This window comes from Kluyvera fluvialis (assembly GCF_059725275.1).
Map to the genome: position 1 here is coordinate 1,147,220 of NZ_AP046142.1, position 922,746 is coordinate 2,069,965.

The 922,746-nt window shown below is 52.3% G+C and carries 821 protein-coding genes, 23 tRNA genes, 3 rRNA genes, 1 other RNA gene, 17 pseudogenes, 1 riboswitch and 2 other annotated features (2 of these 868 only partly in view); of the genes and pseudogenes, 540 read left to right on the forward strand and 325 right to left on the reverse strand.

Translation table 11 applies throughout. The features are described from left to right. The 19 genes from AC6I4B_RS05535 to AC6I4B_RS05625 all read left to right on the forward strand — a co-directional run. Positions 1-529: the 3' portion of a metal ABC transporter ATP-binding protein gene (locus AC6I4B_RS05535; protein ID WP_497771943.1), read on the forward strand. It extends 149 nt beyond the left edge of the window; the window shows 529 of its 678 coding nt (coding positions 150-678); its start codon lies off the left edge, out of view; it ends in the stop codon at positions 527-529. Beyond that, entirely contained in the window at positions 526-1,389 is an 864-nt protein-coding gene (locus AC6I4B_RS05540) for a metal ABC transporter permease (RefSeq protein WP_497770213.1), read from the forward strand. The genes AC6I4B_RS05535 and AC6I4B_RS05540 overlap by 4 nt, the downstream gene beginning before the upstream one ends. 9 nt (positions 1,390-1,398) lie before the next feature. Beyond that, positions 1,399-2,277 (forward strand): metal ABC transporter substrate-binding protein, encoded by an 879-nt coding sequence (locus AC6I4B_RS05545; protein ID WP_497770215.1) that lies wholly within the window; start codon positions 1,399-1,401, stop codon positions 2,275-2,277. Positions 2,278-2,413: 136 nt separating this feature from the next. Beyond that, entirely contained in the window at positions 2,414-2,911 is a 498-nt protein-coding gene (gene pncC / locus AC6I4B_RS05550) for a nicotinamide-nucleotide amidase (protein ID WP_497771944.1), read from the forward strand. 80 nt (positions 2,912-2,991) lie between these two features. Next, entirely contained in the window at positions 2,992-4,056 is a 1,065-nt protein-coding gene (gene recA, locus AC6I4B_RS05555) for a recombinase RecA (RefSeq protein WP_497770216.1), read from the forward strand. Positions 4,057-4,129: 73 nt separating this feature from the next. Beyond that, a complete protein-coding gene (gene recX / locus AC6I4B_RS05560; RefSeq protein WP_497770218.1) occupies positions 4,130-4,630 on the forward strand; it encodes a recombination regulator RecX in 501 nt (166 codons plus the stop codon). A gap of 253 nt (positions 4,631-4,883) precedes the next feature. Then, positions 4,884-7,511, forward strand: a complete 2,628-nt coding sequence (alaS, locus tag AC6I4B_RS05565) for an alanine--tRNA ligase (protein WP_497770219.1) — start codon at positions 4,884-4,886, stop codon at positions 7,509-7,511. A gap of 241 nt (positions 7,512-7,752) precedes the next feature. Next, positions 7,753-7,938 (forward strand): carbon storage regulator CsrA, encoded by a 186-nt coding sequence (gene csrA / locus AC6I4B_RS05570; RefSeq protein WP_000906486.1) that lies wholly within the window; start codon positions 7,753-7,755, stop codon positions 7,936-7,938. A 318-nt stretch (positions 7,939-8,256) separates the two neighbouring features. Beyond that, positions 8,257-8,349 (forward strand) — tRNA-Ser (locus AC6I4B_RS05575). Between the two features lie 3 nt (positions 8,350-8,352). Next, positions 8,353-8,429: transfer RNA gene (locus tag AC6I4B_RS05580), tRNA-Arg, on the forward strand. A 192-nt stretch (positions 8,430-8,621) separates the two neighbouring features. After that, positions 8,622-8,698 (forward strand) — tRNA-Arg (locus tag AC6I4B_RS05585). A gap of 59 nt (positions 8,699-8,757) precedes the next feature. Beyond that, positions 8,758-8,834, forward strand: a tRNA-Arg gene (locus AC6I4B_RS05590). Positions 8,835-8,893: 59 nt separating this feature from the next. Continuing rightward, positions 8,894-8,970: transfer RNA gene (locus AC6I4B_RS05595), tRNA-Arg, on the forward strand. 180 nt (positions 8,971-9,150) lie between these two features. Next, positions 9,151-9,465 (forward strand): BON domain-containing protein, encoded by a 315-nt coding sequence (locus AC6I4B_RS05600; protein WP_497770221.1) that lies wholly within the window; start codon positions 9,151-9,153, stop codon positions 9,463-9,465. 122 nt (positions 9,466-9,587) lie between these two features. Further along, entirely contained in the window at positions 9,588-10,154 is a 567-nt protein-coding gene (yqaB, locus tag AC6I4B_RS05605; RefSeq protein WP_497771946.1) for a fructose-1-phosphate/6-phosphogluconate phosphatase, read from the forward strand. Then, a complete protein-coding gene (locus tag AC6I4B_RS05610; RefSeq protein WP_497770223.1) occupies positions 10,151-10,579 on the forward strand; it encodes a YqaA family protein in 429 nt (142 codons plus the stop codon). Before yqaB ends, AC6I4B_RS05610 begins: the two co-directional genes overlap by 4 nt. An 81-nt stretch (positions 10,580-10,660) precedes the next feature. Beyond that, positions 10,661-12,205 (forward strand): glutamate--cysteine ligase, encoded by a 1,545-nt coding sequence (gene gshA, locus AC6I4B_RS05615; RefSeq protein ID WP_497770224.1) that lies wholly within the window; start codon positions 10,661-10,663, stop codon positions 12,203-12,205. Positions 12,206-12,465: 260 nt separating this feature from the next. Further along, positions 12,466-12,981, forward strand: a complete 516-nt coding sequence (gene luxS / locus AC6I4B_RS05620) for an S-ribosylhomocysteine lyase (RefSeq protein WP_497770226.1) — start codon at positions 12,466-12,468, stop codon at positions 12,979-12,981. 284 nt (positions 12,982-13,265) lie between these two features. Further along, positions 13,266-14,624 (forward strand): glycoside-pentoside-hexuronide (GPH):cation symporter, encoded by a 1,359-nt coding sequence (locus AC6I4B_RS05625; RefSeq protein WP_497770227.1) that lies wholly within the window; start codon positions 13,266-13,268, stop codon positions 14,622-14,624. A gap of 56 nt (positions 14,625-14,680) precedes the next feature. Here the strand turns inward: AC6I4B_RS05625 and emrB are convergent, their stop codons facing one another. The 8 genes from emrB to AC6I4B_RS05665 form a co-directional block, all read right to left on the reverse strand. Further along, positions 14,681-16,219, reverse strand: coding sequence for a multidrug efflux MFS transporter permease subunit EmrB (gene emrB, locus AC6I4B_RS05630; protein WP_497770229.1), 1,539 nt, complete (start codon positions 16,217-16,219; stop codon positions 14,681-14,683). A 16-nt stretch (positions 16,220-16,235) separates the two neighbouring features. Then, on the reverse strand, positions 16,236-17,408 hold the full coding sequence (emrA, locus tag AC6I4B_RS05635; RefSeq protein ID WP_497770230.1) for a multidrug efflux MFS transporter periplasmic adaptor subunit EmrA: 1,173 nt from the start codon (positions 17,406-17,408) through the stop codon (positions 16,236-16,238). A 109-nt stretch (positions 17,409-17,517) separates the two neighbouring features. Further along, positions 17,518-18,048: a transcriptional repressor MprA gene (mprA, locus tag AC6I4B_RS05640; protein ID WP_497770231.1), complete on the reverse strand. Its 531-nt coding sequence runs from the start codon at positions 18,046-18,048 to the stop codon at positions 17,518-17,520. 135 nt (positions 18,049-18,183) lie between these two features. Beyond that, a complete protein-coding gene (locus tag AC6I4B_RS05645; protein WP_497770233.1) occupies positions 18,184-19,365 on the reverse strand; it encodes an MFS transporter in 1,182 nt (393 codons plus the stop codon). A gap of 150 nt (positions 19,366-19,515) precedes the next feature. Beyond that, positions 19,516-20,511: a glycine betaine/L-proline ABC transporter substrate-binding protein ProX gene (proX, locus tag AC6I4B_RS05650; RefSeq protein ID WP_497770234.1), complete on the reverse strand. Its 996-nt coding sequence runs from the start codon at positions 20,509-20,511 to the stop codon at positions 19,516-19,518. Positions 20,512-20,579: 68 nt separating this feature from the next. Continuing rightward, positions 20,580-21,635, reverse strand: a complete 1,056-nt coding sequence (gene proW / locus AC6I4B_RS05655; RefSeq protein WP_497770236.1) for a glycine betaine/L-proline ABC transporter permease ProW — start codon at positions 21,633-21,635, stop codon at positions 20,580-20,582. Then, positions 21,628-22,830 (reverse strand): glycine betaine/L-proline ABC transporter ATP-binding protein ProV, encoded by a 1,203-nt coding sequence (proV, locus tag AC6I4B_RS05660; protein WP_497770237.1) that lies wholly within the window; start codon positions 22,828-22,830, stop codon positions 21,628-21,630. The genes proW and proV overlap by 8 nt, the downstream gene beginning before the upstream one ends. A gap of 410 nt (positions 22,831-23,240) precedes the next feature. Continuing rightward, a complete protein-coding gene (locus tag AC6I4B_RS05665; RefSeq protein ID WP_497770239.1) occupies positions 23,241-23,672 on the reverse strand; it encodes a carboxymuconolactone decarboxylase family protein in 432 nt (143 codons plus the stop codon). An 86-nt stretch (positions 23,673-23,758) separates the two neighbouring features. Between AC6I4B_RS05665 and pdxR the strand changes: the two genes are divergently transcribed. Further along, positions 23,759-25,108 carry a MocR-like pyridoxine biosynthesis transcription factor PdxR gene (gene pdxR / locus AC6I4B_RS05670; protein WP_497770241.1) on the forward strand — a complete coding sequence of 450 codons (1,350 nt, stop codon included), beginning with the start codon at positions 23,759-23,761 and terminating at the stop codon, positions 25,106-25,108. Between the two features lie 167 nt (positions 25,109-25,275). Here the strand turns inward: pdxR and AC6I4B_RS05675 are convergent, their stop codons facing one another. Beyond that, the gene (locus AC6I4B_RS05675) at positions 25,276-25,602 is read right to left on the reverse strand and encodes a DUF883 family protein (protein ID WP_497770242.1); all 327 of its coding nucleotides are present in this window, start codon (positions 25,600-25,602) and stop codon (positions 25,276-25,278) included. 150 nt (positions 25,603-25,752) lie between these two features. Here AC6I4B_RS05675 and AC6I4B_RS05680 point away from each other — a divergent pair, with 150 nt between their 5' ends. Then, positions 25,753-26,097, forward strand: a complete 345-nt coding sequence (locus AC6I4B_RS05680; RefSeq protein ID WP_497770244.1) for a DUF2002 family protein — start codon at positions 25,753-25,755, stop codon at positions 26,095-26,097. 47 nt (positions 26,098-26,144) lie between these two features. On the opposite strand, the gene AC6I4B_RS05685 is transcribed toward AC6I4B_RS05680, so the two are convergent. From AC6I4B_RS05685 to AC6I4B_RS05760, 16 genes are all read right to left on the reverse strand, one after another. Further along, positions 26,145-26,594, reverse strand: a complete 450-nt coding sequence (locus AC6I4B_RS05685; RefSeq protein ID WP_497770245.1) for an L-alanine exporter AlaE — start codon at positions 26,592-26,594, stop codon at positions 26,145-26,147. Between the two features lie 468 nt (positions 26,595-27,062). Further along, positions 27,063-27,242 carry a GDFGVC terminal motif YodC-like protein gene (locus AC6I4B_RS05690; protein ID WP_497770246.1) on the reverse strand — a complete coding sequence of 60 codons (180 nt, stop codon included), beginning with the start codon at positions 27,240-27,242 and terminating at the stop codon, positions 27,063-27,065. A 37-nt stretch (positions 27,243-27,279) separates the two neighbouring features. Further along, positions 27,280-27,816, reverse strand: coding sequence for a rhodanese family protein (locus tag AC6I4B_RS05695; RefSeq protein ID WP_497771948.1), 537 nt, complete (start codon positions 27,814-27,816; stop codon positions 27,280-27,282). A gap of 11 nt (positions 27,817-27,827) precedes the next feature. After that, on the reverse strand, positions 27,828-28,127 hold the full coding sequence (locus AC6I4B_RS05700) for an ArsR/SmtB family transcription factor (RefSeq protein ID WP_497770248.1): 300 nt from the start codon (positions 28,125-28,127) through the stop codon (positions 27,828-27,830). Positions 28,128-28,252: 125 nt separating this feature from the next. After that, positions 28,253-29,263, reverse strand: coding sequence for an ABC transporter substrate-binding protein (locus AC6I4B_RS05705; RefSeq protein WP_497770250.1), 1,011 nt, complete (start codon positions 29,261-29,263; stop codon positions 28,253-28,255). Positions 29,264-29,275: 12 nt separating this feature from the next. Next, positions 29,276-31,396, reverse strand: coding sequence for a TonB-dependent receptor (locus tag AC6I4B_RS05710; protein WP_497770251.1), 2,121 nt, complete (start codon positions 31,394-31,396; stop codon positions 29,276-29,278). A 653-nt stretch (positions 31,397-32,049) separates the two neighbouring features. Then, positions 32,050-32,472, reverse strand: a complete 423-nt coding sequence (locus tag AC6I4B_RS05715; RefSeq protein ID WP_497771949.1) for a KPN_00521 family repetitive protein — start codon at positions 32,470-32,472, stop codon at positions 32,050-32,052. Between the two features lie 156 nt (positions 32,473-32,628). Beyond that, positions 32,629-33,396 (reverse strand): heme ABC transporter ATP-binding protein, encoded by a 768-nt coding sequence (locus tag AC6I4B_RS05720; protein WP_497770252.1) that lies wholly within the window; start codon positions 33,394-33,396, stop codon positions 32,629-32,631. Then, positions 33,393-34,385, reverse strand: a complete 993-nt coding sequence (locus AC6I4B_RS05725) for a FecCD family ABC transporter permease (RefSeq protein ID WP_497770254.1) — start codon at positions 34,383-34,385, stop codon at positions 33,393-33,395. Before AC6I4B_RS05725 ends, AC6I4B_RS05720 begins: the two co-directional genes overlap by 4 nt. A 51-nt stretch (positions 34,386-34,436) precedes the next feature. After that, complete coding sequence (gene chuY / locus AC6I4B_RS05730; protein ID WP_497770256.1) at positions 34,437-35,060, reverse strand: anaerobilin reductase; 624 nt, start codon at positions 35,058-35,060, stop codon at positions 34,437-34,439. Next, complete coding sequence (hutX, locus tag AC6I4B_RS05735) at positions 35,060-35,554, reverse strand: heme utilization cystosolic carrier protein HutX (RefSeq protein ID WP_497770257.1); 495 nt, start codon at positions 35,552-35,554, stop codon at positions 35,060-35,062. Before hutX ends, chuY begins: the two co-directional genes overlap by 1 nt. A 12-nt stretch (positions 35,555-35,566) precedes the next feature. Further along, positions 35,567-36,904 carry a heme anaerobic degradation radical SAM methyltransferase ChuW/HutW gene (gene hutW / locus AC6I4B_RS05740; protein WP_497771951.1) on the reverse strand — a complete coding sequence of 446 codons (1,338 nt, stop codon included), beginning with the start codon at positions 36,902-36,904 and terminating at the stop codon, positions 35,567-35,569. A 23-nt stretch (positions 36,905-36,927) separates the two neighbouring features. Continuing rightward, positions 36,928-37,752: a heme/hemin ABC transporter substrate-binding protein gene (locus AC6I4B_RS05745; RefSeq protein WP_497771953.1), complete on the reverse strand. Its 825-nt coding sequence runs from the start codon at positions 37,750-37,752 to the stop codon at positions 36,928-36,930. 2 nt (positions 37,753-37,754) lie between these two features. Further along, positions 37,755-39,890: a TonB-dependent receptor plug domain-containing protein gene (locus AC6I4B_RS05750; RefSeq protein WP_497770258.1), complete on the reverse strand. Its 2,136-nt coding sequence runs from the start codon at positions 39,888-39,890 to the stop codon at positions 37,755-37,757. A 311-nt stretch (positions 39,891-40,201) separates the two neighbouring features. Next, complete coding sequence (gene nhaC / locus AC6I4B_RS05755; protein ID WP_497770260.1) at positions 40,202-41,638, reverse strand: Na+/H+ antiporter NhaC; 1,437 nt, start codon at positions 41,636-41,638, stop codon at positions 40,202-40,204. 10 nt (positions 41,639-41,648) lie between these two features. Continuing rightward, entirely contained in the window at positions 41,649-42,863 is a 1,215-nt protein-coding gene (locus AC6I4B_RS05760; RefSeq protein WP_497770262.1) for a trans-sulfuration enzyme family protein, read from the reverse strand. A 338-nt stretch (positions 42,864-43,201) separates the two neighbouring features. Here AC6I4B_RS05760 and AC6I4B_RS05765 point away from each other — a divergent pair, with 338 nt between their 5' ends. The 3 genes from AC6I4B_RS05765 to AC6I4B_RS05775 all read left to right on the forward strand — a co-directional run bounded on the left by AC6I4B_RS05765 (position 43,202) and on the right by AC6I4B_RS05775 (position 44,684). Next, positions 43,202-43,426 carry a helix-turn-helix domain-containing protein gene (locus AC6I4B_RS05765; protein ID WP_497770263.1) on the forward strand — a complete coding sequence of 75 codons (225 nt, stop codon included), beginning with the start codon at positions 43,202-43,204 and terminating at the stop codon, positions 43,424-43,426. A gap of 147 nt (positions 43,427-43,573) precedes the next feature. Further along, a complete protein-coding gene (locus AC6I4B_RS05770) occupies positions 43,574-44,056 on the forward strand; it encodes a cold-shock protein (RefSeq protein WP_497771955.1) in 483 nt (160 codons plus the stop codon). A gap of 88 nt (positions 44,057-44,144) precedes the next feature. Continuing rightward, entirely contained in the window at positions 44,145-44,684 is a 540-nt protein-coding gene (locus AC6I4B_RS05775; protein ID WP_497770265.1) for a DUF2058 domain-containing protein, read from the forward strand. 69 nt (positions 44,685-44,753) lie between these two features. On the opposite strand, the gene AC6I4B_RS05780 is transcribed toward AC6I4B_RS05775, so the two are convergent. The 3 genes from AC6I4B_RS05780 to AC6I4B_RS05790 all read right to left on the reverse strand — a co-directional run bounded on the left by AC6I4B_RS05780 (position 44,754) and on the right by AC6I4B_RS05790 (position 47,573). Beyond that, positions 44,754-45,443, reverse strand: a complete 690-nt coding sequence (locus tag AC6I4B_RS05780) for an RluA family pseudouridine synthase (protein ID WP_497770266.1) — start codon at positions 45,441-45,443, stop codon at positions 44,754-44,756. A gap of 148 nt (positions 45,444-45,591) precedes the next feature. Beyond that, entirely contained in the window at positions 45,592-46,485 is an 894-nt protein-coding gene (locus AC6I4B_RS05785) for a YadA C-terminal domain-containing protein (protein WP_497770268.1), read from the reverse strand. 446 nt (positions 46,486-46,931) lie between these two features. Then, complete coding sequence (locus tag AC6I4B_RS05790; RefSeq protein ID WP_497770270.1) at positions 46,932-47,573, reverse strand: hypothetical protein; 642 nt, start codon at positions 47,571-47,573, stop codon at positions 46,932-46,934. A 1,504-nt stretch (positions 47,574-49,077) separates the two neighbouring features. On the opposite strand from AC6I4B_RS05790, the gene AC6I4B_RS05795 reads away from it, so the two are divergent. The 8 genes from AC6I4B_RS05795 (at position 49,078) to AC6I4B_RS05830 (ending at position 54,702) form a co-directional block, all read left to right on the forward strand. After that, a complete protein-coding gene (locus AC6I4B_RS05795) occupies positions 49,078-49,281 on the forward strand; it encodes a helix-turn-helix transcriptional regulator (RefSeq protein WP_032432198.1) in 204 nt (67 codons plus the stop codon). Between the two features lie 137 nt (positions 49,282-49,418). Then, positions 49,419-49,694, forward strand: a complete 276-nt coding sequence (locus AC6I4B_RS05800; RefSeq protein WP_032428379.1) for a hypothetical protein — start codon at positions 49,419-49,421, stop codon at positions 49,692-49,694. Positions 49,695-50,982: 1,288 nt separating this feature from the next. After that, positions 50,983-51,270, forward strand: a complete 288-nt coding sequence (locus AC6I4B_RS05805) for a hypothetical protein (protein ID WP_032428378.1) — start codon at positions 50,983-50,985, stop codon at positions 51,268-51,270. Between the two features lie 3 nt (positions 51,271-51,273). Continuing rightward, positions 51,274-51,549: a hypothetical protein gene (locus tag AC6I4B_RS05810; RefSeq protein WP_071888009.1), complete on the forward strand. Its 276-nt coding sequence runs from the start codon at positions 51,274-51,276 to the stop codon at positions 51,547-51,549. Between the two features lie 480 nt (positions 51,550-52,029). Next, positions 52,030-52,422 (forward strand): hypothetical protein, encoded by a 393-nt coding sequence (locus tag AC6I4B_RS05815; RefSeq protein WP_032432195.1) that lies wholly within the window; start codon positions 52,030-52,032, stop codon positions 52,420-52,422. 174 nt (positions 52,423-52,596) lie between these two features. Continuing rightward, positions 52,597-52,890: a hypothetical protein gene (locus tag AC6I4B_RS05820; RefSeq protein WP_032432194.1), complete on the forward strand. Its 294-nt coding sequence runs from the start codon at positions 52,597-52,599 to the stop codon at positions 52,888-52,890. Next, positions 52,857-53,234 (forward strand): plasmid mobilization protein, encoded by a 378-nt coding sequence (locus AC6I4B_RS05825; protein WP_032428374.1) that lies wholly within the window; start codon positions 52,857-52,859, stop codon positions 53,232-53,234. The genes AC6I4B_RS05820 and AC6I4B_RS05825 overlap by 34 nt, the downstream gene beginning before the upstream one ends. A 1-nt stretch (position 53,235) precedes the next feature. After that, positions 53,236-54,702, forward strand: coding sequence for a relaxase/mobilization nuclease domain-containing protein (locus AC6I4B_RS05830; protein WP_088543284.1), 1,467 nt, complete (start codon positions 53,236-53,238; stop codon positions 54,700-54,702). A 40-nt stretch (positions 54,703-54,742) separates the two neighbouring features. On the opposite strand, the gene AC6I4B_RS05835 is transcribed toward AC6I4B_RS05830, so the two are convergent. Next, on the reverse strand, positions 54,743-55,831 hold the full coding sequence (locus AC6I4B_RS05835; RefSeq protein ID WP_088543285.1) for a DNA cytosine methyltransferase: 1,089 nt from the start codon (positions 55,829-55,831) through the stop codon (positions 54,743-54,745). Between the two features lie 62 nt (positions 55,832-55,893). Between AC6I4B_RS05835 and AC6I4B_RS05840 the strand changes: the two genes are divergently transcribed. Next, positions 55,894-56,154 (forward strand): helix-turn-helix domain-containing protein, encoded by a 261-nt coding sequence (locus AC6I4B_RS05840; RefSeq protein ID WP_088543286.1) that lies wholly within the window; start codon positions 55,894-55,896, stop codon positions 56,152-56,154. Next, positions 56,154-57,239: a hypothetical protein gene (locus AC6I4B_RS05845; RefSeq protein WP_474523100.1), complete on the forward strand. Its 1,086-nt coding sequence runs from the start codon at positions 56,154-56,156 to the stop codon at positions 57,237-57,239. The genes AC6I4B_RS05840 and AC6I4B_RS05845 overlap by 1 nt, the downstream gene beginning before the upstream one ends. A gap of 53 nt (positions 57,240-57,292) precedes the next feature. On the opposite strand, the gene AC6I4B_RS05850 is transcribed toward AC6I4B_RS05845, so the two are convergent. The 3 genes from AC6I4B_RS05850 to AC6I4B_RS05860 form a co-directional block, all read right to left on the reverse strand. Further along, positions 57,293-58,522 (reverse strand): integrase domain-containing protein, encoded by a 1,230-nt coding sequence (locus tag AC6I4B_RS05850; RefSeq protein WP_177950652.1) that lies wholly within the window; start codon positions 58,520-58,522, stop codon positions 57,293-57,295. A gap of 327 nt (positions 58,523-58,849) precedes the next feature. Then, the gene (locus tag AC6I4B_RS05855; protein ID WP_497770274.1) at positions 58,850-59,875 is read right to left on the reverse strand and encodes a site-specific integrase; all 1,026 of its coding nucleotides are present in this window, start codon (positions 59,873-59,875) and stop codon (positions 58,850-58,852) included. A gap of 3 nt (positions 59,876-59,878) precedes the next feature. Next, complete coding sequence (locus AC6I4B_RS05860; RefSeq protein ID WP_497770276.1) at positions 59,879-60,511, reverse strand: phage repressor protein CI; 633 nt, start codon at positions 60,509-60,511, stop codon at positions 59,879-59,881. Between the two features lie 116 nt (positions 60,512-60,627). Between AC6I4B_RS05860 and AC6I4B_RS05865 the strand changes: the two genes are divergently transcribed. The 16 genes and pseudogenes from AC6I4B_RS05865 to AC6I4B_RS05940 all read left to right on the forward strand — a co-directional run bounded on the left by AC6I4B_RS05865 (position 60,628) and on the right by AC6I4B_RS05940 (position 71,486). Further along, a complete protein-coding gene (locus tag AC6I4B_RS05865; RefSeq protein WP_016150823.1) occupies positions 60,628-60,876 on the forward strand; it encodes a hypothetical protein in 249 nt (82 codons plus the stop codon). A 32-nt stretch (positions 60,877-60,908) separates the two neighbouring features. Then, a complete protein-coding gene (locus AC6I4B_RS05870; protein WP_497770277.1) occupies positions 60,909-61,418 on the forward strand; it encodes a phage regulatory CII family protein in 510 nt (169 codons plus the stop codon). Positions 61,419-61,425: 7 nt separating this feature from the next. Continuing rightward, positions 61,426-61,626 carry a phage filamentation protein Fil family protein gene (locus AC6I4B_RS05875; protein WP_312637538.1) on the forward strand — a complete coding sequence of 67 codons (201 nt, stop codon included), beginning with the start codon at positions 61,426-61,428 and terminating at the stop codon, positions 61,624-61,626. Then, on the forward strand, positions 61,590-61,931 hold the full coding sequence (locus AC6I4B_RS05880; protein ID WP_312637537.1) for a DUF5347 family protein: 342 nt from the start codon (positions 61,590-61,592) through the stop codon (positions 61,929-61,931). Before AC6I4B_RS05875 ends, AC6I4B_RS05880 begins: the two co-directional genes overlap by 37 nt. Before the next feature lie 67 nt (positions 61,932-61,998). Beyond that, positions 61,999-62,232: a DUF2732 family protein gene (locus AC6I4B_RS05885; RefSeq protein WP_497770279.1), complete on the forward strand. Its 234-nt coding sequence runs from the start codon at positions 61,999-62,001 to the stop codon at positions 62,230-62,232. After that, positions 62,232-62,459: a TraR/DksA family transcriptional regulator gene (locus AC6I4B_RS05890; RefSeq protein ID WP_185667917.1), complete on the forward strand. Its 228-nt coding sequence runs from the start codon at positions 62,232-62,234 to the stop codon at positions 62,457-62,459. The genes AC6I4B_RS05885 and AC6I4B_RS05890 overlap by 1 nt, the downstream gene beginning before the upstream one ends. Next, positions 62,456-62,845, forward strand: coding sequence for a hypothetical protein (locus AC6I4B_RS05895; protein ID WP_497770281.1), 390 nt, complete (start codon positions 62,456-62,458; stop codon positions 62,843-62,845). The genes AC6I4B_RS05890 and AC6I4B_RS05895 overlap by 4 nt, the downstream gene beginning before the upstream one ends. Then, positions 62,842-63,141 carry a DUF3850 domain-containing protein gene (locus tag AC6I4B_RS05900; protein ID WP_497770282.1) on the forward strand — a complete coding sequence of 100 codons (300 nt, stop codon included), beginning with the start codon at positions 62,842-62,844 and terminating at the stop codon, positions 63,139-63,141. The genes AC6I4B_RS05895 and AC6I4B_RS05900 overlap by 4 nt, the downstream gene beginning before the upstream one ends. Further along, a complete protein-coding gene (locus AC6I4B_RS05905) occupies positions 63,138-63,992 on the forward strand; it encodes a DNA adenine methylase (RefSeq protein WP_497770284.1) in 855 nt (284 codons plus the stop codon). The genes AC6I4B_RS05900 and AC6I4B_RS05905 overlap by 4 nt, the downstream gene beginning before the upstream one ends. Then, a pseudogene (locus AC6I4B_RS05910) lies at positions 63,989-64,447 on the forward strand (DNA cytosine methyltransferase); the annotation flags it as partial. The gene AC6I4B_RS05905 and the pseudogene AC6I4B_RS05910, both read left to right, overlap by 4 nt. Further along, positions 64,338-65,111 (forward strand): hypothetical protein, encoded by a 774-nt coding sequence (locus AC6I4B_RS05915; RefSeq protein ID WP_497771957.1) that lies wholly within the window; start codon positions 64,338-64,340, stop codon positions 65,109-65,111. The pseudogene AC6I4B_RS05910 and the gene AC6I4B_RS05915, both read left to right, overlap by 110 nt. Before the next feature lie 58 nt (positions 65,112-65,169). After that, positions 65,170-67,533, forward strand: a complete 2,364-nt coding sequence (locus tag AC6I4B_RS05920) for a replication endonuclease (RefSeq protein WP_497770286.1) — start codon at positions 65,170-65,172, stop codon at positions 67,531-67,533. Between the two features lie 143 nt (positions 67,534-67,676). After that, a complete protein-coding gene (locus AC6I4B_RS05925) occupies positions 67,677-67,865 on the forward strand; it encodes a hypothetical protein (RefSeq protein WP_100194739.1) in 189 nt (62 codons plus the stop codon). 12 nt (positions 67,866-67,877) lie between these two features. Then, positions 67,878-68,111: a DinI family protein gene (locus tag AC6I4B_RS05930; RefSeq protein WP_497770287.1), complete on the forward strand. Its 234-nt coding sequence runs from the start codon at positions 67,878-67,880 to the stop codon at positions 68,109-68,111. A gap of 327 nt (positions 68,112-68,438) precedes the next feature. Continuing rightward, positions 68,439-69,473, forward strand: coding sequence for a DNA cytosine methyltransferase (locus AC6I4B_RS05935; RefSeq protein WP_079809629.1), 1,035 nt, complete (start codon positions 68,439-68,441; stop codon positions 69,471-69,473). 15 nt (positions 69,474-69,488) lie between these two features. Then, the gene (locus AC6I4B_RS05940) at positions 69,489-71,486 is read left to right on the forward strand and encodes a BbrUII/HgiDII family restriction enzyme (protein ID WP_497770289.1); all 1,998 of its coding nucleotides are present in this window, start codon (positions 69,489-69,491) and stop codon (positions 71,484-71,486) included. A gap of 317 nt (positions 71,487-71,803) precedes the next feature. Here the strand turns inward: AC6I4B_RS05940 and AC6I4B_RS05945 are convergent, their stop codons facing one another. Genes AC6I4B_RS05945 through AC6I4B_RS05955 form a run of 3 tightly spaced genes read right to left on the reverse strand, consistent with a single transcriptional unit; the run spans position 71,804 to position 75,329 of the window. Then, positions 71,804-72,862, reverse strand: coding sequence for a phage portal protein (locus AC6I4B_RS05945; RefSeq protein ID WP_497770290.1), 1,059 nt, complete (start codon positions 72,860-72,862; stop codon positions 71,804-71,806). Continuing rightward, positions 72,859-73,566, reverse strand: a complete 708-nt coding sequence (locus tag AC6I4B_RS05950) for a terminase large subunit domain-containing protein (RefSeq protein ID WP_497770292.1) — start codon at positions 73,564-73,566, stop codon at positions 72,859-72,861. The genes AC6I4B_RS05945 and AC6I4B_RS05950 overlap by 4 nt, the downstream gene beginning before the upstream one ends. Beyond that, positions 73,566-75,329, reverse strand: a complete 1,764-nt coding sequence (locus AC6I4B_RS05955; protein WP_497770293.1) for a terminase ATPase subunit family protein — start codon at positions 75,327-75,329, stop codon at positions 73,566-73,568. Before AC6I4B_RS05955 ends, AC6I4B_RS05950 begins: the two co-directional genes overlap by 1 nt. 141 nt (positions 75,330-75,470) lie before the next feature. Here AC6I4B_RS05955 and AC6I4B_RS05960 point away from each other — a divergent pair, with 141 nt between their 5' ends. The 18 genes from AC6I4B_RS05960 to AC6I4B_RS06045 all read left to right on the forward strand — a co-directional run bounded on the left by AC6I4B_RS05960 (position 75,471) and on the right by AC6I4B_RS06045 (position 85,558). Beyond that, complete coding sequence (locus AC6I4B_RS05960) at positions 75,471-76,304, forward strand: GPO family capsid scaffolding protein (protein ID WP_497770295.1); 834 nt, start codon at positions 75,471-75,473, stop codon at positions 76,302-76,304. Positions 76,305-76,320: 16 nt separating this feature from the next. Beyond that, positions 76,321-77,409, forward strand: coding sequence for a phage major capsid protein, P2 family (locus tag AC6I4B_RS05965; protein ID WP_497770296.1), 1,089 nt, complete (start codon positions 76,321-76,323; stop codon positions 77,407-77,409). Between the two features lie 3 nt (positions 77,410-77,412). Beyond that, positions 77,413-78,063: a phage terminase small subunit gene (gene gpM / locus AC6I4B_RS05970; protein ID WP_497770298.1), complete on the forward strand. Its 651-nt coding sequence runs from the start codon at positions 77,413-77,415 to the stop codon at positions 78,061-78,063. Between the two features lie 93 nt (positions 78,064-78,156). Continuing rightward, positions 78,157-78,621, forward strand: a complete 465-nt coding sequence (locus tag AC6I4B_RS05975) for a head completion/stabilization protein (protein WP_497770299.1) — start codon at positions 78,157-78,159, stop codon at positions 78,619-78,621. Beyond that, the gene (locus AC6I4B_RS05980) at positions 78,621-78,824 is read left to right on the forward strand and encodes a tail protein X (protein WP_032280591.1); all 204 of its coding nucleotides are present in this window, start codon (positions 78,621-78,623) and stop codon (positions 78,822-78,824) included. The genes AC6I4B_RS05975 and AC6I4B_RS05980 overlap by 1 nt, the downstream gene beginning before the upstream one ends. A gap of 3 nt (positions 78,825-78,827) precedes the next feature. Continuing rightward, positions 78,828-79,043: an HP1 family phage holin gene (locus AC6I4B_RS05985; protein WP_497770301.1), complete on the forward strand. Its 216-nt coding sequence runs from the start codon at positions 78,828-78,830 to the stop codon at positions 79,041-79,043. Beyond that, on the forward strand, positions 79,024-79,536 hold the full coding sequence (locus AC6I4B_RS05990) for a lysozyme (RefSeq protein ID WP_497770303.1): 513 nt from the start codon (positions 79,024-79,026) through the stop codon (positions 79,534-79,536). The genes AC6I4B_RS05985 and AC6I4B_RS05990 overlap by 20 nt, the downstream gene beginning before the upstream one ends. Position 79,537: 1 nt before the next feature. Further along, a complete protein-coding gene (locus AC6I4B_RS05995; RefSeq protein ID WP_497770304.1) occupies positions 79,538-79,912 on the forward strand; it encodes a DNZ54_00345 family protein in 375 nt (124 codons plus the stop codon). Continuing rightward, positions 79,909-80,337 carry an Rz-like lysis system protein LysB gene (lysB, locus tag AC6I4B_RS06000; protein ID WP_497770306.1) on the forward strand — a complete coding sequence of 143 codons (429 nt, stop codon included), beginning with the start codon at positions 79,909-79,911 and terminating at the stop codon, positions 80,335-80,337. Before AC6I4B_RS05995 ends, lysB begins: the two co-directional genes overlap by 4 nt. Beyond that, on the forward strand, positions 80,225-80,470 hold the full coding sequence (gene lysC, locus AC6I4B_RS06005; protein ID WP_497771959.1) for an Rz1-like lysis system protein LysC: 246 nt from the start codon (positions 80,225-80,227) through the stop codon (positions 80,468-80,470). Before lysB ends, lysC begins: the two co-directional genes overlap by 113 nt. Beyond that, positions 80,433-80,867, forward strand: a complete 435-nt coding sequence (locus AC6I4B_RS06010) for a phage tail protein (protein WP_497770308.1) — start codon at positions 80,433-80,435, stop codon at positions 80,865-80,867. Before lysC ends, AC6I4B_RS06010 begins: the two co-directional genes overlap by 38 nt. Then, on the forward strand, positions 80,860-81,306 hold the full coding sequence (locus AC6I4B_RS06015) for a phage virion morphogenesis protein (RefSeq protein ID WP_497770310.1): 447 nt from the start codon (positions 80,860-80,862) through the stop codon (positions 81,304-81,306). The genes AC6I4B_RS06010 and AC6I4B_RS06015 overlap by 8 nt, the downstream gene beginning before the upstream one ends. A 68-nt stretch (positions 81,307-81,374) precedes the next feature. After that, positions 81,375-81,953, forward strand: a complete 579-nt coding sequence (locus AC6I4B_RS06020; protein WP_497770312.1) for a phage baseplate assembly protein V — start codon at positions 81,375-81,377, stop codon at positions 81,951-81,953. Then, positions 81,950-82,309, forward strand: a complete 360-nt coding sequence (locus AC6I4B_RS06025) for a GPW/gp25 family protein (RefSeq protein WP_497770314.1) — start codon at positions 81,950-81,952, stop codon at positions 82,307-82,309. The genes AC6I4B_RS06020 and AC6I4B_RS06025 overlap by 4 nt, the downstream gene beginning before the upstream one ends. Then, entirely contained in the window at positions 82,296-83,213 is a 918-nt protein-coding gene (locus AC6I4B_RS06030; protein WP_497770316.1) for a baseplate J/gp47 family protein, read from the forward strand. The genes AC6I4B_RS06025 and AC6I4B_RS06030 overlap by 14 nt, the downstream gene beginning before the upstream one ends. Continuing rightward, a complete protein-coding gene (locus AC6I4B_RS06035; RefSeq protein ID WP_497770318.1) occupies positions 83,206-83,817 on the forward strand; it encodes a phage tail protein I in 612 nt (203 codons plus the stop codon). Before AC6I4B_RS06030 ends, AC6I4B_RS06035 begins: the two co-directional genes overlap by 8 nt. After that, the gene (locus AC6I4B_RS06040) at positions 83,814-85,154 is read left to right on the forward strand and encodes a phage tail protein (protein WP_497770319.1); all 1,341 of its coding nucleotides are present in this window, start codon (positions 83,814-83,816) and stop codon (positions 85,152-85,154) included. Before AC6I4B_RS06035 ends, AC6I4B_RS06040 begins: the two co-directional genes overlap by 4 nt. A gap of 14 nt (positions 85,155-85,168) precedes the next feature. Further along, positions 85,169-85,558, forward strand: a complete 390-nt coding sequence (locus AC6I4B_RS06045; RefSeq protein ID WP_497770321.1) for a tail fiber assembly protein — start codon at positions 85,169-85,171, stop codon at positions 85,556-85,558. A gap of 34 nt (positions 85,559-85,592) precedes the next feature. On the opposite strand, the gene AC6I4B_RS06050 is transcribed toward AC6I4B_RS06045, so the two are convergent. After that, entirely contained in the window at positions 85,593-85,766 is a 174-nt protein-coding gene (locus AC6I4B_RS06050; RefSeq protein ID WP_497770322.1) for a hypothetical protein, read from the reverse strand. A 210-nt stretch (positions 85,767-85,976) separates the two neighbouring features. Here AC6I4B_RS06050 and AC6I4B_RS06055 point away from each other — a divergent pair. The 9 genes and pseudogenes from AC6I4B_RS06055 to AC6I4B_RS06095 form a co-directional block, all read left to right on the forward strand. Further along, positions 85,977-86,078 (forward strand): annotated as a pseudogene (locus tag AC6I4B_RS06055) (helix-turn-helix domain-containing protein); the annotation flags it as partial. 102 nt (positions 86,079-86,180) lie between these two features. Further along, on the forward strand, positions 86,181-87,353 hold the full coding sequence (locus AC6I4B_RS06060; RefSeq protein WP_497770324.1) for a phage tail sheath protein: 1,173 nt from the start codon (positions 86,181-86,183) through the stop codon (positions 87,351-87,353). A 9-nt stretch (positions 87,354-87,362) separates the two neighbouring features. Beyond that, positions 87,363-87,878, forward strand: a complete 516-nt coding sequence (locus AC6I4B_RS06065) for a phage major tail tube protein (RefSeq protein WP_065358034.1) — start codon at positions 87,363-87,365, stop codon at positions 87,876-87,878. 49 nt (positions 87,879-87,927) lie between these two features. Beyond that, positions 87,928-88,230: a phage tail assembly protein gene (locus AC6I4B_RS06070; protein ID WP_497770326.1), complete on the forward strand. Its 303-nt coding sequence runs from the start codon at positions 87,928-87,930 to the stop codon at positions 88,228-88,230. 14 nt (positions 88,231-88,244) lie between these two features. Then, on the forward strand, positions 88,245-88,367 hold the full coding sequence (locus AC6I4B_RS06075) for a GpE family phage tail protein (protein ID WP_032300013.1): 123 nt from the start codon (positions 88,245-88,247) through the stop codon (positions 88,365-88,367). Then, positions 88,357-91,152, forward strand: coding sequence for a phage tail tape measure protein (locus AC6I4B_RS06080; RefSeq protein WP_497770328.1), 2,796 nt, complete (start codon positions 88,357-88,359; stop codon positions 91,150-91,152). The genes AC6I4B_RS06075 and AC6I4B_RS06080 overlap by 11 nt, the downstream gene beginning before the upstream one ends. Continuing rightward, positions 91,149-91,634 (forward strand): phage tail protein, encoded by a 486-nt coding sequence (locus AC6I4B_RS06085; protein WP_497770330.1) that lies wholly within the window; start codon positions 91,149-91,151, stop codon positions 91,632-91,634. The genes AC6I4B_RS06080 and AC6I4B_RS06085 overlap by 4 nt, the downstream gene beginning before the upstream one ends. After that, complete coding sequence (locus AC6I4B_RS06090; RefSeq protein WP_497770332.1) at positions 91,631-92,740, forward strand: phage late control D family protein; 1,110 nt, start codon at positions 91,631-91,633, stop codon at positions 92,738-92,740. The genes AC6I4B_RS06085 and AC6I4B_RS06090 overlap by 4 nt, the downstream gene beginning before the upstream one ends. A gap of 67 nt (positions 92,741-92,807) precedes the next feature. Further along, positions 92,808-93,026: an ogr/Delta-like zinc finger family protein gene (locus tag AC6I4B_RS06095; protein ID WP_497771960.1), complete on the forward strand. Its 219-nt coding sequence runs from the start codon at positions 92,808-92,810 to the stop codon at positions 93,024-93,026. A 27-nt stretch (positions 93,027-93,053) separates the two neighbouring features. Here the strand turns inward: AC6I4B_RS06095 and AC6I4B_RS06100 are convergent, their stop codons facing one another. Continuing rightward, complete coding sequence (locus tag AC6I4B_RS06100; RefSeq protein WP_497770333.1) at positions 93,054-93,536, reverse strand: BRCT domain-containing protein; 483 nt, start codon at positions 93,534-93,536, stop codon at positions 93,054-93,056. Positions 93,537-93,662: 126 nt separating this feature from the next. Further along, positions 93,663-94,025: a transfer-messenger RNA gene (gene ssrA / locus AC6I4B_RS06105) on the reverse strand. A gap of 563 nt (positions 94,026-94,588) precedes the next feature. Here ssrA and AC6I4B_RS06110 point away from each other — a divergent pair. From AC6I4B_RS06110 to AC6I4B_RS06125, 4 genes are all read left to right on the forward strand, one after another. Continuing rightward, positions 94,589-106,858: an Ig-like domain-containing protein gene (locus AC6I4B_RS06110; protein WP_497770335.1), complete on the forward strand. Its 12,270-nt coding sequence runs from the start codon at positions 94,589-94,591 to the stop codon at positions 106,856-106,858. A 78-nt stretch (positions 106,859-106,936) separates the two neighbouring features. Then, positions 106,937-108,274: a TolC family outer membrane protein gene (locus AC6I4B_RS06115; RefSeq protein WP_497770336.1), complete on the forward strand. Its 1,338-nt coding sequence runs from the start codon at positions 106,937-106,939 to the stop codon at positions 108,272-108,274. Positions 108,275-108,296: 22 nt separating this feature from the next. Next, positions 108,297-110,429 carry a type I secretion system permease/ATPase gene (locus tag AC6I4B_RS06120; protein ID WP_497770338.1) on the forward strand — a complete coding sequence of 711 codons (2,133 nt, stop codon included), beginning with the start codon at positions 108,297-108,299 and terminating at the stop codon, positions 110,427-110,429. Between the two features lie 11 nt (positions 110,430-110,440). Next, the gene (locus AC6I4B_RS06125; protein ID WP_497770339.1) at positions 110,441-111,610 is read left to right on the forward strand and encodes a beta-barrel domain-containing protein; all 1,170 of its coding nucleotides are present in this window, start codon (positions 110,441-110,443) and stop codon (positions 111,608-111,610) included. 44 nt (positions 111,611-111,654) lie between these two features. On the opposite strand, the gene smpB is transcribed toward AC6I4B_RS06125, so the two are convergent. Next, positions 111,655-112,137 carry an SsrA-binding protein SmpB gene (gene smpB / locus AC6I4B_RS06130; RefSeq protein ID WP_497770341.1) on the reverse strand — a complete coding sequence of 161 codons (483 nt, stop codon included), beginning with the start codon at positions 112,135-112,137 and terminating at the stop codon, positions 111,655-111,657. Positions 112,138-112,284: 147 nt separating this feature from the next. On the opposite strand from smpB, the gene AC6I4B_RS06135 reads away from it, so the two are divergent. Both AC6I4B_RS06135 and AC6I4B_RS06140 read left to right on the forward strand, forming a co-directional pair. After that, entirely contained in the window at positions 112,285-112,722 is a 438-nt protein-coding gene (locus AC6I4B_RS06135) for a type II toxin-antitoxin system RatA family toxin (RefSeq protein ID WP_497770343.1), read from the forward strand. Then, complete coding sequence (locus tag AC6I4B_RS06140) at positions 112,712-113,008, forward strand: RnfH family protein (protein WP_497770344.1); 297 nt, start codon at positions 112,712-112,714, stop codon at positions 113,006-113,008. The genes AC6I4B_RS06135 and AC6I4B_RS06140 overlap by 11 nt, the downstream gene beginning before the upstream one ends. Positions 113,009-113,076: 68 nt before the next feature. On the opposite strand, the gene bamE is transcribed toward AC6I4B_RS06140, so the two are convergent. The 3 genes from bamE to nadK form a co-directional block, all read right to left on the reverse strand. After that, entirely contained in the window at positions 113,077-113,418 is a 342-nt protein-coding gene (bamE, locus tag AC6I4B_RS06145; protein WP_497770346.1) for an outer membrane protein assembly factor BamE, read from the reverse strand. Positions 113,419-113,565: 147 nt separating this feature from the next. Then, positions 113,566-115,227, reverse strand: coding sequence for a DNA repair protein RecN (recN, locus tag AC6I4B_RS06150; protein WP_497770347.1), 1,662 nt, complete (start codon positions 115,225-115,227; stop codon positions 113,566-113,568). Positions 115,228-115,312: 85 nt separating this feature from the next. After that, positions 115,313-116,191: an NAD(+) kinase gene (gene nadK, locus AC6I4B_RS06155; protein WP_497770349.1), complete on the reverse strand. Its 879-nt coding sequence runs from the start codon at positions 116,189-116,191 to the stop codon at positions 115,313-115,315. A 121-nt stretch (positions 116,192-116,312) separates the two neighbouring features. On the opposite strand from nadK, the gene grpE reads away from it, so the two are divergent. Next, positions 116,313-116,903, forward strand: coding sequence for a nucleotide exchange factor GrpE (gene grpE, locus AC6I4B_RS06160; RefSeq protein ID WP_497770350.1), 591 nt, complete (start codon positions 116,313-116,315; stop codon positions 116,901-116,903). A 38-nt stretch (positions 116,904-116,941) separates the two neighbouring features. Here the strand turns inward: grpE and AC6I4B_RS06165 are convergent, their stop codons facing one another. The 3 genes from AC6I4B_RS06165 to AC6I4B_RS06175 form a co-directional block, all read right to left on the reverse strand. Next, positions 116,942-117,547: a DUF6630 family protein gene (locus AC6I4B_RS06165; RefSeq protein ID WP_497770352.1), complete on the reverse strand. Its 606-nt coding sequence runs from the start codon at positions 117,545-117,547 to the stop codon at positions 116,942-116,944. A 129-nt stretch (positions 117,548-117,676) separates the two neighbouring features. Further along, a complete protein-coding gene (locus AC6I4B_RS06170; protein WP_497770353.1) occupies positions 117,677-118,963 on the reverse strand; it encodes an HlyC/CorC family transporter in 1,287 nt (428 codons plus the stop codon). 16 nt (positions 118,964-118,979) lie between these two features. Then, the gene (locus AC6I4B_RS06175; protein WP_497770355.1) at positions 118,980-119,771 is read right to left on the reverse strand and encodes a cytochrome C assembly family protein; all 792 of its coding nucleotides are present in this window, start codon (positions 119,769-119,771) and stop codon (positions 118,980-118,982) included. Between the two features lie 166 nt (positions 119,772-119,937). Here AC6I4B_RS06175 and ffh point away from each other — a divergent pair, with 166 nt between their 5' ends. The 5 genes from ffh (at position 119,938) to rplS (ending at position 123,465) form a co-directional block, all read left to right on the forward strand. After that, positions 119,938-121,302 carry a signal recognition particle protein gene (ffh, locus tag AC6I4B_RS06180; protein ID WP_497770357.1) on the forward strand — a complete coding sequence of 455 codons (1,365 nt, stop codon included), beginning with the start codon at positions 119,938-119,940 and terminating at the stop codon, positions 121,300-121,302. A gap of 157 nt (positions 121,303-121,459) precedes the next feature. Then, positions 121,460-121,708: a 30S ribosomal protein S16 gene (gene rpsP / locus AC6I4B_RS06185; RefSeq protein WP_497770359.1), complete on the forward strand. Its 249-nt coding sequence runs from the start codon at positions 121,460-121,462 to the stop codon at positions 121,706-121,708. Positions 121,709-121,726: 18 nt separating this feature from the next. Continuing rightward, positions 121,727-122,275 carry a ribosome maturation factor RimM gene (gene rimM / locus AC6I4B_RS06190; protein ID WP_497771962.1) on the forward strand — a complete coding sequence of 183 codons (549 nt, stop codon included), beginning with the start codon at positions 121,727-121,729 and terminating at the stop codon, positions 122,273-122,275. A 30-nt stretch (positions 122,276-122,305) separates the two neighbouring features. Continuing rightward, complete coding sequence (gene trmD, locus AC6I4B_RS06195; protein WP_497770361.1) at positions 122,306-123,073, forward strand: tRNA (guanosine(37)-N1)-methyltransferase TrmD; 768 nt, start codon at positions 122,306-122,308, stop codon at positions 123,071-123,073. Between the two features lie 44 nt (positions 123,074-123,117). After that, positions 123,118-123,465 (forward strand): 50S ribosomal protein L19, encoded by a 348-nt coding sequence (gene rplS, locus AC6I4B_RS06200; protein WP_006687325.1) that lies wholly within the window; start codon positions 123,118-123,120, stop codon positions 123,463-123,465. A gap of 502 nt (positions 123,466-123,967) precedes the next feature. Here rplS and AC6I4B_RS06205 read toward each other — a convergent pair. Continuing rightward, entirely contained in the window at positions 123,968-124,729 is a 762-nt protein-coding gene (locus AC6I4B_RS06205; protein ID WP_497770363.1) for an acyltransferase family protein, read from the reverse strand. Positions 124,730-124,762: 33 nt separating this feature from the next. On the opposite strand from AC6I4B_RS06205, the pseudogene AC6I4B_RS06210 reads away from it, so the two are divergent. Continuing rightward, positions 124,763-125,068, forward strand: a pseudogene (locus AC6I4B_RS06210) (PepSY-associated TM helix domain-containing protein); the annotation flags it as partial. Positions 125,069-125,074: 6 nt separating this feature from the next. Here AC6I4B_RS06210 and AC6I4B_RS06215 read toward each other — a convergent pair. The 4 genes from AC6I4B_RS06215 to AC6I4B_RS06230 form a co-directional block, all read right to left on the reverse strand. Further along, a complete protein-coding gene (locus AC6I4B_RS06215) occupies positions 125,075-125,557 on the reverse strand; it encodes an OmpA family protein (protein WP_497770365.1) in 483 nt (160 codons plus the stop codon). A 13-nt stretch (positions 125,558-125,570) separates the two neighbouring features. Continuing rightward, positions 125,571-126,791, reverse strand: a complete 1,221-nt coding sequence (gene dgcN / locus AC6I4B_RS06220; protein WP_497770366.1) for a diguanylate cyclase DgcN/YfiN — start codon at positions 126,789-126,791, stop codon at positions 125,571-125,573. Next, complete coding sequence (yfiR, locus tag AC6I4B_RS06225; protein WP_497771963.1) at positions 126,784-127,353, reverse strand: regulatory sequestration protein YfiR; 570 nt, start codon at positions 127,351-127,353, stop codon at positions 126,784-126,786. Before yfiR ends, dgcN begins: the two co-directional genes overlap by 8 nt. Before the next feature lie 143 nt (positions 127,354-127,496). Further along, entirely contained in the window at positions 127,497-127,709 is a 213-nt protein-coding gene (locus tag AC6I4B_RS06230; protein ID WP_497770368.1) for a hypothetical protein, read from the reverse strand. Between the two features lie 225 nt (positions 127,710-127,934). Here AC6I4B_RS06230 and aroF point away from each other — a divergent pair, with 225 nt between their 5' ends. The 3 genes from aroF (at position 127,935) to AC6I4B_RS06245 (ending at position 131,072) form a co-directional block, all read left to right on the forward strand. Continuing rightward, positions 127,935-129,005 (forward strand): 3-deoxy-7-phosphoheptulonate synthase AroF, encoded by a 1,071-nt coding sequence (aroF, locus tag AC6I4B_RS06235; protein ID WP_497770369.1) that lies wholly within the window; start codon positions 127,935-127,937, stop codon positions 129,003-129,005. Between the two features lie 9 nt (positions 129,006-129,014). After that, a complete protein-coding gene (gene tyrA / locus AC6I4B_RS06240; RefSeq protein WP_497770371.1) occupies positions 129,015-130,136 on the forward strand; it encodes a bifunctional chorismate mutase/prephenate dehydrogenase in 1,122 nt (373 codons plus the stop codon). Between the two features lie 63 nt (positions 130,137-130,199). Further along, a complete protein-coding gene (locus tag AC6I4B_RS06245) occupies positions 130,200-131,072 on the forward strand; it encodes an SMP-30/gluconolactonase/LRE family protein (RefSeq protein WP_497770372.1) in 873 nt (290 codons plus the stop codon). Here the strand turns inward: AC6I4B_RS06245 and pheA are convergent. The 4 genes from pheA to bamD form a co-directional block, all read right to left on the reverse strand. Continuing rightward, positions 131,069-132,229, reverse strand: a complete 1,161-nt coding sequence (gene pheA / locus AC6I4B_RS06250; RefSeq protein WP_497770374.1) for a bifunctional chorismate mutase/prephenate dehydratase — start codon at positions 132,227-132,229, stop codon at positions 131,069-131,071. The genes AC6I4B_RS06245 and pheA overlap by 4 nt on opposite strands. Positions 132,230-132,251: 22 nt before the next feature. After that, positions 132,252-132,378: a sequence feature (Phe leader region), on the reverse strand. Then, on the reverse strand, positions 132,306-132,377 hold the full coding sequence (gene pheL, locus AC6I4B_RS06255) for a pheA operon leader peptide PheL (RefSeq protein WP_497771964.1): 72 nt from the start codon (positions 132,375-132,377) through the stop codon (positions 132,306-132,308). (Overlaps the previous feature by 72 nt.) A gap of 109 nt (positions 132,379-132,487) precedes the next feature. Continuing rightward, positions 132,488-132,826: a ribosome-associated translation inhibitor RaiA gene (gene raiA, locus AC6I4B_RS06260; RefSeq protein ID WP_497770375.1), complete on the reverse strand. Its 339-nt coding sequence runs from the start codon at positions 132,824-132,826 to the stop codon at positions 132,488-132,490. Between the two features lie 272 nt (positions 132,827-133,098). Further along, on the reverse strand, positions 133,099-133,842 hold the full coding sequence (bamD, locus tag AC6I4B_RS06265; RefSeq protein ID WP_497770377.1) for an outer membrane protein assembly factor BamD: 744 nt from the start codon (positions 133,840-133,842) through the stop codon (positions 133,099-133,101). Between the two features lie 132 nt (positions 133,843-133,974). Here bamD and rluD point away from each other — a divergent pair, with 132 nt between their 5' ends. From rluD to AC6I4B_RS06315, 10 genes and pseudogenes are all read left to right on the forward strand, one after another. Next, a complete protein-coding gene (rluD, locus tag AC6I4B_RS06270; RefSeq protein WP_497770378.1) occupies positions 133,975-134,955 on the forward strand; it encodes a 23S rRNA pseudouridine(1911/1915/1917) synthase RluD in 981 nt (326 codons plus the stop codon). Beyond that, positions 134,952-135,683, forward strand: a complete 732-nt coding sequence (yfiH, locus tag AC6I4B_RS06275; protein ID WP_497770380.1) for a purine nucleoside phosphorylase YfiH — start codon at positions 134,952-134,954, stop codon at positions 135,681-135,683. The genes rluD and yfiH overlap by 4 nt, the downstream gene beginning before the upstream one ends. Positions 135,684-135,812: 129 nt before the next feature. Beyond that, entirely contained in the window at positions 135,813-138,386 is a 2,574-nt protein-coding gene (gene clpB, locus AC6I4B_RS06280) for an ATP-dependent chaperone ClpB (protein ID WP_497770381.1), read from the forward strand. Between the two features lie 444 nt (positions 138,387-138,830). Then, entirely contained in the window at positions 138,831-141,143 is a 2,313-nt protein-coding gene (gene opgB, locus AC6I4B_RS06285; RefSeq protein ID WP_497771966.1) for a phosphatidylglycerol--membrane-oligosaccharide glycerophosphotransferase, read from the forward strand. Between the two features lie 199 nt (positions 141,144-141,342). Beyond that, a pseudogene (locus AC6I4B_RS06290) lies at positions 141,343-141,570 on the forward strand (IS3 family transposase); the annotation flags it as partial. Between the two features lie 441 nt (positions 141,571-142,011). Further along, positions 142,012-143,540: ribosomal RNA gene (locus AC6I4B_RS06295) — 16S ribosomal RNA — on the forward strand. Between the two features lie 85 nt (positions 143,541-143,625). Further along, positions 143,626-143,701, forward strand: a tRNA-Glu gene (locus AC6I4B_RS06300). 218 nt (positions 143,702-143,919) lie between these two features. After that, positions 143,920-146,811, forward strand: a 23S ribosomal RNA gene (locus tag AC6I4B_RS06305). A gap of 94 nt (positions 146,812-146,905) precedes the next feature. Further along, positions 146,906-147,020: ribosomal RNA gene (gene rrf / locus AC6I4B_RS06310) — 5S ribosomal RNA — on the forward strand. The 16S, 23S and 5S rRNA genes sit together here with 1 tRNA gene alongside, the layout of an rRNA operon. A gap of 402 nt (positions 147,021-147,422) precedes the next feature. Then, complete coding sequence (locus AC6I4B_RS06315) at positions 147,423-148,721, forward strand: MFS family transporter (RefSeq protein ID WP_497770383.1); 1,299 nt, start codon at positions 147,423-147,425, stop codon at positions 148,719-148,721. Between the two features lies 1 nt (position 148,722). Here AC6I4B_RS06315 and AC6I4B_RS06320 read toward each other — a convergent pair whose 3' ends face one another. From AC6I4B_RS06320 to trxC, 5 genes are all read right to left on the reverse strand, one after another. Then, entirely contained in the window at positions 148,723-149,049 is a 327-nt protein-coding gene (locus AC6I4B_RS06320) for a YfiM family lipoprotein (RefSeq protein WP_497770384.1), read from the reverse strand. Between the two features lie 42 nt (positions 149,050-149,091). Further along, positions 149,092-150,447: a CDP-diacylglycerol--serine O-phosphatidyltransferase gene (pssA, locus tag AC6I4B_RS06325; RefSeq protein ID WP_497771968.1), complete on the reverse strand. Its 1,356-nt coding sequence runs from the start codon at positions 150,445-150,447 to the stop codon at positions 149,092-149,094. Positions 150,448-150,555: 108 nt separating this feature from the next. Then, a complete protein-coding gene (locus tag AC6I4B_RS06330) occupies positions 150,556-153,207 on the reverse strand; it encodes a bifunctional acetate--CoA ligase family protein/GNAT family N-acetyltransferase (protein WP_497770386.1) in 2,652 nt (883 codons plus the stop codon). Between the two features lie 35 nt (positions 153,208-153,242). Beyond that, the gene (locus tag AC6I4B_RS06335) at positions 153,243-153,941 is read right to left on the reverse strand and encodes a tRNA-uridine aminocarboxypropyltransferase (protein WP_497770388.1); all 699 of its coding nucleotides are present in this window, start codon (positions 153,939-153,941) and stop codon (positions 153,243-153,245) included. A gap of 69 nt (positions 153,942-154,010) precedes the next feature. Next, the gene (trxC, locus tag AC6I4B_RS06340) at positions 154,011-154,436 is read right to left on the reverse strand and encodes a thioredoxin TrxC (RefSeq protein ID WP_497770390.1); all 426 of its coding nucleotides are present in this window, start codon (positions 154,434-154,436) and stop codon (positions 154,011-154,013) included. Between the two features lie 204 nt (positions 154,437-154,640). On the opposite strand from trxC, the gene AC6I4B_RS06345 reads away from it, so the two are divergent. Next, the gene (locus AC6I4B_RS06345; protein ID WP_497770391.1) at positions 154,641-155,720 is read left to right on the forward strand and encodes a tRNA/rRNA methyltransferase; all 1,080 of its coding nucleotides are present in this window, start codon (positions 154,641-154,643) and stop codon (positions 155,718-155,720) included. Positions 155,721-155,808: 88 nt separating this feature from the next. Here the strand turns inward: AC6I4B_RS06345 and ung are convergent, their stop codons facing one another. Then, complete coding sequence (gene ung / locus AC6I4B_RS06350; protein WP_497770393.1) at positions 155,809-156,489, reverse strand: uracil-DNA glycosylase; 681 nt, start codon at positions 156,487-156,489, stop codon at positions 155,809-155,811. 318 nt (positions 156,490-156,807) lie between these two features. Between ung and grcA the strand changes: the two genes are divergently transcribed. Further along, positions 156,808-157,191, forward strand: coding sequence for an autonomous glycyl radical cofactor GrcA (gene grcA, locus AC6I4B_RS06355; RefSeq protein WP_497770394.1), 384 nt, complete (start codon positions 156,808-156,810; stop codon positions 157,189-157,191). A gap of 85 nt (positions 157,192-157,276) precedes the next feature. On the opposite strand, the gene AC6I4B_RS06360 is transcribed toward grcA, so the two are convergent. Next, positions 157,277-158,644, reverse strand: coding sequence for a PTS transporter subunit EIIC (locus AC6I4B_RS06360; RefSeq protein WP_497770396.1), 1,368 nt, complete (start codon positions 158,642-158,644; stop codon positions 157,277-157,279). A gap of 272 nt (positions 158,645-158,916) precedes the next feature. Between AC6I4B_RS06360 and AC6I4B_RS06365 the strand changes: the two genes are divergently transcribed. Next, positions 158,917-160,116, forward strand: a complete 1,200-nt coding sequence (locus AC6I4B_RS06365; RefSeq protein WP_497770397.1) for an enolase C-terminal domain-like protein — start codon at positions 158,917-158,919, stop codon at positions 160,114-160,116. A 1-nt stretch (position 160,117) separates the two neighbouring features. Here AC6I4B_RS06365 and AC6I4B_RS06370 read toward each other — a convergent pair whose 3' ends face one another. Both AC6I4B_RS06370 and srmB read right to left on the reverse strand, forming a co-directional pair. Then, the gene (locus AC6I4B_RS06370) at positions 160,118-160,837 is read right to left on the reverse strand and encodes a GntR family transcriptional regulator (RefSeq protein WP_497770399.1); all 720 of its coding nucleotides are present in this window, start codon (positions 160,835-160,837) and stop codon (positions 160,118-160,120) included. 77 nt (positions 160,838-160,914) lie between these two features. Further along, positions 160,915-162,249: an ATP-dependent RNA helicase SrmB gene (srmB, locus tag AC6I4B_RS06375; protein WP_497770400.1), complete on the reverse strand. Its 1,335-nt coding sequence runs from the start codon at positions 162,247-162,249 to the stop codon at positions 160,915-160,917. A gap of 127 nt (positions 162,250-162,376) precedes the next feature. Here srmB and trmN point away from each other — a divergent pair, with 127 nt between their 5' ends. Then, positions 162,377-163,117: a tRNA(1)(Val) (adenine(37)-N(6))-methyltransferase TrmN gene (gene trmN / locus AC6I4B_RS06380; RefSeq protein WP_497770402.1), complete on the forward strand. Its 741-nt coding sequence runs from the start codon at positions 162,377-162,379 to the stop codon at positions 163,115-163,117. Here the strand turns inward: trmN and nadB are convergent. Continuing rightward, positions 163,102-164,721, reverse strand: a complete 1,620-nt coding sequence (gene nadB, locus AC6I4B_RS06385) for an L-aspartate oxidase (RefSeq protein WP_497770403.1) — start codon at positions 164,719-164,721, stop codon at positions 163,102-163,104. The two genes, trmN and nadB, sit on opposite strands and share 16 nt — an antisense overlap. 416 nt (positions 164,722-165,137) lie before the next feature. Between nadB and rpoE the strand changes: the two genes are divergently transcribed. The 11 genes from rpoE to acpS all read left to right on the forward strand — a co-directional run bounded on the left by rpoE (position 165,138) and on the right by acpS (position 174,551). Continuing rightward, positions 165,138-165,713, forward strand: coding sequence for an RNA polymerase sigma factor RpoE (gene rpoE / locus AC6I4B_RS06390; protein WP_497770404.1), 576 nt, complete (start codon positions 165,138-165,140; stop codon positions 165,711-165,713). Between the two features lie 31 nt (positions 165,714-165,744). Continuing rightward, a complete protein-coding gene (rseA, locus tag AC6I4B_RS06395) occupies positions 165,745-166,392 on the forward strand; it encodes an anti-sigma-E factor RseA (protein ID WP_497770405.1) in 648 nt (215 codons plus the stop codon). Beyond that, positions 166,392-167,351: a sigma-E factor regulatory protein RseB gene (gene rseB, locus AC6I4B_RS06400; protein ID WP_497770407.1), complete on the forward strand. Its 960-nt coding sequence runs from the start codon at positions 166,392-166,394 to the stop codon at positions 167,349-167,351. Before rseA ends, rseB begins: the two co-directional genes overlap by 1 nt. After that, the gene (rseC, locus tag AC6I4B_RS06405; protein ID WP_497770408.1) at positions 167,348-167,824 is read left to right on the forward strand and encodes a SoxR-reducing system protein RseC; all 477 of its coding nucleotides are present in this window, start codon (positions 167,348-167,350) and stop codon (positions 167,822-167,824) included. The genes rseB and rseC overlap by 4 nt, the downstream gene beginning before the upstream one ends. A gap of 173 nt (positions 167,825-167,997) precedes the next feature. After that, on the forward strand, positions 167,998-169,797 hold the full coding sequence (lepA, locus tag AC6I4B_RS06410; protein WP_497770410.1) for a translation elongation factor 4: 1,800 nt from the start codon (positions 167,998-168,000) through the stop codon (positions 169,795-169,797). A gap of 16 nt (positions 169,798-169,813) precedes the next feature. After that, complete coding sequence (gene lepB / locus AC6I4B_RS06415; RefSeq protein WP_497770411.1) at positions 169,814-170,788, forward strand: signal peptidase I; 975 nt, start codon at positions 169,814-169,816, stop codon at positions 170,786-170,788. Between the two features lie 219 nt (positions 170,789-171,007). Next, the gene (gene rnc / locus AC6I4B_RS06420) at positions 171,008-171,688 is read left to right on the forward strand and encodes a ribonuclease III (RefSeq protein WP_064543445.1); all 681 of its coding nucleotides are present in this window, start codon (positions 171,008-171,010) and stop codon (positions 171,686-171,688) included. Then, positions 171,685-172,590, forward strand: coding sequence for a GTPase Era (era, locus tag AC6I4B_RS06425; RefSeq protein WP_497770413.1), 906 nt, complete (start codon positions 171,685-171,687; stop codon positions 172,588-172,590). Before rnc ends, era begins: the two co-directional genes overlap by 4 nt. A 36-nt stretch (positions 172,591-172,626) precedes the next feature. Beyond that, positions 172,627-173,334: a DNA repair protein RecO gene (recO, locus tag AC6I4B_RS06430; protein WP_497771970.1), complete on the forward strand. Its 708-nt coding sequence runs from the start codon at positions 172,627-172,629 to the stop codon at positions 173,332-173,334. A 105-nt stretch (positions 173,335-173,439) separates the two neighbouring features. After that, positions 173,440-174,171 carry a pyridoxine 5'-phosphate synthase gene (gene pdxJ, locus AC6I4B_RS06435; RefSeq protein WP_497770414.1) on the forward strand — a complete coding sequence of 244 codons (732 nt, stop codon included), beginning with the start codon at positions 173,440-173,442 and terminating at the stop codon, positions 174,169-174,171. Further along, a complete protein-coding gene (acpS, locus tag AC6I4B_RS06440; protein WP_497770416.1) occupies positions 174,171-174,551 on the forward strand; it encodes a holo-ACP synthase in 381 nt (126 codons plus the stop codon). Before pdxJ ends, acpS begins: the two co-directional genes overlap by 1 nt. Here the strand turns inward: acpS and AC6I4B_RS06445 are convergent. Together AC6I4B_RS06445 and AC6I4B_RS06450 are read right to left on the reverse strand one after the other, a co-directional pair. Next, on the reverse strand, positions 174,548-174,808 hold the full coding sequence (locus tag AC6I4B_RS06445; protein ID WP_153742357.1) for a YfhL family 4Fe-4S dicluster ferredoxin: 261 nt from the start codon (positions 174,806-174,808) through the stop codon (positions 174,548-174,550). The two genes, acpS and AC6I4B_RS06445, sit on opposite strands and share 4 nt — an antisense overlap. Before the next feature lie 93 nt (positions 174,809-174,901). Further along, positions 174,902-175,750 carry a MurR/RpiR family transcriptional regulator gene (locus AC6I4B_RS06450; protein ID WP_497770417.1) on the reverse strand — a complete coding sequence of 283 codons (849 nt, stop codon included), beginning with the start codon at positions 175,748-175,750 and terminating at the stop codon, positions 174,902-174,904. Positions 175,751-176,040: 290 nt separating this feature from the next. On the opposite strand from AC6I4B_RS06450, the gene yfhb reads away from it, so the two are divergent. Both yfhb and tadA read left to right on the forward strand, forming a co-directional pair. After that, positions 176,041-176,676, forward strand: coding sequence for a phosphatidylglycerophosphatase C (gene yfhb, locus AC6I4B_RS06455; protein ID WP_497770419.1), 636 nt, complete (start codon positions 176,041-176,043; stop codon positions 176,674-176,676). 65 nt (positions 176,677-176,741) lie between these two features. Next, complete coding sequence (gene tadA / locus AC6I4B_RS06460) at positions 176,742-177,257, forward strand: tRNA adenosine(34) deaminase TadA (protein ID WP_497770420.1); 516 nt, start codon at positions 176,742-176,744, stop codon at positions 177,255-177,257. A gap of 1 nt (position 177,258) precedes the next feature. Here tadA and mltF read toward each other — a convergent pair whose 3' ends face one another. Next, entirely contained in the window at positions 177,259-178,785 is a 1,527-nt protein-coding gene (mltF, locus tag AC6I4B_RS06465; protein WP_497771971.1) for a membrane-bound lytic murein transglycosylase MltF, read from the reverse strand. Positions 178,786-179,030: 245 nt separating this feature from the next. Here mltF and purL point away from each other — a divergent pair, with 245 nt between their 5' ends. The 5 genes from purL (at position 179,031) to glnB (ending at position 187,433) form a co-directional block, all read left to right on the forward strand. After that, entirely contained in the window at positions 179,031-182,918 is a 3,888-nt protein-coding gene (gene purL, locus AC6I4B_RS06470; protein ID WP_497770422.1) for a phosphoribosylformylglycinamidine synthase, read from the forward strand. A gap of 630 nt (positions 182,919-183,548) precedes the next feature. Further along, the gene (locus tag AC6I4B_RS06475) at positions 183,549-184,985 is read left to right on the forward strand and encodes a sensor histidine kinase (protein WP_497770424.1); all 1,437 of its coding nucleotides are present in this window, start codon (positions 183,549-183,551) and stop codon (positions 184,983-184,985) included. Next, on the forward strand, positions 184,982-185,695 hold the full coding sequence (gene qseG / locus AC6I4B_RS06480; protein ID WP_497770425.1) for a two-component system QseEF-associated lipoprotein QseG: 714 nt from the start codon (positions 184,982-184,984) through the stop codon (positions 185,693-185,695). The genes AC6I4B_RS06475 and qseG overlap by 4 nt, the downstream gene beginning before the upstream one ends. Continuing rightward, positions 185,688-187,025: a two-component system response regulator GlrR gene (gene glrR / locus AC6I4B_RS06485; RefSeq protein ID WP_497770426.1), complete on the forward strand. Its 1,338-nt coding sequence runs from the start codon at positions 185,688-185,690 to the stop codon at positions 187,023-187,025. Before qseG ends, glrR begins: the two co-directional genes overlap by 8 nt. 69 nt (positions 187,026-187,094) lie before the next feature. Continuing rightward, positions 187,095-187,433: a nitrogen regulatory protein P-II gene (gene glnB, locus AC6I4B_RS06490; protein ID WP_002914032.1), complete on the forward strand. Its 339-nt coding sequence runs from the start codon at positions 187,095-187,097 to the stop codon at positions 187,431-187,433. A gap of 46 nt (positions 187,434-187,479) precedes the next feature. Here glnB and dtpD read toward each other — a convergent pair whose 3' ends face one another. The 5 genes from dtpD to hmpA all read right to left on the reverse strand — a co-directional run bounded on the left by dtpD (position 187,480) and on the right by hmpA (position 195,757). Continuing rightward, the gene (gene dtpD, locus AC6I4B_RS06495; protein WP_497770428.1) at positions 187,480-188,946 is read right to left on the reverse strand and encodes a dipeptide permease DtpD; all 1,467 of its coding nucleotides are present in this window, start codon (positions 188,944-188,946) and stop codon (positions 187,480-187,482) included. A 61-nt stretch (positions 188,947-189,007) separates the two neighbouring features. Beyond that, a complete protein-coding gene (gene cadA, locus AC6I4B_RS06500; protein ID WP_497770429.1) occupies positions 189,008-191,152 on the reverse strand; it encodes a lysine decarboxylase CadA in 2,145 nt (714 codons plus the stop codon). A gap of 80 nt (positions 191,153-191,232) precedes the next feature. Continuing rightward, positions 191,233-192,558, reverse strand: a complete 1,326-nt coding sequence (gene cadB, locus AC6I4B_RS06505) for a cadaverine/lysine antiporter (protein WP_497770431.1) — start codon at positions 192,556-192,558, stop codon at positions 191,233-191,235. 351 nt (positions 192,559-192,909) lie between these two features. Further along, positions 192,910-194,421 (reverse strand): lysine decarboxylation/transport transcriptional activator CadC, encoded by a 1,512-nt coding sequence (gene cadC / locus AC6I4B_RS06510; protein ID WP_497770432.1) that lies wholly within the window; start codon positions 194,419-194,421, stop codon positions 192,910-192,912. Between the two features lie 145 nt (positions 194,422-194,566). After that, on the reverse strand, positions 194,567-195,757 hold the full coding sequence (hmpA, locus tag AC6I4B_RS06515) for an NO-inducible flavohemoprotein (protein ID WP_497770433.1): 1,191 nt from the start codon (positions 195,755-195,757) through the stop codon (positions 194,567-194,569). A 327-nt stretch (positions 195,758-196,084) separates the two neighbouring features. Between hmpA and glyA the strand changes: the two genes are divergently transcribed. Further along, complete coding sequence (gene glyA / locus AC6I4B_RS06520; protein WP_497770435.1) at positions 196,085-197,338, forward strand: serine hydroxymethyltransferase; 1,254 nt, start codon at positions 196,085-196,087, stop codon at positions 197,336-197,338. 32 nt (positions 197,339-197,370) lie between these two features. On the opposite strand, the gene AC6I4B_RS06525 is transcribed toward glyA, so the two are convergent. The 9 genes from AC6I4B_RS06525 to AC6I4B_RS06565 form a co-directional block, all read right to left on the reverse strand. Further along, positions 197,371-197,553, reverse strand: a complete 183-nt coding sequence (locus AC6I4B_RS06525) for a hypothetical protein (RefSeq protein WP_497770436.1) — start codon at positions 197,551-197,553, stop codon at positions 197,371-197,373. Between the two features lie 233 nt (positions 197,554-197,786). Next, positions 197,787-198,209: a DoxX family protein gene (locus AC6I4B_RS06530; protein ID WP_497770438.1), complete on the reverse strand. Its 423-nt coding sequence runs from the start codon at positions 198,207-198,209 to the stop codon at positions 197,787-197,789. 29 nt (positions 198,210-198,238) lie between these two features. Then, on the reverse strand, positions 198,239-198,442 hold the full coding sequence (locus tag AC6I4B_RS06535) for a hypothetical protein (protein WP_497770440.1): 204 nt from the start codon (positions 198,440-198,442) through the stop codon (positions 198,239-198,241). Positions 198,443-198,447: 5 nt separating this feature from the next. Next, positions 198,448-198,642 carry a ChiQ/YbfN family lipoprotein gene (chiQ, locus tag AC6I4B_RS06540; protein ID WP_497770441.1) on the reverse strand — a complete coding sequence of 65 codons (195 nt, stop codon included), beginning with the start codon at positions 198,640-198,642 and terminating at the stop codon, positions 198,448-198,450. Then, complete coding sequence (locus AC6I4B_RS06545) at positions 198,639-201,581, reverse strand: alpha-galactosidase (RefSeq protein WP_497770443.1); 2,943 nt, start codon at positions 201,579-201,581, stop codon at positions 198,639-198,641. The genes chiQ and AC6I4B_RS06545 overlap by 4 nt, the downstream gene beginning before the upstream one ends. Before the next feature lie 24 nt (positions 201,582-201,605). Continuing rightward, on the reverse strand, positions 201,606-203,024 hold the full coding sequence (locus tag AC6I4B_RS06550; protein WP_497770444.1) for an OprD family outer membrane porin: 1,419 nt from the start codon (positions 203,022-203,024) through the stop codon (positions 201,606-201,608). Between the two features lie 122 nt (positions 203,025-203,146). Beyond that, entirely contained in the window at positions 203,147-205,342 is a 2,196-nt protein-coding gene (locus tag AC6I4B_RS06555) for an alpha-galactosidase (RefSeq protein WP_497770446.1), read from the reverse strand. Next, positions 205,339-206,727 (reverse strand): MFS transporter, encoded by a 1,389-nt coding sequence (locus tag AC6I4B_RS06560; protein ID WP_497770448.1) that lies wholly within the window; start codon positions 206,725-206,727, stop codon positions 205,339-205,341. Before AC6I4B_RS06560 ends, AC6I4B_RS06555 begins: the two co-directional genes overlap by 4 nt. A 183-nt stretch (positions 206,728-206,910) precedes the next feature. Continuing rightward, on the reverse strand, positions 206,911-208,107 hold the full coding sequence (locus AC6I4B_RS06565; protein WP_497770450.1) for an ROK family transcriptional regulator: 1,197 nt from the start codon (positions 208,105-208,107) through the stop codon (positions 206,911-206,913). A gap of 115 nt (positions 208,108-208,222) precedes the next feature. Between AC6I4B_RS06565 and AC6I4B_RS06570 the strand changes: the two genes are divergently transcribed. From AC6I4B_RS06570 to AC6I4B_RS06585, 4 genes are all read left to right on the forward strand, one after another. Next, on the forward strand, positions 208,223-211,489 hold the full coding sequence (locus tag AC6I4B_RS06570) for a DUF5107 domain-containing protein (protein WP_497770451.1): 3,267 nt from the start codon (positions 208,223-208,225) through the stop codon (positions 211,487-211,489). A 72-nt stretch (positions 211,490-211,561) separates the two neighbouring features. Next, on the forward strand, positions 211,562-212,992 hold the full coding sequence (locus tag AC6I4B_RS06575) for a sugar porter family MFS transporter (protein WP_497771972.1): 1,431 nt from the start codon (positions 211,562-211,564) through the stop codon (positions 212,990-212,992). Further along, the gene (locus tag AC6I4B_RS06580) at positions 212,989-213,819 is read left to right on the forward strand and encodes an aldose 1-epimerase (protein ID WP_497770453.1); all 831 of its coding nucleotides are present in this window, start codon (positions 212,989-212,991) and stop codon (positions 213,817-213,819) included. Before AC6I4B_RS06575 ends, AC6I4B_RS06580 begins: the two co-directional genes overlap by 4 nt. A 90-nt stretch (positions 213,820-213,909) precedes the next feature. After that, positions 213,910-215,046: a 3-phenylpropionate MFS transporter gene (locus tag AC6I4B_RS06585; protein WP_497770455.1), complete on the forward strand. Its 1,137-nt coding sequence runs from the start codon at positions 213,910-213,912 to the stop codon at positions 215,044-215,046. Here the strand turns inward: AC6I4B_RS06585 and csiE are convergent. Beyond that, positions 215,043-216,320, reverse strand: coding sequence for a stationary phase inducible protein CsiE (csiE, locus tag AC6I4B_RS06590; RefSeq protein WP_497770457.1), 1,278 nt, complete (start codon positions 216,318-216,320; stop codon positions 215,043-215,045). The two genes, AC6I4B_RS06585 and csiE, sit on opposite strands and share 4 nt — an antisense overlap. A 115-nt stretch (positions 216,321-216,435) precedes the next feature. Here csiE and AC6I4B_RS06595 point away from each other — a divergent pair, with 115 nt between their 5' ends. Together AC6I4B_RS06595 and AC6I4B_RS06600 are read left to right on the forward strand one after the other, a co-directional pair. Continuing rightward, on the forward strand, positions 216,436-217,074 hold the full coding sequence (locus AC6I4B_RS06595) for a DUF1007 family protein (RefSeq protein WP_497770458.1): 639 nt from the start codon (positions 216,436-216,438) through the stop codon (positions 217,072-217,074). Then, entirely contained in the window at positions 217,065-218,045 is a 981-nt protein-coding gene (locus tag AC6I4B_RS06600; RefSeq protein WP_497770460.1) for a nickel/cobalt transporter, read from the forward strand. Before AC6I4B_RS06595 ends, AC6I4B_RS06600 begins: the two co-directional genes overlap by 10 nt. A gap of 61 nt (positions 218,046-218,106) precedes the next feature. On the opposite strand, the gene suhB is transcribed toward AC6I4B_RS06600, so the two are convergent. After that, positions 218,107-218,910: an inositol-1-monophosphatase gene (suhB, locus tag AC6I4B_RS06605; RefSeq protein WP_497770461.1), complete on the reverse strand. Its 804-nt coding sequence runs from the start codon at positions 218,908-218,910 to the stop codon at positions 218,107-218,109. Between the two features lie 121 nt (positions 218,911-219,031). Between suhB and trmJ the strand changes: the two genes are divergently transcribed. From trmJ to AC6I4B_RS06665, 12 genes are all read left to right on the forward strand, one after another. Further along, entirely contained in the window at positions 219,032-219,763 is a 732-nt protein-coding gene (gene trmJ, locus AC6I4B_RS06610; protein ID WP_497770463.1) for a tRNA (cytosine(32)/uridine(32)-2'-O)-methyltransferase TrmJ, read from the forward strand. Between the two features lie 232 nt (positions 219,764-219,995). After that, the gene (gene iscR / locus AC6I4B_RS06615) at positions 219,996-220,487 is read left to right on the forward strand and encodes a Fe-S cluster assembly transcriptional regulator IscR (protein WP_497770464.1); all 492 of its coding nucleotides are present in this window, start codon (positions 219,996-219,998) and stop codon (positions 220,485-220,487) included. 166 nt (positions 220,488-220,653) lie between these two features. After that, positions 220,654-221,868 (forward strand): cysteine desulfurase, encoded by a 1,215-nt coding sequence (iscS, locus tag AC6I4B_RS06620; protein WP_497770466.1) that lies wholly within the window; start codon positions 220,654-220,656, stop codon positions 221,866-221,868. Between the two features lie 148 nt (positions 221,869-222,016). Further along, complete coding sequence (gene iscU / locus AC6I4B_RS06625; RefSeq protein WP_004866383.1) at positions 222,017-222,403, forward strand: Fe-S cluster assembly scaffold IscU; 387 nt, start codon at positions 222,017-222,019, stop codon at positions 222,401-222,403. 16 nt (positions 222,404-222,419) lie between these two features. Then, on the forward strand, positions 222,420-222,743 hold the full coding sequence (gene iscA / locus AC6I4B_RS06630; protein ID WP_004104506.1) for an iron-sulfur cluster assembly protein IscA: 324 nt from the start codon (positions 222,420-222,422) through the stop codon (positions 222,741-222,743). A 70-nt stretch (positions 222,744-222,813) separates the two neighbouring features. Further along, positions 222,814-223,329 carry a co-chaperone HscB gene (gene hscB / locus AC6I4B_RS06635; RefSeq protein WP_497770467.1) on the forward strand — a complete coding sequence of 172 codons (516 nt, stop codon included), beginning with the start codon at positions 222,814-222,816 and terminating at the stop codon, positions 223,327-223,329. 15 nt (positions 223,330-223,344) lie between these two features. Then, positions 223,345-225,195 (forward strand): Fe-S protein assembly chaperone HscA, encoded by a 1,851-nt coding sequence (gene hscA, locus AC6I4B_RS06640; RefSeq protein ID WP_497770469.1) that lies wholly within the window; start codon positions 223,345-223,347, stop codon positions 225,193-225,195. Position 225,196: 1 nt separating this feature from the next. Then, the gene (gene fdx / locus AC6I4B_RS06645) at positions 225,197-225,532 is read left to right on the forward strand and encodes an ISC system 2Fe-2S type ferredoxin (RefSeq protein ID WP_497770470.1); all 336 of its coding nucleotides are present in this window, start codon (positions 225,197-225,199) and stop codon (positions 225,530-225,532) included. 11 nt (positions 225,533-225,543) lie between these two features. Continuing rightward, the gene (gene iscX / locus AC6I4B_RS06650) at positions 225,544-225,744 is read left to right on the forward strand and encodes a Fe-S cluster assembly protein IscX (RefSeq protein WP_497770472.1); all 201 of its coding nucleotides are present in this window, start codon (positions 225,544-225,546) and stop codon (positions 225,742-225,744) included. Between the two features lie 53 nt (positions 225,745-225,797). Further along, positions 225,798-227,084 carry an aminopeptidase PepB gene (gene pepB / locus AC6I4B_RS06655; RefSeq protein ID WP_497770473.1) on the forward strand — a complete coding sequence of 429 codons (1,287 nt, stop codon included), beginning with the start codon at positions 225,798-225,800 and terminating at the stop codon, positions 227,082-227,084. 63 nt (positions 227,085-227,147) lie between these two features. Next, a complete protein-coding gene (gene sseB / locus AC6I4B_RS06660) occupies positions 227,148-227,924 on the forward strand; it encodes an enhanced serine sensitivity protein SseB (protein ID WP_497770475.1) in 777 nt (258 codons plus the stop codon). 33 nt (positions 227,925-227,957) lie between these two features. Next, positions 227,958-228,422 (forward strand): hypothetical protein, encoded by a 465-nt coding sequence (locus AC6I4B_RS06665; RefSeq protein ID WP_497770476.1) that lies wholly within the window; start codon positions 227,958-227,960, stop codon positions 228,420-228,422. On the opposite strand, the gene AC6I4B_RS06670 is transcribed toward AC6I4B_RS06665, so the two are convergent. The 4 genes from AC6I4B_RS06670 to AC6I4B_RS06685 all read right to left on the reverse strand — a co-directional run bounded on the left by AC6I4B_RS06670 (position 228,396) and on the right by AC6I4B_RS06685 (position 233,009). Then, complete coding sequence (locus AC6I4B_RS06670) at positions 228,396-229,166, reverse strand: MurR/RpiR family transcriptional regulator (protein ID WP_497770478.1); 771 nt, start codon at positions 229,164-229,166, stop codon at positions 228,396-228,398. The two genes, AC6I4B_RS06665 and AC6I4B_RS06670, sit on opposite strands and share 27 nt — an antisense overlap. Beyond that, positions 229,166-230,011: a 3-mercaptopyruvate sulfurtransferase gene (sseA, locus tag AC6I4B_RS06675; RefSeq protein WP_497770480.1), complete on the reverse strand. Its 846-nt coding sequence runs from the start codon at positions 230,009-230,011 to the stop codon at positions 229,166-229,168. Before sseA ends, AC6I4B_RS06670 begins: the two co-directional genes overlap by 1 nt. A gap of 75 nt (positions 230,012-230,086) precedes the next feature. After that, on the reverse strand, positions 230,087-231,451 hold the full coding sequence (locus AC6I4B_RS06680; protein ID WP_497770481.1) for a 6-phospho-alpha-glucosidase: 1,365 nt from the start codon (positions 231,449-231,451) through the stop codon (positions 230,087-230,089). A 13-nt stretch (positions 231,452-231,464) separates the two neighbouring features. Then, positions 231,465-233,009: a PTS transporter subunit EIIC gene (locus tag AC6I4B_RS06685; RefSeq protein ID WP_497770483.1), complete on the reverse strand. Its 1,545-nt coding sequence runs from the start codon at positions 233,007-233,009 to the stop codon at positions 231,465-231,467. A gap of 271 nt (positions 233,010-233,280) precedes the next feature. Here AC6I4B_RS06685 and AC6I4B_RS06690 point away from each other — a divergent pair, with 271 nt between their 5' ends. From AC6I4B_RS06690 to pxpA, 13 genes are all read left to right on the forward strand, one after another. After that, positions 233,281-238,230 carry an alpha-2-macroglobulin family protein gene (locus tag AC6I4B_RS06690; protein ID WP_497770484.1) on the forward strand — a complete coding sequence of 1,650 codons (4,950 nt, stop codon included), beginning with the start codon at positions 233,281-233,283 and terminating at the stop codon, positions 238,228-238,230. A 1-nt stretch (position 238,231) separates the two neighbouring features. Continuing rightward, complete coding sequence (gene pbpC / locus AC6I4B_RS06695; RefSeq protein ID WP_497771973.1) at positions 238,232-240,544, forward strand: peptidoglycan glycosyltransferase PbpC; 2,313 nt, start codon at positions 238,232-238,234, stop codon at positions 240,542-240,544. Positions 240,545-240,782: 238 nt separating this feature from the next. Further along, a complete protein-coding gene (gene ndk / locus AC6I4B_RS06700) occupies positions 240,783-241,214 on the forward strand; it encodes a nucleoside-diphosphate kinase (RefSeq protein ID WP_497770486.1) in 432 nt (143 codons plus the stop codon). Positions 241,215-241,436: 222 nt separating this feature from the next. Then, a complete protein-coding gene (gene rlmN, locus AC6I4B_RS06705) occupies positions 241,437-242,603 on the forward strand; it encodes a dual-specificity RNA methyltransferase RlmN (protein WP_497770487.1) in 1,167 nt (388 codons plus the stop codon). A 276-nt stretch (positions 242,604-242,879) separates the two neighbouring features. Beyond that, on the forward strand, positions 242,880-243,896 hold the full coding sequence (rodZ, locus tag AC6I4B_RS06710) for a cytoskeleton protein RodZ (protein WP_497770489.1): 1,017 nt from the start codon (positions 242,880-242,882) through the stop codon (positions 243,894-243,896). Between the two features lie 26 nt (positions 243,897-243,922). Beyond that, positions 243,923-245,041 (forward strand): flavodoxin-dependent (E)-4-hydroxy-3-methylbut-2-enyl-diphosphate synthase, encoded by a 1,119-nt coding sequence (ispG, locus tag AC6I4B_RS06715; RefSeq protein WP_497770491.1) that lies wholly within the window; start codon positions 243,923-243,925, stop codon positions 245,039-245,041. Positions 245,042-245,158: 117 nt separating this feature from the next. After that, positions 245,159-246,433 carry a histidine--tRNA ligase gene (gene hisS / locus AC6I4B_RS06720; RefSeq protein WP_497770492.1) on the forward strand — a complete coding sequence of 425 codons (1,275 nt, stop codon included), beginning with the start codon at positions 245,159-245,161 and terminating at the stop codon, positions 246,431-246,433. A 33-nt stretch (positions 246,434-246,466) separates the two neighbouring features. Next, positions 246,467-247,087 (forward strand): YfgM family protein, encoded by a 621-nt coding sequence (locus tag AC6I4B_RS06725; RefSeq protein WP_497770494.1) that lies wholly within the window; start codon positions 246,467-246,469, stop codon positions 247,085-247,087. Between the two features lie 10 nt (positions 247,088-247,097). Continuing rightward, positions 247,098-248,276 carry an outer membrane protein assembly factor BamB gene (gene bamB / locus AC6I4B_RS06730; protein ID WP_497770496.1) on the forward strand — a complete coding sequence of 393 codons (1,179 nt, stop codon included), beginning with the start codon at positions 247,098-247,100 and terminating at the stop codon, positions 248,274-248,276. A gap of 187 nt (positions 248,277-248,463) precedes the next feature. Further along, complete coding sequence (gene der / locus AC6I4B_RS06735; RefSeq protein WP_497770498.1) at positions 248,464-249,939, forward strand: ribosome biogenesis GTPase Der; 1,476 nt, start codon at positions 248,464-248,466, stop codon at positions 249,937-249,939. Positions 249,940-250,149: 210 nt separating this feature from the next. Further along, on the forward strand, positions 250,150-250,806 hold the full coding sequence (gene pxpB, locus AC6I4B_RS06740) for a 5-oxoprolinase subunit PxpB (protein ID WP_497771975.1): 657 nt from the start codon (positions 250,150-250,152) through the stop codon (positions 250,804-250,806). Continuing rightward, complete coding sequence (gene pxpC, locus AC6I4B_RS06745) at positions 250,800-251,732, forward strand: 5-oxoprolinase subunit PxpC (protein WP_497770500.1); 933 nt, start codon at positions 250,800-250,802, stop codon at positions 251,730-251,732. The genes pxpB and pxpC overlap by 7 nt, the downstream gene beginning before the upstream one ends. Continuing rightward, positions 251,722-252,459 (forward strand): 5-oxoprolinase subunit PxpA, encoded by a 738-nt coding sequence (gene pxpA, locus AC6I4B_RS06750; RefSeq protein WP_497770501.1) that lies wholly within the window; start codon positions 251,722-251,724, stop codon positions 252,457-252,459. Before pxpC ends, pxpA begins: the two co-directional genes overlap by 11 nt. A gap of 32 nt (positions 252,460-252,491) precedes the next feature. Here the strand turns inward: pxpA and AC6I4B_RS06755 are convergent, their stop codons facing one another. Next, positions 252,492-253,040, reverse strand: a complete 549-nt coding sequence (locus tag AC6I4B_RS06755; RefSeq protein WP_497770503.1) for a winged helix DNA-binding protein — start codon at positions 253,038-253,040, stop codon at positions 252,492-252,494. A gap of 266 nt (positions 253,041-253,306) precedes the next feature. Between AC6I4B_RS06755 and AC6I4B_RS06760 the strand changes: the two genes are divergently transcribed. The 8 genes from AC6I4B_RS06760 to AC6I4B_RS06795 all read left to right on the forward strand — a co-directional run bounded on the left by AC6I4B_RS06760 (position 253,307) and on the right by AC6I4B_RS06795 (position 260,749). Then, the gene (locus AC6I4B_RS06760) at positions 253,307-254,029 is read left to right on the forward strand and encodes a DUF969 domain-containing protein (protein ID WP_497770504.1); all 723 of its coding nucleotides are present in this window, start codon (positions 253,307-253,309) and stop codon (positions 254,027-254,029) included. After that, positions 254,026-255,012, forward strand: a complete 987-nt coding sequence (locus AC6I4B_RS06765; protein ID WP_497770506.1) for a DUF979 domain-containing protein — start codon at positions 254,026-254,028, stop codon at positions 255,010-255,012. The genes AC6I4B_RS06760 and AC6I4B_RS06765 overlap by 4 nt, the downstream gene beginning before the upstream one ends. A gap of 26 nt (positions 255,013-255,038) precedes the next feature. Beyond that, positions 255,039-256,034 (forward strand): DUF2891 domain-containing protein, encoded by a 996-nt coding sequence (locus AC6I4B_RS06770; RefSeq protein ID WP_497770507.1) that lies wholly within the window; start codon positions 255,039-255,041, stop codon positions 256,032-256,034. Positions 256,035-256,207: 173 nt separating this feature from the next. Next, complete coding sequence (gene pdeG / locus AC6I4B_RS06775) at positions 256,208-257,725, forward strand: cyclic di-3',5'-guanosine monophosphate phosphodiesterase PdeG (protein ID WP_497770509.1); 1,518 nt, start codon at positions 256,208-256,210, stop codon at positions 257,723-257,725. Between the two features lie 91 nt (positions 257,726-257,816). Beyond that, on the forward strand, positions 257,817-258,062 hold the full coding sequence (locus AC6I4B_RS06780) for a YmjA family protein (RefSeq protein ID WP_497770510.1): 246 nt from the start codon (positions 257,817-257,819) through the stop codon (positions 258,060-258,062). A 55-nt stretch (positions 258,063-258,117) separates the two neighbouring features. Further along, positions 258,118-259,299: a cystathionine beta-lyase gene (gene metC / locus AC6I4B_RS06785; RefSeq protein WP_497771977.1), complete on the forward strand. Its 1,182-nt coding sequence runs from the start codon at positions 258,118-258,120 to the stop codon at positions 259,297-259,299. Positions 259,300-259,389: 90 nt separating this feature from the next. Beyond that, on the forward strand, positions 259,390-260,481 hold the full coding sequence (locus AC6I4B_RS06790; RefSeq protein WP_497770512.1) for a Gfo/Idh/MocA family protein: 1,092 nt from the start codon (positions 259,390-259,392) through the stop codon (positions 260,479-260,481). Between the two features lie 52 nt (positions 260,482-260,533). Further along, entirely contained in the window at positions 260,534-260,749 is a 216-nt protein-coding gene (locus AC6I4B_RS06795; RefSeq protein WP_497770513.1) for a zinc ribbon domain-containing protein, read from the forward strand. Between the two features lie 64 nt (positions 260,750-260,813). On the opposite strand, the gene xseA is transcribed toward AC6I4B_RS06795, so the two are convergent. Continuing rightward, positions 260,814-262,187: an exodeoxyribonuclease VII large subunit gene (gene xseA / locus AC6I4B_RS06800; protein WP_497770515.1), complete on the reverse strand. Its 1,374-nt coding sequence runs from the start codon at positions 262,185-262,187 to the stop codon at positions 260,814-260,816. A gap of 160 nt (positions 262,188-262,347) precedes the next feature. Between xseA and guaB the strand changes: the two genes are divergently transcribed. Then, positions 262,348-263,814 (forward strand): IMP dehydrogenase, encoded by a 1,467-nt coding sequence (gene guaB / locus AC6I4B_RS06805; protein ID WP_497770516.1) that lies wholly within the window; start codon positions 262,348-262,350, stop codon positions 263,812-263,814. 181 nt (positions 263,815-263,995) lie between these two features. Next, on the forward strand, positions 263,996-265,573 hold the full coding sequence (gene guaA / locus AC6I4B_RS06810) for a glutamine-hydrolyzing GMP synthase (protein ID WP_497770518.1): 1,578 nt from the start codon (positions 263,996-263,998) through the stop codon (positions 265,571-265,573). 443 nt (positions 265,574-266,016) lie between these two features. Here the strand turns inward: guaA and AC6I4B_RS06815 are convergent, their stop codons facing one another. Further along, positions 266,017-266,220 (reverse strand): YfgG family protein, encoded by a 204-nt coding sequence (locus AC6I4B_RS06815; RefSeq protein ID WP_497770520.1) that lies wholly within the window; start codon positions 266,218-266,220, stop codon positions 266,017-266,019. 351 nt (positions 266,221-266,571) lie between these two features. On the opposite strand from AC6I4B_RS06815, the pseudogene AC6I4B_RS06820 reads away from it, so the two are divergent. Then, positions 266,572-268,854 (forward strand): annotated as a pseudogene (locus AC6I4B_RS06820) (sensor domain-containing phosphodiesterase). On the opposite strand, the gene ppx reads toward AC6I4B_RS06820, so the two are convergent. From ppx to purM, 4 genes are all read right to left on the reverse strand, one after another. Beyond that, positions 268,807-270,354, reverse strand: coding sequence for an exopolyphosphatase (ppx, locus tag AC6I4B_RS06825; protein WP_497770522.1), 1,548 nt, complete (start codon positions 270,352-270,354; stop codon positions 268,807-268,809). The pseudogene AC6I4B_RS06820 and the gene ppx sit on opposite strands and share 48 nt — an antisense overlap. Before the next feature lie 3 nt (positions 270,355-270,357). Continuing rightward, entirely contained in the window at positions 270,358-272,418 is a 2,061-nt protein-coding gene (ppk1, locus tag AC6I4B_RS06830) for a polyphosphate kinase 1 (RefSeq protein ID WP_497770523.1), read from the reverse strand. A gap of 249 nt (positions 272,419-272,667) precedes the next feature. Then, a complete protein-coding gene (gene purN / locus AC6I4B_RS06835; RefSeq protein ID WP_497770525.1) occupies positions 272,668-273,309 on the reverse strand; it encodes a phosphoribosylglycinamide formyltransferase in 642 nt (213 codons plus the stop codon). Beyond that, positions 273,310-274,347, reverse strand: coding sequence for a phosphoribosylformylglycinamidine cyclo-ligase (gene purM, locus AC6I4B_RS06840; protein WP_497770526.1), 1,038 nt, complete (start codon positions 274,345-274,347; stop codon positions 273,310-273,312). 287 nt (positions 274,348-274,634) lie between these two features. Between purM and bglK the strand changes: the two genes are divergently transcribed. The 6 genes from bglK to AC6I4B_RS06870 all read left to right on the forward strand — a co-directional run bounded on the left by bglK (position 274,635) and on the right by AC6I4B_RS06870 (position 280,980). Continuing rightward, a complete protein-coding gene (gene bglK / locus AC6I4B_RS06845) occupies positions 274,635-275,525 on the forward strand; it encodes a beta-glucoside kinase BglK (RefSeq protein WP_497770528.1) in 891 nt (296 codons plus the stop codon). A gap of 12 nt (positions 275,526-275,537) precedes the next feature. Further along, on the forward strand, positions 275,538-276,968 hold the full coding sequence (locus tag AC6I4B_RS06850; RefSeq protein ID WP_497770530.1) for a 6-phospho-beta-glucosidase: 1,431 nt from the start codon (positions 275,538-275,540) through the stop codon (positions 276,966-276,968). A 287-nt stretch (positions 276,969-277,255) separates the two neighbouring features. After that, entirely contained in the window at positions 277,256-277,882 is a 627-nt protein-coding gene (gene upp, locus AC6I4B_RS06855; protein ID WP_497770531.1) for a uracil phosphoribosyltransferase, read from the forward strand. Between the two features lie 88 nt (positions 277,883-277,970). Beyond that, on the forward strand, positions 277,971-279,260 hold the full coding sequence (uraA, locus tag AC6I4B_RS06860; protein ID WP_497770532.1) for a uracil permease: 1,290 nt from the start codon (positions 277,971-277,973) through the stop codon (positions 279,258-279,260). 95 nt (positions 279,261-279,355) lie between these two features. Then, positions 279,356-280,057: a DnaA inactivator Hda gene (locus AC6I4B_RS06865; RefSeq protein ID WP_497771978.1), complete on the forward strand. Its 702-nt coding sequence runs from the start codon at positions 279,356-279,358 to the stop codon at positions 280,055-280,057. Positions 280,058-280,551: 494 nt separating this feature from the next. Beyond that, positions 280,552-280,980: a hypothetical protein gene (locus AC6I4B_RS06870; RefSeq protein WP_497770534.1), complete on the forward strand. Its 429-nt coding sequence runs from the start codon at positions 280,552-280,554 to the stop codon at positions 280,978-280,980. A 20-nt stretch (positions 280,981-281,000) separates the two neighbouring features. On the opposite strand, the gene AC6I4B_RS06875 is transcribed toward AC6I4B_RS06870, so the two are convergent. Genes AC6I4B_RS06875 through celB form a run of 3 tightly spaced genes read right to left on the reverse strand, consistent with a single transcriptional unit; the run spans position 281,001 to position 284,739 of the window. Next, on the reverse strand, positions 281,001-282,461 hold the full coding sequence (locus AC6I4B_RS06875) for a leucyl aminopeptidase family protein (protein WP_497770535.1): 1,461 nt from the start codon (positions 282,459-282,461) through the stop codon (positions 281,001-281,003). A 3-nt stretch (positions 282,462-282,464) separates the two neighbouring features. Next, on the reverse strand, positions 282,465-283,418 hold the full coding sequence (locus AC6I4B_RS06880) for a glycosylasparaginase (RefSeq protein WP_497770537.1): 954 nt from the start codon (positions 283,416-283,418) through the stop codon (positions 282,465-282,467). Positions 283,419-283,422: 4 nt separating this feature from the next. Then, on the reverse strand, positions 283,423-284,739 hold the full coding sequence (gene celB / locus AC6I4B_RS06885) for a PTS cellobiose transporter subunit IIC (RefSeq protein ID WP_497770538.1): 1,317 nt from the start codon (positions 284,737-284,739) through the stop codon (positions 283,423-283,425). 165 nt (positions 284,740-284,904) lie between these two features. Here celB and AC6I4B_RS06890 point away from each other — a divergent pair, with 165 nt between their 5' ends. After that, on the forward strand, positions 284,905-285,762 hold the full coding sequence (locus tag AC6I4B_RS06890) for an XRE family transcriptional regulator (RefSeq protein WP_497770540.1): 858 nt from the start codon (positions 284,905-284,907) through the stop codon (positions 285,760-285,762). A gap of 6 nt (positions 285,763-285,768) precedes the next feature. On the opposite strand, the gene arsC is transcribed toward AC6I4B_RS06890, so the two are convergent. Together arsC and bepA are read right to left on the reverse strand one after the other, a co-directional pair. After that, complete coding sequence (arsC, locus tag AC6I4B_RS06895; RefSeq protein WP_497770541.1) at positions 285,769-286,128, reverse strand: arsenate reductase (glutaredoxin); 360 nt, start codon at positions 286,126-286,128, stop codon at positions 285,769-285,771. 11 nt (positions 286,129-286,139) lie between these two features. Next, a complete protein-coding gene (bepA, locus tag AC6I4B_RS06900; protein ID WP_497770543.1) occupies positions 286,140-287,603 on the reverse strand; it encodes a beta-barrel assembly-enhancing protease in 1,464 nt (487 codons plus the stop codon). Positions 287,604-287,820: 217 nt separating this feature from the next. Here bepA and AC6I4B_RS06905 point away from each other — a divergent pair, with 217 nt between their 5' ends. The 4 genes from AC6I4B_RS06905 (at position 287,821) to AC6I4B_RS06920 (ending at position 292,803) form a co-directional block, all read left to right on the forward strand. Next, positions 287,821-288,885 carry an AI-2E family transporter gene (locus AC6I4B_RS06905; protein WP_497770544.1) on the forward strand — a complete coding sequence of 355 codons (1,065 nt, stop codon included), beginning with the start codon at positions 287,821-287,823 and terminating at the stop codon, positions 288,883-288,885. Positions 288,886-289,141: 256 nt separating this feature from the next. After that, on the forward strand, positions 289,142-290,329 hold the full coding sequence (locus AC6I4B_RS06910; RefSeq protein ID WP_497770546.1) for a sugar diacid recognition domain-containing protein: 1,188 nt from the start codon (positions 289,142-289,144) through the stop codon (positions 290,327-290,329). A 57-nt stretch (positions 290,330-290,386) separates the two neighbouring features. Next, positions 290,387-291,655, forward strand: coding sequence for a GntP family permease (locus AC6I4B_RS06915; protein WP_497770547.1), 1,269 nt, complete (start codon positions 290,387-290,389; stop codon positions 291,653-291,655). Between the two features lie 5 nt (positions 291,656-291,660). Next, positions 291,661-292,803, forward strand: coding sequence for a glycerate kinase (locus tag AC6I4B_RS06920; protein WP_497771980.1), 1,143 nt, complete (start codon positions 291,661-291,663; stop codon positions 292,801-292,803). Between the two features lie 113 nt (positions 292,804-292,916). On the opposite strand, the gene bcp is transcribed toward AC6I4B_RS06920, so the two are convergent. Both bcp and AC6I4B_RS06930 read right to left on the reverse strand, forming a co-directional pair. Next, positions 292,917-293,387: a thioredoxin-dependent thiol peroxidase gene (gene bcp / locus AC6I4B_RS06925; protein ID WP_497770548.1), complete on the reverse strand. Its 471-nt coding sequence runs from the start codon at positions 293,385-293,387 to the stop codon at positions 292,917-292,919. Beyond that, positions 293,387-293,959 carry a glycine cleavage system transcriptional repressor gene (locus tag AC6I4B_RS06930; protein WP_497770550.1) on the reverse strand — a complete coding sequence of 191 codons (573 nt, stop codon included), beginning with the start codon at positions 293,957-293,959 and terminating at the stop codon, positions 293,387-293,389. The genes bcp and AC6I4B_RS06930 overlap by 1 nt, the downstream gene beginning before the upstream one ends. Before the next feature lie 154 nt (positions 293,960-294,113). Here AC6I4B_RS06930 and dapA point away from each other — a divergent pair, with 154 nt between their 5' ends. The 6 genes from dapA (at position 294,114) to ypfH (ending at position 300,740) form a co-directional block, all read left to right on the forward strand. Next, positions 294,114-294,992, forward strand: a complete 879-nt coding sequence (gene dapA / locus AC6I4B_RS06935; protein ID WP_497770551.1) for a 4-hydroxy-tetrahydrodipicolinate synthase — start codon at positions 294,114-294,116, stop codon at positions 294,990-294,992. Positions 294,993-295,008: 16 nt separating this feature from the next. Continuing rightward, on the forward strand, positions 295,009-296,043 hold the full coding sequence (gene bamC, locus AC6I4B_RS06940) for an outer membrane protein assembly factor BamC (RefSeq protein WP_497770552.1): 1,035 nt from the start codon (positions 295,009-295,011) through the stop codon (positions 296,041-296,043). A 109-nt stretch (positions 296,044-296,152) separates the two neighbouring features. After that, positions 296,153-296,866, forward strand: coding sequence for a phosphoribosylaminoimidazolesuccinocarboxamide synthase (gene purC / locus AC6I4B_RS06945; protein WP_139536741.1), 714 nt, complete (start codon positions 296,153-296,155; stop codon positions 296,864-296,866). A gap of 212 nt (positions 296,867-297,078) precedes the next feature. Then, a complete protein-coding gene (ypfJ, locus tag AC6I4B_RS06950) occupies positions 297,079-297,948 on the forward strand; it encodes a KPN_02809 family neutral zinc metallopeptidase (protein ID WP_497770554.1) in 870 nt (289 codons plus the stop codon). A gap of 16 nt (positions 297,949-297,964) precedes the next feature. Further along, the gene (locus AC6I4B_RS06955) at positions 297,965-299,965 is read left to right on the forward strand and encodes a tRNA(Met) cytidine acetyltransferase TmcA (protein WP_497770556.1); all 2,001 of its coding nucleotides are present in this window, start codon (positions 297,965-297,967) and stop codon (positions 299,963-299,965) included. 76 nt (positions 299,966-300,041) lie between these two features. Next, a complete protein-coding gene (gene ypfH, locus AC6I4B_RS06960; protein WP_497770558.1) occupies positions 300,042-300,740 on the forward strand; it encodes an esterase in 699 nt (232 codons plus the stop codon). A gap of 46 nt (positions 300,741-300,786) precedes the next feature. Here the strand turns inward: ypfH and AC6I4B_RS06965 are convergent, their stop codons facing one another. From AC6I4B_RS06965 to AC6I4B_RS06975, 3 genes are all read right to left on the reverse strand, one after another. Beyond that, entirely contained in the window at positions 300,787-300,987 is a 201-nt protein-coding gene (locus AC6I4B_RS06965; protein ID WP_497770560.1) for a YpfN family protein, read from the reverse strand. Positions 300,988-301,017: 30 nt separating this feature from the next. After that, the gene (gene dapE, locus AC6I4B_RS06970; RefSeq protein WP_497770561.1) at positions 301,018-302,145 is read right to left on the reverse strand and encodes a succinyl-diaminopimelate desuccinylase; all 1,128 of its coding nucleotides are present in this window, start codon (positions 302,143-302,145) and stop codon (positions 301,018-301,020) included. A gap of 83 nt (positions 302,146-302,228) precedes the next feature. Further along, a complete protein-coding gene (locus tag AC6I4B_RS06975; protein ID WP_497770563.1) occupies positions 302,229-302,591 on the reverse strand; it encodes an ArsC family reductase in 363 nt (120 codons plus the stop codon). Between the two features lie 358 nt (positions 302,592-302,949). Here AC6I4B_RS06975 and ypfM point away from each other — a divergent pair, with 358 nt between their 5' ends. Next, the gene (gene ypfM, locus AC6I4B_RS06980) at positions 302,950-303,009 is read left to right on the forward strand and encodes a protein YpfM (protein WP_001386977.1); all 60 of its coding nucleotides are present in this window, start codon (positions 302,950-302,952) and stop codon (positions 303,007-303,009) included. Between the two features lie 100 nt (positions 303,010-303,109). Here ypfM and acrD read toward each other — a convergent pair whose 3' ends face one another. Beyond that, a complete protein-coding gene (gene acrD, locus AC6I4B_RS06985; protein ID WP_497770564.1) occupies positions 303,110-306,223 on the reverse strand; it encodes a multidrug efflux RND transporter permease AcrD in 3,114 nt (1,037 codons plus the stop codon). A 611-nt stretch (positions 306,224-306,834) separates the two neighbouring features. Between acrD and aegA the strand changes: the two genes are divergently transcribed. The 3 genes from aegA to AC6I4B_RS07000 all read left to right on the forward strand — a co-directional run bounded on the left by aegA (position 306,835) and on the right by AC6I4B_RS07000 (position 310,606). Beyond that, positions 306,835-308,817 carry a formate-dependent uric acid utilization protein AegA gene (gene aegA / locus AC6I4B_RS06990; protein WP_497770566.1) on the forward strand — a complete coding sequence of 661 codons (1,983 nt, stop codon included), beginning with the start codon at positions 306,835-306,837 and terminating at the stop codon, positions 308,815-308,817. Positions 308,818-308,876: 59 nt separating this feature from the next. Further along, positions 308,877-309,455 (forward strand): GDP-mannose pyrophosphatase NudK, encoded by a 579-nt coding sequence (gene nudK / locus AC6I4B_RS06995; RefSeq protein ID WP_497770568.1) that lies wholly within the window; start codon positions 308,877-308,879, stop codon positions 309,453-309,455. A 101-nt stretch (positions 309,456-309,556) separates the two neighbouring features. Next, the gene (locus AC6I4B_RS07000; RefSeq protein WP_497772051.1) at positions 309,557-310,606 is read left to right on the forward strand and encodes a DUF1176 domain-containing protein; all 1,050 of its coding nucleotides are present in this window, start codon (positions 309,557-309,559) and stop codon (positions 310,604-310,606) included. Here AC6I4B_RS07000 and AC6I4B_RS07005 read toward each other — a convergent pair. After that, positions 310,603-310,923 carry an EthD family reductase gene (locus AC6I4B_RS07005; RefSeq protein ID WP_497770569.1) on the reverse strand — a complete coding sequence of 107 codons (321 nt, stop codon included), beginning with the start codon at positions 310,921-310,923 and terminating at the stop codon, positions 310,603-310,605. The genes AC6I4B_RS07000 and AC6I4B_RS07005 overlap by 4 nt on opposite strands. A gap of 209 nt (positions 310,924-311,132) precedes the next feature. Between AC6I4B_RS07005 and AC6I4B_RS07010 the strand changes: the two genes are divergently transcribed. Both AC6I4B_RS07010 and maeB read left to right on the forward strand, forming a co-directional pair. Next, the gene (locus AC6I4B_RS07010; RefSeq protein ID WP_497770571.1) at positions 311,133-312,044 is read left to right on the forward strand and encodes a LysR family transcriptional regulator; all 912 of its coding nucleotides are present in this window, start codon (positions 311,133-311,135) and stop codon (positions 312,042-312,044) included. A 245-nt stretch (positions 312,045-312,289) separates the two neighbouring features. Then, positions 312,290-314,569, forward strand: a complete 2,280-nt coding sequence (gene maeB / locus AC6I4B_RS07015; protein ID WP_497770572.1) for an NADP-dependent oxaloacetate-decarboxylating malate dehydrogenase — start codon at positions 312,290-312,292, stop codon at positions 314,567-314,569. On the opposite strand, the gene AC6I4B_RS07020 is transcribed toward maeB, so the two are convergent. After that, a complete protein-coding gene (locus AC6I4B_RS07020) occupies positions 314,520-315,464 on the reverse strand; it encodes an AraC family transcriptional regulator (protein WP_497770574.1) in 945 nt (314 codons plus the stop codon). The two genes, maeB and AC6I4B_RS07020, sit on opposite strands and share 50 nt — an antisense overlap. Between AC6I4B_RS07020 and AC6I4B_RS07025 the strand changes: the two genes are divergently transcribed. Together AC6I4B_RS07025 and AC6I4B_RS07030 are read left to right on the forward strand one after the other, a co-directional pair. Further along, a complete protein-coding gene (locus tag AC6I4B_RS07025) occupies positions 315,422-316,948 on the forward strand; it encodes a PTS transporter subunit EIIC (protein WP_497770575.1) in 1,527 nt (508 codons plus the stop codon). The genes AC6I4B_RS07020 and AC6I4B_RS07025 overlap by 43 nt on opposite strands. Before the next feature lie 4 nt (positions 316,949-316,952). After that, positions 316,953-318,491: a glycoside hydrolase family 32 protein gene (locus AC6I4B_RS07030; RefSeq protein ID WP_497770577.1), complete on the forward strand. Its 1,539-nt coding sequence runs from the start codon at positions 316,953-316,955 to the stop codon at positions 318,489-318,491. Positions 318,492-318,574: 83 nt separating this feature from the next. On the opposite strand, the gene hemF is transcribed toward AC6I4B_RS07030, so the two are convergent. Together hemF and amiA are read right to left on the reverse strand one after the other, a co-directional pair. Further along, a complete protein-coding gene (gene hemF / locus AC6I4B_RS07035) occupies positions 318,575-319,474 on the reverse strand; it encodes an oxygen-dependent coproporphyrinogen oxidase (RefSeq protein WP_497770579.1) in 900 nt (299 codons plus the stop codon). Continuing rightward, positions 319,474-320,343: an N-acetylmuramoyl-L-alanine amidase AmiA gene (gene amiA, locus AC6I4B_RS07040; protein WP_497770580.1), complete on the reverse strand. Its 870-nt coding sequence runs from the start codon at positions 320,341-320,343 to the stop codon at positions 319,474-319,476. Before amiA ends, hemF begins: the two co-directional genes overlap by 1 nt. 213 nt (positions 320,344-320,556) lie before the next feature. On the opposite strand from amiA, the gene AC6I4B_RS07045 reads away from it, so the two are divergent. From AC6I4B_RS07045 to cysM, 10 genes are all read left to right on the forward strand, one after another. Continuing rightward, the gene (locus tag AC6I4B_RS07045; protein WP_497770582.1) at positions 320,557-320,982 is read left to right on the forward strand and encodes a GNAT family acetyltransferase; all 426 of its coding nucleotides are present in this window, start codon (positions 320,557-320,559) and stop codon (positions 320,980-320,982) included. Continuing rightward, on the forward strand, positions 320,969-321,439 hold the full coding sequence (locus tag AC6I4B_RS07050; protein ID WP_497770584.1) for a DUF2919 family protein: 471 nt from the start codon (positions 320,969-320,971) through the stop codon (positions 321,437-321,439). Before AC6I4B_RS07045 ends, AC6I4B_RS07050 begins: the two co-directional genes overlap by 14 nt. Positions 321,440-321,484: 45 nt before the next feature. Then, on the forward strand, positions 321,485-321,934 hold the full coding sequence (locus AC6I4B_RS07055) for a DUF2919 domain-containing protein (RefSeq protein WP_497770586.1): 450 nt from the start codon (positions 321,485-321,487) through the stop codon (positions 321,932-321,934). Between the two features lie 61 nt (positions 321,935-321,995). Next, complete coding sequence (locus AC6I4B_RS07060) at positions 321,996-322,571, forward strand: RpoE-regulated lipoprotein (RefSeq protein WP_497770588.1); 576 nt, start codon at positions 321,996-321,998, stop codon at positions 322,569-322,571. Positions 322,572-322,669: 98 nt separating this feature from the next. Further along, entirely contained in the window at positions 322,670-323,569 is a 900-nt protein-coding gene (locus AC6I4B_RS07065) for a Dyp-type peroxidase (RefSeq protein ID WP_497770590.1), read from the forward strand. A gap of 243 nt (positions 323,570-323,812) precedes the next feature. After that, positions 323,813-324,829 (forward strand): sulfate ABC transporter substrate-binding protein, encoded by a 1,017-nt coding sequence (locus AC6I4B_RS07070; protein ID WP_497770591.1) that lies wholly within the window; start codon positions 323,813-323,815, stop codon positions 324,827-324,829. After that, on the forward strand, positions 324,829-325,662 hold the full coding sequence (gene cysT, locus AC6I4B_RS07075; protein ID WP_497770593.1) for a sulfate/thiosulfate ABC transporter permease CysT: 834 nt from the start codon (positions 324,829-324,831) through the stop codon (positions 325,660-325,662). The genes AC6I4B_RS07070 and cysT overlap by 1 nt, the downstream gene beginning before the upstream one ends. Continuing rightward, complete coding sequence (gene cysW, locus AC6I4B_RS07080) at positions 325,662-326,537, forward strand: sulfate/thiosulfate ABC transporter permease CysW (RefSeq protein ID WP_497770594.1); 876 nt, start codon at positions 325,662-325,664, stop codon at positions 326,535-326,537. The genes cysT and cysW overlap by 1 nt, the downstream gene beginning before the upstream one ends. Continuing rightward, positions 326,527-327,621 carry a sulfate/thiosulfate ABC transporter ATP-binding protein CysA gene (gene cysA / locus AC6I4B_RS07085; protein WP_497770596.1) on the forward strand — a complete coding sequence of 365 codons (1,095 nt, stop codon included), beginning with the start codon at positions 326,527-326,529 and terminating at the stop codon, positions 327,619-327,621. Before cysW ends, cysA begins: the two co-directional genes overlap by 11 nt. A 113-nt stretch (positions 327,622-327,734) precedes the next feature. Continuing rightward, a complete protein-coding gene (gene cysM, locus AC6I4B_RS07090) occupies positions 327,735-328,646 on the forward strand; it encodes a cysteine synthase CysM (RefSeq protein ID WP_497770597.1) in 912 nt (303 codons plus the stop codon). A 33-nt stretch (positions 328,647-328,679) separates the two neighbouring features. Here cysM and AC6I4B_RS07095 read toward each other — a convergent pair whose 3' ends face one another. Then, entirely contained in the window at positions 328,680-329,108 is a 429-nt protein-coding gene (locus AC6I4B_RS07095) for a YybH family protein (RefSeq protein ID WP_497770599.1), read from the reverse strand. Positions 329,109-329,333: 225 nt separating this feature from the next. On the opposite strand from AC6I4B_RS07095, the gene pdxK reads away from it, so the two are divergent. Further along, positions 329,334-330,188 carry a pyridoxine/pyridoxal/pyridoxamine kinase gene (gene pdxK, locus AC6I4B_RS07100; RefSeq protein ID WP_497770600.1) on the forward strand — a complete coding sequence of 285 codons (855 nt, stop codon included), beginning with the start codon at positions 329,334-329,336 and terminating at the stop codon, positions 330,186-330,188. A 55-nt stretch (positions 330,189-330,243) separates the two neighbouring features. On the opposite strand, the gene crr is transcribed toward pdxK, so the two are convergent. From crr to cysZ, 5 genes are all read right to left on the reverse strand, one after another. Continuing rightward, entirely contained in the window at positions 330,244-330,753 is a 510-nt protein-coding gene (gene crr, locus AC6I4B_RS07105; RefSeq protein ID WP_497770602.1) for a PTS glucose transporter subunit IIA, read from the reverse strand. A 40-nt stretch (positions 330,754-330,793) separates the two neighbouring features. Next, positions 330,794-332,521: a phosphoenolpyruvate-protein phosphotransferase PtsI gene (ptsI, locus tag AC6I4B_RS07110; RefSeq protein WP_497770603.1), complete on the reverse strand. Its 1,728-nt coding sequence runs from the start codon at positions 332,519-332,521 to the stop codon at positions 330,794-330,796. Between the two features lie 45 nt (positions 332,522-332,566). Further along, positions 332,567-332,824: a phosphocarrier protein Hpr gene (gene ptsH / locus AC6I4B_RS07115; protein ID WP_002913505.1), complete on the reverse strand. Its 258-nt coding sequence runs from the start codon at positions 332,822-332,824 to the stop codon at positions 332,567-332,569. Positions 332,825-333,205: 381 nt separating this feature from the next. After that, positions 333,206-334,177 (reverse strand): cysteine synthase A, encoded by a 972-nt coding sequence (cysK, locus tag AC6I4B_RS07120; protein WP_497770605.1) that lies wholly within the window; start codon positions 334,175-334,177, stop codon positions 333,206-333,208. A gap of 156 nt (positions 334,178-334,333) precedes the next feature. Next, a complete protein-coding gene (cysZ, locus tag AC6I4B_RS07125) occupies positions 334,334-335,095 on the reverse strand; it encodes a sulfate transporter CysZ (protein WP_497770606.1) in 762 nt (253 codons plus the stop codon). Between the two features lie 229 nt (positions 335,096-335,324). On the opposite strand from cysZ, the gene zipA reads away from it, so the two are divergent. From zipA to AC6I4B_RS07140, 3 genes are all read left to right on the forward strand, one after another. Continuing rightward, positions 335,325-336,341 carry a cell division protein ZipA gene (gene zipA / locus AC6I4B_RS07130; RefSeq protein ID WP_497770608.1) on the forward strand — a complete coding sequence of 339 codons (1,017 nt, stop codon included), beginning with the start codon at positions 335,325-335,327 and terminating at the stop codon, positions 336,339-336,341. Between the two features lie 71 nt (positions 336,342-336,412). After that, complete coding sequence (gene ligA, locus AC6I4B_RS07135) at positions 336,413-338,428, forward strand: NAD-dependent DNA ligase LigA (RefSeq protein ID WP_497770610.1); 2,016 nt, start codon at positions 336,413-336,415, stop codon at positions 338,426-338,428. Position 338,429: 1 nt separating this feature from the next. Further along, positions 338,430-338,642, forward strand: a complete 213-nt coding sequence (locus AC6I4B_RS07140) for a DUF3820 family protein (protein WP_015963519.1) — start codon at positions 338,430-338,432, stop codon at positions 338,640-338,642. On the opposite strand, the gene AC6I4B_RS07145 is transcribed toward AC6I4B_RS07140, so the two are convergent. After that, positions 338,639-339,634, reverse strand: a complete 996-nt coding sequence (locus tag AC6I4B_RS07145; RefSeq protein WP_497770612.1) for a bile acid:sodium symporter family protein — start codon at positions 339,632-339,634, stop codon at positions 338,639-338,641. The two genes, AC6I4B_RS07140 and AC6I4B_RS07145, sit on opposite strands and share 4 nt — an antisense overlap. 89 nt (positions 339,635-339,723) lie before the next feature. Between AC6I4B_RS07145 and AC6I4B_RS07150 the strand changes: the two genes are divergently transcribed. Continuing rightward, on the forward strand, positions 339,724-340,650 hold the full coding sequence (locus AC6I4B_RS07150) for a LysR family transcriptional regulator (RefSeq protein ID WP_497770613.1): 927 nt from the start codon (positions 339,724-339,726) through the stop codon (positions 340,648-340,650). Here AC6I4B_RS07150 and AC6I4B_RS07155 read toward each other — a convergent pair. The 5 genes from AC6I4B_RS07155 to AC6I4B_RS07175 all read right to left on the reverse strand — a co-directional run bounded on the left by AC6I4B_RS07155 (position 340,641) and on the right by AC6I4B_RS07175 (position 341,671). Then, entirely contained in the window at positions 340,641-340,982 is a 342-nt protein-coding gene (locus AC6I4B_RS07155; protein WP_497770615.1) for a FlxA-like family protein, read from the reverse strand. The genes AC6I4B_RS07150 and AC6I4B_RS07155 overlap by 10 nt on opposite strands. 287 nt (positions 340,983-341,269) lie before the next feature. After that, positions 341,270-341,345, reverse strand: a tRNA-Lys gene (locus AC6I4B_RS07160). 4 nt (positions 341,346-341,349) lie between these two features. Further along, a tRNA-Val gene (locus AC6I4B_RS07165) sits at positions 341,350-341,425 on the reverse strand. A gap of 48 nt (positions 341,426-341,473) precedes the next feature. Then, positions 341,474-341,549: transfer RNA gene (locus AC6I4B_RS07170), tRNA-Val, on the reverse strand. Between the two features lie 46 nt (positions 341,550-341,595). Next, a tRNA-Val gene (locus tag AC6I4B_RS07175) sits at positions 341,596-341,671 on the reverse strand. 247 nt (positions 341,672-341,918) lie between these two features. Between AC6I4B_RS07175 and gltX the strand changes: the two genes are divergently transcribed. Beyond that, positions 341,919-343,334, forward strand: a complete 1,416-nt coding sequence (gene gltX, locus AC6I4B_RS07180) for a glutamate--tRNA ligase (protein WP_497770617.1) — start codon at positions 341,919-341,921, stop codon at positions 343,332-343,334. Positions 343,335-343,376: 42 nt separating this feature from the next. Here the strand turns inward: gltX and AC6I4B_RS07185 are convergent, their stop codons facing one another. Beyond that, positions 343,377-343,754 (reverse strand): YfeC-like transcriptional regulator, encoded by a 378-nt coding sequence (locus tag AC6I4B_RS07185; RefSeq protein WP_497770619.1) that lies wholly within the window; start codon positions 343,752-343,754, stop codon positions 343,377-343,379. A gap of 26 nt (positions 343,755-343,780) precedes the next feature. Continuing rightward, positions 343,781-344,131, reverse strand: a complete 351-nt coding sequence (locus AC6I4B_RS07190) for a YfeC-like transcriptional regulator (protein WP_497770620.1) — start codon at positions 344,129-344,131, stop codon at positions 343,781-343,783. Positions 344,132-344,347: 216 nt separating this feature from the next. Between AC6I4B_RS07190 and AC6I4B_RS07195 the strand changes: the two genes are divergently transcribed. Both AC6I4B_RS07195 and AC6I4B_RS07200 read left to right on the forward strand, forming a co-directional pair. After that, a tRNA-Ala gene (locus tag AC6I4B_RS07195) sits at positions 344,348-344,423 on the forward strand. 583 nt (positions 344,424-345,006) lie between these two features. Next, the gene (locus AC6I4B_RS07200) at positions 345,007-345,783 is read left to right on the forward strand and encodes a lipoprotein YafT (protein WP_497770622.1); all 777 of its coding nucleotides are present in this window, start codon (positions 345,007-345,009) and stop codon (positions 345,781-345,783) included. Positions 345,784-345,868: 85 nt separating this feature from the next. Here the strand turns inward: AC6I4B_RS07200 and AC6I4B_RS07205 are convergent, their stop codons facing one another. The 17 genes and pseudogenes from AC6I4B_RS07205 to tssB (AC6I4B_RS07285) all read right to left on the reverse strand — a co-directional run bounded on the left by AC6I4B_RS07205 (position 345,869) and on the right by tssB (AC6I4B_RS07285) (position 364,566). After that, a complete protein-coding gene (locus AC6I4B_RS07205; RefSeq protein ID WP_497770623.1) occupies positions 345,869-346,348 on the reverse strand; it encodes an Hcp family type VI secretion system effector in 480 nt (159 codons plus the stop codon). 63 nt (positions 346,349-346,411) lie between these two features. Continuing rightward, positions 346,412-347,764, reverse strand: a complete 1,353-nt coding sequence (locus tag AC6I4B_RS07210; protein WP_497770625.1) for a VasL domain-containing protein — start codon at positions 347,762-347,764, stop codon at positions 346,412-346,414. Beyond that, complete coding sequence (locus tag AC6I4B_RS07215) at positions 347,761-348,294, reverse strand: DUF1240 domain-containing protein (RefSeq protein ID WP_497770627.1); 534 nt, start codon at positions 348,292-348,294, stop codon at positions 347,761-347,763. The genes AC6I4B_RS07210 and AC6I4B_RS07215 overlap by 4 nt, the downstream gene beginning before the upstream one ends. 115 nt (positions 348,295-348,409) lie before the next feature. After that, entirely contained in the window at positions 348,410-348,946 is a 537-nt protein-coding gene (locus tag AC6I4B_RS07220) for a DUF1240 domain-containing protein (RefSeq protein ID WP_497770628.1), read from the reverse strand. A gap of 597 nt (positions 348,947-349,543) precedes the next feature. Then, a pseudogene (locus AC6I4B_RS07225) lies at positions 349,544-350,593 on the reverse strand (type VI secretion protein IcmF/TssM N-terminal domain-containing protein); the annotation flags it as partial. A 21-nt stretch (positions 350,594-350,614) separates the two neighbouring features. Continuing rightward, positions 350,615-352,021 carry a type VI secretion system protein TssA gene (gene tssA, locus AC6I4B_RS07230; RefSeq protein WP_497770630.1) on the reverse strand — a complete coding sequence of 469 codons (1,407 nt, stop codon included), beginning with the start codon at positions 352,019-352,021 and terminating at the stop codon, positions 350,615-350,617. A gap of 4 nt (positions 352,022-352,025) precedes the next feature. Beyond that, complete coding sequence (vasI, locus tag AC6I4B_RS07235; RefSeq protein ID WP_497770631.1) at positions 352,026-352,718, reverse strand: type VI secretion system-associated protein VasI; 693 nt, start codon at positions 352,716-352,718, stop codon at positions 352,026-352,028. Continuing rightward, positions 352,715-355,360: a type VI secretion system ATPase TssH gene (gene tssH / locus AC6I4B_RS07240; protein ID WP_497770633.1), complete on the reverse strand. Its 2,646-nt coding sequence runs from the start codon at positions 355,358-355,360 to the stop codon at positions 352,715-352,717. The genes vasI and tssH overlap by 4 nt, the downstream gene beginning before the upstream one ends. A 9-nt stretch (positions 355,361-355,369) precedes the next feature. Then, positions 355,370-356,131 (reverse strand): type IVB secretion system protein IcmH/DotU, encoded by a 762-nt coding sequence (icmH, locus tag AC6I4B_RS07245; protein WP_497770634.1) that lies wholly within the window; start codon positions 356,129-356,131, stop codon positions 355,370-355,372. A 4-nt stretch (positions 356,132-356,135) separates the two neighbouring features. Further along, the gene (tssK, locus tag AC6I4B_RS07250; protein ID WP_497770636.1) at positions 356,136-357,479 is read right to left on the reverse strand and encodes a type VI secretion system baseplate subunit TssK; all 1,344 of its coding nucleotides are present in this window, start codon (positions 357,477-357,479) and stop codon (positions 356,136-356,138) included. A 2-nt stretch (positions 357,480-357,481) separates the two neighbouring features. Next, a complete protein-coding gene (gene tssJ / locus AC6I4B_RS07255; protein WP_497770638.1) occupies positions 357,482-358,006 on the reverse strand; it encodes a type VI secretion system lipoprotein TssJ in 525 nt (174 codons plus the stop codon). Continuing rightward, positions 358,003-359,283, reverse strand: coding sequence for a type VI secretion system-associated FHA domain protein TagH (gene tagH, locus AC6I4B_RS07260; protein ID WP_497770639.1), 1,281 nt, complete (start codon positions 359,281-359,283; stop codon positions 358,003-358,005). Before tagH ends, tssJ begins: the two co-directional genes overlap by 4 nt. Positions 359,284-359,287: 4 nt before the next feature. After that, entirely contained in the window at positions 359,288-360,334 is a 1,047-nt protein-coding gene (gene tssG, locus AC6I4B_RS07265) for a type VI secretion system baseplate subunit TssG (protein ID WP_497770641.1), read from the reverse strand. Further along, positions 360,301-362,133, reverse strand: a complete 1,833-nt coding sequence (gene tssF, locus AC6I4B_RS07270) for a type VI secretion system baseplate subunit TssF (protein WP_497770643.1) — start codon at positions 362,131-362,133, stop codon at positions 360,301-360,303. Before tssF (AC6I4B_RS07270) ends, tssG (AC6I4B_RS07265) begins: the two co-directional genes overlap by 34 nt. Further along, positions 362,133-362,549 carry a type VI secretion system baseplate subunit TssE gene (tssE, locus tag AC6I4B_RS07275; RefSeq protein WP_497770644.1) on the reverse strand — a complete coding sequence of 139 codons (417 nt, stop codon included), beginning with the start codon at positions 362,547-362,549 and terminating at the stop codon, positions 362,133-362,135. Before tssE ends, tssF (AC6I4B_RS07270) begins: the two co-directional genes overlap by 1 nt. Before the next feature lie 5 nt (positions 362,550-362,554). After that, positions 362,555-364,039, reverse strand: coding sequence for a type VI secretion system contractile sheath large subunit (gene tssC, locus AC6I4B_RS07280; protein ID WP_497770646.1), 1,485 nt, complete (start codon positions 364,037-364,039; stop codon positions 362,555-362,557). Positions 364,040-364,059: 20 nt separating this feature from the next. Continuing rightward, entirely contained in the window at positions 364,060-364,566 is a 507-nt protein-coding gene (gene tssB, locus AC6I4B_RS07285; RefSeq protein ID WP_497770647.1) for a type VI secretion system contractile sheath small subunit, read from the reverse strand. A gap of 677 nt (positions 364,567-365,243) precedes the next feature. Here tssB (AC6I4B_RS07285) and AC6I4B_RS07290 point away from each other — a divergent pair. The 11 genes and pseudogenes from AC6I4B_RS07290 to AC6I4B_RS07340 all read left to right on the forward strand — a co-directional run bounded on the left by AC6I4B_RS07290 (position 365,244) and on the right by AC6I4B_RS07340 (position 374,271). Next, the gene (locus AC6I4B_RS07290; RefSeq protein WP_497770648.1) at positions 365,244-365,762 is read left to right on the forward strand and encodes an Hcp family type VI secretion system effector; all 519 of its coding nucleotides are present in this window, start codon (positions 365,244-365,246) and stop codon (positions 365,760-365,762) included. Positions 365,763-365,893: 131 nt separating this feature from the next. Continuing rightward, positions 365,894-366,604, forward strand: coding sequence for a contractile injection system protein, VgrG/Pvc8 family (locus AC6I4B_RS07295; protein ID WP_497770650.1), 711 nt, complete (start codon positions 365,894-365,896; stop codon positions 366,602-366,604). A 630-nt stretch (positions 366,605-367,234) separates the two neighbouring features. Further along, positions 367,235-367,321: a hypothetical protein gene (locus AC6I4B_RS07300; RefSeq protein ID WP_497772052.1), complete on the forward strand. Its 87-nt coding sequence runs from the start codon at positions 367,235-367,237 to the stop codon at positions 367,319-367,321. A 26-nt stretch (positions 367,322-367,347) separates the two neighbouring features. Continuing rightward, positions 367,348-368,346 carry a bacteriophage T4 gp5 trimerization domain-containing protein gene (locus AC6I4B_RS07305; protein WP_497770651.1) on the forward strand — a complete coding sequence of 333 codons (999 nt, stop codon included), beginning with the start codon at positions 367,348-367,350 and terminating at the stop codon, positions 368,344-368,346. After that, on the forward strand, positions 368,347-369,231 hold the full coding sequence (locus AC6I4B_RS07310) for a glycine zipper family protein (RefSeq protein ID WP_497770652.1): 885 nt from the start codon (positions 368,347-368,349) through the stop codon (positions 369,229-369,231). Beyond that, positions 369,221-369,775 carry a hypothetical protein gene (locus tag AC6I4B_RS07315; RefSeq protein ID WP_497770654.1) on the forward strand — a complete coding sequence of 185 codons (555 nt, stop codon included), beginning with the start codon at positions 369,221-369,223 and terminating at the stop codon, positions 369,773-369,775. Before AC6I4B_RS07310 ends, AC6I4B_RS07315 begins: the two co-directional genes overlap by 11 nt. Before the next feature lie 133 nt (positions 369,776-369,908). Continuing rightward, positions 369,909-370,040: pseudogene (locus AC6I4B_RS07320) on the forward strand (PAAR domain-containing protein); the annotation flags it as partial. Next, positions 370,023-370,964 (forward strand): annotated as a pseudogene (locus AC6I4B_RS07325) (T6SS effector phospholipase Tle3 domain-containing protein); the annotation flags it as partial. The pseudogenes AC6I4B_RS07320 and AC6I4B_RS07325, both read left to right, overlap by 18 nt. A gap of 2 nt (positions 370,965-370,966) precedes the next feature. Then, a complete protein-coding gene (locus AC6I4B_RS07330) occupies positions 370,967-371,551 on the forward strand; it encodes a T6SS immunity protein Tli3 family protein (RefSeq protein WP_497772054.1) in 585 nt (194 codons plus the stop codon). A gap of 265 nt (positions 371,552-371,816) precedes the next feature. After that, positions 371,817-371,892: transfer RNA gene (locus tag AC6I4B_RS07335), tRNA-Ala, on the forward strand. Between the two features lie 237 nt (positions 371,893-372,129). Further along, on the forward strand, positions 372,130-374,271 hold the full coding sequence (locus AC6I4B_RS07340; protein ID WP_497770655.1) for an EAL domain-containing protein: 2,142 nt from the start codon (positions 372,130-372,132) through the stop codon (positions 374,269-374,271). 49 nt (positions 374,272-374,320) lie between these two features. Here AC6I4B_RS07340 and nupC read toward each other — a convergent pair whose 3' ends face one another. Next, the gene (gene nupC / locus AC6I4B_RS07345; RefSeq protein WP_497770656.1) at positions 374,321-375,523 is read right to left on the reverse strand and encodes a nucleoside permease NupC; all 1,203 of its coding nucleotides are present in this window, start codon (positions 375,521-375,523) and stop codon (positions 374,321-374,323) included. Positions 375,524-375,821: 298 nt separating this feature from the next. On the opposite strand from nupC, the gene AC6I4B_RS07350 reads away from it, so the two are divergent. From AC6I4B_RS07350 to AC6I4B_RS07360, 3 genes are all read left to right on the forward strand, one after another. Beyond that, the gene (locus AC6I4B_RS07350) at positions 375,822-375,878 is read left to right on the forward strand and encodes a hypothetical protein (protein ID WP_497772055.1); all 57 of its coding nucleotides are present in this window, start codon (positions 375,822-375,824) and stop codon (positions 375,876-375,878) included. After that, entirely contained in the window at positions 375,859-377,097 is a 1,239-nt protein-coding gene (locus tag AC6I4B_RS07355; RefSeq protein ID WP_497770658.1) for an Nramp family divalent metal transporter, read from the forward strand. Before AC6I4B_RS07350 ends, AC6I4B_RS07355 begins: the two co-directional genes overlap by 20 nt. A gap of 87 nt (positions 377,098-377,184) precedes the next feature. After that, complete coding sequence (locus AC6I4B_RS07360) at positions 377,185-378,732, forward strand: BglG family transcription antiterminator (RefSeq protein WP_497770659.1); 1,548 nt, start codon at positions 377,185-377,187, stop codon at positions 378,730-378,732. Here the strand turns inward: AC6I4B_RS07360 and AC6I4B_RS07365 are convergent. From AC6I4B_RS07365 to AC6I4B_RS07385, 5 genes are all read right to left on the reverse strand, one after another. Then, positions 378,725-379,936, reverse strand: a complete 1,212-nt coding sequence (locus tag AC6I4B_RS07365; protein ID WP_497770660.1) for an N-acetylglucosamine-6-phosphate deacetylase — start codon at positions 379,934-379,936, stop codon at positions 378,725-378,727. The two genes, AC6I4B_RS07360 and AC6I4B_RS07365, sit on opposite strands and share 8 nt — an antisense overlap. Beyond that, positions 379,929-381,281 (reverse strand): class-II fumarase/aspartase family protein, encoded by a 1,353-nt coding sequence (locus AC6I4B_RS07370; protein ID WP_497770661.1) that lies wholly within the window; start codon positions 381,279-381,281, stop codon positions 379,929-379,931. Before AC6I4B_RS07370 ends, AC6I4B_RS07365 begins: the two co-directional genes overlap by 8 nt. A gap of 16 nt (positions 381,282-381,297) precedes the next feature. Beyond that, entirely contained in the window at positions 381,298-382,857 is a 1,560-nt protein-coding gene (locus tag AC6I4B_RS07375; protein ID WP_497770663.1) for a PTS transporter subunit EIIC, read from the reverse strand. Positions 382,858-383,362: 505 nt separating this feature from the next. Beyond that, positions 383,363-383,686 (reverse strand): DUF2502 domain-containing protein, encoded by a 324-nt coding sequence (locus tag AC6I4B_RS07380; RefSeq protein WP_497770664.1) that lies wholly within the window; start codon positions 383,684-383,686, stop codon positions 383,363-383,365. A 125-nt stretch (positions 383,687-383,811) separates the two neighbouring features. After that, a complete protein-coding gene (locus AC6I4B_RS07385; RefSeq protein ID WP_497770665.1) occupies positions 383,812-384,810 on the reverse strand; it encodes an aldo/keto reductase in 999 nt (332 codons plus the stop codon). Positions 384,811-384,983: 173 nt separating this feature from the next. Here AC6I4B_RS07385 and AC6I4B_RS07390 point away from each other — a divergent pair, with 173 nt between their 5' ends. From AC6I4B_RS07390 to ptsP, 7 genes are all read left to right on the forward strand, one after another. Continuing rightward, positions 384,984-386,645, forward strand: a complete 1,662-nt coding sequence (locus tag AC6I4B_RS07390) for an alpha-keto acid decarboxylase family protein (protein ID WP_497770667.1) — start codon at positions 384,984-384,986, stop codon at positions 386,643-386,645. Positions 386,646-386,889: 244 nt separating this feature from the next. Then, entirely contained in the window at positions 386,890-387,855 is a 966-nt protein-coding gene (gene glk / locus AC6I4B_RS07395) for a glucokinase (RefSeq protein WP_497770669.1), read from the forward strand. A gap of 227 nt (positions 387,856-388,082) precedes the next feature. Next, a complete protein-coding gene (locus AC6I4B_RS07400) occupies positions 388,083-388,409 on the forward strand; it encodes a PTS fructose transporter subunit IIB (protein ID WP_497770670.1) in 327 nt (108 codons plus the stop codon). 23 nt (positions 388,410-388,432) lie between these two features. Then, entirely contained in the window at positions 388,433-389,680 is a 1,248-nt protein-coding gene (locus AC6I4B_RS07405; RefSeq protein ID WP_497770672.1) for a PTS fructose transporter subunit IIC, read from the forward strand. Between the two features lie 17 nt (positions 389,681-389,697). Continuing rightward, a complete protein-coding gene (gene ypdF / locus AC6I4B_RS07410; RefSeq protein ID WP_497770674.1) occupies positions 389,698-390,789 on the forward strand; it encodes an aminopeptidase in 1,092 nt (363 codons plus the stop codon). Then, a complete protein-coding gene (ypdE, locus tag AC6I4B_RS07415) occupies positions 390,780-391,820 on the forward strand; it encodes an aminopeptidase (RefSeq protein ID WP_497770675.1) in 1,041 nt (346 codons plus the stop codon). The genes ypdF and ypdE overlap by 10 nt, the downstream gene beginning before the upstream one ends. Positions 391,821-391,842: 22 nt before the next feature. Then, on the forward strand, positions 391,843-394,338 hold the full coding sequence (gene ptsP / locus AC6I4B_RS07420; RefSeq protein ID WP_497770677.1) for a phosphoenolpyruvate--protein phosphotransferase: 2,496 nt from the start codon (positions 391,843-391,845) through the stop codon (positions 394,336-394,338). An 82-nt stretch (positions 394,339-394,420) separates the two neighbouring features. Here the strand turns inward: ptsP and AC6I4B_RS07425 are convergent, their stop codons facing one another. The 4 genes from AC6I4B_RS07425 to AC6I4B_RS07440 all read right to left on the reverse strand — a co-directional run bounded on the left by AC6I4B_RS07425 (position 394,421) and on the right by AC6I4B_RS07440 (position 398,472). Then, positions 394,421-395,044 carry a CatB-related O-acetyltransferase gene (locus AC6I4B_RS07425; protein WP_497770678.1) on the reverse strand — a complete coding sequence of 208 codons (624 nt, stop codon included), beginning with the start codon at positions 395,042-395,044 and terminating at the stop codon, positions 394,421-394,423. A gap of 108 nt (positions 395,045-395,152) precedes the next feature. Next, positions 395,153-396,010, reverse strand: a complete 858-nt coding sequence (locus AC6I4B_RS07430; protein ID WP_497770680.1) for an AraC family transcriptional regulator — start codon at positions 396,008-396,010, stop codon at positions 395,153-395,155. Positions 396,011-396,024: 14 nt separating this feature from the next. Beyond that, entirely contained in the window at positions 396,025-396,762 is a 738-nt protein-coding gene (locus AC6I4B_RS07435; protein ID WP_497770682.1) for a LytR/AlgR family response regulator transcription factor, read from the reverse strand. 12 nt (positions 396,763-396,774) lie between these two features. Continuing rightward, positions 396,775-398,472: a LytS/YhcK type 5TM receptor domain-containing protein gene (locus AC6I4B_RS07440; RefSeq protein WP_497770684.1), complete on the reverse strand. Its 1,698-nt coding sequence runs from the start codon at positions 398,470-398,472 to the stop codon at positions 396,775-396,777. Positions 398,473-398,862: 390 nt separating this feature from the next. Between AC6I4B_RS07440 and alaC the strand changes: the two genes are divergently transcribed. Then, the gene (gene alaC, locus AC6I4B_RS07445; protein ID WP_497770685.1) at positions 398,863-400,089 is read left to right on the forward strand and encodes an alanine transaminase; all 1,227 of its coding nucleotides are present in this window, start codon (positions 398,863-398,865) and stop codon (positions 400,087-400,089) included. Between the two features lie 64 nt (positions 400,090-400,153). Here alaC and ypdK read toward each other — a convergent pair whose 3' ends face one another. Then, positions 400,154-400,225, reverse strand: coding sequence for a membrane protein YpdK (gene ypdK / locus AC6I4B_RS07450; RefSeq protein ID WP_100249902.1), 72 nt, complete (start codon positions 400,223-400,225; stop codon positions 400,154-400,156). Between the two features lie 633 nt (positions 400,226-400,858). On the opposite strand from ypdK, the gene blaCTX-M reads away from it, so the two are divergent. The 4 genes and pseudogenes from blaCTX-M (at position 400,859) to AC6I4B_RS07470 (ending at position 404,465) form a co-directional block, all read left to right on the forward strand. Continuing rightward, positions 400,859-401,731: a CTX-M family extended-spectrum class A beta-lactamase gene (gene blaCTX-M / locus AC6I4B_RS07455; protein ID WP_497770687.1), complete on the forward strand. Its 873-nt coding sequence runs from the start codon at positions 400,859-400,861 to the stop codon at positions 401,729-401,731. Between the two features lie 139 nt (positions 401,732-401,870). Continuing rightward, complete coding sequence (locus AC6I4B_RS07460) at positions 401,871-403,256, forward strand: diguanylate cyclase (RefSeq protein WP_497770688.1); 1,386 nt, start codon at positions 401,871-401,873, stop codon at positions 403,254-403,256. 454 nt (positions 403,257-403,710) lie between these two features. After that, a pseudogene (locus AC6I4B_RS07465) lies at positions 403,711-403,974 on the forward strand (type VI secretion system contractile sheath small subunit); the annotation flags it as partial. A 179-nt stretch (positions 403,975-404,153) separates the two neighbouring features. Then, on the forward strand, positions 404,154-404,465 hold the full coding sequence (locus AC6I4B_RS07470; RefSeq protein ID WP_497770690.1) for a hypothetical protein: 312 nt from the start codon (positions 404,154-404,156) through the stop codon (positions 404,463-404,465). A gap of 22 nt (positions 404,466-404,487) precedes the next feature. Here the strand turns inward: AC6I4B_RS07470 and AC6I4B_RS07475 are convergent. Together AC6I4B_RS07475 and AC6I4B_RS07480 are read right to left on the reverse strand one after the other, a co-directional pair. Next, positions 404,488-404,730 (reverse strand): annotated as a pseudogene (locus tag AC6I4B_RS07475) (hypothetical protein); the annotation flags it as partial. A 355-nt stretch (positions 404,731-405,085) separates the two neighbouring features. After that, positions 405,086-405,157 (reverse strand) — tRNA-Arg (locus AC6I4B_RS07480). Positions 405,158-405,510: 353 nt separating this feature from the next. On the opposite strand from AC6I4B_RS07480, the gene mlaA reads away from it, so the two are divergent. Beyond that, on the forward strand, positions 405,511-406,266 hold the full coding sequence (mlaA, locus tag AC6I4B_RS07485; protein ID WP_497770691.1) for a phospholipid-binding lipoprotein MlaA: 756 nt from the start codon (positions 405,511-405,513) through the stop codon (positions 406,264-406,266). 62 nt (positions 406,267-406,328) lie between these two features. On the opposite strand, the gene fadL is transcribed toward mlaA, so the two are convergent. Then, on the reverse strand, positions 406,329-407,645 hold the full coding sequence (gene fadL / locus AC6I4B_RS07490; protein ID WP_497770693.1) for a long-chain fatty acid transporter FadL: 1,317 nt from the start codon (positions 407,643-407,645) through the stop codon (positions 406,329-406,331). A gap of 372 nt (positions 407,646-408,017) precedes the next feature. On the opposite strand from fadL, the gene AC6I4B_RS07495 reads away from it, so the two are divergent. The 4 genes from AC6I4B_RS07495 (at position 408,018) to sixA (ending at position 412,618) form a co-directional block, all read left to right on the forward strand. Next, complete coding sequence (locus tag AC6I4B_RS07495; protein WP_497770694.1) at positions 408,018-408,302, forward strand: YfcZ/YiiS family protein; 285 nt, start codon at positions 408,018-408,020, stop codon at positions 408,300-408,302. A gap of 183 nt (positions 408,303-408,485) precedes the next feature. Continuing rightward, positions 408,486-409,796 (forward strand): acetyl-CoA C-acyltransferase FadI, encoded by a 1,311-nt coding sequence (gene fadI / locus AC6I4B_RS07500; protein WP_497770696.1) that lies wholly within the window; start codon positions 408,486-408,488, stop codon positions 409,794-409,796. Then, complete coding sequence (gene fadJ, locus AC6I4B_RS07505; protein ID WP_497770698.1) at positions 409,796-411,958, forward strand: fatty acid oxidation complex subunit alpha FadJ; 2,163 nt, start codon at positions 409,796-409,798, stop codon at positions 411,956-411,958. The genes fadI and fadJ overlap by 1 nt, the downstream gene beginning before the upstream one ends. 174 nt (positions 411,959-412,132) lie before the next feature. Further along, positions 412,133-412,618, forward strand: a complete 486-nt coding sequence (gene sixA / locus AC6I4B_RS07510) for a phosphohistidine phosphatase SixA (protein ID WP_497770699.1) — start codon at positions 412,133-412,135, stop codon at positions 412,616-412,618. Positions 412,619-412,688: 70 nt separating this feature from the next. Here the strand turns inward: sixA and smrB are convergent, their stop codons facing one another. Then, complete coding sequence (gene smrB, locus AC6I4B_RS07515) at positions 412,689-413,240, reverse strand: endonuclease SmrB (protein WP_497770701.1); 552 nt, start codon at positions 413,238-413,240, stop codon at positions 412,689-412,691. Between the two features lie 162 nt (positions 413,241-413,402). On the opposite strand from smrB, the gene prmB reads away from it, so the two are divergent. Genes prmB through AC6I4B_RS07545 form a run of 6 tightly spaced genes read left to right on the forward strand, consistent with a single transcriptional unit; the run spans position 413,403 to position 417,948 of the window. Continuing rightward, the gene (prmB, locus tag AC6I4B_RS07520) at positions 413,403-414,338 is read left to right on the forward strand and encodes a 50S ribosomal protein L3 N(5)-glutamine methyltransferase (protein WP_497770702.1); all 936 of its coding nucleotides are present in this window, start codon (positions 413,403-413,405) and stop codon (positions 414,336-414,338) included. 40 nt (positions 414,339-414,378) lie between these two features. Next, a complete protein-coding gene (aroC, locus tag AC6I4B_RS07525; RefSeq protein WP_497770704.1) occupies positions 414,379-415,464 on the forward strand; it encodes a chorismate synthase in 1,086 nt (361 codons plus the stop codon). Positions 415,465-415,466: 2 nt separating this feature from the next. Further along, positions 415,467-416,291, forward strand: coding sequence for a penicillin-insensitive murein endopeptidase (gene mepA / locus AC6I4B_RS07530; RefSeq protein WP_497770705.1), 825 nt, complete (start codon positions 415,467-415,469; stop codon positions 416,289-416,291). Next, positions 416,291-417,103: a sulfite exporter TauE/SafE family protein gene (locus tag AC6I4B_RS07535; protein WP_497770707.1), complete on the forward strand. Its 813-nt coding sequence runs from the start codon at positions 416,291-416,293 to the stop codon at positions 417,101-417,103. Before mepA ends, AC6I4B_RS07535 begins: the two co-directional genes overlap by 1 nt. Then, positions 417,100-417,645: an elongation factor P hydroxylase gene (locus AC6I4B_RS07540; protein ID WP_497770708.1), complete on the forward strand. Its 546-nt coding sequence runs from the start codon at positions 417,100-417,102 to the stop codon at positions 417,643-417,645. Before AC6I4B_RS07535 ends, AC6I4B_RS07540 begins: the two co-directional genes overlap by 4 nt. A 27-nt stretch (positions 417,646-417,672) precedes the next feature. Next, a complete protein-coding gene (locus tag AC6I4B_RS07545; protein WP_497770710.1) occupies positions 417,673-417,948 on the forward strand; it encodes a YfcL family protein in 276 nt (91 codons plus the stop codon). Between the two features lie 106 nt (positions 417,949-418,054). Here the strand turns inward: AC6I4B_RS07545 and mnmC are convergent, their stop codons facing one another. Further along, a complete protein-coding gene (gene mnmC / locus AC6I4B_RS07550; RefSeq protein WP_497770711.1) occupies positions 418,055-420,067 on the reverse strand; it encodes a bifunctional tRNA (5-methylaminomethyl-2-thiouridine)(34)-methyltransferase MnmC2/FAD-dependent 5-carboxymethylaminomethyl-2-thiouridine(34) oxidoreductase MnmC1 in 2,013 nt (670 codons plus the stop codon). A 159-nt stretch (positions 420,068-420,226) separates the two neighbouring features. On the opposite strand from mnmC, the gene fabB reads away from it, so the two are divergent. Both fabB and AC6I4B_RS07560 read left to right on the forward strand, forming a co-directional pair. Next, positions 420,227-421,447 carry a beta-ketoacyl-ACP synthase I gene (fabB, locus tag AC6I4B_RS07555; RefSeq protein WP_497770713.1) on the forward strand — a complete coding sequence of 407 codons (1,221 nt, stop codon included), beginning with the start codon at positions 420,227-420,229 and terminating at the stop codon, positions 421,445-421,447. Between the two features lie 397 nt (positions 421,448-421,844). Beyond that, complete coding sequence (locus AC6I4B_RS07560) at positions 421,845-423,020, forward strand: MFS transporter (RefSeq protein WP_497770715.1); 1,176 nt, start codon at positions 421,845-421,847, stop codon at positions 423,018-423,020. A 3-nt stretch (positions 423,021-423,023) separates the two neighbouring features. Here AC6I4B_RS07560 and AC6I4B_RS07565 read toward each other — a convergent pair whose 3' ends face one another. Then, the gene (locus AC6I4B_RS07565) at positions 423,024-423,761 is read right to left on the reverse strand and encodes a GntR family transcriptional regulator (RefSeq protein WP_497770716.1); all 738 of its coding nucleotides are present in this window, start codon (positions 423,759-423,761) and stop codon (positions 423,024-423,026) included. Positions 423,762-423,959: 198 nt separating this feature from the next. On the opposite strand from AC6I4B_RS07565, the gene AC6I4B_RS07570 reads away from it, so the two are divergent. The 3 genes from AC6I4B_RS07570 (at position 423,960) to AC6I4B_RS07580 (ending at position 427,499) form a co-directional block, all read left to right on the forward strand. Continuing rightward, positions 423,960-424,271 carry a PTS sugar transporter subunit IIB gene (locus tag AC6I4B_RS07570; RefSeq protein WP_497770718.1) on the forward strand — a complete coding sequence of 104 codons (312 nt, stop codon included), beginning with the start codon at positions 423,960-423,962 and terminating at the stop codon, positions 424,269-424,271. Between the two features lie 34 nt (positions 424,272-424,305). Then, positions 424,306-425,637, forward strand: a complete 1,332-nt coding sequence (locus tag AC6I4B_RS07575) for a PTS sugar transporter subunit IIC (RefSeq protein ID WP_497770719.1) — start codon at positions 424,306-424,308, stop codon at positions 425,635-425,637. Positions 425,638-425,822: 185 nt separating this feature from the next. Beyond that, the gene (locus AC6I4B_RS07580; RefSeq protein ID WP_497770721.1) at positions 425,823-427,499 is read left to right on the forward strand and encodes a carbohydrate porin; all 1,677 of its coding nucleotides are present in this window, start codon (positions 425,823-425,825) and stop codon (positions 427,497-427,499) included. 124 nt (positions 427,500-427,623) lie between these two features. On the opposite strand, the gene flk is transcribed toward AC6I4B_RS07580, so the two are convergent. Continuing rightward, positions 427,624-428,640: a flagella biosynthesis regulator Flk gene (flk, locus tag AC6I4B_RS07585; RefSeq protein ID WP_497770722.1), complete on the reverse strand. Its 1,017-nt coding sequence runs from the start codon at positions 428,638-428,640 to the stop codon at positions 427,624-427,626. A 110-nt stretch (positions 428,641-428,750) separates the two neighbouring features. Between flk and pdxB the strand changes: the two genes are divergently transcribed. The 9 genes from pdxB (at position 428,751) to purF (ending at position 437,932) form a co-directional block, all read left to right on the forward strand. After that, positions 428,751-429,878, forward strand: coding sequence for a 4-phosphoerythronate dehydrogenase PdxB (gene pdxB / locus AC6I4B_RS07590; protein ID WP_497770723.1), 1,128 nt, complete (start codon positions 428,751-428,753; stop codon positions 429,876-429,878). A 64-nt stretch (positions 429,879-429,942) separates the two neighbouring features. Next, positions 429,943-430,956 carry an aspartate-semialdehyde dehydrogenase gene (locus AC6I4B_RS07595; protein WP_497770725.1) on the forward strand — a complete coding sequence of 338 codons (1,014 nt, stop codon included), beginning with the start codon at positions 429,943-429,945 and terminating at the stop codon, positions 430,954-430,956. Continuing rightward, on the forward strand, positions 430,956-431,768 hold the full coding sequence (gene truA / locus AC6I4B_RS07600) for a tRNA pseudouridine(38-40) synthase TruA (RefSeq protein WP_497770726.1): 813 nt from the start codon (positions 430,956-430,958) through the stop codon (positions 431,766-431,768). Before AC6I4B_RS07595 ends, truA begins: the two co-directional genes overlap by 1 nt. A 25-nt stretch (positions 431,769-431,793) precedes the next feature. Then, complete coding sequence (locus AC6I4B_RS07605) at positions 431,794-432,453, forward strand: DedA family protein (RefSeq protein WP_497770728.1); 660 nt, start codon at positions 431,794-431,796, stop codon at positions 432,451-432,453. A 196-nt stretch (positions 432,454-432,649) separates the two neighbouring features. Continuing rightward, positions 432,650-433,564, forward strand: a complete 915-nt coding sequence (accD, locus tag AC6I4B_RS07610) for an acetyl-CoA carboxylase, carboxyltransferase subunit beta (protein WP_497770729.1) — start codon at positions 432,650-432,652, stop codon at positions 433,562-433,564. A gap of 185 nt (positions 433,565-433,749) precedes the next feature. Continuing rightward, positions 433,750-435,018 carry a bifunctional tetrahydrofolate synthase/dihydrofolate synthase gene (gene folC, locus AC6I4B_RS07615; RefSeq protein ID WP_497770731.1) on the forward strand — a complete coding sequence of 423 codons (1,269 nt, stop codon included), beginning with the start codon at positions 433,750-433,752 and terminating at the stop codon, positions 435,016-435,018. Next, positions 435,008-435,682: a cell division protein DedD gene (dedD, locus tag AC6I4B_RS07620; RefSeq protein WP_497770732.1), complete on the forward strand. Its 675-nt coding sequence runs from the start codon at positions 435,008-435,010 to the stop codon at positions 435,680-435,682. The genes folC and dedD overlap by 11 nt, the downstream gene beginning before the upstream one ends. Positions 435,683-435,892: 210 nt before the next feature. Then, the gene (gene cvpA, locus AC6I4B_RS07625; protein WP_497770734.1) at positions 435,893-436,381 is read left to right on the forward strand and encodes a colicin V production protein; all 489 of its coding nucleotides are present in this window, start codon (positions 435,893-435,895) and stop codon (positions 436,379-436,381) included. A 33-nt stretch (positions 436,382-436,414) separates the two neighbouring features. Continuing rightward, positions 436,415-437,932 carry an amidophosphoribosyltransferase gene (gene purF / locus AC6I4B_RS07630; protein WP_497770735.1) on the forward strand — a complete coding sequence of 506 codons (1,518 nt, stop codon included), beginning with the start codon at positions 436,415-436,417 and terminating at the stop codon, positions 437,930-437,932. A 186-nt stretch (positions 437,933-438,118) separates the two neighbouring features. On the opposite strand, the gene AC6I4B_RS07635 is transcribed toward purF, so the two are convergent. Together AC6I4B_RS07635 and AC6I4B_RS07640 are read right to left on the reverse strand one after the other, a co-directional pair. After that, positions 438,119-440,077: a glycoside hydrolase family 127 protein gene (locus tag AC6I4B_RS07635; RefSeq protein ID WP_497770737.1), complete on the reverse strand. Its 1,959-nt coding sequence runs from the start codon at positions 440,075-440,077 to the stop codon at positions 438,119-438,121. 10 nt (positions 440,078-440,087) lie between these two features. Next, on the reverse strand, positions 440,088-441,491 hold the full coding sequence (locus tag AC6I4B_RS07640) for an MFS transporter (RefSeq protein WP_497770738.1): 1,404 nt from the start codon (positions 441,489-441,491) through the stop codon (positions 440,088-440,090). 336 nt (positions 441,492-441,827) lie between these two features. Here AC6I4B_RS07640 and AC6I4B_RS07645 point away from each other — a divergent pair, with 336 nt between their 5' ends. The 7 genes from AC6I4B_RS07645 to hisP all read left to right on the forward strand — a co-directional run bounded on the left by AC6I4B_RS07645 (position 441,828) and on the right by hisP (position 447,771). Then, the gene (locus tag AC6I4B_RS07645; RefSeq protein WP_497770740.1) at positions 441,828-442,841 is read left to right on the forward strand and encodes a LacI family DNA-binding transcriptional regulator; all 1,014 of its coding nucleotides are present in this window, start codon (positions 441,828-441,830) and stop codon (positions 442,839-442,841) included. 41 nt (positions 442,842-442,882) lie between these two features. After that, positions 442,883-443,452 (forward strand): UbiX family flavin prenyltransferase, encoded by a 570-nt coding sequence (locus AC6I4B_RS07650; RefSeq protein ID WP_497770744.1) that lies wholly within the window; start codon positions 442,883-442,885, stop codon positions 443,450-443,452. Between the two features lie 284 nt (positions 443,453-443,736). Then, a complete protein-coding gene (gene argT, locus AC6I4B_RS07655) occupies positions 443,737-444,519 on the forward strand; it encodes a lysine/arginine/ornithine ABC transporter substrate-binding protein ArgT (protein WP_497770745.1) in 783 nt (260 codons plus the stop codon). 223 nt (positions 444,520-444,742) lie between these two features. Then, positions 444,743-445,525 (forward strand): histidine ABC transporter substrate-binding protein HisJ, encoded by a 783-nt coding sequence (hisJ, locus tag AC6I4B_RS07660; RefSeq protein ID WP_497770747.1) that lies wholly within the window; start codon positions 444,743-444,745, stop codon positions 445,523-445,525. 65 nt (positions 445,526-445,590) lie between these two features. After that, on the forward strand, positions 445,591-446,277 hold the full coding sequence (locus AC6I4B_RS07665; protein WP_497770749.1) for a histidine ABC transporter permease HisQ: 687 nt from the start codon (positions 445,591-445,593) through the stop codon (positions 446,275-446,277). Beyond that, positions 446,274-446,990 carry an ABC transporter permease gene (locus AC6I4B_RS07670; protein WP_497770751.1) on the forward strand — a complete coding sequence of 239 codons (717 nt, stop codon included), beginning with the start codon at positions 446,274-446,276 and terminating at the stop codon, positions 446,988-446,990. The genes AC6I4B_RS07665 and AC6I4B_RS07670 overlap by 4 nt, the downstream gene beginning before the upstream one ends. A 7-nt stretch (positions 446,991-446,997) precedes the next feature. Next, positions 446,998-447,771 (forward strand): histidine ABC transporter ATP-binding protein HisP, encoded by a 774-nt coding sequence (gene hisP / locus AC6I4B_RS07675; protein ID WP_497772057.1) that lies wholly within the window; start codon positions 446,998-447,000, stop codon positions 447,769-447,771. A gap of 13 nt (positions 447,772-447,784) precedes the next feature. On the opposite strand, the gene AC6I4B_RS07680 is transcribed toward hisP, so the two are convergent. The 6 genes from AC6I4B_RS07680 to AC6I4B_RS07705 all read right to left on the reverse strand — a co-directional run bounded on the left by AC6I4B_RS07680 (position 447,785) and on the right by AC6I4B_RS07705 (position 450,887). After that, complete coding sequence (locus AC6I4B_RS07680; RefSeq protein ID WP_497770753.1) at positions 447,785-448,297, reverse strand: GNAT family N-acetyltransferase; 513 nt, start codon at positions 448,295-448,297, stop codon at positions 447,785-447,787. 66 nt (positions 448,298-448,363) lie between these two features. Beyond that, entirely contained in the window at positions 448,364-448,921 is a 558-nt protein-coding gene (locus AC6I4B_RS07685; RefSeq protein ID WP_497770754.1) for a DNA-binding protein, read from the reverse strand. A gap of 20 nt (positions 448,922-448,941) precedes the next feature. Beyond that, positions 448,942-449,169, reverse strand: coding sequence for a hypothetical protein (locus tag AC6I4B_RS07690; protein ID WP_497770756.1), 228 nt, complete (start codon positions 449,167-449,169; stop codon positions 448,942-448,944). 219 nt (positions 449,170-449,388) lie between these two features. Further along, positions 449,389-450,291 (reverse strand): TIGR01777 family oxidoreductase, encoded by a 903-nt coding sequence (locus AC6I4B_RS07695; protein ID WP_497770758.1) that lies wholly within the window; start codon positions 450,289-450,291, stop codon positions 449,389-449,391. Positions 450,292-450,311: 20 nt separating this feature from the next. Next, the gene (gene folX / locus AC6I4B_RS07700) at positions 450,312-450,674 is read right to left on the reverse strand and encodes a dihydroneopterin triphosphate 2'-epimerase (protein ID WP_497770760.1); all 363 of its coding nucleotides are present in this window, start codon (positions 450,672-450,674) and stop codon (positions 450,312-450,314) included. Between the two features lie 54 nt (positions 450,675-450,728). Continuing rightward, a complete protein-coding gene (locus AC6I4B_RS07705; RefSeq protein ID WP_497770761.1) occupies positions 450,729-450,887 on the reverse strand; it encodes a hypothetical protein in 159 nt (52 codons plus the stop codon). A gap of 131 nt (positions 450,888-451,018) precedes the next feature. Here AC6I4B_RS07705 and yfcF point away from each other — a divergent pair, with 131 nt between their 5' ends. From yfcF to yfcD, 3 genes are read left to right on the forward strand one after another with little or no spacing between them, the layout of a single operon-like run. Then, entirely contained in the window at positions 451,019-451,663 is a 645-nt protein-coding gene (gene yfcF, locus AC6I4B_RS07710) for a glutathione transferase (protein ID WP_497770763.1), read from the forward strand. A gap of 57 nt (positions 451,664-451,720) precedes the next feature. After that, complete coding sequence (gene yfcE, locus AC6I4B_RS07715) at positions 451,721-452,272, forward strand: phosphodiesterase (RefSeq protein WP_497770764.1); 552 nt, start codon at positions 451,721-451,723, stop codon at positions 452,270-452,272. Between the two features lie 55 nt (positions 452,273-452,327). Further along, a complete protein-coding gene (yfcD, locus tag AC6I4B_RS07720) occupies positions 452,328-452,873 on the forward strand; it encodes an NUDIX hydrolase YfcD (RefSeq protein WP_497770765.1) in 546 nt (181 codons plus the stop codon). Between the two features lie 96 nt (positions 452,874-452,969). On the opposite strand, the gene pta is transcribed toward yfcD, so the two are convergent. Beyond that, a complete protein-coding gene (gene pta, locus AC6I4B_RS07725; RefSeq protein ID WP_497770767.1) occupies positions 452,970-455,114 on the reverse strand; it encodes a phosphate acetyltransferase in 2,145 nt (714 codons plus the stop codon). 76 nt (positions 455,115-455,190) lie between these two features. Beyond that, positions 455,191-456,393 carry an acetate kinase gene (ackA, locus tag AC6I4B_RS07730; RefSeq protein WP_497770769.1) on the reverse strand — a complete coding sequence of 401 codons (1,203 nt, stop codon included), beginning with the start codon at positions 456,391-456,393 and terminating at the stop codon, positions 455,191-455,193. Positions 456,394-456,833: 440 nt separating this feature from the next. Between ackA and yfbV the strand changes: the two genes are divergently transcribed. The 3 genes from yfbV (at position 456,834) to AC6I4B_RS07745 (ending at position 459,913) form a co-directional block, all read left to right on the forward strand. After that, positions 456,834-457,289, forward strand: a complete 456-nt coding sequence (gene yfbV, locus AC6I4B_RS07735) for a terminus macrodomain insulation protein YfbV (protein ID WP_497770771.1) — start codon at positions 456,834-456,836, stop codon at positions 457,287-457,289. Positions 457,290-457,370: 81 nt separating this feature from the next. Beyond that, complete coding sequence (locus AC6I4B_RS07740; RefSeq protein WP_497770773.1) at positions 457,371-457,865, forward strand: YfbU family protein; 495 nt, start codon at positions 457,371-457,373, stop codon at positions 457,863-457,865. 215 nt (positions 457,866-458,080) lie between these two features. Continuing rightward, on the forward strand, positions 458,081-459,913 hold the full coding sequence (locus AC6I4B_RS07745) for an SLC13 family permease (RefSeq protein WP_497770775.1): 1,833 nt from the start codon (positions 458,081-458,083) through the stop codon (positions 459,911-459,913). 149 nt (positions 459,914-460,062) lie between these two features. Here AC6I4B_RS07745 and yfbR read toward each other — a convergent pair whose 3' ends face one another. Next, positions 460,063-460,662 (reverse strand): 5'-deoxynucleotidase, encoded by a 600-nt coding sequence (yfbR, locus tag AC6I4B_RS07750; RefSeq protein ID WP_497770776.1) that lies wholly within the window; start codon positions 460,660-460,662, stop codon positions 460,063-460,065. 82 nt (positions 460,663-460,744) lie between these two features. After that, the gene (alaA, locus tag AC6I4B_RS07755; protein WP_497770778.1) at positions 460,745-461,962 is read right to left on the reverse strand and encodes an alanine transaminase AlaA; all 1,218 of its coding nucleotides are present in this window, start codon (positions 461,960-461,962) and stop codon (positions 460,745-460,747) included. A gap of 907 nt (positions 461,963-462,869) precedes the next feature. On the opposite strand from alaA, the gene lrhA reads away from it, so the two are divergent. From lrhA to AC6I4B_RS07830, 15 genes are all read left to right on the forward strand, one after another. Further along, positions 462,870-463,811: a transcriptional regulator LrhA gene (lrhA, locus tag AC6I4B_RS07760; protein ID WP_497770780.1), complete on the forward strand. Its 942-nt coding sequence runs from the start codon at positions 462,870-462,872 to the stop codon at positions 463,809-463,811. Positions 463,812-464,437: 626 nt separating this feature from the next. Beyond that, on the forward strand, positions 464,438-464,884 hold the full coding sequence (gene nuoA / locus AC6I4B_RS07765; RefSeq protein ID WP_497770781.1) for an NADH-quinone oxidoreductase subunit NuoA: 447 nt from the start codon (positions 464,438-464,440) through the stop codon (positions 464,882-464,884). A gap of 15 nt (positions 464,885-464,899) precedes the next feature. Then, complete coding sequence (nuoB, locus tag AC6I4B_RS07770; protein ID WP_002913178.1) at positions 464,900-465,574, forward strand: NADH-quinone oxidoreductase subunit NuoB; 675 nt, start codon at positions 464,900-464,902, stop codon at positions 465,572-465,574. 93 nt (positions 465,575-465,667) lie between these two features. After that, positions 465,668-467,473: an NADH-quinone oxidoreductase subunit C/D gene (gene nuoC / locus AC6I4B_RS07775; RefSeq protein WP_497770783.1), complete on the forward strand. Its 1,806-nt coding sequence runs from the start codon at positions 465,668-465,670 to the stop codon at positions 467,471-467,473. 2 nt (positions 467,474-467,475) lie between these two features. Continuing rightward, complete coding sequence (nuoE, locus tag AC6I4B_RS07780) at positions 467,476-467,976, forward strand: NADH-quinone oxidoreductase subunit NuoE (protein WP_497770785.1); 501 nt, start codon at positions 467,476-467,478, stop codon at positions 467,974-467,976. Continuing rightward, a complete protein-coding gene (gene nuoF, locus AC6I4B_RS07785; RefSeq protein WP_497770787.1) occupies positions 467,973-469,310 on the forward strand; it encodes an NADH-quinone oxidoreductase subunit NuoF in 1,338 nt (445 codons plus the stop codon). Before nuoE ends, nuoF begins: the two co-directional genes overlap by 4 nt. A gap of 150 nt (positions 469,311-469,460) precedes the next feature. Continuing rightward, entirely contained in the window at positions 469,461-472,187 is a 2,727-nt protein-coding gene (nuoG, locus tag AC6I4B_RS07790) for an NADH-quinone oxidoreductase subunit NuoG (RefSeq protein ID WP_497770788.1), read from the forward strand. After that, positions 472,184-473,161, forward strand: a complete 978-nt coding sequence (nuoH, locus tag AC6I4B_RS07795; protein WP_497770790.1) for an NADH-quinone oxidoreductase subunit NuoH — start codon at positions 472,184-472,186, stop codon at positions 473,159-473,161. The genes nuoG and nuoH overlap by 4 nt, the downstream gene beginning before the upstream one ends. 14 nt (positions 473,162-473,175) lie before the next feature. Continuing rightward, on the forward strand, positions 473,176-473,718 hold the full coding sequence (nuoI, locus tag AC6I4B_RS07800) for an NADH-quinone oxidoreductase subunit NuoI (RefSeq protein ID WP_497770792.1): 543 nt from the start codon (positions 473,176-473,178) through the stop codon (positions 473,716-473,718). A gap of 11 nt (positions 473,719-473,729) precedes the next feature. Continuing rightward, on the forward strand, positions 473,730-474,284 hold the full coding sequence (gene nuoJ / locus AC6I4B_RS07805) for an NADH-quinone oxidoreductase subunit J (RefSeq protein ID WP_497770793.1): 555 nt from the start codon (positions 473,730-473,732) through the stop codon (positions 474,282-474,284). After that, a complete protein-coding gene (nuoK, locus tag AC6I4B_RS07810; RefSeq protein WP_097161765.1) occupies positions 474,281-474,583 on the forward strand; it encodes an NADH-quinone oxidoreductase subunit NuoK in 303 nt (100 codons plus the stop codon). The genes nuoJ and nuoK overlap by 4 nt, the downstream gene beginning before the upstream one ends. Beyond that, complete coding sequence (gene nuoL, locus AC6I4B_RS07815; protein WP_497770795.1) at positions 474,580-476,421, forward strand: NADH-quinone oxidoreductase subunit L; 1,842 nt, start codon at positions 474,580-474,582, stop codon at positions 476,419-476,421. The genes nuoK and nuoL overlap by 4 nt, the downstream gene beginning before the upstream one ends. Positions 476,422-476,574: 153 nt before the next feature. Next, positions 476,575-478,104 (forward strand): NADH-quinone oxidoreductase subunit M, encoded by a 1,530-nt coding sequence (gene nuoM, locus AC6I4B_RS07820; protein ID WP_497770796.1) that lies wholly within the window; start codon positions 476,575-476,577, stop codon positions 478,102-478,104. 6 nt (positions 478,105-478,110) lie between these two features. Beyond that, positions 478,111-479,568, forward strand: a complete 1,458-nt coding sequence (nuoN, locus tag AC6I4B_RS07825; RefSeq protein ID WP_497770798.1) for an NADH-quinone oxidoreductase subunit NuoN — start codon at positions 478,111-478,113, stop codon at positions 479,566-479,568. A gap of 645 nt (positions 479,569-480,213) precedes the next feature. Further along, the gene (locus AC6I4B_RS07830) at positions 480,214-480,681 is read left to right on the forward strand and encodes a hypothetical protein (protein WP_497770799.1); all 468 of its coding nucleotides are present in this window, start codon (positions 480,214-480,216) and stop codon (positions 480,679-480,681) included. A 54-nt stretch (positions 480,682-480,735) separates the two neighbouring features. On the opposite strand, the gene AC6I4B_RS07835 is transcribed toward AC6I4B_RS07830, so the two are convergent. Both AC6I4B_RS07835 and rbn read right to left on the reverse strand, forming a co-directional pair. After that, positions 480,736-481,740, reverse strand: a complete 1,005-nt coding sequence (locus AC6I4B_RS07835; protein ID WP_497770801.1) for a chemotaxis protein — start codon at positions 481,738-481,740, stop codon at positions 480,736-480,738. 64 nt (positions 481,741-481,804) lie between these two features. Then, complete coding sequence (gene rbn, locus AC6I4B_RS07840; RefSeq protein WP_497770802.1) at positions 481,805-482,725, reverse strand: ribonuclease BN; 921 nt, start codon at positions 482,723-482,725, stop codon at positions 481,805-481,807. 44 nt (positions 482,726-482,769) lie between these two features. Between rbn and AC6I4B_RS07845 the strand changes: the two genes are divergently transcribed. The 14 genes from AC6I4B_RS07845 (at position 482,770) to AC6I4B_RS07910 (ending at position 497,351) form a co-directional block, all read left to right on the forward strand. Next, positions 482,770-483,231, forward strand: a complete 462-nt coding sequence (locus AC6I4B_RS07845) for a GNAT family N-acetyltransferase (protein ID WP_497770804.1) — start codon at positions 482,770-482,772, stop codon at positions 483,229-483,231. A 131-nt stretch (positions 483,232-483,362) separates the two neighbouring features. Then, on the forward strand, positions 483,363-484,655 hold the full coding sequence (menF, locus tag AC6I4B_RS07850; protein WP_497770805.1) for an isochorismate synthase MenF: 1,293 nt from the start codon (positions 483,363-483,365) through the stop codon (positions 484,653-484,655). Positions 484,656-484,734: 79 nt separating this feature from the next. Continuing rightward, a complete protein-coding gene (gene menD / locus AC6I4B_RS07855) occupies positions 484,735-486,405 on the forward strand; it encodes a 2-succinyl-5-enolpyruvyl-6-hydroxy-3-cyclohexene-1-carboxylic-acid synthase (RefSeq protein ID WP_497770807.1) in 1,671 nt (556 codons plus the stop codon). Further along, positions 486,402-487,166 carry a 2-succinyl-6-hydroxy-2,4-cyclohexadiene-1-carboxylate synthase gene (menH, locus tag AC6I4B_RS07860; RefSeq protein ID WP_497770809.1) on the forward strand — a complete coding sequence of 255 codons (765 nt, stop codon included), beginning with the start codon at positions 486,402-486,404 and terminating at the stop codon, positions 487,164-487,166. The genes menD and menH overlap by 4 nt, the downstream gene beginning before the upstream one ends. 14 nt (positions 487,167-487,180) lie before the next feature. Further along, positions 487,181-488,038 (forward strand): 1,4-dihydroxy-2-naphthoyl-CoA synthase, encoded by an 858-nt coding sequence (gene menB / locus AC6I4B_RS07865; protein WP_497770810.1) that lies wholly within the window; start codon positions 487,181-487,183, stop codon positions 488,036-488,038. Continuing rightward, positions 488,038-489,003 (forward strand): o-succinylbenzoate synthase, encoded by a 966-nt coding sequence (gene menC, locus AC6I4B_RS07870; protein WP_497770811.1) that lies wholly within the window; start codon positions 488,038-488,040, stop codon positions 489,001-489,003. The genes menB and menC overlap by 1 nt, the downstream gene beginning before the upstream one ends. After that, entirely contained in the window at positions 489,000-490,361 is a 1,362-nt protein-coding gene (gene menE / locus AC6I4B_RS07875) for an o-succinylbenzoate--CoA ligase (RefSeq protein ID WP_497770813.1), read from the forward strand. The genes menC and menE overlap by 4 nt, the downstream gene beginning before the upstream one ends. Positions 490,362-490,537: 176 nt before the next feature. Continuing rightward, positions 490,538-491,080, forward strand: a complete 543-nt coding sequence (locus AC6I4B_RS07880) for a YfaZ family outer membrane protein (RefSeq protein ID WP_497770814.1) — start codon at positions 490,538-490,540, stop codon at positions 491,078-491,080. A 151-nt stretch (positions 491,081-491,231) separates the two neighbouring features. Further along, the gene (locus AC6I4B_RS07885; RefSeq protein WP_497770815.1) at positions 491,232-492,440 is read left to right on the forward strand and encodes a nicotinamide mononucleotide deamidase-related protein YfaY; all 1,209 of its coding nucleotides are present in this window, start codon (positions 491,232-491,234) and stop codon (positions 492,438-492,440) included. Positions 492,441-492,549: 109 nt separating this feature from the next. Beyond that, a complete protein-coding gene (locus AC6I4B_RS07890) occupies positions 492,550-493,422 on the forward strand; it encodes an AraC family transcriptional regulator (protein ID WP_497770817.1) in 873 nt (290 codons plus the stop codon). Between the two features lie 77 nt (positions 493,423-493,499). Beyond that, positions 493,500-494,585, forward strand: coding sequence for a Gfo/Idh/MocA family protein (locus AC6I4B_RS07895; protein ID WP_497770818.1), 1,086 nt, complete (start codon positions 493,500-493,502; stop codon positions 494,583-494,585). A 1-nt stretch (position 494,586) separates the two neighbouring features. Further along, positions 494,587-495,315, forward strand: a complete 729-nt coding sequence (locus AC6I4B_RS07900) for a ThuA domain-containing protein (protein ID WP_497770819.1) — start codon at positions 494,587-494,589, stop codon at positions 495,313-495,315. After that, complete coding sequence (locus AC6I4B_RS07905; RefSeq protein WP_497770821.1) at positions 495,312-496,280, forward strand: sugar phosphate isomerase/epimerase family protein; 969 nt, start codon at positions 495,312-495,314, stop codon at positions 496,278-496,280. The genes AC6I4B_RS07900 and AC6I4B_RS07905 overlap by 4 nt, the downstream gene beginning before the upstream one ends. A 21-nt stretch (positions 496,281-496,301) precedes the next feature. Then, the gene (locus tag AC6I4B_RS07910) at positions 496,302-497,351 is read left to right on the forward strand and encodes a Gfo/Idh/MocA family protein (RefSeq protein ID WP_497770822.1); all 1,050 of its coding nucleotides are present in this window, start codon (positions 496,302-496,304) and stop codon (positions 497,349-497,351) included. On the opposite strand, the gene glpC is transcribed toward AC6I4B_RS07910, so the two are convergent. The 4 genes from glpC to AC6I4B_RS07930 form a co-directional block, all read right to left on the reverse strand. Then, positions 497,348-498,538 (reverse strand): anaerobic glycerol-3-phosphate dehydrogenase subunit GlpC, encoded by a 1,191-nt coding sequence (gene glpC / locus AC6I4B_RS07915; RefSeq protein ID WP_497770824.1) that lies wholly within the window; start codon positions 498,536-498,538, stop codon positions 497,348-497,350. The two genes, AC6I4B_RS07910 and glpC, sit on opposite strands and share 4 nt — an antisense overlap. Next, positions 498,535-499,794 carry a glycerol-3-phosphate dehydrogenase subunit GlpB gene (gene glpB, locus AC6I4B_RS07920; RefSeq protein WP_497770825.1) on the reverse strand — a complete coding sequence of 420 codons (1,260 nt, stop codon included), beginning with the start codon at positions 499,792-499,794 and terminating at the stop codon, positions 498,535-498,537. The genes glpC and glpB overlap by 4 nt, the downstream gene beginning before the upstream one ends. Beyond that, complete coding sequence (glpA, locus tag AC6I4B_RS07925) at positions 499,784-501,412, reverse strand: anaerobic glycerol-3-phosphate dehydrogenase subunit A (protein ID WP_497770827.1); 1,629 nt, start codon at positions 501,410-501,412, stop codon at positions 499,784-499,786. Before glpA ends, glpB begins: the two co-directional genes overlap by 11 nt. 125 nt (positions 501,413-501,537) lie before the next feature. Then, positions 501,538-502,404: a LysR family transcriptional regulator gene (locus tag AC6I4B_RS07930; RefSeq protein WP_497770828.1), complete on the reverse strand. Its 867-nt coding sequence runs from the start codon at positions 502,402-502,404 to the stop codon at positions 501,538-501,540. 185 nt (positions 502,405-502,589) lie between these two features. Here AC6I4B_RS07930 and AC6I4B_RS07935 point away from each other — a divergent pair, with 185 nt between their 5' ends. Then, positions 502,590-503,780: an MFS transporter gene (locus AC6I4B_RS07935; protein ID WP_497770830.1), complete on the forward strand. Its 1,191-nt coding sequence runs from the start codon at positions 502,590-502,592 to the stop codon at positions 503,778-503,780. Positions 503,781-503,783: 3 nt separating this feature from the next. Here AC6I4B_RS07935 and yfaE read toward each other — a convergent pair whose 3' ends face one another. The 4 genes from yfaE to ubiG all read right to left on the reverse strand — a co-directional run bounded on the left by yfaE (position 503,784) and on the right by ubiG (position 508,812). Next, positions 503,784-504,038 carry a class I ribonucleotide reductase maintenance protein YfaE gene (gene yfaE, locus AC6I4B_RS07940; protein WP_304700849.1) on the reverse strand — a complete coding sequence of 85 codons (255 nt, stop codon included), beginning with the start codon at positions 504,036-504,038 and terminating at the stop codon, positions 503,784-503,786. 1 nt (position 504,039) lies between these two features. Beyond that, a complete protein-coding gene (gene nrdB, locus AC6I4B_RS07945) occupies positions 504,040-505,170 on the reverse strand; it encodes a class Ia ribonucleoside-diphosphate reductase subunit beta (RefSeq protein ID WP_497770832.1) in 1,131 nt (376 codons plus the stop codon). Positions 505,171-505,284: 114 nt separating this feature from the next. After that, complete coding sequence (gene nrdA / locus AC6I4B_RS07950; protein ID WP_497770833.1) at positions 505,285-507,570, reverse strand: class 1a ribonucleoside-diphosphate reductase subunit alpha; 2,286 nt, start codon at positions 507,568-507,570, stop codon at positions 505,285-505,287. 513 nt (positions 507,571-508,083) lie between these two features. Next, on the reverse strand, positions 508,084-508,812 hold the full coding sequence (gene ubiG / locus AC6I4B_RS07955) for a bifunctional 2-polyprenyl-6-hydroxyphenol methylase/3-demethylubiquinol 3-O-methyltransferase UbiG (RefSeq protein WP_497770835.1): 729 nt from the start codon (positions 508,810-508,812) through the stop codon (positions 508,084-508,086). Between the two features lie 161 nt (positions 508,813-508,973). Between ubiG and gyrA the strand changes: the two genes are divergently transcribed. After that, entirely contained in the window at positions 508,974-511,610 is a 2,637-nt protein-coding gene (gene gyrA, locus AC6I4B_RS07960; RefSeq protein WP_497770836.1) for a DNA topoisomerase (ATP-hydrolyzing) subunit A, read from the forward strand. 127 nt (positions 511,611-511,737) lie between these two features. Beyond that, complete coding sequence (gene rcsC / locus AC6I4B_RS07965; protein ID WP_497770838.1) at positions 511,738-514,584, forward strand: two-component system sensor histidine kinase RcsC; 2,847 nt, start codon at positions 511,738-511,740, stop codon at positions 514,582-514,584. A gap of 68 nt (positions 514,585-514,652) precedes the next feature. On the opposite strand, the gene rcsB is transcribed toward rcsC, so the two are convergent. Both rcsB and rcsD read right to left on the reverse strand, forming a co-directional pair. Continuing rightward, a complete protein-coding gene (rcsB, locus tag AC6I4B_RS07970; RefSeq protein ID WP_497770839.1) occupies positions 514,653-515,303 on the reverse strand; it encodes a response regulator transcription factor RcsB in 651 nt (216 codons plus the stop codon). 15 nt (positions 515,304-515,318) lie between these two features. Then, a complete protein-coding gene (gene rcsD, locus AC6I4B_RS07975) occupies positions 515,319-517,994 on the reverse strand; it encodes a phosphotransferase RcsD (RefSeq protein WP_497770840.1) in 2,676 nt (891 codons plus the stop codon). A gap of 825 nt (positions 517,995-518,819) precedes the next feature. Here rcsD and AC6I4B_RS07980 point away from each other — a divergent pair. From AC6I4B_RS07980 to mqo, 7 genes are all read left to right on the forward strand, one after another. Beyond that, a complete protein-coding gene (locus AC6I4B_RS07980) occupies positions 518,820-519,995 on the forward strand; it encodes a porin OmpC (RefSeq protein ID WP_497770842.1) in 1,176 nt (391 codons plus the stop codon). A gap of 102 nt (positions 519,996-520,097) precedes the next feature. Continuing rightward, positions 520,098-521,150 carry an FAD:protein FMN transferase ApbE gene (gene apbE / locus AC6I4B_RS07985; protein ID WP_497770843.1) on the forward strand — a complete coding sequence of 351 codons (1,053 nt, stop codon included), beginning with the start codon at positions 520,098-520,100 and terminating at the stop codon, positions 521,148-521,150. Positions 521,151-521,223: 73 nt separating this feature from the next. Further along, a complete protein-coding gene (gene ada / locus AC6I4B_RS07990) occupies positions 521,224-522,285 on the forward strand; it encodes a bifunctional DNA-binding transcriptional regulator/O6-methylguanine-DNA methyltransferase Ada (RefSeq protein ID WP_497770844.1) in 1,062 nt (353 codons plus the stop codon). Further along, the gene (gene alkB, locus AC6I4B_RS07995; protein WP_497770845.1) at positions 522,285-522,929 is read left to right on the forward strand and encodes a DNA oxidative demethylase AlkB; all 645 of its coding nucleotides are present in this window, start codon (positions 522,285-522,287) and stop codon (positions 522,927-522,929) included. Before ada ends, alkB begins: the two co-directional genes overlap by 1 nt. Positions 522,930-523,020: 91 nt before the next feature. After that, positions 523,021-524,664 carry a multidrug ABC transporter permease/ATP-binding protein gene (locus AC6I4B_RS08000; RefSeq protein ID WP_497770846.1) on the forward strand — a complete coding sequence of 548 codons (1,644 nt, stop codon included), beginning with the start codon at positions 523,021-523,023 and terminating at the stop codon, positions 524,662-524,664. Between the two features lie 129 nt (positions 524,665-524,793). Then, positions 524,794-526,230, forward strand: coding sequence for a magnesium transporter (mgtE, locus tag AC6I4B_RS08005; protein WP_497770848.1), 1,437 nt, complete (start codon positions 524,794-524,796; stop codon positions 526,228-526,230). A 355-nt stretch (positions 526,231-526,585) separates the two neighbouring features. After that, entirely contained in the window at positions 526,586-528,226 is a 1,641-nt protein-coding gene (gene mqo / locus AC6I4B_RS08010; protein ID WP_497770849.1) for a malate dehydrogenase (quinone), read from the forward strand. Positions 528,227-528,315: 89 nt separating this feature from the next. Here the strand turns inward: mqo and eco are convergent, their stop codons facing one another. Next, positions 528,316-528,807, reverse strand: coding sequence for a serine protease inhibitor ecotin (gene eco / locus AC6I4B_RS08015; protein ID WP_497770850.1), 492 nt, complete (start codon positions 528,805-528,807; stop codon positions 528,316-528,318). A gap of 440 nt (positions 528,808-529,247) precedes the next feature. On the opposite strand from eco, the pseudogene AC6I4B_RS08020 reads away from it, so the two are divergent. After that, positions 529,248-529,385: pseudogene (locus AC6I4B_RS08020) on the forward strand (IS110 family transposase); the annotation flags it as partial. A gap of 156 nt (positions 529,386-529,541) precedes the next feature. Here AC6I4B_RS08020 and AC6I4B_RS08025 read toward each other — a convergent pair. After that, positions 529,542-530,243 carry a hypothetical protein gene (locus tag AC6I4B_RS08025; protein ID WP_497770852.1) on the reverse strand — a complete coding sequence of 234 codons (702 nt, stop codon included), beginning with the start codon at positions 530,241-530,243 and terminating at the stop codon, positions 529,542-529,544. A gap of 679 nt (positions 530,244-530,922) precedes the next feature. Between AC6I4B_RS08025 and AC6I4B_RS08030 the strand changes: the two genes are divergently transcribed. Further along, entirely contained in the window at positions 530,923-531,531 is a 609-nt protein-coding gene (locus AC6I4B_RS08030; protein ID WP_497770853.1) for a DUF2913 family protein, read from the forward strand. Here AC6I4B_RS08030 and AC6I4B_RS08035 read toward each other — a convergent pair. Beyond that, positions 531,520-531,801 (reverse strand): hypothetical protein, encoded by a 282-nt coding sequence (locus AC6I4B_RS08035; protein WP_497770855.1) that lies wholly within the window; start codon positions 531,799-531,801, stop codon positions 531,520-531,522. The two genes, AC6I4B_RS08030 and AC6I4B_RS08035, sit on opposite strands and share 12 nt — an antisense overlap. A gap of 487 nt (positions 531,802-532,288) precedes the next feature. Between AC6I4B_RS08035 and AC6I4B_RS08040 the strand changes: the two genes are divergently transcribed. The 5 genes from AC6I4B_RS08040 (at position 532,289) to AC6I4B_RS08060 (ending at position 539,483) form a co-directional block, all read left to right on the forward strand. After that, positions 532,289-533,251, forward strand: a complete 963-nt coding sequence (locus AC6I4B_RS08040) for a reverse transcriptase domain-containing protein (RefSeq protein ID WP_497770856.1) — start codon at positions 532,289-532,291, stop codon at positions 533,249-533,251. 184 nt (positions 533,252-533,435) lie between these two features. Continuing rightward, a complete protein-coding gene (locus AC6I4B_RS08045) occupies positions 533,436-536,213 on the forward strand; it encodes an autotransporter outer membrane beta-barrel domain-containing protein (RefSeq protein WP_497770858.1) in 2,778 nt (925 codons plus the stop codon). Between the two features lie 436 nt (positions 536,214-536,649). Beyond that, positions 536,650-537,429, forward strand: coding sequence for a helix-turn-helix domain-containing protein (locus AC6I4B_RS08050; RefSeq protein WP_497770860.1), 780 nt, complete (start codon positions 536,650-536,652; stop codon positions 537,427-537,429). Between the two features lie 153 nt (positions 537,430-537,582). After that, a complete protein-coding gene (locus AC6I4B_RS08055) occupies positions 537,583-538,086 on the forward strand; it encodes a hypothetical protein (RefSeq protein WP_497770861.1) in 504 nt (167 codons plus the stop codon). 590 nt (positions 538,087-538,676) lie between these two features. Beyond that, positions 538,677-539,483 carry an FKBP-type peptidyl-prolyl cis-trans isomerase gene (locus tag AC6I4B_RS08060; RefSeq protein ID WP_497770863.1) on the forward strand — a complete coding sequence of 269 codons (807 nt, stop codon included), beginning with the start codon at positions 538,677-538,679 and terminating at the stop codon, positions 539,481-539,483. Positions 539,484-539,899: 416 nt separating this feature from the next. Here the strand turns inward: AC6I4B_RS08060 and AC6I4B_RS08065 are convergent, their stop codons facing one another. Beyond that, a complete protein-coding gene (locus tag AC6I4B_RS08065; protein WP_497770865.1) occupies positions 539,900-540,541 on the reverse strand; it encodes a helix-turn-helix transcriptional regulator in 642 nt (213 codons plus the stop codon). A gap of 604 nt (positions 540,542-541,145) precedes the next feature. On the opposite strand from AC6I4B_RS08065, the gene AC6I4B_RS08070 reads away from it, so the two are divergent. After that, on the forward strand, positions 541,146-541,871 hold the full coding sequence (locus AC6I4B_RS08070; RefSeq protein ID WP_497770866.1) for a helix-turn-helix domain-containing protein: 726 nt from the start codon (positions 541,146-541,148) through the stop codon (positions 541,869-541,871). Positions 541,872-542,901: 1,030 nt separating this feature from the next. Here AC6I4B_RS08070 and AC6I4B_RS08075 read toward each other — a convergent pair. The 3 genes from AC6I4B_RS08075 to AC6I4B_RS08085 form a co-directional block, all read right to left on the reverse strand. Next, positions 542,902-543,837 (reverse strand): hypothetical protein, encoded by a 936-nt coding sequence (locus AC6I4B_RS08075; protein ID WP_497770868.1) that lies wholly within the window; start codon positions 543,835-543,837, stop codon positions 542,902-542,904. 120 nt (positions 543,838-543,957) lie between these two features. Beyond that, the gene (locus AC6I4B_RS08080; RefSeq protein ID WP_497770869.1) at positions 543,958-544,404 is read right to left on the reverse strand and encodes a CaiF/GrlA family transcriptional regulator; all 447 of its coding nucleotides are present in this window, start codon (positions 544,402-544,404) and stop codon (positions 543,958-543,960) included. A gap of 75 nt (positions 544,405-544,479) precedes the next feature. Beyond that, positions 544,480-544,965, reverse strand: coding sequence for a hypothetical protein (locus AC6I4B_RS08085; protein ID WP_497770871.1), 486 nt, complete (start codon positions 544,963-544,965; stop codon positions 544,480-544,482). A gap of 401 nt (positions 544,966-545,366) precedes the next feature. Between AC6I4B_RS08085 and tssB (AC6I4B_RS08090) the strand changes: the two genes are divergently transcribed. The 24 genes and pseudogenes from tssB (AC6I4B_RS08090) to AC6I4B_RS08205 all read left to right on the forward strand — a co-directional run bounded on the left by tssB (AC6I4B_RS08090) (position 545,367) and on the right by AC6I4B_RS08205 (position 561,318). After that, positions 545,367-545,804 carry a type VI secretion system contractile sheath small subunit gene (gene tssB, locus AC6I4B_RS08090; protein WP_497770872.1) on the forward strand — a complete coding sequence of 146 codons (438 nt, stop codon included), beginning with the start codon at positions 545,367-545,369 and terminating at the stop codon, positions 545,802-545,804. Then, positions 545,801-547,318 (forward strand): type VI secretion system contractile sheath large subunit, encoded by a 1,518-nt coding sequence (gene tssC, locus AC6I4B_RS08095; RefSeq protein WP_497770874.1) that lies wholly within the window; start codon positions 545,801-545,803, stop codon positions 547,316-547,318. The genes tssB (AC6I4B_RS08090) and tssC (AC6I4B_RS08095) overlap by 4 nt, the downstream gene beginning before the upstream one ends. Positions 547,319-547,329: 11 nt before the next feature. Beyond that, positions 547,330-547,824: an Hcp family type VI secretion system effector gene (locus AC6I4B_RS08100; RefSeq protein WP_497770875.1), complete on the forward strand. Its 495-nt coding sequence runs from the start codon at positions 547,330-547,332 to the stop codon at positions 547,822-547,824. 40 nt (positions 547,825-547,864) lie between these two features. After that, entirely contained in the window at positions 547,865-548,296 is a 432-nt protein-coding gene (locus AC6I4B_RS08105; protein ID WP_497770877.1) for a hypothetical protein, read from the forward strand. After that, a complete protein-coding gene (tssF, locus tag AC6I4B_RS08110; protein ID WP_497770878.1) occupies positions 548,296-550,095 on the forward strand; it encodes a type VI secretion system baseplate subunit TssF in 1,800 nt (599 codons plus the stop codon). The genes AC6I4B_RS08105 and tssF (AC6I4B_RS08110) overlap by 1 nt, the downstream gene beginning before the upstream one ends. Beyond that, on the forward strand, positions 550,092-551,024 hold the full coding sequence (gene tssG / locus AC6I4B_RS08115) for a type VI secretion system baseplate subunit TssG (protein WP_497770880.1): 933 nt from the start codon (positions 550,092-550,094) through the stop codon (positions 551,022-551,024). The genes tssF (AC6I4B_RS08110) and tssG (AC6I4B_RS08115) overlap by 4 nt, the downstream gene beginning before the upstream one ends. 2 nt (positions 551,025-551,026) lie before the next feature. After that, complete coding sequence (locus AC6I4B_RS08120; RefSeq protein ID WP_497770881.1) at positions 551,027-552,910, forward strand: type VI secretion system Vgr family protein; 1,884 nt, start codon at positions 551,027-551,029, stop codon at positions 552,908-552,910. A gap of 96 nt (positions 552,911-553,006) precedes the next feature. Continuing rightward, positions 553,007-553,294 (forward strand): PAAR domain-containing protein, encoded by a 288-nt coding sequence (locus AC6I4B_RS08125; protein ID WP_497770883.1) that lies wholly within the window; start codon positions 553,007-553,009, stop codon positions 553,292-553,294. 12 nt (positions 553,295-553,306) lie between these two features. After that, positions 553,307-553,759 (forward strand): type VI secretion system protein TssA, encoded by a 453-nt coding sequence (locus AC6I4B_RS08130; protein ID WP_497770885.1) that lies wholly within the window; start codon positions 553,307-553,309, stop codon positions 553,757-553,759. A gap of 209 nt (positions 553,760-553,968) precedes the next feature. Beyond that, positions 553,969-554,355: a phage holin family protein gene (locus AC6I4B_RS08135; protein ID WP_497770886.1), complete on the forward strand. Its 387-nt coding sequence runs from the start codon at positions 553,969-553,971 to the stop codon at positions 554,353-554,355. Further along, complete coding sequence (locus AC6I4B_RS08140; RefSeq protein WP_497770888.1) at positions 554,342-554,623, forward strand: phage holin family protein; 282 nt, start codon at positions 554,342-554,344, stop codon at positions 554,621-554,623. The genes AC6I4B_RS08135 and AC6I4B_RS08140 overlap by 14 nt, the downstream gene beginning before the upstream one ends. After that, positions 554,623-555,252, forward strand: a complete 630-nt coding sequence (locus tag AC6I4B_RS08145) for a glycoside hydrolase family 19 protein (protein WP_497770889.1) — start codon at positions 554,623-554,625, stop codon at positions 555,250-555,252. Before AC6I4B_RS08140 ends, AC6I4B_RS08145 begins: the two co-directional genes overlap by 1 nt. Before the next feature lie 7 nt (positions 555,253-555,259). Beyond that, a complete protein-coding gene (locus AC6I4B_RS08150) occupies positions 555,260-555,535 on the forward strand; it encodes a hypothetical protein (protein WP_497770891.1) in 276 nt (91 codons plus the stop codon). Beyond that, positions 555,486-555,665, forward strand: coding sequence for a hypothetical protein (locus AC6I4B_RS08155; protein ID WP_497772059.1), 180 nt, complete (start codon positions 555,486-555,488; stop codon positions 555,663-555,665). Before AC6I4B_RS08150 ends, AC6I4B_RS08155 begins: the two co-directional genes overlap by 50 nt. 2 nt (positions 555,666-555,667) lie before the next feature. Next, positions 555,668-555,916, forward strand: a complete 249-nt coding sequence (locus AC6I4B_RS08160) for a hypothetical protein (RefSeq protein ID WP_497770892.1) — start codon at positions 555,668-555,670, stop codon at positions 555,914-555,916. Positions 555,917-556,260: 344 nt separating this feature from the next. Further along, positions 556,261-556,611: an HNH endonuclease gene (locus AC6I4B_RS08165; RefSeq protein WP_497770894.1), complete on the forward strand. Its 351-nt coding sequence runs from the start codon at positions 556,261-556,263 to the stop codon at positions 556,609-556,611. Positions 556,612-556,737: 126 nt separating this feature from the next. Continuing rightward, complete coding sequence (locus tag AC6I4B_RS08170; RefSeq protein WP_074477539.1) at positions 556,738-557,238, forward strand: phage terminase small subunit P27 family; 501 nt, start codon at positions 556,738-556,740, stop codon at positions 557,236-557,238. Then, positions 557,235-557,771, forward strand: a pseudogene (locus AC6I4B_RS08175) (terminase large subunit domain-containing protein); the annotation flags it as partial. The gene AC6I4B_RS08170 and the pseudogene AC6I4B_RS08175, both read left to right, overlap by 4 nt. A 43-nt stretch (positions 557,772-557,814) precedes the next feature. Continuing rightward, on the forward strand, positions 557,815-558,012 hold the full coding sequence (locus AC6I4B_RS08180; protein WP_497770895.1) for a hypothetical protein: 198 nt from the start codon (positions 557,815-557,817) through the stop codon (positions 558,010-558,012). Positions 558,013-558,024: 12 nt separating this feature from the next. Continuing rightward, the gene (locus AC6I4B_RS08185) at positions 558,025-558,207 is read left to right on the forward strand and encodes a hypothetical protein (protein ID WP_497770897.1); all 183 of its coding nucleotides are present in this window, start codon (positions 558,025-558,027) and stop codon (positions 558,205-558,207) included. After that, on the forward strand, positions 558,207-559,436 hold the full coding sequence (locus AC6I4B_RS08190; protein ID WP_497770898.1) for a phage portal protein: 1,230 nt from the start codon (positions 558,207-558,209) through the stop codon (positions 559,434-559,436). The genes AC6I4B_RS08185 and AC6I4B_RS08190 overlap by 1 nt, the downstream gene beginning before the upstream one ends. Beyond that, complete coding sequence (locus tag AC6I4B_RS08195) at positions 559,423-560,076, forward strand: HK97 family phage prohead protease (protein WP_497770900.1); 654 nt, start codon at positions 559,423-559,425, stop codon at positions 560,074-560,076. The genes AC6I4B_RS08190 and AC6I4B_RS08195 overlap by 14 nt, the downstream gene beginning before the upstream one ends. Before the next feature lie 14 nt (positions 560,077-560,090). Then, positions 560,091-560,762 carry a phage major capsid protein gene (locus tag AC6I4B_RS08200; protein ID WP_497770902.1) on the forward strand — a complete coding sequence of 224 codons (672 nt, stop codon included), beginning with the start codon at positions 560,091-560,093 and terminating at the stop codon, positions 560,760-560,762. Positions 560,763-560,919: 157 nt separating this feature from the next. Beyond that, complete coding sequence (locus AC6I4B_RS08205) at positions 560,920-561,318, forward strand: hypothetical protein (protein ID WP_497770903.1); 399 nt, start codon at positions 560,920-560,922, stop codon at positions 561,316-561,318. Positions 561,319-561,408: 90 nt separating this feature from the next. Here the strand turns inward: AC6I4B_RS08205 and AC6I4B_RS08210 are convergent, their stop codons facing one another. Next, entirely contained in the window at positions 561,409-561,651 is a 243-nt protein-coding gene (locus tag AC6I4B_RS08210) for a DinI-like family protein (protein WP_415996759.1), read from the reverse strand. A gap of 77 nt (positions 561,652-561,728) precedes the next feature. Here AC6I4B_RS08210 and AC6I4B_RS08215 point away from each other — a divergent pair, with 77 nt between their 5' ends. Next, positions 561,729-562,148 carry a translesion error-prone DNA polymerase V autoproteolytic subunit gene (locus AC6I4B_RS08215; protein WP_497772060.1) on the forward strand — a complete coding sequence of 140 codons (420 nt, stop codon included), beginning with the start codon at positions 561,729-561,731 and terminating at the stop codon, positions 562,146-562,148. Position 562,149: 1 nt separating this feature from the next. Further along, a pseudogene (locus AC6I4B_RS08220) lies at positions 562,150-562,278 on the forward strand (Y-family DNA polymerase); the annotation flags it as partial. A gap of 129 nt (positions 562,279-562,407) precedes the next feature. Here the strand turns inward: AC6I4B_RS08220 and AC6I4B_RS08225 are convergent. Next, positions 562,408-564,657: an NEL-type E3 ubiquitin ligase domain-containing protein gene (locus tag AC6I4B_RS08225; protein WP_497770905.1), complete on the reverse strand. Its 2,250-nt coding sequence runs from the start codon at positions 564,655-564,657 to the stop codon at positions 562,408-562,410. A 599-nt stretch (positions 564,658-565,256) separates the two neighbouring features. On the opposite strand from AC6I4B_RS08225, the pseudogene AC6I4B_RS08230 reads away from it, so the two are divergent. Continuing rightward, positions 565,257-565,523: pseudogene (locus tag AC6I4B_RS08230) on the forward strand (DUF4113 domain-containing protein); the annotation flags it as partial. 112 nt (positions 565,524-565,635) lie between these two features. Here the strand turns inward: AC6I4B_RS08230 and AC6I4B_RS08235 are convergent. The 3 genes from AC6I4B_RS08235 to AC6I4B_RS08245 form a co-directional block, all read right to left on the reverse strand. Then, a tRNA-Pro gene (locus tag AC6I4B_RS08235) sits at positions 565,636-565,712 on the reverse strand. 76 nt (positions 565,713-565,788) lie between these two features. Next, positions 565,789-567,543, reverse strand: coding sequence for an LPS biosynthesis-modulating metalloenzyme YejM (yejM, locus tag AC6I4B_RS08240; protein WP_497770907.1), 1,755 nt, complete (start codon positions 567,541-567,543; stop codon positions 565,789-565,791). 18 nt (positions 567,544-567,561) lie between these two features. Then, positions 567,562-567,789 carry a YejL family protein gene (locus tag AC6I4B_RS08245; RefSeq protein WP_497770908.1) on the reverse strand — a complete coding sequence of 76 codons (228 nt, stop codon included), beginning with the start codon at positions 567,787-567,789 and terminating at the stop codon, positions 567,562-567,564. Positions 567,790-567,972: 183 nt separating this feature from the next. Here AC6I4B_RS08245 and yejK point away from each other — a divergent pair, with 183 nt between their 5' ends. Next, entirely contained in the window at positions 567,973-568,980 is a 1,008-nt protein-coding gene (gene yejK / locus AC6I4B_RS08250; protein ID WP_497770910.1) for a nucleoid-associated protein YejK, read from the forward strand. A gap of 146 nt (positions 568,981-569,126) precedes the next feature. Here the strand turns inward: yejK and rplY are convergent, their stop codons facing one another. Together rplY and AC6I4B_RS08260 are read right to left on the reverse strand one after the other, a co-directional pair. Continuing rightward, positions 569,127-569,411: a 50S ribosomal protein L25 gene (gene rplY / locus AC6I4B_RS08255; RefSeq protein WP_497770911.1), complete on the reverse strand. Its 285-nt coding sequence runs from the start codon at positions 569,409-569,411 to the stop codon at positions 569,127-569,129. Positions 569,412-569,536: 125 nt separating this feature from the next. Then, a complete protein-coding gene (locus AC6I4B_RS08260; RefSeq protein WP_497770913.1) occupies positions 569,537-570,496 on the reverse strand; it encodes a YbgA family protein in 960 nt (319 codons plus the stop codon). A gap of 124 nt (positions 570,497-570,620) precedes the next feature. On the opposite strand from AC6I4B_RS08260, the gene blc reads away from it, so the two are divergent. Beyond that, positions 570,621-571,154: an outer membrane lipoprotein Blc gene (gene blc, locus AC6I4B_RS08265; protein ID WP_497770914.1), complete on the forward strand. Its 534-nt coding sequence runs from the start codon at positions 570,621-570,623 to the stop codon at positions 571,152-571,154. 7 nt (positions 571,155-571,161) lie between these two features. Here the strand turns inward: blc and radD are convergent, their stop codons facing one another. After that, positions 571,162-572,919, reverse strand: a complete 1,758-nt coding sequence (radD, locus tag AC6I4B_RS08270) for a DNA repair helicase RadD (protein WP_497770915.1) — start codon at positions 572,917-572,919, stop codon at positions 571,162-571,164. Between the two features lie 152 nt (positions 572,920-573,071). On the opposite strand from radD, the gene rsuA reads away from it, so the two are divergent. From rsuA to AC6I4B_RS08285, 3 genes are all read left to right on the forward strand, one after another. Next, a complete protein-coding gene (rsuA, locus tag AC6I4B_RS08275; RefSeq protein WP_497770917.1) occupies positions 573,072-573,779 on the forward strand; it encodes a 16S rRNA pseudouridine(516) synthase RsuA in 708 nt (235 codons plus the stop codon). A 19-nt stretch (positions 573,780-573,798) separates the two neighbouring features. Continuing rightward, positions 573,799-574,995 carry a Bcr/CflA family multidrug efflux MFS transporter gene (locus tag AC6I4B_RS08280; RefSeq protein WP_497770918.1) on the forward strand — a complete coding sequence of 399 codons (1,197 nt, stop codon included), beginning with the start codon at positions 573,799-573,801 and terminating at the stop codon, positions 574,993-574,995. Positions 574,996-575,308: 313 nt separating this feature from the next. Then, positions 575,309-575,650, forward strand: coding sequence for a YejG family protein (locus tag AC6I4B_RS08285; RefSeq protein WP_497770920.1), 342 nt, complete (start codon positions 575,309-575,311; stop codon positions 575,648-575,650). Positions 575,651-575,653: 3 nt separating this feature from the next. Here AC6I4B_RS08285 and yejF read toward each other — a convergent pair whose 3' ends face one another. The 9 genes from yejF to AC6I4B_RS08330 all read right to left on the reverse strand — a co-directional run bounded on the left by yejF (position 575,654) and on the right by AC6I4B_RS08330 (position 587,267). Then, positions 575,654-577,243 (reverse strand): microcin C ABC transporter ATP-binding protein YejF, encoded by a 1,590-nt coding sequence (gene yejF, locus AC6I4B_RS08290; protein ID WP_497770921.1) that lies wholly within the window; start codon positions 577,241-577,243, stop codon positions 575,654-575,656. A 1-nt stretch (position 577,244) separates the two neighbouring features. Continuing rightward, the gene (locus tag AC6I4B_RS08295) at positions 577,245-578,267 is read right to left on the reverse strand and encodes a microcin C ABC transporter permease (RefSeq protein WP_497770923.1); all 1,023 of its coding nucleotides are present in this window, start codon (positions 578,265-578,267) and stop codon (positions 577,245-577,247) included. A gap of 1 nt (position 578,268) precedes the next feature. After that, positions 578,269-579,360, reverse strand: coding sequence for a microcin C ABC transporter permease YejB (locus tag AC6I4B_RS08300; protein ID WP_497770924.1), 1,092 nt, complete (start codon positions 579,358-579,360; stop codon positions 578,269-578,271). A 9-nt stretch (positions 579,361-579,369) separates the two neighbouring features. Then, on the reverse strand, positions 579,370-581,160 hold the full coding sequence (locus AC6I4B_RS08305; protein ID WP_497772062.1) for an extracellular solute-binding protein: 1,791 nt from the start codon (positions 581,158-581,160) through the stop codon (positions 579,370-579,372). Between the two features lie 102 nt (positions 581,161-581,262). Then, positions 581,263-582,828: a cyclic di-3',5'-guanosine monophosphate phosphodiesterase PdeN gene (gene pdeN / locus AC6I4B_RS08310; protein ID WP_497770926.1), complete on the reverse strand. Its 1,566-nt coding sequence runs from the start codon at positions 582,826-582,828 to the stop codon at positions 581,263-581,265. A gap of 124 nt (positions 582,829-582,952) precedes the next feature. Further along, the gene (mepS, locus tag AC6I4B_RS08315; protein WP_497770927.1) at positions 582,953-583,525 is read right to left on the reverse strand and encodes a bifunctional murein DD-endopeptidase/murein LD-carboxypeptidase; all 573 of its coding nucleotides are present in this window, start codon (positions 583,523-583,525) and stop codon (positions 582,953-582,955) included. A gap of 415 nt (positions 583,526-583,940) precedes the next feature. Then, the gene (locus AC6I4B_RS08320) at positions 583,941-584,663 is read right to left on the reverse strand and encodes a phosphatase PAP2 family protein (protein WP_497770929.1); all 723 of its coding nucleotides are present in this window, start codon (positions 584,661-584,663) and stop codon (positions 583,941-583,943) included. A 42-nt stretch (positions 584,664-584,705) separates the two neighbouring features. Beyond that, positions 584,706-585,683, reverse strand: coding sequence for a CobW family GTP-binding protein (locus AC6I4B_RS08325; protein ID WP_497770930.1), 978 nt, complete (start codon positions 585,681-585,683; stop codon positions 584,706-584,708). Positions 585,684-585,800: 117 nt separating this feature from the next. Further along, on the reverse strand, positions 585,801-587,267 hold the full coding sequence (locus tag AC6I4B_RS08330) for a mannitol dehydrogenase family protein (protein WP_497770932.1): 1,467 nt from the start codon (positions 587,265-587,267) through the stop codon (positions 585,801-585,803). A gap of 205 nt (positions 587,268-587,472) precedes the next feature. Here AC6I4B_RS08330 and uxuA point away from each other — a divergent pair, with 205 nt between their 5' ends. Then, positions 587,473-588,663, forward strand: coding sequence for a mannonate dehydratase (gene uxuA, locus AC6I4B_RS08335; RefSeq protein WP_497770933.1), 1,191 nt, complete (start codon positions 587,473-587,475; stop codon positions 588,661-588,663). A 193-nt stretch (positions 588,664-588,856) separates the two neighbouring features. On the opposite strand, the gene yeiP is transcribed toward uxuA, so the two are convergent. After that, entirely contained in the window at positions 588,857-589,429 is a 573-nt protein-coding gene (gene yeiP, locus AC6I4B_RS08340; protein ID WP_497770935.1) for an elongation factor P-like protein YeiP, read from the reverse strand. A 155-nt stretch (positions 589,430-589,584) separates the two neighbouring features. Between yeiP and AC6I4B_RS08345 the strand changes: the two genes are divergently transcribed. Next, positions 589,585-589,839 (forward strand): YkgJ family cysteine cluster protein, encoded by a 255-nt coding sequence (locus tag AC6I4B_RS08345; RefSeq protein ID WP_497770936.1) that lies wholly within the window; start codon positions 589,585-589,587, stop codon positions 589,837-589,839. Here the strand turns inward: AC6I4B_RS08345 and setB are convergent. Continuing rightward, positions 589,836-591,017: a sugar efflux transporter SetB gene (gene setB / locus AC6I4B_RS08350; RefSeq protein WP_497770938.1), complete on the reverse strand. Its 1,182-nt coding sequence runs from the start codon at positions 591,015-591,017 to the stop codon at positions 589,836-589,838. The two genes, AC6I4B_RS08345 and setB, sit on opposite strands and share 4 nt — an antisense overlap. Positions 591,018-591,380: 363 nt before the next feature. Between setB and fruB the strand changes: the two genes are divergently transcribed. The 6 genes from fruB to AC6I4B_RS08380 all read left to right on the forward strand — a co-directional run bounded on the left by fruB (position 591,381) and on the right by AC6I4B_RS08380 (position 598,649). Beyond that, on the forward strand, positions 591,381-592,511 hold the full coding sequence (gene fruB / locus AC6I4B_RS08355; RefSeq protein WP_497770939.1) for a fused PTS fructose transporter subunit IIA/HPr protein: 1,131 nt from the start codon (positions 591,381-591,383) through the stop codon (positions 592,509-592,511). After that, a complete protein-coding gene (gene fruK / locus AC6I4B_RS08360; protein WP_061279419.1) occupies positions 592,512-593,450 on the forward strand; it encodes a 1-phosphofructokinase in 939 nt (312 codons plus the stop codon). Between the two features lie 15 nt (positions 593,451-593,465). Continuing rightward, positions 593,466-595,157 (forward strand): PTS fructose transporter subunit IIBC, encoded by a 1,692-nt coding sequence (gene fruA, locus AC6I4B_RS08365; RefSeq protein ID WP_497770941.1) that lies wholly within the window; start codon positions 593,466-593,468, stop codon positions 595,155-595,157. 291 nt (positions 595,158-595,448) lie between these two features. Then, on the forward strand, positions 595,449-596,390 hold the full coding sequence (locus AC6I4B_RS08370; RefSeq protein WP_497770942.1) for a pseudouridine kinase: 942 nt from the start codon (positions 595,449-595,451) through the stop codon (positions 596,388-596,390). Next, positions 596,378-597,313 (forward strand): pseudouridine-5'-phosphate glycosidase, encoded by a 936-nt coding sequence (locus tag AC6I4B_RS08375; protein ID WP_497770944.1) that lies wholly within the window; start codon positions 596,378-596,380, stop codon positions 597,311-597,313. Before AC6I4B_RS08370 ends, AC6I4B_RS08375 begins: the two co-directional genes overlap by 13 nt. Positions 597,314-597,398: 85 nt before the next feature. Next, the gene (locus AC6I4B_RS08380) at positions 597,399-598,649 is read left to right on the forward strand and encodes a NupC/NupG family nucleoside CNT transporter (protein WP_497770945.1); all 1,251 of its coding nucleotides are present in this window, start codon (positions 597,399-597,401) and stop codon (positions 598,647-598,649) included. A gap of 33 nt (positions 598,650-598,682) precedes the next feature. Here the strand turns inward: AC6I4B_RS08380 and AC6I4B_RS08385 are convergent, their stop codons facing one another. After that, positions 598,683-599,381 (reverse strand): transcriptional regulator YeiL, encoded by a 699-nt coding sequence (locus AC6I4B_RS08385; RefSeq protein WP_497770947.1) that lies wholly within the window; start codon positions 599,379-599,381, stop codon positions 598,683-598,685. A 129-nt stretch (positions 599,382-599,510) separates the two neighbouring features. Here AC6I4B_RS08385 and rihB point away from each other — a divergent pair, with 129 nt between their 5' ends. Together rihB and AC6I4B_RS08395 are read left to right on the forward strand one after the other, a co-directional pair. Then, positions 599,511-600,443, forward strand: coding sequence for a ribosylpyrimidine nucleosidase (gene rihB / locus AC6I4B_RS08390; protein WP_497770948.1), 933 nt, complete (start codon positions 599,511-599,513; stop codon positions 600,441-600,443). Between the two features lie 104 nt (positions 600,444-600,547). After that, positions 600,548-601,798, forward strand: a complete 1,251-nt coding sequence (locus AC6I4B_RS08395; protein WP_497770950.1) for a NupC/NupG family nucleoside CNT transporter — start codon at positions 600,548-600,550, stop codon at positions 601,796-601,798. Between the two features lie 347 nt (positions 601,799-602,145). On the opposite strand, the gene AC6I4B_RS08400 is transcribed toward AC6I4B_RS08395, so the two are convergent. The 3 genes from AC6I4B_RS08400 to AC6I4B_RS08410 all read right to left on the reverse strand — a co-directional run bounded on the left by AC6I4B_RS08400 (position 602,146) and on the right by AC6I4B_RS08410 (position 605,269). Next, positions 602,146-603,237: a sugar kinase gene (locus AC6I4B_RS08400; protein WP_497770952.1), complete on the reverse strand. Its 1,092-nt coding sequence runs from the start codon at positions 603,235-603,237 to the stop codon at positions 602,146-602,148. 2 nt (positions 603,238-603,239) lie between these two features. After that, complete coding sequence (gene nfo / locus AC6I4B_RS08405) at positions 603,240-604,097, reverse strand: deoxyribonuclease IV (RefSeq protein WP_497770953.1); 858 nt, start codon at positions 604,095-604,097, stop codon at positions 603,240-603,242. A gap of 122 nt (positions 604,098-604,219) precedes the next feature. Continuing rightward, positions 604,220-605,269 (reverse strand): YeiH family protein, encoded by a 1,050-nt coding sequence (locus AC6I4B_RS08410; protein ID WP_497770955.1) that lies wholly within the window; start codon positions 605,267-605,269, stop codon positions 604,220-604,222. A 116-nt stretch (positions 605,270-605,385) separates the two neighbouring features. Here AC6I4B_RS08410 and yieE point away from each other — a divergent pair, with 116 nt between their 5' ends. From yieE to cirA, 3 genes are all read left to right on the forward strand, one after another. Next, a complete protein-coding gene (gene yieE, locus AC6I4B_RS08415; protein ID WP_497770956.1) occupies positions 605,386-606,252 on the forward strand; it encodes a DNA-binding transcriptional regulator YeiE in 867 nt (288 codons plus the stop codon). A 203-nt stretch (positions 606,253-606,455) separates the two neighbouring features. Then, positions 606,456-607,925 (forward strand): amino acid permease, encoded by a 1,470-nt coding sequence (locus tag AC6I4B_RS08420; protein ID WP_497770958.1) that lies wholly within the window; start codon positions 606,456-606,458, stop codon positions 607,923-607,925. 302 nt (positions 607,926-608,227) lie between these two features. Continuing rightward, complete coding sequence (gene cirA, locus AC6I4B_RS08425) at positions 608,228-610,207, forward strand: catecholate siderophore receptor CirA (RefSeq protein ID WP_497770959.1); 1,980 nt, start codon at positions 608,228-608,230, stop codon at positions 610,205-610,207. A 96-nt stretch (positions 610,208-610,303) separates the two neighbouring features. On the opposite strand, the gene AC6I4B_RS08430 is transcribed toward cirA, so the two are convergent. The 3 genes from AC6I4B_RS08430 to AC6I4B_RS08440 are packed head-to-tail and all read right to left on the reverse strand — an operon-like array spanning position 610,304 to position 614,582. Next, positions 610,304-611,497 (reverse strand): glycoside hydrolase family 88 protein, encoded by a 1,194-nt coding sequence (locus AC6I4B_RS08430; protein WP_497770961.1) that lies wholly within the window; start codon positions 611,495-611,497, stop codon positions 610,304-610,306. A 17-nt stretch (positions 611,498-611,514) separates the two neighbouring features. Further along, complete coding sequence (locus AC6I4B_RS08435) at positions 611,515-612,768, reverse strand: oligosaccharide MFS transporter (protein WP_497770962.1); 1,254 nt, start codon at positions 612,766-612,768, stop codon at positions 611,515-611,517. A 32-nt stretch (positions 612,769-612,800) separates the two neighbouring features. Beyond that, a complete protein-coding gene (locus AC6I4B_RS08440; protein WP_497770964.1) occupies positions 612,801-614,582 on the reverse strand; it encodes a DUF2264 domain-containing protein in 1,782 nt (593 codons plus the stop codon). A gap of 187 nt (positions 614,583-614,769) precedes the next feature. On the opposite strand from AC6I4B_RS08440, the gene AC6I4B_RS08445 reads away from it, so the two are divergent. Continuing rightward, complete coding sequence (locus AC6I4B_RS08445; protein WP_497770965.1) at positions 614,770-615,636, forward strand: AraC family transcriptional regulator; 867 nt, start codon at positions 614,770-614,772, stop codon at positions 615,634-615,636. Between the two features lie 4 nt (positions 615,637-615,640). On the opposite strand, the gene fghA is transcribed toward AC6I4B_RS08445, so the two are convergent. After that, complete coding sequence (fghA, locus tag AC6I4B_RS08450) at positions 615,641-616,477, reverse strand: S-formylglutathione hydrolase (RefSeq protein ID WP_497770967.1); 837 nt, start codon at positions 616,475-616,477, stop codon at positions 615,641-615,643. Between the two features lie 138 nt (positions 616,478-616,615). Here fghA and AC6I4B_RS08455 point away from each other — a divergent pair, with 138 nt between their 5' ends. The 7 genes from AC6I4B_RS08455 to mglC all read left to right on the forward strand — a co-directional run bounded on the left by AC6I4B_RS08455 (position 616,616) and on the right by mglC (position 624,795). Continuing rightward, positions 616,616-617,764 carry a YbfB/YjiJ family MFS transporter gene (locus AC6I4B_RS08455; protein WP_497770968.1) on the forward strand — a complete coding sequence of 383 codons (1,149 nt, stop codon included), beginning with the start codon at positions 616,616-616,618 and terminating at the stop codon, positions 617,762-617,764. A 101-nt stretch (positions 617,765-617,865) separates the two neighbouring features. Next, positions 617,866-618,534: a GTP cyclohydrolase I FolE gene (gene folE, locus AC6I4B_RS08460; RefSeq protein WP_497770969.1), complete on the forward strand. Its 669-nt coding sequence runs from the start codon at positions 617,866-617,868 to the stop codon at positions 618,532-618,534. Between the two features lie 21 nt (positions 618,535-618,555). Beyond that, positions 618,556-619,713, forward strand: a complete 1,158-nt coding sequence (gene yeiB, locus AC6I4B_RS08465) for a DUF418 domain-containing protein YeiB (protein ID WP_497770971.1) — start codon at positions 618,556-618,558, stop codon at positions 619,711-619,713. A 156-nt stretch (positions 619,714-619,869) separates the two neighbouring features. Continuing rightward, on the forward strand, positions 619,870-620,892 hold the full coding sequence (galS, locus tag AC6I4B_RS08470) for an HTH-type transcriptional regulator GalS (protein WP_497770972.1): 1,023 nt from the start codon (positions 619,870-619,872) through the stop codon (positions 620,890-620,892). Positions 620,893-621,183: 291 nt separating this feature from the next. Then, complete coding sequence (mglB, locus tag AC6I4B_RS08475; protein ID WP_497770974.1) at positions 621,184-622,182, forward strand: galactose/glucose ABC transporter substrate-binding protein MglB; 999 nt, start codon at positions 621,184-621,186, stop codon at positions 622,180-622,182. Positions 622,183-622,248: 66 nt separating this feature from the next. After that, positions 622,249-623,769 carry a galactose/methyl galactoside ABC transporter ATP-binding protein MglA gene (gene mglA / locus AC6I4B_RS08480; RefSeq protein ID WP_497770975.1) on the forward strand — a complete coding sequence of 507 codons (1,521 nt, stop codon included), beginning with the start codon at positions 622,249-622,251 and terminating at the stop codon, positions 623,767-623,769. A 15-nt stretch (positions 623,770-623,784) separates the two neighbouring features. After that, positions 623,785-624,795 (forward strand): galactose/methyl galactoside ABC transporter permease MglC, encoded by a 1,011-nt coding sequence (gene mglC, locus AC6I4B_RS08485; RefSeq protein ID WP_497770977.1) that lies wholly within the window; start codon positions 623,785-623,787, stop codon positions 624,793-624,795. A gap of 117 nt (positions 624,796-624,912) precedes the next feature. Here mglC and sanA read toward each other — a convergent pair whose 3' ends face one another. From sanA to AC6I4B_RS08510, 5 genes are all read right to left on the reverse strand, one after another. Beyond that, the gene (sanA, locus tag AC6I4B_RS08490) at positions 624,913-625,632 is read right to left on the reverse strand and encodes an outer membrane permeability protein SanA (protein ID WP_497770978.1); all 720 of its coding nucleotides are present in this window, start codon (positions 625,630-625,632) and stop codon (positions 624,913-624,915) included. A gap of 126 nt (positions 625,633-625,758) precedes the next feature. Next, positions 625,759-626,643: a cytidine deaminase gene (gene cdd, locus AC6I4B_RS08495; protein ID WP_497770980.1), complete on the reverse strand. Its 885-nt coding sequence runs from the start codon at positions 626,641-626,643 to the stop codon at positions 625,759-625,761. Between the two features lie 127 nt (positions 626,644-626,770). Further along, positions 626,771-627,466, reverse strand: a complete 696-nt coding sequence (locus AC6I4B_RS08500; RefSeq protein WP_497770981.1) for a CidB/LrgB family autolysis modulator — start codon at positions 627,464-627,466, stop codon at positions 626,771-626,773. Further along, positions 627,466-627,864 (reverse strand): CidA/LrgA family protein, encoded by a 399-nt coding sequence (locus AC6I4B_RS08505; RefSeq protein ID WP_497770983.1) that lies wholly within the window; start codon positions 627,862-627,864, stop codon positions 627,466-627,468. The genes AC6I4B_RS08500 and AC6I4B_RS08505 overlap by 1 nt, the downstream gene beginning before the upstream one ends. Positions 627,865-628,095: 231 nt before the next feature. After that, a complete protein-coding gene (locus tag AC6I4B_RS08510; RefSeq protein ID WP_497770984.1) occupies positions 628,096-629,484 on the reverse strand; it encodes a M24 family metallopeptidase in 1,389 nt (462 codons plus the stop codon). A 101-nt stretch (positions 629,485-629,585) separates the two neighbouring features. Here AC6I4B_RS08510 and dusC point away from each other — a divergent pair, with 101 nt between their 5' ends. After that, positions 629,586-630,524: a tRNA dihydrouridine(16) synthase DusC gene (gene dusC / locus AC6I4B_RS08515; RefSeq protein ID WP_497770986.1), complete on the forward strand. Its 939-nt coding sequence runs from the start codon at positions 629,586-629,588 to the stop codon at positions 630,522-630,524. Between the two features lie 154 nt (positions 630,525-630,678). Then, positions 630,679-631,524, forward strand: a complete 846-nt coding sequence (gene bglG / locus AC6I4B_RS08520; protein WP_497770987.1) for a transcriptional antiterminator BglG — start codon at positions 630,679-630,681, stop codon at positions 631,522-631,524. A gap of 46 nt (positions 631,525-631,570) precedes the next feature. Here bglG and AC6I4B_RS08525 read toward each other — a convergent pair whose 3' ends face one another. Next, positions 631,571-632,305 carry a class I SAM-dependent methyltransferase gene (locus tag AC6I4B_RS08525; RefSeq protein WP_497770989.1) on the reverse strand — a complete coding sequence of 245 codons (735 nt, stop codon included), beginning with the start codon at positions 632,303-632,305 and terminating at the stop codon, positions 631,571-631,573. A 110-nt stretch (positions 632,306-632,415) separates the two neighbouring features. Between AC6I4B_RS08525 and mdtQ the strand changes: the two genes are divergently transcribed. Then, positions 632,416-633,852, forward strand: a complete 1,437-nt coding sequence (gene mdtQ, locus AC6I4B_RS08530) for a multidrug resistance outer membrane protein MdtQ (RefSeq protein ID WP_497770990.1) — start codon at positions 632,416-632,418, stop codon at positions 633,850-633,852. A 204-nt stretch (positions 633,853-634,056) separates the two neighbouring features. On the opposite strand, the gene AC6I4B_RS08535 is transcribed toward mdtQ, so the two are convergent. Further along, positions 634,057-634,626 carry a DedA family protein gene (locus tag AC6I4B_RS08535; protein ID WP_497770992.1) on the reverse strand — a complete coding sequence of 190 codons (570 nt, stop codon included), beginning with the start codon at positions 634,624-634,626 and terminating at the stop codon, positions 634,057-634,059. Positions 634,627-634,780: 154 nt separating this feature from the next. Here AC6I4B_RS08535 and AC6I4B_RS08540 point away from each other — a divergent pair, with 154 nt between their 5' ends. Together AC6I4B_RS08540 and pbpG are read left to right on the forward strand one after the other, a co-directional pair. Next, positions 634,781-635,368, forward strand: coding sequence for a Yip1 family protein (locus AC6I4B_RS08540; protein WP_497770993.1), 588 nt, complete (start codon positions 634,781-634,783; stop codon positions 635,366-635,368). 177 nt (positions 635,369-635,545) lie between these two features. Then, positions 635,546-636,499 carry a D-alanyl-D-alanine endopeptidase gene (gene pbpG / locus AC6I4B_RS08545; protein ID WP_497770995.1) on the forward strand — a complete coding sequence of 318 codons (954 nt, stop codon included), beginning with the start codon at positions 635,546-635,548 and terminating at the stop codon, positions 636,497-636,499. Between the two features lie 66 nt (positions 636,500-636,565). On the opposite strand, the gene dld is transcribed toward pbpG, so the two are convergent. Then, positions 636,566-638,287: a D-lactate dehydrogenase gene (gene dld / locus AC6I4B_RS08550; protein WP_497770996.1), complete on the reverse strand. Its 1,722-nt coding sequence runs from the start codon at positions 638,285-638,287 to the stop codon at positions 636,566-636,568. A 198-nt stretch (positions 638,288-638,485) separates the two neighbouring features. Between dld and bglX the strand changes: the two genes are divergently transcribed. The 8 genes from bglX (at position 638,486) to AC6I4B_RS08590 (ending at position 649,278) form a co-directional block, all read left to right on the forward strand. After that, positions 638,486-640,783: a beta-glucosidase BglX gene (gene bglX, locus AC6I4B_RS08555; RefSeq protein WP_497770998.1), complete on the forward strand. Its 2,298-nt coding sequence runs from the start codon at positions 638,486-638,488 to the stop codon at positions 640,781-640,783. 414 nt (positions 640,784-641,197) lie between these two features. Beyond that, on the forward strand, positions 641,198-642,538 hold the full coding sequence (locus AC6I4B_RS08560; protein WP_497770999.1) for a glycoside hydrolase family 28 protein: 1,341 nt from the start codon (positions 641,198-641,200) through the stop codon (positions 642,536-642,538). Positions 642,539-642,600: 62 nt separating this feature from the next. Next, on the forward strand, positions 642,601-644,160 hold the full coding sequence (locus AC6I4B_RS08565; RefSeq protein ID WP_497771001.1) for an MFS transporter: 1,560 nt from the start codon (positions 642,601-642,603) through the stop codon (positions 644,158-644,160). Positions 644,161-644,229: 69 nt separating this feature from the next. Then, positions 644,230-645,465 carry an MFS transporter gene (locus tag AC6I4B_RS08570; RefSeq protein WP_497771003.1) on the forward strand — a complete coding sequence of 412 codons (1,236 nt, stop codon included), beginning with the start codon at positions 644,230-644,232 and terminating at the stop codon, positions 645,463-645,465. A gap of 67 nt (positions 645,466-645,532) precedes the next feature. Further along, positions 645,533-646,450, forward strand: a complete 918-nt coding sequence (gene osmF / locus AC6I4B_RS08575; protein ID WP_497771004.1) for a glycine betaine ABC transporter substrate-binding protein OsmF — start codon at positions 645,533-645,535, stop codon at positions 646,448-646,450. A 12-nt stretch (positions 646,451-646,462) separates the two neighbouring features. After that, complete coding sequence (locus AC6I4B_RS08580) at positions 646,463-647,617, forward strand: ABC transporter permease (RefSeq protein WP_497771005.1); 1,155 nt, start codon at positions 646,463-646,465, stop codon at positions 647,615-647,617. Continuing rightward, positions 647,610-648,557, forward strand: a complete 948-nt coding sequence (locus AC6I4B_RS08585) for an ABC transporter ATP-binding protein (protein WP_497771007.1) — start codon at positions 647,610-647,612, stop codon at positions 648,555-648,557. The genes AC6I4B_RS08580 and AC6I4B_RS08585 overlap by 8 nt, the downstream gene beginning before the upstream one ends. Further along, positions 648,541-649,278 carry an ABC transporter permease gene (locus tag AC6I4B_RS08590; RefSeq protein WP_497771008.1) on the forward strand — a complete coding sequence of 246 codons (738 nt, stop codon included), beginning with the start codon at positions 648,541-648,543 and terminating at the stop codon, positions 649,276-649,278. The genes AC6I4B_RS08585 and AC6I4B_RS08590 overlap by 17 nt, the downstream gene beginning before the upstream one ends. Here the strand turns inward: AC6I4B_RS08590 and AC6I4B_RS08595 are convergent. Beyond that, the gene (locus AC6I4B_RS08595; RefSeq protein WP_497771009.1) at positions 649,253-649,366 is read right to left on the reverse strand and encodes a protein YohO; all 114 of its coding nucleotides are present in this window, start codon (positions 649,364-649,366) and stop codon (positions 649,253-649,255) included. The genes AC6I4B_RS08590 and AC6I4B_RS08595 overlap by 26 nt on opposite strands. Positions 649,367-649,425: 59 nt before the next feature. Beyond that, entirely contained in the window at positions 649,426-650,133 is a 708-nt protein-coding gene (locus AC6I4B_RS08600; RefSeq protein WP_497771010.1) for a MerR family transcriptional regulator, read from the reverse strand. 209 nt (positions 650,134-650,342) lie between these two features. Between AC6I4B_RS08600 and AC6I4B_RS08605 the strand changes: the two genes are divergently transcribed. From AC6I4B_RS08605 to AC6I4B_RS08615, 3 genes are read left to right on the forward strand one after another with little or no spacing between them, the layout of a single operon-like run. Then, positions 650,343-652,028: a LytS/YhcK type 5TM receptor domain-containing protein gene (locus tag AC6I4B_RS08605; protein ID WP_497771011.1), complete on the forward strand. Its 1,686-nt coding sequence runs from the start codon at positions 650,343-650,345 to the stop codon at positions 652,026-652,028. Continuing rightward, the gene (gene btsR, locus AC6I4B_RS08610) at positions 652,025-652,744 is read left to right on the forward strand and encodes a two-component system response regulator BtsR (RefSeq protein WP_497771012.1); all 720 of its coding nucleotides are present in this window, start codon (positions 652,025-652,027) and stop codon (positions 652,742-652,744) included. Before AC6I4B_RS08605 ends, btsR begins: the two co-directional genes overlap by 4 nt. A gap of 54 nt (positions 652,745-652,798) precedes the next feature. Beyond that, entirely contained in the window at positions 652,799-653,269 is a 471-nt protein-coding gene (locus AC6I4B_RS08615) for a YehS family protein (RefSeq protein WP_497771013.1), read from the forward strand. A 41-nt stretch (positions 653,270-653,310) separates the two neighbouring features. Here the strand turns inward: AC6I4B_RS08615 and AC6I4B_RS08620 are convergent, their stop codons facing one another. Continuing rightward, positions 653,311-653,769, reverse strand: a complete 459-nt coding sequence (locus AC6I4B_RS08620) for a YehR family lipoprotein (protein ID WP_497771014.1) — start codon at positions 653,767-653,769, stop codon at positions 653,311-653,313. Positions 653,770-653,986: 217 nt separating this feature from the next. Beyond that, a complete protein-coding gene (gene metG / locus AC6I4B_RS08625; protein WP_497771016.1) occupies positions 653,987-656,020 on the reverse strand; it encodes a methionine--tRNA ligase in 2,034 nt (677 codons plus the stop codon). A gap of 165 nt (positions 656,021-656,185) precedes the next feature. On the opposite strand from metG, the gene apbC reads away from it, so the two are divergent. Then, positions 656,186-657,295, forward strand: coding sequence for an iron-sulfur cluster carrier protein ApbC (gene apbC, locus AC6I4B_RS08630; protein WP_497771017.1), 1,110 nt, complete (start codon positions 656,186-656,188; stop codon positions 657,293-657,295). A 159-nt stretch (positions 657,296-657,454) separates the two neighbouring features. Here apbC and AC6I4B_RS08635 read toward each other — a convergent pair whose 3' ends face one another. Continuing rightward, positions 657,455-657,772 carry an RcnB family protein gene (locus AC6I4B_RS08635; RefSeq protein ID WP_497771018.1) on the reverse strand — a complete coding sequence of 106 codons (318 nt, stop codon included), beginning with the start codon at positions 657,770-657,772 and terminating at the stop codon, positions 657,455-657,457. 155 nt (positions 657,773-657,927) lie between these two features. Here AC6I4B_RS08635 and AC6I4B_RS08640 point away from each other — a divergent pair, with 155 nt between their 5' ends. Further along, positions 657,928-658,827: a LysR family transcriptional regulator gene (locus AC6I4B_RS08640; RefSeq protein WP_497771020.1), complete on the forward strand. Its 900-nt coding sequence runs from the start codon at positions 657,928-657,930 to the stop codon at positions 658,825-658,827. On the opposite strand, the gene AC6I4B_RS08645 is transcribed toward AC6I4B_RS08640, so the two are convergent. Continuing rightward, positions 658,824-659,552, reverse strand: coding sequence for a GntR family transcriptional regulator (locus tag AC6I4B_RS08645; protein ID WP_497771021.1), 729 nt, complete (start codon positions 659,550-659,552; stop codon positions 658,824-658,826). The two genes, AC6I4B_RS08640 and AC6I4B_RS08645, sit on opposite strands and share 4 nt — an antisense overlap. Before the next feature lie 230 nt (positions 659,553-659,782). Between AC6I4B_RS08645 and AC6I4B_RS08650 the strand changes: the two genes are divergently transcribed. The 4 genes from AC6I4B_RS08650 (at position 659,783) to AC6I4B_RS08665 (ending at position 664,151) form a co-directional block, all read left to right on the forward strand. Then, the gene (locus tag AC6I4B_RS08650) at positions 659,783-661,123 is read left to right on the forward strand and encodes a PTS sugar transporter subunit IIC (protein WP_497771023.1); all 1,341 of its coding nucleotides are present in this window, start codon (positions 659,783-659,785) and stop codon (positions 661,121-661,123) included. Next, positions 661,120-661,428 carry a PTS sugar transporter subunit IIB gene (locus AC6I4B_RS08655; RefSeq protein WP_497771024.1) on the forward strand — a complete coding sequence of 103 codons (309 nt, stop codon included), beginning with the start codon at positions 661,120-661,122 and terminating at the stop codon, positions 661,426-661,428. Before AC6I4B_RS08650 ends, AC6I4B_RS08655 begins: the two co-directional genes overlap by 4 nt. Before the next feature lie 28 nt (positions 661,429-661,456). Next, positions 661,457-663,145 carry a PTS transporter subunit EIIC gene (locus AC6I4B_RS08660; RefSeq protein ID WP_497771026.1) on the forward strand — a complete coding sequence of 563 codons (1,689 nt, stop codon included), beginning with the start codon at positions 661,457-661,459 and terminating at the stop codon, positions 663,143-663,145. A 163-nt stretch (positions 663,146-663,308) separates the two neighbouring features. Continuing rightward, a complete protein-coding gene (locus AC6I4B_RS08665; protein WP_497771027.1) occupies positions 663,309-664,151 on the forward strand; it encodes a DUF7916 family protein in 843 nt (280 codons plus the stop codon). A gap of 177 nt (positions 664,152-664,328) precedes the next feature. Here the strand turns inward: AC6I4B_RS08665 and AC6I4B_RS08670 are convergent, their stop codons facing one another. Next, positions 664,329-665,672: an NCS2 family permease gene (locus AC6I4B_RS08670; protein ID WP_497771029.1), complete on the reverse strand. Its 1,344-nt coding sequence runs from the start codon at positions 665,670-665,672 to the stop codon at positions 664,329-664,331. Positions 665,673-665,689: 17 nt separating this feature from the next. Then, positions 665,690-667,484, reverse strand: a pseudogene (locus AC6I4B_RS08675) (adenine deaminase); the annotation flags it as partial. A gap of 125 nt (positions 667,485-667,609) precedes the next feature. Between AC6I4B_RS08675 and AC6I4B_RS08680 the strand changes: the two are divergent. After that, positions 667,610-668,539, forward strand: a complete 930-nt coding sequence (locus AC6I4B_RS08680) for a LysR family transcriptional regulator (RefSeq protein WP_497771030.1) — start codon at positions 667,610-667,612, stop codon at positions 668,537-668,539. Here AC6I4B_RS08680 and AC6I4B_RS08685 read toward each other — a convergent pair. Further along, complete coding sequence (locus tag AC6I4B_RS08685) at positions 668,523-668,945, reverse strand: universal stress protein (protein ID WP_497771032.1); 423 nt, start codon at positions 668,943-668,945, stop codon at positions 668,523-668,525. The genes AC6I4B_RS08680 and AC6I4B_RS08685 overlap by 17 nt on opposite strands. Positions 668,946-669,254: 309 nt before the next feature. Between AC6I4B_RS08685 and AC6I4B_RS08690 the strand changes: the two genes are divergently transcribed. From AC6I4B_RS08690 to AC6I4B_RS08730, 9 genes are all read left to right on the forward strand, one after another. Next, positions 669,255-669,722 carry a PTS sugar transporter subunit IIA gene (locus tag AC6I4B_RS08690; RefSeq protein WP_497771033.1) on the forward strand — a complete coding sequence of 156 codons (468 nt, stop codon included), beginning with the start codon at positions 669,255-669,257 and terminating at the stop codon, positions 669,720-669,722. Then, positions 669,719-670,042 (forward strand): PTS fructose transporter subunit IIB, encoded by a 324-nt coding sequence (locus tag AC6I4B_RS08695; RefSeq protein WP_497771035.1) that lies wholly within the window; start codon positions 669,719-669,721, stop codon positions 670,040-670,042. Before AC6I4B_RS08690 ends, AC6I4B_RS08695 begins: the two co-directional genes overlap by 4 nt. Positions 670,043-670,055: 13 nt before the next feature. Next, on the forward strand, positions 670,056-671,162 hold the full coding sequence (locus AC6I4B_RS08700; RefSeq protein WP_497771036.1) for a PTS fructose transporter subunit IIC: 1,107 nt from the start codon (positions 670,056-670,058) through the stop codon (positions 671,160-671,162). 30 nt (positions 671,163-671,192) lie between these two features. Continuing rightward, entirely contained in the window at positions 671,193-673,826 is a 2,634-nt protein-coding gene (gene mngB / locus AC6I4B_RS08705; RefSeq protein ID WP_497771038.1) for a mannosylglycerate hydrolase, read from the forward strand. Between the two features lie 9 nt (positions 673,827-673,835). Next, the gene (locus AC6I4B_RS08710) at positions 673,836-675,746 is read left to right on the forward strand and encodes a BglG family transcription antiterminator (RefSeq protein WP_497771039.1); all 1,911 of its coding nucleotides are present in this window, start codon (positions 673,836-673,838) and stop codon (positions 675,744-675,746) included. Positions 675,747-675,930: 184 nt separating this feature from the next. After that, complete coding sequence (locus AC6I4B_RS08715; RefSeq protein WP_497771041.1) at positions 675,931-676,815, forward strand: glycerophosphodiester phosphodiesterase family protein; 885 nt, start codon at positions 675,931-675,933, stop codon at positions 676,813-676,815. Between the two features lie 105 nt (positions 676,816-676,920). Next, a riboswitch (TPP riboswitch) is annotated at positions 676,921-677,018 on the forward strand. 34 nt (positions 677,019-677,052) lie between these two features. Continuing rightward, complete coding sequence (thiM, locus tag AC6I4B_RS08720; protein ID WP_497771042.1) at positions 677,053-677,838, forward strand: hydroxyethylthiazole kinase; 786 nt, start codon at positions 677,053-677,055, stop codon at positions 677,836-677,838. After that, a complete protein-coding gene (thiD, locus tag AC6I4B_RS08725) occupies positions 677,835-678,635 on the forward strand; it encodes a bifunctional hydroxymethylpyrimidine kinase/phosphomethylpyrimidine kinase (protein ID WP_497771044.1) in 801 nt (266 codons plus the stop codon). The genes thiM and thiD overlap by 4 nt, the downstream gene beginning before the upstream one ends. Positions 678,636-678,691: 56 nt before the next feature. Beyond that, positions 678,692-679,438 carry a GntR family transcriptional regulator gene (locus AC6I4B_RS08730; RefSeq protein WP_497771045.1) on the forward strand — a complete coding sequence of 249 codons (747 nt, stop codon included), beginning with the start codon at positions 678,692-678,694 and terminating at the stop codon, positions 679,436-679,438. On the opposite strand, the gene AC6I4B_RS08735 is transcribed toward AC6I4B_RS08730, so the two are convergent. Genes AC6I4B_RS08735 through AC6I4B_RS08745 form a run of 3 tightly spaced genes read right to left on the reverse strand, consistent with a single transcriptional unit; the run spans position 679,412 to position 682,652 of the window. Beyond that, a complete protein-coding gene (locus tag AC6I4B_RS08735; protein WP_497771047.1) occupies positions 679,412-680,371 on the reverse strand; it encodes a PfkB family carbohydrate kinase in 960 nt (319 codons plus the stop codon). The genes AC6I4B_RS08730 and AC6I4B_RS08735 overlap by 27 nt on opposite strands. Beyond that, positions 680,368-681,372: an ADP-ribosylglycohydrolase family protein gene (locus tag AC6I4B_RS08740; protein WP_497771048.1), complete on the reverse strand. Its 1,005-nt coding sequence runs from the start codon at positions 681,370-681,372 to the stop codon at positions 680,368-680,370. Before AC6I4B_RS08740 ends, AC6I4B_RS08735 begins: the two co-directional genes overlap by 4 nt. After that, a complete protein-coding gene (locus tag AC6I4B_RS08745; protein ID WP_497771050.1) occupies positions 681,369-682,652 on the reverse strand; it encodes a nucleoside permease in 1,284 nt (427 codons plus the stop codon). Before AC6I4B_RS08745 ends, AC6I4B_RS08740 begins: the two co-directional genes overlap by 4 nt. Positions 682,653-682,904: 252 nt before the next feature. On the opposite strand from AC6I4B_RS08745, the gene fbaB reads away from it, so the two are divergent. Next, complete coding sequence (gene fbaB / locus AC6I4B_RS08750) at positions 682,905-683,957, forward strand: class I fructose-bisphosphate aldolase (protein ID WP_497771051.1); 1,053 nt, start codon at positions 682,905-682,907, stop codon at positions 683,955-683,957. Positions 683,958-684,017: 60 nt separating this feature from the next. On the opposite strand, the gene yegS is transcribed toward fbaB, so the two are convergent. The 8 genes from yegS to AC6I4B_RS08790 form a co-directional block, all read right to left on the reverse strand. After that, positions 684,018-684,917 (reverse strand): lipid kinase YegS, encoded by a 900-nt coding sequence (gene yegS, locus AC6I4B_RS08755; protein ID WP_497771053.1) that lies wholly within the window; start codon positions 684,915-684,917, stop codon positions 684,018-684,020. Positions 684,918-685,159: 242 nt separating this feature from the next. Next, on the reverse strand, positions 685,160-686,521 hold the full coding sequence (trhP, locus tag AC6I4B_RS08760) for a prephenate-dependent tRNA uridine(34) hydroxylase TrhP (protein ID WP_497771054.1): 1,362 nt from the start codon (positions 686,519-686,521) through the stop codon (positions 685,160-685,162). Between the two features lie 133 nt (positions 686,522-686,654). Continuing rightward, complete coding sequence (baeR, locus tag AC6I4B_RS08765) at positions 686,655-687,377, reverse strand: envelope stress response regulator BaeR (protein ID WP_497771056.1); 723 nt, start codon at positions 687,375-687,377, stop codon at positions 686,655-686,657. After that, positions 687,374-688,795, reverse strand: a complete 1,422-nt coding sequence (gene baeS / locus AC6I4B_RS08770) for an envelope stress sensor histidine kinase BaeS (protein WP_497771057.1) — start codon at positions 688,793-688,795, stop codon at positions 687,374-687,376. Before baeS ends, baeR begins: the two co-directional genes overlap by 4 nt. A 3-nt stretch (positions 688,796-688,798) precedes the next feature. Continuing rightward, positions 688,799-690,211: an MFS transporter gene (locus AC6I4B_RS08775; RefSeq protein WP_497771059.1), complete on the reverse strand. Its 1,413-nt coding sequence runs from the start codon at positions 690,209-690,211 to the stop codon at positions 688,799-688,801. Continuing rightward, positions 690,208-693,291: a multidrug efflux RND transporter permease subunit MdtC gene (mdtC, locus tag AC6I4B_RS08780; RefSeq protein WP_497771060.1), complete on the reverse strand. Its 3,084-nt coding sequence runs from the start codon at positions 693,289-693,291 to the stop codon at positions 690,208-690,210. The genes AC6I4B_RS08775 and mdtC overlap by 4 nt, the downstream gene beginning before the upstream one ends. Then, a complete protein-coding gene (locus AC6I4B_RS08785; protein WP_497771062.1) occupies positions 693,292-696,414 on the reverse strand; it encodes an MdtB/MuxB family multidrug efflux RND transporter permease subunit in 3,123 nt (1,040 codons plus the stop codon). It abuts the gene before it with no gap. Then, positions 696,414-697,643 carry an MdtA/MuxA family multidrug efflux RND transporter periplasmic adaptor subunit gene (locus AC6I4B_RS08790; protein WP_497771063.1) on the reverse strand — a complete coding sequence of 410 codons (1,230 nt, stop codon included), beginning with the start codon at positions 697,641-697,643 and terminating at the stop codon, positions 696,414-696,416. The genes AC6I4B_RS08785 and AC6I4B_RS08790 overlap by 1 nt, the downstream gene beginning before the upstream one ends. A gap of 276 nt (positions 697,644-697,919) precedes the next feature. Here AC6I4B_RS08790 and AC6I4B_RS08795 point away from each other — a divergent pair, with 276 nt between their 5' ends. Further along, on the forward strand, positions 697,920-697,979 hold the full coding sequence (locus AC6I4B_RS08795) for a type I toxin-antitoxin system Ibs family toxin (protein ID WP_199965923.1): 60 nt from the start codon (positions 697,920-697,922) through the stop codon (positions 697,977-697,979). A gap of 143 nt (positions 697,980-698,122) precedes the next feature. On the opposite strand, the gene yegD is transcribed toward AC6I4B_RS08795, so the two are convergent. Continuing rightward, complete coding sequence (yegD, locus tag AC6I4B_RS08800; RefSeq protein WP_497772063.1) at positions 698,123-699,475, reverse strand: molecular chaperone; 1,353 nt, start codon at positions 699,473-699,475, stop codon at positions 698,123-698,125. A 147-nt stretch (positions 699,476-699,622) separates the two neighbouring features. Between yegD and alkA the strand changes: the two genes are divergently transcribed. Then, on the forward strand, positions 699,623-700,468 hold the full coding sequence (gene alkA / locus AC6I4B_RS08805) for a DNA-3-methyladenine glycosylase 2 (protein WP_497771064.1): 846 nt from the start codon (positions 699,623-699,625) through the stop codon (positions 700,466-700,468). Here the strand turns inward: alkA and AC6I4B_RS08810 are convergent. Further along, on the reverse strand, positions 700,427-702,691 hold the full coding sequence (locus AC6I4B_RS08810) for a PAS domain S-box protein (protein WP_497771066.1): 2,265 nt from the start codon (positions 702,689-702,691) through the stop codon (positions 700,427-700,429). The genes alkA and AC6I4B_RS08810 overlap by 42 nt on opposite strands. Before the next feature lie 341 nt (positions 702,692-703,032). Between AC6I4B_RS08810 and udk the strand changes: the two genes are divergently transcribed. From udk to asmA, 3 genes are all read left to right on the forward strand, one after another. Beyond that, positions 703,033-703,674, forward strand: a complete 642-nt coding sequence (udk, locus tag AC6I4B_RS08815) for a uridine kinase (protein WP_497771067.1) — start codon at positions 703,033-703,035, stop codon at positions 703,672-703,674. A 110-nt stretch (positions 703,675-703,784) separates the two neighbouring features. Beyond that, entirely contained in the window at positions 703,785-704,366 is a 582-nt protein-coding gene (dcd, locus tag AC6I4B_RS08820; RefSeq protein ID WP_497771069.1) for a dCTP deaminase, read from the forward strand. Positions 704,367-704,392: 26 nt separating this feature from the next. Continuing rightward, complete coding sequence (gene asmA / locus AC6I4B_RS08825; RefSeq protein ID WP_497771070.1) at positions 704,393-706,237, forward strand: outer membrane assembly protein AsmA; 1,845 nt, start codon at positions 704,393-704,395, stop codon at positions 706,235-706,237. A gap of 50 nt (positions 706,238-706,287) precedes the next feature. Here asmA and AC6I4B_RS08830 read toward each other — a convergent pair whose 3' ends face one another. Continuing rightward, complete coding sequence (locus tag AC6I4B_RS08830; RefSeq protein WP_497771072.1) at positions 706,288-707,868, reverse strand: TerC family protein; 1,581 nt, start codon at positions 707,866-707,868, stop codon at positions 706,288-706,290. Between the two features lie 656 nt (positions 707,869-708,524). Between AC6I4B_RS08830 and AC6I4B_RS08835 the strand changes: the two genes are divergently transcribed. The 23 genes from AC6I4B_RS08835 (at position 708,525) to AC6I4B_RS08945 (ending at position 736,284) form a co-directional block, all read left to right on the forward strand. After that, entirely contained in the window at positions 708,525-709,658 is a 1,134-nt protein-coding gene (locus AC6I4B_RS08835; RefSeq protein ID WP_497771073.1) for a polysaccharide export protein, read from the forward strand. A 5-nt stretch (positions 709,659-709,663) separates the two neighbouring features. After that, positions 709,664-710,107 carry a low molecular weight protein-tyrosine-phosphatase Wzb gene (gene wzb / locus AC6I4B_RS08840; RefSeq protein ID WP_497771075.1) on the forward strand — a complete coding sequence of 148 codons (444 nt, stop codon included), beginning with the start codon at positions 709,664-709,666 and terminating at the stop codon, positions 710,105-710,107. Between the two features lie 2 nt (positions 710,108-710,109). Continuing rightward, positions 710,110-712,272: a tyrosine-protein kinase Wzc gene (gene wzc / locus AC6I4B_RS08845; RefSeq protein ID WP_497771076.1), complete on the forward strand. Its 2,163-nt coding sequence runs from the start codon at positions 710,110-710,112 to the stop codon at positions 712,270-712,272. Positions 712,273-712,362: 90 nt separating this feature from the next. Then, the gene (gene wcaA, locus AC6I4B_RS08850) at positions 712,363-713,205 is read left to right on the forward strand and encodes a colanic acid biosynthesis glycosyltransferase WcaA (RefSeq protein ID WP_497771078.1); all 843 of its coding nucleotides are present in this window, start codon (positions 712,363-712,365) and stop codon (positions 713,203-713,205) included. Beyond that, a complete protein-coding gene (wcaB, locus tag AC6I4B_RS08855; RefSeq protein ID WP_497772065.1) occupies positions 713,205-713,696 on the forward strand; it encodes a colanic acid biosynthesis acetyltransferase WcaB in 492 nt (163 codons plus the stop codon). The genes wcaA and wcaB overlap by 1 nt, the downstream gene beginning before the upstream one ends. Beyond that, the gene (gene wcaC / locus AC6I4B_RS08860; protein WP_497771080.1) at positions 713,693-714,910 is read left to right on the forward strand and encodes a colanic acid biosynthesis glycosyltransferase WcaC; all 1,218 of its coding nucleotides are present in this window, start codon (positions 713,693-713,695) and stop codon (positions 714,908-714,910) included. The genes wcaB and wcaC overlap by 4 nt, the downstream gene beginning before the upstream one ends. After that, complete coding sequence (gene wcaD / locus AC6I4B_RS08865) at positions 714,885-716,108, forward strand: colanic acid polymerase WcaD (RefSeq protein WP_497771081.1); 1,224 nt, start codon at positions 714,885-714,887, stop codon at positions 716,106-716,108. Before wcaC ends, wcaD begins: the two co-directional genes overlap by 26 nt. 8 nt (positions 716,109-716,116) lie before the next feature. After that, positions 716,117-716,863 carry a colanic acid biosynthesis glycosyltransferase WcaE gene (wcaE, locus tag AC6I4B_RS08870; RefSeq protein WP_497771083.1) on the forward strand — a complete coding sequence of 249 codons (747 nt, stop codon included), beginning with the start codon at positions 716,117-716,119 and terminating at the stop codon, positions 716,861-716,863. Between the two features lie 9 nt (positions 716,864-716,872). After that, a complete protein-coding gene (gene wcaF / locus AC6I4B_RS08875; protein ID WP_497771085.1) occupies positions 716,873-717,412 on the forward strand; it encodes a colanic acid biosynthesis acetyltransferase WcaF in 540 nt (179 codons plus the stop codon). A 44-nt stretch (positions 717,413-717,456) separates the two neighbouring features. Then, positions 717,457-718,578, forward strand: coding sequence for a GDP-mannose 4,6-dehydratase (gene gmd / locus AC6I4B_RS08880; protein ID WP_497771086.1), 1,122 nt, complete (start codon positions 717,457-717,459; stop codon positions 718,576-718,578). A 2-nt stretch (positions 718,579-718,580) separates the two neighbouring features. Further along, entirely contained in the window at positions 718,581-719,546 is a 966-nt protein-coding gene (fcl, locus tag AC6I4B_RS08885) for a GDP-L-fucose synthase (RefSeq protein WP_497771088.1), read from the forward strand. Positions 719,547-719,549: 3 nt separating this feature from the next. After that, positions 719,550-720,029 carry a GDP-mannose mannosyl hydrolase gene (locus tag AC6I4B_RS08890; RefSeq protein ID WP_497771090.1) on the forward strand — a complete coding sequence of 160 codons (480 nt, stop codon included), beginning with the start codon at positions 719,550-719,552 and terminating at the stop codon, positions 720,027-720,029. Beyond that, the gene (gene wcaI / locus AC6I4B_RS08895; protein WP_497771091.1) at positions 720,026-721,249 is read left to right on the forward strand and encodes a colanic acid biosynthesis fucosyltransferase WcaI; all 1,224 of its coding nucleotides are present in this window, start codon (positions 720,026-720,028) and stop codon (positions 721,247-721,249) included. Before AC6I4B_RS08890 ends, wcaI begins: the two co-directional genes overlap by 4 nt. Before the next feature lie 3 nt (positions 721,250-721,252). Further along, entirely contained in the window at positions 721,253-722,689 is a 1,437-nt protein-coding gene (gene cpsB, locus AC6I4B_RS08900) for a mannose-1-phosphate guanyltransferase (RefSeq protein ID WP_497771093.1), read from the forward strand. Positions 722,690-722,773: 84 nt separating this feature from the next. Next, positions 722,774-724,144 (forward strand): phosphomannomutase CpsG, encoded by a 1,371-nt coding sequence (cpsG, locus tag AC6I4B_RS08905; protein WP_497771094.1) that lies wholly within the window; start codon positions 722,774-722,776, stop codon positions 724,142-724,144. Between the two features lie 62 nt (positions 724,145-724,206). After that, positions 724,207-725,601 carry an undecaprenyl-phosphate glucose phosphotransferase gene (gene wcaJ, locus AC6I4B_RS08910; protein ID WP_497771096.1) on the forward strand — a complete coding sequence of 465 codons (1,395 nt, stop codon included), beginning with the start codon at positions 724,207-724,209 and terminating at the stop codon, positions 725,599-725,601. A gap of 9 nt (positions 725,602-725,610) precedes the next feature. Further along, on the forward strand, positions 725,611-727,092 hold the full coding sequence (locus tag AC6I4B_RS08915) for an MOP flippase family protein (protein WP_497771097.1): 1,482 nt from the start codon (positions 725,611-725,613) through the stop codon (positions 727,090-727,092). 30 nt (positions 727,093-727,122) lie between these two features. After that, positions 727,123-728,403, forward strand: coding sequence for a colanic acid biosynthesis pyruvyl transferase WcaK (gene wcaK, locus AC6I4B_RS08920; RefSeq protein WP_497772066.1), 1,281 nt, complete (start codon positions 727,123-727,125; stop codon positions 728,401-728,403). Next, positions 728,400-729,623: a colanic acid biosynthesis glycosyltransferase WcaL gene (gene wcaL / locus AC6I4B_RS08925; RefSeq protein WP_497771099.1), complete on the forward strand. Its 1,224-nt coding sequence runs from the start codon at positions 728,400-728,402 to the stop codon at positions 729,621-729,623. Before wcaK ends, wcaL begins: the two co-directional genes overlap by 4 nt. Before the next feature lie 9 nt (positions 729,624-729,632). Further along, on the forward strand, positions 729,633-731,024 hold the full coding sequence (gene wcaM / locus AC6I4B_RS08930) for a colanic acid biosynthesis protein WcaM (RefSeq protein ID WP_497771100.1): 1,392 nt from the start codon (positions 729,633-729,635) through the stop codon (positions 731,022-731,024). Positions 731,025-731,157: 133 nt separating this feature from the next. After that, complete coding sequence (galF, locus tag AC6I4B_RS08935; protein ID WP_497771102.1) at positions 731,158-732,048, forward strand: UTP--glucose-1-phosphate uridylyltransferase GalF; 891 nt, start codon at positions 731,158-731,160, stop codon at positions 732,046-732,048. Between the two features lie 337 nt (positions 732,049-732,385). Continuing rightward, entirely contained in the window at positions 732,386-734,464 is a 2,079-nt protein-coding gene (locus AC6I4B_RS08940) for a hypothetical protein (protein WP_497771103.1), read from the forward strand. Positions 734,465-734,532: 68 nt separating this feature from the next. Continuing rightward, complete coding sequence (locus tag AC6I4B_RS08945) at positions 734,533-736,284, forward strand: glycosyltransferase (protein WP_497771105.1); 1,752 nt, start codon at positions 734,533-734,535, stop codon at positions 736,282-736,284. A gap of 102 nt (positions 736,285-736,386) precedes the next feature. On the opposite strand, the gene AC6I4B_RS08950 is transcribed toward AC6I4B_RS08945, so the two are convergent. Both AC6I4B_RS08950 and AC6I4B_RS08955 read right to left on the reverse strand, forming a co-directional pair. Next, a complete protein-coding gene (locus AC6I4B_RS08950) occupies positions 736,387-736,761 on the reverse strand; it encodes an SMR family transporter (RefSeq protein WP_497771107.1) in 375 nt (124 codons plus the stop codon). 12 nt (positions 736,762-736,773) lie between these two features. Beyond that, positions 736,774-738,225 (reverse strand): UbiA family prenyltransferase, encoded by a 1,452-nt coding sequence (locus AC6I4B_RS08955; protein ID WP_497771108.1) that lies wholly within the window; start codon positions 738,223-738,225, stop codon positions 736,774-736,776. 259 nt (positions 738,226-738,484) lie between these two features. On the opposite strand from AC6I4B_RS08955, the gene gnd reads away from it, so the two are divergent. The 7 genes from gnd (at position 738,485) to AC6I4B_RS08990 (ending at position 746,288) form a co-directional block, all read left to right on the forward strand. Next, positions 738,485-739,891 (forward strand): NADP-dependent phosphogluconate dehydrogenase, encoded by a 1,407-nt coding sequence (gnd, locus tag AC6I4B_RS08960; protein ID WP_497771110.1) that lies wholly within the window; start codon positions 738,485-738,487, stop codon positions 739,889-739,891. Positions 739,892-741,218: 1,327 nt separating this feature from the next. Then, positions 741,219-741,986: an ABC transporter permease gene (locus AC6I4B_RS08965; RefSeq protein WP_497771111.1), complete on the forward strand. Its 768-nt coding sequence runs from the start codon at positions 741,219-741,221 to the stop codon at positions 741,984-741,986. After that, positions 741,986-742,726, forward strand: a complete 741-nt coding sequence (locus tag AC6I4B_RS08970; protein WP_497772068.1) for an ABC transporter ATP-binding protein — start codon at positions 741,986-741,988, stop codon at positions 742,724-742,726. Before AC6I4B_RS08965 ends, AC6I4B_RS08970 begins: the two co-directional genes overlap by 1 nt. 10 nt (positions 742,727-742,736) lie before the next feature. Then, the gene (gene glf, locus AC6I4B_RS08975; RefSeq protein ID WP_497772069.1) at positions 742,737-743,891 is read left to right on the forward strand and encodes a UDP-galactopyranose mutase; all 1,155 of its coding nucleotides are present in this window, start codon (positions 742,737-742,739) and stop codon (positions 743,889-743,891) included. Further along, positions 743,888-744,775: a glycosyltransferase gene (locus tag AC6I4B_RS08980; protein WP_497771113.1), complete on the forward strand. Its 888-nt coding sequence runs from the start codon at positions 743,888-743,890 to the stop codon at positions 744,773-744,775. Before glf ends, AC6I4B_RS08980 begins: the two co-directional genes overlap by 4 nt. Before the next feature lie 11 nt (positions 744,776-744,786). Then, positions 744,787-745,920, forward strand: a complete 1,134-nt coding sequence (locus tag AC6I4B_RS08985) for a glycosyltransferase family 4 protein (RefSeq protein ID WP_497771114.1) — start codon at positions 744,787-744,789, stop codon at positions 745,918-745,920. A gap of 230 nt (positions 745,921-746,150) precedes the next feature. Beyond that, complete coding sequence (locus AC6I4B_RS08990) at positions 746,151-746,288, forward strand: hypothetical protein (protein ID WP_497771116.1); 138 nt, start codon at positions 746,151-746,153, stop codon at positions 746,286-746,288. A gap of 5 nt (positions 746,289-746,293) precedes the next feature. Here AC6I4B_RS08990 and AC6I4B_RS08995 read toward each other — a convergent pair whose 3' ends face one another. Continuing rightward, entirely contained in the window at positions 746,294-747,661 is a 1,368-nt protein-coding gene (locus AC6I4B_RS08995; RefSeq protein WP_497771117.1) for a CDP-glycerol glycerophosphotransferase family protein, read from the reverse strand. 831 nt (positions 747,662-748,492) lie between these two features. On the opposite strand from AC6I4B_RS08995, the gene ugd reads away from it, so the two are divergent. Beyond that, complete coding sequence (gene ugd, locus AC6I4B_RS09000; RefSeq protein ID WP_497771119.1) at positions 748,493-749,659, forward strand: UDP-glucose 6-dehydrogenase; 1,167 nt, start codon at positions 748,493-748,495, stop codon at positions 749,657-749,659. A gap of 427 nt (positions 749,660-750,086) precedes the next feature. Here the strand turns inward: ugd and AC6I4B_RS09005 are convergent, their stop codons facing one another. The 10 genes from AC6I4B_RS09005 to hisL form a co-directional block, all read right to left on the reverse strand. Further along, positions 750,087-751,091 carry an NAD-dependent epimerase gene (locus AC6I4B_RS09005; protein WP_497771120.1) on the reverse strand — a complete coding sequence of 335 codons (1,005 nt, stop codon included), beginning with the start codon at positions 751,089-751,091 and terminating at the stop codon, positions 750,087-750,089. A 168-nt stretch (positions 751,092-751,259) separates the two neighbouring features. After that, positions 751,260-751,859 (reverse strand): bifunctional phosphoribosyl-AMP cyclohydrolase/phosphoribosyl-ATP diphosphatase HisIE, encoded by a 600-nt coding sequence (gene hisIE, locus AC6I4B_RS09010; RefSeq protein ID WP_497771122.1) that lies wholly within the window; start codon positions 751,857-751,859, stop codon positions 751,260-751,262. Further along, positions 751,853-752,629, reverse strand: coding sequence for an imidazole glycerol phosphate synthase subunit HisF (gene hisF, locus AC6I4B_RS09015; RefSeq protein WP_497771123.1), 777 nt, complete (start codon positions 752,627-752,629; stop codon positions 751,853-751,855). The genes hisIE and hisF overlap by 7 nt, the downstream gene beginning before the upstream one ends. Beyond that, positions 752,611-753,348, reverse strand: coding sequence for a 1-(5-phosphoribosyl)-5-[(5-phosphoribosylamino)methylideneamino]imidazole-4-carboxamide isomerase (hisA, locus tag AC6I4B_RS09020; protein WP_497771125.1), 738 nt, complete (start codon positions 753,346-753,348; stop codon positions 752,611-752,613). Before hisA ends, hisF begins: the two co-directional genes overlap by 19 nt. Next, positions 753,348-753,938, reverse strand: a complete 591-nt coding sequence (hisH, locus tag AC6I4B_RS09025) for an imidazole glycerol phosphate synthase subunit HisH (RefSeq protein WP_497771127.1) — start codon at positions 753,936-753,938, stop codon at positions 753,348-753,350. The genes hisA and hisH overlap by 1 nt, the downstream gene beginning before the upstream one ends. Next, complete coding sequence (gene hisB, locus AC6I4B_RS09030; protein ID WP_497771128.1) at positions 753,938-755,005, reverse strand: bifunctional histidinol-phosphatase/imidazoleglycerol-phosphate dehydratase HisB; 1,068 nt, start codon at positions 755,003-755,005, stop codon at positions 753,938-753,940. Before hisB ends, hisH begins: the two co-directional genes overlap by 1 nt. After that, positions 755,002-756,063: a histidinol-phosphate transaminase gene (gene hisC, locus AC6I4B_RS09035; protein ID WP_497771130.1), complete on the reverse strand. Its 1,062-nt coding sequence runs from the start codon at positions 756,061-756,063 to the stop codon at positions 755,002-755,004. The genes hisB and hisC overlap by 4 nt, the downstream gene beginning before the upstream one ends. Next, the gene (hisD, locus tag AC6I4B_RS09040; protein WP_497771131.1) at positions 756,060-757,364 is read right to left on the reverse strand and encodes a histidinol dehydrogenase; all 1,305 of its coding nucleotides are present in this window, start codon (positions 757,362-757,364) and stop codon (positions 756,060-756,062) included. Before hisD ends, hisC begins: the two co-directional genes overlap by 4 nt. 5 nt (positions 757,365-757,369) lie before the next feature. Then, on the reverse strand, positions 757,370-758,269 hold the full coding sequence (hisG, locus tag AC6I4B_RS09045; RefSeq protein WP_497771133.1) for an ATP phosphoribosyltransferase: 900 nt from the start codon (positions 758,267-758,269) through the stop codon (positions 757,370-757,372). A gap of 34 nt (positions 758,270-758,303) precedes the next feature. Beyond that, positions 758,304-758,424 (reverse strand) — a sequence feature (His leader region). Then, a complete protein-coding gene (hisL, locus tag AC6I4B_RS09050) occupies positions 758,400-758,447 on the reverse strand; it encodes a his operon leader peptide (RefSeq protein WP_497772071.1) in 48 nt (15 codons plus the stop codon). It overlaps the preceding feature by 25 nt. A 179-nt stretch (positions 758,448-758,626) precedes the next feature. Between hisL and AC6I4B_RS09055 the strand changes: the two genes are divergently transcribed. From AC6I4B_RS09055 to tsuB, 6 genes are all read left to right on the forward strand, one after another. Beyond that, entirely contained in the window at positions 758,627-759,448 is an 822-nt protein-coding gene (locus tag AC6I4B_RS09055) for an SDR family oxidoreductase (RefSeq protein WP_497771134.1), read from the forward strand. A gap of 30 nt (positions 759,449-759,478) precedes the next feature. Continuing rightward, positions 759,479-760,387, forward strand: a complete 909-nt coding sequence (locus AC6I4B_RS09060; RefSeq protein ID WP_497771136.1) for a LysR substrate-binding domain-containing protein — start codon at positions 759,479-759,481, stop codon at positions 760,385-760,387. Between the two features lie 228 nt (positions 760,388-760,615). Further along, positions 760,616-760,678, forward strand: coding sequence for a membrane protein YoeI (gene yoeI / locus AC6I4B_RS09065; RefSeq protein ID WP_497772072.1), 63 nt, complete (start codon positions 760,616-760,618; stop codon positions 760,676-760,678). Next, on the forward strand, positions 760,668-762,026 hold the full coding sequence (plaP, locus tag AC6I4B_RS09070; protein WP_497771137.1) for a putrescine/proton symporter PlaP: 1,359 nt from the start codon (positions 760,668-760,670) through the stop codon (positions 762,024-762,026). Before yoeI ends, plaP begins: the two co-directional genes overlap by 11 nt. A 183-nt stretch (positions 762,027-762,209) precedes the next feature. Further along, the gene (gene tsuA / locus AC6I4B_RS09075) at positions 762,210-763,265 is read left to right on the forward strand and encodes a thiosulfate utilization transporter TsuA/YeeE (RefSeq protein WP_497771139.1); all 1,056 of its coding nucleotides are present in this window, start codon (positions 762,210-762,212) and stop codon (positions 763,263-763,265) included. Between the two features lie 10 nt (positions 763,266-763,275). Next, complete coding sequence (gene tsuB, locus AC6I4B_RS09080) at positions 763,276-763,503, forward strand: thiosulfate utilization sulfurtransferase TsuB/YeeD (RefSeq protein ID WP_497771141.1); 228 nt, start codon at positions 763,276-763,278, stop codon at positions 763,501-763,503. Positions 763,504-763,544: 41 nt separating this feature from the next. Here tsuB and sbcB read toward each other — a convergent pair whose 3' ends face one another. Further along, entirely contained in the window at positions 763,545-764,969 is a 1,425-nt protein-coding gene (sbcB, locus tag AC6I4B_RS09085; RefSeq protein ID WP_497771142.1) for an exodeoxyribonuclease I, read from the reverse strand. 213 nt (positions 764,970-765,182) lie between these two features. Here sbcB and dacD point away from each other — a divergent pair, with 213 nt between their 5' ends. The 6 genes from dacD to cobT all read left to right on the forward strand — a co-directional run bounded on the left by dacD (position 765,183) and on the right by cobT (position 770,595). Further along, positions 765,183-766,349, forward strand: a complete 1,167-nt coding sequence (gene dacD, locus AC6I4B_RS09090) for a serine-type D-Ala-D-Ala carboxypeptidase DacD (RefSeq protein WP_497772074.1) — start codon at positions 765,183-765,185, stop codon at positions 766,347-766,349. Positions 766,350-766,446: 97 nt separating this feature from the next. After that, positions 766,447-767,505, forward strand: coding sequence for an FUSC family protein (locus AC6I4B_RS09095; protein WP_497771144.1), 1,059 nt, complete (start codon positions 766,447-766,449; stop codon positions 767,503-767,505). Between the two features lie 207 nt (positions 767,506-767,712). Next, positions 767,713-768,033, forward strand: a complete 321-nt coding sequence (locus AC6I4B_RS09100) for a DUF496 family protein (protein WP_106930025.1) — start codon at positions 767,713-767,715, stop codon at positions 768,031-768,033. Positions 768,034-768,231: 198 nt separating this feature from the next. Continuing rightward, the gene (gene cobU, locus AC6I4B_RS09105) at positions 768,232-768,777 is read left to right on the forward strand and encodes a bifunctional adenosylcobinamide kinase/adenosylcobinamide-phosphate guanylyltransferase (RefSeq protein WP_497772075.1); all 546 of its coding nucleotides are present in this window, start codon (positions 768,232-768,234) and stop codon (positions 768,775-768,777) included. Next, positions 768,774-769,514, forward strand: coding sequence for an adenosylcobinamide-GDP ribazoletransferase (gene cobS, locus AC6I4B_RS09110; protein ID WP_497771146.1), 741 nt, complete (start codon positions 768,774-768,776; stop codon positions 769,512-769,514). The genes cobU and cobS overlap by 4 nt, the downstream gene beginning before the upstream one ends. 28 nt (positions 769,515-769,542) lie before the next feature. After that, complete coding sequence (gene cobT, locus AC6I4B_RS09115) at positions 769,543-770,595, forward strand: nicotinate-nucleotide--dimethylbenzimidazole phosphoribosyltransferase (RefSeq protein WP_497771147.1); 1,053 nt, start codon at positions 769,543-769,545, stop codon at positions 770,593-770,595. Positions 770,596-770,661: 66 nt separating this feature from the next. Here cobT and AC6I4B_RS09120 read toward each other — a convergent pair whose 3' ends face one another. Together AC6I4B_RS09120 and AC6I4B_RS09125 are read right to left on the reverse strand one after the other, a co-directional pair. Continuing rightward, the gene (locus AC6I4B_RS09120) at positions 770,662-772,257 is read right to left on the reverse strand and encodes a GMC family oxidoreductase (RefSeq protein ID WP_497771149.1); all 1,596 of its coding nucleotides are present in this window, start codon (positions 772,255-772,257) and stop codon (positions 770,662-770,664) included. A 16-nt stretch (positions 772,258-772,273) separates the two neighbouring features. Continuing rightward, positions 772,274-773,755, reverse strand: a complete 1,482-nt coding sequence (locus AC6I4B_RS09125) for an APC family permease (protein ID WP_497771150.1) — start codon at positions 773,753-773,755, stop codon at positions 772,274-772,276. Positions 773,756-773,972: 217 nt separating this feature from the next. Here AC6I4B_RS09125 and AC6I4B_RS09130 point away from each other — a divergent pair, with 217 nt between their 5' ends. The 3 genes from AC6I4B_RS09130 to AC6I4B_RS09140 are packed head-to-tail and all read left to right on the forward strand — an operon-like array spanning position 773,973 to position 776,797. After that, positions 773,973-775,004, forward strand: a complete 1,032-nt coding sequence (locus tag AC6I4B_RS09130) for an SIS domain-containing protein (RefSeq protein ID WP_497771152.1) — start codon at positions 773,973-773,975, stop codon at positions 775,002-775,004. Positions 775,005-775,048: 44 nt separating this feature from the next. Beyond that, positions 775,049-775,975: an ROK family protein gene (locus AC6I4B_RS09135; protein ID WP_497771153.1), complete on the forward strand. Its 927-nt coding sequence runs from the start codon at positions 775,049-775,051 to the stop codon at positions 775,973-775,975. 54 nt (positions 775,976-776,029) lie between these two features. Next, positions 776,030-776,797, forward strand: coding sequence for a DeoR/GlpR family DNA-binding transcription regulator (locus AC6I4B_RS09140; RefSeq protein ID WP_497771155.1), 768 nt, complete (start codon positions 776,030-776,032; stop codon positions 776,795-776,797). A gap of 107 nt (positions 776,798-776,904) precedes the next feature. Here the strand turns inward: AC6I4B_RS09140 and AC6I4B_RS09145 are convergent. The 3 genes from AC6I4B_RS09145 to AC6I4B_RS09155 form a co-directional block, all read right to left on the reverse strand. Continuing rightward, a tRNA-Asn gene (locus AC6I4B_RS09145) sits at positions 776,905-776,980 on the reverse strand. 253 nt (positions 776,981-777,233) lie between these two features. Beyond that, positions 777,234-778,169 carry a 2-keto-3-deoxygluconate permease gene (locus AC6I4B_RS09150; RefSeq protein ID WP_497771156.1) on the reverse strand — a complete coding sequence of 312 codons (936 nt, stop codon included), beginning with the start codon at positions 778,167-778,169 and terminating at the stop codon, positions 777,234-777,236. Between the two features lie 60 nt (positions 778,170-778,229). Next, positions 778,230-779,201: an amidohydrolase family protein gene (locus AC6I4B_RS09155; RefSeq protein WP_497771158.1), complete on the reverse strand. Its 972-nt coding sequence runs from the start codon at positions 779,199-779,201 to the stop codon at positions 778,230-778,232. Positions 779,202-779,371: 170 nt separating this feature from the next. Here AC6I4B_RS09155 and AC6I4B_RS09160 point away from each other — a divergent pair, with 170 nt between their 5' ends. Continuing rightward, on the forward strand, positions 779,372-780,280 hold the full coding sequence (locus AC6I4B_RS09160) for a LysR substrate-binding domain-containing protein (protein WP_497771159.1): 909 nt from the start codon (positions 779,372-779,374) through the stop codon (positions 780,278-780,280). A gap of 77 nt (positions 780,281-780,357) precedes the next feature. Here AC6I4B_RS09160 and AC6I4B_RS09165 read toward each other — a convergent pair. Beyond that, positions 780,358-780,433: transfer RNA gene (locus AC6I4B_RS09165), tRNA-Asn, on the reverse strand. Positions 780,434-780,593: 160 nt separating this feature from the next. Between AC6I4B_RS09165 and AC6I4B_RS09170 the strand changes: the two genes are divergently transcribed. Further along, positions 780,594-782,060 (forward strand): EmmdR/YeeO family multidrug/toxin efflux MATE transporter, encoded by a 1,467-nt coding sequence (locus AC6I4B_RS09170; RefSeq protein ID WP_497772077.1) that lies wholly within the window; start codon positions 780,594-780,596, stop codon positions 782,058-782,060. Between the two features lie 141 nt (positions 782,061-782,201). Beyond that, a tRNA-Asn gene (locus AC6I4B_RS09175) sits at positions 782,202-782,277 on the forward strand. 83 nt (positions 782,278-782,360) lie between these two features. Here AC6I4B_RS09175 and AC6I4B_RS09180 read toward each other — a convergent pair. Then, complete coding sequence (locus AC6I4B_RS09180) at positions 782,361-783,809, reverse strand: AMP nucleosidase (protein ID WP_497771161.1); 1,449 nt, start codon at positions 783,807-783,809, stop codon at positions 782,361-782,363. Between the two features lie 197 nt (positions 783,810-784,006). Between AC6I4B_RS09180 and ldtA the strand changes: the two genes are divergently transcribed. The 4 genes from ldtA (at position 784,007) to AC6I4B_RS09200 (ending at position 789,878) form a co-directional block, all read left to right on the forward strand. Continuing rightward, the gene (gene ldtA / locus AC6I4B_RS09185) at positions 784,007-784,930 is read left to right on the forward strand and encodes a L,D-transpeptidase (RefSeq protein WP_497771162.1); all 924 of its coding nucleotides are present in this window, start codon (positions 784,007-784,009) and stop codon (positions 784,928-784,930) included. A 498-nt stretch (positions 784,931-785,428) separates the two neighbouring features. After that, complete coding sequence (locus AC6I4B_RS09190; protein ID WP_497771164.1) at positions 785,429-786,637, forward strand: T6SS phospholipase effector Tle1-like catalytic domain-containing protein; 1,209 nt, start codon at positions 785,429-785,431, stop codon at positions 786,635-786,637. Then, positions 786,637-788,943 carry an AAA family ATPase gene (locus tag AC6I4B_RS09195; protein ID WP_497771165.1) on the forward strand — a complete coding sequence of 769 codons (2,307 nt, stop codon included), beginning with the start codon at positions 786,637-786,639 and terminating at the stop codon, positions 788,941-788,943. Before AC6I4B_RS09190 ends, AC6I4B_RS09195 begins: the two co-directional genes overlap by 1 nt. Continuing rightward, positions 788,940-789,878 carry an HNH endonuclease family protein gene (locus AC6I4B_RS09200; RefSeq protein WP_497771167.1) on the forward strand — a complete coding sequence of 313 codons (939 nt, stop codon included), beginning with the start codon at positions 788,940-788,942 and terminating at the stop codon, positions 789,876-789,878. Before AC6I4B_RS09195 ends, AC6I4B_RS09200 begins: the two co-directional genes overlap by 4 nt. A gap of 68 nt (positions 789,879-789,946) precedes the next feature. On the opposite strand, the gene AC6I4B_RS09205 is transcribed toward AC6I4B_RS09200, so the two are convergent. Further along, positions 789,947-790,022 (reverse strand) — tRNA-Asn (locus AC6I4B_RS09205). A 306-nt stretch (positions 790,023-790,328) separates the two neighbouring features. On the opposite strand from AC6I4B_RS09205, the gene nac reads away from it, so the two are divergent. After that, a complete protein-coding gene (gene nac, locus AC6I4B_RS09210) occupies positions 790,329-791,246 on the forward strand; it encodes a nitrogen assimilation transcriptional regulator NAC (RefSeq protein WP_497771168.1) in 918 nt (305 codons plus the stop codon). Positions 791,247-791,348: 102 nt separating this feature from the next. Next, the gene (gene cbl, locus AC6I4B_RS09215; protein WP_497771170.1) at positions 791,349-792,299 is read left to right on the forward strand and encodes an HTH-type transcriptional regulator Cbl; all 951 of its coding nucleotides are present in this window, start codon (positions 791,349-791,351) and stop codon (positions 792,297-792,299) included. Positions 792,300-792,362: 63 nt separating this feature from the next. Here the strand turns inward: cbl and AC6I4B_RS09220 are convergent. Both AC6I4B_RS09220 and mtfA read right to left on the reverse strand, forming a co-directional pair. Beyond that, positions 792,363-792,438 (reverse strand) — tRNA-Asn (locus AC6I4B_RS09220). Positions 792,439-792,538: 100 nt separating this feature from the next. Continuing rightward, the gene (gene mtfA, locus AC6I4B_RS09225; protein WP_497771171.1) at positions 792,539-793,333 is read right to left on the reverse strand and encodes a DgsA anti-repressor MtfA; all 795 of its coding nucleotides are present in this window, start codon (positions 793,331-793,333) and stop codon (positions 792,539-792,541) included. A gap of 93 nt (positions 793,334-793,426) precedes the next feature. Between mtfA and AC6I4B_RS09230 the strand changes: the two genes are divergently transcribed. Continuing rightward, positions 793,427-793,516: transfer RNA gene (locus tag AC6I4B_RS09230), tRNA-Ser, on the forward strand. A 141-nt stretch (positions 793,517-793,657) separates the two neighbouring features. On the opposite strand, the gene AC6I4B_RS09235 is transcribed toward AC6I4B_RS09230, so the two are convergent. From AC6I4B_RS09235 to AC6I4B_RS09250, 4 genes are all read right to left on the reverse strand, one after another. Continuing rightward, positions 793,658-794,671 carry a LacI family DNA-binding transcriptional regulator gene (locus AC6I4B_RS09235; RefSeq protein WP_497771173.1) on the reverse strand — a complete coding sequence of 338 codons (1,014 nt, stop codon included), beginning with the start codon at positions 794,669-794,671 and terminating at the stop codon, positions 793,658-793,660. 15 nt (positions 794,672-794,686) lie between these two features. Continuing rightward, positions 794,687-795,589 carry an ROK family protein gene (locus tag AC6I4B_RS09240; RefSeq protein WP_497771174.1) on the reverse strand — a complete coding sequence of 301 codons (903 nt, stop codon included), beginning with the start codon at positions 795,587-795,589 and terminating at the stop codon, positions 794,687-794,689. A 281-nt stretch (positions 795,590-795,870) separates the two neighbouring features. Then, complete coding sequence (gene fumA / locus AC6I4B_RS09245) at positions 795,871-797,520, reverse strand: class I fumarate hydratase FumA (protein ID WP_497771176.1); 1,650 nt, start codon at positions 797,518-797,520, stop codon at positions 795,871-795,873. 56 nt (positions 797,521-797,576) lie between these two features. Further along, positions 797,577-799,091, reverse strand: coding sequence for an anion permease (locus AC6I4B_RS09250; RefSeq protein ID WP_497771177.1), 1,515 nt, complete (start codon positions 799,089-799,091; stop codon positions 797,577-797,579). Between the two features lie 626 nt (positions 799,092-799,717). Here AC6I4B_RS09250 and AC6I4B_RS09255 point away from each other — a divergent pair. After that, the gene (locus tag AC6I4B_RS09255; protein WP_497771179.1) at positions 799,718-802,522 is read left to right on the forward strand and encodes a flavocytochrome c; all 2,805 of its coding nucleotides are present in this window, start codon (positions 799,718-799,720) and stop codon (positions 802,520-802,522) included. Between the two features lie 76 nt (positions 802,523-802,598). Further along, complete coding sequence (locus AC6I4B_RS09260) at positions 802,599-803,564, forward strand: FAD:protein FMN transferase (protein WP_497771180.1); 966 nt, start codon at positions 802,599-802,601, stop codon at positions 803,562-803,564. On the opposite strand, the gene dcuR is transcribed toward AC6I4B_RS09260, so the two are convergent. After that, the gene (dcuR, locus tag AC6I4B_RS09265) at positions 803,545-804,264 is read right to left on the reverse strand and encodes a two-component system response regulator DcuR (protein WP_497771182.1); all 720 of its coding nucleotides are present in this window, start codon (positions 804,262-804,264) and stop codon (positions 803,545-803,547) included. The genes AC6I4B_RS09260 and dcuR overlap by 20 nt on opposite strands. Then, positions 804,261-805,880: a sensor histidine kinase gene (locus AC6I4B_RS09270; protein WP_497772078.1), complete on the reverse strand. Its 1,620-nt coding sequence runs from the start codon at positions 805,878-805,880 to the stop codon at positions 804,261-804,263. Before AC6I4B_RS09270 ends, dcuR begins: the two co-directional genes overlap by 4 nt. Positions 805,881-806,048: 168 nt before the next feature. Here AC6I4B_RS09270 and AC6I4B_RS09275 point away from each other — a divergent pair, with 168 nt between their 5' ends. Next, positions 806,049-806,945: an N-acetylmuramic acid 6-phosphate etherase gene (locus AC6I4B_RS09275; protein ID WP_497771183.1), complete on the forward strand. Its 897-nt coding sequence runs from the start codon at positions 806,049-806,051 to the stop codon at positions 806,943-806,945. Between the two features lie 70 nt (positions 806,946-807,015). On the opposite strand, the gene ompC is transcribed toward AC6I4B_RS09275, so the two are convergent. Continuing rightward, positions 807,016-808,203, reverse strand: coding sequence for a porin OmpC (gene ompC, locus AC6I4B_RS09280; protein ID WP_497771185.1), 1,188 nt, complete (start codon positions 808,201-808,203; stop codon positions 807,016-807,018). Positions 808,204-808,920: 717 nt separating this feature from the next. On the opposite strand from ompC, the gene drpB reads away from it, so the two are divergent. The 4 genes from drpB to AC6I4B_RS09300 are packed head-to-tail and all read left to right on the forward strand — an operon-like array spanning position 808,921 to position 811,880. Beyond that, entirely contained in the window at positions 808,921-809,181 is a 261-nt protein-coding gene (gene drpB / locus AC6I4B_RS09285; RefSeq protein ID WP_497771186.1) for a cell division protein DrpB, read from the forward strand. A gap of 57 nt (positions 809,182-809,238) precedes the next feature. Beyond that, the gene (locus AC6I4B_RS09290; protein ID WP_497771188.1) at positions 809,239-809,949 is read left to right on the forward strand and encodes a phosphohydrolase; all 711 of its coding nucleotides are present in this window, start codon (positions 809,239-809,241) and stop codon (positions 809,947-809,949) included. 34 nt (positions 809,950-809,983) lie between these two features. Continuing rightward, on the forward strand, positions 809,984-811,405 hold the full coding sequence (locus tag AC6I4B_RS09295; protein ID WP_497771189.1) for a DNA cytosine methyltransferase: 1,422 nt from the start codon (positions 809,984-809,986) through the stop codon (positions 811,403-811,405). Further along, positions 811,386-811,880 carry a very short patch repair endonuclease gene (locus AC6I4B_RS09300; protein ID WP_497771191.1) on the forward strand — a complete coding sequence of 165 codons (495 nt, stop codon included), beginning with the start codon at positions 811,386-811,388 and terminating at the stop codon, positions 811,878-811,880. Before AC6I4B_RS09295 ends, AC6I4B_RS09300 begins: the two co-directional genes overlap by 20 nt. Here the strand turns inward: AC6I4B_RS09300 and yedA are convergent. Beyond that, positions 811,855-812,766, reverse strand: coding sequence for a drug/metabolite exporter YedA (gene yedA / locus AC6I4B_RS09305; RefSeq protein ID WP_497771193.1), 912 nt, complete (start codon positions 812,764-812,766; stop codon positions 811,855-811,857). The two genes, AC6I4B_RS09300 and yedA, sit on opposite strands and share 26 nt — an antisense overlap. Positions 812,767-812,941: 175 nt before the next feature. Between yedA and AC6I4B_RS09310 the strand changes: the two genes are divergently transcribed. From AC6I4B_RS09310 to dgcQ, 3 genes are all read left to right on the forward strand, one after another. After that, positions 812,942-813,853 carry a DUF808 family protein gene (locus AC6I4B_RS09310; RefSeq protein ID WP_497771194.1) on the forward strand — a complete coding sequence of 304 codons (912 nt, stop codon included), beginning with the start codon at positions 812,942-812,944 and terminating at the stop codon, positions 813,851-813,853. A gap of 77 nt (positions 813,854-813,930) precedes the next feature. Then, positions 813,931-814,110 carry a YodC family protein gene (locus AC6I4B_RS09315; RefSeq protein WP_497771196.1) on the forward strand — a complete coding sequence of 60 codons (180 nt, stop codon included), beginning with the start codon at positions 813,931-813,933 and terminating at the stop codon, positions 814,108-814,110. Between the two features lie 160 nt (positions 814,111-814,270). Then, complete coding sequence (dgcQ, locus tag AC6I4B_RS09320) at positions 814,271-815,977, forward strand: cellulose biosynthesis regulator diguanylate cyclase DgcQ (RefSeq protein WP_497771197.1); 1,707 nt, start codon at positions 814,271-814,273, stop codon at positions 815,975-815,977. Between the two features lie 328 nt (positions 815,978-816,305). Here the strand turns inward: dgcQ and AC6I4B_RS09325 are convergent, their stop codons facing one another. Continuing rightward, positions 816,306-816,500 carry a DUF2525 domain-containing protein gene (locus tag AC6I4B_RS09325; protein ID WP_497771199.1) on the reverse strand — a complete coding sequence of 65 codons (195 nt, stop codon included), beginning with the start codon at positions 816,498-816,500 and terminating at the stop codon, positions 816,306-816,308. A gap of 185 nt (positions 816,501-816,685) precedes the next feature. Between AC6I4B_RS09325 and dsrB the strand changes: the two genes are divergently transcribed. Then, positions 816,686-816,874 carry a protein DsrB gene (dsrB, locus tag AC6I4B_RS09330; protein WP_497771201.1) on the forward strand — a complete coding sequence of 63 codons (189 nt, stop codon included), beginning with the start codon at positions 816,686-816,688 and terminating at the stop codon, positions 816,872-816,874. Between the two features lie 54 nt (positions 816,875-816,928). Here dsrB and rcsA read toward each other — a convergent pair whose 3' ends face one another. The 14 genes from rcsA to fliF form a co-directional block, all read right to left on the reverse strand. Further along, positions 816,929-817,552, reverse strand: a complete 624-nt coding sequence (gene rcsA, locus AC6I4B_RS09335) for a transcriptional regulator RcsA (RefSeq protein ID WP_497771202.1) — start codon at positions 817,550-817,552, stop codon at positions 816,929-816,931. Positions 817,553-817,830: 278 nt separating this feature from the next. Continuing rightward, positions 817,831-818,625 (reverse strand): flagellar biosynthetic protein FliR, encoded by a 795-nt coding sequence (gene fliR, locus AC6I4B_RS09340; protein WP_497771204.1) that lies wholly within the window; start codon positions 818,623-818,625, stop codon positions 817,831-817,833. A 5-nt stretch (positions 818,626-818,630) separates the two neighbouring features. After that, complete coding sequence (fliQ, locus tag AC6I4B_RS09345; protein WP_497771206.1) at positions 818,631-818,900, reverse strand: flagellar biosynthesis protein FliQ; 270 nt, start codon at positions 818,898-818,900, stop codon at positions 818,631-818,633. 9 nt (positions 818,901-818,909) lie between these two features. Then, positions 818,910-819,647, reverse strand: coding sequence for a flagellar type III secretion system pore protein FliP (gene fliP, locus AC6I4B_RS09350; protein WP_497771207.1), 738 nt, complete (start codon positions 819,645-819,647; stop codon positions 818,910-818,912). Further along, positions 819,647-819,985, reverse strand: coding sequence for a flagellar biosynthetic protein FliO (fliO, locus tag AC6I4B_RS09355; RefSeq protein WP_497772080.1), 339 nt, complete (start codon positions 819,983-819,985; stop codon positions 819,647-819,649). The genes fliP and fliO overlap by 1 nt, the downstream gene beginning before the upstream one ends. Positions 819,986-820,082: 97 nt before the next feature. Then, complete coding sequence (fliN, locus tag AC6I4B_RS09360) at positions 820,083-820,496, reverse strand: flagellar motor switch protein FliN (RefSeq protein ID WP_497771209.1); 414 nt, start codon at positions 820,494-820,496, stop codon at positions 820,083-820,085. Then, complete coding sequence (fliM, locus tag AC6I4B_RS09365; RefSeq protein WP_497771210.1) at positions 820,493-821,497, reverse strand: flagellar motor switch protein FliM; 1,005 nt, start codon at positions 821,495-821,497, stop codon at positions 820,493-820,495. The genes fliN and fliM overlap by 4 nt, the downstream gene beginning before the upstream one ends. A 4-nt stretch (positions 821,498-821,501) precedes the next feature. Next, positions 821,502-821,969 carry a flagellar basal body-associated protein FliL gene (gene fliL / locus AC6I4B_RS09370; RefSeq protein ID WP_497771212.1) on the reverse strand — a complete coding sequence of 156 codons (468 nt, stop codon included), beginning with the start codon at positions 821,967-821,969 and terminating at the stop codon, positions 821,502-821,504. 126 nt (positions 821,970-822,095) lie between these two features. Then, entirely contained in the window at positions 822,096-823,304 is a 1,209-nt protein-coding gene (locus AC6I4B_RS09375) for a flagellar hook-length control protein FliK (RefSeq protein WP_497771214.1), read from the reverse strand. Then, positions 823,301-823,744, reverse strand: a complete 444-nt coding sequence (gene fliJ, locus AC6I4B_RS09380) for a flagellar export protein FliJ (RefSeq protein ID WP_497771215.1) — start codon at positions 823,742-823,744, stop codon at positions 823,301-823,303. The genes AC6I4B_RS09375 and fliJ overlap by 4 nt, the downstream gene beginning before the upstream one ends. 21 nt (positions 823,745-823,765) lie before the next feature. Then, entirely contained in the window at positions 823,766-825,136 is a 1,371-nt protein-coding gene (gene fliI, locus AC6I4B_RS09385) for a flagellar protein export ATPase FliI (RefSeq protein ID WP_497771217.1), read from the reverse strand. After that, positions 825,136-825,834 carry a flagellar assembly protein FliH gene (gene fliH / locus AC6I4B_RS09390; protein WP_497771219.1) on the reverse strand — a complete coding sequence of 233 codons (699 nt, stop codon included), beginning with the start codon at positions 825,832-825,834 and terminating at the stop codon, positions 825,136-825,138. Before fliH ends, fliI begins: the two co-directional genes overlap by 1 nt. Further along, a complete protein-coding gene (fliG, locus tag AC6I4B_RS09395; RefSeq protein ID WP_497771220.1) occupies positions 825,827-826,822 on the reverse strand; it encodes a flagellar motor switch protein FliG in 996 nt (331 codons plus the stop codon). The genes fliH and fliG overlap by 8 nt, the downstream gene beginning before the upstream one ends. Continuing rightward, positions 826,815-828,476, reverse strand: coding sequence for a flagellar basal-body MS-ring/collar protein FliF (gene fliF, locus AC6I4B_RS09400; RefSeq protein ID WP_497771222.1), 1,662 nt, complete (start codon positions 828,474-828,476; stop codon positions 826,815-826,817). The genes fliG and fliF overlap by 8 nt, the downstream gene beginning before the upstream one ends. A 215-nt stretch (positions 828,477-828,691) precedes the next feature. Here fliF and fliE point away from each other — a divergent pair, with 215 nt between their 5' ends. Next, complete coding sequence (gene fliE / locus AC6I4B_RS09405) at positions 828,692-829,003, forward strand: flagellar hook-basal body complex protein FliE (protein ID WP_497771223.1); 312 nt, start codon at positions 828,692-828,694, stop codon at positions 829,001-829,003. 328 nt (positions 829,004-829,331) lie between these two features. After that, positions 829,332-829,730, forward strand: a complete 399-nt coding sequence (gene yedD / locus AC6I4B_RS09410; RefSeq protein WP_497771224.1) for a lipoprotein YedD — start codon at positions 829,332-829,334, stop codon at positions 829,728-829,730. Between the two features lie 42 nt (positions 829,731-829,772). Here the strand turns inward: yedD and fliT are convergent, their stop codons facing one another. From fliT to fliD, 3 genes are read right to left on the reverse strand one after another with little or no spacing between them, the layout of a single operon-like run. After that, positions 829,773-830,147 (reverse strand): flagella biosynthesis regulatory protein FliT, encoded by a 375-nt coding sequence (gene fliT, locus AC6I4B_RS09415; RefSeq protein ID WP_497771226.1) that lies wholly within the window; start codon positions 830,145-830,147, stop codon positions 829,773-829,775. Continuing rightward, positions 830,147-830,557 carry a flagellar export chaperone FliS gene (gene fliS / locus AC6I4B_RS09420; RefSeq protein ID WP_497771227.1) on the reverse strand — a complete coding sequence of 137 codons (411 nt, stop codon included), beginning with the start codon at positions 830,555-830,557 and terminating at the stop codon, positions 830,147-830,149. The genes fliT and fliS overlap by 1 nt, the downstream gene beginning before the upstream one ends. 24 nt (positions 830,558-830,581) lie before the next feature. Then, positions 830,582-831,982, reverse strand: a complete 1,401-nt coding sequence (gene fliD, locus AC6I4B_RS09425; RefSeq protein WP_497771228.1) for a flagellar filament capping protein FliD — start codon at positions 831,980-831,982, stop codon at positions 830,582-830,584. A 264-nt stretch (positions 831,983-832,246) separates the two neighbouring features. Between fliD and AC6I4B_RS09430 the strand changes: the two genes are divergently transcribed. From AC6I4B_RS09430 to sdiA, 8 genes are all read left to right on the forward strand, one after another. Next, entirely contained in the window at positions 832,247-833,563 is a 1,317-nt protein-coding gene (locus tag AC6I4B_RS09430) for a FliC/FljB family flagellin (protein WP_497771229.1), read from the forward strand. 165 nt (positions 833,564-833,728) lie between these two features. Next, the gene (locus AC6I4B_RS09435; protein ID WP_497771230.1) at positions 833,729-834,448 is read left to right on the forward strand and encodes an RNA polymerase sigma factor FliA; all 720 of its coding nucleotides are present in this window, start codon (positions 833,729-833,731) and stop codon (positions 834,446-834,448) included. A 60-nt stretch (positions 834,449-834,508) separates the two neighbouring features. Continuing rightward, positions 834,509-835,060 (forward strand): flagella biosynthesis regulatory protein FliZ, encoded by a 552-nt coding sequence (fliZ, locus tag AC6I4B_RS09440; protein WP_497772081.1) that lies wholly within the window; start codon positions 834,509-834,511, stop codon positions 835,058-835,060. A gap of 85 nt (positions 835,061-835,145) precedes the next feature. Then, positions 835,146-835,946 carry a cystine ABC transporter substrate-binding protein gene (gene tcyJ, locus AC6I4B_RS09445; protein WP_497771231.1) on the forward strand — a complete coding sequence of 267 codons (801 nt, stop codon included), beginning with the start codon at positions 835,146-835,148 and terminating at the stop codon, positions 835,944-835,946. A 207-nt stretch (positions 835,947-836,153) separates the two neighbouring features. Beyond that, positions 836,154-837,140, forward strand: a complete 987-nt coding sequence (dcyD, locus tag AC6I4B_RS09450) for a D-cysteine desulfhydrase (RefSeq protein ID WP_497771233.1) — start codon at positions 836,154-836,156, stop codon at positions 837,138-837,140. Positions 837,141-837,153: 13 nt separating this feature from the next. After that, positions 837,154-837,822, forward strand: coding sequence for a cystine ABC transporter permease (gene tcyL, locus AC6I4B_RS09455; protein ID WP_497771234.1), 669 nt, complete (start codon positions 837,154-837,156; stop codon positions 837,820-837,822). After that, entirely contained in the window at positions 837,819-838,571 is a 753-nt protein-coding gene (tcyN, locus tag AC6I4B_RS09460; RefSeq protein WP_497771235.1) for an L-cystine ABC transporter ATP-binding protein TcyN, read from the forward strand. Before tcyL ends, tcyN begins: the two co-directional genes overlap by 4 nt. A gap of 321 nt (positions 838,572-838,892) precedes the next feature. Further along, positions 838,893-839,618, forward strand: coding sequence for a quorum-sensing transcriptional regulator SdiA (gene sdiA, locus AC6I4B_RS09465; protein ID WP_497771236.1), 726 nt, complete (start codon positions 838,893-838,895; stop codon positions 839,616-839,618). A gap of 71 nt (positions 839,619-839,689) precedes the next feature. On the opposite strand, the gene AC6I4B_RS09470 is transcribed toward sdiA, so the two are convergent. Then, on the reverse strand, positions 839,690-839,914 hold the full coding sequence (locus AC6I4B_RS09470) for a DUF2594 family protein (protein ID WP_497771237.1): 225 nt from the start codon (positions 839,912-839,914) through the stop codon (positions 839,690-839,692). A gap of 457 nt (positions 839,915-840,371) precedes the next feature. Between AC6I4B_RS09470 and uvrY the strand changes: the two genes are divergently transcribed. The 7 genes from uvrY to AC6I4B_RS09505 all read left to right on the forward strand — a co-directional run bounded on the left by uvrY (position 840,372) and on the right by AC6I4B_RS09505 (position 845,503). Then, entirely contained in the window at positions 840,372-841,028 is a 657-nt protein-coding gene (gene uvrY / locus AC6I4B_RS09475) for a UvrY/SirA/GacA family response regulator transcription factor (protein ID WP_064544562.1), read from the forward strand. Beyond that, positions 841,025-842,857 (forward strand): excinuclease ABC subunit UvrC, encoded by a 1,833-nt coding sequence (gene uvrC / locus AC6I4B_RS09480; protein ID WP_497771239.1) that lies wholly within the window; start codon positions 841,025-841,027, stop codon positions 842,855-842,857. Before uvrY ends, uvrC begins: the two co-directional genes overlap by 4 nt. A 55-nt stretch (positions 842,858-842,912) precedes the next feature. Further along, the gene (gene pgsA, locus AC6I4B_RS09485; protein ID WP_497771240.1) at positions 842,913-843,461 is read left to right on the forward strand and encodes a CDP-diacylglycerol--glycerol-3-phosphate 3-phosphatidyltransferase; all 549 of its coding nucleotides are present in this window, start codon (positions 842,913-842,915) and stop codon (positions 843,459-843,461) included. Between the two features lie 151 nt (positions 843,462-843,612). Then, a tRNA-Gly gene (locus tag AC6I4B_RS09490) sits at positions 843,613-843,688 on the forward strand. Positions 843,689-843,728: 40 nt separating this feature from the next. Beyond that, positions 843,729-843,802, forward strand: a tRNA-Cys gene (locus tag AC6I4B_RS09495). Positions 843,803-843,814: 12 nt separating this feature from the next. Then, positions 843,815-843,901: transfer RNA gene (locus AC6I4B_RS09500), tRNA-Leu, on the forward strand. A gap of 429 nt (positions 843,902-844,330) precedes the next feature. After that, positions 844,331-845,503, forward strand: a complete 1,173-nt coding sequence (locus AC6I4B_RS09505; protein WP_497771242.1) for an ElaD/SseL family deubiquitinase — start codon at positions 844,331-844,333, stop codon at positions 845,501-845,503. Positions 845,504-845,645: 142 nt separating this feature from the next. Here AC6I4B_RS09505 and AC6I4B_RS09510 read toward each other — a convergent pair whose 3' ends face one another. Then, positions 845,646-847,433: a diguanylate cyclase gene (locus AC6I4B_RS09510; RefSeq protein ID WP_497771243.1), complete on the reverse strand. Its 1,788-nt coding sequence runs from the start codon at positions 847,431-847,433 to the stop codon at positions 845,646-845,648. Positions 847,434-847,551: 118 nt separating this feature from the next. Next, complete coding sequence (locus tag AC6I4B_RS09515) at positions 847,552-848,661, reverse strand: AI-2E family transporter (protein WP_497771245.1); 1,110 nt, start codon at positions 848,659-848,661, stop codon at positions 847,552-847,554. A gap of 207 nt (positions 848,662-848,868) precedes the next feature. Here AC6I4B_RS09515 and AC6I4B_RS09520 point away from each other — a divergent pair, with 207 nt between their 5' ends. After that, the gene (locus tag AC6I4B_RS09520) at positions 848,869-849,537 is read left to right on the forward strand and encodes a YecA/YgfB family protein (RefSeq protein ID WP_497771247.1); all 669 of its coding nucleotides are present in this window, start codon (positions 848,869-848,871) and stop codon (positions 849,535-849,537) included. A gap of 67 nt (positions 849,538-849,604) precedes the next feature. On the opposite strand, the gene AC6I4B_RS09525 is transcribed toward AC6I4B_RS09520, so the two are convergent. Both AC6I4B_RS09525 and tyrP read right to left on the reverse strand, forming a co-directional pair. Beyond that, entirely contained in the window at positions 849,605-850,627 is a 1,023-nt protein-coding gene (locus tag AC6I4B_RS09525) for a glycoside hydrolase family 99-like domain-containing protein (RefSeq protein ID WP_497771248.1), read from the reverse strand. Positions 850,628-850,842: 215 nt separating this feature from the next. Next, positions 850,843-852,054 carry a tyrosine transporter TyrP gene (gene tyrP, locus AC6I4B_RS09530; RefSeq protein ID WP_497771250.1) on the reverse strand — a complete coding sequence of 404 codons (1,212 nt, stop codon included), beginning with the start codon at positions 852,052-852,054 and terminating at the stop codon, positions 850,843-850,845. Positions 852,055-852,249: 195 nt separating this feature from the next. On the opposite strand from tyrP, the gene AC6I4B_RS09535 reads away from it, so the two are divergent. Continuing rightward, complete coding sequence (locus AC6I4B_RS09535) at positions 852,250-852,489, forward strand: YecH family metal-binding protein (protein ID WP_497772083.1); 240 nt, start codon at positions 852,250-852,252, stop codon at positions 852,487-852,489. Positions 852,490-852,521: 32 nt separating this feature from the next. Here the strand turns inward: AC6I4B_RS09535 and ftnA are convergent, their stop codons facing one another. After that, positions 852,522-853,019 carry a non-heme ferritin gene (ftnA, locus tag AC6I4B_RS09540; RefSeq protein WP_497771251.1) on the reverse strand — a complete coding sequence of 166 codons (498 nt, stop codon included), beginning with the start codon at positions 853,017-853,019 and terminating at the stop codon, positions 852,522-852,524. A gap of 191 nt (positions 853,020-853,210) precedes the next feature. Then, positions 853,211-853,546, reverse strand: coding sequence for a YecR family lipoprotein (gene yecR, locus AC6I4B_RS09545; RefSeq protein WP_497772084.1), 336 nt, complete (start codon positions 853,544-853,546; stop codon positions 853,211-853,213). A gap of 288 nt (positions 853,547-853,834) precedes the next feature. On the opposite strand from yecR, the gene AC6I4B_RS09550 reads away from it, so the two are divergent. Continuing rightward, complete coding sequence (locus tag AC6I4B_RS09550) at positions 853,835-854,473, forward strand: RpiB/LacA/LacB family sugar-phosphate isomerase (RefSeq protein WP_497771253.1); 639 nt, start codon at positions 853,835-853,837, stop codon at positions 854,471-854,473. Positions 854,474-854,882: 409 nt separating this feature from the next. Here AC6I4B_RS09550 and AC6I4B_RS09555 read toward each other — a convergent pair whose 3' ends face one another. After that, on the reverse strand, positions 854,883-856,307 hold the full coding sequence (locus AC6I4B_RS09555; RefSeq protein ID WP_497771254.1) for an MFS transporter: 1,425 nt from the start codon (positions 856,305-856,307) through the stop codon (positions 854,883-854,885). Positions 856,308-856,502: 195 nt separating this feature from the next. Here AC6I4B_RS09555 and azuC point away from each other — a divergent pair, with 195 nt between their 5' ends. After that, positions 856,503-856,592 (forward strand): stress response protein AzuC, encoded by a 90-nt coding sequence (azuC, locus tag AC6I4B_RS09560; protein ID WP_015963980.1) that lies wholly within the window; start codon positions 856,503-856,505, stop codon positions 856,590-856,592. 80 nt (positions 856,593-856,672) lie between these two features. Beyond that, complete coding sequence (locus tag AC6I4B_RS09565; RefSeq protein WP_497771256.1) at positions 856,673-856,924, forward strand: DUF2766 family protein; 252 nt, start codon at positions 856,673-856,675, stop codon at positions 856,922-856,924. Between the two features lie 138 nt (positions 856,925-857,062). Here AC6I4B_RS09565 and AC6I4B_RS09570 read toward each other — a convergent pair whose 3' ends face one another. Continuing rightward, positions 857,063-858,697, reverse strand: a complete 1,635-nt coding sequence (locus AC6I4B_RS09570; protein ID WP_497771258.1) for a methyl-accepting chemotaxis protein — start codon at positions 858,695-858,697, stop codon at positions 857,063-857,065. A 542-nt stretch (positions 858,698-859,239) separates the two neighbouring features. After that, positions 859,240-859,734 (reverse strand): non-heme ferritin-like protein, encoded by a 495-nt coding sequence (locus AC6I4B_RS09575; protein WP_497771259.1) that lies wholly within the window; start codon positions 859,732-859,734, stop codon positions 859,240-859,242. A gap of 696 nt (positions 859,735-860,430) precedes the next feature. Here AC6I4B_RS09575 and AC6I4B_RS09580 point away from each other — a divergent pair. The 4 genes from AC6I4B_RS09580 to araH all read left to right on the forward strand — a co-directional run bounded on the left by AC6I4B_RS09580 (position 860,431) and on the right by araH (position 864,800). Continuing rightward, on the forward strand, positions 860,431-860,988 hold the full coding sequence (locus AC6I4B_RS09580) for a DJ-1/PfpI family protein (protein ID WP_497771260.1): 558 nt from the start codon (positions 860,431-860,433) through the stop codon (positions 860,986-860,988). A gap of 259 nt (positions 860,989-861,247) precedes the next feature. After that, complete coding sequence (locus AC6I4B_RS09585) at positions 861,248-862,228, forward strand: arabinose ABC transporter substrate-binding protein (protein ID WP_497771262.1); 981 nt, start codon at positions 861,248-861,250, stop codon at positions 862,226-862,228. A 62-nt stretch (positions 862,229-862,290) separates the two neighbouring features. Continuing rightward, positions 862,291-863,805, forward strand: coding sequence for an L-arabinose ABC transporter ATP-binding protein AraG (gene araG, locus AC6I4B_RS09590; protein WP_497771263.1), 1,515 nt, complete (start codon positions 862,291-862,293; stop codon positions 863,803-863,805). Positions 863,806-863,819: 14 nt separating this feature from the next. Next, on the forward strand, positions 863,820-864,800 hold the full coding sequence (gene araH / locus AC6I4B_RS09595; RefSeq protein ID WP_497772086.1) for an L-arabinose ABC transporter permease AraH: 981 nt from the start codon (positions 863,820-863,822) through the stop codon (positions 864,798-864,800). Between the two features lie 73 nt (positions 864,801-864,873). Here the strand turns inward: araH and uspC are convergent, their stop codons facing one another. Then, on the reverse strand, positions 864,874-865,293 hold the full coding sequence (gene uspC, locus AC6I4B_RS09600; RefSeq protein WP_497771264.1) for a universal stress protein UspC: 420 nt from the start codon (positions 865,291-865,293) through the stop codon (positions 864,874-864,876). A 778-nt stretch (positions 865,294-866,071) separates the two neighbouring features. On the opposite strand from uspC, the gene flhD reads away from it, so the two are divergent. The 7 genes from flhD to AC6I4B_RS09635 all read left to right on the forward strand — a co-directional run bounded on the left by flhD (position 866,072) and on the right by AC6I4B_RS09635 (position 873,407). After that, positions 866,072-866,422 (forward strand): flagellar transcriptional regulator FlhD, encoded by a 351-nt coding sequence (gene flhD, locus AC6I4B_RS09605; protein WP_497771266.1) that lies wholly within the window; start codon positions 866,072-866,074, stop codon positions 866,420-866,422. Between the two features lie 2 nt (positions 866,423-866,424). Further along, positions 866,425-867,003, forward strand: a complete 579-nt coding sequence (flhC, locus tag AC6I4B_RS09610; protein WP_497771267.1) for a flagellar transcriptional regulator FlhC — start codon at positions 866,425-866,427, stop codon at positions 867,001-867,003. A 123-nt stretch (positions 867,004-867,126) separates the two neighbouring features. Further along, complete coding sequence (gene motA / locus AC6I4B_RS09615) at positions 867,127-868,020, forward strand: flagellar motor stator protein MotA (RefSeq protein ID WP_497771269.1); 894 nt, start codon at positions 867,127-867,129, stop codon at positions 868,018-868,020. After that, complete coding sequence (gene motB / locus AC6I4B_RS09620; RefSeq protein ID WP_497771270.1) at positions 868,017-868,943, forward strand: flagellar motor protein MotB; 927 nt, start codon at positions 868,017-868,019, stop codon at positions 868,941-868,943. The genes motA and motB overlap by 4 nt, the downstream gene beginning before the upstream one ends. Before the next feature lie 10 nt (positions 868,944-868,953). Then, complete coding sequence (gene cheA, locus AC6I4B_RS09625; protein ID WP_497772087.1) at positions 868,954-870,942, forward strand: chemotaxis protein CheA; 1,989 nt, start codon at positions 868,954-868,956, stop codon at positions 870,940-870,942. Between the two features lie 23 nt (positions 870,943-870,965). After that, positions 870,966-871,469, forward strand: coding sequence for a chemotaxis protein CheW (gene cheW, locus AC6I4B_RS09630; protein WP_497771272.1), 504 nt, complete (start codon positions 870,966-870,968; stop codon positions 871,467-871,469). A gap of 681 nt (positions 871,470-872,150) precedes the next feature. Beyond that, the gene (locus tag AC6I4B_RS09635; RefSeq protein WP_497771273.1) at positions 872,151-873,407 is read left to right on the forward strand and encodes a porin; all 1,257 of its coding nucleotides are present in this window, start codon (positions 872,151-872,153) and stop codon (positions 873,405-873,407) included. Between the two features lie 176 nt (positions 873,408-873,583). Here the strand turns inward: AC6I4B_RS09635 and AC6I4B_RS09640 are convergent, their stop codons facing one another. Beyond that, a complete protein-coding gene (locus tag AC6I4B_RS09640; RefSeq protein ID WP_497771275.1) occupies positions 873,584-874,846 on the reverse strand; it encodes a dicarboxylate/amino acid:cation symporter in 1,263 nt (420 codons plus the stop codon). Between the two features lie 275 nt (positions 874,847-875,121). Here AC6I4B_RS09640 and tar point away from each other — a divergent pair, with 275 nt between their 5' ends. The 6 genes from tar to cheZ all read left to right on the forward strand — a co-directional run bounded on the left by tar (position 875,122) and on the right by cheZ (position 881,543). Next, positions 875,122-876,783 carry a methyl-accepting chemotaxis protein II gene (gene tar / locus AC6I4B_RS09645; RefSeq protein ID WP_497771276.1) on the forward strand — a complete coding sequence of 554 codons (1,662 nt, stop codon included), beginning with the start codon at positions 875,122-875,124 and terminating at the stop codon, positions 876,781-876,783. A gap of 36 nt (positions 876,784-876,819) precedes the next feature. After that, a complete protein-coding gene (locus AC6I4B_RS09650; RefSeq protein ID WP_497771278.1) occupies positions 876,820-878,424 on the forward strand; it encodes a methyl-accepting chemotaxis protein in 1,605 nt (534 codons plus the stop codon). A gap of 144 nt (positions 878,425-878,568) precedes the next feature. Further along, positions 878,569-879,435 carry a protein-glutamate O-methyltransferase CheR gene (gene cheR, locus AC6I4B_RS09655; protein WP_497771279.1) on the forward strand — a complete coding sequence of 289 codons (867 nt, stop codon included), beginning with the start codon at positions 878,569-878,571 and terminating at the stop codon, positions 879,433-879,435. Further along, the gene (locus AC6I4B_RS09660) at positions 879,432-880,481 is read left to right on the forward strand and encodes a protein-glutamate methylesterase/protein-glutamine glutaminase (protein WP_497771281.1); all 1,050 of its coding nucleotides are present in this window, start codon (positions 879,432-879,434) and stop codon (positions 880,479-880,481) included. Before cheR ends, AC6I4B_RS09660 begins: the two co-directional genes overlap by 4 nt. Positions 880,482-880,498: 17 nt before the next feature. After that, positions 880,499-880,888 carry a chemotaxis response regulator CheY gene (cheY, locus tag AC6I4B_RS09665; RefSeq protein WP_064544650.1) on the forward strand — a complete coding sequence of 130 codons (390 nt, stop codon included), beginning with the start codon at positions 880,499-880,501 and terminating at the stop codon, positions 880,886-880,888. 10 nt (positions 880,889-880,898) lie between these two features. Then, on the forward strand, positions 880,899-881,543 hold the full coding sequence (cheZ, locus tag AC6I4B_RS09670) for a protein phosphatase CheZ (protein WP_497771282.1): 645 nt from the start codon (positions 880,899-880,901) through the stop codon (positions 881,541-881,543). Between the two features lie 426 nt (positions 881,544-881,969). Here cheZ and AC6I4B_RS09675 read toward each other — a convergent pair. The 5 genes and pseudogenes from AC6I4B_RS09675 to AC6I4B_RS09695 form a co-directional block, all read right to left on the reverse strand. After that, a pseudogene (locus AC6I4B_RS09675) lies at positions 881,970-882,089 on the reverse strand (hypothetical protein); the annotation flags it as partial. Positions 882,090-882,196: 107 nt separating this feature from the next. Next, entirely contained in the window at positions 882,197-883,348 is a 1,152-nt protein-coding gene (locus tag AC6I4B_RS09680; RefSeq protein WP_497771284.1) for a fimbrial protein, read from the reverse strand. Further along, positions 883,335-885,887 carry a fimbria/pilus outer membrane usher protein gene (locus AC6I4B_RS09685; protein ID WP_497771285.1) on the reverse strand — a complete coding sequence of 851 codons (2,553 nt, stop codon included), beginning with the start codon at positions 885,885-885,887 and terminating at the stop codon, positions 883,335-883,337. The genes AC6I4B_RS09680 and AC6I4B_RS09685 overlap by 14 nt, the downstream gene beginning before the upstream one ends. A 5-nt stretch (positions 885,888-885,892) precedes the next feature. Then, a complete protein-coding gene (locus AC6I4B_RS09690) occupies positions 885,893-886,600 on the reverse strand; it encodes a fimbrial biogenesis chaperone (RefSeq protein WP_497771287.1) in 708 nt (235 codons plus the stop codon). A 95-nt stretch (positions 886,601-886,695) separates the two neighbouring features. Next, complete coding sequence (locus AC6I4B_RS09695; protein ID WP_497771288.1) at positions 886,696-887,289, reverse strand: fimbrial protein; 594 nt, start codon at positions 887,287-887,289, stop codon at positions 886,696-886,698. Positions 887,290-887,885: 596 nt separating this feature from the next. Here AC6I4B_RS09695 and AC6I4B_RS09700 point away from each other — a divergent pair. The 10 genes and pseudogenes from AC6I4B_RS09700 to AC6I4B_RS09745 all read left to right on the forward strand — a co-directional run bounded on the left by AC6I4B_RS09700 (position 887,886) and on the right by AC6I4B_RS09745 (position 901,384). Beyond that, complete coding sequence (locus tag AC6I4B_RS09700; protein WP_497771290.1) at positions 887,886-888,737, forward strand: helix-turn-helix domain-containing protein; 852 nt, start codon at positions 887,886-887,888, stop codon at positions 888,735-888,737. A gap of 109 nt (positions 888,738-888,846) precedes the next feature. Then, a complete protein-coding gene (locus tag AC6I4B_RS09705) occupies positions 888,847-890,148 on the forward strand; it encodes an MFS transporter (protein WP_497771292.1) in 1,302 nt (433 codons plus the stop codon). Between the two features lie 24 nt (positions 890,149-890,172). Then, positions 890,173-892,497, forward strand: a pseudogene (locus AC6I4B_RS09710) (family 78 glycoside hydrolase catalytic domain); the annotation flags it as partial. A gap of 12 nt (positions 892,498-892,509) precedes the next feature. Then, a complete protein-coding gene (locus AC6I4B_RS09715; RefSeq protein WP_497772089.1) occupies positions 892,510-892,839 on the forward strand; it encodes an alpha-L-rhamnosidase C-terminal domain-containing protein in 330 nt (109 codons plus the stop codon). 140 nt (positions 892,840-892,979) lie between these two features. Further along, a complete protein-coding gene (flhB, locus tag AC6I4B_RS09720; RefSeq protein ID WP_497771293.1) occupies positions 892,980-894,131 on the forward strand; it encodes a flagellar biosynthesis protein FlhB in 1,152 nt (383 codons plus the stop codon). After that, positions 894,124-896,205 (forward strand): flagellar biosynthesis protein FlhA, encoded by a 2,082-nt coding sequence (gene flhA, locus AC6I4B_RS09725; RefSeq protein WP_497771295.1) that lies wholly within the window; start codon positions 894,124-894,126, stop codon positions 896,203-896,205. The genes flhB and flhA overlap by 8 nt, the downstream gene beginning before the upstream one ends. Further along, positions 896,205-896,600 carry a flagellar protein FlhE gene (gene flhE, locus AC6I4B_RS09730; RefSeq protein ID WP_497771297.1) on the forward strand — a complete coding sequence of 132 codons (396 nt, stop codon included), beginning with the start codon at positions 896,205-896,207 and terminating at the stop codon, positions 896,598-896,600. The genes flhA and flhE overlap by 1 nt, the downstream gene beginning before the upstream one ends. A 269-nt stretch (positions 896,601-896,869) precedes the next feature. Then, on the forward strand, positions 896,870-898,456 hold the full coding sequence (locus AC6I4B_RS09735; RefSeq protein WP_497771298.1) for an MFS transporter: 1,587 nt from the start codon (positions 896,870-896,872) through the stop codon (positions 898,454-898,456). Positions 898,457-898,460: 4 nt separating this feature from the next. Then, positions 898,461-899,600, forward strand: coding sequence for a beta-galactosidase BglB (bglB, locus tag AC6I4B_RS09740; RefSeq protein ID WP_497771300.1), 1,140 nt, complete (start codon positions 898,461-898,463; stop codon positions 899,598-899,600). 230 nt (positions 899,601-899,830) lie between these two features. After that, the gene (locus tag AC6I4B_RS09745) at positions 899,831-901,384 is read left to right on the forward strand and encodes an MFS transporter (RefSeq protein ID WP_497771302.1); all 1,554 of its coding nucleotides are present in this window, start codon (positions 899,831-899,833) and stop codon (positions 901,382-901,384) included. A gap of 12 nt (positions 901,385-901,396) precedes the next feature. Here AC6I4B_RS09745 and mrdA read toward each other — a convergent pair whose 3' ends face one another. Further along, a complete protein-coding gene (gene mrdA, locus AC6I4B_RS09750) occupies positions 901,397-903,268 on the reverse strand; it encodes a penicillin-binding protein 2 (protein WP_497771304.1) in 1,872 nt (623 codons plus the stop codon). A 362-nt stretch (positions 903,269-903,630) separates the two neighbouring features. Next, a complete protein-coding gene (argS, locus tag AC6I4B_RS09755) occupies positions 903,631-905,364 on the reverse strand; it encodes an arginine--tRNA ligase (RefSeq protein WP_497771305.1) in 1,734 nt (577 codons plus the stop codon). A 231-nt stretch (positions 905,365-905,595) separates the two neighbouring features. Here argS and AC6I4B_RS09760 point away from each other — a divergent pair, with 231 nt between their 5' ends. Together AC6I4B_RS09760 and cutC are read left to right on the forward strand one after the other, a co-directional pair. Next, entirely contained in the window at positions 905,596-906,162 is a 567-nt protein-coding gene (locus tag AC6I4B_RS09760; RefSeq protein ID WP_497771307.1) for a VOC family protein, read from the forward strand. Between the two features lie 74 nt (positions 906,163-906,236). Further along, on the forward strand, positions 906,237-906,977 hold the full coding sequence (gene cutC / locus AC6I4B_RS09765) for a copper homeostasis protein CutC (protein WP_497771309.1): 741 nt from the start codon (positions 906,237-906,239) through the stop codon (positions 906,975-906,977). Between the two features lie 194 nt (positions 906,978-907,171). Here the strand turns inward: cutC and cmoB are convergent, their stop codons facing one another. From cmoB to AC6I4B_RS09790, 5 genes are read right to left on the reverse strand one after another with little or no spacing between them, the layout of a single operon-like run. After that, positions 907,172-908,143, reverse strand: a complete 972-nt coding sequence (cmoB, locus tag AC6I4B_RS09770) for a tRNA 5-methoxyuridine(34)/uridine 5-oxyacetic acid(34) synthase CmoB (RefSeq protein ID WP_497771310.1) — start codon at positions 908,141-908,143, stop codon at positions 907,172-907,174. Next, positions 908,140-908,883, reverse strand: coding sequence for a carboxy-S-adenosyl-L-methionine synthase CmoA (gene cmoA, locus AC6I4B_RS09775; RefSeq protein WP_497771312.1), 744 nt, complete (start codon positions 908,881-908,883; stop codon positions 908,140-908,142). The genes cmoB and cmoA overlap by 4 nt, the downstream gene beginning before the upstream one ends. Positions 908,884-908,922: 39 nt before the next feature. Next, positions 908,923-909,318: an MAPEG family protein gene (locus AC6I4B_RS09780; RefSeq protein ID WP_497771313.1), complete on the reverse strand. Its 396-nt coding sequence runs from the start codon at positions 909,316-909,318 to the stop codon at positions 908,923-908,925. Positions 909,319-909,368: 50 nt separating this feature from the next. Continuing rightward, on the reverse strand, positions 909,369-910,187 hold the full coding sequence (locus AC6I4B_RS09785; protein WP_497771315.1) for a DUF72 domain-containing protein: 819 nt from the start codon (positions 910,185-910,187) through the stop codon (positions 909,369-909,371). Beyond that, a complete protein-coding gene (locus AC6I4B_RS09790; protein WP_497771316.1) occupies positions 910,184-910,750 on the reverse strand; it encodes a hydrolase in 567 nt (188 codons plus the stop codon). The genes AC6I4B_RS09785 and AC6I4B_RS09790 overlap by 4 nt, the downstream gene beginning before the upstream one ends. Positions 910,751-911,017: 267 nt before the next feature. Here AC6I4B_RS09790 and aspS point away from each other — a divergent pair, with 267 nt between their 5' ends. Genes aspS through ruvC form a run of 4 tightly spaced genes read left to right on the forward strand, consistent with a single transcriptional unit; the run spans position 911,018 to position 914,580 of the window. Further along, the gene (gene aspS, locus AC6I4B_RS09795; RefSeq protein WP_497771318.1) at positions 911,018-912,805 is read left to right on the forward strand and encodes an aspartate--tRNA ligase; all 1,788 of its coding nucleotides are present in this window, start codon (positions 911,018-911,020) and stop codon (positions 912,803-912,805) included. 1 nt (position 912,806) lies between these two features. Next, positions 912,807-913,250, forward strand: a complete 444-nt coding sequence (gene nudB / locus AC6I4B_RS09800) for a dihydroneopterin triphosphate diphosphatase (RefSeq protein WP_497771319.1) — start codon at positions 912,807-912,809, stop codon at positions 913,248-913,250. A gap of 30 nt (positions 913,251-913,280) precedes the next feature. Next, positions 913,281-914,024, forward strand: coding sequence for a YebC/PmpR family DNA-binding transcriptional regulator (locus AC6I4B_RS09805; RefSeq protein ID WP_497771321.1), 744 nt, complete (start codon positions 913,281-913,283; stop codon positions 914,022-914,024). A gap of 34 nt (positions 914,025-914,058) precedes the next feature. Beyond that, positions 914,059-914,580, forward strand: coding sequence for a crossover junction endodeoxyribonuclease RuvC (gene ruvC / locus AC6I4B_RS09810; RefSeq protein ID WP_061709477.1), 522 nt, complete (start codon positions 914,059-914,061; stop codon positions 914,578-914,580). Between the two features lie 34 nt (positions 914,581-914,614). On the opposite strand, the gene AC6I4B_RS09815 is transcribed toward ruvC, so the two are convergent. Next, positions 914,615-915,184, reverse strand: a complete 570-nt coding sequence (locus AC6I4B_RS09815; RefSeq protein WP_497771323.1) for a YebB family permuted papain-like enzyme — start codon at positions 915,182-915,184, stop codon at positions 914,615-914,617. A 426-nt stretch (positions 915,185-915,610) separates the two neighbouring features. Between AC6I4B_RS09815 and ruvA the strand changes: the two genes are divergently transcribed. Both ruvA and ruvB read left to right on the forward strand, forming a co-directional pair. Next, entirely contained in the window at positions 915,611-916,222 is a 612-nt protein-coding gene (ruvA, locus tag AC6I4B_RS09820) for a Holliday junction branch migration protein RuvA (protein WP_497771325.1), read from the forward strand. 8 nt (positions 916,223-916,230) lie between these two features. Next, the gene (gene ruvB / locus AC6I4B_RS09825) at positions 916,231-917,241 is read left to right on the forward strand and encodes a Holliday junction branch migration DNA helicase RuvB (RefSeq protein ID WP_497771326.1); all 1,011 of its coding nucleotides are present in this window, start codon (positions 916,231-916,233) and stop codon (positions 917,239-917,241) included. A gap of 40 nt (positions 917,242-917,281) precedes the next feature. Here ruvB and znuB read toward each other — a convergent pair whose 3' ends face one another. Then, the gene (gene znuB / locus AC6I4B_RS09830) at positions 917,282-918,067 is read right to left on the reverse strand and encodes a zinc ABC transporter permease subunit ZnuB (protein ID WP_497771328.1); all 786 of its coding nucleotides are present in this window, start codon (positions 918,065-918,067) and stop codon (positions 917,282-917,284) included. Then, on the reverse strand, positions 918,064-918,819 hold the full coding sequence (gene znuC, locus AC6I4B_RS09835; protein ID WP_497771330.1) for a zinc ABC transporter ATP-binding protein ZnuC: 756 nt from the start codon (positions 918,817-918,819) through the stop codon (positions 918,064-918,066). The genes znuB and znuC overlap by 4 nt, the downstream gene beginning before the upstream one ends. Before the next feature lie 77 nt (positions 918,820-918,896). Here znuC and znuA point away from each other — a divergent pair, with 77 nt between their 5' ends. From znuA to lpxM, 3 genes are all read left to right on the forward strand, one after another. Next, the gene (znuA, locus tag AC6I4B_RS09840) at positions 918,897-919,856 is read left to right on the forward strand and encodes a zinc ABC transporter substrate-binding protein ZnuA (protein ID WP_497771331.1); all 960 of its coding nucleotides are present in this window, start codon (positions 918,897-918,899) and stop codon (positions 919,854-919,856) included. A 12-nt stretch (positions 919,857-919,868) separates the two neighbouring features. Then, positions 919,869-921,191: a murein DD-endopeptidase MepM gene (mepM, locus tag AC6I4B_RS09845; RefSeq protein ID WP_497771333.1), complete on the forward strand. Its 1,323-nt coding sequence runs from the start codon at positions 919,869-919,871 to the stop codon at positions 921,189-921,191. Between the two features lie 131 nt (positions 921,192-921,322). Beyond that, positions 921,323-922,300: a lauroyl-Kdo(2)-lipid IV(A) myristoyltransferase gene (gene lpxM / locus AC6I4B_RS09850; RefSeq protein ID WP_497771334.1), complete on the forward strand. Its 978-nt coding sequence runs from the start codon at positions 921,323-921,325 to the stop codon at positions 922,298-922,300. A 59-nt stretch (positions 922,301-922,359) separates the two neighbouring features. On the opposite strand, the gene pyk is transcribed toward lpxM, so the two are convergent. Beyond that, positions 922,360-922,746, reverse strand: the 3' portion of a protein-coding gene (pyk, locus tag AC6I4B_RS09855; RefSeq protein ID WP_497771336.1) for a pyruvate kinase. It continues 1,056 nt past the right edge of the window; the window shows 387 of its 1,443 coding nt (coding positions 1,057-1,443); its start codon lies off the right edge, out of view — the gene reads right to left on this strand; it ends in the stop codon at positions 922,360-922,362.

Genomic DNA, 922,746 nt, shown 5'->3' on the forward strand with positions numbered 1-922,746 from the left:
TATTCCGCCGGTGAGCGGCGTTGTGCGCTGGTCGCCATCGCGCCCGGTTATCGGCTGGCTGGCGCAGCGTCATGCGCTGGAGTCGCAGTTTCCGCTGATGGTGCAAGACGTCGTCAGCTATGGAGCATGGCCGCGCGTCTCGCTGCTGCGAAGTTTGCGTCGCGATTCCCGACGCCGCATAGATGCCGCGCTGGCGCGGGTGGGGCTGTCGGCGATGGCGAAAGCGCCTATCGAAGAACTTTCCGGTGGCCAGTTTCAGCGCATGTTGTTTGCGCGCGTACTGGTGCAACGTGCGCCGCTGGTGATGCTCGACGAGCCGTTTACCGGCATTGATGAAGCTACCAGCCGCGACTTGATGGGCGTGATTCTTGAAATGCACCAGCAGGGGCAAACCGTGCTGGCGGTGCTGCATGATAACCAACGCGTCGCGGAGTGCTTCCCTGAAACGCTCCTGCTGGCATCAAAGGATGCACGTTGGGGGGAAACCCCGGATGTCCTTGCCGCCTTTACTTCCGCGAGGCAGGCATGATTTGGCACACCTTCTTCCAACCGTTTATTGAATTCGGCTTTATGCGCCGCGCGCTGGTGGTGTGTCTGGCGTTGTCGCTAAGCACCACCATTCTTGGCGTCTTTTTACTGCTCCGACGAATGAGCCTGATGGGCGATGCGTTGTCCCACGCCATTTTGCCCGGTGTGGCGGCGGGCTATTTGCTCAACGGCATGTCCCTGCTAGCCATGACCGTCGGCGGCTTTATTGCCGGAATTGTCGTGGCGCTGGTGGCGGGCTGGGTGAGCCGCCGTACGCCGCTTAAAGAAGATGCCAGTTTTGCCGGTTTCTACCTTGGTTCGCTGGCGCTGGGGGTCACGCTAGTGTCGCTGCGCGGTTCTAATGTTGATCTGCTGCACCTGCTTTTTGGCTCAATTCTGGCGGTTGACAACGATGCTGCGCTGTTTGTGGTGAGCGTCGCCAGCCTGACGATTATCTGCATTGCGCTGTTTTATCGGGGATTAGTCAGCGAGGCGTTCGACAGCGCCTGGCTGCAAGTGAATGCGCGCTGGTTGCCGGTGCTGTTGCATGGCCTATTTCTGGCGCTGTTGGTGCTCAACCTGGTGGCGGGGTTTCAGGTGCTGGGCACGTTAATGGCTGTTGGCGTGATGATGCTGCCCGCCGTGGCCGCGACCTGCTGGGCGCGCACGCTGCCGAGTATTTTACTGCTGGCGGCGCTGATGGGCTGCGTGTGTGCTTGGCTGGGGTTGAGCCTGTCGTGGACGGCGAATCTACCGGCAGGGCCATCGATAGTCCTGACGGCCAGCGGCATCTTTTTTGTTTCGGTGTTTTTTGGCAAGCGCAGCCGGTTGACTGTCGGCTGGCGAAAATTAATAGGGTAAGGGGAAAAGATGAAACGAATGGGGATAGTTCTGGCGCTGGCATTAGGCCTGGTGGCGCAAGGAAGCATGGCGAAAACGCTGAATGTGGTGGCGAGTTTTTCGGTGCTCGGCGATATGGTGCAGCAGGTGGGGGGCGAGCATGTTCATGTTCACACGTTGGTCGGCCCGGACGGTGATCCGCACACCTTTGAGCCTTCGCCCCAGGATAGCGCATTGATAAGTCAGGCTGATGTGGTGGTCATCAACGGACTAGGGCTGGAAGGCTGGCTGGATCGGCTAATTAGCGCGTCGGGCTTTAAAGGGCAGCTCGTGGTGGCATCGACGGGGATAAAAACGCATACCCTGGAAGAAGACGGTAAAACAGTGACGGACCCGCACGCCTGGAACAGTGCTGCTAACGGCGCGCTGTATGCGCAAAATATTCTGCATGGCCTGGTGAAAGCCGACCCGGAAGACAGCGACGCGTTGAAGGCCTCCGGCGAGAAATATATTCACCATTTGCATGAGATTGACGGTTGGGCGAAGCAGCAATTTAGCAGCATTGCGCCGCAAAAACGCAAAGTGCTGACCAGCCACGATGCTTTTGGCTATTTCTCCCGTGCTTACGGGGTGACGTTCCTCTCGCCACAAGGGCTGTCGTCGGAGAGCGAAGCCAGTGCGGCGCAGGTGGCGGCGCTGATTAACCAAATTAAGGCTGACGGGGTGCATACCTGGTTTATGGAAAACCAGCTCGACCCGCGCTTAGTGAAGCAAATTGCCAGCGCGACTGGCGCACAGCCGGGAGGCGAATTGTACCCAGAAGCGCTGTCTAAACTGGGCGGTGTGGCTGACAGCTACACGAAAATGCTTCGCCATAACGTAGAGCTTATCGCTGCGAGCATGCGTTAAATCTCATGACTTTCGCCCCGATCCTCCGGGGCGAATCATTTCTGGAACCCCCTCGTAAAATCATCATCGCGTCCCCACATCTGTGCTGAAAGTGCTATCTTTGATGGCCTCTTTATCTGGCTTAAGCGGAGCAATGATGACCGATTCAGAATTAATGCAGCTGAGCGAGCAGATTGGGCTGGCGCTAAAGGCGCGCGGCGCAACGATGACCACCGCAGAGTCCTGCACCGGTGGCTGGATAGCCAAAACCATCACCGATATTGCCGGTAGCTCTGCGTGGTTTGAACGCGGGTTTGTGACCTACAGCAATGAAGCGAAATCGCAGATGATTGGCGTGCGCGAAGACACCCTGGTACAGCACGGCGCGGTCAGCGAACCGGTGGTGGTCGAGATGGCGATAGGCGCACTGCGTGCGGCGCGAGCCGACTTTGCTGTCTCGGTAAGCGGCATTGCCGGGCCGGACGGTGGTAGCGCAGACAAGCCGGTTGGCACGGTCTGGTTTGGCGTCGCCAGCGCTAATGGGCAGGGAGTCACGCAACGTGAATGCTTCTCTGGCGACCGCGAATCGGTGCGCCGACAGGCGACAGCCTATGCGTTGAAATTACTCTGGCAACAATTTCTACAAAACACTTGATACTGTATGACCATACAGTATAATTGCCTCAACAGAACAGAATTCATTCTCCGGGTACGCTCGGCATGACAGGAGTAAAAATGGCTATCGACGAAAACAAACAGAAAGCGTTGGCGGCAGCACTGGGCCAAATTGAAAAACAATTCGGCAAAGGCTCCATCATGCGTCTGGGTGAAGACCGCTCCATGGACGTGGAAACTATCTCTACCGGCTCGCTTTCACTGGATATCGCGCTGGGCGCTGGCGGTCTACCAATGGGCCGTATCGTCGAAATCTACGGGCCAGAATCCTCCGGTAAAACGACGCTGACGCTGCAAGTTATTGCCGCTGCGCAACGCGAAGGTAAAACCTGTGCGTTTATCGACGCCGAACACGCGCTGGACCCAGTTTATGCTCGCAAGCTGGGCGTTGATATCGACAACCTGCTGTGTTCTCAGCCAGACACTGGCGAACAGGCACTGGAAATCTGTGACGCACTGGCGCGTTCCGGCGCAGTAGACGTTATCGTTGTAGACTCCGTTGCAGCACTGACACCAAAAGCGGAAATCGAAGGCGAAATCGGTGACTCTCACATGGGCCTTGCGGCACGTATGATGAGCCAGGCGATGCGTAAGCTGGCGGGTAACCTGAAACAGTCCAACACGCTGCTTATCTTCATCAACCAGATCCGTATGAAAATTGGCGTGATGTTCGGTAACCCGGAAACCACGACCGGTGGTAACGCACTGAAATTCTACGCCTCTGTTCGTCTGGACATCCGCCGTATTGGCGCGGTGAAAGAAGGCGACAACGTGGTGGGTAGTGAAACCCGCGTGAAAGTGGTGAAGAACAAAATTGCAGCACCGTTTAAACAGGCTGAATTCCAGATCCTTTACGGTGAAGGGATTAACTTCTTAGGTGAGCTGGTCGATCTCGGCGTGAAAGAGAAGCTGATTGAAAAAGCCGGTGCCTGGTATAGCTACAACGGCGACAAAATTGGTCAGGGTAAAGCGAACGCTATCTCCTGGCTGAAAGAGAACCCGGCTGCGGCGAAAGAGATCGAGAAGAAAGTGCGTGAGCTGCTGCTCAGCAACCCAGACTCTAAGCCAGACTTCGTTATCGACGATAACGACGCGCATGCGAAAGAAACCAACGAAGATTTCTGATAACCTCGCGTCAGAAACAGAACAGAAGGGCTGCTCATGCAGCCCTTTTTGCATTTAAACGTCAGGGAGGGTTATGAACGAGAACTCACCACGTCGCTCTGCGTACGCCCGCTTGCTGGATCGCGCTATTCGCATTCTGGCGATGCGTGACCATAGTGAGCAGGAGCTTAGACGCAAATTAATCGCACCGGTGATGACTAAAAATGGCCTTGAGCCGGTAGACGCGCCGGAAGAAGATGTCGAAAAAGTGGTGGCCTGGTGTCATGAAAATCGTTACCTCGACGACAGCCGCTTTGTGCAACAGTTTATGGCTGGGCGCAGCCGTAAAGGCTACGGCCCTGCGCGTATCCGCCAGGAACTTGGGCAAAAGGGAATTGCCCGCGATGCGATTGAACAGGCCATGCGAGAGTGCGAGATAGAGTGGGGACAACTGGCTCGCGAGCAGGCGCAAAGGAAATATGGAGAACCGTTACCAACGGCTTTCGCCGAGAAGGTCAAAATCCAACGCTTTTTGCTGTATCGCGGTTACCTGATGGAAGATATCCAGGAAATATGGCGAAATTTTGCTGATTGACCGCACTCGGGATTTTACTTCCCTCTAAAGAAAACTTATCTTATTCCTACTTTTTCCGTTCAGGCGCGGGTCGTTTTACGGCGGCCAGCGTCTGCGACGAATATTCCTTAAATACACATAATCATTCAAGCCGCATCCGGCGGCCAGTGAGTGAATCCTCTGAAGCGTAGAACTGTACGTAACTTGGGTGAACGCGCGCAGCCAACGCAGAGGCGGTTTGAAGGATGAAGTGTAGCTTGATTTCAGGATAATTATGAGCAAGAGCACCGCTGAGATCCGTCAGGCGTTTCTCGACTTTTTCCATAGTAAAGGACACCAGGTAGTTGCTAGTAGCTCTCTGGTGCCAAATAACGACCCAACTCTGTTGTTTACCAACGCTGGGATGAACCAGTTCAAGGACGTATTCCTCGGTCTTGACAAGCGTAATTATTCGCGTGCGACCACCTCGCAGCGTTGTGTACGTGCTGGCGGTAAACATAACGACCTGGAAAACGTCGGTTACACCGCTCGTCACCACACTTTCTTCGAAATGCTGGGCAACTTCAGCTTCGGTGATTACTTCAAACACGACGCTATCCAGTATGCGTGGGAACTGCTGACCGGTGATAACTGGTTTGCCCTGCCGAAAGAGCGTCTGTGGGTCACCGTGTATGAAACCGATGATGAAGCCTACGAAATCTGGGAAAAAGAAGTCGGTATTCCGCGTGAGCGTATTATCCGCATCGGCGACAACAAAGGCGCGCCGTACGCATCCGATAACTTCTGGCAAATGGGCGATACCGGCCCTTGCGGCCCGTGCACCGAAATTTTCTATGACCACGGCGACCACATCTGGGGTGGCCCTCCGGGATCTGCTGAAGAAGACGGCGACCGTTACATTGAAATCTGGAACATCGTCTTCATGCAGTTCAACCGTCAGGCTGACGGCACCATGGAACCGCTGCCAAAACCATCCGTTGATACCGGGATGGGTCTGGAGCGTATTACTGCGGTACTGCAACACGTTAACTCTAACTATGAAATCGACCTGTTCCGTAAGTTGATTGACGCTGTCGCGAAAGTGACTGGCGCGACCGACCTCGGCAACAAATCGCTGCGTGTTATTGCTGACCATATTCGTTCCTGTGCGTTCCTGATTGCTGATGGCGTGATGCCATCCAACGAAAGCCGTGGCTACGTGCTGCGTCGTATCATTCGTCGTGCGGTTCGTCATGGCAACATGCTGGGCGCGAAAGACACCTTCTTCTACAAGCTGGTTGGCCCGCTGATTGATGTGATGGGTGCGGCAGGCGAAGAGTTGAAACGCCAACAGGCGCAGGTTGAGCAGGTACTGAAAACCGAAGAAGAGCAGTTTGCTCGTACGCTGGAGCGTGGTCTGGCGCTGCTCGACGAAGAGCTGGCTAAACTTTCCGGCGATACGCTGGACGGTGAAACGGCTTTCCGTCTGTACGACACCTACGGATTCCCGGTTGACCTGACGGCTGACGTTTGCCGTGAGCGCAACATCAAGGTTGACGAAGAAGGCTTTGAAGCCGCAATGGAAGAACAGCGCCGCCGTGCGCGTGAGTCCAGCGGTTTTGGCGCAGACTACAACGCAATGATTCGCGTTGATGGTTCTTCTGAGTTTAAAGGCTACGACCATCTGGAACTGAACGGTAAAGTGACCGCGCTGTTTGTTGATGGCAAAGCGGTAGACAGTATCGCTGCGGGTCAGGAAGCGGTTGTCATTCTCGACCAAACGCCATTCTATGCAGAATCTGGCGGCCAGGTTGGCGATAAAGGCGAACTGAAAGGCGCAGGCTTTAACTTTGCCGTTAGCGACACGCAGAAATATGGTCAGGCGATTGGTCATCTCGGCAAGCTGTCTACCGGCGCGCTGAAAGTGGGCGACGCGGTACAGGCTGATGTTGATGATGCACGTCGTGCTCGTATCCGTCTGAACCACTCCGCGACGCACCTGATGCATGCGGCACTGCGCCAGATTCTGGGCACTCACGTGGCGCAGAAAGGCTCGCTGGTTAATGATAAAGTGCTGCGCTTCGACTTCTCCCATTTCGAAGCCATGAAGCCGGAAGAGATTCGCGCAGTTGAAGATCTGGTCAATGCCCAGATTCGTCGTAACCTGCCAATCGAAACCAACATCATGGATCTCGACGCAGCAAAAGCGAAAGGCGCTATGGCGTTGTTCGGTGAGAAATATGACGACCACGTTCGCGTACTGAGCATGGGCGACTTCTCTACCGAGCTGTGCGGCGGTACTCACGCCTCTCGCACCGGTGATATCGGTCTGTTCCGTATTGTTTCTGAATCCGGTACGGCTGCGGGCGTTCGTCGTATTGAAGCCGTAACCGGCGAAGGCGCGATTGCCACCCTTCATGCAGAAAGCGATCGCTTAAGTGATATCGCGCAGCTGCTGAAGGGCGACAGCCACAATCTGACGGAAAAAGTGCGTACGGTTATCGAACGCACTCGCCAGTTGGAAAAAGAGTTGCAGCAGTTGAAAGAACAAGCGGCAGCCCAGGAGAGCGCGAATCTTTCCAGTAAAGCGGAAGTGATTAACGGCGTGAACCTGCTGGTGAGCGAGCTTGCTGGCGTTGAGCCAAAAATGCTGCGTACCATGGTCGACGATCTGAAGAATCAGTTAGGTTCTGCGGTTATCGTGCTGGCGACGGTTGCAGAAGGTAAGGTTTCTCTGATTGCAGGCGTGTCTAAGGATGTGACCGACCGTGTGAAAGCAGGGGAATTGGTAGGTATGGTCGCCCAGCAGGTGGGCGGCAAAGGGGGCGGTCGTCCGGATATGGCGCAAGCTGGCGGTACTGATGCGGCGGCTCTCCCTGCTGCACTGGCCAGTGTGAAGGGCTGGGTAAGCGCTAAACTGTAATAACTATAAACGCATGTAGACGCCTTAACGTTAAATGTTAAGGCGTCTTGCATATGCGGTACTGATAACGATAAAGTCAGGTTGAAGTCATGTAGATCGGCTAAACTTACATTTGACAGAATGTGATGCCGTGACCGCTTACACTTAAGGTGTTTGTCATCGCTTACCTTTTGGCGTTATATGATGGAGAATGCCGGGATACAGAGAGACCCGACTCTTTTAATCTTTCAAGGAGCAAAGAATGCTGATTCTGACTCGTCGAGTTGGTGAGACCCTCATGATTGGAGATGAGGTCACTGTGACAGTTTTAGGGGTGAAGGGTAACCAAGTACGCATTGGCGTAAATGCCCCGAAAGAAGTCTCTGTTCACCGTGAAGAAATCTACCAGCGTATCCAGGCTGAAAAATCCCAGCAGTCCAGTTACTAAGATCTCGCGTCTCACCCCTCGGGTGAGACGCCACTCCCACCGATTTTCCCCCTTTATTCCCTGTTGCTTCGCTTTTTTGCCTTTCTCTCAACTTCTCTGCTGTTTTTTCTCATCACCGTTTTGTCGGTGTAATCACAATTTATCTGTTGATAAAACGCTCATTTTGCCTTTTTTACCACCGTATTGCGTGTGAAATGTGCAAACGAAAAAAATGTGGGGAAAATTGTTTGACTTATAAGTCCCAGAAAGTAATATGTGCGCCACGCAGCGACGAAGAGCTTTTAACGAGTTCTCCGAAGCACTCGCAAGAGGCGTGTTGGTGAGGTGGCCGAGAGGCTGAAGGCGCTCCCCTGCTAAGGGAGTATGCGGTCAAAAGCTGCATCCGGGGTTCGAATCCCCGCCTCACCGCCATTTGCATCCGTAGCTCAGCTGGATAGAGTACTCGGCTACGAACCGAGCGGTCGGAGGTTCGAATCCTCCCGGATGCACCATATTCTCCGAGATAACAGCAAAGCTGTTGTTTCAAGGTCTGCGAGATAATCGCAAGCACCAGGGAGGATAGCGTTGCTTTAGCAACGACCCGTAGGGCAAGGCGCAGCCGAGTAATCCTCCCGGATGCACCATATTATCTGATAGCGCTTTAGCAGCGGTATCAAATCTGCAGTAAAGTAAGTTTCCCTGATGCATCCGTAGCTCAGCTGGATAGAGTACTCGGCTACGAACCGAGCGGTCGGAGGTTCGAATCCTCCCGGATGCACCATCTCTTACTTGATATCGTTTTCGCGGTATCAATATCGGCAGTAAAACAAGTTTCCCGATGCATCCGTAGCTCAGCTGGATAGAGTACTCGGCTACGAACCGAGCGGTCGGAGGTTCGAATCCTCCCGGATGCACCATCTTTTACTTGATATCGTTTTCGCGGTATCAATATCGGCAGTAAAACAAGTTTCCCGATGCATCCGTAGCTCAGCTGGATAGAGTACTCGGCTACGAACCGAGCGGTCGGAGGTTCGAATCCTCCCGGATGCACCATCCTTTCTGCAATATTCCTTCTTAGCAAAATTACCTCAACGCATTTAAAACCAACTCTATTTTTTCTGTAATTAGCCATAATTAATTCGCACTATTCTCATTGGCAAGCCATTCTTTATTCTATAATTTATCCTTGATTACGCCATTATTCTGGTGACATGACTGCAAGGAGAGAAATCCATGAAATGGTTCAAAGCAATGGCTGCGTTTTGCGCAACGCTTCTGGTGGCTATCTCGCTGTCCGGCTGTGCGGGATCGACAACCAAGGAAAGCACCGGTGGTTATATTGATGACACGGTGATCACCACCAAAGTAAAAACAGCGCTGTTCAGCGAGAAAAATATTAAATCCAGCGAAATTAACGTTCAGACCTTCAAAGGCCGGGTACAGTTGAGCGGCTTTGTATCCTCTGCCGCTGATGCTAAACGGGCGGTGGACATTACGCGCCGGGTTCAGGGTGTGCGAGTCGTTGAAAACGACATGCGGGTGAAATAATTTTTCGCAGAATAGAAATGCAAAGGCACCTTAGGGTGCCTTGATAGTCTCTACGCCCAGCAGCGACAATCCTCGCCATTTACGATAAAGTAACAAGACATTATCCGATGGGTGAGAAGACAATGTACGAGCGCTATGCTGGATTGATTTTTGATATGGATGGCACCATTCTTGATACGGAACCCACACACCGTAAGGCGTGGGGCGAAGTTCTGGGGCGATATGGTATGCGTTTTGACGAACAGGCCATGGTCGCGCTCAACGGCTCGCCAACCTGGCGTATTGCGCAGGCGATTATCGAACGTCATGGCGCTGATCTTGACCCTCACTTTCTGGCGCGCGAAAAAACAGATGCCGTAAAAGCGATGCTACTGGATTCGGTTACGCCCCTGCCGCTGATTGAGGTGGTGAAAGCGTGGCACGGCCGCCGTCCGATGGCGGTCGGTACAGGGAGCGAAAGCGCTATTGCAGAGGCTCTGCTGACTCATCTGGGGTTACGCCACTACTTTACGGCGGTTGTCGCCGCCGATCACGTGAAGCAACACAAACCAGCACCGGACACCTTTTTACTGTGTGCGGAACGCATGGGTGTGGCTCCTGAACGCTGCGTGGTGTTTGAAGATGCCGATTTCGGCCTTCAGGCTGCCGCTGCAGCAGGGATGGATGCTGTTGACGTTCGCCTGCTGTGAGTGAGGGGTTTGCGCTGGCATCGCTCTTTACCAGCAGCTTTCTCAGCGCGACGTTACTACCGGGAAATTCTGAAGCCGTTTTGGTTGCGCTACTGCTTGCCGGGGCGAGTAAACCGTGGATTTTGGTAGTAATAGCAACAATGGGTAATAGCCTTGGTGGGGCAACTAACGTTATTCTTGGACGTTTTTTCCCATTACGCAAAACATCGCGATGGCAGGAAAAAGCAGTTGGCTGGTTACGACGCTACGGCGCAGCCACGCTACTGCTGAGCTGGGTTCCCGTGATTGGCGATTTACTGTGCCTGCTGGCAGGGTGGATGCGTATTTCATGGGGGCCGGTACTCTTTTTTTTATGCCTTGGTAAGGCGTTGCGCTACATCGTAGTGGCGGCGCTGACGCTCCAGGGCATGACGTGGTGGCACTAATTGGGTGGCTTGTGGAATCTTTCTCATCTCCACGTTGACAATTATGCTTAATAAAATGAATTTGACAGGCGGGAGGTCAATTTGATCCCGGACGTATCACAGGCGCTGTCCTGGCTGGAAAAACACCCTCAGGCTCTTGAAGGTATCCAGCGCGGTCTTGAGCGCGAAACCCTACGTGTTAATGCAGATGGTTCTTTGGCAACTACCGGACACCCGGAGGCGCTGGGTTCCACGCTGACTCATAAATGGATCACCACCGATTTTGCAGAAGCTCTGCTGGAGTTTATTACTCCGGTTGACGGCGATATCAACCATATGCTGACGTTCCTGCGTGACGTACATCGTTACACTGCACGTCAGCTCGGCGACGAGCGCATGTGGCCGCTGAGTATGCCATGCTATATCGCGCCGGGTCAGGATATTGAACTGGCACAGTATGGCTCGTCTAACGTAGGACGCCTGAAAACGCTGTACCGCGAAGGGCTGAAAAACCGCTACGGCGCGCTGATGCAGACCATTTCTGGGGTGCATTACAACTTCTCGCTGCCGATGGCGTTCTGGCAGGCGAAGTGCGGCGTGCACGACAAAGAGGCGATTTCTGCGGGCTATTTCCGCCTGATTCGCAACTATTACCGCTTCGGCTGGGTGATTCCGTATCTGTTCGGGGCGTCACCGGCTATTTGCTCGTCATTCTTGCAGGGCAAACCAACGACGTTACCGTTTGAGAAAACGGAATGCGGCATGTACTACCTGCCGTATGCCACATCTTTGCGCCTGAGCGACCTGGGTTATACCAATAAATCGCAAAGCAATCTCGGAATTACGTTTAACGAATTGCACGAGTATGTGGCAGGATTGAAACGGGCGATTAAAACCCCGTCGGAAGAGTATGCCCGCATTGGTCTTGAGAAAGATGGCAAGCATTTGCAGATTAACAGCAATATTCTGCAAATTGAGAACGAACTGTACGCGCCGATTCGTCCAAAACGCGTTACCCGCGATGGCGAAACCCCGTCCGATGCGCTGCTGCGCGGCGGTATCGAGTATATCGAAGTGCGTTCGTTGGATATCAACCCATTCTCACCGATTGGCGTTGATGAGCAACAGATTCGCTTCCTCGACCTGTTCATGGTTTGGTGTGTGTTGGCTGATGCGCCTGAAATGAGCAGTGACGAGCTACTGTGCACCCGTACTAACTGGAACCGCGTGATTCTGGAAGGGCGTAAGCCTGGTCTGACGCTGGGGATTGGCTGTGAAACAGCACAGTTCCCGCTGACCAAAGTCGGTAAAGACTTGTTCCATGACCTGAAACGTGTGGCCCAGACGCTGGACGGTATGAACGGCGATACGGCGTATCAGAACGTTTGCGATGAGCTGGTTGCCTGCTTTGATAATCCTGATTTAACCTTCTCGGCGCGCATTCTGCGTTCTATGCTTGATCAAGGTATCGGTGGTACGGGTAAAGCGCTGGCGGAACAGTATCGCACGATGCTGCGTGAAGAACCGTTGGAGATTCTGAGCGAGGAAGATTTCGCGAAGGAACGTGATGCGTCCAGAGAACGTCAACGTCAGATTGAAGCGGCAGATAGCGAGCCGTTTGAAGCGTTGCTGGCTCGACACGCTTGATACAAAAGAAAAAGGCCACAATCAGTGTGGCCAAAATATACATCTCTGAATCAGGGATGATGATAACAAATGCGCGTCTTTCATAAAGTAAGACTGGCATCGGAACAAAGAGTTCAGTTTATTTTAAAAAAAATCACATTATCCTGAGGCGAAAAGCGGTAAATTGCATAAAAACGATTCTATTCAATGAGTTAAAAATATCGTTGGCGTAGAAAAAAATGCAATGCCCAGCGCATGAAGGTGATATCGGAGGTTACGAAATGCCGTTGTTAGATAGCTTCACTGTCGATCATACCCGTATGGAAGCCCCAGCCGTTCGCGTGGCGAAGAAAATGAACACCCCGCACGGCGACGCGATCACTGTTTTTGACCTGCGTTTTTGTGTACCGAACCAGGAAGTGATGCCAGAAAGAGGTATCCACACTCTTGAGCATCTGTTTGCGGGCTTTATGCGCGACCACCTGAACGGTGACGGCGTTGAGATTATCGATATCTCACCTATGGGCTGCCGTACCGGTTTCTATATGAGCCTGATTGGTACGCCGGATGAACAGCGCGTGGCCGATGCCTGGAAAGCGGCAATGGCTGATGTGCTGAAAGTGCAGGATCAAAACCAGATCCCAGAACTGAACGTTTACCAGTGCGGTACGTATCAGATGCACTCTCTTGGCGAAGCGCAGGACATTGCGCGCCAGATTATCGATCGTGGTGTGCGCATCAACAGCAACGACGAACTGGCGTTGCCGAAAGAAAAACTGCAAGAGCTGCACATTTAGTCTGCTGAAACGGCTGAATAATCGATAACCCCGGGGCTTGCTCTGGGGTTTTTATTTTTGCCCACCAGTAAAATAAAAACATATATCTCAAATAGGATGTGAAGGCTTTATTTATTTGAACGATAAATATAACAATAGCTGACTGATGAGCGAATATGTTTACCGATCACATATAATTAAAAACATAATTCGATAGCAGAAAATCATAATGGCGCAATTTTCTTGACCTGTAAAAATACTCCCGGAATCAGCGTTACTCAATAAAATTAAAAAGGGGAGTGTGTATGTCTACAGGAGATAGGTTATCTATCAGGGAAAAAGTTGGCTATAGCCTTGGGGATGCGGCTAGCCATATTGTATTTGATTCATCGGTGGCAATTCTGGCCTATTTTTATACCGATATTTACGGCCTGCCACCTGCGGTAATGGGAACCATGTTTCTGTTAGTGCGCCTGTTAGACGCCGTGACAGACCCGATTATGGGCGCGATTGCTGATGCCACGTCTACCCGCTGGGGGCGTTTTCGTCCCTGGCTGCTGGCTATCTGTGTGCCGTTTGCGGTGAGTTGCGTACTGGTGTATTCCATCCCATCATTTGGTGATACCGGGAAAGTGGTGTACGCCGTTGCCGCCTATATCTTTATGACTCTGATGTACACGGCGATTAACATTCCATACTGCTCACTGGGAGCGGCGTTAACCTCTGACCCAAGTGAAAACCTCTCGCTCCAGTCATGGCGTTTTGCCATCACGCCCATTGGCGGTGCGCTGGGTACTGCGCTGATTCTGCCGCTGGCTGACTTCCTCTATCCCACCGACAGAGCGACCGGTATTCAGGTTTCTATGGCGCTGTTTGGCGTGATTGGCTGCATCATGTTTATTATCTGCTTCTTCACCACCAAAGAGCGCGTACAGCCGATTAAAGAGGAAAACCTGAATATTGCGCGTGACGTCAAAATACTGTTCAAAAACGACCAGTGGCTGATTCTCTCGGTTTATAACTTTATGATGCTGGTTGCAGTCGTGCTGCGCGGCGGTGCGGTGGTGTACTATATTAATACCGTGCTGAATAAAAGCGCTGACATTATCACTGTGTTTATGCTCGGTGGGATGTTTGCCTCAATGGCGGGTTCCGTTCTAGCCAAACCGCTGGGTACACGTTTTTGTAAAGTGAAACTGTCATTTTGGATTAACTTAATTACCGCTGGCTTCGGTGTTATTTGCTTCCTGGTCCCACCGCAATTATGGCTGGCTATTCTGGTCGTGCATCTTATTATTTCGGCTATTCAGGGCGGAAACGGTGCGTTGCAATGGTCGATGATTACTGATGCAAATAATTATGGTGAATGGAAGACGCAGCGCAGAATTACTGGTATGAATGTCGCCGCCAATATATTCGTGATTAAATTAGGCGTTGCCGTGGGCGGCGCAATTTTGGGATGGGTACTGGCCTATTTCCATTACCAATCTGGCGTAGCGGTACAGCCTTCTGCTTCAGCAGGGCAGGGCGTGATGCTGCTGTTCACTCTTGTACCAGCGGTATTCTACGTCCTGACGGCATTCTCGATTAAATTCTATGGTCTGAATGAAGCGCGGATGAACCGTATTGTGGGCGATTTGAGCAAAGGTACGTTTGCACAATAACTCTCTGCCAGATCGTTGAGGTAAAAAAAGCCAGCTCGTTTGAGCTGGCTTTTTAACTAGTGAGCGCCACCGCCGCCGCTGCCGGCTCCAAACGGTGGTCTGGCAAACCACACCAGCCCCAGCAGTATCAGGAAGATCCCCGCCGATACCCAGAAGATTTCATTGGCCGAGATAATCAGCCCCTGATTTGTAATCTGCTGCGCTATCCAGCCAGAAGCCTGTTGCTGAGTCATCCCCATGCCTTGCAGTTGATCGTACATCTGCTGGGCATTCGGGTTGAACGGCGTAACTGACTCGGTTAACTGCGCGTGGTGCATCGCCTCACGGTTAGTCCAAAGCGTCGTGGTAATCGACGTACCGATAGAACCCGCCAGCGTTCGCGTAAAGTTCGACAAGCTCGATGCTGCCGCCAGACGCTCAGGCGGTAGCCCGGAGAGCGTGATGGTGGTCAACGGCATGAAGAAGCACGCAACGGCGAATCCCTGAATAAACTGCGGCCATGCCGACGCACCGAAGTCCATCCCCGGCTCGAAGGTGTAGGCGCGCCAGTAGAAACAGACGGCATACATGATAAAGCTGAACGTGACCAGGCGGCGCATATCCAGCTTATGAGCAAAGCGACCAATGATCGGCGATAAAATGACGGGAATAATCCCGACGGGCGCCGACGCCAGCCCTGCCCACGTCGCGGTATAGCCGTAAACTTCCTGCAATAGCTGCGGCAGCAACACAATCGCGCCGAAGTAGAGCATATAAGCCAGGCTGATACACAAACAGCCTATCGTAAAGTTTCGCGACTTAAATAACGACAGATCGACGATCGGGTTATCGTCGGTTAGCTCCCACACAATCAGGAAACTTATCGACACTACCGCCACAACCGTCAGGACAATAATCTCGGTTGAGTTAAACCAGTCTAGCTCTTTACCCTGGTCCAGCATAACCTGCAAACTACCGATACCCAGCACCAGTAGCGCCAGGCCGACGCCGTCGATACGCCGTTGCTCGGTACGCGTTTCGCGCCCACGCAGGCTCTGGATACTCATCAACACCACGATAAGACCGATAGGCACGTTGATGTAGAAAATCCAGCCCCAGTGGTAGTTATCGCTGATATAGCCGCCGAGAATTGGCCCGCAAATTGGCGCGACAATCACCGTCATTGACCACAGCGCCAGCGCAATAGAACGCTTAGCCGGTGGATAGTTGCTTAATAGCAAACTCTGCGACAGGGGGATCAGCGGCCCGGCGACAATCCCTTGAATCACGCGGAAGAAGATAAGCATACTGAGGCTGTTGGACATCCCGCACGCCCATGAAGCGATGGCGAATGCGGTAGTTGACCACAGGAACAGCTTAACCTCACCGACGCGCTTCGCCAGCCAACCGGTAATCGGAATGGAGATGGCATTCGCCACCCCAAACGAGGTGATCACCCACGTTCCCTGGCTCAACGATGAACCCAGGTTACCGGCAATGGTAGGGATCGCCACGTTAGCGATGGTGGAGTCCAACACCTGCATGAACGTGGCAAGCGACAGCGCAATGGTCATAATGACCAGTTGCGCGCCTTCCAGCGGTTTTTGCTGTTGCATTACACGCACCCCAGCATTAGTTGGCGTTGGCCTGTACGATGTCGTTAATCAGCTTATTCACTGGGTCGAGGCTGATTTCACGCGCGTTACTTTCGTAAACCGGGCTGGTGCGAGTCTGATTAGCCAGAATCTGCCCATCGCGATTAGAAGTATCCACTTTAACCAGCGTAGACAAACCGATACGCAGCGGGTGTTTCGCTAGCTGTTCTGGGTCGAGTTCGATACGTACCGGCAGACGCTGTACCACTTTGATCCAGTTACCGGTGGCGTTTTGCGCTGGCAACAGAGAGAACGCGCTCCCAGTCCCCATATCCAGGCCGACCACTTTACCGTTGTATTTCACATCATCGCCGTAAATATCGCTGATGATGGTCACCGGTTGGCCAATACGCATATGCGCCAGTTGCGTCTCTTTGAAGTTAGCATCGACCCACAGATTACTGGCCGGAACGACCGCCATCAGCGGCGTCGTTGGGCTAATCTGCGCGCCTGGCTGGACGGAACGGCGAGAAACGTAGCCGCTCATTGGGCTAACAATTTTAGTCCGTTGCAGCGCAAGCCATGCGTTACGCACTTCCGTTGCAGCCTGGCGCACCGTCGGCTGCTCTTCGAGCTTAGTGCCGAGGATCATCGCCTGGTTGGCGTTGTACTGTTGAATCGCCACATCAAGGGCCGCCTGCGCGCTGGCGACTGCGTCTTTCGCGTGTTGCAGCTCCTCACGGCCAATCAGGTTGGCGCTGCCCAGCGGAATACGACGGTTCAGGTCAGTTTGCGCCTGTGCCAACGTCGTTTTGCGGATCTCGATGTTCGCCTGAAGCTGCTTGTTGTTAATCATCAGCTGGCGCATTTGGCGGACGCTGGAAGCCAGCGCAGTCTGCGCTTTTTCAAACGCCTGCTGGGCATCGGTTTGGTCAAGCGTGACCAACACATCGCCCTGCTGTACATAGTCGGTGTTATCGGCCCAGACTTTCGTCACGCTACCGGACACCTGAGCCATGATTTGAACCTGGTTCCCTGCCACGTATGCATCATCGGTTTCCTCGAAATGACGCAATACCAAAAACCAGTAGCTGCCATAGGCCACGGCAATAATAACAAAGAGCAAGGTCAACAAGATGAGGGCGCGTTTACGTTTGCCTTTCTTGTTGGCGGGTTGCTGCGGGGCTTGAGTCTCCGCATTTGCGCTCATGTGATTCTCCACATTCTTATTATTTGATATCGGCTGAGCCGATCTGTTCACCAGAAAGGCCAGCAGGGATTATCTGCTGGCCTGTTTTTTTCTTGTTAGCGCGGTGGTATCAACGCAGGGCGTCAAGAACTGAGCCATCCTCTTCCATCTGATCCAGACGGGTAAGAAGTTTGCGGGTGATATGTTCGAGCTGATCTTTCTCGGCCAGGGTTAATGATGACCAGAGTTGATGCAGACAATGATGCTGCGGGGGCAGAACTTCGTTCAGGAACTGACGACCTTTTTCGGTGAGCTGTAGGTGCAGACAACGACGGTCATTGTCGCTTTCACGACGTTCAATCCAGCCACGTTTTTCCAGTTCATCGGCAATACGTGTGGCGTTAGTGCGCGATGAGCCCAGCGCGCAGCTGAGTTCGGAAGGCTGAATACTATGGTTTTCTTGAGACTCCAGCGTGATTAGCGCCATAAACAACGTCTCGTTAATCCCCTGAGCCTTCAGCATCTTATTACGATTGTCCAGCAGCTTGCCTTGCATATGCATACAAAGACGAGTCAGAAGGATTTCCTGGAACGGAAACTCTTCACTGCGGCTGGCGCGAAATTTCAGCATTTGTTCAATGGGCGTAAACGAACTATCCATCTGGGCATTACCTCATTAGTTACAGTCGATATAGTAACGAGGGTGACAAATAAAGTAAATGAATTATTGGTTGCGATTTATTTTGTTTAGATATGGTTTAGTTCGACCCAATACGTAGACTGGGTCGTTGCGCCATTACTCCGCTTCCTGACGGTGATAACCCCACCACCACACCAGCAGATTCAGCGCCGCCACAAGCGCGCCCGCAAGACAAACACCGGCCCACCCTGCGTGTTGCCAGGCAGAGGCAGACAACAGCGAACCCGCTGCGCCACCGATAAAATAGCTGGTCATGTAGCCTGCCGTCAGGCGGTTTCGTGCATCTGGCTGAACGCGATAAATCACCGTCTGATTGGTGATGTGCACGCCTTGCACCATTAAATCGAGCAGCAGAATCCCGATAATCAACGCGATGGCAGAACTGTGTCCGTACCAAATCGCCACCCAGGAAAGCAATAGCAGCAGCAGACCCCAGGTGGTGGTAAGGTGCGCTTTGCCTTTATCGGCCAGCCCGCCGACCGGACGCGCGCCGAGCGCTCCGGCAGCTCCAGCAAGGCCAAACAGGCCAATTGCGCCTTCAGAATAGTTAAACGGTGGGGCAGAGAGCAAAAAGGCCATCGACGTCCACAGAATGCTGAAGTTCGCAAAGGTCAGACAGCCAAGCAGCGCACGGGTGCGCAACAGTTTGTCACCGGCGAACAGGCGGAAAATGGAGCCAAGCAGTTGCGGATAATTCAGGTGCGTTTGTTGCTGAAGTTTAGGCAGCCCGCGCCACAGCGCAAAGGCCAGCAGCACCATCAATACGGTCGCAACCCAGTACACCGTGCGCCAGCCGCCGAGGCTTGCCAGCAGCCCCGCGACGGTGCGCGCCAGCAAAATGCCGAGCAGCAGGCCACTCATCACCGTACCCACCACTTTGCCGCGTTTTTCCGGTGCGGCGAGCGTTGCCGCAAGCGGAACCAGCAGTTGTGCGACAACCGAAAACAGCCCGGTGAGTGTCGTGCCAAGAATCATCATCGCCAGCGAACTGCTGTTGGCGGTAATCAGCATTCCCCCTGCGGCAAGAAGCGTCATGGTGACAATCAGCGTGCGGCGTTCGAACATATCGCCCAGCGGCACAAGGAACAGCAGCCCTGCGGCGTAGCCAAGCTGCGCGGCGGTGACGATAAACCCCGCCTGACCGGCGCTGAGCGCAAAGTTCCGCGCGATGGTTTCCAGCAGCGGCTGAGCGTAATAGTTACTGGCGACCGCCAACCCTGTGGCGATGGACATTAAGGCGATAAGTGCCGGGCTAAGCCCGTGAGCAGGTTTAGTCATTGTGATGAAAGTGTGAGGAAGAATATTAGCGATAATAACGAAAGGCGTGCAGGAGAGGGGAAATGTCGCGTAGCGGATTGTGCTTTTACGGCCTACAGCGTGTGTAGGCCGGATATCGCCACGCCGCCATCCGCTGGCGGCATGATTAACTTACTTCTGTGCTGCCAGTGCTTCTTTAATCCAACCGTCAAAGACCTGCTGGTGGGCTTTAATCCAACCATCCACCTGGCCCTGAACGTCGGCTTCTGACGATTTACCGTCATGCATCATGGCGTTCTGCGCGTTAATGTCAGTCAGCGGCAGTTTCATGATGGCAAACAGTTTGGCCGCTGCCGGGTTTTTCTCAGCCCAGGCTTTGTTGGCGACGATATGCATCGTGCTGACCGGGAAGCCATAGTTTGCGCCGTTAGACAGCTTGGTATCGAGGTTTTTCTGTACCCCAGGCAGCGCTGAGAACGGCACTTGCAGCCAGACAACATCTTTACCTGGTTTCAGTACATCACTCGCCCAATATGGCGTCCAGGTGTAGTACAGCACCGGCTTGCCTTCTTTAAAGCGAGTAATGGTGTCCGCCATCATCGCCGCATAGTTCCCCTGATTATGATCGACCGTTTTGGTCAGCCCATAGGCGTCCATCTGGTGGTTGATAACTGCTTCACAGCCCCAGCCAGGCGTACACCCGGTGAGGTCGGCTTTCCCGTTGCCGTTGGTGTCAAACAGCTTGGCGATTTTCGGGTCTTTAAGCTGCTCGATATTGGTGATGTGATACTGATCGGCGGTTTTCTTATCAATCAGATAACCCTGTGCCGCACCGTTCACCAGCGCACCTTCACGGTAGAATTTCTTATCGCCACCGGCGGCTTCGTACATATCGTCATGCAGCGGGATCCAGTTTACAGCGGTGAACGTTGCATCTCCGGCGGCGATGGACGTGTAGCCCACGTTGTAGTCCACTTCGTTTGGCTTACTGACGGTGTAGCCCAGTTTTTCCAGTGCGCGGCTCACTACCAGCGTCTGGAAGGTTTCTTCCGAAAGCGTGCTCTGTACCGGTTGCACGGTAATACCTTTACCCGGCAAGTCGGCGGCGAAAGTACTGGTGGAGACCAGAGTGGCGAAAGCGGTCGCAAAAACAAATGAATGTCGCATCGTTGTTCCTTTAATAGTCATAGATAGTGGAGCATTAGCCCAGCGCGCTTGCTGGGCTAATACGATGGTTATTTGCTGAAGGGGCGGAGCAGAAGGCCGATAGGCCCGGTGTTGTACCAGCGGCGGTTGCCACGGCTACGGGAGTCGCGGCCAACGGCCTGAGTCAGACGGTCGAGAATAATCGCGAGGATAACAATCCCGACGCCGCCGACCGTAGCGAGGCCCATATCCAGACGGCCAATACCGCGCAGAACCATTTGACCCAGACCCCCGACGGCAATCATCGAGGCGATAACCACCATCGACAGCGCCAGCATCAGCGTCTGGTTTACCCCAGCCATAATGGTTGGCATCGCCAGCGGCAACTGCACTTTAAACAGCATCTGACGCGGGCTGGCGCCGAAGGAGCGCGAGGCCTCAATCAGGTCGGCTGGCACCTGGTTAATCCCCAGAATGGTCAGACGCACAATTGGCGGCAGGGCGAAGATAATAGTCACCACGACCCCCGGCACGTTACCAATACCGAACAGCATGACGATAGGCACCAGGTAAACGAACGCAGGCGTAGTCTGCATCGCATCGAGCAGCGGGCGAATAATCTTCGCCGCCCGTGGGCTACGCGCCAGCCAAATGCCCAACGGCAGGCCGATAACGACGCAGAACAGCAGCGCGGTAAGTACCAGCGCAAGGGTGACCATCGCCTGTGACCATGCGCCAATCGCACCAATCGCGATCAGTGAAATAAAGGTCGCGACCCCCATACCCACGCTGGAGATTTGCCATGCGATCAGGGCGAAAAGAATAATCGCCACCGGCGCTGGCATCCCCAACAGTAGCTGTTGGAAAGCGCTGAGAATGTAATCGATAGGGACGCGAATCCCCTGGAATACCGGACGGAAGTGGGTCACCACCCAGTCGATACCCTGTGTCACCCAGCTATCCAGCGGGATTAACGTTTTATGGAACGGGTCAAAAATATTGAAATGCTCAACCTGCGGCGCTGGCGCGCTGTTTAGCCAGTCGGCACTGCCGCTGGATGATGCCGAAGAACCCCATGCATCGGCGGAATTTGCTGCGCTATCGGCAGCCGGTGTGGTATCCCACGGATTTGATTGATCAGCCATTGTTTGCCCCCTCGCGATCTAATGCCTGTAGTAGCATTCGTTTTGAAATAACGCCGACGTATTGCTGTTCTTCTCCAACAACCGGTACGGCGCAGGGGGCATGACCCACCTGAGAGAGCAATTCGCTGAGCGGCGTTTGGGCATCGACAGCCACCGGCTCATCAATTAATGCCGCGTCAATTCCCTGGTTGGCTTTTAACGCCTCTTTCAGTGAATCAATTGAGACTATTCCGACAAACTTATTACCACGTTCAATCACGTAGCCGTATTCACGGTCGTCATCTTGTAATAATTTCAATGCCGAGCGAGGACCAAAACCTGGCGTTCTACGGATAAGACCATCCGGGTTACGGCGGGCAATATCTTTGGCGCTAAATACCTGGCTAATATCCACACCACGGAAGAAGGTACGGACATAATCATTCGCCGGATTATTCAGAATTTCATCCGGTGTACCCACTTGCACCACTTCACCATTTTGCATAATGGCAATACGGTCGCCAATGCGCATAGCTTCGTCGAGGTCATGGGAAATAAATACTACGGTACGCTGATGTTTCGCCTGTAATTTTACAAGCTCATCCTGCATCTCGGTGCGAATTAATGGGTCGAGCGCTGAAAAAGCTTCATCCATTAATAAGATGTCGGGGTTAATGGCTAATGCGCGGGCTAAACCTACGCGTTGACGCATCCCGCCGGAAAGTTCATCGGGATAGGCATGAGCATAATTCTCAAGACCAACCTGACGCAGCGCATCCAGCGCTTTTTCCTGGCGTTCTTGCGCCGGAACACCGGCTAAATCCATGCCAAAAGCGGTATTATCCAGCACGCTCATATGCGGCATTAGCGCAAATGACTGGAAGACCATCGCAATTTTTTTTCTGCGAACATCACGAAGCTCAGCATCAGATATTTTGGCGATATCAATACCGTCAATCAGCACCTGTCCGCGAGTGGGTTCAATCAGACGATTGAGAAGGCGTACCATAGTGGATTTTCCTGAGCCGGATAATCCCATGATGACAAATATCTCGCCTTCTTCAATGGCCAGACTGGCGTCTTTGACGCCAAGCGATAACCCTGTTTTATCCAGAATTTGCTCTTTGTTGAAACCCTTCTCGATATATTTGAATGCTCGCTGTGGATGCTCGCCGAATATTTTATAAAGATTCTTAACTTCTAATTTAACTGCCATGCAATATGAGATTTCCTGTTTTTGGATTATGTCGATATGCTACCTGATGAAAATAGTGACCTGTTTATACCCTAGCATACTGAGATGATGTGACAACCCTCAATGTGTTTTCATTTGAAATACACGGCAGGGGGTAATGGCGTGTATTTCCCATGATATAAGGGCTGCGGGCGAATTAGCGCAGGTGTGATTTTTTAACAAATAATGTGGGAAATTTGGCTGAGAGCTAAAAAATATTATGAATATCGAACTGAAATCTCCCATTCTGAATAGGGAAATATTTGTATGATGATGGCGTGATTTTCGGGAATATCCGGGTAAAAATCAGGGGCGTATTTCTTGAAATAATAGTGAAATAATTAGCGGAAATAACGCCCGTCAATCGCGATTATTGACGGGCGATATTAGGTCTACATGCGCATACTGACCGCCAGGCGGTTAAACGCATTCATCAGGCTAATTGCGAAAGTCATATCGCTGATTTGCGCGGCGCTGAAATGCGTCAGCAGCGGTTGATACACCTCGTCCTCGGCGTGTGTATCCGCAATGCGGGTAACGTCTTCTGCCCAGGCCAGCGCCGCACGCTCGGCATCGTTAAAGTGATTGCTCACTCGCCAGCCTGCCAGCGCATCCAGCTTCACCTGTGCAACACCAGATTTACGCAGCGCTTTGCTGTGCATTTCCAGGCAAAACGCGCAGCCGTTGATTTGTGAAACGCGTAAATACAGCAGCTCAATCAGGGAAGGGTCAAGCGTGCTTTTTTCCAGCGCGATTTTGGCCTGAACCAGCGCGGCGTAAACGTCTGGGCTGAGTTCGTTATAAGGTTGGCGTAATGCAGTCATTGTGTTACTCCTCGTTCAAGATGGAAGCAAAATAGCACTATAATGGTCTTAAAAAGATAGCCATATTATGAGTAAAAAATAAGACCATGAAGCAGAGCAGCGTACCCCGTTACCAGCAAATTGCTCGCCAGCTTAAAGCGGCGATAGAGCAGGGCGAATTGACCTCCGGCAGGCGGCTGCCTTCCAGCCGGGTTTACGCACAGGAGCTAGGCGTATCGAGAGTCACGGTGGAAAACGCCTACGGTGAACTGGTGGCGCAAGGCTGGCTGGAGCGGCGCGGTCAGGCAGGAACGTTTGTGAGCGATCACTTAACGTTAGAACCCGTGGCTGCCGAGCCGCTGGGTTTTGGCGGTGAATATTTTCAGCCGCAGCCCTTTCAACTTGGCCTTCCCGCGCTGGATCTCTTTCCGCGCGGCCTGTGGGCCAGAGTGATGGGGCGGCGCTTGCGTACGCAAACCCGTTTTGAGCTGGCGCTGGGCGATGTCTGTGGTGAAATGGCGCTGCGCCAGGCGATTGTCGAATATCTGCGGCTGTCACGCAGTATTGAATGCGAGGCCGAGCAGGTGTTTATCACCTCAGGCTATGCGGCGTCGATGAGCCTGATACTACAAGCGCTGGGCGCGCGCGGTGAAAGCATGTGGATGGAAGACCCCGGTTTTCCGTTGATTCGCCCCGTGGTTGAACAAGAAGGGGTGACGCTGTGCCCCGTGCCGGTTGATGCCGACGGTATGGATGTCGCATGGGCGATGCAACATGCCGCCGACGCGCGGTTTGCCCTCCTGACGCCCGCGCATCAAAGCCCGACTGGGGTTGCGCTGTCGTTGCCCCGGCGGCGGCAGTTGCTTGACTGGGCGGCACATCATCAGGCGTGGATTATTGAAGACGACTACGACAGCGAGTTTCGTTATCAGGGTAAACCGCTGCCGCCGCTGAAAAGCCTTGATGCGCCGCAGCGTGTTATCTACGCCGGGACGTTCAGCAAGGCGCTGTTTCCCGCGTTACGCACCGCCTGGCTGGTGGTCCCACTGCCGTTGGTGGCGGCCTTTCGCCGCCAGGCGCAGCGGGTCGCGTGTCCGGTTCCTTTGCTGTGGCAGCAAACGTTGGCTGATTTTATGCGTGAAGGGCACTTCTGGCGGCACTTGAAAAAAATGCGTGCTCATTACGCAATGCGCCGACGCTGGCTGGAAGACGCACTGGCGGCGCACGGTTTTGAGGTGCTGGAGCAGTTAGGCGGTATTCAGTTGGTGGTGACGGTTGAGGGCGACGATCGGGCAATGGCGCATCAGGCGCGGCAAGCTGGGCTGGCTGTACAGGCGGTGAACGACTGGCGAATGCGCCAGGACGGGCGCGCGGGATTAATCATGAGCTTCACTAACGTGGCTTCGCAGGCGATGGCGAATGAGCAGGTCGCCGCGCTACGCCGGGCCATAAAATAAAACCCCTGCTTATACTCGTCATACTTCACGCTGAATGATGTCGAGTATAAGCCGGGGCAGACGCGTCTTTATTATCTATCACCGTTATATTTCAGGTTGCCTGGGGCTGCCTCGGTGGCCGCCTGCAAACAACCCGAATTATTTTGGGTGTGTATTGTTTGACTATATTATCGGCGCATGCCCAGCAATATGCCAATAAAAATCCCCACCGCTGCCGCCGCGCTCACACTTTGCCACGGTTTATCGTGAATATAACTGTCTGCGGATTCTGCGGCATCATGCACACTTTGCTGTAGACGGTTACGGCCATTAAGGCGGGCGCGGGTTTCACTCAACAACGCTTTGGCATTGCGCCGGGCGGTCTCTACTTCATCTGCATTATCGCTGGCCCAGCTTTTTAGTACGCTTTCCAGAGAATCGGCTAATTGCCCGACATCACGTTGAATATTCTGTACTTCGTCATCGGCATCACTGCGATTTAGTGAGTTGAACATAACGACCTCCACAAATTTTGATAGAGCGTTAAGTGTAGGACATTCGACATAATTTGCCGGAGCTTAAGCTGTTTCTGGAATTATCTGAAAGCGAGGAGAATACTGATTAATGTAAGGTGGCGATGCAGCACCCGATGACGAGGATAAAATATGTATTTAAGACCTGATGAGGTGGCGCGCGTTCTTGAAAAGGCGGGCTTTACCATGGATGCGGTAACCTCAAAAGCTTACGGCTATAGCCGTGGTGAAAACTATGTTTACGTTAACCGTGAAGCGCGTATGGGGCGCACGGCGCTGATCATTCATCCGGCGCTAAAAGAACGTAGCGTGAAATATGCCGAACCGGCTTCTGAAATAAAAGCCTGCGATCATTACGAGCAATTCCCGCTGTATTTAGGCGGCGAAGTTGAACAGCATTACGGTATTCCGCACGGCTTTAGTTCACGTATGGCGTTAGAGCGTTTTTTAGATGGGTTATTTGGCGATAACGCATAGAGTTGTCAGTAGGTGGCCTGGCTCGCCACCTACTTTGTGTGTTGCTATCAGGCTTTGACCTGGGTGTACCGCTGAACGCGGAACAGGCGACGGCAAAAATCGAGGAAATAGCCGTATACGGCTCCCATCACCAGTGATACCACCGCGTTTGAACTGACTGCTGCGGCAATCTGCTGCCAGTCGGCCCCCACGCTTAACAAGATAAGCACGTAAATGGGCGACTGGAACGTCACATACGCCAGCGGGTCCGCGACTCTCTTAATCCAACCTGCGGGGCTGATACGGGCTGCCTGTCGCATAATGAAGTCACGATACATACCGTATGGCCAGGCAATAATAATGTTGACTGGGATTGCTACCAAACGAGATGAAAGTGACTGCTCGAAGGTCATTCCTGAGAGAAAAATTTCAATCATCATGTTCACGACGGAACAGTAGACCACCATGGCGAAAGTGTCTGCTGCCGCATGACGCAGACGTGACTGCGCAGAGAACATCGGTATGCTCCTCGAAAATGAACGGTTAACACAGAGATAAATGTGTTTTACAGGCGTTTTTAGTTGGTTTAATCGACGTGTATAGGTTATCTGTCTGCAATAGAACAAACAACTAGTGAAAGATTTTTATTTAATGCGTTTTTGTCAATAAAACACTCTGTTTTTGGTTGTTTTTTGTTCGCTGCGCTATTTTTGTTTTCACTTGTCTTTTTTGGCTTAAAAATCATCCTGTTGCGATTTGTTTGTGTCAGGTGAAAAACGATGAGCGATCGTCTCTTTTTACGCGGGAGAAAGACAATGCGGATTTTATTGTGATTATCATCACGTTTAGTGTTTTTATCCGATTGAAAGGTGAAAATGCAGGATTTGATTCTGTGGGGGGTGGTTTGAAAGTATGCACTTTTTTCGGGTAATCATGCATTATTCAGCGGAAATAGTGCGGCGGGCATAACCCACCGCGAGGAGAAATCAGCACACGCCAAAGTCACCGTCTTCTTGATACAGCACGACATCCGCATTGTTCAGCGTGTACTGCTTACCGTGTTCATCGCGGGCCTGTACAGCCACGATGTGGTCTTCATGCGCTTCAATAACCTTTAATTTTGGCCCACCCGTTTTGGGTTGAACTTCATCGCCTGGTGCAAACATCACACGACTCCTTCGTTATTCATGACTTTAATTACGCTCACCGGGAGCTTGATGTACGCCGGTTCCACGGCATGATAGCGAGCAGTCGCGCCATGCCACAAAAACCAGTGATGCCCGCAAAAGTTAAACCGGCCCCGACGAACGCGCTTAACAGGAAGAACGCGCCAGACACGCTATAACCGAGCACGACGCCCAGTAAAATTAGCACGCCTGCCGCAATCTGCACCTGGCGCATCAGAGGAAGGGGCTGTGATTTATCTTCAACGGTAGGCAGGCCAGCCTGCTTCCAGCCATCAATGCCACCCTCGACTATTTTTATCTGCGCGGGAGCGGCAGCGGCAATCAGGCGGCTTAGATTGTTACGTGTACGATGGCCAGACTGGCAGTGGAAAATCACCACCGCATCAGCGGTAGATGGCAATGTCGCTCCCTGTTCTATTGCGCTAAGCGCAAGCAGGCGCGCAACGGCAATGTGCTCACGGGCATATTCATCGGCATCGCGAATATCAACCAATGTGGCCCCGCGCTCAATCAGCGCTAACGCCTCGACGGGCGTGATGTTTTCGATGGTCATCATTTTATCTCTCAAGGGCAATAGAGCGTTTTCAAGGCGGTGACAATGTGCTTAACCGCCTCGCTATGAATGAAATAGTGAATGCGCTGGGCGTCGCGCTGGCTGCCGATTAACCCTTCTTCACGCATTCTGGCGAGATGCTGTGAGGTTGCCGACGGGCTTAAACCGGTGACTTTGGCTAACTCACCGGCGCTGGTACCTGGTGAATCGCAAAGTATGCAGAGGATCAGCAACCGGTGAGGGTTACTCATGGCTTTCAGCAGCAAAGCGGCTTCGCTGGCGCGTGACTGGAGAAATTCGCTGTTGTTCATCTTTTATTTTAGGCTTTTCTTAATTAAGTCAATTCTAAAATAAAGGGCGGAATTATGCCAGTAATCTCTGTTCGTCTGAGTGTGCGGGGGTTGCGCCGGACCATGTCCAGCGCACAGAAGGCGGGTTATTGTGCCGGAGGAAGGGCGCGTAAAATGCGTTGCGCCTCGTCGGCATTAAGCGGGTAATCAAAGAATCGGCGGTAAAAATCCTCGGTCACCGCCGCCATATCGACGTTGGGGAATAGCTCCGGGTGCAGCATTTTCGCCGCCCACTGGATTTGTAGCGCGCTCTCGGTTCCGTAGCGATCCCACGGGAAAACGCCCGCCGGGTTTTGCAGTACCTTGCCGTTTTTCACCGCGTTTAATCCGGCAAAAAGTTTAGCGTAAGGCGAATGCGCCAGGTCGCCGCAGTGAGCGCCAAGAATAATCACATCCGGCTGCCAGCTGAGTACGCTCTCGGCCGACACCTCTTTCATATTGCCATTTATATCTTTCGCCGCATTTTTACCGCCCGCGAGGGTAATCCAGGTATCAATCAACGTCTGGCTACCATCGACTTTGAGCGGCTTCAGGGACTGAATATGCAGCACGCTGGGGCGCTGCGTTGCCGTCAGGTTTTGCGTTTTCCGCTGTACGGTATCAATTGCGGTTTGCAGATAATGGTTATAGGCCGCCGCGCGCGCGTAAGCGTGATGGGTATCAAGCACTTGCGCGGTGGTGGAGACTGATTTCATCAGCGAAGGGTAGTCGGTGAACGCCATCTCAAGGGTTGGCAAACCGGCCTGGCGATAACTCTCCGCCTTGTCATTTCCTTTGGCGCTAAACACCACATCGACCCGTTTAGCCAGCAGGCTTTCGGGGTTAAAACTCGTGCCGCGTACCTGCAACGCCTGATTCAGCGTTGGCGTAATTTTAAACATCCACGGCTGGCTTTCCGGGTGATTCACCGTGGCGACGATTTTGTTGCCCGCGCCTAACGTCATCAGTACCGAATGATGGGCAAACCAACCGTCGGCAATCGCGTTGACCCGATCGGGCACGCTAACCGAATGACCGGCATCATCCACGACCTGGCGCGAGGCCAGGGCGGGGAAAGCCAGCCAGGCGCAGAGTAACCACGCATGGCGACGTTTCATAGCGATAACTCCTTAGAAATCAACTTGCATTGACAGTTGCGCTTCACGCGGCGCACCCAGTTGCGCGCTGGCATTGCCCGCGCCGGTATAGCCGGTTAACGCGCCTGGAACTACGTTTGTCCAGTAGCGGCGGTTAGTCAGGTTGGTGATATCCAGACGGAAAGTTACCGGCGTATTAAACAGACGAGTGGCGTAGCTGCTGCCAACACCGACCGTGGTATAGCTGCCCACCCAACTGTCATTGGCGTTATCGGTTGTGCGACGGCCAACGTAGCGCACGTTGGTATCGACATCGACGCCAGGCAGTTGCTCAATGCTGTAAACCGCTAACATGCTGGCGGTAAAACGCGGCAGGCCGACAATTTGCTTGCCGTCTGCGCTGGCGCTTGCGGTGTCGTGCAGGCGCGGGTTCAGCCAGGTTGCGCCACCGAACAGACGTAAATTACGGCTCACGTGACCATCCGCCATCAGCTCCAGTCCCCGGTTTTTCTGCGTGCCATCCTCGGCAAAATCGCCGCTTTCATTGGTATAGGCAAACGGGCGTTTTGCCTCAAAGACGGCGGCAGACAACAATAGATTGTTGATTGGCGCGTATTTCACCCCAGCCTCAATCTGGTGGCTGCGGTATGGGTCAAGCACTTGCCCGGCGTTATTCGCCCCCGCAGGCGCAGTGTCGCCTTGCTGCATACTGTCGGCCCAGGTGGTGTACAGGGTGATGTTATCGACCGGTTTGTACATCAGGCTGGCAGAACCGCTGGCGCCGTTGTCTTTTTTATTGCTGGTTTGCTTACGGGTCTTGTTGTAGTTGCTGACGGTAAACAGGTTTTCGCTTCCCGATAACAGTAGGCTCCACTGCGGGCTAAAGTGCAGTGTGTCGCTCAGCAAGAACGCGTGCTGCGTGGTGGTGGCGGAGTGATAACGATTGTCAAAGTTTGGATACGGCGGGCGCGGATAAGTGGGATGCTCATACAGCGATGACTTGCCAAGCGTAAATGTACCGCCGTTAACCGGATTGTAGTTTTTCCAGACGAAACCGCGCATCCCGGCGCTGATATCGTGAGTTAGCCAGCCGGTATCGACGCTGCCGGTCAGGTTTGCCATATAGCTATTGATGGTAAAACGGCTGGCGGCAGAGTTGGATGTGGTGCTGGTGTAGTTCCCTCGATTGTCCGTCAGGGTATTGGTTACGGTGGTGGACTCACGATCAGCAATCTGGCGCAGGACGCCGACATCTAACAGCCAGTTGCCATCAAAATCATGCTTCAGATGCAGGCTGGCGGTGGTGGTTTCATCATCGTTTCCCGCATAACGTTGGCCGTACTGGCTTTTGGTGGGATCAAGCGGGGAAGGGAAGTGGACACCTTTAGCCAGAGCAAATGAGCCGGGCATCCCTTTTTCATAGTAGTGGTAGTAGCTGAAATTACTTTCCAGCACGGTTTTGTCGGTGAGCTGGAAATCCAGCCCCAGCCCGGCATACTGGCGGCGCTTGTGGCTGCCGCTGGTGTAGCCGTGGCCTTCATCGTTAAGCAGGTTAAGGCGATACTTAACGCGGTCGCCATCATCAATCGGGCCGCTGAAATCCATTGACGTCAGCGTACCGTTACCGGTACTCGCCCCCACGGTGACCCGGTGCAGTGGGGTATCGGTTGGGCGTTTGGAGACTAAATTGAACATCCCCGCTGGGTTTGCCGGGCCGTACAGCGAGCCTGCCAGGCCGCTCAGTACTTCTACGCTCTGAAATTGTTCGGCGGGGTACTCTGTCGTCGAAACCGCATTCAGGCCGTCAATCATATGGTTTTGTACCACGCTGCCCTGCATCCCACGGGTTTGCGGGCGCACGCCATCGCCCTGTACAGAAGGCATATAGCGATAGGCATCTTTCACGCTTTTGAGCTGCTGTTCGGCAATGATGGGCGCAGAAAGCGTTTGTACTGACCACGGCACGTCAATCAGCGCGCGTTTGCCGAGGCTACCTAGCGAGGCCTGTTTTTCAGCGGCTGGGGGTTCTTGCTGTGTGCTGTCAGCGCTGGCAGAAACCACCATTGTGTCTTCGGCGTGTCCTGGTTTGGTGATAACCAGGCATGAAAAGGCCAGCAGTCCGGTGGCGAACGGTATCGTTTTACTATCAAACATTTTGTTATTCAGTGTGTTAGCGGAAAGACGGGCGATAGAGAGAACTATCACCGACACATGAGGGAAACAGTCATTATTATTTGTATGATGAATATCATGGGTGGTATCGTTATATATGTCAATACATAACGATGGGTAGGTAAATTCGCTTAAAAATGGCAAAACGTGAAAATTACGCGTAAGGAATCAGCAGAAATAAGACAGTTTTGCGTGTCGCGCAGGCATAAAAAAAGCCGCGATGGCGTAAGGCTTGTCAGTTAAGGGGATTTCTACTTTTAGTCTCGCCGTCAGCTGCGGTCTTTGAATGAATAGCGACAACCAGAGTGGCTGAAACCGATGAGTCCCCGATGGAAATCGGCGAGCCGGAGAAAGGAAGACAAGGTCAGACCGCCAGGGATGGCGGGCTGAGGCGAACCGAGACAGGAAGTCGAGTTTCGCCGTGCCGCAGGCTGGAGTTCGCAGGTGAGCGCAGTGCGAAGCACCGATTTCCCTGCGGGGCCGCAGGGATTGTCAAGGGGGACTCGGCAGTCCCCCTTGACCCGTTCACTGGAACATGTGCTTCATGTTCTACAAAACATCAGGTGAACGGAATGTGGCGCTAAACTCACCAGCATTACGCCATCGCGGCGTTTTTATCGTTACCACTCAAAGGATTATTCGCTGGCTTTTTTCTCAAGCGAAGCAGCACCTTCTTTGGTTTTATCCCAGCCTTCCTGAGCGCCTTTTTTGGTGGCGTCCCATCCTTTCTGGGAAGTTTCTTTGGTTTTATTCCAACCTTTCTGCGCACCTTCTTTGGTGGCATCCCACCCTTTCTCAGTGCCTTCTTTGGTTTTATGCCAGGTTTTCTGTGCGCCTTCGCTGACCTGGCTACCCACGCTGTCACTTTTGCCTTCTACTGCGTGTTTGGACTTAAGTTTCAGCTCTTCGCCCTGGTTTTGCGCCTGATGCAGCTTTTCTTTCGCTGTGTTCGCATTCTCTTGTGCTGCGGCAACGGTGTCATCTGTAGCGTGTGTGGTTGCGGCAAAAACGGGAGAAGCCAGCAGAAGTGCAGATAATGCAATCATCGTTTTTTTCATCATATCCTCATCTAACGTTATCAGTGTTATGCACAGGACTAAGGTTGGCACACGCAACTTTATGCGTCTCCAGGAATAAACTGTAAGTGGATTATCGTGATATGGCGAATAAATAGCGGCAAGCCCGATAGGATTATCGCTATCGGGCAAGAGAAATTATCGCTCCAGCACAATCAGTGGCGCGGAGTCATGGGTATGGGCGATGCTGATTTCGGCCTGATACAGGTTTCTCAGCGCCGATTCGGTTAGCACCTTTTGCGGCGTCCCGTTATCGACCACGCTCCCTTTTTCCAGCAGCACAATTCTGTCGGCGTAACGCGCTGCGAGGTTCAGGTCATGCAGCACGCAGCAGACGTTAAACTGCCGCTCATCTACCAACTGGCGCAGCAGGCGGAACAGATGCTGCTGGTGGTGGATATCCAGCGCCGAGGTGGGTTCGTCGAGAAACAGCCACTTTGGCGACGGTTCCGGCTCCCAAAGCTGCACCAGCAGGCGCGCGAGCTGGACTCGCTGTTGTTCGCCGCCGGAAAGATGGCGGTAGTCGCGTGAGGCCAGTTCGCTACAGCCGCACAACGCCAAAATATGCTCGGTTTCGTCGCGCGGATTGCGGGTGCGATGCGGATGGCGCCCCATTCGCACCACTTCCATCACGCTAAAAGGGAACGCCATATGGCAGTTTTGGCGCATCACGGCGCGCGTTTTTGCCAGCTCCGTCGTCGGCCAGTCATTCAGTGGCCGCCCGAACAGCGAACAGTGACCACTGTCTGGCTGAAGATAACCGGTTAACTGGCGCAAAAGCGTCGATTTCCCCGCGCCGTTCGGCCCCAGGAGAGCGACGATTTCCCCACCGGGCAGGGTCAGCGATACATTGTTGGTCAGGCGACGCCCGTTAATGCTGTAGGTCAGATTGTGGGCGTCAATCATAGTGCTCTCCGGGTACGCAGGATCAGCCATAAAAAGTAAGGGCCGCCAATCAGGCTGGTCAGCAGGCCAACCGGCATTTCGGCAGGCTGCACTAGCGTGCGTGCTAAGGTGTCGGCAACCAACAGCAGACACGCTCCCGCAAGCGTTGAACACGGCAGCAGCCAGCGGTGATCGGCTCCAATGGTCATCCGAATCAGATGCGGAATTACCAGCCCGATAAAACCGATAACGCCGCTCACCGAGACCGCCGCCCCCACTAACAGCGAGCTGATCAGCAGCAGTTGCTGGCGCCTGCGTTTAACGTTAACGCCGAGGTAATGGGCTTCTTCATCGCCCAGTTGCAGTAGATTTAAGGTGTTAGCCAGCCAACCGGTGGCAAGCATCGCCGGAAGCGCGAACGACGCCGCTACCAGCAGCGTTGGCCATTGCGCCTGCCCCAGGCTGCCCATCATCCACAGCGTTAACTGGCGTAACTGTTGCTCGTCGCCAACATAGCTCAGCACGCCGATCGCCGCGCCGCACAGGGCATTGATGGCAATCCCTGCCAGCAGCAGTTGCATCATGCCGCCGTGGGTATGGCGCAGGCTTATCAGGAAAATAATCGCACACACCACCAGGCTACCGCCGACGGCGAAAATCATCTGTTCATACAGCATAAAGATTGCGGGTAGCGACACCGGGAAGATAATCGCCACGCCGACCATCAGCGCGGAACCACTGCTGACACCGAGCAGGCCAGGGTCAGCCATTGGGTTGCGAAATAGCCCTTGCATAATCACGCCCGCCGTTGACAGCGCGCCGCCAACCAGCACTGCCAGCAATACGCGCGGAAGGCGAATATTGAGCCAGATATCGCGGTACTGCTCGTCCTGCAAAGAGGCGAAGGTGATTTTTAGCGCCCCCTGGCTGGCTCCTACCAGTACCAGCGTCGCCAGCATCAGCAGCAGGCCGATAAAAACGCTGAAGGAAGAGAGTGAATCCTTGAACACACAAAACTCCATGACATCGATGCGGCGCTGTAATACAGCGCCGCGTGGGGATTAAGCCGGTTTGAGTTCCGGTTCCACCAGGCTATAAACCTGCTGGTTGAGCGCCGGGGCGTTGGCTAACGCCTGAATGTGCGCGGCGACATCGGCACGCTGCACAAATCCATGAACTTCCTGATGTTGGAAACGCTGCGCCTTGCCCGTGGCCTCGCCGTTGAGCAGCCCGCCTGGGCGGAGGATGGCGTAATCCAGAGTGCTGGTTTGCAGCCAGCTTTCTGCCAGCGTTTTTTCTCTGACCGCCTGACCAAACGCCGCTCTGGCGCGGGGGGAAAGATACGCCCAGCTATCGCCGCAGCCCAGCGATGTCACGAGGATCATGCGCGAGATGCCTGCTTTTTCTGCTTCATCAATCATCGTACGGTGCGCCAGGTAATCGTGCGCGCCGCCGATGGTGGAGATAACCGTCGCCGTCGCGCCCGCCGCTTCGCAGGCTTTTGCCACGCACTGCGCGTCACAGGCATCGCCGATCAATACCTGCACGCCTTTGGCTTGCAGCCGTTCGGCGGCTTCAGGGTTACGCACCACGGCAAAAACCGGGCGCTGTTCGGCAAGCGCACGGTCAACCGTCAGCGCGCCAACGCCGCTACCGCCCGCGCCAAAAATCAGCCACGGGGTCATCAGGCAGCCCCTTTCAGCGTTGCTGCCAGCGTGCGGAAGGCGTCCAGTTGTTCGCTCAGCAGTTGGCGGTGGTCGTCGCGACCGAGGAATATTTTGAACATGGCGCTACCGGCCTGATTGAAGAACAGGATAGAGGCGGTATCCATCGCCATGAATTTGCGCTCAACAAGAGCGATATGCGTGCAGTTTTCTGCTTTGATATGGCCGGTCATGCCTTTTTTACCACGCAGGTTGAAGTAGCCGTGACGGTGAAAGCCGGACGGCAGTTCGCCGGTAAATTCCAGAATCACATCGGCGGTGTGCACCAGAGTGGTAACTTTGCCCCATTCGCACACGGTGTCCCATACGGTGTCAAATTTGTCGCCCGCGACCAGCGTAGAGGATGGCAGATTTTTCACTACCTCCAGCAACGTGGTGTTGTACTGCCCGGCGATCGCTTCCAGCGTACCGTCTGGCTCGGTTTTTAAGAAATCCTGTAAAGAGACGTTGCTCATTATTCACTCCTGTTATTGGGTTTCTACCGCAATGCGCGGTGCGTTAAGTTCCTGAATCAGTTCATCAAGAGACTGCAAAATGTTGCTTGCCCAGAAGCGCCCTTCGTTGGTCAGGCGCAGGCAGGTGGAGCTATCCACGGTAAGCCCCGCGCTGTGCCACTGTGCGAGCAGCGGGGCGAGTTTGGCGGCGTGCGGCGTGAGTTCATCCAGCGGCACGCGGGCGGTTTCTACGCCAGATTGCAGGGTATGACGCCACTGGAAGCCGCGCTCGGCGGTGCGCATCATCATCATCAGCGGCTTTTTGCCCGCCGCGATGGACGCGTGCCAGGCATCAAGGTTGCGCTCAACCATCCACGAGTAACCATTGATCGAGCCACCCGCGCCAGAGCCGAGCGCCAGACAATCTGCGCCTTGTTTAATCAACAAGTTGTAGAGGTTGCGTTCGCGCGTGGTGCGCGCCCAGTGGCTATTGCTGATGCAGCGCCAGCCAGCTTGCGCCATAAAATCGCAGCCTTGCAGGTACAGGTCGCGGCGCTCTGCCGGTTGTGGCACGGCGGTGCGGCCATTTTCTACCGCCTTACCAAGCGGCGTGTTGGGCAGCAGGTTAAGGGCGTACAGATCCACGCCGTCCAGCCCGATATCGCGGGCGATGGCTAAATCTTCCCCCCACAGTTTGCTGTCCTGGCCAGGCAGGCCGAACAGCAGATCGCACACCACGGCGGCGCGGTCGCGGCGCACCAGCCCTTCCATAAAGGCTCTCGCGGTTGGGCCGTCGGACGTGCGCGCCATTTTCTTGCGGATTTTGCTGTTAAACGACTGAATACCAATCGAGAACCGGTTCGCTCCTGCATCCAGACAGGCGTCGATACGCGCGTCGTCAAAGTTCAGTACGCGGCCTTCGATGGTGATTTCGCAGTCTGGGGCCAGCGGCAGGCGCTCGCGCAGTGCGGTAATAATGCGCGCTAAATCGCGCGCTGAAAGCGCCGACGGCGTACCGCCGCCAAAGTAAACCGCGTGGATAGGCGCAGACTGGTGCAACACGCTGTCGGCTTCCATCTCAATTTCACGCAGTAACGCATCGGTGTAACGAGTGCAGTGGTCTTCTTCATAACGGTTTTGGTAAAAACCGCAGAAAGTGCAGTGGGTCGCACAAAACGGAATATGCAAATACAGCAGGCGTTTGCGCGGTGGCGTAGCCTGGCTGAGCACCTGCTGCCAGGTTTGCGCGAGCTGATCTTTGGCAACCGGAATGGCGCCACGCCACGGCATGGTGGCACGGCGGTCTTTAAATGGCTGACCGCCTTCAAGGGCAAAATGCGGGGTTAAATCCAGGTCGTTTGTGGTATTCAGCATAACGGGTATTTCAACATCCTTTAGTTTGGCCAGAACTGGCGGTGCAGCGTTTCAACAGCGTCAGCGACGCGCGGCCCCATCCCCAGAATCAGCGCCTGATCGAGAATCACGATCCGCTGGTTTTTCCATGCCGCTGTGCGGGTGATCCCGGCAACGGTGCTCAGACGGTTGAGATCGCCTTCCACCATTTGCGATGTCACGATGATCACCTCTGGATTGGCGGCGATCAGCGCTTCTGCACTGTAGCTGCGGTACTGCTGATGCTGGGCGACGTTATGCGCTCCGGCGAGGGTCATAATGGCATCCGCGACGCTGCCTTTTCCGGCCACCTGCGGGGCGCTGCCGCCCGCGCTGAGAATAAACAGCGCGTTGACCGGTGCGGGTTTGTTGGCGCTGCTTTGCGCCACTTTTTGCAGCCGCTGGCGGATATCCTTCACCAGCGCATCGCCGCGCGCCTCGGTATTCAGCACTTTTGCCAGCGCGTGAATATTGGCGTACATCTGTTCGACGGTGGCTGGAACGCGCGGCAGGGTCACCACGTTCACTTTTTGCGAGCGCAGTTGATCAAAGACCAACTGTGGGCCTGCGTCTTGCCAGGTGATGAAGGTGTCCGGGCGTAGCGATAAAATGCCTTCGCTGCTGAGCTGCTTCCAGTAACCGATATGCGGCAGGGCAGCGGTTTCCGGTGGATACGAGGTGGTTTCATCCACCCCGACCACACGTTGACCGGCGTCCAGGGCATAGATAAGTTCTGCCAGCGAACCTCCAGCGACCACGATTTTTTCAGCCGCCTGCGCGCAGAACGCGCAGGTCAGTGCCAGTAATCCTATGGCGAGTTTTTTCATCATCAGAAGTTCCAGGCAAAGCCGACGGCCGCGTTAAAGCCCGCCGCAGGAATGGACTCATGCGCCGTCATATAACGTTTGTCGGTCAGGTTGTTGAGCGCCAGATTGACCTGGTATTGGTTCTCCGCGCCAAACTCGGTGTTTACTGCCAGGTTCAGCGTGGCCCAGCCTGGGTAGCGAGTTTGGGTGTCGCCGGTGCTGTCTTTCGCGCTGGATGCCGCGCGGATGTACAAATCAGAGGTGACGTTCGCGGCGTTGAGCATCAGGGTATGTTTCACCCCGAATCGCCCATTGACCGTCGTCTCGCCGGTGTCCCAGGTTTTCAGCGTCGCGCCATCGTACTGGCGACGAATCAGGTTACCGCTGACGTAAGGGGAAACCGCCCAGCCGTTGTACTCGGCGCTCAGCTCCATGCCCCAGGTTTTGGCGCGATCGATGTTGTCGTAGAAGTAATAACCGCCGCGCGAGGTGGTGGAGTTACCGTGACAAATCGCCTGACCGGAGCAGGAAACACTGGCGATATAGTCTTTTGCTTCTGAGTAATACACCGCGCCGTCAACCAGCCACAGATTGCCGTTATAACGCGCGCCCAGCTCGTAGTTATTCGAGTGTTCGGCTTTTAAATCTGGGTTGCCATAGGTCACGCCGCCGCCCGCCGAGGTTTGCATAAACAACTGGCTGAGCGTTGGGAAGACGTAGCCCTGCGCAAACGCTGCGCGCAGCTCGACGTTGTCAAAGCCGGAATAACGCAGGCTGGTGGCAGTGACCAGTTCGTTATCATGCGATGAGCGCTCGGCAAGCGAGGTATCGGTGGTGATACCTTTGGTGGTGGACTGCGCATCGCCACGAGTCAGTTTCGACGACAGCCAGTATTGCCGCGCGCCCAGCGTCCACGTCCAGTTGTCGGCAAAGCGCCAGTCGTTTTGGGCAAACAGCGAAGTGTTGCTCTGCTCAGACTCGTTATAGCCACGGGTTTTGGTTTCAGTATTAATAAACCCGGTTAGCGATTTCTGGCTGGTGACGCCGTTAGAGGTTTGCGATACGCGATCGCGCTGGTATTGCGCGCCGAGCACTAAGTCATTATTGGCGGGCAGAGAGAAATTGCTTTGCATCGTCACGCCCTGCGTGTACTGCTTATCGCTGGTGTGAGTCTGATTGTGGACGGTCAGCGCCTTGATAATCGGGCTAGGGATCACCTGCGTGGTCGCCACTTCATTTTCAAACTTACGATCGATAGTCTGCTCGTAGGCGTCGATGTGGAATTTCTTCAGGTACTCGCCGTCAACATCGACATCATAGAACAGGCCGATCTTTTCGCGTTCCAGTTTCGGGATCTTCACGCTGAAGGCATCGTACTGGCCTTCAGGATCTTCGAAATAGGTTTGCGTGGCGAGCTTGTAACGATCGAGTGATAAGCCAAAATGCTGGTTGTCGAGGTTATAGCCCAGCCAGATACCCTGGCTATTATTACGGAAATGGGTGTTCGGCAGGCGGCCATCTGGCGTATCGCGATCGCCCTGATCGGAGTAGTTGCCGTTAATGCGGTAATCAAATTGGCCGATGCTGCCCCATGCGGTGGCAGACTCTTCCCAGCCGGCGGTGGACGAGTTGTAGACCGCTTTTACCGTACCCGCGACAGGCTTATCGCCCCCTTTTTTGGTGATAAAGTTCACCACCCCGCCGATGGCCTGTGAGCCGTACAGCACGGAATAGGGGCCTTTTACCACTTCAATACGTTCCAGCGCCGACTCATCAATTAACAGCCCCGCGCCGTAATCTTGACCGGCACGTTGGTAAGTGACCTCCTGACCGTCTATCAGGATCAGCACGCGCGACGACGCTTCACCACGGATGCGGATCTGCTTACGACCCGCCAGCGCATTGTCGGTAATCTCAACGCCCGGGATATCCTGAAGATCGTCGGCAATCGAGGTGCTGGTGGAGTTTTTCAGCGTTTGATGGTCGATAACTTGAATAGTGGCAGGACTTTCCCAAAGATTGCTTTCCGTCCGGTTGGCGGTGACGACCAGCGTATCTTCTTTACTGTTTTTGTCCTGTGCTGTGGGAGCCGTGGCGGCGGAAACAGCACCTGCGATAAACAATGGCAGGGCGGAGAGTACGAATGACCCTCGGGTCATGGTATGCAGCATGGTTAACCCTATGAATAAACAGTTACATGATAATAAGAATGACTATCAATTACATTCTCATATTGGCGTATTGGCCGTCTAGACTTGAAGGTATAAACAAAATGCATCTTTGATTTGCGTCAATTTATGGCGGCGATAGAAAAGTGAAATGTGATATTCATCACGACAAATTTGCCGATTATCAAGTTGTTAATATGGTTGATTTGATTAATGTCAGCGGTAAATGCTGTCATGTTGCTGTGGTGAATTGAGGAGGGCCGGGTTAGCGCTGCGCCACCCGGCAGAAAGCGGCAGCGCCATTATGCCGCAGGGGTAATGTAGCGAGTGCCGAAATTCGTCCAGCGTGGCAGGACGGTAAAGATGAGCGCCATTACCAGACAGGAGAGGTTAAACAAGACATACGGCGCGTAGTCAAGCGTCGCCACTCCCAGCGTTTTCGCCATAAACATGCCTGATATCGTCCACGGGAACAGCCCTTCCAGCAATGTCGCCCCCGATTCCATCGCTCGCGACATGTTGACCATATGCAGCTTTTTCTCCTTATAGCAGGGGTCATACATACTTTTAACGATAAAAAAGCTGATCACCGCATTGCCCGTGCAGGCAACCAGAATAGCGCTGGTGAAGATAGTGGCGAGCAGGGTTCGGGTGATGGTGTATAGCTTTTGCACCAGGCTTTTGAGGATAACCGCCAGCGCCCCGGACACTTCCAGCGCGGAGGCAAAAAGAAACGCGCAAAGCATTACCACAATGGGGCTAACCATCGAATACATGCCGCCACGATTTAACAGCACGGTGATATTTCTGGCGGTCGCCTCGTCGAGTTCTAACGCCTGCAGGCTGGGGAGCATTTCGGACTTAAAGCCGTTGATAGCTGAACTGATGATGTCGGCAAGCGTAATCTGCTGAAATAACACCGCCAGCAAAATCCCGAATAGCGCCGAGGCCACCAGGACAATAACCGAGTCCCATTTCCTGATAGCGCCAACCAGCACCAATAACGCCGGAGAAAGCAGCAGCGGGTTCAACCAAAACGTGGTGGATAACGCGGATTTCATCACCTTAATGGCCTGAAGCTGTTCGGGTGAACCGGCCTGGAGGTGATTCCCCAGCAGATAAAACCCCACGCAAGCGAAAACAAACGCGGGCAGCGAGGTGTACAGCATATTGCGGATGCTCTGGTAGAGATCTGCTTCAGCGGCGATGGCCGCCATATTGGTGGTGTCGGACAGCGGCGAGAGCTTATCGCCAAAGTAAGCGCCGGAGATAACCGCTCCGGCGGTAATCGGCAGCGACACGTCCATCGCCGAGGCCACGGCGATGAGCGCCACGCCAATCGTGCCAGCCGTTCCCCACGACGTGCCGGTAAAGGTCGAAATGCAGACGGTGACCAGGAAGGCGGTTAAATACAAATAGGCGGGGTTAATCACCGCCAGCCCGTAGAAAACCATCTGCGGAATGGTCCCGGAGACCATCCAGCAGCCAATCAACATACCTATCGACAGCAGGATCAACATCGCCGGAACGGCATCTTTAATCTTGCCGACCAACGCGCTCATGACTTCGCCCCAACTGCCGCCGTAAAAACGCGCGTAGAAGCAGGTGACGATGGTAATGCTGATTAAGGTGAACTCGACCGGATAATTCAGTACGCCAATACCTGCGGCAAAAATAATAAAAATAACCACCATCAGGCCGACGGCGGAGCGGAATGACGGCTGTTTCTGACTCTCCATTTCGCGCTCCTTAGCGTATATCGGCAATGGCGGCGAAAGCGGCGGCCAGGTCGGCAATCAGCAGTTCGGGGTTTTCCTGGCCGATGGACAGGCGAATTAAACCGGTCGCGATGTTATCGGCAAGCAGCCCTGGCTGGTTGTAACCGCGATTAGGGGAGATGATTAAACTTTCGTATCCCCCCCAACTGCAACCAACCTTAAAGACTCGACAGGTATCGATAAATTGCTTCACATGTTCGAAGTGCCCGCCTTTGATATCAAAGGAAAATAGACCAGAAAATCCCATCATCTGCTGGCGGATAATGGCCCGTTGTTCGGCGCTTGCTACGCTGGGATGGCGAACGTTTTCTACCTGCGGATGGTTTTTCAGAAAATCGATAACCCGTAGCGCGTTGTCCTGATGGCGCGACATGCGCACCGGCAGGGTTCTTATCCCGCGCAGCAGCAGCCAGGCGACAAAAGGTGATAACACGGCGCCCAACAGTTGGTGAGCGAAGTCACGAATGGCGGCCATCCGCGAATGAGAGGTGACGACCGCTCCGGCGATTAAATCGCTGTGGCCGCCAAGATATTTGGTGCAAGAATGAATAACGATATCAAAACCGAGCGTCAGCGGTTTTTGAAACAGCGGCGTGGCCCAGGTGTTGTCGATAACGGTGGTGATGTTGTGCGCTTTGGCAAGTTGGGCAATCGCCGTTAAATCAACGACGTTCATCGTCATAGTGCCGGGGGATTCGGTATAAATCACGCGCGTGTTGGTTTTGATTTTTTGCGCGATATTCTCAGGTGTGCCGTCCAGTACCACATCAAATTCGACGGCGAACTTTTCCGCCATATGGCGGATTAACGCCATCGCCGGGCCGTAGACGTTATTGACCAGAATGATATGATCGTGGCTGTTGAGGTTGGCCATCAGCACTGCGCTAATCGCCCCCATACCGGAAGCAAAACAGCGGCAGGCTTCGCCATGCTCCAGCTTCGCTATTTTTTCTTCTACCATTTGCACTGTGGGGTTTAGCCCGCGCGAGTAGATAAAGCGTTCGGCTTCGTGCTGCATGTCATCGCAGTAGGCCTGGTAATTCTTCTGTACGAACAGGCTGGTTTGGATGATGGGCGCGCTGACCGCGCCGAAATAAAGCTCATGTTGCTCGTCCTGCCCTGAACAGGCGATGTGGTCGTGCTGGGCGTAGCGATCAGGATGCGAAAAGAAGGAAGTGGTATCCATTTCTATTTTCCTTGTAGGGCGGAAATCAGAGGCAAACGGCGCGCAGGGGCGCCCGCGCGAGCCGATGACTCACTTTGATGGTGGTTGTTGATTTGAGGAGGTCAGGCAGTAAGCGGTGGATCAGCGTGCATAAACAACTCTCCGTGTCGGGTGTTGCGTTAATGCGTTCTGTCACTCACAGCGCAGGGCGGAATAGAAAGCCCCGGAGTTACGGTTTTTGGGGTATCGATTGAATCTGTTTTGTTTGTAGACTATGAGTCACATTTTTGATGTTAGCACTCTTTTTATGTGACTCATAGTCCGTGGTCTGATAAACAACAAAAAGTCATTCTGGCGGGATGAAAAATTCGTCCAACATTCAGTCGCGCTTTGGTGCGAACATCAAAAAACTCAGGCGAGAAGCCGGTTTATCCCAGGAAGCATTTGCTGATAAATGTGGCCTTGATCGGACTTACGTGAGTGGTATTGAACGCGGAGTCAGAAACCCAACGCTTGAGATAATCAGCGTGCTGGCGAGGGGATTAGGGGTGGCAATACGGGGACTATTTGATTTTGAGGACTAAGTTTCGTCTGTTTCCTTGCTGTTAGACAATCACTCGCATCTGTGCATTTTATCGTCCAGACTTACACCAAAGCATAGTCTGTACGGGCATTGTGCTTTACACTGCGCGCTGCAAAAACTGAGTTGATCAACGATTAGGTAGACAGTCATAGCGATGAAAGGAACGATCACAACGTGGTTTAAAGATAAAGGTTTTGGATTTATCAAAGATGAAAACGGTGATAACCGCTATTTTCATGTGATTAAGGTTGCCAACCCTGATCTTATCAAGAAAGATGCGGCGGTCACTTTTGAACCGACAACCAACAACAAAGGGTTGTCGGCGTATGCGGTGAAAGTCGTACCGGAAAGCAAATATATCTTTATCGCGGGTGAACGTATCAAGCTCACCTCGATCAAATCTTATCTGGTTTACAGCGAAGAAGAGCCAGCGGATGCCGGCATTGATAAAGAAAATGCGGTGCTCTCTGTCGGTGTGCTGATGGGCAATATCCGGCCAAAATCCGCCGCTCAACCGGGTGAAATGCGCTCGGTGAAAAAACTGGCGATCACCACCTTCCAGGGTACGACGCTTATCTTCTCGGAAGATGAAATCGACGTGGAAGCCACAGTGAAAATGCTCAAGGTTTAAGACCTGGCTCGTTGCCGGTGCGACGTTCCGGCAGCGTTACATTTACAGGTAAAATTCCCCATATTATTCAACGGGTTTAGAAACGAAGATGACAAAACTCACCTTACAAGAGCAGATGTTAAAAGCAGGTTTAGTCACCAGCAAGAAAGTGGCCAAGGTGCAACGCACGGCTAAAAAATCACGTGTGCAGGCGCGTGAGGCGAGAGAAGCGGTAGAAGAAAATAAAAAAGCCCAGCTTGAGCGCGATAAACTGCTAAACGAACAGCAAAAGCAAGCGACGTTATCGAAAGAGTATAAAGCTCAGGTGAAGCAACTGATTGAGATGAACAGAATTAACATCTCGAAAGGCGATATCGGTTTTAACTTCACAGACAATAACTTAATCAAAAAAATCTATGTCGATAAGACCACCCAGGCTCAGCTGATCAGTGGCCGCCTGGCGATCGCCCGTTTGCTGGTTGATGGCAACAGCGAAGGGGAATACGCGATTATTCCGGCAAGCGTTGCGGATAAAATCGCACAGCGCGATGCCAGCAGTATTGTGCTGAACAGCGCACTGAGCCAGGAAGAACAGGACGAAGACGATCCGTACGCTGACTTTAAAGTGCCTGACGATTTGATGTGGTAATTCACCTCGGTCAACGGATACATGAGAAGCCCTGCGGGGCTTTTTGTGTTTATAGCGTCGGCACGTTGCTCAGAATGGGCTGGCGTTACAGGCATTTACCGGCTCTTGAGTGACGGGATGTACAAAATGCAACTCACTGGCGTGCAGCATGAGCCGTGGCGCTTGTTCTGTACCAGGCAACAGGCGTCCACCGTACAGGTCGCAGCCCAAAATAGGATGGCCCAGATACTGGCAGTGAATGCGCAACTGGTGAGTCCGCCCGGTTTCTGGCATCAGTTGTACCCGTGTCAGCGGTAATAATTGCCCATCTCCCCCCGTACGCTCAATGACCTGATAGCGCGAGCGCGCAGGCTTGCCGTTGCTGGCGCTAATCGACATCAGCGGAAATAGCGCCGGATCTTTGGCTATCGCCGCGTCAATGATGCCTTCGTCGTCCTCCAGATGCCCACACAGCAGCGCGCTGTACACCTTGCTTACCGTACGCTGGCTGAACTGCTGGCACAGCGCGGCATTCATCGCCTTATTGCGAGCCACCACCATCAAACCGGATGTGCCGAAATCGAGGCGGTGAACCAACGTACAACCGGGGAATATCTGTACCAACCGGTGGTGTACAGAGTCGATGTTTTGAGGGTTCTTGCCCGAAAGGCTGAGTAAGCCAGAAGGCTTGTTGATAAGCACCAAATGCGCATCGTGATAGAGAATTTCTATCTCGTCATGGCAAGGTGGGGCAATAAAAGTATCGAGAATTGTAGACATCAGGCAGCCAGGAACAGGAGTGGAAGCGGATAATAGCGAATTTTCCGGCCACTGGCGATGAACGAGAAAAACCGATAACACATAACCCCGCTGCGCCGTCGCAGCAGGGCTTTGCCATCACATCCCCCATCCCTGGCTTTGCGTGGTGTTACCAGCCGTAAGACGCGCCAGCACCTACTACAAAGTTTTGCTGCGTATCATCCGATACCGAGGCTTTCACCACTACGTGTTCGGTGGCTCGTGCGGAAAAACCAACGGCGAGCGCACTTTCACCGTCGGTCGTCCCTGTGCCAGCGCCAATCGAAAAGGTTTGCCCCTGAATCACCTGCGGGATGTTCGCCATTGCCGCGACACCGGCGATACCCGCGCTTGCGCGCTGGCGATTGTCTTCAACTTCACTCTTAAGCGCCGCGAAACGTTGCCCGCTGCCGGTGTTGGCTTCCAGATTTTCGATACGCGTTTCATGGCTGGCAATATTGGCAGAGTTTTTGGCAACGTTGGCATTGGTGGTGGCCTGGGCTTGTTTGACGCTGGCAACGTTGGCGTTGGTGACGGCCTGAGCCTGTTTGACGCTGGTAACGTTGGCGTTGGTGTCAGACTGCGCCTGTTTTATGTCGCTAATACCCGTATCGGTGGCATCGGCGCGGGTTCTCAGCGCATTAATGTTGCCGCGTTCCATCAAAATAGCCGCTTCATTCGCGGTCTGATTTTTTATTATCTCATTGGTATTATTCGTGATTTGCTGTTGCTGGTTGGTAATCTCTGTCGAGTTATTGGCAACGCGTGTTGCGACGCTCGACATTTCCGTGTTCAGCGTCGAGATATTATTATGGTTTGCCGTGGTCTGATTAATCATCGTATCGAGGTTATACCCCCCTGGGAGCGCAGTATTGCCGCCGGTGCTATCACCTACAATGGTAATGGAGTTTCCTGGAGTTGTGGCGTCCTGTAATGGAACGAGAACCTCATCGGCATAAGCCAGACGAACGTTAACCCCCTGAAGAACAGTACAAATTGCTAAAGCTAAAATGACCTTTTTCATGCTTTTGACCTGATGTTTTTATACTTGTAAACAATGAGTAAAATGTGACTTTGCAGAGAGAAGTTCTGTTAATCGCCACGCAGGAAAACAGTGAATAGCATTGGCTATTCACTGGGGTTCAGGCACGCGAATGGGTAGCAAACCTATTTTCGATTGCGCTGAATATTCTTGTTTAGTTAAAAAAATATTATTTATTTATTCCGGTTAATAACTTTTGTGTTTGTTGTTCAGTGATGTTGGTTCACTGAATAGCTTATTTATATTCACACTCTTTTTATGGTTAATGATTAACGATATATCTGTGCGATATTGAGAAGCGCGGTTCAGCGCTGTATTTGTTAAAAAAAGACCAGAGAGCAGGCCAAAAAGAACAAAATCAGCAGCAAAATTAACATTACTTTATCTTTTATGTCAGTGTGCATCGACGTTCTCTATATCGAAGTTCTCTATAAAGGGTACATATGGTTGCACACCCTGACGTAACTTATCCTGAGCGGACAATGATTATCATTATGGATAAAATCATCAGGGATAAGCGTAAACTCCATAAGTTGTTCATAGACTTTGAATAAGTTAAAGCTGCTAAGGCTGAGTTTCAGCCCCAGTTTGTCCATCGAGTTTCTAATGTAATTGAGTGCGGTTTTATTTCTGATGAACAGTGTCGATGCTATCGTTGGTACAGCAATGCCTGAGAAATACATCCTCACCGCCATCAGTTCCTTTCTTGATACCCATTTGCGAGCATTTAAACCACAAACTTTGTAGTGACAATTTTTCTTTGATTTTAAAGAGAGCAACATATCGTTGACCTCATTTTTTAATGCGCTGACAGAGTGCGACAGCGGGATGTAATAGGCTGGGCATGGAAATGGAATGTATTGCAGCAGGTGTGCTTCATTCATTCTATTAACCAAAATCAAGACTAGGCAAACGTCTATTGCACTGATTTCACTTATTTTTTCTGAAATTCTGGATTGGGTGGCATCAATGATGACGATGCGCAAATTGCATTTAACCACGCTATTATCGCAGACAATATCTGCCAGCCCATTGACGAGAAATGAGTTGTTGGTAATAAGTGAAAACATAATCTATCTAACCACATTCTGAGAAGAAAAACAGCATACACGATGATAAGTCGTTCGACTTACCGAAAATAACAGAAACAGTTATACGTTTTACTGACAAGCTAAATAGGATGGATGTGGGCATTATAAAATATAAAACAAAGAAATCAGCAAGCATTTTTTTACAGTATTTAATTGATTACATAATTATCAGCTACTGTAACAAGCCGAACAAGTAAACCACTTCAAAAAATTACATTCCTGGGCAAAGGCATAAGTTTTACCCCTAAAATACCTATCAATCTTTGACTCGATAGCATTATTCTAATGCAAAAAGTGAATAATCCTAATGTAGTGAGCTAGTAATAACGATAGTTTATATTCGTCTGCTATTGTTTGTGTTGATTTATTTAGCTCAAGGTTAATATTGCGTAAATAAGCTAGAGCAATAATTTAGCCAATCTTCACGGTGGGCGTGCTACATCATCTCTTTTTTTTATTACAAATAGAAGCTAGCCGGGATTGGCGGCGCAAGCTGTTAAGAATTTTCACAAAATGACCAACAGATTTTATCCAATACGGATTTATTTATCACGACTGGCTAATGCTGAATGGGGATAAATCTCGTCATGCCCAATGAGGGCTGGTAATAAATCTCACAGATTGAAATGATTTGAGATGAAATAAAAAATATCGACATATAAATACGGATGGTTGGCTTGCGGTGGAGGCATCCTCAGGCCACTAAGAAAGTCGTACAGCAGAAAATGGGCTAACAAAATAGGGGATCTTACTTTCGGTAACATTGACTTTTCTACCTTCAGAATCGATGTCACGGCAGCCTATGTGATGTTAGTCCGAAGATAGCCTAACAGGCTTATCGTGAAAGTCGGGTAGCTATTGTTGTGGGGCAATCTACAGGCACAAAAAAGCCCGCAGGGCTTGCGCCGTACGGGCTCTTAGGACTTCATCGGATGACTCTGGTAATCACCGATGGAGAATTTTGGGCTGGCGTCCCTGTGTTTTATTTTACACTTATATGATTTTTATGGTTATTTTTTTATCGTGATTCATTAAGGGTTCAATAAAGGGTCCTAAAAAAGGCGTCATCACTGATTTTACTTTTTCCAGAGCTAAAATCTTAGATACTGCTAACGTTTAGGAGTTGAACTCACGATACATAGCCTTTCCTCTCCAGAGGCTATTTCCCGTATGCAAAATCTTACCTCCAACTAAGTCTTCTCAAAGTGCTAAACAGAGATTATAAAGAGGAATAGTACGGAATTTAATCATGAAAAATTTAAATCATTGATAAATAACTATTTATTAAAAAAACTTACATAGACCAGAAAAATAGCACTTTTTGCAAAAGTCCTCCTAAGCCTATGCTGGCTTGCTTTCAAAATACTCTTCATAAATCTGACTAAAAAAGCACCACCTCTTGATCAATTCGTGCTTTTTGATAGTTGATCGCCATAAGCGATCTGAAGATACTGCATCCATCAAAACAACGATGGAGAAATGTATGACAGAAAGAAAAAGATTTATCCGTATGCCTGAAGTGTTGGAAAGAACCGGATTTTGTAAAGCTTGGATTTATCGATTGATTAGTCGTGGTCAATTCCCTGCACCTATAAAACTAGGTGATCGAGCAATCAGGTTCGTAGAAAGTGAAGTTGATGAGTGGATCGACCAAATGATTCACGCGTCACGTAATAAAGCAGCATGATAATATTTTTATAAATGAAGTTAGGAGGTTATAAGTAATAAATATATAGGCCTGTGTTTGAAAATAACGATCCCTTTAATAAAAATACATGAAAGTGTAGGGGGATATTTACTTAACGATTAAATAAGGAACCAAAAATGAAAAAAGAAAATAAATGTAATAGTCAGAACTCAGCAGAACTTACAGCATTGTTAGAATACTCTCGCTTTACCAAGAAAGTGCTTGCGAAGCCTGCTAATGAAGTATTCGATCTATTTACTGATAAATATTATATGGAAACCGTTTACGATGATATTATTGAAAAAACGAAGAAGAGTATTGATCAAAGTCAGCATAGATACATAGATTTTGAAGCGGTTAGAATAAATATAATGTGCATGCATACAGAGGCCATTATGATTTGTTATATGTGAAAATAAAACAGCTCAAAATGGATTGTATAGCGTTTAGAGATTTTATATGAATAATATTGATATCTTAAGCAAAAGGTCAGATATATTTCTGACCTTTATTAGGTTTTCTATCATTAATCAATAATGATTCTGTGAAATATTTTATTTGTTTCTCTTGACTATTAAAATATAAGTCTTATAAAAAATAAAGATACAAAAAAAGCCAGATGATAAATCTGACTTTTTAAGGACTAAAAAAGTCAGCGAAAACTTTTTAAGTCTTGTAATCAGTTAGAGGATTAACGTGATTACAAATATAATAAAGTATTAAATAATCTTTTCATATTTGTCAAATCTAAATCTGAGCTTTTTACAAGTCTTTTAAAAACCACTTCCAGAAGCTTTAATGTCCTCGAAAGCAATCAAATTATAAACCTTTGTATCAGGTCTGCATATGTGGAGCAATTGAGCGCGAGTCGCTAATAAGAGATGTCCGTATGTTTTGTTGGTTGTAGGTATAGAAGGGGAAGCGACGTAATACCAACCCGAAGCGAAGTTCTAAACAGATAAGTGAAGTTGTATATGGAATAGCTATGAGAAAGCCCTACCTTTGTTGACAGCATAAATAGGGGATAACAATACATTAATCTGCATGAACGAATCTGGGGGTGTCGTAGGGTGTCCTGCATTGGAAACGATGTAGAGCTTTAAGCCAGATCAACTTGGGTGAAGTCATATTTTTCATCTTGGTTTTCGCCAATCTTGATAGTTTTTCAACAAAATAAGTTGAAAATTTCAGGAGGCGAAGCCTTGGATGAAGTCCCCTTTTCGGGGGCGAATACAAGGCAGTATATAACTCTCAGTAAGGCTGTTTTTGTTTATAGCAAAGGTGCCTTATTTTATGGCACCAATAAAATATAAAGTAGAACTAGATCTAAAAAAGATACAGGGCGAAGCCTTATAAAGTAAAAAGAAAACCATATCTAAAAAATATAAAAAAAAGTCTCGCGCCAGATATCCCACCATAGAACTTTTCCCGTTGTTATCCCTTCAAGATCCAAATCCTAAACAGAAATAGATCGGTATAAAAGATCGATATGCAAATATCGATAGGTTTTATCAATCAAAAGGTGCTAAATCGATCGTTATTAATTGTTTTAAACGATCAATTATAGATATATGATAGCTTTAGGCTATCATCGTGCATTTTTTCGATCGGTACAAACGATATGACTAGACATAAAAATAATTGAATTCTAAGGCGTTTACAGATCAATCGTAGGTCTGTGCTATTGGAGAAGGAAAAGTTATGCGCAAATTTATGTTAGCTGCAGGTCTTGCCGTCCTGCTGTCGGGTTGTGGCGATGATGGCATCTATGGCAACTACGTTAATCAACAATACGGTGTCAGGCTTGATGTTCAGAAGGATGTGATCAAGTTCAGAAATGGCGTTTTTACTGTTAAAAGCTGGGATGAAAGCCAAAAGCCTGTCTATATCGCTAGAACTCAAAACAAAGATCTAGGCTCTTGGACTTTTAAAATCGAAAAAGTCAAAGATGGCGTTGTTTACCAAGGTGCGGTTTTTAAGAAGGATTAGGAAATGGAAAACAATACTATTCAATGCCCCTACTGTTTAAAAGAAAGTCAGAAAGGGGTCCACGTATGTACTGGATGTCAAGCAACTGTATTATACGGTGCTCCTCCGGGTTGGTGCGTATTTTTAATAATATTCAGCACCTTAATATTATCAGTTTTGATCGGTATGAGTTCAGGAATACTGGCAGCTAATATAAGTTTATTTATCATTGCGATTGTTGGTTTTATTATTAGCAAGTTGGCTTTCTCTGACAGGATTTCTTTTAGACGAAGAATGTAAAATACGTCTTCCAAGGTGATGGCTCGAAGTGTCGAACCATCACCCATATAAATTTTATTTCCTCCTCTATGTCATCAAGCACTAAATCGGAACCCGCAAGCGGGACCCCACGATTTAGCCCTTGACGATTCCCCCCCCAAAGCTGCCATAAAGACAATATATTATTTATCCGATCTTTTATTTGCATTTTATTTCCAGTGCAGTGTATTTATTTATGTAGCCGCTATATTGACAAAGTTTTTAGATCGGTTATTCATTTAAAGATAGATTGAGTTCAGCTTTATTTTTTGTTTTTCGGAAACTGAGGCAAGGTGTAATCCCGTAGCCGGTATTATACCCCAATCTTCGATTGGCCCTATCTCGCTTTGCTCGTAGGGTTGAAAAAGATCTACCCTTCCGCCTATTCCCCTTATCAAAGGGGAGGCGGTAAAACCCGGTAGTTTTACATTGGATATTATAACTATAATAGGAGCATTTAGTATGCATGAAGATTTTGAAAGTAGGTTAGCTGTATATACAGATAAAGATTACTTATTAGAAAGTGATGCTTTTAATTTAAATGATGCACAATATAAAAAAGCATTAAAGATGTATTTTGATTTAAGATATATTTACAATAATGATAATCAAAAAGCCATTGGTGCATTAACTAGTATTTTATATCAAAGATGCTTTTTTTACATACAAGCAAACGTAGAGTTAGATGTTAATATAGATAGTCTTTTTGATGTATATACTGATTATTTTGTAGAGCAAGGAATAATCAAGAGGATATATGATTTTATATGTAATAACGATACTGAGGAACAATACGCTGAACTTAATTTCATTTATTCTGATTTGTTCAATCAATACGGAGGGGAAATATTATGATGCTTGTATCTGTAGGAATGATGCTTCTTTGTATTCTTTTAGGTGCATTTATGATCCGTAGTTGTATGGGTAAGACAAACACATCAAGCGAAGCAAAGCAAAGCAGGCAATATCAGATGTTAGAAAAATGATAGATAAAAAAGCACTGATTAAATACAAGAGGAATAATCGAACATGAATGTAGAAAACTTAATGAATAGTATGACTATAGAGTATAAGCTCGAAATACTTGCAAGGTTTTTTTATTATATAGAACAAAACAAAGATATAGCATTTAGTGAAATAAATATAGATGAGCAGGACTTATGTTATTTTGTAGCTAATAGATACATTACAGAAAATAAAGCTGATGAACTTATTGAAGCATTAATTATTGAAAATGATAACGACTACATAAGAGCAACAGAGGATTACATTATTATGAGGAATAAAAAATGCCAACAACAGACAGAAAACGAGGACGTATAAATTTAAATGCTGACGAACGCAGAGATATATCTATACAGTTTAGAGTAAACAAAGCAGAGTTTGAATATTTAAAATCATTAGTGGAAGCCTCTGGACTTGAAAGAGGCCATTACATTCGAAAAGAGATTTTAAACGCTGAACCAGTTATTAAAAGGAAAATGCCTGAAGTAAATCAGAAGACCTATATACAACTTTCAGCTATAGGCAACAACATAAATCAAGCTGTTAAAAAATTAAATGGCAATGAGTATTTTGATAAAAATGAAGTTGATAAGCTTAATTTTAATATAAAGCAAACCAGCAGAAGGATAATAGAAATAAATAAAGACTTAGGGTATATATGAAATGAAAGGGAATGTAGCCAAAACAGGAAGATCATTTAAAAATAGAGTTGGTTATATATTAAAAGATGATCACACCTTTATTTGTAGCAATATGTCATCAGATAAAAATAATGTTAGCGATCTTACTGATGAGTTTAAAACTGTAAGCGGTTTTAGACCTGATATAAAAAAACCAACTTTTCATGCGTTTTTATCTCTTCCAAAAAATGAGAAGCTCACAGATGAACAATGGCAAGAAATAGCAAAAGACTATTTGAAGGAAATGAATATCGATATAGAAAAACATCAATATATTTGTGTGCGTCATAAAGATACAGATAAAGACCATATTCATATTGTAGCAAATAGGGTTGGGCTGGATGGTTCGGTATGGCTTGGTCAACACTCAGCATTTAATACAATAGCAGCTTGTGAACGTTTAGAAGTAAAACACGGCTTAACCATTACTAAAGGCTTACAAGGGCAAAAATCAGAGGTATCAGCACCAACCAAAGCAGAGATAGAGCAAGCCCTACGCAAAGGTGAGAAACCAGCTCGTATCGTTCTACAGAACGCATTACAGGCGGCTATGTTGGGTAAACCAGATCTGCAGACGTTTATTGACAGAGTGCAGGCCGTAGGCATTGAACCTTGGTTCAATGTTGCCAGCACTGGCAACGTGGCGGGTTGTTCTTTCAGTGTGGGAGATGTGGCCTTCAAAGGTTCGCAGTTAGGTAAAAAATACAGTTGGAACACTATAAAAAACAAGGTGAAATATGACAAAAATAGAGATGATGAACTCATTAGAAGATTCGCAGCAAGAAAAACATATGACGAAAATAGTATTAGACGATCATTTGTTGAACCAAATATCAATGACGATAGAACCATTATCAGAAACGATGATGATATTATCGGAGTCAGTCAGCACAGCTTTAAACCAGACACAACAGACACTAACAAGAGTGAACAACTCATTAGAGGCAACAACAACCGCTTTAAACTCAGCGAAAAATATAATAGACCAACAGGCCCAAAAGTTAGAAGAACAACACAAAAAACTGCACAAGTACTCAACAGAATTAAAAAACAATACAATAAAGAACCAATCAAGCCTTATAATCAAGGTGGCTTCAATAGTGGGAGTTCTAAATTTAGCAGCGGTTCTATTGGTAGGATACTTGATCATGCAGAAACAGCCAACGCAGCCACAAATAAATTTAGACTCAAGAGAGGTAGCCGTTTCAATAGTAGAGCAACTAAGATCGAAGAAATAAGAGAACGTTTGGGTATTAAAAAACCAGTTATTCAGCCAAAGAATAAAGAAAAAATAGTTAAAGAAGAAATAAAGAAAAAGCCATCTCATTTAGCTGAAAATGAAAATAGATTTAAATCAAAATTCAAAGCTAGAGTGAAAATTGAAATGTTAAAATCAACACAGCAAGATGATGATCAAAAGTTGAAACATAGAACGTTAAAGATAAAATAAAAGAGGCGCGAGGCCTCTTTTATATATTATCACCTCTAAGCTATATAATCTCTAACGGTAGTTGATGCGTACTATCATTTTCTTGATGGTTTGTTTTTTTCGATAGTTTGCTTTTGACTACTTCAGCAACAACTTGAGCTAATTTACAAGGTACCGCATTGCCTATTTGGCTAAATACTTTTGATTGAGGACCAACGAAAATATAATCATTTGGGAATGTTTGTAGTATGATTGCTTCATCAATCGTCAATCTTCTTAATCTTTTGGGTGCATCTCCATATTCCGCCTTTTTTGTACCTTCCATTAAAGCCTTGTGATGTTCTTCAACCCAGCTTGGCATATCGTCATATAAATGCCCTTCATCAATTATAGGCGTTCTGTTTCCACCCATACTTGCAGGCAGTGTGCTTGACCATGCATCAGGATTTAGAGGTCTGCCCTGACCATTAAAAAGCATACCAGCATATGGAGACTTTCTCAGCACTGGTTTTTCAGCAAGAGTAATTTTCGCCTTGGTAATTCTTGAGTTTTTTTCACTGCCTGCGGGACCAAGATGTATTATAGCTTCACGTAAAGATATGGCTTTCTCTTTTTTGTGTTCGAAGTCAGTGTATGTTATTTGTTTATTATTACCAAATATTCCTATAATAAAAACACGTTCTCTGGATTGAGGGACACCAAAATCTTTTGCGTTAAGGATTACCATTGAAAGTGTATATCCTAATGCTGACATTCTTCTAAATATCTCTTCTCTAATCCCCTTGAATTTTTCTAATGCTCCTAAAGCTTTGACATTTTCCATTATAAAAGCTTTAGGCATGACTCGTTCAATGACGTCACAATATGAGAACACCAGTTTTGAGCGTGGATCATTCGGATCCATTCTACCAGCAACTGAAAAACCTTGGCACGGCGGCCCTCCGATTACTAAATCGACACCTTTATGTGTGCCTATTGCATCAAGATTTTTTTCTATATCTCCTTCATAAAGAACGGTTTCTTTATGATTTTCTCTATAGGTTTTGCAAGCGTAGGGATCTAGTTCATTAGCCGCAACGATTTCAAAACCTGCGTTTTGGACGCCAACATCCATACCACCCGCACCACAAAAGAGAGATACCGCTTTCATAAAACACCTTCAAAATATGTGAATTTCGAATATTTTATCTGTTATAGCATAATTTATTGATTATGAATACTAAAAAATCTATCCACAGCCCGGTTTATAGCGAGTTAATAGACAGACTTGCTGAAGAGCGTAAGCGCCTTGGTCTATCTCAATTGGAGGTAGCGACTGCGCTTAACCTTACTCAAGCTGATATATCCAAAGTAGAGCATAAAGAGCGCCGCTTAGATGTTTTAGAATTAAAGAAGATGTTGGAAGTTTATAGAATATCTGAAAATAAAAAACTCCGTGAAATAATAATCAATTTTTTTGTAATGGATAAATAATGAATGTTCAAACAAGAAATGATAAAGCTAAACAGTTTATTTTAGATCAACTATCAACTGTAGCTCAACTAAACGAAAGTGATTTTGAAGATTTACCTGATTTCCAAAGGCTTAAGTCTATTACTCAAGATTTAATTTATGTTAAGGCTATGGGGTTCAGAGGGATTGTTGCTACTGCTTTAACAGGCAAGTTTCTTGATGATAACTATGATTATTTGAATGATTTCTATAAATGTAATCCACGATCTATCTTTGAAAATGGAATATTTTATGCATTTCAGGAAATGAAAATACCCTGTGGGAAATCAGATCCATTAAATGTAGCAAAAAATAATAATGTTTTAGATGAAAATTGGGCTAAGGGGAGAAGACCTCAGAAAACTGCGATGGCTGCAGTTGATTTATTAAGAATCATTAGCAGTGAAGATGATGATGCTATTCGGCAAAAAATTGTCAATTATTTCTTTTTCCGTTTGTTATCTTATTCACAGGAGTGTGGTTCAGTAGTTATTCACACTCTTAATGAAACTTTCCTTTCAAATCAGATTGTTGCTTCAAAGTTAATTAGCTTTACCCTTAATTATCCAGAGTCTGGAACAATACCTCAGTTTGTTATTTCGAAAATATTATCTTCCCTATACAACGAGTCGTCTATTAAAGTTATTGGCGGAGATGAAAGTGTTTTTGGAACTAATACTACATCGAAAAAGCCTGCTGATATATGGCTTGAAAATGAAGGTGTAATATTAAATCTCTACGAAATAACTGTTAAGAAAATCGATTATAAAAGATTGGACGATAGTATCCAGTCCCTTGCTGATACAGATTCTCTAGAGAAGCCAATTATATTTATATGTCGATTGCCGGATGATATAAATACATTGGATGGATATCAAGAAGGTGTTTTAACGTATAAAAATAAATCATTTAATTTTGTGGATATAGCAGAGTTTATAAAAAGCACTATAGCTTTATTATCTTCAAGCCAAATTGAAATTCTTTTATCCGAAATAGAAGTGTTTATTGGATCATATTTAAGACCCATAAAAACTAAAAACGGGTGGAATGAAATATTCGCCATCTGATAACAATCATAAAGAGCAGAGTTTCTGCTCTTATTTAATTTAACCTATTCTTATCAAGAAATTATAGATTTATGCTTTTGGGCTTGAATATAGCTTCCCCACCACTGCATTAGATCTATTCTTTCAGCAAGATACTCAGCACGATTGTAAGCGGCTATGATTTCATTGTTCTTAGTATGAGCTAAGGCTGATTCAAGCACCTCGGTTCTGAACTTACCAGATTCTTCAGCAGCCGTTCTCGCTATAGAACGCAAACCATGGGCAACCAGTTCGCCACCGAAGCCCATGCGGATAATCGCTGCGTTAGCTGTTTGCTCATGCATGTGGTTAAGGGGGGCTTTGATACTTGGGAAAATCCACTCTCTATGACCACTGATTGGTCTGATTAACTCAAGGATACGCATAGCCTCTTTGCTTAGCGGAATCTTATGAGGGCGCTTCATCTTCATAAACTCACCGGGGATGTTCCAGAATCGATTAACTTCATCTATATCAATCCAACGAGCACGTACGGCCTCTCCCGGTCGAACCCATGTAAGAAGTTGCCACTCAATCAATAGACGTGTCTCAAGCCGTATAGACGCGTTTGACAGGGCAACCATGAATCGGGGGAGATCATCTGGTGGTAAAGCAGGCATGTTTTGCTTTTTAGGCTTACTGAATCGCTGACCAAGGTTATCAGCAGGGTTAAATTCAATAAGCTCTTCTGTAGCAGCCCAACGGAAAATTTCATTTAGACGTGAAATAATACGGCGTAGGGTTTCCAGTACGCCTCGTTGTTCAATTGGGTCAAGATGCTGTTTTAAGAGCTTGGGACGGATCTCTTTGATAGGAACATTGCCTAAACCGGGGAAGATATTCCGTTCAAGACTCCGCCATATGTCTTCTGCATGGTCTGAAGAGATACCAGAAGTCCTAACCTTCTCATCTAACCACTTCCTTGCAACAGCCTGTAGCGTGTGCTCAGTGGCATCCTTAAGGGCATTGGCTTTAGAGTTGTTGTGAATCTGCGGATCAATACCGTTTGCAAGCAACGACAAGTATTCATCGCGTAAAGCCCGTGCCTTGGCAAGTGTGAGATGAGGATAGGTTCCTAAGCTCATCTTGGTTCGCTTTTTAGTTACAGGCACCGCATACCTGAAATACCAGTTTTTCTTGCCGCCTACAGAGAGTGGGGCGATTCGTAGCATCAGGCCGTCACCATCAAAGAGGCTGATCTCCTTTTCTGCTGGCTTAGTATTTTTGATTTCGGTGTCAGTAAGTTTCTTAGCGATCTTTGCCATTTTAGGACCCTCGATTTTGGGACCCTTTGCGTTGGGTCCCAAAAAGGGTGCCATAACGAGTAGCTTCTAGCAAATCTCCGTAGACTTCTGTAGACATAAAAAAGCCCGCAAGGCTGGTTCCATGCGGGCTTAGTAGACTTCAGTATACTTCAAACAACTAAAAAGTGGTGGAGCTGGCGGGAGTTGAACCCGCGTCCGAAATTCCTACATACCATTTTTAGGCTAATAAAAACATACATTTAATTTTAAAATCATCACGTTATTGTTTTTTGTATTTGTCGGGTTTTATGTGATTTTAAGTCTGTGCCGCCAAAGTGCCGCCATAAATTAACGGTTCCAGTTGAGATTGTGAAGCGGGTTTTTTGTCACTGCATCTTCCAGGTGATCGGGCGCGAAGTGGGCGTAAACCATTGTCATTTTAATATCGGCGTGGCCCAGAATATCGCGCAGTACCAGTATATTTCCGCCGTTCATCATAAAATGACTGGCGAAGGTATGGCGCAGAACGTGGGTGCATTGGCCCTCTGGCAAGTCAATGCCTGCCCGCTTGACTGCACGCTCAAAGGCTTTTCTGCATGGCGTGAATAACTTCCCTCGGTTCTTTGGTAACTCGTCATACAGCGCCTGAGATATAGGAACCGTTCGGTTTTTCTTGCCCTTTGTTTTGGTGTAGGTGATTCGGTATTTAGATAACTGATGGCCCTGCAGGTTTTCGGCTTCACTCCAGCGGGCGCCGGTAGCTAAGCAGATTTTTGCAATCATGAGCAGGCTGGGGTTTTCTGAATCAGCGCAGGCATCCAGCAGGCGTTTAATTTCTTCCGGCGCCAGGAACGCCAGTTCCCCCTCTGCGATTTTAAATGTTGGAAGCCCGGCGAGTGGGTTGGGGGCTGACCAGTGGCCCAGCTTTTTCAGCGTGCCAAAAACTGATGATAGGTTGCGTTGTTCAAGGTTTACCGTGCGGGGCTTAACTGGCGACATAGGCAGGCCATCTTCATTTTTGACTTCACCTTTTAGGCGTGCTTCACGGTATTTTGTAAAGTCACCGGCAGTCAGCTCCGAGGCAATGGGATCACCCAGGCCATTACAAATAATGTTAAGTTTTGCCATCAGGCGCTTGGGGTCAGCAAGAGTCTGTCCGTAAAGTGAATGCCACTGCTTAATTACTTCTGACAATTGGCGCCGATCATCCTTTTCACCTAGCCATGGTTTTTTGTTCACTTCATCCATTGTGAAGTTTTCGAATGCTATGGCCTCGCCTTTCGTCGCAAATTGCTTGCGCACGCGCTTGCCATCGCGCCCGCTAGGGTAGCACTCGCACAACCATTTTCCGCTCGGCTGCTTTCTGATGGTCATAGGTTAGAGGCTCTTAATTACTTTTACTGCGCGCCCGATAGCTTCAATGTCATCTATGGAGCATTCAAAAGATGCTTCATCTTGCTGAACTACAATCTTGTTGCCTGGGACGCGTGCGATCTTGACGATGCTTTTAACTCCGTCGATATCGACTAGCCAATAGCCATTGCTGATCTGTTTCACTGACATATCAACAACAAAACTGTCTGTTGCTGTTTTTACAAACAGGGAATTTGACGAGTCGCCATCTATCAGCCTGCTATCCAGTAAGATTTCATCATCCGTTTGCAGTTCACCGTTTTTCAACTCAACATGTTTGATACTGGGAGCAACAATTTTAGAAAGTGGTCTTACTGTGATAGGAGTTTCGTTTTTAAGAATTTTACTTTCATCTTCACCCGTATACATGTCCCCTTGGCCTGTCGCTAACCATAGAAGTGAAATTCCTGTTTCTAGTGCACATTGAATTACCCATTCTGCCGGAAAACTATCTCTTAAGTATCTGTTTGCCATGGTGCTTTTCGATACTGAAAGATGCTCGCAAAGCTGTTGGCGTGAGCTGAAATTGTAGGCCTTAATGAGCCTATTGATTGCATCACGGCCCCCACTATCGTTTCCTGCCTTGATTAAACTCATAATCAAACCCCTTGACGCATATAAAAAGTGATCCTAATATCCGCTCATGGTTTGAAAAGCAAAACCAAACCATATAAAACGAGATGAAACGAAATCAAACTAAGAGATACTGCACTATGAGCACTGATATTTCAATTCGTGTACCAAAAGTGATAGCGACGCCAGCCGAATTTGCTGAGTGGGAAGGGTATTCCCGTGGTTCTGTTTATCAGATGATTCATAACGGTAAACTGGCTAACTACATTGAAAAGAAAGAAAAAAACAAAGGCCGCGTATTCATCCTTTACCTCAAGTACAAAAAAGACCAGGCAAGCAAAAACATGGACAAGTCTGCATTCAATTACAACGTTGTAGTTGGTTGTTAAGTTCAATTATGTGAACTTTTGAGGTATGAAACATGTTTGATTATAAGATTTCCAAACATCCACACTTTGACGAAGCCTGCCGGGCTTTCGCGCTGCGTCACAACATGGCGAAGTTAGCAGAACGCGCCGGAATGAACGTCCAGACTCTGCGCAACAAGCTGAACCCGGATCAGCCTCATCAGCTTACCCCGCCGGAAATCTGGGTGCTGACAGATATCACTGAGGATTCCACGCTGGTTGATGGTTTCCTGGCACAGATTCACTGCCTGCCGTGCGTGCCGCTGAATGAAGTGGCAAACGAGAAAATGCCGCAGTACGTCCTTAAAGCAACGGCTGAGATTGGGCACGTCGCAGCCGGCGCTGTTTCCGGTGAGCAACTGACGACTGCAGGACGCCGCCAGATTATCGACAGTATCAACTCTGTTACTCGCCTGATGGCATTGACCGCAGTCTCTATGCAGGCACGCCTGCAGAGTAGCCCAGCCATGACCAGCGCTGTTGATACAGTCACGGGTCTTGGCGCGTCGTTCGGCCTGCTGTGAGGTGCATATGCTGACTAAAGAACCATCTTTTGCATCATTGCTTGTTAAGCAAAGCCCTGCCCCACATTACGGTCACGGCTGGATCTCTGGAACGGATGGCAAGCGCTGGCATCCATGCCGCTCGCAGGATGCGCTGCTGGCTGACCTGTCCACATCAAAACAGGGGAAACCATGGCTATTGAAGGCGATGCTGCGACTGTTCCGCTAAGCGCTGGCCTCCGCCTTAATGGGTTAAACCACATCGCGGAATTAAGGGCGAAAGTGTTTGGCTTAAATATTGATTCAGAACTAGGGCGCTTTATTAGCGATATGCGGGAGCCACGGGATATTAACCATAAACAGAATGAGCGAGCACTGGCTGCAATATTCTTTATGGCAAAGATTCCGGCAGAACGTCATAGCGTCAATGTTAGTGAGCTGACGACTGACGAAAAGCGGGAGCTGATTAAAGCAATGAACCATTTCCGTACAGTGGTGAGCTTATTTCCAACTCGGCTAGCCATGCCGAATTAACCAACCACAGAAATTAAAGGCGTAAACCCGCCGGGCATTCCTTTGCCCAAATTCAGGAGAACGAACGATGCGAAATATTGAAACCCGATTCACCAAAAGCGGCCCAGATGATGCTGGCCTTAATCAGTTGCTGACGGATGTGCGCATGGAAGAACGCCGCGCGCGTGCTGCAGCAATGGTTGCCCGACTCGATAGCCTGGCTAGCCACATTATTTCCCGCCAGCTTAACCACGTTGAGGCTGCAGAGCTGCTGCGCGCCACGGCTGAAAACATCCAGAACGAAGCGCAGGAGATCCACTGATGGCTGATTCTATGGACCTTGTACAGCTGCGCGTTGAAGAAGAACGCCAGCGCCATATCCACCACGCCCGCAGCCGAAAGGCTGGGGCTTCTTCTCTTGAGTGCGAGAGCTGCGGAATTGTCATTCCGGCAGAACGCCGCGCTGCAGTTCCGGGCTGTGATCTCTGCGTAACCTGCCAGGAAATTGCAGAGCTGAAAGGCAAGCATTACGTAGGGGGTGCTGTATGACTACCGAGAAATTAACTAACCCGCTTACTGATAGCGAATTAGCACGTCTGATTTGGGGCCTGAAAGCGGAAGGGTTTCACCCGCGCCTATTGGCTGGTTTAGTAGAGCTGCAGCAGCGCCGCAAAGATGAGGCAGCGGAGCGTGAGGTTATTCACTGCTATCACTACAACGCTGAAATGAAAGCCAGCCATCGGGCTGGATATGTCGGAACCCGTGAAAGGGTTGCTGATCGTGCGTCTTATTTCCGCCTTATGGAGTTAATTGGTGAGCTAAATAATGACACTGTTACCGGCATTGTATCCCTTGGGTATTTAGGCGAAACCAGTGAGTTATTACAGGTGCAGGATGATTGTCAGCAGATGGCAGTAAATGGGGGCGCTGAATGAATATCAAAGCTCATACCTTAAAAATTGCGCCTAAACACCTTAATGATGTTATGGCGGGGCAAAAAAAAGCTGAATTAAGACGCGATGATGATCGGGGCTATAAGGCCGGGGATGTTCTTGTTTTGTGTGAATGGAAACATGGTAAATATACCGGACGAGAATGGGCGGCTGTAATTACTCATATCCTGCCAGTATGTGACGTTATTAATAATGTTGATGGTTGGGTGATGCTTTCTATTCGCTCATTAAATCCAGTCGATGCAATGATCTATATGCTTTCAGGAGGTGCTGCATGAGCACAATCCTGAAATGGGCTGGCAATAAGACAGCCATCATGCCGGAACTGAAAAAGCACCTGCCAGCAGGCCAGCGCCTTGTTGAACCTTTCGCGGGTTCGTGCGCTGTCATGATGGCGACAGACTATCCTCATTATCTTGTCGCGGATATTAATCCAGATCTTATCAATCTCTATAAAAAAATTGCCCTTGATTGTGAAGCTTTCATATCACGCGTACAAAATATTTTTGCGATTGCGAATAGAGAAGTTGCTTATTACAACATTAGGCATGAATTTAATCATTCCTCTGAAATTACTGATTTCATGAAAGCAGTTTATTTCCTTTATCTCAATCGTCATGGTTATCGTGGGCTGTGCCGTTACAACTTGAGCGGTCATTTTAATGTCCCTTACGGTAATTATAAAAATCCGTATTTTCCTGAAAATGAGATACGCGCTTTTGCAGAAAAGGCTCAACGCGCAACGTTTATCTGTGCCAGCTATGACGAAACACTGGCGCTGCTGCGGACGGGTGATGTTGTTTATTGTGATCCACCATACGATGGCACGTTTACCGCTTATCACACTGCCGCTTTTACGGAGGACGATCAATATCATCTGGCGTCTATTCTTGAACGCCGGTCATCAGAAGGTTATCCGGTTATCGTGTCCAACAGCGACACATCGCTGACCCGTTCTCTTTATCGCAATTTCACCCATCACCGTATCACCGCAAAGCGCAGCATGGGTGTGGCTGCCGGTGATAGTAAGTCCGCAGCAGAAATCATCGCTACAAAATCAGCAGACTGGTTTGGGGTTGATATGGCCCACAGCGCTGATCGCACTGTTTTTGCTGAGGTTCAGTTATGAGCACCTTGGCCTACTACAACGAGTTTGATCCGTTTGCGGCTCAATGGCTGCGAAATCTGATTGATGCAGGGCTAATTGCACCTGGAATTGTTGACGACAGGAGTATTTCGGATGTTACAGCAGCAGACCTCAAAGGATTCACGCAATGCCATTTCTTCGCCGGAATTGGCGGATGGTCACTCGCATTACGCCTCGCAGGCGTCCCAGACAACTTTGCTTGCTGGACCGGAAGCCCGCCATGCCAGCCATTTAGTTCAGCAGGAAAACAACTCGGTCAGCTCGATGAGCGACATCTCGCACCAACTTTCATGCGGCTTGTCACTCAGTGCCACCCTCCAATCCTCTTTGGCGAACAAGTTGCGGCAGCGATTGGAAAGCACTGGCTCGATGATCTATTCGATGAGCTGGAAAGAGAAAATTACGCCTGCGGGGCGGCTGTATTGCCAGCGGCAAGCGTCGGTGCCCCGCACAAGCGTGACAGGGTTTATTTTGGTGCGGTCAGCATGGCCCAGCCCTTGCGCCCAGAATGGAGTGGTGAACGGCTACACGGACTGGCTGAAAGTTATCAGAAGAAAAGAGGCGGGGAGGCAACAGAACCTACAGGATGTAGTAATTCTGGCTGCATGGCCCACTCCTACTGCGAACGATTTCAAGGGGAGTGGAAAAACCGTCATTCGGAAAGACGGGAAGGATCGGACGTTCGACCGGCTGGATTATGCGACGGAGCAGGGTTTGGCTCCGTGGCCTACAGTCACGACCATAGACAACAATCAGGTTGCCGGGATGGGAGCTGCAGCAATGCATCCCGCGAGAGGGACAACATTGGGCGGAGCGGCACGATTGGCGACATGGGCGACACCTCGCGCAGTGGATGGCAGCAAGGGGAGTCGCAGCTTTCAGGGATGCGAGAAAGAAATGGAGAGAAAGGGAAAACTGGACGACCTGCCAAGCCAGGCAACCTATCTCACTTGTGCAATCAGAATAACTGCTTCTGGAAAGACGCTGACTGGATTGGATGCAGGGATGGGAGATTCAGGCCGGTTGAATCCGGCACATTCCCGCTGGCTGATGGGATTCCCGCCAGAGTGGGACGTTTGCGCGGCTACGGTAACGCGATAGTTCCACAAGTTGCAGCAGAGTTTATCGGTGCTTTTCTTGATGGCTACGGGGAAATGTTGTGAAAGCCGCATTTCCATGGAACACACCTAAAAAAGCGGTAAACCCGTATGTAGACCCGGCGGAAGTTGCGCCGGAGTCTGCGCTTTCAAACCTGATCGCTCTTTACGCTGCGGATAACGAGCAGGAGCAGCTGCGCCGTGAGGCGCTGAGCGATGAGGTATGGGAACGCTATTTCTTCAATGAATCCCGTGATCCTGTCCAGTGCGAAATGGAGCAGGACCGGCTGATTAGTCGTGCCAAGATGGCGCGCGAGCAGCAGCGTTATAATTCCGATCTGGTCATTCTGGCTGACGTTAACGCCATGCCGTCCCATATCAGCAAGCCTCTGCTGGAGCGGATTAAATATTTCCATAGTCTGGGCAGAGCAAAAGCCTATTCCCGCTACCTGCGCGAAACAATCAGGCCATGTCTTGAGCGGCTGGAGCGCGTGCGTGACAGTCAGGTGTCTGCCTCTTTCCGGTTCATGGCGAGCCATGACGGACTGGAGGGGCTGCTGGTACTGCCTGAAATGAATCAGGATCAGGTCAAGCGTCTTTCCACGCTGGTTGCGGCTCATATGAGCATGTGTCTTGATGCGGCCTGCGGTGATCTGTTTGTCAACGACGATGTTAAACCAGAAGAAATCCGGCAGGCATGGGAAAGGGTTGCCGCAGAGGCGATGCGCCTTGAGGTCATCCCGCCTGCGTTTGAGCAGTTACGCCGCAAAAAGCGTCGACGCAAGCCGGTGCCCTATGAACTGATCCCACCGTCGCTGGCGCGGATGCTGTGCGCTGACTGGTGGTATCGCAAATTGTGGCAGATGCGCTGCGAGTGGCGGGAGGAACAGCTGCGTGCTGTCTGCCTGGTCAACAAAAAAGCGTCCCCGTATGTCAGCTATGAAGCCGTGATCCACAAGCGCGAGCAGCGCCGCAAGTCGCTGGAGTTCTTCCGCTCACATGAGCTGGTCAACGAAGACGGTGACACGCTGGACATGGAAGACGTGGTGAACGCAAGCAACAGCAACCCGGCACACCGCCGTAATGAAATGATGGCCTGTGTTAAGGGACTGGAGCTGATAGCGGAAATGCGCGGAGACTGCGCAGTGTTCTATACCATCACCTGCCCGTCACGCTTCCACGCCACCCTCAACAACGGCAGACCTAATCCGAAGTGGACCAGCGCCACCGTCCGGCAGAGCAGTGACTATCTGGTTGATACGTTCGCCGCTTTCCGCAAGGCAATGCACAAGGCGGGTCTTCGCTGGTATGGCGTCCGTGTGGCAGAGCCGCACCATGACGGCACCGTGCACTGGCATCTTCTGTGCTTTATGCGCAAAAAAGACCGCCGTTCCATCACTGCGATGCTGCGCAAGTTTGCCATCCGCGAAGACCGCGAGGAACTGGGCAACAATACGGGGCCGCGTTTCAAGTCCGAGCTTATCAACCCGCGCAAGGGCACACCGACCAGTTATATCGCTAAATACATCAGCAAGAACATCGACGGGCGCGGGCTGGCTAAAGAAATCAGCAAAGAAACCGGCAGATCACTGCGTGACAGCGCCGAGCATGTCAGCGCCTGGGCGTCACTGCACCGTGTCCAGCAATTTCGTTTCTTTGGTATTCCGGGGCGTCAGGCATACCGCGAGCTGCGCTTGCTGGCTGGTCAGGCGGCGAGAGTGCAGGGCGAACGCAAAGCGGGCGCACCGGTACTGGATAACCCGCGTCTGGATGCGGTACTGGCGGCAGCTGATGCGGGCTGCTTTGCCACCTACATCATGAAGCAGGGCGGTGTGCTGGTTCCCCGCAAACATCACCTTGTCCGCACGGCTTATGAGCTTAACGACGAGCCGAGCACCTACGGCGATCACGGTATCCGTATCTATGGAATCTGGTCCCCGATTGTAGAGGGCAAGATTTGCACGCACGCGGTGAAGTGGAAAAAGGTTCGTAAGGCCGTTGATGTTCAGGAGGCGGCAGCCGACCAGGGCGCTTGCGCCCCTTGGACTCGTGGCAATAACTGTCCCCTAGTGGAAAATTTGAACGAATCAGGGGCGGAAACTGCGCCAGCTGCAACTGATATAACGACCATGGATGACCAAACACTGCAGGAATACCTGCATGGAATGGGGAAAAAGGAACTGCGTGAGTTAAACACCCGCCTGCGGCTGGTAAAACCGAAGCGCCGTAGGGGCTATAAACAGGAAATCAGCGATCAGCAGCGTCTGCAGATGGAGTATGAGCTGCAGTCCAGGGGCTTTGACTGTGGTGACAGGGAGATCGATTTGCTTCTGCGAGGTGGCAGTATCCCATCTGGCGCTGGCCTGCGGCTTTTTTACCGGAACCAGCGACTGCAGGAAGATGACAAATGGCGGCAGTGGTATTGATTTTCCTGATTATTTGATTTCTATCAGCGCTATCTGATTGAAAGCAAAAAAGGGTTTTACAATTCGAAATAGCTACTATACTGTATATATAAACAGTGGGTATACATACAGTTATTTGGTCGATAGTAGTGATAGGAGGGAAAATGCAGGACTACCTTTTGGAGTCGTTGAAGCTCCAGCGCATTGATTTTTTTATCAAGCTTGTAGCGGCTAGTGAGTGCAGCGATGAAGAAAAGCGGCTGGCTATCCAGTGGGTTTCAGAGCTGACTGATGAGCTGATGGCAAAAATCAGAAGCCATGAATATAACCGTTCAATGGATGTAACCAGCTAAAGGCGGCCTCTTATGCGTGTCGAAATAATGATTGATAAAGAGCAGAAAATTAGCACGGCGACACTGGAAGCATTAGAGGCAGAGCTTTATCGAAACCTGCAACCTCTGTATCCCAAAACCACGATCCGCATTCGTAAAGGCAGTACCAATGGCATTGAGTTGAGTGGCGTAAAACTGGATGAAGACAAAAAGCGAGTGATGGAGATTATGCAGCAGGTCTGGGAGGACGATAGCTGGCTGCACTGAGAAACGTTGCGGGCGGCAGTACTTGATTCTGCCGTCGGCAAGGTTGAACAACGAGCATAGCGAGGCGTTAGGATATAATCCTCTTTCATCAATAAGGTGCCTATACAGCAACATTATGTAGTTCAGACATCATGGTCTTCATTGAAGTTGGAGCCGAAAGGTTATGATTAACATGCTTTTGATGATACATTTCTGGTTTAAGTAGTCGTTTGATATCTATAAATCAACTATTTCAATAGATTATGAATGGTTGCTTTATGGTATTGAAGTCGCTCGATGTCTTAGCAATTCTTAGCTAAAATAGGAGGCGTTAACGGAGAGGAAGTTATGTCTAAGTCTAAAATTTATGCAATTGACCTTTTTTGCGGTGCGGGTGGTTTGACCCATGGACTAATACAAGCTGGGATAAATGTAATTGCTGGTATTGATTTAGATCCTGATTGCCAGTGGGCCTATGAGCATAACAATAAGACTAAATACATAAATTCGGACATTAGCGATGTGACCGGACAGGATCTGATGCGTTTGTGGCCCTCAGATGGTCTTAGGTTGCTTGCTGGTTGTGCTCCTTGCCAACCATTCTCGAGCTATCGCAAGGGTAAAATTGAGTCTGAGGACGGTAAGTGGAAGCTTTTAGGTGAGTTTGGTCGTTTGGTTAAAGAGTGCGATCCTGATCTGATAACTATGGAAAATGTTCCAAGGTTACAAAAGCATAAGATTTTCACTGAGTTTGTAAAAGACCTTAAGACCAGTGGGTATAAAGTTTGGCATGGTATTGTAGATTGCCAACAATACGGTGTTCCTCAGAAAAGACAGCGATTAGTTTTACTGGCTTCAAAGATTAACGACGTTGCGTTAATCCCTCCAACTCATTCAGAAGACAATTACGTGACAGTTAAAGATGTCATTTCGCATTTGCCAGAGATAAAACCAGGTCAGTCTGATGATAAAGACCCCCTGCATGTGGCTCAAGGTATGAGTCCATTGAACTTAGAAAGGATACGCCAATCAAAACCTGGTGGAACTTGGAAGGATTGGGATCCAGAGTTGGTGGCAGCGTGCCATAAAAAAAGTAGCGGTAAAACCTATACTAGTGTTTATGGACGTATGAAATGGGACGAGCCAGCTCCTACAATGACCACACTCTGTTTCGGATTTGGTAATGGTAGATTTGGTCACCCGCAGCAGGATAGGGCTATCTCTTTACGTGAGGCTGCCATCCTTCAAAGTTTTCCGGGCAACTATGTTTTTTCTGAACCTGGCGAAAAGATCACATTTGCTACTGTGGGCCGCTTGATCGGAAATGCAGTTCCGGTAAAACTAGGGGAAGTAGTTGGGAAGTCACTTATTAATAGTCTATGAGGGGAAGCAGGGCTGATGGCGGAGCACAGTGAAGTTTTACCGCAGGGTGAATTATCTACGCATACCTATGAGATGCAGGTAAGTTTGAGCGTCTTAGGGCATCTGGGTATCAACCTCTATAGTAATGTGGCTGCAGTGATTACTGAAACTGTTGCTAATGCTTGGGATGCTGATGCTTCCGAGGTTCATATAAAACTTACACCTGACGAGATCACTATATCAGATAATGGTTTTGGAATGACCATTAACGATATGAATTCAAAATATCTAACTGTTGGTTACCAAAAAAGAAATAATAAAGACCAACTTTTAACTCCTAAGGGGCGTTTGCCCATGGGAAGGAAAGGTATAGGTAAATTATCATTATTTTCGATTGCAAAGACAGTAATCGTTGAATCTATTAAAGATGGCGAGCAACACGGCTTAATTATGGAAGTGCCCGCAATTGAACATGCTATTAAGAGTGGCGCAGGTAGATATTACCCAGAGCCGCTTGATGAATCTCAGGTTACTGTTAGTCAGGGTACTCTTGTGACTTTACGAGATTTAAATCGCTCCCGAATTCCTGCAACTGCATCAGCGCTGCGTAAAAAATTAGCCAGACGATTCTCAATTATTGGTAGCAACGATTTTAAAGTTTATGTAGATGGTGTTGAGGTTACTGCAAAAGAACGTGAGGATTTAAAGCATGTTCAATTTGTATGGGATATTAATTCTGGAATAGATTTTTTAAAGGAATGTCCAGGGCTAATTACTGTAACTGATATCTCCTCTGCTTTGGTAGATAGTCCGATTTTCGATCCAAAATGGAACATCAAAGGATGGATTGGAAGTATTAAACAACCTAGTCAATTAAATACCCCAGAAGGGAATCTTAACAGCATAGTTGTTTTGTCTCGGGGAAGACTGTTCCAAGAAAATATTTTGGATGATATCAATGATGGCGGTATATATACAAAATATCTAACTGGTCAGCTTGAGGCGGATTTTTTAGATACAGATGAAGATGAAGATATTGCAACAAGCGATAGACAACGAGTTGTTGAGGATGATCCTAGATATCAATATCTTAAATCATTAGTTAAAATTGCATTGCGAAAAGTTGCAGGTCAATGGAGCACTTTACGTGAAATGCAAGGTGCTAAGGAAGCAAAAGAGTCAAACCCTGTTCTTGTGGAATGGATTAGCTCATTAAAACCAGCTTCACAAGGATATGCGGAAAAAATGATTGCTCAGATTGAGTCTTTACCTTTAGAAGATAAGCCTCAAGAGAAAAAGGAGTTATTCAAGCATGCTATCTTTGCGTTTGAGCGTTTACGAATAAAAGAAATGTCTCGGGAATTAGCCGAGGCTGTTATATTTAATGCTGAAAAACTTTTACCGCTTCTAGAAAAGCAAGATGATCTAGAGGCTACTCTATATTATGAAATAGCAAAAAGTCGAGTGGATGTTATCCAAAGCTTCAAGGGTCTGGTTGATAACGATGAAAAGGAAAAGGTTTTACAACGTTATCTTTTTGAGCACCTTTGGCTATTAGATCCTTCTTGGGAGAGGATTGATGGTTCCCAAATTATGGAATCCAGAGTTAACCAAGAGTGGGATAAAATTGATGCTGGGCTTACTGATGATGAGCGAAAAGGACGTATCGATATAAAATATCGTTCATCGGCAGGTAAGCATATTATCATTGAGCTTAAAAGAGCAAGTGTTTTGACCTCTGTTGCAACGTTGGTAGCCCAAGGAAATAAATACAGACAAGCTGTAATTAAATGCGCTAAAACTATGGATCCATCATCAACACCATCAATAGACGTCATTTTTGTTTTGGGTCGTGAACCTTCAGATTATTCTTTCGATCCTTCATACACTAACCTTCAGTTACAGTCTGTTAATGGCAGAGTTGTTTACTATGACGGTTTAATCAACAGTGCTCAAAATTCGTATCGGGAATACACTGAAAAGCAAGCGACCGTTGCTCGGATTGCTGAGATTGTAAAAAAATTAGACGATTAAATTTTAAGCACCTGCTGAATGCATGACTATGCTGCATGAAAATGAATGATCGTTAGAGGATCGTTTATGTCCAAGCCCGCCAGTTCTGGCGGGCTTTTGCTTATATCAGGCAGGTGCATGAAAACCATTACGTAAAGCGGGCAGGCGTGGCGGGGATACGAGCGCGCGCTCTGGGGTGAAATGGTCAAAATCCGCCGCAATTTCCGGTCCTCTGGTTGGCGCAAGGGATGAGGGCTGGGGCAAACAGTCAAAAAAATAGCGCCCCGCAGAATGCTGCTGGGGCGCTGTGTGGTGTGTTTGTGTTGCTGTGGTGATTCTTAGTTGGTGCTGTCATCCTCCTGCAGATCCAGACTGTATGGCTCAAAGCGGATCACTTCCTCACCTAGCCAGCTGTTTAACTCTTTCAGTCGCTTCTGCAGGGGCATCAGTTCGTTACGCACAAAGACGCGGCTGGCCTTTTCTACATCACCGAAGCCGCCGGTATTGTTTGGGATGATACCCATCATCTGCGGTGGTACTCGATGCGCTGCCATCATGTCATCACGGCTCACGTTCTTGATGTTCAGAAACTCATCTTTTGCCGCCACCTCTGACAGTGGGATGATTTGAATACCGTCTTTTTTCCCGTTAGGCGAGTACATGAACAGGTTGCGGAAGTTGCCCGGCCCTTTGGCGCTTTTCATCGCCTGGCGGATGTTGTCTACATCCCCCTGGTTCTGCGCGGCGTCAGTCATGTACATGATAAAGCCAGCATGGCTGCCGTTGATGTAATACTTACGGCGGAACAGCGTTGCGGACTCATTCAGCAGCGCAGACGGAATAGCGGACAGATAGCCGGGCAGTCCGTAAATCTCCTGGTTAATATCCGGCTCAATAAGGTGAAAGATGCTGCCTGCCGTAAACTCATAGGGCTGTGTTGTAAAACCATATTGCACATACCAGTAAGTATCGAGGTCCACCCCACGGCGGGTATATTTCGCCAGTGCTGGCTCCAGCGAAAGCGCGCCGCCGAGCCGGTTGGTGCGCTTCTCCAGGTAGGCATTACCAAAAACCAGATAATCCTGCACAAAACGGGTAAATGCCTGCTGGCTTAGCAAGCGGTGCGGAATGTAGGTACTACTGAGAATGTCACGTTTAACGGCAAGCGGTGAGCTGTGATGAACAGCTGCGCGGTAGGTGCGCGCCAGCCCGTCAAAACTTACAGGTGGCTCATACCAGCGATCCATCTGCACACATTCCACATAATCCAGCAGCTCGCGGCGGTCCAGTACCGGGATTGGGTCGCCAAAGCTGAATGCTTCTGCTGCTGCGCCGCCGCTGTGTTTTGTTGTGTTATTTGCTGCCGCGCGAGCATTTTTATTTTTGCGTTTGCTCATGCCTGCAGCTCCTGAGCAGCCTGTGGCCATTCACACATAAACAGCGTTCGCCATTGTTCTGCTGAATGCTCTTTTTTCATGTCATTCAACCATTCATCATCAAAAAACACCGCTCCTGATGCAGCAGCGTCGTCAGCAGTAAAAATCATGCTGCAGGTGGCATTGCCGGCGATCAGTTTCTTGTGTTCTGTCCACGCCTCCGGGGTTGGGCTGGGGGTTGTGTAGAAGGTTCTGCGATAGAGAGAGTGCATGGATAAGGATTTGGCGAGCGCAATCATTGATTTTGGGGCATCCGCCCTGGCATATTCCGAGGCGTAGACGTTTCCATGAAGTGCGGCGCAGTGGCTTTCAGGATCTACAAAATAGATATGCGCACCGTTAGTGAGTTTCAGGCAGTAATCACTCATGCTTGATACGTGCTTTTGCAGTTCAGGCCCGGCTTGATTCAGCAGCGCCGTGATATAGGCATGGTTAGTGCTTGAGTGGTTCTCACTGCATCCCAGGAATATCTGATTGCGCCCTGTTGTCAGGGCGTCAGATAGCGCTTCCAGTGAGAAAAACCAGTCAGCACCGCACTGGCGCATCTTAGTTAAAACGCGGTTCCTGTGATGTGCGCCTGCATTCCATCCCATCTGATAGTTAAAAGGGGTGGCGCCTGTTTTAAAGCAAGTCTCCGCAAAGGAATTGATAAAAGTAGGGTTCATCAGAAAATCTCCACAATGTTGCTGGTATTGGCGGCCTCGCCCTGCAGCGGTTCGTTAAACAGCGCGTGCATCGTTGCCCAGGCCAAATCTGCATGGCTGGCTTCTTCACTGCGGCTGGCTTCATATGTCGGGCGGTTGCCGCTGGCGGTGGTGGCCCGGCGGATTGCCATAAAGGATTGCGCTATGTCGGTGTGCCCGGCGTCGAACTCCAGGCGGCGGTGGCTGATAATGTCGTATGCCTTGAGAACCAGGGCGTTTTTGACGTTCGGGTTATAAACGAACTCGCGGACGGCTGGGAAAAACGCTTTCACGTTCTCATAAACGCCGTGGCCCACGCCGGTTGAGTCGATGCCGATATAGGTCACGTTATATTGCTGTGTGAGGGCTTTGATAGCGTCAGCCTGGGCTCGGAAGTCCATTCCGCGCCACTGGTGACGCTCCAGAATACGGAACTTGCCGCCCGATACTGACGGCGGCGCAATGACGACGCACCCGGCGCTGTCTCCGTTCTGAGTACCTTTTGCCGGGTCATAACCGATCCAAACTTCACGCCAGCCAAACGGGCGCAGTGCCAGCGCCTGAAAATCAGTCCAGATTTCCCAGCTGTCCACCATGCAGGCCTGCAGCTCACTGAGCGGGAACACTGACGCCAGATCGTCAATAAATTCACACATCAGCAGGTTTTGATATTCGTCCGGGCTGTATTCCATGCGCAGCTGGTCGAGGTCAAACAGGTTACAGCCACCGCGCACGGCATCCTCAACCGTGACGATCTGGCGGTATTGCCCATCCGGGCAAAGAACCCCGCGTGCCAGATTGGCGTGGGTCAGGTCAATGTCTACCTTGTCGGCTTTAGCGCGGCCCCGATTGAACAGGGCGCCGGACCAGAACGGATAGGCACTGTGGGTCAGGCTGGACGGCGTGGAGAAATAGGTTTGCCGCCATTTTTTGTGAATCGCCATCCCTGATGCCACTTTGCGCAGCTCCTGGAATTTCGGTATCCAGAAATATTCATCAAGGTAAAGGTTGCCGTGGTAGCTCTGCGCGGTGCGGGCGTTTGTGCCGAGGAAATAGAGCGTGGCGCCATTGCTGAGCGTCATCGGGTCGCCTTTCAGCTCCACATCAACCTCTTTGGCAAAGTCGATGATGTACTGTTTAAAGACGTGCGCCTGCGCCTTGCTGGCGGAGAGAAAGATTTGATTGCGCCCGGTGGTGATAGCGTCGATCAGCGCCTCGCGGGCAAAGAAATACGTTGCGCCTATCTGACGGGATTTAAGCAGGTTGCGGATGCGGTGCTTCACGCCTGCCTGCCACCAGTGGCGTTGATATTCGAACATGCCGCCACGGAAAATTTCTTCCAGTTTTTCGATCTGCTCGTCGCTGAAAACGTTCTTTTCAGGCTGGCGGCGTGGGCCTTTGTTGCGGTTGGCAACTTTCGGGTTTAAATCGGCCTCGTTTCCGCCATCATTAAATTTCCCGATCCGGGCGTGGCGTTCTGACTGGCGCGCCAGCAGGTCAATTTCCTTAAAATCTTTCCCTTCTTTCTGCTCCTTCATGATGAGCTGGCAATAGCGGGCTGCAGTGGTGAGCTGCATCTGATCGAGTGGGCCATACTCGCCCCACTTATCACGCTTTTTCCAGCTGTGAACGGTTGCAACTTTCTCGCCCAGCATTTCAGCAATGCGGGCTACGCGGTATCCCTGAAAATACAGCAGCATTGCCTGCCTGCGGGGATCGAGGTCTGCGGGAGTCATGGTTTCCATGGCTCAAACATACGGCCTTGATTGCTACCTTTCCCTGGCTACGTTTTGTGTGGTTTATCGCACAAGGCGCGCGCGTTGTTTCGCCCCCTCCATCACAGCAAACATAAGGCTCCAGTAAGTTTTTCTAACGGAGCACAGCTCATGACAGTGAAAGCAAAGCGTTTCCGTATCGGGGTGGAAGGTGCCACCACTGACGGACGCGAAATCCAGCGTGAATGGCTGGTACAGATGGCTGCCAGCTACAACCCGGCGGTGTATACAGCGTTGATTAACCTTGAGCACATCAAAGGTTATTCACCGGATGGCACGTTTAAGCGTTATGGGCATGTCATCGGGTTGACCGCTGAGGAAATCACGGATGGACCACTGAAAGGGAAGATGGCTTTGTATGCCGAAATTAACCCATCCCCCGATCTGGTAAGCCTGATTAAACAGTGGCAAAAGCAGTTCACCTCCATGGAGGTCAGCCCAAAATTTGCTGATACCGGCAAAGCCTATCTGGTGGGGCTGGCGGCAACTGACGATCCGGCAAGCCTGGGCACGGAAATGCTGGCTTTCAGCGCTAGTGCTAAGCAAAACCCGCTGGCGAACCGTAAGCAGAACCCTGAAAACCTGTTTACCGCCGCTGCAGAAACGGTGATCGAACTGGAAGAAGTCCAGGAAGAAAAGCCGAACCTCTTTTCCCGCGTTGCTGCGATGTTCACCAAAAAAGAACAAAGCGACGATGCGCGATTCTCTGATGTGCATAAGGCCGTGGAGCTGCTGGCAACTGAGCAGCAGAACCTGGGCGACAGCACGCAAAAATCCTTATCTGAGCAGGCCGCCCGCCTGTCTGAGCTGGAAATCTCGCTGCAGGCACAAACAACGGCATTTTCCGAGCTGCAGCAGAAGCTGAACCAGGAAGATAGCCGTAAAGATTTTCGCCAGCGTACGCCTGGCGGCAATGCGCCTGCGGGCACTCTGACCAATTGCTGATGGAGCATAAAACCCGATGAAGAAGAACACGAAATTTGCATTCAATGCCTACCTGCAGCAGCTGGCACGCCTGAATGGCGTGGAAGTGGAGGAGCTTTCCAGCAAGTTCACCGTTGAGCCGTCCGTACAGCAGACGCTTGAGGACCAGATCCAGCAGTCCGCTGCATTTCTGACGATGGTCAACGTCACGCCAGTTTCTGAGCAATCCGGGCAGCTGCTGGGGCTGGGTGTTGGTAGCACTATTGCCGGAACGACTGATACCACCACTAAAGAGCGCGAAGCCACTGATCCGACGCTGATGGCGGATGTGGAATACAAATGCGAGCAGACCAACTTTGATACGGTTCTGACCTACGCGAAGCTGGACATGTGGGCGAAATTCCAGGATTTCCAGGTGCGAATCCGTAACGCCATTATCCAGCGTCAGGCACTGGACCGCATCATGATTGGTTTTAACGGTGTGAGCCGTGCAAAAACCTCCAATCGCACTAACAACCCGTTACTGCAGGATGTGAACAAAGGCTGGCTGCAGAAAGTCCGCGAGGATGCGCCTGATCATGTCATGGGTAGCGAAACCAAAGACGGCGCAACCACTAAAGGCTCGGTGAAAGTGGGTAAAGGCGGAGATTACGCCAACCTGGACGCTCTGGTGATGGATGCGGTTAACGAGCTGATCGATGTTGTTTTCCAGGACGATGATGATCTGGTGGTGATTTGTGGTCGTGAGCTGCTGTCTGACAAGTATTTCCCTCTCGTTAACAAAGACCAGGAAAACAGCGAAAAACTGGCAGCCGATCTGATTATCAGCCAGAAACGCATGGGCGGTCTGCAGGCGGTCCGAGCGCCGTTCTTCCCGGCAAATGCCCTGTTGATCACTCGTCTGGATAACCTGTCCATTTACTGGCAGGAAGATACCCGCCGCCGCTCTGTTATTGATAATCCGAAACGCGATCGCGTTGAAAACTTTGAATCGGTCAATGAGGCGTATGTGGTGGAGGACTATCGCTGCGCGGCGCTGGTTGAAAACATCGAGCATGGTGATTTCACCGGGGCTGCAGCATCGGCGCCGGTAAATGAACCGACTGAAACAGAAGCAGGGGAATAACGCATGAGCCTGAGTCCCGCACGGCAGCACCGCCTGCGCGTCCAGGCTGAACAGGCCGCCCGGAAGGGCGGCAGTGTTCGCCATGCGTCAGGTTATGACCTGATGCTGCTGCAGCTGTCTGAGGACCGCCGCCGCCTTAAAGGTATTCAGTCCACGGTAACAAAGGCGCAAATCAAAGTGGAGCTGCTGCCTAAGTATGCCGCCTGGGCGGAGGGGGTGCTGTCAGCCGGAGGTACGCAGCAGGATGATGTGCTGATGTTCGTGATGCTCTGGCGTATCGATGCCGGTGATTATGCCGGGGCGCTGGAAATCGGGCGCCATGCGCTGCGGCAGGGCTGGGTGATGCCTATCGGCAACCGAAACGTGCAGACGGTGCTGGCGGAAGAAATCGCCGATGCGGCGCAAACCGCGCTACTGACTAAAGCGGGCTTTGACACTGACCTGCTTCTGCAAACGCTGGACCTTATTTCTGATCACGATATGCCGGATCAGTCACGGGCGCGCCTGCATAAAGCGATCGGCCTGTTACTGATTGAATCCAGCCCCGCATCAGCCCTTAACCACCTCAATCATGCGCTGCAGCTCAATGAGAACTGCGGCGTGAAGAAAGAAAAACAGCTGCTGGAGCGCCGCTTGCGCGCCGCCGGTAGCTGACCGAACGTGCCCCGCGCACGGGCGGCACGGGGTGGCGAAAGGCAATGCCACATCAAAACCCCGTCCACCGCCCTCTAATCTGGAGAAAGCCGCATGAAGTTTGTTGCGCCCGAACAGGCACCGGAACAGGCCGAAGTCATCAAAAATACGCCGTTCTGGCCTGATGTTGATTTGTCGGAATTTCGCAGCGTGATGCGAACGGACGGCACGGTGACGGCACCACGTTTAAAGCAGCTGATCCTTTCTGCTATGTCAGAAGTTAACGCCGAGCTTTACACCTTCCGCGAGCGCCAGCAGAGGCTGGGGTTTATGACGCTGGCAGACGTGCCTGCGGAGAAGCTGGACGGTAAAAGCGAGCGTATCCACCACTACCACAACGCCGTTTTTTGCTGGGCGCGTGCGCAGGTCAACGAGCGTTACCAGGACTATGACGCCACGGCGTCCGGCGTGAAGCGGGGGGAGGAACTGGTGGAGGCCAGCGGCGACCTGTGGCGGGATGCCCGCTGGGCGATCAGCCGGGTACAGGATGCGCCGCACTGCACGGTGGAGCTGATCTGATGAAAGTGCGTGCGTACCAGAATGACACGGTGGACGCGCTTTGCTGGCGTCATTACGGGCGCACGCAGGGCGTCACGGAACAGGTACTGCAGGCAAATCCGGGGCTGGCTGAGTACGGCCCATTTTTACCACACGGCCTGCAGGTGGAGCTGCCGGATATTGCCACCACGACCACGGTGCAGACCGTCCAGCTATGGGATTGAACTATGACGCTTGAACGGATCAGCGCCTTTGTCACGTACTGCATCGCCTTACTGATGGCGAAGCTGGGGAACTTTGATCTGCAGGCTGCTGCGACCATCACCGGAATGGTGCTGGGTTTGTGTATGTTTCTGGTCAGCTGGTACTACCGGCACAAGACCTATCAGTTGCTTGCCAGCGGGAAAATCAGCCGGGGTGAATATGAGTCTGCGGGCCGTTAAACATTGCGTTGTCGGTGTGGTGCTGGCGATTGCCGCCACGCTGCCGGGTTTTCAGCAACTCCACACATCAGTGGAAGGGTTAAAGCTGATTGCGGATTACGAGGGATGCCGCCTGCAGCCGTATCAGTGCGATGCGGGAGTATGGACTGATGGCATCGGCAATACGTCAGGCGTGAAGCCAGGCCGTACCATCACAGAGCGGCAGGTGGCGGGAAACTTCATCACCAACGTGCTGAGGGTTGAAACCGCGCTGACGCGCTGTGTCCTGGTGAATGTTCCGCAGTTTGTCTATGACGCGCTGGTGTCTCTGGCCTTTAACGTCGGGACCGGCAATGCCTGCGGTTCCACCATGGTGAAGTTTATTAATCAGAAGCGCTGGCGGGATGCGTGTTATCAGCTGCCGCGCTGGGTGTACGTCAACGGTGTGTTTAATCAGGGGCTGAATAACCGCCGCGCGCGGGAGCTGCCCTGGTGCTTAAAAGGAGCGTCTTGAAATGAAATGGTTAAAACGTAATTGGCTGCCAGTATCAGTTTTGGCTCTTTTGGTCTTGATTGATGTGACTTTTCCCTCATCTCACGCGCTTTTCCCTGTGGCGTTGTTCATGTGGGTTGAATATGCGGCTTTTCTTCTGGTCATGTTCGGCGGGCTTTACTCCTGCACGCTAACGGGGGATGACCGCCTGCGGGTTCGATACCTGATGGGGCGAGTGTTGGGGTTGATGGAAATAATTCCTCTCACCTGGTATCAGCGTTTGATTATTGCCTTTGTCATGTTGTTTGCCGGTTGGAAGCTTATTGGAATGCTTTATGTTTCTTCGCTCGCGTTGGGTTTGGTAATCAAAGATGAGCTAGAGGCATTTAAAAAATGAATCGCGCACTGGCGGCGGTGGTGGTGGTGGTTCTTGTCTTGCTTGGCTGGCAGTCGTGGCAGTTGAGCAAGGCCCGGCAGACGATTGAGCTGCAGGGGCGTGATCTAAAAGCCAGCAAGGAAAAACAGGCCCGCGCCAGCAGTCAGCTGATCGCGCTGTCTATTCTGACCGAAACCAACAACCGGGAGCAGGCGCGGCTTTACGCGGAGGCGGAAGAATCCACCGCGCTACTGCGCCAGCGGCAACGGCGTATTGAGGGGCTTAAACGTGAAAATGAAGAATTGCGGCGCTGGTCTGATACACCTTTGCCTGCTGACGTTATCAGGTTGCGAGAGCGCCCAGCGCTCGCCGGAGGTGCAGCTTACCGTGAATGGCTGTCCGAAAGTAACGCAGTGCCGCCTGGAAAAGTCGTCAGCCAGAACTAACGGCGATCTGCTTACGGCAGCTGATGAGGCCGAGGCAGCATGGGCCATCTGTGCCGATAAGGTGGATGTGATTATTGCCTGCCAGGAGCGAAACAGTGAACAAGCCTCAATCCTTACGCCACGCGCTCAATAAGTCGGTGCAGTACGTCCGGGAGAACCCGGACAAATTGCATATGTTCGTGGATAAAGGCGCCGTAGTGGCGACCGGCGCGCCGTCAATTTCGTGGGAATACCGGTACACCCTGAATGTGGTGATCGTCGATTTCAGCGGCGACCAGAATTTGCTGATGGCGCCGATCCTCCAGTGGCTGAGTGTTAACCAGCCTGACGGCATCAACAACCCGGAGCTGAGGGAAAAACTTTTCAGCTTTGAAGTGGATATCCTGCGCAATGATATTTGCGATATCAGCATAGACCTGCAGCTGACGGAGCGTGTTGTGGTCAGCACTGACGGCGGCGTGTCGAGCGTGGAGGCTGTGCCGGAGCCGGAAAACCCTGATGATGCAATGTGGACGGTGAAACGTGGATGAGCTGCAGCAGGTTGATGCGTGGCTAACAGCCCTGCTGGCAAGCCTCGCCCCGGCAGAAAGAAAGCGGATGCTGCGCGAGCTGGCGCAGCAGCTGCGCCGCACACAACAGCAGAATATCAGACTGCAGCGCAACCCGGACGGAAGCGGGTACGAGCCGCGCCGCGTCACAGCACGCACAAAACAGGGCCGCATCAAGCGGCAGATGTTTTCTAAGCTGCGTACCGCCAGATACCTGAAAGCCACCGCCAGCGCAGACTCCGCCAGCGTGCAGTTTGAGGGGAGAGTGCAGCGAATTGCCCGCATTCACCACTATGGTCTGCGTGATCGTGTTGGTCGCAAGGGGCCAGAAATCCGCTATACGGAACGCCGCCTGCTAGGTGTAAATGATGAGGTGGAAACTATCACCCATGACACCCTGCTGCGCTGGCTGGCGCGGTGATCATTGTGTCATTGCTGGTACATGTCGCCACGCTGCCGCCTTTCCCTCTCTGATGGCAACCTTTCCCTATGAACGCACAATTAACCGAAATCATGCGCCTTATCACCAACCTGATCCGCACCGGTACAGTGACCGAAGTGGATCGGGATAACTGGCTGTGCCGGGTAAAGGTGGGCGAGCTTGAAACTAACTGGATTAACTGGCTGACGATGCGTGCCGGTAAATCTCGCACCTGGTGGTGTCCGTCGCCGGGTGAACAGGTTGTGCTTTTCAGCCTGGGCGGCAACCTTGAAACCGCTTTTGCGCTGCCTGCCGTCTATTCCAATCAGTACCCGCCGCCGTCTGATTCTGAGGACGGCAGCGTGACCGAATATGACGATGGCGGCTGGTTTGAATACGAACCCGCCACGGGGCGCTGGTACGTCCGGGGCATCAAATCCATGGTGATCGAGGCTGCCGATAGCGTCACTTTTAAAACCAGTGAGTTTGTGGTGGCGGCGGACAATACGCGGATTAACAGTGATGTGGTGATTAACGGCGGCGTTACCCAGGGCGGCGGCGCCATGAGTTCAAACGGCATCGTGGCGGATAAACACGGTCATGATGGCGTAAAAGCTGGCAACGACAAATCAGGGGGGCCGGTATGACGATGTATCTGGGCATGAGCCAGGCCAACGGGAAAGCGATCACGGATACGGACCATTTGCGCCAGTCAGTGCGCGATATTTTGCTGACGCCGCAGGGCAGCCGGATTGCCCGCCGGGAATATGGCTCGCTGCTTTCTGAGCTTATCGATCAACCGCAGAACCCGGCGCTGCGCCTGCAGGTTATGTCTGCCGTTTATGTGGCGCTGAGCCGTTGGGAACCTCGGCTGACGCTGGATGCCATTTCTATCAGTACAAATTTTGATGGCTCGATGGTGGTGGAGCTTTCCGGGCAGCGCAACGACGGTGCCGCCGTTTCTCTTTCCGTATCAACAGGAGCTGAAAATGGCAGTAATTGACCTTTCCCAACTGCCACCGCCGCAGATTGTGGATGTGCCGGATTTTGAAGCGCTACTGGCGGAACGCAAGGCGGATTTTATTGCGCTTTATCCTGCAGATGAACAGGAGGCCATTATGCGCACGCTGGCGCTGGAGTCTGAGCCAATCGTCAAGCTTCTACAGGAAAATACCTATCGTGAAATTTTGCTGCGTCAGCGTATCAATGAGGCTGCGCAGGCTGTCATGGCGGCGTATGCCATCGGCAGTGACCTTGAGCAGCTCGCGGCAAACAATAACGTTAAGCGTCTGACGGTGACACCTGCAGATGATGAGGCCGTGCCGCCGGTCGCTGCGGTGATGGAAAGTGATGATGCATTGCGCCAGCGTGTGCCGGAAGCCTTTGAAGGGTTATCCGTTGCAGGGCCAACTGCAGCGTATGAGTTTCACGCTAAAAGTGCCGATGGGCGCGTGGCTGATGCCAGTGCGACCAGTCCGGCCCCGGCGGAGGTTGTACTTACCGTTCTGAGTCATGACGGGGATGGGACCGCATCAGAGGAACTGCTGGATGCGGTGGCGCTGGCGGTAAACGGGGAAGATAAAAGGCCCATTGCGGACCGCGTCACGGTGCAGCCAGCAACTATTCATCACTACAGTGTAAAGGCAAAACTTCATCTATTTGATGGGGTGATGGCGGGGCCATGCCTTGAGGCGGCAACCGCGAAATTAGCCGCATACCTGATTGAACAGAAACGCCTGGGCCGAAGTGTGCGCCGTGAATCCTATGGCGCAGTATTGCGCGTTGCCGGAGTGGACTGGGTAGAGGTTATTGAACCTGCGGCAGATATCATCATGGACCGCACGGCATCGGGCTTTTGCGATGGATGTGATGTGTCGGTGGCGAATGAGGGCGTCGGGAATGAGTAACAACACGCTCCTGCCGCCTGGTTTATCTGTGCTTGAGCGTCGATTAGCGCTGGCCTGCAGCGGCATTTCGGATCTGCAGGTTCCACTACGTGACCTGTGGAATCCGGCAACATGTCCAGAGCGTTTCCTGCCGTATCTGGCCTGGGCTTTTTCAGTAGACCGCTGGGACGAAAGCTGGGCGGAAAGCGTCAAGCGCAGGGTGGTGCAGGATGCTTTCTACATCCATCAGCGCAAAGGGACGATCAGTGCAGTTCGTCGCGTGGTCGAGCCGTTTGGATTTCTTATCCGCATTATTGAATGGTGGCAAAGCGGTGAACAGCCAGGCACGTTCCGGCTGGATATTGGCGTGCAGGACCAGGGGATCACGGAGGAAACTTATCTCGAGCTTGAGCGCCTGATTAGCGACGCAAAACCGTGCAGCCGACACCTGATCGGCATGTCTATCAACCTGCAGACCAGCGGCCCTTATTACCTCGGCGCCGCGACCTATACCGGCGAAGAAATCACTATTTACCCGTATATCAATGAAACCATCGTTTCCGGCGGCACTGCTTACCATGGCGGCGCGGTCCACGATATCGACACAATGAGAGTGAACCCATGAGCGCAAAATTTTACACCTTGATGACGGATATTGGGGCGGCGAAGCTGGCAAGCGCTGCCGCGCTCGGTATCCCTCTGAAAATTACCCAGATGGCGGTGGGTGACGGTGGCGGAACATTGCCGAAGCCTGACGCAAAACAGACGGCACTCGTCGGAGAACAACGCCGTGCCGCGCTTAATATGCTTTATATCGATCCGCAGAACAGCAGCCAGATTATTGCTGAACAGGTTATTCCTGAAACGGAGGGCGGTTGGTGGATTCGTGAAGTCGGCCTGTTTGATGAATCCGGCGCACTGATTGCCGTCGGGAATTGCCCGGAAAGCTACAAGCCGCAGCTCGCTGAGGGGAGTGGACGCACACAGACCGTGCGCATGGTGCTGATCACCAGTAGCACCGATAACATCACCCTGAAAATCGATCCATCAGTAGTGCTGGCAACCCGCAAGTATGTGGATGATGGGGTTATCGAGGCAAAGGTCTATGCGGACTCCATCATGGATGATCATGAGGCGAAGGCTAACCCGCACAACCAATACCCGCTTATCGAAAATGCGCTCAAAGAAATTGTTGAGGCAGGATTAGGTCAACAGCTTCTGGAAAATATCGGCTTGCTGGCGATGGGGATTGGTGCACCCGTTACGCCACTGGACGAGCTGGACTGGCAAACATTTAGCTTTGTGCCGGGCGCTCAATATGTATGCCAGCCCGCGCAGCAAAAAAACGCGCCTGAAGATATAAAGCTCATTACGACAGCCCCGACAAACATCAATGTTGTCGGTGGTCGTAGCGCTTCCACGGCCTTAATTTTGCGTGTAACGCAGTTTACGACATCCGCAACAGCGGCATCGTATCTTGTCACGATGAGCGGTAACACAGGGAGCCGGAAGTTTACCGTTATTGAAGATTTTACATCAGCATCAGTATTACCAGTAAAAAACGGGGGGCTGGGGGCGACCACTGTGGAGGGCGCTCTAAAAAACCTTGGTTTGCAAGATGTGGCGTTTCTGAATCAGTTCGGGGAATTTTATTCAGCCAATGGCGGTTCAGATGCACCGAGCACATCACTTACGACAAGTTTTAGCCTGACTCCCACGGCAAAAACACGGCTGTTTGTTTTTACATCGTGTTATGCCTACAACGGTCTGGTAACGATGGACGTTACTGCAATAAACGGAACGGTAAAACTAAACACAAGGCAGTTTGCGGTTACTGGTTCAGGTTTTGCTGTTATTGATATACTTCCCGGCAATGCCTGCACTGTGAAATTGTCCGCCACACAAGCCACGTTAGGCGCACTTAAAACGTCAATGATGGCAATTGCATCACCATTCGAATAATGGGGAATATCAGCATGATTAAGTATTATATCTTTGGTGCAAATAATGTTGGCCTGACCTATGACGGTACTATTCCGAATGGGGCGATTGAATGCGATGAAAGTGTTTATCTCAATTCAGATGGGTACACGGTAGTTAATAATGTACTGATTAAACCGACAGATGATGAATTAGCCAGAATAAATAAAGCTGCGGCAGTAGCAGACGCAGAAATCAAAAAATCTCAGCTACGTGCTACCGCTGGTGATGAAATCGAATGGCGGCAGGATGCCGCCGGGGAAGGCATTGCAACAGATGATGAGATAGCGACACTTGCGGAGTGGAAAAAATACCGGGTGCTGCTGATGCGGGTTGATACATCAAAAGCCCCTGGCATTGACTGGCCTAATACACCAGAAGCATAACGGGTTAGAAAGCGGCATTATCTGCCGCTTTTGTTCAAAGGTCATTCATCAGATTAAATGGGTCAACAATACGCCCTACAAAATCCTGATAGCGCTTATCTGTTGTTGCTATTTCTTCCACCCCGTCAAGCTCTGGCTGAGGTGAGGAAAAAACAGAGATAATTTTTTCCTTCGTTTCATCTGAAAAAAGCGCAAAGATACGATTCATTTTTCCTCCTAAAATACATATCCATTCACACCAAAAAAAGCCGATGCAAACTCACCATTAGCGGTATATGCGTAAAGATAAACAGTTTGCGGGGTTATTAGCGGGACATCTTTATAAGAAATAAGATTACCCGTATTGCTTGTTCCGACATTTATTTGACCAACTCCTGTTTTATCGCCCGCAACAACCCATATACAGTTTGTAGGAGCGAGAATACTGGCTGCAGGTGAAACCCGCCAGCGCGTGGCGCTGCTTTTTGATGTGGGCATTTCCACGCTGTATAAGAAATTTCCCGCCAGCCAGCAAGGCTGAAAACCCCGATATTGTGCCAGTGCTGGCACAGGCAGAAACACGTGCGCCGCTTGCGTATCAACCAGAACATAAGGCATCCCTGTCAACCGGAGATAATGCCTTATGGCTCAGGATTACCACCACGGCGTGCGCGTTGAAGAAATCAACGAAGGCACGCGAACGATCACCACGGTGAGCACTGCCATCGTGGGCATGGTCTGCACTGGCGATGATGCCGATGCGTCCGTGTTCCCCCTCAATAAGCCGGTCCTTCTCACCGATGTACTGACCGCCAGCGGCAAAGCGGGCGAATCCGGCACGCTGGCCCGCTCGCTGGATGCCATTGCTGACCAGGCAAAACCTGTCACTGTGGTTATCCGCGTGGCACAGGGCGAAACCGAAGCCGAAACTACCGCCAATATTATCGGCGGCGTCACGGCAGACGGTAAAAAAACGGGCATTAAAGCGCTGCTGTCTGCGCAGTCGCAGCTGGGTGTTAAGCCGCGCATCCTCGGTGTGCCGGGCCATGATACGCAGGCAGTTTCCACTGAACTGCTAAGCGTGGCGCAGAGTCTGCGCGGGTTTGCCTACCTTTCGGCCTATGGCTGCAAAACGGTGGAGGAAGCGATCGCCTACCGTGAGAATTTCAGCCAGCGTGAAGGGATGTTGATTTGGCCTGACTTTATCAACTTTGACACCGTGCTGCAGGCGGATGCGACGGCATTTGCCACCGCTCGCGCGCTGGGTATGCGCGCCAAAATCGACCAGCAGACCGGCTGGCACAAAACCCTGTCTAACGTGGGCGTGAATGGTGTCACTGGCCTGTCCGCTGATGTGTCCTGGGATTTACAGGACCCGGCAACGGATGCGGGGCTGCTTAACCAGAACGATATCACCACCCTCATTCGTAAAGACGGTTTCCGCTTCTGGGGTTCCCGCTGCCTCAGTGACGATCCACTGTTCCAGTTTGAAAACTACACCCGCACGGCGCAGGTGCTGGCGGACACCATGGCGGAAGCGCATATGTGGGCAGTGGATATGCCGCTGAATCCGTCGCTGGCCCGCGACATTATCGAAGGTATCCGCGCCAAAATGCGCAGCCTGGTTAACCAGGGCTATCTGATTGGCGGTGATTGCTGGCTGGATGAGTCGGTGAACGATAAGGACACCCTGAAAGCCGGGAAACTGGCGATCGATTACGACTATACGCCAGTGCCGCCACTTGAAAACCTGATGCTGCGCCAGCGTATCACCGATCGCTACCTGGTCGATTTTGCCAGCCGCGTCAGCGCATAAGGGGGATACATGGCATTACCACGCAAGTTAAAACACCTGAACCTGTTTAACGACGGGAACAACTGGCAGGGGATTGTTGAGTCGCTGACTCTGCCGAAATTTACCCGCAAGTTTGAGAAGTATCGCGGTGGCGGTATGCCGGGATCTGCGGATGTGGATTTGGGGCTGGATGATGGCGCGCTGGATACCGAATTTTCAATTGGTGGCACGGAGCTGCTGCTGTTCAAACAGATGGGTAAGGCCACGGTAGACGGCATCCAGCTGCGTTTTACTGGCTCTATTCAGCGTGATGATACTGGCGAAGTGCAGGCGGTGGAGCTGGTTGTGCGCGGTCGCCATAAAGAAGTGGATTCCGGCGAGTGGAAAACGGGCGAGAGTAATTCCACGAAGGTCAGCAGCACCAATACCTATGCGAAGCTGACCATTAACAACGAAGTGCTGTATGAGGTCGATGTGATCAATATGGTCGAAATTGTTGATGGCGTGGACCTGCTGGAAGAACACCGTAGCGCAATTGGCCTTTGATTAACCTGATGGCGCGGAACGTCGCGCCATAACCCGAATGGAAAAGATAATGAGCGATAAACTGACTGAAAAGACTGTGCAACTGGATACCCCGATTAAGCGCGGTAAAACCGAAATCACCGAAATTGTACTGCGCAAGCCGCAATCGGGCGCACTGCGCGGCACGCGCCTGCAGGCCATTATGGATATGGATGTGGGCGCCATGATGACGGTGATCCCCCGCATTTCCACCCCGACGCTGACGCCGCAGGAAATGGCAGAGCTGGACCCCGCAGACCTCACAGCAATGTCTGTTGAGGTGGTCACTTTTTTGTTGAAGAAGTCGGTGCTTGCCGGTTTGCCGACAGCCTGACGGTAGATGATTTGGTGGCAGATATTGCCACCATTTTTCACTGGCCGCCCTCCGTCACTGACGTTATGCCGCTGACCGAAGTGCTGGAATGGCGGTACAAAGCGATACAGAGAAGCGGAGCCAGCGATGAGCGATAACAACCTGCGCCTGCAGGTCATTCTGAACGCGGTGGATAAACTCACCCGCCCATTCCGTTCTGCGCAGGCCAGCTCTAAGGAGCTGGCAGCCGCAATCCAGCAAAGCCGTGCCAGCCTTAAAGCGCTTGATTCTCAGGCCGCCCGTATAGACGGATTCCGCAAGGTCCGTACCCAGCTGGAGGGAGCAAAAAACGATCTTACAGCTGCGCGTCAGAAAGTGTCTGAACTGGCGAATGCGTTTGCTGCTGCCAGCAATCCGACGAAAAAACAGGCGAAGGAGCTGGAGCAGGCAAAGCGCCGGGCCAGCCAGTTGAAAGATACCTTTGACGGGCTGCAGCAGTCAGCCCAGCGGCAACGGAATGAATTAAATGCTGCAGGTATCAACACTAAAAACCTGAGTTCCGCCCAGCGCACGCTGCGACAGAATGCCGATGAAGCCAGGCAGGCACTGGACCGACAACAAAAATCACTCAAACGCCTGGGTGAACAGCAGGCGCGGATCAATGCTGTCCGGGAGCAGTATTCCCGCCGTCTTGAGGTTCGTGATCGGATTGCGGGCGCCGGGGCGACCACGGCAGCCGCCGGTGCTGCGATGGGTGCGCCGGTTGTGGCGGCGGTCAGGAGCTACGCCAGAATGGAAGATGCTATGAAAGGCGTGGCAAAGCAGGTCAATGGCCTGCGGGACGACAACGGCAACCGCACAAAGCAGTTTTATGAAATGCAGGACGCCATCAAGGCTGCCAGTGAACAGTTGCCGATGGAGAATGGCGCGATTGACTACGCGGCGCTGGTTGAGGGTGGCGCCCGTATGGGCGTGACCAATCAGGATGATCCTTTTGAGGACCAGAAACGCGATCTGCTGGCCTTTGCCTCCACCGCGGCTAAAGCAGCAACGGCCTTTGAATTGCCTGCAGATGAACTGGCGGAAGGGTTAGGAAAAATAGCGCAGCTGTATAAAGTGCCCACGCGCAATATTGAGCAGCTGGGTGATGCGCTGAACTACCTGGACGATAACGCCATGTCAAAGGGCGGGGATATTATCAACGTCCTGCAGCGCATGGGGGGCGTGGCTGACCGCCTCGACTTCCGCCAGGCTTCCGCGCTGGGTTCCACCTTCCTGTCTCTGGGCGCGGCGCCGGAAATTGCCGCCAGTGCCTCGAACGCCATGGTGCGTGAGCTGTCTATTGCGACGATGCAAAGTAAGCGTTTTTTTGAAGGTATGGACCTGCTGAAACTCGATCCGGCAAAGATTGAAAAGCAGATGACCAAAGATGCCATGGGCACTATTCAGCATGTGCTGCAGAAGGTAAACAGCCTGCCGAAAGATAAACGCCTTTCAGCAATGACGATGGTCTTTGGTAAAGAATTTGGTGATGACGCCGCAAAACTGGCAAACAACCTGCCGGAGCTGCAGCGCCAGCTGAAACTCACAGCGGGCGGCGATGCTAATGGCTCCATGCAGAAAGAATCCGACATTAACAAGGATTCATTGTCTGCGCAGTGGTTGCTGGTTAAGACGGGCGCGCAGAATGCTTTCAGTAGCCTGGGGGAAACCCTGCGTCAGCCACTGATGGACATTATGTCCATGGTTAAGAACGTGACCGGGGCGCTGCGGCGCTGGGTTGAGCAGAACCCTGTGCTGGCTGGCACGCTGATGAAAGTGGCTGCAGCCACGGCAGCGATCACTGTTGGTCTGGGCACGCTTGCGGTGGCGGTGGCTGCAGTGTTGGGGCCGATTGCGGTGATCCGGTTCGCGCTTTCGATGCTGGCGGTTAAGGCGTTACCTTCTGCCGCTGCAGCGACGACCCGCACCGGCGGCGTACTGCGGTTACTGGTTTCCGGTCCGCTGGCGTTACTCCGTGTGGCGCTGTTCACCGTGGGGGGCTTGCTGGGTGCGCTGTTGAGTCCGATCGGTCTGGTTGTGGCGGCGCTGGCTGGGGTGGCACTGGTGGTCTGGAAATACTGGCAGCCTATCAGCGCCTTTCTGGGCGGCGTGGTGGAAGGGTTCAAAGCGGCAGCTGCGCCAATACTGGCAGCCTTTGCGCCATTGATGCCCATCTTTCAATGGGTAGGGGATAAGGTCCGGGAGCTGTGGGGCTGGTTCACTAATCTGCTGACGCCGGTCAAATCGACGGCGGCAGAGCTGCAGAGCGCGGCATCAATGGGGCGGTTGTTCGGGGAAATGCTGGCAGAAGGGCTGAACATGGCGCTGCATCCGCTGGAGTCTCTGAAATCCGGAGTGGTCTGGTTGCTGGAAAAACTTGGCCTGGTGAATAAGGAGGCCGCCAGCGCCCGGTTGCCAAATCAGACGCCTGCTACGGTAGGCGGTAACGGCAGCGTGATGTTACCGCCCGGCGGCTTTCCGGCTTACGCGGGGATGTACGACACCGGCGGAAACATCCCGCGCGGGCAGTTTGGCATTGTGGGAGAGAACGGGCCGGAGATTGTCAACGGCCCGGTCAATGTGACCAGCAGGCGACGCACAGCGGCGCTGGCCTCGGTGGTTGCCGGAATGATGGGGGCCGCTGCGGCGCCGGTCGATACGCCACCGCTACATCCATTTAGCCTGCCGGTCAAATCGGGCGCCGCGATGATGGGCCAGGCCGCCAGCGCGCAGCCGGTTTTCCAGGTGGACGCGCCCACGCAGATCATTATCCAGGCACAGCCAGGACAGGATGCGCAGGATATTGCGCGAGAGGTGGCGCGCCAGCTCGATGAGCGGGACCGCCGGATCAGGGCAAAAGCCCGGAGTAACTACAGCGATCAGGGGGGCTATGACTCATGATGATGGTGCTGGGATTATTTGTTTTCGAGCTGCGCACGGTCCCTTATCAGGAGCTGCAGTATCAGCGCAGCTGGCGTCATGCGACAAACAGCCGCATAAACCGCCGCGCCACCACGCAATTTCTGGGGCCGGATAATGACACGCTCACGCTTTCCGGGGTGCTGTTGCCGGAAATCACCGGCGGCAGGCTGTCCATGCTGGCGCTGGAGCAGATGGCGGAGCTGGGCAAGGCGTGGCCCCTGATTGAGGGCAGCGGTACGATTTATGGTATGTACGTGATCGAGGGGCTGAACCAGACGAAAGCGGAGTTTTTCCGTGATGGGATGCCGCGCCGGATTGAGTTTTCTTTGTCGCTGAAAAGGGTGGATGAGTCGCTGTCTGAAATGTTTGGCAGCCTGAGCGATCAGCTAGGCATCCTGCAGGACGCGGCATCGTCAGCGATTGGCAGTATCAGCGGAACCGTGGGAGGGCTGCTGTCATGAATATAGATTCAGGGCTGCTGAATACCGGCAGCAAAACGCCCGCATTCAGCGTCACAATTGAGGGTAAGGATATTACAACGGTGCTGGATAAGCGCCTGATGAGCCTGACCCTGACCGATAACCGGGGCTTTGAAGCTGACCAGCTTGATCTGGAACTGGACGACGCGGACGGCTTGATTGTGCTGCCGCGCCGTGGGGCGGTGATTACGGTAGCGCTGGGATGGAAAGGGCAGCCGCTGTTTCCAAAGGGCGGCTATACAGTGGATGAAATTGAGCACAGCGGCGCGCCTGACCGTCTGACCATTCGTGCCCGCAGCGCTGACTTCCGGGAAACCCTGAATACCCGGCGTGAAAAGTCATGGCACCAGACAACCGTGGGGGAAGTCGTTAAGGAGATAGCCGGGCGTCACAACCTGAAAATGGCGCTGGGTAAAGACCTGACAGACAAAGCCGTCGATCACATCGACCAGACAAACGAGAGTGACGCCAGTTTCCTGATGCGGCTGGCGCGTCAGTATGGCGCCATTGCGTCCGTGAAAGATGGCAATCTGCTGTTTCTCCGTCAGGGCCAGGGCAAAACAGCCAGCGGCAAGGCGCTGCCGGTTGTCACGATTACCCGCAAAGACGGTGACAGCCATCGGTTTACTCTGGCAGACCGTGGGGCTTACACCGGCGTGATCGCCAGCTGGCTGCATACGCGTGAGCCAAAAAAGAAGGAGGCTGTGGCGGTGAAGCGTAAGCGGAAACGGAAAAAGAAAGCCACGACAGCAAAAGAGCCGGAAGCCAAACAGGGTGATTATCTGATGGGAACGGATGAGAATGTTTTGGTTCTCAGTCGGACCTATGCCAACCGCAGCAATGCGGAGCGGGCCGCAAAAATGCAATGGGAGCGCCTGCAGCGCGGGGTGGCCTCGTTCTCTATGCAGCTGGCAGAAGGACGCGCCGATCTCTATACAGAAATGCCGGTAAAGGTTCAGGGGTTCAAAAAGCAGATTGATGAGGCCGCATGGACCATTACCACGCTGACCCATAATCTGACTGCAGACAATGGATTTACTACCAGCGTTGATTTCGAAGTGAAAATAGATGGTTTAGAAATGGAATAAATAAGTTCTCAATATTGAATCTTTGTGTATCATTATTGAGACTTTAATGGTGGTGGAGAATAAAAAAATGATGAATTGCCCAAAGTGTGGACATGCGGCGCACACCCGGAGTAGCTTTCAGGTTACTGATAGCACGAAGGAACGCTACTGCCAGTGCCAGAACATTAATTGCGGCAGCACATTTGTAACCCATGAAACGATAGTACGGTTTATCGTAACGCCATCAATAATTAACAATGCCCCGCCACACCCTGCGCCGGGTGGTCAAGGGCACATGAATTTTTAAATTCAGAACCTGCTGCGGCAGGTTTTTTTATGCGTCAGGAATTTCACCAGTTTCTATAAAATGCACAAAACTTTCCTCATCAATGACGATCGTCCCCTTCATGCGTGCCGCATTAACTTTGGAAGGCCCGGCATTGTATCCGCAGCAGAGCATTTGCAGATTTTGAGTAACTGAACTTCGGACGGTTAGATTGTGCGCCTCGGCAACTTCAATCAAACGCTCTTTATCTGCCTTTTTGAAGCCTGTAAAACAGACATCAAAACTGAGGGTTTTGGGCTTGGTTACTTTGGTTAAATGAAGGTAGTTCTCGGGGAGGAAAGATTGGCAAGACCGTTGAGCTTCATCTGCAGATGAAAATTCCTGAAGGATTCTATCCTTTCGAAACGTCCTTATCGAATGAGCTGATTGGCATATCCCCTGAATGTGACTATCGCTGTGGCTAACATTGGTTATCGAATGTGCACCAATGCGTGCATTGGCATTGATGTAAACAAAATGCATTTCTTCCATGTGAATCACCTTTTTTACATAAACGGCTTCAGACGTTGATGAACGGTGGGCAAAGTGGCTGCCGCCATTTTGCCGCCACTACCAAAGAAAAAGGGGCTACGTTTTCACGTAACCCCTTGTTTTATTTGGTGGAGCTGGCGGGAGTTGAACCCGCGTCCGAAATTCCTACATCCTCGGTACTACATGCTTAGTCAGTCTTTACATTCGCCTGGCACCTGCGGATTGACACGCCACTACCAGACTAGCCTGATTAGATTTAACGCTTCGACCCCAGGCAAGGCGTCCACGCGATCTCTTTTGGGTTTGACCTCTCTTTGATCCCCGTCTTAAGAGCGGAAGCTAGGGAGAGAGGGCTCAGAGCAGGTTATTAAGCTGCTAAAGCGATGTTATCGTCGTTTGCGACTATTTTTTGCGGCTTTTTACGAGGCCAACCGCCCCTCGGCATGCACCTTGGGTTTCGCAAATCCCGTCGAATCCAGAATCAGCCCCAATGTGTTGCGCCGAGTATAACACTTTTATGCTCAGCGATGCCAGCCCCGCAGCGGAGGAAATCCATTGGCTGAATAACGCACGCCATGAGCAATAAATGAACAATATGCGTTGAGGAGGAGCGGGTTTTACGAGTGCGGCGCTGTGTCGCGCAAAGGTGATTCAAAGCCTATTATTTGTCGATGATAATAATTTCCGTTGTGAATAGTTTATTAATGAAATGTTCTCCCTATCTTAAATTTATTATTACCTTTCTATTTATTTTTGCTAAAGAGATATTCAGTATTACTTAAGTGGCTCTTTTAAATAGAGCGGTAGACTATTTTTAGAAAAATGATATCGGCTTATTTTATTATTTTATATTTGCGAAATCCCCTAGCCATTGTTATAGATTTGATAGCCATTATTGTTCATACAAATAAAATCAAAGCAATAACTTACTGTTTTTATAGTGATTTATCTGTTTTGCTTTATATTTTAATTATGAAATAAATATGACTTATCTCACAATTTCGCGGGCTGCCGCGCGGACGAGTCATTTTTGACGTTATGAGGAAATAAACATGGCCGAACAAAATAACCTCTCAGAGTCCGTGGACATAATTGGGCGCAAAAATAATGCCGTTGTGCATTATTCTGCCGGCGGCGATAAGGTTATCAATTTATCACAAAGCAGTGTGGTCAAAATTAACGCCTCGCCGGAGTCCGTTAGTTTTTATGAGCGCCAGGGAAATGACCTTATCGTTCATATGAAGGATGGGTCAGTGGTTCGCTACCAGCACTTCTTTACTCTGGACAGCGAAGGGCTGCATAGCGAACTGGTTTTTGAGGATCAAACCGGCGTTCATCACGCTGTTTTCCCTGCGGCAATAGAGGCGGGAGGAGCAACGGCTGCGGCGGCGATGATTGTCCCTACGTTTAGCGACGTGTCGTTGGGGTCATTGCTTGAAGGCGGATCGTCTTCAATGGCCGCGTTGGGGGGGCTGGCTTCCGTGCTGGCATTGGGCGGTATCGCGCTGGCAGCGAATAGCAATAGCGGCTCAGGTTCTGGTGGCTCGTCATCCTCAGGAAATAACGGCAATGGCAATGGCACCGGAAATGGCAACGAAAACGGTAATGGAAACGGCAACGGTAATGGCAATGGAAACGGTAATGGCAATGGCAATGGAAATGGAAATGGAAATGGTAACGGAAATGGGGAGAACCCCGGCCCGGTCATAACCGTTAAACCCTTTGCCGGGGATGACATTCTTAATTTCAGCGAGGCACAAAGCGGGCAAAACGTCAGTGGTACTGTCGCGGCCTCGCTGGCAGGCCGCGAAATTCGAGTGACCCTGGGCGGTCAAACTTTTACCGGGCATGTTAATGCCGACGGTAGCTGGCAGATTTTTCTGCCGTCATCTCTGTTGGCATCGCTGGCGGATGGCGCGGCATCGTTTACCGTTTCCATCACCGACAGCGCCGGGAAGGAGACGACGGTTACTCATACTTTCCAGGTTGATTCTAATGTCTCAGGGTTACCGCAAATCTATGCTAACCCTATTGCCAATGACTATAACATTGATGCCACGGAGTCCCGGCAGACGCTGGTGCTCACCGGTGGAACCTCGCATGTAGAAGCGGGCAGAACCGTTACCGTTATCCTGAATGGCGTGAAGTATTACGGCCAAACCGACAGCCAGGGGAACTGGCGTGTTGAAGTCCCTGATAGCGTTATGAAATCGCTGGTTAGCGGTCATTACGATATTACCGTCTCGGTGACGGATGCCGCTGGTAACGAGGCGAGCAAGCACTACGATGTCGCGCTGAAAACCAGCCTGCCAACGTTGACCGTGCTGCCGTTGACCGGTGATGACACGATCACCAGCGCCGAGCAGCAGACCAGCCAGTTGCTCAAAGGTACTAGCGCCAACGCCGAGCCTGGCAGCAAAGTGATGGTCACTATCAATGGCATCACCTATACCGGCACGGTGGGGAGCGACGGCAGTTGGTCTATTCTACTGCCTTCGGCGGCGATGAAAGCGTTGACGCCGGGGCAAGATACGTTGGTGGTTACGCTCACCGATGCGATGGGCCAGACGGTAACGAATAACCATACGGTCACGGTGAACAGTGGCGACAGTACGGCAATCGCGATTATCTCTACCGATGACTACCTGAATGCAGCCGAGTCGGCAGTGCCGCTGGAAATCCGTGGGACCAGCGTGGGATATACGGTCGGTGTGGTTATTACCGTGATGCTTAACGGGAAAAGTTATCCTGCGACAATTGACCCCGCAGGTAACTGGAGCGTGCTGATACCGGTTATCGATCTCGCGCAGTTGCCGGACGGCATTCAGCACGTTACGGCGACGATGACGGGAGGCGCATCGGGGACGGTGACGGATACGCGTGATATGACCGTGATTATCCATAATCTCCCGGCGCCTGGCCTGAATACGCCTTTTAGCGACGGTATTCTGAATGCCAATGAAGCGGCGCAAACCCAACTGCTGAGCGGCAACACGGGAGTGACCGGTGCTGGGCAGTCGGTGCGCGTACAGGTTGGAGATAAAACGTATCTGGCGACGGTTAATGCCAACGGTGACTGGCAGGTCAACGTGCCGTCGGCGGATTTACAAAACCTGCCGCAGGGCAGTAACACCATTATTGTGACCGCAACGGATGCGGCAGGTAACCAAAACACGCTTCAGAATACGGTAACGGTAGATACCCTGCCGCCAACGCTGAGCGTGCTGCCGTTTACCGGCGACAATATTCTTAACGCGACCGAAATGCTGACTGACCAGCAGTTGTCTGGGTTAGCATCTTCGGCGGATGCGGGTCGTCCGGTCACGGTGACGTTGAATAATATTGTGTACGCAACCACGGTGGGACCTGATGGCAAATGGTCGGTGACTATTCCAGCCTCTGACCTCCAGCATCTGCCTGCCGGAAGCAACACGATATCGGTCACTGTCACCGATGCCGCAGGCAACCCCAGCAGCGCAAAAGATGTGATCAGCGTAAAAACGACGATGCCGACGCTCACCGTTGCGCCGTTAACGGGTGACGATGTGCTGAATGGCGCAGAGGTCAAGCTCGACCAGGTGCTGCGCGGGAGCAGCACCAACGCCGAGCAGGGCAGTAAGATCCAGGTGACGATTGGCGGGCACACTTACACCACTACTGTCGGTTCAGACGGTAGCTGGCAGGTGGTCATTCCAGCGGCTGATCTCGCTAAACTGGCCAACGGTAAAAACGACCTCGATGTGATGTTGACGGACCTCACCGGTCAGACGGTTAACGTTGATCACACTGTGACGGTCAGCACCAGCACCAGCGGTATGGCTATCAGTATTATCGCCGTGGATAACTATCTTAATGCCAGCGAAGCCAGCCAGGGGATAACCCTTCAGGGGGCGAGCGTGGGGATCGCCAGCGGCACGACGGTGAATGTGGTGCTCAATGGTAAAACCTACACCGCGCTGATTGACGGCAACGGGCACTGGCAGGTGAATGTCTCGCCGCAGGATTTGCAGGCGTTGAAAGATGGCACGGCGACCGTCACGGCAACGGCGGTGACGACGAACGGAAACGTGCAGGATAGCCGTGATTTTACGGTGATGATTCACACGTTGCCGAACGCCAGTATCAACGTGCCGTTTGGTGACGGGGTATTAAACCAGGCAGAAAGCCAGCAAAACCAAGTGATTCAGGGGTCTACTGGTATCACCGGCGGGGCGCAAACGGTTCTTATCACCCTGAACGGTAGCAGTTGGCTGGCGAGCGTCGATGCCAACGGCAACTGGAGCGCGACGCTGCCGTTTGGCGCGCTTGATGTGCTGAGCAATGGTTCTACGCCGACCTTAACTGTGACCGTCACCGATGCTGCGGGCAACCAAAGCATTAAAAACATTACCTTTACCGTCGATACCCAACCACCGTCCATCATCATTAATCCGTTTGCCCAAGACGATGTGCTGAACGCCGCCGAGGCGAAAGTCAACCAGACGCTCTCTGGCTCGGTCGTCGGGGCGGAAGCTGGGCAGCCGGTTGTGGTGACGCTCAATGGCAATAAATACCTCACCACCGTTGACGCCAATGGGCATTGGCAGGTTACGGTGCCAGCCAATGACTTGCAGGCGCTGCGCGATGGGCAAAACACCCTCAGCGTGATCATTGCCGACCGCGCGGGCAACAGCACTACCGTTACCGACACGATAGACGTTCATATCAACCCGCAGAATATGCCTTCTTTAACCATCAATGTGGTGGCGGGTAACAATATTGTCGATGCCGCTGAAAAACAGGGGATCTTACATATCACTGGTACGGCGTCGCACGTGGAGGACGGGCAATTCGTCACCCTCATGTTGGATGGCGTAGGCGCATGGAAAGGTATTGTCATTGGCGGGGTGTGGAGCGTGGACTTGCCTGCCAATGTCGCCAGTATGCTGAATGATGGCAGCCATACGCTGACGGTATCGGTCAGCGATAAAGCCGGGAACAGCGGGCAAGTGTCGCAGATCTTTACGGTGGACAGCGCGCAAAGTGCTATCTCGGTGGATCAGGTAACCGGTGACGATCGGGTGAGCGCCTCGGAGATAACCGCTGGGGTGACGTTAACGGGGACCACCGCCAACGTGGCTCAGGGAACGATTATTTCGGTGATGCTGAACGGCAAAACGTATTTAAGCACCCCTGTGGACAGTAACGGTCGCTGGTCGCTGTTTATTACGCCTGCGGATGCAGCCGATATTGCCGACGGCACTGCAACGTTGAGCTACAGCGCAACGGATAAAGCGGGAAATCTGGTCAGCGGCGAGCATTCGTTTACGATAATTACCCACAATCAGCCTTCGGTTAGCGTCAATACGCCTTTTGGCGACGGGACTATCAACGCCAATGAACTGCAAAATGGTGGTGTGTTAACCGGCTCGACGGGGGCGATTGGCAGCGGGCAAACCGTGACGGTGACGATCAATGGCGCGATCTTGACGGCAACGGTAGGCGCAGACGGTCACTGGAGTGTGAATGTGCCTGGCAGCGTGTTACAAGGCCTGCCGGATGGGGCGCTGCCGCTGGTGATTACCGCCACGGACAGCGTAGGGAACTCAAGCCAGATAACGCCGTCGGTCAATGTTCATCAAACGCCGCTGCAACTAAGCATCGACGCGGTGACCAGCGACAACATTATCAATATTGCAGAGTCTGCCAGCCCGATATCCATCACCGGGACTGCCATGCCGTACGACGCGCAGCATAGCCAAAATGTGGTGGTGACGATTAACGGCCAAAGCTATACCACGCAAATCCAAAGTGATGGCACCTGGAAGATTACGCTGCCTGCGGGGGCGCTTGCTGGCGTGGCGGATGGGCCGCTGTCGATTACGGTTGCGGCAACGGATTACGCCGGTAATAGCTCAACGGTGAAAGGAAGCGCCACGCTGGATGCCTCGGCGGCGAATGCGCCAACGATAGCCATTAATGCGATTTCTTCCGACGATTACATTAACGCCAAAGAGGCGAACCAGTCGCTGATCCTCACCGGTACGACCACGCACGTTGAAGCCGGGCGCACGGTGACGGTGACGTTTAACGGGAAAACCTACTCGCCGCTGGTGCAGCCAGACGGTAGCTGGAGCGTGCCGCTGACCGCCAGTGACGTGAGCGCGCTGGCTGACGGGCAGCAAACGGTGCATGTCACGGTGACGGATGTCGCGGGCAACTCGGCGGTAGCCGATCGCACGGTCAACGTGATAAGCCATCCGGTCAACCTGCCGGGGCTGACCATGAACGTGATTGCCGGTGACGATATTATTAATGCGCAGGAGCATAACCAGGCGCTGACTATTACCGGCTCGTCCAGCAACCTGCCGGTGAACACCGTGGTGACGGTGACGCTTAACGGCAAAAGTTATACCGGCACTGTTTTAACCGGCGGTAACTGGAGTATTACCGTGCCGCAGGGCGATGTGCAGGCGCTGCAAAACGGCCAGCCGTATAACGTGACGGCAAGCGCGCAGGACGCCGCGAAGAACGATGCCTCGGCCGTTCATAACATTACCGTGGATACCCAGGGGCCATTGCTGAGCGTGACGTTGGATGGCTTCTTGCAAGATGGTGTGATTAACCTCGCCGAATCCCTGGTGACGCAGCTCCTCCACGGCAAAGCGGAAGCCGGTGCGACGGTTTCGATGGTGATAAATGGAAAAACACTGACCACTACTGCCAACGGTTCGGGCGACTGGTCGTTTACCTTGCAGCCTAACGATCTTCAGTCATTGACGCAGGGCAAGACGACACTAAAAGTGACGGCTTCCGATGCCGCCGGTAATACCTCGGATCAGGTGATTAATATTGATGTCGGCAATGCGGTGTCTCCGGTGCTGGCTATCACGAGTATGTATGGCGACGGCATTGTCAGCAAAGCGGAAGCGGCGGTGGCCGGTATTTTAAGCGGTACGTCCAGCGGTCTGGCGGTTGGCACGACGGTGACGGTGGTGATTAACGGTAAAACGGTCGGTAGCGGGATCGTCGGTGCTGGCGGTATCTGGACGGCGACCGTCGCCGCCAATGCGCTGGCAGGATTAGATAACGGCCAGTACACCGTCACTGTTAGCGCCAACGATAATTGGGGCAACCCGGCCAACGGCAGTAACTTGTTGGATGTGGTGGTAAAAGGGCCAACGGTCACGCTACCGACGAACCTGTTTGGCACGGATAATATCGTAAACCAGGTGGAAGCCGCCGCAGGGCAGATTCTCAACGGTAATACCGGCGTTGCGGGGATTGGACAAACCGTGACGGTGCTGATTGACGGCGTGCTGAAGGTCTCGGGGACGGTAGATGCCAGTGGTAACTGGTCGGTATTGCTGCCGCCGTCGATTCTGAGCGTGCTGGCAGACGGTGGGCATTCGCTGAAAGTCACCATCACCGATCGTGCGGGTAACTCGGCAGACAGCGGTAACGTCAACTTTGCCGCACACGTTGACGGCCTGCCCGTGCCGCAGTTGATTCCGCCGTTTAGCGATGGCGTACTGAACGCCAGTGAAGCCCTCGCGGGTGGCGCACTGACCATCAACACCGGCATTAACGCCTCATTGGTCGGCAGTGTTCTGGTGAGCATCAACAATGGTGCGGCGGTGGGGGCGACGCTGGTTAACGGCGTCTGGACGCTGAATCTCGACAGCGGCACGCTACAGTTGCTGAACAACGGCTCGATTCCGGTCAAAATTATCGTCACCGATATCTACGGCAACATCGCCTCCGGTAATGGTAGCTTCACCGTGCAAACGACGCTGCCCACTGTCACTATCGCCACGCCGTTTGGTGACGGCATCCTCAACAGCCTGGAAAGCGGAGCCTCGCAGACGATTACCGGTTCAACAGGGCTGAAAGGTTTGGGGCAGTCGGTATTGTTGACTATTAACGGCCATACCATTGACCCGAAATTCACCAGCGTCGATGCCAACGGCAACTGGACGGTGACGTTAAGTGCGACGGATTTGCTCGGTATTGGTCAGGGAACGCAGACGATAACGGTAAAAGCCACCGATGCTTATGGCAACAGCGATTCAAGCTCGAAAACCTTTACTGTCCACACGTCGCTACCCACACCGTCCGTCGATTCGCTGTTCGGTGGTGACGGCATTCTTAATATCGACGAAGCCAAACAGGCCATTACCCTCAGCGGTAAAACCGGGATTATCGGTGGCAATCAGTTGGTGAAAGTCACCATTGATGTAAACGGTACGCCGTACACGGCGGATGTCGATGCCAACGGTAACTGGATCCTGACGCTTCCGGGCGGCACGCTGAGTGGTTTGTCCGGTTCGCCGCATCAGTTGATTATCACCGCCACTGACCAGTACGGTAACTCCACAACCATTAATCCGTCGTTCAACGTGGCGTTTTCGACGCCGACGGTGGCGATTACCGGTACGCCGTTTGGCGATGGGATGTTAAATATCGCCGAGGCGGGCACAGGCCTTACGCTCAATGGGACGTTTAATTCCAGCTACGCAAAAGACAGCACTATTGTGATTAGCGTCGGCGGGAAGACCTTCACCGTACCTGCCGCGAATATTAACGTGGCGAATGGCACCTGGAGCTATACCTTCGCACCGAATGAACTGGGCGGGCTGACCAGCGGGACGGGGAATTTGACCGTCAGCATCACCGACGGCGCGCATAACACCGGTAGCGTTAGCTCGTCGGTTACGGTGGCGCTTAATGCGCCGACGGTGACTATCAATGGCGGGCTGTTTGGCGGCGACGACAAGTTGAGCTATGCCGAAAGCCTGGTGGCGCAAACTATCACCGGGACGACGACGGGTATCGAAGCTGGCCAACAGGTGACGGTACATCTGAATGGCAAAAGTTTTACGACGACAGTGCTGGGCAACGGAAGCTGGAGCGTGACCTTACAGCCAGTCGATCTTTTGGGGCTGACGACCGGTCAGCTTACCGCCACGGTCACCGACGCGGCGAAAAACCCAGCCACATCGCCTGCGATTTCAGTTGATGTCGATTTAACACCGTCGCCGTCGCTGGCGCTGAATAGCCCCGGTGGTGATGGTTACTTTAATAGCAGTGAAATGTCCGGCCTGAACATTACGTTTAGCGGCGAGTCTGCCAACCTGCCGCTGAATACCCTGGTGACAATAACCATCACCGGGCCAGATTTGCTCCCTCGTATCATCACGGGATTGACCGATCCTTTAGGGCACTGGACATCTCCGCTGTTAACGCTGGGGCTGCCTGACGGCAACTACACCATCACCGCCGAGGCGGATGGCAAAACGGTCACCGGTTCCTTTGTGATTGATACGACGTTGCCGACGGTATCGATGAATCCGCTGACTGGCGATAATGTTATCAACGCCAGCGAAGCGAGCGCGAACCAGTTGTTAAGCGGTACGGCAAGCCTGGCGGATATTGGGCAATCGGTGGTTATCAAGCTCGGCGGTCACACCTATCATGCGATCGTTCAGCCGGGGGGAACCTGGTCTGTATCGATCCCATCGGGCGATCTCCAGGGCTTAGGCCAGGGATCGCAGACCATTGAATTAAGCCTGACGGATAAGGCTGGCAATATTTCACCGCCGTATAGTCAGACTATCACCGTCGATACCTCCGCGCCGTTACTGGCTATCGATGCCTTAAGCCTGCCTGCGGTGCTGACCACGGTAAACGGCGCGTCTGGGCTGATATTAAACGGCACGGGTGAGCCGGAGAGTACGTTCACCCTGACGATTGGCCCGATAAGCTGGAGTGGCACTGTCGGCCTTGATGGCAAATGGAGTTATACCTTCCCGAAAATCGAGTTGAATAAACTTACCGATGGTGTGCAGTCGATTAGCATTCATGCGACCGACAACGCCGGTAACGTCTATGACAATAGCGTGACTCTCAACGTCGCCTTGAACCAGGGGCTTGGCGCGGTCATTGATAATGTGTTCGGTAATAACGGCCTGCTGAACGTCGCGGAGTCGCTCATCACGCAGACCTTAACCGGTCATCTTACCGGCGATTATCGCGGTGCGACCGTCACGCTGAATATCCTGGGGATTAAAATCCCTGTGTCGGTGGCGGGGGATGGCACATTCAACGTCCAGTTGCCGCCGTCACTCTGGGCTGGGCTGACTGATGGCCCGCTGCTGGGGGTAAGTCTGGATGTTAAAGACCCTAACGACAACGTGGTGAATAAAAGCGTCGATATTAAGGTTGCGCTCTCAAGCGTTCCGGTGCTGGGCAGCATTGTTGCGGCGGGCGATAACATTATTAACGCCATCGACAGCCAGAGCGATCAGCTGATTAGCGGCACGATTAATAACGTGGCGCAGGGCGCAACGGTAGTGCTGAAAATTGGTGGGCAGACGATTACCGCCATTACCGATGCCAGCGGGCACTGGACGGCGACGCTGTCTAAAGCACTGCTTAGTGCGCTACCGGATGGGTTGGCGACCATTAACGTATCGGTGACGGATACCAACGGTAACGGCAATACCACCAACGGTTCACTCAATTTAACCGTGCTGACGCACAATCTACCGACGATTCAACTGAACCCTCTGTTTGGCGATGGCATTCTGAGCCTGACGGAACTGGCGAGCGGTGTGATATCCGGAACGGCGAGCGGGCTGGCGGGCAGAACTATCTCCATTACCTTGAACGGCGGCAATGTATTGACTGCGCAAGTGGGCAGCAATGGCCAGTGGTCTGCCAACCTGACGCCGGATGTGACGGCCTATTTGCAAGGCCTGGGGACGGGGACGGTTTCCGTGGCGGTGTCGGCGACCGACAGCGCCGGTAACGAGGCTAAAGCCGGTGCATCGTTGGGTCTGGATCTGCTCAAGCCGATACTTAACGGCATCACGCTGTTTGGCGACGGGCTGCTGAATGCCACCGAAGCGCTGCTCAACCAGACCATCAGCGGTACGGTGGGGAACGCGCCAATTAACTCGGCGATTACGGTGGCGATTGGCGGCAAAGTCTTTGTGGGCTTAACCGACGGTAACGGCAACTTCTCAATCAGCCTGAAACCGGGTGATCTGGCCGGTCTGGCAGACGGCACATGGACGCCGGTGGTCACTATTACTACCCCGGACGGCAACACTGCGACGGTGAATGCGCCGCAGGTGATCGTCGGGATCAATAAAGTGCCGAGTATCGTACTGAACACGCTTTTCGGCGGCGATGGTTATCTCAACCATGCCGAAGCGATAGCCGACCAGACGATCAGCGGCACGGTGACCAACCTGACCAGCGGCACAGTGCAGCTGATGGTTGGCAGCACGCTGCTGACCGCCAATATTAAAGGCGACGGTAGCTGGACTGCCAATGTACCGGCCAGCCTGCTGAGCGCGCTGAGCGATGGCAATTTCTCGGTTACCGCGACGGTCACGGATGCGGCGGGTAACGTCGCCAGCAGTAATAAATTGATTGATGCGATTGTGAATAAGCTGCCATCGCTGTCGGTGAATACCATTTTTGGCGATGGGGTGCTCAGCCTCAGCGATTTGTTGAGCGCGCAGCTTATCAGCGGTAGCTCGACAAATCTGGCGGCGGGCACGGTGATTAACATTAAGCTCGGCCCGTTGAGCTATACCACGACGGTGGGCGCAAACGGCAGTTGGCAGGTGTCGTTGCCGGTGCTTGACCTTAAAACGCTGCTGGACGGTAACTTCACCGTCAGCGTAAGCGCCAAAGATGCGGCGGGCAACCCGGCATCCGCATCGGGCGGCCTCTCTGTGGGTATCCACCTCTTGCCAACGCTGACGCTGGATCCGCTGTTTGGTGATAACGGGCTGAATATTAACGAGGCGAAATCCGGGCAGACGATTTCGGGAACCTCAACCAACGCGATTGGCGGCCAGATCACTATTACGCTCAATGGTAAAAATTACACCACCGTTGTGGGGAGCAACGGTAGCTGGTCGGTACAGGTTTCGCAGGCTGATTTAAGCGCGCTGGCAGAAGGGGCTACGACGGTGACCGCGAAGGTGAGCAACCTGGCCGATACCGTCAACTCGTTGACCCAGACGCTGAACGTGATTAACCACACCGTACCTACAGTCACGCTGGGTAGCCTGTTTGGTAATGACGGCTTCCTGAATGTGAGTGAAGCGAGCAATGGGCAACTGCTAACCGGGACGGTGACCAGCGCGCTGCCGGGGGCAACCGTGCAGGTGACATTAGGCACGCTGGTGGTCAATGCGGTGGTGACGGGGAATACCTGGTCGCTGAACCTGACTTCTGCGCAGTTGAATGCGCTAGGCAATGGGCCGCTGTCGGTGGGTGTGAAGGTTATCGATGCGGTGGGGAACACCAACAGCACCTCGAATACCAATGTGACGGTGAAACTGACCACCCCAATACTGACGCTAAATGCGTTGGCGACCCTGAACCTGGTCACGCTGTTGACTCAGGGGCTGACGCTGAGCGGCAGCTCGCAGTTCCTCGGCGGTGGCGCGCGCGTCAGCATTTCTCTGGCCGGTAAAACGCTGGGGGCGGACGCGATAACCAACCCTGATGGCACCTGGTCGGCGAAGTTCTCGCTGGGGCTGGATATCTTAACGCAACTGCTCTCTTTGCAAATCCTTGATATCTCCGCGACCGATTCTGCGGGCAACACCGGAACGCTGCATGTCGGGCTGGACGGTAAGCCGATTGTGAGCCCGGCATCGATGCAGGTCGAAAGCGCTGATACTCATACCATGTCGTTACTGGCGGCGTCTGACTCGGCGAATGACAGCAATACCACGACGCCGAATAGCAACTCGTCAACGTCCTCGTCGGCGAATAACGCGACGGACGGCAGCGATAGCCATAGCAATACCGATACTACCGCGACGCTCAACTCGTTCACTATCGGCGGCGTGAGTATTGATCTGGCGGATGGCACATCCCACAGCGGCGATAGCGCGCAGGGCGGTTCCGGTAACGACACCATTCACCTTTCTTCACTGGGCTTTAGCCATATCGATGGCGGCATGGGCATTGATACGTTGGTGCTCGATGGCGTGAATATCAACCTCAACCTGATCCAGCAAGGGAGCACTATCCAGAATATTGAAATCTTCGACCTTGGGAAGTCCGGGACGAACTCCATCACGCTGAATCTTAACGATGCGATAACGGTAAAAGACACGCCGCAGGATAACCTGCTGATTAAAGGCGTCAACGGTGACCAGGTGAACTTGGTTCACGGGCAGGGTGACCTATGGGCGGTGAGCGGCCAACGTGAGGTTAACGGTGTCTCTTACGATGTTTACCACAACAGCTCGCAGGGCAACACGTTGGGAGATGTCCTGATTCAGCAAGGGGTTCATGTCAACCTGATCTAAAAATCGAGAAAGCCTCAAGGATGAGGCCATTTTTGTAGGCGTAAAAAATATCACCACGGGCAACCCAAAGGTGGAAACATGAAGAACAACGTATACGCGTTATTGTTGGTCGCGTTGGCGATGAGTGCGCCAACCTATGGAGAAGAAAATGTTCGCTGGCAGTTTGCGCCCGAGGAGCAGCTTCAGGCGCAGCTAACCATCAAAGAGGCCATCTTACGTGCGTTTGCGCGTAACCCGAAAATTGCGCAGGCCGCCGCGCAAATTCGTGTCGGCCAGGCGAATAAAAAAGAGGCGCAGAGCGCATGGTTCCCGCAGGTGTCGTTGCAGGGGAACGCCGGACGTAGCCACCAGACAGACTCCTCCGGTTCGCTGAACAGCAATGGTTCAGCGGGGATTAGCCTGAAACAACTGATTTACGATTTTGGCAAAACCAACGGCAGTATTGATGAGCAAAATAACTTAACCGAAGCGTATCGCTATGAGCTTTACGGCACGCTGAATGAAGTGGGGATGCAAACGTTGCAGGCTTACCTGCAAGTGAAGCGTTACCAAATGTTGGTGCTGGCGAGCGAGCGCAATAAAAACTCGTTGCAGGGCATTAACGACATGGCTGTGATGCGCGCTGACGCGGGGCTAAGCTCTGACTCGGACGAGCTACAGGCACAGTCGCGTATTGCGGGGGTGAATGCCACTCAGGCGCAATATACCTCGCAGATGCAGTCCGCGCAGGCTTACCTGTCGGTTTTGACCGGCATTAAAGCCGAAACGCTGCCGGATTTGCCGCAATCACTGTTGCAGCAAAAAATCACCCTCCAGTCTTTCCCCTATTCCACCAATAACCTGGTGCGCAGCGCGCAGTCACGCCAGCAGGCGGCGGCGGAGCGTATTCGCCAGGCCGAAGCGCAGCATTGGCCGACGCTCTCGGTGCAGGCCGGACGCACGCGTTATCAAAGCAGTAGCAGCGGTAACTACTGGGATGACCAGGTCCAGTTTGTGGTCAGCGCACCTATCTATCAGGGCGGGGCGGTCAGCGCCCGTGTGGACGCCGCCGAAAGTGACCGCGCCAGCGCACAGGCGGGCATCGAGTCGAGCAAACTTGATATCAACCAGAAAGCCGCCACGGCGTGGGCCGACCTTTCCGGCGCACAGTTGCGCGAGCAGGCGGGGGAGCAACAAAAAGTCAGTGCCAATCGGGCGCGGGTGGTGTACCGCGATGAGTACAAGCTCAGCAAGCGCAGCCTGAACGATTTACTCAGCGTCGAGCAGGATGTTTTCCAGGCCGAAGTGGCGGAAATTACCGCTCGCTATGACGCCTGGGATGCGGCAGTGCGCTACGCCGCAGCGGCAGATAATTTGCTCGATATGTTGGGGATTGAACGCAGCCAGACTATCGGTGATTCCTTACCGTCCCTGTAGTAGTTAAGACCCAGGAGAAGTTATGCAACAGACGACATCAGAGAGTTGGGTCAATGTAATGGTGCGCGCTGCGGGGTGTTTTGGTTTACCGGTGGAACCTCTGGCTGTTAGCCAGCAGATGCGCTGGTTTGAATCACTGCCCCTGGCGCAGCGCCTGGAACGGCTAAGCCATCTTGTCGGGCTTCAGATTCGTATTACGCCAAAAGCGAAAGTGCGCTGGAGCTCGCAAAATATGCCGATCATCGCACAGGTTGAAAGCGGCGAACTGCTGCTACTTGAGAGGCTGGACGCAGAAGGCATCGTGACCTATTGGGCCATTGATAATGGCGAACTGGTTCGCGAGGAGCCGCTTGAAGAACTCAAAGAGCGGCTGCTGGATTCGGTGGTATTGCTTGGGATTGCCGATCGGGGCCGCGATTCGCGCATCGATGAGTTTACCCGCCCGTGGGAAGAACACTGGTTTTGGAAGCATTTTCGCCACAGCGGCAGAAAACTGGCTGAGATCTCGCTGGCGTCGGTGCTGGGTAACGTGCTGGCGCTGGGCGGGATTTTATTCTCCACCCAGGTTTACGATCGCGTGATCCCCGCGCAGTCATTTCCCACGTTATGGGTGCTGTTTGTGGGCGTTTTGCTTGCTGCGGTGATGGAGTTTTCCATCCGTCTGGCGCGTACGCATATCTCCGACATTATGGGTAAGCATATCGACCTGCGCGTTTCGTCGATGTTTTTTGCCCGCGCGCTAGCCATTAAGAATGACGCGCGGCCAAAATCGACCGGCTCGTTTATCTCACAGCTTCGTGAAATCGACCAAGTGCGTGAACTGTTAACCTCAACCACCGTTGGCGCGGCGATGGATATGCCGTTCGTACTGCTGTTTTTGCTGATTATGGCGGCGGTTGGCGGGCCGTTGGTGATTATTCCAATTATTGCTATTCCGTTGATTATTATTCCTGGCCTGCTGGTGCAATGGCCGATGGCGCGGCTTGCCAAAGAGGGGATGCGCGAAAGCGCCATTCGTAATGCGGTGCTGGTGGAAGCCATTGAAGGGATTGAAGATATCAAAGCGTTGCAGGCCGAGCCTTATTTCCAGCGCCAGTGGGAACACACTCACGCGGTGGGCGCATCGATAGGGATGAAGCAGCGTGTGTGGGGCGCGCGCCTTAGCGGCTGGGCCTCCAGCGTTCAGCAAATTACCTACGGCGGGATGCTGGTGCTGGGCAGTTATCTGGTGCTGGACGGCTCCATCACCACCGGGACGATGGTGGCCTGTAGCTTGTTGTCCTCGCGAACCATTGCGCCGTTAATGCAACTGACAATGGTCTTTTCTCGCTGGCAACATGCTAAATCGGCGATGACCGGGCTGAATGAGTTGCTGAAAAAACCGTTGGATAAAGAAGCCGATAAACGAATGGCGCACTGTCCGGTATTGGCGGGCCATTATCAGGTCCAGCAAATGCAGTACAGCTATGACGTTGAAAAAGGCGAACAGGCGTTGAATATCGAAGGGCTGGAAATTAAGCCTGGCGAACGCGTCGCCATCCTCGGGAAAACGGGCGTGGGGAAATCGACGTTGCTGCGCTTGCTGTCAGGGCAGGTACAGGCGACCAAAGGCAAAATTATTATTGATGGCGTGGATATCGCGCATATCGACCCTGGCGACGTGCGGCGGCAGATTGGCTATTTATCGCAGGATTCACGGCTCTTTTTTGGCACTCTGCGGCAAAACTTGATGCTCGGTCACCCACATGCGACCGACGCCGAGCTGATTCAGGCGCTGCGGATTAGCGGGGCGATAAATCTGGTGCAGCAGGATGCCGCCAGCCTTGACCGGATGATCAATGAGGGCGGGCGAGGGTTGTCCGGCGGGCAGCGGCAAATGGTGTTGCTCAGCCGCATGATTGTGCGTAATCCGCAAATTGTCCTGCTGGATGAGCCGACGGCTTCGATGGATGAACAACTTGAAGAATGGGTTATTCGCCAGCTCCATCAATGGCTAACCGGACGCACTCTGGTGCTGGTCACGCATCGCCCGGCGCTGCTCAAGCTGGTAGACCGAATTGTGGTGCTGGAGAACGGCAAAGTGATGGCCGATGGCCCGCGCGATACGCTGCTGAATCAGGCGCGGCACAATAGCAATGTGGCTTCCATAGGCTGAGGAGTGACGCGATGATTGAAGCAAAAATGCAGGAAGAGCTTAAGCGGCAGAGCCGCATTTCTTCTTCCGTAGTGTGGTTGACGTTGCTCGGGATGGTCGGTTTTTTTCTGTGGGCTCGCTGGGCCATGTTGGATGAAGTGACGGTGGGAACCGGCAAAGTGACGCCCTCCACCCATGCGCAGGTGATTGAAAGCCTTGATGGCGGCATCGTCAGCGCGCTGATGGTGAAAGAGGGCGATATCGTGGCGCGCGGGCAGATGTTGGCGCGGCTCGACCAGACCCGTTTTCAGTCTAACTATGGCGAGGCGGCGGTGAGAGTCCGTGCGCTGCGTGCTTCCAGCGAGCGCTTGCGCTCGGAACTGACCGGACAACCGCTGGCGTTTAGTGCGGAATCCTTAAAAGAACCGGCGCTGGTGGCGCGTGAGCGGCAGTTGTATGACTCAAGGCGGCGCAATTTAACGGAAACAGTCGCCAACCTGCAAAAAACGCTTCAGTTGGTGAATGCGGAAATCAAAATGACCAAACCGCTGGTGGCGAAAGGCGCGGCGGGCGAAGTGGAGGTGATTCGCCTGTCGCGTCAGGCTACTGAATTACAGGGTAAAATTGATGAGGCACGAAACCAGTACGCGGTGCGCGCGCGTGAAGAACAGGTCAAAAACGACGCTGATTTAGATGCGCAGCTCCAGGTGATGGCGGGGAAAGCCGATCAGGTAGAACGCGCATCGCTGTTTTCACCGGTACGTGGGGTCGTTAAAGATATTCAGGTCAATACGGTGGGCGGGGTGCTGCAACCGGGCGGTAAGCTCATGGAGATTGTGCCACTGGAAGATCAACTGCTGATTGAGTCGCGCATCAACCCGCGTGATATCGCCTATATTCGCCCAGGACTTCCGGCGACGGTAAAAATTACGGCGTATGATTCGTCGATTTATGGCGACCTTAAAGGCACGGTAGAAGTGGTGTCACCGGATACGTTGCAAGATGAAGTGCGTCGCGACCAGTTTTACTATCGGGTGTATGTGCGTACTTCGCAGGCTGAGCTGGTCAACAAGCAGGGGAAACGTTTTGCGATTATGCCGGGGATGGTGGCGAACGTGGAGATTAAAACGGGGCAGAAATCAGTGCTCGATTATCTGATTAAGCCGCTGAACAAAATCAACGAAGCCTTACGCGAACGGTAAAAATAACGGCGCTTGCCCGCAGGTTGCAGGCAAGTGCTGTCTGATTATCGCCCTGCGTGTTTCATAATGCGGGCTTTATCCAACTGCCATTCACGGTCTTTAAGATCAGAGCGCTTGTCGTGCTGTTTCTTACCTTTCGCCACGCCGATTTTGACTTTACACCAGGCGTTCTTCCAGTACAGCGACAGCGCAACCACGGTATAGCCTTCACGGTTGATGCGGCCATACAGGTTGTCCAGCTCGCGCTGGTTGAGCAGCAGTTTACGGGTGCGTGTTGGGTCGCACACGTAGTGGGTAGAGGCTACGGCCATTGGGGTAAAGTTAGCGCCAAACAGGTAAGCCTCGCCATCTTTTAAGATAACGTAGCTATCGCCAATGTTGGCTTTGCCTGCGCGCAGGGATTTTACTTCCCAACCCTGAAGTGCAAGACCCGCTTCCAACTCTTCTTCAATAAAGTATTCGTGGCGGGCGCGTTTATTCAGCGCAATGGTGGCCGATCCAGGTTTGTGTGCTTTTTTCTTCGTCATAATGTCCTGAAGTCATCGCTAATCAAACATAGCCTCAAGCTCCCGCGAGGCGCAATGCGTTATCTTAGCATGATATCAACGGTGTCCGTTTTTTTTAACAGTAGATAAATGATACTATTTACGCCGTGTTTGATCATGGAAATTGCTATGCCTCAGATTAGCCGTACTGCACTGGTTCCTTATAGCGCAGAGCAGATGTATCAACTGGTGAATGATGTAAATGCCTACCCGGATTTTCTTCCTGGTTGTACAGGCAGCCGAGTTCTGGAGTCAGGGCCGACGCAAATGACTGCGGCGGTGGATGTTTCAAAAGCAGGCATCAGTAAGACCTTTACCACGCGTAATATCTTAACCAGCAACCAGAGCATCCTGATGCATCTGGTCGATGGGCCATTCAAGAAACTGATTGGTGGCTGGAAGTTTACGCCATTGAGCCATGACGCCTGCAAAATTGAGTTTCATCTCGACTTTGAGTTTACCAATAAGCTGATTGAGCTGGCGTTTGGTCGCGTCTTTAAAGAGCTGGCGCTGAATATGGTGCAGGCGTTTACGATGCGCGCCAGAGAGGTATATCGTGTCGGGTAAAATCGTTGTTGAAGTGGCCTATGCGTTGCCGCAGAAACAATATCTGCAGCGGGTGACGCTGGAAGAAGGGGCGACGGTTGAACAGGCCATTCAGGCCAGCGGTCTGCTGGCGCTGCGTGATGACATCGACCTGAGCAAAAACAAAGTGGGTATTTATAGCCGCCCGGTAAAGCTACAGGATGAAGTTCACGATGGCGATCGGGTTGAGATTTATCGCCCATTAATCGCCGACCCGAAAGAGCTACGTCGCCAGCGTGCGGAGAAGTCAGTCCAGAGTAAGGGATAAGTTCGTTCTGCTTTGTGATCGAGAAATAAAAAAAGCGCTCATTGAGCGCTTTTTTTGAAACCTGCGGCTTAGTTTTTGGTCAGCGCCGGTTTATTGTCGATATTGGTTAGCACACCGCTGCTGTTGAAGGTCAGCGTCAGCGTTTGCTGAGTGACTTTTTCATGTCCAGGTTGCTGGCGGAAAACATAGAACCAGGTATTGGTGCCGAATGGGTCGGTCATCATCGGCGTACCTAAGGTATAAGCCACCTGTTGTTGCGTCATGCCAGTACGGATTTTGGCAACATCGTTTGGTACCAGGTAGTTCCCCTGACTAATATCAGGACGGTAAACCACTCGCTCCAGAGTGGAACAGCCTGCAGTCATCATCAGAAGAACCGCTGCGGCGGCAGTCAGCGTTTTACAGCGCATAGTGATTTGATTCCTTTTCGGGCCCGAGCAGTACGCGGCTCATATGTAATATGCCGATGATAATAGACCTGACGTAAGTTGGAAACCTTTGCGATCGGGTCTGACGGCGTTTTATTGTGAACTCTGACTGCGAGAAGCCCAAAAAGTTTACGCTGCCAGCAACTCTTTCGCATTCGCCAGCGTATTTCGCGTGACTTCACTGCCGCCAAGTAAGCGGGCTAATTCTTGCAGACGAGCGCGTTTATCCAGTGGCTGCATGTGGGTTTCGGTCATCGCGCCGTCGGTTTCTTTGCTGACATAGAAATGGTGATGACCACAGCCAGCGACCTGCGGCAGGTGGGTTACGCACATCACCTGCGTGGATTCGCCCAACTGGCGCAACAGTTTGCCAACGACCGCTGCTGTCGGGCCGCTGATCCCAACATCGACTTCATCGAAGATAAGCGCCGGAGTTTCCATTTTACGGGCGGTAATCACCTGAATGGCTAACGCAATACGCGACAGCTCACCGCCGGACGCCACTTTAGCAATCGCCTGGAGCGGTTGCCCAGGGTTAGTGGTAACACGAAATTCAATGCGGTCAGCGCCTTCTGCCGTTAAGTGTTGTTCTTCAAAACTGACATCGATATCAAACACGCCGTGCGGCATCGACAGCATATGCATACTGTCGGTTATCAGTTGTGCTAATTCATGGGCGCTCGTCTGACGCTGCATATGCAACTGGCGGGCGGTTTCCAGTGCCAGTTGATGGTGGCGCGACACCGCCATTTTTAGCGTTTCCAGCGAGTCGCTCTGGTCGTCAAGCAACTGCTGTTCATCGAGCAGAGACTGATAAAAATCCGGCAGTGCTTCAGGCGAAATATGGTGTTTACGCGCCAGTGAAATTTGTTTAGACAGACGCTGTTCCAGCTCAAACAGGCGGTTAGGGTCAAGGTCAAGACGGTCGCAGTAGTGGCGCAGTTCGTCGCTGGCTTCGCTCAACTGAATAGCGGCTTCTTCCAGCATGTCGAGGACACCGGAGAGTTTGTCGTCCATGCTCGCCAGCTCGCCGGCTAGCTGGCGCGCGGTGTACAGTTGGCTTTGCAGGTTGACATCATCGCCGTCGGCCAGTATCGCCAGCGCGTGTTGGCTGGTGGAAAGCAACTGCCCGCTATTGGCGAGGCGTTTGTACTCTTCATCAATTTGTTCGTATTCGCCAGGCTGCGGGTTGAACTCAATTAGTTCTTTGAGCTGATATTGCAGCAGTTCTGCACGGGCGGCGCGCTCCTGGCTTTGCTGTTGATGGGTGGCGAGATCGCGACAGCTTTGATTCCAAAGGCGATAGTGCTCGGCCATTTGACGGGCAAGGTCAGACTCACCAGCATAGGCATCAAGCAGCGTTTTCTGGTGCTCGGGTTTTACCAGCAACTGATGGGCGTGTTGGCCGTGAATTTGAATCAGTAACTGGCCCAGCTCGCGTAGCTGAGAGAGCGGGACAGCAGTGCCGTTGATAAAACCACGAGAGCGCCCGTCGCTGCTGATAACGCGACGCAGCAGGCATTCGCGGCCATCTTCGAGCTGGTTTTCTTCCAGCCAGCGTAGCGCGGCTGGGGTGTCTTTAAGGGTGAAGCGGGCGCAAAGGTCGGCGCGGTTAGCCCCTGCGCGAACCATGTCGGCCTCGGCTCGGCCACCCAGGCACAGGCCGAGGGCATCAATTGCAATAGATTTACCGGCCCCGGTTTCCCCGGTAATGGCGGTCATTCCGCTGTTGAAGTCGATTTCAAGTTCACGAACGATTGCAAAATTGCTGATGGTCAGTTGTGCCAACATAGTCGCTTTCCTGTATGAAAACCCATAACTGTGTTTTCATACAGTATAAACTGGTTTTTTATCCAGTAAAGAGCTGACGACAAAATTAGAACAATTTTTTTGACCACCCCAGCTTGGTGCTTAATGTGTTGAAATAGCTGTAGTCTTTTGGGTGAATCAGGTTCAGGTGATAGTCGCTACGGCGAATCAGTACGTCTTCACCTTCCTGGATAGGCAGGGCAATCTGGCTGTCGCAGCTAATTTCCAGGTCGCTTCGGCGGTGCGAGAAGCGCAGGCGAATGGTGCTGTTGCTGTTAATGACCAGCGGGCGCGCTGAGAGAGTGTGCGGGAACATTGGCACTAAGGTGATGGCGTCGAGTGAGGGCGTCAGAATCGGGCCGCCTGCCGATAGCGAGTAAGCCGTTGAGCCAGTGGGTGTTGAGATAATCAAGCCATCTGAGCGCTGGGAGAAGGCAAAGGTTTCGTCGATATAGACTTCAAACTCAATCATATGCGCGACTTTGCCAGGGTGTAACACCACTTCGTTAATGGCGGTGCTGATTCGTTTTTGGCAGTTTTGCTGACATACCTGTGCTTCTAGTAGGAAACGTTTTTCGGCGATAAAATTGCCGTCCAGCACATCAGCTAATTGTTGATGGGCGTTATCGGGGTCAAGATCGGTCAGAAAACCCAAATTGCCGCGGTTAATGCCGATGACGCTGATGTCGTAGCGCGCCAGTGTGCGCGCCGCGCCGAGCATATTACCATCACCCCCGACCACAACGGCGAGGTCGGCTTTTTGGCCAATCTCCGCCAGCGTGCCGGTTTTGACGTTATCAAGTTTGAGTTCCTGGGCTATCTGGCGCTCAACAATCACATCGCAGCCTTTCGTGCAAAGCCAACGATAGAGCATTTCATGTGTCGTTAGGGCAGTCGGGTGACGAGGGTGTCCTACAATACCGATACACTTGAAATGATTGTTCATTTTCTGAATGTCCTTGTGCCGAAGATTGATGACAATGTGAGAGCTTCCCTTGAAACCCGGAATCTGATCCCCATAATAAGCCAAGTTAGCGAGATGATTGCGAAAAAACGCGGAGAAATTCATGAGTAGTAAAGAACAGAAAACGCCTGAGGGGCAATCCCCGGAAGAAATTATCATGGATCAGCACGAAGAAGTTGAGGCGGTTGAATCAGACGCTTCTGCTGAGCAGGTGGATCCGCGCGATGAAAAAATTGCGAACCTTGAGTCGCAGTTAGCGGAAGCCGAAACCCGCGAGCGCGAAAGCGTGCTGCGTGTGAAGGCAGAAATGGAAAACCTGCGTCGTCGTACTGAAATCGACGTCGAGAAGGCGCACAAATTTGCGCTGGAAAAATTCGTCAACGAACTGCTGCCGGTGCTGGATAGCCTGGATCGCGCGCTGGAAGTGGCGAATAAAGACACCGATGCGATGGCGGCGATGATTGAAGGTATTGAGCTGACCCGTAAATCAATGCTGGACGTGGTGGCTAAGTTTGGTGTGCAGGTTGTCGCGGATATCAACGTGCCAATGGACCCGAACGTGCACCAGGCGATTGCAATGGTTGAGTCTGATGAAGTCGCTGCTGGCAACGTGCTGATGGTGATGCAAAAGGGCTATACCCTGAACGGTCGTACCATTCGCGCGGCGATGGTTTCCGTGGCGAAAGCGAAATAAGCATTCGATGGCCGGTCAGACGCCGGCCATTTTTGCGCTTAGCTTAGGAAGTTCTGAATTTCTAACCACTGAGTTTTGAACTCGTCGATCTTTTTATAATCGCTCATTGGCAAGACCGCGATGCTGTAAGTATCAGTGCCTTCATTGAGGTCAAAAATCTGCAAATTATGCTTATTGAGTTGATTCTGAATACGTTCAAAAACTTCATCGAGATAACGATCCCCGCCTTCGCAAGCTTCGGCAATTTCGTCTTCCTCGGTCATTTCCAGCAGTAAACTTCTTAACGTTTCGGCGTCTTCCTGGTTGTCCGTCAGCTCGTAGTAACGATTAGCAGCAAAATTGGCCATCTCACCGTCATCATCTTCCCCTTTCCAGTCAACGTGCATCGTCAGGCCTTCTCCGTGCAGGACCTGTAACAATACCTGCACCAACTCGTTATTGCCTAAATCTCCGCCGCTACAGTCGAGAATATCTTGCAGGCCGTATTCATCCTCGTCGTCATTCTCGAAACTTTCGGGGCTTATTGCCAGGCGGGAGAAAATATCGGGCCATAGCATAGGGTTATGTTGCAGAAAAACATCGGCGACCGATTTAAGGTCTTCAGCAAATTTGTCGTCCCATTCAATCACATAGTCTTCAGACATGGCTTCGTGCTCCTTACGAATTGTGAGGGGCCATCATGGCACTGCGCACGCACGCGGCGGTATAAATGAAATCTGAAATAACGGGAATAAAAAAGGCGAACCGGAATTCGCCCTTGAGAGGGGGGAACGCTATTCTGCCGCACTTTCGCGCAGGGGTTTTATCGGGTTAACCTGAACCTGTTTGATAACGTTGTCCTGTACGTCGAGGATGTCGATATCGTACTGTGCGATGCGTACGCGCGTTCCGGGCGCCGGGATTTCTTCCAGTGCTTCCACAATCATGCCGTTGATGGTGCGCGCTTCATCTTCCGGTAGATGCCAGTTGAACGCTTTGTTCAGCTCACGCACGTTCGCGCTGCCATCGATAATCACCGAACCGTCGTTTTGCGGGTTGACCTCTTCGGCAAGGGATGGTGACATCGAGGTTGTAAAGTCACCGACAATCTCTTCCAGGATATCTTCGACGGTGACCAGCCCCTGAATATCACCGTATTCATCAACCACCAGGCCGACTTTCTTTTTATTGCGCTGGAATTTGACCAACTGCGTGCTGAGCGGAGTGCCTTCCGGAACAAAGTAGATTTCATCGGCAGCGCGCAGCATCACCTCTTTGGTGAACTCTTTTTTCTCGGTCATCAGACGGTAGGCTTCACGCACGCGCAGCATACTGATGGCGTCGTCCAGCGAGTCGCGATACAGCACAATGCGGCCATGCGGTGAGTGCGTCAGTTGGCGCACAATCGCTTTCCAGTCGTCGTTGATGTTGATACCGACAATTTCATTGCGCGGAACCATGATGTCGTCAACGCTGACTTTTTCGAGGTCCAGTACCGACAGCAGCATGTCCTGATTACGGCGAGAAATTTGCGACCGTGATTCGTTCACGATAGTGCGCAACTCATCTTTACTTAACGCGCTGGAGATAGTGACATCCGATTTTATGCCCATCATGCGCATCAGAACGCGCGTCACCATATTCAGCAACCAAACCAGCGGCATCATTAAAATTTGCAGCGGGGCGAGCAAAAAACTGCTGGGGTAGGCGACTTTTTCTGGGTATAGGGCGGCTATGGTTTTTGGTAAAACTTCCGCAAACACCAGCACCACAAACGTCAGTACGCCGGTAGCAATCGCCACACCAGCGTTGCCGTAAAGGCGCATACCGACGATTGTCCCGATGGCTGATGCCAGAATATTGACCAGGTTGTTACCGATAAGCACCAGGCTGATTAAGCGGTCTGGCTTGCGCAGCAGCTTTTCTACGCGTTTAGCCTGACGATTGCCCTGTTTTGCCAAATGACGCAATCGGTAGCGATTGAGCGTCATCATGCCGGTTTCAGAGCCTGAGAAATAGGCGGAGATGACCACCATGATGACCAGTGTGACGATCAGCGTAGTGGTTGAGATATGTTCCAAGTGAATTCCTTAGTACTTAGCCCACAAATTGTTGAATGACGCGGCTACCAAAGTAGGCCAGCGTCAGGATGCCTGCGCCAGCGACGTTAAACCAGACAACCCGGCGACCGCGCCATCCTTCATGATAGTGGCCCCATAACAAGACGATATAGACGAACCAGGCGACGATGGAAAGGACGGCCTTATCAATATTTTCCATGCTAAACAGGTTATGCATGTAAAACAGGCCTGTACACAGCGTCAGGGTGAGCAGAACGACGCCTACCTGGGTGATGTGAAACATTTTGCGTTCGATAACCATCAGCGGCGGCATTTCATGATTGAACGCCAGTTTTTTATTTTTGAGCTGATAGTCAATCCATGCCAACTGAAGCGCATACAGGGCGGCGATAATCAGCGTTGCATAAGAGAACAGCGACAGGCCGATATGCACCATCACGCCCGGTGTGGCTTCCAGATGGGTGATGAATTCGTTGGGCATAAAGGTGGCGAAGGCGAGGTTGATGAGCGCAAAGGCATAGACAATAGGCAGTAACAGCCAACCTCGGTTGCGGGAGGCAACAATCGTCATCACCGTACAGATCATCAAACTCACCAGCGAGCCGACGTTAAGCAGGCTGAGGTTTTGCCCGGCTTCTCCGCCTGGCAGAATCCGCGCTTCTAGCGCAAAGGCATGGCAAATCAGAGCTACGGTGGCGGAAAGAATCGCCATGCGCCGCCAGCCGCTGTTTTTTTGCAGCAGGCCAGGAATGATCAGCGCAAGACTGATGGAGTAGGCAACAAGCGCGAGCAGGGCAAAAACAGGCATAAATGATGTCGGCAACCGTCAATGAATGTAAGAAAGGCAGTATAACGTTACGCGACCTCAGCTCCAACCGCTACATCACAACTCGGGCGGTGTCGTGTTATACTCCGGCAAAATTCTATTTTGTGTCGCTGCGGCGATCACGCGTTTCCACCTTAGGCGAGAGACAATGTTTGATAATTTAACCGATCGTTTGTCACGCACGCTGCGTAATATCAGCGGCCGTGGCCGCCTCACCGAAGACAACGTAAAAGAGACTCTGCGCGAAGTGCGCATGGCGCTGCTGGAAGCCGACGTTGCGTTGCCGGTCGTGCGTGATTTTATTAACCGCGTAAAAGAGAAAGCGGTTGGTCACGAAGTCAATAAAAGCCTGACCCCGGGTCAGGAGTTTGTCAAAATCGTTCGAACCGAACTGGTTTCGGCGATGGGTGAAGAAAATCAGAGCCTGAATCTGGCCGCGCAGCCGCCAGCCGTGGTGCTGATGGCTGGCTTGCAGGGGGCGGGTAAAACAACCAGCGTCGGTAAGCTGGGTAAATTCCTGCGCGAGAAGCATAAGAAGAAAGTGCTGGTGGTTTCTGCCGACGTTTACCGTCCGGCGGCAATCAAGCAGTTGGAAACGCTGGCTGAACAGGTTGGCGTGGATTTCTTCCCGTCTGACGTTGGTCAGAAGCCTATCGACATCGTTAACGCAGCGCTGAAAGAAGCGAAGCTGAAATTCTACGACGTGCTGCTGGTGGATACCGCCGGTCGTCTGCACGTTGATGAAGCGATGATGGACGAAATCAAACAGGTACATGCCGCGATTAACCCGGTAGAAACCCTGTTTGTGGTCGATGCAATGACCGGCCAGGATGCGGCAAATACGGCGAAAGCCTTTAACGAAGCGCTGCCGTTGACCGGTGTTGTGCTGACCAAAGTGGATGGCGATGCCCGTGGTGGTGCGGCGCTGTCGATTCGCCATATCACCGGTAAGCCCATCAAATTCCTCGGCGTGGGCGAGAAAACCGAAGCGCTGGAGCCGTTCCATCCGGATCGTATCGCGTCACGTATTCTCGGCATGGGCGACGTCCTGTCGCTTATCGAAGATATCGAGAGCAAGGTTGACCGCGCACAGGCTGAGAAGCTGGCGACCAAGCTGAAGAAGGGCGATGGTTTCGACCTGAACGACTTCTTAGAACAGCTTAAACAGATGAAAAACATGGGCGGCATGGCGAGCCTGATGGGCAAACTGCCGGGCATGGGCCAGATTCCTGACAACGTTAAATCGCAGATGGATGATAAAGTGCTGGTGCGCATGGAAGCCATTATCAACTCGATGACGCTGAAAGAGCGCGCGAAGCCGGAAATCATTAAAGGTTCCCGCAAGCGCCGTATTGCGCAGGGTTGTGGCTTGCAGGTGCAGGACGTAAACCGTCTGCTGAAGCAGTTTGATGATATGCAGCGCATGATGAAAAAAATGAAGTCGAAAGGCGGCATGATGAAAATGATGCGCGGAATGAAAGGCATGATGCCTCCGGGATTCCCGGGGCGTTGAGTGTTTTTGCAACATGGCCCGATTCCACAGATTAATTTGCCAACACGAAACAAATTGATTTTTGCTCAAAAATGAGTAAAATTTTCGGGCTTTTAATATGACACCGGGCCCCTTCCCTCGATGGGGCCCGGTTGTTCTATTCACACAAGAGGATGTTATGGTAACTATTCGTTTAGCTCGTCACGGCGCTAAAAAGCGTCCGTTCTACCAGGTTGTTGTTACTGACAGCCGTAACGCACGCAACGGTCGCTTCATCGAGCGCGTTGGTTTCTTCAACCCGATCGCTTCTGCATCGGAAGAAGGTACCCGTCTGGACCTGGACCGCATTGAGCACTGGGTTGGCCAGGGCGCAACTATCTCTGATCGCGTATCTGCGCTGATCAAAGAAGCTAAGAAAGCAGCTTAATCTGTCACGGTGGTCATGATGAGCAAGCAACACACCGCACAAGCACCTGTTGATCCGATCGTATTGGGGAAAATGGGTTCTTCCTACGGTATCCGTGGTTGGCTCAGAGTGTTTTCCTCCACCGAAGACGCCGAAAGCATTTTTGACTATCAGCCCTGGTTAATCCAGAAGGCGGGTCAGTGGCAGACCGTTGAGCTGGAAAGCTGGCGCTACCACAATCAGGATATCGTCATTAAGCTGAAAGGCGTTGACGATCGCGATGCCGCGAATCTGCTGACGAACTGCGAAATTGTCGTAGATTCCTCGCAGTTACCGGCGCTGGAAGATGGAAGCTATTACTGGAAAGACCTGATGGGCTGCCAGGTAGTGACTACGGAAGGCTACGGTCTCGGTAAAGTCATCGATATGATGGAAACCGGGTCGAATGACGTTCTCGTCATTAAGGCAAACCTGAAAGATGCATTTGGTATCAAGGAGCGGTTGGTTCCGTTCCTCGATGGGCAGGTTATCAAGAAAGTCGATCTCGCTACTCGTACTATCGAAGTAGATTGGGATCCTGGTTTTTAAACCACCGGATAAACGGTAAAAGACGGCGCTATGTGGATTGGCATAATTAGCCTGTTTCCTGAAATGTTCCGCGCAATTACCGATTACGGGGTAACTGGCCGGGCAGTAAAAAATGGCCTGCTGAGCATCCAGAGCTGGAGTCCTCGTGACTTCACGCATGACCGGCACCGTACCGTGGACGATCGTCCTTACGGCGGCGGACCGGGGATGTTAATGATGGTGCAACCTTTACGGGACGCCATTCATGCAGCAAAAGCCGCGGCAGGTGAAGGCGCGAAGGTGATTTATCTGTCACCTCAGGGACGCAAGCTTGATCAAGCGGGCGTCAGCGAACTGGCCACGAATCAAAAGCTGATTCTGGTATGTGGTCGCTATGAAGGGATAGATGAGCGCGTAATTCAGACCGAAATTGATGAAGAATGGTCAATCGGCGATTACGTTCTCAGCGGTGGTGAGCTACCGGCAATGACGCTTATTGACTCTGTTTCTCGGTTTATTCCGGGGGTTCTGGGTCATGAAGCATCAGCAATCGAAGATTCGTTTGCTGAAGGGTTGCTGGACTGTCCACACTATACTCGTCCTGAAGTGTTAGAAGGGATGGAAGTACCGCCAGTTCTGCTGTCGGGGAACCATGCCGAGATACGTCGCTGGCGTTTGAAGCAGTCGCTGGGCCGCTCCTGGCTTAGAAGACCTGAACTTCTGGAAAACCTGGCTCTGACTGAAGAGCAAGCAAGGTTGCTGGCGGAGTTCAAAAAGGAACACGCACAACAGCAACATAAACATGATGGGCAAGCGTAACACGCTCCCGATATATCAGTTTACCCAGGATAAGAGATTAAATTATGAGCAACATTATTAAGCAACTTGAACAAGAACAGATGAAGCAGGACGTACCTTCCTTCCGTCCGGGTGATACCGTGGAAGTGAAAGTATGGGTTGTTGAAGGTTCCAAAAAACGTCTGCAGGCATTTGAGGGCGTGGTTATCGCTATTCGTAGCCGCGGTCTGCACTCTGCATTCACTGTTCGTAAAATTTCCAACGGCGAAGGCGTTGAGCGTGTCTTCCAGACTCACTCTCCGGTAGTTGACAGCATTGCTGTTAAACGTCGTGGTGCTGTGCGTAAAGCTAAACTGTACTACCTGCGTGAACGTACTGGTAAGTCTGCTCGTATCAAAGAGCGTCTTAACTAAGATTCGCGTAAGCGACATCCTGTTAGAAAAGGGCTGGCCGAAAGGCTGGCCCTTTTTTTATCATCTCTAAGTCATCTCCCCGGGAGGCAGTGATTGTCTCAGTGAGGTTATCGCCTGAAGGAATTTCATGTCAGAAAATTTCTGCTTACTCACACAGTAAGAAGGTAATCACTGACATGATCTGTGATAGAAGTTCAGTACGTATGTTTTAGAGTTGTAAATACAAATTGGTGTGGATGTCTAAATATCGCTACAAAATTATTATGGGCACAGTCAGAAAAGAGGTTTGCCGCTCAATTTCAATATTAATGGGCATCTGATGAGAGGCCAGCTATTTGCTAGGGGATTAATAAGAATTTTCGATGTCATTATTCCTGGTGATCTTTAAAAAATATTTTATAAGATATATATGGAGTATAGTGCGTGGTGTTTTTTAGGCGTTGGTATTTTAATAATAATGAAGAGTCTATTATATAGAGTAGGAGGGAAGCCCCCCTACATATCATTTAATTTGCAATTGTTGGTTTATGGCTTTCTTTATTTTAAGAGTACCAGTGGTAAGGATATTAGTGAGTTGAATTATAGCAAGTCCAATTAGTAGTGATAGCATTAAATTAATAGAGAATATTATTATCAATTTATAAATGTATGGCACGTTTATATGTGGAATAACATAATAAATCAATGATGAACTAACACCTTGCGACATGTAGAAGAATAGTGAGTTCCTACCAATGTAAGTCAAGAATGATTTGCTTTTTAAGCCAATTCCATATAATACTAAAAATAAAGATATAAATGATGCTAGAACGTATGGGAGACCGACGGGGAATTTGTAACTCTGTAAGTTTATTGCATTATGATCAAAGTGATAAATTAAGAATAGCAATATCCCTGAGGTTACAGAAAGTATTGGTAGTAGTTTGTTGTTTTTATATTTGTAAAACATAAATCCAATCAAAATACAGCTTGTGTAAAATAATGCCTTGTCCAGCCCTGATCCAAGGAAAAACAGATTGTCTGGAACTGATTTATAAAATCTAATTATGAAATAAGTTAATGATAGGAGTAAAAAAAGCCACTTTGAAAAGATATTAAAATCTTTGATTATAGAAAATAAAATTATGCATACACAGTAAACAGGTACAAACCAATAGGAACCATCAACAACTGGAAAGATTGGTGTAATTGCATTCTGCAGCGTTAAAGCTGATAGAATATACTCTATTTTTGAGTTTCCAGTGGCTATATTTACTATAAACACAAAAACAGTAAAATAGCTTATTAGTTTATATATTTGTTTGGCCTGCCGAACCAATTGTTACTTATCGCCTTTGGCCTCGCACTATGCGTGGCGATTGTGATGGGCTACCGGCTATGGTGGATTAAGCGCCCCGCGCAACCGGCGATCAACCCATTGCAGACGTTGACGCAAAGTTGGCTGGCGCTCTCGTTACCCGCTCGAGCTATCACGCTGGTGTTGGCGGTTGCCTGCGGGCTAGCGCTACCGGTGATGGGGGCCAGCCTGTTGCTGTTTGTACTCGGGGATTGGCTACGCTGGCGTAGCGGTATTGAACGTGCCGCTCAGCAGGTTACCCGCTAAATCGCTTTATGGCGTGCTGATGACTACCGCAACCCGACGGTTTTCAGCACGCCCTTGTGAGGTGCTATTGCTGGCGATAGGGTATTTTTTGCCTAACCCCTTCGTGGTGAGATTGCTACGCGGGATACTGGCACCTTTTGCCCAGGCATCGGCAACGACATTGGCGCGTTTTAGTGAGAGGGCTTCGTTGTAGTTGTCTTCCCCAAAGTTATCGGTGTGGCCATCCATCCGTGCGTGGTTTAATCCGGTGGCTGCGAGGCGTGATGCCATCTCCTGAATCTGGGTTTCGCTGTCTGGACGCAGTCTGGCGTCGTTTTTATCAAACAGGATCTTATCCGACAGGCCTAAAGACCAATCACCATTCAATTCGTTAAAGCCATAGGATTTCATTGCCGTAATTTGTTCAGGCGTGAATTTACCTTTGGGGGTCTGGCAGCCTGTCAGTACCAGTGATGCGAGTAATAACGGCGCAAGGTATCGCTTTAACATATCGTATTCCTTTCTAAGTGATTGTTTTAGAACGTTGCTTTTTCATCAGGTACATATTGCGGTCAGCTTGCTCCAGCAAGGCCTCCAGAGAAGCGCTTTCCCACGACAGAGCGAAGCCAATGCTGAGTGACATCGGTGTGGTATGCCCGTTATGCAACTCAAACGGGTGGATAAACTGCTGTGATAGCGCAGCACAAATGTGTTGAACTTCAAGTTCAGAATGGACGTCGTGCACCACCATGGCAAATTCGTCGCCACCAAGACGATATGACTGATAGCGCTTAGCGCCGAAGGCGATCATCCGGCTGGCGACTTCTATTAGCACGCAGTCACCAGCGGCATGTCCCCAGGTATCGTTGATCGCTTTAAAATTATCGCCATCCAGGAAAAGGAGAGCCGAGTTAGCTTTGGTGGTGGCGTCATTCATCAACGCTGAGATGCTATTGCGAAACGCGGCACGGTTCGCCAGGCCGGTGAGTGGGTCGTGCATCGCGGTGCGCATCAGTTGGGCATTTTTTGCCTGTAGCTTTAACTGCCACTCTTCCATTTCATCAAGCAAACTATTGAAGTCCTCACCAAAATGGTGAAATTCCTCGATGCGGCCTTCTTTGACCCGCCGCGAGAAGTTGCGGTTGGTGCGAACGTCATGGACGACATCAGTGATATTTTGCATCGCGGTGACCATGCCGTGGTGCAGGGAGCGCGTAATGGCGAGTGCGACGACCGAGGCAAACAGAATGCAGCCAGTGAGAACCGCAAATGACATCCAGATAAAGTGACCGATCAGGTTGTCGCGTGCGGTCAGGCGGATTTCACCGATGACATTGCCGTTATGAATAATAGGCTGTGAAATGGGCACTGGGAACAGCCAGTGGCTGACCAGCGCACCCAGCGTATCGGTGTTGTCCTCAGGGTTCCATGACCAGTACGCAAAGCGTTTTCTCTGGGCGTCGAGCACTTCCGCCACAGCAAATTGCCCCTGCTTTCCCAGAGTGGCAAGCGTGTCGTTAGCCGCCAGTGAGTCGTTGAAAACCAAAGAGGCTTTAAGGCTGTGGCTCATGGTTGCGCCGGTTAATTCGAGATTTTTTTGCGCATATTGCTTTAATGTCACTACGGAAGCGAAACACAACAGTAACCATATTAATGTCATTGTTATTATTACGCTTATCATGCTGTTACGCCTCAACGTCCTTTTAAACGTAGGACGAGGAGTGGAAAAGGAATCCTTATTCATGCTTTTGAGTCCGTGCAAGCATTAATACATCTGGATTGACTCTTACGCCGCTGCGAGACAGTGCATCCAGATTGACGGAAAACCTAACTTTGCTGTCATTTATGATGAGGCAAAATGCGCTGCCAATAACACATTCTGCATTTTGCTCAGAAATTAATAGCAACGCTCTGCCTTGATATTTATTAATTAATTCAAGTTGTTTAGCCGGTGATTCTGCTCCGAAATAAATACCATCACATGTTGCTGACAGGGTTTCCTGATCGGTATGGACAATCTCAGGAATATAAGGCAGCGAACTATTTTGTTCATCTACAGCGCTGAGTGCTGATGTGTATCGGGAGGAGGCATAAACACAGAGTTTAGGCGGTTTAGTCAGTGAAGGCCATTGGGTATAGCTCACAATACCTGAAACAATCGAACGAACCGATTTATCGGTTTCTGTAAGAGGGGCGGCCATCGACTGGCCCACAACAAGGGACAGCATGAGCACCAGAGTGAGTCGAAGCAACGGGATCAAGAATGAGTTTCTCTCGCGAATCTGCCATGTCGCTCTGGAAATCATTGTTCTTAAGAGTTGTTGGCAGAAGATCATTGTTTATCAAAGCCATCATTATGTCAGAGATGCAACTTCGTTTGCTTAGGTTAAATCTGACAGTTGTATTAATTTTGAAGGTTAAAGATAAAGTAAATTAAGCCTGATGGCATTCATGTTCTCATCCATCCCTTGTTGCTATAGCGTGTGTTATTTTGCCTGCTAATAATATCACGGGCGTGAATAACGCATTGTTTATCCGCTATTTTCCGACCTTTATTACCACCACAACGATATTCGCGATGGCTAATAGTTGGATGGTTAAATTTATCGGCCAATGGCAGATTATCTTTAACCGAAATCTCGTGAACGGTGGTTTTTTCCACATTAAACCTGCCAGCGACGTCTGTGTTCTGAGTACCTGAACGGACGCGAGGTTAGTGTGTGTAACTTTATGTTTACGATTAGATTGGCTTTATTTTGCAATAAAATGGCTAATGTAAAGCAATGTGTACGTATTTTGGATTGAAATCTTTACTCGTTATGGTATTGTGAGTCCACCTCTTAGAGGAAACAACTATCGCAAACGAGCCATAACAGGTAATGCCATCATGCAAAAAGACGCGCTGAATAACGTAAATATCGCCGATGAACAGATTTTGATCACGCCCGATCAACTGAAAGCTGAATTGCCGCTGACCGCAGGACAAGAAGCGCAAATCGCCCAATCACGTAAAACCATTTCTGACATTATCGCCGGTCGCGATCCCCGTCTGTTGGTGGTGTGTGGGCCTTGCTCTATCCATGATCCTGAAGCTGCCATCGAATACGCGCGTCGATTTAAAACCCTTGCGGAAGAGGTCAGCGATAGCCTCTACCTGGTCATGCGTGTCTACTTTGAGAAACCTCGTACCACCGTTGGCTGGAAAGGGTTAATCAACGATCCGCATATGGATGGCTCGTTTGATGTGGAAGGCGGTCTGAAAATTGCGCGTCGTCTGCTGGTTGAGTTGGTGAGCATGGGGCTGCCGCTGGCAACCGAAGCGCTTGACCCGAACAGCCCGCAGTACCTTGGCGACCTGTTTAGCTGGTCGGCGATTGGCGCTCGTACGACGGAATCTCAAACTCACCGCGAAATGGCCTCTGGCCTGTCGATGCCGGTGGGCTTTAAAAACGGAACCGATGGTTCTCTGGCGACAGCGATTAACGCGATGCGTGCCGCTGCGATGCCGCACCGTTTTGTGGGCATCAACCAGGCGGGCCAGGTTTGCCTGCTGCGTACTCAGGGCAACCCGGATGGTCACGTGATTCTGCGCGGCGGTAAAAAGCCAAACTACGGTCCAGAAGATGTGGCGCAGTGTGAAAAAGAGATGGAACAGGCAGGACTGCGCGCATCGCTGATGGTAGATTGCAGTCATGGTAATTCCAATAAAGACTACCGCCGTCAGCCTGCGGTAGCGGAATCCGTTGTCGCACAGATCAAAGACGGTAATCGTTCGATTATCGGCCTGATGATTGAAAGTAACATTCACGAAGGTAATCAGTCTTCCGAGCAGCCGCGCTGCGATATGCAATACGGCGTATCGGTTACCGATGCCTGTATCAGTTGGGAAACGACTGATGCGCTGTTGCGTGAGCTCGACAAGGATTTACGCGGCCATCTGGCGGCACGTTTGGCGTAAGAGGATTGTATGGTTGCTGAACTGACCGCACTGCGCGATCAAATTGATGAAGTGGATAAGGCGCTGCTGGAGCTGCTGGCTAAGCGTTTAGAACTGGTGGCGGAAGTTGGGGAAGTCAAAAGCAAGTATGGCTTGCCGATTTACGTCCCGGAGCGCGAGGCGTCTATGCTGGCCTCACGTCGGCAGGAGGCTGCCGCGCTCGGCGTACCGCCTGATTTGATTGAAGATGTATTGCGCAGAGTGATGCGTGAGTCTTATTCCAGCGAAAACGACAAAGGTTTTAAAACGCTGTGCCCGTCGCTGCGCCCAGTGGTTATCGTGGGCGGTGGCGGCCAGATGGGGCGGTTGTTTGAGAAAATGCTGACCCTTTCTGGCTACCAGGTGCGCACGCTGGAAAAAGAGGATTGGGCGCAAGCGCCTACTCTGGTGGCGGACGCGGGAATGGTGATTGTCAGCGTGCCGATTCATGTCACGGAACAGGTCATTGCTAAGCTGCCCCCGTTGCCTGCGGATTGTATTCTGGTGGATTTAGCCTCGGTGAAAGCCGGGCCGCTCCAGGCGATGCTGTCGGCTCACGCGGGGCCGGTTGTCGGGCTTCACCCGATGTTTGGTCCAGACAGCGGTAGCCTCGCTAAGCAGGTGGTGGTGTACTGTGACGGTCGTCAGCCGGAAGCTTATCAGTGGTTCCTTGAGCAGATTCAGGTTTGGGGCGCGCGTTTGCACCGCATTAGCGCGGTTGAACACGACCAAAACATGGCGTTTATTCAGGCGCTGCGTCACTTTGCGACCTTTGCTTACGGCCTGCATTTGGCTGAAGAAAATGTGCAACTGGAGCAATTGCTGGCGCTCTCCTCGCCAATCTACCGATTAGAGCTGGCGATGGTTGGGCGGCTGTTTGCCCAGGATCCGCAACTGTATGCCGACATTATTATGTCATCAGGCAATAATCTGGCGTTGATTAAACGTTACTACCAGCGCTTTGGCGAGGCAATTAACCTGTTAGAACAAGGCAATAAACAGGCGTTTATTGATAGCTTCCGCAAGGTCGAGCACTGGTTTGGCGATTACGCACAACGTTTCCAGAGTGAGAGCCGCGTCCTGTTACGCCAGGCGAATGACAACCGGCAGTAAGACGAAACTGTATATACTTGAAAGCCAGGGGAAATCCTCTGGCTTTTTTATGGGGTAAAAACGATGGCTAACGCAAACCTGTTGTTTGACTACACCGGACACTTACCGGAATGCCCAACCTGGAGCGAAGGTGAGCAGGCACTGTATTGGGCCGATATTCTGGAGTGTGAAATCCACCGTTATGTGCTTGTGAGCGGTGAACATCAGGTGCTGCAATTTCCAGAGGAAGTCGGATGCTTTGCGCTGCGGGAAAACGGCGGCTTTATTGTTGCCCTGCGTAGCGCCATCTGGTTGGCGGATAGCCGGGGTTTGCTGGTGCATAAAATCTGCGATAACCCCAGCAACCCGCAGTTGGCGCGCTTTAATGATGGCGGTACGGACAGAGACGGGCGTTTTTATGCCGGGACGTTCTGGGGGCCGGGGGATTATAACGGGGCGTTGCTGGTGCGTGTCGATAACCAGCTAATGCCGAAAGTCATTCAATGTGATATCCACGGTGCTAATGGGCTGGCGTTTAGCGCTGACAAACGCTGGATGTACACCTCAGACACGCCTAACGCGGTGATTTACCGTACGCCGCTGGACGCCGATGGCGAACCAGGTACGCGTGAGATTTTCCGTTTATTCAGCGATGGCGAGGGAATACCGGACGGCGCGGCGGTTGATGAAGAAGGATGCTACTGGAGCGCGATGTTTGACGGTTGGCGGGTGGCGCGATTTTCTCCCGAAGGAGAACAGCTTGCTGAATATCGTTTGCCGGTGCGCTGCCCAACGATGGTCTGTTTTGGCGGGGCGGATATGCGCACGCTGTTTATTACGACCACCAGAGAAAATATGTCAGCGGCGGAAATCGCTCAGTATCCGCTGTCGGGTGCCATCTTCACCCTGCCGGTTGCGGTGGCAGGAATGAAGAAGCGACCGTTTATTGAGCGTTAAATAGGGTCAACCGGCACGACGTTCTCGCTTGGATAGCAGCCTAGCACTTTCATCGAGCGGGTAATGCCAGACAACTCTTTCAGCGCTTTTTGCATTGGCAGCGAGTCCAGATTGGCCTGGATATCGAGATAAAACATCTCTTCCCATGGGTTACCGTGAATCGGGCGTGATTCGAGTTTGGTCATGATCAGATTGTGGTTGCGCAGTACCAGCAGTGCTTCCACCAATGCGCCCGCCTGTTGCCCAGTTGCCATTAGCAGGGTGGTTTTTGCCGGAACCTGATCGGAAACATCAACGGCTTTACGTGCCAGCACCAGGAAGCGGGTAATATTTTGCGTTTGGTTAGCCTGGCAATGTTCCAGCACCTGTAGGCCGTACAACTTGCCGCCGGCTTCGCTGCCCAGCGCGGCAACGGTCGGGGAGTTCGCCTGGGCGACTTTTTCCATCGCTGCTGAGGTGCTTTCGGTGTATTCAATTTTCCACTGCGGATAATGGCTGAGGAACTGGCTACACTGCTGGAACGGCTGCGGGTGGCTGTATACGGTTTCAATGCTTTCCAGGCTGGAGGCGCCGTTAACCAGCAGGCAGTGGTCGATAGGTACGGTCATCTCACCAACAATCGCCAGGCTGGTGTGTTGTAGCAGGTCGTAGACGTCGTTTATCCCACCTGAACTGGTGTTTTCAATCGGCACGACGGCGTAGTCGGCCTGTCCGGTTTCAACCTGGTTAAAGATATCGGCAAACTTTTGGCAGCCGCTTTCGATAAACTGCTCAAAGTGACGCGCAGCATACTGGCGAGCCGCCAGATGTGAATAGGAGCCTTTAGGGCCAAGAAATGCAATGCGCGCAGAGTGCGGGTTTATTTTGTTGAGATGCTGCTGCAATAGCGTTTGTTGAGTGAGAACAGAATCCTCAATAATCAACTGAAACAGGCGCGTGATGTAGTGCGCATCCAGTTGATGCGTTTTGCCAAGCGTAATCAGGCGCTCTAGCAGGTCGCGTTCACGGTCAACGTCGCGCACCGGACGGTGAGAGGCCAGCTTGGCTTTTCCCACTTCAATAGCCAGCCCGCGCCGTTCTGCTAACAGGCTGACTAATTTCTCATCCAGCGCGCTGATTTTATCGCGTATCGCCAGTAACGGGTTTTCCGCAGTCATGATGTTTGCCTTTCTTGTTATCAATAAAAAGGCCCCCCGGAGTGGGAGGCCTTATTGTTCGTCTTCGCATTCTTTATCACACGACGAAACGCCTCCCATTCAGGGGAATGGTAAAAAAGAATGCGAAGAAAAACGGCAGTAATTTCACGGTTGATTAAATCCTTAGCGTTGCAAGGTTTTACAGTACCTGCTCTGTTTTCGGTCTGTCAATAAAAAACGCGCCCGAAGGCGCGTTGGCGATACACATTAAAGTTCAGTTTACTCTTCTTCAACTTCCACGAAGCTTGCGTCTTTCACCGATGTTGTGGCGCGACGGGCTTCCCCTTTGTGTTGCACCTTATTGAGCTGCCGTTCCAGCTTGTTGATCAATTCATTAATGGCAGTGTACATATCTTCATGTTTAGCGCTGGCGACCAGATGCCCATTCGGGGTATTCATCGTGGCGTCCGCTACAAAGCCCTGCGGCTCTTTAGAGAGAATGATATGTGGATTGATTAAGTGAGTTTGCCATTTTTCCAATTTGGTGAGACGGTCTGCGACATGCTGGCGAATTGCCGGAGTAATTTCCATTTGTTTACTGGTAATGTTCATTGTCATAAATTTTACCTCTTGTCTTTCCGTCTTGGTGATTCCAGCATACCTCGCTTTTAGTTAAAATGTGTGACTTTCATCACATTATTTTGTCACTTTTTGTCAGCGCGTTCTTTTTGTGAGTCAGGACAGGAAGAAGTGAGTTTTTACTTGTCGGTTCGGGAAAATGCAGCCATATTTGATAAGATGACTTGCCGCTAAACCGCTTCAGTCGGTGAGAAAAACGAATAAAAAAACGGCAGCCGATGGGCTGCCGTTTTGCTTTGATAGCGTCAGAATCAGGACTGTGTGTTTTTGCTGTTAGCGGCAATGATTTTCGCTACTTTATCAGCCTGCGCTGTCATTTGCATTTGGCGATAGGCGTTTTCCATCTTCGGCAGAGCGTCACGCGTTGCCTGAGTATCTGGATAGTTACGCATCATGTTTTCGGTGCGGTTAACAACCGCGACCCATGCACCGCGAGCGGTGTAGTAATCCACGACAGAAAGCTCATACTTCGCCAGACGGTCTTTCAGGAAGATAAGACGTTTGTTGGCATCGGTCACATACTGACTGTTCGGGTAGCCGCGCACCAGCTTCGAGAAGTCATTGAATGCGTCACGCGCGTGCTGTGGGTCACGGTCTGAACGGTCTACGCCGAAGAAACCTTGCAGCGCGCTATCGTCCAGCGCCATGTTAGTCAGCCCACGCATGTACATCACATAGTCGATGTTCGGGTGCGTCGGATTCAGACGAATGAAACGGTCAATAGCGGCCTGAGCCAGTGGCAAATCAGCATTTTTATAGTATGCGTAGATAAGATCCAACTGAACTTGCTGAGAATATGGCCCAAACGGATAGCGGTTATCCAACGCTTCCAGTTGCGTTATTGCCTGTTTCCAGTTACCGTCCTGGAGCTTTTGCTGAGCAGTTGCGTAGATTTCATTAGGCGGATTATCAGGAACCTCTTCCTTTGAACCAGAGCACCCCGCCAAAGCCAGGCTCAACGTGGCCGCTGCCACCAGATATTTCATGCGCGTCATGACGTTTTGACTTTCCTCAAAATGTTTGTACGGGATATTCACAGTTCCTGTTCCCGATTAAGACCAGCTACAATAGCACACTATATTAAACGGCGAAGCCGTAAAAACCCAACGTTAACGAAGAAGCTGTATATGGCACAACGAGTACAACTCACCGCAACGGTGTCCGAGTCACAACTCGGTCAACGCTTAGATCAGGCTTTGGCCGAAATGTTCCCTGATTATTCGCGATCGCGAATAAAAGAGTGGATTCTCGACCAACGCGTACAGGTAAACGGCAAGATCAGTGATAAGCCGAAAGAGAAAGTCTTAGGTGGCGAAGTGGTTGCCATCGATGCAGAAATAGACGAGGAAATCCGCTTTGAAGCGCAGGATATTCCATTAGATATCGTCTATGAAGATGAAGACATTATTGTCATCAATAAACCGCGTGATTTAGTGGTTCACCCCGGCGCGGGTAACCCGGATGGTACGGTGCTAAACGCACTGCTGCACTATTATCCGCCAATCGCGGATGTGCCGCGTGCAGGTATTGTGCACCGTCTGGATAAAGACACTACCGGTTTGATGGTGGTCGCGAAAACGGTTCCGGCGCAAACGCGTCTGGTGGAGTCGTTGCAGTTGCGTGAAATCACCCGTGAGTATGAAGCGGTAGCGATTGGCCATATGACCGCAGGTGGTACGGTTGAAGAACCGATCAGCCGTCACCCAACCAAGCGTACGCACATGGCGGTGCACCCGATGGGTAAACCGGCGGTGACGCACTATCGCATCATGGAACACTTCCGTGTGCACACGCGTCTGCGGTTGCGTCTGGAAACCGGACGTACGCACCAGATCCGCGTGCATATGGCGCATATCACCCATCCGCTGGTGGGCGATCAGGTCTACGGTGGCCGCCCGCGTCCGCCAAAAGGCGCGTCGGATGATTTTATTTCCGTGCTGCGTAAGTTTGACCGCCAGGCACTGCATGCGACCATGCTGCGTCTTTATCACCCGATTTCGGGCATTGAAATGGAATGGCATGCGCCTATCCCACAGGATATGGTTGACCTCATTGAGGTGATGCGTGCTGACTTTGAAGAACATAAGGACGACGTAGACTGGTTATGACCAAAATCATTGTCCCGGAGTGGCCGTTGCCGCCAGGCGTTGCGGCCTGTAGTTCAACGCGTGTCGGTGGTGTTAGCGAAGGTGCATGGGATTCTCTGAATCTTGGTGCGCACTGCGGCGATAACCTTGTGCACGTTGAAGAAAACCGTAAGCGTATGTTCGCGGCAGGAAAATTGCCGTCGAAACCGGTGTGGTTGGAACAGGTTCACGGTACAGATGTGCTGCATCTGACTGGCGAACCGTATGCTTCTAAGCGTGCCGATGCGTCCTATAGCAACACCCCAGGGACAGTGTGTGCGGTGATGACAGCGGACTGCCTGCCGGTACTGTTTTGTAACCGTGCGGGGACAGAAGTTGCCGCAGCCCATGCTGGTTGGCGTGGGCTGTGCGATGGCGTTCTGGAAGAAACCGTTGCCTGCTTTAAGGATAATGCGGAAAATATTCTGGCCTGGTTTGGCCCGGCGATTGGCCCGCAGGCATTTGAAGTAGGCCCGGAAGTGCGTGAAGCGTTTATGGCGAAAGACGCCCAGGCTGCCAGCGCATTTCGTCCAGTCGGCGAGAAATACTTCGCCGATATATATCAGCTAGCGCGCCAGCGGCTAGCCAATGTCGGTGTTACGGCCGTCTTTGGCGGTGACCGCTGCACCTTCAGCGAAAAGGATGATTTTTTCTCCTATCGCCGCGACCGTACTACGGGTCGTATGGCAAGTTTTGTCTGGCTGATATAACCTATAGAATCAAGACGATCCAGAAGGCTGACAGTTTTTTCTCATTGAATAGGTCATTTAACCTTGAATAATTGAGGGATGACCTCATTTAATCTCCTGTAGCAAAATTGACCTATTATGGGAGGAGTCATGCGTCTGGATCGTCTTACCAATAAATTCCAGCTTGCTCTTGCCGATGCTCAGTCACTCGCACTGGGGCACGACAACCAATTTATCGAACCTCTTCATTTAATGAGTGCCTTGCTGAATCAGGAAGGGGGCTCGGTTCGTCCTTTATTAACCTCTGCCGGTATTAATGCCGGGCAGTTGCGTACGGCTCTTGATCAAGCGCTTAGCCGCTTGCCGCAGGTGGAAGGCACCGGTGGCGATGTGCAGCCGTCTCAAGACCTGCTGCGTGTGCTGAATCTTTGCGACAAGCTGGCGCAAAAACGCGGCGATAACTTTATTTCGTCAGAGCTGTTCGTTCTGGCGGCGCTTGAGTCTCGCGGTAGTCTGGCTGATTTACTGAAATCGGCGGGGGCGACAACCGCTAACATTACTCAGGCGATTGAACAGATGCGCGGAGGTGAAAGCGTGAATGACCAGGGTGCTGAAGACCAGCGTCAGGCATTGAAAAAATACACCGTTGATCTGACCGAACGCGCCGAACAGGGCAAACTCGATCCGGTCATTGGCCGTGATGAAGAAATTCGCCGTACCATCCAGGTGCTGCAACGTCGTACTAAAAATAACCCTGTGCTAATTGGTGAGCCTGGGGTCGGTAAAACGGCGATTGTTGAAGGGCTGGCACAGCGCATTATCAACGGCGAAGTTCCGGAAGGTTTAAAAGGCCGTCGCGTACTGGCGCTGGATATGGGCGCGCTGGTGGCTGGGGCGAAATATCGCGGTGAGTTTGAGGAACGCTTAAAAGGTGTGCTGAACGATCTCTCAAAACAGGAAGGCAATGTCATTCTGTTTATCGATGAGCTGCACACCATGGTTGGTGCGGGTAAAGCCGATGGCGCGATGGATGCCGGGAACATGTTGAAACCGGCGCTGGCGCGTGGTGAGCTGCACTGCGTGGGGGCGACAACGCTGGATGAATACCGCCAGTACATCGAAAAAGATGCTGCGCTTGAACGTCGTTTCCAGAAAGTATTTGTGGCAGAGCCGTCGGTGGAAGATACCATCGCGATTCTGCGTGGCCTGAAAGAACGTTATGAATTGCACCACCACGTGCAGATAACTGACCCAGCTATTGTGGCGGCGGCAACGCTGTCGCATCGTTATATTGCTGACCGTCAGTTGCCGGATAAAGCCATCGACCTGATTGATGAAGCGGCATCCAGCATCCGTATGCAAATTGACTCCAAGCCGGAAGAGTTAGACCGACTTGACCGCCGCATCATCCAGTTGAAGCTGGAACAGCAGGCGTTAATGAAAGAGTCAGATGAGGCGAGCAAAAAACGCCTCGACATGTTGAACGAAGAGTTGGCAGATAAAGAACGCCAATATTCAGAGTTGGAAGAAGAGTGGAAAGCGGAAAAAGCGTCACTCTCTGGTACGCAGACCATTAAAGCTGAGCTGGAACAGGCGAAAATTGCCATTGAACAGGCTCGCCGCGTTGGTGACCTGGCGCGAATGTCCGAACTGCAATACGGTAAAATTCCAGAGCTTGAAAAACAACTGGAAGCTGCGACGCAAGCCGAAGGTAAAACGATGCGTCTGTTACGTAATAAAGTGACGGATGCGGAAATTGCCGAAGTGCTGGCGCGCTGGACCGGTATCCCAGTGGCAAGAATGCTGGAAGGCGAGCGCGACAAACTGCTGCGCATGGAGCAGGATTTGCATAGCCGAGTGATTGGCCAGAACGAGGCGGTAGAAGCGGTATCGAATGCGATTCGCCGTAGCCGTGCGGGCTTGTCCGATCCAAACCGCCCGATTGGTTCCTTCCTGTTCCTGGGGCCAACTGGTGTAGGTAAAACCGAGCTGTGTAAAGCGCTGGCTAACTTTATGTTCGACAGCGACGACGCTATGGTGCGTATCGATATGTCCGAGTTTATGGAAAAACATTCTGTGTCGCGTCTGGTCGGTGCGCCTCCGGGATATGTCGGTTATGAAGAAGGCGGCTATCTGACCGAAGCGGTTCGTCGTCGTCCTTACTCCGTCATCCTGTTGGATGAAGTGGAAAAAGCGCACCCGGATGTGTTCAACATTCTGTTGCAGGTACTGGACGATGGTCGTCTGACCGACGGGCAGGGGAGAACGGTAGACTTCCGTAATACGGTTGTCATTATGACTTCGAACCTGGGTTCTGATTTGATTCAGGAACGGTTTGGCGATTTGGATTACGGTCATATGAAAGATCTGGTACTGGGCGTAGTGAGCCAGAACTTCCGTCCAGAGTTCATTAACCGTATTGATGAAGTCGTGGTATTCCATCCGCTGGGTGAGCAGCACATTGCTTCTATTGCTCAGATTCAGTTGCAGCGTTTGTATCAGCGTCTGGAAGAACGCGGTTATGAAACGCAGATCTCTGATGAGGCACTGCATTTGTTGAGTAAAAATGGCTACGACCCTGTGTATGGGGCGCGTCCACTGAAACGTGCTATTCAACAGCAGATCGAAAACCCACTGGCGCAGCAAATCCTGTCGGGCGAGCTGATTCCAGGAAAAATGATTCGCCTGGAAGTCAAAGACGACCAGATTGTGGCAGTACAGTAAGTCATAAAATGACAAAAACGGGCCCTTCGGGGCTCGTTTTTTGTTGTCTATAGAAAAAACCTGCCTGTAATGCTTGTCAGTGAAGCTTTGAAGAGAGCAGTAACACATAGCGTTGTGGCTTCTTTTTGCCGCCTGGGGATAATGTCTTCTCCTTCGGCCCGATCGGCGTGCCTTAAGCGCTTTATCGAAATCGAAGGGTTGGGACATGTGCCATTCATATTGAAGTCTATTACAGGGATACCGAATCTATAACACTCGCAAACTCAGGCGGCGGTCTGCTTTTGTTACTATCCTTAAACTATTTCCCAGCTTCCCATTAATATCAATTTAAATCATTTCTGAAAAATAATTTCTGTTTTTGACGGTAGATTCGTTTATCTGTATTCTAAAAAAATCTTACGCCTCAGTCAGCATTTTATAATGTCCATATACATTGTTTGTTTAATGATTTCTTTTGGTCTATTGCTAGGCTCAATGTATTTATACTTTAAATATAAATCTTCAATGTTATCTTTTATTGTTATAATGTTAATGGTATGGATCACCATTTGTTTTAATGGCGCGTGGTTGATAATACGCTATTATACAGGGGACGGTATTAATATGGCCTTACTCAGCACCTTATCTGGCGATATGACGGGGGCTGATTTTGATTCGTATCTTTCTGGCATCATCGGTGGAGGGGGGCTGATATTATTTTCTTTGTTGGGGATGTGCTGGTCAGTAAAGAAAAAGAAACGTGTTAATAAGCAAATGGTGAAAATAGCCTGGCTACCTTCTTTTCTTTCAGCTTTATCATTAATCATTGCGATATCGATTTCTCCTTTTTTTTATCAAGCAGCAATGCTTGTTATACCATCTTACCTTAATAAAGGTCCGGGGTTTAGTGAATATTACCATGTTCCTCAAGCCGAATTAGCGAAAAATAATAAAAACATTGTCTATATTTATGCTGAAAGCCTTGAGGCTACCTGGTTTGATAAAGTGAAATTCCCACGATTGACAGCAGAGTTGGACGTTTTTCGTCATCAGGCAACAGACTTTAGTAATACACTAGGCTACAGTACAATTAATTATACTATCGGTGGAATTGTTGCATCACAATGTGGTTTACCGATGATGGGGTATAAAATTAACAGTACGGGTACGAAATTCTTTCCGGATGCTATATGTCTGGGAGATATACTCCAACAACGAGGATATGATAATTATTTTTATCAGGGAGCCGATTTACGCTTTACTAATAAACGAGATTTTTTCACCACACATGGTTTTAAAGAAGTATATGGCCTAAGTGAGCTTATACAAGATATGGACGAAAACGACCGTACTTATCGACACGCTTGGGGACTCTACGATGATACGCTGCTAAAAAAAGTATGGGAACGTTATGAATCGTTATCTCAGCAGAAAAAAAACTTTGCACTTTTTGCGTTAACCGTAGATACCCATGCACCGAAGGGGTTTGTCTCACAGAGTTGTCAACGTAAGCGCTATGATTATGCTGGAGAGCAAAACCCGTCCCTGAGTGCGATTTATTGCAGCCAGGAAGAGTTGGCGAAGTTTATCGAGAAAATTATTCATTCCCCCTGGTTTGCCAATACTATTATTGTCGTTTCCTCTGATCATCCGGCGATGGAGAATACTGCAACAGACTATCTGGATGAAAATAAAAGAAGAAATTTATTTTTTATCATTAGCGCGGATCAATCGGATGCCAGGAATATTGATAGTGTCAGAAATGTGATGGATAATGGTGCGACTCTGCTAGATATGTTAGGTGGAGATAACGCGATTGGTTTGGGGCGCAGTAGTTTTTCACGGCAATCATTATCCGCAAAGTTTGATGATCTGGAAAGTAAATTCATATCTTGGCAGTATGATATTGAAAATATGTGGGGGGGATTGAAGTTACCCGATAAGATAACTCTTGATATGGTACGAGAGAAGTTAATTCTGACTGAGAGTAATACTTCCTCTTTCCCCTTTATAATCGCTGGTAAAGGCTCTAGTTACGAGATGTTTAAACCAGATACCGTGCAAGTCTCATTACGTAACCAGCTAGCACTGAATGATGAGGACGATTATTTTATATGGATCGATCGTTGTGGCGAAATAAATAATGTCCTTTATCTGGATGACAACATGGGTAAACAGCAATGGTGTAAGGCTGAAGGTCGGCTTGGTAGCACTGTTGCAGTGGAGGAAATTAAACAGAAATCACTGGAAATTGATTTTAGTTCTTTTAAAGTTAAAAATCCTTTCTGGTTTAGCAAGCATGATTTATATCGAGATAGAAAAATGCTCCTTCGCCGAAGCGATGAGAATATTCATTACCAGTCAGATCGTGTTTTTTTTAATTTATCAGGGCTACCTGATAATATTAGTAAAATTTCTGCGAAATATGTTCCCGCGATAAGAGAAGCGTGGGGGGTGAGAGTCAATAATGAACTGTCCATTAGTTTTAAGAATGCGTTACCTCCTGATGTCACTATTGAGATTACCGGGAACGCGTTTGGCGAAAGTGTCGGTAAACCGGGTAAAGTAAAGCTGGGTGACGAGACGCAGTGGATTCGTTTTGGCGGTGATGTCACCACACAAAGAGTTCGTTTTACTAATATGGATAAATCATCAAAGTTAGTTATTACACCTCCCCTTACGGAGGGAATAATAGAGGATGAAAACCGTGATGCTAGACGGATACGTATGCAGGACAAGGGCATTGGTCTGGTAACGTTGAAAGTATTACCACAATAATATATGACTGATGCGGCAGGCAGCGGGTAGAGGTGTTTCTGGATAATGAAGTGGCATGGCCTGCTCTAACGTCAGTGGCAATCAGACTACTTTCCTCGCTGTTTCAAGGATAAGTTTGCCGTAATGGGGCAGTGCTATACGCCATCGGTCTGCGCGAGCGTAAAGTAGAACGAGACATCCTGAAAAAGGTCGCTGGTACAATCTGGCTCCGGGTATGAGCCGTTGTGGCTATTGCTGGGGTAATGTGGTGGCAGAATCGTTCATCAGCTTACTCATATAAAGAAAGCATCAGAAAGCGGGTATATAAAAGCCTGGATATGGCTCTAGTGGATATCTTGATTACATTGAAGTGTTCTATAACCGGGCCCGACGCCACCATTATCTCGATGGCGCCAGCCCTGAGGCTTTTGAAAAGGCTTCGTCGTGAGGACAGGAACTGCCTGTGGAATCAAGAAAACTCTGATTTTGTGGATAACTCTGTGGGTAAATAGGTATAAGGCGGGTTTCTGCTGGGGATTGCAGCAATCAGTCATTTTTCTGCAATTTAGGGGTTGCGGACTCTCGGGAACTCCCTATAATGCGCCTCCATCGACACGGCGGATGTGAATCACTTCACACTAAATAGCCGGTTCGGTTGAAGAGAAAAATCCTGAAATTCAGGGTTGACTCTGAAAGAGGAAAGCGTAATATACGCCACCTCGCGACAGTTCGCTAAAGCGCGTCGCAACTGCTCTTTAACAATTTATCAGACAATCTGTGTGGGCACTCAATGATACGGATTCTTAACGTCGCAAGACGAAAAATGAATACCAAGTCTCTGAGTGAACACGTAATTCATTACGAAGTTTAATTCACGAGCATCAAACTTAAATTGAAGAGTTTGATCATGGCTCAGATTGAACGCTGGCGGCAGGCCTAACACATGCAAGTCGAACGGTAGCACAGAGAGCTTGCTCTCGGGTGACGAGTGGCGGACGGGTGAGTAATGTCTGGGAAACTGCCCGATGGAGGGGATAACTACTGGAAACGGTAGCTAATACCGCATAACGTCGCAAGACCAAAGTGGGGGACCTTCGGGCCTCACACCATCGGATGTGCCCAGATGGGATTAGCTAGTAGGTGGGGTAATGGCTCACCTAGGCGACGATCCCTAGCTGGTCTGAGAGGATGACCAGCCACACTGGAACTGAGACACGGTCCAGACTCCTACGGGAGGCAGCAGTGGGGAATATTGCACAATGGGCGCAAGCCTGATGCAGCCATGCCGCGTGTATGAAGAAGGCCTTCGGGTTGTAAAGTACTTTCAGTGAGGAGGAAGGTGTTGTGGTTAATAACCGCAGCAATTGACGTTACTCGCAGAAGAAGCACCGGCTAACTCCGTGCCAGCAGCCGCGGTAATACGGAGGGTGCAAGCGTTAATCGGAATTACTGGGCGTAAAGCGCACGCAGGCGGTTTGTTAAGTCAGATGTGAAATCCCTGGCTGAACCTGGGAACTGCATTTGAAACTGGCAAGCTTGAGTCTCGTAGAGGGGGTAGAATTCAGGTGTAGCGGTGAAATGCGTAGAGATCTGGAGGAATACCGGTGGCGAAGGCGGCCCCCTGACGAAGACTGACGCTCAGGTGCGAAAGCGTGGGGAGCAAACAGGATTAGATACCCTGGTAGTCCACGCTGTAAACGATGTCGACTTGGAGGTTGTGCCCTTGAGGCGTGGCTTCCGGAGCTAACGCGTTAAGTCGACCGCCTGGGAGTACGGCCGCAAGGTTAAAACTCAAATGAATTGACGGGCCCGCACAAGCGGTGGAGCATGTGGTTTAATTCGATGCAACGCGAAGAACCTTACCTACTCTTGACATCCACGGAATTTAGCAGAGATGCTTTAGTGCCTTCGGGAACCGTGAGACAGGTGCTGCATGGCTGTCGTCAGCTCGTGTTGTGAAATGTTGGGTTAAGTCCCGCAACGAGCGCAACCCTTATCCTTTGTTGCCAGCGGTTCGGCCGGGAACTCAAGGAGACTGCCAGTGATAAACTGGAGGAAGGTGGGGATGACGTCAAGTCATCATGGCCCTTACGAGTAGGGCTACACACGTGCTACAATGGCATATACAAAGAGAAGCGACCTCGCGAGAGCAAGCGGACCTCATAAAGTATGTCGTAGTCCGGATTGGAGTCTGCAACTCGACTCCATGAAGTCGGAATCGCTAGTAATCGTAGATCAGAATGCTACGGTGAATACGTTCCCGGGCCTTGTACACACCGCCCGTCACACCATGGGAGTGGGTTGCAAAGAAGTAGGTAGCTTAACCTTCGGGAGGGCGCTTACCACTTTGTGATTCATGACTGGGGTGAAGTCGTAACAAGGTAACCGTAGGGAACCTGCGGTTGGATCACCTCCTTACCTTAAAGAAACGTTTGTTGAAGTGTCCACACAGATTGTTTGATGAAAAGTAAATAGCAAGGCGTCTTGCGATTGAGACTTCAGTGTCCCCTTCGTCTAGAGGCCCAGGACACCGCCCTTTCACGGCGGTAACAGGGGTTCGAATCCCCTAGGGGACGCCACTTGCTGGTATGTGTGAGTGAAAGTCGCCGACCGTCATATCTCAAACAGACTCACGAGTCTTGTTTGAGATATTTGCTCTTTAAAAATCTGGATCAAGCTGAAAATTGAAACGACACACTGTGTCTGTTCTCCGTAATAAGAACAGATAAGCGGTGTGTTCGAGTCTCTCAAATTTTCGCAACACGATGGTGTTTTACGAAACATCTTCGGGTTGTGAGGTTAAGCGACTAAGCGTACACGGTGGATGCCCTGGCAGTCAGAGGCGATGAAGGACGTGCTAATCTGCGAAAAGCGTCGGTAAGGTGATATGAACCGTTATAGCCGGCGATGTCCGAATGGGGAAACCCAGTGCAATTCGTTGCACTATCGTTAACTGAATACATAGGTTAACGAGGCGAACCGGGGAACTGAAACATCTAAGTACCCGAGGAAAAGAAATCAACCGAGATTCCCCAGTAGCGGCGAGCGAACGGGAGCAGCCCAGAGTCTGAATCAGCTTGTGTGTTAGTGGAACGGTCTGGAAAGTCCGACGGTACAGGGTGATAGTCCCGTACACCAAAATGCACAGGTTGTGAACTCGAAGAGTAGGGCGGGACACGTGGTATCCTGTCTGAATATGGGGGACCATCCTCCAAGGCTAAATACTCCTGACTGACCGATAGTGAACCAGTACCGTGAGGGAAAGGCGAAAAGAACCCCGGCGAGGGGAGTGAAACAGAACCTGAAACCGTGTACGTACAAGCAGTGGGAGCCTCTTTATGGGGTGACTGCGTACCTTTTGTATAATGGGTCAGCGACTTATATTCTGTAGCAAGGTTAACCGAATAGGGGAGCCGAAGGGAAACCGAGTCTTAACTGGGCGTTAAGTTGCAGGGTATAGACCCGAAACCCGGTGATTCAGCCATGGGCAGGTTGAAGGTTGGGTAACACTAACTGGAGGACCGAACCGACTAATGTTGAAAAATTAGCGGATGACTTGTGGCTGGGGGTGAAAGGCCAATCAAACCGGGAGATAGCTGGTTCTCCCGAAAGCTATTTAGGTAGCGCCTCGTGAACTCATCTTCGGGGGTAGAGCACTGTTTCGGCTAGGGGGTCATCCCACTTACCAACCCGATGCAAACTACGAATACCGAAGAATGTTATCACGGGAGACACACGGCGGGTGCTAACGTCCGTCGTGAAGAGGGAAACAACCCAGACCGCCAGCTAAGGTCCCAAAGTCACAGTTAAGTGGGAAACGATGTGGAAGGCTCAGACAGCCAGGATGTTGGCTTAGAAGCAGCCATCATTTAAAGAAAGCGTAATAGCTCACTGGTCGAGTCGGCCTGCGCGGAAGATGTAACGGGGCTAAACTGTGCACCGAAGCTGCGGCAGCGACACTATGTGTTGTTGGGTAGGGGAGCGTTCTGTAAGCCGTTGAAGGTGAACTGTGAGGTTTGCTGGAGGTATCAGAAGTGCGAATGCTGACATAAGTAACGATAATGCGGGTGAAAAACCCGCACGCCGGAAGACCAAGGGTTCCTGTCCAACGTTAATCGGGGCAGGGTGAGTCGACCCCTAAGGCGAGGCCGAAAGGCGTAGTCGATGGGAAACAGGTTAATATTCCTGTACTTGGTGTTACTGCGAAGGGGGACGGAGAAGGCTATGTTAGCCGGGCGACGGTTGTCCCGGTTTAAGCATGTAGGCGGAGGTTCCAGGTAAATCCGGAATCTTATTAACGCTGAGATGTGATGACGAGGCACTACGGTGCTGAAGTAACAAATGCCCTGCTTCCAGGAAAAGCCTCTAAGCATCAGGTAACATCAAATCGTACCCAAACCGACACAGGTGGTCAGGTAGAGAATACCAAGGCGCTTGAGAGAACTCGGGTGAAGGAACTAGGCAAAATGGTGCCGTAACTTCGGGAGAAGGCACGCTGATGGTAGGTGAAGCGACTTGCTCGTGGAGCTGAACTCAGTCGAAGATACCAGCTGGCTGCAACTGTTTATTAAAAACACAGCACTGTGCAAACACGAAAGTGGACGTATACGGTGTGACGCCTGCCCGGTGCCGGAAGGTTAATTGATGGGGTTAGCGGTAACGCGAAGCTCTTGATCGAAGCCCCGGTAAACGGCGGCCGTAACTATAACGGTCCTAAGGTAGCGAAATTCCTTGTCGGGTAAGTTCCGACCTGCACGAATGGCGTAATGATGGCCAGGCTGTCTCCACCCGAGACTCAGTGAAATTGAACTCGCTGTGAAGATGCAGTGTACCCGCGGCAAGACGGAAAGACCCCGTGAACCTTTACTATAGCTTGACACTGAACACTGGTCCTTGATGTGTAGGATAGGTGGGAGGCTTTGAAGCGTGGACGCCAGTCTGCGTGGAGCCAACCTTGAAATACCACCCTTTAATGGCTGGTGTTCTAACGTAGACCCGTAATCCGGGTTGCGGACAGTGTCTGGTGGGTAGTTTGACTGGGCGGTCTCCTCCTAAAGAGTAACGGAGGAGCACGAAGGTTAGCTAATCCTGTCGGACATCAGGAGGTTAGTGCAAAGGCATAAGCTAGCTTGACTGCGAGAGTGACGGCTCGAGCAGGTGCGAAAGCAGGTCTTAGTGATCCGGTGGTTCTGAATGGAAGGGCCATCGCTCAACGGATAAAAGGTACTCCGGGGATAACAGGCTGATACCGCCCAAGAGTTCATATCGACGGCGGTGTTTGGCACTTCGATGTCGGCTCATCACATCCTGGGGCTGAAGTAGGTCCCAAGGGTATGGCTGTTCGCCATTTAAAGTGGTACGCGAGCTGGGTTTAGAACGTCGTGAGACAGTTCGGTCCCTATCTGCCGTGGGCGCTGGAGAATTGAGGGGGCTGCTCCTAGTACGAGAGGACCGGAGTGGACGCATCACCGGTGTTCGGGTTGTCATGCCAATGGCATTGCCCGGTAGCTAAATGCGGAAGAGATAAGTGCTGAAAGCATCTAAGCACGAAACTTGCCCCAGATGAGTTCTCCCTGACTCCTTGAGAGTCCAGAAGGAACGTTGAAGACTACGACGTTGATAGGTCGGGTGTGTAAGCGTAGCGATACGTTGAGCTAACCGATACTAATGAACCGTGAGGCTTAACCTTACAACGCCGAAGATGTTTTGGCGAAAGAGACATCGAAATTCAGCTTGATACAGATAACATCAGAACGTGAAAAACGGTCTGATAACAGAATTTGCCTGGCGGCAGTAGCGCGGTGGTCCCACCTGACCCCATGCCGAACTCAGAAGTGAAACGCCGTAGCGCCGATGGTAGTGTGGGTCTCCCCATGCGAGAGTAGGGAACTGCCAGGCATCAATTAGTGAAGAAGCCCATCCTGCCGGATGGGCTTTTTTGCGTGTGCAGAACAGGTCAGAAAGCGCGGCATCAGCGGTGACGGGCGGTGCTCAGCGTTGCCGGAAGGCGGCGTAACTCCTTATCCGGCCTACATTCAGAAAAGCACCGGTAATCCCATTCCATGTTTTACTGCATGCAGCGTCTGCTGTGTCACTTGATGCGTCCGCTCACAATTTCATCTTTTTTACTTCCTTCCCTGCAACAGTTAACCCTAAATCGTGATCTTGCTAATGAAATGTGTGATTTCGATCACTAATTTAGACATAACAATTATATAACATTTTATTTACTTAAATATCTGTCTACGCGTGTAGTTGCACTCGTAAAGGCAGGAGATCGCTTTTGACAGGAGTTAGCAAATGGCTGTAACCAGTGTGACCCCAGAAAGGACGCTTACAGACAGCGATACTCGCCGTCGCGTCATGGCGATAGTCGGGGCATCTTCGGGGAACCTTGTTGAATGGTTTGACTTTTATGTCTACTCATTCTGTTCCCTTTATTTTGCCCACATCTTCTTCCCCTCAGGAAATACCACTACTCAATTACTTCAGACGGCTGGCGTCTTTGCCGCAGGATTCCTGATGCGCCCAATCGGTGGCTGGATATTTGGCCGCATTGCCGATCGCCGTGGCCGTAAAGTCTCAATGCTCATCTCTGTATGCATGATGTGCTTTGGCTCTCTGGTGATAGCCTGTTTACCCGGCTATGCCGTTATTGGTACGTGGGCACCAGCTTTGCTGCTGTTGGCTCGTTTGTTCCAGGGGCTCTCGGTAGGCGGCGAGTATGGCACCAGCGCCACCTATATGAGTGAAGTCGCCGTTGAAGGACGCAAAGGTTTCTATGCCTCGTTCCAGTATGTGACGTTAATTGGCGGGCAACTGCTGGCTGTATTGGTCGTGGTGATATTGCAAAACGTGCTCAGCAGTGAAGATCTCCACGCCTGGGGATGGCGCATTCCATTCGCCTTAGGCGCGGTACTGGCGATTGTTGCATTATGGCTGCGCCGCCAACTCGATGAAACATCACAAAAAGAGACGCGGACGCTCAAAGAAGCGGGGTCGTTTAAAGGATTATGGCGTAATCGCAAAGCCTTTCTGATGGTGCTCGGTTTCACGGCTGCTGGCTCGCTGAGCTTCTACACTTTTACCACCTACATGCAGAAGTATTTAGTTAACACCGCCGGAATGAGCGCCAATGTTGCCAGCATCATCATGACTGCCGCGCTGTTTGTCTACATGCTGGTTCAGCCGTTATTTGGTTTACTGTCAGATAAAGTCGGTCGCCGTACGTCAATGCTATGTTTCGGCGCACTGGCAACGTTATTTACGGTTCCTATCCTCACCGCGTTGCAGAGCGTTTCATCTCCGTACATCGCTTTTGTGTTGGTGATGTGTGCGTTGCTGATTACCAGTTTCTACACCTCTATCAGCGGTATTCTGAAAGCCGAGATGTTCCCGGCTCAGGTTCGTGCGTTGGGGGTTGGCCTGTCTTATGCGGTTGCTAATGCGTTGTTTGGTGGTTCGGCGGAGTATGTCGCGCTGTCGCTGAAATCGGTTGGCATTGAAACGGCTTTCTTCTGGTACGTTACCGTGATGACTGCACTGGCGTTCCTGGTATCGCTCAAGCTGCACCGTAAAGGGAAGGGCTTACGTCTGTAGATTAGTGTTGTGCCAGTTGCCACACCGTATAGCCGGTTGTGGCTCCGGCAACATCCCACGCGAAGTCTTTCCAGCTCCAGCCGCTTCCTTCGGGGCGGCTGTCCCACAATTCTTTGGACGCCCCAAGGCTCACTGAAAACATAAAGCCTATCGCGGCACTGCGGTCACGGCTGATGCCTTGATGCTGGGCGTACTCGTTGCCTGCGGCGGCGAGCATGGCAGAGGCGATAAAGTGCTGCGCTTTATCCTGGCCTGTCCAGCGATCGTTTGCCATATGGCTACAGCCGCTAAGTGCGAGGATAGCAAAGAGAAGATAAATGCGTGGCATAGTGAGTCCTGAAAAAAAGCCCCGTAGGAACGAGGCTATTATTTAAAGGATACGGCTGATTAAGCGGTCGATACGGATGCGTCGCAGGCGACGTATCAGTTTTCGTACCTTCACTGGATAGTCTGCAATGCTTTGCAGGTCACGATAATGATTCACTACCGTAGTGTGCTGGCGGATAAGCTCCAGCTCTTTCTGGCGCATTGAAGCCAGCTGCTTTTTCGGATCGTGAATCAGGATCGCATTTTCCAGATCCAACCGCCAGGCGCGTGGGTTAAGATTATTGCCGGTAAGCAACATCCATTCATTATCGACCCACATTCCTTTCAGGTGATAGCTGTTATCCCCGTCCTTCCACAGACGTACCACCAGTTGGTCAGTATTAATATAATACTGTAAGCGGCTCAGGAAGCGGCGCAGGTTAATTTCATACAGGTATGGCAGCGCGCCGATAATTTTGAACGGCTCATTTTCTGGAATGTAGAAGTCATTTGCCGTTTTATCGCCGACGATGATCTCGACTTTCTTCCCTTCACGCAGCAGGCGGATGATATTGCGAACCAGCAGGGCGGGAAGGTTGAAGTATGGCGTGCAGATGGTGAGCTTTTCTTCGGCGCACGGCATCAGGTGGAAAATGGTTTTATTCAGCAGGCTCGATTTGCCCAAGCCAACCAGAGGCGTCACGGTGAGTTCGTCCTCGCTGGCGTTGCCCTGGTAGTGATATCCCGTATCGCGTAACTCCTGGCGATACTGGCGGATATCATTTTTAATTTCCGGGCTTTTTGGCCGTTCACTATTATCCAGGCGATTAACGCCGCGCCCTTCAACCAGATTCTGCGACACCCAGTTAAACATGATATCTGCCATCTGCGCGTTGCGAATGCAGTGATAGCGGTCATAGCGATATTTATCATGCTGATGCAGATAAACGTCGTTGATACTGGCGCCGCTGTACAGCACGCAGTCATCGATAATGAAGCCTTTAAAATGCAGAACGCCGAGTGCTTCGCGAGTATTTACCGGAACACCATAAACCGGAACGTCTACGCCCGGATTCTCTTCGGCGGTACGGCAGTACCAATCAGCATTTGTATTGGATGCAGCAGCACCAATGCGCCCACGTTGTGCACGATGCCAGTCAACCAGCACCCGGACATCAAGTTCCGGCTTCTGGCGTTTTGCATCGTACAGGGCTTGCAGAATCGTCTTTCCGGCATCGTCCTGTTCGAGGTATAACGCGACGATACAAATACGCTGCGTGGCGCTGGCGATTTTTGCGAGCAGAGCTTCACGGAAATCTGCTGGAGCATAAAAAAACTCAATATCATCAACAGACTGTGAAAGCTTGGGTAGTTGGGCAAGGTGTTGTTGATGTTTATTACGCTTAAATTTTGACAACATCACAGTGCGTTTCTTCTCTGGTTTAGTGAAGGGTCCTCTGTACCAGGCAGACGACGTAAGCGGTCAATGATACCATCTCTGTCGGGTAAGGGCAGCATTTCCAGCAACTTAGTCACCACTTAGCCGTAACGATAGCCCGACGATGCCATCTTCCAGCTGAATATCGACCTCAAAACCGAGTTTCCGCGCCAGCGCAATCATCCCGCGATTGTTGGGCATGGTAATTCCGTTAAGCCGCTGCAAACCGTGGTCACGGGTATAGCCGATCAGTTTTTCTAACAACCGCCCGCCAAGCCCAAGACCTTTTAAATCGGAACGAACCAATACGGCAAATTCCGCATCAATATTATCGGGATCGGAAATGGCGCGAGTCACGCCTAAGATCTCGGTGCGATCGCCCATCGTGAATACGGCGACAAAAGCCATTTCTCGATCGTAGTCGATCTGCGTCATATTGGCTAAATCGTCATGGGTAAATTCATTGATCTCACTAAAATAACGGTAGTAAAGATCTTCTTTAGTGACCTGCGCAATAAACTGCTGCAATAGCGGCTCGTCTTCCGGCAAAATCGGCCGGAACAGACAACGCTCACCATTTTTCATCGTCACCCACTCTTCAAGATGCTGTGGATAGGGGCGAATGGCCAGCCGACTTTCGCTGGAACCGCTGAATGGTGCAATCTCCAGGCTGACATCCAGTGCCGTAAATTCACTGCCGGATACCAGCAAGGGATGAATATCAAGGCGTTGGATCTCCGGGCAATCCACCACCAGGTTAGAAACCTGCACCAGTAATTGACTCAAACCAGCAATATCCAGCGGACGCAGAGCGCTACGCCCACGAATTTTCTTACTCTTAATGGCCTGAATCACCAGATAGCGCGCCAGTGTCATATTGAGCGGCGGAAGGGCGACAGCGGCTTGATCTTCGGCACGCCACTCGACGCCACCTTCACCCAGCATAATCAGCGGCCCAAATAGCGGATCGTGTTCGACCACCACACGCAACTCCTGAGCTCCGGCGCGGTTCGCCATACTTTGCACCAGAAGTCCATGAATACGTGCCTGCGGCCAGGTCATCCGTACGCGGTCAAGAATCGCGTCTGCGGCCTGCTGGACTTCGGCGGCGGTGCGCAAATACAGCATAACCCCTTGAACTTCTGATTTATGCGGGATGTCCGGCGAGCGCAGTTTCAGCGCCACAGGGTAGCCGATCTGCTCGGCAATATGCACTGCCTCTGTGCTATCGGCGGCAATCCAGGTTGGCAGTGTGCTCAGGCCATAGGCTTGTAAAATAGGGCGGACTTCATGGGTATCCAGCGCGGTGATACCGTTGTCGATGGCCTGTTGCAATAGCTCGTGCGCCTGTGTGGTATTGGCCGTTAAGCTGTGCGGCAGCGCTGGGGTTTCCCGCAGTTGCTTCTGGTTACGTCGATACTCCACCATATGCATAAAAGCGGTAATTGTCCCTTCCGGCGTGCGATAGGTAGGGATTCCGGCATCGCTAAACAGGCGGCGAGCTTCGATGGATGAATACTCGCCACACCAGTTGGTGAGCACGCTGATATAGTTGCTGCGCGGATGCTTTTTGATGAGATCAATCAGTGCTACGGCGCTTTCCGTTCCGGTTGCGGTCGCGCTGGGGGAATGGATAACCATCAGTGCATCAAGATCCGGGCTATTGAGCAGCACGTTGACCGCCGATAAATAGTGGTTAACGCTGGCATCATCGCGCAAATCGAGCGGGTTGTTAGCCTCTACGCTATCCGGCAGTAGCTGTTGTAGCTGTTGTCGTGTCTCTTCACTAAGGGTTGCCAGCTTGCCGTTACGTGCCCAGTGTTCATCCAGCGCCAGTGCGGCAGGGGCTGCGCCGTTGCTGATGATCATCAGCCGTTCACCGCGCAATGGGCGCATATGGCTCAGCGTTTCGACGGCGGAAAATAGCTCATGGGTGTCTTGCACCCGCAATAGACCGGCACGTTGAATGGCGGCATCCCACGCTGGATCCATACCGGAATTAGCCTGTAACAGCCTCTGGGCTGCGGGGCTACGTCCACTTTTAATCACCAGAATTGGCTTGTTACGCGAGGCACTACGTGCAGCCGAGACAAAACGGCGGGCATCGCTGAGTTGTTCAAGATATAAGAGGATCGCGCTGGTTTTGCTGTCTCGCGCCAGATAGTCGAGCAGGTCATCGACATCAATATCCAGGCTGTCGCCCAGCGCAATAAAGTAGGAAAAGCCCATTTCACGCTGTTGTGCCCAATCCAGAATAGTGTTGGAGACGGCAGCAGACTGCGAGATAAACGCGAGCTTGCCTTTACGAATAGGTACGGGTGAAAAGCTGGCGTTCAACCCCTGCCAGGGGGCGAGTAGCCCCAGGCTGTTTGGCCCGAGCAGACGCATTTGATAGCGAGCGGCGCATTCTTGCAGAGCGCTGAATTGGTCAGGAGGGGAGGAGAGTATGATGCAGGTCTTGCACCCTTTTTCACCTAACGCCTCTAATAGCGCCAGATTGCGTTTGGCATGAGTACACAGCACCGCAAGATCTGGCGAGAACGGCAGGCTTTCGATGGTCGGCCAGGCCAACACCCCGAGCACTGCCTTCCAGGCTGGTGTAACCGGCAGGACGGGGCCAGCAAAGCCACCGCGCAGCAGATTCTGCATCATTAAAAAACCGGCTCGCTGGGGTTTCATCGACGCGCCAATAACCGCAATCGATTTTGGCCTCAGGAGTGCTTCCAGCCCACGTTGACTCATACCGGTTTTCCTTCCACGACAGTGACGTTATGAGTTTAAACGTTTTCTACCGTCGTGGTTGTGATGTTGCCCTGATGGTTAGATTTTCCTGCCAAATAGTTTTCACGAAAACGGGTAAAGTGCTGGCTTAACGCCGAGGCTGCGCCGGTATCACCCGCTAAATCCAGCAGTGCGATGGCTACTTCAGCGGTGCAATACTGCCCTTCAGCGTGGACTTCACGCAGGCTATAGGCCGACACGCGTGAAAGGTCAACGGAAATTAGCGGCAGATTATCCAGCCACGGGCTTTTACGGAACATTTTTCGCGCCTCGGGCCAGGTTCCGTCTAACATAATAAATAGCGGCGGTTTACCTGAAGGCGGTGCGCTCAGAATCTGGCGCTCCGGCTCGGCATAGGACGCGGGGAAAACGACCATTGGCTGGTAATCTGGGTTTTTCACCAAATCAAGCAGTGCCTGCGGTGGTTCAGTACGCGACCACTGAAAAGCCTCGGTTTGCGGTAAAATATCGGCAATCAGGCGACCAGTATTGCTGGGTTTCATCGGTTCTGTGTCGAACATGACAAGGCAAAAGCGGCTTTTTGCCGGATGCGGAACAATAGTGTTACACAGACAGTAGCCCTGAACGAGCAGGCAACGCTGGCAGCGACGAACCCGGTTACCACGGGCAAGAAAAGGACGAGTCGCGCGGGCAAGGCGTTCGGCGCGCAACCGAAGAACGGCGTTATCAATCATGGAAGTTGTACGGTAAAAACGCCATTGTCGCAGAGGTGAATACGGGGCACAAGATGCGCCCCGTCAGCATTAGTTTTGAAGTGCTTCGTTCAGCCAGCTATCGAACGGGGCTTTCGGTACTGCACCGTTGAGCATATCGATAACTTCGCCATTTTTGAAAATCATAATTGTAGGGATGCTGCGAATACGAAAACGGGCGCTCAGCTCGCGTTCCGCTTCGGTGTTCACTTTAACAAAGCGCACCTGGCCGCTACGTTCTTCCGCGACATCTTCAAAAATCGGGGCAAAGTTGCGACAAGGGCCGCACCACGGAGCCCAGAAATCGACGACAACCGGGAGATCGTCCTTCAGCAGTTTATCCAGCGTGCTGTCTGTGGCGTTGATAACTTCACCATCAAACAAGTCTTCACCACAGCGTCCACATTTTGCCGCTTCATTAATACGCGCTTCAGGAATGCGATTAAGCGTCTGGCAGTGGGCACAAACGGTATTCATAACTCACCTCTGGGTCATCATGTTGCAGAACGGCAATGTTGCCGAATGTTTCTATAATGTTAAGCATTATCAACGAGACTGTATTAATCAACAATGCGTTTTATCCAATGGGTACAATAGTCGTGGTCTTTTTTATGAAGTAATGGCTAAGCGCTAACACATCAGGTAATCTGCGCGCTTCGCGCAGCGCAGGTGGAGAAAAACATGAGCGACGAACTGAAAAACAAAAACGGCAAGGTCAAAGTGATGTACGTCCGCAGTGACGATGACTCGGACAAACGCACCCAAAATCCACGTACCGGCAAAGGTGGTGGTCGCCCCGGTACATCCCGTGCCGAAGGTGGTCGTCGTCCTGCCCGTGAAGAGAGAAACGGCGCGAACAGCGATCGTGGGCGTGAACGTGGCCGCGACCGCGATCGTAGCCGCGATACCGGGCGCGACAGCTCACCATGGCGTACCGTCTCCCGTGCACCGGGCGACGAAACCGAAATGAAGCCAGACCACGGCGGCATTAGCGGTAAAAGTTTTATCGACCCAGAAGTATTGCGCCGTCAGCGCGCAGAAGAAACCCGTGTCTACGGTGAAAATGCTTGCCAGGCCCTGTTCCAGAGCCGCCCGGATGCTATCGTCCGTGCCTGGTTCTTGCAGAGCGTTACGCCACGCTTTAAAGAAGCGCTGCGCTGGATGGCGGCTAACCGTAAAGCCTATCACGTGGTCGATGAGGCCGAGCTGGCGAAAGCCTCTGGTACGGAACACCACGGCGGCGTTTGCTTCCTGATTAAAAAGCGTAACGGCACAACCGTACAGCAGTGGGTCGCAAACAGCGGTGAAGATGATTGCGTACTGGCACTGGAAGACGCAGGCAACCCGCATAACCTCGGCGCGATGATCCGTAGCTGTGCGCACTTTGGCGTAAAAGGTGTGGTATTGCAGGACGCTGCGCTGGTGGAATCCGGTGCCGCTATCCGTACTGCTGAAGGTGGCGCTGAGCACGTGCAACCCATTACCGGCGATAGCTTTATCGAAGCCTTAGAACAGTTCCGCGATGCGGGCTATGCCATTGTGACAACCAGCAACGCCGGTGGTACTCCGCTGTTTAAAGCAGAGTTGCCGAAGAAAATGGTTCTGGCGCTGGGTCAGGAACGTGATGGCGTGGCGCAATCCGCCGCTTCTATTGCTGATATGAGCGTGTCGATTGACGGAACCCGTGCGGTAGAAGGCCTGAACGTCTCTGTGGCGACAGGTGTGCTGCTGGCCGAATGGTGGCGTCAGCATAAAGCGTAATATCGCAGGCCAAAAAAAACCGGTAGAGGCTCTACCGGTTTTTTTATGTCTGAAGTATTTCAACGACGACAGTCGGCCTGATAAACGGCTATTCCGGCAATACCGGCATCCAGTCAATAGGCTTCTCTCCACGTTGCTCCAGCCATTGGTTTGCCTGCACAAAATGGTTACTGCCAAAGAACCCACGATGCGCCGACAGCGGCGACGGGTGAGGGGCTTTCAATACATGATGGCGCTGGGTATCAATAATGGCCCCTTTCTTCTGCGCGTGTGACCCCCACAGTAAAAAGACTACGCCTTCGCGATGCTCGTTAATCAGAGCAATCACTTTATCGGTAAAGGTTTCCCAGCCCAGGCTGGCGTGCGAGTGCGCCTGTCCGGCACGAACGGTTAACACCGTGTTGAGCAGCAACACGCCCTGTCGCGCCCAGCTTTCCAGATAACCGTGCGTTGGGCGAGTAAAACCGGGGATGGTCGCTTCCAGCTCTTTATACATGTTCAATAATGATGGCGGCGTGGCAATACCCGGCTGGACGGAGAACGCCAGCCCGTGCGCCTGATTTGGGCCGTGGTACGGATCTTGACCCAGAATCACCACTTTAACATCGCTGAGCTCGGTAAAACGAAAGGCGTTAAACACATCTTTCTGCGGCGGATAAATCGTCACACCAGACTGGCGCTCGCTGGCGACTGTCGCCAGGGTGTTCACAAAGTAAGGTTGCTGTTTTTCAGCGGCCAGCACGTCGTGCCAGGTTAAAGGGGTTGTCATCTCGCTCTCCTGCGAATCTTTATGCGCATAGCTTAACTGCTTCTTTCGTCATCACAAAATCGGATGGCGGACAGCGAGGGGATGAGAGTAAAAAAAGTTGAAAATTTACAGAATTATTTTGCGATGGCACGATGCGTAACTTGATGCAAAACAAGTATTTTCCCTCATTACCACTTTCGTGGTGTGGTTTTTATTGATTTAAATCAAAGAATCAAGGGTGTTCGAGGGGTATATATACACTCAAGCAACAATGGTTTTACCAATTGGCCGCGATACGGTCGGTTAAAAATGAATATAAAGAGCCTAGGGAGGCATCAAATGATTACAGGTATCCAGATTACTAAAGCTGCTAAAAATGACCTGCTGAACTCTTTCTGGCTGCTCGACAGCGAGAAAGGCGAAGCACGTTGCCTGTGCGCGAAAGCGGGTTATGCGGAAGATGAAGTGGTAGCGGTTAGCGCGCTGGGCGATATCGAATACCGTGAAATCCCGGTTGAAGCAAAACCAGAAGTTCGCGTTGAAGGTGGTCAGCACCTGAACGTTAACGTTCTGCGCCGTGAAACTCTGATGGATGCGGTTGAGCACCCAGAAAAATATCCGCAGCTGACTATCCGTGTTTCCGGTTATGCCGTGCGCTTTAACTCTCTGACCCCAGAGCAGCAGCGCGACGTTATCGCTCGTACTTTTACTGAAAGCCTGTAATTTTTCAGTGACGAGACGCTAACGCACTAAAGCGTCCAGCACCAGGACAGCAATACCCCCGCAGCAATCCTGCGGGGGTATTTTTTTATTTGGCCTGTTCGCGACCGACCAGGATTGTGGTCAGCGTGAAGGAGAGAACCAGCGCGATAACGACGCCGGAAATCGCGAAGACAAAATAAGGGCCAATATAGGCGGGCAGACTGAAAATGCTCGATAAAATATAGCCATACAGACGCACACCAAAGAAAGCGATAAAGGCGGAAGCCAGTGAACTGGCAATGGTTGCCGCAATAAACGCTTTTTTGTAGCGCGTCAGCACACCGAATAGCGCCGGTTCGGTAATTCCCAGCAGTGCCGAAATCGCCGCCGACAGAGTGACCGTTCGGTTTTCTTTGTTTAACCGCCAAATCGCAAAGGTCGCCCCAGCAATCGCCATATTCGCCATGAACATCATCGGCATCAGCATGTCGTAACCGCGATCGCTAAAGTTTTGCAGAGCAATCGGCGTCATCGCGTGGTGCATACCGGTCAGAACCGCCACCGGACGAATCGCACCGACAATTAACCCGGCAAAACTGGCGGAGACGCCAAATAACCCTTCAATAAACCACGCCAGCATTTTACCCAGCCAGATACCGATTGGCCCGATAATCACCAGCGCGGCGAGTGCGCCCAGGAAAAGGGTCAGCGTTGGCGTAAAGACGGTTTTCAGCACTTCAGGCATGATCCGATCAACGGCCTGATGAATGTATTTCAGCGCCAGAATCGAGAAGATCACGGGGATCACACTGGACGCATAGTTAAACACCGAAACGGGAATGGCGTTGAATAGCCAGAGCGCTGAAACCGCATCGGCCTGATGCGTTGCCAGCGCTTTCGCGGCATCGATAAGCGTTGGATACATCAGGCAAGCAGCGACGGCAGCCGCCAGATATTCATTGGTTTTAAAGATTTTTGCCGCCGAGACTGCGAGGAAAAATGGCAGAAAATAAAAAACACCGCTGGCGATAAGGTCGATTATCATCACCGTATCACTTTTTGGTGATACCAATTTGAGGGCAATCAGCCCTGCCAGCAGGCCTTTGATCATTCCCGCGCCAGCAATGGCGGGCACTATCGGGCCAAACACCCCAGAGACGGTATCCATAAACAGCGACACCAGACTTTTGCGCTCTTTGGTTTTTCCCGCCGGTGTTGCTTGTGTCTGTTGACCCAATGCTTCCAGCAGTAGCTCATACCAGTTGTTCACCTTCGGGCCGATGATTATCTGAAACTGGTCGCTTTGCAGTTGCGCGCCCAATACGCCAGGCAGTTGCTTAATTTCATCCTGCGCTACTTTATTATCATCAATTAAATCAAAGCGTAATCGGGTCATACAGTGCCAGACTTTATTTATATTCCCCTTGCCACCCACCAAACTAATAATTCTGTTGATAGCCTCTTGCGTCCCCATAATGGCTCCTGCGATAAGGTTGTTGTTTTCTTTGTGTCGCTGAATGGTAAGTAAGCAAAGCAATAAAAACAAACCAATAAAACATGATGATAATCACAATTTACTATATATAGCGGCATGTATGGCCTGTTTTTTATAAATTGGTTCGTTTTTTAAATATAAATGACGGTGTTTTTGAACCAAAAAAATTATTTAATAAAAAGGTTTACCGACACCTAAAAATAGGGTGAAGATAATTAGAGTCTTATTTTATTTTCCACAGGGAGCTTTCTGTGAAACCTACGCTGATTACTGCGATTGAATGCTTTATCACCCGTCCTGACCGCCATAATTTGGTAACGGTACGCGTCACGACTGACAACGGAACGGTGGGGCTTGGCTGTGCGACCTTCCAGCAGCGCCCGCTGGCGGTAAAAACGCTGGTGGACGACTATCTGCAACCACTGCTCATTGGCCGTGATGCCAATAACATCGAAGATTTGTGGCAGATGATGAACGTCAATGCCTATTGGCGTAATGGCCCAGTGATGAACAACGCCATTGCCGGTGTCGATATGGCGCTGTGGGATATCAAAGCCAAACTGGCGGGAATGCCGTTGTATCAGCTATTAGGGGGCAAATCCCGTGATGCTATCGCGGCCTATACACATGCCAGCGGTGAAACGCCGGATGAACTTTTTGTTGCCGTCGATCACCTGCTGGAACAGGGATATCGCCATATTCGCTGCCAGCTTGGTTTCTATGGCGGCACGCCCCGCGAGATGCACACGCCTGATAACCCAACGCCAGGTGCATGGTTTGATCAGGACGAATACGTACGCAATACCGTGGAAATGTTCCGCCTGTTACGTGCGCGCTATGGTCATCGTTTCCATATCCTGCATGATGTGCACGAACGCCTGTTCCCACAGCAAGCGCTCCAGTTGGCAAAACAGTTAGAGCCTTATCAACCGTGGTTTATCGAAGATATTTTGTCACCGCAGCAAAGCCCGTGGCTGGCGCAAATTCGCCAGCAGAGCAGCGTGCCGCTGGCAATGGGCGAGCTGTTTAACAATCCGGCTGAGTGGCATGATTTAATCGTTAACCGGCAAATTGATTTTATCCGCTGCCATATATCCCAAATTGGCGGCATTACTCCAGCGCTGAAGCTGGCGGTGCTGTGCCAGGCTTTCGGTGTGCGTTTGGCCTGGCATGGGCCTGGAGACATGACGCCAATAGGTGTTGCGGTGAATACGCATCTCAATATTCATCTGCACAATGCGGCGATTCAGGAGTTTATCCCTCGTTCCGCCACTACTGATGCGGTATTCCCTGGTGCACCGACGGTGCAAAATGGTTTTATTTATCCGCCTACCGCAGTGGGGATTGGGGTTGAATTTGATGAAGCGCTGGCATTGGCGCATCCGGTGGTGTATCGCCCGCATGAGTGGACGCAAAGCCGCCTGCCGGATGGGGCGATTCACACCCCATAATTTACCCCGGCGGTTGTTGACGGAAGGCGAGGTTATCGCGATTGTGCGGGATAACGTAGGTGCAGGAGTAGTTGATATCAATGATGTCGCTAATTTCGTACACCCGCCCGCCGTCTAAAATCCCACGGTTATTGATGTGCATCGCTGGGCTGCCCTTTTTGCAGCCCAGTAGCGCAGCTTGCTCTCGGCTGATGCTGACGGCGCGATAGCGGGTCAACAAGTGTGAAATTTGATAGCCCTTTTCCAATACATACTGCTGTAATGAACGCTCAATAACCTCTTGGTTCAGGTCGCTGAACATGGCGGTTGGCATACGCGAAACTTCAATCTGCACGGCGATATCATCAACGAAGCGCAGGCGGCAGAACTGCCAGATAAAGTCATCATCGGTTAGACCAAAAACTTGCTGATCCTCTGGGCCTGGGCGTGTTTTATGCAGACTTATCATGCGGTAGCGCATTTGGTCGAAACGTTTTTCGGTGATGGAGTTGTAGACCAGCGGGTTGCTGCGCGTTTGTTCGTTTATCCAGATACCCGAACCTTGCACAATGCGCACTACGCCGATATTGGCGAGCTTTTCCAGCGCCTGACGAATAGTAAAACGCGACACGCCATATTCTTGCGCCAGTTGGCGTTCCGGTGGCAGCTTACGTGGCCCGTCGCTGCTGTGCTGATAAATTTTGCTGAGGAGATCCTGGGTCACAAACTCTTTTTTCTTCATCGCCGATGTCACCTACCCGTCGATATAAAAACGCCGGGAAGCTATCCCGGCGTTCGATTCATAACAAAGTGAGAGGCTTACTCTTCGGTGCTCTTTTCGACTGCACCTGCGCCGCTTGGTTTACGGCGTTTGCCAATATTTTTAGCATCGCGGTGACGTTTCTTCACGCGAGGCTTGTCTTTGTCTTGCTCTTTTTTCTTCTCGGCGCGCTTCGCCAGCACTTTCTTGGACGGCTTACCGGTCATTTTTTCGCTTGGCGCACGCGTGGTTGGGCGCAGCTCATCAATGACGCGAGCTTTCAGCGGCTCTTCGATATAGCGGCCGATTTTCTGCAACAGCAGGTGATCGTGTGTTTCAACCAGTGAAATCGCCGTGCCTTTACGACCCGCACGACCGGTACGACCAATACGGTGCAGGTAAGTGTCTGCGCCGCGCGGCATATCAAAGTTAATCACGTGGCTAACGTCCGGGATATCAATCCCGCGCGCTGCGACGTCGGTCGCGACCAGGACGTTAACACGGCCTTCGGTCAGGCGTTTAATCCCTTCGGTACGCTTAACCTGCGCCATTTCGCCTTCGAGATAACAGTTGTTAATCCCGGCTGCACGCAGAATTTCAGCCAGCTCATGCACACGCTCACGTTTACGCACAAACACGATGGTACGGGTCGCGTCTTCTTGTTTAAGCAAGTGTTTCAGCAACTCAATTTTGTGCTCAAGGTTATCAGCACGGTAGTACCACTGATGAATTTTCTTGCGTTCGCGAGTGGATGGCGTAGCGGAAACTTCGACCGGATCTTCCAGCAGACGCTCAGCAAAGTTCTGAATCGCTTCGCCTTCGAGCGTTGCGGAGAACAGCAGCGTCTGTTTACGCCAGCGAGTCTCACCCGCGATGTGTTCGATATCCTGGGCAAAGCCCATGTCCAACATGCGGTCGGCTTCGTCGAGGATCAGCGTTTCAACGGCGCGGCAGTCGAAGTTTTCTTCTTTGATGTATTGCAACAGGCGGCCAGTGGTCGCCACCACAATATCCTGGTTTTCGCTGAACACTTCGGCGTGGTTCATATACGCTACGCCGCCGGTGATGGTGGCGATGTCCAGATGCGTATTTTTGGCCAGCTCACGAGCATGTTCTGCAACCTGCATCGCCAGTTCACGCGTCGGCGTAAGGATCAAAATACGCGGCGGCCCGGATTTTTTGCGCGGGAAGTCGAGCAGGTGCTGCAACGCAGGCAGCAAATACGCCGCTGTTTTACCGGTGCCGGTTGGCGCAGAACCGAGAACATCACGTCCATCGAGCGCAGGCGGAATGGCGGCAGCCTGAATGGCAGTCGGGCGTGTAAAGCCTTTGCTCTGGAGGGCATCCAGCAGGCTTTCGTCAAGTTCAAGTTCGGAAAAAGTCGTTACAGTCATGATTACCTCTGTGTGAGGCGCTGATTATAGACGTTACGGCTCTAATCTTCATCTGTTTGTATGGCTATCTGTTCTCGGGTATTGTTCATAGCCGAAAGCGTGTGTGGTTTTACCAGCAAGGTTGCTTATGACGTCAGATTCTAAATCCGCGTTGCGTCGCAACGGATTTACCTTTAAACGATTTTTTGTCGCTCACGATCGCTGTGCCATGAAAGTGGGGACGGACGGTATTTTGCTCGGGGCGTGGTCGCCTATTGCACGGGTGAACCGCGTTCTCGATATTGGTACGGGCAGCGGGTTGTTGGCGTTAATGCTGGCGCAGCGCACCGAGGATAACGTGACGATTGATGCCGTCGAGCTAGACGAAGCGGCGGCGGCACAAGCGCGTGAAAACGTCGCGGAATCGCCGTGGGCTGCACGAATCCATGTGCACACTGCCGACATCCAGCAGTGGGTCGCTGGGCAAACTACGCGCTATAACCTTATTGTCAGCAACCCGCCGTATTATGAGCAGGGCGTTGAGTGCGCGACGCCACAGCGTGAACAGGCGCGTTATACCACCACGCTTGACCATGCCACGCTATTGGCCTGTGCGGCAGATGCCATAACCGAAGAGGGGTTCTTTTGCGTGGTGCTGCCAGAGAACATCGGCCAGGCGTTTACCCAACAGGCGTTATCGATGGGCTGGCATTTGCGCTTGCGAACGGATATCGCCGAAACGGAAATCCGCCTGCCGCATCGCGTTTTATTGGCGTTCTCACCGAAAGGCGGGGAATGTTTCAGCGACAGGTTGGTTATCCGTGGGCCAGAGCAGCAATATTCAGAAGGCTACACTGCGCTGACCCAGGCATTCTATTTATTTATGTGAACCAGCGGCGAGAGAACCGACGGGCCAGATTGCGCCAGTTGTTCAGGGTAATCCAGCGTGTAATGCAGGCCCCGGCTCTCTTTACGCATCATCGCGCAGCGCACGATAAGCTCCGCGACCTGCACCAGATTGCGAAGCTCCAGCAGATTGTTGGAAACACGAAAGCGCGAGTAATACTCATCCAGCTCCTGTTGCAGCATCGTGATGCGGCGTAGCGCGCGCTCCAGCCGTTTTGTCGTGCGCACGATCCCGACGTAATCCCACATCAACAGGCGTAACTCGTGCCAGTTGTGTTGAATGACGACCAGCTCGTCGGAGTTTTCCACCCGGCTTTCATCCCAGGCTGGCAGTTTTTCTGCCTGGCGGGCGTACGGCATTCGCATGTGAATATCCTCCGCCGCCGACCAGCCGTACACCAGGCATTCCAATAGCGAGTTAGATGCCATCCGGTTAGCGCCGTGCAGGCCGGTATAGCTCACTTCGCCAATGGCATACAGCCCATCGACATCGGTACGGCCATAATCATCGACCATCACACCCCCGCAGGTGTAATGCGCCGCCGGAACAATCGGTACGGGTTCTTTTGTCAGGTCGATACCAAGCCCGAATAATTTTTCATAAATCATCGGGAAGTGTTGGCGCACAAATTCTTCTGGCTTGTGGCTAATGTCGAGATACATGCAATCGACGCCAAGACGTTTCATCTCATGATCGATAGCGCGGGCGACGATATCCCGTGGTGCCAGTTCCGCTCGCGAGTCAAAATCCGGCATAAAACGGCTGCCGTCCGGGCGCTTAAGATACGCACCTTCGCCGCGCAGGGCTTCTGTCAGCAGGAAGTTACGTGCCTGTGGGTGATACAGCGCGGTAGGGTGGAACTGGTTAAATTCAAGGTTCGCGACGCGGCAGCCTGCGCGCCAGGCCATAGCAATCCCATCGCCGGAGGAAATATCTGGGTTCGTTGTGTATTGATAAACCTTCGATGCGCCGCCGGTCGCCAGCACCACCGATTTTGCAGCACAGGTTTCAACCTTCTCTTTATTTCGGTCCCAAATCCAGGCTCCCACTACGCGGCGTGTCCCCGGCAAACCGACTTTATCGGAGATAATCAAGTCAACGGCGTTGCAGCGTTCCAGCACACGAATATTTGGGTGATTCAGCGCCTTGTTGACCAGCGTATTTTCGACTTCCCGTCCTGTGGCATCGGCTGCATGCAGAATACGGCGATGGCTGTGGCCGCCTTCGCGCGTCAGATGATAACTCTCTTCGCCGTTGGCCTGAACCTGCGTATCAAACAGCACGCCCTGGTCGATAAGCCACTGTACGCAGTGTCGGGCATTGCTGGCGACAAACGATACCGCCTGACGGTCGCAAATTCCGGCTCCGGCAACCAGCGTATCTTCGATATGCGACTCAATGCTGTCGGTTTCATCAAATACGGCGGCAATTCCCCCTTGCGCATAGAAAGTGGAGCCTTCACTGATAGGGCCTTTGCTTAAGACGATTACTGAACGGTGTTCAGCAAGACGCAGCGCTAACGATAAACCGGCAGCCCCGCTCCCGATAATCAGGACATCACAGGATAGTTCTGGAAGTGAATTCATTATCTTTGTTTAATTTACTAAACACGGTGATCGCAGATTAGCACTACAGAAGCAGACTGTGCAGGATTTTTTTGCACCATAGTTGCAGTGACTAAACAACGGGCGTGAGGAAATGTGGTAGAGGTGATGAAAAAATAAGAAGAACGCTACGCGTTATCACGCCTATTTATGATGAAATAAAGGCTGGGTTACGTTACTCTGCACGGGATTTGCGTTTTTATTTCGCAACTTACACATCGAGAAGCACTTGCAGACTTATAATGATAGACAATGAACAGCCTGCTGCTAAACAAAAACAAAGCGTAACGGAACTTTACGAAAATCGAACACTCTAACTCACGGCTTGCTCATGATGCAGTGGTGGAGTGGCATTCTGATTACGCATGGGAATAAGGTTTGGGGAGACATTACCTCGGATGAGCGAGCAGTTAACGGACCAGGTCCTGGTAGAACGGGTCCAAAAAGGAGACCAGAAAGCGTTTAACCTACTGGTAGTGCGCTATCAGCATAAGGTTGCGAGTCTGGTTTCCCGCTATGTGCCATCTGGCGACGTGCCGGACGTGGTACAAGAGTCTTTTATTAAGGCCTATCGAGCGCTGGATTCTTTCCGGGGGGATAGTGCTTTCTATACCTGGCTGTATCGCATTGCAGTGAATACAGCTAAAAATTACCTGGTTGCTCAGGGGCGTCGTCCGCCATCCAGTGATGTTGATGCGAACGAAGCTGAAAACTTTGAAAGCGGCGGCGCTTTGAAAGAAATTTCGAACCCTGAGAACTTAATGTTGTCAGAAGAACTGAGACAGATTGTTTTTCGCACCATTGATGCGCTTCCAGAAGATTTACGCATGGCAATTACCTTGCGAGAGCTGGATGGCCTAAGCTATGAAGAGATAGCGGCAATCATGGATTGCCCGGTAGGTACGGTTCGTTCGCGTATCTTCCGTGCGCGAGAAGCTATTGATAATAAAGTTCAACCGCTTATCAGGCGTTGATGGAAGCGGGATACTGGAAAAGGTATTAGGCATGCAGAAAGAACAACTTTCCGCCTTAATGGATGGTGAAACGCTGGATAACGAGCTGTTGACTGAGTTAACACGCTCGGCAGAGTTGCAAGAAACCTGGGAGAGCTATCACCTGATCCGTGACTCGCTACGCGGCGACACGAGTGAAGTGCTTCATTTTGATATCTCTTCTCGTGTGATGGCCGCCATCGAAAATGAGCCCGTTCGTCAGCCGACTGCGCCGCTCATTCCTGAAGCCCAGCCAGCACCTCATCAATGGCAGAAAATGCCGTTCTGGAACAAAGTTCGTCCGTGGGCTGGCGCAATCACGCAAATGGGCGTGGCAGCGTGCGTATCGCTTGCTGTTATCGTTGGTGTCCAGCACTATAATGGGCAGACGGAATCCACCCAACCTGAATCACCGGTATTCAACACGCTGCCGATGATGGGCAAAGCTAGCCCAGTTAGCCTGGGTGTTCCTTCGGACGCATCGGCGGGCACGGGTCAGCAGCAAGTTCAGGAACAGCGTCGCCGTATCAATGCTATGCTGCAAGATTACGAATTGCAGCGTCGCTTGCATTCAGAACAGCTTCAGTTTGAGCAGGCACAAACCCAGCAAGCGGCTGTTCAGGTGCCAGGCTATCAAACTCTAGGAACGCAATCGCAGTAATGAAGCAACTTTGGTGTGCCATGTCACTTGTGGCTGGTAGCCTGTTCTTCTCCGCTAACGCCTCGGCAGATGTATCGTCCGGGGCGTTGTTGCAGGAGATGAATCTGGCCAGTCAGTCACTCAACTACGAGCTGTCGTTCGTCAGCATTAATAAATCCGGCGTTGAATCGTTACGCTATCGTCACGTGCGTCTCAACGGTCAGCCGCTGGCGCAACTGCTGCAAATGGACGGCCCGCGCCGTGAAGTAGTGCAGCGCGGTAACGAAATTAGCTACTTTGAACCAGGGCTTGACCCGTTCACACTGAACGGCGACTACATCGTCGATTCATTGCCTTCGCTGGTTTATACCGATTTCAAACGTCTGGCGCCGTACTACGACTTTATCTCCGTCGGGCGTACGCGCATCGCCGATCGCATGTGTGACGTGATTCGAGTCGTCGCCCGCGATGGGACGCGCTACAGCTATATCGTCTGGCTGGATTCTGAAAGCAAATTGCCAATGCGCGTTGACCTTCTTGACCGCGATGGCGAAACCCTTGAGCAGTTCCGGGTTATCTCTTTCATCACCGGTGAGCCGGTTAGCAATAGTATGCAGAATCTGGCGAAAGCCAGCCTGCCGCCGCTGCTCTCGCTGCCAACCGGAAATAGCGCTAAATTCAACTGGTCCGCCGGTTGGGTTCCGCAGGGCTTTAGTGAAGTCTCCAGCAGTCGCCGTACGCTACCAAGCGTTGACAGCCCTGTAGAATCACGGCTCTATTCTGATGGCTTGTTCAGCTTCTCAATTAATATCAGTCGGGCGACGGCTAACAGCAGCGAACAAATGCTGCGTACGGGGCGTCGGACGGTGAGCACAACGGTTCGTACCCAGGCTCAGGCCGATATCACTATCGTCGGTGAACTGCCGCCGCAAACGGCGAAGCGTGTCGCTGACGGCGTTCAATTCAAGGGCGTGCAATGATTAAAGAGTGGGCTACCGTTATCGCATGGGAGAATGGTGTCGCGCAGGTGAGCTGCGATGTCAAAGCCTCCTGTAGCAGTTGCGCTTCACGCGCAGGCTGTGGCAGTCGTGTGCTGAATAAACTGGGGCCGCAAACCACCCATACCATTACCGTACCCAGCGCCGAGCCGTTAGTGGCGGGGCAAAAGGTGGAATTAGGCATTACCGAAAGCAGCCTGCTTGGCTCTGCAATGCTGGTTTACATGTCGCCATTGCTGGGGCTGTTTGTGGTGGCAGGGCTGTTTCAGGTGTTGTTTGCGACCGATATCGCTGCGCTATGCGGTGCGATACTCGGCGGCGTAGGTGGATTCCTGATTGCCAAAGGCTTTTCGCCCCGGCTTGCCGCGCGAGAAACCTGGCAGCCGATTATCATCAGTGTAGGGCTGCCGCCCGATCTGATTCGCACAGCATCATCTTCTGAAATGAGCCAGTGATTACACTGGCTTTCTTTTTTCTGGAACGACATTCGCAGGAAGCGCTAAGCTTGCGGGAAGAGCATTTCCTGGTTACGCGGTTGTAGTGTAGAATGCGGCGTTTTCGAACGACACAAACGTCAGGCTCAGTACAGCGGCCTCAAAGTATTCGTAAGGCATAAATATTTTAATATATGAAGAATATACGTAACTTCTCCATCATTGCACATATCGACCACGGTAAATCAACGCTGTCTGACCGTATTATTCAGATTTGCGGTGGCCTTTCCGATCGTGAAATGGAAGCCCAGGTTCTGGATTCAATGGATCTGGAACGCGAACGTGGCATAACCATTAAAGCACAGAGCGTGACGTTGGATTTTAAAGCAGCCGACGGGGAAACCTATCAGCTGAACTTTATCGACACGCCAGGCCACGTTGACTTCTCCTATGAAGTGTCTCGCTCTCTGGCGGCCTGTGAAGGCGCACTGCTGGTGGTTGACGCCGGACAGGGCGTAGAAGCACAGACGCTGGCGAACTGCTACACCGCGATGGAAATGGATCTGGAAGTGGTGCCGGTTCTGAACAAAATCGACCTGCCTGCTGCCGATCCTGAGCGCGTGGCGGAAGAAATTGAAGATATCGTTGGCATCGACGCCACCGATGCGGTGCGCTGCTCGGCGAAAACCGGCGTGGGCGTCACCGACGTTCTGGAACGCCTGGTGCGCGATATTCCGCCGCCGGAAGGTGATCCAGAAGGCCCGCTGCAAGCGCTGATCATTGACTCCTGGTTCGATAACTACCTGGGCGTGGTTTCTCTGGTGCGTATTAAAAACGGCACCATGCGCAAAGGCGACAAAATTAAAGTGATGAGCACCGGTCAGGTCTACAACGCAGACCGTCTGGGGATCTTCACGCCGAAACAGGTTGACCGTACCGAGCTGAAATGCGGCGAGGTAGGTTGGCTGGTTTGTGCTATTAAAGACATTCTTGGCGCGCCGGTTGGCGATACCTTAACGGCGGCACGTAACCCAGCAGAAAAAGCGCTGCCGGGCTTCAAAAAGGTGAAACCGCAGGTTTATGCTGGCTTGTTCCCGGTAAGCTCTGACGATTACGAAAACTTCCGTGATGCGTTAGGCAAGCTGAGCCTGAACGATGCCTCCCTGTTCTACGAGCCAGAAAGCTCTACCGCGCTGGGCTTCGGCTTCCGCTGTGGCTTCCTCGGCCTGCTGCACATGGAGATTATCCAGGAGCGCCTGGAACGTGAATACGATCTGGATCTGATCACCACCGCGCCGACCGTAGTGTACGAAGTGGAAACCACAGCGAAAGAGACTATCTACGTTGATAGCCCGTCTAAGCTGCCGCCACTGAACAACATTTACGAGCTGCGCGAGCCAATCGCGGAATGTCACATGCTGCTGCCACAGGCTTATCTGGGCAACGTGATTACGCTGTGTATCGAGAAGCGTGGCGTACAGACCAATATGGTTTACCACGGTAACCAGGTGGCGCTGACCTATGAAATCCCGATGGCGGAAGTGGTGCTCGACTTCTTCGACCGCCTGAAGTCAACGTCGCGCGGTTATGCGTCGCTGGACTATAACTTCAAACGCTTCCAGACGTCTGACATGGTGCGTGTTGATGTCCTCATCAACAACGAACGTGTCGATGCGCTGGCGCTGATTACCCACCGTGATAACTCCCAGAGCCGTGGTCGTGAGCTGGTGGAGAAGATGAAAGATCTGATTCCACGCCAGCAGTTCGACATTGCGATTCAGGCCGCTATTGGAACGCACATTATTGCGCGTTCCACGGTGAAGCAGCTGCGTAAAAACGTTCTGGCTAAATGCTACGGTGGCGATATCAGCCGTAAGAAAAAGCTGCTGCAAAAACAGAAAGAGGGTAAAAAGCGAATGAAGCAGATCGGTAACGTCGAGCTGCCGCAGGAAGCCTTCCTCGCCATTCTGCACGTCGGTAAAGATAATAAATAATCTCTAAGGAGTTGGCATGGCGAACATGTTTGCCCTGATTCTGGTGATTGCCACACTGGTGACGGGCGTTTTGTGGTGCGTTGATAAGTTTATCTTCGGCCCTAAACGACGGGAACGTCAGGCTGCGGCGCAGGCCGCAGCGGGTGACGCACTGGATCAAAAAACGCTGAAAAAAGTTGGCCCGAAACCGGGCTGGCTGGAAACGGGTGCATCGGTATTTCCGGTGCTGGCCATCGTGTTGATTGTGCGTTCATTTATCTATGAACCGTTCCAGATCCCGTCTGGCTCAATGATGCCAACTCTGCTGATCGGTGACTTTATCCTGGTGGAAAAATACGCCTACGGAATTAAAGACCCGATTTATCAGAAGACGATTATCGAAACGGGTCACCCGAAACGTGGCGATATCGTGGTGTTCAAATACCCAGAAGATCCGCGTCTTGACTACATCAAGCGCACGGTGGGTCTGCCGGGTGATAAAGTCACCTACGATCCGGTTGCTAAGCAGGTCACTATTCAACCAGGATGCAGCTCTGGTCAGGCATGCAGCAGTGCGCTGCCGGTAACCTACTCCAACGTTGAACCGAGTGATTTCGTACAAACCTTCTCCCGTCGCAACGGCGGTGAAGCGACCAGCGGTTTCTTCGAGATGCCGCAGGGCGAAAGCAAGTCTGATGGCGTCCGTCTGGACCAACGCCAGGAAACCCTGGGTGACGTCAATCACCGTATTTTGACGGTGCCAATCGCGCAGGATCAGGTCGGCATGTACTATCGTCAGTCCGGTTTGCCGCTGGCTACCTGGATTGTCCCGCCGGGCCAATACTTCATGATGGGTGATAACCGTGACAACAGCGCGGACAGCCGTTATTGGGGCTTTGTGCCGGAAGCGAACCTGGTGGGTAAAGCGACCGCTATCTGGATGAGCTTCGAAAAACAAGAAGGGCAATGGCCAACCGGTGTCCGTTTAAGCCGCATCGGTGGGATCCATTAATTCTTGTCCGACATTATGCAGGGGCGATATTGCCCCTGCATAAATTATTTAGCAGTTAAATCTCTCCAAACTAACGACATCCCTTGTCGTTGCGTATAGAATATCCCCCCGAAGATTCGGATGTCTCTTAAGAGAGACACGGCACACGAAACCGCATTGGTTTCCTTCAGGTCTGTTTCGTGTGCTGCATTGTTGACGCATTCATTTATTTGGTATCGCATGAACCCCATCGTAATTAATCGGCTTCAACGGAAGCTGGGCTACACTTTTCTTCATCAGGAGCTGTTGCAACAGGCATTAACGCACCGTAGTGCCAGCAGCAAACACAACGAACGCTTAGAATTTCTGGGCGACTCAATTTTAAGCTACGTGATCGCCAACGCGCTCTATCACCGCTTCCCTCGTGTGGATGAAGGCGATATGAGCCGGATGCGCGCCACGCTGGTTCGCGGTAATACGCTGGCAGAAATTGCCCGCGAATTTGAACTGGGCGAGTGCCTGCGTTTAGGGCCGGGTGAGTTGAAGAGCGGCGGTTTCCGTCGGGAATCAATTCTGGCGGACACGGTCGAAGCGTTAATTGGCGGGGTGTTCCTCGACAGCGATATTCAGACTGTTGAGAAATTGATCCTCTCCTGGTATCAAACTCGTCTGGACGAAATTAGCCCAGGCGATAAGCAAAAAGATCCAAAAACACGCTTGCAGGAGTATCTGCAAGGCCGCCATCTGCCGCTGCCATCTTATTTGGTAGTCCAGGTGCGTGGGGAAGCACACGATCAGGAATTTACTATCCACTGCCAGGTTAGCGGCCTGAGTGAACCGGTGGTCGGCACAGGTTCCAGCCGTCGCAAGGCGGAACAAGCTGCCGCCGAACAGGCGCTGAAAAAGCTGGAGTTGGAATGAGCATCGATAAAACTTATTGCGGATTTATTGCCATCGTCGGTCGTCCGAACGTTGGCAAATCTACATTGCTGAACAAACTGCTCGGGCAGAAGATCTCGATCACTTCCCGAAAAGCGCAGACCACGCGTCACCGCATTGTCGGTATCCATACGGAAGGGGAATATCAGGCGATTTACGTCGATACCCCCGGCCTGCACATGGAAGAAAAACGCGCCATCAACCGCCTGATGAACAAAGCGGCAAGCAGCTCTATCGGTGACGTTGAGCTGGTTATTTTCGTGGTTGAAGGCACTCGCTGGACGCCGGACGACGAAATGGTGCTTAACAAACTGCGCGATGGTAAAGCCCCGGTTATTCTGGCGGTGAACAAAGTCGATAACGTGCAGGAAAAAGCCGATCTTCTGCCACACTTGCAGTTCCTCGGTAACCAGATGAACTTCCTCGACATCGTGCCGATGTCTGCGGAAACGGGGCTGAACGTTGATACCATCGCCGGTATCGTGCGTAAACATCTGCCGCAAGCGATTCATCACTTCCCGGAAGATTACATTACTGACCGTTCTCAGCGCTTTATGGCCTCTGAAATCATCCGTGAAAAACTGATGCGTTTCCTGGGTGCGGAGCTGCCATACTCAGTAACCGTTGAAATTGAACGTTTTATCCCGAACGAACGTGGCGGATACGACATCAACGGCCTGATTCTGGTTGAGCGTGAAGGGCAGAAGAAAATGGTGATTGGCAACAAAGGGGCCAAAATCAAAACCATCGGTATTGAAGCCCGTAAAGACATGCAAGAGATGTTCGAAGCGCCGGTTCACCTCGAACTGTGGGTGAAAGTGAAATCCGGCTGGGCTGATGATGAGCGTGCACTGCGCAGTCTCGGTTACGTTGACGATCTCTGATTTGCCGGCTCTGCGGTTTGAAAGACGACGAATATGATGGAAGGCTGGCAGCGCGCATTCGTCCTGCATAGTCGCCCCTGGAGCGAAACCAGCCTCATGCTGGACGTCTTCACGGAAGAGTCTGGTCGCGTGCGCCTTGTTGCTAAAGGCGCACGTTCCAAACGCTCCAACCTCAAAGGCGCTCTTCAGCCTTTTACCCCTCTTTTAGTTCGCTTTGGCGGGCGTGGCGAAGTCAAAACGCTGCGTAGCGCGGAAGCCGTATCGCTGGCGTTACCGCTAAGCGGCATCACGCTCTACAGCGGGCTGTACGTCAACGAATTAGTCTCACGTGTGCTTGAACACGAAACACGCTTCTCCGAACTTTTCTTCGATTATCTGCATTGTATCCAGGCTCTGGCGGGCACGTCTGGCTCGCCTGAACCGGCGCTGCGCCGCTTTGAGCTGGCGCTGTTAGGCCATTTGGGCTACGGCGTGGATTTTCTGCACTGCGCCGGGAGCGGAGATGAAGTTGATGACACCATGACTTACCGCTATCGGGAAGAGAAGGGCTTTATCGCCAGCGTGGTGATTGATAACAACACCTTTACCGGACACCAGCTAAAAGCGCTGGCGAGCCGCGAATTTCCTGATGCCGATACACTGCGAGCGGCAAAACGCTTTACCCGCATGGCGCTGAAGCCGTATCTTGGCGGCAAGCCGTTAAAAAGCAGAGAATTATTCCGGCAGTTTTTACCGAAAAGATAGCCTTCACCCCGACGGGGTTCAATATGAGTACGAGCGGTATCCTCTGCGGATAAAAAGAGTGTGAGGGCAAAATGCATACCGAACTACAAAAAATCGAGGATTGTCATGGCTGAATTACTGTTAGGCGTCAATATTGACCACATTGCCACCCTGCGTAACGCACGCGGCACCGCATACCCAGACCCTGTCCAGGCTGCGTTTATCGCCGAGCAGGCGGGAGCGGATGGCATTACCGTGCATTTGCGCGAAGACCGTCGTCACATCACTGACCGTGATGTTCGTATCCTGCGCCAAACGCTGCATACGCGCATGAACCTCGAAATGGCCGTCACCGAAGAGATGTTGGCGATTGCCTGTGAAGCCAAACCGCATTTCTGCTGCCTGGTGCCGGAAAAGCGTCAGGAAGTGACCACTGAAGGCGGCCTGGACGTTGCCGGTCAGTTGGACAAAATGCGCGATGCCTGTAAGCGTCTGGCTGATGCAGGTATTCTGGTTTCGCTGTTTATCGATGCCGACGACGTGCAAATTAAAGCCGCCGCTGATGTTGGCGCGCCGTTTATTGAAATTCACACTGGCTGCTACGCCGATGCTAAGACCGATGCTGAACAAGCAAAAGAGCTGGAACGGATCGCGAAAGCGGCGACCTACGCGGCAAGCCTTGGCCTGAAAGTTAACGCCGGTCACGGCCTGACTTACCATAACGTGAAAGCGGTGGCAGCCCTGCCGGAAATGCACGAGCTGAATATCGGCCACGCGATTATTGGCCGCGCAGTGATGAGCGGCCTGAAAGACGCGGTCGCTGAAATGAAACGTCTGATGCTGGAAGCGCGCGGGTAATGGCGATTCTGGGCCTGGGAACCGACATCGTCGAAATTGCCCGTATCGAAGGGGTGATTGCCCGTAGCGGCGATCGCCTTGCTCGTCGGGTGTTGAGCGACAATGAGTGGGCTATCTGGGAAACGCACCAACAGCCGGTGCGTTTTCTGGCGAAGCGTTTTGCGGTGAAAGAGGCGGCGTCAAAAGCGCTGGGCACGGGCATTCGCAACGGCCTGGCGTTTAATCAGTTCGAAGTGTACAACGACGAAATGGGCAAACCGAAGCTGCGTTTATGGGGCGAGGCCAAACGGTTGGCAGAGCAAATGGGCGTAGCGCATATGCACGTGACGCTCGCGGATGAACGTCACTATGCGTGTGCCACGGTGATTATCGAAAGCTAGATTTTGTCGGCGTGGTGCATCTGGACAAACTTGTCCCACAACTGCTCTTCGCTTTCCAGATGTGCCGGATCTTTCAAAATGGTATTGGGGATCGGGCACACTTTCTGGCAGGTCGGCGTTTCGTAATGGCCAATGCACTCGGTACAGCGATCGCTGTTGATCTCATAGATGCTATCACCCATCGAAATCGCCTCATTAGGACATTCCGGTTCGCACATATCGCAGTTGATACATTTTTTGGTGATTAACAGCGCCATCAGGAAATTCTCAGAAACGAAATAAACAGGGCGCGAATTATACGCTCATTTTCCGCTCAGGCCATATCTTTTCTGGGGGTATCGCATTCCTGATCAAACCAGTTTCTTCACCAGCGCTTCGCTGTGGCGGATCCGTTCAGGCGCATTTTCTAAATCTTGCTGTACCAGCCCCATAAATAGCAGATCCGTCAGCATCATCTGCGCGCTGGTTGATGAAATTGCCGCGCTGCGCGTCGCTTGTTCTTCCGCAATGGTATACAGGCAGTGCGTCGCGCGCTGCTGGAGCGCATTTGGCGAGAATCCGGTAATGGCTAAGACTTTGCCACCCACTCGCAAGGTTTCATCTGCGGCGAGATTGATCTCCCGACGAGCGCCGGAATAAGAGATAGCCAACAACAGATCGTCCTGAGCCATCGCCTGTACGGTAGCGAGCAGGGCGTGCATATCCAGTTCAGGCACCGCGTTAAAGCCAATTTTCATCAGCTTCCAACTGAAATTACGCGCCACCAGGCCGGATGCGCCAATGCCGGTGAGAATAATACGCCGCGCACCGCGCAGCAGCGTCAACGCTTCCAGTAGCTTATCTTCACTGTTTACGTCGAGCGAAGCGTGCATTGCCGCGACGTTATCTTTAATGAGCTTCTCACCCACCAGACGCAGCGGATCGTCGCCGCAAATCTGGTTATGCACCGGTATAGAATGCAGGTTGGCGCTACTGGCCAGCGCTTCACTTAGCGCCAGTTTTAACGCCGGAAACCCTTTAAACCCCAGCTTCTGGGCGAATTTCACCACGCTGGACTGGCTCACGCCAGCCTGGCTTGCCAGTTGTTGTGAGCTTAAATGCCGCGCCAGATCCGGCTGCGCCAGAATAAAATCTGCCAGCTTTCTATCGCTTTGCGCCAGTTGGGGATAACGCTGACGAATACTGATTAAACAATTCATAATAACCTCACGGGCACAATGACCACGATGTGTCAGAACACCATTCTGCTCGTCTGATATACCCGCCATACTTCAAGTTGCCTGGGTGTGAGCGGCCTTCATGACTCGAATTAATTGGGGGGTAGAATTATGTATTCTAGTATAACGGAATATAGCGAATTAAATATTCCATAGCCCGCAAAATGCCACACTTTTGGTGACGAGAGTCTGTTTAAGCGCGGTTCAGCGAAAGCCTGCGGGCATTCTGCTAGTCTGTGGGCTGACATGACAGGGTATTACAGGAGTTTCATTTGACAAGCTATTCCCGCCGCGTAGTGTTTTTTGACCTCGATGGCACGTTGCATCAGCAGGATTTGTTCGGTGCTTTTTTGCGTTATTTGCTTCGCCACTTGCCGCTTAACACGCTGCTGGTACTCCCTTTGCTACCGATCATCGGCGCAACGATGTTGGTGAAAGGGCGCGCCGCGCGTTGGCCAATGAGCGTGCTGTTGTGGGCGTGTACCTTCGGGCGAAAAGAGTCAATGCTCAATGCGCTGGAGGCGAATTTTATTACCAAATTTCGCGCGACAGTGACTCCTTTCCCTGTCGTGCAACAACGTTTAGACAGCTACCTTCACGGGAATGACGCCGACGTTTGGCTGATTACCGGCTCGCCGCAATCGCTGGTGGCGCGCGTGTATGCCGACACACCCTGGATCTCGCGGATTAACCTTATTGGTAGCCAAATGCAGCGTGCGTTCGGCGGGCGAGTGTTGGTGGTGCGTTGCCTGGGGCATGAAAAAGTGGTGCAACTGGAACAACGTCTTGGCGCGCCGCTGCGTTTATACAGCGGCTACAGCGACAGCAAACAGGATAACCCGCTACTCTATTTCTGCGAGCACCGTTGGCGCGTTACGCCGCGTGGCGAGCTGGAACAACTGGAATAGCGCCAGCGGCACGGCGTCTGTTTTTGTGTATAATGCGCCGCGTTTTATCATCTGGAGTCCCCACGTTGTCCGACATTGAACAGAACCATGAATACTGGATGCGCCATGCGCTGAAACTTGCCCAACGTGCCTGGGAGGAGGGCGAAGTGCCGGTGGGGGCGGTACTGGTGCATAACAATCAAGTGATTGGCGAAGGCTGGAACCGGCCGATTGGTCGCCATGACCCAACCGCACATGCGGAGATTATGGCGCTGCGTCAGGGCGGCCTGGTGCTGCAAAACTACCGCCTGATTGACACCACGCTGTACGTCACGCTGGAACCCTGCGTGATGTGTGCCGGAGCAATGGTGCATAGCCGTATTGGTCAACTGGTGTTTGGCGCGCGCGATGCTAAAACCGGCGCGGCAGGTTCGCTGATGGATGTGCTGCACCATCCCGGCATGAACCATCGGGTAGAAATAACGGAAGGGGTGTTGGCGGACGCGTGTTCATCGATGCTTAGCGACTTTTTCCGCCACCGTCGCCAGCAGCAAAAAGCGCTGAGACAGGCGGCAAAACTGACCCCGCCCGACGCACAATAAGTTATTCCGGCTTCGCCATTAAGAAGGAAAGCGCGTTCCCCTGCGTAGGCGAGGGGAGGAATGAGAACAGGCCGTAATGGCTCTGATTAAGTTCATCCGGCGTAACGGCCGGATAGGCTTCGGCAATCGCCCTCTGTTCCGTCGCTTTTCTCTCTTTCTCCAGTAGATAACCCACCAGGCTAATCTGATACTTACGGATATTCTCGACGTAAGCATAGGCCTCATGGCCGCGCGCGTAGCCATATGTCAGCTTGCTATACCACGGTTTCTGGCTGAGCAGCGGCAGGCGCAGTTTCACTTCGGCCCAACTATCTGGGTTACCTTTCTGTTTTGCGGTCAGCGCGCGCGCGTCGAGCATATGGGCATAGCCCATATTGTAGGCCGCCAGCGCAAACCAAATCCGCTCGTCCTGCGGTACGCTATCTGGCACTTTCGTCATCATATCGCGGATATAGCGCATCCCGCCGCTGATGCTTTGCTCGGGGTCGGTGCGATCGCTCAACCCCAAACTCTGGGCGGTGTTTTTGGTCAACATCATCAGACCTCGAACCCCGGTTGGTGATGTAGCTAACGGATCCCAGTGTGATTCCTGATAAGAGATAGCCGCCAGCAGGCGCCAGTCAATTTCGTTCGCGTATTTTTTAAATAACGGCTGCAAGTCCGGCAGCACGTTATCCACCGCGCGCAGGAAGGTGCGGGTATCAACATAGTCAAAATCATCGCCGTGACCGAGGTATTTCTCCTCCAGACGCGCGAGCGTGCCGTCATCATTGATATTGTTAAAGAAGTCGAGCATCGCGGCAGAAAGCGTGTTGTCATTATCTTTAAGGCTAAACCAGGTGACTGGCTGCTCGTCGGTAACGTCCAGCGCTACCGCCAGCTCAGGGTGAACGCGCTGGAACAGGCCAATCGCGACGGAATCCGCGATGGTGTAATCGAGCTTGCCATCGATAACCGCTTGCATCAAATCAACCGAACCGCGCTTTTCATCCACGGTCCAGGTGAGGTCAGGAAACTTCTTTTCTTTTAAGGTTTGCAGGTCATTGATAACCACCTGGCCGGGGGCGATGGTCAGTTGCTCGGCGCTAACGTTGCTGAGGCTACGCGGGCGCAGGCTGCCGACGCGATAGACCAACTGCTGGGAGACGGAATAATAGGTTGGCCCAGCCTGATAGTTTTTCACCCGTTCGCTGTTGTAAACCAGCCCGGCGGCGAGCAGGTCGGCGTCGCCGTGGTCGAGGTCATCGAATAACTGGCTAATATTTTGTCGCACGGTGATTTTCAGCTTCACGCCGAGGTAGTCGGCGAACTGCTGAGCCATCTCATAATCGAGGCCGTACTGTTTATTATTAATGGTGGCGTAGGTCAGCGGCGAGAGCACGGTACTGACGCGCAGCTCCCCCCGCTCTTGAATCGCGGCGATACGGTTGTCTGGTTTGCCAAACCAGGGAATGGACGGCCAAAGCGCTGCGGCCAGCAACAGCGTGACAATGCCGATCAGCAGATAATTAATCTTTAATTTTTTCAAATGGTTAATTCGCTGCGACACCAAATGGTGCCCTTAATAATATTAAGGATTGGTACTGAATCAGCGGCATTTTGCTTAACATTGCGCCAGTTGGCAACTGATTCGAGAGGTGCGTCACATCTATTGGTAAAGCGCGGACATGATTTTATTTCGACGCAAACGGTTTCGTCGGGGCGCAGGATTCTCTATAATAGCCGCCGTTCTCCCCCATTGCGCACATTGAAAGCTGAGAAGACGAGAGACTTATGATGGAAATTCTGCGTGGTTCGCCTGCACTGTCTGCATTTCGCATTAACAAACTGCTGACGCGTTTTCAGGCAGCCAACCTCCCGGTAAGCAATATTTACGCCGAGTATGTCCATTTTGCCGACCTGGACGCGCCGCTGAATGAAGAACAGCGGGCGAGACTTGAGCGACTGTTGCAGTATGGCCCAAGCTTGAACAGCCATACGCCTACCGGCAAACTGCTACTCGTCACTCCCCGTCCTGGCACTATCTCCCCCTGGTCTTCCAAAGCTACCGATATCGCCCACAACTGCGGCTTACCGCAGGTTCTGCGTCTTGAGCGTGGCGTGGCGTACTATATTGATGCTGCCAGCCTGACCCACGAGCAAACTGCGGCGGTGGCGGCTGAACTGCATGACCGCATGATGGAGAGCGTATTTGCCTCATTGCAGGATGCGGAAAAATTATTCGCGCATCACCAACCGGCACCGGTTTCCAGCGTTGACCTGCTGGGGCAGGGTCGCCAGGCGCTGATTGACGCCAACCTGCGTCTTGGCCTGGCGTTGGCTGATGACGAAATCGACTATTTGCAGGATGCGTTCAATAAACTGGGACGTAACCCGAACGATATCGAGCTATACATGTTCGCGCAGGCTAACTCTGAGCACTGCCGCCACAAAATTTTCAACGCCGACTGGATTATCGACGGTGAACAGCAGCCGAAGTCGCTGTTCAAGATGATTAAAAACACCTTCGAAACCACGCCGGATCACGTGCTGTCTGCGTATAAAGATAACGCCGCCGTGATGGAAGGCTCTGAAGTGGGTCGTTACTTCGCTGATCACGAAACCGGGCGCTACGAGTTCCACCAGGAACCGGCGCACATCCTGATGAAAGTGGAAACCCACAACCACCCAACGGCTATCTCCCCGTGGCCTGGTGCGGCAACCGGCTCCGGCGGTGAAATCCGTGATGAAGGCGCAACCGGTCGCGGGGCGAAACCAAAAGCAGGGCTGGTGGGCTTTTCCGTGTCGAACCTGCGTATTCCGGGCTTTGAACAGCCGTGGGAAGAAGATTTCGGCAAACCGGATCGTATCGTCACGGCGCTGGATATCATGACCGACGGCCCACTGGGCGGCGCGGCGTTTAACAACGAGTTTGGGCGTCCGGCACTGACCGGCTACTTCCGTACTTATGAAGAAAAAGTGAAAAGCCACAACGGCGAAGAACTGCGCGGCTACCACAAACCGGTCATGTTGGCCGGTGGGATCGGCAACATCCGCGCCGATCACGTGCAAAAAGGCGAGATCACCGTCGGCGCGAAACTGATCGTCCTCGGCGGCCCGGCGATGAATATCGGCCTCGGCGGCGGCGCGGCCTCTTCGATGGCTTCCGGCCAGTCTGATGCCGACCTCGACTTTGCCTCCGTACAGCGCGACAACCCAGAAATGGAACGCCGCTGCCAGGAAGTTATCGACCGTTGCTGGCAGTTGGGCGATGCGAACCCGATTCTGTTTATCCACGACGTTGGTGCGGGCGGCCTTTCTAACGCCATGCCTGAGTTGGTGAGCGATGGTGGGCGTGGCGGTAAATTTGAGCTGCGCGATATTCTCAGCGATGAGCCTGGCATGAGCCCGCTGGAAATCTGGTGCAACGAATCGCAGGAACGTTACGTGCTGGCGGTGGCGGCTGACCAACTGCCGCTGTTTGACGAGCTGTGTCAGCGTGAACGCGCGCCATACGCAGTTATCGGTGAAGCGACCGAAGAACAACACCTGACGCTTAATGACCGCCATTTCGATAACCAACCAATCGATATGCCGCTGGACGTGTTGCTGGGCAAAACGCCGAAAATGACTCGCAACGTGCAGACGCTGAAAGCGAAAGGCGATGCGCTAGCCCGTGAGAATATCTCGCTGGCGGATGCAGTAAACCGCGTGTTGCACCTGCCAACGGTGGCAGAGAAAACCTTCCTCATCACCATTGGCGACCGTACCGTCACCGGTATGGTGGCGCGTGATCAGATGGTTGGCCCGTGGCAGATTCCGGTGGCGAACTGCGCGGTGACCACCGCGAGCCTCGACAGCTACTACGGCGAAGCGATGGCGATTGGCGAACGTGCGCCGGTGGCATTGCTGGACTTCGCAGCCTCTGCCCGTTTGGCGGTGGGCGAAGCGCTGACCAACATTGCTGCTACCCAAATTGGCGACATTAAACAGATTAAACTGTCGGCTAACTGGATGTCGGCGGCCGGTCATCCGGGCGAAGACGCCGGTCTGTATGAAGCAGTCAAAGCTATCGGTGAAGAGTTGTGCCCACAACTGGGTCTGACCATTCCGGTAGGTAAAGATTCGATGTCGATGAAAACCCGCTGGCAGGAAGGCAACGAACAGCGCGAAATGACCTCGCCGCTGTCGCTGGTGATTTCCGCTTTTGCGCGCGTAGAAGACGTGCGCCAGACCATCACGCCACAGCTTTCCACCGACGACAACGCCCTGCTGCTGATTGACCTTGGTAAAGGCCACAACGCGCTGGGCGCGACTGCGCTGGCGCAGGTTTACCGCCAACTGGGCGACAAACCGGCTGACGTGCGCGACGTTGCGCAGCTTAAGGGCTTCTATGACGCCATCCAGGCGCTGGTTGCGCAGCGTAAACTGCTGGCCTACCACGACCGCTCTGATGGCGGCCTGCTGGTGACGCTGGCGGAGATGGCCTTTGCGGGTCACTGCGGCGTTGAAGCTGATGTTGCAGCGCTGGGTGACGACCGTCTGGCGGCGCTGTTTAACGAAGAATTGGGCGCAGTGATTCAGGTTCGCGCCGCTGACCGCGACGCCGTTGAGGCGATTCTGGCGGCTAACGGTCTCGCCGACTGTGTGCATTATCTCGGCAAGGCTGTCGTCGGCGACCGTTTCACCTTGACCGCCAACGGACAACCGGTGTTCAGCGAAAGCCGCACCACGCTTCGGATGTGGTGGGCAGAAACCACCTGGCAGATGCAGCGCCTGCGCGACAACCCTGAATGTGCCGATCAGGAACATCAGGCAAAAGCCAACGATGCCGATCCTGGCCTTAACGTGAAGTTGACCTTTGATATTAACGCTGACGTCGCTGCGCCATACATTGCCACCGGCGCGCGCCCGAAAGTTGCCGTACTGCGTGAGCAGGGTGTGAACTCCCACGTTGAAATGGCGGCGGCTTTCCACCGCGCGGGCTTTGATGCTATCGACGTTCATATGAGTGATTTGCTGGCTGGCCGCACCGGTCTGGGCGCGTTCGATGCGCTGGTGGCCTGCGGTGGCTTCTCCTACGGTGACGTGCTGGGCGCGGGCGAAGGCTGGGCGAAATCGATTCTGTTCAACAACCGTGTGCGTGACGAGTTTGCAACCTTCTTCCATCGTCCGCAAACGCTGGCGCTGGGCGTGTGTAACGGCTGCCAGATGATGTCTAACCTGCGTGAACTGATCCCTGGCAGCGACCTGTGGCCGCGCTTTGTGCGTAACCATTCCGACCGCTTTGAAGCGCGCTTCAGCCTGGTGGAAGTCGCCAGCAGCCCATCGTTGCTGCTGCAAGGCATGGAAGGCTCGCGGATGCCTATCGCGGTGTCGCACGGTGAAGGGCAGGTTGAAGTTCGCGATGCCGCGCATCTGGCGCAGCTTGAGAGCAAAGGCCTGGTGGCGCTGCGTTTTGTGGATAACCTCGGCAATATAACGCAAGCGTACCCTGCGAACCCGAACGGCTCAGCAAACGGGATTACCGCAGTAACCAACGAAAGCGGGCGCGTAACCATTATGATGCCGCACCCAGAACGTGTGTTCCGCACAGTGGCAAACTCCTGGCACCCGGAAAACTGGGGCGAGGACAGCCCGTGGATGCGTATTTTCCGCAATGCGCGTAAACAGCTCGGTTAAGGTTATGAGCGAATGGCCTGATGACGCTTTGTTTATCAGGTTCACGGAACGGATACCGTGTCGGCCGGGCAAGCGCAGCGCCCCCGGCTGAGAAAACGGCCCCTCTTTGCGAGGGGCCGTTTTTTTGTGCTTACCCGACACGAGGTGTCGGGAAATACCGACATTACCGTAGTAGTGGTGTCGTCAAATGGAGACGTTTAATATGTTGATATATATTGTTTTTATGTATTGGCTAAAATAGCGTTGCTAATTAACGACATAAAGCACAAAAAACGACCGTAATTGAGATAAGCCTTAAAATTCATATTCTTTATATTTATCATGATGTTAATTAATTGTTTTGTATTGTGGCACGCATCGTGCATAATATTAAGCAGTGGCTCATTCACCTTCTTATGTCAGCCCCTTCGGGACGTGCTACATAAACTTCGAATGACGCACAACAAGGTGCCTGCCGTCCAGCAAATGATAATAGCGTCGCTTTATCAACCATCGGGCGAAACGTTGAGTTAGGCACCGCCTTATTCCATAACAAAGCCGGGCTTATGCCCGGCTTTGTTATTTCTGGCCTTTCCCTTGTCGATAACCTCAGTTAGCATTTCGCTACGTTGATTTACCGAGACACCTCTGTTGAAACGCCTTTCTCTTTCGCCACGATCGCTGCGTCAGCTTGTCACGCTGGCCTTCCTGCTGATTCTGCTGCCGCTGCTGGTATTGGCCTGGCAGGCCTGGCAGAGCCTGAACATGCTTAGCGCACAGGCCGAGCAGACCAACCGCACCACGCTGATGGACGCGCGCCGCAGTGAAGCCATGGCTAACGTCGCGTTGGATATGGAGCGCAGCTACCGCCAGTATTGCGTGCTGGACGACCCAACGCTGGCGAAGGTGTATCAGAGCCAGCGCAAGCGCTACAGCGACATGCTGGATGCTCATGCGGGTGTCTTGCCTGACGAAACGCTATACCAAACGCTGCGAAAAAATCTGCATGACCTCAGCGAGCTTCAATGCACCAACAGCGGCCCGCAAAAGCCCGCTCAGGCACAACTGGCGGCCTTTTCCAGTGCGAATGCGGAACTGGTACAGGCCACCCGTACCGTGGTGTTCTCGCGCGGGCAGCAGCTTCAACAGGCGATTGCTGAACGCGGGCAGTTTTTTGGCTGGCAGGCGCTGGTGCTGTTTTTGGTGAGCCTGGCGATGGTTTTGCTGTTTACCCGCATGATTATCGGCCCCGTAAAAGGGATTGAAAGCATGATTAACCGCCTGGGCGAAGGGCACTCTCTGGATGGTGAAGCGCTGTTCCGTGGCCCTAGCGAGTTGCGCTCTGTCGGGCAGCGAATCGTCTGGCTGAGTGAACGGCTGTCATGGCTGGAATCACAGCGCCATCAGTTTTTACGCCATTTATCCCATGAGTTAAAAACGCCGCTTGCCAGTATGCGCGAAGGCACTGAACTGCTCGCCGACCAGGTCGTGGGGCCGTTAACGGCGGAACAAAAAGAGGTGGTGGCGATTCTGGATAGCAGCAGCCGTAACCTGCAAACGCTGATTGAACAACTGCTGGACTACAACCGTAAGCTCAGCGAAACCACCATTCGCATGGAGCCTGTAGCGTTATCGCCGCTGGTCGAGATGGTCGTTTCTGCGCACAGCCTGCCAGCAAGGGCTAAAATGATGCACACGCAGGTTGAGCTACAGGCAGAGACTTGCCTCGCTGAGCCGACGCTATTAATGAATGCGCTGGATAATCTCTACTCGAATGCGGTGCACTACGGCACTGAATCCGGTAACATTTATCTTCGTAGCCAGCGGGAAGGGACGAGAGTTGTTATTGATGTCATCAATAGCGGAACGCCCATCCCGGAAGCTGAGAAATTAATGATTTTCGAGCCTTTTTTCCAGGGTAGCCATCAACGTAAAGGTGCGGTGAAGGGCAGCGGCTTAGGTTTAAGCCTCGCCCGCGATTCTGTGCGCAAGATGCACGGCGAACTGCACCTTCTCGATAACCGAGACGGCAACGTCTGTTTTCGTATCGAACTTCCGGCTCCCGGGCTTGAGAAAACAACCACATGAATCAATATCGAGTAACTATGCGCCAACTTTTAGCACGTGCTGGCCGGCGACAAAGGCCGTGGCGTGGCGGGTTATTGGGACTCGTCTGCCTGCTGCTCTCCGGGTGCAATACCGCGCTGACGCCGCATAATGCGGGAGCCAGCGCAGAAGACAGTGAACCGCGTCAACAGGTCGCGGACTATCTATCAACTGACTGTGATGATATCTGGTCGCTTGGCGGTGATGCCGCACAAAACAATCCACTGTATTGGCTGCGCAGCGTTGACTGCGCCGATCGCCTCTCCGCAGCACATGCGCGGAAGCTCGCGAATACGTTGACGGCGGAAAGCTGGGCGGATGCCTTTAAGCGCGGAATTTTGCTGGCGAATGCCAAAGTCGCCCCCGCCGAGCGGCGAAAATTCGTGGCGGATATCGACGCCTTTAGTGGACAACTGCCGCCGCGCATTCGCTCGCTGTATCAGCTTTGGCGCGACGGTCAAACGCTACAGCTTGCGCTCTCGGACGAGCGACTGCGCTACAGTAAGCTACAAGAGAGCAGCGACGGGCAACTGGATACGCTGCGCCAGCAGCAGCAACTGCTGCAATCTGAGCTGGAGTTGACCACCCGCAAGCTGCAAAACCTGACGGATATTGAACGCCAACTCTCCAGCCGCAAACCGGGGGCCGACATCCCTCACGCCGCCGCACCTGACGAGGATAAACATGACTAACCGTAAACCCGCACACTTACTTCTGGTGGATGACGATCCTGGCTTGCTGAAGCTGCTGGGAATGCGCCTGAGCAGTGAAGGGTATCGGGTGGTGACGGCAGAAAGCGGGCAGCAGGGGCTGCGGGTGCTGGCAAAAGAGCGCATTGACCTGGTGATTAGCGACCTGCGCATGGATGAGATGGACGGCCTGCAACTGTTCAGCGAAATTCAGAAAGTGCAGCCCGGGATGCCGGTGATTATTTTAACTGCTCATGGATCGATCCCTGACGCGGTGGCGGCGACCCAGCAAGGCGTGTTCAGCTTCCTGACCAAACCGGTCGATAAAGACGCGCTGTACAAAGCTATCGACGAAGCGCTGGAGCGCTCCTCCCCGGCGATGGACGAGCAATGGCGAGAAGCGATTGTCACGCGCAGCCCGCTAATGCTCCGGCTGCTGGAGCAGGCGCAGATGGTGGCACAGTCCGACGTAAGTGTGCTGATTAACGGCCAAAGCGGGACGGGGAAAGAGATTCTGGCGCAGGCCATTCACAACGCCAGCCCACGCCACGCGAAGCCATTTGTGGCGATTAACTGCGGCGCGCTGCCTGAGCAACTGCTGGAGTCTGAGCTGTTTGGTCACGCGCGCGGGGCGTTTACCGGTGCGGTGAGCCAGCGTGAAGGGCTGTTCCAGGCGGCTGAGGGCGGCACACTCTTTCTGGATGAAATTGGCGATATGCCTGCGCCGTTGCAGGTCAAACTGCTGCGTGTGCTACAGGAGCGCAAAGTGCGCCCGCTGGGCAGTAACCGTGATTTAGACATTAACGTGCGGATTCTTTCTGCAACTCACCGGGATCTGCCAAAAGCGATGGCACGCGGCGAGTTTCGTGAGGATCTGTTCTATCGCCTGAACGTGGTAAACCTCAAGCTGCCGACGCTTGCCGAGCGTACCGAGGATATCCCGCTGCTGGCGAACTATCTGTTGCGCCAGGCCGCCGACCGCCATAAACCGTTTGTGCGCGCGTTTTCAACCGACGCCATGAAACGGCTGATGGCGGCTAACTGGCCGGGGAATGTGCGGCAACTGGTTAACGTTATTGAGCAGTGCGTGGCGCTGACGTCCTCGCCGGTTATCAGCGACGCGCTGGTGGAACAGGCGCTGGAAGGAGAGAACACGGCGCTGCCGACGTTTGTCGAAGCGCGTAACCAGTTCGAACTGAACTACCTGCGCAAGCTACTACAGATAACCAAAGGCAACGTCACCCACGCAGCGCGAATGGCCGGACGTAACCGCACGGAGTTCTACAAATTGCTCTCTCGCCATGAACTGGATGCCAACGACTTTAAAGAGTAGCACCGTACAATCGACTGATTTATGATACGGTGAGCAACCGGTTACGCGACAAAAAACGACAGGAACACCATGAAAAAGATTGATGCGATTATTAAACCCTTCAAACTGGATGACGTACGTGAAGCGCTGGCGGAAGTAGGCATCACCGGGATGACGGTAACGGAAGTGAAAGGCTTTGGTCGTCAGAAAGGCCACACCGAACTGTATCGCGGTGCGGAGTACATGGTGGATTTTCTACCGAAGGTGAAAATTGAAATCGTTGTCACCGACGATATCGTGGATACCTGTGTTGATACGATTATTCGTACCGCCCAGACGGGGAAAATCGGCGACGGTAAGATTTTTGTCTTTGACGTGGCGCGCGTGATTCGTATCCGTACCGGCGAAGAAGACGACGCGGCAATCTAAAACCGCGCGGTGCTGCCCGCGTCAGCAGGCAGCACCAGATGCGTGTTTATTCGCGCTCAGCGCCCGCCAGCGGCGCGACAGACGTACTCACTAAGCGACGCACGCTGACTACCACAATAATCAGCACCACCACACCAAGCGTCCATTCCCCCATCTGAGAGAAAAAGCGGCCATAGGCATCGATAGCCGATTCGCTGATTTGTGATTCCGTGGTTTTCTGCGCCACCACCCCCGCCAACCAGTTCGCGACCGAGCCGGTAGCCAGCATATAAATCCCGGTCAGTACGCCAGTGACACCGGGCAGGTTCAGGCGTGTAATCTGCGCCATCGCTACCGGGTCAATAAACAGCTCAGCAAAGCCCATCAGTGCCAGACCTGCAATCATCATGCCCATCGATGCCTGGCCATGTAGCTGGGCGCCGTGTGCGTTCAATGACAACAGTAAGAAGCCCGCGCCCATCAGCACTAAGCCGAAAGCAAACTTCAGCCAGACCCGCAGCGTTGAGCTAATCGAGCCTTCCGGTCGAGCCAGCCACGCCAGCACCACACCCGCCGCCATGACAGCGATGGCGTTCACGGACTGGAACAGGGCTGTAGGCACTTCAATGTTCAGCCAGTGGCGATTCACAAAGTGGTCAATAAACAGGCTGATGGAGCTGCCACCCTGCTGGGCTAAGACCCAGAACAGCGTGCCGGTCAGCATCAGCAACACGATTTGCCATAACGCGCGGCGTTGCTGCGGGAAACGCATCATAATGCGCGCTACGATAGCGGCGGCAAGGAGGCAGACTACCGCCAGCAAATAGCCAGACCAGTTATTTTCAAGCAACAACGTGAAGAACACCGGAGCGACGCACAGCATCAGCAGCAGCCAGCCCCAGGTCGGCAGGGCAAATTTCACCGCCCGCAGCGCCGGTTTATTGACACCCTGAGTATGCTGGAAGTGGCGGCTACCGCTTAAAAAGACCATCAGGCCGATAAACATGCCAACACCCGCCAGCGCAAAGCCGATATGCCAGCCATACCATTGCGCGACCAGCCCACAGGCGATAGGCGCAGCGATAGAGCCGATATTGCCTGCGGCATAGAGCAGTGAAAAACCGCCGTCGCGGCGTGGATCATCCAGTTCGTACAGTTCGCCCAGCAGACAGCTAATGTTGGACTTAAACAGCCCATAGCCACAGATAATAATCGCCAGTGCGAGGTATAAACTCCAGGTCGAGTCAGATTCGATACCGAGGACGACATGCCCGAGCGTCATTAATAACGCGCCGGTCATCACCGCCATACGGTTGCCGAGCAGGCGGTCGGCGAGCCAGCCGCCCAAAATTGGGGTTACATAGACCAAAGAAGCGTAAGCGCTGAAGAGGTTGATAGCGTGGCTATCGTTGAAGCCGAGTTGGTGAGTGAGATAGAGGATGAGCAGGGCGCGCATGCCGTAAAAGCTGAAGTATTCCCAAATTTGAATCGCCACGATGTAGTAAATCGCGCGCGGTTGTGAGGGTGTTTTCATGTGGACTCCTTGCGGCGTGAAAAAAAGGGAAGCGGCAAGCCGCTTCCCTTGGTGTTTCCTGTTACTTAGTATTTTCTTTCAGTACTTTAACGGTGTAACGACCATCCGCCTGGCGATATGCGCCGTGGACATCCGTTTCGAAGCCTGGGTAATGCGCGCCAATTTCGCACAGCATTTGCAGGAATTCGAGCACCGGACGGCTTTCTTCGGTGATCATTTCGCCTGGCATTACCAGCGGAACTCCAGGAGGATACGGCAGGATCATGTTGGCGTTAACACGACCTACGGTCTCTTCGAGGTACACTTCTTCGGTTTCACCGTGCAGTTCTTTCTGGAACGCATCGAACGGCGTCATCACCATCGTTGGCAGCACTTCGAACGCGCGGAACATCAGGTCTGGCAGGTTATGATGCTCAACCAGTTTGTGGATGTTCTGTGCCAGTTCCTGAATACGCATTTCTTCATAGAATTCAGGATTTTCGCTGTACAGTGACGGCAGCATGTTTTTCACACGCAGGTTCAGGTCGAACGCACGTTTGAAGTCAGTCAGCGCACGCAGCAGGCTCAGTGCTTTGGTTTTATCGATACCGATGCTGAACAGGAACAGCAGGTTGTACGGGCCAGTTTTCTCAACAACGATACCGTGTTCGTCGAGGTATTTAGCAACGATGCTTGCCGGAATACCGAAGTCGTCCATGGAACCGTCTTTCTTCATCCCCGGAGTCAGAATAGTGACTTTGATAGGGTCAAGATACATGTGTTCGTTGTCGATGTTTTTGAAACCGTGCCATGCGCTGTCAGAGCGCAGCGGCCAGCATTCAGCGCCATCGATGTGTTCTGGCTGCCATACGTCGAAGAACCAACCTTCAGATTCGCCTTTCAGACGTTTGAGCTCTTTACGGAACTTGATAGCGCGTTCAATGGAACCATTGATCAGGCGTTTACCCGCATTCCCTTTCATCATCGCCGCAGCGGTTTCAGTGGAAGCCACGATACCGTAGTGTGGAGATGTGGTGGTGTGCATCATGTAGGCTTCGTTGAAGGTTTCTTCGTTCACATCACCTTTAACGTGAATCATAGAAGCCTGGGAGAACGCAGCCAGCAGTTTGTGCGTAGACTGAGTTTCATAAATCACTTTGCCTTCAACACGGCCACCGCTCATACCACATTTACCTTCGTAAATTGGAGAGAAGTTGGTGTAAGGAACCCATGCGGAGTCGAAGTGAATGGATTTCACATCCAGCGTTTTCTTGATGTAGTCGGTGTTGTACAGCAGGCCATCATAGGTGGAGTTGGTGATGACTGCGTGTACCGGCCAGGTCGCATTTGGCGTCTCTTTTACACGCTTGGCGATAGTCGCGTGTTGGAATTCGCTCTGCGGAATACCACCGAGGATACCGTAGGCGTTACGGGTCGGACGGAAGTAAATTGGCGTGATGTTGCTCATCATCATCAGATGAGTCAGTGATTTGTGGCAGTTACGGTCAATCAGTACGGTGCTGCCCGCTGGCGCAGAGTACATACCGACGATTTTGTTGGCGGTAGATGTGCCGTTAGTGACCATATAGCTACGTTCAGCGTTGAACACGCGAGCGATATACTCTTCTGCTTCTTTATGTGGGCCGCTGTGATCCAGCAGAGAACCCAGTTCAGATACAGAGATAGAGATATCCGATTTCATGGTGTTAGAACCGAAGAAATCATAGAACAGGCTACCCACTGGGCTTTTCTGGAAAGCCGTACCGCCCATGTGCCCTGGGGTACAGAAGGTGTATTTGCCTTCACGAACATATTTGAACAGGGATTTGGTCAGCGGTGGCAGAATGGTGTCGATGTATTCGTCGGTGTTTTGCTGGATTTTTGCGGCGATATCGTCTGCTGCGCCCAGTGCATATTCGAAGAAGCGCACCTGCATACGCAGGTCATTCAGGCTAACGTCGAGAGTCGAGTAAGTGTTAGCGAATGCATACAGTGGCATGTATTCGTTCAGCTTGCTGATCTCTTCGCACAGCTCAAGATTGTATTTGTCCCAGTCAAAAATGACGCCGCACAGACGGGCATTGTTTTCGATAAGTTTCAGTAAGTCTTCGCGGTCATTCGGGTAAACAATGCGAAAATCCAGGCGCTCAAGGGCGCGATGAAGCTCACGGATGGGTTCTTCTTTAAAGTAGACACCCATGTGGTTCATTATTGCGATAACGTTCATAGTCGTATCTCCAGGTGTAGAAGGCCCCTCCCATCAGAATGTGACAGGTGAAGAGAGGAGCCTGAGAAAGGGGGTTTTACTTAGTGCGCGTTAGCGGCGTGGTCGTCACTGTGTTCGCGCTGGTTCATTTTGCGGCCGTAGAACATCAGGATGATCAGGCTGACAATGAAGGTACCGGACAGTTCGATGGAGCTTGCACCCATCAGAGCGATGAAGCAGAACGCACAGCCCAGGACGGAACAAATCAGGCTTACCAGGTTGCGAACGTTGACGCCTTCGAAGCGGATCAGGTCAACACAAGAGTAGAAGTAAGGCAGCATGGTCAGCAGTACAGCGATACCGGTCAGTTCACCGAACAGGTCAGAGGCTTTACCACCGCTGGAGTTCATGATGGTGATGATGATCATCAGCGCTGTCATTTTCACAGCGGCCAGCAGCAGGCCTTTTTTCGGTACGCCGTTCGCGTCAACTTCGCCATACACTTTCGGGAAGTTACCGTCGTTTGCAGCACGTTGACCGGCCTGGCCAACCAGCATCATCCAGGAGCCGAGAGAGGTCAGGCAAGCGAATGCGGTGAATGCAGAAACCATTGGCGCAGCCCAGCTACCCATGATGGTAGAGGCGCTGATTGCAAACGGCGCGCCGGATGCTGCCATCTGAGAAGCAGGGTACATACCAGAGATAACCTGAGTCGCCAGGATATACACGACACCTGCCAGAGCAGTACCCAGCATGGTAGCCAGTGGTACGGTGCGTTTCGGATTTTTAACCATCCCGGTGCTCACTGCTGCGGATTCAACACCAACGAAGGCCCACAGGCACAGCAGGATACTTTTGATAACCGCGTGATAATCAGTCGTACCGGAGGTGTTCCAGTTTGCCTGATAAGTAGCAGCGTCAAACCAGTGCCAGCCGACAATCGCAGTGACCAGAACGGGAATCAGCACCAGAACCAGACCGATAGTGGTCAGACGGCTAACCCAAGTACCGCCCAGCATATTCACAAAGGTGAATATCCAAACGATAGCGATACAAGCCAGACCGGCTGGTACAGGGTTATTCAGAATAGGGAAGAACGTCGATAAATAAGAGACTGCGGTAATACCGATTGCCAGGTTACCAATCCAGTTTGCGTGATAATAAAGAACACCAGTCTGGAAACCGAAAGCCGGAGATAATTCACCAGCGTAAGCAATTGGGCCACCCTGCTGCGGGTTTTTAGTTGCCAGTCGGGCATATACATAAGCCAACGACATTGCACCAATAATAGAAATAACCCAACCCCAAATAGCAATACCACCGAGGCTGGCGAGGTTCGCGGGTAATAATGCAATACCGCTCCCCATCATATTCCCGGCAACAACGCCGGTGCAGGCAAATAGCCCGATCTTTTTGGCAGAACTCATGTTCGTTTCTCCTGAACAGTATTTTTAGGACCGGATCGCGAGTTGAGCAATGCGAGTGACCCGACCAACTGATGGCCATATTACTGAGCAGGCTAAGAGAAGTCCTAAAGTTAAAGTGAAATAAAAGCAAACATCAAAAAAATGAGGTCTTTATATTTTTACATTAACATGTCAAGACAAAAACTTTATATCATGAAAAGATAAAATTCGTTTAATTACAAAGGAGTAGTGGATTGATTTGAGGGGGGTAGAAATGTTGCTTCAAGGTAACAATTAATACCTCAAAGCAACATCAATATTACATTAAGACGGCAGGAGTGTAACTATGATAAAGGTCTTTGCCGCTGAGAATTACTCTTCAGTTAAAAAAGTCTGTAGATACGGGACTATTTTTTCGACAGAAGTCTGGAATACGCCATTTTCAATCCAGTACAACGTGTTGTCACCTGGGCGCAAATTGAACGCAGTAATATAGGCATCAGCCGCCAGACGATTTTCACCTTTCATTTCGTAGACTTTGCCGAGCAGAACATAATTCAGCCACGACATTTCCAGGGCAATGCTTTTATTAATCGCTTCGTATGCGTTATCAATGTTTCCCCGGCTCAGCGCATTAATCGCTTGAATACGATACAGCACCGCGCTGTCCTGAACTTCAGGCATTTTTTCTACGCGCGCTAATTCATCATTAAGCTCAACTAACTGCTTGCTATCAAAAGGCTGCTGCGAATGGCGTAATACATCGACCATGGCTTTTTGTGCATAGGCATAAGAAAAATCAGGCGACTCTTTAATAATGCTTTCCAGCAGTGAACTGGCTTTTGTTAAAGAAGGCGCATCACCCACCGACACCAGTTGTAGCGCCTGATAGAACTGCGCCAACGCCAGCGTTTGAGACAGATTCATTTGGTTGAGCTGCTTTTTCAGGCGGTCAGGCCACGGCTGCGACAGCGCGGTAGACAGGCTTTCGAACAGGTCATGCTGAATAGACTCAAGGTTATTGTCGGTGACAAAGTAACGCTTATCGAGCATGGTGGAAGAGTCGGCGTTATCGACCAACAGTACCGACATAAAGCACTGCTGCGCGCGATAATGGCGTTGGTTAACGAAGCTAATCGTCAGCGTTTTACCGGAACTGCTGGGTTCATTGACATTGTAATTGGTTTTATCGTGAACCATAAAAGTGGAATAGGTGTTCAGCGAGGTGGTGATCATCGTCCCCAGGCCAATCGCATAGGCCTGCTGCGACACCCAGTTATTACACGAGTTACCCGGCTCGAAACGCACATCAATATCGCGCGGGTTCAGTAACAGATGAGAGCGAGTCACTAGCGGATGCGGGCGCGCAATCGCCAACAACACCATCGCAATCAGCACGCCTAACGACAGTAAAAATGCGCACTGGGTCCAGAAACTGGAGTACCAATGGCGTTTTTGGGCAGATTTAGCCGAGGCGGGGGCGCTTTCTACAACGCTGGCTGCCGGTTGGGCAGACGTTGGCGTAACCTGAGGAGCGGCATCCAGTGGGCTTTCTGTATCATCAAGCCAGGTCACGGTGGCGGTTAACTGATAACCACGCTTGGGAACGGTAATGATGTACTCGGCGTTGCTATCCGCACCGTCGCGCAATGATTTTCGCAGTTCAGAAATACTCTGCGTGACCACATGGCTGGTCACGATATTTCGCATCCAGATGTTATCGATAAGTTCATCGCGACTCAGCACTTCGCCCGGATGCTGGGCAAAATACATAAGTAAATCGATTAGACGAGGTTCCAGAGTGAGTTGGCGTCCTGGGCGGCTGATTTGATTAACCGAAGGCGTGACCAACCATTCCCCAACGCGTACAACCGGCTGTTGCATAGAAATGAGTTACCAAAGGAAAAGATAAATAATTAGAACCAATGATAACACAGCTCACCGCGCCGTTTTTTGACCATAATGCGCGTTGCCGGAATGCAGGGGGGGAAGAGAGGCGGGTAGATATTACCCGCCTGGAAAGAAATGATTACAGAACTTTATGTGGGCCGAAGCACTCGTAATGAATACGTTCTGCGTTTACGCCAAGCTCAACCAGTTGTTTTGCCGCATGTTGCATAAATGCGACCGGGCCGCAGAGATAGAACTGCATCTGCGGATCTTGCAGACTCTCCGCTAACGGCGCCAGCGTCATCAGGCCTTCGCTATCGAACGCGCCAGTCTGGCGATCGGCGTCAGTCGGCTCGCGATACCACAGGTGTGACGTGAAATGCGGCAGCGCTGCGCCGAGCGTTTTCACTTCATCAGCAAAAGCGTGAACGTCGCCGTTTTCTGCCGCATGGAACCAGTTAACCTGCGACGGATGGCGATTATTCGCCAGCGTGTCCAGCATCGCCAGCATTGGCGTTTGACCCACGCCACCGGAAATCAGTGTAACCGGCGTTTGTGGCGTAACGTCGAGGAAGAAATCACCCGCAGGCGCGGCTAAATAGACCACATCGCCTTCTTTTGCCGCATTATGCAGCCAGTTTGACACCTGACCGCCGTTTTCGCGTTTAACTGCAATGCGATAACCTTTGCCGTCCGGCTTGCGGGTAAGTGAGTACTGACGAATCTCCTGGAATTCAAAATCTTCCGGCTTCAGCCACACCGCCAGATACTGGCCTGGCAGGTAGTCAGCAACCGGCTGGCCATCGACAGGCTCGAACTCAAAGCTGGTGATAAGCGCGCTGCGTGGCGTTTTTTTGACGAGACGGAAGGCGCGAGTCCCTTCCCAGCCGCCGGTTTTGCTGGCGTTATCGCGGTAAATTTCCGCTTCACGGTTAATAAACACGCCTGCCAGCACGCCGTACGCTTTGCCCCATGCGTCTAACACTTCCTGGCCTGGGCTGAACATTTCATCGAGCGTCGCCAGCAGGTGGCCGCCGACAATATCGTATTGCTCTGGTTTTATCTGGAAGCTGGTGTGCTTCTGGGCAATTTTTTCTACCGCAGGCAGCAGGGCGGGCAGGTTTTCAATATTGCTGGCGTAGGCTGCAATCGCGTTGAACAGCGCTTCGCGCTGATCGCCATTGCGCTGGTTGCTCATATTGAAAATCTCTTTCAGTTCCGGGTTATGGGTAAACATCCGGTCATAAAAGTGGGCGGTCAGTTTTGGGCCGGTTTCGACCAGCAGAGGAATAGTGGCTTTTACAGTGGCGATGGTTTGAGCGTCTAGCATAGCAGGGCTTCCTTTTAGTATTACCTAATGTTGCATATTGAATGCATCTTATAAAAATACCCCTGCTTTGTAAATGGTTCTCGGTGATATTGCATCATCTCAGTTACAACATGAATAATTCACATCACAAACCTGAAAAGAAATCCGTTTCCCTGCCCAAGCCCTTTGTTACTCAATCCCTTGTGCCGCCTGAAGGTAAACGTTTGCGTAATTTCATTTGTCAAGACCTGTTATCGCAGAACTAATCAGTTATACTGTTGGCCGTTGTCCAACGGGACTGCCTTTTTCAGGTCAAAATTTTATTGTTAGCTGAGTCAGGAGATGCGGATGTTAAAGCGTGAAATGAACATTGCCGATTATGATGCCGAATTGTGGCAGGCTATGGAGCAAGAAAAAGTACGTCAGGAAGAGCACATTGAACTGATCGCCTCCGAAAACTACACCAGCCCGCGAGTGATGCAGGCTCAGGGTTCTCAGCTGACCAACAAATATGCTGAAGGTTATCCGGGCAAGCGTTATTACGGCGGCTGCGAATATGTCGATGTCGTAGAACAACTGGCGATTGACCGTGCGAAAGCACTGTTTGGCGCTGACTATGCTAACGTCCAACCGCACTCCGGCTCCCAGGCTAACTTCGCGGTCTACACCGCGCTGCTGCAACCGGGCGATACCGTTCTGGGTATGAACCTGGCGCAAGGTGGTCACTTGACTCACGGTTCCCCAGTTAACTTCTCTGGCAAACTGTACAACATCATCCCTTACGGGATTGATGAGTCCGGTAAAATTGACTACGAAGATATGGCGAAGCAGGCGCAAGAGCACAAACCGAAGATGATCATCGGTGGCTTCTCTGCTTACTCCGGTGTGGTTGATTGGGCAAAAATGCGTGAAATCGCTGACAGCATCGGCGCATATCTGTTTGTTGATATGGCGCACGTTGCCGGTCTGATTGCCGCTGGCGTTTACCCGAACCCAGTTCCACACGCTCACGTTGTGACCACCACCACCCACAAAACGCTGGCTGGTCCACGCGGTGGCCTGATTCTGGCGAAAGGCGGTGACGAAGAGCTGTACAAAAAACTGAACTCTGCTGTTTTCCCTAGCGCTCAGGGCGGCCCACTGATGCACGTTATCGCCGCTAAAGCCGTCGCGCTGAAAGAAGCGATGGAGCCAGAGTTCAAAGTCTACCAGCAGCAGGTTGCGAAAAACGCCAAAGCGATGGTGGAAGTGTTCCTGAACCGTGGTTACAAAGTGGTTTCTGGCGGTACGGAAAACCACCTGTTCTTGCTGGATCTGGTGGATAAAAACCTGACCGGTAAAGAAGCTGATGCCGCGCTGGGTCGCGCCAACATCACCGTCAACAAAAACAGCGTACCTAACGATCCGAAGAGCCCGTTTGTGACTTCCGGTATCCGTATTGGATCGCCTGCGATCACCCGTCGCGGTTTCAAAGAAGCTGAAGCGAAAGAGCTGGCTGGCTGGATGTGTGACGTGCTGGACAACATCAATGATGAAGCGGTTATCGAGCGCATCAAAGGTAAAGTTCTGGATATCTGCGCACGCTTCCCTGTTTACGCGTAAGGTTTCGGCCTGGCGCTTTGGCGTAATGCTTGTCAGTGAAAGCGCAGCATACCGTTCACCTGATGTTTTGTAGAACGCTGAAGCACCTGTTCCTGTGAACAGGTAGAGGGGGACTGCCGAGTCCCCTTGACAATGCCCTCAGGCCCCGCAGGGAAATCGGTGCTTGGCACTACGCTGGCCTGCGAACTCCAGCCTGGCGCGGCGAAACTCGACATCCTGTCTCGGTTCACCTCAGCCCGCCATCCCTGGCGGTCTGACCTTGTCTTCCTTTCTCCGGCTCGCCGATTTCCATGGGGACTCATGGGTTTCAGCAACACAGGCTATTCATTCAAAGACCGCAACTCGCAGCGATACTAAAAGTAGAAATCCGCTTAACTGACAAGCGTTACGGCTCATGCCGGCCTTTTATATTGCCTGATGGATCAGGCTGACAACGATTATCCGGTGTTTACCGGCGGTCAAGCGACAGTGAACCTGGCCCGACAATCGCCAGCAGTAAAAACGCCCCTGCAATACTGACGTTTTTATAGAAATTAATCATATTCGGCATTACCGCATCCCCGGACATATTCCAGTAATGGTGTCCAATTACTGCGGTTCCCAGCGTATAAAAGATAAAAATAACCGCCAGCGGACGGGTGAAGAACCCCAATACAATGAGGATCGCCGCCGGGACTTCCATAATAATGGCGATAATCGCCGATAACGTGGGCATTGGCGCGCCCGACGACGCCATATATTGCACCGTGCCATCGAAGCCCAGCAGTTTGGGATAACCGAAAATAATAAACAGCAGCACCACGGCAACGCGAGCAATTAACAGCAACAGCGAGCGTGATGCACCAAAATCAAAATAGCGTAATGCGTTCATGATAATTCCGTTATGTCAGTACGTATGATTTAAACGTAATACACAACTTTTCTCTTCGCCATGAAGAGTGAAAATTTATCATCAATTGCTTCTGCCACTTCTACGGAGAGTTTTCGCGTTATTTTCTCGCGCGCGAAGGCGAGGAAAACGGTGGTTTTTAATTGCAGAGTATCGCCTGTTAGAAAAAGGGCGAGCCGAAGCCCGCCTTGAGATGCTTTTGCATTAACTTTCACCCGTGTTAGCGTGATTTTCGCACAATTTCATCGCATTTTTCCTGGCTGGCCTGGCCATTTCCGCTCATGGCTGCCTGAATGCACTCCTGGTAATCCATCGGCGAAATGCTCTCATCCTGGGTATGCGTTTGCGGTTGTGAGGCGCTGTTCGCGCAACCGGCCAAAATAAGCGTAAATAGCAGCGGTAGGCACTTTTTCATAGCGTATCCTTGTCGTTATTTTCACTGCGATAAAGGGTAAAAAGTAGCGTATGCGAAGGCGAATCCTGCCAGCTTTTACCACCGTCGGTGGAGTGGCGAAGTTTGCCATTTGCGTAGTGTGCCTTGTCGGAGCTTAATGTTCCGTAGCTGTTCGTGCCAACGGCATCGCTGGCTGCCGCGTCCTGAGAACTGAAAATAATGCCATACCGTTTTTGCGTATCCAGGCCGGTTAATCGCGGCCACAGAGAATAAATAGCCGGCTCTGCGGGCAAGTTAAACGGCGGTAACGCCGCGCTGAATAACGTTTTTTGCGGGTTGTCCTGTGCGTCGAGCTGGACTATCTGCACACGGAAGTTATCCCCCGGTACGGCGTTGACGTAATGCTCAAACAGCCAGAAGTCGATTTTCGGCAGCGTGTCATTATCAAGGCTAAAGGTCTGCATCAACTGGTTCTGCCCCTGAAAATCGAAGCGTTTTTCCCCGGTCTGTGCGCTGTCGCTGGCGATCCGCATCGCAGGAACCGAGGTGGCGGCGTAATAGGCTTTGATAACCGGTGGTTGCACATCGCCTTTGCTATTGCGATAGCTGAGCCGGAGCTGGGTGGTTTTTAGCGCAGGAAAATGGAAAGTACGCTTGTCGCCCAGCAGATAACCACGGGTTAAGGGTTGCCACTGTGAGCCGTCATACCATGACAGCGTATAGTTACGCATGGCGAATGGCGCGGGTTCCTCAATAACGACTTGGTTAATTCGTGTTTTTTGGGGGAACGTTAACGTAAAGCTATTTTCCCCGACGAGCGGTGTGATCCCCGCAGCCAGATTGCGCGCTGGCGGAGAAGGCGGTAAATCTGCATGGGTAAAGTGCAGTATCGCGGTGTCACCCGCAGCGAGTCGGTAGCGAATGTTGGCGGTTTTTTGCTGCCAGCGAACGCCATCATACAGGCTGGTGACCTGCCACGGAGCCTGGCCGTTTAGCCCCAATTGTGCAGCGGAAAGCCGCCATGTTTTCTCTTGCGTGCCCCAGTTGGTGAGGGCAACGTAAGTGCTGTTATCCGGGGCGCGCTGGACTAAGACCTCCGGGCTATGCTCGGCCTGGTGATAGACATTGGTTAAGGTCAGTGGGCGGGCGGCAATCCCGCTGCTCGCCAGCGCTAACAGTGATTTATTTTCCAGCCACGCACTGCGGTCTTCATCGACAAAAGGCAGGTTATCGCCCGCCAGCCAATGGCCTCCGTCCATCGCTACTGCCGTTGCCAAACGCAGGGCGGCCCGTTGTCCTGAGCGGGCATCCCCTTGCAGCAACTGTTCCGGTACAAACATATCGGCATCGTTGTAGCGATATAACGTCCCGTTACTCCACCATGATAGCGCGGTATTAAAGGCCTGACGCTCAATGCCGCTATAGTTCGCGACGCCCAGCGAGGTATCGCAAGCGGTACGTCGCCCCTGAGTAAACGCAGCGGGAAGAAGCGGAGAAATAGACGCATCAAGAAATATCGGCTTTTTCGACTTCAGCACTTCGTCACGCATCATCTGCATTCCAATGCGGTAGTTCTGAATACCGTTGATCGCCGGATCGTGATGTTGCCCCTCATAAAGCCCCATATCGAGGAAATCGAGTTTGATGTAATCAAAACCCCAGTCGATATAGTTTTTGATATTGCGTCGTACGATGTACTGCGCCGCCGGATGCGACATGTCCAGCGCATAGCTGCCAAGATAGGTTTTAATCAGTTTGCCGTTACTGTCCTTGAGGCAGGCGTCGCGGTGAGTGTAGCCCGTGTTATCGACCGGCAAATCCAGCCAGTTTTCATAGATCGCAAAGGGGGTCAGATAGCCGCCTGCTTTAAGCCCTTTTTGGTGAACTCGGTTGGTAAAGTCGGTGATACCTTGCGGATAGCCGTCAGGCTGGAAACCGCCGTCCATGTTGACGTACTCATAACCCAGCGGTTTAAGGTGCTGGGCGATGTAGTCGGTCATGGCGTACATATCACGCGCTTTGCCGTAGCTGTCATGGGAGTAAAATGCGTTAAAGCCGATTGGCACTGAACCTTGCCAGTTCATGCCCGGCTCACCCTGGTTATAAACCTTGCCGTAAGTCTCCAGCCCCTCGCGGTAGTCGTTGAAATAGCCGATAAAAAACAGATCCGAGGCGACCTGTTTCCCCTGTTGCTCACCGCCCCAGTTGTACAGAGCAAAGCGGCGAAGCGGTGCATTGGCCTGCGCCGCTTCGCCTAACTGTTGGCTGCTTTTCCATTTTTGTACAGTGGCCGCACCGGCGACCAAGCCGTGGCGGTTCTGGTTATCAAGCAGTGCCGTCACCCAATGGCTGATACCGTTGAATTTCACCATCGGCTCTTGCGGATTAGCAAAACGATCGGTTCCGTTCTGGCTCTGGCCAAATTGGTTAACCGGAGCAACCCCGAAATCAAAATTATTGGTGTAAGGCGTGGTATAGATGCGTTTGTCGTGGCCAGTACCGATATCGGCAAACGCTGCCGCTATCGGGGTCAGTTGCGTTACCGTCATCGACGTTGGCGCAGAAACAGAGATATCGCTCAGCAACCAGGGGCTGTTATCGAAAAACCAAAAGTCAGTGGTCATGGTGCGACCATCGGCGAAACGGCTGGTCAGTATCAGTTTATTGCCTGCTCCCCATCGCTTATCGCTGACGGTTTGCCATTGTGGCGTCCGCTGCGTCGCCTGTTGGCTATTGAGCGTCAGCGTCGGGTTTTTCAACTGCACTTCGCTGTGAAATTGCTTGATAAGCGCCGTGCTGCGCCAGAGTAAATGACCTTCACCGCTGTTGAGATCATAGGTTAGCGTGTAATCCCCATGATGGACGGTAACTTCCTGATTCTGCTGGCTGAACTGCGCCGCGTGGGCGCAGGGGAGGAGGGCGGCCAGTAACAGCCCGGCCCATGTCAGTGGTTTATTCATCGCATTCTCGCTTTGAACAGAGGATTAGAAGATAGTGAATGGCGCAATCACATTGAATTTGATATCAATTTCATCCTGGAACATGTTGTTGTAGCCGCCGCTGTAGTTCGGGTTTTTACCGTGGTTGTCGTAGTCGATGTAGTGCAGGTTGAACAGCGTGCCTTTCAGGCGACCGGTTTGTACGGTGTGGGCAATGTTGAGCGTCCAGGCCGATTCATCAATGCGTTGGCTTTGATCGGCAAGCTCGCCGTCAATGGTACAAGTGGTGCAGGGTTTCGCATTCCAGCCGTAGGCGTAGCCGACGCCGACAGCCCAGCCTGCCAGGTCGTAATTTTTCAGGTCGTAGGTGACGGCGGCGAAGGCCGACGTTTCACCGTTGGCGTCAAAGTCTGAAGCCGCATCCCACCAAATATCTAAACGACCGTTGGAACTGGCATAGGCGGGGGTAATACGTTGCAGGAAGAAGCCCTGGTTGCCTTCGGCTTTTACGGTTTGCGCCTCCAGGCGGAAGTCGAGCGTATCGACGGTATAGCCCAGTGCGATGCCCTGTAACCACGCGAGGCCAGAGTACTCATCGTTGATAGAACCGTAAGCCCCCGGCGTACCATCGCCGACTTTATCTTTCGCGCCGTAGAACTGATAGCTGGCGCGCAGCATGTTACCCGCGACCGGGAAGCTATAAGAGACTTTCCCCAGATACTGATCCATAAAACCTTCCGCCTGGGCCCATGAGGCTTCCAGCAGTAGATTATTTTTAAAGTCATATTTCATGCCCAGCGACTGGACGTAATCGATTTTGGTTTTATTATCGGCGGCGCGGAATTCGTACATTTCGGTATACCACGGCGCTTTATATTTATCCGACCACAAATAAGAGCTGGATAACGCTCCGTATTGGCCGAAATCCCACGAGCCACCGACTTCACTGCCCTGATAAGCACCGGGTACAAAGCCCCAGTGAACGGCTAATAACGTCTGGCCAGACGGCTGGATATAACCAGAACGTACCCAATAATCGTCATATTTTAATTTCAGCGCTGCCTTATAAAGGTTAAAACCGCCTTTATCATCAGACCAGTCTTCTCCCCAGCGCTGATTTGCCGAGCTAAGACTGATTTCGTTTGGGTGAGCAGCATTACCGGTTGCCAGGTTAGCGGCGGCAAAGCCAGCCACATCGACACCAATAAAATCAGCCGCATAGCCAGAAGTGAAGTCGAGGTTGGCGTTAAACGTGCCGTGATGGAGATCTTCAACGTAATCGCCATAGTTGGCGCTACCCGGTGTCATATCGCGTTTATCACGGTAACGTTGAGAATAATAAACGCCACCGGTTAAATGTGAGTCATCCCAAAATCCGGCCGCCTGCGCGGGCGCGATAAATATAGAGGAGAGCAGAGCAATACTGATAAGACTGAATAGAGGCAAATGGTTATTTTTGGACATGAGAATATCCTTCTTCATGATGAAGAATAAAATGGCTGTTTTATTGGGCGGAGCGCGCTGGCCCCGCTTTTTGTTATCAACCTTAAACCCCCTCCAGGAGAGGGGGGATTGATGGTATAAAACTATATGCGCGTCAAATGCCAGATTCGGCTGGTGTAATCACGGCTCAGCGGGGGATTAATCCACATGCCGCGATGGACTAATTCGTCGCCGCCTATCTCATTTTCGCTCTCATCAAGGCGGTAGCGAGCATCCAGCGCCAGCCCGGCCAAACGGAGCAGGCGTAGCGGTGCGGTGGCCTGGCTAACCAGGGAAAATGCCATCACCAGCGCTTCACTTTGATCCGGTGCGACGAACATCCATGCGGCAAAATCGGTGTTTTCCCACGGGCTGACCAGCCGCCAGAACGTGCCGAACTGCAACAGTTGGCGATGCTGTTTATAAAACGCGATTTGCTGTTTGACCGCTTCATCACGCTCGCTGTCGCTGCGCATTAAATCCAGCATCAGGCCGTAGTTGCCACTCATCGCCACTGCGCCGCGCATCTCCAGGGAGGTGCTGCGCCCCATTTGGTGATTAGGCACTTCGGAAACATGGGCGCACTGCATGACCGGAGGATAAAGCAGGCTGGTGGAATACTGTATGTGAACCCGCGAGGCGGCATCCGTATTGTCGCTGACCCACGCCTGCGGCATGTAATAGAGCATCCCTGGGTCAAAACGCCCGCCGCCGCCTGCACAGCATTCAAACAAAATATGCGGGAAGCGCGTTGTCAGTGCTTCAAGCAGGGCATACACACCACAAATATAACGGTGTGCGGTTTCCTGCTGGCATTGTGGGCTGGCGGTACTGGAACCGACCTCGGTCATATTGCGGTTCATATCCCACTTGATGTAGTCGATCGGGTGTTTATCCAAAAACACACTCATCTGGGCGAGAATATTTTCACGCACGTCTTCGCGCCCCAAATCCAGAATGTATTGGTTGCGCCCTTCGGATAACGGTTGATTGCCCGCATTGAGCACCCAGTCCGGGTGTTGGCGGAACAGCTCGCTGCGCCGTGAAATCATCTCCGGTTCAAACCACAGGCCGAATTTCATCTCCATCGAGTGCACGTTATCGATAAGCGGTCGCAGCCCATCGGGGAATTTCCGGGCGTTAACGAACCAATCGCCCAATGACGAGGTATCGGCATTACGCTCACCGAACCAGCCATCGTCCAGCATCAGCAGTTCAACCCCCAGCGCCTTCGCATTGGCGGCAAAGGTCAGCAATTTTTGTTCGTTAAAGTCGAAGTAAGTGGATTCCCAGTTGTTGGCGAGAATAGGGCGTGGCTGATGGCGATGCGGCCCACGCGCCAGATTATCGCAATACAAACGATGCAGCGTTTGCGATAGCCCATTCAGCCCGGTGTCTGACCATGCCAGCACGGCTTCCGGCGTTTGGAAGTGTTCGCCCGGAGCCAGTTGCCAACCAAAACCATGCGGGTTAATCCCCAACAGCAGGCGCGTCTGGCGATAGGCATCCACTTCAGTACGCGCGGTAAAATTACCGCTGTAGACTAAATGGATGCCGCAGGCTTCACCTTGCATTTCAGTGGTTTCCGGGCGAGCCAGGCCAATAAATGGCTGCTGATGAGTACTGCTGGCCCCGCGTTTGCTGTCGAGGACATTAATACCGGGATTAAACGGCTGGCGATGCCATTGACGCTCGCGCGCCCAGGCACCTGGAAACTGAATCTGCTGCCAGCGGTCGTCTGGCAGATCAATGCCACAACTTAGCGCCCTGAGCACTCGTAGAGGCTGTTCCGCCTGATTGCTTAACCGTGCCGAGCGGGTGATCACCGCATGTTGGCGAAAAATGGTGTAGCTCAGCTCTACCTGTAAATGTGTCACGGGGTCAGCGAGCGTAATAATCAGCGTTTCAGCATCGTTATCCTGCTCAACCCAGGTGGCAGGTAGCCCCTGTAGGCTGGGTTTTCCTGGCTGAATTTGATGAGCAACATAGTGCAGGTTACTCACCTGATGACCATCGGCATAACGCACCTCAAAGGCCGGTTCACGGTAATCACCCGCCCCGTGCCCCGGATATTCCTGAGGGGCGGTGTCTAGCGAGAATGTTCTGTCTGGCCATCCGGCGGGCGTCGGTGAAAAAGAGGAACGATCCAACGCCGGATAATCGTAACCCCGGCTCCATGTCGCCAGCCGTTTTCCCCAGTAACAATGCGTCAGATAGCGCTGGTGGGCGATGGCTAACACGTAACTAATGCTGCTGTTTTGTAAGTGGAACGTTTGTGTTTTTTCATTCCAGCTGATCATAGCGTCACTTCCTGCGTTTTTTTATTACGGCTGTGGATGTCATCGAGGATTTCGAAAAAGCGTTTTTCTGTAATTTCGTATTTTGCCAGCGGCACTAAACTGACCAGCGTTAAAATACCGGGGATAAGCGTGAAGAATAAGCCAATCCAAAGCGCAGTTTGCGACGATTGAACAACATGGGGGATGTAGCCAGCCCATGATAAACAAAAGCCGCCAATGGCCCCGCCAATCGCGCCAGAGAGTTTGGTTTTAAATATATTGAGGGAGAAAACCATCCCTTCTGAGCGGTTGCCGCTGACCCATTCACCATATTCCACGCAGTCTGCCACCATGGAGTAAAGCGCAATTTGCCCCACGCCACCGAAGAACGGCGCTAGCGTGCCAATAATAAATATTATCGAGATATTGCTTTGGAAAAAGAATAACCCAATGCAGGAGAGCGACATTAAGAAACTACTATAAATCGCGGTGTTCTTTTTGCCGAATTTAGCAGAGACAAATGGTGAGGCAATCGCCCCCAGAACCTGGGCTACCTGCGAGACGGTCAAAAATGCCGCCAGTGCCATTTCAGCATTTAGATTATAAATAAAGAAATAGAGCTGAAAAGTCCCGCGCAGAATGCCGATTAACTCCAGCATAAACATCCCGATTAATAGGTAACGTAACGGTTTGTTTTGTTTTAACAGAGTCCAAAAGCCTTTAAAACTTTGTCTCTCTTTGCGCGGAACGGTATGTTTTTCCTTGACGCCAAAAAAGGTGATAAGCATACAAATTAAGAAAATAGCGCTGAATATCAGTGACACGCCCCACCAACTTCCAACATATTTCACTAACCACAGCGTAGAGGCGCTTACCGTCAGGAAGCCAAAGGTTGCAATGGTTCTTGGAATGGTAATCACTTTAGTGCGCTCAACGGGATCCTGGGTAATGGCTGCGGAGAGTGACCAATAAGGTATGTCAATAATTGCGAAGCAAATGCTCCATAAAATGTATGTTGCATAGGCATAAACTAATTTGCCTGCCTCAGATAAATCGGGGCTTAAAAAGCAGGCGACTGTCGTGAGTGAAACCAAAATACTGCCTACGAGAATCCAGGGTCTGAATTTCCCCATTTTTGTATGGGTATTATCAACAAGGATCCCAAGAGCAATATCGGTAGCGCCATCAACGAGCCTGGCGACTAAAAAAAGCAAACCGACGGCGGCGGCCTTGATGCCAAAACTATCGGTGTAATACAGCATTAAATATATGGCGATAAACGCATACATCACGTTCGCGCCATAGCTTCCCATACCGTAAGATATCGCAGTCGTCCACGATACTTTATCTCGTGGATATTGTTTTTTATCTACAGCCGCTTCACTGCTCGAACTGGTTAACTCCATTTGAGTTCCCCTGAATTGAATAAATGATCGGATTAAACGACAATGAGCTTCAACTTTCGGGGGTAGCGTAGAGCAACAATAGCGGGCGGACTTTGCGCCGAGATTTATATTTAAGTAAACAAAGATTACTAATCGTATTTTATGTTGACGTATTTTTATATTGCCGTAGCGGCGGCAATATCGTCAGGCTTGGGTGAGCGCGGCTTCAACAAATAAATAACCGATGCCCGTTATTTGTTGTTGGCGAGTGAGATTGCCAAGGCCAATTTTCGTTTGCTGAGTGCGTACTGCATCACCGTGATCGAAAGGGGTAAAACCTATCTGACGGTATATTGTTTGCAGCCATTTATCACCAAATTCACAGCTACGGCCATAAAACAATATTTGGTTAATATTAACGATATTCAGTAAGTTATATAATGTTAACCCAATCGCATTGGCAGCGTTATCCACCCATTGAATCACCTGTTCATCGCCATTGTGCCAGGCGTTTATCAACTGACTGCTGGTGATGGTTTGCGGGTCTATTTCTGAAGGGGTAGGGCGTGATTTTAACCAGACTCGAGCCTGCTTTTTCAGCGCCGATAACGAGGCAACGGTTTCCAGACAACCATAACGCCCGCAGTCGCAGGCGATGCCATCGCGATCGAAAATCGTGTGTCCGATTTGCCCACTGCCGTTAAGCATCCCGCGATAAATTTGCCCGTTGATAACGAACGAGGAACCAATGCCGTAATCGACATTAACGATACAAAAATCCTGGCGGTTGCTCGCATTTTGCCACTTCTCAGCCAGCGCCAGCATAATGCAGTCGTTATCCACCTGGACAGAAACGCGCAGCCTCTCTTCCAGTAAATATTTAATTTCAATTGTCTTTTTCCACGGTGCCTGCGGCATGGTTTGCGACACACCGGTATCAGGATCAACCTGGCCATGCACGCCAAGTGCAAGATTGATATGCCTTCCCGGCCAGCCTTTCTGCTGCTGCCGCCACAGGGCTTCAATGGCTGAGAGCAGCGCTTCTGGCGTTGGTGCGTTGACCTGGGTATGGAGAAAATCCCCAATTGGCGTCATCTGCGCGTCAACCAGTTGGCTTTCGATACTGGTCGGCGTGACGTTCATGCAGAGGATAAACGGCCCATCGCTGGGAATTTGATAGTGCCCGCTGCTAATGCCCCGAGCACTGAGATTTTCGCTGGAATGGCTGAGTTTTCCCTCGCCGACCAGTTCATCAAGGATCTTACTGACTGCCGGAATAGAAAGCCCGGTATGCGTCGCAAGCTGGGATTTGCTCAACCGTTTATAGCGCCAAATCAACGCCATAATCGCGCGGCGATTATGCTGTCTTACCGTCTGATTATTCAGTCCCGCAGTCTGCATATTACTAAACCTTGTTAATAGTAATGCGTGAGCATCACGCAATTTACCGGAAAATAACTCATCTACACTGCCATCCTATCGTATTTCACTGTGTTTTGTTTACTGGAGAATGGTTATGTACGGAGTGGTTAAGGTCTGGCAGGAGACACTTACGTTGCCAACGTGGACTACGGGCAAAGAAGACGAAAACCCCATGTTCCTTGAAAAACGTGTTTACCAGGGGTCGTCTGGCGCAGTGTACCCTTATGGCGTGGTAGATACGCTCACCGGCGAGCGTGAAATGCGTGAATATCAGGGCATTTGGATGGAGAACGACTTCATTCGAATTCTGCTGCTGCCGGAATTGGGCGGGCGTATTCACCGCGCTTACGACAAAGTAAAACAGCGTGATTTTGTCTACTACAACGAAGTGGTGAAACCCGCGCTGGTTGGCCTGCTGGGGCCGTGGATTTCAGGCGGTATTGAATTTAACTGGCCGCAGCATCACCGCCCAACCACCTTCATGCCTGTCGATTTCACTCTCCAGAAAGGCGATAACGGCGAACAAACCGTGTGGATGGGGGAAGTTGAGCCGATGCGCGGTCTACAGGTGATGACCGGCTTCACGCTTTATCCCGACCGTGCGCTGATTGAAATTACTGGCAAAGTCTTTAACGGCAACGCCACGCCGCGCCATTTCCTGTGGTGGGCGAACCCGGCAGTGAAAGGCGGTGACGAGCATCAGAGCGTCTTTCCACCCGATGTGACCGCGGTATTTGACCACGGGAAGCGCGATGTTTCGGCATTCCCGATCGCAACCGGCACTTACTACAAGGTGGATTACTCAGCCGGTGTTGATATTTCTCGCTACAAAAACGTGCCAGTTCCAACCTCTTACATGGCAGAAAAATCAGACTATGATTTCGTCGGTGCCTATCACCACGGCGAGCGCGGCGGGCTTCTGCATGTTGCCGACCACCATGTCTCACCGGGCAAAAAACAGTGGACGTGGGGTTACGACGATTTCGGTACGGCGTGGGATCGCAATCTGACCGATGAAAACGGCCCGTACATTGAGCTGATGACCGGTGTCTTTACCGATAACCAACCTGATTTCACCTGGCTTGCGCCGTATGAAGAGAAAGTGTTTGTGCAAAACTTTCTGCCTTACAGCGAGCTGGGGATGGTACAAAACGCCAGCACGGAGCTGGCGATGCGCCTGGAACGCGACGGTAACCAGTTGGCGGTTGGGGTCTACGCCATCGCGCCGTTGCATGATGTGCAGGTCGTCATTTCCGCGCAAGGGCAGCCCATTCACAAACAGCGCCTGACGCTACAGCCGGGCCAAAGCTGGCAAACTACGCTGGCGGATGGCGGCTATGAGCGTGTCACCCTGAGCGTTACAGAGGCTTCGGGGCGCGAACTGCTGAGCTACGAAGAACACATCGCCGAGGAAACGCCGCTCCCGGCGGCGGCAACCGCACCGGCTCGCCCTCAGGATCTCACTAATACTGATGAACTCTATTTCATCGGCCAGCATTTAGAGCAGTACAACCATGCCAGCCGCTACGCCGGTGATTACTACCGTCGGGCGCTGGAAGTGGATCCGCTGGATTACCGCAACAATGTGGCGTTAGGGACGCAGGCGCTGAATAGCGCTGACTGGGAACAGGCGAAATCGTGCGCTCAGGCGGCGCTCAAACGCGCGCATCAGTGGAACAAAAACCCGCGCAATGGCGAAGCCAGTATGCTGCTTGCCACTGCGCTTGAGCGGATGGGCGACGACACTCAGGCGTGGGATCACTACTACAAAGCTAGCTGGAGCGGCGACTGCCGCGATGCGGCGTTCTGGTCGCTGGCGCGTCTGGCAATGAAAAAAGGCGACTATGCCCAGGCGCTGGAGAAAGTGGCGTTAAGCCTGCAATTTAATGCCAGCAATAACCTGGCGATGGGGCTGAAAGCGCTGGCGCTGGCAAAACTGGAGCGTCAGGACGAGGCGTTAGCCTTCATTAGCCAACAGCTTCGCGCGTATCCGCTGAGCTACGTGCTGCATTACGCCCGCTGGGCTATCAGCCCAACCGCAGACACTGCAAAGGCGCTTATCGATGTCACGGGACTCCGTGGCACTAACGCCTGTGAACTGGCGGGCTGGCTGACCTCTTTGGGCTTGCGCGCTGAAGCTAAAGCGGTGCTGCAACTGCTGGACAGCCAGGAAACGCTGGCGCTGATGTGGCTGGCGTCACTGAGCGAAAACCCTCAGCCGCTGATTGAGCGCGCCCATGCTTGTCTGCGCCACCGTGTGCGCTTCCCGAACACCCTCAATGAAGTGCAAATGCTGCAAACCTTGCAGGATAACGCTTTCGCCCGCTATCTGCTGGGCTGCTTCTGGTATAGCAAACGTCGCTATGACGATGCGGTTGCCTGTTGGAATGGCACGTTGGCGCTGGAGCCAACTTTTGCGCCAGTTCACCGTCTGCTGGGGATTTATGTGTGGAATAAACATCAGGATGCACCGCGCGCGCTGGCGTACTTACAGCAGGCGGTTGAGCTGGAGCCGGAAAACGCCCGCTTCCTGTTCGAGCTTGATTACCTCAAGAAACTGACGGGGGAGTCGGTGGATGCGCGCCTGAGTGTGCTGGAGTCTCGCAAGTCGGTGGCGTTGAAGCGTGACGATTTAAGCGCCGAGTTGTTAAGCCTGTGGCATGTCAAAGGCCATTACGCCGCTGCCGCGCAGGTGTTAAATGAGCGCACATTCCATCCGTGGGAAGGGGGCGAAGGCAAAGTTACCGGGCAATTCTTGCTTAACCACCTGCATCGCGCCTTAGCCCATATTGACGGCCAACAGCCAGAAGCGGCGGCCGCTTTGTTGCAACAGGCGCTGCGCTATCCGCACAACCTGGGCGAAGGGCGTCTTCCGGGGCAGACGGATAACGATATCTGGTATTTGCTGGGGCACTGCGCATCGCTGCAAGGGAACGAGGCGCAAGCGGCTCGCTGCTTTGAACGGGCAACGCGCGGCGATAGCACGTTAGATGCCGGGCGTTATTACAACGACCAGCCGGTGGATTATCTGTTCTGGCAGGGAATGGCGCTGCACGCATTAGGCGAAACGGCGCAAGCGGAACGTCATTTCCACAGTTTCCTCGCGTGGGTTGAGCGCCAGGCCCAAACCCCGCCAGAAGCGGATTTCTTCGCCGTATCGCTGCCGGACCTGGTGGTTCTTGATACCCCAGCCGATGCGAAACATCGCCAGCACTGTTTGTTGATTACCGCGCTGGGTCACTTAGGTTTAGGGAATCGGGCCGAGTGCGAAACCGCGTTAAACGCGCTGCTGGCGCTGAATCCATCCCATGATAAAGCGCATCTGATTCGTCACGCGCTTAAGGCTTCTCTCTTTCAATAACGTGTGATCCCGGTGGCGCTGGCGCCACCGGAAGTACCCTGCACCCTGCGTTTCCCTTAAAGAGGAATCATGATGAATAACACGCAGAAAAATTTGAAAATGGGCTACGTCTGGATGATTTGTCTGGTCGCTGCCTGTGGTGGTTTATTGTTTGGTTATGACTGGGTGGTGATTGGCGGAGCCAAGCCTTTTTATGAAGCCTGGTTTTCCATTACCGACCCGGCACAGTCTGGCTGGGCGATGAGTTCCGCGCTGGCGGGCTGTATATTTGGTGCGCTCATCTCTGGTTGGTGCGCGGATAAATTTGGTCGCAAGCTGCCGCTTATTCTGGCGGCGATTCTGTTTAGTGCCTCCGCCTGGGGCACGGCGATGGCCAGCCACTTCGATATGTTTGTCATCTACCGTATTGTCGGTGGCGTTGGGATTGGCCTGGCGTCAGCCGTCAGCCCGCTTTATATCGCCGAAGTCAGCCCGGCGGAAAAACGGGGGCGTTTTGTCACGGTAAACCAACTGACTATCGTGATCGGGGTGCTGGGCGCGCAGCTGATTAACCTGCTGATTGCTAAACCGGTAGAACCCGGCGCATCGTTACAGATGATTGCTGAAAGCTGGAATGGTCAGGTGGGCTGGCGCTGGATGTTTGGCGCTGAACTGGTTCCGGCGCTGGCATTTTTGGTGTTGATGTTTTTTGTCCCGGAATCACCTCGTTGGTTAGCCAAAGCGGGCAAAAAAGAGAAGGCTCGCCAAATGCTTGAGCGTATCGGCTCGAAAGAGTACGCCGCTCAAACCCTGAATGAAATTATGCAGACGCTGGAAAAAGACACCCAAAAGGTTGCCTGGTCTACGCTTTTGCAGCCGCAGATTAAACCCATTGTGATTATCGGTATGGTGCTGGCTATCTTCCAGCAATGGTGCGGTATTAACGTCATCTTTAACTATGCGCAGGAGATTTTTGCCTCCGCTGGCTTTGATATCAATGGCACGCTGAAATCTATCGTGGCAACCGGCATTATCAACCTGGTCTTTACGCTCGCCGCCTTACCGCTGGTCGATAAACTGGGCCGCCGTAAGTTGATGCTGCTGGGCGCGGCGGGGCTGACGATTATCTATATGCTGATTGCCGCAGCCTATGCGGCGGGCATTATGGGCTGGCCGGTGCTGTTGCTGGTTCTGGCGGCTATCGCTATCTATGCCCTGACGTTAGCGCCGGTGACGTGGGTGCTGTTGTCAGAAATCTTCCCTAATCGCGTTCGTGGTCTGGCGATGTCTTTCGGCACGCTGGCGCTGTGGATTGCCTGCTTCCTGCTGACTTATACCTTCCCGCTGCTCAATGCGGGGTTAGGGGCGTCGGGTAGTTTCCTGCTCTACGGTGTGATTTGCGCGGCGGGTTACTTCTATATTCTGCGCCATGTGCCGGAAACAAAAGGCGTCACTCTGGAAGCACTGGAAGCACAGTTAGCCGCGAAACACGCGACGGCATCCCAACAGCGTCAGGCTCAATGATGGAGACATTATTGCTTGAGAATGCGCATCTACGGATGCGCATCACCCCGCAGGGCGGGGCGGTACAGAGCTTGTGCTCACTGCGCCATCAAAGGCCGATACTGCGTGAAGCGCCGGGGGAAAGTGCGTTATTTCCGATGCTCCCGCTGGCAAACCGCGTCGCCGGTAATCGCTTTAAGCTATTGGGGCGTGAGATAACGCTGCCGCATCATCAGGCGGATGAACAGTTCTTTTTGCACGGCGACGGCTGGCTCAAGCCGTGGGCGGTGATTTCACAGACCAGCGATTGCTGCGTTTTGCAACGACAGAGCCAGCACGCCTGTGGCTATGATTATTTAGCCGAACTGCGCTACCAACTGCGGGATAACACGCTGCACGTTGAGCTGCATTTAACCCATCGGGGCGAGCTACCGATGCTCTACGGCTGCGGTTTTCATCCCTGGTTTTATTTTGATGCGACGAGCCAGGTGCAGTTTCAGGCTAGCGGATACTGGCCGGAGGGCGAGCTGCATTTGCCTCTCGACTGGCAAGGGGAGTTGCCCGCTGCGGTGGACTTTTCCCGCCCGCAGTACGGTACAGACGACTGGCTGAATGTCGGCTATTCGGGGTGGAATGGATGCGCGGTCATCACTAATGATGTGATGAGAGTCACGCTTTCGGCGCAAACTCCGTGGCTGATGCTGTTCAGAATGTCGGGTGAGGAGTTTCTGTGTCTGGAGCCACAGACGCATCCGGTGAATGCGCACAACCTGCCGGGGCAGCCTGGGTTGTCGCTATTAGGGCGGGGAGATTCACTGCATTTTGCTATGCAATTGTCTGTCGAATAATCGCCTTATTCGCCGAGATTTACCCGATAAAGCACGCTTGCGCCAGCCCGTGTTTATCGCCAGACTGTCGCCTCCATCCGGGAGGAAATCATGGTCTTGCACTCGACGCGCTGGCTGGCGCTCAGTTATTTCACCTACTTTTTTAGCTACGGAATTTTTCTGCCTTTCTGGAGCGTCTGGCTCAAAGGCGCAGGGCTTTCGCCTGAAACCATCGGAATGCTGTTAGGCGCAGGATTAGTGGCCCGCTTTTTAGGTAGCCTGCTGATTGCGCCGCGCGTGAGCGATCCTTCACGTTTAATCAGCGTGCTGCGTATTCTGGCGCTGATGACGTTGCTGTTCGCGATGGCTTTCTGGGCGGGGACGGAGGTCGCGTGGCTGATGGGGGTCATGATTGGCTTCAACCTCTTTTTCTCGCCGCTGGTTCCGCTGACCGATGCGTTGGCTAACACCTGGCAAAAGCAAATCACTATGGACTATGGTCGGGTGCGGCTGTGGGGATCGATAGCTTTCGTGATTGGTTCTGCGCTAACCGGCAAGCTGGTGAGCCTGTTTGATTATCACGTCATTTTGCTGATGCTGAGTTTAGGTATTGCCTCCATGCTGCTCGGCATGTTGCTGAAACCATCGGTGATGCCGCTGGGGGAATCTCGTCATCAGGAGTCGGTTGGCTGGCCAGCCTGGCGCTCGCTGGTGGTGCAAAACTGGCGTTTTCTGGCCTGCGTGAGCCTGTTGCAAGGGGCACACGCCGCCTATTATGGCTTCAGCGCTATTTTCTGGCAGGGCGCAGGGTATTCGGCTTCGGCGGTGGGCTATTTATGGTCGCTTGGCGTTGTGGCGGAAGTGGTGACGTTTGCGCTGAGTAAAAAAGTGTTCCGTCGCTTCAGCGCCAGAGATCTCCTGCTGCTGTCGGCGATTTGCGGTGTGATTCGCTGGGGGCTGATGGGCTGGACAACGAGCCTGCCGTGGCTGATTCTGATTCAAATTCTGCACTGCGGCACGTTTACCGTCTGCCACCTGGCAGCGATGCGCTACATCGCCGCGCGCCAGGGGAGCGAGGTTATCCGTCTGCAAGCGGTGTACTCTGCGGTGGCGATGGGCGGCAGCATTGCGGTAATGACGATGTTCGCGGGCTTCCTTTATCAGCACCTGCATCAAGGGTTGTTCTGGGTGATGGCGCTGGTGGCGCTACCGGCGCTGGTCGTGCGACCGAAGGCCATCACGCCTTAGGTTTCCAGTATTTTACAAATATGCCGCTGTTGATGCTCGCTCAGCGGCTGTTCGGCATGAATCAGCGGCGGCGAAAACAGCGGCAGGGCAATCGCGTAGGGCGAAATCACCAGCGTGCTGTTTTTCGGCGCACCTTCTTTCTGGAAGGTCTGTACCGCCAGGTATTTCACATTGAGCGGCAGCAGCGTTAGCTCGCGTAGCTGTTGCTCAATTTCTTGTTCCAGCGCCGGGTTATCACCGGTTAACAGCAGCACTTGTTTTTCATGTAACTCACTTTCCTGCATTAATCCCGCGCCAAAAATCACCGCAATCAACGCGGTTTCATCATCGCTAAAGCGCAGCATATAGCGGGTTTCAAAATCGATTAGCGCTGCGCGTGTCGTGCGGATCAGGCGCGGGTAGAGATGGTGGATCTCCTCGGGCAGATGATGGTCGATACCAATATCAAAAATGCAGCGGTTCAGCGCTTGTGTGATATGAACATAGAGCTGGTCGCACAGCCCGCGTTCGTCGGTAAACCGGCAACCGGCAATCTGTTGAAAGTGGTTCACTAAGCGGGCGATGTCGTGGTGTCGCTGGTGGTCTTGCGCGTCGTTGTCGCCGCGCGGATCGGGGACTTTCAGCAGCATAAACAGCAGCGCTAAAAACGACTGTTCGTTATGGTGTGGGATTCGCTGCACCCGTCGTTGCCAGTGACGCACGATATCTGCCGCCATCTGGTACTCCATCGTTGAGCGCGTCCACAGGTTTTGCAAGGTGCTGAACTGCGGGCTATCCCCTTGATGATGCTGTAATAAACAGTATTGCAGATACAGGCGTAAAAATTGCCCATCGCGGCTGGCGAACTCGCGCTTCAGGCTGCGGGCGCAACGGTTAACCAGCGCCTGGAGGTTGGTTTCATCGTATAAGGTGCGGGCAATTTTCAGTTGTTTCAGGTGCGTTTTAAGTACCGGCGTAAAATGTTCGTTCACGAAATGGGGGCACAGACGCAATGCGCGGCGTAGCCAGTGGAGTAAACACAGGCGCAGGTCAAGCGTAGTGCCTTCAATCCGATAGCTACCATCCGCCAAAGTGGCGATAGCCAGGCGATGGTAACGCTCGATCTCCTCTCCGGCGTCAATCAGATCTTGCCGGGCCGTGGCAACATCGACATTATTCACTTTGCCAATGTATTCCGGCGTGATGGAATGCCCAGGGAGATACAGCATCAGCAGCGCCTGGCAGCGGCGCTGTGGACTGGAAAGCACAGATGGCGGTTCAAGTACGGTCATCATCTGTTGTGTTCCAGCAGCAGTAATAACGATAAGCGTAGCCAAAAGATAACGGCAGCCAATGAGCTTTCGCTAAGGAATGCTGGCGGCGGTCACAGAATTTTTCACTGAGGAACGGATGAAGAGAGTGAAACAATGCGCAGTTATGGTGTTCCTTGCGGTTTTATCATTAACCGCCCAGGCGCACCCGCACAGTTTTATCACCCTGACCACCCAACTGATAGCAACCAACGGTCAGTTGCAGGGCATGAAAATGCGCTGGGTGATGGATGAGCTCACCTCTGCCGATTTGCTGTATGACGCCGGAAACGCCAAACCGGGCGACGAAGTATGGAAAAAACTGGCGGCGGAAGTGATGGCGAATGTGCTGGGGCAGCACTATTTCACCGAATTCTGGCATGACGGTAAAAAGGTGAAGTTTGCTAACCGCCCAACGGACTACGGCCTGGCGCGCGAGGGGCATCAGGCGGTGCTGACCTTCACGCTTGCATTAGCGACACCGCAGCCTCTGGCGGGGCAGACGTACACCTTCTCAACCTTTGACCCGACTTACTACGTTGATATGAGCTATGAAAATGACGCTGATGTGGCGTTTGCGCCAGGCGTTAAAGGCCAGTGCAAAATCAGTGTGCATACGCCAAAACCCAACGAAGATATGCTCTCTTACGCGCAGTCGCTCGATAAAGAAGATGCGCCAGAAGAGGATATGGAATTAGGCAAACAGTTTGCCCAAAAGGTGACCGTACAATGTCCATGACCGCTTACCTAAAACGCCCGCCGCGCCGTTGGCTGGCGCTGTGGCCGTTGGCGATTTTTTTGCTGCTGAGCGTGCTTGGTGCGCTGTGGTTATGGCAAGCCTGGCCGCAGGTGATGGTGAAAAGCATTATCTGGCAGCGTGAAGTGAACCAGCAAATGAGCGGGTTATTAAAAGCGGTGGCGGCAAATCCTGCTCAGGCCGGTGGTTCACTACTGTTGTTTAGCTTTAGCTATGGGGTGCTCCACGCGCTGGGGCCAGGGCATGGCAAAGTGGTGATCACCACCTGGCTTGCGACCCATCCCTCAAAACTGCGTTCGAGCATTGGCCTGACGCTGGCGTCTTCTTTATTACAGGGGCTGGTGGCGATTGCGTTAGTGGTGGTGGTGTTAACGCTACTGAAACTACCGGCGCGGCAGCTCCACCTTAGCGGCTTCTGGCTGGAAAAAGCGAGCTACGTGCTGGTGGGCGTATTGGGGCTGATGCTGTGCTGGCGGGCGCTCAAAAAACTTCGCCGCTTACTGCGTAAACCCACATTCAGCGGTTTTAAGCCCATCCATGTGCACGACGAGCATTGTGGCTGCGGGCATCAACATCTGCCAGACCCTTCACAGGTACACAGCGGTGATGACTGGCGCGCCCGAGTGATGGTGGTGCTGTCGATGGGGATGCGCCCCTGTTCCGGTGCGATTATGGTGCTGTTATTCAGCAAAATTATCGGTGTTTTTGCCTGGGGAATGGCCTCGGCGCTGGCGATGGCGGCGGGAACGTCGCTCACGATAAGTTCTCTGGCGCTGTTAGTTCACGGTTTTCGCTCGCTGGCAGTGAAACTGAGCGGGGAAAAAACGCCGGTATTATGGCGACAGATTGGCTGGACAACGTTGGCGTTAGCCGGAGGCGCGCTGCTTATCGCGGCGGCGGTGGTGATGTGGTTGAGTGCCGTGCCCGCAGGGCGGGGGATGAGGCCGTTTTAACATGGCCGGATGTATAAAAGAGGCCCGGCAAGCTCTGCGCCGCCGGGCCTCACAGCCAAACTTAGCGCTTCAGCGCTTCGCTCAGTTGGTCACGCATGTTCGCCAGCATTGATTTCACCACGCGCGCATTACCTGCCACCACGTTGCCGGTCATCATGTAGTTATGACCACCGGTGAAATCACAAACCAGTGCGCCCGCTTCACGTGCCAGCAGTTCACCTGCGGCGAAATCCCACGGCTTCAGGCCAATTTCGAAGAAACCGTCAACGCGACCTGCGGCAACGTATGCCAGATCCAGCGCCGCAGAACCCGTGCGACGGAAGTCAGCGCATTCGGTAAACAGGTTGCCGAGGATGTTCATGTAAGCCGGAGCGTGTTGTTTTGCTTTGAACGGGAAACCGGTCGCCAGGATGGTGCCATCCAGGTCGCGAGCGGTGCTGCAACGCAGACGGTAACCGTTTAGCTGTGCGCCCTGACCGCGAGTTGCGGTGAACAGTTCGTTACGCATTGGATCGTAAACCACCGCCACTTCAGTACGGCCTTTGATGCGTACCGCGATGGAAACCGCGAAGTGCGGCAGACGTTTGATAAAGTTGGTGGTGCCATCCAGTGGATCGATAACCCATTGAACATCCAGATCTTCGCCAACATGTTCACCGCTTTCTTCGGTGATGATGGTGTGCTGTGGGTAAGATTTGCGAATTGTTTCGATGATAATGGCTTCAGCCGCTTTATCAACGTTGGTTACGAAATCATTGCTGCCTTTCTGGCTGGTTTCTACTGAGTCAGGCGTTTCGTAGTGTTTGGCAATTACATTACCCGCTTTGCGCGCAGCGCGCACGGCGATAGTCAGCATCGGATGCATCAGGTTACTCTCACTGGATGTTAAAGAACGGGGAAAAACGGCGCACATCATAACAGCGAATTCGGTTTCTGTCTCCGCTTTATGATAATATGGCCGAATAATCTTTAGACGAAGAATGACAATGCTGCAAAATATCCGAATCGTGCTGGTCGAAACCTCTCACACCGGCAATATGGGCTCTGTTGCCCGCGCTATGAAAACAATGGGTCTGACCAACCTGTGGCTGGTCAACCCGCTGGTCAAACCGGACTCGCAGGCGATTGCTCTGGCAGCTGGTGCGAGCGATGTGATTGGTAGCGCACAGATAGTCGATACCCTCGACGAAGCGCTGGCGGGTTGTAGCCTGGTGGTGGGGACAAGCGCCCGTTCCCGCACGCTGCCGTGGCCGATGCTCGACCCACGCGAATGCGGCCTGAAAAGCGTCGCCGAAGCCGAACACGCGCCGGTTGCGCTGGTGTTTGGCCGTGAGCGCGTTGGCCTGACCAACGATGAATTGCAGAAGTGCCACTATCACGTGGCGATTGCCGCGAACCCAGAATACAGCTCGCTGAATCTGGCGATGGCGGTGCAGGTTATCTCCTATGAAGTGCGTATGGCCTGGCTGGCAGCGCAGGAAAGCGGCGAGAAAGTCGAGCATGACGAGACGCCGTATCCGCTGGTAGACGATTTGGAACGTTTCTACGGTCACCTGGAGCAGACGCTGCTTTCTACAGGGTTTATCCGTGAAAACCATCCGGGGCAGGTGATGAATAAACTGCGTCGTTTGTTCACCCGTGCGCGCCCGGAAAGCCAGGAGTTGAACATCCTGCGCGGGATTCTGGCGTCGATTGAACAGCAGAATAAAGGCAAGTAATCGCTTGTCATGTCGGATGGCGCTTCGCCTACAGGCCGCGCTATTCGTGGGCTGGAGAGGCGAAGTGCCATCCGGCGATAGACATACCGCACTGATGGTTAAATACCTGACTAAATTACTCAAGTAAATAGTTGACTGATTTAGTCGGGAATGTCAGACTTGCCCCTGCTATGCAATACCCACACTATTATTAAAAACCCCGGGCAGGGGCGAGTTTGAGGTTAAGTAAGACATGAGACTGACATCTAAAGGGCGTTACGCCGTGACCGCGATGCTGGACGTCGCACTCAACTCCGAATCGGGCCCGGTACCATTGGCCGATATTTCTGAACGACAGGGAATTTCACTCTCCTATCTGGAGCAGCTGTTCTCCCGTCTGCGTAAAAATGGCTTAGTGTCAAGCGTACGCGGGCCTGGCGGTGGTTATCTGCTGGGTAAAGAAGCAAACCACATCGCCGTAGGTGAAGTGATTAGCGCAGTGGACGAGTCCGTTGACGCCACTCGCTGTCAGGGGAAAGGTGGCTGCCAGGGTGGCGATAAATGTTTAACCCACGCACTGTGGCGTGACCTGAGCGACCGCCTGACAGGTTTCCTGAACAATATCACTCTCGGTGAACTGGTGAATAACCAGGAAGTTCTGGACGTGTCTGGTCGTCAGCATACGCAAGACACCTCCCGCAATAATCGCGTACAAGACGCAATCGACGTTAAGTTACGTGCATAATCTACCTCTCCTGCCGTGTGCCGAACAGGGCGCATCTGGCAGGGGGGTTAAACGATAAAAATGAGATTTCAGAGTCAGGCCGGGACTACCCGTCCCGTCAACGCGGTCGTACATCCAGCCGGTTGCCTGATTCCTTGCATTGAGTGATGTACGGAGTTAAAGAGCAATGAAATTACCGATTTATCTCGACTACTCCGCAACCACGCCGGTGGACCCGCGTGTTGCCGAGAAAATGATGCAGTTTCTGACTATGGACGGGACCTTTGGTAACCCGGCCTCCCGTTCACACCGTTTTGGTTGGCAGGCTGAAGAGGCGGTAGATATCGCCCGTAATCAGATTGCTGAACTGGTCGGTGCTGACCCGCGTGAAATCGTCTTTACCTCTGGTGCGACTGAATCCGACAACCTGGCGATTAAAGGTGCTGCCAACTTTTATCAGAAAAAAGGCAAGCACATCATCACCAGCAAAACCGAACACAAAGCCGTGCTGGACACCTGCCGTCAGTTAGAGCGCGAAGGTTTTGAGATTACCTATCTCGCCCCGCAGCGTAACGGCATTATTGACCTGAAAGAACTCGAAGCTGCGATGCGTGACGACACCATCCTGGTTTCCATCATGCACGTGAACAACGAAATCGGCGTGGTGCAGGATATCGCGACTATCGGCGAAATGTGCCGTGCGCGCGGCATCATCTATCACGTTGATGCGACCCAGAGCGTGGGCAAGCTGCCTATCGACCTGAGCCAACTGAAAGTTGACCTGATGTCCTTCTCCGGTCACAAAATTTATGGCCCGAAAGGGATCGGCGCACTGTACGTTCGTCGTAAACCGCGTATCCGTATCGAAGCACAGATGCACGGCGGTGGTCACGAGCGCGGTATGCGTTCCGGTACTCTGCCAGTTCACCAGATTGTGGGTATGGGCGAAGCGTACCGTATCGCTAAAGAAGAGATGGAAACCGAAATGGCGCGCCTGCGCGGCCTGCGTAACCGTCTGTGGAACGGCGTGAAAGATATGGAAGAGGTGTACCTGAACGGTGACCTTGAGCAGGGCGCGCCGAACATTCTCAACGTCAGCTTTAACTACGTTGAAGGCGAGTCGCTGATTATGGCGCTGAAAGACCTGGCGGTTTCCTCCGGTTCAGCCTGTACGTCTGCAAGCCTTGAGCCATCCTACGTGCTGCGCGCGCTGGGTATGACTGATGAGCTGGCACATAGCTCCATTCGCTTCTCTTTAGGTCGTTTTACTACCGAAGAAGAGATTGATTACACCATCGATTTAGTTCGCAAATCTATTGGCCGTCTGCGCGACCTTTCCCCACTGTGGGAAATGTTCAAACAGGGCGTGGATCTGAACAGCATCGAATGGTCACATCATTAATCGGTATACCCGTCATACTTCAAGTTGCAGATGCGTTGGCCGCGCTCGCTCACCCCAGTCACGTACTTATGTACGCTCCTGGGGATTTGCTCCCTTGCCGCCTTCCTGCAACTCGAATGATTTAGGGTACAAATAAGGAGAATTCATCATGGCTTACAGCGAAAAAGTAATCGATCATTACGAGAATCCACGTAACGTGGGCTCTTTCGACAACAGCGACGACAGCGTCGGTAGCGGCATGGTCGGTGCACCAGCCTGCGGCGATGTGATGAAGTTGCAGATTAAAGTCAACAATGAAGGTATCATTGAAGACGCGCGTTTCAAGACTTATGGCTGCGGTTCCGCCATTGCCTCCAGCTCCCTCGTTACCGAATGGGTGAAAGGGAAATCTCTGGACGAAGCACAGGCGATTAAAAATACCGATATCGCCGACGAGCTTGAACTGCCACCGGTGAAAATTCACTGTTCTATCCTGGCAGAAGACGCGATTAAAGCCGCCATTGCGGATTACAAAAGCAAACGTGAAGCAAAATAAGGATTGAGGTTTTGTTATGTCGATTACACTGAGCGACAGTGCAGCAGCGCGAGTCAATACCTTTCTGGCCAACCGGGGTAAAGGGTTTGGTCTGCGTCTGGGCGTGAGAACCTCCGGCTGCTCGGGTATGGCCTATGTACTGGAATTTGTTGATGAACCGGCGGCTGAAGACACCGTGTTTGAAGACAAAGGTGTGAAAGTGGTCATCGACGGCAAAAGCCTGCAATTCCTTGACGGTACTCAACTGGACTTCGTTAAAGAAGGCCTGAACGAAGGGTTCAAATTTACGAACCCCAATGTTAAAGATGAGTGCGGTTGCGGCGAAAGTTTTAACGTGTAACTCAATGCCTCCAACCCCACCCGCAGGCCGCCTGTGCGTGGGGTTTTGTTTTACTTACCCTGAGATAGTCATGGATTACTTTACACTCTTTGGCTTGCCAGCCAACTACCACGTAGACACTCAGGCTCTCGCGGCGCGCTTCCAGGATCTGCAACGCCAGAACCACCCCGATCGTTTTGCCAGCGCCAGCGAAGCCGAACAGCTAGTAGCGGTGCAGCGTTCAGCCACGATCAACCAGGCTTGGCAAACCCTGCGTCACCCGCTGATGCGCGCGGAATATCTGCTCTCCCTACACGGGTTTGACCTCTCAAGTGAACAGCACACCGTGCGCGATACCGCGTTCCTGATGGAACAACTGGAGCTGCGCGAAGAGCTGGACGACATTGAACAGGCAAAAGACACCGACCGCCTGGAAGCACTGCTCAAACGCATTAAAGCGATGTATACCCAACGCCAGCAGCAGATGGTGGCGGAATTAGATGCCCAGACGTGGGAGACGGCGGCGGATACCGTGCGCAAACTACGTTTTCTCGATAAACTGCAAAGCAGCGCTGAATTACTCGAAGAAAAGCTGCTCGATTTCTAATTTTGGAAGATTAACATGGCCTTATTACAAATTAGCGAGCCGGGTCTGAGTGCCGCACCACACCAGCGTCGTCTGGCGGTAGGGATTGACTTAGGCACGACCAATTCGCTGGTGGCGACCGTGCGCAGTGGTCAGGCGGAAACGCTGGCCGATAGCCAAGGCCGCCACTTGCTGCCTTCCGTCGTCCATTACCAGGCTCAGGGCCACTCCGTGGGTTATGACGCGCGCAGTAATGCCGCCAAAGATCCGGCGAATACCATTAGCTCGGTAAAACGCATGATGGGCCGCTCGCTGGCGGATATTCAGGCGCGCTACCCGCATCTGCCGTACCAATTCCAGGAAAGCGAAAATGGCCTGCCGATGCTGGTGACCCATGCCGGGGTACTGAACCCGATTCGCGTTTCTGCCGATATTCTCAAAGCACTGGCGGCGCGGGCGACCGAATCGCTGGCCGGTGAACTGGACGGGGTGGTTATCACCGTTCCGGCTTATTTCGATGACGCACAGCGTCAGGGAACCAAAGACGCCGCGCGTCTGGCGGGGCTGCATGTTCTGCGCCTGCTCAATGAACCGACCGCAGCGGCAATTGCCTACGGCCTGGATTCCGGTCAGGAAGGCGTGATTGCCGTTTATGACCTCGGCGGCGGCACGTTTGATATCTCTATTCTGCGTTTAAGCCGTGGCGTGTTTGAAGTGATGGCGACCGGCGGGGATTCCGCGCTCGGCGGCGACGACTTTGACCACCTGCTGGCTGACCATATTCGCGAGCTGGCGGGGATTGCCGATCGTAGCGACAACCGTGTACAGCGCGAGCTGCTGGATGCCGCCATTGCCGCCAAAATCGCCTTGAGCGATGCCGATTCGGTCACCGTTAACGTCGCGGGCTGGCAGGGTGAAATCAGCCGTGAACAGTTCAATACGCTGATTGAATCGCTGGTTAAACGCACGCTGCTGGCGTGCCGTCGGGCATTAAAAGATGCCGGCGTTGATGCCAGCGAAGTGCTGGAAGTCGTGATGGTTGGCGGTTCTACGCGTGTGCCGCTGGTACGCGAGCGGGTAGGTGAATTTTTCGGTCGTACACCGCTGACCTCCATCGACCCGGATAAAGTCGTCGCGATTGGCGCGGCGATTCAGGCCGACATTCTGGTGGGCAACAAGCCGGACAGCGAAATGCTGTTGCTGGACGTTATCCCACTGTCGCTCGGCCTTGAAACAATGGGCGGCCTGGTGGAGAAAGTGATCCCGCGTAATACCACCATTCCGGTGGCGCGCGCGCAGGAGTTCACCACTTTTAAAGATGGCCAAACCGCCATGTCTATTCACGTGATGCAGGGCGAGCGCGAACTGGTGCAGGATTGCCGCTCGCTGGCGCGCTTTGCGTTACGTGGTATCCCGGCATTACCGGCAGGTGGAGCGCACATTCGCGTCACCTTCCAGGTGGATGCCGACGGGCTGTTAAGCGTGACCGCGATGGAGAAATCCACCGGCGTTGAATCGTCAATCCAGGTTAAACCGTCCTACGGGCTGACCGATGGTGAAATCGCCACCATGATTCAGGATTCAATGAGCTATGCCGAGCAGGATGTTAAAGCCCGTATGCTCGCAGAACAAAAAGTGGAAGCCGCACGTGTGCTGGAGAGTTTGACCAGCGCGCTGGCTGCGGATGCCGCGCTGCTCAGCGCCGCAGAGCGCCAGGAAATTGACGAAGCCGCCGAGCAATTGCGCGCGGTAGCCGAAGGCAATGACACCGACGCCATAGAACAAGCCATTAAAAACGTTGACAAACAAACCCAGGAATTCGCCGCACGTCGTATGGATCAATCGGTCCGTACTGCGCTGAAAGGCCAATCCGTGGACGAGGTTTAATATGCCAAAGATTGTTATTTTGCCTCATCAGGACTTATGTCCAGATGGCGCAGTTCTGGAAGCGAATAGCGGTGAAACCATTCTCGACGTTGCGCTGCGCAACGGCATCGAGATTGAACACGCTTGTGAAAAATCCTGTGCATGCACCACCTGCCATTGCATCGTGCGCGAAGGTTTTGACTCACTGCCGGAAAGCACCGAAGACGAAGACGACATGCTGGATAAAGCATGGGGTCTGGAGCCGGATAGCCGTCTGAGCTGTCAGGCGCGCGTAAGCGATGAAGACTTAGTGGTCGAAATTCCGCGTTACACAATTAACCACGCGCGCGAGCATTAACAGGAGGTAGTATGGGACTTAAGTGGACCGACAGCCGAGAAATCGGTGAGGCGCTGTACGATGCCTTCCCGGATACCGATCCGAAGACCGTACGCTTTACCGACCTGCACCAATGGATTTGCGACCTCGAAGATTTTGATGATGACCCTCAGGCATCAAATGAAAAAATCCTTGAGGCAATTCTGCTAGTCTGGTTGGATGAAGCAGAGTAAGTCACATAATGGGCTGCCTTCGGGCGGCCCGTTTGCTAATAAGGATAAATACAATGACAGATGCTATGAACATTACGCTTACGACACAGCCAGCCGATGCGCGTTGGGGTGAAAAAGCGACTTACAGTATTAATGATAACGGAATTTCCCTGCACCTGACTGGCAACGACAGCCTGGGCCTGATTCAACGCGCCGCGCGCAAAATTGACGGCATGGGCATTAAGCACGTCGCGCTGACCGGTGAAGGCTGGGACGTTGACCGCGCGTGGGCATTCTGGGCTGGTTACAAAGGGCCGAAAGGCACTCGCAAAGTAGAGTGGCCGGAGCTGGATGACGCGCAGCGTCAGGAGCTGGATAACCGCCTGACCATTATCGACTGGGTGCGCGACACCATCAACGCTCCGGCGGAAGACGTCGGCCCATCGCAGTTGGCGCAACGCGCGGTGGATTTGCTGTGCAGCGTCGCCTGTGACCAGGTTTCTTACCGCATTACCAAAGGTGAAGACCTGCGTGAACAGAACTACATGGGGATCCACACCGTAGGCCGTGGCTCCGAGCGCCCGCCGGTGCTGCTGGCGCTGGATTACAACCCAACCGGCGATAAAGAAGCGCCGGTTTACGCCTGCCTGGTGGGCAAAGGCATCACCTTTGACTCCGGCGGCTACAGCCTGAAACAAAGCGCCTTTATGGATTCGATGAAATCCGACATGGGCGGTGCGGCAATGGTGACTGGCGCACTGGCGTTCGCTATCACTCGCGGCCTCAACAAACGCGTCAAACTGTACCTGTGCTGCGCCGACAACATGGTGAGCGGTAACGCCTTCAAACTGGGTGATATCATTCATTATCGCAATGGTAAAAACGTTGAAGTGATGAACACCGATGCGGAAGGGCGCCTGGTGCTGGCTGATGGCCTGATTGATGCGTCTGCGCAGAAACCGGAGCTGATTATCGATGCGGCGACGCTGACTGGCGCGGCGAAAACGGCGCTGGGTAACGATTACCACGCGCTGTTCAGTTTTGACGATGGCCTGGTAAACCGCATGATGGCGAGTGCAGCAGCAGAAAATGAGCCGTTCTGGCGTCTGCCGCTGGCGGAATTCCACCGCCACCAACTGCCGTCGAACTTTGCGGAACTGAACAACACCGCCAATGCGACTTACCCGGCTGGCGCGAGCACGGCGGCGGGCTTCCTGTCTCACTTCGTTGAAAACTACCGTCAGGGCTGGTTGCACATCGACTGCTCCGCAACCTACCGTAAAGGCGCGGTAGAACAGTGGGCAGCAGGGGCGACGGGTCTGGGTGTGCGCACCATTGCCAATCTGTTGACCGCTGAGTAAGTTTTCCCCCTCACGCTCATCCCTGTAGGGAGTGTGAGGGGAATACACCTATCTGGAATCTCTATGTCCGAAAGCAAAAACGAATTAGAAACCCTGCTGGAACAAGCGGCGACCGAACCGGCTCACCGCCCGGCATTTTTCCGCACGTTGCTGGAATCAACCGTCTGGGTTCCCGGAAGCGCAGCGGAAGGTGAGCAGATTGTTGAAGACAGTGCACTGGATTTGCAGCACTGGGAAAAAGACGACGGCACGACGGTTATCCCCTTTTTCACCTCGCTGGAAGCCTTACAGCAAGCGGTGGAAGATGAGCAAGCGTTTGTGGTTATGCCGGTGCGTACGCTGTTTGAAATGACGCTGGGCGAGACGCTGTTCCTCAACGCCAAACTGCCGACCGGCAAAGAGTTCACCCCGCGTGAAATCAGCCATTTGATTGGCGAAGAAGGCAGCCCGCTGAGCACTCAAGAAGTGCTGGAAGGCGGCGAATCGCTGATTTTGTCCGAGGTTGCCCAACCGCCAGCGCAAATGATTGATTCTCTTACCACGCTGTTTAAAACCCTCAAACCGGTAAAACGTGCGTTTATCTGCTCTATCAAAGAGAGCGCGGATGGTGAAGCAAACCTGCTGATTGGGATTGAAGCCGACGGTGACATTGAAGAGATTATTCACGCCGCAGGTAGCGTGGCGACAGATACGTTTCCAGGCGATGAACCGATTGATATTTGCCGCGTGGTGAAAGGTGAGCAGGGCATCAGCCATTATATCACCGAGCATATCACCCCGTTCTACGAACGCCGCTGGGGCGGTTTCCTGCGCGACTTCAAAAACAACCGCATTATCTAAGTTGGCGTAGCGTGTAGGCCGGATAAGGCATTCATGCCGCCAACCGGCAATGTTGCAGCGTTCTGCCTGATGGCGCTGCGCTTATCAGGCCTACGGTTTCGCAATATCTGTAGGCCGGATAAGGCATTCATGCCGCCATCCGGCAATGTTACAGCGCACTGCCTGATGGCGCTGCGCTTATCTGGCCTACGGTTTCGCAATATCTGTAGGCCGGATAAGGCGTTTACGCCGCCATCCGGCAATGTTGCAACGCTCTGCCTGATGGCGCTGCGCTTATCTGGCCTACGGTTTCGCAATATCTGTAGGCTGGATAAGGCATTCATGCCGCCATCCGGCAATGTTACAGCGCACTGCCTGATGGCGCTGCGCTTATCAGGCCTACGATTTCGCAATATCTGTAGGCCGGATAAGGCGTTCACGCCGCCATCCGGCAAAAGCCCCGTAACTGCGCCCGACAAGCGTGAGTCGTATCTACCCCGTCGCTTCCAGCAGCAGTAAATCCATTAACAGCACCAAATTCGACTCAAACGATGTCACGCCTGCGGCTTCGGCGGCGAAGTGCACCGCTTCGTCATATAGCGCAAAATGCAGGTCGGCGAGTTCGGCCAGCGGGTTGGCTGATGCACGGGTAAAGGCGACCACCGTCATACCCACATTACGGGCGATGCGCGCTTTATCGAGCACCTGCTCGGTTTCACCGCTGCGCGACACGGCAATAAAAACCTGATAACGCGAGGCGTTGCTGAGGAAAATATTCCGGCTGTCGCCAGGCCCGGAGATAAACGCCGTTTTGCCTAATACCTGCAATTTCTTGGTGAAATATTCAGCAAATAGATAAGAAAACCCCGCGCCATAGAGGAAAAAACGCTCCTGTTCACGCAGCAGGTGCGTAAAGCGTTGGCGTTTTTGGGCTGTTGCCCACTGGAAAGTTTGCTGATAGTTGGCGATAAAGCGGTTAAACAACGCCGGAAGATCGCCGGACTCGCCCGGCTGAGCGGCGATATGCGGTGTTTCGGCCAGCAGGGTTTTGCAGTGCCAGATAAACTCGCTGTAGCCGCTAAACCCCAGTTTCTGGCACAGCCGCATAATCGTAGCGGTGGAAACGAACGTCGCCTGCGCCAACTGACGCACGGTGATATTGCCTACCAGTAACGGATGCTCCGTTAAATGGGCCAATACCCGATATTCGGCGCGGGTCAGTGACTCCCCGCGCGACAGGAGCGGGGCCAGGCGATTATCCATTATTGCGCAGGCTCAATGGGTAAGTCGGCGCGCGCGCCCCATTCACTCCAGGAACCGTCGTATAGCGTCACGTCGCGAGCGTCCAGGGTTGCCAGCGCCAGCGCTACCACGGCGGCCGTCACCCCAGAACCACAGCTAACGATAATGGGCTTGTGCAAATCGACACCCTGACGGGCAAAAATAGCCTCCAGCTCGTTGGTGGTTTTCAGCTCTCCGTTAATCACGAGATCGCCCCACGGCACGTTGAGCGCACCGGGAATATGCCCACGACGCAGGCCAGGACGCGGCTCGTCAACCAGCGCGTTAAAGCGCGGAGCAGGGCGGGCATCAACGATTTGCGCGGTGCTTTCGTGGCTGGCCAGCAGGACATCGGTCAGCCGTTTAACCGCTTCCGGCGTGAAGGTGACGTCAAACTCGCCGTCGGCAATATCGACGTCGCCTTGTTCCAGCAGCCGTTCATCGCGCAGCCAGCCCGCCATACCGCCTGCCATAATCGACACTTTTTCGACGCCGAAGATTCGCAGCATCCACCATGCGCGCGGCGCGGAGAACAGGTTACCGTCGTCGTAAATGACCAAATGTTTATCGCGATTGACGCCCAACTCGCGCATCGCAACCGCAAAGGCTTCCGGGCGCGGCAGCATGTGAGGCAAAGGCGAGGTGTGATCAGAGAGGGCTTCGATATCAAAAAAAACCGCCCCCGGCAGGTGCCCGGCGCGGTATTCAGTATTCAGACAGCGATGTTGTTGATCCGGTGTTGCCATGCGGGCGTCGATAATTTGAATTGCCGGGTCATCAATATGCTCAGCCACCCAGTCGGCGGCAACAAAAAAAGATGTGGTCATAAAATCCCCTCCATTGACGAATCTTAAAGGGATTGTCGGTGTTTTTGCTCACACCGACAAGCGACCGTCGATTTATTAGCGCGTTGCTTCACCCTTTTGCCATTTGCGTTGCAAATGTGGCCAGTAATCCTGATTGGCGGCAATCATCTCATCCAGGATCGCTTTGGCGTGTTCCATCGTCGGCACGGTGCGGTTAAGCGTAAAGGCCTGAAGCGCTTTTTCATAGCTACCTTCAAGCGTCGCTTCTACCAGCAACTGCTCTGATGCCAACTGCTGCAACAGCAACGTTTGGTGGAACAGCGGTACGTTGCCCATGCGCACTGGCTCAGGCCCATTGGCGGTGATATAGGCCGGGACTTCAACCATCGCGTCATCGGGCAGATTGGCGATAGCGCCCTGGTTTTCAACAATCACCAGGTGTCGCTGGCGCAGGTCAAAGGCCAGTGAACAGGCGACATCGACAATAAATGCCCCATGTACGCCAACGTGGAAGGCGTCCGGTAATACGCCAGTGCGCTGGTACTCCACGGCGGCAGCGAACAGTTTTTTCTCGCGCCCGTCCATCACTTCATTGGCGCGGGTATAGTCGGGGTTCTGGTGCGCGACAATCTGGTTGGGCATCAGGTAATACTGTAAATATGGGTTGGGCAGATACTCAGGGAAGCAGTCCATCATCGGCTTGATATTGCGCCAGGTTTTCACCCATGATGGGTCGGCGTGCTGTGGGTCGGTTTGCGCGGCGTCTTCCGTCAGCAGGCCGAATTTTGCCACGTGGCGGCGCAGCTCCGGCATCTTGTCTTCGCCATCGACGCGCACTTGGGTAAACCAGCCAAAGTGGTTGAGGCCAAAATAATCGACGTCTAGCTTATGGCGATCGACGCCGAGAATGGCGCCTATATTGCGCATGGCGGCGACCGGCATATCACAAATATTCAGCACGCGTGCCTGTGGGCGCAGGCGGCGGATGCCCTCGGCGACGATGGCGGCGGGGTTGGAATAGTTAACAATCCAGGCTTTCGGGTCGGCATAGCGCTCGACCATATCGATAAGTTCTACCATCGGCAGGATAGTGCGCAATCCGTAAGCCAGCCCGCCAGGCCCGCAGGTTTCCTGCCCGACCACGCCATGACGCAGAGGGATTTTTTCATCCTGCTCGCGCATTTTGTACTGGCCAACGCGCATTTGGGCAAAAACAAAATGCGCGCCGCTGAAGGCCGTTTCCGCGCAAGTGGTCACGGTGAATTTGATGCTCTGGCTATGGTCGCGAATGACCTTTTCCACCACTGGCGCGAAGGTATTTTGCCGCGCTTCATCAATATCGTAGAGGCGGATTTCCGCCAGCGGGAAATCGCTCAGGCGCACCATCAGGCTTTTCACGATACCCGGCGTATAGGTGCTGCCACCGCCAGCAATAGACAGAATGAATGGGGATTTCAACATGTTATAGCCTCCTTCAGAGAACCATCTCAACGGCTTCTCTCATCTTTTTGACATGCAGCCCGTAGACCACCTGAACGTTATTACCCTGCTTAATAATGCCTTTGGCACCGGTCGCTTTGAGCTGTGGCTCGTTAATGCGCGCAACGTCTTTCACCGTGACCCGCAGACGGGTGTAGCAGTTATCCACCACTTCAATGTTTTCGCGACCGCCCAGCCCCTCAATAATGCTGGAGCCGAGGCCATCATTGTTGCCCTTCGCCTGATACTCCTGCTTGCTGTAGAGCCTGGTTTGCTGGTCGTCGTCCTCGCGCCCCGGCGTTTTCATATCGAAACGCAGGATCAAGAAACGGAAGATGACAAAGTAGAGGGCGAACATAATAAGTCCCACCACGATGTACATCGGCCAGTTGGATTTGCTGGTTCCTAGCGGCAGGTTGTAGAGAATGAAATCGATAATGCCGTTTGCGCCAATCGCGTGGACGCCGAACAGCGAGAACAGCATCATGCCGATGCCGGTAAGCGCCGCGTGAACCACGAACAGCAACGGGGCGACGAACAGGAAGGAGAACTCAATCGGTTCGGTTACGCCGACCAGCATGGATGTCAACGCAGCGGGGATCAAAATGGCTTTTGCGGCAGCCTTGCGCTCCGGTTTTGCCGTCACGTACATCGCCAGTGCGGCGGCGGGCAGGCCGAACATTTTGCTGATACCGCGCGCGTCCCACACCACTGTGCTGCTCAACTGTTTCACGTCGGGGCAGGCCATCTCGGCGAAATAAATATTACGCGCGCCCTGATACAACGAGCCGCAAACGTCTTGTGAACCGCCCAGTTCGGTGTACAGAAACGGCGTATACACCAGATGATGCAGGCCGGTGGGCACTAAAATGCGCTCCAGAAAGCCATAAATCGCCACACCAAATGAACCCGAGCCTTTAATCGCCAGCGCCAGTGCGCTGATACCATGCTGCGCTAATGGCCAGATTTCGCTCATCACCACGCCCAGCAGAATGGCAACCGGCAGAATAATAATGGTGACAAAACAGTGCCCTGAGTAAATCGCCATCGCCCCGGAGAACTGCACGCCGGAGTAGCGGTTATACAAAAAGCCCGTCAGTGCGCCGGTGAGGATACCGGCGAACACGCCCATTTCCAGTACTTGCACGCCCAACACCATGCTTTGCCCGGCGGTACGCATTTGGTCTGCTGGCGCGAGTTCGCCCTGCATCTGAAGGGTGACATTCATGGCATTGATAAAAACGATAAACGTCACCAGCCCCAACAGCGCGGCGTAGCCTTTATCACGAGCGGCAAGGCCAATCGGAATACCGACGGCGAAGATCATCGCCAGGTTAACCAGCAGTGAAACCGCTGATTTGGCAATCAACTGCCCCAAATGCTGCACGGCGGGGTAGCCCAGAAACGGCAGATATTCGGCCAGGCTGCCATTGCCCAGCACGTTACCAAAGGCGATAAACAGGCCCACAATCGGCAGAATCAGTACCGGGCCATAGAGGGATTTACCAAAATTTTGTAGGGCATTGACGGCTCTTTTCATATTGTTCTCCGAGTATTGAACCGCATACGTAAGGTGAAACGACCCGCAAACGGTAGCAGCAGTTTGCGGCGTTAATCTAGCTATCTTGTTGTTTTAAAAACAAAGTACGCACAACGTTACATGTGACGTTGCGTGTTGTGATCGCAGTAACACTCAAGCCCGAAAGCCTTTGGGGGGGATTTGAGAAATAGTTAGCTATTGGCGCTCTGCGTCATCGGGCATAATACTGTGGTGATAACATAGACAGACTCTATGAGTCAGAGGTTACAGGATGAAACCCTTTCGTTTCCCTACGCTGGCGCTTGCGTTGGCAATGACGTTTACGCTCGCCGGATGTGATAACAACGGCGACTCCCCATCGCTTTCTGCATCCGCGTCAAAAGCGGCGGCAACGCCCGCAAAACCCGATGCCGCCCAGCTAGCGAAGATGGCGGCCCAAAGCGAAGGCAAAACGCTCACGCTGCTGGACGCTTCTGAAGTGCAACTCGATGGTGCTGCCACGCTGGTACTGACCTTCTCGATTGCGCTCAATCCTGACCAGGACTTCAGCAAAACCGTTCATGTGGTGGATAAAAAGAGCGGCAAAGTGGACGGCGCCTGGGAGCTGTCGCCCAACCTGAAAGAACTACGCCTACGCCATCTCGAACCGAAACGTGATTTGATTGTGACGGTGGATAGCGCTCTGGCGGCACTGAATAAAACCACCTTTGGCAGCAGCGTGGAAAAAACGCTGACCACCCGCGACATCGCCTCAAGCGTTGGCTTTGCCAGCCGTGGCTCTCTATTACCTGGAAAAGTGGTGGAAGGGCTGCCGGTGATGGCGCTCAACGTGCCAAATGTTGATGTTAATTTCTTCCGTGTGAAACCGGAATCGCTGGCGGCGTTTGTTAGCCAATGGGAATACCGCAGCGCGCTCAGCAACTGGGAGTCGGATCAACTGCTGAAAATGGCCGATCTGGTCTACAGCGGGCGCTTTGACCTCAACCCTGCGCGCAACACGCGAGAAAAACTGCTGCTGCCGCTGAAAGACATTGCGCCGTTGCAGCAATCCGGTGTTTATATCGCGGTGATGAACCCCGCAGGGCAATACAACTACAGTAATGCGGCAACGCTGTTCACCTTGAGCGATATCGGGGTGTCGTTGCACCGCTACCACAACCAACTGGATGTCTTTACCCAAAGCCTGGAAAACGGCGCGGCTCAGTCGAAGGTTGAGCTTACGTTGCTGAACGAGAAAGGCCAGACGCTGGCGCAGGCAACCAGCGATACACACGGCCACGCGACGCTGCAAACCGACAAAGACGCCGCGCTATTACTGGCGCGAAAAGAGGGGCAAACCACCTTACTTGACCTCAAACTCCCGGCGTTGGATTTAGCCGAGTTTGATGTGAAGGGCGACGGGGAGCCAGGCTATCGCAAACAGTTGTTTATGTTTGGCCCGCGTGACCTCTATCGCCCTGGCGAGACGGTGATTCTGAACGCGCTGCTGCGCGACAGCGACGGGAAACCGCTGGCGGAACAGCCGATTAAACTCGACGTTGTGAAACCCGACGGTCAGGTGATTCGCAGTGTGGTAAGCCAGCCGGTGAACGGCTTGTATCAATTGACTTACCCGCTGGATGGCGGTGCGGCAACCGGCATGTGGCATATTCGCGCCAATACCGGTGACAACCAACAGCACGAGTGGGATTTCCACGTTGAAGATTTTATGCCAGAGCGAATGGCGCTAAATATAACGTCGCAGACCGCGCCGCTGGCTGCTGATGCTGACGTTAAGTTCAGCGTGGCGGGTTACTACCTTTACGGCGCACCGGCAAACGGCAATAGCCTGCAAGGCAAACTGTTCCTGCGCCCGTTGCGTGATGCCGTAGCGGCGTTGCCTGGCTTTGAATTTGGCGACATCGCGCAAGAAAACACCTCTCGTAGCCTTGATGACACCAGCCTGACGCTGGATGAACAAGGGCGTGGCCAAGTGGTGACCGCCAGCCAATGGCAAGAAACGCACTCGCCGCTACAGGTGATTTTGCAAGCCAGCCTGCTGGAGTCGGGTGGCCGTCCGGTGACGCGCCGCGCAACGCAGGCCATTTGGCCCGCTGATGCGCTGCCAGGGATTCGCCCGCAGTTTGCCAGCAAAGCGGTGTATGACTACCGCACCAGCAGTACGGTGAATCAGCCGATTGTCGATGAAAACAGCCAGGCCGCGTTCGATATTGTCTACAGCAATGCTGAAGGTGAGAAAAAAGCCGTTTCTGACCTTGAGGTGCGCTTGATTCGCGAACGCCGTGACTACTACTGGAACTGGTCAGAAGGCGAAGGCTGGCAGTCGCGTTTTGATCAAAAAGATTTAGTGGAAGGCGAGCAATCGCTGAGCCTCAAAGCCGATGAAACCGGCAAAGTCAGCTTCCCGGTCGAGTGGGGCGCTTATCGCCTGGAGGTGAAAGCGCCAAACGAAATGGTCAGCAGTGTGCGCTTCTGGGCCGGTTACAGTTGGCAGGACAACAGCGATGGCAGCGGCGCGGCGCGCCCGGACAGAGTCACGCTGAAACTGGACAAACCGAACTATCGTCCAGGCGATACCATCAAATTGCACATTGCTGCCCCTACGGCGGGTAAAGGCTATGCGATGGTTGAGTCCAGCGACGGGCCGCTGTGGTGGCAGGAAATTGACGTCCCTGCGCAGGGGATGGATCTGGCCATTCCGGTCGATAAAAGCTGGAACCGCCACGATCTTTACCTCAGCACGTTGGTGATTCGCCCCGGCGATAAATCACAGTCTGCGACGCCAAAACGGGCGGTGGGCGTGCTGCATTTACCGTTAGGCGATGAACAGCGTCAGTTGAATATCGCCCTCGATAGCCCGCAAAAAATGCGCCCTAACCAGCCGCTGACGGTCAAAGTGAAAGTCAGCCGCAAAGAGGGCGCTGCGCCGAAACAGGTGAACGTCCTGCTTTCTGCGGTTGATAGCGGCGTGTTGAACATTACCGATTACGCGACGCCAAATCCGTGGCTGGCATTCTTCGGCCAGAAACGCTACGGCGCTGATATTTACGATGTTTACGGTCAGGTGATTGAAGGGCAGGGGCGGCTTGCCAGCCTGCGCTTTGGCGGCGATGGCGACGAGCTAAACCGTGGCGGTAAACCGCCGGTTAACCATGTGACTATTATTGCCCAACAGGCGCAGCCAGTGACGCTCGACGATAACGGCGAGGGCACGGTCACGCTGCCTATCGGCGACTTTAACGGCGAGCTGCGGGTAATGGCGCAGGCGTGGACGGCGGAAGATTTTGGCAGCGGTGAGCAGAAAGTGGTGGTTGCCGCACCGGTGGTAGCGGAGCTGAATACGCCGCGCTTCCTCGCGGGAGGTGACAGTGCGCGCCTGACGCTGGATGTCACCAATCTCACCGATGCGCCGCAGACGCTGAATGTGCAGATTGCCGCCAGCGGGCTGGTGCAATTGCAAAATTCGCCGACCACTTCGGTCACGCTGGAACCGGGCGCGCGCCAGACGTTGTTTGTGCCGGTCAGCGCCCGCGATGGCTTTGGCGATGGCGCGATAGACGTCACCGTTTCGGGAATGAATCTGCCGGGCGAAACGCTGGCTGCGCTACAGAAACAGTGGAAAATCGGCGTTCGTCCGGCCTTCCCGGCGCAAACGGTGAATAACGGCGCGGTACTACAGCCGGGTGAAAGCTGGAGCGTTCCGCCAGATCAGAACGCGGCGTTCTCCCCTGCGACACTGCAAGGGCAACTGCTGTTAAGCGGCAAACCGCCGCTGAACCTGGCGCGTTATATTCGTGAACTGAAAGCCTATCCTTACGGCTGTCTGGAGCAAACCGCCAGTGGCCTGTTCCCGCAGTTGTACACCAATGCTGAACAGCTTAAAACGCTGGGTATCGCCGGTGATAGCGACGAAAAACGCCGTGCGGCGGTGGATATCGGTATCTCACGAATCCTGCAAATGCAGAAAGATAACGGCGGTTTTGGCCTGTGGGATAAAGACGGCCCAGAGGAGTATTGGCTAACGGCTTACAGCATGGACTTCCTGGTGCGTGCCGCCGAGCAGGGTTACAGCGTTCCGGCGGATGCGCTCAATAAAGGCAACAACCGGATGCTGCGTTATCTGCAAGAACCTGGGTTGATGAGCGTTCGCTACAGTGATGACTCCGCCGCCAGCCGCTTTGCGATTCAGGCTTATGCAGGTTTGGTACTGGCGCGCCAGCAAAAAGCCCCGCTGGGGGCGTTGCGCGAGCTGCGGGAGCGCCGCGAACAGGTGCGATCTGGCCTGCCGTTGATGCAACTGGGAATCGCGCTCAAAGCGATGGGCGATGCCCCACGCAGCGAACAGGCGCTTAAGTTAGCGTTAGCGACGCCACGTTCAGACCAGACCCGCTGGCTGGCAGATTACGGCAGTCAGCTTCGCGACAACGCCATGATGCTGTTCCTGATGGAAGAGAACAAACTGTTGCCGGATGCGCAAAATACGCTGCTGCAAACGCTCTCCGAGCAAACTTTTAGCGAGCGCTGGCTATCAACGCAGGAAAACAACGCGCTGTTCCTGGCAGCAAAAGGGCTGCTGAGTTTACCGGGCAACTGGCAGGCGCAGACTTCGCTTGAGAGCGCTCTGTTACAGGGCGACAAATCCCTGACGCGTAACCTGGACGGTGAACAGCTTTCGACGCTGAAGGTGACCAACCGTGGCGAACAGCCGCTGTGGCTGCGCCTTGATAGCAACGGCTATCCAGAAAATGCGCCAGCGCCAGCCAGCCACGTTCTTCACATCGAACGTCAATTCCTGGGAACGGACGGGGAGCTAAAATCGTTGTCTTCTTTGCGTAGCGGCGACCTGGTGCTGGTGAAACTGACGGTCAACGCGAGCGAAAATGTGCCGGATGCGCTGGTGGTTGACATGCTGCCTGCCGGGCTGGAGCTGGAAAACCAAAACCTGGCGAACAGCAGTGCCAATTTGCAGGACAACGGCAGCGGCGTGCAGGAATGGCTCAACCAAATGCAGCAGGCGGATATTCAGCACATCGAGTTCCGCGATGATCGCTTTGTGGCGGCGGTAGCGGTGAATGCCAATCAGCCCGTGACGCTGATTTATCTGGCGCGCGCGGTGATGCCTGGCACTTACCACGTGCCGCCATCACAGGTTGAATCAATGTATGTACCGGGCTGGCGCGCCACCGGTGCGGCAGACGATATGCTGATTGTCGTACCGTAAGATGCGCGTCGTGTGGCGAAAACGCCTCTGCTATCTGGCAGGGGCGCTGGGGCTGTGCATCGTCGGTATTTTTCTGGCTGACCAACGCTGGCCGCTGCCGTTGCATGAAGTGACCCCCGCGCGAGTGGTGGTGGCGGAAGATGGCAGCCCGCTGTGGCGTTTTGCCGATGCTGACGGGATCTGGCGTTATCCGGTGACGCTGGAAGAGGTGTCGCCGCGCTATCTTGACGCGTTGATCCAGTATGAAGATCGCTGGTTCTGGGATCATCCCGGCGTGAATCCTTTCTCGGTGATCCGCGCCGCCTGGCAGGATCTCAGCTCTGGGCGAGTGGTTTCGGGGGGCAGCACGCTGACCATGCAGGTTGCGCGGCTGCTTGACCCGCATCCTCGTACCTTCGGTGGCAAATTCCGCCAACTGTGGCGCGCCTTCCAGTTGGAATGGCATCTCTCTAAACGCTATATTCTCACGCTTTATCTCAACCGTGCGCCGTTTGGCGGCACGCTGCAAGGCATTGGCGCAGCGAGCTGGGCCTATCTTGGCAAGCCGCCTGCGCAACTCAGCTACGCCGATGCGGCACTGCTGGCGGTACTGCCGCAAGCGCCCAGCCGCTTGCGTCCGGATCGTTGGCCGCAACGGGCGCAGGCCGCGCGCAATAAAGTGCTCGACCGGATGCTCACTCAACGGGTTTGGCCTGACCGCGTGGTGAAAGAGGCTAAAGAAGAAGCCGTATGGCTGTTCCCACGCCAAATGCCACAGCTTGCACCACTGTTTTCACGCCATATGCTGGCGCGTAGCCGTGACGAAAAAGTTGTCACGACGCTAGACGCGGGGATGCAGCGCCAGTTGGAAGAGCTGGCGTTGAACTGGAAATCACGGATGCCGCCGCGCAGCTCGCTGGCGATGTTAGTTGTCGATAACCGGGACATGAAAGTGCGTGGCTGGGTGGGATCGGTGGATATTGCCGACGACAGCCGCTTTGGTCACGTCGATATGGTGACAGCTATTCGATCGCCGGGATCGGTGCTGAAACCGTTTTTGTACGGTATGGCGCTCGACAGTGCGCTGATTCATCCGGCGTCATTGTTACAAGATGTGCCACGCCGGGTTGGTGATTATCGCCCTGGCAACTTCGACAGCGGCTTTCATGGGCCGGTAAGTATGAGCGATGCGTTAGTGCGCTCGCTCAATTTACCGGCGGTGCAGGTGCTGGACGCCTACGGGCCAAAACAGTTCGCCGCTCGTCTGCGTAATGCGGGGCTGCCGCTGATATTACCTAATGGTGCAGAGCCGAATTTGTCGCTGATTCTCGGCGGCTCAGGGGCGCGTCTGGCGGATATCACCGCCGCCTACAGCGCCTTCGCACGTCAAGGAAAAGTGGGGCAATTGCGGATGCTGGCAAGCGACCCGTTGGTCGAACGCCCGCTATTGTCGCCAGGTTCAGCATGGATTATTCGCCGTATTCTGGCCGGGGAAGCGCAACCGGTTCCCGATGCGTCGATCTCCCAAAACGTGCCGCTGGCGTGGAAAACTGGCACCAGCTATGGCTATCGCGATGCGTGGGCGATTGGCCTTAATGGCCGTTACAGTATCGGGATTTGGACCGGCAGACCAGACGGCACACCGGTGGCAGGGCAGTTTGGTTTTGCCAGCGCGATACCGCTGCTCAACCAGGTGAACAACCTGCTGTTGTCGAGGCCGTCACGCCAGCAAGAACTTCGCGATCCGCGACCGCAATCGGTGAGTGCAGCAGAGATTTGCTGGCCGGGCGGGCAGCCATTAGCCGCCGGAGACAGTAATTGTCGGCGGCGTTTGTCAACGTGGGTGCTGGATAATAGCCTGCCGCCCACGCTGTTATTACCGGAGCAAGAAGGCGTGCAGGGGATTCGTTTCCCTGTGTGGCTGGACGCGCAGGGCAAGCGCGTGGCTGCAGATTGCCCGGATGCGCGGCAGGTGAATATTGATGTTTGGCCGCTACCGCTGGAGCCGTGGCTCCCCGCCGCAGAGCGCCGTGCCGCAAGGTTGCCGCCAATATCATCGGTTTGCCCACCGCGTCAGGCGCAAAACGTGGCTCCATTGCTGCTTTCCGGTGTGCGCGAAGGGGCGATTATCCGGCGTTTACCGGGTGAGCGGAGTGCGAAGGTCGTTATACAGTCTGTTGGTGGCGAGGGGCGACGCTGGTGGTTTCTCAACGGCGAGCCGCAGCGCGTGGCGGGGGATAATCTCAGCCTGGAATTAGACAGCCCTGCGGCCTATCAACTGCTGGTGATGGATGAGGCGGGGCAAATGGCCGTGGTTAATTTCACGTTACAATAAGTGGCCTTTCCCGAGGGGCGCGACGTTTTATCTCGTCGCTTCTAGGGAGTGCGCAGTGCTATCCGGCGGAAAGCGGTGCGTACTGGTGGATATTCAGCGTGTTGCTTAAAAGTGTTTTATTTTAAAAAAATGTTACCTTAATCCATAGGCAACGGCTTAGCACATCATTATAATCCGCGCCAGGTTATACAACTGCGTATACACGACAACCGAATAAATTTAATTATTAGAGGTAATCATGGCTATTGAACGTACTTTTTCCATCATCAAACCTAACGCGGTGGCAAAAAACGTTATTGGCAGCATCTTTGCTCGCTTTGAAGCTGCAGGGTTCAAAATCGTTGGTACCAAAATGCTGCACCTGACCGTTGAACAGGCGCGTGGCTTCTACGCTGAGCACGATGGTCGCCCATTCTTCGACGGCCTGGTGGAGTTTATGACCTCCGGTCCAATCGTGGTATCTGTACTGGAAGGCGAAAACGCCGTTCAGCGTCACCGTGACCTGCTGGGCGCAACCAACCCAGCCAATGCGCTGGCTGGTACTCTGCGCGCTGATTACGCAGACAGCTTCACCGAAAACGGTACTCACGGTTCTGACTCTCTTGAGTCTGCGGCTCGTGAAATCGCCTTCTTCTTCGCTGAAGGCGAAGTGTGCCCACGCACTCGCTAATGGTTTCATCAGTCACAAAATGGTGGATGACGATGTGTATCCCAGGCCGCTAGTTTGATGCTGAAATGATTATTTTCATGAATGCCGCGTGCAGACGTGGCATCCATGCGCCAGAATTTGTACAATGCAGCGCCCCCGGACAAGCAGACCGCTTTCCTGGGGCGCTTCTTTTTATCAACCCTCCAGGGGCCATAACGTGTAACAACGAGGCCGGAATCGAATATGTCTGAACAAATTGTCACGCCTGAGAGCGCCATCCCGGCGGTTCCCAACAAAGATGGAAAAATTAACCTGCTGGATCTTAACCGTCAGCAGATGCGCGAGTTTTTTAAAAACTTAGGCGAAAAACCCTTCCGCGCTGACCAGGTGATGAAGTGGATGTACCACTACTGTAGCGACGACTTTGATGACATGACCGACATCAACAAAGTCCTGCGCAGTAAACTTAAAGAAGTGGCTGAAATTCGCGCCCCGGAAGTGGTGGAAGAGCAGCGTTCCTCTGACGGCACTATCAAATGGGCGATTGCGGTAGGCGATCAGCGCGTTGAAACCGTGTATATCCCGGAAGACGATCGCGCCACCCTGTGCGTTTCTTCACAGGTCGGCTGCGCATTAGAGTGTAAATTCTGCTCTACGGCTCAGCAGGGCTTTAACCGTAACCTGCGGGTATCGGAAATTATCGGCCAGGTTTGGCGCGCGGCGAAAATCGTCGGTGCGGCAAAAATTACCGGCCAACGTCCTATCACCAACGTGGTGATGATGGGGATGGGCGAACCGCTGCTGAACCTGACCAACGTGGTTCCAGCAATGGAAATCATGCTCGACGATTTCGGTTTTGGTCTGTCTAAACGTCGCGTGACGCTGTCCACCTCGGGCGTTGTCCCGGCGCTGGATAAACTGGGCGACATGATTGACGTTGCGCTGGCTATCTCGCTGCACGCGCCAAACGATGAAATTCGTGACGAAATTGTACCTATCAACAAAAAGTACAATATCGAAACGTTCCTGGCGGCAGTACGTCGTTACCTGGAAAAATCCAACGCCAATCAGGGCCGTGTCACTATCGAATACGTGATGTTAGACCACGTTAACGACGGCACGGAACACGCGCATCAGTTGGCAGAACTGCTGAAAGATACGCCGTGCAAAATTAACCTGATCCCGTGGAACCCGTTCCCTGGCGCGCCGTATGGCCGCAGCTCCAATAGCCGCATCGACCGTTTCTCGAAAGTCCTGATGGAATACGGTTTCACCACTATCGTGCGTAAAACCCGTGGCGACGATATTGATGCCGCCTGTGGTCAGTTGGCCGGTGACGTTATCGACCGCACCAAGCGTACAATGCGTAAGCGTATGCAAGGTGAACCTATTGACGTAAAAGCGCTGTAATTTCGCGCAGCGTGCGTCAGAAATGGCGCACGCAAAGTTAAGTGCTTAAGGATTAGGCGAAACGTACTGATCTGGTTAATAATTACGGTGCGTTTCATCAAGTATTGAGGCAGTATGTAGCGTTGCAACAACAGCGTAGCAACGGTCTTTGACGCTGTTTTGAAGTAGGGGATTACCGGACAGCGCGTCTGTTCGATAACAATGATCGGATGTTTCGCGGTGCGGGCACTGTTCCGTATCAGAACCTTAAATTTCACGAATCAGCAGTTGTAGCGAATGAATACTGAAACCAACCACGACCAACAAGAAGCACAAACCACGGGTGTCCGTTTGCGTAATGCCCGTGAACAAATCGGACTCAGCCAACAAGCCGTTGCAGAACGCTTGTGCCTGAAGGTTTCCACCGTTCGTGATATTGAAGAAGATAAGGCTCCTGCTGAACTCGCTTCAACATTCTTGCGTGGTTATATCCGTTCCTATGCGCGTCTCGTCCATATCCCCGAGGAAGAGTTGCTGCCAATGATGGAAAAGCAAGCTCCTATCCGAGCGGCGAAAGTCGCCCCGATGCAGAGCTTCTCTCTGGGCAAACGTCGTAAAAAACGCGACGGTTGGCTGATGAGCTTTACCTGGCTGGTGCTGTTCGTGGTGATTGGCTTAACCGTTGCATGGTGGTGGCAAAACCACAAAGCGCAGCAGGAAGAAATCACCACGATGGCTGACCAATCTTCCGTTGAGCTGAAAGCCAGCGGCAATGATTCGCAGGATATTCCACTGAATACCGACGCAGAAGCGACGTCTACTCTGGCAACGACCGATACGGCGACCGCGACGACGGATACCAGCACCACGGCTCCGGTAGAGACGACGCCGACCACCGCTGCGCCGCAAGAAAACGCACAGAATAACACCGTTGTGTCTCCATCACAGGCTAGCATTGATGCGACCACAACGACCGCTACCCCAGCGCCGCAAACCACAGCACCGGGCACACTGCCAACCGATCCGGCGCAAACTGCCGCGACGGTTGCTGATGCTAACGCGCTGGTCATGAACTTCTCTGCCGACTGCTGGCTGGAAGTGACCGACTCTACCGGTAAAAAATTGTTCAGCGGCTTGCAACGCAAAGGCGGTAATCTGAACTTGACCGGCCAGGCACCTTACAAATTGAAAATTGGTGCGCCAGCCGCAGTGCAGATCGAATATCAGGGTAAACCTGTCGATCTGAGCCGTTTTATCAGAACTAACCAGGTTGCGCGCCTGACGGTGAGTGCTCAACAATCACCGGCACAATAATAGACGCGTAATGCGGGAGATTTTTCATGCACAATCAGGCTCCTATTCAACGTAGAAAATCCACACGCATTTACGTTGGTAACGTGCCGATCGGCGATGGGGCTCCTATCGCCGTACAGTCGATGACTAATACGCGGACGACAGATGTCGAAGCGACGGTTAATCAAATCAAAGCGTTAGAACGAGTAGGGGCGGATATCGTTCGTGTATCCGTACCGACGATGGACGCCGCAGAAGCCTTTAAGCTGATTAAGCAACAGGTGAATGTGCCGCTGGTTGCCGATATCCATTTTGATTACCGTATTGCGCTGAAAGTGGCGGAGTACGGTGTCGATTGCCTGCGTATCAACCCAGGTAATATCGGTAACGAAGAGCGCATTCGCATGGTTGTTGACTGCGCGCGCGACAAAAATATTCCTATCCGCATCGGCGTTAACGCCGGATCGCTGGAAAAAGATCTTCAGGAAAAATACGGCGAACCTACGCCGCAGGCGCTGCTGGAATCCGCCATGCGCCATGTGGATCATCTGGATCGCCTCAACTTCGATCAATTCAAAGTTAGTGTGAAAGCGTCTGACGTTTTCCTCGCCGTTGAATCTTATCGCCTGTTGGCGCGCCAGATTGATCAACCGCTGCACCTCGGTATCACCGAAGCCGGTGGCGCGCGTAGCGGCTCGGTGAAATCGGCTATCGGCCTGGGCCTGCTGCTGTCTGAAGGGATCGGCGACACATTACGCGTTTCGCTGGCGGCGGATCCGGTTGAGGAAATTAAAGTCGGCTTTGATATTCTCAAATCGCTGCGCATCCGCGCCCGTGGCATCAACTTCATCGCCTGCCCAACCTGTTCTCGTCAAGAATTTGACGTTATCGGTACGGTCAATGCGTTGGAGCAGCGCCTGGAAGATATCATCACCCCAATGGATGTTTCGATCATCGGTTGTGTGGTAAATGGGCCGGGTGAAGCACTGGTATCGACGCTGGGCGTCACCGGTGGTAACAAAAAAAGCGGCCTGTATGAAGATGGTGTGCGCAAAGATCGCGTTGATAATGACGATATGATTAGCCAGCTTGAAGCCAGAATCCGTGCAAAAGCGACGATTCTGGATGAAGCGCGCCGTATCGACGTTCAGCAGGTTGAAAAATAACGAGATGGGAAGTTCGACGAGACGTAAAGTATGACGGCTCGGACTTCCCGTGTATGATTGAACCCCGCGGGCGTAACTGACGCCGAGGGTTCATTTTTATATATAAAGAGAATTAACGTGGCAAAAAACATTCAAGCCATTCGCGGCATGAACGATTATCTGCCTGGCGAAACCGCCATCTGGCAGCGCATTGAAGGCACTCTTAAGCAGGTGCTCGGTAGCTACGGTTATAGCGAAATCCGTTTGCCGATTGTAGAGCAGACCCCGTTGTTCAAACGCGCTATCGGTGAAGTGACCGACGTGGTTGAAAAAGAGATGTATACCTTTGAAGACCGCAATGGCGATAGCCTGACGCTGCGTCCTGAAGGTACTGCGGGCTGCGTACGCGCCGGCATCGAGCATGGTCTTCTGTACAATCAGGAGCAGCGTCTGTGGTATATCGGGCCGATGTTCCGCCACGAACGCCCGCAGAAAGGCCGCTACCGCCAGTTCCATCAGTTGGGTTGTGAAGTGTTTGGTCTGCAAGGGCCAGATATCGACGCCGAGCTGATTATGCTGACCGCGCGCTGGTGGCGTGCGCTGGGGATTTCTGAGCATGTTGCGCTGGAGCTGAACTCCATCGGTTCTCTGGAAGCTCGTGCAAACTACCGTGATGCGCTGGTTGCGTTCCTCGAACAGCATAAAGATGTGCTGGATGAAGACTGCAAACGTCGCATGTACAGCAACCCACTGCGCGTGCTGGACTCTAAAAATCCAGACGTTCAGGCTCTGCTGAATGATGCGCCGTCGCTGGGGGATTACCTCGACGACGAGTCCCGCGAACACTTTGCTGGCCTGTGCGCCCAACTGGATGCCGCAGGTATCGCCTACACCGTTAACCAACGCCTGGTTCGCGGCCTGGATTACTACAACCGCACCGTTTTCGAATGGGTAACCACCAGCCTCGGCTCGCAGGGCACAGTGTGTGCCGGTGGCCGTTATGACGGTTTGGTTGAGCAACTTGGCGGTCGCGCAACCCCAGCCGTGGGCTTCGCGATGGGTCTTGAACGCCTTGTTTTATTAGTTCAGGCCGTTAATCCGGAATTTAAAGCCGAACCTGTTGTCGATATATACCTGGTGGCCTCTGGTGCTGATACTCAGTCAGCCGCCATGCGCCTGGCAGAGCAGGTACGTGATGCGTTACCAGAAGTGAAACTGATGACTAACCACGGCGGCGGCAACTTTAAGAAACAGTTTGCACGTGCTGATAAATGGGGCGCTCGCGTAGCCCTTGTTCTGGGTGAGTCGGAAGTCGAACAAGCCACTGTTGTCGTGAAGGATTTGCGCTCTGGCGAGCAGACAACCGTAACGCAGGAAGGCGTTGCTGCGCATTTGCGCACTATTCTGGGTTAATCTCCAGGACATTATTATCAGGAGAAGGACTGCGTGGAAATTTACAATAACGAAAACGATCAGGTTGATGCGCTTAAAAGCTTCTTTGCCGAAAATGGCAAAGCACTGGCCGTTGGGGTAATTTTGGGGATCGGGGCGCTGGTTGGCTGGCGTTACTGGAACTCTCATCAGGTAGATACGGCGCGGGAATCTTCCGTGGCCTATGAAAATGCCGTTTCTTCTCTTCAATCAGGGAAACCAGAAGCGCTGGCCTCGGCGGAGAAATTTGCCGCAGAAACCAAAAACACCTACGGGGCGTTTGCGGCTCTGGAGCTGGCGCAGGCCTTTGTTGATAAAAACGACCTGGCTCAGGCGGAAAAACAGCTGCAACTAGGGCTGACCGCGGCATCTGATGATAATCTGAAGTCGGTTATCAGCCTGCGTCTGGCGCGTATTCAGCTGCAAATGAAGCAAGCTGATGCGGCGCTGAAAACGCTGGAAAGCGTGAAAGGCGAAGGTTGGACGGCAATTGTTGCTGATTTACGCGGGGAAATTCTGCTCAGTAAAGGTGACAAACAAGGTGCTCGTGCAGCGTGGGAAGCAGGCGCTAAGAGCGATGCATCGCCAGCGCTGAGCGAAATGATGCGCATGAAAATTAATAATTTGTCCATCTGAGAGGGACCCGATGCAATTGCGTAAATTACTTTTGCCAGGACTGCTTTCTGTCACTCTGTTGAGTGGTTGTTCGCTGTTTAGCGGTGAAGAAGACGTTGTTAAAATGTCTCCGCTGCCAACCGTAGAAAACCAGTTTACTCCGTCTACCGCATGGGATGTTTCCGTCGGCAGCGGGATTGGTGATTTCTACTCTAACTTGCATCCGGCCTACGCCGACAGCGTGGTATACGCAGCTGACCGTAAAGGCACTGTGAAAGCGGTCAACGCGGATGATGGGAAAGAAGTGTGGTCGGTGAATCTGGCTGAGAAAGACGGCTGGTTCTCGCGTAAACCGGCGTTGCTTTCCGGCGGCCTGACGGTTGCTGGCGGTCACGTGTACGTGGGCAGCGAAAAAGCGCAGGTTTATGCGCTGGATGCGGGCGACGGTTCTGTGGTTTGGCAGACCGCTGCGGCAGGTGAAGTGTTATCTCGCCCAACGGTGAGCGATGGCCTGGTGCTGGTTCACACCAGTAACGGTCAGCTACAAGCGCTGGACGAAAATAGCGGTGTCGTGAAGTGGACGGTGAACCTGGATATGCCAGCACTGTCTCTGCGCGGTGAATCGGCTCCTGCGGTAGCTTACGGCGCGGCGATTGTTGGCGGTGACAACGGTCGTGTGAGCGCGGTACTGATGCAGCAAGGCCAGATGATTTGGCAGCAGCGTATTTCTCAGGCGACCGGTACAACCGAAATTGACCGTCTGAGCGACGTGGATACTACGCCGATTATCGTCAACGGCGTGGTTTACACCCTGGCTTACAACGGCAATCTGACGGCGCTGGATCTGCGCAGCGGCCAGATTCTGTGGAAACGTGAGCTTGGCTCGGTGAATGATTTCATCGTTGATGGCAACCGTATCTATATCGTTGACCAGAATGACCGTGTTTTGGCGCTGACCATCGATGGCGGCGTGACGCTGTGGACACAAAGCGATCTGCAGCACCGTTTGCTGACTGCCCCTGCGCTGTATAATGGCAGCCTGGTGGTTGGTGACGCCGAAGGTTACATGCACTGGATTAACCCTGAAGATGGGCGCTTTATGGCTCAGCAGAAGGTTGACAGCGCAGGCTTCCTGACGGATCCGGTGGTTGCTGACGGCAAATTGCTGATTCAGGCGAAAGGCGGCACGGTCTACGCGATTACGCGTTAACGGCTGCGGTTGTTTCAGCGAAAAACGGCTCCTGTTCAGTCAGGGGCCGTTTGCTATTTTTATTATTACTGTTTTTGTGCCCGATGGCGCTTTGCTTATCGCGCCTACGGACTGTATGCAGGCCGGGTAAGCGTAGCGCTATCCGGCAACTGAATTGTCACAAATTTTGAGTATATGAGGCTTTAACATGGTACCTGTGGTCGCGCTTGTCGGGCGCCCTAATGTTGGAAAATCCACGCTCTTTAACCGCCTGACGCGCACTCGTGATGCGCTGGTTGCGGATTTCCCGGGTCTGACTCGTGACCGTAAGTACGGTCGTGCTGAAGTTGAAGGGCGTGAATTTATTTGTATCGATACCGGCGGTATCGACGGCACAGAAGAAGGCGTAGAAACGCGGATGGCGGAGCAGTCGCTGCTGGCGATTGAAGAAGCCGACGTTGTGCTGTTCATGGTCGATGCACGTGCAGGGCTGATGCCTGCCGACCAGGCTATCGCTAACCATCTGCGTTCGCGTGAAAAGCCAACCTTCCTGGTGGCGAACAAAACGGACGGTATCGACCCGGATCAAGCGGTTGCTGATTTCTGGTCATTAGGTCTGGGTGATATTCACCCGATTGCGGCCTCTCATGGTCGTGGCGTGACCAGCCTGCTGGAACAAGTTCTGCTGCCGTTTGTTGACGACGTTAACCCGCCGGAAGAAGTGGACGAAGACGCCGAATACTGGGCGCAGTTCGAAGCGGAAAATGGCGAAGGGAAAGAGGAGCCGGAAGACGACTTTAACCCACAAGATTTGCCAATCAAAATTGCTATCGTTGGCCGCCCGAACGTGGGTAAGTCAACGCTAACTAACCGTATTCTCGGTGAAGACCGCGTCGTGGTCTATGACATGCCGGGCACAACCCGTGACAGTATCTACATTCCGATGGAACGTGATGAGCGTGAATACGTCCTCATCGACACCGCTGGGGTGCGTAAACGCGGTAAAGTGACCGATACGGTAGAAAAATTCTCTGTTATCAAAACCTTGCAGGCTATTGAAGACGCTAACGTCTGCCTGTTGGTGATTGATGCGCGCGAAGGTATCTCCGACCAGGACTTGTCACTGCTAGGCTTCATCCTCAATAGTGGGCGCTCACTGGTTATCGTGGTCAACAAATGGGATGGCCTGAGCAATGAAGTGAGAGAGCAGGTTAAAGAGACGCTGGACTACCGTCTGGGCTTCATCGACTTTGCTCGCGTACACTTTATCTCCGCACTGCACGGCAGCGGCGTAGGTAACCTGTTCGAATCTATCCGTGAAGCGTATGACAGCTCAACCCGTCGTGTTGGGACAGCCATGCTGACGCGTATCATGACGATGGCGTCTGAAGATCACCAGCCACCGCTGGTTCGTGGTCGTCGCGTTAAGCTCAAGTATGCTCACGCCGGTGGTTACAACCCGCCGATTGTGGTTATCCACGGCAACCAGGTAAAAGACCTGCCGGATTCCTACAAACGTTATCTGATGAACTACTTCCGCAAATCGCTGGACGTTATGGGTACGCCTATCCGTATTCAGTTCAAAGAGGGGGAAAACCCGTATGCGAACAAACGCAATACGCTGACCCCAACGCAGATGCGTAAACGTAAGCGTCTGATTCAGCACATCAAGAAAAGCAAATAAGCGCTCTGACTGAGCGGCTAATCGCCGAAAATGCAAAACCCGCGTCATGCGGGTTTTTTTATGGCTTGCAGTTCACACAAGTAGCATCACGTTTGTCGAATAAAACGGAAGTGATTGACACTCATGCATTATTACTGAATTGTAAATGGAAATGGAGGTCAATTTAACATCAATGGGCCTCTGCAACCCAGCTTGAATAAAGGTGATGAAGTGCAGCGAGCGCGGTGTTATCTGTTAGGAGAAAGCGCGGTAGTTCTGGAACTGGAGCCGCCGCTCACCCTTGAAAGCCAGCAGCGAATTTGGGGGCTGGCGCAACGTCTGGCGGAAGAGCCAGAGGTGGTGGAAGTTATTCCGGGGATGAATAACATCACCGTTATGCTTGCCAATCCGGCGACGATGGCGCTGGATGCCATTGAGCGGTTACAGCGTTGGTGGGAAGAGAGTGAGGCGCTTACTCTGGCATCAAGGCTGGTTGAGATTCCGGTTATTTATGGCGGTACGCACGGCCCGGATCTGGCGGTCGTGGCGCGCCATACTGGCCTCAGCGAGCGCGAGGTGGTTGAACGCCACGCCAAGGCAGACTACATCACCTACTTTATTGGTTTTCAGCCTGGTTTCCCTTATCTCGGTGGACTTCCCGCAAGCCTGGCAACGCCTCGCCGCTCGGAGCCACGTCTTGAAGTCCCAGCCGGTTCTGTCGGAATTGGCGGCGGTCAAACGGGGATTTATCCGCTGCCAACGCCCGGTGGATGGCAAATTATTGGCCGCACCGATCTACGCTTATTTGACCCGCAGCGCCAGCCCGCCACGCTATTACAACCAGGGGATCGGGTACGTTTTGTGCCGTCTAAGGAGGGAGTGTGTTAGAGATTATTCGTGCCGGGATGAGTACCACGCTACAAGATGGTGGGCGACACGGGCTGCGTCAGTCGGGGATTAGCCGCTGTGGCGCAATGGATCCAACCGCGCTGCGGATTGCCAATTTACTGGTGGGGAATACCGCCGATAGTGCCGTGCTGGAAATGACGCTGGGGCAATGCAGTTTTGTTTTTCATCGCGATGGCTGGTTTGCCCTGACCGGCGCGGATTGCTCGGCTACGCTCGACGGGCAGCCGGTGTGGTCCGGTTGGCGCTGGCCGGTACGTGCGGGCCAACGCTTGAAACTGGCGCTACCGAAGCGTGGGATGCGTAGCTATCTGGCGGTAGCAGGCGGGTTTGATATCGCCAAAGTGATGGGTTCTTGTAGTACCGATTTGAAAGCCGGTTTTGGCGGTTTTGCCGGTCGAAGCCTGAAAGACGGCGACCGCCTGTCATTACGCCCCGCGACGCACGAATACCGCAAACCTCGCGGCGTGCGTCAATTGCAGTGGGGCAACCGCGTGCGCGCCCTGCCGGGGCCGGAATACCATGAGTTTTCCGCCGCCGCGAAGGAGTCATTCTGGCGCGCGCCCTGGAAGCTAAGCCCGCAGAGCAACCGCATGGGGTATCGGCTTCAGGGACAGGTGCTGGAACGCACGGAATCTCGCGAACTGTTTTCGCATGGCCTGCTCCCCGGCGTGGTGCAAGTGCCGCACAACGGTCAGCCAATCGTACTGATGAACGACGCGCAGACCACGGGCGGCTACCCGCGCATCGCCTGCGTCATTGAAGCTGATATGTATAATCTGGCACAGCTCAGGCTCGGTGAAACGGTGCATTTTGACCTCTGCACGCTGGAGGAGGCGCTGGCAGCGCGTACTCAGCAGCAACGTTATTTTGAACAACTGGAATGGCGGCTGAACGATGAAGATTGATTTAAATGCCGATCTCGGCGAAGGCTGCGGGAACGATAGCGCGCTGATGCCGCTGATTACCTCTGCCAATATTGCCTGTGGATTCCACGCGGGCGACGCCCAAACCATGCGTGAGAGCGTGCGCCTGGCTCTGCAATACGGCGTGGCTATTGGTGCTCATCCCAGCTTCCCCGATCGGGAAAACTTTGGTCGTACCGCGATGCAGCTTGCGCCGGATACGGTTTACGCCCAGATGCTGTACCAGATTGGCGCGCTGGCGGCGCTGGTACAGGCTGAAGGCGGTGTAATGACTCACGTTAAACCGCACGGAATGCTCTACAACCAGGCGGCGAAAGACGCGCCGTTGGCGGATGCCATCGCGCGGGCGGTTCATGCGGCTGATCCGGCGTTGATACTGGTTGGGCTAGCGGGCAGCGAGCTTATCCGCGCCGGTGAGCGGTACGGGCTGGCCACTCGGCAGGAGGTTTTTGCCGATCGCGGCTATCTGGCAGACGGTTCGCTGGTTCCTCGTAGTGAGGCGGGCGCGTTGATTGATGATGAAGATGACGCGGTGTCCCGCACGCTGGAGATGGTGCTGAACGGTCGGGTTCTGAGCCGGGAAGGGACGTGGGCGCAGGTCAATGCCCAGACGGTGTGCCTGCACGGTGACGGCGCGCAGGCGCTGGCGTTTGCTCGTCGGTTGCGCGAGTCGTTTGCTGCCCGGCAGATTGACGTGCGCGCCGACTAAGAGTCCTCACGCTCGCTGCGGCGAGCGGAGGGTTATAGCGATGCCGCTGCTCGCGCGGCGGTGTCGTACAGTGAAGAGATCGTGCGCAGCAACTGCGCGGTTTCGCCAATCGACTGCCCCGGAATACCGCTCTCCACCTGGATTGCAATCAGGCACGCCTCCCGCACATCGCGGTATTTCATACACAGCGCTTTCCCTTCTTCCGTGGTGAAGAAATAAAGCTCCTTACCCACTTTTTCGCTTGTGACATAGCCCGCTTTCACCAGCTTTTTCAGCGCATAGGTGACGACGTGGGTGTCCTCCACGTTCAGTACAAAGCAGATATCGACCAGTTTCTTTTTGCGATTGCGATGGTTGACGTGGTGCAAAAGCGAAACGTCAAACGCCCCCATATCCGGCTCGCCAGCGGCAGTCATGCAGCGCACCATCCATTTGTTGAAAGCGTTGCTGGTCATAATCAATGCGTACTCCAGCTCCGATAACTCCGCGCAGCGTTCGGAAACCAGGTGGCGTGAAGAGACGATTCGCCCTTCGTTGATATCGTCGCTATTTGTCGGTAATGCCGGTTTTTTTGAGGCCATAACTGTCCTTACGCAATTATGACTATTCGCAAAGAATGTAAATGAAAATCGATAATATAAGAACATTTTATTGATAAATCGTTTACATATTATCATCGTTCAGATATAGATTTTGAGTACAGACCTGTGACAAGTACGAAGATTTATAAGGTCTGACGCCACAACACAACATCGTTCGCCGCAATGCCACACGCTTCACCTCATGGGTGGAGAGATAAAAAAGAGCCTTCGGCGTGCAACGCACACTTTGGATAGGGTAAACGTTTATGGACGCTACTACACTGTTGCCGCTGGTCGGGATACCGATAGTGGTCATTGGCTTTGCGCTGCGCTTCAACCCACTGCTGGTGGTGGTTGTCGCCGGTCTCGCCACGGGGTTATTGGTTGGCATGGATTTCGGCATGTTGCTGGAAACCTTTGGCGAAAAGTTCGTCAATAGCCGCTCGCTGGCAACATTCATTTTGATTCTGCCGGTGATTGGCCTGCTGGAATATTACGGTCTAAAAGAGCGCGCACAGGCGTGGGTGGCGAAAATCGCCAGCGCCACCTCAGCGCGTATTTTGATGCTCTACTTTGTGGCGCGTGAGGGGACTGCCGCACTGGGGCTGATGTCGCTTGGCGGCCACGCACAGACCGTTCGCCCACTGCTGGCTCCGATGGCAGAGGGCGCGGCGCTGAACGAGTACGGCGAATTGCCGCAGCATATTCGCGATAAAATCAAAGCCCATGCCGCCGCTTGCGACAACATCGCGGTGTTCTTTGGCGAGGATATTTTTATCGCCTTCGGTGCGGTACTGCTGATTGACGCCTTCCTCAAAGAGAACGGTATTACGGGCATTGAGCCGCTGCACATCGGCCTGTGGGCCATTCCTACCGCTATTTCTGCTCTGATCATCCATATGATTCGGCTGCTGCGTCTTGATGCCAGCATCCGTCATGACGTGATGGCATGGAAAAATAGCCAGGGTGTGCAGGAGGTGATGCCATGAGCACACTTATCACCATCAACCGCGTGTACTACCTGATTGGCTTTGTCGTGATGCTGTTGGTCATTATGACGCTCCGCGATCGCGGTAACCCTAAGCGCTTCACCACCGCGCTGTTTTGGTTCCTGTTCGGCGGGATTTTCCTGTTTGGCGACCTGATGGTACAGGAGCTGGGGAAATCGCTGGCTTACCGGATTATCGGGGGCGGCGTGATTGCCATTGCGCTGCTGGCAGGCTGTGGTCTGGTTGGTAAAGGCCATTACGCCATGTCGAGTGAGAGTGAGCGCGTTGCCTCATCAAACCGCCTGAAAAACTGGCTTTTCCTACCGGCGCTGATGATTCCGCTGGTGACGGTGATTGGCACTCTGTTCCTGAAAGGTGTGTCGATTGGCGGTGTTTATCTGCTGGATCAAAAACAGCTCACCCTGGCGGCGCTGTGCGTGGCCTGTGTCGCGGCGATCCTCACCGGCTGGTGGCTGACGCGCGGCACACCGTTGCACGCGATTCGTCAGTCTCGCCGCCTGGTGGACACTATCGGTTGGGCGGTGATCTTGCCGCAAATGCTCGCCATGCTGGGCGGCGTATTTGTGGTAGCGAATACCGGGCAGTCAGTGCAAAAGGTAGTGAGCCTGTTTGTGAACCCCGATAACCGCTTCATGCTGGTGGTGATTTACTGCGTGGGCATGGCGCTGTTTACCATGATCATGGGGAACGCTTTTGCCGCGTTTCCGGTATTAAGTGCCGGTATTGCGCTGCCGTTCCTGATAAACCTTCATCACGGCAATCCTGCGCCGTTGCTGGCGATTGGGATGTATGCCGGTTACTGCGGCACGTTGATGACACCGATGGCGGCGAACTTCAATATCGTGCCCGCTGCGCTACTGGAGCTAAAAGATAAATATCAGGTGATTAAGGTTCAAATCCCTACGGCGCTGCCGCTGCTGGTAGTGAACGTCTTTTTAATGTACTTCCTCGTGTTTCGCTAAGCGCGGTGACTTTTTCAGGAGCTGTTATGGAATTAACGCAACATCAGGCTGACGCCTTTGCCCGTATGCCCTTGACCTATTTGCGCCAGGAATATCCTAACCACATCATGCATTTGCTCAATGATTATGGCGATGTCCTGCCGCCCCGCGCGCTGCATCCGATTTTTTATGGCTGCTTTGACTGGCACTCGGCGGTGCACGGTTACTGGCTGCTGCTGCGCTGCGTGCGCTTGTACCCAGAATTGTCATGCCGCGATGAGATTATCGCGCTGTTTGACGAGCATATCACCGAGCAAAACGTGGCGCAGGAACTGGCCTATTTTAACGCCCCGTTCCGCGCCTCGTTTGAGCGCCCATATGGTTACGGCTGGCTGTTGGCGCTGGCGCAAGAGCTTAAACAATCCTCTCTGCCGCAGGCCGCGCACTGGTCTCAACTGCTAGAGCCGCTAACTCAGGATATTCGCGCCAGACTTATCGACTACCTCAGCAAGCTGACTTATCCCATCCGAGTGGGCACTCACTACAACACTGCTTTTGCGCTGGCGCTGGGGCTGGATTATGCCCGTGCACGGCAAGATACCGCCCTTGAAGGGGCGATTCTGGATGCGACCCATCGCTTTTATCTCACCGACACGCACTATCCGGCGCACTATGAGCCAGGCGGCGATGAGTATATTTCAGGGGCGCTCACCGAAGCGCTACTGATGAGCAAAGTGGCGCTCGATTTTCCTGCGTGGTTTGACGCCTTCCTGCCGGATGTGGCCTCAGTCTCAGCGCTGATGAACCCGGCTGAAGTGAGTGACCGCACCGACCCGAAAATCGCCCATCTTGATGGCCTGAACCTCAGCCGCGCCTGGTGTATGAAGCATATCGCCCGCGCGTTACCGGTGGGCCACGCAGCGCAAAAACCGTTGAGCGATGCCGTCGCGCGCCATCTGGCGGCAAGCGTAGAGCACGTAGTGGGCAGTCACTACAGCGGAGGCCACTGGCTGGCTAGCTTCGCGCTGCTGGCACTGGAGTAAAAACCAAACGCACTTCGGGCCTGCCGGAGTGCGTTTATTCCGTGTGAGAAATAAGCAAAATGTCATTGGGTAAATGGCTATTTCTGGGTCTGTCTACCATGCTCTCTTTATTCGCCCATCCGAGCGAATAGATGCCAGCAGAAAGCGAGAATGCCTTTCGCCCAGGACACGATATGCGCCATGTACTTCTCCCCGTTATCGCCGCTGTATGCTTTTTCACCACCGGCGTTTTTATTCTGAATACACAGCTTTGGTTCTCTTCCCGCGCGGAAAGCCTCAGTGGTGCTCGATACGCAGCCAATACGATTAATCGTATTCTTGATGAAGCCGCGAACGCGACCAAAACCGCGACTCTCACCGCACAAGGGCGCTGTGATATGGCAGGCCAATACCGCCTTGGCACTGAAGCCGCATTGCAGCCGCATTTGCGGACTATCGTGATTGTGAAAAAGGACGCGGTCTGGTGCTCGTCATTGCCTGGCAACCACATCCTGCTGGTGCAAATTCCACCGATATTGAATAACCATTTATTGCTTATCCCCGCGAGAGCGACGCTAAACAAGCAACCGGTTCTCATCTACAACACCACATTTGCCGATAGTCGGATTCTGGTTACGATTAGCGATCAGCATATTCGGGGTGCGCTTAGCGTGCGGTTGAAGGGCGTGAACTACGCATTACGGGTGGCGGATTCGGTGATTGGCTTGTCGGGAGATGTGACGGGGGCAAGCGAGAAATACACCGGTCTGGTTGGCTCGGCGCAATATCCTTTTAGCATCGTTTACACCCCGCCGCCGCTATTTAGCATCCAGAGAATGATTGATCATGGCTTGGGTATTCTGCTTTTTATCGTGTTGCTCTGTGCCGTGATGGCCTATGTGCTGGATAAGTATTTGAATAAGAACGTTACGCCGGAGGAGATGCTGCGCCGGGCCATTTATAACGGCGAGATAGTGCCTTTCTACCAGATGGTGGTAAACGGCAGGGAGGAGACGCTGCGCGGCGTTGAGGTGCTGGCGCGCTGGAAACACCCCCGCGCGGGCTATATTTCCCCCGCGTCGTTTATCCCGGTGGCTGAAAAGTCGGGGCTGATTGTGCCGCTGACGCGAAGCCTGATGTCACAGGTTGCCGTCCATATGAACGCCATCGACAGTAAGCTGCCAGAGGGTTTTCATGTGGGGATAAATTTCAGCGCTTCGCATATCAGCAATCATGACTTTGTCGATGAATGTCTGCAATTTAAAGCGCGCTTCAACCGCAAGGATCTCAATCTGGTGCTGGAAGTGACGGAGCGCGAACCACTGCATGTGGATGAAGAACTGGTACAGAAATTGAACCTACTGCATGAAAGCGGCTTTGTGATTGCGTTGGATGATTTTGGTACGGGGTATTCAGGGCTTTCTTATCTCCATGATTTACATATCGATTATATCAAGATAGATCAGAGTTTTGTGGCGAGAGTGAATGCTGACCCAGACTCTACCCGAATTTTAGACTGTGTGTTGGATCTCGCCCGCAGGCTTTCGCTCAGTATTGTGGCTGAAGGGGTTGAAACAAAAGAACAGCTCGACTACCTCAACAAAAACAATATCACCTTCCAGCAGGGGTACTATTTCTATAAACCGGTGAAATTCACCGAACTGGTGAAAATCCTGCTGGCAAAACCGAAAGTGAAGGTGAGGGTGGAATAAATCAGCTATCCATAAGAAAACGCACGTTGACCTTGCGGCGCTAAACGTAGGATAGTCACCGTTTTGCTGGTATTAATCTCAGGAGCTGTCTATGACTAACGAAATCCCGCTGAAATATTATGACATTGTCGATGAATACTCGACGGAAACCGCCCAGGCGGTAAGCGAGGCTGAACGTGACGCGTTGGCGCACTATTTTCAGTTGCTGATTACTCGCTTAATGAATAACGAAGAGATCAGCGAAGAAGCGCAGGGCGAGATGGCCGTTGAAGCGGGTATCAAAGCGCAGCGCATTGATGATATCGCCGAATTTCTCAACCAATGGGGCAACGAATAGCGCTTATTTGCCGTATTTCGCGTTGGCATGGCCGCTGAAAATTTCGAGGTAAATGATGAGTCATCGCTCCACATCTGATTTTAATCTCAGCACGCAAATGACCCAACTGGGCAGGGATACCTCCCAACAGGCGGGTTTTGTCAATGCCCCAGTTTATCGGGGTTCCACGGTGGTGTTTCCAACGGTTGACGACCTGGAGCATAAACGCGCCGATTTCAGCTACGGGACGATGGGGACGCCAACCATCGCCAGCCTGGAAAATGCCTGGACCGAGCTTGCGGGCGCCGCCGGAACGGTGCTGTCACCGTCTGGCCTTGGGGCGGTTTCACTGGCGCTATTGACCACCCTGAAGTCCGGCGATCACCTGTTGATGCCCGACAGCGTCTACCGGCCTACGCGCAATTTCTGCGCCGGGATGCTGGCTAAAATGGGTATTGAAACCACCTATTACGACCCGCTGATGGGCGCGGATATCGCGACGCTTTTCCGCGCCAATACCACCACGTTGTTTCTGGAGTCGCCCGGCTCGCAGAGCTTTGAGATTCAGGACGTTCCGGCGATGACTCAAGCGGCGAAAAAGCAGGGGATTGCGACTATTCTCGACAATACGTGGGCGACACCGATTTTCTTCCGCGCTCATGAGCATGGCTGTGATCTCTCGCTTGAGGCGGGCACGAAATATCTTGGCGGTCATTCCGACCTGTTAATGGGGCTGGTGTCCGCGAACGATGCGTGGTGGCCTCAGCTTCGTAAAACGTATGATTTGATGGCGATGCTGCCCGGCGCGGAAGATTGTTTCCTCGCACTGCGCGGGCTGCGCACCATGCACCTGCGTTTAAAAGAGGCTGAAAAGCGCGGTCTGGAAATGGCGCACTGGCTGCAAGCGCGCCCAGAAGTATTAAAAGTGCTGCATCCCGCGCTGCCAGAATGCCCAGGACATGAGATTTGGAAGCGGGATTTCCGTGGCTCATCAGGGCTGTTCTCGCTGGTGCTCAGGCCTGAGTACAACAAAGCGGGCGTGGTGCAGATGCTGGATCATATGCGCATTTTTGCCATGGGTTACTCGTGGGGCGGCTTTGAAAGCCTGATTATACCGTTCAACTGTGCGGATTATCGCACCGCAACCAACTGGCAGCCGGGTGGCCTGACGCTGCGCATCCAGATGGGGCTGGAAGACATGGATGACCTGAAAGCCGATTTAGCCGCTGGTTTTGACCGTTTGCGCTCCGTTTTATAAAACCGATAGGCCATCGCGCGCAATATCTCGCGATGGCGCTTCTCGCATAATGACGCCGAATACTATTTCCTTTCAGATGAGTCGGACACGATGAATATTGGATTTATCGGCCTGGGTGCGGTGGTTGAAACGGCGTATCTTCCCGCAATACAGCGGCTGGCATTACCGGTAGCGGCGTGCTGGGGGGATGACCTTAACGCCCAGCGTGCGCTGCCTGGCGTTACGCGCTGTGAGTCTCTTGCCGCGCTGTTGGCGCAACCTATCGACACGGTGTTTATCACGACGGCGTCGCTGCAACATCTGCCGGTGCTGGAACTTGCGCTGGCGTCAAACATCCCACGGATTGTGGTAGAGAAACCCATCGCCGCCACGCTGGCGCAACTAAGCCGTCTGCGCCAATTGCTCGCCAGGCCGGAAAACGCGCGTCGTGTACTGGCGCTGGATCACTGGATGGCACGTGATGGCGCGCTGTGCCTGGCGCAAGGGAAAATGGACTCTCGCTGGCTGGCGGCACATCACGACACACTCACCCAGCCACCGGTGACGGCGCTGAATGATATTGTCGGCATTGATGGTTTCTTGCTGGAGCCGAGCGGATTTAACGCTGCCGGTGAACCTATCGCACTCAATTTTGCTACCGGAGAGCCGGATACTCGCCAGTTACGCCACCCTGACGGCGTGATTTTGGATATCGGTTGCCATGTGTTGGCGATGATGCGGGAAACGGTGCGCTATCTTGGCGGTAGTGACCACTTGCAACTGCGTGTGGTGCAGGCAAAAGACCGGCTGGGGCGGCCGATTGCCATTGGCGATAGGGACACTGCGGAAGGTGAGGCGCATCTGCAAGGCTCCTTTGGCGCAATTCCGGTGAACCTGTGGCTGAATAAATACGCCGGGCCGGGCGTTGAGCACAAGGGAATACGTATTTATCTGCGTGATGGGCGAATCCTCAGCCAGAAGCGCGAAGGCAGCGGGGAATGTGTCGAGCTGATTACCGGCGAAACAACCCTGAGCTGGACGCGATCCGGTGCTATTTATGCGCATTGTCTGGGGGAACAGATCCTCGGTGCTGATAATCTGTTTGCTCGCGCGCCGGATGAAGTGGCGAAACTGACCCAGCGGCGCATTGCTGAGGTTGAGCTGTTATTGCAGCTTCAGCAGCAGCTACGCGGCGCACACTGAATGGTAGAGGCATGATAAACTGACGTTATCTGCACTGATTTAAGGAGCCGTTATGGAGTTTACCTGCCCAAGCTGCCAGGCGTCACTGGATGTCCAGGCTAACAGCGCACATTGTGCCCACTGCGAGAAAGATTTTACCGTTGAGGCGCGCTGCCCGGAATGCCATAAACCGCTGGAAGTATTAAAAGCCTGCGGGGCAGTGGATTATTTTTGCCAGAACGGCCACGGATTAATTTCGAAAAAGCGCGTTGAGTTTGCTGCGCTGTAAACCTTGATGACAGGCCCGAGATGCGTTGCGCTATCGGGCCATTACTGTCTTGTTGCTGCGGGGGTTATACCGCTTTTTTCTTGCGCGTTTTCTTCACTGGCGTTACGCCTTTCACTTCACTTTCAACCCAGCCGTCTGCCAGCCGGGTGGTGAGCATTTCACCGGCCTTCACCTGTTTTGTTTGTTTCAGCACTTTGCCGTCGCCTGCGGTCGTCACGCTGTAGCCCCGTGCCAGTGTTGCCAGCGGGCTAACCGCTTCCAGATGAGTCACCGCATTACCGAAACGCTCGCGCTGCTCGCTGAGGCGGGTGCGCAGGCTTTCTGCCAGCCGGTACTCTAGCTGCTGAATGCGCGTTTGCGCACGATGAATGCGCGGCTGCGGATTGTGCTGATTAAGGCGTTGAAGCGTGCGTTGCTGGCGCTGATTAGCCTGTTTCATTTGGTTATCGAGCGCCACACTCATCCGCTGGCGTAGCCGTTCCAGCACCGTTTGCTGGCGCGCCAGACGCAATTGCGGGTGCTGTTGCTGCAAGCGGTGGAACACCTGCGTAAAGCGGCGGCTGCGGTTTGCGAGGTAGTAATCCATCGCCATGCCAAGACGCTGCTGGGCTGATTGCACCTGGCGCAGCAACTCCAGTTGATTACGGCTGACAATTTCGGCGGCGGCTGATGGCGTAGGCGCGCGCAGGTCAGCAACAAAATCGGCGATGGTGACGTCGGTTTCATGGCCTACGGCGCTAACAACAGGAATGCGGCTGGCAAAAATGGCCCGTGCCACACGCTCATCGTTAAAGCTCCACAAATCCTCCAGTGAGCCGCCGCCGCGCCCGACAATTAACACGTCGCACTCGCTGCGCGCATTCGCAAGCTCAATGGCCCGGACAATCTGCCCCGGAGCGTCGTCGCCCTGAACTGCCGTCGGGTAGATAATCACCGGCAGCGACGGATCGCGGCGTTTTAATACGTGGAGGATATCGTGCAGCGCGGCCCCAGTTTTTGAGGTAATCACCCCGACACAGTGCGCGGGGGAGGGCAGCGGTTGCTTAAACTGCTGGTCAAACAGCCCTTCGGCCTGAAGCGCGGCTTTTAGCTGTTCATACTTCTGCTGTAACAGGCCTTCGCCCGCAGGTTGCATACTTTCGACGATAATTTGGTAGTCGCCGCGCGGTTCATACAGCGTGATATTGGCGCGCACCAACACCTGCTGCCCATGCTGTGGGCGGAAGGTGACACGGCGGTTGCTGTTGCGGAACATTGCGCAGCGCACCTGAGCGGTATCGTCTTTTAAGGTGAAGTACCAGTGCCCGGAAGAGGGCTGGGTGAAGTTAGAAATCTCGCCGCTAATCCACACTTGCCCCATCTCTTGCTCGAGCAGTAAACGCACCGTCTGGTTCAGGCGGCTAACGGTAAAAATTGCAGGGCTTTGCGAAGGTAACATGTGAGCGGGATCAAATTCTAAATCAGCAGGTTATTCAGTCGATAGTAACCTGCCGAGGAGCGATCGCAAGCATTTTTTGTAAAAAAGTGTAGATGCAATCGCTTACGCTCTGTATAATGCCGCGGCAATATTTATTAACCACCCAGGTGAGATATTGCCCATGCTACGTATCGCAAAAGAAGCCCTGACGTTTGACGACGTTCTCCTTGTTCCCGCTCATTCTACCGTTCTGCCGAACACGGCTGACCTCAGCACTCAGCTGACTAAAACCATTCGTTTGAACATTCCTATGCTCTCTGCGGCAATGGATACCGTGACTGAAGCGCGCCTTGCAATTGCACTGGCACAGGAAGGCGGCATCGGTTTTATCCACAAAAACATGTCTATTGAGCGCCAGGCTGAAGAAGTTAAGCGCGTGAAGAAACACGAATCTGGCGTGGTGACTGACCCACAGACCGTCCTGCCGACGACAACTCTGCAAGAAGTAAAAGCGCTGACCGAGCGTAACGGCTTTGCGGGCTATCCTGTAGTGACCGAAGACAACGAGCTGGTGGGTATCATCACCGGGCGTGACGTGCGTTTCGTAACAGATCTGAGCCAGCCAGTGAGCGTTTACATGACGCCGAAAGAGCGTCTGGTCACGGTTCGCGAAGGCGAATCCCGTGAAGTTGTATTTGCGAAAATGCATGAACGTCGCGTAGAAAAAGCGCTGGTGGTTGATGATAGCTTCCACCTGCTGGGCATGATTACCGTTAAAGACTTCAAAAAAGCAGAACGTAAACCGAACGCTTGTAAAGACGAGAAAGGCCGTCTGCGTGTTGGCGCTGCGGTAGGTGCGGGCGCGGGCAACGAAGAACGTGTTGATGCGTTGGTCGCTGCCGGTGTTGACGTGCTGCTGATTGACTCCTCTCACGGCCATTCCGAAGGCGTGCTGCAACGTATTCGCGAAACCCGTGCTAAATACCCAGACCTGCAAATCATCGGCGGTAACGTGGCAACGGGCGCAGGCGCTCGCGCGCTGGCAGACGCTGGTTGCAGCGCCGTTAAAGTCGGTATCGGCCCTGGCTCCATCTGTACGACTCGTATCGTAACGGGTGTGGGCGTTCCGCAGATTACCGCTGTGTCTGACGCCGTTGAAGCGCTGGAAGGCATGGGGATTCCGGTTATTGCTGACGGCGGTATCCGTTTCTCCGGCGATATCGCTAAAGCGATTGCCGCAGGTGCTTCTGCTGTGATGGTCGGCTCTATGCTGGCGGGTACTGAAGAATCCCCGGGTGAAATCGAACTTTACCAGGGCCGTTCTTACAAATCTTACCGTGGTATGGGCTCCCTGGGCGCGATGTCCAAAGGCTCTTCTGACCGTTACTTCCAGAGCGATAACGCCGCTGACAAACTGGTACCTGAAGGTATCGAAGGTCGCGTTGCGTACAAAGGCCGCCTGAAAGAGATCATTCATCAGCAGATGGGCGGCCTGCGCTCCTGTATGGGTCTGACCGGCTGTGGTACTATTGACCTGCTGCGTACGAAAGCTGAATTTGTACGTATCAGCGGTGCAGGTATCCAGGAAAGCCACGTTCACGACGTGACCATCACCAAAGAGTCCCCGAACTACCGTCTGGGCTCCTGATAATTTTCCGCGTCCAATCCCTATACTCTATGGATTTTGAGTTGCAGGAAGGCGGCAAGTCCACGAGTCTCCGGGAACATACCGGGATGAGTGGACACAGCCAACGCCCCTGCAACTTGGAAAACGACAAGTATAACCGGGCGTTTTGTTATTGTTTCACTTGCCTCGGAATTATCGTCAAATGACAGACAATATTCATAAACATCGCATTCTTATCCTCGATTTTGGGTCGCAGTACACTCAGTTAGTTGCACGTCGCGTGCGTGAACTGGGCGTGTATTGTGAACTGTGGGCATGGGATGTTACTGAAGCACAAATCCGTGAGTTCAATCCGAGCGGTATCATTCTCTCCGGTGGGCCGGAAAGCACCACCGAAGACAACAGCCCACGCGCGCCAGAGTACGTATTCGAAGCCGGTGTTCCGGTGTTCGGCGTATGCTACGGTATGCAAACCATGGCAATGCAGCTTGGCGGCCATGTAGAAAGCTCCAGCGAGCGTGAATTTGGCTATGCGCAGGTTGAAGTGCAAACCGACAGCGCGCTGATTCGCGGCATCGAAGATGCGCTGACCGCAGACGGTAAACCGCTGCTGGACGTGTGGATGAGCCACGGCGACAAAGTGACCGCTATCCCGTCTGGCTTCGTGACCGTTGCCAGCACCGAAACCTGTCCGTTCGCCATTATGGCTAACGAAGAAAAACGCTTCTACGGCGTGCAGTTCCACCCGGAAGTGACTCACACCCGCCAGGGCCTGCGTATGCTGGAGCGTTTTGTACGCGACATCTGCCAGTGTGAAGCGTTGTGGACGCCAGAAAAAATTATCGATGACGCTGTTGCTCGTATCCGCGAACAGGTTGGCGACGATAAAGTGATCCTCGGCCTGTCCGGCGGCGTTGACTCCTCCGTGACTGCAATGCTGCTGCACCGCGCTATCGGCAAAAACCTGACCTGCGTCTTTGTCGATAACGGTCTGCTGCGTCTGAACGAAGCTCAGCAAGTGATGGACATGTTCGGTGACCATTTCGGTCTGAACATTATTCACGTTGAAGGCGAAAAACGCTTCCTCGATGCGCTGGCGGGTGAAAACGACCCAGAAGCAAAACGCAAAATTATTGGCCGCGTGTTCGTTGAAGTGTTCGACGAAGAAGCGCTGAAGCTGGAAGATGTGAAATGGCTGGCGCAGGGCACTATCTACCCTGACGTTATCGAATCTGCCGCTTCTGCGACCGGTAAAGCACACGTCATCAAATCTCACCACAATGTGGGCGGCTTGCCGAAAGAGATGAAGATGGGGCTGGTGGAGCCTCTGCGTGAACTGTTCAAAGATGAAGTTCGTAAAATTGGTCTGGAGCTGGGCCTGCCGTACGACATGCTGTACCGCCATCCGTTCCCAGGCCCAGGTCTTGGCGTTCGTGTGCTGGGCGAAGTGAAGAAAGAGTACTGCGACCTGCTGCGTCGTGCCGATGCTATCTTCATCGAAGAACTGCACAAAGCTGACCTGTACAACAAAGTGAGCCAGGCGTTCACCGTGTTCCTGCCGGTTCGCTCTGTTGGCGTTATGGGCGATGGCCGTAAGTACGACTGGGTTGTTTCCCTGCGTGCTGTTGAAACCATCGACTTTATGACCGCGCATTGGGCGCACCTGCCGTATGATTTCTTAGGCCGAGTGTCCAACCGTATCATCAATGAAGTGAATGGTATTTCTCGCGTGGTGTATGACATCAGCGGCAAACCGCCAGCGACGATCGAGTGGGAATAATTCCTCTCTTGTAGCAATACCAGAAAGCCCTCTACCATACAGAGGGCTTTTTTATGGAAATACCCAATGCTTGGGCCAATTAGCCAGGGGTGGTTTTTTATTCGCAGACGCGTCTGGCCTTAGATAATCATATGAAGCTGCTAATGCCTGTATTTTATTCTTTGTGAAATTTTAAATTAATAGATATTTATTATATAAATTTTTTATTTTTTAAAGTTTGAATAGATAGGTTGTCGCTAAATTAGCGGTAGTTTGGGCTTATTATCATTTTTGCAGATATTATAATTAATAAATTCAATGAATGTATTTGGCCATCAGAAGAGCACAATGCTAAAAATGGCAGAGTATTATGATCCAGAACCCTTACCGAATGGTTAAACATGATGTTGTTAACCATTCGGTAAGGATTCTTGGGATAGAAAATGTCAGGGGGGGAGGGACGATTAACGATTGTCGCTTTGCGTAGGGGGCGTTTGTTGCGGCTGGCTGCTCTGCTGGGATTCTTTCTTGTCCTGGTGGTGATACCACGCACCGATAGAAGAGTAGACGAAGCGTCCAAAGAAGAAGAGGAAACTGATAAACAAGATGATACGGATCATTCGGCTGTTAAATCTGTGCCGTTTTCGTAGGCTGGTAACCTGGCTCACAAAGGGGTCCTTTAGCGATACCCATAGACGGGCGATTGCTACATTAAGGCACAGAGTGGTGCGGGGGTCAATTGTGGTGAATGTAAAAAATCGTCAGACAAAACATTAATTAATGTTATGTAAGGTATTATTCGTATTCACAAACATATAGATGAATCTGCGAAAGCGGTAAAAATAACGATTTATTATTTTTATGTGCTTTATTTCTTGACTCACGTCAAATTTCATTTGAAGCTGATAACTAGAATCTCTCGCCTGACCCGCGAATTATCTTATTTCGCGGATTTCTGAGCCAGGTTGGATGCCTGTCTGAAAATACCCAGCAGGATTTGGGGCATCCGTTGAGCATCTATGAACGTTCATAAACTATATAGAAAATATCGCGATTGTTGGTGGGGACTTCCCCTGATATTGCCACTCCTGGCGTTACCAATTATAAAAATTGCTAATACATATACGTATGTTGGGGGCGACAAAACTTATCTTTATAATCTGCCTCTGCCTTTCATACTCTGCATGATGCTATTTTTTGGCTGGAAAGCGCTGCCGGGTCTTATCATGGGGATTGGGTGCTATCTCACGAGAGATTTTCACCTTGCCGAGAAATTTGGCATGACCTTGCAATACCTCATTCCTACCATTGTGTCATGGGGTGGCTATCAGTACTTCAACCACCAGCGATGGATGGTGTCGCACGGCGATACCCGGCTAATGGCTTATCGGCTGTTGTGGCAAATGTTTGTCCCTGCGACCTTATTTCTCGGTCTGATTCAGGTGACGGTGTATATCGGTTTATATCCAAGCCTGGGAAACCGTGGGTGGGTATCACCGCTGACGCAGCGTAACTTGATTAACTATCAGTCTTTACTGATGGGCTATCTGACAGGCGTACCGCTGTGCTACTTACTGATTCGACTCATTCGTAACCCATTCTACTTCCGTGGTTTTTTATCGCAGGTGCGACGTGATTTTGATCCGAAGGTAAAATGGCCGGAGATGGCGGTCTGGAGCGGCGTTGTTATCGGAATATTTTCGATGCTGATGATGCCGTTGACCAAAGCCAGCACCATTTTTAGCACCAATTACACTATCTCATTACTGCTGCCAGTCATGCTGTGGGGAGCCATGCGCTTCGGCTACCGCTTTATTTCGCTAGTCTGGACATTAATGCTGATTGTCGCCATTCGCTACCATTATCACTATGTCCCGGTCAGCGAGGGATATAGCGTTCAGCTGGCGATCACCTCATCCAGCTATCTGGTGTTTTCTTTTATTATCGCCTACATGGCTACGCTCTCTAGCCGCCAACGGGCTATCCACGAACGGGTACAGCGGCTGGCGTTTATTGACCCTGTGGTGAGGCTGCCGAATATGCGCGCGCTGAACCGAGCGGTGAATAAAATGCCGTGGTCGGTGCTGTGCTTCCTGAGGATGCCGGATCTCGACGTGCTCATGCGGCATTACGGTGTCATGCTGCGTATTCACTACAAGCAGAATCTGGCGAAGTATCTTAGTGAAAGCCTGCATCCTGACGAGTTTGTGTACCAACTTGCGGGCAGCGACCTGGCCGTGCTGCTACATACTGAGTCTTACAAGCAGCGCGTTGAGGCACTTTTTGCGCAAGCCAGGCAGTTTCGCTATAGCTGGAACGGGATGCCGCTACAGCCACAGGTCGGTGTGAGCTACTGCTATATTCACTCCCCGATGCCGCATTTGCCGCTGATGTTAGGCGAGCTGAACACGGCGGCAGAGCTATCGCTGGCTACCAATCGCCCGGAAAACCTGCAACGCCGTGGCGCGTAGTATATGCAGCAGGAGCTAAAAGACAAAATTGCGATGATGGTGCGGGTACAACAGGCGCTAGAGAACGACAGTTTTTGCCTGATGGCGCAGCCGATTGTCGGTGTTCGTGGCGATGATTATCACGAAGTGCTGTTGCGAATGGTGGGGGATGACGGTGAACTGATTTCACCGATGCTTTTTTTACCGGTGGCGCATGAGTTTGGTATGGCTTCACGTATCGACCTGTGGGTGTTGAAAAACACGTTACGCTTTATGGAAAGCCGCCGCGAGAGCAATCCAGGGATGCGCCTGGCATTGAATCTTTCACCGTTAACCGCCAGTGGACTAGGATTTTCCGCTCAGGTTGCAACGTTATTGCAGGAGCATGGTATCGAAGCATGGCAACTGGTGCTGGAAGTCACCGAAAGCCACTCGCTGATTAATCCCGAGCTGGCGCAGCGCACGCTACGCGAGCTACAAGAGTTGGGTTGTCGGGTGGCAATTGATGATTTCGGTACGGGCTATGCCAGCTATGCACGGCTCAAACATGTGAATGCAGATATTCTCAAAATCGACGGTAGCTTTATTCGTAATATTGCGACCAGCAGCCTGGACTACCAGATTGTTTCGTCTATCTGTCATTTGGCGCGAATGAAAAGAATGCGGGTCGTGGCGGAGTATGTCGAGACAGAGGAAATTCGCGCGGCGGCGATCGCTTTGGGGATTGATTATTTGCAGGGGTTTCTCATTGGCAAGCCAGCCCCCCTGGAGGAGCTGGCGGTTTTAGAGCCGAGTGCTGATGAATCAGGCTGCAACAACCTCGTCGGGCGCACTCTCCTCGGTGATTTTTAACAGCCAGCCAGTGACGTTTTCCCAGTACTGCTGCTCTTTTTCTAAATCGAGCAGCACCAGCGCATTCTGGCTAAACCAGCCGTGCGGGAAGCACAGCGTCCAGTGGTTGGCTTCGGTTTTCAGTGTCAGCGTCGGTGGTGTCGTCGTCGCCTGACGCTGATTATTCAGCAGCACACCCAGGCGTAATAGCTGGATCATCGGCAAGAACTGCTTTTTCTTAAACAGCGTAAAGCGCGGCAGCTCATCGAGCTTAATCGCTTTACGATGGAAGCGTACCAGTGTCGCCATCAGGTATTGTTGCTCCTGATTAAAGCCCGGCAGATCACTGTTTTGCAGAATATAGGCCGAGTGGCGATGCATCCCGCTATGGTTAATACTCAGGCCGACTTCATGCAGCATTGACGCCCATTTCAACAGCGCATTCAACTGTGGGTTACCCAGTTTAGGATTCTGCTCCAGCCACTGATCGTACATCTGCATGGTCGTTTCCAGCACGCGCTGAGCCTGTTCGCGGTCGATGTGATACTGGTTTGCCAGGCTTTGTGCGGTACGGCTGCGGACGTCCTGATGACGGAAGCGGCCTTCCATTTCATACAACACGCCTTCACGCAGTGCACCGTCGGACAGACGCAGTTCTTTAATCGCCAGCGCATCAAATACACCGCAAAGAATCGCCAGCCCTGGAATAAATACGCCTTTGCGTTCTTCCGACAGGCCAGGCAGGCTGAGTGCGCTGAAGTTTTTGCACTTCAGGACTTCTTCAACCAGCATCTCAAGGCGCTCAGGGGTAATGAAACCGTCTTTCTCGCCCATTTCGACCAGCACTTCATGTGCGGCTTTAATCGTGCCGGACGCGCCCATCGCAACGTTCCAGCCCTGAATACGGTACTGCCATGCCAACGTTTCCAGTTTTTGCACCGCCGCAAGGCGCGCGCGCTGGAAATTCTCGCGGTTAATCGTCCCGCCTGGGAAGAACTGTTGGCCGAAACTGACGCAGCCCATACGGCGGCTTTCTACCAGCTTAGGCTCAAAATCTTCACCAATCACCAGCTCCGTCGAGCCGCCGCCGATATCAATCACCAGCTTGCGACCTTTTTCCGGCTGCGTGTGTTCAACGCCCATAAAAATCAGACGTGCTTCCTCATTCCCGGAGATGATTTCAATCGGGTAGGGGATAACTTTTTCCGCGCGCGTCAGAAATTCTCTGGCGTTAGCGGCCTGACGTAACGAGTGCGTACCCACGATACACACGCTGGATGCGGAGAACCCCTGTAAGCGTTCTGCAAATAGCGACAGGCAGCTTAGCCCGCGCTCCATGGCCTCTTCGCTCAGCATGTTGTTTTCATCCAGGCCATCGGCCAGATGAACGCGTTGTTTCAGACGGCCAATAATCTGCATTGCGCCGTCAACTACGCGCGCGATGACCATATGAAAACTGTTCGAACCGAGATCAACCGCCGCAAACTCCTGCGGTCGGGGTGCTTTGCTTTTTATTGGCATAGGTTAGTCAGGTTGTTCAAGTGATTTGATGTAATCGTAGATCGCCTGTTGTGCGCGAACTTTGCGTCGATTGCCGCGCGGAACATAGCGATTACTCAGTTCTTTATCAATAAAGCGGGCTTTCACCGTGTCGCTGAACAGAATATCAATAATATCGAGGATCCGTTGTTTAAGGCGCGGGTCGAGCAGCGGCGTCGCGACTTCAATACGGTAATCGATATTACGGGTCATCCAGTCTGCGGAGGAGAGATACACGCGTTTATCGCCGCCGTTTTCAAAAATATAGACTCTGTCGTGCTCAAGGAAACGGTCAACGATGCTGATCACGCGGATATTATCACTGATCCCGTCAAGATCGGGAATCAGAGAACACATTCCACGGATCAGGAGATTCACCTGCACGCCGGAACTGGAGGCGGCATACAGACGATCGACCAGGCCTTTATCCACAAGGTTATTGAGTTTCAACGTGATCCCCGCCGCCTGCCCATTTTGTGCGTTGGCTATCTCGCGGTCGATCATCTCGTACAGCAGTCGGCGGGAGTTTTGCGGCGACACCAGCAGATAGTCGAAGGTCACCGGTCGGTACGGGTTCTCAATAAAGTTGAATACTCGACGCACTTCGTTGGTAATACGCGCATCGGCGGTAATCAGCGAGTAGTCGGTATAAATACGCGCGGTTTTTTCGTTAAAGTTACCAGTACCGATATGCGCATAACGCACCACATCGTCGCCTTCTTTACGCGAAATCAGGAACAGCTTGGCGTGAATTTTCAGCCCCGGCGCGGAGAAAATAACATGTACGCCAGCCTCAGTAAGGCGTCGCGCCCAGTGGATATTCGCCTCTTCATCGAAGCGCGCCTGTAGCTCGACGACCACCGTAACTTTTTTGCCGTTGTGCGCGGCATGAATCATCGCATCAATAATGCGTGAGTCTTTCGCCACGCGATAAATATTGATTTTGATGGCCAGTACGCTGGGGTCAAATGAGGCCTGGCGCAGCAGCTCCAGCACGTGCTCAAAGGTGTGATACGGATAGTAGAGCAGCACATCGCGTTCGCGGATGGCATCGAAGCCGTTACGGAATTTATCAAACCAGATATGGCGCAGGCGCGGCATCGGTTTATTGACCAGATTGGCTTTGCCCACGTTCGGGAAGCCGATGAAGTCTTTAAAGTTATGATAACGACCACCGGGCACAATCGAGTCGTAGCGAGAAATCGTCAGCTTTTTGCGCAGCATTTCCACCATCGCGTCTGGCATATCACGCTGATAAACAAAGCGTACTGGCTCTGCGGTGAGTCGCTGTTTCAGGCTGGAGGACATCAGCTCCATCAGGCTCGATTCCATTTCGTGCACCAGATCATACTCGGCGTCACGGGTCATTTTCATCGAGTAAGCATTGAGGGCGTCGTAATCGAAGAAGCCTTTGAAAATATCGTCCAGGCAGTAGCGCAGAATGTTATCCAACAGGATCATTGGCTTGCGACGGCGCGGGGTTTCTGGCGGCAGGTTGACGAAGCGCGGGACTTTGTCCGAGGGAATTTCCAGCAGCGCGTAATTGGTTTCATCGCCGCGAATAATTTCCACCGCCAGATAGGTGTAATCGTCTTTCAGGAACTGCACCAGGTCTGTTTCCCGATTCAGCAGAATCGGGGTAATGTGCTGGCGCAAATGCTGTTTAAAGTAGTGACGTAGCCAGCTTTGCTGGTTTACGGACAGTTGGCGTTCGTTAATCAGGAAGATTTGGTTGCGGGCCATTTCCAGCAACAGCTCATTATACAGGCTATCAAATTCCTGATCGGCCTTGAGTACACGAGCTTGAATCTTGCTCAGCAGGTGACGGGAATGCGTGGTCGTGCCCTGTTCTTCGCTGATAATGATACGGCGCTTAAGCTCGGCGAAGCGGACTTTGTAGAATTCGTCCAGGTTATTGGAGTAGATCCCCAGAAAACGCATACGCTCAATCAGCGGATTGGTTTTATCTGCCGCTTCCTGGAGGACACGCTCGTTGAATGACAACCAGCTCAGCTCTTTTTCGATGTACAGTTTTTCCTGACCCATTACTACTCACACTCCGGTTAATTCACGGGACGCGGCAAAGTCGTCTCACTATTTATATTGCTAGCTTTACCAGACGATGTCCAACTGTGTCAGCTAAGTATGACAGTTATCCTATTTCACATAATTATATTTTCGCTATCACTTTTGATATATAAGCGTTTTTTGTCGTTTCCAATCGCCCGAGATGATGGCGAAAGGACATAAAAAAAGGGCCATAGTGGCCCTTTCGCAATATGCTGTAACGTGATGTTACTCTTCCGCCGCATAGCCTGCCGGAGGCAGCCTGATGTCGTCGAGCCAGGCGTGATTATCCTGCATTTTAAGACGACCATCGAGGAACCAGCCGACCACCAATGGGTAAATGGCATGTTCCTGAACCTGCACTCGGGAGGCGATCTCTTCTTCGTCGTCGCCGTCAAAAACGGGCACTTTGGCCTGTAAAATGACCGGCCCGCCGTCCAACTCCTCGGTGACAAAATGCACCGATGTGCCGTGCTCGGCGTCGCCGTTTTCCAGCGCCTGACGATGGGTATGCAAACCAGGATATTTCGGCAGCAGAGAAGGGTGGATGTTGAGCAATTTCCCCTGATAATGCTGAACGAACTCAGCGCTCAGAATACGCATATAGCCTGCCAACACCACGACATCTGGCGCATAGGCGTCAATCTCGTGCATCAGTTCGCGGTCAAAAGCTTCCCGGCTGGCAAACTGACTAGCCGCCAGCGCATGTTGAGGAATACCCGCTTCACGCGCCCGCTCAAGGCCAAATGCATCGGCCTTATTGCTGAAAACTGCTCGAATGGTGCCATTAATCCTTTTTTGCTCACAGGCATCAATTATCGCCTGCAAGTTGCTGCCGTTGCCGGAAATCAGCACCACGATATTTTTCATTTATTCGATGACCACACGCTGTTCGGAATCAGTGGCTTTGATATAGCCGATTTTCCACGCGTTTTCACCTTTTTCGTTCATCAGTGCAATGGCTTTGTCGGCCTGCGAGGCGGACAGCGCAATCACCATACCGACGCCGCAGTTAAAGGTGCGGTACATTTCGTGACGGCTCACGTTACCGGCATCCTGCATCCAGTCAAAGATAGCAGGCCACTGCCAGGAGGATTCATCAATAACGGCCTGGGTGTTATCCGGCAGGACGCGCGGGATATTTTCCCAGAAGCCGCCGCCGGTCAGGTGGGCGATGGCGTGAACATCCATATTCTCAATCAGTTCGAGAATCGATTTCACGTAAATGCGGGTGGGAGCCAGCAGGTGATCAGCCAATGATTTGCCTTCCAGCTGAGTGGTTTCCGGGTCACAACCGCTGACTTCAACAATTTTGCGTACCAGCGAGTAGCCGTTAGAGTGCGGGCCGCTAGAACCCAGCGCAATCAGCACATCGCCGTCAGCCACTTTACTGCCGTCGATAATTTCTGATTTTTCGACCACGCCGACGCAAAAACCTGCCACGTCGTAATCTTCACCGTGATACATCCCTGGCATTTCGGCGGTTTCGCCACCAACCAGTGAACAACCAGACTGCAGACAGCCTTCGGCGATACCATTGATAACGCTCGCGGCGGTGTCTACATCCAGCTTGCCAGTAGCGTAGTAATCAAGGAAGAACAGCGGCTCAGCGCCCTGAACGACCAGGTCGTTCACACACATTGCGACGAGGTCGATACCGATAGTGTCATGGCGCTTTAAGTCCATGGCTAAACGCAGTTTCGTGCCAACGCCGTCAGTGCCGGAAACCAGCACCGGTTCACGATATTTTTGCGGCAGCGCACACAATGCGCCGAACCCACCTAATCCACCCATCACTTCCGGGCGACGGGTTTTCTTTACCGTCCCCTTGATTCGGTCAACCAGAGCGTTTCCTGCGTCAATATCAACACCGGCATCTTTATAGCTGAGAGAGGTTTTGTCGGTCACTGCTAAGTCTCCACGCGTTTGCGTTAGCAAGAAAAATCGGCGCAATTCTATCAGTCCAGGCAAACGTTTGCGAGCCTAATCTGCTCCCATTTTTTGTGCGCTGTTTTTTCTGCTTTTTCAGCGATTAAATTGGTCAAATATGATACTGCTCACGAAAATGAAACCGGGTACATTCTTGTCCTTGCATCCATTCCGTTGAATCCACATCATGGCACTGAAACCGGTTTCTGTTTTTGTGGCGGAACACCAAATAACAGTATTTACAACGGCCAGAAGGGACGAAGGGAATGAAGATTGCTGCCTTTGATATTGGGGGTACGGCGCTAAAAATGGGCGTAGTCGCCGCAAACGGTGAACTGCTGGAAAAAGGCAAACAATCCATTAGCGACAGCGATGGCGATCAAATTCTCGCCGCTATCGAGGCCTGGATTGCCGCCCACCCAGAATGTGGCGGTGTCGCCATCAGCGCGCCGGGCTACGTCAACCCGCACACCGGCTTTATCGAAATGGGTGGGGCCATTCGTAAATTCGATAACTTTGCCATTAAAGACTGGCTTGAAGAGCGTACTGGTCTTCCCGTCGCCATTGAAAACGACGCCAACTGCGTCCTGCTGGCCGAGCGCTGGCTGGGCAAAGGTGCTGAAATGGCTAACTTCCTGGTGCTAACCGTCGGAACCGGTATTGGCGGCGCTATCTTCTGTAATAACCAACTGGTTCACGGCGCGCGTTTTCGGGCAGGCGAGTTCGGTTATATGCAAACGGCCAGCCCCGGTGGGCGTGACGTTCGCCGCTATACCATGAATGAAAACTGCACGTTGCGCGTCCTGCGCTATCGCTACGCGCAACATATCGGCAAACCGCTCGACGAGGTGAGCGGCGAAGAAATTTTCGACCGTTTCGATGCCGGTGATGCTATTTGCCAGCGGCTGGTGGCGGAGTTTTTCAACGGCTTGGGAACGGGGCTTTATAACCTGGTCAACCTGTTCGACCCGCAGACTATTTTAATCGGCGGCGGCATTGTTGAGCGCCCGGGGTTCCTGGCATTGATGCGTGAGCATCTGGCCTGGTTCGGCATAGCCGACTACATCGATACCGTCAGCCACGGCAATGACGCTGGGCTGATTGGCGCGGTATACCATTTTAATCAGCACTATTCGCAGCGACAACTTACTGTTTAACGAGGGAAAGATATGTCTGGATTTAAAGCTGGGTTTCTCTGGGGCGGGGCGGTAGCCGCACATCAACTGGAAGGCGGTTGGCAGGAAGGCGGAAAAGGCGCAAGCGTCGCGGATGTCATGACCGCAGGCGCGCACGGCGTGCCGCGCGAAATTACCGATGGCGTATTGCCCGGGAAAAACTACCCCAACCATGATGCGATCGACTTCTACCATCGTTATAAAGAGGATCTGCAACTGTTTGCCGAAATGGGCTACAAATGCTTCCGTACCTCTATTGCCTGGACGCGTATTTTCCCGAACGGTGACGAACTGACGCCAAACGAAGCGGGACTGCAATTCTACGATGACCTGTTTGATGAGTGCCTGAAGCTGGGCATTGAGCCGGTCATTACCCTGTCGCACTTTGAAATGCCGTATCACCTGGTGACCGAGTACGGCGGCTGGCGCAACCGTAAACTTATCGAGTTTTTTGTGCGTTTCGCCAAAGCCGTATTTACCCGTTACCAGCACAAAGTGAAGTACTGGATGACGTTTAACGAAATCAATAACCAGGCAAACTTCCACGAAGATTTTGCCCCGTTTACCAACTCTGGCCTGAAATATCTACCGGGTGAAGATCGTGAGCCGGTTATGTACCAGGCGGCGCACTACGAGCTGGTGGCGAGCGCTCTGGCGGTGAAAGCGGCACGTGAAATTAACCCTGCGCTTCAGGTTGGTTGCATGATTGCGATGTGCCCAATTTACCCACTGAGCTGTGCGCCAAACGATGTGATGATGGCGATGAACGCCATGCACCGCCGTTACTGGTTCACCGATGTGCATGTGCGCGGTAAATATCCGCAGCATCTGCTGAACTACTTCGCACGTCGCGGCTTTGAACTGGATATTACCGAAGAAGACAAACAGGCGCTGACTCAGGGCTGTGTGGATTATATCGGCTTCAGCTACTACATGTCGTTTGCAACCAAAGCCACCGCCGACAACCCGCAGTTGGATTACGATGAAACCACCAGCCTGGTATCTAACCCTTACGTGCAGAAATCTGACTGGGGCTGGCAGATTGACCCGGTTGGCCTGCGCTATTCACTGAACTGGTTCTACGACCACTATCAGTTGCCGATGTTTATTGTTGAAAACGGCTTTGGGGCGATTGATGTACTGGAAAGCGACGGCACAGTGAACGACCAGTACCGCATTGATTATCTCGCGGCGCATATTGCCGAGATGAAAAAAGCGGTGGTGGAAGACGGCGTAGACCTGATGGGCTACACCCCGTGGGGCTGTATCGACCTGGTGTCCGCCGGTACGGGCGAAATGAAAAAACGCTACGGCTTTATCTATGTTGATAAAGATAACGATGGCAACGGTACGCTGGCGCGTAGCCGCAAAAAATCGTTTGCCTGGTACAAAGACGTGATTGCCACTAACGGCGACAAACTGTAAGTGCATGGCCTGCGGTCAGCGTCGACTGGCCGCATCACTGAACTGTCGGGTGGCGCTGCGCTTATCTGGCCTGCCGTTAGGGGGAATTGCAGGTGCGATAATCAACACGCCATCCGGCAAAATCATTGTCTTTTACGCTCCCCGTTTTTTCATGCTCCAGCGGCTGTGTTCACAGCAACTCCTTCTATGCTTGATCAGCATCAACTAAAAAAATGTTGCCCACTAAAAGAATGGCGGTATAATCCGTCGATTTTTTTTGTGGCTGCCCCATTCAAAGGAGAAAGAGAATGAAGATTGTGGAAGTTAAACACCCACTCGTCAAACACAAGCTGGGCCTGATGCGCGAGCACGACATCAGCACCAAACGCTTCCGTGAACTCGCCTCCGAAGTCGGCAGCCTGTTGACCTATGAAGCCACTGCGGGTCTGGAAACCGAAAAAGTGACTATCGAAGGCTGGAACGGCCCGGTAGAAATAGACCAGATCAAAGGCAAGAAAATTACCGTTGTGCCAATCCTGCGCGCAGGTCTGGGCATGATGGACGGCGTACTGGAAAACGTACCTAGCGCACGTATCAGCGTTGTCGGGATGTACCGCGACGAAGAAACGCTGGAGCCAGTACCGTACTTCCAGAAACTGGTTTCCCACATCGACGAGCGCATGGCGCTGATTGTTGACCCAATGCTGGCAACCGGCGGTTCCGTTATCGCAACCATTGACCTGCTGAAAAAAGCGGGCTGCTCCAGCATTAAGGTGCTGGTACTGGTTGCGGCGCCAGAAGGTATCGCGGCGCTGGAAAAAGCACATCCGGACATCGAACTGTACACCGCGTCGATTGACCAGGGCCTCAACGAGCAGGGATACATCATTCCGGGCCTCGGCGATGCCGGCGATAAGATTTTTGGTACTAAGTAAACGAAAAAATAAAAAGAGCCGACTTTGATAGTCGGCTTTTTTTTGAATAAAAAAACCTAAAACGACTAACACTACAGAGGAAAATATAATGACGCGCCGTGCAATTGGGGTAAGTGAAAGACCGCCGCTTTTACAAACCATCCCGCTTAGCTTGCAGCATTTATTTGCGATGTTTGGTGCAACCGTACTCGTGCCTGTTCTGTTCCACATTAACCCTGCAACCGTGCTGCTGTTTAACGGCCTTGGCACGCTGCTGTACCTCTTTATCTGCAAAGGCAAAATCCCGGCTTATCTCGGTTCCAGCTTTGCGTTTATCTCCCCAGTATTGTTACTGCTGCCGTTAGGCTACGAAGTGGCGTTGGGCGGTTTTATCATGTGCGGCGTGCTGTTCTGCCTGGTCTCTTTCATTGTGAAAAAAGCGGGGACTGGCTGGCTTGATGTCATGTTCCCGCCTGCGGCAATGGGCGCAATCGTTGCCGTCATCGGCCTGGAACTGGCAGGCGTCGCCGCCAATATGGCAGGCTTACTGCCGCCGGATGGTCAATCAGCGGATACGAAAACCATTATTATCTCTCTGGTAACGTTAGGGGTGACCGTCTTTGGCTCAGTGCTGTTCCGTGGCTTCCTGGCGATTATCCCGATCCTTATCGGTGTGCTGGTGGGTTACGCGCTCTCCTTCGTGATGGGCGTGGTTGATACCACACCGATTGCTCAGGCGCATTGGTTCGCACTGCCAACGTTCTACACTCCGCGCTTTGAGTGGTTCGCTATCTTCACCATCCTGCCAGCTGCGCTGGTGGTGATTGCTGAGCACGTTGGTCACCTGGTCGTCACCGCGAATATCGTCAAAAAAGACCTGATTAGCGACCCTGGCTTGCATCGTTCGATGTTTGCTAACGGCTTATCAACGGTTATCTCTGGCTTCTTTGGCTCGACGCCCAACACCACCTATGGTGAAAACATTGGTGTCATGGCGATTACCCGCGTGTACAGCACCTGGGTTATCGGTGGCGCGGCGATTATCGCGATTCTGCTCTCCTGCGTAGGCAAACTGGCGGCAGCTATCCAGATTATCCCACTGCCAGTCATGGGCGGCGTTTCTCTGCTGCTGTACGGGGTTATTGGGGCGTCCGGTATTCGCGTATTGATCGAGTCCAAAGTGGATTACAACAAAGCGCAGAACCTGATCCTGACCTCCGTCATTCTGATCATCGGCGTCAGTGGCGCGAAGGTACACATCGGTGCTGCGGAGCTGAAAGGCATGGCGCTGGCGACTATTGTCGGTATCTGCCTGAGCCTGATTTTCAAACTGATAAGCGTACTGCGCCCGGAAGAAGTGGTGCTGGACGCAGCAGACAGCGATAGCGCACCGCATTGATCCTACTCACCGGGCGGATCGCCGCCCGGTTCTCTCTACGCTAATTTCTGTGGTAAACTCTCTGCGTTTTTTCGTAAGCCCATGTTGAGGTCTCTCTGAACGCACCGGCACAGCTCTCTTTGCCACTGTATCTTCCCGACGACGAAACTTTTGCGAGTTTCTGGCCGGGTGATAACCCTTCTTTACTTGCTGCGCTGCAAAATGTGTTGCGGCAGGAGCATAGCGGATACATCTATATCTGGTCGCGCGAAGGCGCTGGACGCAGCCACCTGCTTCATGCTGCCTGTGCCGAGTTGTCTCAGCGCGGCGATGCGGTAGGCTACGTTCCGCTGGATAAACGCACCTGGTTTGTGCCGGAAGTGTTGGAAGGGATGGAGCAGCTTTCGCTGGTCTGCATCGACAATATCGAATGCGTGGCCGGTGATGAGCCGTGGGAAATGGCCATCTTCAACCTCTATAACCGTATTCTGGAATCGGGCAATACACGCCTGCTGATCACCGGCGATCGCCCACCGCGCCAGCTTAATCTCGGCCTGCCAGACTTAGCATCGCGCCTGGATTGGGGGCAAATCTACAAGCTCCAGCCGCTTTCTGATGAAGATAAACTGCAGGCATTGCAGTTGCGTGCGCGGTTACGTGGATTTGAAATGCCGGAAGACGTTTGCCGCTTCCTGCTCAAGCGCCTGGATCGTGAAATGCGCACCTTGTTTTTAACGCTCGATCAACTCGATCACGCCTCTATTACCGCTCAGCGCAAACTGACGATTCCGTTTGTGAAAGAGATCCTGAAGCTCTAGCCACAAAACCCCCTGCCGGATGGCGGCGCAAGCGCCTTATCCTGCCTACAAATCTGCGTCATCGGAAAATTTTGGCCTACAAACCCACGTAGGCCTGATAAGTGCAGCTCCATCAGGCAGAACGGTGCAGTTTGCCGGATGGCGGCGCAAGCGCCTTATCCGACCTACAAATCCGCATAATCGGAAAATTTTGGCCTACAAACCCGCGTAGGCCTGATAAGCGCAGCGCCATCAGGCAGAACGGTGCAGTTTGCCGGATGGCGGCGCAAGCGCCTTATCCGGCCTACAAATCCGCATAATCGGAAAATTTTGGCCTACAACCCGCGTAGGCCTGATAAGCGCAGCGCCATCAGGCAGAACGGTGCAGTTTGCCGGATGGCGGCGCAAGCGCCTTATCCGGCCTACAAACCCGCATCATCGGAAAATTTTGGCCTGCAAACCTGCGTAGGCCTGATAAGCGCAGCGCCATCAGACAGAACGGTGCAGTTTGCCGGATGGCGGCGCAAGCGCCTTATCCGGCCTACAAATCTGCGTCAGCGGAAAATTTTGGCCTACAAACCTGCGCAGGCCTGATAAGCGCAGCGCCATCAGGCAGAACGGTGCAGATTGCCGGATGGCGGCGCAAGCGCCTTATCCGGCCTACAAATCCGCATAATCGGAAAATTTTGGCCTACAACCCGCGTAGGCCTGATAAGCGCAGCGCCATCAGGCAGAACGGTGCAGATTGCCGGATGGCGGCGCAAGCGCCTTATCCGGCCTACAAATCTGCGCCAGCGGAAAATTTTGGCGAACAAACCTGCGTAGGCCTGATAAGCGCAGCGCCATCAGGCAGAACGGTGCAGTTTGCCGGATGGCGGCGCAAGCGCCTTATCCGGCCTACAAATCTGCGTCATCGGAAAATTTTGGCCTACAAACCTGCGTAGGCCTGATAAGCGCAGCGCCATCAGGCAGCTTCGTTTGCGATAGAGTTCAGCAAATGCTGCATCAGCAGTGGGATCGGTCTGCCAGACGCCACGCTTTTTCCACCTTCGCGCCACAAGGCCGTACCGCTAACATCAAGATGCGCCCACGGAATGGTTGGCGGGCAGAAGTGGTGCAGCAGCCAGGCCGCAGACGCGCTGATCGCCGCGTTATTGGTCGGTGTATTACAGAGATCGGCAATGGCGCTTTCAGTCTGTTTTTTCAGCCGCGCATCCAGCGGCAGCGACCACACTTCATCGCCGCTTTGCTCCCCTGCGATGGTTAAGGCACTACGCAGGCTGTCGTCCTGGGTCATCAACCCACTCAACTCATAGCCGAGCGCTTTCACTACTGCACCAGTAAGCGTTGCTAAATCAATAATATAACGTGTATCTGCATGACGTTGGCTGGCCCATGCGATCGCATCGGACAACACCAGACGGCCTTCAGCGTCGGTATTGTTGATTTCCACCGTCAGGCCATTGCAGGCGCGCGCGACGCTTCCGGGCTGCATGGCATTCGGGCCGATGGCGTTTTCTGCCAGTGCCAGCACTCCCATGACGCGCACCGGCAAGGCCAATTCGGCGATGCTCAGCATCAGCCCCAGCACGTTGGCAGCGCCACACATGTCATATTTCATGGTGTACATGCCCGCGCCCTCTTTCAGCCACAGGCCGCCGGTATCAAAGGTGATACCTTTGCCAACGTAACTGCGCACCGGGCCGCTGCTCGCGCCATCGTAATGAATCGCTAACAGGCGCGGAGAGCGTTCTGCGCCTTTACCGACAGCGTGCAACAACCCAAGTCCTTGTTCCACAATGGCTGTTTCATCCAGCACTTCGCAGCGTAGGGCGGGGAAGGCGGCGCACAGGCGCTGTGCTTCTTCCACTACAAACTGCGGCGTGCACTGCTCAGACGGAATATCCGCCAGGCGACGAGCAGCCAGCATACCGTTAGCGATAGCGTGTTGCTGGTTGAATACCGTCTCTAGCCGCGCGCATTCTCCGCTGGTACACCAGGCATTGATTTGGCGTAGGCGCACGGTATTACCCGGCGTTTTTTTAAGCCCTAAATCCACCAGCGTATGTGCTTGGTTAAACAGAAAACGCAGCGTTTTTACCAGCACGGTATCATCGATATCGGTGCAGTCCAGCAGCACCTCCTGGCAAACCGGCGTGGCAAACAGCGGGCGTAAATGGGCCAGCAGTGAATCAGTCAGACTATCTTGCCAGGCGCTGAGCGGCACAATGGTCAGCCGTGCAAACGGCCCACAGCCAAAACGGCTATCGGCAAGCGTGCCTTGTTCGGCGATCGCCGCCATTTCAGCGACCAGCGGATTTGCCTGTAGCACGCTTTCCGTAAGCAGACGGCTGCCGGGGAAGGTAATCAAATGGCTCTGTTCCAGCTCGCTGGAAAACGCCGTAACTAAACGGTAGTTAATCATTTTTTACTCCTCGATAGGCGCACGAATGCGGTCGGCATAGGCCTGCATCCAGGCGTCGTCCACCGGTTGATAGTGCGTTTTTTCTTTAATGCGATCGGCGCGGAATACGGTCAGCGGCTGGGTTGCGGTCGCCACCACAAACGAGAACGTTTTGATATTGGTTGCCGCACCAAATTCCCCTTTGCGGTTCATACAGACGACGGACAGGTCGCCAGCGCGGCCAAAGCGCGACATCAGTTTATCTTCCAGTTCATACACCACCGAGTCTGCCGCCTGTTGCGGGGTCATGCCTTGTTCCATTCGGCGGACAATTTCGTAGCTGGTGCAGCCTTTCATTAAGTCTTCACCTACGCCTGTCGCCGTCGCTGCGCCAATTTCACTGTCGCAATAGAAACCAGAGCCGATAATCGGTGAGTCTCCAATGCGCCCTCGCTTTTTCATAAACAGGCCGCTGGTCGAGGTGGCAACGCTCATTGAGCCTTGTTTATCGAGCGCGATAACGCCGACAGTGTCGTGACCGTCATACGGGCTAAGCCCTTTATCCAGCGTTTCGCGGCAGCGTTTGCGGTAGTGCTTCATTGCCCGTTCGGTAAGCATCTTTTTCTCGGCGAAGCCCTGGCTGAGCGCCCATTCGCGTGCACCCTGGCCGACCAGCAACGAGTTGTAGCGCTGGCGGCCCAGTGCGTGTGCCACTTTGACCGGATTCGCTATATCGACCAAATTACCGACCGCACCGAAGGCCAGCGTATCGCCGTCCATCCAGGCGGCGTCTAGCTCAACCTCGCCGTTCTCAGTCGGCAGGCCACCGTAGCCCACCGATTTGTAGAATGGAAAATCTTCGACGGCGACAACGGCATCAACAACCGATGTTGTCGCCGCACTTCCGGCGGCAAGCGCCGTGGCCGATTCGCTAACGCCTTCCAGCGCCATACGCCAGGTTGCAATTATTCCCCACATCCTCTTACTCCTGTTTTGCTAGCGTGCTGGATTCCTCAACGGCACTGTTTTCTGCATTGCGGTACTGTTTATCAAGAATGCGCATGAATGGCAGATACAGCATCGCGCCAATCAGCAGGTTAATGATTTGCATCACACAACCGGAAATATGCCCGGTAACGATAAACCCGCTAATCACCGGCGGTAGCGTCCACGGGATAAATACCCCGGTAGTCACCGCAACCGCGCCAAGTTTCATCGCCAGATACTGGACAGTGACCAGCACAAGCGGCACGAGGTTAAACGGGATAAGCATGATAGGGTTCATGATGACCGGCAGGCCAAACAGCACCGGCTCGTTAATGTTGAATACCGATGCGCCCGCGCCAAGACGCGCCACTTCGCGCATGTTTTTACTGCGGGCTAAAATCAGCATCGCAATAACCAGCGACAGCGTAGCCCCTGCGCCACCCATCCAGATCATGTCGAAGAACTGCTCGGTAATAATGTGCGGCGGGGTCACACCGGCTTGAATAGCGGCGATGTTGTCGGTTTGGTTTTCCATCCACAGTGGGCGAATAATACCGTTCACCATCGAACCAGAGTTAATCCCTACTGACCACAGAATAGTGATACTGAACACCGTCATCAGCGCACCGAAATACGATGTACCAAAGTGGCGAACCGGCGTGGCTACGACGTCATAGATAAATTGATGGATGGTTTGATAGTGGGTGTTCGCAAAACCAATACGGATAGCCAATACCAGAATCATCACGACCAGCGCGGGGATCAGCGCGGCAAAAGATTCCTGCACCGCAGGCGGAACCCCTTCGGGCATTTTGATGACTAATTTTTTGCGTTTCAGCCAGCAAAACAACTCCGTCCACAGCAGTGAGCCAATCATTGAAACGAACAGGCCTTTGGTTCCAATCCATTCAACGGGGATTACGGTGATGCCGCCGTTTTCTGCCACCTTAATAAACGGTGTCAAAATCAGAAAACTGACCAGCGACAAAATCCCGCAGGAGAGGCGGTCATCGCCGTAGTGCTCCGCCAGGCGATAGGCGACGAGGAAGCTGATAAACAGCGACATGGTTGAGAACACGGCGTTAAACGGAATCTCAATAATCGCGCTCCAGCTCGCACCAAAGGTGTGAGACATAAACTGCTGATAACTCTGATTTGGGAACGATGAGATAACCAGCAGAATTGAGCCAACGATGATAAAAGGCATAAAGGAGACATATGCGCCACGAATAGCACCCAAATGCCGTTGCTGCGCAGTCTTTGCGGCAATCGGCATCAGTTTCTCTTCTAAAAATCCCAGAACATTGTTCATTGTGAACTCCGTATAAGATTAACGGACATTGTGTGTGTTATGTAATAGAAAACGACGAAGGGATTATCGAAGAAAGCCTGTTGCAGAAAGGTGAAATAAGTCACAGTGCATCGACATGATTCATATAAATCTCATATGATTAGTTTTTCTGTTCTGGAGTGATTGATGGAAATTAAACTACATGCCAATGCCACAACGACGCCGAGAATTAGAAAGTATCTCCAGGAGTCTGATAAAAGTGACCGTGAACTGGCGCTGGAGCTGGGGATCTCAGTGACGACGGTGCGCCGATGGCGTAATCGGGAACAAACGGCTGATCGTTGTACTACGCCCACGGTTGTACACAAAGCGCTGAGACAAGAACAGGTGGAATTGATTAACGCCCTGCGGGAAGTTCTGCGCGCGCCGTTGGATGACCTGCTGTTTATGGTGGTTGAAGGGCTGGGGATCCCGCTTTCCCGCGCGACGCTGAACCGTTATCTGAAGCCGTCGTATTCACGCAGCCAGGCTGACACGCTGTGTGGCAAAAAGGCGTTGAAAGCCGGGGTTAAGCCGCAAACATTAACGCTGCATTACCGTTTACTGTCACTGCATATGGATGATGATGGCGACCATCACCTGCTGTGGGCGCAGGAGCCGGTCAGCGGCTGGAGCTATGCGCGGGTTTATTCCGGTGTCTCGCCATCGCTGGTGGTGAACTGGCTGGATGAGGCGCTGGCACAGTTTCCGGGTGATATACAATCTGTTGAGATTAAAAGTGGCGAGTGGCTAAGCGACGCGCTGGTGAGTGCGCTACGCCAGCACGCTGCGGCGCAGGGGCTGAATGCCACTGTGACACATCATGCTGAAAAGTGTCTGACGGTGCAGGTGGCTTTACCGTTAGCAGACATCATCCCGGCGTCGCGCGCCCATACGCCAGACGAACTGGCGGTGCGGCTGTGCGCGTTATTTAATCAGGGGAAGGAACAGAAAAAACTGGGGAATTTGACGCCGCAGGCGTTTTTACACGCACTGCGGCCATAAGTGTGGTTAGCTGACGATTTCCAGCACTTGCTCCGGCGGACGACCAATGCGCGCCTGACCGTTGCTGACGACAATAGGGCGCTCAATCAACTTCGGATTTTCGACCATCGCCTGAATCAGCGCATCCTCGCTGAGATGACTATCCGCCAGGTTCAGCGACTTATACAGATCTTCTTTTTGGCGCATCAGTTCCCTAGCGCTGCCAAGCCCGAGCAGGGTAATCAGCTCACGCAGCGTGGCGGCGTCCGGTGGCGTTTCAAGATAGAGCACCACGCTTGGTTCGATACCATTAGCCTTCAGCAGGCTTAGGGTGTCGCGGCTCTTGGAGCAGCGTGGGTTATGATAAATGGTCACCGAGTCCGTCATAATCTCTCCTGTTACATTTTCTGATAAGGGCGGAAGCGCTCTTGTAGCGCACGCAGTTGGTCAATGCGCGCATCGTAGCGCGCTTGTTGCAGGCTGCGTAATTTCACCTGTGCGCTGGCAGAGCTGAGTAGAGAAATGGCCTGATCCAGCCTGCCGACCAGCGCCATATTTTCAGCGCGCGCGGCTAATTCCTGGTCGCGATGGCCTAACTGAGCTTCTGCCTGAGCCAGTAAATCCCAGCCGTTGGTGTCGTCTTTATTATTAAAGGTGTAGCGGTTGAGGATGGTTGCCGCTTCCGCAGGCTGACCGCCTTCTAATAAGGCATTCGCCAGGTTGAGCTGCAAAACTGGGTTGGTTCGCAGTTCACGCGCGTTCTTCAGGCGATTAATCGCCTCGCTGGTTTTTTTCTGCCCCAGGTCGATATCAGTGGCGAGATCGAGAAACCAGGCGTTTTGCGGTTCGGCGCTCAACAGCGGTTGAAGCAGTTTACTGGCTTCGACGTAGTTTTTGTCCTCCATGAACTGCAATGCGCGGCCATATCGAGCTGCGTTCTGTTCGCGGATATTCCCCTTCGACCAGCTATCAAGCAGGTCGCTGCTAAGCTGGTTTTGCCCTGAATTGTACATCCCGAGCGTACGCGCTTTGGCGAAGTAGAAATCAGCGGATGATTGCACCACCACGGGACGCATCTGGTTGGCACGGTTACGTGCATCCGACAGACGGCTTTCCGGCAAGGGGTGAGTCAGCAGCATTTCCGGCGGGCGTGACGAATAGCGCGATTGGTCTAGCAGCTTCTCCATAAACGCGGGCATCGCCTGCGGGTCAAAGCCCGCGCGTTGCAGCACCTGAATGCCGATACGGTCGGCTTCTTCTTCATTCTGGCGAGTAAAACTGATAATGCCCTGCTGTGTACCGGCGAGCGTGCCGCTAAGCGCCGCCATACCGGCCTGTGGGCTTGCCATCGCCAACAGAATCGAACCCAGCGCGCCGACCCATGTCAGCGGGGCGTTGCGTTTCTGATCTTCCATTGCGCGCGCCAGATGGCGCTGGGTGACGTGCGAAATTTCGTGCGCCATCACCGACGCGAGCTGGCTTTCGGTGTCTGAATAACGGAACAGCGCCGAGTGCAACACCACATTGCCGCCGAAGAAGGCGAAGGCGTTAATATCATCGTTATTAATCAGATAAAAATGAAACGGCGTGCGGACAGAAAAAGCGTGTGACACCAGCCGCATACCGAGTGAATTAATGTACTGCACCAGCAGTGGGTCGTTAATCAGCGGTGCGCTTCCGCGCAGTTGTCGAACATAGTAATCCCCCATTTGCATCTCTTGACCAATGGAAAGCGTACTTCCTGCGGATGTGCCTATGTCGGGGAGATTATCCGCCGAGTCGGCAAACGCGGGGGTAATCTGGCCGAGCGCAAGTGTCGCAATAAGGGATGCCAACAGCGTTTTTTTCAACTGCCTGAACATAACCTCTGTCCTGTAATGTGGGATGTGCCTGTCTTTGACCAGCAGCCTAATGGTATGTTCCATGGCGGGCTGCTTTGCGAGTGTATCTATCTGTTCATAGGTTGAAAATGATAATCGCGCAATCGGGTGGAGAAATACAAAAAGCGAAGGCTTTTTTGTGACACTTCGATACAATTCATTATCTGTATGAAAGCAATATGCTTCAGGGAATAGACTTATGCTTGAGATGTTGATGCAGTGGTATCGTCGCCGGTTTAGCGATCCGGAAGCGATAGCGCTGCTGGTTATCCTGGTCGCCGGTTTTTGTATTCTGTTTTTCTTCAGCGGCCTGCTGGCTCCACTGCTGGTGGCGCTGGTGCTGGCGTATCTGCTGGAGTGGCCAACCGTGCGCCTGGAACGTCTGGGCTGGTCACGAACCTGGGCGACTAGCGTCGTGCTGGTGCTGTTTGTTGGCATTTTACTGCTGATGTCATTTGTGGTGATGCCGATTGCCTGGCAGCAGGGCATCAATCTGATTCACGACATGCCTGGTATGCTCAATAAACTCTCCGATTTTGCCGCCACCTTGCCGCGCCGTTATCCTGCGTTAATGGATGCCGGGATCATCGACGCAATGGCCGAAAACATGCGCAGCCGGATGCTGACTATGGGCGACTCGGTGGTGAAATATTCCGTGGCCTCGCTCGTTGGATTGTTAACCCTTGCCGTTTACCTGGTGCTCGTCCCGCTGATGGTCTTCTTCCTGGTGAAAGATAAAGAGCAGATGCTCAACGCCGTGCGCCGCGTGTTGCCGCGCAACCGTGGCCTGGCGGGGCAGGTGTGGAAAGAGATGAACCAGCAGATAACCAATTATATTCGCGGTAAAGTGCTGGAGATGGTGGTGGTGGGTGTCGCCACCTGGCTCGGCTTCCTGCTGTTTGGCCTCAACTATTCGTTACTGCTGGCGGTGTTGGTTGGGTTATCGGTACTGATTCCGTATATCGGCGCGTTTGTGGTGACGATTCCGGTCGTCTGTGTGGCGCTGTTCCAGTTTGGCCTGAGCACCGAGTTCTGGAGCCTGTTCGCCGTGTATCTGATTATTCAGGGGCTGGATGGCAACCTGCTGGTGCCAGTGCTGTTCTCCGAGGCGGTTAACCTGCATCCGCTGGTGATTATCCTGTCGGTAGTGATTTTCGGCGGGCTGTGGGGCTTCTGGGGCGTGTTCTTTGCCATTCCGCTGGCAACGCTGATTAAAGCGGTGGTTCACGCCTGGCCGGATGGGCTGGTGGTAGACGAGAACTAAGCCTCTTCCCGAAACGACAAAGCGTGAGGGCAATCATAGCGCCACGCTTTGTCATTCATTTCCCTTAATGCCCGCTAACCCTCTCTATCCTTTCTCTTTTTTCATCTCTGGACGCGTATCCTGACGTGTAATTGTCGCTTTATACAAAAATATGCGCATTATCATGTGCTTTTTTGTGGCTTCCTCCTGAGCAATTTCCCTGATAATTCGCTATTAAAGAGTCCGGCAGCGCCGTCGGTGCACATTAAGGAAGGTTATGAAGAAGCAATATTTAAAGGAATATACCGCGCGACAGATTGTGCAGCGCGCCATGAAAATCATCCCCTGGTCAGTTAACGTCATGGACGAGCACGGGATTATCATCGCCTCGGGCGAGCCTTCTCGCCTTCACTCGCGCCATGAAGGGGCGATCCTCGCGCTGAAAGATAATCGGGTGGTGGAGATCGATTCAGCCACCGCCAACCAGTTGAAAGGGGTGCGGCCTGGGATCAACCTACCGATCTCTTTTCACGGCGAGCTGATTGGCGTGCTGGGGATAACCGGCGAACCTGATGAAGTACGCGCTTATGGCGAGCTGGTAAAAATGGCTGCGGAGTTGGTGATTGAGCATATGGTGCTTATCGAGCAGAAGGAGTGGGATAAGCGCTATCGCGAAGATCTCATTAATCAGTTGATTATGCGCGAGCCGCCGTCCGAAGCGCTGCACTCGATGGTTTCTTATCTGGGCATCGATCTTAAACTCCCCCGCGTGGTGGCGATCATCGAGCTGCGCCAGCCCGATCGCGAAGCGTTGCGCAATTTGCTCGATTATTTCGAGAACCGCGCCCGCGATCACCTGCTGACCTTCACCGATTTTAATGAGCTTATCATCATCAAGCCGATTACCCTGAAGGAGGGCGTCTGGGATTTGCAGCAGGAGCAGCGCGACCTGCAAAATTTCAAATCCTGGGCCAGCACCTCGGGGTTCAGCCGCATTGTGGTAGGCGGCTATTTCAGCGGTGAAACCGGGCTGCACCGCTCGTGGCAAACGGCGAAGGCCACCCAGAGGATGGTCAAACGGCAGAAGGTGAAGAGCCAGTATGTCTTCTATCACGACTACGCACTGCCTGCGTTGTTGAGCGATGTGGCGCAGAGCTGGCAGGCGCAGGAGCTTTCGCGCCAGTGGATGACGCTGCTGGAAAACGACAGCAAAGGCGTGTTGCAGACGACCCTGCGGGTGTGGTTTGAACAGAACTGTGACCTGACTCAAACGGCGAAGCAGTTACACGTTCACGTCAATACTCTGCGTTATCGCCTGCAACGCTGTGAAACGATTCTTCATATAAAAATTAACGACTTAAAAAGTATTCTCTGGCTGTTTATCGGTATGCAACTGCAAACCGAAACTGTAGGTTCACACAATTCCCCGTCATGCCCGGGCACGAAAGTTCGTCAGAATCTCTGACTCGCTTTGCCTACCGCTTCCCCATACTGCGCCTGTCTATAACAGGGAGGAGCAAAAATGACGTCTATATCCACATTGGGAGCTATCGCAGCACTGGTGGTAGCGATTTTACTGATACTACGCAAGGTTTCTCCGGCCTACGGCATGATGGCCGGAGCGCTGATCGGCGGCCTGGTTGGCGGAGCCGATCTGGTCGAAACGGTGAAACTGATGGTCACTGGCGCGCAGGGCATCACCAATGCCGTGCTGCGTATTCTGGCGGCAGGTGTGCTCGCCGGAGTGTTGATTGAGTCTGGAGCGGCAAACACCATTGCTGAAACGGTGGTGAAAAAAGTCGGCGAAACGCGCGCGCTGCTGGCGCTGGCTATCGCCACTCTCTGCCTGACCGCCGTTGGTGTATTCATTGATGTCGCGGTGATCACCGTCGCGCCGATTGCGCTGTCGGTGGCGCATCGGGCGGGGCTGTCTAAAACGGCTATTTTGCTGGCGATGATCGGCGGGGGCAAAGCGGGCAACGTGATGTCGCCAAACCCTAACGCCATTGCGGCGGCAGACTCGTTTCACGTGCCGCTCACCTCGGTGATGATGGCGGGTATCGTACCGGGGCTGTTTGGCCTGGTAATGGCGTACCTGCTGGCGAAAAGACTGAGCCGCAAGGGCACGATGGTGCTACCAGAAGAAGTGGTCACACCGGACTCACTCACTGGGCAACCAGGTTTTCTGGTGTCGATAAGCGCGCCGCTGGTGGCGATTGTGCTGCTTTCCCTGCGCCCGATTGCCGGTATTGCTATCGATCCGCTGATTGCGCTGCCAGTGGGCGGGTTGGTCGGCACGCTGCTGATGGGACGCATTCGGCAGACCAATCACTATATGGTGGCAGGCTTAAGCCGCATGGCGCCAGTGGCGATAATGCTGCTTGGCACGGGGACGCTCGCTGGGATCATCGCTAATTCAGAGCTGAAAGATGTGCTGATTAACGGGTTGACGGCGTCCGGGCTGCCTGCTTATCTGCTGGCTCCTATTTCCGGGGCTATTATGTCAATGGCGACAGCCTCTACCACGGCGGGGACGGCGGTGGCTTCCGGTGTGTTCGCTCCGACGCTGCTGGAGCTGGGTGTGTCGGCGCTGGCCGGTGCTGCGATGATCCACGCTGGGGCAACGGTGCTCGATCACCTGCCGCACGGCAGCTTTTTCCACGCCACTGGCGGCAGCGTCAACATGCTGATCCGCGAGCGTCTGAAGCTGATGCCTTATGAAACGCTGGTCGGTCTGACCATCGCCATTGTCTCCACGCTGATGTTTGGCGTCTTCGGTTTTGCAGGATGAGTATGATGAAAATAGTAATTGCCCCTGATTCGTTTAAAGAAAGTTTGTCGGCGCTGAACGTGGCCCGCGCCATTGAGGCCGGTTTTCGTGAGATTTATCCGCAGGCAGAATACGTGAAAGTGCCAATGGCCGATGGCGGCGAAGGCACGGTGGAATCGATGGTGGAAGCGAGCCACGGCAGCTACCGCTATACCGATGTGATGGGCCCGCTGGGTGAGCCGGTTAACGCTCGCTGGGGGCTGATGGGCGACGGGAAAACCGCGATTATCGAAATGGCGGCGGCTTCCGGTTTGCATCATGTTCCTCCGGCTCAGCGTAACCCGCTGCTGACCACCAGTTTCGGCACTGGTGAGCTGATGGTCGCCGCGCTGGAATCCGGCGTTGAGAACATTATTCTCGGCATCGGCGGCAGCGCCACTAATGACGGCGGCGCAGGCATGATGCAGGCGCTGGGGGCGCAGTTGTTTTATGATAACGGCGAGGCGCTGGCGCAAGGCAGTGGTGCGCCGGACAATTTGGCGCGCATTGATTTAAGCGCGCTGCACCCGGGATTAGCCCGTGTCACGCTGACGGTGGCCTGTGACGTGAATAATCCGCTCTGCGGCCCAGGTGGCGCCTCGGCGGTGTTTGGCCCGCAAAAAGGGGCAACGCCGGAAATGGTCGCTCGTCTGGATGCGATGCTCGATAACTGGGGGCAGGTGATGGCGCAAACGAGCGGGCGTGACGTGCGCCAGATCGCGGGGGCAGGTGCGGCGGGCGGCATGGGGGCGGCGCTGGTTGGGCTGCTCAACGCCAGATTGCAGCCAGGCGTGGAGATTGTGGTACAGGCGCTCAAACTTGAAGAACACGTTAAAGATGCGACGCTGGTGATAACCGGAGAAGGGCGGCTCGATAGCCAGAGTATCTGCGGGAAAACGCCCATTGGCGTGGCGCGCGTCGCCAAACGTCACCATAAACCGGTGATCGCGCTGGCAGGAGGCTTAAAAGACGATCATCAGGTGGTTTACGAGCACGGCCTTGATGCGGCGTTCGCTATTTTGCCCGGTATTGTGACGCTTTCGCAGGCGCTGGACGCGGCGCACGATAATCTGAAGCTCACCGCGCGTAACGTGGCGGCAGTGTGGAAGATGGCGCAGTCGGCGAAATAGTTTGGCATTGCAAATTGCCGGGTGGCGCTTTGCTTACCCGGCCTACACGCGAAGCCGTCACCCGGCAAAACCTTACCCCCAACAAAAAACAGCCCCTTAGGGGCTGTTTGTCATCAGGCGTTTTCTTTCAGCCAGTTCAGCACCACATCGTGGTGGTTACTGGTTTTGAAATTATCAAATACGTGCTCAATTTTACCGTCGGCATCGACCAGGAAGCTGATGCGATGAATACCGTCATAGGTTTTGCCCATGAAGGATTTTTCGCCCCAGATACCAAATTGTTCGCAAACCTGGTGATTTTCATCAGACAGTAGAGTGAAGTTCAGCAGCTCTTTTTCCGCGAAACGGGACAGCTTTTCTGGCTTGTCAGTACTGATACCCAGAACTTCAACGCCAGCTTTTTTCAGCTCGTCCATATTATCGCGAAGGCCGCAAGCCTGCACGGTGCAGCCAGGGGTCATCGCTTTCGGGTAGAAATAGACCAGAACACGTTGTCCCTGGAAGTCGGTCAAATTTACTTGCTCGCCGTCTTGATCGGGCAAACTAAATTTCGGTGCAATATCACCGGCTTTCAGTGGGTTCATTACTCAGCTCCATCCTGTTCGTCATGCTGTGAATAATTAATCACGTTTATACTGCCTTGCGCTTTCAATTCTGTACATAGGGCTTTAAACGCTAGCTCAATATTTGATGCATTTTGCGTAGCCGGGCTGTGGGCGGTAATTTGAATAAACAACTGCGCCGTGCCCTCATCAGTACCGGGTTGTGTGCGAGAAACCAGCTCGGCAATGTTCATTTCCCAGCTATCAAACAGCGCCGTAAAACGTTCAATAATATGTGGCGAATCAGGCACTTCAACCTGAACCCACACGGTGGCTGGCATCGCCGGACGCGGGCGCGCTGTGGTGCGCTTCATCACAATCAACAGATCCAGCTCAGCGCCTTTCAGCGGCAGCGTTGACTCAATTAAGGTGATGGCATTCCAGGTACCGGAAAGCAGCATAATAAAAGTGAACTCATCCCCCAGCATTGCCAGACGACTGTCCTCGATGTTGCAGCCGCAGCTACTGACGTGGCGAGTTATCGTATTGACGATGCCAGGGCGATCCGCGCCCAGGGCTGTAATAACCAGATAGTGTTGTAATGAGGCTGTCAAACCTGTTCTTCCTTTAAAAAGGTGCGGTATTCACTAGGAAAGCATAAAAAAAACCGGCATACAACATTCTGAAGGGCGTCAGTCTCTTGCTTTTATTACAAGACCAAACGTACCATTGAGAATCTTGTCCGCACGTCAGCTCAGAGGATGGCCCATGTTCACGGGAAGTATTGTAGCGCTTGTCACGCCGATGGATGAAAACGGTAATGTTGACCGTTCAAGCCTGAAAAAACTGATTGATTATCACGTCGCCAACGGAACCTCGGCGATTGTTTCGGTAGGGACTACCGGTGAATCAGCAACACTCAACCACGAAGAGCATGTCGATGTTGTCATGACGACGGTTGAGCTGGCCGATGGTCGCATTCCGGTCATCGCTGGAACGGGGGCAAATGCAACCGCAGAGGCGATTAGCCTGACTCAGCGTTTCAATCATAGCGGCGTTGTTGGCTGCCTGACGGTGACTCCGTACTACAACCGTCCTACCCAGGAAGGGCTGTTCCAGCACTTCAAAGCGATTAGCGAGCATACTGACCTGCCACAAATCCTGTATAATGTGCCATCGCGTACTGGCTGCGATATGCTGCCAGAAACCGTAGGCCGCCTGGCGGAAATTAAAAATATTATCGCTATCAAGGAAGCTACGGGGAACTTAAGTCGTGTTCACCAGATCAAAGAGCTGGTTTCAGACGATTTCATCCTGCTCAGCGGCGATGATGCCACCGCGCTGGATTTCATGCAGCTCGGCGGTCACGGCGTTATTTCGGTAACGGCGAACGTCGCTGCGCGTGATATGGCACAGATGTGCAAACTGGCAGCAGAAGGTCAGTTTGCTCAGGCGCGTGCGATTAATCAGCGTTTGATGCCGCTGCACAATAAATTATTTGTCGAACCCAATCCTATCCCAGTGAAATGGGCATGTAAGGAGTTGGGTCTTGTGGCGACCGATACCATGCGCTTGCCGATGACGCCTATCACTGACCACGGTCGTGATATCGTAGCATCTGCACTCAAGTATGCCGGTTTGCTGTAAAGTTTAGGGAGATTTGATGGCTTACTCAGTACAGAAGTCGCGCCTGGCGAAGGTTGCGGGAGTTTCGCTGGTTCTACTGCTTGCAGCCTGTAGTTCCGACTCGCGCTACAAGCGCCAGGTGAGCGGTGATGAGTCCTATCTGGAAGCAACACCGTTAAGTGAACTTCACGCCCCTGCGGGTATGATCCTGCCGATTGAAAATGGCGACTACACCATTCCGGTCGCTAACGGTAGCGGTGCCGTAGGCAAAGCGCTGGATATCCGTCCACCGGCTCAGCCGCTGGCGCTGGTGTCCGGTGCGCGTACGCAGTTTACCGGCGATACCGCCACGCTGTTGGTAGAAAATAGCCGTAGCGGTTCGCTGTGGCCACAGGTTGCCAGCATCGTTCAGGCGAAAAACTACACCATCACTAAGCGTGATGATGCGGGTCAAATGCTGACGACAGACTGGATCGAGTGGAACCGTCTTGATGAAGACCAGCAGTATCGCGGTCGTTATCAAATCTCTGTGAAGCCGCAGGGCTATCAGCAAGCGGTAACGGTAAAACTGGTGAACCTGGAACAAGCGGGTAAACCGGTGGCGGACAGCGCATCTCTGCAACGCTATAGCGCTGAAATGCTGAACGTTATCTCTGCTGGCCTCGATAAGAATGCGACCGACGCGCAGAACGCCTCTAAAGGCACTGCGGGCGCAACGTTCGACGTACAGAGCGCATCTGATGATACCGGTCTGCCAATGCTGGTAGTCCGTGGGCCGTTCAACCAGGTATGGCAGCGTCTGCCGGGCGTGCTGGAAAAAGTGGGCATGAAAGTGACCGACAGCACCCGTTCTAAGGGCAGTATCGCCGTGACCTACAAGCCGCTGTCTGACAGCCGCTGGCAGGAACTGGGCGCTCGTGACCCAGAACTGGTTTCCGGTGACTACAAACTTCAGGTCGGTGACCTGGACAACCGTAGTAGCTTGCAGTTTATCGATCCGAAAGGTCATACGCTGACGCAGACACAAAATGACGCCCTGGTAGCCGTATTCCAGGCCGCATTTAGTAAGTAATTAATCAGGGCTGGAGCAATCCGGCCCTTTTTTCTGTATAGTGACGCAAACGTGTGCGTCGGCAGAAAATGCACAAATATTTATCATAATCATCACTGGAGTGACAAAGATGCAAAAGCTAGCTGAGTTGTATCGTGGTAAAGCGAAAACCGTATACAGCACCGAAAACCCGGATCTGTTGGTGCTCGAGTTCCGTAACGATACGTCAGCAGGGGATGGCGCTCGCATTGAACAGTTCGATCGTAAAGGCATGGTGAACAACAAATTCAACCATTTCATTATGAGCAAGCTGGCGGAAGCGGGTATCCCAACCCAAATGGAAGCACTGTTGTCCGATACCGAATGTTTGGTGAAAAAACTGGACATGGTGCCGGTGGAGTGCGTTGTGCGTAACCGTGCTGCTGGCTCGCTGGTGAAACGCTTAGGGATTGAAGAAGGTATTGAGCTGAACCCGCCGCTGTTTGACCTGTTCCTCAAGAACGATGCAATGCACGACCCGATGGTGAACGAATCTTACTGCGAAACCTTCGGCTGGGTGAGCAAAGAGAATCTGGCGCGTATGCAGGAGCTGACTTACAAAGCTAACGATGTGCTGAAAAAACTGTTCGACGATGCGGGTCTTATCCTGGTGGACTTCAAGCTGGAGTTTGGCCTGTTCAAAGGCGAAGTGGTGCTGGGTGATGAATTCTCCCCAGACGGCAGCCGCCTGTGGGACAAAAAGACGATGGATAAAATGGATAAAGACCGTTTCCGTCAGAGCCTCGGCGGCCTGATTGAAGCCTATGAAGAAGTTGCTCATCGTTTAGGCGTGAAGCTGGACTAACGCTCTGGCGCAGTGCCTGATGGCGCTGCGCTTATCAGGCCTACGTGTAATGTGCGTCACAGATGCAATGGTTTTGTAGGCCGGATAAGGCGTTTACGCCGCCATCCGGCAAGAGGCTCAGGCACGATTCTAACCAGACATTTCCAGTGGTAATCCCTGCCGTAACCGCCTACGATCATATCAGTAAATTATAAGATAAGATCGAGGTAGTTATGCGTTGGCAAGGCCGTCGCGAAAGCGACAATGTAGAAGACCGCAGAGACAGTTCCCAATCTCCGTTAGGCGGGCGTGGCCCCGGTTTTCGGATCCCCAGCGGCAAAGGCGGTATTCTTCTGCTGATTGTGGTATTGGTCGCGGGCTATTATGGCGTTGATTTAACCGGCCTGATGACCGGCGCGCCAATGGGCCAGCAGCAATCTTCACAGCGTGTTAGCGGCCCAAAAGATGACGAAGCCGCGAAATTCACCTCCGTCATTCTGGCAACGACCGAAGACACCTGGGCACAGCAATTCAAAGAAATGGGCAAAACGTACCAGCCGCCTCGGCTGGTGATGTACCGTGGCGCAACCCGCACCGGGTGCGGTACTGGCCAGTCGGTGATGGGGCCGTTCTACTGCCCGGCTGACAGCACCGTCTATATTGACCTCTCTTTCTACGACGACATGAAAAACAAACTTGGGGCAGACGGAGATTTCGCGCAAGGCTACGTCATTGCGCATGAAGTCGGCCACCACATTCAAAAACTGCTCGGTATCGAACCGAAAGTGCGCCAGATGCAACAAAACGCCTCTGCGGCGGAAGTGAACCGCCTGTCGGTACGTATGGAACTCCAGGCAGACTGCTTCGCCGGTGTTTGGGGGCATAACATGCAGAAACAGGGCATTCTGGAAGCTGGTGATCTGGAAGAAGCGCTGAACGCGGCACAGGCGATTGGCGACGACCGTTTGCAACAGCAAAGCCAGGGCCGCGTCGTACCGGATAGCTTCACCCACGGTACATCAAAACAGCGCTATACCTGGCTGAAACGCGGCTTCGACAGCGGTGACCCGGCGCAGTGCAACACCTTTAATCAATCTCTCTAAGCGGATGCCAAACGTCATGGATGAACTGCTCGCGCAGGCCGCGCGTATGGCAAAGTTGGGCATTCGCCGCTTGCTGGTTGTCAGTGGTGAAGACGACTGGTGTGGCCAGCAGGCGGCGGCGTTTCGTGCCGCCTTCGGTAATGAGGTGCTGTGGGTTGGCCTTCAGCCGGTTGCCGAACCTTTTTGCTTGCCGTCTAAACTGGTGACGCTGCTGGGGCGCGAGTTCCAGCACGCGGTGTTTGACGCTCGCCAGGGGTTTGATGTCTCGGCGTTTGCCGCGCTGGCGGGAACGCTGCGAGCGGGAAGCTGGCTCATGCTACTCACGCCGAGTCTCGCGCGCTGGCCGCAACAGGCCGATGCGGACTCGCTGCGCTGGAGCGACGCGCCAGAACCTATCGCCACGCCTAACTTTGTTCGCCATTTCTGCCGCACTCTGGCGGCTAGCCCGCAGACGCTTCTCTGGCGTCAGGGGCAGCCATTGCCCACGCTAAATGAGATGTCATTGCCGGATTGGCAACGCGCGAACGGTGAGCCAGACCGTGAACAAGAGGCTATTCTTGATGCCCTGGCTCACGCCAGCGCCCAGGTTTCCGTGGTGACGGCAGAGCGCGGGCGAGGTAAGTCGGCGCTGGCGGGGATGCATATCCAACGTCTGTGCGGCGAGGCGATTGTCACCGCGCCTTCTCGCGCCTCGGCAGAGGTGATTGCCGCCTTTGCCGGTGAGCGTTTTCACTTTATGGCGCCCGATGCGCTGCTTGCTTCTGATGTTCAGGCTGAATGGCTGGTGGTGGATGAAGCGGCGGCTATCCCCGCGCCATTGCTACACAAACTGATTGCCCGTTTTCCCCGCGCGCTGTTAACCACCACCGTGCAAGGTTACGAGGGGACGGGGCGCGGTTTTTTGCTTAAATTCTGCGCGGGTTTTCCAAAGCGTCACACGTTCAGCTTAAATCAACCGATACGCTGGGCGGCAGGCTGCCCGCTGGAAGCAGTGGTTAACGAAGCGCTGATTTTCCGTGATGACACCTTCACTACGCCGCCAGAAGGCGAACCCGAATTACGTGCTGTTGCGCAGTCGGCCTGGCAAACGCAGCCTGAGCTACCCTGTTCGATGTATCAGCTACTTTCCGGCGCGCATTACCGTACCTCGCCGCTGGATCTCCGCCGTATGATGGATGCGCCGGGGCAACACTTTCTTTGCGCGCAAAGCGCTAACGGGCCTGCGGGCGCGCTGTGGCTGGTCGAGGAGGGGGGGTTGCCTGCGGCATTAAGCCAGGCGGTGTGGGCCGGTTTTCGCCGTCCACGTGGCAACCTGGTGGCGCAATCACTGGCGGCGCACGGCGGCAGCCCACTGGCAGCAACGTTGCGCGGGCTGCGGATTAGCCGCATTGCCGTACATCCGTTGCGCCAGCGCGAGGGCATTGGGCAACGGCTGGTGATGCAGGCGCAAGAGATAGCTGAAGGCTGCGATTATCTGTCCGTCAGCTTTGGTTATACCGCTGAGCTAGGGCGTTTCTGGCAGCGCTGTGGTTTCACGCTGGTGCGTATTGGCACGCAGCGTGAGGCCAGCAGTGGCTGTTACGCGGCGATGGCGTTGCGCCCGTTGACGGCGGCGGGTGAGGCGCTAATGCAGCGTGAGCATCTGCGCTTGTGCCGCGAATGGCGCTGGCTCCAGCATTGGGTGGATGAAAAAGTGCCACTCGCCGAAGTCGCAGAGTCTATTCTTACTGAGGAGGACTGGTGGGATTTAGCCGGTTTTGCCTTTGCGCATCGCCCGCTGCTGGCGGTGTTGGGGAATTTACATCACCTGATTGCACAGGTGGATTTACCGCTACCCGCGCTACGTGGGCGTTTAGCGGGTGACTGTGAGGCTGAACTGTGCGCCCGTCTGCGCATCAATGGCCGCAAAGCATTGCTGGCGCAACTGCGTATCGAGGCCGCCGAGGCACTGAAAACCGTCGATGCTCGCCGCGCGGCTCAGCTCTCTGAGCAGGTGAAACAATTGCAATTTTTTTAACTGACTCATTCAGTTAAATGGCATGGTCATTATTTTGGTGCGGCGTAAACTGGCCGACAAAACCAAGGAGACAGCCATGACACACGATCATTTTGTTGTTCAAAGCCCCGCGAAACCCGCTCAACAGCTACTGCTGTTGTTTCATGGCGTGGGCGATAATCCGGTGGCGATGGGCCAAATTGGTCGCTGGTTTGCGCCGCTGTTCCCGGATGCGCTAGTGGTTAGCGTGGGTGGTGTGGAGCCGTGCGGGCCTGCGCCAGGTCGCCAGTGGTTTTCAGTACAGGGCGTGACGGAAGAGAACCGTCAGGCGCGTATCGATGCCATTATGCCGACCTTTATCGACACTGTGCGCTACTGGCAGAAACAGAGCGGCGTTGGCCCACAGGCAACCGCGCTCATTGGTTTCTCGCAGGGGGCGATTATGTCGCTTGAGAGCCTTAAAGCCGAGCCAGGTTTGGCCTCGCGGGTGATTGCGTTCAATGGCCGTTTCGCCACTTTGCCAACGGCAGCCGACACCTCGACCACCATTCATTTGATTCACGGTGGAGAAGATCGGGTGATTGACCTTGCCTTTGCCGTTGCCGCTCAGGAAGCTATTCAAGCCGCAGGCGGCGATGTGACGCTGGATATTGTGGAAGATTTAGGCCACGCGATTGACGATCGCAGTATGCAATTTGCGCTGGATCATCTGCGCTATACCGTGCCGAAGCACTATTTTGATGAAGCATTAAGCGGCGGAACGCCGAAAGACGATGATGTTATTGAGATGATGTAACACGAGACTCCCGTCCACGCTGCGCGCGGGCGGGAGTGCTGCGGCATTATTTTTTCGACTGATCTTTCTTCGGCCAGTCGTCGTCATCGTCCCACTTATCGTTGCAGTCACGATGCGGCGGCAGATCGGGTTTGTTGGCGAGGAATTTTTTGTGATCGACGCGACTAAGATCTTTAATCACGTTGATGATGACTCCCACCAAAAACACCAGTACCAGAATCCACCAATATTTTGTCAGCCAATCCATGCGCGTTACCTCTTACTTATTGTTGTGCCGTCAGGCGACAAGTTGTTCCATAATCCGTTGATACATCCGCGCCAGCATCTGTAGGTCGGCGGCGTTAACGCATTCATTTATTTTATGAATGGTGGCGTTAACCGGCCCCAGTTCGACAACCTGTGCTCCCATCTGAGCAATAAAACGCCCATCCGACGTGCCGCCGGTCGTCAACAGTTGCGGTTCAATTTCATTATAGTGCGCGATAGCGTTAACCACCGCATCGACCAGTTTACCGCGCGCGGTCAGGAACGGCTGCCCGGAGATCCACCAATCGACGCTATAGCGCAACTGATGTTTTTCCAGCAGGGCAATCACGCGCTCTTTGATCATCTCGTCGGTCAGTTCGGTGCTGAAGCGGAAGTTGAACTGCACAAACAGATCGCCTGGGATCACGTTGTTACTGCCCGTACCCGCCTGAATATTGGCAATTTGCATACTGGTTGGTGGGAAGAATTCGTTGCCCTTGTCCCACTCGATAGCGACCAGCTCATTCATCCACGGCGCAGCGCGGTGGACGGGGTTATCGGCAAGGTGCGGGTAGGCCACATGCCCTTGCACGCCGTGAATGGTCAGATTGCAGGTCATAGAACCGCGACGGCCATTTTTCACCACGTCGCCGACCACTTCAGTGCTGGAAGGTTCGCCCACCAGGCAGTAGTCCAGGCGCTCATTGCGCGCCATCAGCGCTTCCACCACTTTAACCGTGCCGTGGGTTGCGCTGGCCTCTTCGTCAGAGGTTATCAAGAACGCCAGACGCCCTTTGTGGTTCGGATGTTGCGCCACGAAGCGCTCAGCGGCAACGACCATCGCCGCCAGCGAGCCTTTCATATCCGCCGCGCCGCGACCGAACAACATACCGTCACGAATCGTCGGTTCAAACGGGGGATTAATCCAACGGTCGGCGTCACCCGCAGGCACGACATCGGTGTGGCCTGCGAACGCCAGAGTTTCCCCTTTACCGCGCCAGGCCCAGAAATTCTGTGTATCACCGAAATCCATCGGTTCAACGGTAAAACCTGCCGCGCGCAGACGTTCAATCATTAATGCCTGACAGCCCGCGTCATCAGGGCTAAGAGAAGGGCGGCGAATAAGCTGCTGAGCCAGCTCAATGACTGGGCAAGACATAAACTAGACCTCGTTATTTTCGTTATCTGCAAGCAGTAAAACGCTAATTGTGTGCAGTGTTGTTGCCGGATAGCCGCAATGCTTTACCCGGCGTGATGGCTGAGCCACTGGCTATAACTGGCGTCACTAAAACCCAGCAGCATAGGCTGTGCGGGCGCACAGAGCAATGGGCGTTTGATGATTGCTGGCATTTCTAACATCAATGTGGCGGCCGCGTCAGCATGGGTAATTCCGGCGCGGATGTTTTCATCCAGCTTGCGCCATGTCGTGCCACGCGTATTGAGTAACGATTCCCAACCGAGTTCGTCAATAAAAGTTGCCAGTAATTCCGCTGTCAGGCCATCAACACGGTAATCATGAAAGCGATATTCAACCTGATGGTCATCGAGCCAACGACGGGCTTTCTTAATCGTGTCACAGTTTTTTATTCCATAGAGGACAGTCATATTGCACCTTATATATCCGCAGGTTTTAGGGCATTTGAATATACACGTAATTCTCCTGCCGCCTGAATTAATTTTGAACCGACAAAGTGGCTGAAAAGCGTACAGTTTATCATGCCAGGCGGTGATAATCCTGCCTGCGTTTTATCTTGCCCTACCCAAAATTTATATCACATGATTCACATTCAATTAACTATTACAGAATGTTGCTGACAGTCACATTCCCCGTCAATGTTTCGAGCCATAGTCAATTTATGTCACCACATGTTCACGGGTGTCAGCAATCGAACTAATTGGAGTTGCCGTATTCACAGGTCATAAATCATTCCGTAAAATGCGCGTGATAATAAGAGAGGTAGTTATGATCGAACGTGAACTAGGGAACTGGAAAGATTTTATCGAAGTGATGCTTCGTAAATAATTCCAGCAGTGCGCGTAAAGGACGTTGAGTTCTTGTCATCACCATGATGGTGAAAGTGCATAATAAAAAAGGCGACAGAAATGTCGCCTTTTTTGTTTCCTTATTCTGGCTTCTCTTTTAGCGGGAAGCGCTGACGCACCAGCACGAAGAATAGCGGTACGAAGAAAATCGCCAGCACGGTTGCCGATATCATCCCCCCAACCACGCCAGTGCCGACCGCATGTTGACCACCGGAGCCAGCGCCGGTGGTGAGCGCCATTGGCAGCACGCCGAAGATAAACGCCAGTGAAGTCATCAGGATCGGGCGAAGACGCTGACGACAGGCCTCCAGCGTGGCGGATAACAGATCTTCCCCTTTCTGATTGCGATCGTTGGCAAACTCGACAATCAGTATGGCGTTTTTCGCCGACAGGCCGATTACCGTCAACAGCCCCACCTGGAAGTAGACATCGTTTTCCAGCCCTCGCATCCAGGTCGCCAGCAGTGCGCCGATAACCCCCAGCGGCACGACTAACATCACCGAGAACGGTACAGACCAGCTTTCATACAGCGCGGCAAGGCAGAGGAACACCACCAACAGCGATATCGCGTACAACGCCGGAGCCTGCGCACCGGAAAGACGTTCCTGATACGACATCGCCGTCCATTCGAGGCCAAATCCGACGGGCAATTGCTTGACCAGATTTTGCATCACATCCATTGCCGTACCGGTGCTGACGCCCGGTGCTGCTTCACCGACAATCTCCACGGCAGAATCGCCGTTGTAACGCTCCAGACGTGGTGAACCGCTTTCCCAGCGTGAGGTCGCAAACGCTGAGAACGGCACCATTTGCCCGCTGTTATTACGCACGTACCACATGTTGATATCGTCCGGCAGCATACGGTATTTCGCGGCGGCCTGAACGTAGACCTTTTTCACGCGGCCTCTGTCCATAAAGTCGTTAACGTAGCTTGAACCCCACGCGGTTTGCAGAGTGTCATTGATGTCATCAATAGATATACCCAATGCCTGTGCTTTACGTTGGTCGATATCTATCTGTAATTGCGGGCTGTCATCAAGGCCATTATGGCGCACTCGGGTCAGTTGCGGTTCTTTGGCCGCTAGCTCTAGCAGTTGGTCGCGCGCGGCCATTAATGCATCGTGCCCGGCTCCGGCGTGGTCTTGCAGTTCCATATCGAACCCGGCTGAACTACCTAAACCGCTGATAGCCGGAGGGCTGCTGGCAAAAACGCGCGCTTCTTTTATCTTGCTCAAGGCTTTGGTGGCGCGCTCGATAATGGCGAACGACGTGCCGGTCGTGCTGTCGCGTTGCTCCCAATCTTTTAGACGCACAAACATGCGCGCCACGTTCTGACCGTTACCGCCAGGGCCTGAGCCGACGGTGGCAAATACCGACGTAATATTGTCTTTCTCATTTGCGAAGAAATAGTCTTCGACTTTTTCGACGACTTTTAAGGTCTGTTGCTGTGTTGAACCGCTGGGTAATTGCACTGATGCGGTAAACATTCCACGGTCTTCCAGCGGCAGAAAAGACGAGGGTAGACGCAGGAACAGAAACACCATGCCGCCGAGTAGCAGCAGATACATCAGCATCCAGCGCACACTGCGGTGGATAATTTTCGCCACCCCCGATTCATAACGGCGGGCGCTGGCGTCAAAGTGACGGTTAAACCAGCCAAAAAATCCTTTGGTGCCGTGCTGTTCGCCTTTGTGTACGGGCTTCAGAAGGGCTGCGCAGAGCGCGGGTGTGAGGATCATCGCCACCAGCACCGATAGCACCATTGCGGAAACGATGGTGATGGAGAACTGGCGGTAGATAGCGCCGGTTGTGCCGCCAAAGAACGCCATTGGGATAAATACCGCCGACAGAACCATCGCGATACCGACCAGCGCGCCCTGGATTTGCCCCATTGATTTCCGCGTAGCTTGCCGTGGCGTTAGCCCTTCGGTGCTCATTATTCGCTCGACGTTCTCAACCACCACGATGGCGTCATCCACCAGCAGGCCGATGGCGAGCACCATCGCGAACATCGTTAGGGTGTTAATGCTGTATCCGCAGGCGTAGAGCACGGCGAACGTCCCCATCAGCACAATCGGCACGGCGATGGTTGGGATAAGCGTCGCACGAAAGTTCTGTAAAAACAGGTACATCACAAGGAACACCAGTAGAATGGCTTCGAGCAATGTTTTAACCACGTCTTTAATCGACGCTTTAACGAACGAGGTAGTTTCGTAGGCGACTTTGTATTCCAGGCCGTGCGGGAAATATTGCTGTAGTTCGTCCAGGCGTTGAATCACGCGCTCGGCGGTAGCCATTTCGTTAGCGCCGGAGGCTAACTTAATGCCCAGACCGGAAGCCGGATTACGGTTGTAGCGGCTGAGGTTGTCATATTTTTCCGCCCCCATCTCAACCATCGCGACGTCGCCCAGCGTCACCTGTGAACCGTCCTGGTTAACCCGCAGCGTGATATCGCGGAACTGCTGCGGCGTTTGCAGCAGCGATTGGGCGTTAATCGTGGCGTTCAACGCCTGTTTATCGATCGACGGCGTGCCGCCTAATTGCCCTACTGCCACCTGCGCGTTTTGGGACTTTATCGCGTTAGTCACATCTGAGGTGGTGAGCTGAAAACTGTTGAGCTTGGCCGGATCCAGCCAGATGCGCATCGAATACTGCGAACCGTAAGCGTCGATATCGCCCACGCCATCCACGCGGCTTAGCGGGTCTTGAATGTTACTGGCGACGTAGTCGGCGATATCCTGCTTATCCATGCTGCCGTCGGTAGAGACGAACGCGATGGTCAGAATACTGGCATCGCCGGTTTTACGTACCGTAATGCCCTGTGTTTGTACTGCCTGCGGCAGTTTATTCATCGCCGTTTGTAGCTGGTTTTGTACCTGCTGCACCGCTTCGTCTGGGTTTGTCCCTGCCACGAAACTCAGTGTGATGGAGGCCTGCCCGGTTGCGCTGCTTTGTGATGACATATACATCAGGTTATCGATACCGGTCATATTTTGCTCGATAACCTGGGTGACGGTGTTCTCCAGAGTTTGTGCTGATGCGCCAGGATAGTTAGCACTGATGCGCACGTTAGGAGGAGCCAGGTCGGGATATTGCTCTACGGGGAGTGAAAATATTGCCAGAGTGCCCGTCAGGCACAGAAGTATTGCCAACACCCAGGCAAAAATGGGGCGATCGATAAAGAAATTCGCCATTAGGCTCCTAACCTCGTGTTATTCATTTTTATATGCTGATTTGCGCCAGACACTGTAGCCGCAAGGCTGCCAGCAATCGTGGAGAAAAAAAGAAGATAATGTAAATTATCATTCCGCTTTCCTGAAATGGCCTTCACATACTTACGTAGACGTGCGCACCGCGTTACAGAACCCTGAAACGTAATTTTATTTACGCTGAGATTTTTTGATCTGCCACAGCATACTGCCAAATAGTCGCCATTTGTGGGGAAATGAACATTGCCTGAACGGTAGTGAGTCGGCTAATAAGTAGGGCCTACACTCATCATGCTTCAAGTTGTATATAGCCATCCGGCAAAATCACGGCAATGCCTGATGATGGCTTGCGCCTTATCAGGCCGACAACCAGCCCGTAGGCCGGATAAGCGCAGCGCCATCCGGCAAAATTACGGCAACGCCTGATGGCGGCTTACGCCTTATCAGGCCTACAACCAGCCTGTAGGCTGGATAAGCGCAGCGCCATCCGGCAATATCACGGCAATGCCTGATGGCGGCTTGCGCCTTATCAGGCTGCATCTTGAAGTTTATTGAGTACATAAATATAAGGTTTTATAACCATAGACTGAGAAATTATGAACCGTTTTATTCGGGTAGAGAGCCAACGGTGTATTGGATGCCAGGCGTGTGAAGTTGCCTGCGTCATGTCGCATAACGGTGAGCAACATGTGCTCACTGCATCACAATTTATTCCGCGCATTACTACCGTCAAAATGAACCACCAACGCGGCGCGGTGACATGCCATCATTGTGAGGATGCCCCATGCGCCCGTAGCTGCCCAAATGGCGCGATACGCCAGGCCGATGACGCGATTTTAGTTGATCAGGCGAGGTGTATCGGCTGCAAATCTTGTGTTGTGGCCTGCCCATTCGGCACGATGCAAATTATCCTGACGCCAGCCCAGGATGGGCGCGTCAAAGCCAGCGCTCATAAGTGCGATCTCTGCTATGAGCGCGCGGCTGGCCCGGCGTGTGTAGAAAACTGCCCGGCAGATGCTTTGCAGTTAATGACTCAACAGCAGTTGACCGAGGTTGCCAAAAATCGCCGTTTACAAACCGCCTGTCGTGAAGCGCAGCCGTGGCACGGCGACACTCGCGCAACGGCTCCGGCGGCAAAGCAGAGCAAAGTTCAGCAAATGGCGGCGACGCCCGCTCGTCGTGAAGCCGACAAACTTAACCTCGCCGCGCGCAAAACCAGCTTTGCCGAAATTTACCTGCCACTTCGCGAAGAACAGGCGCAACAGGCATCATCACGCTGCCTGACCTGCGGTGAGCACAGTATTTGTGAGTGGACATGCCCGCTGCATAATCATATTCCACAGTGGATTGAGCGCGTCAAAGCCGGAGATATCAACGCGGCGGCCGCGTTGTCACATCAAACTAACCCGCTGCCAGAGATTACCGGTCGCGTTTGCCCACAGGATCGGCTCTGTGAGGGCGCGTGTACCATTCGCGACGAACACGGCGCGGTGACTATCGGTAATCTTGAGCGCTATATTTCTGACCACGCGCTGGCTAATGGCTGGCGGCCCACGATTGGCAAGGTCACCCACAGTGGCAAACGGGTGGCGATTATTGGTGCAGGCCCTGCGGGGCTTGCCTGTGCGGATATTCTGGTGCGCCAGGGCGTGGAAGCCGTGGTGTATGATCGCCACCCCGAAATCGGCGGCCTGCTGACCTTTGGTATTCCGTCCTTCAAGCTCGATAAAGCGTTAATGGCGCGCCGCCGTGAAATCTTTAGCGCGATGGGCATCCGCTTTGAGCTTAACTGCGAAATTGGCAAAGACATCGCGCTGGAAACGCTGCTCGAACAGTATGATGCGGTGTTTGTCGGGGTTGGGACTTACCGTTCAATGAAAGCGGGGCTGCCTAATGAAGAGGCGCCGGGCGTATACGATGCGCTGCCGTTCTTGATTGCCAACACCAAAAATGTGATGGGGCTGGGCGAGCTGCCTGATGAACCTTACATTAATACTCAGGGGCTGAATGTGGTGGTCTTGGGCGGTGGTGACACGGCGATGGACTGCGTGCGTACCGCGCTGCGCCACGGGGCGCAAAAAGTGACCTGTGCTTATCGCCGCGATGAAGCCAACATGCCAGGCTCGAAAAAAGAGGTCAAAAACGCCCGCGAAGAAGGGGCGGAATTTGAGTTTAACGTGCAGCCGGTGACTCTTGAGCTGGACGCCAACGGGCGCGTGTGCGGCGTGCGTTTGTTGCGCACTCAGCTTGGTGAACCGGATAGCCAGGGGCGTCGTCGCCCAACGCCGATTGCCGGTAGCGAATTTGTGATGCCCGCCGATGCGGTGATCATGGCTTTCGGCTTCCATCCGCACAGTATGCCGTGGCTGAATGCACAGGGGGTTGATGTGGACGAGTGGGGGCGTATTCGCGCGAACGTCAGCTCGCGCTACCGTTACCAGACTAGCAACCCACAGATTTTTGCCGGTGGTGATGCGGTGCGCGGCGCTGATTTAGTGGTGACGGCGATGGCCGAAGGGCGCCATGCGGCGCAGGGCATTCTTGATTGGCTGGACGTTAAAATCACTCACGCGCATTGACGATACCCAGGCTTCACGGCGTAAGATGGCGAGCAATAAGCCATCGTCGTGGAGCCGGTATGTCCCTTAATATCACCGTTGTTAAAGATAAAATCCTGTCGCAAAACTACTTTGTCCTGCGCAATATCACCTACAATCTCACCCCCAAAAACGGCTCGACCATTGAGCATAAACGTGAAGTGTATGACCGTGGCAACGGCGCGACGGTGCTGCTGTACAACCGCGAGAAACAGAGCGTGGTGCTGGTGCGCCAGTTCCGCGTCGCGACGTGGGTCAACGGTAACGCCGACGGGATGTTAATCGAAACCTGCGCGGGTTTGCTGGACGACGACGAGCCGGAAGATTGCATTCGCAAAGAGGCCATTGAAGAAACTGGCTACCAGGTGAGCAACGTTCGTAAACTGTTCCAGTTATATATGTCTCCGGGTGGCGTAACGGAAATTGTGCACTTCTTTATTGCCGAATATGACGACAGCCTGCGGGAAAATGCCGGTGGCGGAGTGGATGATGAAGCCATTGATGTACTGGAAATACCTTTTTCACAAGCGCTGGAGATGATTAATAGTGGTGAGATTTGCGACGGTAAGACGGTGATTTTGCTTCAATATCTGCAAAATTCGGGTCTTATGCCTAAATAAGGACAATGCTCAATCCGATAAATCCGATTGAGGGTTGCGGCTTCGGCAGTGAAGATAGCTCCTTGCTGGGTGTCGTTTTTTCTTCTGGGGTTGTACCGTCCATGCGTTACCGCGTTCTCCTTTTTTTCTTCTGCCTCGGGTTGCTCCCGACGTCGTTGACGTGGGCGGCTCCGGCGCAGCAGAGCTTTTCTGACTGGTTAGTGACCTGCAATAACCAGAACTTCTGCGTGACTCGTAACGTCGGGTTGCATCACGGGTTAGTGATGACCCTCAGCCGTAGCGCAGGGGCGCACACGGATGAGCAACTGCGGATTGAGCTGGGCGGGCTGGTTAACCCGGTGGCAGCCGTTCCGGCGATTGAACCCCGACTGCTACTGGACGGCAAACCGCTAAAGCTCAATGGCGAACATTGGAAAGTGCAGCCCAAGCTGCTGACGACCGGTGATGGCGCCACCATTGATGCCTTCTTACAGCAAATTCAGGATGCCGAAGCGATTACCCTGGAAAAAGGCGTACAGGTGCTGTCGTTAAAAGGGCTAAAGGCGGCGCTGCTGTTTATCGATGCCCAGCAAAAACGGATGGGCAATGAAACCGCATGGGTGCGTAAAGGCGACGAACCGCCGAGAAGTGTCCCGCCAGCGCCAGCGCTGAAAACCGTGGCGAAAGCCAAGCCTGCCCCAGCGGCCTTAAGCCACGACGAATATAACGATTTGCTCGATTTCGGCACCTGGCGGATGAACAATAACCAGTGCTCGCTAGATCCGATTCGCCGCGAGGTGTGGGTGACGGCGTTAACCGACGATAAAGCGTTGATCATGACGAGCTGTGAGTCCGGTGCTTATAACACGATTTACCGCGCGTGGCTGGTGTCACGTAAGAAACCATTTATCACCACACCGATACGCCTGCGCCTGCCGTTTTTGCCTGCGGGTCGCCAGGAACGTGATATTGAGCTGGTCAATCTTAGCTTTAATGAAAGCAGCCGCGAGCTAGTGACCCTGGAAAAAGGGCGTGGCCTGAGCGACTGCGGCGTTCAAACGCGCTGGCGTTATGACGGCCAACGCTTCCGCCTGGCGCGCTATGCCGCCCAGCCGGAGTGTGACAACTGGCAGGGGCCAGACGCCTGGCCTACGCAGTGGGTTTCCGGTTAGCGCTTTCTGATTTCCGTAATGTAGGTGACGGCGACATTGGCGGCAAAATTGGGTACGTCAGCAAACGCTTGTTGCCCCACCGGTGAGTCAAACGCTGCCATCGCGGCATCCAGCGAGTCAAACCACAGCTCAGAAAAACCGTCGATGGGCGAGTCCGGGTAGATTCGACGGTCGATAGGATTCAGCACATAGCCGCGCAGGCCGGGCAACTCAAGGGCGATTTTACTGTGCACTTCCTGCCAGTGAGCGACAAACTCCTCAAAACTCTGCGTCTCTTTTTTGGTCAACAGGCCGACATGTTTAAAACCCCTGGTCATCTTTCTCTCCAATAATTGATTGATTCATTTAGCTCATTTTGATGATGGCGTAACAGGCCTGTTTTGCCGGGTGATGAGTATGGCTCACCACGGGGCATACTATGATTGATTTCTTTAAGGCGATAAATAGGGTTTTATTCGCTTCTTTGTAGACATAAATTCTCCAATGCGTTACAGCATATCTTTCCCTTTTTGATAAGTATTGAACGATGCGTAAAACCGACAATCTCGGCGGGATCACCGCCTTTGTAACTACCGCGCAGCAGGGCAGTTTTACGGCGGCTGCTGAACAACTGGGGCTGACCAAATCGGCGGTGGGGAAAAGTGTAGGGCGGCTGGAAGCGCGTTTAGGCCTGAAGCTGTTTCAGCGCTCTACGCGGCGGCTAAGCCTGACGCCAGACGGTGAGACATTTTTAGCAAGCTGCCAGCAGGCGATAGATATTCTGGCGCAGGCCGAAGCCGAACTAACGGCGCATGTGGTTAACCCCGCAGGGCGTTTACGCGTTGATTTACCCTCGGCTTTTGGTCGCCAGCGTATTTTGCATTTGCTGCTTGCGATAACCCGTCAGCACCCGTCGTTGCAGCTAACGGTGACATTTAACGAGCGTTTTGTTGATTTGATAGAAGAGGGCATTGATCTGGTTATTCGCATTGGCGAACTGGCGGATAGCAGCGGTTTGGTCGCCCGGCGGCTGACCACCCAAAAGCTGGTTATCTGCGCCGCACCGCACTATCTACGCCAGCACGGCGAGCCGATGCAGCCGGATGATTTACGCCATCATCAGTGCATTGTCGGGCTTCGCCGTCATCAAGCCATCACCTGGCCTTTGAAAGCGCCAGACGGGCAGCTGCTTCGCTTTACGCCGCCGCCCATGCATGAATTTGCGGATGGTGATGCCATGCTCGCTGCAACATTAGCGGGATGCGGGCTATCGCAGCTTCCACGCTGGCTGGTGGGTGAGGCGCTACAGCGCGGGGAACTGGTGGAAGTTTTGCGGGATTACGCGGGGGGCGAAATGCCCATCAGCGCGGTATGGCCAAAAAGCCGCCAGCCGTTGCCGAAGATTCGTTACGTGGTGGATGAACTGGTGCAGGCGGCAGCGCAAGGGCGTCTGGACTAGCCCACCGTGAGCAGAGGTTATGAGCGGTATAACAAAAAAGCATAGCCGGAAATCATGATCTTGCTATTGATAATTGATAACATACAAGAAATAAATCAATAACAAAAAAGAGCGTGTTCGCAAGAGTATGGCGGCCTTCAAAGTTTAGGCGGCAGCCACGGGCGATACTAGATGCTTCTTTCGGGAGTGCATCAGGACGTAATTGCGCTTCACCTTTTTAGTTCGATACGTGAAAGGAAACCTAAATGGACGACCAATTAAGACAAAGTGCCCTCGATTTTCATGAATTCCCCACCCCAGGAAAAATTCAGGTAGCGCCAACCAAGCCGCTGGCGACCCAGCGCGACCTCGCGCTAGCATACTCTCCAGGCGTTGCCGCGCCATGCCTCGAAATCGAAAAAGATCCGCTAGCGGCCTATAAATACACGGCTCGTGGCAACCTGGTTGCGGTGGTTTCAAACGGGACAGCCGTGCTTGGCCTGGGCAATATCGGCGCGTTGGCCGGGAAGCCGGTCATGGAAGGCAAGGGAGTCTTGTTCAAGAAATTTGCCGGTATTGACGTGTTCGATATTGAAGTGGACGAACTGGATCCTGATAAATTTATTAATGTCGTGGCGGCGCTGGAACCGACCTTCGGCGGCATCAACCTTGAAGATATTAAAGCGCCGGAATGTTTCTACATTGAGCAGAAACTGCGTGAGCGGATGAACATTCCAGTATTCCACGATGATCAGCACGGTACGGCTATCATCAGTACTGCCGCGATTATCAACGGCCTGCGAGTGGTCGAGAAAAACATCTCCGATGTGCGCATGGTGGTGTCTGGTGCGGGCGCGGCAGCTATTGCCTGTATGAACCTGCTGGTGGCGCTGGGGATGCAAAAACACAACATCGTGGTTTGCGACTCGAAGGGCGTGATTTACGAAGGCCGCGAAGCCAACATGGCGGAAACCAAAGCTGCCTACGCGGTGAAAGACGACGGCAAACGCACATTGGATGATGTTATTGCGGATGCGGACATTTTCCTTGGCTGCTCTGGCCCGAAAGTGTTGACCCCGGAAATGGTGAAAAAAATGGCTCGCGCGCCGATGATCCTCGCGCTGGCTAACCCTGAGCCGGAAATCCTGCCGCCGCTGGCGAAAGAAGTGCGCCCGGATGCGATTATCTGTACCGGTCGTTCTGACTATCCGAACCAGGTTAACAACGTGCTGTGCTTCCCGTTCATCTTCCGTGGGGCGCTGGACGTGGGCGCGACGGCGATTAACGAAGAGATGAAACTGGCGGCGGTACACGCCATTGCCGAACTGGCGCACGCTGAACAAAGTGAAGTGGTGGCCTCGGCTTACGGTGACCAGGACTTGAGCTTTGGCCCGGAATACATCATTCCTAAACCGTTTGATCCGCGCTTGATTGTAAAAATTGCACCCGCCGTTGCCAAAGCGGCAATGGACTCCGGCGTGGCGACTCGGCCGATTGCGGATTTCGACGCTTACATCGAAAAACTGAGCGAGTTTGTCTATAAGACCAACCTGTTCATGAAGCCTATTTTCTCGCAGGCGCGTAAAGAGCCAAAACGCATTGTGCTGGCGGAAGGTGAAGACAACCGCGTGCTACACGCAACGCAAGAGCTTATCACTCTGGGGCTGGCGAAACCGATTCTGATTGGTCGCCCAAGCGTAATTGAAATGCGTCTTCAGAAGCTGGGGCTGCAAATCAAACCGGGTATCGATTTTGAAATCGTTAATAATGAATCCGACCCGCGCTTTAAAGAGTACTGGCAGGAATACTTCAGCCTGATGAAACGTCGCGGTATCACGCAAGAGCAGGCGCAGCGTGAGATGCGCAGTAACACCACCGCGATTGGTTCTATTATGGTGCAACGTGGCGAAGCTGACGGCATGATTTGCGGTACTGTCGGTGATTACCATGAACATTTCCGCGTGGTACAACCGCTGTTCGGCTATCGCGATGGCGTTCATACCGCCGGGGCGATGAACGCGCTGCTGCTGCCAAGCGGCAACACCTTTATTGCTGATACCTACGTCAACAACGACCCTACGCCTGAGCAAATTGCCGAAATCACTCTGATGGCGGCGGAAAGCGTGCGCCGCTTCGGGATCGAACCGCGCGTAGCGCTGTTGTCACATTCCCATTTCGGTTCTTCTGACTGCCCATCGGCTAGCAAAATGCGCGATGCGCTGGCGCTGGTACGTGAGCGTGCGCCTGAGCTGATGATTGATGGTGAAATGCACGGCGATGCGGCGCTGGTGGAAAGTATCCGTCATGACCGGATGCCAGACAGCCCATTAAAAGGCTCGGCGAATATTCTGGTGATGCCGAATATGGAAGCCGCGCGTATCAGCTACAACCTGCTGCGCGTCTCCAGTTCTGAAGGGGTGACGGTAGGGCCGGTACTGATGGGTGTCGCAAAACCGGTGCATATCCTGACGCCGATTGCTTCCGTTCGCCGTATCGTCAACATGGTGGCGCTGGCCGTCGTCGAAGCACAGACACAACCGCTGTAAGAGTTGAATGCCGCTTCGTTTGAACCGAAGCGGCATTTTTTGCTTTTTGCTGGCGATATTCAGAGGGGGAAAAGCCTGTTGCATGGCGGAAGACCTTTGAAAAAAGCAGGGCATCCTGATAACCCACTGAAAACGCAATCGTTGCAATCGAGTATCGTGTGTTTAGCAACAGCGCCCGGGCCTTATCCAGCCTGATACGTGTCAGATATTCTTTTGGACTGCATTGAAATTCTTGAATAAATAACCGATGTAAATATGTCCTGTCTATGTTCAGGTAACGTGCGATTTCTTCAATTTTAATATTTCGATCATAATGGTTGCGAATATATTGCATCGCCTGTATCGCTATTTTTTTTGGGCTGTGAGAGGGCGCTTCATCTTCAACAGGAAAGTTTTGGCACAGAAGATAGATAATATCGGTTAATTTCGCGGCTATTAATATATCACTGTTAGTGCCGAGAGTTGATATTTCTATAATTTCACTGAATGTATTTTTAATGATTCCTGCCTGGCTTTCATGAAATACCGGGTTTGTAGATGAGAGCTTACAGCGCTGTAGGTAGTGCGTGATAAGCGTTCCACGAAATCCCATCCAGTAAAATGCCCAAGGTGTCGTTTTATCGGCTTCATACTTTATGATTTCGCCCGGAGTAATAAAGAAAAAATCCCCCTGATGCAGCGGCCAGGTACAGCCATTGCTGGTGAAAACTCCATTGCCGGAAAGAATATAGTGCAGCATAAAGCCGCTGCGCACTGTGGGCCCGTAGGTATGGCCGGGAGCCGTGGCGTCAAAGCCACATGAATAGAGATAAAGTGCGTCGTTTGCAAAAGGATTATTATAGAGATAGTTCAATGCGTATTTACCCCTGGCGACAAAATTACCTTGATTGTCCACATTTTTCCATTCTATCGGAATTCGCGGGTGATTATAGTACGGACATAATAATTTTATCGGGGGTTGTTATGAAAAATGATTTTCCCAGCGCCAATATACTTAATTCATTAATCAATGCATTAGGTGGAAAAGAGAATATCGTCCATGTTACGCACTGTGCTACCCGTTTACGTCTGGTATTAGCGGATAACGCCAAAGCGCAAATAGAAAAAATAGGCTGTCTTGAGCATGTTAAGGGCGTATTTACCGTGGGCGATCAGCTACAGATTATTTATGGCGCCGGGCGAGTGAATACCGTTTGTCAGGCGTTGAAAGATCATCTGGGGATAACCGAAGAGAGCCATTATGTTAGCCAACAGCGGCAGAATGCGATTCAGCGGTTTGTGACGTCTATTTCAGATGTCTTCGTAGAAATAATGCCCTCTATTTTAGCGGCTGCGCTATTAATGGGATTGACGTCACTGTTAACCACCAAAGGCATCTTTGGGACGAAAACTATTGTAGAGATGTTCCCGCAGATATCCGGCATCAACAAAATTATCTCCATTGCTTCTTCGGGTATCTTCGCTTTTCTACCTATGGTCGTGGCCTGGTCTGCAACGCGCCGTTACGGCGGCCGCCCGGCTTTGGGGTTGGCGATTGGCGCAATTATGGTTCATCCTGGATTGGTCGATGCTTTTAGCGCGGCGTCAGGAAAAGTTCCTGTTGAATCTATTAGCCTTTTTGGGTTGCCTGTGGAAATGGCCGGTTTCCAGGGAGGGATTATTATTGCGTTGATGATTGGCTTCACCGTCGCCTGGCTCGATAGGTACTTTAGCCGTGTGCTACCGGACATCATTAAATTTGTGTTATCCCCAATGCTGACCATTCTGATTTCATCCCTGTTGCTGTTTACCATTATCGGGCCTTTTGGCCGGTTTTTGGGAGAAGCGATTACCGGTGGCCTGCTGTGGATGGCGGAATATTTGGGGATTTTCGGTTACATGATTTTTGGCGCGGTTCAGCAATTGATCGTGATTACGGGTTTACACCATACGTTTGGGGCCATTGAGGGACAACTGCTGGCCAGTACGGGGCGCGACTTCCTTAACCCACTGATGTCGGTGGCCTTGATGGGGCAGGGGGGCGCAGTGCTTGGCTATATGCTGCTGCACAGAAAAAATAAGCAAGTTTATACGCTGTGTATTTCAGCCTTTACTTCGATTCTTTTTGGTATTTCTGAACCTGCGCTGTTTGGGGTGACGCTGAAATATCGTTTTCCGCTGTTAGCAGGATGTTTGGCGGGGGCGGCGGGGGCAGCTTGGGTCTATCTATCAAAACTCACCGCGCTGGGGTATGGGACGACAGCATTGCCGGGGATCACCATTGTCGATCCTGCGAACAATGGGTATGTAAATTATATTATTGCCTACCTTATTGCACTGGTTGTCGGCGCATTGGGAACCTGTCTCTTGGGTAAATTTTCCCATTCTAAGGCGAGCTAAGAATATGAAAAACTCTTTACGCTTTAAGCAGTATGCCGATATTCCAGACGCTGTACTTAAATATGCGAAAAAGCTAACGAGCGGTTCGCCGTATCGCCAGCATTACCATATTGAGCCTGAAACCGGATTCCTTAACGACCCCAATGGGTTTAGTTTTTTCAACGGGCAATATCATCTGTGTTATCAATGGAACCCATTGCGCTACTGTGAAAACCAGTGGTATCAGGGATGGTTCCATCTGGTATCGGATGATTTAGTGCATTGGCGGCCACTTGGGCCGCTCATTGAACCGAATTCTGTCTACGACAGCCATGGCCCTTATTCCGGTAGCGCTATCGTGGTTGATGATGAGCTACTTATTTTCTATACCGGCAACACGCGCGATGAAAACTGGCAGCGTACACCTTATCAAGTTATCGCCCGTATGGATGCGCAAGGGCGATTAACGCGCCAATTGCCTCCGGCGATTAAAGGGCAACCTGAAGGGTACACCGATCATTTCCGTGATCCCAAAATATGGCGCTGTGGCGATGATTTTTACGCCGTGATTGGTGCACAGCGCGACAGCCTGGAAGGTGCTTGTGTGCTGATGCATTCTAAAGATGGCTGTGCCTGGCAAATTCAGGGAGAACTCAAAGTAGACGTGACGCCACGCGGCTACATGTGGGAATGCCCAGATTATTTTGAACAAGACGGCCAGGGGGTATTAATTTATTGCCCACAAGGGCTATGCCAGGATAAAACGCGGCGAAACCTCTATGAAGTGCATTATCTTTGCGGTGAACCGCTATCGTTGAGTGAACTTACGTTTGCACATCGCGCACCGCAACTTCTGGATAATGGGTTTGATATGTACGCGACTCAAACAATGATGACGCCAGATGGGCGGCGAATTCTTATCGGCTGGATGGGCGTTTCGCAGATGCACTATCCAACCGAAGCCTATGGCCATTGCGGCATACTGAGCATCCCGCGTGAAATTTCTGTGCGAAATGGGCGTCTTTATCAGCAACCACTGCCGGAACTCCAGTCACTTCGCGGCGAACGCCAGCAGCAGTGGCTAACGTTGACGCCCGAACGAAGAGTCGCGCTAAACAGCGGAACCGCATTCGAGGCCCGAATCACCTTCAATGGGCAAATCAGCGAACAGATTGTGATATCGCTGCGGGCGGATGAATCAGGTAAACGCAGAACAACGCTGACGCTGGATGCGGCGGAAGGAGAAATTATTGTCGATCGATCTGATGCCGGAGAACCGGTCAATGCAGAATATGGCGTACGACGCATAACGCCCTGGTCATTCGTATCGCCGACTACCGTCACGATTTTTTCTGATACAACCTCACTGGAAATTTTTATTGATGACGGCGCGTTTGTCTCCTCATCACGCATTTTTCCACGCGATGACCAGCGCTGGCTAATGATTGAGAGCCACGGCGCGACGATTGCGACAGAAGTGGAGTGCTGGACATTAAAAGGAATGAATCATGACGGCAACGCCCTGGCTGCCGGTGAACCCGCGCGATGCCGAGATCAATGTTGACCAGCAGGCGCCGGGGTGAGTAATTATCAGCGTTCAGAGAAAATATACTCTGCCACGCTGATAACTTATATTATTTCAAATAATCACACCCAATCCCGAACCTGAATAAACTCACTCAGCGCGGCTTCCGGGCTGCCGTCTTCCGGCTGGTAGTTATATTCCCAGCGCACCAGCGGTGGCATCGACATCAGAATAGACTCGGTACGCCCGCCGGTTTGCAGCCCGAACAACGTCCCTCTGTCCCACACCAAATTAAACTCAACATAACGGCCACGGCGATAGAGCTGAAAATCGCGTTCGCGCTTACCGTAAGGCGTGGACTTACGCCGCTCGACAATCGGTAAATAGGCGTCGGTAAAGCCTTTACCGACTGCTTGCATAAAGTCGAAGCACTGGTTGAAGTCTGGGGTATTCAGATCGTCAAAGAATAGGCCGCCGATGCCGCGTTGTTCGTTGCGGTGTTTAAGGAAGAAGTAATCGTCGCACCACTTTTTATAGCGCGGATAAACGTCTTCGCCAAACGGCTGACACAGGTCACGCGCGGTGGTGTGCCAGTGAACGGCGTCCTCGGTAAAACCGTAGTAGGGTGTTAAATCAAAACCGCCGCCAAACCACCACACCGGTTCTGCGCCTGGTTTTTCGGCGATGAAAAAGCGCACATTGGCATGGCTGGTTGGTACGTACGGGTTGCGTGGATGCACAACCAGCGACACGCCCATGGCTTCAAAGCTACGACCGGCGAGTTCAGGGCGGTGAGCGGTAGCCGATGCTGGCATGGCATCGCCATGAACGTGGGAAAAGTTCACTCCCGCCTGTTCAAACACCGCGCCGTCGCGTAACACGCGGCTACGACCGCCGCCTCCCGCCTCGCGCTGCCAGTTATCTTCAATAAAGGCATTGCCATCGACCTGCGTGAGCTGCCGACAAATATCGTCCTGAAGGGCAAGCAGGAATGCTTTAACCTGCTGAACATTAATCGTCATCAGCGTCTCTTTGCGTGGGCTTTCTGGTTATCGAACCAGTGGAAATAGCTGATGATGCCGGAGGCTATCGCGTTGGCGATTTTTTGGCGGAATGCCGTCGTGCCGAGCAGGCGTTCTTCTGCCGGATTGGTGATAAACGACGTTTCTACCAGCACCGACGGAATAGACGGTGACTTCAGCACCACGAATGCCGCCTGTTCCGTGCCTTTGCTGTGCAGCTTATGCACCGGTTTGATTTTTTTCAGCACGTGCGAGCCTAACGTCAGGCTGTTTTTAATGGTGTCGGTTTGCACCAGGTCAAACAGAACCTGCTGCAACAGATGGTCTTTATCTTTCGCTTTTTTCCCGGCCAGCTCATCAGCGGCGTTCTCGCGTTCTGAGAGGTATTTTGCCATGGCGCTACTGGCTCCACGGTTGGACAGGGCGAATACCGACGCGCCCGCCGCAGACGGGTTGGTAAAGCCATCGGCGTGAATCGACATAAACAGATCCGCACCGTGCTTGTGGGCAATCTCCACGCGGTCGTACAGGGGGATAAAGGTATCGCCAGTGCGGGTAAGACGCGCATCAATGCCGTTGCTTTGTAAGATTGAACGGACGTTCTTGGCTATCGCCAGCACCACGTGTTTTTCTTTTGAACCGTTATGCCCGATAGCACCGGTATCAATACCACCGTGGCCTGGGTCTAACATCACCAACCGCCGTCCCGACGATTTTTTCGCTGGTTTGCTATGCCCGTTGCTGGTTTTTAAGCTGGCATCTTTTGCCGCTGCCTGAGAGGCAATGCCTGATAATGTGAGCGCAGCCAATCCGGCTTTCAGTACCTGGCGGCGCGAAGTCAGTGTTTTTAAAGGTTTAAAAGTGCTCATTCCGGCCTGAGTTGTGAAAACAGTAATCTATATGTTATATCGTATCGCGTTTCTTGTTGCGACTGCGCGCGATAAGAATTGTTTTACTTTTCATTTCAATACGTGTCTGCACACTATTATGCCATTTTTTTCACTGTGCCGCGTCAGATATTGGCTAAATCAGCCGTTCACGCCATAATCACTGTTTTTGAACCTGAAAAGGTGGGTAATACCATGGAGATACGCGTTTTCCGCCAGGCAGATTTTGAAGAGGTCATCACTCTATGGGAGCGATGCGATCTGCTGCGCCCATGGAACGATCCCGAGATGGATATCGAGCGCAAAGTGAATCACGACGTCAGCCTGTTTTTGGTGGCGGAGGTGAACGGTGAAGTGGTCGGTACGATTATGGGCGGTTACGATGGTCATCGCGGTTCCGCTTATTATTTGGGGGTTCATCCTGAATACCGTGGAAGGGGAATTGCCAACGCACTCCTGAACCGTCTTGAGAAAAAACTCATTGCTCGCGGTTGTCCGAAAATACAGATTATGGTGCGGGAAGAAAACGAGGTCGTACTGGGAATGTACGAACGTCTGGGCTATGAGCATGCCGATACGCTCAGCTTGGGTAAGCGTTTGATTGAAGATGAAGAGTACTAAACCACTCATCTTTCCTTCCGATTATGATGCGCTGGGGAGGTTGCAGCTCCCTTGGCTATTCTGGGGTGTATTGTTGTTGCAGATGCGTGCTTTTGCACGGGCATTACATGCTATCGCTTTTGAGAATGTGCATTTCGAAGGTTTAGATCTGCTTTATGTCGTCTTTCCTGGCATCCCTGCGTTGGTGGTTTTCGCGCTGTTTAGTAGAGTGCGACGCTACTGGAGCTGGAAGCTTTGGTGTCTTGGGCGTTGGGTGTTGATTTTTGGGCAATGTCTGCAATTAGTCTGGCCTTTGCTTCATTGGTTTAATGGCGAATCAATCACCGGATGGGCGTTAGCCTTTTTTGTCATCAATATTTCGGCGTTGTGGTGGGTATGCTCAAGCCAGCGCTTATGGGCTTGTTTTACGAGTGAATACGGTTATCCATCATTTCATTATAAGAATATCCGTTATTGAAATGGTTGTTGTAATGAGCTTACGTTGGCTGATATAGAATTGAAGATGAAGAGTACTGATTTCTCCCCTACCGATTTTGACGCGCAAGGCCGCCTGCGTCTGCCTGTTTTATTCTGGTGCCTGTTATTGTTGCAGGCGCGGACGTGGGTGTTATTTCTGATGGCGGGCGCATCGCGCAATCAGGGCGATGTCTTGCTGAACCTGTTTTATCCTGACCACCATCTTTTCTGGATTGGCCTGTTGCCTGGCATTCCGGCGGTGCTGGCTTTCTTAATCAGTGGGCGACGCCATGTTCATCCGCGCGTCTGGCGTCTACTGCGACCGGCGCTTATCATGGCTCAAATCGTCCTGCTTGGCTGGCAGCCCTGGCAGTGGTTTAACGGAGATGCCATTTCCGGCATCGGGTTGAGCCTGTTTATCGTGGATATTTTTGCCTTATGGTGGCTGCTGACTAACCGGCGTTTACGCGCCTGTTTTACGGATGCTGCGCAATAGACGGCACTTTTTGTGTTTTACGCACTCCAATAAGCCTGACTTGAATAGATAGGAAATATTAATGAAATCGCTGCGTATATTCGTGTGTGCCCTCCCGCTGGCTTTGACCGGCTGTTCAACGCTGTCGTCGGTAAACTGGTCTGCGGCTTATCCGTGGAACTGGTTTGGTTCTTCCGCAGAAGTGACTGAACAGGGCGTCGGCGGCCTGACTGGTGCAACGGCGCTAAATGAGCAGGCCATTAGCGACGCGCTCGGCAGTAGCTACCGTTTACGCAGCGGGATGAAAACCCACAACGGCAATATCGTGCATTATTTTGAAGCGCTGCGTGGTGACCAACTGGCGCTGATGATTAATGGGGATAACGGTACGGTGAGCCGGATTGACGTGCTGGATAGCAATATTGAAGCGGCGGATGGCGTGAAAGTGGGGACGCCGTTTAGCGCCGTTTACGACAAAGCGTTTGGCCATTGCCAGGCGGCGAACGAGGACGATAGCAACGTCGTTGAATGTAAAGCAAAAGACAGTGCACATATCAGTTATCAGTTCACCGGAAACTGGCAGGGGCCACAAGGGCTAATGCCGCCGGATGATTCACTGAAAAACTGGACGCTGAAGAAAATCGTTTGGCATCGCTAAATTTGTCGGCACATTAGCCTGGCCTGCTGAAAAGCGAGTACAATGTGTGAGGTTTTTATATGCCACGATGTCGTGGCATGTTTATTTCAGGAGGAGCGATGTCTCAGGTTCAGAGCGGCATTTTGCCGGAACATTGCCGCGCGGCGATTTGGATTGAAGCCAATGTAAAAGGGGATGTAAACGCCCTACGTGCTGGCAGCAAAATTTTTGCCGAAAAGCTGGCGGCGTTTCAGGATAAATTCCCGGACGCACATTTAGGCGCGGTAGTCGCGTTTGGCCATAACACCTGGCGCGAACTGAGCGGTGGCGTCGGTGCGCAAGAGCTGAAAGATTTTCCTCCGTATGGCAAAGGGCTGGCTCCATCAACGCAGTACGATGTGCTTATTCACATTCTTTCTCTGCGTCATGATGTTAACTTCTCCGTTGCTCAGGCTGCGCTGGCTGCCTTTGGCGATGCGCTGGATGTGAAAGAAGAAGTTCATGGTTTCCGTTGGGTGGAAGAACGCGATCTGAGCGGCTTCGTTGATGGCACGGAAAACCCGGCGGGTGAAGAAACGCGTCGTGAAGTGGCGGTCATCAAAGATGGCGTGGATGCGGGCGGCAGCTATGTTTTCGTTCAGCGTTGGGAGCACAACCTCAACCAACTGAACCGCATGAGTGTGCCGGATCAGGAAATGATGATTGGCCGTACCAAAGAAGCCAACGAAGAGATTGACGGCGACGAGCGCCCGGAGACATCTCACTTGACGCGTGTCGATCTTAAAGAAGACGGCAAAGGGTTGAAAATTGTTCGCCAGAGCCTGCCGTACGGCACGGCAAGCGGCACTCACGGCCTGTACTTCTGCGCCTACTGCGCACGTTTGCACAATATTGAACAGCAACTGCTGAGCATGTTTGGCGACACCGACGGTAAGCGTGATGCGATGCTGCGTTTCACCAAACCGGTGACCGGCGGCTACTACTTCGCGCCATCGCTGGATAAGCTGGTCGCGCTGTAAGTTGGTGCACTCCCCCTCACTCTATCCCTCTCCCTTTCTGGGAGTGCGTCGGGGTGAGGGTACAAACGACTTCCCCAGAACCGCATTCCCCGCCATCCTTGTCGCTGTAGCCACGCTGCTCGGCGTGCGTCTTATTCCCTTTTCAACTTCCAAATCACCAAACGGTATATAAAACCGTTACTCCTTTCGTACCCGTTATAAATACACTGGTGTTCAGAGAATCCTCACACTATAGGGTGCGCAATGGCTGTTAACTTACTGAAAAAAGGATACCTGACGCTGGCGGCTTCCCTGCTACTGGTTGCTCAGGCGCAGGCGACGGAGCTGCTGAACAGCTCTTACGACGTTTCCCGCGAGCTGTTTGCCACCCTGAATCCGCCGTTTGAACAGCAATGGGCGAACGATAACGGTGGCGATAAACTGACGATTAAACAATCTCATGCCGGGTCATCAAAACAGGCGCTGGCGATTTTGCAGGGCTTAAAAGCAGACGTTGTAACTTATAACCAGGTTACCGATGTGCAAATTTTGCACGATAAAGGCAAGCTAATTCCGGCGGATTGGCAGAGCCGTCTGCCGAACAATAGCTCGCCGTTTTACTCCACGATGGGCTTCCTGGTGCGTAAAGGTAACCCTAAAAATATCCACGACTGGAGCGACCTGGTGCGTTCTGACGTCAAACTGATTTTCCCAAACCCGAAAACGTCGGGTAATGCGCGCTATACCTATTTAGCCGCGTGGGGTGTAGCGGATAAAGCTGACGGCGGGGATAACGCGAAAACCCAGCAGTTTATGACGCAGTTCCTGAAAAACGTTGAAGTGTTTGATACCGGCGGTCGCGGTGCGACCACGACATTTGCCGAGCGTGGCCTGGGCGATGTGCTGATTAGTTTTGAGTCGGAAGTGAACAACATCCGCAAGCAGTACGAAGCGCAGGGTTTTGAAGTGGTTATCCCGAAAAACAACATTCTGGCGGAGTTCCCGGTGGCGTGGGTGGATAAAAATGTTCAGTCCAACGGCACGGAAAAGGCGGCGAAAGCCTACCTCAACTACCTCTACAGCCCACAGGCGCAGACGATCATCACCGATTACTACTATCGCGTGAATAATCCGCAGGTGATGGACAAGCTGAAAGATAAATTCCCGCAGACTGAGCTGTTCCGCGTGGAAGATAAATTTGGCTCCTGGCCTGAGGCGATGAAAACCCATTTCGCCAGCGGTGGCGAGTTAGACAAGCTGTTAGCGGCGGGGCGTAAGTAATGTTTGCTGTTTCCTCCAGACGCGTGTTGCCGGGCTTTACCCTGAGCCTCGGCACCAGTCTGCTGTTTGTTTGTTTAATTCTGCTACTGCCACTCAGTGCGCTGGTGATACAGCTCGCACAGATGAGCTGGGCGCAGTATTGGGAAGTGATTACCAACCCGCAGGTGGTTGCCGCCTATAAAGTGACGCTGTTGTCGGCTTTTGTGGCGTCGATTTTTAATGGTGTGTTTGGCCTGCTGATGGCGTGGATTTTAACCCGCTATCGTTTTCCTGGCCGCACGTTGCTGGACGCGCTGATGGATTTGCCGTTTGCGTTGCCTACCGCTGTAGCGGGGCTGACGCTGGCCTCGCTGTTCTCGGTGAATGGTTTTTACGGTGAATGGCTGGCGAAGTTTGATATCAAAGTGACCTATACCTGGCTGGGGATTGCGGTGGCGATGGCCTTTACCAGCATCCCGTTTGTGGTGCGCACGGTGCAGCCGGTACTGGAAGAACTAGGCCCGGAGTACGAAGAAGCGGCTGAAACGCTGGGTGCGACCCGCTTACAGAGTTTTCGCAAAGTGGTATTGCCAGAGTTATCACCGGCTCTATTGGCGGGCGTTGCACTGTCGTTTACCCGCAGTTTGGGGGAGTTTGGCGCGGTAATTTTTATCGCGGGCAATATCGCGTGGAAAACGGAAGTGACATCGCTGATGATTTTTGTGCGCTTGCAGGAGTTTGATTATCCGGCGGCGAGCGCGATTGCTTCGGTTATTCTCGCGGCCTCTCTGTTGCTGCTGTTTTCTATCAACACTTTGCAAAGTCGCTTTGGGCGACGTGTGGTAGGTCATTAATGGCAGAAGTGACTCAATTGAAGCGTTATGACGCGCCCCGCATTAACTGGGGAAAATGGTTTCTGATTGGCACTGGCGTGTTGGTATCCGCCTTTATCCTGCTAGTGCCGATGATTTATATCTTCGTTCATGCCTTCAGCAAAGGGCTGATGCCGGTGCTGAAAAACCTGGCCGACCCGGACATGCTGCACGCCATTTGGCTGACGGTGTTGATTGCGCTGATTACCGTGCCGGTCAACCTGGTGTTTGGCGTGCTGCTGGCCTGGCTGGTTACGCGCTTTAACTTCCCTGGCCGCCAGCTACTGTTGACGCTGCTGGACATTCCGTTTGCCGTTTCGCCGGTGGTGGCAGGCCTGGTGTATCTGCTCTTTTACGGCTCTAACGGCCCGCTTGGCGGCTGGCTGGAGGCGAATAACCTGCAAATTATGTTTGCCTGGCCGGGGATGATTCTGGTCACTATTTTCGTCACCTGCCCATTCGTGGTGCGCGAGCTGCTCCCGGTGATGCTAAGCCAGGGCAGCCAGGAAGATGAAGCGGCGATATTACTCGGCGCCTCCGGCTGGCAGATGTTTAAACGCGTCACTTTGCCTAATATTCGCTGGGCGCTGCTGTACGGCGTAGTGCTGACTAACGCGCGGGCGATTGGCGAATTTGGCGCAGTGTCGGTGGTTTCCGGCTCGATTCGCGGTGAAACCTTATCATTACCGTTACAGATTGAACTGCTGGAACAGGACTACAACACCGTTGGATCCTTCACCGCAGCGGCGCTGTTGACGTTGATGGCTATTCTGACCTTGTTCTTAAAGAGTGCGTTGCAGTGGCGTTTGCATAATCAGGAAAAACGCCTGCAACAGGAGGGAAATCATGAGCATTGAGATTGCCAATATTAAGAAGTCTTTTGGTCGCACCCAGGTGCTGAATGATATCTCTCTGGATATCCCTTCCGGCCAAATGGTCGCGCTGCTGGGGCCATCTGGCTCCGGGAAAACCACGCTACTGCGCATCATCGCTGGGCTGGAGCACCAAACCAGCGGCAATATTCGTTTTCAGGGCACTGATGTAAGCCGCCTTCATGCGCGCGATCGCAAGGTCGGTTTCGTGTTCCAGCACTACGCGTTGTTCCGCCATATGACGGTGTTCGATAACATCGCTTTTGGCCTGACCGTACTGCCAAGACGTGAACGGCCAAATGCCGCCACGATTAAAGCCAAAGTCAGCAAACTGCTGGAAATGGTACAGCTTTCTCATCTGGCGGATCGCTATCCGGCACAGCTTTCCGGCGGGCAGAAGCAGCGCGTGGCGTTGGCGCGCGCACTGGCGGTCGAACCGCAAATTTTACTGCTGGATGAACCCTTCGGCGCGCTGGACGCCCAGGTTCGTAAAGAGCTTCGTCGCTGGTTACGCCAGCTCCATGAGGAGCTGAAATTTACCAGCGTTTTTGTCACCCACGATCAGGAAGAAGCGATGGAAGTCGCCAATCGCGTGGTGGTGATGAGCGAGGGGAATATTGAGCAAGCCGATGAGCCGGATCAAGTATGGCGTGAACCGGCGACCCGTTTCGTGCTGGAATTTATGGGTGAAGTGAACCGTCTTCAGGGCACTTTGCGCGGTGGGCAATTCCACGTTGGCGCGCACCGCTGGCCGCTGGGATATACGCCGTCTTATCAAGGGCCAGTGGACTTGTTCCTGCGCCCGTGGGAAGTGGACGTTAGCCGCCGCACCAGTCTGGATTCGCCATTGCCGGTGCAGGTGCTGGAAGCCAGCCCGAAAGGGCACTACACCCAATTAGTGGTGCAGCCGCTGGGGTGGTATCACGAACCGCTGACGGTTGTCATGCGCGGAGATGATGCGCCGGTTCGCGGTGAACGGCTGTTTGTGGGGCTGCAAAACGCACGCCTCTATAACGGTAATGAGCGCATCGAATCACACGAGAATCTTGCTCTGGCGGAAACGGCCTGATAGCTTAATCGCACGTGCTTTTGCTGGGTGGCGCTGCGCTAACCCAGTCTACAAATTGATGCCCATAGGCCCGGTCAGCGCAGCGCCACCGGGCTTTTTACTGGATTGCGATCGTGAACACATTAGAACACACCATCGGTAATACGCCGTTGGTAAAACTACAGCGTCTGGGGCCGGATAACGGTAGTGAAATTTGGGTTAAGTTAGAGGGCAATAACCCCGCAGGCTCGGTAAAAGACCGTGCTGCGCTGTCGATGATTGTTGAAGCGGAAAAACGCGGTGAGATTAAGCCTGGCGACGTGCTGATTGAGGCCACCAGCGGCAATACCGGCATTGCGCTGGCGATGATTGCAGCGTTGAAAGGCTATCGCATGAAACTGCTGATGCCAGACAATATGAGCCAGGAACGCCGTGCCGCGATGCGTGCCTACGGCGCAGAACTGATTCTGGTCACGAAAGAGCAGGGGATGGAAGGCGCGCGTGATTTAGCGTTGGCGATGGCGAACCGTGGCGAAGGTAAGCTGTTGGATCAGTTCAATAACCCGGATAACCCGTACGCGCATTACACCTCTACGGGGCCGGAAATCTGGCAACAAACTGACGGACGTATCAGCCATTTTGTCTCCAGCATGGGAACCACCGGGACGATTACCGGCGTGTCACGTTTTCTGCGCGAGCAGGATAAACCGGTCACGATTGTCGGTCTACAGCCGCAAGAGGGCAGCAGTATTCCCGGCATTCGCCGCTGGCCTGCGGAATATATGCCGGGAATTTTTAATGCCCAGTTAGTTGATCAGGTGTTGGATATTCATCAGCATGATGCGGAAAACACCATGCGTGCTCTGGCGGTGCGGGAAGGTATTTTCTGCGGCGTGAGTTCCGGTGGTGCAGTGGCGGGTGCAATACGTATTGCCGAGCAAAACCCTGGTGCAGTCGTGGTGGCGATCATCTGCGATCGCGGCGATCGCTATCTCTCTACCGGTGTCTTTGGCGAAGAACATTTTAGCCAGGGCGCGGGAATTTAACGAATACGAGGAGCCTGAGCGATGGCTCCTTTTTTATATGTCGTCGGTATGATGCCAGTCGTGCGTTGGGTTCAGCAGGTCAGTGCCGTAAGAGTTATCTATCGTACACAGCCAGCGCCCATCGCGGAGGGCGAAAACGTAGGTCGCCCGTCGTGTTTCTTGAGAGATCTCCCCCTCCTCATTGGGAATATCTAGCCGGGTTTCCATAATCACCAGCGCGTTGCCGGCCCCTTCGATAATCTCCATTTTTCCTTGTGTGACCACTAACCGATGCTGAAAAAAGTCAGCAATAGCGATAAAGGCTTTATGGATATTCACTTTGCCTTTGACCACCATTTCCGGCTTGACCACCAGCGTGGCGTCGTCGGCGTAGTACTCCATCAGGGTATCGTAATCTTCTTGTGAAATTGCCCGATCGCAGGCTTGGATAACTGCTTTTAATTGTGAATGTACCAAAGTCATGCTCATCAAGCCTCGTGAATAGGGGAGGTAATCCCGCCGTCTGTTGCGAAGGGTGAGGTGTAAGTATACAGAGCACGGCCAAACCAGGCGGATTTCTCATAAAGTTTGTGACGTTAGCGCTATTTTTGTTCTTAGGCGGGTAGGTTCGATCTTTTCGCTGGAGTGGCATACCATAGGGCAGTCAATGGATAAAGTATGACCCGCCGTCCAGCGGGAGGAGAAATCATGGACCAGCAAGATGACATACAATCGGTGCTGTTTAGCGACACGCGCCAGGCGCTGCAAGCGGATATCGTTGCCGTGCAGTCTCAGGTTATCTATGGCAGCGTAGGCAACAGTATTGCCGTTCCGGCCATTAAGCAGCACGGTTGGCAAGTGATGGCTGTGCCAACGGTGTTATTCAGTAATACTCCACACTACGACACCTATTATGGCGGCGTGATCCCGGCTGAATGGTTTAAAGGCTATTTACAGGCGCTAAGCGAGCGTCATGCGCTGCGTCAGCTAAAAGCGGTGACGACCGGATATATGGGCAGCGCCGAGCAAATTGCGATTCTCGCGCAGTGGCTGGCGGAAGTACGCCGCACAAACCCCGATATCTGTGTGCTGGTTGACCCTGTCATTGGCGATACCGACAGCGGCGTGTATGTGAAAGCGGAAATCCCGCAAGCGTATCGTACGTTACTGCTGCCGCAGGCGCAGGGGATTACGCCCAACTTATTTGAGCTACAGATGCTAACGGATATGCCGTGCAATACGTTGCAAGAGGCGACGTTGGCGGCGCGCAGTCTGCTGTCCGACACCTTACGCTGGGTGGTGATTACCAGTGCGCCTTCGCAAGACCCGCACTGCATTTCGGTGGTGACGGTGACGGCTGATATGATTCGCGTTATTGAGCATCCGCGTATCGTGACGGACTTAAAAGGGACGGGCGATCTGTTCTGTGCTGAGCTTATTAGCGCAATCCTTGAGGGCGTGGCGCTGGGTGACGCGGCAGAACGTGCGGCAAACCGAGTGTTGCAGGTGATGACGTGGACACATGAACATGATTGTCATGAGTTGATGCTGCCAGCGTTATAAATGACAGGCATAAAAAATGGCACCGAAAGGTGCCATTTTTTCACTGCGGCAAGAATTACTTCTTGATGCGGATCACTGGGGTTTCACCCACAGTCACGCTACCGGACAGTTTGGTCAGTTCTTTAATCTCGTCCATGTTGGAGATAACAACCGGAGTCAGGGTAGACTTGGCTTTCTCTTCCAGCAGTGGCAGATTGAATTCGATAACAGTGTCACCGACTTTAACACGCTGGCCTTCTTCCGCGATACGTTTGAAGCCTTCGCCTTTCAGTTCAACGGTGTCGATACCGAAGTGGACGAACAACTCAATGCCGCTATCTGATTCGATAGAGAAAGCGTGGTTGGTTTCAAAGATTTTACCGATGGTTCCGTCAACCGGCGCAACCATTTTGTTGCCGGTTGGTTTGATAGCAATGCCATCACCAACGATTTTCTCAGCAAACACTACATCCGGCACGTCTTCGATGTTGACGATTTCGCCAGAGAGCGGTGCAACAATCTCAATAGTTCCGGTGTCTTTTTTATCATCAGAAACCAGAGATTTCAGTTTATCGAACAAACCCATGATCTTCTCCTAAGCAGTAATTTGGGCCGCATCTCGTGGATTAGCAGATTGTTTTTTCTTCAATGAACTTGTTAACCAGCGTCATTAACTCGTCCGTTGTCGGTTGAGCAAGAGCTTGCTCTGCTAATACCTTCGCATCTTCGAAGTTCGTGTTACGGATAATCTTCTTAATGCGCGGGATAGAAATGGCGCTCATAGAGAACTCGTCCAGACCCATCCCCAGCAACAGAAGTGTAGCACGTTCGTCGCCTGCAAGCTCACCACACATGCCAGTCCATTTGCCTTCAGCATGAGAAGCATCAATAACTTGCTTGATCAAGGTAAGGACAGACGGTGACATTGGCTGGTAAAGATGTGAAATCATATCATTACCACGGTCAACTGCCAGAGTATACTGCGTTAAATCATTGGTACCGATACTAAAGAAATCAACTTCTTTGGCTAAATGACGAGCAATCGTTGCCGCAGCCGGTGTTTCCACCATCACGCCAATCTCAATCGTTTCGTCAAAAGCTTTACCTTCGTCGCGCAGTTCCTGTTTGTAGATTTCAATCTCTTTGCGCAGTGCACGCACTTCTTCAACAGAGATAATCATCGGGAACATGATGCGCAGTTTACCGAAAGCAGAAGCGCGCAGGATGGCACGAACCTGGTCACGCAGGATCTCTTTACGATCCATTGCGATACGCACGGCACGCCAGCCCAGGAACGGGTTCTCTTCTTTCGGGAAGTTCATGTATGGCAGCTCTTTATCGCCGCCGATGTCCATGGTACGGACGATAACCGCTTGCGAGCCACAGGCTTCAGCAACGGCTTTATACGCTGCAAACTGTTCTTCTTCAGTTGGCAGGGCATCACGGTCCATGAACAGGAATTCGGTGCGGTACAGACCAACACCTTCAGCGCCGTTACGCTCAGCACCGTCGATATCACGAACGGTACCGATGTTGGCGCAAACTTCAACCTGGTGGCCATCAAGGGTGATTGCCGGCAGATCTTTCAGTTTTGCCAGTTCGGCTTTTTCATTGGCAACCTGCTCTTGAATCGCGCGCAGTTGCTCAATTTCTTCGTTCGTTGGGTTGACGTAAACGAGGTTGTTTACGGCATCCAGAATCAGATAATCGCCATTTTTCACCTGAGAGGTGACATTGCCAGTACCCACAATCGCTGGCAGCTCCAGGGAACGCGCCATGATGGAAGTGTGAGAAGTACGGCCACCAACATCGGTGATGAAACCCAGCACCTTGTTCAGGTTCAGCTGTGCGGTTTCAGACGGTGTCAGGTCAGCGGCAACCAGGATAACTTCGTCCTGAATCGCGCTCAGGTCAATAATCGCCAGACCCAGGATGTTGCGCAGCAGGCGCTTACCGATGTCACGTACGTCAGCCGCACGTTCTTTCAGGTATTCATCATCCAGTTCTTCCAGGGCAGTAGCCTGACCTTCGATAACTTCATGCGCAGCTGCATCAGCTGTCATGTTCTTATCTTTAATCAGGGCTATGATTTCCTGCTCCAGCTCCTCATCTTCGAGCAGCATGATGTGCCCTTCGAAGATGGCTTCTTTTTCTTCACCGAAAGTTTCGCCAGCTTTAGTCTTGATTGCTTCGAGCTGAGCTGACGCTTTAGAACGGCCATTCAGAAAACGCTCGACTTCCTGCTCAACGCTATCGGCAGAAATTTTCTTCCGGTCGATGACAATCTCATCTTCTTTCAGCAGCAATGCTTTACCGAAAGCGATACCCGGGGATGCTAAAATGCCTGAAATCATAACCCTACCTTACTTGTGACTGATATTTAAAAGAACTCGTTGAACTTACTCGAGTTCAGCCATCAGTTTAACCAGATGTTCAACTGCTTTCTGCTCGTCTTCACCTTCTGCGGACAGGGTGACAACAGTACCCTGAGTCAGGCCCAGAGTTTGCAGTTTGAACAGGCTTTTTGCGCTAGCGCTTTTGCCGTTGGAAGTCACAGTGATCTCAGAAGTGAAGCCTTTCGCTTCTTTAACAAACTGAGCAGCAGGGCGGGTATGCAGACCGTTCGGAGCGGTAATGGTAACTTCTTGCTGGAACATTATATTTCCCCAACTTATAGGTTTAGTGTTGTGGAACTAAAGTCTAGCCTGGCGGCTACACTTTAGCCTGTATTACTCATCAAGCGACGCCCACAAATCAGCACTGCTATCGGTAACGTATTCCGACGCAGACGCGTCTGGCCTTTGACGTTTCGCTTATCATTAAACATTATGCCGCGAAAGCAGGATTTGAACCAAATCATAAAATCGATTCAGCTTTTAGAAATCCTGTTAAGAATAATTTCGCGCTTCAAAATAAATATGCTGGTTAAATACCAGACTCAAGGAAGTGAAGCAATGCCAGGAGGGGTAAAAGTTTGATGCGCGCCACAAAAAAGCACCACATTGGGTGCTTTTTTACGCGATTTTAACGAACTGGCATTACTGTTGCAGTTCTTTCTCTGTAAAGAGATCTGCGAACAATGCAGTGCTCAAATAGCGTTCACCTGAGGACGGTAGGATAACCACAATATTCTTATTGGTAAAGGTTTCATCTTCTTGCAATTTCAATGCAGCGGCGACGGCGGCGCCAGACGAAATCCCCGCAAGAATACCTTCTTCTTCCATCAGGCGGTGCGCGGTAGAAATGGCTTCTTCGTTGGTGATAGCCACAACTTTATCAATCAGTTTCAGGTCAAGGTTGCCTGGAATGAAGCCCGCGCCAATGCCCTGGATTTTATGCGGGCCAGGTTTAATTTCTTCGCCTGCCAGCGCCTGAGCGATAACCGGTGAGTCGGTAGGTTCGACCGCGACAGAAATCAAGTCGGTTTTGCCTTTCGTGCCTTTGATAAAGCGCGTGACGCCGGTCAGCGTACCGCCAGTACCCACGCCAGCAATAAAGACGTCAACCTGGCCGTCGGTATCTTCCCAGATTTCTGGGCCGGTGGTTTTTTCATGAATTTCCGGGTTGGCTGGATTGCTGAACTGTTGCAGCAGCAGGTATTTTTCCGGATTACTGGCGACAATTTCCTCGGCTTTCTGGATGGCGCCTTTCATGCCCTTTGCGCCTTCGGTCAGCACCAGGTTCGCGCCCAGTGCTTTCAGCAGCTTACGGCGTTCGATGCTCATGGTTTCTGGCATAGTCAGCGTCAGTTTATAGCCACGAGCAGCGGCAACGTAGGCCAGAGCGATACCGGTGTTACCGCTGGTTGGTTCAACCAATTCCACGCCAGCTTTCAGTACGCCACGTTTTTCGGCATCCCAAATCATATTGGCACCGATACGGCATTTGACGCTGAAGCTTGGGTTACGTGATTCTACCTTCGCCAGAATGCGCCCGTTACCGATACGGTTCAGTCGTACCAGTGGCGTATGACCGATAGTCAGGGAGTTATCTTCAAAAATCTTACTCATGGCCTATCCTTAACTGTATGAAATTTGGGGTACTGGACCAGCATACCTGCTTAAAGATTCTGCGGAAGTAAGGATTTCGCATATCTATATACTGAAGGGAAATAATGGTAAGCAGGATGGAATAAGGCAGGGCATAAGCCCCGCCTTAAGGTGATATTACTTCCACATTGCGTGTTTATCGCGATAACAATCAACCCACATCGCGGTTGCACCACAGATAGCGACAGGAATAATCACCAGATTCAATACTGGAATCAGCGTGAACAGGCTGGTCAGCGCACCAAACTGCATATTGGTGACTTTACGTGTGCGCAGCGCTTCACGCATGGTTTTGAACGGCACTTTATGGTTGTCGAACGGGTAGTCGCAATACTGAATCGCCAGCATCCACGCACTGAACAGGAACCATAGAACCGGTGCTACCGTTTGTCCGATACCCGGAATAAAGTACAGCAACAGCAGCACCACCGCGCGTGGCAGATACCACGCCAGCTTTTGCCATTCCCGCTTCATGATGCGCGGCAAGTCTTTCATGATATCGATAACGCCTGCATCTGGCGGGGTTGCCCCCGTTAAGCGGGCTTCCAGTTGCTCGGCGAGCAGACCGTTGAACGGCGCGGCAATCCAGTTGGCAATCGTTGAGAATAAATAGCCGAAAACCAACAAAATCGAGATGACAACCACCGGCCACAGCAGATAGCTCAGCCATTGCAGCCAGTCTGGAATGCGGCTCATTAAGGACGGTATCCAGCTTTCCAGTTTGCTGAACAGCCACCAAAACGCGCCGCCCATCAGCACAATGTTGACCAATAATGGCAAGATGACGAAACGACGGATGCCCGGCAAGCCGATCAGTTTCCAGCCCTGAGAGAAATAGTAAACGCCGCTCCGTGCGGCAGGGGTGGATGATGAAACCATGGTCAGGGAGTGCTCCTTTGTCTGACTGCATTAAAAGACGACTATATATTATCGGGTTGTTGGGCAATGACCAGTTAGGAAATGTTCGAAAAAACAGCAAAAAGCACAATTTAATGCATCTTTATGTGGTGAATCTCACGTGTGCACTTGCACTTGACGTAATCGACAAATACTCTTAGTGAGTAAATGTTTGCCGTGGTGGCAAGGTGTTAGAACAACAGAGAATATAATGATGCAGGATTTGCGTCTGATATTAATCATTGTTGGCGCGATCGCCATACTTGCTTTACTGGTTCATGGTTTTTGGACGAGCCGTAAAGAACGTTCATCGATGTTTCGCGATCGTCCAATGAAGCGTATGAAGTCTCGTGATGCCGATGATGAGTCGGAAGACGACTTTGATGACAATGTTGAAGGCGTGGGTGAAGTTCGTGTCCACAAGGTCAATCACGCCCCTGGGGTTGCTGGGGAGCATGACGCCCCTCGTCAGACGCCTCAACACCAGTATCAGCCGCCTTACGAGCGTCAGGCTCCACAGCCTGTGCGTCCGCAAGAGCCAGCTGTGCAGCCGCCGCCTGTGCAACAGCCGCATCAGCCTGCTCAGCACGCGCCGGTTCCACCGCCGCAACCTGTGCAGCAGCCTGTGCGCCCACCGGTTGTTGAACCGCAGCCCGTGCCGCAGCAACCCGTGCAGGTGGCTCCGCAGCCTGTAGCGCCGCAGCCAGCACCAGTAGAAGCGCCAGCCGCACAGCCTGTGCAGCCGCAGCAGCCAGAACCGGTTGCTCAGCCCGCGCCAGAACCGGCTCAACCGGTTAAACAGGAGCGCAAAGAAACGGTTATCGTGATGAACGTTTCAGCACATCAGGGCACTCAGATTAACGGCGAACTGCTGCTGAACAGCATTCAGCAAGCTGGGTTTAAATTTGGCGATATGAACATTTTCCATCGTCATCTCAGCCCAGACGGTAGCGGCCCTGCGCTGTTCAGCCTTGCGAATATGCTCAAGCCGGGTACGTTTGACCCAGACAATATGAGCGAGATGCTGACCCCAGGCGTCACCATCTTCATGCAGGTGCCTTCATACGGCGACGAGCTGCAAAACTTCAAGCTGATGCTCCAGTCGGCGCAGTATATTGCCGATGAAGTGGGCGGTGTGGTGCTTGACGACCAGCGTCGGATGATGACCCCGCAAAAACTGCGCGAGTACCAGGACCGTATTCGTGAAGTGAAAGACGCTAACGCCTGATAGGCCCGCGCCTTTTCAAACTCTTCCTGAACCCCCGCCTGTCGGGGGTTTTTTATCATTGATGGTGTGATATGCAACCTATAGAACAACAACTGACTGAACTGCGAGCGACGCTTCGCCATCATGAATATCTGTATCATGTGCTGGACGCGCCAGAGCTGCCGGATGCGGAATATGACCGCCTGATGCGCGAACTGCGCGAGCTTGAAGCGCAGCACCCTGAATTGATCACCCCTGACTCACCTACGCAGCGTGTCGGCGCGGAACCGCTGGCAGCATTCAGCCAGGTTCGTCACGACGTGCCGATGCTGTCGCTCGACAACGTTTTTGATGAAGAGAGTTTTCTTGCGTTCAACAAACGCGTTCAGGATCGTTTGCAGAGCAGCGATAAGCTGGTGTACTGCTGCGAGCTAAAGCTCGACGGCCTGGCGGTGAGTATTCTGTATGAAGATGGCGTGCTGGTGCGTGCGGCAACCCGTGGCGATGGTACGACCGGGGAAGATATTACCGCCAACGTGCGCACCATCCGCGCAATCCCGTTGCGCCTGCATGGTGACAATATTCCGGCGCGTCTGGAAGTGCGTGGCGAAGTGTTCCTGCCGCAGGCGGGCTTTGAAAAAATTAACGATGATGCGCGCCGTTCTGGCAACAAAGTGTTTGCTAACCCGCGTAATGCGGCGGCTGGCTCTCTGCGCCAGCTTGACCCGCGTATCACCGCGAAGCGACCACTTACTTTCTTCTGCTATGGCGTCGGTATTCTGGAAGGTGGCGAGCTGCCGGGGAGCCATCTGGGCCGCCTGCAACAGTTTAAAGCCTGGGGGCTGCCGGTGAGCGACCGCGTCACCCTGTGCGACTCGCCGGAGGAAGTGCTTGCTTACTATCATAAAGTTGAGCAAGACCGCCCGACGTTGGGCTTCGATATCGACGGCGTGGTGATTAAAGTTGACTCCCTGGACTTACAGGAACAACTGGGCTTTGTGGCTCGCGCCCCACGTTGGGCGGTGGCGTTTAAATTCCCCGCCCAGGAGCAACTGACTTTTGTGCGTGACGTTGAGTTCCAGGTTGGACGTACCGGGGCGATTACCCCCGTTGCGCGCCTTGAACCGGTTCAGGTGGCAGGGGTATTGGTCAGCAACGCGACTTTGCACAATGCTGATGAAATCGAACGTCTGGGGCTGCGCATTGGCGATAAAGTGGTGATTCGCCGCGCCGGTGACGTTATCCCGCAGGTGGTAAACGTGGTGCTTTCCGAGCGCCCCGCAGACACGCAAGAAATTGTTTTCCCGACGCACTGCCCGGTGTGCCATTCCGACGTTGAACGCGTCGAAGGTGAAGCCGTAGCTCGCTGTACCGGCGGCTTAATCTGTGGTGCGCAGCGTAAAGAGTCGCTCAAGCACTTTGTCTCCCGTCGCGCGCTCGACGTTGACGGTATGGGCGACAAAATCATCGACCAACTGGTGGAAAAAGAGTACGTCCATACGCCAGCCGATCTCTTTACCCTGACGGCAGGCAAACTGACCGGCCTTGACCGCATGGGGCCGAAGTCGGCGCAAAATGTGGTGAACGCGCTGGAAAAAGCTAAGCACACGACGTTTGCCCGCTTCCTCTATGCTCTGGGGATTCGTGAAGTCGGTGAAGCGACCGCCGCAGGGCTGGCGGCCTTCTTCGGTACGTTGGAAGCGCTGGAAGCTGCGTCCGTTGACGAGCTGCAAAAAGTACCGGACGTCGGCGTTGTTGTGGCCAACCATGTGTTTAACTTCTTTGCCGAAGAGAGCAATCGCGCGGTTATCCAGCAGTTGCTTAAAGAAGGCGTCACCTGGCCTGCGCCTGTTGTGATTAACGCTGAAGAGATCGATAGCCCGTTTGCCGGTAAAACGGTGGTACTGACTGGCAGCCTGAGCCAGATGTCGCGTGATGATGCTAAAGCGCGGTTGGTTGAACTGGGGGCGAAAGTAGCGGGCAGCGTGTCGAAGAAAACCGACCTGGTGATTGCCGGTGAAGCGGCTGGCTCAAAACTGGTGAAAGCACAAGAGCTGGGCATTGAGGTGATTGATGAAGCCGAAATGCTACGCCTGTTAGGAGTTTAAGGTGGATAAGGCACAGTTGATTGAGATAGCCAACACGGAAATGCCGTTCGGCAAGTATAAAGGACGGCGTTTGATTGACGTACCGGAGGAGTATCTGCTGTGGTTTGCCCGCAAAGATCAATTTCCGGCGGGCCATCTTGGTGAGCTGATGGCGCTGACGTTATTGATTAAAACTGAGGGGCTGACCCAACTGGTTCAGCCCCTGAAGCGCTAACTTCCGACGCGGGCCTGTTCTTTGGCCTGCTGTTTTTCCGTCTGTTCTTTGTAGCGACGCGCTAGCACCGCACATGTCATCAGCTGAATCTGGTGGAAAATCATCAGTGGCAGCACCATCATCCCCAATACTGATGTGGGGAAAAGAATATTGGCCATCGGAATACCGTTGGCCAGACTCTTTTTCGACCCGCAGAACACAATCGTAATCTCATCCGCTTTATTGAAGCCCATTTTGCGTGCGGCAACCGTGTTAATCAGGATCACCAACGCCAGTAGCACAATACTGGTTACGACAATAAACAGCAGCGAGCCGACGCCGACTTTATGCCAGATACCGTTGACGACCGCTTCGCTGAAGGCGGAATAGACCACCAGCAGAATCGACGTTTGGTCTGTTTTGGCAATCCACTTTTTATGTCTGGTCACAAACGCCGCCGTCCACGGACGAGAAAGATGCCCAAGCACAAATGGCAGCAACAGTTGCAGCATAATTTTGCCGACTTGCTCAAGACTGCCGCCCGCGCCGTGCACGTTCATCACCAGGCCAACCAGCAGCGGTGAGAGGAATATTCCCAGCAAGCTCGATGCAGAGGCTGAGCACACTGCTGCGGCAACGTTACCACCCGCCAACGAAGTAAAGGCAATAGCCGACTGTACGGTCGCAGGCAGAATGCACAGATACAGAAAACCAGCATACAACTGCGGGTCAACGTTAATCGGGGCCCACCAGGCAAACAACACACCCAGCACAGGGAAGACCACAAAGGTGCTGCACATCACCCACAAATGCAGCCGCCAGTGGCTACCACCAGCGATAATCGACTCACGTGAAAGTTTGGCGCCGTGCATAAAAAACAGCAGGGCGATAGCCGCAGTGGTGAGGTTTTCAAAAAATGGCACAAAGTCGCCGCGCGCCGGAAAGAAGGTCGCCAGTAGGACGACGGCGATAAGCGTCAGCGTGAACGGATCTAATATGCGGAAAAGTTTCATAAAGACTCCTGAAGATCGATGCAGACATTTTGCTTTTTTATTTTTGAGAAATAAAATTGATTTATTGCATCCATTCATGAATTAAATAGATGAATTACTCACTGCGACAGTTAAAGGTGTTTGTGACGGTGGCCCAGGCCAAAAGTTTTAGTCGGGCAGGGGAAATAATTGGCCTCAGCCAGTCGGCGGTTAGCCACAGCGTGAAAGAGCTGGAAACCCAAACCGGTGTGCGGCTGTTGGACAGAACCACGCGCGAAGTGGTGCTAACCGAGGCAGGCCAACAGCTGGCGCTCAGGCTGGAACGTCTGCTTGATGAACTGCACGGAACGTTGCGGGAAGCGGGGCGCACAGGCCAGCAGTTAAGCGGCACGGTACGCGTAGCGGCGAGCCAAACTATTTCGGCACACCTTATTCCTCAATGTATTGCGCAGAGTAACCAGCGTTACCCGGATATTCGCTTTGTGCTGCACGATCGCCCGCAGCAGTGGGTTTTGGAAAGCATTCGTCAGGGTGATGTTGATTTTGGGATCGTTATCGATCCAGGTGCGGTGAGCGATCTTCAGTGTGAGGCGGTGCTATCGGAGCCGTTTTTTTTACTATGTCGTAGCGATCACCCTTTTGCCCAGATGCCTTGCGTAAGTTGGCAGGCGTTACAGGGCGTGAATCTGGTGCTTCAGGATTATGCCTCGGGTAGCCGCATGTTGATTGACGCTGCGCTGCGTTTGCATGATATCGACGCCAATATTGTGCAGGAAATTGGCCACCCGGCTACGCTGTTCCCGATGGTGACGGCAGGTATCGGGATTAGCATTATTCCCGCATTGGCACTGCCGCTACCGGAAGGCAGCCCACTGGTAGTGAAACGGATAACGCCTGGCGTTGAACGCCAATTAATGTTGGCGCGGAGAAAAAAACGTTCACTCTCGACGGCGGCACAGGCGCTGTGGGAAGTGGTTCGCGAGCAGGGGCAGTGCTTAATGGATGAGCGTTTGCAAGACCCGCTATATCAGACGTAAATATCGATTTGATGTTTGTCGTTGGGGTTGCTCGCCCCAGCGGCAGCGGCAAGCGATGCTTCTTGCTGTTCTTCCGCTTTTTCAGCCTGCTTTTGTTGTAGTTGCGCCAGTTGCTGTTCCAGCATGGCTATCTGATCCTGAATCAGCTCAGCCTGTTTCTTTTTCTCTTCCACGCTGCCGTTACCGTCGGCAATCTCTTTGAGCTGTTGCGTCAGCTTAATAATCTGCTGAGTAATGCGCGCCATTTGTGATGCGGTATCGTTACCGCTGGGCGCGGCAGTGCTGGTGGTGGTTTTCAGGGCGGCAATGGATGGGGCGCTGATCGTTGTCATGGTGTAGGCCTAAATAGAGAAACTATAAGGAATATCGGCAGCGTGCAGGCAGACTTGAGCTATGTCGTTGGAAAGTGTGCAATTACAAATAGCAGATAGCAAAAAAGCGCCTTTAGGGCGCTTTTTTACATTGGTGGGTCGTGCAGGATGACTCGCTTTGCTCGCCCTTCGGGCCGTCGCCGTGAACGACTCCGTTGTTTCGCTGCGCTCAACACCGAACCTGCAACAGGTTCGAATCGTTTATATCGCAGATAGCAAAAAAGCGCCTTTAGGGCGCTTTTTTACATTGGTGGGTCGTGCAGGATTCGAACCTGCGACCAATTGATTAAAAGTCAACTGCTCTACCAACTGAGCTAACGACCCGAAGTGGTGGGTGATGACGGGATCGAACCGCCGACCCCCTCCTTGTAAGGGAGGTGCTCTCCCAGCTGAGCTAATCACCCACTTCGGTACTTCACATATTGTTGTAAGAAATCCAGCTGGCGAGAAAGTGGTGGGTGATGACGGGATCGAACCGCCGACCCCCTCCTTGTAAGGGAGGTGCTCTCCCAGCTGAGCTAATCACCCACTTCTCAATTTCTTACATTACACGGCGGAGACTACATAAAGTAGTTGGTGGGTGATGACGGGATCGAACCGCCGACCCCCTCCTTGTAAGGGAGGTGCTCTCCCAGCTGAGCTAATCACCCCCGCTGTGTGGAGTCGCATTATAGGGAGAGTTGAAAATGAGTCAACGCCTTTTCTTAATAATTTGCTCGTTCGTCGTAAAATTAATCAATGCGATCGTAAAACGTTCTGTTATGTATGAATTCTATGCAAAATCAGCAAAGCATACGCTTGATGTGGGAACAACGGGGTGGGAGTGATAGAATATTGCCCACTTGTATTTCCGGGATTTGCCGGTTGTCGGCATCTTTATAAACGTAAGGCCATTTCATGAAAATCAAAACTCGCTTCGCGCCTAGCCCAACTGGCTATCTGCACGTCGGCGGTGCTCGTACTGCTCTTTATTCCTGGCTTTTTGCACGTAACCACGATGGTGAGTTTGTGCTGCGTATTGAAGACACCGATCTTGAGCGCTCCACGCCAGAAGCCATTGAAGCCATCATGGATGGTATGAACTGGCTGAATCTGGAATGGGATGAAGGCCCGTACTATCAGACCAAACGTTTCGATCGTTACAATGCGGTGATTGATGAAATGTTGGAAGCGGGCACGGCATATAAATGCTACTGCTCTAAAGAACGTCTGGAGCAGCTTCGTGAAACGCAGATGGCTAACGGTGAAAAGCCACGTTACGATGGCCGTTGCCGTCATGGCCACGAGCATCATGCTGATGATGAGCCGTGTGTTGTGCGTTTTGCTAACCCACAGGAAGGTTCCGTTATTTTTGACGACCAGATTCGTGGGCCTATCGAGTTCAGCAACCAGGAACTGGATGACCTTATCATCCGTCGTACCGATGGTTCCCCAACCTATAACTTCTGTGTTGTGGTGGATGACTGGGATATGGAAATCACCCACGTCGTGCGTGGCGAAGACCATATCAACAACACCCCGCGTCAGATTAACATCCTGAAAGCGTTAAATGCGCCAGTGCCGGTATATGCGCACGTTTCGATGATTAACGGCGACGACGGTAAAAAACTGTCCAAACGTCACGGTGCGGTAAGCGTGATGCAGTATCGTGATGATGGCTACCTGCCAGAAGCGCTGCTGAACTATCTGGTGCGTCTGGGTTGGTCGCATGGCGATCAGGAAATCTTCACCCGTGAAGAGATGATTAAATACTTCTCTCTGGGCGCGGTCAGCAAATCAGCCAGTGCGTTCAACACTGAAAAACTGCAATGGCTGAACCATCACTACATCAATAGCCTGGCCCCGGAATATGTGGCAACGCATCTGCAATGGCACATTGAGCAGGAAAATATCGACACCCGCGTAGGGCCGCAGTTGTCTGAATTGGTGACGCTGCTGGGCGAGCGTTGCAAAACGCTGAAAGAAATGGCGCAGAGCTGCCGTTACTTCTACGAAGATTTTGCTGAGTTTGATGCTGATGCCGCGAAGAAACACCTGCGTCCGGTGGCACGTCAGCCGCTGGAAGTGGTTCGCGATAAAATCACCGCGATCACTGACTGGACGGCTGAAAATGTGCACCATGCGATTCAGGCAACCGCCGATGAGCTGGAAGTGGGCATGGGTAAAGTCGGTATGCCACTGCGCGTAGCCGTTACCGGTGCTGGGCAATCGCCTGCGCTGGATGTCACCGTTCACGCGATTGGCAAAACCCGTAGCATCGAGCGCATCAACAAAGCGCTGGGCTTTATTACTGAGCGTGAAAGCCAGCAGTAATTTCCTTTCGGGCATAAAAAAAAGCGGGGCAACCCGCTTTTTTTATGCCTCGTCGGCACTAAGCCCCAGACGCGATAAAAAGCCGCGTATCCCTTCTCGCGACAGCAACTGTTGAAGGCGCTGCTGTTCAATCGGCGTCATATTTTGTAAGACATCGGCAATTTGCTGCCAAGTCGCATCTGATGGTTTTGCGCTGTAGCCGCGTACAGGCTCATCTATTTGATAGCTCGCCGTTGTATTACGCAACGCAGTGGTGTTGGCAAGGTAGTCAATGACTTGCGGCGACATAACGATAAGTCTCGCGCGACCACCTTTAACTCCTTTCATTGGCACGGTTTGCCAACCTTGCTCACGTATCCAGCGATTAACGGCTTGCTGGCTGACATGCACAAGATCTGACAGCTCTTTTGAGGTCATCATTGCAGGCAATGTTGTCATCATGATTGTTAACCACGGATTCCTAAACGCTGTAATAAACCGCTAATACCTTCCCGAAGCAGCAGCGAGGTAAGCTGTTTCTGTTCTGTCTCGGTCATTTCATCAACCAGCGTCAGCAGCAATGTATGAAAAGAGTTATCGCTCACGGTATAGGCAGTGGTGTTTTCGGTGGCGCGTTGCGCACTTTGAATAAACTCAACGACATGGTCATCAACGTGTACCAGGCGCGCTTTGCCTCCCTGAACGCCGGGACGTGGCGACGTTTGCCAACCTTCTTTACGCACCCATTTGTTGATGGTTTGTCGGCTATATCCCGTCAGATGAGCAATCTCCTCCGGCGTCATTCGTTCCTTGAGCATACAATTTCCTGAATCGCAGTGTGGGAATTACGAGTTCATGTTATATCATCGTTTTAGGCAAAAACGTGACACGTATAACTCCTGTTTGCGAGCAGCCACGTAATGTAGAGCGTTTGTTTGCTTTTTGGGCGATTAGATATTTTTAGCCAATTTTGCCGTTGACACTGTGCAAGGGAATTCATATTATGCCGCCCGTCAACACGACAGCTTTACGTTGGGGCTATAGCTCAGCTGGGAGAGCGCTTGCATGGCATGCAAGAGGTCAGCGGTTCGATCCCGCTTAGCTCCACCAAATTTATTCTTCTGATGCATTTATGCATAGGAAGAAGCCAAGAACCGCAATACTATTATGGTGTTGCGGTTTTTTGCTTTGTACATCTTCGCGAAAAGCCCACCGTATCTCTGGGAAAACAGATCCCACTCCATACACCTTTCTTGCTACTTTTATCTGTCTATACGTATTATCCGTTTTTAAGCTGAAGAAATCCGGAGCAATGATAACGTCCATTAGATGCTGAATGTATCAACGATACCTTCATTACATTCTTAAGAATCACAATTATGGAATATGGTCAAACGTGCTTGCCTAATATATCAACTAGTAAAGTGCAAATAAAAAGAGGTTGGATGTTAAAACATATGTTTTATTTAGATTAAAACGTTAAAAGCATACAATATATAAATGTATTTAAATGAAATAGAACGGTTCAGTATATAGGGATGTGGGTATGTAATAATAACTCGCAGTTTTAAAATATCAGAAAAATTACGCCTCTCCTATGCTCTAAATGGCTTGAGTCACTTGCTGGCAACGTAGAGGAAACTGAAGTGTGGCGAGCATAATATTGAGTTCAGAATAAGGAGCAGGGAAACAAATGAAATCCCAGACTATGGTATTACTATGTACAACCGTATTTTTATTGGCCGGATGTACCCATTCATCAATTGATGCCAGGAAAACGGACACAAGCCAAAAAGCAGAGAGCCGTTTCAGTAAAAAAACAACCACACAACTAACGGATAAAGATGTATTGGGTAATGAGGCAACCCTGACGGTTTCAGAAGAAGATATTCAGGCTGCGCTGGAGGCTGATGAATTCCGAGTACCACTCGACTCTGGCGTTATTCTGGTTCAGTCTGGAAACCGTGCCCCAGAAATGCTGATGCAACAGGAAATGAGTAAATATTATCGTGTGTCGGTTTTTTCAGGTATTCCCGATACACAGCAAGTGAAAGTTTGTAATGTTGCCAAAGCTCCAAAAGACGGCGATATAACAGAGTCAGTTGATAGTGAAAATATGAATTATATGCAGGCTCTACGCTATATTGCTGCAAAAGGAAAACAGAAAGCTGTCATTGTTTACTGGGATGCGTTGCAGGTAGGGCAATATGATACTGCTACAAAGAACACAATATGGTCAGATTACAAAAATGAAAAAATAACGGATACCGCTTTGCTGAGATACCTGGTGCGTTTTGCCCTGGTTGATGTAGCATCGGGTGAGTGGGCCACATGGTCACCGGTCAACTATGAGTACAGTGTACTCCCATCGTTGAACGAAAAAACACCGGTAACTGAGCAACAGATTGTTTTATTAAAACAAAAAACCTATGCCGCAGTCGTTAAGGATTTAGTCAGTCGCTATCAGTAGATTCTGCCACCTGCTTGCCGTTGTTTGTCGCCAATAATTGATGGCGACAAACAATAGTATGCATATTAGCACCGATCTTCCTCGGTTAATAAATCCTATCTTCCCACAGGCTATAGGCGCTAGTACCTGCGATACAGTGCTCTTGGGTAATACTTTCGTAGGTAAAAGAAACCATTTCCTCTGGCTGACCGCCGCTATCCACGATAGTATGTGGAACTGACAGATTAATATCTGAAATCCATGCATTGATCAGTTTAATTTTGTAATACAGTTCATTGATGCCGAAGCGGTTGGTACGATAAAACTCAAAATTGCAGGTTAGGCATTCATTTTCGGTAATTGCCTTACTCAGTAGCGGGGTCGATTTATCCACTGGTTTCTGAATATTCAGGGCAAGGTGATTAATATTTTGCGCACGGCTCAATCCGTGGCTCATCCCCAATACCATAATTTGATTCAAATGCCCGATTTGTGCCTTGTTGCCAATAGATGGCTGAGAGGAACAACCCGCAGAAATAAGCCCTTGAAGATTGCCATTCAGCGTCAGCCAGATAGGGTTTGCCATGATTAACTCCTTTATTTTAAATACGTTTAATTTATGCAGTCTGAATGATTTTGTGTATCGTCATTATTTACCAGAAGGGAGGCTAACTGCCGTTTCCGGTAGAGGATTATTTTTCAGCAATAGCCAGCGGCTGAGTACGCTGTCCAGACGTTCGTTAATTTGTTTTTCCAGCGTGTCCGTGTTCTGACCCTGCGTTCGGGCGTCCTGGTACTGTGTCAGTAAAAATTCCAACGGTGTTTCCTGGCCCAGTGAACGCTCAGCCTGCCAGACGACGGTTTTAATATAGGAAAGTGTCAGTCCTTCTTTTTCACGCTGCATGACTAAGTCTGCAAAGGCTCGTAGATCTTGCCTTGTTTGCTGCCACCCTCGCATTTGTGGGCTGTTTTGCGCGCGCGTTTTTAGTGTTTTATTCCATTGGACGGTAGCCTGTCGTTGCTGCTGGCTTGCCGGCCAGCGACTGTCTGCTGTGCGCGTCATCTGTACCCCGGTTTCCAGCAACTGGAGTGGCGAAGTTTCGGGAAGCTGTTTCAACTGCGGGCCATAATTTTCCAGCTTTGGGTTTGCAAGCCAGATGATGGCGGCTCCTTGTGCGGTATCTCTAAGTTGTGTGAGTTGTTGTTGCATCGGGTAAAACTGCCACCACCAGACCGCCGTAGCGATAGCTGCGCTACAGGCTATCCCTACCACGAAGCCGCTCAGCATACTGGACTGCTTTAGCGAGTGGATGGAAGAGGTGCTACCCGTCAGGCTCTGTACTTCTACTCTTATCTCCGGCAGGTCGGGCAGTGGTGAAATGTTCTCTGCTGCGGCTGGTTGTGTATTTTCAGGTGCATAGACTAGCGTCCTGACAGTGGGCTGCGTAGAGGTGTCTGATACGCTTTTGCTGGGCTGAGGCTCAAGTCGCTTGCGTGTGTTCTGAACAAAATAAAGCAGGTTTTCCACCCGAGGCTGGCGTTTTAGTTCTACCTGTTCAAGTTTGTTGCAGATAAGTAGCAATGCTCGTTCGGTTCGATAAAGTAGCGGTAGATCAGCTTCAGTAAACGAGATTTGCTGGCGGAGGATATTACCTGTGCGAGTATTGAACCAGTCGAGCATTTCGGTTCTGGCCTGTCCGTTTTGCGGCCAGAATTTATCCCAGTCGTGGGTAATCATCGCGTTCAGCAATTCAGTTCCTTCGCAGAAACCACTCAGCCCCTGGATGCGAGTGCGTGCCAATGTATAGTAAATGACGGTGTGTAAATCTACCCCGTTGGTTTTAAAAATAACCAGCGCGAGTGATTCCACCCGTTTCCAGTTTAATTCTGGCTGTGACGGATGGTTCGCTTTATTAATTTCTTCTCGAATGGCACTAAACTCCGCCAGGTTACGAGGGTCTGCGCCAGTGGTAATGGTCTGGGTATAAGTTGGTATTTTCATTTTGTTTTTATGTCCGCAGGTGCTACAAGAATAGATACCTCATCAGATTTATCTGTTTCTGGATGATATTCAAACTGTTCACACATTTTGAGATCTTTTACATAATGAGTGCCAGATAAGGGCCCTTTCTGACCGCATGAATCATAGTCATCTATGATGAAAAATGAAATTATTAACGATAATACTATAGCAAGGGCAAAAGCGAAGATGATATATACCCAAACGAGATTTATCATTTTATACCATAAATGTGCTAATCGGATGGTGAAGGGAGTGAATAAAAGGAAGAGTGAAAATATATCAAAGTATATTAGTGGCGGGAAAGATAATAATGTCAATACATCACGCCAGTCATAATAAAATGTATCCTCTTTATTTATGATCGAAATGATTGTCGCGCCACTGGTATTCGTAAAGAACACTAGCGCCGCTGTGATAATTGTAATCATAAGTAATCCAGAAAGAATATATTTTATTTTCTCTTTTATGGTTTTCCTCTCCTTTATTACCAATTCCTGTTTTTTGAACATGATATACCCTTATCAATATGTAGTTATCGAGCTATATGTGATCTGAACTGTATATTCCTGATAGACCATATCATCGAGGTGATAGGTGTAACGATATGAATATATGTGGATACGATCATTTTATTTTTGTGTCCGCAGGTGTGACAAGGATGGATGTCTTATCAGATTCATCCTTTTCTGGGTGATATTCAAATTGTTCGCACATTTTTGGTTCTTTTACATAATAGCCGCTTGAGAAAAAACCTTTTTTGTCACATGGATAGTAATTCATATTCTGAATATGGAAATAAGTTAACAGAGATAATGGGATTGCGATGAAAAAGGCAAAAACAATGTAACCATAAATAATATTTACTAATTTGTAGCATAACTGTGCCAGACGAAAAGTAAATGGGGAAAACAACACAAAAAACATTAAAATGTCAAAATATACCATGGCAGGGAAATCTAATAATATAAATGTAACTCTCCAATCGTAATTGAAAAAATCCCCACCATATATTATAGGCATTATCATTGCGCCACCAGTATTTGTGAAAAAAATCAACGCACCTGTAGTGGCTGTGATAAGAAATAAACAAGCGACAATAAATTTTATTCTCTCCTTTATTGTCGTCCCTAGGTTTATTATCAACTCATTTTTACTTAGCATAATGTGTCCTTATCCGTTAGTATTTATTAGGCCTAATGTAAACGGATCAGTATGTTCGAGATTCCATTGGTTGATATCTTGTTGTGCCTTCATACCATCTTTGATTGCTGAAATAAGATTTTCGGATAACTTAAATTTATTATTATCTAAATAATCTAGAGATTTTGTGATAATAAATCCTATTGCAACTATAGTAAAAAAACCTAGAGCTACAGGTACTGTAACACTGATGAATGCTGCTCCTAAGGCAGTTATTGCTTTCGTTATAAATATCGTGGTAATAACTTTGGCAATATCCATTGTAATATTACCAATAAATGCAGCAAGATCATGGTCAGATTTAAAAATAAGTTCTACCGTACGCCAAGCCAGTGAAAACCAGATGCAGAACTTAGCGCCGCTAATTATGTTGGCATTAATTCCGGTTTTGCCAATCCCTAGCTCGAGTACTTTAGGTGAAGTAATCTTATATCGTGTTCCCCGGAGAATACGACGCAGAGATGCATAACCGGTAATTTTGACATAAGTTTGACCGCCATATTTATACTGAATGGCTTTAATGCCTAATCCTTTGAACCGATACACCAGTTTGTCACCAACTTGACGGGCAAAACTGAACAAAGACGCGCGCGCGTGAGTCTGTGCCAGCATCAGGTCTGGCAGGGCTTGATTTATCCGCTCACCCCAGGCTCGCCAGAAGGTATTCAGTTCGCGGTGCCAGTCCTCATTTTCATGAGCACGGTGGGTGAAGGTGACACCGAGAATACGGTCGCGTTCCTTTTTATCCAGAGCCTGAAACAGGGCGGCAAAACCGTGGAGTAGATCCAGTTTTGTTAGCACGATATACACCGGCAACTGGCAATGAAGATGCTGGCGCACGTCCTGTAGGCGGCTGCGTAATGTTTGTAGCAGATGTTCGCGACGATGTTTATCGGCCGTCAGCAGGTCAGGTAAATCAAGGGTTAAAATAATGCCGTTCAGTGGTTGGCGAGCGCGTTTTTGCACAAACCAACCCAGCGCATGTTCCCATAGCCGACGGTACAGCAGATTATCCGACTGTTCACAGAATGTGCCCTCGGTGTCAAAAATGACCGCCTGTTTACCTACATGAGGTGTGAGGCTCAAATGTTGCTCTGCGCCGCGTGTGGCCTCTGGGGTATAAATAATGTCGGCCGGAAAACCTTCACGTAGTAGGGACGTTTTACCGCTGCCCACCGGGCCTGTAACTATGTACCACGGTAGCTGCCACAGATAACGCCGGTTGTCTAGATGGCGTTGCAGGCGTAACAGCCAACGATCGAGATAACGCTGTTGAGCATTCAGCTCGACGCTGAGTGGGTCCAGCGTTTCCTCGCGCAGCTGCTTTTGTTGGCGTTCCAGTTGTTGCAGCCGTTTCATGACTCTGGCCGTCAGCCACGCCAGAGCAATAAATCCCCACACCGCCGTTGCCAACCAACGGCGGGTCAGCGACTCAAGCCAGCGCTCGTCGTACAGCGTCCACGTCGAGCCTTTCCACCAGATCCACACCAGCAGAAAAATCCACGCCACGGCCAGTAACCAGGCGGCAGAAACCTTAAACCGGGGCATGGCCGGCCTGAGCATCGCTCCCAGGCCGGAAAAAATACGGGGTGTCGGTAATCTGAACACAAAAGCTCCTGTTTTCTTTTATTATTCTGCCGTGAATCTTTGTTCAATCTGCTCAAGTAAAGAGGGTTCCCAGTCGGTCAGCATCATGCGTAAGCCTGCTCTGAACAGCACCCGATACTGTTGCTGCGCAAGCTGTACCATTCCGGCCTCTTCCGTTAATTGCGCAGCAAGATACTGACGATGGAAATTGTCGCGGGGGCCGCATTCCGGCAGCGTGTCCAGGCAACGTAAGGCGGCTTCCAGCCCTTGTGTGCTGAAACATGCTCTGACCGTCAGGGCTTCTTCAGTGGTCTGTATTACGGTTGTAGCGTGGATTATGGGGGTGGCTAGCCACTGTTTTGTCTGCGCCGACATGAACGGTGTGTGGTCATGAAATAACAGGTCAGCGAGCTGTGGTAGGCGTTCGATAAAACAAGCCGCTTCGTCTCGGATAGCTTCTGCCGTGCGCTTATAACCCAAATTCAGTGCGGTCTGCGCGGAAAGGTAGTGGCCGTCGAACCAGTATGGAGCCAGTAATATGCTGGTCTCTATTTCCTGCCACAACGCCATATCCGCACAGGCAAGCCTGGATTGATAATCCGCCACACGATCGGCGGAGACAGCCGCCAGTAAGGTGCGCCCATCAAGCCCAGCCTGAGGCGTGCTGGTGATGGTTTGCCAGAGCGCATAACGGCGCAGACGCCAGCCCTGTGGCGACGCTGGCTGGCGTTCGCAAAGAATAGCGGCGACCTTCAACAAGGTGTCGCGCCAGGCTGTGTCATCGTGGGTGTCGATATTTATTTGTGGTGCGGGGATATTTTCGGCAACCAGGCTTTGCCTGAGCATGTTATCAGTTGCGTCTGTGCTGGTAGGGAGCGCCGGGTCTGGAACTCTTGTCGGCTCAGCCTTAACAAAAGCTCGCCGGTACAGGGCTGACAGATCATCGGTGGCCTGAATCAGTTCTGAGGCATCATGCGTCTGCCAGCACAGCTCCAGTTTCGCCAGTTCACTGAGCAGCGCATCACGCTGAACGGTGGTCGCGTTTTCAGCAAAGTCTGCAACTCCGGGTTCAAAGCGTTTTATTATCTGGCTGGCAATGCGTTTTTTATATATCGCGTTCTGCGGCGCAGCCGCTATCCAGAAATGTTCCACGTAAAGCGCCAACAAACGAACCGCCAGCTGCGGGTCGCCAGCATGTTGCAACGTACGTAGCAGATGGGCCAGCAGGCGAAAATCCTTGCTTTCCGAAGCCAGAAGCATAAGCCCCCGACGCTGGATTTCCAGGATATCAAGCTGGTTGTGCGTCAGTGAACCCAGCTTAACGATTTCGCCATCAATGTATTCCCAGTCTGGGTTATCGTCTTTAAGTGCAGATTCCAGTTTCTCATCTGACATGTTTTCTAAAAGGCTGGAAACCCAGACTTCAGTGTGAAGTGAATCAATATTCATATTATTACTCCCCCGCCCAGTGACAGGCCTCACGCAATGGCGCAATCACCTGCATCAGTCCGTTGATATTAAAAGTTAGTTTTCTGGCAGCCGCATCAGTGCCAGTCTCCACCGTCAGCGTTTTTGCACCGAACAGTGACTTGATTTCATCGATACCAGAAAGTCCTCGGCTCGATTCCAGCAACATGCCGTTTTCCCGAACAAACCAGCGGCTGTGGAGTTTCCGGTTGTCCGCATTGAGGGTGACGGCAATATCGTGGGTATTCAGTGGATGTATCAGCGCCACCTGCATTCGGGTGATGTTATCCACGCAACTGAGCATCAGCACTGGGCGTGGCGGGACGTAGCCAATCGCCGGAGTGGTGATAAGCACACTCGGGCGCTCTCCCGCTGTTTGTGTCACCCGTAGTTCTGTCGTGTTGTCAGAACGTTGCTTTTCCTGCGCAGTGGCGCGGGTCCAGGACTCGCCGATAAAACTGGCTTTGACTAACGCACCACCAAATCCTTCCGGTGAAAGCGGTTCCAGCAAGCGGTCATAACAATCGAGACGTTCCAGCGCCGCAGACTCACGGCGGCAGGATTGCATCGCCTGTAGTGTGACCTGCGAGTCCAGTGGGGCGTCGGCGCGGGCAGGCAAGCCTGCCAGCAGGCCCGAAATTAGCAGCCCGATTTGCCGGAAAGCGCATATCCGGCTCATAAAACGGTTTCATCCTCGGTGATGAGTTCGTGGTCCAGCGCATCATTTACCTCGGCGATAAACGCGCCGTCTACCGCCGACAGGCGGATACCGGCAATGGCCGTATTGGCCGCCATCTTCTGCAAGAGCAGTAGCGAGAGCGATGGCAGCATTTCGCCGTCAATCACCGATTCGAGCATCCTCGCGCCGTTTTCTGCGCGAGTAACACGGCTCATGATTTCATCCGCTACCTCCGGCTCAATGATCACTTCAGCGCCAAAGCGGCTGCGCAGAACGTTATCGAGCCGAGCCAGTTTCCCGCTAATAATGGTGGCGAGCGTCTCCCGCGAGAGCGGCAGATACGGCACCACCTCCATCCGCGCCAGCAGCGCCGGTTTGAAGAAGTCCGCCAGCTCTGGGTACAGCGCTTCCTGCATGGTTTGCGGATCGGCGGCGTGCTCAACAATCACCTGATAACCGAGGTTAGAGGTGAGGAAAAAGACAATGTTTTTGCAGTCAATCAGGCGGCCTTCACCGTCCGCCATCTCGCCTTTGTCAAACGCCTGGTAGAACAGGTTGAGTACGTCCGGGTGCGCTTTTTCGACTTCATCAAGCAGCACCACCGAGTACGGTTTCTGGCGAATCGCTTCGGTCAACACGCCGCCTTCGCCGTAGCCCACGTAGCCCGGCGGCGAGCCAATCAGCCGCGAGACGGTGTGTTTTTCCTGGAACTCCGACATATTGATGGTGGTGAGATACTGGCGACCGCCGTACAGCAGTTCCGCCAGTTGCAGCACGGTTTCGGTTTTGCCCACTCCGCTGGGGCCAACCAGGAGGAATGCGCCGAGTGGACGCCCCGGACGGCGTAAATCCGCCCGCGCGGTGAGCAGGTGTTTGTGCAAGCAGGCAATCGCCAGGTTCTGGCCTTTGATGGTCTCACCCAGCCACTGTGGCAGGTCGGTGATGACTGACATTTCATTTTGCGACAGGCGATTCAATGGCACGCCGGTCCATTCGGCTATCACCGCTGCAATCTGTTTTTTATCGACGTGCGGGGAAACTAATAACTGTGTGTGATGCAGGGCATCCAGTTCTGCCGTTAACCGCGCCAGCCGTTCTGCGGGGGCCGTCATGTCTGCATGGTCTTTCGGCTCGGCCAGCAACTGTTGGCGCAGCGTGATAATTTCTTGTACCAATGCCTGCTGCTGATGCCAGGCCTCTTCCAGCGTCTTAAGCTCTTGCTGGGTGGCTTCATATTGTGCGTGAACTTCGTCGAGACGGGCGGTGTCCGTTCGCAGGCCGATACGGATTTCGCGCGTAAGCAGCAGGCTTTCCGCTTCACACTGGTGGCTTAATGTGGTCAGCGCCGAAATTTTCTTCGGCGGCGACGAAAGATTTATTGCGACACGGGCGCAGGCGGTATCGAGCACGTCGATGGCTTTGTCCGGTAACTGGCGGCCAGAGAGGTAACGCTCGCTTAAGCTGGCCGCCGCCTGTAAGGCCTCATCGTCAATGAGCACGCCGTGCGACTGTTCATACACCGTAGAGAGGCCGCGCAGAATAATGGTTGCTTCGGCGGCATTGGGTTCACTCACCTTTACCAGTTGGAAGCGGCGCGACAAGGCTGCGTCTTTTTCAAAGTATTTTTTGTATTCGCTCCAGGTGGTAGCGGCGATGGTTTTTAGCTCACCCCGTGCCAGCGCCGGTTTGAGCAGGTTGGAAATATCCAGGCCACCCTGTTGATTACCTGCGCCAATGAGCGTGTGCGCCTCATCGATAAACAAAATGAGAGGCACTGGGGACGTGATAACCTCCGCCATCAGCCCCTTAAAGCGTTTTTCAAACTCACCCTTTACCGAGGCTCCGGCCTGTAAGGCGCCCAAATCGAGGGTCATAATGTCGGTGTTTTTCAGTTTGTCCGGCACTCGACCGGCGACAATACGCAACGCCAACCCTTCAATTAAGGCGCTTTTGCCGACGCCGGCTTCACCGACCACGACCGGATTATTTTTGCGGCGGCGGCAGAGGATGTCGATCATCAGGTCAATTTCTGGGTCGCGGCATAGTACCGGATCGAGCCGTCCCTGACGGGCCGCTTCGGTCATGTTTTTCGCGTAACATGCGAGCAGACTGTCGCTGGTGAGCGGCGATGTGGTGACGCTTTTTTTGTACTCATTGTGCATCACGGTTTCCGCCGACTCTCGCGTCCAGTCGTCAAAATCCTGGCGCAACCGATCCCGGTTAATCCCTGTGAGCAACCGGGCCGCCGCAGTGGGGACATAGTGATGCGCCGAATGCAGTAGGGCCAGCAGCAGAATGCCGCTACGCAGTTCACTGACCTGCATCTCGGCAGAGGCGAGCAGCCAGGCGTCGCGCAGCCATTCAACCAGCAGTGGTGAGAATACTGGGTAACTGTCGGTGTGGCGCATGGTGGCGTAGTGTTCTACGGTCAGCGTTTGTCCCAGCGTTTCGACGCTAATCTCCGCTTTTTCCATAATCATGCGCAAATCGCAGCGGGGGATAGCTATCATCTGCAACAGCACATGCGCCACGGTAATTTCGGTGGCCTGCTGGCTCATACAGGCTGTGGCGGCCATTTCCAGCGCCTGTCGGGAAAACGGATTCAGCCGTTTTATCAACGTGGAGATATCAATCTGGATCATACGGTGTCCTTACCTGGCAAGAAGCCGGTTTAGCTGGTGGAGAATGTCCTGGGTCTGGCTGTCCAGACGCATTAGGTAAAACAGGTAAAACAGCGCCAGCACTATCGCGCCCCCGAGAAAGAGGTGTTTTATGGTCAGGCGTTTGATTAACTGATAACGTCCGGCCTGGGGGTTTTTATCCTGATGCAGTAATGGAAAGGGCGCATCGCCGCGCAGCTTATGCAGGACGTGGTGCAGGCGCTGGTATATCTGTTCAAACTCACCTCCCTGAGCTTGTACCGCCACTTTGTAACGTCCACGAAAACCCAGCGAAAAACAGAGATATAGAAATTCGAGTAAATCCTGGTAGCGTTTCGGTTCGCGCAACAGGCGTTCCAGTAGAATAAACACCTTTTCGCCGCCCCAGGCTTCGTTGTGGAAATGCACCAGCAGCGACTGTTTGATCCACTCGTTTTTGTTCGACCAGCCGTTACCCAGCGCCGCTTCATCAATATAGGTACAAAGGATGTAGCGAAAGGAGACAATCACCCCCGGTTCGTAGCCTTGCTCCTGAAGCAGTTGTTCTACCGCCTGCACATCGGTGACTACCTGAGAGAACAGATGCTCCGGCATTGACTGGCTGTTCATGGTGGCGACCCGCATCACCATCCCCAGCAACGGGGTAGCAGCATCGACCATCGGATTCAGGCTATTGCCGCGAAGGGTAAGCCGATACTGGCGGCGGGAGGTTTCATCCTGTGGCTCCGGTAAAATAGCGGTCTGTTCGCTCATGGCCTTAACCTCTTATCGCCCATAGCTGGAGATCCATCTCCGGGAAGGTGCCAGAAATATGCAATGCCATCGCCCCAGCTTTCACCACGTCCTGCCAGGCGCTTGCACCTTTATCCAGATCGAAATAAACATAGCCATCGTGATAGGGAAGTTGGCGCGGTGCGGCGGTTCGCGGCGTTAGCGGTACGCCAGGCACCTGGACGCTGACCACGTTGCGGATTTTGTCCGTTGCGGCGATTTTCGACTGTTGAGTGAACTGGAGAATAATTTGGTTCTGCGGCATTCGTGCGCGTACCGCCAGCACAAAGGAACCTGACTGCAACAGCGTGGGATCGTTAACAGTAGCGATATAAACCCCATCGGAGAAGATAAGCGGCAGATTCTGCGCTCTGGGCATCAGCACTGTATTGAGCGCCCGACGAAGTTCCGGGATCACCGTTTTAAACGACTGAGTCAGATCTCGATGGTTGTACACCTCTATCGCGCAGGGCAGGCGGCTGTTTTCGGTAAAGGTCATCAGTTCGCCCAGCAAACGGGCCAAATCGAGATAAAATCCTTCTGGGTGCAGGGTATGCAGGTGCGCGCGATGGGTGAAGTGCATCTGATTGCGGTTCAGCATCTGTAGCATCATAAATTCTGCGACATCAGCGATACCGCTCTGCTCTGGTGAACCAATGCGTTTGGCCAGTTCGTTGGCGCGGTTGCTGATAAGCCCCTGCACATCACCGGCAAAACCATTCAACACCTGGCTTACCCGAATGGCCTGGCACGTTGGGATGAAGCTATCGTCCAGTATCAGTGCGCCATCAGACTGCTGGCTGCGAATTCGACACAGCGGTAGCGTCACCATTGCGCTGAGATCGTCCGCGCCGCTGACGATTTTCGCCACCAGTTGCCCCAGTATGATTTGCTGAATATCGCCGCCATCGGAGTGGAAGTCGCGAATTTCCGCATCAGTCGGACGGTAGCGCCCCGTGCCTTGTCCGGCGCTCTGGCGTCCGGCAATTTCGCAGGTAATATCGCTGATAACCGGCAGCGCAAGGTAAATATCATGGCTTCCCGGTTTTGACAGATCGAGGGGCTGGAAAGGCGTGGGTAGAGGATCCTGCTCAGGAATACTGAAGACGGTTCCGTCAGGCATACAGCCCACTGCGCTATCGAGCATGATTTTTCCCTGGGCAAGCAGTTCAGTATTTACTGACAGCGCTGTAAACCCCCAGCTAAAGTCCCCTTGTGCGTTCAGACGTTGGTTCAGCAGGTATTCCTGATTGCGCTGCTGTTGCTGGAAATGTTGCGGCATCGCGAACAACCCTTCCTGCCAGAGCACTTTATTTTTCATGGTCGCCATTGTCAGTTGCCCTCTTTTTTCATTTCAATGCTGTTCTGCCGGATGTGTACCAGCAGGCGATAGCTGTGCCCGATGGCCTCCACCGGTGTGATGTATTTCCATTCGCTGGCCTGGTTATCGGAAAAGTAGGCCACAACAGCAATAAACTGTGTCTTTTCATCCAGTTTCACCGACGGCAATGTCTTTATGGTGTCCGGCAGCAGGCTAAAGTCCTGATGGTCGAGATAATTTTTTGCCAGCACATCGGGCAACGGCGTACTGGCGACCTGGTCATAGTCGGCGGCCTGTAGCTTTGAGTCGTCGCTCATATAAATCAGTTGCAGATCCACCGGTGCGGCTTCGCCCTCCGCGTTAGCGTTGGCATCCGGCTCGGTCAGCAAAGTGATGATGACCTCTGACGGCTGTTCCGCCGATTTGCCGACCTGAATCCCGGGGTCGGCAATCACCTGGCCGAGTTTTTTCGCCGTTTCGCAGCCGGTTAATACCGCGCTCATCAGAACGCAGGCCAGAAACGCCCTGATGTTCATGCTTCAGGCTCCCGCTGTTTCTCACGCAGCACCCGGTCATATACCTGGGCATAGACTTCGTTAAATAACATTTCAAAACCCTGCTGCCGGTCGGACGCCAGTTCGTCGTAATAGTGGCGATACATCTGCCATGCACCGGCATCGTCGAGCGGTTGGCGCAGTTCATGGCTGCGGCGGTACTGAACAAAACGCCGCATCAGGCTTTGCGGCGAGAACGCATCCAGCAGTACGCGTAGCGATTCCACAATCGCCTCCCGATTGGCCTCTTCGTGATGGCGGACATTGCGCAGACTCTCTGCCACCGCCGCAGGCGCAGCCAGATGCACCGGGCTTTTCCCTTCGGCAAACAGAATGTTCAGCGCGGTGGCGTAGTCCATATTCAGGCGCAGCGGGTTATCTTCGAGCGGGCGCAGGTGTTTGTCCGACAGGCTGTGGCGGTGCTGTTGTAAATCCAGCAAGCCCTTGATTGCCGCCTGTAGCGTGCGCCCCGTTTCTTCAAGAAAATCATCGGCATCCTGAGAATTATTCACCGCCAGTGAACTGCCAAGCCCGCGCAGCAGCGGGGCGACGGCAAGATGGCGCTGTGCCATTTCAGCCTCACGCTGAGCGTCGTGCTGTTCAGCATGGCCTGGCGGTAAGTCCATAAACGCGTTATCGCTTCCACCGTGACGAGCGGGGTCGTGATAGGTGGTGTGGCTGGAAAACGGCGTATTCATCATGGTCAAGCTTTCAGCCTGTAATGCCTGGAGCGGATCGGTGGAAAACCCGTTCGCTACGGTGTCGGCAAGCTGGTGTTTGTGGGGGATACCCGGATAGGTTGGTTGCCCATCGGTGGCGAGTAGCGCATCCGACAGACGATCGCGATTGCTGATGATGGTTTCCGGCGCAGCCATCTGCTCGCCGTAGCTGACCAACGCACCTTCATGGATAAACACTTTCAGCGCGAGCGCCCCAAGGCCAATTTCATCGCCCTGACGCAGACGAACCAGCCCGGCATCTACCGACACTGGCGCCAGGTTGATCATCAGTCCAGGCATCAGGCTACGCAGGCAGAATATCCCGTCGTGTATCACAATCTGGCAGGCGCGACCGGCGACTGAACCGGCTCTGTCTTGTACCGGCCAGTGGCATCCCTCGGCATGACCGATTTCACCGCCGTCAGCGCAAAAAAGACATTTTGCAGCTCGACCGCTTTCCAGCTCATTGCCGTTCATCACTTGCAACGTCAGCGATAAACCATCGTGTTTTTGTTTTTCGTCAACCACAGACTGCGCCATAAAATTATTCCCTGATGTGGAGGGTTACGGACGGCGGCGTTGCCGGCCTGCCAATAAAGCTGGTTCGCCCAATGCGGGCCGTTGAACTGTCTCCCAGCCGCATTCCCTGAGCCTGCTCTGGGGCAAGGTTCAGCCGTAAATCCCAGGCGAACTGATCGCGCAGTAGAAAAGAGATAAACATCGTCAGCGCCTGGTGATTGTCGCCATCCGGTAAAAAGGAGAGGTAACGCGCCATCGATAGACTGCCTAATCGCAGGAGAAATTTTCCGCTGCGATCGGGGACTTTACTGCCCAGCGTGAAATTGACGCCGATAACCGAGCGCCCAGGCACGTAGCCGGCTGATTTTGTTTTCGGGTTGCGCACGCCCAGTCGGTTTTGCTGCGAGGGGTCAATCGTCACCTTACGCTGCTGCCAGTTTTCAATCGTGACATCCGGCAGTTCAAAGCAGTGGGACACCAGGCTGCACACCACATCCGGCGAACGTCCTGGCGTAGCCAGTATCCCGGCATATGCCAGCATTTTGCTGTGGTTAATGGCGAGCCGGTCGCGTACGTTTTTATTACCTAGCCCAACCAGTGCATACATCCGCTGTGAAAAGGTATCCGTCCCACCATTACGAAAACAGATGTAATAGCGGTATCTACGCCAGGCGTGGTATGCAAACTGAGTCCAGCGGTGGCTAAATAAATCGAGAAACGCCGCCAGACCGTCTTCATTCTGCGCGGACTCTCGCGCCATCCGGTCAAGGTAATACCCCGGCAGCGGCGATTGGCTGCCGGAGAATCCCAAAAATTTTGTGGTTAGCCTGAATTGACCGGCGTCGTTGCGATCCAGTCTGCTCAAGTCGCTAGCTGGAAACGCGATGCTGGCGTCGGATTGAAACAGCGCCACTTCCGCACCTGGTTCGGTACGCAGGGAAGGTTCGCGGTCTGCCTCGCCAGACTGGCGATACAGTGCATCCATCAGCACGTAGAAATTTGTCCCGCGCACATCGGACGGGAATGACGCTGCTGTTTTTACATCAGAGCGTGCTGGCCGGTATGCTGCCATTCCCAAGTCTCCAGGCTTTCAGTGTTAATAATTTTCAGGTGATGAAACGAGTTAATACTGGCGTACAGGGCGAAGAAATGTGACAGCACCGTGCCCAGCAGGTAGATCTCACCTTCGCAGACAAAAGGCGCGGGCGAGATCCACAGCGTGGTGGTAAGTCCGCGAACCGGAATGCCTTTAAACAGCCGGTCAACAGGGTGGGATTCCATTTTTTCGATGGCCTCCAGCTTTTGAGACGAAAGGCGAGCCTGTTGCGGATGGTGAATTCCGGGTAAATCAAAGGTACGCAGCACCTGAATGAGTGCCTCTCTATCCAGCAGTGAGAGGTAGTTCAGATTCATACAAGAGATCAGCGACCAGTGCATATCGCCATCCGTTACCGGGTACAACGGACGGGTAGGGCGGGTGACATTGCTGAAAGAGGCGACGGCTGGGTTTTTATCCACCGCGATACAAATGTCCCCCGTATGCAATAAGGTCGGTAACATCCGATTCGTACAAACCAACTCCGCACTGAGTACTTCGCCGCCCAGTCGGGAACGCTCTGGCAGGTTGCCATCGGCATGAACAAAGGCGATGGTATGATCCAGGCCGCGATGAAACAGGGAGGTTTTTGTCCGGTGATGCCAGTAAATGACCTCACGCTGGCGGCTGTACTCAATCTGATGCTGGAAGCTCTCAAACTCAGGCCAAAAGCGAATTTTGTCATCGGTCCCAGGGGCGCCGTTTGAGACTTTTATAGGGCTGGATACCGACCTAATTTGAAAGATATCGTAGAAATCGGGGTTCTGCTGACTGGCATGTAACGCATATTGTGGCGTGCTGCCGTCTGGGCTGATGGGTTCGGCATGATGGGCGAACAGATTCACCGCTGGCGTACAGTATAAACGCAGTGAATCCTTACGCAGCCTGATATGAGTCGGTAGCGGCTGGTTAAAGTGCAGACGTAGCGTAAAGGCGCTGACCGGAAAATCTTCCGGTAACGGCAGGGCATCGCGCAGATGAAAGAAGAGAAAGCTTTCGGGATAGCAGAAATATTCCTGAAGTACCCGATAACCGCTATGGACATTTTTCGGCCACGGTAGCAGCGAATCGTCACGTTCAAACCCCGCAGCGTCCAGCCACAGTGCCGGAAGAGGCAAGCGATAATCCCCGGCAATTAGTTCCGCATCCATTAACCGCTCGCTGAACCACAGGTAAAGCTGATAGCGGGTGTAGTCATCTTCATTGCCCAGCCAGAAGGTGAGCTTATTTAAATCCAGCGCGGCAGGGGAAACATAATCCTCAGTGGTGAAATCAATATCAATCGTACCCTCTTTCAGGGTGCTGCTGTTACGCACATCCCGAATGGCTAAGGATTGCAGCCAGATGTCATGCGCCAGAGTGAAGTGGCAGACGGGAAGTGACGACGTATTGTTTTCCGCCAAAATCTTGCGCCCCGATGATGCCGTGCGCGACACGTCGGAACTGATTAACTCATCACGGCAAACCTGAATTGGGGCAGAGAGTTGTGCCGCAGCTGGCTGATATTCAATCACGGTCATTGACGGTACTGGGCGCAGATAATTGGGCCACAGCATGTTGATTAGACCATGCGTAAACTCCGGGAACTCGTCTTCCAGCTTTTGCCGCAGACCACCAGAAAGGAAGGCGAAAGCTTCCAGCAGACGTTCAACATCCGGGTCCCCCTCTTTTTCTGACAGAAAACGAGCCAGATGAGGTTTTTCTTGCGCCAACACTTTGCCAAGCTGGCGTAAATAATCCAGCTCTTCATGGTAGTAGCGTTCTTCGAAGGCCATCAGAGGGGCTCCACTCGCCAGTGCTGGTGGTTATCCAGCAGGATGTCAAACTCCAGAACCTCTCTGAGGTCGCTAAAATTCACCTGTGCCACAATATGGAAGCGTAGATCCATCGGTGCATGGCTTTCCTCGGCGGCAGCGGTGACGACAACATCCGAAATCCGTGGCTCGTAGCGCAAAATACAGTTCTTGATAGCCAGAACCGCTCTTTCGCGCAGGGGAATTGAATCCGCAGCCCGATCGTCATTAAAATCCACAATCCCCAGCGCCGGGGATCCGTAACAACTACCGGAACGGGTGTTGAGCACATTGCGCAGGTTATTGCGTACCGAATACAGCAGCGCTTCCTGCGGATGCGAAATGGTATTCGCGGCTTCACAGATGCGATCAAACAGACTGCTTTCCCGTCCCGTCATGATGATTATTCCCTGTCCAGACGCCCGACCAGCGAGAGTTCAAAGCTAGCGCCCATGTATTTGAAGTGTGGACGCACGCTGATCCCGACCTGATACCAGCCTGGTTCACCCTCTACATCTGTGACTTCAATCTTCGCCTGACGTAGCGGTTTACGGCTGCGCACTTCAGAAGGCGGATTTTCCTGGTCTGCGACATACTGGCGTATCCAGGTGTTTAGCTCGCGCTCCAGATCCCCACGCTCTTTCCATGAACCCAGTTGTTCGCGTTGCAGAACTTTGACGTAATGCGCTAAGCGATTAATCACAAAAAGATAGGGAAGCTGTGTGCCCAGTTTGTAGTTGGTTTCCGCCTCTTTCCCTTCTGTTGTATTAGGGAAAGTTTTGGGTTTCTGTACGGAGTTAGCAGAGAAAAAAGCCGCATTATCAGAACCTTTACGCATGGTCAGGGTGATAAATCCCTGTTCTGCCAGCTCATATTCCCGGCGGTCAGTAATGAGAATTTCGGTCGGGATTTTGGCCTGAAGCTGGCCCATAGCCTCATATAAATGCACGGGTAAATCTTTTACCGCGCCACCGCTCTGTGGGCCGACGATATTCGGGCACCAGCGGGTTGAGACAAAACTTTCAGCCATATTGGCCGCCAGTAAAAATGCGGTATTGCCCCAGAGATAGTGCTCATGGTTGCGGCTGACGTTTTCGCGATAGTTAAAGCTTTTTACTGGGTTTTCACCCGGAGAATACGGATGGCGCAGCAGAAAACGTGGTGCTGTCAGACCTAAATTTCTGGCATCGTCCGAGTCTCGCAAAGAGCGCCATTTGGTATAGGCTGGGCCTTCAAAAATGGCCGCCACGTCTTTAATTCCTGGCAGTTCGGTGAACGATTCCAGCCCAAAAAACTCTGGCGCTACGGAAGACAGAAACGGAGCATGGGCCATTGCGCTGACCGCACTGATATATTTCAGCAGTTTCATATCTGCGGCGGTATTTTCGAAAGCATAGTTACCAATGACGGCGGCAATAGGTTCGCCACCAAATTGCCCAAAGCCACTGGAGTAAACCTGCCGATAAAAGCCGGATTGCGTAATTTCTGGGGCAAACTCGAAATCGTCCAGCAACTCCTCTTTGGTAGCGTGCATCAGATGAATTTTGATGTTTTCGCGTGGATCGGCATGATCAACCAGCAGTTTCAGCGAGCGTAAAAATGACTCCAGTTCCTGAAACTCTGGTGCGTGGAGAATAAGATCCATCTGGCGGCCAGTACGTTCATCAATGTCAGCAATCATGGCATTGACGGCGAGAATATCGACAGACTCGGCCTCGTTATCATCCTGCAACAGAGCGGTAATAAATGCGGCTACCCCCTGGCGGGCGATGTCGTAGCTTTCTGATTCCGGTTTAAAACGTGTTTGCGCCATCACTGCATCCAGCAGAGAAGGGGCATCGGCAATGGCGACAGGGGTGAGTTCTGCCTGTAATGAGGTATCTGACATACTGAAATCCTTATACAAAATTATTTCCGGCCAGCAAGGCCCAACTCCGCAATCAGTTGCTCACGGCTTTCTTCGTTATCCAGTAAGGCCTTAAGCTGCGCGCGAAAAGCAGGTATGTTGCCCATCGGCCCTTTCAGGGCGACCAGTGCTTCGCGTAACTCCAGCATTTTTTTCATTTCGGGCACTTGAGCGGCGATGTTGTCTGGCGTGAGGTCGGCCAGGGACTGCACTTTCAGCGTGATATCCATCCGCGCGTCAGGATGCTCGCCGAGCGCGGAAGCGGTGGTGAAACTGCGGGTAATTCCGGCCTGTTCCAGCACGGCGTTAAAATTATTGCGGTGAATAGCGATTGGTTGGCGTTCATCGAGCGGCGTATTGTCTGTTGAACCTTTTAGATTGCCAGTAACCAATAAATTAAGCGGCAGCTCTACTTCAGCCGTTTGATTATTTAACTTTGGGGTGTACGTAATATTTATGCGCTCTTTAGGCGCGACACTGCCGTCGTTTTTCTTGCTATTTATGCTCATAAAATAGTCCGTAAGGTTATCGTTCAGGCCATGAGTGCAGCATGATTCTTATCGCCAAAAATAGCGGATATGCCGCTGTAATAGCGGTGTAAATACAGTTGCTCGATCATTTTCTGATCCGCATTCTACGCGCAGAAATAAATTTTAAAAACCTTTTTCTTCGTGTGAAAGAAAGGTATTGTTGACTCGATAATAAACCAGAGAGAACGTTTTTGATGTGGTGAAATGCATTTAAAACTACACATCAAGATGGGGTTTTTGTGTAATTTGTTGATTTTTAAAGGTTTTATTAATTGATGTTGTTTTTTGTATATTTTATTTATGTATGATTTTAATTTTGTTGATAATTATTTTGAATGGGTTTAATGAGTTCTTAAAAATACACAAATAGAGTTTTAAATTTAGTGGGTATAATATTTATTCTTGATTCAAAACTAACTTTTAAAAATGTGTGATAGATGCTGTTTTATGTCGTGTAATTATTTTTGTTTTTTTAATAATTGTTTTGGTAGCCGGTGGAAGTAGGCTTTTTACCGACGTCCAAATTGAGGTTTTATGCATCAGTAGGATGCAGGAATGACGCGGTTACCGGTATGAACCGTACCGCCATCAGTCTGCCAGGAATTAACGGCAGGTACTTAAAGCAGTAAGCAGAAATAGATAAACGGAGTTTACAAATGCCAACACCTTGTTACATATCAATCATGGGTCAGACCCAAGGGTTGATCACCGATCGTGCTTTCACACCGGATTCTGTCGGCAACATTTACGTGCAGGGTCACGAAGATGAAATGCTGGTGCAGGAGTTTAAGCACAATGTCACTGTGCCGACAGACCCACAGTCCGGCCAGCCTTCAGGCCAGCGTTCTCACAAACCATTCATTTTCACCGTGGCGCTGAACAAGGCAGTACCTCTGCTGTACAACGCGCTGGCTTCCGGTGAAATGTTGCCAAAAACGGAGCTGCATTGGTGGCGTACCAGCGTTGAAGGTAAACAGGAGCATTATTTCACCACCCGCCTTATTGACTCGACGATCGTCGATATCGACCTGCATATGCCTCATTGCCAGGACGAAACCAAACGTGAGTTCACGCAGTTGATCAAGGTCTCCCTTGCCTATCGCAAAATCGAATGGGAGCACGTTAAGTCCGGCACATCTGGCGCTGACGACTGGCGCGCACCGCTGGAAGCGTAAATATCGACCAACAGCACTCAGCCATATGGCTGGGTGCTGTTTTTGCTTTGTTTCATATTCACACCCAATCAATGAGACGACGGGTGTCAGCAGGAAAGGTTGTCAGTAATAAGAGTTGTACTTTATGGGAGATGGCGGACGCCGGAAACTTCGGCGGTAGCGTGCCTGAAAACCAGTGCAACGCTGTACTGTTACAGCCGGTAAACGATGAATCGTTTGTGATTCCTGTCAGTATCCGTGAGGTAAATATGTCATTAAAAGGACTGCGATTTACGCTGGCAGTGGACGGGCTGCCGGAGACGGCCACTGCGGTGGTGAGTTTTTCCCTCGAGCAGCGCTACTCCGCCCCCTTCCGCCTGAATGTCGATATTGCCAGCTCCCTTCCCGAGCTGGAGGCCACGGACTTTCTGGAAAAACGCGCCGTGCTGACTCTCTGGCAGGGGCCGGTCGCCCGGCGATGCGCCACTGGCATCATCACCCGCATGGTGCGGGGGGAAAACAATCACTGGCAGACAAAATACCGCCTGGCGATCTCGCCGCCGCTCTGGCGCTGTGGCCTGCGGCAGAACTTCCGTATCTTCCAGCAGCAGGATATCCAGACCATCACCGCCACGCTGCTGGCGGAAAACAGCGTCAGCGGGCGCCAACACCGGTGTTCCAGCCGCATCCGGCGCGGGAATTTTGTGTTCAGTATTGGCGAAACCGACCTGACCTTCTGGCGCGGTTGTCGGCGAGAGGGGATTTTCTTCTACGACGGATGCGCGAAAGACGGGCCGGAGCAAAAAAGTTGGTGCTGGCGACGAGGTGTCCAGCGTGGCGTCATGGCCGGAAGTACCGTTTAACCCAAACGTTCAACCGATAAGCCACGGAATGTATCAGCACCTTCCGCTACCAGGCACAGATACGCCCGTCGTCGGTGGAATCCGAGGACTATACCTTCAAATCTCCGCGCTGGGCGGCGTATTACGACCCGTGCCGGACAGTTTCTGAAACGGGCAACTGACCCAGTATGAAATTTTCGATTATCCGGGGCGGTTCAAGGAGTAGCAGCACAGGCAGGCGTTGTTCCGTTACCGGACAGACAGCCTGCGCTGCGATGCTAATCGCGGGGGGCAGCAGCCACTCCCCGACGCTGTCGCCGGGCGTGCGGTTTCATCTGACGGAGCATCGGTCAGCAGTCAGCTGAACCGGGAGTGGCTGGTGGTCAGCAGCAGCCTGACGGGTGAGCAGCCTCAGGCGCTGCACGGCAGCCAGGGGCGGGAACCGCCCTCAATAATCAGTTTGAAGTCATTCCGGCAGACCACACCTGGCAGTCCGCCGCGCTGCAAAAACCGCAGGTCGATGGCCCGCGAGAAGTGCCATTGTCGCCGGCCCGGCGGGCGAGGAAATCTTCTGCGACGCGTACGGTCGGGTGCGGGTACGTTTTCACTGGGATCGGCTCCAGCCCAGGGGAATGAGACGACTCGTGCTGGGTGCGGGTATCACAGGCGTGGGCGGGCGCGGGTTTTGGCCATCTGGCCATTCCACACGTCGGGCAGGAAGTGATCGTGGATTCCTGAATGGCAATCCGGATCAACCGATCATCATGGGCAGAACCTACCACCAGGATAACCGCCCGCCGGGAAGGCTGCCGGCCACAAAAACGCAGATGACGATACGCTCGAAAACCTATAAAGGCAGCGGATTTAACGAGCTGAGATTCGACGACGCGACCGGGAAAGAGCAGGTGTATATCCATGCGCAGAAAAATACGGATACGGAGGTACTGAACAACCGCACCACGGATGTGAAAGTGGATCATTCGGAAACTATCGGCAACAACCAGAATATTACCGTCGGGCTGGGGCAGACGGTGCGAGTCGGGAAGGAAAATGCCAGCGGGCACGATCAGAGCGTGACGGTGGCGCATGATCGAAGCATCACGGTAGGCAACGATCAGATGCTGAAGGTAAAGCGGGACAGGACCGTGAATATCAGCCATGACGACAGTCTGTACGTGGCGAACGACCGCCGGATAACGGTGGAGGGAAAGCAGGAGCACAGAACCACCGGGAACCATATCAGCCTGGTGGAAGGCAAATGCAGCCTGGAGGTGAAGGGCGACCTGGCGGAAAAAGTGAGCGGTGCGCTGGGGATTCTTGTTAGCGACGATATTGTGCTGGAGAGCCGCAGCCGGATAAGCCTGAAAGTGGGTGGTTCATTCGTGGTGATACACGCGGGTGGTGTGGACATCATGGGGCCGGTGATCAATCTGAATGGCGGAGGGAGTCCGGGGACGCCGGTGGGGACGTTCCAACCAAGTGTGCTGGTAGATGAGAAATACGATAACGAGAACCAAGAAATAGAGAAAGTCTACAGCGATAACTCAGATTGTCCAGATGATCAGGGCTTATTTGATGAACAATTCCGAGTATTTGGGGACAATGGTAAACCAATGATTAATGTTCCGTATTATATTCGTACTGAGAATGGAGATATATTTAAAGGTTTTACAGATTCACAAGGACTATGCAAGCGGGTCTTTACCAATAAATCTTCCAAACTTACTGTTTGGTTGGGAATTCATGCATTGGAGAAATGGTAGATGTCAGAATATTCAACTTTAACCAATGAAAATCCATATTCAACTTATGATATAAATGGCCCCTTAATGCCTGCCAGAGCATTTTTTTTTATCATTGTCGATGAGCCGGGTAAAGAAGGTTTTTTAGTACGAAAAATATATGCTTCTCAATCCAATCCCTATCTATCAAAAATGAATTTAACTCCCATTAGATTCCTTTCTGAGACAGATCCTGAACGGTATGGATTGCTACCGAAGGAGCATAATTCATCTGTTGGTATTGCAGAGCATGTTATGGGTAATAACAAATCTCAATATATCTCTACAAGCTCTATTTTCCCAGGTGGATCTCCTAGGTTTGATGGTAAATCAATCTATATTGATATCGATAAAGCATTGAAATCAGGTGCTAAACTAGTAACAACAGAGGAGATCCTAAAAGCACTAGAAGAATACAAGTCCAATAATCCACATCTAGTAAAACGTGTAGACAAAATTGTGGCTTATGTTCGAGATGTAGATAAAGAAATATTAATTAAAGATGAGAAAGTACCTGCTAAGGCAATATTCACACCTGAATCACTCCGTCTTGTTAAAAATTTTGCGAAAGTTGGACATGTAGTTCAGGTTATAGGGATTGTGTTCACGGCTTATGATCTTGAACAGGCAACAGAAAAATCTGTTGAAACTGGTAGTGTAAAACCTATCAGTGCTGAAGTTATACGGCAAGCTGGAGGGTGGGGTGGATTTGTTGCCGGTGCTAAAATAGGCGCTGTCACAGGTGCCGCAGTAGGAGTAGAAACCGGTCCTGGGGCATTTTTAACAGGACTTGCAGGAGGTATAATATTTGGCGCTGCTGGATACTATAGTGCAGACTGGATTGCGGATTACATAGATGAAAATTAATATATTAAATTTATTCAAAAGGCAAAAAAAACTCCAGGAATTCTATCCAAGATCTGACTTTATCCCTGAGATTAAATCTAAAAACTCATATCCTTTTTTTGTATCCCTGGAAAATGAAGAAGTTTACGCATACTCAACACGATTTATGATTAAATCCGCTGACTTACCACTGATTGAGGATTTAATTTTTACTATTTTTAATGAAAAGCCTAACAAAGAAAAAGAATGTATATCTCATGAAGGTAAAACCATTCATTATTATAAGTTTGAAGACTTTAATCAAATAATTATAGACATTATCACCAATAATGGCTATTTAATCAAAAGACTTTGCAATGAACAGCTAGAACCTCCATCACCTAATATTGTTTTTCCAAATCTTGATTTTGAGGCGCTAGGCAGTTTGCAAGGAGGGTTAAAGTTCTGGCTGGATGTTTACTGGGCTCCATTTTGGAGATGTTTATCTGAAGAAGATAAAGGTAAATATTTATATTCTAATAATATATCTAATATACTGAGAGAGTTTTTGATACTTCATTGTTGAAATTGTTCCATTCTTTAAATTATGGGGGGCTATTATAATAAACACAAATGATGAAGTAGTGCATTCATACTCACTGTATTTTTAATATTATCAATATTTTTATCGTAAGATAAGAAAATAACAGGGGGATTTTATGCCGTTAGCCGCTAAATTATCTGACAAAGGCTCCCAGCATGACGGTTATCATGAAACCGCCATTATCGCTGGTTCACCTACTGTATTTATTGACGGATTACCTGCCGCCCGTATGGGCGACCCGTTGACCGATAAACTGTTTATGAATCATCGTAATACGGTGAACATGGCGGGGCTGATGCAGCAACATCTCCCGCCCATACCAGAACAGAAGATTGAGTCATCAGCAATACCTGCGGCAGACAAAGACGAAAATAAAAAACCAATCATGCCTTGTATCGTGATACTGGTACATGGCGTGAATGACGTCGGGGAAGCCTATGAGAATCAGGATACGGGAATTTGCATGGGGTTGAATACCCGTCTCGGGAGAGACGACTTTCAGCCTCATATATGGCCTGAAGGGAAATTCATGATTTCGGATATTGAGGGTAAAATTGCCTGCTCACCGGTTATTCCCTTTTACTGGGGATATAAACCCGTGGAGCATTCAGCCTGGCAAGCCGATCAGAAACGTTATCGTGAGGATCTCAAGGATAAACACAAGGATGCGGACCTGCCTTATGACACCTACCGTGAGTTTGATAATAAAAAAATTGCAATACATGCCGGTGAACATATTGATAGCCTGAACAACTGGTTGGATCCAACGTATGCCAAAGGTGGAGGGACTTTTGCCAATGCGACGACTAATATTCCCGACATGTTTGGCCCTGGCACGGCCGGTAAATTACTGGAAACGGTTGGTCTGGTTAACTCGCGTAACGATATGATGAACAACGGTGACTGGAGCCATCCCATCTATCAAAACCCACACCGTATTTACCAGGCGTATGCTGCGCGGCGACTAGCAGATTTGATTCTGGCAATCCGAAATGATGACTTCGCCAAAAATGACACCATCAATATCGTCGCCCACAGCCAGGGGACGATTATCACCATGCTGGCGAATATGTGGGTGGTTAAAGAAGGTCGTCTGCCCGCTGACTGCTTGATCCTCAATCACTCCCCCTATTCGCTGGAATACCTTGTACTGGAGGGGGCCATGCCGGGTATCTGGAATTAAAGGGCTGGGACTGTGAGGGAGAGCTCTGGTACACGGATACGCAAAGAGGTATTCATTCACAGGTGTACTTCCAGTTTTTTCGAATATTGACCCGTAAATTTATTCATCCATCAGAGAAATATATTGCTATTACCAGTTGGGGTGCGGGTGGTTTCAGAGTATCCAAAGATTACGGAAAAACCTGGAAATCTGTACAGTATTCCCCTGGGCATAATGAACCTAATGGTGATTCATCACCATCCTACGATGATGTTCTTTCTTTCACGGTGGTCAACGATCAGGGATTTTTACAGACAAAGGACCGTCTGTACATGTCGTCAAAGCCGTTTGATGACCCGCGCATTCTTCCTGGGGGAGCGGGTATACCCTATCAACTTTCGGATGGCACCATAAACAAGATAACATCGGATGCCCCCGGGTGGTCCTGGGGTACGGTCTATTTCACTAAGGAGGGACTAAAAAGCAAATATGTTCGCCATGAAGCCAATTATCAGAACCTCCCGGACGCCGTACCAGAAGTTAAGGGCTACACGGGCTGGGATTATATGCGCTGCGATATGGATGCCGGGAAATAAAAGCGGAGAGTATTCCGACAAATTAGCAGCAGTATCTGGCGATTTCTTCATCATCTCTGTACAACAAATGTTCTGTGCGTAATGTCTCGATGTTTTTTAGAAAAATACGCTTGACCCATTAAAAGCAATAGGCCTATAATCCGCCCCATCGTTAAGGAACTATCTGAAGTATTGCTTTACATTTCAGCGAGTTAATTAAACGGTCGTTGGAGTTTAACTCCACCAAATCCTGCTCCCATCAGGTTTTGGAAAATGAAAGTACTGTGGGGCTATAGCTCAGCTGGGAGAGCGCTTGCATGGCATGCAAGAGGTCAGCGGTTCGATCCCGCTTAGCTCCACCAAAATTCGAAACCCTCGCCTTATGGCGGGGGTTTTTTGTTTGTGCATTATGTATAAAAAAACAGCAATCATATTATAAAAGCGATGCCGAGAGCCGAGTTTTAAAGATGATGCTTGCTTCAATTAATTACTGGCAATAATATTCAGACAGTCACTCTACGTACGATAAAGGATATCGGCTGATACGCATGACTGCCAAACGGGCTACTCCAATAAAAAAATTTTACCTCGTTCTGATTATGAGCCTGGTAGCGATACCGTTTTCTCGATATATCTCACCAACGATATATTATGAGGGACACTCGGTTTATCTGACATGGTTACCACTTGCTGTCATCATTGCATTAGTCATGCTATTTGGTCGCCACGCTATATTACCGTTAGCCATTGGATTTACGGTTGCGAATTATTGGCAATTACATCTGTCACCATTTTACTCATTAGCAATATTATTCTGTCAGCTTGCGGCGGTGTGCATTTGTAGCCTGATTCTACGCTACAAATTAGGACGACGCTGGCGGCATGGTTTAGCTATGAAAAACATGTTCTTACATGTATTTTTGCTTGGGTTTATGGCTCCGATACTGGCTAAGGTTATGATGTATATTGTGGGTTGGATTATTACTATCCCACCGCCAATGTTCAGTTATTTTAATATAACATCAACGATCTATACCATTGTTGATATTCAAGGGTTGGTCTGTGCATCGTTAATTTTTACTAAACTATTCTATTATCTATTGCGGATGTGTCTTAATCCGCATTATGCCAAAACCTTCTGGTATAAAAATATTGTAAGTAATACTGGGCTAAAAAATAGATTGTTTATTACTGGCTGGTTCGTAGGGCTAGTATGCATGTTGTTTTTCTTGTGCGCGCCATTTGGTGATTATTACTTTGCGGGGTATCTGGTCCCGACAATATTTATATTTTTCTCCTTGGGCATCAGCCAGTTGGCCTATCCACTTATTATTCTGACATGGAGTTTGTCGGTCTTCGTACTGGTGATGTACAACAAGAATTTCCTGCACGGCATTCAAACGCAATACTCGCTGGCGTTCATTCTTTCGTCGCTTATCTCTTTTACCGTATGCCTGCTGTACATGTTGCAAATCTACAACCACAGCCGCCGGTTGAAGTCTAAATGGCAGGAACAGGCAATGCTTGATCCGCTGACCGGTTTACCAAATCTGCGTGCGTTGGAGGAGTATCTGCTGAAAACCGGCTCGGTGAATGTTTGCTGTATGCATATCAAAAACCTCGATTTTCTTAGCCGCCATTACGGCATGATGATGCGTATTCAGTGCAAACGCGTAATCACTCAAGTGCTACAGCCGATGTTGTACAAAGACGAAAAACTCTTTCAACTGCCGGGTAATGAACTGTTGTTAGTGCTAAAGGGGCCGGAGACTGAAGCTCGCCTGACCTCCCTGGTTGACTTCCTGCGTCGTCAGGACATTCGCTGGAATAATACGGTGATGAACCTGGAATACGGCATCTCGTGGGGGCAGATACGCGCTCAGGACGATAACCTACACCATATGCTAGGGCAGTTGAGTTGGCTGGCGGAGCAAGCCGGTGAGGGGAGCCAGATCCTGAATCTCGATAACGGCCATGCTGAAGCCTTTGACCAAACCAGTGAACAGGTCGTGCTACTCAACCGTATTAAAAGTGCGCTCAATGGACAAGGTTTTGTGCTTTACGCGCAGCCGATTAGAAAAACGTCGGGAGAAGGGTATTACGAAATTCTCACCCGCCTGGTGGATACGAACGGCATGGTAATGCCCGATAAATTTATCCCTGTCCTGACGCAGTTTAACCTTAGCCAGCGCTTTGACATGCTCGTGCTTGAGCAGTTATTCCAGTCGCTGGCGGCGTTCCCGGAGCAGCGTTTCTCGGTCAATTTGATGCCATACACCTTGATGCAAACCGAAAGCGCGGCGGAAATTATCGCCCTGTTCCGCCAATATCAGGTCAGTGTCTGGCGCATTATCATTGAAATTACCGAGGAGCAGGCGTTTTCCAACTCGGATATCAGCATCAAAAATATTCAGCAGTTACGTCGTTTTGGCTGCCAGATTGCCATCGATGACTTCGGTACTGGCTACGCCAACTATGAGCGCCTCAAACGTCTGGAAGCCGATATTATCAAGATTGATGGCTGTTTTGTGCGTGATGTCCTGACTGACCCAATGGATGCGATGATCATTCGTTCTATCTGCGAGTTGGCGAAAGTGCGGAATCTGGCCGTGGTGGCGGAGTATGTCGAAACACCCGAGCAACAAACGCTGTTGGCAAGCCTGGGGGTGCATTACATGCAGGGTTATCTGATTGATAAACCTCGGCCACTGTGTGAAATTGGCTACGAAACGGAAGCCTAAAAGGAAAGGGCCGGTAACACAGTTACCGGCCCTTTTTTAATGAAGGGGATTACAGAACCAGCGCGGCGATAGAGGCAGACAGCACACTCACCAGCGTAGAACCGTAAACCAGTTTCAGGCCGAAGCGAGAAACAACGTTACCTTGCTCTTCGTTCAGGCCTTTAATCGCACCAGCGATAATACCGATAGAGGAGAAGTTAGCGAAGGAGACCAGGAAGACAGAAATGATGCCCACTGCGCGCGGAGACAGGTCAGCGGCAACTTTTTGCAGATCCATCATGGCAACGAATTCGTTAGACACCAGTTTGGTCGCCATAATACTCCCTACTTGCAAGGCTTCGCTGGCTGGAACACCCATAATCCATGCAACTGGATAGAAGATGTAGCCCAAAATACCCTGGAAGGAGATGCTGTAACCAAACCAACCCGTCACCGTGGCGAACAGGGCGTTCAGTGCGGCGATCAGGGCGATAAAGCCGATCAGCATGGCGGCAACGATAATCGCAACTTTGAAGCCTGCCAGAATGTATTCACCCAGCATTTCAAAGAAGCTCTGACCTTCGTGCAGGCTTGCCATCTGAATGTTGTCTTCGCTCGCGTCAACCTGATACGGGTTGATGAGCGACAGCACGATAAAGGTGCTGAACATGTTCAGAACCAGCGCCGCAACAACATATTTTGGCTCCAGCATGGTCATGTATGCGCCAACGATAGACATCGAAACGGTAGACATCGCCGTTGCCGCCATGGTGTACATGCGGTTACGGGACATTTTACCGAGGATGTCTTTATAGGCGATAAAGTTCTCAGACTGGCCGAGGATCAGAGAGCTGACGGCGTTGAAGGATTCCAGTTTGCCCATGCCGTTAACTTTCGACAGCACCGTACCAATCGCGCGAATGACGATAGGCAGAATACGGATGTGCTGCAAAATACCGATAAGTGCAGAGATGAAGACGATAGGGCACAGCACCTTCAGGAAGAAGAACGCCAGACCTTTGTCGTTCATGCTACCGAAGACGAAGTTGGTGCCTTCGTTAGCAAAGCCGAGAAGTTTTTCGAACATCTCGGAGAAGCCTCGAACAAAGCCCAGACCGACATCAGAGTTCAGGAAGAACCATGCCAACAGCACTTCGATGACAAGTAATTGAATAACGTAACGAACGCGGATCTGTTTGCGGTTGGAACTGACCAACAAGGCCAGGATCGCTACCACTACAAGCGCGAGAACAAAATGCAAGACGCGGTCCATATTTGCTCCAAACATGAGACGGGTTAAATTTTCGTGCACATTCTATGTAACATGGTTAAATAAAACGAGATCTGTCTCTCACTATATTTAGAACCTGTGAGCAAACTCAAAAATAGTGATCAACGATACATTTTTGTGATGTTAAGTAAATGTATGAAAAGTTTCCGTGTTGTACTACTCTCTCCTTAAGCGTATACCAAACTTCCCCAACCTCCAGTCTTGCTAACGGTTCCGGCTATCAGAGCAATTATTATCATCTCTCACAAATGAACTTGATAATCATTCTCATTTTGTTAGCATGAAACATAGCAAAGGCTATGTTTTTGAGGCAAAGAATGAGCAACAGTCGCGTTGAGAATAACAGCAGTCGAGCAGCGCGCCGTATGAGGTTGGCGCTGATGGGGCCGGCATTTATTGCCGCGATCGGGTATATCGATCCCGGTAACTTTGCGACCAATATTCAGGCGGGGGCGAGCTTCGGCTATCAACTGCTGTGGGTGGTGGTATGGGCAAACCTGATGGCGATGTTGATTCAGTTGCTGTCGGCCAAACTGGGGATTGCGACCGGGAAAAACCTGGCGGAGCAAATTCGTGACCATTACCCGCGTCCGGTGGTCTGGTTTTACTGGGTGCAGGCAGAAATTATCGCTATGGCGACCGACCTGGCAGAATTTATCGGGGCGGCGATTGGCTTTAAGTTGATTTTTGGCATCTCGCTGCTTCAGGGCGCGGTGCTGACCGGGATTGCGACTTTCTTAATCCTGATGCTCCAGCGTCGTGGTCAAAAGCCGCTGGAAAAAGTGATCGGCGGGCTGTTGCTGTTTGTGGCGGCGGCTTATATCGTCGAGCTGATTTTCTCTCAGCCGCAGCTCGCACCGCTGGCAAAAGGGATGATTTTACCCGAGCTGCCGAACTCTGAAGCGGTATTCCTCGCGGCGGGTGTTCTGGGGGCGACCATTATGCCGCACGTCATCTACCTGCACTCGTCGCTGACGCAGCATTTGCATGGCGGCAGCGCGAAAGAGCGCTACCACGCCACGCGCTGGGATGTGGGGATTGCGATGACCATCGCCGGCTTCGTGAACCTGGCGATGATGGCAACCGCCGCAGCGGCTTTCCATTTCAACGGGTACACCGGGATTGCCGATTTGGATCAGGCGTATCTGACTCTTGAACCCTTGTTGAGCCATGCGGCGGCGACCGTTTTCGGTCTGAGCCTGATTGCGGCGGGGCTATCTTCAACGGTGGTTGGCACGCTGGCAGGGCAGGTGGTTATGCAGGGCTTTATTCGCTTCCATATTCCGCTCTGGTTCCGCCGAACGGTGACGATGCTGCCGTCGTTTGTGGTTATCCTGATAGGGCTAGACCCGACGCGCATCCTGGTGATGAGCCAAGTGCTGCTTAGTTTTGGTATCGCGCTGGCGCTGGTTCCGCTGTTGATTTTCACCAGCAACCGCCAATTGATGGGCGAACTGGTTAACACGCAGTGGATCAAACGTATCGGCTGGGTGATCGTCGCGATAGTGGTTACCTTGAACGGTTGGCTGTTGGTCGGCACACTGCTGGATTTGTAATTGACATACCGTGACTCGCTACAGGTCACGGTTTCATTTTGTCTTTTGCGTTACGCTGAGTTTGGCATTAAACATCAGCGAACGTTCATGAACCATTTCGATCTCTCATTCTTAAAATACCTTCAGGATAACAGCCCTCTGGCAGTCGACCGCGCGGTGCTGCGTTTTGGCAAAACGCTTTCAACGCTGAAGCGAACGATGAAAGAGCTTAATGAACTGTTGCCGGAAAACGTCCAGCTTCACCAGGATAACCAGTTTATTACTACCCGCATTGGCTACAGCGACTATATCCAGTTCCTCCAGCGTGTGCACTTTAACCGCTATCTGACCACCGCCGAAGAGCGCGTGCAGGATCTCTTTGTTGCGCTGTGCTTACAGAATGTGGTCAATAAAAACGAGTACTACAAAAAATTCTACGTCAGCGCCGGGACGGTAAAAAACGATAATCCAGTGATGCTGCGCCGGGTTCAGGGCTGCGGATTAACACTTGTGAGCATTCCCCGCCGGGGTTCGCAGTTGGTTGGCGATGAATTTCGTTTGCGGGTTGCGGCCTGTAACGCCATTTTGAAAACCGTGGAGATTGGCAGCGATAATCAGCTTATTGCCCATCAGGCCAATGAACCGATCAACCGCTCGATTGCCGAGCAGTTTCTGTCCGAATGCGCGGTCGAGATAAAAAGCGCAGCAGCGTATTACGCGCGCGTTGTCAGCCCAGTTATTCGCCTTGGTTATAATGGCCGTAAATACCTGTTGGTGTATCTGAGCCTGGCGCTGCACCGTATTCAGCGCGGGCAGAGAATAACCGACAGCCAAATGGTCAACTTCCTGACCACGTTTCCGTATCAGGTGCTGGATTCTCAGGATGAAAACAACTGTCTGGATATGCTGATAGCGTCGTTGACCTTTACCCATCGCCCCTTCACGCTCTACGACGCGACGCTCGCCGGGCACGTCAAGCGAGCCTGCGATATGTTATCCGGCTGCCTGAGCGCCATGGTACACAACGCGAACGCCTGGTATGCCGAGATTTATAACTTTATTTATGCGGCGATTATTCAGAATAAATTTCATCTGTGGTTCGATGATAAAAAATTGCATGACGTTCAGCGGCGTTATCCTGAGCTTTGGCATCATGTCCAGACGGCGCTAAAAGAGATTGAAGCCCGCTGGCAAACGCCATTCTCCGCCATTCACCTGGCAACGCTGGTGCTGATAATTAAAAAGCATGAGCTGAAAAACCGAGTCGTCAGCGACCCGAAAAAACGGGTCATTATCGTGACCAACTCGTCCGAGAGCAAAGTGGGGTATTTTAAAGAGGTACTGCTGTCGCGTTTTCATATTGATATTCTGGCCTGCGTCAATATCAATGAAATCGCCCGACTCCAGTTGCAGGATTTTGATTTGCTGATTACCTTCACCAATAAAATATCCAGCCACCTTCGCCATGCGCAACTGAGCTACGTTAAAGTGAATTTTTATCTGACGCAGGATGATTTCCAGTTGCTGCGCGAGCATGGGCTAAGCCCAGCGCGCAAAAAAATACCTGTCGATACATTCGTTCGACAGGTCAATGGCATGAGCCAGGAGGTGTTAAAAACGTTTCTTGAACAGCAGTATGGCGACCTCTTTATTTAGCCAGTGTCTGCTGGACGCCGCGACACCACACGGCGTGTAAATTCTGCGCGTTATCAAGCACCAAAATATCCGCGTCTTTCCCCACCGTCAGGCTGCCTTTCCGCTCGGCAACGCCCGCCAGAATAGCCGGATTAAGGCAGGCAATTTGCGCAGCCGACACCCAGCCGTTTTCCAGACGGTTCACCACGTTTTTCACCGAGTCGAGAAAACTCATCTCCAGTTTCCGCACTTCAGGCCAGTTATCGGGCGTGACGGTGCGCTTACAGCCGTGGCAGTCGGTAATTTCAAGGGCGTGCTGGTGGATGCGGAACGTTTCCTGACGCAGATAGTGGTGAAATTCAAAGCCTTCAGGGAAGTCAACGTAGCCAAGACAATCACTCATCATCACCAGCCGACGGTCTGTTTTCAGGCGATACAGAATATCGAACACTTCCGGGCGCAGGGTGATGCCGCTCTGTTTGGCAACTTCGGCGAACGTGTCCTGATAATACATCATCGCGCCGACAACGCCGGGTTCGCGGTGGTGCAGCCCACGCATGGCGCTAAAGGCGTGGGTAAAGTGGTTCAGCCCAGCGTCAATGGCTTGTGTAATTTCATCAAAGGTGGCATCCGTATGACCAGCGGAAATGGTGATGCCCGATTGATGAAGATGGCGAATTAACGTCAGTGCCCCCGGTAACTCGGGAGCCAGCGTCATCAACCGGACCTGCTGACGCGCGGCACGTTGATAGCGCTCGAAGCCCTCGATACTTGGAGATTGCACACTGTCGAGGCGCTGCATCCCGATGAATTTCGGGTTGATATAGGGGCCTTCCATATGAATCCCCACGGCTTCAGCGCCATCTTCTGGCGTTGCATCGGCAATCCATTCGGCGGCGGTGGCGAGGCTATCCAGCAAGAATTCATCCGGCTGGGTGGCAGACGTCGCCAGCCAGGCGGTGACACCGGCGTTCACTAAATCCTGGCTCATGGCACGTAAAGAATTTCGCTCGCCTTTCCAGGCAAAGGAACCGCGCCCCCAGCCGTGGACGTGGATATCGACAAAACCCGGCATCAGCATCGCATCACCATAATCGATAACGCGGCCGCGCGGCGCATCGTCAAGGCCGACAATCTTGCCGTGCTCAACGTGCAGATAGCCGGACTGAATACTGTCCGGCGTCACGATGCGCTGGCTGGCGAAAGAGAGCAGCGCATCAGCCATGATTATCCCCCAGCACGCGCGCGGCAGTCTCCAGGGCGATGGTCGAACACAGGCCGGTGTAGTGGGCCGGGTCGATTAACGCCTCGATTTCGGCATCGTTAAAGTGCTGGCGAATGATCGGATCGTTGCGCAGCACCTCGGCGTAGGGAATTCCCTCATGGGTACTGCGCATCGCCAAATGATAAACGCGCTCGTGCGCGGCATCTTTCCCCAGTTTCTCCACCAACTGCATCATAATTTTTTCGCTGTTGATAAGCCCGTGGGTGAGGTGAACATTGTGCTGCATACGTTCAGCATTGATGACCAGCGTGCGGGTCAACTCCTCGGCGCGCATGACGATTTCTGCAATACACTCCATGCTCTCTTGAATATTGCCGTCGAAAATAAAGTAGGCCGAGCTGTCTGCTTCAAACGGGCGCGGGCTTACGTACAGGCTGGATGTCAGCACAGAGTAGAGTTTTTGCGCATTGCCGATAATGCCTTTCGCCAGTTTAGGGTTCACTTTCTGCGGCATGGTGCTACTGCCGACAGTGCCTTTGGTAAAGGCTTCGGAAACCTCGGCAAACTCTTCGCTGGAGGTCTGATAAACCTCTTCTGCAATTTTGTGCAATGTGGTGGCCAGCAGACATAAATTGCTGATGTATTCGGTGCGATAGACGCGAGAGTTACGCGACGGAATCGCCATCGCGCGCATCCCCAGTTTTTGGGCGACGCTCTCTTGTACCTGTCGCCCCGTTTCGCCGGTGGCGTGGAATGCGCCAACCGCACCGCCCATCATGACGGTAAACACGCGTTTCTCGGCTTCCTGCATTCGCTCTTGCGCGCTGAGTAATTCATCAATCCATACAGCGGCTTTATAGCCCCAGGTAATGGGCAGCGCGTGTTTGCCGTGAGTGCGCCCGGCCATCAGCGTAGCGTGATGCCGCTTCGCCATCTGCGCCAGATTACGCAAGATATCGCTGACGAAACCCTGCATCAGGACGTTAAATTGCTTCGCCAGGTACAATTGTGCGGTTTGCTGAATATTCTGCGTTGTCACGCCATAGTGCACATATTTACCGCTTTCACTGTCGCAGGCTTTTACCAGCACTTTGATAACAGGCACAAAACCGTGGCCAATTTCGCGCAGCAGGCGCTCCATTTCAGCTAAATCGATACGGTCAACCTGGCAGTTAGCAGCGATATTTTGCGCCGCGCTAGCCGGGATCATTCCATGTTCGGCCTGAGCCAGCGCCAGCGCCGCTTCAACATCCAACCACGATTGCACTCGCGCCTGCTGGCTAAGCAGCGCTTTCATGCCACGATCGTCAATCGTCTTACTTTTTGAATCATACAGTGCGCGCATTTCCGCCTCCTTGAGCTTATTTCGCGCCGGCAAGGCGGTCATCTACCGCGTTGCGGACAAATTCTACATGCGGGCCGAAGACCACATGGACATGGTTGCTGGAGGGAATAAACGTCCCCAGCGAGCCGGATTCTTTGATAACGTCCATATTAATTTTCTTCTGATCCTGCAAATCAATACGCAGACGAGAGACGCAGTTTTCGACACGTTTGATATTATCTTTGCCTCCCAGGCCTTGAATAACCATCTCGGCAACTTTGTCATACTCTTTATTATTCAGCAGGGTGCTGTCGGCAATATCACTTTCACGCCCCGGCGTTTTAATATCGAATTTGTTAATCGCAAAGCGGAACACGAAATAGAAGACCACAAAGTTAACAATGCCCAGCAGGATTAAATTTACCCAGTGAGTATTTTCGTACATCAGGCCGAAAATACCGAAGTCGAAAACGGTTCCTCGAATATAGCCGATGGACACATCGAGCAGTTGCAATGGAATGGTGAGTAAACCACACAGCACCGCATAGATAATAAACAGTTTTGGCGCAATAAACAGGAAGGAGAATTCCAACGGTTCAGTAATATTACCGAGCATGGCCGTCAACACAACGGTGAGAATCATCCCTTTGGCAAATTTCTTATTTTTGAAATACGCCATGTGATACATCGCCAGGCCAATCGCCGGAACGCGGAACAGAGTGGTCAGCATCTGTGAGGACGCAAGATAGCTGGTCAGCGTTGGCATGTACTCTTTCCAGGCAGGATGTGATGGCCCAAGTTCAAAGAGGATTTTGTTCATCGCCGGTAGAATTCCGACGTAGGTTTGCCCGTCGATCAGATATGTGCCACCCGCTGCGGTAAAGCGCACGGTCGAGCTTAAGACATGGTGCAGGCCAAAGGGAATTAACAGACGGTTAAGCGTCATATAAATGCCCGCGCCGATATTCGGTGCCATCATAATCGTCGACACCGCGCGCATCCCGGCGGTAAAGAGATCCCAGATGAAGGGGATTATCAGCCCAACAGGAATGGCAAAGGCGATGGCTAAAATCGCCACCGATTTCTTGCCGCTAAAGAAAGCAAAGGCTAACGGTAGCTGAAGGCGATAGAAACGGTCGGTGATTTTGGCCGCCAGCAGGCCAGCGATAATCCCGCCCAGAGCTTCAATTTTTAGCGTTTGTATCCCGAGCACCATTCCCTGGCCTACCAGTGAAAGGTCACCTTTGGCGAGCGCTCCGGCAAGTTTAAGATGAACGTGCATGGCAATTAGCAGCGTTAAATACGCGACCACCGAGGCAAAAACTGCAATGCCTTTTTCTTTTTTCGACATGCCGTAGGCAACACCCATTGCAAATAACAATGGAATATTATTGAAAACCACACTGCTAATTAAACCGAGAGAAGATAAAACCGCTTTGAAAATATCATTACCTAAAAAAGGCAGTTTTTCGATCATATAGCTCTGGCCTAATGCAGAGCTAATTCCCATAACCATACCGACAGGAGCGAGAACCGCGATAGGTAATAAGAGTGAACGACCGAATGTCTGAATTTCATTTTTAAAATTAGCATTCATTATGTTAATCCTGACGTGAAATATCTTAATGCTAAGATACTGGCAGGATTTTTTTGCTCAAGGGCAAATAGTGGTAAATCAGAAGCGCAGGATTTGACCATAAAAAAGAGCCAGACCTATGGCGCTACGCATCTGTAGGCCGGATAAGGCAACACCGCCATCCGGCAGGGAGTGCACAAAGCCTGATGGCGCTGCGCTTATCAGGCCTACGGTTTCGCAATATCTGTAGGCCGTATAAGGCATCGCAGCCATCCGGCAGGGAGTGCACAAAGCCTGATGGCGCTGCGCTTATCAGGCCTACGGTTTCGCAATATCTGTAGGCCGGATAAGGCATCGCCGCCATCCGGCAGAGAGTGCACAAAGCCTGATGGCGCTGCGCTTATCAGGCCTGCGGTTTCGCAATATCTGTAGGCCGGATAAGGCATCGCCGCCATCCGGCAGAGAGTGACATAAAGCCTGATGGCGCTACGCTTATCAGGCCTGCGGTTCTGCAATATCTGTAGGGTTAATGATGTCCGCGACCGTGTCCACGATCATGACCGCGCCCATGTTTGTGACCATGATCGCGACGATCGCCCCAGCCATCGCGGTAGCCGCGTTCATAGGCGTTGTGTTTATTCCAACCGCGATGCCAGCCGTTGTCGTGGCGATACCAATGGCGATGCCAGTAGTCACGGTCACGCCAGCGACCGCCGTCCCAGTAGTTACCGTGATTATCGCGATCGCCAATTTGTAATTTTACGGATGGCAGCAGGGTGATTTCACCAGCATTCGCGAACATCGGGGCCGATGCCATCAACACTGCCGCCAGAATCAGTGACCTGAACATACTTCTCTCCTATACGATCGTGGCCAGTCAGGCCTGTTAACGCAATATTACAATTCAGTAACGCCCCGAATTATTGGTTTAACTCTTAAATCGTCAGGAGAGAGCATTTTTTGTTAATTGTGCGGTTATTTTATCCCGTTCAAGATACGGTCGATTTCCGCGCACTCTTGCGGGCTGAAATGGCGGTTGTGAAGCATACCGACCGCATCATCCAACTGGGCAATTTTACTGGCCCCAATCAACACCGACGTCACCGCGCGTTGGCGTAATACCCATGCCAGCGCCATTTGTGAGAGCTTCTGCCCGCGCTGCTCTGCCAGCAGATTAAGCTGGCGCACCGCGTCAATTTTCCCCTCGGTCAACTGATCTGGCTTGAGGAAAATACTGTTGCTTGCCGCGCGTGAATCCGCCGGAATACCGTGCAGATAACGGTCAGTCAGTTGCCCACCGGCCAGTGGTGAGAAAGCAATACAGCCGACGCCTTCTTGTTGCAGTACATCAAGCAAGCCGTCCTCTGGCGCACGTTCCAGCATCGAATACTTCGGCTGGTGGATAAGGCACGGCGTACCGAGATCGTTGAGGATGGCAATCGCTTGCCGCGCCAGATCCGCCGGATAGTTGGAAAGCCCAACATACAGCGCTTTGCCCTGGCGCACGATATGATCCAACGCACGCATGGTTTCCAGCAGCGGTGTTTCAGGGTCTGGTCGGTGATGGTAAAAGATATCCACGTACTCAATGCCCATCCGTTTCAGGCTCTGATCAAGGCTGGAAATCAGATACTTGCGAGAACCCCAATCGCCGTATGGGCCGTCCCACATGGTGTAACCCGCCTTACTAGAAATAACCAGCTCGTCGCGATACGGGAGGAAATCTTCACGCAGAATACGGCCAAAATTGCTCTCAGCAGAACCTGGCGGTGGGCCATAGTTATTGGCTAAATCGAAATGGGTTATACCGAGATCAAACGCGTGGTGCAGCAACTGGCGGCTGTTTTCGACCTGCGTTTCATCACCAAAATTGTGCCAAAGCCCCAGCGAAACGGCAGGCAGCTTAAGGCCGCTGTTGCCGCAGCGCTGGAACGTCATGGTGTCATAACGCGTCGGTCTTGCCTGGTAAACCATTGGTATCCTCCAGAATATCCGGGTGTGTATACGCTTACACTAACCAATGTCCATTGACTCGTACACTGTTGAAATCTGTAAAATTAGCTTTCCAGCAGACTTTCTCGCTATTCCTGGACAGCCTTAACACTTCTTCGATACTCAAAAGAACGAACGACCAGAGGAGGTGTGCCATGTCAGCGTCTTATACTATTGCCGACTATTTGCTCGACCGTCTTGCCGACTACGGCATCGACCATCTGTTTGGGGTTCCCGGGGACTACAATCTTCAGTTTCTGGACCATGTGATCGCGCACCGCAGCGTCCGTTGGGTAGGCTGTACTAATGAGCTTAACGCCGCTTATGCCGCCGATGGCTACGCGCGGATGCAAGGCGGCGGGGCACTCTTGACCACTTACGGCGTAGGGGAGTTAAGTGCGCTGAACGGCGTGGCGGGCAGTTTTGCCGAACACGTGCCGGTGTTGCATATCGTTGGCGCCCCCAGCACCGGTTCCCAGTTGCGCCATGAATGTGTGCACCACACGCTGGGTGATGGAAATTTTGACCACTTCCGCCAGATGAGCGCGCCTGTTTCGGTTGCGCAAGGGGTGCTGGATGCGCGTAACGCCTGTGATGAAATTGACCGGGTACTGCGTGAAATCTATCGGCATAAACGTCCTGGATATCTGCTGTTACCCGCCGATGTGGCGTCGCTCCCCACAACTCGGCCTGTAAACGCTCCCACTGCGCTGGCGAATCATTCAGATTCCGCCCAGCTAGCCCAATTTATTAAACACGCCCGCGCACTGCTGCAATCTTGCCGCCGTGTTTCGCTACTGGCGGATGTTCTGGCGCTGCGTTTTGGGCTACAGGCGAGATTAAACCAGTGGATGGCGGATTTACCGATTCCTCACGCTACGTTGCTGATGGCGAAAGGGCTGTTTGATGAGCAACAGCAGGGCTTTGTTGGAACATACAGCGGTGGGGCGAGCCTGCCGCAAACGCGTGAAGCGATAGAAAATGCCGAGGCCATTGTCTGCATCGGCACGCATTTTACCGATACCATCACCGCCGGTTTTACTCATCACATTGCCACCGAAAAATCTATTGAAATTCAGCCATTTGCTTCGCGAGTTGGCGAGCGTTGGTTTAGTGGGATTGGAATACACGAGGCCACAGAGGCACTCATCACACTTAGCCAGGAATTTGCGTCGCAGTGGCAAACGTCACCGCAGCGAGGTGTGCCGCCGCTGAAGGCGGACGGAAGCGAGCTAACCCAGCGCCTTTTCTGGCAAACGCTGGAAAAATCCCTCCAGCCGCACGATATTGTGCTCGCCGACCAGGGGACGGCGGCATTTGGTATTGCCGCGCTCACATTGCCGCCGGGCGCAAGTTTAATCGTACAGCCGTTGTGGGGCTCAATTGGCTACACGCTGCCTGCTGCATTCGGTGCGCAAACGTCGCAGCCAGACCGACGGGTGGTGCTGGTGATTGGCGACGGTGCAGCGCAGCTCACCATTCAGGAGCTAAGCTCGATGCTACGTGACGGGCAAAGGCCACTGATTTTATTGCTGAATAATGAAGGTTATACGGTGGAGCGGGCGATTCACGGGCCAGAACAGCGTTATAACGACATCAGCCTGTGGAACTGGACGCAACTGCCGCAAGCGCTCAACCTGGATTGCCAGGCCGAGTGCTGGAAGGTAAGCAACGGCGCACAGTTTAACGATGCGCTAGCGCGCGCGGCGCGGGGCGATAAGCTCACACTGCTGGAAGTGATCCTGCCGAAAATGGATATTCCGCCGCTGCTGAAAGCCGTTACGCAATCGCTGGAGGCGCGTAACAGCGGCCATTAAGCGGAATGTCAGGTACTACGAGAGTGGCGAATTTCGCCACTCTCTGTATTTTTGCGCACGGGAAGTCGGGCTGAAACGATACCGCTGGTGGCGTTCATCTCTGGAGATGGCGACAAAAAACAGGCAAAAAATGTGACCGGGATCGATAATACTGGGGCACTCACGCAAACGTCATTGTTGTTAAAGCGCCTTGAATTTACAGTGTGGCAAAGATTTATTCTGACTTCAGCGGAGCCGTAAAGGAATGACAAAGTTTGCTTTAGTAGGGGATGTGGGGGGCACAAATGCGCGTCTGGCATTGTGCGATATTGCCAGCGGTGAAATTTCGCAGGCCAAAACCTATTCTGGACTGGACTACCCAAGCCTGGAAGCTGTTGTTCGTGTCTATCTCGATGAGCATAACGTGTCGGTTGAAGACGGCTGTATCGCGATTGCCTGCCCCATTACCGGTGACTGGGTGGCGATGACCAACCATACCTGGGCCTTCTCGATTGCCGAAATGAAAAAGAATCTCGGCTTTGCCCACCTGGAAATCATAAACGATTTTACTGCTGTCTCGATGGCTATCCCGATGCTGAAAAAAGAGCATCTGATCCAGTTCGGCGGTAACGATCCGATTGAGGGTAAACCGATCGCCGTATACGGCGCGGGCACGGGATTGGGCGTGGCGCATCTGGTGCATGTTGATAAGCGCTGGGTCAGCTTGCCGGGCGAAGGCGGCCACGTCGATTTTGCGCCGAACAGTGAAGAAGAAGGGATCATTCTTGAGGTACTGCGCGAAGAAATCGGCCACGTGTCGGCAGAGCGTGTGCTTTCTGGCCCTGGGCTGGTGAATTTGTATCGCGCTATCGTCAAAGCCGACAATCGCCTGCCGGAAAACTACAAACCTAAAGATATTACCGAACGCGCGCTGGCGGACACCTGCACCGACTGCCGTCGTGCGTTGTCACTGTTCTGCGTCATTCTGGGCCGTTTCGGCGGCGACCTGGCTTTAACGCTGGGCACGTTTGGCGGCGTATATATTGCGGGCGGTATTGTGCCGCGCTTCCTCGAATTCTTTAAAGCCTCCGGTTTCCGTGGCGGTTTTGAAGATAAAGGCCGCTTTAAAGATTACGTTCACAGCATTCCGGTGTATCTGATTGTCCATGACAATCCAGGCCTGCTCGGCTCCGGCGCGCATCTGCGCCAGACGCTGGGGCACATTCTGTAACGGTATTCACTCTGTAGGCCTGATAAACGTAGTGCCATCAGGCCATTATCCGCATAAAGCCGCGTATTGAGCGCGGTTTTTTTTCGCCTGTTGTATGCCCATTCTGACGCTCGTCACACTTCCACTTAACGGCATTGTTTGTCCAGTATAAGCATTATTTGTCTGGTAACGCTGTATCGGTTCCCGCCGCCATAATTCGCCTCATCAACTATCACGAGGAATCGGTTATGAGCAAAAAATTGATTGCAGTTTGTGCATGTCCAATGGGGCTGGCGCACACCTTTATGGCCGCGCAGGCGCTGGAAGAAGCGGCGATTGAAGCGGGCTATGAAGTGAAGATTGAAACCCAGGGCGCAGACGGTATTCAAAATCGCCTCACGGCGCAGGATATCGCCGAAGCGACAATGATTATCCACTCTGTTGCGGTAACACCGGAAGACAACGAGCGTTTTGAATCACGTGATGTGTATGAAATTACGTTACAGGATGCCATTAAAAATGCCGCCGGCATTATCAAAGATATCGAAGAGATGATTGCCGCCGAACAACAATAATAATAGTTAACAGGGGTACAGATATGGCGATTAAAAAACGCAGTGCAACTGTTGTGCCTGGCGCATCCGGTGCGGCAGCGGCAATAAAAAAAACTCAGCCTTCCAGTATCAGTTTCTGGAGTGAATTACCGCAGCATGTCATGTCGGGTATTTCGCGGATGGTACCGACGTTAATCATGGGCGGGGTGATCCTCGCCTTTTCGCAGCTGCTCGCCTACAGCTGGCTAGACATACCCGCCGATATCGGCATCATGGATGCGCTGAACAGCGGAAAATTTGAGGGGGTTGATCTCTCCCTCCTCAAATTTGCCTGGCTCTCGCAATCTTTCGGCGGTGTACTGTTTGGCTTTGCCATCCCTATGTTTGCGGCGTTTGTCGCTAACTCTATCGGCGGTAAGCTGGCATTTCCCGCTGGGTTTATCGGCGGCCTGATGTCCACCCAGCCTACGCAGTTGCTGAATTTTGACCCCAGCAGCCTGCAATGGATCACCACCGCGCCTGTGCCTTCTACTTTTATTGGTGCGCTGATTATTTCTATTGTGGCGGGGTATCTGGTGAAGTGGATGAACCAAAAAATCCAACTGCCCGATTTCCTGCTGGCATTTAAAACCACCTTTCTGCTGCCGATCCTCTCCGCCATTTTTGTCATGCTGGCGATGTATTACGTGATAACCCCGTTCGGCGGCTGGATAAACGGCGGTATTCGTACCTTGCTGACGGCTGCCGGAGAAAAAGGCGCCTTGATGTACGCGCTGGGGATTGCCGCTGCGACGGCGATTGACCTGGGCGGCCCTATCAACAAAGCGGCGGGTTTTGTGGCCTTTAGCTTTACCACCGACCACGTACTCCCCGTCACCGCGCGTTCGATTGCCATCGTTATTCCGCCGATTGGCCTCGGCCTGGCAACGCTTATCGACAAACGCTTAACCGGCAAACGCCTGTTCAGCGCGCAGCTTTATCCGCAGGGCAAAACCGCGATGTTTCTCGCGTTTATGGGCATCAGCGAAGGGGCGATTCCTTTTGCTTTAGAAAGCCCGATTACCGCCATTCCTTCTTATATGGTGGGGGCGATTGTCGGCTCGACGACCGCCGTCTGGCTGGGCGCAGTGCAGTGGTTCCCGGAATCTGCTATTTGGGCATGGCCGCTGGTCAGCAACCTCGGCGTCTATATGGCGGGGATTTTGCTCGGTGCGGTCATCACGGCGCTGATGGTGGTGTTCCTGCGTAACATGATGTACCGCCGTGGCAAACTGCTGATTGAAAGCCTCTAATAATAAGGACGAAGATCATGACGTTACTGGCATCAATTCGGCAATGGCTGGTGGAACAGCGGCTGGATGCGGTACTGATTTCGTCGCGCCAGAATAAACAAGCGCATCTGGGGCTTTCCACCGCTTCGGGGTATGTGCTGGTGGCGCGCGAAAGCGCGCATATTCTGGTGGACGGGCGTTACTACGCCGATATCGCCGCACGGGCAAATGGCTATCGGCTGCATTTATTAAGCGCTAAACAGACGCTGGCGGATATTGTTAATCAGCTTATCAGCGAGGAAAACCTGTGCACGGTGGGTTTTGAAGGCTCGCACGTGAGCTGGAATAGCGCCAGCCAGTGGCAGAAAACACTCCAGACGACGCTGGTTAGCGCGTCGCTGGAACCACTGCGGCAAATCAAAACGGCAGAGGAGATCGCCCACATTCGGCAGGCCTGTCAGATTGCTGACGCCAGCGCCGAACATATCCGCCGCTTTATTCAGCCAGGCCAGAGTGAGCGAGAAATAGCCGCTGAGCTGGAGTGGTTTATGCACACGCTTGGGGCGGAAAAAGCCGCTTTTGACACCATCGTCGCCAGCGGCTGGCGCGGTGCGCTACCGCATGGCAAAGCCAGCGATAAAACGGTGGCGGCAGGTGAGCTGATTACCCTGGATTTTGGTGCGCAGTACCAGGGCTATTGCTCCGATATGACGCGCACATTTTTGGTGGCTGGAGCGGAAAAACCGGAAGACCCGGAACTGACGGCGGTCTATCAAATCGTGCTTGAGGCACAGTTGGCCGCTGTTGCCGCCATTCGCCCAGGCGTTCGTTGTCAGGACGTGGACGCTGTCGCGCGTCAGGTGATTGAGGCGGCGGGCTACGGCGACGCGTTTAGCCATAACACCGGGCATGCCATTGGGATTGACGTGCATGAAGACCCGCGTTTTTCACCAACGGATACCACGCCGCTGGCGACGGGAATGCTGCTCACCGTTGAACCGGGCATCTATCTGCCGGGGCAGGGTGGCGTGCGCATTGAAGACGTGGTGTTAGTTACCCCGCAGGGCGGGGAAGTGCTCTACAGCATGGCAAAAACATTGTTACACACGGGAGAGGCATCATGGATTTAGCGCTACTAAAAGCCTTGAGTGAGGCAGATGCGATCGCCTCTTCAGAACAAGAAGTCCGGCAGATCTTAGTCGAAGAAGCGGATCGGCTGCATAAAGAAGTGCGCTTTGATGGTCTGGGATCGGTGATGATCCGCTTAAATGAATCGGGCGGCCCCAAAGTGATGGTCTGCGCGCACATGGATGAAGTCGGTTTTATGGTGCGCAGTATTTCTGGCGAAGGGGCTATAGACGTCCTGCCGGTGGGCAATGTCCGAATGGCTGCCCGTCAGCTTCAGCCGGTGCGCATTACCACGCGCGAGGAGAGCAAAATTCCCGGCCTGTTGGACGGCGAACGCAATGGCAATGATGTGGGCGCGCTGCGTGTTGATATTGGCGCGCGGTCGTATGACGAAGTGATTCAGGCGGGCATTCGCCCCGGCGATCGCGTGACGTTTGATACCTCTTTTCAGGTTTTGCCGCACCAGCGGGTGATGGGCAAAGCCTTTGATGACCGCCTCGGCTGTTATTTGCTGGTGGCGCTGTTGCGGGAATGGCACTCGGCGGAACTGCCTGCTGAAGTCTGGCTGGTGGCCAGTTCCAGCGAAGAAGTTGGGCTACGCGGTGGACAAACGGCGGCACGTGCGGTTGCGCCGGATATCGCGATTGTGTTGGATACCGCCTGTTGGGCGAAAAACTTTGACTATGGCGCGGCAAATCACCGGCAGCTTGGTAAAGGGCCAATGCTGGTACTCAGTGATAAATCGTTGATTGCCCCGCCGAAACTGACCGCCTGGATTGAAGATATTGCCGCCGAAATGGGGATCCCTTTGCAACTGGATATGTTCAGCAATGGCGGAACCGACGGCGGAGCGGTGCATGTGAGCGGAACCGGCATCCCTACGGTGGTGATTGGCCCTGCGACCCGTCACGGGCACTGCGCCGCCTCGATTGCCGATTGCGGTGATATTGCGCAAACCGAAGCTCTGTTGTCGGCGCTTCTTACCTATCTTACGTGCGAAACCGTGGCTTATCTGACGGATTTCAGGTGTTGATTTCGCGCCAACAGGAGTTGCTATGCTAACCATTCAATTTCTTTGCCCGCTGCCCAATGGGCTTCACGCGCGCCCCGCGTGGGAGCTGAAAGAACAGTGCAGCCAGTGGCAAAGTGACGTCATTTTTATCAACCATCGGCAGAACACGCGAGCAGATGCGAAAAGTTCGCTGGCGCTGATAGGCACGGGCACGTTGTTTAATGATAGCTGTAGCCTGAACATCACCGGCAGTGATGAAGAACAGGCGCGGCGTGCGCTGGAGGAGTATCTCCAGCATCGCTTTATTGATAGTGACAGTGTGCAGCCCACGGCGGCAGAAATGGCGGCGCACCCGTTGCCGCGTTCACTGATTCGGCTAAACCCTGATTTGCTGTATGGCAATGTGTTGGCAAGCGGTGTCGGGGCCGGTCAACTGATGCTGTGGCAGAGTGACAACCTTGAGAGCTACCGCGCAATTCCAGCCAGTGCGGAGGACAATACGCGGCTGGAGCACAGCCTGGCAACGCTTGCGGAACAGCTTAACCAGCAGCTTCGCGAGCGCGACGGCGAGAGTAAAACTATTCTCAGCGCCCATTTATCGCTGATTCAGGACGATGAATTTGCGGGTAATATTCGGCGGCTGATGGCTGGGCAGCAGAAAGGCCTCGGTGATGCCATCATCACCAATATGGAACAGGTATGTGACAAACTGCTGGCCTCTGCCAGCGATTATCTGCGTGAGCGGGTCAGCGATATTCGCGATATCAGCGAACAACTGCTGCATATTACCTGGCCTGAGTGGCATCCGCGCACCGCGCTGGTACTAAAGCAGCCGACAATTTTGGTTGCGGAAGACCTCACTCCCAGCCAGTTTTTAGGCCTCGATTTGCAGCATCTCTCTGGCATGATTCTGGAGAAAACTGGGCGCACGTCGCATACCCTGATTTTGGCTCGGGCGTCGGCGATACCCGTACTGAGCGGCTTGCCGCTGGAAGCGATTAGCCGCTATGCCGGGCAGCCTGCGGTATTGGATGCGCAGTGTGGCGTATTAGCCATTAGCCCGACGGCGGCGGTGAGCGGCTATTACGACATTGCGCAGAAACTGGCGGCGAAACGCCAGCAGCAACAGGCGCGCGATGCCGCGCAACTGGCGTGGACGAAAGATAATCAGCGCATTGATATTGCAGCCAATATTGGTACTGCACTGGAAGCGCCCGGCGCATTCGCTAACGGGGCGGAGGGCGTTGGGTTATTCCGTACCGAAATGCTGTTTATGGACAGAGACAGTGCGCCGGACGAACAGGAGCAGTTTGAGGCCTACCAGCAGGTGCTGCTGGCGGCGGAAGATAAACCCGTTATCTTCCGCACGATGGATATTGGCGGTGATAAAAACATTCCTTACCTCAATATTCCGCAAGAAGAGAACCCGTTCCTCGGTTACCGTGCTGTGCGTATTTATCCTGAGTTTGCTGGGCTGTTCCGCAGCCAACTACGGGCGATTTTGCGCGCCGCCACATTCGGTAACGCGCAATTAATGATCCCAATGGTGCACAGTCTCGATCAGATTTTGTGGGTCAAAAATGAGCTACAAAAAGCAATCGCTGAGCTGAAAACAGAGGGGTTACGCCATGCTGATGCTATTCCACTAGGGATTATGGTGGAAGTGCCGTCGGTCTGTTACATCATCGACCATTTCTGCGATGAGGTGGATTTCTTCAGTATTGGCTCCAACGATATGACGCAGTATCTGTACGCCGTTGACCGTAATAACCCGCGAGTGTCACCGTTGTATAACCCGATTACACCGTCGTTCCTGCGGATGCTGCAACAGATTGTCACCGTTGCGCATAACCGTGGTAAATGGGTTGGTATTTGTGGCGAATTGGGCGGTGAAAGCCGCTATCTGCCGCTGCTTATCGGTCTTGGGCTGGATGAACTTAGCATGAGTAGCCCGCGTATTCCGGCGGTGAAAAGTCAGCTTCGCCAGTTGGACTCGCAAGCCTGTCGTGAGCTTGCTTTGCAGGCCTGCGAATGCCGGAGTGCGCAGGAGATAGAAGGGCTGCTGAATCAATTTACGCCGGAAAAAGATGTTCGCCCGCTTCTGGCGCTGGAGAATATCTTTGTCGGTGAACCGCTTAGTAACAAAGAACAGGTGATTCAGTTCCTGTGCGGCAATCTTGGTGTGAATGGGCGTACTGAACATCCGTTCGAGCTGGAAGAAGACGTCTGGCAACGCGAGGAGATTGTCACCACGGCGGTTGGTTTTGGCGTGGCGATTCCGCATACCAAATCCCAATGGATACGCCACTCCAGCATCAGTATCGCCCGCCTGACGCAGCCGATTGACTGGCAGTCAGAGATGGGCGAGGTTGAACTGGTCATTATGCTGACGCTGGGCGCGGATGAGGGCATCAACCACGTGAAAGTCTTTTCGCAACTGGCGCGCAAACTGGTGAATAAGCAATTCCGTCAGGGATTGTTTGCGGCACAGGACGCACAAGACATTCTGACGCTGTTGGAAACCGAATTAACGTTTTGATATATGGCGCAGTGCCTGATGGCGGCTAACGCCTTATCCGGCCTACTCGTAGGCCGGATAAGCGTTGCGCCATCCGATACTGTCACGATGGCGAAAGCATTGATTCCAGCGCTGAAATATCACCGGACGACAACAGAGACTGAAGCTGAATTAACGTCTCTTCGGGCAGTTGGTACAAATTCAATGATATTATTCGGGCAATATCTTGTGGTGAAAAACGGTATTTTATTATTTTCGCCGGATTGCCGCCGACCACGGCATAAGGGGGAACCTCTTTTGTGACAACGGATCCAGCGGCAACGACTGCCCCTTCGCCAACAATAACACCGGGCATAATCATCGAACGCATTCCCAACCAGCAACCGTCCCCCAGAACCGTATTCCCGCGAGGTTGATAAGCCTCTTTTATTGATTCCATAAAAGGATAAAGGCTAATCCAGTCCATTCGGTGCGTACTATTGCCGCCCATCAGAATTACGCTTTCGGCGCCGATACAGACGAAATTGCCGATAATTAATTGATCCAGATCGCCAAGAGGCGGCCACTCTTTACTGACCTCATCACCCAGCAAATATCGTACTACGGAACGTTCAAAACCATTATCCCAGCAGTCGCTATAATAACTGTGAGTCCCTTTAATATGGATATTGGGATTCGTAACCGTTTGATGAAGATACTCCATCTTAGACCAGTGTTTATCAGACATAGTCAATTCCTGGTTAAATCAGACATGGCGTCTGTGCTTAATAAATTGAACGGCATAGCGTATTTACTCATCGCACTAATTGGAAGCCGCTGGATTTGTTTTATCGATCTAGCCCTGAAATCTTGCTCCATATTCCCCCGGCGTCATACCAAACTGGCGGCGGAAAAGGCGGCAAAAATAATCACTGTCTTGATATCCACAGCGCAGCGCCACTTCACTAATCGATAAATGATATTTCTGTAGAGTTATCCGCGCTTTCGCCATACGTACCCAACGAACATACTCGACAAAACTCATTGTACCGTGTTGGGCGAACAGCCTGGATAAGTGATTCGGCGTGATATTGAAAAACAGCGCCACGTTATCACGCGTAAGCGGCTGGGCATAATTGTCCTGAATCCAATTACACATACTTTGATACAGAAACTCGGTTCGCGGGCGCTGAGTATCCGGGCGAGTATTGACGACACAGCGGCATAAATGCAGCAGGCTGAGCACCAATGGCTGGATAATATCTTGCTGTTGCGGCGAGCGGCTAAGATGGGTGAGGGCGGTCAGCATCGCTTCGCCTTCGCCGCGCTGAACATGCGGTAGTTCGACGTGGCGAGCTGGACGTAACAGCGATGCGGTGCGGTTATCGTAAAACGACAGGCCAAGCCATGCAGGGGCAAATACCAGGCTCAGTAGCATTACCGGTTTATCGCTGATGGGGAGATTGGCCGCCCGCGCGGGGATAAACAACATTTCACCTTCTGTCAGGTGGTGCTGTGTTTTCTCAAGCTGGTTACCGTACTCGCCGCGCAGCACGATATCGAGGCGCGGAAGATCAAGGCATAAACTGCCGCTGGGCAAATTACCAAGCTGGGCTGCAAACCAGACGCGACCCAGCCGCTGTGGATTTAATACCAGGCCGCTGAACAGATCGGCAAAAAATTGTTGGTCTGCTGGTAGGCCGGGTTCTTTCATCGCATACGCTCACGTTATAAATGCATTATCTGCCGGAACTCTTTTACCTTACTGCGGCTCACCGGAACCTGAAATTCCAGGTCGCGCAGACGCAGGATATAGGTGTTATTAAACCACGGTTCAATTTCACGAATTTTATTCAGATTCACACAGAATGAACGATGGCAGCGAAAAAAGTGGCTGGTCGGCAATTTGTTGCAAAATTCTGTGATGTTCATCGGCATCACGTAAGACTCACGCTTGGTATACACGAACGTCATTTTCTCGTGCGCCTCGGCATAGTAAATGTCGTTAATTGGCGTGACGATAATGCGCTCATCTTTAATCAGATTAATGGTGTCATTTTCACGCGTAGAACCGCTGGCATTACTGATGCTGCCAGACTGCTGCTGTTGCCAGGCAGACTCCAGCTTTTGCAGCATACTGACAATGCGCGATTCCTGATATGGCTTGAGAATATAGTCGAACGCTTCCAGCTCAAAGGCTTCAACCGCATGTTCTTTCCACGCGGTGATAAACACGATAAATGGCTTATGGGCAAACTGGCTGATGTTTTGCGCCAGCAGCACGCCGTCGAGCGAGGGAATATTGATGTCGAGGAAAATGGCATCCACCTTGTTGTGCTGCAAAAATTTCAGCACATCCAGACCGTCGTCAAACGTACCGACAATCTCCATCTGGCTGTGTTGTTGAATCAGCCAGGTTAACTCCTGTTGCGCCAGGAATTCATCTTCGACAATGATGACTTTCATGCGTACTCCGGGTTAGGGCAGTAAAGTGGCGGCCGCCGGGACGGGCGTGCGCTGGTTAGGAATGTAGAACGCTATCTCTGTTCCCGGCTCCAGGCGACGAATGTGCAGCCCTTCGCCGTACAGCAGCTTGACCCGATGATGAACATTGAGCAGGCCTATTTTATTGCCCGGCATTTCATTCGCTTCAACCCGCGCCACCACGAGCGGGTCGATGCCTGGCCCGGTATCGCGCACACCAATACGCACGCGGTTGCCGGACTCCGTAACGCTGATGGTGACCACGCCTTTGCCTTTGCTGCGCTGAATGCCGTGAACGATGGCATTTTCCACCAACGGCTGAATCAGCAGGCTAGGGATCAGGCAGTTCACCTCATCGTCGATATCGTAAATAACGGTTAATTTATCGCCAAATCGCGCCTGTTCAATGGCGATGTAGTCCTTAATCTGGTACAGCTCTTTGCGGATATCAATCTGCTCATCATCTTTTAATTCAATGTTATAGCGTAGGTAACGCGACAAATTGAAGATGAGCTGTCGTGCGGTGTCTGGGTTCAGGCGAATCAGCGAGGAAATCGCGTTCAGCGCGTTGAACAAGAAATGGGGATTTATCTTGCTTTGCAGGGCGCGCAGCTCTGCCTTATTTGCCATTTCACGCAGTTGCTCGGCGCGGGAAACCTCAAGCTGGGTAGAGATAATCTGCGACAGCCCAATGGCCATCTCCTGCAACGATGAGGTTATTTGATGTGCGTGGCAGTAGTAGATTTTCAACGTGCCGGTGACAACGCCTTTTTCCGAAAGCGGGATAACCAGCATCGAGTGAATTTCTGGGGTTCGATAAGCCTCATCATTGTTTTTAATAATGATTTCACCATTGTTGATGGCCTGTTTGGTGGTTGGGCTGATAGCGTCGTCGTTATTGTGATAGTTATCTTCCCCTACACCGACGTAGGCCAGCACCCGATCGGTGTTGGTGATGGCGACCGCATCGGCGTGAATATCCTGGCGGATGATGTCGCAAATTTGCCGCAGGGTATCGCTGTTAATTTTGCGAAATAGCGGGAGTGTTTTATTGGCGATATCCAGCGCCAGCTTGGCCTGGCGCGCGGCGCTGGCCTCTTTTTCACCTTCAACGCTTTGCACTAACAGCACGATAAAACCGATACAAACACTACCGGCTATCATCGGAATACCGATTTTTGAAACGATATCGATACCCAGAGAAACACTCGGCGCCCAGACCACTACCAGAATCATGGTCAGCGTTTCGCACAACATTCCCCCCAGAATACCGGCTTTCCAGTGCTGTTTTTTGGGCATTTTTCGGTTGATCCAACCAGAAATCACCCCGGCGATAATACTGGTAATAAAGCATGGTACGGCGGTGACGCCACCGGCATCAATCAGGTAACGATGCACTCCGGCTATCAACCCCACAATGCCGCCAACCCACGGGCCAAACAGGATTCCGCCGGACATGACGGCAATAATACGCACGTTCACCAGCGACCCTTCAACCGGCACGCCAGACCAGGTGCTGAAAATGGCGAACAGTGAAAAGATGACGGTGACTGCCAGCAGCTCTTTCGGCGTGTGCGCCGATTTATGCAGCAGCTCGCGGAACAGGCGAAGGCGAATCAGGAAAAATAAGCAAATCAGCATTAAGGCCGCTCGATCATAGACCGCGAGCAGCATATTGAATATTTCGTGCATGGGGACGCCGAATGTTTTCAGGAAAGTCTTATGATAAGAAACCCAGCCGCAGATGACCAGTAATACGCAGAATAGGGAAAAACCATAATTTTAAAAGGGGATTAACCAAGGGAAGTATTCACCAGAGTGTGATGATGAAATGGCGCAGATTTTCTTGAACGATAATGCAATGAAGTGGATAACACTATGTTGCAATTGTGTTTTATATATCTGCGTTTGTGAGTATTGGCGACTGATTCCCGTTCTTATTATTTCCTCTTTTTGGTGAAATAATAATATTTTCCTTTCCCTCTCGACAGATACATTTTATTCAGGTTATTTTCTGAACATGCCACATCGGTGGCAGCGTCGCTCGAACGGTTCGGGCGCTCACGTTATCCTGAGGAATCTATGGCTGACTCCAGTCCAGAACGCCGTTTTACGCGTATCGATCGCTTACCCCCGTACGTTTTTAACATTACCGCTGAATTAAAAATGGCTGCGCGTCGGCGCGGTGAAGATATTATCGATTTCAGTATGGGCAACCCGGATGGCGCTACGCCGCCACATATCGTTGAAAAACTGTGTACCGTGGCCCAGCGCCCGGATACACACGGTTACTCAACTTCACGTGGTATTCCACGCCTACGTCGTGCGATTTCGCGCTGGTATCGCGACCGCTACGACATTGAAATTGACCCTGAAAGCGAAGCGATTGTCACCATTGGTTCCAAAGAAGGGCTGGCACACCTGATGCTGGCAACGCTCGACCACGGCGACACGGTGCTGGTGCCGAACCCGAGTTACCCGATTCATATCTACGGCGCGGTCATTGCCGGTGCGCAGGTGCGGTCGGTTCCGCTGGTGGAAGGCGTTGATTTCTTTAACGAACTGGAACGCGCGATTCGTGAAAGTTACCCGAAGCCGAAGATGATGATTTTAGGCTTCCCCTCCAACCCGACCGCGCAGTGCGTGGAGCTGGAGTTCTTTGAGAAAGTGGTGGCGCTGGCCAAACGCTACGATGTGCTGGTGGTTCATGACCTGGCCTATGCCGATATTGTCTACGATGGCTGGAAAGCGCCGTCGATTATGCAGGTTCCGGGCGCGCGCGATGTGGCGGTAGAGTTCTTCACGTTGTCGAAAAGCTACAATATGGCTGGCTGGCGTATCGGCTTTATGGTCGGTAATAAAACCCTGGTTAACGCATTGGCGCGGATTAAAAGCTACCACGATTACGGCACGTTTACGCCGTTGCAGGTTGCGGCAATTGCGGCGCTGGAAGGGGATCAGCAGTGCGTGCGCGATATTGCCGCGCAGTATAAGCGCCGTCGTGATGTGTTAGTCAAAGGGCTGCACGAAGCGGGCTGGATGGTTGAAATGCCGAAAGCATCAATGTATGTGTGGGCCAAAATCCCGGAACAGTACGCTGCGATGGGGTCGCTGGAGTTTGCCAAAAAGCTGTTGCAGGAAGCGAAAGTGTGCGTCTCGCCGGGCATCGGCTTTGGTGATTACGGCGATACTCATGTGCGTTTCGCGCTGATTGAAAACCGCGACCGTATCCGCCAGGCCATTCGTGGTATCAAAGCTATGTTCCGCGCCGATGGCCTGTTGCCGTCTGAACATAAATCGGCGGGCTAATTTGCCCCCAGCGTAGAAATGCAAACAGGAGCCAAATGGCTCCTGTTTTTTTGCGTTTTTTCGACTAGATCATCAAGGCAAATGTGCCAGCAAAAACGATGACCATAAAGGAAATGCCCATAAAGAAATATTTCACGACTCATCTCTCCGCATATCTATTTTTCTACGTACTTATGAACGGTAATACTGCGAGTTGATATCAGCGCCGAAAAATACGTGTTGTTCGTGGCTGGCATCACCTCAAAATTCTGTGCTTTTATGCTCCAGATGGCGCTAATGTACGCTTAAAGGCAGAGCGAAACAAGGGGCATTTTTTTATTAATTTTTAGTTACTTACGAGTGTCGTGATTCGGCGACACATTAATTTCATCCGGTAATAATTTTTGTTTTAGCGACGCCATTTACGGCCTTTTAACCGGCTTAAACCTTATTGATTTTAAGGTCATTTTTAGGGCGGATTCCCAAAATCCTCTGTCTTCATTGCGGCGAAAACCCGCCGGTGACTCAGCGTATTGTATTCACCGTACAAAATAGTCTGGCCACTCTATCCTTTTTACCACCACTTACCACTACACTTTCCCTTCATCTTATCGTGACCGATATCTTCGCTGAAATAATCCTGCTCAATGGGATGTGACGATTGCCTTATACGGCTTATGTTGCATCAATGTTAATGATTATCGTTTGTGATATACTATATAGCAACAGCGTTGCTGACTGAAAAGAAAGGACTTTTCGGGCACAACGACATGAAATAAGGAATAGTCGAGTGAATAACATTTTCCGTCGGGCAGCTCTGATGGCAACAGCGGCGCTGCCGCTTCTCTTTGGCAGCGCTCCGCTGCTGGCAAATACCCATAACGTGCAACAGAAACTGGCGGATTTAGAAACCCGCTCCGGTGGACGGCTCGGTGTGGCATTGATTAATACTGCGGATAACTCGCAGGTGCTTTATCGCGCAGACGAGCGGTTTGCGATGTGCAGTACCAGCAAAGTGATGGCTGCCTCAGCGGTGCTCAAGAAGAGTGAAAGCGATAAAAATCTTCTACAGCAGCGGGTGGCGATAAAGCCGTCCGACCTGGTTAACTACAACCCGATTGCCGAAAAGCATGTTAACAGCACCATGACGCTGGCGGAGCTTAGCGCGGCGGCGTTGCAATACAGCGACAATACGGCGATGAATAAGCTGATTGCGCATCTGGGTGGCCCGCAGAAAGTCACTGCGTTTGCACGAGAGATAGGGGACAACACTTTCCGCCTGGATCGCACTGAACCTACGTTAAATACCGCGATTCCAGGCGATCCGCGCGATACCACCTCGCCGCAGGCAATGGCGCAGACGCTGCGTAACCTGACGCTGGGCAAGGCATTGGGCGAAACGCAGCGCGCGCAACTGGTGACATGGCTGAAAGGCAATACCACCGGTAGTGCCAGCATTAAGGCTGGGTTGCCCGCAACGTGGGTTGTCGGGGATAAAACCGGCAGCGGGGATTACGGGACGACGAACGATATCGCGGTTATTTGGCCGGAAAATCACGCGCCGCTGATTTTGGTGACTTACTTCACACAGCCTCAGCAGAAGGCCGAAAACCGTCGGGACGTGCTGGCTGCGGCAGCAAAAATTGTGACCGAAGGGCTGTAATTATCATACGGAGTGGGCCAATGCCCGCTCCGCTTGCCAGCCACTGCTTTGCAACGGGTTGCGCCCTGATGAGGGCGAAATCCTATTTATTTAAGTAATGTTTCACCTGCAAACTAGCCGTTCAGCGAGGATGTGCGCCATGGAGATGTATCTAAAAAGAATGAAAGACGAATGGGTCACGCTGCTCGAGCAGACGGAACCTCACATTCGCGCGTTGGCCGCTGACATTGCTGCGGCTAACGCCAAAGCGCTAAGTTTTGAATTTTATCGCGTCGTGCTGGTTGACCCTCATGCTGAGGAGTTTTTAAGTAATGAGCAGGTTGAGAAACAACTGAAGCGCGCACTGGAAAAGTGGATTATCAGTATCCTGACTTGTGAGATTGGCGATATTGACCGCTTGCTGAAAGAACAGCATTCGGTAGCCGAAGTTCATGCCCGTATCGGTATTCCCGTTGAAGTGGTTGAGATGGGGTTTCGGGTATTAAAGAAAATTCTTTATCCTGCCGTGATTAATGGCCCGCAAGATCCTGCTGAAAAGCTGCAAATTTACCATTTCGCTATTAACAGTATTGATCTGGCGATGGAAGTGATGTCCCGCGCTTTCTCTTTTAGCGAAAACGGCCTGACCAAGGAAGACGAGAACTACCGTATTTTCTCGCTGCTGGAAAATGCGGAAGAAGAGAAAGAGCGCCAGGTTGCTGCACTACTGGCCTGGGAAGTTGACCTTATTTATAAGGTTGTGCTTGATGTTGATCTCGGTAATAGCCTGCTACTTAGCCAGTCTGATTTTGGTCTGTGGTTTAACCACAAAGGCCGCCATTACTTCAGCGGTATTGCTGAGGTTGGGCATATATCGCGCCTGCTTCAGGATTTCGATGGCCTCATTCACCACACTAACGCCACCTCAAAAGCCTTGCATGGCAAAGTTCAGCGCAATAAATTCTTACTGCAATTACGCAGCACGGTTTCACAGATTATTACGCTGTTGCGTGAATTATTTGAGGAAGTTTCCCGTCATGAAGTGGGTATGGATGTATTAACGAAATTGCTCAACCGACGTTTTCTGCCCACCATTTTTAAACGCGAAATTGCTCACGCGAACCGCGCCGCAACGCCGCTTTCTATTCTGGTTATTGATGTCGATAAGTTTAAACAGATTAACGACACCTGGGGCCATAACACTGGTGATGAGATTTTACGTAGAGTCTCACAAATCTTTTATGACAACGTGCGGAGCAGTGATTACGTTTTCCGCTACGGCGGCGATGAATTTATCATTGTCCTGACCGAAGCCACCCAGGTTGATACGTTACGCACCGCAGAACGTATTCGTAGCCGAGTAGAAAAAACCAGGGTGAAATCACCGACCGGGGAAGATATTTCGCTCTCATTATCGATTGGCGTAGCCATGTTTAGTGGGCATCCAGACTATGAACGTTTGATTCAGATTGCCGATGAAGCGCTGTATGTGGCGAAGAAAAACGGACGAAATCGCGTAGAACTGTGGAAAGCGGATAAGGAATAGGCGGAAATGGTCTGTTTGTAGGTAAAGTAGCCAGAGGTGAGTAGATCATGCCCTCGTATGTTTTGTATCGCCACGATTCGGGCAATGGTATCTGATGCAGCATAAGTTAAATTGATCATTTTCTGCATAACCTTGTTTCATAAGGTCTGAAGGGGTTATTAAGAAAACTATTATAAATCATGAATATGAATGGTTGTTGCTAAAGGTAAAAATAATATAATTTTTTGTTACAATTTTTTATTTCCAATCAGGAAGGAAATGTTCATACACTCCGGCATATAGGGTCTTATCTGAAACTTTTTATATCAGATTAAGATCCAAAAATATAGTATCAACATGCTGGTGAATGGAATTCACTCGTTTTTAATTCTCGTCGGATGACGTGAACCGGGAAGTTTTATTAATTTCTCACTGGTACTTACCGTTTCTATAACTCCGTAGAATAGGGATCGCCATGACTAATTCTTCCTATCAGTCCAAAAACCCCAGAGCACGTATTAATCTAAAACTTGATCTGCATACGGGGGGCGCAAGCAAAAAAACAAAACTTCCCCTGCAATTACCTGTGGCAGCTAACTTCAGTAATGACCTGGAGCCTGCACCATTATCTGAAAGTAAAAACGTTAATCTGAATAAAAATAACTTTTATTCTGTTCTTTCTGAATATTCCCCAAAAATAAACCTGACCGCTAAAAATACTCTCGCGGGTGGCGAGAGTATGGTGCTTGAACGTCATGATGTCGGTGGAGGTAATGCGTCTCTGTTTGAAAGAATCACCTGGACCTACAAAGACGGCAACATCATTCATTCCGATTCCAGGAACGAATGCGCCACTGCATAAGACTATATGGATCTGCGGCATGTTCGCATATCGCAATACAACCGACGGAGAAAACTATGGCTGGATCACTCGCAACCTGGTCAATTGACTGGCAAAAAGACATCCGTTTTAGCAAACGCTATACGGCTGATCTTATCGAGAAGGCTTGTCGGATGGACTATCAGTTAAACTGTGCCTATTGCCGCGGGACACTAAAAGTGATTGCCGGGCCTCATTGTAAAGCCAAGCCGCATGGCGGAGGCGATGCCCGCTGGCATATCACGTTGCAACCTTCTAATGACAGAGTTTGCTGGCATGTCATTCTGGATAACACTGTGACAAGACCTGTGAAAATCAGCAAGCGTGAATTCCTGTGGGAACGTTTTTAGTCAGTGCCTTTTTCAGACTCAGTTACCGAGCCTGAACAGGTCTGCGCGATATCCGTGCGGTGTATTGATACGGTGAAAGGGGACGCCAGTTTTGGCGATACCTATCAACCGTTTTAATATGTTCAGGCTCTAACGTTCCAATCATCAGTGTACTGAATATTTCCGTTACCTTCACGCCCTCGATAGTCATAATGAAATAACACTCCTCCTGTTCGGCATCGTTGATGCGGTACCTGCGTATCTCAGCGCTTTTAAGCGTCTGGCCTCTACGGCCCTGTAAACTGGTGAGTTGGCTTGCTGGTAACTCACCAGTTCTGGTTCTTTCATGAGTCTGCCACTGTGTAGTTCTGGTCAATGACCAGTTGAGCGGATTCGCGTTTAAACTCTGCGCTGAAATTGTTTTTTTCATTGAGGAACCTGTAATGTTCTGAGGTGAGCATATCTCCTCTGTTTAGGTGGCCAAATTCAGTGTGCCACTTCAGAGAGGGGACTTTATAGGGACACTTATAGTTGTGTTTATGAGGCTATTGGTTGGAAATGATTAGAGATTGATTATGGCTCAAAGCCCTGTGTGATACGGGGGCGTGGATTTTGGTGGAGGATGTTGAAAATGGGTGAAATGTCCCCTGCAGGAATCGAACCTGCAACTAGCCCTTAGGAGGGGCTCGTTATATCCATTTAACTAAGGGGACAAGGTGGTCGCGAGTATAGCTTTTTTTTACTGTTGCGTTAAGCAATTGCCGTCTAACTGCTTAAATCCTGTCCATTATTGTGTTAAAAAGCCCAACTGACGAGAACCATTTTCTGAAAGTCGGCAGTCTTGACATGAATAGCGATACGGTTATTGCAAAATGTGTATAAAATTAAGCATTAAACCAGCATGTCTAAGACACGCTATGCTGATACATAACGGCATCCGTTAGCGATCGTACGGCTAGACTTCATTGGCTGTATTGCTAAAATCTGCTTCACGAAGTGGACGGGATTTCAAAGAGTTCCGTCATGGACGGCAATCAGCAATAGCCATCTTCACAGGGAGACACCTATGAAATTTCGCCCGCTGGCGCTCGCGCTAGGTGCAACATTATTGATTGGCTGCGCCAGTTCTGGTCAGCAGCAGGAAGGGCGCTCTGATCCTTTCGAAGGCTTTAACCGTTCAATGTACAATTTCAACTTTAATGTGTTGGATCCGTACGTTGTGCGCCCGGTCGCTGTGGCATGGCGTGACTATGTTCCGCAGCCTGCGCGTAATGGTTTAGGCAACTTCACCAGCAACCTCGAAGAACCCGCCACGATGGTGAACTATTTCCTTCAGGGCGATCCGTACCAGGGGATGGTTCACTTTACGCGCTTCTTCCTCAACACTATTCTGGGGATGGGCGGCTTTATTGATGTGGCTGGCATGGCTAACCCGAAACTGCAACGCGTGCAGCCGCACCGTTTTGGCAGCACCTTGGGGCATTATGGCGTGGGCTACGGGCCGTATGTGCAATTGCCGTTCTATGGCAGCTTCACGCTGCGTGAAGACGGTGGCGACTTTGCCGATACCACGTATCCAATTCTTTCGTGGCTGACCTGGCCGATGTCGATTGGTAAGTGGATGGTAGAAGGGGTGGAAACACGTGCGCAACTGCTCGACTCCGATGGGCTGTTACGTCAGTCGTCCGATCCGTACATCATGGTGCGCGAAGCCTACTTCCAGCAGCATGACTTTATTGCTAACGGTGGCAAGTTGAAACCAGAAGAGAACCCGAACGCGCAGGCGATTCAGGACTCGCTGAAAGATATCGACTCTGAATAACGCTTAGTGGCAATAAAAAAGGGTGAACATTATGTTCACCCTTTTTTTATGTCAGGCAGCTATCAGAAACGATAGTTGAAGTTCGTACCGAACAACCAGGCTTTACCTTCAGATTTGAAGGTGTAGTTGCCTTCCTGGATGGTTACGTTCTGGCCATGCATATAAGAAGCGCCAACGTCGATGGACGCGTCTTCGTTAAATGCATAGGTAGTACCGGCGCTCAGCCAGAAACGGTCCTGATCCGGAATGGAAATGGAACGATGGTTAGCCGGAACTGGGCTGTCATCGAACGCAATACCGGTACGGAAGGTCCAGTTTTTGTCGTAGTAATAAGTAGTACCCAGCGCGATACGGTAAGCGTCTTTAAAGCTTTCGTCTTTATAGAACAGCTCCTGGCCGTTTTTACCCGTCGCTTTCAGCTCCTGGAACTGACTCCAACTGGTATACGCCATGCTGTAGTGGATGGCCCACTGTGGCGCGATACGGTTGTAACCGGAGATTTCCCACATTTCTGGTAAGTGCAGAGACAGAGAACCGCCGATAGTCTGGCCGTTGGTACCGTACGGCAAGCCAGGGATGCCGCTACCTGCGAGCAGTCGGTTGCCCATGCTGGTGATGGAACTCTTATAATCGCCGTCGAAGTCAATCTTCACTTCAGAGCGATAAGTCAGGCCCCAACGGTTATCTTTATCCAGCTCATACAAAATACCGGCGTTCCAGCCGTAGCCCCACTCGTCGCCTTTCAGGTGCGCAATTTGTGAGTCTGGGCCAGTCACCCCAACCAAAGAGCCTGCGCCTGGTGGTACGAGCGCGCTGGCTTCACCGGCATAACGCTCAATTTTCGCTTTAGCGTAAACGGCATCAAAGCCCAGGCCAAAGCTAAAGTGATTGTTCAGACGGTATGCACCGCTCAGGTTCAGGTTGACCGTTTGCAGGTCGGTTTTACCGCCGTACATACCGGCTGCATAACTGTTGTTGAACTCTGTTGCCAGGCCATAGTTAGAGGTGACAGAAGCGCCCCAACCGAATTGATCATTGATAGGCATGACAAAGTGAACGTTCGGTACCCATGCCGTTGGAGCAATATTGTCGGCATCCGTACTTTTACCGGAAAGCGGTGATTTACCTGAAATATTAACATCAGGATCGATAAAGACCGCACCTGCAGAAAACGTTGGGCGATCAAACATCATAATCAGCGCAGGGTTACGGCTGGCATTACCCGCATCGTCAGCGATAGCGCCTTCGCCAGAATAGGCACGGCCCAGACCAGAGGACGAAAATTCATTAAGTTGAAAACCTGCTGACCAGGCTTGGGATGAAACAAGTGCCACTGCAATAGCAAGAGCAGACTTCGTATAACGGGTTTTTTGGCTCATGACCATAACCTCATTGAGTTATTTTTATACAAACAATGTTACACGTAGTAACAGAAGCGCGAAGTGTAGGGGCTGGGCTACAACTTAGAAAGCAGACCAGTGACGAGAGTATAGGTCTGACCAGCTTAGATGTTGCAATGTTGTTTATTAATATTTTCAAAGATGTTGTTTGAAACGAGATCTGGTTGGCAAAAATGCGGGGTTGGTCATAGGGCTCGATAGGCCAAAATTGTTTTAGATCATTTTTAATTGTGATTTCGGTCACTTATCGCTTTTCTACACATTAACAACTGGAGACAGAGTGCGGGCGGGCGTAAAATAGGCACATAGTTTATCTGGCACCTTGAGTGCACAAAACAGAGGAAATCTGCAATGAGTAAATGTAGTGCTGATGAAACCCCAGTTTGCTGCTGCATGGATGTTGGTACCATCATGGACAACACCGACTGCACCGCATCTTACAGTCGCGTATTCGCTAACCGTGCTGATGCAGAAGCCACGCTGGCAGCGCTGAGTGAAAAAGCGCGTAGCGTAGAGTCTGATCCGTGCAAAATCACCGCTGACTTCAAAGAAGTAGAAGGTGGCGTACAGCTGGATATCGACTTCGTATTCTGCTGCGAAGCAGAAACGCTGATCTTCCAACTGGGTCTGCGTTAATCGCACCTCGCCCAGCGCATCTCTCAACGCCCCTGTTGTTAACGCAACAGGGGCGTTTTCTTTTGTTCTCAATGTGTTTTAGCTCTCAAATTTCTCGCTCTGTGATTGGCTAAGTGTAAAAAATTAGTTAAAACCGTTATCAGGTCAGACCACTTAGTTGTTATCTGTTAACAGGGGAAAGTTATGAGTCAGGCGATACCGCTAATTACCCGCCAGGGCGATCGCATTGCTATTGTCAGTGGGTTACGTACCCCGTTTGCCCGTCAGGCGACCGCTTTTCACGGCGTTCCCGCTGTGGATCTGGGGAAGATGGTGGTGGGCGAAATGCTGGCGCGTAGCGAAATAGCCCCGGAGGTTATTGAACAACTGGTCTTTGGTCAGGTTGTTCAAATGCCTGCTGCGCCCAATATTGCCCGCGAAATTGTGCTCGGCACAGGGATGAACGTTCACACCGACGCGTATAGCGTCAGCCGTGCCTGTGCGACCAGTTTCCAGGCCGTTGCCAATGTGGCTGAAAGCCTGATGGCAGGAACCATCCGCGCCGGTATTGCCGGTGGCGCAGACTCTTCCTCAGTATTGCCGATTGGCGTCAGCAAAAAACTGGCTCGTACGCTGGTGGATGCCAACAAAGCCCGCACCTTAGGGCAGAAACTCAAACTCTTTTCTCGTCTGCGTCTGCGCGACTTAATGCCTGTGCCACCTGCTGTAGCGGAGTATTCCACGGGGCTACGCATGGGCGACACCGCTGAACAGATGGCGAAAACCTACGGTATTACGCGTGAGCAACAGGACGCGCTGGCGAACCGTTCTCATCAGTTGGCGGCACAGGCCTGGGCTTCTGGAAAACTGAGTGATGAAGTGATGACGGCCTACGCGCCGCCGTATCGAAACCCGCTGGAGCAGGACAATAATATTCGTGCGAACTCCACGCTTGCGGATTACGCCAAACTGCGACCGGCGTTTGACCGCCAGCACGGCACGGTGACGGCAGCAAACAGCACACCGCTGACCGACGGCGCGGCGGCAGTTATCCTGATGACTGAATCGCGAGCGAAAGAACTGGGGCTGATACCGCTGGGCTATCTGCGCAGCTATGCCTTTACCGCCATTGATGTCTGGCAAGACATGCTGCTGGGGCCGGCTTGGTCAACGCCGCTGGCGCTGGATCGAGCGGGGATAACCTTTGCTGACCTCACGCTTATCGACATGCATGAAGCTTTTGCCGCCCAAACGCTGGCGAATATTCAATGCCTGGCAAGCGAGAAATTTGCCCGTGAAGTTCTGGGGCGCAGTCATGCAACTGGCGAAGTCGATGAGAGTAAATTCAACGTGCTGGGTGGGTCAATTGCTTACGGTCACCCCTTTGCGGCGACCGGCGCGCGGATGATCACCCAAACGCTTAATGAACTGCACCGTCGGGGCGGCGGATTTGGGCTAGTCACCGCCTGTGCTGCGGGTGGGCTGGGCGCGGCGATGGTTCTGGAGGCTGAATAATGGATATCAAATCTGCATTTACGCTCACTGTTCGCCCGGACAATGTCGCGGTGGTGACGATTGATGTCGCCGATGAAAAGATGAACACCCTGAAAGCGGAGTTCGGCGGCCAGGTGCGCGCGATTCTCAAACAAATCAGAGAAAACAAAGCGCTACAGGGCGTGGTGTTTATCTCCGCTAAGCCCGATAACTTTATCGCAGGGGCGGATATCAACATGATTGGCCGTTGTAAAAGCGCGCAGGAAGCCGAGTCGCTGGCGCGCCAGGGTCAACAGATGATGGCGGAAATCCATAGCCTGTCGATTCCGGTGGTGGCGGCTATTCACGGTGCTTGCTTAGGCGGTGGCCTTGAGCTGGCGCTGGCGTGCCATGCGCGCATCTGCTCCGATGACGCCAGAACGGTGCTTGGCCTGCCAGAAGTGCAGCTTGGTCTGCTGCCTGGTTCCGGCGGTACGCAGCGTTTGCCGCGCCTGATTGGGGTCAGTACGGCGCTGGATATGATCCTGACCGGCAAACAACTACGAGCGCGTCAGGCGCTGAAAGTTGGGCTGGTTGATGAAGTCGTGCCGCAGTCTATTTTGCTGGATGCTGCCGCGCAATACGCGCGTAAACCGCATCATGAACAGCGCCGTTTGCCGGTACGTGAACGTATCCTCGCCGGGCCACTGGGCCGTAACCTGTTGTTTAGCATGGCAGGAAAAAAGACGGCGCAAAAAACGCAGGGCAACTATCCGGCGACGGATAAAATTCTCCAGGTCATTGAAACGGGGCTGGCGCAGGGCACAAGCAGCGGTTATGAAGCCGAAGCGCGTGCTTTTGGTGAACTGGCAATGACTCCTCAGTCGCAGGCGCTACGCCATATTTTCTTTGCCAGCACGGATATCAAAAAAGATCCCGCATCCAGCGTGGAGGCGGGGCCGCTGCGCTCAGTGGGGATTTTGGGCGGTGGCCTGATGGGCGGTGGTATTGCCTACGTGACAGCAATAAAAGGCAAGCTGCCGGTGCGTATTAAAGATATTAATGCCAACGGTATTAATCATGCGCTGAAATACAGTTGGGATCAGCTTGAGCAAAAAGTCCGTCGTCGCCACCTGAAAGCCGCAGAACGTGACAGCCAGTTGGCATTGATTTCCGGTAGCACCGACTATCGGGGTTTTGCCCATCGCGATGTGGTCATTGAGGCAGTTTTTGAAGATTTAGCACTTAAGCAGAAGATGGTCAGTGAAATTGAGCAGTATTGCTCACCACACACCGTTTTTGCGTCCAATACCTCATCGTTGCCCATTGGCGATATCGCCGCCTTTGCTCAACGCCCGGAACAGGTTATCGGCCTGCACTTTTTCAGCCCGGTAGAAAAAATGCAGCTGGTGGAAGTTATCCCGCATTCAGGTACGTCGGAACAGACAATCGCCACCACCGTGAAGCTGGCGAAAAAACAGGGTAAAACCCCGATTGTTGTCGCCGATAAAGCCGGGTTCTATGTTAATCGTATTTTGGCTCCTTACATTGCTGAGGCGATGCGTCTGTTGGTTGACGGTGAACGCATCGAAGATATTGATAATGCATTAGTTAAATTTGGTTTCCCGGTGGGGCCCATTCAGTTGCTGGATGAAGTAGGAATTGATACCGGTACAAAAATTCTGCCGATACTGGAAGCGGCTTACGGGGAGCGTTTTAGCGCCCCTGCAAGCCTGATTCAGGCAATTTTGAATGATGATCGCAAAGGTAGAAAAAATGGACGCGGTTTCTATCTTTATGGTGTAAAAGGGCGTAAAAGCAAGAAACAGGTCGATTCAGCCGTCTATTCCCTGCCGGGGATGGCGGCGCGAGAAAACCGCCTTTCGGCGCAGCAAATCGCCGAGCGTTGCGTGATGTTAATGCTCAACGAAGCGGCTCGTTGCATGGACGAAGGTATTGTTCGCAGCGCGCGCGATGGCGATATCGGCGCGGTGTTTGGTATTGGTTTTCCACCGTTCCTCGGTGGCCCGCTCCGCTATATAGACTCGTTGGGCGCGGGTGAAGTGGTTGCTCGGTTGCAACGATTGACTGCCCAGTACGGTTCGCGGTTTGCGCCATGCGATGCGCTTTTGCACCGAGCGGAACATATGCTTACCTTTTGGCCAGGTCATGAAACAGATTCACTGAATGGGGGTCAAAGCTAATGACCCCAGATGAAATGCAGGTTTCTGGCTATTTTGTAAACAGATGTTGACTATACTTACGCCAGTAAGGTAAAAATCAGCGTTTCATTCGGTGAATGGATAAGGCACAATGCCCGGCTACCGCGTAACCGTGATGGTTACGCTGGTGCTTCTGGTTAACAAAAGCGGTGCAATATGCAAGTGTTTATTATGCGTCACGGCGACGCTGCCCTCGATGCAGCCAGTGACTCGGTTCGTCCTCTTACCGGCTGCGGTTGTGATGAATCTCGTCAGATGGCAACCTGGTTGAAAGACCAAAAAGTGGATATCGACCGTGTTCTGGTTAGCCCATATCTGCGTGCGGAACAGACTCTGGAAGTGGTAGGGGAGTGTATGAACCTGCCAAAAGAAGTGGATGTCTTGCCCGAACTCACGCCGTGTGGCGATATCGGTTTGGTCAGCGCTTATCTTCAGGCGTTAGCGCACGAAGGTACGTCTGCGGTGCTGGTTATCTCTCACCTGCCATTGGTGGGATATTTGGTGGCCGAACTCTGCCCAGGTGAAGTCCCGCCAATGTTTACGACCTCCGCCATTGCCTGCGTCACTCTTGATGCCAACGGGCAGGGGGCTTTGAACTGGCAAATGAGTCCCTGCAATCTGAAAATGGCGAAAGCGATTTAATCCTTCTGCTGGTTGTTGTTGCCGGATGGCGTTAGCGCTTATCCGGCCTACAACCGTGGCGATGACCCCACTACGGTAATTCTGGCGGCAGCCACTCCTCGACTTCAATCAACACCAGTAATGCGGCGTCTCCGCCGTACTCTTTTGATGCCTGATGAAACGCCATCACGTGCGGATGCTGTGCCAGCCATAGCGGCGTTTGTTGCTTGAGAATATGTTTCCCATGCCCATGCATCACACACGCGCAAAATACGTGTTCTCGGCGGCAGGCGGCAATCAATGCCCCCAGCTCCTGTTTTGCCTGCATTTGCGTTAAACCGTGCAGGTCAAGAAACAGCTCCGGTGAATAATCCCCACGGCGCAGTTTTTTTAGCTCGAAATGGCTGATATCCTGACGGACATATTTTACCGGGCCGTGCATGTTGAGCAGCGGCTGAAACTCATCGGAAAAGTAATGGCTATTGTCCACCTGCTCTTGTAATAAACGTTTGGGTGGTACTTCGCTGATTTTTTTACGCTGCGGGCGATGGACAATAGTGTCCTGCTTTATTTTGCGCGTCCCCGTCATCAGCTGTCGAAAGAGCGCCTGATCCTCCTCGCTCAGAGAGTTTGTCTTTTTCATTGATTCTTCTCATTAGATTTTTCCACTAGTTTACCTTTTCACTGCGCTTCATGCAGCGAAAACGCTTTTTTGCCCGCCGCCCGCGCAAGAATGCTGATTTATGGCTGCCTTCATGGCAAACTAGCCGCCGAATTTACCCCGACCCATGCCCTGGAGGACAACGTGGATAAGAAATTTGTTGAGGAAGCAGTCAGTGAGCTGCATACCATTCAGGACATGTTACGCTGGGCGGTTAGCCGTTTTAGTGCGGCCAATATTTGGTACGGTCATGGCACCGATAACCCGTGGGATGAAGCCGTACAGCTCGTATTACCTACGCTGTACCTGCCGCTGGATATTCCAGAAGACATGCGTATTGCGCGCCTGACGACCAGCGAGAAACGGCTGATTGTAGAACGTGTGATTCGCCGCGTTAATGAACGCATTCCTGTTGCTTATCTGACCAACAAAGCCTGGTTCTGCGGCCATGAATTTTACGTCGATGAACGCGTATTAGTGCCGCGCTCACCGATTGGCGAGCTGATTAACAATCGTTTCGCGGGCCTTATCAACCATCGCCCTGAGCATATTCTTGATATGTGCACCGGCAGCGGTTGTATCGCGATTGCCTGCGCTTACGCCTTCCCGGAAGCGGAAGTCGATGCCATTGATGTCTCCCCAGACGCGCTGGCGGTTACCGAGTACAACATCGAAGAGCACGGCATGATCCACAACGTCACGCCGATCCGCTCCGATCTGTTCCGCGACTTGCCGACGCTGCAGTATGATCTGATCGTCACCAACCCGCCGTATGTTGATGAAGAAGATATGTCTGATCTGCCGTCAGAATATCTTCACGAACCAGAGCTGGGCCTGGCATCTGGCGTTGATGGCCTGCACCTGACTCGCCGTATTCTGGGCTGCGCGCCGGACTACCTGACTGACAACGGTATTCTGATTTGTGAAGTGGGTAACAGCATGGTACATCTGATGGAACAATACCCGGATGTTCCGTTCACCTGGCTTGAGTTTGATAACGGCGGTGACGGTGTCTTTATGCTGACTAAAGCGCAGCTGGTGGCGGCGCAGAACCATTTCGCTCAGTACAAAGACCAATAAATCCAGCACGCAACAACAGAACAACGATAGCGGAGTCGTGATGGCAGGAAATACAATTGGACAACTCTTTCGCGTAACCACCTTCGGTGAATCGCACGGCCTGGCGCTGGGCTGCATCGTGGACGGCGTGCCGCCAGGCATCCCGTTAACGGAAGCTGACCTGCAGCATGACCTTGACCGTCGTCGCCCAGGGACATCGCGCTACACCACCCAACGCCGCGAGCCGGATCAGGTCAAAATCCTCTCTGGCGTGTTCGACGGTGTAACCACCGGAACCAGCATTGGCCTGCTTATCGAAAATACCGATCAGCGTTCCCAGGACTACGGCGCCATTAAAGACGTCTTCCGCCCAGGCCATGCCGATTACACCTATGAGCAGAAATATGGCCTGCGCGATTATCGCGGCGGTGGCCGTTCTTCCGCTCGTGAAACGGCGATGCGCGTTGCCGCTGGCGCGATTGCGAAGAAATTCCTCGCTGCCAAGTTTGGGATCGTTATCCGTGGTTGTCTGACCCAAATGGGTGATATTCCGCTGGCGATTAAAGACTGGGATTTGGTGGAACAGAACCCGTTCTTCTGCCCGGATCCAGACAAAATTGATGCGCTGGACGAACTGATGCGTGGCCTCAAAAAAGAGGGCGACTCAATTGGTGCTAAGGTGACCGTGGTCGCCGATGGCGTACCGGCGGGTCTTGGTGAGCCGGTATTCGACCGTCTGGATGCAGATATCGCTCATGCACTGATGAGCATCAACGCGGTGAAAGGGGTCGAGATTGGCGACGGCTTCGACGTGGTGAAACTGCGTGGCAGCGAAAACCGCGATGAAATTACCAAAGACGGTTTCCAGAGCAACCACGCGGGCGGTATTTTGGGCGGTATCAGCAGCGGTCAGCAAATTGTGGCAAATATGGCGCTGAAACCGACCTCCAGCATTACCGTTCCCGGGCGAACTATCGATCGCTTTGGCAATGAAACGGAGATGATCACCAAAGGCCGTCACGATCCTTGCGTCGGGATCCGTGCAGTGCCGATCGCAGAAGCGATGCTGGCGATTGTCCTGATGGATCACTTTATGCGTCAACGAGCGCAAAACGCCGATGTGACGACGTCAATTCCACGCTGGTAAACATGAAAAAAACCGTTATTGCGCTGCTGGCTTTGGTTGCCAGCAGCACGGCGTTGGCGGCAACGCCGTGGCAGAAAATCACCCAACCTATCAGCGGCAGTGCCCAATCTATTGGCGCGTTTGCTAACGGCTGTATTGTCGGTGCACAGGCGCTGCCGTTACAGTCCGATACCTATCAGGTTATGCGAACCGACCAGCGCCGCTACTTCGGCCACCCGGAACTGGTGCAGTTTATCCAGCGTCTGGGCAGCCAGGTGCAGCAGCATCGCATGGGAACGCTACTGATTGGCGATATGGGAATGCCCGCCGGTGGGCGCTTTAACGGTGGACACGCCAGCCACCAGAGCGGCCTGGATGTCGATATTTTTCTCCAGTTGCCGAAAACACGTTGGAGTTCCGCGCAGTTGCTGAAACCACAGGCGTTGGATTTAGTCAGCGCCGACGGTAAACGCGTGGTTCCCGCGTTGTGGAAGCCGGAAATTGGCCAGTTGATTAAGCTCGCGGCGCAAGATAGCGAAGTGACGCGTATCTTCGTTAACCCGGCTATTAAACAACGGCTGTGCCTCGACGCCGGTAGCGACCGCGATTGGCTGCACAAAGTGCGACCGTGGTTCCAGCACCGTGCGCATATGCACGTGCGGCTGAAGTGCCCGGCTAATAGCCTGGAATGTGAAGAACAGGCTCCGCCGCCAGCCGGAGACGGCTGTGGCGCAGAGCTGCAAAGTTGGTTCGAACCGCCAAAACCTGGCACCACCAAACCTGTGAAGAAGACGCCGCCTCCGTTGCCGCCTTCCTGTCAGGCGCTACTGGATGAACACGTACTGTAATGGACAGTTTCTCTGCGTTATTTATGGTTGAGCCACTCATGCTGGTGGCACTCTTTTTTATCGCAATATTGGCGGGCTTTATTGATTCATTGGCGGGTGGTGGCGGTTTGCTCACCGTGCCAGCGCTGATGGCGGCAGGAATGCCTCCGGCGCAGGCGCTGGCGACCAATAAACTCCAGGCCTGCGGTGGTTCGCTTTCGGCGTCGCTCTATTTTATTCGCCGCAAAGTAGTGAACCTGGCCGATCAGAAGCTGAATATTCTGATGACCTTTATCGGTTCGATGACCGGTGCACTGCTGGTGCAGTACGTTAAGTCCGATATTTTGCGCCAGATTCTACCGCTGCTGGTGATAGGTATCGGCCTCTATTTCTTGCTGATGCCCAGGCTTGGCGAAGACGATCGTCAACGTCGGCTCCACGGCCTGCCGTTTGCGCTGATTGCGGGCGGCTGCGTCGGTTTTTATGACGGTTTCTTCGGCCCTGGCGCGGGTTCATTTTATGCGCTGGCTTTCGTCACGCTGATGGGCTTCAACCTCGCAAAATCTACCGCTCATGCCAAAGTTCTCAACGCCACCTCAAACGTCGGCGGGCTACTGCTGTTTATTATCGGCGGTAAAGTTATCTGGGCGACCGGCTTTGTGATGATGGTGGGCCAGTTTTTCGGTGCGCGCATGGGATCGCGCTTAGTGTTGAGTAAAGGGCAGTCGCTGATTCGCCCGATGATTGTCGTGGTGTCCGCCGTAATGAGCGCCAAACTGCTGTACGACAGCCATGGACAGGAAATTTTACAATGGTTAGGGATGAACGCATGACGACAACGCATGATTACCAGCAGCTAATTACGATTTTCGATAGCTGCTTTGCTCAAGAGTTTAATACTCGTCTGATTAAAGGCGACGATGAACCCATCTATCTTCCGGCTGATGCCGACGTACCGTACAACCGTATCGTTTTTGCTCACGGCTTCTATGCCAGCGCGCTGCATGAAATTTCGCACTGGTGCATTGCCGGAAAAGCGCGACGTGAACAGGTCGATTTTGGCTACTGGTACTGCCCGGACGGGCGCGATGCGCAAACGCAGGGGCAGTTTGAAGATGTCGAGGTGAAACCGCAGGCGTTTGACTGGCTGTTCTGCGTGGCGGCGGGGTTCCCGTTTAACGTCAGTTGCGACAATCTCGAAGGGGATTTTGAACCGGATCGCATCGTGTTCCAGCGGCGCGTACATGCGCAGGTGATGGCCTATCTTGAACAAGGCATTCCACCGCGTCCGGCGAAATTTATCAAAGCATTACAAGATTATTACCATACGCCGACCTTAACGGCGGAACAATTCCCATGGCCGCAGGATCTCTAACGCCATGTTACAGAAAGAGGAAAGACGATGATCGCGGAGTTTGAAGCACGCATTCTGGCGTTAATTGATGACATGGTGGAACACGCCAATGATGATGAGCTGTTTGCCAGCGGTTATCTGCGTGGCCATCTGACGCTGGCGGTCGCGGAGCTGGAAAATGGCGACGATAATTCAGCCGATGCGGTATCGCGCAATGTTTCTGTAAGCCTGGAAAAAGCGATTCAGGCTGGTGAGCTGTCACCGCGCGATCAGGCGCTGGTGCTGGGGATGTGGGAAACGCTGTTCCAGAAAGCACAGCAGTAATCTTCGCCGGATGGCGCTGCGCTTATCCGGCCTACCGAAGCGCGTAGGCCCGATAAACGTAGTGCCATCGGGCATAATCACCGCACCATAGTCACTTTATGGCGGTTTAAACCGTGCCAACCTTCACCGCTTTACCCTTTAACAACTTTCTCACCCATAACCGATTCGGATTCAATGCCGCCAGCGTTTGTGCGTTTAACGGCAGCGGCTCCTCGCTCATTTGTGAGGCCAAAACTTCTGCCGCCAGCGGGGCAGAGCACAGCCCGCGTGAACCGAGCGCTGCCAGCATAAACAGGTTTTGATGCACTGGTGCGGTAACGGCTTGCTCCGCTTGTTCCGCCAGCGCGGCATATTGCTCAAGCGTTGCGGCGTAATCCGGCACGTTACCGATCATCGGTAAATGATCTCGTGTGGCGCAACGCACGCCGCAGCGAGCTTCGTTGGCGCTCACATCCACCTCTTGCGGCCATTCGGCATCAGGGAAGCAATCCAGCAAGCGCTGGCGATTTTGTTGCTGATCTGTCTCGCTAAACGCGATATCACGCAGCCCACGATGATAGCTTGCCCCAATACAATGCTGCTGATTTTGCGGGTTTTGTGGCGTCAGGTAGCCGTCGTAGCACAAGACCTGGCGCAGCGCCGACAGCGACTTACTGGTGGGAATATGGCTCACCTGGCCGCCCACGGCATACACCGGTAGTTCAGCCGTTTGCGCCAACTGGTTGATGTTATGTCCGGTTGCCAGAACCACCGACGCCGCCGTGGCAGTATTGCCGCAGGCGAAGTTCAGTTGCCAGCCATCGCCCTGTTTTTCCAGCGAGGTGAGCGCGTGATGCCAGTGAACGGTTAGCTCGTGCTGGCAGGCCAGCGCTAGCACACCGGCGGTTAACTGCGCCGGACACAGCCAGCCACCGGCTGGATATTCGATACCGCCACAGCCAGTGACCAGCCCAGTATGTTCAGCAACGTCCTCGGCGCTAACCGCATGGGCAATTTCCGTGGGTAAATTCAGCGCCAGCATGTGCTCAATTTTTTGCTGGCTTTTTTCATCCCAGCCAAGCTGAGTTACGCCGCACCACTGGTGGTCGAACTCGACGCTTAAGCTGTCGTACAAACGGCGGGCGAAAGTGAACGCGTGTGGGAAAAAATCAGCTAACGCAGCGTCATGCGCGCTCAGCAGCGGGTAAAGTGCGCCCTGGCGGTTGCCGGATGCGCCTTGAGCAGGGGCATCGTCGGCGCAGTACAAGGTGACTGACCAGCCCCTGCGTAGTAGGGCGAGAGAAAGTAGCGCGCTGGCAATGCCACCGCCGATAATCGCCACCTCACGCGCCTCGCTGCCCGTGCGGGCAAACCACGGGGTACGTGTTGCATCGGGTTGGGGGAGCGTCATTTCACCGGTGAGCATTTCACGCTTGCGGCCAAACCCTTTGCGTTTGCACATCGTAAAGCCTGCGTCCTGTAAACCCCGGCGAACAAAACCGGCGGAGGTAAACGTGGCTAATGTGCCGCCGGGACGCGCCGTTCGCGCCATCGCGGCAAACAACGCCGGTGTCCACATGTCTGGATTTTTGGCAGGCGCAAAGCCATCAAGGAACCACGCATCCACCTGCTGATTAAACGTATCGTCGAGTTGATCGGTAAGCTCATTGATATCACCGAACCATAAATCCAGCGTGACCCGCCCGCCGTCGAGCAGCAGACGGTGGCAGCCCGCCAGCGGCAGGGGCCATTGCGCCTGTAGCTGCGCCGACCACGGCGCTAATTCAGGCCAATGCTGGTGCGCCAGGCGGAGATCTTCTGCCTTCAGCGGGAATTTTTCAAAACTGACGAAATGTAATCTTTGCAGCGTAGCGTCAGGGTGCTGGCGGCGAAAATCATCGAAAGCCTGCCACAGGGTCAGAAAATTTAGCCCCGTCCCAAAGCCGCTTTCCGCGACCACAAACAGTGGTCGAGGGTGCTGGGGAAAACGTACCTCTAACTGGTTACCACCCAGAAAAACGTAGCGCGTTTCTTCCAGGCCATTATCGTTGGAGAAATAGACGTCGTCGAAATCTCGGGAAACAGGTGTACCCTCACTGTTAAATTCGAGGTTGGCGGATTGTATGGCGTTATGTTTCACGTAAGTTACTCGCGCGGCAAGGACTCTGCCGATCTTAACGATGAGTGCCCGCAGGCGCAAATTTCTGCATAAAATTGCTGATCGGACTTGTTCGGCGTACAAGTGTACGCTATCTTGCGACACGAAACTTAATATAAGTGCGACTTACAGAGGTATTGAATGAAACGTGCAGTGATTACTGGCCTGGGCATCGTTTCCAGCATCGGTAACAACCAGCAGGAAGTCCTGGCATCTCTGCGTGAAGGACGCTCAGGGATCACTTTCTCTCAGGAGCTGAAGGATTCTGGCATGCGTAGCCACGTCTGGGGCAACGTAAAACTGGATACCACTGGCCTCATCGACCGCAAAGTTGTGCGCTTTATGAGCGACGCATCTATCTATGCTTTCCTGTCCATGGAGCAGGCGATTGCTGACGCTGGTCTCTCTGATGAGACTTATCAAAATAACCCGCGTGTCGGCCTGATTGCAGGTTCCGGTGGCGGTTCCCCGCGTTTCCAGGTGTTCGGCGCTGATGCTATGCGCGGCCCACGCGGTCTGAAAGCGGTTGGCCCATATGTGGTCACCAAAGCGATGGGCTCCGGCGTTTCCGCGTGCCTCGCAACCCCGTTTAAAATTCACGGTGTGAACTACTCTATCAGCTCCGCATGTGCGACCTCCGCACACTGTATCGGTAACGCGGTAGAGCAAATTCAGCTGGGCAAACAGGACATCGTATTTGCTGGCGGCGGCGAAGAGCTGTGCTGGGAAATGGCCTGTGAATTTGACGCAATGGGCGCGCTGTCCACCAAATACAACGACACGCCAGACAAGGCTTCTCGTACCTATGACGCACACCGCGATGGTTTCGTTATCGCTGGCGGCGGCGGTATGGTTGTGGTTGAAGAACTGGAACACGCTCTGGCTCGTGGCGCGCATATTTATGCAGAAATCGTTGGCTACGGCGCAACGTCTGATGGCGCAGACATGGTTGCTCCATCCGGTGAAGGCGCGGTGCGTTGCATGAAAATGGCGATGAACGGCGTTGATACCCCAATCGACTACCTGAACTCCCACGGTACTTCTACGCCGGTTGGCGACGTGAAAGAACTGGGCGCGATTCAGGAAGTGTTTGGCAACCACAGCCCGGCGATTTCCGCGACCAAAGCAATGACCGGTCACTCTCTGGGTGCGGCGGGTGTGCAGGAAGCTATCTACTCCCTGCTGATGCTGGAACACGGCTTTATCGCGCCAAGCATCAACATTGAAGAGCTGGATGAGCAGGCTGCTGGCCTGAACATCATCACCGAACCAACCGAGCGTGAGCTGACGACAGTTATGTCTAACAGCTTCGGCTTTGGCGGCACTAACGCCACGCTGGTGATGCGTAAACTGAAAGCGTAAGCCTGATGTTTAACGTAAAAAGGAGCCGAAAGGCTCCTTTTTTATGCCGCCATCCGGCAGTCGCGCCGTTCTGCCTGATGGCGCTGCGCTTATCAGGCCTACGGTGTCTGAGTCTCACCGATGCAACGGTTTTGTAGGCCGGATAAGGCGTTCACGCCGCCATCCGGCAGTCTGCGCCGTTCTGCCTGATGGCGCTGTGCTTATCAGGCCTACGAGGTCATGCGCGCGGTTTTATGCGTTGACAATCACCTGAGATAACAGGCAAACTCTCGCCTCAACATTGTCATCATGATAATGCGTAAGCGTTTAACGTCATCCAACGCACCTTAATCCTGATGGTCAGGTAGAGGGGGCGTGGCATATCATCCTCGCCTTACTCTGCATTCTGGAGTAAAGCATGACAGCAGTAGCTCAAACCGAACATTCTTCTTCATCTAACGGTTCGTTATTTCGCATCGCCTTCGCGGTGTTTCTTACCTATTTAACCGTCGGTATTCCGCTGCCGGTGATCCCTCTATTTGTGCACCAGGAGCTGGGCTATGGCAACACCATGGTGGGTATCGCCGTGGGCGTTCAGTTCTTCGCGACCGTGTTGACACGCGGCTACGCGGGGCGTCTTGCAGACCAATACGGCGGTAAACGATCGGCGCTACAGGGCATGGCGGCCTGTGCTTTTGCCGGAGCCGCATGGCTTGGTGCGGCATTGCTGCCCATTGATGCGATGGCTAAATTCGCGCTGTTAATCGTCGGGCGTTTAATCCTGGGGTTTGGCGAAAGCCAGCTACTCACCGGAACGCTCACTTGGGGAATGGGGCTGGTTGGCCCGAAACGTTCCGGCAAAGTGATGTCGTGGAACGGGATGGCGATTTTCGGCGCATTAGCTGTCGGCGCGCCGCTGGGGCTGTTTATTCATAGCCATTATGGCTTTGCCATATTGGCAGGCGTCACCATGGCGCTGCCGCTGATTGCATGGATGTTTAACGCAACCGTGCGCAAAGTGGCCGCTACGGCAGGTGAGCGTCCATCGCTGTTTAGCGTTATTGGACTTATCTGGAAGCCGGGCATGGGGCTGGCGCTACAGGGCGTGGGCTTTGCGGTAATCGGGACTTTTGTTTCGCTCTATTTTGTCAGCAAGGGCTGGTCAATGGCCGGTTTTACGCTGACAGCGTTCGGTGGGACATTTGTGTTGGTACGTATCCTGTTTGGTTGGATGCCAGACCGCTTTGGCGGCGTCAAGGTTGCCGTAGCTTCGCTACTGGTCGAAACCGTGGGGCTGCTGTTGCTGTGGCAAGCGCCTACCGCCTGGGTGGCTTTATCCGGCGCGGCACTCACTGGGGCAGGGTGTTCGCTTATTTTCCCTGCCCTCGGTGTGGAAGTGGTTAAACGTGTGCCGCAGCAGGTGCGTGGTACAGCACTGGGCGGCTACGCGGCGTTCCAGGATATTGCGCTGGGTGTTTCTGGGCCGCTGGCGGGAATGCTGGCGACCTCGTTTGGTTACCCTTCCGTGTTTCTCGGCGGGGCGATTTCTGCTGTGCTGGGGATTATCGTGACCCTGTGGTCATTCCGTAAATAACGTTTATTGTCCGGCCCTGCGTGTTAGCGGGCTGGACAGCGTTTTGCGCGGCAAGAAATACTTCACCTGAAATTCAAACATGTTGGTGTACAGAATCGAGAAATCAATCGGGTGCTTCTGCTCATCAATAGCCTGCGTTTGCATACGAATAATCGGATCTAGCGTGCTGATATGCAGCAGCTTTGCGACTTCTGACGACGGCAGAATGGGTTGGAAAGATTCGTAGCAGCCCAGAATTTTCACTCCACATTCATTCTCAATGTAGGAAAATTTAGACTTCTTCATGTGGGCAATCGTCAGATCAGGAAAACGGCTGGCAGATAGCCACGTTTCTTCAACTTGCATCGCAATATTATCGATAAACCGCAGCCGCCTTGCAAAATAGACCGGTTCTCCGTGGTTCACTTTCAGGTTATTGGCAACCTCTTCTGACGCCATCTGGAGTTCAAATTTTAAAATCAGGCTGGTGGGCGTTTTACCCTCGTTTTTGGCAATTTCTGTAAAGCTATCGAGATGGGTTACCGAGGCCTGAAATTGCTTGTTACGTAGGTAGGTTCCAGAACCATGCCGCCGCTCAATCAGGCCTTCCTCTTCCAGTATTTTTAACGCTTTGCGTAAGGTATTACGCGAAACATCATAAAGCTCTGCCAATTCTTTTTCCGATGGTAGAAGATCACCAATATTGTATATCGAGCTGTTTAGTCTGTTTTTAAGCAGATTAATGACGTTCTGGTAGATCACTTTTGAACCTCCTTAAATCCTTTTTAAACATGAAGTTACAAATCCGTTTAAGCAAAAACTAGCCGACACGTGCATTTATCACATCATTATTGAACAACTTAGACACTGTTAACTGTGATCGAAACGCAGGTTACGAAAATTAACAATTATTAAAGTGTGCATCAATTAATGACTATTTTCCAGAAAAGGGCAAAGGGAATGAAAAATATATTATTGGTATGTGCTGCGGGCATGTCTACCAGTATGCTGGTGAAAAAAATGCGCGAACATGCTGAATCGGTTAATATTCCAGCAAACATTAGTGCATTGGCTATTTCTGAAGCAAAAGAAAAAATAACGAAAAATGCCGTTGATGTTGTGCTATTAGGCCCTCAGGTGCGTTTCCAAAAAAATGAAATTGAAGCTATCGCACAGGGGAAAATACCTGTCGCGGTTATTGATATGAAAAGTTATGGACAGATGGACGGTAAAGCCGTCATTGAACAAGCGTTCCAGTTATTAAACCAATAATCATTGCTGTTTCATTTAAAATTAAGGGACCATCATGGGGTTAATGAACTCATTTGAACGAGGAATGGAGAAAATCCTCGTTCCTGTAGCGATTAAATTAAACTCTCAGATACACGTTTCAGCCATTCGTGACGCATTTATTCTTTCATTCCCAATCGTCATGGCCAGCTCACTCATTATCCTGATTAACTTTGCTATTTTGTCACCGGATGGCTTTATTGCCAGTTTGCTGCATTTAGGCACATTGTTCCCGAACCTGGCGGATGCGCAGCAAATATTTACTCCAGTAATGAATGGCTCGGTCAATATTATGGCTGTGCTGATTACTTTCCTTGTTGCACGCAATATCGCGATTAGCTACCAGCAGGATGATTTGCTGTGTGGCCTGACCGCCATTGGTGCATTTTTCATCGTCTACACCCCGTATACTATTATTGATGGCCAGGCGTATCTGACCACCAAATATCTTGGGCCACAGGGGCTGTTTGTCGCGGTGATTGTGGCACTGCTGGCGAGCGAAATTTTCTGCCGTCTGGCACGTAACCCTAAAGTAACCATTAACATGCCAGCGGCTGTTCCACCGGCGGTGGCGCGTTCGTTTAAAGTGCTGTTACCGATTTTCTTCGTGATGATTTTCTTCTCCGTGGTGAACTATCTGCTGTCGAAAATCTCACCAAATGGCCTGAATGATCTGATTTACAACCTGATTCAGGCTCCGCTGAAAGATATGGGCACTAACATTTTCGCCGTGCTGATCCTGGGGCTGGTTGCCAACTTCCTGTGGGTTCTGGGTATTCATGGGCCGAATACCGTAGCGGCGATTCGTGAAACCATTTTCTCTGAAGCGAATCTCGAAAACCTCTCTTATGCTGCATCTCATGGCTCAACTTGGGGCGCGCCGTATCCCATTACCTGGACCGGGATTAACGATGCCTTCGCCAACTGTGGCGGTTCGGGCATGACTTTAGGCCTGCTGCTGGCGATTTTTATTGCCTCGCGGCGTAAAGATTACCGTGATCTCGCCAAAATGGCGTTTGTCCCGGGGCTGTTCAACATTAACGAACCGGTGATGTTTGGCCTGCCGATTGTTCTCAACCCAATCCTGGTCATTCCATTTATTCTGGTACCGTTTATTAACTCGTTGATTGGCTACTTCTTTATCACTCTGGAAATTATTCCGCCAATTGCCTACGCCGTGCCGTGGACAACCCCCGGGCCGCTGATTGCCTTCTTTGGCACGGGCGGTAACTGGATGGCGCTGTTTGTCGGCGTGCTGTGCCTGGTGGTTGCCACACTCATCTACCTGCCATTCGTGATCGCGGCTAACAAGGTGAATATGTCGGCTGCAGCAGAGCAGAATACGTAACTTATTTTATGCCCGTCATATTTTAAGTTGCCTGGGTGTTGGCTGCCTTGAGTCAGCGCCTGGGGCTTTGCTTAGTTGCCGTCAGGAATTAACGGCTCATTCAGAATATTATTTTCAATAACGGTAATTCTCCTTCAGTCAGAAATGACTGAGGGAATATTATAATTATATCTCAAGGGTATTCTATGAATTCAAGAACATTGAAGGTCAGCTTATTGTCTTTATCTATCCTGGCTGCATTATCGCCGATTGATGTTATAGCCGCGAAATTAACTGTTGAACAGCGGCTGGAAATGCTGGAAGCCGAATTGTCGGCAAATAAAGCCGCGTTAAAACAAACCCAGTCGGAATTATCAAGCTATAAAGATAAAGTTGCCACGCTACAAGAAAGTATTAAAGGAAATACACAGCGTAATGTGACTGCCGGAAATATAACGGCGCAGTCGCCGGTGGCGGATAATATTGAAAATGAGAATAGCGAAAAAGTAAATGCCGTGGCGAAGCCGGAAGTGAAAGCGACGCAGCAGGTGGCGGTTATTGATACCTCCGGCAGTCAGGCGAAGGTAGAAAGCGTCACCATGAAAGACATCAGTAAGTTTGTGAAAGAGGATATCGGCTTTAGTTATGAAGGCTATTTCCGCTCCGGTTGGGGTACTTCAAACCGTGGCTCGACGCAAACTTATGCAGCCGGTTCACTGGGCCGTTTTGGTAACGAGATGAGCGGCTGGTTTGACTTAACTTTCAACCAGCGCGTGTATAACCAGGACGGTAAAACGGCTAATGCGGTAGTGACTTACGACGGTAACGTCGGCGAGCAGTACAACGACGCGTGGTTTGGCGACAATCGCGGTAACGAAAATATTATGCAGTTCAGCGATATTTTCCTCACCACCAAAGGCTTCCTGCCGTTTGCGCGTGAGGCGGATTTCTGGGTCGGTAAACACAAACTGCCAGAGTATGAAATTCAGATGCTGGACTGGAAATCGCTCACCACCGACGTCGCCGCCGCTGTGGGTATCCAGAACTGGGATTTAGGCGTTGGGCAGTTGGATGCCTCGTTAAGCCGCAACGATGTTGATGTTTACTCGCGTGATTTCAACAATACCACGCAGATGAATACCAACTCGGTTGACCTTCGCTACCGTAATATTCCGCTGTGGCAGGATGGCTCGCTGTCGTTGATGGGCAAATATGCCTTTGCCAACAAAACGGACGAGCAGAAAAAGAACGAGCATAACAACAGTTATTTCGAGTTGAAGGATAGCTGGATGGCAACGGCGATTGTGCGCCAGGAGCTGGATCGCAAAGGCTTTAATGAGTTTACGCTGCAAGTGGCGAACAACTCTTATGGCAGCAGCTTCTCGAACTTCTCCGGCGCAAGCGACTCAATGGCTTACGGGCGCTACTACTATGGCGACCATTCCAACGGTATTGCCTGGCGTTTAATCTCGCAGGGTGAAATGTACCTGGCCAATCGCATCATTATGGCGAACGCGCTGGTATGGTCGCACGGTGAAGATATTTATAGCTACGAGAGCGGGGCGCACACCGACTTCAATAGCGTCCGCGCCGTTATCCGCCCGGCATGGATTTGGGATACCTGGAACCAAACCGGTGTTGAACTGGGCTGGTTTGCGCAGAAAAACACCACGCAGCAGGGCCAGGATTTGAAAGAGTCGGCGTACAAAACCACGCTCTATCACGCGCTCAAGGTGGGGCCAAGCTTGTTAGGCTCTCGTCCAGAAATCCGTTTCTACGGCACGTATATCAATATTCTTGATAACGAACTGTCGTCGTTCAGATTCAATGACGATAGCAAAACTGAGTTTATGGCTGGGGTTCAGGCCGAGGTGTGGTGGTAAGGATTCTGTGGGCGCCGGTTTTCAAGACCGGCGCCCTCACATTGAGGGCGTTATGATTAAGCTAATTATCACCGGCAACAATGATGAAGAGGCGGTGATGATGACGATTGCGCAGGTGTTAAGCCTACAGCAATATCCACAGTAACAGCACCACCGCCAGCGCGACCACAAACGCGATGCCAGGGCGCGCCGATAGCGATTTCAGTGAAGTAATCACTGGCACAAATGGCGCGTAAATCGGCTGTAGATTGCGCGCTTCGATGGCTTGCGCCACGCGCTCCCGCTCAATACGTTTCAGGAACAGCAGATTAAGCAACTCTTGCACCTGCACGGGCGTGAGCACGGTTTGCGGCGTGACGTTCAGATTTTGCTGGGCAAATTCGCGTACCGATTGCCATTCGTGCGGCTCCATTGGCTGCTTGAGCGCGGCCTGTAGCGTGTTAAGCGTTGGTGCGGGATGGCTGCTTAACGTTAAACGTGCCTGAAGTAGCGTCACCAGCGCATTAAAATGCTTCGCCGGGAACGGGTCGCCAGACTTCACGCCGGAAAGCTCCAGCAATGATTGCCAGATGAGTTTACTTGACTCACCGGTTGCCGCAGAAACCTTAGTCACCAGTTGGTTCAGCGTATTGTGCTCCGCCGGTAACAGTGGGCGATTCGGGGCGGCCGCCGGGCGCTGCTGCGGCTGAGGAATTGACAACTCCCCTTGTTGCAGCAGATGCAGCACCGTTTTCAACTGCTGTGGCGTCAGTTGGTTGAGGGCGGTTTGCCCAAACTGCTGGCGAATATAGTCGCTTACCGCCTGGCGGTTATTGCCCTGGCTGAGCAATTCCGTTAGCTGCGACAGCGTTTGGCGCGTGCTGAGCGTCTGTTCCGCCGTGCCGATTCGCTGATTCAGATTCTGCTCGGCGGCAGGAAAATGGCGCGCCAGCAGCGGTGAATCATTTTTTAGCCCCAGATCGTGTTTTACGCCCGCCCAGACTTCCGCGTTTTGCTGCGACGTTATCGCAATCAATCGCGTGATGAGTCGTTCAAGCACCGTACGCTGCTGGGTGCTGAGCGGTTGTTCCCCGGCTGGAGAGAGCGGAGTCGCGCCAGTGCCCGGAGGGCGCGCAGGCATACCTGAAATGGGTTGCGTCATGATTGATCCTTTGCCGTGTTGCTTTACTGATACCAGGCGCGAGTATTCCTGGCGGCGAGATTATGGCACACTTCCCCGGTTTACTCTCGTTCTCAGACAGGTACTGAACCGTGAAAATCCTTGTTGATGAAAATATGCCCTATGCCCGCGAGCTTTTTAGCCGTTTAGGTGAGGTGAGGGCTGTTCCTGGCCGCCCGATTCCGCCCGATGCGTTAACCGATGCCGATGCACTAATGGTGCGTTCGGTAACTAAGGTAAATGAAGCGCTGCTGGCCGACAAAGCGATTAAGTTTGTGGGTACGGCTACCGCCGGGATGGATCATGTTGATCAAGCTTGGCTGCAACAGGCAGGGATTGGTTTCTCCGCCGCGCCGGGTTGCAACGCGATTGCGGTGGTGGAATATGTGTTCTCCTCGCTGCTGATGCTGGCAGAACGCGACGGTTTTGCGCTGACTGACCGCACGGTGGGTATCGTCGGGGTAGGCAACGTCGGGGGACGTCTGCAAAAACGGCTGGAAGCGCTGGGGATTAAAACGCTGCTGTGTGACCCGCCGCGCGCCGATAACGGTGATGCCGGTGATTTTCGTTCGCTGGATGAGCTGGTCGCTGAAGCTGATGTTCTGACTTTCCATACGCCGCTGTATAAAGAAGGGCCGTATAAATCGCTGCATCTGGCGGACGAGACGCTGATTCGTCGCCTGAAGCCGGGCGCTATTTTGATCAACGCCTGCCGTGGCCCGGTCGTTGATAACGCCGCGCTGCTGCAATGCCTGCAAGATGGGCAAGATCTCAGCGTTGTGCTGGATGTCTGGGAGCCTGAGCCGAATCTCAATCTGGCGTTGCTGGAGCGAGTGGATATTGGCACGCCGCACATCGCAGGTTACACCCTGGAAGGCAAGGCGCGCGGCACAACGCAAGTGTTTGAGGCCTATAGCCAGTTTATCGGCCAGCCACAGCAGGTGGCGCTGTCTTCATTGCTCCCCGCCCCGGAATTTGGTCACATTAGTCTGCACGGGCCACTCTGTCAGCCAACGCTGAAAAGGCTGGTGCATTTAGTGTATGATGTGCGCCGCGATGACGCGCCGCTGCGGAAAGTTGCGGGTATCCCTGGCGAATTTGACAAGCTGCGTAAAAATTATCTTGAGCGTCGCGAATGGTCGTCATTGACCGTTGAGTGCGATGACGCCGACGCTGCTGCGTTGCTGCAAAAACTCGGGTTTAACGCCGTCCATCGTTAATGTCTTCTTAATACCCCTGTCGGATACTCCGGCAGGGTCGCTTTTTTTTCTGGAGTAAATCACCATGTCTGAAGGCTGGAATATTGCCATTCTGGGCGCAACTGGCGCCGTGGGCGAAGCCCTGATTGAAACCCTGGCGGAACGTGAGTTCCCGGTGGGCGATATCTACGCCCTGGCGCGCAATGAAAGCGCCGGCGAGCATCTACGCTTTAACGGTAAGTCGATTATGGTGCAGGATGCGACAGAGTTTGACTGGACACACGCACAACTGGCGTTTTTCGCCGCCGGTCAGGAAGCCACGGCGCAATACGTCGAAGAGGCTACCAACGCCGGTTGCCTGATCATCGACCTTAGCGGCCTGTTCGCGCTGGAGCCAGATGTCCCACTGGTGGTTCCCGAAGTAAACCCCTTTGTGCTGGCAGACTACCGTAACCGCAACCTGATTGCCGTTGCGGATAGCCAAACCAGCCAACTGCTGACGGCGCTGAAACCACTGATTGATGACGGTGGTCTGTCGCGCATTGGCGTGACCAGCCTGCTTTCCGCTTCTGCCCACGGCAAAAAAGCGGTTGATGCGCTGGCGGGGCAAAGTGCCAAGCTGCTGAACGGTATGCCGATTGATGAAGGCGATTTCTTTGGTCGCCAACTGGCGTTCAACATGCTGCCGATGCTGCCAAACCGTGAAGGTGCGGTACGCGACGAACAGCGTATTGTCGATCAGGTACGCAAAATTCTTCAGGACGATGGCCTGATGATTTCCGCAAGCTGCATCCAGTCGCCGGTATTCTACGGCCACGCGCAGATGGTGACTTTCGAAGCGTTACGCCCGCTGGCGGCGGAAGAAGCGCGCGATGCGTTCGCCCGTGGTGAAGATATTGCGCTGTCAGAGGAGGGTGAATTCCCGACTCAGGTAGGCGACGCCACCAACAGTGCGCACCTCTCCGTTGGCTGTGTACGTAACGACTACGGTATGCCAGAGCAGATTCAATTCTGGTCGGTTGCCGATAACGTCCGCTTTGGCGGCGCGCTGATGGCGGTGAAAATCGCTGAAAAACTGGTGCAGGAGTATCTGTACTAATGTCCGAGATGGAGCAACTGCCGGTCTATCGAATTGCGCTGGGCATTGAATACGACGGTAGCAAATACTACGGCTGGCAGCGGCAAAATGAAGTCCGCAGTGTGCAGGAAAAGCTGGAAAAAGCGCTCTCGCAGGTGGCGAACGAACCGATAAACGTCTTCTGTGCCGGGCGTACCGATGCCGGTGTTCACGGCACGGGTCAGGTTGTGCACTTTGAAACCCATGCGGCGCGTAAAGACGCCGCATGGACGCTGGGTGTGAATGCAAACCTGCCGGGGGATATTGCGGTGCGTTGGGTCAAAGCCGTACCGGATGACTTCCACGCTCGCTTTAGTGCTACGGCGCGGCGTTATCGCTATGTTATCTACAACCACCGACTACGCCCGGCGGTGTTGAGCCAGGGGGTGACGCATTATCATCAGCCGCTGGACGCAGAGCGAATGCACCGCGCGGCGCAAAGCCTGCTGGGTGAAAATGATTTCACCTCGTTTCGCGCCGTACAGTGCCAGTCGCGTACACCGTGGCGTAACGTTATGCACATCAACGTGACGCGCTACGGGGCTTATATTGTGGTGGACATTAAAGCGAATGCCTTTGTCCATCATATGGTAAGGAATATTGTTGGCAGCCTGATGGAGGTTGGCGCAGGAAACCGGCCAGAGAGCTGGATTGCAGAACTGCTGGCGGCAAAAGACAGGACGCTTGCCGCAGCAACGGCGAAAGCGGAAGGGCTGTACCTGGTGGCGGTGGACTACCCCGCACACTTCGAACTGCCTTCCGTGCCGATGGGCCCGCTTTTCCTGGCGGACTAACAGAGTCATTTGGGGCTAAGACAATATGGATCTCATCCGTTTTTTAATTGATTTCATTCTGCATATTGATGTGCATCTGGCGGAGCTGGTCGCTCAGTACGGCGTCTGGGTATATGCCATTCTGTTTTTGATTTTGTTCTGCGAAACGGGGCTGGTGGTAACGCCGTTCCTGCCTGGCGACTCGCTGCTGTTCGTTGCTGGGGCGCTTTCTGCGCTGCCAACCAACGACCTCAACGTGCATTTAATGGTGGTGCTGATGGTTATCGCGGCGATTGTCGGCGATGCGCTGAACTACACCATTGGGCGTGTGTTTGGGGAGAAGTTATTCAGTAATCCAGACTCGAAAATTTTCCGTCGTAGCTATCTCGATAAAACCCACGCTTTCTACGATAAGCATGGGGGAAAAACCATTATCCTGGCGCGATTTGTACCGATAGTCAGAACTTTCGCGCCTTTTGTGGCGGGAATGGGGCATATGTCCTATCGTCATTTTGCGCTGTATAACGTCACCGGCGCGCTGCTGTGGGTACTGCTGTTTACCTACGCGGGTTATCTGTTTGGCGACCTGCCAGTGGTTCAGGAAAACCTGAAACTACTGATTGTAGCCATCATCGTATTGTCGATATTGCCAGGCGTGATTGAGGTGATTCGTCATCGCCGTGCGGCAGCAAAACGGGCTAAATAAACCAGGCACGTAGGGCACGATTCAGCCGTGCCCTGTTACGACATGTTTCGCGGTTCGACCACTTTTTTATGCCAAGTTTCGGGCTGTTATGTTTTAATGTGCAACATTCATGGTCTATATGGGGAAAAAGTGGCATGATGCGCGCCCCCTGTATGGCAAAACTGGCATCGACCAGGTTCAGGCAGAAAGGTTATCAATGAGCTGGATTGAACGAATTAAAAGCAATATCACACCTACCCGTAAGGCGAGCATCCCGGAAGGGGTATGGACCAAATGCGATAGCTGTGGTCAGGTTTTGTATCGCGCCGAGCTGGAGCGTAACCTCGAGGTTTGCCCGAAGTGCGATCACCACATGCGTATGTCTGCGCGTAATCGCCTGCATAGCCTGTTGGATGAAGGGTCCCTGGTAGAGCTGGGTAGTGAACTTGAGCCGAAAGACGTGCTGAAGTTCCGTGACTCTAAAAAGTATAAAGACCGTCTGGTGTCTGCCCAAAAAGAAACGGGCGAAAAAGACGCGCTGGTTGTGATGAAAGGCACTCTGCACGAGATGCCTGTGGTTGCTGCGGCCTTCGAATTCGCCTTTATGGGCGGCTCGATGGGTTCTGTTGTCGGTGCGCGTTTCGTCCGTGCCGTTGAACAGGCGCTGGAAGACAACTGCCCGCTTATCTGCTTCTCCGCTTCTGGCGGTGCGCGTATGCAGGAAGCACTGATGTCACTGATGCAGATGGCGAAAACCTCTGCGGCACTGGCAAAAATGCAGGAGCGCGGTTTACCGTATATTTCTGTACTGACCGACCCAACTATGGGTGGGGTTTCTGCGAGCTTCGCGATGCTGGGTGACCTGAACGTTGCGGAACCGAAAGCACTGATCGGCTTTGCTGGCCCGCGTGTTATCGAGCAGACCGTACGTGAAAAACTGCCGCCGGGCTTCCAGCGCAGTGAATTCCTGATTGAGAAAGGGGCGATCGACATGATCGTTCGTCGCCCGGAAATGCGTCTGAAGCTCGCCCGTATTCTGGCGAAGTTGATGAACCTTCCGGCTCCGAATCCGGATGCCCCGCGTGAAAGCGTGGTTGTACCTCCAGTACCGGATCAGGAACCAGAGGCCTGATAAGCATACTCTATGGATTTTGAGTTGCAGGACGGCGGTAAGAGACACAATTCCGATGCGTTTACTCAGGTAAGCGATTCGGCTGAGCTTACGGACCTGCAACTTAAAAAACGACGAGTACAAAGGGTAGGGCCAGGCGGCGCTGCCCTTTTTGCTATTATCCACTGTTGAAAGTAGCGGGCACTATGGACAAACATCTTATTCCTCAGGCCACGTCGCCCCTGGCTACGTGGCTTTCTTATCTTGAAAACCTCCACGCAAAAACCATCGACCTGGGACTGGCGCGCGTCAGCCTGGTCGCAGGGCAACTGAACGTGCTGCAACCGGCGCCGTTTGTGTTTACCGTCGCCGGAACGAACGGCAAAGGCACAACCTGCCGCACGCTGGAAACCATCTTGATGGCGGCGGGTTATAAAGTTGGCGTTTACAGCTCGCCGCATCTGGTGCGCTACACTGAACGGGTGCGTATTCAGGGCGCTGAGCTTGCTGAAAGCGCGCATACCGCCTCCTTTGCGGCGATTGAATCCGCGCGTGGCGAAACCTCTTTGACCTATTTTGAATACGGTACACTCTCGGCGCTGTGGCTGTTTAAGCAGGAAAAAGTGGACGTCGCGATTCTGGAAGTCGGTCTGGGCGGTCGTCTCGATGCGACCAACATTGTTGATGCTAACGTGGCTGTTGTCACCAGTATCGCGCTGGATCATACCGATTGGCTGGGGCCGGATCGCGAAAGCATTGGTCGTGAAAAGGCGGGCGTGTTCCGCGCCGGGCGTCCTGCTGTGGTGGGGGAGCCTGATATGCCGCATACCATTGCTGATGTTGCGCGCGAGAAAGGCGCACAGCTACTGCAACGCGACGTTGACTGGCGCTACACAGTGCAAGCTGATAGCTGGACATTTAGCGATGCGCAGGGTGAACTGCGTGGCTTACCGCTACCAAACGTGCCGCAGCCTAACGCTGCCACGGCGCTGGCGGCGCTGCGCGCCAGTCAGCTTGTGGTGAGCGAACAGGCGATTCGTGACGGTATTGCCGGGGCTATTTTGCCGGGGCGTTTTCAGACCATCCAAATGGAACCTCGGGTGATCCTTGATGTTGCCCATAACCCGCACGCGGCGGGCTATCTTGCTGGGCGTCTCAAATCGCTGCCGAAAACTGGGCGAGTGCTGGCGGTTATTGGTATGCTGCATGATAAGGACATCGCCGGTACGCTGGCATGTCTGGATGGCGTTATTGATAGCTGGTATTGCGCACCGCTGGAAGGGCCGCGCGGAGCGACGGCAGAACAGTTGCGCGAACATTTGCGCACAGGTACTGTTTTCGCCAGCGTGGCACAGGCGTGGTATGCCGCAATGGCGGAAGCAAAGCCTGAAGATACGGTGCTAGTGTGTGGTTCGTTCCATACGGTAGCGCATGTGATGGAAGAGTTGGACGCGGGGAGAGCCGGTGGCAAGTAAGTTTCAGAACCGTCTTGTTGGGACAATCGTCTTAGTTGCACTGGGGGTCATCGTGCTGCCAGGGCTGCTCGACGGGCAAAAAAAACATTATCAGGATGAGTTTGCTGCCATCCCGCTGGTGCCAAAGCCTGGCGATCGTGATGAGCCGGATATGCTGCCGACGGCGACGCAAGCACTGCCTGCTCAGCCGCCGGAAGGTGCTGCGGAAGAGGTAAGAGCGGGTGATGCTGCGGCGCCGTCGCTGGATTCCAGCCGTCTGGCGGTCAATGGCAACGGCGACCTTGAGCAGATTCCACCTGCCGCCGAACTGCCGAAACCGAAGCCGGTAGAGAAGCCAAAACCGAAACCACAGCCGGTGGTCGAGCAGGTTGCCGTAACCCCACCGCCAAAAGCCGCGCCGGAAGAGAAACCTGCGCCGGTTGGCAAAGCCTACGTGGTGCAGTTAGGTGCGCTGAAAAACGCCGACAAAGTGAACGAAATTGTTGCCAGTTTACGCGGTGCAGGTTATCGCGCCTACACGTCGCCTTCGACGCCAGTTCAGGGTAAAATTACCCGTATTCTGGTTGGCCCGGATGCCTCGAAAGATAAGCTAAAAGGTTCGCTTGGCGAGCTGAAGCAGCTATCGGGGTTAAGCGGTGTGGTGATGGGATATACCCCGAACTAATCCTGCTTTACCTCTCACCCTGAACCCTTTGCTCATCAGGTAAAGGGGGCGTTTTTTGCCCGTGGGTGAGGGCGGAAACCAGTGGCGTTGAATATTTTTTCAGCGCCATTTTTTATTTATGCCTGGGAAGGAAATCCCTACGCAAACGTTTTCTTTTTCTGTTAGAATGCGCCCGAACTGGATGACAGGGCGTAAAATCGTGGGACAAATATGGTCTGGATTGATTACGCCATTATTGCGGTGCTGGGCTTTTCTTGCTTAGTTAGCCTTATCCGTGGTTTTGTTCGTGAAGCATTATCGTTGGTGACATGGGGCTGTGCTTTTTATGTCGCTAGCCATTACTACACGGAACTGTCTGTCTGGTTTACGGGCTTTGAGGACGAACGGGTTCGAAATGGGATTGCTATTGCGGCACTGTTTATCGTGACGCTCATCGTCGGCGCTATCGTCAACTATGTGATAGGCCTGCTGGTGGAGAAAACCGGTCTGTCGGGCACAGACAGGGTATTGGGGATCTGTTTTGGCGCTTTACGTGGGGTGCTGATCATCGCCGCTATTCTGTTTTTCCTCGACACTTTTACCGGAATGGCGAAAAGCGCTGACTGGCAGCAGTCGCAGTTTATTCCTTACTTTTCACCCGTTATCAGATGGTTTTTTGAATACCTTCAAAGCTCGTCAAGTTTCTTGCCCAAAGTATAAGCTTTGGGCCGTTGCTTAACGAGGAAAAGACGTATGTGCGGTATTGTCGGTATCGCCGGTGTTATGCCGGTAAACCAGTCGATTTATGATGCGCTAACGGTGCTTCAGCACCGTGGACAGGATGCCGCTGGCATCATCACCATTGATGCCAACAACTGCTTCCGGTTGCGTAAGGCAAACGGCTTAGTCAGCGATATCTTTGAAGCCCGCCACATGCAGCGTATGCAGGGCAATATGGGTATTGGCCACGTGCGCTACCCAACGGCGGGCAGCTCCAGTGCTTCTGAAGCACAACCCTTCTACGTCAACTCACCGTACGGTATTACGTTGGCGCATAACGGTAATCTGACCAATGCGCATGAGTTACGTAAAAAGCTGTTTGAAGAAAAACGCCGTCACATCAACACCACCTCCGATTCTGAAATCCTGCTCAATATTTTCGCCAGCGAATTAGACAACTTCCGTCATTATCCGCTGGAAGCCGACAATATTTTTGCCGCCATTGCCGCGACAAACCGCCAGATTCGCGGGGCGTATGCATGTGTCGCGATGATTATCGGTCACGGCATGGTTGCCTTCCGCGACCCGAACGGTATTCGCCCGCTGGTGCTGGGCAAGCGCGATATTGGGGATGGTCGTACCGAATATATGGTCGCCTCTGAAAGCGTGGCGCTGGATACGCTGGGCTTCGAATTCCTGCGCGATGTGGCGCCAGGCGAAGCGGTGTACATCACTGAAAAAGGTCAGCTATTTACCCGTCAGTGTGCCGACAACCCGGTCAGCAACCCATGCTTGTTCGAGTATGTCTACTTTGCGCGTCCTGACTCCTTTATCGACAAAATTTCCGTCTACAGTGCGCGTGTCAATATGGGCACGAAACTGGGCGAGAAGATTGCGCGCGAATGGGAAGATTTGGATATCGACGTGGTGATTCCTATCCCGGAAACCTCTTGCGATATCGCGCTGGAAATCGCCCGTATTCTCGGCAAGCCATACCGTCAGGGGTTTGTGAAAAACCGCTACGTAGGCCGTACCTTTATCATGCCAGGCCAACAGTTACGCCGTAAATCCGTGCGCCGTAAGCTGAATGCCAACCGCGCTGAGTTCCGTGATAAAAACGTGCTGCTGGTTGATGACTCCATCGTACGTGGTACGACGTCTGAGCAGATTATCGAGATGGCGCGCGAAGCCGGAGCGAAGAAAGTATACCTGGCGTCTGCTGCCCCGGAAATCCGCTTCCCGAACGTCTACGGTATCGATATGCCAACCGCCAATGAGCTTATCGCTCACGGTCGCGAAGTGGATGAGATTCGCCAGATAATCGGTGCGGATGGGCTTATCTTCCAAAACCTGGATGATTTGATTGATGCCGTTCGTGCTGAAAACCCTGATATTCAGCAGTTTGAATGCTCGGTGTTTAACGGCGTGTACGTCACCAAAGATGTCGATCAGGCTTATCTCGATTTCCTCGACTCGCTGCGCAACGACGACGCCAAAGCGGTGCAGTTGCAAAATGAAGTTGAAAATTTAGAGATGCATAACGAAGGTTAAGCTCGTTGGTATTAGGCGCACAAAGCCTGATGGCGCTACGCTTATCAGGCCTACGGTTTCGCAATATCTGTAGGCCGGATAAGGCATCGCCGCCATCCGGCAATAGGAGCACAGCGCCTGATGGCGCTGCGCTTATCAGGCCTACGGTTTCGCAAGGCATCGCCGCCATCCGGCATTGTTATTAAATCACGCCTCATCGACCCAAATACGCATTTCCCCTTCGCCGCGATTCGCCCAGCTAAACCACGGAATAAACGTTAACGTCTGCGTCTGTGCTGCCGTCTGACGCTCATCAAAACGATACAGTGGTGCATCGTCCGTCACATCAGGTTCTCGCTCGCCTTCTGCTTGCAACAGAATTTTCCCCTTCAGCACACCGTTTCCCGCCACTTCCCGCAGAACACTGGTTTTGGGCAGCGACAGATTGTGCAATTGCGCGCCGTTATCGGCTTCTTCCAGGCAATACACCAGCGGCCCGCGTTGAATGGCAACCTTGCCAGCGGCATGGCGCACCCGTGGGTTGGCATACACCCGGCGGGCAATCATCGGCAAATTCAGAGTAATGATATCGCCCTCCTGCCAGCGTCGATGCAGGTGCAGATAACCCTTAATCTTTTCTCCGCTGGCCTCATCGCCATTGACCTGAATTTGTGGCGATGAGCACCACGCTGGCAAACGCAGCGCCAGCGTATGTTCAACGGGCTGTGGCTGGGTGATGCGCAGCGTGACCTGTTCATCCCACGGATAGTTACCGCTGATTTTCAGCGCCAGCGTTTGCCCGTTAACCGTAAACGCCGCTTCACTGCCCGCATAGAAATTAATGAATAGCGCGTCGAGGCGTGGGGTGAAAAGATAGTGGCCGATAGCGACCAGCGTGCGGGCAATGTTCGGCGGGCAGCAGGCGCAGCCAAACCAACGCTGGCGCACCGGTTTAACATGGTCATAAATATGGTTGTGTGGAATGCTTTTAGGCTGCGTTTCTAATGGGTTAACGTAGAAAAAATGCTTGCCGTCCAGCGCCATACCGCCCAGCACCGTATTATAGAATGCGCGCTCCATGACATCGGCATAGTGTGCGTCACCTTCCATTTCCAGCATTCGGCGCGCGAACATCATCAGGCCGATGGAGGCACAGCTTTCACCGTAAGCGGTATCGTTTGGCAGGTCGTAGTCGCTGGTAAAGGCCTCGCCAATACCCTGAGAGCCGATTCCGCCGGTGATGTACATTCGGCGTTGCACCATATTATTCCACACTCGCAGGCAGGTCTGGCGCTTTTGTTCATCGTGGGTCAGGCGTGCGACGTGCGCTAATCCCGTCATTAAGTACACCGAGCGCACCGCGTGACCGACGGCTTCGCTTTGTTCCGCCAGCGGCTTGTGGGCGTGAGTATAGGCTTTGTCTTTCACCATCCACGCCTCGCCCCAGTTATCCCAGTGCCAGGTCCCGCCGCGTTTTTTAAATTCAATATCGTAGTAGTAGGGCTGTTGTCCACGTTCGTCGAGGAAAAAGCGGGCCAATGCCTGATAGCGCGGTTGTTGAGTGACCTCGTACAGGCGCATCAGCGCCAGCTCAATTTCAGGATGCCCAGGATAACCACGCAACTGGCCAGCATTTGGGCCAAATATAGTGTCGATATGGTCAGCGAAGCGGCAGGCGATATCCAACAACCGGCGTTTACCGGTGGCGTTATAAAAGGCGACGGCGGCCTCGAACAGATGCCCCGCGCAGTATAACTCGTGGCACTCCGCGACATTTGTCCAGCGCAACCCAGGCTCTTTCACCGTGTACCAGGTGTTGAGATAGCCGTCTTCACATTGCGCCAGCGCCAGCAGCTCGATAACGTCATCCGCCGTTTTTTCAAGTTCAGGGTCAGGTTTTTGGCGGAGTGACCAGGCAACGGCCTCCAGCCATTTGGTGACGTCGCTATCTTGAAAAACCATGCCATAAAATTCGCCGTGCTCTAACCCAGCGGCAATGCGGTAGTTTGCCAGCGCATGGCTTGGCTCGGCGTCAGGGATCGCGTCATTCAGCGCCTGCCATTGGTATGGGATCACCACGTCACGAATCAGGCGTTGATACTCGCCTAAAAATGGATCGGTGAGGGTGATTCGGTTCAGATCGGCTTCAATCACATCAGCTTGCATCGTGTTTACCTCAGGAAATGTGTGAATGTCGTTGGTGAAGATCGCTTGAAATGCGCTGCATCATTGCGCCGTTGAGGCGGCACTTCCGCAGGCACAGCGCCAGGACGAGATGGAACAACGCAGGGACGAGCGTTTGCAGCAGGGTAATGCCCTGAATAGAGGCTACGGTTTGGTTTTCCAGCCCCGGACGGTAAGCCACCATAATCAGAATCAGGCTGATAATGCCGCCGGATGACGCCCATGACAGCTTGATAAAAAACAGGTTGAAGGCGAAGTTCATCCCGGAAGAACGCACGCCGTTTTTCCACTCACCGTAATCGTCGGCAAAGGCCATAATCGAAAAGTGCAGCGGCAGCGTGAAGCCCAGCACGATGTTGTTGATGAGAATGCAGCCCAGCCACAGCGCCTGGTGCTGCGGCCCGGTGGGCAGGAAGTACATCACGATACCGAAGGCGACTAATACCAGGTTGGTGTAGTAATACAGTTTCACCATATCAATACGGCGAGAGAGCGGGTTGACGATTATCGCTCCGAGGATCGCCGCCACGGTCACAATGGCGAAAAACAGCGACATAAACCCCGTGCTGCCTTCTAGCGAGTAAGAGATAAAGTACATGTAGCCGCCGCCGCGAATACACAGGATGTTGACCAGCAAAAAGGACATCACCAGCATCATCAGCAACTGATCGTTTTTACGCAGCCCTTGCAGGTGTTCGCGCAGGGTGAATTTACCCGCGAGCGACAGCGGCACACGCTCTTTTACCCACCAGAAGCAGAGCAAAAACATCACCACGCCCACGGTACACAGCACCGTTACGCCATACTGGTAGCCTTTTGCCAAATTCCCCTGACCGAAAATTTCAACCATCCACGGCAGGCCAACGGAAACCAGAAAACCGGCAATACCGCTGAGCACAAAGCGCCAGGACTGGCACGACATCACCTGATCATGGCGGTTCGTGATGGCGTTAATCAACGCGCAGTAGGGGACGTTATTGGCGGTATAGCCCACCGACAGCAGGAAATAAGTGCCGAATGCCCAGGCGATTTTCATATTCGGCCCCATATCCGGGACGGTAAATGTGAGTATCCCGATAACGCCAAGCGGCACTGCCGTCCACAGTTGCCAGGGGCGAAAGCGCCCCCAGCGGCTGCGGGTGCGGTCAGCGATAACGCCCATGACGGGGTCAGAAACCGCATCAAAAATACGCAGGACAAAAAACATCGCGCCGACAATTGCCGGGCTAAGGCCAAAAATATCGGTATAGAAAAAGAGTAAAAAGCCGCTGATTAAATCTGAGATGCAATGCCCACCGGCATCGCCTAATCCATAACCTATTTTTTCACGGGTTGAGAGTGTCTCTCCCGCATCAACATTTTGCACATCAGTAGCCAGGTTATCAGCAATGGTCATAACCAATCCTCGAACAAGGGGTGATGATTCAACAAGTCATTACGGCGTATCTCTGACGATTTTTAGTAAATAAAGAATGGTGCTGAGTATAGACTTATGGCGATTTGAAGGTATACGACATGCTTTTTAAATGGTGAAACTGATCATATTTTTACTATAAATAAATTATTAATGGTGATATTTGTTACAAAAAATACCGGTAGAAGACGTGATTAATGATGAAGGCAAAAGTTAAACACCATGTTTAGTAAAAATAGTGTTTGCGCTTATCCGTGTTTTGCTGCGGCGTGATATCCTTTAAGCAGAATTGCCGTTAACGGGTGGAAGCAAACAGGCATGGCGAAAAAAACCAGAATTAAAGACATCGCAACGATGTGTGGTGTGTCGATTGCGGCGGTATCTCGCGCGCTAAAAGGGCAGCCGGGGCTGAGTGATGAAACGCGGCAGCGAATTTTATCTATCGCCCAGGCCGAGGGTTATGACTTCAGCCGCCTGCGTAGCGGGCGCATTAAGCGGCTGCTATTTTTACTGCATCGTGAGCACAATATCGCCAGCGCGCTGCCGTTCTACTCAACGGTGATGCTTGGCGTGGCGGACGTGTGCCGGGAAAACGAAATTGCCATGAGTTTTCAACCGATAGGCCCGGACGATGCCATCTCTGAGCTGATCAGCCTGCATCAACCGGATGCGCTGATTTGCGCCGGATATCTGGAGCCGGAAGTGCTGGCTGAACTGCGCCAGACGGCGCTGCCCGTTGCGTTAGTGGATTTATGGGCGGCTGATTTCCCCTGCGTTAACCCCGACAACTTCCACGGTGGTTTTGTCGCTACCCGGCATTTGCTGGAGCAGGGCAGAACGCGGATTGCCTTTCTCGGCACTTCGCAGCGCCACTACAGTATTCGCCAGCGTGTTGAAGGTTATCAGCAGGCGCTGTTTGATGCGGGGCTGATATTAGCGCCGGAATATCGTGTTGAAGTGCCGCCGGTCAAAGATATCGAGCAAGCGCTGGTCGAAGGAATGACTAAATTGTTGGCGCTAGCGCAGCCGCCGGATGCCATTTTCGCTTATAACGATGTCGCGGCGCTGGTGGCACTGCGCGAATGCGCGCGGCGAGGGATCCGCGTACCGGAGGATGTGGCCATCGTCGGTTTTGATGATATTGATGCTGCGGCCTGGTCGCACCCGCCGCTGTCAACGGTGGCGGTGGATAAACGCGAGCTGGGGCGCGATGCCTTCCAGCTGCTGTTGAATGACGAAAACGAAAGAAGCCTGCTGTTGCCGGTGCGGTTGGTAGTTCGGGAAAGCTCAACCGCAAACCCGTGCTCGCCACAGTTGCGTCTGGCGCCGTAATCCGGCAAAGTTTGCCCCATTATGAAAACAGGGCGGTCTGTGTGAAACGACTCATCATTGGTATTTCTGGCGCGAGCGGCGCAATTTATGGCGTACGTCTGTTGCAGGTGCTGCGCACTCTCCCGGATGTTGAAACGCATCTGGTGATGAGCCAGGCCGCGCGGCAGACGTTAGCGCTGGAAACGGATTTCTCGCTGCGAGAAGTGCAGGCGTTGGCGGATGTGGTGCACGATGCTCGCGATATTGCGGCGAGCATTTCGTCCGGCTCGTTTAAAACGGCCGGAATGGTGATTTTGCCGTGCTCGATAAAAACGCTCTCTGGTATTGTAAACAGCTACACCGATGGCCTGCTGACGCGCGCTGCCGATGTGGTGTTAAAAGAGCGCCGCCCGCTGGTGCTGTGCGTGCGGGAAACGCCGCTGCATTTGGGGCATTTGCGTCTGATGACCCAAGCCGCAGAGATTGGCGCGGTGATTATGCCGCCGGTTCCGGCTTTTTATCATCGCCCGCAAACGCTGGATGATGTGATTAATCAGACCGTCAACCGCGTGCTGGATCTCTTCGATATTACGCTGCCAGAAGGCCTCTTTACCCGCTGGACGGGCGCTTAAGCCTGCCTGAACGTAGTGCATGATGTATCTATTGCCCTGTTACAGGGCAAATCTGTAATACCGATCAAATCCTCGCTATTTAATTTCCCCAATGACGTTTTTGTGCTCGATTTATACGCTACGGCTGATATCTTTCGCTGTGGTTACCTTTTATTATCTTTTTGTTAACATATTTAACGCCGCTGAATAATGCGACAGTAAAAATGGCACAGAAGATGCAGTAAAGGTTTGCCAACACAACACTCAATAGCCGTTAACGACATCACGATTTAATAGGGGAAAGTATGAAGACGACCGTTCTGGCTCTCTCTTTGCTGCTGGGTTTCAGCAGCGCTTCCAGCGTGTTTGCCGCGCTGCCGCAGAGTATTCGTATCGGCACTGATACCACCTATGCGCCATTCTCATCGAAAGATGCCAAAGGTAATTTCATCGGCTTTGATATCGATTTAGGCAATGAGATGTGTCAACGCGCGCACCTCAAATGTACCTGGGTTGGCAGTGATTTTGATGCGCTGATCCCGTCGTTAAAAGCGAAGAAAATCGACGCGATTATCTCCTCGCTGTCGATTACGGAAAAACGCCAGCAGGAAATCGCCTTCTCCAACAAGCTGTATGCTGCGGATTCTCGCCTGATTGCGGCAAAAGGTTCGCCCATCAAGCCAACGCTGGAGGCACTGAAGGGCAAGCATATCGGTGTGCTGCAAGGCTCAACGCAGGAAGCCTATGCCAATGAAAACTGGCGCAGCAAAGGCGTGGATGTTGTGGCGTATCAGAATCAGGACTTGATCTACTCCGATATGGCTGCCGGGCGTCTGGACGCCGCATTCCAGGATGAAGTGGCTGCCAGCGAAGGCTTCCTCAAACAGCCTGCCGGGAAAGATTTTGATTTCGCCGGGCCGTCGGTGAAAGACAAAAAATTCTTTGGCGATGGTACTGGCGTCGGCTTGCGTAAAGATGACGTTGAGCTGAAAGCCGCGCTGGATAAAGCGCTGGCAGAGCTGCGTGCTGACGGCACGTACGACAAGATGGCGAAGCGGTATTTTAACTTTAACGTCTACGGCGACTAACTACGCAGAACGTATCATTGTAGTGCATGGTTTTTGACCCTGCACTACGGTGGTGCGCGCATTGCTCCAATGTAGCGCGCAATTGCATAATTAAGCGTTTTCAGTGAGAAAAAAGCCATTTGTCAGGGCGGAATGCTTTGCCTTGATGGGCGAAAAAATGGCACGATAACTGCTCAGATAATTTCTAAAAACCCACAAGAATTACGGTCTGTTAAGGATAATTATGAAAAAACTGGCGTTGTCTTTTTCTCTGGTCGTTGCGCTTGCTTCTGCATCAAGCGCGTTTGCAGCAATTCCGCAAAAAGTGCGCATTGGTACTGACCCAACGTATGCTCCGTTCGAGTCGAAAAATGCACAGGGTGAATTAGTGGGTTTTGATATTGAGCTGGCAAAAGAGCTGTGTAAGCGCATCCAGACACAATGTATCTTCGTGGAAAACCCGCTGGACGCCCTGATCCCTTCGCTAAAAGCAAAAAAAATCGATGCCATTATGTCGTCGCTGTCGATAACTGAAAAACGCCAGCAGGAAATCGCCTTTACCGACAAACTGTACGCCGCAGACTCCCGTCTGGTGGTGAAAAAAGGCTCCCCGATTACGCCAAACCTCGACACGCTGAAAGGCAAGCGAGTGGGCGTATTGCAGGGGACGACGCAGGAAACCTACGGCAATGAGCACTGGGCGGCGAAAGGTATTGAAATTGTCTCCTACCAGGGGCAGGACAATATCTATTCTGACCTGACCGCAGGGCGCATTGACGCTGCATTCCAGGATGAAGTGGCGGCGAGTGAAGGCTTCCTGAAACAGCCTATCGGCAAAGATTACCAATTCGGCGGCCCGTCGATTAAAGACGAGAAGCTGTTTGGCGTGGGCACTGGCATGGGCCTGCGTAAAGACGATACCGAACTGCGTGAGGCGTTGAATAAAGCGTTTGCTGAAATGCGCGCCGACGGCACGTACGACAAGCTGGCGAAAAAGTATTTCGATTTTAACGTTTACGGCGAGTAATCATCACCAGTATCCCATCGCGTCGGCGTGGCTGAGGCGATGGGCGTAAAAACAGGGTTGGCGGTATGCTGCACGGGTTTTCACAGGTTATATTTCAAGGTGCGGTCGTGACCCTGGAGCTGGCTCTCAGCTCTGTGGTTTTGGCGGTGCTGATTGGTTTAGTGGGCGCGGGGGCAAAACTTTCCCCTAATCGTTTTCTGGCGCTTATTTTTGAAGGCTACACGACGCTGATTCGCGGCGTACCGGACTTAGTGCTGATGCTGCTCATTTTTTACGGGCTGCAAATGGCGCTTAACGTCCTGACCGATTCTCTTGGGCTTACGCAGTTTGATATTGACCCGATGATGGCCGGGATTATCACGCTGGGCTTTATTTATGGGGCCTATTTTACCGAAACATTCCGTGGTGCATTTATGGCCGTGCCGCGTGGGCATATTGAAGCGGCTACGGCGTTTGGTTTTACGCGCGGGCAAACCTTCCGCCGCATTCTGTTTCCCGCCATGATGCGCTATGCGCTGCCGGGCATTGGCAACAACTGGCAGGTGATTTTAAAAGCCACCGCGCTGGTGTCGCTACTGGGGCTGGAAGATGTGGTCAAAGCCACCCAGCTTGCGGGCAAAAGCACCTGGGAGCCGTTCTACTTCGCCATCGTCTGTGGGGCGATTTACCTGCTATTTACCACCGTTTCTAATGGCGTATTGCTGCTGCTCGAACGCCGCTATTCCGTAGGCGTAAAGAGGGCTGACCTGTGATTGAAATCATTCAAGAATACTGGAAAGCGCTACTGTGGACAGACGGCTACCGTTTTACCGGCGTGGCTATCACTTTATGGCTGCTGGTGCTGTCGGTGGTGATGGGCGGCGTGATGGCGCTCTTTTTGGCTATCGCGCGTGTCTCTGGCAATCCCTACATTAAATTTCCGGTCTGGCTGTTTACCTATATTTTTCGTGGTACGCCGCTGTATGTGCAGTTGCTGGTGTTTTACTCCGGCATGTATACGCTTGAAATCGTCAAGGGCACGGAACTGCTGAATGCCTTTTTCCGCAGCGGCCTGAACTGCACGGTGCTGGCGTTAACGCTCAATACCTGTGCGTACACCACCGAGATTTTTGCCGGAGCGATTCGCGCGGTTCCGGCGGGAGAAATTGAGGCGGCACGGGCTTATGGCTTCTCGCCGTTTAAATTGTATCGCTGCATTATTTTGCCGTCGGCGCTTCGCATTGCGCTGCCGGCTTACAGCAATGAAGTGATTTTAATGCTGAACTCGACTGCGCTGGCCTTCACCGCCACCGTGCCGGACTTGCTGAAAATTGCCCGCGATATTAACTCCGCAACCTATCAGCCGTTTACCGCCTTCGGCATTGCGGCTGTGCTTTATTTGATTATCTCTTATGTGCTGATTCGCCTGTTCCGCAAAGCGGAAAAACGCTGGCTTCAGCATGTGAAACCGTCTTCTACGCACTGAGAACATGATGGCTGATAAAAAACTAAACGTAATTGACCTGCACAAACGCTACGGTGAGCATGAGGTGCTGAAGGGCGTGTCACTCCAGGCCAATGCTGGCGATGTGATAAGCATTATCGGTTCGTCTGGCTCGGGTAAAAGCACATTTCTGCGCTGCATTAACTTCCTCGAAAAACCGAGTGAAGGGACGATTATTGTCAACGGGCAGAACATTGGCCTGGTGCGTGATAGCGATGGGCAACTGAAAGTGGCGGATAAAAATCAGCTACGCCTGCTGCGTACTCGCTTAACGATGGTGTTCCAGCACTTCAACCTCTGGAGCCATATGACGGTGCTGGAGAACGTGATGGAAGCGCCTATTCAGGTGCTGGGCTTGAGCAAGCAAGAGGCCCGTGACCGCGCGATGAAATATCTCGCCAAAGTGGGCATTGACGAGCGTCAGCAGGGGAAATATCCGGTGCATTTGTCCGGTGGGCAGCAGCAGCGCGTGTCGATTGCTCGCGCTTTAGCGATGGAACCGGAAGTGTTGCTGTTTGATGAGCCAACTTCCGCGCTTGATCCTGAGCTGGTGGGCGAGGTGCTGCGGATCATGCAGCAACTGGCGGAAGAGGGGAAAACGATGGTGGTGGTGACGCATGAAATGGGCTTTGCCCGCCATGTCTCTTCCCACGTGATTTTCCTGCATCAGGGGAAAATTGAAGAAGAAGGTCACCCGGATGAGGTCTTTGGTCAACCGAAAAGCCCACGCCTACAACAGTTTCTTAGCGGAGCGCTCAAGTAAATATTACCCGCCCTTATGGATGCGTAAGGGCGTTTTCCCGCCGATAAACCCAATCATCGTAGTACACGCCGTCTATCTGATAGGCTTTTTCCAGCACTTGGGTGCGCGTAAAGCCGTGTTTTTCCAGCAGCCGCGCCGAGCTGTGATTATCGCCTAAAACCCATGCATTGATGGCCCATAGCGACAGTTGGTTAAATCCATACTCGCAGATAGCGCCAAGCGCTTCACTGGCGAATCCCTTCCCCTGCGCCTGTGGCAGCAACGCGTAACCGACGTCGGCTTCATGCGGGTTTTTACTGCTCACCCGCAGGCCAATGTCGCCAAGTGCAGTACCGTGTTGATCACGCAGAACGAAAATACCAGCTTCCTCGCAGCGCAGCCTGAATACCGCGCGCAGCGCCGCCTCATCAAGGATCTCCCCCATAAAACGCATCACCTCGCGGTTCTGCCGTAACTGGAGGAAAAAAGGCCAATCGCGTTCATTAAACGGCGAAAGCCGTAGCCGAGGAGTGGTGAGTGTAACCATAAAGTCTGCCGTAGTACGAAGTCAGTTGGCCTACCTTAGCACCACAAAAAGCGTAATAACATGGTGTTAGCGCTTATTGGCTGCTATATGGCTTAGCTGCTGGACGTAGTGCATAACGGTATTGCGCTCCTGAGAGGCGCGCAGCTGTAGCGCCAGATTAAGGCTATCCAACGTTTGGGCATGGGCGACCAGGGGGGATTGGCGGTCTATGCGGCCTTCTGCAACCAGCCAATCGACGACGGTTTTCCAGCGCCAAAGTGGCGAACTTCCTTTCACCCGTTGAATTGGCCCAGGAAATTGACCGGCTCCGCGCGCGCCATCTTTGAGCAGCGAAATAGCCTGGCGGGAAACTCCGGAAAGTTCAGCGATATCGCTAAGGCCGACCAGCGTGGAGTCTACGGATTCGACGCGCGCATTTAGCGACGGGGCGGATTCAATATCCTGGATGGCGGATAAAATGGCCTGCTCCAACGTGTCGCCGTCGCGGTCAAAATCGAGATACACCGCTGTGCCGTAAAAGCAAATTAACGCATCGTCGCAGTGGGCGGCGTACAGGGATTCTTCTAATTGTGGGGTATGTCGCGTAACGCCTGAAAGCGTCAGCGTGAAATTAAATAATGGCATTGCCTTGCCTCTCGTGGTTATCAATGGACACGCGTACAGCGATCAACCATGCGCATAATTTGCCGTGCGTGGTTGACAGGCACTGCGGGCGTTGACCAGATACTCATCATATGTTCGCGGGGATCTGCCGTTGCGCATTTCAGCCGCCCAAAACAGTGAGCACTTTTACCGCCGTCAATAAACAGCCACCCGCGCTTCAGCGCGTAATGAATGGCGGCTCGGATATGTTTATCTGGATGTTCCTTCATCAATGTGTCCCGTGGAGTATTCGCCGTTTGTTGACGGTTGTCAACATGCCGTTTGCGCCCATCGCGCTGCGGGGGGTTATGACAAAATTAACGGTGGGACGTTGGAAGCCGCTTCACGTTTAACATGAAGATGGGGCTGCGTGATGATTGAAATGCGAGCAGGGTTCCAGCTATGAGTGGGGGAAGGGCCAGCGGAAGTCTGGCCCTGAAGCGCTGCGCTTAACTCCGTGCGCCAAGAATATCCGCAAGCGCGTCTTCCAGATCGTACCAGCGGAAGGCAAAACCAGCGGCTTCAAGCCGTTTGGGTAGCGCTCGCTGGCCGCCAAGCACCAGTACCGATGACTCCCCCATCAGCAGGCGGATTGCCATTGCGGGGACGCGTAAAATCGCCGGGCGATTCAGCGCGTGTCCCAACGCGTGGGAGAACTGCTCGTTGCGCACGGGGTAAGGCGAGACAAGATTAAACGGCCCGCGCAGGTCGTTATCCAGCAGCCACAAAATCGCATTGAGCATATCGTCGATATGAATCCACGCCAGATACTGCCGACCACTGCCGATAGGCCCTCCGAGGCCGAGCTTAAACGGCGGTAGCATTTTCGCCAAAATGCCGCCCTGTGGCGCGAGTACTACGCCTGTGCGCAACAGGCAGACGCGGGTGCGGGGGCTTTGCGCCGTGCTGGCGATTTGCTCCCAGCGGGCGCACAGCTTGTGGGTAAACTCGTTGTGCGGCGGCTCTTCTTCCGTGACCACCACCTCTCCGAGATCGCCGTAATAACCGGTTGCTGAGCCGGAAATCAGTACCGCAGGCGGCGTGTCGCTGGCCTGAATCAGCTCGCTTAGCCGTTGGGTCATTATCCAGCGGCTGTCGCACAGCTTCTGTTTTTGCTGCGGCGTCCAGCGTTTGTCGGCAATCGGCTCACCCGCGAGGTTAATCACGGCGTCGAAACCGTCGAGAGAGGAAACATGCTGGAGCCCAGACCACAGCTCGATGTTGTCGCCGAGCGTCTGGCGCGCCTTCTCCACCGAGCGAGTGACCACGCAAATCGTGTGCCCGAGCGCCTGTAAACGCGGAATTAAGTGGCGGCCAATCAGCCCAGTACCGCCGGTTAGCAGAATTCTCATGCGACCTCCCACAGGGGCGCTTAGCGTTGCCAGCTCAAGGAAATAGACACCGAGTCGGCATAGCGCAGCGCGTGAAGTTTATCGACCTCAACTTCAGCATAGGTGACCCAATGATGTTCACGTGCGATATCGAGCACATCCTGCGTTAATTTTTCCAGCAAAGAGAAACGGTTATTCTCTACGTGCTGAATAATGCTTTTTGTGATGGTGCGATAGTTCAGCGCATCGTTAATGTCTTCGCTGTTGCGCGCTTTGTCTGCCGGATAGCGAATTTCAATATTGATAACCACATCCTGGCGGTTAGCGATCTCTTCGTCCTTAATGCCGATAAACGTGCGCAGGCGTAAATTTTTAATGCGGATAACCGCGTTGGACTGAGACATTGCAGGTATTCTCCTTAATTATTGTTGTCCAGGTCATCATACACTAAAGCATCTTCAGCGCGGCAGCGTGCGACGGGTATTCCGTTCGTGCGCCAGTTCAATAAACGAATACGTGGCGGTGTCTGGGATAGTACAGCCGTAGGCCGCCACGTTGATGATAAACTTTTGCTGGCGGCGTTCCCACTGCCAGCGATATATCTCACCGTGTGACATGCGTATGCAAAATCCTCATGTTGTCGGCCAGTGACATCGCCGAATAGACAGGCTATGTTGGCTGTTCTGTCAGAGGGACGCGGGGGCCGTGCCCCTCATTCGTGTATTTCTAGCCTGTGATTGAGGTCGCTATGAGCCAGCCTGTGATAACGCTTTGGTCTGATTCCTATTTTTTCTCGCCTTATGTGATGTCCGTCTATGTTGCTCTCCAGGAAAAAGGGCTGCCGTTCACGCTCAACACGGTCAATTTGAGCCTTGGTGAGCATTTACAGTCAGGCTGGAAAGGTTACGGCACAACCCGCCGTGTGCCGTTGATCGAGGTTGACGGCTTTGTCCTTGGCGAATCCTCCGCCATTACCGAATACCTCGATGAACAGTTTGCGCCGCCACAATGGGAGCGGTTGTACCCTCATGATAAGCAAAAACGCGCGCTTGCCCGCCAGGTTCAGGCGTGGCTACGCAGTGATTTAATGCCTATTCGTGAGGAGCGTTCGACCGCAGTCATTTTCGCCGCCGAGAAAAAAGCACCTTTGAGTGAAGCAGGCCGCCAAAGCGCGGCTAAACTGTTTGACACCGCCAGTACACTTCTCTCCCACGGCAAGCAGAATTTGTTTGGTGAATGGTGTATTGCCGATACCGATTTGGCGTTAATGCTTAACCGTCTGGTGCTGCATGGCGATGATGTACCAGAACCGCTTGCTGACTATGCCACTTTTCAGTGGCAGCGGGCGTCGGTTCAGCGTTATGTGGCGCTTTCGGCCAAACGTGCAGGCTGAAAAAAGTGATGTAATCCATTATGATAATGAGGGCTTATCATTGTGGGGATTTGACTAATGAAACTGATGTTTGCATCGGATATTCACGGATCTTTACCCGCTACCGAGCGCGTACTGAGGCTGTTTGCTGAAAGTGGCGCTCGCTGGCTGGTTATTCTGGGCGACGTGCTCAATCATGGGCCGCGTAATGCACTACCGGAAGGCTACGCTCCTGCACAGGTTGCCGAGCGGCTGAATGCGGTCGCCGAGCGTATCATTGCCGTTCGTGGCAACTGCGATAGCGAAGTGGATCAGATGCTGTTGCAGTTTCCTATCACCGCGCCCTGGCAGCAGGTGCTCACCGAGCATCAGCGCTTGTTTCTGACCCACGGGCATCTTTATAGCCCCAATAATCTCCCGCCGTTGGCTTCTGGCGATGTGCTGGTTTATGGTCATACGCACCTGCCGGTTGCAGAAAAACACGGTGAGATATTCTTATTTAATCCGGGTTCGGTTAGCATTCCTAAAGGCGGTTTTGCTGCCAGCTATGGGCTGCTTGACGGGAGTAAACTGCAAGTTTTGGCACTCAATGATCAACAGGTTATTGCAGAGGTTGCTATTAACCCGTAAGTTACCCATCAACATAAAACGCGCCGTAAGAGCGCTTTCAATTTAAGGTTTTCGGATGGTCGAGCAGAATCATTTGGCAAGCACGGAATGGGTCGATATTGTCAACGAAGACAATGAGGTCATCGCACAAGCGAGCCGTGAACAAATGCGCGCGCAGTGCCTGCGTCACCGGGCGACCTATATCGTAGTTCACGATGGTATGGGCAAAATCCTGGTACAGCGTCGCACGGAGACAAAAGACTACCAGCCGGGGATGCTGGATGCCACCGCAGGCGGTGTTGTTCAAGCTGATGAACCGTTGCTGGATTCCGCCCGTCGCGAGGCAGAAGAAGAGTTAGGGATCGCCGGCGTACCGTTCGCCGACCACGGTCAGTTCTATTTTGAAGATAAGAATTGCCGCGTCTGGGGAAGCCTGTTTAGCTGTGTTTCCCACGGGCCGTTTGCCCTACAGGAAGAAGAGGTGAGCGAGGTGTGCTGGCTGACGCCGGAAGAGATAACCGCCCGCTGCGATGAGTTTACCGATGATTCGCTGAAAGCCCTGGCGCTGTGGATGACCCGCAACGCGAAAAATGAATCTCAGACTGTGGAAGAAGCCGAGTAATTTCGCGCTAAATCGCAGGCATAAAAAAATCCGGAACGGTTTCCCGTTGCCGGATTTTTTTTACCTTAACCGCCCGCACAAAGGGCGGTCAGAGGCTTAGCCCTGCTGGGAAGACTGAATCGCAGTCAGTGCGATGGTGTAGACGATATCGTCAACCAGAGCACCACGAGACAGGTCGTTCACCGGCTTGCGCATACCTTGCAGCATCGGCCCGATGGAGATCAGGTCGGCAGAACGCTGTACCGCTTTGTAGGTGGTGTTACCGGTGTTCAAGTCTGGGAAGATGAACACGGTAGCGCGACCAGCAACCGGAGAGTTCGGCGCTTTAGATTTTGCAACATCAGCCATAACGGCGGCGTCGTATTGCAGCGGGCCGTCGATCATCAGGTCAGGGCGTTTTTCCTGAGCCAGACGAGTCGCTTCGCGAACTTTCTCAACATCGCTACCTGCACCAGAAGTGCCGGTGGAGTAGGAAAGCATCGCTACGCGTGGCTCGATACCGAAAGCAATCGCAGAGTCAGCAGACTGGATAGCGATTTCTGCCAGTTGTTCAGCGGTTGGATCTGGGTTGATCGCGCAGTCGCCGTAAACGTAAACCTGTTCTGGCAGCAGCATGAAGAACACAGAAGAGACCAGCGAGCTGCCTGGTGCTGTTTTGATCAACTGTAACGGTGGACGGATGGTGTTCGCTGTGGTGTGAACCGCACCGGATACCAGACCGTCAACTTCGTCCTGCTCCAGCATCAGAGTACCGAGAACCACGTTGTCTTCCAGCTGTTCGCGGGCGACGGTTTCGGTCATGCCTTTGCTCTTACGCAGTTCGACCAGGCGAGCAACGTAGCTTTCGCGAACCACTTCTGGGTCAACGATTTCGATGCCAGCGCCGAGTTCAACACCCTGAGCGGCAGCAACGCGGTTGATTTCGTCTGGGTTGCCCAGCAGTACGCAAGTAGCGATACCACGTTCAGCACAGATAGCGGCAGCTTTAACGGTACGCGGTTCGTCGCCTTCTGGCAGAACAACGCGTTTGCCCGCTTTACGCGCCAGCTCGGTCAGCTGGTAGCGGAATGCTGGCGGAGACAGACGACGGCTACGCTCGGAGGTCGCGGTCAGAGATTCAATCCAGTCAGCCTGGATGTAGTTAGCCACGTATTCCTGAACTTTCTCGATGCGCTCGTGGTCGTCAACCGGAACTTCCAGGTTGAAACTTTGCAGGCTCAGAGAGGTCTGCCAGGTGTTGGTGTTCACCATGAATACTGGCAGGCCGGTTGCGAATGCACGTTCGCACAGTTTGCTGATGCGCGCGTCCATTTCGTAGCCACCGGTCAGAACCAGTGCACCGATTTCAACGCCGTTCATCGCGGCCAGGCAAGCGGCAACCAGCACGTCAGGACGGTCTGCGGAAGTGACCAGCAGAGAACCTGGACGGAAGTGTTCCAGCATGTGCGGAATGCTGCGCGCACAGAAGGTAACAGATTTAACGCGGCGGGTTTTGATGTCGCCTTCGTTGATAATGGTTGCGTTCAGGTGACGCGCCATGTCGATAGCGCGAGTCGCGATCAGATCAAAGCTCCACGGGATCGCGCCCAGAACCGGCAGAGAGCTGGTGTTGCTCAGCTGAGCTGGGTCGATTTTAACTACTTTCGCGGTGGAGGAGTCGTCGAATATCTCAGACAGGTCTGGGCGAGTACGGCCCTGCTCATCAACCGGTGCGTTCAGTTTGTTAACGATAACGCCGGTGATGCTGGTGTTTTTCGCGCCGCCAAAGCTGTTGCGAGTCAGTTCGATACGCTCGTTCAGCTGTTCTTGCGTGTCAGTGCCCTGAGACATAACAAACACGATTTCCGCATTCAGCGTTTTCGCGATTTCGTAGTTCAGAGACTGCGCGAACTGGTGTTTACGGGTTGGGACCAGGCCTTCAACCAGCACAACTTCCGCATCTTTGGTGTTTTCGTGGTAGTTGGCGATGATCTCTTCCATCAGCACATCTTTCTGATTGCTGGAAAGCAGGCCTTCTACGTGGCTCATCTTCAGCGGTTCAGCCGCGGTAGTGGTCGATGAGTTAGCACGAACGATGGTGGTAGTCTGGTCTGGCTCATCGCCACCGGAGCGCGGCTGAGCGATTGGCTTAAAGACGCTCAGACGAACGCCTTTGCGTTCCATAGCACGGATTACGCCGAGGCTGACGCTGGTCAGGCCGACGCTGGTTCCGGTAGGGATCAGCATAATAGTACGGGACACGGTTTATCCTCTTTCGTTACCGCCAGTTTCAGGCGGGATACAAAACAGCACCGCCAGCTAGGCTGGCGGTGTGATATTAAGCAGTCAGACGGTTGGCGTCTTGTGCAATGACCAGTTCTTCGTTGGTCGGGATAACGATGGCAGGACGGGTGCCTTCTTTGTTGATGAAGCCAGACTTGCCGAAGCGGGCAGCCAGGTTACGTTCGTGATCAACTTCGAAGCCCAGAACGCCCAGTTTACCCAGGGACAGTTCACGCACCATTGCGGCGTTTTCACCGATACCACCGGTGAAGATAACGGCGTCCAGACGACCATCCATCAGCGCAGTGTAAGAGCCGATGTATTTCGCCAGGCGGTGGCAGTAAACGTCCATTGCACGTTTAGCGTCTTCTTTTTCTTTGTAGTTGTCTTCTACATAACGGCAGTCGCTGGTGACTTCGGTCAGACCCAGCAGGCCGGACTCTTTGGTCAGCATCTTGTTGATCTGGTCGATGCTCATGCCCAGAGTGTCATGCAGATGGAAAATGATTGCCGGATCGATATCGCCAGAGCGAGTACCCATGACCAGGCCTTCCAGTGGGGTCAGACCCATAGAAGTGTCTACGCATTTACCGTTACGGATAGCGGAAACGGAACCACCGTTGCCCAGGTGGCAAGTGATGATGTTCAGTTCTTCAACCGGTTTGTTCAGCACTTTTGCCGCTTCTTGAGTTACATAGAAGTGGCTGGTGCCGTGCGCGCCGTAGCGACGGATGCCGTGCTCTTTGTACAGGCTGTACGGCAGGGCATAGAGGTAAGACTCTTCCGGCATGGTCTGATGGAACGCGGTGTCAAACACAGCAACGTTCTTGTCTTTCAGCTGCGGGAAAGATTTCAGCGCTTCAGCAATACCGATCAGGTGAGCTGGGTTATGCAGTGGAGCGAAAGACGCGGAGTCTTTGATACCCTGAATAACAGATTCGTCGATAACAACGGAGCTGGTGTACTTCTCGCCGCCGTGTACGATACGATGGCCGATAGCGGTCAGCTGTGCGGACAGTTCTGGTTTTTGTGCCAGAATAGTATTAACGATGAAGTTCAGCGCTTCACTGTGAGCGGCACCTGCACCTAAAGCAGCTTCTTGTTTACCGCCGTCCATTTTCCATTTGATACGTGCTTCCGGAAGATGGAAACATTCGGCTAAACCAGAGAGGTATTCTTCACCGTTAGTGGCATCGATGATGGCAAATTTCAGTGAGGAGCTACCGCAGTTCAGAACCAGTACTAACTTACTCGACATGGAAGTACCTATTTATGATACGTGGCTAAAAAAACGTCAATGAGTCATAAAGCGTAGCGCAGGATGACACCGACATTTATGATTAACATCATGCCCAGAACACTTTTCAGGCATGATCTAAGAAATACATATTGATTCTAAGTCATTTTGCATATTTTTCAGCCAATGGCAGAATATGCGATAATTTGATATGCCGGAGGGATTTCCCCTATGGACTTCAAGCTGTCGGCTGAAGATAAATCAGCGTTTTGTAGCTGGGGCTAACGAAGGTAGCCAACGCACCTACAACTTGAAAGACGACGGGTATAGAATCGGGTTATCTCAGGCTGGCACAGAATACCTGATTGCAGGAGCTATGCCAAAATTTTTTGAACGTTGTCATACCCAGTTGTTGTTTTGCAAAAATATTTTAATCTTTATAAAAGAAGTTGAGGTAAGCCATGTCAACTCCCGAGCAGCGCCCGGTCAGTTTTTTCAGTTTGTTTAGCCGGGGGCAGTATTACGCAAAGACGTGGCCATTAGAGAAACGTCTTGCACTGGTGTTTGTTGAAAACCGGGTTATCCGCGCGACGCGTCACGCGATTCGTTTTATGCCGCCGCTGGCGATTTTCACCCTCTGCTGGCAGATAGCCCTGGGCGGCCAGCTAGGGCCAGCCGTGGCTACCGCGCTGTTTGCGCTCAGTTTACCGATGCAAGGATTATGGTGGCTGGGCAAGCGCTCCGTCACGCCGTTACCGCCTTCTACGCTACAGTGGTTTCATGAAGTGCGCGGGAAATTACAAGAGGCCGGGCAGGCATTAGCCCCCGTTGAAGGGAAGCCAGATTATCAAGCGTTGGCTGACACGCTTAAGCGCGCCTTCAAACAACTGGATAAAACTTTCCTTGATGATTTGTAATTGACCATCAAAAACGCATATAAAAGAAGACACATTTATTGTGTCTTTTTTTATGCCTTAAAGCGCAACAGGAGTCGAAAAATGGAAATGACCCATGCTCAACGTCTGATTTTGTCTAATCAGTACAAGATGATGACTATGCTTGATCCCGACAACGCTGAGCGCTACCGCCGCCTGCAAACTATCATTGAACGCGGTTATGGTTTGCAGATGCGCGAACTGGACAGAGAATTTGGCGAGCTGAAAGAGGAGACTTGCCGAATCATCATCGACATCATGGAGATGTACCACGCGCTGCATGTGTCGTGGACAAACCTGAAAGACGCCGACACCATCGACGAACGTCGCGTCACCTTCCTCGGCTTTGACGCCGCCACCGAAGCTCGCTTCCTGGGGTACGTGCGCTTTATGGTTAATGTTGAAGGCCGCTACACCCATTTCGACGCCGGTACTCACGGCTTCAACGCACAAACGCCAATGTGGGATAAATACCAGCGGATGCTGAATGTATGGCACGGCTGCCCACGTCAGTATCACCTCAGCAGCAACGAAATTAACCAAATTATCAACGCATAAGGAGAATTTGCCGTGCGCTGTGAAAGTTTCCTGTTGGATTTGGAGGGCGCGCTGGAAGCACTACGCATTGATAAATTGCCTGACGCTTTGGTGAACGTCACGCACAATGCATGATCTTATGATTTAGCCCCTCATCGTTGGGGCTTTTTTCTGCCACTATGATTAACACCTTTTAACTGAAGATCTTACCGCTTATTTGATAACAAGGATGTGCTGTGAACGGTGAATTGATTTGGGTGCTCTGTTTGTTAGCGATTGCGGTGGTGCTGTTTGCTACCGGTAAAGTGCGCATGGATGCTATCGCGTTGGGCATTATTGTGGCGTTTGTCCTCAGTGGCACGCTGACACTCAGTGAAGCGTTTTCCGGTTTTAGCGACCCCAACGTAATTTTGATTGCCGCGCTATTTATTATCGGCGATGGGCTGGTGCGTACCGGTGTGGCAACCAAAATGGGGGCCTGGCTGGTGCAGGTAGCAGGGAATAGCGAAACCAAAATGCTGGTTTTCCTGATGCTCACGGTGGCTGGGCTGGGGGCGTTTATGAGCTCGACTGGGGTCGTCGCTATTTTTATCCCAGTGGTGCTGAGCGTGTCGATGCGCATGAATACCTCCCCCTCGCGTTTAATGATGCCGCTCAGTTTTGCTGGCCTTATCAGCGGCATGATGACGCTGGTGGCAACACCGCCGAACCTGGTGATTAACAGTGAACTCATTCGTGAAGGGCTGGAAGGTTTTGGCTTCTTTAGCGTCACGCCTATTGGCCTTGTGGTGCTGGTGCTAGGCATTTTTTACATGCTTATCATGCGCTTTATGCTTAAGGGTGATGAAAATGGTCTGCCGCGCGATGGTCGCAAGCGCAGTACCTTCCGCGACCTGATTAAAGACTACCGCTTAACTGGCCGTGCGCGCCGCCTCGCTATTCGCCCTGGTTCACCGATGATTGGTCAACGCCTTGATGACATGAAGCTGCGCGAGCGTTACGGCGCCAACATTATTGGTGTGGAGCGCTGGCGTCGTTTTCGCCGGGTGATCGTCAATGTGAACGGGGTTTCGGAATTCCGTGCGCGCGATGTGCTGTTAATTGATATGTCGGCGGCGGATGTCGATTTACGTCAGTTCTGCGGCGAGCAGATGCTGGAGCCGATGATACTGCGCGGCGAGTATTTTTCTGACCAGGCGCTGGATGTGGGGATGGCGGAAGTCTCGCTGATCCCAGAATCTGAACTGCTGGGGAAAACGGTGCGCGAAATGGGCTTTCGTACCCGTTATGGCCTCAACGTGGTGGGGCTTAAACGTGACGGTCAGGCGCTGGACGGTTCGGTAGTTGATGAGCCGCTTCAACTGGGTGATATCGTGCTGGTGGTGGGCAACTGGAAGCTGATTAGTCAACTGGGGCAAAATGGCCGCGACTTTGTGGTGCTCAATTTGCCGGAGGAGGTCAGTGACGCGTCACCGGCGCACAGCCAAGCGCCACATGCGATTTTCTGCCTGGTGCTGATGGTGGCATTGATGCTAACCGATGAAATTCCTAATCCGATTGCCGCGATTATCGCCTGTCTGCTGATGGGCAAATTCCGCTGTATTGACGCGCAGAGTGCGTATAAGTCTATTCACTGGCCGAGCATTATTTTGATTGTCGGCATGATGCCGTTCGCGCTGGCGTTGCAAAAAACCGGCGGGGTGGATCTGGTGGTCAAAGGGCTGATGGAAGTGGGCGGTGGGCAGGGGCCATACTTGATGCTGGGTTGCCTGTTTGTGATGTGTGCGGCTATTGGGCTGTTTATTTCGAACACCGCCACGGCAGTATTGATGGCGCCGATTGCGCTGGCGACGGCACAATCTATGGGCGTGTCGCCTTATCCGTTTGCCATGGTGGTGGCGATGGCGGCTTCCGCAGCCTTCATGACCCCAGTTTCTTCGCCAGTTAACACGCTGGTGTTGGGGCCAGGGAAATACAGCTTTAGCGATTTTATCAAAATCGGCGTGCCGTTTACGCTGATGGTGATGGTGGTATGCGTAGTGCTGATTCCGATTCTGTTCCCGTTCTGATACCCATTGCCGGATGGCGGCTTCGCCTTATCCGGCCTACAAATCTGTGTAGGCCTGATAAGCGCAGCGCCATCAGGCTTAGTAGTCGATGCGGTATTGTGAGATGGTAGGCCTGATAAGCGCAGCGCCATCAGGCATTAAGGGGGAGGCTACAGCGGTGAATCTGGACTGATTTCGTCCAGTGACAAATGGAAGCTCGGCACAAATACCGCCATAAAATAATCCATCTCGTCGCTGCGGCGTTCTGCCAGGGTCTTCTCAAGACGCCCCTTCGCCAGCAGGAATTCGTTATTGCCTGCCGACAATTCTTCCAGGCATTTCAGGTACGCGCATAATGCGTCGGCCTGCTTCACAATCGCTCTTTCCTCGTCGCTGCTTTGGTGCTCATCGATCAGCGGCGCAAAAATATCATGTAGTTCTTCCGGCACCATATCGAGCAGTTTCTGCTGGGCGATTTTCTCAATCGCTTTGTATTCCTGGGCTATCTGCGAATTGAAATACTTCACGGGCGTAGGGAGATCGCCGGTAAGCACTTCAGAGGCGTCGTGATACATCGCCAGCAGTGCAATTCGCTCGGCATTTACCTGACCATTGAATTTACGATTCTTAATCGCTGCAAGCGCGTGGGCGACCATCGCAACCTGGAGACTGTGTTCAGAGACGTTTTCGGTGCGCACATTGCGCATCAGCGGCCAACGATTGATTAACTTCAGGCGGGAGAGGTGGGCAAAAAAATGACTCTGATTCATAACAACCCTTACTCAGTGACTTCAGTAAAGGCATTGTGCGCAGAGATGGCCGCCGGATGCAAATCCAGCGACCAGGCAGGTATTACAACTGACGATAGCCAGACAGGAAGCGACCAAAACGCGTAATGGCCATTTCCAAATCGTCTTCACGCGGTAACGTTACGATACGCACGTGATCCGGCCACGGCCAGTTGAATGCTGTACCCTGAACCAGCAGCACTTTCTCCTGAAGCAGGAAATCCAGCACCATTTTCTGGTCGTCATGGATGTTAAAGCGCTTAGCGTCGATTTTGGGGAACATGTACAGCGCGCCCTGCGGTTTCACACAGGAAACACCAGGGATCTCATTGATAAGCTCCCACGCGCGGTTACGCTGTTCATAAAGACGGCCGCCAGGGGTGATAAATTCGCTGATGCTCTGATAGCCGCCCAGCGCAGTCTGAATGGCATGTTGCGCCGGAACGTTGGCGCAAAGGCGCATAGAGGCGAGCATTTCCAGCCCTTCAATATAGCCCTTAGCGTGTTTTTTCGGTCCGTTAAGTACCATCCAGCCCTGACGGAAACCGGCAACGCGATAGGTTTTGGACAAGCCGTTAAAGGTCACGGTCAGCAGATCGGGAGCCAGTGCGGCGATCGAGTGGTGCTGAGCGGCATCGTAGAGGATCTTGTCGTAAATTTCGTCGGCGAAGATAATCAGGTTATGTTCGCGAGCGATTTCCACTATCTCCTGCAACAGCTCTTTTGAGTAGACTGCGCCGGTCGGGTTATTCGGGTTGATGATAACAATGCCGCGAGTCCGTGGAGTGATTTTCGCGCGGATATCGTCAAGGTCAGGGAACCAGCCAGCAGATTCATCGCACAGATAATGCACCGCCTTGCCGCTGGAGAGGGAAACGGCAGCCGTCCACAGCGGATAGTCTGGGGCGGGTACCAGCATTTCATCGCCGCTGTTCAGCAACGCCTGCATCGCTTGCACGATAAGCTCAGAAACGCCGTTGCCGATATAAATATCTTCTACCGTAACATCGCGCATACCGCGCGCCTGGTAGTGCTGCATAATCGCTTTACGCGCGGAGTACAGGCCTTTGGAGTCGCAGTAGCCTTGCGCAGTGGGCAGGTTGCGAATCACATCAACCAGAATTTCATCCGGCGCGTCAAACCCGAAAGGGGCGGGGTTACCGATATTGAGCTTAAGAACCTTATTGCCTTCTTCTTCAAGGCGCTTGGCCTCTTTGAGAACAGGGCCACGAATGTCGTAACAAACGTTGTCTAACTTGCTGGATTTTTCGATGGGGGACATGAATCTTTGACCTTTTTAGCTGTTATCGCCACTCCCTGCCGTGGAAGTCAGCACCGAACAATGTACTCCCCATCCCCGTGGTTTTGAAGGGTTAACAGGAGAAGATTTCGTACATCTCATCTTGTTGGTGCATTGTTTTTTACTGCCATCTCATGACTATCATTATCTGATATTTTGCCTATTCATTGTTTAATAGTTCAATTAACCATTATTTTAATGAATTCCAGAGTTTATCTCTAATGTAAAAGAAAAGATTTAGCTTAGGTTATGTTTTTGCTGAAATAATTTAAGAACTCATCAATGATTTTAATATTTAATTAAATATCCGCTAATAAGTATTAGGCTTGATACTCATTAATGTGAAGTTGATGTTAATGGTTTCTTCAGATGAAAATTAATATTTTCTTATATTTTGAAAAGTATTTAAGGTGATTTGTTAGCTTTCTTAAATTGTTTTGATTCTAAACCGTTTTCATGTTTGAGATAGATCTTATGTAGACTTATAAAATTTATGGTTTTCGGTTAATATGTCTCCGCTTGTACGGCGCTAATCAACCCGTTCTGTTGATGGTTATCAGTGTTTTCTTTGTAATATGATGTTATTCAATGGGTTTGTTGCTTTTTTTATGCGCATGGCATTCTCCCTGATTCATTATCGCAATGTTGTTTCCTGCTGCTTCTTATGTGAAGCATCGCTCTGGGAGAGACAGATAAATAGTCATAGGGCTAAAAGATATATTGCGAAAGGAACTGTTGTTGATTGTAGCAGCAGACATTTTTAATACTGACGCTCGTCAGGTAGTCATTCGTCAACGGCTGATGAAAGATGATTTAAGGGATTAGCCTGAAATTTTTGAGTGCAGCATCAATAAGGCAGGTCGGTTTCCGCACCTGTAAGTGGATTAATATGATAAATGCCAATCGTCCGATACTGAATCTCGATCTTGACCTACTGAGAACTTTTGTTGCTGTTGCTGACTTAAGCACTTTTGCCGCCGCCGCCGCTGCTGTTCGTCGCACTCAATCTGCGGTAAGCCAGCAAATGCAGCGCCTGGAACAACTGGTCGGCAAAGAACTGTTTGCGCGCCACGGCCGCAATAAACTGCTGACTGAACACGGGATCCAACTGCTTGGCTACGCGCGAAAAATTTTGCGGTTCAATGACGAAGCATGTACATCATTAATGTTTAGCAGCCTTCAGGGGCAGCTTATATTAGGATCGTCTGACGAATCCTCTGACACTATTTTGCCGTTTCTGTTAAACCGCATCAGTTCGGCATACCCGAAGCTGGCGCTGGATGTTCGCGTAAAACGCCACTGTGTTATTGCCGAAATGCTCAAAGAGCAGCAGGTTGATTTAGCGTTAACCACGCACCCACTGGAAGGTTTTGAATCGACAGTCCTGCGTACGTCGCCTACGCTTTGGTACTGTGCCGCTGAGTTTACGTTGCGTCCTGAGGAGCCAGTACCGCTGGTGCTGCTCGACGATCCAAGTCCGTTCCGCGATATGATTATCCAAACGCTGGATCAAGCCGGTATCGCATGGCGTTTAGCGTACGTTGCTTCCACGCTTTCTGCCGTTCGTGCGGCAGTAAAAGCGGGTCTGGGGATTACCGGTCGCCCGGTTGAAATGATGAGCCCGGACCTTCGCGCGTTAGGTAAAGCTGAAGGGATGCCTATTTTGCCGGAAACTGAATACTGTTTGAGCTATAACCCAGACAGCGAAAATGAGCTGGCGGAGATGATTTTCCAGTCGCAGGAATCACGTCACGAGCCATGGACACTGGCAGGAATATATACTCCTGAAGAGGGGGAAAATTCACTCACGTTTAGCGGGGATATTGATTAACATCCCTGTTGAAATCTGGTAACAGAATGTAACTGCAAAAAAGAATCGTAGATGAAAAAAAAGTAGTTTACGGTTCTTTTTTTGTGCCTACGCGATAACAGGAAAAAAATAAATCAATTAATGTGATTGTAATCATATAATTAGAATTGTTTCCATATCTGTGAGCCGTATCATCACCCCTGAAGTCATATCTCCTGCTAATGTTAAAAAAACGGATAGATTGTTGCCGTTTTTTAGGCCGGATTAACAAAAGTGTGTCTTAGATCAAGAAAATACCCCTCATGAGGGGGGGGAATCCTCTGGAAATCCTGTCAAAATAGTAGAGTAATACTTGTTGTTGCTACAGAACGGACACGATTCACCAACCGGTAAACCGCAAGGTCAACGGAGTCGAATCGAATCAAAAGGCACGTAATGTTAATGAAGTGCACTTGATGTAAATTAATGTGAGGAAACTTTTGTTAAAGTTGACAAAAGGTTATAGAAAGGAGTAAAAAACCTCAACATTTTGCGGTCTATGTTTCGAATTGGGCTGTTTGTAGGTTTTTTAATCCTCCCCATGAATCGATGTAGCGTCCATCTGCCAGTAAGAGCAGAGGTGGTAATGCTACCTATTTGGTAAAGCTTTGTGTATGTCAACATCCACTGAAATCATCGCTCATCACTGGGCATTCGCTATCTTTCTTATCATTGCCATTGGTCTTTGCTGCTTGATGTTGATAGGCGGCTGGTACCTTGGTGGTCGCGCGCGCGCCAGAAGCAAAAATACCCCATTTGAATCGGGCATCGACTCTGTAGGCTCCGCACGTTTGCGTTTGTCGGCTAAGTTCTATCTGGTCGCCATGTTCTTCGTCATCTTCGACGTTGAAGCGCTTTACCTTTACGCCTGGTCAACGTCTATCCGTGAAAGCGGTTGGGTTGGCTTTGTCGAAGCCGCCATTTTCATATTTGTGCTGCTGGCTGGTCTGGTTTACCTCGTTCGCATTGGCGCGCTCGATTGGACGCCTGCGCGTTCTCGCCGCACGCTGGTAAACCCAGAAACCGACAGCGTCACTAACCGTAATACGCAGTAAAAGCGAGGCAATAAGATGGATTATACGCTCACCCGCATAGATCCTAACGGTGAGAACGACCGTTACCCCCTGCAAAAACAGGAGATAGTGACCGACCCTCTGGAGCAGGAGGTGAACAAAAGCGTGTATATGGGGAAACTCGAACACGCGTTGCATGACATGGTCAACTGGGGTCGTAAGAACTCAATCTGGCCATACAACTTCGGCCTTTCTTGCTGCTACGTAGAAATGGTGACGTCATTCACTGCGGTGCATGACGTTGCGCGTTTTGGTGCGGAAGTATTGCGTGCCTCGCCACGTCAGGCAGACCTGATGGTGGTCGCGGGGACTTGCTTCACCAAAATGGCCCCGGTTATTCAGCGTCTGTATGACCAGATGCTTGAGCCGAAGTGGGTGATTTCGATGGGTGCTTGCGCCAACTCCGGCGGCATGTACGACATTTACTCCGTCGTGCAGGGCGTCGATAAGTTTATTCCGGTAGATGTGTATATTCCTGGCTGTCCACCGCGCCCGGAAGCCTACATGCAAGCGCTGATGCTGCTACAGGAATCGATTGGTAAAGAGCGTCGTCCACTGTCGTGGGTGGTTGGCGATCAGGGCGTGTACCGCGCCAACATGCAGTCGGAACGCGAGCGTAAACGCGGCGAACGTATTGCGGTGACCAATCTGCGGACGCCGGACGAGATTTAATTTGCGCCTGCGGGCAGTGGCACGTTTTTCACTTCGCAAATCAATATACAACAGCGCGAAGCCACGCCCGGCAGTCACCACGGACCTTTTGCAATGGTGAACAATATGACCGATTTAACCGCGCATGATGCAGCCGCATGGCAAACCCGCGATCACCTTGATGATCCGGTCATCGGCGAACTGCGCAACCGTTTTGGGCCGGATGCTTTTACTGTTCAGGCGACCCGCACCGGGATACCTGTCGTTTGGGTCAAGCGCGAACAGCTGCTGGAAATTGGCGATTTTCTGAAGAAACTGCCAAAACCTTACGTCATGCTGTTTGACTTACACGGCATGGACGAACGTCTTCGCACTCACCGCCAGGGCCTGCCTGCGGCGGATTTCTCCGTTTTCTACCACCTGATTTCCATTGAACGCAATCGCGACATCATGCTCAAGGTGGCGTTGTCTGAAAACGACCTGAATGTGCCGACACTGACCAAACTGTTCCCGAACGCCAACTGGTATGAGCGTGAAACGTGGGAAATGTTTGGCATCACCTTTAACGGCCACCCGAATCTGCGTCGCATCATGATGCCGCCAACCTGGGAAGGCCACCCGCTGCGTAAAGACTACCCCGCGCGCGCCACCGAATTCGACCCGTTTGAGCTGACTAAAGCCAAGCAGGATCTGGAAATGGAAGCGCTGACCTTCAAACCTGAAGAGTGGGGCATGAAGCGTGGCACCGAAAACGAGGACTTCATGTTCCTCAACCTCGGCCCTAACCACCCGTCTGCGCACGGTGCGTTCCGTATTATTCTGCAGTTGGATGGCGAAGAGATTGTCGATTGCGTACCCGATATCGGCTACCACCATCGTGGTGCTGAGAAAATGGGCGAGCGTCAATCCTGGCACAGCTACATTCCGTACACTGACCGTATCGAGTACCTCGGCGGCTGCGTGAATGAAATGCCTTACGTGCTGGCAGTGGAAAAACTGGCGGGCATCACCGTACCAGACAGAGTTAACGTGATTCGCGTGATGCTCTCTGAGTTATTCCGCATCAACAGCCACCTGCTGTACATCTCGACCTTTATTCAGGACGTTGGCGCGATGACGCCGGTATTCTTCGCCTTCACCGACCGTCAGAAGATTTACGACCTGGTTGAAGCGATTACCGGTTTCCGTATGCACCCAGCCTGGTTCCGTATTGGCGGCGTCGCGCACGACCTGCCGAGAGGCTGGGATCGTCTGCTGCGTGAATTCCTTGAGTGGATGCCAAAACGTCTCGACTCTTACGAAAAAGCCGCGCTGCGTAACTCCATCCTGATTGGCCGTTCGAAAGGCGTTGCTGCATATACCGCCAAAGAAGCGCTGGAGTGGGGCACTACCGGTGCTGGCCTGCGCGCTACCGGTATTGACTTCGACGTACGTAAATGGCGTCCGTACTCTGGCTATGAAAACTTCGACTTTGAAATCCCGACCGGCGGTGGCGTATCTGACTGCTACACCCGCGTGATGCTCAAAGTCGAAGAGCTGCGCCAGAGCCTGCGTATTCTTCAGCAGTGCCTCGACAACATGCCGGAAGGCCCGTTCAAAGCGGATCACCCGCTGACTACGCCGCCGCCGAAAGAGCGCACGCTGCAACATATCGAAACCCTGATTACGCACTTCCTGCAAGTGTCGTGGGGGCCGGTGATGCCAGCCCAGGAATCCTTCCAGATGGTGGAAGCGACTAAGGGTATTAACAGTTACTACCTGACCAGCGACGGCAGCACCATGAGCTACCGCACCCGTATCCGTACGCCGAGCTATGCGCACTTGCAGCAGATTCCGTCGGCAATTCGTGGCAGCCTGGTATCAGACCTTATTGTCTATCTGGGTAGTATCGATTTTGTTATGTCAGACGTGGACCGCTAATTATGCACGAGAATCAACAACCACAAACCGAGGCTTTTGAGCTGAGTGCGGCAGAGCGTGAAGCCATTGAGCACGAGAAGCACCACTACGAAGACCCGCGTGCGGCGTCCATCGAAGCGCTGAAAATCGTTCAGAAACAGCGCGGCTGGGTGCCGGACGGGGCTATTTACTCGATTGCTGACGTGCTGGGTATTCCGGCAAGCGACGTTGAAGGCGTGGCGACGTTCTACAGCCAAATCTTCCGCCAGCCGGTTGGCCGCCATGTGATTCGCTACTGCGACAGCGTGGTATGCCACATTACCGGTTATCAGGGGATTCAGGCCGCGTTAGAGCAGAAGCTCAATATTAAACCAGGGCAGACGACTTTCGATGGCCGCTTTACGCTGCTGCCGACCTGCTGCCTGGGGAACTGTGACAAAGGGCCGAACATGATGATTGATGAGGATACTCACAGCCATCTGACCCCGGAAGCCATCCCTGAACTCCTGGAGCGGTATAAATGAAAAACGTTATCCGTACTCCCGAAACGCATCCGCTGACCTGGCGTCTGCGTGATGACAAACAGCCAGTTTGGCTGGACGAATACCGTAGCAAAAACGGCTACGAAGGCGCGCGTAAGGCGTTAACGGGGTTGTCCCCGGACGACATCGTGAACCAGGTAAAAGACGCGGGCCTGAAAGGGCGTGGCGGCGCAGGCTTTTCGACTGGCCTGAAATGGAGCCTGATGCCGAAAGACGAGTCCATGAACATCCGTTACCTGCTGTGTAACGCCGATGAAATGGAACCGGGCACTTATAAAGACCGCCTGCTGATGGAACAACTGCCGCACCTGCTGGTGGAAGGCATGTTGATCTCCGCGTTTGCGCTGAAAGCGTACCGTGGCTACATCTTCCTGCGCGGTGAATATATCGAAGCGGCGGTGCATCTGCGTCGGGCGATTGCGGAAGCGACCGAAGCCGGTCTGCTCGGCAAAAACATTATGGGCACGGGCTTTGACTTTGAGCTGTTCGTGCACACCGGCGCGGGGCGTTATATCTGCGGTGAAGAAACCGCACTGATTAACTCGCTCGAAGGGCGTCGCGCAAACCCTCGCTCCAAGCCTCCGTTCCCGGCAAGCTCCGGCGTCTGGGGTAAACCGACCTGCGTTAACAACGTCGAAACCCTGTGCAACGTGCCAGCGATCCTCGCCAACGGCGTGGAGTGGTATCAGAACATTTCGAAGAGCAAAGATGCGGGCACGAAGCTGATGGGCTTCTCTGGCCGCGTGAAAAATCCGGGCCTGTGGGAATTACCGTTTGGCACGACCGCGCGTGAAATCCTCGAAGATTACGCCGGTGGGATGCGCGACGGCCTGAAATTCAAAGCCTGGCAACCGGGTGGCGCAGGGACGGACTTCCTGACCGAAGCGCACCTTGACCTGCCGATGGAATTTGAAAGCATCGGCAAAGCGGGTAGCCGTCTGGGTACGGCGCTGGCGATGGCAGTAGACCATGAAATTGGCATGGTCGGGTTGGTGCGTAACCTGGAAGAGTTCTTTGCTCGTGAGTCGTGCGGCTGGTGTACGCCGTGCCGTGACGGCCTGCCGTGGAGCGTAAAAATTCTGCGTGCGCTGGAAAAAGGCGAAGGCCAGCCTGGGGATATCGAAACTCTTGAGCAACTGTGTCGATTCTTAGGCCCAGGCAAAACCTTCTGCGCACACGCGCCAGGTGCGGTAGAGCCGCTCCAGAGCGCGATTAAATATTTCCGCGAAGAATTCGAGGCTGGCATTAAGCAGCAGTTCAGCAATACCCATGCGATTCATGGGATTCAGCCGAACCTGCTTAAAGCGCGCTGGTAATTTTCGCCCCTTACCCTAACCCTCTCCTCTACGGGAGAGGGGATGAACCGAAGCAGGTTTCTCCCTCACCTTTTGGGGCGAGGGGCGGGGTGAAGGGAAAGATTTTCGATTAACGCTCAGTCTTTGACTGGGCCAACTGGAAGCATGCTAATGGCTACAATTCATGTAGACGGCAAAGAATATGAGGTTAACGGGGCGGACAACCTGCTACAGGCATGTCTCTCCCTCGGCCTTGATATTCCCTATTTTTGCTGGCATCCGGCGCTCGGGAGCGTCGGTGCTTGCCGCCAGTGTGCGGTGAAGCAATATCAAAACGCGGAAGACACGCGTGGCCGCCTGGTGATGTCCTGTATGACACCGGCATCAGATGGCACTTTTATCTCAATCGACGACGCCGAAGCGAAGCAGTTCCGTGAAAGCGTGGTGGAGTGGTTGATGCTCAACCACCCGCACGATTGCCCAGTATGTGAAGAAGGCGGTAACTGCCATTTACAAGATATGACCGTCATGACGGGTCATAGCTTCCGTCGTTATCGTTTTACCAAACGTACCCACCGCAATCAGGATTTGGGGCCGTTCATCTCGCATGAAATGAACCGCTGCATCGCCTGCTACCGCTGCGTGCGTTACTACAAAGATTACGCCGACGGTACAGACCTGGGCGTTTATGGCGCGCACGATAACGTCTACTTTGGTCGCCCGGAAGATGGCACGCTGGAAAGCGAATTTTCCGGCAACCTGGTAGAAATCTGCCCGACCGGTGTTTTCACCGACAAAACGCACTCCGAGCGTTACAACCGTAAATGGGACATGCAGTTTGCGCCAAGCATCTGCCAGCAATGCTCGCTGGGTTGTAACACCAGCCCTGGCGAACGTTACGGTGAACTGCGTCGTATCGAAAACCGCTACAACGGTACGGTTAACCACTACTTCCTTTGCGACCGTGGTCGTTTCGGCTATGGCTATGTGAACCTGAAAGACCGTCCACGCCAGCCGGTACAACTGCGCGGCAACGATGTCATCACCCTCAACGCCGAACAGGCGATGCAGGGCGCGGCGGATATTCTGCGCCAGTCGAAGAAAGTGATTGGTATCGGCTCCCCGCGCGCTAGCGTCGAAAGCAACTTTGCGCTGCGTGAACTGGTGGGTGCGGATAACTTCTACACCGGCATCGCCAAAGGCGAGCAGGAACGTCTACAGCTGGCGCTGAAAGTGCTGCGCGAAGGCGGCATTCATACTCCGGCACTACGCGATATTGAATCTTACGATGCGGTGCTGATTCTGGGCGAAGACATCACCCAGACCGGCGCGCGCGTTTCGCTGGCGGTACGTCAGGCGGTGAAAGGTAAAGCGCGTGAAATGGCAGCGGCACAGAAAGTGGCTGACTGGCAGATTGCAGCGATCCTCAACATCGGCCAGCGCGCTAAACACCCGCTGTTTGTCACCAACGTTGATAACACGCGTCTGGATGATATTGCGGCGTGGACTTACCGTGCACCGGTTGAAGATCAGGCGCGTTTAGGCTTTGCCATCGCTCATGCGCTGGATAACAGTGCACCGGCGGTAGACGGCATCGACCGTGACCTGCAAAACAAAATCGACGTGATTGTCCAGGCGTTAGCCGGGGCCAAAAAACCGCTGATTATTTCCGGCACTAACGCCGGAAGCGCCGAGGTGATTCAGGCCGCCGCGAACGTGGCGAAAGCGCTGAAATCTCGCGGCTCTGATGTGGGCATCACCATGATTGCCCGCGCGGTAAACAGCATGGGTCTTGGCATGATTGGCGGCGGTTCGCTCGACGACGCGCTAAACGAGCTGGAAAGCGGTGCTGCAGACGCGGTCATCGTGCTGGAAAACGATCTGCATCGTCATGCTTCAGCAAGCCGCGTAGACGCAGCACTTTCTAAAGCGCCGCTGGTGATGGTAATTGACCATCAGCGCACGGCGATTATGGACAAAGCGCACCTGGTGCTGCCGGCGGCAAGTTTCGCTGAAAGCGACGGGACGGTTATCAACAACGAAGGCCGCGCTCAGCGTTTCTTCCAGGTTTATGACCCCGCGTACTACGACAACAAAACGATCATGCTGGAAAGCTGGCGCTGGCTGCACTCGCTGCACAGCACTCTGGAAAGCCGTCAGGTGGACTGGACGCAGCTTGACCACGTGATTGACGCAGTGGTCGAAAAACTGCCGCAACTGGCTGGGATTAAAAATGCCGCGCCGGATGCCAGCTTCCGCATTCGTGGTCAGAAACTGGCGCGTGAACCGCACCGCTACAGTGGGCGCACCGCAATGCGCGCCAACATCAGCGTGCATGAGCCGCGTCAGCCGCAGGACAAAGACACCATGTTCGCCTTCTCGATGGAAGGGAACAACCAGCCAGGCGCGCCGCGTTCGCAAATTCCATTTGCATGGGCACCAGGCTGGAACTCCCCGCAGGCATGGAACAAATTCCAGGCTGAGGTGGGTGGTCATCTGCGTCACGGCGACCCGGGCGTGCGTTTGATTGAAGCGTCTGAAAATGGCCTTGAATACTTCACCACCGTTCCGGCTGGTTTCCAGGCACAAGAGGGCACATGGCGTATCGCACCGTATTACCATCTGTTTGGTAGCGATGAAATGTCCCAGCGCTCGCCGGTATTCCAGCAGCGTATGCCGCAGCCGTACATCAAACTCAACCCGGCGGATGCCGCTAAGTTGGGCGTGAATGACGGGGCGAAAATTGCATTTAGCTATGACGGTCAAACGGTCACGCTGCCGCTGGTGATTTCGGAAGGTCTGACGGCAGGGCAGGTCGGCTTGCCAATGGGCATGCCGGGCATCGCGCCAGTTCTGGCGGGCGCACGTCTTGAAAATCTGCGGGAGGCACAGCAATGAGTTGGTTAACACCGGATCTGATTGAGATCCTGCTCAGCATTCTCAAGGCCGTGGTCATCCTGTTGGTTGTCGTCACCTGTGGCGCGTTCATGAGTTTTGGTGAGCGTCGTCTGCTCGGTCTGTTCCAGAACCGTTATGGGCCAAACCGTGTCGGCTGGGGCGGATCGCTCCAGCTGGTTGCCGATATGATCAAAATGTTCTTTAAAGAGGACTGGGTTCCGAAATTTACGGACCGCATGATCTTTACCCTGGCACCGGTTATCGCCTTTACCTCGCTGCTGCTGGCCTTCGCGATTGTACCGGTCAGCCCAAGCTGGGTGGTTGCCGACCTCAACATCGGGATCCTGTTCTTCCTGATGATGGCGGGTTTGGCGGTTTACGCGGTGCTGTTCGCGGGCTGGTCGAGTAACAACAAATACTCGCTGCTGGGCGCAATGCGTGCTTCTGCGCAGACGCTGAGCTACGAAGTGTTCCTCGGTCTTTCCCTGATGGGCGTGGTGGCGCAAGCCGGTTCCTTTAACATGACCGACATCGTCAATAACCAGGCCGACATCTGGAACGTCATTCCGCAGTTCTTTGGTTTTGTGACCTTTGCGATTGCTGGCGTGGCGGTGTGTCACCGCCACCCGTTTGACCAACCGGAAGCCGAGCAGGAACTGGCGGATGGCTACCACATTGAATATTCCGGCATGAAGTTCGGCCTGTTCTTTGTCGGTGAATACATCGGTATCGTGACCGTATCCGCACTGATTGTGACGCTGTTCTTCGGTGGCTGGCATGGCCCGTTCTTACCGCCGTTCATCTGGTTCGCGCTGAAAACCGCGTTCTTTATGATGATGTTCATTTTGATTCGCGCCTCATTACCGCGTCCGCGTTATGACCAGGTAATGTCCTTCGGCTGGAAAGTGTGCCTGCCGCTGACGCTAATCAACTTGCTGGTAACGGCCGCTGTCATTCTCTGGCAGCAGCCATAAGGGGCGAAGAGACCATGACCTTAAAAGAATTAGTAGTAGGTTTCGGCACCCAGGTTCGCAGTATCTGGATGATTGGCCTACATGCGTTCGCCAAACGCGAAACGCAAATGTACCCGGAAGAGCCGGTGTATCTGCCGCCGCGCTATCGTGGCCGTATCGTGCTAACGCGCGACCCGGACGGCGATGAGCGCTGCGTCGCCTGTAACCTTTGCGCGGTTGCCTGCCCGGTGGGCTGCATCTCGCTGCAAAAAGCAGAAACCAAAGATGGCCGCTGGTATCCGGAGTTTTTCCGTATCAACTTCTCTCGCTGCATCTTCTGCGGTATGTGTGAAGAGGCGTGCCCGACCACGGCGATTCAGTTGACCCCAGACTTTGAACTGGGCGAATACAAACGTCAGGATCTGGTGTACGAGAAAGAGGATCTGCTGATTTCCGGTCCGGGCAAATACCCGGAATATAACTTCTACCGGATGGCGGGTATGGCAATCGACGGCAAAGATAAGGGCGAGGCTGAAAATGAGGCCAAACCTATCGACGTCAAGAGCCTGTTACCTTAAGGAGAGGGGCAATGGAATTCGCTTTTTATATCTGTGGCCTTATCGCCATCCTCGCCACGCTGCGAGTGATTACGCACACTAATCCGGTACACGCCTTGCTGTACCTGATTATCTCCCTGCTGGCGATTGCCGGGGTGTTCTTCTCGCTGGGCGCGTACTTCGCCGGGGCGCTGGAAATCATCGTCTACGCTGGGGCCATCATGGTGCTGTTCGTGTTCGTGGTGATGATGCTCAACCTCGGTGGGGCAGAAGTCGCTCAGGAACGCCAATGGCTGAAACCGCAAATCTGGATCGGCCCTGCGCTGCTCTCTGCCGTGCTGCTGGCGGTGATGATTTACGCCATTCTGGGCGTTAACGACCAGGGTATTGATGGTAACGCCATCGGCGCCAAAGAAGTCGGTATCACCCTGTTCGGGCCATACGTTCTGGCGGTTGAACTGGCATCGATGCTGCTGCTGGCAGGCCTGGTTGTGGCCTTCCATATTGGCCGCGAAGATCGTCAAGGCGAGCTTATCAGCAACCGCCCTAACGACAGCGCGAAAAGAAAAACGGAGGAGCACGCATGATCCCCTTAACCCATGGACTGATCCTCGCCGCGATTTTGTTTGTTCTGGGCTTAACCGGTCTGGTTATCCGCCGCAACCTGCTGTTTATGCTGATTGGGCTGGAAATCATGATTAACGCCGCCGCGCTGGCCTTTGTGGTCGCCGGTAGCTACTGGGGCCAGACCGATGGTCAGGTGATGTATATTCTCGCTATCAGCCTTGCGGCTGCGGAAGCGAGTATTGGCCTGGCGCTGCTGCTGCAGCTCCATCGTCGCCGCCAGAACCTGAACATCGATTCAGTAAGTGAGTTGCGCGGATGAATATGCTTGCCTTAACCATTATTTTGCCATTGATTGGCTTTGTTCTGCTGGCTTTCTCCCGTGGGCGCTGGTCGGAAAACCTCTCCGCCACCGTGGGCGTTGGCTCGATTGGCCTGGCCGCGCTGGTGACGGCATTGGTCGGTATGGATTTCTTCGCTAACGGCAAACAGGCGGTCAACGTGCCGCTGTGGACGTGGATGTCGGTCGGTGATTTCAACATCGGTTTCAACCTGGTGCTGGATGGCCTGTCGCTGACCATGCTTTCTGTGGTCACCGGCGTCGGCTTCCTGATCCACATGTTCGCCTCCTGGTACATGCGCGGTGAAGAGGGCTACTCCCGCTTCTTCGCCTACACCAACCTGTTTATCGCCAGCATGGTCATTCTGGTGCTGGCAGACAACCTGCTGTTGATGTACCTCGGTTGGGAAGGCGTGGGCCTGTGCTCGTATCTGCTGATTGGTTTCTACTATACCGATCCGAAGAATGGCGCAGCCGCCATGAAAGCGTTCGTTGTTACCCGTGTGGGTGACGTGTTCCTCGCGTTCGCGTTGTTCATTCTCTACAACGAACTGGGCACGCTGAATTTCCGCGAAATGGTTGAACTGGCACCACAGCACTTTGCTGCGGGCAACAACATGCTGATGTGGGCAACCCTGATGCTGTTGGGCGGTGCGGTCGGTAAATCGGCGCAGTTGCCGTTGCAGACCTGGCTTGCTGACGCGATGGCAGGCCCAACGCCTGTCTCCGCGCTGATTCACGCTGCAACGATGGTCACCGCAGGTGTTTACCTGATTGCGCGTACCCACGGCCTGTTCCTGATGACCCCAGAAATCCTGCATCTGGTGGGGATTATTGGGGCGATTACGCTGGTGCTGGCAGGTTTTGCCGCGCTGGTACAAACCGACATCAAACGTGTACTGGCTTACTCCACCATGAGCCAGATTGGCTACATGTTCCTGGCGTTAGGCGTACAGGCGTGGGATGCGGCGATTTTCCACCTGATGACGCACGCCTTCTTTAAAGCACTGCTGTTCCTGGCGTCTGGCTCGGTTATCCTTGCCTGCCACCACGAGCAGAACATCTTTAAGATGGGCGGTCTGCGTAAATCTATTCCGCTGGTGTATGCCTGCTTCCTGATTGGCGGCGCGGCGCTGTCTGCGCTGCCGCTGATTACCGCAGGCTTCTTCAGTAAAGATGAGATTCTGGCAGGGGCAATGGCGAACGGTCATATCAACCTGATGGTGGCGGGCCTTGTGGGCGCGTTTATGACCTCGCTGTATACCTTCCGTATGATTTTCATCGTGTTCCACGGGAAAGAACAGATTCACGCTCACGCAGGGAAGGGGATTACCCACCACCTGCCGCTGATTGTGCTGATGATCCTCTCTACCTTTGTTGGCGCGCTGATTGTGCCGCCGCTGCAAGGTGTGCTGCCTGCAACTACGGAGCTTGAGCACGGCCACGTTCTGACGCTGGAAATTACCTCCGGTGTGGTCGCGATTGCAGGCATCCTGATTGCCGCATGGCTGTGGCTGGGCAAACGGACTCTGGTGACTGCCATTGCTAACAGCGGCCCAGGCCGTCTGCTGGGCACCTGGTGGTACAACGCCTGGGGCTTCGACTGGCTGTACGACAAAGTGTTCATTAAACCGTTCCTTGGTGTGGCGTGGCTGCTGAAACGCGATCCGCTGAATGCGTTGATGAATATTCCGGCTATCTTGTCACGCTTTGCGGGCAAAGGGCTGGTGTTGAGCGAGAACGGTTATCTGCGTTGGTATGTGGCTTCCATGAGCATCGGTGCTGTTGTGGTACTGGCGCTGCTGATGGTACTGCGTTGAGTTTGATTGTTTTGTGAGTGTCGGATGGCGTTGCGCTTATCCGACCTACGATTCTGTAGGCCCGGCAAGCGAAGCGCCACCGGGCAAACATACCGACAATCAGAAGTGAAAATCAGGTCCTGTAGAGGACTTTAACAAGGAATAAAGATCGCCATGTTATTACCCTGGCTAATACTGATTCCCTTTATCGGTGGCTTCCTGTGCTGGCAGACCGAACGCTTTGGCGTGAAGATGCCGCGCTGGATTGCGCTGATTACCATGGGACTGACGCTGGCGCTGTCGCTGCAACTGTGGTTGCAGGGCGGTTACTCACTGACGCAATCCACCGGCTTGCCGCAGTGGCAGTCTGAGTTCATCCTGCCGTGGATCCCACGCTTTGGTATCTCGGTCCATCTGGCTCTCGACGGGCTGTCGCTGCTGATGGTGGTGCTGACCGGCCTGCTGGGCGTGCTGGCGGTGCTCTGTTCCTGGAATGAAATCCAGAAATATCAGGGCTTCTTCCACCTCAACCTGATGTGGATTTTGGGCGGCGTTATCGGCGTGTTCCTCGCCATCGACATGTTCCTGTTCTTCTTCTTCTGGGAGATGATGCTGGTTCCGATGTACTTCCTGATTGCGCTGTGGGGGCATAAAGCGTCCGACGGTAAAACGCGCATCACGGCGGCGACCAAGTTCTTCATCTATACCCAGGCGAGCGGCCTGGTAATGCTGATTGCTATTCTGGCGCTGGTGTTTGTTCACCACGACGCGACCGGCATCTGGACGTTCGACTATCAGGATCTGCTGAAAACGCCAATGTCTCACGGCGTAGAATATCTGCTGATGCTGGGCTTCTTTATCGCCTTCGCGGTGAAAATGCCAGTGGTTCCGCTGCACGGTTGGCTGCCGGATGCGCACTCTCAGGCACCAACGGCGGGTTCCGTTGACCTGGCGGGGATCTTGCTGAAAACGGCGGCCTACGGTCTGCTGCGTTTCGCGCTGCCGCTGTTCCCGAACGCTTCCGCCGAATTTGCGCCGATTGCCATGTGGCTGGGCGTGATTGGTATCTTCTACGGCGCGTGGATGGCGTTTACGCAATACGACATCAAACGCCTGATTGCTTACACCTCCGTTTCCCACATGGGCTTCGTGCTGATTGCCATCTACACCGGCAGCCAGTTGGCGTACCAGGGCGCGGTGATTCAGATGATTGCTCACGGCTTGTCGGCTGCGGGTCTGTTCATTCTGTGTGGTCAGCTTTACGAGCGCTTGCACACGCGTGACATGCGCCAGATGGGCGGCCTGTGGAGCAAAATTAAGTGGTTGCCAGCCTGTTCGCTGTTCTTCGCTGTCGCCACGCTGGGGATGCCGGGGACTGGTAACTTCGTCGGCGAATTTATGATCCTGTTCGGCAGCTTCCACGTTGTGCCGATGATTACCGTCATCTCCACTTTCGGTCTGGTTTTCGCGTCCGTTTACTCGCTGGCGATGCTGCACCGCGCTTACTTCGGTAAAGCGAAAAGTGACATTGCGGCCAAAGAGCTGCCAGGGATGTCGCTGCGTGAACTGTTCATCGTTTTACTGCTGGTTGTGCTTCTGGTTCTGCTGGGCTTCTACCCGCAGCCGATTCTGGACACATCACACTCTGCGATGGGCAATATTCAGCAGTGGTTTGTTAATTCTGTTTCTACTACAAGGCCGTAAATCGCCATGACAATAACTCCACAACAACTGATCGCGCTACTACCGCTGCTGATCGTCGGCTTGACGGTGGTGGTTGTGATGCTCTCCATTGCGTGGCGACGCAATCACTTCCTCAATGCTACGCTTGCGGTTATCGGGCTGAACGTGGCGCTGGTTTCGCTCTGGTTTGTTGGCCAGGCGGGGGCGATGGATGTGACGCCGCTGATGCGCGTTGATGGCTACGCCATGCTCTACACTGGGTTGGTGCTGCTGGCGAGCCTCGCGACCTGTACTTTTGCCTACCCGTGGCTGGAAGGCTACCCGGATAACAAAGAAGAGTTCTACCTGCTGGTGCTGATTGCCGCGCTGGGTGGCATTCTGCTGGCGAACGCGAACCATCTGGCGGCGCTGTTCCTCGGGATTGAGCTTATCTCACTGCCGCTGTTTGGCTTGATTGGCTATGCCTTCCGTCAAAAACGTTCGCTTGAAGCGAGCATCAAGTACACCATTCTGTCGGCGGCGGCGTCATCGTTCCTGCTGTTCGGTATGGCGCTGCTGTATGCTCAGTCCGGTAGCCTGTCGTTTGTGACGCTCGGTAAGAGCCTCGGCGATGGAATGCTGCATGAGCCGCTGCTGCTGGCGGGCCTCGGCATGATGATTGTCGGCCTCGGCTTTAAGCTCTCTCTCGTTCCGTTCCACCTGTGGACGCCAGATGTTTACCAGGGCGCGCCTGCGCCGGTTTCCACCTTCCTGGCGACGGCGAGTAAAATCGCTATCTTCGGTGTGGTGATGCGTCTGTTCCTGTACGCGCCGGTAGGCGATAGCGAAGCGGTACGCGTGGTGCTGGGGATTATCGCCTTTGCTTCGATCATCTTCGGTAACCTGATGGCGCTGAGCCAGACCAATATTAAACGTCTGCTCGGTTACTCCTCCATCTCGCACCTCGGCTACCTGCTGGTAGCACTGATTGCGCTGCACAGCGGTGAAATGTCGATGGAAACCGTGGGCGTTTATCTGGCCGGTTACCTGTTCAGCAGCCTCGGTGCGTTCGGCGTGGTGAGCCTGATGTCCAGCCCGTATCGTGGCCCGGATGCCGATTCGCTGTTCTCTTACCGTGGTCTGTTCTGGAAGCGTCCGGTTCTGGCCGCCGTGATGACGGTGATGATGCTGTCGTTGGCCGGCATCCCGATGACGTTGGGCTTTATCGGTAAATTCTACGTGCTGGCGGTCGGTGTGCAGGCACACCTGTGGTGGTTGGTTGGCGCGGTCGTTGTTGGTTCGGCTATCGGCCTCTACTACTACCTGCGTGTGGCGGTAAGCCTGTACCTCAGTGCGCCGCAGCAGCCAGGCCGTGATGCTCCGTCTGACTGGCAGTACAGTGCGGGCGGTATCGTCGTACTGATTTCTGCACTGCTGGTGCTGGTGTTGGGTATTTACCCGCAGCCGCTGATTAGCATTGTGCAGATGGCGATGCCGCTGATGTAAGGCTAAACGCCGATTTATCGGTAATGTTTGTCAGTTAAATGCCACATTCCGTTCACCTGATGTTTTGTAGAACATGAAGCATCTGTACCGGTGAACGGGTTAAGGGGGACTGCCAGTCCCCCTTAACAATCCCCTCAGCCCCGCAGGGAAATCAGTGCTTCGCACTATGCTCGCCTGTGAACTCCAGCCTGCGGCACGGCGAAACTCGACTTCCTGTCTCGGTTTGCTTCAGCCCGCCATCCCTGGCGGTCTGACCTTGTCTTCCTTTCTCTGGCTCGCCGATCTCCATCGGGGACTCATCGGTTTCAGCCACGCTGGTTCTGGCTAATCATTCAAAGACCGCAACTAACCGCGAGACTGAAAGCAGAAATCCCCTTAACTGACAAGTATTACCGATTTATCGGCGGTTTTTGTATGGCTGAAGAACGGTATGGTTTGGTAGAACCAGATAATCTATTTTTATTATTCTAGTCAATGTATTCATTTATATTATTGATAGTGTTGGTTTTTTGCAGTGAAAATGAATACGGTGAGACAGTTATCTTTTATTTTGGTGTTTAGTCGATAAGCTGCAGATAGTTTGTTTTATCCATGGTTTTCATAAAGTTAATAATATAATTTGATTATTAATTTATCGTGATGTGAATGTCTTATAAGGTAGGGAAGGGCTTATGGCTGTTTATCACCTTAGTACTCGAATGGGCTAATATGAAAAGAATATGTTTAATTGTGCCAATTTTATTTTTGTCCGCATGTACTTTACAGGCCAGTGTTACGCCCGAAGACGATGTGTTGCAAGATGCTATAGTGGGTGTGAATTATTATGGCGAAATTAAAATCACTGGTGGAAAAGTTTCTGTTCTTGATTACGATGCGATGAGTGAGCGTTTTGTGGGGACAATTTCCCCGACGAATAGCGGATTATATATTCAGCGTTGTAATGGAGATAACTCTAATAATAACTGCGTACAAATTAGAGGAAATCCGACGAAACCAGGGATAGTTAAAATCCGTGTGGCGGGCGGGCTGTTCGGTACCAATATCGCCACCGGTGGCGAGTTTGACAAAACCTATACCATTACCATTCTTAAAGCAGCCAATATTTCGGGCTAGCCTGCATCGTATGGGTCTTAACGGATGTCTGTTTCCAGGCATCCGTTTTTACGATTAAACGGAATGCAACTGGCTGGTCTGTGAATTATTTTCTCGGCCGTTTGTGCGATTCAGCACTTTCTCAATCACCGCCGCCAGCTCGTTAATCTCAAATTTCGCCACATAACCATCCGCATTCACTTTGCGGACATGATCCTCATTGGCATTGCCGGAAAGCGACGAGTGGATCACTACCGGAATATTGCGCAGGCGCGGATCGCTTTTGATCTTGCGGGTGAGCGTAAAGCCGTCCATCTCTGGCATTTCCAGATCGGTCAACACCATCGCAATCTTATCGCTGACAGGCACACCTTCTTTCTCGGCTTCCCGCGCCAGCAGTTCAATTTTCTCCCACGCCTCTTTACCGGTAACGTGTAGCTGAGCCGGAATGTTCATGGCTTGCAGGCCATGCTCCAGCATCGCGCGGGCGACTTTTGAATCTTCCGCGACGATGGTCGTGGCTCCCGGACGAATATTGAACTGCCGTGGTTTCAGCTCTTTGGCGTGCAGATCGTGATCCGCAGGGGTAATGTCATAGAGAATTTGCTCAACGTCGAGAACCATTGCCAGGTTGTTGCTATCCTTGTGATCGTCGAGACAGGCGATGCTGGTGATATATTTACCGTTTACCGCTTTCTCGGCGGTATGGATTTGCGCCCAGTCGAGGCGAATAATATTATCCACTGACTCAACGGCAAACGCCTGGATGCTACGGGCATATTCGGTAATTAATAGAATATTTAAGCCGCTTGCAGGCGTGCAGCCCGTGACAGCGGCGAGATCGATAACTGGGATAATCTGGTTGCGAATATTCACCATTCCCATCAACGGTGGCTTAATACCGGCGGGGCGGGTAAACGTTGGCATTGGCACAATTTCCCGCAGCTTAAAGACGTTGATACCGTACAACTCCGAAGTCTCGCTCTGCGCAGATGCGCCCAGCCTGAATAACAACAGCTCAAAACGGTTGGACTGGGTCAGGTTGGCCCTGTCGTCGATATCCTTTTGGAATTTATCCATGATGCCCTCAGCGTGAAAAATCATACACTCCATATATTAATTATCGGCACGACGGAGAAAAACGTTATTTTAGGCTGAAAATAGCGAAGTCCTCCGCCAGTTCACAGGCCGGAAAAATACGGCGGCATTCGGCTAACAGACGGCGGCAGCCCTCAGCGTCGTAGCGGGAACTCACGTGGGTGACTATCAACTGTTTAGCGTTGGCTGCTCGTGCTAATTGGGCGGTCTGATCGGTTGACGAATGCCCACGACTGTTGGCTTTCTCTGCCATTGCCGCTTCCAGCGTCACCTCATGTACCATCACATCGACATCCTTTGCCAGTGCCAACGCTGACTCGCACGGCGCAGTATCGCCAAAAATGGCCACTTTTTTACCAGGCGTCGGCGCGGAGATAAAATCGGCACCGTTAATCACCCTCCCGTCGGGCAGTGTCACGCTCGCACCGGCTTTTAATTGCTGGAACAGCGGGCCGGGCGACACCCCGGCGGCAATGAGCCGTTTAGCATCCAATGCCCCTGGTTTATCGTGTTCCTCAACGCGAAAACCGTAGCACTCAACGGGGTGATTGAGCGGGTAAGCGGTCACTTTGCGCAGCCCATCGTCAACGATTTCGCCGCCGCTAATTTCCACAATATCGAGCGGGAAGTCTGTCCATGAGCCGCTCAACCGCAGGCTGGTTTCGACGAACTCTTTCAGCCCCTTCGGGCCATACAGCGTCAGCGGCAGCATGTTACCGGCCATCGACCGGCTACAGATAAGCCCTGGCAGACCAAACAAATGGTCGCCGTGCAGGTGGCTAATAAAAATGCGCCCGATTTTTCCCGGATGATAATCGGTATGCAACAGTTGATGCTGTGTACCTTCGCCACAGTCGAAAAGCCACAGCTCAGGTTGCGTCGGATGTTGCAGATGCAGCAGCATTGCTGTTACGTTGCGGGTTCGGGTTGGCACGCCCGCAGATGTGCCTAAAAACGTCAATTGCATAGCGCCGCGCCTCTGGCGGTAAAAAAAGGTCTAAGGAGCCTACCATGATTCGCTGGCAAGATTTGCACCATTCAGAATTAACCGTCCCAACGCTGTACGCGTTGCTCAAATTGCGTAGCGAAGTGTTTGTGGTAGAGCAGGCCTGCGTTTATCTGGATATCGATGGGGATGATTTAGTCGGCGAAAACCGCCATATTCTCGGCTGGAAAGACGACACGCTGGTGGCTTACGCGCGTATTCTGGTCAGTGCTGATGATATTGAGCCGGTGGTGATTGGCCGTGTGATAGTCAGCCCACAGGTGCGCGGCGAACGGCTGGGTTATCAACTGATGAATCAGGCGCTCGCGACTTGCCAACAGCACTGGCCGGAGCGGGCTATCTATCTCGGTGCGCAGGCGCATTTGCAAGATTTTTATGCTCATTTCGGCTTCAGCGCGGTGACCGGCGTCTATGATGAAGATGGTATTGCGCATATCGGCATGGCGCGCGATAGCCAACCGGCGTGAGCATAAAAGCCGCAGTGCGTTGTTTTTCGGTGCGATTTTTCTAACTTGCGTCTTCACTCCCTACTCGTGGGTACTGCATTTTATGCCCAGTACCCCGTATACTATGTGGTTTTTAAGATAGGGAGGTTCGCGTGCAATCCATTTCCGCTGCGTTGCAGAGCCTGTCAGGGCTTCTGGCAGTCGATTTTCCAGCCTCACCTGGCACGCGAACGATTGACGTCACTTTCCCTCTGAACGATGCCTTTGACCCGCTAGCCTGGCTAAGCGCCCAGGCCGTTTGGCCGCAGTTTTACTGGCAGCAGCGTCACGGCAATGACGAGATGGCCGCCCTTGGTGCGGCAGTTTCGTTCCCCTCTCTGGCGCAGGCCGAACACTTTTTATCCCAGCAGCAAGCCGACGATATTCGTATCTGCGGCCTGAATGGCTTTGATTTCAAACAGGTGCAGTTTTTTTTGCCTCGCCTGGAGTGGCGGCGCGAAGGCGGCGTGGCAACGCTTAGAGTAAACCTGTCGAGCGACACCTCCCTGAATGCCGATGCTCAAGCGGCGCGGGCGCTGATAGCGGCATTATTGCCCTACGGCGCGCAGAACACGGCGAAGATGGAACTCGTCAGCGAGGTGCATCGCCCGGGCCAAACCGGCTGGCGGCACTTGGTTGAACAGGCCACGCATGCCATTGCCGGAGGGGAATTCACGAAAGTGGTTCTCGCCCGCGCGACGGATTTAACCTTCACCACGCCGTTGAATCCTGCGGCGTTAATGGCCGCCAGCCGCCGGGTTAACCTGCACTGCTATCACTTTTTTATGGCTTTTGATGCTCAACAGGCATTTTTCGGCTCATCACCCGAGCGCCTGTGGCGTCGGCGTGGTCTTGAGCTTAAAACCGAAGCGCTGGCGGGCACGGTCGCGAATCATCCCGACTCAGAGCAGGCGCAGCATCTGGCCGACTGGCTAATGGCGGATGATAAAAACCAGCGTGAAAACATGCTAGTCGTGGAAGATATCTGCCAGCGTTTGCAGGAACACGTTAATGCGCTGGAAGTCCTGCCTGCCGAAACCATTCGTTTGAGAAATGTTCAGCATTTGCGGCGTGTTATCCAGGCTAAGCTGAAAGTAGCGGATGACGAATGTTGCCTGCTGCAACTGCAACCCACGGCGGCGGTAGCGGGGCTACCGCGAGCGCAGGCGTTTGATTTTATTGATGGCTTCGAACCTTTTGCCCGTGAATGGTATGCCGGTTCGGCGGGCTATCTCTCCCGGCGGCAAAGCGAGTTCTGCGTTACGCTGCGTTCAGCCAAAGCCACCGGCAATACGCTGCGCCTGTACGCAGGGGCGGGCATCGTTGAGGGGTCAGACCCACAGCAGGAATGGCAGGAAATAGAAAACAAAGCGGCGGGTCTACGCTCATTGCTGTTCTCTGAATAGAACATTACCGATTCATATCAAAATTCTACCGTGTCGTAGTATTTATACTGAGTCGCACTATTTGATACCGGACAATTTCATGTCAGTAAGCGCATTTAACCGACGCTGGGCGGCGGTGATCCTTGAAGCATTAACCCGTCATGGCGTGCGGCATATCTGCATCGCGCCGGGGTCACGATCAACACCGTTAACGCTGGCGGCGGCTGAGAATCGCACTTTTATTCACCACACGCATTTTGACGAGCGCGGCCTGGGGCATTTGGCGTTAGGGCTGGCGAAAGTCAGCAAACAGCCGGTTGCGGTGATCGTCACGTCCGGTACGGCGGTGGCGAATCTCTATCCTGCGCTGATTGAAGCAGGGCTGACCGGCGAGAAAATTATCCTCCTTACCGCAGACCGCCCGCCAGAGCTGATTGACTGCGGCGCGAATCAGGCGATTCGCCAGGCGGGAATGTTCGCTTCGCACCCATCACAAACGATCTCTTTACCGCGCCCGAGCCAGGATATCCCTGCTCGCTGGCTGGTTTCTGTCGTCGATGACGCGCTAGGTTCGCTTCATGCAGGCGGCGTGCACATCAATTGCCCGTTTGCCGAACCGCTGTATGGCGACATGGACGACACCGGTCTTGCCTGGCAGCAGACGCTGGGCAACTGGTGGCATAGCGATAAACCTTGGCTTCGCGAAATGTTGCATCAAGAAAGCGCCATCCAGCGCGACTGGTTCTTCTGGCGTCAAAAGCGCGGTGTCGTCGTTGCCGGAAGAATGAGCGCAGAGGAGGGTAAACTCGTCGCCGAATGGGCGAAAACCCTGGGCTGGCCGCTGATTGGCGATGTGCTCTCGCAAACCGGACAACCTTTGCCCTGTGCTGACCTCTGGTTAAGCAATCCGGCGGCGGTGAACGAGCTACAGCAGGCGCAAATCGTGGTGCAGCTCGGCAGCAGCTTAACCGGCAAGCGGGTGCTGCAATGGCAACTGGCCTGTGAGCCGGACGAATACTGGCTGGTGGACAACATCACCGGTCGTCTTGACCCCGCGCACCATCGCGGGCGTCGACTAGTGTGTGAAATTGCCCTGTGGCTGGAACAGCATCCGGCTGAAAAACGCACGCCGTGGTGCTCGGTTATTCCTGCGCTTTCCGCGCAAGCCTGGCAGTTGGTGAGTGCGCAGCGTGAACACTTTGGCGAAGCGCAACTGGCACACCGTATTCGTCAGTATCTGCCGGATCAAGGCCAGTTATTTGTCGGCAATAGCCTGGTGGTGCGCCTGATTGACGCGCTAGGCCAGCTCCCGGCGGGCTATCCGGTTTACAGTAACCGTGGCGCGAGCGGCATTGATGGCCTGATCTCGACAGCCGCTGGTGTGCAGCGCGCCAGCGCTCGGCCTACGCTTGCGATAGTGGGCGACCTTTCGGCGCTGTATGACCTTAACGCGCTAGCGCTGCTGCGCCAGGTTTCCGCGCCAATGGTGCTGATTGTGGTCAACAACAACGGCGGGCAGATTTTCTCTCTGCTGCCGACGCCAGTGGAAGAACGCGAGCGTTTTTATGCGATGCCGCAAAACGTCCACTTTGAACACGCCGCGAAAATGTTTGGTTTGCGCTACCAGCAGCCGCAAGACTGGGACGCGCTGGAATCCGCGTTGAACGCCGCCTGGCGCACGCCTGCTACCACCGTGATTGAACTGGTGGTGAATGAAACTGACGGCGCGCAGACCCTGCAACATCTTCTGGCGCAGGTTAGCCAACTATGATTTTGCACGCCGTCGCCCAACAGGTCGATCCCGCCCAACCGTGGCTGGTCTTTCTGCACGGTTTTTCCGGCGACCATCGTGAATGGCAGCCGGTCGGTGAACGCTTTGCGCAAGTCAACCGGCTGTATATTGACCTTCCCGGTCACGGCGGTTCGGCTGCGGTGCGGGTTGCCGGTTTTGCGCAAATGCGTGATTGCCTGCACGCAACGCTACTTAGTTACAACATACTCAACTACTGGCTGGTCGGTTACTCGCTCGGTGGGCGTATTGCGCTGCATTACGCCTGCTGCGCGCAGCCGGAAGACGGCCTGGCAGGGGTGATTGTCGAAGGCGCTCACCCTGGCCTTACCGATGCCGCCGAGCGCACCGCGCGCTGGCACAATGACCAGCAATGGGCGCAACGCTTTGCAAAACAGCCGCTGGCAGAGGCGTTTTTCGCCTGGTATCAACAGCCGGTTTTTGCCAGCCTCACGGCAGCACAGCGTGAAGCGCTGGTGGCCTTGCGCCAGCACAACGACGGCAAGGCGCTGGCAGCAATGCTGCTTGCCACCTCGCTGGCGGTGCAAGATGACCTGGCTCCGGCGCTGCAACAGCGTTCTTTTCCCTTCTGGTATCTCTGTGGTGAGCACGACAGCAAGTTTCGGGCCATTGCCGAACGGCTCTCGTTTCCTTGCCACATTATTCGTAATGCGGGACACAACGCACACCGGGAAAACCCGGCTGACGTCGCGGCGTGTCTGGCGCAGATTCTGCCTCTCTGACTATAGGACTCGTTATGATCTATCCTGATGAAGCTATGCTGTACGCCCCTGCCGAGTGGCACGACTGTTCTGAAGGTTTTACCGATATTCGTTATGAAAAATCCGCAGACGGCATTGCCAAAATCACCATTAATCGCCCGCAGGTGCGCAACGCGTTCCGTCCGCTGACGGTGAAAGAGATGATCCAGGCGCTGGCTGATGCCCGCTACGACGACAACGTAGGCGTTATTATTCTGACCGGTGAAGGCGATAAAGCCTTCTGCGCGGGCGGCGACCAGAAAGTGCGCGGCGACTACGGCGGCTACCAGGACGACAGCGGCGTTCATCACCTGAACGTCCTGGACTTCCAGCGCCAGATTCGCACCTGCCCGAAACCGGTTGTCGCTATGGTTGCCGGTTACTCCATCGGTGGCGGCCATGTGCTGCACATGATGTGTGACCTGACTATCGCGGCGGAAAACGCCATCTTCGGTCAGACTGGCCCGAAAGTTGGCTCTTTCGACGGCGGTTGGGGTGCGTCCTACATGGCGCGTATCGTTGGGCAGAAAAAAGCGCGTGAAATCTGGTTCCTGTGCCGTCAATACGACGCGAAACAGGCGCTGGATATGGGTCTTGTTAACACCGTGGTTCCGCTGGCAGACCTGGAAAAAGAGACTGTGCGCTGGTGTCGTGAAATGCTGCAAAACAGCCCAATGGCGCTGCGTTGCCTGAAAGCAGCGCTGAACGCCGACTGCGATGGTCAGGCCGGTCTGCAAGAGCTGGCGGGTAACGCCACCATGCTGTTCTACATGACCGAAGAAGGTCAGGAAGGCCGCAACGCGTTTAACCAGAAACGCCAGCCGGACTTCAGCAAATTTAAACGGAATCCGTAATGCGTTACGCGCAGGTTTACCGCTGGCAGATACCGATGGACGCGGGTGTGGTTCTGCGTGAACGGCGGCTCAAAACCCGCGATGGGCTATTCGTCCACCTGCGCGACGGCGAACGGGAAGGGTGGGGAGAAATCTCCCCCTTGCCGGGCTTCAGCCAGGAAACGTTAGACGACGCCCAGCCGGTTGTTGTGGCATGGGTTCGCGCCTGGCAACAGGGCGCGGATGCGCCGCTACCTGCCATGCCGTCGGCGGCGTTTGGCCTCAGTTGCGCCCTGGCGGAACTGGCCAATACACTGCCACAAGAGGCCGACTACCGCGCGGCAGCATTGTGCACCGGTGATCCCGACGAGCTGGTTATGGCGCTGTCTGCGATGGCTGGTGAAAAAGTGGCGAAGGTAAAAGTCGGGTTATATGAAGCGGTGCGTGATGGAATGGTGGTCAACCTGCTGCTGGAAGCCATCCCGGATTTAACGCTGCGCCTAGACGCCAACCGCGCCTGGACGCCGCTGAAAGCCCAACAGTTCGCCAAATACGTCAATCCCGAATACCGCTCGCGTATCGCCTTCCTTGAAGAACCCTGTAAAACCCGTGACGACTCGCGCGCCTTTGCACGTGAAACGGGCATTGCTATTGCCTGGGACGAAAGCCTGCGCGAAGCGGATTTTCAGTTCGCCGCCGAGCCGGGGCTGCGCGCTGTGGTTATCAAACCGACGTTGACCGGTAGCCTGCAACGGGTGAAAGAGCAGGTTGCTGCCGCCCACGCGCTGGGGTTAACGGCGGTGATCAGTTCATCGATTGAATCCAGTCTCGGCTTAACCCAACTGGCGCGTATTGCCGCCTGGCTGACACCGCAAACGATGCCTGGGCTGGATACATTGAATTTGATGCAGACTCAGCTCATTCGTCGCTGGCCCCATAGCGCCTTGCCGTGTGGGCAAATTGAAGAGATGGAGCCGTTGTTGTGAGTTTTACGAATTGGCCGTGGCGGCACTGGAACACAGTGCGCGGTGCGGCTCCTGCGCTGCGTCTTGATGATGAAACGCTAAGCTGGACGGCGCTGTGCCAGCGTGTAGACGCACTGGCTGCCGGTTTTCAGGCGCAGGGCGTTAACGAAGGCGACGGCGTTGCGCTGTGCGCGCGAAACCGCCCGGATGCGGTGCTTGCCTGGCTGGCGCTGCTGCAATGCGGGGCGCGCATTTTGCCGCTGAACCCCCGTCTGCCTGCGCCACTGATTCAGCAACTGCTGCCGGGGTTAACCCTGCGTCACTGCCTGAATCTGGAAACGGGCGAGCATTATTCTCTGGCGCCACTACAACTGCTCAGCTCGGATAACGTGCAGGATGTGGCATGGCAGGCGCAACGCCTGGCCTCCATGACCCTGACGTCTGGTTCTACGGGGCTGCCAAAGGCTGCGGTGCATAGTGCGGCGGCGCATCTGGCTAGTGCGGAAGGCGTATTAAGCCTGATGCCCTTCAACGCCAGCGATTGTTGGCTGTTGTCTTTGCCGATGTTCCATGTTTCCGGGCAAGGTATTTTTTGGCGCTGGCTCTGTGCTGGTGCGCAAATGGCGGTCAGTGAACGCCCGTTATCGCAAGCGCTCGCGCACTGCACTCATGCATCGCTTGTGCCAACGCAACTGTGGCGTTTGCTTAATGAGAATCAACCGCTGACGTTGAAAGCGGTGCTGCTGGGTGGCGCGGCGATCCCGGCGGTGCTGACAGAGCAAGCGGCGGCGCGCGGTATTCGTACTTTTTGCGGCTATGGCTTAACTGAATTTGCGTCTACCGTTTGCGCGCGCGAAGCCAACGGCGGTGATGACGTAGGAACCCCGTTACCGGGGCGCGAACTGCGGCTGGTTAACGGCGAAATTTGGCTGCGGGCAACCAGCATGGCGGCAGGCTACTGGCGCGATGGCGAGTTAACGCCGTTGCTCAACGAGGAGGGATGGTTTGCGACGCGCGATCGCGGTGAGCTTCGCGACGGCAAACTGCATATCATAGGGCGGCTGGATAACCTGTTTTTTAGCGGCGGAGAGGGCATCCAGCCAGAAGAAGTAGAGCGTGTGATTGCCGCCCATCCCGAGGTGACGCAGGTATTTATCGTCCCGATGGATGATGACGAGTTCGGCCAGCGCCCTGTAGCGGTGGTAGACGGTGAGCCGACGCTGAATTTGCCGGAGCTTGCGCACTGGGTGAGGGACAAACTGGCGGGTTTTCAGCAACCTTGTCGTTGGTTAAGGCTGCCAGAAACCATGAAAAACAGCGGGATCAAAGTTTCACGTCATCAGCTTAAGCTGTGGGTTAACAGCGCGCCGAAAATATGAATAATAATTTCGGGTTATCACTCGATTGTTAATCATTTTTTTCACAGATATATGCGTCGTAATTGGTTACAATCCCCTTGATTATTACCCGTTTAGTACATTGAATCCGCGCCGTATGGCAGTACAATTCAGTGGTTCAAGGGTGTTTATTTTGCGTTTGCTTGTAAAGGATTAAGATGAAAAAGAGCGTGTTATTAGGTCTGGCGGGGCTGATGTTTGTTTCCGCGTCAGCGAGTGCTATCAGTATTCACGGTCAGGCGGGTAAAGAATATACCAACCTGGGCTTTGGTATGGGGACGGAAACCTCTGGCCTGGCGTTAACCGGTAACTGGACGCACAACGATGACGACGGCGATGTCGCAGGCCTGGGGCTGGGTCTGAATATCCCTCTCGGCCCGTTCCTGGCAACGGTCGGCGGTAAAGGCATTTATACCGATCCTAAAGATGGTGACTCCGGCTATGCCGCTGCGGTTGGTGGCGGTCTGCAATGGAAGATTGGCGACAGCCTGCGCCTGTTTGGCGAGTACTACTACTCTCCAGACTCTCTCTCCAGCGGTATCGACAGCTATACGGAAGCGAACGCCGGTGCGCGTTACACCATTATGCGTCCTATCAGCATTGAAGCTGGCTACCGTTACCTGAATCTCTCAGGTAAAGACGGCAATCGTGACAACGCCGTGGCCGATGGCCCATACGTTGGCGTGAGCGCGTCGTTCTAATCCCTCCCGGCGCAGCGTACTGCTGCGCCCATTTTCCCCTTCTGAAATCCGCCAGATACTTCTTCTCAGCGCTTCGCTGCGTACGTTCACCTTGATGCAACTTGACTGAATTTGTGTATAGTAAAACGTCCTCTTTTTATTGGAGAAAGTAATGATTACGGTAGAGATGCTGTCCACCGGTGACGAAGTTTTATCGGGACAGATTGTCGATACGAATGCTGCCTGGCTCGCCGATTTCTGTTTTCAGCAGGGTATTCCATTATCACGGCGTAACACCGTGGGCGATAATCTTGATGATTTGGTCGCCATCCTGCGCGAACGTAGCACCCAAGCGGATATATTAATTGTCAACGGCGGCCTGGGGCCGACCAGCGATGATTTAAGCGCGTTGGCGGCGGCAACTGCAAAAGGGGAGTCGCTGATTTTACACCCGGAATGGCTGGCAACCATGGAACGGTTTTTCAGCGATCGGGGGCGCATCATGGCACCAAGCAACCGTAAACAGGCGGAAATCCCGGCGAGCGCCGAGCTTATCGATAATCCTGTGGGGACGGCCTGCGGCTTTGCAGTGCGCCTCAACCGTTGTCTGATGTTTTTCACCCCTGGCGTGACATCCGAGTTTAAAGTGATGGTAGAAAAAGAAATTCTGCCACGCATTCGCCAGCGTTATCCGGTGGGTGAACCGCCCGTGTGCTTGCGTTTAACCACGTTTGGGCGTTCAGAAAGCGACCTTGCGCAAAGTCTCCAGCACCTTGAACTGCCGCCGGGCGTCACGATGGGCTATCGCTCATCGATGCCAATTATCGAACTGAAACTGACCGGCCCTGCCGAGCAGCGGGAAGCGATGCAAGCGCTGTGGCCGGAAGTACAAAAAGTCGCTGGTGAAAGCCTGATCTTTGAAGGAACCGAAGGCCTGCCCGCACAGCTTGCCCGTTTGCTGAAAGAAAAACAGCTAAGCCTAACGCTAAGCGAGCAGTTCACCAGTGGGCTTATCGCCCTACAGCTTTCCCGCGCGGGTGCGCCGCTGCTGGCCAGTGAAGTGGTTCCGCCGCAGGATGAAACGCTCGCGCAAACCGCGCGCTGGGCCGCCGAGCGGCGAGTGAACCATTTTGCCGGGTTGGCGCTGGCGGTGAGCGGCCTGGAAACGGAACATATCAACGTCGCGCTCTCCACCCCGAAACGGACCTGTGCGTTACAGGTGAAGTTCAGCAACACTCGGCACAGCCTGGCCGTGCGTCAGGAAGTGTGCGCCATGATGGCGCTGAACATGCTACGCCGCTGGTTGAACGGCAAGGATATTGCCAGCGAACACGGCTGGATTAACGTGGTCGAAACGCTGGATATTGCCGCACAGGCTTAGCGCATCTGCATTTTGCCTATGATGAATGTGGTAAAACGCTAACGCCCCGATAGCAAAATCGGGGCGGGTAGCCTGAAGGATATACACAGCGGCAACGGAGATGATTGCCATGAGTCACTACCTTGAATTATTTCACCTTGACCGACCCTTTCCGTTTCAGCGCTTTGTTCACGAAGGTGAAGTGCTTGTTTATCCTCACTGGCACAAAGTTATTGAGATCATTTATGTGACCCGGGGCGTACTGCATCTGGGGATCAACGATGTTCCGATTGTGATGCAGGAAGGTGAGATCCAGTTCATTAATGCCGGGGATATTCACTATTTCCTCGCGTCCCCCAACAGCGAGCGGATCGTCATTCAGTTTGATGCTTCCCTTTTTCATGAAGAGGAAAGTGCAGGTGATCCCGGCTTGCGCCAGCTCTTCTGCGCAATAGAAACTCATAGCCGTAGCTGGCCTGCTGAAACAACGGCGAAGATCCGCGAACTTTTGGCCGCCATTAATCAGGAAGAGCAACATCAGGCCACCGGTTATAAATACATGATTAAAGCTGCGCTAACGGAAATAATTGCGCTTATCTATCGGTATATTCCGCTTAACCCGCAGCAGGTTAACCGCCCCTTAGGGGAAGCGGTGGCAAGTAAATCAGAAAAGACTTTAGCCCGACTGGATAAAATCTTCTCCTATATTGAAAATCATTATCATGAATGTATTTCTCTTGATGATGTTGCAAAATTTATGGGATTCAGTGCCTGTTATTTTGCCCGCTTTTTCAAAAAAAACACCGGTATGACATTGGTTCGTTTTCTACATGATTATCGCTTGAATCAGGCTAAGTGGTTATTGTTGAACGAAGAAATTCCCGTGTCGGAAATCGCCGAACGTGTTGGCTTTAATAGCGTAAAAACATTTCATCATGTATTTAAACAAAATACGGGTATTGCGCCGCTAAAATATAGAAGGTCAATATCCGGGATAAAATGATAAAAAGCCAGGAACATTAGCGCTGACTTATTTTGTATCATAACGCCAGTTATCATATGGAATGGAGAACGCTGGTTATGGTCAAGATAGGTATTATAGGTTGTGGCGGTATTGCTAATGGAAAACATATGCCCGCCCTGATCCAGATCCCGGAAGTCGAACTGATAGCTTTCTGTGATATTAACGTTGAGCGGGCGGAAAAAGCGAAAGCGGAGTATGGCTCTGCTGACGCTAAAATCTATACGGATTACCGCGAAATGCTGGCCGATCCCGGGATAGATATTATTCACGTATGTACGCCCAATATTTCACACGCCAGTATTTCAATTGCCGCTATGGAAGCGGGAAAGCATGTGATGTGTGAAAAACCGATGGCCAAAACCTCGGCTGAAGCGCAGGCGATGGTCGATGCCGCGCGCCGCACCGGTAAAAAATTAACGATCGGGTATCAGAACCGTTTCCGCAAGGACTCACATTATCTGCATCAGGTCTGTGAAAACGGCGATCTTGGCGAAATTTACTATGCAAAAGCCAAAGCAATCCGGCGGCGTGCAGTGCCGACGTGGGGCGTTTTTCTGGATGAAGAGGCGCAAGGAGGCGGCCCATTAATTGACATTGGGACCCACGCGCTTGATTTAACCCTCTGGATGATGAACAACTATCAGCCAAAATGCATTGTCGGCAACACCTATCATAAACTGGCGTCCACCCGGGATGCGGCAAACGCATGGGGTCCGTGGGACCCGGAAAAATTCACCGTCGAAGATTCCGCCTTTGGTTTTATCACCATGCAGGATGGCGCCACCATTATGCTGGAATCAAGCTGGGCGCTGAATACGCTCGATGTGGGCGAAGCGAAAACCGCACTCTGCGGCACCAAAGGCGGTGCGGATATGGATAACGGGCTGCGCATTAACGGCGAAACCTACGGCGCGACCTGGGAAAAAGAGGTTCAGTTCGCCGTCGGTGGCGTCGATTTCTACGATGCCACCGGTGACTCTCCAGCGCTGCTGGAAGCGCAGTCATGGATTGACGCGGTGATCAACGATAAACCGCCGGTGGTGAAACCCGAAGAAGCACTGGTGGTCACGCTAATTCTGGAAGCCATTTACGCGTCGGCCAAAACAGGGCTGCCGGTCTATTTTAACCGTGAGGAGCAGTGAAATGATTCGTGTCACTGTCTGGAATGAATACCGGCATGAACAACAAGAGCCGCATATCGCGGCGGTTTATCCGCACGGCATCCATAGCCAAATTGCCCAATTTTTACAGACTGCCGGATTCAGTACCCGCACCGCCACACTGGATGAGCCGGAACATGGTCTGACCGAAAGCGTCCTGAACGAAACCGATGTATTAATCTGGTGGGGGCACATCGCCCACAAAGACGTTGACGATAAAATCGTTGAGCGCGTACAGCAGCGGGTATTACACGGGATGGGGCTTATCGTGTTGCATTCCGGGCATATGTCGAAAATCTTTATGAAGCTGATGGGCACTAGCTGCGATTTGAAATGGCGCGAGGCAGATGAAAAAGAGCGGCTGTTTGTCATCGACCCAGCTCATGATATTGCCAGAGGCATTCCCGAAAGTTTCGTACTGGAAAAAGAGGAAATGTACGGTGAGCACTTTGATATTCCCACCCCAGACGAAACCGTTTTTCTAAGCTGGTTTGAAGGCGGTAACGTTTTTCGCAGTGGTATTACCTATAAACGTGGCAACGGGCGAATTTTTTATTTCCAGCCGGGCCATGAAAGCTATCCGACTTACTATAACGAGATAGTGCAGAAAATTATCTGCAACGGCGTGGAGTATTGCTGCCCGCGTAATAAAAATTATCCCGTTTACGGTAACGACAAAAATCTATTCCCGATACAAGGAGCAGTAAAATGAAACTTGGCGTTTTTACTCCTTTATTTGCCAGCCTGTCGCTGGATGAGATGCTGGATAAAGTCCAGGGCGCTGGTCTGGATGCGGTGGAAGTGGGCAGCGGCGGTAATCCCGGTAATCATCATTGCCCCACCGATGAGCTATTAGCCAGCGCAGAGGCGCGGACCGCCTATTTAGAAAAATTCAGCTCGCGCGGTATTACCATTAGTGCGCTGAGCTGCCATGATAATCCTATTTCGCCAATCAAAGCGGAACGTGAAGCCGCCGACGCTATTTTACGTAAAACCATTCGGCTTGCCGCCTTACTGGGCGTACCGGTGGTGAATACCTTTTCCGGCACGGCGGGAAATGATGATCAGGCCACAGCACCCAACTGGCCGGTTGTCCCGTGGCCGACGGTGTATAGCGATATGAAAACCTGGCAGTGGGAAAATAAACTGATCCCTTACTGGAAAGAGATCGGTCGCCTGGCGCAAGAGCATCAGGTCAAAATCGGCATTGAACTGCACGGCGGTTTTCTTTGCCACACTCCGTATACCCTGTTAAAGCTGCGGGAAGAAACCTGCGACGCCATTGGCGCAAACCTCGATCCCAGCCATTTATGGTGGCAGGGCATCGACCCGGTTGCCGCGATTAAAATCCTCGGTGAAAAAGGCGCAATCCACCATTTCCACGCCAAAGATACTTATCTGGATCAGGATAATATCAATATGTACGGTTTAACGGATATGCAGCCCTACGGCAGTATTCGCAGTCGCGCGTGGAATTTCCGCACTGTCGGTTATGGTCACAGCATTCAGCAATGGTCCGATATTATCAGCGCCCTGCGTACCTGGGGTTATGACTACGTGGTCAGCATTGAGCACGAAGACGCCTTAATGTCGACAGACGAAGGCTTTATGCGTACGGTCACCAACCTGCAATCAATATTAATCCGGCAACCTTCGCAGGATATGTGGTGGGCATAACGCACAAATAAGGATAGCAAGATGCTTAAAATAGCCATTATTGGATTTGGCGGGATGGGGACTTACCACGTTAAGCTGATGGCCGCCAGCGAACGCGTCCGGGTTAAAGGCGCTTTCGATATTGACCCGGCGCGTTTACAGGCGGCGGAAATGCAGGGGCTTTTGCCTTATTCCTCGCTTGAGGATGTTCTTAACGATAGCGATATTACGGCGGTATTAATTGCCACGCCGAATGACGTGCATAAAGCGCTGGCGATCCGCGCGCTTGAAGCCGGAAAGCATGTTATTTGTGAAAAACCGGTGGCGCTTTCGTCGAGCGAATTTGAGTCTATTTTGCAGGCGGCGGAAAAAGCACAGCGAATTTTTATGGTTCACCAGAATCGCCGCTGGGATGAGGATTTCCTGATTGTGCGGCGCATCCGTGAGGAAAAGCCCATCGGTGAGATTTTCCATATTGAATCGCGGGTGCAGGGGGCCAACGGTATTCCGGGCGACTGGCGGCATAAAGTGGCGCAGGGCGGTGGGATGGTGCTGGACTGGGGCGTACATCTGCTGGATCAGCTATTGTTGCTGGACGACAGCGCGATTCGCCAGGTTTACACCTCATTAAGCTACGTGCTGGGTGACGAAGTTGACGACGGTTTTACCGTGCATATTCAGTTCCACAGTGGGTTAACCGCCCATATTGAAGTGGGCACGACTAACTTCATTACGCTCCCCCGCTGGTATATCAAAGGAACTGCAGGCACGGCGCTTATCGCCGACTGGGATTTAAGCGGCAAAATGGTGGTGGCGACTGGGCAGAAAGATGTTCCGGCTCCGACGCCTATTCAGGCCGGGGTCGGGCTGACCAAAACGATGGCTCCGCCCAATGAAGACGCCGTCGAGGAAAAAGCCCTTCCCGCGCCTTTAACCCATGCCACCAGTTTCTACAATAACTTTGCCGATGTGGTTCTGGAGGGCGCGGAGCCGGTAGTCAAAAACCGGGAAGTGATGCGGGTGTTGAAGCTGATGGAAGCGATGTTTACTGCTTTCCGTGAGCAACGCATCATACAAAATCCTGACATTTAATTCAGTGCCTGCGCTAACAGCGAAATGGGATGTTCACAACGCTTACTGGTGGACATCTCAATTTGCCATTTGCAGGTTTCACAATCGGTTATCACTAAATCCGCACCGCTGGCTTCTATTTGCGCAAACAGCGGTGCGCCTATCGCTTGTGATGTTGGGTAGTTTTCGCTTTTAAAACCATAGGTTCCGGCAATGCCACAGCATTGCGAATCCAACACTTGTAGCTGGAGGCCGGGAATACGCCGCAGCAGTTCAAGCGTATACAGCGACCAGCCCATTTTCTCCATATGACACGGCGTGTGATACACCACTTTTAGCGGCAGTGGCTTGAGCGGTAATTCCGCGCCTTTGTCCAGTTCACGCCACAGCCAGCGGGTTGCCAGTTCGATGTGTTCACGCAGGCCGCTGTTGTCCACATCCAGCAAGTGCGGGTATTCGTCGCGTAGCGTAAAGGTGCAGGTGGAGGAGGTGGCGAGCACCGGCAGCCCTTTGCTGCTAATGGCCTCGCGTAGCGCCGTGACATTGCTTTGCGCCTGTTTACGCGCTTTATCAAAGAAACCGTTGGCAATTAGCGGCACACCGCAGCATTTCTCTTTGCTTAATAGTTGTACGCCAATGCCCATTGCATTCATCACCTGAATTAAATCCAAGCCGAGCTGGGGATGGTTGTAATTGACGTAGCAGCCGTGGAAAAAGGCCACCTGTTGTTCAAATTGCGCCTGATGTTTGGCGATACGCTGATAGCGGTGGCGAAAAGTTCCAAAAGAGTATTTGGGCAGGCTGCGGCGGTGGTCGATTTTCAGCGCGCTATCCAGCAACTGGCGGACGGGCTTTAGCCCTGTGGCGGCGTTAACGATGGGGGCAAACGGCGTGGACAGCGTGCCTATCAAATCGGTATGGCTGAGAATCGTATCGCGCAGCCCCGGCTTTTGCTGGCTATAGTCGGCGCGGGCGCGCTGAATAATATCGCCGATTTTGACATCAGAAGGGCAGGCAACCTCGCAGCGCTTGCAGTTAATGCAGTATTTCAGCGCTTCGTCGTATAAGCCGCTGTCTTTTAGCCGCAGCCTTTCGCCATCTGGCCCAGCCTGTTTGGGGCCAGGGTAGCGAGGGTTTACGCGGCTGACCGGGCACACGGTAGTGCAAACGGTGCATTTGATGCAGTTTTCAAAGCTGTGCTGGTTCATGCCTGGCCTCCGGCTAAACAGATTATCTGCTCTGCAGCGTGGAGCGCGGTAGCGGCACAAACGCCGCCGCCGCATCCCTGGGCAATGGCATCAAAGCCGCCCAGTAACGAACCAATCGCGAACAGATTATGCAGCGTGACGCCGCGCAGCGTGGGATGCAGTTTTTCATCAACGACCACGCCAGACTGCTGCCACGGCTGCGAGCTAAAAAAGTCATCGCTATACCATGCGGCGCGCGGCGTGGGCTGCTGAATATCTAAGCCGAGGATCGACTCACGAATTGCGTCGCGCTCGGCGGTTAAACCGTTGCTGAAAAAGCTGCCGCTCGCCAGCACCGCAAAGCGGGGACGCAGCGGAATATTGTCGTGATTACGTGTCCAGATTTCGCTGATTTTGCCGTGGTCGTGGCGCATATCTATTACCTTATCACCCGGCATCCAGATGCCGCCCAGCGTGATGAATTGCCGTTGCAGCGCCGAATGCAGGCGCAGGCCAGGCACGGACGGCGGCAAGGTTGGCAGTAGGTGAATCGGGCAGGGCAGACGCGCATTAAGCCAGTTCAGCAAACGCGTGTCGCGCAGGCCAAAACAGGCGGGCATCAGCAGCGCGTTGCAGCCTTCACTAAGCGGCTGTAAGGCTTGGTACAACTGGGGCCACAGCGCTTCATCGTCCAGTACTCGCGCGATATTGACCGCGCGAAATTCGGTGGCGTTATCCCGCAAAACGTCCAGCGCCGGGAGGTCTATCTCGGCGGTATCGGTGGTTAACCCTTGCTGGCGCAACGTGTCGGCGACCAATGGCGCCTGAAAATCAAGAAACCCGCTGATTCCAACGACGCGTAAATGCCCCGATGGCAGCGGCGCGATGGGCACTTCCGCAGGGCTAAGCCAGGCTGGGCGCAATGTCCCCAGCGGCGTCACGCGCGAGTGTGGCTGCAAAACGTCGCCTTGCATCTCTACGCCGCATTCGGCCAGCAAGGCCTGTGTCTGTTGGGCATAGCGCAACACGTGGGATGCGCCGATTTTGGCGTATGGATGCTGTGGCCACCGGTCGCACAGCGCTGCCAGCCCCTCGGCGGTGTTGCTGACGGCCTGACCGTCGGGTAACGCGCTCAGTAAATCCAGCGAGCCGGAGGAAAAATGCAGTGCGCTTTGGCCCCGGCTGACGATGGCGCAGCGCAGGCCCGCTTTTTGCAGCGACAAACCGCACAACAGCCCGGCTAGCCCGCCGCCGATAATAACGCTATCAAATTTCATCCGCAGACTCCTTTTGTAGGCCGCACAGCCCCTGGTATACCCATCGCGTTAGCTCGCTTTCGCGCAGCGCATCGCCCCAGGCAATCGGCTGCACGCCTTTCCAGCGTTCGTTGAGAAAGTCCGAAAGCTGTGCCAGCGATTGTGCCGAAGTGGTGACGTTAAAGCGTTGCAGCAGTCCGCTGGCGCGGCAGGCGCACAGTTCGCCCTGACAGGTTCCCATGCCGACACGGGTACGGCGGCGTAAATCCAGCAGATTATTGACCGCCAAATTTTCCACTGCGTATTGCACTTCTCCGGCGGTGACGGCTTCACATTCGCAGACCACGCTGCGGTGTAACCGGCTGTTACCGAGCCATTGCGGTGTGCGATCGCCGTGGCGATAGACCGCCGATCCGCGCAGCGGTGCGGGCAGGGAAATCATCCGTTGCAGCGTTTTTTCTGTGGACTCCTGCGAGCCTGGGAGCGGTGTTTCGGCGGTGGTGCACGGCTGGTGATGATTCAGCTTGCGGCAAACGGCATCGGTGGCCCATTGCGCCATCAGGCGATAGGTCATCAGTTTGCCGCCGGTAATGGTGATAAACCCTTCAAGGCCGTCGCGTTGTGCGTGATCGAGCAGGACAATGCCACGGCTGACGTTGCGCCCGCTTGGGTCGTCGTCGCTGGCAACCAATGGCCGCACACCGCAGTAAGCGCGCAATATACGGGTGTAGGCCATCGTGGGGGCGAGTTTTTCGCCTTCGCGCAGCAAAATATCCACTTCATCGGCGGTGACGCGGCAGCGGTCGATATCGTGGTAATCAATGTGCGTGGAGGTTGTGCCAATCAGTGAAATGGTATCGCCGGGCACTAAAATGTCGGCGTCGGCAGGGGGGCGGCAGCGGTTAATCACGTGCTGGTTAATGCGGTGGTCGAAAATCAGCAGCGAGCCTTTTGCCGGGAACATGCGGATGCGCAGGTCGGCATATTCCGCAATGCGTTGCCCCCAGATCCCGGCGGCATTGACGACCACCGGAGCGCGCAGCTCCCGCACTTGCTGGTTGGCGTGGTTAAGCAGACGAACGCCGCTAACGCGGTCGCTGTGGCGGATAAGCCCAGTCACTTCATGGGCGGTTAAAATAGCCGCGCCGTGTTCTCTGGCATCCAGCATATTGGCGGCAGTCAGGCGGAATGGGTCAACCGTGCCGTCCGGTACGCGAACGGCGCCAATCAGCGCGGGGTTAATCGACGGTTCAATGTGCCGCGCCATTGCCGGCTCGATAGCATCGGCCTGAATACCCGCACTGAGGCAGGCGTCGATAAACCGGCGCTGGTAGGTGATGTCGTCTTCCGGCAGGGTGATAAACAGGCCGCTGGTCGGCTCGATACAGTGGCGAGCGATGCGGCGCAGAATCTGGTTTTCACTGATGCATTCGCGTGCGGATTCACTGTCGGTGACGGCGTAGCGCGCGCCGCTGTGCAGCAATCCGTGGTTGCGGCCAGTTGCGCCGGTGGCGATATCAAAACGTTCCACCAGCACCACTTTTAGACCGCGCAGCGCACAGTCGCGAGCGATGCCCGCGCCGGTGGCTCCGCCGCCGATGATAATCGCGTCATATTCATTGACAGAGGCGCTGTCCATAAAGTGTCCTTAATGTTCGTTTTGTTTTCATTAAGTCACATTTATGCGGTAATTTGTTTGATATCGAACATATTCGCGCGTCAATCGAAAGTTTTGCTGTCTATTTTGCGCGCTGCGTCGCTTTTTTAAATGATCCCCGTGCTGACCAACTGGTGTAGCAATTGTAAGGGGCTGCCCGTGACCGGCGGTTGGTGGGCAATCAGCGAGATCTGGCGGTAAAATGCAGGCTCCAGCGGCACGGAGTTCAGCGGTTGTTCAAGCGTTTTGAGGGTTAGCTCCGGTAATAGGGCAATGCCTAATCCCTGGCGGATAAAACTCATTGCCGTGCTGGGATGGTTAAATTCATATCTTATTTTAGGGGTAATATTCATTCCGGCAAACAGCGCCATAATACTCATTTCATAACGCCCCTTGCTGATAATCAGTGGTTCATCAAACAGTTCATGCAAGGTAATATTTTTACGGTTAATAAAACGGTGGTTATCTGGAACGACGACGGTAAATCTGTCTTTATATACTGGCGTCGTGAACATACCTGCGACGGGAATATGAACAAATCCGGCGTCAATATTGTTTTCGCGAATATCGTTAATAATCTCTGCACTGTTGGCTTCATGCGGAACGATTTTAATCATGGGATGGTGCTGCTCAAAATAACGGACGATTTTTGGCAACACGCTGGCGCAAATACTGGGGAAACAGCCGATCCGCAATAGACGCTGCGGCGTCTGTTTTTCCTGCTCGGCAATCTCTTTAATGGCGCTGACTTCGTTCATCAGGCGACGCATATGCGCGATAACCCGTTCACCTGCGGCGGTGGGTGTCACCTTTTTACGCCGCTCGCGCTGGATGATCAGCACGCCCAGTTCGTCCTCCAGTGCGGAAATGGCCTGGCTGACGGCCGATTGTGTCATATACAGGCGCTTGCCTGCCTCCGTAAACCCGCCGCATTCCACTACGGTGAGCAGGGCATTGATTTGCGTTATTGTCATTAGCTTTTTCTACTCAATGTAATTAAAACAATTAATTTTACTAATTTATCGGTGATTCTTATACTTTTTAACCGGACTCGATCACAAAATCACGCACGCAATTATTTTCTTTTTCTATGTGTTTCTGAGTTTATATATTTTCAATGAATATATTAGTGTGTGCCGTTAAATCAGGTTGGAAATAAATGAAAGAAAAACTATGGACAAAAGATTTTTGGGCTATCACGATTATTAGCTTTATTATTTTCTTCGTGTTTTATGTTTTGCTAACGCTCTTGCCTATTTATATCGCCGATAATCTTCATGCCACTGTGGATAAAGCCGGTCTATTGGTGACCTTTTTCCTCGCTGCCGCCATTATTGTGCGACCGTTTGCCGGGCAGTGGGTGGGGAAATATTCTAACAAGATGATTCTGATACTTTCTTCTCTGGCATTTTTGGGGGTTACCGCGCTGTATCCGTTTTGCCGCAGTATTGAGGCACTGCTGCTTGTCCGCGTGCTTCATGGTATGACCTTTGGGGTTATTACTACGGTAAAAGGGACGATTTCCGCTCGGCTTATTCCTGTCTCCCGACGTGGAGAGGGCATCAGTTTTTTCTCCTTAGCGATGGGATTGGCGATGGTCGTTGGGCCGTGGATTGGCCTGAATATGGCGCGCCAGAGCGCATTTACTCTCGCATTCTGGTTGTGCGTGGCGGTGTCTGCCGTGGGCATTTTACTGGCGCTGGTGGTGAGTGTGCCGCCGGTTATTCGCCATGCGGATGGTTCGCAGCCGAAACTGGGCTTTTCTGCGATGTTCGATAAATCCGCCATGCCGTTTGCGACGGTCACTTTTTTTATGACTTTTGCCTACGCAGGGGTGTCGGCTTTCCTTGCGTTGTACGCGCGTGAACTCAACCTGATGGCCGCCGCTAGCAATTTCCTGCTGTGTTACGCCATTTTCCTGATGATTTGCCGCGCATTTACCGGCAACGTGTGTGACAAAAAAGGGCCGAAATATGTGGTGTATCCGTGCCTGTTGGCGTTCACCATCGGCCTGGTCCTGCTCGGCTATACTCAGGGGAGTGTGATGATGATTATCTCCGGTGCGCTGATAGGTATTGGTTATGGTTCAGTTACGCCGATTTTCCAGACACAAATTATCAGCTCAGTTGAACCGCATAAAATTGGCGTTGCTAACTCACTCTTTTTTAATGCTATGGATGCCGGACTGGCGCTGGGGGCATTTGTGATGGGGCTAATGGTTGAAGGCGTTGGTTATCGGGCGATTTATCTGCTTGGTGCATTGCTGGTGGTGTTGGCGGGGGCGTTGTACATCGTGCAGATGAAAAGGCGCGGAAACGTTAAATTGGTTTCCGCGCATGAAGTGCATTAAGCGTTACATTTCAATCTCGATATCACCTTTTGCCCGGCAGCAGCAGGGCAAAATTTCATCCGGCTGAATGAAAGCCAGCGGTTCGGTGAGCCAGTCTACCTGCCCGGAGACAAGGCGGGTACGGCAGGAGCCGCAGTAACCTTCACGGCACTGATACTCTACCTCAACGTTATGAGATTCCAGCGCCGCCAGCAGGGAGGGGTGTTCATCCTGGCACTGCAAACGCGTGCCAGTGATGCGCAGAAAAACGCGGCTCATATCAGAGCTGGAAGTCGCTGAGATCGTCAGTATTGACTTCCGAGTCAATCTGCCCAACCAGATATGAACTGACTTCCACTTCTTGTGGCGCAACCTGCACGTTGTCGGACACCAGCCAGGTGTTGATCCACGGGATTGGGTTAGAGCGCGTCTGGAACGGCAGATCCAGACCAACTGCCTGCATACGGATGTTGGTGATGTACTCAACGTACTGGCACAGAATGTCTTTGTTCAGGCCAATCATTGAACCGTCGCGGAACAGATAATCTGCCCACTCTTTTTCCTGCACCGCCGCCTGCACAAACAGGTCATAGCACTCTTGTTTGCACTCTTCGGCGATTTCCGCCATTTCTGGGTCATCGACACCGCTACGCAGCAGGTTCAGCATGTGCTGAGTGCCGGTCAGGTGCAGCGCTTCATCACGGGCAATCAGGCGAATGATTTTGGCGTTGCCTTCCATCAGCTCACGCTCGGCGAACGCAAAGGAACAGGCAAAGCTGACGTAGAAGCGAATCGCTTCCAGCGCGTTTACGCTCATCAGGCAGACGTAGAGTTTTTTCTTCAGCTCGCGCAGGTTCACGGTGATGGTTTTACCGTTGACGGTGTGCGTGCCTTCTCCCAGCAGATGCCAGTAGCTGGTCATCTCAATCAGCTCATCGTAATAGCCGGAAATGCCTTCCGCACGTTTTTGAATCTGCTCGTTGGTGACGATGTCATCAAATACAATCGCCGGATCGTTAACGATATTACGGATGATATGGGTATAAGAACGGGAGTGAATCGTTTCAGAAAACGCCCAAGTTTCAACCCAGGTTTCCAGCTCTGGAATGGAGATAAGCGGCAGCAGCGCAACGTTCGGGCTGCGTCCCTGAATGGAGTCCAACAGGGTTTGGTATTTCAGGTTGCTGATGAAGATATGCTTTTCGTGTTCCGGCAGCGCTTGATAGTCAATACGGTCGCGGGATACGTCAACTTCTTCTGGGCGCCAGAAGAAGGAGAGCTGTTTTTCAATCAGCTTTTCAAAGATGTCATATTTCTGCTGGTCGTAGCGTGCCACGTTAACCGGCTGGCCAAAGAACATCGGCTCTTTGAGCTGATCGTTTTTCGTCTGTGAAAAAGTGGTATATGCCATGAATGTGAGTCCTGTGTGGCGTGTAATGCCTGATGGCGCTGCGCTTATCCAGCCTACAAACGTTGACGTCGTAGGCCGGATAAGGCATTTACGCTGCCATCCGGCAACACAATATTAGATCTTACATGCGCCGCTTTCGCAGCCGTCGTCTTGAATAGACGGAACCAGATCGTCCTGTGCATCTTCCGCACCATCGCGGGTGTTTTGATAGTACAGGGTCTTCACGCCAAATTTATAGGCTGTGAGCAAGTCTTTCAGCAACTGTTGCATCGGCACTTTTCCTGATGGGAAACGTGTCGGGTCATAGTTGGTGTTAGCCGAGATCGACTGGTCAATAAACTTCTGCATGATGCCGACCAGTTGCAGGTAACCGTCGTTATTCGGCATTTCCCACAGCAGTTCGTAAGCGTCTTTCAGGTGTTCGTAGTCTGGAACAACCTGGCGCAGAATACCGTCTTTCGATGCTTTAATGCTCACATAGCCGCGTGGCGGCTCAATGCCGTTAGTGGCGTTAGAGATCTGTGATGACGTCTCGGACGGCATCAGCGCGGACAGCGTTGAGTTACGCAGACCGTGAGTTTTAATCGACTCACGTAACGCTTCCCAGTCGTGATGCAGCGCTTCACTGGTGATAGCATCCAGATCTTTCTTATAGGTATCAATTGGCAGAATACCTTTGGCATAGGTGGTTTCGTTAAACCACGGGCACGCGCCTTGCTCTTTCGCCAGCTCGTTAGAGGCTTTCAGCAGGTAATACTGAATGGCTTCAAACGTTGCATGAGTCAGGTTGTTCGCGCTGCCATCGGAGTAGCGTTTGCCGTTTTTCGCCAGCCAGTAAGCGTAGTTGATAACGCCAATACCCAGCGTACGGCGGCCCATCGCACCGCGTTGTGCGGCTTTGATTGGGTAATCCTGATAGTCCAGCAAGGCATCCAGAGCACGTACTGCCAGCACTGCCAGTTCTTCTAATTCATCAAGGCTATTGATAGCGCCCAGGTTGAACGCCGACAGCGTACACAGAGCGATTTCGCCATTCTCGTCGTTAACATCGTTCAGCGGTTTGGTCGGCAGCGCGATTTCCAGGCACAGGTTGGACTGGCGTACCGGAGCAATAGCCGGATCAAACGGGCTGTGGGTGTTGCAGTGGTCAACGTTTTGAATATAGATACGACCGGTAGACGCACGTTCCTGCATCATCAGCGAGAACAGCTCAACGGCTTTCACGCGCTGTTTGCGGATGCTGTCGTCGTTTTCATATTGCACATACAGGCGCTCAAACTCGTCCTGGTCGGCGAAGAATGCATCGTACAGGCCTGGGACGTCGGATGGGCTGAACAGGGTGATGTCGCCGCCTTTCAGCAAACGGGTGTACATCAGCTTGTTGATTTGTACGCCGTAGTCCATGTGACGCACGCGGTTGCCTTCAACGCCACGGTTGTTTTTCAGCACCAGCAGGCTTTCAACTTCCAGATGCCACATTGGGTAGAACAGCGTCGCCGCACCGCCACGTACCCCCCCCTGAGAGCAGGATTTCACCGCCGTCTGGAAGTGTTTGTAGAACGGGATACAGCCGGTGTGGAAGGCTTCACCGCCGCGAATCGGGCTACCCAGCGCACGGATGCGACCGGCGTTGATACCGATACCCGCACGTTGGGAAACGTATTTCACAATCGCGCTGGAGGTGGCGTTGATGGAGTCCAGGCTGTCACCGCACTCGATCAATACACACGAGCTGAACTGGCGGGTTGGCGTGCGCACGCCGGACATAATTGGCGTTGGCAGCGAAATTTTGAACGTAGAAACGGCGTCATAGAAACGCTTGACGTACTGAAGACGAGTTTCACGTGGATAGTTAGAGAACAGGCACGCAGCAACCAGAATATACAGGAACTGGGCGCTCTCGTAGATTTCACCAGTGACACGGTTCTGTACCAGGTATTTACCTTCGAGCTGTTTGACCGCAGCGTAAGAGAAGGTCATGTCACGATCGTGAACAATGAACGAGTCCATCTGCTTGAACTCTTCTTCCGTATAGTCTTCCAGCAGATGATTGTCGTATTTACCCAGCTTCACCATGTTTTGTACGTGGTCGAGCAGTGCTGGTGGCTCGAACTGGCCGTAGGCTTTTTTGCGCAGATGGAATACCGCCAGGCGCGCGGCCAGGTATTGGTAATCCGGCGCTTCGCGGGAGATCAGGTCTGCGGCGGCCTTGATAATTGTTTCGTGAATATCGGAGGTCTTAATCCCGTCGTAGAACTGGATGTGCGAACGCAGTTCGACCTGGGAAATCGATACGTTTTGCAGCCCTTCGGCGGCCCAATCCAGCACGCGATGAATTTTGTCGAGGTTAATGCGCTCTGTGCGGCCGTCACGCTTAGTCACCAGCAGACTCTGATTCATGTGATTTTTTACCTGTCCGTGAGAAGGAAAATATCCCCTGCTTATCCACAATCGCCGTTGTAGCAAAACCTGTGGATAAATACTATATGTAGGGGGTGGTTGATTAATTAAACGCTATATGGTGAGTATTCTAGTAGGGATTCTTTTCAGTACAAGGGTTGATTTTGATGTTGAATTGAGGTTGTCAAAGCGTAAAAAAGGCTAAGTCCACGGCGGATAAGGGCTGGAGGGGATGTCAATAATTTGCAAAAAAAAATCAAAATTTGATCGAGTGCTGATTTCTTCATCGAAGCGGGAGATGGTGCTATATGATGTGGCGCAATTTTGTTTTATCAGTCCTACCAAATATTCGTAGGCCTGATAAATGTAGCGCCTTCAGGCAAGGTGGGGGGGCTTGTGCCGGATGGCGGCGCTGGCGCGCCTTATCCGGCCTACAAGTTCGCATAATCCGGCCTACAAGTTTGCATACCGTAGGCCTGATAAGCGCAGCGCCATCAGGCAGAGCTACGGTGCTTAATCCGCTTTTGCCGTGGTATGCAGCATGTAATTCACGTCTACGCCCGGCGCGAGCTTAAAGGTGTTGGTCAGCGGGTTGTAATGCAGACCGGTCATGTGGCGCTCTTTCAGCACGGTTTGGTCAACCCAACCCAGCAGCTCCGCTGGTTTGATGAATTTCTTCACGTCGTGCGTCCCTTTCGGCACCATGCGCAGAATATATTCCGCGCCGACCACCGCCATCAGCCAGGATTTGCCGTTACGGTTCAAGGTTGAGAAGAACACCTGACCGCCGGGTTTAACCAGCTGAGCACAGGCTTTCACCACCGATTGCGGATCTGGCACGTGCTCCAGCATCTCCATACAGGTCACAACATCATACTGATGCGCATGTTTTGCCGCGTGTTCTTCAACGGTTTCCTGCACATAATCAACATGAATCCCGGACTCCAGCGAATGCAGACGGGCCACCTGGAGAGGCTCAAAGCCCATGTCCAGACCGGTAACGGTCGCCCCTTCACGAGCCATACTTTCGGCCAGAATCCCGCCGCCACAGCCAACATCGAGTACCTTCTTGCCAAACAGGCCATTGGAACGCTCAGCAATATAGCCCAGACGCAGCGGGTTAATGCGGTGCAAGGGCTTAAATTCCCCTTCCAGATCCCACCAGCGTGACGCAACAGCCTCGAATTTGGCTATCTCTTCGTGGTCTACGTTGGGCGCGAGTGCAGCTTTTTCGGCATTCATGGGTGTTCCTGCTCCTTATTTCGTTATTGTCAGCGAGTATATCAGCACCGCCGTGCGAATAAAGCGTCTGGCAGATGCTATTGGGTTTACCTGTCTTTACGCGGATGTGTTATAATTTGCGACCTTTGAATCCGGGAATACAGTAGAGGGATAGCGGTTAGATGAGCGACCTTGCGAGAGAAATAACACCGGTCAACATTGAGGAAGAGCTTAAAAGCTCCTATCTGGATTACGCGATGTCGGTCATTGTTGGCCGTGCGCTGCCAGATGTCCGAGATGGCCTGAAGCCGGTACACCGTCGCGTACTTTACGCCATGAACGTATTGGGCAATGACTGGAACAAAGCCTATAAAAAATCTGCCCGTGTCGTTGGTGACGTAATCGGTAAATACCACCCCCATGGTGATTCCGCGGTGTATGACACCATCGTCCGTATGGCACAGCCGTTTTCACTGCGCTACATGCTGGTTGATGGCCAGGGTAACTTCGGTTCTGTCGATGGTGACTCTGCGGCGGCAATGCGTTATACGGAAATCCGTATGTCGAAAATCGCCCATGAGTTGATGGCCGATCTTGACAAGGAAACGGTCGATTTCGTGGACAACTATGACGGCACGGAAAAAATTCCGGACGTCATGCCAACCAAAATTCCTAACCTGCTGGTGAACGGTTCTTCCGGTATCGCGGTAGGTATGGCGACCAACATTCCACCGCATAACCTGACGGAAGTGATCAACGGCTGTCTGGCGTACATCGATGATGAAGACATCACCATCGAAGGGCTGATGGAACACATCCCTGGCCCTGATTTCCCGACTGCCGCCATTATCAATGGTCGTCGTGGTATTGAAGAAGCCTATCGTACTGGTCGTGGCAAAATCTACATTCGCGCCCGCGCAGAAGTGGAAGCTGACGCCAAAACCGGTCGCGAAACCATCATCGTGCATGAAATTCCGTATCAGGTGAACAAAGCGCGCCTGATTGAGAAAATCGCCGAGCTGGTAAAAGACAAACGCGTTGAAGGCATTAGCGCGCTGCGTGACGAGTCTGATAAAGACGGGATGCGCATCGTGATTGAAGTGAAACGCGACGCGGTGGGTGAAGTGGTTCTGAACAACCTCTATTCCCAGACGCAATTGCAGGTTTCCTTCGGTATCAACATGGTTGCGCTGCATCACGGTCAGCCGAAGATCATGAACCTGAAAGACATTCTTTCTGCGTTCGTGCGTCACCGCCGTGAAGTGGTTACCCGCCGTACTATTTTCGAACTGCGTAAAGCGCGTGATCGTGCACACATTCTGGAAGCGTTAGCCATTGCGCTGGCAAACATCGACCCGATCATTGAACTGATCCGTCGTGCGCCAACGCCAGCCGAAGCGAAAGCAGGCCTGGTGGCTCGTTCCTGGGATCTGGGTAACGTGTCTGCCATGCTGGAACGTGCCGGTGATGATGCTGCACGTCCTGAGTGGTTAGAGCCAGAGTTTGGCGTGCGTGATGGTCAGTACTACCTGACCGAACAGCAGGCACAGGCGATTTTGGATCTGCGTTTGCAGAAACTGACTGGCCTTGAGCATGAAAAACTGCTCGACGAATACAAAGAGCTGTTGGAACAGATTGCTGAACTGTTGCACATTCTGGGCAGCGCCGATCGTCTGATGGAAGTGATCCGTGAAGAACTGGAGCTGGTGCGTGAACAGTTTGGCGACAACCGCCGCACTGAAATCACCGCTAACACTGCGGACATTAACATTGAAGACCTGATTAGCCAGGAAGATGTTGTGGTAACGCTGTCTCACCAGGGTTACGTAAAATATCAACCGCTTACCGATTACGAAGCTCAGCGTCGTGGCGGTAAAGGTAAATCAGCAGCACGTATTAAAGAAGAAGACTTTATTGACCGCCTGCTGGTGGCTAACACCCATGACACGATCCTCTGCTTCTCTAGCCGTGGTCGCCTGTACTGGATGAAGGTTTATCAACTGCCAGAAGCAAGCCGTGGCGCGCGTGGACGTCCAATCGTCAACCTGCTGCCGCTGGAAGCGAACGAACGTATCACCGCTATCCTGCCGGTTCGCGAGTACGAAGAGGGCGTGAACGTCTTTATGGCGACCGCCAGCGGTACGGTGAAGAAAACGGCGCTGACCGAGTTCAGCCGTCCGCGTTCTGCCGGTATTATCGCGGTTAACCTGAACGAAGGCGACGAACTGATTGGCGTTGACCTGACCTCCGGCTCTGACGAAGTCATGCTGTTCTCCGCAGCCGGTAAAGTGGTGCGCTTCAAAGAAGATGCTGTTCGCGCTATGGGTCGTACCGCGACCGGCGTTCGCGGTATCAAACTGGCGGGCGAGGATAAAGTGGTTTCACTGATCATTCCTCGTGGCGAAGGCGCTATCCTGACGGTAACCCAGAACGGTTACGGTAAACGTACGGCGGCGGAAGAATATCCGACCAAATCCCGTGCAACGCAGGGTGTTATCTCGATTAAAGTTACCGAGCGCAACGGTTCCGTTGTCGGCGCGGTGCAGGTTGAAGATAGCGACCAGATCATGATGATCACCGATGCCGGTACTCTGGTGCGTACGCGTGTATCTGAAGTCAGCGTGGTTGGCCGTAACACCCAGGGCGTTATCCTCATCCGTACTGCGGAAGACGAAAACGTGGTGGGCCTGCAACGTGTTGCCGAGCCAGTTGATGATGAAGAACTGGATGCTATCGACGGTAGCGTGGCGGAAGGCGACGATGAAATCGCGCCAGAAACCGAGAGCGACGACGATGTAGCGGACGAAGCAGACGAGTAATTCGTTTGATAACGTCAATAAAAGGGCCGGTGAAAACCGGCCCTTTTTTCATTAACATTGCGGCTAAAGGCTTTTCCCGCTACCTTAACCACATCCCGTTAGCCTTTGACGGCGGAGTTTCGCCACTTTGAAATATCTTGTCTCCTTTCGCACGACGCTGAAAGTTTCACGCTACCTGTTCCGAGCGCTGGCGCTGTTGCTTTGGCTGCTTATCGCGCTGATTTCCGTTTTCTATATTGTGAATGCCCTGCATCAGAAAGAGTCGGAAATTCGTCTCGAATTTAACCTTAACTCCGATCAGGCGCAGCGCTACTTCCAGCGAACCTCCGATGTGATTAAGGAGCTGAAGTACATTGCTGAAAATCGGCTTACCGCCAACAACGGTGTATTTCCCGTTGGCTCGGAAAAAGACAGCGCGGAAATACCCGACTTTGAGCCGTTATTTGCCGATTCTGACTGCGGGGCGTTAGATACCACCTGGCGTGGCCCGCTGGAATCCCTGGCGTGGTTCTTGCGCTACTGGCGAGAGAATTTTTCCGCCGCCTATGACCTTAACCGCGTATTTTTAATCGGCAGTGAAAATCTATGCATGGCGAATTTTGGCCTGCGCGAAATGCCGGTTGAACGCAGCGAAGCTTTAAACGCGCTGCACGAGCGCATTATGGCTTATCGCAATGCGCCACAGGATGAGCGTGGCGGTAATCTGTTCTGGGTGGGCGAAGGGCCACGCAATAGCGTGGGGTATTTCTACGCCCTCACGCCGGTTTACCTTGCTAACCGCCTCCAGGCGATGCTGGGCGTGGAACAAACCATCCGCATGGAAAACTTCTTTACCCCAGGCAGTATGCCGATGGGGGTATCAATTCTGGATGATAACGGCAATACGTTAATGTCACTGGCGGGGCCGGACAGTAAGTTGCATATCAGCTCGCGTGGCTTGCAGGAGCGGCTGTGGTTTGGCTATACCGCCGGTTATCGCGAGCTGGTGCTGAAGAAAACCTTGTCGCCGTCGTCGCTCAGTATTGCCTATTCCGTGCCGTTGGATGCCGTGCTTGAGCGCATTCGGATGTTGGTACTGAACGCGCTATTGCTGAACCTGGTGACGGGGGTTGCGCTGTTTACCATGGCGCGGATGTACGAACGGCGGATTTTCCTTCCTGCTGAATCGGACGCATTACGCCTCGAAGAACATGAACAGTTTAACCGTAAAATTGTCGCCTCTGCGCCGGTCGGGATTTGCATTCTGCGAACCCAGGACGGCACAAATATTCTCAGTAATGAACTGGCGCACAATTATCTCAACATGCTGACGCACGAAGATCGTCAGCGGTTAACGCAGATTATCTGCGGCCAGCAGGTCAATTTTGTCGATGTACTGACCAGTAATAATACCAACCTGCAAATCAGCTTTGTGCACTCGCGCTATCGCAACGAAAACGTGGCGATTTGCGTGCTGGTGGATGTCAGCTCGCGCGTCAAAATGGAAGAGTCGCTTCAGGAAATGGCGCAAGCGGCAGAGCAGGCCAGCCAGTCGAAATCGATGTTCCTGGCGACGGTCAGCCATGAACTGCGCACACCGCTGTACGGGATTATCGGTAACCTCGATTTGCTGCAAACCAAAGAGTTGCCGAAAGGCGTTGATCGGTTAGTGACGGCGATGAATAACTCGTCCGCGCTGCTGCTGAAAATTATCAGCGATATTCTCGACTTCTCGAAAATCGAGTCCGAACAGCTGAAAATTGAGCCGCGCGAGTTTTCACCGAAAGAGGTGATGAACCACATTACCGCCAACTATTTGCCGCTAGTGGTGAGAAAACAGCTGGGGATGTACTGCTTTATTGAACCAAACGTTCCGGTGAAGCTGTTGGGTGATCCGATGCGCTTGCAGCAGGTTATCTCTAACTTGCTGAGCAACGCCATCAAGTTTACCGATATTGGCTGCATTGTGCTGCATCTCAAGCGAGAAGGGTATTACCTCAGTATTAGCATTCGTGATACCGGAGTGGGTATTCCGGCAAAAGAAGTCGTGCGTCTGTTTGACCCATTCTTCCAGGTGGGAACCGGTGTGCAGCGCAACTTCCAGGGGACGGGTCTGGGACTGGCGATTTGCGAGAAGCTGGTCAATATGATGGACGGCGATATCGCGGTGGATACCGAACCCGGAATGGGCAGCCAGTTTACGCTGCGCATTCCGCTGTACGGTGAGCAGGATCAAACACCGCTGGAAATTGACGGCCTGGCGAAAATCCGCTGCTGGTTGGCGGTGCGTAATGCTTCTCTGGCTGATTTTATCCAGACGCTGCTCTCTTATCACGGCATCGACGTGCGTTGTTATGACGGCGAAACACCAGCGCCGGATGATTTGCTGATTGTCGATGATGAACTGACCCAGCCGTGGGCGGGTAGGGCGGCGATTGTGTTCTGCCGTCGTCATATTGGTATCCCGCAAGAACGTGCGCCGGGTGAATGGGTTCACAGTATTGTGTCACCGCATGAATTAATGACCCTGCTGGGACGTATTTATCGCGTGAAGCTGGAAACGGGCGATACCACCGAATTGCAGGCTGCGCATGAAACGCTGGTAGACAGTAACGATGACATGATGATCCTTGTCGTTGACGATCATCCTATCAACCGCCGCCTGTTGGCGGATCAGCTTGGATCGCTGGGCTATCAGTGTAAAACCGCCAACGATGGTGTAGATGCGCTGAATGTGTTGAGTAAGAACCATATTGATATTGTTCTAAGTGACGTGAACATGCCGAATATGGACGGTTATCGCCTGACGCAGCGTATTCGCCAACTAGGGCTGACGCTACCGGTCGTTGGGGTGACGGCCAATGCTCTGGCAGAAGAGAAGCAACGCTGCCTGGAGTCGGGAATGGACAGCTGTTTGTCTAAACCGGTTACGCTGGACGTGCTGAAGCAGATGCTGACGGTGTATGCGGCAAGAGTGCGTAAAGCGCGGGAATAATTTAGGGCAGGAAAGCCTTAAATAAATGAGCCGGGCTGGCGGCATCGCCAGCCCGGCGCGAACAGTTATTAGTCTTTGTCTGATGCTGAGAGCGTCACAGACGAGAGGTAGTTCAGCAGGGCGATGTCGTTTTCAACACCCAGTTTCATCATCGCTGATTTCTTCTGGCTACTAATGGTTTTAATACTGCGGTTCAATTTCTTCGCAATTTCAGTAACCAGGAAGCCCTCTGCGAACAGACGCAGAACTTCACTCTCTTTTGGTGACAGACGTTTGTCACCGTAGCCACCCGCGCTGATTTTCTCCAGCAGGCGAGAAACGCTTTCTGGGGTAAATTTCTTGCCTTTTTGCAGCGCAGCCAGCGCTTTTGGCAGGTCGGTTGGCGCGCCTTGTTTCAGCACGATCCCTTCGATATCAAGATCCAACACTGCGCTGAGAATCGCAGGGTTGTTATTCATGGTCAGCACAATAATCGCCAGACCAGGGAAGTGGCGTTTGATGTACTTAATCAGCGTAATACCGTCACCGTATTTGTCTCCAGGCATGGAGAGGTCGGTAATCAGTACATGGGCGTCCAGTTTCGGTAAGTTGTTAATGAGCGCGGTGGAGTCTTCAAATTCGCCAACTACGTTAACCCATTCAATTTGTTCCAGCGATTTACGGATCCCGAACAGCACAATCGGATGGTCATCGGCAATAATTACGTTCATATTGTTCATGTAAAGGCTACCTTGCTACAGCAAGCTCTTGACGTAAACGTCAATGTCGCTGATATATTTTTCTATGCTGGAAGCATCTTTCTCACGAATAAGATGTTCGAGCGTTTCACATAATTGCTTGCCGGGTACCAAATTTAGCATGGCAAACACCCCTTTGAGGCGGTGAGCGGTCTGCGCCAGCGCAGCGAAATCCTTCGCCGCAGATTCAGTATACAGTCTGCTAACATCTTCCGGTACCGTATCGGCAAACAGCGCATAATAGCCGCTGGCCTGAAGCTCGGCATTTTCATCGCCACCAAGCGGCGATTCCGTCACTTCTTCTTGCGCCAGTTGCTCCTCAATCAGTTGCAGGACAGCATCCTGCATCGCGTTACTCATGTTAAAATTCACGCGCAACTGGCCTGGCCCAATTTTGCGTATTCCAGCCTCATCATCGCTTAAAAGCAAGCCTGAAGCAGTAAGATTAGACGGATTATCTGTTAAAAAAAGGTCAAATTCTTGACTTGTCGCGCGTTCATCCGGGCTGATACAGGTGGCTCCCCAACTTTCGAGCTGGCGAGTTACGATGTTGCGAATCTCATTGGAGGTGATATCTATCATCGCTACGACATCGTCTAACAGCTTTTCTTCCGCCTCGGCGCTTTCTTCACGTACCGCCATTTTAACGTGCAGCATATAGCGCGTACCCAGCGATTCTCGCGCCTTAATGTTCAAATGACCGCCCAGTTTACGCGCAAGCTGATCGCACAGCCAGAAGGTGAGGGCGTTCGCTTTGCCGTAGCGGTCAGACTGCGTATCGTTGAGATACGGGAAGTGCAGATTATCAATTTCGCCGTGCGAAACGCCATTCCCGGTATCGAGAATACGGAATGTTAACCGCTCTTCCGCCGACTCATCGGCATTCACTTCCAGCACGATTTTGCCCATTTGGGTCGTGGTGACTGCGTATTGAATCAGCAGCAGCAGAATACGTCGTAGCGCGTCGCGGTCGCCATAACGCTGTTCCTTTGGCGGCAGCGGGTTGTTGATGAGCAGTTGTAGCCCTTTGCGTTTGATGGACGGCAGCACTTCAGGTACCACTTCATCAATCAGCTCTTGTAATGAGAACTGCGTCGATGTGCCTTTCCAACTGTCATTTTCCAACATATTCGCCAACTGAATTTCATCAACCAGGCGTACCAATAGGTCGGCATGGTTGGCGAGTTTTTGGCTCTCTGGCGTATCAAGGCTTGTCGCTTCAGCGGCCAGCGCTTTAATCGGCTGTTTCAGCGTATCGCTGATATTTTGCATAAACGCCGCGCGGCCTTGCTGGTTTTTCTCATACAGCCGTTGCGCCTGTTTGAGCTTTTTATTGACCAGAATTTCACGGTCTTGATCGCGAATGATAAAAATCTGCGTGCGTGGCGACACCTGGCTGCGGAACTGGCGAATTTCATACAGTTCATTATTAATAGTGGCCTGAATCACCCCTTGGTGTTGATCCGCCATGCTGGTGATATTTTGCAAATTAAGATGCGGCAACAGGTGATCGGCAATTTTATTGCTGATGATTGTCCGGTTGGACTCCTGGTCATGCACCAGCAGCCCTAGCGGCAATAAAGAGACAATCTCTTCATTTATTACGCGTAGCATCCGTAGCTCATTATTGGTGCTGGAAGCCGGAGTCGTGCTGGCGCTCCCGCGCGCGGGAAGGTTGCGGAACGTGGAGTAACCGAACAGCGCCAGCGCCAGCAGGCCAATATTCAGCAGCAGCGGCAGCATGATGTTCTGGAACGTATCCAGCATCAATGTGCCAAACGGCACTTGCCACACCAGGCGCATGCCGGTGGTGTTCAGCGCTGAGGCTATCTCAATGCGTGAGCTATTAAAGTTGATTGATACGCTGTCGCTAGGATCTTTTTCCTGGCTATGCTGAGCGTTTTGCACTGGATCTGGCTCCAGGCGGAAGCTGTCCAGTGACATGGTAGGGGGCGCTAAATCATTAATCGGCAGGTCGAATGCCACGACGGTCGCCAGATGCCCCGGCTGGTTAAAAGTGGTGCGCAGCGTAAAGTAGCGGCCATTTTGCCAAACCAGGCTGCGTAAAGATGAGAAGGTTTCACGCTCGTCCAGGGTGTTTGCCTGCTGCAACATCTCGGCGCGGCGGGAATCTACAATGCTGCCCACGGTTGACTCTTTAAAGCCGGAGGAGAGATCTTTTAGCGGTAAGGTCGAGATAAGAATCAGGCTGTTATCCTGACCATTCAGATAGTACATCGACCACGGCACGTTCTCCGCGCCCCACAAGGTGTCCAGATAAGTAGACATGCGCTGGGTAATTTCCAGCGTGGCGCTATCGTGAGATCCAAAAATCAGCGCTTCGGTTTTACGGCGCGGTTTTTCGAGGTAATAAACATCCTGCTTTAAACGCGTCTCTTGCAAGCCATCGATGGGAGTGGCGTTTGTGCCTGCGGCGGCGATGTTGTCGTAAATTTGCCAGGTGGTGTAGCGCCAGGTATCGATACGCTTATGCACGGCATGTGTCATATCAACAATCTGATAGCTTTTATCTTTAAGCCACGCATTAACCGCGCTTTGAATCATCACACCCATAGTGACCAACAATACGATGATCATCAAAAGGAAGAAGCGCGTGATGCTCCCTGGAAGCAGGGAAAATTTCGTCGGGCTCATCTTGTCGGACTGACTCATTGGCGTGTGTAACCCATCATAACGGCATATATATGCTCAGGTTTTAGGTGCGTTGAGACCTGAAACCCTATTTTTCTCTGCTGGCAGTATATACAAAAAATCCCGCAAGATGCATACACACGGCAAATTCCCCAGAGGAGAGGCTACAAGAAGCCTAAAATGAAATGCGTTTTCATTATAACGCAAGTAAGGGGGAGAGGAATTGTTGGCAATCTATACAATATTGCTTGTGTTGTACAAATATTTACCGGTTAAATTAAAAAATAGCACTAATTAACAAGACATTGATTGTTGTTGGTGTGCTGAGCTAATTTTTAGTCAACAAAATGATTAGTTAATAGTCGTTACAGTTTACGCTGGGTAGCACAAGTAGATTCAATTTGCGTAAAGATAGGTAAAAAAAAACCGGGCGCCAGGCGTCCGGTAGAAATAGGGGTAAACAGACATTCAGAACTGAATGACGGTAATAAATAAAGTTAATGATGATAGCAGGTACTATTTTAGTTGTGGGTGAAGGTTTTGTTTTATCATTCAGTGCTATACCTATGATGTTTTTCAACTCGCTGATTTTGTTTGGTTATTATTTTTCGTTTTGATTTTTAGCGCTATTTTCCCTGGTTTTTTGTGCTTATATAAAGTTCCCGTCAACTTACATTTAGAAACATCTATAACGATAAATGAAACATTTGAGTGGTTTTCGTATCATATTCTTATTGGATTATTCCCATTTTTACAGCACAATGGGTCTGCCGACTGATTAATGAGGGTTAATCAGTAAGCAGTGGCATATATAAAAGCATATATATATAACAGAGGGTTAATAACATGAAAGTTAAAGCACTGTCCCTCCTGGTACCAGCTCTGCTGGTAGCGGGCGCAGCAAATGCGGCTGAAATTTATAACAAAGACGGCAACAAATTAGACCTGTACGGTAAAGTTGATGGTCTGCACTATTTCTCTAACAACAACGGCGACGACGGCGACCAGTCCTACGTTCGTCTGGGTTTCAAAGGCGAAACTCAGGTTAACGATCAGGTGACCGGTTACGGCCAGTGGGAATACAACGTTCAGGCGAACAACACTGAAGGTTCTTCCGACCAGGCTTGGACTCGTGTAGGTTTCGCAGGTATTCGCGTTGCTGATGCTGGTTCTTTCGATTACGGTCGTAACTACGGCGTAGTTTATGACGTAACTTCCTGGACCGACGTTCTGCCAGAATTCGGCGGCGACACCTACGGTTCTGACAACTTCATGCAATCCCGTGCTAACGGCGTTGCTACCTACCGTAACACCGACTTCTTCGGTCTGGTTGACGGTCTGAACTTTGCTCTGCAATACCAGGGTAAAAACGGCAGCGTTTCCGGTGAAGGTTCTACCGCAAACGGTCGTCAGGCTCTGAAACAGAACGGCGACGGCTTCGGCGGGTCTCTGACTTATGATCTGGGCGAAGGCTTCAGCATTGGTGGTGCAATCTCCTCCTCCAAACGTACTACTGACCAGAACGACAGCCTTTACGTAGAACGTGACGCGAACACTGGCGTACCGACTGGCAAAACCAGCAAAATCTACGGTAACGGCGATCGCGCAGAAACCTACTCTGCTGGTCTGAAATACGACGCGAACAACATCTACCTGGCAACTCAGTACACCCAGACCTACAACGCAACTCGTTTCGGTGGTTCCCCGAACGCTGGCGTTTACGGTTTTGCTGACAAAGCTCAGAACTTCGAAGTGGTTGCACAGTACCAGTTCGACTTCGGTCTGCGTCCGTCCGTTGCTTACCTGCAGTCTAAAGGTAAAAACATCAACAACGGCGTGAGAGACTTCGGCGACCAGGATCTGGTGAAATATGTTGATGTAGGCGCTACCTACTACTTCAACAAAAACATGTCTACCTACGTTGACTACAAAATCAACCTGCTGGACAAAAACGATTTCACCGAAGCGGCCGGTATCTCTACCGACAACATCGTCGCTCTGGGTATGGTTTACCAGTTCTAATACTGTTAATACCGCAAAAAAAGGGGCCTTTGGCCCCTTTTTTTATCTCTGGTTGTAGCGAATTAGTGTACTCTTGCGCCGTTTGCAGGAGGGTAATAACGGATGGAAATGACTTTTTTACGAATGGCGCTGTTAAGCGTCGTGATTTTACTGACAGGCTGTGACAACACCAGCGAACCCGTTGCACCGAAGGCGGCTGTGACCGTCCTCGACGGTAAAACGATGGGGACTTTCTGGCGCGTGAGCGTTATCGGCATTGATAAAGCCCAGGCCGACGAGCTGCAGAAAAAAGTACAAAGGCTGCTGGATGGCGACGATATGCTGCTGTCAACGTGGAAGAATGACTCGGCGTTGATGCGTTTTAACCATTCGCAGAGCCTGACGCCCTGGCCGGTGAGTGAAGCGATGGCGGATATCGTTACCGAGTCGCTGCGCGTTGGGCAGAAAACTCACGGAGCAATGGATATCACCGTTGGCCCACTGGTGAATATTTGGGGCTTTGGCCCAGAAAAACAGCCGGTGAAAACGCCAACACAGGCGCAGATTGACGCCGCGAAAGCGCGCACTGGGCTACAGTATCTCTCGGTTATCAACCGCGCAGGCCAACAATTTTTGCAAAAATCGCTGCCTGATTTATATGTCGATCTTTCTACCGTTGGGGAAGGGTATGCCGCCGATCACCTGGCGCAACTGATGACTCAGGAAGGGATCTCCCGCTATCTGGTGTCCGTTGGCGGCGCGCTGGTGAGCCGGGGAATGAATGCCGACGGCCAGCCGTGGCGTGTGGCGATCCAGAAACCAACCGACCGGGAAAATGCGGTACAGGCAATTGTCGATATTAACGGTTACGGTATCAGCACGTCTGGTAGTTATCGCAACTATTATGAACTGGACGGCCAGCGAATCTCACACGTCATTGACCCGCAAACTGGGCGGCCCATTACCCATAAATTAGTCTCGGTGACGGTCATTGCGCCTACCGCACTGGAAGCTGATGCCTGGGATACTGGTCTGATGGTGCTGGGGCCGCAAAAAGCCCAGCAGGTGGTTCGTGAACAAGGGCTGGCGGTGTACATGATTTTGAAAGAGGGCGAGGGCTTTACTACCTGGATGTCACCTCAATTCCGCTCTTTCCTGGTGAATGGCCAAAATTAAAAAGCAAGATTGTGGGTTTCTTCGGGCCTCCTTTTAGGCAAAGTAGCGATTACACTAGAAGGAGGAGCCTGTTATGACCACTCAAACGCTTTACACCGATGAGCAGCGCTGGCAGGCGGTGCTCAATCGTGATGAAACTGCCGACGGTCTGTTTGTGTTTGCTGTGCAGACCACCGGCATTTTCTGCCGCCCATCCTGCCGTGCCCGCCACGCGCTGCGCCAGAATGTGCGCTTTTACCCGGATGTTCACGCCGCGCTGGCCGCAGGGTTTCGCCCGTGCAAACGCTGCCAGCCAGATAAAACCACGCCAGAACAACAGAGAATCGACAAAGTCGCTTACGCCTGCCGTTTACTGGAACAGGACACTCCAATCACGTTGGAAGCGCTGGCAGAGGCTGTCGCCGTTAGCCCTTACCATTTTCACCGCCTGTTTAAATCGGTCACGGGTGTGACGCCAAAAGCCTGGCAGCAGGCATGGCGCACACGTCGCCTGCGAGAATCCCTGAACGAAGGTGAACCGATCACCCAGGCGGTACTGGCAGCGGGCTTTCCATCGAGCAGCAGTTACTATCGCCGGGCAGATTCACTGCTGGGAATGACTGCTCGAGCCTATCAACAAGGCGGAAAAGACACGGAAATTCACTACGCGTTTGGCGAATGCGCGCCAGGGCGCTGCCTGGTCGCGCTGAGCGAGCGCGGTATCTGCGCTGTCTTGCTGGGGGATGATCACAGCGCACTGCTGACGGAACTTCAGCAAAGTTTCCCCGCCGCTCACTGTCTGGAGGCTGACCCAGCCTTTACGACGCAAATTAACGCCGTTATCGCCAGCCTGGATCGCCGCGCGGCAACGCTATCGCTGCCACTGGATATTCGTGGAACCGCGTTTCAGCAACAGGTTTGGCAAGCATTACGCGCGATTCCAGCGGGCGAAACGCGCAGCTACCAACAGGTGGCGGACAGTATCGGCAAACCTAAAGCAGTGCGCGCGGTCGCTAGCGCCTGTGCGGCGAATCGGTTGGCTATTCTGATACCTTGCCACCGTGTGGTGCGGGGCGATGGCAGTTTGTCGGGATATCGCTGGGGCGTAGCACGCAAAGCGGCGCTGCTCCAGCGTGAGAAAAACCAGGAGCGCTAATGCTGGACTTGTTTGCTGATGAAACGCCGTGGGCCGAGCCACTGGCTCCCGGCGCAACCATTGTGCGGCGGTTGGCGCGCGAACACAGTGCCGCGCTATTGACGGCGATTGCCCAAGTGGCGGCGCTGTCGCCGTTTCGCCATATGGTTACGCCAGGCGGTTACACTATGTCGGTGGCGATGACCAACTGTGGCCCACTGGGCTGGAGCACGGATAGCAGAGGCTACTGTTATGCGGCTATCGACCCGCTCACCGGCAAGCCCTGGCCACCCATGCCGGGCTGTTTTCGTCAGTTGGCGCAGGATGCGGCAAACCGCGCGGGTTACCCCGGTTTTCATCCCGATGCCTGTCTGATTAACCGCTATCAGCCAGGCGCAAAATTATCTCTGCATCAAGATAAAGATGAAGCGTGTCTTAGTGCGCCGATTGTGTCGGTCTCTTTAGGGCTGCCCGCGACTTTCCAGTTTGGTGGTCTGAACCGCAGCGACCCGTTGCAGCGAGTATTGCTGGAACACGGTGATGTGGTGGTGTGGGGCGGTGAATCACGGCTGTTTTATCACGCCATTTTGCCGTTGAAAGCAGGGAGTCACCCGCAGGTTGGGGAGTGGCGTTATAACCTCACATTCCGCCGTGCCGCAATGTGAATGATTTCGTGTATAAAAATAAGAATTATTCTTGATGTACTTGCTCAGCAGTTTACACTGCTGGCTGTTTTTTCTTGCCCTGGTTGTTGCTATGGAACTTCTTTTACTCGTCTGGCGTCAGTACCGCTGGCCTTTTACTGCCGTGATGGCGCTTAGCCTGCTCAGCGCTGCGCTGGGTATCGGGCTGATTGCGTTTATCAATGTGCGCCTGATTGAAACTGTCGATACCACTCTTGCCGTATTGCCGGAATTCCTGGGCCTGCTGCTGTTATTAATGGCGGTGACGCTCGGCTCGCAGCTGGCGTTGACCACGCTGGGGCACCACTTTGTTTATCGCCTGCGCCGTGAATTTATCAAACGCATTCTTGACACCCAGGTCGAGCGCGTGGAAAAGCTTGGTAGCGCATCGCTGCTGGCGGGGCTGACCAGTGATATTCGTGCCATTACCATTGCGTTTGTGCGCCTGCCGGAGCTACTGCAGGGGATTATTCTGACCCTCGGATCGGCGGCTTATCTGGCGGTGCTGTCCACCAAAATGCTGCTGATTACCGCACTGTGGGTGGCCTTGACCATCTGGGGCGGTTTTATGCTGGTGGCGCGAGTCTACCGGCACACGGCAACGCTGCGTGAAACCGAAGACAAGCTGTATAACGATTACCAAACGGTGCTGGAAGGGCGTAAAGAGCTGACCCTCAATCGCGAACGTGCGGAGTACGTCTTTGAGCAGCAGTTCACGCCGAATGCGCAAGCCTACCGTCATCACATTGTTCGCGCCGATACCTTCCACCTCAGTGCTGTTAACTGGTCGAACATTATGATGCTGGGGGCGATTGGCCTGGTATTCTGGATGGCGAACAGCCTGGGATGGGCTGACACCAACGTCGCGGCCACTTATTCACTGACGCTATTGTTTTTGCGCACACCGCTGCTGTCGGCGGTGGGCGCACTGCCGACGCTGCTGAGTGCTCAGGTGGCGTTTAACAAGCTGAACAAGTTTGCGCTTGCGCCGTATCGCGAAACTTTCCCGCAGCCCACGGCACACCCTGGCTGGCAAACGCTGGAACTGCGCGATGTGACCTTCCATTATGAAGACAATACGTTCGCCGTTGGGCCGCTGAATTTAACGCTCAAACGTGGCGAGCTGGTATTCCTGATTGGCGGCAACGGTAGCGGTAAATCGACGCTGGCGATGCTACTGACTGGGCTGTATCAACCGGTTTCCGGGCAGATTCTGCTCGACGGTCAGCCGCTGGCAGCAGAAAAACCTGAGGACTACCGCAAACTGTTCTCGGCCGTGTTTACCGATGTCTGGTTGTTTGACCAACTGCTTGGCCCGCAGGGCAAAGCGGCGAACCCAGAACTGGTCAACAAATGGCTGGCGCAGTTGCAGATGAGCCACAAAGTGAAGCTCGACAACGGCCGCATTCTTGATTTGAAACTGTCGAAAGGGCAGAAGAAGCGCGTTGCGCTGCTGCTGGCGCTGGCGGAAGAACGCGATATCATTATGCTGGATGAATGGGCCGCCGATCAGGATCCTCATTTCCGGCGTGAGTTTTACCAGGTTCTGCTGCCATTGATGCAGCAAATGGGTAAAACTATTTTCGCTATCAGCCATGACGATCACTATTTTATTCATGCCGATCGCCTGCTGGAAATGCGCAATGGCCAGTTGAGTGAGCTGGTGGGTGAGGAGCGTGAACGCGCCTCTCGCGATGCTGTCTCGCGGACGGCCTGATTTTTTTCGCCAAATTGCGTTTTTTTTCAGCGTCTGACAGGCTGGCCTAGTCTTTTTTACATCACCCCGCGCTATGCTTAGTTCGCTCAATCATCCGGTTGAGCGAATCTTCGCGAATAAGGATTATTCATGTCTCTGTTGAAGAAGAACAGCGCCCGCCTGCGCGACGAAGAGCGTATGCGGCTTATCTGGTTGTTAACCACCGATAAAGCCGTGACCTCTGCGCTGTTGGGTAAATTAACGCTCGCCGAGCAGTATGACGAAAGCGCGCTGAGTGACGACCTTGCGGAAGTGGGGGCGCTGGTTGCGCATTTGCCGCCGCCGGATCTTGCCGATACCCTCGAAGCTTTGCCCTCCGAAGAACGTCACGCCCTGTGGAACATGGTCGAAGATGAGCGGCGCGGGAAGGTTTTGCTCGAAGCATCGGAGAACGTCTGGGATGACCTCATTGAGGATATGAGCGACCGGGCGTTGCTCGATGCACTGCAAACGCTGGATATCGACGAACAGATTTATCTGGTGCAGCATCTGCCTCGCGACCTGACGGGACGCCTGCTGGCTTCGATGTCGCCTGCGGAACGGGCGCGCGTGCGTCAGGTGATGAATTACGACCATGACCAGATTGGCTCCATCATGGAGTTTGAGGTCATCACTATTCGTGCCGACGTGACTCTGGCGTCGGTGCAGCGTTTTCTACGGCGGCTGGGCAAAATGCCGGAGAACACCGATAAACTGTTTGTTATTCAGCGCGATAAAACGCTGATTGGCGAGCTTGAGTTGAAGACGATCCTCCTGAATTCGGCGGATCGCTACGTTCATGAAGTGATGGAAGCAGACCCCGTAGCGTTCCATCCAGAAGAAAAATCGGAAAGCGTCGCCCGAACCTTCGAACGTGACAACTTGATCAGTGCTGCGGTGATTGATTCAGAAGGCAAATTGATGGGGCGTTTGACCATCGATGAAATCGTTGATGTGGTATACGAAGAAACCGACAGCGATTTGCGCCGTATGGGCGGCCTGAGCAGTGAAGAGGACGTTTATGCGCCAGTGATGAAAGCTGTCAAAACTCGCTGGGCGTGGCTCGCGATTAACCTGTGTACGGCGTTTATCGCCTCCAGGGTTATCGACGGTTTTGAACACACGATTTCGCAGTTGGTAGCGCTCGCTTCACTGATGCCGATTGTCGCCGGTATCGGCGGCAACACCGGTAACCAGACCATCACCATGATTGTCCGCGCACTGGCGCTTCAGCATATTCAGCCGGGTAATTTCTCATTCCTGATCCTGCGTGAGATGGGCGTCGCACTGATTAACGGGATTGTCTGGGGCGGCATTATGGGTACGGTTACCTGGCTGCTGTATGGCGACCCGCATCTTGGCGCAGTGATGACGCTGGCGATGATCCTCAACCTGCTGGTGGCGTCGATTATGGGCGTACTGATCCCCATGATCATGGTGAAACTGGGGCATGATCCAGCGGTGGGGTCGAGCGTGATGATCACGGCGATCACCGATACCGGCGGATTCTTTATTTTCCTCGGGCTGGCAACGGTGTTCCTGCTGTAAATCTGCCATCGTCGGGCCTGCGGTGACTATCGCAGGTTCGGGGCTGGAAATGGGAGTCGGAGCGAGAAAACGGCAAATCAGGAAGGGTATTCACAGGTTATTGATGACGGCTTTTCTATAAGCCAGTGATAACCTGTTTAACATCACAAAGGGGAGAATGATACCGCTTCCCGTCACATTCTACTAGTACCAAACTTCATTTTCTGTACACATTTATTAAACATTTTAATAACAGATCTCAAAACTCAACTTAAATTTTAAACAATATTTAATTTTATCTTGCTGGGTGGTAACGTAACTGTACGGATGTTTTTACCTGCGTGTAACAAACGCGAGTCAAGTAAGGCCCCCTGCAATGAATAAAAAAATGGCAGTACCCAACACACAGAAAACGGTTTCTGTGGCGACTAAGGCGAAGGCTCGTGAGGTGCACGAGACAGATGTATTGCTGATCGGTGGCGGAATTATGAGCGCTACGTTGGGTACGTGGCTGCAAGAGCTGGAGCCTGACTGGTCAATCACTATGGTTGAGCAGATGGAAAGCGTAGCGGAAGAAAGCTCCAACGGCTGGAATAACGCCGGTACTGGGCACTCGGCGCTGATGGAGCTCAACTATACCCCGCAAAAAGCTGACGGCTCTGTCAGCATCGAAAAAGCCATTGATATTAACGAAGCGTTTCAGGTGTCCCGCCAATTTTGGGCGCACCAGGTGACGCGCGGCGTACTGGCGCAGCCAAAAAGCTTTATTAACACCGTGCCGCACATGAGCTTTGTGTGGGGCGAAGATAACGTCAATTTCCTGCGCGCCCGCTACCGTGCGTTGCAGAAAAGCCCGCTGTTTAGCGGTATGCGTTATTCCGAAGATCACCAACAGATCAAGCAATGGGCGCCGCTGGTTATGGAAGGGCGCGACCCGCAGCAGATTATCGCGGCTACGCGTACCGAAGCTGGTACTGACGTCAATTACGGTGAAATTACCCGTCAGTTGATTAGCGCGCTGAAAACGCGCGACCGCTTCTCGCTACAGTTGAACACGGTGGTACGCCGCTTCCACCGTAATGCGGATAACAGCTGGACGGTTACGGTGTCTGACGCCAATAACAGCCACGCTAAACGCACTATTCTTGCCAAATTTATCTTTATCGGTGCGGGCGGCGCAGCGCTGAAGTTGCTTCAGCAAACCAAAATCCCGCAGGCGAAAGAGTACGCAGGCTTCCCTGTTGGCGGCCAGTTCCTGGTGTGTGAAGACCCCGAAGTGGTTAATCACCACCTGGCGAAAGTCTACGGCCAGGCCTCGGTAGGCGCTCCACCAATGTCCGTACCGCATATTGATACCCGTATTATTGACGGTAAACGCGTGGTGCTGTTTGGGCCATTCGCGACCTTCTCCACCCGTTTCCTGAAAAACGGCTCGCTGTGGGATTTGCTGGCTTCAACCAATAAATCTAATATTCTGCCGATGCTGAACGTGGGGCTGGACAACTTTGATCTGGTGAAATATCTGGTCGGTCAGGTGCTACAGAAAGACAAAGACCGCCATGCGGCGCTACGCGCTTACTATCCGATGGCGAAAAAGCAGGACTGGCGTTTGTGGCAAGCGGGCCAGCGTGTACAGATTATCAAACGTGATGCCCGTATCGGCGGCGTACTGCGTTTGGGGACGGAAGTGGTTAGTGACGATGAAGGCACAGTGGCTGCGCTGCTGGGGGCGTCACCTGGGGCTTCTACTGCCGCGCCTATCATGCTGGAGCTGATGGAAAAAGTCTTTAAAGACAAAATGCAGACTGCCGAATGGCAGGAAAAAATCCGCGCGGTAGTGCCAACCTATGGCTCTACGTTGACGGAAAACCCACACTTGATTGAGAAGACGCTGGCCTACACCAGTGAAGTGCTTGGGCTGCGTTATGAAGCGGCTAGAGAGGCGGATCCGGTACCTGCGGCGCAAGTGGTATCGAAACCGGTAACGCTGAAAGAGATTGCGGATATCGCGCTGTAAAAAAATACCCGGCGTTGCAAGGCTTCGCCGGGTTGTGCTATCTGCGTTACCCGGCGAGGGTGTTGACGCCAACGCCGGGAGTCACGATATTAACGAACGACCGCATCATGCATGGTATCTTCTGCTGACCATACGCGGTATTTAACTTCAACGTTTTCCGGCGTATAGACAACGATTGGCAGTTTGCTGTTGTAGCGCAGCATCCCTTCTTCACCCAGGGATGCGCTGACGAATTTCTTGGTTTTTTGTTTGTCAGGACATGCCATCATGGTGGACATCGGGCCGCTCACTTTCTCAACGACGTAGTAGTCGTAACCCCAGCCTTCCAGCGTTTTGCTTTCCAGTTTGCCGCCCAGACGGTGGTGGTTGCAGTCCACTTCCAGCGTCTGACCGACCAATAACTCTACTTTATAGGCTGATTCGTCTTTCTGCGCTGGCAGTTGAATGACCTGACGCTTCATGCCTTTTTCTGCCTGCGGGTAAGGTGCTACCTTTTCCAGCGGCTGTTCTGTGGCTAACGCACTGCTGGAGATACAAGCAACGGCCAGTAATGAAGCGGCGAGTTTATGTGTGTTTTTCACTGTGAATCCTTTTTATCAGTATGCAACAGGATGAGAATATCATTGCTGACATGAATGGTAATCGTATTTTACTGAATATTGCATTAGGAATAGTGCTATATATTGCCTATATGAATGAATATAGCGATTACCTCTCCCACAAATGGCGTATCCGCCTAAGATCTGATGACGACTCATGGTCAAGCACGTTCTCATTATAGCCGCGCTACTTGGCGCTATCCCTGCGGCTAACACTTCCATTCAAGCACGTTGTTTTTGCAACGATTCGGGACTCCTTGCTGAGGCCTTTTAATCGCAAGTTCAATGACTTTCTGAGTTCGCGCTCGTGTGGCAGTTAATTGGGCATTCATTGATTTTCACCATCATCTATCGGCGATGGGGGAGGGTGTTATTTCATCACTTAAATCTACCAGGATTTTTTCGGCTTTGCGTGAGTGGTCTACATACGGTTGGTCGCTACTGGGAAAACTAAAAAGTTCATATTGATGGCATGTATTGGAAAACGACTGAACATTCTGAATGCAATGCTAAAAAAGAACGAAGCATGGGACCCTGAGTATCACAGTGATGCTTCGTAATCGGAGTTTAAAGACAGTTGCTATGCTCAAACTATATGGCAGGCTCGTGGGGTTAGTCCAATATCTGGTTTGCCGGATAGTGACGATATTGCGATGGCCAGTATCAATCGTCAGAGGTTGAAACTTAAATCGCGCTCCTCACGTCTGCTGCTGTTATCATAATTTGGGCGGATACCAGTTTTTAAAATCGTCACCCAGGTGTTGCTTGAGCAACGGAAAGCCTAATGAGGATACGCAGGGACTCTTATCGTCACAATACCATTTGACCGCACCAAAAAATCCTTCCCAGGATCGGTAATCCATTATCTTATTTTCAGGCGGAAGTGTTGCGTGATTGGAGAGTACCGTACCGGTGAAATTTGTTTGTGCCGCAGTGTCCATCGGTTCTGTGTGCAGCGATGTTCGCAGGTTATCAAGGTTAGTCTGGTTTTTTATACTGACTCTTTTATAAGGCTTTGAGAATGGCATTGCTTTATAAAACTGACTCACACCCCCGAGCCTTTTTTCAAATAGTTCAATGCACAGGTCATCTTTCTTTGCTAATGGAAATGATACAGATACCTGGATCTTGGTTGTTTTTTCGATAGGGCTAATTTGCAATACTGGCTGGATGGGCCCCACGGCTTTTCTGAATATAATGCCATAACAAAAACCCTCACTTCCTAGTTCAATCGATATAGTCTGTATCGGGATGTCAGTATGGGTCTCTATGTCTTTTAAGAAAAAAACAGAGGGATGAGTGATAATATCTAAAATGATGTGCCTTGTTGTGCTATGTAAGGTAATTGAATCGATGTCAGTATCAGATCTTGTTAACCGGGGCGTTTTTCCATAGGGGGACATGATGGTTATTTTCACAGGAATCTCTGGTGCAATATTATAAATCTGGATATTTATTCACAGTATCACGCTCTGGCTTTAAATATATGTATGATACTTCCTGAGTCAGCGTGTTCCAGTACGAGTCTGGAATGGGATTTATTCTAATGTAGAATAAATTCTGTTCTATAATGAAATTATATGCTTAATATGTTTTCGAACATCAGATATGTCAAGGTATATAATTATGGATTTATTATTAGGGGGCAATTGTGAACAGTGAGTCCGGCCCGTTCACCGTGTCGCCATTCACCAGACGCAAATCCGTATATTGATGCTCTGTCGCCTAGCCCTGAGCGGGGCTCGATGGCTTACATTTATGTAATTACCCGAAATGGATATCCGCATAAATAATTAAAGGTTTCCGGGGAACCGCATGGTTATTTTTCATTGGAATTATGACCCCAGCATGAAATGTTTTGTAGTAAAATTCCCTATGGCTACCATAGTAAATCATTGTGTATAATACAGATGTGATTAAGTTTGTTTTTTCGGAAAATAAATATTATTTTTGGTTGTGTTTTTTACTTCATGATGCTTATTTTTTTAGCGAAAAATAAAGCCGTATAATTTTGTGATTTGCATGAGCATGAATGATAGAACGATTAATGGCTAACTCATGGTATGGGACTTTATCTTTCAGGGCAGATAAGTGTGTATGCTAAAAATGGAAAAAACCGGGCATATGGTGTGGTGTGCGCTTATTGCACTTCTTACCGCCAGTTCCGACGGTAGAATTACGTCAGCGTTACAGGAGGATATGTTTATCACTCGCTGGCTGATACAAGCAAAAAAGCAGAGGCGGTTTTCACGGGATGTCACCACAGACATTGACTGGATACTGAGCCAGGCCAGTTCGCTCGGGAGACAAGCTCGTTTACGCGATAAATTGTTTAAGCTCTGGGATACGTGTTCTGGTGAGCTGGAGGCTCAGAGCGATCTCTTCAGACTCATCTGTTCTATGGATATGCTCCGGCAGTCAGGCTGGAGCTATTGTGTTGTGAGCGACCGGGAATGGGGTCGTGCCTCTCCGTATCAGGAGAGCAGTATCTTACTGTTGAAAGATTCCCTGGAGATGAACTTTAGCGACGAGGGGGAGCAGCTATGCCCTTTACCCATCCGAATTTACGGTGTGGTGGATACGCTCAATAGGCTGCTCAAACAATGTGGCTGGGAAGTGATTTATCATGATCCGGCATGGGAACTGACAACTTGCTCTCCAGTGATAACCGATGGGAAAGATGCCCAGACGTTATCAGGTCGCTAAATCCCTTAAAAGAATGCGACTTATCCTCATGAGGCATTTTTCCTCTTTGCAAAGGAGTGCAATCAAATGACAAAATCCATTTTTCCAACCACAATATTTTTTCTGGCTTGCGGCCTCATTATTATCTTCGTCCTGATGTTCATTGTATTCCCGCCACTGGATACCGCGCTTGCCTAGACCGCGCATACCTCCCTGGATTCTGAAGCGGTATATATAACCAGTAAAAATACTGTCGCTGAGATGCAATTTTGTACCCAAACAATTATCCACGAAAGCTATCGCCGATTATATGGTGCGGCTGGCAAAATACCTCACTTCACGTCAACCCCATATGCTGGATAAAAAAGTTATTTTCAACGTGTGCAGGAAATCAGCCTTGATGTCTGCCTGTCATGCAGGGAGGGCAGGAACAACATCATACCTGAACATGCCGTCAGAGATGATGAATAAGCCTATCGGGGGATTACTGGTGATAAGCATGATCTGGCTGGTGGGGGCAATCTGTGATTGTTTTTTATTTTTATATTCCTGTCCCATCTTACAGTTTAGTTAATATAAAAATAAATCCAATTTAAATGCGTTTCTCATATTATTGTGTCCATTTTAATATTTGCATTTTACTTATTTCCATTATTGAAACTTTGATCTACTATCGTTGTTATCGGAAGGTATGAAAGACATCTTTATATCTTTTGAAAAAAATAAATACATAAATAATTCCAGAAATATATTTTTTGCACTAAAGGGATTTCGCGCAATGGATCATTCTATTCTGTACGACATATGGCATCAGGCGTATACCTCGATTTGTCTGCGTCGTATTCACGCGCCCGTGAATAATGATATCTGGCATTTACGCTTTCATTGTCAGCAGTACTCGATGGCGCTATTTCATCAGGTCATGGCGGGGCGTTACGTTTTATCGCCTGTGTCGCGCAGTCGTGGGCAGGGGCCACTGCAGTGGAGCGTGATGGATGCGGTGGTACTGGAATTCCTCATGTTATGCCTGAAAGAGATATTGCCGGTGCACGATCGTCGTCAGTACCAGGCTGGTGGGCTGGTGGGTGCAGTGGCTCAGGTTTCTCAACGTCTTGCCTCTGGCCGGTTCTCTTTTGTGTACCGGACGAATATCCGGGGTTTTTATGAGCATATTCGTAAACCAGCGTTGATTTCGCTGGGAGAGCAGCACATCCATGATCAGCGACTACGCACGTTGTATGAACAATATGTCTGCTATGCCATTGAGGACGACGGCGTGATTCACTCGCCCCTTAAAGGGATCTGCCATGGCGGTGCTCTCAGTCCACTGATTAGTGCCAGCGTGCTTTACCACATTGATAACCATTTTGAGCAGCGTTGTGGGGCCGGTTTCTGGTTTGCCCGATATATGGACGATTTTCTCATTCTCAGCGAAAAGCGCTGGCCCGTTAAGCATGCGATTTCCTGGCTCCAGACGCAGTTTGATCTGGAGGGGGTTAGGTCGGTCTCTGACAAAACGGTGGTTGGGCGAGTCGATAATGGCTTTGACTGGCTGGGTGTCAGGTTTGATTCACACGGAAAACGCATTGCGCCGGAGGCGATAGCCAGCTATCAGCGCAAGCGAGCAGAGAAATATCAGCACTGTCAGTGCCGACGTTATACCCGGCAACAAACGTCTGAAGTGATGGAACAGTATGACCGCCGCTGGGCTAGATGGGCTGCTTTGTTGCTGACTAACTAAGTTTATCACCCATTGCTGACGAAGGGCTTCGCGCTTAGCAATGGGGCTGGGTAATACCGGCATGGAGTCAGGAAGCCGACACGATATTCACTAAGGATAGGGACATTTCCCCTGAATAAAAACACTGCCTCCGGCTTTATGAGCAACCCTACTTCAGGGGGAAGCAGAATAGGAGAAGAATTATATGAACATTCATACCAAACGCCGCTACTGCGCCCTCGCCGTCGCAGCACTGCTCACTCAATCCGCCGCGTACGGTGCCACGTATAATACAGGTATCTACACCGGCCCGAACGGTGGTATATGGGGTACTGCCAGTACGTCCATACCAACGCTCGCCACTAATGGTACCGTCGTCAACACCGTCGGGACCGACACCGCAGGTTTGTTCATGGGCGACTTCAGCACCTCTGGTGTATCATACAACGTTGCTCAGTTCGACCTAACCTCTCACGCAACCGTCGGTACCGCATACGGCGCCCGCGTCGTCGCCCAAGGTCATGACTTGACCATCGACCACAGCAGCATGAACGTTACTTCCGACCAGGACTCCGCCTGGGGCGTGATGACGACCGGTGGGGGAGCTATTGGCACCGGGGTGACCACGGTAACTAACAGTGATATCACAGTCACCGCCGCGATAGACGCATACGGCTTGGTATATGGTGACGAGAGCGCAACTAGCATCAACGCACCGCTGACTATCGCTGACAGCAACATCCAGGCGAACGGAACGGTCAGCGGCACTGGTGTCGAGGTGCATAACACCGGTACTCTATCCATGGACAACAGCACTGCGCACGGATCCACGGTAGGGATCAAAGCCCAGGGACTTGGTGCTGCAACGATCGTTGGTAGCACAATCAGCGGAGACTTAGGCGGCCTGTCGCTCGCTCGGAGCACTGTCGCTGGCTCCGCCACTACCTCGGACGTTACCCTGCACAGCAGTAGCGTGCAGGGGGGTACAGGGGCGTACCAAGCTGATGGTACCTACTCTGTACTGACCTCGGGGACAAACAGTAACGTCGTAGCCGATACCGGAAGCACGATCACCGGCGATTACGTTATTGGCGCTTCAACGAACTATTCAGGCCACAGCGTGCTGAACATGAGTGACGCAGGCACCAGCCTCAATGGGAACGTCATTGTGGACAACCAGAACAGTAGCGACACGGCCAACAGCGCGGGAGGCGGGGCGAACAGTGCCTCCGTCAACGTTGCCAACGGCGCGCTTTGGCAGGGTAATGCATCTACGATCAATACCACTGCGGGGCTTGCTGAGCAAAGCACCATCAGCGTTGCATTAAGTACTGGAGGTACATGGAACGGTGACGCGCAGCAGAACGCGTCCGGTGTAGCAACCAATATGAACGTTGCGATCACCAATGGTGGCGTGTGGCAGGGTAACGCCACTATGGACAGCGGTTCCGCTGGGGTAACCAGTGTCTCATTGGACGGCGTGGGCTCCATCTGGAACGGTAACGCGATCACTGACGCCACTGCCACGGGTTCGACTACCATCGACCTCAGCAACGGTGCCGTCTGGACGGGTGCTGTACAGGACGCCCGCGTCACTCCGTCGGATACCGCCCTGAATCCGATGGCGGTGGGTAATACCAGCTCCATCGCGTTATCTTCTGGTGCGACATGGGTGAATACTGATAATTCCACGCTCAGTTCATTAAGTCTCAACAACGCCACTCTGGAGATGCATAACGGCGACGTCTACACCCAGACCATGACCGGGTCCAGTGCCACGATTATCTCGGACTACAACGTGAATACCGGACTCTATAATATGCTGACAGCGGGTAACGCCAATGGCGACTATCACGTTATTGCCCGCGATAACGGCGCCGAGGGGGTGGTATCGACGGGAGCGACGCTGATGGACGTGCGGTCCGGCGATGTGACCGTTACAGGGACTTCGGATATCGGTACTTACCAGTATCAGACCGTTGCCGTGAAAAATGCGGACGGCAGCACTTCTGTAGTGCTGAATGACATTCCTGCTGGTGGCGATGGTGGCGATGGTGGCGATGGTGGCAAGGCGTTATCCACTCAGGCCAAAGCTGCAGTTAACACCCGTTCCGCATCGACTGCCTTGTGGTATGCGGGAGATGAGGCGCTGGATGGTCGTATGAACGATGCGCGTCACGGACAAGATAACGGCAATGGCGTCTGGCTCAACACTTTTGGTGGCAAGCAGAGTCTTAACCAGTCTCGCGGTGGCGACTATGATGCCAAGATTGGCGGCGTTATGCTGGGTGTCGATAAAGTGTTTGATATGAAAGACAACAGTAAGCTGCTGGTAGGCTTCGCAGGTTCATGGGGTAAAGCCGACCTGGATATGGATAATGCCGGAGGTGACATCAACGACTATTCGGCGCAGGTTTATGCGCAATGGCGTCTGAACAACGGTTTCTTCGCTGAAGGCTCCGTTAAAGCAGCCCGCTTTGAAACCAGCCAGGATGTTATCTCCACTGACGGCTCCCGTTCCAGCGGCGATTACAATTCAGCAGGTTATGGTGCCAGCCTGAAAGGCGGTTACAGCTGGAAACCAGCGAAGAAAGTCTTTGTTGAACCTTACGTTAAGCTGTCCGCGATGCGTCTGCAGAGCGCAAACTACACCACCGACAACGGCATGAAAGTTGAGACTGGCTCTTATGACTCCCTGCGCGTTGAAGGCGGACTGGATGCGGGTATCTGCACGGGTCGTAACGATAGCGTCTGTCCGTATGTACATTTGGCCGGGGTATCAGAACTGGCGGATGGCAACAGCGAACGCATCAACGGTGAAAATATCAATAACAGCATTGATGGCTCGGGTTTTGTCGGTGGTGCTGGTGTTCGCGTCCAACTGACGAAGAACCTCAGTGCGCATGCCGCCCTTAACTACGGTCACGGTGAGCACAGCGAAACTCCGGTACAGGGTAACCTGGGTATCAACTGGAGCTTCTGATAAGTCTGACCCCGGGTTTTTCCCCGGGGTCTTTTCGTTTCAGGTGATAAGGAATGGCCCGCTGGTTATTTTCTCTTTTATAGAAGGTTCCCGGCGGGTCTTCTACCGGGAAGGAGTATTAACACCGAAGACCATAAAAGAATGACCGGTGATGTGGCTGATGAACGTTGAAAGTGTCGCTTATTGCCGTGTTTTCTTAACACTATGGTCGGAATAAAGCGTCAACACACATTGTCATGAGAAACCAATAGCTATTGTACCGGTACCATCCCCATACCCGATGACGATCATCTCAGGGCAACACCATGACGAACGATGTGGTGTTATAGGGGGGCGGATTTTCGGCTTCATCCTATATATAATCTATATATAAAACGATACTTTTATCAGCATAATTGGGGGAATCTAATTTAATGATTAAGTAGTAGGTATCGTTATGATGGGGCGAAAAAAACAGCATTCAATTGACGATCTGCTTGCATTGTACCAGCAAGAAAGTCAGGCTGCGGCATCATTATTCACCCATCAGTATGAGCTTCCATCGGAGAATGAGTCTCATAAAAAAGAGACACGGTACAATGAACTGTTACAGCTTTGCGAACGACTCCACGCGTTGCTCCCTCAGGGTGAAATCCATTCGATTCCTCACGATCATACATTGCCACTGGATGTCGAAGGTAAAAAATATGTTGCTTTCGTGCGTAAAGGAAGGATGGGGGCTGAATTCAGGTATGAGCATATGCTGGAATGGGTATCTTCGGGGGTGATTAATCCTCCGCAGATGTATGGGGCAGGGCGTATCGATCCTCAGATTGGTGATATTCATATGCGACTTCGGACGCACAGTAGTATGGCAGAGATCGAACTCTATCCGCTAAATTATTTTGAGACATTACTCACTGAACGGCAGGCCTGGGAACTGGCCGCACGCATCCTGGCATACAATATTTCCTATATGGCGATGATGTTTACCATGCAGTTTGCAGGGGGGGCCTACCAGATTATTCGGGGCCATTTGCTCCATATGTCGAACCGAGATTTTCTGTTTCTCAGGCAATATAACGTTGCTGCTTTGATAAGTAAAAGAACCGGGCTTTCTAAAAGTACGGTTACTTCCGTGTTATCCTCGTTAAGACAACTTGGATATATAGGATTATCGCGCGGCAGATTAGTATGGATAAAGGCACTTCCTTCCACGCTTCCTGTGGCTTATTAATTGATTCTACTCGGGGAATGGGGAAGATAGTAACTTTATCTGAGAAAGCCTCTGTTTTAGTTGAAAATAATAACCAATTATATTGATATTGACCTGGTGTTTTGACATATAGCATAAAACGGCTTCTATTTATAAAATAGTGAAACTCATAAAATGAATAAATCTATTTATCGATCAGATGATTTTTTTCTGGTGTGTGGATGTATTATTTTAGCCATCCTGATTATTATTTTTTCTTTCCCAATAAACTCTGCCTTTTTTGAGACTGAAAAGACTTATCCGACGAGTAAAATGGTACATATTGTTGTCGAGCCCTCCCCTGCGCTGGAACACTCACCTGTGGTGAAACATTTCTGTAACCAGAAAATTGCGGTTCAGGCTATTGTGGATTATAAGGCGAGGCTTGCCAGATATCTCTCTTCACAGCAGCTATATATGCTGGAAAAAAAAGGATTTTTTGAACGCATAAAAGAAATCAGTATCAATGCTTGTTTATCAGGAGCCTGGGATCGAAAGCATGGGGTTCGGGCAGGCACTCCTTCGGTTCTTCCCGGAGAGAACATGTCAACAAATGTTGTTGTCAGAGACGATGAGAGTGTTTATACCGACGGTTTGCTGATCATTGGAGGGGCCTGGCTGGCGGGATATAGCCTGTAATCATATTTTAACCTGCTATGTATTTTTTGTTAGGATACGGAAAACTGAATTTAACACTTTCCACTGTGTAAAATTTTTTCGAGATGGGGAGATTAATGTATTCGCGACCGCTTATTAAATTAATTCAATAAATCCAAAAAAAAATATAAAAACATGTCCGGTTTTATGTTTTGTAATTCATATTCCTATTATTTTAAATTTGATCTACCATTGTCGTGATTATAGGTGACGAGAATAAAGGATTCGAGCCCAGTCGGGAAAATAAATGAATAGATCCAGAAATGTATTTTATGTACCCGTTGAGGGGCGGAGCATTTTTATATGTCGCCAACAAAAAGCAATGAGTTGCGTGATCTGAAGGAGAGCTTCAGCACTCGGTCTATAAATAGGACAAGCGGGAACGTCGCGGTTGCTGACTGTTAGCACGGGATGAATGTATGTAATTGATCAGCGGATATATCAATTACCCAAAAAAGTGATAGACGATGAGCTATCAAAACTCAGCCAGGAAGGCGTCCTTCGCATCAGCATGGTCATGTTATCGCCCTTTTCTAGCCTGAATAATTGTCATTAAAGAGGAGAACCATTCAATGGTAAAAAAAACGCTAAATCACACAATGCCGCTGCTGGCTATGGTCATTATGGGATTATTAACCGGGTGTCAGAACAATGCTGGTCAACAGGAAGCTAAGGGACTATTTGATGTTGAACCGGTCAGGAGCGTGGTGACGCCACTGAAACCAAAACCGCTGGTCACCACCACGCAAGCTGTGCCAGGTGCCACCCGGGAGCTTAATCAGGCGCGAACGACTATCGCGCAGATAGAGGGGCAGAATACTGTATTAAATGCCCAGAATAAAAGACTGAAGCAGCAGGTATCCCAGTTGGAGAAGAGATTGGCTAGTTCGAAAACTACTGTCGAAAAAGCTCACACTCAGCCAGTACCAGTGGCAACAAAAAATGAACCATCAGCAAAAGATGCACCCTCTTTAGCCGCGACGAAGCCACTGTCGCTGCAGGAGAAAGGGCAGGCATTATTGAAGAAGGTCGCACAAGACAAACGTTTTATTGCTTTGGGGAATGGGGCGAGTTTTCGTGTTATCACACCAGGCAGCAATCCGGTAAAAGCAGGGCAGATGGTGTCAACCACGATCCGTGAATCACTGGCTGACGGTACTATTACCGCAGATATGGAGAAAGGTGGCCAGGTCTTTTCTCAGACGCTTGAACAATATTCACCGCTGTTCAGTGCGGCCCTTGAGAAACATGTGGGGCTTGGGGGAGAGATTGTGCTGGTAATCCCGCCAGAGCTGGCCTACGGCTCAGCGGGTCATGGGGAGCTAGTCCCACCAGATGCGGTCATGGTTTATAACATTAAGGTTGTTGGGGTTCAGTAATTATTACAGGAGAGATGCAGAAATTATTCGTCTGCATCTCGCTGTATTCAGGACAAGGTATAGTAAGGATCGTGGCTTCGAGCCAGTGACAGAAAATCCCTCGATGTGTTGAAACACCTTACGATCCCGCCTTTGCAAACCTTCAGAAAAAAATCACCAGGAAGGCCTGGCAACCGACCTGGTCTGTGAGAGCCAGTGATGTCGCGCAGCACATAGAATGGGCAGTGAAAAGGTGAACCACGGATTGCGCTAATCATACTATGAGCGCATTGCTGGGGTCGTTTGCTAATGATATCTCAATCTTTCTCGGGTATTTTACGCCCTTCCATCAGTAACATCTGACATCGTCCCGTCATGACATATCCTCCCCGCCCTGGCTCAGAGATAGACTTCATCTGTCTGTATCATCATATTGCTTAATACAATGAAAAATAATCCGCTACACGGAAAGTCGTTTTATCTTTAGAAAAAAAATGATGAATAAACTGGAGCCGATTTTGCACACCGAGGCGGCGATAGATGGTCCTGCGTTGAGAACTAACCGTTTTCTCATTCACTTGCAGAATATCGCTTATCTGTTTGTCCTGAAGACCTGAGAGCATATAACGAAAGACAAGCTGTTGATGGGAGTTTAATCGTCCAGGTGCCAGTATTTCAGTGATTGGGCGTGCCGGCGTAGGGGTGAGGGAAAGTATATCGCGTACTGTCAGATAGTGGTGTAACGAAGCCAGACAGTTGTGTCTGGACCACAGGTTGGGTTGCAAAATATACAATAGTGCCAGTACCCCTGGAGAGCAAAGTACCATGTCGGGAATAATGATAATAAAATTGATTTGCGGCTTAATTAATTTCATCTGAATCAGACGCATAAAATCGTCAACTGATAACTCACTAAAGTCAGCGATCAGCGTTCTGTAATCCAGACACGGGATCTGCGGTATAGCGCTCAGTGGTAAATGCTGGAACTGATGAAATGAAGAATAGTCATCCTGTGACTGAACAAAGAGTTTATAACAACCTTCCGTGAGATAATTATTTTCACTCAGCAATAACAGCATTAATAACACTCCTGTGCTTTTTTTTACTTCTACTTTTAAATTTAATTTTCCAGAACAATCTGGAAAGGAACTATTAACATTTAAATCAACGTCAGACTGATTGCAACGTTTTTCTCTACTGCGTGACTTTTTGTCTTTTTGAAAGTGTAACTAATTATTAATTTTAAAAGATGAAATGATGACATTTTCGTGATGCGGGTCATTTTTTTAAATGAATTAATTCGAATTGCAACAAAAACAAAATTAAAACTTCAATATATTCAATTATCTGCCCATAGAAACATAGAAACATAGAAACATAGAATGACACAAATATAAATTATTCTGGATTTGATTTTTTTTCTGGTGTTTTATTTTTTTTAATAAAGATAAAATATTAAAAAGTTAAGAGAGATAGATATGCCTCCTGTGTAAACGTGGATTTAAATATGGATTTATAAGTGTATAGCAGTTCTATAAGATTTCTTATACTCAGCCGAAGGTGGATTTTTCGGATTTATATATTTTTTCGCATCAAGCAAAGAGGCGTGAAGTCGTAGTGAAAATAGTCAGTAATGAGCATCGTTATAATGATAAGCTCTTTAAATCTCAGGGAGAAAGTGTAATGGAAACAGGACAGTCAATCACCGAATTGGGGGGCTCTGCTTATAACGAGGCAACTCATCATAATGAAACCTCATTTACTCACCCATACTTGCATATGGTTGCGCTATGCCAGCGAATTAATGACATCTTACCTAAAACACCACCTGTCAGGCTTGAGGCGGAGACTGAACTATTGCTAAGCCGGGAGGGAGAATCCTATATTGCCAGTGTGGTAAGTGGTTCTATCTCTCTGGATGTGCGCATCGCTGGCGGTGGCAAATGGCGGAATCTGGCTTTGGTTTCTTCACCACTTATCGTTGGACAGAACCAGATCATGCATTGGTCTGATAATAAACTGATGCGGATTAGCGGCTATAACGGTGGGGCACAGGTACGTCTTTACCCTGTGTCGGTAGTCGAAGCGTTATTGACTGAATATCAGGAATGGGAAACGATGTCACGACTGCTGGCTTTATCTGATTCTTATACTCTGTATATGCATGGTTTAACATTATCGGGAAATGCATACTGTATTGTGCGAGGGATGCTGGAACACATGAAGAGTGATGATTTTTGTATGTTCCGCCAGGTCAACGCTACCGTGTTTATATCGCAACGTACGGGGCTATCACGCAGCTCGGTGGCGAACATTCTGTCCCGGTTGCATCATGGTAATTTTATCCATATCGAAAGCGGTAAAGTAGAAAGCATTGGTCAGCTGCCGGAAACATTAAATGAAAAGTAAATGGAAAAATTTCATTTTCCTTTTGATACAATTTATTTTCATATTCTTTTTTGTCTACCTGGTGGCTAAACGGTAAGTTCAGTCAAAGGTGACCGCCTCTATAGAGGTATGGATATGTTAGATTAATAAAATCAGCGCTAATTTTTTATTCTTGGAATATTATGAAAGAATACAAGGAATGTCAGATCTTTCTGCAGAGATGTCTGCAGCAACTCTGTGATGAGAAAACGGTGAGTGAGAGAATTAGCACTCTTGGACTATCTCTGAACCAGATAACTGTTGCGCAGTTTCCAGGTGTATTACGCTCTGACTATGAGCGCTTAATGGAAAACTTTAGAATACTTCTCAATCGTTATGAAGCTGGTGATTCCGTGGTGACTCAGTCGTTGTATAGGGTATTTGTGGAGTCATTACTGACGTTGCTGATAAAACTTAATGAATGGTTGACGCTTGAACGGTATTTCTGCACTACCTGTCATCTCTGATATTGAAACCCTATGGGAAATGTTTTTCAGGTGTTAAGGTCGAAATATGGATAAATCAGTACCTTATGTGGCTCGGATGCTTTAGATGAGTTTTAATAAAAAATGCTAAGCTAATCAGTAAACTAATGCTCAGGATTTGTCTTGGGCATTAGTTGTTATTGCTGTTGTATAAATGAATTTTGTCTGTAATGAGGGGATTGAATGAAACGCTACACGTTATCACTGGAATCTATAAACATATTATATCGTCAATTAATAAGAAGTGAGCGGTATCAGGAACATGATATCATATCCCATAATTACCGGAGCTGGCTAAAAAAAATAAACGAAGAAAATTTCCACCCTGATGTTGCCGCAAAAACTTGCAATATTCCTTTATCTTATCGAGGGGATAATGTTAGAAGCATAAAGTTTGGAAACCACTTTTCGGCAAGCTATCGGTTAAATGGTACCGAAGTGGTCATATTGGAACGTCCATATAATTCCTTTAAGTAAAAACGCTGCTCTGATTAAATAGAACAGCGGAATATCATAAAAATAAATCCTCAATGAGGAAGAAATATTTTGATCAGATTGCTGAATACATTGTGTTTTGCCGATAAATTATAAGGCATTGACCGGATAGTTGATTTTGTTACTTTACTCGAAGGAATCTCCACGAATTTAGTTACTGAGCTGGCTCCCGTAAAGGCCATTGTCGTTGCTGGAGCCAACTCAGGAGCAGATATAGGGATCGGGATTGATGGCGTTCTTCCTGGCATCCCATAGAGATCGATGTCGGGATGGGGAACCGTCTGGCTGTAAACATCAGCGTGAGTCTGGATGACAGCTTCAGACTCGGTCTGCGTTGTTGCATCATTCATGCTCACCATCACCGGGAAATATTGCCCAAGACTGAGAAGCGTGGATTCAGTCACTCTTGGCATGTTAATATTGCGAAGAAATGGAAACTGTGCGCACAGGGAAGAGAATCCCGCGAAGTTATTAGATATCCGATGGATCGAAATCGATTTTTCTTTATTATCAAACTCGCAATGAAATTTACGCACGTATATTTTCCCTTCGATGGTTTCCAGGATTTCATATTCTGATGCATGTGATACACCTAAAAAATTAACATTTAACTCTGCGTTATGTTTTAAGATGTTGCGTAATTTTACATTCACAAGAATTATAGTTCTTATCGGTACCTCATCATTGATCTGCGGCAAATCATAATGAGCATTTTTTTTAATCTCGGCATATGTTAATAATTCGCGAGGAATAGTGAAAGCGATGCATGGAACGCTATATTCCAGCCCGATCTGGAAATGTCCTTTATCTTTAGGTGCTGGAAAAAAAGTGCTGCCCCATCTAAAATCAGAGACCTCTGCATTACATCCCATGGTAGATGATGCAATACCGTTAAACTCATTTTTGCCATTGTGCGGTATAAGGCAACCATTGCTATCAAAAAATGAAAAGATCATATTGTGCGACATGGGAAATCCTTAGCTTAGATGAAATGGGTTGACAATTATTAGATTATATTATCCATATGTATAAAGTATCTTTGTTCTATGCAGTGTCTGCCTGATATTAGAAATAGGCTATTAAATGATTTATTCAAGGTTGTCGGTAATGGGGCAGGACTTTTTCCATTGTAATAGCTGCTTGCTATCACTATTTACGGGTCGGGTCAGTACCCAGTGCGCAATCTGACGAGCGTTATTGCCATAGCTGGAGTTCTGGGTCTTAGAAGGGTAGACCTTTAGAGGGGAATAACTATCTTGCTGTTCTACTTTTATGATTTTTATATAAATTTTACTTTGAGCCCCGCATACAGATTCTTTTCTGGTAGAAAAATGAATATCGCTGACATTTTGCCGATGTTGTAGATAATTCATAATACTCCCCGCTCGGCGGGTGTCAATTCGAAATGCCTTGCTTACATCATCACGGTTAAATTCTCGTCCGAGATAGTACCCCCACCATGCTATAATACGATACAGCGGGATCTGACCCAGATGACGGACACTCGCAGGTATATAGAAGTCTTTATTTTGCATTTTATGTGCCATTATATATTGGATAGTACTACTGCCTGGCCCGATATATCTCGTACGAACACCAGTATCTATTTTTCAGAAATATTCTTCTTTATTACGTATGCCAAAGCCGCATTCAAAACCCACGACACCAATACTGCATCCAATTTTAACGTTAACGGCTCTGGATTTTTTCCGTAGCCGGGATAATTCATGCATATTCTGGGCCAGAGATGAAGGGCGTGCTCGGCTTTGTGTTACTACCCCGCTAACCCCTTGAAACCAGGGGCACTGCTCATAACCTGCTCCGGTAATCGTGTAGACAATTTCATTACCTGTTTCTTTTTTTCGGTATCGCAAGAAATAGTGAGTATCGAAAATAATTGTGGTTTCTCCCGTGCCTCGCGAATGGAGAATCTGCAGATGTCTTTTTCTTCCCGTGTGCATGATGAGATTAAAAGCATCAACTTCTGAACCGCTTTTGTGCAGGTAGCGAAGAAATAATTTGCTCAATGCCGCAATATCTGGGGGGAGGTTTCGGATCACTCCCCGAGAGAAAATATAATCTATGGTGATGGGCATGTTTTCTGTCCTTCTGATTATTTTAAGATGCATCCATCAATCTTAATATAGCCTTTAGAGATATTAAGATCTCGTGGTCAGCATAACTATAATTGAACGAAAAAGTGAAATCAATAAATCCTGAAACATTTAATTTAGGAAGTTATATGGCATATTTGGTGATTATTTATGAATACTGTATTAGTGCATTGGTGCTTGAGATATAGGGCCGGTGAGTAGTACCTAATAAATATCTTTTTTTGGATAAATAATATTATTTTTAGCCTGGATAATTTTATTGATAATATCATTGCATTCGTTTATAAGTTGATGGACTGAATAATGCTGTCATCACTAAGGCGATAAGGAAGGCTGTTTATGAGTGATACACAAAAAAACTAGGGAAGGTTCGTCCTTCTCGCGTGCATATTACTTATGATGTTGAAGCGGGTGATAATACCACCCAGAAGGAACTGCCATTAGTTATCGGTGTTATTGGTGAGTTTTCTGAAAGCGAAATTCCTTTTAAAAATCGTACCTTTGTCAAAATTGATAAAGATAATTTTAATGACGTCATGAAGGGAATGAAACCAGCGGTATCATTCAGTGTTCCTTGCACACTTCCGGGCCATGAAGGCGCGTTATCTGTGGATCTGGTGTTTAATTCTGTTGAGGATTTTTCTCCAGATAATATTGCTAACCAAGTACCGTCGCTTAAAAAATTGCTGGAAATGCGCCAGCAACTGATTGATTTGCGTAATCGCACGGCGAGCAATGAACGACTTAAAGACGAATTGACCGCCATTTTACGCTCCCGGGATAATCGGGTCGCCGGTAATAGTGAGGGCAATCATTCATGACTTCTGCAAAATACTCCGTTTCGCAGCGCAGCACACCCCTCGCTGAATCCGAGGGCGAAGTGGATCTGCTGGATGACATTATCAATAAAACGCATGCCATCAGATTGGAGTCAGATCGTTCGATGCTGCGTGGCCAGATTGATTTACTGATCAAGGATGCGACCAGTGGCGTACTTACGCTTTCAAGTGATTTGGTGGGCAGTATTGAAGAGCGTATTGCCTACATTGATCAGCAATTGTCTCAGCAAATCAGTCTTATTCTTCAGTCCAGCGAGGTACAGAAGATCGAGTCTTCATGGCGCGGTTTGCATCAGCTGGTACACGGCTGTACGACAGAGAACAGCCAGATCCGATTGCTGAACTGTACCAAAAAAGAGTTGCTCCGTGACTTCAAAACCTCATCAGATTTTGACCAGTCAACGCTGTTTAAATGTATCTATGAAAGTGAGTATGGCACCTTCGGCGGCGATCCCTATTCGACCTTTATTGGGGACTTCGAATTTGATGCTTTGCCGGAAGAACTGTATCTGCTTGAGCAAATTTCACATGTTGCGGCGGCTGCTCACGCTCCATTTTTAACCGCTGCAGCACCGGGTATGTTCTCGATGGAAAGTTTTTCTGAACTCTCTCGTCCACGAGATTTAGAAAAATTATTTGAGACATCCGAATATGCCAGATGGAAGTCGTTCCGTAACAGTGAAGATTCCCGCTATGTGGCGTTAACCCTCCCACGGGTGCTCGGACGTCTGCCCTATGGCGCAAAGACTGAGCAGGCACAGAGCTTTTGCTTTGAAGAACGGATCGCGGAAGGCAATGTGGACCGGAGTTATCTGTGGATTAACGCGTCCTATGCGCTTGCCGGACGTCTTATCGACGCCTTTGAAATGCACGGCTGGTGCGCGGCAATTCGCGGGGTGGAAGGTGGGGGACTGGTTACCGCATTGCCTACCTATAACTATGTCTCAGCCTCTGGGGAAAGAGTCGCTCAATGTCCGACTCAGGTTGCGATTTCGGATCGCCGTGAAAAAGAATTGGCTGAGCAGGGCTTTATTCCTCTTATCCATTGCAAGGGGACTGATTATGCCGTCTTTTTTGCCGTGCAGTCCGCAAATAAGCCCAGAAAATATGATTCTCCGCGCGCTAATGCGAATGCCAGATTGTCAAGTCAGTTGCAATATATCCTGACAACCTCCCGGTTTGCGCATTATTTAAAAATCATTGTGCGAGATAAAGTCGGTAGTTTTATGTCCTCATCGGAATGCCAGGTTTTTTTACAAAAATGGATTAATCAGTATGTGGTTGGCTCCGATGATGTTGGCCCTACGATTAAGGCTAGCCATCCTTTAAGGGAAGCCACAATTGAAGTTGTGGATGTTCCCGGTGCGCCAGGAACTTACAGGGCGGTGGCTTATCTTCGCCCACACTTCCAATTGGAAGGACTTAGCATGTCCTTAAGGTTGGTCGCCGAGCTACCAGTATCATCTGGAGCCGAAAATTTACCAATGGATAGTTAATGGAGTTTATTATGTCCGATTCATCATTATATATGCAGATTGAAGGCGTTAAAGGTGCAGTAACCCAGAAAGGTTATGAAGGTTGGATTGACGTCAGCCAGGGCGGAATTAGTTTTTATAACAATGCGGATTTTAGAAGCACCAGCAATGTTCAGGGTGGGCGAATGGCTCACTCGGAAGCAACGTATGTAAAATTTACAGACTGTGCTAGCCTCGATTTATTCCAGAAAATTGCCAATGGCGAAGCTATTCCGGAAATTAAAGTCGTGCAGGTTGTACGTCAGAGCGGGGAGGCAACCGCAGCACTCACGGTGACTTACTCGGACTGTGTCATCACGTCCTATCAAATGCAGCACCAGGGCAGTGCAGATCTTGCAAGTGTTCCTGAGCAACTCAGCTTTGCTTACGGCAAAATTCAGTTTGAAACCAGTCTTCCAGATGAATCTGGAAAAGCGACAAAACAAGGGCCGGTCGGCTGGAATATGATCTCTGCTGAGAAATTATAATGTTATATCCGGGCAGGGTTCCTGTCCGGACAGGAACATCATGGGAAGTTTTTTGTTCAGATTATCTGGGCCGGATTACAGTGATGAGAGTCATGAACCGCCAGCATCCTTTAACATCGATGATTTAAAAGATGAAATGATGTTGTTGCTGTGCTCCCGCCCTTTTTATTCACATGGGCAGATAGATAATCAGGATCTGCAATGTTCGGTTATTAATTATGGCGTATCTGATGTATATGATAACCAAAAATCTCATGAGGAACGCTGTTTAGAATTATGTGAACGAGTAAAAGTTGCATTGTTTTTTTTTGAACCCAGGATTAATCATCCTGAAGTCAGCATTTTTTCGACTTCAGGTACTGGCTGTATATTTGAAATACGTTCGAAATATGAAAGTGTTCCATTTGTGTTTTACGTGAACTGGGACAGCGTCTATTTCCATTTTACGCTCTGCGATGAGAATAACATGTGATGTTGAGTAAGAAATTGCTGGATTATTATCAAAAAGAATTACATTTTCTTCGCAAGCAGGGAAAGCGTTTTGCACAGACATTTCCGGGATTAGGACGTCGGTTAGGCATGTCCTCTGATGAAACAGCAGATCCTCATGTTGAAAGAATCATTGAATCTTTTGCTTTCCTGACGTCCAGGATCCACCAGCGCCTGGATGAGGATTTACCCGAAATGACACAGGCTTTGTTGTCCGTTCTGGCGCCGCATTTTTTACGTACTTTTCCGTCTGTCTGTATCGTTCATTTTCAGCCAGACGAAAAAGCAAGTGGCCTGACTGCGCCATATTGTATTAAGGCGGGTACCGTACTGCAATCACAGACTGAGAGCGAACATTCCGTTATGTTTCGGACGGTTTCCGACGTCACGTGTCTGCCGGTTACGCTGGAATTAGCCCGTTTACAATATGATGAAGAAGGGTGGTTTCTGGATCTGCAGTTCAGAGGCTGGAGTGGTGCGTGGGTAAAAGAGCAAAACCTCAGTCTCTGGATTAATGGTTCATTGCCTTTTGTCAATGCATTGTACTCGTTGCTATGTAGCCAGGTTCGTTCCGTCAGTCTACGCGCCGGTGAACAGTGGCATATTCTGCCAGATAACAGCATTCAGGGCGCCGCTTCAAAAAAGTGTGATTTATTGCGGGGCAATAATATCCGGCTTCAACTCGCTTATGATCTGATCACCGATTTTTATGTTTTTCCACAACACTTTTATTTTATTGAAATAAAAAATACTCCTTCTGTTGATTTTTCAGGGGAGAAAACATTCAGCTATCATATTCGTTTCCAGAAGACCTGCGACCTGGAAAACCTGTCTACGTTAGTCAATACGGACACGTTTCGCCTGAACTGCACTTCCGCAGTTAACTTGTTCACGCAACGCGCTGAACCAATAACGCCTTCACCGTCGATAACCGAATATCCGATTGTCCCGGATCTCCGGCGTGGACACCGGGTTGAGGTATGGTCTGTTGATACCGTTAATGCCTTGCGAAAAAATACTGAAGATACCCGTCCTCAACGTCTGCCACCCCTTTATGGGCTGGGGTTGGATCAGCGTGATAACACCAACAAGCAGAGTGATGTTTCGTGGCATCATATCCAGCGCTCGCAAATCAGGATGGATACTACAACGGCATTACTGCATACCATTGCATTTTGCGATCGCGGGACCAGACCGTTATCGCCGGAATATGATGTGCTGATACCGGAATTAACCTGCACGAATGGCTCGCTTCCCGTCATGATGAAACAGGGTCAGCCCGAAGGGGATTTTACCTGTCAATTAACGCTGGCTGGCATACGCGTCAGCGCACTGACCCGGCCTACGCCTCCGGTGATGCCGCTCAATGAGAATTCCAGATTATGGGCGTTGGTTTCGCAACTGTCGTTGACACATATGTCGCTTAGTGGCCCTGATGGCGTGAGGGTTCTGCGAAAAACACTGGCGACTTTTAATATTGCTGACTCCCATCGGGTTACTTATCTGATCAACCTGATTGATGACGTCACTGTCTCAGCGATCAGTCTTCGCCAGGCCGCATATGATCCCTTTTCGCTGACCCGTGGATTGCAGATTCTGATCCAGTTTTCTGAGGATGCGCTGGCTTGTGAAGAGTACTTTCTCTTTTGCTGCATCCTTGAACGGTTTATGGCGCTTTATGCGCCGGTGAACAGTTTTACCCGGGTCACCACACAGATTACGGGGCGTAAAGAGACATGTCGCCACTGGCCGATCCGTTCGGGACGGGTGGAGTGGTTATGATGCCTATTTTTAGCCCGTTCCATTTCTGCCAGCAGGTGCGGCAGATGTTCCGTCATCGCCCCGGTGCTCGTTCATTATCCGATCGCCTGGCGCATGACGTTGAGTTTACCTCACCGTTGACGCTTGATATGGCGAACGGTGAGGTTCAGTCATTAGAAAAACTAAAGAATGGTCGATATCAACTCGAAGTGACTACTCCTGCCATGACGGGGGCCAGTGGTGCACTGCCTTTTTATTTCACCGAGTGGCTTTCTGAACGCTATTTTCGTTTTGGTGAGCGCGGCGCGAAGGCTTTTCTGGATCTTTTTAACCATCGGTTATGCAGTCTTTACTATATCGCGTGGCAAAAAAACCGCTGTTACGTTGAAGCTGAACTGGATACCACTCCGGCCCTTGGTAAGGTGCTGGCATCGCTGGCCTTCCTTCCGACAGCATCATGTTTTCCAGCAGTACATATGGCGGGGCTGTTTACGACCCCCGTACGGTCACAGATCATTCTTGAGGGGCTGTTGCAGATAACGGCGCAATGTGCGGTGCAGATCGCGCCTTTTACCGGATGTTGGTTAACGTTAGTGGAAGAGATGCAGGCAAGTCTAGGTAATAAAAACATGACGTTAGGCCAGTCACCGCTATTGGGTGATAAGCACTGGGAGCGGGCGGGGCATTTTACGGTAATCCTCGGGCCTGTTGATGCAGGAAGGGTACCTGAATTCTCGGAAGAAAAACCGCTTATTAATCAATTAAGACAACAAATTACGGAATACGTGGGTTCTGTTTTGCAATTCAGTATTGAGCTGCTGGTAAGTGCGACGGGTCATTCGCCTGTCTGCCTGGGAAAAGGGCAGCTGGGGTATGACATTTTCCTCGACGGAAACAGCGAAAAGAGATATCTGCGAATGTATTTCCCTGATAAAAGGCAGGAGAGCTGATTATGTTTTATGGGAAAGAAAAACCTTTTCTTCGTTTTACCGGCGAAATTGCAGAAAAAAGTGTACTGACCAGGCTGTCAGGCGAAGAATCGCTGAGCGCTTGTTATAAATACGATCTGGATTTTATTTCAGAGCAGAAACCTGAAAATATGCTTCGTTTTCTGGGGAAAGAGATCTGCTGTGAAATACGTGATGGCGAAATGCACCGTTATATCCACGGTATTCTGACCAGCCTACAGGAACACCGACATACAAGCAGTCAGTGTGAATATACTGCCGTTATCTCTCCGGCGTTGTGCGTGCTCGATTTAAATGCGCATACAACAGTCTGGCAAGGGATGAATGTACCGGATATCGTACGAAAAATTCTTGCAAATCATAATATTTATCATATTGAAATGCGGCTGACGGGCGTTTATCCAGTACTGGAATGGTGTATGCAGTATCAGGAGTCTGATTTAAATTTTATTGGTCGGTTGCTGGCGAGCGAAGGGATTTATTTTTATTTCCAGCATGAGCAAACGCATCATGTCATGATTCTGGCCGATCATCCGTCTGCGCATCGTAACGCTCTTCGCAGCGCATGGCCTTATTTACCCCTGGCAGGTCTGCATAATCCTTATGGGATCGAAAGCTGGACTGTTGATACAGATATGATTGCGTCCTCCGTAAAAGTGACCGGATATGATATGAAGCAAGCCGTCACGGTAACGGGTTGTACAACGTCTGATAAATCTGACGTTACTGTCGGTACGGTCGATGTGATGATAGGGAGCAGTGAGCATCAGAAGGACCGGCTGGAAAAACTCTCCAGAATACAGATGGAAGCACTGGAAGCACAGAGCCGGCAACATCAGGTCCAGTCAAAATCGTGGTGGGTACAGAATGGCGAAAAATTCACCCTGACCGGCCATCCCTTATATAACGGTGAGTATATCATCAGCGGTCTCCGAGTTGAGGCCAGGAACAATATTGGCGATCAGGTCTCAGAGAGTGAATGTGCGCTGACAGTTTTTCCTGCCAGTCAGCTGTGGCGTACGACGATGATGTTGCCGCGACCTATTATCCATGGGGTATTGACGGCGGTGGGCGTTGGCCCAGATTCGGAAGAGGTGCACACCGATGAGTATGGTCGGATACAGATCTGTTTCCTCTGGGATAATAAAAATCAGCCACAGCAGCATCACTCAGCCTGGGTGCGTGTTTCGCAGCCCTGGGCGGGAAACCGTTATGGTGTATTTTTTTTGCCGCGCGTGGGCAGCGAGGTGATTGTCAGTTTTATTAACGGCGATCCCGATTGCCCGGTAATAACCGGCGCTGTCAGTAACGGAAAAAACCTGCTTCCACTGAATCTGCCGGAAGAAAAATACCATTCCGGTTTGTTTGCCAGGAGTGGGCCCGCAGGGCAAAGCGGGGAAGGCCATATCCTGCGTTTTGATGACACTCGTGGTGAGGAGCTGCTGTCCCTTCGGTCCCAGCGCAACCTGCTATTGGCAGCGAACGAAGATATGATGCTGTTGATTAAAAATAAGCTCACCGTGAACTGCAGTGGAGAGGGCAATATCAGCCTGGATAAAGGGAACTTAACCGTCGATCTCGCTGAGGGAGATTTTCTGCAAAATATTACTGGCGGTGATCTGATTATGACGGTATCCGCTGGAAAGAGTCAGTTAAAAAGTAATGATACCGTCCTGATTGAATCTTCGCGTTCCATTATTTTACAGGTGGGTAGCAGCAGTCTTGAAATTACACCGGATGGTATTACGCTGCAGGCGAATAATATTTCTCTGAAAGGCACTGCCACCACGATCATTAAAACTGCCGCCGCCAGTATTGAGGGGAGTGGCATGGTTACCATTGATGGTGCTGTGATTAATATTGGCTGATAAGGAGGCAAAATATGTGGCCTTTTCTATTTCAGCAGAACGTCATGGCCCAATTGGACCTGTTTGCTGACATTTTTGTACAGGGAGTACAACACAATGAATAAACCCGCTGCCCGCGTAGGGGATATGCATACCTGCCCCATGATGTTGCCGATATCTCATGTGGGGGGGCCAATCCTGCCATTTACAAACACCAAGGTTTTTATCAACGGTATGCTGGCTGCTACAGCCGGATCGCCAGCGCAATGCGCGGCGGGAGTCGATTCGATTATCACAGGGAGTTGTCGGGTTTTTATTCAGGGACAACCTGCGGCGAGAGTTGGTGATATGAGCGCTCATGGTGGGGTGATCGTTGGTGGAAGTCTGAATGTGCTGATTGGCTAGGGAAGGTGTTGTATGACGGAAAACGATCGTGTATTTGCCGATTTTGGCGCTGATGCTCCGGGCGGGCAGAACATTGAATATAGCCCTCAGTTTGATGAAGTGAGGCTGGCACGAGAAAGTGAGCCAGATTTTCTACCTCAAGGGGAATGGCAAACTGAGCTAAAGAAAGCCGATTGGCCAAAAGTTGTCAGGATTTCCCGTCAATTATTGACCGAGCAAAGCAAAGATCTCCAGTTGGTTTGTTGGCTGGCTGAAGGACTTTGTCATACCGAAGGTGTGGAGGGGTTGAAGGCGGGGGTAACCGGTATTGATAACGGAGTGGTGTTTGGTGCTTTTGTAGGGGAGCTCTTACGTGGCGACTGTCATCAGCCGCAGACACCTTTCCGATGCTTGCAAAGTTATTCCACATGGGGATTTCAGCAGGAAAAAACGCCCACGATGGAGAGCATGGGCAAATGGATATAAATATAACAGAGAATGGAGTGAGGTATTCTAAACAATGCCTACAGAGTAAATTTAATTCAGCATGGCTTGTCACTCCATCAGGTGAATTTCTTATATAAAGCAATCCGCAACATAACGTGGATGCAACGAATAACCTAACAGCAGCTTATTTAGCTGCTTTTTTTATTTCCCCTCATTTTTGAGAGGATTCACGGTAATGAGGGGGACTAATGTCCGATCCGATTTCAGGCACTGGGTTAGCTGGTGGAGCCCTGACAGGGGCCAGTGTCTATGGGCTGCTAACCGGTACAGATTACGGTGTAGTATTTGGTGCATTTGCAGGGGCTGTATTCTACATAGCAACAACCTCCGATCTGAGTTCAACCCGCCGACTGGCGTATTTTATTGTGTCGTATATCGCCGGAATTATTTGTTCGGGGTTGGTGGGTTCAAAACTGGCAGCACTGACGGGGTACAGCGATAAACCTCTGGACGCGATTGGCGCCGTAATTATTTCTGCATTAGCCGTCAAAATACTGACGTTCCTGAATAATCAGGATATCGGCTCGCTGGTGGCGCTGATAACGCGCCGGGGAGGTTCTGGTGGTACTAAATGAACTGTCAGCAACTATCAACGCGCTGCTTTGCGCGGGGGTGGTAGTCACCCTGATGTTTTATCGCCGGGGGGATTCACGGCATCGGCCATGGGTATCTCGCCTGGCGTGGCTGATTACCGTCCTCTACAGTGCAGTTCCACTGGCGTACCTGTGCGGAATTTACCCTCATTCCTCGTGGGCCTCTATCGGGGCCAACATCATTTTTCTTTCCGTGCTGGTCGCCGTCAGAGGCAACGTAGCGCGTCTCGTTGATCATCTGAGGCACTAATGACCCAATCACAATTTCAACAGGCGGCTGGTATTCGCGCCGGATTAGCTGCGCGCTGGTTTCCACATATCGACGCGGCAATGAAAGAATTCGGTATTACCGCACCGCTGGATCAGGCGATGTTTATTGCGCAGATGGGGCACGAATCGGGAGGATTTACCCGGCTTGTGGAAAGCATGAACTATGCAGCCGAAAGTCTGGTTCCTGAGTTCGGTAAACACCGTATCACCATGCAACAGGCCGCAGCGCTCGGCAGAACGGCAACGCAACCGGCAAATCAGAAAGCGATTGCAAATCTGGTCTACGGCGGTGAGTGGGGGAAAAAGAACCTTGGCAATCAGGTGGCGGGCGATGGCTGGAAATATCGGGGTCGCGGCCTGAAGCAAATCACAGGGCTAAGCAACTACCGCAGTTGCGGTCAGGCGCTGAAACTGGACCTTGTTACACATCCTGAACTGCTTGAGCGTGATGATTATGCTGCACGTTCTGCTGCATGGTTTTTCGCTTCTCGCGGTTGCCTCCTTCACTCCGGAGATGTTGAGCGTGTCACGTTGATTATTAACGGCGGGCGCAATGGTCTTGATAAACGCCGCGCGCTGTTCAATCTCGCAAAATCCGTGTTGGCGTGAGGTTTATATGGGTATTGAAACAATTATTGGTCTGGCAGTTGCTGTGATAGCCGCTATCGCTGGCGCTTTTGGCTTTGGTCATATTCGTGGTACGAGCAAGGCGGAAGCAAAAGCCAGGCAGCAGCGTACTGAAGAACATGCAGCCGCCACTGAGGCGGTTGCTGAGCGCCAGGTTGAAGTAACGAAAGAGGCCAGCAATGTACAGCAGACTGTTAACCATATGCCTGATGATGATGTTGATCGCGAGCTGCGCGCAAAATACACCCGCCCCAGTGGTAGTTGATACGGCGTGCTACTGGGTAAAACCAGTCTACCTGACCGATCACGACATTAACGTGATGGACAAGCAGACGAAGCGTGATGTTCTGGCGCATAACAAATCGTGGCAGGCAAACTGCCAGAAAGGAGCCTGATCATGAATGCAGACAACCTAAGCAAAGCGTATTACATCAATAACGAGATAAAAGAATTACAGCGGCAGAGGAATATTTTAGAAAGTGGTGCAGGTCTTGGTGTGACAATTCAGTCTGCTTATCAGGATAATGATTTTTTGGATGCTATACGCCCGCATGTAGTGGCTGAACTTGATCGCCGCATAGAGGAAAAGAAAAAATTCCTCTCCGCTCTTGGTGTCACGTTTTGTAAGTCAGTAACTTCAAAATGAATCAATCTACTTTAAATTATTTCTATGAAGATACCTGCTTCTTTTAATTTAGTGTAGGCAAAACCTACGGCTCCATAGAATGATACAAAAAGAAAAATCAAAGCAAAGAACATAACATAGAAGTTAACATCACCTTTTATTGAGAACTGATAAATTGCAAAGATGCACAGTATGAAGAATATCAGCAGGGATGAAAGAGTAAGTGCCGTAAAAAAGAAAATCATGAGTGGTTATTCCGAGAATTAAATTGTGTTATCCAATTCTATATACAGGAAGAGAGAATACCAATAGCAGGCATTCACTGAGTGCCTGCGATAATGCTTAATGTTTTTATCGGAGTGCATATGCCGCCGCGTACACCAAAAGCCTGCCGTGTTCGCGGCTGTCGTTCCACTACAACGGACCCATCAGGTTACTGTGAATCCCACAAAGGCGAAGGCTGGAAATCCTACAAATCAGGACAATCCCGGCACCAGCGCGGATATGGGACTAAGTGGGAAGTTATACGCGCTCGCATACTGAAGCGCGACAAATTCCTATGCCAGAATCATCTACGTCAGGGAGTTGCAAAGCAGGCATCATGTGTCGACCACATCAAGGCTAAGGCCCATGGCGGTACTGATGATGACAACAACCTCGAAAGCCTGTGTTGGTCGTGTCACGCCGCGAAGACCGCACGTGAGCGGCTCAAGTGAGAATCAATGTCATTATCAGCCATGGGAGGGGGAGGTCAAATCTCTGCGACCGCGCGCCTTCCGGACTGCCCGCCTCCTCGAATTTTTTTACCCGCGAAAAATCAAATTTAACCAGGAGTGTCGCTTATGGCTGGAACGGCGGGGCGTTCCGGGCGTCGGCCTAAGCCAACGGCGCGCAAGGAGCTGGCTGGAAACCCCGGCAAGCGAGCCCTGAATAAAGATGAACCGGTATTCACGCCGATTAAAGGAGTGGAGCCACCAGAATGGTTTTCCGATGTAGACGATGGTCTGCCGCTGGCAACGATCATGTGGGAGTTGACTACAAAGGAGTTATGCGGACAGGGACTTTTATGCGTCACCGATCTGGCTGTACTGGAGCGCTGGTGTGTCGCATATGAATTCTGGCGAAGGGCTGTGAAAAATATCGCCGTTGAAGGTCTTTCAGTTACCGGGGCCATGGGCGGCAAAATCAAAAACCCCGAACTCACCGCCAAAAAAGAGCAGGAATCGGAGATGAGTTCTACCGGTTCAATGCTGGGCCTTGACCCAAGCAGCCGCCAGCGGCTAGTTGGCCTGGCCGGAAAGAAACAAGCCTCTAACCCATTCCTTAAGATGATTAGCTCATGAGCCGGAAATCGTACCCCAACGTTAATGCCGCGAATCAGTACGCCCGTAACGTAGTGCGGGGAAAGATTCCGGCATGTCAGTTCGTCATTCAGGCATGCCAGCGTCACATCGATGATATGGCCGCTGAGAAAAGTAAGAAATTCCGGTACCGCTTCGATAAGGATGCAGCGGAGAAGGCCGCAAAGTTTATTCAACTGCTGCCGCACACAAAGGGAGAGTGGGCGTTCAAAAGAATGCCGATAACCCTGGAGCCATGGCAACTTTTTATCGTGTGTAGTGCTTTTGGCTGGGTACAGAAGGGAACGAAGCTTCGCCGTTTTCGGGAGGTCTATACCGAGATTCCCCGTAAGAACGGCAAATCTGCGATTTCAGCTGGTGTAGCGCTGTACTGCTTCACCTGTGATAACGAGTTCGGTGCTGAGGTTTACTCTGGCGCGACAACGGAAAAGCAGGCGTGGGAAGTATTCCGTCCCGCTCGCCTGATGTGCAAGCGTACGCCGCTGTTGGTGGAAGCGTTCGGCATTGAGGTAAGCCGCAATTGAGTCTGGGCGTTTTCATCACGACGGAAATCCGATCATGAGCTGGTGTATTAGCAACGTCGTCGGGAAATATCTCCCAGGCAACGACGATGTGGTTAAACCCATCAAAGAGCAGAATGAAAACAAAATCGATGGTGCAGTTGCACTGATTATGTCGATCGGTCGTTCAATGCTTTACGAAAAGGTGGACTCAATCTCCGAGCGTATCGAATCCCGCGGTATCCGCTCACTTTAAACCGAGGCGTTTATGATCCTGACAATACTCACTCCATTGGTCGGAGTGCTGGGGGCTCTGTTGCTCTCATTTGGGGCGTGGATGATTTATCCCCCTGCAGGCTACATTACCGGAGGTCTACTGTGTCTGACCTGGTCATGGCTGGCGGCAAAGTTTGTATCCAACATGCCAGTCAACAAAACGGGAGGTGACTGATGTTCTTCCCCGGTATGTTTTCCAAAAGCACTCAGCCAGTTTATACCGTGGCTGATCTTGCGCATGAGGTCGGGTTGTCATACGACACTTATACCGGGAAACGAGTTAGCAGCCAACGAGCTATGCGGCTCACTGCGGTGTTCGGCTGTGTTCGTGTACTGGCTGAGTCTATAGGTATGCTTCCCTGCAACATATTTAAAACTACAGGTAAAGGGAAGGAAAAGGCTACAGGTGAAAGACTTCAAAAGTTAGTTTCTTTAAAACCTAATGGTTACATGACCCCCCAGGAGTTCTGGGAGTTACTTATTGTATGCCTGTGCCTTCGTGGAAATTTTTACGCCTATAAAGTTAAGGCGTTCGGGGAAGTAGTTGAACTTCTACCGCTTGATCCTGGTTGTGTTCAGCCAAAGTTGAATAGTAATTGGGAGCCTGTTTACCAGGTTACCTTTCCGGATGGAACAATCGACGTTTTAGGCCAGGAGGATATTTGGCATATTCGCATTCTAACGCTGGATGGGCTGGTCGGCTTAAATCCCATAGCCTATGCCAGGGAAGCTATCTCGCTTGGTCTGGCGACGGAAGAACACGGCGCAAGGCTATTCAGTAACGGTGCAGTAACTTCTGGGGTACTCCGCACTGATAGTGAATTAAGTGATGCAGCATATGCCCGCCTGAAGGCTGATTTTGAAGAAAAACACCAGGGTTTAGGTAATGCCCACAGACCAATGATCCTTGAGATGGGTTTGGACTGGAAATCGATGGCGCTTAGCGCAGAAGACAGTCAGTTCCTGGAGACTCGAAAATTCCAGCTTGAGGAAATTTGTCGTTTGTTTCGCGTTCCCATGCACATGATCCAGAACACTGACCGCGCAACATTCAGCAATATCGAAGAACTGGGAATGGGATTTATTAACTATTCTCTGGTTCCTTACCTTACTCGTATTGAACAACGTATCAATATTGGACTCATTAAAGAAGCAAAGCAGGGTACTCACTACGCCAAATTTAATGTTGGTGCGCTACTTCGTGGTGATATGAAATCGCGATTCGATGCCTACGCGACAGCAATCAATTGGGGTATGTATTCACCGAATGATTGTCTTGAGTTGGAGGACCGCAACCCGCGACCAGGTGGAGATATTTACCTCACGCCAATGAACATGACAACGAAACCATCTGACGGCAGTAAGCAAGCCAAAACGGAGGAACGACAAGATGCCGATGACTAAGCAGCGGTTGGACATTCCGCTGAAACTGAAGTCCGTCAGCGACAACGGAGAGTTTGAAGGTTATGGCTCCGTGTTTGGTGTGAAGGACAGTTATGACGACGTGGTTGTTCCAGGTGCATTCAGTAAGTCGCTTGACGCCTGGCGCGAGAAGAAGTCCCTTCCTGCGATGCTCTGGCAGCACCAGATGGACGAACCGATCGGTGTTTACACCGACATGAAAGAGGATGACGTCGGGTTGTATGTGAAGGGGCGGCTTCTTATTGACGACGATCCCCTCGCAAAGCGCGCACATGCCCATATGAAGGCCGGTTCTTTAACCGGCCTTTCTATTGGCTACATGTTGAAGGACTGGGAGTACGACCGAACAAAAGAGGTGTTTCTTCTCAAAGAAATCGACCTTTGGGAAGTCAGTCCGGTGACGTTCCCGTCAAATGACGAAGCGCGAATCAGCGATGTCAAAAGCGCTTTTGCCCGTGGCGAAATGCCCTCTCAAAAAAGTATTGAAAGAGTCCTGCGTGACGTTGGGCTCTCACGTACCCAGGCCAAAGCATTCATGGCCGGGGGATATAGCACACTGAATCTGCGCGACGCCGATGATGTGGACTCTGCTTTGAATGCACTTAAAAACATCACATTTTAATCTGGAGTAAAAACATGGCAGTAGAAATCAAAGATGTAGAACAGGTCGCGCAGGAACTTCAGGCGAAGTTTGACGACTTTAAAGCTAAAAACGATAAGCGTATTGACGCGATCGAAAGCGAAAAGGGGGCGCTGGCGGGTCAGGTCGAAACGCTAAACGGTAAACTGTCTGAACTGGAAAGTCTTAAGTCTGATCTGGAAGAAGAGCTCACTGCATTAAAGCGACCTGGCGGCGGAGCAAAAGGCAAGTCCGTTACTGAACACAAAGCTGCCTTTATGGAATTTGTCCGTAAGGGCAACGAAGATGGCCTGCGCGAACTGGAGCAAAAAGCATTGCAGACAGGCGTGGATGCCGATGACCTGATAGAAGTGTCGGGCGATGTATTTGCTGAGTTCACATCACCGAAAGCAGGGTTCGTTCGAACGGTCGTCAATGATTTGCCTGCATGGAAGGAGGCTCCGCCTCTCACACATGAAGAGCAGGTAAACATTGCAGAGAATACGAAACAGCAATTGCTCTATGCCGCAAAGCAAAAAATCACTGGCTGGCAAACTGATTTACTGCTCGGTGATATCAGTGATGAAGACAGGGAAAAATTAATTATCTGGCGGGATTACATCAGAAAACTGGAGGCGATTGACACATCAAAAGCCCCCGATATTGAATGGCCTACACAGCCGGTTTAATGGATGGTGGCAGCAGCCTGTTGTATGCAAGCGCAGGCTGAAAGGATATCAGTATCAGACATACCGTAAACGGAAAACTAAAATATGGGGGTGGGCAGAAGGTAACTGGTTGAGTTAATGTATTTTATAGTTCACACCGCATATAAGACATATCAGAATGAGTCAACTTACTACCGAACAAGTCGCGCTAATAAATCGCAGGTTAAAAGACATTAGTGATACATGGGCTGATCTGTGGGTCTTTCTTCATACCGAACCCGTTGGCGTTAGCAGGGCCATCAATCTGCGGTACAGTAGCTTTGACGGTAAATATCTTACTCTGGAGGAGAGAGGGAAATTTAAAGAGAAGCTGATTGCCGTATCACCTATTGTCTGTAATCTCATACAGGCGCGCAGGAAAAAATATCCTGATGATATCTATATTTTTCAGAGCCATTCTAACAGGGTTAAGTTTCAGGATAAGCCTGTAACAGTCATTGCATTCAATCAGGCTTTAAAAAAAGCAGCAAAAGGTGTAACAGATGAGGTAGTGAGCAGCAAGAGTGCTCGATGGTAGCTTGCTGAGGTCCGTGGTATGCAAGCACGGACCTCAGCTGTAGGCCAGGTGTTCATGCCGTGGCGCTGGCGCAAGTATAGGGGAAATCACTCATTCGGACACAAGCCAGAACTCTGCTTCTTCAAACATTTCCTGAACCACACGGCTAATCTGCTCTTTCTCATGCTTGCTGGCGTCAGTATTGATTGCCGGCAGCGTCATCATCGGCTTAACCCTAACATCAGCATCAGGGAAGATGCGGTGTACTCTCTTTCTTAACTCTCCCAGAATAATATCTTTGGCACCAGGCAAACCATCAAAATTTCTTTTGTCATAAACGAGTTCCACAAACATTCTTTAGCTCCTCTTTACTGGATATAAGTACAGTATGTACTGTATGTACAAACAGTATCAATGTGAGTGAGTTTATTATGCAGTTTTATTCACCAACCGAACTTAGAGAGATAGTCGCGCTGCCATTGTTCAGTGATCTGGTGCCTTGCGGTTTCCCTTCTCCAGCTGCTGATTATGTTGAGCAACGCATTGATTTAAATGAATTACTTATACATCATCCCAGCGCTACATATTTTGTTAAAGCATCAGGTGATTCAATGATAGAGGCAGGGAGCAGTGATGGTGATTTGCTCGTGGTGGACAGCTCAAGGAAAGCCGATCACGGCGATATTGTCATTGCTGCTGTCGATGGTGAGTTTACTGTTAAGCGTCTGCAGATGCGACCAACGATACAGCTGAACCCTATGAATAGTGCTTACTCTCCGATCATCATTGGTAGCGAAGAGACGCTGGACGTGTTCGGAGTGGTGACTTTTATCGTGAAAGCGGCCAATTGATATGTTCGCGCTCTGTGATGTGAATTCGTTCTACGCCTCATGTGAAACGGTATTCAGGCCAGATTTGAAAGGGCGGCCAGTGGTTGTTCTTTCGAATAACGACGGCTGTGTAATCGCCAGGTCAGCAGATTATGTGGAATAAAAAATCAAGGTTTTTCCATTATCTCATCCCTGCATAATCAGCGTGGCCTGAGGCTGCCCGTGAATGGTGTTGCCATACCGCACAGGATTTGCCCGGTGCGGTAACATTCTGACTCAGTTAAGACCATCGGGCTTTCAGATGCCCGCCCAGCATCCTGTCTGCCAGAGGACGGAGTCCAGCATGGAATGCCTGTTCCGCACTCTCCAGCGCTCTTGCTCCGACAGCACGCTCAGCATCGGCATTGCCGGTCAGTCCCGCCGCTTTCAGCTCTGTATCAGACAGCTTCCGGTACGCGTCGTCATAGTCCGATATTTTCTTTTCAGTGAGTTTTTCCCAGTCTTCCGGATACGCGTGTTCCAGCACGCTGCGTAGCGGTGCCCACTGCAGTATCCAATCACTGAACTGGCTGTCTTCGGCGGTCTTCACCTGAAGTTCAGCGGCCTTAAGGTCATCATTCGTCACGCCGGATACGCCAAAGAACCGCATTTTTGCCGACACGCTGCTCAGCTCAAGCGGTTCCTTCAGCTTATTCTGGTAGGCCAGATAAACCTCAATTTCATCAATGAAGCGCAGCGTTTTTACCTTATCCCGGGCAATCTGCTCCAGCTTCTCCAGACGGAACATTTCACGCCCCGCAGAAACCAGCCCGGGGAGATTGTTGTCGTACTTCCCTTTTTCTGCATCATGGACCAGCTGCACGTTCTTCATCTGGTTCAGTGCAAGAGTGACCCGGTCCTCGCAGCTTGACGTTGCCTCCGTCGCCATGGCAAAGGTTTTTGCTCTCAGTTCATCATCCCGGGTCAGCTGCGTCAGCCAGGTGGCCACCTGAGCTTTAAAACCGGGGTCTTTTCTGAAGTTTTCCGTCTCGCTCAGCCTGTCCAGGAAGGCTGAGAAGGCGGCGATATTATGTTCCTGTCCAAAGGACTGCCATCTGTCTGCGGGGGCGGACTCTCCCTCTTTCGCTGGCACCAGCCAGTCAGCGACCGCCAGGTGCAATGGACGGGCTTCCCGGGGAGCGGAAGGACCGGCCATATTGAATTCTATACGTGGGCCCGAATAGCCCTGGTCGCTGACCATGTCCTGCAGGGCCTGGCGCGTTCGCTCTGACAGTGGATTAAGTGATATATCCACACTTGCATCTGGGGACAGGCCGGCAATGCTTTCCGGCAGGCTGGTGATTGAGGTGTTATTCACCATCATCCTCCACAAACTGTCTGGCACCTCCGGCAGGCTGGTCAGGGAGGGAATGTTAATTAAAAGTATATTTAGCCCGCCTGGCAGCTCCGGCAGTTCAGTCAGTGAGGTACCCCTGATATTCATCCGGCGCAGGCTGTCCGGCAACGCCGGAAGACTGGCCAGTGGGGTTCCAATAATTGACATATTGTTCAGGCTATCCGGCAATGTCGGAAGGCTGGTCAGGGAGGTATTTTGGACACTCAGTACCTTTAGACCTTCCGGCAGCTCCGGCAGTTCAGTCAGTGAGGTACCCCTGATATTCATCTGGCGCAGGCTGTCCGGCAATGTCGGCAGGCTGGTCAGGGTGGTATTTTCGACATCCAGTACCTCTAGACCTTCCGGCAGCTCCGGCAGTTCAGTCAGTGAGGTGCCCCTGATATTCATCTGGCGCAGGCTGTCCGGCAATGTCGGCAGGCTGGTCAGGGTGGTATTTTCGACATCCAGTACCTTTAGACCTTCCGGCAGCGCCGGCAGACTGGTCAGGGGGATATTATTGATTTGTATGTGGTTAATACAGGGCGGTAAATGGTCCGGTAAGGAGGAAATATTTAGGTGATGCAGAGCAAGAGTATCACGGTTATAGCTCTGGATTTTACGCAATTTCCGTACAACGCTAGCACGATCTGTGGCCTCTTCAGGTGGCGCAGCCATTTTCCACGCTGACCAGACCGCCTTATAATCCGGTGCCGTTGTGGCGGCTTGTTCTACACATTCCTCTCCCGGTTCCGTGTCCGGGATGAGATGGTGAGTTTCATGGTGCCCCTGACACGTCACGGTATACTTCCCTGCGTCATCAAGGGTGACCGACAGCATCTCCCGGCTGTTTTCGTCCAGAATACAGAAGTGGTTTTCCCCGTGCCGGCCGGACTGAACGTTTTCCTCAAATCCGCCATACGCAAGCGTCTTGAGCTGTTCAAATCTGCCGGTCACATCCTCCCGCGTCGTCCCGGCTGGCGGGTGACAAATCTGCCGGATGAGCTCCAGCGCCTCAGGCTTGTTTGTTGAGCAGAAAAACGCCTTGATTTTTCCCTGTACGCTTATCTCAGGCGGGGTATCAGAGCGGGCTATCTGGTTAATGCGGCTGTTGCTGATTGCAGCGGGAATACATCCGTCTCCAACTTTAAAGGGCATAATAAAAACTCTCTGTAAACTGACACATCACGGCTGTCCGTCGGTATCAACGTCCGGCCTGGTTGATGGTTGATGGTTGATGGTTGATGGTTGATGGTTGATGGTTGATGGTTGATGGTATCATCGCAGTCCGGCCTTTTATTTCACAATACGGTCATCGGCTGACGTCACAGCCGGTGCAGGCCATCCGGTGGGGACAACAGCTCCGGAGTGGGCGGGTGTATCCGACGTCACCCCCTCTGGCCGGTCCCCCTTAAGCAAATGTCTGTGCAGGTCTGAAGCAGTCCGGCACTATTTTTTGTGTTTTTCCGGTGCCGGCACGCCACTTAGTTTCGCCAGAAGTCGGTCGACAGCGCCAATATCGTTTTCAACCACAGCCTGCTCATCGTCAGTCAAAGGGATCTCCTGCATCAGTTTAAGTAAATTCTGACGGCCTTCCAGATACTGTGCCTGAGATGACGCTTTTGGTAAGTAAAATGAACATTTGGCACAGGCCATCCTGTGCGGACACTGGTCAAAAAAGTCGTATGAGCATAATCCATGCCCAAGATCATAATATTTCTAGGGTTTTCCTTCCTGATGCAGGCCTTCCATGACGGCGTCCTGATCATCGCTTCCAGAAAGCAGGGGTGATGCTGGGTGACTTGTTCAGCCAGGGCGTAGCGCAGCTGAATCTGTTCGATGAGAACGCCCCGCGGGCTGGCAGCGACCGATTGATGGATGTACTGGATCACCTCAATGCAAAAGATGGGAGAGGAACTCTGTACTTTGCAGGGCAGGGAGTTCAGCAGCAGTGGCAGATGAAGAGGGAAATGTTGTCGCCACGGTACACCACGAGGTATAGCGATTTGTTGCAGGTTAGGTGAAAAATGGGGGCTAATTTGATGCCGTTATTCCCCAGTAACACCCCAGTTTCACCCCATCCATGAGAGAGGAATAAAAAAACCAGCCATAACAGGCTGGTTTATATAAACTTTTTGGTCGGCACGAGAGGATTTGAACCTCCGACCCCCGACACCCCATGACGGTGCGCTACCAGGCTGCGCTACGTGCCGACGCATGGGGGAAATACTACCTTCTTTGCTACTGATTGCAAGACGGTAGTTTGCTAATTGACGCATAATTAATCAATTAGTTAGCGATGAACCGTTTTTCCTCAGTGAGCACTTGCAACAGCAAACTGAGCTGTGGTTTCGGGTCACGCTCTTTCTCGCCTTCGGCGGTCCATGTCTGATAATGCCCATTGTGCCCAAGCACGACGGTCAGCGTCGGCGTGGTGATAGCCAATGTGCTGTTATCCGCCGCCGTCACCCAGTAATGGTGGCGATCGGCGCTGAACAAATCCTGGCCCTGAGAATATTCGTTAGCCGAAGTGCTGACGTGCAACAGCCGCTGCATCAGAGTTGTCATCACGTCTTTATGGTCGGTTAGCAGATTAATACGCTGCGCCGGTGTACCTGGCCAATGGATAACTAATGGCACCTGAAGCTGCGTGCGTGACCAGGCAAAATGGCTTTGCTGGTCGGCAAGCGGAACGCCATGACCGGCGGTAATAATCACCACGGTGTTTTCAAGTTTGCCGGAATTGCGAAGGGCATCCAGCACACGACCAATCTGGCTATCTACATCCGCAGCGGCGCGGTTGTACTGGCGGTCGTTTGCCTGAGCATTATTTATGGTCGTGCCGTTAAACGACACCCACGAGAACCAGCGGTTTTCGTCCTGCGCATTGTTGTTGAGCCAGTTAATCCACTGATTCGCGGTTTGAGCGTCATTCTGCGATTTGCCTGGCGGCAGCGAGAAATCAGACAGCAGCGCCTGGCGATAAATCGGGCTGGTGAAACCGTCAGACGAGAACAAGCCCAATTGATACCCTTGCTGATTCAGCGCGGTGATCAGTGCTGCCGGAATACGGGCGGAGAGTACGCCGTCCATATAACTCGGTGAAATACCGTAGAACAGGCCGAAAATGCCGTTATCTGCGGTGTTACCGGTGCTCATATGCTGGGTAAAGTTGATGTTGTCATTGGCGAAACGGCCCAGCGACGGCATCTGTTTTTCAAAGCGCGAGTAGTTCAGCCCATCCACCGTTATCAGCAGCACGTTTTTGCCCGTGCCCATGTCACGATAACGCAATTGGCTCAGCGGATACTGAACGGTAACAGCTTCAGGATCGCCTTGTTCCACCAGACGGCGCTGATAATCTTGCGCGTCCAGCAGGCCGTGTTTTTCAAGGAAGCGGCGCGCCGTCATCGGATAAGAGAGCGGCAGGTTGGCACGCTGCATGGTAATAGGGCGATAGAAGTTGGCATCGGCCCAGATATACATCACGTGTGAGGCGATAAATGAAGCGAAGAAAAACCACGCCACTGGGCGCGCGTAGTGACGGCGGCGCGTCAGGCTACGGAGCTTCTGCCAGCTCCAGGTGGCGAACAGCATCTCGATAAGCAAAATAACCGGAACGCTGATAAACATCAGCTGCCAGTCACGCGCCATCTCGTTTTGATCGGGGTTAACCACCAGTTCCCACACCACCGGATTCAGGTGCAGGTGGAAGCGAGTGAAGACCTCGCTATCGATAAGTAATAGCGTCATGCCCGCCGTCGCCAAAATGGCTGACAGCACGCGCATCAAGCGCTGGGACATGACGATAAAGGTGAGAGGGAACAAGATCAGCAAATAGGCGGAGAACACCAGGAAGCTGAAATGCCCGACAAGGCTGATATAGGAGAAAATGCGTCCCGTAAGCGTCGTCGGCCAGTCGGCGACAAAAAGATAGCGACTACCGAGCACCATGGCCAACAGCATGTTGAACAGGGCAAACCAGTGCCCCCAGCTAACCATCTGGGAGACTTTTTCTCGATAAGGCTGACGATGTGTCACCATAAACTGTTGCTTGTACCTTTAGTGCGCAGAATCGCTGTTAATAGAAGACTGTAGCGCCTGTGCGAAAGAACGTGCGATAGCCTGGCGTTGTGCCGGAGCCACGCTGCTGTTAATCAGGTTGGTCACCATATTCCCCAGCACCATCAACGACAGGTCGGTCGGGGTTTTATGTTGTTCCAGCACGTTGGCCAGCTCACTCAGCAGTTGTTCAACGTGTTCATCACTATAGCGGGATTGTTGTGGCATAAATCGAAATCTGTCTATTCATCAAAGGGCAGTATATTACCGTAGCAGCAGCTTTTTTTCCGCTTTTTTTCAGCGTAACGCGTTATCCTTTCGCCATTATCGTGCTGCGACTGCAGTAATGTGTGAGTTGCACTGTGGCATCGGGGGTGGTTGAATACACCCGATCTTAAAGGAGAGTTTAACATGAGTCTGGATATCGACCAGATTGCTTTGCATCAGCTTGTCAAACGCGACGAGCAAAATCTCGATGTGGTGCTGCGCGACACGCTGCTGGAGCCGACTGCACCGGTCGAAGAGATGATGGCTGAGCTGCATCGGGTATATAGCGCAAAAAACAAAGCGTACGGTCTGTTTACCGAAGAAAGTGAACTGGCACAGGCGTTGAAATCGCAGCGTCAGGGCGAAGACGATTTTCTGGCGTTCAGCCGGGCGGCGACAGGGCGTCTGCGCGACGAACTGGCGAAATACCCGTTTGCTGACGGCGGTATTGTCCTGTTCTGCCATTACCGTTATCTGGCGGTGGAATACCTGCTGGTGGCGGTGCTGAACAACCTGAGCAGTATGCGGGTAAATGAACAACTGGATATCAGCTCGACCCATTATCTGGATATTAATCATGCCGATATCGTGGCTCGAATCGACCTGACCGAGTGGGAAACCAACCCAGAATCGACGCGTTACCTGACTTTCCTGAAAGGGCGTGTTGGGCGTAAAGTTGCCGATTTCTTTATGGATTTCCTCGGCGCGAGCGAAGGGCTGAATGCCAAGGTGCAAAACCGTGGTCTGCTGCAAGCGTTAGATGATTTTGCCGCTGAAGCGCAGCTCGATAAAAACGAACGCCAGAACGTGCGTAAGCAGGTTTACGACTACTGCAATGAGCAGCTTCAGGCGGGCGAAGAAATTGAGCTAGAGTCGCTGTCTAAAGAGTTGTCCGGCGTCAGCGAGGTCAGTTTCAGTGAGTTTACCGCTGAAAAAGGCTATGAGCTGGAAGAGAGCTTCCCGGCGGATCGCAGCACTTTGCGTCAGTTGACGAAATTTGCCGGTAGCGGCGGTGGCTTGACGATTAATTTCGACTCCATGCTGTTGGGCGAGCGCATTTTCTGGGATCCCGCGACCGATACGCTGACCATTAAAGGCACGCCGCCAAACCTGCGCGATCAGCTTCAACGTCGGACATCCGGCAAGAGCTAAGTCTTGATTCTTGTTAAAGCCCGTTCTCGATAGAGCGGGCTTTTTTTATGTCGCCAACAGCGTGTCGAAGGCGAAATAAAAACGTCAGGCATAAAAAAACGGCTCCTTGCGGAGCCGTTTTTTCTGTCACGTTGACTGGTTTGCGATTAAGCGCGAACGAAGTCGATGTGAGACAGTTTTGGCTTGAACGGGTGACGCTGAACAGCCTGTGCTTTAACTTTTTCTTCTTTACCATCAACAACGATGGTCAGAACTTCGCTGTAAAACTCAGCTTTGTCCTGCATGTTCCACAGCTTGTCGTGATCCAGTTCGATAGCAACCGGAGCTGCTTCGCCACCATAAATGATAGCCGGGAACTTGTTAGCTGCGCGCAGGCGGCGGCTCGCACCTTTACCCTGCTCTTTACGTACTTCTGCTTCGATAGTAAACATTGATAGCTCTCTTAATAAATCCTGCTACAGGCGACCCAGCAGCAGGCAAATGATCTGCTTCACGGATGTGAAAGCGGGCGGCATTATAGCCTCCAATTCCCTGTCGGGCAATGAAAACCTCAAGTTCAATTCGCGGTTAAGCGCAGGCGCAGGCTGTCCGGATAAGGGTCAAAATAGGTTTGCGTCAGCAGATAATCATCCGGGTGTTCGGCTAAATAATGTTTGAGTAACGTCAGCGGCGCGAGAATGGGCAGATGCCCGGCGTGATAGTTGTCGATAACATCCCGCAGTTCCGCCCGTTGGCGCATATTAAGCTGATTACGGAAGTACCCCTGAATATGCATCAGCACGTTGGTGTGGTTTTTCCGCGATGCGGGCTGTTGCAAAATGGCCATCAGCTTTTGTCGGTAGGCGACAAAAAAGTCGTCAAGGGATTGCCACTCGTGCAGGCGAGCGATAAACGGGCCAATTTCGCGGTATCCAGGCTGGCTGTGCGCCAGCAAGTGCAATTTATAACGGCTGTGGAATGCCAGCAGCGCGCGGCGGCTAAGGCCATTTTCGCGCAGCAGATTCAGCTCGTGTAGCGCAAAGACGCGCGCCACAAAATTCTCACGCAGAATGGGGTCATGCAGCCGTCCGTCTTCTTCTACCGGCAGCCAGGGATAACGTTCTAACAGTGCGGCGGTAAATAACCCGACGCCCGCTTTGCGCCCTCGATTGCCGCGCTCATCGTATAACCTCACGCGCTCCATACCGCAGCTTGGCGATTTGGCGCAGACAATAAAGCCGGTAAAATCAGCGATACTGGGTAGGTAGCTGTCGCTGAAATGCTGCATTTTTTCGCTCACATCATTATTCGGCGGCTGGCTAAAACGCATCCGCGTGTTGCCGTCGGTGGTTTCAACCAGCCGCAGCGCCGGGCGCGGTACGGGCAGGCCGATAGCCATCTCCGGGCAAATCGGTTTGAAATTAACCCATTGTGCCAACTCATCCATGATAAAGCCCATCCGCTTGTGCCCACCGTCAAATCGTACGGCAGCACCGGTCAGACATCCGCTAATCCCCAGTATCGGTTTGCCGTTCATTGTGAGCCTCCTGAGCCTGTTTTGTGGTCGTTATACTTCAAGCATAGGTTCTTCCGATTCTGGCTGTGTGGGTTTTTTTATCCTCTACACTTAAAACGATTGCCATTATTTAAGGAGAAATTGCATGAAGTTATGGCCTATCGTGGCGGGTGCTGCACTGTCTTTGGCGTTGGTGGCTTGCCGTTCGCCGACGCCGCCAAAAGGCGTGACGCCTATTTCATCGTTTGATGCCAGCCGTTATCTGGGAAAATGGTATGAGATTGCCCGCCTGGATAACCGTTTTGAACGCGGGCTGGAACGGGTAACGGCAACCTATGGTCAGCGTCGGGACGGCGGTATTTCAGTGCTTAATCGGGGCTATGACGCGCAAAAAGGCGAGTGGAAAGAGAGCGAAGGGAAGGCCTATTTCACCGGCGCGCCAACAACGGCCGCGCTGAAAGTCTCCTTCTTTGGCCCGTTTTACGGCGGCTACAATGTGATTGCGCTGGATGATGACTACCAGTACGCGCTGGTGAGTGGGCCTAATCGCGACTATTTGTGGATACTGTCGCGAACGCCGAATATTCCCGCGCGCGTTCAGCAGCAATATCTCTCAATAGCGCGCGGGCTGGGCTTTGCGGTGGATAAACTACTGTGGGTAAAACACTCGCCTGAATAAACCGTGATTAGCGTAGCTCGTTTGCCCGGCGAAAACGCCCCTGATAATCGAACACTTTTTCACGCACTTGCCAGTACGGCCCTTTTTGGCGCGCGACGACAAAATCCGGCGCGCGCAGCAGCGCCTGTTGGGCGATGATATCGCGGGGAGTTATCCAGCGTAACGGTACGCCGGGCGTGCGGGTATGCGGGCGGATAAACAACTGCTCAAAAGCGGTTTTCTGTGCGGGCGTGTGCAGACGGAAGCGCTCACTAACGTCTGCGCCGTCTTCATCGAAATAGGTGATTTTCAGCCAGCCGCCTTTCTCATCCATTCCCTCTTGTAACGTCATGCCGCTGCAACGCAGCACCAGCGCATCTTTTAACTTCAGCGCCGCTTTCAGCATATCGTCCGGGTCAACTAATACGGTGTCGCACTCACGGCAGCGGCGGGCGGCGATGTCGTTTTCGGCGTTGCACTGGGGGCAGTTTTTAAAGCGGAAACGGTAATCACACTGTTCGCGATGGCCGTCGTCATCCTCCAGCCAGCCCTGACAGCGGCGGCCAAAGTGCTCAATCAGCGTGCCATCAGCGGTGGTTTTTCCCCAGAACGTATTGGCAAAGCCGCAGCCGGGGCAGAACACCTGTACCGGCACATTATCGCTTTTCCCTTTGGGCGCACCGACTTCTGGCGCGTAGAGGTCATGCGGGTTACCGGCGTAATCCAGAATCAAGCAGTCGGTTTTGCCCGGCGATAATCGCAGCCCGCGCCCGACAATTTGCTGATACAGGCTGATGGACTCGGTAGGGCGCAGAATCGCAATCAGGTCAACGTGCGGGGCGTCGAAACCAGTGGTTAAGACTGCGACGTTAACCAGATAACGGAACTGCTGATTTTTAAAGGCTTCGATCAGCGTGTCGCGCTGCGGGCCGGGGGTTTCACCGGTAATCAGCGCGGCTTCGTTAGCGGGCAGCAGGCCGGTGATTTCCCGCGCGTGTTCGACGGTAGCGGCAAAAATCATCACCCCTTTGCGCGTGGCGGCAAATTCAACAATTTGGCTGACGATGTGCGGCGTAATGCGCTGCTGTTGTTTTAGCTCGCGGTTAAGATCCGATTCGCTAAACAGCCCGTTGCTGTTGGCTTGCAGGCGGCTGAAATCATACTGGACAACCGGCATATCTAACCGCTCCGGCGGCGTCAGGTAGCCGTGTTTAATCATATAACGCAGCGGCAGCTCATAAATGCAGTCGCGGAACAGCGCTTTTTCATCGCCGCGCACCATGCCGTGATAGTGGAACTGGTAAATCCAGCCTTTTCCCAGGCGGAACGGCGTTGCCGTTAGACCCAGCAGGCGAATCTGTGGGTTAACGGTTGATAGATGATTGAGGATTTGCTGATACTGGCTGTCATCATCGTCGCTGATACGGTGACATTCATCGACAATCAGCAGAGAAAACTCGCCCTGGAAGTGGTCAAGATTACGGGCGACGGACTGCACGCTGCCAAACACCACTTTGCCGTGGCTCTCTTTACGCTTTAGCCCGGCGGCATAAATATCGGCCTCCAGCCCCAGCGCACAGTACTTGGCGTGGTTTTGTGCAACCAGCTCTTTTACGTGCGCCAGCACCAATACTCGGCCACGCGCTAGCCGCGCCAGTTCAGCGATGACGAGGCTTTTCCCCGCACCGGTGGGCAACACGATAACCGCAGGTTGTGTATGGCGGCGAAAGTAGGCGAGGGTCGCATCGACCGCTTCTTGTTGATAGGGGCGTAGTGTAAAAGTCATTAGCTTAGTGATTGTCCTTAACTGCCAAATAGTATGCCATGAATCTTTTCACTTGAGTGGTATTGCAAGCCCGTTATACTTACCGGTTGTTACAACCCCTTTTTCGGGCGCTCTGTCCGACACTCAGCACTATTACAGGCTAAAAATACTTCATGCGACTTGATAAGTTTATCGCTCAGCAACTCGGCGTCAGCCGTGCTATTGCCGGGCGTCAGATCCGCGGCAGCCACGTTACCGTGGATGGCGAAGTGGTACGCGATACCGCGTTTAAACTGCAACCTGAACACGATGTGGCCTATGAAGGCAACGCCCTGGCGCAGCAGAACGGCCCGCGTTATTTTATGCTGAACAAGCCTCAGGGCTATGTTTGCTCAACCGAAGACCCGGATCACCCAACGGTTCTATACTTCCTTGATGAGCCAGTGGCATACAAACTTCATGCCGCAGGGCGTTTAGATATCGACACCACTGGACTGGTGTTGATGACCGATGATGGTCAGTGGTCGCACCGCATTACTTCGCCGCGCCACCATTGCGAAAAAACCTATCTGGTGACGCTGGAAAACCCCGTCAGCGATGATACCGCTGAGCAGTTCGCTAAAGGCGTACAGCTGCATAACGAGAAAGATCTCACTAAGCCTGCGGTGCTGGAAGTGATCACTCCGACCGAAGTGCGCTTAACCATCAGCGAAGGTCGATATCATCAGGTTAAACGGATGTTTGCTGCCGTGGGTAACCACGTTGTGGCTTTGCATCGTGAACGCATTGGCGCGATTGCCCTTGATGCCGATATGGAACCTGGGGAATACCGCCCGTTAACCGAAGAAGAAATTGCCAGCGTTGGTGTTATCACACGCTAACCCACTACAGAGGTAAATTGTGACGTCCAGGCCGCGCTCGTCGTTCAGTATTGTTTTTATTCTTGGCCTTCTGGCCATGTTAATGCCGTTGTCGATAGACATGTATCTTCCGGCGCTACCGGTTATCTCCGAGCAATTTGGTGTACCGGCAGGCGGCGCGCAGATGACTCTCAGTACGTATATTCTGGGGTTTGCGCTGGGCCAGCTTTTGTATGGCCCAATGGCGGATAGTCTTGGACGTAAGCCGGTTATTCTTGGCGGCACGCTTATTTTTGCGGCGGCAGCGGCGGCCTGTGCGCTGGCTCCGACCATCGACTACCTGATTGTGACGCGCTTTTTCCACGGCCTGGCGGCTGCGGCAGCCAGTGTGGTGATCAACGCCCTGATGCGCGATATCTACCCGAAAGAAGAGTTTTCACGGATGATGTCGTTCGTGATGCTGGTCACCACCATTGCGCCGCTGCTCGCGCCGATGATTGGTGGTGCGGTGCTGGTGTGGTTTAGCTGGCATATGATTTTCTGGATTCTGGCGGTTGCCGCGCTGCTCGCCTCTGCGATGATCTACTTCTTTATTGATGAAACATTGGCGGTAGATAAGCGGCAGCCGTTCCGTCTGCGTACCACGCTTGGCAACTTTGCTTCGCTGTTTCGCCATAAACGTGTGCTGTCTTATATGCTGGCGAGCGGTTTCAGTTTTGCGGGGATGTTCTCGTTCCTTAGCGCTGGGCCGTTTGTTTACATCGAGCTAAATCATGTTTCGCCACAGCACTTTGGTTATTACTTCGCGCTGAATATTGTCTTCCTGTTTATTACCACCACCATTAACAGCCGCTTTGTGCGCCGCGTTGGTGCGCTGTGGATGTTCCGCACGGGGTTGGTTATCCAGTTTGTCGCGGCGATAGGGATGGTGGTGTGTGCGCTGTTGGATGTTGGTTTCTGGTCGCTGGTGCTAGGGGTTGCGGTCTTTGTGGGCTGTGTCTCAATGGTGTCATCGAATGCGATGGCGGTGATCCTCGATGAGTTTCCGCACATGGCGGGGACAGCATCATCGCTGGCAGGGACGTTCCGCTTTGGTATCGGAGCGATTATCGGCGCACTGCTGTCGTTAGCCACGTTTACCACCGCATGGCCAATGTTGATCTCGATCGCATTGTGCGCCACCTGTTCAATACTGTTCTACTTGTACGCCAGCCGCCGCCGAAAAACCTCGCAATAATCGATCTTCGAAGGGGCGAATGCGCCCCTTTTTTGATACATATCAACAGAAATTGCATTGCCGATAGGGTGCAATGTTTCTTTTATGTAAAATCTATTAATATAGAAAGTCACATTGTTGTAGATAAAAAGGTTGTGTTAGATCACAGAAACGGGTACATATAGCGCGCAAATGCATCAGTACACTGACTTGTTTCGTATGAAAAATGTTGTATGCAGGCGTTTTTTTTCTGAATGCAGGACGATTTGTCAACAATGTGTTAATATGGATGTGAAATAATTGTGAAGCACCTTTGCTTCCGGGGAAGAACGTAATGACATTACAACTATCAATCGTACATCGACTGCCGCAGGACTATCGTTGGTCTGCGGGTTTTGCAGGTTCCAAAGTTGAACCGATTCCGCAAAACGGCGTGTCAGGCGACAACGCGCTGGTGGCACTCAAGCTGTTAAGCCCGGATGGCGATAACGCCTGGCCGGTTATGCACTCACTCAGCCAGGCGTTGACCGATATCTCCGTTGACTGCTCGGTGCTGGAATGCGAAGGGGAACCGTGCCTGTTTGTAAAACGTCAGGACGAGTTCGCGGCGACCTGCCGTCTGAAAAACTTTGGCGTCGCGATTGCCGAGCCGTTCTCAGGCAACAATCCGTTCTAAACGTCAGCTCAATGCAATGAGCTGACGGGTATATTCCTGCTGCGGTGCTGCAAACAGGCGCCGACACTCACCTTGTTCGACAACTTCTCCCTGGCGCAGCACGATAACCTGGTGGCATAGCGAGCGGATCACCCGTAGATCGTGGCTGATAAAAATATAGGCCAGCCGATGTTTTTCTTGTAATGCTTTGAGTAGCGCCAGAATTTGCGCCTGAACGGTGCGATCGAGCGAAGACGTCGGTTCATCCAATATCATCAGTTCTGGCTTGAGGATCAATGCTCGCGCGATGGCAATGCGCTGACGCTGGCCGCCGGAAAACTCTGCCGGATAACGGTTCCGGGCTTCTGGATCTAACCCCACTTCATTCATCACCTGAATGACCTGCCGCTCGCGTTCAGCGGCTGACAGCGCCGGATGGTGCACTCGCAGGCCTTCTTCAATAATCTGTAGTGCGCTAAGGCGCGGGTTCAGCGCTGAGTTAGGATCCTGGAATACCACTTGAATTCGGTGGCGCAGCGGCAGCATTTGCTGGCGGTTGCGTGTCTGAATAGCTTCTCCGGCGAAGCGAATCTCGCCCTGCGAGGCAATAAGGCGCAGCAGCGCAAGCCCAGTGGTACTTTTCCCAGAACCGGACTCACCCACCAGCCCCAGCGTTTCACCGGTGCGCAGCGTAAAGCTAAGGTTATTGACCACCCGATTGTTGTCTACCACTCGGCGCAGGATCCCTTTGCGAATCGGGAAGGCGACGGTGAGCTGATTCACTTCCAGCAGCGTAGCGGCATCGGGCGCTAATGGCACAGGATCACCGGCGGGTTCGCTATCCAGCAATTTACGCGTGTAGGGATGGGTCGGGGCTGCAAACAGGGCGCTGGCGCTGTTTTGCTCGACGCAACGGCCATGCTGCATCACCGCCACGCGATCAGCCAACTGGCGCACGATACTCAGGTCATGGGTAATAAACAGCAGCGCCATATTAAGCTCAGCGCGCAACTCGCGCAGTAGCTGGAGAATTTGCGCTTGTACCGAGACATCCAGCGCGGTGGTCGGTTCATCGGCAATCAACAGTTCCGGACGGGTGAGTAGCGCCATTGCTATCATCACTCGCTGGCGCTCGCCGCCGGAAAGCTGGTGCGGGTAGTCTGCCAGCCGTTTTGCCGCATGACGAATCCCTACGCGGTCAAGACAATCGAGGATCTCGCCGCGCGCCGCTTCTTTGCGCATTCCCCGATGCAGCGACAGCACTTCGTATAGCTGTTTTTCCAGAGTATGCAGCGGGTTTAGCGACACCATCGGTTCCTGGAAAATCATCGCAATCCGGTTCCCGCGTACGCTACGCAGGGTTTGTTCGTTGGCATTCAGCAGCGAGACACCGCCAAAACGAATATCACCGCTGGGATAGCTGACCGGCGGCTCCGGCAGAAGGCGCAGAATCGACAGCGCCGAGACGCTTTTCCCTGAGCCAGACTCGCCCACCAGCGCCAACGTTTCACCAGCGTTAAGTGACAACGACAGGTTATCCACGACGGTCGTGGTGACGCCTTGCTGGCGAAACGCGATAGAAAGGTTATCAATATCCAGAAGTGGCTGCTGCATCTTATACCGCCTTAGACGGATCGAAGGCATCGCGCACCGCCTCGCCGATGAAAATCAGCAGCGACAGCAGAATAGCGACACAGAGAAACGCGGCGACCCCAAGCCAGGGAGCCTGGAGGTTATTTTTGCCCTGCAACAGCAGCTCTCCGAGCGACGGCGAGCCGAGCGGCAGGCCAAAGCCGAGAAAGTCCAGCGAGGTGAGCGTGGTGATGGAGCTGCACAAAATAAACGGAATAAAGGTCAGCGTGGCGACCATCGCATTCGGCAGCATATGGCGCAAAATAATACTCCGGTCACTGACGCCCAGCGCCTGCGCCGCCCGGATGTAGTCGTAGTTGCGGGTACGCAGAAACTCGGCGCGCACCACGCCGACCAACGACATCCAGCCAAACAGCACGGTAATCACCAGCAGCCACCAGAAGTTTGGCTGCACCACGCTTGAGAGCAGGATAATTAAAAATAGCGTCGGCATTCCCGACCAAACCTCTATAAACCGCTGGCCCCAGAGGTCAATTCTGCCGCCGTAGTAACCTTGCACCGCGCCGACAACTACGCCCATCACACTGGAACAGACCGTGAGGATCAGCCCAAACAGCAGCGAGATACGCGTGCCATACAGCATCCGCGCGATAACATCGCGACCATTGGCGTCGGTCCCCAGCCAATTTTGCCATGATGGCGGTGAAGGGAAGGGGGCGTCGGTACTGAAATTAATGCTGTTTGCACCAAAACGAATCGGCGTCCACAGCACCCAGCCATTATGTTCTAAGCGTTGCTGAAGCCAGGGGTCTTGATAGTCGGCGGTGGTGGCAAACTCGCCGCCGAAGGTTTGCTCGCTGTAGTTTTTCAGCACCGGCACATACAGGCTGCCCTGGTAGCTCACCAGCAGCGGGCGGTCGTTGGCGATAAGCTCGGCGCACAGGCTGCACACAAACAGCAGCATAAAAATCCACAGCGACCAATAACCACGGCGGTTGTGGCAAAAACGCGCCCAGCGGGCTTGATTGACGGTGTTTAAGCGCATCTTAGCGGCCCTCAAAATCAATGCGCGGGTCTATCAGCGTGTAGCTGATATCGCTGATGATATTCATCAGCAAGCCTATCAGGGTGAAAATATACAGCGTGCCAAACATCACCGGATAGTCGCGAGAAACCGTGGCCTCGTAGCCCAGAAGCCCCAGGCCGTTAAGCGAGAACATCACTTCTATCAGCAGTGAGCCGGTAAAAAACATGCTGATAAACGTTGCCGGAAAACCCGCGATAACCAGCAGCATGGCGTTGCGAAAAACGTGTCGCCATAAAATGTGTTTCTCACTGACGCCTTTTGCCCGCGCGGTAACGACATACTGCTTACGAATCTCATCAAGAAATGAGTTTTTAGTCAGCATGGTCAGTGCCGCAAAGCCGCCAATCACCGTCGCCAGTACCGGTAATGTGATGTGCCAGAGATAGTCGGTGATTTTTTGATACCACGGTAGCGTGTCGAAGTTGGCGGATACCAGGCCACGCAGTGGGAAAATATCGTAATAGCTGCCACCGGCAAAAAAGACGATTAGCACAATGGCGAACAGGAACGCCGGGATGGCGTAGCCGATAATAATGCCAGTGCTGCTCCAGATATCAAAACGGCTACCGTTGTGCACCGCTTTGCGAATCCCCAGCGGAATCGATACCAGGTAGATAATCAGCGTGCTCCACACCCCTAGCGTAATGGACACCGGCAAGCTCTCTTTCATCAGTTGCATGACCGAGGCGTTGCGAAACAGGCTATTGCCAAAATCAAAACGCAGGTAGTTGCCGAGCATCGTGAAATAGCGCTCGTGTAGCGGTTTATCGAAGCCATAACGGTGGGTAATTTCAGCAATAACCTCTGGGTCAAGGCCGCGCCCGCCACGGTATTGGCTGTCGGCAATATTACTCACACCAGCGCGCACCTGCCCGCCACCTACGGTGTCACCGCCGCCCGGCAGCCGACCCTGTTGGCCAAACTCAACGGCCGCAATAGCCTGATCGACCGGGCCGCCGGGGGCTATTTGCACAATAAAAAAGTTGAGGGTAATGATGGCCCATAAAGTAGGGATGATGAGCAGTAACCGGCGAATCAGATAGGCAGCCATGTTCTTTCCTTAACGCCGGGAGGAGGGCAGTTTTGCCGCTTTGTTCGCGTCATACCACCAGGTGCTAAATGCGGGGGCTTCTATGTCGGAAGCATATGACGGCAGCGTGGCTGGGTAAGAGAACTTATCCCAATAAGCCGTTCGATTGCCCGACATAAACCACATTGGCAGCATGTAGTAGTTCCAGGTTAACACTCGGTCGAGTGCGCGACCGAGCGGCAGTAATTTCTGTTGGTTCCCCTGCCAGCGGATGATCTGCGTTATCAGGCTATCGATAGCGGGGCTGGCAACCCCTGGCGCATTGTAAGACGAGTCGATATACGCCGATGACCATGGAATTTGCAAGTCAGAGCTGGGCCACGGTGTGGCTCGCCACAGACGTGGCATCATGTCGTAATCGCGGCTACGCATTCGGTTCGTTGCCTGGGAAATATCAACCTGGCGGATATCCAACGTGACGCCCAGACGGCGCAAATTATGCTGGAATGGAATCACCCATTGGTCGTTGCCAACAGAAGGTAGCAACAGCTCAAAACGCAGCGGTTGGCCGGTTTTGCTATTAACGCGCTGCTGGTCTTTGAGCACCCAGCCAGCTTCGGTAAGTAAGTCACTGGCTTTTAACAGGTTATCGCGATCAAAACCGTCACCGCGCGACGTGGGCGGCTGATAAATTGAGGTGAAAACTTCCGGCGGAATTTCATTTTTTAGTGGTGCCAGCAGCGACAGCTCATCGGCGTCCGGGTAGTCCCGCGCGGCGTATTCGGTGTTCTGGAAATAGCTGTTGGCGCGGCTATAAGCGTTATAAAACAGTGCCTTGTTCATCCATTCAAAATCAAACGCCATGCCGACCGCCTGGCGCACCCGGCGGTCGGCAAAGACCGGGCGTTGGATGTTAAACGCTAGCCAGCGGGTATCCTGCGCCGCGCTATTTTTGTGTTCTGTTTTGACGATAAAGCCCTGGTTAAAGTTTTTGCCGAGATAACGCGTGGCCCAGTTCTTGGCGCTGTTTTCTCTGCGCAGGTCAAATGCGCCTGCCTTAAAGGCCTCGAAGGCGACATTATCATCAAGGTAATAGTCAAAGCGCAGGCTGTCGAAATTCCAGCGCCCACGGTTGACCGGCAAATCTGCTGCCCAGTAATCTTTCACTCGCGAGTAGACAATGTATTGCCCCATTTTCCAGCCGCTGATTCGGTACGGGCCGCTTGCCAGCGGCGGTGTCGCTAATGGCTCGCTGAGTTTATGTTTTTGCCAGAACGCTTGCGGCAGAATCGGCAGGGTAAACAGCCCCAGCAGGTCTTCTTTACCGGGCTTTGCCAGCACAATGCGCACGGTGAGCGGGGCAATAGCCGTGACCGTGCTGCCTTGATAAATCAAGCGAAATTGTGGGACGCCCTCGGTCATAAACTTCTCAAAGGTGAAGGCGACGTCGCGGGCGGTGATGGGGCTACCATCGTGAAAACGGGCGCGGGGGTTAAGTGTGATTTCCATCCACGAATAATCATCGGCATAGCGCGCGCTTTCCGCGATCAGCGGGTAGTAACTGCCGGATTCATCGTCAGAGGTAGTAAACAGCGCGTCGTATAAGGATTCGGTACGAACCGCCGCATTGCCGCGCAGGGCGTAGCGGTTGAAGTTGTCGAATGTTCCCAGCGCCGACAGCGTGATGTTGCCGCCTTTGGGGGCGGCAGGGTTGGCATAGTCAAAGTGGTCAAAGTTGACGGCGTATTTCGGCGCGCCAATCACCGCGAAGGCGGTGCTTTCTTTAACGGTCTGCGCGTGCAGGGGCAGGCTGAACAGCATCAGCAGGGCAATATAGATACGTGCTATGCTCAAGACAAAATAACCCCACATTGAAAAGTGTTGATTAGGTTCTGTTTTTTATCATGGAATGTCAAATGAGCGTCAGGCACTGGTGAAATATTTTGCCGGTTTATCGTGCTCAGCAACCAGCTCTTTCAGCGTCAGTGGGCGGCTTATCAGGTAACCCTGAAGGTAATCGACGTGATGCGCGCGTAGCCACGCTGCCTGCTCCTCGGTTTCTACCCCTTCGGCAACCGTCACCAGGTTTAGCCGTTGAGTGAGAGTCAGTACCGCGTCCAGCACCGGTGAGGTAATGGTTTCACGACCAATAGCGTTCACAAACCCACGATCGATTTTCAGATAATCGAGAGTAAAACGTTCAAGGTAGATAAGCGCGCTGTGACCAGTGCCAAAATCATCGATAGCCACTTCAATGCCTTCGCTACGCAGCCAGCTAAACAGGCTCATGGCTTTTTCCTGGTTGAGCATATCGCGCTCGGTTATCTCCAGCACCAGTTGGAAATAGTGCTCCGGCAGGCTAGCGGCCAGATTGCGGATATCCTGTTGGAAACTTTCAGCATGCAGGTGGCTGGGGGCGATGTTAATTCCCAGCTTAGCGCCAGGCGGTAGAATATCTTTCAGTACCTGCGCATCCTGGGCTATCAGCTCGAACAGGTGGCGGGTGAGGGGAACAATTAAATTCTGCGCTTCGGCAAAGCTGATAAATGCATCTGGCGGAATATTACCGGCCGTAGGATGTGACCAGCGCATTAGCGCTTCTACGCCGCCAATCTGCTGGTTTTTAGCGTCCACCACCGGCTGATACACCACGTGAAACTGGCGGTGTTTAATGGCGGAGAGGATCTCTTTTCCAGGGCGGGAGCGGATAGTCAGAATATAAAAGCACAGCATTCCGCCTACCAGGCCGCACATCAGCCCTAACAGCAGTGAATACAGGGCGTTATCCGTAGTCATCGCCGTGCTGTAGAGGTAAATCTCCAGTGGTACGCCTTTCACCTTCACATGCCTCACCGCCGTATCGGTAATGTCGCTCAGGGCAATCGGTTTGTTGCTAAAAGTCGAAATAGCGGTTTTGCCATTCACCACCAGCGCCACGCCGTTGTACGGGCTTTGCTTCGCGGAGTAGAGCACCCACGGCATCAGGTTGGCGTTAATCGAGGCGAAAACGCCACGGCTTTCCAGCAGTGGGCTTTTTACCCACAGCACGAAGGCGGGCGTGGCGGGCATCATCGGTGTGCCAGCGACAATCGCCATCATATGATTCTGGTTAAGATCGAGATCCGGCACGAGATCTTTTAGCGGTAGCGACATCGGCCCCGTGGCGGATGAGCAATAGGCCACTTGATCTCTCACCAACAAAAAAGCGCGCACGTTCATGCTGAATGCCGCCCTGGCGGTAAGCTCGGATGAGACATTCTCGCAGTGGCTCATGGTCAGCGGCTGGAGCGTCTCCATCGTCTGTAAAATCTGGCCGAAATAGGTATTTAAGTAGCTCTGTAGGCTAGAGATAGTGGTGTCAAACTGCACCGAGCGGCGGTGATGAAAAATAGAAAATTGCGCCACTCCGGCAATCAGAGCAATCAGCAGACCAGTCGTAATGCTGGTCATAATAATACGGCGGTTAATCAAAGAGTGACGAGTGAACATGAAAACATCTCTATGCTACGGAACTCTAAAGAAAAGGATACTGATAGAGCATAAAAAAAGCACTGCCAGAGCAGTGCTTTTTTTATGCTTACCGTCAGCCAAGGGAAACCGACGGTAAACGTCATTACGAACGGCTCAGTACACGACGAGCTTCGTTGTAACGCTTGTTCCAGTATGGCTCGTTCATGCTGGAAATCGTCACACCGCTGCTGGTGGATGCATGAACAAACTGATTGTTACCAATGTAGATACCAACATGGCGACCGGTAGACCCTGCGCGGAACAGCACTAAATCACCGGTACGAAGCTGGCTGCGCGAAACGGCTTTGCCCGTTTCCTGCTGTTCCCATGTGGAACGCGGCAGCTCTAAACCAAACTGTTCGCGGAATGTGCGCTGCACAAAGCTGGAACAGTCTACGCCTCGTTTTGTGTCGCCGCCTAAACGGTAGCGGACACCTTTCCAACCTGCGTATTGATCCATCAAACGGGATTTAACGTCGAGGTTACGAACCATATTTTCAAATTCATCCTGAGATGCTTGCAGTGAAGAAGTGTCTTCGCTACCCACACCAACCGTCTCAGAATGCATGTTCTTGGCGGTATGATTATTCGCACTACATGCAGAAAGCAGAACCGCAACTGCTACTGCTGGAATCGCTCGCAAGATATATCTCAAAATCGGCTGAGATTTGACCATGTTCGTTGTTTTCCCTTGAAGTCCTTAACGACAGAGTCGTTATAAAAAATGCCAAACGCGTCTGAGACTAAATACACGCAATCAATGAGACAATTCTTTGAATTCGGTTTTGTGGCCTGGCGCACAAATTTTTATTTAGTGACCGAATAATTACTCATTTTTGGCGACAAACGCGAATGAGATTACCTTAACGAAAGCGGCATTGCGAGCGCTTTCACCCTATTTTTTATAAGAAATTGTGATACATAAAGTTAAAATTTGTGAATGGCTAAAATTACACCATTCGCGCATAAAAAATGGGCAACTCATTCATAATAAAAATGAAAATTATGACGAGATGATGACAAAAATGACAAAAGCTGACAAAGCAAAAAAGAGGACCAAAGCCCTCTCGTGGCTCTACTCAATGTAATGCTTATTTATTGACCGGTTTGAGTGCGCCGAAATGGGGTAAATAGCGGTCAAATAGCGCGATGGCTTTATCACTTAATGGCGTCAGTAATACCCAGGGGGCGCCAATCAATACAGCGGTTAATGAACCTACGGCGATATCGGTAAACCAATGCGCGCCAATCATTACCCGAGGGAAAGCGAAAACCACAAAAATAACCAGCGAAATAAGCAACGCTTTCACGCCGAAATAGCGCCACATGAAAGTGCAAAATATCAGCAGCATCATGCCGTGATCGCCTGGAAAGCTGTCGCGCGAGCCATCTTTGGTTGGGAAGCTAATAAGGTCGCTGACACGATGCACGCCAGGTTCGCTGATTGACGGGCTGCTGCGAGTGACCGGCATTAAATGTTGGGCCAATTGGTTGATGATTACCGCTGCCAGCAGCATCACCAGACCGATAATAAAGATGCGGCGGCGGCCATTGCGGTCTTCTTTCAGCCAGAAGCTCAGCATCAGGCAACCCATCGCCAGGAGAGAACAGCCGTCAAAGGCGCGGTTGTTAATGATGGCAAGGAACCAGGCGTAGGCGAGGTTATCTGCGGTTAACCCATGATTGAAGAAATGAAAAATAGCGCGGTCAACAACCGACCACAGCCCGTGGTTCAGCGGCAGGAACCAGGAGATAAACAACGCCGCACCAGCGACGTTGAGCAAAATAATCAAGGGATAACGTGTACGCATCATAATATTCATGGCTAGTTAATTTCGCCGGAAACCTTAGCGGTTTTAACCTAAACGAAGTTTCAACAGCGCCGTTTGTAGCGTATTCCAGTCCGTTTCGGCGTCATTAATTAGCTCAACGCGGCTATCCGGCGGTGCAACATTCTGCGTTTCGATGTGCAGGTCGGCCCCCTGGCGGTTAATGCGCACCAGGCCTTCCGGGATCCGCATAACGGCTTTCAAACGGGTGACGGGAGCCAACCGCGCCCATTCTAACAGTCCGATAGTGTCGAACTGGGTATCGGCATCAAAAATCCAGCCGCAGGCGTGATATCCCTGGCCCTGATTTACACTGCGCCGCCAACGCTGGTGTTCCGGTAGGCTTAACGCCGCCAGCCCTTTATTGGAGGGGTGAGCGTGTGAGTGCGCGGCGCTGGCCTTTAGCGTTGTGAGGTTACGGCGCGGACTGTCCAACAGGGCGACGTCGATATTACCCTGCGTTGCGTGTACACGCAGGCGATCGCCACCGTAGCGCTGCCACCAATCGTCCATTGCCTGCTGGCTTTGTGGGGTGGCGCGGTCTGATTTATTGCTGACAATAATGTCTGCCGCCGCCAGTTGGTCACGGAAGTTTTCATTACTGACGACTTTCTCATCCAACAACTGGCGTGAATCCATGATGCACAGGGTGGCGCGCAGGTCTATCCACGGCTCGTAAACGGCGGCGGTCAGCAGGTCGAGGATCTGTTTTGGATGACCGAGGCCGGTCGGCTCAATCAATAAACGGTCCGGTTTGCCCTGGCGGAGCAGGGTATTCAAACCGACCTGCATCGGCAGGCCGTTGACGCAGCACATGCAACCGCCGGGGATCTCTTTTAGCAGTGCGCCGCTGTCGGCTAACAATGCACCATCAATGCCCACTTCCCCAAATTCATTGACCAGTACCGCCCATTTTTCATTGGCTGGTTTATTGGCGAGCAGGTGCAGAATTGAGGTCGTTTTGCCGCTACCGAGAAAACCGGTGATCAGATTGGTTTTAGTCACAAAAACTCCAGGCTGGAAACAGTGATATTGAGCACACTTTATCCTGAAGATATTGCAACGAAAAGAGTTGCGTTGTGCGAGCCGGTGGAGAATTGGCTCGCACAACGGTTGATGGCGTTAGTGGTTTAGCGCGGTCAGCAGCGCCTGACGCGCGCCTTGCTGAACCAGATGTTGCCAGGCTTGCTGAATATGGTGCACAAACTGCGGGTTGGCGGGAAGGTCGCTACCGAAGATTTCATGCAGCGTCAGCAAGGCTTCAACCCGGTTATCATCGTGGCTATTGCTCACAATCGTGCCTATTTTTTCCGCCAGTGGGTCGCGGATATCAATGACGTTACCGGCATCATCAACCCCGCTGACATAACGCATCCAGCCTGCGACACCCAGCGCCAGCAGCGGCCAGTGAGTGCCTTCTTTCAGGTGAATGCGGATGCCATCGAGCAGGCGCTGCGGCAGTTTCTGGCTGCCGTCCATCGCAATTTGCCAGGTACGGTGCTGCAACGCTGGGTTACTAAAGCGCTCAATCAGGCTGTCGGCGTAGGTGGCGAGATCCACGCCGGTAATGCGCAGTGTCGGCGCTTGTTCTGCCATCATCAGCTGGCGCGCGGCACGGCGATAGGATTCATCCTGCATACAGTCGCTGATGTGCGCGTAACCCGCCAGATATCCCAGATAGGCGAGGAACGAGTGGCTACCGTTGAGCATCCGCAGTTTCATCTCTTCCCACGGCAGCACGTCATCGACCAGTTGTGCGCCCACGCTGCCCCAGTCAGGCCGCCCGGCGACAAAATTATCTTCAATGACCCACTGAATAAACGGTTCACAACTGATGGCGCAGGGATCTTCAACCCCCAGCTCGCGGGTAATTTCCGCCAGCGAGGTTTCCGTGGCTGCCGGAACGATACGGTCAACCATCGTGCCAGGGAAGCTGACGTGTTCAGCAATCCAGCTTGCTAACTGCGGGTCGCGCCGGGTTGCCATATCGAGCACCGCATTTTTAACCACGTGACCGTTATCAGGAATGTTATCGCAAGAGAGCACGGTAAAGGCCGGAAGGCCACGAACGCGGCGGCGATGCAGCGCTTCAACCAAAATGCCCGGGGCGGAGTGCGGTTCGCCAGGGGTTTGTAGATCGTGGACGATCCGTGGCTGGCTGAGATCTAAATGTCCGGTCGCCGGATCAATGCAATAGCCTTTTTCGGTGATAGTCAGCGACACAATTGCGACCTGTGGCTCACAGAATTTCTCGACGATAGCCTCCAGTGAGTCCAGTTTTGCGTTCAGGCACTCTTTTACTGCCCCGATGATAACCGGCTGGTTACCCGCCGCGCTTTTCTCCATCACCGTAAACAGGTGCTCTTGCTGGCGGAGCTGGCTCATTAGCTGGTCGCCGCTGAACAGGCTGATTTCACAAATCCCCCAATCGCCACCGTGCTGGTTCAACACGCGGTTGGTCATCAGTGCCTGATGGGCGCGGTGAAACGCACCAAAACCGAAGTGCACAATCCGCGAACGTAGCTGTTGTCTATCATAAAGCGGCAATTGTACGTTTGCGGGCAGGGCGACAGAGGCTATTGTCTTCATTGTTTATACATCCAATTAACGATTAATTAACGTTGTCAGTGTAAAGTTATATGACAGCAAATTGAATTGGTGTGCCGTATTTATCGCGGTAATGTGAGCTGGATCAATCAATGCAGGCGGATTATTTGACCCTGCCGATTTAACCTGTATGGTAGTCGTCATTAACGATGTGTTTATTGGTATAACAACTTTAGAGGGTGAGGCAATGGAACAAACCTGGCGTTGGTATGGCCCAAACGATCCGGTATCTCTTGATGATATACGTCAAGCTGGGGCGACAGGTGTCGTCACGGCATTGCACCATATTCCAAACGGTCAGGTATGGCCGGTTGAAGAAATCAAACAGCGTCAGGCTATCTTAGCTGAGAAAGGGCTGACCTGGTCGGTGGTTGAAAGTATTCCGGTGCACGAAGATATCAAAACTCATTCTGGTCAGTACCAGACGTGGATTGCGAACTATCAGCAGAGCATTCGTAACCTGGCAGAGTGCGGTATCGATACCGTGTGCTACAACTTTATGCCCATCCTTGACTGGACGCGTACCGACCTTGAGTACACTCTGGAAGACGGCTCTAAAGCACTGCGTTTTGACCAGATTGCCTTTGCCGCTTTCGAGTTGCATATCCTCAAGCGTGAAGGTGCACAGGCTGATTACACCGCAGAAGAACAGCGTCAGGCGCAAGAATACTTCAACGCCATGACCGAAGCGGATGTGAACAAACTGACCCGCAATATCATTGCTGGCCTGCCGGGTGCGGAAGAGGGTTATACCCTTGACCAGTTCCGCGCGCGTCTGGCGGAATACGACCACATCAGCAAAGATCAACTGCGTGAAAATATGGCGGTATTCCTGCGGGCGATTGTTCCTGTGGCTGAAGAAGTGGGCGTGCGTTTGGCCGTTCACCCGGACGATCCGCCGCGCCCAATCCTCGGCCTGCCGCGTATTGTTTCGACCATCGAAGATATGCAGTGGCTGAAAGAAACCGTTGATAGCATTAATAACGGCTTCACCATGTGCACCGGTTCTTACGGCGTTCGCGCGGATAACGACCTGGTGAAAATGATTGAAACCTTTGGCGATCGTATTCACTTCACGCACCTGCGCTCTACCTGTCGTGAAGACAATCCGAAAACCTTCCACGAAGCTGCGCATTTGCAGGGTGACGTGAACATGGTTGCGGTGGTTGACGCTATCCTGACGGAAGAACAGCGCCGTAAGAAAGCAGGTGACCTGCGCCAGATTCCAATGCGTCCTGACCACGGTCATCAGATGCTGGATGATCTGAAAAAGAAAACCAACCCAGGCTACTCTGCGATTGGTCGTCTGAAAGGTCTGGCGGAAGTGCGCGGCGTTGAGCTGGCGCTGAAAATGACGAAATTCCGCGACCTGCTGTAATTGACGCTTTTTCCCTGTCCTGACCCTCTCCCGGTGGAGAGGGAAACACGGGCGGTGTTTTGGGCCTCGAAACGCCGTCTGGTTCGCTCCAGTGGGATGAGGGCCGGGGTGAGGGGAAGCTCCGTAAAAACGCATTCAAATAAAAAGGACAGCCGTTTGGCTGTCCTTTTTTTATCGCTTAACCGTGGGTGAATTAATCTGCACGGCACATGTAGCGTTTTTCTTCGATATGAATGCGAATTTTTTCGCCAGTGGTCAGGTACTCTGGAACCTGCACCACCAGACCTGTGGTCAGCGTGGCGGGTTTGGTACGGGAGCTGGCGGATGCGCCTTTGATACCCGGAGCGGTTTCTACGATTTCCAGATCTACCGTTTGCGGCAGTTCCAGCGCCAGAACCTGGCCATCCCACAGCAGAACCTGCATATCCGGCATCCCGCCTTCTGGGATAAATTGCAGTTCATCGGCAATCTGGTCGTGGGTAAAGATGTACGGGGTGTAGTCTTCTTTATCCATGAACACGTATTCGTTGCCATCAATATAAGAGAAGTCAACGAAACGACGGTTCAGCGTGACGGTATCCAGCAGATCATCACCTTTGAAACGTTCTTCCACTTTCAGACCCGTGCTGACATCGGAAAAACGCATTTTGTACAGCGTTGCCGCGCCACGGGCGCTCGGTGACTGAATATCAATATTTTTAACAACCAGCAGTTTGCCGTTGTAGTTCAGCACCATACCTTTTTTGATTTCGTTCGCTCTTGGCATTGCATTTATCCTGTGTACAAGGGGGTCTAAAATATCGCGTAAAATTACTCGTGCTGTGCGTTTCAGGCAAGCGGAATTCGAGGGTTTTGCTATCTCTTAATAAAAGGTGATACTGTGCGCAACAACCACCTATTCAACATAACAGAGAACCCGCGATGGAATGTCGTCCGGACTGCGGGGCTTGCTGCACTGCGCCTTCTATTTCCAGCCCCATCCCCGGTATGCCCAACGGCAAACCAGCGAACACGCCATGCGTGCAGCTAGATGAGCATCAGCGCTGTAAAATCTTTGGCTCGCCGCTGCGCCCGAAAGTGTGCGCGGGTCTACAGCCCGCGCGGGATATGTGCGGTGCAACGCGAACCGAGGCCATCACCTATTTATTGCATCTCGAAGCGCTGACTGCGCCTTAAACGTCTTTGATGCGCGTCAGACAAACAATAGTGGCGGCACACAGCCCCAGTGCAATCCAGAACACCGTATGGTAGTTCCAGATTTCTGCCACGATACCGGCCAGTGAACCGGCGATAATCCAGCCAACGCGTGAGGTATTGGCGTACAGAGTGGTTGCCGAACCGGCCTGGCCTGGCATCAGATCCTGAAAATAGAGCATCCCAATCCCGCCAAGAATGCCGATGTAAACTGCGTTCAGCAGTTGCATCGCCAGCAGCAGTATAGGGCTATCAAAGGTCAACATCCCCACGTAGAACAGCAGCCCAGCAATGGCCGCCAGGCGCATCAGGAAGCGTTTTCCAAGACGTTTGGCAAAGTAACCCGCAATCAGCATGGTTGGGATTTCAAGCCCTGCGGCTGTCCCCATCATTATCCCCGCCAGTTTCTCCGGCAGATGCAGTTCATTGATGATATACAGCGGCATATTAATGATGTACAGACTGTTAGTGCCCCACATCAGGGTGCAAATAATGAACAGCAGCAGTGCATCTTTACGGTTGGTACGCGGAGCCTGAACGATAGCGCTTGCCGACGCCGTGCCTTTACGCATCGTGGGTAGAAATATCCACACCATCGCGCCACAGACCACAAACGCCACCGCTGCCGACAGGTACATCACCGTAAAGCCAAAGCCCATTGCCAGCGCATAGGCCAGCGGCGGGCCGATAACCCACGCCAGCGACACCTGCGCACGCATAATCGAGCTGAACATCACCGCCTCACGGCCCGTTTTATCCGCATGTTCGCGGGCGAGGGCGAACATTTGCGGGTTAGCGGTAGAACCGAAGCTACTCAGAAACACGCCGACAAACAGCAAAATAAAGTAGTTGCGGTTCCAGGCAAACAACACGCAGGCCAGCACGCCCAGCAGACAGCAGAAAACAATCAGATTTTTGCGGTCACCGCGTTTATCGGAATAGCTGGCTAAAAACTGGCTGACGAAAATGCCAATAATGGCGCTACCAGTAAAAAAGAAACCCACCATCGCCGGGCGAACGTGCACTTCATTACTGAGGAACAGACTCAACGTCGGAGTCTGGAGCGCACCGGCAATACCGGTTAAAAACGCGACAATCAGAAATGATGACGAGGTGAGATCAAACGAGCGCCGAGGGACGGCGGCGGTACTGTTTTGCATGTTGTTTTATCAGTCACTTTAGGAGAGGCGGGGGAGTGTACGCCGTGACTCAGAAAATGAACAGTAACCGAAATCAAATTCGGCACGAAAAAATCAAAAAACCATTTCAAAAATAGGCTGACATCTAGCTGAAGTGGTTGATGAGTGCCATAATGTGCTTCAGCTTTTGTGGCATGAATGCTAATGAAATGTGCTGTAGATCTAATTTATGCGATCAAATCAGCAGCAAAACTTGCAGGCTAATTAAGAAAGGCACAATATTATTGAAACGTTTCAGCGTCGTCTTCAGCACTTTACCCGCTAAGTACGACGATTTTTTCTCACAAAAGCTGAATCGATTCAATTCAGCGAGCGAGGGGAACCATGTTCCAGTTAACCGTTCAGGATATTCATCCCGGCCAGCAGGCCGCGAATAAAGAAGAGGCTATTCGGCAGGTTGCCGCAGCGTTAGTCAGTGCGGGCAACGTGGCTGACGGTTACGTTGCCGGCATGCTGGCGCGTGAGCAGCAAACTTCCACTTTCCTCGGTAATGGCATTGCCATTCCGCATGGCACTACTGATACCCGTGATCAGGTGCTGAAAACCGGCGTGCAGGTTTTCCAGTTCCCGCAGGGCGTGACCTGGGGCGAAGGGCAAACCGCTTATGTCGCGATTGGTATCGCCGCCAGCTCCGATGAACACCTTGGCCTGCTGCGCCAGTTGACGCATGTGCTGAGTGACGACGACGTCGCTGAACAGCTGAAAACCGTGACAACCGCAGAAGAACTGCGTGCACTGCTGATGGGCGAAAAGCAAAGCGAAGCGCTGAAGCTGGACAACGACATGCTGACGCTGGATGTCAACGCAGGTTCGCTGGTCACGCTACAGGCGCTGAACGCCGCTCGCCTGAAAGAAGCGGGCGCTGCCGATGCCACTTTTGTGTCGCGAGTGATTAACGAACAGCCGCTGAACCTGGGTCAGGGGATCTGGCTGAGCGATTGTGCTGAAGGCAACTTGCGCAGCGCCATTGCGGTGAGCCGTGCGGCCACGCCGTTTAGCGTTGACGATGCTGTTGCCTCGGTGCTGATAACTGTTGCGATGGCCGATGCACAGCCGACAGCCGTGCTGAACCGCCTGGCTAATCTGCTGGTGGATAACAAAGCTGAACGCTTGCTGAAAGCAGATGCTGCAACACTGTTGGCACTGCTGACCAGCGATGATGCCGCCGCTGACGACGTGCTGAGCGAAGAATTTGTCATCCGTAACGAGCATGGTCTTCATGCTCGTCCAGGAACCATGCTGGTGAACACCATCAAAAAATTTACCAGTGATATTACCGTGACCAACCTTGACGGCAGCGGTAAACCAGCCAATGGACGTAGCCTGATGAAGGTCGTCGCGCTGGGTGTTAAGAAAGGTCACCGTCTGCGCTTTACCGCGCAAGGTGACGATGCTCGTCAGGCGCTGGACGCCATTGGCGAAGCGATTGCTTCAGGCCTTGGGGAGGGCGCGTAAATGAGCAGAAGAGTAGCCACAATTACTTTAAATCCGGCCTATGATTTGGTTGGGTTTACACCAGAAGTTGAGCGCGGGGAAGTGAACCTGGTGCGTACCACCGGGCTGCACGCTGCCGGTAAAGGCATCAACGTTGCTAAAGTGCTGAAAGACTTAGGTATCGACGTCACCGTCGGCGGTTTCCTGGGTAAAGATAACCAGGATGGTTTTCAGCAACTGTTCAGCGAGCTGGGCATCGCTAACCGCTTCCAGGTAGTGCAGGGCCGTACTCGTATCAACGTTAAGCTGACTGAAAAAGACGGTGAAGTCACTGATTTCAACTTCTCCGGCTTTGAAGTTACCCCAGCGGATTGGGAGCGTTTTGTTAACGATTCCCTGAGCTGGTTGGGTCAGTTCGACATGGTATGCGTCAGCGGTAGTCTGCCGGCGGGTGTCAGCCCAGAAGCGTTTACCGACTGGATGACGCGTCTGCGTAGCCAGTGCCCATGCATTATTTTCGACAGCAGCCGTGAAGCACTGGTGGCGGGTCTGAAAGCCGCGCCGTGGTTGGTGAAACCGAACCGTCGCGAGCTGGAAATTTGGGCAGGTCGTAAGCTGCCTGAAATGAAAGATGTGATTGATGCCGCTCACGCGCTGCGCGAGCAGGGTATCGCCCATGTCGTTATCTCCCTCGGGGCAGAAGGCGCGCTATGGGTTAACGCATCCGGCGAGTGGCTGGCTAAGCCGCCGTCTGTTGAGGTGGTGAGCACCGTCGGCGCCGGTGATTCTATGGTTGGCGGCCTGATTTATGGCCTGCTGATGCGTGAGTCCAGCGAGCATACTCTGCGTCTGGCAACGGCGGTTGCCGCGCTGGCGGTAAGTCAGAGTAATGTCGGGATTACCGATCGTACCCAGTTGGCCGCGATGATGGCGCGCGTTGACCTGAAACCCTTTAACTAACAGCAGGAGAGGCGTATGAAAACGCTGCTGATTATCGATGCCAAACTCGGACAGGCTCGTGCTTATATGGCGAAGACCCTGCTCAGTACGGCAGCACAGAAAGCACACCTGGAGTTAATTGATAACCCGAATGACGCCGAACTGGCGATCGTCCTGGGGTCGGCACTGCCTGCTGATACCGCGCTGGTCGGTAAGCAGGTTTACCTCGGCGATATTAACCGCGCCGTTTCGCACCCGGAACTGTTCCTGAGCGAAGCAAAATCACATGCTATCGCCTATCAGGCACCGGCTCAGGCCGAGCCTACGGCAAGCGGCGCAGTGAAGCGCATTGTTGCGGTAACTGCCTGCCCAACCGGCGTCGCGCATACCTTTATGGCGGCGGAAGCGATTGAAACCGAAGCCAAAAAACGTGGCCTGTGGGTGAAAGTGGAAACCCGTGGTTCTGTGGGTGCGGGTAACGCGATTACGCCTGAAGAAGTTGAGCAAGCGGATTTGGTTATCGTGGCGGCGGATATCGAAGTGGATCTGGCGAAATTTGCCGGTAAACCGATGTATCGCACTACTACCGGTCTGGCGCTGAAGAAAACCGCGCAGGAGCTGGATAAAGCCATGGTCGAAGCCAAGCCGTATCAACCGGCAGGGCAGAGCAAATCACCGGCCGATACGGCGAAAAAAGAGAGCGCTGGTGGGGCATATCGTCACCTGCTGACCGGCGTTTCCTATATGTTGCCGATGGTGGTTGCCGGTGGTCTGTGTATCGCGCTTTCGTTCGCCTTTGGGATTAAAGCGTTTGAAGTCAAAGGCACGCTGGCAGCGGCGCTGATGCAAATTGGTGGTGCTTCCGCTTTTGCCCTGATGGTCCCTGTACTGGCGGGCTTTATTGCCTTCTCCATTGCTGACCGCCCTGGCCTGACGCCGGGTCTTATCGGCGGTATGTTAGCCGTTAGCGGCGGCTCCGGCTTTATCGGCGGTATCATCGCGGGCTTCATTGCCGGTTATGCCGCGAAGTTTATCAGTACCAAACTGAAGCTGCCGCCAAGCATGGAAGCGCTGAAGCCTATTTTGATAATCCCGCTGATATCCAGCCTGATTGTCGGCCTGGCGATGATCTACCTGATTGGTACGCCGGTTGCGGCGCTGCTGAACTGGCTGACTCACTGGCTGCAAACTATGGGCACGGCGAATGCGGTACTGCTGGGGGCAATTCTCGGTGGCATGATGTGTACCGATATGGGTGGCCCGGTGAACAAAGCGGCATACGCGTTTGGCGTGGGTCTGCTGAGTACCCAAACTTACGCACCGATGGCGGCAATTATGGCGGCCGGTATGGTACCACCGCTGGCGATGGGTATTGCGACGCTGGTTGCGCGTAACAAGTTCGACAAAGGTCAACGCGAAGGCGGTAAAGCGGCGCTGGTACTGGGTCTGTGCTTTATCTCTGAAGGGGCGATTCCGTTCGCGGCTCGTGATCCAATGCGTGTGCTGCCTTGCTGTATCGTGGGTGGCGCGGTAACGGGCGCAATCTCGATGGCGGTAGGTGCGAAACTGATGGCTCCGCACGGCGGTCTGTTCGTCCTGCTGATCCCTGGTGCCATCACCCCGGTGCTGGGTTATCTGGTCGCGATTGTTGTTGGTACGCTGGTGGCGGGCCTCTCTTACGCGGTGCTGAAGCGCCCTGAAGGTGACGTTGTTGCCAAAGCGGCTTAATTAACCTCACACCTCAAGGGCAGAGTTTACTCTGCCCTTTTTTTATTCCCTTGCTGCAATCTGTGCTCTACCTCTCAAATTTTTTCTCGCTTGCAATCTGTATCTATAAAAAATTGTGATTCTGTTCATATCTATTCGCTTTAGGTCTTGCGGATGGATTTACTTTATCTAAAACACGCATATTATGAACACATGTTTGTTAGTGAACACGTGCTCTAATAATCAGTAATGTAGTGATTAATATCCTTAACGAACTCATTTTCATGGCAACTTATTGCCAGAGGACGTGCTATGCGTGAAAAGGAATACATCGTAACCGTTGGCTCTGCCAATATGGATGTTGCAGGGTATTCGCATTCCCATTTAAATTATGCGGATTCAAATCCGGGAAAAATTAAATTCACCCCAGGCGGCGTGGGGCGCAATATTGCGCATAACCTGGCGCTATTGGGAAAACCCTCATGGCTATTGACGGCGGTCGGCAGTGATTTTTATGGTCAGTCTTTATTAGCGCAAACTAACCAATCTGGCGTTCACGTTGATAAATGTCTGGTAGTGCCCGATGAAAATACATCAAGTTATTTATCGCTACTCGATAATACCGGCGAAATGCTTGTGGCTATTAATGACATGAGTATTACCGAACATATTTCGGCTCAGTTTTTAGCTCAACACGTTGATTTTATTCGCGGTGCGAAAGTGATTGTCGCTGACTGCAATATTAGCGAAGACGCCCTGGCCTGGATTCTCGATAACGCTGGCGATGTGCCGGTCTTTGTAGACCCGGTTTCCGCGTGGAAGTGCGTAAAAATACGTGAACGTCTTGGCCAAATTCACACCCTCAAACCCAACCGCCTTGAAGCAGAAACGCTCAGCGGCATAGCGCTCTCTGGGCGAGATGACGTCGGCAAAGTCGCTCAGTGGTTTCATGCGAATGGTTTAAATCGTCTGGTGCTCAGCATGGGCGGAGACGGTGTTTATTACAGCGATATTGACGGCGAAAGCGGCTGGTCACTGCCGATAAAAACCCACGTCGTTAATGTTACCGGCGCAGGTGACGCCATGATGGCAGGGCTTGCTTCCTGCTGGATGGACGGAATGTCTTTTATTGATGCGGTTAAATTTGCGCAGGGTTGTTCATCAATGGCGCTGGCCTGTGAATATACCAACAACCCTGATTTATCTGTTGCGAATGTTACATCGTTAGTGGAGAACACAGAATGTCTGAATTAACTCTTTCCTCTGAATTATTACAAATTTCGCCAGAAGTCCAGGAAGCCTTAAAAAGTAATAAACCTATTGTCGCGCTGGAATCGACAATTATTTCTCACGGCATGCCTTTCCCGCAAAATGCGCAGACGGCAATTGAAGTTGAAGAAACAATTCGTAAACACGGCGCTGTACCTGCCACCATCGCTATTATTGGCGGTGTGATGAAAGTGGGTTTGAGTACCGAAGAAATTGAATTATTAGGCCGCGAAGGGCATAACGTAATTAAAGTTAGCCGCCGTGATTTACCGTTTGTGGTTGCTGCCGGTAAAAATGGTGCTACGACCGTGGCGTCCACCATGATTATTGCTGCTCTGGCGGGGATTCATGTATTTGCGACCGGTGGTATCGGTGGTGTGCACCGTGGTGCGGAACATACTTTTGATATTTCGGCAGACCTGCAAGAGCTGGCGCATACCAATGTCACGGTAGTGTGTGCGGGCGCGAAATCTATTCTCGATTTGGGATTAACCACTGAATATTTAGAAACCTTCGGTGTGCCGCTGATCGGTTATCAAACAACCGCGCTGCCAGCATTTTTCTGCCGTACCAGCCCGTTTGACGTCAGCATCCGCCTCGACAGTGCAAAAGAGATTGCTCGTGCGATGGCGGTGAAATGGCAGGCTGGCCTCAACGGTGGGCTGGTGGTAGCGAACCCAATCCCGGAACAGTTTGCGATGGCTGAAGAGAGCATTAACGCAGCCATTGACCAGGCGGTGAGAGAAGCCGAAGAGCAGGGCGTAGTCGGCAAAGAGAGCACACCGTTCCTGCTGGCGCGCGTTGCTGAACTTACCGGCGGCGACAGCCTGAAATCCAATATCCAGTTGGTGTTCAACAACGCCGTGCTGGCTTGCGAGATTGCTAAAGAGTACCAACGTCTCGCCTGATAAATCCTCACGGGCAGAGAGCTGTCGCCCGCGATACCTAAACCTGGCTTAACGCCGGGTTTCCTGGCATGAAGGGAAAATCATTATGGACATAATGAGAAGTGTGATGGGTATGGTGGTCTTACTGGCAATCGCATTTTTGCTGTCAGTAAACAAAAAACGCATTAGCTTACGTACCGTCGGGGCAGCGTTGGTGCTGCAAATCGCCATCGGTGGGATTATGCTCTATTTCCCGCCGGGCAAATGGCTGGTGGAACAGGCCGCGCTGGGCGTGCATAAAGTGATGTCTTACAGCGACGCGGGGAGCGCATTTATCTTTGGCTCGCTGGTGGGGCCAAAAATGGATGTGCTTTTTGACGGTGCGGGATTTATCTTTGCTTTCCGCGTGTTACCGGCGATCATTTTTGTTACCGCGTTGATAAGCCTGCTCTACTATATTGGCGTGATGGGGCTGCTGATCCGTATTCTCGGCGGCATTTTCCAGAAAGCGCTGAATATCAGCAAAATAGAATCGTTTGTTGCTGTCACCACCATTTTCCTCGGGCAAAACGAGATCCCGGCGATTGTGAAGCCATTTATCGACCGTCTTAACCGCAACGAGCTGTTTACCGCTATTTGTAGCGGGATGGCGTCCATTGCTGGTTCTATGATGATTGGCTATGCCGGAATGGGCGTACCGATTGACTATCTGTTAGCGGCGTCATTGATGGCGATTCCAGGCGGGATCCTGTTTGCGCGAATGCTCAGCCCGGCAACGGAAGAATCACAGGTTTCGTTCGAGAATTTATCGTTCACCGAAACACCGCCGAAAAGCATTATCGAAGCGGCGGCAAGCGGTGCGATGACGGGGCTGAAAATTGCCGCCGGTGTGGCAACGGTGGTGATGGCGTTTGTGGCGATTATCGCGCTGATTAACGGCATTATCGGCGGTATTGGTGGCTGGTTCGGCTTTGGTCACGCCACGCTTGAAGGGATCTTTGGTTACGTGCTGGCTCCGCTTGCCTGGATTATGGGCGTGGACTGGTCTGATGCGACGCTTGCGGGTAGCCTGATTGGGCAGAAGCTGGCGATTAACGAATTTGTTGCCTACCTCAACTTCTCACCGTATCTCCAGACCGGCGGCGCACTGGACATGAAAACCATTGCGATTATCTCTTTCGCCCTGTGCGGTTTCGCTAACTTTGGCTCGATTGGTGTGGTGGTTGGTGCGTTTTCTGCCATTGCGCCACAGCGCGCGCCGGAAATTGCCCAGCTAGGGATGCGAGCGCTGGCGGCAGCGACACTTTCTAACCTGATGAGCGCAACGATTGCCGGTTTCTTTATTGGGCTGGCATAACGTTATGGCGCGCCAGATTAGCTGGCGCGCTGCTTAATGCAATAAAGCTGTTAAATTATTTTCTGGATCCATCTCAAGCGCTAACGCCGTTAATCTTTCTTTATTTTTAATGGCGTAACCTTTTTTTTGTTTTAGTAACAAACCATCCTGTACCAACTGGGCAATTACATATAAAAAGTGGCGATAGGTCACACCCATATATTCTGCTGCTTGCGTATGTTTTTCACTATAAAGAGAGTCATGCTGCGTTAATAAAATAAAAGCCGCAAGACGGTTTACTAACGGAAATGACTGGTTTTGCGTGAGTGAAACAATATTATGGTAATTCTTATGGCTTAATGCGATACAAAGCTGACGCAGAAATATCGCATCGTTTAATAATAATGGCCGAAATGACTTCATGGGTAACGCTAGGCACCAGCATGTTTCAATAGCCTGAACGGCGCGTGGTTCGTGCCCGGCATCAACTAACTCAATTTCGCCAATAAAGCAGGGCGCGCCAAAAAAATCAATCAGCGATACTCGCCCGTTAGCGAGCGTTGCGTACAGCTTGGCTCGCCCTCGAACCAGGTAAAACAGGTACGCCGGCTGGCTTCCCTCCCGCACGATGTAGTCCCCCGCAGCGATATGAAACAAACGGGTTTCATGCAAAACATCAATAGAAAAACACGCTTTATAATTAGAATCGCTAATGAGTTGTTGCCGGAGAAGGTCATTCTGGATTTCTTTCACGATGGTTTCCCGGTATGAGATTTCTCATATTCAGCATACGTTTTCTGTCGTTATGATTCAATCATCGACCCGCTTTAGTTTTCTTTGGTAAAGCGAAAATAACGTTACAGCGAACAGAGGGAATAAGAAATGGCAAGAACAAAAATTATTCTTGATTGCGATCTAGGGCATGATGATGCGATTGCAATGATGATGGCAGCGAAACATCCTGCCATAGATTTGTTGGGTATTACTATCGTGGCAGGAAATCAAACGCTGGATAAAACATTGGTCAATGGATTAAATGTTTGTCAGAAACTCAATATTAATGTCCCGGTTTATGCCGGAATGCCGCAGCCGATTATGCGTCAACAAATTGTCGCCGATAATATTCATGGCGAATCGGGTCTGGATGGCCCGGTTTTTGAGCCGCTTACCCGTGAAGCCGAAAGCACCCATGCCGTTAAATATATTATCGACACGCTGATGGCAAGCGATGGCGATATTACGTTGGTTCCCGTCGGGCCGTTGACCAACATTGCGGTAGCCATGCGAATGCAGCCCGCTATTTTGCCGAAAATCCATGAAATTGTTCTGATGGGCGGGGCATACGGAACCGGTAACTTTACCCCGTCAGCGGAGTTTAACATCTTCGCAGACCCTGAAGCGGCGCGTGTCGTTTTCACCTCTGGCGTCCCGCTGGTGATGATGGGGCTAGACCTGACCAACCAAACGGTGTGCACCGCTGACGTGATAGCGCGGATGGAAAAAGCCGGTGGCCCGGCAGGGCAACTGTTCAGCGACATCATGAATTTCACCCTTAAAACGCAATTCGAAAACTACGGTTTAGCCGGTGGGCCGGTACATGACGCGACCTGTATCGGTTATCTGATTAACCCGCAGGGGATTAAAACACAGGAAATGTACGTAGAGATCGACGTGAACAGCGGCCCATGCTACGGGCGCACTGTCTGTGATGAGCTCGGTGTGCTGGGCAAGCCTGCGAATGCGAAGGTCGGTATTACCATTGATACCGACTGGTTCTGGGACTTAGTCGAAGAGTGCGTGCGTAAATATATTTAACCCGGCAACTGGCCTGCACGGGAAAGATGCAGGCCGCTAAAACCCAATGGGCAGTATGCGGTCGCCCGTTATGTGTTCAGAACTGGCATAACGAGATAACCATTATGGATGTCATGAGAAGTGTTCTGGGGATGGCGGTATTACTGATAATTGCTTTTCTGTTGTCGGTGAATAAAAAACGTATCAGCCTGCGTACCGTTGGGGCGGCGCTGGCGCTGCAATGTGTCATTGGCGGTGTGATGCTCTATTTTCCTCCGGGGAAATGGCTGGCGGAGCAGGCCGCAATGGGCGTGCATAAAGTCATGACCTACAGCGATGCCGGAAGCGCCTTTATTTTTGGCTCACTCGTCGGGCCGAAAATGGACGCGGTCTTTGACGGCGCAGGGTTTGTATTTGCCTTCCGTGTGCTACCCGCCATTATCTTTATCACCGCTCTGGTGAGCCTGCTGTATTACATCGGTGTGATGGGGTGGCTGATTCGTATTCTTGGCGGGATTTTCCAGAAAGCGCTGAATATCAGCAAGATAGAATCATTTGTCGCGGTAACAACGATTTTCCTCGGGCAAAATGAGATCCCGGCTATCGTGAAGCCCTTTATGGACAGGCTCAACCGCAATGAGCTGTTTACTGCTATCTGTAGTGGAATGGCGTCGATTGCTGGATCGACGATGATCGGTTACGCCGGGCTGGGTGTTCCGATTGATTATTTATTGGCGGCGTCGCTGATGGCCATTCCCGGCGGGATCCTGTTCGCGCGGATACTTAGCCCGGCAACGGAGGTATCACAGGTTTCATTCGAGAATTTATCGTTCACGGAAACGCCGCCGAAAAGCATTATCGAGGCGGCGGCAAGCGGCGCGATGGCTGGCCTGAAAATTGCCGCCGGTGTGGCAACGGTGGTGATGGCGTTTGTGGCGATAATTGCGCTGATTAACGGCATTATCGGTGGCATTGGTGGCTGGTTTGGTTTTGGACACGCCACGCTTGAAGGGATTTTTGGCTATCTTCTTGCGCCTTTGGCCTGGCTGATGGGCGTTGACTGGGCTGATTCTACGCTGGCGGGGAGCCTGATTGGGCAAAAGCTGGCGATTAACGAGTTTGTCGCTTACCTCAACTTTTCGCCATATTTACAGACTGCGGGGGCGCTGGATGTAAAAACCATTGCCATTATCTCTTTCGCCCTGTGTGGTTTCGCTAACTTTGGCTCAATTGGCGTGGTGGTTGGGGCGTTTTCCGCCATCGCGCCACAGCGCGCGCCGGAAATTGCTCAACTGGGGCTGAGGGCGCTGGCAGCGGCGACGCTCTCTAACCTGATGAGCGCGACGATTGCCGGTTTCTTTATTGGCCTGGCATAACTGAAAACTGTAATGCTGGTCAGTTCAGCGCCACATTCCGTTCACCTGATGTTTTGTAGAACATGAAGCCTCTGTTCCTGTGAACGGGTCAAGGGGGACTGCCGAGTCCCCCTTAACAATCCCTGCGGCCCCGCAGGGAAATCGGTGCTTCGCACTGCGCTCGCCTGCGAACTCCAGCCTGCGGCTCGCCGATTTCTATCGGGGACTCATCGGTTTCAGTAACTCTGGTTGTTGCTATTCATTCAAAGACCGCACTGACATGGGCGGCGATACTAAAAGTAGAACGCCCCTTAACTGACCAACATTAGCCGGATAGCGTCGTTTTACGCGTTATCCGGCTTACGCCATCAGCAATTGTGCTGGAGCAGATACAGCGCGTTATCTGCGGAAAGCGTCGGGTTGTTAATGCTGACGCTGGCGCGTGATAATGCCGCGCAGGCCATCGCGAAGTTCGCGCTATCGCGGAAATCGCTTCCCTCCAGAAAACTGTAAATCAGCCCCGCCATAAAGCCGTCATCGGCTCCAAAACGGTCGATGACCGGGTGCGCGGGGGGCGTGAGTAAGAACTGCTCGCCGCCTTTCTGGCTGCAAAAGACCGACTCATCTTCCAGACAGACAAAAATCTGCTGAATGCCTTGCTGATGCAGGTCATTCACCGCCTGAGTGCGTTCAGCATCCGACGTGATAGGCTGCCCCCACAGGATCTCCAGCTCTTTTTGCGTCGGCTTTAGCGTATGAATGCGGGAGTACCAGGTCTTAATTTTGCCCGCTTTAAATTCAGAAACGGTATCAATAAAGACCGGGATATCATCTGCAATCGTAAAGACCCACTCAATGGCTTCTGGCGTCAGGTTACAGTCCGCCAGCACCACGCCGGAGTGGCGAATTAAATCGCGTGAACCGTTCAATAACTGTGGCGTCAGCTGTTGCAGAATATGAGTATCGTTAATCGCCAGCACCGTATCTTCTTGCTGATTCGCAATCGAGAGATAGGTCGAGGTGTTATGCCCGTGCAGACGAATACAGCTCGACACATTAACACCGGCCTGGCGGGTTTGCTCCAGTAGCGTTTCACCGTAAAAATCGCTGCCGACGGCAGAAATCAGATGCACATCGCGACCAAGCAGCGCCAGATTATGCGCAATGTTGCGCCCGACGCCGCCTGCGGAACAGAGAATACTGCCAGGGTGAGAGGCGGCCTGCGGATAATGAATATCTGCCACGCCGCGAATATCCATATTGATAGCCCCAACGACAACACAATAATCCTGCTCGGTAAGAATATAACCTTTACCTTTGATCATCCCTTTGCGCATCAGATCCATAATATGGGCGGCGACGCGTGAGCGGCTGATCTGCAAAATGTCCGCAATTTCGTTTTGCTGAATGAGCGGGTTGCGACGCAGGATTTTAAGTATCTGTTTTTCCCTGTCGTTCATGATTACGCAACCGCCTTTTCAGTCTGCTGTGCTTTCAGCCAGGCAATTTCTTCTGCCCAGATATCAGGGTTAGTGGTTTCCAGTACCAGCGGGATACCGTCGAAACGGTCGTCTTGCATAATCCAACGGAATGCATCGTGGCCAATATTGCCTTCACCCAAACTTTGGTGACGGTCAACGCGGCTGCCGAAGGTGCTTTTGGCATCGTTAAGGTGCATCCCGCGCAGGTAGTTAAAACCGACAATACGCTCAAATTCAGCGAAGGTTTTCGCGCAGGCTTCAGTGGTGCGCAGGTCATAACCGGCGGCAAACGCGTGGCAGGTGTCGATACAGACGCCAACGCGGGATTTATCCTCTACGCCGTCGATAATTGCCGCCAGATGTTCAAACTTGAAGCCGAGGTTGCTGCCTTGCCCGGCGGTGTTCTCGATAACCGCCGTAACGCCTTCCGTTTGTGCCAGCGCGATGTTGATGGATTCCGCTATCAGTGCCAGGCATTTGTCTTCGTCAATCTGTAGCAGATGGCTACCCGGGTGGAAGTTCAGCAGCGTTAAACCTAACTGCTGGCAGCGGCTCAGCTCATCAATAAAGGCTTCACGCGATTTCTCCAGCGCTTCTTCCACCGGGTGACCTAAGTTAATCAGGTAGCTGTCATGCGGCAGGATTTGTGCCGGTGTGTAGTGATATTTTTCACACGCGGCTTTGAAATCGTCGATGACTTCGGTGGTTAACGGTGCTGCGCGCCACTGGCGCTGATTTTTGGTGAACAGGGCAAAGGCGGTCGCTTCGATTTCTGCGGCTCGAATAGCCGCATTAGCCAGGCCGCCAGCGGCGCTTACGTGCGCTCCAATGTATTTCATAAATTAAACCCGCCATACTCAAAAGGGGAGAGTATAGCGGGTTAGCGAGGCTTATACACCTCATCCGTCAGGCGGCTTTGGCGTGGGTTACGCTCATTTGCCGCCTGAATGGTCTAGCTGGTTTATGCCATCAATGCGTGGACGAAAAGGTTAATCGCGCCACCGCCGACAATCAGCCAAACGAACAGCACCAGCGCCATCAGCAGTGGTTTCGCCCCCGCTTTTTTCAGCGCGCTAACGTGGGTTGTTACCCCCAGCGCCGCCATCGCCATAGCCAGCAGAATGGTGTCCAGTGTGATAAGCATCTGCACTACACTCTGCGGCAGCAGGTGGAATGAGTTAAAGATAGCCACCACGATGAACAGAATCGCAAACCACGGAATGGTAATTTTACTTTTCTGCGCGGCGTTAGCCGGAGCCAACTGTTTTACTCGCGCCGCCAGCAGCAGCAAGAACGGAGCCAGCATCATTACGCGCAGCATTTTTGCGATAACCGCTGCGTTTTCGGTTTCCGGGCTAACCGCGTGGCCTGCCGCGACAACTTGCGCCACTTCATGCATGGTTGAACCGATGTAAATACCGAATGTTTCCGGGCTAAACCAGTGCGCTACCAGCGGATACATGGCTGGGTAAAGGAAAATCGCCAGTGTACCGAAGATAACCACCGTCGCGACGGCCACCGTCACTTTGCTGGCCTCTGCTTTCACTACCGGTTCGGTTGCCAGCACGGCGGCAGCACCGCAAATACTGCTACCCGCGCCAATCAGCCAACTGGTGTGTTTATCCAGACCAAACACTTTTTGCCCTAACCAGCAGGCCATCATAAAGGTGGTGGTCAGCGTGAGCGCATCAATAATGATGCCGCTGATACCCACGTCAGCAATCTGCGAGAACGTCAAACGGAAACCATACAGAATGATCCCCAGGCGCAGTAAATGCTGTTTGGCAAAGATCACACCGCCATCGCAGGACTGCCATAGTTTTGGGTACACCGTGTTACCGATGACCATCCCGAATAGAATCGCCAGCGTCAGCGCGCTAAAACCGGCGCCAGCAATGGCTGGAACGCTACCCGCCCAGACTGCCGCACCAGTAATCACGGCACTCAGCGCGAGACCAGGGATAAAGTGCATAATACTTCGATGATGCGTCTGTAACGTAGCCTGTGTCATAACCCTCTCCTTTGTCTGGCTAAAAGGTTACGCTTTGCTGGTTTAAATATAAAATTGATTATATATTTATAATTAATCGTAATAAGTGGTAAGCGCTGACGCTGAAAGGGGAAGATATGCATATCACGCTGCGGCAGTTAGAAGTTTTTGCAGAAGTGCTGAAGAGCGGTTCGACGACTCAGGCTTCACAGATGCTGGCGTTATCTCAATCAGCGGTTAGCGCGGCGCTGACCGATCTGGAAGGGCAGCTCGGCGTGCAGTTGTTTGACCGCGTCGGCAAACGGCTGGTGGTCAATGAACACGGGCGCTTGTTATACCCGCGTGCGCTGGCGTTGCTGGAGCAAGCCGGTGAAATTGAACAACTGTTCCGTGAAGATAACGGCGCGATCCGCGTCTACGCCAGTAGCACCATCGGTAACTATATTTTGCCGGGGGTGATTGCGCGCTATCGCAAAGATTATCCTTCGTTGCCGCTGGAGCTGAGCGTGGGCAACAGCCAGGATGTGATTAATGCGGTGGCTGATTTTCGCGTCGATATTGGGCTAATTGAAGGCCCGTGCCACTCGGCTGACATTATCGCCGAGCCGTGGCTTGATGATGAGCTGGTGGTTTTCTGTGCGCCGAACAGCGTGTGGGTGCAGGGGGAAGTCACGCTAGATAAGCTGGCGTTAGCGCCGTGGATCTTGCGCGAAAAAGGCTCAGGTACGCGGGAAATCGTCGATTATCTTTTGCTTTCTCATCTGCCGCATTTCCTGATGGGCATGGAGCTTGGCAACTCTGAGGCGATTAAACATGCCGTTCGCCATGATTTGGGGATTAGTTGCCTGTCTCGCCGTGTTATCGCCGAGCAACTGGCGGCTGGATCGCTGGTTGAAGTGGTCATCCCATTGCCAAAATTGAATCGCACCCTGTGGCGTATTCATCATCGGCAAAAGCACTTGTCCAAAGCCCTACAGCGTTTTTTACATTATTGCGCCAGCTAACGATCACGACAAAGTGAGCGGTTGAAAAGCTAATGTGATGTTTTTGCATGATTTCAGCAAATTTGTGTTAATGCCGAGTTTGATCTTTACTAATAATCTCGAGTCAATCATGAAGCTCTCTTATAACTGCGCATTTCTACCGTGATATGACCGATTCGTCTGTTACAATCGCGCCTCATTTTTTGGATGGATAGTATTTTCACATGGGTTCCGAAACGAAAACCACACAAGCGCCCGCGCTACGTCGCGAACTCAAGGCGCGTCACCTGACGATGATCGCGATTGGCGGTTCCATCGGTACGGGTCTTTTTGTTGCTTCCGGTGCAACCATTTCTGCGGCGGGGCCTGGCGGCGCGCTGTTTTCCTATATCCTGATTGGCCTGATGGTGTACTTCCTGATGACCAGTCTGGGTGAACTGGCCGCCTATATGCCGGTTTCCGGTTCCTTCGCTACCTATGGTCAGAACTATGTTGAAGAAGGCTTTGGCTTCGCGCTGGGCTGGAACTACTGGTACAACTGGGCGGTGACTATCGCCGTTGACCTCGTCGCCGCACAACTGGTGATGAACTGGTGGTTCCCGGACACTCCAGGCTGGATCTGGAGCGCGCTGTTCCTGTGCGTCATCTTCCTGCTGAACTACATCTCGGTGAAGGGCTTTGGTGAAGCGGAATACTGGTTCTCACTGATTAAAGTCGCCACCGTGATTATCTTTATCATCGTCGGTGTGATGATGATTGTGGGCATCTTCAAAGGTGCGCAACCAGTCGGCTGGAGCAACTGGACAACCGGCGATGCGCCGTTTGCCGGTGGCTTGTCGGCAATGATTGGCGTGGCGATGATTGTCGGCTTCTCCTTCCAGGGGACGGAGTTGATTGGTATCGCCGCCGGTGAATCTGAAGACCCAGAAAAGAACATCCCACGCGCGGTACGTCAGGTATTCTGGCGAATCCTGCTGTTCTATGTCTTCGCTATCCTGATTATCAGCTTGATCATTCCGTATACCGATCCAAGCCTGCTGCGTAATGATGTTAAAGACATCTCCGTTAGCCCGTTCACGCTGGTATTCCAGCACGCTGGCCTGCTGTCTGCGGCGGCGGTGATGAACGCTGTTATCCTGACGGCAGTGCTGTCGGCGGGTAACTCCGGGATGTATGCCTCAACGCGTATGCTCTACACTCTGGCGTGTGATGGTAAAGCGCCGCGTATCTTCGCCAAGCTGTCTCGTGGCGGCGTCCCGCGCAATGCGCTGTATGCTACGACGGTGATTGCGGGTCTGTGCTTCCTGACCTCTATGTTTGGCAACCAAACCGTTTACCTGTGGCTGCTGAATACCTCCGGGATGACGGGCTTTATCGCCTGGTTAGGCATTGCGATTAGCCACTATCGTTTCCGCCGTGGTTATGTGATGCAGGGGCATGATATTAACAACCTGCCATACCGTTCCGGGTTCTTCCCGCTGGGGCCAATCTTCGCGTTTGTTCTGTGCCTGATTATCACCCTCGGTCAGAACTACGAGGCTTTCCTGGCAGACACCATTGACTGGGGCGGCGTTGCGGCAACCTACATCGGTATCCCGCTGTTCCTGGTGATTTGGTTTGGCTATAAGCTGACTCGCGGTACGCACTTCGTTCGTTATAGCGAAATGCATTTCCCGGAACGCTTTAAAAAGTAACATCTGCCTTGCTGACTAAGCCTCTCTTCGGAGAGGCTTTTTTTATGTCTGCGCTTGCTAAATGGTCATAACTGTTTACGCGTTGACATAACTTTAAACAACCTTAATTGATAATTGTTATCATTACGTTTATCATCACGCCTCATATAAAGAGATGAAGCCACTCCACTCCATGCGTGCTAATACGCTGAGGGACCAGCCACATCTGCGAAAAAAATAGGCCGCAATTCGTGGCTGTTAAGCAGTACTTGTGAGTAAGACCCTTTTGTTTTAATTCAGTGTTTACTTCATGGAGATATGGAATGTTTAGGTTAAACCCCTTCGTTCGGGGCGGGCTATGTGCGTCCGTAGTGTCCCTCGCTCTGCCTGTCAGCGCTGCTGATAATAATGAGGTTATGGTCGTTACGGCGGCTGCCACCGAACAAAGCGTCAAGGACGCTCCCGCCAGTATTAGCGTAATCACCCAGGAAGATTTGCAGCGTAAACCGGTGCAAAACCTGAAAGATGTGCTGAAAGAAGTGCCGGGCGTACAGCTCACTAATGAAGGGGATAATCGCCAGGGCGTGAGCATTCGCGGCCTGGACAGCAGCTATACCCTGATTCTGATTGATGGCAAACGAGTTAACTCTCGCAATGCGGTATTCCGCCACAATGACTTCGACCTGAACTGGATCCCTGTTGATGCCATCGAGCGTATCGAAGTGGTTCGCGGGCCGATGTCCTCGCTGTACGGTTCCGATGCGCTGGGCGGCGTGGTGAATATCATCACCAAAAAAATCGGCGCGAAATGGACGGGCAGCATCACGGCAGATACCACCTTGCAGGAGCATCGCGATCGTGGGGATACCTGGAACGGCCAGTTCTATACCGCAGGGCCGTTGATTGATGGCGTGTTGGGGATGAAAGCTTTTGGTAGCCTCTCTAAGCGTGAAAAGGACGATCAGCAGCCTTCCAGCACCAGTACAACCGGTGAAACGCCGCGCATTGAAGGCTTTACCAGCCGTGACGGCAACGTGGAATTTGCCTGGACGCCAAACGAAAGCAACGATATCACCGCCGGTTACGGTTTTGACCGCCAGGACAGGGATTCCGACTCCCTAGACCGCAACCGTCTTGAGCGCCAGAATTACTCGTTAAGCCACAATGGCCGCTGGGATCTCGGCACCAGCGAGCTTAAATATTACGGCGAAAAAGTCAGCAATAAAAACCCAGGCAACAGCAGCGCCATTACCTCTGAAAGCAACACTATCGACGGTAAATACGTGCTGCCGCTGGGGGCGATTAACCAGCTCGTCACCTTTGGCGGGGAGTGGCGACACGACAAGCTGACTGACCCGGTCAACCTGACGCGTGGAACCAGCAGCGAAACGTCGGCAAGCCAGTACGCGCTGTTCCTCGAAGATGAATGGCGTATCTTCGAGCCGTTGGCGCTGACCACCGGTATTCGTATGGACGATCACCAGACCTATGGCGATCACTGGAGCCCGCGTGCCTATCTGGTTTACAACGCTACGGATACGGTAACGGTGAAAGGGGGCTGGGCGACTGCCTTTAAAGCGCCATCCCTGTTGCAGCTTAGCCCCGACTGGGCGACAAACTCCTGCCGTGGCGGTTGCCGCATTGTGGGTAGCCCGGATCTGAAACCAGAAACCAGCGAAAGCTATGAAATCGGCCTTTACTATCAAGGCGAAGAAGGCTGGCTGGAAGGGGTGCAGGCGAATATCACCACCTTCCAGAATAACATTGAAGATATGATTAACATCAGCCGTACATCGAGCATCAGCGACGCGCCGGGTTACTCAAACTTCGTTGGCTTTGATAACGCGAATGGCCGCCGAGTGCCGGTGTTTGCTTACTACAACGTAAACAAAGCGCGTATTCAGGGCGTTGAGTCCGAGCTGAAAGTGCCGTTTGGCGACGAATGGAAACTGACGCTGAACTACACCTATAATGATGGTCGCGACCTCAGTAATGGCGGCAATAAACCGTTGCAGGAGTTGCCGTTCCATACCGCTAATGGGCGTGTAGATTGGGCGCCGGTGCAAGATTGGTCGTTCTATCTGGCGGCAAGCTATACCGGTGAACAGCGTGCGGTAAGCGCCACGGCGAAAACGCCTGGCGGCTATACCACCTGGGATCTCGGCGGCGCATGGCAGGCAACGAAAAACGTCCGTCTGCGTGGCGGTGTGCTGAACCTGGGGGATAAAAACCTACAGCGTGATGATTACAGCTATAACGAAGACGGTCGTCGCTACTTTATGGCCGTAGATTACCGCTTCTAATACTGTGAGTGCCTGATGGCGCTGCGCTTATCAGGCCTACAGGCATTGCGTTTGTAGGCCCGGTAAGCGTAGCGCCACCGGGCAATAACGCCGGAATTACCAGTAACTGCGCCAGTTTTGTGTGGCGCGGGTAATGGCTTCCATCAGGAAATAATCTCCCCAGCTACAGCACTCATCCACGCCCACATTACCTTTAAAATAATACACCGAATGCGCCAACAGCCCTTGCCCTGGCGTATGTTCGCGATTGACGTAGCCATCAATCATGTTGCCAATCATCCGCAGCGCCAGCGTTTCGTAGCTTTCTCGGTCTGGGTGCGTCACGGGCAGATGCTTAACCAACTCCAGCAGCGCGCAGGCGACAATCGCCGCCGCAGAGCTATCGCGCTCACTGGCTGGGTCGGTTAACGCCAGATCCCAATAACAGACAAGATCCTCCGGCAGACGGTTAAGATAATAATTCGCCAGCGTCTGGCTCAGATCCAACAAACGCTCATCGCCAGTGTATAAATAGTTAAGCAGGAAACCGTACACGCCCCACGCTTGCCCGCGCGCCCAGCAGGAATCATCGGCAAAGCCCTGATGGGTGTTGCCAAAGCGCGGCTCGCCGGTCACCACATCCATATACCAGGTGTGATAAGTCGAACCGTCCTCGCGCACAATATACCGGCGCGCGCGCTCAATGTGCTGCGTTGCCGCTGCCGCATATCGCGGGTCGCCGCTGGCCTGGCTTGCCTGATACAGCAACGGTAGGTTCATATTGCAGTCGATAATCATCCGCCCTTGCTGCTCTGGATTATTCAGCTCCCCCCAGGCCTGAATGATCCCGGCGGTTTCGTTGTAACGCTCCATCAACGCATCAGCGGCGAGCAGGGCGATATATCCGGCCTGACGATTACCGGTCAGCCGTTCCCCCGCCACGCACGACAGGCTATAGAGAAAACCCAGATCGTGGTGATTCGTATGATCGCGATTAATAATTCGCTGGCCGAATGAGTGAATATGCTGCTCTGCCAACGTGCGATATCCGTCATTCCCTGTCCATTCATAGGCCAGCCAAAGCTGCCCCGTCCAGAAACTGGTCGTCCATTCTATATTGTCGATAACCGGATACCGGCCGTTCTGGCAGGCGGCGTCGGGAAAGCGCAAGCCAAAATAGTCCGCGTTACTGTCAATGGCCTTTAGCAACGTGGGCATTACTGCGCGAATCTTACGGCCAATCTCGTCGCGTTCACCGGGGTTTAGTCGATGCAATGCGAGCGGTTCTTTAGCGATTTTTTCAGACGTCATGCGGTCATATTCCCGTTTTAATTAAGTACCTGGTGTTTAATTTCAGTCTGTTTGTGGCTGTGGCAAGCCGACAGCGTCAGGGCGGAGACACCGGTAAATATCAGCGCGGTGATGCCCATAATGAGATAGGTGTGTTCAAAGCCGATGCTCTGATAGGCGTAGCCCGCCGGCGGTGCGACCACAATGGAGCCAACATAAATCATCGCCTGGTAACCCAGCAGATACATGGTGGCGTTGATGCGTTTGTCGAAATGCTCGGCGATATACTTAAAGACTGAAACCAGAATCAGGGCAATTTCAATGCCATACAGCGGTTTTACCAGGCAGATAATCAGCGGGTCGCTGGTCAGGCCGGAGATAATCAGGCGCAGGCTGATAACCAGCCCTGTGAGCAGCATCCCCTGTTTTGCGCCGATACGGTTGATAATGCTCGGAACTAGCATCATGCCGAAAAACTCGGCGGCAGACTGGGCGGTGCTCATGTAGCCAAACATGGCGTTGCCTTCTTCTTTGGTGGCAAAGAAGGTGACGAAATAGCGCGAGAACTGTTGCTCGGCGATAAACATCATCCACGCCACACCGGCGATATAGAGCGCGAACATCCAGAATTTACGGTTAGCCAGCAGATGCAGCACGTCGGTGATAACAATTTTCTCTTTCGATAAAACGTTATTTTCTTCCTGGCCGAAGTGGTCAACTTTCAGCGTCAGTAACACGGCAAACATACACAGCGCCGATACGCTACTGATGACGAAGTTGATTTTGGGCGAGATGTTATAAAGAAAACCGGAGAACGATGATGCGCTAGCCCAGCCCAACGCGGCCCACATGCGAATACGCCCAAACTCCATGTTATACAAGCGGCTGAAGCGGTCTACGTAGGATTCTTCCGCCGCGACACCGGCGTACCAGCCGAGGCTAAAGAACAGCGCGCCGACAATCATCCCGCTAATAAAGTGGCTTTGCAGCATCGGCAAATAAACCCAGATAAAGAACGGGGCCATCAGCGCCGAAACAATACAGACAAAATAGAGCAGGTGTTTCTTCATGCCTATTTTGTCCATGATGTAGCCGTAAACCGGCTTGATAACCACCGCAAAAATGCCGTTGACGGCAAACACCGTGCCGATATCCACAGCGTCTAGCCCGGCTTTATCGCCAAGCCAGATGGCGTACAGGCCGAAACTTGCCGCCCAGGTAAAGGTAAACAGAAAAACAAAAAGACTGAGCTTTATATATGCCGAACGTATCGACTGAACTGGTGTAGTCATTGCGGTCTCCGCCGTCAATCAGAGGGTCAGTTTTATACAATCATCAGGCAGCGTTTATTGATAATGAGCTGCTGGGTATGGACATCAAAAACAAGGGTTTCTGGCATCTCCTGCACTGCGCCTGGGTCGGCGCTGACATAACAGGCCAGCCAGTGGGTTCCGGCGCTTATCTGCGCCGATAAACAAGGAATATCGGCGGGAGCCGAATACAGCAGGTTGCTATTAGGGGGCGTGGTGAGGGTCAACGCCAGGCGGTCACCGGCAAGATTGACTATCCGGCTGTAATCTTCAGTGGTTTCAAGCGTGACGCAATTAGCCTGGCGAGTCTGTTGTGTCAGGCGGTGATGGTTGGCGGCAAAACCGCCCTCTACGCAGTGAAGCGTGCGCGGGGTATCGATGCGATGAATACGAACGTGACCGTCTGGCAGGGCAATAAGCCAACTGGTGACGTTAACTTCAGGCCACGGACGCCAGGTGCTGCGCACCCAGGACTCCGTTACCTGCACGCTATCGCATTCGCGCCGCCCACGATAGTAATCATCGCCGTGGCTCAACAGCAGCATTGAGTCTGCGGCGGCGTGGTTCAGCCCATAGCGCCCGCGCTCCAGGGTAAAGCCAAAGTGGCTGGAGTAGGCGAACTTGCCGTATTTTTGCTCGAAGTTAACAAAGTTATTTTTGTCGAACTGACCGGACATCAACATCCAGGCATGGCGGTTTTCAGCGCTATGCACGATGATTTGCCCCGCTTCAGGAATAGGGTGAATGGCCTCCAGCGCGGGTAGCGGCTCGCACTCGGCTTGCCAAAACGCGCTCTCCTCCGGCAGCGCCAGTATCAGCATCGCTTTCAGCCCCCAGTACGGTGAACCTGGGCTGTTGTAATCTTCGGCCATGATTAAATTTGGATAGGCGTAGCCAATCGAAAACAGCCCATCAGCACCGATAAACGGCTGCGTGAGCCAGTGGTCGATATGGCGCAAAATCAGCCCTTTAATTATGCCGGGGGTGAACACGTCAAGCCCGGTAAAAGCGACCGCACTCCAGAACGCGACCTGCACAAAGCGATATGTCAGGCTACGACCAAACGGGATCGCGTCGCCCTTGGCGGTGAAGTAGTAACCGTAATCGCGGGCAAATTGCTGCGCGCGCTGGCGATAACGCAGGCAGCGCTCCGGGTCGATATCCTGCATAAAGTGGCTGTACAGCAGGCTGTAGAAGTGAAAACCGCTAGAGATATAGTAATCGCGCGGTTTGCCATGCCCGTCGCAGTACCAGCCATTGCCTAGCCAAAACGGCTCAATGGCATCCAGATGGCGGTTGATAACCGCCATGTCGTACTCGCGGCCAACGCACTTTAGCCCAACCTGAATCAGCACCGGGAAAAAGTGCCAGTTGTTATCAGGAACCGCCACGTTGGCGCTTTGACAAAGCCAGTTAACGAGGTTGTCCCGGCTTACGTTATCCAGCGACGCCCATAGCCCACTGTGCGGCAGCGCCAGCCCGAGGCCAAACGCCGCCATCTCTACGCAGCGCTGATCGTTGTCGCCGACATCCCCCCAATAACCGGGGTGCTGCGGGTCACAGCCATGACGAATACCCTCGATAAATTTGTCGTGCCATTGCGGCGTCACGCCGCCGTTGACCAGTGGAAATACGCCCCACAGCAGACGAATAAAGCCTTCCATTCCGGCGACATCGTCCGGGTACTGCGCGGCGGTGTCGCCCGCATGAAGCCGGGTGCAATCTGTCGATAAATGAGGAATAGCGGCTGCGACCCACCGCTGTACTAACGCACTGTATTCTGTCTTCGTCCGCATAGTGAAACCCTGTTTCAAACCGTTGATGGCGAGCGAATAATAGGAATTTGGTGCGGTAGACAAATGTGATTGTGCTCTTACTTTTGCGTATGTCTGGTAATTAAAATTAATTTTATGGCGTAACTTAGGGCAAAAGTTTTATTTCGATGATGAAAGTTTAAGTTTATTAACATGCGAGGCTAACGCGGTGGCGCATTCTCAGCGAACGGAAGACACAACCTATCTTGAGCAGATCCATCTCAACGATAAGTCGATCTATTTCAACCGGATGCAGAATATGCCCGCTAACTATTATCACTGGCATCAGTGTGCGGAAATTTTGTCGGTGTCACGCGGGGTGGGCATTGCGCTGATGGAGCACCAGCAATATACGGTGAAGCCGGGGCGGTTATTTATTTTCCCGCCAGGCAAACTCCACAAAGTGTATGTCGAGCAAGATGATCGCAATGTTTATCATCGTACCACGCTGCACTTTAACCCGTTGCTGCTGGAGCCGTGGCTGCGCGATTTCCCGCGTCAGCAAATGCTGTTGCGCCAGTTGTGCGGGCGCGGTGAGAAGGCGCGAGTATTTGACGTTGGCGACCTACAGCCAGTGATTGAAAGGCTGTTACAACGCTTTGAAGAATTGACCCGCGACGAGAGCTGGAGCACCAGCGATAGCGCGTTTTTAATTATGCAGCTCATTAGCCTGCTGCCGCAGCAAGAGCAGGCGGCAGGGCACAATACCTTTTCATCGACCATTATTCGCTGGCTGGAAACGCACTACCACGAGCGCTGTTCGCTGGATGATATTGCGGCGGTGATGGGCTGTTCGCGTGGGCATACGTCGCGCCGTTTTCATGATGAAACCGGCGGCACGATTCAGGAATATTTAACGATGCGGCGAATTCGCCAGGCCTGTGAATTTTTGCTGCATTCACAGCATTCGGTAAAAGAGATTGCCACTATGGTCGGGTTTACCGAATACGCTTGGTTTATTACCTGTTTTCGTAAAAATATGGGCAAGACACCGCTGCAATATCGCAAGGCGTATCCCTACACCTTGCCTGAGTGATGGGTTATTTCAGCAAATATTGCGCGTGGAAACGCAGGTGATCTTCAATAAACGACGCAATAAAGTAATAGCTATGGTCATAGCCTGGCTGAATGCGTAGCGTCAGCGGCCACTCTTTTTGCCGGGCGGCTTCGGCAAATACGGCTGGCTGGAGTTGGTCGGCGAGGAACTGGTCGTTATCGCCCTGGTCTATCAGCATGGGAATGGCGTCTTCACGACGGCTGGCGAGCAGCAGTTCGCAGCTATCCCATTGCGCCCAGCGGGATTTATCGTCACCCAAATAGGCGGCAAAGGCTTTTTTACCCCACGGCACCTGGCTTGGGTTGACGATGGGCGCGAACGCCGAGGCGCTGCAATATTTACCCGGATTTTTCAGCGCCAGCATCAGCGCGCCGTGTCCACCCATCGAGTGACCGCTAATTGCGCAGCGTGCGCTAACGTTAAATTGCGCCTGAATTAACGCCGGAAGCTCATCGCGCAAATAATCGTACATCTGATAATGCGCCGCCCACGGAGACTCGCTGGCGTTGAGATAGAATCCTGCTCCCTGGCCTAAGTCGTAACCGGCGTCATTCGCGACACCGTCACCGCGTGGGCTGGTGTCGGGCATCACCAGCACAATTCCCAGCTCAGCCGCCACACGTTGTGCGCCCGCTTTGGTGGTGAAGTTTTCATCGTTACAGGTCAAGCCCGAAAGCCAGTACAGAACCGGTGGCGGTGTTTTTTTGCCTTCAGGCGGTAAAAACAGGCTAAAGGTCATTGGACAATTAAGTGTGGCAGAATGGTGCTGCCAGCGCTGTTGCCAGCCGCCATAACAGCGGTGCTCTTCCAGCATTTCCATGCGGGCTCCTCGCAGTTTTGGTCAGAATTGATTGTCCCATCATACAGATAATTCACCGACGGTGAGTAACTTTCACTTCCGCATAACACCTATATGTTGCATCATTGTGATAACTTTTATTTTACATTTGAGGCATTCATGCCGGTACGTATTGCGCTAAGCGGGTTCCTGGCGCTGGTCGCCACTATTGGCATTGGCCGGTTCGCCTTTACGCCGCAAGTGCCGTTGATGATAGCGGAAGGGCAGCTCACGCTGACCAGCGCCGGACTTGTGGCGGCACTGAACTACCTGGGATATTTGCTGGGCGCCTGGGATGCCATGCGGGCGCACCGTGGCGTGGAAATTCGGCTGTATCTCGGCATTGCGGGCGCGGTGGCGCTCACGTTTCTCTCCGCGCTGGTGGATAACGCCTGGCTGCATGGCCTGCTACGGCTGGTGATTGGCGGTATGAGCGGCTGGGGGATGGTGCTGACGGCGGCGTGGGTGAACGAGCGCCTGGCGCACTTCGCAAGACCAGGCCTTAGCGCGGCGGTATTTGCCGGGCCGGGGGCAGGCATTGCGCTTAGCGGGCTGCTGGGGGGGTTTATTCATGCGCAATCGCTGAGTGCGGCGGCGGGATGGCAGCTTTATGGTGTGCTGGCGCTGGTTTTGGTGGCGTGGATTGCGCGCTGGCTGCCGCGCCCTGGCGAACTGCACCGCAGCGGCGAAAAGCCGCAACCGCTGGTGTTAACCACGAATCTGCGGCGGCTGGTATGGAGCTATAGCCTGGCGGGCTTCGGCTATATTCTGCCAGCGACCTTTTTATCGCAAATGGCGACACAGCGTTTTCCAGATAGCCTGTTCGCCCAGTTTATCTGGCCGGTATTCGGGCTGGCGGGGGCCGCCGGTATTGTGCTGAGTATTATCATGCGAAGGTTAGGGCACTCTTATCAGCGGCTGGCGGTGGTATTGTGGCTGCAAGGGCTGGGCGTGTTGTCGGCCTGGCTTCTGCCGGGTATCAGTGGCCTGGTCACTGGCGCGCTGTTAGTGGGCGGCGGTTTTCTGGCGGCGGTACAACTGTCATTATTATATGGTCGTGAACTCGCGCCGCAGCATTCGCGCTATATGGCGGGGCTGCTAACCACCGGTTATGCCCTTGGGCAATTAGTGGGGCCAATGACTTCGGCTATTTCCACGTGGCTCACCCAGCGGCTGGAGCCTGCGCTGGGGATTGCCGCCATTGCGCTGTTGATAGGCGGAGCACTGGTCTGGCGTCCACAGGCTGAAAGGCAACAACGATTGCAATAATTATCACTACGAATACTGGATTCTGTGCGCCGCCTCACGCACAATGAGGACGAACTTTGCCCCCAGAAAAGCAAAGCGCCACACCTGCAGGAGAAAAAAAGATGTCATCACTGAGTAAAGAAGCGGTACTGGTTCATGAAGCGCTGGTCGCCCGTGGTCTTGAAACGCCGTTGCGCCCGCCGGTGCGCGAAATGGATAATGAAACCCGTAAGCGACTGATTACTGGACATATGACCGAGATAATGCAACTGCTGAATCTCGATTTGAGTGATGACAGTCTGATGGAAACGCCGCATCGCATTGCCAAAATGTATGTGGATGAGATTTTCTCTGGCCTCGATTACGCTAACTTCCCGAAAATCACCGTCATTGAAAACAAAATGAAAGTCGATGAAATGGTGACGGTGCGCGATATCACCTTAACCAGTACCTGCGAGCACCATTTTGTGACCATCGACGGTAAAGCGACCGTGGCTTATATCCCGAAAGATTCGGTGATCGGTCTGTCGAAAATCAACCGTATCGTGCAGTTCTTCGCCCAGCGCCCGCAGGTGCAGGAGCGGTTAACCCAGCAGATTCTGACCGCGCTGCAAACGCTGCTCGGTACTAACAACGTGGCGGTATCTATTGATGCGGTGCATTATTGCGTGAAAGCACGTGGCATTCGCGACGCCACCAGTGCGACCACCACCACATCGCTCGGCGGCCTGTTTAAGTCTAGCCAGAATACCCGCCAGGAATTCTTGCGCGCGGTGCGTCACCACAACTAATACGTTAGCGGAGCAGGGTACATGGAGCGGAACGTCACGCTGGATTTTATTCGCGGCGTTGCCATACTCGGTATCCTGCTGCTGAATATTAGCGCCTTCGGTTTGCCGAAGGCGGCCTATCTTAACCCTGCCTGGTACGGCGAGATTACCTCGCGCGATGCCTGGACGTGGGCCATTCTCGACCTGTTCGCACAGGTCAAATTTCTGACACTGTTTGCTCTGCTGTTTGGCGCGGGGTTGCAGCTTTTGCTGCCGCGCGGTACAAGGTGGATCCAAAGCCGTTTAACGCTGCTGGCATTGCTGGGGTTTATTCACGCGCTGCTGTTTTGGGATGGCGATATTCTGCTGGCCTATGCGTTAGTTGGGCTGGTGTGTTGGCGACTGGTACGTGAAGCCCGCGACGTCAAAGCGCTGTTTAATACCGGCGTGATGCTGTACGCCATTGGTGTTGGCGTATTGATATTGTTGGGATTGATAGCGCACTCTGGGCAGAGCCGCGACTGGATCCCCGATGCCTCGAACCTGTTATACGAACATTACTGGAAGTTGAACGGCGGTTTTGAAGCTATCAGCAACCGTTCTGATATGCTTTCAGCAAACCTGTTAGCGCTGGGGGTGCAGTATGGCTGGCAGCTTGCGGGAATGATGCTGATAGGCGCGGCACTGATGCGCTGCGGCTGGCTAAAAGGGCAGTTTAGTCTGCGTCACTATCGCCGCTGTGCCGCCGTGTGTATTACGCTCGGTATCCTGATTAACCTGCCTGCGATTATTACCCAGTGGCATCTGGACTGGGACTACCGCTGGTGTGCGTTCCTGCTGCAAGCCCCGCGTGAAATCAGCGCACCGATTCAAACGCTGGGCTACGCGGCGCTGGCTTATGGCTACTGGCCGCAAATCAGCCGTTCTCGGCTGGCGGCGGCGGTGGTTTGCGTTGGCCGCATGGCGCTCAGTAACTATCTGCTACAAACGCTTATCTGCACCACCTTGTTCTATCACTTTGGCCTGTTCATGAAATTTGACCGCCTGACGCTGCTGGCGTTTGTGGTACCGGTTTGGCTGGTCAACCTCGCTTTCTCGCTGCTGTGGCTGCGTTATTTCCGTCAAGGGCCGGTTGAATGGCTGTGGCGACAATTGACCGCAAAAGCATCAGGAATATCATTCCGCAGTACATTTAGATAACGATCTGGATCACAACCATTAACAAAATGGATGTAACCGTTTCCATCGCTGTGACCCTTCTCACGTAGTTGCCGTAAACACACTGCCAGAATAGCGCTCTTGCTGGACATAGGAGGTGTAACGTGAACTGCAACTATTTTCTACCGGGCGGTGAGTATGGTTACCATTCGTGATGTTGCCCGCCAGGCGGGCGTTTCTGTTGCGACGGTTTCACGGGTGCTGAACAACAGCGCATTGGTGAGCCAGGAGACCCGTGACAGGGTGATGGGCGCAGTTACCGCCCTGGGTTATCGCCCGAACGCGAATGCACAAGCGCTAGCAACGCAGGTCAGCGATACCATTGGCGTGGTGGTGATGGATGTCTCGGATGCCTTTTTTGGCGCACTGGTGAAAGCGGTCGATACGGTTGCCCAACAGCATCAAAAATATGTCCTTATCGGCAACAGCTACCATGAAGCAGAAAAAGAGCGTCATGCCATTGAAGTGCTGATCCGCCAACGCTGTAGCGCGCTGATTGTCCACTCCAAAGCCTTAAGCGATCGGGAATTAAGCGAGTTTATGGCGCAAATGCCTGGCATGGTGTTAATCAACCGTATCGTTCCTGGCTACGCTCATCGTTGCGTGTGTCTTGATAACGTCAGTGGCGCGCTAATGGGCACACGAATGTTACTGAGCCACGGTCACCAGCGCATTGGCTATCTCGCTTCGAGCCATCATATTGAAGATGATGATATGCGCAGGGAAGGGTGGACGCGCGCGCTTCACGAGCAGGGGATTATTGCCGCTGAAAGCTGGGTCGGGACGGGCACGCCCGATATGCCGGGGGGAGAAGCGGCGATGGTAGAACTGCTTGGGCGCAACGCCGGGCTGACGGCGGTATTTGCCTATAACGACAGCATGGCGGCCGGGGCGCTCAGTGCGCTGAAAGACAACGGTATTGCCGTGCCACAGCAGGTTTCAGTGATTGGTTTTGATGATATTCCGATAGCGCGCTACACCGATCCGCAGCTCACCACTGTGCGTTACCCGATTATTTCAATGGCAAAACAGGCGACGGAACTGGCGCTACTGGGGGCGGCAGGCAAGCTTGATAGCGAGGCTACACACTGTTTTATGCCGACGCTGGTGCGGCGTCATTCGGTCGCTCAGCGGCAATTTGTGCATCCCATCACGAACTAAGTTGTTAACCGTATGTAACCGTTTTCAATCTGTGAGTAATTTCACAGATCGTTAACATTGCCATCGCTATGATGGCAGCGTTTGTCAGGCTGAAACACAATGTAACGGTGATTAATCACTTTTTATAGCGTGTGCACGCTGCAATAACAGTTTAAAGCGTACTCTGGATCGTTACCCTACACGGAAGAACAAAGTTTAATCAGTGAATTTCGTCGGGTAGTAACATTCAATTAACGTTACCCGCCGACTATTGACACCCGAACTACCCTGCATAATAAAACCGGAGATACCATGAATAAGAAGGTGTTTACTCTGTCTGCCCTGATGGCCAGCCTGTTTTTCGGTGCTGCGGCGCACGCTGCGGATACCCGTATTGGTGTGACGATTTATAAATACGACGATAACTTTATGTCTGTGGTACGTAAGGCGATTGAGAAAGACGCGAAAACGGCACCAGACGTTCAGTTGCTGATGAATGACTCGCAAAACGACCAGTCCAAACAGAACGACCAAATCGACGTTCTGCTGGCAAAAGGCGTGAAAGCACTGGCGATTAACCTGGTCGATCCGGCGGCGGCAGGCACGGTCATTGAAAAAGCGCGCGGTCAGAATGTGCCTATCGTTTTCTTCAACAAAGAACCTTCACGTAAAGCGCTGGATAGCTACGATAAAGCCTATTATGTCGGCACTGACTCAAAAGAGTCCGGCATTATTCAGGGCGACCTGATTGCTAAACACTGGGCGGCGAACCCAGGCTGGGATCTGAACAAAGACGGGCAGATTCAGTTTGTGCTGCTGAAAGGCGAGCCGGGTCACCCGGACGCTGAAGCGCGTACCACCTACGTTATCAAAGAGCTGAACGATAAGGGCCTGAAAACCCAACAGTTGCAGCTGGATACCGCCATGTGGGATACCGCTCAGGCAAAAGATAAAATGGATGCATGGCTGTCTGGCCCGAACGCCAACAAAATTGAAGTGGTGATTGCCAACAACGATGCGATGGCAATGGGCGCGGTTGAAGCGCTGAAAGCACACAATAAGAGCAGCATTCCGGTGTTCGGCGTTGATGCGCTGCCAGAAGCGCTGGCGCTGGTGAAATCTGGCGCGATGGCCGGAACCGTGCTGAACGATGCTAACAACCAGGCGAAAGCAACGTTCGATCTGGCGAAAAACCTGGCTGACGGTAAAGCCGCCGCTGAAGGCACTAACTGGAAGATTGAAAACAAAATCGTCCGTGTACCGTATGTCGGCGTCGATCAGTCAAACCTTAGCGAATTTATCGGTAAGTAATTTAAAAATATAGGGGGCGCAGGCCCCCTACATACTGACGCAGAAATATCGCAGCCAGGTACAATTATGGACAACAATAATAGAGCGCCGTCAGGCGAATTCTTGTTGGAAATGAGTCAAATCAACAAGTTATTCCCCGGCGTAAAAGCTCTCGATAATGTTAACCTGAAAGTTCGTCCGCACTCTATCCATGCCTTAATGGGGGAGAACGGTGCGGGTAAATCAACGTTATTAAAATGCCTGTTTGGGATCTATCAAAAAGATTCCGGTAGTATTCTCTTCCAGGGGAAAGAAATTGATTTCCATTCGGCGAAAGAAGCGCTGGAAAATGGGATTTCAATGGTGCACCAGGAATTAAACCTGGTATTACAACGTTCGGTCATGGACAACATGTGGCTGGGGCGTTATCCCACCAAAGGTATGTTTGTCGATCAGGACAAAATGTATCGCGATACCAAAGCCATTTTTGATGAGCTGGATATTGATATCGACCCGCGCGCCCGCGTTGGCACGTTATCGGTTTCGCAGATGCAGATGATTGAAATAGCTAAAGCCTTCTCCTATAACGCGAAAATTGTGATTATGGATGAGCCAACGTCTTCGCTAACGGAAAAAGAGGTGAACCACCTGTTCACGATTATCCGTAAGCTGAAAGATCGCGGCTGCGGCATTGTTTATATCTCGCATAAAATGGAAGAGATTTTCCAACTGTGCGATGAAATTACCGTTCTGCGCGATGGTCAGTGGATTGCCACCCAGCCGCTGGAAGGGCTGGATATGGACAAAATCATCGCCATGATGGTTGGGCGCTCGCTGAATCAGCGCTTCCCAGACAAGCACAACACGCCGGGCGAGGTGATTCTCGACGTTCAGCATCTGACGTCGCTGCGCCAGCCGTCCATTCGCGATGTGTCATTCCAATTGCGTAAAGGTGAAATCCTCGGTATTGCCGGGCTGGTGGGGGCAAAGCGCACCGATATCGTTGAAACGCTGTTTGGCGTGCGCGAAAAGTCGGGCGGCACAATTACGCTGCACGGCAAGAAAATTAATAACCATAATGCCAACGAAGCTATTAATAACGGTTTTGCGTTAGTTACCGAAGAACGCCGCTCAACGGGGATTTACGCCTATCTGGATATTGGTTTTAACTCGTTAATTTCCAATATTAAAAGTTATAAAAATAAAATGGGGCTGTTGGATAATTCGCGCATGAAGAGTGATACCCAGTGGGTTATTGACTCGATGCGGGTTAAAACGCCGGGCCACCATACTCAGATTGGTTCATTGTCGGGCGGTAATCAGCAAAAGGTGATTATCGGACGCTGGTTGTTAACTCAGCCAGAAATTCTCATGCTGGATGAACCGACTCGCGGTATTGATGTTGGCGCAAAATTTGAAATTTATCAGTTAATCGCCGAACTGGCGAAGAAAGGTAAAGGGATCATTATTATTTCTTCGGAAATGCCTGAGCTGCTGGGAATTACTGACCGCATCCTTGTCATGAGCAATGGCTTGGTTGCCGGGATTGTAGAAACAAAAACAACAACGCAAAACGAAATTCTCCGTCTTGCGTCATTGCACCTTTAAGAGCAGGGGCTCGACATGAGTACGTTAAATAAAAAAAGCTTTCTGACTTATCTGAAAGATGGCGGTATTTACGTCGTTCTTTTGGTTCTGCTGGCGATTATTATTATCCAGGATCCTACTTTCTTAAGTTTGCTGAACCTCAGTAATATTCTGACCCAGTCTTCGGTGCGTATTATTATCGCGCTAGGGGTGGCTGGGTTGATTGTCACGCAGGGGACAGATCTTTCCGCAGGGCGCCAGGTGGGCCTGGCAGCGGTAATTGCGGCAACGCTGCTGCAATCAATGGAGAACGCCAACAAGGTGTTCCCGGAAATGGCGACCATGCCGATAGCGGTGGTGATTCTGATTGTCTGTGCCATCGGGGCGGTGATTGGGCTTATCAACGGCATTATTATCGCCTACCTGAATGTGACGCCGTTTATTACCACGCTGGGCACGATGATTATCGTTTATGGGATTAACTCCCTGTACTACGACTTTGTGGGCGCATCGCCTATTTCCGGTTTTGACAGCGGCTTTTCGACCTTCACCCAGGGGTTTATTGCACTCGGGACGTTCCGGCTGTCGTACATTACGTTCTATGCGCTGATTGCTGTCGCCTTCGTGTGGATCCTGTGGAACAAAACCCGCTTTGGTAAAAATATTTTTGCCATCGGCGGTAACCCAGAAGCCGCGAAAGTTTCAGGGGTCAACGTAGGGCTGAATTTGCTGGTAATTTATGCGCTTTCCGGTGTGTTCTACGCTTTTGGTGGGATGCTGGAAGCAGGCCGTATCGGCTCGGCGACCAACAACCTCGGCTTTATGTATGAGCTGGATGCTATCGCGGCCTGTGTGGTCGGCGGGGTTTCGTTTAGCGGCGGCGTCGGGACGGTATTTGGTGTGGTCACCGGTGTGATTATTTTCACCGTCATCAACTATGGCCTGACGTACATCGGCGTGAATCCGTACTGGCAGTACATTATCAAAGGCGGAATTATCATCTTTGCCGTTGCGCTGGATTCACTGAAATACGCGCGTAAGAAATAACTTACACATCATCGTAGGCCTGATAAGCGCAGCGCCGCAACGGAGCTGAATGCCGGGTGACGGCGTAAACGCCTTATCCGGCCTACGAACGTGTGCCATCAGGCAATGCACAAGCTCTCAACGACCTTTTTTCTTCTGCAATTCCAGCAACTGTTCTGGCGTTACGGCAGGATATCCCTGTGCATCTTCCGGGACTTCTCGCTGGGCAGGAATGGGAATCAACGGGCCTAAGAAACGTGGCTCACGTTTAAAGAGATACAAATCGGCGAGCGCGCCAAAGCGTGCGCCAAATTCCCGCAGACGAACGCTCCACATATCTTTGGGTGACGGAACCGCATAACACTGTGCCTGAATCCCCATATGCAGCGCGATAAACAGCGCGCGCTCGCAGTGGAAGCGTTGGGTAATAATAATGAAATCGTTGGTATCAAAGACTTTGCGCGTGCGCACAATGGAATCCAGCGTACGGAAGCCCGCGTAATCCAGCACGATATCCGCCGGATCGACACCGGCTTTGATGAGATCCCGCCGCATTGTCATCGGTTCGTTATAACTTTGCATAGCGTTATCGCCGCTCAGCAACAGGTAATTGACCTTGCCGCTGTTGTAGGCGTTTAGCGCGCCTTGCATACGATAACGGTAATACTGATTGATAACACCGGTGCGATAATATTTGGCCGTGCCCAGCACGACACCAACCTGGCGGTAGGGGAGGTCTTGCAGCTCGTCGTAAATATAGGGCGCGGTTTTCCAGCTCATCCACCGGTCAAGGCCCAGCACGGTCAACAGCAGCAGGCCGCAGAGGACTAACAGGCTGTATAACACACGCTTTAACATGAAGTTGGCTCAATAATGGACGACGGAGACATCAGGCTACTGTACCCACGGGGTAAGAGCAAGAAAGCCGCGTCTAATTGCGGGGAATTTCAACAATGCGGGCTATTTCGCCCGCATACAATAAGATTAACCTAACAATACGCGATCGATATTATGGCAGCCTAATGCTTTCAGCGTTGCTGCGGTAGCATCCCACTGAATCAGCGGCGCATCGGCGCGTTCGGCCAAAATAGCACGCTGGATATCCGGGTAGTCATAACCGTTAAGGCTCAACAGATTCAGCGCCCCTTGCAGCGGTGGCAGCGTAGGGTTGAAGGCGGCATTTTCTGCATAGCTGCCGCTGAAAATCGTCCCGTCACGCAACTCCAACGCCACGCCGGAAGGCGACTTGCTGTACGGCGAGTGGCTGGCGTTTGCCGCTTTAATTGCCGCTTGCGACAGGGCATCACCCTCAAGCGGATAGCCATGATCCTGCTTATCCATCAGCAGGGTTTTAATGTTCAGATCTTTTGGCCCAAAGGCATCCGGCAGATAGTCTTCCAGCGTATGCGGCTGGCGGCCCGGCAGGTTGATACGCAACGCCAGCCCGCTGTTCAGTTCATTCATAAACTGACGGCAATGCCCACACGGCGTGTAGTTAACGGTAATTGCTTGCAGTGCGGTTTCTCCGCGTAGCCATGCATGGCTGATGGCGCTTTGCTCGGCGTGGACGGTTTGCTGCATGGTCGCACCGAGAAACTCCATATTGCCGCCAAAATACCAAGTGCCACTCACGCCACGGGCGATAGCGCCAACGTTAAAGTGTGACAGATCGGCACGAGCACAGGCGGCGGCAAGCGGCAGGAGTGCAAAGGCGAGCGCGTCTTCGTCCAGCCCCGTCGCCGTTTGCAGCGATGAAACCTGCTCGGCGCTCAGCAGGGCAGGGAAATGCGCAGAGGCTAACATAGGGGCGATAGCTGTCTGCAAGTCTGCCGCCAGTTGCGAAAAAGCGGATTGAAAACGTGAATGCATGACGTTGCCTCGTAACTAGGTAATGGGATCGTAGTGTACGAGGCACGTGCGTCTTAATTAGTGATCAATGTCTCATTGTTAGTGCAACTAATGTAATTGCATCTAAAAATGTGTGATTTGTCTCGTTTTAACCCACTACTGACAGAATAATCGGGAATAAAAACGGGGCAATCAGCGAGGTAATAATGCCGCAGATAACCAACGCCAGTGAACTAAACGCCCCTTCCTGGTAGTCGATTTCCGCGCAGCGAGCCGTGCCCAGGGCGTGCGATGCCGTGCCCATTGACAGGCCGCGCGACGCTTTCGTGGTGATGCGCATCAGGTTCAGCAGCGTATGGCCAAACACCGCGCCCAGAATACCGACATAAATCACGCACACGGCGCTAATCGCGGGAATACCGCCGATACTTCCGCTCACCGCCATCGCAATGGGGGTCGTGACTGATTTCGGCATAATCGAGGCGGCAATTTGCGGCGACGCCCCCATCATTAAAGCGACGGCCGTACCGGTAATCATCGCCACCGCACTGCCGATAAAGCAGATGGTGATGATTGATTTCCAGCGAGCGCGGATTTGGTGCAGTTGTTCATACAGCGGATAGGCAAGGGCGACCACCGCAGGCTGAAGCAGCTCGTTCAGCACTTCACTGCCTTTAAAGTAATGTTCATAGGGAATGCCGGTCAGCATCAAGAATGGAATAATCACAATCATTGATATCAGCAGCGGGTTGAGCAGCGGCATTTTAAAACGGGTGCCCAATTTACGGGCGGCAAAAAAGACAATTAAGGTCAGTGGCAGTGACCACCAAATATAATGCAGCATTATTTATCCGCTCCATCTTGACCAACCACTTTACGTTCGCCGTGCACCAGATGCGAGCTCCAACTTACTACCATTAATACCACCAGCGTACTAATGGTGCAGGAAACCACAACCGGGCCAAACTGCGCTTTCAGCAGTGTGAAATATTGCATTACCCCCACGCCAATCGGCACAAACAGCAGCGCCATATAGCGAATTAACACGTAACAGCCAGGGTTGACCCATTTCGCGGGCAGAATTTGCAACGCCAGCAGTACGAAGAGAATAAGCATACCGATAATGCTGCCAGGAATAGTTATTGGCAGCAGGGAAGAAATAAAAATACCGGCGTACAGACAGACATAGATCAACACGAATGCACGCAGATATTGCCAGATGATATTCAGTGATTTGAGCATGGTATTCACCTTTCTTTGAATGCATTCATCATACAATTAAAGCCAAAAATGTGCTACCGATCACAACATGAATTCTGAGCATAACTGTTATAGATAAGCGGAACATCAGGCCGTTGACCGAGTTTTCACCTCTGTTTTCTACAGGATGTGATAAATAGCTTAAAAATCAACCATGCGCCAGCGGCAGAGCGTCTTTTGCACCTTAATCCGCCGACGCAGCTAAATGGCGATTTATGCGCCCAGCGCTTTATCTTTTGCCAGCATAAATGGCCGCAGATAGGCCACGCTGTTGGAAAGCGGGATGACGTCATCGCTGAGCGCAATATTCAGCACCGTTTTCAGGTAATCACGCCGCACGGTGATGCGCTCCCACAAGGCGGGATAATCCTGCTGAATCTGTTGGCGTAACGCGGCATCGGCGAGCGCAATGCTCTCTTCAGCGCTGACGCCGGTATAGCCCGGCACGGAAGGGATAATATCGATTTGCAAGATCATGCCGCTTTTTAGCGTCTCGCGGGAGTGCGGATAAACCGGCGACGACATCCACTCCTCATCGGCGCTAAGATGCCCCGGATTCAAGTGCCAACCGTAGCGCGCTTTTGGTAGGACCTGCTCTACCCGTGCATAAAGCTCACCGCCTGGCATCCCAATGCGAATCTGTTCCAGCCAGTCTACAACCGCCGCAAAATAGGGTTTTGCCACGCGCTCCAGATAATCTTTTTGTGCATCGGGTAACTCGTCTGCGCTGGCAATCACAAAACCGGTACGGCTGGATAATCCGCCTTTAAAACCGGTGGTCATCGACAGCGGTTGCCCCCGTTCAACCGGTTTATAGCTGGGATAGAAATTAGCTTTCTCGAAACGCTGACCGCTGGCGGCAATGGTCACCACCGTTTGATATTGCCCTTCGGCGGCCAGCAACGCGCCTAAATCGGCCTCGCGAATGCCAGGCTCTACGGCGTCCAGCGCGCGCAACATACAGTTGGAGGCCAGGTTAGCACCGTATTCATAATGGGCAATTTCGTTGGCGTTATTCACCGTCCTGGCGCCGTTATCACCACCGATAAATAGGGCGGCGGCGTTTTCTATCAGCGTATCGGCGGCAACGCTTGCCTGAATCGCCTCAACAATAAAGTACGGTAGGTCAAAATAGTGGCGGTTATCGGTGTGGGCGGAGGTAAACATCTTCCAGCCGACCAGGCCTACTTTTTTCGCCGCGCTGAGTCCAGATGCCTGTAATAGCTCGGCAAGTGGCCTGTCGTTATTCATCGGCTGATTAGGTAATGAGAATAGCGGGCAGTGTTTGAGGGTCACCGGCAGGCGTGAATGGTGGGCCATCTTCAGGTTCTCATTGCCCAGAATCGCGGTGGCGTGGCCGGATTTTTCCAGCACCAGCAGGCCTTCTTCAAAGCGGGGAATAAAACCGGTCAGGTACTCGAAATTGCTGCCGTGCTCTTTATCGGCATAAATGACGATAGTGTCAAAACCGGCGGCGTGCATCCGCGTCAGAACGCGGTTTTTACGTTCCAGTAGGGTGGCGTCGGTCAACGCAACCGGTGGCACATTATTGAACTGGCGCGGCGCGCGGGTCGTGCGTAGCTGGATACCTTTCTGGTTCATTATTCACCTCCTGATGTGCAGATTATTCTGGCTCTCCTGGGCAGTGGAAAGCTGCCTTCAGAGACGTTACCATAGCGCCTCTTTTTTTTCCGGGTAACGATATGCGTGTATTACTGGCACCGATGGAAGGTGTGCTCGATTCGCTGGTGCGCGAGCTGCTGACCGAAGTGAATGATTATGATCTGTGCATCACCGAATTTTTGCGCGTGGTGGATCAACTGCTGCCGGTAAAATCGTTCTACAGACACTGCCCGGAACTGCACAATCAAAGCCGAACGCCTTCTGGCACGCTGGTACGCGTCCAACTGCTGGGGCAGTATCCACAGTGGTTGGCGGAAAACGCCGCCAGGGCGGTCGAACTGGGCTCGTGGGGGGTGGATTTCAACTGCGGTTGCCCGTCGAAATCGGTTAACGGTAGCGGCGGGGGCGCAACGTTGCTGAAAGATCCTGAGATGATTTATCAGGGGGCAAAAGCCATGCGGGAAGCTGTGCCCGCGCATTTGCCGGTGACGGTGAAGGTGCGCCTCGGTTGGGACAACAGCGCGCGGCAGTTTGAAATCGCCGATGCAGTACAGCAAGCGGGCGCGACGGAGCTGGTGGTGCACGGGCGTACCAAAGAAGACGGCTATAAAGCGGATCGTATCAACTGGCAGGCGATTGCTGAAATCCGCCAGCGTCTGACCATTCCGGTTATCGCTAACGGTGAAATCTGGGACTGGCAGAGCGCGCAAGTGTGCATGAACGCAACCGGCTGTGATGCTGTGATGATTGGCCGTGGCGCGCTGAATGTGCCAAACCTTAGCCGGGTGATTAAATACAACGAACCGCGCCTGCCGTGGCCGCAGGTGGTTGAGCTACTGCAAAAATACACTCGCCTTGAAAAACAAGGTGATACCGGGCTGTATCACGTTGCGCGCATTAAGCAGTGGCTGGGCTATCTACGCAAAGAATACGAAGAAGCCACCACGCTGTTTACCGCCGTGCGGGCGCTGCAAGAGTCGAAGCGCATTGCCGAGGTGATTAACGGCTGGCGCGGATAAAGTATCCGATCCGTATCACAAATTTCCGTTCGTTCCATTGAGTTCAGACCGCCGACAGTGGAATACTTGTGGTTGATTGTTACTGTTTCGGCAGGCAAAACCTGATTACCTGACGTTTGTCGGGGGGCAGGTTTTTTTGTTTCTGGGGTTCATAATGCAGATCGCCAAAGTTCTTAATAATAATGTGGTGGTAGTTCTGGATGAACACCGGCGTGAGCAGGTTGTGATGGGGCGAGGGCTAGCCTTTCAGAAACGCGTCGGTGACTCACTGGATGAGGCGCTCATCGAGAAAATTTTCGCCCTACAAAGTGATGAGCTGGTAGGGCGCTTGGGAGAATTACTCAGTCAGATTCCGCTGGAGGTGATGACCACCTGTGACCGAATCATCGAACGGGCGCGCGAGCGGCTCGGTAAATTGCAAGAAAGTGTGTACATCACACTGACCGACCACTGTCATTTCGCCATTGAGCGGCAGAAAAACGGCGTCGCACTGCGTAACGTGCTGCTGTGGGAAATTAAACGGTTGTATCCCAAAGAATTTGCCCTCGGGCAAGAGGCGCGAGAGTTAATCGCTCAGCGGCTTGGCGTTGAACTGGCAGAGGACGAAGCGGGGTTTATTGCCCTGCATCTGGTGACTGCGCAGTTACACAGCGAAATGCCAGAAGTGATGCACGTGACGCGGGTGATGCAGGAGATTCTGCAACTGGTGAAATACCAGTTACACCTTGAGTACAACGAAGAGTCGCTAAGTTATCAACGTTTTGTCACTCATTTGAAGTTTTTCGCCCAGCGTATGTTAACGCGTACGGTGGTGGAAGATGATGATGAGTCGCTGCATAGCGCGGTGAAGGATAACTACGCCAAAGCGTGGAAGTGTGCGGAAATCGTGGCTCGGCATCTGCAAAAAAGTTACCAGCGTTCGCTCACCACTGAAGAAATCATGTTCCTCGCCATTCACATTGAACGGGTCAGAAAAGAGGGGCGTCTTTCTATATCGTAGCGCCACGCCTGAGCGCGCCGAGAGTCGGCGTCGCTCGTGGCGCGGGTTATGCCGGTTTACGGGCGCGCAGTAAGAAAATCATTGGCCGCTCTTTTTCTTCATCCAGCGCCGGTTGCGCGGCAATCTGTTCCGCCGTTGGCCCCCACTCATCAAGATGTTCAATCACAAAGCCTGCGGCAACCAGCGCGTTAATCCAGCTGGAGAGCTTGCGGTGCTGTTTTTTAACGCCATCGGCAAACCAGTTGCTGATGCGCTCGCCCTCCTGCTGATAATGGCTCACCGGCCAGCTTTTTTGCCCGTTTTCATCCTGTTGCCAACCCTGCTGGAGCGGGGCGGTATAAATGGGATGCTCGGCGGAAAACACCAGCGCGCCGCCCGGCGTTAAGGCTTCGAACACGGTCGCCAGCAGCGGGGCGATATCCGGTAAATAGTGCAGCGCAAGCGAGCTGTACACCAGTTCACAGCTATGGCGGGCCAGGCTTAAATTTTGCAAATCTTCACAGCGGTAATCAATGCCGCTGCCATCGGTCATTTCGCGCGCGCGTTCCAGCATTCGGCTTGAGAGATCTAACCCTGTAATTTGCGCCGCCCCTTCATCACGCGCCCAGCGGCAGAACCAGCCGTAGCCGCAGCCTAAATCCACGACCCGCAGGCCGGACATCGGCGGCAACATGCGCTGTAAAGCAGGCCACTCCGGCGCGCCGTCTAACCCTTTTACCGAACGGTCAAGGGTGGCGTACCCCGCAAAGAACTGGGGATTATCATAAATATTCTGGCTCATTTTCACTCCATGAAGATAAAAGAGAGGATTAACCCCCACACGCGTTACTAAACGGGATTAATCGGTTTAAATTATTATACAGCACCTTATTTCGTAACCCGATTACTCTCATGAATCTTATGCCTGGAAAAAATGCGCTGTACGGTCTGCCGTTGCTGATTGTACTGGCGGGCTGTGCGCCTTCGCACGACATTGGGGCGCCGCTAAAACAGCAGCTTCCTGCAAGCCGGGTCTCCACCTCGTTACCGGCGGCGTTGCAAAACGGCTGGCCGCAGAGCAACTGGTGGCAGGACTATCATGATGCCCAGCTTAACGCGCTGATTGACCGTGCGCTGGCGAACTCGCCGGATATGCAGATTGCCAGCCAGCGTATTGCGCTGGCTGAAGCACAAGCGCGGATGTCGCAGTCCAATCTTGGCCCAGAGCTGGATGCGGGAGCTAATTTTGAGCGTCAGAAAATGTCGGCAGAAGGCTTGATGGGGCCGTTTGCCTCCGACGCCGATGGCAACACCGGGCCGTGGTATACCAACGGGACGTTTGGCTTAACCGCCGGTTGGGATCTCGACCTGTGGGGGAAAAATCGCGCCCTGGTACAGGCGCGGATTGGTGAAGTAAAAGCCCAGATGGCAGAGCTTGCGCAAACCCGTGAATTGCTGGCAAGCAGCGTCGCGCGTCTGTACTGGCAATGGCAAACTGAAGCGGCTATTCACAGCGTTTTAGAGCAGGTAAGAGACGAGCAAAATAATATTGTGAACGTTGATATCGCGCTGTTGCAGCGCGGGATCACCAACTCTGCTGAAGGAGCCGAGAACGATATTAACGTCAGCAAAACTGACCAGCAGTTGACGGATGTCGCGGGCAATATGAAAGAGATTGAAGCCCGTCTGATGGCGCTGACTAACAGCCAGGGGCAGGTGTTAAATTTACGCAAAGCCAATTTACCCGCCGTTGCCAGTAAAATGCCGAATCAACTCGGCTATGAGCTGTTGGCACGCCGCCCGGATTTGCAAGAAGCGCACTGGTATATTGAAGCCTCGCTGAGCGAAGTCGACGCCGCGAAAGCCGCGTTTTACCCCGATATCAATCTGATGGCTTTCTTGCAACAAGATGCCCTGCATTTAAGCGACCTGTTCCGTCATTCGGCGCAGCAAATGGGCGTCACCGCAGGGCTAACTCTGCCTATTTTTGACAGCGGACGGTTGAATGCAAACCTTGATATAGCCAGCGCGCAGAACAACCTTTCGGTGGCGAAATACAACAAAGCAGTGGTGGATGCGGTTAATCAGGTCGCGAGAACCGCAAGCCAGGTGGAAACGCTGATGGAGAAAAACCAGCAGCAGTCCAGGGTTGAGAAAGACGTGCAGCGGGTGGTGAAGCTGGCGCAGGCACGGATGAACGCCGGTATTCTGCCAGGGTCGAAAGTCAGCATGGCGAAGCTGCCAGCGTTGCAGGAGCGGATTAACGCGTTGCGCCTGCACGGTCAATGGGTGGATGCCAGCATTCAGCTCACGTCGGCGTTGGGCGGCGGTTATCACGCCACAGAATAAGGCGTAACGCCTGCGCACCCTGCCTGATGGCGGCTCACGCCTTATCAGGCCTACAAACCAGCCCCGTTCTGCCGTTTTCCCGTAGGCCGGATAAGCGCAGCGCCATCCGGCAGAGCGGTGCGGCGTTGCCGGATACATCCGTTTTTCGTAGGCCGGATAAGCGCAGCGCCATCCGGCAATAAACGTCTGAGCGCGCGCTCGCTGTTAATCTTGCTTTTTCGCTTCTCGCCGTTTCAGCCACCAACGTGCGGCAATCACCAGCACAATCACCAGCGCCAGCCAGATAAAATGTTTTATATGCTGGTTAAGATGATGCAGCCACGGGCCAATCGCTTCGCCGCCTAAATAGCCGAGCGAGGTAAACAACAGCGCCCAGACAATAGCGCCAAAAATATTCAGCGGCAGGAATATTTTAGGCGGCAGCCCGCTCGCACCGATAAGCAACGGCCCGATAACCCGAAAGCCGTACATAAACCGCGTACCGATAACGAACAAATAAGGGTGATGTTGAATCAACCGCTGCGCTTTACGAATACGCGCCTGATGGCGCGAGAAGCGCTTGAGTAACCGTCCACCAAACCGACGGCCCAACAAATACAGCACCTGATCGCCAATCATCCCGCCCAGCGCCACCGAAATCACGACCAGCGGAAACTTCAATAGACCCTGGTGTGCCACCACGCCGCCAAGCAACGTAATGGTTTCACCTTCCGCCATACTGCCGAGCACCAGCGCGGCGTAACCATAGTGGGAAATCAGGTTATTGATATCCATACAAACACATACTCCTTACCACAACATACCTTTAATCATACACCCTGACGCAATAACTGCGGCGGCTGCGTTTTTTTGCGTTGTACATAAAACAATCTATTCACATGAATTATACTTAGTACAACGTGGTAGCGAGCCGCGCTGAGGAGGCGTTATGAACCATGTATGGGGATTATTCTCCCACCCAGATAGAGAAATGCATGTTATACGCAGTGAGAACGAAACGGTTTCTCACCACTTTGTGCATCACGTGCTAATCATGGCGGCGATTCCAGTGGTCTGCGCCTTTATCGGCACTACGCAGCTCGGCTGGAATTTTGGCGAAGGCACGGTCGTCAGGCTTTCGCTGATGACAGGGCTGGGGCTGGCTGTGCTGTTTTATGCTTTGATGCTGGTCGGTGTCGCGGTGATGGGGCGGGTCATCTGGTGGATGGCGCGTCATTATCCGAATCGCCCATCGCTAAAACGCTGCATGGTGTTTGCGGGCTATGTTGCCACGCCGATTTTCCTGAGCGGTATTGTGGCGCTATATCCGTTGGTTTGGCTGTGCGCGCTGGTGGGGACAGTGGCACTGTTTTACACCGGTTATCTGCTGTACGTCGGCATTCCTACCTTCCTGAATATTAACCGCGAAGAAGGGCTGAGCTTTGCCAGTTCAACGCTGGCGATTGGTGTGTTGGTACTTGAAATCTTGCTGGCACTGACTGTGGTGCTGTGGGGCTATGGTTATCGAATGTTCTAGTCATTAAATACATTGCTGGCGTGAATTTTAAAGCGCCAGTAATGCAGCATTTATTCACTATTATTTTCTGGTAGATATCGCGCAGTCCGCGCTATGATGGGATATTCCGCTTCGCCGCCCGTGCCGCGAAGCGGTTGTCTATCATAATGTGCATAAATAACCACCAGAATACTCACCATGCAGAAATTTCGCGTTTCCCTGCTCAGCTTAGCGTTAGTGCTGGCTGTGCCTTTTGCACCTCAGGCCAGTGCCAAAACGGCTGTCTCTGCCGTGGCCTCGCAGCCGGAAATTGCCTCCGGTAGCGCGATGATTGTTGACCTGAATACCAATAAAGTCATTTATGCCAACCAGCCGGATCTGGTGCGCCCTATTGCTTCAATCACCAAGCTGATGACCGCGATGGTGGTGTTGGACGCGCATTTACCGTTGGATGAAATGCTGACCGTGGATATCAGCCGCACGCCAGAGATGAAAGGCATTTATTCTCGTGTGCGCCTGAACAGCAAAATCAGCCGTAAAAATATGCTGCTGTTGGCGCTGATGTCGTCAGAAAACCGCGCGGCGGCAAGCCTTGCGCACCATTATCCAGGCGGTTATGACGCATTTATCCGCGCCATGAATGCCAAAGCCAAAGCGCTGGGCATGACGCACACGCGCTACGTCGAGCCGACGGGGCTGTCGATTCATAACGTTTCGACCGCGCGTGACCTGACCAAAATGCTGATTGCCACCAAAAGCTATCCGCTGTTGGGCCAGTTAAGCACCACGAAAGAAGATACGGCTACTTTTGCTAACCCGTCGTATTCACTGCCATTCCGCAATACTAACCATCTGGTTTACCGCGATAACTGGAGTATTCAGTTGACCAAAACCGGCTTTACTAATGCCGCAGGTCACTGTCTGGTGATGCGCACCGTGATGAATAACCGTCCGGTGGCGATGGTGGTGATGGATGCGTTTGGCAAATATACCCATTTTGCCGATGCCAGCCGTCTGCGCACATGGGTAGAAACCGGAAAAGTGATGCCAGTTCCTGCTGCGGCGCTGAGCTATAAAAAGCAGAAAGAATCCCAGGTGGAAGGCGCTATTGCCAAAGCCCAGAAAAGTGGGAAAACCACTCAGGACGATTAATCGTTAAAGCCGCGCCCAGCGAATACTGGGCGTGGCTTATCTTTCCTCATGCACACTCTTCACGCACTACACGTCCTGCTTTTCACCCCAATATTTCAGCTTACTGGTTTTGCCAATCCCAGGGTTCATGCTGTTGGTCGGGTCATTTTCACGGTAGTGACGTTTCAGGTTTTCGTCGGCTTCATACAGATGCCCGACGTTATGCTCTGCCGGATATTGCGCCCCGCGCTCGCGCAGCAGCGCCAGCATTTGCTCTTTCACTTCATGCGGGTCTACACCTTTCTTAACGATGTAATCCTGATGGAAAACATGGCACATAAAGTGGCCGTAATAGAGTTTGTGAACCAGTTTGCTGTCGATTTCCGCAGGCAGGTGCTCAAACCATTCGGTGTCGTTACGGCGTAGCGCAATATCCAGCGCCAGAATATCTTCCACTTCATCGGCGTGAACCGCCTGGTAGCGAATCGCCGCGCCCGCAGCGGCGAAGCGGTGCAGAAACGCTTTGCTGCCTTCTTCCGGCGTACAGACGAAGAAATCTCCTTCAGCCTGTTTAAAGTACTCGGCAAGCCAGCTTTGTGCTTCATCAATACCATCGGCGGACATTTTCAGCAGCAGATGATGCTCGTATTTATCACGCCAGGTTTTCATCCGCTCTGGCAGGTGAGCGGGGAAAACGTGCCCCAGTTTCTGCATAAAACGGTCGGTGAAGTGCGGTTTGAACAGCGACACTTTCTCCAGCGCCGCGTCGGCACGGCCTTTGAGCGTGAAGAAGAACGGCATTTTGTCGGTGCCGAGCTTGTCGATCATCAAGAAAGTGTCTTTACCGTACTGCTCGGCGATATCGTAAATATCGCGGTGCATATATTCGCCCGCGACCGGTAGATTGTTGAATTCAGCCAGAATATGGCGACGAATTTCGGTCAACACATCCGGCTGATTAGTGCCGATGTAAAATACCTGTTGGCGTTTTTCTGCCGGGAAGGTGTCCAGACGAACAGCAAAGACCGCCAGTTTGCCCGCGCAGCCAGAGGACTCGAACAGCCGTTCCGGGTCAGCGTTGTAGCGCGCTGGGGTGTCGGCGTTAACGTCGCGAACGCGATTAACGTAGTCATAATCGTGGGCGTGACGGTCGTCGTGCCGTACGTCGCTGTCTTTCACGCGTTCATCGTCGAGCTTGCTGAGGATCTGTTCCGGCGTCTCGCCGAGATCAATCCCTAAATGGTTGACCAGCGTCAGTTTGCCGTTCTCATCAATACGCGCAAACAGCGACATTTCGGTGTACGCCGGGCCACGCTGCACCAGCGAACCGCCGGAGTTATTGCAAATACCGCCAATCACCGACGCGCCAATACAAGAAGAACCAATTACCGAGTGCGGCTCGCGCCCCAGCGGTTTCAGCGCTTTTTCCAGTGAATACAGCGTGGTTCCCGGCCAGGCCAGCACTTGCTCGCCGTTATCAATCAGGTGCAGTTTATCGAGTCGCAGAGTGCTGATGATGACGATATCGCGGTCGTAATCATTACCGCTTGGCGTTGAACCTTCGGTCAGGCCGGTATTGGCAGCCTGCATCAGAATAATTTTATCGGCGGCGACACAGGCGCTGAGTACGCGCCACAGTTCAATCAGCGAGCCGGGAAAGACCACCGCGAGGGCGTCGCCGTGACCGGAACGGAAGCCTTTGCGATAGCGCGCTGTTTTGGCGGGATCGGTCAGCAGGTGAGCATGACCCACCAGACGGGTGAGTTCGTTAATCAGCGCATTATTATCGATGGTTGTTTGAGAAGACATTCTCCACTCCTTGTGGCGGAACAAATTTGTCGTCTCTAAGAATAGCGCTTTGTATGATCATTTGGTGCATGAATGTTACTAAAAATCAGATAATAACCGCAGCTTTCTGTAGGTCGGTCATTTAACTTTATGGCACACTGCGTTTTTTCATCGACTCTCGCCGCGCTACTCGGCATGGACTAAAGAGACCTCAAGACTATGAAATGGCTACTTTCTGTTGGCGTCGCCGTCAGCCTGGCACTGCAACCTGCACTGGCGGAAGATTTATTCGGTAATCATCCGTTAACCCCACAGGCGCGGGATGCGTTTGTGACCGAGCTGCTTAAGAAAATGACGGTGGATGAAAAAATCGGCCAGTTGCGTCTGATAAGCGTTGGGCCAGATAACCCGAAAGAAGCCATTCGCGAGATGATTAAAGACGGGCAGGTAGGTGCGATTTTTAACACCGTCACCCGCCAGGATATCCGCGCCATGCAAGACCAGGTGATGTCTCTTAGCCGCCTGAAAATTCCGCTGTTCTTTGCCTACGACGTCATTCACGGTCAGCGTACCGTTTTCCCGATTAGCCTTGGCCTTGCGTCTACGTTTAACCTTGATGCGGTGAAAACCGTTGGCCGCGTGTCGGCGTATGAAGCGGCAGACGATGGCCTGAATATGACCTGGGCGCCGATGGTTGATGTTTCACGCGATCCGCGCTGGGGACGTGCCTCCGAAGGGTTTGGCGAAGACACCTATTTAACCTCCATCATGGGAGAAACTATGGTGAAGGCGATGCAGGGCAAAAGCCCGGCAGACCGCTATTCGGTGATGACCAGCGTCAAACACTTCGCCGCTTACGGCGCAGTCGAGGGCGGTAAAGAATACAACACCGTAGATATGAGCCCGCAGCGCCTGTTCAACGACTATATGCCGCCGTACAAAGCGGGGCTGGACGCGGGCAGCGGCGCGGTGATGGTGGCCTTAAACTCACTGAACGGCACACCCGCGACCTCGGATTCCTGGCTGTTAAAAGACGTGCTGCGCGACCAGTGGGGCTTTAAAGGCATTACCGTTTCTGACCACGGGGCGATTAAAGAACTGATTAAACACGGTGTCGCTTCAGACCCGCAGGACGCGGTGCGCGTGGCGTTGAAGTCCGGCATCAATATGAGTATGAGCGACGAGTATTACAGCAAATATCTGCCTGGGCTGGTGAAATCCGGCAAAGTCACGATGGCGGAGCTGGACGATGCGGCGCGCCATGTGCTGAACGTGAAATACGATATGGGGCTGTTTAACGACCCGTACAGCCACTTAGGGCCGAAAGATTCTGACCCGCAGGACACCAACGCCGAGAGCCGCCTGCACCGTGCGCAAGCGCGTGATGTTGCGCGCCAGAGCCTGGTGCTGCTGAAAAACCGCCTCGAAACCCTGCCGCTGGAAAAAACCGCGACGGTTGCCGTGGTTGGCCCGCTGGCGGACAGCCAACGTGATGTGATGGGGAGTTGGTCTGCGGCTGGTGTTGCCGGACAGTCGGTTACAGTGCTGAGCGGCATTAAAAATGTCATGGCGGGTAAAGGCAAAGTGCTGTACGCCAAAGGCGCGAACGTCACCAATGATAAAGATATTGTCACCTTCCTGAATCAGTACGAAGAGGCCGTCAAAGTTGACCCGCGTTCACCTCAGGCGATGATTGATGAAGCTGTCGCCACCGCGAAGCAGTCTGATGTAGTGGTCGCCGTGGTTGGTGAAGCGCAGGGCATGGCGCACGAAGCATCGAGCCGTACCGAGATCTCAATTCCGAAAAGCCAGCAAGATTTAATCGCCGCGCTGAAGGCCACTGGTAAACCGCTGGTTCTGGTGCTGATGAATGGCCGTCCGTTGACGCTGGTAAAAGAAGATCAGCAGGCGGATGCGATTCTTGAAACCTGGTTTGCCGGGACGGAGGGCGGCAACGCCATCGCCGATGTGCTGTTTGGTGACTACAACCCGTCGGGCAAACTGCCGATGTCTTTCCCGCGTTCCGTAGGGCAGATTCCGCAGTATTACAGCCATCTCAACACTGGTCGTCCGTATAACGCCGACAAGCCGAACAAATACACTTCGCGCTATTTCGACGAGGCCAACGGCCCGCTGTATCCGTTCGGCTATGGCCTGAGCTACACCACGTTCGCGGTGTCTGACGTTAAGCTGTCGGCTCCGACCATGAAGGCCAACGGTAGCGTGACCGCCAGCGTGCAGGTGACTAACACCGGTAAACGCGAAGGGGCGACGGTTATCCAGATGTACGTGCAGGACGTTACCGCGTCGCTGAGCCGCCCAATCAGAGAGCTGAAAGGGTTCGAAAAAATCACCCTGAAGCCAGGTGAAACGCAGACCGTCAGCTTCCCGATTGATGTCAACGCGCTGAAATTCTGGAACCAGCAGATGAAGTACGCAGCGGAGCCGGGCAAATTTAATGTCTTTATCGGCGTTGATTCTGCGCGTGTGAAGCAGGGCGAATTCGAGCTGCTGTAAGTTTATCCCGCCCCCGCCCGCTCCCTAACAGGGAGAGGGCGGGTTACCGCACCGTAACGAAACGCCTTCTGCACATTCCACCACCATCCCCCGCAGCCGTGTAAAAAAAGGGGCAATCCCTCTCATTCACCTTCCTTTTTACTTTGTGACGCACATCGCGATTTATTTTTCGCCCACGCGGAATCTGCGCTTATTAGCCTATTTTTTGCCCGCAAACCCGGCGGTTATGTGATGAGGTTCATAGTTCATCTCGCCGGCAAACGGCCGTTTTGTGCGCTGTGTCAAAAGTTGCCAGCACTCGGGATAACGGGCGTGACGCTTTTCACTAATACGTAAAAAAGCGCGTTTCTGCCCCGCGAGACAATCGCGGAATGCGCGTTAAATGCCGCTATCTCAACATCCGCAGGTAGCGACATGAAGATTTCACTGCATGACACCTCGTTCGACCGTAGCGGCAAAACGCCGCTAACCGCCCAGCTTCAGCATCTTATTGACGAAATCGACCGCGCAGGCGGCGGCACGTTGGTGGTGTCGCCAGGCGACTGGATGACCGGCACGCTGGTGCTGCCATCGAATTTTACGCTGCATCTGGAGGCGGGCGCGCGCCTGCTCGCCAGCCCTCATGCTGAGGATTATCCGGCGGATCTCACGCAAACCGTTGCGGAGCTTTCGCGTATGGCGCTGATTTATGCGCGCGATGCTCACCACATTACCCTCAGCGGTGAAGGTTGTCTGGTGGGCGGTGCTGCTGCCTGGTTTTCTGCCAGTGCCGATGCGCAAGGCTATCGCCAGCCAAAAACCATGCGCCCACGGATGCTGGTACTCGAAGGCTGCCAGCAGGTGCGCATTCGCGATATCACCATCAGCGACTCGCCGATGTGGACCGCGCACCTGGTGAGCTGCAATCAACTGTTTATTCATAACCTGACCATTGATAACGACCTCGCGCTGTCGAACACCGACGCACTGGATATCGACAGTTGCCAGTATGTGCAGATAAGCGACAGCTATTTCAGCGCCGCCGACGATGGTATTTGCATCAAAACCACGCGCAAGCCAGCAGCGCTACAGCAGGCAACGCGCCATGTCGTCGTTAACAACTGCTTGATTCGCTCGAAAAGCTGCGCCATCAAAATTGGCACCGAAACCTACGCCGATATCAGCCATATCGCGGTACACAACTGCTCGATTTTTGAGTCTAACCGTGGCATTGGCCTGGTATCTCGCGACGGCGGTCAATTCAGCCAAATGATTTTCAGCAATATTTTGTTCGACTGCCGCCACGGCCACCCGTGTCATTGGGGAAAAGCCGACCCCGTCTTTATCTCCGTTCGCCATCGCGACCCCAATATTCAGCCTGGACGGGTAGAAGACATTACCTTCAGCCAGCTTTCTGGCGTGAGCGAAGGGGCGATTAACCTGCACTGCGAAACCGCGGGGGAAATTCGCCACATCAGCTTTAACGCGCTCTCATTACAGCAGTTAGCGGGGCCATCTGACGAACAGGGCTGCTACGACATTCGCCCGCCGTGTAACCCGGCAAGCCCCACTGGCATGGGGCTGGACAACGCTTACCGCGTGAACTCGCAAACCGGCCGAGCCTGGGGCGTGGAGGCGTATGCCGACGGTTTACCGGCGCTGTATGCCAACGGTGTCAGCGACTTAACGCTGGACGGCCTGCGTATTCGTCGCCCTGAACCGCTGCCGCAAGGCTGGAACCCAGAAGCCATCGTGCTGCAAAACGCCGACGCCTGAATCTATTTGACGACGGCGCAGCGCATGGCCTCGCCGTCCTGTACTGTTCAAGGGGATGGAAAATGATAAAAAAAGTGCGGGAAATAAAACTCCACAACTATGTCTGTTACGGGTTAGCTGATGTCATCGGCTCGGGCGCGTTTACTCTGGTGAGCGCCTGGCTGCTGTACTTCCTGACCACCTTCTGCGGGTTAACGCCGATTGAGGCCGGTTCACTGTTTGCGGTGGCGCGAATTGTCGATGTCGTGATGTGCCCGCTGATGGGCTACATTTCCGATAACTTCCACAAAACACGTTTAGGTCGCCGCTTTGGTCGCCGCCGTTTCTTCCTGCTGCTGAGTATTCCGCTGGTGGCGGTGTATAGCCTGCTGTGGGTGCAAGGCTTTAACTACTGGATGTATCTGCTGGTCTATATCTTGTTCGAAATTGTCTATTCGATGATTTTGATCCCTTACGACACGCTGTCGGCGGAGATGACCTCAGACTTTACCAAACGTTCTAAACTGACCAGCGCGCGGATGTATATCGCCCAGTTCGCCGGTTTTACCGCTGCGTTTTTGCCGGGGCGTCTGTTGGCCTATTTTGGTTCTGATTCTGCGGTATCTTTCTTCTACGCCGGGGCTATTTTCACCGTTGCCTTTATGGTGGTGCTGATCTTTGTCTACTTCGGGACGTGGGAACGTTCAATTGAAGAGATTGAACTCAACGAACGTCATATTCCGACCGAGGAAAAACAGCCGTTGGGCAAACGTATTTTCGACATCTATTACGATTTTGTCTCGACGCTAAAAATCAAAACCTTCCGCTCGCATCTGGGCATGTACCTGGGCGGCTCTGTTGCGCAGGATATCTTCAACTCGGTGTTTACCTATTTTGTGGTGTTCGCGCTGGTCACCTCCTCGGTGGTCGCCAGTAACCTGTTGAGCGTTATCAACGGTCTGCAATTCTTCGGCGTGGGCGTTGCCACCTGGCTGACGCTGCGTTATTCGCCGTCGCGTGCTTTTGCCACTCAGGGGCTGATGGCGCTGGCGGCTTTCGCGATGTTTGCTGCAACCTACCTGTACGGTTCGACCAATATGGCGCTGTTGTACGCGGCGGCGTGCGTCGCTGGTCTGGCGCGCGGCGGCATCTACTCGATTCCGTGGAACAACTACACCTTTGTTGCCGACGTGGATGAGATCCTCACCTGCAACCGCCGTGAAGGTATCTTCGCGGGCTTTATGAGCCTGTTGCGTAAAGCCTCTCAGGCGCTGTCTATTTTCCTGGTCGGCGTGGCGCTGCAAATGTCAGGCTTTGTCACTGGTCACAACAGCCAGCCGCAGTCTGCGATTAATATGATCCTGGCTATCATGATTATCCTGCCGGTTGTGCTGACCGTTTGGGGGATTTGGTCTGCCTTCCAGTTCAAAGTGAACAGCCGTACTCATGCGGTGCTGAACGATGAAGTGGCGCGCCTGAAACAGGGCGGTAGCAAAGCCACCGTAACGGCGGAAACCAAAGCGGTTATCGAAAGCCTGACCGGAATGCCGTATGACCACTGCTGGGGCGATAACACCGTCGGGCACGTCAACCGTAGCCTGCTGAAAGCCAAAGCGCACCGTACGCAACTGCGTAACGCATAAATTAATGAACTCTTTAGCCCGACGTCGGCCTTTACGCCCCGTCGGGCCGTTTTGTTTTGGATAATCACAATGACAGAGAACAGTTTATATATTCAGCAGGGTATTTGGGCGCGCTTAGGGTTGCCGCGCGAACTGGTATGGGGGTTTGTCGGCGTTTTCCTGTTTATTACTGGGGCGACGATTGAGCAAAGCTGGCTGGCCTCGCTGTTGCAACAGCGCGGATTAGATGCGCTGCACATCAGCCTGCTGTCGTCGGTCTTTGGTCTGTGCGTGGCGGCTATCTCCTGGTTTTCCGGCATTGGCGCGGGGGTGTTGGGCGTGCGCCGCTTAATGTGGCTGGCGACCCTTCTCTATTTTGTGGGGTCCGTACCGTTTATTTTTGTCGCGCTACCGGGCGTCAATTACCCGCTGATGATGATCAGCTATGCGGTGCGTGGCATGGCGTATCCGCTGTTTGCCTACTCATTTCTGGTGTGGATTAATCAGCGTTGTGAGGTGCGGATTCTGGGGCGTGCCGTCTCTTGGTTCTGGATTGCCTTTGGGGTGGGGATGACTATCGTTGGCCCGTGGTTCTCCGGCTTTATGATCCCGCGCGTTGGTGAAACCACGACCCTTTTATCCGGCTTTATCTTTGTGCTCGCTGGCTGCGCTTGTGCGTTGATCCTTAATCGCGACAAGCCTGAATGGCAACAAGGGCAAGCGGTCGGTCACGCGCTGGCAGAAGGGATTATCGTGCTCGTCAAAGAGCCGAAAATGCGCCTCGCCGTGGTGGTGAAAACCATTAACGATATCGGTAAATTTTCGCTGGTTATCCTGATGCCAGTTTATCTGCCGCGTTTTGGCTTCAGCATTGAAGAGTGGCTGACCATTTGGGGGCTGGTCAATGTGGTGAATATTTTTGCCAACTATTTCTTTGGCTGGCTGGGCGATACTATCGGTTGGCGCAATACCGTGGCCTGGTTTGCGGGCACGCTGTGTGGATTGTCGGCGCTGGCGGTGTGCTATGCGCCGGTGCTCTTTGGGCACAATAGCGCGGCGTTGATTGCCGCATTAACTCTCTACGCCATTGGTCTGGGGGCGTTTGGGCCGCTAAGCGCATTGATTCCCTCTTTGTTGCCGCATAACAAAGGTACTGCAATTTCCTGTTTGAACCTCGGCTCTGGCCTGAGCAATTTTGTCGGGCCGTTTATTGTGACGCTGTGCGTTAACCCGCTTGGCGTTGAAGGCACGCTGTGGGTGATTGCGCTGCTGTACTTCGCCGCCAGCGTGCTAACGATTCCGTTAAAAATGCCTGAAAACGGTTGATGTGGCAGATTTCGTCTACGCTTTCTCTTAAGCAATTGTTAATTGAGCGCAAAAAAGAGGAACGCGTATGACGATTTCAAGGGGATGGGCAGGCTCTCTGGCATTGCTGGCCGCCGTGAGCCTGCCTTTGCAGGCCGCCGAACCGGTAAAGGTGGGGTCAAAGATTGACACCGAAGGCGCGCTGTTGGGGAACCTTATTTTACAAGTGCTGGAAAGCCACGGCGTAAAAACCGTCAATAAAGTCCAGCTAGGGACTACGCCGGTGGTGCGCGGGGCGATCACCTCTGGCGAGCTGGATATCTACCCGGAATATACCGGCAACGGCGCATTCTTCTTCAAAGATGAAAACGACCCGGCGTGGAAAAACGCGCAGCAGGGTTACGAAAAAGTCAAAAAGCTCGATGGCGAAAAAAATCACCTGACCTGGCTCACGCCAGCCCCGGCGAATAACACCTGGACGATTGCCGTTCGCAAAGATATCGCTGAAAAAAACAAGCTCACCTCGCTGGCGGATCTCAGCCGTTATCTGAAAGAGGGGGGAACCTTCAAACTGGCGGCCTCCGCTGAATTTATTGAACGCCAGGACGCGCTCCCCGCATTTGAAAAAGCCTATGACTTCAAGCTCAGTCAGCCGCAGCTGTTGTCGCTGGCGGGCGGTGACACGGCGGTGACGATTAAAGCCGCAGCTCAGCAAACGTCTGGTGTGAATGCGGCAATGGCGTATGGCACTGACGGGCCGGTGGCGGCGCTGGGGCTGCAAACGCTCAGCGATCCAAAAGGCGTTCAGCCTATCTACGCCCCTACGCCGGTGGTGCGCGAGGCGGTGCTGAAAGCCTACCCAGAAATCGGCCAGTGGCTGCAACCGGTCTTTGCTAGCCTGGATGAACAAACCCTGCAACAGTTGAACGCCCAAATCGCGGTCGAAGGGCTGGACGCGAAAAATGTCGCGGCGGCGTATCTGAAGCAAAAGGGATGGACGAAGTAATCGGTTAATTGTATGCCTCGTTGTTATAACCGCGTGGTGGCACTGCTGGCGCTGATGTTGCTGGCTGCCGCCGCGTTGCCGTTCGTTAATTTTGCACCAAATCGTCTGCTCTCTGGCGAAGGTCGCTGGCTGTGGCAAATTGGGTCGTTCTCGCCGTGGGCGCTCTTAGCGCTACCGATTGTGTTGCTGATGCTCTGTGGCGTTGCCGGACGGCTCGCCAGCGGGCTGATTTTGCTGTTGGCGCAGGCCAGCTTCACCTTGCTGTTGTGGAGTAGCGGAGAAGCAGCGCAATGGCTGGCGCAGAGCAGTAGCCCGCTGGCGCGTACCTCGCCCGGCAGTGGCCTGTGGCTGGGATTACTGCTGTTGTTGCTGATGTGCAGCGATGCGATTCGCCGCCTTACGCCGCATACGCGCTGGCGCTGGCTGCTTAACGCCCAGCTATGGCTGCTGCCGTGCCTGCTGCTGTGGAGCGGGGCGTTGGATGGGCTGTCGCTGATGAAAGAGTACGCCAACCGGCAAGAAACCTTTAACGACGCGCTTCAACAGCACTTAACGCTGCTGTGGGGCACGTTGTTGCCTGGGCTGTTGCTCGGCGTGCCGTTAGGGCTGTGGTGTTGGCGGCATCCGAGGCGGCAGTCGAGCGTATTTGCGCTGCTCAATGTGATTCAGACTATCCCTTCGGTGGCGCTGTTTGGCGTGCTGATTGCGCCACTCGCCGGGCTGGTGCAGCGCTTTCCGTGGCTGGCACGGCTTGGCGTGGCGGGGACAGGGCTAATGCCCGCGCTGATTGCGCTGGTGCTGTATGCGCTGCTGCCGCTGGTGCGCGGCGTTGTTGCGGGGATGCAGCAAGTATCGCCGCAGGTGCTGGAAAGCGCCACCGCGATGGGCATGAGCCGTGGGCAGACTTTTTTCCGTGTACAACTGCCGTTAGCGTTACCGGTGCTGCTGCGTAGCCTGCGTGTGGTCACGGTACAAACGGTGGGTATGGCTGTGGTGGCGGCGCTGATTGGCGCCGGTGGCTTTGGTGCATTGGTGTTCCAGGGGTTACTCAGCAGTGCGTTGGATCTCGTGCTGTTGGGCGTGATCCCGGTGATCGCCCTGGCGGTGGTTACCGACGCGCTATTTAGCCTTGCCTCCACCTTATTAAAAGGAGAAGCCGGTGATTGAGTTTTCACAGGTTAATAAATCATTCGGCGCGCATCCGGCGGTGAAAAACCTCTCGCTACGGCTGGAGGAGGGGGCGTTTTCGGTGCTGATTGGGACATCCGGCTCAGGAAAATCGACCACCCTGAAGATGATTAATCGGCTGGTGGAACCCGATAGCGGGTTGATCCGTTTTGCCGGGCAGGATATCCGTCAACAGCCGCTGCTGGCGCTACGCAGGCGGATGGGTTACGCCATACAGTCTATCGGGCTGTTTCCTCACTGGACGGTGGCGCAGAATATTGCCACCGTTCCGCAATTGCTGAAGTGGCCAAAGTCGAAAATCGACAATCGTATTGATGAACTGATGGCGTTGCTGGGGCTGGAGCCGACGCTGCGTTCGCGCTTTCCGCATCAGCTTTCCGGCGGGCAGCAACAGCGTGTTGGCGTGGCGCGCGCGCTGGCGGGCGATCCTGAAGTGCTGCTGATGGATGAGCCTTTTGGCGCGCTTGATCCCGTGACTCGTGGGGCATTGCAGCAAGAGATGCGGAGGATCCATCAACTGATGGGCCGTACCATTGTGCTGGTGACTCACGATATCGACGAGGCGCTGCGCCTGGCGGATAACCTCATCCTGATGGACGGCGGGGAAGTGGTACAGCAGGGCACGCCGTTGCACATGCTCAGTGCGCCGGAAAACGCCTTTGTGCGCACCTTTTTTGGCCGCAGTGAGCTGGGCGTTCGGCTGCTGTCGCTGCGCCAGGTGGCAGATTATGTGCGCCACGGTGAACGCGCCGAAGGTGAACCGCTGCCCGCCTCGCTGTCATTGCGTGATGCGCTGTCGGGGTTTATGGCGCAACGGCGCACGGTACTGCCGGTTGCCGACGACGCAGGAGCGCCGTATGGTGCGCTGCATTTTAGTGACTTGCTGCGTGAGGAGCCGCTGAATGTCTCTGTTGCGTGATCCGCTGCTGTGGCTGCTGGTGCTGTTTGTCGGGCTGTTGATTGGCCTGCCGCACAGCGAGCCATTATTTCACGCGCTGTTTCCCGAACAGCCGCGCCCGCTGTATCAGCAGGCGGGGTTTGCTGCGTTAACGCTGGCCCACGCGAAGCTGGTGGGCATTTCCAGTTTGCTGGCGATTGTGATTGGCGTCAGCGCAGGTATTGCGGTGACGCGTCCCGCTGGGCAGGAGTTTCGCCCGTTGGTCGAAACGCTGGCGGCAATGGGGCAGACTTTCCCACCGGTGGCGGTTTTGGCGTTGGCGGTTCCGGTGCTGGGTTTTGGTGAGCAACCGGCGATAATCGCGCTGATTCTGTACGGTATTTTGCCGGTACTCCAGGGGACATTAGCCGGGTTGGCGGTAGTGCCAGAAGGGGCGTTAAGCGTGGCGCAAGGGATGGGGATGACCGGTTGGCAGCGACTATGGAAAGTGGAGTTACCGCTGGCGGCTCCGGTGATTGTCGCCGGAATACGCACCTCGGTTATCGTGAATATTGGCACGGCAACTATCGCCTCCACGGTGGGGGCGAATACGCTGGGCACGCCGATTATTATTGGCCTGAGTGGTTTTAATACCGCTTATGTGGTGCAGGGGGCCATTTTAGTGGCGTTGGCGGCGGTTATCGTCGATCGCGCGTTTGAGCGGCTGAGTGTGCGGCTCAGCCGACACCGCCGCGCACAATAAACGAATATCCGGCCAGCATAACGCCGCCGATACCGCTCAGCGCCATGAAGGCAAAAATCACAATCGCTGCAAGTTTGGCTGACTTCATCGTGTACTCCTTTTGTTAAGCAAAAGATTATACCGCGAAGCTAAGCTGTTAACGAATGATTAATTTGCGGGAAGGGCGAAGGCGATACCGTCCTCCTGCCAGTGCTCAAGTTGCTGTAGCTGCATGGCACTGGGGGCGGCGCCGCACCACACTAACAGCGTTTGGCCGGGAAATAACTCAGGCTGAACGTGGCTTAACGAATGCGCCAGCACGTCCACGCGCCAGCCTTGCTCACAGGCAACCCAACCCTCCAGCCATAACCGTGTGATATCGGTGACGTTCCAGCCAACCACCAACGCATGTGGCCCCGACTTGCGGCGCGCCGAGGTGAGACTCAGCGCGATATCGTTAATCAGCGCGCCATCCAGCAGGCCGAGCAGCGTGTTTAAGGTCTGCAAACGCTGGCGCAGCGGGGTAAAAAGGTTATCGACCAGCGTACGCGCGCCGTGGCTGTGGCGCAGCGTTTTCACCCATTGGCGCAGGTGCTGCAAATCCCCGTTACGCAGGTCATGCAGCAGTTTCTCCTGCTGTTCACGCCAGCCGTCGGTTTGTTCACTAAGCAGGTTTTTCACTTTGCTGACTTGCACGCCGGTTTCAATCCAGCGTTGAATTTCACGAATTCTGTCGATATCGGCATCGTTAAATAAGCGGTGGCCGCCGTCGGTGCGCTGTGGCTTTATCAGCGCATAGCGGCGTTGCCAGGCGCGGAGCGTGACCGGGTTAATATCACAGAGCTGTGCAACTTCGCCAATGGTGTAAAGTGCCATCTCGTCCCCCGCTAAATTATCCCTACTTAACTGTAGACGGGGTTTGCCCGGGTAGCCTGTTTTGCTGTTTTTTTATCCGTTTCATTTTTTGATTGAATGGATAAAATGTGATCAGTCGCATTCTTTGCACTTTTTCTGCCAGGTTTCAAAGAAAGTTATGCCAACTATGTGTATGTTACGCAGTTTTATTTCTACCGTGGTGTTTGGGTATGTACGAGTTTAATCTGGTGTTGCTGCTGCTTCAGCAGATGTGCGTTTTCCTGGTTATCGCCTGGTTAATGAGCAAAACACGACTGTTCATTCCCCTGATGCAAGTCACCGTGCGCCTGCCGCACAAGCTGCTGTGCTACGTCACGTTCTCTATTTTTTGTATTCTCGGTACTTACTTCGGCCTTCATATCGAAGATTCTATCGCCAACACTCGTGCTATTGGCGCGGTGATGGGCGGCCTGCTGGGTGGCCCGGTAGTGGGTGGGCTGGTGGGGCTAACCGGCGGGCTGCACCGCTATTCGATGGGCGGTATGACCGCGCTGAGCTGCATGATTTCTACCATTGTGGAAGGGCTGCTGGGTGGTTTGGTGCACAGCTTGCTGATTCGCCGTGGTCGGCCTGACAAAGTGTTTAGCCCGTGGACGGCAGGAGCGATTACCTTCGTCGCCGAGCTGGTACAGATGCTGATTATTCTCCTGATTGCCCGTCCGTTTGAAGACGCGCTGCATCTGGTGCAAAGCATCGCCGCGCCGATGATGGTCACCAACACCGTCGGTGCGGCGCTGTTTATGCGCATTTTGCTGGATAAACGGGCGATGTTTGAAAAGTATACCTCGGCGTTTTCCGCCACTGCGCTAAAGGTTGCGGCCTCAACCGAGGGCATTTTGCGCCAGGGCTTCAATGAAGAAAACAGCATGAAGGTGGCGCAGGTATTGATTCAGGAGCTGGATATCGGCGCGGTGGCGATTACCGATCGCGAAAAACTGCTGGCCTTTACCGGCATTGGCGAAGACCACCATTTGCCCGGCAAACCTATTTCGTCGCGCTATACGCAAAAGACCATTGAGACTGGCGAAGTGGTGTACGCCGACGGTAACGAAGTGCCGTATCGCTGCTCTATTCACCCTAACTGCAAGCTTGGCTCGACGCTGGTTATCCCATTGCGGGGCGAAAACCAGCGCGTGATTGGCACTATCAAATTGTATGAGGCGAAAAATCGCCTATTCAGCTCAATCAACCGCACGTTAGGCGAGGGGATTGCCCAACTGCTGTCGGCGCAGATTCTTGCCGGGCAGTACGAGCGCCAGAAAGCGCTGTTGACTCAGTCGGAAATTAAACTGCTGCACGCTCAGGTTAACCCTCATTTTTTATTTAATGCGCTCAATACCTTGAAAGCGGTGATCCGCAGCGACAGCGAACAGGCCAGCCAACTGGTGCAATATCTCTCGACATTTTTCCGCAAAAACTTAAAACGCCCGTCGGAGATTGTGACCCTGGCGGATGAAATTGAGCATGTGAATGCTTATTTGCAAATCGAGAAGGCGCGTTTTCAGTCGCGGCTAAAAGTGCATTTGGATATCCCGCCAGCGCTGGCGCACCAGCAGCTTCCGGCGTTTACCCTGCAACCGATCGTTGAGAACGCCATTAAACACGGCACTTCTCAGTTGCTGGAGGTGGGCGAAATTACCCTACGCGCCAGCCAACAGGGGCAGCATCTGGTGCTGGATATTGAAGACAACGCAGGGCTATATCAGCCCAACGCTCAGGCCAACGGCCTGGGAATGAGCCTGGTGGATAAGCGCTTAAGGATGCGCTTTGGCGACGAATGCGGCATTTCAGTCGCCTGCGAACCAGACCATTTTACCCGTATCACTCTGCGCTTACCTCTGGAGGAGAACGCATGATTAAAGTGCTGATTGTCGATGATGAGCCGCTGGCGCGCGAAAACCTACGCGTGCTGTTGCAGACGCAGAACGATCTGGAAATTGTCGGCGAGTGTGCGAATGCGGTAGAAGCGATTGGCGCAGTGCATAAATTGCGCCCGGACGTGTTGTTTCTCGATATCCAAATGCCGCGCATTAGCGGGCTGGAGATGGTGGGAATGCTCGACCCGGAGCATCGTCCGTATATCGTGTTCCTCACCGCGTTTGATGAATATGCGGTGAAAGCGTTTGAAGAACATGCCTTTGATTATCTGCTAAAACCGATTGAAGAAAAGCGCCTGGAAAAGACGCTGCTGCGTTTGCGCCAGGAACGCGCGGTGCAAGATGTCTCGGTACTGGGCGAAAACCAACAGGCGCTGAAGTTTATTCCCTGCACCGGGCATAGCCGTATTTATCTGTTACAGATGGATGATGTGGCGTTTGTCAGCAGCCGGATGAGTGGCGTATTTGTCACCAGCGGCGAGGGGAAAGAGGGCTTTACCGAACTGACGCTACGCACGCTGGAAAGCCGAACGCCGCTGATTCGCTGCCATCGCCAGCACCTGGTGAATATGGCGCACCTGAAAGAGATTCGCCTTGAAGATAACGGCCAGGCCGAGCTGCTGCTGCGTAACGGGCAAACCGTGCCGGTGAGCCGACGCTATTTAAAAACCCTGAAAGAGGCGCTGGGGCTGTAAATCGTGTAAACTTAGCGCCCGCATTTTTCATTTTTCATCATCACCGAAGGCACTATGGTCAGTAACGATATTTTACGCAGCGTCCGCTACATCCTGAAAATGAACAATAACGATCTGGTGCGTATTTTCGCGCTGGGCGAAGCCGAAGTCACCGCAGAACAGTTGGTTCCGTGGCTGCGTAAAGAGGATGAAGAGGGGTTTGTACGTTGCCCGGACATTATGCTGTCGTGCTTCCTGAATGGCCTGATTTATGAAAAGCGCGGGCGCGATGAATCCGCTCCCGCGTTGGCGGTAGAGCGTCGAATCAATAACAACATTATGCTGAAAAAACTGCGTATCGCGTTTGCGCTCAAAACCGACGACATTTTGGCGATCATGACTCAGCAGCAGTTCCGCATTTCGATGCCGGAAATCACCGCAATGATGCGCGCGCCAGAGCACAAAAACTTCCGCGAATGCGGCGACCAGTTCCTGCGCTACTTCCTGCGCGGCCTGGCGATTCGCGAGCACGCGAAGAAAGCCTGATGTACAACAGGCGACCACACAGACGGGTGGTCGCCGCAGGGTTATTTCACTTCTGTAAAGCCCATGGATTCAAGCTGCTCCTGGGTTTTCTTCATGCTGACCCCTTTACTGAGATCGCCCGAAATCTTTGCTCCCATCAATTTTTTCAGGGCGTGGAGATCGGCTTTCTCCAGATCAACGTCAACGATTTCTTCGGCGTAGCTATCCCCAAATGTTATTGACTCTTCTAAACCCGCAACGTTTCGGAACATCTCTCTGAGTGGCTCAATGATGCTCACGGCATCTTGTTTTGTCGAGGCTCCGATAGTTGAGTAATAGATTTTACTGACCGACTTCTGCCGCAGCACTTTGTCACCTTTATAGGTGACGGTAGAGGTGACATCAACGCCGCCCTCACTGGTGGTAAAGACTTTGGTTTCTATCTTGTCTTCACACCCGGACAGAGAGAGAACCAGGATTGACGCGATGGCGACCGACCACAATTTATTTAAGACTTTCATGTAAACCCCATTTTATGAATATCCGGCGTCCTCAAAAAAGAACGCAATATGTCCCAGAACGGAGGGGATCATAGGGAGTTTCATATAGCGTGAATAATCCGAAAATGGAGTTGTAAATTGTCGGGATAGGCGTATTGCGCAGAAAAAAGTGATGAAAGCGGGCGAGTTACAATAATTCCCCTCTCGCCAACCGATGCGCGAGAGGGGAGGCAGAACGTTATTTCACCTGTTGGCCAGGTTTAGCACCGTCGTCCGGGCTTAACAGGAAGATGTCTTTTCCGCCAGGGCCAGCAGCCATAACCATCCCTTCAGAGATGCCAAAGCGCATTTTACGCGGCGCCAGGTTAGCAACCATCACCGTCAGGCGGCCAATCAGCGGCTGCGGGTCTGGGTACGCGGAGCGAATGCCGGAGAACACGTTACGTTTCTCGCCGCCGATATCCAGCGTGAGGCGCAGCAGCTTGTCGGAACCTTCAACAAATTCCGCGTTTTCAATCAGCGCTACGCGCAGGTCGATTTTAGCAAAATCATCAAAGGTGATGGTCTCCTGAATCGGGTCATCCGCCAGCGGGCCGGTAATCGGCGCAGCCGTGGCTTTCACTTCTTCTTTAGAGGCTTCAACCAGCGCTTCGACTTGTTTCATCTCAATGCGGTTGTACAGCGCTTTGAAGGTGTTGATTTTGTGGCCGAGCAGCGGCTCATTGATAGCATCCCAGCTCAGTTCGGTATTGAGGAACGCTTCAACACGCTCGGTCAACTGTGGCAGCACCGGCTTAAGCCAGGTCATCAGCACGCGGAACATGTTCAGACCCATAGTGCAGATAGCCTGTAGGTCGGCGTCGCGGCCTTCCTGTTTTGCCACAACCCACGGAGCCTGTTCGTCAACATAACGGTTGGCAACATCTGCCAGCGCCATGATTTCACGAATCGCTTTACCGAATTCACGGCTGTCCCACGCTTCGCCAATCGCGGCTGCCGCGTCGGTGAAGGTTTTGTACAGTGCCGGATCAGCCAGTTCAGCAGACAGCACGCCATCGAAACGCTTAGCGATAAAGCCGGCGTTACGGGAAGCGAGGTTCACCACTTTGTTCACGATGTCAGCATTCACGCGCTGGATGAAATCTTCCAGGTTCAGGTCGATATCATCAATGCGGGAGGAGAGCTTGGCGGTGTAGTAGTAGCGCAGGCTGTCGGCATCGAAGTGCTTCAGCCAGGTGCTTGCTTTGATGAACGTACCGCGAGATTTCGACATCTTCGCGCCGTTCACCGTGACATAGCCGTGAACAAACAGGTTGGTTGGCTTGCGGAAACCGCTGCCTTCCAGCATGGCTGGCCAGAACAGGCTGTGGAAATAGACGATATCTTTACCGATAAAGTGATACAGCTCGGCGTCGGAGTCTTTCTTCCAGTATTCATCGAAGCTGGTGGTGTCGCCGCGCTTGTCGCACAGATTCTTGAACGAACCCATGTAGCCGATTGGCGCATCCAGCCATACGTAGAAGTATTTGCCCGGCGCGTTTGGAATTTCGAAGCCGAAATACGGCGCATCGCGGGAGATATCCCACTGCTGCAAGCCGGACTCAAACCATTCCTGCATTTTGTTGGCAACCTGCTCTTGCAGCGCGCCGCTGCGCGTCCACGCTTGCAGCATTTCGCTAAACGATGGCAGGTCGAAGAAGAAGTGTTCAGACTCACGCATCACCGGCGTAGCGCCAGACACCACAGATTTCGGCTCGATAAGCTCGGTTGGGCTATACGTTGCGCCACATACTTCGCAGTTATCGCCGTACTGATCTGCGGCTTTACATTTCGGACACGTACCTTTTACGAAACGGTCTGGCAGGAACATGCCTTTTTCTGGATCGTAGAGCTGAGAAATGGTGCGGTTTTTAATAAAACCGTTCTCTTTCAGGCGTCCGTAAATCAGCTCGGACAGCTCGCGGTTCTCGTCGCTGTGCGTCGAGTGGTAGTTGTCGTAGCTGATGTTGAAACCGGCAAAATCAGTCTGGTGCTCCTGACTCATCTCGGTAATCATCTGCTCCGGCGTAATGCCTGACTGCTGAGCTTTCAGCATGATAGGCGTGCCGTGGGCGTCGTCCGCGCAGATGAAGTTGACCTGGTGGCCGCGCATTCGCTGGTAACGGACCCAGACATCAGCCTGGATGTGCTCCAGCATATGGCCGAGGTGGATGGAGCCGTTGGCGTACGGCAGTGCGCACGTTACCAGAATTTTCTTCGCGACTTGAGTCATAGTGATTTTTACTTCTTCTGTTGTAAAAAGGGGGTTTGATAGTACCAAAATGGCAATTACTGCGCCAAGCGATAAGGGCATTAATCCACAAATGAATAATTGTCGGCTCTGCGGTAAACTTGAAAACTACAATGTCTTTTTTAGAACAACAACAAAGGAGTCGGGATGAACTCACAATCCCAGGCCAAATCCCCTGAGCGTTTACGTGCGATGGTGGCCGGAACGCTGGCGAACTTCCAGCACCCAACCCTGAAGCATAATTTAACGACGCTGAAAGCGTTGCACCATGTCGCCTGGCTGGATGATACCGTGCATATCGAACTGCAAATGCCGTTCGTCTGGCATAGCGCCTTTGAAGAATTAAAAGAGCAATGTAGCGCTGAGCTGCTGCGTGTGACCGGGGCGCAAGCCATCGACTGGAAGCTGTCGCACAATATCGCCACCCTGAAGCGGGTGAAAAATCAGCCGGGTATCAACGGTGTTAAAAATATTATCGCCGTTAGCTCCGGTAAAGGCGGGGTCGGGAAATCCTCGACTGCGGTAAACCTGGCGCTGGCTCTGGCGGCGGAAGGGGCGAAAGTGGGCATTCTGGATGCCGATATTTACGGCCCGTCTATCCCTACCATGCTGGGGGCGGAGAACCAACGTCCGACGTCGCCGGACGGTACGCACATGGCGCCGATTATGGCGCACGGCCTGGCGACCAACTCCATCGGTTATCTGGTGACTGACGACAACGCGATGGTTTGGCGTGGCCCAATGGCCAGCAAAGCGTTGATGCAGATGCTGCAAGAAACGCTGTGGCCGGATCTTGATTATCTGGTGCTGGATATGCCGCCAGGAACCGGTGACATTCAGCTTACGCTGGCGCAAAACATCCCGGTGACCGGGGCGGTGGTGGTGACAACGCCGCAGGATATTGCGTTGATCGATGCCAAAAAAGGTCTGGTGATGTTCGAGAAAGTCGAAGTGCCAGTGCTGGGTATCGTTGAAAATATGAGTATGCATATCTGTAGCCATTGTGGTCACCACGAGCCGATTTTTGGCACCGGTGGCGCGCAGAAGCTGGCAGAGAAATACCACACCCAACTGCTGGGGCAGATGCCGTTGCATATCACGTTGCGTGAAGATCTCGATAAAGGCACGCCGACCGTGGTGGCGCGTCCTGACAGTGAATTTACCGCGATTTATCGCCAGCTAGCAGGGCGTGTTGCCGCACAGCTCTATTGGCAAGGTGAAGTGATCCCAGGCGAGATTGCGTTCCGCGCCGTGTAACCTTCTGCAACGCGTATCAACCACGCCGGATGGCGCTTACGCTTATCCGGCCTACGTGTAATGCGCGTCACCGATGCAACGGTTTTGTAGGCCGGATAAGGCGTTTACGCCGCCATCCGGCAACGTGCACCGCTCCGCTTATCTGGCCTACGATATTATTTAACGGTGGTAGAAAATTTCGCCGTCGTAAGCCTTAATGATCTTGCCGTCGGTATCGCTAATCAGAACGTAGTTACCACCCATATAAGTCCAGTGGGTTCCGGCATCCGGTGCTGGCAGGTTACGCAACTGCCACTGCTTGATGGTGTACTCCGGCGTGAGGTACAGCGCAGGGGCTTTGTCACCGATGTTGAAACGTGTGAAGTCGGCAATAAACTCTTTCAATTCATACTGCTTAATGCCGGTTGCCGGCGCAGCCCATGTTGCACCTGCTGTTGCCAACAGTACGGCCAGAAGCATCATTTTTGTTTTACGCATACTATCCCCACATTCATCCTGGATATAAAATTGCAGCCCGTATGATTCCTGATGCGCAGCTATAATGGCAAGCGCTGCTTGGATAAAAAATGTAAGCAAACGGCGAAAAAAGCTGTTTTGAGGATTATTCTGGCAACCTCCTTAAAGGAACCACCATGTTCAGGCTGGAAGATTTATCGCTGTTTGTTCGTGCCGCTGCGTTGAGCAGCTTTAGCGATGCCGCACGCGAGGTAGGGATTCCTCCCGCGCAGGTAAGCGCGGCTATCAAGCGGCTGGAAACGGCATTAAATATCCGCCTTTTCGCCCGCTCGACCCGTAGCTTGCGCCTGACGGTAGAAGGTGAAACGTGGCTGCCTTTTGCGCAGCAAATGCTCGACACCCTTCATCATGGGTTGCAAAAGATACACACCCCAGATGATGAAGTCCGTGGCACGCTGCAAATCGCCGTACCGTCGGATCTGGGGCGTAACCTGCTGCTCAATGTGTTTCGTGAATTTCGGGAACGCCATCCGGCGTTGCGGCTGCGTATCCTGTTCTCCGATCATCGTACGGATGTCTTCAAAGACCCTGTTGACGTCGCTTTCCGCTATGGCGAAAACGAAAATGCTTCGTTTATTTCGTTGCCGGTGGCGCCCGAAAACCGCCGCGTGCTGGTCGCTTCGCCCGCGTGGGTTGCCCGTCACGGTGAGCCACAAATGCTGGCAGATCTCGAAAAATGTAATGCGCTGACCTACGTGTTACGCGGCAAGCCATTTGACCGCTGGTCGCTTAGCCTCGACGGCGTAGAGCAGAGCGTGCAGGTGTCTGGCACGATAACCAGCGACGACGCAGAAGTGATTCGGCGGCTGGCTGTCGCCGGGGAAGGCGTAGCGTTTAAATCCGGGCTGGACGTCAGCGACGACCTGCGCGCAGGGCGTTTGCAAGTGCTGCTGCCGCACTATTTAGGCGATCGCGTACCGCTGAATATGATTTGCCCGCACCGTAAACAGCTTTCAACGGCGGTGCGGTTATTGTATGAAGCGGTCAAAGCGCGGTGCGCCACGCTGCCGTTTTAAGTGCCGCTGCGCTGGGCTACGGCGTTGTAATTAAACCGCTGATAATGGTAATGGCTGGTGCAAAACTCAAACGGTTGGCCATCGCTGAGATAAGTCACTGAGCGTGTCACACTCACCGGTTCATTGGGCTGCAACTGAAGCCAATTTTGCGCCTCGTCATCACTGGGAAGCGATGAAAACTGCGTATGGCTGCTGGCGGGGATTTTCCGCAGCGTCGTTTCCACGTACTGATAAATCGATCTCAACGCATCCTGACGTGTGAATTCTGGCAGCATATGCACCGGCAGCCAGGTATCTTCAATCGAGAGCGGCAGATCATCAACGTAGCGAACACGGCGAAAATGCCAGCAAAAACGATCATCGGTTATGGCCAGCACTCCGGCAATTTCAGCCGAGGGGTTGGCAATTTCAAACAGCAACAGATGGCTTCTGACATTATGCCCCTGAGCGTGGTTAATGGTGCTGACGCCGAGGATCGGCGAGATGGGGTTGCCTTCTGCATGGGCGTAGCGCGGCGTCGCCGTTTTCACGACCGTCCCTAACCCCCGCTGGCGGGTAATAAACCCTTCATTCACCAGAATTTCCAGCGCATTGTTCAGTGTGATTTTGCTACAGCTAAACTCCGCGCATAGCTGATGACCATAGGGGATCTTCTCTCCCGATAAATATATATTATCAATTATTCTTTCTCTTATTATATTTGCTATCTCAATATATCTTCGCAATGTCCGGCTCCCTCTGCTTTATCCTTGCAACGGTATATTACATCTTAAATTACTATCCAGATCTCATTTATTTTAAAAGTAGACTACTTTTAAAATAAAGATATTGACTTGAGTTTTTGTACCGCCCATTCTCAGCGGGCAGTGTTCTTGAGGTGCAAATAAATAACATTAATTAATATTTCACATTAATTAAATGAATAAATGTTTAACTTCATATTCAGGGATTCACCATGAAAGACCTTATCTTGAAGAAAACGCTTTCGCTCGCTCAATGGATGGCATCACAAATACATCTCCGCACTATGCGTGATGCATTTATTATGTTAATACCTTTCCTCGTATTATCGGGAATAATGATACTTATTAATAATATCGTTATTAATCCCGGCGGGATTTTATCGGGGCTGTTTGCTGATACCACGCTGTCCTCATGGCAAACCGTGGGCAACAAGGTCGTCAACGGTACGATGAACATCCTCGGGTTACTGATCGGGGTCGTGTTTAGCTACAACCTTGCCCGTAACCGCCAGTTTTCCAATCCTCTGATGGCGGCATTAGTGGTTATGAGTTGCCTGTTTGTACTCATGCCTGTCGTCAATGAATTTATGCCAGAAGGTGCGGCTGGCGCGGTCATGATCAAAGGTGCTGCGCCTTATTCGCTGTTGGGCACCAGTGGGACTTTTGTCGCTTTGGTATGCGGTGGATTAGCGACAGAATTATTTATTCGCATCAGTAAAAATCGCCGTCTGCAAATTCGTATTGAAGGTAATGTTCCACCGGCGGTTATCCAGTCATTTAATACGCTCTTTGCGGTGATGATTACCATTCTGGTGTTTGCGCTGGCGTCTTATTGGATTGTTCGCTTCGTCAACATGGAACTCCATGAACTTATCAATAGGCTTATTCAGGCTCCGCTTTTAGGCCTGGCGACCAATTTATCGGCGTTTATCCTGATTGATATGGTTAATAATTTTGTGTTCTCTCTGGGGATTAATCCTGGCGGTATCACCGGTGCGGTGCTGGAAGCGCCGATGCTGGTAGCCATGCAGCAAAATATGGATGCCTGGGCAGCAGGGCGCGAGATCCCAAATATTATTGTGCGCCCTTTTAGCGACCTTTACGGGCGTATGGGGGGAACCGGGATGACGCTATGCTTAATTATCGCCACCTTTATCCGCTGCAAACGTAAAGAGCTGCGTTCATTCTCGCGCACGGTGATACCGACTACCGCCTTTAATATTAATGAGCCGGTTATCTTCGGCTTCCCGATTATCTTTAACCCGATCCTGATCATACCGTTTACCTTTGTCCCATCCATTCTGTATGTCATCGCCTATTACACAACATCATGGGGATGGGTCTCAAAAATTGTCGTGTTTGTTCCGTGGTCTGTACCGCCATTAATTTCAGGTTACTTAGCCAGCGGTGGTGATTATCGCAACGTTATTCTGCAATTCATTTTGTTAGTGCTGGGTGTACTTATCTATCTGCCTTTCTTAATGCTCTATGAAAAAGTACTGAATGGGCAGGGTGCTAATCCTGCGAGCCATGAAATCAATAAGGAGTCATGATGAAAAATATTCTTCTGATCTGTAATGAAGGCATGTCAACCGGATATCTGTGTAACAAAATGAACGAAATTGCCCAAGCGCAAGGCATTGATGTTAAAGCCAGAGCCGTGCCTGAATCGGCACTGGAAGGCCATTATAAAGATGTCGATGTGATAATGGTTGGCCCACAAATTAAATATTTACTCGATTCAATATGCCAGCGTGTTGGCAATAGTTTGCCCGTTGCTGCCATTAGCCCGATTGATTTTGGCAGAACGAATGCAAAAGCGGTACTCGAACATGCGCTCTCGTTGATTGAAAAATAAATGCTCGCCGTTCTGGAGGGATATTAGGATGAGTGGCGAAACAATATTGCAGAAAATTACTTATGTATCGCAGAAGATGGCCTCTGAGATACATTTACGCAGCCTCCGTGACAGTTTTATTATTACTGTGCCCTTCCTCGTGCTGGCGGGGCTGTTCATTATGGTGAACTACGTTTTTCTTGATACAAAAGGCGTTGTCGGGCAATGGTTGTCTGCGGAAACACTGACCGCTATGCGCAGCGTTGGCGACCGCATCCTGACCGGTACGATGAACATTCTGGCGCTCATGCTGGTGGTGCTTATTTCATGGAGCATTGCCAGTAAGCGACAATTTGCCGCACCGATGATTCCTGCGATGGTTTCACTAGCCGCCTTTTTGGTGTTAATGCCGGGTGCGGTGTCGATTATTCCTCTCAACGCCAGTGAGCCGGTACAGGTCAGCGGCGTTATTTCGCTAAGCCTCACCAATGCGGGCGGCGTATTTATGGCGATTATTACCGCCATTATTGCCACTGACCTGTTTTTGTTGATTGCGAAAACCCGTTGGTTGCAAATCCGTATGGGGGACGACGTGCCGCCGATGGTGGCACAATCTTTTCAGTCGATGTTTTCGATTATGCTGGTCGTACTGGTATTTGCGCTGGTTGCCGCTGTGGTGAAAGTGACAACCGGCAAAGAAGTTCACGACATTATTCAAGTGATTATCCAGGCGCCGTTAGTCCATTTGACGACAAATCTACCCGGTTTTCTGGTACTGACGACATTAACTAACTTTCTCTTTTCTTTAGGTATTCACCCATCGGGTATTATCAACCCGATTCTTGAACCGCCATTGTTGGTCGCGATGCAGGAAAATATGGCGGCGTTTGCCCGTGGCGATGTGCCACCGCATATTATTGTGCTGCCGTTTCGTGATTTGTACGGCCACATGGGCGGTACTGGCAGTACGCTGGCGCTGCTGATAGCGGTGTTTCTACGCAGCAAAATATCCAGCCATCAAAAACTCGGTAGAACGGTGCTGGCTCCGGGGTTATTTAATATCAATGAACCGGTTATTTTTGGTTTTCCGGTGCTTTATAACCCACTGATTATGATTCCCTTTATTATTTACCCGCAAATAAATTTTGTGATTGCTTATTTCGCTACTCAGTTTGGCATGGTGTCTAAAATCGTGGCCTATGTGCCCTGGTCTGTTCCACCGTTGTTATCCGGCTGGTTAGGTTCTGGCGGTGATTTCCGTAATGTGCTGCTCCAGATAATACTGCTGGCATTAGGCGTTATGATTTATTTGCCGTTCTTAATGGCCTATGAACGCACGATGATAAAAAGCAAAGTGCAAACGCTGGTGAATACACTCTCGGCAGACAACGGCGCAACGAATACGCATGGGTTGGATATTCTGCGCAATAAAACCATCATCCTGACCTGCAATGAAGGGATGTCAACATCCATTATGGCAAAGAAAATGCGTGACTATGCCCAAAGCCAGGGCTGCGAGCTTTCGGTATACGCCGTCAATATTGGGCGTGTTAGCGAGGAATATCACAAGGCGGATCTGATTTTATTGGGGCCACAGGTTGTGTATATGAAAGACGCCATTATGGCGGATATTCATTCTGCCTGCCCGGTAGCCGCTATTCATTCACAATATTTCAGCAAGCTGGATGGGAGATCCGCCCTTGAAGATGCCGCGATGCAATTAGCTGGCGCAAAATAATTTAACAGGAGTTTATTTATGATCCACTCAGCGTTTATTAGCTTTGGGAACAGCTCAACGTGAACAACATTATGGCGCTATGAACGTGACGATTAAGGCTATTCTCAGCCTGGCTTTCCAGCAGCTATTACCATCATTGATAGTTTTATCCTAAGGACGATCTATGCAACGAATTTTGAACTGCCGCGCCAGTGATTTTAATCAGCCGGTGACGGCAATCGCGTTAAAACAGGCGATTAGCGCATCGGAAGGGCGGGTGATTATGGCGGAAGTCGCGGCCAGTGCGGCTGCGTTGTACGGCGAAGTGACCAATGGTGAACTGTTGTGTGCGTTCGGTGCGGATATGCTGCTGGTCAAAGGGATGGACTGCCAGACCCAGCAGATTGAGGGGTGTGAAGGATTACGTCATTTCAAACAACTCACCGGACGATTAATCGGCGTCAGTTTTGAGGTTTTAGCCGAGGATGGCGGGGAGAATGCCCGTGCGTGGGACGCTAACCGGGTCACTCAGGTGGCTGATGCGGACTTCTATTGTCTGACGGCCTACGACAGGCCCGGTGTGACGCCCCAGCGGGTGATGGACGCGCTGGTAAAATTGCGGCAACAAACCGACAAACTGGTGCTGGTGGCAAAATTTTACGCAGCCGGTTTAGCCGACGCCGATGAGTATGCGGCTTATGTTGTCGCCGGAGCGGACGGGGTTATCGTTCCCGCGCCGTCAAGCTGCCGTGGGGCATCGGAAGCGCGCGTGGCTCAGGCGCTCTCGGCGGTGCAAGCGGCTGGCGGATTAGCGATTACGACAATCAGCAGCAGCCAGGAAGGCGCCGACGAGCACACCGTGCGCCAGATTGCTCTTGCCAGTAAGCGTTGCGGTGCTGATATCTACAATTTCGGCGATGCCGGAGTCGCCGGAATGGCAGACCCCCAGGCGGTTTACACGCTATCGATGGCGATCCGTGGTCGGCGTCATACATGGGTCAGAATGGCGGCATCACAAGCCCGATAAAAATAAACCCCGTAGGCAATATCACCGCTGTTTGCACATAATGCCTGATGGCGGCTTACGCCTTATCAGGCCTACAAACCAGCCCGCAGGCCGGATAAGCGTAGCGCCATCCGGCAAAACCCTGCACCAATCCCCGTAGGCCGGATAAGCGTAAGCGCCATCCGGCAGCCACACGGCTTAGTGTTTCACCAGCGTCGCAAAGTAATACACCAGCGGGATGGCGAGGATCCACAGCCCAATCGGGATTTCGCGCCATTTTCCGGCAATGGTTTTAATCACCACGTAAAACAGCAATCCACCGGCAATCCCTGTGCCGAAGCTGTTAGCAATCAGCGTAATCATCACCATCATCAATACGGGCAACCCGTCGGTGAAATTTGCTAAATCCACCTTACGCAGGCCGCTGAACATGTTCAGGCCAATCAGAATGAGCGCGGGAGCCGTCGCCTCTTTCGGGATCATCAACGCGACCGGCGTAAACAGCAGCATCAGCAGGAACATAATCGCCGCCGCCAGCGCCGTCAGACCGGTTTTACCGCCAGCTTCTGCCGCCGCAGAAGATTCAATCAGCGCGGTAGCGGCAGGAATGCCCAGCCACGGGCCGATCGCGGCGGCGATGGAATCCACCATAAACGGGCGGTTGATGTGCGGCATATTGCCTTCTTCATCCAGCAGACCGGCTTCCCCCCCGACTGCCAGCGTCGTGCCCATAGTCGAGAAAAACTCCGAAGCGAAAAAGACAAACAAGAATGGCAGAAAAGCGATATTCAGCGCGCCGAGCATATCAACTTGCCCCAGCACGGGCGTCAGAGAATGCGGCATATCGATAAAGCTGGCGGGTAAACGGGTGACGCCAGTCGGGATCCCCACCAGCGTGGCGAACAGAATCGCCCACAAAATCGCCCCTGGAATACGACGAGCCTGGAGCGCAATCGCCAGAAACAGCCCGCACAGCGCAACCAACGCCCCCGGCGCGAGGAAATCGCCCAGCATTAATGAGTTCGTTTTAGCATTAGCCAGCACCAGCCCCGCGTTACGAAAACCCAACACCGCCACGAACAGGCCAATGGATGCGGTTAACCCGAGTTTAATCGATTGCGGAACCGAGCGCGTAACCACCTCGCGCAGGCCAAATTTAGTCAATAAAAAGAATAAGATGCCAGACCAACAAGCAATGCCAAGACCAACCTGCCAGCCAATCCCTTCGCTGCCCGCAAGCGTCACGCCGACCAGCACCGAGCCGCCGATACCGGGGCCGACTATAAACGGCAGGTTGGCGTAAAAAGCCATCAGCAGCGTTGCGCCGACAAACACCAAAATCGTGCCGGTCGTTGCCGCGCCTTTATCCATTCCGCCCACCGCCAGCAGGCCAGGGATCACCACCAAAAGATAGGCGGCGGCGAGAAAACCGGTGACACCGGCCAGGCACTCGGTGCGTAACGAACTGCCGCGCGCTTGCAATGCAAAGCGTCGCTCCAGCCAACTCTCAGTTGTTGGCGCTTGAAGGGTATTATCGGCCATTGTGTGGCGCTCCCATGATTATTGTTGTGAGGTAGTTTGCGGGATTTCCCGGCTATCCAGTACCGGGTCAACTATCTGGCGGGTCGTGCCATCGGTCAGCCCTAAATCGGTTAAATGCGGCCCAGCGTTACAGGCAAGGCAAGTCCCCTCAATCGCTTTGAATACGCGATACGGCGGCTCCCAGTCGGCGACTTCAGCACTCAGATCGCGCAGATGGCGGAACGCAGCAGCCAGCTCTGCGGCTGGTTGGTCAGAGAGCATCCCGGCAATTGGCATCGCCACATGGGCCAGAATGTCACCGTTTTGCGCCAGCGCCATACCGCCGCCAGAGGCAATCAATTGATTCGCCGCTTTTGCCATATCTTCCGCCCGACGTCCCAGTACAACCAGGTTATGTGAGTCATGCGAGTAACTGGTGGCAATCGCGCCGCGCAGCTCGCCCCAGCCTTCCAGCAGCGCAATCTGCGGTTTGGCTTCATGGCGACCGTGGCGGTGTTTCACCCAAATCAGGCTGAAACCGTCAGGCAACTGCACGTGTCCATCACGAATCTGCACATCCACTTCGCCCCACTGAGTGAACCGAGCGCCGCGAATGTGGCGCAGACGCGCCGTGCCATGCTGAATGTTACCCACGCGCAGCATAAAATCATCGGCGCTGAGCGGGGAAAGGCGTAGCGTATCGCGCGGCGGTGTAACCCCTTGTGCGGCGGCAATCGGGTGCAGTAATTTGCCGTCGCGGGCGATCTGTTTTCCGGCAACGTAGACGGCACAGGCTTCGAGTTTTTCCAGCGAGCGGAACACGACAAGATCTGCCCGTCGCCCTGCGGCAATCAGCCCCAGATCGTGACGTTGTAGGCGAATGGCAGCGTTCAGCGTGGCAAAGCGCAGGGCGTCGGTGGCTGGCAGGCCGTGTGCAATCAGCAGGTTGAGCAGGGCGATAATGCCGCCTTTTTCCAGCAGCATGTCCGGCGGTACATCGTCGGTGCAAACGGTGATTTGTGAGGAGAGATGCGGCAGCGTTTTCAGCGCCTTAACGATATCCGCCAGCAGGTAAGGGTGCGAACCACGGATTTCCAGCGTCAGACCGGCGCGCAGTTTTTCCAGCGCATCGTCAGCGGAAGTCAGCTCGTGGTCAGAGGTTACGCCCGCCGCAAGGTACGCCTGGAGAGCGGCTCCGCTCAGCCCGCGCGCGTGGCCTTCAATCAGCTTGCCGCTGTTCAGCCCGGCTTGCATGATTTCCTGCATCCGGCAGCTTGCGTGCAGCACGCCATGCATATCCATCACTTCCGCGACGCCACGCACTTCCGGCCAGCTGAGCATGGTTTCCATCTCCGCACCGGCAAAATCCGCCCCGGACATTTCCAGCCCTGGGGTGGAGGGCACACTGGATGGCGCTGCCACCATCACCTGTAGCGGCAGGTGGCGGCTGGCTTCAACGGCGTAACGCACGCCCGCCACACCGAGCACGTTGGCCAACTCGTGGGGATCCCAAAATACGGCTGTTGTCCCTTGCGCCAGCACAATTTCGGCGTAGCGCTCTGGCGGCAAGTGCGAGCTTTCGAGGTGCACGTGGGTGTCCATCAACCCCGGCGAGAGATAAACATCGGGCAGGGAATGGCGCTCAAGGGCGTCATCACGGCTGCCGCGCGGGTGCACGCTGGCGATCATATCGCCCACAATACCGACATCGGCTTCGCGGATTTCGCCCGTCACCATATCGACGATATTGGCATCGGTAATCAGAAGATCAAACGGGGATTCACCGCGCGCAGCCTGCACGGCGCGGCGGCGGTTTTCAGCATCGCTGGACATAACAACTCCGGCACAGGGATAATGAGCGCTACTTTAGGGGCAGAGCAAACGTTTGCCCAGATGAATAAACTTATCACCTGATAACTTCGGCTTATCTTGGGTGATAGCCACGAGTGAAGCACACCATGACGGAACCCTGGCAGCGATTGCCTGCGCTCTCGCTTAAACAATTGCAGTATTTTGTCACGTTGGCGCAGTTGCGTCACTTTACCGATACCGCCAATCGTCTGGCCATCAGCCAACCCGCGCTGAGCAGCGCATTGCGCCAAATTGAAACGGTGATTGGCGGCAAACTAGTGAACCGCACCGCTTCGGCGGTGACGCTAACTGAGCTGGGCGCGGCGATTTTACCCCATGCCCAGCGGGTGCTGAGCATTGCGCAACTGGCGTTTCACGATATGCAGCAAATTGTCGAAGCCGGAGGCGATGGCACTGTGCGGATTGGGCTGATTCCGTCGGTAAGCTCGTTGTTATTCCCGCTGTTGCCCAACGCACTGGCGCAGGCATTTCCGCGTTTGCGCGTTGAATTTCACGACCGCACTAATGACGCGTTAGCGAGCGACTTACAAAGCGGGCAGATTGATTTCGGTATCGGGGCTATCGACAGCTCGTTGCCGGAGGCGTTGCAGGTGTTCCCGCTGCGTGAAGATCCGCTGGTGGCGGTGCTGCACGTTGATGATGCCCTTGCCGGAACGCCGCACTTGCCGTGGAAACAGCTAGCCGCGCGTGATATCGCGATGTTCTCCAAAGGCAATATTCAGCGCTTAGTCGGCGCGCTGGTTGAGAGCCAGCATCTGACGCTGAACGTTCGCTATCAGGTCGATTATATTGAAACGCTGTATGGGTTGGTGCGCTCGCGGTTGGCTGTCGGTATTTTGCCGCAGCTTTACACCACGCATTTACAAGACCCGACGCTGCGGGTGGCGCAGCTGCAACAACCGGCGTTAACCCGCACCGTGGCGCTAATGCGCGGCTCGCAAGCGTTACCGCCGTTAATCGAAGCCTGTTTCACATTGCTGTTAAATGAGCTGCGTGGCGTCAGGGCAGATGCTTAATCAGCACATCGACCGTTAAATGGTTGATGTAACCAAGCGAATTTGACGAGAGTACGCCGAGCAGCCGGTTATGGTGTCCGGCGATAATTAAGTCGATATTTTTGCTGCGCACGCAGGCTTCCACATCCTCAAAACGACGTGTCGTGACCAGCACCAACGTATGCACGGGTAGCGAAACCGTCGCCGCCAGTTCGCTGAGCAAGGCTCTGGCCTGGATCACCTCCTGCGAGACATCGTCGTCCATCAAGCTATCGGAAACGTAGTTGAGCGACCGATAGTCAGTGCTGACGTGGGCGAGGGTAATCTGCATCGCATTATCCTGCGCCATCCGCGCTGCATGTTGGAGCAGCGGAATTCCATCAATACTGCTATTTATAAGCACCAACGCATGGTGATAAACCGGCATCGTAACACCTCTATATTCGGCGGATGTGAGTACAAATATTGTCTCTGTGCGCGTAGAAAAGCAAATCGCGACGGCGTTAACACATCTCACTTTTTTTCCTGTTTTTGTTTGCGGTAATAACTGTGAATTTGGTCACGATGAGGGGCATTTTTTTGAGCTTGCTCGCTATTTCCGTTCTCGCATAGAACTCATTTCCTCTTGCAGGCGGAAAACGTCTGTCTGTCGGACGGCAGAATAAGACTTAGTATCGTCAACAACCTAATTGAAGTGATATTCCCGCAGAGTCTGGGGATGTGTCGATGGAGAGGGATGTTAATGCTTATTACTCGGGACAATATTTTTTTAAATCAGACATTCAGAGACAAACAGGCCATTTTCCATTTTCTGGCTGCACATGCCGTTTCACAAGGTTGGGCCGAAAATGCACAAATCATTGAAGCCGATCTGTGGGAGCGTGAAAACCAGTACTCTACCGGCTTTGAAAATCAGATTGCGATTCCACATGCCAAAACGGCCAATGTCTCTCGCGCCGGAGTGATCTTTATTCGTTTGCAGCAGCCTATTACGTGGGAAAGCCTCGATGATCAGCCGATTCAAATTATTTTTGGATTACTGGTTCCTGAAACCGGCGCTCAATTTTTGCACTTACAAATTATTAATAGCCTTGCAAGCCAGATAGTTGATGACGAGTTCAGAGAACGGTTATTTACCGCCGATGATGAAGATGAGTTGTTTCATTTTATGCAGTCACGTATCGAGATTGGGGAACAAATATGAATATTGTAGGTGTTACATCATGTATTGCCGGTTTGGCTCATACGCCAATGGCAGCAAAGTCGCTGGAAAAAGAGGGCGCACGCCTGGGGCATTGGGTGAAAATCGAACAGCAAGGCGCGATGGGCATAATGAATCGGATTACCGCCGAGGAAATTGCCGATGCGAACTTTGTGCTGATTGCCGCCGATCGCTCTATTGAAGAAGAGGAGCGATTTGCCGGGAAAATAATTATCCGGGTGAAAATTGGCCAATGTGTTGGTCACGCAGCGGAAGTGATCACAAAATGCGTCACAGCCGTTGAGTCTCGTCAAAATAAATAACCGTGGTGATGTCATGAAAAAGATAATGATAGACATTAAAAACCATTTAATGACCGGGATTTCCTTTGCCTTGCCCGTCATTATTGCGGGTTCGCTGATGGTTGCGGTGGCCAAAATTATCGGCCTGGCAATCGGTGAGCCGAATCTGGATATATTTGCGAAAAACGATGGTTTACTGAATTGGCTGTATTTGACACAGGATATCGGTTTTAAAATTATTGGCCTGATGAACTATGTCCTGGGGGCCTATGTCGCTTATTCCATCGCCGGGAAAAAAGGGCTGGCGGCCGGTTTTACCGCAGGGCTTATTGCTTCAATTACCGGCTCTGGCTTTTTGGGCGCAGCATTGGGAGGCCTGCTGGCGGGCTATTCCTCTGAATGGGTTGGGCAGAAAATTCGGATTACCGGCTCAGCATCCAGCTCAGTGCCATTGATTATTTTGCCGTTCATTACCGTGGGCTTACAGGTTCTGGTGATGTTGCTGCTACTGGGCGATGTACTGAGCTGGATTAATTCATCGCTGATGAGTTGGGTACAGCAGATGACGGAAGACGGCACCAGTACGGTGGTGCTGGCGGCAGTGTTGGGCGGCATGATTTGCTTTGACTTAGGTGGCCCAGTGAATAAAGCCGCATGGGGCACTGGAAACGTACTGTTCCTGAGTGGCGTATACATGCCAGCCATTTTGATTAATGTCGCGATTATTATTCCGCCGTTAGGCTATGCCGCCGCGCGCTTTTTGCGCCCAGGAAACTTTAACCAGACGCTGAAAGAAGCCGGTAACGGTGCTGTTATTATGGGGATTTTAGGTATTTCTGAAGGGGCGATCCCTTTTACGCTCCGCAACCCTGCGCGACTCATTCCCCTTAATGTGCTGGCAGGCGCGTTGGGTTCTATGACCGTGGCATTATTGAAAGCCTATCCCATTATGCCTCCGCTGGGTGGGCTTTATGGCGGCTTTACTATCGGTAACCCGTGGGCCTATTTCCTCGGTGCGTTGGTAGGAACGGCGGTTATTGCCTTTGGTGCCAATATACTGGTGAATTTCAACGACCAAGAGTTGGATGCTCAATCCACTAAGTCAGCATCCAGTGAAGAGATTGAAATTAAATTTGATTGATTTACCACGCCTGGTATTGGGGATAAGCGAATGAAAAGTAAAATCGTGCATATATATAGCCATACCCACTGGGATCAAGAGTGGTATTTTACATCGTCACGTTCACGTATTTATTTGTATCACCATGTAAAAAATGTCATCCGTCAGTTGGAGAATAACCTCGATTTTTCTTGTTATCTGCTGGATGCGCAAAGTGCATTAATTGAAAGCTATTTACAGTGGGCGCCCGAGGATAAAGATGCGTTGTATTCTTTAATCGCCGGGAAGCGCCTGTTGACTGGCCCGTGGTATACCCAAACCGACCAACTGGTTATTCATCAGGAATCGGTCGTGCGCAACCTGTGGTACGGTATGAAAATTGCCAACGATGCCGGTGGCAGTATGGCGTTGGGCTATGTGCCGGACTGTTTTGGTCAGGGCGGCAATATGCCGCAGATTTATCAGCAGTTCGGTATTCGACATGCTCTGTTTTGGCGCGGCATTGCAGATAATACGCTCCTTGATAGCGAGTTTTATTGGCAGGGCGATAATGGCGACCAGGTTTTCGCCGTCCAGATGCCGTGGGGATACCATTACGGCGGGTTATTAGATGAAACCCCGGACACTATGGCGGCATTTTTAAATGACAAAATGGCGCGTATTGAAGGGCGGAGTTCTCGGGTGAACTTGCTGTACCCGCATGGTTTTGATCAAGCGCCAATTCGTGAGAATTTGCCGGAGTTAGTTCGCCAGTTCAACGCTTGCGACCGCGATCGCCACTACCAGATTAGTCACCCTGCCGAATTTGTCATGGCCGTAGAAAACGAAACCGCTGGCGATGTCAGTAGGCTGCGCGGAGAGTTGACCGAAGGTAAGCATTCACGGATACACAAAACGATTTTCTCTTGTCGGGCCGATCTTAAGCAGTTGAATAATGAGGTTGAGGCGCTGCTGGTCAACACGCTGGAGCCGGTACTGGCGATTAGCCGTGGTCTGGGGCATGACTACCCAGCGCATGTGGTTGCGGATATCTGGAAATTGATGTTCTTTAATGCCGCGCACGACAGTATCGGGGGCTGCAACAGCGACGACACTAACCGTGATATTTTCTTTCGTTATCAGCAAGCGCGGGGGCTCGCCACGCATTTGCTGGAACAGAGCGTCCGGCTGATTGCGATTCGTACACCGCGCGAGCACGATTATACGTTTTCGGTTTTTAACCCACTGCCGCATGTGACCGCGCCCCAAATGACCTTCGAGGCTTGGCTTCCGGGAACGCCTTTCACGCTGCGCGATGCACTCGGCAATGCCGTGCCTTATGTCATTGAAGAACAGGTCGAACTGACAGAATATGTGCTGAACCAGACCATCCGTCTTAATCCAGGAAAAGCGTACGCCAGGCCGAACAAGGTGTATCGCAGCACGATTACGGTGAATAGCAGTGCGCTACCGGCACTGGGCTATACCCGTTGGCACCTTGATTTCGGCGTGGATGGCGCCGCTCATACTCACACTGACACCGCTTCGTTTATCGAAAACGCCCACTATCGTATTGATGTCGAAGAAGATGGCCTGCTGACTATCACGCATAAAGCCAGCGGCAAACGTTATGAACGCCAAATGCTGCTGGTCGATAACGGTGACGATGGTGATTCCTATAACTATTCGCCGCCACGTAAAGACCTGATAGTGACCTCCGAAGGTAGCCTGACGGCGTTATCCCGAGAGTGGAATGACCTGAATCAGACGCTGCATTTGACGTATCAGATGAAAGTGCCTCGTGATTTAACATCGCGGGCGCAGGGCCTTATCGACGGTGTTATGCCGATAACGGTCAGTGTGGTTTTGCAGCAAGATACGTTGATCCGTTTCAACGTTGGTGTGGATAACACCGCGCTGAGCCACCGTTTATGCGTCCATTTCGCGACCGATATTTTAGCCAATGTGTCCTGTGCCGATCAGTTATTTGGCGTGGTGACTCGCCCGGTTCAGCTCACGAATTCGCTGGAAGTATGGCAGGCGGAACATTGGCAAGAAAAACCTATCTCGATTGAGCCGATGCAGAGTTACGTCAATCTGCATGATCAGCGGCACGGTTTTACATTGCACACCAATGGCGTGCGTGAGTACGAAATTGTGGGCGATGGTTTTAATACGGTGGCTTTGACGCTGTTTCGCTCGTTTGGCTACATGGGCAAAACGGATCTACTTTATCGTCCGGGGAGGGCTTCGGGAGAAACGGCGGTGGCGACGCCGGATGCTCAACTATTGGGAAGACTTTCGTTTGCTTTTGGCTGGCGTATTTATGAGGGGACGTTTGACGCTGCACAGAATGCGCGTATTTCGAAAACCTGGCTAACGACGTTTCCTGTCTACCAGGGTAGCGATTTTCTCAATGGTCGTCTGCGTTTTTGCCTTAGTGATGAACCGCGCGATTACCCGCAAGAATACAGCCTGCTGGCATTCCCATCCGGCCCAGAGGATGCGCTATTGAGCGTGGTGAAATGTGCCGAGCAGGAAAACGGGCTGATTTGCCGTTTTTATAACCCTAATTTGACCACCACCGTGGCTATCCCTGAAATCGAACGGTCACGCTGTGTGCAACTGGATGAAAAGACGCCAATGCCACCAAGGCGGGATCTGAAGCCAAATGATATCCAGACCCTGTACGTAGATATCGTCTGAGAGGGAAAGATGAGACTGTTCACCAATAAGCGGGTTCGGGATATTTTTATTCAGATTGCTCAAGGAACAGCGACACAAGTTTCGTTGGCAAAAGAGATGAAGGTATCGACACGGACGATCCGTAGTGATTTGAAAACGTTAGGTGAGATTATTGCTGAGGTTGGGAACCGTCTGGTCTACGATCGTAAAAACGGATTTTCCATTCAGATTGATAATCTGGCAGGGCATAACACCTTACTTGAACAGTCACAAAAACCGTGGAAGGAGGCTCGTTCGACAAGTGAACGTCGTCGAGCCTTGCTGACCGCGCTGTTGCGTCAGGATGCAGAGATCTCGCTGGAAACGCTGGAGCGGACATGGTTTATCAGTATTTACAGCCTGAGACATGACGTTACGTTGCTCAAACGCCACTTTGCCCTTTACGGCATCACTATCCACAGTGAGGGCGCTGACCGGCTAACGCTACAGGGGCGAGAAATAGCGCTACGGCGTTGTATTTACGATCATCTGTTACGTGCGAAAGAGACTGAAGCGGACGGCTACGCATTTTTTGATGCCCCAGAAAATATTTCGGATATCAAACAAGTGCTAAGCCACTATTTTGTTCAGTATGGCGTGGTTGTTAGCGATGTGAATCTGCGTTTTTTTACCCTGATCTGTGCGATAACCGGTGAACGTCTTCGTCGGGGGCATTGGTTGCTGGAATATGAATTTGAGAGCGGCAACCCAGCATTAAACACCATTGCCAGTGATATTCTCCGGCTATTGCTGGGCGATAAAACAGCGTCGTTACCGCACAGTGAAATTGCGTATATGGCGATGAACATGATGGCGTTTTGTTCTACAGCATATGAAAACGTGATGGTTCCTAATAGCGATGTTGCAGAGCAGATGATAATGAACAATTTTCTCAGCTATGTGAGTTCATCATGGTTTTGTGAAGTCTTTTACGACGAGCAGTCTCGTGCGAATTTACTCAACCACCTTAAAGCGATGCGTATTCGGGTAAATAATGGCATCACCATTATTAACCCATTAATTGACCAAATTAAGCGCCACTATCCGTTGATGTATGAAATGACGCTTGCGGCATTTAGTGAGTTGGAGCACTTGTTTTCTGGCCCCATCAGTGATGATGAAATTGGTTATTTAGTGATGCATATTGGCGCAATTCTTGAAGAAACCCATCTCAAAGACGCTAATAATAGACTGAGTGCTTTAATGGTGAGTGAACAGGGCAGTGCTTCGACGCGATTGGTGTGCCAGAAAATCACCCGGATGTATCCAAATATCGCCATTTCACGCTGTATCTCTGTGGAACAGTATAAGTCTGCCGACAGCGTTGAAGAAAGTATCGTCATTAGTTTAGTCAATATTGAAGAGAAAAACCGCCGTGTTATTCACTTACCGCCGCTGCCAGAGAGATGGCAGCTCGAAAATATGAAGTATTTCTTAAAAGCGGAAATGACACCACCTGCCGCGATGGTAAGTTACTTTTCAGCCAGCCACTTTTTCATTTTTGATAGCCAAACGCACAGTAAGGCATCGCTGATTCGCTATCTCGCCTCACAACTGACTCAGCAAGGGCGGGTGGATGAGCACTATTTAGATTCTGTGCTGGAGCGTGAAACACGAGCCTCTACGCTGCTGGATGATAAAATAGCCATCCCGCATCCGCTTGGGCTGGTGGCCTTGAGTACGATGGTGACTGTCGCTGTTTTTCCTGACGGCATTGAGTGGGATGTGGGTAAACGCGTGAAGCTGGTTTTTATGCTGGCAATCAGTGAGGATGCTTTTGTGGATAGTATGCTTATTTATGACTACCTCACGAATATTCTCGATGATGATGTTATTAATGCATTAAGCCAATGTAAAAATTATGTGGATTTCATAACGCTTTCGCACAAGTATTTTCTATAGCCGAACGGCGCTGTTTTTTTCAACGCACTGCGGCCTTAGCGGGATGGCTGAGGGTATCGCGGCGTAAAAATTTGAACGTCAGGAAAAAAATATTACTCGAGGCTAAATACAGTAAAAGAGGTATTCATAAATATAGCATCACGGTGAAAATAATAACCCTTCATTGATAACAGAAGGATATTATATGTTACGTAAATCAAAAATACTGGCAGTCTCGATCTTTTTTTCCACTTTATCCACCGCTGTGTTAGCCAATACACCCTCCATTATTGCTCACCGAGGAGGCACTGCCGATGCCCCGGAGAACACGCAATATGCCATTCAGAAATCGATAAGTAATGGTGCTGATGCGATGTGGGTTACCCTGCAACAGAGTAAAGATAATGTGATTGTGCTGTATCGCCCATCTGATTTATCGAAACTGACCAACCTGACTGGCCCGGTGTCGTCGCAAACGTTCAGTGCACTGAAAAAAGCTGATGCAGCATATAACTATTCCCCACCTGATTATCCTCTTAGAGGGAAAGGCATTTCGGTGCCTTCGCTGGAGGCGGCATTAAAAAAATGGCCAACGACATTTTTCTTTTTAGATATAAAATCGCCTGATGCCTCACCACAGAAATTTGCATCTCTCCTCGCAAAGACATTACGCAAAACCAACAGTCTGAACAGGGTTAGGGTGTACTCCACGAACGATCAATATTTGGATGCCTTGCCTGCAGATATTCCTCGCTTTGCGGGCCGTGATATCACTCGCACCATGTTGGCAAATGTTACGATGAATCATGAGTGCGCTTTGGAAGCACAGAACAGTAAACCAGCATGGTACGGTTTTGAATACCGGCGTGAAGTGCGTGTTATGGAATTATTTACCATCGGAGAGGGGACTTCTAAATCATTTATGAGCTGGGACCGCGAAGCATTTGATTGTTTTCGCAAGAATAAGGGAAACAAAGTCATTTTGTTTGGCATCAATAATGTGAAAGACTACCGACAGGCTAAATCCCTCGGTGCTGACGGTGTTGTGGTTGACTCCCCAGCTAAATTTAAGAGTATTGCTGACCACTAGAGCGACGTTGATCTCTTCCCTGATTTAACTTAGCAATTGATATTGGGAAGGGCTTGCGTCAACAAGCATCTTCCCCTAAGCTGGCAAAAAGTATAGATATTCTATCTAAATGACTCGGGGTGCTCTTCTTAAATGAAGGCTGAGAAATACCCGTACCACCTGATCTGGATAATGCCAGCGTAGGGAAGTCTGAGGCCGTCTGGTCATTGCTTCTTCGCGTTATGGCAGGAGCAAACTATGCAAGCTGACCTGCTGAGTCCCGCGCAATACGCGCACACCCTACATCTTCTGCACCAACACTCCCCGCTGGTTCACTGTATGACTAACGATGTCGTGCAGACCTTTACCGCTAATGTTTTGCTGGCGCTTGGCGCATCACCCGCGATGGTGATTGATGCGGGCGAAGCCGCACAGTTTTCCACAATTGCCAGCGCGTTGCTGATTAACGTCGGCACGTTAACGCAGCCGCGCGCGCAGGCGATGCGGGCTGCCGTCGAAAGCGCCAATCGCGCTAATACACCGTGGACGCTTGATCCCGTTGCCGTGGGGGCACTGACATTGCGCAGTGATTTTTGCCGTGAGCTGCTGTCGTTACGCCCAGCGGCAATTCGGGGCAATGCGTCAGAGATTATGGCATTAGCGGGAATGAGCCACGGTGGGCGCGGCGTAGACACGACCGATACGGCTGCGGCGGCGCTTCCTGCGGCGCAGGCGTTAGCGCGGGAAAGCGGGGCGATAGTGGCCGTTACCGGCGAGGTGGATTACATCACCGATGGCCAACATACGCTGATGGCGCAAGGCGGCGACCCGCTGATGACGCGCGTTGTCGGCACAGGTTGCGCTTTATCCGCCGTGGTGGCGGCAAGCTGTGCATTGCCGGGCAAGCGGCTGGAAAACGTCGCGGCGGCTTGCGCCCTGATGAAGCTCGCTGGGCAACAGGCCGCCAACGGACGCGGGCCGGGGAGTTTTGTTGCGGCATTCCTCGATGCGTTGTACACCCTGAACCCGGAGGTCAGCGCATGAAACGGATTAACGCATTGACCATCGCCGGAACCGACCCTAGCGGCGGCGCTGGCGTGCAGGCAGACCTGAAAACATTCTCGGCGCTGGGGGCTTACGGCTGTTCGGTGATGACCGCGCTGGTAGCGCAAAATACCCGTGGCGTTCAGTCTGTTTACCGCATTGAACCTGATTTTGTCGCCGCACAGTTAGATTCTGTGTTCAGCGATGTGCGTATCGACACCACCAAAATCGGTATGCTGGCGGAAACCGACATTGTGGAAGCGGTGGCAGAGCGCCTTCAGCGTTATCGCATTCAAAATGTGGTGCTGGATACCGTGATGCTGGCGAAAAGCGGTGATCCGCTGTTGTCTGCCTCGGCGGTAGCAACGCTGCGCCAACGGCTGCTGCCACAGGTTTCGTTGATTACGCCAAATCTGCCGGAAGCGGCGGCATTGCTCGATACCTCGCACGCACGCAACGAGCGGGAAATGCTCGAACAAGGGCGGGCGTTACGGGCGTTAGGTTGTGAAGCGGTGTTGATGAAAGGCGGCCACCTTGATGATGCCGAAAGTCCGGACTGGCTGTTTAGTGCCGAAGGGGAAATGCGCTTCACCGCGCCACGGGTGATGACCAAAAACACTCACGGCACGGGCTGCACATTGTCGGCGGCGCTGGCGGCGATCAGGCCGCGTCATGCCAACTGGCAAGAAACCGTGCCGCTGGCAAAAGCCTGGCTCTCTAAGGCGCTGGCACAGGCCGACACTCTGGAAGTTGGCGAAGGTATTGGGCCAGTTCACCACTTTCATGAGTGGTGGTAGTTTTCAGGGGGTTCGCCACTTATACTGGCTCAGGACTCATCGCCAGGAAAAGATAAATGGAACAGGCGCATACCCGATTAATCGCGCAACTCAATGAGCGTATTGCCGCAGCGGATAACACGCCGCTGTACCTGAAATTTGCTGAAACGGTAAAAAATGCCGTGCGCAGCGGTGTGCTGGAGCACGGTAATATTCTGCCCGGTGAACGTGACCTGAGCCAGTTAACCGGGGTATCGCGCATTACTGTGCGTAAAGCGATGCAAACGCTTGAAGATGAGGGGGTCGTGACGCGCGCGCGCGGTTACGGCACTCAAATCAATAATATCTTTGAATATTCACTCAAAGAGGCGCGCGGTTTCTCGCAACAGGTGGTGCTGCGAGGTAAAAAGCCGAATACCTTATGGGTGAATAAGCGGATTGTTGCCTGCCCGGATGACGTCGCATCGCAGCTGGCGGTTGAGCCGCACAGTGAGGTTTTTCTTCTTAAACGTATTCGGTATGTGGATGATGAAGCGGTATCTATTGAGGAGTCGTGGGTTCCTGCGCACTTAATTGATGATGCAGATGCCATTGGCGTGTCGCTGTATGACTACTTCCGCAGCCAGCGTATTTTCCCGCAGCGCACCCGTTCCCGCGTCAGTGCCAAAATGCCGGACGCTGAGTTTCAGTCACATATTCGGATGGACGAAAAAATACCGGTGCTGGTTATCAAGCAGGTTGCGCTTGACCAGCAGCACCGGCCTATTGAGTACAGCATCAGCCACTGTCGTAGCGATTTATATGTCTTTGTGTGCGAAGAGTAATTCTTCACGCGTTGGGCTGCAATCGCCGCCACGATGACCGACAACCCATGAGGCTACCGCGTTACCGAGCAGGACGGATTGCCCCAAAGTCCAGCTCGATGCCAGCCCCGCCAGCGTACCGCCCGCATGGCTGTCTCCAGCCCCGATGGTATCCACGACGCTTGTGGGGAACGGTGCGGCTAGCCCTTGTTCCTGCTGGCTAAAATACCACGCGCCGTCTTTATCGTGGCGCACTACCAACGGCGCGTCGAATTTCTCAAGCCATGCCTTCCCGAATGCTTCCTGCGTGTGTGCACAGAGGTTAAACCTCTCTGCGGCTATCTCCGCCTCCTGGCGATTCAGCGAGATAATGGGTTTACAGGCCATGATCCGCAGCATCAGATCGGCGGGAATATCCGCAATCCGTGGGCCAAAATCGATAAACGGCGTGATATCGCACAACCCCTCCAGCCAGTTGACCAACAGCTCGCCGCACGGCGAGGCCAATTGATAACCTGAAAGCGACACCAGGCTATTTGGCGCAACGTGAAGCTGCGCCAGCCAGTCACTATTCCACTGGTTTTCCACGCCGCTGAACGACATAAATGTCCGCTCGCCGTCAGGCTCCACCAGCGCCAGACACCAGCCGTTATCGCCCGACACACCCTCTATCTGGCTGGTTAATCCTTCTTTGGCAAGATTATTGCGGATGATATCGGCCCATACGCCCTGACCAATCGGCAGCGCATTCTGTGCCTGTATTCCCAGCCGTTTAAGCGCCACGGCGATATTCAGCGCACAGCCGCCGATATTAACGCTCTGCTGTTGCAGCTCAATATCGCAGCCACGCCAGGGGAGGGCGTAGGCGTCGGCAATCACATCAATCACCGCCGCACCCACCACGGTAATGTGACGCTGATTGCTCAGCGTCGGTAGCCGTTGCATCAGTCTCATGATGCCTCCCGTTGCGCTCTGTAATGGGCCAGTGCAGTGGCATAACGGGTAAAGTCGAGTTGATTAACGTCGTCAAGTTGCTGTTTTAAGGCCGGGTTGATAGCGGAAACCCCGCCTAATGCCCCACAAATCGCGGTCGCCATTGCGCCAATGGTGTCAGTATCGCCACCCAGATTGGCACACAAAACAGCGCATCGATTTGGGTCGCCCTGCGCCAGTTCTACCATTGCAATGGCGCAAGGCACAGACTCAATGGTGCTGGTTCCCGCGCCCACCAGTTGGTAAAGCTGTTCGCTGGCCGATTCCACGCCGTGGGCGTTACGAACCACGCTGAGCGCCAGCTCTAGCCGCGCCGCCAGTGATGCGCTGAATGTGGTGATGCGTTTTTCCTGCGCCTGACGAGCCACGGCGGGCAGTGAATCCACTATCTCCGTCCAGCGGTGGCCTTCGATAGCGCGGGATACCGCCCAGGCCACCACCACCGCACCGGCAACGGCGAGGTCAGATTTGTGCGTTGGGCTGGAGGCCAGCGCCACTTCATCAATAAAGTGGTCGAGATGGGTAGCGGGCAGCAAACATCCCAGAGGGGAAACGCGCATCGCTGCGCCATTGGTGACGCCGTTGTTCTCCAGCTCGCTCACCGGTTTACCGTCGCGAATCGCATTGAGGGCGATTTTCGATGTTGGCCCCAGCACGTTTTTATTGAAGGCGTCGAACCCTTCCGCCCATGCCAGGATATTGCGGCCAATAACGTCTGGATTGATCTGCCCGTCGCATTCGATAATGGCATCGGCCAGGCACAGCGCCATTGACGTATCGTCGGTAAATTCCGCGCGGTTGAAATAACAGGCGGCGTTGTTTTCCGCCGGCCCCGGCAGAAAATGGTCTATCCAGCCAAAGTGAGCTTTAACGCGCGAACGGGGCCACAGTTCCGAGGGCATCCCCATCGCATCTCCTAATGCCTGGCCGTAAAGCGCGCCGAGAATACGTTGTGCTTTCATTTCACTTCCCCTTGTGTCAGTGCATTTTCGCCAGAGTCGTTTTGCACCTGAATGGCTGTGATATCTTTATCCGACTCGCGAAAGAAAATCATAAACAGCACGGCGATGATGGCGATCATTATGGCGCCGAAGCCCCACATTCCCGCCCAGTTGAAGGTCAACCCATTCACCGGCTCTTTATAGGTAAACATTTTTTCCATCATGACCCCGCCAATGCGGTAGCCCAGCAGGCTACCAAAGCCTTGGCAGCAGAGGGTAATAAGCCCCTGCGCAGCGGTGCGCATATGCACAGGCGCTTTTTTATCAACATAGATATACGCGGTGACGTAATAAAAATCGTAGCTCACGCCGTGGAGCAAAATACCGAGGAACAATAGGGCGTAGGTGAAGTATTGCTCTGCGCCACCGTAAACAAAAAATCCGTAGCGAATAGCCGCAGTGACCAGACCAAGCAACAATACCTTTTTAATACCAAAACGTTTGGTGAAGAACGGCAACGCCAGCATAAAGAAGATTTCGGAGAACTGGCCGAGCGTCATCCATCCAGTGGCATTATGCATCCCCACTTCGCTCAGGTAGCCGTTGGCAAAGATGTAGTAAAACGCCAGCGGCATGGCGAACAGGAAAGAGCAGAAGAAAAAGACGAGGAAATTTTTGTCGCGTAGCAGCACCAGCGCATCCAGCCCCAGCATGACTTTGAAGTCCATCTTGCCGGTGCTTTTCGGCGGCGTATTGGGCAGCAGGAAGGCAAAAATACCCAGCAGCAGCGAACTGGCAGCCGTGATCAGTAACGGAACGTTGGTCGGGGAGATATCGTCATAGCCCATCATTTGCGGCAGAAAACCGCAGACTAGGCCAGAGGCTATCCAGCCAATCGACCCCATTACGCGAATGCGCGGGAAGTCACGCTCCACATCCGGCACATTGGCAAACGCGATACTGTTGGTCAACGCAATGGTCGGCATGTAGGTGAGCGAGTAAGCCAGCAGCAGCGGGAAGAAGCCGCTGAACGTGGTTTGTTGCGCGGCGAAATAAATCAGAATTGCGCCTGCAAACATCAGCACTGCCAGTACTTTTTGGGCGCAGAAAAAGCGGTCGGTCAGCGAGCCGACAAGAATCGGCGAGAGGATCGCCGCGATGGCGGTACAGGCATACGACCAGCCAATTTCACCGGCGGTAAATCCGCTTTTATTCAGCCATAGCCACAATGGTACAAACCAGGCGCCCCAGATAAACCATTCAATAAACATCATGAACGACAGCTTTACTGTAGTTTTCATCTCTAAATCCTTCATGACAGGTAAGGTACGCACAGACAATACCATTACATAATACCTTTTAAATACCTTTGAGGTGAAACCTTGAGCTGCGTAACACTTTTCCGTTCATGAATCGTGCCAGCAGATTGCACTTAAAAATGCCCTCATCATGGAAAAAAACGTCATCCGCGACCAGACTTATTGCTGCCCAAAACATTCTGGGCGGGATATTTACGCACGCCGACGCAACGTTGGCCTTACGGGAGCATAGCTATGACTGATATTGCGCAGTTGCTTGGCAAAGACGCCGACAGCCTTTTACAGCATCGTTGTATGACCATTCCAGCCGATCAACTCTATTTGCCGGGTCACGATTACGTTGACCGAGTGATGGCGGATAACAACCGTCCACCGGCGGTATTGCGAAATATGCAGACGCTCTACAACACTGGGCGTTTGGGAGGCACGGGGTATCTGTCTATTCTGCCGGTAGATCAAGGGGTTGAGCACTCTGCTGGTGCTTCATTTGCGGCGAATCCGCTCTATTTTGATCCAAAGAATATTGTGGAGCTGGCGATTGAAGCCGGATGTAACTGTGTCGCGTCAACTTACGGCGTACTGGCCTCCGTTTCACGCCGTTACGCGCACCGCATTCCGTTTCTGGTAAAGCTGAATCATAACGAAACCCTCAGCTACCCAAACACCTTTGATCAAACGCTGTACGCCAGCGTTGAACAGGCGTTCAATCTTGGGGCGGTGGCCGTTGGCGCAACCATCTATTTCGGCTCTGAAGAGTCGCGTCGCCAGATTGAGGAGATTTCTGCCGCCTTTGAACGCGCGCACGAGCTGGGGATGGTTACTGTGCTGTGGGCGTATCTGCGGAATCCGGCGTTCAAGAAAGACGGTGTTGACTACCATGTTTCTGCTGACCTAACCGGGCAGGCAAACCATCTGGCGGCGACTATCGGTGCGGATATCGTCAAACAGAAAATGGCGGAAAATAACGGCGGCTACAAAGCGGTCAACTTTGGCTATACCGACGAGCGCGTTTACAGCAAGTTGACCAGCGAGAACCCGATTGATCTGGTGCGTTACCAGTTAGCGAACTGCTATATGGGGCGCGCGGGGCTGATTAACTCCGGCGGCGCGGCGGGCGGCGAAACCGACCTTTCCGATGCGGTGCGTACGGCGGTTATCAACAAACGTGCGGGCGGTATGGGGCTGATTTTAGGGCGTAAAGCCTTCAAGAAATCGATGGCGGATGGCGTACAACTGATTAACGCGGTTCAGGATGTGTACCTCGACAATAAAGTGACTATCGCCTAATTTCACTGTTCTTCAGAGCTTGCGCTTATCCGTGGCTGAACGGGTAAGCGCAAGGTGAGGTTAGCGTAACAATGGGCAGTCCGGCGGCAGGCGGCAACGCAGCGCCGCTGGTAAAATTTCCATGCGGAAGGTTTTGCCGCTTAGCGGTTCGCCGTCGAGGTTAAAGGTCATCTCATGCTCGGCGGTGACTTCAAACCACGGCGATACGCTATCGACCAGATTTTCCGCCCCATCGCGGCTGGCGAGGGTATTGACCAGCGCCGGTAGCAGTTCTTCACCGGTGAAAATACGGATGTGTAGCAGGCCGTCATTGATCAGAGCCTCCGGGCAAAGCTGCTGCCCGCCACCAGCTTGGCGACCGTTGCCAATCCCAATCACCAGCGCGTCACCTTGCCAGCTAAAGTTTTCACCGCGAATCTCGCAGCGGTCTGGCTTTAAGGTATCCATCCGCATCAAGCCGTGAATCAAATACGATACGCCACCCAATGCGGCTTTGAGTTTTTCCGGTGTTTCGGTGGTAATTCGAGTGCCGAAACCGCCGGTCGCCATATTGATAAAGCAGGTTTTGTGGTTCACCTGGGCGATATCAACCGGCACATCGCGCCCGGCAATTGCCAGTTTCAGCGCATTGGCTAAGTCTTCGGGAATATTGACGCTGGTGGCAAAATCATTAGCCGTCCCTAACGGTAAAATGCCCAGCGCCGGAACAGCCTCGCTGCCGCAGTCAATTAACGCCGTCGCCACTTCATTGATTGTGCCGTCGCCGCCACCGGCAATCACCGTCGCCACTTTTAACGCCAGCGCTTCTTTCACAAAACGGGCTGCATCACCTTTCTCCCAGGTCACGCGAACGTGAATGTCTACGCCTTCACGGCGCAGCAGGTCAACCGCTTCACGCAGTTCGGGGGCATTGGCGCTTTTGCCATTAAGCAACAGTAAACTGGCTGGAAAATCAGACATCGTGGCACCTCTTTTTGGAGTATGCAAAGAGTGTAACAAAGGATGGGACGATGCGCTTGCGTGGGGAGAGGACAAAAAATAAGCCCGCGTAAGGGAGATTACACGGGCTAAGGAGGTGGTTCTTGGGTACAGCTAGCATTTATGGGTTATGTTTTTCAGCACAGAAATAGTATCGCTAAACAATTATGACGTCTGTGATCCATTTCTAAGAATCTTTGCTATTGAAAAACAATATAAATGTACTAGTTGCTATGCGGGTTGCGAGTGGATTGTCCTGCGAAATTACGCATCAGCAGGCCATACTCCAGCGCGATATCTTCCGGTACGGGTAACCATACGGTGTGACCATCGCCCGGTGCGACGGGCTTCGCTTCGCCTTTCGCATCCACCATCTGCTCCAGAGTGAAATTGATATTGCCCTGCGGGGTCATCAGTTCCAGGCTGTCGCCGACGGTGAATTTGTTTTTGACCGCCACTTCTGCCAGTTCGCCTTTACGCTGACCGGTGAATTCACCGACAAACTGCTGGCGCTCAGACACCGAGAAACCATATTCATAGTTCTGGTAGTCGTCGTGCGTGTGGCGACGCAGGAAGCCTTCGGTATAGCCACGATGCGCCAGCCCTTCCAGCGTTTCCAGCAGGCTGGTATCGAACGGTTTGCCCGCTGCGGCGTCATCAATCGCTTTACGGTACACCTGTGCGGTGCGCGCGCAATAGTAGTAAGACTTGGTACGGCCTTCGATTTTCAGCGAGTGCACACCCATTTGGGTCAGGCGCTCGACGTGAGCAATGGCGCGCAGGTCTTTCGAGTTCATGATGTACGTGCCATGTTCGTCTTCGAACGCGGTCATGTATTCGCCCGGACGCTGGGCTTCTTCAATCATAAACACTTTGTCGGTTGGCGCGCCGACGCCAAGCGTAGGCTCAACGTTCTGCACCGGAATCGGCTCGTATTTGTGCACGATATTACCCACGGCGTCTTCTTTGCCTTCCTGGACGTTATATTCCCAGCGGCAGGCGTTGGTGCAGGTTCCCTGATTCGGGTCGCGCTTGTTGATATAGCCAGACAGCAGGCAGCGGCCAGAATAAGCCATGCACAGTGCGCCGTGAACGAAGATTTCAATCTCCATTTCCGGTACTTGAGTGCGAATTTCTTCAATTTCTTCCAGCGACAGTTCGCGAGAAAGAATCACACGGGAAAGCCCCATCTGCTGCCAGAATTTCACCGTTGCCCAGTTGACGGCGTTGGCCTGTACGGAAAGGTGAATCTGCATATCCGGGAAGTGCTCGCGCACCAGCATAATCAGACCCGGATCGGACATAATCAGCGCATCCGGCCCCATATCCACCACCGGCTTCAGGTCACGAATAAAGGTTTTCAGCTTGGCGTTATGCGGGGCGATGTTGACCACCACATAGAATTTTTTACCCAGCGCGTGGGCTTCGTTAATGCCGAGCTGTAAATTTTCGTGATTGAATTCGTTGTTGCGTACGCGCAGGGAATAACGCGGTTGACCCGCATAAACAGCATCTGCGCCATAGGCGAAAGCGTAACGCATATTTTTCAGCGTTCCCGCCGGGGAAAGGAGTTCCGGTTTAAACATGATTTTCTCGTTCTGATGACAGGTCAGATCCGCATCACAAGGTGAGCGGCAGGGAGGGTTCCCGTACTTTTAGGGCGGGCATTGTAGCGCTGTGGGGCGGGGGAGTAAACCCTCACCCCACGGATGGCGGCTGTTACGCTATCCGGCAAGCATCGGCTTCCCAGCGATATCCCACGCCGTAGACTGCGCGGATAAACGACTGCTCGGCGTCCAGCGACTCCAGCTTGCGGCGCAGGTTTTTGATATGGCTGTCGATGGTGCGGTCAGTCACCACACGGTAATCATCGTATAAATTGTTGAGCAACTGTTCGCGGGAAAAGACTTTCCCCGGCTCCTGCGACAGCGTTTTCAGCAGGCGAAACTCGGCAGGAGTGAGATCCAGCGGGCGATCGCGCCATGAGGCCTGAAAACGGTTTTCATCGACGATTAACGGGCTTTGCGCATCCAGTGCCTGGAGAGCCTGACGCGGTTTGCAGCGGCGCAAAATCGTTTTCACGCGCGCCACCACTTCACGCGGGCTGTACGGTTTGCAGATGTAATCATCAGCACCAATTTCTAAGCCCAGCAGGCGGTCAATCTCTTCAATTTTGGCGGTGACCATGACAATGGGCACGTCGGAGAAGCGGCGAATTTCACGGCACAGTGTTAAGCCGTCAGTGCCCGGCAGCATGAGATCCAACAAAATTAAATCCGGCGGCGACTGGTGCATGAACGGTAGCACTTTGTCGCCGTGGTTGATAAGCGTTGGCGCGTAGTGAGCTGCCAGTAAATAGTCGATGAGCAATTGCCCCAGCTTGGGTTCATCTTCCACAATTAAGATGCGCGGGGCGGTATCATCAATCGGTAACTCGGTCATATTTCTCTCGGTATTACACTTTCCAACGGTAACTCTACTTTAATGCTAACCCCGCCAAAAGGCGAATGCCCCACCTCAAGGTGGCCGCCGTGGGCGGTGACGATGTTGACGCAAATGGCCAACCCTAGCCCAGAGCCGCCGCTGGCGCGGTTGCGTGAACCTTCGGCGCGATAAAAACGCTCGCACAGCCGCGCTAACTGCTCGTCGGTGACGCCAGGGCCGCTGTCGGCAAATTCCAACACAATTTGGCGTTCGTGCATAATCGTACGAATGTGTACCTGCCCGCCGCTGTCGGTATAGCGCAGGCTGTTTTCCAGCAGATTATTAAAAAGCTGCATCAGGCGATCCGGGTCACCAAACACGGTGGCCTGTGGCGCGAGCGCTAAATTCAGCGTTAGCCCACGGCTGGCGAGGCGTTCGCGAAACGCATCGGCGGCAATTTCCAACAGCGAAATAATATCGACCGGCGCTTTCTGGTAATCCAGCGCCCCTTCGTCGGACATCGACAGTTGGCGAAGGTCATCCACCAGTTTAGTCAGCGTCGCCACTTCCGCCTGGAGTGAGGTGACGGATTCCGGGGTGAATTTGCGTACCCCGTCCTGAATGGCTTCCAGCTCGCCGCGCAGCACTGCCAGCGGGGTGCGCAGCTCGTGAGAAATATCCGCCATCAGGTCGCGGCGCATCTGCTGATTTTTCTCAAGCGTACTGGCAAGCTGGTTAAAGTCTCTCGCCAGCCTGCCCAGTTCATCGCTGCTGGTGATGGGCACTCGGGTTGAAAAGTCGCCCGCCGCCAGCTTATGTGTGCCATCGACCAGCCGCTTGACGGGCGCTAACAGGCCGCGCGCCAGCGGGAAGGTAGCCAGTGCGGCAAGCAAAGTCGCCAGCCCGACAATCATCCAACTGGTGCGCCGCTGTTGCTGGTCAAAATTAATATCGGTATTGCGGGTCAGGCGTTCTACCGGCGAGGCGATCACCGAGCCGACCTCCATACCGTTGACGAGAATACTGCGTCTTGACCCATCGTGCGGTACGGCTTCCCGTGGGCCGACGAGCACACGGGCATTTTGGTCAACAACCCAGAACTGCGTCCGCCAGCCGTGCGGCGGCATTCCTCCCGGGCCTGGAGGGCCAGACGGGCGGCGGTCGTCGTTATTGTCATGCTCAAACGAGCGCAGGATCTGGAAAATAAAACGGTCGTTATTGCGTAAAAAGCGCCAGTTGCCGTGCTGCGCATACTGTTCCGCCAGCGCATCGCTCAGCAGTTGCAGGCGCTGCTCGTTACCGCGCTTGATGTAGTCAATAAAACCGCGCTCGAAGCTAATGCGCACCGCCCAGTGCATACTGATCAGCAGTACGATACAGGTGGCGAGAATGGCAAGAAACAGTTTGCCGGAGATCCCCGGACGCCATATTTTCACGCATTACTCCTTTTGTCGGTGGCGGGCAATAACCACATTTTTGCTGGTGTCGTCCGGTACGCGCGCAAACACAAGGGCGGGCAGCGCAATAATCACGGCCATAGATAAATAGGTGTACATAAAGACCTGGTGCGTTTGTGCGCTGCCAGCGGCAATATGCTGCTGACCAAACATCCCAAGCAGCAGGCCTGCAACGGTAACGCCGATACTCATCGAAAGCTGCATAATCATCGACAACAGGCTGTTGCCGCTGCTGGCAAACTCATCCGGCAGATCTTTTAGCGTCAGGGTATTCATTGAAGAGAAACGACTAGAGTTGACCATACCTTGAATAAACAACACCACCGGCAGGGTGTAATACCAGCCCGCCAGCGCGGTAAACATAAACAGCAGGCTGATTAACGCCAGGCCGATTGTCGATACTACCAGTACGTGGCGATAACCAAATCGGTTAACGACCTGAACGACAATACGCTTCATGCCCATGCTGCCGAGCACCATCGGGATCATCATCAGCCCTGCGTGGAATGGGCTAAAGCCGAGGCCTATCTGTAAAAAGACCGGCGTCATAAACGGCAGCATTCCGCTGCCGATACGCCCGGCGAAACTGCCCGCCAGCCCGAGTGAAAAGGTCGGCGTGTGGAACAGTTTCAGGCTGAACAGCGCGTTGTCGTTGCCCCTGGCATGATACAAATAGGCCAAAATGGCGGCGATACCGATAGCCACCAGTAGGCCGAGCATGAGCGGTGAAATCCCCAGCCCCTTTTGCCCATCAAGCGCCAGCGTCAGGGTCGCCATGCCGAGCGCCAGCACGATAAAGCCGGAGACATCAAAGCGCCGCGTTTGTACCGTATAGTTCGGCATTAACATCAGCGTGGCGATACACCCTATCACCCCCACCGGAATGTTAATCAGGAAAATCCAGTGCCAGGAGGCGTATTCCACGAGGATGCCGCCGAGCGCCGGGCCGAGCAGTGGGCCAATTTGTCCGGGCAGCGTCACGAAGGTCATTGCCGCCATGTACTGCTCGCGCGGGACGATTTTCATCACCGTTAAGCGCCCCACGGGGACCATCATGGCGCCGCCAATTCCTTGCAGCACGCGCGCCATCACCAGCTCATTGAGCGTTCCCGCCAGCGAGCAAAACAGCGAACCCAGCGTGAACAGCACAATGGCGGTGAAGAAGATATTGCGCACGCCAACCCGGTCAGCCAGCCAGCCGCTGGCGGGCAGCATCACAGCGACGGTCAGCACGTAGGACACCACCACCATATGCATGTGCATCGGGCTTTCCCCCAGGCTTAACGCCATAGAGGGGAGGGCGGTGTTGACGATAGTGGTGTCCAGCGATTGCATAAAAAAACCGAACGCCACTATCCACAGTTGCCAGCGTACGTTGGCGGGGAGTTCTGTCATCGTGATCCCGTTACCGATTGTCCAGGTTGACGCGAAAAACGCAGACGCAGCCGGTCGAAGAACAGATACACCACCGGCGTTGTGTAGAGAGTGAGCAACTGGCTCATCACCAGCCCCCCGACAATGGTAATCCCCAATGGTTGTCGCAGTTCAGAACCATCACCGCTGGAAATCACCAGCGGCAGCGCGCCAAACAGCGCCGCCAGCGTGGTCATCATGATAGGTCTAAAGCGCAGCAGGCAGGCCTGGAAAATGGCCTGTTCCGGCGGCAGATTGCCGTTGCGCTGCGCCTCAAGGGCAAAGTCAACCATCATGATGGCGTTTTTCTTCACAATGCCAATTAATAGCATGATGCCGATTAAGGCGATTAAGCTGAACGGGGCATTGAATAATTCCAGTGCCAGCAGTGCGCCAACGCCCGCCGATGGCAGGGTGGAGAGAATCGTTAACGGGTGCACGTAACTTTCGTACAACACCCCGAGCACGATATACACCGTGGCAATGGCCGCCAGAATCAGGATAACCTGCGAGTTCATGGTGTCCTGGAACACCTGCGCCGTACCGGCGAAAGAGCCGCGCACCGTCGATGGCACACTGAGCTGCGTCATGGTGCGCTCGATGGCGTCGCTGGCCTCCGACAGGGATTTCCCGGTCGGCAGGTTAAAGGAGATAGTCGATGCCGCCGATAGCCCCTGATGGTTAACCGATAACGGCGCATTGGCGGGCTGCCATTTGGCGAAGTAAGAGAGCGGAATCGCCTTGCCGTCGTTGTTAATCACAAACATTTTATCCAGTGCGCTAACGTCCTGGGTGTAGACGGGGTCGACTTCCATCACCACTTTGTACTGGTTAAGCGGTTGATAGATAGTTGAAATCTGCCGTTGCCCGAAGGCGTTATTCAGCAGGCTGTTGGCGGCTTCAACGCTGATACCCAGCCGTGACATGGTTTCGCGGTCGTAGGTGAGCGCCATTTCCGCGCCGTTATCTTGTTGATCCGAGTTAACGTCGGCCAGCTCCGGCAGCGTGGCAAGCGCTTTACGAATTTTCGGCTCCCATTCACGCAGCGCGCTGAGATCGTCTGACAGCAGCGTGTACTGGTAGCTGGCGTTGGCCTGACGCCCGCCAACACGGATATCCTGCACCGCCATTAAGAACAGATTCGCCCCCGGCTCTTTTGCCAGTTTTTTACGCAGACGGTCGATAATCTGCTGCGCCGACTCCTGGCGCTGATCGCGAGATTTCAGGGTGATAAACATCATGCCGCTGTTCACCCGCGAGCCGCCGGTAAAACCGGTGACGTTATCAACCGACGGATCTTCACGAATAATTTTCATAAAGTCCTGGAGTTTACCGCGCATCGCCTGGAACGAAATACTTTGGTCGGCCTGAATACCGCCCATCAGCACGCCGGTGTCCTGTTCCGGGAAGAAAGTTTTCGGGATAGAAATATACAGCCAGACGTTCAGCGCGATGGTGGCGAGGAACACCACGCCGACCATTTTCGTGTGTCCCAGCACCCAGCGCAGCGACTTGCCGTAACCTTGCTGCATCGCTACCAGCAGACGCCCCAGGCCCCGATTGCGGGTTGGCGTATGTGCAGGCTGGGATTTCAACATCCAGCCGCACATCATCGGCGTCAGCGTGAGTGATACCGCCAGCGAGATACCAATCGCCACCGAGAGTGTCACGGCAAATTCGCGCAGTAACCGCCCCGGCAGGCCGCCCATCAGCAGCAGCGGCAGGAAGACCGCCACCAGCGAAATACTCATCGACAGGACGGTGAAACCCACTTCACGGCTACCCTGAAGCGCGGCCTGTAGCGGCTTCATACCCGCTTCCAGGTGGCGAGAGATGTTTTCCAGCACCACAATGGCGTCATCGACTACAAAACCAGTGGCGATGGTCAGCGCCATCAATGACAGGTTATTGAGGCTAAAACCGCACAGATACATCGCCGCAAACGTGCCGATGAGCGACACCGGTACGGCAACGGCGGGGATCAGCGTGGCGCGCCCGGAGCGCAGGAACAAGAACACCACCAGAATGACCAACCCGACGGAAATCACCAGCGTTTGCTCGACTTCCTCCAGCGACGCGCGGATAGTCGGCGAGCGATCCTGTGCAATTTGCAGGTCGATAGCGGCGGGAATAGTTTGCTGTAACACCGGTAGTTTGGCGCGAATGCTATCGACGGTCTGAATGATGTTGGCTTCCGGCAGCTTGCGGATCATCAGCAAAATCGCCGGTTTGGCGTTGGTCATCCCGGCGTTACGGACATCCTGCACCGAGTCGCTAACCTTAGCCACATCACCCAGACGCACCGCCGCCCCGTTGTTGTAATGAACGATAATCGGCGTGTATTCCGCCGCTGTTTTCAGCTCATCGTTGGTTTGCAACTGCCAGCGTTGGTTGGCGTCATCAATCGCCCCTTGCGGATTACGCACATTGGCGCTGGTAATGGCGCTGCGCACGGCATCCAGCGACACGCCCTGATTAAACAACGCCTGCGGGTTGAGATCGACCCGTACGGCAGGAAGGGAGCTACCGCCGACGTCAACATCCCCGACACCGTCTATCTGCGAGATGCTTTGCGCCAACTGCGTCGAGGCGAAATCGTACAGCTCACCTTGCGAGTAGGTGTCGGAGGTCAGCGTCAAAATCATAATTGGCGCGTCTGACGGGTTGGCTTTGCGATAGGTCGGACGGCTGGGCATCCCGCTTGGCAGCAGGTTTTGCGCGGCGTTAATTGCCGCCTGCACATCGCGCGCTGCGCCGTTGATATCGCGGTCAAAATCGAACTGCATAATAATACGCGTACTGCCAAGCGAACTGCTGGAGGTCATCTCGCTAACGCCCGCAATGCGCCCAAGCGAGCGCTCCAGCGGGGTCGCCACCGAGGACGCCATCGTTTCCGGCGATGCGCCAGGCAGCGAGGCGCTGACCATTATCACCGGAAAATCCACCTGCGGCAGCGGGGCTACCGGCAACAACCGGAAGCCCAGGACACCGCACAGTGTGATGGCGAGTGAAATCAGAATCGTCGCCACCGGGCGGTAAATAAAGAGCGCAAAAAATTTCACTTACGCGTCCTCTTCACGGCGCGGGAAGCGGCTTTTCAGATACAACGACAGGCGGTCGAACAGCAGGTAGATAACCGGCGTAGTGAACAGCGTCAGTACCTGGCTTACCAGCAAACCGCCGACCATACCAATCCCCAGCGGGCGACGCAGCTCGGCGCCGACGCCGGTGCTCAGCATCAGCGGCAGCGCGCCGAGCAGAGCCGCCAGCGTGGTCATCAGAATCGGGCGAAAACGCAGCAGACAAGCCTGATAAATCGCCTCGCGCGGTGGCATTCCCTGCTCGCGTTCCGCCGCTAATGCAAAGTCGATCATCATGATGGCGTTTTTCTTCACGATACCAATCAGCAAGATAATGCCGATAATCGCAATGACATCCAGCTCACTGCCCGACACCATCAGTGCCAGCAGTGCGCCAACGCCTGCGGTGGGCAGCGTCGAGAGAATAGTTATCGGGTGAATAAAACTTTCATACAACACGCCCAGAACGATATACATCGCCACTATTGCCGCGACCACCAGCCAGATGGTGCTGCTCAGCGCCGACTGGAAGGCGAGGGTGCTTCCCTGAAATTCGGTACGAATATCCGACGGGAAGTTGAGCGCTTTTTCGGCGTCCTGAATCGACTGCACCGCATCGCCCAGCGAATAGCCTTTTGGCACGTTGAACGAAATGGTCGTGACCGGGAACTGATCAAGATGGTTAATCGACAGCGGCGTAAAGCGCTGCTCCACTTTGGCAATTGCGCTCAGTGGCACAATACCGCCGTCGCTGCTGGTCAGACGGATGTTGTCCAGCGCCGCCAGCCCCGGCGTTGCCTGGGTGTCGTGCTCCAGCACCACGCGATACTGGTTCGCCTGGGTGTAAATGGTGGAAATCAACCGCTGACCAAACGCGTTGTACAGCGCGTTATCGATGTCGGACATCGAAATCCCCAAACGGCTGGCGCTGTCGCGGTCAACGTTGATGTACGCCGCCAGCCCTTTGTCCTGCCAGTCGCTGCTGACATCGGAAAGCTGCGGCTGCGCCTGAAGTGCTGTCAGCAGTTGCGGAACCCATTCACTCAACGCCTCCAGCGAGTTGGCCTGGAGCGTGAATTGGTACTGAGTGCGGCTCACGGTGGTATCAATGGTTAAATCCTGCGTCGGTTGCAGGTAAAGATCGATACCAGGGATTTTCTCCACCGACTGTTGCAGGCGGCTTATCACCGTTTGTACTCGGTCGTCGCGCTCGTTCAGCGGCTTGAGGTTGATTTGCAAACGCGCGCTGTTGAGCGCGGGATTCGTGCCATCGACGCCAACAAAGGAGGTCAGGCTTTCTACCGCAGGATCGTTAAGGATCGTGTCGGCCACCGTCTGCTGACGCTGCGCCATACTGGCGAACGATACCGACTGCGGCGCTTGCAGCGTGCCCTGGATAATGCCGTTGTCCTGAATCGGGAAGAAGCCTTTGGGAATGGTAACCCACAGAATGACCGACAGCGCCAGCGTACCCAGCGCTACGCTAAGGGTTAACCACGGGTGGTTTAACACGCGAGCCAGCAGGTGACCATAACCGGCAATCACTCGCTCGAAAAAGCGCTCGCTGGCGCGGGAGAAGTGGTTTTGCTTGCGCAGCGATTCATGGCTAAGCATTCGCGCGCACATCATGGGCGTCAGGGTTAACGACACCACGGCGGAAATCAAAATGGCGACCGCCAGGGTAATGGCAAATTCGCGGAACAGGCGGCCAACGATATCGCCCATAAACAGCAGTGGGATCAGGACCGCAATCAGCGAGAAGGTGAGGGAGATAATGGTAAACCCAATCTCACCCGCCCCTTTTAGCGCCGCCTGTAGCGGCTTCTCGCCTTTCTCGATGTAACGCGAGATGTTCTCGATAACCACGATGGCGTCATCGACCACGAAACCGGTGGCGATAGTCAGCGCCATTAACGTCAGGTTGTTAATGGAGAAATCGAGGAACACCATTACCGCGAACGTGCCGACCAGCGACAGCGGCACGGCGACACCGGGAATAATGGTCGCCGGGACGTTACGCAAGAACAGATAAATGATCATGACCACCAGCGCAATCGCCAGCAGCAGCTCGAACTGGGTGTCAGAAACCGAGGCGCGAATGTTGGTGGTGCGATCAGAAAGCACCTCTACCTTGACCGATTTGGGCAGGCTTTCGGTGAGCTGTGGCAACATCTGACGAATGCTGTCGGCGGTGGCAATAATGTTCGCGCCAGGCTGGCGCTGCACATTCATCACGATGGCTTGTTTTTTATTCGCCCACGCGCCAAGCCAGGCGTTTTCTGCCCCTTGTTCAATGGTTGCCACGTCGCCCAGACGAATCGCCGCGCCGTTTTTATAGGCGATAATCAGTTGGCGATATTCTTGCGCCGACTGCATTTGGTCGTTAGCCGAAAGCGTGACGGCGCGCGCCGGGCCGTCGAGGCTACCTTTGGCGGAGTTGACGTTGGCATTGGTAATGGCGGTGCGAATATCTTCGCTGGTCAAGCCTAACGCGGCAATCGCCTGAGCGTTCAGCTTCACCCGCACGGCAGGGCGCTGCCCCCCCGCCAGGCTGACCAGACCGACGCCGGAAACCTGGGAGATTTTCTGCGCCACGCGGGTTTCAACCATGTCTTCCACTTCGGTCATCGGCGTGGCGGAGGAGGTCACCGCCAGCGTCATAATCGGGGGATCGGCTGGGTTAACTTTGCTGTACACCGGCGGGTTCGGCAGATCATTGGGCAGCAGGTTCGTTGCCGCGTTGATAGCGGCCTGCACCTCTTGTTCTGCGACATCCAGCGGCAGCGTAAGCTGGAACTGAAGCGTCACCACCGACGCGCCGCCGGAGCTTTGCGACGACATCTGTTTCAGGCCAGACATTTGACCAAACTGGCGCTCCAGCGGGGCGGTAACCGCAGAGGTCATGACATCCGGGCTAGCGCCAGGATAGAGCGTGACCACCTGAATCGTGGGGTAGTCTACTTCCGGCAGCGCAGAAATCGGTAAAAAGCGGTAGCCGATAATCCCGGCCAGCAGAATCGCCACCATCAACAGCGTGGTGGCGACAGGGCGCATGATAAACAGGCGGGAAGGGCCACCTGTGTTGCTCGGCGGTAAAACTTGCATCAGCCGCGCGCTCCTTTATGGCCTGCTGCGGCAGCGGCGGGTTTGCTGGTGCTGGCGTCGTGAGCCGTCACCACTTCCACCTTCGCGCCTTCCGTTAAACGGTCGATACCGTCGGTTACGACACGGTCACCGGCAGAAAGCCCGGCGTCGATAACCACTTTCAGGCTATTTTGAATACCTGGCACAACCGTATGTTTGCTGACTTTGTTATCGCTATTTAGCACCCAAACAAAGTGACCGTCGTTGCCCATTTGCAGCGCCGCCGTTGGGATAACTACCGCATTTTGCTGGGTATCTACCAGCATACGGGCGTTAACGAACTGGTTCGGGAATAGCGCATCGTCCTGGTTATTAAAACGGGCTTTGAGTTTGATGGTCCCCGTGGTGGCATCGATTTGGTTATCGAGGCTTAGTAGCGTCCCTTCGCTCAGTTTCTGCTTATTGGTGCGATCCCACGCTTCCACCACCAGCTTTTTACCCGCTTTCTGCGCGGCAACCACGGTGGCGATGTCGTTTTCAGGCAGCGTAAAGACCAGATCAATCGGATGCGTTTGGGTCAGCACCACAATGCCAGTGGTATCACCGCTGGAAATCTGGTTACCAATATCTACCTGTTTTAAACCAACGCGACCATCGATAGGTGCGGTAATGCGGCTCCAGTTAAGCTGCAACTGCGCGCTCGCTACCGCTGCTTCATCTGCCTTGATTGTGCCTTCGGCTTCACTCACCAGCGACTGTTGGGTATCCAGCTCCTGGCGAGACACGAGATTGGTTTTGACCAACTGCTGATAACGTGCCAGGTCGCGGCGGGCGTTAGCCAGCGTGGCTTTGTCTTTTGCCAACTGCCCCTGAGCCTGGGCAAGGGCGACTTTAAACTGGCTCGGGTCAAGCTCCGCCAGCAAATCACCGGCTTTTACCTGCTGCCCTTCCTGGAAATGCAGCGCTATCAACTGGCCGTCAACGCGGCTGCGAACGGTTACAGTATTGGCGGCGGTTATGGTTCCCAGCCCGCTAAGGTAGCGTGGCACGGCTTCGCTGGTGGCGGTGGCGGCCTGAACTGGCGCGAGTGTTGCGCCAAAGCGACCGCCGTGACGCCCCGCGCCCGCCTGTTTCGCGGTGGCGTCTGAGGAGCCTGAATTGCTGCTAAAGTGCCAGATGCCAACCGCTCCCGCGATAACCACCAGCACGGCCAGCGCAACCCGCCAGCGAATGTTGTGACTGCCTTTCATTGTTATTCTTTCTCGTCCTGAAGTATTTCTCGACATGATAATAGTTTAGTAATGGAACGCGCCGGAAAAATGGAGGAAATATGAAAGACGGCGGGAATTATCTGAATCAGCGATGCTTTGCGAAGCGGCTCGTGAAACGAGCATAAGGCTGGCACATCAGGAAGATGGCTGCGTTAGAGTGCAGATATTGGAAACGCAGTGCAGAAAAGGAGTTCAGCAAGGGGCTGAAAAGGGAAAGCCCCTCCCGAGGAAGGGGCCTTAAAAAAGGAAAGGGTTATGATGAAATACCTCATCATACTGGTGATACTCTTAGTGATTAGCCTACCAGCATACTAAGACACCATGGGGAGGGGGAAACCTCTCCCTTACCCTCACTCCTTAATCTAGGGTTGCTTGTCGGTGAAGTCAATAGCGAACCCTGGACTTTGCGGCGCGGCTAGCAGGTTAGCCTTCAGGTTGCCGCCACGGGATATCGCGGATTAGCGAAACACCACCTGTGCCCAGCGCGCCAGACCGGCGGTCACGGAGCCAAAGTCATCGCCACCGGCAATCGGAATACCCGGCAACTGTTCTGCCAACGCTTTTTTAATCAGCGGCGAACGTGCGCTACCCCCCGTTAAATAGATAACGTCCGGTTTTTCACTGCTGTTTTCCAGCGCCAACTGCACCTGCTCAAGAATGCGCGTCAGTGGCTGATTTAGCGCATTTTCCAACCCGTCCTGGCTAATCGCTGCGGCCAAATCATCGCTGATAAACGGCAGCGTGGTGTCGATGCGCGGCTGTGCGGAGAGGGCGATTTTGCTCTCTTCTGCGCTGCGCACCAGACGATAGCTCAAGCGTTGTTGCCACACTTTATACAGCAGGGCGACTTTTTCACCATCGCGGGCGTCACGCGCCAAATCACGCAGGAAGCGGCCATTGGCGGTGCTGTAGAAATCGGTTTGTGCCGGAACGTCGTTGATAGCTACTGCGTTCCACCACGGCAGGATCGGCAGCGCGATGCCTTTTTCCGTTTCGCCGCCCATGCCGAGCAGTGGCATCAGGCTTTTAAACGCCAGTGCGATGTCGAGGTCGTTACCGCCGACGCGACAGCCACTGTGGCCCAACAGGCTTTGCTCGCGATCGTGGCGCGTGCACCATTGTGGGCCCATCAGCAAGACGGAGCAGTCGGTAGTACCACCGCCGATATCCACCACCAGAACGCGTTTTTCCTCGCTTAAGGTGGCTTCAAAATCCAGCCCTGCGGCGACAGGCTCGTACTGAAATACCACGTCGCGGAAACCGGCGCGTTTTGCCGCGCGTTCAAGAATACCAACCGCCTGCGCGTTGGCGTCATCACCGCCCAGCCCCTGGAAGTTGATCGGGCGCCCGATCACCGCCTGGTCAATGCTTTCCGGCAACTGCGCCTGCGCTTGCTGGCGGATATGCAGCATCATCGAGCACACCAGATCTTCGAATACCGCAACCTGCTGCGGCTTCAGGCCGCTCGCGCCGAGGAACGACTTTGGTGATTTTACAAAGTAGACCTCTTCCGGGTCGTCGATGTATTGCTTCAGCGACGCTAAACCAAACTGCACGCTGTTGCTCAGAACGTCGATATCTTCATCGCGGTTGTAGTTGATAGCGCGGCGCAGCAGCGCCTGCGTTTCATCGCCCGTTGCCGGAACCTGATGATGGCGGTACAGCCACTCGCTGACCGACTCACGAGTGGGCGCAGACAGCATGGATGGCAGCAGCGGGCTACCGTTTTCCATCGTCAACATTCGCGGAGTGTTATCTTGCATTACCGCGATAGAACAGTTTGCTGTTCCGTAGTCAAAACCAATAAACACGTCAATTATCCCCATGCCAGTGAAGAAAGGGGGGCGACTTTAGCCGAATGTGAAGATGGCGGCAACTGGAATATGAAAGCAAGGTATTTCATGCGCTAAGCCGCTATGCTGATAACTTCGCCCACTTTCTGTGCACAAGGACAAACCATGTTTGAGCTTCCGTGGCTGCCGCCGTATGACTGGCGCTGGATGTTCGGCTTTCTACAGGCGCGTGCCGTTGACGGTATTGAGCATTTTCACGACAGCCATTACACCCGTAGCTGGCGCTGTGGCGCACATAGCGGGTTAATCACCATGACGCCGGATACATCGCGGCAGGTGCTACGCGTCACGCTGTCTGCGGGGCTATTGCCGGTTGCCGATCAGGTATTGGAGCGGGTAACGCAACTGCTCGATTTACGCTGTGATCCGCAGCCAATCCAACAGGCGCTGGGGCCGCTGGCGGCGGCGAAACCTGGCCTGCGTTTACCCGGCTCGCTGGAGGTGTTTGAGCAAGGTGTGCGCGCCATTCTGGGGCAGTTGGTCAGCGTGACGATGGCGGCACGGCTGACGGGAAAAGTGGTTGCGTTGTACGGTGAGCCGCTGGCGGGAATGCATGGCGACTTTTTATTGTTCCCCACCGCCGAACGGCTGGCAGAAGCCGACCCGTTGGCGTTAAAAGCGCTGGGGATGCCGCTCAAGCGAGCCGAAGCGTTAATTCACTTTGCCCGCGCGGCGGTTAATGGCGACCTGCCGTCTACGCTGCCGACGGATATTGAACAAGCGCTGAAAACGCTGCAACACTATCCGGGAATAGGCCGCTGGACGGCGAACTATTTCGCGCTGCGTGGCTGGCAGGCGAAAGACATCTTTTTACCCGACGACTATCTGATTAAACAGCGCTTTCCGGGCATGACTCCGGCACAAATTCGCCGCTACGCTGAGCGCTGGCAGCCCTGGCGCTCGTATGCGTTATTGCATATCTGGCACACAGATGGCTGGCGGCTGGATTGATGTCTCTGGCGTAAAGACCGTCACCCTGCCGCGCCCCTGTTTTTTCGAGGCATAACAGGCGGCATCGGCCTGCACCAGCACTTCGGCAAACTGGGCGTTGTGCTCGTGAATCAGCGTTAAACCGGCGCTTGCGCCAATTCGGTGCTGGCGTCCGGCCCAGGAGAATGGATAGTGGTTAATCGCATCCACGACTCGCTCGGTGGCGTTCCGCGCTTGCTCGGTAGAGCAGTGGCGCAAGATAAAGCCAAATTCATCGCCGCCGAGGCGCGCCAGAATATCGCTGGGCCGTAACTGCGATCGCATCAGAGTGGCAATTTCATGCAGTAGCGCATCGCCCGCCGCGTGCCCCGCGCTATCGTTGACCTCTTTAAAGAAGTCGAGGTCGAGCATGATAACCGCGTGTGACTGGTGGCTACCCGGCAATAATTTAAGCAACCCTTTTAGCTGGCTTTCAAAACTTGAACGGTTAGGCAGGTCGGTTAATGCATCGTGAGTGGCGCTATAGCTCAGTTGGCGCAGCAGCTTGCGGGATTCGGTGACATCCTGGATAACCAATACGAAACCAATACGCTCGCCCTGTTGGGTGCGCAGCGACGTCATAGTGTGGTTGATTTCAAAGCTGCCGCCGTAGCGGTGCTGCAAAATTTTATCGTGCTCGATTTCGTTATCCGGCTTCTCCTCGCCGTGCAGCCTGGTTAGCGTGCTGCCGCCGTGCCCGTGGGTGATGCGCAGCACCTCCAGCAACGGTTTGCCTTGCGCTTCTTCTTGCGTCCAGCCACTCATTTTTTCGGCGACGGGGTTCATAAACATGATGTTCTGCTGATTATCGGTGCTGATCACCGCATCGCGAATGGAGTCCAGCGTAATGTGCAGCCGCTCTTTTTCCTGGAACAGTGCATCGTTGGCTTGGGTGATGCGCTCCATCAGTTGTTTATTGGCTTCGCGGCTCTTTTTCAGACCATCGATATCTTCAATCTGTTTGATAAAGTACAACGGTGTGCCGTTATCGTTGCGCACCAGCGACACCGCCAGCAGCGCCCACACCACATCGCCGTTGCGGGTGCAGTAGCGTTTTTCCAGTGAATAACTGTCAATGTCGCCGCTTATCAGTCGGTCAACCAGCAGCAAGTCTTGGGCCAAATCTTCATGCCACGTCACCTGCTGGAAAGTCATCGTGTGCAACTCCTCCTGGCTGTAGCCGAGGAAGGTGCTTAGCGCCTTGTTGACTTGCAGCCACTGGCCGTGGGTGTCTACCACCGCCATGCCGATAGCCGAATATTCCATTGCATTACGAAAGCGAGTTTCGCTCTCGGCAATGTGGCGGCGTTCACTGTGTACCGCATACATCGCGATGCTCATGACGCCCGACGGCAGCATCACCATTAAGAACGGCAGACCTGGCATATAGCTCAATTCATAGCTTTTTAGCGTGTGCTCAATCATCGAGAACACCACCGAATGGTGTGCGGTGTATGCCAGCACTGTCATGATAGTCGCCAGAGAGATCAGATATGCTTCGATGCGCGGCAACCGTACAGCGCTCCATATCAGCAGCACCATGATGCAGGTAAACGGCCAGGGCATGTACAGCATCGACAGCACGCTCAGCGTCAGCGTCACGGCAGTGGTCAGTAATGTTCTGAGCAGTAAATTACTGCCGCGATAGCGCTGGCTAAATGGCGTTTGCAGCAGCAGGCCGAGTGGAACCAACGTCAGTGCGCCGGTAGCCTCTGCTAATGTCCACACCATAAAGGATTGTAGCGGGTTGCCGCCGGGCAGCCAGGTAGCCACCAATACGCCGCCGATAAGCGATGGGATAAGCGCGCTACAGATGGCCATGCGCGCCCAGTCATGCAGGTTCTGTAATGGGTCATCCCGCACCAACCAACGGCGCAACAGCAGCGCGCCGATCAGTGCCTCGACCACATTCACCGCCGGGTAGAGTAGGGATATATCGGCGGGAGAGTACCCCCAGGTTGCCGAGACTATCCCAAGGACGCCCGTCACCGCGATACCAGACCATACCCTTGCGTGAAAGCGATAAAATGCCGCCATCATAATGGCGGTCGGGAACCAAACAGGGGAAAGTTCGCTCGAACGGTGCACCAGAGTGAAAGAGAACAGGGTGAAAAGGAACGTCACGAAACCCAAACCGAACAGAAGCTGCGCCAGTTGTAACGGTGTTGCGGGGGTGAGGGGGATATAGGGGTTTTCTTTCTTCATTACCACATTTTTCCAGGGGCTTTTCCCCCGGCCATACCGAAATTAACCGTGATTATGCCTCAATAGTGCGGCTTTTTATCAGATCTGGGACACTAATTGACAATAATGGTTAATTAGTTCTAGGCGTAATATTTTCTTCACGAATAAATACTTACGCCTGAATCGGACGGGTATGGGGTTATCGCGTTGTCGCGTCATATCGTTGTATTCGGCTGGTATCGTTGACACGAAATCCCTATAATTGCCGAGTTTGGCGCTGAAACTGGCGATTATTCATTGAATAACCCCGTCTATTCGTGCCGTCCTTCCTAACATCCAGGTTAATCGGGTCGCAAAAATTTATGACTGATAAGTCTCATCAGTGCGTCATTGTAGGCATCGCCGGCGCATCGGCTTCAGGTAAAAGTCTTATTGCTAGTACGTTGTATCGCGAATTGCGTGAACAGGTGGGCGATGAGCACATCGGTGTTATTCCTGAAGATTGCTATTACAAAGACCAAAGTCACCTGACTATGGAAGATCGGGTTAAAACTAATTACGACCACCCGAACGCAATGGACCACAGTCTGCTGTTTCAGCATTTACAGACGCTAAAGCGCGGCAACCCAATTGAACTGCCTGTCTACAGCTACGTTGAACACACCCGTATGCAGGAAACGGTTCGCATTGAACCGAAAAAAGTGATTATCCTTGAAGGGATCCTGCTGCTGACGGACGCGCGTCTGCGTGAAGAAATGAACTTCTCTATTTTCGTCGATACGCCGCTGGATATCTGCCTGATGCGCCGCATCAAGCGTGACGTTAACGAACGCGGTCGCTCGATGGACTCGGTGATGGCGCAGTATCAAAAAACGGTACGTCCGATGTTCCTCCAGTTTATTGAGCCTTCCAAGCAGTACGCTGATATCATCGTCCCGCGCGGCGGCAAAAACCGCATCGCTATTGACATTCTGAAGGCCAAAATTAGCCAGTTTTTTGAATAACTCACGTGAATTGTGTAACGTGCATTAATTGCCCTTGTTCCGCGAGGATCAGGGCATGTGTACACAAAATCCCGCTTGCAGGATGACCCTGAGTACCAAAGGAGAATGATATGCGCTTGTGTGACCGAGATATAGAAGCCTGGCTGGATGAAGGCCGACTGTCGATTAACCCACGCCCGCCCATTGAGCGGATCAACGGGGCGACGGTTGATGTGCGTTTAGGCAACAAGTTTCGGACGTTTAGCGGTCATACGGCGGCCTATATTGATTTAAGCGGGCCGAAGGCGGAAGTCAGCGCGGCGCTGGATCGCGTCATGAGCGAAGAAATTGTGCTGGCGGAAGGCGATGCTTTCTACCTGCATCCGGGCGAACTGGCACTGGCGGTGACGCTGGAGTCGGTGACGCTTCCGGCGGATTTAGTCGGCTGGCTTGATGGTCGCTCCTCGCTGGCGCGTCTGGGCCTGATGGTGCACGTTACCGCGCACCGTATCGATCCAGGCTGGTCTGGCTGCATCGTGCTTGAGTTTTACAACTCCGGCAAACTGCCGCTGGCGCTGCGCCCAGGCATGTTGATTGGCGCATTGAGCTTTGAACCGCTGTCTGGCCCGGCCGACCGCCCGTATAACCGTCGTGAAGACGCAAAATACCGTGATCAACAGGGTGCGGTTGCCAGTCGTATTGATAAAGACTGACCCATCGCAAACCTGATGAGGGTGCCATGAGACGAATATTGACGACGCTGATGATCCTGCTGGTGGTGCTGGTGGCGGGTCTATCATCATTGGTGCTGCTGGTGAATCCTAACGATTTCCGCAGTTATATGGTGAAACAGGTTGAAGAACGTAGCGGATACCAACTCCAGCTTGATGGTTCTCTGCGTTGGCATGTGTGGCCACGGCTGAGCATTTTGGCGGGCCGGATGACCTTAACCGCGCCGGGAGCCAGCGCGCCGCTGGTTCGCTCTGACAATATGCGTCTTGACGTGGCGCTATTGCCGCTGCTTTCGCATCAGTTGCAGGTTAAACAGGTGATGCTCAAAGGCGCGGTCATTCAACTGACGCCGGAAACCGAAGCGATTCGGGCGAAAAACGCGCCGGTTGCGCCGAAGGGCACATCGTTACCGCAAGAGCCTGGCGGCAGCGGCTGGTCGTTCGATGTGGCTGCGCTACAGGTCGTTGACAGCGTGCTGGTTTTCCAGCATGAAGACGACGAACAGATGACGGTGCGCGATATTCATCTCCAGATGGAGCAAGATGAGCGCCATCTGGCAAGCGTTGATTTCTCCGGCCGCATGAATCGCGACCAACGCGATTTAAACCTCAGCTTCTCAGCTCAGGTTCAGGCGGGGGATTACCCGCATCGCCTGGTGGCTGAGCTGTCGCAAATTAACTGGCAGTTGCAGGGGGCCGATCTCCCGTCGCAAGGTATTAGCGGCAGCGGGAGCCTCAATGCGAGCTGGCAGGAAGACAGCAAAAAACTCAGCTTTAGCGCGCTCAACATGACCGCCAACGACAGCACCATTGCCGGTGAAGGTAGCGTGATACTGGATGAAGTTCCGGTTTGGGCGCTAAAACTCCATTCCGATAAACTCAACCTCGACAACCTGCTGACTCGCACGGATATCTCGTTTAGCGGTGGTGCGCAGAAAGCGCAATCTACGGCAAAACAGCCGCGTCCGGTGATTGCCAACGGCGTTAACGAAGTGCCTTACAGCGGGTTGATGAGCTTTGATGGCTCGCTGTTGATGACGGCGAAATCTGTCCAGTGGCGCGGAATGCCGTTCACCGACGTCGCCATAGACGCCGATAACCAGCGCGGGCTGCTGCGTATTTCTCAGTTGCAAGGTTCACTCGATGGCGGGCAGCTTTCTCTGCCGGGGACGCTGGATGCGCGTAGCGGCACGCCGCAGGCAGCCTTCCAGCCGAAGCTCGACAATATTCAGATAGCTAACCTGCTGAAAGCCTTTAACTACCCGATTAACATGGTGGGCAAAATATCGCTGGCGGGGGATTTCTCCGGTTCGGTGATTGACGCTAACTATTTCCGCCAAAGCTGGCAGGGCCAGGCGCATCTTGAAATGAAAGAAGTTCGCACCGAAGGCCTGAACTTCCAGCAACTGGTGCAGCAAGCGGTTGAACGCAGTACAGATATTCGTGCGCAGGAAAACTTCGACAGCGCCACCAAACTGGACAGCCTGACTGCGGATATCAACCTCGATAACGGCAAAATGGTGCTCAAGAACATGAGCGGCGAGTCTTCGCTGATGTCGTTAACCGGTAAAGGCGCGCTGGATCTGGTGAAAGAAGAGGGCGATATGCAGTTTGCGGTACAGGTGATTGATGGCTGGCAAGGGCAAAGTAAGCTCGTTGATACGCTGAAAAACACCGCGATCCCACTGCGAGTTTACGGCAAATGGTCGGAGCTGAACTACAGCTTGCAGGTTGATCAGGTGCTGCGCCGCCATCTGCAAAGTGAAGCGAAACGTCGGCTGAGTGATTGGGCCGAACGTAACAAAGACAGCGAGTCTGGCAAAGAAGTTAAACAGTTGTTGGACAAACAGTAGAGCGTCTTAAAAAAAGCCCGGCATCAACGCGATGCCGGGCTTTTTGCTGACTACACTTCGTAATCCAGTTCCGTTTGCGGCGGCGGAATAATCTGCACTTTCTGCACTCGGTGGCTCTCAACCTGCAAGGTTTTCAGCGTCCACGGGCCAATCTGCACCTCTTCACCAGCACCAGGAATGCGCTGTAAGTGCTCCATCAATAGCCCCGCAATAGTGTGATACTCGCGCTTTTCATCCAGCGGCAGCGGCACATACTGTACTAAATCTTCCAGCGGCATATGGCCGTTCGCCGTCCAGCTGCCATCGGCGTTATGCTGAATGTCGTGGCGGGCGTCAATTTCTTCTGCTTCGTTAGGCAAGTTACCGGCAATGGTTTCGGTGACGTCGCTTAACGTTACCACCCCTTCCACAGAGCCAAACTCATCCACCACGAAAGCAAAGTGAGTCCTTGCGTTACGGAACTGCTCCAGCGCTGACAACAGCGGCAGCGCTTCCGGGAACACCAGCGGCTGGCGGATCAACACGCGCAAATCCAGCGGCTCACCGCGCAGCGACTGTTGCAGCAGGTCAATAACATGCACTACGCCCAGTAAGTCTTCTTCGTCGTCACCGCCCGTCACCACTAAACGGGTATGCTGGTTTTTCTCCAGCAACGCGCGAACTTCGCTTTCCGGTGCGCTTAGGTCGATGTGCTCAATATCGTGGCGCGAGGTCATGATACTGCTGACCGTGCGCTGATTCAGGTTGAGCACCCGCTCAATCATCTGCCGCTCTTGCGGGTTGAAGATTTGTTGGGAGTCATGATCGACCAACAGCGACGCCGTGCCAGCGTCCAGCTCCGCGTCCTCTTTCTTACCGCTTAACAAGCGCATCACCGCTTCGGTGGTGCGGCTACGCAGCGACTGGTTCGCGGTCAGGAAGCGACGGCGGTTAAAGATAGCCAACTGGTTTAGCGACTCAATCATCACCGAGAAGCCGATGGCGGCGTACAGATACCCTTTCGGGATAAGCACACCAAACCCTTCCGCCACCAGGCTGAAACCAATCATCAGCAGGAAGCTCAGGCACAAAATGACGATAGTCGGGTGGCTATTCACAAAGCGAGTCAGCGCCTTACTGGCGAGCAGCATCAGGCTGATCGCAATAATCACCGCCGCCATCATCACGGCCAAATGGTCGACCATGCCGACCGCCGTAATCACGGAATCCAGTGAGAACACCGCGTCCAGCACCACAATCTGTGCGACAACGCCCCAGAAACGCGCGCCACGCCGCTGGCTGGGGGTATTGCTATCTTTGCCTTCCAGCCGCTCGTTAAGCTCTACCGTTGCCTTAAACAGCAAGAAGAAACCGCCGACCAGCATAATCAGGTCGCGGGCGCTGAAGGTAAACTGACCAACACTAAACAGTGGGGACGTTAAGGTGACCAGCCAGGAAATTGAGGCCAGCAACAGCAGACGCATCAGCATCGCCAGAATCAGCCCCGTTACGCGCGCTCGGTCGCGCTCAGCCGGTGGCAGCTTTTCTGCCAGGATGGCGATAAACACCAAATTATCAATTCCGAGAACCAGCTCAATGACGACCAGCGTCACGAGTCCCGCCCAAATAGACGGATCGGCAATCCATTCCATACGTTGGTTAAAACCTTATGTTATATGACGAATTGATCATGGATAAAGCGGCGGCAAAATGCAACGTTTGCCTGTGATTTATCAGGATAAAAATCATGGTTATCCTGAAAATAATAACCGTATAAACCCTGTTATTTATTATTATCTTTTTCTGATGCGCGAATAATTGCCCTGATATGTCAATATAAAGAAATTCCTAAAAACTTCTCTGTATTTAATCTTAATATTATTCTTAAAAGTATTTTTTAAGCCGAGCTAACCTTGCCTGCTATTCACTTAGCTGCAACAATTCTCCCGGTACTCAATGAAATAGTTATTAGACGTGTGTCATAAAATAATCATGCGTGAGAAATAAACTCGTCATGGATATATCCAGGAATATTCTCTGAACCGCTTGAATGTGGTGCGGGATGATTGTAACGATATGATTTTAAGGTGAATTGGTGGCTAAGGCCAAGGGCGGTAGCGTGCCTGACGGTGTGACGCAAAGCCTCGATTATTCTGTCAATAGCCTGCGGATGAATCCAGTCTTTTTTAGGATATATGCCATTTATATTCATCATAAATAAAATGCATGGTGAATGTTCGGGTAATCAAATAGTACGGATTAATTTAATTCGCACAGGATAATTCTCTGCCAAAGTGATAAATAATCAATGATGAAATCCAAACTAAAATTGATGCCATTATTGGTGTCGCTAAGCTTGATGAGTGGTTGCACCATACTTCCAGGCAGCAATATGTCTACCTATGGAAAGGATGTGATTAAGCAGCAGGATGCTGATTATGACATTGGCCGAATGGTGAATGTTTATCCGCTGACCCCGCGACTGATTGAACAATTACGCCCACGTCCTAACGTCGCGCAACCCAACATGTCGCTGGATCAGGAGTTAAGCAATTACCAGTACCACGTTGGCGCAGGCGACGTGCTCAACGTCACCGTCTGGGATCACCCAGAGCTGACCACGCCGGCGGGGCAATATCGTAGCTCCAGCGATACCGGCAACTGGGTACAGCCCGATGGCACTATTTTCTACCCGTATATTGGCAAGGTGCAGGTGAAAGGGCGCACGCTGGCGGAAATTCGCCAGGTCATTACCCAGCGACTCGCCGCCTATATTACCGACCCGCAGGTGGATGTGAACGTCGCCGCTTTCCGCTCACAAAAAGCGTATGTCTCTGGGCAGGTGAATAAATCTGGTCAGCAGGCGATTACCAACGTGCCGCTCACCGTGCTGGATGCGATTAACGCCGCCGGTGGTCTCAGTGAATTAGCCGACTGGCGCAACGTCGTCTTAACCCACGATGGCCGCGAGCAGCGCATTTCCGTGCAGGCGCTGATGCAAAACGGCGACCTTAGCCAAAACCGCCTGCTCTATCCCGGCGATATCTTGTTCGTGCCGCGCAATGACGATTTGAAAGTCTTTGTGATGGGCGAAGTCAAAAAACAGAGCACGCTCAAAATGGACTTCAGCGGCATGACGCTAACCGAAGCGCTCGGCCAGGCAGAAGGTATCGACCTGACAACTTCAGACGCCAGCGGCATTTTCGTGATTCGCCCAACCAAAACCGGCAACAACGGCAAGATGGCCAACATTTACCAGTTGGATATGTCCGACGCTACGTCGCTGGTGATGGCGACCAACTTTGTGTTGCAGCCGTATGACGTGGTGTATGTCACGACCGCGCCGGTAGCGCGCTGGAACCGCCTGATTAACCAACTGTTGCCGACGATCAGTGGCGTTCGCTACATGACCGACACGGCGCAAGACATTCATACCTGGTGACCGTCATGTTTAACAAAATTCTTGTGGTTTGTGTGGGGAATATTTGCCGCTCGCCAACGGCGGAACGTCTGCTGAAAAGCCATCTGCCGCAGCTTACCGTCGAATCGGCGGGGCTGGGGGCGCTGGTGGGCAAAGCAGCGGATGAACGTGCCGCCAGCATTGCCGCCGGGCATGAAATCTCCCTTGAAGGCCACTGCGCGCGGCAGATTTCCGGGCGTATGTGCCGTGAGTATGACCTGATCCTGGCAATGGAAAAACGCCATATCGCCTCCCTGCATGAAATGGCGCCAGAGATGCGCGGCAAGGTGATGCTGTTCGGCCATTGGGATAACGAACGGGAAATTCCCGATCCTTATCGCAAAAGCGAGGAAGCGTTTGAAGCGGTTTATCAGTTACTCGACCGGTCTGCCAGCCAGTGGGCGCAGGCACTGAAAGCTCAGCAGGGATAATCATGACAGAAAAAGTAAAACAGCTAAGCCCACCGGCATCGGGTAACGATGAGATTGATATGGGTCGCCTGATGGGCACGGTGATTGAAGCCAAATGGTGGGTTATCGGTATTACGGCGCTGTTTGCCGTGGCGGCGATTATCTACACCTTATTTGCGACCCCGATTTATAGCGCCGATGCCTTAGTGCGCATTGAACAAAATCAGGGCAGCGCGCTGGTGCAGGATATCAGCAACGCCTTGACCAGCAAGCCACCGGCCTCCGAGGCGGAAATCCAGATGATCACCTCCCGTCTGGTGCTGGGTAAAACCGTTGATGATCTTGATCTCGATATCGCGGTGAGCAAAAACACCTTGCCGATTCTGGGGGCCGGTTGGGAACGGCTGATGGGGCGGCAGAATGAGACGGTGAAAGTCACCACTTTCGCGCGCCCAGCCTCGATGGCTGACAGCACATTTACCCTCGATGTACTCAGCCCGACGCGCTATCGCCTGAGCAACGATGACGGTTTTAGCGCTGAAGGAAACGTCGGAGAGGCACTGAATAAAAGCGGTGTCTCGCTGGTGGTGGCGGGGATTTCCGCCCACGATGGCGCTAGCTTTACTGTCACGAAATACTCGACGCTTGGGATGATTAACAGCCTGCAAAATAGCCTCAGCGTTACCGAGGACGGCAAAGACTCCGGCGTGCTGACGCTGAGTATGGTCGGGGAAGATAAAGACCAGATCCGCGATATTCTGAACAGCATTACCCGTAACTATGTGGCGCAGAACGTGGCGCGCAAGTCAGAGGAGGCGGCGAAAAGCCTGGAGTTTCTTGAAGTCCAACTGCCGCAGGTGCGCAGCCAACTGGATGTCGCCGAGAACAAACTTAACGCCTATCGCCAGCAGAAAGACTCCGTAGACCTGCCGCTGGAGGCGAAATCGGTGCTCGACTCGATGGTCAACATCGACGCCCAACTGAACGAACTGACCTTCCGTGAAGCGGAAATCTCCAAACTCTACACCCGCATTCACCCGGCGTATCGCACCTTGCTGGAAAAACGCCGTGCGCTGGAAGACGAAAAATCGCGCCTGAGCAAACGCGTGACCGCCATGCCGAAAACCCAGCAGGAAATTGTGCGCCTGACCCGTGATGTTGAATCCGGCCAACAGGTCTATATGCAACTGCTGAACAAACAGCAGGAGCTGAAAATCACCCGTGCCAGCACCGTGGGCGATGTGCGGATTGTGGACACGGCGATTGCTCAGCCTGGTGTGGTGAAACCGAAGAAAGCGCTGATTATTCTGGGCAGCATTATTCTCGGCCTGATGCTGTCGATTGTCGGCGTGCTGCTGAAATCGCTGTTCAATCGTGGCATCGAAAGCCCGCAAGTGCTGGAAGAACAGGGCATTAATGTGTATGCCAGCATTCCTCTTTCTGAATGGCAAAAATCTCGCGATAGCGTCAAAAACGTCAACGGCGTTAAACGCTACAAACAGAGCCAACTGCTGGCGGTGGGCAACCCGACTGACCTGGCGATTGAAGCCATTCGCAGTCTGCGCACCAGCCTGCACTTTGCCATGATGCAGGCGCCAAACAACGTCCTGATGATGACCGGCGTTAGCCCGTCTATCGGTAAAACGTTTGTCTGCGCCAACCTGGCGGCGGTGATTGGGCAAACCCATAAGCGGGTGCTGATGATTGACTGCGATATGCGCAAAGGTTACTCCCACGAACTGCTGGGCACGACCAATGATAACGGCTTATCGGAACTGCTGGTGGGGAACGCGCCGATCGAAGGCTGCGCTAAACGCACTCATATTGCCAACGTGGATTTGATTCCCCGTGGGCAGATCCCGCCGAACCCTTCTGAGCTGCTGATGAGCGAGCGTTTCAGCGCATTGCTCAACTGGGCCAGCGCCCACTACGACCTCGTGCTGATTGATACACCACCGATTCTGGCCGTTACCGATGCGGCGATTGTCGGGCGTCACGCCGGAACCACGCTGATGGTGACGCGCTATGCGGTCAACACGCTGAAAGAGGTGGAAACCAGCCTCAACCGCTTTGCCCAGAACGGCATCACGGTCAAAGGGGTGATCCTCAACTCCATTTTCCGCCGTGCGACGGGCTACCAGGATTACGGTTACTACGAATACGAATACCAGTCCGACTCGAAATAATAACGACCTCTCACCGGTTTTCCCTCGCCCTATGGGGAGAGAGCCGGAGGAGGGGAGATAAACGCTCAATCACTTATTCGGAGATACCTCATGACAACCGACAACCCGTTGATCTCCATTTATATGCCTACCTGGAACCGGCAACAACTGGCGATCCGCGCCATCAAATCGGTATTACGCCAGGATTATCCGCACTGGGAAATGATCATCGTCGATGACTGCTCCGCAAGCTATGAACAGCTACAGCAGTATGTCACGGCGCTAAACGACAGCCGCGTGCAATATACGCGCAACGCCTTTAACTCCGGCGCGTGCGCGGTGCGTAATCAGGCCATTTTACAAGCGACAGGCCAGTTTATTACCGGTATTGATGATGACGATGAGTGGACGCCAAACCGGCTATCGACCTTCCTCGCGCACCAACAGCAACTGACCAGCCATGCGTTTTTGTACGCAGACGACTATGTCTGTGAGGGCGAAGTCTATTCCCAGCCCGCCAGCCTGCCGCTGTACCCGAAATCGCCGTTTTCACGCCCGCTATTTTACAAGCGCAATATTATCGGTAATCAGGTATTTAGCTGGGCGTGGCGCTTCAAAGAAAGCCTGTTTGATACCCAACTCAAGGCCGCGCAGGATTACGACATTTTCCTGCGGATGGTGGTGGAGTATGGCGAGCCGTGGAAAATCGCGGTCGCCACGCAAATCCTGCACATCAACCACGGTGAAATGCAGATAACGTCCTCGCCGAAGAAATTCTCCGGCTACTTCCACTTTTATCGCAAACACAAACAGAAATTTGACCGCGCGAGCAAGAAATACCAACTGTTCACCCTGTACCAGATCCGCAACAAACGGATGACCTGGCGAACATTCCTGACGCTGCTCTCGCTGCGTAACGGCAAACGCTGGGTTGACGGGTTACGGAGTAAATGATGCTACTGGAAGATTTACGCGCGAATAGCTGGAGCCTGCGCCCGTGCTGCATGGTGGTGGCTTACCGGATTGCCCATTTTTGCTCGGTCTGGCGCAAGAAAAACGTGCTCAATAACCTGTGGGCGGCGCCGGTGCTGGTGCTGTATCGGCTGATGACCGAGTGCGTATTTGGTTACGAAATTCAGGCGGCGGCGACCATTGGCCGACGTTTCACCATTCATCATGGCTATGCGGTGGTTATCAACAAAAACGTGGTGGCGGGTGACGACTTCACCATTCGCCACGGCGTGACGCTCGGCAATCGTGGCCCCAACAGCCTGGCCTGCCCGACGCTGGGCAACGGTGTGGAATTGGGGGCGAACGTGGTGATTATTGGCGGCATCACCATCGGCCATCAGGTGACTATCGGCGCGGGCAGCGTGGTGCTGGACGACGTGCCAGACCATGCCCTGGTGGTGGGTGAAAAAGCGCGAGTGAAGGTAATTAAATGAATATTCTGCAATTTAACGTACGCCTGGCGGAAGGCGGCGCGGCGGGTGTTGCGCTGGATCTCCACCAGCGTGCGCTGCGCCAGGGGCTATCATCGACATTTATTTACGGCTATGGCAAAGGCGGCAAAAAAAGCGTCAGCCACGCGCAATACCCGCAGGTGGTGAAACAGACCTCGCGCCTGACATCGATAGCCAATCTGGCGCTGTTTCGCCTGTTTAACCGCGATATTTTCGGCAACCTCAACCCTCTTTATCGCCAGATAACCCGCAGCGACGGCGCGGTAGTGCTGCATTTCCATGTAATGCACAGCTATTGGCTAAACCTGGCGGACGTGGTGAGTTTTTGCGAGCGTCTTAAAGCCCATAAACCCGACGCGACTTTTATCTGGACGCTGCATGACCACTGGAGCGTGACCGGGCGCTGTGCTTTTCTTGATGGCTGCGAGGGCTGGAAAACCGGCTGCCAGAAATGCCCGACGCTGGATAACTATCCGCCGGTCAAGATTGACCGCGCCCACCATCTGGTGGCGGAAAAACGCCAGTTATTTCAACAGATGCTGGCGCTGGGCTGCCGCTTTATCTCCCCTAGCCAGCACGTGGCCGAGGCGTTTAATAGCCTGTATGGCGCGGGGCGCTGTCGGATAATCAACAACGGTATCGACGTCGCAACCGAGGCGATTCTGGCTGATTTAACACCGATTATCCCCGCGACGCGGCGGCCAAAAATTGCCGTCGTTGCCCATGACCTGCGCTATGACGGCAAAACCAATCAACGGCTAGTGCGTGAGGTGATTGCGCTGGGCGACAAAGTGGAGGTACACACCTTCGGCAAGTTTTCACCGTTTAACGCCGACAACGTGGTGAATCACGGCTTCCTGACTGATAAACGCCAGTTGATGAATGAGCTAAACCAACTGGACGCGCTGCTGTTCAGCTCGAAAGTGGACAACTACCCGCTGATCCTTTGCGAAGCGCTGTCCATCGGCGTGCCGGTGATTGCCACCCACAGCGAGGCGGCACAAGAGGTGCTGGCAAAATCGGGTGGCCGTACGGTAGACGACGCCGACGTGCTGAACCTGGTGCAACAGACGAAAGCTGATATCGCCCAGGCCGTATTCGGCAGTTCGCTTGCCGCGTTCAGCGCCCGCAGCCGCATGGCCTACAGTGGACAACAGATGCTGGAGGAGTATGTCTCGTTCTATCAGAGTCTGTAGCTATCTGCTGCTGCCGCTTATTTATCTGCTGGTCAACGTTAAGCTCGTGCAGCTTGGCGAGAGCTTCCCGGTGACTATCGTCACGTTTTTGCCGCTGTTGCTGCTGTTGTTTGTTGAGCGTATTAACCTGAAAAAGCTGATGATAGCGCTGGGGCTTGGTATGGGCTTAACGCTGTTTAACTACGCGTTTGGGCGCTCGCTTGACCCCAGCAAATACGTCACCTCGACCATGCTGTTTGTCTATATCGTTATCATTATTGGCATGGTGTGGAGCATTCGTTTTAAGACTATTTCAGCCCACAACCACCGCAAGATCCTGCGCTTTTTCTATCTGGTGATTGCTATTATTGTGCTGCTCGCGGCAGTTGAAATGGCGCAAATTATTTTGACCGGTGGCAGTAGTCTGATTGCGACAATTTCGAAATATCTGATTTACAGTAATAGCTATGTGCTGAATTTTATCAAATTCGGCGGCAAGAGAACCACCGCGCTTTATTTTGAACCGGCATTTTTTGCTCTGGCATTAATCTCAATTTGGCTTTGCATCAAACAGTTTGGTATCAAAACACCAAAAGCTGATGCTATGATTCTGGCAGGGATAATTCTTTCAGGATCGTTCTCTGGGGTTATGACCTTTATCTTGTTTTATTTGCTGGAGTGGGCGTTTGAGTATCTGAATAAAGAAGCGATAAAAAAGAAATTACCGTTGGCGATTATCTCATTAGGCGTGTTTTTGGTCGGTTTAGTCTTTGCATTTCCGTATATTGCAGCACGCGTAGGCGATTTGGGCACGGAAGGTTCTTCATCCTATTATCGTATTATTGGCCCGCTGGTGATGGTCGGCTATTCGCTGACCAGTATTGATGGTGTCGTGCGTTTTGGCTCTCTTTACGAATATGTTGCATCATTCGGAATATTTAACGGTGCGGACGTCGGTAAAACCATAGACAATGGTCTGTATCTGTTAATGATTTATTTTTCATGGTTCGCCGTGATATTAACTGCGGGCTACCTGTATTTTGTATTTAAACTGTTTGCCAACGCTTTTGGGAATAATCGCAACTTCGCCGTGCAGTTGTATCTGTTTACGCCGATATCCTTATTTTTCACCGGTTCGATATTTAGCCCGGAATATGCATTTTTAATTGTGTGTCCTTTTATTCTGCGTAAAGCGCTGAATATTGCCGACAGCAGATGAGGTGGAACATGTTGTTAAGTGTGGTGACCGTGGCCTTTCGCAACCATGAAGGGGTGAAGAAAACCTGGCGTTCGCTGGCGTATCTGGCAAATGACCCAAGCCTGACTTTTGAGTGGATTGTGGTGGACGGTGGTTCTGACGATGGCACGGCGGAATTTCTCAAAAAACGTAATGGACAGTACCAGTTACGCTACGTCAGCGAGCCGGATAACGGCCTGTATGATGCGATGAATAAAGGCATTCGTATGGCGCAGGGCCAGTTTGTGTTGTTCCTGAATTCCGGCGACAGCTTCCACCCAGAGGTGTCGCAGTGTGTGCGCCAGTTGCGCACAAAAAACGATGATGCCATGTACCTGGGCGATGCGATGCTGGACTTTGGTGACGGCTCGCAAATATGCCGCCGCGCAAAACGTGGTTGGTATATTTATCACAGTCTACCGGCAAGCCATCAGGCCATATTCTTCCCACTGAAAGGGTTACGGAATTATCCCTACGATGTGCAATATCGGGTTTCTGCTGATTATGCTCTTGCCGCCAGAATGTATAAATCAGGCTACGCGTTTAGACGCATAAAAGGGCGGGTGGCTGAATTTTCAATGGGCGGTGTCTCAACGACGAATAATTTGCAGTTGTGCCAGGATGCCAGGAAAGTACAGCGCGAAATATTACGTATGCCCACGCTGCTGACGGAATTGTCTTATTTATTACGTCTGCGTACCACCGGCAAAACCAAAGCGCTATATCACAAAGCGTAAGGAAATAAGATGCAGGAATTATCCGGCTTCTCTGTGCCGAAGGGTTTTCGTGGCGCTAATGGTATCAAAGTTCAACTTTGGTGGGCGGTGCAGGCCACGCTATTTGCCTGGTCGCCACAAATACTGTACCGCTGGCGAGCATTTTTATTACGCCTGTTTGGCGCGAAAATTGGAAAAAATGTCGTCATTCGCCCATCGGTGAAAATTACCTATCCGTGGAAATTAACCATTGGTGATTATGCCTGGGTCGGCGATGACGCCGTGTTATATACGCTGGGTAATATAACCCTTGGCGCTAATTCCGTGGTTTCACAAAAATGTTATTTGTGTACCGGTAGCCATGATTATCACAGCGCGCATTTTGCTATTACCGAATCCCCGATTGTGGTGGGCGAAAAATGCTGGCTGGCGACCGATGTGTTTGTCGCCCCTGGCGTCACGATTGGCGCTGGCACGGTAATTGGTGCGCGCAGCAGCGTATTTAAATCGCTACCGGCAAATATGATTTGCCGGGGGAATCCCGCCGAAGTGGTACGGGATAGGCTCTAAGACCTGCATTATCACAACATCCTCATTAACAAAGGAAATATACAATGTCGAAAGTCGCTCTCATTACCGGCGTAACCGGGCAGGATGGTTCATATCTGGCGGAACTGCTGCTGGAGAAAGGCTATGAAGTTCATGGTATTAAACGTCGCGCTTCCTCTTTTAATACCGAACGTGTGGATCACATCTATCAAGACCCGCACAGCGGCAACCCGAAATTTCACCTGCACTATGGCGATTTAACCGACAGCTCTAACCTGACGCGTATTTTGCAGGAAGTGCAGCCGGATGAAGTCTACAACCTGGGGGCGATGAGTCACGTTGCGGTGTCGTTCGAGTCACCGGAATATACCGCCGACGTCGATGCAATGGGTACGCTGCGCCTGCTGGAGGCGATTCGCTTCCTCGGCCTTGAGAAGAAAACCCGTTTCTATCAGGCCTCCACCTCCGAACTGTACGGCCTGGTACAAGAGACCCCGCAGAAAGAAACCACACCGTTTTATCCGCGCTCGCCGTATGCGGTCGCCAAACTTTACGCCTACTGGATCACCGTCAACTACCGCGAATCCTATGGTATGTACGCCTGCAACGGCATTCTGTTCAACCACGAATCCCCACGCCGTGGCGAAACTTTCGTCACCCGTAAAATCACCCGCGCCATCGCCAATATCGCCCAGGGGCTGGAAAGCTGCCTGTACCTCGGCAACATGGACTCGCTGCGCGACTGGGGCCACGCCAAAGATTACGTAAAAATGCAGTGGATGATGCTGCAACAAGAGCAGCCGGAAGATTTCGTCATTGCTACCGGTGTGCAGTATTCCGTGCGCCAGTTTGTGGAAATGGCTGCCGCGCAGTTGGGCATCAAACTGCGTTTCGAAGGCACGGGCGTGGACGAAAAAGGGATTGTGGTTTCTGTCACCGGCCATGATGCGCCTGGCGTGAAAGCGGGCGATGTGATGGTGGCGGTTGATCCGCGCTACTTCCGTCCGGCAGAGGTTGAAACCCTGCTCGGTGACCCAGGCAAAGCACACCAAAAACTGGGCTGGAAACCTGAAATTACCCTCCGCGAGATGGTTTCTGAAATGGTGGCGAAAGATTTGGAAGCGGCGAAAAAACATTCACTGCTGAAATCCCACGGTTATGAAGTGGCGATCGCACTGGAGTCCTGAGTATGAGCAAGCAACGTATTTTTGTGGCGGGCCACCGGGGAATGGTCGGTTCTGCCATTGTTCGACAGCTTGAGCAGCGCGATGGCGTTGAGTTAATTCTGCGCAGCCGCGAGCAGCTCAACTTGTTAGATGCCCGCGCCGTTGATGCGTTTTTTGCGACTGAACGTATTGACCAGGTTTATCTCGCGGCGGCGAAAGTGGGCGGCATTGTGGCGAACAACACGTTCCCCGCTGATTTCATCTACGAAAACATGATGATTGAAAGCAACATTATTCACGCCGCGCATCGCCACGAAGTGAATAAGCTGCTGTTCCTCGGCTCGTCGTGCATTTATCCCAAGCTCGCCAACCAGCCGATGCACGAAAGCGAACTATTGCAGGGTACGCTGGAGCCGACTAACGAGCCGTATGCGATCGCCAAAATCGCCGGAATTAAGCTATGCGAATCCTACAACCGCCAGCATAACCGAGATTATCGCTCGGTGATGCCGACCAACCTGTACGGGCCGAACGATAACTTCCACCCGAATAATTCGCACGTGATCCCCGCGCTGCTGCGGCGCTTTCATGAAGCGACGCAACAAAACGCGGCCGAAGTGGTGGTGTGGGGCAGCGGCACGCCGATGCGCGAGTTTCTGCATGTGGACGACATGGCGGCCGCCAGCATCCATGTGATGGAGCTGGATCGGGGAGTCTGGCGGGAAAACACTCAGCCGATGCTTTCGCACATTAACGTGGGAACCGGCGTTGATTGCACCATCCGCGAGCTGGCGCAAACGCTGGCCAACGTGGTGGGCTTTACCGGACGCGTGGTGTTTGACGCCTCTAAACCCGACGGCACGCCGCGCAAATTGCTGGACGTTTCGCGCCTGCACCAACTGGGCTGGTATCACGAAATAACCCTCGAAGCAGGGCTTGCCAGCACCTATCAATGGTTTTTGCAAAACCAGCAGCGTTTTCGGGGGTAACGAATGTTTCTAAGCCAGCAGGTATTTGCCAGCGTAGTGCAGTCCACGCCGCTTATCTCTCTTGATTTCATCGTTGAGAATGCGCAGGGGGAGTTTCTGTTAGGCAAACGGACTAACCGCCCCGCGCAGGGCTACTGGTTTGTGCCTGGCGGGCGGGTGCTGAAAGATGAAACCCTGGCACAGGCGTTCTCCCGACTAACGCAAGACGAGCTGGGGCTGCGCCTGCCGATGTCGGCGGGCCGCTTCTACGGCGTCTGGCAGCATTTTTACGACGATAACTTTTCCGGGGCGGATTTCTCCACCCACTACATTGTGCTTGGTTTCCGTCTGCGCGTAGAGGCTGACCGTTTGTGCTTACCGCGCGAACAGCACCACGACTACCGCTGGTTATCGCCGTCGGCGCTGCTGGCGGCAGAAGACGTCCATCAAAATAGCCGTGCCTATTTCGAGAACGCCGCGCGCGCCGAGGTGGTGGGGTTATGAAGATTTTGGTGTACGGCATTAACTATTCGCCAGAGCTGACCGGCATTGGCAAATACACCGGCGAAATGGTCGAGTGGATGGCTCGCCAGGGGCATGACGTCCGCGTGATTACCGCACCGCCGTATTACCCGGAGTGGCAAGTTGGCGCACGCTATTGTGCCTGGCGTTACCGGCGGGAGGAGGGCGCGGCAACGGTCTGGCGCTGCCCGCTGTATGTGCCCAAACAACCTTCAACGCTAAAGCGCCTGATTCACCTTGCAAGCTTTGCCGTCAGCAGTTTTTTCCCGCTGATCGCCCAGCGCCGCTGGAAGCCAGATCGCATTATTGGCGTCGTGCCGACGCTCTTTTGCACGCCGGGAATGCGCCTGCTGGCAAAACTCAGCGGTGCGCGCACTTTGCTGCATATTCAGGATTATGAAGTCGACGCCATGCTCGGTTTGGGAATGGCGGGCAAAGGCAAGCCAGGCGTGGTGGCGAAGCTCGCCTGTGCTTTTGAGCGCAGCGGGCTGCATCACGTCGATAACGTATCGACCATTTCACGATCCATGATGAATAAAGCCTGTGAAAAAGGTGTGGCTGCCGAGAAAGTGATTTTCTTCCCTAACTGGTCAGAAGTGGCGCGTTTTCGCGATGTGAGTGCCATGCAGGTGGCAGTGCTGCGCCAGCAGTTAGGCCTGCCGGATGATCGCCCGATAGTGCTCTATTCCGGCAATATCGGTGAAAAACAGGGCTTAGAGAGTGTGATTGAAGTGGCGGCGCAACAGCGCGAAAAACCGTGGCTGTTTGTGATTGTTGGTGAAGGCGGCGGCAAGGCGCGGCTGGAAAAACTGGCGAGGGTGCGTGGGTTAGATAACGTGCGCTTCTTCCCGCTGCAATCTTACGCCGCACTGCCCGCGCTACTGTCGCTGGCGGACTGCCATTTAGTGATCCAAAAACGCGGCGCAGCGGATGCGGTGTTGCCCTCCAAACTGACCAATATTCTGGCAGTGGGCGGTAACGCGGTGATTACCGCCGAAGCCACAACCGAACTCGGCCAACTGTGCCGCCATCAGCCAGGCATTGCCGTGTGCGTTGAACCAGAGTCGGTTGCGGCGCTGGCAGACGGGATTGAACAGGCATTAGCGATGCCAAAACGCAACGCACAGGCGTTGGCCTATGCGGAACGCACGCTCGAAAAAGAGAACGTGCTCAGCCAATTTATTGCGGATATTCGGGGTTAAACGATGAGTCAATCCACGCTTTTTCCGGTTGTCATGGCCGGAGGCTCAGGCAGCCGCCTGTGGCCATTGTCGCGCGTGCTGTATCCCAAACAGTTTCTGTGCCTGAAAGGGGATATGACCATGCTACAGGCGACGGTGAACCGGCTGGATGGGGTGAAATGCGCCAGTCCGGTGGTGATTTGCAACGAACAGCATCGATTTATCGTCGCAGAGCAGTTACGTCAGCTCAATAAACTGACTGAAAATATCATTCTTGAACCGGCGGGGCGCAATACTGCTCCGGCTATTGCACTGGCGGCGCTGGCGGCAAAACGCCGCGAGCCGGATAGCGACCCGCTGATTCTGGTGCTGGCAGCGGATCACGTCATTCAAAATGAAGATGCTTTCCGTGCAGCAGTGCGTGATGCCACACCGTATGCCGAAAACGGCAAACTGGTGACGTTCGGGATTGTGCCGAACTTGCCGGAAACCGGCTATGGCTATATTCGCCGTGGCGAAGTCAGCCCAGGCGCGGGCGAGGCGTTGGCTTTCGACGTGGCGCAGTTTGTCGAAAAACCGAATCTGGAAACCGCGCAGGGCTACGTTTCCTGCGGTGAATATTACTGGAACAGCGGCATGTTCTTGTTCCGCGCCGGGCGTTATCTGGAGGAGTTGGCAAAATATCGTCCCGATATTCTTAGCGCCTGTGAGGCGGCGATGAACGTCGTTGACCCCGATTTAGATTTTATCCGTGTTGACGAAGAGGCCTTTCTTCGCTGCCCGGATGAATCCATCGATTACGCTGTGATGGAACAGACGCTTGATGCGGTGGTCGTGCCGATGGACGCCGGCTGGAGCGACGTCGGCTCTTGGTCATCGCTGTGGGAAATTAGCCATCACACCCCAGAAGGCAACGTCCACCACGGTGATGTGATTAGCCATAAAACCGAAAACAGCTATGTCTACGCAGAGTCTGGGCTGGTGACGACCGTTGGCGTAAAGGATTTGGTGGTGGTGCAAACCAAAGACGCGGTGCTTATCGCCGATCGCAACGCGGTGCAGGACGTAAAAAAGGTGGTCGAGAAGATTAAGGCCGATGGCCGACATGAACACCATATGCATCGGGAAGTGTATCGCCCGTGGGGTAAATATGACTCTATCGATTCCGGCGAACGCTACCAGGTGAAGCGCATCACCGTTAAACCGGGCGAAGGGCTGTCGCTGCAAATGCATCACCACCGGGCGGAACACTGGATTGTGGTTGCCGGTACGGCAAAAGTCACCCTTGACGGGGAAATCAAACTGCTGGGCGAGAACGAGTCGATTTATATCCCGCTTGGCGTCACCCATTGCCTCGAAAACCCGGGCAAAATCCCGCTCGACTTGATTGAAGTGCGCTCTGGCGCATATCTGGAAGAGGACGACGTGGTGCGTTTCGCCGACCGTTACGGGCGCGTGTAGCGCCGCGCATCCGCTAAATCCACACACTGAAAATAATGGCCATTTCTGGTCAGGGCCCACTGTTGCCTGAAGAAAGGTAAGAACATGAAAACATTAACCTGTTTCAAAGCCTACGATATTCGCGGCAAGCTCGGCGACGAGTTAAATGAAGAGATAGCCTGGCGCATTGGTCGCGCCTATGGCGAATTCCTGAAACCCAAAACGGTGGTGCTGGGCGGCGATGTCCGCCTGAGCAGCGAAGCACTGAAGCGGGCGCTGGCGCGTGGCCTGCGCGATGCGGGGGTGGACGTGCTGGATATCGGGCTAGCCGGTACAGAAGAAGTCTATTTCGCCACTTTCCATCTCGGTGTGGATGGCGGCATTGAAGTGACCGCCAGCCATAACCCGATGGATTACAACGGCATGAAACTGGTGCGCGAGGGCGCGCGGCCTATCAGCGGTGACAGCGGGCTGCGTGATATTCAGCGCCTGGCACAAGAAAATGCCTTCCCGCCAGTAGACGAATCCGCCCGGGGGCGCTACCAACGTATTGACCTGCGTGATGCTTACGTTGACCACCTGTTAGGCTATATCGATGTCAAACATCTGACGCCGCTAAAGCTGGTGATGAACGCCGGTAACGGTGCGGCAGGCCCAGTGATTGATGCGCTGGAGGCGCGTTTCAGGGCGCTCAATGTGCCGGTTAACCTGATTAAAGTGCACAACACGCCGGACGGCACTTTCCCGCACGGTATTCCCAACCCGCTGTTACCGGAGTGCCGCGACGACACACGCAACGCCGTGCTCCAGTACGGCGCGGATATGGGGATCGCTTTTGACGGCGATTTTGACCGCTGCTTCCTGTTCGACGAGAACGGCCAGTTTATCGAGGGTTACTACATCGTTGGCCTGCTGGCGGAAGCATTTCTTGAGAAAAACCCTGGCGCACGCATCATCCACGACCCCCGCCTGTCGTGGAACACCGTCGATGTGGTGACCGAAGCCGGTGGCACACCGGTCATGTCGAAAACCGGCCACGCCTTTATCAAAGAACGTATGCGCCAGGACGACGCGGTATACGGCGGCGAAATGAGCGCCCATCACTATTTCCGCGATTTCGCCTACTGCGACAGCGGCATGATCCCGTGGCTACTGGTGAGCGAACTGCTGTGCCTGAAACGCCAAACGCTCGGTGAACTGGTGCGTGACCGAATGGCGGCGTATCCGGCGAGCGGCGAAATCAACTGCCAGTTGGCGGAGCCAACGGCGGCGATTGCCCGCGTGGAGGCGCACTTCGCCAGCAGCGCACTGGAGATTGACCGCACCGACGGTATCAGCCTGGCATTTGCCGACTGGCGCTTCAACCTGCGTTCCTCCAACACCGAACCGGTGGTGCGGTTGAACGTCGAGTCGCGCGGCAATACCCCGCTGATGCAGGCGCGAACGCAGGACATTCTGGCGTTGCTGAATCAGTAATTTCTTGCCCCTCTCCCGACGCTCTCCAGAAGGGGAGGGGCAACCACTAAACAGGACCAACGATGACGACTCTAAGAAAGCGCGAGCGAGCCAAAACGAATGCATCGTTAATCTCAATGGTGCAACGTTTTTCCGACATCACCATCATGCTGGGTGGGCTGTGGCTGGTGTGTCAGGCCGTCGCGTTGCCGTTTTTGTATCTTCATTTGCTGATGGCACTGGTGACGCTGGCGGTATTTCAAATGATTGGCGGCATCACCGACTTTTATCGCTCATGGCGCGGCGTGCGGATGACCACCGAGCTGTTGCTGTTATTACAAAACTGGACCCTGAGCCTGGTGTTTTCCGCCGGTTTGCTGGCATTTAACGACGATGTGAATACCGATATTGGCATCTGGCTGGCGTGGTATCTGCTGAGTACGGCGGGCATGCTGGCCTGCCGGGCGTTTATCCGCTACGGCGCGGGGGCGTTGCGCCACCGTGGCTACAACACGCGTTATGTGGCGGTTGCCGGAGATATGCCAGAAGGACAGGCGCTGTTGGACAGTTTCCGTAACCAGCCGTGGCTGGGCTACGACGTGGTCGGCTGTTATTACAATGCCAAATCGGGCAGCGTCAACGCGGGCTGGAGGGGCAACCTTGAACAACTGCTTGACGACGCGCGCAGCGGAAAAATTCACAACGTTTATATCTCGATGGCGATGCAGGAAGAGAGCGATATCAAAAATCTGGTGCGCGATTTAGCCGATACCACCTGTTCTGTGCTGCTGATCCCCGATGTGTTCACCTTCAACATTTTGCATTCCCGCGTTGAAGTGGTGAACGGTATTCCCGTTGTGCCGCTGTACGACACGCCGCTTTCTGGGGTGAACCGCCTGCTGAAACGGCTGGAAGATATCGTGCTGGCGCTGTGCATTCTGCTGCTGATTTCTCCGGCGCTGTGCTGCATTGCGCTGGCGGTGAAGCTCACCTCGCCGGGGCCGATTATCTTCCGCCAGACCCGCTATGGCATGGACGGTAAGCCTATCAAAGTGTGGAAATTCCGCTCCATGAAGGTGATGGAAAACGACGCGGTGGTGACACAGGCGACACAGAACGACCCGCGCGTGACGCCCGTGGGTAACTTTTTGCGCCGCACCTCGCTGGATGAACTGCCGCAGTTTATCAATGTGTTGACCGGTGGCATGTCAATCGTCGGCCCACGCCCTCATGCGGTGGCGCATAACGAGCAATATCGCCAATTAATCGAAGGCTACATGCTGCGCCACAAAGTGAAACCTGGCATTACCGGCTGGGCGCAAATTAACGGCTGGCGCGGCGAAACCGACACCCTGGAAAAAATGGAAAAACGGGTGGAGTTTGACCTCGAATACATCCGCGAATGGAGCCTGTGGCTGGATATAAAAATCGTTTTTCTGACGGTTTTCAAAGGCTTTGTCAACAAAGCAGCCTATTGAGGAAGTGACATGAGCCTGAGAGAGAAGACCCTGAATGGGGCGAAGTGGTCGGCAATGGCGACGGTAATTATTATTGGCCTGGGGCTGGCGCAGATGACCGTACTGGCGCGCCTTTTTGATGGGCATCAGTTTGGCTTACTGACCGTTTCGCTGGTGATTATCGCGCTGGCCGACACGCTATCGGATTTCGGCATCGCCAACTCGATTATTCAGCGTAAAGCGATTAGCCATCTGGAGCTGACCACGCTGTACTGGTTGAACGTGGGGCTAGGGCTGGTGGTGTGTGCGGCGGTGTATCTGTTGAGCAATACGCTTGCCGGTTTGCTGCATAACCCCGATTTAGCGCCGCTGATTCAAATGCTATCGCTGGCGTTTGTGGTTATCCCGCACGGGCAGCAGTTTCGCGCGTTGATGCAAAAAGAGCTGGAGTTCAACAAGATTGGCGCGATTGAAACCACGGCAGTGTTATCCGGTTTTAGCTTTACGGTGATCTGCGCCTATTTTTGGCCGCTGGCGATGACCGCCATTCTCGGTTACCTGGTTAACAGCGCCGTGCGAACGCTGCTGTTCGGCTATTTTGGCCGCAAAATTTACCGGCCAGGGCTGCATTTTTCGCTCACCACGGTCATGCCGAACCTGCGCTTTGGCGCATGGCTGACCGCAGACAGTCTCGTCAACTATATCAATACCAACCTATCGACGCTGACGCTGGCACGCATTCTTGGTGCCAGCGTGGCGGGCGGCTATAACCTCGCCTACAACGTGGCGGTTGTGCCGCCGATGAAGCTCAACCCGATTATCACCCGAGTGCTGTTTCCGGCGTTTGCCAAAATCCAGGACGATACCGACAAGCTGCGGGTGAATTTCTACAAGCTGTTGTCGGTGGTCGGCATTATTAACTTCCCGGCGCTGCTGGGGCTGATGGTCGTCAGTAACCATTTTGTCCCGCTGGTGTTTGGCGACAAGTGGCTGCACATCGTCCCTATTTTACAACTGCTGTGTGTAGTTGGCCTGCTGCGCTCGGTGGGGAACCCGATTGGCTCGCTGCTGATGGCAAAAGCGCGTGTTGATATCAGCTTTAAATTCAATGTGTTTAAAACCTGCCTGTTTATTCCGGCGATTATCGTCGGCGGCCAGCTTGGCGGCGCGATTGGCGTCACGCTCGGCTTCCTGCTGGTACAAATTCTCAACACCATTCTGAGCTATTTCGTGATGATTAAACCGGTGCTGGGGCCGAGCTATCGCGACTACCTGCTGAGCCTGTGGCTGCCGCTGCGACTGTCGCTGCCCACGCTTATCAGCAGTTACGCCGTGGGGCGCTTGCTGCAAGGCAGCATTTCACTGCCGTTACTGTTGGCGATGCAGGTGCTGGCGGGCGTACTCAGCTTTGCGCTGGTGGTCATGCTGTCGCGCCATCCTTTATTGCTTGAACTTAAAAAAACGCTCTGTCGGAGCGAGAAACTGAAAACGTTATTACGCGTTCCTGATTGATTTGCTTGCAACCCCTTTGATGAGGCCATGATGAAACTATTAATTTTAGGCAACCACACCTGCGGCAACCGTGGCGATAGCGCCATTATGCGCGGGCTGCTCGATGCCATTAGCCAGCAGCAGCCAGATGTTGAAATGGATGTGATGAGCCGCTTCCCGATTAGCTCCTCCTGGTTGCAGGGGCGCGAAATTATGGCTGACCCGCTGTATCAGCTAAGCCAAAAACAGCAGGCCGCTGGAGGGCTGAGCGGACGGGTGAAAAAAGTGCTGCGCCGCCGTTTCCAGCACAAGATTTTGCTGGCGAAAGTGACCGGTGAAGGCAAGCTGCGCAATATGGAGATTGCGCCAGAGTTTCATGAATTTGTGCGTTTTCTGGGAAATTATGATGCGATTATCCAGGTAGGCGGGTCGAATTACGTCGATTTGTACGGATTAACCCACTTTGAATACCCGCTGTGCGCTTTTATGGCCAATAAGCCGATTTATATGATTGGTCACAGCGTGGGGCCATTCCAGAATCCGGATTTCAACCAACTGGCGAATTACACCTTTGGGCGTACCAATGCGTTAATCCTGCGTGAAACTGTGAGTCGTGAGCTGATGGCGAAAGCGCAGATTGATACCCGCAAAGTGGAGCAGGGCGTTGACACCGCCTGGCTGGTGGCGCATCGCAATGAGACATTTACGCCAGGCTACGCGGTACAACACTGGCTGAAGTTGACGGCGCAGCGCAAAACGGTCGCTATTACCCTGCGTGAACTGGAGCCATTTGATAAACGGCTGGGCACGACGCAGCAGGCGTATGAAAAGGCCTTCGCTGAGGTGGTTAACCGCCTGATTGATGACGGTTATCAGGTGCTGGCGTTATCCACCTGTACCAGTCTCGACCGCTACAACCGCGATGACCGCATGGTGGCGCTGCGTATGGCGCAGCACGTCGAGAAACGCGAACATTTTCATATCGCGATGGATGAACTGAACGATGTTGAGATTGGCAAAATTCTGGCCTCTTGTGAGCTGACTATCGGCACACGCCTACACTCTGCGATTATCTCCATGAACTTTGGTACTCCGGCAATTGCCATTAACTACGAGCACAAATCCGCCGGGATCATGCAGCAACTGGGGATGCCGGAGATGGCTATCGACATTCGTCACCTGCTGGATGGCTCTTTGCAAGGCGTGGTGGCCGATATGCTGAACCAGCTTCCGGCGCTGGGCGAGCGGGTTTCAGCGGCGGTGGCGGGCGAGCGCCAAAAAGGCTTCGCGATGATTGAGTCGGTACTGAGCCGTATTCGGGAGGGGCGATGAAAGTCAGTTTCTTTTTACTGAAATTTCCACTGTCGTCAGAGACTTTTGTGCTCAACCAGATTGTGGCGTTTATCGAGATGGGCCATGAGGTGGAGATTGTGGCGCTGCAAAAGGGCGACCTGACCCACACTCATGCCGCTTATACCCAGTATCGGCTGGCCGATAAAGTCCGCTGGCTCCAGGATGAACCGCCCACGGCGCTGAGTAAACTGTGCCATCGGGCGTACAGCACTGCGCAGGGGCTGCATCGTGCCAATGTGTGGCGGGCGTTGAACGTGCCGCGTTACGGGCAAGAGGCGCGTAACCTGATCCTTTCTGCTATTTGTGGGCGTATGCGTGAGCCGCTGGTGGCGGATGTGTTTATCGCCCACTTTGGCCCCGCAGGGGTGACGGCGGCAAAACTGCGTGAACTGGGGGTGATTCGCGGCAAAATCGCCACCGTGTTTCACGGTATTGATATCTCCAGCCGCGAGGTGCTGAGCCACTACACGGCGGAGTATCAGCAGCTATTTCGCCGTGGCGACATGATGCTGCCGATAAGCCAACTGTGGGCGGATCGCCTGCGGACGATGGGCTGCCCGCCGGACAAAATTGCGGTTTCGCGTATGGGGGTCAATATGGAGCGTTTTGCGTTGCGCCCGCTAAAAGCGCCGAACGACTGCTTGCAGATGATTTCCGTCGCACGTCTGACCGAGAAAAAAGGGCTGCACGTGGCGATTGATGCGTGCCGCCAGTTAAAAGCGCAGGGGGTAAATTTCCGCTATCGCATTCTCGGCATTGGGCCGTGGGAGCGGCGACTGCGCACGTTGATTGAACAATATCAACTGGAAGACCGGGTAGAGATGCCCGGTTTTAAAGCCAGCCATGAGGTAAAAGCGTTACTTGATGAGGCAGATGTGTTTCTGCTGCCTTCGGTGACGGGCAGCAACGGCGATATGGAAGGTATTCCGGTGGCGTTAATGGAGGCGATGGCGGTCGGTATTCCGGTGCTTTCCACCGTTCATAGCGGGATCCCTGAACTGATTGATTCCGGGCATTCCGGTTGGCTCGTCGCCGAGAACGACGCACAAGCGCTGGCCGATAAACTGCGCACGCTGGGGCAAATGGACACACAGACCCTCCTGCCGGTACTCCAGCGCGCGCGTACCAAAGTGGAAACTGATTTTAACCAGCAAGTTATCAACCGACAGCTTGCCAGCTTGCTGCACACGCTTTGCTGAGGAGGCGCGATGCGAACTTTTACCCGACGTCATTTTCTGCGTGCTGGCGCAACGCTTGCCGCTTTACCGCTACTGCCCGTCGCTGCCAGAGCCGCAGGGCAGGGGGCAAGCATTGATATCCGCGAGGTCGTCCGTGACGAGGATTGGGTTGGGGCGTTTAACACCGCTTTTAGCCGCGCCGATAATGTCATTGTCCCTGCGGGGGTGACCTGCGACAACCTCAACACCGCTATCACCATTCCGCCTGGCAAAACGCTGCTCATCGCCGGGGCGCTGAAAGGCAATGGTCGCGGGCGTTTTATTTTGCAGCAAGGCTGCCAGGTAAAAGGCCGTGGCGATGCAAGCCTCTACAATATAACGCTTGATGTCCGTGGCGGTGACTGCGTTATTGAAGGGCTGACGATGAGCGGTTACGGGCCGGTGGCGCAGATTTTTATCGGTGGCAAAGATAAAAAGACGTGGCGTAATCTGACAATTACCCAACTGATTATCACCAAAGCCAACTACGGTATCTTGCGTCAGGGGTTTCATAACCAGTGGCAGAATGTGGCTATTACGCATTGCCGCTTTAGCCAGTTACAGGGCGATGCCATTGAATGGAACGTCGCGATTAACGACAGCGATATTGTTATTTCTGACCACGTTATTGACCATATTGACTGCACCAATGGCAAAGTAAACTGGGGGATTGGTATTGGTCTTGCGGGGAGCGCCTACGACAACGGCTATCCAGAGTCCCAGGCGGTGAAGAATTTCGTCGTGGCTAACATCACCGGCAGCCACTGCCGACAACTGGTGCATGTCGAGAACGGCAAGCACTTTATTATCCGTAATGTCAAAGCCAGTAATATTACGCCGGAGTACAGTAAGTCGGCGGGAATTGATAATGCGACGGTGGCTATCTATGGATGTGATAATTTCGTTATCGACGGTATTGAAATGGTTAATAGCGCGGGAATGCTAATTGGCTATGGTGTTATCAAAGGTGATTATCTGTCGATACCCCAGAATTTCAGGTTGAATAATATTCATATAAATAATGAAAATTCAGATTATTCCCTGCGCGGGATACAGATCTCTTCAGGAAATGCGCAGTCGTTTGTCGCATTAACTAACATGGAGCTACGTTATGCCTCATTGGTGCTGCATAACAAGCCACAGCACATTTTTATGCGCAATATCAATGTGATGCAGCCCGCCTCGCGCGGGCCTGCGTTAGCCCTGAACTTCGACTTACGTAAGGATGTACGCGGTAAATTTATGGCAAAACAGGATACCTTGCTGTCGCTTGCGCATGTCAGCGCAGTGAACGAACAGGGGCAATCGTCGGTTGATATCGATCGTATTGATCAACACGTTGTCAATACCGAACATCTCAATTTTAACCTTCCGAAGCACTAACCCTCTATATCGCCTGTAATCTCAGACTATATCCAGAGATCTACGTAAATCAAATGGGTACTATGAGAAAACAGAGTGGATTAAACATGTTTAATCGCTATAATTCAGCAACCGAATATAGGTGGACAAGATAATGGTTAATTTGAAAGCAGTCATTCCGGTAGCGGGTTTGGGTATGAGCATGTTACCCGCCACGAAGGCAATTCCTAAAGAGATGCTGCCGATCGTCGATAAGCCAATGATACAATACATCGTTGACGAGATTGTTGCTGCAGGGATCAAAGAAATCGTCCTGGTTACTCATGCATCGAAAAACTCGGTGGAAAACCACTTCGACACCTCGTACGAACTTGAAGCTCTGCTGGAGCAGCGTGTAAAACGTCAACTGCTGGCAGAAGTTCAGTCTATCTGTCCTCCGGGCGTCACTATTATGAACGTTCGTCAGGCACAGCCTTTAGGTCTGGGGCATTCTATCCTGTGCGCACAGCCAATCGTCGGCGATAACCCATTTGTGGTGGTACTGCCGGATATCGTACTGGACAGCGCGAGTGCCGATCCTCTGCGCTATAATCTCGCGGCAATGGTTGCTCGTTTCAATGAAACGGGTCGCAGCCAGGTGCTGGCAAAACGTATGCCGGGTGATTTGTCTGAATACTCCGTCATCAAAACGAAAGAGCCGCTGGATGTCGAAGGTAAGGTCAGCCGTATCGTTGATTTTATCGAAAAACCGGATCAGCCTCAGACTCTGGAATCTGACCTGATGGCCGTTGGCCGTTATGTTCTGTCTGCGGATATCTGGCCGGAACTGGCTAAAACCGTACCTGGCGCATGGGGTCGTATTCAGCTGACCGATGCGATTGCCGAACTGGCAAGAAAACAGTCCGTTGATGCCATGCTGATGACCGGCGAAAGCTACGACTGCGGTAAGAAAATGGGCTATATGCAGGCGTTTGTGCAGTACGGGCTGCGGAACCTGAAGGATGGGGCGAAGTTCCGAAACTACATCGCGACTTTGGTTAAATAAATATTTTATTAGCTACTCGTGTTCTGCTTAGTCTAGCTGGTAACTACCCAAAAATAGAGCTACCGCCATTGGTGTTTTTACGCCAATGGCGGTAGCATTGTTGAAAGGAGTTGTTGCCGGTAATCGATAGGTTACAATAGCTGTTATGGTATCCGATTGATTACAATATCGCGTAAATCCACTTCTACTGTTCTACCTATCTAGCAGTGCTGAATTATTACTATAAACAGATTATCGATACATTACTTTATGATGTAATCATTTTTTTGCTAAGATTTGTGTTGAAGCTTATTAAGTAATGAATTTTATATTAACATAGGTATAAATTGAGATTGGCATGAATTATATACATAGTGTTGCTAGCAAAAGTATAGTACAAGCACTTTTTATAACCATTGTTGTAATGGTTATTTGCTCAATTGGATTTCCATCATTTTTCCATGTTGATGATGCAAATAACAGTTACTTACCCAATTTGATGCAGCAAGGGTTATCTTGGCTGCAAGGCGATATACCATTTATCATCAATAAAACCATGATTGGTGATAATATGCTTGTTGATATTGATAGAGCAATATTTTTACCAACTAATATTGCTGTATCTATCTTTGCTGCATTAGTAAAAAATATGACATTGACGTCATATTTTCTGGTTTTTATTAATTTAACAATCATTTCTTATGCATCTCTTTGGGCTGCCAGACAATTAAGTTCGGATGCTTTAATTAGTTTTGTTGCTGCGGCGTCAATTGCAATAAACCCAATTGTTATCTATGTTTATGCAGCATCCTGGTACAATGGACTAAGTGGTCATGCTTGGTTTTTAATGAGTGTTGCGTCAACAATCTTCTTTATAAAAGAGAACTCAGTTAAATCACTCTTGATTAACTGCCTCTCGGTTGTATTCCTTTTTCTCTCTGGGTGGCCGCATGCAATAATTGCATATGCCGTTTTCTTAATCGTGTATGTCGGTTTTATGCCTGGCTATTCGTTAAAAAAGAAATTTATTTATGCATTAGCATTGTTTGGCTGTGTATGTATCATTATTCCTGCATTTTCTGAATACATTGTAAATGGTGTCTTTTTAGATCGCCCCGGTGGTGTCAATAATGCAGGGAATTTTCTAAGCCCCGGCTGGGATCAGATTTTGATGGGGTTAAATCCATTTTATTATGGGTTTATTCATACCTTTGGTGGCTATAGATATCTTCCGATTGCGATTGGCTATATAGGTATTATTCCTGGTATTATTATTGCTAATGCATTAATTAATAAAAAAGTACCCGTTACGGCATATCCATTCCTCATTTTAGCTGTGGTCTTTGTCATTCTTACGCAACTACCACAACAACTTGGCCCAACAAGATGGCAATTTAGATACTTGCCATTTTTCTCTTATTTTTTAATCTTTGCAGCATGTATTATTGGTAGCCACAAAGATTGGAGTATCTCAACTCGGTCTAAGTATATTTCTATTGCCGTAATTCTAATCACTGCTCTATTATCATGGCTAAAAGGGGATATGATGCATGGGCATGCATTTGTACTCTTGCTAGCTATAACTGTTTTAACTCTGGTGATTATGACGCATTGGAAATTATGGAGGAATAATTTCTTTGTAGTGCTAGTAGCCTTAATTTTGCCAGTAACTATATTTAAATATAGCTGTAAAACATTAGCTGATGGTTATGTTGCTTCCAATACGTTGAATAATGAGATCGCGGATCCCCAGATAAAAGGCCGGATATTAGTCGCAACTGGGGGGCATGGTTTAACTGATAGATTTGAGAATGCAACTAGTGCAAACCTACAATGGTATAATATTAATGCCTTTAATGGTTATTCTCCTGTTGGCAACAAGGCTATTATTGATGTATTCCGTTACTATTCGGCACATGCTGTGTTCGACACAGGTATGCTCGTTAATAACCTTGAAAATGACTTCAACGGTCGCTATCAATGCCTGCTGAACAAATTAGATATTAGGCTGTTAGTCCTTTCTAAGAATGATGATAGAAGTCTTCTGAATGAAAAGATGAATTCTTGTGGTTATGTTCGGCAGGAGGTTGATGATTTTGTCTATTACAAAAATGACAACCTTAGCGGAGTTGGCGTTAACACAGAAGATAATAGTGAAATATCAGTTGTAACGCGCAGCAATAATGCTGATAAATATATTGTGAAAGACAATGGGAAATATTATTTCTCACGTGTTAATTGGAAAGGATATAGTGCATGGCTTGATGGCCATGAAGTGGAAGTGAAAACGTATGCTGGGTTTATTCCATATGTTGAAGTTAGCAATATAGATAAACCGTCGTTGTTAGAGATAAAATACTACCCATCCACTTGGAAATATACGCTGTTTATTTCGATTTTTGGTCTATTTGTTATTATATGTACTGCTTTTTTATAAATAGAATAAATAACAAGCGTAATATCATAACGAATAGCACCATCTGATTTACGAGGAAAGGAAATAAAATGTACGATATGAATGTTCTTCAAACTGTTTTATTACCAAATGCAAGTTTTGGTTGTTCTAATGAGATGTATATTAACGGGTGTAATTTTTATCCTATTAATAATGTCTTAAAAATAAAAACTGGCGGTAATGTATCATTTGATACATATTACAATGGGTTGTCCACAGTCCTTTGGAAAGAGAAGTGCGGCATAAAAAATGTGGCATTTAATATGTGTGGTGCTGGTGAGGCACTCGTAAAACTGATAGTTGTTAATGAGAATAATGTTCGTTTCGAGCTGGACTCAATTAAAACCGAACTTACAAATAATTCTGTGCAATTATTTAACTTGAACCTCGAAAAAGTTATTCAACGAGGGCTTGTTTATATTGAAGTTATTGCCTGTGATAGTGATGTTGAGATCTATTCTGCATCATGGACGACACAGGAAGAGACAAAGCGAAAGGTTAAACTTGGCATATCAATTACACATTTCAATAGAAAAAATTATGTATTGCCATCAATTGATAGAGTTAAGAAAGAATTACTTGATGATCCAGAGTATGCAAATAAAATCGATTTTGCTGTAGTTGATAATTCTAAAAACATACAAGCAGATGAGGCCGAAGGCGTAACTATTATTCCTAATGAAAACACTGGTGGGGCTGGTGGTTTTATGAGGGGGTTAATGCACTACGAAGATAAAGGTGATTTTACTCATGTACTTTTTATGGATGATGATGCAAGTTGCGAAATAGAATCAATTAAGCGAGCGTATGCTATATTGACATATGCCATTGAAGATAACGCCGCAATTTCTGGGGCTCTATTCCTTGAATCTAATCCTGATATATTAATAGAAAAGGGGGCGTTTTTTGATAATACATGCCATCCACTATTTTCAGGTTTCGACTTAAGTAGAACAATAAATGTTGTGAAAAGTGAAGTTTCGTTACAAGTACCAAACTATGGTGGTTGGTGGTTTTTTGCATTCCCGATTAATTATGTAAAGCACAAAGCATTTCCATTTTTTGTCCGTGGAGATGACATACTGTTTGGAATGATGAATAAATTTAATATCATTACTTGTAATGGTATTGCTTGTTATTCTGAGGATTTTGCAACGAAAGTCTCAGCAATGACATGGTATCTTGATACCCGAAATCATTTAGTTAACACTATTCTGTACAAGAACTCATTTATACCATCAGCTTTAATGTATAGCCGATTCTTTATGGCCTGTCTTTTTTCGCATCAGTATGGAAGTCTAAAGTCAATTAGATTGGCTTTACATCATGTATTGGGGAATAAAGAGTTTTGGTCCCAAAATTATGATTTAAAAGAAGTCAGAACAACTATAGCAGAATTGTCAGTAGATGAAAAAATGAAACCTATTGATCTGACATCATTAGATATAAAGCAAAGAACAAATGAAGAAAGGCCAATTAGAAGAGTAATACGAATTCTATCATTAAATGGTATGCTGCTGCCTCTGAAAGATCAACTCGTCTATCAAGAGAAAAGGGCGTTTGCATCATTTAGGGCTATATTCGGATTTAAAAATATCCTGTATTATAACTCATCTTCTCAGACTGGTTATATTGCGCAAGTATCCCGTGGCGAGTTTTTCAAAAATTTAGTGTTATTGCTTAAAGATATTGTATCGATTGCAGTATCTTTCAAATCTAATAAGAAAAAATATAAGTCATTAGCCAGTGAATTAACTACGAATGATTTTTGGGAAAAGATTTTGAAGAGTAAATCTGAATAAAAAATAGTATAAGCTTACCATGCTTTTATGAATGATATTATGGAACAACTAAGCATATAATTATTGTTTAGTTGTTCCATTTTTATTAAGAGTAATGATATGTTATGAACTTTTAGATATAAAGATAATCCCAGCACAAATAAGCAATAACCCGATCATTCGAGTCATATTTACGTCCTCTTTTAGGAAGAAGTAGCCAATTGCTGCTGTAATTATAAACCCCATAGACGATAGTGGGTACGCAAGACTGACCTCTGTTTTACTCAATACTGTCATCCATAAACCGATGCTGATGATGTAGCAACTCATCCCGAAGATGAACCATGGGTTCAATAAAATATTGAGTATAAATATGAAAATATTATCAATGTTTTCGGGAATAGGCATTATTGATAACATAGTTTTCCTCAACGCCACTTGTGCGAGGGCTGTGAGGGATACACTTGTTATGGCTAACAAAAAAATAAAGGGAGTCATTATTAATCACTTTTAAACATAGCTTGCAACAATGAAAACCAATGCGGCAATTAGCCCAAGGGAAACACTTACCTTGTCTTTCATTGCAAAAACAACAGGATCGTCAGACAGTTCCTTTCTATGGCTTAGGAACCAAATTCTGGTAACCCACAGGAAAACACAAACGGGTTCAATTAGCAACCAGCCCGGAGATGTATAATTTACCTGAACCATAGCTTCTTGAGTTAAGAAAAGAAGCATGATTAGAATCGAACAGACCGCACTACTAATACCGAATGCTAATGTTAGTGGCCAATCTTGTGCTAAATATCCACGGCCGCCTATTTTATTGGTAATGCTTTGATCTGCTTTTAATATTTCTACATGTCTTTTGGCTAATGCTAATGAGAAAAATAGGAGCGCAGAAAATGAATTTAGCCATGGAGATAATGGTAATTCGTTAAGCACTGAACCCATTATAATTCGTAACGTGAAAAGAGTACCTATGATGATTACATCTAACATAGGAATTCTTTTTAATTTAAATGAATAAAGCAGTGTTAGAATAACATAGATGAGGATGCAGTAAGTTAAATTAAGAGATAGATATATTGAAGTGGTACCACCAACAATAAATAATAGTAATGCACCGATTATCCCCTGGAGTGTTGATATATTCCCTGAGGCAAGAGGACGATTTCTCTTGGTTTTATGTTTTCTATCGGCTTCTAGATCTGCGAGATCGTTAATGATATAGGTTGCGGATGCGATTAACCCAAATGCTACGAAAGCGAGTGCTGTTTTAGTAAGTGCATTGGTATCATTAATAATATGAGCTAGAAATAATGGAATGAAGATGAGTGCGTTTTTTGCCCATTGATGAAGTCGTAGTTGTTTCAACCAGACTTTGAAAATATTAATCTTTTCATCTTTAAAAAAGATACATGGTAGATCTTGTTTTATCTCTTTATGGTAATCATTCCCTTTTCCAACAAGAATTGCACCATCGGATTCATTCCAAATTGGAATGTCTACCTTATGATCTCCTGCGTACAGATAACCTTGAGGGAAATTTTCTTTAATCCATTTTAGTTTATTCAGTCCCTTCAAATTTAAGTTGTTGTCAGAACCTTTAACACCATCAAAAATACCAAGATAATCTTCAATAGAGTCAGCTATCTTTTGATTTGAGGCTGTAACTAGATAGACCTTTCTGCCTTTGCGTTTTTCTTGTTTCAGAAAATTAATTAGATCAAATCTGTAGCAGAAGGAATCTGCACTTTGAGTAACTGTTTGTGTTACAAATTCTTTTAAATGAGTTTTACCTGCAAATAAACTCTTTAACAAGGATACTATCTTTATGGGTTTTTTAAATAAAATTGACACAATACCTTCATGTAGTGTGTCAGTTTTAGATAACGTGCCATCTAAATCAACAATCAGTGGAATTTTAGGGTCGATAGCATCAAATGACTTGGAAGACATTTACATTCCTTGGCTAGCATAGGTTTACTTGAGATTTCGATAGTGCGAAAAGTAACAAGTAGTCATTGTTCAAGTAAACCTTCATTTTATACAAAATTCTTGATAGATAAAAGAGAAACATGGTGAGTACTTGTATGGTTGCAGTTTATGCTCATCAGTATCCTTAATATAGATTCAGCGTATTGTTTTGAGCTACTATGTACGCGTTTTTTCGAGGAGATGGCATATCTCCTCGGTATCCCCCTGACAGGAGTGAAAAATGTCCAAGCAACAGATCGGCGTTGTCGGTATGGCAGTGATGGGGCGCAACCTGGCGCTCAACATCGAAAGCCGTGGTTATACCGTCTCCATCTTCAACCGTTCCCGTGAAAAAACCGAAGAAGTTGTTGCCGAAAATCCAGGCAAAAAACTGGTTCCGTATTACACGGTACAGGAGTTCGTCGAGTCTCTTGAAACCCCGCGCCGTATCCTGTTAATGGTGAAAGCGGGCGCAGGCACTGATGCTGCCATCGATTCCCTTAAACCTTATCTTGATAAAGGTGACATCATCATTGATGGTGGCAATACCTTCTTCCAGGACACCATTCGTCGTAACCGTGAACTGTCTGCTGAAGGCTTTAACTTCATCGGTACCGGTGTGTCCGGCGGGGAAGAGGGCGCGCTGAAGGGGCCATCCATCATGCCTGGCGGCCAGAAAGAAGCGTATGAGTTGGTTGCGCCGATCCTGACTAAGATTGCTGCGGTGGCTGAAGATGGTGAACCGTGTGTGACTTACATTGGCGCTGATGGCGCGGGTCACTATGTGAAGATGGTTCACAACGGTATCGAGTATGGCGATATGCAGCTGATTGCTGAAGCATACTCTCTGCTGAAAGGCGGTCTGAACCTGTCAAATGACGAACTGGCTACCACCTTTACGGAGTGGAACGAAGGCGAGCTGAGCAGCTACCTGATTGACATCACCAAAGATATCTTCACCAAGAAAGATGAAGAAGGTAAGTACCTGGTTGATGTGATTCTGGATGAAGCGGCCAACAAAGGCACGGGTAAATGGACCAGCCAGAGTTCTCTGGACTTGGGTGAGCCGCTGTCTCTTATCACTGAATCCGTATTTGCTCGCTATATCTCCTCCCTGAAAGACCAGCGTGTTGCAGCATCTAAAGTGCTGTCTGGCCCGCAGGCAAAACTGGCGGGTGATAAAGCTGAGTTTATCGAGAAAGTACGCCGTGCACTGTACCTGGGTAAAATCGTTTCTTACGCACAGGGCTTCTCTCAGCTGCGTGCGGCATCCGACGAGTACAACTGGGATCTGAACTACGGCGAAATCGCGAAGATCTTCCGCGCGGGCTGCATTATTCGTGCGCAGTTCTTGCAGAAAATCACCGACGCTTATGCTGAAAATGCGGGCATTGCCAACCTGTTGCTGGCACCGTATTTCAAAAACATTGCTGACGAATATCAGCAAGCGTTGCGTGATGTGGTTGCCTACGCGGTGCAGAACGGTATTCCGGTACCAACCTTCTCTGCGGCGGTTGCCTACTACGACAGCTACCGTGCTGCGGTGCTGCCAGCTAACCTGATTCAGGCTCAGCGTGACTACTTTGGCGCGCACACCTATAAGCGCACCGATAAAGAAGGTGTGTTCCACACCGAATGGTTGGATTAATCTGAATTATAGTTCACCCATATGAATGCAGGCCCGGAGTATCCCTCCGGGTTTTTTTATTGTAAGGAAGCACTCGAATCGGTAATGAGAGTTATGATTATCGATATGAATGTTTTCAAGCAGGCTAAGATGCAGTGAATTTGAAGTCATATGGTCGATCCGTGAGCGTAGGCCTTGGATAAAGGAGATACTATCTATAGACCTGCAATTATTCCGGGCAGTGATTAAGCGGGTATCTCGTGTCTGGCAAATAAAAAGCCGTAAGAACATATGTTGTATATTTTATTTTTTATATGAAAGAATATTTAGAACTGATTAACTGATTAACTGATTAACTGATTAACTGATTAACTGATTAACTGATTAACTGATTAACTGATTAACTGATTAACTGATTAACTGATTAACTGATTAACTGATTAACTGATTAACTGATTAACTGATTAACTGATTAACTGATTAACTGATTAACTGATTAACTGATTAACTGATTAACTGATTAACTGATTAACTGATTAACTGATTAACTGATTAACTGATTAACTGATTTACTAATGTCAGACAATACGCTGTATTCTATACTGAGAAAGTACGGCTATAGCCATATCAAAGATAATGTTGTTCAAAGATCATCTTTTTGTCCGTGATATTTATTTTGATATGTGGAGTCATCATCATTGAGAATAAAGCACTGTGTCTGTATTAACATGCGTAGTTAGGAACAGTTAGCATCAACTGAGTGATGCCCGACTTCTCAAGTATTATAAAAAAGTAATAAAAATATTGCTAAAGTATCCATTATGTGTTTTTTCAGGGGTGTATAACTCTATTTTATATTAGTGTAGCATATATACAAATGGTTAAATATTGACCATGTGAATGCTCTTGGTTGGATCATGGTTGGAAAAAGACTATACTACGGCCAGGCAAAATCTATGTTTTTGACGTCTCGGAATGAAAATTCCGTGTATAGTGCTCTGATGGTTAAAAAGGTTTTTTGCAAGGACGAAGGTGATTAAATTCGATACTTACAAACCTCCAGAGAGAGCGGTTACGTATTTTGGCTACTTAAAATCTTGTAGATTGCTGCAGATTTTTCTCATTGCATGTAAGAAGAAGAATCGTTAGCATTTTTAAAATAGTTATCTACTACAATGTGTTACAGCTGTTACTCCGAAGGAGCTATCGTATCATCAGAGGATTTACAGCGTTGTATTTAGCAGTGAGAAGTTTGGTTTCTCTGAGCCAAGGGCGGTAGCATACCTTTTTATAAATTTCAAATTATTATTTATGCTATAATTATGGTACATTCGATGGGCATTTCATAATGAAGTATAATTTAGGTTACCTTTTTGATTTAGTGTACGTTATCACGCAAAAGGATCTGAAGGTCAGATACAAGAGCAGTCTATTGGGCTATTTATGGTCAATAGCAAACCCTTTGCTTTTTGCGATGATATATTATTTCATCTTTAAATTGGTAATGAGGGTTCAGATTCCTAATTACACAGTTTTTCTAATTACTGGGTTGTTCCCTTGGCAATGGTTTTCAAATTCAGCAACAAATTCGCTGTTTTCATTCCTTTCTAACGCACAAATCATTAAAAAAACGGTGTTTCCACGTTCAGTCATTCCGTTAAGCAATGTAATGATGGAAGGTCTTCATTTCCTTTGTACTTTACCTGTAATTGCAATGTTTTTATTTATTTACGGTATGTCACCATCAATTGTATGGTTGTGGGGAATACCTATCATCGCCATTGGTCAAATAATTATTACTTTCGGCTTCGCGTTAATTTTTTCAACGTTGAACTTGTTTTTTAGAGACCTGGAACGTTTCGTAAGTTTGGGTATCATGTTGCTTTTTTACTGTACCCCTATACTGTACGGCGCGGATATGATCCCAAGCCAGTATGCTTGGTTAATACATTATAACCCACTGGCTAGTATGATTTTGGCATGGCGTGATCTTTTCATGAACGGCCATCTTGATTATATGCATATGGCATATTTATATGCATCTGGCATCACTGTTTTAGTCATTGGGATGTGGGTTTTCAATAAGCTTAAATTTCGTTTTGCAGAGATACTATGATGCCAGTAGTCATTGAATTTTGTAATGTAACTAAAGAATATCCACTTTATCATCACATAGGCTCTGGTATTAAAGATTTATTGTTCCATCCGAAACGAGCAATGAGTCTTTTGAAAGGGCGTAAGTATTTGGCCATTGAAAACATATCATTTACCGTTAATAAAGGTGAATCAGTTGCGTTAATTGGTCGTAATGGTGCAGGGAAAAGTACATCCTTGGGCTTGGTGGCTGGAGTATTGAAACCAAGTAAGGGAGAGGTAAAAGTCACGGGTCGTGTTGCATCTATGCTTGAGCTGGGGGGCGGCTTTCATCCTGAGTTAACTGGGCGAGAAAATATAATATTAAATGCTACACTTTTAGGATTAAGACGATCTGAGGTGTATAAAAAGCTCGATAAAATTATTGAATTCTCCGAACTAGGCAGTTTTATTGATGAACCAATTCGTGTTTATTCAAGTGGAATGCTGGCAAAACTTGGGTTCTCAGTAATTAGCCAAGTTGATCCTGATGTATTAATCATTGATGAGGTTTTGGCTGTTGGTGATATTGCGTTCCAAAGAAAATGTATTAACACCATCAGTGCGTTTAAAGAAAAAGGCGTGACGATTTTGTTTGTGAGTCATAGTATGACTGACGTCAAGAAGGTATGCGATAAAGTTATTTGGGTTGAGAATCATCGGCTGAAAGCTATTGGTGATGCTGACTCGGTTATTAGTGAATATGTAGCCTCAATGGCTTGATGGGTAAATGATGACACAGAAAAATATTCTAATTGTTGGTGCTGGTTTCTCTGGCGCGGTTATTGGTCGTATGCTGGCAGATGCTGGACATAAAGTGAGTGTTATCGATAGCCGAGCTCACATTGCAGGTAACTGCTATAGTGAGAGAGATTCTGAAACCGGTGTCATGGTTCATACTTATGGGCCACATATCTTCCATACTGATAATACTGAAGTTTGGGACTATATATCTAAATTTACTCAGATGATGCCATATGTTAATAGGGTGAAAACTACAGTAAATGGTCAAGTGTTTTCGTTACCGATTAATCTTCATACAATTAACCAATTTTTTAAAACAACTTGTTCTCCTGAAGAAGCACGTAAATTAATCGAAGATAAAAGCGACAAAGATATCGTCGAGCCGATGACTTTTGAAGAGCAGGCTTTGCGGTTCGTTGGTAAAGAATTGTATGAAGCCTTTTTTAAGGGTTATACCATTAAGCAATGGGGAATGTCTCCTGCAGAACTTCCGGCTTCGATTCTCAAACGATTACCTGTACGATTTAATTATGATGATAACTATTTTAATCATAAATATCAGGGCATGCCTAAAGATGGCTATACAGTTATTGTTGAGAAAATTCTTGAACACAAGAATATTTCAGTAACACTCAATACCTTATTTGATCCGAACTCACGTGATAAATATGATCATGTGTTCTATAGTGGTGCATTGGATGGTTTCTACAATTATGCCTTAGGGCGTTTGGGATACCGTACACTTGATTTCGATATGTTCCGTGTTGATGGCGATTTTCAAGGCTGTGCAGTGATGAATTATGGGGAACAAGAGGTACCTTATACGCGCATTACGGAACATAAATATTTTGCACCGTGGGAGCAGCATAATAAATCGATCTGCTATCGTGAATTCAGTCGGAAGTGTGAACCGAATGATATTCCTTACTATCCTATTCGCCAGGTAGGCGAGATGGATATGTTAGAAAACTACTTAAATAAAGCCGAAAAAGAAAAAAATATCACGTTTGTAGGGCGCTTAGGCACTTATCGTTATTTGGATATGGATGTCACAATTGCTGAAGCTATGAATACAGCGAAAAACTATCTAGAATCCCTACAAAATAATTCACCGATGCCAGTATTTACGGTAAAGGTTAGATGAATATAACTGCTTTAATTGTAACCTATAATCGGTTAAATAAATTAAAAAAAACAGTTCAGGCAACCTTAGCGTTGCCTTTTAAGTCTGTTATTGTTGTTGATAATGCATCTACTGATGGAACTATGGAGTGGCTCAGAACAAACTGTGATAAACGCTTGATTGTTCTTTCATGTAATGAAAATACAGGTGGAGCTGGCGGCTTTAAATATGGTTCTGAATGGATTGTTAATAATATAGAGACCGACTGGGTTTTATTTTATGATGATGATGCTTATCCACAAGCGGATTTTTTTGAACGAATACAGGTAGAATCATTAACAGAAAAAACGGTATACGCATGTAATGTTATTGATACTCATGGGGCTCGTTGTGGTATGAATATACCATGGAAAAAATACCCAAGTAGTATTCTTGATAATATAAAGTATCTGGTAAAGTCAAATAGTTTCATTGCTGATGGAACTAAGAATGACCAGATAATTAGCGTATCTTTTGTGGGAATGTTAATTAGCAAAATCAATTTAGAAAAATATTATCATTTTATAGATGAGAGTCTTTTCATTTATTTTGATGATGTATATTTTTCATATCATCTTCATATGAATGATATTAAGATGGAGTACCTTATGAATTTGTCCGTTATTCACGATGTTAGCCAGAACACGGGATATATGGCACACTGGAAGGTATATTATCTTATAAGAAATATGATGTTCTCAAAACATATTTTTGGTTCCAGAAGACCTTTTAGTAATGTGTATATATTTCTTCGGTTGATAAAATATAGTGTTAAGGCACTGAAACATCCGGAGAAAAAAGAGTATATAAAAAGTTTGGTTCGAGGGGTTTATGACGGAATATGTAATCATAAGTGGAAACGGTGAAATACCCTATTATGAGTAAAAAACTATGTTATTTCATTAATTCAGCGTGGTATTTTGAGTTACATTGGTTGGATCGGGCTAAAGCAGCGATTGATGCTGGTCATGATGTGTCTCTTGTAGCTAGGTTTAATAACACCGAAATTCTGAGAAAACTAGAGAGCATCGGGATTAAATGTTTTGAAAGTAATATGAAGGAAAATGGAATCAATCCATTTATATATCTTTGTGATTATCTCAGGGTGTCAAAAATTTTAAATAAAATAAACCCGGATATTCTTCATTGTATCACAATTAAACCCGGAATTATCAGCTGTTTGTGGTGTAACATCAATAAAAAGCGACTGATCTATAGTTTTGTTGGATTGGGGCGAGTATTCGAAAATACCAGTCTGGTATATAAGACACTGCGCTTTTTTATTACTCGGTTGTACAGTTTTCTGTTTTCAGGTATTGATTGTAAGGTTGTTTTTGAGCATGAGGCTGATCGGAATAAGATTATTAACATTATAGGGATAGAACAATCGAAAACGGTGGTTATTGATGGTGCGGGAATCGATGTGAATTATTTTTCGTATAGTGAAGAGCCGAACGAAGGTATCCCCAAAGTTTTATTCGCTAGCCGTATGTTGTGGAGTAAGGGACTGGCAGACCTTTTAAAAGTGAAGAAACGTCTCACCGCTGAAGGCATAAATTTTGAAGTCTTAGTAGCTGGAATTATTGTTGATAATGACAGTGATGCGATCAACTTACATCAGATTGAAAAATGGGATCAATCCGGAGATATTACGTGGCTTGGTACTCGTAATGATATAAAAGAACTGATTCAGCGCTCAAATATCGTTGCCCTTCCTTCTGTATATGCAGAAGGCGTGCCACGCATCTTACTTGAGGCTGGGGCCGTAGGCCGGGCAACTATTACATACAATATTGGTGGCTGCAATAGTTTAGTGAAAGATGGTTTCAATGGAGCCATTGTAGAAAAGAAAAATATAGTTCAGTTTGCTGAGAAACTGAAGACTCTACTAATAGACAATAAGTTGAGAAGTGAAATGGGATTGAATGCCCGGAAACTTGTTGAGTCAAAATATTCTTCGGATATTATTATTACGGAAACATTACGGTTGTATTCTATTGATAATCAGTAAATGTAGAATAAATTAAATAACTAGATGCGATAAAATTAAAAGCAGTGAGCACTTAGATTTCTAGCGTTAATAGTTTGCTGTATGGAGGGATAAAGATGGCCCAGTGCAACGATATCTTTGTTCTGTTCAATATATGTCATATTTGGCGATACATCTGAAAAATCGAATTTCGTAATTTCTCATAAGAATGTTTCATGGATATGATGAATATGGATACGTGATTAATAGTTATGGCAGTAATTCTCTATGAGAAGGGATGCGAATCACATATAGAGTTGCCAGAAGAGCGCTTCAAAAGTGATAGTAAATTATTTGGCATAGGCGCAGATACTAAACCCATCTCCGCAGGAGATGGGTTTAGTTGGTAAATAACCTATCGACCTAAAAGTATATTATCATATACAGCGGATACGATTTTTTTAGCCACGCTGTCATTTTTATTAATTATGAGAAAATCTTCACAGTTTCTTTCTTGATTTGATTTTTTTGTATCCGCTTTTCCATCTTTAAATTCAATCAACATGTTTAATGCTTGATGAATATCATTAACCGCGTTCAAACCTTCTGATATTTTCATCCCGTTACCATCAAATGGTAAATGATTTTTACGTTCTAAGAATATAATAGGTTTTTTTTCTAACTGGAATTCAAGTAACCAACTTATACCATCGATAAGTAATAGATCAGCCGCTTTGAAAATTGATGAGTATGTTGAAAATATACTATAGCCGGTATTACTTAGCGCATTCCATTCAGTAATAAAGTTATCGAAATCGGATCTTAATCCCTCGTCCTCAATGTTGTTCATGATTGTGACTAATGCCGGGTGAGGGCTAAATATTATATCAATGTCCTGATTGTTTTTGGCGAATACCAACATTTCTTTATAAATTGATAAGAACATACCAAAATTAGACCATCCGTCAAAAATACTATGATGTGCCCCCCATATTACTTTATAATTATCTGATTCTGCGATTGGCCATGAAGGTTTAGCATTCTGAAAAACTTCAACCTTTGGGTGACCTGTCACGATATGATTTTTTAAAGTACTTAACTTCTCATCCTGCTCTTTTGAGTATGAGTTTGCGGAAAATACCAGTTCACATGATTGGTGAAAATAGCTATTGTTAATGTTTTCATCAACACCATCTAAAAAATTCATTATCTCATATGGGATATAATATAATTTAGCGAACCTTAAATTTTCAGTTGCGAAGCCAGGTGGATAATCATAATCCCATTGTGATTGCCTAAATATGATATCTGGGGAAAGTGTTTTTATTATATCCAGATCTAAATACGAATTTTTGTTATTTAGCCTTATGTGATCAATATTTTGTGATGATAAAAATTTATGCACCTTATCTTCATCGATAAATGACTTTTCTCCTGGAAAACGGCGATTGACCGAAAAAATGATGGGCGTGAACCTAGAGTCTTGAGAAAATTCAGCAATAACTGAGCCAATACTATCCCATGCTTCTACGTTATGGATGATAAATGCGCAAATGAAGTTGTTATCTTTTTTTATTTTTTTTGATATTAAGTTAACCGTTTGATTTAGGTTTCTAACTGTTTGATTCAAATCTAAAAGTGAAGCGCTTGTTTTGTCGAGATTTCTTGATAGGTGTTCAAGTTCCTGACTTATTCTATCAATTTTTTCTGAGTCTCCATTTTTAAGTGAATCTCTGATTAAGTTAACTAGTTTATCTCTTACTATTTTTTTGATATTTTTCAATTGTTCACCATTCTCGTCATTGGTTCATGTGACTTATTTTATTTTGATTATAACAAATGTAAAGTGTTGTGTTGAGGATTTTCTTAGTTTGGTGTTGTTCTTCTTCTAGAAGTTGAATTGATTAGAATAATAATTATGCCTTAATAAAAAACAATGTTTATTTGTTCTGGGTTTACTGATGAATTTTTATTGGTTCTTTGATTATGTGAACGGTAGCGATATGATTTCCTAGCTAGATATATGCTGGAAAATGAAATTGAGTGCTGAATCATACCCTTAATTAGAAATCAGATATTCTCGGGGGGGGCATTTTTCAGCGGTGTTGAAAAATCTATTTCTGATCAATGGCTTGGATATTTATTTAAATATAATGGTTGGGCATGGTTCTGATGTTATCAGGTAGATGCCAATAATCGGCATGAAAGGATAAAAACAGAGGTCTTAGTCTTTAGGAATGATATCTGCCTACACGGTTTCAACGCCTTCTTCGCCCACTTTCTGGATATTACCTTAGTGTACTGCTTAGCGCTGCGTTGGTCCGGTCAATGGCTATGGCCTCCGGGTCGTTTATATAGTTACAGTCACTTTCACACATTTTGACATACACCGAATGGCTGGATTAATCTGAATTAGTTCACCCATGATTGCAGGCCCGGAGCGCTCCTCCGGGCTTTTTTATTGTCTAAAAACGGCATTCAGCCTGCTCTGATAGCCTTCGTTGACCTGATTCACGATATACTGGTTACACGCTGGCTCAACACGACTGCGTTGGGTCTCATGGGGATGCGACACTCACCCTCACATGTTTAATCGGAAGAAGTTACAGAGCGAATGAAGATAACTATCTCAGGAACAGGTTATGTAGGTCTGTCGAACGGTATTTTGATTGCCCAGCACCACGAGGTGGTTGCACTGGACATCGTTCAGGCCAAAGTTGACATGCTGAATCAGAAAAAATCGCCGATTGTCGATAAAGAGATTGAAGAGTATCTGGCGACAAAACCACTGAACTTCCGCGCCACTACCGATAAGCATGATGCGTATCGCGATGCTGATTTCGTTATCATTGCTACCCCGACGGACTATGATCCGAAGACGAACTACTTTAATACCTCCAGCGTTGAGTCGGTTATCCGTGATGTTATTGAGATCAACCCGAATGCGGTGATGATCATCAAATCCACTATCCCGGTGGGCTTTACCAACAGTATTAAAGAGAAGTTCGGTATTGATAATATCTTCTTCTCGCCGGAATTCTTGCGTGAGGGCCGTGCGCTGTACGATAACTTACACCCGTCACGTATCGTGGTTGGCGAGCGTTCTGAACGTGCTGAGCGTTTTGCCTCGCTGCTGCAAGAAGGGGCGGTTAAGCAAAATATCCCAACGCTGTTTACTGATTCGACCGAAGCGGAAGCCATCAAACTGTTTGCCAATACCTACTTGGCATTGCGTGTGGCGTACTTTAACGAACTGGACAGCTACGCGGAAAGTTTAGGGCTTAACTCACGGCAGATTATCGAAGGCGTGTGTCTTGATCCGCGTATCGGCAATCATTACAACAATCCATCGTTTGGCTACGGTGGCTATTGCTTGCCGAAAGACACCAAACAGCTATTGGCGAACTATGAGTCAGTGCCGAATAACATCATTGGCGCAATTGTTGATGCGAACCGTACCCGCAAAGACTTTATCGCTGACTCCATCCTCGCTCGTCAGCCTAAAGTGGTTGGCGTGTATCGGCTGATTATGAAGTCGGGTTCCGATAACTTCCGCGCGTCTTCTATTCAGGGGATTATGAAACGCATTAAAGCGAAAGGTATCCCAGTGATTATCTACGAACCGGTGATGCAGGAAGACGAGTTCTTCAACTCGCGCGTGGTGCGTGACCTGGATGCCTTTAAGCAAGAAGCGGATGTGATTATCTCTAACCGCATGGCGGAAGAGTTGGCGGATGTCGCAGATAAAGTCTATACCCGCGACTTGTTTGGTAACGACTAGTGAGCGCTCAAAAAAATACCCTCATCGCGAGGTAATGCTGGTCAATTAAGCGCCACATTCCGTTCACCTGATGTTTTGTAGAACATGAAGCCGCTGTTCCTGTGAACGGGTCAAGGGGGACTGCCGAGTCCCCCTTGACAATCCCTGCGGCCCCGCAGGGAAATCGGTGCTTCGCACTACGCTCGCCTGCGAATTCCAGCCTGCGGCACGGCGAAACTCGACTTCCTGTCTCGGTTCGCCTCAGTCCGCCATCCCAGGCGGTCTGACCTTGTCTTCCTTTCTCCGGCTCGCCGATTTCCATCGGGGACTCATCGGTTTCAGCCACTCAGGTTGTCGCTATTCGTTCAATGAGCGCAACTGGCGGCGATACTAAAAGTAGAAATCCCTTTAACTGACAAGCATTACCCCATCGCGAGGGCATTGTTGTTTAAATCTGATAAAACCCGCGATACCAATCGACGAAGTTTTTCACGCCATCTTTTACCGACGTTTGTGGTTTGAACCCGACCAGATCGTACAGCGGCTGTGTTTCTGCGCTGGTTTCCAGGACATCGCCCGCTTGCATTGGCAGCATATTTTTCTCGGCTTTGACCCCTAATGCCTCTTCCAGTGCGGTGATGTAATCCATCAGTTCAACCGGGGAGCTGTTGCCGATATTGTAGACGCGATACGGTGCGGAGCTGGTTGCCGGGGAGCCGGTTTCTACTGTCCAGTCTGCTTCAGGCTGCGGGATAACGTCCTGCAGGCGGATAATCGCTTCTACGATGTCATCAATGTAGGTGAAGTCACGCTTCATTTTGCCGTAGTTGTAGACATCAATACTCTTGCCTTCCAGCATCGCTTTAGTGAATTTGAACAGCGCCATGTCCGGGCGGCCCCACGGGCCATAGACAGTGAAGAAGCGCAGGCCCGTGGTCGGCAAACCGTACAGGTGCGAATAGGTATGCGACATCAGTTCGTTGGCTTTTTTGGTGGCGGCATACAGCGACACCGGATGATCGACGCTATCGTCGGTCGAGAACGGCATTTTGCGGTTCAAGCCATACACTGAACTGGATGAAGCGTACAGCAAGTGCTGCACTTTATTATGCCGACAGCCTTCGAGAATATTGAGATGGCCGACGAGATTCGCCTGGGCATAGGCGTGTGGGTTTTCCAGTGAGTAACGAACGCCTGCCTGTGCCGCGAGATGAATCACGCGGTCGAATTGTTGTTCTGCAAACAGCGCCGCCATAGTGGCGTTATCGGCAAGATCTGCTTTCACAAAGTGAAAATCGGCGGATTGCAGCAGGTCAAGACGTGCCTGCTTCAGGCTAACGTCATAGTAATCATTGAGGTTGTCGAGGCCGACCACCTGATGACCTGCCGCGAGTAGCCGTTGGCTGACGTGAAACCCAATAAAGCCCGCAGCGCCGGTGACCAAATATTTCATAGCATTCCTTAAACGTAAATCCGATGCGGATCTCTCTTTTCGATCCTGACATAATCAAAGATCATACATTCTGAACGACAAAAAATATAATCGTTATCTTTTATTAACGTTACCGGGGCGGGCGTTTAGGCGAGAAACCCGGCTGGGATGCCGGGCCAGGGGAGGGGATTACTGATGGCGCTGCCGCAAATTCTCAATCACTGCGGTCAAATCTAACTGCTGATCCTGCAACAGTACCAGCAGGTGATACATCAAGTCGGAGGCTTCATTTTTCAGCTCAAACTTATCCTGCACAGTGGCTGCCAATGCGGTTTCGACGCCTTCTTCACCCACTTTCTGCGCAATACGCTTCGTGCCGCTGGCATACAGTTTGGCGGTGTAAGAACTTGCCGGATCGGCGGTTTTGCGTTCTGCCAGCAGTTGCTCAAGCTGATACAGAAACAGCCATTGGTGATGGGTATCGCCAAAGCAGCTTGATGTGCCTTTATGGCAGGTTGGGCCAATCGGGTTAACCAACACCAGCAGGGTATCGTTGTCGCAATCCGCCGTGATGTTCACCACATTAAGGACGTTGCCGGAGGTTTCACCTTTGGTCCACAAACGCTGTTTGGTGCGTGAGAAAAAGGTCACTTTGCCCGTTTCTTGCGTTTTCGCCAGCGCTTCCTGGTTCATATAGCCCAGCATCAGCACTTCGCCAGATACTGCGTGTTGAATAATGGCGGGCATCAGTCCGTCGGTTTTTTGCCAATCCAGTTGTTCAGTTAACATACCCGTATCTCCACGCCCTGTGCTGCCAGGTACGCTTTTAGTTCACCAATATTAATGATTTGTTTGTGGAACACCGAGGCGGCCAGCGCGCCGTCAACGTTAGCGACACGGAAAGCATCGAGGAAGTGTTCCATGCTGCCCGCGCCGCCAGAGGCGATCAGCGGCACGCGGCAGACGTCGCGGACTTTTTTCAACTGCTCCAGGTCGTAGCCGTTACGCACGCCATCCTGGTTCATCATATTGAGTACGATTTCGCCCGCACCGCGTTTTTGTACTTCTTGTACCCAATCCAGCGTTTCCCACTGGGTCACACGGGTGCGGCTCTCGTCACCGGTATATTGATTAACGTGATATTTGCCGCTGTCAGCGTCATACCAGGTATCAACGCCGACCACGATACACTGCACGCCGAAGCGATCGGCGAGACGAGTGATCAACGTTGGGTCAGCCAGCGCGGGTGAGTTAATAGAAATTTTGTCGGCGCCGAAAGAGAGAATACGAGCGGCATCATCAATCGATTTTATGCCACCAGCAACGCAGAACGGAATATCAATCACTTCCGCAACGCGAGAAACCCAGCTTTTATCGACCACGCGACCATCGCTGGAGGCGGTGATATCGTAGAATACCAGCTCATCCGCGCCTTCATCGGCGTAGCGTTTTGCCAGCGGGACGATGTCGCCGATAATCTCATGATTGCGGAACTGGACGCCTTTCACCACTTGCCCATCACGCACATCGAGACAAGGAATTATCCGTTTTGCCAGCATTGGATGGCCTCCGTTACGTTGAATTTACCTTCCAGCAGGGCACGGCCGACAATCACACCGCGTACGCCCGTACCGCGTAATGCCGCGATATCATTCAGGCTGCCAATACCGCCGGAAGACTGGAACGCAACCTGCGGGTAACGCGCGCACACTTCGTCATATAACGAAACATTTGACCCCGCCAGCGTGCCGTCGCGGGAAATATCGGTACACAATACGTGCTGTAGGCCGACGGGTTGATAGGCTGCGACTAACTCTTCGAGCGTAACGCCGGAGTTTTCCTGCCAGCCGCTGACGGCGACCTGTTTGGCTCCGCGCTCGTCAATACGCACATCCAGCGCCAGCACTAAGTGCTCTGCACCGAAGCGTTTAAACCAGCCTTTTACGATGTCAGGGGATTTTACCGCCGTGGAGCCAACCACAACGCGCGCGACACCTGCGTCGATAAGCGCCGCGACATCGTCTTCATTGCGCACGCCGCCGCCAACCTGCACCGGCACATTGACACCGGCGACCAGTTTTTTCAGCAGTGCAATCTGGCGCTGTGCCGGGTCTTTCGCGCCGGTTAAATCGACCAGATGCAACACTTCAGCGCCCTGTGCCGCGTATTCCTGCAAACGCGGCAGGGGATCGTTGCCGTAATCGCGTTGTTGGGCGTAATCTCCCTGATGGAGGCGCACCACAGTGCCGTTAATCAAATCTAAAGCCGGAATGATCATCACATCTCCAGGAAGTTCTTCAGCAGTTGCGCGCCCGCTGCGCCGGAGCGCTCGGGGTGGAACTGCACGCCATAAAAGTTATCTTTCTGCACGGCGGCGGTGAACGGCTCGCCGTAGTTACACTGAGCGATGGTGTACTCATTGACTGGCATGGCGTAGCTGTGCACAAAGTAAAAGTATGCGCCGTCCTCAATGCCACGAAACAGGCGATCGCCCGCTTTGGGATACACACGGTTCCAGCCCATGTGCGGCAGCGGCAGGCCGAGGTCGGTCATTTTCGGCACGTCCTGGTCGATTATCCCCAGCAGGTCAACACCGCCGGTTTCTTCACTGTTGCGACCCAGCAACTGCATACCGAGGCAAATCCCCAGCACCGGTTGCGTACAGGCTTTAATCAACTCAACCAGCTCGCGCTCGCGCAGTTGATCCATTGCGGCCTGAGCCGTGCCTACACCCGGCAGGAAAAGTTTGTCGGCGCGCAGTACCACTTCCGCCTCGCGGCTGACCACCGGCTCATAACCGTGGCGCGCAATGGCCGACTTCACCGAGTTAAGGTTGGCGCAGCCGGTATCAAGGACAACTACGTTCATCACAGCACTCCTTTTGACGAGGGGAGTGTGTCGCCGTCTACGCGAATTGCCTGGCGCAGCGTGCGACCAAAGACTTTAAACAGGCTTTCCACGCGGTGGTGATCGTTTTTGCCTTTGGTTTTCAGGTGCAGCGTGATGCCCATCGCATAAGAAAGCGAGCGGAAGAAGTGCTCGATCATCTCGGTGCTGAGGTCGCCCACGCGCTGATAGGTGAACTCAGCTTTATATTCCAGGTGCGGGCGGCCAGAAATATCCAGCGCGCAGCGTGCCAGGCATTCGTCCATTGGCAGCACAAAACCGAAGCGATTAATCCCGCGTTTGTCGCCCAGCGCTACTTTTAGCGCTTCGCCCAGCGCCAGACCGGTGTCTTCCACGGTGTGGTGGTCGTCAATATACAGGTCGCCTTTTACCGTGATGTTCATACGAAAACCGCCGTGGGTGGCAATCTGATCCAGCATATGGTCGAAGAAACCCACGCCGGTGTTGATTTTGCTGCTGCCTTCGCGGTCGAGCCACACTTCAACGTCAATCTGCGTTTCACGGGTATTACGCTCAATGCGCGCGTAACGGTCACGGCGGGTCAACTGCTCGCCAATCGCCGCCCAGTTCAGGGTTTCGCGGTTATAACGCAAGCCGGTAATGCCCATGTTCGTCGCCAGTTCAACGTCGGTGGCGCGGTCGCCAATTACGTAGCTGTTGGCGCTGTCCATCACGCCGTCTGCCAGCCAGGTGTTGACCAACTGTGTTTTCGGTTTGCGGCATTCGCAGTTATCGGCGGGCAGATGCGGGCAAATTAGCACATCGTCAAAAGCCACACCCTGCGAGGTAAAAATTTGCATCATCAGGTTGTGCGGGCCGTCGAAATCCGCCTGCGGGAAACTGTCAGTGCCCAGCCCATCCTGGTTGGTGATCATCACCAGTTTAAACCCGGCCTTTTGCAGCTTCAGCAGCACCGGAATGGCGTCTGGCTCGAAGGCCAGTTTGGCAAAACTGTCCACCTGATAGTCGCTTGGCGGTTCACTGATCAGAGTGCCGTCACGATCGATAAAGAGAAACTTCTGGGTCATACGGTCTCCGCTTTCAAAGCGTCAATCACGCGCTGGCTCTCTGCTCGAGTGCCGATAGTGATGCGCAAACAGCCGCTTAAAGAAGGTTGTTTATTCTGGTCACGTAAGATAATGCCCTGATCCCACAAAGATTTAAATACAACACTGGAGGCTTTGATGCGAGCCAGTACGTAGTTAGTCTCGGAATCGAAAACCTGCTCCACGCACGCAATGGTGCGCAGCGCGTCTACCAGATATTGACGTTCGTCGAGGATCTGCGCGACGCGTTGGCGCATGGCGGCAATCCCCTGTGGGCTTAGCGCTTGCGCGGCAATATCAGCCACCGGTGTGGAGAGCGGATAGGGGGCAATCACTTTCATCAGTAACGCAATCACCTCTTTATTAGCGAGCGTAAACCCGCAGCGCAGACCCGCCAGCGCAAAGGCTTTAGACAGGGTGCGCAGAATCACGAGGTGTGGATACTCCGCCAGCCATCCGGCGAGCGTTGCCTGCGGGCAAAATTCGATGTACGCCTCATCAGCAACCACGATAGCTTTATCGCGAGTCATCTCCAGCAGCGCGCGGAAGTCCTGCGGGCGGATAATTTGCCCGGTTGGGTTGTTCGGGCTGCAAACGTACAGCACTTTGACGTTGCTCAGACTGTCGGCAATAGCCGACAAATCCAGTTGCCAGTCGGCTTTGGCTGGCACTGTGCGGCACTCTACGCCGAGGGTTTCGGCGCTGACGCTGTACATGCCGTAGGTCGGTGGACAAAACAGCACGGCGTCCTGGCCTGGTTCGCAAAAGGCGCGTACCAGCAGTTCGATGCCTTCGTCTGCGCCACGGCTCACCAGCACTTGCTCTGGCGCAACGCCTGCATAGGCGGCGTAGTTCTCGATAACCGCTTTGGGCTGGCATTCCGGGTAGCGGTTGAGCGTTTGTTGGCTTAACTCAAACGGCACTGCGGTGGGGTATTCGTTGGCGTTCAGCCACACGTCGCCTTTACCGCCCAGACGGCGGGCAGACTGGTACGGCGTCAGGGCGCGAACGTTTTCACGGGCTAACTGTTCAATGCTCATGCTTGCTCCTTCAGGGCGTTAACGCGCAGGGTGACGGCATTTTTGTGGGCGGTCAGGCGCTCGGCGGCGGCCAGCGTTTCAATGGTGGCGGCGATCGCAGAGAAACCGTCGCGTGATAACTCCTGAACGGTCATCCGTTTTTGGAAATCAGCCAGCCCCAGGCTTGAGCTGGTGGCGGTATAACCGTAGGTCGGCAGCACGTGGTTGGTTCCGGAGGCGTAATCGCCCGCCGATTCCGGTGACCAGTCGCCAAGGAACACGGAACCTGCGCTGGTGATGGCATCGACCAGTTCACGCGCGTTTCGGGTCTGGATAATCAAGTGCTCAGGGCCGTAGGCGTTGGAGATTTCAATGCATTGCGCCAGGTCTCTGGTGATGATTAACCGGCTGGCAGAGAGCGCCTGACGCGCGGTATCGGCGCGGGAAAGCTCCGCCAACTGGCGTTCTACCGCCTCGGCAACGCCTTGTGCGATACCAGCATCTGGGGTCAGCAAAATAACCTGCGAGTCCGGGCCGTGTTCGGCCTGAGAGAGCAAGTCGGCGGCGATAAAGTCCGGCGTAGCGCCGCTGTCGGCGATGACCAGCACTTCCGACGGGCCTGCTGGCATATCAATTGCCGCGCCGTCGAGGCGCTGGCTGACCTGGCGTTTGGCTTCCGTGACGAAGGCATTGCCTGGGCCAAAGATTTTGTCCACTTTAGGAATCGACTCTGTGCCCAGTGCCAGTGCGGCAATCGCCTGCGCGCCACCGACTTTAAAGACGTTTTCCACACCGCAAAGCTGTGCCGCGTAGAGTATTTCGTCGGCAATTGGCGGCGGTGAGCACAGCACGACTTTTTGGCAGCCCGCGATGCGCGCCGGGGTTGCCAGCATCAATACCGTTGAAAACAGCGGTGCAGAGCCGCCGGGAATATACAGCCCCACAGAAGCGATAGGGCGCGTGACCTGCTGGCAGCGTACGCCAGGCTGCGTTTCGATATCGACCGGCGGCAAAATTTGTGCGCGGTGGAAGGTGTCGATATTGCGCACGGCGGCTTGCATTGCCTGTTTTAACTCGTCGCTTAAACGGGCGCTGGCCTGCTGAATTTCTTCCGCCGTCACCTTCATCGCACCGACGTCGGTTTTGTCAAACCTGGCGCTGTATTCACGTAGCGCGCTGTCGCCATGACGTTTCACGTTATCGAGAATTTCTGCCACCGTCCGGGTAATACTGTCGGAGGCCGAAATGGCCGGACGCATTAACAGCGCGCGCTGTTGTTCGGGGCTACAGCGGTTCCAGTCAATCAGGGTATTGAAGCTCATGGCGCTTACTCCATCATCTTCTCAATCGGCAGCACCAGAATAGAGCTGGCACCCAGGGCTTTCAGTTTTTCCATGGTTTCCCAGAACAGTGTCTCGCTGCTGACCATGTGCATCGCCACGCGCTGTTGATCGCCCGCCAGTGGCAGGATAGTTGGGCGTTCTGCGCCCGGCAGCAGGGCAATCACTTCGTCCAGGCGATCCGTTGGTGCATGCATCATGATGTATTTCGATTCACGTGCCTGGATAACGCCCTGAATACGGGTTAACAGGCGGTCGATCAACTGCTGTTTGGCGTCGTTCATCTCGCCGTCGCGCTGAATCAGGCACGCTTTAGAGCGGTAAATCACTTCCACTTCACGCAGGCCGTTGGCTTCAAGCGTGGCTCCTGTAGAGACCAGGTCACAGATGGCATCAGCCAGACCGGCGCGCGGAGCCACTTCAACCGAGCCGTTCAGCAGGCACGATTTAAAGCTAATGCCTTTCTGGTCGAGGTAGCGTTTCAGCAGGTGTGGGTAAGAGGTGGCGATGCGTTTGCCATCGAGCGCCGCTGGGCCGTCCCAGGCTTCATCTACTGGCGTGGCGAGCGACAGGCGGCAGCCGCCGAAATCAAGACGGCGCAGAGTGAAGTAACGCGGGTCTTCGCCCTGTGCGCGGCGGTTCAGTAACTCTTCTTCCAGGACGTTTTCGCCGATAATGCCGAGGTCAACCACGCCGTCCATCACCAGGCCCGGGATATCGTCATCGCGAACGCGCAGGATATCGATAGGCATGTTTTCCGCCATCGCAATCAGACGCTGGGTGTGGAGGTTAATTTTAATGCCACAACGGGCCAGTAATTCGCGTGAATCATCACTAAGACGGCCTGATTTTTGAATAGCTATGCGTAAACGGTTGTTATCTAACATTCTGTATTCCTCATTGCCCTGCTGAATTTGGTTCAAAAAAAAGCCCCCGGAAGCAATCTTCCGGGGGCTCTCTTGCGTTCGTGCACCACTGGAAGATCTGAATGTCTCCCAGCACACATCGCCTGAAAGACTAGTCAGGGTGATGGTGATGATGGTGGTTTTTGAATTGAACGCACATAATTAATTTCTCGTTGAATGACTATTCACTTGATGCCTTTTAACCTAGCCCACTTTTACCGCGTAAGGCAAGTGCTTTTTACATTCATTAAATCAATTCATGTTGCGACTATAAATTGTTAGTTTTCACGGGGTGGCGTAGCCTTAGTACAGGAGTGCGGCAACAATCAGGAGAGCGCGATGAAAAAAGTAGCCATTGTCGGTTTAGGGTGGCTGGGGATGCCGCTAGCGTTGTCATTGATGGGACGAGGCTGGCAGGTCATCGGCAGTAAGACGACGCAAGACGGCGTAGAAGCCGCACGGATGTGTGGGGTTGAAAGTTATCCGTTGCGGCTCGACCCTCAACTGGTGTGTGAAGCGGAAGACCTTGACGCGCTAATGAACGTTGACGCTCTGGTCATTACGTTACCCGCGCGTCGTAGCGGGACGGGGGATGATTTTTACCGCCAGGCGGTGCAGGAAATTGTCGATTCGGCGCTGGCGCACCACATTCCGCGCATCATCTTTACCAGCTCGACCTCGGTGTACGGTAAAGAAGAAGGGCTGGTGAAAGAAACCACGCCGCGTGAACCGGTGACCGCCAGTGGAACGGTATTGAAAGAGCTGGAAGATTGGCTGCATCAATTACCCGGTACATCGGTGGATATTCTGCGTCTTGCCGGGCTGGTGGGGCCGGGGCGGCATCCAGGGCGATTCTTTGCCGGTAAATCTGCGCCGGATGGGCAGCAGGGCGTGAACCTGGTGCATCTGGACGATGTTATTTCGGCGATTACGTTGTTATTACAGGCTCCGAAAGGTGGGCACATCTATAATATATGTGCCCCTGAGCATCCGGCTCGCCGTATTTTCTATCCGCAAATGGCGCGTGAATTGGGGCTTGCTGTGCCGCAGTTTAGCGACAGCGGTAAAAGTCAGGGCAAAATTATCGACGGTAACCTTATTTGCCGCGAGCTAGGGTTTGAATATCAACATCCTGACCCGCTGCGTATGCCGATGGAATAACTGCATGCGGTAAACCGCAAGGGGACACAAATGAAGCCATTGCTGGATGTCCTCGTTATTCTCGATGTTTTAGATAAAGAAGGGAGCTTCGCTGCTGCGTCGGCGAAGCTCTATAAAACGCCCTCCGCGCTGAGTTACACCATTCATAAGCTCGAAAGCGAGCTTAATATTCAATTGCTTGATAGATCAGGCCATCGCGCAACCTTTACTTCCGCCGGACGAATGCTGCTGGAGAAGGGGCGCGACGTGCTGCAAAGCGCTCGTGAGCTAGAGCAACAGTTGGTTAAGTTGCACGACGGCTGGGAAAACAGCTTAACTATCGGCATCGACCCTACTTTTCCGCTACCGCTACTGGCCCCGCTGCTGGTGGAATTTTATCGTCACACCCGCAGTACACAGCTTTCGCTCATTCAAGGCGCTAATGAAGAACTGTGGCGGGCATTGGCACAGGGACGGGCCGATATGGTGCTGGGGGCACTCGGTGAGCCGCCGGTGATGGAGGCGTTGAATGTTCTGCCCTTAGGCCAGTTATCGCGGGCGTATGTAATGGCGGCGAACCACCCGCTGGCCTCACTGGCTGAACCGCTAACCCACAAGGCGTTAAGGCGCGCCAGAGCGATTGTACTAACGGAAGAAAAAGGCACGCAGGCGCGGCAGTGGCCCAGCGAGCAGGAAACGATTGTGGTATTTGATAATCAAACTCGTCTGTTGCTGTTACTAAACGGTGTAGGAATTGCTGCAATTCCTCGTTATCAAGTGCAAAAACAGTTAGTTAGCGGTGAGTTAGTGGCAAAGGCGATGGGGGAGCGAGCACAGCCAGAATTTGCCTGGATTGGCTGGAATGAACGCACCACCGGGCTGTCTTGTGCATGGTGGCGAACCGCTGTTTTAACAAATAGTGCTATAAAAGATGTGTATACTTTAACGACTGCTTACTAATCAGCCGGTTAGACAAAATATGCCATCGATTGCGTTCTCATTCTCTTGTATTTTGGATTCTGTTTAGTGCAAAATACGCCGCTTGCAAAAAATGACATTAACCGACGTTTTAAACGCGTCGGTTATTTTTTTGCATCACACACTCATTCAATAAAAGAGGCCGGGCTTAGTACCGGATAGATACTTACTTAAAACACGACAGTTGTTGTCGCTGAGGAAATCAAAAAAATGGGGCAATTTTTTGTTTTTGCGCCGGTTTTCACCGTAAAGGAGAATAACCATGTCGCATAACGCTACTCCAAACACCTCTCGCGTGGAATTACGTAAAACACTTACGTTGATTCCGGTTGTTATGATGGGCCTCGCCTACATGCAACCAATGACGCTGTTTGATACGTTTGGTATCGTATCTGGCCTGACCGATGGTCACGTGCCTACAGCTTATGGCTTTGCGCTGGTTGCTATTCTGTTTACCGCGCTGAGCTACGGTAAGCTGGTGCGCCGTTACCCTTCAGCAGGCTCTGCCTACACCTATGCCCAGAAATCCATTAGCCCGACCGTTGGCTTTATGGTGGGTTGGTCTTCTCTGCTCGACTATCTGTTCGCGCCGATGATCAACATTCTGTTGGCAAAAATCTATTTTGAAGCACTGGTGCCGTCGATACCGTCCTGGGTATTCGTTATCGCGCTGGTGGCCTTTATGACCGCCTTTAACCTGCGCAGTATCAAATCTGTGGCGAACTTTAACACCGTTATCGTGGTGTTCCAGGTCGTGCTGATTGCTGTCATCCTGAGCATGATCATTTACGGTCTGTTCCACGGTGAAGGTTCCGGTACGTTAGCCAGCAGCCGTCCGTTCTGGTCTGGTGATGCACACGTGATCCCGATGATTACCGGGGCGACGATTCTGTGCTTCTCGTTTACCGGCTTTGACGGTATCAGCAACTTGTCTGAAGAGACGAAAGACGCTGAACGCGTGATTCCGCGTGCGATTTTCCTGACTGCACTGATCGGTGGCCTGATCTTTATCTTCTCCACCTATTTCCTGCAACTGTACTTCCCGGACATCTCTCGCTTTAAAGATCCGGATGCATCGCAGCCAGAAATCATGCTGTACGTAGCGGGTAAAGCGTTCCAGGTTGGCGCTCTGATCTTCTCCACCATTACCGTACTGGCGTCCGGTATGGCGGCACACGCGGGCGTTGCGCGTCTGATGTATGTGATGGGTCGTGACGGCGTGTTCCCGAAAAGTTTCTTCGGTTACGTTCACCCGAAATGGCGTACTCCGTCGATGAACATCATCCTGGTTGGCGCGATTGCTCTGCTGGCAATCAACTTTGACCTGGTGATGGCAACGGCGCTGATTAACTTTGGTGCGCTGGTGGCGTTCACCTTTGTTAACCTGTCTGTGATTTCGCAGTTCTGGATCCGTGAAAAGCGTAACAAGACGCTGAAAGATCACTTCCAGTACCTGTTCCTGCCAATCTGTGGTGCGCTGACTGTGGGTGCGCTGTGGGTGAACCTGGAAGAAAGCTCTATGGTTCTGGGTCTGATTTGGGCGGCTATCGGCCTTATCTACCTGGCTTGTGTGACCAAAAGCTTCCGCAACCCGGTTCCGCAGTACGAAGACGTCGCGTAACGCATCGCGATGATGAAAAGCCGGAGGCCATGCCTCCGGTTTTTTTTTGCCTTAAAAATGTCTGCGGCATAAAAAATCATGCGTCATAACTCGCAGGAATAATATAGAGCTTTTGGTTATTGGAGCCATCTGGGTGGCTAAGGAATAATTTTAAGACGTCTATTATTGGGTTAATCATTATTTATGTGGCACATGATTTTAAGCGGCATTTTCTGTGGCGCGCTGCTGGGCTTCGTTATGCAACGCGGTCGCTTCTGCCTGACAGGCGGCTTCCGTGATATGTATATCGCCAAAAACAACCGCATGTTCTATGCGCTGCTGATTGCTATCTGTATTCAGAGTGTCGGCGTTTTTGCGCTGATCCACCTGGGGCTGGTGCAGTATGACGTGGGTGTGTTCCCGTGGCTCGGTACGGTCGTGGGGGGCTTTGTCTTTGGGATGGGTATCGTCTATGCCGGTGGCTGCGCTACTGGTACGTGGTATCGCGCTGGAGAAGGGCTGATTGGCAGTTGGATTGCGCTAGTAACCTACATGGTGATGAGCGCGGTGATGCGCTCGCCGCATGCGTCGGGGCTGAATAAATTCCTCGGTGCACATTCAACGGCACATAACGGCATTGCCGAAACGCTGAATATTTCCGTCTGGCCGTTGGTGCTGCTGCTGGTTGTCGTCACTCTCTGGCTGGTACGTAAAGAGCTGAGTAAACCTAAACTGAACATTGCCTCGCTGCCGCCGCGCCGGACTGGCCTGGCGCATCTGCTGTTTGAAAAACGTTGGCATCCGTTTGTTACGGCGGTGCTGATTGGCCTGATTGCGCTGCTGGCGTGGCCGCTGAGTGAAGCCACCGGGCGCATGTTCGGTCTGGGGATCACGTCACCTACCGCCAATATCCTGCAATTCCTCGTAGGCGGCGACAGCAAATCTCTGAACTGGGGCGTGTTCCTGGTGTTGGGTATTTTCATCGGTTCGTTTATTGCGGCTAAAGCCAGCCGTGAGTTCCGCGTTCGCGCCGCTGATGCCGGTACGACGCTGCGTAGCGCAGGCGGCGGTATTTTGATGGGCTTCGGTGCAAGCATCGCCGGTGGTTGCTCTATCGGTAACGGCCTGGTGATGACCGCGATGATGACCTGGCAGGGCTGGATTGGCCTGGTATTTATGATCCTTGGCGTCTGGTGCGCGTCGTGGATGTTGTATGTTCGCCCGCAGCGGCAAGCCAAACTGAAAACCGCAACGGCCTAAGGAGTTAAAAATGGTAGTGAAAAAACTGGATGTGGTGACGCAGGTTTGCCCGTTCCCGCTGATTGAAGCGAAGGCCGCAATGGCTGAATTGTCGAATGGTGACCAACTGGTGATTGAATTTGACTGTACCCAGGCAACGGAAGCCATTCCACAGTGGGCGGCAGAAGAGGGCTATACCGTCACTGATTTCCAACAGGCTGGTGATGCCGCCTGGAGCATTACGGTGCAGAAAGCCTGATACCCCGCGCCCCGTGAGTACGGGGCGCGTAGTTCTTGCCCTCAGACAATCTCTTGCGCGTACTGATACAGTGCTTTCAGTAACGCTAGCTTCTCGTTATTTCCTTCGTATTGCCCGTACAGCGTTTCCAGTTCCTGGACGTAAGCCTGTAAAAATTCCGGGGTGAAAATCTGCCGGCGGTGCTCCAGCCAGCGCTGTTGCTCGCGTTCGTCCAACGTGCCGGGGAAGTTACGCGCCCGATAGTTAAACAGCAGACGCTCAATGCGCTTGTCGGCAAAGGTGATATCCAGCGCGGGCAGGTTACGAGGCTCTGTCTCCAGCACGATTTTCATCGCGGAGCGGTCAGCGTCGCTAAAGAAGCCATTATACAGCTGTGCATCGACGTTATCTGACGGCACGAACGGCTCTGCTTCGGCGAAGATAGCCACAACTTTCTCGCGAACCTGTGGGTTTTCACGCAATTGTTTGAGGTTGTCCAGACACTGCTGGCGATTAATGCCCAGGCGGTCGGCATCTTCAGGGCGCAGCGTATTGGCCTGCGCCAGTACCGGACATTTATTCAGATGCACCAGTTTGATGGGAACCGGCGAATTATCGCCAAGATCGGATTTAGCGGTGTATAACCGCTCGCGCAGGGTGTCGGCGTCCAGCTCCAGCAGTGGAGACATATCTCCGGCGAGATCAACCATAATCACCGCGTTGCGGTTATCCGGGTGCCAGGCAAGCGGCGCAACCCAGCTTGTATTGCCGCGCCATGCGCCAAACATCCCTGAAACATGCACCAGCGGTTTCATCTGCGGCACATCAATCAGGGTCATCAGCTTGTTCTTGCCGCGATAAGTATAGAGATAATCAAACAGCTTTGGCTGCTGCGTTTTGACCAGCTTCGCCATCGCAATGGTGGCGTACACGTCGGCCATCGCATCGTGGGCGTTGCTGTGCTCAATGCCGTTGGCTTTGGTCAAATGCTCCAGACGGAAGCTCGGCAGCCCGTCGTCGTTTTCCGGCCAGACAATCCCCTGCGGGCGCAGTGCATAACAGGCGCGCATCACATCGAGCAGATCCCAGCGCGAGTTACGGTTTTGCCAGCTCCAGGCGTAAGGGTCGTAAAAATTACGATAGAAAATGTTGCGCGTCACTTCATCATCAAAGCGCACGTTGTTGTAGCCGACGACGCACGTTTCCGGCACGGTAAAAATATCGTGAATGCGTTTGGCGAAAGCGGCTTCGTGGTCACCTTTTGCCCGTGCTTCCTGCGGCGTAATGCCGGTTATCAGGACGGCTTCGGGCTGTGGCAGGTAATCATCCGCCGGTTTGCAGTAAAAGACCTCAGGCTCACCGATAATTGTGAAATCCTTGTCGGTACGGATGGCGGCGAATTGCGCGGGTCTGTCGAGGGAAGGGCTGGTTCCGAACGTTTCATAGTCGTGAAACAGGAATCCCGGCGCGCTTGAAGTCTCTTGCATAGCGTTAACTGTGTCCGTGGAAAGCATTTAAGCTCATGGTAAACGATTTCGCTGAGCATCAGAAGGGCAGCAGGCGAAACTGGAAGCCGCCACGCAGGCTATTTTTTAGTGGCGAAATAGATGTGTGTCATATTTTCTTGCAATTTAAGCCAGCCAGAAAGCACGAAGTTCCGTAAAAAGGACGGCGAATTTGTGAAAGTTGAGGATTTACCGTTGAAAGCCCGTTTTTTTATTGCTGTATCTTTGCTCGCTTCGAGCGTTTCGTGTGCCTTTGCGGATGACTCCGCCATCCCTTCCGTCACCCCACCTGCGATTAAAGCCGGTGCCTGGGTATTAATGGACTACACAACCGGGCAGATTTTAACCGCAGGTAATGAACATCAACAGCGTAACCCAGCCAGCCTGACCAAGCTGATGACCGGCTATGTGGTTGACCGCGCGATTGATAACCATCGCATCTCGCCGGATGACATGGTTACCGTTGGGCGCGATGCCTGGGCGGCGGGCAATCCGGTATTCAAGGGGTCATCGCTGATGTTTCTTAAAGCCGGTGACCGCCTCACGGTGCGTGACCTCAGCCGTGGCTTGATTGTTGATTCCGGCAACGATGCGTGTGTGGCGCTGGCGGATTACGTCGCCGGTGGGCAGCCGCAGTTCGTCAAAATGATGAATGACTACGTTGAAAAATTGAACCTGCGCGATACGCATTTTGAAACTGTACACGGCCTCGATGCGCCGGGTCAGCACAGCTCAGCCTATGATTTGGCGGTACTGTCGCGCGCGATTATTCATGGCGAGCCTGAGTTTTATCACATGTACAGCGAGAAAAGCCTGACATGGAATGGCATTACTCAGCAGAACCGTAACGGGCTGCTGTGGGATAAAACCATGAATATCGACGGCCTGAAAACCGGGCACACTTCCGGGGCGGGCTTTAACCTGATTGCCTCGTCGGTGGATGGCCAACGCCGCCTGATTGCGGTGGTGATGGGGGCCGACAGCGCCAAAGGGCGTGAAGAACAGGCGCGCACGTTGCTGCGCTGGGGCCAGCAAAATTTCGACACCGTACAGCTTCTGAAAACGGGCAAGAAAGTGGGTACTGAGCGGATTTGGTACGGCGACAAAGAGACCATAACCCTGGGCACTGACCAGGATTTCTGGCTGGCGCTACCAAAAGCTGAAGTGCCAAATATCAAAGCCAAATATGTGCTGGATAAAAAAGAGCTGGAAGCGCCTATTGCTGCGCACCAGCGAGTTGGTGAAATTCAGTTGCTCGACGGCGATAAAGTGGTGGCTCAGTGGCCGTTAGTCACCTTAGAAAGCGTCGGGAAGGGCGGCCTGTTTTCGCGCCTGAGCGATTATTTACACCATAAAGCGTAAGGATTTGCGCCCCGTTAGCGGGGCGTTGTTTTATCTCTGTGGTCGTCGCTCGACGGAGCGGGTACAATTCGGCCTTTAGTCTTGTCGGAGAGTCGGTGTGCGTCCGGATAAGTCACTCAGCCCTTTTGAAATTCGTTTATATCGTAACTATCGTACAGTGCATGGCGTGCGCATTGCGCTGGCGTTTGTCCTGACATTTCTGATTGTCCGCTTACTCAGTATACCGGAAGGTTCATGGCCGCTGATTACCCTGGTGGTGGTGATGGGGCCAATCTCCTTTTGGGGAAATGTCGTCCCACGCGCCTTTCAGCGTATTGGCGGAACGGTACTGGGTTCTGCGCTGGGGCTGATAGCCCTGAAACTGGAGCTTATCTCTCTGCCGCTGATGTTGATCTGGTGCGCGGGGGCGATGTTCCTGTGCGGTTGGCTGGCACTGGGGAAAAAACCGTATCAGGCGCTGCTGATTGGTATCACGCTGGGCGTGGTGGTGGGCGCACCGCCTGGTGATATGCACACGGCGCTGTGGCGAAGCGGTGACGTGATTTTCGGCTGCCTGCTGGCGATGCTGTTTACCGGTATTTGGCCGCAGCGCGCGTTCATCCACTGGCGTATTCAGATGGCCAGCTTTGTCACCCAGTTTAACCGTATTTATCAGGCCGGGCTTTCACCGAACCTGATCGATCGCCCTCGGCTGGATAAGCATCTGCAAAAGGTGCTAAACGATGTGGTGAAAATGCGCGGGCTGATTACCCCCGCGAGTAAAGAAACGCATATCCACAAAGGAATTTTTGAAGCGATTCAAACCGTTAGCCGTAATCTGGTATGTATGCTGGAGCTGCAAATCAATGCGCATTGGGCCACTCGTCCAAGCCATTTGCTGATGCTCAACGCCCATACGCTACGCGAAACGCAGATGATGACTCAGCAAACGCTGCTGGCTATTGCCCACGCGTTGTATGAGGGAAACCCGCAGCCCATCAAGGCCAACAGCGAAAAACTCAACGACATTGCGGCGGAGTTACGGCAACTGGTCAATGAGCACAAAGGCGAAAATCTGTCGGAAACGCCGATTCATGGCTATGTCTGGCTAAGCATGGAGTTGGCGCGTCAGTTAGAATTGTTGTCGAGCCTGATGTGCCGGGCATTGCGTAAATAAAAGCCAGATGCGCCCGCTTTTGCGCGAGGTTGTTTCGATTCAGCAGGGTTTAGGGTTATGATTAGCCCAAAGCAAAAATGATTGTTAGCGGCAATGGCGATACGCAAAATCATTCAGGTTGAAGGATGTTGTGTATAAAAGTAATGTGTACCTTATCTTATCGTCGTTGTTTAACGAATCCGAATCTCAACTATCAGGGGTATAAAAATGGAAACCACGAAACCTTCGTTTCAGGACGTACTGGAGTTTGTGCGTTTGTTCCGTCGTAAGAACAAGCTGCAACGTGAAATTCAGGACGTTGAGAAAAAGATCCGTGACAACCAGAAGCGTGTTCTGCTGCTGGACAACCTCAGCGATTACATCAAGCCGGGCATGAGCGTTGAAGCCATCCAGGGCATCATCGCTAGCATGAAAGGCGACTACGAAGATCGTGTCGATGACTACATCATCAAAAATGCCGAGCTGTCGAAAGAACGTCGCGACATCTCCAAAAAACTGAAAGTGATGGGCGAGCAGAAAAGCGAGTAACCGTCATTAACGGGTGGTGGCTTCGCTGCCACCCGCTCTTTTAAGCCTTTCCTTCCTGTTTTCAGCTTCCACAACCGAGTGACATCGCGGGCAATGCAGAGTATAAAGCTCATCTGTTTGATATATTAACCACAGTGATGTGGGAACGTATTGATATCAAAGGATCTCGCGAACCATGCAGCAACATCAGGTACAACCATCATGATACTGGTGACCGGCGGCGCGCGCAGCGGCAAGAGCCGACACGCTGAATCGTTACTCAGTCAGTATCCCCAGGTTTGTTATATCGCCACCTCGCAGATATTTGACGCTGAGATGGCCGAGCGAATTCAGCACCATCGGGACAGCCGTCCTGCACACTGGCGCACCGAAGAACGCTGGCATCATCTTGCCGACATCATCACCCCGCAAAACGACCCTCACGAGGCGATTTTACTCGAGTGCATCACCACGCTTGTCACCAATATTCTGTTTGCTGCCGGTGATCCGCAGCAGATTGAACGCTGGGATTTTAGCGCGCTGGAAGCGCAGGTGAACGAGGAGATTGACGCATTGATTGCCGCCTGCCAGCGCTGCCCCTCGCCGATTGTGCTGGTGACGAATGAAGTGGGAATGGGCATTGTGCCCGAAAATCGACTGGCCCGGCATTTCCGCGATATCGCCGGGCGTGTGAACCAAAAACTGGCGCAGGCGGCAGATGACGTCTGGCTGGTGGTATCCGGGATTGGAGTCAAAATAAAATGAGCCGACTGTTTTTTGCCACTCTCTCTTTCATGAGCCGCTTGCCGGTTCCACAGCGCTGGTCGCAAGGGTTGGAGCTTGACCGTTACGTGAACGGTGTTATTACGTTTCCTTTTGTTGGGCTGTTATTAGGCGCGATAAGCGGCCTGTTGTTTATGCTCGTGCAGCCGTGGTGCGGCATTCCGCTGGCGGCATTCTTTACCGTGCTGGCACTGGCGCTGCTGACCGGCGGTTTCCATCTTGATGGCCTGGCCGACACCTGTGACGGTGTTTTCTCGGCGCGTCGCCGTGAGCGGATGCTGGAAATCATGCGCGATAGCCGCCTGGGGACTCACGGCGGGCTGGCGCTGATTTTCGTGCTGGTGGCAAAAGTGCTGACCCTCAGCGAACTGGCGCTGCGCGACACGCCGATGCTGGCAGCTATCGCCAGTACTTGTATTGCCGGACGCGCCGCCTCGGTGTTGATGATGTATCGCCACCGCTACGCTCGTGAAGAAGGGCTGGGAAATCTGTTTATCGGCAAAGTCAGCTTCCGCCAGACCTGGCTGACGTTACTGATTGGCGGCGGGCTAGTGACCGCCATGCTGGGAATGCACGGCCTGCGCGCAGTGCTGGTGGCGTTTATCGGCGTCTTTATTCTCGGCCAACTGTTAAAACGAACGCTGGGTGGACAAACCGGCGACACGCTTGGCGCAGGTATCGAACTGGGCGAAGTGATCTTCTTGCTGGCGCTCCTGTAAGCCAGCGTATGACGTAATGGATAAAACAATGCAAACACTGGCTTCACTGCTGGCGACTATTCCTGATGTGGATAGCGCCGCGATGGCACATGCGCAGCAACATATTGATGGGCTTCTTAAACCGACCGGCAGCCTGGGGCAGCTGGAAGAGTTGGCTGTACAGTTAGCGGGGATGCCGGGGTTACACGGTGCGCCGCAGGTGGCTAAAAAAGCCATTCTGGTGATGTGTGCTGACCACGGCGTATGGCACGAAGGGGTGGCGGTATCGCCACAGGTGGTGACGGCTATTCAGGCCGCCAATATGACTCGTCATAATACCGGCGTCTGTGTGCTGGCCGCTCAGGCGGGCGCAGAGGTACACGTTATCGACGTTGGCATCGATGCTGACCCCATTCCCGGCCTTATCGATATGAAAGTCGCACGCAGCAGCGGTAATATCGCGCAGACGGCAGCAATGACGGCAGAACAAGCGCAAACGGTGCTGTTAGCGGCTATCAACTATACCCGAAGCCTGGCAGAGCAGGGCGTGACGCTATTTGGCGTCGGCGAATTGGGTATGGCGAACACCACGCCAGCCGCTGCGGTAGTGAGCGTGTTGACCGGCAGCGCAGCCGAAGAGGTTGTCGGCGTAGGTGCAAACCTGCCGCAGGCGCAGCTTGCCCATAAAGTTGCGGTAGTACGCCGGGCTATTGAACTGAACAAACCGGACGCCAGCAATGGTCTGGATGTGTTGGCGAAAGTTGGCGGTTTTGACCTGCTGGGGATGACCGGCGTTATGCTGGGGGCGGCCTCTTGCGGCCTGCCGGTGGTGCTTGACGGTTTCCTGTCTTATGCTTCGGCGCTGGCGGCTTGCCGCATCGCACCGGGCGTGAAACCGTACCTGATCCCATCCCATTTCTCGGCAGAGAAGGGCGCGCGTATTGCGCTGGAACATCTGCAACTGGAGCCGTATCTGAACATGTCGATGCGTTTAGGTGAAGGCAGCGGGGCGGCAATGGCGATGCATATCGTTGAATCCGCTTGCACCATGTATAACCAGATGGGCACGCTGGCAGACAGCAACATCGTGTTGCCGGTGTAAGCGCCGCCGCGCGGCGTATGGTTTACATAGCATAAACCATACGCTCGTCAGTGGGGCAGGCGGTGGTTAGCGCGTCATTTCCGCCGCAATTTTCTCTGCTGCCATAATAATCGGCGCATTGATATTAGCGGTGGGGACGCGCGGCAGGATAGAACCGTCCACGATGCGCAATTTTGACAACCCATGCACTCGTCCTTGATTATCCGTTACCGCCATCTCATCGCTGCCCATCCGGCAGGTACTGGTGGGATGGTGCTCGGTATTTGCCACTCGCCGCAGCCAGATTTCGATTTCCGCATCGCTTGCCGCAAGCGTCGGTGTGTCGACAAAGCCGCTCAGATATCCCGACCAGGCCGGTTGATGCACCATTTCCAGCGTTTTCCTGATTCCCTGAACCATCTCGGTGATATCCCGTCGGTCGGTCAGATAATTAAAGCGAATAACCGGCTTTTGACGGGGATCGGCGGAACGTAACGACACAGAACCCCGGCTGTAAGGGCGCATCTGGCTAACGAAATACTGGAACCCATCGGCAATATGCACTTTCCCTGACTGGAAATCGGCAAGGAACGGCAGAAATTCGTGCTGCATATTGATGTAGTCAACTTCGTCGCTGCTCTTAAAAAACGCCCCGACCTCAAAGAAATTGGTCGCCCCCAGACCTGATTTAAAGCACGACCATTCAGCACCCAGCTTTAGGCGTCCCAGCATATTTAGCTGTTTACAGATAGAAACCCCTTTCGGCGCGCGAAAGCGCAACGGGGCGACCACATGATCCTGTAAACAGGCCCCAACGCCGGGGAGGTGTGCCACCGACGGAATATTATGTTCAGCCAGCTGCTCACGGTCGCCAACGCCGGAAAGCAATAGCAGGTGCGGCGAGCCGATACTGCCAGCACAGAGGATGACTTCTCTGGAGGCATGAATAACCTGGCGGGTGTCGCCGTGTTGCAGCGTCACACCGGTCGCGGTAGTTCCGTTAAAGTTGATTCGCTCCACCAGGCAGCCAGTCATTACCGTCAGGTTCGGGCGGTCGGCGACCGGTTTGAGATAGGCGAGACTGGTGCTGCAACGCACACCCTTGCGAATGGTCGCCTGTGTCACGTGCACGCCTTCCTGCGAGCCGCTGTTATAGTCGCCAGCGTTTTGCAGGCCGAATTGTTGCCCGGCTTCAAGAAAACGTTGATACAACGGGTGGTCGGCTTTACTGCGCGTAACCGAGATAGGCCCCTTGCCACCGCGTTCGGGGTCACGGCCTTCCTCAAAGTTCTCCAGTTTTTTGAAGTACGGCAGACAGTCGGCAAAATCCCAGCCGCTGACGCCCAGGTTTTTCCAGTTATCGTAGTCATTACGGTGGCCACGGACATGTACCATGCCGTTGATTGATGAGCTTCCGCCCAGGCAGCGACCGCGCGCCTGGCCAATTGTCCGGCCGCTGAGTTCCGGCTCTGGCTCGCTTTCAAATTTCCAGTTATAGACGTCGCTCTCAATTGGAAACGTCAGCGCCGCAGGCATTCTGATAAAAATGCTGTTATCCCGGGGGCCTGCTTCAATCAGGCAGACTCGGACGTTAGGGTTCGCCGTCAGCCTGTTAGCCATGACGCATCCTGCTGAACCTGCGCCAATCACCAGATAATCGAATTCCTGAATATGCTCAACCATGTTTTTAACCTGACTTTTATGACTTAACGGATAGGGATTGTGGTCGGGACGATGACGCGATGCGGGTTTGCTCGGGTTCATTGGCGACAACATATAAAGAGAGGGCTTCCCAGCGGCGCTGACCGCTGCTTTTCAGCTTATACAGACGCCATAAGCCGATGAACATTAACAGCGCAAAAGCGAGGGGCGCATAGCCGACAGGCGGCTCCGGCAGTGGGAACAGCGAATAGTAAAGTACGCACAGCAGCACAGCGCTGGAAAACAGCGGGAACAGAATATGCATTGTGATGCTCAGGGATTTGCGCATGGTGGTGGTGAAGAAACGCATCACGCCGATGTTGCCCATAATGTACACGAAGACATAAATAATGGTGGCGAGCGTCGCCAGCATAAAGAACACCCGATCCGGGGCGACAAGAGAACCGACGAACAGGCCTATCGCCAGGCTTAACAAGGTCTGGGTAAGGATTGCCATGTGCGGAGTGCGGTGCTTCGGGTGAACCTTTTGCAGCCATTTCGGCATGGTTTCTGATCGTGCCATAGCGTACCAGTTACGCGTTGCATCCACGGTGCAGGCAATGCAAACGGCGATGCCGGAGTTCAGTAGCGCCAGCAATACCAACACCCAGGCCGGCCCCCACAGACGATGCGCGACGGTCAGCGCGGGGTTATCGGTTGCGGAACCCAGCGTGTCCATATGCGCAATTCCCCAGCCGGACTGAATTCCCCAGGCGCAGAACACATAAAATACCCCGAGTAAAATAACGGAACCAATAATGGCCTGGGGGATCACTTTGCGAGGGTTACGCGCTTCTTCGGCAACGGCGGCTGCGCCTTCCCAGCCGGTGAAGGCAAAAATAGATAACACTACGGCAAGGAAGAAACCGTTGGAACTGGGGCTGCTGGTTGGCAGGAAGCCGTCCAGCGTGACGCCTCCTTCACCGGGGGAAAGCAGGCCGCACAACGCCAGCGCCGCGACAATCAGCATTTCAAAAATAGATAAAATGGTCAGCATTTTGCCGGAGGTTTTAATCCCACGGTAAGCCACGGTTCCCACCAGGATCAGAATAAATAAGGCGATCGCTTGCCAGGGAATGTTAATGCCGTAGTTTTTGGCTATCTCATTTTGCATGACGAACCCAGTATAGGCCGCCAGCCCACCGGGGATCAGCGCGACTATCCAGGAGTACATCCAGCCAACGATAAAACCTGCGCTGGGGCCAACGGTGGCGCTGACGTAGGTATAAAAACCACCCGCAGAAGGAAAGTGTTTTCCCAACTGCGCCAGGGAAACCGCCACAATCAGGCCGATAATAAATGCCACGATATAAGCTGAAGGCGCGCTAAGCCCCGCTTGTTGGGTATTAAAGGCGATAGTGGTTAATACACCCACGGCGGGAGCAATCTGCGCAATACTTTGCATCAGCACGGTGGGTAGACCAATCGAGTTACGCTGCAAACCCGTTTCTTGTCCGGTGGCGAAGCGATCGCTGTTCATTGAAAACTCCTGATCCAGTGTTAGGCAATGTTATCAAATGTTATGGATATGTTTCGATGTGGAGTATGATTGCACGAAAACGTGCTAGTCAATGCTCAGTAATGGGCGATTTATAGTCTTATTGCTTGTTTTGTGATTTGCGTCGCGTTTGTGTGCTATTGACTGCGCGATTTCGTGCATATAGCATAAAAGCACTTCACACCACGAGGATGAATCAATGGCGGTACAAAGCAGTCCATACGAACGCGATATTCAAGATCAGATTACTGCGCTGGAGGCGCAGCTTGCTTATCGCCTGCCGACGGCATTAGGGGAGTTAGACCTGCACGATTTCGGGCGCATTGTACTGGCGGGAATGGGGTCATCCGATTATTCGATGATTCCGGTAGAACGTGAACTGCTGTCTCGCGGGCTGCCAGTGTGGCGGGTAGATGCGGGTAAACTGCTTGATACGCCAGAACTTATTACGCCAGATACGCTGCTATGGTTGACTTCGCAGTCGGGGATGAGCGGCGAAGTGGTGGCGCTACTGGATAAGTTACAGGGTGAGCGCCATCCGGCGACCATCATTGGCGTCACCAATGGTGAAGACAGTGAACTGGCCAGGCACAGCGATATTGTGGTGGCGCTGAAATCCGGTAGCGAGGCGACCGTCAGCTCGAAAAGCTATCTCAATACTCTACTGGCGCAGCAGCGTATTTTATGCGCGCTGACGGGGCAGAGCGAAACCGCACTGCTGGCAGATGTCACCGCCTTTCTGCCGCAGATTGCTGAGCAAATTGTGGATGATGCTTTTGTTCAGCCATTAACCGAAGCGTTATTTAGCCATCCGCACCCACGCGTTGCGCTGATTGCTACTGGCGCGGATGGGGCCACGGCAATGACGGGGGCTTTGATTTTAAAAGAGGCCAGCAAAATGGCGGCGGAGGGGTATCTGGGCGGTGAGTTCCGCCACGGGCCGATGGAAACTTCTGGTGCAGGAATGCTCGCGGTGTTGATTGGCGATGAAGGCAGCGAAACTCTGGCGCGTCTTGCCGAAGAGTTGGACGGCAATGGGACAACGGTCGTGACTATCGGGCCGGAGCGCTATGGCACAGGGATGCATCTTAGTGCGCCATCCGGGCAGCCTCTGCTGCGATTAATCGGTGGGATGCTTTATATTCAGCACATGACGGTAGCCTTTGCTCGGGCGAAAAACCTACAACCAGGGCAATTTCTTTATGGGCAAAAGATCACGGTAAAAATTTAAGATGACAACCGGCGCGGTTGCCAGGGAAAAAAGAGAGCGTTGATATGATGCAGCATGAGGTGTGTGCAGGGGTTGATATCGGAGGGACGGGCATCAGAGTTGTCATTATGCAGGGGGAAACGCTGCTGATCTCGACGACGTTTGCCACAGCACCGTTTGCCGAGCTTTCAACAGCGCAGCGCGTTCAGTCGCTGGCGCAGCGTATTCAGGCGTTACTTCCGGCGGGCTACCGCCTTACGGGCGTGGGGATTGGTGCTAGCGGGCCAGTTGATATCGATAGCGGCGTGATTGATAACCCCTATACGTTACCGGCGTTTTCCGGCTTTTCGCTGACCGCATCACTGGCTGAATGCCTGCACGTGCCGGTAAAAATCGACAATGATGCGATAGCGGCGGCGCTGGGCGAATACCATTTTGGTGCCGGTATTGGCAGCCAGCGGATGCTAATGGTGACGCTGGGAACGGGGGTCGGTGTGGCGCTACTGAATAAGGGTTTGCCGTTCAGAATGGCCGACGGCAGCCACCCAGAAGCAGGGCATATCCCGATAGGGGATAGCGAGCAAGTGTGCTATTGCGGCCTGAGCGGCTGTTGGGAAAGCCTGGCGGCGCGCAGTTGGTTACAGGCGCAAATTGCGCAGCAATGGCCTGATATAGATTATCGACAACAATCGCTGGCGGACTGGCAGCGACTTTGCCAGCAGCACGCCAGCCTTGCGGAGATTTTCCACCGCTATGGCCGCCAGGTAGGGCGAGGATTGGGGGCGCTATTGATGGCCTATGGGCCTGACATCACGGTGCTGAGCGGTAGTGCGGCTTCGCTGTACCCATTATATGAGCAAGGATTGCACAGCGTATTACAGCGTGCGCCGGGATTTGAAATTAACCGGCAAATTCACATCTCGACTCTGGGAGATAGTGCCGGTGCGATGGGTGCGACCAAACTGCTCTCTGATACGGCTTTGCTTATTTAGTTGATTGCCATTAGTATTTACACGAAATCGTGCATCGAATAAGGGCCGTAGTCAATGACCGCGACAGAGCGTAGAAACCAAATCATCGAACTGATTAATGAGCGGGGGTACGTAAACAGCGGTGAACTCTCCGCCTTCTTTGCTGTGGACAGCTCGACTATTCGTCGGGATTTAGCCTTCCTGGAGAAAAATGGGCGTTTGCTTCGTACTCACGGCGGCGTTTTACCGCAGCAGGATTCACTGGATGGTGACTCACCGTGGAATGTACGACGGGACATGAACGTGCAGGCGAAATGCGCGATTGCGCAAGCGGCGCTGGCTGATATTAAAGATGGCCAGACGCTGATTCTGGATAACGGTTCGACTGTTTACCAGCTTGCCGTGGCCTTGCGTGAACGAAAGAATCTGACGGTGATTACTAATGACCTGATGATAGCGATGCAACTCTCCCAGCATCCGTCTATTACTCTACATGTTGCGGGGGGAGTCATGCTCAATAACGTCTACACCCTGGTTGGGCCAGATACGCTGAGCAAATTCGCCAATGTTCATACCGATTGGGCGTTTCTCGGTGCGGAAGGCGTGCACTATGACAGTGGTATCACCAATATCAATACCGTAGAGGTTTCGGTAAAACAGGCGATGATTGCTGCGGCAAACCAGACCGTCGTGCTGGCGGATAGCTCAAAAATCGGCCATAAGGCTTTTTCGCATGTCTGCGGGCTGGACGCTATCAGCCGGATCATCACCGACGATCAACGGGTGATAAAAGAAGCCCGAAGCTATGGTGATAAGCTACAGATAGTGAGCATGAAAGCCTAGCGTAGACGAACGGGGAAGGGGGCGCTGGCTGTTTTCTTCCTGCGTTGCTGAGAAGTGCCATAGGTTAGAAAAGCAAAAAGCCCGCTCGAAAGCAGGCTTTTTAAATTTGGCTCCTCTGACTGGACTCGAACCAGTGACATACGGATTAACAGTCCGCCGTTCTACCGACTGAACTACAGAGGAATTGTTAGAGCGGGGCGAATATTAGCGAGCCTCCTGCGCCATGTCAAAGGCTGGATGCGCTAAATCGGTTTGATTGCTGACAAAACCAGCAAAAAAGTGTTTTACGGGCGTATTAGGTCGGCTGCCCGCACCTGGATGACCATGCTTTTGCTGAGCCTGATCGCTAAAAGGTTCATCGCTTGGCGGGAAACTTGGTGTAGCGGCAGTTCGGAGCGTTCTGCCGCTGCACTTTTCCCGCGACAACGCGATGTTGTCAGCCTCTGCCCCACCGTTTTACCACCTGGCTTGTGATCCAGGGAATGGCGAAGGAGGAAAGTACCATCACCAGCGCCAGTTGCGAGGTGGCGGCTTCCGCATAGGGGGCGAAAGCGGGTTGTGACGTTGCCAGTATGGTCGGAACGACGACCGATATTCCGGCTACGCTACAGGTAGAGACAGCGGCATAGCCGGGGCGGCGAAGAATGGCCCGGTCAACGAGCAGCATCAATGCGACGTTGACGATCAGGAAAATCAGCGTCAGCAGGATCCCCGCCAACCCAGCCGTTAACGCGCTGCCCAGATTGACCGACGCGCCGAAGCAGAAGCCGAGGAAAGGCAGTACAATAGGCGTGCCCGGCGCCATCAGGGCGCGGATCTGCGGATCGAGATTGCCAAGGATGATGCCGACAATAAACGGAATCAGCACGACCAGAACTTCCATCAGATCGATACCGCCGCCTCCGGCGATGCCGATGATAAGAATTGGCGTAGCGGGTACGGCGATGACATTCAACAGGCCAAAGACCGCTTTGTCCGTGTCGTCGCCGTACTGTTCGCACAGCGCGATATAGACGCCGGGATTGCAACTCACCATCGCGCTTATCAAGGCAACCGCCGAAATACCCCAGAACCCGTCCAGGCCGAACCAGCTCAGCACGAACCAGCCCGCCAGGAAACCGATCGCCAGTTTGGCCAGGCAAAGTGCCGCGCCGCGTTTCAGAGTCATGCCCAACTGGTTTAGCCTGAACTGGCTGCCCGTGATAAACAGGATCAGGCCGATAACGACCATAGTGCCTTTGGCGGTGAACAGACTTGTCGGCCCGCCGAGTTTGAGTGCTTCGGGGAAGAACGTGTTAATCAGTGCGGTGACGAACATCGGTACGATCATCAAACCGCCCGGTATTTTTTTAACACAGCCAAGAATATTCATTTTAACTATTCCGTCCTGGATAAAGAGAAGGGAACCCCAGTACCTGGGATCCCCATCGTTTTACAGTCTCACTTTGCTGAAAAGAGCCGATGCGTTCCCGCTAAAGATTTTCGCTTTCTGCGTTTCGTCCAGGTACGGAGCCGTGAACACGGCGTTGGTCTGGTCTTCCAGAACCGGTACTGGCGGGAAGGGGTAGTCGCTGCCGTAAAGAATGTGGCTGACATCGGTCATATCCAGCACGTCGCGCAACTGGTGAGCAGCTGATGCGCCAGTGGTATCGAAATAGAAGCGGCTGAAAGTCTTATAAACGTCATAATCTTCCGTTACCGAGCCGGTCTTGATAAGCGTCGGTTTGAAAGACGCGATCCGGTCAACGACGTACGGCAGCATTGAGCCACAGTGCGGCATCAGGAATTTGATATCAGGATATTTTTCGGGATAACCGCGCAGCATCAGATCGACAACACAGCGCGTGGTGTCGAAAATGAATTCCATCATCGGGATAGGCAGCATCTCGCCGACGCCTACCGGCACAGCACCTGGTTTGTTAGGATGAAACGTCACGACGGCCTTGCGACGGTTGAACTCGGCGAACATCGGCTCCAGCTCCGGCGCGCCCATATAGATGCCTTTGGTATTGGTCGGCAGCGTGAAGCCATCAGTGTCCAGATGATCGCAGGCATAAGCGATTTCTTCGAGCGTATCATCGATGTTGGGCAGAGGAAGGGACGCCAGAAAGCTGAATTTCCCCGGATTATCTGCCACGACCTGCGCTCCGGCTTCGTTGCCAATACGGGCAAGCTGGCGGTTGACTTCACGGGTGCTGAAATTGATATGCGGCGACGAGTATGACAGAACCGTATGCACGATCCCCATTGATTCATTGTACTGTAAATGTTTTTCGACCGACCATTCCGGCATTGGAAAACGATCTGGATTGCCGCCCAGATACTTATTCATGGCCTCAAGGTACGATGGGGTCAGGAAATGTGAGTGTACATCGACTTTCGGAATATCTCTGAAATTGCTCATTGTTGCCTCCGTGGTGAAAACCGTCATTTGCGAGGGGGTGAATCCATCCAGTCGGCTCGTTGGCAGGCCGACAAAAAGATGTTACTCCCGCGTATCTGATACAATAAGAAGGCAAATTAATTCGGCTGATACCTATTTGATATCACCAAGACAAGGTCAGGAGGACCATCTTGAAAATCCATCATTTGCGCCATTTTGAGGCGGTGATCCGCACAGGAAGTCTGCGCGCGGCGGCACGGTTGCTTGGTCTTGCGCAACCCGCGTTAACCCGTAGTCTGCGCGAGCTGGAAGACGAATTAGGATTACCGTTGCTCGAGCGCCACTCTTATGGCACTACGCCGACGCCTGCGGGAGAGCGGTTTTACCTTCGCGCCCGCAATATGCTGGAAGATTTGCAGCGGGCCAAAGATGAAGCCAGCCAGTTGCGCGGCGAACTACAGGGAAAAGTCGTCGTGGGGTTTTCGCCGGTCGTTCTGGAGATGATCCTGCCCCTGGTCTATCAGCCTTTTCGCGAGCAATATCCGCAGGTCAGACTGACGATTCTGGAAACTGTCTATCCCGCCGCCATTCCCCGCCTGAATGATGGCAGCATGGATTTTTATGTCGGCCCCAGCCCGGAGAAAGCGCCCGAATCGCGCTACCAGATGGATCTTTTGTGGCGAAAAAATCGCATGGTCATCGCCCGGAAAAACCACCCGCTGGCACAGGCAACGAGCCTCGCGCAACTCTGTGATGCGCAATGGCTCTGCTTCGGACTGCGCAACCGGCCGGAAGAGGAATTCGACGAGGTGTTCCAAACGCACGGACTGGCATCGCCGCGCTTGCTTACGCAGGTGAATTCCGTCATGGCTGTTCTGACGCTGCTTTCCTCCACCGATTCGTTGATCCTGCTACCTAAAGCCTTGTTGAAATCGGAGTTTTTTAAAGACTCGATGATCGCCATCGCGATCGAGGAGCAGATCCCCGGCCCGGAAATCGTGCAGATCCGCCGCGCCAGTATGCCGCTGACCCCGGCGGCCGAAGCCCTTTCCCTGCTGGTGGAAAAAGCGGCTGGACATGTGATATCGACCTTCGATTGAGCGTGTTGGGGGCGAATGCATCCGCTAGCTGAATGCTAAAAAGCAAAAAGCCCGCTCGAAAGCAGGCTTTTTAAATTTGGCTCCTCTGACTGGACTCGAACCAGTGACATACGGATTAACAGTCCGCCGTTCTACCGACTGAACTACAGAGGAATCGGTTGGAGGCTTATCTTAGCGGCGTAAAAACTTTTGTCAAATCCCAATAATCGTCCGTGTGTTAGAGTGGCTCTTTTAGCAACAATCTGTTGTATTTACCGACAAAAATTAAGGAAAAATACTTTGCAGGATGGGCGATTCTCCCTCATTATTTGAAATGGAGTTTCAACTTTATGATCTAAGGCTCATCTTGAACGTCACCGCTGTGCTTCGCCAGGCAATTGCCCGTACGCCCTGGTACAAAAAACGTAATAGTTACCGAGTTCTCTTCTGGCGTGAAATCACCCCTCTTGCTGTGCCTATCTTTCTGGAAAATACCTGCGTTCTGTTAATGGGCGTATTGAGTACCTTCCTCGTCAGTTGGCTGGGAAAAGAAGCGATGGCGGGCGTGGGGCTGGCCGATAGCTTTAATATGGTAGTGATGGCCTTTTTTGCTGCTATCGACCTCGGTACCACGGTGGTGGTCGCCTTTAGCCTTGGCAAGCGCGACAGGCGCCGAGCGCGAGCAGCGGCGCGGCAATCGCTGGTTATCATGACGCTGTTTGCGGTCGTTCTGGCGGCGGTGATTCACTATTTTGGTGCGAATATTATTAATATCGTCGCCGGTGATGCCACCGATGAAGTCAAAGGCCTGGCGCTGACGTATCTTGAGCTGACCGTGCTGAGCTATCCGGCGGCGGCGATCGCGTTAATCGGTAGCGGAGCGCTGCGTGGGGCAGGGAATACTAAGATCCCGCTGATGATTAACGGCGGGATGAATATTCTTAACATTATCATCAGTAGCATTCTGATTTACGGCGCATTTTCCTGGCAAGGAATGGGTTTTGCCGGTGCGGGACTAGGGTTAACTATTTCTCGCTATATTGGCGCAGTGGTAACGATTATCGTGCTGATGGTTGGTTTTAACCCCGCGCTGCGTATTCCGCTCAAAAGCTATTTCAAACCGCTGAACTTCGCCATTATCTGGGAAGTGATGGGAATTGGTATTCCAGCCAGCGTCGAATCGGTGCTGTTTAACAGCGGTAAATTGCTGACGCAAATGTTTGTTGCGGGTATGGGGACAGACGTTATTGCCGGTAACTTTATTGCGTTCTCGGTCGCGGCGCTGATTAACTTACCGGGTAACGCCCTCGGGTCGGCTTCCACGATTATTACCGGCAGGCGTTTAGGTACGGGGCAACTGGCGCAGGCAGAGCGCCAACTGCGCCACGTATTTTGGATGTCTACCATTGTTCTGACGCTTATTGCCTGGGGCACTGCGCCGTTCGCTGGGCTGTTTGCCTCGTTCTATACCCACGAGCAGGACGTAAAAGATGTCGTCAAAATTCTGCTGTGGATGAACGCGGCGTTTATGCCTATTTGGGCGGCCTCCTGGGTACTTCCGGCGGGCTTTAAGGGCGCGCGTGATGTCCGCTTTGCCATGTGGGTTTCCATGCTGAGCATGTGGGGCTGCCGTGTGGTTGTGGGCTATGTGTTGGGCATCGTGCTGGGCATGGGCGTTATCGGCGTCTGGATGGGGATGTTCCTTGATTGGGCTGCCCGAGCTGTGCTGTTCTACCGCCGCCTGATAACCGGCCGCTGGGCGTGGAAATATGCTCCGGCGAAGAAAACGGATACCGCCTGATACCTGAATCGCGCTGAAAGCAGTCAGAAATAGACGGTTTTCGCGCAAATAGGGGAATAAATCAGCAAACGATTTATTTTATGCAAATCAGGTTTTGACAACCAACGGGGACCTCGTTAATATTCGCCCCGTTCACACGATTCCTCTGTAGTTCAGTCGGTAGAACGGCGGACTGTTAATCCGTATGTCACTGGTTCGAGTCCAGTCAGAGGAGCCAAATTTAAAAAGCCTGCTTTCGAGCAGGCTTTTTGCTTTTCTGCGTTCAGTAAAAAACCGGGCAAGCGCCCGGCTGAGAGTGGATTAACGGAATGGCGGTTCGTTAAAGGTTCGCAGTTTACGCGAATGCAGGCGATCGCCCTCCGCGCGTAACAGGTCAATGGCGCGAATACCAATCTGCAAGTGCTCTGAGATAGCCCCTTCATAAAAACGGTTCGCCTGTCCTGGCAGCTTAATCTCACCATGCAACGGTTTATCCGACACGCACAGCAGCGTGCCGTACGGTACACGAAAGCGATACCCCTGCGCGGCAATGGTGGCGCTTTCCATATCAATCGCCACTGCACGGCTGAGGTTAAAACGCAGCGCCGACGCGGAATAGCGCAACTCCCAGTTACGGTCGTCGGTCGTGACAACCGTCCCAGTACGCAGCCGCTGTTTGACTTCCTCACCAGGCATCCCGCTCACCTGTTTCGTGGCGTCGTATAGCGCGCGCTGCACTTCAGCAATGCTCGGAATAGGGATATCCGGCGGCAATACGGCGTTCAGAACGTGGTCATCTCGTAAATACGCGTGAGCCAGCACGTAATCGCCAATCGACTGGCTCTCGCGCAGTCCGCCGCAGTGACCAATCATCAGCCAGACGTCTGGGCGCAGTACCGCCAGGTGGTCGCAAATATTCTTGGCGTTAGAAGGGCCGACGCCGATGTTGATTAACGTAATCCCCTGGCCGTCTTTGGTTATCAGGTGCCAGGCGGGCATCTGATGTTTTTTCCATGCGAGGTCAGAAATGGCTTCTTCGGGGGCTTCGGTATCGGCTGTGATCCAGATGCCGCCTGCGCATGAGAGCGACACGTATGGGCTATTCGGATCGAGAATCTGACTACAGCCCCAACGTACGAACTCATCAACGTAACGGGTGTAGTTAGTGAATAGCACAAACGGCTGGAAATGCTCTACCGGCGTTCCGGTGTAGTGACGCAGACGTGCGAGCGAGAAATCCACCCGGCGTGCGTCAAAGTGCGACAGCGGGTAAAACTCGGTGGCGTGAGTCAGGCCATCGGCGGTTTCATCGCCAATCTGCGAAAGCTCAGTTGTCGGGAACACGCGGGTTAAATCAGCGCTCATCGAGCGGTCGAGATTCAGGCCATCAATCACGTACGGGTAAGGAATCTCGTGCTGCGACAGATTTACCTCAATATGTGCGTCGTAATCTTCGTGCAACAGCGTCAGTTGCTCTAACAGATAGCTGCGAAATAACCCCGGCTGAGTGATGGTGGTGGTGTAACACCCGGAATGGGTAAACCGGCCAAAGGCGCGCGTTTTCTGCGCCTTATGCGCATTCCCACTCCAGGAAACGGAAAGTTGCGGGTAGACAAACAATCCATTGGCCCGCGCCTCTGCGCTCGGCAGTGAACGATCGTCAATAAACAGCTGAATGGCATTACGTAATGCATTTACCGATTGGTCGTACAGCGCCTGGAGTTTTTCCAGCGCTTGTTCAGGGGTTAGACTCACGCCCGTATTACTCATCGTTCGCTCCTTGGGTCAGCAATGCTGCATGTATCGATAGTATGCCAGCAGATGATGAAACAAAAGCGCTACCCAGTGGCTTTATAACAAACGATCAACCTTTAACCACCTCGTGAATACGTCAGATAAAAGCAGCGTGGCGAGCTAAAAAAGCTATTATTAACCGATATCTGCCGTGAATAATTGAGGAAAGGGAAATGACCCCTCGTGTAAAAATTTTTTGTGTTCTGGCTCTGGCGTTCAGTAGCTATAGTGCACAGGCCGTAACATACCCGCTTCCACCGGAGGGCAGCCGCCTGGTAGGGAGTACGTTGAACATCACGGTTCCGGAGAATAACCATCAACCGCTGGAAACCTTCGCCGCACAGTACGGGCAGGGGCTGAGCAATATGCTGGAGGCTAACCCTGGCGTTGATGTGTATCTGCCGAAATCAGGCTCGACGCTGGTTATACCGCAACAACTGATTCTGCCCGACACCGTGCGGCAGGGGATTGTGGTCAATGTGGCCGAAATGCGCCTGTATTATTATCCGGCGGGAAGCAATACCGTTGAAGTACTGCCAATAGGCATCGGCCAGGCCGGACGTGAAACACCGCGTAACTGGGTCACTACCGTTGAGCGTAAGCAGGAAGCGCCAAGCTGGACGCCAACGGCAAATACCCGCCGCGAATACGCCAAACGTGGCGAAAGCCCGCCTGCATTTGTGCCTGCTGGCCCGGATAACCCGATGGGGCTGTACGCCATTTATATTGGCCGCCTGTATGCTATTCACGGTACTAACGCTAATTTTGGTATCGGGTTACGCGTCAGCCAGGGCTGCATTCGCCTGCGTAACGACGACATTAAGTATTTGTTTGATAACGTGCCGATGGGTACTCGAGTGCAAATTATCGACCAGCCAGTGAAATACACCACCGAGCCGGATGGCAGCCGTTGGCTGGAAGTGCACGAGCCGTTGTCGCGCAACCGTGCAGAATATGAATCTGATAACAAAGTGCCCTTGCCGGTAACCCCTGCGCTGCGTAGTTTTACCCAAGGGGGAAGTGTTGATGGCAGCCGTGCAAGAAACGCGCTGGAGCGCCGTTCTGGTATGCCAGTGAACATTAGCTCCACCTTGTAAGTGGCGTCCCGACGGCGAAAATGATGTGGTCAACCAGGGAATACTGGGCTACATCGATGACGACTCACGGTAAAAACGGCTGCCTGCACCTGCTCACGAAAAGTTATCGTGCGTGAGAGGCTGGGGGCGGTCAGCATGAGCCAGCCTGATGGCTGGTTTATCTGGCTGTCGCTGAGAAAGTGATGAACCCAAAGGTTTAATGGTTTCCTCTTGCGAATAGGAAACTTTGCCATTTCGAGACGTTTTTTTAGTGTGCTCTGTTTTGGGCTTTAAATTCATTAATACCAGTAAAGCTAATAGAAATTAAACTGCCATGTGCTGTATTTAATAACATCCTGTTTATTTCCTGGTGAATTTCTTGAGATATCATTAACCTTAAGTTAAATATCCAGTGTCGTCCTATCAATCGATATTTCAGGCATTCTATATTTTCTGCTGTATTCTTTGAATAGCTCATCTCTTAGTTTGACGAAGATAACCGAGTTTACTGGAGCGCATATGGGGAAGCGGATTATCATTTGCTGTGACGGCACGGGAAATGAACTTAACACTACGATGTCCAACGTGCTTAAGTTTTATCGTATTTTGCAGAAGGATGAACGGCAGCAGGTATTTTATACCCCTGGCGTCGGCACGCTGAGCCAGGATAATCCGTGGCAGCGCTTTAAACAGAAATGGCGGGTGATTCTGGGGCTGGCAACCGGCTATGGTCTGGATGACGATATTCTTGAAGCCTATGAATTTCTCTGTCAGCACTGGCAACCGGAAGATAAAATTTACCTGATGGGGTTTAGTCGTGGTGCTTACACTGTACGCGTGCTCGCTGCACTTATTGAAACTATCGGCATTGTTCATGCCGATCAGCGCAACCTGGCGAGCTATGGCCTGACAGCTTACAAGGAAGCCAGCGGCGATCGGAGCGAATCAACGCAGTCCGACGAGCTGAAAACCGCCTGGTTATTTGGCCGTGTCGCCGGTGGACGCCCTGCGCGGGTTGAGTTTATCGGCGTCTGGGATACAGTGGCATCTATTATTGTCCCACGCAAAGACCGCCTGTTACCGAGCCTGCAAACCCTTCGTTTTACCCGAACCAACCGAGCTGTGAAAATTTTTCGTCAGGCGATTTCAATTGATGAAAGACGGCGCATGTTCCGGCTAAACCGTTGGACTTCGCCGCAGAATTACCGGCCTGAGCCTTATAAAAGACACAGTGAAATAGCTCAGGATATCCTGCAAGTCTGGTTTGCTGGTGTCCATTCCGATGTGGGTGGTGGCTACCCAGAGAGGGAAAGTGCGCTGTCAAAGTACCCGCTTATCTGGATGCTCGATGAGGCCGAAAAAGCCGGTTTAACCTTTGATGAGGCGGCGCGGCGCGCTATTACTGAAGGTGGTCATCTCTCTCATGGGGATGAACGTTTTGTTCCTCCTGGCCCTACGGGGGAACTGCATAATTCACTGACTTTCTTCTGGTGGATTCTGGAAATTATTCCAAAATCGGTGCGCTGGCGTAGCTGGCCGCAACGTCGTGCTTTTCTTGGGTGGTATTTGCCGCTGGGTGAACCCAGAGAAATTCCTCCAGAGTCGCTGATTCATTATTCAGTCCAGGAGCGTATGGCGTTGGATAAAACGTATCGACCGATTAACCTTAATGGCATTTACCATTTCACCGATAAATCAGAAAATCCGAACGGCATGGAGAAGGATTGATGCAATACGTTAACCGGAGGCGTGTTTCCCCCCCGCAATCATTACAGGCAGAATATGTAAAAGATGAGGGGGAAAAGATGCTGAGCTTTTTGCAGCTTATCCCAGAGCAACAGGCCCAGACTCGTCCGCCGAGAATGGCAGCGCATTCGCGAAACGGTGAGTTGTTTGCAAAGCTTGAACAATTATTCCGTGGGCGCTGTGCTTTTTGTGAAGAAACTAGCAGCTCGCTCACGGTGTCAACGTTTCGCCCCCAGGGTCATGCATCGCCACAGATCAATTTGTCAGACTCACATCTCTATTATTCCTGGCTAGCCGGTAGTTGGCAGAATCAATATTTGATTTGCAATGAATGCAACAAACATTCGCGTAATTATTTTCCGGTACAGGGAAAACGGGCACCGGTGCCATCGGCACAAGCGTTTCGCGATTTTCTGGAAAGCCGTGACGGGCTGTGGCCCGAGTGGCCACCGAAAGAACGTAACCTGCTGCTCGATCCCTGCGAGACGAAAACCATGTATACCCATTTTGCCGTCGAGGCGCAGGGAAAACTGGTGCCGCTTTCGCTGCAAGGATACGAAACAATCCGCACGTATGGCCTCAATCGAGAGCGACTTGTTATGGTACGCGCAGGACACTTTGCACACTATCTGGATGCGATGGTAGACGCGATTACGCAACATTCCTCTACATTGTTGAAACGGTATTTTCAGTTCGCTGAATTAGAATTTGGCGGGAGCTGGTATCTGTTGTTACGCCGTATTGCCGCTAAACTGGGGACGCGAAAAGGGGCAATGCCCTACCTCTCTTCAGCCCGTATAGAGAGAGTTTTTTTGCCGTTGCTCCGACAAGAGCAAGGTTACCTTTGGTTCAGAGAGGCCGTAGATGCGCTGTGGCTGGATGAGATAGTTCCCTATTCTAAGGTCGATAAGGTTGAACTTGCTGATGCGCCGATTGATACGCTGAAGTCCGTCGAGTTCCGGCACTTCAAATCGCTGGAAAATTTGACGCTTACGCTACCCCAGGCAGCGGCAGAGCGTCCAGACTCTGACAAACAAGAAGCGGCGGCGGTACTGGTTCTCGGCGAAAATGCGACCGGAAAAAGCTCTATTCTGGAAGGCATCGCGTTGGCAATGACGACGCAAGCAGCACGAGACAAGCTGGCGCTTAACTGGCGAGGCTATGTGCTAAACCCGCGATTGATGGGCGGAGAGCCAGAGGATGACTCGGCAACTGCGCAGGTGAAAATAACCAGCTCGTTGGGGAATTCAAGACGGCTGACGATAGCAAGTGGAGCGCCCAGGATAGACAGTGAGGGGATGTTCAACGTCGGTCCCGTTTTTGCGTATGGTGCTTTCCGTCATTATCAGCATAAGCAGCGTGCATTCTCGCCCGATCTCGCCGTGCGAAACCTGTTTGATGGCAGTGTGCTCAGTAACCCTGAGCGATGGCTGTTGAAGTTAAGCGACGCAAGATTCGATATGGTGGTCAGAGCATTACGTGAAATACTGGCCGTAGAGGGCGAATTTGCGGTTGTCAAACGCGACAAGCAAACTAAGGAATGTAGCATCATAACGGCTATCAACGGTTACGGCGGCGTTTCGACACCAACGGAAACGCCGTTAAACGTCGTTTCATCCGGCTTTCGTTCTGTGCTCGCTATGGTCTGTGACATTATGCGAGGGTTGATGGACGCCAGAGTTAACCCTGGCTTTGATGGGTTAGAAACGGCTCGTGGCGTCGTTCTGATCGATGAAGTGGAAGCCCATCTGCACCCGCGCTGGAAAATGCAGATAATGAACGGTCTGCGGCGTGCTTTGCCTCACCTCACGTTTATCGTAACGACCCATGACCCGCTCTGTTTGCGCGGGATGTATGACGGGGAAGTACAGGTACTACAGCGCATAACCAGCCATGACGTTGCGGTAAACAGTGCTTACCCTACGGTTGTACAGGTTCTCACCGAGTTACCTGGGGTTGAGACGATGCGCGTTGAGCAACTGCTGACATCTGATTTCTTCCAGCTATATTCCACAGAGACGCCGGAAATAAATCGACAGATGGCTAATGTTGCCGATCTCTTGACAAAAAACGAGCTCAATAGCGAAGAGAAAGCCGTGGTGGCGCATTTCCAGCAAGATATTGCTGAAGCCATGCCTGTCGGAACGTCCGAAGCCCATCGCCTGGTACAGGAAGCCGTGGCAATCTACTTGAAAAGGCGGCGTGATAGTTCTGCCGATCGGATCAAAGCGCTACGCGATGCCACGCGTAATGAGATTCTGGATATTTTACAGAAGGTCATGCAATGAGAAAAATTGACCGCAGCAAAAAGCAGGCTTTAGCGCCCGCCGTGCTGAGTGCAAAAAACAAACAGGGCATGACTGAGCTGGAGTGCTCACGGGTGCACTATGCGGCGGCCGATGGGCATAAAAAGAGTTTTCCCTTTAAAGCCTATAAGCATGATGACATCAAAAAACGGCTGAATGAGATCTTCCATTATAAATGCGCCTATTGTGAAACATTCTTTTCCGCTTCGGCTCCGGTGGATATCGAACACTATCGTCCGAAAAGCGCGGTGAGCGAGGATCACGCCCATCCTGGATACTGGTGGTTGGCGATGGATTGGGACAATCTGTTGCCTAGCTGCATCGATTGTAACCGCAAGCGCAAGCAGAAGACGGTGGATGGCTCAACTCGCCTGAGCGACCTGTTGGAAAATGCGATGCGAGGGCGCCATTTATCCGGCAAAAAGGACAGTTTCCCGCTTGCGGAGGGAGGCGTTCGTCTTCAACCGGAAGCGCGAGATGTGGGGGCGGAACAGCCGTTGCTACTGAATCCTTATGTCGATGATCCCTTGCAGCATTTGCAATTTGTCAGCACGGGAAACCCACCGGTGAGTCTGGTGGTGCCTGGCGGCGAACCGACGAGCGCGAAAGGGGCAACCTCGATTCATGTCTATGGATTAAACCGGCTTGGACTGGTGCAGGAGAGAACCCGTTATCTGCGCCGGCTGGAGTTTTTGGGCGAGATGCTGTTATCGCTTGGGCAACTTATCGACGAGTTGAATGGGATGGGGCTTTCTCCGGCGCAAATCGAGAAGATAAAACCTCGGCTGGTTTTTTTGTTGCAGAAGACCGGTGACGAAATGAAACAGATGGCGGCCCCAGAGCAGCCCTATTCAGCGATGGTGGCGTCCTGGATAGGCAATTTCTATCAACAAGTTGAGCGACGCGGCGCGCAGTGACAGGCGCAAGCCCAGCCCACCAGGGCCTGAAAAGCAAAAAGCCTGCTCGAAAGCAGGCTTTTTAAATTTGGCTCCTCTGACTGGACTCGAACCAGTGACATACGGATTAACAGTCCGCCGTTCTACCGACTGAACTACAGAGGAATCGTGTGAACGGGGCGAATACTAACGAGGTCCCCGTTGGTTGTCAAAGGGTGAAAAGCCTAATTGTGTTTGTTTGCTGACAATTTCAGCAATTTGCGCATAATTGCTGGTTTTTTAGCTCATATGCACCGTGAAAGTGCAGATTTACCCTATATCGGGCAGCGACGCATTCTCGGCTTAGATGAAAACGTGTCTGAGATATGGCTTTTCTTTGTTTTTCATATTGTTAAAAAATTGGCAAGTATCTTGCAAATCCTCCGATTACTGAACGCCAGCATGGCTGGTTATCTCTTACCGGAGGCAAAAATGAACTTAAGACGACTGAAGTACTTTGTGAAAATCGTCGATATCGGCAGCCTGACACAAGCCGCTGAAGTGCTGCATATCGCGCAGCCAGCGCTGAGCCAGCAGGTGGCGACCCTGGAAGGAGAGCTTGATCAGCAACTGTTGATTCGGACAAAACGCGGCGTCACGCCAACGGAGGCGGGCAAGGTGTTGTATAGCCATGCGCGGACCATTCTACGCCAGTGTGAACAGGCGCAGTTAGCGGTGAACAACGTAGGCCAAACGCTGAGCGGCGCGGTATCCATCGGTCTGGCTCCCGGCACAGCGGCATCGTCAATGATCATGCCGTTGCTCCAGGCGGTACGAAATGAGCTGCCAGCGGTGCTGGTGTATCTGCATGAGAATAGCGGCACGGTGTTAAACGACAAATTGCTCAGCGGCCAGTTGGATATGGCGGTGCTGTACGATCGCACGCCGCTTGCCGGTATCGTCAGCCAACCGCTGTTGAAAGAGGATTTGTATCTGGTCGGCACGCGAGAGTGCCCTGGGCAAAGCGTTGATCTTACGGCGGTCGCAGAGATGAATCTCTTTTTACCACGAGACTACAGCGCCGTGCGTGCACGTGTTGATGAGGCATTCTCTCTGCGCCGTTTAACCGCCAAAATTATCGGCGAGATCGAGTCGATTTCAACTCTAACCGCTGCGATTGCCAGCGGCATGGGCGTGACCGTGCTACCAGAATCTGCGGCGCGCTCGCTGTGTAGCGCGGCGAATGGCTGGATGGCGCGTATCACCACGCCATCAATGAGCTTACCGCTGTCGTTGAATGTGTCGGCTCGTGGACAACTGACGCCACAGGCGCAGGCAGTGAAAGAGATTTTGATGTCATTGGTGAGCCGCCCAATGCGGGATAACAGGGAATTGCTGCTGGTGAGCTAAGCTTATATTCCATTCAGATATATGTTGCTGGTTTTTATTATTTGTTTGCGCGCTCAACAGACTTTAACAATAGCGCAATGTCTGATTGATCCGGAGGGAAGCGTGAACTTCCAGCAACTCAAAATTATTCGCGAAGCGGCGCGGCAGGATTACAACCTGACCGAAGTTGCCAATATGCTTTATACCTCGCAGTCTGGCGTTAGCCGTCATATCCGTGAGCTTGAAGAGGAGCTGGGGATTGAGATTTTTATTCGACGCGGGAAACGCCTGTTAGGGATGACCGAGCCGGGTAAAGCGCTATTGGTGATTGCCGAGCGTATTCTGAACGAGGCCAGTAACGTTCGCCGCCTGGCCGATTTGTTCACCAACGATGCGTCGGGCGTGCTGACGATTGCAACCACCCACACGCAGGCGCGCTATAGCTTGCCGCCGGTGATTAAAGCATTTCGGGAGATTTTTAAAGATGTGCGCCTTGAGTTGATTCAGGGAACACCGCAGGAGATAGATGCGCTGTTGCATAATGGCGGGGCGGATATCGGCATCGCCAGTGAGCGCCTGAGCAACGACGCGACGCTGGTGGCCTTCCCGTGGTTTCGCTGGCACCACAGCTTGCTCGTTCCTCAGGATCATCCGTTAACCCAAACGTCTCCGTTGACGCTGGAAGATATTGCTCGCTGGCCGCTTATTACTTATCGGCAGGGGATTACCGGGCGTTCGCGCATCGACGAGGCTTTTAATCGCAAGGGACTGACGCCGGATATTGTGCTGAGCGCGCAGGATTCTGATGTGATTAAAACGTATGTCGAGCTGGGGTTGGGGATTGGTCTGGTGGCAGAACAGTCTGGCGACTCGCAAGAGTCGGGCAACCTGGTGCGGTTGGATACTCACCATTTATTTGATGCCAACACCGTTTGGTTGGGGTTAAAACGAGGGCAGTTGCAACGCAATTACGTGTGGCGTTTTATTGAGTTATGTAACGCAGGGCTGTCGCTTGAGGAGATCAAACGCCAGGCAATGGAACTGGAAGAAACGGTACTGGACTATCAGATTTAATATCTGATGCGGGTAAAGCGCCTGAAAAGCAAAAAGCCTGCTTGAAAGCAGGCTTTTTAAATTTGGCTCCTCTGACTGGACTCGAACCAGTGACATACGGATTAACAGTCCGCCGTTCTACCGACTGAACTACAGAGGAATCGTGTGAACGAGGCGAATACTACTGTTCCTCGATATTTGTGTCAACACTAAATTTAACTTGCTGATTCAATTGGCTGAATTTAGCTCAAGGTGTTGTTTTAGTGTACTGCTGATGAATTTCCATCCTGTTGGTTATTATCGCGCAATCTTTGTAGTGGATCTTGTTGATAGAAGCCGCAGAAACGCTGCCACAGTGCAGGGAAGCGTGGGGCGAAAAGTTCAGGGGCGCTGAAAAAGTACTCAGACAGTACCGCAAAGCATTCTGCTGGGTCGGTCGCCGCATAGGCATCAATGCTGGCGGCGTTTTCGCCTACCAAATCAATCTCATCCTGAATGTTGTTCATTGCTGCATGAAGGTCATGCTCCCAACCCGCGACTTCGCGCAGGGGAATGAGCGGTACGCCGCTGGCACGGTCACCGTTGCGAGTATCCAGCTTGTGGGCGACTTCATGGATTATCAGGTTGAAACCGGAGGCATCGAACGAGTCTTGAATATCCAGCCAGTTCAGGACGATAGGACCTTGCTGCCAGCTTTGGCCGGACTGCACCACGCGCTGGTTGTGTACCAGACCGATGTCATCCTCCCACTCATCGTCAACGATAAACGGGGCAGGGTAGATAAGAATTTCGTGGAAACCGTCGAGCCATTCCAAACCCAGTTCCATCACCGGCAGACAAAATAGCAGGGCGATTCGCGCCTCGGTAACGGGTTCGACCACTAATCCTTGTAAAAAAACCAGCCGCTTTTGCTGTAAAAAACGGCCAGCCAGCTGAACCAGCTTTAGCTGTTCGTCGATAGAAAGGTTGGCTAACAGAGGGATCGCCAGGGCTTGTGCCCAGGGCAAATCTGTTTTATCGGCAGTGTCACTTGCTTTCCAGGGCCATTTAATCATCGTTTTGCTCGCAAACTCGTCACTTGAACGCAATTGAAGAGACTGGGTCTGTTAAAATGCCAAATAACCTGGCATGATGGCAACCATCAAAACGGAGAGATGCCAGAGCGGCTGAATGGACCGGTCTCGAAAACCGGAGTAGGGGTAACTCTACCGGGGGTTCAAATCCCCCTCTCTCCGCCACTTTTCAATAAGTTATCTCACACACTCCGTCTGTTTTTCCTTACTCGAACGCCCGTAGAATATTTTCGTAGCGGTCAACCGTCACTTGATTATGTCCGCAATTGTGACGCTGAACACAGGAATACTCGGCACAATCTCTATTTATGCTATACGCTCATCAGTTGGCGGGTTTGTCGCCACGCCTGAACTGGCTCGAATAACCAATTCTACCGGCAACTGAATATTTGCCTCCTGCGCCCCCGATAACAGTACCTTTAACGTCTCATGACCCAACTGATGCTTATTCACGGCAACCGTTGTAAGCGCGGGCTGTGACCATGCAGCGGTTTCAATATCATCAAAACCGACTACGGCGATATCTTCCGGCACGCGTAAACCGCGTTGGGCACATGCCTGTAGTACCAACAGTGCGGTGGCATCGTTATAGGCGAAAATGGCATCTGGCGGTTGCGACAGGCTTAAAAGCTCGTTAATCGCCTCTTGTAATGCGCGCTCGGTATCTAACTGCGGCAGGGCGATCGCTTCATATTCCGGTGGCATCAGCAGTCGCGCTTCGTATAACGCCTGGCGATAGCCTTTTTCGCGCTGGCGAATACTGTAATGGGAGAGGGTGCTAGCCAAAAATGCAATGCGCGAGCGGCCTTGCGCTAACAGATGGCGAGTGGCGAGATATCCGCCTTGCTGGTTATCAGGGTTAATACAGGGCAGCCCTGGTGACCATAGGTCAACGAGTACCAGCGGCAGTTTGAGCTGTTCAAGCACCGCCAGCAGTTCGGGTTCAAAAAAACCAGCACAAATGAGGGCGTCGGGCTGGTGGAGCATAACCTGCTCGGCAACGGGGTCACTGGGGCCGAGCGATAAAAAGCTCAGCGCGATACCCTGGAGGCGGCATGATGCCTCTATAGCCAAAAATAGCGGTGAGTAGAACGGCAGCGCGCGGGCAATGTTGTGCTGGCGGTGCAGCAAAAACAGCACCCGTTTAATTTTATCGTTGCGCAGGCGGGAGAAGTCATACCCCTGTTGCTCTGCGACGGCGATAATCCGCTGTCGGGTTTCTTCGCGCAGGCCTGGCTGGCCTTTCAGGGCGCGAGATACCGCGCCGGGTGATACGCCGCAGGCAGCGGCGATATCACGGATTCTGACGGCTTTAGTCATTTCTCTCCCATTTATTTACTTGCGCTGTGCCCCAAGCCAGGCCGCACCGCGTACGCCGCTGCTATCGCCATGAAGCGCTTGTATCACCGGTGTACAGCATTGCTTGCCAAATACGTACTGTGCGATGCGCTGCTGTAGCTCAGGGTAGATCTGTGGAATGTTAGATACGCCGCCGCCGAGAACGATCGCATCAGGATCAAGTGTGTTGATAACCCCGGCGAGCGAACGGGCGAGTTGATCGCGATAACGATCCCACAGTTGAGCGGCTGCGGCGTTTCCGGCATTCAGCTGTTCAATAATATGTGGCACTTTATCATGTTTATTAAACATCTGAGAATACTGGCGCTCCAGGCCGCTGCCGGAGATAAAGTTCTCAATGCAGTTGAATTGGCCGCAGTAGCATTCGGCGGTGTCGCCATCTTTGTCTGGCTGATAACTCGGCAGCGCGTTGTGGCCCCATTCACCGGCACAGGCATTCGGGCCGGTGATCAGACGGCCATCAACGCATAACCCGCCGCCGCAGCCCGTACCGAGAATCACACCAAAAACGACGCCGTAACCTTTACCTGCGCCGTCCATTGCTTCGGATAGCGTAAAACAGTTGGCATCGTTGGTGACGGCAACGGGCATGGCGAGCTGTTGTTCAAGCTGCTGGACAAACGGCTGTTGGTTGAGCACCAAAATGTTGGAGTTTTTAATAAGCCCATCACTGCCCGCAGCACCCGGAATCCCTAACCCGATGGTTAGTGCCGGTTGCGTAGCCTGCCGCGCTTCTGTAATTGCAGCAATGACCGCCTGGAAAAAGGCCTCGTAGTTTTGCTTTGGGGTGGTATACCGTTTGCGGTAAACCGTTTCGCCGTGGTCATCCAGCACGACGGCCTCTATTTTTGTCCCGCCAATATCTAATCCTAATCTCATCGTTGTTTCCCTGCTGAGTGTTTGAGTGATAAAGGTCAGTGTAATTTTGTTGTTTACTATACAAAAGTGGTGAGTGTGCAATGTGTGAGTACAGCCCATTTATTGCCACTGAACGTATCAGGACGACGGTTGAATAGATGGGCGTGGTGAGCAGAGGCGAGACGTTTCTTGATAGAGAATATTGAAGGCGGGGCAAAAAATTGGCCCTGAAAACTCAGAGCCAATTTACAGAGGTTACTGACACCTGCCATTGCGGATTATTGGCAGGTTTGCGTGGGCGATTAGCGTTGAGTGCAGCCCGCACACTGTTTGTTTTGGATCTGCTGGAAGAAGTCGTTGCCTTTGTCATCAACGAGGATGAACGCCGGGAAGTTTTCAACTTCGATTTTCCAGATAGCTTCCATGCCCAGCTCAGGGTAGGCCACGCATTCCAGGCTCTTAATGCTGTCTTGCGCTAATACCGCTGCCGGGCCGCCGATGCTGCCCAGGTAGAAACCGCCATGTTTATGGCATGCGTCGGTCACCTGCTGGCTACGGTTGCCTTTCGCCAGCATGACCATGCTTGCGCCGTGAGATTGCAGCAGGTCAACGTAGGAGTCCATGCGCCCTGCGGTGGTTGGGCCTAAAGAACCGGATGCATAACCTTCTGGCGTTTTCGCCGGGCCTGCGTAGTAGATTGGGTGATCTTTGACGTACTGCGGCAGTTCTTCGCCGTTATCCAGCAGCTCTTTCAATTTTGCGTGAGCGATATCACGCGCCACGATAATCGTGCCGTTCAGCGACAGGCGGGTTGATACCGGGTGCGCGGAAAGCTGAGCAAGAATTTCGCTCATCGGCTGGTTGAGGTTGATGCTAACGGCGTCGCCTTCACCCTGCTGACGCAGCGCTTCTGGAATGTACTGCGCTGGGTTGTGCTCCAGTTTTTCAATCCAGATACCGTCACGGTTGATTTTCGCTTTGATGTTACGGTCAGCAGAGCAAGAAACCCCCATACCGATTGGGCAAGATGCACCGTGACGCGGCAGACGAACAACGCGAATATCATGAGCAAAGTATTTACCGCCGAACTGTGCGCCCAGGCCCAGGTTCTGCGCTTCTTGCATCAGTTCCTGCTCCAGTTTCACGTCGCGGAATGCCTGGCCGTGCTCGTTACCTTCAGTCGGCAGGCCGTCATAGTAACGAGTGGAAGCCAGTTTTACCGTTTTCAGCGTTACTTCTGCGGATGTCCCGCCAATGACGAACGCGATGTGGTACGGCGGGCAGGCTGCTGTGCCCAGAGTGCGCATTTTCTCTACCAGATAGTTTTTCAACTTAGCGGGAGTAATCAGCGCTTTAGTTTCCTGATAGAGATAGGTTTTGTTTGCGGAACCGCCACCTTTAGCGATGCACAGGAATTTGTACTCGTCGCCATCAACGCTGTAGAGGTCAATCTGCGCGGGCAGGTTCGTACCGGTGTTCACTTCTTTATACATGTCCAACGCCGCGTTCTGGGAATAGCGCAGGTTGTCGGAAATGTAGGTGTTGTATACGCCCTGAGACAGTGCCGCTTCATCGCCACCACCGGTCCATACGCGCTGGCCTTTTTTACCCATGATGATGGCCGTGCCGGTGTCCTGGCAGGTTGGCAAAATGCCTTTGGCGGCGATGTCAGAGTTACGTAGGAATTGCAGCGCGACGTATTTGTCGTTTTCGCTGGCTTCTGGGTCGTTAAGAATGGCTCCAACCTGTTTCTGGTGGGAAGGGCGCAGCATAAAAGCTGCATCATGGAACGCTTGTTGTGCCAGCAGAGTCAGGGCTTCAGGTTCAACTTTCAACACGTCCTGGCCGTCAAATTGGCTAACGGAAACGTGCTCGCGGCTCAGCAGATAGTATTCGGTGTCATCGTGGGCCAGCGGGAAAGGATTCTGGTAAACAAAAGGTTTATTCGACATAGCGTATTGCTCCATAAAAATAAAACCGCCGGCAGTTGCCTACCGACGGTTATGAATCAGAACATCATGGACATCCACGGGTAACCAATCAGCAGCAGCGCTGCCAGGAAGATGCCGCCAAAGATTGTACCGAGACGCCAGTAGTCTTTGGTTGGCAGGTAGCCGCTACCGTAGTAAATCGGGCTAGGGCCAGTACCGTATGGGGTGATAATCCCCATGATACCCAGTGAAGTCACCATCAGCAGGACGAACACTTCCATGTTCATGCCCGGAATGGTAGAGGCGATGGTCAGCATCGCAGGCAGCAGCGCAGTGGTGTGCGCGGTGGTGCTGGCAAACAGATAGTGCAGCAGGTAGAACGCCAGCAGCAGTACGATGGTAGCAACACCCGGAGAAATACCGCTCATCAGCAGGCCGCCTTCTTTACCCAGCCAGCCGATAAAGCCGGTAGAGGAGAGGCCATCGGCCAGTGCGACCAGAGTTGCGAACCACACGAAGGTGTTCCATGCCGCTTTATTGCCAGTGATATCGTTCCATTCCAGCACGCCAGTCCACAGCATCAGGCCGATAATCAGCAGTGCCGCCATCGCTGGTTCAATCCATGCGGCAGCGAAAATCCACATCATCAGTGCGCAGCAAACAAATACCAGCAGCAGGATTTCGTTACGGGACAGTTTGCCCAGTTTTTCCAACTCACGGCTTGCCCACAGCGGCACTTCATCATTAATTTTCACTTCTGGCGGGTAGAACCAGTAAGCCAGCAGCGGCATCGCCAGAATCAACAGCACACCCAGCGGCAGGAAGGCGATGAACCACGTACCCCAGGAAATGTTGATACCGACAATGCTTTTCACCAGCGCCAGTGCCAGCAGGTTAGGCGCCAGAGCTGAAAGGAACATCGAGCTGGTGATACAGGCGGCGGTGATCGCCACCCACATCAGGTAAGAACCGATTTTACGTGCGCTTGGGTCATTCGGTTTTGAACCGTACAGCGGTGGCAGGTTAGCGATAATCGGGTAGATAGTCCCGCCGCTACGTGCGGTGTTAGACGGGGTAAACGGAGCCAGCAGCAGATCGGCGAGGGTAATGGCATAACCTAGCGTCAGGCTGCGACGCCCCAGGTATTTCACCAGAATCAGCGCCAGACGGCGGCCAAAACGGGTTTTGTCATAACCGGCGGCGAACATGAAAGCGCCGAAGATAAGCCACACAGTGGAGTTACCAAAACCGCTGACGGCCCATTTAAAGGATGCGCCTGCCAGTTTGAATTTCGGGTCCGCCAGTTGTTCTGGGCTGAACAGCACCCATTGGCTGCAAAGGGCGATAGCCACGACACCCGTCAGGCCGATAACCGCGCCTGGCAGAGGTTCAAAGATGAGGCCAACAATGACACCCACAAAGATAGCGAAATAGTGCCATGCATAAGGAGGTAGCCCCTCAGGAACCGGAACAAAGAGTAACAATATGGCCACGATAATGGGCAGGGCCATCATCAAGAGGCGATTTTTCTTACCCGCTTTGGGTTTACTCACCGGGGTTGGCGAGGGCGATGTCGCAGTTTTCTCGTTCATATTACGCTTCTATAAGTAGTTAATAATTCGGTTCATAAAAATCATCAGCTGCTTTTTTTAGTTTTTTTACTTTATTTAGATTACAAAAGCGTTGCTGGCAATTTTGAATATAGATAATTACCGCCGTTTTATTTAGCGCTAATTTGAAAAATTCTTATATTTATATAATGCTCTTTTGAAGGCCATTACAATTGATCAGGATCAAATAAACGCGAGCGTGGAATTATTTTTATACTTCGGGAATAACCCCATTAGGTTATGGGGTATTATTACGCTTAACTCTATTTAAAATCATGTTTTAAATATTAAAATAACAATGCTTGTGTGTATAACGATTTGTTTTTAAAGGTGTTTATCGTTTGCGTGTTACCGTGTTATTTTACGTGTTTACGTTATCAGCAAAGAGATATTTATTAAATAAATGTGAATAAAATATAATTTAATTAATAACACTATGGAGGTACTGGTGTTATTCATGGGATTAAATAGTTTTTTAACTAACGTAATAGCTTTCGTAACTAAATTTATCGCTATATTAATAGCATGATATCGGCAAAACAAATAACTCAAATGCAGCCCGATCCCGAATTCTCGAATTTATTTTTTAAAGTTTGGAGTTAACTATTATGAACAATGATCATCGCGTACTCAGCTCCTTTACATTACCGAATGGCACCGAGCTAAAAAACCGCTTATTCATGGCTCCCATGACAACGTGTTCAGGGTATTACGACGGTTCCGTGAGCAGCGAACTTATCGAATACTACCGTGCTCGTGCCGGACGCATTGGGACAATCATCGTAGAGTGCTGCTTTGTTGACGATTTAGGTCTGGCTTTCCCTGGCGCACTGGGTATTGATAGCGACGACAAAATCGCGGGGTTGGCGAAAATCGCCGAAGCCATTAAATCTCAGGGTTCCAAAGCACTGCTGCAAATCTATCACGGTGGCCGTATGGTCGATCCGAAACTGATTGGTGGCCGTACGCCGGTTGGCCCAAGCGCTGTCGCGGCTCCGCGTGATGGTGCGGCAACCCCTGTTGCGCTGACCTCCGAAGAAGTTTCTGCCATGGTGGGGAAATTTGGTGACGCCGTTCGCCGCGCGATCCAGGCAGGCTTTGATGGCGTTGAGCTGCACGGTGCGAACACCTACCTGATCCAGCAGTTCTACTCCCCAAACTCTAACCAACGTGATGATGAGTGGGGCGGCAGCCGCGATAACCGCGCTAAATTCCCGCTGGCGGTGCTGGAAATCACCCATAAAATGGTACGCCAGTACGCTGATGATGCGTTCATCATCGGTTACCGTTTCTCGCCAGAAGAGATGGAAGTCCCGGGAATTCGTTTTGACGACACCCTGTACCTGCTGGAAAAACTGGCCGAGCGCGGCCTGGATTATCTGCACTTCTCCGTCGGCGCAACACTGCGTTCGTCTATTGTGGATACCACAGATCCAACGCCACTGATTGAAAAATACGTTGCGATGCGTTCTGAAACACTGGCGCAAATCCCGGTGATGGGCGTGGGCGGTGTCGTCAATGAAGATGATATTGAAACGGCGATGGCGCACGGTTATGACCTGGTTGCCGTAGGCCGTGCTTGTATCGCTTACCCAGACTGGGCCGATCGCATTGCTGACAGCCAGACGCTGGATCTGTTTATCGATAGTACGCAGCGTGAAGCGCTGAATATCCCCGAACCACTGTGGCGCTTCTCGCTGGTAGAAGCGATGATTCGCGATATGAGCATGACGGTGTCTAAATTCAAGCCGGGCGTGTTTGTTGAGAAAGTGCAGGACGAAGCGGGCGAACTGGTGATTAACGTTAGCCTCGAAACCGACCATATCGCGGATATCGAACTGGCAAGCGGTGTCGATCAGGATGTTGAATTCGTGACCAGCTTTGAAGAAATTCGCTCCCGCATTCTGGACGCTAACACGCCACACGTTGACGCTATTTCCGGTGCGACCAGTCAGAGCGAAGCGGTGAAAAAAGCCGTTTCTAAAGCGATGGTGAAATCCAGTAAAGCGCTGCAAGCTGAAGAGGGTGGTGAAGATTGTGCGCCACAGGCTTACGACGTCGTGGTAGTCGGTAGCGGCGGCGCTGGCCTGGCAGCCGCCATTCAGGCACACGACGACGGCGCTCGCGTGCTGATCGTCGAAAAAATGCCAACCATTGGCGGTAACACCATTAAAGCGTCCGCTGGGATGAACGCCGCAGAAACGCGCTTCCAGCGTGTGAAAGGGATTCAGGACAGCAAAGAGCTGTTCTACGAAGAAACGCTGAAAGGCGGTAAAAACAAAAACAACCCAGAGCTGCTGCGTCGCTTTGTTGAAACAGCGCCTCAGGCGATTGAATGGCTGGCCGATCGCGGCATTATGCTGAACGACATCACCACTACCGGTGGGATGAGCATTGACCGTACTCACCGTCCAAAAGACGGTTCTGCGGTGGGCGGCTATCTGATCAGCGGTTTGGTGCGTAACGTCACAAAACGTCAGATTGATGTCATGCTTGACACTTCTGTGGTCGATATTGTGATGGAGGGCGGTGAAGTTTCTGCCGTTCGTCTGCTGACTGACGAACAGGAAAACCTGACCATTCAGACCCGTAGCATCATCGTGGCAACCGGTGGTTTCAGTGCTAACAGTGAAATGGTGGTGAAATATCGCCCGGATCTGGCAGGCTTCGTGACCACTAACCATAAAGGTGCGACGGGCGGCGGTATCGCTCTTCTGGAACGTATTGGCGCAGGTACGGTCGATATGGGCGAAATTCAGATTCACCCAACGGTAGAACAGAAAACGTCTTACCTGGTTTCTGAGTCTATCCGTGGCGGCGGGGCGATTCTGGTGAGCCAAAAAGGGAACCGTTTCTTCAACGAAATGGAAACTCGCGATAAAGTCTCGGCGGCGATTATTGCTCTGCCTGAGCACTATGCTTACATCGTGTTCGATGAGCATGTTCGTACCAAAAACAAAGCGGCGGACGAGTACATTGCGAAAGGTCTGGTGACCAGCGCGAGCACGGTGAGCGAGCTGGCGGCTAAACTGGGCCTCGATGAAGAAACCTTCCTGGCGACACTGTCCCGTTACAACGGCTTTGTTGAAAAACAGGACGATGAAGAGTTTGGCCGTAAAACTGCACTGCGCGCGCCAATTAACGAAGGGCCATTCCACGCCATTCAGATTGCGCCAGGCGTGCACCACACTATGGGCGGTGTGACCATTAACACCGACACCTGTGTGCTGGATGAAAACAAACAGGTTATTCCTGGTGTTTATGCTGCCGGTGAAGTGGTGGGCGGTATCCACGGTGGCAACCGAATTGGCGGTAATGCTGTTGCTGATATTATTATCTTTGGTACGCTTGCCGGTCATCAGGCCGCGCTTCGTGCAGAGCAGGAACCCTGGGCTATGCTTGAGTCGGCATAATTCACCCACGGCATAGCCCTGTAGCCCGGCGAAGCGTTGCGACGCCGGGCAGTTTGTCTCAACAAGGGGGAAGTTGATGTCTGATTCCGCAAGGGTTTACAGTTATTCAGCCGTGCTAATGGGCTCTCCCATTCTGCTCAAACTTTTCGCTCATAATGAGCCGCTCGCCTCACGCGTTTTCCGCTTAATCAAACAGTATGAAGACCTGCTCACCGTCAACCGTGCTCATTCGCAGGTGATGGATATCAACCATGCCGCCGGTAAACATCCGGTGCAGGTGAGCAGCGCGGTCTACTCCCTTATCAAATGCGCCAAAGCCGCCAGCTTGCTGCCGCAGAGTGCGTTTAATCTGGCTATCGGCCCGTTAGTGAAACGCTGGCGTATTGGTTTTCGCGGTGACAGTGTGCCCCCGGCGGATGATATTGCGCGCCTGCTGGCCCTTACTGACCCAACGCAAGTGGTGCTTGATGACGCGCAACAGAGCGTTTATTTGGCGCAACCGGGAATGGAAATAGACTTGGGCGCAATAGCCAAAGGTTATATTGCTGACCGAGTGCGTGATTATCTGCGCAAAGAGGGCGTGGCTCAGGGGCTGATTAATCTTGGCGGCAACGTGCAAACGCTAGGAACGCCAGAGGGGGGGTGGGCCATTGGCTTAAAAAAACCGTTCTCTACCGCTGGCGCGATGATCGGCACACTGGAAATTGAGAACAAATCAGTAGTGACATCTGGCGTTTACGAGCGTTTCTTTGAGCACAATGGCCATGTGTATCACCATATTCTCGACCCGCGCACCGGTTATCCGCTGGACAACGAGTTAGACAGCGTGACTATCGTCAGTACCGACTCCATCGATGGCGATATCTGGACCACGCTAATGTACGGCATGGGCGTTGAGAAAGGCTGTGCCGCGCTGCGCTCACGGCCAGATATTGAAGCGATTTTTGTCACCAAAGCGAAAGAGGTGGTGCTGTCTTCATCCCACCATTATCGCTTCACGCTGTTGGATAACGGCTATTGCCTTACTGGCAATACTGTTTAAGCAAACCGTATTGTTCCGGCTGTAAACGGTAGCGGTACACCGGACGGCCGGTTGCGCCATAATGAATGCTGGTGAATAAAATATTGATTTGTGCCAGCCATATCAGATATTTACGGCATGATACGCGTGAGATATTCACCGCTTGCGCCAGGTCATCAGTTGAAAATTCCATATCAGGGTGGGCGTCTATCCATTGACACAAGGTACGCAGCGTTTGCGGCGTTAAACCTTTTGGCAACCGTTTAGTGTCGGCTAATTCCGGCGCGCCGCCGTGCAGAAGTCGGTCTACGTCAGCCTGCTCGTAATAAGCATGGCTGCCCATTAACTGTTTTTTCTCACGCCAGCTCAGTAATGCTTCTTCGAAACGCGGAAACTGGAACGGTTTTATCAGGTAATCCACCACGCCATAGCGCAGCGACGTTTGCACTGTCGCAGCGTCGGACGCGGAGGAGATCATAATCACGTCAATAGCGCGCCCAGAGTTACGCACCACGGGCAGCAGATCCAGCCCGTTGTCCAGTTGCATATACACATCGAGTAAAATCAAATCGATAGGCTGGGAGGTGTCGAGCACTTTGTCCTGGGCTTGTTGCAGCGTAGAGGCGATACCACAGCAGACGAAGCCATCTACTCTTTCGATGTAACAACGGTTAAGGTCAGCCACCATGGCATCATCATCGACTATTAAAACATTAATCACGCGCTGTTCCTCTCGCTGTCCCAGGGAATATGTACAAAAAATTGCGTAAAGACGCCAGGCTCTGACTCGACGGTGATCGTGCCGCCAAGATTCTCTATTTGCTGGCGCGCCAAAAATAACCCAACCCCACGGTTTTCACCTTTGGTTGAAAATCCTTTATAAAAAATAGCGTCGATCTGATCCGGGGCGATCCCCGGGCCGTCATCGCTGACCTCACCGCTCAGCCAGCCATTTTGGTAATGCAGCAGCAGGCTAATTTCGCCTTCGCGCTGATTGGCCATCGCATCAAGAGCATTCTCAATCAGGTTGCCGAGTACCGTAATCAGCACGGCAACCTGTTGTTCATTCGGGTTATCAGGGATCAGGCTCTCTTCCGATAAGACAAGTGAGATCCCAGCATCTCTGGCTCGGCTGATTTTGCCCAGCAGGAAACCGGCGATAATCGGTGATTTGATCTTGTGCTGTAGAGTACCAATTTCAGTCTGATAATTCTGCGCCGTCTGCAAGATGTAGTCTTCGAGCTTATCGTAGTTTTTCATATGCAGTAGCCCCAGAATCACGTGCAGCTTGTTCATAAACTCATGGGAGTGGCTGCGCAGGGCATCGACATAATTCACCAGACCGTCCATTCGCTTCATTAACTGGCTGACTTCGGTTTTATCGCGGAAGGTGCTAATCGCACCAATGACCCGCTTGTTATTACGTATCGGCACGGTGCTGCACAGCAGCAACCTCCCATTGCAGCCAATCTTCTGGTCTTTAATCGCGTTACCGCTGGCTAATACCTCTTTCAAATTTTCCAGCAGCGGTGCGTGACGCGTCGCGCCAAGTGCTGTTGCTTCAACGGAGAATAAAATCCGCCGCGCGGCTTGGTTAATCAGTGTCACCCGACCTTTATCATCCACGGCGATAACCCCTTCGCGCAGTGATTGCAGCATGGCCTGGCGCTGCTCAAAGAGGCTGGAAATTTCGTGTGGCTCAAGGCCAAACAGAATGTTTTTCAGCACCCGCACCAGTCCCCAGGTGCCGAGCGTGCCGACAACCGCGCCGAACAAAATAAACCAGATGGCGTCCAGGCGTGCGCTGTTAACTTGTTGGCTGACTTTTTGTAGCGAGATCCCAACGATAACCACGCCTATTTGTTTTTTATGCTCGTCATAAATAGGCGTGAAAACGCGCAGCGCCTCAGCCAGAACGCCGTGATTAATCGAACAGTTCTCTTTGCCGGAAAGCGCAGGCTTAATATCTTCGCCAATAAAATGTTGACCAATCAGATGGGCATTAGGGTGCGAATAACGCACGGCATCCATGTTGGTCACGACGGCGTATAACAGCCCGTTTCTCTGCTGTACGACGGTTGCGAGTGGCTGGATGATATTTTGTTCCGGTGTGCCCTGAAGCCCACGTTTAATTTCTGGCGAATCGGCTAATGTGCGGGCGATGGCAAACGCGGTATCTTCGACGCCTGCGCGGGTGGTTTTAGTGACTTGCACAAAATAGAAGGCGTATACCACCAGCAATACGGAAATAATGATGCTGCAAACCATCAGCGTGACCAGTGTACTGAGCTTGATTGGGCGCTTCGGGTGGGGCGGATGCTGCTGCAATTCGCGCATTAAAACCTTCATTTATCAATCGCAAAAACGCATTATCGCCGAAGTATATGATTTCTTAAAGCTGTCACGCTCTTACAAAGCTAAACCTCTGTTTGTGACCGTTCTCGCAGAGCTATTGATACAAAACACTTTAGTATTGGTGAAGAACCCATAATAAGGAGTCCGTTTATGAGCACTAAGCTTGCAGGTTCAGTCATGGAAAGACGCAGTGCAACGACGGCTGAGATCGACCGGCTGGCGACCCGCGATATGTTAAACGTTATCAACCAAGAAGATAAACGTATCCCCGATGCGATAACCCCTTGTCTTGACGAGATTGCCCGCCTGGTTGACAGCGCGGTGGCAACGTTGAGTCGCGGTGGCCGTGTGGTGATAGCCGGGGCGGGGGCATCCGGTCGCAATGCGATTCTGACTGCCAACGAATTTGCACCGGATGAGAAACACCCTGTTGTGGGGTTGATTGCCGGTGGGGCGTTGGCGATGCTGCACGATATGAGCGAGGCGGCTCTCGATTATAATCGGGGAGTGCTGGACCTCCAGTCCATTGGGTTCACGGAAAACGATATGCTGGTGGCGCTGACGGTTGGCGGTAAAACGCCGTGGCTGTGGGGCGCGATGCGTCACGCGTGGTCATTAGGCGCGACGCGCGCGGTGATTACCCGTAACTTGCAAAACGAAGCGACAGAGCTTGCCGATATTGTGATTGCTCCGCAAACCGGCGCGGAGGTGGTTGCGGGGTATGGCAACCCGAAAGCGATTAGCGCACAGCGGATGATTTTGTCGATGCTGACAACCGGGCTGGCTATCCGCAGTGGCCGGGTTTATAGCAATATGCGGGTGGATATCAGCAACAGCAATACCCACATGACCGAGCGTCAGATTGCTATCGTGATGGAAGCGGGCGGGTGTTCACGTGCGGTGGCGAAAGCGGCGCTGGAAAGCTGTGACTATCACTGTAAGACTGCCATTGTAATTGTGCTCACCGGAATGGATGCATGGAAAGCGCATGAACTGTTGGCGCAAAACAACGGCTTTGTGCGGATGGCATTACAGGAAGCGCCATAATTCAGACGGAGAGTATGAAATCCACAAACAATATAGCCCGCATGATGCGGGCTATATTTTTAGTCATACATTAGAACTGGTAGGTCAGACCAACACCGACGATATCATCAGTTGCGATATTGTTCGCCTGATAGAAGTTAGAGTCGTTGTCCAACAAGTTGATTTTGTAATCAATGTAGGTGGACATGTTTTTGTTGAAGGCGTAAGTCGCGCCAACATCAATGTAGTTAACCAGATCCTGATCGGTCAGGTAAGAACCGCTGTTGTTGTAATGCACGCCAACGTCAACACCTTTGGAATAGACCCATGCCAGAGATGGGCGCAGACCGAAGTCAAACTGGTATTGCGCTACGGCTTCAAAGTTCTGTGTTTTGTTGGCAATGCCATCATCACCGAATGGGGTCATGTTGCGGGTTTCCGCATACATCATTGCCAGGTAGACGTTATTAGCGTCATATTTTGCACCAATGGTCCAGACGTCAGCTTCATCACCGCCAGCGCTCACGCTGCCGTTTTTACCATTGCCATAGACGTTTTTGACACCGCGATAGCCAACCTGGTCGTTGGTACGATCGGAGGTTGCATAAGCGGCACCAATGCTGAAGCCTGCAATTTCAGGTACGGCGTCGCTGAAGTCGAAGGTGGTGGACATGCTGTAGCCATCGCCGTTCTGGAAGCGAACGTCGTTATGACCATTTTTAGTCCCTTCTTGGTTGTTCGAGCCGTCTTCATTCGCGCCCTGGTACTGCAACGCAAAGTTCCAACCGTTGACCTGACCGAAGAAGTCGCTGTTACGGTAGGTGGCTACACCGTTGGCGCGGCCAACCATAAAGTTATCGGTCCAGGTATAGGAATCGCCACCGAAGACTGGCAGCATATCGGTCCAGCCTTCAATGTCGTACACGGAACCGTAGTTACGACCGTAGTCAAAGGAGCCCATACCGGCATACTTCAGGCCTGCGAACGCCAGGCGGTTGAAGGATTTGTCACCAGCGCCTTCGGTATCGTTAGCGTAGGTTTTGTATTCCCATTGACCATAACCGGTCAATTCGCTGTTGATCTGCGTTTCGCCTTTGAAACCGATCTGTACATAGGTTTCATCGCCGTCATCGCCAGCGTTGTCGGAGAAAGTATGACGCGCGTCGACTTTGCCATACAGATCAACTTTATTACCGTCTTTATTATACATTTCTGCCGCATTTACCGCGCCAGCCATTAATAAAGCAGGAACTAACAGTGCCAGTGCTTTCATTTTCATTATATTTTCCTTTGCATAATAACGCATGTGAATATAAGTAACGTCATTCGGTGTTACTGGTCTGAATACTATATGTGGAGTTCAATTTATTTTAAGATATAAATGTAATAGAGTTATATAAAACATTTCAAGATATTTCTGACATAAAAATATAATATGAGTTTTGTGTATTTATTTGTGTGGTTTATTGAAATATAAGCATGCATATGTTTTTGTTGATGTTTTTGTGTTGTGTGTTTATTTGGGTGATGTATTTGCCAATGAGGGGGATAAACAAAAAAATCCCGACTGTACTGGCATACAATCGGGAAGGATGTAAGTGTAAAAATATCTGATGCATAACAAAAGGCTAATAACAAGAATGATAATGGCATGGCTTAAATTAGAAATAAAGCAATTATTTTCTGATTTTCACATCCGTTTAATGAATTTAAAAAATATTATATAAATATAATTTGTATATATGCATCCATTATACGACGAATTAACCGCCAACCAGTGACAATCTGAATGCGGTCAACGGCCGCAGCATCTATTTTGCTAAATGTTTGGCTAAGGACAAATTTGCCGAAGATCAAAAGAGCGGCACTTCATCGCCTGAATCACTTCCCAGAGGCTACCTCATGATGCTTAAATCGTTATAATGTGACGGACATCACGCCCTTGTGGGCTAGTTGTTGTCGCTATTTGTATTATCTGTGTGATGAGAGTGTTTTTATGGAAGAAAATATGAGTCGCGGCCCCGGTGGCAAACTGGCGCTTTGGGTCTTTTACGCATTTTGCGGCTACTTTTTCTGGGCGATGGCGCACTATATATGGGTCATCAGCGATGTACAAAGCATCCCTGGTGCCACCATCGACGGAGAGATTGCCTCCACTCGCGGTAAATGGCTGGGTGCACTACTGGGATTTTCAGTGCTTAGCGTTGTCGGCTCACTGCTTGGCGGTATCGCCTGGTATACTCGCCCGCGAGCATGAACCTCATCGCTAATATTGCTATGCTGAAGGCCTGTTCTCTAACGATGGTAAAAAGAGATGAGCCTGGCAGTATGGCAGCACGATATTGAGCGTTGGTTCGATAAACATTACACCGGCGGAGATGCCTCGCATGATATTGCGCATTTCCGTCGGGTCTGGCGTACCGCACAGCACATCGCCGAGGCGCAGCCGGTCAATCTTAAGGTCATTCTGCTCGCCAGTTATTTCCATGATTTGGTGAGTTTGCCGAAAAATCACCCCGATCGGGCGCGTTCCTCGCGTTTATCCGCCCAACAGACGCTGGATATTTTGGCGCGTGATTTCCCCCATTTCCCTCCTGAGCTTTACGCTGATGTGGCTCATGCTATTGAAGCGCACAGCTTTAGCGCCCAAATCTCGCCGCAAACGCTTGAGGCTAAAATTGTCCAGGATGCCGACCGTTTAGAAGCACTGGGCGCGATTGGCCTGGCACGTGTGTTTGCCGTTTCCGGCAGTATGAACACGGCGCTGTTTGATGCCGACGATCCCTTTGCCGATCGCCGCGCGTTAGATGATAAAGCCTATGCGCTTGACCATTTTCAGACCAAATTATTGCGCCTGCCCGCGACTATGCAAACGGCAAAAGGGCGCGAAATGGCTCAGCACAATGCCGATTTCCTGGTGCAGTTTATGGCAAAACTCAGCGCCGAGTTAGCCGGTGATCCGCTGTCGCTTGATAGCGATGTGTTACGGCGATTTGCGCCACAAGGCCACGGTGAATTGTGGTAATCTCAGGCTTATCTTTTTGTATCTGGTCAATTTTATGCAACAACGAGTCTTATTAAACGAGGTAGCCGCGACCCCGGAGCCAGATGCTCAGTCGCTGCTACAGCATATTCTGGAGATTTACAGTCTTAAGACCGTTGTGGCTGAGCTGGCTTCCGTTGGTGAACAGCACTGGAGCCCTGCTATCGTCAAACGGGTGGTTACGTTAGGCCAGGCGAATACGCGCTTGAGTGACACCGAGTGCGCGCATTTGGCGGCGATGCTGCCAAAACCGCCCGCGCATCATCCGAATTATGCATTCCGCTTTGTCGATCTGTTTGCCGGTATCGGCGGTATTCGCAATGGTTTTGAAGCCATTGGCGGGCAGTGCGTATTCACCAGCGAGTGGAATAAACACGCGGTACGAACCTATAAAGCGAACTGGTACTGCGACCCGCAGGCGCACCAGTTTAATGCTGATATTCGCGACGTCACGCTCAGCAACCGGCCAGAAATTAGCGACAGCGAGGCGCACGCGCATATCCGTGCGTCTATTCCGCAGCATGATGTCTTGCTGGCAGGCTTCCCTTGTCAGCCATTCTCGCTGGCGGGGGTGTCAAAGAAGAATGCGCTGGGGCGGGCGCACGGTTTTGCCTGTGACACTCAGGGCACGCTATTTTTTGATGTAGTACGAATTATCGATGCCCGCAGACCGCCGATTTTTGTGTTGGAAAACGTCAAAAACCTCAAGAGCCACGATAACGGTAAAACGTTCCGCATTATTATGCAGACGCTGGATGAGCTGGGCTATGAAGTGTCTGATGCGGCAGAGACTGGCGCAGATGACCCGAAAATTATCGACGGGCAGCACTTTTTACCGCAGCACCGTGAGCGCATTGTGATGGTAGGTTTTCGTCGCGATTTAGGCCTGCACAAAGGATTTACGCTGCGTGATATCCCGGCGTTTTACCCCGCGCATCGGCCGACTTTTGGCGAACTGCTTGAGCCGACGATAGAGGCCAAATTTATTCTGACCCCGATACTGTGGAAGTATTTATACCGTTATGCGCGTAAGCACCAGGAGAAGGGCAACGGCTTTGGCTACGGGCTGGTAGACCCTACCAAAGCCAGCAGCATCGCGCGTACCTTGTCGGCGCGTTATTACAAAGATGGCGCGGAGATCCTGGTGGATAGAGGATGGGATCGCCAGTTGGGTGAGAAAGATTTTGATGATCCACGCAATCAACAGCGTCGCCCACGTCGCCTGACGCCGCGTGAATGTGCGCGCCTGATGGGCTTTGAGTCGCCACAGGGCTACCGTTTCCGTATTCCGGTTTCGGATACCCAGGCCTATCGCCAGTTTGGTAACTCGGTGATTGTCCCTGTCTTTGCGGCGGTGGCGCGCTTGCTGGAATCACGGATTTTGCAGGCTGTAGCGCTGCGCGATATGGATAAGCGTGATGGCGGACGTTCACGATAAGGCCACTCGCAGTAAAAATATGCGCGCCATCGGTACGCATAACACCGCCATTGAAAAACGGATGGCGGCATTGCTGGATAATCTTGGCCTGCGCTGGCAAGCGCAGGATACCAGCCTGCCAGGCCGCCCCGATTTCTCCCTCAGCGATTACCGCTGCGTTATTTTTACCCACGGTTGTTTCTGGCATCACCATGACTGCTACCTGTTTAAAGTCCCAGCGACGCGCACCGAATTCTGGTTAACCAAAATAGCCGCCAATACCGCGCGTGATGAGCGCGATATCCGTCAGTTGATAGCACTGGGATGGCGGGTGTTGGTCGTTTGGGAGTGCGCGCTGCGTGGGCGAGAAAAACTCACCGACGCTGCGCTGTGTGAACGGCTGGAAGAGTGGATCTGCGGCGGCGATGGCAGCGCGCAGATAGGGATTCAAGGCATATCGAGCCTGGTTTTTACTTCTGCGTCTGGCACGCAATAGCCACGCTTTTCGCCGGGAACAAGTATTTACCCAGCGTCACCAGCACCACGGCGGCAATAATAACGAACAGCGCCAGCCACTCAATACTCGAGAGTCGCTCACCGTTGAAGCCTGTGCCCAGCAGCACTGCGACCACAGGGTTAACGTACGCGTAGCTGGTGGCGACCGCAGGCGTTACATTGCGAATAAGATACATGTAGGCGTTAATGGCGATGATCGAACCAAATACCGACAAGTAACCCACCGCCAGAAAACCGCGCAGATCCGGCAGGGTGGTTAAGCGCTCACCGCTTAAAACCGAGGCAACCATTAGCACCAGGCCGGCCGCCAGCATTTCGATTGCGCCTGCCATCATACCGGTGGGTAACACTATCCGTGAGCCGTAGACCGAACCGAATGCCCAACTGACTGAACCGATAAGAATCATTATCGCCCCCCACGGATTGCCGCTAAGGTTGCCGCCGCTGTTGAGCATCACAATTCCGGCAAGGCCAATAGCAATGCCGAGCCATTCCAGTGTACGGGTGGCGATACCAAAAAAGCGGCTAAAACAGAGGGTGAATAAGGGAACTGTCGCGACCATGACCGCCGCAATCCCGGAAGGTACATGCTGATGTTCAGCCACCGTCACCATGCCGTTACCCACAGCCAGTAGCAACACGCCAATCAGTGCGGCGTTCAGCAACTGCCTGCGTGGCGGTAAACGGTGGCCTGTCGCCAGCAGATATAGCATCAGCACCACGCCCGCAGCGAGAAAACGGACACCAGCCATCATCAGCGGTGGCCAACTGGCGACGCCGATACTAATGGCAAAATAGGTGGAACCCCAGATGATATACAATGCGAATAGCGCGCCGATCAGCGGCAACAGATTTTTAGAACGCATACTTCCTCACGGCAAAATAGCAAGCAGGCAGATAGTAAACGACAAAACTACCGTGCTGGCGAGTTCTTTAATTCGCACTATGGCGTTGTTTTTATGTTGCAAATATGTATCTCTTACGCAGAACGTCATTTTGCTTCATACTGGAATAACACGACAAAAATGAAGGATGTAGCGAGTGGCCGGAAGTAGTTTATTGACCCTATTAGATGATATCGCCACCTTGTTGGACGATATCTCGGTAATGGGCAAATTAGCAGCGAAGAAAACCGCTGGTGTACTGGGTGATGATTTATCGCTTAATGCCCAACAGGTATCCGGTGTGCGCGCCAATCGCGAGCTGCCGGTGGTATGGAGCGTGGCAAAAGGATCGCTGCTGAATAAGGTGATTCTGGTGCCGTTGGCGCTACTGATTAGCGCATTTATCCCTTGGGCGGTGACGCCGCTGTTGATGATTGGCGGGGCGTATCTGTGCTTTGAAGGCGTCGAGAAAGTGATGCACACCCTGCACGCGCGCAAGCACCAGGGCGGTGATGAGGCACGTCAACAGCGCCTGGACGCGCTGGCTCAGCAGGATCCTGGCCGCTACGAGCGAGATAAAGTGAAAGGGGCCATTCGCACTGACTTTATATTATCGGCCGAAATTGTCGCTATCACGTTAGGCATCGTGGCAGAAGCGCCGTTGCTTAACCAGGTGTTGGTTTTATCCGGCGTTGCCGTGCTGGTGACTATTGGTGTCTATGGCCTGGTGGGCGTTATTGTTAAACTTGACGATATGGGCTACTGGCTGGTTGAAAAACGCAATGCGCTGGCGCAAGGGCTGGGGAAAGGCCTGCTGGTGGTCGCACCGTGGTTGATGAAAACGCTGTCGGTGGTGGGCACGCTGGCGATGTTTTTGGTCGGTGGCGGCATTGTGGTGCATGGCGTTGTGCCCGTGCACCATGCCATTGAAGCGTTTTCCGCCCAGCAAATGCCGTGGCTGGCGCTGATTATCCCAACGTTGGCGAACTTACTGTTGGGCTTTATCATTGGCGCGGTCGTATTGGCTGCGGTCACGATGATCGCGCGCTGGCGTAAGGCGAGTGTATAAAAAGTGCGGTCCTGGTACGCAAAGCGCTGAGGAATCGGCTAAGGTGAAACAGTTTCACCCTGATACCGGAGGCAATAATGGTCTTTTTGGTCAGTGATGAAGTTCGGCCCAAAAAAGGAGGGCCACGGATGGTCGTGACGGGGTATGCCAGCGGGATGGTTGAGTGCCGTTGGTATGATGGGTTCGGCGTGAAGCGGGAAGCATTCCGTGAAGACGAACTGATCCCCGGCGATATTCGTAATCAAGAACAGGCGTAATGACCGCGTCTACGCCCGGCGTCAGCCGGGCGCTTTGAGTTGGCTTAGCCTGACTCTTTTGTCGTAGCGTGTCGCAGTGGAGCACCATGAATTATCAGCAGCAGGTCAGTGTAGAACGTTTTAGGGCGAGAGAGATTCGCGGTCAATTTTGGGGGATTCTGTGCGCCCCGTAACCGTAACGACACCCCCCACGGCAACCGGTTGGTGGGCAAGAGTCACCCGTCGTATTCGTCCTGAACGGGTGGTCAACATCTGTTTTTTGATAGTGTTGCTTTTTTCGACAATCCTGACCTGGCGTGAAACCATCGTGCTGGAAGAGGCCTACATCTCCAGCCAGAGAAACAACCTGAAAAACGTCGCCAACGATATGGACGCGCAGCTTCAGTTCAACACTGACCGCCTGCTTTTTTTCCGCAATGGGATGCAATCTGCCCTCCAGATGCCTCTGGCTTTTGAAGTGCTGCGCACCGCAGAAAAAGAGTTTGAGTACAAGCGCGGACAACCAGACTGGCGTATCTCTCTGAACAATAACCGCACGCTGGCGCTAAACGGCGTGTCGGATGCATTTGTAAGCCACACCAATCTGCTGTCGCGTGATAACGCGCTGCTGGGTAATGAATTTATGGCGGCCATTGAGCTGGGCTATTTACTACGCCTCTCATCGCTAACTCACCAGTCGGTATCCCGTTTTGAAAGCCACATGCTGTATGTCTCTCGCGCTGGGTTTTACCTCAGCTCGGAAGAAGATAAGGGCGGCAATATTACGGAAGACTATTATGCCCTGGCGACCAGCCCGTGGTTTACCAGGCAATCGCAGCGTGAAAACCCACATCGTGGCGTGCGCTGGAGCACCTCTTTTAGCCACGATAAAACGCCGGTTGCCCAAAAGGTGACGGCGGCAGTCCCGTTGGACTACCAGCATTATTGGTTTGGCGTGCTTGCCATTCAGCTATCGGTTAATGAAATGACCCAGTTCCTGATGCAATCGGTAGAAGACGAGGAAGAGGGCGAGTACCAGTTGTATGACCGACGGATGAACCTGATTGCCTCCTCGGGACAGGAAAAATCACGGCAAACGCAGCTTTCGCAAGAAGTTCAGGCGCAGTTGGCTCACGGCTACGAGTTGGCCAATGAAGGCAGTGTGCGCCAGCTTTCACGCTATATCAGTTGGGAAAAACTGCGTAATTTTGACGGTGTGCTGCTACGCATTCATAGCCTGGATGAGGGGATTCGCGGTGATTTTGGCAGTATCAGTATCGCACTGACTCTACTATGGCTGCTGTTTACCTCTATGTTGCTGATCTCCTGGCTGGTGATTCGCCGCATGGTGCGCAACATGTCAACGTTGCAGGACTCGCTGGAGTGGCGAGCCTGGCACGACATGCTGACTCGCCTGTATAACCGTGGCACGCTGTTTGAACGCGCGGCGAAAGCGCTGGCGTATTGTCAGCAGGTGGGGCAACCGCTGACGGTGATTCAGCTCGACCTCGACCATTTTAAGAGCGTCAACGACAAATACGGCCACCAGGCTGGCGATCGGGTGTTGGTACATATTGGTCGGGTGATCCGCAATAAAATCCGCAAGCATGACCTTGCCGGGCGCGTGGGCGGCGAGGAGTTCTGTATTGTGCTGCCGGAAACTTCGCTGGAGCACGCGCGTACGATTGCCGAGCGTATTCGCGAAAGCATTAACAGCCGTGAGATTTTGGTAGGTAAAAACCAGACGCTCCGGGTCAGCGCTTCGCTGGGCATATGCAGCAGTGAGGAGATGACCCGCTATGACTTCCAGCATTTACAATCCGTTGCCGATAGCCGTTTGTACAAAGCTAAAGAGGCAGGACGTAACCGGGTTTGTGCTGAAGATTAAGCGCCCGCGCAGCAGAAAGTGGCTTAAAGTATAAGTTTAATTTATGTTAAATATTTACATTCAGATTAATCTTAAAACAAAATAGGCCGTTTTTTGCCAATAGAATCAGTTTATTGGTGAGTTATCAATGGGTTGGTATAAATGAGGGGCAAGTGGGAGCGTTATCACATAATTATTTCTTAAATGAATAATTCTTGTCATTCAAAATAAACGAAGATAATGTTTCAGTCACGTCAGGTTTCCTGATGTAACGAATATTTCAATGCTTCTTGCTTACGCAAGGTTGATCCCGACGCAGAAGTGTCGGGATTTTTTTTCGCCCATCTGCCTAGCGCGTGATTTCCGTGACGCTAAAATCGTGAATATCCAGTTCGAACGCTTCCGCCAGCTCATGCCAGGTATGGTACTCACGGCCATCAACGCTCACATGGTGCGGATCGTTGGCCGAGCGGTGTACTTCGCTTTCGCTAATTTCATTGATCGCCGCCAGCAGCGCATCAACGTTTACCTCCTTGAGGCCCATCGCTGTTTTCATCATCGATACCTTTTGTTCCACTCGCTGTATAAGTATACACCGCTTTAATAGCCTTGCTCATTTTTTGAGCGATGTGGCGTAAGTGGTGGATTAATCGGCAGTTATGCAGCGAAGCGCTGCCAGCCTGTGAATTTTGTTCTACACTGGGCTAAACCAATCAGGAGATGACGTTTATGCAAGTTAACGATCGTGTGACGGTCAAGACCGATGGGGGGCCGCGTCGCTCCGGTGTCGTGCTGGCGATTGAGCCATTTAATGAAGGCACGATGTATCTGGTGGCGCTGGAAGATTACCCGCTGGGGATCTGGTTCTTCAATGAGTCTGGTCACCCCGACGGGATCTTCGTTGAGAAATGCGAATAACAGTTCAGACAACCGGCGGTAGCGATACCGCCAGTTTCATTATCCGTGCAATGTTTAGCGCATATTGACGTAAATGCCTGAGGTGACATTTTCCGCCAGACGAACAACATGATAGATAACCTGTTTGTTATGCGTTTTAATTTTCTTTTTAATATTACCCTTATGTGACGATACCGTTTTAGCTTTAATATTCATCTGATCCGAGATTTGAATCGTCCCCTGACCGGACATCCACATTTTCAACATGCTGGATTCTGTTCGGCTCAATGACAAGGTAGAGATATTATTTTGCTTTACCTCTGCCGTTTCTTTTTTCAGATAATTCCCCAGAATACTATCCAGCGTTTCCGGCTTTATCGATTTAGAACTAATTAACAGATTATTCCGAACCATCAAATATTCATCGAAATGAATATTGGCAATGGCCATAAAAACAATGAACAAAGTGCTGGGGTGTTGATTAATGATCTGCTTAATATGCAAGCTACTCTGCACATCATGGATGAAGCAGTCCTCATTAATAAACACGACAGATGGACGGCGGGTAGCGCAGAGTTCTGCTAGCCCGTCTACGCAGTCTACATTGCCGATATCTCTCTTTTTTACGCCACGGCTGGCCAGGTATCCGGTTAACCCAAGCCGTGTGTAACTGCACAGATCCATAATAATCGTTGACATGGCATACCCTCACTCAATGCGTAACGATAATTAACCCAATGCCCTCGAACTTCATCGTCGCAACGAACCTTGTGAAAATAAATACATGAGAATGAAGACGAACAGGCGGCATCAACTATCCCGTAAAGTTACGTATAATTTGCCAGGAATCATCTCAAAGTAAAGTAAATGTTATGTTATGTGAATAATGTAAAAACAAATAAACCGCGTCAGCGATATGCTGGTAGATGTTTTTCCATATTTACTTTAGGAATTTCCTTATAACAACCAGGAAGAGGCTATGGGGAATTTAGGCGTGGTAACTCGCTGATAATATCTGCCAATAGATCGAATATTTCGCTAAATAAATGTTCGCAAAATGGCGCAATAAGCGGCATTAATGCTGCCATTAACAGAATTCCCACGGTTAACGTAATGGGAAAGCCAATCACAAATACCGACAGTTGAGGTGTCATACGGTTCAGCATCCCCAGCGCCAGGTTAACGGTTAGCAGTAGGGTAATAATCGGCAGCGCCAGCATTAGGCCATTGAGGAAAATCATTCCGGCGGCGCGCGTTAGCGCCAGAAAGGCGTTGCTGTTAATGGGATTGCCGCCAATTGGCAAGGTATGAAAAGTGTCAACCAGCAGAGAAATGAGCCATAAATGGCCGTTAAAGACCAAAAATAGCAGCATGGCGAGCATATCTATAATGCGCGCCAACACCGGCATATTGAGGTTACTGCCAGGGTCAACAAATGTGGCAAACGACAGGCCCATTTGCAGGCCGATAATTTCACCACTGGTGCGCACCGCCGCGAATGCAAACTGCATGGTAAAGCCCAGCGCGATACCGATAAGAATCTGCTGAAGCGCCAGCCACAGGGCATTTGCCGAGAAGATAGACACCTCAACCGGCGGTAACGAGGGCGCAATCACCACGGTGATAATAAACCCCAGCCCCACTTTTACGCGCTTAGGAATCGACTTTTCACTGAGGATAGGGGCGGTGGTTATCAACGCCAGCACGCGCAGCAGCGGCCAAAAATAAAGGCCGAGCCATGAAAGCCACTGGTCGCTGGTTACGTGCAACATAAGTGTTAGCCGATGATGTAGGGCAGGTTGGTAAACAGCGTGCGCACATAGTCCAGCAGCAGGTTCAACATCCACGGCCCGGCCACGATGATGGCAATAAATACGGCGATGATTTTAGGAATGAACGATAGCGTCATTTCGTTAATCTGAGTCGCCGCTTGCAGAATACTGATAATCAGGCCGGTCACCAGCGAAACCAGCAGCAGCGGTGCGGCGAGCGCGAGCGCGACTTTCATGGCCTCAGTGCCGATCATCATGACGGATTCAGGGGTCATGGTTACTCCTTAACTGTAAAAACTTTGCGCTAACGAACCGACCAACAATTGCCAGCCATCGACCAACACGAACAGCATCAGCTTAAACGGCAGGGCAATGGTGGCGGGCGGAACCATCATCATCCCTAGCGCCATCAGCACGCTGGCAATCACCAGATCGATAATCAGGAACGGGATAAAAATAGTGAAGCCTATCTGGAAGGCGGTTTTTAGCTCACTGGTGACATAAGCAGGCAGCAGAATGCGCATGGGTACGGCTTCTGGCCCTTGAATCGGTGCGCTGTTAGCAAGCCTTGCAAACAGCGCCAGGTCGGCTTCACGCGTTTGGCGCAGCATAAATTCACGCAGCGGTTGTGCGCCTTTATCCAGCGCTTCTTGCATCGTGATTTTATCTTCGCTAAACGGTTGGTAAGCGTCGCTATATATTTTATCGATAACCGGCGACATGATAAAAAACGTCAAAAACAGCGCCAGCCCAAGCAACACCTGGTTTGGCGGCGCAGACGGCGTACCGAGCGCGTTACGCAGCAGACCAAAAACGATGATGATGCGAGTAAAGCTGGTCATCATCAGCAAAATCGCCGGAATAAAGGTCAGCGAGGTGATAAACACCAGCGTCTGAACCGGCAAAGACCAGCTCTGGCCGCCGTTGGCCAGCGGTTGGCTAATCAGCCCCGGCAGTTGCGCGAAGGCCGCAGGGGAGAGCAACAGCAGCCCGCCAAGCGCAAGGGAATAAAGACGACGCATCAGGATCTCCCAGGGCGCTTAAGTATGTTTTTCATCAGTGAAGCAAATTCCGGTGTCGCATCCTGTGGCGATGGGCTTTCCGCTGGCGCTGGCGGCAAGGTATGCAGCAGCGTCACCTGTTGCGCCGTCACGCCAAGAACCAGCCGCGCATCTTCCACGTTGACGATGACAACACGTTCGCGCGCACCCAGCGAAGCGCTGGCGCTCACTTTTAGCCCCTTGACCGTGCCGGTTTTCATTGCGCCAGGCATGACGCGTTTGACCACCCAGGCGGCGGCGAGAATCAACACGATAATCCCTAACAGCGCGCCGCTGACCTGAATCAGCGGCGACGTCATAGGTTCATTGGCGTGGGCCACGGTCACCGGAGTGACCGCATGGCTCGCCGGGGCCGCAGCAGCGTGTGCGGCAGGGGCAGAGTGCGTGGCGCTCATGTTAGCGGCTCAGGCGACGCATACGTTCGGACGGGGTAATAATGTCGGTAATGCGCACGCCGTATTTGTCGGCGACCACCACCACTTCACCCTGGGCAATCAGATAACCGTTAATCAGGATATCCAGCGGTTCTCCCGCCAGGCCATCCAGCGCCACGACAGAGCCTTGCGTCAGACGCAGCAACTCTTTAATGGTCATCCGCGTGCGGCCCAACTCGACGGTCAGCTTGACCGGAATATCCATAATCAGGTCGATATCCTGCAAGGTTCCGCTAACGTCACCGCCGCCAAGTTGCTGGAATACCGCATCGGCAGCCGTTTTGCCACTGGTCGATTTTTGCTCGCTTAGCGCTTCAGCCCACAGATCGTCCACAGATCCGCTGTTGTCATCGGGGGGAGTATTCATATCACTCATTTGGGCTGTTCCTCGTTCAGCGAATTCAAAATCGGGTTAATCAAATGTTCTACGCGCAGCGCATACTGGCCGTTAATGGTCCCGTACTGGCTGGTGAGTACCGGCACGCCATCAACGTGGGCAATAATGCGGTCAGGTTTGTCTATTGGCAGGACGTCGCCAGGCTTAAGTTTGAGTATTTGCGACAACCGCATCGAGATATCGGCGAAGTTGGCGACTAACTCCAGCTCAGAGTGCTGTACCTGACGCACCAGGTTTTCCCGCCAGTTCTGATCTTCATTGCGCGAGTTTTCCAGCGGTGGGTTCACCAGCAGTTCACGCAGCGGTTCAATCATGCTGAACGGCAGGCAGATATTGAACTCACCGGTCAGGTTGCCGATCTCCACATGGAACGGGGTGTTGACCACAATATCGTTCGGTGAGGTGGTGATATTGGTGAATTTCACCTGCATCTCCGAACGAACGTATTCAACTTCCAGCGGGTTAATCGCTTTCCATGCGTCGCTATAGCCTTCCAGCGCCAGCTTCAGCATCCGGTTGATAACGCGCTGTTCGGTATGGGTAAACTCGCGCCCCTCAACTTTCGTCGGGAAACGGCCATCGCCGCCGAACAGGTTATCAACGGCGATAAACACCAGGCTTGGCGAAAACACCACCAAACCCGTGCCGCGCAGGGGTTTTAAGTGAATCAGGTTGAGGTTAGTCGGCACCGGCAGGTTACGGGCAAACTCGTGGTACGGCTGAATGCGAATCGCCCCCACGGTAATATCCGGGCTACGGCGCAGCAGGTTAAATAACCCCATGCGGAAATGGCGCGCGAAGCGCTCGTTAATAATTTCCAGCGCTTGCAGGCGCTCGCGAACCACCCGACGCTGCGTATTAGGGTCATAGGGACGAATGTTATCGTCGCTTGCCGCGCCTGCCAGCGGCTCTTTGGCATTGTCGCTGTCGCCGTTCAGCAGCGCGTCAATTTCGGCCTGTGAAAGAATACTGTCGCCCATGGCTCTACCGCAGAATAAAAGCAGTGTACAGAACGTCGGTGATGTCCTGTTTAGGCTGACCGGCAATCAGCGGGGCGCTCAATGTCTGTTTGATATCGGCGGCGAGCTGTTTTTTACCGTCATCGGTCGCAAGCTTAGTGGCATCCTGACGAGCCAGCAGCAGAAGCATACGGCTGCGCACTTCCGGCAGATAATCGTTCAGACGCGCACGGTCAGATTCGCCTTTCATGCGCAGCGTGACGCCGACATACAGCACACGATCGGCATCACCGAGGTTGACGGTGAAAGTATCCAGCGGGAAAAAGACCGGCGCAGGCGGTGGCGGCGCTTCTTTTGGCGCAGCAGATGCGGTCTTGTGCTCTAAGCGCCAGTAGCTATAGCCTGCGGTGGCGCAGGCTGCGAGCGTTACCAGCACTAATAGCGGGATCCAGATAGAGCGTTTGCTCTTTTTATTGATAGCGGTGTCAGTCATTTGATGCGGTCTTCCTTTTAGTGCCTATCCCATTAGGCTCTTAGTACTGCTTATCCGTTGATTATCCCGCCTCCCGCGCGGGTCAAAGCGTGGAAAAGACGGGAATAATCGTGTTACCTCGGCCGTTTAAGCAAAGATATCTACCGCATTGTCGCCACGAGCGGCGGATTGCAGCGCGGCAGGTACGGCTAAAATGTCGCTATCGTCCTGATTATCAGCGACCGATGCCTCGGCGCGAGAGGCGAAAGAGTGCGATGAAGATTGCTGCTGTTGCTGACCGGCGAAGCCATCGCTACTGATGCTGCTTTGCCCCAACTGAATGCCGTTGTCTGCCAGTTGGCTACGCAGTACCGGCAACGCGGCCTCCAGTGCGGCGCGCACGTGGCTATGTGGCGAGGCCATCTGGATTTGCGCCAGGTTATCTTCCACTTTCAGCGTAATGTGCACCTGGCCTAACGATTCCGGGTGCAGGCGCAGTTCGGCGGTTTGCTGGCCCTGACGGGTAAACAGTGTGATGTGCTGGCTGACATTTTGCTGCCAGTCCGGCGTCCCTAACTGAGCATGGACGTTGGCGCTGGCGGAGGCCGGAACCGCCAACGGTGCGGTAGTCTGGCCGGTTATCGGCGCCAGCGTCGCCGTCGGTGCGCTAGGGCTTGGTGTGCTCTCGGCTTCTGCTTTTTGCGCTGGGATCACAAAAGCAGAATCGGCGGGCAGGGCGCGTGCTTCACTTTGCTGTGGGGCGAGCGCCGCGCCTTTCACTTCAGCAAAACCGTCGTCTTTACCGTGACCCCGGTTAAGTGGCTGAGTTAACGCATTCAGCGAATCCGTTGCGCTGGTGGGCGCGCTGGCGTTCACCGTTGGTTGCACCTGCGGCGTGACGGGCAGCATCGCCATTAAGGCGCTCAGGCTTTTGAGTTCCTCATCGCTGATTTCGCTCTTTATTCCGTCATCGTCGGCGTCGTGCTCAGAGGCCGATGTTTTGTCGGCCGTTAGCCCGCTTTTCAGGTGTGCCGCCAGAGAACTGAGCAGCGTTTGCGCATCACTCTCGCGGGTGATGTCAGCATCAACATCACTACGCACATCGGCGCTGGAACGCGTGGCTTCCTGCTGCACCAGCCATTTGGTCAGCGACTGACCCTGAGCTTTGAGGTCACGCAGGGAGTCAACATCGGCCTGGCTCAGCAGGGTGGTTTTATCGCCGCACGTTTCACCGGTTTGGCCAAGTGCGCCCGCCAGCAGCGCTAAAAAATCCTCGGGGCTGCCCGTGGTTTTCGCTGTCGCATCAGCGCCCACAAGGTTCGCATCGCTGGCAACAAGATTAGGCAGTGTGATCATTCAGGTTTCCTCAAGGTAGCGCGTTGGGCAAATTCATCCATCTTCTTCTGGTCAAGGCGGTTTTCCGCCAGCAGCTCGGCGGAGGCTTGCCTGTCCTGTAACGTTTGCCATGCCTGCAAACGCTGTTTTTTCTCTCGCCAGAAATTCAGGGCCTGTTCCACTTTGTTGTTCCACTGAATTAACTGCTGGCGGTGCTGATCAATCGCCTTTTCCAGCGTTTGGATAAACTGCTGGTAGTTCTGCCAGCGCAGGCTGGCTATCCCCTGACTCATGTCATTGTTCAGGTTGTTTTGGTATTCAAGCTGGTAGTCCATCAACATTTTGAGCTGTTCTTCCGCCTGCTGGCAGCCACGGCGCATTTCACCCAACACCAGGGCGGCGTTGTCTACGTCGGTTTCTGCCAATTCTTTAAGCGTTGCTAATGCACCGTGCTGCGCCATGTTTGTGATCCTCTTGCTTCACTATGACGTTGGGAAGATCAATTCCAGAGCCTGGATTGAGGATTCCCAGTCTGCTTTTTCGAGAATGCCTTGCTGCAAAAATGCCTCCAGATGCGGCCACAGGGTGATGGCTTTATCCAGCATCGGGTCGCTACCTTTGGCGTATGCCCCCACGCTAATCAGATCGCGGTTGCGCTGGAAGCTGGAGAGCAATTGTTTGAAATTACGCACTTTGGCGTAATGTTCTTCGCTAATCAGCGCGGTCATTGCACGGCTGATAGACGCTTCAATATCAATAGCGGGGTAATGTCCCGCTTCAGCGAGTCGGCGCGACAGCACGATGTGACCATCGAGAATGGCGCGCGCCGAGTCGGCGATAGGATCTTGCTGGTCATCGCCTTCGGTCAGGACGGTATAAAATGCCGTAATCGAGCCGCCGCCGGTGATGCCGTTACCTGCGCGCTCCACTAACGCCGGGAGTTTGGCGAACACGGAAGGCGGATAACCTTTGGTCGCCGGGGGTTCGCCAATCGCCAGCGCGATTTCACGCTGTGCCATCGCGTAACGCGTCAGCGAGTCCATAATCAGCAGCACATGCTGGCCCCGGTCGCGGAAGTCTTCCGCCACGCGAGTGGCGTAAGCCGCCCCCTGCATACGCAGCAGGGGAGAGACATCCGCCGGTGCGGCAATCACCACTGAACGCGCGCGCCCGTCGGTGCCGAGAATATTCTCGATAAAGTCTTTCACCTCGCGCCCACGTTCGCCAATCAGCCCGACCACAATTACATCAGCGCGGGTGTAGCGCGCCATCATGCCGAGCAGCACACTTTTACCCACGCCGGAACCGGCAAACAGCCCCATGCGCTGGCCGCGCCCGACGGTGAGCAGGGCGTTGATAGGGCGCACGCCGGTGTCCAGCACGTGTTCAATCGGCGTTCGTTGCAACGGGTTAAACGGCGGTGTAATCAGCGCGCCGGTTTCGGTGGTGTCTGGCGCAGGCAGGCCGTCAAGCGGTTTACCGCTGCCGTCGAGCACGCGCCCCAGCAACGCCGGGCCAAGCGGTAACTGTTTGCCACTGTGCAGGCCATCGGTTGCCGTATTACGGGCGTAAACGCGCGCGCCGGGAAGAATGCCTTCGACCTCTTCCAGCGGCATTAAAAACAGACGTTGACCGTTAAAGCCGACCACTTCGCTTTCCACTTCTTGCATTTCGCTGCCCTGCTGGCGTTCGATAATGCAGGTTGCGCCGAGCGGAAGCTGAAGGCCGGTTGCCTCCAGCACCAGGCCGGTTGCGCGGGTCAGACGACCATAGCGGCGCACGGCGGGAAGCTGCGCAATCCGTGCTTCAAAGTTGTCGAGCGTGTTCAGCCAGCGCGTTAATCGGACGGTCATTAGCAGGCTCCCGGAGCCGCCAGGCGGCACAGTTCCTGCCAGCGTGTTGCGACGCTGGCGTCAAGGTCGCCTTCATCGGCAGACACTTTGCACCCGCCAGGATGCAGCGTCGGATCACCGCGCAGCCGCCAACCGTGCAGATCCAGCGTTGCGCCCAGCATCTCCTCTACGCGAGGTAAATCTTCCGGGCTTACCCGTAGCTGTGGCTTGCCGCTGAACAGCGGTTCCTGCTGTAGTAGCGATTGAATTTGTTTGATAAGCGCGGTGTTATCGACCACCGGCACTTGGCCGACGATTTGCCGCGCGGCTTCCAGCGCCATTTGCATCAGCCTTGACGCAATTACGCTGTCGAGCGTATCCAGCGTGTGCTGGAACTCGCTTGCTAGCTGTTGCATACGAGCATAAATCGGCGCTTGCTCTTGTTTTGCCTGCGCTAAACCTTGCTCAAGCCCTTGCGCCAGGCCTTCTTGATAACCCTGCTCCTGTCCGACGGCGTGGCCTTCCCGCACACCGGCCTGATAACCCTGTTCATGGGCCTGAATTTGTAGCTGCGCCAACTGCTGTTGCTGCCGTTGTTCTGCGGAGATTTCCTCCTGCATTTCGTCCGGCTCATCGACAGAGAGCGGGGTGAACTCGGTAACCGCAGGTGGTGCGAGATCGTCAGGCTGCCAGATTTCCCACGGCGTGGTATCAGACATAGGTATCGTCTCCGCTGCCAATGACCATCTCGCCGGTTTCGGCCAGACGACGCACAATCAGCAGGATCGCTTTTTGTTCGTTTTCCACCTGAGACAAGCGTACCGGGCCACGGTTGGCGAGGTCGTCGCGCAGAATGTCGGCAGCACGCTGGGACATATTGCGCAGGAATTTCTCGCGTAGCGGCGGTTCGGAACCTTTGAGCGCGATAAGCAGCGATTCGGAGTCCACTTCCTGAAGCAGACGCTGGATGCTGCGATCGTCCACTTCCACCAGGTTTTCGAACAGGAACATCTCGTCGATGATTTTCTGCGCGAGTTCGCCGTCGAACTCGCGTACGGCGGTAATGACCGCTTCTTCCTGCTGGGTTTTCATCAGGTTGATAATTTCGGCTGCGGTTCTCACGCCGCCCATTTTGCTGCGCTTGAGGTTCTGACCATCGAGCAGGCCATTCAGCACCTCGGTCAGTTCTGCCAGCGCGGCAGGCTGTACGCCGCCGAAGGTGGCGATACGCAGCATCACATCGTGGCGCAGACGTTCATCGAACAGCGCCAGAATATCTGCCGCCTGGCCACGTTTGAGGTGAACCAAAATAGTGGCGATGATCTGCGGGTGTTCCTCGCGAATAATGTCGGCAGCGCTCTGCGGCTCCATAAAGTTGAGCGTTTCGATGCCGCTGGTGGTTTCGCGCGTTTCGAGAATGTCCTCCAGCAGGCTAGAGGCGCGTTCTTCACCCAGCGCTTTAATCAGCACGGAACGCAGATATTCATTGGCGTTCACGCTCAGCGCCGCGTACTGCTCGGCTTCTTGTTCAAACTCTGCCAGCACATCGGTGAGCTGTTTATTGGAGATTTGTTTCACGCCCGCCATCGCAGTACTGAGCTGCTGTACTTCGCGGCTATTGAGGTGCTTAAACACCTCAGCGGCACGATCTTCGCCAATCGTCATCAGCAAAATGACGCTTTTGTCGATTCCTGAAAGATTACTCATGGTCGTTATTCATCCATTGGCGAATGACCAGCGCTACCACGCGCGGATCGTTATCGGACATTTCGCGAATACGCTGGCTCATCACCTCGGCGCTCAGGCGCTGGTTGACGCGGCGTTGTTGCGTTTGTTCATCTTTACTGAGGCGAACCTCAACGGCTTCCTGCGTTTCCTGGCGAACCTGAGCCTGTGCTACAGCGGCTTGGGCCACTTCTTCACGGCGTTTCAACTGTGGTTTCACTACTTTGCGCCACAACAGCCAGGCCACCAGCAGGACGGCTAACCAACGTCCGGCGGAGAGCAACTGGTCAATAAACGACTGTTGTTTCCAGAACGGCAGTTCACCTGTGTTGTCATCACTGCTGTTAAACGGCGAATTGACCACGTTGAGGGTGTCGCCACGCGTGCTGGAGAAGCCCATCGCCTCGCGGGTTAAATCCTCAATCTGTTTCATCTGATCGTTAGTCAGCGGCAGCGGTTTGCCATCCGGCAAATTGCGATAGTTGACGACCACCGCCACCGAAAGACGCTGGACATCGCCGACGTTCTTTTTGGTGTGCATGATGGTGCGATCGACTTCAAAGTTGCTGGTTTCGCTGCGTTGAGTGTTGCGCGGGCCAGTGGTTTGGGTGGTTCGCGTGGCGGTATTCGCCTGGTTGGCCGGCGGTGTTGAAATGGGCGCGGATGGCGCTGGAGCAGGGGTGTTGGATAACGCGCCTGGCACACCGCCAGGGTACGGGCTACCGACCTGGTCGCTCTCACTGACCTGACGCGAACGCACAACCGCCTGGCTGGCGTCGCCGTTCGGGCGATACTGCTCATCGGTTTGTTCTTTATTATCAAAGTTAACCTGCGCGGTAACCTGCGCATGAACGTTACCGTTGCCGACAATCGGCCCTAAAATGGCTTCAATCCGGCGCTGGACTCGGCCTTCGACATCCGCAGTATATTTCAACTGCGCATCATTCAGGTCGCGCGCGCTGGTGTTGGATTGGGTCAGCAGATGGCCGCCCTGATCGACCAGCGTCACGTTACCCGGTGGCAGCCCGGCAACCGCGCTGGACACCAGATGCACCACGGCAGAAATTTGCCCTTCATCCAGAGCGCGGCCTGGTTCCAGATTGACGGTAATTGAAGCCGAAGGGGCTTTTTGTTCGCGAACGAACAGTGAGGGTTTGGGCATCGCCAAATGAACGCGGGCACTTTTTACCGGGCCAAGCGTTTCGATGGTGCGGGCTAATTCGCCTTCCAGCGCACGCTGGTAGTTAACCTGTTCACTGAACTGGCTAATACCAAATTTTTCCTGATCGAGGAGTTCAAAACCTACAGCACCGCCTTTCGGCAGGCCAAGCTGCGCCAAACGTAGACGTAGTTCATGCACTTTATCAGCCGGAACCTCCAGCGCGCCGCCATTATCGGCAAAGCGATAGGGGACGTTCATCTGGGTCAGTTGGTTGACAATAGCGCCACCGTCCTGATCGGACAGGTTGCTGAACAGCGTGCGATAGTCCGGGGCTTTAGCCCACAGCACCATTGCGACGAGAATAGCCACTGCGGCAGCGCTTGCCACCATCAGTGGAATTTTTGGATTGGCGCGCAGGCGGTTGACCCACTCTACAGTTTTATTTTGTGGCGTAGCCGTAGCACTAGCGCTCATTGCGCACCTCGTCGATCCTGATCAATGGCGTTAAACGTAGACAAAACAAAGCAGACTCCCTGGCGCAGAACACATAAAAACAGCAATGACATTATTTGATGCTTTGAGAAATTTAATGGGCCAAATAACCCGTTTTTAATGCGTTATTTAAGGCCTTTATCTTATTGACAAGCTGGTAAGCTCGTTCGCAGGTAAAAAACAATCTGGGAGTCAACATGGCGATTCAGGGTATTGAGGGCGTCCTGTCGCAGCTACAGGCGACGGCGGCGATGGCGCGTAATCACAGCGTAGATACGCAACCAACGATAAGCTTTGCCGGGCAGCTACATGCCGCGTTAGATCGCGTAAGCGAAACGCAAAACAGCGCCAAAGCGCAGGCGGAAAAATTCTCACTCGGTGAGCCAGGGATTGCATTGAACGATGTTATGACCGATCTGCAAAAAGCGTCCGTTTCTTTGCAGATGGGGATTCAGGTGCGTAATAAGCTGGTAGGCGCTTATCAAGAAATGATGGGAATGCAGGTGTAACGCGCCTGACATTCACTGCCCGACGCCGGGAATTTTTGCGCGCGTGGGGCATGAATGGGGGGCGGCCATTGACGTATTCGCAACCGCCAGCATAAAACTGACCTGCTTTTTATCTCGCTACCGTCTCTGTCTTCTGCACTCACATCCTGAGTTGTTTAGCCATTTCGGCTGATGGCCTATTGCGACGGTTCCTTATCTCCCTCCACTGTGCTCCGATGTCCCCGGTTTTACGCTGAGAATAAAGGCGGTCATTGGGTCAATGACGATGAAACCTGCGTCGATTTAACGCTATAATGGGCCGTTTTTTTCTCCCGAAACAGGATGAATAATGAAAAAATTAGCCATTGTGGCGGCGCTGTTGACGCTGGCGGGCTGTGCTCAAATTGACAACTACTCAACCGTGGTGAAAACACCGGCTCCGGCGGGGCTGGACGGGTACTGGCAATCTGTCGGGCCGCAAAGTGCGCTGGTTAGCCCGGAGGCGATGGGTAGCCTGATTGTGATGCGTGATGGCGATATGCTGGATTGCCGTCAGTGGCAACGAGTGATTGCGCTGCCGGGTAAACTGACGTTGCGCGGCGACACGCTGTATAACGTGACCGATAAATTGGATGTCTATAAGGTTGAGCGTGACGGGAATACGCTTAAATATGATGGCATGACATTGCAGCGTGTTGAGCGCCCAACGGCGCAATGCGAGGCTGCGCTGGCGAAAATGAAGCCGTAATCAAGATGTCGCTCCGGCTAAAGTTTGCCGGAGCGCGCTGTCTCAATGATTGGAATCCGCTTTATCCTGAGGCACCAGAACGTATCCACCTTGATTGCCGTAAGTGGTCATCACCGTTTTTTGCATCGATGATTGACCGACAAGTTTGGCGAGTTCGTCCATCCGCGCCTGTAACAGACGTTTGACGGAGCTTTCGTTATCCAGAATAGTGCGAAGCAGCGGGCGAAGCTGCTCCTGAACCGGGTCACTCGGCTGACTTTGCTGGGTTAACTGGGCAATCCTGTGCACCGCATTGACGTAATCCATTTCACTGGCGATCAATTCGTCCCACAATCCTTCTGTGGCAAGTCGCAGCATCATATTGCTTTTTTCAACCAGCTGTTGGTACGAGAGATAGAGATGCGGTGCATGGCTCATTAGACAGCGTCCTGAATTAAATTGGTCGAAAGTAAAGATTCCTTCCAGGCATCGGCAATATTGCGCATAAGTGCCTCCACCTCCTCAATGGCGCTTAGATCATTGTGTAAGTTGGCCTGGAGCAGGCGTCTGACCATGTAGGCGTACAACGCCAGCAGGTTCTGCGTTAGCTCATCACGGCTCTCTTCATCCAGACCTACTCTTAGTCCGTTCTCAATGATGTTGATGGCTTTCGACAGGGAAAGCCCTTTCCCTTGTTGATTGCCGTCCTGCATAAACAGGCGAGCGCGGATTAACGCGCTCAGTGCGCCATCGAACAGCATCGTCACCAGCTGTTGTTGACTGGCGCTCATGACCGCGCTTTCTACTCCAATCTGTGCGTAGGCCTGCGTACCTTTTGCCCCGTACATGATGTCTCTCCTGATCTTGAATGGTTACTTAGAACTACTGCTGGATTCAAACTGCTGCGTTAAGTAGTTACTGGTGTTATTTAACGACGTCATTAAGACGTCCAGCTGAGTAAACTGCTCTTTATAACGCGCGACTTTCTGATCGATAAGATCGCTGGCGGCGTTATAGTCTTTGGTCAGTTTGTTCAGCGTTTTGCTGACGCCATCTTTCGCCGCCTGAATAATCCCGGTGGTGGAAAGCCAGCTCGTCAGATTGGTGCCAATCGTGGTTGTGACGCCGGTTTTTTTGCCGTCGCCTGTGATCAAATCTTTCACGCCAGCGGCGTCTTTCTTCAGCGCTGCGGAAAGTTTGTCGTTATCCAATTCCAATTTACCGTTGCTTGGATCCGTCGTAACGCCAATTTGCGCCAGCGTTTTGTACGCTGAATTGCTTAGCGAGTTGCTGAGCATACTTTTCAACTGTGTCTGAATGGTGCGCAGGGTAGAGTCGCCGAGCAGCGCGCCGTTACCGGCATCCTGCTTGTCGGAGCCGGTATCGACAGCGGTGTATTTGGTCAGGCTGCTGAAGGTATCTTGTAAGGCGTTATAGGCCGTTACCCAGTCTTTCACTGCCGTTTGCGCTTTGCTGGTGTCCTGAGAGATGGTCAGCGTCTGGTTACCGGTAGTGGTATTGTTCAGGTTCAGGGTGATGTCTTCCAGCGCATCACTAATAGTGTTGCTGCTGTTTTCAATATCAACGTTGTTGACGGTCAGTTTGGCGTTCTGAGCCGTTACGCTCTCTTTCATGCCGCCGCTGGTTCCGTCATAACCCATAAAGCTTTGCAACGCGCTGTCGCCGCTGACGCTCAGGGTCATCGCGTTATCTGCACCGGTATCATTGGAGGTGACGGAGAGGCGATATTCACCGTTACCCACGTTAATTACGCTCGCGCTGACGCCCGCTTTCGCATTATTGATAGCATCGCGAATGCCAGTTAATGAGGAATTGCCTGCGCTGATATCAATGGTAATTGGCTTTTTGCCACCACCTTGTTGAATGGTCAGCTTGCTGTCACTGGTCGCGATCGCGGCTTTATTATCTTTTTGCGTTGAGGTGCTTGTCAGCGTCTGCGCTTGCGCTAGCTGAGTGACATTAATGGTGTATTTACCGGTAATCGCGTTGCCAGTGGTGGTGGCGCTAAACGCGGAGCTGCTGCTCGTGGTCGAGGTTGCGGTAAAGAGGTCGGCTTTGGACAACGTGGTATTCGCTGTCTGGAACGCTTCCAGTGCACTTTTCAATGAACCATAGCCACTGAGTTTGGCGGTGTAAGACGTCTGTTGTTTTGTAATAGGTGTCAACGTCGCTTTTTCTGCTGCGGTCAGGCTGTCAAGAATGTCGCTCAGCTTCAGGCCAGATCCAATTCCCAGTGAAGAAATACTTGCCATTTTAGTTCCTTAATGTGTCGACATATAGAATGAATAACAAGGTTATCGACCTGAATGCGGCAAAGTTTACGCTTAATCATTTTTTTTTAATGGCGGGAATAAGCACCAGAGAAAAGAGTATTTCGACGGCTAAAAAAATGCGGCTTTGGTAAAAAAAAGTCTAAAGGTTGTTTTACGGGAGACGATAACAGGTTTGACGGCGATTGAGCCGACGGGTGAAAACCCACTACGTAATCAACGACTTGAAATATAGGATAACGAATCATGGCACAAGTCATCAATACCAACAGCCTCTCGCTGATCACTCAGAACAACATCAACAAGAACCAGTCTGCTCTGTCGAACTCTATCGAGCGTCTGTCTTCTGGCTTGCGTATCAACAGCGCTAAGGATGACGCAGCAGGTCAAGCGATTGCTAACCGTTTCACTTCTAACATTAAAGGTCTGACTCAGGCTGCACGTAACGCTAACGACGGTATCTCTCTGGCGCAGACCACTGAAGGCGCGCTGTCTGAAATCAACAACAACTTGCAGCGTGTACGTGAACTGACCGTTCAGGCAACCACCGGCACCAACTCAAATTCCGACCTGTCTTCTATTCAGGACGAAATCAAATCCCGTCTGTCTGAAATTGACCGCGTATCCGGTCAGACTCAGTTCAACGGCGTGAACGTGCTGGCGAAAGACAACACCATGAAGATTCAGGTTGGCGCGAACGACGGCCAGACCATCTCTATTGACCTGCAGAAGATTGACTCTTCTACTTTAGGTCTGAAAGGTTTCTCTGTTGCGGGTAACGCACTGAAAGTTGGTGATGCACTGACCACTATCCCAGGTGCTGCTGCTCCTGTTGCGATTGATTTTGGTGATGCAACGGCAGCGGGTTCTATTGCGAAAACTCTGGGTCTGAGTGATAACTCCAGCATGAGCCTGCACAACATCCTTGATAAGGATGGTAAAGCAACCAACACTTACGTGATTCAGTCTGGTGGTAACTCTTACTCTGCGTCTGTTGCTGATGACGGTAAAGTCAAACTGAACACCACTGATGTCACCTATGATGACCCAGCTAACGGTGTTACCGGTGCGAAACAAACTGGTCAGCCAATTAAAGTCACCACCAACAGCGCTGGTGAAGCCGTTGGTTATGTTTCTGTACAGGGTAAAGACTACCTGGCGGGCTCTACCGGTAAAGATGCGATTGCTAACGGCCAAACTGCGGCTATCGCGACTACCCTGCGTTTAACCGATGATCCTGCTGATGCGACCAAAGTTGCAACCTCTACCTTTGCCGGTACTGCAACAAGCGATCCGCTGGCTCTGCTGGACAAAGCTATCGCATCTGTTGATAAATTCCGTTCTTCCCTGGGTGCTGTGCAGAACCGTCTGGATTCCGCAATCACCAACCTGAACAACACCACCACCAACCTGTCTGAAGCGCAGTCCCGTATTCAGGACGCCGACTATGCGACCGAAGTGTCCAACATGTCTAAAGCGCAAATCATTCAGCAGGCGGGTAACTCCGTGCTGTCTAAAGCTAACCAGGTTCCACAGCAGGTTCTGTCTCTGCTGCAGGGCTAATCACCGCTCAAGGCCTGTCAAACCCCGCTTCGGCGGGGTTTTTTATGGCCTAAATTTCACTTACTCTCCAAATAACCCCCTATTTTTACCACTGTTCCACCGATTAAAACGGCTATAGAAACGGATAATTGTGCCGATAACTCATATGATGCAGGGCTGTTTATCGTGGATTCAATGTATACCGCTGAAGGTGTAATGAATAAACACTCGCTGTGGCAACGTTATGTGCCGTTGGTGCGCCATGAAGCGCTACGCCTTCAGGTACGTTTGCCCGCGAGCGTGGAACTGGACGATCTGCTCCAGGCGGGCGGTATCGGATTATTGAATGCTGTTGAACGTTACGACGCTCTGCAAGGCACGGCATTTACTACTTACGCAGTGCAACGCATCCGTGGGGCGATGCTGGACGAACTACGCAGCCGGGATTGGGTTCCGCGTAGCGTTCGGCGCAACGCACGTGAAGTTGCGCAAGCGCTAGGTCAACTGGAACAGGAACTGGGACGAAACGCGACGGAAACAGAAGTCGCGCAGCGATTGGGGATCGCGGTTGAAGAGTACCGTCAGGTGTTGTTAGACACTAACAACAGCCAGCTTTTTTCCTACGACGAGTGGCGAGAAGAGTATGGCGACAGCATTGAGCTGGTGACGGAAGAAAATCAGCGTGAAAACCCATTACATCAACTCTTGGAGGGCGATCTTCGCCATCGCGTGATGGAGGCCATTGAGGCCTTACCGGAGCGCGAAAAGTTGGTACTAACCCTTTATTACCAGGAAGAGCTGAATCTCAAAGAGATTGGCGCGGTTCTGGAAGTGGGGGAATCGCGGGTCAGTCAACTGCACAGCCAGGCCATTAAACGTGTGCGCATCAAACTGGGTAAGCAGTAGGTTAGAATAACGTCACATTCGACCTCAAAATGCCGCATTATGCAATGAAAACCCGGAGTTATCATGATGATGCAGGTAAAAAGACGGCCACTAAGCCGCTATCTGAAGGACTTCAAACACAGCGAAACGCATTGCGCCCACTGTCATAAATTGCTCGATCGCATCACCCTTGTGCGCCAGGGGGAGATAGTGAATAAAATCGCTATTTCCCGCCTCGACATGCTGATGGATGAAGCTGACTGGCAGCAGGAGCGAAGCGCATGGTCTGCGCTGTGCCGTTTCTGCGGCGATCTGCACTGTAAAGAACAGAGCGCTTTCTTCAATATCATTGGTTTTAAACAATACCTCCTTGAACAAACGGACATGAGCGCCGGTACGGTTCGCGAGTATGTGGTGCGCCTGCGCCGTTTGGGCAACCATTTTGATGAGCTGCAGGTTCCCCGCGCCGTATTGCAGGAGCGCCACTCCGACGAAAAACTGGAAGCCTGGCTGCCGGATACCAGCACCAATAATTATCGTATTGCGCTACGCAAATACCTTCGCTTCCAGCGTCAGCTCCCCCAGACTAACGCGCTGAATTACGCAGACCGTGAAACCTCTGATATATATTAAATTGGAATAAGATGTAGCAGATCAGTGTTTGTCATTGGTGGCGAACGGTTTACACTACAAAAAAGTGAAGCTTTTCGGGGGTATAATGAAACTTGCATTTCTGGGGCGTCAGGCGCTAATGGGCGCAATGGCCGTCGCGTTGGTCGCAGGAGCAAGCGTGCAAACGTTCGCTGCTGAAAATCTGTTAAACCAAGTCAAAGAACGTGGCACGCTGCGCGTTGGGCTGGAAGGCACTTATCCTCCGTTTAGTTTTCAGGGCGATGACGGCAAGCTGACCGGTTTTGAAGTGGAGTTCGCCAATGAACTGGCCGAGCATCTCGGCGTAAAAGCGGATCTGAAACCGACCAAATGGGACGGTATGCTGGCTTCACTGGATTCAAAACGTATTGATGTCGTGATTAACCAGGTGACTATTTCGCCTGAGCGACAGAAAAAATATGATTTCTCCACCCCGTATACCATTTCCGGTATCCAGGCGCTGGTGAAAAAAGGCAACGAAGGCTCGATTAAAACGGCGGCTGACCTGAAAGGTAAAAAAGTCGGCGTGGGTCTGGGGACAAACTACGAAGAGTGGCTGCGCCAGAACGTGCAGGGCGTGGATATCCGCACTTACGATGATGATCCAACCAAATACCAGGACTTGCGCGTAGGCCGCATCAACGCCATTCTGGTTGACCGCCTGGCGGCGCTGGACCTGGTTAAGAAAACCAACAATACGTTGGCTGTTGCGGGTGAGGCATTCTCTCGTCAGGAGTCCGGCGTTGCGCTGCGCAAAGGCAATGAAGACTTGCTGAAAGCGGTGGATAGCGCGATTGACGCCATGCATAAAGACGGTAGCCTGAAAGCACTGTCTGAAAAATGGTTCGGGGCTGACGTTACCGAGTAATCGCGGTGATTTAAAAAAGGCGCTGCTTGAGCGCCTTTTTTTATTTAAGCGCATATACTCATCGTCTTCGCGTTACAGGTACGTTGGCCGCGTTCACCCCCTCGAACCACTGTCTACAGTTAGCTCATCGGGCGTTGCTCACTCGCCACCTTCCCGCACCGCGTAAGCCATAGAGTATAATAAAAATAATGATGCCGAGGAGAGTGTATGTCACTGCAAAATTTAACCCGTTTCCCGCGCCTGGAGTTTATCGGCGCACCAACGCCACTGGAATACCTGCCGCGTTTCTCTGACTATATTGGTCGCGATATCTTTATCAAACGTGATGACGTTACGCCGCTGGCAATGGGCGGCAACAAGCTGCGCAAGCTGGAGTTCTTAGCCGCCGATGCCCTGCGCGAAGGGGCAGACACGCTGATTACCGCAGGGGCGATTCAGTCTAACCACGTACGCCAGACGGCGGCGGTGGCCGCTAAATTAGGGCTGCACTGCGTGGCGCTGCTGGAAAACCCAATGGGAACGCGGGCAGAAAACTATCTCAGTAACGGCAACCGCCTGCTGCTGGACTTATTCAATGCACAGGTGGAAATGTGTGATGCGCTGAATGACCCGAATGCGCAGCTTGCCGAGCTGGCAACGCGCGTTGAAGCCCAGGGTTTTCGTCCGTATGTCATTCCGGTTGGCGGCTCTAACGCGTTAGGCGCGCTGGGGTATGTGGAAAGCGCGCTGGAAATCGCCCAGCAGTGTGAAGGCGCGGTGTCGCTTTCATCCGTGGTGGTGGCCTCCGGCAGTGCGGGGACGCACGCGGGGCTGGCGGTCGGGCTGGAACAGGTGATGCCGGATGTTGAACTGATTGGCGTCACCGTGTCGCGCACGGTGGCGGAACAACAGCCAAAAGTGGTCACGCTACAGCAGGAGATTGCCCGCAGCTTAGAATTAACTGCGAAAGCGGATATCACTCTGTGGGACGACTATTTTGCACCGAGCTATGGCGTTCCAAATGATGCGGGCATGGAAGCGGTGAAACTGCTGGCTCGTCTTGAAGGCATCTTGCTCGATCCGGTGTATACCGGTAAAGCGATGGCGGGGCTGATTGATGGCATTAGCCAAAAGCGCTTTAAGGATGAAGGGCCTGTTTTATTTATCCACACCGGCGGCGCGCCTGCGTTGTTTGCCTATCATCCTCATATTTAAATAGAACGCACCTATGCAAGAAAGTATTCAATTAGTTATCGATTCTGCGCCGTTTCTGTTGAAAGGCGCGGTCTTTACGCTCCAGTTGAGCATTGGCGGGATGTTTTTTGGCTTACTGTTGGGCTTCCTGCTTGCGCTAATGCGCATGTCGTCCATTGCCCCTGTGCGCTGGCTGGCGCGCTGCTATATCTCTATTTTTCGCGGTACTCCGCTGATTGCGCAGCTGTTTATGATTTATTACGGCCTGCCGCAGTTTGGCATTGAGCTTGACCCGATCCCTTCGGCGATGATTGGCTTGTCGTTAAATACCGCAGCCTATGCGGCGGAAACCCTGCGCGCGGCGATTGCATCAATCGATAAAGGGCAGTGGGAAGCTGCGGCAAGTATTGGCATGACACCGTGGCAAACGCTGCGTCGGGCGATTTTACCGCAGGCGGCGCGTGTGGCGTTGCCGCCGTTATCGAACAGTTTCATTAGCCTGGTGAAAGACACCTCGCTGGCGGCGACTATCCAGGTACCGGAACTGTTCCGCCAGGCGCAGTTGATCACCTCGCGCACGCTGGAAGTGTTCACCATGTACCTTGCGGCCTCGCTTATCTATTGGGTGATGGCAACGGTGCTGTCGGCGCTACAGAACTATTTTGAAAACCAGCTTAACCGCCAGGAGCATGACCCGAAATGAGTGCAATTGAAGTCAAAAACCTGGTGAAAAAATTCCACGGCCAAACGGTACTGCACGGGATTGACCTGGAAGTTCAGGAAGGCGAAGTGGTGGCGATTATCGGGCCAAGCGGCTCGGGCAAAACCACGCTGCTGCGCAGCATTAACCTGCTGGAACAGCCGGAGAGCGGCACGATTCGCGTCGGGGATATCACCATTGATACCGCGCGCCCTATCAGCCAGCAAAAAGGGTTGATTCGCCGTCTGCGTCAGCATGTCGGCTTCGTGTTCCAGAACTTCAACCTGTTTCCGCATCGGACGGTGCTGGAAAATATTATTGAAGGCCCGGTGATTGTGAAGGGCGAGGACAAAGCCGGTGCAACGGCGTTGGCGCGTGAGCTGCTGGGCAAAGTGGGGCTGGTGGGGAAAGAGACGAGTTATCCGCGCCGGTTGTCTGGCGGGCAGCAACAGCGCGTGGCGATAGCTCGTGCGCTGGCGATGCGCCCGGATGTGATTCTGTTCGATGAACCGACTTCGGCGTTAGACCCTGAGCTGGTGGGCGAGGTGCTGAACACCATCCGCGCGCTGGCGCAAGAGAAGCGCACAATGGTTATTGTGACCCATGAAATGAGCTTTGCTCGTGATGTGGCCGATCGCGCAATATTTATGGATCAAGGGCGAGTGGTGGAGCAGGGCGAAGCCAAAGCACTGTTTGCCAACCCACAGCAGGCACGTACGCGTCAGTTCCTCGAAAAATTCCTCATGCAGTAACTCTTTCAGCGCATGTCCATCACTTCCGATGGGCGTGCGTTTGTCGCACTTATTTTTCATCGAGAACGATGCGCTTACCTCGATGAGCGTTTATTTATGAAAAATTTAACTTAAGTGCATTTAATTAATAGACCTACTTGACTGTTTCTGGGCGGTGTTAAAAACGCCTGAATACGGACGTTGTGCGGCTTTGGTTACACAAATGGGGCAAAATGCGATTATTTTGCCGGGGCGTGATATTTTATACATATAAATAAGATTTATGTGTTAGCTTTCTGTATTCATAAAAATAATTGTTAATCAGGGGGTTTCTCAACGGTTATGAGAAACGATGATTTCTTCAGTTGGCGGCGGGAAATGCTGCACCTTTTCCAGACCGCATCGGCAAGCGAACAGATTTACGCGCTATTACAGCAGCAAACAGAGTTCATGGAATACGATTTCTTTTCTCTGTGTGTCCGTCATCCCGTGCCTTTCACGCGGCCTAAAATTTCGGTGTATACCACTTATCCCGATGCCTGGATGGCGCATTACAAATCGGCAAACTATTTAGCGATTGATCCGGTGTTAAAGCCGGATAATTTCTCATTGGGCCATTTGCGCTGGGATGACAAACTTTTCAACGATGCTCAGGAGCTGTGGTGCGCCGCGCGCGATCACGGCATACAAACGGGTGTAAGCCAGTGCTTGATGCTGCCTAATCACGCTCACGGTTTTCTGTCGGTATCGCGTACGCGAGGCGCATCGCGCCCTGTACAACGGGAAGATGAAGTCGCGCTGCGGTTGCAAATATTGCTGGAAATCAGCCTGCTGGCGTTATTGCGCGTGGAAGATGAAATGGTCATGCCGCGAGAAATGAAATTCAGCAAGCGGGAATTAGAAATTCTGAAATGGACAGCAGAAGGCAAGACATCGGCAGAAATTTCGATGATTCTGGCGATTTCCGAAAATACGGTGAATTTCCATCAGAAGAATATGCAGAAGAAATTTAATGCGCCGAATAAAACGCAGATTGCCTGCTATGCGGCGGCGATTGGTTTGATCTGACCCATTTTTTCCGTTCTGCGTGCCAGACCGCCAACAGGCTGTAAGCAGCGATGCTTACAGCCTGTTTATTATTACTGGCGGTAAGCTTGTTTAATTTGCTTAACAGTACTGGAGAATACGGCAGCCTGAGCGTCATCTTCTAACTGCGCAATTTGCTTTTCCATCTTAATAATCACGCGACCGGCATCAGCCTGACCCATAGCCTGGAGCATCAGAGTCAGCATGGCCTTCAGGCAGGAGACTTCCTGTGCCAGGTTTTGGTTATTTTCAGCGGTGGAAAAATCAGGTGTGCTCATTTGTTGCCTCGTACGATTTCTGCGCGTTTTACGCGATGCGGATTATGAAAGCGGCGAAGTATACCACAAGCAAGGGGAAAAAAAGGAGTGCCTGTTTTTTGTCCTCTGTCCGGGGCAGGTATTAAGAATTATTTAAACATGTGTGAACAGTCAGTTAGGGCTAAATTGTTTAAATATGGTTCACTCGTCGTTAATTGTTGTTACATATTATGAGGCCTATTTGGTTGATATACGACAAAGCGCCCATTTAATGCATTTATGTATACAGGCATACTTATCTCTTCGATATGTATGCTGCTGTTTTATAGAGGTTTCCAGCCTCTGTACATGTTTATTTCCAAAAACGAGACTGAAATCGATGCTCTGGCATTTTTAGACTTTCACAATTGATATAAAACCCCGTAGTATAGGTAAATTAAGAAGTAGTAGCGTTATCCCTATTCTGGAGATTATTCCTTTGATCAACGTCCTTCTTGTTGATGACCACGAACTGGTGCGCGCAGGGATACGACGCATTCTCGAAGATATAAAAGGCATTAGAGTCACCGGCGAAGCTAACTGCGGAGAAGATGCGGTGAAATGGTGCCGTGCTAACCCGGTTGATGTTGTGCTTATGGATATGAATATGCCGGGAATAGGTGGCCTTGAGGCAACGCGTAAAATTGCGCGTTCCGCGGTGGACACCAAAGTGATTATGTTGACCGTGCATACGGAAAACCCGTTACCAGCAAAAGTTATGCAGGCGGGTGCTGCCGGGTATCTCAGCAAAGGCGCAGCCCCTCAAGAGGTGGTCAACGCGATTCGTTCAGTGTTCTCCGGGCAGCGTTATATTGCCTCGGACATCGCTCAACAAATGGCGTTAAGTCAGATTGAACCGGAAAAGACGGAATCGCCTTTCTCCAGTTTGTCTGAACGCGAATTGCAGATTATGCTGATGATCACTAAAGGTCAGAAGGTGAATGAGATCTCAGAGCAGTTGAATCTGAGTCCCAAGACAGTGAACAGCTACCGCTATCGTATGTTCAGCAAGCTGAATATACACGGTGATGTTGAACTGACGCACCTGGCAATTCGCCATGGCCTGTGCAATGCGGAGTCGTTAGCAAGTCAGTGAGTGATGTTTTTGATTCAAAAGCCTTTCTGAAAACAGTAACCAGCCAGCCCGGCGTTTATCGTATGTATGATGCCGGCGGCACGGTTATTTATGTTGGCAAAGCCAAAGATCTCAAAAAACGCCTTTCCAGCTATTTTCGTACCCAGGTGGCCTCCCGTAAAACGGAAGCTCTGGTAGCGCAAATAGCTCAAATTGATGTCACCGTTACCCATACCGAAACGGAAGCGCTGCTGCTTGAGCATAACTACATCAAGCTGTATCAGCCGCGCTATAACGTGTTGCTGCGTGATGATAAATCGTATCCTTTTATCTTCCTGAGCAGCGACACGCATCCGCGTCTGGCGACTCATCGTGGGGCTAAACATGCGAAAGGTGAATACTTTGGTCCATTTCCTAACGGTTATGCGGTGCGAGAAACGCTGGCGCTGCTGCAAAAAATCTTCCCTATTCGCCAGTGCGAGAACAGTGTTTATCGCAACCGCTCGCGGCCTTGTCTGCAATATCAAATTGGTCGCTGCTTAGGGCCGTGCGTGGCGGGGCTGGTGAGTGATGAAGAGTATGCGCAGCAGGTAGATTACGTGCGTCTGTTCCTCGCCGGGAAGGACGACCAGGTATTAACGCAGTTAATTGCTCGCATGGAAAAAGCCAGCCAGGCGCTGGCGTTTGAAGAAGCGGCGCGGATACGCGACCAGATTCAAGCCGTACGACGCGTCACCGAAAAACAGTTTGTTTCCAATAACGGCGATGATCTGGATGTGATTGGTGTGGCGTTTGAAGCCGGTATGGCCTGCGTACACGTGCTGTTTATCCGCCAGGGCAAAGTGCTGGGTAGCCGCAGCTATTTCCCGAAAGTTCCGAGTGATACTGAGCTGGGCGAAGTGGTGGAAACCTTTGTCGGCCAGTTCTACTTCCAGGGCAGCCAGATGCGTACGCTGCCGGGGGAAATTCTCCTCGACTTTACGCTCAAAGATAAAACCCTGCTGGCTGACTCGCTTTCCGAGATGGCGGGGCGACGCATTCAGGTGCAGACAAAACCGCGTGGCGACCGCGCTCGCTACCTTAAGCTGGCACGCACCAATGCGGTAACGGCGCTGTCAACCAAACTGTCGCAACAGTCCACAGTGCATCAACGCCTCCAGGCGCTGTCTGCCGAGCTGAAATTACCAGCTATTAAGCGGATGGAGTGTTTCGATATCAGCCATACAATGGGGGAGCAGACGGTCGCTTCTTGCGTGGTGTTTGACGCCAATGGCCCATTACGCGCGGAATATCGCCGCTACAATATTACAGGTATCACGCCGGGTGATGATTATGCGGCGATGAATCAGGTTTTACGCCGCCGCTACGGTAAGGCCATCGATGAAAGTAAAATCCCGGACGTCATTTTAATCGACGGCGGGAAAGGGCAGTTGGGCCAGGCGAAGGCCGTTTTCGCGGAGCTAAACGTGCCGTGGGATAAAAACCATCCGCTGCTGTTGGGTGTTGCGAAAGGCAGTGACCGTAAAGCAGGGCTGGAAACGCTGTTCTTTGAACCGGAAGGTGAGGGCTTTAGTCTGCCGCCGGACTCCCCCGCGCTACATGTTATTCAACATATTCGCGATGAATCACACGACCACGCTATCTCCGGGCATCGTAAGAAACGTGCGAAGGTAAAAAGCACCAGCTCGCTGGAGACAATTGAAGGCGTGGGGCCTAAACGCCGTCAGATGCTGCTCAAATACATGGGCGGCCTACAGGGTTTGCAGCAGGCGAGCATTGAAGACATCGCCAAAGTACCAGGAATATCGCTCGGGTTAGCAGAAAAGATCTTCTACTCGTTGAAACATTAGGTGCTCTGTAGCAACATAGGGCTAATATTTACTAACAACAGATAGTTACCTCGCCATGCAATATAATATCCCTACATTGCTTACGCTGTTCCGTGTCATCCTGATCCCTTTTTTCGTGCTGGCGTTCTACCTACCCTTTGTTTGGGCGCCGTTTGCCTGCGCGTTAATTTTCTTTATAGCCGCCGTAACCGATTGGTTTGATGGTTATTTGGCCCGTCGCTGGAACCAAAGTACTCGCTTTGGTGCGTTCCTTGACCCAGTGGCTGATAAAGTGATGGTGGCTATCGCCATGGTGCTGGTGGCGGAACACTACCACACCTGGTGGGTGACGTTACCCGCGGCGACGATGATCGCACGTGAAATTATTATCTCTGCGCTGCGTGAGTGGATGGCCGAACTGGGCAAACGCAGCAGTGTGGCCGTATCGTGGGTGGGTAAAGTTAAAACCACTGCGCAGATGGCAGCGCTGGTTTGGATGCTGTGGCGTCCAAACATTTGGGTTGAGTGGGCGGGTATTGCACTTTTCCTCGTGGCAGCGGTGCTGACACTGTGGTCAATGTTGCAATATTTGAACGCTGCACGCGGTGATTTGCTTCAAGAGTGATCGTTTCGGCGTTATTTTCAGCAAACAGCACCAAGTTGCGAAAAATACCGTTGACTCACCGCGTCAGATAAGTAGAATGCAACGCATCGAACGGCAGTACTGATTGCCAGACGATAGCAAAATCAAGTAGTTAATAAAACGACTTGGTGATGCGGGAATAGCTCAGTTGGTAGAGCACGACCTTGCCAAGGTCGGGGTCGCGAGTTCGAGTCTCGTTTCCCGCTCCAAATTAAAAGCATCGGCAGTTGCGGGTGTTTAAGTTTTAAAGGCGCGTTAGCAAAGCGGTTATGTAGCGGATTGCAAATCCGTCTAGTCCGGTTCGACTCCGGAACGCGCCTCCACTTTCTTCCCGAGCCCGGATGGTGGAATCGGTAGACACAAGGGATTTAAAATCCCTCGGCGTTCGCGCTGTGTGGGTTCAAGTCCCACTCCGGGTACCATGGGAAAAGTAGAATAAAATCAATGATAAGCAGTGTCGTAAAAAACCACCGAAAGGTGGTTTTTTTGTGCCTGAAATTCACGCCCTGTGCACATCCTGTGGTTACGAGGGGCAATGAAGTGCAATCTCCAGTCAGGTAATATAAAAAACAGATGTACGCCTCTACCACAGAGGGCGGGGCAGGTTTGTTGAAAAGTTTGGAACAGAAAAACTTTGATGCAACTAATATCCAGGGTTCCCGAGGCGACTGATTCTGAGGGTTCTGGATATCTCCATCCAATGTTAGGCGATAGTTAGCAAAGCACCGTTTAGCAAGATACCCAATAAATCTATAGGAAATAATAAAATACGGTGATCACCTGTGTAATTTCACATAGGGGAAATGATAGAAATACTAGTATTAATAATTGCTCCTTTTAGGGGAGGCAAAATGATTAATGGATGCTACGATTCTTATCAGTTAACCGCAGAACAGTTTAATAACCTTTTTACAGAAGAGGTGGATGTTAATACCCTTAATTTGTTGGCTGAATCGGCGGCAGATGGCAACCTCGATTGTATTGATATGCTACTAAACCTTGCCTTACGTCATGATGATGTCGGGGGGATAGCCGAGAATATTCTTTTTGATTTATTTAGCGGTAAAACAAAAGGGTACATAGAGATAGATAAGGATATTCAACAGGCCAGTCTGAAGTTATATGAAACGGCCTGTAATGCTAATGCTAATGCTAATGCTAATGCTAATGCTAATGCTAATGCTAATGCTAATGCTAATGCTAATGCTAATGCTAATGCTAATGCTAATGCTAATGCTAATGCTAATGCTAATGCTAATGCTAATGCTAAAGGTAAAAACAATGAAAGCATGAGTAAGTTTTATTCCCAGTCTAAATTACTTTACATGGCTGGCTCTGCTATGACAAATATAACGCAAAAACAAGATGCATCTACCATGTTTAGAGGGCGAGACAGGCCGCAATCACAGCATGAGACGTTTGATAGCTCTGATATCTGGAGTAATGGCCGTATGCTGATGACAGACGAGGTCAACTCTGCCATGACGGGTATACTCTCGAATACTGATAATCTGTCATTTCATTTCCCTATAGGACTGATTGAGCCAGTAAATAAAACGAATAATTTATCTGAGCAGATGGCAGACAAAATACAATGCGCTAATGCTTTTGAAAAAACAGAGGTTTTCCCCATCAACACAGGAGACCATTGGGTATTGTTTGTGTTGTATAAAAACAGACTTAACGGTAAGGCTGAATGTGTTGTATTTAATTCTTTTAGTGGTTTAAGCAAGGATATAAGAAAGCACTTTATAAACTCAGCGGATATGGTAGGGGTGGCTGAAGAAAATGTCCGGTTTATTCATGGGGATATGCAGGAAAATGTTCCAAATGGATGTGGCATATTTACGATTAAGGCCGCTGAATTACTATCAAAAAACTCGGAGAGAGAGCCAGTAGATACCCTTAATGAATTTGTTGAGTCTTTTTCGAAATTATCAGCAGAAGAACAAATATTATTTAATATCCAGAGTCGTCGTCAAATGTATGAATATAGCATTGTCGATGCGCTCGGCAGAATGTGACATTACGATTGATGTTATCCCTGCCGCGAACAACCAATGCACATGTTATGTAGCGCTGTATCACGTTGTTTTGTGCTTTATGCTCGTTGCAACAAGAGGGCCTTACAGCCCTCTGCGAGGATAGTTCAACCCAATCTCGGGGTCAGTCAGCTTTCTCCAGCATCCCAAAACTGACGATACGTGAGCGGCCCAGCTCTTTTGCGCGATACAGCGCAACGTCGGCGGCGCGCAGAAGGTTGTCGCTCTGGGTATGCTGCGGATAGCTGGCCACGCCGATGGATACATCAATGTGGCCGATATCCGATACGCCAAAACGCAGCGTAAGCTCGCGAACGCCGTTGTAGACAGCCGTTGCGATACGATTTGCGGCTTCGTCATCCATTCCTGTCAGCAGCACCAGAAACTCCTCCCCGCCGTAGCGGAAGGCGATACCGTTATCGTGGGTAACACGCTGAATAATCGCGGCAACGCCTTTGATAACCGCATCGCCCGCTTCGTGACCAAAGCGGTCGTTAATGCTTTTGAAGTGGTCGATATCAATCATCAAACAGCTTACCGGTTCTTCATTGCGTATCGCCTGGCTCATCTGGGTACGCAGAGTGTCTTCCAGGTGATGGCGATTACGCAGGCCAGTCAGCGGATCGTAGAGTGCTTTTTCCAGCAGCGCATCGCGCAGGCGCTGGTTGGCTAAGGCCAGGCCGAGGGCTTCTGCCATCAGCTCCAGATAGGCGCGTGAAGGGGCGGTTTCATCATTAAGATTCTGGAATGAGAGCAGGCCAATGGCCTCGCCCTGAGCAATGAGCGGCACACACAGGGTTTGGTGTCGGGTGGATTCCGGCAGGTGATAACAGGCGATATCCGGCTCACCGTTAACCGGTGGATGGCTCTGCCCACGGCGTACGGCCCAGCATTCATCAGGGTGGAAGGCATCGGCGTTGCCCTGTGGCGCAAGCCATTCGGCAACACAGCGCATCTGCCACGGATCGCGGTCAAGAATGTAAAGCCGGCCAGAAATGCCGGGTGCGATATTGGGGGCGAAAAGCAGCGCCACGTTAATCACATCGGTGAAGTTCTCGCAGCCCTGCAAACGCTGGGTCATTCGCGCCAGCAATTCACGTATCGCCCAATCGGCGTCGCGTTCTTTCTCCAGCCGCTGTCGCGCCAGGCCGTTTTCGCGGAATATGCGGATTGCCTGCGCCATATCGCCAATTTCATCAATCTGATTAAAGTTAGGCGTCTCAACGGCGTAATCCTGCGATGCCAGCCGGTGAACCACATCGCTTAAACGCACAACGGGTCGCAGCACGCGGCGCTTTAAAATAAAGCCGAGAACGAACAAAAACAGCAGCGCCGTTAGCCCTACCATCACTTCGGAGAGCGTGCGCAACCTCTGTGATGTCTGGGTGGCGTCTTTAATGGCATTTTGTGCGCGGGTGTCGATCATCTGACGGAAATGGTCGATACGCACCTGTGCGCGTTCGAGTTCCTGTTCATAGATTTTGCCGTACAGCAGGGCGGCTGCTTGCTTCTGTTCGCCGCGAGCCATATCAGAGAGCGCCGCCTGTTGCTCGTCCTGGAGTTTATCGACAATCTGCAACCCTTCATGCAGTTGCGCCAGCTCCTCAAGCGTCGCCCCGGTATCTTTGAGTTTCGATAACCGTTGCTCCACGTCGACCAGCGCTGTCTCTTTTTGGCGATATTCACTTAGCGTATCCGGGTCTTTGTTGACCACGTATAACCGTGCCAAATCGGACAACGACCAGGCGTCGGTTTCTACTCTATCGGTCAGTTGCGTAAATACCTGCCGTTGTTCTACCGCCCGACGTTCGGTGCTATCAGCACCCGATGCCATTAGCATCACAATGCCGGAGGCGATAGTCAGGCATACCGTCGAGCCGTACGCCCAGTTTGTGATTGTCGCAATTCGCACCTGTTGGTTCCTTCTGCGGCGAATAATACCTATGCATAATTAAAATTATAGAAAAGGCATGATTTAGCGTGAAAATAAAAAAGGCGGCCCAAGGCCGCCTGTTGTTATCGTCATGATGTTACATATCTGGAGGGTTTTTTCCCTCTTCCATAAAAGCCTCGTCGATTCCCTCAACGTTGCCCTCGTGATCGCGCCCGGAAAACAGATTCCAGCTTGCCAGGAACAGCGCCGCAATCAGCGGGCCGATGACAAAACCGTTAATACCGTAGATTTCCATGCCGCCAAGCGTGGATATCAGGATCAGGTAGTCCGGCATTTTGGTATCTTTACCCACCAGCAGCGGGCGCAGGATGTTGTCTACCAGGCCGACGATAATCACGAAGAAGCCGACGATAAACAGCCCTTGCCACAGTTGTTGTGTTGCAAAAAGAAAAATGGCGGCGGGAACCCAGACAATCGCCGAGCCTACGGCAGGCACCAGGGAAAGAAACGCCATCAGTGCGCCCCACAGCACGCTGCCGTCGATATCGACAATCGCAAACGCGATGCCGCCGAGCGTCCCTTGCACCACGGCCACTACCGCCGTGCCTTTGACCGTAGCTCTGGTCACGCCGACAAATTTAGCGAACAGATGCTGTTTCACGAAATCAGACAGCGGCAGCGAGTCCAGAATCTGGCGCACCAGATACGGCCCGTCTTTTAGCAGGAAGAACAGCAGGTACAGCATGATGCCAAAGCTAATGGCAAAGCCGAACGTCCCCTTACCAATCAGGAACGCGCTACCCGCCAGATACTGCCCACCCTGCAACACCACATCGGACAGTTTTTTCTGGATTTGGGCTGCGTTATCCAGGTTGTGCTCGGTCAGGAACCGGCTCGCCCAATGCGGAAGATGAGAGAAAATACTGGCGATCACTTCCGGGAACTGAGTGTTGTTTTGTTGCAGTTTGGTGTAAACCACATTCAGTTCAAGCGCCAGTGACGACAGGATTATCATCAATGGGATAAATACAATCAGGCAGATAAGGCCGATGGTGAGCAGTGATGCCAGCCCGTTACGTTCTCCCAAAGCGCTGCGCAATTTGTTTTTCACCGGGTTAAAGATGACGGTTAATATCGCGGCCCACAGAATGGCGGAAAAGTAAGGAGACAGCACATCGAAGAACGCCCAGGTGACAAGGGCAAGAATAAAAATGAAGAAACCTTTGGTCAGTCCGTTAAATCGCATTAGTGATTCCTGTGACAAATATACCGTGTTGACTATAGAACCGATCGGCAGATTTACCAACCCCAGACGCGCCCTGAAGCTTTATATCATGGCCAACAAAGCGTATCCGGGCGGCGTATAGCCACGTCGCGCTGGAGTTCAACGGCAAACTACTGCATCATTGCGCCCTAATCTGATATGCCTCATCAACCACGATAGAGATTGAGTATGAAAACGGGACCATTAACCGAAAGCGAACTGGAATGGCTGGATGAAACCATTGCCAAATATGCCACCGATGCGTCAATTATTGACGTCTCTGAACTGGACGGGATGTTGACGGCTATTCTGTCGTCTCCGTTGGATATTGAACCCGCAGAGTGGATGTTCGCTGTATGGGGTGGGGCCGATAACGTGCCGCGCTGGGCGACCGATCGCGAGCGCGATCGTTTTGTAAACCTGACGCTGCAACACATGAGTGATATTGCCGATCGCTTGAACGATTATCCGGATCAGTTTGACCCCCTGTTTGGTACGCGTGAAGAAGAAGGGCAGGAGCTGACTATCGTTGAAGAATGGTGCTACGGCTACCTGCGCGGCGTCGGCATGAGTGATTGGACGGGTTTGCCGGCGGAACAACAGGCGGCGCTGGAGTGCATTGCGCTGCACGGTGACGAAGCCAACAGCGCGAGGCTGGACGCTTTCACGGCGGATGAATATATCGAAAGCGTTGATAAGATTCGCCCAGCGGCGTTAACGCTGTTTGATTACTGGATGGAAAATCCGAAAGAAGCGCCTGTGCTGCAACCGATAAAAAACGAGCAAAAGATTGGCCGTAACGATCCGTGCTCGTGCGGCAGCGGCAAAAAATATAAGCAGTGCTGCTTAGCGAAATAACCGCATAGCCCGTGGCGCGGCGTTTATCCGGTAGGCCCGGTAACGTAGCGCCAGCGGGCTTATCTCATTAGCTAAAGACTTTTTTGATGGCTTCTAAATATTGATAGCCATACGCGGTGTCCGGCTCCAGATAGCTTCCCTCCGTCCATTCATTCCACGCATTGATGGTACACACGGCAAAGACCGAATTCTCGGCATCCATAAAGCATTTAACATCCCGCAGCGCTTTTTCGAACTCCTGTGGTGTATTCTCCGTATAAACCGGAAAGTACGGGTAGCCAATATCATCAAACCTGTCGCTCTGTATCGTTCTGGGGGAGGAATCCCAGCCGACCGTTACGTTGGGAATATAAGGCAGTACGTATTGGCTACTTAAGCGCGCATGTTCTGTTTTCGCGCACTCGCGGATCTCGTTATAAGGGCTGTCAGGAAAATGGCCGGGTTCAATATGATGCACCCATACGTAACTGGTGACGCTGTCGATGCCCAGATAGGCAATTACTTCATCAGGATTGTTAAGGCTATTCTCACTGGGTAACGTTTCAATTCCCCACACCACGGCATTTAAATGTATTTCACCAAGTCCGCGTGAACGTACTTTTTGGCTGAAAGCATCCAACACCCTTTTGGTCTGACTTAGCCCTCCAAGCCCTTCAACCAGACTCATCATTTCGTAAATTGAAAAATAAACTTTACCGTCTATTTTCCAGTACGAAGGATGGGTGAAATAGTGTTCAATAATATGATCGGTAGCCTCGATAAATACCGGCTCCGGGACTGCTCTGGTCAGGCGAGTAGGGTATGGCTGGTAGCGGCTCGCCGGATGAATTTCCAGCCAGTCGTGATTGGCCCACATAATGGCAAATTTAACATCGCTATTGTTGCTTGCCTTCAAATAGCCTTCTTCAAGGCAGCGTTCAAGAAATGGACCTTCTTTGTGCCAGTACCAATCAAAGATAAAGGCTGAAAGGCCGTGGCTCGCTGCTGCGTTAATTTTCTTTTCCATCACTAACGGATCGGCTTCATCTTCATAGCCCCACAGCGGAACTTTGGGCTGCATATGGCCTGCAAACCTTCTGTTGATTGCCATCAGCAGATTAATATGGCAAGGAATGGCGTATTTTAAGATTTGACATCACAGAAGCGTCAGAGTAAGCGAAGGGGCGTTATTTATATTTCGAAGTATTCATGAAACTATTAAATGGAATAACTAATGCCTGCTTTTAATTATATATAATGCTTATTCAGGACAAAAAAAGAGCGACTCATATTAAATGAGCCGCTCTCTGTTCTGCATTGGTTTTTTTAGCCCACAGACGGCAATAACCCAGTGGCGATGCCTATCTGAATGGCGATAACCGCAATGCCGCAGGCGAAGACCAGCCACAGCATCGGTGCGCCACCGGCGACGCGGTAGCCGCCCTGTGGGTGATGCTTACGGCTTTGCAGCGTCAGTAGCGATGGGATAATCAATGCCAGAACCGCCAGCGCGACCCCGGCATAACCCAGCGCCATCACAAACCCACGCGGATAAAACAACGCAAATGCCAATGGTGGCAGGAAGGTGATCGCCCCTGTTTGCAGACGCCCACGAACAGAATTTTTGCGCTGGAACAGATCAGCCAGATAATCGAACAGCCCTAATGCGACACCGAGGAATGACGTCGCTAACGCCAGGTCGGCAAACAGATGCACCGCCAGCTCAACGTGTGCGGAAGCCACCACTTCACGAATCGCCATCAGCAGGCCGTTCAGACCGGTGTGCTGAGCCATCAGAGCGCTGAATACCGGTGAGTCGATGCTGCCAAGAGTGGCAAGCTGCCAGAACAGATACGCCACCAGTGGAATAGCGCTACCAATCACAAAGACGCGGCGCAGTTTACGAATATCGCCGTTCATGTAGCTGACAATACTCGGCACACTGCCATGGAAACCAAACGACGTGAAGATAACCGGTATCGCGGAGAGCGCCAGGCCTTGCTCCAGCGGCAGTGTCAGCAGGTTAATCTTATGAATATGCGGCAGCAGCAGTACCAGCATCACAATCAAGAAGATGATTTTGGCGCTGAACAGAAAGCGGTTAAACAGATCGACCAGCGAAGTGCCGATGCAGATAACCAGACCACCAATAGTGGTAAACAGCAGCACGCCAAGCGCAGGCGGCATATCGACGCTCAGCCACTGGCTGAGACTTGAGGCCAGCAGTTCGCCAGCGCCGCTGATGTATGCCGCCGTGAGCGCATACATCAAGAACATCATGCTAAATCCGGTGATCCACTGCCCGTAGCGACCAAGATAACGCAACGCCAGCGACCCCAGCCCGGTATCGGCAGGAACGTGTTGATACACTTCCAGCAGCAGCAGCGCGGTGTAGCACATCAATGCCCACAGCCCTACCAGTAACGCTAAAGTTACGCCGAAGCCAACGCCAGCCGATGCCAATGGCATTGCCAGCATTCCTGCGCCGATAGTTGTTCCGGCGACGATTAAAATACTTCCCAGGGTACGGTTTTTCACGCTTTCCTCTGCTACAGAACCTACTAACCACTTATCATGCCGCGCAGAGTATGTGAATTCAGCATTTTCGTCAAATTCGAATTACAGTACATGTACAGCTATCTTTACGCTGACGCGAGAAATGTGAAAGCTGCGCTAGCGCAAAACATGCAACAAAAATACAGGTTATGGTGGCTTTTTTTGGGGAGAGGAATAATGGACTCAATTCACGGTCACGAAGTGCTGAATATGATGATTGCTTCCGGCGAGCAATACAGCATTGAAAGTCTGGAAGCGGCAATTCACGCGCGGTTTGGCGAGCAGGCACGTTTTCACACTTGTTCAGCGGAAAATATGAGTGCAGCGGAGCTGGTTGCATTTCTGCATAAGAAAGGAAAATTTATTCCGCAGGAATCAGGTTTTACGACAGCCGAAAGTAAAATTTGCCGGCATTAATGGGCAGCGGCGCTAACGCCGCCGCCCAATAATTAATTTTGCGTATCGAGCGTTGCCAGCTCTTTATCAATAAAGTACAGCCCTTCGCCGCTTTTACCCGCCAGCGTTAATTTATCAATAACGGATTTAAACAGTTTCTCTTCTTCGTGTTGTTCAGCAACGTACCATTGCAGGAAATTAAAGGTTGGATAATCCTGATTGGTCATCGCCGCATGGGCCAGCTCATTAATTTTGCCGGTAATCAACTGCTCATGTTCATAGGTCACGCGGAACAGGTCATCCAGCGATGCATATTCGGCAAACGGGGTCGGCACGGTGTTAATGCGCGGCAGGCTGCCGGTGTCGGTCAGGTAGTCGAACAGGCGCTGCATGTGGGTCATTTCTTCCTGGGCGTGGCGGCGTAAGAAAGCGGCGGCCCCTTCAAAGCTATTAAAACTGCACCAGGCGCTCATCTGTTGATAGAGCAGGGAAGAATAAAGTTCGAGATTCATCTGCTCGTTTAATTTCTCGATCATTGCCGCTTTAAGCATGAGTTTTGCTCCAGGAAAAATACGTTACAAGTTAATTACATTGGCACTATAAATTGTTATTAATTTATTTGCAAAAGGTAAATATAAAATTGTTTATTTAATAATGAGAATGGGAATAAAACGCATTGGCATAAATATAACGATATATAAGAAACTATTTTAATGACGCCGGAAATACCGGCGTGGAGGCATTAATAATAGGCAGCAGAAGCAGGAATATTGGCAACGCCACGGCATTGATACTGGAGGGTAATGCGTTCGTTGATGCACAGCGGTCCGCTGGTGGAGGAGCAGGTGGTAATGGGCTGGCCGTAGGAAACGGCGGTGGCATAGCCGATTTGCTGGCAGGCTTTGTTGGCCTCGGAGCGCACCAGGTAGTCGTCGGTTCTGGCGTTTTGCAAAATAGCCTGCCCGTAGGTTAGACGCACGATGCCACTATTGGCATCGACTTCGCTCACGCTGGCCGTGCGGGGTACTGAGCACGCCGAAAGGGCCAGGAGGGCGGGGATAAGAATGAAGCTTTTCATCATTTCGCTCTGCGCAATCTGTCGTAGGCTCATTATAACAGTCGCTCTGGTAAACAATTCCTCGAATAGTCGCTAAAACAGAGGGTTAATCCATTCACTGGTGGTATGAGATCGTTTTATGCAACATAGAATGCTGGGGGCAACGGCAAAGCGTAAAAATGTGACCTCATTAGTAAAAATTAAAACCATTTTTCATAAAATTTGAAAGTGCGTTTGTCTGGTAGTAAGGTTAACGCAACGTAATCGAAGACTGCGGACGACCCCGCGTAGCTTTCAGGAGAGAAAAGAATGAAAATTGCACTGATGATGGAAAATAGCCAGGCCAGCAAAAACGCGACTATTCATCATGAGTTAAAAGCCGTTGCCGATGAAAAAGGCTTCCCGGTATACAACGTGGGTATGTGTGATGAAAACGATCATCACCTGACCTACATCCACCTGGGTATCATGGCCAGCATCCTGCTGAACTCCAAAGCGGTAGATTTCGTGGTTACTGGCTGCGGCACAGGCCAGGGTGCGATGATGTCTCTGAACATTCATCCTGGCGTAGTGTGTGGTTACTGCCTGGATCCCGCAGATGCGTTCCTGTTTGCACAGATCAACAACGGTAACGCGCTGTCTCTGGCATTCGCGAAAGGTTTCGGCTGGGGCGCAGAGCTGAACGTACGTTACATGTTTGAAAAAGCCTTTACTGGCCGTAACGGTGAAGGTTATCCGCCAGAGCGTAAAGAGCCACAGGTACGTAACGCGGGCATCCTGAACCAGGTAAAAGCCGCCGTGGTGAAAGAAAACTACCTCGACACCCTGCGTGCTATTGACCCTGAGCTGGTGAAAACCGCCGTTTCGGGCCAGCGCTTCCAGGAGTGCTTCTTCGAAAACTGCCAGAACAAAGAGATTGAAGCTTTTGTTCGCGAGATTCTGGCATAAGGCTGTGTCGCTGTAGCGTAATAAAAACCTACGCCATCCGGCGCAACGCTTATCAGTTAAGCGCCACATTCCGTTCACTTTATGTTTTGCAGAAAATGAAATCTATGCACCGGTGAACGGGTTAAGGGGGACTGCCGAGTCCCCCTTAACAATCCCTGCGGCCCCGCAGGGAAATCGGTGCTTCGCACTACGCTCGCCTGCGAACTCCAGCCTGCGGCACGGCGAAACTCGACATCCTGTCTCGATTCGCCTCATCCCGCCATCCCTGGCAGTCTGACCTTGTCTTCCTTTCTCCGGCTCGCCGATTTCCATCGGGGACTCATCGGTTTCAGCAACGCTGGTTCTGGCTATTCATTCAAAGATCGCACTGACGTGGGTGGCATCTACGTGGTTTTTTTGTTTTCAACGTTTAGGTTTTGACTTTCTTTGACACCGAACTGCCCGCATCCCGCGTGAGGTGCAGGGTATCAATCATCCCGACCAGGCAAATCAGCGCAATAAAAATAAACGCCAGCCGGAAACTGATGCCCGGCACGGCGCTAAGTGCCAGTACATCACTGACTTTTTCGCCAATGCGGATGCCAATCGCGCCCAGCGTAATGCCCAGACCGATAGCCAGTTGGCTGGCGGTGCTGAACAGCGTATTGGCATAACTCATTTGCGGTGAGGGAACGTCAGCGAACGCCAGTGTGCTGACGCCGGTAAACTGGATTGAACGGAACACGCCGCCCAAATAGAGCACCAGCATAATGACCCAAACCGGCGTTTGTGGGGTTAAAAGCGCGCAGGCTGCGAGCGCCAAAACGTTGAGCGCACCGTTGATCAGCAGCAAACGGCGGAAACCCAGCCAGCGAATAAGTGGCGTGGTGGCGGGTTTTATCGTCAGGTTGCCGACAAACACCGCCAGCACCAGCAGCCCAGAATGGAACGGATCCATGCCAAAACCCACCTGGAACAGCAGCGGCAGTAAAAACGGAACCGCGCTAATCGAGGCTCGAAACAGCGAGCCACCGTACATCGTGACCCGGAAAGTCGCAACCTTAAGGGCGTCCAGGCGGATCATGGGCCACCGACTGCGGCGGAAGTGGTACAGCGAAAAATAGAACGTCGCCGCACCAAGAATCAGTAGCGCCACCACTAATCCGGCCTGCATTTTCTCTGCTCCCAGCAGTTCCATCGCATAAACCAGGCTGACCATCGATACGGACGTTGCAAGGAAACCGGGTAAATCAAACGGGCGGCGCTCATCATCGCGAATGTTCGGAATAATGCGCAGCGAAAGAAGAATCGCGATTATACCGAGCGGGACGTTAATAAAGAAAATCCAGCGCCAGTCGGCGACGCTTACGATAAACCCGCCCAGCGGCGGCCCAATAATAGGGGCGATTAGCGCCGGCCAGGTCAGGGTCGCAATGGCGGTGATCAGCAGATGTTTCGGTGTGGTGCGCAGGACGGCAAGACGCCCCACCGGGACCATCAGCGCGCCGCCCACACCTTGTAAAATACGCATTGCCACAAAGCTGTCGGCGCTGGTGGCTAGCCCGCAAAATACGGACGAGACGGTAAAGATGGCTAGCGCCAGGCTAAAAATGGTGCGTGCGCCGAAGCGATCGGCTATCCAACCGCTGGCGGGAATCAATACGGCGAGAGTGATGAGGTAGGCGCTAATGCCGATATTCAGGTCCACGGCTTCGACGCCGAAGGTTTTCGCCATGTCAGGTAATGCGGTGGCAATCACTGTGCCATCAAGGAACTCCATAAAGAATGCACCGGCTACCAGCAGTGCCGCAGGGGACACCCCACGGCTGACCTGGGCCTGTAGAGGCTCACTCATTGTTTTTACCCTATCAAAATAATTCGTAAAATTTACAAATTTTGTAGATATTGTAAGTTGTGGTTTTATATAACAAATTTAACTTAATTAATAAACTCTGTGTGATTTACATCGCAAATCGATTGATTTTTGTGATGGTGGTCATATTATACCCCTAAAGACAATAACATCTGCATAACAATAATGGGTATTAACATGAAACAACGTATGCGTAAAATCCTCAAAAGCATGTTTGAAAATTACTGCAAGACCTTTAAAGACGTACCGCCAGGCGCTATGTTCTGATAAAAAAACCTGCTGCGGCAGGTTTTTTTATCTTCTGCGAAAGTAGGTTACTATTACGCTCCGCAAAAAAGGAGCAAAAAATGTCCCAAAACCTTACCCCTAACGATGAACTGGTTTCCGATGTGGTTGCCTGCCAGCTCGTTATCAAACAGATCCTTGACGTTATTGACGTTATCGCCCCGGTTGAAGTTCGTGACAAAATGGCTAGCCAGTTGAAATCTATTGATTTCACTACTCATCCGGCAGGGGCAGACCCGGTAACACAGCGGGCGATTCAGAAAGCGATTGCACTGATTGAGCTGAAATTTACGCCGCAGGATGCAACGCACTAAAAATTAATGACGGGTAGGGTGTGCGTTGCCCTGAACGTTGAACCAACAAGGGCGGATTATCCGCCCTTGTTGCGTTTATAGGGGAAATTGGGGAATAGAAAGTAGATGCCCTGCGCTGGCAGGGCGGCTTAGCTTGGGTTAGGTTGTTTCCCAGTTATCTTCGTCGTTATTTTGTATCGCCGACATAGGCGTCGCTTTATAGTCGCCATGGCCCATGCGATGTGATTCAGACTTAATATTGAATACTGCCATAGACTGGGTCAGTTTTCTTGCCTGCTCTTCGAGTGATTCTGCCGCCGCCGCTGATTGTTCAACCAGTGCCGCATTCTGCTGCGTTACCCTATCAATCTCAGTCACGGCCAGACTGACCTGATCGATACCCCGGCTCTGCTCATCGGATGCCGATGCGATTTCGCCCATAATATCGGTGACTTTGGTCACTGCGTTAACGATTTCACCCATCGTTTCACCTGCTCGCTCGACCAGCGCCGAACCTGCGCCCACCTTGCTGACAGAATCCTCAATCAGGTCTTTAATTTCACGAGTGGCCTGTGCGCTGCGTTGCGCCAGGTTACGGACTTCACCTGCCACAACAGCAAAACCGCGTCCCTGCTCACCAGCTCGCGCGGCTTCTACTGCGGCGTTAAGCGCCAGAATGTTGGTCTGGAAGGCAATGCTATCAATCACTCTGATGATGTCAGAGATTTTTTGTGAGCTGCCGCTGATATCGCGCATGGTATCAACCACATCATCGACAACCTTACCGCCACGCTGCGCGGTTTCTGATGCCGTCAGTGCCAGATTACTGACCTGGCGGGCATTTTCAGCATTCTGATACACCGTCGCCGTCAGCTGCTCCATGCTGGCTGCCGTTTCTTCCAGAGAGGCGGCCTGCTGCTCAGTACGTGAAGACAGATCGTTATTACCGGCAGAAATTTCAATTGCTCCGCTGTAAATGACATTCGCGCCGTCACGCACATCTCCCACGGTTCTGGCAAGTTCATGCTGCATATGACGTAATGTCTCCGCCAGCGTCTCGATTTCCTCACTGCCCGCAGCATCAATGGGCCTGACCAGATCGCCTTTGGCGATATGCTGAATACTTTCAACAATGCGGTTTAATGGTGAAATGAGGACATTGCGAATGCTGAACCAGACGGTGGCGATAATAATGCAAAGGGTGATGAGGAGGAATACGATTATCCATGTGGTTAGTGTCTCATTTTTATGACTATCTTCCACTAACCCGTGGTTGTAATTATTGTACTCGCGATAATAAGCATTATATGCTTTTTCGAATTCATCCTGAAGCGAACCTGTAGGATGATCGTCAAAGCTATCTACCATGCCCTTACGTAAGTAGTCGATTAATATAAACTGAGCTTCATAGTTTTTTTCAAATGCAATTTCCAGCTTCTTTTCAAGGTCACTACTCAGCGAAGTTGGCATGGCTTTGAACTTTAGCCAATCTGTTTTGGCTTGTTTAACAAAATTGGTGGCGAAGTCTAAGCGTTTGTTTTTTTCGGCATCATTTTTATAAACACCCTTTACCACCCCCTTAGAAATTAAGTTAAGTAAAGTTCTGGTTTGCAGAAAGTCGATCCATACGTTACCAAGGGCGCTAACTTTATCTGATTCTAAGCTAATCGTCGTATTTAGTTCGCTCTGCGATCTTAAAAACTTTAAAAAATAAATCGAGGATGACGATTGCATTAAAAAAAACACGATTAAAACAAATAGCATTCCCGTTGAAATTTTTAACTTTCTTAACATTTAATCCACCATTCAATAGAGGTTGCTTTCTAAGGAAACATAATATTTATGTATGTTATTGATGTTACCATCATATTTGTCTAACGCGATATTTTTAGTGTTGCGCGCATAGCATCGCTGGTTGTGTTATTTCTTTTATTTATCAATGTGTTATTGCGGGTGCTAACTGTGTGTATATCGCTAGTGTTTTTATTACGCTCATTATCGATTTCTTTTTACTGAATTATTTTTTACTTAAAATTGCTATGTCAGTGTCTGACTGGGGTATTGGTATATAAATTTCTCTGTTTAAGAAAATAGGACTCATACCGAGTGTGCAGGCATAGCCAGGAAAAACCGCTGAAACGGTTTACACCCGGTTTTTTGTTTTCTCGAAATTCGAACTTTTTTATGTTGCTATTTTGTTAGGGCAGCAGTGGGGGCGGTCAGGGGAGGGATCCCCGTTGCGGCTTTCTGAAGTTTCAGCAGTAAATGCAGCGGGGATAAGTGGGCCATACGCGTCATACTTCAAACGACATGTCTGTTACTGCAACTCAAATGATTTAGAGAGCGACGACATTACGTAAATGCCGGTCAGTTTGCTGGAGGCAAAGCCCGGCTTGATGCGCGATGCGCACTTCATCAAGAATGATTTTCAGCAAGATGCCGTCCTGCTGCTGTTCTTGTTCCAGCGCGTTCAGGAAACTCAGGGTATTTTCGTCTTGTAGTACTTTCGCTTGCTCCGCCAGTTGCAATAACGTTGAACTGCGTTGGGCGTGGTCTTCAAGGGTATTGAGGAAAAGTTCTTCAAGATTTGTGCACTTCGCTTCATGAGGTTCAAACGCTTTTACAACCGGATAAGCGCCAGATCTCTTCATGTAATCAAACACCCGCATCATTTGCGTGACGCTGGATTGCGCTCGCTTGCGTAGAAACGTCGCCGTTCCCGTCAGCCGATGTTCAGCGCACCACTCGCTTAGGTGCAAATAATGATTGGATGCACAAAACTCAAGATTCATCTGTGTATTAAGCTTTTGCACCATTCCAGGGACGGCCATACAAATATCCTTATTTAAGAGGTCGGAACGATCCACGTGATACCGCATCGTTTAAATAGCTGCTCACCCTGCGCTATTTTCGCGTTTGTGTGTGACTACGGCTTAGACGTAGTCCTGATATACCTATCATTCTTCAAGCAGCTTCTGCGTAGGCGATGCTGCTGGAATAATCATTTGTATATATAACCGCAAGAGGTATCACCCATTCTGTAAAAAAAGAATAACCGCAGTTTTGTTGTAATAAAACTCTAATCATCTTGTTTTTACACTTAGTTACAACACTACTTTGAATTATCTTAATGTGTGAAATTATATTTTTATGTAGCATTAAATGATCACCGATATAACAAATGGTTATTTTGATTGTAAGTCGTTGTTAATCGTGATGAATCTGTTGCATTTCAGTGTGAGAAAAAGTGTGATCAAAATCTAATTTATTAGCCTGAAATGAGATCTTAGTCGGCTTGGTACGTATTATTTGTTAGCGGTAGATCATCATAGATAATAAGGTTTATGTTTATATGATTATTATCAGTTTGGCCTCGAAATACCTGAATGGTGCTTAATTTGTTTTAGATCATTTTTGATTATCAAAGCCCAGAGGATGATGATTTCCAGTCATTACGAGTACGCAAAGTTCTTCCTGTTTCGCCGTTTTTGGAAGAGCCATTTTTAGATGAATTTACAGGAGTTAAAATGAAAAAGGTTGCAGTACTGCTGGCCCCAGGGTTTGAAGAAGGGGAAGCGATTGTCACTATCGATATTCTGCGCCGTCTGCATATCGGTGTTGAACTGGTGTCGTGCGCTGAATCTCGTGCGGTAGTCAGCTATCACGATATTCCGATGGTGGCAGACGCGACGCTGGCAGAACGCCTTGATACGCTGTACGACGCCGTCGTGCTGCCTGGTGGCCCACAGGGCAGCGTCAATCTGGCGGCCAATAAGGACGTCATTAAGTTTGTCGCAGCACACGATGAAGCAGGTAAATTTATCTGCCCAATTTGCTCCGCTGCGGCGCGCGTACTGGCTGGCAACGACCTGCTGAAAGGCCGCCGTTATGTGTGCTCTGGTGATTTATGGCAAGACGTCAAAAATGGTGAGTATGTGGATGCACCCGTCGTTGAAGACGGCAACCTGATCAGCGGCAAAGGCTTTGGCCATGTCTTTGATTTTGCGTTCACCGTGGCAGCGCGCCTGCTGGGCGATGAAGCGCCGGTTCGCGATCACGCCGATCACATCTATTACCGCTGGTAATTCCAATTCCCGTCTGCTCAGCGTGAATTGTCCGACAATTCACGCTTCTTGATATGTAAAAATCTGCTGAATTTATGCATCACCCTACTGTAATTCTGCGGTGTGATGCCGCTCTCTTATGGAAAGTTCATTCCGAGCTATTACTATTTTCAACAATGTTAATGCTGTGAAGTGAACAGCTAATACTTTGTTTTATGTCTGATTTAAATCGTTTATCTGATTTTCCCTACATAAAAGAATATTAAGGCTGGAGTTAACCATGCACAAGTTTACCAAAGCGTTGGCGGCCATTGGGCTAGCGGCGGTTATGTCACAATCAGCTATGGCAGAAAATCTAAAACTGGGTTTTTTGGTCAAACAGCCGGAAGAACCCTGGTTCCAGACAGAATGGAAATTTGCTGATAAAGCCGGTAAAGACCTCGGTTTTGATGTCATCAAAATTGCCGTGCCGGATGGCGAGAAAACCCTTAATGCTATCGATAGCCTGGCGGCCAGCGGCGCAAAAGGCTTTGTTATTTGTACGCCAGACCCAAAATTGGGGCCAGCGATTGTGGCGAAAGCGCGCGGCTATGACATGAAAGTGATTACCGTCGATGACCAGTTCGTGAACGCTAAAGGCAAACCGATGGATACCGTTCCCCTGGTGATGATGGCGGCAAGTGAAATTGGCGCACGTCAAGGGCAGGAACTGTACAACGAGATGCAAAAACGCGGCTGGGAGGTGAAAACGACCGGTGTCATGGCGATTACCGCGAATGAGCTGGATACCGCGCGCCGCCGTACCACCGGCTCACTGGATGCCTTAAAAGCTGCGGGATTCCCGGAAAAACAAATCTACCAGGTCCCGACCAAATCTAACGATATTCCCGGTGCATTCGATGCCGGTAACTCTCTACTGGTGCAACACCCAGAAGTGAAACAGTGGCTGATTGTCGGGATGAATGACAACACGGTGCTGGGCGGTGTGCGAGCAACCGAAGGCCAGGGCTTTAAAGCGGCGAACGTGATTGGAATTGGCATCAACGGCGTTGATGCGGTGAATGAACTGTCCAAAGCGCAGGCGACCGGTTTCTTTGGCTCACTGCTGCCAAGCCCAGATATTCACGGCTATAAAACCAGTGAAATGCTCTACAACTGGGTGCAGAAAGGCGCTGAACCGCCGAAATTTACGGCGGTAACTGACGTGGTGCTGATAACCCGTGACAACTTCAAAGTAGAGCTGGCGAAAAAAGGACTTTGAGTCTGATGGCTCTCCTCCCGCTTTGGCGGGGGGAGACGGCGCGTGTCATTGTGGAGGTTGCGATGCAACAGTCTACCCCTTATCTCTCTTTTCGCGGTATTAGCAAAACATTCCCTGGTGTAAAAGCCCTCTCTGATATCAGCTTTGACTGCTATAGCGGGCAGATCCATGCCCTGATGGGGGAAAATGGCGCCGGAAAGTCAACGTTACTGAAGGTGCTGAGCGGCAATTATGCGCCGACGGCAGGAACGCTGGCGCTATGCGGGCAAGAGATCGCTTTTGCCGATACCACTGCGGCGCTTAACGCCGGTATCGCCATTATTTACCAGGAACTGCATCTCGTCCCAGAAATGACCGTGGCAGAAAATATCTATCTTGGACAATTGCCAGGCCGTGGCGGGATCGTGAATCGCTCGCTGCTGAATTATAAAGCCCGCATACAGTTAGAGCACTTGGGGCTGGATATTGACCCCGACACCCCGCTGAAATATTTGTCTATCGGCCAGTGGCAAATGGTGGAAATAGCCAAAGCGCTGGCGCGAAACGCCAAAGTTATCGCGTTTGATGAACCGACCAGTTCGCTCTCTGCGCGCGAAATTGACAACCTGTTTCGGGTGATCCGTGAGCTACGAAAAGAGGGGCGGGTGATTATCTATGTCTCGCATCGTATGGAAGAAATTTTCGCCCTGAGCGATGCCATTACCGTGTTTAAAGATGGCCGCTATGTTTGCACCTTTAGCGACGTCCCGCAGGTGAGCCACGACCAACTGGTGCAGGCGATGGTCGGGCGAAATATCGGTGATATCTATGGCTGGCAGCCTCGTGAATACGGCGCTGAACGCCTACGCCTTGAGCAGGTAAAAGCGCTGGGGGTGCGTACCCCGATTTCGTTGTCGGTGCGCTGCGGCGAAATCGTCGGCCTGTTCGGTTTAGTTGGGGCAGGGCGTAGTGAGCTGATGAAAGGCATCTTCGGCGGGACAAAACTCATCGCCGGGAAGATTTTCATCGACGGTGACCCGGTGGTTATTGATAAGCCCGCGCAGGCGATTCGTGCTGGCATGATGCTCTGCCCGGAAGACCGTAAAGCCGAAGGCATTATTCCGGTGCATTCGGTGCGCGACAATATCAATATCAGCGCCCGCCGTAAGCACATTCATGCTGGCTGCCTGATTAATAATGAGTGGGAGTCCCGCAACGCAGACCACCACATCCAATCGTTAAACATTAAAACGCCGGGCGCGCAGCAGCTCATCATGAACCTCTCCGGTGGCAACCAGCAGAAGGCGATTCTCGGGCGTTGGCTGTCGGAGGAGATGAAAGTCATCTTGCTTGATGAACCTACGCGCGGCATCGATGTTGGGGCCAAACATGAAATCTACAACGTTATCTACGCGCTGGCGGCGTCCGGCGTGGCGGTGCTGTTCGCCTCAAGCGACTTGCCAGAAGTGCTCGGCGTTGCCGACCGGATTGTGGTCATGCGTGAAGGCGAGATTTCTGGAGAACTGCTGCACGGCAGCGCCAATGAGCAACAGGCGCTAAGCCTGGCTATGCCTAAAGTGAGTCAGGCCGTCGCCTGAGTAAGGAGAGTATGATGTCATCTGTGATTACACCCGGTGCACGCCGCTCGTCATTGAGCTTTAGCCGTATTTGGGATCAGTACGGGATGCTGGTAGTCTTTGCCGTATTGTTTGTCGGTTGTGCCATTTTTGTGCCCAACTTTGCCTCATTTATCAACATGAAAGGGCTAGGACTGGCGATTTCGATGTCGGGCATGGTCGCCTGCGGGATGCTCTTTTGCCTTGCCTCCGGCGATTTCGACCTCTCGGTTGCCTCGGTCATTGCCTGTGCGGGGGTGACGACCGCCGTGGTGATTAACCTCACCGAAAGCCTGTGGATCGGTATTTTTGCTGGCTTACTGTTAGGCGCAGTTAGCGGCTTAATTAACGGCTTTGTCATCGCCAGACTGAAGATCAACGCATTAATCACTACGCTTGCGACGATGCAAATTGTGCGCGGCCTGGCCTATATCATCTCCGACGGCAAAGCGGTGGGGATTGAAGATGAACGTTTCTTCGCACTCGGCTACGCCAACTGGTTGGGGTTACCCGCGCCTATCTGGTTAACGGTGGGCTGCCTGATAATCTTTGGTCTGCTGCTGAACAAAACAACTTTTGGGCGCAATACGCTGGCGATTGGCGGCAACGAAGAAGCGGCGCGATTAGCCGGGGTTCCGGTAGTGCGCACCAAGATTATTATTTTTGTTCTTTCTGGCCTGGTGTCGGCAGCCGCCGGGATTATTCTGGCTTCGCGTATGACCAGCGGGCAGCCGATGACCTCAATTGGCTATGAGCTGATTGTTATCTCGGCCTGCGTATTAGGCGGCGTGTCGCTGAAAGGTGGGATCGGTAAAATATCTTACGTCATCGCCGGTATCTTAATTCTGGGGACGGTGGAAAACGCGATGAACCTGCTGAATATTTCTCCCTTCTCGCAGTATGTGGTGCGCGGTTTGATTCTTCTGGCGGCGGTTATCTTCGACCGCTACAAACAAAAGGCTAAACGCACGGTGTAAGCCGCCGTATTGCAGCACAATAAAAAACGCCAGCGGTGAAGGTCACTGGCGTTTTTCGGCGATCACGCCTTTGTTACAGTGTCACTAATAACACGTCTACACCGCTGTTACCGGCAATATTTTTAGCCGCGCTGGTCGCCCGCGAAAAGAAACTCTGATTGTGATTACCACAAATCACTAAGTCCACCTGATGAGCCTGGCAAAAGGCTTTCACATGTTCACTCAACTCCCCACAGGCTATCTGGCTTTGCCAGATAGGATAGTCGGCGTGGTCGGTCAGATTTTGCAGAAATTGCCGGGTTTCTTCCTGCATGAGTTCACGCAGGTTCTCCATCATCGGCGCGGCGAGGTGGTTATACATTTCCGGGTCAGTTGAGAGGGTTATCAGGCTAACGCGTGCGTTAGCAGGGCGGGCAATGGCAACGGCTTTCCGTAGCAGCGCATGGCTTTCTGGCGTGGGCGCAACGGCCACTAAAACGTGTGTATAAGACATCAGGTTTCCTTGCTCGAAGAATACGCACTCGATATCTCATACTCCATTTGGATTTTCTCAGCAAGAGGAAAGGTTGATTCCGTCGTGTAAAATTTGCACTAATACATAAGAAATCTTTATGTTGTTTGGGCGGTAAATGGTGCGCAAATTGCATGACAAACCCAGTGCTGGCGCAGTAATCGATGCATATTATGAATGTTTTATGTTTGTTAATAACTACTGAGGATTTGATTGTCTTATGTGTTCTGATTGGCTGGCGATGAAATGGCGTTTTAATTGCTTGAATTAATAATATTTTTTAATTTTTAGGTGAAAATGTGATCTGCGGTCCTTTTTCAGAAAGCGAGATGCGTAAAGTCATTCGGCTCAAGTATGTTAAATAGTTTAAGTGAATGAATATTCTCTAACTTAGGTAAAAATGTCGCATGAACGGTTGAAAAACGCTCAAAGTACAATTGACACTGATGGATTGCTGGTGACATATATGTTCAATATTGTGATCGGGGTCACGTAAAATTGAGTTTTATTAGGAAGTAACATTGCTTGTGTCACATCTCACGAGTAAAGTTGCGTCGAATTAGGAAGAATCTTAGTAAATTGTAAGAAATGTTTAGAGTTGTCGGAGGGTGATTAAAAATCCACCGACAATGCTGCAGAAGATTGCCTAATCGCTATGCATTTTGACCGATTCGCTTTTTTCGGGCCTTGCCCGACGACATCACGGGGTATGCGGGGTTTGACCGCATAAAGTAATAATTGGTTATTCGGGATGGGGAAAATGCATACATCCGAGTTGCTAAAACACGTCTATGACATCAACTTGTCGTATCTGCTTCTTGCACAGCGTTTGATTGGTCAGGATAAAGCTTCTGCTATGTTTCGTCTCGGTATCAACGAGGATATGGCAAAAGTTCTCGGGGAATTGACTCTCCCACAGATGGTTAAAATTGCGGAAACTAATCAGTTGGTTTGCCAGTTCCGCTTTGATGATTCACAAACCATCACCCGTCTTACGCAAGAATCACGAGTTGATGATTTACAGCAGATCCACACTGGAATTCTGCTTTCTACCAGACTGCTGAATGAAGCCAGTAACTCAGGCGAGCCTGCACGTAAGAAAAGGGCCTGACGATGAGCGAAAAAAGCATTGTTCAGGAAGCCCGCGATATTCAGCTCGCCATGGAGCTGATTACGCTTGGGGCTCGTTTGCAGATGCTGGAAAGTGAAACTCAGCTCAGTCGTGGTCGTCTAATTAAACTTTACAAAGAGCTACGGGGTAGCCCACCACCGAAAGGAATGTTACCGTTTTCAACGGACTGGTTTATGACATGGGAGCAGAATATTCACTCTTCCATGTTTTGTAACGCCTGGCAGTTTTTACTCAAAAGTGGGCAATGCACCGGCGTGGATGCGGTGATCAAAGCTTACCGCCTGTACCTTGAACAGTGTCCACAGCAGGATGCCGGGCCACTGTTGGCGCTTACTCGAGCATGGACATTGGTTCGCTTTGTCGAAAGCGGAATGCTAGAGCTTTCTCGTTGTTACTCCTGCGGCGGTAATTTTATCACCCATGCGCACCAACCTGTGGGCAGCTTTGTTTGCAGCCTTTGCCAGCCACCATCACGCGCCGTAAAAAGACGTAAACTTTCCGACAGGGTTGCCGATAGTATTCCACAACTGCTGGATGAACAGATAGAGCAAGCTGTTTAAACCCCCTTCGGTGTGGAAAACACTCCAGCAGCGGTCATTGATGACCGCTGCTTTTTTTTACCCGTCGGTTGGTGAAATTGCTCGTCTGTCTCCCCTCTTAGTCAACAGTGGAAGGATGATAGCGTGCTTATCTTAATAGGTTACCTGGTTGTTTTAGGGACAGTTTTCGGCGGTTACATGATGACCGGCGGACACCTTGGAGCACTGTATCAACCGGCTGAGCTGGTTATTATCGGCGGGGCGGGTGTCGGCGCTTTTATCGTTGGTAACAACGGCAAAGCCATCAAGGGCACGCTGAAAGCGCTGCCGCTGCTATTTCGCCGCTCGAAATACACCAAAAGTATGTACATGGACCTGCTCGCGCTGCTCTATCGCCTGATGGCTAAGTCGCGCCAACAGGGCATGTTTTCGCTAGAACGGGATATCGAAAACCCGAAAGAGAGCGAAATTTTTGCCAGCTATCCGCGCATTCTTGCCGACTCGGTGATGCTGGAATTTATCGTCGATTACCTGCGCTTAATCATCAGCGGCAACATGAACACCTTTGAAATTGAAGCCCTGATGGATGAGGAGATTGAAACCTACGAGAGCGAGAGCGAGGTTCCGGCTAACAGCCTGGCGCTGGTGGGGGACTCTTTGCCAGCCTTTGGTATCGTTGCGGCGGTGATGGGCGTGGTTCATGCGCTGGGGTCTGCTGACCGCCCGGCGGCGGAGCTTGGGGCGCTGATTGCCCACGCGATGGTGGGGACATTCCTCGGGATTTTGCTGGCATACGGCTTTGTTTCACCGCTGGCGAGCGTGTTGCGCCAAAAAAGTGCCGAAACCACCAAAATGATGCAGTGCGTCAAGATTACTTTGTTATCGAATCTTAATGGCTACGCCCCGCCGATTGCCGTCGAATTTGGCCGTAAAACGCTGTACACCAGCGAGCGTCCTTCGTTTGTCGAACTGGAAGAACATGTCCGCGCGGTGCGTAACCCATCCGGGCAGCAGCAAACGACCACCGAGGACGCATGAAAAATCAATCGCATCCTATTGTCGTTGTTAAACGGCGCAAGCATAAATCGCACGGAAGCGCTCACGGATCGTGGAAGATTGCCTATGCCGACTTTATGACGGCAATGATGGCGTTCTTTCTGGTGATGTGGCTCATCTCGATTTCTAGCCCGAAAGAGTTGATCCAGATTGCGGAATACTTCCGTACGCCGCTGGCGACCGCGATTACCGGCGGCCAGCGGATGGCGAACAGCGATAGCCTGATTCCCGGCGGCGGCGATGATGTCACTCAGCAACAAGGTGAAGTGCGTAAACAGCCGACCATTGAGGATCTGAAAAAGCGCATGGAGACTAACCGCCTCAAGCGTATTCGCGGTGAGCTTGACCAACTGATTGAGGCCGACCCAAAACTGCGTGCACTGCGCCCGCACCTGAAGATTGACCTCGTGCAGGAAGGCTTACGTATCCAGATTATCGATAGCCAAAACCGCCCGATGTTTAAAACCGGCAGTGCCGAAGTGGAGCCGTATATGCGTGATATTTTGCGCGGTATTGCCCCTGTATTAAATGAAATTCCTAACAAAATCAGCCTGTCTGGTCACACCGATGACTACCCTTACGCCACCGGCGAGCGGGGTTACAGCAACTGGGAACTGTCGGCGGATCGCGCGAATGCGTCGCGTCGCGAGCTGGTTGCCGGTGGGCTGGATGATGGAAAAGTTTTGCGCGTTGTCGGGATGTCTAACTCGATGCGCCTTTCAGAGCACGGCGGCTCCGATGCGATTAACCGTCGCATCAGCCTGCTGGTGCTGAACAGCCAGGCTGAACAGGCCATTCTCCATGAGAATGCCGAGAGCCAGAATGAACCTTTAAGCGTATTACAGTCGCCGAATACCTCTTCAGCAGCGGCTGGTTCTACGCCGCCACAACCCGACTTGAGGTGATAGCGTGAGCATGGATATCAGCGATTTTTATCAAACCTTTTTTGATGAGGCCGACGAACTGCTGGCCGATATGGAACAGCACTTGCTGGATCTGGTGGTTGAGGACCCTGACGCTGAACAGCTGAATGCGATATTTCGCGCGGCACACTCGATTAAAGGCGGGGCAGGGACGTTTGGTTTTACAGTTCTTCAGGAAACCACGCACCTGATGGAGAACCTGCTGGATGAAGCCCGTCGGGGTGAAATGCAGCTTAGCACCGATATTATCAACCTGTTTTTGGAAACCAAAGATATTATGCAGGAACAGCTCGACGCCTATAAAAGCTCCACCGAACCGGACGCTGCCAGCTTCGAATACATCTGCAATGCTCTGCGCCAACTGGCGCTGGAAGCGAAAGGCGAAAGCGTACCGCCAGCAGCCAATACCCGGCTGAGCGTGGTGGATAACAGCCCCGTCGAAGAGGCTGCGGCAGCCGGAAAAATGCAGATAACGCTCTCGCGCCTTAAAGCGGGCGAGCCGGACATGCTGGAAGAAGAGTTGGGCAACCTGGCGACGTTAAGCCAGGTCAACAAAACGGAAAACTCGTTGACGGCGATCCTCGACGGCAGCGTCGATCAGGACGATATCGTCGCCGTATTGTGCTTTGTCATTGAAGCCGACCAGATTGAGTTCGACACCGTTGTGGCTGAAGAACCTTCAATCGTTGAAGAAGCAGACGATGCACCGACCAACGTTGCACCCGCTGCGGTGGCTCCTCAACCGGCGGTAGCGCCGCGTGCGGAACGTGAAAAACCGGCGGCGCGCAGTAGTGAATCTACCAGCATCCGCGTGGCGGTTGAAAAGGTCGATCAGCTGATAAACCTGGTCGGCGAGTTGGTTATCACCCAGTCAATGCTGGCGCAGCGCTCAAGCGATCTGGATCCCGTTTCGCATGGCGACCTTATCACCAGCATGGGCCAGCTTCAGCGTAACGCGCGCGACCTGCAAGAGTCGGTGATGTCGATTCGCATGATGCCGATGGAATATGTCTTTAGCCGCTTCCCACGCCTGGTGCGTGACCTGGCGGGCAAGTTGGGCAAACAGGTTGAACTGACGCTGATGGGCAGCTCAACCGAGCTGGATAAAAGCCTGATTGAACGCATTATTGACCCGTTAACGCACCTGGTGCGCAACAGCCTCGATCACGGCATTGAATCGCCAGAAGCACGAATGGCGGCGGGTAAATCGGCCGTCGGTAACCTGATTTTGTCTGCGGAGCACCAGGGCGGCAATATTTGCATCGAAGTCACCGACGATGGGGCTGGGCTAAACCGTGAACGTATCATGGCGAAAGCGCTGTCGCAGGGGATGGCGGTGCAGGAAACGATGACCGATGAAGACGTGGGGATGCTGATTTTTGCGCCGGGCTTCTCTACCGCTGAACAGGTGACAGACGTTTCCGGGCGTGGTGTCGGGATGGACGTGGTGAAACGTAATATCCAGGAGATGGGCGGCCACGTCGAAATTAAATCTAAACAGGGCGCAGGCACGACCATTCGCATTTTGCTGCCGTTAACGCTGGCTATCCTTGATGGCATGTCTGTGAAGGTGAGCGAAGAGGTCTTTATTCTGCCGCTGAACGCGGTGATGGAATCTCTCCAGCCGCGTGAAGAAGATTTGCATCCGCTGGCGGGCGGCGAGCGCGTGCTGGAAGTGCGCGGCGAATACCTGCCGCTGGTTGAATTGTGGAAAGCGCTGGACGTGCAGGGCGCGAAAACCGAAGCCACGCAGGGGATTGTCGTCATCCTGCAAAGCGCGGGTCGTCGCTACGCACTGCTGGTGGATCAACTGATTGGTCAGCATCAGGTGGTGGTGAAAAACCTTGAAAGCAACTACCGCAAAGTACCGGGGATTTCCGCCGCCACCATTCTTGGCGATGGCAGCGTTGCGCTGATTGTGGATGTTTCCGCCCTGCAAGGATTGAATCGTGACAAACGTTTGGCGAACACAGCCGCCTGAAACGCAGAAAAAAAGGTAAAAATATGACCGGAATGACGAATGTAACAAAACTGGCGGGTGAACCGACAGGACAAGAGTTTTTGGTATTTACGCTGGGCAACGAAGAGTACGGCATTGATATCTTAAAAGTGCAGGAGATTCGCGGTTACGACCAGGTGACTCGCATTGCCAATACGCCAGCGTTTATCAAAGGCGTCACCAATCTGCGCGGAGTGATTGTGCCGATTGTCGATTTACGCGTGAAGTTTAGCCAGCAAGATGTCGAGTACAACGATAACACCGTGGTGATTGTCCTGAACCTGGGGCAGCGCGTAGTGGGGATTGTGGTCGATGGCGTTTCCGATGTGCTGTCACTGGCGTCTGACCAGATTCGTCCTGCACCGGAGTTTGCGGTAACGCTGTCAACGGAATACCTCACCGGCCTGGGCGCGCTGGGCGACCGTATGCTGATTCTGGTGAACATCGAGAAGCTGCTCAACAGCGAAGAGATGGCCCTGCTGGATAGCGCGGCAAGTCACGCAGCCTGATACCGGAAAAACAGAAAGGTTCATCGTGGTTACATGATGAACCTTTTTTAAACTGTGAACTGTAGCTATATTTATTCATGTAAACGCTTATTTTTTTATTTTGTGCATTGGCTGCGTGCTTTCTTCTCAATTTATCAAAACTATTCCTCTCATTTTCTACGATTCAAAAATACCTTCTTTTATTACTGCTATTTTTATATCTTTTGGTAGTGAATATATTAATTATCAATGTGTTTTTATTTAATTATTATCTTTAATGTTATGATGCGTCATAGGTATTTTATTACTGTAATTAATAATTCATATGAATAAATTAGGTCGCTATGATAATTAATTGATGGATTGTTGATGCTGTTTTGTTGCTATAAATATAATTCTATGTTTTCAAAGTGTGGATCTAAGGTTAGATGAGTAACGGTTAGCAATACTTGTATTTATTTTTACAGTAAATACTTAATACATTGAATTAAATAACGTCGATTTGTAATTTTTATGTGATTTTGTGAATGCCGGAAAGAAAATAATTCTTGGTGATCGGGGTCTGATTTTTTATTTATATGTGTAGTAAGTTAAATCTTTATCGAATTATTATTTCGTTAATGGGGGGTTCCTCCATTCAAATATTAATTTAGAAAAAATCAATTATTTGATTAAGGGATTTCTATGCGCGTAAAAAATGTAATGTTAAAACCATCCATGCTCGCTATCGCCATTGCAACGACGATCGGAGTACCAACGATAGCGCTGGCAAGCAGCGGTGACTATGCTGCGCCGGGCTATACGGCAACTCAGACCAAAGGCGAAATGGTTTTAAAAAATGATGATACTGCGGTGTCTATCATGGGTTCGGTGCGTTTAATGGCGAAAGATGATTCTCAGCATAGTGTGGAACATAATATTCAAAATAATGACTCGCGTTTAGGCGTGGCTATTCGTCAAAAAGTGAACGACAAGGGTTATTACGCCGCAGGCTATTATGAAACGGGTATTCATGGTCTGGACTCCGCTACGGATGATCAAGGTAATGATGTTTATACCCGTCAGGCCTATATTGGGTTGGGCAATGAACAATACGGCATTGTGACTTTCGGTAAACAATATGCCCCAACCGATTGGGGGCTGGGTATCGATACTACCTATGCCTTTGGCGGTAAAGCCAAACATGACACCGTGGGGATGTCGAGTGATATTGTGAACTCGGCGGCTATTTATTATTACACTAGCCAAAAATTCACCGTGGGCGTAATGGGGCAGGGTAATGATGATGTGGATAAAATAGGGTTTGGCAGTGGTTATGGTGACGGCCCGGATATGCACGATGCTTATCATGATGGTGCGGCAAGCGTTCACGGTGGCGCGGTAATGGCGGCACAATATCGCTTTGACAATGGTTTCGCTATTTCCGGTGCGGCGGCTTATAACAACTATACGGTTAATCAAGGCTCTGTAACCACCGATGTACCGTATGGTATGAACGGCGGCACGGTTCCTGTCACTACGGTGACTGGCCCATCCTATGACGGTAATACCTATTCCATGGGGATGAACGTCAAATACACCACCACCTTTGACGATTTTACCTGGTATAACGGCGCACAGGCGACCTATTACATCAACAGCGTTGATGACGTTCGTGCGGCGACCAGCGGCGCAAGCAATGCCACCGATGATCAGGAAACGGTGCTGGGGCTGGAATATGCCTCTCAGTTAAAAATTACCCCAGAGTGGAGCATTTACGCCAACTTTGACTGGACCGAAGGTGGCGATGCGATGGAGGGGCAGCATTTCCAATCCACCACATTGGGGACGGATTACTGGTTAGGTAAAAACGCGGTGACATATATCGAATACGGTTACGAAAAAGCGTATGGCAATAGCGACAGCTCTGACAACTTTAGCGATCATTTAGCTGCTGTAGGCCTGCGTATCTTTATCTAGAAGCGATTAAACCCAACCCTGTCTTATGCCTGTGGGGCGGGGAGGTTTTTTGCATTTCGTTGTTTGTTATTGCGTTGATGTCGCCGGAAAGGGAAACGTTGTTGCGGGGATAATAAACGGTTGATAGCTAAATTTAGCCAGACCAAACGGTCTGGCTTTTCTTTGCCAGGCACAGATTAGATATTCTGCTGGGCGACCTGCGGTTCTTCTTCTGTCAGTAAACCTTCGTTTTGCGACAGCATCGCCGTCGCCACGCCGTTACCGAGAACGTTAATCGCCGAACGTCCCATATCGAGGAAGTGGTCAATCCCCATCAGCAGCAAAATGCCCGCAACCGGAATATTGAAGCTCGGGATCGTCGCCGCCAGAACCACCAGCGCAGAGCGTGGCACGCCTGCAATACCTTTAGAGGCCAGCATCAGCGTTAGCATCAGAACGGCAATCTCGGTGAAGCTGAGGTGGATATTGTAGGCTTGGGCGATAAACATTGAGGCGAAAGAGCAGTACACCATGGAACCCACCAGATTGAACGAGTAACCAATCGGCAGTACGAAAGAGACAATATTGCGCGAACAGCCGAATTTGGTCAGTTGTTCCAGCGTTTTTGGGTATGCCGCTTCGGAGCTGCTGGTGGTGAACGCCACTAATACGGGGTCTTTCAACATGCTCAGCAGGCGGAACACCTCTTTTTTCAGCACCATGTAGCCAATCGCTACCAGCACGCAGCAGGTCAAGAATATCGCCACGTAATAACCGCCGATAAACGACGCGTAGTTCAGCAAAATCCCCAGCCCTTCGGTGGCGATAACCGACGAGATAGCGGCAAAGATTGCCAGCGGTGCAACGTACATCACATAGCCAGTGACTTTCAGCATGATATGGGAAACTACGTCCAGCGAGGCCACCAGCGGCGCGTTGAACTTCTCGCCCAGCGACGCGCCACCAATACCGAAGAACAGCGAGAACACGACGATTTGCAGGATCTCGTTGTCCGCCATTGCGCCGACGATACTGGTTGGGATGGTGTGAGAAAGAAAACCTTTCAGCGACATACCGCTGACCGCAAGGCCAGTATCCACCGCATCTTTCGGAATCGCCAAATTCAAGCCGTGGCCTGGTTGTTGCAGGGTGACGATAAACAACCCTACCAGAATTGACAGTACCGATGAGCTGATAAACCACACCATTGCTTTACCGCCCACGCGCCCAATGGTCGAGGTTTCACCCAGTTTCATGATGCCCACGGTCAGGGTGCTAAAAACCAACGGCGCTATCACCATCTTAATGAGCCGCAGGAAGATATCGGTGAGCAGTGTGATGTTATTTGACCAGACTTCAATGGTCGTTGCTGATGCATAGGAATGGATCATTGCGCCGGTGAGAATCCCCGCCAGCATGAAAATCACGATAAAAATCGTGAGTTTATTTGCGTTTGCCACAAAAAATTACCCCGTCAGATTACGAAATTGCCCAGCGATGAAAAAATGATTTTTAGTTATGTAATGCCATCAATTCATTCATTACATAAATTGTATGAAAGTGGGGTGATTTACAACTTTTTTTTAAGTTTTATAAAAAGCGTTGTGATTCGGCGGCGTGCATTTGCGTATCGATTCAGCTCAGGCAACGGAGGCGATTTTTACTCCAGCGGTAACATAAAGTTTCTTTTTGGGATGCCGATAACAGCCCTAACAAGTCATAGAGAAGGTGCTGTATGTTAAACCGTATCCGCGTTGTCACACTGCTGATGTTGGTGCTGGTCGTCTTCGCACTTTTGCAGTTAGTCTCCGGGGGCTTTCTGTTCTCCTCGTTGCACCAAAACCAACAAAGCTTCGCTGTATCCAACACGCTTCGTACTCAACAAACGGAGCTAACCAAAGCCTGGGATCTGCTGTTGCAAACCCGCATCAATCTTAGCCGCTCGTCGGCACGAATGATGATGGACATTAACAACCAGCAGAGCAGCGCTAAAACCGAATTACTCAAAAATGCCAGAGCGACTCTGGCGCAGGCGGCCAGCCATTTCGACCGCTTTAAGCAGCTCGCGCCGCAGCCCGCGATGAGCGAGGTTAGTGCGCAAGTTGCGCAAACGTATCAGAACTACACCTCCGCGCTACAGGAGCTGATTGGCTTCCTGGAAAACGGCAACATGGACGCCTATTTTGCGCAACCGACTCAGGGAATGCAGACCGCGATGGGCGAGGCGATGACGCGTTACGCAACACAAAGCGAAGCGCTGTATCAACACGCCTTCACCACCAGTAGCCGTGACTACCAGTTTGCGCGCTGGCAATTGGTCATCATGGCGATTGTGCTGGTCGCGGTATTGGTATCGGCATGGTTTGGCATTCGCGCCATCCTGTTGAAACCATTAGCGCGGGTTATGGGGCATATCCGCCACATCGCCGCAGGCGACCTGACGCAGAGCCTGGCGCTGCGTGGGCGTAATGAAATTACTGAACTTGCCGATACCGTCAACCATATGCAAACCGCGCTAACCGGCACGGTGACGCATGTTCGGCAAGGGGCAGAGGCGATTTACCACGGCACGAGTGAAATTGTGGCGGGTAATAACGACCTTTCAGCGCGCACCGAACAGCAATCGGCATCGCTGGAAGAAACTGCCGCCAGCATGGAGCAGTTGACGGCGACGGTGAAACAGAACGCCGAAAACGCCCGTCAGGCTTCGCATCTGGCGCAAAGCGCATCGGAAACCGCCCAGCGCGGCGGCAAAGTGGTAAACGGCGTAGTCACCACCATGCATGAAATTGCCGCCAGCTCGCAGAAAATTTCCGACATTACCGGCGTTATCGACGGTATCGCTTTCCAGACCAATATTCTGGCGCTTAACGCGGCAGTGGAAGCGGCGCGCGCCGGTGAGCAAGGGCGTGGGTTTGCGGTTGTCGCCGGTGAAGTGCGTAACCTCGCCAGCCGTAGCGCCCAGGCCGCGAAGGAAATTAAAGCATTAATTGAAGACTCCGTTTCGCGCGTTGATACCGGCTCGGTGCTGGTGGAAAGCGCGGGTGAAACCATGACCGATATTGTCAATGCGGTAACACGCGTTACCGACATTATGGGGGAAATAGCCTCGGCGTCTGATGAACAAAGCCGTGGCATTGATCAGGTGGCTATCGCGGTAGCGGAAATGGACAGCGTAACGCAACAAAACGCCTCGCTGGTGGAGGAGTCGGCAACGGCCGCCGCCGCGCTGGAAGAACAAGCTGAACGTCTGAATCAGGCTGTTGCGGCATTTCGTCTTAACGTGGTTTCTGCCCCTCGGGCAGCGCAAACCTCGCCGGTATCGGTCGTCACTGCGTCGCCACGGCTGGCGGCGTCGAGCCACCGTAGCACTGATACTCATTGGGAAACCTTTTAATTTTACCTGCGGTCTTTGCCGTTTGTAGGAGTGGTGATGCTTTATCGTATTCGAATCTCTACCACCTTGTTTCTGATTTTGATCGTCTGCGGGATCTTGCAGATAGGCAGTAACGGCCTCTCTTTTTGGGCGTTTCGTGATGGGCAAAGCAACATTTACCAGGTTGACCAGAGCAGCCAGCAACTGAATACGTTAACCGAGTCTCGTGCCTCGATGCTACAGGCCAGCACGATGCTGAATAAAGCGAGCACACTCACAGCGCTGAGTTATCCGCCCAATGAAGTGCGCAGCATGATGGACGACGTGAAGCAGAGCCTTTCGCAGGGCGAGGCGCTGTTCCAGGGGTTTATGGCGCTGCCATTAATGAATGACCACGATAAAGATCTGCAAAGTGCCACGGCGAAAAGCTTTACCGCGTGGCACGACATGCTGACGCATCAAGTCTCCTGGCTGGAGAGCAACCAGTTGGCGGAATTTGTCGCCGCACCGGTGCAGGCCTCACAGGACCAATTTGACGCTGACTACCAGAAGTGGCGCAAAAATATCGACAGCTATGTCGCTGCCGCAGAGCAGGAAAGCCAGGGCGATTATCACCGCTCGACGCTGATGTTTGCTGCGATGGTGCTGATTTCCGTGCTGATTACGCTCGGTTCGCTGTGGTGGGTTCGCCACATGATAGTGAAACCGCTGGCGATTATTAGCCATCATTTTGACAGCATCGCGCACGGCAATCTGGCGCGACCGATTGCGGTGTATGGCAAAAATGAAATTAGCGCCATCTTTGCTGGCTTGCAAACGATGCAGAAATCATTACGCGAAACCGTCGGGCAGGTGCGCCAGGGCAGCTATGCGATGCATACCGGTATTTCAGAAATTGCCGCTGGCAACAATGACCTGTCGTCACGAACCGAACAACAGGCGGCATCGCTGGCGGAAACCGCTGCCAGCATGGAGCAATTAACGGCGACCGTAAGCCAGAACGCCGATAACGCACGTCAGGCTTCGCATCTGGCACACAGCGCGGCAGATACCGCCAAACAAGGCGGCGAGCAGGCGAGCCATGTGGCGCGCACCATGCAAAATATCGCCACCAGTTCTAAGAAAATCAGCGACATCATCAGCGTGATTGATGGCATCGCTTTCCAGACCAATATTCTGGCGCTGAACGCTGCCGTTGAAGCGGCGCGTGCCGGTGAGCAAGGGCGGGGGTTTGCGGTCGTGGCAGGGGAGGTGCGTAACCTGGCAAGCCGCAGCGCGCAGGCGGCGAAAGAGATAAAAGGGCTGATTGAAGAATCTGTCTCACGGGTGCAGGAGGGGTCTGCGCTGGTGGATACCGCCGCCATCACCATGTCCGAGATAGTGCAGTCGGTTACCCAGGTTAACGACATTATGGGTGAAATCGCCTCGGCGTCGGATGAACAACGTCGGGGTATTGAGCAGGTCGCACTGGCGGTGAGCCAGATGGATCAGGTTACGCAGCAGAACGCCGCGTTGGTTGAGCAAGGGGCTGCGGCAACGCAACAACTGGCAAGCCAGGCTGACCACCTTACAACGGTAGTGTCGGTATTTGAACTGGAAGAAGCCAAAGCTGCCACACCGCGTGAGCATGTGGCGCTGGCGGCCATACCCGCAGTTTCCTGAAGGATGTATACACACAATCCGTCGAGTTGCCTCACGGCGGCAAATGCGTGAATCGCGATGAGCTTACACCGCTAAGCGATTCGGGTGAACGCGTGCCGCCAACGCCGAGGCTGCTTGAAGGATAACGTGAATTAAGAAGGCGCTATGACTGTATCTCTACCAAATGGGCAATCGTTATTACTGAGCCAATTGACACAGCGCCTGACGCTCACCGACGCGCAGTTTCGTCGGATTTGTCAACTGATCTACCAACGTGCCGGGATTGTGCTGGCCGATCATAAACGTGACATGGTGTACAACCGCCTGGTACGGCGTTTGCGTGCGCTGAATCTTGAGGATTTTGGCCACTATCTCGGGTTGCTGGAAGCCAATGGCGACAGCCCAGAGTGGCAGGCGTTTATTAATTCGCTGACCACTAACCTGACGGCCTTTTTCCGTGAGGCGCACCACTTCCCGACGCTGGCGGAACATGCCGCGCGTCGGCAGGGGGAATATCGGGTGTGGAGCGCGGCGGCCTCGACGGGCGAGGAGCCTTATTCCATCGCCATTACCCTTGCCGACACGCTGGGCACTGCGCCGGGGCGCTGGAAGGTGTACGCCAGCGATATCGATACTGAAGTTTTAGAAAAAGCGCAAAGCGGTATTTACCGCATGGACGAGCTGAAAACGCTCTCCCAGCAGCAGCTACAGCGCTATTTCATGCGGGGAACCGGGCCGCATTCTGGCCTGGTGCGTGTGCGTTCTGAACTGGCGAATTACGTGGATTTCACCACGCTAAATCTGCTGAACGCTAACTACAACATCCCAGGGCCATTTGATGCAATTTTCTGCCGTAATGTGATGATTTATTTCGACAAAACGACACAGCAGGAAATTCTCAAACGTTTTGTTCCGCTGCTAAAACCGGACGGGCTGATGTTTGCTGGCCATTCGGAAAACTTTAGCCATATCGCGCGCGAATTTAGCCTGCGAGGACAAACGGTCTATGCGTTAAGTAAGGGAAGAGCATGAGTAAAATCAGGGTCTTATCCGTTGATGATTCGGCGCTGATGCGGCAAATCATGACGGAAATTATCAACAGCCACGACGACATGGAGATGGTCGCGACCGCGCCAGATCCATTGGTTGCCCGTGACCTGATCAAAAAATTTAATCCCGACGTTCTGACGCTGGACGTGGAAATGCCGAGGATGGATGGCCTTGATTTCCTTGAGAAGCTGATGCGTTTGCGGCCAATGCCGGTGGTGATGGTGTCATCACTGACCGGGAAAGGGTCTGAGGTGACGCTGCGTGCGCTGGAGCTGGGGGCGGTGGATTTCGTCACCAAACCGCAGTTGGGGATTCGTGAAGGGATGTTGGCCTATAGCGAAACTATCGCTGAAAAAGTGCGAGCGGCTTCGCGGGCGCGGATTAGTGCGCATAAACCGCTGCCAGCGCCAGTGACCCTGAAAGCCGGCCCGCTACTTAGCTCCGAAAAACTGATTGCGATTGGTGCGTCAACCGGAGGAACCGAGGCCATTCGCCATGTGCTTCAGCCGCTGCCGCTGTCTAGCCCAGCGTTGCTGATTACTCAGCATATGCCACCGGGATTTACCCGCTCGTTTGCCGAACGGCTCAATAAGCTGTGCCAGATAACGGTGAAAGAGGCGGAAGACGGCGAACGTGTGCTACCGGGCCACGCTTATATTGCGCCAGGCGACAGGCATATGGAGCTGGCGCGTAGCGGGGCGAACTATCAAATCAAAATTCACGACGGGCCGCCGGTTAATCGCCATCGCCCGTCAGTTGATGTGCTGTTTCATTCGGTCGCGAAGCACGCGGGGCGCAATGCCGTGGGGGTTATCCTCACCGGCATGGGTAACGATGGAGCGGCCGGGATGCTAGCGATGTATCAGGCGGGAGCCTGGACCATCGCGCAGAATGAAGCCAGTTGTGTGGTGTTCGGCATGCCGCGTGAGGCCATCAATAGCGGTGGCGTTAGCGAAGTGGTTTGCCTTAGCCAGGTCAGCCAGCAGATGCTGGCAAAAATCAGTGCCGGACAGGCAATACGTATTTGAATCAGGAGTATTATTTTATGGCGGATAAAGAGCTTAAGTTTTTAGTCGTGGATGACTTTTCCACCATGCGTCGAATTGTGCGCAACCTGCTAAAAGAGTTGGGGTTCAACAACGTTGAAGAAGCCGAAGATGGCGTTGATGCGTTAAACAAACTGCAAGCTGGCGGGTTTGGTTTTGTCATTTCTGACTGGAACATGCCAAATATGGATGGGCTGGAGCTGCTGAAAACAATTCGCGCCGACGGCGGCATGGCAGCCATGCCCGTTCTGATGGTTACCGCAGAAGCCAAGAAAGAGAACATTATTGCCGCTGCGCAGGCAGGTGCAAGCGGATACGTGGTTAAGCCATTTACCGCCGCGACACTCGAAGAGAAGCTGAACAAGATCTTCGAGAAACTGGGTATGTAAGGTGACTAACATGATGCAATCTTTCATTAAGCCCGGCGACGAACACTCTGCCGCAGATATTATTAGCCGCATTGGCAACCTGACCCGTATGCTGCGTGATAGCCTGCGCGAGCTGGGGTTGGATCAGGCCATTGCGGAAGCGGCAGAGGCGATCCCTGATGCCCGCGATCGTCTGGACTATGTCGTGCAGATGACGGCGCAAGCGGCAGAGCGTGCGCTCAACAGCGTTGAAGCCTCGCAGCCGCATCAGGACGAAATGGAAAAAGGGGCGAAAGCCCTAAGCCAGCGCTGGGACGCATGGTTTGAAAACCCGATAGAGCTGGCTGATGCGCGTGATTTGGTCAGTGATACACGCAAATATTTGGGCGATGTGCCGGGGCATACCAGCTTCACTAACGCGCAACTGCTTGAAATCATGATGGCGCAGGATTTCCAGGATCTTACCGGCCAGGTTATCAAACGCATGATGGATGTTATCCAGGAAATTGAGCGCCAGTTGCTGATGGTGTTGCTGGAGAATATCCCGGAGCAGGGTGCGCGCACGAAACGTGAAACCGATAGCTTACTCAATGGCCCACAGGTAGATACCTCGAAAGCCGGTGTCGTCGCCAGCCAGGATCAGGTTGATGACCTGCTCGATAGCCTCGGGTTCTGAGCCGTAGCGCTTTATTTGCAGACCCGGCAGGCGCTCGCCGCCGGGCATTCTTACACGGGATTCCATGTAGGCCTGATAAGCGCAGCGCCATCAGGCAATGACGGCAACCGTGCCGGATGGCGGCGCAAGCGCCTTATCCGGCCTACAAATCCACACAAATGTCGGCATACAAACCCACGTAGGCCTGATAAGCGCAGCGCCATCAGGCAATGGCAGCCACCGTGCCGGATGGCGGCGCAAGCGCCTTATCCGGCCTACAAATCCACACAAATGTCGGCATACAAACCCACGTAGGCCTGATAAGCGCAGCGCCATCAGGCAATGGCAGCCACCGTGCCGGATGGTGGCGTAAACGCCTTATCCGGCCTACAAATCCACACAAATGTCGGCATACAAACCCACGTAGGCCTGATAAACGTAGCGCCATCAGGCAATGGCAGCCACCGTGCCGGATGGCGGCGTAAACGCCTTATCCGGCCTACAAACCCACACAAATGTCGGCATACAAACCCACGTAGGCCTGATAAGCGCAGCGCCATCAGGCAATGGCGGCAACCGTGCCGGATGGCGGAGTAACGCCTTATCCGGCCTACAAATCCACGCAAATGTCGGCGCAAGCGTCTTATCCGGTCTACAGATATCTATCGCTCTCTTTATTTAATATCCATTTTCACGGTAACGTTGCCTTCATATTTACCGGCTGCCGGTTTTGTCTCTGTGGTGCTCACTGGGGCAGCGGTCATTTTAATCACGCCGTTGCCCTGTTCATCCAGGGTTATTGGGAAATCAAACGAACCATCCAGCACAACGGCATCATTGTTGTCGTTATACATTCTGACGCCAATATCATCGCGGCCTAACATTTTGGCAATGTAGCCGTCGTTGCCACTATTCCCGTTGTCGGCGGTTAGGGTCATTTTGATTCGCCCCTGATTTTCAGCCGCAGGGTTGTCGCAATGATAGGAGATATCAACCGCTTTAATACTATTGGCGGGCGGAACGCCGGGCGTAGTAAATGCGCTGGGGGCGAGAACTGGAAACTCAACCTCAATCTGGCTACCGGCGTTAATGGTACAACTGAGCGGGGCGCTAAGAATGCCACCGAGACGAATCTCGGAAACCTTCTCAAGTACGCTACAGCCTCTAGTACCGTCGTAATTTCCGTAGTACAGGCAGGCATAGTTCTCGACGACGGTTTGTAGCGGAATAATCTCTTCACCAAACACCGGCTTGTTAAGATAGAAATCGGCGGCGATGACATTCCACTGAAACTGGCGTTGTGTCGTACTGGCGTCGTCAGAACGGGTTTGCACGCTGCATACTGAGCTCTGCGCTTCTGTAGAGACGGCACTGGCGTCAACTATTTTCTCCATACTCATCAGTGGGGTCGGATACTGGTTAATGTAGATTATAAACAAGCCATTACCGTCCTGGCGATTGATGGCATCACTATACCCTGACAACATAACATCCAGTTTATCGGTGAGTGAACCGTATCCTGATGGCCCAGTCTGTAACGGGCTGCCAGCAGAAGCGACAACATGCACAGCGGCACGGTTACCGGTGGTTGGCATATTCGATGGGCAATTACAACTGGCGGTGATAGGGCTGCCAGCCGCGACAATATGCCCCGCATTATGATGCTTACCCGTTTGATTGTTGGCAGCGACAACTTCCTGATCAATATTGAACGTATAGATGCCCGGCGAGTGAAAGCAGTCTGTTAGCGGCGTGGCTGCGCAAGATCCCACGGCGCTAAAGAGTATCAGACCGACGATCCAGCGCGTATTGTTAAGGCTGAGCATGTTTTTTCTCCTGAAGACATTGTGCGCGCGTGTTGCGTATTCCCGTCGGGTTATTGCTATCAGTATCAGCCGCCAAAGCCAGGGTTGCGCGGCACTGCTGTTCTGGCCTATCGCCCCATTTCACCGTAATGACCATTCCATCGGCGATACCTGCCAGGTAGAGCACACCGCCTTCATCCACAATACCGGTTTGCGTTTGCCCATCGACGCTGGCGAACGCGCCAAAGGGGACGGGGCTGCCGTTCTCGCGCTGTAAGGTGACTAACACACGATATCCGACCCAGGTGCTGAAATGTGCTGTGACGGCGGCGTTGCGGGTGGGAACCACGGTGACGGCGGTGGCATTGGTATCGACATCATCCGGAAGAGTAGTGGTGTCCAGCGCAATGCGGTTTTCCTGATAGGCGGAAAGATATGGAATGATCGCGTTGCCAAAGGCGTCGGTCTGCACACCACGCTGATTCTGAAAGCGCAAGCCGGAAGCCTCATCGGTATCGACGATCGCAAATTCGCTACCTAATGGCTGAGCCAGGGTGACTCCGTGAGGATGTGCCACCACGGCGCCGCTGACGCTGTAGCTAACCTGTCGGGAATCGTCAGACGCATAATAATAGCCGCCGCTAACGTTGGCGTACTGTGAGCGGTAGGTGCTGTAAATACTGCTGTTGTCTGTGCCGCCGTGGTTGGTGTGGCTTTGCTGTAGCGAATAACTCAAGCGCTGGTCATCAAGCAATGTACCGCCCAGCCCAATGTTCTGGTTGGTATCGCCGCGTTGGCTGTTGCTGATGTTATAGTTCGCCCAGCTATTTGGCAGCCAGCGGCTCAGCGGCACACTAAAGCTAAAAGAGACTATCCGATCGCTGGCGCTATCATCATCTTTGCTGTAGGTGTAAGCCAGGTGGTAGCTGATACCGTTGACGGTAGTGCTAAAACCTGAGGACAGATTGCGTTCTTTACGCGAGGTCCCCCAGTAATCTTGCTGATAGCCGTTCAGATACAGGCTGCCGGCGAAAATAGTTTGACTGATACTGGCCTGAACGCGGTTACGTTTATTGTACTGGTAGCGCCAGTCGTCCTCGTCATCATCAATTCTCTGGTTGGCATCGGCAAAGCTGTAGTAACCGCTGGTGGAGTAACGATAGCTGGCCAGCGTGACGTTGGTGTCGGTGGTTTCAATGTTTTTACTGTACAGCAAGCGGTAAGACTGCCCGTCGTGCTGTTCACCGTTATCCAGGGTGGTTTTTGCCCAGGTGACGTCTGCCGACACTGAGCCAATAGTGCCCAGGGCGATACCAACGCCGCCAGCGCCCGCCTGATAATCTTCCGCAGCCGTTAGCCCACCAAACAACGTGAAAATATTGCTCAGGCCATAAATGGCGCTGCCCTGCGCAAACATCGGCTCTTTGTCGCCGCTGTTGTTATTGGCACGATAACGGGCGGCAGTGACTTCATATTTTACCCGACCAGGGCGTAGCATGACTGCCACGCTGGAATAGGGCTGGGTGAAGTGGCGCTCGCTGCCGTCCGCTTCTTTAATCGTCACTTCCATGTCACCGCTGTTGGAGGTAGACGAGATATCGTTAATTTCAAACGCCCCCGGTGCGACGTTGGCCTGATAAATCAGGTAGCCGTTTTGCCGCACGGAGACTTCAGCATTGCTGTTGGCGATTCCGCGAATGGTTGGCGCGAAGCCACGCTGGCTAAAGGGCAGCATATTCTCGTCGGATGCAAGGTTAACGCCCTGATATTGCACGCTGTCGAACACTTCACCCCGGGTGCTGCTTTCACCAGCGGTGAGCTGAGACTTGAGAAATTGCACGTCGTGCTGAATATACGTTTGCAGCGACTGCCAGGACTGCTCATCGTCATTTTTGTCCCAGGTGGCATAATTGCGCAGCCGCCAGCCGCCGAGGTTTAGCCCACTTTGTAGGTTCAGGTATTGGTTTCTATCCGTGTCGCCGTTGCTGGCGTCATTCTGCGAGCCAGAAAATGCATAGTTGGCAAACAGCACCGGCACGCCGTTGTCCCAACGTGAAGGATCTACCGAGCCACGGCTTTGTTTATCCAGCGCCGCCTGCGGCATACTGATGCGCAGCATCATGGCGTTAAAATCGAAGACCGCCGTGGCCGCTGTAATGTACTCCCCCAGCGCTTTGGGCAGCGGTTTATCCGTGGGTAGTGCGGCCAGTTCGCTAAAGGCCTCCACGCGCACACCCCAGTCACGCAGCATTGCGGGGGTAATTTGTGCTTGTAATTCGCCGCTGGCGTCGTTGAGGTAGCTGATATCCTGCTGTTTTAAACGCTGCTTGTTAATCATAATTGTTGAGGAGTAAGTCCCAGGGAGCTGTGCCTTACTGTTGGAAAACAACGATAGATCAACATCCTGGCGCAGCGCTGCATCGCCTTCCAACCCGGTGGGTGGAAAGTAATATTCGCGGGCGTATGGCTGGGTAGAGTACAAGAGCAGAACCGCACCCAGCGCTTGTAATAGTGGGTTGAGCCGCCAGTGTAGTTGGGGCTGTGTCAACGTTTTGACCATCCGAGTTATCCCTTCGACAGCGAGGTAGTGAAGGGTGGGGTCGCGTTGCCGTAGTCGCTAATACAGCGCCAGGTGACCGATTGCCCGTTGGCGTTGGCCGGTAGCGGGATCTCCGCGCTGCTTTTTGGTGCCACCATGTCAGCTTTTTTAAGCAGAGTGTCACCCAGTTTCACCGAGTCGAAGACGCTGTGGAAATCCCCCTCGTTGACTACGCGCAGGACGCTGCCGTTACGGCTAAAATGCAGATTTTTGCAGCTTTCGCCCGGCGACCCTGCCAGATCTTTTGGGCGAAAGAACAGTTTGAGTCGGGTTTTATAAATCAGCCGGAGGACGTTTTTGTCGATACTGCCATCTTCTTTGGCGACGGCAGGTATCGTACGGACGTTAATGTAAAACAGTGATTCTCTGTCCTGGGCGACGGCAGCGCCTGACCAGGAGATACGCAGGTCTTGTTCCTTTTGTGGGTCAAGGCGAAACAGCGGCGGGGTAATAATAAAGGGGCCACGAGTTTTCCCGTCGCCGGTGTCAGTCCATGACTGAACCAGCCATGGTAATTCGTTATCCTCGTTAGCGAGCGATAATGCGACCTCTTTTTTATTGGCATCGTAAATAATTCGCGTGCGACCAATGCGAATACCTGCTGCATCGCAGGGGGCTACGGTGCTAATGATGAGAGGCAGCAGCAAAAAAGCAGATGAAATTATTTTACGCATCGCAAATCCCTGCGAAATAGCGAAAGAACCCGTTAAACAGAGCCAGTGTGGCTGGCTCTGTTTAATATTAAATAACGATCTGTATTGTGGCGTGATTAATGGTAAACAATATTCACGGTCATATCGGCGTCTGCCGCACCCGCGCTGGTGTCATCCGCAAAGGATATATAGCGAGCATTAAAACTAGCTCGAATGGTATCACCCGTGACATCCGGCAGGTTGATATAAACCTGGTCTTCGGCGGCGTCCATCGTCAACAGCTTGTCGTCTTGACCTTCAGGCGAAATAGCAATACCTACGCCAGCAGCGACGGGTTTGGAACCTCCGGCGACGGTGGAGATCTGGCTAACATCCAGCAAGGTATTGGTTCCTGTTAACGTGTGGGGGCCTGAAAAAGTAAGCTGTACCTGTGGTAATCCGACGGTGGTCACCGGACAGTCTGCTAACGTAATAGTAAACGCTTTTAGCGGAGATTCAGTACCCACGCCGCCATCGTTAAATAACGATATTGGATAAGTACCTAGCGGCACGGTACTATCAGTCGTATTCCCAGCGCCCTGAATAACGCAGCTCGGTTCCACCAGTTCACCTGTGAAATGAATCTGACCAGCATTGTTTTCGGCAGCGAACGCACTGCTGGTTGCCAGGGTTAGAACAACAGCGTGTAACAATTTATAGCGTAACTTCATTTTAACAAACTCCATCTGTTAATAATATTATTTAATCCATTCACTACGATATTGATCGATAATTTCAATGATATTAGGATGAATATAATAATTGCTAATGATAAGCTCTGGTGTTAGATATTGTATTTCTGTATTTTGCGAATTATAAGATGATTTGTTTTTTTTATCAATAGTGCGTAAATTATATTTTTAATTGTTTGGTGCTGTTTATGTTTTCATGTTTATCAATCTGTTTTTAATATGATGCCGTGCATGTGTTTATTATAAAATAATAAATGCAAATCTTATGGCGCGTAAATGGCTCGCGTAAAATGACCTCCCCCATATATATCCCTTCACTAATAATCTGCGATAACCGGTTGCATGTCAGGGGGGCTCACCGACACGACGAACACCTCCTTTTTATGCCATAACTCGGCGGCCATTTTCTGAAATGACGCTGGGGTCACAGCGGGTTACGCCTGAGTGACAGTGCGATATATAGACTTGTCATAATAATTGCAGTTAAATGGTTATCAGTGCAATGCAATATATTATGTCAGCAGGTTATTTGTCGATGTCACGAGTATTATTGCTCGAATAACGGCGGAGGAGATATGCGAATTTTACGTGAGAGTGAATTCTTTCATTCTGAGCAACATGCGTTTTGTCTTTTTTCGATGAATAACCAATTAATGGAAGGCGTACATGGGCATGATTTTGATGAGCTGGTGATTGTTCGTAGCGGTAGCGGGTTTCATATTATTAATGATATGGTTCGCTTTATCTGTCAGGGTGACTTTTTTTTAGTAACCGCCAATGATACCCATAGTTATGTCTCTACCAATAATCTTTCGGTTATTAATATATTGATTCGCCGCCCACGCAGTTTTCATTTTTTGCAGCATATAGATAATTTGCTCGATTGTATAAAAGAAAAACTGCTACAGCCTACCGCACTGGCGTTAACACCGGGCGCGCTGGCGCGTATTGAGGTATGGAGCCAGGAGATAATCTCACGTAACGAGAGCGACTATAACGCGCTCTATTTTTCGCTGTGTGAAGTGGCTTTGCTGAGTATTATCAATACGCTCTGCCAGTGCGACTGCCAAACCGAGGCGCTTAGCGCAGACGAGCGCGGGCGAGCCAACCTGATCCGTATGCTCAAGACCAGTAGCCTGCGTCATCTGGACTGGAATGCGCTAAGTGATGATAACGGTGTCGCCAGGCGCACGATGTATCGCTTAATTAAGCGGGTGACTGGTTATACTCCGGTTAAATTCCAGATGTTGTATCGCGTATTAAAAGCTCAGGAATTACTACGTACCACAGATAAAACCGTCAGTGAAATTGCAGCGCGCTGCGGTTTTATGAATGCGATCAGGCTGACTGAATCGTACCGACGTTATTTTAATTATCCACCAACCCATGAGCGTGAACTTCATTCTCGAGTTTTAATAGCGATTTAATCGTTAGGCTAAAAGATAAATAAAAAAACTTATTATTACCATCCACAGTGACGGGGATAAACCATGTGCTTATTTCTCGCCTCACCGTCTGTGAATTTAAGGAACCGTTATGTCAGAAAATAAAACACCTAACTCCTGGTATATTGGAGTGGTGTCAGGAATGGCATCATATATTGATTCAGCGGCTATTGTTTCCAGTGGTACGGCCTTAGTTATTTATCAAAAAACAATGGGTATTACTGCACTACAAATTGGCATTTTATCTGGATTACTAACGCTGAGTATTGCCGCCGGAGCATTTGGGGGCGGTCGTCTTGGAGACCGTATAGGTCGGCGTAATGTTTTTATTATTACGATGGCGATGATTTTTATCGGCACGCTGGCGCTGGCCTTTGGTTTGAACTTCCCGTTCCTGGTGCTGGGCACGTTGTTAGTGGGGCTGGCGACAGGGGCGGATTTACCCGTCTCTCTGGCGACTATCTCCGAAGCGGCGAACGATGAAAACCGAGGCAAGATTATCGGTTTGTCTAATTTACTCTGGCTGGTGGGAATTGGCGCCACGATGGGGATCTCCGCTATCGTCGGCGACTGGGGGCAGATTGGCGCGCAAATCATGTATATGCACGTTGGGCTGGTGGCGATGGTGCTGATGATTCTGCGTTGGTCTATTCCTGAGTCCCCGTTGTGGCTGGCGGCAAAGGATGAGTTGCGTCGTGGTGTCGCCACCGTGCGGGCGCAGAAAACCGGCTGGCGCGATCTGCTCGAAGGCAAATACCTGTGGCCGTTTATCTCGCTGTGCATCTTTTATACCTTCACCAATCTGGCGGCCAATACCGGCGGACAGTTTGGGGCTTATGTAGCGGTAAATGTGGTGGGCATTTCCGTTAGCACGCACTCGCTGTGGGGGCTGTTGATCCTGCCGGTGAGCGTGGCGTCGGGGTTGATGTTTATGCGCGTCGTTGATACCTCAAAACGGATTCCTTTCTTTATTTTTGGCGCAGTGATGATGTCCGGTGGTTATTTCGTGCCGGTACTGTTGAATTTCTCGCCGCTCTCCTGGTTCTGCTGCCTGCTGTTTACCAATATCGGCACGGGATTTGCCTTCGAAGGCATCATGAAAGTGTGGGCGCAGGAGTCATTCCCCACCATGCTACGCGCTACCGCGCAAGGGGTGATTGTCGGTGTTGCCCGTCTGACCTGCGGCTTGTTGGCGTTCGTCACTCCTGTGCTGTTGAGCGCGGGGCCGGTGGTTCTTTATTGCCTGCTGACGGCGATTGTGGCGATCGGCATGGTTATCGGCTGGCTGTGCTTCCACGGCAAGCAACGTAATGAATTTAATGCAGAAACAGAAATGGTGGTGACGCCCGATAACGGACAGGCGTCGCACGACACTTTGCGGGCCAAAGCCTGAATATGAGCCACTGAGGGAAAAATTATGTTGGCAGTAGAAAAGATTACGCTCAACTATGAAACCACGCTGACGGGCTGTGAAACGCTGCCGGTTTTCGGCTGGATCATCACCAGCACCTTGCGTGACGTGCAGCAACGCAGTTGGCGTTTGCAACTGTCGGCGCAAGACGATTTTGCCCAATGCCTGTTTGACAGCGGCGAAATGCACGATGACCGCTCCAGTAATATCGAATTGCCCGCCGTCGCCTGCCAGCACTCGACGCGCTATTTTGTGCGGGTGCGCATTACCGACAACCACGGTGAAGAGAGCGGCTGGAGCCAGGCGGCAACGTTTATTACCGGCCTGCCAGCGCAAGCGTGGCAAGGGGTGTTTATCTCGGCTGAAACGCCGCAGGATAAAGACAACTCAAAAGGCACGTTGTTGCGCCATGCGTTCAGTTTGCCCGACGGTGATGACATTGTTTCAGCGGTGGTACATGCCAGCGCGCTGGGGCTGTATCAACTGTGGATTAACGGCGAAAAAGTCGGGCGCGATGAGTTGTCGCCCGGCTGGACGAGCTACCACCATCACCTGTTGTATCAAACCTGGGATGTGACCGAGCACCTGCGAGCAGGTGAAAACGTGATGGGCGCGAAGGTGGGGGCGGGTTGGTATAAAGGGGATATGAGCTTTAACCGCTATCGCAACTATTACGGCCAGCAGACGGGGTTTATTTGCCATATGGTGGTAACGCTCCGTGATGGCAGCCAGCGAATCATCGCCACGGACGCACACTGGCAGGCCAGCGATGACGCGATTCTGTTTGCTGAAATTTATGATGGCGAAGTGTATGACGCACGTCGGGAGCAGCGCGGCTGGAGCGAGCCTGCGTTTAGCGCCGGGCATTGGCGCGCGGTGACGACGCTTGCGGCAGAGACGGCGGTACTGCAACCGCAAACCGCCTGCCCGGTACAAGAAATAGAACGGCTTGCACCATGCTCAATCATCACGACACCAAAAGGCGAGACGGTGCTTGATTTCGGTCAGAACCTCAGCGGCTGGGTGGAGTTTCGGGTGCGCGGTGCGGCAGGTGAGCGCGTGGTGCTGCGTCATTTTGAAGTGCTGGATGCCGAAGGTAATGTCTATCTGGCGAACCTGCGCACCGCCAAACAGTGCATTGATTACACCTTACGTGGCGATGGCGAAGAATGTTATCACCCGCATTTTACCTTTCAGGGTTTCCGCTATGTGCTGATTGAAAGCTGGCCTGGCACGCCAACGCGGGATGATTTTGTCGCGGTCGTGCTGCATTCAGCGATGACGCCGACGGGTCACATTGAAACCTCAAACGCGGATCTCAACCAACTGCATCACAACATCATGTGGGGGCTTAAGGGCAATTTCGTCGATATCCCAACCGACTGCCCGCAGCGTGATGAACGGCTGGGATGGACGGGCGATGCGCAAATTTTCTGTCGCACCGCCAGTTACCTGATGCAGACGCGCACTTTTTTTGCCAAATGGCTGACCGATCTTCAGCATGACCAAACGCCGGAGGGCGGTGTGCCGCACGTCATCCCCGATATCCTCACCGGCAAATGCGACAACGACCGCTTTTTATCCCACGGTCGCACCCATTCCGCCGCCGCCTGGGCCGATGCGGCAGTGATTAACCCGTGGACCCTGTACCTGATGTACGGCGATAAACAGACGCTGGCCCGCCAGTACGGCAGCATGAAAGCCTGGGTGGAGTTTATGCATGACAACGCTGTTGAGAATCAGTGGTCGTGGACACTGCAGTTTGGCGATTGGGTTGCGCTGGATGCCAAAGAGGGCAGCTATTTTGGCGCCACGCCGAATGAACTGACCTGCATGGCCTACTATGCGTTGTCCACGCTGCTACTGGCGAAATCAGCCAAAGCACTGGGGAATGACGTTGACCACACTCATTATCTGGCGCTGCATACCGCGATTGTCGCAAGCTTCCGCAATGAGTTTTTTACCGCCACCGGGCGGCTGGCGGCGCGTACGCAAACGGCGCATATTCTGGCGCTTTACTTCCAGTTAGTGCCGGACGCGCACCGCGAGCGCACCGTGCAAACATAGCTGGAACTGCTGGCGGAAAATGACGGCCATCTGGTGACGGGGTTTGTCGGCACGCCGTATTTCTGTCACGCCTTGAGCGAAAACGGGCAGGCCGACGCCGCGTGGAAATTGCTGATGAAAGAGGACTTCCCAAGCTGGTTGTATCAGGTAAAAGCGGGGGCGACGACGATTTGGGAGCACTGGGATGGCGTCAAACCGGACGGCACAATGTGGAGCCCGGATATGAACTCCTTCAACCACTATGCCTACGGGGCGATCGGCGAATGGTTGTATCGCGTGGCGGCGGGAATCAACACCGAAGAACACGCACCGGGCTTTAAACACTCGGTGCTGCGGCCTATTCCGGGCGGTGGCCTGGCCTGGCTGAAAGCGCGATACGGCTCGGTATATGGCGATATTGCCATCCACTGGGCGCAGGCGTCGGCGCACGATGGCTTGCAGACCATCACCCTTGAGGTGGATATACCGCCAAACACCTGCTCAACGCTTATCCTCGACGGCGCGCAAACGCTGCTCGACACCGATGGCATCGACTTCGCGCCAGTAAACGGTGGCTATGGCGCGCAGGTGGGATCGGGGCATTATCGCGTTATCTGGCAGCGCTAACCGCGTGATTGTCACGGCAGCGTTCGGGCTGTTGTGACAATCGAACGCTCGAATTCCCCTGTTTTCGTTTCGCTATTCAACGCATTGGCAATTATTGCGGTCGCGATAATACTCGCGACCGTGACGACGAGAGTAATGCCGTGTCAGACGAAAGCGACGACGACAAAACAGAAGACCCCACACCCCAACGGCTTGAAAAAGCACGAGAAGAGGGGCAAATTCCGCGATCCCGCGAATTAACATCACTGCTGATGCTGCTGGTGGGCGTCGCGGTGCTTTGGTTAGGCGGAGAATCACTGGCGCGACGGCTGGCTAATCTATTGTCCGGCGGGCTGCGCTTCGACCACCGCATCGTCAACGATCCCAATATTATCCTTGGGCAAATCATCCTGCTGCTAAAAGAAGCCATGCTGGCGCTGCTTCCGCTGATTGTCGGCGTGGTGACGGTGGCGCTGATAGCACCGGTGATGCTTGGCGGGCTGGTATTCAGCAGTAAATCACTGGCGTTCAAATTCGACAAACTCAACCCACTGCCCGGCATTAAGCGCATGTTCTCCGCACAGACAGCGGCAGAACTGATGAAAGCGATTATGAAAGCGGTGCTGATGGGCAGCGTCGCGGGCTTCTTTTTATGGCGGCACTGGCCGCAGATGATGCGCCTGGTGAGCGAATCCCCGCTGTCGGCGATGGGCAATGCGCTGAACATGGTCGGGCTGTGCGCACTGTTGGTAGCGCTGGGGATTATCCCCATGGTGGGGTTTGACGTCTTTTGGCAGATTCACAGCCATCTGAAAAAACTGCGGATGTCGCGCCAGGATATTCGCGATGAATTTAAACAGAGCGAAGGTGACCCACACGTTAAAGGGCGTATTCGCCAGATGCAGCGTGCAGCGGCACGCCGCCGAATGATGGCAGATGTGCCGAAAGCGGACGTTATCGTCAATAACCCGACCCACTATTCGGTGGCATTACAGTATGACGAAAACAAAATGAGCGCGCCAAAAGTGGTGGCGAAAGGGGCGGGGCTGATTGCGCTGCGCATCCGTGAAATTGGCGAGGAGAACCGAATCCCCATGCTGGAAGCACCGCCGCTGGCGCGTGCGTTGTATCGCCACGCGGATATTGGCCAGCAGATCCCCGGCCCGCTGTATGCCGCCGTGGCGGAAGTGCTGGCGTGGGTATGGCAGCTCAAACGTTGGCGGCTGGCGGGTGGCCTACCACCGAAAAAACCGGATAACTTACCCGTGCCCGAGGCACTGGATTTTTTGAACGAGAAGGACTCTGATGGCTAATCTTGTCGCAATGTTGCGTCTCCCCAGCAACCTAAAATCAACCCAATGGCAGGTGCTCGCCGGGCCGGTGCTGATTCTGCTGATTCTGTCGATGATGGTGCTGCCGCTGCCAGCGTTCGTACTCGACCTGCTGTTTACCTTTAACATTGCGCTGTCAATTATGGTGCTGCTGGTGGCGATGTTCACCCAGCGCACGCTCGAATTTGCCGCCTTCCCGACGATTTTGCTGTTTACCACGCTGTTGCGTCTGGCACTGAACGTGGCCTCGACCCGTATCATCCTGATGGAAGGGCATACCGGTGCGGCTGCGGCAGGGAAGGTGGTTGAAGCCTTTGGTCACTTCCTGGTGGGCGGTAACTTTGCTATCGGTATCGTGGTGTTCGTCATCCTCGTTATCATCAACTTTATGGTTATCACCAAAGGTGCGGGGCGTATTGCCGAAGTGGGCGCGCGTTTCGTACTCGACGGGATGCCGGGTAAACAGATGGCGATTGACGCTGACCTGAACGCCGGGATCATCGGCGAAGATGAAGCGAAAAAACGCCGCTCTGAAGTGACTCAGGAAGCCGACTTCTACGGCTCGATGGACGGTGCGAGTAAGTTTGTGCGCGGTGACGCCATCGCCGGTATTTTGATCATGGTTATCAACGTGATTGGCGGCTTGTTGGTCGGCGTACTGCAACACGGTCTGGACTTAGGTAAAGCGGCGGAATCGTACACGTTGCTGACCATCGGTGACGGCCTGGTGGCACAGATCCCAGCGCTGGTTATCTCAACGGCGGCGGGCGTTATCGTCACCCGCGTGAGCACCGAACAGGACGTAGGCGAGCAGATGGTGGGCCAGTTGTTCAGCAACCCGCGCGTCATGCTGCTGAGTGCGGGGGTTCTGGGCCTGTTGGGGCTGGTTCCGGGAATGCCAAACCTGGTGTTCTTGCTGTTTACCGCCGCGCTGCTGGCGCTGGCCTGGTGGATCCGTGGCCGTGAAATGCAAGCGCCGGAAAAACCGGTAGAAGTCGCCGCGCCGGAAAGCAACACTCAGGCGGTTGAAGCCACGTGGAGCGATGTACAACTGGAAGATACGCTGGGCATGGAAGTGGGCTACCGGCTGATTCCGATGGTCGATTTCCAGCAAGATGGTGAACTGCTGGGGCGTATTCGCAGTATTCGTAAAAAATTCGCGCAGGAGATGGGTTTCTTACCGCCGGTTGTGCATATTCGCGACAATATGGATATGCCCCCCGCACGCTATCGCATATTATTGAAAGGGGTAGAAATTGGCAGCGGTGAAGCCTATCCGGGGCGCTGGCTGGCGATTAACCCCGGCACGGCAGCGGGCACGCTTCCTGGCGAAGTGACTACCGACCCGGCGTTTGGTCTGGCGGCGGTTTGGATTGAAAGCGCTCTGAAAGAGCAGGCGCAGATTCAGGGCTTCACCGTGGTGGAAGCCAGTACCGTTGTGGCAACGCATCTCAACCACTTGATTAGCCAGCATTCGTCGGAGCTGTTCGGCCGCCAGGAAGCGCAGCAACTGCTGGAGCGTGTGACCCAAGAAATGCCGAAGCTGACCGAAGACTTAGTGCCGGGCGTGATAACACTGACGACGCTGCACAAAGTGCTGCAAAACCTGTTGGACGAGAAAGTGCCGATCCGCGATATGCGTACCATTCTGGAAACGCTGGCGGAACATGCGCCTATTCAGACGGATCCTGGCGAGCTGACCTCGGTGGTGCGCGTGGCGTTGGGCCGTGCGATTACACAGCGCTGGTTCCCTGGCAATGACGAAGTGCAGGTGATTGGCCTGGACACACCACTTGAGCGCCTGCTGCTGCAAGCGTTGCAGGGCGGCGGCGGGCTGGAGCCAGGGCTGGCAGACCGTTTGCTGGCGCAATCGCAAGAGGCGTTAGCGCGCCAGGAAATGCTGGGTGCGCCGCCGGTGCTGTTGGTTAACCATGCGCTGCGCCCACTGTTATCTCGCTTCCTGCGTCGCAGCTTGCCACAGTTGGTGGTGTTGTCGAATCTGGAACTGTCGGACAACCGTAACATTCGGATGACCGCCACCATCGGAGGGAAATAATGCGCCAACTGCTGTTGCTGCTGCTTGGCCTGCCGTTGCTGACGCAGGCCGCCGGGGAAGGTTCCTGGCAGGCTAGCCATACCGGAATCACCCTGAACTATCGTGGTATAGCGGCATCTTCTGCGCCGCTTGCGCCTCGCCAGCCTGTGCAAGGAAGTATCACGAACATTGGCTGGCGTTATGAATTGAACGGGCCGATTCCCGCCGGATTACGCGTCCGGTTGTGCTCACTTTCTCGTTGTAGTGAGCTGGACGGGGCGAGCGGCCAGACGTCAGCATTTAGCCAGGTCTCTGCGGCTGAACCTTTCCGTTATATCTGGGAAGTTCCCGGCGGCGGAAGATTAATCCCTGCTCTTAAGGTCCAAAGCATTCAAATCATCGTTAACTACCGCTAACTGCCGCACATTTCACCAAACGCCACCGGTTTCTGGTGGCGACCTCGCATTTTTGACCCTTCCTTTTGATACTACAGAAACGTTGTTTTATAAATCAGTGACACATATACGACGACTCTTTGCATTTTTGCCAACTCAACGCTGGTGCTGGCAGAAATAGGAAGGTAAGCCGTTACGCATACTTTTACTGTAGCCGTGTCAGTACTCCTTTTGGCTAGGTCTTGGCTTACCGGAGGAGCTCCATAATAAAAGGCACAGGATTGACGGCAATGAATAGAACGCGAAAAATAGGATTGGCGAATTACTTCGCCTACGGGTCGGGAGATTTTCTCGGCGCAGGGACGACGGCGCTGACAGCCGCATGGCTTCTCTATTTTTACACCACCTTTTGTGGATTAAGCCCCATCGAGGCTACGTTTATTTTTGCAACCGCCAGGGTTCTGGATGCGGTTGTCAGCCCATTGATGGGCTTCTTAACCGATAACTTTGGTTCGACCTGGCTTGGTAAACGCTTCGGTCGTCGTAAATTCTTTATTCTGTTAGGCATTCCTTGCGTGTTCAGCTACTCCTTCATGTGGGTAGGGGACATGGGCTTCTGGTACTACCTCGTTACGTACCTGATTTTTGATGTGGTCTACACCATGATTCTGGTTCCGTACGAAACGCTCGTACCGGAAATGACCGACGACTTCAAACAGAAAACCAAATTCTCCGGCGCGCGTATCGGCATGGCACAGATGTCTGCCATTCTGGCCTCATTCCTGCCGGGCATCCTGTTAACGCATTTCGGCAAAGACAACGCGATTTCCTTCTTCTATGCGAGCCTGGTGTTCTCCGTACTGTGCGCCATGATGCTGACTTTTGTCTGGTTCTTCACCTGGGAACGCCCACGTGATGAATGGAGTGAAGCGGCGCTGCGCGCTGAAGCCGAGAAGAAAAACCTGACCTTTGGTCAGAGCATGAACCGCCTGTTCGTTGAGCTGTCTTCCACGCTGCGCATTAAGATTTTCCGCCAGCATCTGGGGATGTACCTCGGCGGTTATATCGCTCAGGACGTGTTTAACGCTGTCTTTACTTACTACGTGGTATTCGTCCTGATGCAGGAAGCCTCTATGGCGTCCAACCTGCTGGGTACGATGGCGCTTTTCCAGTTCATCGCCGTTATTGCCATGATTCCGCTGTGTATCCGTTTCGGGCCAGCACCGTCTTACCGCATGGTCGTGGTGCTGTTCGGGCTGGGGTCATTCTCTTACGCCGCGCTGTATTACGCGGGCATGGGCGATAGCTTCGCGCTGTTGCTGCTGATCTCCGCTATCGCTGGTCTGGGACGCGGGGGGATCAACTATGTGCCGTGGAACACCTACACCTATATTGCTGATGTTGATGAAGTGATCACCGGCCAGCGTCGTGAAGGTATCTTCGCGGGCATCATGACCCTGACGCGTAAAGCATCTCAGGCGGGTGCGGTGATGCTGGTCGGTATCATCATGCAGATGTCTGGCTTTGTTTCTGGTCAGAAAGTCCAGCCGCCAGAAGTGAGCCACACCATTTTGCTGATTCTCAGCGTCGGTACGATTCTCGTCCTGTGCTGCGGCTTCCTGGTTTCCCTGCGCTTCAAGCTGAACCTGAAAACACACAGCGTGCTGCGCGAAGAGACGGTGAAAATGCGCGAGTCCGGCGACGTGGTACCAGAAACCCTGACCCCGCAGGCGCGTTCTACGGTCGAAATGCTGGCCGGGATGCCTTATGAGTCTCTGTGGGGCAACAACAATATTGGTTATCTGAATCGCAATAAACCTGCTGCACCTTCATTGAAGCAGGCTGCACCATTGAATTCGACTTATAACAGAGGTTAAAGATATGAAAGTTTGGCCCGTCAAACATAGCCCATTACTACGTCAGCCGGAGCGTTTTATCTCCAGGGAAGAGCTGAAGGGGTTGATTCAGACCGTGACGAACAATCTGGTGAATATCAAGGATGAGACAGGTCAATTTCTGCTTCGTCTTGATGATGGTCGAGTGATCGATACCAAAGGTTGGGCTGGCTGGGAATGGACGCACGGCGTGGGGTTATACGGTATCTATCAGTATTACCTGCAAACCGGTGATGTGGCGATGCGCGACATTATTGACAACTGGTTCGCTGACCGCTTTGCCGAAGGGGCGACTACCAAAAACGTCAATACGATGGCGCCGTTCCTGACGCTGGCCTATCGCTATGAAGAAACCGGCAACCCAGAGTATCTGCCGTGGCTCGATAGCTGGGCGGAGTGGGCGATGAACGAAATGCCGCGCACCGACCACGGCGGTATGCAGCACATCACGCTGGCAGAAGAAAATCATCAGCAGATGTGGGACGACACCCTGATGATGACCGTTCTGCCGCTGGCGAAAATTGGCAAGCTGTTGAATCGCCCGCAGTACGTTGAAGAAGCGGTGTACCAGTTCCTGCTGCATGTGCAAAACCTGATGGACAGAGAAACCGGCCTGTGGTTCCACGGCTGGAATTACGAAGGCAACCATAACTTTGCCAACGCTCGCTGGGCGCGCGGTAATAGCTGGCTGACCATCGTTATCCCAGACTTCCTTGAGCTGGTGGATCTGCCGGAAAACAACGCCGTGCGCCGTTATTTGGTGCAAGTGTTGAATGCGCAGATTGCGGCACTGGCAAAATGTCAGGACGAAAGCGGCCTGTGGCATACGCTGCTGGATGACCCAAATTCGTATCTGGAAGCCTCCGCGACCGCCGGTTTTGCCTACGGAATTCTGAAAGCCGTACGTAAGCGTTACGTGGGGCCGGAGTATGCCGAAGTAGCAGAAAAAGCGATTAAAGGCATCGTGAAAAACGTCTCCCCAGAAGGTGAACTGCTGCAAACCTCCTTCGGCACGGGGATGGGTTCGAATCTCGATTTCTATCGTGAAATTCCGCTGACCTCCATGCCGTATGGCCAGGCTATGGCGATTCTGTGTCTCACCGAGTATCTGCGTAAGTACTTCTAAGTATTGCGTCTTTGAAAACCCGGCTGCGTAGGTAGTCGGGTTTTTTATTGCCTTTTGTTTAAAATAAAATTTAATTTTTAACTTTTAGTTATAAAAAATTTTTAAGTGGATCGCATTCCTGCGTATTACTAATAGCCTTAATGCCAATAGTGATTTACCTCACATTTAGTTGATGAATACAAGAATATAAAAACAGTGTTTCAAAATAATAAAACACGAGGTTTAATTTTATGGCAAGTAATGCGGCTTTACAGGGAAGACCTGTTAACCTGCGTCATCAACTGGCATACGGAGGCGGAAACCTCCTGGGCAGCGGCGCACTGGCTATCAGCGGTGCATGGCTTCTGTACTTCTACACCACCTTCTGCGGACTGACGCTGATTGAAGCCGCCTTTATTTTCTCGGTAGCCAGTGTCATTGACGCTATCAGTAATCCGTTGATGGGTTACCTGACCGATAACTTTGGCAAAACTCGGTTGGGCAAACGCTTTGGCCGCCGTCGTTTCTTCTTGCTTATCGGCATTCCGCTGATGATGTTTTACCCGCTGCTGTGGGTCGAAGGGCTGAGCTTCTGGTACTACCTTTGCACCTACGTTATGTTCGAAATTATCTACACCTCGGTGATGGTTCCTTATGAAACCTTAGCCACCGAAATGACCGATGATTTCTCGCTGCGCTCAAAACTGACCGGCTACAAAGCGATTTTCGGCAAGCTGGCGAACTTCCTTGCGGCGTTTATTCCAGGGCAATTTATTCTGCTCTACGGTAAAGAGTCGGCAACGCCGTTCTTCCTGACCGGCCTGACCTATGGCGTTATCCTTATCGCGGCAGTGGCGTGCCTGTGGTACAACAGCTGGGAGCGCCCACGCGCCGAGGAGCCGCAAGCGCAGGTGAAAATGAGCCTGCTGCATACACTGCTTTCGCTGGCGAAAGACATGCGCTCAACCTTCTATTTACGCGTTTTCCGTAAGCATCTGGGGATGTATCTGTGCGGGTTTGGCGCAGAGTGGCTGTTCGCGTCTATCTTTACCTACTTTGTTATTTTCGTCCTGCAACACGACCCAGCAATGGTCGCCGGGCTTAACAGCCTGAACTCGATTTTACAGTTGATCTCAACCGCGCTGTTTATCGGCCTGTGTGTGAAAAAAGGCTTCAGTAAGCCGTACATTATGGCGCTGGGTATCGTTATTACCGCAGTGCTGATGTACACCTCACTGTGGTTCTTCCATCTGCCGGTGCATCTTGCCACTGTCCTGATGTTTGGTATTACGGTGATTTTCGGCCTCGGAACTGGCGGCGTTTACTATATTCCGTGGACGGTTTACACCTTCCTGGCCGACGTCGATGAGATCTATACCGGCCGCCGCCGTGAAGGGATTTATGCGGGTGCGATGACGTTCTCTGGCAAGATCCTGCGTTCGGTTATTGTGTTTGTGATGGGCGCTATTCTGAGCTATTACGGCTTCCAGTCAAAAGCGCATACCCAACCGGAAAGCGCGGTTAATGCTATTGCGGTGGTGTTCTGTGCCGGTGTTGCGCTGCTGGCGCTGGCGGCTATCGTGTTCAGCAAACAGATGAAGCTGGATCGCGAAACCCACAAAGTGGTGCTGCAAGAAGTGGCGCGTATCAAAGCGGGTGGCAAGCAGGAAGATATTACCCCAGAAGTGCGGGCGATTGTCGAAGAGCTGGTCGGCCACCGTTATGAGGAGTGCTGGGGGAATAGCCCACTGTTCAAAAACGATGCTTCACCTGTTGGCGTAGAGGCGGTATCCGCCGGGCGCTAACGTCTCAACGTTCTACCCGTGGGCCGCTGGCTGCGGCTGGCTGCCCTCGGGGAGGAAAATATAATCCAGAATCTTGCGCATCACCGGCGCAGCCACCACGCCATCGCTACCGCCGTTTTCCAGAATTAACGCCACCGCCACTTTCGGGTTTTTATACGGGGCGAACGCGGTATAAAACACGTGATCGCGCAGGCGAGTGGGGATCATCTTCGCATTATAAGTTTGGTTCTCTTTCAGGCTAAAGACCTGTGACGTGCCGCTTTTAGCGGCGATACCGTACGGCGCGGTATGGAAAAATTTATACCCCGTGCCGTTTGGCGCATTCGCCATGCCAAACATGGCCTGGCGCACCAGGCCCCAGTACGGCGAAGCGGCATCGGCGATTTGCGTTTCATTCGCCGGTTGCTGGTAGGGAATGACCTTGTTGCCGAGCGTCTCCGTCTGCAACAGATGAGGGGGAATGACTCGGCCATTGTTGAGTAGCGCGACCATCGCTTTTACCATCTGAATCGGGGTCGCTATCCAGTAGCCCTGACCGATGCCAACGGAAATCGTATCTCCCTGATACCACGCTTTTTTGTGTACCCGTTGTTTCCAACTGCGGCTCGGTAGCAGGCCGGTGTACTCTTCATCCAAATCGATTCCCGTTGGTTTGCCGTAACCAAACTGGCTGAGCAGGGTGTCGATGCGGTCGATACCCATCATATATGCCACCTGGTAGAAAAAGGTGTCGGCAGATTCTTCAATCGCTTTGGTGACATCAAGCATCCCGTGACCGCTTTTTTTCCAGTCGCGATAGCGGCGTTCTGTACCCGGTAGCGTCCAGGTTGGTGCGCCAAAGAAATGGGTTTGTGGGGTGATAACGCCGTCGAGCAACGCTGATATTGCCATATACGGTTTCACCGTGGACGCGGGCGGATACAGCCCTTGCGTCACGCGGTTAATCAGCGGCAGGTTTTTGTCCTGTAACAGGGCGTTGTAGTCCTGATAACTCATCCCTTTCACGAAAGGGTTTGGGTCGTAACTGGGGTTCGACACCATCGCCAGCACCGAGCCATCGTGCGGATCTTCTACCAGTACCGCCGCGCGCTGTCCGGCGACCAGGCTTTCAATATATTGTTGAAGATGAAGATCCAGGGTGAGGTGAATGTCTTTTCCTGCGACCGGCGGCTCATCTTTTAGCAGACGAACGATGCGCCCGTGGTTATCGACTTCCACTTCCTGATAACCGGTTTTACCGTGCAGATCGTTTTCATAATAGCGCTCGATACCTTGTTTGCCGATGTTATGGTCGGCGGCATAGTTTTCAGATAAGCCTTTTTTATCCAGCGCTTTTAAATCACTATCGTTGATTTTCGATACGTACCCTAAAACGTGCGCTAATGTCGCGCCGTATGGGTATTGCCGGTCTTGGTAGCTGTTGACGGTGACACCGTTGAAGCGGAATTGATTCACGGAGAAGCGGGCAATTTCGACATCGCTGAGGGCATTTTTCAACACCACTGGCCGGTAACGGCTGCTGGATTTCAGCGCTTTACGGAACTGGTCAATATCGTCAGGCGTAAGGTCAATAATCGGCGTTAGTTGGCGCAGCAACGCATCCATATCGCTGATTTTATACGGGGTAACCGTTACATCGTACCAGGTGACATTGGTGACTAGCGGAATGCCGTTACGGTCATAAATGATGCCGCGCGTCGGGGCGATGGGCAGCATTTTGATATCGTTCTGGTCAGAGCGGGTGGCGTAGTAATCGTGCTCATCCACCTGCAAGCGGTAAAGATTAACAATCAGAATGCCAAAACAGACCACCACCAGGCCGAACGCCACGATGGCGCGGCGCAGGAACAGTTTTCTTTCCGCTTCATAGTCTGTAAACGTCATGACCGATACCCAGTGAATTCGCCGCCTAATAATACGGAGCGGTCACGGGGATAACAGGCAAAAAATGTACCATCTTTCGGGAATATGTGTCATTCCTTGAGTTTTGTAACAAATCTGGCGATGTAACGCCTACCCGTAGGCCGGATAAGGTGTTTACACCGCCATCCGGCAATTAGCGGCACAAAGCCTGATGGCGCTGCGCTTATCAGGCCTACGCGGGTTTGTATGCCAACATTTGCGTGGGTTTGTAGGCCGGATAAGGCAACGCCGCCATCCGGCGGTGGTTGACACAAAGCCTACGGGGATTGGCAGGGCAAAAAAAAGCCCGCGACAGGGCGCGGGCTTTTGGTCAGAGCGGATAATTACATCCGTTCTACGGTTTCGATACCCAGCGTATCCAGACCCGTTTTCAGCGTTTTCGCCGTCAGCAGCGCCAGTTTCAGGCGGCTGTTACGCACGCTTTCGTTCTCGGCGGAGAGGATTGGGCAATGCTCGTAGAAGCCAGAGAACAGGCCCGCCAGATCGTACAGATAAGCACACATCACGTGTGGCGTACCGTCACGAGCGACCACATTCAGCGTCTCTTCAAACTGTAACAGGCGCGCAGCAAGCTGGGCTTCGCGGTCTTCGCTAATGGTTACCGCCGCGTTGACGATAGCGCTTTCATCTAGCTCCGCTTTACGGAACACCGACAGCACACGGGTATAAGCGTACTGCATATACGGCGCGGTGTTGCCTTCGAAGGCCAGCATGTTGTCCCAGTCGAACACGTAGTCCGTGGTACGGTTTTTCGACAGGTCAGCGTATTTAACCGCACCGATACCAACCGCATTCGCCAGTTTTTCCAGCTCATCGGCTGGCATGTCTGGGTTCTTCTCAGCAACCAGACGGCGCGCACGTTCCAGCGCTTCGTCCAGCAGGTCAGCCAGTTTCACTGTACCGCCGGCGCGGGTTTTGAACGGCTTGCCGTCTTTACCCAGCATCATGCCGAACATATGGTGCTCCAGCGGTACAGACTCTGGTACATAACCGGCTTTACGCACGATAGTCCATGCTTGCATCAGGTGCTGGTGCTGACGAGAATCGATGTAATACAGCACGCGGTCAGCATGGAGCGTTTCATAACGATATTTCGCACAGGCGATATCGGTCGTGGTGTACAGGTAGCCGCCATCCTTTTTCTGGATGATGACGCCCATAGGTTCGCCTTCTTTGTTCTTGAACTCATCAAGGAACACGACGGTTGCACCTTCGCTCTCTACCGCCAGCCCTTTGGCTTTAAGGTCAGCTACGATGCCAGGCAGCATTGGGTTGTAGAGGCTTTCACCCATCACGTCATCACGCGTCAGCGTCACGTTCAGGCGGTCATAGGTCAACTGGTTCTGTGACATGGTGATATCGACCAGCTGACGCCACATTTTGCGGAAGTATTCATCGCCGCCTTGCAGTTTCACCACGTAGCTACGCGCACGCTCAGCAAAGACTTCGTCTTCGTCGTAGTGTTTTTTCGCTTCGCGGTAGAAACCTTCAAGGTCAGCCAGCGCCATTTCACCGGCGTTTTCCTGCTGCTGTTTTTCAAGATAAGCAATCAGCATCCCGAACTGTGTACCCCAGTCACCGACGTGGTTCGCGCGGATAACTTTGTGGCCCAGCAATTCGAGCGTACGTACTGCGGCATCACCAATAATGGTGGAACGCAGGTGACCGACGTGCATCTCTTTCGCCACGTTTGGCGCAGAGTAGTCAACAACGATAGTCTGCGCTTGCGGCTGCGTAATGCCTAAACGCTCGCTTTTCAGCGCCTGAGTGACATGCTCGGCCAGGAATGCGGGATCGAGGAAAATATTGATAAAGCCCGGCCCGGCGATCTCCACTTTATTTGCAATACCATCAAGCTGGAGATGAGACAGTACTTGTTCTGCCAGTTGTCGCGGTGCCATGCCCAGTTTTTTGGCTACTGCCATCACGCCGTTAGCCTGATAGTCGCCGAACTGTACTTTTGCTGACTGACGAACCTGAGGTTCGCAATCGGCAGGCGCACCTGCCGCAATCATGGCCTGACTGACCTTTTCTGAGAGAAGAGCCTGAATATTCACCGGAATACCTTACATTTTAGACGCCATCACCGTAGAGGTTCAGCGCTGGGTGTGGATAAATTAAGGCGGGAGTATACTGCATTTGCCGGATGCCGTCAGCACCGGCCCATTCTCAGGCGCTGCGAAAAAACGCTGTCTGAGCAGGGATTAATCGCTCGGCGATTTCTCGGGTTGGTTGCGGGCAAACAACAGGGTAGATTAGCCTTTTTATGCAATAAGAATAGGGCTGAAATGGCAAACTGGCAGACAATTGCGGAGCTACAGGATATTTCTGCGGATCTCCCACGCTTCACCGACGCATTAGCGGCACTTTCCCGGCGCTTGGGGTTGGAGATTACACCACTCAATGCTGACCATATTTCGCTGCGTTGCCATCAAAATACTACCGCTGAACGCTGGCGTCGCGGCTTTGAGCAGTGTGGCACGCTACTGTCTGAAAATATCATTAACGGGCGTCCAATCTGCCTGTTCAAACTGAATGAACCGGTTTGCGTGGCGCACTGGCAATTTACGGTGGTTGAATTGCCGTGGCCGGGCGAAAAGCGCTATCCGCATGAAGGCTGGGAGCATATTGAAATTGTGCTGCCTGGCGAGCCGGAAACGCTTAACGCGCGGGCGCTGGCCTTGTTGTCTGATGATGGCCTGAGTCAGCCGGGTATTGCCGTGAAAACCAGTTCGCCGAAAGGCGAGCGTGAGCGCTTGTCGAACCCGACGCTGTCGGTGACGGACGGTAATGTCACGGTGAAATTTCATCCGTGGTCCATTGAAGATATCGTCGCCAGCGAACAGGCAGTGTAACAATGTGAACTGACGCGGGGTCTGCTGATGGGAACAATGGCATGATTTAACGCTGACGAAATACGGAGACGAAAATGGCATTGTTGGAAATCTGCTGTTACAGCACGGAATGCGCGGTTATCGCGCAGCAGAACGGGGCCGACCGCATTGAACTGTGCGCCGCACCGCTGGAAGGCGGGTTAACGCCATCCTATGGTGTACTCAAGGCCACGCGTCGGCGGGTCAGTATTCCCGTTCATCCGATCATTCGCCCTCGCGGCGGTGACTTTTGTTATACCGACGGTGAATTTGCCGCCATGCTGGATGATGTGCGAACGGTGCGCGAGTTAGGCTATCCGGGGCTGGTCATCGGTATCCTGAACCCCGAAGGCGAGGTGGATATACCGCGTATGCGGCAGATTATGGTTGCTGCTGGGTCGCTCGCCGTCACATTCCATCGTGCTTTTGATATGTGCGCGAACCCACAGCAAACCATTGAACAACTTGCGGAATTAGGCATTGCGCGGGTGCTGACTTCAGGACAAAAACCGTCGGCAGAAAAAGGTATTTCATTAATTCGGGAACTTATTGCCCGGCCTGATACTCCAAACATTATGGCCGGTGCAGGGGTGAGAGCGAGCAATCTGTCGCTGTTCCTCGAAGCAGGGGTTAAAGAAGTGCATAGTTCAGCGGGGCAATGGCTGCCCTCCGAGATGCGTTATCGCAATCCTGGGCTGTCTATGTCAACTGACCCTGAGGCTGATGAGTATTTGCGTTATGCCGTCGATGGCGCGGCGGTGGCTGCTATGAAGGCAATCATCGAAAGCCACATGTAGCGCTCGTTTTTTTACCGCGCATCATATCGCCCAATATGATGCTTGCTTGTACCAGGCCCCTGCCCATTAAACAGGGGCCTTTTTTTATCGGTAATCTTGTGCCGGATGGCGGCGCTGACGCGCCTTATCCGGTCTACGACTTTAACGTTTGTAGGCCTGATAAGCGCAGCGCCATCAGGCACGGTGACATCGGATTACGGTTTTTTGGCAATCAGCACTGCGCGCAGTGGCGCGGGGTAGCCTTCGATAGTCTTGGTTGGGTCGTTCGGGTCAAGGAAATCGGCCAGCGATTCGGTCACCATCCATTCGGTGCGGCGCTGCTCCTCGGTTGAGGTCACGCTCATATCGACAATCCGCACGTCAACAAAGCCACATTTTTCCAGCCAGTTTTTCAACGCTAACGCCGACGGAATAAAGTAGACATTGCGCATTTGCGCGTAGCGATCTCCTGGTACCAGAACGGTGTTTTCATCGCCTTCTACGACCAGCGTTTCCAGCACCAGTTCGCCTTCATTCACCAACTGATCTTTCAACTGCCAGAGATGCTCCAGCGGTGAACGGCGGTGATACAACACCCCCATCGAGAAGACGGTATCAAACGCTTTCAGCGCCGGAAGCTGCTCAATACCCAGCGGCAACAGGTGCGCGCGCTGGTCGTTTCCGAGCAGTTTACGCACCGCTTCAAACTGGCACAGGAACAGTTGAGTTGGATCAATACCGACCGCCAGATGCGCGCCCGCGCCAATCATGCGCCACATGTGATAACCGCTACCACAGCCCACGTCCAGAATGGTACGCCCGGTGAGATCCGACAAGTGCGGCAACACGCGATCCCATTTCCAGTCGGAGCGCCATTCGGTATCGATATTCACGCCGTACAGCGAGTAAGGGCCTTTGCGCCACGGCATCAGGTTGCGCATCAGCGTATCAATACGCTTCAACTGACCTTCACTCAGCGGCGTTTCGCTTTCAGCGGTGACGCTATGCAGCAAATCCAGTTTCCACGGTGTGATTTCTGGCAGGAATTCGACGGCATTCGACCACTGCTTAAACAAGCCATGCTGCGATTCTCGCTGCCAGGCAGCGATTTGCGCCGGTAGGGTTTCCAGCCAGTGGGAAAGGTGATTTTTAGCAATCAACTGATAAAAGTTGCCAAACTCAATCATGCAGCATCCTCTGCTTTCAACGCCACCAGGGAACCAAAGTTAAAGCACTGGAACCATAGCTCGCTGTGCTCAAAACCGGCCTCACGCAGGCGGGCTTTGTGAGTTTCTACCGAGTCGGTCAGCATGACGTTTTCCAACATGCTGCGCTTTTGGCTGATTTCCAGCTCGCTGTAGCCGTTGGCGCGTTTAAAGTCGTGGTGCATGTTGAATAACAGCTCACCGACGGTCGCGTCCTCGAAGCTGAACTTTTCAGACAACACCAGTGCGCCGCCAGGGTTCAACCCCTGATAAATTTTATTAAGCAATGCCTGACGTTCTGCTGGCTCAAGGAACTGCACCGTAAAGTTCAGTACCACCATGGAGGCATTTTCAATCGTCATATCGCGAATATCGCCTTCAATCACATCAACCGGTGTCGGCGCTTTATAGGCGTCGATGTGGCGACGGCAGCGCTCGATCATTGCCGGAGAATTATCGACGGCAATAATACGACAGCCGCTGTGGGCAATATTGCGACGGATAGACAACGTGGCAGCGCCCAGCGAGCAGCCCAGGTCATAAACCTGTGTGGCGGGCTGCACGAAGCGCTCGGCCAACATGCCAATCATGGAGATAATATTCGAGTAGCCCGGTACGGAACGTTGGATCATATCCGGGAAAACTTCAGCTACCCGTTCGTCGAAAGTCCAGTCGCCAAGATGGGCAATCGGTGCAGAAAAAAGCGTGTCGCGGTCAGACATAAGGTTAAATCCGGAAAAATAAAAACGGCGTATTGTGCGCTAACGAAGCGAGAAAACCAACTCCCACGGCATATACCAGAGATTCGCCAGCACCATCAGCACCAAAGAGAGGTAGGTGGCGGTCATGCCATAACGTCGCCAGCGGAACAGCCGGTGATGAAAACCGTAGTAGTGCATCCAGCGCCCGACAAGCAGAAGGAGACCGCAAAAATGCACCATCCAGGTTTCCGCGCCGTTCATCTCCATAAACAACAGGAGAATCATGCCGAGAGGAATATATTCCACTGCATTCCCGTGGATACGAATGGCGCTTTGGAGTTCACTAAACCCCCCGTCACCATAGGCCACGCGATACAGCATACGTAAACGAACGACATCAAAGGAAAACTTTATCAGCAGCAATGCCGCCAGCACGGCATACAGCGCGCTAACCATACAAACTCCCTTTAGATTGGCAGATGGCTCTCTTATGATAGGTATGAACGTCAGAAAAGAGAAGATTGTTGTGGAATTGCGGGTGCAGAACCTAAGTCGGGAAGGGCAGAATGCAGCGCATTCCATAGGGAATCCACTAATGCGGGAGCGTATGCGATATCGGGCGTGTGCAAGAACAGGTACGGTGTTGTGTTTTGTTGCCACTGCGCGAGTTTTTCCAGCCAGGGTGTAAACAGCGCCTGATTTTGCGCCATATCGTCGCTGCCAATAAAACGCACCATCGGCTGGCTGGCGGTGACAACGGCGTGAACCGGCAGTTTGGGTTTTTTACGCTGTGCATCAATAACCGCTTCGCTATGCGCCACGGCGGCGTGTACCGGCCGGCTGTCGAGAATGACGCGGTTAACGCCACGCTGATGCAGGCCTCGGTTGAGCTGACGTTCTTCTTCCCCTTTGCGAAAAAACTGCGGGTGACGTACTTCCACCCCATAATGAAACGCCTGCGGTAGACCGTCCAGAAACGCCCATAACGCGGGCAGATCGCGCGGCCCAAAGGTTGCAGGAAGCTGTAGCCAATATTGGCCAATTCGCCCGGCGAGTGGAGACAAACGCTGGAAAAATTCAGCGGTAAGATCATCGCACTGGCGCAGCGCGGCCTGATGCGAAATCGTCGCCGGAAATTTAAAACAAAAACGAAAGGCATCGCTGGTTTGCGCCTGCCACCGAGCGACAATCTCCGCTTTGGGCAGCGCGTAGAGCGTGGTGTTACCCTCCACGCAGTTAAAGTGGCGGGCATACTCTTCAAGGCTGGTGATACCCAATCGCGCCCATTTCGGGTGCGACCATTGCGGAAGGCCCAGATAAATCATAGCGCGGCGAGGATCTCCTCGGTGCGGCGCACGCGAGAGAGGCGCGGGAAAATATGCGTCATGCTGCCGTGATGCTGTTCAGCGGTAGAGGCGCTACACGCGTCTTCGGCAATGACCAGGTTGAACCCCAGTTCCCAGGCGTTACGCGCGGTGGATTCCACGCCAATATTTGTCGAGATACCACACAGGATAAGGGTCTCAATGCTGCGACGGCGTAGCTGCATTTCGAGGTCAGTGCCGTAAAATGCGCCCCATTGACGTTTGGTGACTTCAATATCCGTCGGCTGTTTGCCTAGCGCTTGCGGATACGTCCACCAGTTTTCTGGCAGCGCATGTGCGCCCGCAGGGGCATCGACCGGTTGTTTTAGCGCTTCGGCAAAATCCGCAGACCACCCCACGCGCACCATCACAACCGGCGAGCCATTCGTGCGGCATTTTTCGGCTAAATGTGCGGCACGGGCGACGACATCTTCGGCGCGGTGCGGCCCGCCGGCAAATGGCAGAATGCCTTCTTGCAGGTCAATGACCACCAGGGCGGTTTTTTGGGCATCTAACTTCAGCATGGTTGTTCCTCATCTAAACTCGCTGTCGCAGCATACCTTACAGTCGTCGCCAGGTTATTGAACGGATAAATATTGTTAATTTTTGTGAGCGTAAGCAATAAGCGTTCAGCAAACAGGCGTATAAACCGCTCTGGGCTTATCGTCAGCGAGAATTTCCAGTATAATAGCCCCCTTTTTTCATCCAGTAGTGACATTCAGCTAAAGCTGCGACAGTGACGCCTGCATGGCAGGCGACAATCCGCCGACGGCTAAGTTAAGGGATATCTCATGCGTACAGAATATTGCGGACAGCTTCGACAGTCCCACGTTGGGCAGCAGGTGACTCTGTGTGGTTGGGTCAACCGCCGTCGTGATCTCGGTAGCCTCATTTTTATCGATATGCGCGACCGTGAAGGCATCGTTCAGGTGTTCTTCGATCCGGATCGTGCGGATGCATTGAAGTTGGCCTCTGAACTGCGTAATGAGTTCTGCATTCAGGTAACGGGTACGGTTCGCGCGCGTGATGAGAAGAACATCAACGCCGATATGGCCACCGGTGAAATTGAAGTTCTGGCCTCAGACCTGACTATCATCAACCGTTCAGAATCGCTGCCGCTGGACTCCAATCACGTTAACACCGAAGAAGCGCGTCTGAAGTACCGCTACCTCGATCTGCGTCGCCCGGAAATGGCTCAGCGCCTGAAAACACGCGCTAAAATCACCAGCTTTGTGCGTCGCTTTATGGACGACCACGGGTTCCTCGATATCGAAACCCCGATGCTGACCAAAGCGACGCCTGAAGGCGCGCGCGATTACCTGGTGCCGTCTCGCGTACATAAAGGCAAATTCTACGCGCTGCCGCAGTCTCCTCAGCTGTTCAAACAGTTGCTGATGATGTCCGGCTTCGATCGCTACTATCAGATTGTTAAATGCTTCCGTGACGAAGACTTGCGTGCTGACCGTCAGCCAGAATTTACCCAGATAGATGTTGAAACCTCCTTCCTGACCGCGCCGCAAGTGCGCGAACTGATGGAAGCGATGGTGCGCCAACTGTGGTTAGAGGTGAAAGGTGTGGATCTGGGTGATTTCCCAGTGATGACTTTCGCTGAAGCAGAACGCCGTTACGGTTCGGATAAACCTGACCTGCGTAACCCGATGGAACTGGTTGATGTGGCTGACCTGCTGAAAGAGGTCGAGTTTGCAGTCTTCGCAGGTCCAGCTAACGATCCGAAAGGCCGTGTCGCTGCGCTGCGCGTACCTGGCGGTGCGTCTCTGACCCGTAAGCTCATCGACGAATACGGTAACTTTGTGAAAATCTACGGCGCGAAAGGCCTGGCTTACATCAAAGTGACCGAACGAGCGAAAGGCATGGAAGGCATCAACAGCCCAGTGGCGAAATTCCTGACCGCTGATATCGTTGAAGCGATTCTTGAGCGCACCGGCGCACAAGATGGCGACATGATTTTCTTCGGCGCTGACAACAAGAAAGTGGTTGCCGATGCGCTGGGCGCACTGCGTCTGAAACTGGGTAAAGACCTGAATTTGACCGACGAGTCCATGTGGGCTCCGCTGTGGGTTGTCGACTTCCCAATGTTTGAAGACGACGGTGAAGGCGGCCTGACGGCGATGCACCACCCGTTCACCTCACCGAAAGATATGACTGCTGAAGAGCTGAAAGCCGCGCCGGAAGACGCAGTGGCTAACGCTTACGACATGGTTATCAACGGCTATGAAGTGGGCGGCGGTTCCGTGCGTATTCACCGTGGCGACATGCAGCAGACCGTATTCGGTATTCTGGGCATTAACGAACAAGAACAGCGCGAGAAATTCGGCTTCCTGCTCGATGCACTGAAATACGGTACTCCGCCACACGCAGGCCTGGCGTTTGGCCTGGATCGTCTGACTATGCTGCTGACCGGCACTGATAACATTCGTGATGTTATCGCGTTCCCGAAAACTACCGCAGCGGCTTGCCTGATGACGGAAGCACCAAGTTTCGCTAATCCAGCATCGCTGGGCGAACTGGGTATCCAGGTTGTGGCGAAGGAAGCAAAAGAGTCAGCGGAGAACAAGTAACATGCCATTTAAGCGACCCGTTTCTATTCTGGTAGTGATTTACGCCCAGGACAGCAAACGGGTGCTGATGTTACAGCGACGCGATGACCCTGATTTCTGGCAGTCGGTGACCGGCAGCCTGGAAGAGGGGGAAACCGCGTCGCAGGCCGCCGTGCGCGAAGTAAATGAAGAGGTCACCATTGATGTTGCTGCTGAGCAACTGACCTTGATCGACTGTCAGCGCACGGTGGAGTTCGAAATTTTTCATCATTTACGTCATCGCTATGCCCCGGGCGTTGAACGCAATACAGAATCCTGGTTCTGCCTCGCGCTGCCTCATGAACGCGACATTGTGTTCACCGAACACCTGACTTATCAATGGCTTGATGCGCCTGCTGCGGCGGCACTCACCAAGTCATGGAGCAACCGGCAAGCGATTGAAGAGTTTGTCATTAACTCTGCCTGAAAAGGCATAGCTATTTTTGGAGATATTTTTATGGCAGGTCATAGTAAATGGGCCAACACCAGACATCGTAAGGCTGCGCAGGATGCTAAGCGCGGTAAAATTTTCACCAAGATCATTCGTGAATTGGTGACGGCAGCCAAACTGGGCGGCGGCGATCCCGATGCTAACCCGCGTCTGCGCGCGGCGGTAGATAAAGCGCTGTCTAACAACATGACCCGTGACACTCTGAACCGTGCAATCGCACGTGGCGTGGGCGGTGATGATGATGCGAACATGGAAACCATCATCTATGAAGGTTACGGCCCTGGCGGTACTGCGGTCATGATTGAATGCCTGTCTGACAACCGTAACCGTACCGTTGCAGAAGTCCGTCACGCGTTTACCAAAACCGGCGGCAACTTGGGTACGGATGGTTCCGTTGCTTATCTGTTCAGCAAGAAAGGCGTTATTTCCTTTGAGCAGGGCGACGAAGACACCATTATGGAAGCGGCGCTGGAAGCGGGTGCTGAAGACGTTGTGACCTTCGACGATGGCGCGATTGACGTGTACACCGCGTGGGAAGACATGGGCAAAGTCCGTGATGCACTGGAAGCGGCGGGCCTGAAAGCAGACAGCGCTGAAGTCACGATGATCCCATCGACTAAAGCGGATATGGATGCAGAAACAGCACCGAAACTGATGCGTCTTATCGATATGCTGGAAGATTGCGACGACGTTCAGGAAGTCTACCATAACGGCGAGATCTCTGATGAGGTTGCCGCAACCTTAGAATGATCGGGTTGAGCCTTAACATGACAGGAGATGCGTGATGTCGATTATTTTGGGGATTGACCCCGGCTCACGCATCACCGGTTATGGTGTGATTCGCCAGGTCGGCAGGCAACTGACGTACCTCGGCAGCGGTTGTATTCGTACTAAGGTGGATGATTTACCGTCGCGTCTGAAGTTGATTTACGCGGGCGTGACGGAAATCATCACCCAGTTCCAGCCGGACTATTTCGCCATTGAACAGGTCTTTATGGCGAAAAACGCCGACTCAGCATTAAAGCTGGGGCAGGCGCGCGGCGTGGCCATTGTTGCTGCGGTGAATCAGGATTTGCCGGTATTTGAATACGCGGCTCGTCAGGTTAAACAGACGGTCGTCGGGATTGGTAGCGCGGAGAAAAGTCAGGTGCAGCACATGGTGCGCACGTTACTGAAACTTCCCGCTAACCCACAGGCCGATGCCGCCGATGCGCTGGCTATTGCCATCACCCATTGTCATGTTAGCCAGAATGCGATGCAAATGAGCGAATCGCGGCTGAATCTGGCGCGTGGGCGTCTACGCTAAATTAAAATACCTCGGTCTTCTCGGGCTGAGGTATTTATACTCCTTTCGAATCAATCAATGCTAAATCTGGATGCAGCCACAGGCTGGCTGGCGTGACCGTTTTGCGCTCCCAGGGAATTGAACCCAAAAACCAGAGTTTCCAGAAAGTGAGCGGTGCGCTTGGGTTGCTATGCAGCAACTGTTCAAATGTCTCTATTTCCCCAACCGGAATGGATAACGCCTCTTTATAAATATCAAAAACAAATTTCGAGCAAAACTGACGCGAGGAGTGGTACTTAAAACCGGTGTGATACAGTTTATTCAGATGGCCCGGGACTTTTTCGACCAGTGAGAGTTTCTGCTCTGTGGTTAACCCTCCGGCCAACCGGCGCACGGCATAGCGCTGTTCGTGGGAGCGGTTAATAAAGCGAGTGAATGTTGTCACGGTAGAAAGGGGAATGCGGCTTTCGGCTACCAGATAATCGTCACCGTTGTGACCCACAATAATTCCGACATGATTACACCAGCACTGCGATGCAGCCGATATTTGCCCGAAAAGAGCGGCGCCAATACTGGTAAAAACGATATCGCCAGTTTCATATTTAGCGGGATGATTTATATTCATTGTGTTATCCATTTCAGCGTATAAATATAATTGTCTATTTTTCATTGAGCGAAATGAATAACATTGCAACTCAATAATAGCAAGCGAGGTTATAACGAGGTATTTGCTATTATTATATTTTCTATCTTCATTCTATTTTAAATATTATGAGTTTCACTTTCGCGAGATTTTGGGCGGCGACATACGCCAGTGTTAGGGCTACTCGGCTACTCTGAAACCGTATCGATTTTTGATGATTGATGCGGAGTCTCTCTGGAATTGCTCCCGACACTCAGTGGGGTGAGCCGGATACTCAGTACCTTTCGTCACGCCAAAGCCAGTAAAACCTGATTACACGCACTTTTGTTGCATCCCTCGCTGGATATCTATCCAGCATTTTTTTATGATACATCTTTATATCATGAGCCATTAACGCAGGAGCGTCATGTGATAGGCAGACTCAGAGGCATTATTCTCGAAAAACAACCCCCGCTGGTTCTTCTGGAGACGGGCGGCGTCGGCTATGAAGTGCATATGCCCATGACCTGTTTTTATGAGCTGCCGGAAGCTGGGCAGGAAGCGATTATCTTCACCCATTTTGTGGTGCGCGAAGATGCCCAATTGCTGTATGGCTTTAATAACAAACAGGAACGTACCCTGTTTAAAGAACTGATTAAAACCAACGGCGTTGGCCCGAAGCTGGCGCTGGCGATCCTGTCGGGTATGTCAGCGCCGCAGTTTGTTAACGCCGTTGAGCGTGAAGACCCCGCCGCGCTGGTGAAATTGCCGGGTATTGGTAAGAAAACCGCCGAGCGCCTGATCGTCGAAATGAAAGACCGCTTTAAAGGCCTGCATGGCGACCTGTTTACGCCTGCCTCTGACCTGGTGTTGACTTCTCCGGCAAGCCCGGCGACGGACGATGCCGAACAGGAAGCGGTTGCTGCGCTGGTGGCGCTGGGCTATAAACCTCAGGAAGCCAGCCGGATGATCAGCAAAATTGCTCGCCCGGATGCCAGCAGTGAAACATTGATCCGCGAAGCGCTCCGCGCAGCGCTGTGAGGTAAAGGATGATTGAAGCAGACCGCCTAATTTCCGCAGAAAATACGCTGCCAGAGGATGTGGCAGACCGAGCTATTCGACCAAAACTGTTGGCGGAATACGTTGGTCAACCGCAGGTGCGCTCGCAAATGGAGATTTTCATCCAGGCGGCGAAACTGCGCGGCGACGCGCTTGACCATCTGCTTATTTTTGGCCCGCCGGGGTTAGGCAAAACGACGCTGGCAAATATTGTCGCCAATGAAATGGGCGTTAACCTGCGTACCACGTCCGGCCCAGTGTTGGAAAAGGCTGGCGATTTGGCGGCGATGCTGACCAATCTTGAACCTCATGACGTGCTGTTTATCGATGAAATTCACCGCCTCTCTCCGGTGGTGGAAGAGGTGCTCTATCCCGCGATGGAAGACTACCAGCTCGATATCATGATTGGTGAAGGCCCGGCGGCGCGCTCTATTAAAATTGATTTGCCGCCGTTTACCCTGATTGGCGCAACCACGCGCGCCGGATCGTTAACGTCACCGCTGCGCGACCGTTTTGGTATCGTCCAGCGCCTGGAGTTTTATCAGGTTCCTGACTTGCAGCATATCGTGGGGCGTAGCGCCCGCTTTATGGGGCTGGAGATGAGCGATGAAGGCGCGCTGGAAGTGGCGCGTCGCGCGCGCGGGACGCCACGTATTGCTAACCGTCTGCTGCGCCGTGTGCGTGACTTTGCGGAAGTGAAGCACGATGGCACTATTTCGGCGGATATCGCCGCTCAGGCGTTAGATATGCTCAATGTGGATGCGGAAGGTTTCGACTATATGGACCGCAAGCTACTACTGGCGGTGATTGATAAGTTCTTCGGTGGCCCGGTGGGGCTGGATAACCTTGCCGCCGCGATTGGCGAAGAACGAGAAACTATCGAAGATGTGCTGGAACCGTATCTGATCCAACAAGGCTTTTTACAACGTACGCCGCGTGGGCGTATGGCGACGGTTCGCGCGTGGGAGCACTTTGGTATTAAACCGCCAGAGATGCCGTAATACGCTTATCAGGCCTACACTTTGTGTAGGCCTGATAATGTCAGACGCTAGATTTCTTCGTCATGCTGAAGATAAACAGCAGTGCGGCGCTTAGCACCACCGAAGGGCCAGCTGGCGTGTCGTAGAACGCTGAGAACGTCAGCCCACCGGTTACCGCAATCATCCCAATCACAACGGCAATTCCGGCCATTTGTTCCGGCGTACGTGCAAAACGGCGCGCGGTTGCCGCCGGGATAATCAGCAGCGACGTAATAATCAGCGCCCCAACAAATTTCATCGCCACACCAATAGTTAACGCAGTCACCAGCATCAGCAGCAGTTTTACCCGCTGAAGCTTCACCCCATCAACAAAGGCTAAGTCAGGGCTAATGGTCATCGACAGCAGGTTTCGCCACTGCCAGAACAGAATCGCCAACACCACGACCACGCCCAGCGCAATTGAGATGAGATCTTGTGGCGTGACGGCGAGCAAATCGCCAAACAGATAGGCCATTAAGTCAACGCGAATATTCGACATCAGGCTAACGACCACCAGGCCCAGCGATAGCGCACTGTGCGCCATAATACCCAATAAGGTATCAATCGCGAGGTGAGGGCGCTTTTCAAGCCACACCAGCCCACCGGCGAGCAGCAGCGTTACGGCAATCACCGCATAAAATGGGTTAACGTTCAGCAACAGGCCAAATGCCACGCCCAACAGTGAGGCATGTGCCAGGGTGTCACCGAAGTAGGACATCCGACGCCAGACGACAAACGAGCCCAGGGGGCCAGCCGCACAGGCCAGCATGATTCCGGCAAGCCAGCCGGGAAGTAAAATTTCAATCATGACTGCCCATTTCCCCGACGTAAAATAATACGGCCCTGTAAATCATGGCGGTGGTTATGCTGGTGGCGATAAATCCCCAGTTGTTCTGCGCCACGTGGGCCGAACATGGAGATAAACTCTGGATGCATAGAAACCACGTCCGGGGTTCCTGAGCAGCAAATGTGATGATTCAAACACAGCACTTCGTCGGTTTTCGCCATCACCAGATGTAAATCGTGTGAAACCATCAGCACCGCGCAGTTGAGTTCCTCGCGCAGTTGGTTAATCAAATCATACAGCGCGACCTGGCCATTAACGTCAACCCCCTGCGTCGGTTCATCCAGCACTAATAACTGTGGTTGGTTCAACAACGCACGAGCCAGAAGCACACGCTGCGTTTCACCGCCAGAGAGCTTTTGCATTGGCGCATCTTGCAGGTGACCTGCCTGGACACGTTTCAGAGCCGGGAGAATATCTTCTTTTCGCGTTGCCGGGTGCAAACGCAAAAAACGCTTGACGGTTAGCGGCAAAGTCGCGTCGAGGTACAACTTTTGTGGCACATAGCCAACGCGCAGTTGTTTTTCACGAACCACAACGCCTTCAGTCGGTGCAACCAGACCGAGTACCACGCGTACCAGCGTTGATTTACCCGCGCCATTCGGCCCAAGCAGCGTCAGAATGCGGCCTGGCTTAAGATTCAGTGAAATGTCGGAAAGCACACGGCGTTGACCGAAAGCGACAGAGACATTTTCGAGAGATACAAGATTTGTCATAGCAATTAGGGGTTGCACAAGATAGTGGATGTTATAATATCACACTTCTCTTATTCATTTCGATTATTAGACGCATTATGTTACAGAAAAATACGCTTCTTTTCGCAGCCTTATCCGCTGCACTTTGGGGAACGGTAGCACAACGTGCTGACGCTGCCGTTGTCACGTCGTTAAAGCCTCTGGGATTCATCGCTTCTGCGATCGCTGACGGGGTTACTGAGACGCAAGTTTTACTGCCGGACGGTGCGTCTGAACATGATTACTCACTGCGTCCATCGGATGTAAAACGCTTACAAAACGCGGACTTAGTCGTGTGGGTCGGCCCGGAAATGGAAGCGTTCATGGATAAGTCAACGCAAAGCATTCCAGACACAAATAAAGTCACGATAGCCCAGTTGGATGGGGTGAAACCGTTGCTCATGAAAGGGGCAGATGATGATGACCATGACCACGATGATGAAGGCGGTCACGACCATGCTGAGGGCGAAAAAGGTGACGCACATCACCATCATGGCGATTACAACATGCATCTGTGGCTTTCCCCAGAGATAGCGCGGCTGTCGGCGGTTGCAATCCACGATAAATTAGTGGAACTTATGCCTCAGAGTCGAGCTCGCCTCGACGCCAACCTGAAAGATTTTGAGGCCAAACTGGCCGCAACCGACAAGCAGGTGGCGAACGAGCTGGCACCGGTAAAAGGAAAGGGGTACTTCGTTTTTCATGATGCCTATGGTTATTACGAAAAACATTACGGTTTGACGCCGCTTGGCCACTTCACCGTCAACCCCGAAATTCAACCTGGTGCGCAGCGTTTACATCAAATAAGAACACAGTTGGTTGAGCAAAAAACAACCTGCGTTTTTGCTGAGCCACAATTCAGGCCCGCTGTCGTTGAATCTGTCGCGCGAGGAACCCAAGTTCGCATGGGAACGCTGGACCCTCTCGGTACGAATATCACGCTGAGTAAAGAAAGCTATCCGGCGTTTCTGACTCAACTGGCGACCCAGTATGCGAGCTGCCTGAAAGGAGATAAGTAAGGAAGTGAATACGTGCAGCAGATAGCCCGCTCTGTCGCTCTGGCATTTAATAATTTGCCGCGGCCCCACCGCGTTATGCTGGGGTCACTTACCGTTTTAACGCTGGCCGTCGCTGTTTGGCGGCCATACGTTTACCATCCAACATCGACATCACCGGTTGTCCGCACCATTGAGCTGGAGAAAAAAGAGATCCGCTCCTTATTACCGGAAGCTAGCGAACCTATTGATCAGTCTGCTCAGGAAGATGAAGCCATTCCTCAGGATGAGCTGGACGAAAAAACCGAGAATGAAACCGGCGTGCACGAGTATGTGGTATCCACGGGCGATACCCTGAGTAGCATTCTGAATCAGTACGGTATTGATATGGGTAATATCAGCCAGCTCGCCGCAGCAGATAAAGAGCTGAAGAACATGAAAGTCGGGCAGCAGCTCTCCTGGACGCTGAATGACGATGGTGATTTACAGCGTTTAACCTGGGAAATGTCGCGCCGCGAAACCCGCACCTACGACCGTGTAGCTAACGGCTTTAAAATGAGCAGCGAGCTGCAAACCGGCGATTGGGTTAACAGCCTGATCAAAGGCACAGTGGGCGGGAGTTTTGTCTCCAGCGCCACCAGCGCGGGATTAACCAGCTCAGAAGTGAGTGCCGTCATTAAAGCCATGCAGTGGCAGATGGACTTCCGCAAGCTGAAAAAAGGCGACCAGTTCGCGGTATTAATGTCGCGTGAAATGCTGGACGGCAAACGCGAGCAGAGCCAACTGCTGGGCGTGCGTTTACGCTCCGATGGTAAAGACTACTACACGATTCGTGCGGAAGACGGTAAGTTCTACGACCGTAACGGTACTGGGCTGGCGAAGGGCTTCTTGCGCTTCCCAACTTCGCGCCAGTTCCGCGTGTCGTCTAACTTCAACCCGCGCCGCTTGAATCCGGTGACGGGGCGTGTAGCGCCTCACCGTGGCGTAGACTTCGCCATGCCGCAGGGGACACCTGTTCTGGCGGTGGGTGATGGTGAAGTCGTGGTCGCAAAACGTAGTGGCGCGGCGGGTTACTATGTTGCACTGCGTCATGGGCGTACCTATACCACGCGCTATATGCACTTGCGTAAGCTGCTGGTGAAACCCGGTCAGAAGGTGAAACGCGGCGACCGTATTGCGCTTTCGGGGAATACCGGGCGTTCTACCGGGCCACACCTGCACTATGAAGTGTGGATTAACCAGCAAGCGGTAAACCCGCTGACGGCGAAACTGCCACGCACCGAAGGGTTGACCGGTTCCGATCGTACCGATTACCTGGCCCAGGTGAAACAAGTTCTGCCGCAGTTGCGATTTGACTAATTTTGCCTAAGAAGTATGCGTTCAGAGCCGGTGCTTTCGTAGCACCGGCTTTTTCTTTTGTACGAAGCTCTGTGCGTCGCTACACTATCTGAATATCCCCACTAACGTGATGATTCGCCCCTGGAATAGGCATGGAAACGAAAAAAAATAACAGTGAATACATTCCCGAGTTTGAGAAGTCTTTTCGCCACCCGCGTCATTGGGGCGCCTGGCTAGGTGTACTGGCGTTTGCGGGAATTGCCTACATTCCGGCAAAAATTCGTGACCCGCTGCTGGGCAAATTGGGCCGCCTGGCGGGTAAGTTTGGTAAAAGTGCCCGCCGTCGTGCGCAAATCAACTTACTGTACTGCTTCCCTGAAAAGAGCGAAGCCGAGCGCGAGGCCATTATTGATGAGATGTTTGCCACCGCGCCACAGGCGATGGTGATGATGGCGGAACTGGCGCTGAAAGGGCCAGAGAAAATCCTGCCGCGCCTCGACTGGCAAGGGCAAGAGATCATTGATGAAATGCGCCGCAATGGTGAAAACGTTATTTTCTTAGTGCCGCACGGCTGGGGCGTAGATATTCCTGCGATGGTGATGGCCTCGCAGGGGCAGAAAATGGCGGCCATGTTCCACAATCAGGGCAATAAAGTGTTCGACTATGTGTGGAACACCGTTCGTCGCCGCTTTGGCGGCCGCCTGCACGCGCGTAACGACGGCATTAAACCGTTTATTCAATCTGTGCGTCAGGGGTACTGGGGTTATTACCTGCCGGATCAAGACCACGGACCGGAACATAGCGAGTTTGTTGATTTCTTTGCGACGTACAAAGCCACGCTACCTGCGATTGGTCGCCTGATGAAAGTGTGCCGTGCGCGCGTCGTGCCGCTGTTCCCGGTATATAACGGTGAAACCCACCGCCTGACCATTCTGGTGCGTCCACCGATGGACGACCTGCTGGAAGCCGATGACAACACCATTGCGCGCCGGATGAACGAAGAGGTTGAGATTTTTGTTGGCCCGCATACCGAGCAGTACACGTGGATACTCAAGCTGCTAAAAACGCGTAAACCGGGCGAAACGGAGCCTTACAAACGCGATGAGCTGTTCCCACGAAAGAAAAAGTAGGGGAGCGGTAAAAAAAAAGCCAGGCATTGAATGCCTGGCTTTTTTGTCTGTGCCGATAATTACTCGACGGTCAGAATACGGGTGGTATTGGTTGAACCCACGGTGCTCATGACATCGCCCTGAGTCACGATGACCAGGTCACCAGACATCAGGTAGCCTTTATCACGCAGCAGGTTTACCGCATCGTGAGCCGCAGCAACGCCATCGCAAGCGCTGTCGAAGAATACCGGCGTAACGCCACGGTACAGCGCCGTCAGGTTCAGCGTACGCTCGTGACGCGACATGGCGAAAATCGGCAGACCAGAGGTGATACGTGAAGTCATCAGCGCGGTACGGCCAGATTCAGTCATGGTAATAATCGCGGTCACACCTTTCAGGTGGTTTGCGGCATACATGGCCGACATCGCGATCGCTTCTTCTACGTTGTCGAACTGCACGTCTAAACG

Coding starts and splice junctions, on each gene's coding strand:
- AC6I4B_RS06790 (WP_497770512.1), top strand. CDS start 259,390: ATGAATATTGGATTTATCGGCCTGGGTGCGGTGGTTGAAACGGCGTAT.
- AC6I4B_RS07065 (WP_497770590.1), top strand. CDS start 322,670: ATGTCTCAGGTTCAGAGCGGCATTTTGCCGGAACATTGCCGCGCGGCG.
- glpA (WP_497770827.1), bottom strand. CDS start 501,412: ATGGACAGCGCCTCTGTCAATGAATATGACGCGATTATCATCGGCGGC.
- AC6I4B_RS08635 (WP_497771018.1), bottom strand. CDS start 657,772: ATGCGTAAAACAAAAATGATGCTTCTGGCCGTACTGTTGGCAACAGCA.
- AC6I4B_RS05545 (WP_497770215.1), top strand. CDS start 1,399: ATGAAACGAATGGGGATAGTTCTGGCGCTGGCATTAGGCCTGGTGGCG.
- folC (WP_497770731.1), top strand. CDS start 433,750: ATGGACAAACATCTTATTCCTCAGGCCACGTCGCCCCTGGCTACGTGG.
- AC6I4B_RS09555 (WP_497771254.1), bottom strand. CDS start 856,307: ATGAGTGAGCCTCTACAGGCCCAGGTCAGCCGTGGGGTGTCCCCTGCG.
- AC6I4B_RS09815 (WP_497771323.1), bottom strand. CDS start 915,184: ATGAATATAAATCATCCCGCTAAATATGAAACTGGCGATATCGTTTTT.
- AC6I4B_RS08835 (WP_497771073.1), top strand. CDS start 708,525: ATGATGAAATCCAAACTAAAATTGATGCCATTATTGGTGTCGCTAAGC.
- AC6I4B_RS09505 (WP_497771242.1), top strand. CDS start 844,331: ATGATTAATGGATGCTACGATTCTTATCAGTTAACCGCAGAACAGTTT.
- ypdE (WP_497770675.1), top strand. CDS start 390,780: ATGGATTTAGCGCTACTAAAAGCCTTGAGTGAGGCAGATGCGATCGCC.
- trmN (WP_497770402.1), top strand. CDS start 162,377: ATGACGTCAGATTCTAAATCCGCGTTGCGTCGCAACGGATTTACCTTT.
- wcaB (WP_497772065.1), top strand. CDS start 713,205: ATGCTACTGGAAGATTTACGCGCGAATAGCTGGAGCCTGCGCCCGTGC.
- AC6I4B_RS06060 (WP_497770324.1), top strand. CDS start 86,181: ATGGCTCAGGATTACCACCACGGCGTGCGCGTTGAAGAAATCAACGAA.
- mqo (WP_497770849.1), top strand. CDS start 526,586: ATGAATAAAAAAATGGCAGTACCCAACACACAGAAAACGGTTTCTGTG.
- vasI (WP_497770631.1), bottom strand. CDS start 352,718: ATGAGCCGGATATGCGCTTTCCGGCAAATCGGGCTGCTAATTTCGGGC.
- AC6I4B_RS06755 (WP_497770503.1), bottom strand. CDS start 253,040: ATGGCCTCAAAAAAACCGGCATTACCGACAAATAGCGACGATATCAAC.
- AC6I4B_RS07495 (WP_497770694.1), top strand. CDS start 408,018: ATGAGTAAATGTAGTGCTGATGAAACCCCAGTTTGCTGCTGCATGGAT.
- metG (WP_497771016.1), bottom strand. CDS start 656,020: ATGACTCAAGTCGCGAAGAAAATTCTGGTAACGTGCGCACTGCCGTAC.
- AC6I4B_RS06595 (WP_497770458.1), top strand. CDS start 216,436: ATGAAGAGAGTGAAACAATGCGCAGTTATGGTGTTCCTTGCGGTTTTA.
- blc (WP_497770914.1), top strand. CDS start 570,621: ATGAAGTTATGGCCTATCGTGGCGGGTGCTGCACTGTCTTTGGCGTTG.
- purN (WP_497770525.1), bottom strand. CDS start 273,309: ATGAAAAATATCGTGGTGCTGATTTCCGGCAACGGCAGCAACTTGCAG.
- rseB (WP_497770407.1), top strand. CDS start 166,392: ATGAAGCAACTTTGGTGTGCCATGTCACTTGTGGCTGGTAGCCTGTTC.
- AC6I4B_RS07895 (WP_497770818.1), top strand. CDS start 493,500: ATGGTCAAGATAGGTATTATAGGTTGTGGCGGTATTGCTAATGGAAAA.
- AC6I4B_RS07690 (WP_497770756.1), bottom strand. CDS start 449,169: ATGAAGGAACATCCAGATAAACATATCCGAGCCGCCATTCATTACGCG.
- AC6I4B_RS06035 (WP_497770318.1), top strand. CDS start 83,206: ATGAGTAACAACACGCTCCTGCCGCCTGGTTTATCTGTGCTTGAGCGT.
- AC6I4B_RS09705 (WP_497771292.1), top strand. CDS start 888,847: ATGTCAGAAAATAAAACACCTAACTCCTGGTATATTGGAGTGGTGTCA.
- yfbV (WP_497770771.1), top strand. CDS start 456,834: ATGTCAACTCCCGAGCAGCGCCCGGTCAGTTTTTTCAGTTTGTTTAGC.
- AC6I4B_RS09140 (WP_497771155.1), top strand. CDS start 776,030: ATGACCGCGACAGAGCGTAGAAACCAAATCATCGAACTGATTAATGAG.
- AC6I4B_RS09180 (WP_497771161.1), bottom strand. CDS start 783,809: ATGAGTAATACGGGCGTGAGTCTAACCCCTGAACAAGCGCTGGAAAAA.
- proV (WP_497770237.1), bottom strand. CDS start 22,830: ATGGCAGTTAAATTAGAAGTTAAGAATCTTTATAAAATATTCGGCGAG.
- AC6I4B_RS06780 (WP_497770510.1), top strand. CDS start 257,817: ATGACTAACGAAATCCCGCTGAAATATTATGACATTGTCGATGAATAC.
- galS (WP_497770972.1), top strand. CDS start 619,870: ATGGTTACCATTCGTGATGTTGCCCGCCAGGCGGGCGTTTCTGTTGCG.
- AC6I4B_RS08030 (WP_497770853.1), top strand. CDS start 530,923: ATGCTAAAAATGGAAAAAACCGGGCATATGGTGTGGTGTGCGCTTATT.
- AC6I4B_RS08640 (WP_497771020.1), top strand. CDS start 657,928: ATGTTCAGGCTGGAAGATTTATCGCTGTTTGTTCGTGCCGCTGCGTTG.
- fbaB (WP_497771051.1), top strand. CDS start 682,905: ATGACTGATATTGCGCAGTTGCTTGGCAAAGACGCCGACAGCCTTTTA.
- AC6I4B_RS09550 (WP_497771253.1), top strand. CDS start 853,835: ATGAAAATTGCACTGATGATGGAAAATAGCCAGGCCAGCAAAAACGCG.
- yfiR (WP_497771963.1), bottom strand. CDS start 127,353: ATGATTTCCAGAGCGACATGGCAGATTCGCGAGAGAAACTCATTCTTG.
- fliN (WP_497771209.1), bottom strand. CDS start 820,496: ATGAGTGATATGAATACTCCCCCCGATGACAACAGCGGATCTGTGGAC.
- yejK (WP_497770910.1), top strand. CDS start 567,973: ATGAGTCTGGATATCGACCAGATTGCTTTGCATCAGCTTGTCAAACGC.
- AC6I4B_RS07695 (WP_497770758.1), bottom strand. CDS start 450,291: ATGAGAATTCTGCTAACCGGCGGTACTGGGCTGATTGGCCGCCACTTA.
- ptsH (WP_002913505.1), bottom strand. CDS start 332,824: ATGTTCCAGCAAGAAGTTACCATTACCGCTCCGAACGGTCTGCATACC.
- wcaI (WP_497771091.1), top strand. CDS start 720,026: ATGAAGATTTTGGTGTACGGCATTAACTATTCGCCAGAGCTGACCGGC.
- AC6I4B_RS09430 (WP_497771229.1), top strand. CDS start 832,247: ATGGCACAAGTCATCAATACCAACAGCCTCTCGCTGATCACTCAGAAC.
- AC6I4B_RS09190 (WP_497771164.1), top strand. CDS start 785,429: ATGGGGAAGCGGATTATCATTTGCTGTGACGGCACGGGAAATGAACTT.
- AC6I4B_RS05850 (WP_177950652.1), bottom strand. CDS start 58,522: ATGGCAAAGATCGCTAAGAAACTTACTGACACCGAAATCAAAAATACT.
- AC6I4B_RS06165 (WP_497770352.1), bottom strand. CDS start 117,547: ATGTCTGAAGACTATGTGATTGAATGGGACGACAAATTTGCTGAAGAC.
- AC6I4B_RS08400 (WP_497770952.1), bottom strand. CDS start 603,237: ATGAACGACAGGGAAAAACAGATACTTAAAATCCTGCGTCGCAACCCG.
- fliM (WP_497771210.1), bottom strand. CDS start 821,497: ATGGGCGACAGTATTCTTTCACAGGCCGAAATTGACGCGCTGCTGAAC.
- nuoG (WP_497770788.1), top strand. CDS start 469,461: ATGGCTACAATTCATGTAGACGGCAAAGAATATGAGGTTAACGGGGCG.
- AC6I4B_RS09235 (WP_497771173.1), bottom strand. CDS start 794,671: ATGACTAAAGCCGTCAGAATCCGTGATATCGCCGCTGCCTGCGGCGTA.
- AC6I4B_RS06560 (WP_497770448.1), bottom strand. CDS start 206,727: ATGGAGTTAACCAGTTCGAGCAGTGAAGCGGCTGTAGATAAAAAACAA.
- nadK (WP_497770349.1), bottom strand. CDS start 116,191: ATGAACAATCATTTCAAGTGTATCGGTATTGTAGGACACCCTCGTCAC.
- yfcE (WP_497770764.1), top strand. CDS start 451,721: ATGAAACTGATGTTTGCATCGGATATTCACGGATCTTTACCCGCTACC.
- aspS (WP_497771318.1), top strand. CDS start 911,018: ATGCGTACAGAATATTGCGGACAGCTTCGACAGTCCCACGTTGGGCAG.
- cysW (WP_497770594.1), top strand. CDS start 325,662: ATGGCAGAAGTGACTCAATTGAAGCGTTATGACGCGCCCCGCATTAAC.
- AC6I4B_RS08590 (WP_497771008.1), top strand. CDS start 648,541: ATGTCTCTGTTGCGTGATCCGCTGCTGTGGCTGCTGGTGCTGTTTGTC.
- AC6I4B_RS05935 (WP_079809629.1), top strand. CDS start 68,439: ATGTCTAAGTCTAAAATTTATGCAATTGACCTTTTTTGCGGTGCGGGT.
- araG (WP_497771263.1), top strand. CDS start 862,291: ATGCAACAGTCTACCCCTTATCTCTCTTTTCGCGGTATTAGCAAAACA.
- AC6I4B_RS08680 (WP_497771030.1), top strand. CDS start 667,610: ATGACGGAACCCTGGCAGCGATTGCCTGCGCTCTCGCTTAAACAATTG.
- grcA (WP_497770394.1), top strand. CDS start 156,808: ATGATTACAGGTATCCAGATTACTAAAGCTGCTAAAAATGACCTGCTG.
- znuB (WP_497771328.1), bottom strand. CDS start 918,067: ATGATTGAAATTTTACTTCCCGGCTGGCTTGCCGGAATCATGCTGGCC.
- AC6I4B_RS08420 (WP_497770958.1), top strand. CDS start 606,456: ATGGGTTCCGAAACGAAAACCACACAAGCGCCCGCGCTACGTCGCGAA.
- AC6I4B_RS09525 (WP_497771248.1), bottom strand. CDS start 850,627: ATGGCAATCAACAGAAGGTTTGCAGGCCATATGCAGCCCAAAGTTCCG.
- uxuA (WP_497770933.1), top strand. CDS start 587,473: ATGGAACAAACCTGGCGTTGGTATGGCCCAAACGATCCGGTATCTCTT.
- AC6I4B_RS07935 (WP_497770830.1), top strand. CDS start 502,590: ATGAAAGAAAAACTATGGACAAAAGATTTTTGGGCTATCACGATTATT.
- purC (WP_139536741.1), top strand. CDS start 296,153: ATGCAAAAGCTAGCTGAGTTGTATCGTGGTAAAGCGAAAACCGTATAC.
- AC6I4B_RS07365 (WP_497770660.1), bottom strand. CDS start 379,936: ATGGCTGATGCGCTGCTCTCTTTCGCCAGCCAGCGCATCGTGACGCCG.
- yfbR (WP_497770776.1), bottom strand. CDS start 460,662: ATGAATCAGAGTCATTTTTTTGCCCACCTCTCCCGCCTGAAGTTAATC.
- AC6I4B_RS08745 (WP_497771050.1), bottom strand. CDS start 682,652: ATGAAAACTACAGTAAAGCTGTCGTTCATGATGTTTATTGAATGGTTT.
- AC6I4B_RS08055 (WP_497770861.1), top strand. CDS start 537,583: ATGAATAAATCTATTTATCGATCAGATGATTTTTTTCTGGTGTGTGGA.
- AC6I4B_RS05625 (WP_497770227.1), top strand. CDS start 13,266: ATGTCTACAGGAGATAGGTTATCTATCAGGGAAAAAGTTGGCTATAGC.
- cadA (WP_497770429.1), bottom strand. CDS start 191,152: ATGAACGTTATCGCAATAATGAACCACATGGGTGTCTACTTTAAAGAA.
- AC6I4B_RS05955 (WP_497770293.1), bottom strand. CDS start 75,329: ATGGAAACCATGACTCCCGCAGACCTCGATCCCCGCAGGCAGGCAATG.
- AC6I4B_RS08830 (WP_497771072.1), bottom strand. CDS start 707,868: ATGGAATGGATTGCCGATCCGTCTATTTGGGCGGGACTCGTGACGCTG.
- mglC (WP_497770977.1), top strand. CDS start 623,785: ATGAGTACGTTAAATAAAAAAAGCTTTCTGACTTATCTGAAAGATGGC.
- pdxK (WP_497770600.1), top strand. CDS start 329,334: ATGGACCAGCAAGATGACATACAATCGGTGCTGTTTAGCGACACGCGC.
- AC6I4B_RS06915 (WP_497770547.1), top strand. CDS start 290,387: ATGACGTCTATATCCACATTGGGAGCTATCGCAGCACTGGTGGTAGCG.
- ndk (WP_497770486.1), top strand. CDS start 240,783: ATGGCTATTGAACGTACTTTTTCCATCATCAAACCTAACGCGGTGGCA.
- AC6I4B_RS07885 (WP_497770815.1), top strand. CDS start 491,232: ATGATTACGGTAGAGATGCTGTCCACCGGTGACGAAGTTTTATCGGGA.
- AC6I4B_RS08620 (WP_497771014.1), bottom strand. CDS start 653,769: ATGAAAGTCTTAAATAAATTGTGGTCGGTCGCCATCGCGTCAATCCTG.
- trmJ (WP_497770463.1), top strand. CDS start 219,032: ATGCTGCAAAATATCCGAATCGTGCTGGTCGAAACCTCTCACACCGGC.
- AC6I4B_RS05875 (WP_312637538.1), top strand. CDS start 61,426: ATGCTGACTAAAGAACCATCTTTTGCATCATTGCTTGTTAAGCAAAGC.
- fliS (WP_497771227.1), bottom strand. CDS start 830,557: ATGTACGGGGCAAAAGGTACGCAGGCCTACGCACAGATTGGAGTAGAA.
- AC6I4B_RS08965 (WP_497771111.1), top strand. CDS start 741,219: ATGAAGTATAATTTAGGTTACCTTTTTGATTTAGTGTACGTTATCACG.
- AC6I4B_RS07545 (WP_497770710.1), top strand. CDS start 417,673: ATGATCGCGGAGTTTGAAGCACGCATTCTGGCGTTAATTGATGACATG.
- AC6I4B_RS05835 (WP_088543285.1), bottom strand. CDS start 55,831: ATGAAAGCGGTATCTCTCTTTTGTGGTGCGGGTGGTATGGATGTTGGC.
- AC6I4B_RS07205 (WP_497770623.1), bottom strand. CDS start 346,348: ATGGCAAACCCTATCTGGCTGACGCTGAATGGCAATCTTCAAGGGCTT.
- pheA (WP_497770374.1), bottom strand. CDS start 132,229: ATGACTGCGGAAAACCCGTTACTGGCGATACGCGATAAAATCAGCGCG.
- AC6I4B_RS07220 (WP_497770628.1), bottom strand. CDS start 348,946: ATGCTAAGTAAAAATGAGTTGATAATAAACCTAGGGACGACAATAAAG.
- AC6I4B_RS07315 (WP_497770654.1), top strand. CDS start 369,221: ATGAAAATTAATATATTAAATTTATTCAAAAGGCAAAAAAAACTCCAG.
- baeR (WP_497771056.1), bottom strand. CDS start 687,377: ATGACCGAGTTACCGATTGATGATACCGCCCCGCGCATCTTAATTGTG.
- AC6I4B_RS06890 (WP_497770540.1), top strand. CDS start 284,905: ATGGAAATTAAACTACATGCCAATGCCACAACGACGCCGAGAATTAGA.
- rplS (WP_006687325.1), top strand. CDS start 123,118: ATGAGCAACATTATTAAGCAACTTGAACAAGAACAGATGAAGCAGGAC.
- AC6I4B_RS09570 (WP_497771258.1), bottom strand. CDS start 858,697: ATGTTAAGAAAGTTAAAAATTTCAACGGGAATGCTATTTGTTTTAATC.
- AC6I4B_RS09155 (WP_497771158.1), bottom strand. CDS start 779,201: ATGAGCAATTTCAGAGATATTCCGAAAGTCGATGTACACTCACATTTC.
- AC6I4B_RS07680 (WP_497770753.1), bottom strand. CDS start 448,297: ATGGTTACACTCACCACTCCTCGGCTACGGCTTTCGCCGTTTAATGAA.
- AC6I4B_RS08695 (WP_497771035.1), top strand. CDS start 669,719: ATGAATATTGTAGGTGTTACATCATGTATTGCCGGTTTGGCTCATACG.
- AC6I4B_RS07145 (WP_497770612.1), bottom strand. CDS start 339,634: ATGAAACTTTTCCGCATATTAGATCCGTTCACGCTGACGCTTATCGCC.
- AC6I4B_RS08740 (WP_497771048.1), bottom strand. CDS start 681,372: ATGAAAGCACAACGTATTCTCGGCGCGCTTTACGGCCAGGCATTAGGA.
- AC6I4B_RS09760 (WP_497771307.1), top strand. CDS start 905,596: ATGGCAAACTGGCAGACAATTGCGGAGCTACAGGATATTTCTGCGGAT.
- AC6I4B_RS08605 (WP_497771011.1), top strand. CDS start 650,343: ATGTACGAGTTTAATCTGGTGTTGCTGCTGCTTCAGCAGATGTGCGTT.
- srmB (WP_497770400.1), bottom strand. CDS start 162,249: ATGACTGTAACGACTTTTTCCGAACTTGAACTTGACGAAAGCCTGCTG.
- fcl (WP_497771088.1), top strand. CDS start 718,581: ATGAGCAAGCAACGTATTTTTGTGGCGGGCCACCGGGGAATGGTCGGT.
- AC6I4B_RS09295 (WP_497771189.1), top strand. CDS start 809,984: ATGCAACAACGAGTCTTATTAAACGAGGTAGCCGCGACCCCGGAGCCA.
- bamE (WP_497770346.1), bottom strand. CDS start 113,418: ATGCGCTGTAAAACGCTGACTGCCGCCGCAGCGGTTCTTCTGATGATG.
- AC6I4B_RS05840 (WP_088543286.1), top strand. CDS start 55,894: ATGAATACTAAAAAATCTATCCACAGCCCGGTTTATAGCGAGTTAATA.
- ackA (WP_497770769.1), bottom strand. CDS start 456,393: ATGTCGAGTAAGTTAGTACTGGTTCTGAACTGCGGTAGCTCCTCACTG.
- gnd (WP_497771110.1), top strand. CDS start 738,485: ATGTCCAAGCAACAGATCGGCGTTGTCGGTATGGCAGTGATGGGGCGC.
- AC6I4B_RS06330 (WP_497770386.1), bottom strand. CDS start 153,207: ATGAGTCAACGTGGGCTGGAAGCACTCCTGAGGCCAAAATCGATTGCG.
- AC6I4B_RS09060 (WP_497771136.1), top strand. CDS start 759,479: ATGAAGCCATTGCTGGATGTCCTCGTTATTCTCGATGTTTTAGATAAA.
- metC (WP_497771977.1), top strand. CDS start 258,118: ATGAGTCATCGCTCCACATCTGATTTTAATCTCAGCACGCAAATGACC.
- AC6I4B_RS05960 (WP_497770295.1), top strand. CDS start 75,471: ATGACAGTGAAAGCAAAGCGTTTCCGTATCGGGGTGGAAGGTGCCACC.
- tagH (WP_497770639.1), bottom strand. CDS start 359,283: ATGGCGCAGTCTGTGGTTGACGAAAAACAAAAACACGATGGTTTATCG.
- tssC (WP_497770874.1), top strand. CDS start 545,801: ATGACTTCTGCAAAATACTCCGTTTCGCAGCGCAGCACACCCCTCGCT.
- AC6I4B_RS08890 (WP_497771090.1), top strand. CDS start 719,550: ATGTTTCTAAGCCAGCAGGTATTTGCCAGCGTAGTGCAGTCCACGCCG.
- suhB (WP_497770461.1), bottom strand. CDS start 218,910: ATGCATCCGATGCTGACTATCGCCGTGCGCGCTGCGCGCAAAGCGGGT.
- tssJ (WP_497770638.1), bottom strand. CDS start 358,006: ATGAACATCAGGGCGTTTCTGGCCTGCGTTCTGATGAGCGCGGTATTA.
- AC6I4B_RS08955 (WP_497771108.1), bottom strand. CDS start 738,225: ATGTCTTCCAAGTCATTTGATGCTATCGACCCTAAAATTCCACTGATT.
- nudK (WP_497770568.1), top strand. CDS start 308,877: ATGTCCCTTAATATCACCGTTGTTAAAGATAAAATCCTGTCGCAAAAC.
- radD (WP_497770915.1), bottom strand. CDS start 572,919: ATGACTTTTACACTACGCCCCTATCAACAAGAAGCGGTCGATGCGACC.
- AC6I4B_RS08970 (WP_497772068.1), top strand. CDS start 741,986: ATGCCAGTAGTCATTGAATTTTGTAATGTAACTAAAGAATATCCACTT.
- AC6I4B_RS09240 (WP_497771174.1), bottom strand. CDS start 795,589: ATGAGATTAGGATTAGATATTGGCGGGACAAAAATAGAGGCCGTCGTG.
- AC6I4B_RS08185 (WP_497770897.1), top strand. CDS start 558,025: ATGATCCTGACAATACTCACTCCATTGGTCGGAGTGCTGGGGGCTCTG.
- tyrA (WP_497770371.1), top strand. CDS start 129,015: ATGGTTGCTGAACTGACCGCACTGCGCGATCAAATTGATGAAGTGGAT.
- AC6I4B_RS08330 (WP_497770932.1), bottom strand. CDS start 587,267: ATGAAGACAATAGCCTCTGTCGCCCTGCCCGCAAACGTACAATTGCCG.
- cysT (WP_497770593.1), top strand. CDS start 324,829: ATGTTTGCTGTTTCCTCCAGACGCGTGTTGCCGGGCTTTACCCTGAGC.
- AC6I4B_RS06670 (WP_497770478.1), bottom strand. CDS start 229,166: ATGGATAATCGCCTGGCCCCGCTCCTGTCGCGCGGGGAGTCACTGACC.
- glnB (WP_002914032.1), top strand. CDS start 187,095: ATGAAAAAGATTGATGCGATTATTAAACCCTTCAAACTGGATGACGTA.
- lpxM (WP_497771334.1), top strand. CDS start 921,323: ATGGAAACGAAAAAAAATAACAGTGAATACATTCCCGAGTTTGAGAAG.
- AC6I4B_RS06215 (WP_497770365.1), bottom strand. CDS start 125,557: ATGTTAAAGCGATACCTTGCGCCGTTATTACTCGCATCACTGGTACTG.
- alaS (WP_497770219.1), top strand. CDS start 4,884: ATGAGCAAGAGCACCGCTGAGATCCGTCAGGCGTTTCTCGACTTTTTC.
- AC6I4B_RS05950 (WP_497770292.1), bottom strand. CDS start 73,566: ATGAACCCTACTTTTATCAATTCCTTTGCGGAGACTTGCTTTAAAACA.
- yeiB (WP_497770971.1), top strand. CDS start 618,556: ATGGAGCGGAACGTCACGCTGGATTTTATTCGCGGCGTTGCCATACTC.
- smpB (WP_497770341.1), bottom strand. CDS start 112,137: ATGACGAAGAAAAAAGCACACAAACCTGGATCGGCCACCATTGCGCTG.
- iscR (WP_497770464.1), top strand. CDS start 219,996: ATGAGACTGACATCTAAAGGGCGTTACGCCGTGACCGCGATGCTGGAC.
- gltX (WP_497770617.1), top strand. CDS start 341,919: ATGAAAATCAAAACTCGCTTCGCGCCTAGCCCAACTGGCTATCTGCAC.
- AC6I4B_RS07830 (WP_497770799.1), top strand. CDS start 480,214: ATGTCTTATAAGGTAGGGAAGGGCTTATGGCTGTTTATCACCTTAGTA.
- AC6I4B_RS08075 (WP_497770868.1), bottom strand. CDS start 543,837: ATGTCGCACAATATGATCTTTTCATTTTTTGATAGCAATGGTTGCCTT.
- AC6I4B_RS05700 (WP_497770248.1), bottom strand. CDS start 28,127: ATGAACAACAGCGAATTTCTCCAGTCACGCGCCAGCGAAGCCGCTTTG.
- cysK (WP_497770605.1), bottom strand. CDS start 334,177: ATGAGTAAGATTTTTGAAGATAACTCCCTGACTATCGGTCATACGCCA.
- aegA (WP_497770566.1), top strand. CDS start 306,835: ATGAACCGTTTTATTCGGGTAGAGAGCCAACGGTGTATTGGATGCCAG.
- flhD (WP_497771266.1), top strand. CDS start 866,072: ATGCATACATCCGAGTTGCTAAAACACGTCTATGACATCAACTTGTCG.
- AC6I4B_RS08915 (WP_497771097.1), top strand. CDS start 725,611: ATGAGCCTGAGAGAGAAGACCCTGAATGGGGCGAAGTGGTCGGCAATG.
- alkA (WP_497771064.1), top strand. CDS start 699,623: ATGTTTGAGCTTCCGTGGCTGCCGCCGTATGACTGGCGCTGGATGTTC.
- AC6I4B_RS06090 (WP_497770332.1), top strand. CDS start 91,631: ATGAATATAGATTCAGGGCTGCTGAATACCGGCAGCAAAACGCCCGCA.
- nadB (WP_497770403.1), bottom strand. CDS start 164,721: ATGAATTCACTTCCAGAACTATCCTGTGATGTCCTGATTATCGGGAGC.
- AC6I4B_RS08080 (WP_497770869.1), bottom strand. CDS start 544,404: ATGCAAAATAAAGACTTCTATATACCTGCGAGTGTCCGTCATCTGGGT.
- AC6I4B_RS09300 (WP_497771191.1), top strand. CDS start 811,386: ATGGCGGACGTTCACGATAAGGCCACTCGCAGTAAAAATATGCGCGCC.
- AC6I4B_RS08225 (WP_497770905.1), bottom strand. CDS start 564,657: ATGCCCTTTAAAGTTGGAGACGGATGTATTCCCGCTGCAATCAGCAAC.
- AC6I4B_RS09120 (WP_497771149.1), bottom strand. CDS start 772,257: ATGGTTGAGCATATTCAGGAATTCGATTATCTGGTGATTGGCGCAGGT.
- AC6I4B_RS08660 (WP_497771026.1), top strand. CDS start 661,457: ATGAGTGGCGAAACAATATTGCAGAAAATTACTTATGTATCGCAGAAG.
- hisG (WP_497771133.1), bottom strand. CDS start 758,269: ATGTTAGATAACAACCGTTTACGCATAGCTATTCAAAAATCAGGCCGT.
- wzc (WP_497771076.1), top strand. CDS start 710,110: ATGACAGAAAAAGTAAAACAGCTAAGCCCACCGGCATCGGGTAACGAT.
- AC6I4B_RS07375 (WP_497770663.1), bottom strand. CDS start 382,857: ATGAATGCTAATTTTAAAAATGAAATTCAGACATTCGGTCGTTCACTC.
- AC6I4B_RS06315 (WP_497770383.1), top strand. CDS start 147,423: ATGGCTGTAACCAGTGTGACCCCAGAAAGGACGCTTACAGACAGCGAT.
- acpS (WP_497770416.1), top strand. CDS start 174,171: ATGGCGATTCTGGGCCTGGGAACCGACATCGTCGAAATTGCCCGTATC.
- fruK (WP_061279419.1), top strand. CDS start 592,512: ATGAGCAGAAGAGTAGCCACAATTACTTTAAATCCGGCCTATGATTTG.
- recA (WP_497770216.1), top strand. CDS start 2,992: ATGGCTATCGACGAAAACAAACAGAAAGCGTTGGCGGCAGCACTGGGC.
- yfcF (WP_497770763.1), top strand. CDS start 451,019: ATGAGCCAGCCTGTGATAACGCTTTGGTCTGATTCCTATTTTTTCTCG.
- raiA (WP_497770375.1), bottom strand. CDS start 132,826: ATGACAATGAACATTACCAGTAAACAAATGGAAATTACTCCGGCAATT.
- rihB (WP_497770948.1), top strand. CDS start 599,511: ATGGCAAGAACAAAAATTATTCTTGATTGCGATCTAGGGCATGATGAT.
- tssK (WP_497770636.1), bottom strand. CDS start 357,479: ATGGCGACCATGAAAAATAAAGTGCTCTGGCAGGAAGGGTTGTTCGCG.
- btsR (WP_497771012.1), top strand. CDS start 652,025: ATGATTAAAGTGCTGATTGTCGATGATGAGCCGCTGGCGCGCGAAAAC.
- sdiA (WP_497771236.1), top strand. CDS start 838,893: ATGAGAAACGATGATTTCTTCAGTTGGCGGCGGGAAATGCTGCACCTT.
- AC6I4B_RS09150 (WP_497771156.1), bottom strand. CDS start 778,169: ATGAATATTCTTGGCTGTGTTAAAAAAATACCGGGCGGTTTGATGATC.
- AC6I4B_RS07200 (WP_497770622.1), top strand. CDS start 345,007: ATGAAATCCCAGACTATGGTATTACTATGTACAACCGTATTTTTATTG.
- rplY (WP_497770911.1), bottom strand. CDS start 569,411: ATGTTTACTATCGAAGCAGAAGTACGTAAAGAGCAGGGTAAAGGTGCG.
- truA (WP_497770726.1), top strand. CDS start 430,956: ATGTCCGAGATGGAGCAACTGCCGGTCTATCGAATTGCGCTGGGCATT.
- AC6I4B_RS08950 (WP_497771107.1), bottom strand. CDS start 736,761: ATGACTCCCTTTATTTTTTTGTTAGCCATAACAAGTGTATCCCTCACA.
- mrdA (WP_497771304.1), bottom strand. CDS start 903,268: ATGACGTTTACAGACTATGAAGCGGAAAGAAAACTGTTCCTGCGCCGC.
- AC6I4B_RS06870 (WP_497770534.1), top strand. CDS start 280,552: ATGGCGGCGCAAGCGCCTTATCCGGCCTACAAATCTGCGTCAGCGGAA.
- AC6I4B_RS05645 (WP_497770233.1), bottom strand. CDS start 19,365: ATGACTAAACCTGCTCACGGGCTTAGCCCGGCACTTATCGCCTTAATG.
- cpsG (WP_497771094.1), top strand. CDS start 722,774: ATGAAAACATTAACCTGTTTCAAAGCCTACGATATTCGCGGCAAGCTC.
- yegS (WP_497771053.1), bottom strand. CDS start 684,917: ATGTCTGATTTTCCAGCCAGTTTACTGTTGCTTAATGGCAAAAGCGCC.
- AC6I4B_RS08320 (WP_497770929.1), bottom strand. CDS start 584,663: ATGATGCGTACACGTTATCCCTTGATTATTTTGCTCAACGTCGCTGGT.
- AC6I4B_RS05600 (WP_497770221.1), top strand. CDS start 9,151: ATGAAATGGTTCAAAGCAATGGCTGCGTTTTGCGCAACGCTTCTGGTG.
- ada (WP_497770844.1), top strand. CDS start 521,224: ATGACCACTCAAACGCTTTACACCGATGAGCAGCGCTGGCAGGCGGTG.
- ypfH (WP_497770558.1), top strand. CDS start 300,042: ATGACACACGATCATTTTGTTGTTCAAAGCCCCGCGAAACCCGCTCAA.
- AC6I4B_RS08130 (WP_497770885.1), top strand. CDS start 553,307: ATGACGGAAAACGATCGTGTATTTGCCGATTTTGGCGCTGATGCTCCG.
- AC6I4B_RS07835 (WP_497770801.1), bottom strand. CDS start 481,740: ATGGATAAATTCCAAAAGGATATCGACGACAGGGCCAACCTGACCCAG.
- dcd (WP_497771069.1), top strand. CDS start 703,785: ATGCGCTTGTGTGACCGAGATATAGAAGCCTGGCTGGATGAAGGCCGA.
- AC6I4B_RS07595 (WP_497770725.1), top strand. CDS start 429,943: ATGTCTGAAGGCTGGAATATTGCCATTCTGGGCGCAACTGGCGCCGTG.
- glpB (WP_497770825.1), bottom strand. CDS start 499,794: ATGAAATTTGATAGCGTTATTATCGGCGGCGGGCTAGCCGGGCTGTTG.
- fliH (WP_497771219.1), bottom strand. CDS start 825,834: ATGTCTGATACCACGCCGTGGGAAATCTGGCAGCCTGACGATCTCGCA.
- yejF (WP_497770921.1), bottom strand. CDS start 577,243: ATGCAGCAGCCACTTCTGGATATTGATAACCTTTCTATCGCGTTTCGC.
- cdd (WP_497770980.1), bottom strand. CDS start 626,643: ATGCATTCACGTTTTCAATCCGCTTTTTCGCAACTGGCGGCAGACTTG.
- fliQ (WP_497771206.1), bottom strand. CDS start 818,900: ATGACCCCTGAATCCGTCATGATGATCGGCACTGAGGCCATGAAAGTC.
- AC6I4B_RS07540 (WP_497770708.1), top strand. CDS start 417,100: ATGACGACAACGCATGATTACCAGCAGCTAATTACGATTTTCGATAGC.
- glf (WP_497772069.1), top strand. CDS start 742,737: ATGACACAGAAAAATATTCTAATTGTTGGTGCTGGTTTCTCTGGCGCG.
- fliJ (WP_497771215.1), bottom strand. CDS start 823,744: ATGGCGCAGCACGGTGCATTAGCAACGCTTAAAGAATTGGCAGAAACC.
- AC6I4B_RS06920 (WP_497771980.1), top strand. CDS start 291,661: ATGAAAATAGTAATTGCCCCTGATTCGTTTAAAGAAAGTTTGTCGGCG.
- tar (WP_497771276.1), top strand. CDS start 875,122: ATGTTAAACCGTATCCGCGTTGTCACACTGCTGATGTTGGTGCTGGTC.
- AC6I4B_RS06335 (WP_497770388.1), bottom strand. CDS start 153,941: ATGATTGATAACGCCGTTCTTCGGTTGCGCGCCGAACGCCTTGCCCGC.
- AC6I4B_RS07880 (WP_497770814.1), top strand. CDS start 490,538: ATGAAAAAGAGCGTGTTATTAGGTCTGGCGGGGCTGATGTTTGTTTCC.
- AC6I4B_RS05945 (WP_497770290.1), bottom strand. CDS start 72,862: ATGAGCAAACGCAAAAATAAAAATGCTCGCGCGGCAGCAAATAACACA.
- tsuA (WP_497771139.1), top strand. CDS start 762,210: ATGTGGCACATGATTTTAAGCGGCATTTTCTGTGGCGCGCTGCTGGGC.
- fliT (WP_497771226.1), bottom strand. CDS start 830,147: ATGAGCCATGCACCGCATCTCTATCTCTCGTACCAACAGCTGGTTGAA.
- AC6I4B_RS08380 (WP_497770945.1), top strand. CDS start 597,399: ATGGACATAATGAGAAGTGTGATGGGTATGGTGGTCTTACTGGCAATC.
- csrA (WP_000906486.1), top strand. CDS start 7,753: ATGCTGATTCTGACTCGTCGAGTTGGTGAGACCCTCATGATTGGAGAT.
- osmF (WP_497771004.1), top strand. CDS start 645,533: ATGACGATTTCAAGGGGATGGGCAGGCTCTCTGGCATTGCTGGCCGCC.
- apbC (WP_497771017.1), top strand. CDS start 656,186: ATGAACTCACAATCCCAGGCCAAATCCCCTGAGCGTTTACGTGCGATG.
- hisD (WP_497771131.1), bottom strand. CDS start 757,364: ATGAGCTTCAATACCCTGATTGACTGGAACCGCTGTAGCCCCGAACAA.
- sbcB (WP_497771142.1), bottom strand. CDS start 764,969: ATGCAAGAGACTTCAAGCGCGCCGGGATTCCTGTTTCACGACTATGAA.
- rnc (WP_064543445.1), top strand. CDS start 171,008: ATGAACCCCATCGTAATTAATCGGCTTCAACGGAAGCTGGGCTACACT.
- AC6I4B_RS06360 (WP_497770396.1), bottom strand. CDS start 158,644: ATGGGGACGCAAGAGGCTATCAACAGAATTATTAGTTTGGTGGGTGGC.
- recX (WP_497770218.1), top strand. CDS start 4,130: ATGAACGAGAACTCACCACGTCGCTCTGCGTACGCCCGCTTGCTGGAT.
- AC6I4B_RS09100 (WP_106930025.1), top strand. CDS start 767,713: ATGGAAACCACGAAACCTTCGTTTCAGGACGTACTGGAGTTTGTGCGT.
- AC6I4B_RS07060 (WP_497770588.1), top strand. CDS start 321,996: ATGAAATCGCTGCGTATATTCGTGTGTGCCCTCCCGCTGGCTTTGACC.
- AC6I4B_RS05810 (WP_071888009.1), top strand. CDS start 51,274: ATGGAAAACAATACTATTCAATGCCCCTACTGTTTAAAAGAAAGTCAG.
- tssC (WP_497770646.1), bottom strand. CDS start 364,039: ATGTCAGATACCTCATTACAGGCAGAACTCACCCCTGTCGCCATTGCC.
- AC6I4B_RS07890 (WP_497770817.1), top strand. CDS start 492,550: ATGAGTCACTACCTTGAATTATTTCACCTTGACCGACCCTTTCCGTTT.
- wcaK (WP_497772066.1), top strand. CDS start 727,123: ATGAAACTATTAATTTTAGGCAACCACACCTGCGGCAACCGTGGCGAT.
- rimM (WP_497771962.1), top strand. CDS start 121,727: ATGAGCAAGCAACACACCGCACAAGCACCTGTTGATCCGATCGTATTG.
- AC6I4B_RS08435 (WP_497770962.1), bottom strand. CDS start 612,768: ATGACTACACCAGTTCAGTCGATACGTTCGGCATATATAAAGCTCAGT.
- AC6I4B_RS09790 (WP_497771316.1), bottom strand. CDS start 910,750: ATGCTGAAGTTAGATGCCCAAAAAACCGCCCTGGTGGTCATTGACCTG.
- dcyD (WP_497771233.1), top strand. CDS start 836,154: ATGTCACTGCAAAATTTAACCCGTTTCCCGCGCCTGGAGTTTATCGGC.
- ung (WP_497770393.1), bottom strand. CDS start 156,489: ATGACAACCCCTTTAACCTGGCACGACGTGCTGGCCGCTGAAAAACAG.
- AC6I4B_RS05705 (WP_497770250.1), bottom strand. CDS start 29,263: ATGAAACGTCGCCATGCGTGGTTACTCTGCGCCTGGCTGGCTTTCCCC.
- AC6I4B_RS09275 (WP_497771183.1), top strand. CDS start 806,049: ATGAGCACTAAGCTTGCAGGTTCAGTCATGGAAAGACGCAGTGCAACG.
- chuY (WP_497770256.1), bottom strand. CDS start 35,060: ATGACCCCGTGGCTGATTTTTGGCGCGGGCGGTAGCGGCGTTGGCGCG.
- AC6I4B_RS09780 (WP_497771313.1), bottom strand. CDS start 909,318: ATGGTTAGCGCGCTGTATGCCGTGCTGGCGGCATTGCTGCTGATAAAG.
- hisB (WP_497771128.1), bottom strand. CDS start 755,005: ATGACCCAGAAGTTTCTCTTTATCGATCGTGACGGCACTCTGATCAGT.
- AC6I4B_RS06680 (WP_497770481.1), bottom strand. CDS start 231,451: ATGTTGAAATCCCCATTCATTCTGTCTATTGCTGGCGGTGGCAGCACC.
- hisC (WP_497771130.1), bottom strand. CDS start 756,063: ATGAGCATTGAACAGTTAGCCCGTGAAAACGTTCGCGCCCTGACGCCG.
- AC6I4B_RS08200 (WP_497770902.1), top strand. CDS start 560,091: ATGGCAGTAGAAATCAAAGATGTAGAACAGGTCGCGCAGGAACTTCAG.
- amiA (WP_497770580.1), bottom strand. CDS start 320,343: ATGAGCACTTTTAAACCTTTAAAAACACTGACTTCGCGCCGCCAGGTA.
- bcp (WP_497770548.1), bottom strand. CDS start 293,387: ATGAACCCACTGAAAGCCGGTGATATTGCACCGAAATTTAGTTTGCCC.
- AC6I4B_RS07380 (WP_497770664.1), bottom strand. CDS start 383,686: ATGTTCAGGTCACTGATTCTGGCGGCAGTGTTGATGGCATCGGCCCCG.
- rpoE (WP_497770404.1), top strand. CDS start 165,138: ATGAGCGAGCAGTTAACGGACCAGGTCCTGGTAGAACGGGTCCAAAAA.
- AC6I4B_RS08595 (WP_497771009.1), bottom strand. CDS start 649,366: ATGAAGTCAGCCAAACTTGCAGCGATTGTGATTTTTGCCTTCATGGCG.
- AC6I4B_RS08195 (WP_497770900.1), top strand. CDS start 559,423: ATGCCGATGACTAAGCAGCGGTTGGACATTCCGCTGAAACTGAAGTCC.
- AC6I4B_RS06910 (WP_497770546.1), top strand. CDS start 289,142: ATGAAGAAGCAATATTTAAAGGAATATACCGCGCGACAGATTGTGCAG.
- uspC (WP_497771264.1), bottom strand. CDS start 865,293: ATGTCTTATACACACGTTTTAGTGGCCGTTGCGCCCACGCCAGAAAGC.
- AC6I4B_RS06110 (WP_497770335.1), top strand. CDS start 94,589: ATGGCCGAACAAAATAACCTCTCAGAGTCCGTGGACATAATTGGGCGC.
- AC6I4B_RS08980 (WP_497771113.1), top strand. CDS start 743,888: ATGAATATAACTGCTTTAATTGTAACCTATAATCGGTTAAATAAATTA.
- nfo (WP_497770953.1), bottom strand. CDS start 604,097: ATGAAATACATTGGAGCGCACGTAAGCGCCGCTGGCGGCCTGGCTAAT.
- flhA (WP_497771295.1), top strand. CDS start 894,124: ATGGCTAATCTTGTCGCAATGTTGCGTCTCCCCAGCAACCTAAAATCA.
- cheR (WP_497771279.1), top strand. CDS start 878,569: ATGACTGTATCTCTACCAAATGGGCAATCGTTATTACTGAGCCAATTG.
- AC6I4B_RS07215 (WP_497770627.1), bottom strand. CDS start 348,294: ATGTTCAAAAAACAGGAATTGGTAATAAAGGAGAGGAAAACCATAAAA.
- AC6I4B_RS07405 (WP_497770672.1), top strand. CDS start 388,433: ATGGCGATTAAAAAACGCAGTGCAACTGTTGTGCCTGGCGCATCCGGT.
- AC6I4B_RS08940 (WP_497771103.1), top strand. CDS start 732,386: ATGAATTATATACATAGTGTTGCTAGCAAAAGTATAGTACAAGCACTT.
- AC6I4B_RS09200 (WP_497771167.1), top strand. CDS start 788,940: ATGAGAAAAATTGACCGCAGCAAAAAGCAGGCTTTAGCGCCCGCCGTG.
- AC6I4B_RS08065 (WP_497770865.1), bottom strand. CDS start 540,541: ATGCTGTTATTGCTGAGTGAAAATAATTATCTCACGGAAGGTTGTTAT.
- AC6I4B_RS09575 (WP_497771259.1), bottom strand. CDS start 859,734: ATGGCCGTCCCTGGAATGGTGCAAAAGCTTAATACACAGATGAATCTT.
- trhP (WP_497771054.1), bottom strand. CDS start 686,521: ATGTTTAAACCGGAACTCCTTTCCCCGGCGGGAACGCTGAAAAATATG.
- fliR (WP_497771204.1), bottom strand. CDS start 818,625: ATGTTGCACGTAACCAGCGACCAGTGGCTTTCATGGCTCGGCCTTTAT.
- AC6I4B_RS09125 (WP_497771150.1), bottom strand. CDS start 773,755: ATGAACAGCGATCGCTTCGCCACCGGACAAGAAACGGGTTTGCAGCGT.
- yieE (WP_497770956.1), top strand. CDS start 605,386: ATGCATATCACGCTGCGGCAGTTAGAAGTTTTTGCAGAAGTGCTGAAG.
- glk (WP_497770669.1), top strand. CDS start 386,890: ATGACAAAGTTTGCTTTAGTAGGGGATGTGGGGGGCACAAATGCGCGT.
- fruB (WP_497770939.1), top strand. CDS start 591,381: ATGTTCCAGTTAACCGTTCAGGATATTCATCCCGGCCAGCAGGCCGCG.
- AC6I4B_RS07030 (WP_497770577.1), top strand. CDS start 316,953: ATGAAAAACTCTTTACGCTTTAAGCAGTATGCCGATATTCCAGACGCT.
- AC6I4B_RS08345 (WP_497770936.1), top strand. CDS start 589,585: ATGGAATGTCGTCCGGACTGCGGGGCTTGCTGCACTGCGCCTTCTATT.
- ptsP (WP_497770677.1), top strand. CDS start 391,843: ATGCTAACCATTCAATTTCTTTGCCCGCTGCCCAATGGGCTTCACGCG.
- emrA (WP_497770230.1), bottom strand. CDS start 17,408: ATGAGCGCAAATGCGGAGACTCAAGCCCCGCAGCAACCCGCCAACAAG.
- tcyN (WP_497771235.1), top strand. CDS start 837,819: ATGAGTGCAATTGAAGTCAAAAACCTGGTGAAAAAATTCCACGGCCAA.
- araH (WP_497772086.1), top strand. CDS start 863,820: ATGTCATCTGTGATTACACCCGGTGCACGCCGCTCGTCATTGAGCTTT.
- luxS (WP_497770226.1), top strand. CDS start 12,466: ATGCCGTTGTTAGATAGCTTCACTGTCGATCATACCCGTATGGAAGCC.
- AC6I4B_RS07425 (WP_497770678.1), bottom strand. CDS start 395,044: ATGTCTGATAAACACTGGTCTAAGATGGAGTATCTTCATCAAACGGTT.
- gpM (WP_497770298.1), top strand. CDS start 77,413: ATGAGCCTGAGTCCCGCACGGCAGCACCGCCTGCGCGTCCAGGCTGAA.
- opgB (WP_497771966.1), top strand. CDS start 138,831: ATGATTTCTTTTGGTCTATTGCTAGGCTCAATGTATTTATACTTTAAA.
- clpB (WP_497770381.1), top strand. CDS start 135,813: ATGCGTCTGGATCGTCTTACCAATAAATTCCAGCTTGCTCTTGCCGAT.
- zipA (WP_497770608.1), top strand. CDS start 335,325: ATGATGCAGGATTTGCGTCTGATATTAATCATTGTTGGCGCGATCGCC.
- AC6I4B_RS09130 (WP_497771152.1), top strand. CDS start 773,973: ATGGCGGTACAAAGCAGTCCATACGAACGCGATATTCAAGATCAGATT.
- ypfJ (WP_497770554.1), top strand. CDS start 297,079: ATGCGTTGGCAAGGCCGTCGCGAAAGCGACAATGTAGAAGACCGCAGA.
- AC6I4B_RS06565 (WP_497770450.1), bottom strand. CDS start 208,107: ATGCAGACTGCGGGACTGAATAATCAGACGGTAAGACAGCATAATCGC.
- AC6I4B_RS08570 (WP_497771003.1), top strand. CDS start 644,230: ATGACAGAGAACAGTTTATATATTCAGCAGGGTATTTGGGCGCGCTTA.
- rluD (WP_497770378.1), top strand. CDS start 133,975: ATGGCACAACGAGTACAACTCACCGCAACGGTGTCCGAGTCACAACTC.
- wcaC (WP_497771080.1), top strand. CDS start 713,693: ATGAATATTCTGCAATTTAACGTACGCCTGGCGGAAGGCGGCGCGGCG.
- AC6I4B_RS06555 (WP_497770446.1), bottom strand. CDS start 205,342: ATGATCAGCTGGAATGAAAAAACACAAACGTTCCACTTACAAAACAGC.
- AC6I4B_RS07155 (WP_497770615.1), bottom strand. CDS start 340,982: ATGACAACGATCAGCGCCCCATCCATTGCCGCCCTGAAAACCACCACC.
- AC6I4B_RS07055 (WP_497770586.1), top strand. CDS start 321,485: ATGAAGAGTACTGATTTCTCCCCTACCGATTTTGACGCGCAAGGCCGC.
- wcaJ (WP_497771096.1), top strand. CDS start 724,207: ATGACGACTCTAAGAAAGCGCGAGCGAGCCAAAACGAATGCATCGTTA.
- yeiP (WP_497770935.1), bottom strand. CDS start 589,429: ATGCCAAGAGCGAACGAAATCAAAAAAGGTATGGTGCTGAACTACAAC.
- thiD (WP_497771044.1), top strand. CDS start 677,835: ATGAAACGGATTAACGCATTGACCATCGCCGGAACCGACCCTAGCGGC.
- nuoI (WP_497770792.1), top strand. CDS start 473,176: ATGACCTTAAAAGAATTAGTAGTAGGTTTCGGCACCCAGGTTCGCAGT.
- AC6I4B_RS07665 (WP_497770749.1), top strand. CDS start 445,591: ATGCTGCACGGGTTTTCACAGGTTATATTTCAAGGTGCGGTCGTGACC.
- AC6I4B_RS08775 (WP_497771059.1), bottom strand. CDS start 690,211: ATGACAGAACTCCCCGCCAACGTACGCTGGCAACTGTGGATAGTGGCG.
- AC6I4B_RS05830 (WP_088543284.1), top strand. CDS start 53,236: ATGAAAGGGAATGTAGCCAAAACAGGAAGATCATTTAAAAATAGAGTT.
- bglK (WP_497770528.1), top strand. CDS start 274,635: ATGAAGATTGCTGCCTTTGATATTGGGGGTACGGCGCTAAAAATGGGC.
- guaA (WP_497770518.1), top strand. CDS start 263,996: ATGACAGACAATATTCATAAACATCGCATTCTTATCCTCGATTTTGGG.
- iscX (WP_497770472.1), top strand. CDS start 225,544: ATGGGACTTAAGTGGACCGACAGCCGAGAAATCGGTGAGGCGCTGTAC.
- rseC (WP_497770408.1), top strand. CDS start 167,348: ATGATTAAAGAGTGGGCTACCGTTATCGCATGGGAGAATGGTGTCGCG.
- AC6I4B_RS07400 (WP_497770670.1), top strand. CDS start 388,083: ATGAGCAAAAAATTGATTGCAGTTTGTGCATGTCCAATGGGGCTGGCG.
- AC6I4B_RS05790 (WP_497770270.1), bottom strand. CDS start 47,573: ATGTTTTCACTTATTACCAACAACTCATTTCTCGTCAATGGGCTGGCA.
- ispG (WP_497770491.1), top strand. CDS start 243,923: ATGCACAATCAGGCTCCTATTCAACGTAGAAAATCCACACGCATTTAC.
- AC6I4B_RS09170 (WP_497772077.1), top strand. CDS start 780,594: ATGGAGTTTCAACTTTATGATCTAAGGCTCATCTTGAACGTCACCGCT.
- AC6I4B_RS05775 (WP_497770265.1), top strand. CDS start 44,145: ATGACAAAACTCACCTTACAAGAGCAGATGTTAAAAGCAGGTTTAGTC.
- AC6I4B_RS08785 (WP_497771062.1), bottom strand. CDS start 696,414: ATGCAAGTTTTACCGCCGAGCAACACAGGTGGCCCTTCCCGCCTGTTT.
- ruvC (WP_061709477.1), top strand. CDS start 914,059: ATGTCGATTATTTTGGGGATTGACCCCGGCTCACGCATCACCGGTTAT.
- fruA (WP_497770941.1), top strand. CDS start 593,466: ATGAAAACGCTGCTGATTATCGATGCCAAACTCGGACAGGCTCGTGCT.
- AC6I4B_RS06575 (WP_497771972.1), top strand. CDS start 211,562: ATGAATAACACGCAGAAAAATTTGAAAATGGGCTACGTCTGGATGATT.
- cutC (WP_497771309.1), top strand. CDS start 906,237: ATGGCATTGTTGGAAATCTGCTGTTACAGCACGGAATGCGCGGTTATC.
- AC6I4B_RS08085 (WP_497770871.1), bottom strand. CDS start 544,965: ATGCCCATCACCATAGATTATATTTTCTCTCGGGGAGTGATCCGAAAC.
- motB (WP_497771270.1), top strand. CDS start 868,017: ATGAAAAATCAATCGCATCCTATTGTCGTTGTTAAACGGCGCAAGCAT.
- AC6I4B_RS09315 (WP_497771196.1), top strand. CDS start 813,931: ATGGTCTTTTTGGTCAGTGATGAAGTTCGGCCCAAAAAAGGAGGGCCA.
- AC6I4B_RS08370 (WP_497770942.1), top strand. CDS start 595,449: ATGCGTGAAAAGGAATACATCGTAACCGTTGGCTCTGCCAATATGGAT.
- AC6I4B_RS08040 (WP_497770856.1), top strand. CDS start 532,289: ATGGATCATTCTATTCTGTACGACATATGGCATCAGGCGTATACCTCG.
- AC6I4B_RS07930 (WP_497770828.1), bottom strand. CDS start 502,404: ATGACAATAACGCAAATCAATGCCCTGCTCACCGTAGTGGAATGCGGC.
- recN (WP_497770347.1), bottom strand. CDS start 115,227: ATGTTGGCACAACTGACCATCAGCAATTTTGCAATCGTTCGTGAACTT.
- AC6I4B_RS08120 (WP_497770881.1), top strand. CDS start 551,027: ATGTTTTATGGGAAAGAAAAACCTTTTCTTCGTTTTACCGGCGAAATT.
- AC6I4B_RS06600 (WP_497770460.1), top strand. CDS start 217,065: ATGTCCATGACCGCTTACCTAAAACGCCCGCCGCGCCGTTGGCTGGCG.
- tssF (WP_497770643.1), bottom strand. CDS start 362,133: ATGGCCTTCGAAGAACGCTACTACCATGAAGAGCTGGATTATTTACGC.
- AC6I4B_RS06665 (WP_497770476.1), top strand. CDS start 227,958: ATGCCGCCAACCGGCAATGTTGCAGCGTTCTGCCTGATGGCGCTGCGC.
- qseG (WP_497770425.1), top strand. CDS start 184,982: ATGAATCAATATCGAGTAACTATGCGCCAACTTTTAGCACGTGCTGGC.
- AC6I4B_RS09635 (WP_497771273.1), top strand. CDS start 872,151: ATGTTAAAACCATCCATGCTCGCTATCGCCATTGCAACGACGATCGGA.
- rcsB (WP_497770839.1), bottom strand. CDS start 515,303: ATGAACAATATGAACGTAATTATTGCCGATGACCATCCGATTGTGCTG.
- AC6I4B_RS06045 (WP_497770321.1), top strand. CDS start 85,169: ATGATTAAGTATTATATCTTTGGTGCAAATAATGTTGGCCTGACCTAT.
- hscA (WP_497770469.1), top strand. CDS start 223,345: ATGGCCTTATTACAAATTAGCGAGCCGGGTCTGAGTGCCGCACCACAC.
- AC6I4B_RS05820 (WP_032432194.1), top strand. CDS start 52,597: ATGAATGTAGAAAACTTAATGAATAGTATGACTATAGAGTATAAGCTC.
- AC6I4B_RS08670 (WP_497771029.1), bottom strand. CDS start 665,672: ATGGCCGATAATACCCTTCAAGCGCCAACAACTGAGAGTTGGCTGGAG.
- AC6I4B_RS09685 (WP_497771285.1), bottom strand. CDS start 885,887: ATGGTCAAAACGTTGACACAGCCCCAACTACACTGGCGGCTCAACCCA.
- ffh (WP_497770357.1), top strand. CDS start 119,938: ATGTTTGATAATTTAACCGATCGTTTGTCACGCACGCTGCGTAATATC.
- AC6I4B_RS08205 (WP_497770903.1), top strand. CDS start 560,920: ATGAGTCAACTTACTACCGAACAAGTCGCGCTAATAAATCGCAGGTTA.
- AC6I4B_RS09700 (WP_497771290.1), top strand. CDS start 887,886: ATGCGAATTTTACGTGAGAGTGAATTCTTTCATTCTGAGCAACATGCG.
- hisA (WP_497771125.1), bottom strand. CDS start 753,348: ATGATCATTCCGGCTTTAGATTTGATTAACGGCACTGTGGTGCGCCTC.
- AC6I4B_RS07025 (WP_497770575.1), top strand. CDS start 315,422: ATGCGTATTTACCCCTGGCGACAAAATTACCTTGATTGTCCACATTTT.
- AC6I4B_RS07355 (WP_497770658.1), top strand. CDS start 375,859: ATGAGCAACAGTCGCGTTGAGAATAACAGCAGTCGAGCAGCGCGCCGT.
- AC6I4B_RS07460 (WP_497770688.1), top strand. CDS start 401,871: ATGGAGATGTATCTAAAAAGAATGAAAGACGAATGGGTCACGCTGCTC.
- dgcN (WP_497770366.1), bottom strand. CDS start 126,791: ATGAATAAGGATTCCTTTTCCACTCCTCGTCCTACGTTTAAAAGGACG.
- AC6I4B_RS06550 (WP_497770444.1), bottom strand. CDS start 203,024: ATGTCCAAAAATAACCATTTGCCTCTATTCAGTCTTATCAGTATTGCT.
- AC6I4B_RS08700 (WP_497771036.1), top strand. CDS start 670,056: ATGAAAAAGATAATGATAGACATTAAAAACCATTTAATGACCGGGATT.
- AC6I4B_RS08985 (WP_497771114.1), top strand. CDS start 744,787: ATGAGTAAAAAACTATGTTATTTCATTAATTCAGCGTGGTATTTTGAG.
- AC6I4B_RS07910 (WP_497770822.1), top strand. CDS start 496,302: ATGCTTAAAATAGCCATTATTGGATTTGGCGGGATGGGGACTTACCAC.
- AC6I4B_RS06975 (WP_497770563.1), bottom strand. CDS start 302,591: ATGACTGTCCTCTATGGAATAAAAAACTGTGACACGATTAAGAAAGCC.
- AC6I4B_RS07685 (WP_497770754.1), bottom strand. CDS start 448,921: ATGCCATTATTTAATTTCACGCTGACGCTTTCAGGCGTTACGCGACAT.
- AC6I4B_RS05765 (WP_497770263.1), top strand. CDS start 43,202: ATGAAAAATTCGTCCAACATTCAGTCGCGCTTTGGTGCGAACATCAAA.
- AC6I4B_RS09805 (WP_497771321.1), top strand. CDS start 913,281: ATGGCAGGTCATAGTAAATGGGCCAACACCAGACATCGTAAGGCTGCG.
- flhC (WP_497771267.1), top strand. CDS start 866,425: ATGAGCGAAAAAAGCATTGTTCAGGAAGCCCGCGATATTCAGCTCGCC.
- AC6I4B_RS08395 (WP_497770950.1), top strand. CDS start 600,548: ATGGATGTCATGAGAAGTGTTCTGGGGATGGCGGTATTACTGATAATT.
- AC6I4B_RS08245 (WP_497770908.1), bottom strand. CDS start 567,789: ATGCCACAACAATCCCGCTATAGTGATGAACACGTTGAACAACTGCTG.
- guaB (WP_497770516.1), top strand. CDS start 262,348: ATGCTACGTATCGCAAAAGAAGCCCTGACGTTTGACGACGTTCTCCTT.
- AC6I4B_RS09055 (WP_497771134.1), top strand. CDS start 758,627: ATGAAAAAAGTAGCCATTGTCGGTTTAGGGTGGCTGGGGATGCCGCTA.
- sanA (WP_497770978.1), bottom strand. CDS start 625,632: ATGTTAAAGCGTGTGTTATACAGCCTGTTAGTCCTCTGCGGCCTGCTG.
- AC6I4B_RS07900 (WP_497770819.1), top strand. CDS start 494,587: ATGATTCGTGTCACTGTCTGGAATGAATACCGGCATGAACAACAAGAG.
- AC6I4B_RS09515 (WP_497771245.1), bottom strand. CDS start 848,661: ATGCGATTTAACGGACTGACCAAAGGTTTCTTCATTTTTATTCTTGCC.
- menB (WP_497770810.1), top strand. CDS start 487,181: ATGATCTATCCTGATGAAGCTATGCTGTACGCCCCTGCCGAGTGGCAC.
- AC6I4B_RS08600 (WP_497771010.1), bottom strand. CDS start 650,133: ATGGCACTTTACACCATTGGCGAAGTTGCACAGCTCTGTGATATTAAC.
- nuoL (WP_497770795.1), top strand. CDS start 474,580: ATGAATATGCTTGCCTTAACCATTATTTTGCCATTGATTGGCTTTGTT.
- AC6I4B_RS08535 (WP_497770992.1), bottom strand. CDS start 634,626: ATGGATATCAATAACCTGATTTCCCACTATGGTTACGCCGCGCTGGTG.
- cvpA (WP_497770734.1), top strand. CDS start 435,893: ATGGTCTGGATTGATTACGCCATTATTGCGGTGCTGGGCTTTTCTTGC.
- AC6I4B_RS07385 (WP_497770665.1), bottom strand. CDS start 384,810: ATGGTTTACCAGGCAAGACCGACGCGTTATGACACCATGACGTTCCAG.
- AC6I4B_RS09650 (WP_497771278.1), top strand. CDS start 876,820: ATGCTTTATCGTATTCGAATCTCTACCACCTTGTTTCTGATTTTGATC.
- AC6I4B_RS05805 (WP_032428378.1), top strand. CDS start 50,983: ATGCGCAAATTTATGTTAGCTGCAGGTCTTGCCGTCCTGCTGTCGGGT.
- AC6I4B_RS05685 (WP_497770245.1), bottom strand. CDS start 26,594: ATGTTCTCTGCGCAGTCACGTCTGCGTCATGCGGCAGCAGACACTTTC.
- wcaF (WP_497771085.1), top strand. CDS start 716,873: ATGCAGGAATTATCCGGCTTCTCTGTGCCGAAGGGTTTTCGTGGCGCT.
- AC6I4B_RS08560 (WP_497770999.1), top strand. CDS start 641,198: ATGAAGATTTCACTGCATGACACCTCGTTCGACCGTAGCGGCAAAACG.
- menD (WP_497770807.1), top strand. CDS start 484,735: ATGTCAGTAAGCGCATTTAACCGACGCTGGGCGGCGGTGATCCTTGAA.
- AC6I4B_RS08685 (WP_497771032.1), bottom strand. CDS start 668,945: ATGCCGGTTTATCACCATGCGTTGGTGCTTATAAATAGCAGTATTGAT.
- AC6I4B_RS05745 (WP_497771953.1), bottom strand. CDS start 37,752: ATGAAAAAACTCGCCATAGGATTACTGGCACTGACCTGCGCGTTCTGC.
- AC6I4B_RS08210 (WP_415996759.1), bottom strand. CDS start 561,651: ATGTTTGTGGAACTCGTTTATGACAAAAGAAATTTTGATGGTTTGCCT.
- AC6I4B_RS06445 (WP_153742357.1), bottom strand. CDS start 174,808: ATGGCGCTGTTAATCACCAAAAAATGTATCAACTGCGATATGTGCGAA.
- AC6I4B_RS08510 (WP_497770984.1), bottom strand. CDS start 629,484: ATGAACCAGAAAGGTATCCAGCTACGCACGACCCGCGCGCCGCGCCAG.
- AC6I4B_RS05870 (WP_497770277.1), top strand. CDS start 60,909: ATGTTTGATTATAAGATTTCCAAACATCCACACTTTGACGAAGCCTGC.
- AC6I4B_RS08135 (WP_497770886.1), top strand. CDS start 553,969: ATGTCCGATCCGATTTCAGGCACTGGGTTAGCTGGTGGAGCCCTGACA.
- dapA (WP_497770551.1), top strand. CDS start 294,114: ATGTTCACGGGAAGTATTGTAGCGCTTGTCACGCCGATGGATGAAAAC.
- AC6I4B_RS05855 (WP_497770274.1), bottom strand. CDS start 59,875: ATGACCATCAGAAAGCAGCCGAGCGGAAAATGGTTGTGCGAGTGCTAC.
- AC6I4B_RS05925 (WP_100194739.1), top strand. CDS start 67,677: ATGCAGGACTACCTTTTGGAGTCGTTGAAGCTCCAGCGCATTGATTTT.
- alaA (WP_497770778.1), bottom strand. CDS start 461,962: ATGTCCCCCATCGAAAAATCCAGCAAGTTAGACAACGTTTGTTACGAC.
- AC6I4B_RS08650 (WP_497771023.1), top strand. CDS start 659,783: ATGAAAGACCTTATCTTGAAGAAAACGCTTTCGCTCGCTCAATGGATG.
- cirA (WP_497770959.1), top strand. CDS start 608,228: ATGTTTAGGTTAAACCCCTTCGTTCGGGGCGGGCTATGTGCGTCCGTA.
- csiE (WP_497770457.1), bottom strand. CDS start 216,320: ATGATGACCGTACTTGAACCGCCATCTGTGCTTTCCAGTCCACAGCGC.
- AC6I4B_RS08150 (WP_497770891.1), top strand. CDS start 555,260: ATGGGTATTGAAACAATTATTGGTCTGGCAGTTGCTGTGATAGCCGCT.
- tssA (WP_497770630.1), bottom strand. CDS start 352,021: ATGAATATTGATTCACTTCACACTGAAGTCTGGGTTTCCAGCCTTTTA.
- crr (WP_497770602.1), bottom strand. CDS start 330,753: ATGGGTTTGTTCGATAAACTGAAATCTCTGGTTTCTGATGATAAAAAA.
- pepB (WP_497770473.1), top strand. CDS start 225,798: ATGACAGATGCTATGAACATTACGCTTACGACACAGCCAGCCGATGCG.
- pxpA (WP_497770501.1), top strand. CDS start 251,722: ATGAAGATTGATTTAAATGCCGATCTCGGCGAAGGCTGCGGGAACGAT.
- setB (WP_497770938.1), bottom strand. CDS start 591,017: ATGCAAAACAGTACCGCCGCCGTCCCTCGGCGCTCGTTTGATCTCACC.
- iscA (WP_004104506.1), top strand. CDS start 222,420: ATGTCGATTACACTGAGCGACAGTGCAGCAGCGCGAGTCAATACCTTT.
- glrR (WP_497770426.1), top strand. CDS start 185,688: ATGACTAACCGTAAACCCGCACACTTACTTCTGGTGGATGACGATCCT.
- AC6I4B_RS07210 (WP_497770625.1), bottom strand. CDS start 347,764: ATGAAAATACCAACTTATACCCAGACCATTACCACTGGCGCAGACCCT.
- AC6I4B_RS09260 (WP_497771180.1), top strand. CDS start 802,599: ATGTCTGATTCCGCAAGGGTTTACAGTTATTCAGCCGTGCTAATGGGC.
- znuC (WP_497771330.1), bottom strand. CDS start 918,819: ATGACAAATCTTGTATCTCTCGAAAATGTCTCTGTCGCTTTCGGTCAA.
- chiQ (WP_497770441.1), bottom strand. CDS start 198,642: ATGAAAAAGTGCCTACCGCTGCTATTTACGCTTATTTTGGCCGGTTGC.
- rcsA (WP_497771202.1), bottom strand. CDS start 817,552: ATGTCAACGATTATTATGGATCTGTGCAGTTACACACGGCTTGGGTTA.
- AC6I4B_RS05985 (WP_497770301.1), top strand. CDS start 78,828: ATGACGCTTGAACGGATCAGCGCCTTTGTCACGTACTGCATCGCCTTA.
- mglB (WP_497770974.1), top strand. CDS start 621,184: ATGAATAAGAAGGTGTTTACTCTGTCTGCCCTGATGGCCAGCCTGTTT.
- AC6I4B_RS06965 (WP_497770560.1), bottom strand. CDS start 300,987: ATGGATTGGCTGACAAAATATTGGTGGATTCTGGTACTGGTGTTTTTG.
- pncC (WP_497771944.1), top strand. CDS start 2,414: ATGACCGATTCAGAATTAATGCAGCTGAGCGAGCAGATTGGGCTGGCG.
- yedA (WP_497771193.1), bottom strand. CDS start 812,766: ATGCGTTCTAAAAATCTGTTGCCGCTGATCGGCGCGCTATTCGCATTG.
- yecR (WP_497772084.1), bottom strand. CDS start 853,546: ATGAAAAGCTTCATTCTTATCCCCGCCCTCCTGGCCCTTTCGGCGTGC.
- AC6I4B_RS08430 (WP_497770961.1), bottom strand. CDS start 611,497: ATGACGTCTGAAAAAATCGCTAAAGAACCGCTCGCATTGCATCGACTA.
- tssG (WP_497770641.1), bottom strand. CDS start 360,334: ATGGCAGCATACCGGCCAGCACGCTCTGATGTAAAAACAGCAGCGTCA.
- AC6I4B_RS06020 (WP_497770312.1), top strand. CDS start 81,375: ATGAACGCACAATTAACCGAAATCATGCGCCTTATCACCAACCTGATC.
- nuoE (WP_497770785.1), top strand. CDS start 467,476: ATGCACGAGAATCAACAACCACAAACCGAGGCTTTTGAGCTGAGTGCG.
- nuoF (WP_497770787.1), top strand. CDS start 467,973: ATGAAAAACGTTATCCGTACTCCCGAAACGCATCCGCTGACCTGGCGT.
- emrB (WP_497770229.1), bottom strand. CDS start 16,219: ATGCAACAGCAAAAACCGCTGGAAGGCGCGCAACTGGTCATTATGACC.
- AC6I4B_RS08735 (WP_497771047.1), bottom strand. CDS start 680,371: ATGAGACTGATGCAACGGCTACCGACGCTGAGCAATCAGCGTCACATT.
- cadB (WP_497770431.1), bottom strand. CDS start 192,558: ATGAGTTCTGCCAAAAAGATCGGGCTATTTGCCTGCACCGGCGTTGTT.
- AC6I4B_RS05865 (WP_016150823.1), top strand. CDS start 60,628: ATGAGCACTGATATTTCAATTCGTGTACCAAAAGTGATAGCGACGCCA.
- upp (WP_497770531.1), top strand. CDS start 277,256: ATGAAGATTGTGGAAGTTAAACACCCACTCGTCAAACACAAGCTGGGC.
- hemF (WP_497770579.1), bottom strand. CDS start 319,474: ATGACGATTAATGTTCAGCAGGTTAAAGCATTCCTGCTTGCCCTTCAG.
- pbpC (WP_497771973.1), top strand. CDS start 238,232: ATGCGCGTCGTGTGGCGAAAACGCCTCTGCTATCTGGCAGGGGCGCTG.
- fabB (WP_497770713.1), top strand. CDS start 420,227: ATGAAACGTGCAGTGATTACTGGCCTGGGCATCGTTTCCAGCATCGGT.
- AC6I4B_RS06570 (WP_497770451.1), top strand. CDS start 208,223: ATGTACGGAGTGGTTAAGGTCTGGCAGGAGACACTTACGTTGCCAACG.
- hutX (WP_497770257.1), bottom strand. CDS start 35,554: ATGAGCAACGTCTCTTTACAGGATTTCTTAAAAACCGAGCCAGACGGT.
- cobT (WP_497771147.1), top strand. CDS start 769,543: ATGCAAACACTGGCTTCACTGCTGGCGACTATTCCTGATGTGGATAGC.
- AC6I4B_RS05720 (WP_497770252.1), bottom strand. CDS start 33,396: ATGATTGACGCCCACAATCTGACCTACAGCATTAACGGGCGTCGCCTG.
- lepA (WP_497770410.1), top strand. CDS start 167,998: ATGAAGAATATACGTAACTTCTCCATCATTGCACATATCGACCACGGT.
- AC6I4B_RS08580 (WP_497771005.1), top strand. CDS start 646,463: ATGCCTCGTTGTTATAACCGCGTGGTGGCACTGCTGGCGCTGATGTTG.
- lepB (WP_497770411.1), top strand. CDS start 169,814: ATGGCGAACATGTTTGCCCTGATTCTGGTGATTGCCACACTGGTGACG.
- ruvB (WP_497771326.1), top strand. CDS start 916,231: ATGATTGAAGCAGACCGCCTAATTTCCGCAGAAAATACGCTGCCAGAG.
- AC6I4B_RS07470 (WP_497770690.1), top strand. CDS start 404,154: ATGGCTGGATCACTCGCAACCTGGTCAATTGACTGGCAAAAAGACATC.
- AC6I4B_RS06765 (WP_497770506.1), top strand. CDS start 254,026: ATGAGCACACTTATCACCATCAACCGCGTGTACTACCTGATTGGCTTT.
- mgtE (WP_497770848.1), top strand. CDS start 524,794: ATGTCTCTGTTGAAGAAGAACAGCGCCCGCCTGCGCGACGAAGAGCGT.
- fadJ (WP_497770698.1), top strand. CDS start 409,796: ATGGATATCAAATCTGCATTTACGCTCACTGTTCGCCCGGACAATGTC.
- accD (WP_497770729.1), top strand. CDS start 432,650: ATGAGCTGGATTGAACGAATTAAAAGCAATATCACACCTACCCGTAAG.
- nrdB (WP_497770832.1), bottom strand. CDS start 505,170: ATGGCATATACCACTTTTTCACAGACGAAAAACGATCAGCTCAAAGAG.
- pdeN (WP_497770926.1), bottom strand. CDS start 582,828: ATGTTCACTCGTCACTCTTTGATTAACCGCCGTATTATTATGACCAGC.
- AC6I4B_RS05885 (WP_497770279.1), top strand. CDS start 61,999: ATGCGAAATATTGAAACCCGATTCACCAAAAGCGGCCCAGATGATGCT.
- mepA (WP_497770705.1), top strand. CDS start 415,467: ATGAAAAAAACCGTTATTGCGCTGCTGGCTTTGGTTGCCAGCAGCACG.
- AC6I4B_RS07740 (WP_497770773.1), top strand. CDS start 457,371: ATGGAAATGACCCATGCTCAACGTCTGATTTTGTCTAATCAGTACAAG.
- AC6I4B_RS05845 (WP_474523100.1), top strand. CDS start 56,154: ATGAATGTTCAAACAAGAAATGATAAAGCTAAACAGTTTATTTTAGAT.
- AC6I4B_RS06795 (WP_497770513.1), top strand. CDS start 260,534: ATGGAGTTTACCTGCCCAAGCTGCCAGGCGTCACTGGATGTCCAGGCT.
- lrhA (WP_497770780.1), top strand. CDS start 462,870: ATGATAAATGCCAATCGTCCGATACTGAATCTCGATCTTGACCTACTG.
- AC6I4B_RS07000 (WP_497772051.1), top strand. CDS start 309,557: ATGCGTTACCGCGTTCTCCTTTTTTTCTTCTGCCTCGGGTTGCTCCCG.
- AC6I4B_RS08455 (WP_497770968.1), top strand. CDS start 616,616: ATGCCGGTACGTATTGCGCTAAGCGGGTTCCTGGCGCTGGTCGCCACT.
- AC6I4B_RS06065 (WP_065358034.1), top strand. CDS start 87,363: ATGGCATTACCACGCAAGTTAAAACACCTGAACCTGTTTAACGACGGG.
- AC6I4B_RS07190 (WP_497770620.1), bottom strand. CDS start 344,131: ATGCTCAAGGAACGAATGACGCCGGAGGAGATTGCTCATCTGACGGGA.
- cysZ (WP_497770606.1), bottom strand. CDS start 335,095: ATGGTTTCATCATCCACCCCTGCCGCACGGAGCGGCGTTTACTATTTC.
- recO (WP_497771970.1), top strand. CDS start 172,627: ATGGAAGGCTGGCAGCGCGCATTCGTCCTGCATAGTCGCCCCTGGAGC.
- AC6I4B_RS05990 (WP_497770303.1), top strand. CDS start 79,024: ATGAGTCTGCGGGCCGTTAAACATTGCGTTGTCGGTGTGGTGCTGGCG.
- cysA (WP_497770596.1), top strand. CDS start 326,527: ATGAGCATTGAGATTGCCAATATTAAGAAGTCTTTTGGTCGCACCCAG.
- azuC (WP_015963980.1), top strand. CDS start 856,503: ATGAAACAACGTATGCGTAAAATCCTCAAAAGCATGTTTGAAAATTAC.
- cmoA (WP_497771312.1), bottom strand. CDS start 908,883: ATGTCTGACCGCGACACGCTTTTTTCTGCACCGATTGCCCATCTTGGC.
- AC6I4B_RS07905 (WP_497770821.1), top strand. CDS start 495,312: ATGAAACTTGGCGTTTTTACTCCTTTATTTGCCAGCCTGTCGCTGGAT.
- AC6I4B_RS06955 (WP_497770556.1), top strand. CDS start 297,965: ATGGATGAACTGCTCGCGCAGGCCGCGCGTATGGCAAAGTTGGGCATT.
- AC6I4B_RS08410 (WP_497770955.1), bottom strand. CDS start 605,269: ATGACACAGGCTACGTTACAGACGCATCATCGAAGTATTATGCACTTT.
- folE (WP_497770969.1), top strand. CDS start 617,866: ATGTCATCACTGAGTAAAGAAGCGGTACTGGTTCATGAAGCGCTGGTC.
- AC6I4B_RS08710 (WP_497771039.1), top strand. CDS start 673,836: ATGAGACTGTTCACCAATAAGCGGGTTCGGGATATTTTTATTCAGATT.
- AC6I4B_RS07560 (WP_497770715.1), top strand. CDS start 421,845: ATGACAGCAGTAGCTCAAACCGAACATTCTTCTTCATCTAACGGTTCG.
- AC6I4B_RS07360 (WP_497770659.1), top strand. CDS start 377,185: ATGAACCATTTCGATCTCTCATTCTTAAAATACCTTCAGGATAACAGC.
- AC6I4B_RS05930 (WP_497770287.1), top strand. CDS start 67,878: ATGCGTGTCGAAATAATGATTGATAAAGAGCAGAAAATTAGCACGGCG.
- AC6I4B_RS06320 (WP_497770384.1), bottom strand. CDS start 149,049: ATGCCACGCATTTATCTTCTCTTTGCTATCCTCGCACTTAGCGGCTGT.
- yfaE (WP_304700849.1), bottom strand. CDS start 504,038: ATGAGCCGCGTTTTTCTGCGCATCACTGGCACGCGTTTGCAGTGCCAG.
- mtfA (WP_497771171.1), bottom strand. CDS start 793,333: ATGATTAAATGGCCCTGGAAAGCAAGTGACACTGCCGATAAAACAGAT.
- rsuA (WP_497770917.1), top strand. CDS start 573,072: ATGCGACTTGATAAGTTTATCGCTCAGCAACTCGGCGTCAGCCGTGCT.
- AC6I4B_RS08105 (WP_497770877.1), top strand. CDS start 547,865: ATGGGAAGTTTTTTGTTCAGATTATCTGGGCCGGATTACAGTGATGAG.
- AC6I4B_RS07575 (WP_497770719.1), top strand. CDS start 424,306: ATGGGGTTAATGAACTCATTTGAACGAGGAATGGAGAAAATCCTCGTT.
- AC6I4B_RS06115 (WP_497770336.1), top strand. CDS start 106,937: ATGAAGAACAACGTATACGCGTTATTGTTGGTCGCGTTGGCGATGAGT.
- uraA (WP_497770532.1), top strand. CDS start 277,971: ATGACGCGCCGTGCAATTGGGGTAAGTGAAAGACCGCCGCTTTTACAA.
- nhaC (WP_497770260.1), bottom strand. CDS start 41,638: ATGGAGAGTCAGAAACAGCCGTCATTCCGCTCCGCCGTCGGCCTGATG.
- AC6I4B_RS06080 (WP_497770328.1), top strand. CDS start 88,357: ATGAGCGATAACAACCTGCGCCTGCAGGTCATTCTGAACGCGGTGGAT.
- bamB (WP_497770496.1), top strand. CDS start 247,098: ATGCAATTGCGTAAATTACTTTTGCCAGGACTGCTTTCTGTCACTCTG.
- grpE (WP_497770350.1), top strand. CDS start 116,313: ATGAGTAGTAAAGAACAGAAAACGCCTGAGGGGCAATCCCCGGAAGAA.
- rseA (WP_497770405.1), top strand. CDS start 165,745: ATGCAGAAAGAACAACTTTCCGCCTTAATGGATGGTGAAACGCTGGAT.
- fliD (WP_497771228.1), bottom strand. CDS start 831,982: ATGGCAAGTATTTCTTCACTGGGAATTGGATCTGGCCTGAAGCTGAGC.
- ligA (WP_497770610.1), top strand. CDS start 336,413: ATGCAACCTATAGAACAACAACTGACTGAACTGCGAGCGACGCTTCGC.
- fdx (WP_497770470.1), top strand. CDS start 225,197: ATGCCAAAGATTGTTATTTTGCCTCATCAGGACTTATGTCCAGATGGC.
- bglB (WP_497771300.1), top strand. CDS start 898,461: ATGAAAGTTTGGCCCGTCAAACATAGCCCATTACTACGTCAGCCGGAG.
- ypdF (WP_497770674.1), top strand. CDS start 389,698: ATGACGTTACTGGCATCAATTCGGCAATGGCTGGTGGAACAGCGGCTG.
- AC6I4B_RS08655 (WP_497771024.1), top strand. CDS start 661,120: ATGATGAAAAATATTCTTCTGATCTGTAATGAAGGCATGTCAACCGGA.
- pdxR (WP_497770241.1), top strand. CDS start 23,759: ATGAAGCAGAGCAGCGTACCCCGTTACCAGCAAATTGCTCGCCAGCTT.
- AC6I4B_RS06085 (WP_497770330.1), top strand. CDS start 91,149: ATGATGATGGTGCTGGGATTATTTGTTTTCGAGCTGCGCACGGTCCCT.
- AC6I4B_RS07580 (WP_497770721.1), top strand. CDS start 425,823: ATGAATTCAAGAACATTGAAGGTCAGCTTATTGTCTTTATCTATCCTG.
- AC6I4B_RS09745 (WP_497771302.1), top strand. CDS start 899,831: ATGGCAAGTAATGCGGCTTTACAGGGAAGACCTGTTAACCTGCGTCAT.
- wcaA (WP_497771078.1), top strand. CDS start 712,363: ATGACAACCGACAACCCGTTGATCTCCATTTATATGCCTACCTGGAAC.
- tssF (WP_497770878.1), top strand. CDS start 548,296: ATGTTGAGTAAGAAATTGCTGGATTATTATCAAAAAGAATTACATTTT.
- AC6I4B_RS06125 (WP_497770339.1), top strand. CDS start 110,441: ATGATTGAAGCAAAAATGCAGGAAGAGCTTAAGCGGCAGAGCCGCATT.
- trxC (WP_497770390.1), bottom strand. CDS start 154,436: ATGAATACCGTTTGTGCCCACTGCCAGACGCTTAATCGCATTCCTGAA.
- AC6I4B_RS06685 (WP_497770483.1), bottom strand. CDS start 233,009: ATGAAAAGAGCCGTCAATGCCCTACAAAATTTTGGTAAATCCCTCTAT.
- bepA (WP_497770543.1), bottom strand. CDS start 287,603: ATGTTCAGGCAGTTGAAAAAAACGCTGTTGGCATCCCTTATTGCGACA.
- AC6I4B_RS05785 (WP_497770268.1), bottom strand. CDS start 46,485: ATGAAAAAGGTCATTTTAGCTTTAGCAATTTGTACTGTTCTTCAGGGG.
- aroF (WP_497770369.1), top strand. CDS start 127,935: ATGCAAAAAGACGCGCTGAATAACGTAAATATCGCCGATGAACAGATT.
- ugd (WP_497771119.1), top strand. CDS start 748,493: ATGAAGATAACTATCTCAGGAACAGGTTATGTAGGTCTGTCGAACGGT.
- AC6I4B_RS08665 (WP_497771027.1), top strand. CDS start 663,309: ATGCAACGAATTTTGAACTGCCGCGCCAGTGATTTTAATCAGCCGGTG.
- AC6I4B_RS08790 (WP_497771063.1), bottom strand. CDS start 697,643: ATGAAAGGCAGTCACAACATTCGCTGGCGGGTTGCGCTGGCCGTGCTG.
- hmpA (WP_497770433.1), bottom strand. CDS start 195,757: ATGCTAGACGCTCAAACCATCGCCACTGTAAAAGCCACTATTCCTCTG.
- purL (WP_497770422.1), top strand. CDS start 179,031: ATGATGGAAATTCTGCGTGGTTCGCCTGCACTGTCTGCATTTCGCATT.
- AC6I4B_RS08565 (WP_497771001.1), top strand. CDS start 642,601: ATGATAAAAAAAGTGCGGGAAATAAAACTCCACAACTATGTCTGTTAC.
- AC6I4B_RS06245 (WP_497770372.1), top strand. CDS start 130,200: ATGGCTAACGCAAACCTGTTGTTTGACTACACCGGACACTTACCGGAA.
- iscS (WP_497770466.1), top strand. CDS start 220,654: ATGAAATTACCGATTTATCTCGACTACTCCGCAACCACGCCGGTGGAC.
- ftnA (WP_497771251.1), bottom strand. CDS start 853,019: ATGCTTAAAGCGGCAATGATCGAGAAATTAAACGAGCAGATGAATCTC.
- AC6I4B_RS07295 (WP_497770650.1), top strand. CDS start 365,894: ATGGCGGACGCCGGAAACTTCGGCGGTAGCGTGCCTGAAAACCAGTGC.
- AC6I4B_RS06175 (WP_497770355.1), bottom strand. CDS start 119,771: ATGCCTGTTTTTGCCCTGCTCGCGCTTGTTGCCTACTCCATCAGTCTT.
- ppk1 (WP_497770523.1), bottom strand. CDS start 272,418: ATGGGTCAGGAAAAACTGTACATCGAAAAAGAGCTGAGCTGGTTGTCA.
- flhE (WP_497771297.1), top strand. CDS start 896,205: ATGCGCCAACTGCTGTTGCTGCTGCTTGGCCTGCCGTTGCTGACGCAG.
- AC6I4B_RS05795 (WP_032432198.1), top strand. CDS start 49,078: ATGACAGAAAGAAAAAGATTTATCCGTATGCCTGAAGTGTTGGAAAGA.
- AC6I4B_RS06135 (WP_497770343.1), top strand. CDS start 112,285: ATGCCTCAGATTAGCCGTACTGCACTGGTTCCTTATAGCGCAGAGCAG.
- ubiG (WP_497770835.1), bottom strand. CDS start 508,812: ATGAATGCCGAAAAAGCTGCACTCGCGCCCAACGTAGACCACGAAGAG.
- AC6I4B_RS06905 (WP_497770544.1), top strand. CDS start 287,821: ATGCTTGAGATGTTGATGCAGTGGTATCGTCGCCGGTTTAGCGATCCG.
- AC6I4B_RS08810 (WP_497771066.1), bottom strand. CDS start 702,691: ATGAAGAAAGAAAACCCCTATATCCCCCTCACCCCCGCAACACCGTTA.
- AC6I4B_RS09535 (WP_497772083.1), top strand. CDS start 852,250: ATGGACTCAATTCACGGTCACGAAGTGCTGAATATGATGATTGCTTCC.
- AC6I4B_RS08000 (WP_497770846.1), top strand. CDS start 523,021: ATGGAACTTCTTTTACTCGTCTGGCGTCAGTACCGCTGGCCTTTTACT.
- AC6I4B_RS09005 (WP_497771120.1), bottom strand. CDS start 751,091: ATGAAATATTTGGTCACCGGCGCTGCGGGCTTTATTGGGTTTCACGTC.
- AC6I4B_RS08945 (WP_497771105.1), top strand. CDS start 734,533: ATGTACGATATGAATGTTCTTCAAACTGTTTTATTACCAAATGCAAGT.
- AC6I4B_RS05815 (WP_032432195.1), top strand. CDS start 52,030: ATGCATGAAGATTTTGAAAGTAGGTTAGCTGTATATACAGATAAAGAT.
- rlmN (WP_497770487.1), top strand. CDS start 241,437: ATGTCTGAACAAATTGTCACGCCTGAGAGCGCCATCCCGGCGGTTCCC.
- AC6I4B_RS09690 (WP_497771287.1), bottom strand. CDS start 886,600: ATGCGTAAAATAATTTCATCTGCTTTTTTGCTGCTGCCTCTCATCATT.
- yedD (WP_497771224.1), top strand. CDS start 829,332: ATGAAAAAATTAGCCATTGTGGCGGCGCTGTTGACGCTGGCGGGCTGT.
- AC6I4B_RS08990 (WP_497771116.1), top strand. CDS start 746,151: ATGGCAGTAATTCTCTATGAGAAGGGATGCGAATCACATATAGAGTTG.
- AC6I4B_RS08615 (WP_497771013.1), top strand. CDS start 652,799: ATGGTCAGTAACGATATTTTACGCAGCGTCCGCTACATCCTGAAAATG.
- celB (WP_497770538.1), bottom strand. CDS start 284,739: ATGAACAATGTTCTGGGATTTTTAGAAGAGAAACTGATGCCGATTGCC.
- AC6I4B_RS05895 (WP_497770281.1), top strand. CDS start 62,456: ATGACTACCGAGAAATTAACTAACCCGCTTACTGATAGCGAATTAGCA.
- mglA (WP_497770975.1), top strand. CDS start 622,249: ATGGACAACAATAATAGAGCGCCGTCAGGCGAATTCTTGTTGGAAATG.
- rpsP (WP_497770359.1), top strand. CDS start 121,460: ATGGTAACTATTCGTTTAGCTCGTCACGGCGCTAAAAAGCGTCCGTTC.
- hisF (WP_497771123.1), bottom strand. CDS start 752,629: ATGCTGGCAAAACGGATAATTCCTTGTCTCGATGTGCGTGATGGGCAA.
- AC6I4B_RS08730 (WP_497771045.1), top strand. CDS start 678,692: ATGGAACAGGCGCATACCCGATTAATCGCGCAACTCAATGAGCGTATT.
- AC6I4B_RS09375 (WP_497771214.1), bottom strand. CDS start 823,304: ATGATCACACTGCCTAATCTTGTTGCCAGCGATGCGAACCTTGTGGGC.
- drpB (WP_497771186.1), top strand. CDS start 808,921: ATGGAAGAAAATATGAGTCGCGGCCCCGGTGGCAAACTGGCGCTTTGG.
- AC6I4B_RS07045 (WP_497770582.1), top strand. CDS start 320,557: ATGGAGATACGCGTTTTCCGCCAGGCAGATTTTGAAGAGGTCATCACT.
- AC6I4B_RS07430 (WP_497770680.1), bottom strand. CDS start 396,010: ATGAAAGAACCCGGCCTACCAGCAGACCAACAATTTTTTGCCGATCTG.
- AC6I4B_RS07305 (WP_497770651.1), top strand. CDS start 367,348: ATGGGCAGAACCTACCACCAGGATAACCGCCCGCCGGGAAGGCTGCCG.
- tcyL (WP_497771234.1), top strand. CDS start 837,154: ATGCAAGAAAGTATTCAATTAGTTATCGATTCTGCGCCGTTTCTGTTG.
- dapE (WP_497770561.1), bottom strand. CDS start 302,145: ATGTCTTGCCCAGTCATTGAGCTGGCTCAGCAGCTTATTCGCCGCCCT.
- AC6I4B_RS06875 (WP_497770535.1), bottom strand. CDS start 282,461: ATGATTAACTACCGTTTAGTTACGGCGTTTTCCAGCGAGCTGGAACAG.
- AC6I4B_RS08215 (WP_497772060.1), top strand. CDS start 561,729: ATGCAGTTTTATTCACCAACCGAACTTAGAGAGATAGTCGCGCTGCCA.
- AC6I4B_RS09660 (WP_497771281.1), top strand. CDS start 879,432: ATGAGTAAAATCAGGGTCTTATCCGTTGATGATTCGGCGCTGATGCGG.
- znuA (WP_497771331.1), top strand. CDS start 918,897: ATGTTACAGAAAAATACGCTTCTTTTCGCAGCCTTATCCGCTGCACTT.
- AC6I4B_RS09580 (WP_497771260.1), top strand. CDS start 860,431: ATGAAAAAGGTTGCAGTACTGCTGGCCCCAGGGTTTGAAGAAGGGGAA.
- fghA (WP_497770967.1), bottom strand. CDS start 616,477: ATGGAAATGCTGGAAGAGCACCGCTGTTATGGCGGCTGGCAACAGCGC.
- AC6I4B_RS08505 (WP_497770983.1), bottom strand. CDS start 627,864: ATGCTCAAATCACTGAATATCATCTGGCAATATCTGCGTGCATTCGTG.
- ldtA (WP_497771162.1), top strand. CDS start 784,007: ATGACCCCTCGTGTAAAAATTTTTTGTGTTCTGGCTCTGGCGTTCAGT.
- apbE (WP_497770843.1), top strand. CDS start 520,098: ATGGAAATGACTTTTTTACGAATGGCGCTGTTAAGCGTCGTGATTTTA.
- AC6I4B_RS05900 (WP_497770282.1), top strand. CDS start 62,842: ATGAATATCAAAGCTCATACCTTAAAAATTGCGCCTAAACACCTTAAT.
- glyA (WP_497770435.1), top strand. CDS start 196,085: ATGTTAAAGCGTGAAATGAACATTGCCGATTATGATGCCGAATTGTGG.
- AC6I4B_RS06760 (WP_497770504.1), top strand. CDS start 253,307: ATGGACGCTACTACACTGTTGCCGCTGGTCGGGATACCGATAGTGGTC.
- proW (WP_497770236.1), bottom strand. CDS start 21,635: ATGGCTGATCAATCAAATCCGTGGGATACCACACCGGCTGCCGATAGC.
- AC6I4B_RS07645 (WP_497770740.1), top strand. CDS start 441,828: ATGGCGAAAAAAACCAGAATTAAAGACATCGCAACGATGTGTGGTGTG.
- ptsI (WP_497770603.1), bottom strand. CDS start 332,521: ATGATTTCAGGCATTTTAGCATCCCCGGGTATCGCTTTCGGTAAAGCA.
- nuoJ (WP_497770793.1), top strand. CDS start 473,730: ATGGAATTCGCTTTTTATATCTGTGGCCTTATCGCCATCCTCGCCACG.
- AC6I4B_RS05975 (WP_497770299.1), top strand. CDS start 78,157: ATGAAGTTTGTTGCGCCCGAACAGGCACCGGAACAGGCCGAAGTCATC.
- AC6I4B_RS06690 (WP_497770484.1), top strand. CDS start 233,281: ATGAAACCCTTTCGTTTCCCTACGCTGGCGCTTGCGTTGGCAATGACG.
- AC6I4B_RS07440 (WP_497770684.1), bottom strand. CDS start 398,472: ATGCACGAAATATTCAATATGCTGCTCGCGGTCTATGATCGAGCGGCC.
- AC6I4B_RS05890 (WP_185667917.1), top strand. CDS start 62,232: ATGGCTGATTCTATGGACCTTGTACAGCTGCGCGTTGAAGAAGAACGC.
- bglG (WP_497770987.1), top strand. CDS start 630,679: ATGCAGATCGCCAAAGTTCTTAATAATAATGTGGTGGTAGTTCTGGAT.
- pbpG (WP_497770995.1), top strand. CDS start 635,546: ATGCAGAAATTTCGCGTTTCCCTGCTCAGCTTAGCGTTAGTGCTGGCT.
- alaC (WP_497770685.1), top strand. CDS start 398,863: ATGGCTGACTCCAGTCCAGAACGCCGTTTTACGCGTATCGATCGCTTA.
- AC6I4B_RS05760 (WP_497770262.1), bottom strand. CDS start 42,863: ATGGATACCACTTCCTTCTTTTCGCATCCTGATCGCTACGCCCAGCAC.
- galF (WP_497771102.1), top strand. CDS start 731,158: ATGGTTAATTTGAAAGCAGTCATTCCGGTAGCGGGTTTGGGTATGAGC.
- cheZ (WP_497771282.1), top strand. CDS start 880,899: ATGATGCAATCTTTCATTAAGCCCGGCGACGAACACTCTGCCGCAGAT.
- arsC (WP_497770541.1), bottom strand. CDS start 286,128: ATGACGGACTCGGTGACCATTTATCATAACCCACGCTGCTCCAAGAGC.
- nuoM (WP_497770796.1), top strand. CDS start 476,575: ATGTTATTACCCTGGCTAATACTGATTCCCTTTATCGGTGGCTTCCTG.
- udk (WP_497771067.1), top strand. CDS start 703,033: ATGACTGATAAGTCTCATCAGTGCGTCATTGTAGGCATCGCCGGCGCA.
- smrB (WP_497770701.1), bottom strand. CDS start 413,240: ATGAAAAAGACAAACTCTCTGAGCGAGGAGGATCAGGCGCTCTTTCGA.
- yfcD (WP_497770765.1), top strand. CDS start 452,328: ATGGTCGAGCAGAATCATTTGGCAAGCACGGAATGGGTCGATATTGTC.
- AC6I4B_RS06530 (WP_497770438.1), bottom strand. CDS start 198,209: ATGAACGCATTACGCTATTTTGATTTTGGTGCATCACGCTCGCTGTTG.
- AC6I4B_RS08060 (WP_497770863.1), top strand. CDS start 538,677: ATGGTAAAAAAAACGCTAAATCACACAATGCCGCTGCTGGCTATGGTC.
- AC6I4B_RS05750 (WP_497770258.1), bottom strand. CDS start 39,890: ATGACCCGAGGGTCATTCGTACTCTCCGCCCTGCCATTGTTTATCGCA.
- AC6I4B_RS07570 (WP_497770718.1), top strand. CDS start 423,960: ATGAAAAATATATTATTGGTATGTGCTGCGGGCATGTCTACCAGTATG.
- AC6I4B_RS07290 (WP_497770648.1), top strand. CDS start 365,244: ATGCCAACACCTTGTTACATATCAATCATGGGTCAGACCCAAGGGTTG.
- bamC (WP_497770552.1), top strand. CDS start 295,009: ATGGCTTACTCAGTACAGAAGTCGCGCCTGGCGAAGGTTGCGGGAGTT.
- rodZ (WP_497770489.1), top strand. CDS start 242,880: ATGAATACTGAAACCAACCACGACCAACAAGAAGCACAAACCACGGGT.
- AC6I4B_RS07185 (WP_497770619.1), bottom strand. CDS start 343,754: ATGATGACCTCAAAAGAGCTGTCAGATCTTGTGCATGTCAGCCAGCAA.
- tssB (WP_497770647.1), bottom strand. CDS start 364,566: ATGAGCATAAATAGCAAGAAAAACGACGGCAGTGTCGCGCCTAAAGAG.
- cheY (WP_064544650.1), top strand. CDS start 880,499: ATGGCGGATAAAGAGCTTAAGTTTTTAGTCGTGGATGACTTTTCCACC.
- sseB (WP_497770475.1), top strand. CDS start 227,148: ATGTCCGAAAGCAAAAACGAATTAGAAACCCTGCTGGAACAAGCGGCG.
- yejM (WP_497770907.1), bottom strand. CDS start 567,543: ATGGTGACACATCGTCAGCCTTATCGAGAAAAAGTCTCCCAGATGGTT.
- aroC (WP_497770704.1), top strand. CDS start 414,379: ATGGCAGGAAATACAATTGGACAACTCTTTCGCGTAACCACCTTCGGT.
- AC6I4B_RS08540 (WP_497770993.1), top strand. CDS start 634,781: ATGAACCATGTATGGGGATTATTCTCCCACCCAGATAGAGAAATGCAT.
- AC6I4B_RS08165 (WP_497770894.1), top strand. CDS start 556,261: ATGCCGCCGCGTACACCAAAAGCCTGCCGTGTTCGCGGCTGTCGTTCC.
- AC6I4B_RS08285 (WP_497770920.1), top strand. CDS start 575,309: ATGACATTACAACTATCAATCGTACATCGACTGCCGCAGGACTATCGT.
- fliI (WP_497771217.1), bottom strand. CDS start 825,136: ATGACCGTCCGATTAACGCGCTGGCTGAACACGCTCGACAACTTTGAA.
- dtpD (WP_497770428.1), bottom strand. CDS start 188,946: ATGAAAACACCCTCACAACCGCGCGCGATTTACTACATCGTGGCGATT.
- tssH (WP_497770633.1), bottom strand. CDS start 355,360: ATGATCCAGATTGATATCTCCACGTTGATAAAACGGCTGAATCCGTTT.
- nuoH (WP_497770790.1), top strand. CDS start 472,184: ATGAGTTGGTTAACACCGGATCTGATTGAGATCCTGCTCAGCATTCTC.
- AC6I4B_RS07095 (WP_497770599.1), bottom strand. CDS start 329,108: ATGACTTTGGTACATTCACAATTAAAAGCAGTTATCCAAGCCTGCGAT.
- thiM (WP_497771042.1), top strand. CDS start 677,053: ATGCAAGCTGACCTGCTGAGTCCCGCGCAATACGCGCACACCCTACAT.
- asmA (WP_497771070.1), top strand. CDS start 704,393: ATGAGACGAATATTGACGACGCTGATGATCCTGCTGGTGGTGCTGGTG.
- AC6I4B_RS08170 (WP_074477539.1), top strand. CDS start 556,738: ATGGCTGGAACGGCGGGGCGTTCCGGGCGTCGGCCTAAGCCAACGGCG.
- glpC (WP_497770824.1), bottom strand. CDS start 498,538: ATGAACCAGCACAGCTTTGAAAACTGCATCAAATGCACCGTTTGCACT.
- cobS (WP_497771146.1), top strand. CDS start 768,774: ATGAGCCGACTGTTTTTTGCCACTCTCTCTTTCATGAGCCGCTTGCCG.
- AC6I4B_RS08300 (WP_497770924.1), bottom strand. CDS start 579,360: ATGGCTGCCTATCTGATTCGCCGGTTACTGCTCATCATCCCTACTTTA.
- AC6I4B_RS07050 (WP_497770584.1), top strand. CDS start 320,969: ATGAAGAGTACTAAACCACTCATCTTTCCTTCCGATTATGATGCGCTG.
- AC6I4B_RS08070 (WP_497770866.1), top strand. CDS start 541,146: ATGGAAACAGGACAGTCAATCACCGAATTGGGGGGCTCTGCTTATAAC.
- fumA (WP_497771176.1), bottom strand. CDS start 797,520: ATGTCGAATAAACCTTTTGTTTACCAGAATCCTTTCCCGCTGGCCCAC.
- AC6I4B_RS05675 (WP_497770242.1), bottom strand. CDS start 25,602: ATGTTCAACTCACTAAATCGCAGTGATGCCGATGACGAAGTACAGAAT.
- sseA (WP_497770480.1), bottom strand. CDS start 230,011: ATGACCACATCTTTTTTTGTTGCCGCCGACTGGGTGGCTGAGCATATT.
- AC6I4B_RS09290 (WP_497771188.1), top strand. CDS start 809,239: ATGAGCCTGGCAGTATGGCAGCACGATATTGAGCGTTGGTTCGATAAA.
- pssA (WP_497771968.1), bottom strand. CDS start 150,447: ATGTTGTCAAAATTTAAGCGTAATAAACATCAACAACACCTTGCCCAA.
- AC6I4B_RS08715 (WP_497771041.1), top strand. CDS start 675,931: ATGTTACGTAAATCAAAAATACTGGCAGTCTCGATCTTTTTTTCCACT.
- fadL (WP_497770693.1), bottom strand. CDS start 407,645: ATGAGCCAAAAAACCCGTTATACGAAGTCTGCTCTTGCTATTGCAGTG.
- AC6I4B_RS05715 (WP_497771949.1), bottom strand. CDS start 32,472: ATGAAAAAAACGATGATTGCATTATCTGCACTTCTGCTGGCTTCTCCC.
- acrD (WP_497770564.1), bottom strand. CDS start 306,223: ATGGCGAATTTCTTTATCGATCGCCCCATTTTTGCCTGGGTGTTGGCA.
- dld (WP_497770996.1), bottom strand. CDS start 638,287: ATGTCTTCTCAAACAACCATCGATAATAATGCGCTGATTAACGAACTC.
- cmoB (WP_497771310.1), bottom strand. CDS start 908,143: ATGATTGAGTTTGGCAACTTTTATCAGTTGATTGCTAAAAATCACCTT.
- AC6I4B_RS08525 (WP_497770989.1), bottom strand. CDS start 632,305: ATGAGCCAGAATATTTATGATAATCCCCAGTTCTTTGCGGGGTACGCC.
- nuoC (WP_497770783.1), top strand. CDS start 465,668: ATGGTGAACAATATGACCGATTTAACCGCGCATGATGCAGCCGCATGG.
- tsuB (WP_497771141.1), top strand. CDS start 763,276: ATGGTAGTGAAAAAACTGGATGTGGTGACGCAGGTTTGCCCGTTCCCG.
- wcaL (WP_497771099.1), top strand. CDS start 728,400: ATGAAAGTCAGTTTCTTTTTACTGAAATTTCCACTGTCGTCAGAGACT.
- cheA (WP_497772087.1), top strand. CDS start 868,954: ATGGATATCAGCGATTTTTATCAAACCTTTTTTGATGAGGCCGACGAA.
- AC6I4B_RS08100 (WP_497770875.1), top strand. CDS start 547,330: ATGTCCGATTCATCATTATATATGCAGATTGAAGGCGTTAAAGGTGCA.
- AC6I4B_RS05980 (WP_032280591.1), top strand. CDS start 78,621: ATGAAAGTGCGTGCGTACCAGAATGACACGGTGGACGCGCTTTGCTGG.
- tssG (WP_497770880.1), top strand. CDS start 550,092: ATGATGCCTATTTTTAGCCCGTTCCATTTCTGCCAGCAGGTGCGGCAG.
- fliF (WP_497771222.1), bottom strand. CDS start 828,476: ATGAGCGCTAGTGCTACGGCTACGCCACAAAATAAAACTGTAGAGTGG.
- lysB (WP_497770306.1), top strand. CDS start 79,909: ATGAATCGCGCACTGGCGGCGGTGGTGGTGGTGGTTCTTGTCTTGCTT.
- AC6I4B_RS06345 (WP_497770391.1), top strand. CDS start 154,641: ATGAGCGACGAACTGAAAAACAAAAACGGCAAGGTCAAAGTGATGTAC.
- AC6I4B_RS07010 (WP_497770571.1), top strand. CDS start 311,133: ATGCGTAAAACCGACAATCTCGGCGGGATCACCGCCTTTGTAACTACC.
- fadI (WP_497770696.1), top strand. CDS start 408,486: ATGAGTCAGGCGATACCGCTAATTACCCGCCAGGGCGATCGCATTGCT.
- AC6I4B_RS09270 (WP_497772078.1), bottom strand. CDS start 805,880: ATGCGCGAATTGCAGCAGCATCCGCCCCACCCGAAGCGCCCAATCAAG.
- AC6I4B_RS06370 (WP_497770399.1), bottom strand. CDS start 160,837: ATGAAGAAAAAAGAGTTTGTGACCCAGGATCTCCTCAGCAAAATTTAT.
- fliE (WP_497771223.1), top strand. CDS start 828,692: ATGGCGATTCAGGGTATTGAGGGCGTCCTGTCGCAGCTACAGGCGACG.
- hisIE (WP_497771122.1), bottom strand. CDS start 751,859: ATGTTAACTGAACAACTGGATTGGCAAAAAACCGACGGACTGATGCCC.
- AC6I4B_RS05940 (WP_497770289.1), top strand. CDS start 69,489: ATGGCGGAGCACAGTGAAGTTTTACCGCAGGGTGAATTATCTACGCAT.
- AC6I4B_RS08155 (WP_497772059.1), top strand. CDS start 555,486: ATGTTGATCGCGAGCTGCGCGCAAAATACACCCGCCCCAGTGGTAGTT.
- pgsA (WP_497771240.1), top strand. CDS start 842,913: ATGCAATATAATATCCCTACATTGCTTACGCTGTTCCGTGTCATCCTG.
- AC6I4B_RS08050 (WP_497770860.1), top strand. CDS start 536,650: ATGATGGGGCGAAAAAAACAGCATTCAATTGACGATCTGCTTGCATTG.
- cpsB (WP_497771093.1), top strand. CDS start 721,253: ATGAGTCAATCCACGCTTTTTCCGGTTGTCATGGCCGGAGGCTCAGGC.
- hisH (WP_497771127.1), bottom strand. CDS start 753,938: ATGAACGTAGTTGTCCTTGATACCGGCTGCGCCAACCTTAACTCGGTG.
- folX (WP_497770760.1), bottom strand. CDS start 450,674: ATGTCTCAGTCCAACGCGGTTATCCGCATTAAAAATTTACGCCTGCGC.
- xseA (WP_497770515.1), bottom strand. CDS start 262,187: ATGTTACCTTCGCAAAGCCCTGCAATTTTTACCGTTAGCCGCCTGAAC.
- dusC (WP_497770986.1), top strand. CDS start 629,586: ATGCGTGTATTACTGGCACCGATGGAAGGTGTGCTCGATTCGCTGGTG.
- AC6I4B_RS06025 (WP_497770314.1), top strand. CDS start 81,950: ATGACGATGTATCTGGGCATGAGCCAGGCCAACGGGAAAGCGATCACG.
- AC6I4B_RS09470 (WP_497771237.1), bottom strand. CDS start 839,914: ATGAGCACACCTGATTTTTCCACCGCTGAAAATAACCAAAACCTGGCA.
- AC6I4B_RS06070 (WP_497770326.1), top strand. CDS start 87,928: ATGAGCGATAAACTGACTGAAAAGACTGTGCAACTGGATACCCCGATT.
- pdeG (WP_497770509.1), top strand. CDS start 256,208: ATGCGCCATGTACTTCTCCCCGTTATCGCCGCTGTATGCTTTTTCACC.
- nrdA (WP_497770833.1), bottom strand. CDS start 507,570: ATGAATCAGAGTCTGCTGGTGACTAAGCGTGACGGCCGCACAGAGCGC.
- pdxJ (WP_497770414.1), top strand. CDS start 173,440: ATGGCTGAATTACTGTTAGGCGTCAATATTGACCACATTGCCACCCTG.
- wcaE (WP_497771083.1), top strand. CDS start 716,117: ATGTTGTTAAGTGTGGTGACCGTGGCCTTTCGCAACCATGAAGGGGTG.
- AC6I4B_RS09325 (WP_497771199.1), bottom strand. CDS start 816,500: ATGGGCCTCAAGGAGGTAAACGTTGATGCGCTGCTGGCGGCGATCAAT.
- nuoB (WP_002913178.1), top strand. CDS start 464,900: ATGGATTATACGCTCACCCGCATAGATCCTAACGGTGAGAACGACCGT.
- menC (WP_497770811.1), top strand. CDS start 488,038: ATGCGTTACGCGCAGGTTTACCGCTGGCAGATACCGATGGACGCGGGT.
- nuoK (WP_097161765.1), top strand. CDS start 474,281: ATGATCCCCTTAACCCATGGACTGATCCTCGCCGCGATTTTGTTTGTT.
- tssE (WP_497770644.1), bottom strand. CDS start 362,549: ATGACGGGACGGGAAAGCAGTCTGTTTGATCGCATCTGTGAAGCCGCG.
- hisJ (WP_497770747.1), top strand. CDS start 444,743: ATGAAAAAACTGGCGTTGTCTTTTTCTCTGGTCGTTGCGCTTGCTTCT.
- AC6I4B_RS05680 (WP_497770244.1), top strand. CDS start 25,753: ATGTATTTAAGACCTGATGAGGTGGCGCGCGTTCTTGAAAAGGCGGGC.
- AC6I4B_RS09520 (WP_497771247.1), top strand. CDS start 848,869: ATGAAAACGGGACCATTAACCGAAAGCGAACTGGAATGGCTGGATGAA.
- AC6I4B_RS06450 (WP_497770417.1), bottom strand. CDS start 175,750: ATGAATTGTTTAATCAGTATTCGTCAGCGTTATCCCCAACTGGCGCAA.
- AC6I4B_RS05825 (WP_032428374.1), top strand. CDS start 52,857: ATGCCAACAACAGACAGAAAACGAGGACGTATAAATTTAAATGCTGAC.
- hisP (WP_497772057.1), top strand. CDS start 446,998: ATGGCTGATAAAAAACTAAACGTAATTGACCTGCACAAACGCTACGGT.
- bglX (WP_497770998.1), top strand. CDS start 638,486: ATGAAATGGCTACTTTCTGTTGGCGTCGCCGTCAGCCTGGCACTGCAA.
- mdtQ (WP_497770990.1), top strand. CDS start 632,416: ATGAATCTTATGCCTGGAAAAAATGCGCTGTACGGTCTGCCGTTGCTG.
- sixA (WP_497770699.1), top strand. CDS start 412,133: ATGCAAGTGTTTATTATGCGTCACGGCGACGCTGCCCTCGATGCAGCC.
- AC6I4B_RS08690 (WP_497771033.1), top strand. CDS start 669,255: ATGTTAATGCTTATTACTCGGGACAATATTTTTTTAAATCAGACATTC.
- AC6I4B_RS07535 (WP_497770707.1), top strand. CDS start 416,291: ATGGACAGTTTCTCTGCGTTATTTATGGTTGAGCCACTCATGCTGGTG.
- AC6I4B_RS08145 (WP_497770889.1), top strand. CDS start 554,623: ATGACCCAATCACAATTTCAACAGGCGGCTGGTATTCGCGCCGGATTA.
- purF (WP_497770735.1), top strand. CDS start 436,415: ATGTGCGGTATTGTCGGTATCGCCGGTGTTATGCCGGTAAACCAGTCG.
- AC6I4B_RS07845 (WP_497770804.1), top strand. CDS start 482,770: ATGATTCGCTGGCAAGATTTGCACCATTCAGAATTAACCGTCCCAACG.
- rbn (WP_497770802.1), bottom strand. CDS start 482,725: ATGCAATTGACGTTTTTAGGCACATCTGCGGGCGTGCCAACCCGAACC.
- AC6I4B_RS09135 (WP_497771153.1), top strand. CDS start 775,049: ATGATGCAGCATGAGGTGTGTGCAGGGGTTGATATCGGAGGGACGGGC.
- nudB (WP_497771319.1), top strand. CDS start 912,807: ATGCCATTTAAGCGACCCGTTTCTATTCTGGTAGTGATTTACGCCCAG.
- AC6I4B_RS09785 (WP_497771315.1), bottom strand. CDS start 910,187: ATGATTTATCTGGGCCTTCCGCAATGGTCGCACCCGAAATGGGCGCGA.
- AC6I4B_RS05690 (WP_497770246.1), bottom strand. CDS start 27,242: ATGTTTGCACCAGGCGATGAAGTTCAACCCAAAACGGGTGGGCCAAAA.
- AC6I4B_RS08500 (WP_497770981.1), bottom strand. CDS start 627,466: ATGCTGCATTATATTTGGTGGTCACTGCCACTGACCTTAATTGTCTTT.
- menH (WP_497770809.1), top strand. CDS start 486,402: ATGATTTTGCACGCCGTCGCCCAACAGGTCGATCCCGCCCAACCGTGG.
- hscB (WP_497770467.1), top strand. CDS start 222,814: ATGGATTACTTTACACTCTTTGGCTTGCCAGCCAACTACCACGTAGAC.
- AC6I4B_RS06095 (WP_497771960.1), top strand. CDS start 92,808: ATGATGAATTGCCCAAAGTGTGGACATGCGGCGCACACCCGGAGTAGC.
- ompC (WP_497771185.1), bottom strand. CDS start 808,203: ATGAAAATGAAAGCACTGGCACTGTTAGTTCCTGCTTTATTAATGGCT.
- AC6I4B_RS06525 (WP_497770436.1), bottom strand. CDS start 197,553: ATGTCGAGTTTCGCCGCGCCAGGCTGGAGTTCGCAGGCCAGCGTAGTG.
- AC6I4B_RS07635 (WP_497770737.1), bottom strand. CDS start 440,077: ATGCAAGCTGATGTGATTGAAGCCGATCTGAACCGAATCACCCTCACC.
- AC6I4B_RS05965 (WP_497770296.1), top strand. CDS start 76,321: ATGAAGAAGAACACGAAATTTGCATTCAATGCCTACCTGCAGCAGCTG.
- AC6I4B_RS07150 (WP_497770613.1), top strand. CDS start 339,724: ATGAATTACTCACTGCGACAGTTAAAGGTGTTTGTGACGGTGGCCCAG.
- cheW (WP_497771272.1), top strand. CDS start 870,966: ATGACCGGAATGACGAATGTAACAAAACTGGCGGGTGAACCGACAGGA.
- AC6I4B_RS08045 (WP_497770858.1), top strand. CDS start 533,436: ATGAACATTCATACCAAACGCCGCTACTGCGCCCTCGCCGTCGCAGCA.
- AC6I4B_RS08260 (WP_497770913.1), bottom strand. CDS start 570,496: ATGAACGGCAAACCGATACTGGGGATTAGCGGATGTCTGACCGGTGCT.
- fliG (WP_497771220.1), bottom strand. CDS start 826,822: ATGAGTAATCTTTCAGGAATCGACAAAAGCGTCATTTTGCTGATGACG.
- AC6I4B_RS08160 (WP_497770892.1), top strand. CDS start 555,668: ATGAATGCAGACAACCTAAGCAAAGCGTATTACATCAATAACGAGATA.
- AC6I4B_RS06030 (WP_497770316.1), top strand. CDS start 82,296: ATGGCAGTAATTGACCTTTCCCAACTGCCACCGCCGCAGATTGTGGAT.
- bamD (WP_497770377.1), bottom strand. CDS start 133,842: ATGACGCGCATGAAATATCTGGTGGCAGCGGCCACGTTGAGCCTGGCT.
- AC6I4B_RS06880 (WP_497770537.1), bottom strand. CDS start 283,418: ATGTGGGGAATAATTGCAACCTGGCGTATGGCGCTGGAAGGCGTTAGC.
- AC6I4B_RS05880 (WP_312637537.1), top strand. CDS start 61,590: ATGGCTATTGAAGGCGATGCTGCGACTGTTCCGCTAAGCGCTGGCCTC.
- AC6I4B_RS08375 (WP_497770944.1), top strand. CDS start 596,378: ATGTCTGAATTAACTCTTTCCTCTGAATTATTACAAATTTCGCCAGAA.
- AC6I4B_RS09195 (WP_497771165.1), top strand. CDS start 786,637: ATGCAATACGTTAACCGGAGGCGTGTTTCCCCCCCGCAATCATTACAG.
- maeB (WP_497770572.1), top strand. CDS start 312,290: ATGGACGACCAATTAAGACAAAGTGCCCTCGATTTTCATGAATTCCCC.
- AC6I4B_RS09735 (WP_497771298.1), top strand. CDS start 896,870: ATGAATAGAACGCGAAAAATAGGATTGGCGAATTACTTCGCCTACGGG.
- cadC (WP_497770432.1), bottom strand. CDS start 194,421: ATGCAACAGCCGGTTGTACGCGTTGGGGAATGGTTGGTCACGCCTTCG.
- yqaB (WP_497771946.1), top strand. CDS start 9,588: ATGTACGAGCGCTATGCTGGATTGATTTTTGATATGGATGGCACCATT.
- fliP (WP_497771207.1), bottom strand. CDS start 819,647: ATGCGTCGTCTTTATTCCCTTGCGCTTGGCGGGCTGCTGTTGCTCTCC.
- AC6I4B_RS07640 (WP_497770738.1), bottom strand. CDS start 441,491: ATGACCATTGCTGATAACCTGGCTACTGATGTGCAAAATGTTGATGCG.
- AC6I4B_RS09680 (WP_497771284.1), bottom strand. CDS start 883,348: ATGCTCAGCCTTAACAATACGCGCTGGATCGTCGGTCTGATACTCTTT.
- rcsD (WP_497770840.1), bottom strand. CDS start 517,994: ATGAGTCAGTCCGACAAGATGAGCCCGACGAAATTTTCCCTGCTTCCA.
- mngB (WP_497771038.1), top strand. CDS start 671,193: ATGAAAAGTAAAATCGTGCATATATATAGCCATACCCACTGGGATCAA.
- AC6I4B_RS05665 (WP_497770239.1), bottom strand. CDS start 23,672: ATGACTGCATTACGCCAACCTTATAACGAACTCAGCCCAGACGTTTAC.
- AC6I4B_RS07310 (WP_497770652.1), top strand. CDS start 368,347: ATGTCAGAATATTCAACTTTAACCAATGAAAATCCATATTCAACTTAT.
- AC6I4B_RS08190 (WP_497770898.1), top strand. CDS start 558,207: ATGTTCTTCCCCGGTATGTTTTCCAAAAGCACTCAGCCAGTTTATACC.
- AC6I4B_RS07705 (WP_497770761.1), bottom strand. CDS start 450,887: ATGTCACACGGTGAGATATATCGCTGGCAGTGGGAACGCCGCCAGCAA.
- fliO (WP_497772080.1), bottom strand. CDS start 819,985: ATGACGTCGCCGCTGATTCAGGTCAGCGGCGCGCTGTTAGGGATTATC.
- proX (WP_497770234.1), bottom strand. CDS start 20,511: ATGCGACATTCATTTGTTTTTGCGACCGCTTTCGCCACTCTGGTCTCC.
- AC6I4B_RS07435 (WP_497770682.1), bottom strand. CDS start 396,762: ATGAAAGTCATCATTGTCGAAGATGAATTCCTGGCGCAACAGGAGTTA.
- AC6I4B_RS06120 (WP_497770338.1), top strand. CDS start 108,297: ATGCAACAGACGACATCAGAGAGTTGGGTCAATGTAATGGTGCGCGCT.
- AC6I4B_RS08440 (WP_497770964.1), bottom strand. CDS start 614,582: ATGCGGACGAAGACAGAATACAGTGCGTTAGTACAGCGGTGGGTCGCA.
- AC6I4B_RS06585 (WP_497770455.1), top strand. CDS start 213,910: ATGGTCTTGCACTCGACGCGCTGGCTGGCGCTCAGTTATTTCACCTAC.
- AC6I4B_RS07980 (WP_497770842.1), top strand. CDS start 518,820: ATGAAAGTTAAAGCACTGTCCCTCCTGGTACCAGCTCTGCTGGTAGCG.
- tcyJ (WP_497771231.1), top strand. CDS start 835,146: ATGAAACTTGCATTTCTGGGGCGTCAGGCGCTAATGGGCGCAATGGCC.
- AC6I4B_RS05860 (WP_497770276.1), bottom strand. CDS start 60,511: ATGAGTTTAATCAAGGCAGGAAACGATAGTGGGGGCCGTGATGCAATC.
- mepS (WP_497770927.1), bottom strand. CDS start 583,525: ATGGTCAAATCTCAGCCGATTTTGAGATATATCTTGCGAGCGATTCCA.
- wcaD (WP_497771081.1), top strand. CDS start 714,885: ATGTCTCGTTCTATCAGAGTCTGTAGCTATCTGCTGCTGCCGCTTATT.
- AC6I4B_RS05995 (WP_497770304.1), top strand. CDS start 79,538: ATGAAATGGTTAAAACGTAATTGGCTGCCAGTATCAGTTTTGGCTCTT.
- AC6I4B_RS07340 (WP_497770655.1), top strand. CDS start 372,130: ATGAGCCTGGTAGCGATACCGTTTTCTCGATATATCTCACCAACGATA.
- AC6I4B_RS08180 (WP_497770895.1), top strand. CDS start 557,815: ATGAGCTGGTGTATTAGCAACGTCGTCGGGAAATATCTCCCAGGCAAC.
- AC6I4B_RS06100 (WP_497770333.1), bottom strand. CDS start 93,536: ATGGAAGAAATGCATTTTGTTTACATCAATGCCAATGCACGCATTGGT.
- AC6I4B_RS07605 (WP_497770728.1), top strand. CDS start 431,794: ATGGATCTCATCCGTTTTTTAATTGATTTCATTCTGCATATTGATGTG.
- AC6I4B_RS09250 (WP_497771177.1), bottom strand. CDS start 799,091: ATGAACGAGAAAACTGCGACATCGCCCTCGCCAACCCCGGTGAGTAAA.
- AC6I4B_RS08125 (WP_497770883.1), top strand. CDS start 553,007: ATGAATAAACCCGCTGCCCGCGTAGGGGATATGCATACCTGCCCCATG.
- AC6I4B_RS07390 (WP_497770667.1), top strand. CDS start 384,984: ATGTCAGCGTCTTATACTATTGCCGACTATTTGCTCGACCGTCTTGCC.
- AC6I4B_RS06040 (WP_497770319.1), top strand. CDS start 83,814: ATGAGCGCAAAATTTTACACCTTGATGACGGATATTGGGGCGGCGAAG.
- mlaA (WP_497770691.1), top strand. CDS start 405,511: ATGAAATTTCGCCCGCTGGCGCTCGCGCTAGGTGCAACATTATTGATT.
- AC6I4B_RS05710 (WP_497770251.1), bottom strand. CDS start 31,396: ATGTTTGATAGTAAAACGATACCGTTCGCCACCGGACTGCTGGCCTTT.
- AC6I4B_RS09255 (WP_497771179.1), top strand. CDS start 799,718: ATGAACAATGATCATCGCGTACTCAGCTCCTTTACATTACCGAATGGC.
- ppx (WP_497770522.1), bottom strand. CDS start 270,354: ATGCCAATAAAAAGCAAAGCACCCCGACCGCAGGAGTTTGCGGCGGTT.
- AC6I4B_RS07070 (WP_497770591.1), top strand. CDS start 323,813: ATGGCTGTTAACTTACTGAAAAAAGGATACCTGACGCTGGCGGCTTCC.
- nac (WP_497771168.1), top strand. CDS start 790,329: ATGAACTTAAGACGACTGAAGTACTTTGTGAAAATCGTCGATATCGGC.
- AC6I4B_RS09695 (WP_497771288.1), bottom strand. CDS start 887,289: ATGAAGTTACGCTATAAATTGTTACACGCTGTTGTTCTAACCCTGGCA.
- gyrA (WP_497770836.1), top strand. CDS start 508,974: ATGAGCGACCTTGCGAGAGAAATAACACCGGTCAACATTGAGGAAGAG.
- AC6I4B_RS08305 (WP_497772062.1), bottom strand. CDS start 581,160: ATGCTGTTCAGCCTGCCCCTGCACGCGCAGACCGTTAAAGAAAGCACC.
- iscU (WP_004866383.1), top strand. CDS start 222,017: ATGGCTTACAGCGAAAAAGTAATCGATCATTACGAGAATCCACGTAAC.
- nupC (WP_497770656.1), bottom strand. CDS start 375,523: ATGGACCGCGTCTTGCATTTTGTTCTCGCGCTTGTAGTGGTAGCGATC.
- der (WP_497770498.1), top strand. CDS start 248,464: ATGGTACCTGTGGTCGCGCTTGTCGGGCGCCCTAATGTTGGAAAATCC.
- AC6I4B_RS09565 (WP_497771256.1), top strand. CDS start 856,673: ATGTCCCAAAACCTTACCCCTAACGATGAACTGGTTTCCGATGTGGTT.
- wzb (WP_497771075.1), top strand. CDS start 709,664: ATGTTTAACAAAATTCTTGTGGTTTGTGTGGGGAATATTTGCCGCTCG.
- AC6I4B_RS05905 (WP_497770284.1), top strand. CDS start 63,138: ATGAGCACAATCCTGAAATGGGCTGGCAATAAGACAGCCATCATGCCG.
- AC6I4B_RS05780 (WP_497770266.1), bottom strand. CDS start 45,443: ATGTCTACAATTCTCGATACTTTTATTGCCCCACCTTGCCATGACGAG.
- AC6I4B_RS05540 (WP_497770213.1), top strand. CDS start 526: ATGATTTGGCACACCTTCTTCCAACCGTTTATTGAATTCGGCTTTATG.
- alkB (WP_497770845.1), top strand. CDS start 522,285: ATGCTGGACTTGTTTGCTGATGAAACGCCGTGGGCCGAGCCACTGGCT.
- AC6I4B_RS08295 (WP_497770923.1), bottom strand. CDS start 578,267: ATGCGCTTAAACACCGTCAATCAAGCCCGCTGGGCGCGTTTTTGCCAC.
- AC6I4B_RS06580 (WP_497770453.1), top strand. CDS start 212,989: ATGATGGAGACATTATTGCTTGAGAATGCGCATCTACGGATGCGCATC.
- AC6I4B_RS06850 (WP_497770530.1), top strand. CDS start 275,538: ATGTCTGGATTTAAAGCTGGGTTTCTCTGGGGCGGGGCGGTAGCCGCA.
- AC6I4B_RS06050 (WP_497770322.1), bottom strand. CDS start 85,766: ATGAATCGTATCTTTGCGCTTTTTTCAGATGAAACGAAGGAAAAAATT.
- AC6I4B_RS05800 (WP_032428379.1), top strand. CDS start 49,419: ATGAAAAAAGAAAATAAATGTAATAGTCAGAACTCAGCAGAACTTACA.
- mprA (WP_497770231.1), bottom strand. CDS start 18,048: ATGGATAGTTCGTTTACGCCCATTGAACAAATGCTGAAATTTCGCGCC.
- yfiH (WP_497770380.1), top strand. CDS start 134,952: ATGACCAAAATCATTGTCCCGGAGTGGCCGTTGCCGCCAGGCGTTGCG.
- flk (WP_497770722.1), bottom strand. CDS start 428,640: ATGACGCAACCCATTTCAGGTATGCCTGCGCGCCCTCCGGGCACTGGC.
- fliL (WP_497771212.1), bottom strand. CDS start 821,969: ATGACTGACACCGCTATCAATAAAAAGAGCAAACGCTCTATCTGGATC.
- trmD (WP_497770361.1), top strand. CDS start 122,306: ATGTGGATTGGCATAATTAGCCTGTTTCCTGAAATGTTCCGCGCAATT.
- AC6I4B_RS09585 (WP_497771262.1), top strand. CDS start 861,248: ATGCACAAGTTTACCAAAGCGTTGGCGGCCATTGGGCTAGCGGCGGTT.
- AC6I4B_RS06770 (WP_497770507.1), top strand. CDS start 255,039: ATGGAATTAACGCAACATCAGGCTGACGCCTTTGCCCGTATGCCCTTG.
- AC6I4B_RS07370 (WP_497770661.1), bottom strand. CDS start 381,281: ATGCGCGCACTGTATGATTCAAAAAGTAAGACGATTGACGATCGTGGC.
- AC6I4B_RS06545 (WP_497770443.1), bottom strand. CDS start 201,581: ATGAATAAACCACTGACATGGGCCGGGCTGTTACTGGCCGCCCTCCTC.
- gmd (WP_497771086.1), top strand. CDS start 717,457: ATGTCGAAAGTCGCTCTCATTACCGGCGTAACCGGGCAGGATGGTTCA.
- AC6I4B_RS05695 (WP_497771948.1), bottom strand. CDS start 27,816: ATGACCATCGAAAACATCACGCCCGTCGAGGCGTTAGCGCTGATTGAG.
- icmH (WP_497770634.1), bottom strand. CDS start 356,131: ATGAGCGAACAGACCGCTATTTTACCGGAGCCACAGGATGAAACCTCC.
- era (WP_497770413.1), top strand. CDS start 171,685: ATGAGCATCGATAAAACTTATTGCGGATTTATTGCCATCGTCGGTCGT.
- nuoN (WP_497770798.1), top strand. CDS start 478,111: ATGACAATAACTCCACAACAACTGATCGCGCTACTACCGCTGCTGATC.
- argT (WP_497770745.1), top strand. CDS start 443,737: ATGAAGACGACCGTTCTGGCTCTCTCTTTGCTGCTGGGTTTCAGCAGC.
- dsrB (WP_497771201.1), top strand. CDS start 816,686: ATGCAAGTTAACGATCGTGTGACGGTCAAGACCGATGGGGGGCCGCGT.
- wcaM (WP_497771100.1), top strand. CDS start 729,633: ATGCGAACTTTTACCCGACGTCATTTTCTGCGTGCTGGCGCAACGCTT.
- AC6I4B_RS07005 (WP_497770569.1), bottom strand. CDS start 310,923: ATGACCAGGGGTTTTAAACATGTCGGCCTGTTGACCAAAAAAGAGACG.
- plaP (WP_497771137.1), top strand. CDS start 760,668: ATGTCGCATAACGCTACTCCAAACACCTCTCGCGTGGAATTACGTAAA.